This window comes from Cytophagaceae bacterium, assembly GCA_016722655.1.
Taxonomy (GTDB): domain Bacteria; phylum Bacteroidota; class Bacteroidia; order Cytophagales; family Spirosomataceae; genus Leadbetterella.
This window is the reverse complement of sequence record JADKIR010000004.1, coordinates 2,249,188-3,171,933: the sequence shown is the minus strand read 5'-3', so window position 1 is coordinate 3,171,933 and position 922,746 is coordinate 2,249,188. Positions and strand designations below refer to the sequence as shown.

Here is a 922,746-nt window from a genome sequence, read left to right as displayed (position 1 = left end):
CCTTTATTACTCCCAAAAGGTGGTTTTGCCAGGAATGATCCGTTTTGATTTCAAACCTATTGATATCTTCGGTCTCAAAAACCGAATCCATATCAATACTTTTCAGAATTACTTTTGAATCTCTTCTTTTACCTACTGAAAAATAAATAAACTTATCTATTGCTGCAGGCATTACCAAACCATCATTATAGTCAAGATGCTCTCCAATGATATTGATTCGACCGGGGGCCTGAATTTTCAAATCAGGAGATTGTCCGAAATATTCAAGAAAACTTTCATCCAAAAAACGGAAATATTCAGAAGTGCTGTTAATACTATTCAATACTATTTTTTTGTCACAAATATCACAAAAAAAGCATTTGGATTTTCAGAAATTTGAGTAATTTTAAAAGACAAAACCAATTAATATTTTTACTAATATTTAATAGATAAAAAAATTGTAATAAATAAAGAATTGAAAATTTTTTATTTATGTTTTTTTTAGCTATATGTGTGAAAATTAACAATTTCTGCTATATTATTAATAACAACGTTAAAACATTTTGTTGTATTAATTAAGGATTTTAAAAAAATGATTTATATCATAAAATCCTTGTGCGATTGTCATGTTTTTCAGGTATTTGTACTTTTAGTTTTGAATCGTTAAAAAGTTTACTAAACATTTTGAATGCTATGCGTTTATTAACCAAACCACTAATGAGCTCTGACCACTCGGAATCTTCGGGACCGCTGGAGGGATTTTACTATGACAATCAGATAGTTAAAGCCTTTATCATCGTTACTGTTATTTTTGGAGTAGTTGGTATGCTTGTCGGTCTTACTGCTGCGTTGCAGCTGTTTTGGCCTGCCGCCAATATGGAGTTGCCATTTACTACCTTTGGTAGAATCAGGCCACTTCACACCAATGCCATTATTTTTGCCTTTGTTGGTAATGGTATGTTTGCCGGCGTTTATTACTCAACCCAAAGGCTTTTAAAAACCCCGATGCTCAGCCCAATTTTGAGCTGGATTCATTTCTGGGGATGGCAGATTGTAATTCTTTCTGCAGCAATTACACTACCATTAGGTATTACTACATCAAAAGAGTATGCCGAATTGGAATGGCCAATTGATATTGCTATCACATTGGTTTGGGTGGTTTTTGCAATCAATTTTATCGGTGCCTTATTAAAAAGACGCGAAAGGCACTTGTATGTGGCAATTTGGTTTTACATTTCAACAATTGTGACCATCGCATTGCTACACATCTTCAATTCACTGGAGTTACCGGTTACTTTATTCAAAAGTTATTCGGTATATGCCGGAGTGCAAGACGCTCTTGTACAATGGTGGTATGGACACAATGCAGTGGCATTCTTCCTTACAACTCCTATTTTAGGTTTGATGTATTACTATCTGCCTAAAGCAGCAAACCGTCCCGTTTTCTCCTACAAACTTTCAATTGTCCATTTCTGGTCGCTGATATTTCTTTATATCTGGGCCGGTCCTCACCACTTATTATACACTTCACTTCCTGACTGGGCTCAAAGTCTAGGTACTGTTTTCTCAGTGATGCTTATTGCACCAAGCTGGGGAGGTATGCTAAATGGTCTTTTGACGTTAAGAGGTGCCTGGGACAGGGTACGTGAAAATCCAGTTTTAAAATTCTTCGTTGTTGCGGTTACCGCTTATGGTATGTCAACGTTTGAAGGACCAATGTTGTCATTGAAAAATGTTAATGCCATCTCTCACTACACAGACTGGACAATTGCTCACGTGCACATTGGTGGTCTTGGCTGGAACGGTTTTATTACTTTTGGTATGTTCTATTATTTAGTACCAAAAATGTGGAAAACCTCTTTATTCTCAGTGAAATTGGCCAATATACATTTCTGGTTGGGAACTTTGGGTATTATTTTCTATGCCTTACCACTTTATTGGGGTGGATTTACTCAAAGCTTAATGTGGAAAGAATTTACTCCAGATGGATTCCTTGCATATCCTAACTTCCTGGAAACAGTTACTCAGATTATACCAATGTATATGTCGAGAGCATTTGGTGGCACTTTGTATCTGGTTGGAACACTTATTATGATTTATAACTTAATCAAAACTGCCGCTTCCGGAGAGTTTATGGCTTATGAATATGATGAGGCTCCTGCCCTTGCCAAAAATGTTAATATAGGAGGTACTTTCCACTCAATGCTTGAGCGTAAACCTATTCTTTTTACAGTATTAGCGTTCATTGCAGTATTTATAGGTGGTGCCGTTGAATTTTTACCAACCTGGTTGGTTAAATCAAACATTCCAACAATTGCAAGTGTAAAACCATATTCACCTCTTGAACTTCAGGGAAGAGACATTTATATCAGAGAAGGTTGTAATAACTGTCACTCTCAAATGATTCGTCCGTTCAGATCAGAGACTGAAAGATATGGTGAATACTCTAAATCAGGGGAATTTGTATACGACCATCCGTTCCTATGGGGTTCTCGTCGTACTGGACCAGACTTGCATAGAATTGGCGGAAAATATCCAGATTCATGGCACTACAATCACATGATGGATCCAACGTCTATGTCTCCTGGTTCAATTATGCCTTCATATCCATGGTTATTCGAAGATGACTTCAATACAGTTGATATGCCTAAGAAAATAAGTGTGATGAGGACATTGGGTGTACCTTATGAAGAAGGTTATGAAGATACTGCAATCGCAGATATGGATGTGCAAGCTGAAGGAATTTCGAAAGGGCTTGCCGACGGAAACATCAAAGTTGATAAAAACAAAGAGATTGTTGCTTTGATTGCATACTTGCAGAGATTGGGTACTGACATCAAAAATGAGCCAACGGCAATGAAATAAACCTAGGCTGGGTGTAGCAATGCACCCAACCTAAAATAAACAAAAAGATGATAAAAAACGCTCTCAATTCTATTCAGGATGTGTCAGTTTATCCGATTATATCTTTACTGATATTCGTGAGTTTCTTTGTAATTCTAGGTTATATGGTATTTAAAGCCGACAAGAAGTACATAGAACATATGGAGGAACTACCTCTTGACGAGGACTAATTTATATCGATAAAACTTTGAAAATTATGTCAATTATGAATTTATCTTTCAAATCAGGAGAAGACCTCTTCCAGTTTATATTACTGGGGGTACTTCTACTGTTCACTATTATATTATTCTTTGTAGTAATGAATATTTTCATGCTATTAAAAAGACTTAATATGGGTGGAAGCAGTGCTACTGTAGCTCAGGCTGCCGGAAAAGGCGGATTCTGGAAAGGATTAACAGATGCTGTTCCAATTGCTAAAGAGGAAACAGTTATGTTAGACCATAATTATGATGGAATCAGAGAATTAGACAACCACTTACCGCCTTGGTGGCTGGGTTTATTCTACGGTACTATTATTTTTGCTGTATATTACCTACTTGACTACCATGTATTCCACTGGTCTCCAAGCCAAAAACAAGAATATGATATTGCTATGGAACAAGGTAAAAAAGAAGTAGAGGCATATCAGGCCAAACTTGGAGAGAGTATTAATGAAAAAACAGTTACTCTTGCCACTGATCCTAAAGCCCTTGAAGCTGGTAAAACAATTTTTGTTGAAAAATGTGCTGCATGTCATGGTGCTGGTGGCGAAGGTACTGTTGGACCAAACCTTACCGATGAGTATTGGATTCATGGTGGAACCATCAATGATGTATTTGCAACAATCAAAAATGGTGTACCTGAAAAAGGAATGATCTCATGGAAAGCTACTTTAAAACCTAACCAGATTCAGGATGTAGCAAGTTATATTATGGGATTAAAAGGTACTAATCCTGCCAATCCTAAAGCTCCTCAGGGTGAAAAAGTTGGTGGAGAAGCTCCTGCAACAACAGCCACAGATTCAACTGAAGCAGCAAAATAAAAATAAATATTTTAAATTTTTGTAAATATAAACATACATATCTCCTTGCTATCAGGGAGATATGTATTTTCAAAACTCTCTGATTGGATAAATAATTAACTTCATTATGAAAAATTTCGAAGATATCTATGAATTTGTAGATAGCGAAGACGAAGAATTCAGAAACTCCCTCGCTACAGTCGATAAATCAGGAAAAAGAATCTGGTTATACCCTAAAAAAGTTTCAGGGGCATTTTTTAACAAGCGAGTAATTGCAACCGTAATTTTTCTGGTTGTTTTTATTGCTGGTCCTTTTATCAAAATCAATGGAATGCCTCTATTGATGACGAATGTTTTTGAACGAAAATTCAGCATTTTCGGACAGCTATTCATGCCTCAGGACTTTATCATTTTTGGTTTGGCAATGGTTACGTTTGTGGTATTTATAATACTTTTTACAGTAACTTATGGTAGAATATGGTGCGGATGGCTTTGCCCTCAGACCGTATTTATGGAAATGATTTTCAGACCGGTAGAAAACTGGCTTGAAGGCGAAGGCCGCACACAAAAGAAATTTGACGAATCTCCATTAAGCTTTAACAAAGCCTGGAGAAAGACCGTAAAACATATTATTTATATTGTTTTCTCGATTTTTATTTCTCACATTACCATGGCATATTTGGTGGGAATAGAAAAAGTTAAAACACTTATTACAAGTCCTCCTTCTGAAAACATGGGCGGCTTTATAGGCCTGGTTGTTTTTACCGGATTATTTTATTTCGTTTTCTCAAGACTTCGAGAGCAGGTATGTATAGCTATTTGTCCTTATGGCCGCTTACAAGGTGTGTTGGTAACGAGAGAAACCATGACAGTTATTTACGATGATAAAAGAGGTGAGCCAAGAGGTAGAGTAACAAAATCTCAAAAAGATGCACCGGTAGATGAAACAAAAGGAGATTGTGTAGATTGTAAATTGTGTATTCAGGTATGCCCAACCGGGATTGATATTAGAAACGGAGTTCAACTGGAATGTGTAAACTGTACCGCTTGTATCGACATATGCGATGAAGTTATGGATAAAGTGGGTAAACCAAAAGGATTAATCAGATATGCATCAGTAGATACAATCGAAAAAGGTACACCATTTAAGTTCACAATCAGAATGATTGCCTACACAGTTGTATTATCGATATTATTGACTGTCCTCGGTATTTTAATTGCTATCCGAACATCAGTCGAAACTACTTTAATGCGTGTACCAGGGCAACTATTTCAGGAAAAAGATGGAAAAATCACGAACTTGTACAATGCTCAAATGGTTAATAAATCAAATGATCCTAAAGTATTAAAACTCGTTACAGATGAGCCCGGTGCGGTATTGAAGTTTGTAGGTCCAAATAGCGATGTAAAAATCAAACCGGGTGCAAGGGCTGAAGTAGTATTCTTTGTTGAGTTTCCAAAAGAAAAGATTACTAAAAGAAAAACAAACATTAAAATCAAAGTAATAGAAAATAATGCGGAAATTGAAGAATTAAAAACCAATTTCCTCGGACCGTTTTAATCATATTTTCTGAAACCAACCTTAATTTATATAATTTCCAAAAGATTCACTACTTTTGGAAAGATAATGGTTGGTTTCAGTTTTTTTATATACAAATATTATGAATTGGGGACATAAAATAACATTGGTTTATATTGGATTTGTGGTATTTATGCTTTTTCTGGTAGTAAAATCAGTTATGCAAAAAGACATATTTTTGGTTTCTGAAAATTACTATGAAGATGAGATCGCCTACGAAGATAAACTCAATAGAATGAGGAATGTTAAAACTTTATCGGAGCCCGTTTCTATTGAAGAAAAATCCGATACTTTAACATTATTTTTAGCGAAAGAATCAGAAAAAGGAAAAGGATTTGTGACTTTCTACAGACCTTCTGATAAAAATATGGACTTTAAACTTCCTCTTCAGGTTGAATCAAATGGATTTCAGAAAATTTATACCGGAAAGTACCCAAAAGGGCTATGGACAGTAAAAATTAACTGGGAGATTGCAAGCAAAGAATATTATCTGGAAAAGAAAATTCAGTTATAAATTCCATGTTTTGGGCAGCGTTTTTATTGGGTTTGGTGGGGAGTCTCCACTGCGTTGGTATGTGTGGCCCTTTGACACTATTGTTGCCACAAACCGCTTACAATTCTTATAAATTTATTTTTGGCAGGCTTCTTTATAATGGAGGAAGGATAATAACTTATTCTTTATTGGGAGCAAGTGTTGGTTTTTTTGGTGAAAAATTAAGCTTTTTTATCTCTCAAAAATCACTTTCTATTGCTTTAGGAATAATACTTTTACTTTACATTCTGGTTCCGGGCTTATTAAAACTTAAAGTTTTTAATGTTTCAAGCCTTTATAAGGTTACCGGAATATTTAAAAGTTTTTTTGGACGAATATTTAAAAATCAGTCATTGTTCGCACAGCTTAGTTTTGGTTTGGTTAATGGACTTTTACCTTGTGGAATGGTGTATGCGGCCCTTGCAACTTCATTTTTGATGAGCTCCTGGCAGGATTCTGCCTTAAATATGACATTCTTTGGTTTAGGCACCATTCCTTTGATGTTGCCATTGAGTTTGGGAATTCACAAATTAAGACAATTGATTGGCAACAAATTTAATTTGGTAATGAATATTTCCTATGTGATTCTGGGTGTTTATTTAATCTACAGAGGATTCATGTTCCATACTCATACACTTTATACCGCTCCGGGACAAAAAGTAGAAACTGAATGCATTACTCCTCATTAATTTTTTTAATTATTTAACTAACTAATTATCAATTTTTTAAAAATTATTTATACATAATTTAAAAAATAATAGTCTATAAGATTTGTATAGTAATTATAAATTTCATTAGATTTGCGTCATCAATTCTTAATCTTCTTTTGATCCTTAAGATTGATTTATAAAGACGGGTGGAGAGAATAGGCTCTATGAAACCCGGACAACCTGCCGAACTTTTCGGGCTGGTGCCAAGACCTACCTGATTGGCTTATATGCCTTCAGGACTAATAAACCAATCGGCGAATTACAGTAATTGTACTTTTGGTTTACCCTGACACCGAAAATCGGTTTAAGGTTTTGTGAGGTTTTTACCCTTACAAAGAGTTTTATTTATTTTTTAACCAACAAAACAATGTCAGATTTAAGATTTGAAACGCTCCAGCTTCACGCTGGACAAGAAATCGACCCGGTAACTCAATCGAGAGCAGTACCAATTTATCAAACTACCGCCTATCAGTTTAAAAATTCGGAACATGGGGCCAACCTTTTCGCACTAAAGGAATTCGGAAATATATATACCCGAATTATGAACCCGACCAATGATGTCTTTGAAAAAAGAATTGCGGCTTTGGAAGGTGGAGTAGCGGCATTGGCAATAAGCTCGGGACATGCAGCCCAGTTTATCGCCATCAATAATGTAACGACAGTTGGTGATAATTTCGTGACATCATCGTTTCTCTATGGTGGCACCTACAACCAATTTAAAAATTCTTTCAAAAACATAGGGGTAGAAGCCCGGTTTGCCAAAGGAAACGACCTGGAGAGCTTCTAATCATTGATTGATGGAAAAACAAAATTGCTTTATATTGAAACAATAGGAAATCCGGGGCTAACAGTTCCTGATTTTGAAGCATTTGCAGCTTTGGCAAAAAAATTCGACCTGCCATTGTTTGTTGACAACACATTTGGTGCCGGAGGTGCCATTTGCCAACCTATAAAATATGGTGCCAATGTTGTGATTGAATCTGCCACAAAATGGATAGGTGGTCATGGAACTACCATGGGAGGGGTTATTGTGGACGCCGGCACTTTCAACTGGGGCAATGGAAAGTATCCACAATTTACCGAACCTTCTCCAAGCTATAATGGATTGGTTTTGAATTCCGTATTTGGAGTGGGTGGTCCATTTGGCAATATTCAGTTTATTATTCGTTGTCGTGTAGAAGGACTCAGAGACTGGGGTCCTGCACAATCACCGTTTAATTCATTTCTTTTGTTACAAGGGCTTGAAACACTCACATTAAGAGTTGAAAGAACCTGTGAAAATGCTTTGAGCCTGGCTCAATGGCTTGATAATCATGAGGATGTGAAATCAGTATCCTATCCTGGGCTTTCTTCTCACCCTACTCATAATCTTGCAAAAAAATATCTTACCCGTGGTTTTGGAGGTGTTTTGTCTTTCAAATTAAAAGGTGGAAGAGAGCGTGCGGAAAAATTTGTAAATAGTCTAAAGCTTATTTCGCATTTGGCCAATGTGGGTGATGCCAAAACTTTAATCATCCATCCTGCCTCTACAACGCATTCACAATTAAACGAAGCCGAACAATTGACCGCAGGGGTTGATCCTAATCTTTTGAGGATTTCGCTAGGAATCGAGCATATTGATGACATCAAAGCCGACATTATTCAAGCCTTATCTTAAATCTAAAATCTTACACCCCGATTTTCAAAAAGTCGGGGTGTTTTTTTTTAAAATCAACACAAGTTTTCCATTCATAATATTTCAGTAGAATAAATCATACATTTTGGATTACATTTGAAAAAAAAACTAAAAATATGAAGAAAGTCTTAGGGTTTATTCTTTTACTTTTTGTAACAACTGGTATTCAGGTAAGGGCTCAAAAATTGTCTAAAATGCCTGAAAACAAACTTTCGGTAAAAGAAGTTGAAGCCCATTTAAGGTTTTTGGCCTCCAATGAAATGCTTGGTCGCCGTACTGGCGAAATCTCAAATAACATTGCAGCAAGGTACATAGCTGAGCAATTCAGATTGCAGGGGATAAAACCTATGGGTGAAAATCAGGATTTTCTTCAACCTGTGCCGCTCGAAATTACGAAACCAATCAAAACAGGTTCTATTTCGACAGAAAATGATAAACTGGAATGGGGAAAAGATTTTATAGCTTTAAGTGGAAAAGGCCTGAAGGCTGAAAATGCTGAGGTGGTTTATGTAGGATACGGATGGGTTGATGAAAACCACAATGATTACAAAAAAGTGGATGTAAAAGGGAAAATTGTGCTTTGTCAATTTGGAATTCCGGACAATAATCAACCCTTTCAGAACATAACCGGATCAGCTAAAAAAATAAAATTTGCTGCGGAAAACGGGGCATTAGCATTAATTCAAATTTATAACCTCAATTTTCCTTTTGCCAATATCACCCGAAATTATGGAAACGAAAGGCTTTCTGCAAAACCGGAGTTTTCCACTGAAATTCCTCATATTTGGGTAAATAGTGCTTTTTCAAAATGGATTTCTGAAAAACCTTTAAAATCCATTAATCTGGATATTTCTGAAGTAGTAAAAAGTACTGTTAATTCATACAATGTAGCGGGAATAATTGAAGGTTCAGACCCAAAATTAAAGGAAGAATTTATCGTAATTTCTGCACATTTTGATCATATTGGTACAGGAAAAAAATACGGAAAAATAACAGAAAATGATTCTGTTTTCAACGGTACACGTGATAATGCGACCGGAACAACCGCATTAATTATGGCTGCCAAAGCTCTTTCACAACAAAAAACCAAAAGGTCAATTTTGCTTCTTGGGTACACAGGTGAAGAGCTGGGCATGCTTGGAAGCCGATATTATGCCGAGCATCCACTGATACCTTTGAACAAATGTGTTTTTAACTTAAACAGTGACGGAGCCGGTTATAATGATTCGACCAAAGTTACAATTATCGGACTGGATAGAACCACGGCTGAAAATGAAATAATTGAAGCCAGTCGTGCTTCAGGTTTGGAAGCAATCAATGATCCGGTGCCTGAGCAAAACTTATTTGATAGGTCAGATAATGTTAGTTTGGCAGCAAAAGGAATACCCGCACCCAATTATTCTCCGGGACTGACTGCTTTTGATGCTGAAATCGGTAAGTTTTATCATCAGGCAGCTGATAATCCCGAAAATGTGAGTATGAGTTATATGGCTCGTTTTTGCAAGGCATTTATATATTCTGCCAGGTTAATAGCCAACAAAACCGAAACCCCGGTTTGGAAAGCAGGCGACAAATACGAACAGGCCTCTAAAAAACTTTACGGAAAGTAAGATTTATATTCAGCAATAAAATAATCTTAACAAAATTGGAGATTTGAAATTTTTACTTTAGGCCAAAGAAAAACTTTGCCAGATAAAATACTCTAATAAAAATACATAGGAAAATATCATAATTATATTGAAATAAAAATGCGATTAAGCAAAAAATGTACTTTTCACCTAATCGCATTAAAGTTAAAGACTATTTATAAGTCAATTTTTCAAAAGTCAACTCAAATTAACTTTTCTTTCAAAAAATCAGAATTTCAATCCTGGAAAATAAGCCTCAGCACCCAATTCTTCCTCGATTCTTAACAATTGGTTGTATTTGGCCATCCTGTCAGAACGTGAAGCTGAACCAGTTTTGATCTGACCACAGTTAAGAGCCACTGCCAGGTCGGCGATGGTTGCATCTTCAGTTTCACCTGAGCGGTGCGACATGATACTCTTATATTTATTTCTGTGAGCAAGATTTACCGCGTCGATAGTTTCGGTCAATGAACCAATTTGGTTTACTTTTACCAGAATAGCATTGGCAATTTGTTTGTCAATACCTTCCTGTAATCTTTTAACGTTTGTAACAAATAAATCATCACCAACCAATTGGGTTTTAGCACCGGCCAATTTAGTAAGTTCAGCCCAACCTGCCCAGTCGTCTTCAGCCATACCGTCTTCGATTGACTTGATAGGATATTTATCAACCCATGCGTTCCAATAAGCAGCCAACTCATGAGAATCCATTTGTTTTCCGCTTGATTTTTTAAATGTATAAAGACCGGTTTTTGTATCATAAAACTCTGAAGAAGCAGCATCCATAGCAATAAATACCTGCTCACCTGGTTTATATCCTGCTTTCTCGATCGCAGTAAGTACGATTTCAATAGCTTCTTCATTGGAACCGATGTTTGGAGCAAATCCACCTTCGTCACCCACATTAGTCGAATATCCTTTAGATTTCAACACTTTTTTGAGGTTATGGAAGATTTCGGTACCCATTCTCAATGAATCAGAGAAAGTGGCAGCACCGGCAGGCATTACCATAAATTCCTGAAAATCAATTGAGTTATCGGCATGAGAACCACCATTAAGGATGTTCATCATTGGAACAGGAAGTGTGTTGGCGTTAACACCGCCCAAATAGCGGTAAAGTGGCAATCCGGCTTCCTGAGCTGCGGCTTTGGCTACTGCCAGAGAAACCCCCAAAATTGCATTGGCACCTAATTTCCCTTTATTTGCTGAGCCATCAAGCTCAATCATTAATTTATCGATAGCGTTTTGTTCGAAAACGTTAAAGCCCAAGAGTTCGGCTGCGATTTCCTCGTTAACATTTTTAACGGCTTTCAGCACACCTTTACCTACATATACACTGTTGTCATCATCACGTAATTCTACGGCTTCGTGAACACCGGTTGATGCACCAGAAGGTACAGCCGCACGACCCAAATATCCATTTTCGGTCATTACATCTACTTCTACTGTTGGATTTCCTCTTGAATCCAGAATTTGTCTGGCATGAACTTTAACAATTTGACTCATTTTCTTAAATGTTTATTTTAAAATTTTGGCTTTAAAAATGCTTTTTCAGAAAATTTCAGCCCCGGAAAAGCACTAAAAACACTGCAAAATAACGTATTAATTTACGCAAAGCCATAATAAAAAAGTAAAATTTGCATTATATTGAACATGAAACTTAAATTAGTACAATTTTTGTTTTTGAAATGAAAAAAAATTGAGAATGATAAAAAAATACGTTTTAATCCTGGTGTTTTCACTCACTTTTGGAGCAAGTTTTTCACAGGATTTATTTTCCAAAAAATCGGCACAGGAATTTGAAAAATTACTTAAATCTTCGCCTGAAGCTACACTTATTGATCTTAGAACTCCCAAAGAATTTAATATGGCTCATATCAAAAAATCGATCAATGCCGATTTTATGATGAATGAATTTGAAGAATATTTTACGAGTAGATTTCCAAAAAAAACTACTTTATTTTTGTATTCTCAAGCAGAAGAAGATGCCTTAAATGCGGCTCAATATTTAAGCGAAATTGGATATAAAGGGATAGTTGTATTAGCTGGAGGATTTGAAAAATGGGTAACGGGCTCCAAACCTTATGTTTCTAAAGACCCAAATTTTTCTGCCACAAAGATTTTCCCGCTTGATATTTATTTTAAAAAAATAAGAGAAAACAAATATGTGTTGGTAAGCTATTTTACCGAAGATTGTGCACCTTGCAAAACCATGATTCCAACCCTTTACAATATTGATAATCAACGCACTGACCTAACGGTTTTCAGAATAGACAACGATTATAATCAGACTCTGAAACGACGTTACGACATTCAAACTACCCCTACATTTGTTTTGTATCGTGACGGAAGACAAGTTTGGCGTGATACGGGATTTCAAACGGAAGATCAGTTGCTTTCAAGATTAAAATAGTCTTTAACTCTGCTGTGGCTTCTTTGCATTTTCTTCAAAACCATTTTTTTGATACTTTTTATCATATTTAAGAGTAAAAAACGTAATTTTGATTAAATTTTCTAGGTTTGATTATGTGAATAAATATAAGTAAAAATAATAAATTAAACCTGCTTAACCTGATAATAAACCATGATAGCATACCTCAACGGTAAAATAGTTGAAAAAGAACCCACACATCTGGTTATTGATGTAAATGGTGTGGGATATTTTGTGAAAATTTCACTTCAAACCTATTCCGCCGTAAATCCAAATGCTGAATCTGTAAAAATTTACACAGTTCCAATCATCAGAGAGGACTCACATTCACTTTTTGGTTTTTTCACAAAAGACGAAAGAGAGCTTTTTGAACATTTGATCAGTGTTTCAGGAATTGGCCCCAGTATTGCCCTTGTGTTTTTATCATCGTTAAGTTCTGTTGAAATCAAACAGGCGATTATTTCGGAAGATTTAAAAACCATTCAAAATATTAAAGGAATAGGTGCCAAACCCGCCCAGAGAGCAATAATTGAGTTGACAGACAAATTGAAAAAAGAGATACTTGCTGAAGGAATCAATCCAACTATGTTTGCCTCTACCAACCATACACTCCGTTCAGAGGCACTTTCAGCTTTGGTTACGCTGGGAATTCAAAAGGCTACAGCCGAAAAATCAGTTGATAATATCCTGAAGCGTACCGGCGGTGATATTTCACTTGAAGAATTAATTAAGCTTTCACTAAGATAATCTGTATAATATTTGAGACAAATAGAATATTGGCAGGATTTTAGACGTTTTAAGCAAGAAAATAATATTTGCATTTTTTAATTTATGCATAACAGATTACCTGTAAAACTATTCATTATAACATTCATTTTTCTGAGCAGAATCCATGCATCGGCTCAGAAAGTCGTATCTGACAGTTCAAAAACAAGAAACACTTCGTATTTAAACTATTGGAAAGACTCATATTTGCCACGTTTCAATTATATAAGGCCACCATTTTTGTCATTATTTCCGGATAGCCTAAAAACCGGAGTTTTTTTTCAGGATAAAAAAAATGCATTTTCGATTACTGAACAATCCAAAGAAGGCATAAATGTCAAAATGCCTCAAAGCATGAGTTTTAATGAGTATTCCAGCCTTCAAAATGCCTTACTACGAAAAAGTATTATCAGGGATTTGGAGAAAGCACAGGATGGCAACACTTCGTTTTCAGGAAAAAGGATAAATCCTCTTTTGGAAAAAAACTCTGTCTTAGACCGTATTTTTGGGGATAAAGTACCCGAATTTACACCCAATGGCTTTGTGGCTATTGATATGAGAGCCGGTACTCAATATAATAATAACCCAATGACTGCCCTCTCATTTAGAAGACAGTCAGTTTTTGATTTTGACCAACAGATATCCATCAATTTCAACAACCTTTTTAAAGGGGTAAATGATCAGAATGCAGCCGGAGAAAATACTGAAAATGAAGAAAAATCTCCGAAAATTTCGGATTTGACCAATGTTCTCAAAAAAGCAGGTCAGATCAAAGAGAAAATGAACATTCTGGGCAATTTTGATACTAAATCAAATTTTGGCCTTGAAAATAAATTCAAACTGAATTTTAAAAATGACCCGGAAGATATCATTCAAAAGGTAGAACTGGGAAATGTGACCATGCCCAACCGAAGCCAGTTGATTCCAGGAGTACAGAACCTGATGGGTGCAAAAATTGGAATGAAGTTCGGAAAATTGGATGTCACTACCGTTTTTGCACAACAAACCAGTCGCACGGAGTCAATTGTACTCAATGGGGGTAATCAAAGCCGGAAATTCGAACTCAGAGTAGATAACTACGATGAAAACCGACATTTCTTTTTATCGCATTTTTTCAGAAATAAATATAATGCTTCACTGAAAAACCTGCCAATGGTTACTTCGGGAGTACGTATTACCCGAATTGAAGTATATGTAACCAATCGCTCCAATGATGTAAAATCAATGAGAAATTTGATTGGATTGAATGATTTGGCAGAAAATCAACCCTATAGCAATAAATTAATTGCCGATCCAACAAAAAAAACAGCGGAGAACGAATCCAATAACCTTTATAAAGATCTTGCCAGCAATCCCGATTTCAGAAGAATCGACAATACATCCAATACGCTAAAAGGAATGGGACTCAACAATGGCGATGATTTTGAGCTATTAAGAGGAGCAAAAAGGCTATCTGACAAAGAATATGAACTTCAACCTGAGCTGGGTTATATTTCGCTGCTTACACCTCTTCGCAATGATGAAATACTTGCTGTTTCTTATGAATACACCTATAATGGCAGGGCTTATAAAGTAGGGGAACTTACCGAGGACTACGTAAACAAACCTGAGGATGAGGTAATAATCCTGAAATTATTGAAATCATCTACGATCAGAAACCGCCTGCAAAATCCGATGTGGAACCTGATGATGAAGAATATTTACTCATTATCTCAGGGCAAAATAAATAAAGAAGGATTTCAGCTACGGATAGTGTACAAAGACGACAAAACCGGCATGGACACTCCTAACCTGATGGAAGGTGGCGAAAAATTTAAAAATAAGCCTTTTCTGGAAGTAATGGGAATGGATAAGCTCAACTTTAATAATGACAGGCTTAAAGATGGAAATTTTGATTTTGTTGAAAATGTAACGGTAAACACCCAGGCCGGAAGGATAATATTCCCTGTCCTGGAGCCCTTTGGAAGCCACCTGGAAGAAGTTTTTGGTTCTGGTGAAACTGAGTTAATTCAAAAATATGTATTCAAAGAGCTTTATACCAAAACTCTGATAGATGCACAACAGATAAGTTTAAAAAATAAATTTTTCCTTTCGGGAAGTGCCCAATCTGGCGGATCAGAAATTAATCTTCCTCTTGGTGCTGCAGGAACTTCGGTAAAAGTATATGCAGGGGGAACAGAACTTAAGCAAGGTGCCGACTATACAGTTGATGGTCAGATGGGCAGGATTATTATCACCAACCAGAGTATTTTGAGCTCTGGAAGGCAGATAAGAATTGATTATGAAAAGCCAGACCTATTTACAGCTCAAATCAGACGACTTTTTGGATTAAGGCTTGATTATACCGTAAATAGATACCTGAGAATCGGTGCCACATTGATGGACCTGAGAGAAAATACTCCCGGCTTTATTTCGAGAACTTCAATCGGAAGTGAGCCTGTAAATAACACCCTTTGGGGCATAGACCTTAATCTCAAGAAAAACCTGAATGGACTGACCAGAATGCTTGATGCATTGCCTGGGATTCAAACCAAAGAGCCTTCTTCCATTTTGCTCACTGCGGAGTTTGCACAACTTAGGCCGGGAGTAAACAATAAATGGGTAAAAGGTAGCTCCATGATTGATGATTTTGAATTTGCAAGAAATATCAATGACCTGAGTCGTCAGCCTACCAAATGGAGATTAGGTTCTACACCGGGCAAATTCCTTGACTCTATACCTGGCTTGTTAGGCAATCCTTACAAATACAATTACAACAGAGCCAAAATGTCGGTTTATACGGTTGACATGTCGGTATATATTGGGGGAGATTTTGGTGTTGCCAATGTGATTCCTGAGTCGATTCGAAATCAGGCCAACGGAAATATCTACGAAAAAAGTTATTCTCCACAAGATATTTTTCCCGGAAAATCAAGACAGATTTATGCATCGCAAATGCCGAGTTCTATTTTAGACATTTCATATTTTCCTGAAGAGCCTGGAATGTATAATTACAACCCAGATCTCAATGCCGAAGGTATGTTAAAATCACCTGAAAAAAGTTTTGGATCTACCATGCGGGGCATCACTTTCGATGCCGATTTTGATAATTCCAATGTTGAATATCTTGAGTTTTGGCTTTTAGACCCATTTGCCGCACCTGTGCGTGATGGAAAACCTAACGGAAATAAAAAGAACGAAACAGGAGGCAAATTCTTAATTCAATTGGGAGATGTTTCAGAAGACGTAATTCCGGATTCCAGATTTAATTTTGAAAATGGCATAAAAGACAGTTCGAGCATTTCAAAACCTGTTGAAACCAAATGGGGTTTGGCTCCCCGATCTCAATTTATAACCGATGCTTTTGATAATCAGGAAAGTGTACGGTTGAAGCAGGATGTGGGTTTAGAAGGATTATCCAATGCTGAAGAAAGAAAATACCCTCATATCAGTGACTATTTGAAAAATATTGATGGTAAAATAACAGACTCTGAAACACTGGAAAAAATCAAAAAAGACCCCTCCAGAGATGATTTTACCTATTTTTTGGATTCTAAATTTGACCAAAATGCCAGTTTTATAGAACGATTTAAGGATTACCTTGGAATGGAAGGCAATGCCCCTCCTATTTCGCAGGAAACCAATAATACCAGCACGCAATTTGACAACCAGGCATCGACCAACCTCGCTGACAAAGAAGACATCAATCAGGATAATACCATCAATGAAATCGAGGATTATTATGAATATGAGATTGATTTGGTACCTGGAAAAATGGAAGTGGGCCAAGGCTATATAGTAGATAAAGTTTCAGCAGGAAATGCTAACTGGTATCTTCACCGTATTCCGATAAGAAAACCTACCCGCAGCTATCCTTTGGGAAAAGAAGGCTTTAAGTCTATCCGTTTTGCCAGACTGATCACTACAGATTGGAAACAACCCGTGGTTTTACGTTTTGCCAGTTTACAGTTGGTTTCAAATCAATATCGGGTTTATACCAACAGCCTGACCGACAAAGGGGAAACAGAAGTACCGGAAACTGACAACTCGGTAGTTTTTAAAACTGCTTCTGTTAATATTGAAGAAAATGGTTGCCCTCTGGAAACTGAAGATTGCAATATCAAACCGGGGGTTACACCTTATGTTGTGCCACCAGGATTTGTCAGAGACCGGGACTTTACCCAGCAGACCAAATTCTTTATGAACGAGCAATCTTTGAGCCTCTCAGTTGAAAATCTAAAAGGCGGAAATAGTCGGGCAATATTTAAAAATACAAAGCTCGATTTGAATATGTACAAACGCATCAAAATGTTTGTTCATACACAAAACAAAAACAACGATAAAAACATAGCCGGAGCCTTTTTAAGAATTGGGACTGACCTTAAAAATAATTATTATGAAATAGAGCTTCCAAGCCTTAGAACAACTGAAAACGGCTCAAAAGACCCATATGAAATCTGGCCTAAGGAAAACGAATTTGATGTACCATTGGATTTACTTAGAAGCCTGAAACTCGAAAGAAACCGTACAGGAAGCCCAATGAACCAAATTTATGGAGAAAGTAAGTTAGTTCCTGTTATAGGTACAGTTTCAGGATCGGTAACTGATATTGAAGAAAAAATTACCAGAAATTACAAAATCAAAGTAATAGGAAATCCGGACCTTAGCAATGTGCTCGTAATGATGATAGGTATCAAAAATAACGATACCTTAAATGCAGAATTGGGTCGGGATTTTACCGCATGGTTTGACGAATTCAGAGCATTTGGATTTGATCAGGAATCGGGTGAAGCGGGAATTCTTTCGGCTGACATTAAACTTGCTGATATCGGAACGATGATGATTAATGGTAATTTTAAAAACTATGGCTTCGGTGGTGTCCAAGACAGAATTTCAGCCCGTTCCCGCGACCTTTCACAGGGTTTTGGAGTAGCTACCAATCTGGACTTAGATAAATTTTTCCCAATGAAATGGGGACTGGCAATTCCATTGTTTTTAAATTATGACCAGCAAGTGGTTACTCCCCGTTTTAACCCTCTTGATCCCGACATAAAACTGAGTGATGCTTTACTAAATCCAAGCATTTATCAGGAAAACCTCACTGAATCAATGGTGGAAGAGAGAAACATAACCAAAGGTTTTAACTTTACGAATGTCAGAAAAATAAAAACCAATCCTAATGCCAAAGGGCATTTTTATGACATCTCAAACTTCACCTTCTCATATGCTCAAAACCAAATTCTGAGAAGCAGCGTTTTATTGGACAGTGTACTTCAAACTCAAAACAGGTTGGGTATTTCTTACCAATATCAGCCCAAAGGATTTACGTGGCAGCCATTTAAAAAAGCAAAAAAAATGGACAAGCCTTTTCTGAAAAACATCAAAGAGTTTAATCTCTCTCCAATTCCTAACCTTATCGCCATCAGAACCGATTATGATCGCAGTTATTTTTATACGATGTATAGAAATGCAAATCTCAACACAGAGGGAAATACTCCTAACATAATCAAATACTTCTTAGGAAACAGATATTATGATGCCCAATGGAACCTCACTAAATCAATTGTGCTTTCATACAATGCCCAAATGACTTCGATTCAGGATGATATTGACTCAATAACCAACGACCGTATTTCATTCTTTTCAGGATTAAAAACTTTAGGCCGAGCTAAAAATTATAATCAAAAAATGCAGGCCACCTATAAGCTTCCGTTTGATAAGTTTTTCTTATTGGATTGGATGCGGGTTGACAGTAGGTTTAATAATAATTATGGTTATACAGCTGGTTCATTTCAGATTGCAGATAATGATGATTATGAGTTTGGTAATATGCTCGAAAACGGCAGAGAGATAGCTTTTAATGGTCAGGTCGATTTGGTAAAACTTTATAATAAGGTAAAATTCCTGAAACTTGCCAACTCGCCTACACCTCCTAAACAAAGATTTACTCGGTCACCGGGAGACGATGAACCCTACAAACAACCTGCTGGCAGTGTGACTAAGAGCTTGACGAGGCTTTTGATGACGGTCAGAGGCATAAACTTCAATTATGCTCTTTTTGAAACTACATTATTACCAGGCTTTTTGCATGCTCCCAATGTATTTGGAATGGACACCAGAAATAATTTTGCACCGGGGTTTGATTTTGTAATGGGAAGCCAAAATCGAAATATTCATAAAATTGCAGCAGATAACAAATGGCTTTCTGAAAGTATTGTTCAAAACAATCCCTTTACCCAAACCCGTGGTGTTAAGTTTGATTACTCCACCAATTTGGAACCATGGAAGGGCTTCAGAATGCAAATCAAAGGGAATCTTACCCGGGGCGACAGCTACCAGGAAATGTATCGCCCGGAAACTGTGGGAGGTAGCCATGTAACATTAAATCCGGTTAGAAATGGAAACTTCAGCATGTCGTTCTGGTCATTTAAGACAGGATTCATTAAAATGAGCAATGACTCCGCCACGATGTATAAGTATGAGATATTCGACAGAATGGTTGCCAATCGCAAGAAAGTAATGGACAGGTTAAATGGAATCCAGGGAGCAGAAGGGATTGGAAAATATGATCTCAACTCACAGGATGTATTAATACCTGCCTTTTTTGCAGCCTATAGTGGTCAATCTCTCGATAAAATCTTTGAAAAATCTATCAGGCGGGGAGGAAAAACATTTAATCCTTTTCTTGCTTTTCCTATGCCCAACTGGCGAATAGATTACTCCGGTATGGAAAAACTTCCGCTTTTCAAAAGACTTTTCAATTCCATTACACTGAGTCACCAATATATATCGACCTATAGTGTTGGCAATTTTACCTCTTCTCTGGAGTATGGAAGCCAGGTATTAAATCTGATGATCAGAAACTATCCGCTTGGAAATCAGATAGTACCATCATACTTAGCAGGTGAGACGCCTCTCTATGCTCCAACTTTCATCATGAGTACCATTCAGATGGAAGAAAGATTTTCGCCGTTTTTGGGGGTACAATTTACAACCAAAAAGAAAATAACGGGTTCGTTTAACTGGAATAAAGAACGGAGGGCTGCTTTGAATCTTTCAAATGCACAAGTAGCAGAGTATAACAGCAATGACTATGTGTTTGGGATAGGTTTTAAGAAAAACAATGTTAAGCTTCCTTTGCGGGGCAAAGATGGTAATTTTATTGTTTTAAAAAATGATTTAAACCTGAGAATAGACTTTACCAGCCGCGATATCAAAGCTTTACAAAGAAGGCTTGATGGCGATGTGGTACCAATCCAGGGTAACTTTAATCTTCAGATCAGGCCACAGTTTCAATATCAGATCAACAAAAAAATCAATATGGGGATGTATTGGGAACGCATGGTCAACTCTCCATTTACTTCACTGTCTTACGAAAGAAGTCATTCTATATTTGGGATGAATGCCAAGTTTAATCTTGGGGATTAGGCGACTAATAATTTGAAATTTTCTGAAATATAGTAATAAAAAAAAGCCCTGAAATGATCAGGGCTTTTGGGTTACTTACTTATTCTAAATTTCTTATTCCACCCAATCAGCAATAAACAAATTAGTGTCCCGTGTACCTCCATTATTACGATTGGAGCTAAAAATCAGCTTCTTGCCATCATAAGAAAACATCGGGAAGGCATTGAAATTACTCTCAGTGGTGATTTGTTTCAGGCCAGTTCCATCAATATTTATCATGTATAACTGAAAGTCATAACCACGTGCTGAGTGATGATTGGATGCAAAAATAATCTTGTCACCTTTTGGAGTAAAATACGGAGCCCAGTTGGCTTTTCCAAGATTCGTAATCTGCTTTAAATCAGAACCATCTACATTACAGGTGAAAATCTCCATATTGGTGGGTGCTACGAGATTTTTCTTCAGATTTTCTTTATATTCTTCTCTTTCTGCATCAGAATTAAACCGGGATGCCCTGAAAACCAGCTTTTTGCTGTCAGGAGAGAAAAAAGCTCCACCATCATAACCCAGCTCAAATGTAACCTGCTTTACATTGGAACCATCGATATCCATAGTATATAAATCCAAATCACCATTGCGGGTACTGGTAAAAACAATGCTTTTTCCATCCGGAGAAACGGTAGCTTCAGCGTCATAACCTGGGGTGTTGGTCAACTGTTTTTTAACTTTACCTTTCAGATTAGAAATATAAATATCAAAACTATCATAAATAGCCCAGAGGTATTTTTTTCCCATTTCCGGAGGCATTGGGCAAGAATGACCACCATTTTCATGGGTACTGGCAAAAAGCACATCTTTGCCATTAGGCATAAAAAAACTACAGGTAGTACGCCCTTCGCCTGTACTAATCATTTTGGGTTTTTTAGTTTTAGTATCGGAATTGGTTTTCATATAGAAAATCTGATCACATTCCAGACCCCAGGCCTTAAAATCTGATTGAAAACTAAACATCTTATCATCCCGACTAAAATAGGCTTCGGCGTTATTTCCACCAAAAGTAATTTGTCTGACATTTTTAAGATGCACTTCCTGAGCACTTTGAGCATAAATGCTCCCGGTAATACTTATTAACAAAAGGATTTTTTTCAACATAAAATTTTAATATTCAATTCTTTAAATTAAGCTTTTTTCTTTAACTCTCTTAAGGTTTGTTTTTTGTCCAGGGTCATTAGAAAACATGGTAACAAAACCAAATTAGAAATCATCCCAATTAACAAAGTGATAGACACCAACAATCCCAAAAACACAGTTCCTTTGAAACCAGAGGCAACAAATATCCCAAAACCAAAAAACAAAATTATGGCGGTATAAACCATACTGATACCTGTATATTTTATGGTTTCGGACACTGCATGTGAAATACTTTTGCCTTTTTCCAGCTCCTCCTTATATTTTGTTAGAAAATATATAGTTCCGTCGGATGCAATACCAAACGCAATACTAAATATCAAAGTGGTACTAGGTTTAAGTGGAATGGCAAAGAATCCCATAAGCCCGGCAGTGATGATAAGCGGGATTATACTCGGAATGGTCGAAATCAGGATTGTACGATAATTGAGAAACTGAGTTGCCATCACCATGGATACCAGAATTATAGCCATAAGTGTACTTTCTCCCAGATTGCCCAACAAATAATCATTTCCTTTTGTAAAAACTACCCCGTTGCCAGTAAGTTTCACATCCAGTTTTTCTTTTTCCGGCTTCCAGACACCAGATTCTTTGTCAAAATTGAAAATAGTATCGGCTTTGGCCTGAAGAGAAGTAAACATTTCCCGCATTCTAACCGTACCTACATCAGCACTTTGAAAACTAATCCGGGTACTCTGTTTTTTTGCATCTAAAAATGCAGCAAACATACTTTCTTTACCAGCTGCAGATTTGGCATATTCAGACATTTTTTGCAATTCCATAGCCGGAGGTAATACAAAATATTTGGGGTCTCCTCCTCTATAACCTTGATAAATAAATTTTAAACCTTCAACTATTGAAATAGGTTTGGTAAACTCAGGATATTTGGCAAATTCTTTTTGTAAAACTCTTATCTGATTTAAAATAGTTGGATTAAAAATCCCATTATCTTCATTGGTATTGATACTCACCTCGAAAGGAACTATACCTTTGAAGTTTTTCTCTACAAACTTAAGGTCTTCAAATATGGGGTCATCCTCTGGTAAATCATCCACCACATAGCCCACCGCCTTTATTCTGGTTGCACCGTATATCGATATGGCTACCAAAACCCCCACGAACCAATATGTTTTGGTCCGACGGTTGTGGACAATAAAATCAACCTTTTGTAAGATTTTCGAGATATTTTTATTTTCCAGATGCCTTACATGTTTGGGTTTGGGAGCTGAAACATAACTAAAAATGGATGGAATTAAAATCAGTGAAATCGCCCAGGTAGCCATAACACTGATTGCAGCAACCAATCCAAACTCCAATAAGAGCGGACTGCCGGTAAAATAAAAAACGAAAAAGCCAATAAAAGTAGTCACATTAGCAATGAAGGTAGTTTTGCCTATTTTCTCAATCGCAATTTTTAAAGACTCAATTTTGTTTCCGGTCCTAAGATATTCTTCCTGATATTTATTAATTAAAAAAATGGAATTTGGAATACCTATAACTATAATTAATGGAGGAATCAGACCCGTAAGAATGGAAATTTTATAACCAAAGAATGATATAAGTCCTACTGACCAAATAACAGCTATTACAATAACAACGGATGCATAGAAAACAATATTTAAAGACCTGAAAAACAGGTACAAAATAAAAATGGTTACCAGAAAAGCCAGCCCCATAAACAGGCTAAGTTCATATCGCACTTTCGACATAAAATTAGTCCTGATAAAAGGCATTCCTGAAAAATGCATTTCTACATTGTATTTTTGACCAAAAGCTTCGGCTTTTTTCTGTACATCATCAGTTAGCGAAATCCTGTCTTTTGAATTGAGTTTTGCCTGGTCAAAAGTCACCGCCATAAGGTGAGCGTCACCATTATAAACAAAACCATCATAAAACGGTAATCTTGAAATTTTTGATTTCAGGCTATCCACTTCAGCCTGTGAGACCGGCATTGATCTCAATAATGGAACAAAATCAAACTTCTTTTGAGCATCGTTACGTTTAACCTCTGATATTGAAGCATTTGAAAGCACATTTTTGATACCGGAAATGGCTTTGATTTCCTGGGTAAGACTATACCAACCATTAAATGTATTCAATTCATACATTTTGTCGGTTTTTACAGCAATCACCATCACATTTCCATCTTCTCCGTATTTCTTTTTAAAGTCTTCGTACAATTTAAAGCTATCATCTGATTGTGGTAAAATCTTCGGTAGTTCATAAGATAGCTCAAGCGAAAATATTTGATATGTAAAAAAACCAGTAAGTAATGCAATAACCGAGATTAGCCAAGGTCGGTTTTGAATTATTACACTTGCCAGCTTTTTCCAGAATTGAGAAAATATATTTTTAGCGTATTTCATCAAAGGTGATTAGGTAAAAAAGAACACAAAATTAATCATTTTAGCAGGATTTTTTATCATTGAAAGCGGGATTTAAAAATATTAAATACCCTTGAGGCTGCCTCTAATGGGTTGACATTATTGTCATTCATCAGCAATTCAAAATGCTCCTTTTGCCTCTTTATTTCTTCATTTTGATAAATATATTCCAAAATCGACCTCTCCAAAGTTTTTTGCAGCCATAATTTCTTCTGGTGCATTCGGTTATTTTCGAAATGACCGTTGCTTTTTACTGTCTTAATATATTCCGAAATCTCCAACCAGATTTTTTCAAACCCTTTTTTCTCCAAAGAAGAACAATTAAGCACTGACACTTCTCTACCTGAAGACTTTCCTGGAAACAAATGAAGGGCGTTTTTAAAATTCACTTTTAATTTTTCCATGGTACCTTTCTCTAATGTATCGGCCTTATTGACAACTACAAGGTCAACGGTCTCCATAATCCCCCTTTTGATTCCCTGCAGTTCATCACCGGCACCGGCTATCGTCAAAAATATCAAAAAATCGGTTAAGTCATTCACAACTGTTTCAGACTGCCCAACCCCTACAGTTTCTACAATTATTAGCTCATAGCCGGCGGCTTCACACAACAACATCGTCTCAAAAGTAGCGGCACCAACACCGCCCAATTCCATGCCCGCAGGACTGGGCCTGATAAAGACGTCATTACTTCCCACTATACTTTCCATACGGGTTTTATCACCCAATATGCTGCCTCCACTCACTTTACTTGAAGGGTCTATCGCCAGTATCGCTGTCTTCTTTTTTTCAATTTTCACCAAATACTCTACAAAACCATCAATAAAAGTACTTTTCCCTACTCCGGGAGAGCCTGTTATGCCTAGTCTTATACTTTTTCCGGTTGAGGGAAGAATATTTTTTATTAAATCAAAAGCCAGTTCTCTGTCAACCGGCGATTTGCTTTCAACCAGTGTTATGGCTCTGCTTAAAACTGAGGTATCGGAATTTTTTATACCTTCAAAATATTTTTCCAGTGTTAATCGGGGAGCAGCCATATCAATATAAATCGGTTTTTAAAAAAGGAATTAGTGCCAAAATGATGGCCTGAACATAAAAATCTGTCCGGTTGAGGGCATTTTCGGTGAGCAAACCGGTTGAGCCCATTTTTTGTTTGCTATTTTTTGTTCCAAATACAATCTCATCTGCATGTCCTAACTCATAACCTTGATTTATAAGCTCAATGGTCTTCCGGGGTAAATAAAATCCGGCAGTTCTGGCTTTTCCCATTTTTTCATTATTTAGCACAACCATCCATGCCATAGCTTCCATTTCAGTAGCCGAATGTGCAATATTACCACCTTCAAGTCCAACCCAAAAGTCAGCATCCGAAAATAGTTTCTTTGCATTTGTTGCTCTATTAAGTGCACCAGTAAAAGTCTCATCATCTCCCATTGGCTGGTCGTTCACTTCAGAATTTACTTCGTATCCATCTACTACGAATACTTCTTTTGGAAACATTCTTTCAAATCCCAATTTCACGGCTTCCACTTTAACCGGATTTTTAGAACCAACTATTACTCTTTTCAATTCTCAGATATTTTTTAAAAATTAATTTTCAATAAATTCCATTTAGGTAACACCCCATTATTTATTGAAGCAAAAGGTTCTCTTTTATTCGAAGAAAAATTAGCATTTCAACAAAGCTTCACCCACCAGAATATCTTCTGGCGTGGTAATTTTGATATTCTTATAGTCACCCTCAACCAAATATATTTCATGTCCAAAATCTTCGACTACCGATGCATCGTCTGTAAAATAAGGCTTCTCTTCAGTTAAGAATGCTTTTTTTAATAGTTCCAGGTCAAATGTCTGGGGAGTCTGAACAATTTTAACTTTGTTTCTTTCTATAGCTTTGTTATTTACTCCATCCAAAAATCTTACAGAGTCTTTGGAATCAACTGCAACAACCGCCGAACCTTTCTCAAGAGCGAGATGAAATGAATCTTCAATGATTGCTTTTGTGATAAATGGTCTTACTCCGTCGTGAACAGCAACCAGACCAGTATTTGCTTTTATGGCTTTTAGACCATTGTTTACAGATTGAAAACGAGTTGTTCCACCTACTACAGTTGTTATTTTTTCTTTTTCTGAAAAATAAACCGGCTTGATTTTTTCCCAATAACCGATTGAATCAGAGGGTAAAACAAGAATTATTTCTAAATTTTCAATGGTTAAAAATGTATTAAGAGTTCTGACCAATATCGGAATTCCACTCAGCATCAAAAACTGTTTTGGAATTTCAGATTTCATTCTGGAACCAGAGCCACCTGCTACAATTATGGCGTATTTTTTTGGCATAAAAAAAAGTGTCAGCTAAAAAATAACTGACACTTCAAATATACAAAATATGTACAAATCTAATTAAATAATAAGCATTACATCGCCATAAGTATAAAATTTATACTTCTCTTTGATGGCCACCTGATAGGCTTCGGTGATGGTTTCATAACCTCCAAATGCACAAGTTGTCATAAGTAAAATAGACTCAGGCAAATGAAAGTTGGTCAAAAGAGCATTGGTGATTTTAAAATCAAAAGGAGGGAAAATAAACTTATCTGTCCAGGCATTATTTACCGGTTTCAACCGATTATTTGCCGATACTGACGATTCCATTGCTCTCAAAGATGTACTTCCGATAGCACACACCCTTTTGCCGGTTTCCAAAGCATTGTTTACAACGTCACATGTTTCCTGGGTAATGAAGAAGTTTTCAGAATCAGTTTTATGCTTGGTAAGGTCTTCAACTTCAACCTGACGAAATGTACCCACTCCAATATGCAAGGTCAAAGGTGTAAAGTCCACACCATTAATCTCCATTTTTCTAACAATATTCTTTGTAAAATGTATGCCGGCAGTAGGAGCAGCTACGGCACCTTCATGAGTGGCAAAAATTGTTTGAAAACGCTCATTATCTGCATCGGTTACTTCACGTTGCAAAACGTCTTTCGGTATCGGAGTTTCGCCCAATTCATAGATTGCTTCCATCATTTCATCATGGTTGCCATCATATAAAAATCTGATTGTACGGCCTCTTGAAGTAGTGTTATCGATTACTTCGGCTACTAAATCGCTGTCGCCAAAGTATAATTTATTTCCAACTCTGATTTTTCTTGCCGGATCTACCAACACATCCCAAAGACGCATGTCACGGTTGAGTTCTCTCAAAAGAAAAACCTCGATTTTGGCACCCGTTTTTTCTTTAGAACCATACAATCTGGCAGGGAATACTTTGGTGTCGTTGTTTACCATTACATCGCCTTCTCCGAAATAATCAACGATGTCTTTAAACATTTTGTGCTCAATCTTACCGGTTTTTCTGTGAAGGACCATCATTCTGGCTCCGTCGCGGTCATCGAGTGGATATTGGGCAATAAGACTATGGGGAAGGTCAAATTTAAATGCTGATAATTTCATTTATATTATTTCAAATGATTAAAATATTTTCACTCTACCCAAAAAAATACTATTTTATGAAATCAAAAAGTACTGATAGTCAAAAAAATAAGTGAAGTTTTTGGGCTGCAAAGGTACGAAATCAATATACCCTTTGTCAAGGAAACAGGCAAATACTTTGAAAAATAAACAAAAAGAATTTTCAAAAAAAAGATTTCAGATTTCAATCCGGCCTTTTAAATACACCGAAGCATTGCCACCGATGCAAACACGCTCACCTTTAAATTTACAATTTACCTCGCCTCCCCTATCTGATATTTGCTTGGCAAAAAGTTGTTCTTTGTTTAGTTTTTTTGACCAAAACGGAATCAATTTAGTAAATGCTGAACCGGTGACAGGGTCTTCATTGATACCTACCCGGGGAGCAAAAAATCGGCAGACAAAATCATATTCACTACTTTGAGATGTAACAATCACCCCACGAGCCTCAGTTTGCGAAATTTTATGAAAATCCGGGGAAAGTTCTTTTATTGATATTTCATCAGAAAATTCGAGCAAAAAATCGTCTTTTGCTCTGCTCCAACTTAAAATTGACGGTGACGAAAGTGCCTCAAAAATGTTGTTTTCCTGCATAACAGACTGGAGATCAGCCGAAGGAAAATCGAGAAATATTAAGCCATCTTCTTTAAAAACTCTTAAAGTTCCACTTTTTGATTCAAACAGAATTTCAGATTCTGCGATTTTAAGTATTTCAAAAATAACATGTGCACTGGCGAGTGTGGCATGACCGCACAAGTCAACCTCAACTTTTGGAGTGAACCATCGGATATGAAAACCATTTTTATTTTTTACAAAAAAAGCCGTTTCAGAAAGATTGTTCTGCATGGCGATATTTTGCATAGTGGTGTCAGGAATCCAGAAATCTAAAGGAACAACTGCGGCGGGATTTCCGGTAAACTCGCCTTTTGAAAAGGCATTAACAATATATAAATCGAAAAACATTACTTACGGTTTTTATCTAACAACCATTCGGTAACCAGAATTAAAACAAGTGAAAAACTAACGAAGAAAATAAGATTTCTGCTGTCAATTACGCCTTTGCTAAGTGAGTCATAATGAAAACTTAGTGAAAAATAATTGATATAGTAGGCGGTAGCTCCGGTAAAAATTTGGGCCAGCTGGGTCAAACCCTCATAAAAGAAATAACACAAAACGGCAGCAAGGATAAATGCCACAATCTGGTTCTTAGATAATGTGGATGTAAAAATCCCGATTGAAACAAATACCCCGGACAAAAATATCAATCCAATATATGAACCCAAAACACCTGCTGAATCAATATTCCCTGGTGGATTTCCCAAATAATACAATGAAATATAATAAAATGAAGTTGGAACCAGGGCAATAATTACAATTAGCCATGAGCCTAGAAATTTACCAAGGACAATCTGCCGGGTAGAAATCGGACGGGTGAAAAGTAACTCCAGTGTGCCGTTCCGGGCTTCTTCTGAAAACATCCGCATGGTAACTGCCGGAATCAAAAACAGGAATACATAGGGGGCAATATCAAAAAAATTGTCCATTTCGGCATAACCGTAATCCAGAATGTTGGTTTGGGGATATATCCAAAACATCAAACCGGTCAATACCAAAAACACTGCTATGACAATGTAACCAACGAGCGAATTGAAAAACAATGAGACCTCTTTTCTGAAAATATTATACATTCCTGTTTGTTGATTCTATAAAAACTATTTCCCTATTTTATTAATTAAGAGAAAACTGGTTTATCTTTTTTAAGTACTGCTGACATGATAAGAGACACTATCAGACCAATTACCAAAATACTTATCATTCCAAAAAGCACTGCCATGCCGCTTGACATATATGACTGAGCTTTCTCCAGAGCCATTTCTATTTGCTCTTCCGACATACCCATAGACTCATATTGTTCTCTGGTCATTTCTAACTGCATATCGATTAAATTAGGATCAATATATTTTTTATATGAAAAGTCAAAAATGATGCTGATCAGGCCTCCGGTAAAAATAGTAAGCATTCCCAATCCGAATCCCTGCCCGAAAGTCATAAATCCGCCATTAAGAGATTTATACTCGCTCAAAGAAAAATACATTACACCAAAAAATAATATAACTGTGACCAAAAGCGATACTATCCAGTTTTTCCACAAATCGGTATTGTATGAAACTAAAGCCACAACAATTGAAACGATGCCATATATAAGTCCCCATTTTAGGGCAATTCTGGCTGAAGATACTTTTTCCATAATATTATTTGTTTATTTTACGCATTGTCATACTTATCAAACTTATAGGAATAATCGAGATTTGCTTAAACATCAATTCATCCAGAATAATCTGATAAGGTTTGGAATTATCTAAAGAAACCAGTTGCCTCTTAAAATTGGCATCATCCAATATCGTCTTCATAAGGTCTCTCTCTTTCGTCAAAAACAGCTTGGCTTCGGCAATCCAGGTAATAAAGGGGGTATTGTCCACCACTTCAATAAACAAATATACCAAAATACCTGAGATCAGGGATGCAATTAGATTGGTTAAAAATCCTATGGAAAACCCTTCATAAAAATGAAGATAACCACTATTGTATCTTTTGTAATACCAAATTGCGGCCCATATTAATATTATATTTATCCCAATGTCCGGTCTTCTAAAATTTAATGGATTGGGTTGAGTATAGTACATAGCTATAAAAAACAAAAAGCATCCCAGCCCTGAAAGTACACCGAAAGTAATAGAATAACCTAAAATTAGTTTTTTGTTCATTTATAGATTTTTTGAAAGGATGTTGTTTCTGAGTGTACCCAAAACTTTCCCTCGTAATGTTTGTCCAATATCCGGACTATTTTTACTTAATGAAACAATCTGCTCTTCGGTAAAAGTAAATTCGGTTTGATCTTCGAAAATGGTTATTTCTGCTTTGTTTCCTTCCTTAATTGAAGGCACTTCCAGGTTAAATATCCTTCTCGGATTTTTCTCGATTTTCTCAATTATCTGAGACAAAGATAAACCACTTTTTTTATTCATTATTCCAAAAAGTGTCTGAATTCCAACCGCCCCAAACTCTGCAAGATCAAACTCAATATCTTTATGCTCAGAATCAAGTGGATGGTGGTCAGAAACTACTATATCAATTGTGCCATCAGCAAGACCAGCTTTTAAGGCCTCAATGTCAGATTTGGATCTGAAAGGTGGTTTAACTTTCAGGTTGGAATCAAAATTCTCAAGATCATTTTCTGTAAAAAGCAAATGATGAGCCGAAATGTCGCAACTTACCGGTAAGCCCTTTCTTTTTGCCTCTCTGATGAGATTTACAGACTCAGCTGTGCTTATGGTAGAAAAATGCAATAGCGGCTTTTCCGTTTTGATTCCTGAATATTCCAGTAGTTTCAGGTCCCGCATAATCATAATTTCTTCTGCTGCTGAGGGTATTCCTTTCAGTCCCAATCTGGTACTTGTGATTCCTTCATGCATTTGACCATACATACTCAGGTACTTGTCTTCCACTTTATTTACTAATACTGCACCCAAAGGCTGCAAATATTGCATGGTTTTGAGTAAAATATCCGAACTTTGAATTGGAAAAACCCCATCAGAAAAGCCTACGGCACCATTTCTATAAAGGTCAATCATGTCGGTAAAATCTTTACCTTCACACTTGAGGGTCACAGCAGCATAATTATAAAACCGAACTGCTTTATTTTCTGAAAAATTCTTAAAATACGCCAGAGATTCTTTAGTTTGAACTGTTGGTTGCGTATTTGGAAAACCAATTATTGAAGTAAAACCTCCTTTTTGAGCAGCCACTGCTAGTGAGGGCAGGCTTTCGGTCCATTCAAAACCGGGATCTTTGAAATGTACCGCAGCGTCAATCCAACCTTTGGATACAGAAAGTCCATAGGTTTCAAAAACCAGGTCAAAGTCACCGTTTAGGGTATCAGGTTCGGTTATCTTTTCAAAAACCCCTTTATTTATGAGGATATCCGATTTCTTCAAATGGTAATCTGAAGTATCATCTACAATCAGGCAATTTTTTAATAGAACTTTCATTTTTGGCAAAAAAAAAGCCCTAATGGGCTTAAATTGAATATTTTAAGAATTTGAATTTAAGGAAATAAAACAATTTTCCATATATCAATATCCGGTTAGGTTTTTATATTGATCTACATCTAAAAGGGCAACTAGGTCAGCAGGATTTGCCACTTCAAGTTTAATCATCCAGCCACCACCATAAGGGTCATTATTGACCAATTCCGGCTCATCGGCAAGAGCAGGGTTTACTTCTAAAATTTTCCCTTTTACAGGTAAAAACAAATCAGAGACGGTTTTTACTGCTTCAACAGTTCCGAAAATATCACCCGATTCCAAATCTTCACCCTCGGTTTCGATTTCAATAAAGACAATATCTCCTAATTCACTTTGTGCAAAATCTGTTACACCAACTAAAGCAGTACCATCGCTTTCAAGTTTAATCCATTCGTGGTCTTCTGTATATCTACAATCAGCAGGAAAATTCATGAAGTATATTTTGTTTAAATTTGATGCAATTTAACAATTTTGATTGTGAACTCAAAAATGCACACCACAATAAGGACATTTTTTTTGAATCAAAAAAACAACAGGACTTAAATATTAAATATCCGGTGCTTATTAAAATAAGTAAAGGTAGCGACAAAGTCACTACCTTTAACTGGAAGAGTATTTAAACCCTAATTGATTGGAATCGCTTTTCAGCTTCTTTAATGTTTTTTATCTTGTTTTGTATCATTATCAATTAATATCCTCACCGAAGGAGAATAAGTATCATCAAATTGTCCGTCATTAGTTGCCCAAAAAAAGGCAACCAAAAAACCACCCGCTACCAATATTGCCAAAATCACCAACGCAATTATTACTTCCATTTTATTTTAGTTTTCTAAATTTTGCAACCAACAAAGTAACTCCAACAGAGAAAAACACGACTGAAAGTGTACTCAAAGGCATAAATATAGCCGCAACTACCGGCGACAACTGTCCGCTGGCTGCCCAACCAATACCCATAATATTGTACACTACAGAAAGTAGAAAACTAAGTTTAACAATATTTAAAGATGTTTTGCTAAACCTTACATAATCGCCTAATTTTTCAAAATTATCCGCATCCAGAATTGCATCACATGATGGCGAAAAAGCAGAAATGTCTTCACTTAATGCAATACCCACTTTGGATTGTCTCAAAGCACCCGCATCATTTAGTCCGTCACCAATCATTACAACGCTATGACCTTGTGATTCCAGATTTTTGATATAATCTAATTTATCCTGAGGCGACTGATCAAATTTCATTTTTTCGCCAAAAACAGGAGATAATTTTGACTTCATTTTGTCAATATCACCAGAAATCATATGAAGACTAAAAGTCTCACTCAATTTATTCAGAACTGACTTCCAATTTGATCTGAAAACCGGTTCTATTGTAAAATATCCGGCATATTGATTATCAATCGAAACATGTACTTCAGTATCCTTTTGAATATCTTTTGTATTTTTAACAAATCCTATTCTACCAATCCTAACGGGTTTTCCATCGACAAATGCCTCAATACCATTGCCTTTTATTTCTTTGAAAAATTCCACGTTTACATTTTCGCCTATACCAATATATGAGGCAACCAATTTGCTCAATGGATGCATAGATTGTGATACCAGACTAAATATCAAGCTATTGTCGTAAGTATTCAATGGCTCCCCTACAAATCTTACCTGACCTGAATTGCTCTCAGTCAATGTTCCAGTTTTATCAAAAACAATTGTATCCGCCTCGGTTAGTAATTGAATAACACCCTGGTTTTTGACATAAAATTTATTTCTGCCAAAAATACTCATGGTTGTATTCATAGTAAATGGCATAGAAAGTGTCAAAGCACATGGGCAAGCCACCATGAGAACCGCCGTAACAGTTGTCCATACCAATGAGGCGTCGTTATTGTACCAATAGATTCCTACCACTGCAGCAACCAGGAAAGTAAGGTATGTGAAATACTTACTAAAAGCATTGGCAAGTTCTGTAGTCGGAACTTTCTTTTCTTTTAAGAAACTATCATTGTTCCACAACTGGGTCAAATAACTGGTTGAAACCGGTTTCTGAACCAAAAGCTCAATTTTATCAGCCATTTGTCGACCACCGGCATAAAGAAAATCACCTTTTGATTTCCTTACAGGCTTAGTTTCCCCTGTAACAAAACTATAATCTACCAAAGCATTGCCCTCAAGTAATATCGAATCGGCAGGAATTAGCTCTTGATGATGAATGACTACCTCATCACCTTTTTTCAGGTCTTTCACATTTTTAAACTGCTGTATCTGATTTTTCACTTTTACAGCAAGCGGAAAATATGATTTGTATGATCTGTCAAAAGAAAGATAATTAAAGGTAACCTGCTGAACCCATTTGCCAACCAATAAAAATAAAACCAAACCTGACATGCTATCCCAATAGCCGGCTGTTTGATTGACCAGAGTTTCATAAGTACTACGAGTAAAAAGTGCAATTATTCCCAAGGCAATCGGAATATCTACGCTCAATACATCACTATTCTTTTTAAGATTTTCAACAATGGAATAATAAGCACCTTTTAAATAATCACTTGCACCAAAAAAGAACACAGGTAAACCCAACAAAAAATTAAAATAAAGGAAGAATTTCTGATAGGTGGCGTCAGACTGGTTTTCAAGATTAAACTTAAAATATTCCGGAAAGCTCATCAGCATAATATTTCCTGCACAAAAACCTACAACCCCTATTTTAAAAAGTAAACGTTTGGTTTCGGGATCAATCACTGACTTTTTGGCAGAACCTTCCAGATTTATTTGTGGCTCGTAACCTAAAGTAGCCAACAATTCAACAATTTCTTTTAGTGAAGTAACAGCCGGATTATAGGTTAATGAAAGTTCTTTTTTTACAAAATCAAGCCTGGCATTGAAAACACCCTCAAGTATTTTATGGAAGTTTTCGAGCAACCAAACACATGAACTACAGTGAATTGAAGGTATGTGTAGCAGAACTTTGTTTTGCTCCGGTGACTGATATGCTAACAATTCAGATTCAACTGAACTCTCAGACAAATAATCGAATTTTCCGTTAAAATTTTTGGCTTTTAAACTTACTCCGGCATTTTGATTCAAATCATAATACCCACATAATTGATTGTCTTTTAAGATATCATATACTGTAAGACAACCTGAACAGCAGAAATGTTTATCATCACTGAGTATATCCTCATCCTTACACTCGTTTCCGCAGTGGTAGCAAAGTACTTGAGTTTTCGGTGTTAAAAGGGTACTCATCAATCAGGTTTAATTAATGCAAAGATTCGTTCTAGCTGAATAATTTTTCAGGGAGAAAATCATCACAAATGATGATATAAATCATAATAAACGACTTTATCCAATCAATTGAAACAAAGATATATAATTAAGATAAAATAATGAGCAACAAATATCACATTAGCCACATAATCACAGATTTAGTCGGCTATGTACATCCTTCTGATTTTATTGATTAAAAACTTTTTTTGAACTGTAAAACTATCAGGGTTAATAAACTGAAAATCATGTTTCCAGTCATCGAAAGTTGCCGGATCCTCCCTTCTGAATTTTTCGGGGCTTATTTTCTTAGAAATCAGATACTCTTCAAAATCCATATCGGCATTATTCAACTGATTCAATGAAATTTTTATATCCAAGATACGGTATAAATGCAGTATATCTTCTGGAACTTAGCACCATAAACAATATAAATAAAGCAATAATAAAGCCTTGTAGAAAAACAATAAAAAAGGCCATCATCAGGCTTGATGCCCAACCGGGAGTAGCCTGATTGAGGAAAAACTTCATATAAAAAACTACTGATGAACCTATTAAGGCAGTGGCAATCATGATACTCACAAAAATCAAGATTCTGACTGCTGTGAATTCCAGAAAGACAGAAATTGCACTCATTCCATGCAAAATCAGTGAGCTAAAGTTCATTTTAGATTTTCCGGCCAATCGTACTCCCCGGTCTAAAGGAACCGAATCAAATGGCAATTTTGACCTGATTATTCCGCCAGGGTAATTGTTCCAAATTTCTGACACATGTGCCAATTTCCTTATTTTTGAAACAGGTATCAAGCTAAAATTTCCAAAAGTAATGACGTGACCGGTAAGTGATTTGAAAATTAATTTATAGAAAAAATAAAATATCTTGAAAAATAGAGATTCGGTACGTTTTTTTCTTTGTGCGAAAATGATTTTTTCAGGATGTAGTTTTGATTTTTCTAAAAGGTCTAAAATGTGTTCAGGTTGATCTTCGCCATCGGAGTCCATCACAATTACTTTATCAAAATCTTGATTATCAACCAAATATGACAATCCCAAAGCAATAGCTCTTTGATGCCCCTGATTGCTCAGCAAATGCAATACTTTCAAATCAATACCCTCAAAATCAGATTTTTGGTAAGGAATACTGCTATTGTCATCCACTGCCAAAAATGACAAAGTATAACCTTTCCCAGCAAAAATATCTGTAGTTTTATCGAGGAGCATTCTGAGTGCTTCCCAGTCGTTATATACCGGAAGTAATATTTTCAATTTCATCAATAACGATATTTTATCCCTTCAAAATCAAAAAGTTCAACCTTATTACCATCTTTTTTATGTAAAGTTACTTTGTCTTTTTCTTTCACATCTACAGATTGAAGAATGCCTGATTGCCTGGGTAAATATAGGTTTAAATATTGAACGTCAAGGTAAGAAACCGGTGCAACATCGTCAAAGGTAGCCACATAGTCGTTTTTATGCCCCCCGGGAATCATCAATGTATCACCTTTTTCGTAATTTTTAATTACGATTTCAGCAAGTGTTTTATAAGGATTGGGAACCCTTGCAGGTTCAAAAAAGGCATTCATTGCACTTTTATCGTTGAAATAATCCAAAATTTCGGTGCTGACAGGCTTAATTTGAAGTAAAATCACTATTACTAGCCATGCCAGAAAATATTTGGATTTTACAATCATTTTGTAAATTGAAAATCCAAAAACCATGGCTACAAAAGGGGTAGAAATACCAATGTACCGGTGAACCAGGCTTGTAGTATGCCCATTTTTTATGGCATCATAAATAACAAAAATTATTGGTAAAACCAGCATCAGAAAACCTACCATAAGCATCGGAAAGTCGTGATTTTCGGTTTTAAAATGGTCGAAAAGATTTTTAATAATAAAATAAATAGTAGCGTAAAAAAACAAAACTACTGCCAATGAAGGTAGAACTGATTTTAGTAAATAAAGTATTGGCAAAATAAGAATTAAAATACCAATCGCCCATTTGTGTTTTTTGTGAAAATGAAAATATAATATGCCAATTATAAAAACCAAGAGAGAGAGAATCACATTTTTCACACCTTTGATTTCATTGAAAATACCCAGACTAAATATTGTTGAATCAAAAAACAATCCTATAGACTTTTTAGTGACATTTTCAGGAGTACTCAGCTGTATAAGGTCTTTAAGGGCTCCTTCGGTCATCTGAGCAATTTTAAGATGCTTGGCATTTTTGTCCTTCAAAAATTCAAAAGCCGTATAACCTCCGCCCCAATTAAACCAATAGACCATCAAACCAGCACAAAAAACAGCCGCTAGAATAAATCTGCTCCAAAGTGCCTTTTTATTTTTTATAAACAAAAATGTAATGGCATGACTCAGCGGAACCAGAAAATTAAGATAATGATTGAGTAAACCCAAGCCTACAAACAAAGCATAAAGAACAAACAGCAGATTTGTGTTTTTATTTTTCCTGTGATTTTCAATAATATCAAAGAAAAATATGGTGGCTACAGTCATTAAAAAAAATGACAGCGTATAGCTCCGTGCAATATGACTCATGGCCACATTTAATGGATCAATGGCAAGAATAAATGCAGCAAATAATGCAGCCAGTATCGAGCGGGAGTATTTGAGTACCGCCCAATATAGAAGACCAATTGTAAAGAGATTAAAAAGTAATCCCAACAACCTAACCGTATAGTCGGAATTACCAAAAATACGCATCCAAAAATGAAGGATGGTGTTATAAACGATATGTGTGCCAAAGTCAGAATGAGCGATGGCTTCCATGAAATCGTTGGCACCTTTGTTTTGCCAAAAGTCTTGAGGAGTAAAATATTTTTTATTAATTATACCTTCCTGATTGGCAGCTCCTACCCAATAACCGTTGGCATTGAGCATGGTAAACTTTTCGTCGGTAAACAGCCCACGATTATCAAGATGATAAAACCTCAAAAAAGAAGCAATAACGAAAACTATAAGAAATGGTAAGTATTTGGCCATATTTGTCAAGCTTTCGAGTCACCAACTGTTTTTTCGACAATGAATCTTGGGCGAGATTTTACTTCTTCATAAATTTTACCAATATACTCACCAATGAGACCGATTGCTATCATATTTGAGCCACTGAAAAATGCCATTGGTAGTACTGTAGATGTCCAACCCGAAACAGTTTGACCAAGATATAAACTTACCATGGTATAAATTCCGACCATTACGGCTATCAAAAAATTGAATATTCCAAACCATAATACCATCCGCATCGGGAAAGTAGAAAAAGATGTGATTCCATTCCAGGCAAACGTCATCATTTTCCTTAGAGGGTATTTGGTTTCACCTGCTTCCCGTTCCAGTCTTTTATAAAAAACTTTGTCTGATTGAAAACCAATTGTGGGAATAATACCTCTGAGAAACATATTTACTTCGCTGTATTTTTCCAAATGTTCTAATACCTGATTATCAATCAACCGAAAATCGGCATGATTAAATACCATGGGTATTCCCATTTTAAACATCAGTTTATAAAAAAACTCAGCTGTAAATCTTTTAAAGAAAGAGTCGTTACTGCGATCTTCTCTGACACCATATACCACCGAAGCACCTTCACTATGTTTTACAAGCATTGCTTCAATAGCATTGATATCGTCCTGCAAATCGGCATCTATTGAAATAAAACAATCAAACTGGCCTCTAAACTCAAACAAACCGGCTAAAAGGGCATTTTGATGGCCAAAATTTTTGGAAAGTTTTACCCCTAAAATAAATGGGCTGGTTTTACTTAATTCTTCAATGATAGACCAGGTTGTGTCACGACTTCCATCATTTACAAAACAAATTCTGCTGCTGCTTGTGATAAGATTTTTAGAAATCAGAATCTGAAAATAATCAATAAGTTTTTGATTAGTACTTCTTAGTATCTCTTCTTCATTATAACAGGGAACAACCAACAACAATCTTGAGGACATAGATAAATCATTATTTCAGAACAAAAATACTACATTTTGATAATGGAAAACTCAACCCTCCGATTTTTCTTTCGGGATTCTTCGCTCGAATTTCTTATCACTGGCTTATATGGCCCCCATGATTTTATCTTTATTCTTGAAGGATCAATGTTGCCTACTTCAGAGAGATATTTTTTAACAGCGAGTACTCTGTCTTCTGCCAGTTTAATATTTTTAAACATATCTCCCTGATTGTCAGTATGTCCCTCCAGCAATATTTCCATAGTAGGATTATCTTGCATTATGCTCTTTATTTTTCCCAATTCCTCAAATGATTCCTCACGAATAACAGCTGAGCCCTGATCAAAAAGTAAGTTTTGAAGAACAATTTTTTGACCCTGAACCATAGGGAGCAGATCAAAAATCTTCTTAATTTCCTTGTATCTGGTTTCCTTAGTTAAGTCCACGACAGTATTCAGATCCCCATAACCATCAATTTTTGCAATTAACTGATATTTTTTACCGGTAACAAGTATAGTCTTATAGGTACTGGTTTCTTCCTCGAATGTAATAACCGGTGCATTAACTTTCATAGTATCTTTACCAGTTTCCAGCATCTGAATATTGGTAATCGGAAGTAAAAGGGACTGGGTGGCTTTATCTTTAAACTGGAAATCGAAAAGGTTAACAATCTGAGGTTTTATAGCAGGAAAAAGTTTTACCTTAAAAATATCATCAGAACCGATACTATTTTTTGAAGAACTAAAATAGGCGTATTCACCCGATGCCGGAATTGTAATATAACCATCCCACTCCGGAGAGTTAATTACGGGACCAAGATTAATCGGTTCGGACCAATTGGTCCAGGTGTCATCGAGTCTGGTAGTGACAAATATATCTGCATCTCCATAAGCCGGATGCCCATTGGAATTAAAATAAAGGGTTTTATTGTCAGCAGCTAAAAATGGAGAACCTTCATTACCGGCAGAATTGATGATACTTCCTAAATTTACCGGTCTCGAGTAGCTTTCATCATTATTTTTAAATGAAACATATAAATCCTTATCACCATAAGTTTCATTACGTTTCAGTCCCATTATTAAATACTTTTCATCAGAGCTGATGGCATATTCAGTTACAGTAGTTTTTAGCTTAAGTTTTTCATCATAATATTCCAATGCCTGAAAGTCATTAATTCTGATTTGTTTGGGTAATTCCCACTTTTTATTTTTCAAAGTGGCCTTTGAAAGCCCGGCGACAAATCGGCCATTTGGCAAATATACATTCAATACAAAAAGGCTTTTCCCGTCGGCTGAAATAGTTGCTGCAGCATTATTTTGAGGATTATTGAGGGGTTCGCCTATATTTTGAGCCTGTTCCCACATTCCGTTTTTAGAAAGTTTCGACACCCAGATGTCCTGCTGGATCTCGTTTGCTCTTTCATTTTTTCCAGATTTCTGGGTAAAATTTTCAGGGTGATTTAATCTGGTAAAATAAAGATTTTTCCCGTCAGGCGAAACCAAAGGTGCCACTTCTCCAAACTTTGAGTTGATATTGGGTCCGAGGTTATCTTTTTGCAAATCACCGGGGATGTTTGGAGCAACATTGATTTTGGCTGTAAATGGAGTTTCTGAGTTAGAAATTCCGACAGCATCAATTTCCTTCATTCCTTTAGACAACTGATGCACAATCAAAAGCTTAATTGAAGAAATCTCCTGAGCTGTTTCAGGAATAATCACATTCCAGATTCTTCCACTCTGGCGTGGAGCCGGTTGCGTATTTTCAAAGAGCAGGATTTCCTGGTTTGATGGTGTGTAACCAAAAATCCTCCCTATTGCTCCAGGATTCACAGTTTCTCCCACAATTATTTGCCTGATTTTGATAGCTTTATCAAATCCAACTTTAATATAATCTTCACCGAATCCAGAACCCGTAGGCCTCCAGCTACACGGGGAACTAACGATTTGTGGCAAAACGTTGGGCTTTCCAAGAATTTGAATCCCACGATATTTAGGCGAATAAGCTTCATCAGCTGTTTCTGAGGATTTTTCCAATACTTTAGTAGCCCAAAGCACTTCCTGTGATAGGGAATTAAAATAATTAAGCAGCAAAAATGAAAACAATAATCTGATTTTCATTTATTTAAATAGATCCTCTAAAACTTTAAAAAACATTCCAATGAAAAAATAATCTAATTATTTAGACTTTGAAATAAACGTTTGATAACGATTTACAAAAATATAATTTATTTGGCACTAATTAATAATATTAAAACGCAATTTCAAAAGACTTATATCATGATTTTCGATATTATTTTAAATTCTAAATTATTAAAAACAAAAACGGTACCCTCGTTTTTGAGAGTACCGTTATTATTTATTACAAAATAAGATTACAATAATTTTGCTGCCTCAGTAAGTTTGGGTAATACCTCAAAAACATCACCAACAATTCCATAATCTGCTGCTTTGAAAAATGGTGCCTCCGGGTCTTTATTGATAACCACAATCACTTTTGATGAATTGACTCCGGCCAAATGCTGAATAGCACCTGAAATACCGCAGGCAATATAAAGATTTGGAGCCACTTTTACGCCGGTTTGACCCACATGTTCATGGTGAGGTCTCCAATCGAGATCAGAAACGGGTTTTGAACAACCTGTGGCTGCACCCAATGCCTGTGCCAAATCGAGTAATGGCTGCCAGTGTTCGGGGCCTTTCATTCCTCTCCCTCCAGAAACTACGATGTCGGCTTCGGGTAACGATAATTGCCCGCTTGCTTTTTGAGTATCAATAACTTTTGAACCCATGTTATCTGTAGCAAAATTTACAGTTTCTACGACTGCAGACCCTGTTTGGGGGATAGCCTCAACCACATTCTTTTTGATTTGCAGAAATTTCACCTCAGATTTCATCTCTGTTTTTGCAAATGCTTTTCCAGAGAAAATACTGTTTTTAACCACAAATCCATTGGATGTATCGGGCAATTCGGTCACATTTCCGATCAAAGCAGCTTTTAATGTACCAGCAGCTCTAGCCATTACGGCATCAGCCAGAGCCGATTTTACTGAAACCACAATTATGGCACCAGTGCTTTCAATAGCCTGAAGCAATGCCTGGCTGTAAACCATGATATTTTCCTGATTCTGTGGAGAATAAATAACCTTTGAAGCACCGAACTGACCTGCTTCAGCAAGACTATCTTCTCCGGCCTCGCCAATTGCCAAAACAACCGGAGCAGAACCATCGACTTTTGAACCATAACTTATAGCTTCCAGAGAGCTTTTCTTAAACTTTCCGTCGGCCAATTCAGTGAAAATTAATATAGACATGACAATTTTTTAATTCGTTTTGAAAAAATTATAACACTTTGGCTTCTGTTTGTAAAAGCTTAATCAATGTACCTGCTTCTTCAGCCGGGATCATTTTACATGCACCTTTGGCAGGAGGTAGTTCGTAATTGACAATTTTGGTAACCGACTCTCCCACTGCTGGCAGCACTTGAAGAGGCTTGGTTCGGGCTGCCATAATTCCACGCATATTAGGTATTTTCCATTCAGCAATAGGCTCCTGACAACCCATCACAGCAGGCAAAGTAGTTTCTATTTTTTGTTTTCCACCTTCTATTTCTTTCGAAATCGTAGCTGTTTGTCCTTCTATATTCAGTTCCATTACCGGTGAGAAAGAAGGCAAACCCAGCATAGCACCTACCATTCCATGAACAACGCCGGAATTATAATCCGTAGTTTCACGACCCATCAGAATCAAATCAAAATCTTTACCTTCAGCATAAGCGGCGATTTGAGTCGCCACAAAAAAACTATCGGTGGGTTCGGCATCAATTCTTACAGCATCATCGGCACCAATCGCAAGGGCTTTTCTTATTTGAGGCTCACCATCGGCCAGACCCACATTAAGAACCGTAACCATAGCACCATGGGTCTCTTTTAACTCAACGGCTCTTGCCAATGCATAATCATCGTAGGCACCAATAATGTACTGGACTCCGTTTTTGCTTAACTTCGTATTGTTTTCTTCAAATGCGATTTTGGCGGTAGTGTCAGGCACATTTGAAATACAAACCAATATTTTCATATTATTTTGGTTTAATAATTATAATTTTGATGAAAAATAAGGTTAAAAATTGTTATGCATGCATAACAATTACAAATCTAAAGCACCAAATCAAAGTATGCAAGCCGAACGAATATTTTTTTTGAATCAGGAAATTGAAAATGATCCTGGGGAGCCATTTAACTATTATGCTCTTGCATTGGAGTATTTAAAAGAAAACAAAGAAAAATCGGAGGAACTTTTTGATTTGTTGCTACAAAAATTTCCGGAATACTTACCCACATATTATCAGGCAGCTAACTTTTTTTTTGAAACCGAAAAATATCAAAAAGCCGAAGTTTTTTTCAAAACAGGCATAGATTTAGCCCAAAAACAAGGAAAAAGTAAAGCATTGGCAGAATTAAAAGGAAGCTATCAAATTTTTTTGGATGAAATTGAAGAATAAACCAATCATAATAACAAGCAGTAAAAATCAGGCTCCAAAGGTATTGATTATTTACACCGGTGGCACTTTGGGGATGGTATTTGACCATGACACTGAAAGTCTGATACCTTTTGATTTTGATCAGATATTGAAGAATCTTCCTGAAGTAAACCGACTAAATTCAGAGATTTCTTTTGTCACCTTTGAAAGTCCGATCGATTCCTCCAATGTAAGCCCTGAGACTTGGTTTCAATTGGTAGATATTATCCAACAAAACTACCCTAATTTTGATGGTTTTGTGATATTACATGGAACTGACACCATGGCTTATTCAGCCTCTGCTTTGAGCTTTTGATACAAAACATCAATAAGCCTGTCATTTTTACGGGAGCACAATTGCCCATTGGAATACCCCGGACTGATGCACGCGAAAATCTGATTACCTCTATCGAAATTGTGGCTTGTCATTCAAAAAACCTGGTTTGTTTGCCTGAAGTATGCATATATTTCAATGGCAGATTATTAAGAGGAAACCGGGCCAAAAAGCGGGAGAGCAGCCAGTTTGATGCATTTGATTCGGAAAATTTTCCTTATCTGGCTGAAATTGGGGTGAGTATTGATTTCAACAAAAATGTTATCAGGGGTTGTACTTCTGAAAAAGAGCCAATTTTTACGAAAGAAATGAGTTCTGAAGTGGGATTGCTCAAGCTTTTTCCGGGAATAAAACAGGAATATGTAAAGCATTTTTTCTCTCAAAAAAAATTACAAGGGGTAATTTTAGAAACTTATGGCTCTGGAAATGCCCCATCGGAACATTGGTTCATCGATACATTGGAAACAGCAATTAAGAATGGAATTTTTATTTTGAATATTTCACAATGTACAGGTGGTAAAGTAGATATGAACAATTATGCCACCGGAAAAAGATTACAGGAAATTGGTGTGATTTCGGGTGCAGATATGACCACTGAGGCTGCAATTACAAAAATGATGTGGGCTTTGGCTCAGAAAAGTGTTATTAAGAAATTATTAGAGACTAATATCGCTGGTGAGCTTTCTCCATAAGGAATAATTCACTAATTTTGTGAAAACATTACCATTCAGAGAGGTGTCCGAGTGGTTGAAGGAGCTACCCTGGAAAGGTAGTATACGGGTAACTGTATCGAGAGTTCGAATCTCTTCCTCTCTGCAATAACGCACTGATTGCCGGTGCGTTATTTTTTTTTCATCTCAAAAAAGAAACCCCTTCCAATTCCTTTTTCACAGCTTCAGGAATCTTGATATTCATAAACTGGCAAACCGAAGGGAAAATATCTACTATTGCCAGACCATTTTGAAATCTTCCGTTAGTGTTGGGCTGGTTGGTACAAATCCAGGTGATTCTTTCTCTGTCTGACTGCCCGCCGTGATTCTTTCCGGTTTTTGCATCACGGCCATGGTCGGTAGTTATTACCAATAACCATTTTTCTTTTGTCATCTTTTCACGTTCAATAATAGCTTTATAAACCTCCCCTATCAGACTATCAGCATGGTAAACCGACCGGTAAAACTGTTCACTATCACCATATTTATGACCCATATCGACGGTATATTCCAGATACAACCACGACAAATCCGGGCTTTTAGTTTTGATGGTTTCGGTAGCTTTCGCTGTGACTAATTCATCAATATCCTTTATATATTTTTTATCAGGTCGATGGGGAAAACTCAAAGTATCCAATTCAAAGCCATCAAATGCGATGTCCATTTTGAAATGATTGGTTTGGGGCAAACCTTCACCCAGAAGCTTGGTGCGGTTGTCAAGCCACGTAGAAAATATTCCAAGTTTAAGCTCTGGTTTTTGGTCTCTGGCAATTTTGAAAAAAGTAGGAAAATTGTAGTTGGGAGCCTCAATGCCATTGCCCCAAACATTATGTTTATTGGTCCATACGCCTGTCAACATGCTGTTGTATCCTACTGCTGAAATGGTTGGGGATTGGGACTTACCACCTTTTTCACCTCCTACATAAGCCTGTGCCAGCCCACCTTTTTCAGCAATTTTGTACAGGTTTTTGGGTTTCAGTTTTTGAATAACATCATAGGGAATTCCATCAACTATAATCACAATGGTTTTGGGCTTTTGAGCGAACAATTCGAATGAAAGCAGGAACAAAATCAAATATTTCATATATAAAGCGGTTAGAGAAATAACGATCCAAACTAAGCGGATAAACTGAGATTAACAATAAAATCAATAATTATACTTTTGTTAAATTATCAATAAAAATTATCCGTCTTTTTATAAAAAAACACGATAAAAATATTACTCTTCTCAAAAAATCAATTAAAAACTTTTACTAATTCTATTTAGTATAATATTAATATTCAATCTTTTAAAATACTATTTTTGATAATCCGAAATTTCCATTTTCTTTTCCAAATAAAATTCTGTTTAAGTATAATTTTCAAGAATCATTTTTTTGTACCTTCCAACTCTTTTTTTTTCTAAAATTAATTTATTTACTTGCTTCCCAATCGAAATAAACCTTCATCTTAACAAACATAGTATGCAACCTCAAGGCGAAACAGATCAGGTTTTGGTTTTTAAAACAAGCCAGGACGATGCTGTAGCCTTTCAGAAAATCTACAGGCGGTACTGGCATGACATGTATGTGTTGGCAAAAAGAAAACTACACGCCGAAGCCGAAGCTGAAGAAGTGGTTCAGGAAATTTTTGTTGATTTTTGGGAAAGAAGAGAGACTTTAAATATCCAGAATTTGCAGGGATACCTCCTCAGAGCAGTGAAATTTAACATTATTAACCGAATTAAAGCCCGTTTGATTCGTCAGAACTATTACAACCTCCATGCTCTTTCATTCGAAGACTTTGATCATCAGACCGAGGAGATATTGGCACTGAACGACTTGAAACAAGCAATTGATACTGCCATGTCCAAATTGCCGGAAAGAACCCAGATTATTTTCAGACTTAACAAAATAGAAGACAAAACTCCCGCAGAGATTGCTCTTTTCCTGAAAATTTCAACACGTACAGTGGAGTATCACCTGGCTCACTCTCTTCATTCTATCAGACAACACATCAAAGAGTTTCAGGTTTAATATTTCCAAATTTTATTTTGCATTAAATAAAGATATTTTATCAGTAACTGATAAATAAATATAATTTTTTAAATATTTTCTAATATTTATTGCGGAAAAACACACACTCAACTTACTTATCTATTGAAAGCCAAAAAATATCGGGCTTTTGATGGTTAAATATGAATATCAGGCCTAAAGTATTTATCAGAATTCTACAGAAATACCTCGACAATTCGCTTAGAAAAGATGACAGGCGTCTGGTAGATATATGGTTTGATTCCATCAAAGAACTTGAGGAGGAAGATTTGGATATTTCGGAAAAACAAAAAATAGAAAACCGGATCTGGGAGTCGATTCAGGAACAAATAACTGACCATACAGAAGAAGAAAATGAAGGTGGAAACTATTGGAAAAAATGGTCCATAGCTGCAGCAGCAGTTTTATTTATTTCTTTAGGAACTTGGTTCTATCTGCAGCAAAGTAATGAATATTCCAATTCTGTTTTGAGTCAAAATGACGATATTATAAAAGTTGAAAGTAAGGACAAAACGAGTACTTTGGTTTTACCTGATGGCAGCAAAGTAATACTTGAAAAAGATTCGAAGTTGTTTTATCCTGCAAAATTTAAAGGAGATTTCAGAAAAGTGATACTAGAAGGCAATGCCTTTTTCGAAATTACGAAGAATCCCGAAAAACCTTTTTATGTATATAGCGGAGAAATAATTACCAAGGTGTTGGGAACTAGTTTTACCATTAAAAAAAATCAGCAATCCGGCGATATTGAAGTGGCAGTAATGACCGGTAAGGTTATTGTTGAAAACACCAAAAAAGCTAAAAATATTTCCTCAGAAACAGTAAATGAAGTAATTCTAACGCCAAACGAGAAGGTGGTATTTTCTAAAACCAATGAGAAATTACTGGAAAGTATAGTTGAAAAACCCATCATAATTGTCAAAAACAAGGAGGAATACGAAAAACCCGAAGCATTTATTTTTGATGAACAAAATCTTTCAAATATTCTATCCAAGCTCCAAACAGCTTATGGGGTGGAAATTGTGGTTCAAAACAAAGAAATTTTGAATTGCCCTGTTACTGCCGACCTCGGTACTGAATCGCTCTTCTCAAAAATCGAAATCTTAAATACTCTCCTCAATTCTTCTTCAAAAACAGAAGGTTCACGAATTGTGATTGTTGGTGGGAGTTGTGTACCATATAAACCAAAATTTTAAAGATGCCTATGGAATAAAAACAGACCTTTCCCTTAAATAAATTAAAAAAAGCTGAAGATGTTGCAGCATCTCCAGCCTTAAAATCACCCTCTTCGGATCAAAGCATTTGAAATTGAAAAATTTCGGATTTTTTGAGAAGGAGAAGGCTTAGTCAAATCGCAAATGATAAAACTTAACAAAAAAATGAAAAAACAAAGAAATTTCCAAGTTTCAATTGGTACAATTATGAAAGTTTCATTTTTCCAATTCTTTCTTTTTATATTTTCTCTGACCTATGTTTACGGGCACAGAGTAAATGCCCAGGACCTGCTCAATACCCGAGTGGACCTGAATTTGGAACAAACTGACATCAGAACTGTTCTTTCAACGCTGGAGAAAAAAGCAGATGTGAAATTCGTTTATAGCTCCAGAACCATTCCTATCAACAGAAAAGTCTCGATTAATGTAAGAAACCGTTCTGTGGCGGAAATAATAACTGAGATATTCAAACCAGAAGTGGTTAACTATAAAGAAGTTAATAATAGAATAATCCTTAACATTCAACGTAATGATACCGAAAACAAGGTATCAGAAATAGAGATGCCCTTGGTGGCACCGCCGGTGGAGTTTCTGGTAAAAGGTAAGGTGACCGATGAAAAAAATGAAGGGCTGCCTGCAGTATCAGTAACAGTGAAAAATACCAAAACAGGTACACTTACCAACGAAAACGGTGATTATGAATTAAAAGTTGATAACGGTAATGTAACCTTGGTATTCTCTTCTGTAGGATACATAGCACAGGAAGTTGCCCTAGGAAACCGAAATACCTTAAACGTAGTATTGGCTGAAGACGAAAGAGTACTTGAGGAAGTTGTCGTTACTGCCTTAGGTATTAAAAAAGAAGAAAAAGCCCTTGGATATTCGATACAAAAAATAGGTGGAGATAAAATCCAAAAAGTGGCTGGTGTGGACGTAGGTACCTCACTTACAGGTAAAGTAGCCGGACTTTTGGTAAGAAACTCATCTGATTTTGCATCGGTTCCTACAGTGACCATCAGGGGTGAAAATCCGCTGATTGTAATTGATGGAGTGCCTTATCAAAACAAAACTTTGACCGACATTTCGGCGGAAGACATTGAGTCACTTAACGTATTGAAAGGAGCTACAGCTTCTGCTTTATACGGTTTTAGAGGAGCCAATGGTGCTATTTTGATTACTACAAAAAATGGAAGTAACAAAAAAGGTGGTATTTCATTAGATTTTACTTCAAATACTATGCTGACTGCAGGCTTTCTTGCAATTCCTGAAAAACAAACACTTTACGGAAGAGGCTCCAATAATACTTATGATATAAATTCAGACAATTCCTGGGGCGTACCCATGGACGGTCGTAATTTGGTTCAATGGGATCCTTTCGAAAAAGTATTTAAAGAAAAACCATATTTGCCAGTGGGTGCCGACAACTTCCAGAACTTCCTGGAGCAGGGTTTTATTTCAAATAATAACCTGAGTGTGGCTTATACCAATGGCAAAGTATCTTTGAGAAACTCTCTGAATTTTATCGATAATAAAGGCCAATATCCTAATAGTACACTTAATAAATATACTTATAGTATTGGAGGAGACATTAATCTTGATAAGTTGAAAATCAGCAGTAATATATCTTATGCTAAAAAGACTTCTCCAAACATCAGTTCTAATGGTTATACTTCTTATGACCCCATGTACACTTTGCTGATTTGGTCGAGTCCTGATTTTAATGTTTTGGATTACAAAGATAATTACTGGATTACCAAAGGAGTTTTGCAAAATTACACTTATGGTTTGCAACCTGATGGCAGCTACAAAGGGGCCAGTCAAAACAACCCTTATTTCGACAGATATCAGAAAACCAACGAAATAAACCGTGATATTTTCAATGCTGACGTATCTGTAAATTATAAACTATTTCCCTGGTTAAACGCCACAGTGAGATCCGGACTTGATTTTTATAAAGAAGTGGGTGAGCTAAGAATTTCACAAGGCTCGTACGTAGCCACAGGTAACACAGGTGTACCTGGTAACCCTTACACATGGGCGGGAACCAAAACAGGGGGATATGTAATCGGTCAAAACTCCGGCTTCAGTATCAATACAGATGCCCTTTTAACAGGGGACAGGTCATATAAGAAATTCAATTTTGAATATCTTGCAGGTGGAACTATTTTCTTCAACCGTGACGATAACATGAATGCGGCTACTGCAGGTGGTATCAGTATTCCGGAATTTTTCTCCATCAAAGCATCTGTGACTTCTCCTTCGATTAACCAGACTTTGTACAGAAAACAAGTAAATTCCTTGTTTGCGAGGCTTGGAGTTTCGTGGAATAAACTATTGTACTTAGAGGCCACAGCAAGAGAAGACTGGAGCTCGACACTTGCCAAAGGAAATAATTCTTATTTCTATCCTTCAATAGCCTCAAGTTTTGTGATTTCAGAACTGATGCCAAATACAGCCGAATGGCTCAATTTGCTAAAATTGAGAAGTTCATATACTATTTCTAAAGATATCCCGGGAGTGTATTCAATCAACAGCAATTACTCAATCACCAATAACACCTGGAATACTTTAACCGGTGCCTCCATGCCTTCTAATTTGTATCCTACTGATATCACTCCTTCAGCAGCAAATACATTTGAAACAGGTTTACAGGGTATTTTCTACAATCATAGATTGACAGCTGATGTATCTTATTATGCCAAAAAAATGTACAATGGCATAATCACTGGACCGGTTTCACCAGCAACAGGTTTCTCGGGAGTATATACCAACACCAAAGAAACTACCACCAGAAAAGGTTGGGAAGTGGTTTTGGGAGGAACACCTGTGAAAACCAGGAATTTAAAATGGGACGCAGCGTTGAACTGGTCAACTTATAAAAGAGTATATTCTGCTCTTGACCCAACTTACTCTGCAAAAAAACCATGGATAGCTGTTGGAGAAAGAGTAGATGTTTTAGCTAGTAGAGACTTCTTAAAAACACCTGCCGGAGATTTGATTTACAACAATGGCCGTTTGGTTTATAGTTCATATGATACTCGTTTTGGTTTTACCGATCCTGACTGGATTTGGGGCTTTAACAATACCGTATCTTATAAAAACTTCACTTTCTATGCCTCACTTGACGGTGTGGTTGGTGGAATTATGAATACCCGTACCGAAAGTTACCTATGGCAGTCGGGCAATCACCCCGAATCTCTTACTCCTGAAAGAGCCGCCGATGTAGCCACTCCAGGCTCGAAAAACTTCCTGGGTAATGGTGTGAAAGTAGTTTCAGGTACTGTTACTTACGATGCATTTGGAAAAATTCTGACCGACACCAGAGAATTTGTAAAAAATGACATCAATACCACCTACAAACAATATGTAATAGACTTACATAACAGTAGTGCATGGGGTGGCAATGGTAGCCCTACTGATACTTATTCAAAATCTTATCTAAAACTTCGTGAGATTGCAGTTTCCTATACCTTACCGGCTGCTTATATGAAAAATGTCGTAAAAGGAGCAACAATTAGTCTTATTGGTCAGAATGTATTTCTTTGGGCCAAAGATTTCAAATATTCTGACCCTGATGGTGGCGTAGAAGACTTCTCTGACCCTTCTGTCAGATATGTTGGTGCAAAACTTAATCTTACATTCTAAAAAATTTACGAAGATGAAAAAGATAACAAAAATATTTGCAAGTTTATCGATAGTAATGCTTTTGGGGAGTTGCGAAAAATTCGAAGAATTCAATACAAACCCAAACGTGCCTTCAACAGTTACTCCTGAGTTGTTGGCCACCCAGATTCTGAAAGATACTTACAGGTTCTGGAACCCCAACCCTACTGACTTTGGCACTGCCAACCTGTGGGCAAAACACGCTGTGATGCTGGAAACTAACCCCAATCCTTATCAATATTACTATTCATATAGTCCCTATGGAAGCTTTGGCGGTATGCAGAAACTTCCAACGCTAAATAAAATGGCTCAACTTGCTGAGGGTAATTTAAATGAGTCATCTTATAAAGGATTGGCCAAATTTATGAAAGCATGGTACGGGATTGGCATGACGCTCGATATGGGGGATGTACCTTATTCTGAAGCCGGAAAACTGGAAGAAGGAATTAGAACTCCAAAATATGACAAACAAGAGGATGTGTTCAAACAAATCCTTGTAGACCTTAAGGATGCTGAAGCTCTTTTCGCGGCCGGAAAATCGTTCAATGGCGACATTATGTTTGGTGGAAATCCAGTAAAATGGAGAAGATTAGCCAATGCAGTTCAGCTAAAAGTGCTTAATGTATTGAGCAAAAAAGCAACAGCTGAAAACAAAGCCCGTTTTGCTGAAATTGTAGCAGCAGGAAATCTACTGACTGAAGCTGACAATTTCCAGTTGGAATACAGTGAAAATACCAACGCCAATCATCCTTACTACAATGGAGAGAATCGCCGGATAATAACTGCACTTTCTGACCTGGTGGTGAACCAACTCAAAAGCACCAAAGACCGCAGATTATTTTATTTTGCGGAACCTGCTGATGCTCAAATTGCCGCCGGATTAAAAGATTCTGAATTTGATGCTTATGTGGGTGCTCCTACTCAGATTTCTGCCGAGGTTTTGGCACAAAATAAAGCCAAAGGCACTTATTCTTTAATTAACAAAAGATATGTAGCCGTAAAAGCAGGTGACCCAATGATCCAATTTTCATATGCTGAGCAATGTTTTATTATTGCTGAAGCAATAGAAGATGGCTGGTTAAGTGGCTCATCTAAAGATTATTATGAAAAAGGTGTAAAAGCGATTTTGACCTATATCATGAAATTGCCATCGGCAACAGCTGCCAACTTACATGGCATGGCCATCACTCAGGATTATATCAACAATTACTTTACAGGTGAAGCGGCATTTAAAACCGATGGTACCAAAGCTGATCGTATCAAACAGATAATCACCCAAAGATGGTTGTTGGATTTCTTCCAGGGCAATAGTTTATTCAGTTATAAAACCTTCCTTCGTACGGGTTATCCTGAGTTTCCGTTAGATCCGGCAACCAGCCTTAACCCTGACGACAACAAGGTTTACCCAAAAAGATGGAAGTATCCTACCAGCGAATTGACTACCAATGCCGACAATTATAATAAAGCCGTGCAGGAGCAATACAGCGGATACGATGGGATTAACCTTAGTCCATGGTGGTTAAAATAAACACTAAAGTTTAGTTTTATTAGAATAATAGTCGTTGGTTGACAGAACATTTTCACAACCTGAGGAATTTCAAAAACTCCTTTGATCTGTCAATCAACGGCTTTTTTATCAATCTTTATTAATTATTTAAATGAAAAATCTATTCATTTTTTTCTTTTTAGCTCTGATTTCATTCAATATTACGGCCCAAACCAAATACAAAAAGAAACATTTGGTTTGGTCTGATGAATTTAATTATCAGGGATTTCCAGATTCTACCAAATGGTTTTTTGAAACAAAAGGAAATTCTTACGGATGGGGCAATAATGAAAAACAGCATTACACTTCCAAAGAAACCGAAAATGCAATAGTAAAAGATGGTTTCCTGCATATTATCGCTAAAAAGGAAAACCGTGAAAACAAAAATTACACTTCGGCTCGCCTTTCTACATCTCATAAATATACTTTTACTTATGGCCGGATTGACGTGAGAGCCAAATTGCCCGAAGGCAAAGGCACCTGGCCTGCTATATGGATGCTGGGTCAAAAAATAGATCATATTTCATGGCCGGAATGCGGCGAAATCGACATCATGGAGCATGTGGGCTACGATCCGGGTAAATTGCATGGCACTGTTCATACCAAGGCTTTCAACCATGTCATTGGTACCCAGGTCGGAAAAGCCATTGACATACCTAATCATTACGGTGACTTTCATGTGTACTCTATAGACTGGACCAAAGAAAAAATCGATTTCCTTTTAGACGGCAAAGTGTATCATTCTTTTCAAAATAAGCATTTAACTACTGCAGAATGGCCCTTTGATGATCCTTTTTATATAATTCTAAACCTGGCTATTGGTGGCAATTGGGGCGGTAAAATGGGAATTGATGAAAATATCTTCCCTGCCACTATGTTGGTCGATTATGTAAGAGTTTATCAGAAAAAATGAGCTTTTTCAAATGTTCCCTCAAATAAAAAAAATAACACTAACCTTATTTTTACTTTTAAGATTTTTTTATGTTTCTCAGGCCCAACCCACCTGGGACAACCCCTCATTAAAGAATTGGCCCAAAGAAATTACGGAAATTTCGGTTACAAGTTCAGCTGACAATTCCCAACAAAGGGCTTTATTATTTTCGGTAAAAAACAAAAAAGAAAAACGACCACTTATAGTAAGTCTTCATACCTGGAGTGGCGATTATTTGCAAAATGACCCACAGGTAAAAGAGGCCATAGATAAGGATTACTACTATGTTCATCCAGATTTTCGGGGACCGAACTTAAGAAAAGAAGCAACCGGTAGCCCTTTGGTAATCAGTGACATAGAAGACATCATTAGATATTTGATAAAAACGGAAAATGTTGACCCCAACGAAATCCATATTGTTGGTGTATCAGGAGGCGGATATGCCACACTGTTGTGTTATAATCGTTTGAAAATCAAAGTAAAGTCGTTTTCTGCCTGGGTTCCCATTTCAGATTTGCAGAGTTGGTATTATGAAACGCAAAGCCGGCATTTGCCTTATACCGAACATATTTTAAAAAGTACATCCGATGGGAAAAACCCTGATTTTGTGGAGATGAGGAAACGCTCTCCTCTTTTTGACAATTTGAAAGGAATAAATGTCCAAAAGTCAGATTTACAGATATTTGCGGGTGTCAATGACGGATACACCGGCTCTGTGCCCATTACTCATGCTATCAATTTTTACAATAAACTCGCTCAAAGAAAGTCAGAAAAAGTAAGCGACCGGGAAACCATAAAATTATTGACGCAAAGGCAGATACCTGAGGCCGATTTAGGATTTCTGGAGGGAAGGAAGGTTTATTTACACAAAAAATTAGGAAAAGTATCACTTACGCTATTCGACGGCACCCACGAGCAACTCACCAAAGTGGCACTTTCACTTTTACCAATTGATAATCAAAAGGTTTCGGCCTTTTCTGAAAGCATACTTACCATAGGACCATCGAATGAATATGCGGCTGACAGTTGGGTAAATCAATTACCCGGAAAACTGCCGTTTTCGAACATCGTAAATTATTCTATCCCTGGAAATACCTGCGGTTTTGATAATCTGGGCAACAAAAAACTCAATACGATTTCACAAATAGATTCTTTGGTCAAACTAGGAAATGCTAAAAATTATGGGAAACCCTTTAAGTACCTCGCGATTGCCCTCGGAACCAATGATTGTAAAGCGATTTTTAACGAGGATTTTGAGAAAATTAAAGAAAACTATCAAAACTTAATAGAAAAACTAAAGACAAGTGACTTATTCCAAAAGGATTACTCGCAATTTATCCTGATGACACCTCCACCCATTGACCATACAAAAGCCATCGAAAAATATAACGAAGGAAATGCATGTGAACAAAAACTCAATGCATCTATTGAGAACTTTTGTAAAAAAGAAAATGCTGTTTTTATTAATTCTTATGAAATATTAATACAGAATTTAACAGAAAATACCACCGATGGCGTGCATTTGACTACCCCCGCCCAATCTTTGATTACGGAATTGCTAATTAAGAAATTAGAAAAATAATGAATACAATATTTAAAGTATCTCTGGTCAATTTCATGTTGATTTTGTGCGGACATTTCTCATTTGCCCAAAAAAGCAGTGAAATGAAATTTCCGTTGTCTGTACAAGACAGCGACGTCATACTGCCACCTTCCTGGGCATTTGGTTACCTTTATGGTGCATATACCAACCAGGTTCAGACCGAAGAATTGGTCAAAGAGATTATCGCCCATGACTACCCTATTGATGCGTTTTGGATTGATTCCTAGATTTGGGACTGGAAAAATCAGGGTCGTGGACCGACCAGATACATTGACTTTGTGGGAGATACCATTTCTTATCCTGACCGAAAAGCCTTGTGGTCTTTTCTGGAGAAAAACAAAATAAAAGCCGGAATGTGGGTGTGGGATTGTATCATGGAAACCGGTAACGAGGAAATATATGAAGATTTTAAGTCCAAAAACTTTTTTAAAAACATAGCCATACGCACCGACGGCTGGCACAATGGCAGTGCGACAACCATCATCGGCGACAGAGGTCAAAAAGTAAAAGGCACCAGATATGGCAATATTGACTTCGAAAATCCTGCGGCAAAAGCATATTTCAAGCAAAAGATGAAACCTTTTTTTGATGAAGGCATAGATTTCCTGAAACTTGATAAAACTGACGAAATCACGGTTGCGAAAGCCATGTTTGAGCTCTCACAGGAATTGGGGAAAGAAACCAAAGGTCGGGGCTTTGTATTTTCTCATTCGCACGGTGTCAATGACCCTTCTTATAAACGCTTTCCCGGCAAATGGACCGATGATACCCGCTCAGATTGGACAGTAAAAAAGCCCTTGCGGAGTTTTTCGCCCTGGCTTCCAAATGTGGCGTTTAAAGAAAACGTAGAAATGTATCTCGATACCACCAAACATTTTCATAAAATACCTTTCCTGGCAAACGACATGGGTGGTTTTTCGGTAAGTGAAGATGGACACATTGACGAAGAACTCTATATCCGCTGGCTACAATTTGCTGCATTTGTGCCTCTGACCACCCCTTTTTCTCAACCTGAAAACAAAACCCAAAACATTGCCTTTAAGGTTTCAGGGCGTGCCGACAAAGTTTTTAAAGAGTTTTCACATCTCAAAATGCAGCTTTTCCCATACATCTATACTTATGCACATTTAAGCCGGATTGTAGGAAAAAACACCATCAGACCGGTTTCACTTGATCCGCCGGTGTATCTGTTTGGAGCGGAAATCTTAGTGGCTCCGGTAGTAGAGCAAAATCAAACCCAAAGACAGGTAAATCTGCCCAAAAACGCCGGCTGGGTAGATTTCTGGACAGGGAAATATCATGAAGGCGGGCAGGAAATATGGGTGGATTGCGGTTTGGAACATATTCCGGTTTTCGTTAAAAAAGGAGCTATCGTACCCATGCGGAATTATGCCGCAGCGATTGAAAAAGGCAATAATGACACCTTGAATCTTCATGTATTTACCGGTGCAGATGGAAAGTTTGATATGATAGAAGACGATGGCAGTTCAAATGAATATTTAACTGGAAAATATGCGGTTACTCGTTTTGAACTAAGAAATAAAAAGAATAAAACCCGTCTTGAAATTCACCCCACACAAGGGGATTTTGATGGTTTTAAATCAAAAAGGGTTATTAAACTTTTTCTGCATTCTGAAAGTGAATTGAAATCAAAAAAACTTACCCAGTCAAATTCAAACATTTGGGAATCAGAATATTACAATTTTGATCTTAGAAAAGGGGGAAAATTGGTATTTAGATGATTTTTGTCTTTTCAAATTCGATCTAAATAAATTGCGTATCATTTTCTTCTTCCAATTTTCGAGAATCCCTCCAAATCATTCTGAATTTCCTCTGTCATAATGGTTTGATTTTGAAATCTAAGCGGAAGATGCTCGATGATTTGCACTGCAAGTTTGGATTCAGTCGGCAAAACTGCATGTGAGGCCGTAATCTGATGCCAGTTTCCGGTATCAAGATGCGTTTTTACATCTGCTTTACTTATCACCTTATTTCGGGTCTCCGAAATTCCCTTATCAAATATTTGTGTGGCTGAAAAAACATACTGTTTATTTTCGCCGGAAAACCGTGTGGAAATCACTTCAATCGTACGAATCAACCTGGGTTTACTTTCGTATTGTGAACCGGAATTTGATTTTCGCATGAAGTTTGAACTGTTATTCATTTCGGGGTAAGTCTTTATCTTAATTTCAGAAAACCATTTTTACTAACTGGATTTCCATTTCAAAATTAGATAAACCTAAATCAAACTATTGCCAAGAAAATTGGAATTCCGCTTTTTTGCGATTATTCCCTTTTTTTATTTAATTGTTTTATCTCGCTATTGCAATTATTAATAGGTAGCTTTGATTCAACTACCAAACATATCTGCCATGAAACTCTACATTAAGTATATGGTGAGTAATCGATGTAAGATGTTGGTCAAAGAATCTCTCAAAAATCTTGGTTTACATTTTATTATTGTTGACCTCGGTGTAGTGGAAATAATGGAAACACTGACACCGGAGCAAATGGATCTCCTGAAAATAGTTCTGAAAGAAGCCGGTCTGGAACTCATGGACAACAAAAGGGCCATGCTTATTGAACGTATCAAAAATGTGGTAGTGGAAATGGTACATTATTCTGATGAGTTGCCCAAAACTAACTTTTCAGACTTTTTAAGTGAAAAACTTAATCATGACTATACCTACCTGGCCAACCTTTTCTCCGAGGTGCAGGGATCTACTATTGAGCATTTTATAATTGCTCATAAGATAGAAAGAATCAAAGAATTGATCATTTATGATGAAATGAACATTACCGAGATTGCCTACAAGATGAATTATAGCAGCGTGGCCCATTTGTCGAGCCAATTTAAAAAAGTGACGGGCCTCACCCCTACTCACTTTAAACAGCTGAAAGACAAAAAAAGAAGTCCGATTGAAGACATTGGTAATCTCGCAAAGGCCTGACAAATTCTACATTAATAAAAAAAAATGTCAAAAAGTAATCAAACTCAGGAGTTGATCATTGCCAACAATGACCTCCAGGTCGAAATCCAGCGACTCACAAATGAATTAATCGCAACCACCAGCGAGATTTCATTGCAAAAAACGGAAAAGAAAAAAGGGAAGCTGAACTTAAAGAGGCGACCTCTGAGCTGGTTATACAAACCAACGAAAAAAGTAAATGGGTAGAAGAACTTGCCATCGCTAATGAAGAACTTGTTTTTCAGAGCTCGGAAAGAGAAAAACGTGCTGAAGAACTTACTCAGGCCAATCTGGCCCGAATCCTGATTGAAGCCAGCCATGACCCCCTTTTTACAATCAATCCTGAAGGAAAAATCACGGATCTCAATATCGCCTCCGCTCATATAACCGGAATATCAAGGGAAAAACTCATCGGCACTGATTTCTTTGATTATTTCACTGATCCCGAAAAAGCCCGCGAAGTATATAAGGAAGTTTTTTCAAAAGGACTTGTGATTGATTATCCGCTTACTATCAAAGATCATAAACTTACCGATGTGCTGTTTAATGGCTCGATTTTCAAAGATGAACACCAAAAAGTATTGGGTGTAGTGGTGGTAGCCAGAGATATAACAGAGCAAAAACGGATTGAAAATGAACTTATTGAAGCCAAGGTATTTGCAGAACTCGCCACCGAAATTGCCGAAGAAACACAAAAAAAGGCCGAAAACGCCATGCATACAGCTGAAAACGCTGTGAAGTCGAAACAGCAGTTTTTATCTAATATGAGCCATGAAATCAGGACACCGATGAATGCCATTCTGGGTTTTACCAAGGTTGTCCTAAAAACCGATCTTACCGTAAAACAGCGGGAGTATCTTTCGGCCATAAAAGTCAGCGGCGATGCCTTGATTGTGCTCATAAATGATATTCTGGACCTCGCAAAAGTAGATGCCGGCAAAATGACCTTTGAGGAAATACCCTTCCAGATGGCCAACTCTATCAATGCCATGCTGCATCTTTTCGAAACTAAAATCAAAGAAAAAAACCTCAAACTCATCGTCAAATACGACAAAAGTATCCCGGAAGTTTTGATGGGAGACTCAGTAAGGTTGCATCAGATAATTTTGAATCTGGTAAGCAATGCCGTAAAATTTACACTCATTGGCAACATCACTGTAAATGTCAGGCTAAATGAAGATTTCCCTGATAAAGTGAACGTAGAATTTACCATTTCTGACACAGGTATTGGCATTCCTCCGGAAAAAATCAGTAAAATTTTCGACAACTTCCAGCAAGCTACCAGCGGTACCTCAAGACTTTATGGTGGCACAGGTCTCGGCCTCGCAATTGTAAAACAACTGGTTGAGCAGCAGGGAGGTACAGTTAAGGTCCTAAGCAACATCGGGGAAGGTTCTACATTTAGTTTCAATTTAGATTTCAAAAAAACTGATACCGCAGCCATCCATATCGAAACCATCTCCGAAATCAGGCATGATGATAATGAAATCAAAGTATTGGTTGTAGAAGATATTGAGCTTAATCAACTGCTTATGAAGACTTTACTGGATGATTTTGGCTTTGAAAATGACATCGTTTCCAATGGCCGTCTGGCAGTCAATAAATTAAAAGAAAAAACTTATGACATCGTTTTGATGGATTTACAAATGCCTGAAATGAACGGATTTGAGGCTACCAAGCATATCAGAGATGTACTCCAATTAGATGTCCCGATTATGGCTCTTACAGCCGATGTGACCACAGTGGATTTGGAAAAATGTAAAGCCGTGGGTATGAACGATTACATCGCCAAACCGGTGGATGAAAAACTCCTTTACAAAAAAATCTCTGACCTTGTGAAAAAGCCTGGCAGAAATATACCAATTCTAAATAAAGAAGAGCTCAAAGAAAAAACCAAATGTATAAACCTTAGCTATTTGCTCGAAAGAACCAAATCAAATCCGAAGTTGATGTCAGAAATGATAAAACTGTATTTGCAACAGACTCCTCCATTGATTGAATCCATGAAAAATGGCTTTCATACGTCTGACTGGCCACTTCTTAAATCAGCAGTTCATAAGTTGATCCCATCATTTTCAATTATGGGAATTGACCGGGACTATGAAAATATGGCCAAAAAAATTCAGGAATTTTCCTCACAGCAAGAAATCTCAAATCAAATGCCCGAGATGGTATTAAAATTGGAAAACATTTGCCTGCAGGCCTGCATAGAATTAGAAGAAGAACTCGGCAATTTATCAACAATCATGAATCATGAATAAAAAGAAAATATTTTTAGTGGACGACGACGCCATGTATTTAAAAACACTCGAAATAGAATTTCTTTCCAACGGAGATTTTGAAACCGAATCATTTCTGACAGGTGAAGCTTGTCTCGAAAGCCTCAGAAATAAGCCTGATGTGATTATCCTTGATTATCACCTCGATGGTATTGAAACCCGTGCTATCAATGGACTGGAAACATTGAAAAAAATCAAAAAATACAATCAGGATATACCGGTTATTATATTATCGGCTCAGGACAAAATCGAGGTTGCGGTAAACTGTATGCAAAATCATGCATTTGATTATATAGTAAAGAGTGAAACAGCATTTGTAAGATTGAATAAGGCAATTGAGGCAATTTTTCATTTACAAAAAATCAATAAAGAGTTGAGCTGGTACATGGAAAGAATGTAAAAAACCTTTTTCAAAATAAGGCTGAAAAAATGTTTAACAAGCATTGAAACTAAATAATAGTGATAAGCAAGCAAAGTAAATGTGGGAATTATGTAAGTTAAAACAACATTTATATAACATTTTGGATGCACACTTTTCACAACTTTACAAATTAGAATTTCGGAAATGAGCACTAAAAAGATAAGGAAGTGGCAGACATGAGATTAGTAAATATTATGATGGTATGATTCTTAAAGAAGAGCAGGAATTTGAAACCATATAATCTTTAACAGCCATAAAATAACAAATAGGAAAAAGAACAATATTAACCAATAAAAACAATGATAAAATCAACATTATTAGGCATTTGGATGGACCATCAGGAGGCTCACATCATAGAATATTCTATCGAACAAATGAGTACAAAAATCATCTTGTCAAAATTTACTCAGGAGGTAAAGGAAGAAAGTCTGGCTCACGGAGAAAGTGGAATGAACACCAAAAAACAACAGCTGCAAGCAGAATATTATAAGGAAATTTCTAATGAAATTAAAAAATACGAAGGCGTACTAATAATGGGTCCGGGTACTTCAAAGTCAGAATTACTCAATTCGATTAAGGATAATCCTGTATTTATGAAAATTAACATCGTGCTTCAGCAATCATTCCAAATGACTGAAAATCAGAAATATGCTTACATAAGAGAGTATTTTTCAAAACAATACCTTTACTAAAATGAAAAATAAAATAATTAAAATCAAAAACCTTTTCTTTCCGGGTTACCCGCCAAATCCTGAAAAAGAAGACATTTTTTTAAAATCTCATAAAGTAACCCTTGATGAAATTCCTGATGAAGAGCCTCTGCACCATCAAGAGGAAAAAGAATCAGATGTGCCAGGTGCTGAATTAGACGACAAACAGGAAGACATCGGCAGCGAAGATGAAGAGAATAATTACTACAGCCTTGGTGGCGATAATCATGATGACTAAAAACGGATTTTCTTTTTAAAAATAAATTAAACAATCATCCTCATGAAAATACAAAGTAATATAATTGTCAGGCATATTGAAAAACCCAAAATATTGGCTGAGTTCGATGAGGCTGTACTTACCTCATTTTGTCAGTACTCACTTCGAAATCTGATATCATTCCGGGAAATTGATGAAGAGACAATGCAGGCTGCATTACGTAAATCAATGAAAATATGCGAATTAGCCGGAATGAACATTGAAAGACATTTTAAGAAGCGGTTTATTTATGATGCAAAAAATCATAGTATCAGCCTCGATTGGCGACTAAGCCAGAAAGCTCTAAACCTTTTATTCATGCAACTTCCAATCCAAGATATTAATACTGCTAAATGGATTTGGAAATTAATTGAAATGTAAACATTGAAGATTACCTGATTTCTTGCTTTTGAATCCAAAATTCTATGTTCATAAAAATCCTGGACTTGCCAAATATACGCTAAAGTGTGAATTGTATAAATAGTTCACATAAAAGTGTAACAGCCTGAATTTCATTCTTCTCACCTTTGCTTAGTGATTATTTTTTCACTAAAAAATATAAGAAAATGAAATCTAACGAAGAACTTCAAAAAGACGTGCAAAATGCCCTCAAATGGGAACCGAAATTACATGCAGCCGAAATAGGTGTGCGGGTAAATGACGGTGTGGTGACACTCTCTGGCACAGTAAATAACTACGCCAAAAAACTTCAGGCCGAAGATGCCGCCAAATATGTAGCAGGTGTAGTGGCTGTAGTAGAACAAATCAAAGTGAAATTTGATACCGACTGGGAAAAAAATGATGATAACGATATAGCCAATCAAGTAGTAAGTGCATACAAATGGAACTGGCAACTGCCTAAAGATAAGATTCATGTAAAAGTAGAAAACGGCTGGATTACCCTCGACGGCGAAACCAACTGGAACTACCAAAGAGAGGAAGCCAAAAATTGTATCAAAGACTTTATTGGTGTAAAAGGAGTTACCAATAACATTCAGATAAAACTCGAAAAGGAAAGCAGGATTGAAAAAGAGGCCATAGAGTCAGCACTTAACAGAAATTGGTTATTGAAACAAGTTCCGATTGAGGTTGAGGTGTTGGACCACCGGGTTACATTGAAAGGTACTGTAGATTCATGGTTCAAAAAAGAAGAAGCCGGCAGAATGGCCTGGAGTGCTCCAGGAGTATGGGCGGTCAATAATGATATCGAAGTTGCCTTTCATTACGAATATGCGTAAAATAATTTGAGGACTGTTCGAAACGAGGGCAGTCCTTACCAATACCATGCATAACTCAAAAACATATTTATATCATTTGCTCTACTTTCTCAGGTTATTTTTTTGACAACCTGTTGATAATTAAAAACATATTGAAGTCTTCAAGATGTTTTTTTAGATTCTATTATCTTAAAACAAAAACTATAAAATTATGTCAATCTTAAATTTCATGATCACACTCATTATCGTAGGTTTTCTGCTATGGTTAGTAAATAATTATCTACCAATGGATAGCAAAATCAGGAAGATACTAAATATAGTGGTGGTGATAGGGGTAATACTATGGATTGTTAAAGTATTTTCTATATTAAAGATTTAAATAAAAATACATATTATGAAAAAGCTATTTTTAATTTCCGGTATGTTATTCATGACATTGTTCATGTCAAACTGTACCACCGGCTACGTAAAAAACAGACCCTATCACCAGGATGGAATAAGGCCGGCGAGTCCGGGTTATAACTATGTGTGGCTCGAGGGCAACTGGAAATATAACCGCAGAAACCATTCATACACCAGACAAAACGGTGCCTGGGCAAAGCCCAGAAATAACAGAAATTACCGAAACGGAGAATGGAGAACCACCGAAAAGGGCGATTACTGGGTTTCGGGGAGATGGAACAATAATTCAAATAGACCAAGAAGATGAAAATTGATATTGGTCTTTCTGAAGCAAAATTAAAAGTAAGCATAGATATCCTTGCGGTGTTGCTTTCTGATGAAGTAATGCTCTATACCAAAACCAGGAATTATCACTGGAACGTTAGTGGGGAGAGTTTTATGGAACTGCATAAATTGTACCAGTCACAATATACTGAGCTGGAGGAAACCATTGACACAGTAGCCGAAAGAATAGCCAAATTGGGAGGAAAAACTATTGGCACTATGACGGAGTTTTTGGATCGCACCCGATTAAAAGAAAGTCAGAATCATTTCACCAATCAAAAAGAACTCATGTCTGATCTATTGAGTGACCATGAGTTGGTGATTGTGGCTCTAAGAAAGGACATTGAAATTTCAGATAAAAATGCCGATGCAGGTACTACCGATTTCCTGACCGGAATATTGGAGCAACATGAAACGACAGCCTGGATTTTAAGACGATATTTAAATTAAAACTTCATGACATTCTATGTCTGACATAAAACCAAAATCGGAGTACATGGTTACGAAAAGCATCGATGCATTCTTTATGGCTGCATACGAGGCTTTTCAATTTATTGTCACACTGTTTAAGGAAACTTTTTCGGCACCCTTTGAATGGAAAGAAACCATCAGGCAATGCTATCAGGTGGGTTACAAATCGCTCTCTTTGGTAACTATGACGGGTTTTATTATCGGTATAGTATTTACCAAGCAATCGCGGCCTTCACTTTCGGCATTTGGGGCTACATCCTGGCTGCCATCATTAATTTCAATTGCCATTATCAGAGCATTGGCTCCATTGGTGACTGGCCTGATTGTATCGGGAAAAGTTGGCTCCAATATTGGTGCGGAACTGGGCTCCATGAAAGTAACCGAACAAATCGATGCCATGGAAGTATCTGCCACTAATCCATTCAAATTCCTGGTCGTCACCAGAGTACTGGCCACTACTTTAATGATGCCCCTTTTGGTCATATATTCCGGTTTAGTGGGCATGATGGGTTCGTTTCTCAATATTCATCAAAACGAAAGCACCAGTTTCTCGGAATTCATAAAAAATGCCTTCAGCAGCATTTCATTTCTCGATATCAACTCCTCCATATTTAAAGCGGTTTTTTATGGTTTTACAATTGGGATCGCAGGCTGCTTCCAGGGATACAATGCCCACAATGGAACCCAGGGTGTAGGAAAAGCCGCTAACAGGGCTGTGGTTGTCGCCATGTTTATGATTTTTTTGGAAGAAGTAATTATAGTTCAGATCGTCAATGCAATCAGATAAGAATAATGTCTAATACCGAAAAAACTAATATTGCGATCAGCATAAAAAACCTGAAGATAACATTTGGCGAGCAAACGGTTTTAGAAGGATTGAGTTTTGATTTGTCCAAAGGGAAAAATCTGGCGGTATTAGGACGCTCAGGAAGTGGAAAATCGGTTTTGATAAAAATCATTTCCGGATTATTAAAACCTGACAGCGGAACAGTCAATGTACTTGGATTTGATATCAACAAAATCAACAAGGTGGAATTAAGGGAGTTGCGTACAAAAATCGGCTTTTCCTTCCAGAGTAGTGCTCTTTACGACAGCATGTCTGTAATGGAAAATCTGGCCTTCCCTCTTACCAGAAACCAAAGGCATCTTTCCAAAACAGAAGTAAACCTGGCCATAGAAGAAGCCCTTGACGATGTAGGATTACCCCAAACATTGCACCAAATGCCCGCAGAACTTTCGGGTGGACAACGAAAACGAATTGGCATAGCTCGCACATTAATTCTGAATCCTGAAATCATGCTATATGATGAACCCACCGCCGGCCTCGACCCTATCACCAGCAACGAAATCATCGGTTTGATCAATAACGTTCAGCTCAAGTATAAAACCAGCTCTATCATCATCACCCATGACCTTACCTGTGCAAAAAACACAGCAGAAACTGTGGCGATTTTGGGTGGAGGAAAATTTCTTTTAAGAGGAAGCTTCGATGAAGTTTTTGGATCAGAAGACCCAACTGCAAAAAGCTTTTTTGATTATAATTTTATTAATGAAAAATGAAAACTACAACAAGTAATCGCCCGGTAATAGTAGGAATGTTCGTAGTATTGGGAATACTCATATTTATTTTGGCCATTTTTACCCTTGGTAAAGAGAAAAAGACTTTCGTGAAATCATTTACGCTAAACGCCATATTTGATGATGTCGGAGGCTTGAAGACCGGTGGAAATGTGTGGCTTTCCGGCGTGATAATTGGAAATATTAAGAGCATAGACTTTTATGGTGACAAAAAAGTTTTGGTTACCATGAAAATCGAAAAAAATGCGGAATCGCACATAAGAAAAAACTCCAAAGCCAAAATTGGATCCGATGGCCTTATCGGCAACAAAATAGTGGTGATATATGGAGGTGATTTTTCAAAGCCACCCATCGCTAAAAACGGTTTACTTCAGGTGGAAAATGGCCTCAGCAATGAAGACATCGTTATTACCTTTCAGGAAAACAATAAAAATATACTTGAAATCACCAAAGACTTTAAAGAAATCAGTGATAAAATTAACAAAGGAAATGGTACACTTGCCGCCCTGATCAATGACCCCACAATTGCCAATTCTATAAAACTTTCTACAGCCAACCTCCAGGCAACTTTAAAAAACCTTCAGGTGGTTTCTGAAAAAAGTCTGGTGCTGGTAAGCAATGCAGAGAGTTTCTCTGATAAACTAAATACTCCGGGCAATTCTATGCACGACCTCGCAGCCGATAAAATTTTGTACGGCAGCATAAAATCAACTATGGCTGAACTCCATGAAACTTCCGGCTCTTTGAACCTTTTTACCCAAAATCTAAAAAAAGCTTCTGAAAAACTTAACCAAAATAATAATGCCGCCGGCCTCTTACTCAATGACACCGAAACAGCCAAATCTCTGAAAAACACCATGATTAACCTGGAGTCAGGCAGCAAAAAACTGGATCAGGATCTGGAAGCCATTCAGCATAATTTTTTACTGAGAAAATTTTTCAAGGCAAATAAACCAAAGACTGACAGCCTGTAAAAGTGTGAATATTGATAGTATTACCCACTTTTATGTAACACTTTCTATGCTGCTTACTCCGACCTTTATACTGTGAAAATACCTTCACAAAAAGAAAATAATACAATGACAAACCAAACCAAATGGTCAATTGACCAGGCCCATAGTGATATCACTTTCAGGATCAGGCATCTGATGATTGCACACGTAAAAGGGGCATTCAAAACTTTTGATGCTAATATTTATACCACCGGCAATGATTTCAGTACCGCCGAAATAGATGTTTGGATCGACTCCTCTTCTATTAACACAGGAGATGCTAACCGCGACGATCACCTCAAAGCACTGGACTTCCTGGATGTGAAAAATCATAAACAGATAACCTTTATTTCGAGCACCATAGGCCCAATGGATAAGCATCACAAACACGAACTCTGGGGCGAACTTACAATTGTGGGCATCAAGCAAAACGTCAAACTTGACGTGGAGTATGGCGGCATCGTGAAAGACCCATGGGGTAATGATCGGGCGGGATTTACCGTAACCGGAGCTATTAATCGTGCCGATTGGGGGCTGGTTTGGAATACCAACCTCGAAGCCGGTGGCATAATGATTGGTGACCAGATCAACATTTCCTGTGAAATTGAAGTGATCAATGTAGGTTTCAAAGATCTGAAACTCGAACTGGACAACATGAGTACTGCCAGTGTAGGTATTTAAGCATATATTTTTAGCCTTCTCAACCAAAATGTCATGAAAACTATCCTTTTTCCAACTGATTTTAGTGATAATTCTATGCATGCGGCACAATATGCGGCCATGCTTGCACAGCGTTATGATGCCAAGTTGATATTGCTACATGTATATAATATTCCAATCAATATAGGTCCGGAATACAGCACACTCGATAACAACCTGAAAATGGATGAAGAGCTCCAAAAGATTGCAAAAGTAAATCTGGACGTTTTTGCCAAAAAACTAGTGCATTTATTTCATTTGCCCGAAGTCCAGGTTAAACAGATAATTGAGTTTGGATTTGTGACCGAAGCTATCAATCAGGCTGCCGAAGAATTCCATGTGGATATGGTTGTAATCGGCACCAAAGGCGTCAGTAACCAACTGGATAAGATTATAGGCTCCAATGCCGAGAGCGTTATAAAAACTGCACCCTGCCCTGTTTGGGTAGTGCCGGTAAACGCCTCCATTCATGCTCCCAACTTATTTCTTTATGCGGCTGACCTGGAAGAAAATGAATCAAAAGCAACGCAACTGTTGATGGATTTTGCTTCACCATTTGCGGCTGAATGCAAAGTAGTGCATATCAGGGAATATTTTGATAAAGAACTGGAACAGAAAAACAATGAAAGTATCGAAAGTTTAAAGAAGGAATTTGCCGGTAAAAAAATCACGTTCAAAGAATTGACCAGAAAGGAAACCGTTGAAGGCATAGAAACCTATGCGGGCAATATCAATCCTGATGTGCTGGCACTTGGGGTGTATGACAAAACCTTTTTCAGCAATATGTTTAACTCAAGTATTGTGAAACATTTTGTGGAAGAATCAAAAATACCTATGCTGATTTTCAAAAAAGAAAAATCATGAAATCTATAAAAAAGGTAAATGCCGATATTCTGAAGATTTCCGGAGAAATTCGCTCGGATTATCCCGAACTCTATGAAAATCTGCTCGAAATGCCCGTGACACTTCCTGATGTGGCTTCCCCAAAAATTAATCCCGGTGTATTGACCGAGTATTATCAATCGCTAAAAGTCATATTAAAGCAATATTCCCGAAATCATAAATTAGAAATAGTAAGTGAGCCCTAAACAGGTTCACTTTTCTGATTTCATTGCGAAAACCTTAGCTCAGAATCCATTTTGCTTTTTATCATTACAATATCTTATGAAAAAAATATATAGCTCTATCGAAATAATATTTGAGAAACTCACCTATCTCATGTCTAAAATTCTGGGAAGCTCTGTCACCTTCACGCTAGCTTTCAGTATGATAGTGTTTTGGTTTTTAAACCGCAGTTATCATAATTTTGAGATCAACGAAATCATCAGGGACTTCCTGCATGGATTTACATTTTTGAGTCTTTTCGTGATTCAGAAAGAATTCAGCAAATTTTCGGGCTCTTTGCATCTGAAAGTCAACGAACTCGTGGCCACTACCGACACAGCCAGCAACACCCTGCTCAATGTGGAATCGAAGACCGAAGACGAAATCAACACCCTTCAAAAAGAATACGCCGACCTTGCCGATAAGGTTGAAAATCAAACCGATACTGAAGAAAAACCTGAAGTATAAATACGGGAAATCATTTTTTTAAATATCTGCTACTACTTAAAAAGTATCAGCAGAATCTCCTAAATGTGTGAATCATGTAATAAACTACCGGAATTACATAACGCCAATCATTTAGGAATTCTGACCTTTGACAATATAAAATACCCTCAAAATGTCAAAAGAAAAAGACGCCAAAGAGAAATCTGGCAAAAAGGCTCCATTGAAAAACCTTATGGAGAAACGCTCGGCTAAAGCAGCCAAAAGAGACGAAAAGAATAAAGAATCTACTACATAATTCCAAAATAAAAACATTATGGTTGAGGTAATAAAAAAAGGTATCCTTATGGAGAAAACCCCTTTTTCATTTGAAAATAGCGGTGTTTTAAATCCCGCAACCATAAGAGTAGGTGAATATGTTCATCTGTTTTACAGGGCAGTTAGTAATAATAATTTTTCTACCGTGGGATACTGCAAATTGCAGGGGCCGGACCATATCATCCAAAGAAAACAGGAACCTATCATGGTGCCCGAATTTGACTATGAATCACATGGAATCGAAGATCCCAGAATAGTTAAGATTGAAGAGCTTTATTACCTGACATATACCGCCTATGATGGCATCAATGCTTTAGGTGCTCTGGCAGTTTCGTCAGACCTTATCATCTGGCAAAAAAAAGGAATTATCGTTCCGCAGTTTACATACGAAGAATTTAATAAACTCCTTGAAAACCAACCCGCTATCAACGACAAATATGTCAGGTACAACAATCCACATCATTTGTTGGACAATTCAACGGAAAGGGTTTTGTTATGGGATAAAAATCTGATTTTTTTTCCCAGGAAAATCAATGGCAAATTTTACTTTTTACACCGTATAAAACCCGACATCCAGATTTTGGTGGGTATCGAAAAACTTGAAGATCTGACTAATGACTTTTGGAAAAGCTATTTCCAGGATTTCAGCGATAAAATCGTCCTTTCGGCCAAATATGACCATGAGTCAAGTTATATAGGTGGTGGTTGTCCACCCATTGAAACTCCTGACGGCTGGCTCATTATTTACCATGGAGTGAGAGATTCAATCAAAGGATATATCTATTCGGCCTGTGCTGCTCTGCTTGATCTTGAAAATCCGAACATAGAGATCGCACGTTTGCCTTATCCGCTTTTTGAACCGGAAAAAGTGTGGGAAATCAATGGTGAAGTTAACAATGTGTGTTTCCCTACCGGCACCGCCCTTTTTGGCGATGAACTATACATTTATTATGGTGCTGCCGACGAAAGGATTGCCTATGCCTCTTTAAGTTTATCGGCACTTTTACTTGAACTTAAGCTATATTTAAAATGAAAAATTTGAACTTCTCCAACCGAAATATGTCCGGAATATTAGATGATCAAAATTCCGACAAACCGTACGCCCGAATAAAATCTAATTCATTACCTGAAATTTTGGTGATTACAACCTATCCGCCAAGAGAATGTGGAATTGCAACTTATTCACAAGATCTGATTTCAGCTCTGAAAAATAAATTTGAAGGCACTTTTAAAATTTCTGTTTGTGCTCTCGAAAATGACCGTGAACAACATCAGTATGACGACATAGTTAGATTCAAAATCAATACTGACCAAATAGATTCTTTCGAAAAACTTTCTTCCGAAATTAATCTTGACCACAATATTGCTCTGGTAATGATCCAGCATGAATTTGGCTTATTTCTGAAAAGAGAATATGAACTTCAATTGTTTATGGCCAACCTTAACAAGCCTTTCGTACTTGGATTTCATACGGTTTTGCCACATCCCGATCTAGCCCTTCAGCACAATGTGAGGAAGATTGCTACCGAGAGTGAAGCGATAGTAGTCATGACCAGGTCTTCTGCCAAAATACTGATTGATGATTATGAAATTCCTGCTGAAAAAATTAATGTAATAGCTCATGGCACCCACCTGGTGCAGCATCTTGACAAGGTTCAGCTCAAACTGAAATACAATCTGAAAGGAAAAAAGGTATTATCAACATTTGGGCTGCTTAGTTCTGGTAAAAGTATCGAAACCACCATCAAGGCATTACCGGCGATCATCAAAGAGAATGAAAATGTGATGTTCCTGATTATTGGTAAAACCCACCCCGGAGTGGTAAATCAGGAAGGGGAAGCCTATCGCAATAGTCTGAAAGCCAAAGTGGAAGAATTAGGACTAACTGACCATGTAAGGTTTATCAACTATTTTTTGCCATTACCTGACCTTTTGGAATACCTCCAACTCACCGACATATATGTATTTACTTCAAAAGACCCCAACCAGGCTGTAAGCGGCACTTTTTCTTATGCCATGAGCTGTGGATGCCCCATCGTATCTACTCCTATTCCACATGCCATTGAGGTATTGAAAAAAGGTTCAGGAGTAATATTTGATTTTGGAAACTCAGAAAAGCTTTCTGTGGAAATCAATAAATTACTGAAAAGTAAGGCTTTAAGAAAGAGAATTAGTTTGACGGCCATTCATACCATGGCTCCCACCGCCTGGGAAAACGCCGCAATAGCCCACGCTTATTTATTTCAAAAGATATCTAATCTGAAATTCAATTTAAATTATAAAATTCCGCCTGTCAATCTGGACCACATCAAAAAAATGAGCACAGGGGCCGGGTTTATACAGTTTGCGGTAATCAACAAGCCGGATTTAGATTCAGGCTATACCCTTGACGACAATGCAAGGGCTATGGTGGCTATGTGCATGCACTATAAGAAAACGCTTGATTTACACGACCTGCAATACATAAAAACCTATCTGGAATTCATTGCATTTTGTATCCAGCCCGATTCCCGTTTTCTTAATTATGTCAACGAGAAAAAGGAATTTACCGAACAAAACTTCGAAACCAACCTCGAAGACTCCAACGGCAGGGCAATATGGGCATTGGGTTATTTGATAGCGATGGGTGATTTATTGCCCAAAGAACTGATTTTGCAAGCCGAAATATTAATGGATTTTTCGCTTATCAATATTTTAGAAATCCACTCCACACGGGCCATGGCTTTTATTATTAAAGGATTGTATTACAGAAATTCGGTCAGAAAAAACATCGGTGACATCATTCTGATATCTCAATTGGGAAACCGTATGATGCAAATGTATCTTCATGAATCGGAAGAAAACTGGCCCTGGTTTGAAAGCTATCTGACTTATGGCAACAGCATTTTACCGGAAGCCATGTTGTGTGCCTATATGGCCACCAAAGAGCCCGTTTACAGAGAAATCGCCAAATCAAGCTTTGATTTTCTTTTGTCTAAAATATTCGTAAAAGACCAGATTAAAGTCATTTCTAACAAAGGTTGGCTACAAAGAGGAGCCGACAACCATCACGAAATCATTGGTGGTGAGCAGGCCATCGATATTGCCTATACGATTTTGGCATTGGAAAAATTCAGTGAGGTATTTCCTGAAGAGAATTACGAATTGAAAATGAAAACTGCGTTTAGCTGGTTTCTCGGAAACAACCATTTACATCAAATCATCTACAACCCTTGTACGGGTGGTTGTTATGACGGCCTCGAAGACACCTACATAAATCTCAACCAGGGTGCCGAGTCAACGGTGAGCTATCTCATGGCCCGGCTCACTATGGAAGAAAAAGTAAATCTATACATTTTTGAAGAGACTGAAACAATTGAATTAGAAGAACTTAGCTAACATGTCATTTCAAACATTAAGTGTGAATTTTATAATAATAAGCTTAAATAGTGTAATACTTTTCGCCCATTAAAAGCTCACTTTTGTATAAGAAGAAAAAAGGTTTTTAAAGCAAAAATCATCTTCTCAACATTTAAAAAAAATATCATGAAAGCAGGAAAAGTATTATTAGGCATACTGGCCGGAACAGCCGCTGGGGCATTGGCGGGTATATTGTTAGCTCCACAAAAAGGCTCAAGAACCAGAAGACAAATCTTGAATAAAAGTGAAGATTATGCCGATGGTTTGAAAGAAAAAATTGAAGACATGGTGTTATCCTTGACAAAACAGTATAATACTGCTGTCAGTGATGTGGACGAACTGGTAGCCAAAGGAAAAAGCAAATTTAACCATGCTCTGGTTGAAGTGGATCATCTGATGACCAACAGCAAGGAAATCAAAAGCGACAAATCATAATATTTCAGACCATTTAGCGGAACTTATTCAGGTCGAATAAATGAACACAGGAAAAGCAAAGATCAATTTATACATGCGACTTTTTTAAATTCATCCAATATTTTTAGTAAACTTTCAAAAGGTTACTGGTACATGCAACTTTTTGAAATTCAATTATTTACATTAAAAAAAAGTGTGAATTTTACAAACATTAAATAATATTCTGTAATACAATTACATTAAATTCAAATCACCTTTGAATCGAAATAAAACAAAAATAACTATGAGTAATCTGACAGCCCTAAAAGGCGACTGGAACGAAACAAAAGGTAAACTGAAGCAACAATTCGCTAGCCTTACCGACGATGATCTGCTCCTGGCAGAAGGTAAACAAGAGGAATTATTGGGCAGATTGCAAAAGAAACTGGGCAAAACAAAAGAAGAAATTCACACCCTGATTTCCAAATTATAATTTTTATTCTTAACAAAAAAACAAAACAAAATGAAACTTACATATTTAGTAATAGGTACACTGGCAGTAATTATGAGTACAACGGGCTGTAAAGAAAGAGCCGACAAAATTGATGATGCCTCGCAGGCGGTAGAAAAAGCCGACCAAAAAATAGAAGATGCCAAACAGGATTATCTGGCCGAGGTAGAAAACTACAGAAATGTAACCTCAGCCAAAATCACTGAAAACGAAAAAAACATCGAGATTTTCAACAATATGGTTGCCAGCCAGAAAAAAGAGGTCAGAGATGATTACAAAAGGAATATTGCGGAATTAGAAGCCAAAAACAAAGCCATGAAAGCTAAAATGGAGGTTTATAAAGCCGATAGCGAAGAAAACTGGGAGAAATTCAAAAAAGAATTTTCTCACGATATGGATGAGCTCGGCAACTCGTTCAGAGATTTTACGATCAAAAACGTCAAAAAGTAAATTTGTGGATTCCACAAAAAAGTTATGAAAAATATAATGCTGGCAATTATGGGCTTTATGCTCGTGCCAACCGCACTTTGGGCTCAATTCGATAGAGCCGACAATCGGGAAAAATTCAATATCGGAGTAAAAGGTGGTCTGAATTATTCCAACAACTACGATTCTAAAGGTGACAAGTTTACGGCTGATACCAAAGTGGGTTTCGCTGCGGGCGGTTTCATATCCATCCCCTTTACACAGTTATTAGGTTTTCAGGTAGAAGCTATGTACTCTCAGAAAGGTTACAAAGAAGTAGGTGAATACCTGGGTAGTGTATATACCCTTACCCGTACCACTGACTATCTTGATATACCCTTGCTGGTAGCGATAAAACCCGCAAAATATCTCACGATTTTTGCCGGACCGCAATATTCTTATCTGATGAAACAAAAAGAAAGCTTCGAAAACCCGCTCACCACATTTGAGCAAAAAAGTGATTTTAAGAATGATAATATCAGAAAAAACACACTTGGATTTATGGGTGGCTTTGATATAAATGTGGGCAAATTTGTGATTGGTGCAAGAGCCGGTTGGGATATCATGAACAACAATGGCGACGGTACCTCTACCAATCCAAGATACAAAAATGCCTGGACACAGACTACGATTGGCTTAGCGATTTTATAATCAATAAACAAACCATCATGATGTTAGTACAATTGATCTTATCGGGCGTGCTTTTGATTTTGGGTATTTATGAAATATACAATTTGATGTTAGGGGAAAAGTTCAATAGCTATGTTCCCATAAAAATTAAAAAGTCAACTGTTCCACCAACAATTTTAGGTATAAAAATAAGTAAAATCTGATTTAGGATTTCAGAGAAATAAATTCATATTGGTTTATAGGGTTGTAGCAAAAATTCCACTTCAAATAGAAGTGGTTTTTTTTTGTGTAAACAGTATTTAAAGTTTTTGGGGAAAACTATAAATCCTCTTATCTTTGCTATATCCCAAACTTACCGCTATGGCACAAGAATCATTACAAATTCACCGGATTATTCAGATATTAATTGAAAATCCTCGCAAGACCAGAGAACTGGCCAAACTGATGGAAACATCGGACCGTACTATCAGAAGATACATCCCCAAGATTGAGGAGCTGGGTTATCTTTTGGAAAAAGACCATCATGGCAGGCATTTTATTTTTGGTGGGGAGGAATTCAGAAACCGCCGCTTTAGCCCCGAAGAACGAAAGTACATCTCAAATACGCTCCAATTATTACCGGATAAAAACCCTACCCGAAGAGCAATACTGGAGAAACTCAACGCACCCGAATTGCCCATCCCTAATCCTGAGAGCATCAAAAAACATATAGCCGGAAAAAATCTGGGAGACATACAATGGGCAATAGAGCACAATGTGACTATCATTTTAAAAAACTATCACTCACCCAAAGGGGAAAAATTGTACAGCGACAGAAAGGTGAATCCCATCGCTCTTACCGAAGATTGCAGTCAGTTAATAGCTTACGAAATAAGCTCCCGTAAAGAAAAGACCTTTAATGTAGATCGGGTTGAGTCCATCATACCTACCGGGAAAAACTTCGAGACACCAAAATCAAAGGCACGATATACCGATCCTTTTGGATTTACCAATACCACAAAATTCCTTGTAAAACTGAGGTTAAGTGAGCAGGCCAAGCAACTCATGATTGATGACCACCCCAACACCCTTCAATATATCAGTCAGGAAGATGGCACCTGGTTATTTGTGGGCTCAGTATGTGATTATCGGGGAATTGGGAGGTTTATTTTAGGCTTGCCGGGAGAAATTGAGATAATAGAAAGCCCTGAACTAAAAAAATATCTGATAGAACGGTCTAAAATGTATATTTTCTGACCAAATGGCAAAAAGCGGACAGATTCTGTCCTATCAGTGGGTGCATCTTTGTAATGATTTGAGGTGTAGTCTATCCGGCGGGAGCCTCCCGGTAATCTTCAGCCTGCAGCACGAAGAGCAAATGAGGCAAAAATCATCTCAACATTGGCAATGTTTATTTCAACATCGGCGATTACAAGATTGAAATCGACGAATTCAAACGCAACATTGGCGATGTTTTCAACGACATTGGCGATGTCAAACATGTCAGAGGCGATGTTAACAACGACATTGGCGATGTCAATCATGACGGAGGCGATGTTTACATTGACATCGGCGTTGTCAACATTGAAAACGGCGAATTTGATAATGAAAACGCCATTGTCGTGATAATCGTGGTCGATGTATTTTAAGCCAGAAGTGTGGTAAAACACACGCTAAGCTTAAAAAGGATGCCCAATACCCCCGGATAAACGAAAACATGAGCCTGAAATGCAGGAAATATAAAGGATAAGGTGCAGCCCATCGCGAGGGATGCCTGTAAACCTGAAAAACTGCCATAAGCCCATGCCACCGATTATCAAGTGGATTTATGTTGTACTTAAAAATTATTAAGAATCATGGCGAAAGTCAAAATTAAGATCTCCAGAAATGTGCAGGAGGTATTGGAACAGGCTCAGTTGGTGATCACCAAGCACAACGCTGACGCCCAGGCTTCGGTTTTAAACGCCCTTCAGGATGTAAACTGGATCGAGGTCAAAACTCAGGTAGATACCTGCCTGGGGCATCACTTACGTGCCGAAGAGCTGAGACGACAAATGGAATTGTCATACCGCGAGCGTGACAAGCTGCTGGGGCCCATCATCGAAAACGTGAAGGCCAGCCGCGACCTGCTGTTGGGCGTGTTTAGGTCTAACCCCAAGCGGTTAGGCGACTGGGGATTTAAGGTGTCGGATAAGCCGGCCAAAGTCACCCAGAAAGACACCCAGGCTCAGCCCGCCTAAAAAGGCCTTGTAAAAACGTACAGACCACCCCCAGTCCCTTTATAAAGTTGATTTATAGAGGGTACGGGGTGGTTGAATTTACTAAAAAATTAGAATTTAAAACAAATTATGAAAAGACTATTAACAAAATCAAAATTTAAACTGGGACTGGAATGCCCCAACAAATTATTTTATATAGGAAAACAAAATTATGCTAATCAGAAATCTGAAGATCCATTTCTTTTAGCCCTTGCCGAGGGAGGCTTTCAAGTAGAAGAATATGCCCGAATGCACTACCCGGGAGGTATAATGATAGAATCTGATTATTCAAATTATGAATACGAATTATATCATGAAAAAACATCAAAATTATTAGAACTAGAAAATGTCATTATTTATGAAGCAGCTTTTCAATTTGAAAATTTATTCATTAGAACAGACATTCTGGTTAAAAAAGGCAATAGAATTTACCTAAAAGAAGTGAAGGCTAAATCCTGGGGGAAAGAAGATTCGCTTATTGGTAAAAATGGCGGAATAAATGCCAAATATAAAGATTATTTATGGGATTTGGCTTTTCAAACTTATGTTGTTCAGAAGTGTTTTCCAGAATTTGAAGTAATTCCACAATTTGTTTTTGTTGACAAAACAAAAACTGCTTCAATAAATGGAATGAATCAGATGTTTCGAATCAAAAAAGGAACCGATGCAAGGGCAGAAATTATTAAATTAGAAGCCGATATATCAAAAATGGGAAACTCTGTCCTTGTTGAACCTGAAAATGTAAATGTAGCTGTTCAAGGAATTTTATCAGGCAAATTTCAAACTTTAGAAACTAAAACCTTTGATGAATGTTTAGGATTACTCAGAGAAAACTATGAAAAAGATATTATCAGTAATTGGCCTATAAATTATTCTGCCTGCAAAAAATGTGAATTTAAGACAACAAATGAGGATAAAATAAAAAATTTAGATTCTGGTTTTGAGAATTGTTTTTCGGTATTATGCAATTGGAAAGAAAATGATTTTTCAAAACCTAATATTTTTGATATCAACAACGGACATTTACTAAAGTTAGTAGAGAAAGGTAAATTATTCAAGAAAGACATAATAATTTCTGATGTAATAAAAACAGATAAGCTCTCAAAAACCTCTATTAGGCAATGGATTCAAATTGAAAAAGAAAATAATGTGGATTCAACACCGGATTTTGAGAAAGAAGGGTTGAAGAATGAAATTTCAACAATAAAATACCCACTTCACTTCATTGACTTTGAAACAGCAACAGTCGCACTTCCATTTTATGTAGGTAGGAAACCTTATGAAGCCATTGCTTTTCAATTTTCACACCATGTTATGTATCCTGATGGTACTATTAAACACGAAGATCAGTACATAAATATAGAAAAAGGAGTATTTCCAAATTTCGATTTTGTAAGAAAGCTTAAAACGGCACTTTCAAAAGATGATGGTACAATTTTCAGGTTTCATAACCATGAAAATTCAATTTTAAATAAAATAAGAATTCAATTAGAGGAATCTTCAGAAAAAGATAAATATGAATTAATAGAATTTATCCTAAGTATCACTCAACAAAAAGTCAAAGAAAAATACGTCCATATAGGTAAGAGAAATATGGTTGACCTTTGGGTCTGGCTTACCAAATATTATTATAATCCCTTGACAAAAGGTTCAAATTCTTTAAAAGATTACCTGCCTGCAAGTATTTTAACTAGTCATTTCCTCCAAAAAAAATACAGTAAACCTATCTCTCAAATTAATGTTAGTAGCCTAAATTTTGATAACAACAAAATCTGGTTAAACGAAAACCTGGATGATCCTTATAAGCAACTAGAGCCCGTGCATCCGGAATATGACAATGAAATTCTTGATGAATTTGTCGGAGATCAAGATGAAATAAAAGATGGAGGGGCTGCTTTGATAGCATTTTCGAAAATGCAGTATATGGATATGCCATCGCTTGAATTTGATAACATAAAAAAAGCACTTTTAAAATATTGCGAATTGGATACGCTAGCAATGGTAATGTTTTTTGAACATTTAAAAGAAATTACAGAGTAAATGGAAAACGAGAAAAGAATATTCCCAAAGCATCTAAGCCATCTTAATAAGACTTTTTTTGAAGAGTTAAGCTATAAATTGTGGTCAACTAAAGGGGCAAGATTTAAAGCACATAGCAGGTTAATTTCAAAAAATAACAAGTCAGTATCTTCTTTGGCCTTTTTAACTGCTTATCTGATAATTTTTGGTCTAGTAGGTGTATATCAGAACAAAACTCATCCATTATTTGAAGACCATATCATAAACTTTGGAAGTTTAGCGGGTTCTATCCTTGTATTAATCTTTTCTCTTCTTGAAGGTATGAAAGATTATAAATTAAATGCCCATTTGTACCACACATGTGCACTTGAAATTAGTCATTTATATAACCAGTTAAGAATCAAGAAAACTTTGGTTTTTGATGAAAATTCAACTGAAGAAATTACCTCATTTTGTGAGGAAATTGACAGGAAATATACAGATATCCTAATGAAATACCCAAACCACGAAGATATTGATTACAAGCTATTTATGCTTGAAAAAAAAGATTATTTTGATAATATTACCAAATTTGAAAAATTTTATTGGAATTCAATTCACTTTTTTTACAATAGCTTTTTCTATTATCTTTTAATCATTGTACCTCCTATTTTATTGGTTTTATATTATACCAAAAGCCAAATCTTTCAAATTCTCTAAAAATTCTTTTTTTATATTAAACAGATATTTTTCAAACAAAAACAAACAATAATTATTATGAAGACAGTAGATGAATTCTTAAAAAGCCCACCTTTTCGAACCAGTACTGTAGTAAGTGTAAAATTCGAAGTACTCAATTTTGCCATGAATAATACAATACTCTCTCTGATGAAAGAGAAATTTGGAATTTCTGATCAAGAATTTGAGGAAAAGCTTAAAGGCGAACTTGCAAAAGCCAAACAACTATATGAAAATTTGGTAAATAATTAACTATTCAAGCAACTGGGATTATATTTATCCCAGTTGCTTAAAATACCCAACACTAAAAACTATAAATTTTACACAATAAAAATCTAATTATCTTTGCAAAAAAACCTTCCAGCCAATAACCCATGTCTGAAAATCAAAAACGTCAACTCGAACTACAACTCTGGAACATCGCCAATACCCTCCGGGGCAAAATGAACGCCGACGAGTTTAGAGATTATATCCTGGGGTTTATTTTTTATAAATATCTGAGCGAGAAAATGGAAATCTTTGCCAACGAAATACTGAGGCAAGACAAAATTCGCTTTCGTGACATCGGCCCCAAGCTGCCTCAAGCCGCCGATTATCTGGAGGCCATCAAAGAAGAAGCCCTCGAAAAACTCGGCTACTTCCTTCGGCCCGAGGAGCTATTTAGTGAAGTGGCCATCAGAGGCATGGGCGACAACGAAGACGAGACCCTCTTCGAAGAAGCCAAAACCAACTTTATACTCGAAGACCTCCAGAAAATACTGATCAACATACAGCTCAGCACCATGGGCACCGAGTCAGAAGAAGACTTTGACAACCTCTTCGAAGACATGGACCTCAACAGCACCAAGCTGGGCAAAACCCCGGAGGCACGCAATGCCATCATCGCCAGGGTATTGAGCCACCTCGATAAGATTGACTTCAAACTCGAAAACACCGAGCTCGACGTACTGGGCGATGCCTACGAATATCTGATCGGGCAGTTTGCGAGTGGGGCAGGCAAAAAAGCCGGGGAGTTTTATACCCCTCAGGAGGTGAGTAAGATACTTGCCAAGCTGGTGACCACCGGCAAGCACAAGCTCAAAAGCGTATATGACCCCACTTGTGGCTCAGGCTCTCTCCTACTGCGGGTAGCCCGCGAGGTCAACGACGTGGCCATGTTTTATGGACAGGAGATGAACCGCACCACCTACAATCTGGCCCGCATGAACATGATATTGCACGGGGTACATTACCGCAAGTTTGACATCAAACAAGACGACACGCTTGAGCATCCCCAGCACATGGGCATGGAGTTTGAGGCTATAGTAGCCAACCCGCCTTTCTCGGCTCAATGGAGTGCCAAGGCCCTTTTTAGCAGCGACGACCGCTTTAGCCAATACGGCAAGCTGGCTCCGGGCAGCAAGGCCGACTTCGCATTTGTGCAGCACATGATTCACCATCTGGCCGAAAACGCCACCATGGCCATCGTACTGCCACACGGTGCATTGTTTAGAGGCGGTGCCGAGCAACACATCAGGCGGTATCTGATCGAAACCAAAAACTACCTCGATGCCGTGATCGGTCTGCCCGCCAATATATTCTATGGCACAAGCATACCTACCTGTATCATGGTATATAAAAAATGCCGCGAAAACCCCGGCGATGTGCTGTTTATCGATGCCAGCAACGGATTTGAAAAGGTAAAAACCCAAAATATGCTGCGGCAGGAACACATTGAGGCCATCATTGACACCTACCGCCACCGCCATGAAAGCGAAAAATACAGCAAAAAGGCCACGCTGGAAGAGATAGCCCAAAACGACTATAACCTCAACATCCCCCGCTATGTAGATACCTTTGAGGCTGAAGAACAGATTGACATAGAGGCCATAGCCGCCGAAATCAAAGCCCTCGACAGCAGCATGGAGGAAACCGACACCGCCATAGCCGCCTATTGCAGGGAATTGGGCATATCGGCACCGTTTTGAGGAAACAATATTGAAGATTAGAAAAACAGGTGATAGATGGATAAATACAAAAATAAATATCGCATACCCTCAGCCCGATTACGGGGCTATGATTACGCCTCTGAGGGTGCGTATTTTATCACCATCTGCACCCATAACCGGGAACATTTCTTTGGGGAAATAGCCGAAGGCAAAATGCAATTAAATGAAATAGGAATATTGGCCGAAAAATATTGGGCCGAAATCCCGGATCATTTCCCTGATGTGGAATTGGGGAATTTTGTGATTATGCCCAATCATACCCATGGCATATTGATAATCAAAAAATCGGCCGGCAATGATATTTTATCTGGCGATGAATCACCCGATGGGGATTCCGATGGCAATCCCGATGAAAATCCCGATGGCAATCCCGATAGCAATGGATTATCCCCCAATGGCAATCCCGCCGGCAATGGATTTTCCCCCGATAGCCAATCCGATGGCCAATCCGATGGCAATCCCGATGAAAATCCCGATGAAAATCCCGATGGCAATCCCGATGAAAATTCCGCCGGCAATCCCGATGGCCAATCCAATGGCGATTTCGCCGACAATCCCGATGAAAATTCCGCCGGCAATCCCGATGGCCAATCCGATGGCAATCCTGATGGCCAATCCGATGGCGATCCTGATGGCCAATCCGATGGCGATTTCGCCGGCAATCCCGATGAAAATCCCGATGGCCAATCCGATGGCGATTTCGCCGGCAATCCCGATGGCAATTCCGATGAAAATCCCGATGGCCAATCCGATGGCCAATCCGATGGCAATCCCAATGGCAATCCCGATGGCCAATCCGATGGCGATTTCGCCGGCAATCCCGATGAAAATTCCGCCGTACAGACGTTGCAGTGCAACGTCTCTAGCAGAATTTTACCATCCGGGGATAATCCCAATCCCTGCAATATTCTATCCGGGGATAATAAAAATCCCCACGATATTCCATTTGGGGATAATCAATATCCCGCCAATATTCCATCCGAAAATATTCCCAATGGCAGAATTTTTCCATCTGGGGATAATCCCTATCCCGCCAATATTCCATCCGAAAATATTCCAAATGGCAGGATTTTACCATCCGGGGATAATCCCAATCCCGGCCATATTCGAAATGAAAATATTTCCAATGGCGAAATCATCAAAAATGAAAAAATGGCGGAAATATCACCCAAATCGGGATCGATATCTACCATAATTAGATCCTACAAATCGGCGGTGACGAAATACGCCCGTGCCATCCATGCCGATTTTGAATGGCAAACCCGATTTCATGACCATATTATCCGTGATGCGGGCTCCTTTGAACGCATTCAGACCTATATCGAAAACAACCCTTTAAACTGGAAAGAAGACAAATTCTCATGATAAACAAACCCAATACCCCCAGCCTACGCTTCCCCCAATTCTCCGGCAATTGGGAAATAAAGAAATTGGGTGAAATAGCTGGTGAAATTTCGTATGGAATGAATTCGGCTGCAATAGTCTATGATGGTGTTAATAAATATATAAGAATAACTGACATAGATGAATCATCAAGAAAATTTGTTCCAAATCCAATATCTTCACCAGATGGTAAAATAGAAAATAAATATAGACTTAAGGAGGGGGATATTGTTTTTGCAAGAACTGGTGCAAGTGTTGGTAAAACTTATTTATATTCAAAAGAAGATGGTGATTTATATTTTGCAGGATTCTTAATCAAATTCTCTATTATTAATTCAAATCCATACTTCGTGTTTATTCAAACTCTTTTAGATGAATACAATAAATGGGTTAAAATGATGTCAATGCGATCTGGCCAACCTGGTATTAATGCGGAAGAATATAAAACATTTGAAATTAAATATACCACCCTCCCCGAGCAAGAAAAAATTGCCGGGTTTCTTACGGTGGTAGATGAAAAGCTGCAAGCCTTAAAAAAGAAAAAAGCCTTGCTCGAAGATTACAAAAAAGGTATCATGCAAAGGATATTTTCGGGAAACCTCCGCTTCAAAGATGCCCCCGGCCAACCATATCCTGATTGGGAAGTGAGGAAATTGGGGGAGGTGGCTTCTTTCAAAGTAACTAATTCCTTTTCAAGAGAAAATTTAAATTATGAGTCAGGTGAAGTAAAAAATATTCACTATGGTGATATACATACAAAATTTAAAACAATATTAGACCTAAAAAAAGAAACTGTTCCATTTGTTAACCCTGAAATTTCAATTTCCAGAATATCAGGAGAAAACTATTGTCAAGTTGGTGATTTAATATTAGCCGATGCCTCTGAAGATTTAAATGATGTTGGAAAATGTATAGAATTAGTAAACCTTAATGGTTTTATTCTCTTAGCTGGCCTTCACACAATCCTAATACGACCACTAAATGATATATTTTTTTCCGGATATTTAGGCTATTTGTTTGCATCAAAAATAATTCGTCTTCAAATACAAAAAGAAGCACAAGGTTCAAAAGTTTCAGGTATATCTCCATTAAGGTTAAAAAATATCTCGATTCCTATCCCCTCTCTCCACGAGCAGGAAAAGATTGCGGAATTCCTTAGTGCAATAGATGCCAAAATAGCGGCCATTCAAACCCAGCTCAACAAAACCCTGGAATGGAAAAAGGGGCTGTTGCAGGGGATGTTTTGTTGAGAGGTAAATAAATATTGATATGAAAATGCCAGAGCTATTTGATCCTGAAAAATTTAAAGACAATCTATTTTCGGCTACCTTATTTATTAGCTACTATGAGTCACTGAAAGATTTAATAATCGAAAATATTCAAACTTTTTTTTGTAATGGTTTTGATGGGGAAAAGGAAATCTATAGTGAAGAATATCAGAAGGTTTTAGAATTGGATAAAAAACCAGAAAATGCTTGTTTAAAATGGCATTTAAATGAAAAAATTATTGACGACAAGGATTATGAGAATTACCACAAATTCAGAAAAACCAGAAATGACCTTGTTCATGAATTACTCAAAAATCTAATAAATGGTGTTCCAGAATCCATCACACAAGATTTCGTGGAACTAATGAACCTGAAAATAAAAATTGAGAAATGGTGGATATTAGAATTTGAGATTCCAATAAATCCGGACTTTGACAATATAAAAATAGACGAAGACGCAATAATTACTCCCACACAAAGCATCAACGGAATGATATTTAGATTATTATCACCCAATAAAGAAGAGGCAAATTATTTCAAGAATAGGTTTGAATCGGATCATAGTATAAGTAATAGTAAGGCCGAATTAGACAGAGAAAAAGAATTTTTCCTCCGAAATGAATTCAAGATGCTAACACTCTCAGCGTCGTTTGCAAGAGCAAATATTTATAATGATTTTGTAAAAAATATAAAAGAAACCGAAGCTGAAAAGAAAAAGCCGAACTGAGGAAAACCATCTTCGAATTTATCGACAACCTGATTGACAGCCATTACAGCAAAACAAAAGTTGATGAAGATGGTCACATCCGGAATATTCTTGAATTAAGAAAAAAATCAAAAAAACACGCTGAGATATTGAATGAAGGATATTTAAAATTCGGAATTTGTCAAAAACTCCTCAATTTGTATCTCAAATATCACTGGTGTTCTGGACTTATTGACTTCGAACCGCCTCACTTCCCCCTCGACCGCCTGATACAAGAAAAGAAGCTTAAAAAAGTTCTGGACAATTGGACCGATTTGGATAATCCTGAAACTTATAAAGACATTATTAATAACCCGCTTTTTGGTGACCCAGACAAACTCGCCGAAATGGAACTCACCACCTACAATCAAATCAACCGCAATCTTGGATAAATACCGCAACAAATACCGCATCGGCTCGCACCGCCTTCCCGGCTGGGACTATTCCTCAGAAGGTATGTATTTCCTGACCATCGTAACCCAACACCGTGAATGCAATCTAGGACAAATCGAAAACGGCATCATGACTTTGTCGGATTTTGGCCGCATCGTCGAAACCGAATTGTTGAAATCGTTTGATATCCGTGCCGAATTGTTTTTGGACGAATACGTCATCATGCCCAATCATTTGCATTTATTGGTGGTCATCGAAAAAAATGATGACATCAAAATGGGCGGGGGTGAAATCGGGGATCACAATTCCGTAAATACGGACGGCCACGACATGGATAAAACGGACGGCCACTACATGGATAAAACGGACGGCCACGACATGGATAAAACGGACGACCACGACATGGATAAAACGGACGGCCACTACATGGATAAAACGGACGGCCACGACATGGATAAAACGGACGGCCACGACATGGGTAAAACGGACGGCCACGACATGGATAAAACGGACGGCCACGACATGGATAAAACGGACGGCCACGACATGGGTAAAACGGACGGCCACGACATGGGTAAAACGGACGGCCACGACATGGGTAAAACGGACGGCCACGACATGGGAGAGACGCACGGCCGTGCGTCTCTCCCATGTCGTCATGATGGGGATGGTTCCATCGGGAAATCCGAAAACGATATAAACCCCATCGTAAAACCCGAAAAATTAAATATTTCAATGCCCGTGCGACAACCCAAATCCATATCGTCATTTTTGGCGGGATTTAAATCGGCCGTCAATTCCCGCATCGACGATTACATTGACCAATACCAATTAAACATCCCCAAATACAACCGAAAAAATCATTTTTTTCAACCCAATTACCACGACCAGATCGTATGGGATGACAGGGCATATTATTATATCAAGCGGTATATTCAAAATAATCCATTAAATTGGGACGCAGATAAATTCATGAAATGACATGTCGCGGCAATCGGAACAAATATTAGAACAACAACTCATCGAAAACCTCCGGAAACTGGGGTATCAACATATCGCCATTGCCGACGAAAAGGGGCTCATTGCCAACCTGAAAACTCAACTCGAAAAACACAACAACGTAGTTTTCACTGTCACCGAATTTGAAAAGATAATCAACACCCTTCGTAAAGGTAGTGTATTTGAAAAGGCTAAAATCCTGCGTGAACGGCAACATCTCGTAAGGGATAATGGCGACAACCTGTATTTTGAATTCTTTAATACCGAGCATTGGTGCCAAAACCAATATCAGGTCACGCATCAGATATCGCAGTCGGGTACTTACGACAATCGCTACGATGTAACCCTGCTCATCAACGGCCTGCCGCTGGTACAAATCGAGCTAAAACGCCGGGGTCTGGAACTCAAAGAGGCATTTAACCAAATCAACCGATACCAAAAACATAGTTTCGGAGCCGGGCAAGGGCTTTTTCACTTTGTACAACTCTTTGTAATCAGCAACGGCATCAATACCAAGTACTTCAGCAATTTCGGTATCCACAAGCAGGAATACCTGCAGACCTTTCACTGGACCGACGAAGAAAACCGCCCGCTCAACAACATCCTCAATGGCTTCACCGATGTGTTTCTGGAGCCTTGCCATATCAGCAAGATGATCAGCAAATATATTGTACTCAACGAAACCGAGAAGAAACTCATGGTGCTGCGTCCTTATCAATATTTTGCGGTCGAAAACATCATCAAAAAGGTAAGCGAAAACGAAGTTTTGCATAGCTATGACATCAGCAAAAACGGGTACATCTGGCATACCACAGGATCGGGCAAAACTCTCACGAGTTTCAAAGCCAGCCAGATATTGTCCCGATTCCCGGCCATAAAAAAAGTGGTCTTTGTAGTTGACCGCAAGGATCTCGACTATCAGACCAATCAGGAATACGACAAGTTTAGCAAAGGCTGTGTGAGCAGTGCCGATAACACCGAAAGCCTCATCCGAAAATTTAACAATCCCGATGAACGCATCATCGTAACCACCATTCAGAAACTCAACAATGCCATTTCGGGTCGTAACCTGCAAAAAATGAGCGGTATTAAAGACCTCAGGATGGTCTTTATCTTTGACGAATGCCACCGCAGTCAGTTTGGCGATACCCATAAAAACATCGTAGGGTATTTTACCAACATTCAGCTGTTTGGATTTACAGGCACCCCCATTCTGGCCGAAAACGCCAACGGTGAACAAACCACGGCCAGTTTATTTGGCGAATGCCTGCACAAATACGTCATTACCGATGCCATACGCGACGAAAATGTGTTGCGGTTTTCGGTAGAATATATCAATACATTTCGAAAAAAGGACCACATCATTGACCTCAAGGTAGAGCAAATCGACGAAAAAGAGGTTTTTGAAGCTCCTGAACGCAAAGAGGCCATTGCGGACTATATCATTAAATACCACGGACAGAAAACCCAGAGCCGGAAGTTCTGTGCTATGATGTGCGTGCAGGACATCGATAGTGTGATTCAGTATTATGAGATACTTAAAGCCAAAAAACTTTCCGGCGAGCATGACCTCAAAGTAGTTACCATATTTAGCTTTGCCCAAAACGAAGAAGAAATGGACTACGAAATAAAAACCGAACTGAGTGTAGTCGAAGAACCCGCTGCTCTGTACGGTCTTAAACCGCACCGGCGTGAAAAACTGGATGAATACATCGGCGACTTCAACAAAATGTATGGCACCGCTCACAGCTCCAAAGACAGCCTGAGTTTTTATAATTATTACAACGAAATAGCCAAAAAGACCAAAAACAACGAAGTGGATATCTTGTTGGTAGCCAACATGTTTTTGACCGGCTTCGATGGCAAATTTGTCAATACCCTTTATGTGGACAAAAATCTGCAATACCATGGGCTCATACAGGCTTTTAGCCGTACCAATCGTATTTTGGACAAAAACAAAACCCAGGGCAATATCGTATGTTTCAGAAATCTTAAAGAAAAAACCGACGAGGCCATTACCTTATTTAGTAACAAAGAGGCCATAGCCGAGGTGATTGTAGAGCCCTATGAAAGCTATGTGGAGCAGTTTAATCTGTCGGTAGAAAAACTCAAATCCATCGCAGCGTCAGTACAGAGTGTCGATGAACTATATACCGAAGAGGATCAGATGAAATTCATTCTGGCTTTCAGAGCCTTGATCAGGTTGCACAAGAAAATGGGACACTTTACCGAATTCAGTTGGGAAGATCTCCACTTACCTGAGCAGGAGTTTGCCGACTACAGTAGCAAATACCAGGATCTGAAAGAAACCATCGCCCATAAAACCGACAAACAAAAAACCTCTATCCTTGAAGACATAGACTTTGAGCTTGAACTTATCCGCCGTGACACCATCAATGTATCCTATATAATCAAACTGTTGATAAAGCTCAAAGCTCAAAACGGTGAAAAAGACAAAGATAGCGTTGAAAAAGAGATACTTAATCTACTCAATACCGAAGTTACCCTTAGGAGTAAAAGGGAGTTGATAGAGAAATTTATTAATGAAAATCTCATTGATATCGACCATGAAGAAGATATAGTGGAGAGCTTTGAAAAATACTGGAATCAGCAACAGGTCAATGAATTCAACAAAATCATAAAGGAAGAAAATCTTTCTGCTGAAAAAACCGAGAAACTCATTGAGGATTATTTGTTTTCTGAGCGGGAGCCAAGAAGAGATGAAGTATTGAATCTTATGGAGGAAAAAGACCAGCCGGGTGCATTACATCGCAAATCAGTAGGTGACAGAATTTTGAAAAGAATCGTTGATTTTGTCGAAACCTTTATCAATGGTATGAATTTGAATTGATGGAAACCCGAATTATAGACTTTAAATAAACCTCAGGATTTAAAATACTTATTTTAACATATCTGTTGTTTTATCTTTAAATAAAATTGTCTTTAGGTATCCCCCGGATTTAAATATAAACCCTAAAAATTCACCGGCTATCCATTTGAAACTTTATATAGTAATTCATACCCGACCCCTTTCCCACTGGATAAAATTCCCCAAAGAATCCAAACCAAAAAAAATCCTTTTATCAAAAAAAAACTATTTTTGGAAGGCCTGTATCTATATTTGATTTTCAGATAAGATAAAACTCTAATTGATAACATTTTACCCTAACCCTACAAATATGCAATTAACGATCTCCAATCTAAACAAAACTTATGGCAACGGCGTACACGCACTTAAAGATGTGAATCTCACGATTAATCAGGGGATGTTTGGCCTGTTGGGACCCAATGGTGCCGGTAAATCTTCATTGATGCGTACCATCGCCACTTTGCAGGAGCCTGACTCCGGGGAGATATTCCTGGGCGACATCAACGTACTCACCCAAAAAGACGAAATAAGAAAGACGCTCGGCTATTTGCCACAGGAGTTTGGGGTGTATCCGAAAGTAAGTGCGATAAACCTCCTCAATCATATTGCGGTTTTGAAGGGAATCACCAATTCTGGTGAAAGGAAAAACATTGTAGAAGCTCTTTTGCAAAAAACCAACCTATGGGAGGCCAGAAAGAAAAACCTTGGTGGCTATTCCGGTGGTATGAAGCAGCGTTTTGGTATTGCTCAGGCATTACTTGCCCATCCCAAATTGATTATTGTGGACGAACCTACCGCCGGCCTCGACCCAGCCGAGAGAAACAGATTTTTGAATTTACTTTCAGAATTAGGCGAAAATACCGTCGTGATTTTATCGACCCACATCGTGGAAGACGTAAAAGAGCTATGCTCCGACATGGCGGTGTTTAACAAAGGCGAGGTACTATTTAAAGGTAGTCCTGATGAAGCCCTCAGTGGCATCGCAGGCAAGGTATGGACCAAACGCATCAAGAAAGACGAGCTCAACGATTATAAAGCCAACTTCAAAGTAATTTCTGAAAAGCTTATTGGCGGTAATCCTGTCATCAATGTTTTGGCCGACCAGAACCCCGATGGCACCTTTTCTCCTATCGACGCCGATCTGGAGGATGTATATTTCTCAAAAATATTTTTGCAATAGAAAAAAACCAACCCTAAATATCTTTAAAATACTATGTTAAAAGAAATCATTAGGTTTGAGTTTTTTTACCGAAAAAACCGACCTGCTACCTATATCTATTTTGGAATATTATTCCTGCTTTGTTTTGCAGCGGTAACTTCCAAATACGTCACTATTGGCGGCATCGCCGGAGGGCAAATCAAAGAAAACTCGCCCTACAATCTGGCTTTCATGACCATCATCATGACGTTCTTCTTCACGTTTATCGCCTCCGCCATCATGGGCGTGGCCGTTTTGCGGGATTTTGAACACAAGACCGAATCGCTGATGTTCAGCACCACCATGTCAAAGTTCGACTACCTATTCGGAAGGTTCTTCGGCTCGTTTATCATCATGGTGCTTATCTATTGCTCTATTTGGTTGGCTTTCATGACGGGCTATTCTATCGGTAAATTTCTCCCCTGGGATCCTTCCTGGAAAGAAAAAGAAATGCTGGCCTTCGATGCCTGGTCTTATTTCCAGCCTTTTATCGTTTGGGGCATCAGCAATTTGTTTATTCAGGGAGCGATATTCTTTGCCGCCGGGGCTTTGAGCCGCTCGACCATTGTCATATACACCCAGGGTATTATCCTTTTTGTACTTTATCAGGTGTCAGATACATTGTTGAGCGACATCGACAACAAAACGCTCTCGGCCATGCTCGATCCGTTTGGCGTGAGGGCATTCAGCATTTACACCGAATATTGGACGCCGGCACAAAAAAACTCACAGATAGTACCACTTGGGGGAGTCTTACTCTGGAACAGATTGGTGTGGTGTGGTATAGCCCTTTTGATTTTGATTGGCACTTACTTTTCTTTTAGTTTCAATGTAGTGAGGAATACGCTTTTCAAAAGAAAAAATAAAAAGGAAGAAGTAAGCGAAAAAATAAAACCGGAGTTGGTTAAGATACCTTCGGCAATGCAATTCTCCGGCTTCGCCACAAGCCTTTCACAAATGTGGACGCAGGCCAGGTTTTACTTCAGAATGGTCATCAGAGAAGTACCGTTTATCGCCATCGCGTTTGTGGGTGTGGTCCAAATCATCGTGGACTCGTTTTATTTCGACAAAATGTATGGCACCAGCTCCTACCCCATTACGGCCAATGTGATTGGTATGTTGGATGGCTTCGATATGTTTTTCCTAATCATCATCGTGTTTTATTCGGGTGAACTCATCTGGAAAGAACGTATCTCCAACATCCATCTGATTATCGACGCCACACCTGTAAAAGACTGGGTAAACCTCAGTGCCAAATTCATCGGAATGATGCTCATCAATCTGAGTATCATGCTTTTGCTGATACTGATGGGTGTGTTGGTGCAGGCGGCACATGGATACTTCAACTTTGAGCTGTCCTTATACTTCAAATCCATGTTTACCAGCACCTTGTCTTTTGTGTTGCTTTACACGCTACTCTCGTTTTTTGTGCAGGTGATGTCCAACAACAAGTTCATTGGCTTTGCCATGATGTTTGTTTTCTTTTTAGTTACCTTCTTCTTGGGAGCTGCGGGCATTCAGCATCCTTTGTTTATGTTTGGCAGCGGCCGATTGGGTGGGTATTCTGACATGAATAAGTTTGGGCATTTTGTAACTTCCTTCTCCTGGTTAAAACTCTACTGGCTATCCATGGTGGTGGTTTTCTTTGTGCTTTCGGTGGTATTGTCGGTGCGAGGTTCGGAGTCTTTGATGAAAACCCGTCTAAAAGTGGGCAAACTCAGATTGACCAAACCGGTATTGACATTTGGCATCTTCGCCTTAATTTCTACCTTACTGACAGGTTGTTATGTTTTTTACAATACCAACAAAATCAATACCTACCAAACCCGGGAAGAGTCAGAAAAAGAACAGGTGACGTATGAGCAATTGCTAAAGAAATTTGAAAAGCTTCCTCAGCCCAAGATTGTGGATGTAAATCTGAAAGTAGAGATTTATCCTTCTACCCGTGATTTTACTGCTGAAGGATATTATTGGCTCAAAAACAAAACCAATAAGCCAATGACCGAAATCCATATTCAAAACGATGTGGAACACAAAATGAAACTGGCCTATCTGAAGTTTGAAGGTGGAGCCAAAAAAAACCGGAAATATGAAAAACAGGGTTATATCATTCATACACTGAACAAACCATTGGCTCCGTCTGATTCCATCAAAATGTCCTTCAAAACGATGTTTGAAACCAAAGGCTTTGTGGCTAATGGGTCAAACACCAATGTGGTGTATAATGGCACTTTTTTCAATAATACTTATTTCCCCTCCATCGGCTATAACAATGGCTACGAAATAGGCGATGACGATACGCGAAGAAAGTACAAGCTCAAGGAAAAAGAAAGAATGATGGAGCAAAACGACCCGATTGGCTTATCGCAAAGTTTGTTTGGGGATGATGCCGACTACATCAGTTTCGAAATGGTAATTGGTACCGAAAAAGACCAGACCGCCATCGCTCCGGGATACTTGCAAAAATCGTGGGAAGAGAAAAACCGGAAGTACTTCCACTACAAAATGGACGTACCGATGTGCAATTTCTACTCTATAGTCTCTGCCAAATATGAAGTAAAAAAAGACAAATGGATAGCCCCTGATGGTAAGCCAGTGAGTTTAGAGATTTATTACAACAAAGGACATGAGTATAATCTGGACAAAATGATGTCCAGCATGAAATCCAGTTTTGATTACTTCTCCAGGAATTTCAGTCCATATCAATACCGCCAGATGCGGATCATGGAGTTTCCGAAGTATGCCGATTTTGCACAATCATTTGCCAATACGGTTCCTTTCTCTGAGGGCATAGGATTTATTCAAAAAATATCCGACCCCGAAGAAGACCTCGACATGCCTTATTATGTGACCGCACACGAGCTGGGTCATCAGTGGTGGGGGCATCAGGTGGCTGAAGCCAACGTAAAAGGCAACGCCATGCTTTCTGAGACCCAGGCCCAGTATTCGGCATTGATGGTCATGAAGCATGCCATAAAGCCTGCCATGATGCAGAAGTTCCTGAAATATGAACTGGATCGCTATCTGAGAGGCCGCTCAAGCGAAAGAAAAAAAGAACAGCCGCTCAATATGGTGGAAGGTCAGGGATACATCCATTACCAAAAAGGCTCACTGGCTATGTTTGCTTTACAGGATTATATCGGGGAAGATAAGGTCAATCTGGCACTGAGAAACTTCCTCAAAGACTGGCAGTACCCGGGTCCGGATTCTAAAAACAAGCGTTACCCGACCAGCAATGATCTATTGGGCTACTTCAAGGCTCAAACACCGGACTCGCTGAAAAACATCATCACCGATATGTTTGAGTCGATCACGCTTTTCGAGAACAAAACCGAGAAAGTGGAATACAAGGACTTGAAAAACAAGACTTTTGAAGTTAAGATTACTACCTCCAGCGAGAAATTCAGGGCGGACAGTTCGGGTAATGAAAAACCCATCGCCATCAATGACTGGATAGATGTCGGTGTGTATGGTGAAGATATCAAAGGCGAGCCCAACTTGCTCTACCTTCAAAAACACAAGGTGAACAAAAAGGCCAACACTTTTACCATCATAGTAAAAGAAAAACCAAAAAAAGCCGGAATTGACCCTATCAACAAGCTGATAGACAGGCATTCTGATGACAACACCAAAACGGCCGAGGTGGTAGAAAAAGGGGTTTAAACATTTAGGGATGTTTTGAAAAACTACTTTTCTTAATGTTTAAAAAAACAAAAAGTCTCCGAATTGGGGACTTTTTGTTTCAGTATGACTATTTAAATGCACAGACTAGTTTCTTAGCCCAAATCAAATTATTGATTTCCTCAATCTTCAAATCACTAAAGACTTCTATATCCTTTTGTTAAGAATCACCGATTTCTCTCGCAAAAACAATAGTTTAAGGCTAAATTTGATTAATAAAATACTTTAAAATATGAAACCGTTAATAATCAAACTTATAAGCTTGATGCTTATTCTTGCAGTATCCTGCAACTCCAAAAAAGACCAGGAAAAATCCGACCAAAAATGGTGGAAAGAAGCCGTGGTTTACCAGATTTACCCCCGAAGTTTTCAGGACAGTGACGGCGATGGTGTAGGAGATTTGAAGGGAATAATCCAACGGCTCGATTACATCAAAAGTCTGGGTATAGACGTGGTTTGGCTCAATCCTATCTATTCCTCGCCTAACGATGATATGGGCTACGATATCAGCGATTACCGCAATATCATGAAAGAAATGGGAACCATGGAAGACTTTGATGCCCTGCTAAAAGGCATGCATGAGCGTGGAATAAAACTGGTGATGGATTTGGTGGTGAATCACTGCAGCGACGAACACGATTGGTTTAAACAATCCAGGTCTTCCAGAGATAATCCTTACCGCGATTATTTCCATTGGTGGCCCGAAGAAAAAGGAAATCCTGCCAAGCGTTGGAGTTTTTTCGATGAAGAAGGAAATGCCTGGAGATATGACAGCACAACCAAAGCCTACTATCTGCATTATTTCAGCAGAAAACAACCTGACCTCAACTGGGAAAACAAGAAAGTAAGGCAGGAAGTTTATGACTTGATGAAGTTTTGGTTTGAAAAGGGTATCGACGGCTTCAGAATGGATGTAATTCCGTTTATTTCGAAAGACACCACTTTCCCCGAATTGCCCAAAGAATACAATGGCAATTTTGTAAACTATTATGCCAATGGCCCCAAATTGCATGAATATTTGCATGAAATGAATCAGGAAGTGCTCAGTAAATATGACATCATGACTGTGGGAGAAGGAGCCGGAGTGCAAAGGCAGGATGCTCTGAAATATGTTGATGAAGACCGTGGGGAACTTCAGACCTTTTACCATTTTGATCATGTGGGTTGGGGAAAAAGAAAAGATAGCGGAAGATATCCCGATCCAAACAACCGACATTTGCCCGACCTGAAATCGGTATTTACCAAATGGGACAGTACTTTTAAGGATAAAGGCTGGGGAACGGTTTACTTTACTACCCACGACCAAAGCCGTATGCAAAGCAGGTTTGGCGATGATAAAGTTTATAAAAATGAAAGCTCAAAAATGCTTTATACATTAATGCTTACCCAAAGGGCAACTCCGTATTTATATTGGGGTGATGAGATCGGCATGAGTAATATTAGGTTTACTTCGGTGAATCAATACAAAGATATTGAAACCATAAATCATTATAACTACCTAAAGAAAACAGGAGGCGACACAGAGGCTTTTTTGAAAGGACAGCAGGAAGTGGGTCGCGACAACAGCCGTACACCGATGCAGTGGAGCAATCAAACCAATGGTGGTTTTACCAAAGGAAAACCATGGCTGCAAGTCAACCCTGATTTTGTAAATAATAATGCAGAAACTGCCGAAAAGGACCCGAATTCCATCCTGCATTTTATGCGTAAAATGATAAAACTCAGAAAGGATAACAAAGAAATATTGGTTTATGGAAAATACACCGAGCTCGACAAAGACAACACAAAAGTATATGCCTATACCCGGGAGGCTGCCAATGGCAAAAAGGTATTGGTGCTGTTAAACTTCAGTAAAGAGACAGCTAAAACAAACACCGGGTTGGATCTTTCTAACGCAAAAGTGATGATTGGCAATTATGCCAATGCTGCGAAAGATGGCACTTTAAAGCCTTTTGAAGCAGTGGTACTGGAATTGAATTAATTAAACAAAATTGAAATTTTCGAAATACCCCAATTTAATAATTGAAATAAAGATGGGGTATTTCGTTTTGAATATTCAATACGATAGAAATGGTATTAACATATTTTTAAAAGCTTTAAAAAGTTTTTTATTTGAAAATTGAGATGATTTCATAAATTCGTATTCAGTAACCGCAAAATTTTTGGTTAAATATGCCAATGCTTTTAAAAAATTCTAAAAATTAACACAAACCATGAAAAAAATAATCTTCGCCATTCTGGTGTCATTTATTATGATTTCTTGTCAAACCACCGAAACCGATCAAGTGGTGACGATAGAAAAAAAATTCTCACTTACTCTGCCATCATTTTTGTCGAAATCGACTGAATTAAACGAAGATGCAACTTTGCAATATCAAAACATGGTAAAAGAATTTTATGTGGTGGTGATAGAAGATACCAAAAGTGAAATGAAGAAGTCACTGGAAGAAAACAATCTCACTGAATTATACCCCAACGATATTAATGGTTATTCCTGCCTGCTGGTCCAGGGCTTGGAAAAAAACATGAAAATTACCAAAAAGACCGCATTAATTGATACTGTGGTAAATAATATGCCGGCAAAACACATCAGATTATCTGGAAAAGTTGAGGGCCTGGATGCTTTTTATTCTGTTGCATTTGTCGAAGGAAAAGATACTTATTACCAGGTCATGGCCTGGACGCTAGCCAATAAAGAGGCACAATATACAGAACGGATGAATAAAATTATCCATTCACTGAAGGAACTGTAATTCTATTGTTCAGGATTATTATTTTGATTTTTTATTGAGTATTATTAATTATTATTGATGCAAAAACCATTTTTTTATATTGAATCAGAGCGTTTGAAACTGATTCCCCTTGACTACGACCACTTGTGCTTTTATGCTCAACCCGAAAAACTCTCATTAATTCTGGGAATCAGAAATTGTCTTATTGAAACAGGGGAACCTTTTGATGAGGCATTTAATGAGGCCCTGGAAAACTTCTGGAAACCAATGACTCAAGCTCACCCCGAGCAATACCCCTGGTTTACCAATTGGCTGATAGTTTTAAAATCCGAAAACGCTACCATCGGTGGAATCGGATTGTCGGGCTTACCCAATGATGCCGGTGAAACTGAGACAGGTTATGCCACCGATATCAAATACCGAAACAGGGGCTATATGAGTGAGGCATTGGCTTGTTTGTGTGAGTGGGTATTTCAGCAGCCTGAAGTAAAGGCCATCATTGCACATACCTTTCCCGATGGTCTTATTTCTCAAAAGACTTTAACTAATAATGGTTTTCGGCTTATAGGACCCGAAATTACTGATGACGGGGAAGTATTACTTTGGAGAAAAACCATTTCAGAATAATTTAAATCTGATATTTTCAATAAACCTTTTCAGGACATATTTTCAGATAAATTAGAATTCCTTAAACAAATTTTTAAAAGCTAAAAAACAGTTTTCTAAACATCTGTTTTGGCTTTCAATCCGCTTACCAAACAACTAATTAGTACATTAGAGCATCAAACCCAAATTTCTCAATAGGCCATGGACTGCAATAATATTTGGCATCATATTCATTGCCACCCTCAATCAAAGGTATCTCGATACCTTTTCATTCGGTTGTTATGACTATTTCACCAAATATTATTTCGTCATCATTTCTATTGAGATATTTGGGTAAAATATTATATTTGAAGCCCGAACCCTATCAAACCTCTTGATGAACTACATTAATAATAAAAAAATCTGGAATGCCTGGTCAATGTACGACTGGGCCAATTCTGTTCATAATCTGGTGATAACCACGGTGATCTTTCCGATGTATTATCACGCCACTGCAATCGGAAAAGACGGTGGGAATATGGTAGAGTTTTTTGGTTTTGAAGTAAACAACAATTCTCTTTACAGTTATTCAATATCTGCGGCTGCCTTGTTGCTGGTATTTTTATCCCCAATACTCACATCAATTGCTGATTATTCCGGTCGCCGCAAGTTTTTCATGAAGTTCTTTTGCTATTTGGGTTCTTTTTCAGTGATGTATTTCTATTTCTTCACAAAAGGCAACCTCAACAACACCATGATTGCTTTTGCATTATCCATTGTAGGTTGGGGTGGTAGCGTGGTGTTTTATAATTCGTTTATTCCTCAGATTGCTACCGAAGAAAACTATGATAAACTTAGTGCCCGTGGCTTTGTATTTGGCTACATAGGCAGTGTTATTCTATTGATTTTTAACCTTTTAATAATCCTAAAACCCGAATTCTTTGGACTCAGCAAAGCTGACACTGAATCGGGATTGACATCAAGAATTTCGTTTCTTACTGTTGGAATTTGGTGGGTGGTATTTGCTCAGATTCCCTTTTATTTTCTTCCCAAAGACCGCAGCAAACCTTTTGAAGCCAAATGGATAAAGTTGGGTATTAAAGAATTGAAAAAAGTAATCATTGAAATAAAGTCAAACCGATTATTGACCAAATTTCTTACTGCCTATTTCACTTATTATCTTGGCGTTATGACGGTGATATATGTGGCCACACTTTTTGCCCAGGACGAACTCAAAATCCCACGTGATGGACTCATTGCAACACTGTTATTGATACAGTTGGTGGCCATTCCGGGCAGTTATCTGGCTTCTTATCTTTCAAGATTATTTGGAAACTCTATCGCTCTCCGCATCGAAGTTTTAATTTGGTTGTTGGTACCAATAGGTGCATATTTCACCACTACGGCCGAACAGTTTTATGTCATAGCAGCTATGGTGGGTCTGGTAATGGGCGGTATTCAGTCGCTTTCAAGAAGTACATTTGCCAAGCTAATTCCTGAAGATATCAGTCACACGGCCAGTTATTTTTCATTTATGATATTCTGGAAAAGGATCAATTACCGCCGGAACATTTATTTTGGCCTTATAAATGCCCTTACCGGTAGTATGCGAAACTCAATATTATTCCTGGTGGTGGTTTTTGCATTGGGCTTTTTGCTACTTTTGAGACTACCTTCAAAGCATGTTTATCATCAGGGTAGAAATGAATAATAGAATTTGAGTTTGATTGAATTCAATTAATATTTGATTTTGAATAGATTTAAAATATAAAAAAATTGCGATTGATCAGCCTTTAATAACTGTAAAATATCAAAATCAGGTGAGTTCAGAAGTGTTTCTTTTTGCAATATTAAAAACTACGTATTTACCGTGAAATATCTGATTACCGACCTCAACATACAGCTCAATGGCCATAAATTCGGATTTATCAATAACCTTTTGCTCTATATTGAAAGTCTGAACACGGATGATCAATATTTTTTTCTTACCAATGATTCAGATAATTTTGAATTAAAATCTGAAAAAGAAAATATTAAAATACTTAAACTTTCCGGAGAGCAAAACTCCAAAATACAAATCCAAAAAAGAGGTCTTTTTAAATACTGGACACAGTGGAATATAATTAAGAAGATTTCTGAAGAATTATTAATTGACAGAGTAGTTCTGATGGAATTTGACCTATATCAGCTTGGAATTGCTTTCACCCGATTTCGATTCAAGGTATCCGGAATTTGGTTTCGGCCTTATCACAGAATGCAACCTGAGAATAATAGTTTTAAATCAAAACTGAATTACTTAAAGCACATTATTCAGAAAAAGATAACCTTTCTGCCAACATTATTAAATTCCAGGCTCAGTAAAGTATTTGTTTTGAATGATGAAAATGTAAAATCATTTTACGGAATTTTTTCTAAAAAAATATTTTATCTCCCTGACCCGGTTTTTATCTATCAGAAAGAAGAATCTTTTGACCTGAGAAAAAAGTATGGAATCCCGCCAAATAACATGATTCTATTGCAGTTTGGTCATATGGAAGAGCGGAAAAACAATGAAAATATCATCAAAGCCCTTGATAAAATCCCATCCGAAATCTCGAAAAATATCACACTTTTATTGATAGGGAAATTCATTTCAGGATATGAGCAAAAAGTCAAATCTCTGGTTACAGAAAGCTCTGTTTTTCAGCTGATAACCCATAACCAATTTATATCTGATGAAGAGATGGAGGCAACATTTGCTCAAGCAGATGTGATATTAAGAATGAACCTCAACTTTTTTGGTTCGAGCGGAGTGGTTGGGATTGCGGCGGCTCACCAAAAACCTGTCATTGTTTCCAATTATGGAGTAATGCACGACCAGGTAATAAAATATTATTTAGGAAAAACCCTGGCTCCAGACGATGTGGGAGGTATCAAAGATACAATCATGTCGTATTTTGAAAACCCAGAGGAAAGGAAAGTTGACGGCAAAAAGTATCTCGAAAGCCATTGTGCCGAAGCCTACGCAAGAATGTTACTTGACTTTTAAGACGGCCTCGTTTATTTTATCGACCCAGATTTGTTGACCGGCACAGTTCCAATGTGAGTCGCCTTTGAGATAATAATCGCCTTTTTGAAATTCCTCAAAAATTGAAATTACTGGCATTTTCAGTTTTGGATGTTTCTCTATTCTTTCTATCAAATGGTTGTATTCGCCCAGGCCCTGACCGTATTTGCTTGTTTTGTTGGGAATAATACTTAAATAAACCTCATCGAAACCAAGTTTATGGTAATAATCATAAGTGGAATTTAAATTCTCAACCATCAATTCTATTTCCTGATCCTGGATTGGGTCAAAATTTGAACTTACACCGGGATTGGTATCAAGAAAATACAAAATATTTTTCCCATCAGATGAAAGAGTCACTTTTTCATCTACTTTTCCCAATACTTTTTGATTGAAAAGTGCCTTCCATTCTTTTAATTTCAAAATAAAATCAAAACCAAATAGTGCCGCCTGATGTGATTCCTCAACATAAGGTATTTTTAGATCAATTAACTTCTCAATAAATTTTTTTTGATCAGGTTCTTGAATAACTTCTTTGATATCCCAATTCTGCCAAACCTTAGTAAAACGCTCTCTAAGATGCCTTTCGACAGTTTCAATCACAAGAATCTTCTTTCCGGGAGCTAACTTTAGGGGTGGATTGGGCTTAGCAACTTCGGCTTTTACGTATTCTTTGGATACAAAATTTCCAGAATTTATCCTTTCTTCTTCAGTAAAACTGTCTCCGGCAAGAAATAAAGTAGCATCAACTTTTTGGGCAATTCTTTTTGTTGGACATTCTGTTCTCGGGTCTTTAAACTGAGGCAGATTTGACAAGCGATAAAGGTCTCCATACCGATAATCATCTTTCAAAATATCTTTTTCGTAAAGGAATTTTGTAGTAGTTTTTGAACAACCCAAAAACCAAAGGAACCCAAAGAAAACTAAAGCTGAATATTTTAAAATATTTTTCATCAAAATTGAAAATAAATAAACTGATTGGAAGTGAAAATACCCAGGAAGTAACTCAAAATCAGTAATCCGGCAAACTTGAAATAAAAGGCCGGTGTGCTTTTTGTTGAAATTTCTTTTACATAAATATCTTTCAAAAACAGAATCAAAATCAATAACCAACTAAAGATAAATTCGGAATTGGTAAAAGGCATTTCGAATCTCGAAAAGTCGTTTAAAGTAATAATTTTTGTAAGAATTATTTTAGCATTCCCCAATCCCTTAGCTCTAAAAAACACCCAGGCAACAGTTACCAAAACAAACGTTGAAACCATTGATAAAACAGATGATTTTGGAAGTTTAAAAAGCAAATATTTATCCCTTACGATTGCCATAACGAGATAAAAACCGTGTAAAAAACCCCAGATAATAAACGTCCAGGCGGCTCCATGCCATAATCCACTCACAGTAAACACAATCAGATAGTTGGCATAAAGTCGCATTTCCCCTACCCTATTTCCTCCTAAAGGAATATATAAATAATCTTTAAACCATGTGGAAAGAGAAATATGCCACCTCCGCCAGAATTCAGATATACTTTTTGACAGATAAGGAGCATCAAAATTGGTCATGAGTTTATAACCCATGGTTCGGGCCGCACCTATAGCAATATCAGAATAACCCGAGAAGTCGCAATAAATCTGAAATGCGAAAAATATGGTGGCAACCAGCAAGGTAAGTCCCGAAAATGCTGTGGGATTGTCATAACAATAATCTACCATGACCGAGAGCCTGTCAGCGATTACGACTTTTTTAAACAAGCCCCAGGCCATCATCATTAGTCCGGCTTTGAGATTTTCAAAATTGTATTTGATATAAGTATGAAACTGGGGAAGGAGGTTTTGCGGACGTTCGATAGGCCCCGCTACCAGTTGCGGATAAAACATCACATAGAGGCTGTAAACAATAAAATCTTTTTCGGGTTTTTGGTTTCTTCTGTAAACCTCAATGGTGTAACTCATCGCCTGAAAAGTATGAAAAGAAAGGCCAATGGGTAATTCCAGAGAGTAATCAGGCAATGGATTTTGAATCCCCATCAATCCCAGCAAAATCGTAAGGTTATTGTTGAGGAAATTCCAGTATTTAAAAAACGCCAGGAAGCCAATGTTAGAAATCAAACTCAGAATCAACAACCATTTTCGTTTTTTTCCGTCGGTTTTGGCAATCCAGATTCCTGCAAAATAATCTACGACGATGGTTACAAGTAATATCAGGATATATATGGGCTTGAAAACCAAATAAAAATAAGAAGAGGCAAGCAGCAATAGCCAAATACGACCTTTGTTTCGAAGTTGAAAAAAGAGTATAGTAACTACTATATAAAAAAGTACAAACTGTAAGGAATTGAAAAGCATATTTTGCTTCAGTAAATTATTTGGTATCCCAAAAATAATATATCATTCGAAAAAATGGTGCGTTTTCGGATTAATTCGATTTATGTCCCGATAGCTATCGGGATCGATTGACGATTAACACAGAATCTATCGTGATCGATTTATGATTTCTTTTATGGAAGATTTTTGTGAATGAAAATTAATCTCACAGAATTCACAGAATTTCACAGAAGTATCCACTCAATAACTGATAGTTATTCAAATGACTTGATATTTATTCCAAAAACCTGATACCACACTACTCAAAACTCACAACCCGCACTCGCCACTCGCAACCTGGTACTTTTTTGATATTTAAGATTCACTCATTCCTAAGAACTAATTTCGTAATTTTGCAAAAAAAAACAGGATATTTTGTATCAATTTGAAAGTATTTGTGCCTTAGCTACCCCACAGGGGATCGGTGCCATTGCGGTCATCCGAGTTTCGGGCATAGATTGTATTGATATTGTCAACAAGGTTTTTCATGGTAAAAACCTACAAAAAGTTGCGGGTAATACTATACACTTTGGTTTAATCAAAGATGGTGAAGTCATCATTGATGAAGTTTTGGTTAGTGTTTTCAAATCTCCCAAATCTTTTACAAAAGAAGATTCGATAGAAATCAGCACCCATGGAAGTGATTTCATAGTAAAAAATATTCTGAGACTGCTCATCAAAAATGGCTGTCGCATGGCCCGTCCGGGAGAATTTACCCAGCGGGCATTTCTTAACGGGCAGTTTGATTTGGCTCAGGCGGAAGCCGTGGCCGACCTGATTGCTGCTGACTCTGAGGCTTCCCACAAAATTGCAATAGAACAGTTGAGAGGTGGTTTCTCCAAAAAACTGGCATTTCTGAGAGAAGAACTGATTCATTTTTCCAGCCTGGTTGAGTTGGAGCTCGACTTTGGCGAAGAAGACGTGGAATTTGCAGACCGGGATGATCTCAAAACCCTGATTTACAAAATTTTAGGCCAAATCAATCCTTTGATTGACTCCTTCGAAAGTGGAAATGCCATCAAAGAAGGTATCCCGGTGGCCATCATCGGAGCACCCAATGCCGGAAAATCGACTCTGCTCAATGCCCTGCTCAATGAGGAGAAAGCCATTGTAACCGAAATCGCCGGTACAACCCGCGACGTAATCGAGGATGTATTGTATATCGGCGGTCAAAAATTCAGGTTTATTGACACGGCAGGTATCCGCCACACCACCGACAAAGTGGAAACCATCGGTATAGAACGCTCCAAAAAAGCCCTGCAATCTGCCAAAATTGTGGTTATGCTTTATGACAATATTGAAGATCTGGAGTATATCAAGCAGGTTTTAAAAGACAATCCTACTAATAGTAAAATATTGTGGGTAAAGAACAAAATTGATATCACAGAAAATCAGAAACCTTATGATTTTGATATTTCAGGAGAAAAAATTTCAATTTCGGCAAAAGAAGAAATTGGGCTTGAAGAACTGAAAAATAAAATTGTTAGCATTTCAAAACTTTTTGCCGCCCAAGACACTACCATTAGTAATTTGAGGCATTTTGAGCATCTTCAAAAAACTAAAGAAGCCCTCGAAGAAGTGCTAACCGGCCTTGACATGGGTGTTACGGGTGATTTTCTGGCACAGGATATCCGTCTGGCTCTGCATCATCTGGGTGAAATCACCGGCCAAATCACCACCGACGACCTCCTTGCTAATATCTTCGGGAAGTTTTGTATCGGAAAGTAGGGTGTTTTTTTTAAAAATATGCTTTTTAATACCAGTTTACATTATTTTTTTGGCTATCATTATTTGTTCACATTAATGTCCTTTTATATTTGCTAATAATTTTAGAGTCTAGTTTAATATTGATAAAACACAAACTACATGATAGTTTTTAGGAAATTTGCAATTTCTTATCCATGTTGCATTGTCCTTTTTCATATTCACTCATTTTAGAATGGTTTAAAATCTCAAAAAAGATAAGCAATAATCCCAAAATTTAAATGAAAATATTTTAAAATGATTTTTGGAGAATAAAATTATAAAGAGATTAGAATAATAAAAGGGAATTATGAGAAATCAATCAAAGTCTGTATGATCATAAAAAAAATTGACCTTAAAGAAAAAATTAAGTATGAATAATATAGATATAAATGGATACAAGTCCATAAAGCAACTTAACTTAAAGCTGAATCCAATAAATATACTTATTGGTGCAAACGGTAGCGGTAAAAGTAATTTTTTATCATTCTTTGATTTTTTAAAGCAGATCTACAATCGCAACCTTAAAGAGTTTGTAGCATTAAAAGGTATTGATACTTTTTTACACAAAGGAGACAAAGAAACCCAAGAGATTTCAACGCATCTTTATTTCAGAGGCACAAATGGCTATTCGTTCACAATCAAGAAAGGCGATACAGGTTTTATTTTCACAAAAGAAGGTATGTGGTATCAAAATCCATATTATAAAAACCCTGCCGACATTGCTTCTTTTAATAATGAATCTACTCTTCGTTTTCAAACCATGCAAAGAGCTAAATATATAAGGACATATATTAACCAATTAGCAAAATATCATTTTCACGATACAGGCGAAAATTCACCTTTTAACAAAGAATCTAATATTGAAAATGATAAATTTGTACTTTACGAAAAAGGTAGCAACTTAGGAGCATTTCTTTACTTCATATACCTTGAAAATAGAGTTGTTTATAATTTTATAATAAAAACAATACAAAGCATTGCTCCTTACTTTTTAGATTTTATATTTAAACCTGAGCAAAATGGAAATCTTAAATTACGTTGGCAAAGTAAATACAGTTCTACTATTTACGGTGTAAATGATTTGTCAGATGGTACTATTCGTTTCATTGCTTTATCAACTCTCTTTCTACAGCCTCAGCTGCCTGAAACCATTATCATAGATGAACCTGAGTTGGGTTTACACCCAACGGCTATTGCAAAGTTGGCAGGTCTTATAAAATCAGTTGCAGCAAAAGGTTGCCAGGTAATTATTGCAACCCAATCTACTGACTTAATTAGTCACTTTGAACCAGAAGATATTATTACAGTTGACCAAGTAAACGGTGAAAGTATTTTTCAACGCCTCAATTCAGGTGAGTTAAAAATTTGGTTAGACGACTACACCATTGACGATTTATGGAAAAGAAATATTATTCAAACAGGTCAACCCAATTTTAGTTAAAACGTATGAAAAGAATAATATTGATTTGTGAAGGACCGACAGAACAAGCATTTACAAAAACAAATCTGCAAGTCCCATTTATTTCCAAAAACATATATCTTCAATCGCCATTAATCAAAGCATCAAGAGGAGGAATAGTTAAGTGGAGTAAATTAAAAGAACAAATTGAAACCCACTTAAAGGCCGAGCCAAATGCTTATGTAACAACATTTATTGATTATTATGGGATGTATGATAAATACCTATTTCCACAATGGGAAGAAGCTCATACCATAGTGGACTTAAACCAAAGAATGGAAGCTTTAGAGCAGGGTATGTTAGATGATATAGATGAATCTTTAAGGCATCGTTTTATTCCTTATCTGCAATTACACGAATTTGAAGGCTTACTTTTCAATGATATAAACATCATAAAAAGTCAAATTCCTAAAGATGATATTGTGGGTATGCCTGAACTTGAAAAAACTTTTGCCGATTATGATAATCCGGAAATGATAAACAATAATCGTACTACATCACCAAGCCACAGGTTAATGAGAATAATAAGAGGATATAATAAAGTAGTATATGGTGATATTTTATCAGAAGCAATTGGATTAACACGAATTAGGCAAAAATCCCCACGGTTCAACAATTGGTTAACCAAACTTGAATGCATTTAATCACTAAAAGTATTCTTTAAAAATACTATAATAAACACTTTTAGGCTATTTTATTAAATTATAAAAAAAACATTCAAATTTTTACGATTAATTGAAGAAAACTATTTAATGGCATTCATTTAATTATAAAACTATTTTCAAAGAGTTTAAAAATTTAGATAATTTATTAGGAAGTATATCAATTTTTCTCACTCCAATCCTTCTCTTCTTTCCTCATGTAACCGTACAAGTCTTCGGTATTTATTTCTTGAAATAGGTATTCCAATAACACCTTATCCCCCACCAATAATTCAATAGCAGTTTTGTCGTTACCAAATTCATAGGGGCCTTTACGCCAAAGTTTTTCGGGTTCAAGGAAACGGCTGATTTCTTTCAACAATATTAACCCAAAAAGCAGTGAGTGAAAATTGGGATTTGTTACATGAATTTGAAAACCATTGCAAACGGTTTTGGCGTGTTTATGAAATGTTGGTATAAATTTCAGTGGCCTCAGTGCCCAGCTATCTTTAAGTTCCGGAATCTGGCCAGAATTTTTTTCGATGTTTTTTCTAATTTTTTCCAAATCTTCAAATCGCAAATCTGGCGAACCAAATATCTGAAATGGAAGTGTGGTTCCCCGTCCTTCACTCATTGTGGTGCCTTCCACCAGGCACATACCCGGATAAACCCGGCAAGTCTCTTTTGAAGGAATATTGGGAGAAGGTTGAATCCAATTATCTTCTAAAAATGGTAAAGAGAAAAGCTCATTTTTGTTTTTTACTTTTTCTTTTAGCCATTTTACGACATCAAAAAGACTCAATCCATAACAATGAGGCAGTCCGGCAACACCTATAAATGACTTGTATTCTTCCTGGAGGGGTGTACCCTCTATCCTTCCAATATTGGGATTTGGCCTGTCGACCACAAAAACAGGCAAGTCTATTTTGTTTATTTTCAGGGTTTCAAATAAATAAAAAACACTTGTGATATAGGTAAAATACCTCACTCCAATATCCTGAATATCAATAATCAGGCACTCCAATTCCAGCAATTTAAAAGGCGGAAATCTTAGACTGTAATGTTTGTTGCTGCCATAAACTGAAACATATTCGGCATTGGGATTTAGAATTTTATACGCAGAAGCATTATCCAATGTTACCTGATCTTGTAGTTCGGAAAAGAAACCATGCTCAGGCACAAATACTATCCTAAGTTTTTCGCCTAAAATCTCAATCAGATATTTATTTTCCGAAAAATCATAGGAGGTTTGATTGGCAAAAAGTCCGATCCTGTTAAAGTCATTTAGAACATCAAAATTCTCTTTCATTCTTTAATCAGCAAATTGGCAGTTTGAACTTTTAAAGTTTCAGATAAATGAGATAGTAGCCATTCAAAAAGCATCGTTTTCCCAATTTCAGATGGCATGGCATTTATTGCGTTTCTAAATTTAGCTTGATTTGATGCATTTCCTTCAAAAACTACCAATGGAAAACCTTTCTTTTGCAAAATATAATTAAAAATCAGAAAGGCCACACGTTCATTTCCAATTTCGAATGGCTTCAAAATCATAATTTTATACACCAATTCCATGGCCAATAAAATCGGATGACTTTTTTGATTATTAAATTTGAAATACTTGTCCATGTCTTCAAATTCCGGTGGTAAAGTACTTATTTCATCGAATAACACATTTTGTTTGGAGGCCGGCACTTCCATTTCTCTGAGTTTTCCCGGACTTGCTTCTTTTATGCCATTATAAAGTCTCTGATGAATATTTTCCAAAAAAATTATCCCAAATTCTTCATCTTCCATTCTTCCCTCAGTAATATCATTCAAAACCTCTTTCAGATTTACCAGCGTCAAATACTGTGTAAAATTTAATCCGGCTTCTAGATTTCTTGTGTTCAAAAACTCTACAACCTGCTCATTGGTAACGTTAATTTTAAACCAAAAACAAGACTCCTGAATATATTCCAGCACAAGTTTCTTTCTTAATTCTTCCGTGAAATCTTTGTCTTTTGAACTTAGTCGGAGCCATTTCTTTAGATTTTTTTCGACTCTTAATATCTTACTTCCTAATTTTTCCTCTACCTGAGCAAAAATTCCAAGTATTTCCTTGTCCATTTCATTCAGTCTATCCAGACCTTTCTCCAGAACTGATTGTGGGTTATCAAAACCTTTAACCAATTCAATAATTTTAGCAATAACAAATTCTTCTCTTAATTTTTTTTCAGGAATCCTATATGCATTGGAAAGGGAAAAAAGGGCTTTTTCGGGTGGAATTCGGGAGCCATTTTCAAATTTTGACAAAAGAGCCTTATCTATTCCCGTAGTTAGGGAAATCTCTTGTAATTTTAAGCCAAATTGAATTCTGGTATTTTTTAGAAGGCGATCCATTGAAGTAAATATTTCAAAAAACAAATCTAAACATTGATTGTTAAATTTACATTTTTGAACAAGTATATATGTTTGATAAAAAAATATTAATTGAAATCGTGACTGAAGACATGCCTTTTGGAAAATATAAAGGCACCACTCTTTCAGACCTTCCGGTAAGTTATCTGGAATGGTTTATGAGAAAAGGCGGTTTTCCACCAGGCAGATTGGGACAGCAGCTGGCCACCGTTTATGAAATTAAATCCAATGGATTGCAGGAAATAATTACCAAACTAAAAGCTATCTATCGCTCCAAACCAAAAGCCAGACCTTAAAACCGGTCAGCACCGAAGGGCAGACCGGTAATTTTAAAACCGGTCAGAACCGAAATGCTCACATCCTAAGATTAAGAAAAAAGTATAAAATATAGTAATGAAAGAAACCCTCGAAAACGCCCATAAATTCAAACTTTGGAAAAGTAATCTTGAGAAAAATGGATTGAAAATTAATAACATAGAGGAGAAATTCACCCGATATCGCTACAATGGCGAAGTGTTGTTTTCGTTGCTCATGCTCGACGCCGAAACCCCTGAAGGCGACAAAATCCCTCCGGTATGTTTCCTAAAAGGCGAAGTAGTGAGTATTTTAATTTGCCTTATTGATGAAAATACATTGGAGAAATATCTGATTTTGGTAAAACAAAGGAGAATTGCAGATGGAGGCTACACCTATGAACATCCTGCCGGAATGGTCGATGGCACAGTTACTCCTGCCCAAATTGCCCTTCAGGAAGTAAAAGAGGAGACTGGAATAGAAATTACCGCAGATCAATTGCAGCCATTGGAAAACAACAGAAGGCTTTTTCCAAGTACCGGAACCAGTGACGAATGTATGTATTTTTTCTATTGTGAACTCTTATTATCAAAGGAAAAAATAGACGCTCTGAATCATCAAAACATGGGAACAGACTACGAATTTGAAAGAATTACAACCGTAGTTTTGCCATTTTTAGAAGCTCACAGAAAATTAAACAATACAAATGGCCTTTTGCTCAATTATTTATATCTTAGCCAAATAAAAGATTGGGAATTACTTAAGAAACTTTGAAAACCAAAAAATTTAAACCTCTAAAAAGCATGAAAACAATAATTTACGTTGTAGTCTTATTATTAGGCTCTATGGCATGTGCTACCAGCTCTTCACAAAGTCAGGAATCTGCTGATGCATCTACTGTTGCTGACACAACAAAATATCCTTCAAATCTTGAAGCAGATTCATTTCCAAATGGTGAACCCGTACATGAATCCGGCGTTTTGAGAATTGTTCAAGACAGTGGTTATCCGTTTTTTACTTTAGAAATTGAATTTCCTGAGTTAAATACCACCGAGGTTTATTCTTTAAACATGGAAGAAATCGAAGGCCTGAATCCAAAAAAGCTCAATGAGTCAATTGGCAAAAAAATAGATTTTACATTTATTGTTAACGTGTCCAAAGCTTTACTTGATCTAAGAGAAAAAAACAATACCATATTCCATGAAAACGAAGTATTGCTTACTCCAGAAACCAAAAAAATCACTGGCAAACTCACCGGTGCAGATCAAACTACCGAAGGTGATTTACCCGGAAAAATTACAATAACCTCATCTGAAGGAAATGCGGTTGAATTCGAATATTTCATAACACCGGAAATGGTAGCAAAAAACAATAAAATCCTGACGGCGTTTTATGAAGAAAGAAGCCAAAATGTGATTACAGAGCTGGAAATTAAGAAATAGTCAACCAATACTCAATTCCAAAATTTTCCTGATATCTGTCGAAGTAATATCGGCATGTTCTCCTATTTTCTGATTTCTCTCGGCAAAACGTTTTTCAATTTCAGCAATGGTTTCCTCTCCAATGCCGTAAGCAGAGGCTTTTGAAGGTATTCCTAAAGACTCAAAAAAGGCTGCTGTTTTCTCAATGGCCAGATTGGCAGTTTGATCAGCATCGGCATTGATATCCCATACCCGTTTACCATATTGAACCAATTTGCTAAGTTTTTGCTCTTTTTTGTACTCCATCAAATGGGGTAAAACCACCGCAAGTGTGCGGGCATGATCGATACCATGAAGTGCCGTAATCTCATGCCCGATGGCGTGCGTAGCCCAGTCCTGTGCTACGCCAACTGATATCCAGCCGTTTAATGCCACAGTGGCTGCCCACATGTAATTGGCCATGTCTTCGTATTCAGGTTTTTCTTTCAACACTTTTGGAGCCACTTCTATCAAAGTGCTCAGTACTCCTTCAGCAAATCTATCCTGGATTGGGGTATTTTGGTCAAAAGTCAGATATTGCTCCATTACATGCACAAAAGCATCAGCTAAGCCATTGGCGATTTGGGTTTTTGGTAAAGAAAAAGTTGTTTCGGGGTCAAGAATCGAGAATTTTGGATATAACACCGGACTACCCATACCGTATTTTTCCTGAGTTTCGGTTCTCGATATTACTGCATAATAGTTCATTTCTGAGCCTGTTGCAGGTAATGTGAGCACAGCTCCAATCGGCAATGCCCCGGTGTATCTTTTGGCTCCGAGCACTATATCATTCCATTCGTCTTTTCCCTGATAAGGTATAGCGGCAGCAATAAATTTTGTACCGTCCAGCACTGAGCCTCCGCCAACAGGTAGCAAAAAATCAACATTTTCAGATCTACCCATTTCCACTGCCTTCATCAGCGTTTCATAAGTTGGATTGGGTTCTATTCCTCCAAATTCCACAATATTATAGCCTTCCAAACCTTTTTTCACTTGCTCATATACGCCATTTTTAAATATGCTGCCCCCACCATAAGTGAGCATAATTTTATATTTTTTATCAATCAACTTGGGTAATTGTGCTATCGACCCCTTCCCAAAAACAATTTTAACAGGATTCTGAAACGAAAAATTATTTATCATTTTGCTATGTTATTTATCAATCTGAATTAATAACAATCCAGAGTTAAAATTAATTTTTATTTTTGATGAAAATAAAAATCTAAAATAGCATGTCCTATTGCACTTACTGTAAAACCCTCCCTGAAGGCAATCACCACAAAATATATCACGACACCCAATATGGTTTCCCAATTGATGACGATAATGAGCTTTTTGGTCGGCTGATTCTGGAAATCAACCAGGCGGGGCTATCATGGGACATCATCCTGAAAAAACAAGAGGGTTTCAGAAAAGCCTATGCCAATTATCAAATAAAAAAAGTGGCAGAATTTGACGAAAATAGCTTTTACGATTTGCTCCAAAATCCAGAAATTATCCGTAACCGACTTAAAATCAATGCCGCCATCCATAATGCCGGCGTAATCCTGAAACTTCAGAACGAACATGGCAGCTTTAAAAACTGGATAGAGCACCACCACCCAAAAACTAAAGAAGAATGGGTGAAGATTTTCAAAAAAACTTTTAAATTTACCGGAGGAGAGATCGTAAACGAATTCCTTATGAGTACCGGATATTTGCTCGGGGCTCATGACCCTGATTGTGAAACCTTAGAAAAAATAAAAAATCATGGCTAAATATGAGCTAAAAACCAAAGTTACGGACACTTCAGTGCTTGAGTTTCTGGAAAGACCTGAAAATGAAACCAAATACAACGACTCCATGCGGCTCATTGATATAATGCAGGAAGCCAGCGGCGAGGAACCTAAAATGTGGGGACCCAGTATAATAGGCTTCGGAAATTATCATTATAAATATGCCTCAGGCCATGAAGGCGATATGTGCAAAATAGGTTTTTCACCACGCAAAGACGCCTTTTCACTCTACTTATATTTCGACAAAACCGAAAAACAGGAATTGCTTTCCCGTCTCGGCAAGCACAAAGCCGCCAAAGGTTGTTTTTACATCAAAAAACTAGCAGACATTGATGAAAACGTTCTCAAAGAAATGATTGAGAAAGGGATAAAATATTTTAAGATGGAGTTTTGATTGTAAGTAATATTTATCTATTTTTTTGTCACTTTTTAATCCCAAATTACTCAATTCATACACCAAAAAAGCCCCCCTTTCGGAAGGCTTTCTTAAACACAATACAGAAAATAATTATCAAATCAATTTCCAGCCTTCGCGGTACTCACGGCCCACAAACTGGTTGGCGTCGTCATAATTGGTGATTTTCATGTTACCACCATCCCAAAGAAGCTTTTTACGACCATCAAAATCAAGGCCACCATTGGTGCGTTTTTTACCTAAAGCATAACTCCTGATTGCCAGATTACCCATCAGAACAGTTTCGGTCAATGGACCTGAATAATCCAGTGAAGAAGTCAGTTCCTGATGGATTTTCCCACCAAAACCCTCTTTCACTGCATCGCACCAGGCTACCTGATGCCCATATTCCGGTAGTTTTTCATAAGGATTTTTAGTGGCATAGTCTTTTGGCATTTCAATTACCTCACCGTTGTTTTTATAAACTTTCGGAGTCAAACCATAGGTTCCGCAAGTCATAATACCTTTTGAGCCCATCATCATCACACCGTTGCCACTGCCATTTTCACCAATTGAATCATTGGCAGGAATCAAATCGGGATGGAACGGTCTTATACCTCCATCAGTCCAAATCATTTTGATGTCTTTTTTATTCTTTTTGCTTGCAGGGAATTTGAGCTGCACATGTGACGATGGCGGACAACCCTCAGGTATATACTCTGGTGTCCAGTCTTTGGTAAACACCTGCCCTACGCTACATTCTACCTCAGTTGGGTAGCCGAGTTCCAGCACTCTGAAAGGCGGATCAATCAGGTGGCAGCCCATATCGCCCAGTGCTCCGGTACCAAAGTTCCACCAACCTCTCCACTTAAACGGATGATAAAGCGGGTGATAATCAACGTATTGAGCAGGCCCTATAAACACATCCCAGTTTTCGGCACTCATGCTTTCCGGAAGAGCAGGCTTATCTTTAGGAACAGGTATTCCTTGTGGCCACACCGGGCGGTTGGTCCATACATACACAGTATCTACAGTTCCGATCATTCCTTTCTTAAACCACTCAATCATCTGTTGTTGACCAGGGTTAGAGGCTCCTTGGTTACCCATCTGGCTTACTATTTTGTATTTCCGGGCAGCCTCGGTGAGCATTCTGGCTTCATAAATATTGTGAGTCAGAGGTTTTTGCACATACACATGCACGCCATTTTGCATGGCAGTCATGGCTGCTACTCCATGTATATGGTCAGGTGCTGATATCGTAACGCCGTCAATCTGCCCTTTCATCTGCTCAAACATAACTCTGAAATCTGTAAATTTCTTTGCATTGGGCCATTTCTCCACAGCTCTTTTGGCCTGGTTAAAGTCCACATCACATAGGGCAACCACATTGTTGGCACCATTGTTAAAAGCATTATTGATGTCGGACCAGCCTTTTCCACCTGCTCCTATTGATGCCAGGTTAAGTTTATCGCTTGGTGCTAAAAACCCTTTCCCTAACACGTGCCTGGGCACAATAAAAAACGAACCAGCCGCTAAAAGCCCGGTTTTCAAAAACTCCCTCCGACCATTATTTTGCTTATTATCTTTCATTTTATTTGGTTTGAATAGTAATGTTACAATATTAAGATTTTTTATTAATTATTAAAATCATTTGTTCCAAAGTATTTTCAAATCGTTTTTTTTCCGTTTGACAGACAAAAAATCCGTAACCCAACAAAATGATTTTTTCACGATTTTGCTTTGTAGATTTGTACTTAATTCAATCATTACCGGAATGAATAAAAAGAAAAAAGAAAAAGTGGAATTGCCTAAAGTACACAAAGACCTCCAGGGATTTGATGTTACGGTTAATTCTTTTGGAGAGATCCAGATGTCGTACAACATCGAAAAAATCAATGATTTTTTAAATCAAAAAGTAGAAGATAAAAAACTTAAACATTTGAAAGACGATGAAAAGTCATGAAATAGACTATAAGATTTTGGGTGAAGACATCCAGGTCGTAGAGATTGAGCTAGATCCGGCAGAAACTGTGGTTGCCGAGGCTGGTTCAATGTTATATATGGAAGACGGCATCACCTTTGACACTGTGATGGGCGACGGTTCACAACCCAATCAAGGTTTTCTGGGAAAATTATTACAAGCCGGTTCACGGGTCTTGATGGGTGAATCGCTTTTTATGACCCACTTTACCAACCGTGGAAACGGCAAAAAGAAAGTGGCATTTGCTGCACCATATCCCGGCACCATAAAGGCGGTGAATCTGGGTGAGATATTCCAGAACACGTTGATTGTCCAAAAAGATGCTTTCCTGTGTGCGGCCATGGGCACCAGCATTTCGATTCACTTCAACAAGCGATTCGGAGCCGGGCTTTTTGGTGGTGAAGGGTTTATTTTGGAAAGAATCACGGGTGATGGTCTTGCATTTATTCATTCCGGAGGTGTTGTGATGGAGAAAACACTGCAAAACGAAACCCTCAGAATCGATACAGGTTGTATTGTTGCCTTTGAGCCTCAACTTAATTTTGATATCCAGAGTGCCGGTGGCCTCCGCTCCATGATTTTTGGTGGAGAAGGTATGTTTTTGGCTACTTTGAGCGGTACAGGTAAAGTCTGGATTCAATCCATGCCGATTTCAAAACTTATCCAAAGGCTTACTCCTTATGGCGGAAATGCCACCAAAGAAGGCGGAAGTATAATTGGCGGTCTGGGAAATATTTTTGAGCGTTAAATATTTAAACTAAAATATCAATTTCTAAATATTTGAATAACCATTCATTCTAAAAATTTGAATGGTTATTTTTTTATTTTCTCTTTTAAAAATTCCTGATTTTTCAAAATTTTGAACATTCCTTTTCACACAAATGGTACAATTCTTGTTAATTTTGGTTTGAAGTTCAATCCCAAAACATTGAAACTCCACAATTTTTCAAAACAAAATTTATACACCAATGAAATCCCTGTTCCTCACTTTTGCGATGAGTATCTATACTATGTTCGCATTTGCACAATTTACTCCCTTAAAAGTCGAATTTGGCAAGGTTAGCCTGACAGATTTAAAAGTTAAAAGCTATGCCATTGATACTTCAGCTAAGGCCGTGACGCTTTATGAAAAAGGCGAAACCAGATTTTCTTATGATGATAACCTGGGTCTGGTTTATGAAACCGAAGTTTTTGTCAGAAAGCATATTCTAAAAAGTTCGGCTTATGATTTGGGCGTAGTCCAGATCAGTTATTATCAAAATACTTTTACCGAATCGGAAAGAATAACAGATTTTGAAGGAAATACTTTTTGGATGGAAAATGGCTTGATAAAAAAGACGTCATTAACCAAAAAAGATATTTTCGAAGAAAAAAGGGGCGACAAATGGTTTCGAAAAAAAGCAACTTTCCCTAATGTAAAAGAAGGCTGTATCATAGAATATAAATACCGCAAAGTAACGCCATTAAACACCATCAATAATCCCAGAACCTGGTATTTTCAGGGTGATATTCCAAAAATTTACAGTGAATACGAAATCACAATTCCCTCTCATTTATATTATAAAATCACAATGGGAGGCTACCTGAGGCTAGCCAAAACCGAAAAAGAAGAAAAAAGAGTAAATATGGGCCATACACAATTAGATTGTTTCGGCTTGAACTATAAATTTACAATGACCAACGCACCTGCTTTTAAAGACGAATCTTTTATAAGTACCGATGAAGATTATCTTTCCAAAATTGAATTTGAACTCACGAGCGTATCTCTTCCTGGTCAACCTTTTAAAAACTATTCTACCACCTGGAGTGACATAGACAGGACCATGTTTTTACATGAAAACTTCGGAATGAAATATAAAAAAGCCAATTATTTGAAAGATTTGGTTAAAAAATTTGAGGTAATTCAGGACCCAAATGAAAGGCTGATGAAAGTTTATGAATATATGTCACGACAAATGGATGCCGACGAAAACAATGGTAACTTGTTTGTGAGTGACCTTAAAAAAGTATTTGAAAACAAAAAAGGAAAGCCTAACGAACTCAATATTATGTTGGTGGCATTATTGAAGGAACTTAATTATAATGCAACTCCTGTGTTACTCAGTACGCGTGACAATGGTAAAATTTTCCAGCACATTCCATTACTTGATAAATTAAATTATGTGGTTTGTAAAGTTGAGCTCCCTGACAAATCGGTTGTGTTGGATATCAGCGACGACCATGTCAAATTTGGAATGCTTCCATATAATTGCCTCAATGGTGATGGCTTCGAAATCAATGGCAATGGCGGGAAATTTATTGTTTTAACTCCTGCCGAAAAATACAGATATTTTTTGTCAACCGATTTGATTTTCGATACTGAAAAGGGAGAAATTTCTGGAAAATATGAACTTTCACACTCAGGATATTCAGGTTATAGTCATAGAAATTCCTTAAAATCTCTGGGAAAAGAAAAATATATTGAAAATGTAAAAAACGGATTAACAGGATACCAGGTTTCTAACATTAATCTGAAAGATTTTGATAATCCGGAAAATATCGCTTTGGTCACTTGTGAACTAAAGGCCGAAGAAGGGCTTAATGATGAAGATTTTATCTATATCAGTCCAATAACTTTTGACCAAATCAAAGAAAATCCTTTTAAAGAAGAAAACAGATTGTATCCGGTTGATTATGGTTATCCATCTGAAAAGATGGTAAAAAACACAATACATCTTCCAAAAGGCTATAAAATTGAGTCAAAACCAGGTAATGTTGCACTTTCTAACCCCGACAAGTCTGCTTTATTTACTTTTAATTCGGTGTATGATCAGGCAAATAATACATATACGGTTGTAAGTAAGCTGACCTTAAAAAACTCTTCATATTCCTCTGCACAATACCATGATTTGAAAGAATTTTATAACAGAATCGTTCAAAAACATGCAGAACAGTTGGTATTGAAAAAAGAACAATAATGCTATTCACCATAAAAATGAAAACAAAAATGAAACTAAATCTCTTGATAATATTTCTCTTTATTTTATCAGCATCAAATACAATATTTGGACAAAACAACCTGGCTGCCAGTAAAATACCAGCCCATTTAAAAGAAAATGCAGATGCTGTGGTAAGATTTGACAATACCATTTTAACTGTTGAATCAGATTCAAAATTTACGATTGAAAAAAACTGGGCAGTAACTATTTTTAATGAAAAAGGTGAAGAAAACTTTGCAGTATTTCAGGCATATTATGATAAATATTCCAAAGTTAAAAAAATTGAAGGTACAATATATGATGCCTTTGGAGAAAGCTTAAAAAAACTCAAGCACAGCGAGATTTCCGATTATGCAACTTACACCTACGCCCTTGAGGTCGATGATTCAAGAGTGAAAATTGCCGCCTTTGATAAAAAAAAATATAGCTATCCCTATACAATTGAGTTTAGTTATGAACTAGAAAACACTAATACTTTTTTATATCCAAATTGGACTCCCATAAAATACGACTTAACTGGTATTGAAAGTTCTTCTCTTATTATAAAATCAACTGAAAACGGATTTTATAGAAAAAAAGAAAATCTAATTAGTTCAAATGTTCAGAAAGACGAAAAATACAGGGTAGAAATCTGGAATCTGAAAAACTTCCCTCCTCAAAAAAGTGAAGAATTTGTGTTTCGTGAAAATAATCCTTATGTGATTTTATCACCTTCAAAATTTAAAATGGCAGAATATAGAGGCATTTTCAATACTTGGAATGATGTGGGAAATTTCTATTTAAAACTCAATCAGGGCCGTGATTTTCTCCCTCAGGAAACTATTACTAAACTTAAAGAATATATTGGTAATGAGAAAGATACACACAAAAAAGTCAGTAAGATTTATGAATTTATGCAGTCTCACACCCGATATTTTGCTATAAATCTGGATATTGGTGGTTGGCAATCCATGAAAGCTGAAGATGTGGCAAAAAAAGGATATGGCGACTGTAAAGCCCTTTCAAATTACACCATAGCTTTGTTAAAAAGTCAAAATATTAAGGCATATCCAACATTGATTCATGCGGGTGATATTACTCCATATTTCTTCGAAGACTTCCCCGAGGATACATTTAATCATGTATTTGTGTGTGTACCCATGGCAAAAGACACGATATGGCTGGAATGTACCAGTCAAAATACACCCGCTGGCTACCTAGGAGACCATACAGGCAATCGCAAAGGTTTACTTATAAAGGAAAATACTTCTGAAATTGTAAATACTATTCACTATAAGCCTGAAGAAAATTTACAATCTAGAAAAGCAGAGATTAACATGGATGAAAATGGAAATATTTATGCAAAATATCAGGCAGAATATTCTGGCATTCAACAGGAAAGTCGCTTCAATCTTCTTTTAAATAGTACTCCTTCAGAACAAAAAGAATGGGTTATTAAAAAAATAAATCTGGCCAATTCAGTTATTTCCGATCCCAGGTTTGAAAGTGTTAAAGCTACTATACCATTAATAAAAGAAAAGTTTGATGTAAATATCACAAAATATGGTTCTTTAAGCGGACCAAGGTTGTTTTTGAAACCTAATATCTTTTCAAAGTTTATCAGTAATATACCTGAGAAAGCCGACAGAAAGCACGAATTATATCTGGACCCCAACGTTTTTACTTTTAAAGATTCTGATGAAATGACATTTACAATTCCGGCAAATTTCAAAGTGGAATCTATGCCCAAAGAGGCAAAATTAACCCAGTCTTTTGGCACTTATATCATCAGTTTTTTGATGAATGAAAACAAACTTACCATGAAGCGGGAGTTAATTATGAAAGGTGGAGTATATCCTAAAGAAGAATATACCCAATTGATCAGTTTCATCAGACAAGTCAATAAATTTGACCAATCAAAAGTAGTTTTTGTGAAAAATTGAAAAAATCACAATATTTTAATAATCAATTACTTAAATCTATTTCAGGGATTTTTTTTCGAAAAAAGAACATGATATTCAGCAAATAATTTCATCAAAAACAAGACATTTTTTTGCCAAAAAAACTAGCTAAAAGCAAATATTTTCTGAGCAATTAGGTTTTCTTTCCTATATTTGCCACATGGAAAATTTTGTCGTATCTGCCCGAAAATACCGCCCGATTACTTTCGATTCGGTTGTAGGTCAGTCGCATATTACCACCACCCTACGCAACGCCATAAAAACCAATCAATTAGCCCAGGCATTTCTTTTTACAGGACCCCGTGGGGTAGGTAAAACCACTTGTGCCCGTATTTTGGCAAAAACCATTAACTGCCAGAACGTAAACGAACACATTGAGCCGTGTAACCAGTGTGCTTCCTGCAAAAATTTTGACCAGAATGCATCGTTTAATATACATGAACTTGACGCCGCATCCAACAACTCTGTGGAGGACATCAGAAATCTGATTGATCAGGTAAGGTTCCCGCCTCAGGACGGTAAATACAAAGTATATATCATTGACGAGGTACACATGCTTTCACAGGCTGCATTTAATGCATTCCTGAAAACACTGGAAGAGCCACCTTCGTATGCTATTTTTATTTTAGCTACCACCGAAAAACATAAGATTCTGCCAACGATTCTCAGTAGATGTCAGATCTTTGATTTTAATAGAATTCAAAATAAAGATATATCGGGTCATCTGGCAGGCATAGCTCAAAAAGAAGAAATAGAATTTGAGGAAGAAGCACTCGAACTAATTGCACAAAAGGCCGACGGAGGACTGAGAGATGCCCTCTCGATGTTTGACCTTAACGTCACTTTTTCGACAGATAGAAAACTAAGCTATAAAAACGTTCTCGAAAACCTCCACGTCCTTGATTACGACTATTATCTAAAAATGCTGGATGCTCTCAGCGAAGGCAATATTACAGATGTACTTTTAATCTTGAATGAAATCATTGCCAAGGGCTTTGATACGCATCAGTTTATTGTTGGGCTCAACGAGCATTTCCGCAATATTCTGGTTTGTAAAAACCCTGCCACCATTGATATTCTTGAGATTTCTGAAAATATCAAACAAAAATATCTGTCTCAGGCTCAGAAAGTTAGCACCAGTTTCCTACTTTCAGCATTAAGTGTGGGCAGCCAGATAGACATCAACTATAAAGCTTCCAAAAACCAACGTTTACATGTAGAAATCGGGCTTTTGAAGCTTTCCCAAATCAACGCCGTATTAAATATGGGGGGTCTTCAGGATACTGAGGGCAAAAAAAAAAAGTAGTTGAAGAAAGTTCTGAACCTCCGGTACAAGTAAATCCGGTAAGTCAGCCAGCCCAGAATCAAACTCTTCCAAATCTAACGCCATCGGTTTCCACTGAAAATCTGATCAGAAAACCGATGAAATCTTTACGCTCTGTAAAAGCATTGGAAGAGGCCGTCAACACAGCCAAGGAGTCAAGCAGTGGTCTTGAAGTTCAAATAACAGACAATAAAGAATTTACTTTCGGGATGGCAAAGGGAGTTTTGATGGAACTCGCCCGCCAGCGAACCTCGCCCAACGAAAGCCGTGTACTCGAATCAGATTTTGAACTGGAGGGTACACTCATGACCTTCAAACTTCCCAATACGATTTTGAAGGATATTTTCTACGAAATCAGGTCGGATGTTTTGGAACTGCTAAAAAGAAAGCTTCATAATGGCACTATTCAGATAGAAGCAATAATCACGGCAGAAGAGACTAAAATGAAGCCTCGTACTGAGCAGGAGAAGTTTGAAAATATGGCCGAAAAAAATCCAAACCTCTGGAAACTAAAAGAATCCCTTGATTTGGATTTAATGTTCTGAAAACCGGAATTTTTAGAAATTGGGCTGCAACATATATTTACTGTAAAAGTCTTCAATCACTTTAGCAGCTTCCTCTGCAGTATCAACTACTTTTATCAGGTTTAAATCATCCGGTTTAATATTTCCTTCGGCAATCATCGTACTTTTTACCCAATCAATCAGACCTGCCCAATATTCTGTTCCAACCATAACAATCGGAAAACGACCGATTTTCTTGGTCTGAATCAAAGTCAAAGCTTCAAATAGCTCATCCAATGTCCCGAATCCACCGGGCAACACCACAAACCCCTGAGAATATTTTATAAAACATACTTTTCTGGCAAAAAAGTAATCGAAATTTATACTCTTGTCATTATCCACATAGTCGTTAGGAACTTGCTCAAAAGGCAAAACTATATTCAGACCAATCGACTTACCCCTTTTTTCTTTGGCACCTTTATTTCCTGCTTCCATTATGCCCGGGCCACCTCCTGTAATTACCCCATATCCTTTTTCTACTAATTTAGCGGCAATTTCTTCGGCCATTGTATAATATTTTGTACCGGGTTTGGTTCTTGCCGACCCAAATATGGACACACTTGGACCAATTTTAGCCAATTTCTCATAACCTTGTACAAACTCAGCCATGGCTTTAAAGATTTGCCATGAATCCTGACTTTGAATTTCGTTCCATGTGCGTTCCAGGAAAGCTTCTTTAATCTTAACTTCTTCTATTATTTCTTCCATTTTTTGATTTGTTGTTATCTCTACAAGATATTTAAAACGTATATTTGCAATTTAAAGTTTAACAAAAATGTCATTAAAAATTGCTATTGGAGGCGACCACGCCGGTTTCGAATATAAGAAAAAAATTCTAAACTGGCTTCAAAGTCAGAATTTCCAAACCTCCGATTTTGGCCCATATACTGCTGATTCAATGGATTATCCCGACACGGTTCATCCACTGGCTTCCGCTGTCGAAAACAAAGAATTTGATTTCGGAATACTTATTTGTGGCAGCGGAAATGGTGTTTGTATCACTGCCAATAAGCATCAGGGTATCAGGGCCGGATTAGTATGGAACAATAATGTGGCCAAACTGATCAGGCAACACAACGACGCCAACATTATGTGTTTGCCAGCCCGATTTATTGATGATGAGGAGGCTTTATTATATGTTAAAACTTTTATTGAGACGGAGTTTGAAGGTGGACGACACGCCACAAGAGTAGGAAAAATACCCTGCTGATTAATCAAATAAGGTATAATTTTTGCTGAGAATAATAATAATAGAGTTTTTTTTATTCTCAAGGCAACCTTTTAACAAAAAATAACGTCTAATATTGTAGAAAGCGAAAAATATTTTATTATTTTTGTAAAAGTCTGATTATAAGCAAAATTTATACTTGAATTAACGATGCGAATTTTTACTCATATAGTTACAGGAGCAATTGCAGTCTTTTTGACTGTATCTGTGGCATTGGGTCAAAAAACAGCAGGCCAATCAAGACTTTCAATTGGAAAAGATCCAAAAAAGACTAACGCTAATTCTAATCTTTTAGGAAAAAACAGCCTACCCAAATCTTTGACTTTCAATTCCAAAACGAATTATACCCAATATTACCGTGATTTGCTGATTGTTAATAAAAGCAAACAACAAGACCCCAAAAGTACTTTGTCAAGTGCTGCAGAAAGTAATGTTGAAAAAAATAAAATTTCAAACGTGTATCCCAATCCGGCAGATTCATATACTACGTTGGACTATGTAATTGATGGAGACTACAATAGTGCAAGTTTATCGTTTTATAACCTGCTAGGTAAACCCGTGGCTGACTTTGATTTGACAAAATCATCTGAGAAAATCAGAATCAATACTTCTGGTTGGGAATCAGGATTTTATATGTACCAATTAATTGTAAATGGTAAAAAAATAGCCACAAAAAAACTTCTTGTCAGACACAATTAATATTACTCTTCAATATTTTTAATTTTCCTCCGTTCTAATTGCTGTGGATTTTGTACATTTGTAACATGAATTTTAAGAAAAAAAGTCTTTTCGCTCTGTTGATATTGGTTGGCTTCCTGCAGATTTCCTGCAACAAAAAGTTTAATCAACTCATGAAAAAGGGCACTCTTGATGAAAAATATAAAGCTGCGATAACGTATTACGAAAACGCACAATATTATAAAGCTGGTCTGATACTGGAAGAGATATCGCCACTCCTGAAAGGTGATAGTACTGCTGAAAAGGCACAGTTCTATAATGCTTACTGCAATTATTATCAGGGTCAATTTCAAATGAGTAGCTATGCATTTAAGTCATTTTATGCTACTTACAACAACAGTCCTTTTGCAGAAGAAGCATTTTATATGTATGCCTATTCCATGTTTAAAGATTCACCACCCTCAAACCTGGATCAAACCAATACCCTGACAGCAATTGATGCCCTACAGACATTTATCAATACCTATCCAGAAAGCAAATATGCTGATAAATGCACAAAAGATCTTAATGACCTCAGATATCGTCTGGAAATGAAGGCTTATGAAAAAGCCAAATTGTATTATAAAACTCGCCAACCTTCATTTAGTGGTTTAGCCAATTACAAAGCCACAGTGGTTAGTGTTAGTAATTTTGTTAAAGATTTTCCGGATTCAAAATTCACTGAGGAACTTCAATATATACAGGTGATTTCTCAGCAGGAATTAGCCGATGTGAGCTTATATACCAAACAAAAAGAAAGGTATAATGAAGCCATTACTTTTTATGAAAAATTTGTTGACAAATTTCCAAAAAGCAAATACTTAAAGGATTTAGAAAAAGTACATGATCGGGCTATGAAAGGTTTGGAACAAGTTGCAAAAACAGAAAAATTGATAGAAGAAGCAAAAATTGCCGCAGAGAAAGAGAAATCTTAAGCAAATTGTGCTATTTTTCAATAATTTAGATTATTTTTGCAGTCCGATTTTAAATTTAATAAAATAAAAATATAAAAAGATGGCTATTAATTCATCGATAGTTACGAGAGATACGGATGTTTTGGCATTAAAAACCGGAAATATTTACGAATCGGTTTTTGTGGTTTCAAAAAGAGCTCAACAAATTGCAATCAAAACCAAAGAAGAATTGACTCAAAAATTGAGCGAATTTGCCTCAAGTGTTGATAATCTGGAAGAGATTTTTGAAAACAGAGAACAAATTGAAATTTCTAAATTTTACGAAAGACAACCAAAGCCTACTTCTACCGCCCTTGAAGAATTCCTTGGTGATCAATTAGTTGTAACCTATAGAGAACAAGAAGGTTTATAAAAATTCTGAAAAAATTAGTTTAAAGCCGCCTGTATAAGGTGGCTTTTTTTTTTAAAAATTCATCCCAAACCTGTCCATATTTTTAAAATTATAAGTAATAAAATATACTATTGCTTTTTTTAAATTGTAAAATGTATTTTTTTTAATGCATTAGCACAAAATTTCATTAACCTTCATTATTTTAGTGAAGTTTTTTTTAGCTCTAAATCTGATATGAAACGAATAATTAACATCCTGAGAGAACAACTTGATTTCTCCATCGAAGAAGCCAAAGGGGCAATTCTAGCTACAATCGTTATTTTTATTTCCATTTTAGCTTATTATTTATTCTCTAATTTGAGTTTCAATAAAAACTCTACCATTGTAATTAAGGAATACGGGCATACTGAAATACCCGAATTCAAAAACAAGGAATATGATTATCAAAATAAAAATTACGATTATGATAAGCAAAAATTCGCTTCTAAAGGTGTGAAATTTTCATTTGACCCAAATACAGCCACTGAAGCCGACTTTAAAAAAATGGGCTTTCCGATGTATGTAGCTAAAACCATATTTAAATATCGTCAGAAAGGCGGTAAGTTTAAATTCAAGGAGGATTTAAAAAAAATATACATTCTAAAACCCGAGATTTATGAGGAGTTCCAACCGTTTATTCTTTTACCAGAAAAAAATAGCTTCACCGCAAAAGACCCCGATGAAAATCTGAATATAAAAATTGAAAGCCCGGTGGAAGCTCCAAAATGGACAAAAAAAGCAACAATTTCGACAAAATTTGATATCAATTCCGCCGACACAACCCAACTGATGCAAGTAAGAGGAATTGGTAAGGTATTTGCAAACAGGATAATAAAATACCGGGATCTGTTGGGAGGATTCAATAATCTGAGTCAGATTTCTGAAACATATGGAATTGCACCGGAAGCTGTTGACGAATTAAAAAAAATGGCTTTTATTAATTCGGGAGTCAAAAAAATATCAATTAATAAAGTAGATAAAATAAGGCATCCATATTTGAATTATAATCAGGGGAAAGTAATTCTTGAATACAGAAAGCAACACGGTGATTTTAAAAATATTAATGATCTGAGGTCAATTAAAATTCTCGACGAGAATACATTGAACAAAATCGAACCATATCTGACATTTTAAATGAAGAAATTATTATTGTTTGGAATCACTTTAAGCTTTTTGATTTCCTGTACCAAAGACAAGGAAGGATTGGAAATTATTAAACCTACCGAAAAAGTGGTTAGCTCTGAAATTACAAACAGATGGGCCGAAAAGCTTCTGAGATTTGTACGATATCAGCCCTTAAATAGCCCGACTTATATCAGCAGAGCAATGGGGTATATGGGTTTAACACTATATGAAACGGTAGTCAATGGGAGCATAATTTATCAATCAATAGCTCCTGAATTAAATGGGCTAGGTGATTTACCTAAACCAACAGGTGAAATTGACTGGGAAACTGCTCTTAATGAAGGCCAATACTATATGGTGTTCAGAATGTGGCAACATTCTCAGAATAATTACAAACTTCCGATTGATTCATTATATAATGATATTCTTATTCAAAGAACCTTGGTTGTTAAAGACACCGCCATTTTAAACAGGTCGAAAAGATACGGGACATCCGTTGCTGAAAAAATTTACAATTGGTCAATAACCGATGGTGGAAATCTGGGGTATTTAAATAATTTTGATTTCAAATACAAAATCCCTCAGGGCTTACAGTATTGGACACCGCCTTCCAACGGTCAATCTTCTATTTTGGCTCCAATGGCCCCGACATGGGGAAAAAACAGACCTATGGTGGCATTAAATGGCAGTATTCCTATTCCTCAAATCTTGGACTACAGTACGGATAAAAATTCCAAATATTTTGCTGAGTTCAAGGAGGTTTACGATATGAATGTCAATCTTACCAAAGAACAAAAAGAACTGGCTCTCTGGTGGGGCGACGACCCCTCAGAATCTGCGGCACCGGCTGGTCACTCGTATAATCTGGCAAGACAATTGGTACAACTTAAGAAGCTTAATCTTTTTGAAGCAGCTAGTGTTTACGCAAAGGTTGGACTTTCGGTGGCCGACGCATTTGTTTGTTGCTGGAAAGTAAAATACACATACCATTCGGTTAGACCAACTCCATATATATTGAGAAACATCAAAATGCCTTATGAACAATTTTGGCCAGAGCCTCCTTTTCCGGCTTTTCCTTCGGGTCATTCGTCACAGGGAGCCGCAACAGCAACGGCATTGATTTCGGTTTTCGGAAATGATGTAAGTTTTACTGACAACACCCACGTTCCAAAAATCAAAGATTACTTGAGAAATGTAGATTATAAGGCCCGCAGTTTCACTACAATATGGCAAACAGCCGAAGAATGTGGAATTTCCAGGCTCTATGGAGGTATTCATACTCGTCAGGATAATGTTGCTGGTCTTGATTTAGGCAAAAAAGTTGGAGAAAATATTACTAATCTTCATTGGAAGAAAACAACCGCTTCAATGTAAAATTGGGTATATTTCTCTATTTTTGTAAAAAACCAAAAAAACTAGGATGAAAAGAATAAACATCACTTCAGGTGCGAAATGGGAAGATATTGTTGGTTATAGCAGAGCAGTGAAAATAGGAAATATTATAGAAATAAGTGGGACTGTTGCAACCGACAATAGCGGTGAATTGATTGGAGAAGGTGATGAATACCTGCAGACTAAGTTCATCCTGATGAAATTCGAAAATACTTTGAGTCAATTGGGTGCCAGAATGGAGGATGTGGTAAGAACCAGAATTTACTGTACTAATATAAAAAATTGGGAAAAAATCGGAAAAGCACACGGAGAGGTTTTTAGAGAGATTAAACCTGTAACCTCGATGGTAGAAGTTTCAAAATTAATAGATGAGAAATACCTGGTGGAGATTGAAGCCAGCGTAATAATAAATAAATAATATTTTAATCGATTTATACGCTTCTTCGGGTTACTGAAGAAGCATTTTTATTTAAAAAAATCTTGCAAAAGATATTAAATTAATGATTTGTAAAACAAATTTCTGAAATTTGTAAAAAACAAAAGGTATGAAAAAATATTCCGGGAATATCATAAATATATTTGACAACACGATTTTTTTTGGAGAAATAACAGTTTTTGAAGGTCGAATTTTTAATATCGAAAAGTTAGGGCCCGAAAAACAGGAAGAAGCCTACTATTTACCCGGATTTGTAGATTCACATGTTCATATCGAAAGCTCAATGTTGGTACCGTCTCAATTTGCCCGCATGGCTGTTGTTCACGGCACTGTGGGTACTGTATCAGATCCTCATGAAATCGCTAATGTCCTTGGCGTAAAAGGAGTTGATTTTATGATTGAAAAGGGCAAAAAGGTTCCTTTTAAATTTTGTTTCGGTGCTCCTTCATGTGTACCTGCTACTGATTTTGAGAGTGCAGGTGCTACCATAAATTCTAAAGAAATTGAGGGCCTGCTAATTAAACCTGAAATTGGTTATCTAGCCGAAATGATGAATTTCCCGGGAGTTTTATCTGGAAATGACGAAGTGTTGGCGAAAATAGCTTTGGCAAAAAAATATAATAAGCCAATTGACGGTCATGCACCAGCTTTAAGAGGTGATGCTTCCCAACAATACTTTTCCCATGGCATCAGTACTGACCATGAATGTTTTACGCTCGAAGAAGCCGAAGAAAAGTTAAAGCTTGGCGTTAAAATTTTAATCAGAGAAGGCAGTGCAGCCAAAAACTTTGAGGCACTGATACCATTGGCTGAGCAATACTCGGCTCAAATGATGTTTTGCTCAGACGACAAGCACCCTGACGATCTCGAAGCGGGACATATTAATTTACTGATTAAAAGAGCAGTAGCTAAAGGACTTGATTTATTTAAAGCACTGCGAATGGCTTCTTTAAATCCTGTCAGGCATTATGACTTACCCATTGGATTATTGAGAGAAGGCGAAACTGCCGACTTTGTAAAAATAAATAACCCGCAAGATTTCGAAATTCTTGAAACCTATATTGATGGTAATTTGGTTGCTGAAAAAGGTGAAACATTGATTGAAGATATTCAGGTTAATCCGGTAAATAATTTTTCGGCAAGAAGAATTTCTGCTGCAGATATGAAAATAAAATACCCTGCAGATTATCATGGAATCAATGTAATCAAAGTCAATGATGGTCAGTTGGTTACTGATAAATTATTCTTTTCAAAAGACGAAACAGAGGCAGAATGTTTTTTTGATGATAATGATGTATTGAAGCTAGTTGTTTTAAACAGATATAAGGAGACCCCTCCAGCGGTTGCGTTTATAAAAGGTTTTGGACTTACAGATGGTGCAATAGCCTCTTCGGTGGCCCATGATTCACACAATATTATCGCTGTAGGTGTTGAAGATGAATCTATTTCTGATGCAATAAATCTGATAATCAGAGAAAAAGGTGGAATTTCTGCTGTTTCTGATATCAAAATGGGAGTTTTACCTCTTCCAGTCGCCGGATTGATGAGTAATAAAAATGGTTATGAGGTTTCAAGAGATTATACTCAGATAGATAATTTCGTTAAAGATAAATTGGGAAGCACACTTAAATCGCCATTTATGAGCCTTTCATTTATGGCATTGTTGGTGATCCCCTCTCTAAAATTATCTGACAAAGGACTTTTTGATTGCGATACATTTGGATTTACTGATGTAGTTGTGAAGTGAGATAATAACTTATTTATAAAAATTATCTTCATAAAATTCATTTTACAAAACAAAGCCCGAAGTTTCCTCCGGGCTTAACGCTTTCATTTTATTTTCATTACTTAATTCTTACCACTTGCTCCGACAGCACCTGAAGCAGTATTTTGGCGGGCTTCCTGCATAGGATTGCTACCCTGAGGCCTCATACTTTGTTGTTTCATAAGCTGGAACTTGGTAGGTTTTTCGGGTTCTTTTGGAAAAACATTGTCAGTTGGATCCACATCAGGCAATTCAAAGTAAGGATCAAGTTTAAATTTCGCAACTTTTTTATCTGTCACAATAGTTTTCTTGATTTCCTTATTATTTAGCCTCCATATTTCAACCGGGAACCTGAAATCCTGGGTAGTACCATCTTCAAACTGAGCTTGAACCAAAACCGGCATTACCAACCCACCCTTGTTTTTTAATTTCAGCACATAATATTGCTTTTTGTTTTTGATAAGCTCCCTATCTTCCGCCGAAAGCGATTCAAGATATTTTTGATATTGACCCTTGTCTTTATCGGTAACAGCATTTTTGTCATATCGATTATAAAAATCTTTCATTGTACTATCGGCCTCTACCACTGATTTTTTGATATCAGTTTTATCCCGGATATAGCTCATGGTCTGTTTTTTGGTGTTTTCTTCGGTACGGGCTGCAGCTTTTTTTACCTCAGGGTTCTGATCGTCTAACTCCATCCATTCCACTTCAGCAATTGCCTGGTCCAGGTTATCGACTCCGTAAAACCATCCTTTCCAAAACCAGTCCAAATCCACACCGGAAGCATCCTCCATGGTACGGAAAAAATCAGCCGGAGTTGGACTTTTAAAAGCCCACCTTCTTGAATATTCTTTAAAAGCATAATCAAAAAGCTCTCTTCCCATGATGGTTTCTCTGAGCATATTAAGTCCGGTAGCCGGTTTTGAGTAGGCATTTGGACCGAAAGTTCCAGGCAAAATATTGTCACTGGAAGTCATTATTGCATTTTGCTTGTCTGCATCTAATTTCATGTAAGGAACAATGTGCTGAGGCTCAATTCCATCGGCAGGAAAATCACGATCCCATTCACGGCATACAATCCCCTCAAGAAAGCTATTGAGGCCTTCATCCATCCATGACCACTGTCTTTCGTCACTATTAACAATCATTGGGAAAAAATTATGCCCAACTTCATGGATAATCACCAAAATCAGGAAGTTCTTGATATCTTCAGAATAAGTGCCATCAGGTAGTGGTCTGGCACCGTTAAAGCTCATCATAGGGTATTCCATCCCTCCTACCGGGCCATGAACTGAATACGCAACCGGATATGGATATGAAAATGTTCTTTTCGAATATTGCGTAAGTGTATGTGCAACCAAACGGGTGGAATACTGTCCCCAAAGTGGGTTTCCTTCTTTTGGATATAAAGACATAGCCCATACTTTTTTTCCTTCGACTTCAACTTTCATGGCATCCCAAATGAATTTACGCGAAGCGGCAAAAGCAAAATCTCTTACATTTTTTGCAGCAAAAACCCATGTTTTTTTACCTGTTGGTTTCCCTTTCTCTGCCAGTTCGGCTTCTTGTTGATTTACAATCACAACCGGAGTTGTGGAAGTTTCTGCCTGAAGCATTCTGGCCTGTTGTGCAGCTGATAACACTTCTTTGGCATTCTGCAATTCCCCGGTTGCCCCTACTACCATATCATTGGGCACAGTCACCGCTACTTTATAATCACCAAAAACAAGGGTGAATTCGCCCTGGCCTAAAAACTGTTTGTGCTGCCAACCGTTTACATCATCGTAAGCACACATACGAGGAAACCATTGTGCCATTTCGTACAGATAGTTACCATCTTTTTCAAAATACTCATATCCGCTTCTAGCTCTGGTAGCATTGGCATCTACAATGTTAAAACTCCAATCAACATTAAATACGAAGTTTTGACCTTTTGGCAATGCCATGGGTAGATCAATTCGCATCATAGTGCCATTGATTGTATATTTTAAAGCCTTTCCGGCTTTGTCGGTCACTTTCAAAATCTTAAAACCATAGTCTTTATCTGTCACATCATTTAAACCTTTCAATGTTCCTGACGATGCCCCTCTTTCATGACTGATTGAAGTCTGACGGGTGAGTTTAGCATCTGATTTATCACTGAAATGATTTTGATCCAGTTGCAGCCATAAATAAGTCAAAACATCAGGAGATTGGTTTAAATAGGTGATTTTTTCTGAGGCTGAAATATGCTGTTTATCATCGTCTAATTCAACTTTTATGTCATAATCGGCTTTTTGCTGCCAATATTCTTTACCTGGAGCACCACTGGCAGTGCGGTAAGTATTGGGTGTGGGTAGTGCCTGACCCATTTGTTCAAAAAGAGTATTGGCATTGTAAGGGTTTGATGTTGGCATCTGTGCAAAGGCCGATACGCTCAACATCATAAAAATTAATAGTTTTTTCATAAAAAAATAAAATTTAGAATAGTATATATATTTGACTGTCAATGAAATACTAAATCAAAATACCCATTTATCGATGAGTAAAGTCATGGTCACTCCCGCTACAAATCCGGAAGTAACAAGATTAATATCTTTTCTTTTGAAATTAAATAGATTGTAAAAAATATAAGATAATAGCATGAAAATAATGACAATAATTATCTGTCCGACTTCGAGCCCAATATTAAACGACAAAAGAGGGACAATAATATCAGATTCAGCACCTAAAAGACTCTTTAGATAATTACTAAAACCTAAACCATGTATGAGCCCAAAAAAGCCGGTCAATAAATATCTGGAAATTGGCGTAGGGAATTTTTTAAGTGAGTTTTCCGGTAAATTCTGAAATAAATTAGAAATGGCGGTAAACATTATGGTAACCGGTATCAGAAACTCAATAATCTTGGAATCAATATTTACAAGTTTTAAAACTGCCAGAGCTAGGGTAATGGAATGACCAATCGTAAAAAAAGTGACAATATAGAGCAATTGTTTCCAGTCACTGATCAAATAAACCGCACAAAGTGCAACTATAAAAAGGATGTGATCATATCCACCCAGATCAGTGATATGCTTAAATCCAAGGTTAAAATAGGTAAGAAAATCTGACATAATATTAAAATATAGCTCCTAGTATCAAACCGCCAAGTATCAAAAGGTATCCGGGAATTTTTCCTGAATATAATATTGCAAAAGTTAAGATTACTGTAATAATACTCACCCAATCATAAATCATAGGTTGAAATAATGATGTACCTGCCGCTAAAGTCAATCCGGTACTTGAGGCGTTAATTCCTTCTAATGATGCCCTCACACCTCTGAACTGCTTCAATTGATTCCAGAATTTCACCACAAAAAATATCATCAGAATACCCGGCAAAAATATTCCCACCGAGGCAACCACTGAACCCAGAATCTGACCACTGATTCCCCACGAACGCATGGACAAGGAGCCCACATATGAAGCAATAGAAAAAGTAGGTCCGGGAATCATCTCGGCAATAGCAATCCCCGACAAGAATTCATCCCGACTTAAATACTTTTTAAATTCTACAAACTCATTGAATAACAATGGCTTAAGTATATGACCACCACCAAAGGCAATACTTCCATTTCGATAAAAATTTTCAAAAAGCCTGACAGGTAATGACTTGGTTATGGCACCCACTGCCACCAAAGCAACCAGGATAGCTGCCCACAATATCAAATTACCCCATTTCACCTTTACAGGCTTTTTCTCCATCTTTTTTTGTTTGTGATATTTAGAAGAAGAAACAAGGCCTCCAATCAAAATCATAGCTGGTGCCAGGTAAGGTGATCTGAATATTATGCCTGCTGCGGTGGAAAAAGCCATCAGCCAAAAAGCAGTTTTTGTGGTGATCACTTTTCGACCAATTTGAAAAGCAGCAAAAAAAATGAAAGCTACTCCCATTGGTTTTAGGAACTGACTGATTCTGATCAAAGTACCTTTTTCAAAAAAAGAAATTCCCAATGCAGTAACCGCCATGAAAACCGTGGCAGGCAATATCCAGATGAGCAATGTGAAATAAGCTAGTGTTGCTCCTCCCAATTTATACCCAATGGCCGTAATCACCTGGGTTGAGGTAGGGCCAGGTAATAACTGACAAAGCGACTGCATCTCAAGCAGCTCAGCTTCAGAAACATATCTGTGTTTGTTGACTAATTTCTCTAAAAAAAGGGCCAAATGAGCCTGTGGGCCGCCAAAACTTGTGATTGACAGCACAAAAACATCTTTAAGAAAAATCAGATATCTAATTTTTTTGGTTTCCAAAATATAATTAGATCCAGGTTAATGGTTATCGGGTAATATAAAAAAAATCTTATTTCAACAATTGTTCTACTTCCTGCCAGTTGACAAGATTCCAGAAAGCTTTCACATAATCGGCTCTTTTGTTCTGATATTTAAGGTAATATGCATGCTCCCATACATCGATGCCTAAAACAGGTTTACCCTTAATTTCGGCAATATCCATCAAAGGGTTATCCTGATTTGGAGTACTGCAAACTTTCAGTTTTCCATCCTGAACAATCAACCATGCCCAACCTGAGCCAAATCTTGAAGTTGCAGCAGCATTAAAATCAGCTTGCATCTTATCCAGACTTCCAAAATCTTTGTTGATCAGAGAAAGTAAATTCTCAGAGGGTTGTTGTTTTTTGGGTGAAAGTATTTTCCAGAAAAACGAATGATTCCAGTGTCCTCCGCCGTTGTTTCTTACAGCGGTGGGATATTTACTAATATTTTTGATGATCTCCTCTAAAGAAAGGCTTTCAGCCGGGGTACCGGTAATGGCTTTATTAAGATTAGTAACATAAGCCTGATGATGACGGGAATGATGAATCTCCATGGTCAAGGCATCAAAATGTGGTTCCAAAGCATAGTAAGCATAAGGCAATGCCGGCAAACTAAAGGGTTCTGCAAAAATCCCGGGAGCGTTTTTTGCCCAACTGATTTTTGACACCAAAACTCCTGAAAATAATGTTCCTAAAAAGCTTTTCCTGTTCATATCAATTATTAAAGTTTACAATTTAGTATTAAAACCAAAATATATCAATAGTAATTCTGAAAAAACAAGAAAATAAATGTCAGACAGGAAACTAAAACTGTTTTTTGAATAAATCAAAATTCAATTCTGCTCAAAATGCTCCTTCCAAGGGTGATTTCATCGGTATATTCCAGGTCTCCACCAATTGGTATTCCACGGGCTATAGTACTGATTTTCAAGGTAAACTCTTTAAGTTTCTTTTTTATATAAAATGCAGTGGTATCGCCCTCCATAGTGGGGCTGAGGGCTATTATGATTTCTTTTATAGCCGGATTATTTTTTATCCTTTCTACCAGAGAATCAATATTGAGATCAGAAGGTCCAATGCCCTGAATGGGGGAAATTACACCTCCTAAAACATGATATTTGCCTTGATATTGAGAAGTATTTTCAATAGCAAGTACGTCTTTGGTATCTTGTACGATGGCTAAAATCGAATCATCACGTTTGATAGAATCACAAATTCTGCAAATCTCAGAATCAGAAATATTATGGCAAACGCTGCAAAAAGTGGTCTTTTCTACCAAATCATTAATTGCCATTGTAAGATTATGAGTAACCATTTTATCGGATTTCAGTAAATGCAAAGCGAGCCTTAAAGCCGACTTTTTACCGATTCCGGGCAGTCTCGAAATCTCATTTACAGCATCTTCAACCAGTTTGGAAGGATAATTCAATTCTTTGGTATTTTATCTTAATAATATTTCAGCCGAAATCCCTCTCTCACAAATAGCATCTCTTATGGGTTTCAAGTCATCAAAATCGCCATTTTTTACAGAACATTTGCCTTTAAAATGAATTATGAGCGTGCATTGTTCGGCTTGTTCAAATGAATGCCCACACACTTCAATTAATGTATCAATCACATGATCAAATGTATTCACTTCATCATTAAACACCACAATAGCGTATAATTTTACAGCTTCAACATCAACTTCTACTTCTTCTTTGATTTCAATTTCTACTTCGGGAGCAAACTTCATCTGTATTTTGAAACTATTAATTTTTACAAATTTAAATCAATTAAGTCTTTTTCTAATTAACAATTATCACAATTATTGGATTGCCAAGCGATTTTCTGTGTATTTGGATTTATCTTTTATTAAAAATCTGAATCATAATTATGAAATTGAATTCGTTAAAAATTTTAAAAATGTAAAAATTAAATCAGATATTTGCCAACGACAATTATATAAAAAACAAAAAAATGACCCCAATTCTAGCCCTAAGTATTTTGAGTATATATTTTATTGTTTTGATAGCAATTTCAATAAAAACATCAAAAGGAGCAGATACCAATACATTTTTCACTGCCAATAAACAATCTGCCTGGTACCTCGTTGCCTTTGCCATGATAGGTACTTCCATTTCGGGTGTTACATTTATTTCGGTACCGGGAGCAGTTGGGGTAAGAGGTTTTTCTTACTTTCAGATGGTGCTGGGGTATATTTTAGGTTATATTTTTATTGGAAAAGTCCTGATGCCACTTTACTACAGACTCAATCTGGTGTCAATTTACAGTTATCTCGACAACCGTCTGGGATTTTGGTCATATAAAACCGGCTCTGCATTTTTCTTACTTTCCAGAACACTAGGCTCGGCAGTGAGACTATATATTGCGGCTCAGGTACTTCAGCTGGCCATTTACAACAGTCTAGGAGTGCCTTTTGAAGTAAGTGTGGCCATTACGATTGCCTTGATTTGGGTTTATACTTTTAAAGGCGGCATAAAAACCATTATTATAACCGATACCCTTCAAACCACTTTTTTGATTTCGGCTGTGGCTCTTACGGTTTATTTGATTTCTAGTCAGCTCAATCTTAGTTTTATGGGGGCAGTTACCGAAATTCAAAACAGCGAATACTCTCAGGTATTTTTCTTTGGTGATGGTTGGGGCGATTTCAAAAATTTCTTTAAGCAGTTTATTTCAGGAGCTCTTATCACGTTGGTAATGACCGGCTTAGACCAGGATTTGATGCAAAAAAACCTAACCTGCAAAAACCTCGGTGAGGCTCAGAAAAACATGTTTTGGTTTACTATTTCGCTGGTATTTGTTAATATTCTTTTCTTGAGCCTTGGAGCACTTTTATATATTTATGCCAACCAAAAAGGCATAACAATTCCTGCAAAAACCGATGAACTGTATCCTATGATGGCCCTTGAAATATTTGGAAATGGAGGAATGGGAACCATTGGAGTTTTGGTTGCTGTCATGTTTTTGATAGGAATCACGGCGGCTACTTATGCCAGTTCTGATTCTGCACTCACAGCTTTGACCACTTCTTTTTGCATTGATTTCATGAATGTGGAGTCAAAACCCGAAAAACAAAGAGCCAAAATCAAACATTATGTACACATCATGTTTTCGGTGATTTTCTATGTGGTCATTATCATTTTCAGTTATCTCAACAATAAGGATGTAATCTCGGCAATATTCCAAATCGCCAGTTATACCTATGGGCCGCTTCTGGGTTTATTTGTGTTTGGGTTATATACCAAGAAAAACCTGGGCAGTTTTGACCGGTTTGTGCCTTATGTTTGTATCCTCGCTCCTGCCCTTACATATATTACAGTCGGTATAATCGAACGGAACTTCGGCTATAAATTTGTCAACGAAAACCTGATAATCAACGGATTCTTTACTTTTGCCGGCCTGTACGTTTTGGCTTTGATGAATAAGGAAGAAAGTTCAGTTAAATGAAAGTTTTTTAAAATTTATTCTGTTGGATTAATTAATCATTTTTCAAATATTTGCAATGAAATGCTTATTTTCAGAAAGAAATTAACAATTTAGTTTTCAAATGGAATAATAATGAATACAGGTAGAATTACTTTTGACCCTTTAGTTATGGGCGGAAAACCATGTATCAGAGGCATGAGAGTAACCGTTGGGACAATAGTCGGACTCTTTGCATCTGGTCATTCTTTTCATGAAATATTAAATACCAATACATATCTGGAAGAAAAAGTTTTGAAACAAGCTTTGGCATACGCTGCCAGGCGGGCAGAAGAAATTGACATTCCTGCTTTGGCCTCATGAAAATTTTAATTGATATGAATTTATCGCCCAAATGGGTGATTTTTTGTTTTAAAATATCTTTAGCATTTCAGGATTTCTTCTGGAATCCCATAGACTTAAAACCACAATTTCTTCAGAAGTGATTTGATAAATTAAGAAATAGTCTTTAACTAATTTTATTCTTATAGATTCTATTTCAGATTTCCTGCCCAAAAAAGGGTTAAAGGATAACATTCTAAGCGTTTCAATAATTTTTTTATTTAGCTTAATACTGTAGGTTGCTGATTTATTTCTAATTATCCAATATTCTAGAATTTCCTTTCGTTCAAACTGAGCCTTTTGGGTCCAAACTATTTTCCTTGGAGCCATAGATTTATTTCTTGATTAGCTTCTATGTCAGTTAATGTTTTTTTTTCGTCATATTCTTTTTGAGCTTCAGCTATTCTTATTTTTTGGTCAACCGAAAAAATAAAATCCGTTGAATCCATCTCAAAATCTATTAACCTTTGAATTTCTTCCATAACATCCATTTTGTCTAAATTGGAGATTTTTGTAATAAGATCTGTTCGAAGTTCTTTAACGCTCATAGTTTTAAAATGAAACTAAACAAAATTAAAAAATTATTTTGTCATTCAAATTTATCGAAACACTTTATTATTAAATTAATCATGATTTGGAATATCTAAATTAGAAAAATGGCCTCCAGAACACCTGAAGGCCATTTTTATATTTATCTAAAACTTATTTCGCCACTTCGATATTGGCTTCACGAGCGTTGATAGTTTTGCCACGCATACCTTCAATCACTTTGCTTACGTCTCTTTGAGGCACTTCTACAAAGCTGAATTTGTCGTACATGTCAATCTGACCAATAACTCTTCCCGGAATTTTAGCTTCGGAAGCTATAGCACCCACAATATGATTAGGAGCAACGTTGTCTTTACGACCCAGATTGATAAATAATCTTACCATTCCCGGATCTCCCGAACCCATACCTCCGCCACTACGACGGGCACCGCTTCTTTCTTCGCCGCCTTCAAATCTTCTGCTTCCACCATCAAAACGATTACCACCTTCAGAACGGCTACCGCCTTCAAAACGACTTCCACCTTCAAATCCTCTGCCACCTTCGGGTCTGCTGCTTCCTTCAAAGCGGCCACCTTTTCTGGCTCTTTCTCCACCAAAAGTTCTTTCTGAAGGCATCCTGTCTCTGCTACTGCCAAATTTAACATCTCTGCCACGTCTTTCGCCAGGTTTGTTGTCAGACAGTTCGTCATCTCTGAACTCAGAGCGGCGTTGTTTGCCCAACTGCATACGCATCAGAGCGGTCATAATCGAATAGGTAGAAACTCCTTCCGTTTTCATTTCGTCAATCAATGACTCAAACTGCTGATTGCCCTCTTCTTTTACATTGGCAAGGATTTTCTCCTTAAACTTCTTGTTACGGGCTTCTTCAAGGTCAGTTTGCATTGGTATTTTTCCTTCAGGAATAGCCACCTTGGTATAATTTTCAAGGTCACGCATACGCATACGGTCACGACGGGTAATCAACAAAAACGCTTTTCCTTGTTTTCCGGCACGGCCAGTACGACCAATACGGTGTACATAGTATTCCAAATCCATCGGTAAGTCATAATTGATAACGGCATCTACACCGCTCACGTCAATACCACGTGCAGCCACGTCGGTAGCCACCAATATTTTTGTGTTTCCGTAACGGAATTTGTTCATTACCTGATTTCTGGCTGCCTGACGCATGTCGCCATGTAGTCCTTCGGCCAGATATCCGTTGGCTTGCAGTTCTTCTACTACTTCGTCCACTTTGGATTTCGTGTTACAGAAAACTAACAATAATTGCAGATCAAATACATCTATCAATCTGATCATTACCTCATATTTGGCTTCTTTTTTCACCAAATAAAAGCTTTGCTCGATATTGTCATTTGTAATCTCTTTGCGGGTTACTTTGATTATCTCAGGATCTTTCTGGAATTTTTTAGTGATATTCAAAATCTCTTTTGACATAGTAGCCGAGAAAAGTACTGTTTGTCTCTCCTCTGGTGCATGCGAAAGTATTTCTTCGATATCCTCTCTGAAACCCATGTTTAGCATTTCGTCGGCTTCATCAAGAACTACCATCGAAATATGGTCGAGTTTTAATGTCTTTTTCTCGATATGGTCTTTGATACGACCAGGAGTACCCACCACAATCTGAGTACCTCTTTTTAGGTTTTGGAACTGACGCTCATACGATTCACCACCGAAAATAGCCGTAACCAAAAGTCCTTTTTTATGTTTTGCTAAAAGTGTGATTTGCTCTTTAACCTGAAGTGCCAGCTCACGGGTTGGACACATGATAATCACCTGCGTTTCACGTCTTTCGGCATCAACATGCTCTATGGCCGGAATACCGAAGGCGGCTGTCTTTCCTGTGCCTGTTTGTGCCTGCCCAATTACGTCCTTACCGGTCATTATAACCGGAATAGCGGCTGCCTGAATGGGCGTAGTGTCAGTAAAGCCCAGATCATCCACTGCTTGAAGGATATAATCCGACAAGGGCAATTCATTAAATTTTAATGTTTGCATAATAAAATAATTGCCGTCTTCGCCAACGGCCAAATTTGTAAAATTTTAAAAAGATTCAGGCGATTGCGACACGCCTATACGTGAACACCACGGATTGTATCCGTTGCCTGCTCTGAAGTGAAAACCGGATTGGTTTAAATTTACCTTTTGCCAAATGCAGAGTCCCGAACGGATAGTTCGATTAAAAACGATGCAAAGGTAAGGAGAAAAAGATTAGATTCTTTAGAATGTTAAAAACAAATTTAAATTCTCTTATTTCCTATTAAAAAAATACAAATCATAAAGCCAAAATTCGAATATTCTTTTACAAAATACTCTTCGGCACCACTCTTCTGGTCTTTACTTTTATCCTTTTTGACAAGTCAACCAGGTGATCGGGGTTAAATTTTGAGGTCGTGTGCCAGGAATTTTCAGGTAAAAAGTCAGTTTCAAAATTTTGTTTTACGCCTTGGGCAATAGTTTTGTCAGAAATCACAACGAAACATTCGGTATTAAGATTGGCACTTCTTGGATCCAGATTGAAAGTACCAATTACACTAATATTATCATCAATCACCATACTTTTGGCATGAAGACCGAAAACAGGCGTAAAATTTACTTTTTTCTGATAAGCTCCGGTCATCATTTTGAAGCGTTCATTGGCATCAGGCCTGAATTCGAAAATTTGAACACCCGTGGCCAACAATTCTTTTCTATCCCGCTGATAACCACTGAATGCCTCCAGATTATCAGTTGAGGCCAAAGAGTTGGTAAGAATCCTTACCTTCACCCCTCTTTTCACGGCATCTGCAAAGACTTTCTTGCCGATTTGGGTAGTGATCAGATAGGGAGTCTGTATATCTACACTTTTTTGGGCACTATTTATTAATTCAATTAATGCTTTTGTTGTGTTTCCACCTCCTCCCAGCCCTTTTTTGGCTTTATTTTTTCCCGGAAAATCAGAAACAAACTGTACATCATTGACCCAAACCAGAGTCGAATCTCTTATGATTTTATCAAAACTACCCTGAAAATTATCGAGCTGAATTCTAACTTGTGGCCAAAAATTCTCAGGATTACAGGCATATTGATGCAGTTTTTCAAATATTCCGGGTTTGTAATCTACTTTTTTATCAGTTATCTCAGAAACTGCGACACTATTTTTACTTTCCCAAAAATCAATAAAAGAATGCTGCATTTCGGCCACTTCCTTCCCTATCAATAATACATCACGGTCACGGAAATTGTATTCATGGTCATAATCAAAATATTCATCAGCTATGTTTCTGCCTCCGGTAATTCCCACTTTGCCATCGACAATGAAAGTTTTGTTGTGCATTCTGAGATTGGCGTCTTTGAAATCAAGGGCAAATTTCCCAAGTTTTTTTATGATGTTTTTACCCAAATTCACTCCCGGATTATAGACTTTTATCTCGATATTAGGGTGAGAGTCCATTGTCAAGATGTCTTCCAGCTCTGAATCAACCATCATGTCATCGACTAATAAACGTACTTTTACACCTCTGTCAGCTGCTCGAACCAGGTAGTCGCAGGCAATCAGGCCCACATTGTCGGTGGAAAAAATAAAATATTGGATATCTATGCTCTTTTGGGCATTTTGAGTAAACCAAGCCCTGGTTATCAAAGAACCGCCTCCATCCTCGAGGACGTGAACGGCAGTTTTTGATTGTAGATTTTCCGAAAATTTATCAAAATACTCAGAAAGACCTTTGTGACTTTTTACATGGATTTTTGCACAAAAATCTTCCTGAGCTTCCTGATTCTTCTTTTGTTTTGAACAAGAAAAAAGTAAAAATAAAACTGATATGGAAATCGTAGCAAATTTCATTTTACCTCACCATAAATGCTGCATTGGCCATCAGTTGTTTTCCACCATACCAAAACGCCCTGAAAATCGGGCTTTCATTGAGATAAACGATTTTACCCTTTCCTGAGTCCTGAACGGCAAAAACCGGGACATCTTTCATTTTGGAATTGGTTTTTGCACCTGCAAAACCACTGACACGCTCCTGTAATTTTCCTACATTCCAGCCATCTTTCAGATAATCGTAAGCAATTACATTTTTTATCATTACATAAGTATCTGAATCATAACCATATGCGAGCGGGTGACTGGAATCAAGACCTACTTTATAAATGGCTCCCGGAATCTGATCCGAAATAGCATCCCGTTCTCTGTTTCCATATTTCAGGTCTTTGGTTGAAGATGTGTCTCCTGCTTTGGCTTTTAAATCAAAACCTTCTTTTCCTGCAAAAGAAGAGACCGCACTTTCCATCAAAATCAGTCTGCCTCCATCACTAACCCAACGGCTGATTTCTTTTGTATCTTTAAAAACATTATTATAGCGACCAGAAGGCAAAACCAAAACATCGAATTTCCACAAATCGACACTTCCAATATAGCTTCCGTCAATTATAGTAACGGGATAGTCGAGCTGTTTGTCAAAGAAATGCCAAACGTCACCAGCCGCAGTTGCACTTACACCGGAGCCCATCAAAACTGCCACATCCGGGGCTTTTACTATATCAATCGAATTGGCTCCCAGGTCAGGCCCACTCTCAGATAATCCTGAATAAACAGGAACCAAATCAATACCCATCTTCTCAGCTAATTGCACAGGAATGCTTTCAAAATCAGCTTTTTCGTTACCTTTTCTGGTTATTATAAAAGTTCCTTCTTTAAAAGACTTTCCGGCTGCTTTAAAAGGCACTTCATTGGTTCTTACTTTAATTTTATTCTTAAGTAAAGCTGCCAGATATTTTGATTCTTCAAACGATTTGTAATCGACCAGAAATGCATAAACCTTTCCAATGTTTTGTATTTTTGAAGCACTCTTGCTGTCAGATTTTGTATTCCCCGAAACCTTACCAGAAATAGCATAAGCCTGAATATCAAATACATAAGGCAGAGCCCAAGCAGTAATATCGTAGGTATTGGAGTCCTCAAGCATGGTTTTTGGTTCAAACAGAATTTTAGCAAAAACTCCTTTGGGTTGGTAAGAACTCACTATCAAATCATTTTCTTCAATCGCAAAAGCCTCTTCTTTTTGATTCTGATAATTAAAACCATTGGAAACACTCTTTTTATTGGCAAACTCATATTTGATTTCCATTTTATCAAGCTGCTGGGTAAGTGCTTGAATTCTCCCTTCATTTCCTGCTGATTTCAGGATATATGATTTATATTTCCCGAAACCTTTTTGGGTAGTTTCATTGAAAAACTTATTAAATTCTTTAACTGTATTTTCAGCTTTATCTGACAATGCCTCTAAAGTACCCATACTGGTCGCAAAAGAATGGTCAATCCGGTCTTTTAAAGTTAAAACGTCTCCATCATTACGCTTAAATGCAAGGCCTGCAGGACCACCGCCCGCTTGCTCGAAAGTCATACCAATGGCTCCGTTATAAGAAGGATAAGTATCACCGTAACTAGGATATAGCAAATCATAATTCTCTTTGGTATAATATAACCATCCGTTTTCATCAAAACGCTTTTTGTTGTATTCACCCAGCAAAGTTTGAAAATCGCGTTGATAGGCCGTCAAATCTTCATGGAAAGGTTTGGCAGAGGGTGGAAAATAATAGTGCGTATTAGGGCCCATTTCGTGGAAGTCGGCATGAAGATGCGGCATCCAACTGTTATAAAATTTAACTCTTTGAGAAGTCTCAAGCTGAGTTTGCCAGGCCACATCACGGTTCATATCAAAAAGATAATGATTGAATCGTCCTCCCGGCCAGGGTTCATGGTGTTCAATGGCTGCTGATTTCAGGTTAGGATTGGAGCCAATATAACGGTTGTACCATTGCGAATATCGATCAAATCCATCCGGATTTACGCAGGGATCAATCAAAACGAGTGTATTTCCAAATATTTTTTTCCCTATTTCTGAATCTTCTCTTGCAAGTTCATAAATTACAGTAACAGAGGTTTCGGCATTATTGGCTTCATTTCCGTGAACATTATAAGAAAAATAGGCGATTGCTGGAATCTGAGAATTACCTCCGCCTGGTTTCAAACCGATGTTTTGAAGATTTGCCTCTCTAATTTTTTCCAAATCAGAAATATTTTTTTCAGAACCAATCGCAATAACCATCAACGGACGGCCTTCTGATGTGGTTCCATACTGAATAAGGCGGGTATTTTGCTTTCTGCTGTTGGCAACATATTTTACATAATCAACCAACTGATTATGAAAATGAAACCTGCTGCCCATCGGATGTCCAAAGAATTGTTCGGGTGATTGGAGGCTTTGAGAAAACGATAAAAAGGGAATTAATACAATGAGGGTTAAGAGTTTATTGATTTTTTTAAGCATACATAGTTTGGTTTGAAATCAAATATAATCCATAAAAATCATACTGGCAAAATATGATTTTATGAAAAAACAGAAGGTGATGTTCGATAATTTGCTCAAAAAGCCACAAAAAGCGTTAATTTTTACTTTTTCCTATTTTTCATTGAATTTTTGAAAGAATATTGAAAATTTATGGAATATTTAAAACTTTGACTTGCATCATAAAAATAATCGTACTACTTTTGCACCACGATTTCGGAAACGGAGTCGGACATTTAAAAAAAATACTGTTTTGTAACGCTATTTTTCGATAAATGGGACCAGTCGGCCCTATCGTCTAGCGGTTAGGACACGTCCCTTTCACGGATGAAACCGGGGTTCGATTCCCCGTAGGGTCACAAAGATGTGAAGTGAAAAAGCGAAGGCCTCAGATGAAAATCTGGGGCTTTTTCTTTTGCGAAAATCTAAAACCAAACATTTCCTTTCAAGGATGAAACGGATCAATCAAAAAAGTTGGGGGGATAAAGAAAACTTATTTATTTTGGGTTCTAAATAATAGAAATTGAACCAAGACTTAATCCAATTACTTCTACCAGAAGGCTTATTTGAATACTTTGAAGTAGTTAAAGTAGAAAAATTAGAAAGTTCTTTCAATATCCATATTGCAGAACGAAATCTAATTCCTAAAGAATTCGGAGGTCAAAAACTTGAATCCAAAGGGTACTTTGAAGAAGAATCTGTGAGGGATTTTCCACTTCGTGGCAAGGCTTGTTTTTTGAAAATTAAGCGACGCAAATGGCTCAATCATGACACAGGAAAAATAGTTTACAGAAACTGGGATTTAGTTGCTTCAGGAACGCGAATGACATCAGAATTTGCGGCTTTTTTAAAAGGAGCTTTTAGATAACACACCTATTAGTTGCAAAATAATAGGTGAATTGTTTCAATTAGACGGTAAACGCCTACAAGAGCAATATGCTGCCCACCTGAGTGGATATACAACTTGGGTTCAACGAGAACATGCTCAACAGTGGATACTTTTTCCCGAAAATATTGGCGAATATTTATCATTAGACGAGACCTGTCTTTCAAATGGTGATTTGTATACTATACTTACAAACAAAGCGGCAAAGGGCAAAAAGGGAGCTTTAATTGCTATGGTGAAAGGTACTGTAAGTGATACGGTCATTGAGGTTTTGTACAAAATCCCAGAGTCCAAGAGGAAGAAAGTAAAAGAAGTAACATTGGATTTAGCCCCAACTATGGAACGAATCGCTAAGAGAAGTTTTCCAAAAGCTAAACTGGTATCTGATAGATTTCATATCCAAAAACTAGCTAATGATGCAGTACAAGAAATCAGAATCAAACATCGTTGGGCGGCAATAGAACAAGAAAATAAAGAAATAGAATATGCTAAAGAATTAAAGAAAAGATACGTTCCCGATGTTTTGGAAAACGGCGATACCTTAAAGCAACTATTAATCAGAAGCCGATTTCTTTTGCATCAAAGAGAAAATAAATGGTCTGCTTCTCAAGTACACAGGTCTGAGGTTTTATTTAGACTATATCCCGATTTAAAACAGGCCTACGACCTCAGCATAGAACTATCCAATATTTTCCATCAGTCAAAAAATAGACTAATAGCATTTAAAAAGTTAGCCTTATGGTATAATTCAGTAGAGAAGTTTGAGGAGAAAACATTCAATACCATCGCCAGAACTATTCAGAACAACTATGAATACATCCTTAACTACTTCGATAATAGAAGTACAAATGCTTCAGCAGAGTCTTTCAATGCAAAAGTAAAAGCACTAAGAAGCCAATTTAGGGGTGTAAGGGATATTAGCTTTTTCTTATTCAGATTACAAAAAATATATGCGTAATCCCCCCCCCAACTTTTTGGGTTGATCCGATGAAACCGGGTGGTGCGGCATTCCGATTCGATTCCCCGAAGGCAGAGGCGTTCAAGCCTCCAAAGATGTGAAGTGAAAAAGCGAAGGCCTCAGATGAAAATCTGGGGCTTTTTCTTTGCGAAAATCTAAAACCAAACAGTTCCTTTCAAGGATGAAACCGGGTGGTGCGGCATTCCGATTCGATTCCCCGTAGGCAGAGGCGTTCAAGCCTCCAAAGATGTGAAGTGAAAAAGCGAAGGCCTCAGATGAAAATCTGGGGCTTTTTCTTTTGCGAAAATCTAAAACCACACATTTCCTTTCAAGGATGAAACCGGGTGGTGCGGCATTCCGATTCGATTCCCCGTAGGCAGAGACGTTCATGCCTCCAAAGATGTGAAGTGAAAAAGCGAAGGCCTCAGATGAAAATCTGGGGCTTTTTCTTTTGCGAAAATCTAAAACCAAACATTTCCTTTCAAGGATGAAACCGGGTGGTGCGGCATTCCGATTCGATTCCCCGTAGGCAGAGGCGTTCAAGCCTCCAAAGATGTGAAGTGAAAAAGCGAAGGCCTCAGATGAAAATCTGGGGCTTTTTCTTTTGCGAAAATCTAAAACCAAACAGTTCCTTTCAAGGATGAAACCGGGTGGTGCGGCATTCCGATTCGATTCCCCGTAGGCAGAGGCGTTCAAGCCTCCAAAGATGTGAAGTGAAAAAGCGAAGGCCTCAGATGAAAATCTGGGGCTTTTTCTTTTTTATTGTTTTAAAAAAAACAATTTCGTCAATTTCCAGCCATAGAATATTTCAGTTTTATACTTTCCCTGATAATTTATCAAAGCAATTTTATTAAACCGAAAATATTTCTGTATTATTAATTCATATTAAATCCTGCCATTTTCGGCAAAAAATAGGGAATAATTAGATTTCCGTTAAAAAAATGTTAAAATCATATTAATTATTAAAAAAAGTAAAAAAACTTTTTTTGGAAAATATTATTTGGTTTTGAATTTAGTTTTTTCAAAAAATCTTAATTAATCGCTTTTTACATCAAAATTCAAACTCCATTTTTCAAATAAATACAATTTTTAAGATAAAATTGGCCATTTTTCCACAAAGACGACACGCTTTTGACATTTGGTGGGTCCAAAAAGAAACTTAATATTTGCTCTCAGTATTGGAACAACAAATTAAAAAACAATGAATACTTTAAAACATATAGGTGCTAATTTATACATAAATAACGACGCAGTTGAGGCCATTGACTTTTTGGTTGATCATCAGCTGATGCCTAAAACCTACCATAAGTCTTTTGCAATTGCCAATCAGGAAGGTTTTGACCTGGATATGATTGTGTTTAATCCTAATGAATCTGACGACAAGTTTATGCATTTTAAACTTGAAGATTTTGCTTCAAATTCAGAAACCTTATTCTATTTGGTGAATATGTTTAATTTTCTTTCCGAAAAAGATTACGAAACATACAAACCAGCTCAAAAAAAATTGGAAGATTACCTTTACATGATCCCTACCTACAGGGCACTGTTTGGCTACAAAACCGTTGAAGAAGACTAAAAACGGTTAATTTTTTAATTCTAAATTTTATTTCAAAAATGAAAACAATTTTTGTCGGAATATTTCTGACCATATATTCTTTTGCCTTTTCTCAAGTGAATTCTGAAAACCCTTTAAACAATAAAGGAAATTATAAAACCGGTTTAAAGCCCGCTTCAGATAAGGGGATTAAGACCACAAAAAAATCAGTATTCAGAAAAAATTATAAAAAATCAAATATAGAAAATCCTGAAAACCAGGAAACTAATAATTTGGTTGATTCATCTGAAAAATCAATTAGAAACAGAAATTACAAAACGAAGCGGTAATAAATCAATCATTATAGCATTTTCGGCATCTGGCTTCATAGAGGTCTGTTTCTCCTAACAACACCAGGTTTTCGTCTTCTACTTTCCGGAAGGAATGATGAGCTATATCGCCGCAAATAACACATATGGCGTGTACTTTCGTAACGTATTCTGCTATGGCCATTAATTGCGGCATAGAACCAAACGGTAGCCCACGGGAGTCCATATCCAGGCCTGCTATAATTACTCTTTTACCCTGGTTTGCAAGTTTGTTACAAACATCAATGATACCCTGATCCAAGAACTGGGCTTCATCAATCCCGACCACGTCGCAATTCCCTGCTAACAAGAGAATTTCTTCGGCAGCATTAACCGGTGTGGACCTTATTGAAGAATGATTGTGAGAGACAATATCAAATTCATCGTACCGAACGTCAATCCCTGGTTTAAAAATCTCCACATTTTGCCTGGCAATCTTGGCCCTGTTGAGCCTTCTGATTAATTCTTCAGTCTTTCCCGAAAACATGGAGCCAGAAATTACTTCAATCCAGCCACTTTTGGCATCTTTTCCTCTGGCTCTTTTGGGTTCGATGAACATTTTTTAATTATTTTTTCGTTATTTGCTTAAATGGCAAAAGATTTGATTTAGCTTTTGCACGTGGTTCTAATTACAAAATAAAAGAAATATAAAATGATCGACAAGTGGAATGCCTCCGAATTGAAAAATAATTCCGCCGAATTTTCAAAAGTGATTTGTAATGAGTTTTTTAGTTACAAAGAAAAAATCGAAGGTACCGAAATAATTAACCTTACTGAAATAAAGCAACTAAATCTTTTTATCTTAAAATCTATTTTTGATAAATGGAAAACAGAAACCGAAAATCTCAGAAGTCCTTACTTTGATTATTCCCATCCGGAGGTAAACAAAGCTTTCGAAGAATTTATGAATATACTTTCGAGGCATATATCGATTTCAAAGGCTCATTTTGGAGGATTGGTTGAAAAAAGCCTTGCTGACACGGTTTCACTTTACCAAAGCCCAAGAGATTTTTTTCTGGAGCAAATGCGAAATTTGCCTGAATTTAAACTCACTCAGGAATGGCTACAAACCAACGGTAAGTTTTTTTATGACTACAACTGGGTACTGAGAGAACTTTCAGCCAAGCTTAGTGGAGTTCAATTTGTTTATGCCAACGAAGCCAATGAGTGGATTCAGGAGATTTTGCCTGATTCTAAAGTCGAAAACCATGAATCTGAAATAAAGGATATCAAAAAAATTATTGGAATAACCGAACATCAGACGGAAGGTAAAAATCCTTATCAATCATTCTTTGACAGTATAGAAGAATACAAACAAACTAAAAAGACAACCGAAGCCCCGGAAGCCTTGAATATTGAATCTGTCAGGACCGAAGAACCAAATATTATTAAAGAAGTAGTAGAAGTACCCGCTGAGGCTCCAAAACTGGAAATCAAACAAGAACCTGCTCTTCAGACTCAGGCAAAACCGGTAATTCCTTCATATTCTGTTTCAGAAGAAAAAAACAGTACAATTAATGATGTAATGCATAACAGCACTGATTCGGAGTCTTTGGGAGATTTGTATCAAAAAAAGAAAATTGAGAATATCAGAGGCAACATTTCATTAAACCAGAAATTCTTGTTTATCAATAATCTTTTTGGAGGCAATTCACAGATATTCAACCAGGCAATTGATGAGCTTGAGGTCTGCGGAAGTTTTCAGGAAGCGAAAGATCAAATGTTAAAAAAATACATGCCGCAATTTAAATGGAACTTAAATAATCCGGAAACGGAAGAGTTTTTGGATTTACTGAAAAGAAGATACAATTAAAAATTATATATTCTTAGAAAAGCAAAAGAGGCTGCTCATTAAAAGCAGCCTCATTTTTTTAGTTGGCCATTTCCGAAATAAATTTTATTCTCATGAGCCTGAGTTCTTCTTCTGTTACTTCGTCATCATAATCATCAAACTCTTTCATTGCAGTTTTTATGTCATCTGAAGACGAATTCATGAAATATTCATAAATATCATTTTGTTTATCGCGGTCAATCATTTGATTGATGTAATAATCCAAATTCAACTTAGTACCTGAAAAACAAATACTTTCAATCTCAGTGATAAGCTCTTCACCGTTCATTTCTTTGGCTTCAGCTATTTCTTCCAAATCAATTTTGCGGTCTATTTGCTGAATGATAAAGATTTTGGTTTTTGACTTATTGACCGTAGTTTTCACCATTAAATCTGAAGAAGTCTCGATCTCGTTGTCGTCAACATACTTGTTGATCAAATCCAGAAAAGGTTTACCGAATTTCTGAACTTTTCCCATCCCTACCCCATTGACCTGAGCAAGTTCCTGCACATTGGAGGGATAAGTTGTGGCCATTTCTTCTAAAGATGGATCCTGAAAAACAACGTATGGAGGTACGTTTTTCTCCTTGGCCATTTTTTTACGAAGAGCTTTCAATAGCTCAAGTAATGCCTGATCAGCTGCACCACTACCTCCTGAAGGACCAGCAGTTTGTACCAATTCGTCTTCACCGCTACCTTCGGTTTCGTTCAGGTCGTGATCTTCATGGAAAGTTATTGAGTAAGGATCACTAAGATAACTATGACCTTTTTCTGATACTCTTACTACGCCATAATTTTCAATATCTTTTTCAAGATACCCAAAAACCATAAGTTGTCTGATAATAGAAACCCATTTGTCAGAGGCAGAAATTTTGCCATCGGCATTGATATCGGCTTTTGGTTTACGGTTTACTACAATCTCGTCTTCATCTTCCTCCTCTTCCTCTTCAAACTTATCCAACAAGTTGAAATATTTCAATCCCGTTCCAAATTCCGGCAACTTATCATGCCCATAGCTGGCTATGGCAGGATTGTCTTTGGTGTTGCCTGTAAGTACGTCAGCAATATGATTTGCTGAGAATCTTTGTTCAGTTTTTAAGATTGTCTTTATTACAAGTTTAACCTCTTCTTCGCCTTTGAAAGTCTTGGTTGGCTTATTACAGTTGTCACAAAATCCACAATCTTTCTCAGTTTGTTCTCCAAAATAACTAAGCAATTGCCTTCTTCTACACACGCCCAGTGAAGAATACGCCACCATTTCCATCAAAAGAGCTTTGGCGTTATCGCGTTCGGTTACGTTTTTGTCTTTGTTAAATTTCTCAAGCTTAGTGATGTCATCAAGTGCATAAAACATCAGACAAGTGCCATCAAGACCGTCTCTGCCTCCTCGCCCGGTTTCCTGATAATATCCTTCCAGCGACTTCGGAGCATCATAGTGAACTACAAACCTTACATCAGGTTTATCGATCCCCATTCCAAAAGCAATCGTAGCCACCACAATGTCACAGTCTTCATTCAGAAATGCATCCTGATTTCTCATTCTTACGTCAGAATCCAGGCCAGCATGATATGGTAAAGCTTTGTATCCGTTTACTACTAACAGTTCGGCAATTTCCTCCACCTTTTTGCGACTCAGACAGTAAACTATTCCTGATTTACCTTTATGTTGGTTCAAAAACTTAATTAACTGCTTTTTAGCATTTTGTTTTGGCCTTACTTCATAATAAAGATTGGCTCTGTTAAATGATGTCTTGAAAAGTTCCGAATTGTCCATGTCAAGACTTTTCATGATGTCAAGCTGCACTTTTGGTGTTGCAGTAGCCGTAAGAGCAATTATTGGCAAACTTTCATCAATATTCTCAATAATCTCTCTGATTTTCCGGTATTCAGGCCTGAAATCATGCCCCCATTCCGAAATACAGTGTGCCTCATCTACAGCCACAAAAGAAATCTTGGCTTTCTTAAGAAATGCCAGATTATCTTCTTTGTTAAGAGATTCCGGTGCAATGTACAGCAACTTACATACGCCATTGGTCACGTCGTTTTTTACACGGTTCATCTCAGATTTATTGAGAGTACTGTTCAAAAACTGGGCGTTGATACCGAATGCCATCAGCTGATCTACCTGATTTTTCATGAGGGCAATCAGAGGTGAGATTACGATAGCGGTTCCTTCCAAAACGGTGGCAGGCAACTGATAACAAAGTGATTTCCCTGCTCCGGTTGGCATTATTACAAATGTATTTTTCCCCGAAACAATACTGGTAATTATCTTTTCCTGTTCCCCTCTGAAATTATCAAATCCAAAAATTTCTTTCAGATTTTTTTTCAATTCTTTTTCAATTGATGCATTGATCATAGCTATTTCAAAAATTAGCTTAAAAATTTTAAAGCACGATTATTTTCGTGGTGATTTAAATTCTGTATGCTAATATACAAAAAATTTATTTGTGATTTTGTTTACTTTAAAAATGTTTCTCTAAAAAAATAAAATTGAAAGCTTAAATTTGCAGACAAAAATGCCTTTTTTAAAGTGGGGACGAAAATAGAAAAAAAAATAATTGAAATTGCCAAAAAAGTACTTTCAGATGAATCAGAGGCAATAAAATCTTTAATTAGTACAATTGGAACTGAATTCAACGCTGCAATTGATTCAATATTAGCTTCAAAAGGTAAAATTGTTTTGTCCGGAATAGGCAAAAGTGCCATTATCGCTCAAAAGATTTCTGCTACTTTTAATTCTACGGGTCAAAAAGCCGTATTCATGCATGCTACCGATGCCCTGCACGGTGATTTAGGAATAATTGATAGCGATGATATCATTATAATTCTTTCAAAATCAGGCAATACTCCGGAACTAAAAGTGCTTTTACCATTATTAAAGAGAATGGGCAATAAGGTCATTTCTTTAGTGTCAGATACTTCCTCATTTTTAGCCCAACAATCTGATTTCGTTATAAATGCACATGTAAAAACCGAAGCCTGTCCTTTAAATTTAGCTCCTACTACCTCTACAACGGTTGCACTTGCTTTGGGTGATGCAATGGCCGTTTGTCTTTTGGAAGCCCGCGAATTTTCGAAATCTGATTTTGCGGTTTTTCATCCCGGTGGTAGTTTAGGAAAAAGACTATACCTGAAAGTTTCTGATATTTATCCGCAAAATGCATTACCAATTGTAGCTAAAAATGCTGGTTTGAAAGAAGTTATCATAGAAATGTCATCAAAACGACTGGGTGCTACAGCAGTAATTGACGAAAATGGTCATTTGGAAGGTATTGTTACAGACGGTGATTTGAGAAGGATGCTTAACAAAACCCAGGATATCAATGCACTTATTGCAAGTCAAATCATGACACCTGATCCAAAAACTATTGAGAAAGATGAATATGCCACCTCGGCACTACAAATGATGCAGGAGCTAAATATTACACAATTGATTGTGGTTGAAGAAAAAAAACCGGTGGGTTTTGTACATTTGCATGATCTTTTAAAAGAAGGTTTAATTTGATGAAACAAGTAGATTTTTTAGTGATTGGATCCGGGATTGCCGGACTGAGTTTTGCTTTGAAAGCCTCAAAAAAAGGTAAAGTATTGATACTCACCAAGGTAAATGCCGACGAAACTAATACAAAATACGCTCAGGGTGGAATAGCAACCGTTTTCGACCCTGAAACCGACTCTTTTGAGAAACATATTAATGACACGCTGATTGCAGGTGATGGATTATGTGATAGAAAAATTGTTGAAATTGTAGTTACGGAAGGTCCCGATAGAATTAAAGAACTCATAGAATACGGTACCAATTTTGACAAAGAAGAAACCGGTGAGTATAACCTTACCCGTGAAGGTGGACATTCAGAAAAACGAATATTACACTATAAGGATATTACCGGCTGGGAAATTGAAAGAGCTCTGCTTGAACAGGTTGAAGCAAATCCAAATATTGAAATCCTGACTCATTATTATGCCATTGAGGTTATAACCAGGCATCATCTTGGTGAGCCAGTTACACGTTCATCAAAAGACATTGATTGCTGGGGTGTGTATGCTCTCAATGTAAATACAGGTGAAATCGAAACAATACTTTCCAAAATCACTGTAATGGCAACCGGTGGTGCAGGTCATATTTATGCAGCCACTACCAACCCTGTAATAGCAACCGGAGACGGAATTGCGATGGTTTACAGGGCGGGTGGAAAAGTGCGTGACATGGAAATGATGCAGTTTCACCCTACTTCTTTATATAATCCGGGTTCTTTCCCTAGTTTTTTAATCACTGAAGCCGTCCGTGGCGAAGGCGGTGTGCTTAAAAACAAGCACGGCAAGGAATTTATGTATGAGTACGATGAAAGAGGTTCATTGGCTCCAAGAGATATTGTAGCCCGCTCTATTGATGCTGAAATGAAGAAAACGGGTGAGGACTATGTATTTCTGGATATCAGTCATAAACCCAAAGAGCATATTCTCGAACATTTCCCTAATATTTATGAGAAATGCCTGAGTATTGGGCTTGATATTACAAAAAACCAAATTCCGGTTACTCCGGCAGCACATTATCTCTGTGGTGGAATTCTGGTTGACGAGTATGGTAAAACCACTATTGAAAATCTTTTTGCTTGTGGCGAATGCTCCTCAACAGGTCTGCATGGAGCCAATCGTCTGGCATCCAACTCTTTACTTGAAGCCGCGGTATTTGGTCATAGAATAGCAAAAGTGGCAATTGAAGAAGTGGACAGGATTGAATTTAACAATAAAGTACCGGACTGGAATTCCTTTGGAATGGTACAATCCAACGAAGAGGTATTAGTTACTCATAGCACACGCGAACTTCAAAAAATGATGTCAGATTATGTTGGAATTGTTAGATCAGATTTCAGGTTGGAAAGGGCACTTCGAAGAATTCATCTTTTGAAGGATGAAACTGAAGAATTTTATAGAAAAACCAATATTTCGGTAAAACTTTGTGAACTCCGTAATCTAATTCTTTGTGCAGAAATGGTTATAAAATCAGCTCAAAAAAGAAAAGAATCCAGAGGATTACATTATACTACTGATTTCCCTTATAAATTGGGAGGACCGGCCGAAAATACAATTATTTAAAAAAATCTAAATTTCTTTCCGCAAAATTTAAGATCGGGCGGAATAAATTAAAAAATTTCTGGTTTTTATATGTCAAAAATCATAATTAATGATTTTTGGAACTTTTTTTGATGATTATTGTTAAGTTTGTGGTGTGAAAGCAATATTTGATAGCCATATATTAAAAATATAACCATCAGGATTTATGAATAAGTTGAAATTTCTATTTGAAAGTAATCTTTTTGGTGTCTGCACCCGTATCGGGGAAAAATTAAATTTCTCTGTAGGTAGCATTCGCAGATATTTTATCTATGCCTCTTTCTTTACACTCGGCTCTCCTGTAGTCATTTATCTTTTTCTTGCCTTTTGGATGGAAATAAGAAAAAATATCAGAAGAGCTCAAAACCCTACCGTTTGGGAATTTTAATTTATTACATTTTTATATTTTGTAATAAGTTTTTTCAAATTTCAGCGATCCACTTCTCCCATTACCAGGTCAAGCGAACCAATTATTGTGACCAAATCGGCAACAAGCATTCCTTTTGCAAGTTCTGGCAATACCGACAAATTATGAAAAGAGCAGCTTCGGCACTTTAATCTGTCTGGCACATCAGTCTTTCCGTTTGTTCTGAAAAAGAAGCCTAATTCACCCTTGGGGTTTTCTGCTCTTGTATAAAAATCCATAGCTGCAGGCCTGATTTTTTTTGGAACTGCCGACTGAGGATTAAATTCTTTATTTCTGATATGTTTTTTGGTCAAAACTTCAATGCACTGGTCGATAATTTTGAGAGATTCCCAACATTCGAGTACTCTTACATAGTTTCGATCCCATGAATCACCCACTTTACCCATTTTTCCTTCACCAACAGGAATATCAAAATCAAGTTCGGGATAAACTGAATAGGCATCAATTCTTCGTAAATCATATTTAAGACCTGAACCCCGTAAAACCGGACCCGTACAACCATAATTTACTGCCAGGCCAATAGGTAAAACACCTACTCCCGCTGTTCTCTTTATAAAAATTTGATTCTCGATAATCAATTGTTGGAGCTCAACCAACTTTGGTCTTACATAATTAACAAACTCTGTACATTTTTCTTCAAAACCAACCGGAAGATCATAAAATAGCCCTCCTACCCAAATATAATTGTATAAAAGACGGGCACCTGAGACCCATTCGAGCATCCTTAAAATAGTTTCTCTGTCTCTGAATAGCCATAAAAAAGGTGTCGAAGCACCTAAATCTTGTGCATAAGTGCCAACAGCCAGAAAATGGGAAGCAATGCGGTTAAGTTCAGCTACCAATACCCTGATATATTCCACTCTTGGCGGAATTTCGGTTATGCCAAGCATTTTTTCAACCCCCATGGCATAAGCATGTTCAGAATTCAAGGCTGCCACATAATCGAGGCGATCAACATATGGAATGATTTGATTAAAAGGGAGATTTTCAGCATGTTTTTCAAAACATCGGTGCAAGTAACCCATATGTGGCACTACCTCCTTGATTAGCTCACCATCGGTTACCACCTCCAATCTTAACACACCATGAGTAGAAGGGTGCTGAGGTCCCAAATTGATCAGCATTTCCTGTTCCTCCAATATTTCAATACTAAATTTGGTTGGCTCTGAAATGCTTAAATTTTCGGGTCTATATTTGTATTGTATTTTTTGCATAATCCACCCAAAATTAAGATAAAATTTCAAATTTTTAAGCTCATATTCTCAAATGCACGATATCGAACCCTTTTATAATTGGCAACGATACTATTTACCTTACGAAGATCCCAAAAGTCCGTTTTTTCAAATTGAAGAAACGACCCAATATCACAATACAGTTTATGGGTACTATATTCATCCAGACTGGGACGAAATAGGTTCAGAAACACTTTATTGTAAGCTAATTATGGTTAATTATTTACAAAAATATGCTGTGATTGAATTGATTGGCGAATGGAATGACACTTTACACAATGATGTCATGTATTTTAAGCGTTTTTTGATAGATAAATTAATAAAAAATGGAATAAAATATTTTATTTTAATAGGCGACAATTTGCTTCAGTTTCATGGAGGAGAAGATGACTATTATGAAGAATGGTTTGAAGATGTGGAAGATGGTTGGATTGTTGCGTTAAACTTCAGGGAGTTTATTCTGGAAGAGTTCGGAAAATTCAGGCTCGATTATTATTTAAATTATGGTGGAACACTCCAAATCGAAAATTGGAGAACTTTAAAGCCTGACCAACTGTTTTCTTTGGTAAATTCACTTGTTGTCAGAAGGTTAACCTGAAGAAGTTTATACTCAAAATACATAAGAGTAACTAATTGAATATCATTTACTTATAAAAATATATATTTTCAGAAAAGATAAAAAATGAAAAGACTAGGGAAAGATTTTATAAAACATATTTTTGAGAAACACCAAAATACAGAAGCAGTGGCCTCAACGAATGAAATTGCTGAATGGGCCACAAAACTTATCCATTTACTCTTTCCGGAAAAAACCAAAGATTTTTTTCCAACCACTGATGAAATTGAAGGAGAATTCTGGAATCTGGGAAATGAACTTAAGCATATTTTGGAAACCACGGATCAATGCAAAAATTGTGAAACAGAAGAAAAAGTTATACAATTTAAAGATTCGATTGAAGACCTCTACAATATGCTAAATACAGATGTAGAAGCTATTTTAAATGGTGATCCAGCAGCTAAGAGTGAATTTGAGATTATCAGAGCATATCCCGGTTTTCAGGCTATTTCATTTTATAGAATCGCTCACCTTTTACACAAAATTGGTATTGTGCTTATTCCAAGAATTTTGACGGAATATGCTCATTCTCAAACCGGTATCGATATTCATCCGGCTGCCGAAATAGATAATTATTTCTTTATCGATCATGGCACAGGTGTGGTAATAGGTGAAACTACTCATATCGGAAAACATGTAAAAATATATCAGGGGGTCACATTGGGGGCTTTAAGCGTTGACAAATCATTGGCTAACACCAAAAGACATCCCACTGTTGCAGACAACGTAGTGATATATTCAGGTGCTACAATTTTAGGTGGCGAAACGGTTATAGGAAAAAACTCGGTAATTGGGGGTAACGTTTGGCTTACAAGAAGTGTCCCGGCCAATAGTACGGTTTATCATAAACCTGAAATCAAAGTGGTAGAAAACGAAATTGCTTCCTGATATGCTTATAAATCACACCGAGTATGAGGCCATGTATGATGTCGAAGAAAATATGTGGTGGTACAGAATACTGCATATAAAGACATTAGAGGCCATTTCAAAGCATTTTAAAGAAGATAAAAATATCAGAATCCTCGATGCAGGATGCGGCACAGGCGGTATGATGCAATTTCTAAAATCCAATGGTTACAACAACCTCGAAGGTTTTGATTTTAATGAAAGTGCCGTTGAATTTTCAAAAAACCGTAATCTGAACGTTAAAAAATCAGACATACTTAAAACCGAAGAGGCATTTTCCAAGGCAGAATATGACCTTATTATTTGCAACGATGTATTATATCAGTTTGATAATAAAGAAATTACAGACATCCTTTACCAATTTGAGAAAATATTAAAACCAACCGGAATATTAGTTACCAACAACAATTCTTTTAAGATTTTTAGCGGTACACATGACCTGGCAGTAGGTAGCAAAAACAGATTTGTTCTTTCAGATTTCGAAAAAATAATTTCTGAGATTTCAAATTTGAAAATAATAAAATATCATTATTGGAGTCTTTTTCTTTCACCGCTTATTTTAGTGATCAGAGTTTTTCAAAATCTAAAACTCAGGCTTGGAATGATAAATATTGAAAATATAAAATCAGATGTGAAAATGCCTTCTGATTTTGTAAATTCTATATTATTTAAAATTGTAAAATTTGAAAATACTATCCTTAATAATTCACCTTTTGGTAGCTCCCTGCATTTGGTCATCAAAAAACTCTGAATAGAAAAAGAAAAAAGAAAATATTAAAAATGGCCTGTTTTGAGTAATTTTGCAGGCCAAAAAATACATTTTAATGAGCGTAAGAGTAAGATTTGCCCCGAGTCCAACAGGGCCTTTACATATTGGTGGTCTCAGAACTGCCCTATACAACTATTTATTTGCAAAAAAGATGGGCGGACAGATGCTCCTCAGAATAGAAGATACTGACCAAACCCGATTTGTTCCCGGAGCAGAAGAATATATCACAGAGGCGTTGAGCTGGGCTGGAATAAAAATTGACGAAGGAGTAAAAGAAGGTGGCCCGATGGGACTATACAAACAATCAGAAAGAAAGGAAATCTATAAAGAATATACACAAGAACTCCTTGATAAAGGTCTCGCTTATTATGCATTTGACACTCCTGAAGAATTAGATGCACTCAGGAAGTCTCTTGAAGAAGCCAAAGTGGATAATATTTCATACAATGCTGTCACCAGAATGCAAATGAAAAACTCTTTGACACTAAGCAAAGAGGATTCTGAAGCTAAAATTGCGGCAGGTGAGCCATACGTAATCAGGCTAAAGGTTCCATTGAAGGAAGAAATCAGGTTTAAAGATATTGTGCGGGACTGGGTTGTGGTGCATTCATCAACTATAGATGATAAGGTGTTGATGAAATCAGATGGCATGCCCACTTATCATTTAGCCAACGTGGTTGACGATCACCTGATGCAAATTACACATGTGATTCGCGGTGAAGAATGGCTTCCATCGGCACCACTACATATTTTATTGTACAAATCTTTTGGTTGGGAAGCTCCGCAATTTGCCCACCTGCCCCTTTTATTGAAGCCGGAAGGAAATGGCAAATTGAGCAAAAGAGATGGCGTATTGGGTGATTTTCCTGTATTTCCACTTGAATGGAAAGACCCTGCAACAGGTGAAATCGCAAGAGGTTTCCGAGAAGATGGGTATTATCCCGATGCTGTTGTAAATTTCCTTGCCTTTTTGGGTTGGAATCCGGGAACAGATCAGGAAATAATGAGTCTGAACGAACTTATCGAAGCTTTTGATATCAACCATATTCATAAAGCCGGGGCTAGATTTGATGTAAATAAAGCTAAATGGTATAATCAACATTATCTTAGACAAAAACCAGATGAAGAACTTGCCAATGAATTGGGTTTAGATGACAAAAATCTGGCACTTTCTCTGGTAAAATTGATGAAAGAAAGAGTAACTTTTACAAAAGAGATAAGCTCAGAAGTACCTTATATTTTTAGTGAAGTGAGTACTTATGATCAGGAAATAGCCACTAAAAAATGGAATGATATGGCCAAAAATGCCATGCCTGAGATTGTAAATATTCTTGATAAAATCGAAACATTTGAATCTCAGAATATTCATGATGCATTGTTTGCCGGCTTGGAAGAGAAAGGAATTAAACCCGGAAAAGTAATGCAGGCTCTAAGGCTGGCAGTTACAGGTGAGGGAAAAGGTCCGGATTTGATGTTGACATTAGAGATTTTAGGTAAGCAAAAATCTATTATGAGAATAAATAAGGCTTTGGAAGTTTTATAAAAAATCTTTTCTTTATGAATAGAAACACGCTTCGAAAGGGGTGTGTTTTTTTTATCGGAAAATCCGAAAATACCTTTTGCAAAAAAGAAAATATCTAAATAGCCTAAAAAAGAAAAAACCTCCATAGAACAGAGGCCTTTCTCAACTTTATAGCCATGAAAACTAATTCAAATTTTAAGCAAATGCAAGTTTGAGCTCGTTGAGTTTTTTCTTAACCGAAGTATCGATTTGAGTATCGCCAACTTTCAACACAAATCCACCAATAAGGCTCTCATCAATTTTTTCTTCGAGTTCGATTTTCTTCTTGAGTTCATCTCCTACTACTTTTATCAGCTCTGATTTTTGAGAGGCTGATAGCTCAACAGCAGAAGAGACCTGCACTTTTTGAATTCCGTTTAAAATATTATATAATTTCTGGAATTCTTTCGCAATAGGATAAATAATCCTTTCGCGATTCTTTTTAGTTAAGACGGTCAAAATACTAAAAGTCACACTATGAACGCGATTTTCAAATATTTTTTTCAGAATTCCCAGTTTTTTTTCGTGCCTTACTATCGGGCTAGCCATAACGGCCCTAAACTCATCATTCTGGTTACATATGTCCTCAAAAAAGGCCATATCGGTATTAACTTCATTTACTACCCCTTGCTCTTTTGCTAGATCAATCAATGCTTTTGCATAACGATATGCAACGGTTGAATCTGACATATGAATTCTATTTTTTCCCAATTTTTTATTAATTCAATTTTACATCACCCAAAAGTTCGTCAACAAACGACTCTTGTTTTGATTTATCAGAAAGCTCTTTTCTCAATACTTTCTCAGCAATTTCAAGCGAAATAGTAGCTACATCTTTTCTGATTTGACTCATCATTTTGGCTTTTTCCTGCACCATAGTTTCACGGGTATCTGCCATGATTTTGTTACCCTGAATTACAGCATTTTCTTTTGCATCAGCGACCATTTTATCGGCAACTTCTTTTGCTTCTTTAATAATCTGATCTCTTTCTTTTCTGGCTTCTGCTATTAGTTTTTCGTTATCAGATTTCAGTTTGGCCATTTCGGCTCTGGTTTCTTCGGCCATTTTCAAGGCTGATTCAATTTCTCCTTCTCTTTCCTTTAGGGCAGCTATAATGCCACTCCAGGCAAATTTTTTCAAGAGAAACACCAATACCCCAAACACCACAACCATCCAAAACAATAAGCCAACTGCAGGTTTTAACAATTCCATTTTTATATTGATCTATTTAATTTATTTTATTTTTTCGAATTTAATTCTCCCGGATCTAACACCTAATGTGAATAAATCCGGGAGGAATCTGATTTCTATTACGGCTTAAGCCATATTGAATGAAATCAAAAGACAGATTACAGCTGCAAAAAGTGCAACGGCTTCGATCAAAGCCGCGATGATGATCATCATTGATTGGATTTTACCGGCTGCTTCTGGCTGACGTGCAACACCTTCCATTGCACTTCCACCAATTTTACCGATACCATAACCCGCACCAATTACTGCAAGACCAGCACCCAAACCGGCACCGATTGCGATAAGACCATTGCTGCTTGAAGCTGCCTGTAAAATAATGTTCAAAAGAGACATAATTTTATTTGTTTTTCTCTCCCCCTCAGAGAACGTGAAAATTAAATCGGCTTACCGCAGGGTCCGGTATCCGGAATATTTTTAATCAATGATGATCGTGATGCTCTTCGATCGCAGTTCCGATATACATTGAAGTTAAAAGCGTAAAAATAAGAGCTTGTAAAAATGCCACCAAAAGCTCGATTAGGTTCATAAACAAAGCGAAGCCGGCTACAATTGGGCTTACCGCCCAGTTTTGAAATATAAATATCAAACCAAACAAACTCAACATAATAATGTGACCGGCAGTAATGTTGGCAAACAAACGAATCATCAATGAAAGTGGCTTCATAAACACACCTATAATTTCTACCGGAATCAAAATAATCCACATGGCTTTGGGCACATCCGGCATAAATACGTGTTTCCAGTAATATTTATTACCATTGAGGTTTACAATGAAAAATGTAATAACTGCCATGGTCATTGTGATGGCGATATTACCGGTAAGGTTAGCTCCACCCGGAAATAAACCCAGCAGGTTGTTGATCAGTATAAAAAAGAACAAGGTCAGTAAATATGGAAAATACTTTTCGTAGTTTTTACCAATTGATGGCTTCACCACTTCATCTCTCATATATAAAATGACAGGCTCAAGTATTGACTGAATACCTTTAGGAGCTTTCCCCTGTTTTTTTCATAGCCTTTTCTTACTGCAGAAAAAATCAGGATTAATAATACTGCACTTAGGAACAGAGAAAATACATTTTTTGTAATAGAAAAATCCCAGGGGTGTACCGACTCATTTACAGTGCCATCGGCATTTACTTTTACAATATGCTCATGCTCATTTTTCCATCCGTTATAAACCTGGCCATGCTCAAGTTTATTAGAAGAAAATATTTCCAGACCCGACTCCTTGGTGTAAAGAATAACCGGAAGTGGCAGTTTTAAACCATGGGCAAATTCCCAGCCATGCTCATCAGAAATATGATGAATTATCATTTTCGAAATGTCAAATTTCTCTTCAGTTTCATGGCCTTCATGACTTGTAGCAGGTGCTGCGGCGGCGTGATCCTGATGCTGAGAATAGGCAAAAAATGTAGTAAGAATTGCTGTAAGAACCGATAAAAGAATCCTCTTAGACATGTTGTATTATTTGTTAATAAAAGCAATATTTTGAGGCTTACTCAAAAACGTCGCAATTTACGAAGTAAAGTCGATATTTCAAATATTGTGAAAAATAAATAAAATACAAATACATTCACCGCCAAAACAAATTTATTTTCCTTATCGAGATACATAACGATACCTGTAAATGCCATTATTAAAATAAATTTCAAAACCACAGTTGTGAGAAAAAATTGAATGAATTTCTCACGGTTATTGCCCAATCCCAAATTAGATATCGTTATCACCAAAAAGTCCAGACTAGCAAAAAAAGCAAAAATCAACCAGATTTTTGGATGTAAAAAATTATTTAACGGACTGATGCTAACTAGAAATAATACAATTAGTCCGGCTATAATAGAGATATATTTTTTCAAGAATAAATTAAGATTATTTTCAATACAAAAATATAACTTATTTTAGTACTATTTTGAGATTTACATCACATTTAATTCCAAATAAATAAAGAAGATAAGTAAGGTACAGATTGTAAATTTTAATTTTTTAAAGAATTTTTTTTGATTTCCTGACCAAAATAAACTGTTAGATTGCATTATATCAAGAGATTTGATTTTCATGACAAGCATTCATATTTTGGATAAATTTTTTTTCATAGTTTTGTGACCCAATTTTTTTTGGAGAGTCAGAATCAAATTAATAATTTATAGAACCAGTGGTAAAAAATGATGTAAGACAAGTATGGGACGATTGCCTGAGGGTGATTCGTAAAAACGTGTCAGAGCAGAGTTTTAAGACCTGGTTTGAGCCCATTATTCCATTCAAATTAATCAATAAGCGTCTTATTATTCAGGTGCCTAGTCAATTTTTTTATGAATGGCTCGAAGATCATTATGTTAAAATTCTGAGAATGGCACTGGACCATGCAATTGGGAAAGATGGGCAGCTAGAGTACACTATTATTATTGACAGAGGACCTACGCCTAAACCCCAATCTGCTCCAGCTAATACTCAAGTTAACGAAAAAAAAACTACAGATTTCAAACCTATTATCAGCCCTTTTGAAATAAAAAAGGTTAGCGAACAGGTATTTGAAACCTATCTTAATAAGTCATATACTTTTGAAAACTACGTCGAAGGAGATTGTAACCGACTGGCAAGGGCTGCTAGTTATGCTGTAGCACAAAAACCCAGCACCACTTCTTTTAACCCTTTAATGATTTATGGGGGAGTAGGATTGGGAAAAACCCATTTGGTACAAGCAATCGGAAATTTTATCGTGTCCAATTCTGATAATTTCAGAAATGTATTATATGTGTCTTCCGAAAAATTTACAAGCCAGTTTATTAATGCCATTAGAGAAAACAGTCTGCAAAATTTCATGGCTTTTTATATGCAGGTGGATGTTTTGATTCTTGACGACGTACAGTTTCTATCGGGAAAAGAAAAAACTCAGGAGACTTTCTTCCATATTTTTAATCACTTGCACCAAAGTGGCAAACAGATAGTGATGACTTCTGACAGACCTCCAAGGGAACTATCAGGCATGGAGGACCGACTATTGTCACGTTTTAAATGGGGATTAACGGCTGACATTCAGGCACCTGACCTCGAAACACGTATTGCAATTATTCATAATAAGGTAGAAGAAGAGCAGGCAACCATGGAATCGGAGGTAGTAGAATATCTGGCTCACTGTGTAGATTCCAATATAAGAGAGCTGGAAGGGGTTGTAATTTCTTTGTTGGCAGATGCTTCACTCACCAAAAGAGTAATTGATCTGGATATGGCCAAACACCGAATCAAGAGCCTGGTAGAAGAAAATCAGAAAGTAATTTCAATTGACAATATCATAGAAACCGTAACTGATTATTTCAAAGTTAAAATTACAGAAATAAAAGGTAAAACGAGGTTAAGAGAAGTGGTGGTGCCTCGGCAAATTGCAATGTTTTTAGCTAAAGAATATACTTCATTATCACTTAAAGCCATAGGATATCATTTTGGGGGTCGAGACCACAGTACTGTAATCCATGCAATACAGACTATTAATGATCTTATGGATACCGATAGAGAATTGAAACCTCAGATCGAAGAATTGAGAGAAAAATTTAAGAAAAAGTAAGAATTTTCTTATGAATAGCCAAAATCTGTGGCAATAGCATTTCCGAATCATTATTTTTTATTTCAAAATCAGCCATAGCCAAAAACTCCTCTTGTGATTTCTGATTTTTAATTATTTCAGCTATTTGTTGTTCCGTTCGGTGTAAATCTCTGGCTTTAATGCGTTTTATTCGTAATTCTAGTGGAGAGGTGACAACAATAATCTTATCTAATCCCTGATTCTTTGACATTATTGCAGCCTCTTTGATAATATATGTACTGGAGGAGTAATTATTGCAAAAATTTTCAAAGTCGATACCAACTGCCGGATGCACAATTTCATTAAGTTGATCGAGCATTTTTTTATTTTCAAATACTTTTTCAGCTACCAGTTTTCTGTTATAAGTGCCATCAGCCATGTAAACCTTTTCACCAAAAAGCTCAATTAAACTCCTTTTAACTTCCTGATTATTTTCAATCAATAATTTTGCCTGATAATCAGCCTCATAGATAGGAATTTCTAAAAGTGCAAATACTTTTGAAACTGTACTTTTCCCAACTCCAATTCCACCGGTGAGGCCTACTTTCAGCATATTTCTTTGCAGGTTTTTTTAGATTTGGCAAAGTATTCAAAAACAACTGACTTTTTAAGCAATGATGGGTAGGCAAAAAAAGTTTTACTACGATTTTTCAGTAAATATGGAATCCAGGAATAAAAAGCAAAATGAGCCCTGATGATAGCCCAAATATCTTTAAATGAGCCTTCTTTCAAAAATTTCAAAGCTGAAATCCCATCCAGAATCATTCTGAAAATAATAATTGGAAAAAGATATTTACCCGGCAGATTTTTAAACATCATTGCCAGATTATTTCGGTAATTTAGAAAGGTCTTGAATGGATTTGATTTATGCAAAGTACCTCCACCCACATGAAAAACAGCGGATTTTGGTTCATAAAATATTTTCAAACCAGCATTATTGATACGCCAGCAAAGATCGATTTCTTCCATGTGGGCAAAAAAACGTCCATCAAAACCTCCAAAAGACATAAAGACATCGGATTTTACGAGGAAACATGCCCCCGTGGCCCAAAAAATCTCAGTGGCATCCTCATATTGCCCTAAATCTTTTTCCAAAGTTTCGAAAACTCTGCCCCGACAGAATGCATATCCGAAAATATCAAGAAATCCACCGGCGGCACCGGCATATTCAAAAGTGTCTTTTTTGTAATAATCAAGAATTTTGGGCTGAACTGCCGCAACATTCTCTTCAGATTTTATTCTGGAAATCAAAGGAACCAACCATCCCGGAGTTACCTCAACATCGGAGTTGAGCAAAAGGAAATAAGGATTGGGAACATCTTTTAGGCCTTGATTATAACCTCCCGCAAAGCCCAGATTTTCTTTTAACCGGATGATTTTTACATCACTAAAATTATCAGAAACAAAGGTAAGAGAACCATCAACTGAAGCATTGTCAATAATATAAATATCGGCTTCCGGGCTATTCTGCACCACATTTCCCAAAAAATCTCTTAGAAATTTTTCTCCGTTATAATTTAAAATAACTACCGCAACTTCTTTCAACCCTGTTTATTTTTTAAATAAATCTCCTAAATCCAAACCCGGAATTTTAGGCAAAACACCTTCGGTGATTTTTGACATTTCCTGTTTTGCAAGTACCTCAGCTTTTTCCATTGCAATATTTGAGGCGGCAACTATTAAATCCTGGACAATTTTGACATCTTCGGGCTTCATCAAAATCGGTTCTATTTCAACTGCAACCAATTCCTTTTTGCCATTGACAATAACCTTAACCATACCCCCGCCTGACTCGCCTTCTGCCGTAATATCGGCAAGTTTTTCCTGGGCTTCCTGCATTTTTGATTGCATTTCTTTGACTTTGCCCATCATGCCCATCATATCAAACATCGACATATTTTCATTATTTTTCTACAAAAATAAAACATTTGATACCCCTTTACATATTTTTTACTTTTTTTGTATTAAATCATCAAAACCAAATTTATCCTATAGATCTTTTAAACAAAAAATATGAAATATTTAATAGTATTATTCTTCATCAGCATTGGGCTATCGGCTCAGGAAATAAAAACCAAAAACCTCAAAAAGCACGTTGAATATCTTTCATCTGACAAACTTCAGGGCCGAGGTACGGGTACTGCAGGCGAAAAAATGGCCTCGGATTATATCATTAAGCAATTTAAAAAGGCCGGATTGAGTCCAATGGGTGAAAACGGCGGCTTTTTGCAACATTTTCCGGCAAAAAAAGGAAAACCCGGTCAGATGGTATCTGTTGATGCCAACAATGTGGTGGGATTTGTAGATAACAAAAAACCTTACAGCATTGTGATTGGTGCACATTATGACCATTTGGGAATGGGTGACCAGGGGAGCTCACTGCAAGCCAACTCAGAAGGCCAGGTTCACAATGGTGCAGATGATAATGCATCAGGGGTTGCAGGGGTTTTGGAATTGGCAAGATATTTTTCGAAAAATAAAATAACAGAAAACTACAACCTGATTTTTATTGCATTTTCGGGTGAAGAATTGGGGTTGGTGGGTTCAAAATTCATCGCAGATAATCCTACTTTTGATTTAAAAAACATCAATTGCATGTTTAACCTGGATATGATTGGCAGATACCGTACCGACAAAGGGGTAAATATTGGCGGAGTAGGCTCAAGTAAGTTTTGGGAAGAAAACGCCACTAAACTCGCTGATAATATGTCAATTAAATACACTGTGGATTCATCGGGAATCGGACCTTCGGACCATACATCATTTTATTTGAAAGACATTCCGGTATTATTTCTTTTTACAGGTGCACATCAGGAATATCATAAGCCATCAGACGACGCCAATCTGATAAATTATGAGGGACAAAAACTTATGACGGAATATATAGCTAAAATGGTGGACCTGTTGGGTGCTACAGACAAGATTACATTTAAAAAAACCTCTAATCCACATTCTAAAGCGGCCAAAAGTACTTTTAAGGTGACAATGGGGGTTATTCCGGATTATTCTTTTGATGGAAAAGGGATGAAAATAGACGGTACAACCGATGGAAAACCGGCAGAAAAAGCCGGTATGAAAGCTGGAGATATAGTTCAGAAAATCGGTGATATTGAAATTAAAGATGTTTATAGCTACATGGAGGCTCTTGGGAAACATGAAAAAGGTCAGACAGTCACCATCAAAATCCTGAGAAAGGGAGAAATTCTTGAATTGCCTTTGACTTTTTAATTATAATGGGTAAAAAGAAAACTTTAATAATGGGAGCAAGCACCAAACCTGGTCGCTATGCTCTCATTGCCACTGAAATGCTCGATGATTATGGTCATCCGGTGGTTTTGTTTGGAAAAAAGGAAGGTAAAGTAAGAGGTATTGAAATCCTTACACAACTGGAAGATATTCCTGCTGATATTGATACCGTGACTATGTATCTTGGAGAGGACAATCAGGTTGATTACGAAGATTTTATCGTAAAACTTAAACCCAAAAGAGTGATTTTCAATCCGGGTGCTGAAAATTTTGATTTTGAAAACAGACTTGAATCAGAAGGCATAGAGCCCATTGAAGCCTGTACGCTGGTATTGCTGAGTACAGGTCAGTATTGATTATTTGATTTTCACATCTCCAAAGTTGGAAATCACAGTAATTTTGGCATTAGGATTATTCGACTTACCGATTTGCCCCTGATAGGAATTAGAAATTTTCGACCTGTTCTTGCTTTGAGTTTCGGTGTTTTTGATAAACCGTACCAGGAGTGCCGGGTCAACCAGAAAGCTTCCATGATTGGTTTTGATGTTAAACTCGACATTGGTTTTTAAACTAATGGGCAGGTCCACATCGGAATAATTGGATAAGATTTCTAATGATTTTAGATTTTCATCAATTTTTTCGATAACCAGATCATTGGTATAATTGAGCTTAAGTTTAACAGCATCTTTTATGGTACCTAAAACTCCTTGAGAATAATTCAGAATACCTTCAATGTCTTCGAGGTTACGGGCTTTAAACCTGCCATTATTATTTTTTAAGTTTACATTTTTCAGGTTCCCTAAATTCAGATTGGTGAAATTGGAATTTAAGTTACCACCGTTCATAGAATTGATATTAGCAGTTCCGTAATTTAAATTGATGCTATTTTCCAGATTTCTGATATTCGGAGCTGTAAGCGTACAATAATTAAGATTTAAATGAAGTGGTGAAGAAAATTCGGGTAGAATCACACTTCCAAAACTATTGTTGAGTTTCAGTTCCATATTTTCGGGCATAAAAACAGTATAATCAATTCTGAGATTGGTATTTTTGTCTTTATGGACAGTTTTAAAACTAAGTGATTCTTTACTGATGATGGTCGAAATCCGAATCACATCTCCTGATTTTGTGCCTGAAACATCAACCGTTTCAAGGAATGCATCCAAGGAAGAATTGGAAGGTGCATTGGCCATAACCTGAACAGTGGCTTTGACCTGATTATTTTTCCAGTGAATTATCTTAATGTCGCCAAATTGATTGCTTAGTTCGAGTTTATCATCAGACTCTGTATTAAAATTAAAATTGAAAGTTTTCTTTTTTTCAATAAGGTTAACTTCGGGATCATGTGCCAGGGCATCGGACATCAATAATAATATCCCAAAAAACACTAAATACCTTTTCAAGCTCTCCAGACTTATCATTACATTATTGATTTATTTTCAAATTTCTTAGCGATAGTGGTTTGTTTTTCAAGCAATTCCAGTTGCCATTTCAGGTTCTGAATCATAGCTTCAATGATTTGATCATGATTGGGGTTAGTTTTCAATTGTTCTTCAAGAAATTCAAAATTGGTCTGTAACTCCCCTATTTCTGATACAAAAGCTTTTCCCAATTCCGGGTTTTCCTGAGTCAATTCCTGTAATGATTCCTGTTTTTCTTTGATTTGATGTGTAAAAACCATCATTGATTTATTTTCAGAAACATACTCTGAAAACTGACTTTCATTACTTTTTCCGGATTTTCCAAACCAATAACCTATTCCCACACATATCACAATTCCGGCAGCAATTCTCAGAATTTTGTTATTAAAACTTATGTTAAATCTTTTTTGTTCCGACAATTTGGCATCAATTTTTTCCCAAAGACCCAATGGCAGGTCTTCTTCAAATGCTGATTTATTGTCGTTTATAAACTCTTTTAATTTCATAAATTCCTAATTTTTCAATAACTCCAACAATCTGGCTTTTCCCCTGATATATTGACTTCTTGGCGTAATTTCACTTATTCCCAAAATACTCCCAATTTCCTGATGATCATAACCATCAAATAAATAAAGACTTAAAACCAACCTAAAACCGGCCGGAAGTTGATTAAGCGTTCTTTTTATCTTCTCAACCATTTCAATTTTTCCATCAAAATCTTCGTCTGAGACTTCTTCTTTCAAATCGACCGTATGATTCTCAATATCTTCAAAAATCGCTTTTCTTGACCTTAATTTAGCAATCGCCTTATTGACTACTATCGTTTTTAACCATGCCCCCAGTGTTGACTCACCTCTGAAAGAGTTAATTTTCAAAAAACAATCTAAAAATGCCTCCTGAAGCACATCCTCGGCTTCTTCCCGTACACTTACAATCCTTAATGCCGTATTAAACATGGCCTTGGCATACAATGAATATACCTCTTGCTGGGCCTTTCGGTTGCCCTGCTTACATAGCTCTACGAGCTGCCATGTTTTGTCATTGTTATTAAATACGGTCAAACCAGGATTGATTTCGAATTAAAGACAAACGAAATTAGAAAATGTTGCAGGTAGGAGCAAAAAAAATCCCGGGAGAAAAACCCGGGACCTGATAATTTTAATTTTTTCCGCTACTTCCAACTCCTGCGTTTTTTTCCTGACGGGCCTCTTGCATCGGGTTAGATCCTTGCTGGAAGCTCCTTTGCTTAAACAACTGGAACTTGGTAGGTGCTTCGGGCTCTTTTGGATAAACATTATCAGAAGTATCGATGTCGGGAATCTCCTGATATGGATCCAATTTAAATTTCTTAACTTTTTTGGTAGTTGGAATAGTTTTAGAAATTTCTACATCATTTAATCTCCATATTTCGGCTGGGAAACGAAAATCCTGAGTGGTACCATCTTCAAATTCGGCCTGAACTATAACTGGCATTACTAAACCACCTTTATTTTTGATTTTCAAAACATAATAATTCATTCCTGATTCCAGTAATTTCTGGTCATCGGCTGACAATGAAGATTTATAGGCATCAAATTTCTTTTTATCAGACTCCGTCACAGCATATTTATCATAATTATTATAAAAGTCTTTCATGCTGCTATCGGCTTCCACTACCGATTGTTTTATGTCGGTTCTGTCGCGTTTACGGCTCATGGTTTCAGCACTTTGCTGAGCCATTTTTTTCGCTTCTGTCTTATTAATTTCAGGATTCTGGGTATCTAAAGCATACCATTGAACCTCTGCAATTGCCTGATCGGCAGCTTCAACCGTATAAAACCAACCTTTCCAAAACCAATCCAAATCAACGCTTGAGGCATCTTCTAGGGTACGGAAAAAGTCAGCCGGCATCGGACTTTTAAACGCCCATCTGCGGGCATATTCTTTAAATGCCATGTCAAACAACTCACGACCCATCACAGTTTCTCTCAAAATATTCAAACCTGTAGCAGGTTTTGCGTAAGCATTGGGACCGAAAGCCATGATATTGTCAGAGGAAGTCATGATAGGCACCTGCTGAGTTTTGTCGGTTTTCATATAACCCACTATGTCTCTGGCCTCTCCCCTTCCTGTTGGATAATCTTTATCCCATTCTTTTTGTGCCAAATACTGACAGAAAGTATTCAAACCTTCGTCCATCCAGGTCCATTGACGCTCATCGGTATTTACAATCATCGGGAAAAAGTTATGCCCAACTTCGTGAATAATAACACCAATCATACCATATTTTGTGCCTTCAGAATAAGTACCATCGGCTTCAGGACGTCCCCCATTAAATGAAATCATCGGATATTCCATACCTCCTCTTGGAGTAGAGTGACATGAAATGGCAACAGGGTACGGATATTCAATGGTACGATTTCCATAAGATCTCAGGGTGTGCTCCACCACACGGGTTGAATATTTTTCCCATAGAGGATTTCCTTCTTTGGGATAGAAAGACATACTCCAGATTTTGCGGCCATTGCCATATACATCAGTCTGCATAGCATCCCAAATAAACCTTCTGGAAGAAGCGAAAGCAAAATCTCTTACGTTTTTAGCAGTATAAACCCAGGTTTGAGATTTATCACTTTTAGATTTCATCCGCTCGTCAGCTTCGGCTTGGCTTGCGATGATTACCGGGGTTTTAGAATTCGCTGCCTGCTTCATTCTTTCCTGTTGGGTTTTTGTCAACACTTTGGTATAATTCTGACATTCACCTGTAGCTCCAACAATATGATCGGTAGGCACAGTAATTTCCACTTTATAATCACCAAAAGGCAAAGTAAACTCTCCCTGGCCCAAAAACTGTTTGTTTTGCCAACCATTTACATCATCATAGACGCACATACGTGGAAACCAGTGTGCGATGAAATAATTATAATTTCCGTCTTTTTCAAAAAACTCATACCCTGAGCGGCCATAATAAGCCGTGATATTATATTCCCAATCAATTTTTATAGCAACAGAGGTGTTGGGTTTCAAATTTACCGGCAAATCCACACGCATCATGGTACCGTTTATTGTATAAGGTAAAGCATTGCCTTTCAGGTCTTTAACAAATTTTATTTTATATCCAAATTCCTTCTTTTCAGAAATAGTGGTATTCACTGAGCTTGGAGAATTCATGCCATTGAGTTGTCCTGAAGTCATTTGAGGGTTAACTCCCCCAGTTTTGGCAAGGGCATTTATTGAGTTGGCCTCGAAAAGGTTTTGGTCCAGCTGTAACCATAGGTATTTTAATTCATCGGGTGAATAATTAAAATAAGTTACTGTTTCAGAACCAATTATCCGCTGATTATTATCGTCTAATTCAGCTTTGATATCGTAATTGGCTTTGTTTTGGAAATAATCTTTGCCGGGTGCTCCCGAAGCAGTCCTGAAAGTATTAGGTGTAGGCAGGTTGGCTCCCAATTGTTCAAATCGGGTATTGGCATTGTAAGTGCTGGTTTCTGGTCTTTGGGCGTGTGATTGAGAAAAAATCATCATCAACCCAAAAATCCCAAATAATAGTCTTTTCATAAATAGTTTATTGATTATATTTTATAAAACGCTAATATAGTTTTTTACGAAATATTTATTTGAAATAATAGACCAAAAATGTAAAAAGAAATGCAAAAGCTAAAAATTGGGAAATATTATCTTGTATAAATTATTAAAATATTTTTAGAAGTATTGAATTTTTGAAAAGTCTATTGGGTTAGTAGAAATATGGAAATGTATTTTTGCAAATCCTTTAGATAATTATCAATTAAAATATATGGCTACTATTCTTGATTTGATTGGAAACACACCGCTGGCAGAATTAAAACATCTGAATCCTAACCCAAATGTGAGAATATTTGCAAAACTGGAAGGAAACAATCCCGGTGGCAGTGTGAAAGACCGCCCGGCTTACAATATGGTTAAAAGTGCAGTTGAAAATGGTAAACTGAAGCATGGCATGAAGCTGATTGAAGCCACAAGCGGAAATACCGGAATTGCATTGGCGATGATTGCCTCATTATTTGGCTTTGAAATAGAGCTAATTATGCCCTCCAATTCAACGAAAGAACGAGTACTTACCATGGAAGCTTATGGTGCCAGGGTGATTTTGCTCGAAACCATTGAAGCTTGTCGTGATTATGCTGACGAAAAAGGTAAAACCGAAGAATATTATCAGTTGGACCAGTTTGGTAACCCGGACAACTACCTGGCACACTATAAAACCACCGGTCCTGAAATTTGGAGGGATACTGAGCAAAAAATTACCCATTTTGTGGCATCAATGGGTACCACCGGTACAATAATGGGTACTTCGATGTATTTGAAAGAACAAAATCCTGAGATTCAAATCATTGGTTGTCAACCTACTGAAGGTGCTTCTATCCCGGGCATAAGACGTTGGCCAAAAGAATATTTACCTGCCATTTTTGATCCAAGTCGGGTAGATAGAATCTTTGATATTTCACAGGAAGAATCAAAAGAAATGGCTCGTGAACTAGCCAGAAAAGAGGGTATTTTTGCCGGAATGAGCTCTGGAGGACAGGCAGCTGCAGCTATAAAACTTGCCAAAGAATTAAAAGAAGGAATTATTGTATTTATTGCCTGCGATCGTGGCGACAGATACCTAAGCAGTGATTTATTTGGATGATTTTTTTGAGTCTTCCATTACTTAAAGGTGTGCAATTTATTATTAATTTTCATTTTTTTTAAGTCAAAAAAGCAGAATTTCTATTAAATTTGAGGAATAAAACACAATAAAAATGTTAAAAAAACTCCTCTTTATCGCCACTTTAATTTCTTTTTTTTCCTGTTCCAAAAAATCAGATGAAATTTCGCCCGTAAATCTAAAAGGCAAATGGTATTTAAGCTACATTTTTACTTATCGACAGGAAGAAGGCAAATCCCCTCTTCAAGCAACTATGAATGGTTGGCCGGAAGATAATATTATTGTTTTCAATGAAGATGGCACCTGCAAATTTCAAAAATTATATATTGATACATACGGTTTTAATATATTTGGAAACGAGAATTATTCAGGAACATACCAGTTATCAGGTAATAATGTAACCTTGCAGCTCACCGAGAATGGGGAAAAAATATTTCTGGATTTAACTTATAACAAAGTTTCAGCAACAGAAATGGAGCTTAATCAGGAAAAAGCACAGATTTTGTCAGGTCTGGAAAAAAGTAAGACTGCTATTGGCCAGGAAACCTTTAATGATGCCCAGGCATTTGCCAATCAATATAAAACCTATAAAATCAGCAATACATTTATTAAAATGGAATGATTGATTTTGAAAAAAATGCGATTTCTTACCACCTGGCAGGATTTCTACGCCATTTTTTCAGGGATTCAAGGTCGTTTGGTTTAATATATTCCTGCTTTAGTGCTTCGTCGATAAGGTAATTGTAATTGCTTAAAGTCACCAGTTTCAGGTTTTTTTCAGCAAAATTCTGGTCTGCAATTTTAAAACCATAAGTAAAAATTGCAATCATACCTACTACCTCTATACCTTGCTCTATGAGGGCTTCGGCAGCTTTGATTGAACTACCTCCGGTTGAGATCAAATCTTCCAGTACGACTACTTTCTGACCTTTTTCAATTTTACCCTCGATCTGATTACCCATGCCATGTTCCTTAGGTTTAGGGCGTACATAGGCAAATGGCATATTAAGATAGTCGGCCACCAGTGCACCCTGGGCAATTCCCGCAGTGGCCACACCGGCAATAAGAGTTGCATCAGGAAATTGTTTTTTAATGGCCTTGGCAAGCGATTTTTTGATAAAAGTGCGGGCTTCAACATCTGAAAGCGTGATGCGGTTGTCGCAATATATGGGTGAATTCCAGCCTGAGCTCCATTTAAATGGTTTTTCAGGACTAAGTTTTACAGCTTTAGTTTTAAGCAAAAAGGATGCGATTTTCCGGGCAGTATTCATTTCAGTCTTCTTCCTCGTCTTGATTTTTCTTGGTTACCAACATTTTATCGATACGGTTTTTATCCATATCTATAATTTCAAATTCAAATTCTTCCCATTCAAATTTATCTCCCGTATCAGGAATTTCTTTTAAAATATGAAGGGCAAAACCACCCATGGTATCAAACCCGGTGTATTCTTTCCTGTTGGGAAGTTCAATCTCAAATTCATGTAAGAAATCATCAAAAGGAAGTGACGCATCAATCAAAAAGCTACCATCTTCTCTTTTAAAGATTTCATATTCAAACTCATTGGTTTCAGAAATATCACCCACCAGTGCATCCAGAATATCGTTCATGGTCACTATTCCTACCACATTACCATACTCATCCACGATTACACCAAAGTGAATTTTTTCTTCCTGAAATTTCTCTAAAACCTGATAGGCATGGTTGTTTTCCGGAATATAAAGAGGTGTTCTAAGATTTTTTTCCAAAACTTTCAACTCTTTATCCATAGATTTACCGAGTAAATCTTTGATATAAAGCAGGCCTTTCATATCATTGATGCCGTCTTTACAAACAGGATACACTGAATGCTTTTTCTCAATAATTTTCTCTTTATTGATAGTAAAATCGTCGTCCAGGTCAAGAAATGTCACGTCGTTGATATTGGTCATCAAAGAGGTAATTTTACGGTCACCCAAATGAAAAACATTCTGAACAATCTCATGTTCAATCTCTTCGATTGTACCTCCGCTGGCTCCTTCCTGCATGAGAGTTCTGATTTCTTCCTCTGTAACTGACTGATCATTTTCTTTTAAACCTATCAATTTAAAAATCAGGTCGCTGGTTTTGCTTAAAAGCCAAATAAATGGAGAAGTGAGCTTAGAAACCCATTCCATGGGCTTAACCACTCCCATGGCAATATCCTCGGCTTTGGCCATTCCTACTCTTTTAGGTACTAATTCGCCAAAAATCAAAGTAAAAAAAGTAAGCACAACGGTAATCAGAATTACCGCAAGTGTCTCAGCATAAGGTGCCAGCGATTCGAAATTTTGAAAAAGAGGGATTAGATAACCCTTAAAAGTATCGCCGGAATAAATACCGGTCAAAATACTGATTAATGTAATTCCAATCTGTACAGTAGAGAGAAATCTACCGGGAGAATTGGCCAAAAGAAGAGCCGAAGTTGCACGTTTGTCTCCGTTTTTGGCTGCTATTTCTAATTTTGTTTTTTTAGATGAAACCAAGGCTATTTCAGCCATTGAAAACAAACCATTAAGTAAAATCAGAAAAATAATAATAAATATTTCCATCAAGATTTTGATAACCGAGCTGATTATCACTGGTGATTTTGATGCAAAGTAACGAATTTTTTAAAAAACTTTAATGGCACACTATCAAAAATTAATATTGGAGTGCATTTAAAGTGGCATTTGCCTTACCTTTGTGTTTTTTTAAACCAATTCAATGATCATTTTTGTCAATAACAGGCCTTTTTGCATTTCAGAAAACCCAAAAATTGCTGACTCTTATACTCAGATTTTTGACGTAAAAAAAAACAAAGCTGAAAAACTGGTTTTTGTAGGTAACATATTGATAAAAAATGCTAATGCCGGATTTATTTTTGAAGTTATTTCCAAATCACAGGTAAAAGATTTGGGAAAATTGGCCAAAGTTACTTTTTGGGTTGAGAATAAAGAAAAAATAAAAAAGTCGGTAAAATCCAAGATTCCATTGATTAAAGCTGCCGGTGGTGTGGTTGAAAATCATAAAAATGAAATTTTGATGATGAAAAGACTTGGGCATTGGGATTTACCCAAAGGAAAAGCCGACCCGGGCGAAAACTCTGCCACCACCGCCCAACGCGAAGTTGAAGAAGAATGTAATGTGCAGGTATTTGTAAAAGAGAAAGTTTGTACTACCTGGCATACTTACTTTTTAAAAGAAAAACTTGTTTTGAAACGCACCAAATGGTATCGGATGGTGCTCATTACCGACAAAAAAATGAAACCTCAAAAAGAAGAGGGAATAGAAGAGTTGAGATGGATGGATCGAAATGCTGTTGAACAAAGCATGGCTGAATCATACAAAACAATTGAATATGTAGTTTCAAAATATTATGGTCAACATTTGATTTTTGGAAATCATTGAAAAGAACCTCGTTTTAACCACCAAATGACCAAAAAAATAAATTTTCTTTTAACAATATCCAATCTTAATTTCGTTAAAATAAAAATTATTAAAATTGTATTAAATTTTATAATTTTGAATTCTCAAATAACAAACAATTAAAAAAGAAATGAAAAAATTACTGAGCCTTATATTGGCAGTTTTGGTGAGCTTTAGCGTTGCAACCGCACAAAGTTCTAAAAAGTCAGATTCAAAAAAATCAAAAACCGAAAAGACTACAAAAGAAAAGGATTCGAAATCGAAATCAACCAAAGAAACAAAAACTAAAAAATCGGATGGGGATTCAAAATCGAAAACTACCAAAGAAACAAAATCTAAAAAAGTAGATGGCGATTCAAAATCAAAAACTACCAAAGAAACTAAAACCAAAAAAGTAGATGGAGATTCAAAATCAAAAACTACTAAAGAAACCAAAACTAAAGTAGATGGCGACTCTAAGACCAAAACTACCAAAGGCACAAAAACCAATGCCGACGGTGAATCTAAGTCGAAAACTACAAAAACTACAAAGACTAAAGTAGAGGATGAAACAAAAGGAACTAAAGGTACTAAAGGAACAAAAGGAAAAGCAGATGTAAATACTGAAAAAGGTACTTTGAAAACTACTAAAACAACCTCAAACACTACCAAAGGCACTCAAGCCAACACCACAACCCAAAGGAAAGTGGCCAGCGATGACAAATCTATTGGTAAAGACGACAAAGGTCGCACTATTTATGAAGGACCAAGAGGTGGAAGATATTATATCAATTCTAACGGAAACAAAACGTATATCAAAAAGGATAATTAATTTTTTAAAATATTTTAAAAAGCCCGGGGAAACTCGGGCTTTTTGTTTTTATTTTTGCTTCTATTAATTTATTCCTTAAATAAAATATAAATGAAGATTAGGGTACTGGTTGTGGGATGTGGTAATATGGGTTCTTCCCATGCACTGGCTTATCATAATATGCCGGAATTTGAAATCTGTGGAATTGTGTCAACCGGAAATAGTAAAAACCGCCTTGATGAAAAACTTGGTGGCGGTCATGAGTTATTTAACGACTATTATGAAGCTTTAAAAGTTACTAAACCTGATACCGTTAGTATTAATACCTACCCTGATACCCATGAAGCCTATGCTCTGGCAGCTCTGGAAGCAGGATGCCATGTTTTTATTGAAAAACCACTTGCAGATACCGTAGCCGGGGCTGAAAAAGTAGCTGCTGCCGCCAAAAAATACGACAGAAAATTGGTAATTGGGTATATCCTTAGAGTTCATCCTTCTTGGGAGAAATTCGTAGAAGTGGCTCAGCAGTTAGGTAAACCATTGGTAATGAGAATGAATCTCAATCAGCAAAGTCACGGCATCATGTGGGATGTGCATAAAAATCTGATGAAAAGCCTCAGCCCAATAGTTGATTGTGGCGTGCATTATATTGATGTCATGTGCCAGATGACCCGTTCAAAACCTGTGTGGGTAAGTGCTATTGGAGCCCGAATGACCGATGAGATTCCGGCAGATAAGTACAACTATGGTCAGCTACAAATTAGATTTGAAGACGGATCTGTAGGCTGGTATGAAGCCGGTTGGGGACCAATGATAAGTGAAACTGCATTTTTTGTAAAAGATGTAATAGGCCCAAAAGGCTGTGTATCTATTGTGGCTAAAGATGCCGGTAAGGCCGGTAACTCTGACAATGTGGATTCTCACACCAAAACAGAGTCATTAAAAATCCATTATTCCGATATTGACGCTGCCAATAATTTCACAAAAAAAGACGAATGGATTGACTTTAAGGATGAACCTGACCACAATGAACTTTGCCGAAGGGAACAAGAATTTTTTCTGAATGCCATAAAAAATAATACTGACCTCAGTGATCATATCGATGATGCTGTAAATAGCCTTAAGATTGCATTTGCTTGCGATGAATCAGTGAGAACAGGAGAAGTAGTCAGGTTGTAAATTCTAGTTTGATACGGTATAAACCACTGTGGTTTGATAAGGCTTGGCCGGCAACAGAACTGACCTTCCGGAAATTCTGTATTGAACGCCTACATTACTTCTACCTGTAGAATTGCCAACATTACCATAATATAAGGTCTGGGGTGTACTAGAAAGTGTAATATAAGAAGTAGTACCTAAAATAGTACCCGTTGAGCCACCTGTTCCTGTTGTACGCCTTCTTGCTGCCAATAATAGAGAAGCATTCCAGTCAATGTCTGTTTTGTGAATTCTAACGGTATATGAAGAATTTATTGGGAATCCGGAAATTGATACCAGAGATTGACTTGTGGCACTCGAAACAGTTGCAGTGTAATTACTTCCGGCCTCGGTATAAGTACTGGCTAAAACTGAGGCTGACCATCCAGAGCTCACTGTAATACTTTGACCCATACTGAAGCCAAAAAACAAAATGAAAATAATTGTCAGACTGTTTTTCATCAGTTATCTACCAAAGTGTAAACTATTGTAACATTTGATGTCTGGTTTCGAAGCAATGAAAAATTCCCAATACCTAAAGTAAATGTTAACATATAACCATTATTCGCCCCATTGCCTGTATAAGCCCCGCCTATATTATTTACAATGGCCTGAGGGGAATTGGACAATACGACAGTACCAGCTGAGGTGCCTCTTGTACCAGCCCCGGCTCCTGAAACAGAAGCAACTGCAAGGTTAAGATTTACTCCACCGGGCATAGCACCCGATATACTCGCAGTGATTTTTCGGGTAACTGAGGGTGGAACTGCTGAAGTAAAGTTTAACCATTTGGTATTATTTGTTGAAGTAGTTGTTATTTGATTCCCTGCTTCAGTTGGGGCGTTAAAGCTCAAAGAAAAAGTCGAACGGTCAGGTGCGATATCCAATAACGAAACACTAGGCAATGTAAAGTTGACCCCAACCGACAATGTTGCTTGTCCGAAGGCGATATTAGTAATGAACAATAATATAACTAATATCCTCATTTTTTTACACTTAACTTAAACTCTTTGTTTGAAAAGAAAATTTTTCTTTCGTTTTGTTTTACTAAAAATTCGGTTGTCGATATTTTACCAGATTCAATATTAATGATTTTTTCCTCTTCTGATACTTCAAAGCCTTCAGAATTTCCTGTTAATATTACTCTGATTTTCCATTGACCAGGTTTTATTTCTTTAAAAGAGAACTCATTGTCTGCATTTATTCTTGTAACAAAAGATTCGATTTCATTTTCAAGTTTAAGAAGAACCACCGGTAAATTCTTTTCTTTATTTATGGTTTGATCTCTTTCGTCAAGTTCAATATTTACTTTACCTACAACGCCACCAGTTTTCACAAATGAAACATTTACTAAATGTGTTGAATCTTCTTTTACCAAAACATCCAAAACATCATTCCTTTCTGGCATCATCCCTATCAGCTTTTCGTTTGGAACAATCGCAATATGGTATTTATCAGGCAAAATATTATTAAAAGCAAAATTTCCATTTTCGTCAGTCAATGATCTGTATTGCCCCATCTGAATCAACAAACCTCCTAAGTTATTTCCGGAAGTATTATATCCCAATAACCTACCTTTTACATGACCAATACTTCGATTTTTTACAGTAGGAATATTCAGTTTAAGCACATATCTTACAGAAAAATAACTAGTATTCTGATTGCTGAATTCTACCCCTGGAATAAATGCTTTCCCCGAAACCAGGCTGAGATTGTGCCTTTTAAAGTCAAATTCGAGCGAAGCATCCATAAAACTTTTCTTTTGGAAAAATTCATCAGGTGCAAAATTATTCCTGTATGTAAAATTAAGGTTCACATAACTCTTCAAATTAACCCTTGCATTACCTCCATAATAATACAGGTTTTCAACTTTATTTTGCAAATTATATTTAGAAGTAATCTGATGTTCAAAATACCCTCCAATCCAAACAGACGGCATAACTCTAACCATAGGTTGAGCTAAATAACTGATCGATTTGCCGGAATTCTGCGAATCTTCAGCCAGAAGGTTTTTTGCATTTCCATATCTGGATTGGGTAAAGAGTGAAATTTTATCCCCATTAAAAGTATATGATAGATTTAGGAAATCTTCGGTATAATGAAAAGTGGATGGCTGACGACGATCTTCACGCTCCTGGTTGGTTAAATTAAGAAACAACATTTGTTTGGAATTGGGAAACCAACTCACAAACACAGTAGTTGACCTGCTAAAAGGAGCAGTTGAATACATCAGGAGATCATAAGCCGGGTTTATCAAAGTGAAATTTGAATTAACCCCTACACCAAACTTACGGCTGAATTGATAGTTCAAACTATTGATAAACAATCGGCTATTGTTATAAAAACCGTGGAAATTTTTACCAGCCAAAACTGTTTCACTATTGATTGTCAATTTTGAAAACTGGTAGTTAAATCTGTTATAAATACCAAAATCCGTTTTACCCTGTGCGTTACTTAATGCTACTTCCGAGGTGATTTTTCCTTTAGAATTTTCAAACTCGGAGTTTATTCCAAACAGATTGGTTCTGAATTCTATGGTTTTTTTAATTAAACCTTTATTGGTAAAATTTAAACCAAAAGTCCATTTTTCAGAAAAATTATATTTCAAGCCACCCCCCAGAGAGTTTTTTTGTTCATTAAAGAAACGAGCATTCTGGTAAAATGTTCTGAACTCGTATTTTCCAATTTTCTGTTCAAAAGCTAATCCTCTTCCAAACCGGCTAAATTCTGTAAGATTGCTAACCTGATTGTTAAAATCTCCAACCAATATTTTGGTTTGTTTTTTATAATTATATTCCAAAGAATATTGATCATAACTACCAATTTGAGGTAAGTCCAGATTATTGGGACCTCTGATTTGAAAATCAAAACCGTGTTTTTCTTTCATATCAATAAATCCCGAACCCGTAGCCACGTATTGTACTGCAGCCTGAGGCTTACCATCAAGTGTGAAATACAAATAATTAACACCCATTTGAGTAGGAAGGCGATGGTATTTATCAACTTTATTAATAGAATTGCTAAAGACAGGCACACTTACCGACTGAACTACAACAGATTCACTGCCCTTGACTTGTGCCTGAACATCACTTGAAGTAATCCAATAGTTTTCCTTGGTTTCTGGCACTACCTGTTTTGAATTGATTACCATTTGGGAATTGGGAGCTAGCTTAATGCTGTCACCAGATTCAATCCATCCCCTGTTTGAAGACAAAAAAATGGTTTCTTCCTGATTCCCGAAATTTTCCAGAAGAAAATCAACAGAAAGTGTATCGCCACTTTTGACATACTCTGGTCTGTTTAGAGTTGTCAAATTAATACTTCTGATTTCTTCGATTTCGATAGTCATGGGCCTGGAAACAAAGATCTTTCCTTGTTTCATAAAATTAACCCTGATCTTGTACTTCCCTGAATTTGAAAATTTATCAGTTGAGAAAGTTACAATATATTTAAGATTCTTGTCGGTGGTTTCGATTTCCTTTGTAAGGATAAGTTGCCATTTTTCAGGACGGTACAACTCTACCGTAATTCCATCTTCTTTTTTAAACTCAGTATTAAAAAACAGTGTTACCAGGTGTCCTGGTTTGATTTTAGACGGAAAATCAGCCAATACAACTTTAGGCTGAGGTTGCCTTTGAGCGATGACAGTCAGCTTGATGAAAAAAAATGCTATGTATATTAATTTCCTCAAGTATTTTGGATTGATTAATCGTTTTTATGTAGGTTTCTAAAATTCCAGAGACACATTTGCACCGAACAGGTCTTTACCATTATCTGCAACAATTATACCATCATATTTACCTCCGGGTACTTCTCTTAATTCTATTTCAAAATCGTTGCATTGGCCCGGATAAACACGCTTTGTTAGTCCTTCGATAGTTTTAATTTTCTTACCGTTTTCGTTGTAAATCTCTACGAGGATTTTGGTTTTTGAAGAATATATTCCTTCATTTTTCATTTTGAAAGTCAAAACTTTCACAGCATCTTCCCTGTCCTTTAATTCGATATTTTCGAATAACAGCTTGGGGCTTTTTACCGGACCCACGTCTGCAATAATCTGAATAGCGTATCTAACCACTGAGTTGATAATCATACCTTGTGATTGCTCTTCTTTCACGGGTTCAGCTCCTTCGATCATCAAAACAGACCAATAAGAACCATCCTGTAGCGTTGTGTTTGTCAAGTCGATTGAATAAAAAAGTACGTATTGTTCCATCGGAGCTAGTATTTTTTCATCAACAACAGCTTTTAGATATTTTTCCAATGAATATGCTTCAGAACCGGATTTTCCGTAATTAAAATTCTTATCGCAATAACTTGATAAATCTTGCTTGTAAATCAAAATCCGGGCGGGTTTCGATGATTCGTTTTTCATTTCAATTTTTCCGGTAATCTTTTGACCCGACATGATTGCATGGGTTTGGGTAAGACCGTTGGTGATGACCACCGCACCAAAAGATGAAATTGAAAGACTTAGAAGAATAAAAACTTTTAGTAGATTTTTCATTGGAAAGCTTTGATTTAAAAAAAGCCGGATAAGCTTTTTAAATACTTATCCGGCTAGGATATTCAATAATCTTAGTTATCAACAAGCGTATAAGTAACAGTTACTGCAGTACTACCGGCTTTCAAAGCTGAATAGTTAGCATCAGCTGCAGCGAAAGAATAAGTCAATTGGTGTCCATTGCTAGCACCAGTTGCAGTGAAAGCACTTCCGATACCATTGATGATAGGTTGGTCAGTAGCAGTAAGTGTAACAGCCGAGGTAGGTGTACCTTTGGTACCAGCACCTGTAGTAGCTGTACCGGCAACAACTGAAATAGAAACACCAGGAACAACAGCACCCACTTTAACATCAACACGACGAGAAAGTACACCTGATGCAGGAAGTATAGAAGAATAGTTCAACCATACAGCTGAGTTATCAGAAGGAGCGTTGATTTTCTGTCCTGCCTCAAGGGGAGTAGGCTGTACAAATGACGCAGTAAAGTTTTTACCAGTACTACTTTCAAGGTCTAAAAGGGCAACACTAGGAACAACTACAGTTATTACATGGTTGTCAGTTTGTGTGTCTTGTGCAGTAGCACCAAAACCGCTGATCGCAAACAAAGCCACAATGGCAATTCTCTTTAAATTTTTCATTTTTTTTTAAATTTGTTTTTTTTATTAGGAAATGTGTCACTCAACACAGCTCCATTTAGATTATCACTGATTGAATGGATACAACAATCATGCCGAAATTTGATATTTCCTCAAAAAAAATTTAACAAATTACTGTTTATCAATACTTTACATTATTCATTCAAAAAAAATACAATTGACTTATGTCAATTTCCATATTTTGGCACAGTACTAATTCCTTCCATAATATGGAAAATATTCCATTATATTATGAATGCCAAATGTTAAAAATGGAAGAAATTAAATTAGGATTAACCAAAAAGGCATCATTGTATGGAAAATTTTTGATTAATTTTTTACCTATATATATGTATTGAATTTAATAAAAATAAAAAGTAAGTGTTTCAGAAACCACCATAAATAATTTATTTCAAAAATATGATATCACTTTAATAACTATAAACTAAAAAACCCCCATTGATCTAATGAGGGTTTTAAAAACTATCTTCTTCTACTTCCTGAATTTTGACAAAGCAACTAACACCATGTTTACCTATTTGAAAAGTATTAAACCCGTAAACAACCTGGTACCTGAATCCAATGGGCCTTGTAAGGAATTGAATAAAGCGAAGAACCTTTCAGTTTTTTAATCAAAAAGAATTTATTACTTCCAATAATTACATTGAAGATCAAATTATTTATTTAACAACTTTTCCATTAAATCTGAAAATATATAACTTAACCATTTTCAATGAAAAGAGTAATTTATTTTTTCTCTATCACCACTTAAAAAGCTAAATTCAATTACCCTAAATCTATTTCCTAATTTGTAAAAAGTTTATTTTAATTAATACCACTTCTTCCTAAACCAAAACGCAAGATTGACCAGGGCTATGAGGGCGGGAACTTCGACCAGGGGGCCTATCACCCCGGCGAATGCCTGACCGCTATTGATCCCAAAAACTCCGATAGCTACAGCTATGGCCAGCTCAAAGTTGTTGCCTGTGGCGGTAAAGGCTATAGAGGTGCTTTTGGAATAGTCGGCACCGAAATATCGGCCCAGCATTAAACTCATCACAAACATCACCGCAAAATATATCACTAGTGGAATGGCGATTCTGACCACATCCATCGGAATCTGCACGATAAGCTCGCCTTTGAGACTAAACATTACCACAATGGTAAATAATAGGGCAATTAAAGTGATGGGAGAAATAATGGGAGCAAAACGTGTATTGAACCATTCTTCCCCTTTGGTTTTGAGGATTATATATCTCGAAATCAATCCCAGTGCGAAAGGGATGCCGAGATAAATGCCCACGCTTTCGGCAATCTGGCCAATGCTGATGTTGACTTCAAGTCCGGTCAGCCCAAAATAAGGAGGCAAAACGGTAATAAAAATATAGGCATAAACACTGTAGAGTAACACCTGAAAGATACTGTTGAGGGCTATCAATCCGGCAGCATACTCCCGGTTGCCTTCGGCGAGGTCGTTCCATACTACCACCATAGCAATGCATCGTGCCAGACCAATTAATATAAGGCCAATCATGTATTCGGGATAATCGGCCAAAAACGTAATGGCCAGAAAAAACATAAAGATGGGACCCACGATCCAGTTGAGAAAGAGGGAAGTACCCAGCACTTTCACATTGGAAAACACCTCCCCCATTTTTTCATATTTTACCTTTGCCAGAGGCGGGTACATCATCAATATCAATCCTATGGCCAAAGGGATGTTGGTCGTACCACTGGAAAAAGAGTTAATAAAATCAGAAGACCCAGGATAAAAGTGCCCGATCGCTACACCGATGCCCATGGCAAGGAATATCCATAAGGTTAAGAATCGATCCAAAAATCCGAGCTTTTTCCGCTCCACTACCGGTGCACAATTATTGGCTGACATACAATTTTAGTTTTTTTTAACCCAGATTACGCATTGGGCTTTTTTATGAAAAGAAATACGACAAAATGAATGCAAGGCTCGGAATTTTTCATCCGCAGATGTGGTAAAAACCACATTGAGGACGGAAAAATGAGAACCGAAGCAGTCATGATTCAGATTTCTTTGGAATAAATTCCTAATGCGTAATCTGGGTTTAATATTAACAACAATCAAACTTTTTCCCTTCAAGGATATTCAAAACACTCCCAAAATAATCTCTGAGCTTTTTTAGGGTGTCCTCATCGAGACAGTAACAGATGGCGTTACCTTCTACCGTTCCTTTGATGATTCTGGCTTGCTTCATCTCTTTCAGATGTTGCGAAACTGTCGGTTGAGCCAGATTGAGCTCCTTTACAATATCTCCGCAGATACAAGTATTAATATTCATGAGATACTCAAGAATGGCCACCCGTGCAGGGTGAGCTAAAGCCTTGAGTAAATTGCCCATGTCGTTATGCTCCGGCAAATAATTATCAGTTTTGGTTACGCCCATCGTTTATTTTTTTACCAATGAAAAAACATAAAAGGTCTCAGTGGCTATCTGCTTGCATCTTTCATCATACATTTTAGCTTCCTTGTCGGTGCCATCAAAAGCCTTGGGGTCTTTGTATTGGGTAGAAACCCGTGCCGCAGCTCCGAATACCACCGGGCAAGCTTCATCGGCACTTGAGCAGGTCATTATGGCACAGAAACCGCTTTTGGGATTGGCCGCATCGTCATACTTTTTAGAAAATGCCACTTGTTTGGGGCCATTTTCGGAATACTGAAAATGATACACGGGATTGCTGCCACCTGTGGAATTTTGCACTGTAAATCCGGCTCTCAATAAAGCAGCTACTGAGCGTTCATTGCAGGCAGTTGCCTCAGTACCACCAGAGTAGGTCTTTATGTTTTCAATTCCATAATAAGCGGCTGCGGTGGCTGCCCATAGCTGTCCGAAATGACTCCTGCGGGAATTGTGCGTGCAGATATACACCAATTCAGCAATCTCTCCTTTTTTAATTTTGCTTTCTACAAAAGCAGCAATCTTTTCAAGGTCTTCTTTTCTATCGGCAGGAATTTCCGAAAAATCAAGCACATTGGCTTTGATGTATTTATCCAGATAAGGATTAAATGGGTTGGTCATATTCATAAAATGTATTAATAATATTTGAATCCAGATGAGCATCAGGTGGTAATAATAATGATAGATAAATTTAAAGTTTCACTCATCTTAATTGTTAAATGCAACAAAACTATATTGCAATATTACTATATAGTTTTTACTCAATTGTAATTATCAGAGAAATATATTTTGAAAACACAATTCATTCGTAATTTTACGAATAACAATTTTAGAAATTTTGTCAAAATCGCTCACATATACAGAGAAAGAAGAAAAGCTGGCTCAATATTCCAAAGCCCTGGGACATCCGGCAAGGATATTTATTTTAAATTTTCTTGAAAAACAATGTAGTTGTTTTGCCGGAGACATTTCGAGTCAATTGCCTATTGCCAATTCCACAGTATCCCAACATTTGACGGCACTCAAAGAAGCAGGATTGATTCAGGGCACCATTAATCCGCCTACTATCAAATATTGTATCAACAAAACCAACTGGGAAGAAGCCAAAGCTTTGTATAAAGAGTTTTTTGAAGTGTGACAGGAGTCATTTTTTTAAAATACAATCATTCGTAATTTTACGAAATACTAAATAGATTAAAATGAATATTATCGTCAAACGGAAAGAATAAATCAAATGTGACCTTATAACAGCCTGCACTGTCTGAACACAATCAAAATTCTCATTGCAGGAAAGTTGTTTTTAAAAATAAATGATTTTGAGAATTTTGAGTGTGTGAGTTTGCAGGGTGCAGTTTTTTTTGCTTCGTTTTTTTCGAAAAAAAATGAAGGCCCAGGCGGCAGCCGACACAAAGTATATAATAGGGTATTTTCTATTTTAAGCAAAATGCCATTTAAAAGTAGAATAAAAGCTTATTTTTTAGTTTAAAAATCTTTAAAAGTTTAACAGTAAATGAATATTAAAGTTTTAGGTCCGGGATGTCCAAAATGCAAAACGACTTACAACAATGCAGTTGAAGCCGTAAAACAAACCGGGATTGATGCCGAAGTAATAAAAATTGAAGACATTGAAGAAATGATGAAATACAATGTCCTAACTACTCCAGTTTTAATGATTAATGAGGTGGCCAAAATAAAAGGAAGAGTGGCTGAGATTAAAGAAATAAAAGAATTGATACACGCTAATTTATAAAATGGAAACTCAAACTTTAGTAGAAGAAAAATGTCCGACAAAAACACAAGGTTGGATAAATGCCGGAGCGATTTTAGTGGATGTTCGTGAACCCAATGAAGTGGCAATAGTGGATTTTGATATACCAAATATTATTCACATTCCTCTAAGTGAATTTGAGGAAAGATATCAGGAAATCCCAATGGATAAACAAATAGTAACAGTTTGTGAAAACGGAACAAGAAGTCTAAGAGCTGCCGGTTTTCTGATAAATCACGGATACACCAAAGTTTTTAACATGAAACATGGGATGATTCGCTGGTTGCAGCGTGGTTTTCCGGCCATAGGAGATACAACGGTTCCGGAAGGTTCGGTAAGTTGTTGTTCGCATTAAACTATTTATAGACAAGCGATTTAAGCTAATTTCCAATTGTGATTTTTACTAAATATGTTTGATTGGATTCAATATTTTGCCGATTGGCTCATTTACCGGATCTTCAGTATTGCACAGGGAAGCAAGCTGGGCGATGCTCTCAATTTCTTTGTTTATGATACCCTGAAAATATTGATTCTTCTGTTCCTGATCACTATGGTCATGGGTGTGGTCAATTCCTACTTTCCGGTGGATAGAATCCGTAACTTTCTTTCTCGTAACAAACTTTTCGGACTCGAATATTTACTTGCATCCACATTTGGGGCGGTCACGCCTTTTTGTTCCTGCAGTTCGGTACCATTGTTTATTGGTTTTGTAAAAGGCGGCATCCCTCTTGGAGTCACTTTTGCATTTCTGATTACCTCGCCTCTGGTCAATGAGGTGGCCATTGCCTTATTTGTGGGTATGTTTGGGCTCAAAGCCACCATAATTTACGTTAGTAGCGGCATACTTTTGGGAATGATCGGAGGGCTGGTACTTGGTAAATTGAATCTCGAAAAATATCTGAGTCCATGGGTGCAGGGCATTTTGGCCAATGCAGAAAAAGAAGGGGAATTTGACGAAGAAAAGAAAAATTTCACTGAACGATTACCCGAGATTTTCAGGGAAGCTACTGGAATCATCAAAAGTGTATTTTGGTATATCATTGTCGGTATCGGAATCGGTGCTTTGATGCACGGGTTTATCCCGACGGGCTTTTTTGAGCAGTATATTTCGAAAGACAATCCTTTCGCCGTGCCTGTCGCAGTGATTTTGGGAGTACCCATGTACAGCAATGCAGCCGGGGTATTGCCTGTGATTCAGGTATTTGTACAAAAAGGCATTCCCATTGGTACAGCCATTGCATTTATGATGGCAGTTGTAGGGCTTTCGATACCAGAGGCCACGCTCCTTAAAAAAGTAATGACCTGGAAACTGATAGGCATATTTTTCTCGGTGGTGGCATTCTTTATAATAGTTTCAGGGTATTTATTCAATATGATATTATGAAAAACCTTAACCCGGTCATTAGCAAATGTTTAACATTTTTGGATTGATAATTCTCTTAAAAGTCTCCTTTATTTTGTTTCTGGTTATTTATTTTATCAGAAAAAATAGAAATAAATTAAAGACCTAATTTTTAAATACTTAAAAAAATAAACTTATAAAAAAATGAAAATCAAAACCAACGGAATACTTCTAATCGTTTTCCTTTTTGTTTCAGGACAGATATGGGCACAAACAGCTCCAACTGAAAATGTAAAGACGATCTCTACCAAAAAAGCTCAAAAATTAGCCAAAAAGAATGTTTTATTGGTTGATTTAAGAACTCCCTCCGAATTTGCAGAAAAGACATATGATGTAAAAAATATCATCAATATCCCGATTGATTCTTTGGCATCAAACCTTAATTTAATCCCTAAAGATGAAAAGGTAGTGTTGGTTTGTCGTACCGGAAATAAAAGTAAAAAAGCCTATGCAGTACTTGAAAAAAACGGATATACAAACATGGTTCACATGGATGGCGGAATAGTAAAATGGTCTGCTGACGGATATGCTGTAGCTGCACCAAAATCAAACGCTTGTTGTAAATCGAGTGGAGCAGAATGCAAAAAAGAGTGTAAGTCTGACAATCAGGCACAAGCAAAATCATGTTGTAAAAAAGTACAAAAATGAAAAATCTTACTTCCAAATCGCTGATAATAACAGGAATCCTTCTTTTCGTATTCAATCTTTCTTTTGCTCAGAAAAAAAATGCATCTATTGAAATTTACCAATTTCACAATGAGCACCGCTGCGTAACCTGTCTTGAAATAGAAAAACTTACAAAAGAAGTCCTGAAAACCCAGGGGGGCATCCCATTCAAACTTATCAATGTAGATGAAAAGAAAAATGAAAAACTGGCGGAGAAATTTGAAGCCACCAGTACAGCATTGTTTTTGGTAAATCCGAAAACAGGAAAACGAAAAGATCTTACTTCATTTGCTTTTATGTATGCTATGGGCGAAAAAGCAAAATTCAAAGCCGACCTTTTGAAGGAAATTCAGGAATTTTCGAAGAACTAGAGAATGTTTGAAAATCTGAACCAGCTGGCTCAAAATCAGGAAACTCCGCTATTGGCGGCACTAGCTTTGGGCTTGCTTACTGCCATTGCACCCTGTCCTTTGGCTACCAACATTTCGGCCACCGCCTTTATTGCCAAGACCATCAGCAACAAAAATAAAGTTTTAATCAGCGGACTTTTATATACTTTGGGCCGCATGACCTCTTATACAGCTTTGGGCTCGGTTATATATTTTGGAGCCAGTAAATTTCATGTAGCCAAACTGTTCCAAACCTATGGTGAAAGATTATTGGGGCCTGTACTGGTCATATTGGGTTTGATTATGCTAGATTTCATTAAACTAAATTTTATTAAAGGAGGCTCTTTGACTGATAAGTTTTCAGAAAAATTCAAAACACAGGGACTTTTAGGTTCATTCCTACTTGGGGCATTATTTGCACTGGCATTTTGTCCCTATAGCGGAGCGTTATTTTTTGGTATGCTTATGCCTATGACCATCGCCAAAGGCCTGGCATTACCAGTAGTTTTCTCATTAGGAACCGGCCTCCCTGTAATATTCTTTGCCTTTATTATCGCATTTAGCATTGAAAAAATAGTCGGCATATTTAAGGCAATTACAAAGTTTGAGCTCTGGATGCGAAAAGCCGCAGGTGTGATATTTATACTGACCGGATTATATTATATCAGCATTTTTGTTCTTTAACGTCTGTTTTATATTCAACAACCTGAATTTATAAATTCAAAATAATTCTTTTTGGGACCACAAGAACTCGAAATATCCAAACATTTATTATGAAAAAATCTCCGCCCCCAAAGGAGACGGAGATTCCCGCTACTAAATCCACACAACTTTAATCAAATATAATAACAATTTTCGATTTTCCAAAAAAATATTACAAAATTATTGTCCGTACTGATTCCATCTTTTTTTTCGTAATTTTGCAACTCAATAATAAACACTATTAAATGTCTGAATTTCCTCCATGCCCCAAGTGCAAGTCTGAATATGTATATCCTTCCGATGGTCTTTTGATATGTCCGGAGTGTTTTCATGAATGGAATCCTGAAGATGCCGCCGAGGAATCGGGAGATGTCGTTTTGAAAGTTTTGGACTCCAATGGCAACGAACTCAAAGATGGTGACTCCGTGGTGGTAATTAAAGATTTACCTGTAAAAGGTGCTCCAAAACCCGTAAAAGCCGGTACGAAAGTAAAAAATATTCGCCTGACCGATGGTGATCATAACATTGACTGCAAGATTGATGGATTTGGATCTATGGGCTTAAAATCGGAGTTTGTACGAAAAGCATAAAGATTTTATACTTAGAAATTATAAAAAACTTAGTCCAAGTCTGAAAAACTTCAAATAGATTGCGATTTAAATATTTTAAGAGCAAAAATATAATTCAACTCAAAAAAATGCTAAGACTTAAGTAAATTAAAAAAGTCACATTTTTTTTGAATTTATTTTTTCAAATTCTATTTAATAAAAAATGTAGCGAAAGAGTCTGCCTCCAATTCAGGACTAAAGAATTTTCCGGTTATAGCGAAATTAACTCTTTTTACTTCCTGATTATCATTGTGCACCATTATTACTATGGATTTGTCGGGATTTTGAAATGCCAGAACTTCAGAAAATTGCCCCTTGGTTTCTAATCTTCTTGCCCCCGGTTTTACAAAATGACTGAGATGCTTGATCAGATAATATTCATAGTTGTATTTATAGCTGTGGTCTCCTGGATCGACACTTATCAATGAATTCTGATGCCAGCCCCAGGTGCTGCGGCCACCGTCATTTAGGGAAGTATTCCAGTACATATATGCATTGGCACCGTTGCTTAGGTAATGTTTCATGAGACTCCATGCATATTTGGCATATTTCCAGTCGTTGTAGCCATTGCCACATTCCTGCTCGGTTTGATACAATTTCAAATTGGGATATTTATCATGAATCGCCGAAATAGCACCTTTGCCAGCCCACTGGAAACCAACTCCGTTTATGTTTTGACCAATCCTGGAATCAGTTAAAACTGTATCGACGAGCAGATGATTTGCCCGCTCCATAGTGCCGAAAAATACCTCCACATTTTTAGATTTCATGGCTGGCGACAAATAGGTAAGGAAATTGCTTAACCCTTTGGCCGTCCAGGTACAACTCGGAAATACCTGAGCCGAGTTAAACTCATTCTGAGGCATCACCATCCCGATTTTGATGCCTTTCTTCCGGTATTCTTCAATAAATTTTGAAAAATACAAACTGTAAGCTTTGAAATATTTTTCATCCTGAATAAACATATCAGTTCCCTCAAAACCCTCCTGATCAGGCTGGAGGCCATTGCTGAGACCTGTAAAATCCATCCCCCACTCATCTCTGATTTTCTTTTTCATTTCTTCCGGCACATTCTGCGATATGGGCTTTGAAGCATAATGCTTGTTATATTTCATCCAGATAGGTGGCGACCAGGGCGATGCCCAAATGCTTAGCTTAGGATTATATTTTTGTGCATTTTTTATAAAAGGAATCAGATATTTCTCATCATGAGCGATGCTGAAATTTTTCATTTCAAAATCGCCCGGAGTCTCATTGTAGGAATACCAATCTAGTGAAAAATCGTTGGCACCTACCGGCATACGGCAAATCGTAAAATTGGCTCCTTTTCCGGGAGCAAAAAGCTCTGACATAATGTTTTCTCTTTCTGTAGGTTTAAGCTGCGAAAGCGATGCCCAACCGAGTTCATTGAAACAAGTCCCGAAGCCATCAATTACCTGTAAGGGTTTGTTTATCAATATCTCTGCATCTATTTCCAAGCCATTTTTCAAGGTTGAAAATTTTTCGTTGGAGGTTTTCCACTGAAAATCCTTCGTAGATGAAATCCTGGTAATCTTACTTTGAGAATACACCTGCATTACTAAAAGTAGGTTCAGGAAAATTATGAATGACTTTTTCATGTTTTTTGAAATAAATGTTCAAACAAAACCGAAATTTAAGATTTATGGTGGCCGAAAATCCATTTTTCGGCTTATTATTTCACAAAATACTGAAACCCGCTTACACTTTCCACGTTTTCAGCACCTACTTTTATATGTGCCTGATGTTCAGGTGACTCGGCATACACTTTAAGGTCCTCAGGTTTTTCGAAAGAAAAAATATAAACATGTTTTATGGCCTTTTTATCATCAACTATCCCCCATTCATAGCCTTTTACAACTTTTAATTTTTTTAAGCTTTTAAAAGAATTATCCACTTCGGCAATTTGTTCGGCAGTGGTACCGGGTTTAAAGGTAATCGTAACTGCGTGTTTATAAAATGGTTTAGGTTTGGCAAATGCCACCGTAAAGATCATAATAAGGGATAACAGAAGAAGTTTTGATTTCATTTTTTTGTAAATATTTAGAAAAGTGAAACTATACCGAAAACCCCATAATTGGGCTTATTAAACTTATCAGGGCCATACCAATCCTGATTCATGCCTACCCCAAATCTGTAGGCTGATTTTTGCAAACCAAGCCTCGCCAAAAAGAAACTTCTGGCATGGTGTTTTTCCTTGGGATCATACACATACAATCCCTGAGCCCGGGTATATAGTGTCCATTTATCATTGATTTTAGGTCTGAATTCAACCAGATTCATAATTTCCATATTATGATTGTCCTGCAAATCTATATCAGGTACGCTCACAATCAACCATTTAGGACTTGCATAAACGTATTGAACACCAAGTATTTGACGAAAACCCGAAACTGAATTCATCACCAAACCACCCGTGAGGGCAAAACCCTTTCCAATGGAGTAAGTAAGGAGATTTTGACTGATAAATTCATTGTTTTCTGTAGAATTATTATAAGCTGCCTGAAAATTTGAGATATTGAAATACCCGAGTTTTCCTCCCGCCTTAAAATCCTTTTGTAAAACCATCTGGAAAAATACCCTTTCATTTCCCGCCATTAGTTCCACCGGTATGGGTGCCGAATGTTTTTCCTGAGCATCAGAAATACCGGAAATTGAAAAAAGAAAAATAAATAATGAAAGATTCAATTTGTAATTCACTTTGATAAAAATTATAGTTTCCCAAATATCGGAAAAATTTTAAATTTTAATTGTATCATTTCGATACATTAAGTATTTTTTTCGACAAATCATGGGTGAAAAGCAATTCATATCCTTTGGATTTCGTTATGCTTGCTTTGAAAAAATAATGAAATTACAAAAACTAGAAAGGCGTGAATTTTTGAAATATGGCTTATCCTTACCACTTTTTGCTTCATATCTGAGTTCATGCAAGGATAAATTTATTGTGCCAAATGGTACCTCAGTGATAATCATTGGAGCCGGAATCTCGGGATTGACTGCTGCAAAAATGCTTTCAGAAAATGGGTTTGATGTAAGAGTACTTGAGGCTCAGGAAAAAATAGGAGGAAGAACCAGAACCAACCGTATTTTAGGAATAGATTTCGATGAGGGAGCAAGTTGGATTCATGGCATCAAAAAAAATCCGATTACTGATCTTGCCGAAAAGGCGGGTATGCTTACTTTCGAAACGGTTGAAGAAAGCATCGTGTCTTATGATATAGGCGGAAGAAAAAGATCCGGGAGTTTATTTGATTCTACTGAAACACGGTTTTATGAAATCATGGATACTTTGACGAAGAAAGGCAATCCGGAAAAGAGTTTTGGCGAAGTTTTTCAAAGCAATTTCCCGGAATATTTCAATGACCGGTTATGGCAATTTTTTCTCTCTGCCTATGTCACATTTGATACCGGTGACCTGTTTCAACTATCTTCATTGCTATATGATGAAGGAGAGATATTTGGAAGTGTGGAAAAAATCGCAACCAATGGTTATGACAAAATACCGGAATATCTGGCAAATGACTTAGATATTAAACTAAATCAAAAAGTCACCGAAATCGATTATTCGGGAGAAAAAATTAAAGTAACACATAATGGCAAAGAAAGCCTTGCCGACCGTGTAATTGTGACTATACCCCTCGGTGTTTTAAAAAACAAAGTGATTTCATTTTCACCGCAACTTCCTGAAAACAAACTAAATGCAATCGAAAAAATAGGAATGAATTGTGTGAATAAGTTTTTACTGACCTGGGAAAAAGCATTTTGGGATGACGTCCAATATATTACCTACACGCCTGACGTCCCGGACCGGTTTAATTATTTTGTTAATGTAAATAAATACCATCCTGAAACCAACGCACTTATGACCTTTGCTTACGCCGATGCCGCCCGGGCAACTGAAAAACAGAGTGATGCGGAAGTTATCAGCCAAATTATGATCCATTTGAAAGATATTTATGGCTCTTCTATACCTCAACCCACACAAATGTTAAGGACAAAATGGGGAAGTAATCCAAATGCTTATGGTGCATATTCTTTCACTGCGGTTGAAACAGAGATGAGTCATTTTGATGATCTCGCGGCAACTGTAAATCAAAAACTGTTTTTTGCAGGAGAACATACCGAAAAAGACTATTTCTCAACTACGCATGGGGCATATTTGAGCGGTATAAGAGAAGCCGAAAAGATTTTGGAAATATTTAAAAAATAATACTGAAAACAATTCTGGCATTAAATGGCGTTCCTGGTGTAAAACAAATCTCCGCTACCGCATCGGTTTCATTTTTCAGGCGACTGAGCGTGGCAAACTGTGTCTCCTTCCATTTCGTATTGAAAATATTCTGAACCGAAAGTCCAATGCTTTTATTTTTTTTGGAATAATTTATCAAAGCATCACTCACAAAATAGCCATTAGCAACTATACTCCCATCTTCATTGGCGGGTCGATCTGCCACATATCGATACCGAAGACTACCGTTCCAACCGAATTCATTTTTTAGGGTAATACCTCCAATGCTTGTAAATTTCACAGCCAGGGGTATCAAATTTTCGCCTTCTGCCTCCCCTATCGCACGGGGTTTTGCCCAGTTGGCATCCAAGTCGGCAAATAAGTTTTTGTAAATCTGATATCTAACCGAAACATCCACCCCACTCCTTTGAGTTTTGCCTGATGGCTCCACAACTCCTGCATCACCCACATATACAAACTCCTGACCTAGCCATAAATACCATAGAGCAGCATTCAGTACCATTCTGGGAGCGGGTTTGAGTATTACGCCCAAATCAGAACCATAGGCAGCAGGCAGGATTTCAAGGCCGTTTTGAGGTACAACCGCCCGAGTATCATTGCTATGGAAACCTTTTCCGGTATTTAAATAAAACTGCAGATTTTTGTTTTGGGTAAAATATAAATTAAACTTCGGTGAAAATATGGCAGCCCCGGCATTTTCAGATTTATTGTTTTGCAATTTATCCAAATATGAATTTTTGAAATAATCAAACCTTAATCCGGCGGTGGCTGAAAGTTTAGAGCCAAGTTGGACGGTTTCATCCAGAAAAAGACCCAAATTAGCCTCATTGACATCGCCCAACATCATAGCATTTATAAGGATTTCACGGTTTAAGGTATGTGATAGCTCGGAATTTTTGGTGAGGTCGTGCCGGTAATTTAAACCCAAATTTAAGGTGCTCTGGTTACCTCCCAAATGATGAGAAAACGCATAATTGGAATTGTACCCGAATAAATTTCTTTTCTCTTTTTGTCTGATCTGGTCACCGTTTTCGGGGTCTTCGAAAAAGAAAGTAAAGTTGGAATATAGTTCAAAGTTATAATTTGAAAACCAAACCTGATTTTTCCATACATGATTATTACGAGTTAATGTGACCAACTCAGCATTGAAATTATTTCGGCTGGTTTGTCCGCCCTCATTGGGGTCAATGGCACCATAAAATCCGATTGTACCGGCTGCCACTGCCCGATCGGGAATCTGCCCTGAGGCATTCCATTTGCTCCAAAATGTAGAGCCGGTGAGGGTGAGATTGGCATTTTTCGAAATATGGTTATGATATTTCCCAAAAATATTCAGACGATTAAATTTTTGCGGAGAATCAAAATAGGCATTCGAATAATTGTATTCTGTTGCCAAATAGGCATTTTGGTTTTGTTTTTTGAGCAAATTAACACCGGAAACCAACCTCCAGGTGTTAAACATACCTGCTTCAGCTTTGGCAAAATTTTGATCAAGGATGCTTTTGGTTTTAAAATTTGCCCAGCCTGCGGTAGAGAAATTCCCTTTTTCGGCATCGTACATACCTTTTTTAAAATCTACTTTGTCAATGAGCTCTGGAATGATAAAATGGGCATCGGCATAACCCTGTCCATGTGCATGAGACACCATATTGATGGGCATTCCATCGACGGTGAGTTGGATATCGGTGCCATGGTCAATATCAAAACCCCTGAGAAATATCTGCTCAGCTTTGCCTCCTCCAGCGTGCTGACCAATCACAATTCCGGGAATAATTCTGAGTACTTCCTGAGAGTTATTGATGGTGCGGGTACGAATGTCAAGGCTGGAAATAACCTGTTGTTTCTGTGGATTGCTGGCCGAAATCTTTACTTCATTAAGCTCAAATTGTTTTTCCGGCATGGAAAATTCGATGAAAGTAGTCTCATCAGATTTAATTTCAACAAATTGATTTTGAGAAACATATCCCACGAACGAGACCTCAACCCAATATTTTCCCGGCTCAAGATTTGATATTTTAAAATATCCAAATTCATCAGAGACAGTGCCAAGTTTCTGATCCTTCAATGAAATACTCGCTCCCGGAATATTGATACCACTTTTTTGATCCTTAACCTTTCCCACCAATGTCCCTTTATGGGCAAGAGAAGAAAAAGAGACTATAATGCCAAAGAAAAAATAGAATAGTTTTTGAATCATTTAAAGGAGTTTGACAATCAAAAATAGACTCAAAAATAACCTTTTAGTATGATAAATCTCATGATTCATTATACAAGTTCAAATAATTTAAAACATAAAACACTGATAGTCAGAGTATATTTTATCCTTTTGTTGAAATTTCCTGAAAAGGCAAATATGAAGATTTTCAGAGTGCAGCAGGTTTACTGGTATTTGGAATGAATCATCTCACATTAAAAACATAAGTACCCGAACCCAAAGTCATTTTCACTTTTCCATTTTCAATTGTTGCATTGGTCAATTTTTTACCTGATTCCAGCACTTTGGAAATATCATTTGCAGGTAAAAACAACGTAGATCTGGAGTTGGGAGGCACAGTGCATTTGAATGTTAATTTTCCTTTTTCCTTTTTCCATTCACTTGAAATACGACCATAAACCGAATCGTAATATCCTGATGCTGAAGTGATATCCCCATTGGGATCGGGTGAAGGTTGCAAAATAAAATTCTTAAATGCCGGAGAGTCAGAATCACGCTGGATACCCAATGAATAGTTGTACATCCAGGCTGCAACCGCTCCAAAAGAATAATGATTAAAGGAATTCATGCTGTTGTTTCCACCAAAACCATTTTCAACCGTATAACTATTGAGTCTTTCCCAAATCGAAGAAGAACCATTAACCACCGAATACAACCAGGATGGATATTGCTTGTTGGTCAAAAGTTTATAAGCTAAATCTGTTGCTCCGTTTTCAGAAAGTGCCTCTGAGATGGATGCCGTGCCTATGAAACCGGTCATGAGGGAATATTCCGGTCTTTCCACACCGCCATCATCGGTATTTTTTCTCGAAATAACTGTTTTGAATTTTTGTAAGGCAAGAGGTTTATTTTTGGCGTCAAATGTTCCCAGAGCCATCGGGATGGCATAAGAAGCCTGGGTGTCCATGATTGTGCCTTTTGCAAAACTATCACGGCCATCTTTTTCATTGGGAGCTCCGATGAATCCGGTCTTCATACCAGATTTAATGGTTTTGCCGTTCTGATCCAGATAGGTTTCGTTAAATTTCGCTTTGATACTTTGACTTTTTGCCATAAGAGATTCCGAAATACCTGACCGACCCAAAGCTTTTGCCATTTTTGCCAAAATATCGAGATCATAGGCATAATAAGCCATCCAAAAGAGGGTATTGTCATTTTTATTGCCTTCCGGACTAAGCCAGTCGCCCAGAGGCCCTTCATTCAAAATTCCGGTTTTAGGATCTATTTTGGTTTCCAAAAAATTAATGTATTTAAGCATTGCATCAAAATGTTCTTCAAGGAGCTGTTTGTCACCATATTGCTGCCAGGTTTCCCAGGCAACGGTAATGCCCGCACTGCCCCAAAGTGTACCACCAAACCCACCACCTACCGGGGCTACGTCGGTAAATCTTCCGCTTTCATTTTGAATATCCCGCATGGCCAGCATGTGTCTTCTTAAAAACATGGGAGCATCAGCCAAAAAAGTAGAGGCCTTGGCAAATACCGAAATGTCACCACTCCAGCCCATCCGTTCATTTCGTTGCGGGCAGTCGGTTGGGATTGAAAGAAAGTTGCTTCTAAGCGACCAGGTGATATTTTCCCAAAGCTTATTTACCAGAGGATTGTTGGTTTTGTAATCAGAGGAAATTTGTTGCACTGAGCTTAAAACCAGCCCTTTCACCTCCTGAACAGGAATCGGAGTATCTATGCCGGTGATTTCCAGATATTGATAGCCATGAAAAGTGAATCGTGGCTGGATGATTTCATCGCCGCCTTTTAAAATATATCGGTCCTGAGCCAGTGCAGCCCTGATATTTTCGAGCATAATCATACCTTCATTACCCTTGTATTCCGGAAGTTCGGGATAGGTAATTTCGGCAAACCTTAAATTAATTATCTGCCCTTTTTTGCCATTTTTTATCAAAATCTGAGGCACTCCTACCATATTTTGCCCCATATCATACACAAAAACTTTCGGCCTTACTTCTTTAACTGATTTGGAAGTGAGGGTTTTTACAATTTTTACGTTTTCGTCTAAATTTCCAATTAACTTAAAATCTTTATAATCAAATGTATAAGGTTGACTTCTTTCAGAAAATGCACCGATAAAGGCATTCCCTTCCAGGGGCACTGAAACTGCCTTTTTCCATTTTGAATCGTCATAACCCGGGGCAGACCAGTTTATGATTGCGGCTTCTTTGGTAGCATCATATACTTCTCCCTGAAAATAGGATCCATATCTCACAGGACCATCGGTAAACAATTTCCAGTCATTTTCATTAGAGGTAATAACCTGCTCAGTACCATCATTATAAGTAATTACAATTTTGGACAAAAGTGATTGACGGTCACCGAAATAGTTCCAGCTTTCCCCACTGTAGGTGATATTTCCGCTCCACCAACCTTCACTTAACCATGCTCCAATGGCATTTTCTTTACCTGTTTGAAGTGTAGAAGTAATATCAAAAGTCTGATATTGGTGATGTTTGTTATATTGTGTAAATCCCGGATTGAAATATTCATCGCTTACTCTTTTCCCGTTGAGATACATTTCATAAATCCCACGGGCAGTCACATAAAGCCGTGCTTTTTTGATACCTGGTTTGGTTTTAAATGTAGTTCTCAGCATAGGTGCTGCATTTTGAGTGGCGTTTCCTGTAACCAACATTTTTCCTGAAAATTTGTAAGCATCTCCCGATTTTTCTACTCCTGAGAGCAACTGGGCATATTTGTCTTCGAAAAGGGTATTGGATGGAAATCTGAAATTAGAAACTTTCAAATCTGAAAATGTCGCGGCCTGACCTTCACGGGTCTTAAATCCGAAATCAGCCACCATCGGAAAACTGATAAAATTATTGCCCGATCCCACCGGATTCAGGTTTAGGCCCCTCGGAGCAAAAGGAGAATACTGCTCGGGCATTGGTATCTCTACTTTGTGTGCCGCATCATTACCATCAATATAGAATTCAAAAATTCCGAAGTTAGATTCAGCTATGATTCTGTGTTTTTCATACTTATTGTCATTATTTATCAGTTTATCAGGTATTTCCAACGATTTCAGGGGAACTTCTTCCCTATCATCATTGGTATAGCCAATTCTGTAAATATTTAGTTTAGCTTTGCCATTTTCTGAATTCAAACCTGAAATATCCAGTTCGATTTCGGTGTAACTTTCGTTTCTGCCTCTCTCTACGCCCATCAGATTCAGGTATTTGTTGGCAAGGCGGGTATCATTGGCTCCAAATATTACCGAACCTTTGGTTGAGGCTGAACCCTTATCTAATTGGATGCCGAAACTAAGTTTAAATACCGAAAGATAATGCAGGTAAAAAACCAAATCTTCATCGCCTCCTCCAATCCATTGTGCACCGGACCAGGCGGATTCTGAGGTATTCAACAGTCCGGTTTCAAACCATGAAGTAGCTTTTGAAACCTTTCCTTTGTTGTCCCAGACCTGTACCGTCCAAGTGTATTTTGTACTTGCGGCAAATGCTATCCCCTCATATTGTATGGCGTGAGCTTGTCCAGAATTTACTTTTTTGGAATCCCAAACAGTCAACCCTTTTTCATCTTTAACAATTATCCTATAGGCGATTTGCTCCAATCCCCTGCCATTATCCAAGGATTTCATCTGCCAAGAAAACTGGGGTTTAGGCAAATCGGTACCCATCGGGGTTACTCTGTAATTGGTTCTGAGATTTTGTATAGCAAACTGAGCATTCAGATTCAGTACAGAAACAAAAAATACAAAGAGAAGCGTCCTGATTTTAGACATGATTCAAGGTTGAAGTTTAAATCAAAAATAAAGAAGTGATAATGAATAACTCGCCTTTACTCTCCTTTTTTGGAGTTTTAATTTAATAATTTTTTTCTCCTCAAAAAAAAAAGGCTGCCCTTTGCAGACAGCCTCTATTTATTATTTTTAAAAATATAAAATCAAAGTGTTTTTAAAGTATCCACCGGAGCTACGACTTCAGCTTGAGGAACTTCCGGAGCAACTGGTGCTACCGGTGCTGGTTTAGGCAGAAACGTTACATCTGTAATAAAATATTTAGTGTCACCATTCCATGGGAATTTTAGGAATTTTTCCTGATAGTGCAATGTGATTCTTTCTCCTGTAGATAATGCTATCTTAAGTTTTTCAACTACAGAATCCTCTTTTGCAGAAAAATCCCAATAACGTGGTGCCAATGTACCAGTTTCACCTGAATAACCCCCTTCGTTAAGTACACCTTCGTTGGTTTTGAAAACATAACCTCTTTCACTTAGTTTAGAGATGGTACCAGCCCTTTCTCCCGATGAAAAATAACCTGTGCTTATATACCATCCAATGAAAACAAGCAATAATAAAATCAGAATAAGTATGAGTTTTTTCACTGTAAATTACGTTTTAGTTTATGAGTACAAATGAAAGAAAAAAATAACATATCGGCAATTTTTCATGTTTAAATATACTTTTAAAACTTAAAATCTTCTTATCAGTCACATAGAATAATAATTAAGGATTTAAAAACTGAATTGTTTATTTTATTTTTTGTTATCCATTTAAAAAGTGATAATTCTCACAGATTATTGCTTACATACCAGCGAATTTTGCAATCAAAAAAATCAATATATTATGGGATTCTTTAGCAGTTTATTTGGTGGCGGACCAAAAGTAGATGTAAAAAGCATTATTGAAAATGGAGCAGTGATAGTGGATGTACGAACTCCCGGCGAATTTGCAGGAGGTCATGTAAAAGGATCAGTAAATATTCCTTTGGACAAAATCCAGAACAACATCACAAAAATTAAAAATTACCGGAAGCCAGTAGTGGTTTGTTGTGCTTCAGGCATGCGTAGCAGCAATGCAAAACGTATTCTGATAGGTGCCGGTTTAGAAGAAGTTTATGACGGAGGAAGCTGGTTAAACCTAAATTAAAAAAAAAGAGGAGTCGTTTTAAAAATGATATTTAAGCGACTCCTTTTAGATTAAAACTATGTTTTGTTTTTACATTGATGAAGTGTAAAATTTAAACAAAGATAACACCCTCACAATGCGAATCAAATATTTTTTGCGAATTTTCGCTAATTTATTATAGAAATTTTTCAAAATCCATATTTCGACCATATTTCAGGACATGGGATTTCGAATACAACTCTTTCTTGCGTTCCGGGGTGTACAAAATCAAGCTTAAAACAATGCAAAAATATACTTCCATCAGGGCTACTTCGCCTGTATCCATATTTTAAATCACCTAAAATAGGACATCCGATATTGGCAAGCTGACAACGAATCTGGTGAAACCGACCAGTAAAAAGTTCGATTTGTAAAAGATGGTACCTTTCTGAACTCGAAATTAATTCATAACTGAGTTTTGAATATTTGGCTTTTTTATTTTCAGGTGTGGAGATATATGATTTATTTTTATTTTTTTCGAGATAATTTTCTAAAATGCCCGTGAAAGTGTCAGGCTTTTTTGATACTATAGCTTTATAAAATTTCTTTACATTACTTTCTGCAAATTGCTTATTGATAATCACTTGCGATTCTTTGGTTTTGGCAAATAATACCAATCCGCTCACCCGCTTGTCAATTCGGTTTAATTCAAAAAGCTCTCGGTCTTTTTTTAATAAATCAAATAACGATGTACTATCCACCTCGGGAAGCGTAGAAATTCCAGAAGGTTTGTTTACTACAATTATATTTTTATCTTCAAAAATTATCAAAGAAATATGATATTGAATTTATACAAAACTAAATAAAACACTTTTAATGACACCTTTTTCAAATCTTTTCCGGAAATAATATTAATAATTCTCTGATAAATCTAATAAAAAACCAAACCTAAAATTTGTTTTGCTTTTTTTCTTCAAAGCAGGAATTTATTTTTTCAGGTCTTAACCTAAAAACCTAACTTTGTAAAGCATTTTCAAACCGATAATTCCTAAAAAATGATTCATTTCTTCGGGCAATCCCAAAAGACCGTTTATGCTGTTCAGATACTGAAAAATATTTCTGATGAGGACATCAAAAAACTACTTTGGTTATTTGACACCTCCAGTGAGCACATTTTCAATAAGTTAAATGACGAAAATGCGAGTTTAACCGGGACTTTTGTAGGCCCCAGAGCTACCATGGTAACCCCATGGAGCACCAATGCCGTGGAAATTACTCAGAATATGGGAATTGAGGGAATCATCAGAATTGAGGAATATACTGAAGTGGGAGCTGAATCAACTGATTTTGACCCAATGCTTTCTCAAAAATATTCGGTTTTAAATCAGGAAATTTTTACCATTAATAAAAAACCTGAGCCTATCCTGGAAATTGAAGATATTTCGGCTTATAACCAACAAGAGGGGCTTTCGCTTAGTACAGAGGAAGTAGAATATTTGGAAAAATTATCAGAAAAAATTGGCCGAAAACTTACTGATTCTGAGGTATTTGGCTTTTCACAAGTAAATTCAGAACACTGTCGTCATAAAATATTCAATGGCACTTTTGTAATTGATGGTGTAGCAAAACCTTCTTCTTTATTCAAATTAATCAAGAAAACTTCGGAACAAAACCCTAATGACATTGTCTCGGCCTACAAAGACAATGTGGCTTTTTTGAAAGGGCCGAAAGTGACTCAATTTGCACCAAAAAGTGCTGAAAAACCAGATTTTTATTCTGAAAAAGAATTTGATTCAGTGATATCGGTAAAAGCAGAAACACATAATTTCCCTACCACAGTAGAACCATTTAATGGTGCAGCTACCGGGTCAGGTGGTGAAATTAGGGACAGATTAGCAGGTGGACAAGGCTCCCTTCCTTTGGCCGGAACTGCAGTTTATATGACAGCTTATTCAAGACTTGAGGAAAATCGCCCATGGGAAAATGGCATGGAAGCCAGGAAATGGCTTTACCAGACCCCGATGGATATTCTGATAAAAGCCTCTAACGGTGCCTCTGATTTTGGAAATAAATTTGGGCAGCCCCTCATCGCAGGTTCGCTTTACACTTTTGAACATCAGGAAAGTTCACGTAAACTGGCATTTGATAAGGTAATTATGCTTGCAGGTGGCATTGGTTATGGCAAAGAAAGTCAGGCAAAAAAACAAACCCCGAAAGTAGGAGACAAAGTGGTAGTACTTGGGGGTGACAATTACCGCATTGGTATGGGAGGTGCCGCAGTATCGTCTGCTGATACGGGTGAATTTGGCTCAGGAATAGAATTAAATGCAGTGCAAAGGTCAAATCCTGAAATGCAAAAACGTGCTGCCAATGCCATCAGAGGTATGGTAGAAAGTGACCACAACCCTATCGTTTCGATACATGACCACGGTGCCGGTGGGCATTTGAACTGTTTGTCAGAGCTTGTAGAAGAAACCGGGGGATTGATTGACCTTGATAAATTGCCGATTGGTGACCCTACCCTATCTGCCAAGGAAATCATCGGAAATGAGTCGCAGGAAAGAATGGGTTTGGTGATCGGAGAAAATGATATTGATACTTTGAAGCAAATTGCCGACCGTGAAAGGTCACCGATGTACACTGTGGGCGATATCACCGGCAATCATAGATTCACATTTGAGTCCAAAACCACTGGTATAAAACCCATGGATTTTTCTATTTTGGATATGTTTGGCAGCTCTCCTAAGTTTATCATGGAGGACAAAACGCAGCCAATCACCTATTCTGAGCCAGAGTATTCTGCCGATGATATTGAAAAATACCTGAATCAGGTTTTACAAATGGAAGCTGTGGCTTGCAAAGACTGGCTTACTAATAAAGTGGACCGTTGCGTGGGCGGACGTGTGGCAAAACAGCAATGTGCAGGCGAATTACAATTGCCTCTCAACAATGTGGGCGTAATGGCTCTGGATTACAAAAGTGGCCACGGTATCGCTACCAGTATAGGGCATTCGACCGGGACGGCCATTATTGACCCGGCTGTGGGTTCAAGAAATGCAATCGCCGAGTCCCTGAGTAATATCGTTTTTGCTCCTTTAGAAAACCAACTTAAGTCGGTTTCACTTTCTGCCAACTGGATGTGGGCCTGCAAAAACCCTGGTGAAGACGCCCGCCTTTATGCTGCTGTAGAAGCCTGTTCAGAGTTTGCGATAGCACTCGGAATTAATATTCCTACCGGAAAGGACTCCCTTTCGATGAAGCAAAAGTACCCTAATGACGAAGTGATTGCCCCTGGAACAGTAATAATCTCTGCTGCCGGACATTGTGATGACATCACTAAAGTCGTGGAGCCTGTTTTAAAACCAAATGCCGGGGATATTTATTATCTTAATTTATCTAAAGATGACTTTAAACTTGGTGGCAGTTCTTTTACACAAATCCTTAACAAAGTGGGCCAGTCGGCTCCTGATATCAATGACGCAGGTTACTTTGCCAAGGCTTTCAATCTGTTTCAGGATTTAATTAAAAAAGGACAAATCGCTGCCGGTCATGATATCGGAAGTGGTGGATTGATCACAACCCTTCTTGAAATGAGTTTTTCGAACACTGATTTGGGAGCAAAATATGATTTGAGTGGTTTTGAGGAAAAAGATTTGGTTAAAATTCTTTTCGCAGAAAATATTGGTTTGGTATTTCAAGCCAAAGAAAATGCTGCCAATACACTGAAAGAAAATGGCATTGAAGTTGTAAAAATAGGATCACCAGTTCCAGGTAAAACTATTGAAATCGTAAAAGATCACAAGAAATTAAGCCTTGATTATCATCAACTTAGAGATACATGGTTTAAGACTTCTTATCTTTTGGATAAAAAACAAAGCAAAAATGGCCAGGCAGATGCCAGATACGCCAATTACAAAAATCAACCTTTGAAATATACTTTTCCTCAACATTTTACAGGTAAAAAACCGGAAGTCAAAGGATCTCAAAAACCCAAAGCTGCCATCATCAGAGAAAAAGGTAGTAATTCGGAAAGGGAAATGGCCAATGCAATGTATCTGGCAGGTTTTGATGTTAAAGATGTGCACATGACCGATCTTATCAGCGGAAGAGAAACGCTGGAAGACATTCAGTTTATCGGGGCTGTGGGTGGATTTTCCAATTCTGACGTTTTGGGCTCAGCCAAAGGATGGGCAGGGGCTTTTTTATACAATGAAAAAGCCAATATTGCTTTGAAAAACTTCTTCAAAAGGGAAGATACCCTTTCAATAGGTATTTGTAATGGTTGCCAACTATGGATGGAGTTGGAATTAATCAACCCTGAGCATGAGATTCACGGCAAATTGCATCATAATGAGTCGCATAAGCATGAAAGTATTTTCACTTCAGTAACTGTGCAAGCTAACAACTCAGTGATGCTTTCTACCCTTGCCGGTAGTACACTTGGCGTCTGGGTATCACATGGTGAAGGAAAATTCCATTTGCCTTATTCTGAAGATAAATATAAAATCGTTGGAAAATACGGCTATGCTGAATACCCTGGGAACCCTAATGGTTCTGACTTCAATACGGCCATGATGTGCGACAATACAGGCCGTCACCTGGTTACCATGCCACATATTGAGCGTTCGACATTCCAATGGAATTGGGCCTATTATCCCGAAGGCCGGAACGATGAGGTTACCCCATGGCTGGAGGCATTTGTTAATGCCAAAAAATGGATTGATACCAAAAACCAGGAATAATTCAAAGAAAAGGTATTTATCTTCTTACCACGAAATTCTCTCTCTCCTGAGGAAGGAATAGTCTCTTATGGTAGTCCGGAGAATCAACACGAAGCAAAAATGGTTGATTTTGGAGAATTTCACCTGTAAAAATATTGAAACCGTATTTTTTCTTCAATACTTTGGCTTCGATTCTGGCCACACCGTCATTTACCAGGCCAATTTGTTTGGCCGCCTGGTGTGAAAGATCCAAAACTCTGTCGCCATGATATGGTCCCCGATCATTAACCAGAACGATTACCTTTCGGCCATTATCGGGGTTAGTCACTTCTACCAAAGTCCCAAAAGGGAGAGTTTTATGAGCACAAGTAAAAAAATTATTACTAAATACAGCACCACTTGCTGTCGTTCTCCCACCGAATTTTTTAGCATAAAAGGAGGCGAGACCTTTGAAAGTTTTCCTGTAATCAAGTCCTTGAGAAAAGGACAAATTGCTGATTAGCAGAAACAAGATTAATTTAAATGTTACTCTGTTTTTTATCATAAATTATTGTTTAATGTGTGGAGGCTTGCATAATCAATTGATTATCAATACCAGATTTTTTATTTCGGTTGCAAAACAAACGTCAGGATTGAAAAGAATTGCTACAAAACACCTTAAAATTTCCTTAAAAAACCTGATAACACAAGGTTTTCCAGAAAAAATACAAAAAAGTGTATTAAAAAAATACAAAATTTAAGTAAACAGAGGATTTTTAATTATGTAAAATTTATTAAATATTGATAATTAATTACTTAGTGTGTACACTATTGTGGTAGTATGAGTTTTGGCAGGAATGAGAACTGAAATCCCAGTAATCTGATATTGAAATTGAATGTTTGTTCTGGAAGTAGTCCAACCAGAACTCATTGTAAAAAAAGACTGAGGACTGCTACTTAATTGAATAAAGCTGGTGCCTCCTGAAATTGATCCTGATGAAGCAGTACCATTGTTACTCCTCCTTGCCCAAAGTGCCAAACCTGAGTTCCAATCAGAATCGATTTTATGGATTGTAACATAATAAGTAGTAAAAGTTGACATTCCTGAAACGGAAATGGTGGTTTGATTTGTAGCACTGGTTTGAGTCAAAGAGTAATTAGAACCGGCTTCTGTGAGAGTACCTGCAGCCACACTTGAAGTCCATGCAGGAGCTTGACCGAAAGTAAGGTTACTTAATAATATTAATATAAGCAGGATTCTATTCATTTTATATGGACATTCCAAACCAGGATAAATCTTATTATTTTAAGTCTGTCACACTCTTATTTATTAACAATACTAACCGCTAAAATCATTCCAATAGTATATATATTTAGGAATAGTTTTACACAATTGCGATTTTTTTTTAATATTTTCATGCTCTAATAATAAAAAAAGCTATCAAAAATAAATGATAGCTTTTCCGAAAAATTAAAAATAAGGAATTTAATCAGTTTTTACTTTTACTCTCACAGCCTTGGAATCAAACATTCCCATCAAAGTGCCTTTCAGGTTGTCCTGATCGACTTTTTCAAGGTCCAAATTCAAGTCATATCCTTGTGCCGAAAAATAAATTGTGATTTTGTCGGTTCCTTCTTCAATATTCGTAATAGGAATGGCCGGTGCATTTGGGTCTGCTGGAATAGTAAGTTCTCCAAATAATTTACCCTCTTTTCTTTGCAAATCAGTGGCAAATTTGATGTCTCCATTCGGGGTACCGGCTACCATAATTTCCCATTTCCCCAGAAAATAATCATCTGCCTGAATGAAACTACTTAAAAGAGTTAAAACAACTAAAACTGGTACAACAATATTTACTTTTCTCATAAAAAATATAGTTTTAAATATTAAAAAATCGCTTATAAATTATTTTAATCTACTCCCTTTAACCTCAAACATGCCCATTAATTTACCTGTAAAATTATCTGCATCTTCTTTCTCCAATAACATATTGATATTCATACCATTAGTAGTGAAAAATGCTTTAATTTTTTCGGTATTTTCTTCTTCAATTTTATCTAACGGCAGGACTTTGTCCCCCTGCATTTTGGAAGTCATGGTACCGGTAAGTTTGCCATCTTCACGCTTTATTTCCAGTGAAATATCTACGTCACCTTCCGGAGTTCCAATCATTTTTGCTGCCCATTTTCCAACGAAAAAGTCGGCATCATTACTTTCCTTTGGAGTTTCAGTCAAGGGAATTCCACTTTCTACCAATTTTACCTCAGCACCCATCACTATCATTAATGAATTAAGCTCAGCCGTTGGGTTTACAAATACTACATATATATCCTGCATTTGATCTTTGGAAACATCCGCATTGATTGAAACAGATAATGGTTTAGGTGTAAAGTCCATTTTTTCGGAAGGTTCCAGCAAGACCGACTCCCCAATTTTCTTGCCTTTTGGCCCACCGATTCTTAGTTCTACCTTTCCACCGGCAGCATTAAGTTGAGGTTTTGGAGCTGTAACAAAAAGAACCAACTCTGTAATCCCCTGTAGATCAACCTGTTTCAAAACCATGTATGATGCATGTTTTGGAATTGCCAGATTGTTACCTCCGAATGACATTTTGTTGATTTCGGCATATTCATCAAAACCGTGGGCATCAAGTTTTGCATTTTTCAAAATAAAACTTTTTTCCGATTTCATTGCCGGTATTCCATTGGCACCCTGATCTTCATAGGCAGCCCTAAGAATATAAACCCCTTTCCCTTTGTCTCCTGAGGGTACTTTTGCATTATAGGTTCCTTTAATGGGTAGGCCTTTCTCTTTTGGTTTTTCATTGGCAACATTAAGTATATATCGGACCATTTCAGCCGCATCAGCAGTGGCAAGCTGTGGATGACCAGCCATAGCAGTCTCACCCCAAACACCGCTACCTCCTGAAATAATCTTTTTGGTCAGAGTCTCAAGAGCAGCATTGTTTCCCTTATATTTCTCCGAAACCTGACGATAGGAAGGCCCTATAGATTTACTGTCTTTTTTATGACAAGCCATACAATCGCTGGCTTCAATGAGTTTCCTGCCTTTTGAGAATGCGGAGTTTTCATCAGCTGACCGATGACCCATTGCAATCATGTTTTTATCGAAACCTTCTGAAAGATAATCAATATTCACAGCAACATTCTCAGGGTCTATTCCTGCACCCAATTCCCCGTCTTCTTTGTCGGTCACTTTTATGTCATAGGCAAAAGAGCGGTTGGGCACAAAAAATGACTTATTACTTTCCGGCATTTCTAAACTCAAAACAGGTGGTTCATTTCCGGCTGAAATTTCAATTGCCTGACTATTGGTACCTCCTTTCCCGTCATTGACAGTTAGGGTAACTTTATAAATTCCTTCTTTTGAAAGCGTGACATTGGCGTCTGGAGTATATAAAATTCTGGAATAACCATTAACAGAAGAAATTTTCCATGTGTATTTCAGTGGATCTCCATCGGCATCGGTGGTTCCTTTTGATGTCAGTTTTAAATTAAATGGAATTGCACCCCCTGGCTGGTTGGCAGCCATCTGTATTTGAGGCTTTCTATTTCCCCCATTGTATTCTATTCTGATCAATCGGGCATCATCATTGGCTGTAAACCAACCTGTTCCATATTCCAGCATATATAAATCGCCATTGGAGGCAAATTCCATATCCATAGGATTTGAGAATTTATAGTTAGGCATAAATCTTTCCTGGGAAATTAAATTACCCTCCTTATCCATAGTTACCGCCATAATCCAGCCTCTCATCCAGTCATATTCCAGAAATTTACCATCATAATATTTTGGGAAAGGTCTGGCTGCTGTTTTGAAATCAGAAGCATAAAAAACCGGCCCAGCCATGGCATTTCGGCCTCCATTACCCACTAAAGGAAACTCTTTGGAGTCGCCATAAGGATACCAAACAAAGGCATTTTGGGCTGGAGGAAGAATTTCAATACCGGTATTATTTGGCGATGTGTTTTTGGGAGCATGGGAATCCCAAAGTTCCAAAGTCTTTTTATTTTCAAAGTCATATTTAAAATAAGCCTTATTATCACCTACAAAATGGGGCCAGCCAAAATTTCCGGCTTTGCGAGCTTGTCCCACTTCGTCATGCCCTGCCGGACCACGTTTTTCATCAGATTTTGAGGCATCAGGACCCACATCACCCCAATACAAATATCCGGTATGCTGGTCAATAGAAATTCTGAATGGGTTTCTGTGACCCATCGTATAGATTTCAGGTCGGGTCTTTGGAGTACCTTTGGGAAACAAGTTCCCTTCAGGAATCGTATAAGTACCATCGGTCTGAGGCTTGATTCTGAGTATTTTACCTCTCAGATCGTTGGTATTGGCCGAAGACTTTTGAGCATCCCAGGGACTACGACCCGGTCTTTCGTCGCTGGGGCTATACCCATCAGAGCCATGGGGATTGGTGTTATCACCAGTAGAAAGGTACAAATTTCCCGCTTTATCCCAGGCAATGGATCCTCCTGTGTGGCAGCATTCCTGCCTTTGGGTTTCTACTTTCAGTATTTCTTTTTCTGAAGTGAGAAGAATCTCATCGCCTTTCATTGTAAACCTTGAAAGGACATTGTATGTGCCTTTTGTAGAAGAATAATACATATAAACCCAGCTATTTATTGCAAAATTGGGATCTTTATTTAAACCAAGAGTACCATCTTCTGCTACAGATTCTTTTCCATCAGCACTGATATATTTTAAGCTCACCGGAATTTTTGCTATCGTTTTCAGCTTTTTCGTTTTGGTATTATAAAGTCTGACTTCCCCTTTTCTCTGAATAAATAAAACCCGGTCTTTATCAAGTAATGACAATTCCATAGGCTCATCCAATTTTTCCTCCAGTATAACTTTAGTGAAGCGATTTTCTTCCGGTCTGGATTTTGTAAAATCGACCGGTTTTGGTGCTACCCCACCGGCAGCATAAACCACCCCTGCATATATATGATTGAGAAAAATTGGCTCGGAATAAGTTTCATCGGTATGCCCCATGGCAGTATAAAAAGACCTCCCTCCGTCAAATTCATGATACCAGCTAATGGGATGGTCATCACCATTTTTGCCACCTATATATGATTTCTCATCGATTTTTACGACAACATTAATTTTTGAAGAAATATCTTTGAAACTATAAAATTCATCTTTTCTCTCAAATGAATCGGGCATACCGGCAGTAAGTTCATTTCTTTTGGTTACGAAAAATCTGCCATTCTGAACATTACTTGGAGTGCTGGGATGATCCAGAAACCATGCACCTGCAAGTTTATTGTACCAGGGCCATTCATATTCTGTATCGGTGGCTGCATGGATTCCCACATAACCTCCTCCCGCTTGAATATAACGTTCAAAGGAGTTCTGTTGAGCATCGTCAAGGATATCTCCTGTAGTATTGAGGAAAATAACAACGTTAAATTTTTTGAGATTTTGCTCGGTAAATTGTTCAGAATCTTCGGTGAAACTTACCAAAAATCCTTTTTCCTTTGCCAATTTAGTGAGGGCAACTTTTCCGGCTTCAATGGATTGATGCCTGAAGGCGGCTGTCTTGCTAAAAACCAAAGCATTGATTTTTGTTTGAGCTTTGGAATCAATAACCCATAGGAACAACAACATTCCCAAAAGAATTTTCTTCATATTTGTTTAGATTAGGATATACAAGGTTTAAATAATCAAGCCAAAAATATAAAAAATAATATTATTGTCTATATTTAAGACAATGATTTTTATATTTGGATTAAAAATAGGATAAAAGGTAGTCAATCTTTTATTTTTATAGGTTAAATTTTGAATTTTAAGTCTTGGCAATATAAATATGATGAATTTAGATGAGGAACATTTTATTCCTCAACTTTCTATTGATAGCGTGATATTCGGATACTGGGATTCCAGGCTTAAAGTATTGATAGCCAAAGTCAAAATGGATTATGATATATGGACACTTCCGGGCGGATTCATACAACAGCGTGAGCATATTGATGCCGCTGCCATGAGAATTTTGGAAGAAAGGACCGGACTCAACAAAATTTATCTGGAACAGTTCAGGGTATTCGGAGCTGAAAACCGTGTTAATGACTCTTTCCAGGAAAAAGTAAAAACCTGGCAAAATATTGGTTCCAATTTTGAACTTGAGAAAATGTTAAGGTGGTTTTCCAAGCGGTTTGTATCTATTGGATACTATGCTCTAGTGGATATAAACAAAGTGAGTCTCAGGAAAGGAGAATTTGACAATAGTGTGGAATGGTACGATATTGAAAATCTGCCAGTAATGATAATGGACCACAATGAAATGGTGAACTTTGCTCTGGAAAAACTCAGGGAAAAACTCGACGAGAAACTGATTGGATTCAATCTATTGCCAGAAACCTTCACCATGCGGGAGCTACAGGAACTTTATGAGGCGGTATATGACCGACCATTCCCCCGAAACAATTTCCAAAAGAAAATGCTGGATCTCAACGTGTTGGAACGCCTCGAAAAAGTATATACTGGTGCGGCTAATAAGGCTCCGTTTTTGTATAGGTTTAGGAAGGGGGATTAATTAGAACTTCAAAAAAGATTCAAAAAAAAATTCGAAAATATTATTATAAAAATTAAAAGCTATCATTAAAATCAGAATCCCTTTATATTATTTTATATTAACCACTCTACCTTCTAATTTCGGAACATAAGTTTCAAATGTTTTTAAGTATCGGGTCATTGCTTCCAAAACGGGGATCAAAGTATCTTTCTTATTTTTTCCATTTTTAAAACCCAAAAATCCATCTCCTCCATCTGCTAAGAAATTATTAGTTAACACTTTATAAACTTTTTCTAATTCAAGAGATTGTCCATTTATTTTAACACTACTTACTCTTTTACCAGATTCAAGTGACTCATCATATTTCATTTCAACACCTTTAGAAACCTGCAAAATACCATTTGTAAGTCCTGCTCCATGCTCAAAAATCCCCATTAAGTCTTTTCCGGTGAGGTCCGTTTCAACCACTGTATTTGGAAAAGGAAAAGCCGTGATCAGATCTCCTACGGTTACTTGCGGCCCCAAAATATCTTCCCTAAGTCCACCACTATTTGTAAGTGCAAAATCGGCATTTGGATTGGTAAACATTAATGCATCCGCCACTGCATTCCCCAGGTTTGATTCTTCGCCATAAGATCTTGAAAGCATTGAATTTATTTTACAAACCGGTTCCTGTATAATTATCTTCAATTTTTCAGATGTTTTTCTAATCACTTCTGCGGTTAGTTCATCATCTTTTATTTCATCATCATAAACCACCTGCAATTTATTTCTATGTGAAACAATTTTATCTTTTTTTCGATTATAAACAATATCTAAACGGCCCAATTGAATGCCCAAGGCATCGGTTGAAACGATTAATGTACCGTTGGAAATCAAAGCTTCAGGAGTACCTTTATGTGCATGGCCGGTAATCAAAACATCAATTCCCGGAACATTTTTTGCCAATTCAATATCTTTTTGCAAACTTCTTTCTACATCGGATTGACCAGAGGAAGACTGCCTGCCAGGGATACCTTCATGCACAAGTAAGATTATTAAATCAACTTTTTTATCGAGTTCGGCTATGTATTTTTTTAGGTATTCTTCTTCATCCCTGCATTCAATACCACTTACCATAACCTCTGCTGTTGTATCATAAAATGAAAATTTGCCATGAAGTCCGATAACCCCGAGTTTTATTCCATTTTTTTCAAAAATCTTATAGGGATTATTCCAAATCAAATCATTTGAATTTTTCAGAAAAATATTTCCATTCAAAATCGGAAAATTGGCTTTTTTAAACTGTATAGGTACGTTTTGCCAGCCATGATCAAACTCATGATTTCCGACACAAACAGCATCGATTGGCATACTATTAATCACATCTATTACTGCTTCGCCTTTTGTTAAAAAACTATGATATGGCCCTGTAAAAAAATCCCCGGCATCAAAATAAAGGACATCCGGATTCTTGGTTTTTTCGATTTTGACAAGGGTAGAAATATTGGCAAAACCACCTACATTACGATTTTTATCCACCCAATTGACACGCATGGGTTCAAAATTTGAATGCAAATCATTAGTATAGAGAAGCGTCAATGACTTGTTTTTTTGACCAAATACCTGTGTACCTAAAATAAAAAGAAATAGAATTTTTTTCATCAAAATAGGTTTTGAAAAATCAGCTTTAAACTGAAATTTCTTAATTGTAAAAAAAACTGCCAATTTAATTATCGGAAAAACCAGTAATTCCTTCTAGAAATAATTGTAAATCTAGAAATTCTATTTGGAAAAAAACAAAAAACAAAAATTAGAGAGATTTTAAATTTGGCATAAAAAACTCAGCTCATCGCAAAAGCAATCATTTCTTTTCCTTCAATCGCGGCAGCTAATTTATCACCTTTATGAATTTGACCGGTGCCTTTGGCTGGCGTACCGGTAAAAATCAAGTCGCCAGGCTGGAGTGTCATAAACTTTGACACATAAGCGATTATCTCTTCAAAAGTATAAATCATCAAAGTTGTATTGCCTGTTTGCTTAAGTTCATCGTTGATTTTCAGATCAAAATTGATGTTTTTCAAATCAGGAAATTCAGATACCGGAACAAACGATGAAACGGGTGCCCCGCCATCAAAACCTTTGCCCAGATCCCAGGGGCCTTTGCCTTCGCGGCTTTGATCAAAAATATCTTTGGCAGTGAAATCAATACCGATTCCTATGGCTACAATAAAGCTTTTTGCATCACTTTCAGAGATTTTCTTGCCTGTCTTTCCAATTTTTATGACCAGTTCAGCTTCATATCGCAAATCATTGGTAAAATCAGGAAATTCGACATCTTGATTGTTGGTTACCAGGCTGGTTTCAGGCTTTGAGAAGATTATTGGATTACCGGTTTTTCCTGCATTTTTGTCTTCACCTTCGTTGATATAGTTTTTTCCAATAGCCAGAATTTTCATGATTAATAAGTATTGAATGAGAGAATGATTGATTGATTTATTGAATGATTGAATTGTCTATTTTTTTATTGAATTTAAGAAGTATTTTTTAGAATACAATTTGAATGAAAAGAATCGAATAGGATAATATAAAAATTGAGCAAAAAAAAATCAGAGCTTCATTGAAACCCTGATTTTTATTGAAATCTAAAACAGAAATTATTTTTATTTTGCAGGAATCAAGGTAATATTTCGGTATTCAATAGGTCCGTGATCGCCTTGAAACATAATTGGCCCGGCTTCGGCCTCATTACTGTCTATAGCTCCACCGGTAATACCCGGAATCTCGTTTTTGTAAATAATTGTTTTGCCGTTTAAAGCAACAGTTACGACTCTTCCTACCAAAATCACGTCAAAACTTTGCCACTCGCCAGCGGGTTTGGCAGGCAGTTCCAAAGGTTGAATAAATCCATAAATGGCTCCCAACTCACCTAAAGCTGGTTCTTTTCCATAACTATCGGTAATTTGCACCTCGTAGCGACCACGAAGATACACCCCGCTGTTACTGCCTTTCGGCACTCTGAATTCCACATGAAGTTTGAAATCATTGAATTTGCCTGTGGTTCTGATATTTGCACCCGACTTTGGACTTTTCAAAACGCTATTTTCCACAACCCATTGACTAGGCTGACCAAAAGTATCCCAGCCCTCGGTGTTTTTTCCATTAAAAAGTTTGACGGGCGTTCCCCAAACTGGTTCTTTGGTTCGGATCAATTTCGGTGCCCTCACTCCTACCCAGGTCATCACCTCACCGTTAGGCATGGTCATGGAGCCTGAGAGAGCATCATTTTTTAGTTCTCCCTCCACTTTCAGGTCTTTATCGATACTGTCCCATTGTGGGGGAATCGAAAACGTCAATTTATTTTCATTAAAAAATATGCGGGAAATTGGCCTGGCACTTCCTCCATCGGCAACGAAATGTCCAACTAAATATTTGACACCCGAATGGTTGATTTCCAGCCAGGAAGGCACTTTTTGATCACCCCGGGTTACGGTCAAATCCCACCGACCTTCAATATTTTGAGCGTGGGTCTGATTAAGGCTTATTAGAAAGAAAAGAAAACCAAAAAGGGGGTTTTTAAACAGATTATTCATAAATATTCTTAGTATTTTACTGAAAGTAGCTACAATATTAATCCGTTTATTGGGTTTTCCAAAAATATAATCTCCGAAGTTTTTATTATAAAATTATTGGGATTTTTCTTTTATTAGTTTTCTTGAATTTTCATGCAGATTTGTTTTATAAATTTCAAAAAGAAAGTATAAATTCTAAATAGAATTGGTGAACTTTCTGGAAATATATGCATAGTTTTAAACAGAATAACATCATTTTAAGACCCGAAATTTTCCGATTTTTATACTCTTAATATCTGGTCATTCCGGTAAACCTTCCGGATTTTTTTACTTTAAAAATTTATGAAAAGAAACCAATTTCTAAAACAAATCGGTATCGGAACGATATTGTTACCTTCACTCTCTTCTTTTAAAAATGAGCATTATTTGTCAAATATTGAAGTCACAGATTCATATATTTTAGAAGCAAATCAAAGAGAAATCGAACGGCTCTCTGTAATTTATTCCAATCCAATTAGCAGTTTAAGGAGGAGTTTAGGCTTTGATCTTGCCAATTATTCTGCTGCTTATACTGAATCCAAAAACAAGTACTATCAATCCCCAGCTTTAGAAAAAGCGATGAATTTAATCGTTGATTTTCTCTTAAAAGAACAAAAACCCGATGGAACGCTAGATTTTGGAAACTTATCCTCTCCGCCTGACACGGCATTTATCATTGACCCACTTTGTGCAGCAGCCAGGATTTTGCAATCTGCGTCCGGCATGGAAAAACTTAAATCTAATCTCAGGGTTTTTATTACCAGAGCAGCTAACCAACTGGCTATAGGAGGAGTGCATACCCCAAATCACCGGTGGGTGGTGAGCTCAGCACTGGCAAAAGTAAATGCACTTTTTCCAGATAAAAAATATACGAAAAGGATTAATGACTGGTTGGCCGAAAAAGTATTTACTGATGCCGATGGAATATATTTGGAAAGAAGCATCACTTATGCCGAAGTTGTTAACCGTTCACTGATTTTCCTGGCTGATTATGCACAAAAAACAGAATTATTAAAATTAGTCAAAAAAAACCTCAACTGGCTATTTCACATGATGGAGCCAAACGGTGACATGGTGACGGTGCAGTCAAGGCGGCAAGATGCTTTTCATCACCGCAACATCACAGAGTTTTATATTCATTATCGCTATATGGCTATCAAAACAGGAAACCCACTCTATGCTTCTATGATGGGATTCATTGAAAAAATGCCAGATTTTGAAGAAATTCAGGGTCGCAATTTGCTCTATTATATCCGTGAGAATCCAATTTTGGAAAAAAATATTTCTAAAGGAATCCTTCCGAATCAATATGAGAAGCTTTACAAGGGCATAAATCTTTTAAGAAAAAGAAATAATAATCAATCAATAACACTTTTTGCCGGAACCGACTGGCCCACTATAGTTGCCTCAGGCAGATCAAGCAATCCATCATTGTTTAGTTTCAGAAAAGGTGAGGCTATTTTAAAGTATGTGCGACTTTCCACTTCATTTTTCAGTGTTGGGTATATCAGAGGAAAAGGTTTAAAGAAAACAGCGAGTGGTTATCAGACTCAATTTGATTTTGAAGCTCCTTATTATCAACCTCTTCCTGAAAAATACCTAAAACCTGACGGAGATTATAACCTGAGCCCCAGTACCGACGGACGTTTCTGGAATAAAATGGATTTTCAGCATAGGCCCGTTAGCAATGTTCAGAAATTGAATGCAATAGTTGATTATGAAGAGCAATCGGGAAAACATCTGTTGAAATTTAAAATCAATGCACCTGAAGGTGTAAAAGTGGTGTTAGAGCTTTGTTTTGATGAAAATGGTCAATTTCAAAATGTAGAACCAGTTACATCAATGGCAGAAAATGATTATTTCTTAAAAGATGGTTTTGCAATATTTAAATCAGGTAATGACGAAATAAAAGTTGGACCAGGGTTAAATAACCATAAAAGTTTTCAGAATCTTGAAGGTGAAATGTACAGCACGCATTTTGGAACATTAAAAACCAAAGGAAAATATTTGTATCTAACCGGCATTTGTCCTTTTGAATACACATTGGAAATATCTTAAAAAAATAGGGGCAGAAAAACTTCTACCCCTATAAAATTCGACCAATTTTACTATGAAACAAATTTGAATTTGATTTAAAACTTTAAAGTAGCCGGCAAATATTTGGCAACAAGATCCTCATAATAAGGCCTTAATGCTTTTGAATCAGGTGTCACTGGTACTTTTGAATACAAATCATAAGGGTTAAACTTATCTACCCATTTAAACATTTCATGATCGTGGGCATTCATAAGGTGATCATAAGCGTTTTCTCTGTGCTGAGCATAAAATGAATGATATCGCAGCATATATAAGCCTTCTTCCGGAATATAATTTTTCATCATTTGATAAATATATTCATCATGTCCCCAGCTCATTTTTACATTATCGAGGCCACAATTAGGTTCATATATACCAAACTTAGTATTGTATCTTGGGTCTCTGGAGTCGGGATTAGCATCAAAAAATTCAGGGTAAACTATCTTATCGGAATGTTTGCAGCCAGTGGGGAAGGTGTCGCCTACCACCGCCCATTGGGGTTCACCAAAAAGGCATAATACTTTACCCAAGTCATGCATAAACCCTGTTAACACAAACCAATCGGGGTGTCCGTCGGCTCTGATTGCCTCAGAAGTTTGCAATAAATGTTGAAGCTGATCAAGGTCTGTATCAGGGTCGCTATCGTCAACTAGCGTATTTAAAAAATCTACAGCATCCCAGATAGTCATTTCTTTCTTATTAAAAGCAAGAAATTCCTTTTCCTTTTCTTCTACAAAATTATATGTCTGATAAGTATGATTAAGCCTGTAAAACTCTCTAACAGTGTTAACTCTTTCTGAATCAACGTAGTTTCGGTAATCTTCTTTAGCTTTTTTACCCGGTTCCGGATATCTTTCCAACACATCATCCTCCCATTCTTCAATGCTTTTTAAAGGATTAGAATTGACATTTTCCATTATTAATAAATTTAGGTTGAATCATATAAAAATATAACAAAATATTTTAAGTCTTTAATTTCGCAGGATAAAAATATGTTTCCTGTTTGTTTACTTAATAATTAGGCTCCCTATTCAAATTTTTGAAATAAGAATAAGGAACCTAGAATTGAATATATTGATTATTTTGGGGTTAATCCAATTTTAATTAATACCCGGGATTTTGTTTCAATGCCGGATTCAGGGTCATAGCTCCCTGAGGAATTGGCAGAATCCTTTTGTTTTTATCTGCATCAGTTTTATAACCCCATTTGTTTTCAAACTTTCCAAAACGGATCATGTCATTTCTGTGCCAAGTTTCCATCGCCAACTCTCTGGATCTTTCCTGATAAATATCCTCAAGGCTGACAGTTGTAAGGGCGGGTGAAGTAGTGCGATTAGAACGAACCTGGTTCACCAAATCAGCAACTACCTGGGCAGAGCCATTACTTCTCAATGTTGCTTCCGCTTTCATCAAAAGTATATCGGAAAATCTGAAAACGGGAAAATCATTGTTTTGGTTACGGTTGGTTGAAGTGGCATCCGGGAAAAACTTAATGTTTCTGTAACCCATATTCCATGCAATTTCGTCGTTACCCAGGTCAAAAGTGGCAACATCCTGACGTAGTTTGATTTCCGGAGTAAGCTCAACCTGATAAGTGTATTTTTCACCACCATCTGAACCAGTATAAAACTGATCATAACCTTTTTTTGTAGTTGAAACCATTACAGGAGTCACTCCATCAGCCATAAACTGCTTACCTGTAAGCCATTGCTTATTTCTTATATCGTTTTCATCATTAAAATGTGCATAAAATTCCGGCAAAGTGCTGCGAGGTGCTGAAGGTGTAAAAGTCAGATTAAACCTGGCCCTTAGTGACCGGGGAACATCGTATCTCGCATGGTACATAAAACCATTGGTACCACTCATAGCCGCAGCAGCAGGATCATAAGGAATAGCAAAAATAAATTCCTTCATCTGAGGGCCATTGTCAGGATAAAACATTTTGAGATAATTGGCCCTTGATTCGATTGAAAACTTTCCTGAATTGATTACTGCATTACAAGCTTCAATACACTCTGCATTTTTTGCGGTTCCGGTATAAACCTCGGCATTTGAATACATTTTTGCCAGCAAGGCTTGTGCTCCCCATTGCGTAAATCTTCCATAGGTAGCCATACTTACATCAGTACTTAAGCTTGGAATAGCCGCTTTAATTTCAGTTTCAATGAATTTGAATACTTCAGCTCGGGGAGTATTGGTTTTTGGAGTAAAGTCTCCATAAGTGTCATATATAGGTACATTACCAAACAAATCCATCATCATAAAGTATGCAAAAGCTCTTATCATTTTTAGTTCAGCTAAATTCTGAGCTTTTGAGGCAGTAGCCTCCGGTACTGTTGTCTCTAAAATAGACAGAGCCTGATTTGTTGTTCCAATTACAGTAGAAAGCCAGTTCCAACAAGTATTGGTGGCACCGTGGTCTTTGGTCCAGGTATGGTGGTGCATATCGATATAACCACGGTTATCATACCAGTTTCCTCCCCGGGCTGGCATTATTGCCTCGTCAGTGGTGAGTGATTGCATAAACCAGTAATCTAATGCGAAATTCCCTCTCAATGCAGCATATGGAGGACCGGAGGCCTGAATAAACTGAGCGGTTGTTTGTGGGAAAATATCAGGTGTAAGCTGAGTATTTACCGGCACATCGATCTTGTGGCATCCAAACACGAGAAGGCCGATCATTATTAAAAAAGAACTTTTAAATATATTTTTCATATCAATGTCAATAATTTAGATTTTGTGATTTTCTTAAAACGATACATTTAGACCCAACAAAACTGTACGGGTTTTAGGATAGAAATTATTGGAATCAACACCCGGAGCCAATCCACCCTGATTGATTTCAGGATCAATACCCGAATATTTCGTTATCACAAAAGCATTGTTAACAGAGGTATAGACCCTCAAACTTCTGATATTTTTGTTAGTTATTTTGAAATTATAACCCAAAGTAGCATTATCGAGACGAACATAGCTGCCGTCTTCAATAAATCTGGATGAATATTTAAATGAGTTCACATCTTTGGTACTTTCATCAGCCACATCTTTCAGGATATTAGTAAACTGAGCGGTTGTTGGTCTGAACAAATCAGCACGGGTGGCGTTAAAGATTTTGTTTCCAAATACGCCTCTTACAAAAAGATTCATGTCAAAATTTTTGTAGGTAAGCGTGTTGGCCCATCCCAGTAAAAGTTTCGGTTGCGGACTTCCCAAATAGCGATAATCTTTTCCAATTACCGGGGTAGTAGTAGTTCCACCAGTACTTGTATAGAATTGAGAAACACCACTCTCATTTTTGCCTGCATATTCAAAAGTAAAGAACTGACCCAAAGGTCTGCCTCCTTTTAGAATTTGCAAAGTACTTCCTGTCTGTCCACTACCTTCAGGCTGAGTGATTCTGATTGAATCGCCACCTGCAAAAAGCGGATTGGTTAAACTTACAATCTCATTTTTATTATGAGCCAGATTTAAACTTGAGGTCCAGGTGAGACCATTATCATTTCTGACCGGGGTAGCTGTTAAACTAAGCTCAATACCTTTGTTACTCATACTACCGCCATTGGCGACTATTCTTCCCACAGGCACCAAAATTGGATTTACCTGATAAGAATAAATCATACCGGTGGTTTTTTTGTCATAAACTTCAATCGAACCACTCAACATACCTTTTAACAAGGTGAAATCTAAACCGAGGTTTGCAGTGGAGGTTTTTTCCCATTTCAAATCAGGGTTTGCAGCCTGAGTTGGACCGTAAGCCGCAGTCTGAGTTCCATTGTAATAATAGGTTCCTAACAATCCTGAAATGAATTGGGCCGTATAAGCATTGAAACCAGTGGCATTACCGGTAACACCATAACTGGCACGAAGTTTAAGGTCATTAAAAATCTTTTGATTTTTCATAAAACCTTCTTCGTTGATACGCCATGCCAAACCTACTGAAGGGAAATAACCCCATTGATTATTTTGACCAAACACTGAGCTACCATCTCTCCGAATAGATCCCTGGAAAAGGTATTTATCAGAGTATGAATAATTTAAACGTGCAAAATCAGAAATCAATTTATTTTCCTGAAATACTCCATCAGCACCAAAATTGATTCTGTAACCCGTAATGGCGTAAGGATTACTCAGTGCAAAGTTACCGTATCCGATGTTGTCAACCGGAAAGTTGGTACTTGTTACCTGAAATCCATCGCCAAGCGTGTTGTCTTGCCATGAATATCCAATTACAGCATTGAGATAATGCTTTTCAAGGTTTTTGTTATAGGAAACAAAAGTTTCCAATACTTTACGGCTATCCTGGTAGGTATTTCGGAGGGCTGAACCATTCACGCCGAAGTTCATAAGCGAGTGAACGGCCGGCGGATCAGGATTATTATAAAAATTGGCACTGTTATACTGAGAATAATAACTTCCGTAAGACTGGCTGTTGAGCGAGGTTGTATTTTGGTAAGATAAATTTAAATCATATGATAGATTAAATGGCAAATCCACATGTGTATTAAATGAACCAATGAGGTTATTGTATTTATTGTTATCCTTGGCTTTTTCAATGAGAGCAAGCGGGTTAAAATAACCTGTATTTTGCCAGTTTTCAAAATATGTTCCATCGTCATTTTTAACGGGTGATACCGGCAAACGTTTTATCATTTGATCCAAAACATTGTTACGCATCGGAGTATTGTTGGCGTTGTTGTTAGAGTTTACTACCGACAATGCAAATTTCACTTTGTTATTTAATGCAAATTGTTCAATCGACATCCTTGCGATCACTCTTTGAAGATTACTGGAGAGTAGAATACCTTGTTTATCGGAATAGTTTAGACTTGCACTGTAAGTATTATGCTCACCTCCTCCACTGAATGAAACGTTGTGATTTTGGGAGTATGCTGTAGGCTTCATAACTACTGACTGCCAGTCTGTGTCAAAGCCCTTGTCATCATTTGGAGAAAGGCTTTGTCCATTTTTTGAAATAAAGGCCCTTAGTTCTGAGGCATTCATCATGTCAAGTTTACTGGAAACTTTTTCTATTCCCACATAACCATTGTACGTCACCTGCATAGCACCTTTTTTGCCTTTTTTGGTAGTAATCATAATTACGCCATTAGCAGCCCTGTTACCATATATTGAGGTTGCGGCAGCATCTTTCAAAACATCAATGGTAGCAATATCGTCAGGGGCAATAACCGAGATGTCGGCTCCGGGAACACCATCAATCACATAAAAAGGTCCTTGTGAAGAGTTGAGAGTAGAAGCACCACGCAAAATCATGGCAGCCCGTTGATTAGGGTCACCATTAGATGAAATGTTTAGTCCGGGAACTTTACCCTGAAGAAGCTGACCCACATCAACAATAGCTCCGCGGTTGAGATCACCGGGTTTTATATTGGCTATTGCACTGGTCAGGTTTTTCTTGGATTGAGTACCATAACCTACCACAACTACCTCGTTAAGATTACTTTCACTCAATTTCATCACAACATCAATGGTTGAGCGACCATTTACAGCAACCTTTTGTGTTTCGTAACCCACAAAACTGAATACCAACGTAGCACTTGAAGGACTCGAAATGCTATAAACGCCTTCTGAGTTAGTAGAAGTGCCCTGTGAAGTTCCACTTACCACAACCGATACGCCAGGTAATACTTCATTTCCATCACCGGATACTACTTTTCCTTTTACTGTGACAGTCTGAGCCATCACATTAGCAGATCCAAGCAACATCAGCAAAAAAAACCATAAATGATTGGTTTTCCAGTGTAGTTTTTGTTTCATAAACGTTTTTCTTAGAGTTTAGTTAATTATTTATCCTATGAGTGACACAATATTAGGATGGTTATTTTTAAATAAAAAATAAGAATAATCCAATTAACTATGCAAACGTTTGAAATAATCCGCAATCGATTGCAAAATTGAAGTATAAAAATAGAATCAGAATTGGGATGAATCTCTGATTTCCAATGAAGGGGTTAATACTATTTTTTGTGGGTTTTCATTTTGATTCTGAATCAAATCGAAAACTAATTGTGCGGCTTTTTGACCTACTTCAAAGCTTTTTCGGTCAACAGAACTTATAGAAGGATTAAAAAAACCGGCAAGGGGTGAGTTATCAAATCCAATTATGGCTGTTTGCTTTGGTATTTCAATATTCATCTTGATTAAAGTCTGAACTACTCCAAAAGCCACATTATCATTGACACAAAAAATCCCATCCGGTATTTCAGTGCCGCTAAACAATCGGTTTGTAGGTTCTACGGCACTTTGACTATCAAATCCTGTTTGAACAATCCAATCTTGCCTTGCTGCTATATTATTGTCTTTTAAACATTCTTCAAAACCTTTTTTACGATTTTTACAAACCACCAAAAACTCGGAGCCCGCTAAAAAAGCAAGATTTTGTCGACCAATATCTAGTAAATGTTGGGTTGCCTGATATGCTCCATGATAATCATCTGTGATAACGGAAGCAAAATCTTCAAGCGGAATTTCCCTGTCTATAAAAACCAGAGGAATATTGCTGTTTTTTACTTTATAAAAATGTGAAAACTCCTGTTTCTCAAAAGATCCATGTGAAGCAGAGACCAGGATTGCATCCACACGATTGGCCATAAGTTTTTCTATTTGCCTCTGCTCTTCCACCAAACTCTCATTGGAAATACAGATATTGAGCATAAATCCATGGTCAGTTGTTACAGATTGAATACCATCTATGATAGTTTGCTCATGAGAAAATGTAATAGATGGAACAACTAAACCGATTGTCATGGTAGATTTATTAAGGAGGCTAAGTGAAACAGCGTTTTTTTGATAGCCCATTTTTGTGGCATATTCTGAAATATTTTTTCGCGTTTCAATATTAATTGCGGGATGATTATTCAATGCCCTTGAAACTGTGGATGGCGAACATTTAAATTTTCGTGCGATGTCTTTAATGGTAATTGGTTCATTCATTCGATTTCCTATTTTCTTTTCAAACTCCTGTTTTCCTGATCTAAAATCTCTATTGTATCAAACTGATTTTTTAAAAATACGAACAAACTGATATAAAAGTGAATAGTTTTCTTAAGAAAGTTTAAAAAAATGGCGTTCTGAAACAGAACACCATTTGATTTTCTAACAAATAACACTTTAAAGGTAAAAAAATCTAAAATCAGTCTTTACTTGACTTCTTTTTTAAGGACTAATTCTGCGTCATTTCCCATCATATTGAATTTCAATTTAAGGGTATCGCCTTCTAATTTGCCAACCATTTTAATATCCTGATCCATGATATTAAGTACAAATTCTACATCATTTCCAGTAATTTTTCCATCTTTAAGAATAATCTCATTCCCTTCTGGTCCTACAGTAGAGCCGGTTAATTTCTCACCTTCGGCTTTGAAAGTATAAGAAACATCAAACTGATCCATTACTTTTCCTGTCCATTTCCCATTGATATCCTGGGCAAAAGAAGCCAACGACAGTGCAAAAACAATAATCGCGGTTGAAAGAATTTTTTTAAGCATTGTATTAAAATTTTAATTTAAAAATTTCGGATAAAACATCCGGGTTGAAAAATGATTTTGTAAACAGATTTTAATTTTTGAAAAATCAAATCTTATTATATTGTAAATTTAAAACAAGATTTTTATTAAATGTATTTTTTACAATTAATTTTATAAACAAAAGTTTTCTACCAGAATATGGTAGAATAATATCAAAAAAAAATCTTTACAAAATGAAATCTGATTTATGATTGTCGTTAAAAATAATTAATAATTTTCAATCATTTTTATAGAATCATAAAATGAACTCCCCCCAACTTATAAATAAATCGAGTCGTTAAATTTGGGCTTTGGAGGTAGTTTTTTTAAGTAAAGAAGATATATTCTTTTGAAAAAAAATATTGTAAATAATTGATTATTAATTGCCTTGATTCTTTTTTTAACATATTTTTATTATTTAAAACCTTAAATGGAAAATTTATGAAAATCTTAAAAAACCTCCTCTATCTCATTTTGGGACTTATTATCGTAGCTTTGATTGCAGCTGCTTTTTTACCTAAGAGCTACACAGTGGTAGTATCTGAGACTATCAAGCAACCCAAAACTGTGGTTTATGATTACCTCAAATTGTTTGGAAACCAAAAAGAATACTCTGAATGGATCAAACCTGACCCTAATCTTGTACCAGTCATCACCGGGACTGACGGCACCGTGGGCTCAAAATCGAGCTGGAAAAGCGAAAACTCAGACGTAGGCCAAGGCAGCCAGACCATTACAGCCATGACCGACAACCAAATAAACCTCGATCTGGAGTTTATTGCTCCCATGGAAGGAAAGGCCAAAGTCATCAACAAATTTGAAAGCCAGGATTCTACCAGCACAAAAGTTACTGTTGAATTTTATTCAGATGCCCCTTACCCAATGAATCTGCTCTCAATTTTGGTGGGTAAACCAATGATTGAAAAGACCGAGAAACAGATTCTGAAAAATGTTAAGGATATTTTGGAAAATAAAAAATGAAATTATGCAGCCCGAATTATTACTTAGTTCGGGCTTTATTAAAAACCATATTCCATAAAATATTGATAATCATTATTTAATATCAATAGTAATTAAACAAAAAACACCTCTAAACTTACCTTTCAATTTAATGTCGTACCTTTGTGTTTTTATATGAAGTCATTCTCCGACTTCGAAATTTTTATTTATGACATTTAAAGAACTGGGGCTTTCAGCCGAACTACTCAAAGCCATCGAACAAAAAGGTTACACCACACCCACTCCAATACAATTAAAAGCCATTCCGGTAGTACTCGACAGAAAAGATATTATGGCCTCGGCACAAACCGGTACAGGTAAGACTGCCGGTTTTGTATTGCCCATTTTGCAAATATTAAACGAAGAAAAACTTCAGGGAAAAAGACGTGTCAGATCCTTGATTTTGACGCCAACCCGTGAATTGGCAGCTCAGATTTACGATAACATAATATTATACGCCAAATACACCGAGATGCGTGCGGCGGTAGTTTTTGGAGGAGTTAATATCAACCCTCAAATATCTACATTGAGAAATGGTGTAGATATACTGGTGGCAACACCCGGTCGCTTACTGGATCTCTATCAGCAAAAAGCAGTGAGTCTTTCGGGTATTGAAATCTTCGTGCTTGACGAAGCCGACCGCATGCTGGATATGGGTTTTGCCAAAGACATTAACCGTATTTTGGGAATAATACCGCAAAGAAGGCAAAATCTACTTTTCTCGGCTACTTTTTCATTTGAAATAAAAAAACTGGCAGCCGGAATATTGAACGACCCTGAGTCGGTAGAGGCCACTCCGGAAAACACCACAGCCGAAAAAGTGGAGCAACGAATCATTTTAGTGGACAAGGGTCGTAAGCCATCATTGGTTGCACAAATGATTACCGAAGGCGACTGGCATCAGGTATTGGTATTTACCCGTACAAAACATGGAGCTAATAAACTGAGTGAAAAATTAAGTAAAAGCGGGATAAATTCTGCTGCGATTCACGGAAACAAATCGCAGGGAGCACGCACCAAAGCACTGGACGATTTTAAGAAAAACCAGGTGAGAGTACTGGTGGCAACAGATATTGCTGCCCGGGGTTTGGATATTCCCCTTCTTCCACATGTGATAAATTATGAGCTTCCCAATATCCCCGAAGACTATGTTCACAGGATTGGTCGTACAGGTCGTGCCGGAGCAAGTGGCGAGGCTATATCTCTGGTTTGTAACGAAGAATACCAGTTTTTACGAGACATTGAGAAGCTGCTTGATCTTAAATTCAAAAGAGAACAGATAGCCGGATTTGAGGCCACTGAAACCATTGAAGCAAAACCAGAGAAGAAAGAGCATCGCAGACCCCAAAATGCTAATTTTAAAAGAAATGATACCCCGGAAAATAGGGGGAACAAAAACCCTCCTGCCAATAAAGATAAATCTAAAAAATATTATGGAAAGAATTCTTAATTATGAATTCAAATAAAAAACAATATTTTACAAAAAAGTTTGCACTACCTTCTTTTAACTAAGATCAAAATGAAAAATAAAAACGTCGAAAAAGAATTTCAGACGTTTTTATTTGTTTTCAATCATCAACCGACGCAAAAACCATTTGCCTGAATAATGTAGAGGTACGATCTTCTCCAATCCTTTGCGTTTGTTTCATCAAGACTCCAATGATTTTTTCCTTAGGATCAGCGAAATAAGCAGTATTGAAATACCCACCCCAATCAATTGTACCTTCACCTCCCTGTCCGGCTATTGCAAGGCCATTTTTGTTAATAATTCCAAATGCCAGGCCATAGTTACGGGCAGATTTTTCACCACCGAAAAGCGTACCGGTTTGATTTTGCATGATATGCTCAACTGTAGTACGACTTAGGATACGATTCCCATTCAATTCACCTCCATTTACATACATCTGAAGAAATGTGGCGTAGTCTTTTGCAGTTGAAGACAATCCTGCTCCGCCACTAAAAAAGGCTTTGGCTCCTTTAGAAGGATAATCTACATCGTAGAAAGTATCCGTAAAGTGTTTCCATTTGCCATCTGTTTTGGTGTGAACTTTTACCAGTCTGTCGGCTTTTGAGCCAGGTAAATAAAAATAAGTATCGGTCATTCCCAAAGGTTCAAAGATATTTTTGGCCAAAAACTGGTCAAAAGGCATCCCTGATACCACTTCAATGAGATATCCTGCCACATCAAGTCCCTCACTATAAATATACTTGTCGCCAGGGCTGGCATGCAGAGGAAGTTTAGCAAGTTTTTTAATATTATCTCCGATTTTTACATTTTCAGTGGTAAACAAATCAACAATCCCTGCTTTTTTGTAAATGGCCTTCATGCGTTCGTCACCATCAATTACCCCGTATCCGATACCTGAAGTGTGTGTAAGCAAGTGCCTTACCGTAATTTCCCTTGCTGCCGGCACAGTAGAGTAGCTTGAATCAGCCATCCGGAATTTATCCAAAACCACCGGATTTTTGAATTCAGGAATATATCTGGAAATAGGATCATCAAGCATAAGTTTTCCCTGCTCCCAAAGCATCATAACCGCCGTAGATGTGATAGCTTTAGACATAGAGGCAATTCTGAAAATATTATCGGTTTTCATGAGAATTTTACCCGGAACATCGGCATACCCAAATGCTTTTTGATAAATTATCTTTCCATTTTTACAAATAATTGCAGTAGCCCCCGGAATATTTTCATCAGTAATAGCTTTTTGAAGCATCTGCTCTATCCTGCTTATTCGCTCCGCGGACATGCCCACAGACTCGGGGCTGGCTTCTTTTAATGGTGCACTGATTCTTGCAGATTTGGTCTGGGCAAATCCAAAACTGCATACGAAAATCAAAACGATGATTTTTTTCATGATAAATGGTTGAAATTATTTCCTCAAAGATACTTTTTTATGAAATATTGGCAATTTTTATTAAAAAAATAAATAATTGAAAACCCTCCCCTAATTTTGCAAATAAAATATAACGACAATTGTTGATGCAAAAAGTATTGTTCATTGACCGCGACGGCACTATTATCATTGAACCGCCCATTGATTTTCAGATTGATTCATTGGAAAAGCTCGAATTTCTTCCAAAAGCCATTTCCAATCTCAGAAAAATAGCTGAAGAAACTGATTTTGAACTGGCAATGGTTACCAATCAGGATGGATTGGGAACTGAATCATTTCCGGAAGAAACTTTTTGGCCGGCACATTTGAAAATGATGGATACACTAAAAGGTGAAAATGTACACTTTGAGGAAATCTTTGTCGATCGCACTTTTGAGCATGAAAATGCACCCACACGCAAGCCACGAACAGGTCTTTTGGGTAAATACATCAACAATCCTGCTTTTGATTTGTCCGGCTCATTTGTTATTGGTGACAGACTTACTGACATACAACTGGCTGTAAATCTGGGAGCTAAGGCGATATTTATTGCTGAAAATTTTCCCGAAAATACTTCAGAAGAATTAAAAAATGCTACTGCTCTGGTCACCAAAAACTGGGATGAAATTTATGAATTTCTGAAATTGCCTGCCAGAACCGCGGAAGTTCAAAGGACGACGAAAGAAACTGATATTTATATAAATCTTAATCTGGATGGAAAGGGCAAAGGGAATATTGAAACCGGCCTTGGGTTTTTCGACCACATGTTGGATCAGTTGGCGAAGCATTCGGGTGCTGATTTGACCGTAAAAGTAAACGGAGATTTACAAATAGACGAACACCACACCATCGAAGACACTGCCCTGGCTCTTGGAGAGGCTTATCTCAAGGCCTTGGGTGATAAAAAAGGCATTAGCCGCTATGGTTTTTTACTTCCTATGGACGAATGTCTGGCTCAGGTGGCGATTGATTTTTCAGGAAGACCGTGGTTGGTATGGGATGCTCAGTTTAAAAGAGAAAAAATAGGTGAGATGCCCACCGAGATGTTTATGCACTTTTTCAAAAGTTTCTCTGACACCTCAAAATGTAACCTTAACATTAAATGTGAAGGATACAATGAGCACCACAAAATCGAATCGATATTTAAAGCCTGGGCTAAAGCAATAAAAATGGCAGTAAAGAGAGATATCAAAGATCTGGATGCAATGCCTAGTACCAAAGGCGTTTTATAGTATTTTCTCTTTTCCTAAATAATCATTAAATTGCATAATATTTTTTCCAAAATATAGTTATTTACCCGAAAAATCATTCAAAAACCGTATATGCTTTTAAACCTCATCCTTCAAGTGCCAGCTGCTACAGATTCAACTGCGGCTATTGGTGCACAAAGTATCAATTACTTATCGCTATTGTTTAAAGGTGGTATTGTAATATATCCGATCCTGATTTTATTATTGCTGACGATTTTCTTTGCTGCCGAAAGGTATTTGTTTATTAAGGATGCTTCAAGAATCGATAGTGGCTTTATGAGATCATTGAAAGACAATATCCTGAGGCATGACATCAGAACCGCTGCTACGCTCTGCAAAAGCACAAATCTGCCTATTGCCAGAGTCTTGGAAAAAGGAATCAGCCGCGTTGGAAAACCCATCAAAGACATAGAAAGTGCCATGGAGATACAGTCAAATCTTGAAATCTCAAAAATGGAGAAAAATATGGGTTACCTGGGCTTAATTGCCGGTGTAGCTCCTACTTTGGGTTTTGTGGGTACCATTTCAGGAATCATCAGAATATTTTATGAAATATCAGTAACAGGAAATTTCTCAATTGAAACCATTTCAAACGGACTTTACGAGAAAATGATTTCCAGTTTCTCAGGACTTGTAGTTGGTTTGCTGGCTTATTCTGCTTATCACGGCATCAATATGATGATTGACAAGTTCAGTATCAATCTTCAGGCAACTGTAATGGATTTCTTCGATACACTTAACGAACCAGGCCACTGATGAAATTTAAAAGACAACGTAGATTTGAGGCCGAAGTTCAGACAGCTTCCCTTAATGACATCATGTTTTTCTTATTACTTTTCTTTTTGATAGTGAGCACTTTAGGTAGTCCGAATGTGATTAAACTAATGCTTCCAAAAAGTGATAAATCAACGCATGATGTTAGTAAACAACCGGTTTCGCTCTCTATTACAGAGAACAAGGAATATTTTTTAGACAAAAAACAAATTGACTTCACTGAACTTGAAGGGGCATTGGTGCAAGCTACCAGCGGTATGGATGAGCCAACCGTGGTACTTAGAGCTGCTCAGTCGCTGACTATTCAGGATCTGGTAGATGTGATGGCAATAGGAGCAAGAATAAAAATCAGAATGGTGCTGGCTACCGAGCTGACCAAGTAATATTTTTTTTTAATATTAGTGAGTTTCCAAAATGTATTTATATTTTTGGAAACTCATTTTTTTTTTGAGCCAAAAATATATTGAATGAAAAAAGTCGCCTTTTTCCCGGGATCTTTTGACCCATTTACCAAAGGACATGCTGATATTGTGAGACGTGGGCTCAACCTTTTTGATGAAATAATCATTGGAATTGGTACCAATACCAACAAAAACCGGTATTTCGAAATTGAAGCCATTGAAAGGGAAATCAAAGGAGCATTTGATAACGACCCAAGAGTGAAAATCATTCATTATGAAGACCTAACAGCTTCTGTCGCTAAAATACATGGTGCAAAATTTATCCTGAGAGGCTTGAGAAACACCACTGATTTTGAATATGAAAACACGATTTCTCAGGTAAACAGACAGTTGGAAAAAGAATTGGAAACGGTGTTTTGATCACTTCTCCCGAACTAGCTCCTATCAGCTCAACTATTGTGCGGGAGTTGCATAAATTTGGGGCTGATATAACTTCTTATATCCCTTATAAGATAGAATAAGCTTAGTTTATTAATTCTTTATTATTCTGAAAGATTGCAAATCTCCGGTTTTAATGTAATATAAGCCCGGAGCAAAATCGGAAAAATCGATTTTTTGGGTATCCTGTCCCGAATTCAATACTTTTTTTTGCAAAACTCCAGAACCATCAAAAACCTGGAAATAAAAACTTTCTGAAATAAATTTTTCAGGAACGATGACATTGAGAATATCGTTGACCGGATTGGGAAAAACAAAAAACTTCTCATTGTTGGCAGGTGGCTCAACTGAGGTTACTACGGCCCCCGAAAGAAAATTAACCGGCCAGCCTATTTGATTCAAAACCTTCAGAATTACCTCACCAGGAAAGTGATTGACCTCTGAGGAACCAATTGAAGGTGACATCAACGAATTTATGGTTCCTTTTGGATATTTTGATTCGTCAAGATGCGAAATACTTCCTCCTGTAACATAAGTAGTGGGTGCAAATATTTTGGGTAAATCCTGCAAATCGGATTCATTGGTAATTTTATAATAAAGGGCATTACTAGTGAGATTTTTTTTAAGGTCTGTAGAGGGATTTCCGTAAGTACCATCATTGGTTAGCAAAATACCGGATGAGTTTTGGAGAAAAATATCATAAATTATTGGTAAACCATTGAGTCCCCAGATTGCTTGACTTGTGTTGGTTTCATTAAGCTTAAAAGTTGAAGTAAAACCCAGACCGTGTGCGATTTCGTGCATAACTACGGTCATCAAATCATATTTAAAAGCCTCATAGTTACCATCTGTAAGATATGACCAGTTTATGTTTTTATTTATGCTGATTGTAATGTCAAAGTCTGTTCCGTTTAAGTTTTCACCTTTTATGGCTTCAGCAAGGGATACAGGATACCAAACGTTTTTTACGGCTGAGTTGCTGAAGTTTTTATAAACATTTTTGGCACCTGAGCTGGCAAGTGTATTGCTCTCCACTTCTTCCCATTTGGCCGAAATTTTTATGGGTACTCTGGAAACCAAAACTTTTGACCAAACATTTACTGCGGCTTGAAAAGCAGTTTTTGCACCAGAAGGAAAGCCACTTCCATAAGTTACATCGAAAGAGGCAGTATTGGCAGCAGTACGCAAATTGGATAAATCATGACCCAGATTGACCTGAGTAAAGGAATGCTCACCTATGGGACACGAAACCACTATCCCTTCGTGCATTTCCTGGCTGGCAGCCTTAAAATACATAAAGGGGATAAACGATAATAAAAAGCAAAGTTTAAGTTTTCCCATGTCTTTACAACATGATTTCACGGCAAAAATCATTCCTAAAGAATATTTTCTTTTAACTTAATACGAAAAAAGTTATCGAAAGGTGGCCTCATTAGCCCCAGATTTTAGTTCCTTCTGTGCAATTTTTACACATGGGTATATTTGCCCGGGATGTTAATAATTTTTGACGAAAATCAACATAAGATTTATCATTCCAGATTTTTGAAAATGAAGCTGTTTTCAAATCCCCCATCCTATTTTCTGCATCTTTATCAAAACAACAAGGCACCACAAGACCGTCCCAGGTGATTACAGTAGAATGCCACATTTTCCAGCAATGGTTGAGTAATCGGCTCTTTATGGCATATTTTCCATTTTTTGTTTTTTCATACCGTGAATACCTGGAGTTTTCAGGAATCAGGTCTGAGCCATTTTCATAATCATAAATCTGAGCAGTCTTTAATCGCAATTCATCTACCCCAATTTCTTTTGAAATACGTTTTATCTCCTCAATCTGATGCTCGTTGGGTTTTACGACCAAAAATTGAAATATCACAAATGGCGTGGAACTTTTTAGTTCTTTTTTTGCCTGAATTATATTTTTTGTACCCTGCCAAACTTTTTCAATGTCACCCCCAATGCGATATTGCTGGTAAGTATCCTGAGTGGTACCATCAATGGAAATTATAAGCCTGTCAAGTCCCGACTTTACTGTTTCAATGGCATTTTCATAATTTAGGTAATGAGCATTGGTCGAAGTAGCAGTATAGATTTTTTTGGCATTGGCGTATTTTACCATAGTCAAAAAGTCTTTGTGAAGGTAAGGCTCCCCTTGAAAAATAAAAAGTCATATACATCACATAATCAGACAGTTGATTTATCGTATTTTTATACAAGTCGAAATTTAACATGCCAGTTGGTCTGGTAAATGACCGTAATCCACTGGGACATTCCGGACATCGAAGATTGCAGGACGTGGTGGGTTCAAAAGAAATAGCAACCGGGAAAAATGAATTTACTGCTTTTTTAAAAATTTTGGAAATAATATAAGAATACACCAGCCCCAGTGCATTTATTGCCCTACGAAGAGTAAGTTTTGATAGAAAATTGAGGCTGTCTATCCACATTTATTTTTTGAATTGCTCGTAATATTCCATCAATCTGGCGTTTTTTTCCTTAGAAATAATATCTTTCATTGCGGTCTCGGCCTCAATTGCTGAGTCTGCCAACATGGATAATGCCCTTACAGCACTCATTCTCACGTACCATTCGGTCTCGTTCTGACCAATGCTTTTCAAATATGGAACGCTCTTTTGTACCAATTCAGTATCGGCTTTGATTAAAAATGCACCCAGGGCGGTAACTCCCTGATAAAGTTCGAATCCTTCCATGTCGGATAATTTTTCCAAAAACCAAGGATATTTTTCAGATTCAGGATTTTGGGAGAAAAATGAAGCAACCGCCATGAAAATGTTGAAATCTTTACTTGTCGAATATTTATTGGCCAATTCAGCCGCATCAGGTACATTGTTGGCAAATAATGCTTCAAGTGCAGAAGCTTTTACAAGATTGGAACTATCGGAAAGTGCTTCCCGAAACAAAATATCATTTTGAGGATTGAGAAAATTTTTAACAGCCAAAATCGCTGTAGCTTTCACATTGGTTTTGGGATCATTTTTTATTATCTGCTGCAAAGCTTTTTCCACCTTCAAAAAATCTTCTCCATCGTAGTCGAAAAACTTCTGAACAGCAATTTCTCTGATTCTCCAAAATGGGTCTTTTAAAGCTTCCAATACTAGTTCTCTAACTTTTTTATTTTGTAAAGGTTGAATTTCGGTGCTTTCATCAGGTTTGTAGGTAAGATTTTCCAAAGCGTGAAGTCGCCCATAAACTGTTTGGCTGTTTTGGAATTGAAAAATCAACTCATCTTCGGTTTTTTGATGACTTATGGCTGCCAAAAGATAACCATCAGGATTTATCAAAAGGCCTTTATAGTCACCTTCAAAATCAATTTCATAATTTTTCTCTGCCTGACTAAATTCTAAAATCTCTGTCTTTCTCCCTTTCGAAGTATAAATTTCTACCGGTATTTTAAGATTGTAAACAAAAGCATTGGTGCTGTCGGTGATTTGTTTCAAGACCAACTGTATTTTGTTTTTCTCAATTTTGTGACTAGCTAAAATATTTGGGTGGCCGGGTCTGAAAAACCACTGGTCAAAAAACCATTTCAAATCTCTTCCTGTGATTTTTTCAAACGCAAGCCTTAAATTTTCAATTTCTGTGGTATGATGTGCGTGTTTGTTTAGATAATAATTTAAGGTTTTAAAAAATGCCTCATCGCCCACTTCCATACGGAGTTGATGCAATATTCTGCCACCTTTTTGGTAAGAATGTGCATCAAACATATCTTCCTGAGATTGAAAATCAAACCTGATCATTGGCACCTGTTTTTGAGCCGACTCCTGCATATATTCCTGAAGAGCAGTCAGATATAAGTAATCAGCTTCTTCTTTTCCATTTTTATGAAATGCCCACAAAAACTCGCTGTAATTGGCAAATGATTCATTTAAAGGCAAATGAGACCAGGACTCACAGGTAACAAGATTGCCAAACCAATGATGAAATAATTCATGGGCTATTACACCGTCATCATTGCCATCAATAATCTGATTACCATCTTTTAGAACGGACCTGGAATGAACGGTGGCCGTTGTGTTTTCCATAGCACCGGAAACATATTTTCTAACTGGAATCTGGGAATATTTAGGCCATTGATATTTTACTCCCAATAATTTCTCAAAAAAACCAATCATTTCAGGTGTTCGACCAAAAATTTCATACGCATTTTTTTCATATTCCGGCTCCACATAATAACTGACCTCAAATCTTTTAAAAGTGCTGTCTATTACTTTCTTAAAATTGCCCGCTGCAAGCATGCTCAGATAAACTGCATGGGGTGTTTCAAGTTTCCAATGATCGGTTTTAGTACCTTCTTTATTGATTTTAGTTTCAACCAAAACACCATTAGAAAGAGTCGTCATTGCCTTATCTAGAGTCAAATAAATATCTTGTGTATGATTTTGGTTAGGTGAATCAATGGTAGGAAACCATACGCTATTGGATTGGGTTTCGCCTTGTGTCCATAGCTGGGTCGGAAGTTTCGGCGTTTCAGAACCTGGCACAATAAAATACAAACCTTTGTCAGAAGTGATGGCTTCCGAACCTGAGGCTATAAGTTTTTCAGGCTGTGAAATATATTCAATTATGATTTCTAAGGTATCGGTAGAGCTGTAGGACTTGCCAAGGTTTATCGAAATAATATCGTCGGCATATTTATATTCTAAGGATTGATTTTGTGATTTTACACTTTTCAAATCAAATCCTCTGGCATCCAATTCAAGTTTAGATTGAGCATAGAAATACGGCTTTAAGGTCAGGATTGCTTTTCCGGCCATGGTTTTTGATCCAAAATCGGGTTTCAAATGCAACTCAGTATTGAGTAAATCAAATGTAATTTCGCGACTTTTTCTTACCTGGGCATTCAGGTTTAGGGCAAAAATCAATATTACAAATAGAATTTTTTTCATTTTAATGATTTGTTATCGGTCAGGATTAAGGTTTTTATATAATATTTTCTTTTTCAAAACCAGGCTGAATCCATCTTCCTCATTTTGAAAATCATATTCATTTTTCAATACAAAATCATCAATGCTCGAGAAACCGCCCTTTAAAGTAAGCGTAATAGAATGCGTGGCCGGATTTAACCGCCAAAAACAAGCATCAACATCAAGGTCAAGAAAATCAACACCGGCACAAGCCTCTATGTCTTCTGAAGACTGATAGTCGTACTCAATACGACCATTGGGTTTAAATGTCCAGATCATGGTATTGAGCGACACTTTTTCCTGAGCATAAGGAATAAACTTTATCTGGCTTAAAGTATCCACTTTGTCAGTCAACAATATATATTTTCGGGACGGTACTTTTTCTTTGAACGTTTGCCCTATTGCAGTAATTGAAAAAAGCACCAAAAACAACAATCCTAATATTTTTAAAAATTTCATAATTAGTTGTTAATCATAAATTTAGTTGCCCGTGTTGCAGGTAAAACAGATGCCAGGACAGTTATCACAAATATGCCAATAACCGATAAAAACACATCACTCGTCCGAATCTCAACCGGGTAAGCATCAACCAGGGCGTATTCCATACCAAGCTTTACAAACCCGATTTTTTGTTGTAAATAACTTATGCCCAATCCTAAAATCAAGCCTAATACTATGCCTACAATGGCCACCAATAGACCTTCGGCAAGGAATATTGCTCTAATCAATGATTTTGTGGCTCCAAGAGATGACAAAGTTTTTATATCATCTTTTTTATCTATAACCAACATACTCAAAGAATAAAAAATATTGAAGGAGGCTATTCCCACAATAAAAAACAAAGCAATAAAAATAAACAATTTTTCTATTTTAATGGCCTTGAGTAATGGAGCATTTTGCTCATCCCGGTCTTTGATTTGCAGATTTGAAGCTAATATTCCGGAAATCTCTTTTTTTACACCACTGGCATCTATATTTTCTTTGAGCGTGATTTCAATAGCCGTTCTCTTCCCTTCTTTTTCGGTGAGCGACTCCACAATTTGAAGAGGTACGATTACATGATTATCATATTGTTGTTCCAAAACAAACGCTCCTGCCACTTCCAGCGTAGATTGGTTTATATTTTCTTCAGGATTCAGCACATTTAGTGGCTGCATTTTAGGATATAATAAAGTCAAAGGATACAGAAAATCATTAACTTTCAAATCAAGGGCTGTATAAACTCCTCCACCCACATATGCGGTGGGTCTGCCGTCTTTAAAAATCTTCATATCACCCTCAAAAAGAGCTTTTTGCATTTCAAGATTGTTTTCAAAAGTAGTATCTACTCCTTTAAGAACTACGATCATTTGGGCGTCATTGCTGCGTGCTAACGCTTTATCCTGATATACTTCGGACAGATATTTAACTCCGTTTATGGCTTTGATTTTTTGCAAAAGTCCACTTTCGGGCAGAAAATCTTTTTTGGAAATTGAGGTAATTTTAAGGTCGGGATCAAAAGCTTTGAAAATCTGGCGGTTGAGATCTTCCAGACCATTAAACACCGACAATATCACAATGAGAGCAGTTAAACCCAGTGCAATTCCCAACATCGAAATGAGAGAAATAAAGTTGATGAAGCTTCTCTTTTTCTTAGATAGAAAGTATTTTTTTGCTATAAAAAAAGATAAAGACATAAGTTTAATCTTCAGTATTTTCGTCGGCGGGCGGAATATGAATATTGGCGAAGAGTTCTTCTATTTTCTGAGCATATTCGGCTGTATCATCAATATAAAATCGAAAAGTTGGAATAATCCGGAGTTGGTTTTTGGCTTTGTTTCCAAACAATCCTCTGATTTTCTTTGAATTTTCTCTGATACTTTCCAAAATCTGCTCTCTTTTTTGCCCTTTCAAAAAACTCAGATACACCTTTGCAATGCTGAGATCAGGCGAAACCTTGACTTCGGTAATGGTTACGAAGTCATCCTCGAAAATGGCCTTAATATCTCTCAAAAAAATATCTCCTAAATCTTTCTGAATCAACTTCCCTACTTGTTTTTGCCGCTTCGACTCCATCAGTTTTTTATGCCCGGGGACATATTTTAAAGAACCCTACAGATTCTGATTTTACGTATAAATCTAAATAAACTGCAAATATCATGGTATTTTTTGGTTTATCAGTGTGCCAATTGATATTTTTGTATCGGTGTTGTGATTTTCGGGCACGGAAAATACGGTAATTTACAAGCCATTTTTATCACCCTTTAATATATAAGGTCTTGTTAACGTTTTTTAAAATTAATTCGATATTTCAGGTAATTACACTTTTTCTGATTTTGTTTCTGATCAGATTGCCATTTTGGGCATCGCCGCTACCCATGCTCAACAGTGAACTGGAGCAGATGCTGGTGGGTCAAAAACTCAATGAAGGCATGAAATTATACTCTGAAATACTCACCCAAACTGGTCCGCTCTCAGCTTATTTCTTTAGGTTAATTGACCTTTGGGCTACTAAAAATCAGTTTGTTTATGACACCGTCGCCACAGTTTTGGTGGTGATTGAAACCTTGATTTTTGTTTTTATGGTAAATCGCAGAAACTTGTTTAATGATAAAAACTACATTCCGGGTTTAATATTTCTGATACTTGTTCATTTGTCTTTTGACATGATAAAACTTTCGCCCATTCTGCTTTCCAATCTGTTTTTTCTGGTGGCTTTAAATGCAACACTAAGACAAATAGAAAGGCGTGATGGTGTTGGCGATGATGTGTTCGAAACTGGACTTTACTTTGGCATTGCCTCATTATTTTATTTTCCGGCGGGCATTTTTATTATTTTCAATGTCATCGTACTTTTTCTTTATACAGGTATCAATATCCGCCAGACTTTCATGGTTATTCTCGCATTTTTATTGCCGATTTTTTTTACTTATTTATTTTTCTATTTCAACGACATAAATTCTGAGTTTACCAATGTGTGGCTTTTCAATATCCCTCAATTCAGTAACTTTAGTTGGCTAAAACTCAAAGACCTGGTATTTGTAATTGTTCTTCCGGTAATCTTGACGGTTTTTGGGGTGTATAAAGTTTTAAGAGGAATGCGTTACAATAGTTTTCAGAACCGCTCGCACCAAATGCTTCTGATCCTGATTATCTTCAGTACCATTGCTTTCTTTATTTCCGGTGACTTAACTCCCGGCAAGCTATTATTTTTAATGGCACCAATGGCATTTTTTATCTCAGGTTATTTTGTACATTCCAAAAATCTCCTGATTCCTGAACTTACTTTTCTGTTTTTCTTTTTTGCCTCAGTTACTTTGTTTATTCTGGGTGCCAAACCAATTGGGGGATTCACCTTACCCATTTTAAAAGATGCCAGAGCAACTGAAAATAACAATTATGAAAAATATAATGGCAAAAAAATATTTGTAACAGGCTCACAAATAATATCTTACAAAAACCTGGATATGGCTACAGGGTATGTAAACTGGGAACTGGCAAAGCTCGATTTTGAAAACCCGAATAATTATATGAGTCTGGCTAATATTTATAATAATTTAAAAAAGGATATGCCTGATGTTATTATTGATAATGAAAAAGTAATGCCATCTATCTTCAAAAACCTGCCTGATTTAGGAGAAAAATATAGTAATTCTGAACCAGGAATATATGTTATTAAAAACTAATTTTGGTCCAAATCTCTCTGACTGGATCACCTTTTGAGCTTTTTCCTGAATGTTGCCATTTGCCATCGGCAATATCGGCATCAAAACTAAGCTCTGCCCCTACCCTTGCATTGTCTCTTGAAAAGAACTCAATTTTTTCAATATATTTTTTGTCTTTCAAAATATAGGTGCCACCACCGGTACCCGAGAATTCACGGGTTGAAGTATTGATAGCAAACCATTGAAAGCACCCACCGCCCATGATTTTTAAGGTTTTTCTTGGTCCGGCCTGCATTGGGTTCATTTCTCCTTCAGGATTGGCTCTGGCGGTAATTTTCCATAAACCTGTGAGGGCATTGTCTTTTTCAGAAACCTTTTCAAATTTCACATCATTTAATTCAAGGCTCTTTTTTTTATGTAAAATATTATAAGTTTGAACCGAATTAACCAGCGAAGGTTTGCTGGAATGAAATTCAATGTCAGTCAGAAATTCACCGGTTTGGCTTAGTTCATATTTACCGCCCCATGTCTCCAAAAATTCATTTGTTTTATAGGTGGTCAGCGTAAAATAGTTTTCAGAGGCTATCAGCAAAATTTTCAAATCATTCTCTTCTGCCCGCCAGGCACCACTTATTCCCTGAGCAAAAGCCGCAGGAATAATTAACATCAAAAATATTATCTTTTTCATTTCTGTTTTATACAATATTGAATTTCAAACACTTAAAAAACACCAGAGGTCCAAATTTTAAAAATTACAATTCATTTTAAACAATCTTAAGTTTTAATTCTGCCAATATAGTTTTAAAAATTTCCGAAAATATAATAAACTGCAATGAATAAACTCAAATTGAATTATTTTTGCACCGAAAATATTTTTAACTGAATGACAAAAAACGCTTTATCTTTACCAAAGAACGGAAAAATCAGACCCGTAATTGAGAATTTAAGCCCTGAAATTAATAACGGAAAATACCCAACCAAATCTATAACAGGAAGGAAAATATATGCTCAGGCCGATATTTTGGTCGATGGACACGACAACCTGGGTTTTAGGTTACTATCAAAACACGTATCAGAAAAAAATTGGATGGAGTCAAAAATGTACGGTATCCAGGAGGACAGATATGAAGGTTTTTTTGTAACCGAAAAAATTGGATTTTATGAATTCAAATTCCAGGCATGGGTTGACCATTTTGCCACCTGGCAACATGAAGTTGAAGCCAAAATAAAAGCAGGACTCCACCTTGTGGTAGAATTACTGGTAGGAATTGAGATTCTGGAAAAAGTAAAAAAAATCGCAGATAAAGATGACAAAAAAGAAATAACCGATGCCATCTCTATTCTGAAAGACCCGTTAAGATATCAGGAGGCTGTTTGGTTTTGTTTGAGTGAAAAAGTCCATCAATGGATTGATAATTACCCATTGAAAGAAAATATGTTGGAAAGTGAAACCAGAAGTATTTTCACCGATAGAAATAAAGCTGAGTTTTCGGCCTGGTACTCATTCTTCCCAAGATCAGCCGCAAGAGAAGAAGGTAAACACGGGACTTTTAATGATGTAATAAAGTTATTGCCGAGAGTTAAGGAATTGGGTTTTGATGTGGTATATCTGCCTCCAGTTCACCCGATTGGTACTACATTTCGAAAAGGAAAAAACAACGCCACAGAATGCAAACCCGATGAGCCTGGAGTACCTTACGGCATTGGCTCAGCCGAAGGTGGTCACACCGCGATTCATTCTGAACTGGGAACACTGAAAGATTTCAAAAAACTTGTGAAAGCTTGTCAGGATATGGATCTCGAAATCGCTCTTGACCTGGCTATCCAATGTTCTCCTGACCACCCATGGGTAAAAGAACACCCCGATTGGTTTAAGATTTTACCGGATGGAACTATAAAATATGCCGAAAACCCTCCTAAAAAATATCAGGATATTTACCCGGTGAATTTTGAAACTGAAGACTGGCAAAATCTCTGGCAAGAGCTGAAAAATGTAATATTCACCTGGGCTGAATGGGGTGTGAAAATAATCAGAGTGGATAATCCGCATACCAAGGCATTTGGTTTTTGGGAATGGGTAATTGCTGAAACCAGAGAGGTGTATCCCGAAATGATATTCCTTTCAGAGGCATTTACCAAGCCTAAAGTGATGCAACAACTTGCAAAGGTTGGTTTTACACAGTCTTATACCTATTATGCCTGGAGAAACTCAAAATCAGATCTGGAAAGCTATATGAATGAGCTCACCAAAACTGATATGAGACATTATTTCAGACCAAATTTTTGGCCTAATACGCATGATATCAATACATTTAGTATGCAGACCGGTCATGAGCCGCTCTATTTGTTAAGATATTTTCTGGCAGCAACACTTTCGAGCAATTATGGGGTATTTGGACCAACTTATGAATATTTGGTATGTGAAGGAAACCCGGGAAAAGAAGAATATAAAGATTCGGAAAAATACGAAATCAAATATTGGGACTGGGAAAAACGCAATAAAATTACGTATGTGTACACGCACGTAAACCGAATCAGAAAGGAAAATTCTGCCTTGCAGATAACAGATAATATCGATTTTTGTGCGGTAGATAATCCTAATATTATGGCTTATTTAAAAACGCATGAAAATGGAAACCGCCTCCTGATTGTCACTAATTTAGACACTTATCAAACCCAATCCGGTAACATTCATCTGCCACTCTGGAAGATTGGAAAAGGGCAGGAAGAGTCATTCATTGTGCATGATTTGATCACCGGAGCAAAATATACATGGAAAGGCGAGCAAAATTTTGTGGCTCTGGATCCTTTTATTTTGCCTTTTCATTTGTTCAGAATCGAGGATATTCATCACTGATAAATAAAAATTGTGCAAAAAATAATATTTTTTTTGGCTCTGATTGCAATAGGTTGTGACAAAAAAATTGAGAAATCTGAAATTAATTATTTCGATTTAAAAGGTCTTGTTACCTCACAAATTGGGGATTTGAATCAAAAACAACCTAGGCTTTTAAAAAACTGGCAAATTGGCAGCAAAAAAGAGAGCAAAGAATTTGAAAAAACCGATTGGAATAAAGAGTTGGAGGTTTTCATCGAGGCTGACATTAATAAATCGGGCTTAAAAAACTCCTATGTTACCGAAAAGATAGGATTTACCGACAAATACAAGTTGAAAGAAGGAGAAAATGCCCCAATTAAATACCTTATTGTCAAAAAAGATTCTTTAGGAATGACCGAACAGGTAGAGCTGGAATCAGGCATGAATAATTATCTTTTTGAATCAAAAACGAAACTTAAATTGATTTTAAAAGACAATAAACTGCAATCGTACAGTGCAGAAGGTTATCAGAAATTATTTTTCGGAAAAGCCGATTCTACAAAAATTGAAGGGATCATTCTCTGAAAATTCTCAGAGAAAACCCTTTTCCTGAAGTATTTGTACGGAAACCTCCCAAAGTTTGTCTCTTACCTCAATGCTTTGGGAATTGCCTGAAGAACTACTTTTCTTTGATTTCTTATAATAATCGCCGTTGCTGAGTTTATCCCTGGTTTGAGTTGCACAATAAACAGTAGTTTTGGAACCTTCATCAGGTGAAATAATAAATGGCATTTTATTGAAATATTTCAACCATCCTGAATTGTTTGCACCAAAGCCCGTCCTCACTACTCCTGGATGCACCGCAAAAGAAACCAAACCCTGAGCAGCATATTTATTGGCCAAGGCCTTGGTAAACAGCAGATTCATGAGCTTTGTGGCTCCATATTGCAGCCAGGTATTGAATTTTTTCTCGGTATTAAGATTTTCAAAATCAATCTTACCCATACGATGAGCCTCAGAAGATAAATTGATTACCCGGGCATCTGATGATTTCAAAATATTAGGTAATAGCTCATAGGTCAGATAAAAATGTGCCAAATGGTTGACCTGAAATCCCATTTCCAGGTCATCCACAGTCATTATCTTTTTTTCAAAAACTCCCCCGGCATTATTTATCAGTAAGTCTATTACCGGATACTGTAGTTTGATTTTCTCTATTGCTTTTTTTAATGAAAACAAAGAAGCCAAATCACCTTCAACCAGGTCAACTTTGGCCTCCGGATAACCCTTCAAAATCTCGGATTTTACGGTTTGACCTTTTGACAAATCTCTCACTATCAGCACCAAATGAGTGCCATAAGAGGCCATCTTAAAAGCGGTTGATTTTCCAATTCCGGACGTTGCTCCGGTTATTACTGCGATTTTTTCTTTCAAAATTTTCCTTAGTTTTATTTCAAAACAACAGAATCAGAAAATTAATTTCCTTAATAGTCATCATTCAAACCAAAAATCCTTTTATTGGTTTTCCATTTTCCACGGGTAAAATCAGGAATCTCCACAGGCGAACTCCCTCTGGCTATAGATAATTCTGAAAGAGGACTAATCGCACTCCAGGCGGCGGCGTCATATACGTCAATCGGTGGAGCTACTTTATTTTTTATAGCTTCAATAAATGCCCTGATTACAAAGAAATCGATGCCCCCATGGCCGGCTTTCTCGGCCGAAGAAGCGTGTTTTTTCCAAAGTGGATGGTCTTGTTCGTCCTGATATTTTGAAAATGGCTCCCACACATGGGCTTTTGGGCTAACATTTTGAAGATATATAGAATCATTGTCATCCATCCAAATACCTTCTGTTCCCTGAGCCCTGAATCCCAATGAATAGGGTCTAGGACTATTTGTATCATGTATTATGACAATATTTTCTCCATTTTCACACTGAATAGTAGTCGTAACCACATCACCCAGTTTAAATTTCACACTTGCATTGGGGTGATCTTTTCCTGCCTGATCTACAATATGTTTATGCAACCCGCGGGCCTTGGTCGCCGTCGAAGTTAGATAATTAAATTTATTTCCACGATTTATATCCATCCAATGTGCAACAGGACCAAGACCATGTGTAGGATAAACATCCCCATTTCTATCTACAGAATGTTGGGTACGCCATTTGGCTTCGGAAATAGCCTTTTCACCAAACTCTACCCCACCACCATAAAATTTCTTTCCATCGTTAAATTTTACCTCACGCAAATCATGCTGGTATCCGCAATGTGCATACAACATCTCGCCAAACATATTTTTCCTTATCATATTCAAAACGGCCATCACATCGCGACGATAACAAACGTTTTCTAGAATCATACAGTGAGAGCCGGTTTTTTCAAATGTATCAACCAAATCCCATGATTCCTGAAGTGTAACCGTGGCAGAAACCTCCACTGCAGTATATTTCCCTGCTTTCATTGATTCCACACTCATGGGTACGTGCCATTCCCATGGAGTAGAAATCACCACGCCGTCAATATCTTCCCGTTTTAGCATATTGATAAAATCAGTATCAGACTTGCCGTAGGTTGCCGGATCTTTTCTTCCTGCCTTTTGAGTCATGGCAAGGGTACGTTTGATCGCATCGGCATCAATATCGCAAATGGCGGTCACCTCCACATCATCACGATACAAAACCTGCTCTACATGACTTCTGCCTCTGAGACCCACTCCAATAAAGGCCAGTTTTACTTTTTTGGTAGCAGCATTGGCATTAAAATTTATTAATGGAATGGAAGAAGATGCCAGACCGACATTGATAAAATCTCTGCGATTCATATGAAAGGTTTGTTTTTAAATTATTTTACTAATGTAATAATTATTTTTTTCTGAACAATATTACATTTATATATGTTACTATTTTCGTAACCAACCTGTACGTTTTTTGATTGTGTAGTACACAAACTTTGTACAAGACTAAAAAAACTTAATTTGAAAAGAGTATCAGTTTTTCGTAGAGAACATTTCAACGCCGCCCATAAGATTTATAATCCTGAGTGGAGTGATGAAAAAAACCTGGAAGTATTTGGCAAGTGTAGTTATGCCAACTATCACGGGCATAATTATGAAATGGAAGTTAAACTCACTGGCGAGATTAACCCAAAAACAGGCTATGTGTTTGATCTTAAAGTTTTAAGCGAGCTTCTTAAAGCTGAAATTGTGGAACTTTTTGACCATAAAAATCTCAATCTTGACATTCCTGTTTTTAAAGAACTCATTCCTACCGCCGAGAATATCTGCGTAGTGATCTATGAAATTCTACGTGAAAAAATTGACCAAAAATTTGATATCAGAGTAAGACTATTTGAAACCGAAAGAAATTATGTCGAATACCCAGCTTAAAAATCTGACCCAAGAGGATCATCATGGCGATGACCACATCATGAGTAATATAGCCACCCCTCTGAGGCCTGATGCTTTTGAGATGGATGACGAAGAAAAAATCAAAGTCATTGCAGCACATTTTTCGGAAATTATGCATACACTGGGACTTGACCTTGAAGATGAAAGTCTAAAAGGTACCCCAGGCAGAGTAGCCAAAATGTACGTAAAAGAGCTTTTTTCAGGCCTGAAACCTGAAAATGAACCTTCTATTACTTTATTTGACAATCACTATAAATATGGTGAGATTTTGGTCGAAAGAGATATTAGTTTTTATTCCAATTGTGAACATCATTTTGTACCAATCGTTGGGAAAGTTCATATAGGATATATTTCTTCAGGTCGGGTGATAGGGCTTTCAAAATTGCACAGAATCGTTAATTATTATGCCCGCCGCCCGCAAGTACAGGAAAGAATGACCATGCAAATTGGAAATGCCCTGAAGACTGCTTTACATACCAATGACGTAGCCGTGGTGGTTGATGCCGACCATTTTTGTGTGTCATCAAGAGGGATTGCCGACCAAAGTAGCTCTACTGTGACTTCATTTTTTGAAGGAGCTTTTAATAATGTTTTAAAAAGAGAAGAATTCTTATCGCTTGTAAAACTAAAAAGCTAAATTTCTATTTATTTAAAAATCAATTATTTATAATTTAATAATAAAAGAAGCATTCAATCTTGGGTGCTTCTTTTTTATAAAATAAATATCGGATGATCTAATTTTAAAAATATCCGATACATTTAAAATATTATCGGATAAAAGAAATATATTTGTATCCGATATATGATGATTTAAAATGAAAGATGTTAATACAGGTTTCTTAAATTCAAATAGTGAATATTTAAGTAGGGTTTTAGACAAAAAAACTAAGGTGGATGCGGCACGACCATTGCCTCAAATGGCCATTGACAGACTGAGAGAAGATCTTGCTTTGGAATGGACCTATAATTCAAATGGCCTGGAAGGCAACACTTTAACTCTTGCAGAAACCCGTGTAGTACTTGAAGATGGGATTACAATTGGTGGAAAAACCATGCGAGAGCATTTTGAAATCATCAACCACCACAAAGCAATTGGATATGTGGAATCAATTGTAAAACCTGAATTCGAGTTTAGAGGCATTGATTTACTTAACCTTCATTCATTAGTTCTGAAAAACATACAGGATGATTGGGCGGGAAGAATCAGAACCGGGACAATTAGAATTGTTGGTGCCAATTTCACTCCACCGAACCCACAGCTTGTTTCCGAATTACTTGATGAATTGATTGAATACATTAATTCTAACCCTCAAAATCTGGATCCAATAAGTCTTGCCACAGTTTTTCATCATCAGTTGGTTTGGATTCATCCTTTTTTTGATGGAAATGGTAGAACTGCCCGACTAGCAATGAATTTATTGCTTCAGAAATATGGTTTTCCTCCTGCAATAATTTTAAAAAATGACCGGAAAAAATATTTTAATGCTTTAAATGCCGCAAATAATGGTGACTATAAGGCTCTTAACTTATTGGTTATTCAGGCTGTCGAACGCTCACTTAATATTTACATAAATATTATTCCGGGTGAATACTTCAATTACCAACCAATTTCAAGTTTGGTAACTGAGCCAGAAATAGAATATGGGATGGAATATGTAAGTCTTCTGGCCAGAACCGGTAAAATAAACGCCCATAAAGAGGGCCGCAATTGGGTTACGACCAAGGAAGAGATTCTTAATTATCAAATAAAAAAAAGCACCTCTAAAAACTGAGGTGCTTTTGTTGTTAAACCCATACATCTTATATAAAAACCATCTTTTACAGTTTTTCAAATTTTACAAAATCGGTACCGCCTCCGCCTCCACTTTCGTTTTGAAGTTCAATTTTTTCGGAGGTCCTGCTCACTGTTTTCCAGTCTTCATTGAGTTCCGAAAGCCCGTCATCATCGTTGATAGGCAAATTGATTTCGAATTTTTCTCTTCCGCTATCCATGAAAATTTTGTAAGTACCCTTCAAAAAAATCGAATTATCGGCTCGGTGAACCTCTGCAACTCCATCATTGGCAAATACAAAGTAATAAGAGCTAAAAACAGATGTCTTGTTTCTTCCTTTCTTATCGGTGTATTCCGTTAGTTTCCATTTTTGTCCGGTAATATTAGCAGTATCTGCCAAAACAGAGGAATCGTCTGACGTAGAGCAGGAAACAAGAGAAAATAAGAAAAGAATAATCAGGATTTGCTTCATATTTAAATTATGTTTTTTTTGATTAAGTACGAAAAAAAACGAAAAACGGTTGCAAAAAAAATGCCCGGACTTTCGCCCGGGCATCCATATCCTTTATCTAAAAGGAATTATTTTACTTCTTCAAAATTCACATCGGTTACTCCTTCGTCAGAAGTAGCAGAATTTTGCGATTCAGCACCAGGGGCACCTTCAGGACTACCGCCAGCAGCTTGCTGAGCATTGTAAATATCCTGACTGGCCGCTTGCCATGCAGCGTTGATTTTCTCCATAGAAGCATCAATAGCCGCAATATCGCGAGTGCCATGAGCTGCTCTCAACTCAGTCAATGCAGCTTCAATCGCCGATTTATTGTTTTCTGCTAGTTTATCGCCGTATTCTTTCAACTGTTTTTCAGTTTGGAAAATCATCGAATCAGCCGCATTAACTTTTTCGACAGTTTCTTTTTCTTTTTTATCAGCTTCTTCGTTGGCTTTGGCTTCATCTTTCATCCTTTGAATCTCAGCATCTGAAAGACCGCTTGAGGCTTCGATACGGATTTTCTGTTCTTTTCCTGTGCCTTTATCTTTGGCAGTTACGTTTAGAATACCATTGGCATCTACGTCGAAAGCTACTTCGATTTGAGGCACTCCTCTCATTGATGGTGGAATACCATCGAGGTGGAAACGACCCAAAGTACGGTTTTGAGTTGCCATTGGTCTCTCTCCCTGCAATACGTGAAGCTCTACAGATGGCTGATTGTCGGCAGCGGTTGAGAAAACTTCCACTTTGTTGGTAGGGATAGTCGTATTAGACTCGATCATTTTGGTAAACACACCACCTAAGGTTTCAATACCTAATGAAAGCGGAATTACGTCAAGCAACAGGATATCTTTCACTTCACCAGTCAAAACTCCACCTTGGATGGCTGCACCTACTGCTACTGCTTCATCAGGGTTAACACCTTTTGAAGGTTTTTTGCCAAAGAAAGCTTCTACTTCTTCCTGAACTTTTGGAATACGTGTTGATCCACCCACCAAAATCACTTCGGTTATCTGACTGTTGGAGATTCCGGAGTTCTTCATGGCACGCTTACAAGGCTCCATCATTCTTTTCAAAAGAGTATCGGCCAATTGCTCAAACTTAGCACGGGTCAATGACCTAACGAGGTGTTTAGGCACGCCATCAACCGGGAATATATAAGGTAAGTTAATTTCTGCCTGAGTTGAACTTGAAAGCTCGATTTTTGCTCTTTCGGCAGCTTCTTTCAATCTTTGAAGGGCCATAGCATCATGACGAAGATCTACACCTTCATCTTTTTTGAATTCTTCGGCCAACCATTCGATAATTACCTGGTCAAAGTCATCACCACCCAGGTGAGTATCACCGTCGGTAGATTTAACTTCAAACACACCATCACCCAAATCCAAAATCGAAACGTCAAAAGTACCACCACCTAAGTCAAAAACTACTACAGTCATGTCTTTACCCTGCTTGTCGAGGCCATAAGCCAAAGCAGCAGCAGTAGGTTCGTTGATGATACGTTTAACATCCAAACCAGCAATCAAACCCGCCTCTTTGGTAGCCTGACGCTCCGCATCATTAAAATATGCAGGAACGGTGATAACGGCTTCGGTTACAGTTTGACCCAAATAGTCTTCGGCAGTTGATTTCATTTTTTGCAAAATAAAAGCCGAAATTTCCTGAGGAGTATATTGACGATCCCCAATTCTTACCCTTGGAGTATCGTTGGCACCTTTCTCTATATCATAAGCTATAGTTTTTAACTCACTACCTACTTCTGAATATTTCTTTCCCATAAATCGCTTGATTGAAGCGATTGTGTTTTTAGGATTGGTAATTGCCTGCCTTTTTGCCGGTGCCCCTACTTTCTTCTCCCCATTATCCAAAAACGCCACTATAGAAGGGGTGGTTCTAGCTCCCTCACTATTGGCAATTACTACAGGCTCGTTGCCTTCCATCACAGCCACGCAAGAGTTAGTAGTCCCTAAATCAATTCCAATAATTTTTCCCATGATTATCTGTCAGTGTATTTAATTAAAAATAATTATAAACACTTATTCACAATCAATATGCCAATGGCAAATAAGGCTTTTTTTTAATGACAAATTGTCATATTGGCAGACAAATCAGGGACAGTTCTGAATTTTAGCGGAAAAAATGACGCCCGGATCAATTTTAAAGCCCGGGGAAAGTAAGATGGTGTTGGCGGCATTATATTGGATATTGTTTGATGGTGTAATCTGATTGGTAGCAATAATGTTATTTGAAGAATTATATATAAGTGAATTGATCCTGCTGCCCAAATTATCTGCCGGATTGGTAAGATTGACCGAACTTCCACAATTAGGAAGCACTTTCACTTCGACAGTATTACTGTAATTTAAACAAAAGCTAATCTGGCAAGCCGAGTAATAATTATTTGTGGCTGTTGGTGAAATACTCTGGGTAGTATTGTTAGAAGGAGTAAAACTCCAGACTAGTGTACCAGTGGTACAGGAAGTGGAAGTAAAGTTCACTTCTGCACCTTGATTAATGAGTGTTTTGTCTGCTGTTATCACTGGCGTGCAGGCCGGAGGTGTTGTTGTTCCTAAAGTGAAAGAAAGATTTGCTTCACAACCCGGCACACCGGTGCCAAAATAATATGTCCCAAAAAACTGATCGGGTATGGCTGAAAAAAAATCACCGGTCAATGAATTAATGGTATGTGGAGTTGTGGTACTAATGGTAAAGGTACCTCCATCAGGGATTTTAATGGTTGGCAAATAATTACGTGAAGTACATATGTAGCCATCTCCTCCATAAACCACATTGGGTTCGACGGTATTCAATATTTTATTTACCAAATTGGGCGATTGGTTATTTGCAGCATCAAATGCTTTAATTCCAAAATTTACAAAATCACCAGGTGAAAGTCCTTTTACGGTGTAAGTATTTTGATTTCCGGGAATGGTATCTAAAGGTATTCCATTCAAAAAAACATAATATCCATTTACAACAAAATCGTCGGTGGCATGGGTCCATGAAAAACTAATACACTTGGATAAGGTATCTGATGCAACAAGATTGGTCACATCAGATGGAAGGGTAGTGTCACCTAAAAAGCAAAGTAAACGGGCATCGGCCCAAACTCCTTTATTACAAATAATATTATTATTTACTTCCTCCACTTTAAGTTTTAAAACCGAATAATTAAAAATACTGAGATTTATATCCTGAACATCTGTATTTCTATAAATCGTAGGGCTGGTATAAATCAGATTTCCATCGCCATATACCTTAAATATTACTCCTCCGGTATTATCACAAGTATTGGAAATATCATCACTGATGCCAATTTTTGCCTGAAACTTATAATATTGATTCGCAGGAAGACTATATTCTATTTCAGAATTAGCCGAAACCCCAATACCTTTTGAATAAGAAGTACCTTTAAGAATAATTGTAGAGCCATCACCATCAGATTCAGACCCGTTAGTTTTATTTATTTCTACAGGTCCAACGCCATTGGTATAGGTCTTCATATTCAGATCAGAAAGGTAAACATTCTCCGAACAGGTAGCCCCATTGTCGATCATTAACAAAGATTGTGTTGCGTTCACTGGATTTGAAATTTGCATATTTCCGTTGGCAGTCAATACCCAGCATCGGTAAGTCCCTGATGATTTTGATAAAGTATTCCCTGTACCTTCTGAGGCATTTCCAAAATTACTATTCCCTGATACATCTGTCCTGATCCACTTATAGCTTGCATATCCTGACGGTACAGACATCAGGACATTGTTTCCCGAAATAGTGGCTGTGGCAACAGGAGGGGTATTTGCTACTATAGGGACAACATTATTGGTAAAATTAGAACTTACAATATAAGTAGCCCATAGGCCTGCCAGTTGGTCAAGTCCAATGGGATTGGTAAAATGCAAATCGATATCATCCCGTGAATCTTCGAGAGTATTGTTATTGATACCATCTGTATTGGGTCCACCAAAAATTTGGTTTGACTGATTTACTAAAGAGGATTGGGCCGAAGTGACCGGAGAATAGGCTGTACCTCCAATATATGATACCTGAGCTATCATCCAGGGCAAGTTGGGATGAAAATCCGACCGGGTTTTATTGATTACGTAATTGATATTACTGGAATACGTCGATGAAAGCACAAATGTATATGCGTCGCTTTCGCCCTGGTGAAAAAGTACGGACTTAATCCCAAACATAGAGTTATAAAAATTCAATCCTCTTTTAAAATTTATATAAGGCATTCCTATTGTGCCTGTCCCTGAGGTTATTAATTCATCGGCACAAAATTGAGTATTGGCAGGTGGGGAAATAAAAATATTATCGGTGGCACCGCCATCCGAACTAACCTTAAAATTTTCTGAAGATGCACCGGAGGCCCCGGAATTAAAAATTGCCACAGGTAACTGGGTTACATCAGAAATCAAATCTCCCAGCTTACCATAACACCAGGCATCCCTTCCACCTGTTCCCAACTTCGTTGTGCTCTCAATTTTTGTAAAAGAAGGAAAAGGAATATCAGCAAGGCTACAATACATTCCATTGTCGTGGGTTACCACATATTCTTTGGAAGAACCCAAACCATACCCCCCTGTATTAATATAACCCTGAGCGTTAGATTGACCGGCAACCATAAAAACATCCCCTATTCCAACTCTATTAACTGAATTGGTCTCAATTACAACCCCGGCCCTTTTTGAACGCACTTCAAGTATATACCAACCTCCGGGAACATTGGACAATTGTCCTGTGAAATACCCCAAATTGGGCATATTGTGAATTACGGCCCAATCAAATCCACTGATAGGGCTTGAATCTAAAGGATTTATCAAACGAGCTTCTATACTTGTAATATTGGATTGCTGGTAGGTTCCTTGTATATAAAGATTCGCCTGGCTGGCAGCATTCCTTTGGTAAACTGCCTTATTAATAGGAGTGGAAATATTGATTTGAGCAAATGAATTTCCAATTACAAGAATAAAAAATAATACCGCACTAAATCTTTTAATCATATAAACCAAAAATCTATCACTTATACTGCAGTAAAGACTATTTTAATTTTTACCAAACCCAAATGTGGCTTGATTTTATTGAAAAAAATAATATTTCAAAATTATACAAAAGGATCGATTAAAACGCATAAGGAATCTTAATTCGCCTCAATCCAGCAAAACATTTATTTAACGGTAAAAAAAATAGCGTCAGATGATTCTAACGCTATCCTTTTGAAATAAATTATTTTTACTTTTTACCGAACAGGCCTCCCAAAAGGCTGCCGAAAAGTCCGCTACCACCACCTTGTTGCTGTTGGCCACCGCCCATTGCACCTGAAGCCATATTCATCAAATCGCTCATATCAAGTTTACCGTCAGCAAGTGCTCCTGCACCCTGGCTTAAAAGACTACTAAAATCGAATCCGTCGGTTTTACCTCCAGTCACTGCACTCATTACACTTCCTACATCTACAGAACTATCGTTAGGATCGTTAACTTTATTTATCAAGCCACCCAACACTGAAGGCAACATGCTTCCTACTACTCCTTCAGCAGCAGATCCGGAAAGACCGAATTTTGACATTAGATTGCCCATTACACTTTGTGCGATTGAGCCAACGATAGGGTTGCTCATCAGACTTCCGCCACCCTGGTTTCCACCACCGGTCAGCATTCCCAAAAGGCTACCGATTCCGCCCTGAGAATTAGCCTGATTTGACAATCCACCCATGAGACCTTGCATAACTTCGTTCATTACGCCCTCATTGTGTTCGTTTGGAACGTCTGTGTTTTCAACTACAGCTTTTTGTCCCACTTGTTGTATTAATCCTTGAAGAATGTCTAACATTTTAATTGAGTTTATTTTTTATAAAATTACTATAAATATAGAAAAAAATCAGATTATAGACGCAAATTTTACATTTAAGTAACAAAAAAGGCACCCAGTTGGATGCCTTTTTTTGTTAATGAAACGTTAGCGTTTCTTATTTAACTTTTTCTACGATGGCTTTGAATGCCTCAGGATGATTCATCGCAAGGTCGGCCAATACTTTTCTGTTAAGCTCGATGCCTGCAGTTTGTAGTTTGTTAATAAATACAGAATAAGACATTCCAAATGGTCTTACACCTGCGTTGATACGCACAATCCACATGCTGCGGAAATTTCTTTTCTTTTGTTTACGGCCGATGTACGCATACACCAAACCTTTTTCAACGGCGTTTTTGGCTACCGTCCAAACATTTTTGCGACGGCCATAATAGCCTTTCGCCAATTTAAGCACTTTTTTACGTCTTGCTTTTGACGCTACATGATTGACACTACGTGGCATAATCTTTTGCGTTTTTTGAATCAGGCGTTCCGTTTTCCGGAATCTTTAAAGCCTTTATTCGGGTGAAACAATTGAACCAATATGCTGAACTATTAGCCGTTCAACAAGGCTTTGATGCGGTTTTCATCCGCGGAGCTTACTAAGGCCGACGATGCAAGAACTCTCTTACGTTTTGTCGATTTTTTAGTCAAAATGTGGCTATGGAATGCGTGTTTACGCTTAATTTTTCCTGTGCCGGTCAATTTGAATCTTTTTTTCGCTCCTGAATTTGTTTTTTGCTTAGGCATTTTACAAAACAGATTAAGTATTTGAAAAAGTAAATTGGGTCGCAAAATTAAGGAAAATATCTGTTTTTTCAAATATTGACCAGTTTATTTTTTATATAAATTGGAACCCGAATCTTTAATTTCCATGAAAGTCCTAAATCAAAACCTCCCCAAATGTCAACAAATTGTTATCCGGGTCGAGCAATGAGAATTCTTTCATCCCCCAGGGTTTGCTTTCCAATGGGCCATTGGGATGTATCGCAACTTTTCCGGAAAGAAAACCGGCATAAACCTCCTCAATGTTTTTCACCCTTATGTATATCATTCCATAATTTTCCTTAGGAATCAATTCTATAAATAAGAAAAAATGAATTTCGATTTCATCTTTTTTTAAAATCAAATATTCGGGATAATCCTGCGTGCCAATATCGGTAAATCCCAATTGGTTTACGTAGTAATTGAGGGTGATTGCTTTGTCACGCATCGGGAGTTTTGGGTGTACTGAAACTAGCATATTATTTTAATTTTTATACGGAAAAAGCCTCAAAAAACCCTCATAGATACTTCTGTGAAGTACAGTTGCATGGTTTTCGCCTTGCATGAGATTAAATTCGGATTTGAGATTCTTTTTAGCTGATTTTTGTAAAATCTGAAAAAGAGACTCGGCTTCCCGACGCATAATTTTGTCTTCATCTTTTCCTACTGACACATACACATATCTTTCCGTATCAGGCTGGCCGGCGAGCAATTTGGGGGCGGCATTGAGCAAACTTTCATTGTCCCACCAAAGACTGGGGCTAATGATAAAGTAATGACTGAAAAGATGCGGCTTTTTCAGGAGTATTTCAGAGGCCAAAAGGCCACCCAGAGATTGACCAATCAGATACCGGGTGTCATTTACACGGTAATTTTCTGAAATATAAGGTTGTAATTCTTTTTCAATGAATTCAATAAATTTTTCAGAATGTCCTGTGGTCGGATAATTTTTCTTCAGGTCTTTCAGTTCGGTATGAAAAGTAAAATCACGTTTACGGTCCACATTGGCAATGCCCACCACAATACAATCAGGCATCTGAAACATAAGATTGAAAAATTGGGTCAAACCGGCAATATGAATGAAATCTTCGTTAAGGGTGCCGTCTAAAAGATAGATTACCGGATAATGGGTGCTGTCGTTGTAGGTTTGAGGAAGATAAATATTGAGTGTGCGGTCTTCGTTTAGAATCCCGGAATGGATGGTATTTATTTCACCAATACTCAATGGTTTTTTGATACCATTTATCTGGGCAAATGACTGCACAGCAATAAATAAAAGAATAAAAAGTAAGTTTTTCATCGGAAATTAATTGTGGTCAAATGCGATTTTGTCTTTAATGTATTCCTCAAAACTCTGCTCCCCTATTTGCGGGGCTAGGGTATCGGTATTCATTACTTTTAAAAAAAAGGCAAATTTATCGTAAGCATTTTTATTGATGATACTCAAAACCGGCAACACCATTTTCACCAATTTGAGCGGCAATTTTTGGATTTTGTTTGCAGGGTTTACATTTTGCTGAATTATTTCCAGCATTTGAATTCGGGAATAAATATTTTTCCCACCCGCCTCAACGATGCTATTTGTTTGATGAATATTGTCAACGATTATTTTCGCCAGATCGCCTTCATATATGGGATTGGTTTTAAACTCACCCGAACCGATACTGACCAATCGACCTTTAGAGGCCAGATCAATCATATCTAAAAACGCAGAATATATGGCGGGCGGTTTAATGACCGAATAATCAATGCCTGAATTGATCAAAATCATGGAAAACTGCTCATGAACAGCGAAGTAGTTTAAGTCTGGGTATTTTTCGGCATGAAAAGCAGATAAATAAATAAACTTTTTTACGCCACTTTTTTGGGCTTCGTTCAGAATGTTAACGTTTCCTTCCAAATCCACTTGTCTGAAAGTAGGCTTACTCCAGTCATTGGGTGATACACTTTTGCCCAGGGTAGAAATCACCACATCCTGCCCATGGCAAATACCACGAAGTGAATCGGGTTTCAAAACGTCGGCATTAACTATTTTTGCCTGAATGTCTTTAAAGTAATGTGCTTTGGCATTGTTACGAATCACCACGGTGAGCTCAAAATGCTGCCGGGCTAATTCTTCAGCTACTTTTCTGCCCACATGGCCGCTAGCACCAAACAGTATGACTTTTTTCATTATTTTTTCTTACCGATAAATCTGATAACCGATCCAAGACCCGAATGAAACTGCCCTTCAGACAGTTCTATTTCCTTTTCTTCTAACTCTAAAAACTCAAAATCATTAAAATCATTTTTAATTTCTTCCAATGAGAATAAGGAACCTAGGTCTCTCGGACCTCCCACCGCAGGATTTTTCGCCTGGTAATCCAAATGCTTTTTACTGAAAGCCTCAAAAATCACAATGCCTCCTTTCTTAAGTAATGTGGTAAGTGATTGATGAATTTCAGACTTAATTTCAGCCGGAAAATGAGCAAAAATCAATGCAACTAAATCAAAACTATCATTTTTATAATTCAGGTTTTGAAGCTCTCCTACCTGATAATCTAGGAAAACAGAATGCTTCCCGGCTAATTTTATTGCTTTTTTCATTCCTTCTTCGCTCAAATCAAAAGCGGAGACCTTCCATCCCAATTTTGCAGCAAATACACCATTCCGGCCCTCGCCTTCGGCAGGAAACAGAGCGTTTCCGGGAGACATTGCTCCTATTTTTTCTTTAAGAAATTCATTAGGTTCTTCACCGTAAGCATATTCCGATTGTCCATAGCGTTCATTCCAACGCTGGGTCCAGGGGTCATTTGACATTTTAAAATGGTTATTTGGTAAATAACACAATTATTCACCTTGAAATTCAGGTTATTTCTTTTTTGAATTTTCCTCCACCCTAAACTTCACGATATCGATTATGAGATCAAAAGGTAGTTCTTCATCAAGGGGAAACTGAACAGAACCTTTGCCTTGTTTGTATTTTGACAAGCGTTCTTTAAACTGTTCGTGACCGCTGGGTGTGGCGTAAAAACCAATGTGCTTATCATAAGCCGCATAATATACCAGTGGTTTTTTGTTGAGTTTATAGGCAGGCATCCCATAAGCCATGGATTCGGCCGCATCGGGGCAATTTTCAATAATTATATCCCTGATAGCGTACAGTCTGTCCTGAACATCTACCGGAAACCGGGCTATATAATCAGCTACCGAAATTATATTTTTTTCCATTTTAACTTATGTATTTAGTATTGAATGATTTCCGAAAATATCCATTTTTACTTTCCCTAAAAAAAAAGATTTAACATTACTATTAAGGCTTTTGGGATACAGAAACAAAAAAAACATTTTTTTATGGAAAACCGAAATTGTTTTCTGAAAAATAAGAGCGAATTTTGAATTTTATATTTCAATGTAATACAAAATGTCACAAACAATCGTCCTGATTTTATTCTTTGTTGGTTTCCTGTTTTTAATAAAAGGTGCAGATTTCCTCGTTGACGGTGCTTCCTCTATTGCCAAAAAATATAATATTTCGCCCATTGTAATTGGTTTGACTATCGTTGCTTTTGGTACTTCAATGCCTGAGCTGGTCGTAAACATATTCGCATCCTTGTCAGGAAATTCTGAAATCGCCATCGGCAATATACTGGGCAGCAATATCGCCAACGTTCTTTTGATTTTAGGAATTTCTTCTCTCATATATCCATTAACTGCCAAACGAAACACGGTAATTAAAGAAATACCTTTCAGTTTACTGGCGGCACTGGTTTTGTTCTTTTTGGCCAATGATAAGTTGATTGACGGTGAAAGTGCCTCTGTGGTTTCCCGAAGTGACGGCATGATTCTTATCGCTTTCTTCATCATATTTATGTATTACACCATTGGTTTAACCAAAGGAGACCACGCACCAGACGAAAATGAAGGCGAAATCAAAGAACTTTCCAATCAAAAATCCATTCTTTTTGTATTACTAGGATTGACGGGACTGGTGATTGGTGGAAAATGGATCGTAGATGGAGCAGTGGTGCTGGCCAGGATGGTGGGCATGAGCGAATCGGTGATTGGACTCACTGTAGTTGCTATTGGCACATCACTTCCGGAACTCGCCACCTCGGCAGTTGCAGCTTACAAAAAACAAACTGACATTGCGATAGGAAACGTGGTCGGTTCCAATATCTTTAATATTTTCTGGATTCTTGGGGTAAGTTCAATCATCCATCCGTTGCCATTTAGTTCTTCATCCAATATTGATATTCTTCTCACTATTTTTGCCAGTTTAGTGATGTTTGTGGGTATGTACATAGGCAAAAGGCATACACTTGATCGCAAGGAAGGTATCGGAATGCTGATTATCTATTTTTCATATCTGGCTTATCTTTTATTTTGAAAAGCTGAACACCCTTTTGTGACATAGTTCCTATTTCTTTGAATTTATATTTCTGAGATTTGTAACATAAATAAATGCATAAGTATGGAAAATTTAAATTTGATAGGATTAGAAATAAAAAAGGCAGAAAACCTTGCCGAAAAGCTCAGTGAACTTCAGGCCAATTATTCGGTTTTTTATCAAAATACAAGGGGCTATCACTGGAACATCAAAGGTGAGAAATTTTTTGAACTACATCTGAAATTTGAGGAACTGTACAATAACCTCCTCTTAAAAATAGATGAACTGGCAGAGAGAATTCTTACACTTGGACATACCCCGGAGCATAATTACAGCTCTTATGTGAAAGTGTCGGAGATAAAAGAAAGTCCGAAGGTAACTGACGGAGTAAAAGCCGTGGCCCAAATACTGGAGGCTTTTAAAATATTGATAATTAAGCAAAGAGAGCTCCTCAACCTCTCAGCCGACGCCAACGACGAAGGCACAAACGCCCTTATGAGTGATTATATAAGAGAACAGGAAAAACTGGTGTGGATGTATTCGGCATTTTTAAAATAACAAAGGAACCTTTTCGAGGTTCTGTATATAAAAGAATAAGTAGAAAATACGATTCCTTTTCAGGATAAGTATTTTCTATTTTAATTTACAAAATAATTCAACCATTACAAAATGAAATATTTCGACTTCGAAAACGGAGATAAAATGCCCGCCCTGGGTCTTGGCACCTGGAAATCAGATAAAGGAGAAGTTTATAAAGCCGTTAGAGCTGCCATTGAAGTGGGCTATCGCCATTTTGACTGTGCGTATCTGTACGGTAACGAAAAAGAAATTGGTGATGCATTTGCCGATGCCCTGAAAGCCGGCGATGTAAAGCGGGAAGACCTTTGGATCACTTCAAAACTCTGGAACAACCGACACCGGAAAGAGCAGGTAAGGCCTGCATTTGATATTTCCCTGAAAGATTTACAATGCGAATATCTGGACTTATATCTTATCCATTGGCCGGTGGTGGTAGTGGATGATATCGCTTTCCCTGAAAATGGCAGCCAGCTGGTTAGTCTGACTAAAACTACCCTCTCTGAAACCTGGGAAGGGATGATTGACATAAAAGCCGCCGGCTTAAGCAAACATATTGGCGTTTCAAATTTCAGTGCAAAAAAAATCGCAGATATATGGAAAGATACCGGAGTAAAGCCGGAAGTTGATCAGGTCGAAATGCACCCGTTCATGCAGCAAAAGCCTTTGAAAGCCTATACCGATGAGCACGGAATCATTCTGACTGCTTATGCTCCCCTGGGTTCTGCCGACCGACCCGCCACAAGAATCACTCCCGGCGACCCCAACCTTTTTCATAATGAGGTGATTAACGCTATTGCAAAGGAAAAGGCAATCACTCCTGCTCAGGTGATGCTGGCATGGGCGGTAAATTATGGTGTAAGCGTAATACCCAAATCGGTGAGAAAAGAAAGACTCATCGAAAACCTCGAGGCAGCAGATATTACTCTTAGCTCTGAAGAAATGCAAAGATTGTCGGCGATTGACCTGCACAATCGTTACATCAAAGGTAATTTCTGGTGCCTGCCCGGCTCAGATTATACCTTAGAAAATCTTTGGAATGAGTAAATCGATTTTCGATTTCAGATTATCGATTTTAGATTTTAGTTTTCTTTATGGCTAAGATTTAGGCTACCAAGAACGAGCTTAATGATCTTAATTCCTTAATCTACCTTAATGTTTAAAACTCGCATCGAGATTTAGTTGATTTTCGATTGATGATTTTTATACCGCAAAAAACACAAAGATTCGCAAAAGACACAAAGAATGAGGATACTCTTTGAGAAGCTTTGTGTCTCCTTTGTGAAACTTCGTGTAACCAAAATCGATTGATTTGATTTTATTATTCCGGTTTCAAAAGGGCGTATCTGTGCTCGTCCCAGAATTTGCCGTTTTTATAAACCGCCTTTTTCAAAATACCCTCTTTCACAAAACCGCATTTCTCAAGAATCCGCATGGAAGGCTGATTGTATTCAAACACGCCGGAGTAAATTCTGTTGAGGCTCAATTCATTAAACCCATAATCCACCATAAGATTAATGGCTTTGGTGCCAATTCCTTTGCCCCAAAACTCCTCTCCTATCCAATATCCTATTTCAGCCGAAAACCGGTGGACATCTTTCTGAATTACCAGCCCCATGACTCCACAAAGCTCGGTTTCGTTGAAAACAATGCCGAAAGTCTGTGGCGGGTTTTCTTTTTGAGTAAGATTCACAAAAAACTCACCATCCGCCACTCCATAAGGATTTGGGATAAAATCGCGTAGATTGTCCCAGATTTTGCGGTTATTGACCATCCGGGCTATTTCAGGAGCATCGGCCATCTCCAGTCTTCTTAAGGTTACGATCATGTATTTCTCATGTTTTTAATTATTTCCAAATATCGCCGGTTGGCCAAAGGATTAGACTCACCTTTTTTGCCAAATGAGAGTTCTTTCAAACCTCTGTTGGGATTTTCTATCACCAGTTCATCGGATACTATCTTCGATTTTAGTTTTTCAAATGCCTCCAAAAACCGTGAATCATCTCTGGCACTCCTGTAAAATGAAAGCACATAAACATAGTAGAAAAGATTATATCTGAAAAAAGGAAATTCGGTTTTGTGAAATAGACTTCCCTGCCCAAAGGCACACGGGCCCAATGGCAAGCGATAGTCGTGATGGTCAAGTAAAAAACTCACCGCCTTTTCCAAAACAGTATTTTCCTGAAACTGATCGGTAAATCTAAATACATCGAGGGCCTCAAGTGTAGTAGCAGGGTTGGAAGCGTCCCATTCGGGTTTTCGGCCCATTTTGACGGCGGCACATCTCCAGCCCCCATCTATATGCTGTTTTTCAAGTAAATATTTGATAGTAATATGCAGCCGGTCGTCGTGAACATACCCCAGATAACATAATACTCTGGCAGCTCCAATGATGAGACAAATCGGACCCAAAGCCCCCGGATTAGTATGTATGGCTCCCGATTGACGCCAACCCTCCAGATACTTTTCGGCCAGAGCCACGGTCATTTCATGAGAAGCACCCATCTCATAAAGCAGGATTGCCACATCTCTCGCCGAAAACGGACTTCCCTTGCCCAGTCTGCCATCAGGGGTAGTCCATACATCATCGCCCTGAAGATGCTTTTTACTCAAAAGCAAATCGTAATCAGTCTGAAAATGTAAATATTCGGTATTCATCCGAAATGATAATGAAGTATAAATATAGGAAAAATATAAATTCAGTGACACTTAAAAATGCCTGTATTTTGTGATTAGGCAGATTTCCATATCAAAGAAAAACTTAAATATATTAAAAGAACGAAGTGTGTTGAACAGGCCATAATTGGGAACATGCATTTATGGTTTTTTCAATTATTTTTATTCTGTCTTTGGCCTAAACTTCTTCCATAGAAACATCATCAAAAACCAAACATGAGTTGGAAATCCTAATAATGTAACTCCTACAAAATCAATCATATTTACCAAATCTAATTCCAACAGAAATCAAAAATATGGTAATAGGTAGCTGTAAATGAAAAACGATGATTTTTAAGCATTCCCTTTCATTATTGGATAAACATTTTTGGATATGTGAGAATAATTTTTCAATAAAACCAATAGCTTTGAATTAAAATATAATCTCAATTTAAATTCCCTTCAAAATGAAATTTAAATCAATTTTACACACGTTAATTTTTTGCCTGCTTTCTATTACTATTACAGCTCAAAATGTAAGTATTTTACCTACGGGTATCACTCCCGCACCTGCTGCCAGCTATCCAAGAATATCGTACGATCAAATATTGGCACTTCCTGCTCCGCAAGCCGGCGACATGGCTTATGACCTGACCTTCAATTGTCTCAGAGTTTTCAATGGCACCAAATGGCTACAGTTGATTACCACTCAGGACATAGGGCAAGTTTCAGGATTTGCATGGCAGCTGACCAGCAATGCCTCCTTGTCGGTTAATGGAATGGTTAAAGACGCCAGCGGGAATATTTACGTAACCGGTAATTTCAATGGCACCGCAGTATTCGGCAATACCAATTACATTTCTACCGGTGATAATGATGTCTTTTTGGCCAAATACACCTCCGCCGGAGTATTCCAGTGGGTAAGGGTAGCCGGAAGCCGTGCAGGTGACATTGCATTGGATGTATGTCTGGATCCAAGCGGAAATGTACTGATTACGGGTTATTATTTTGATGCCATCACTTTTGGCAACACCATACTCCCCTACTCGGGTGCATGTGATGTGTTTGTAACCAAATACGACCCCAGTGGCAATGTATTATGGGCGAAATTTGCAGGAGGCACCGGACTTGATGTAAGCAATACCATTGAAACCGATGCAGCCGGAAATGTATATTTTGGAGGATATTTTTTGGGTTCTATTACATTTTTTGGCAATACCAATATTACCATAAATTCATTAGGCGGTGAAGACGGATTCTTTGCCAAGCTGGATGCCTCGGGTACATTGATTTGGGCAAAAGGCGTTCAGGGAGCTGAAGCTCAAAGGGTAAAAGACCTGATGATGTCAGGAACAGATTTGATAGCTCTGGGTACTTTTTCCAATTCTACCAATTTTGGAAATGACATTGTACTGAATGCCGGGACCGAAAATACGAATATCTATCTGGCCAAATACAATACCTCCGGACAAATCCTGGCTGCTATTGGTTTTGGTGGAGCAGCTACCGACATGGCCGGCAAATTGACCCAAGATGCAAATGCCAATATTTGGGCCTGTGGCTCAATTTATTTCGATGCTACCATTGGAAATTTTAACCTTACATCGAATGGGTATTATGATGCTTTTTTTGTGAAGCTCAACAGCAACCTCAATATCTTGTTTGCTGATAATTTTGGAGGGGGTTCCAACGACACAGCAAATGATATCGGAGTTGATGCCAGCGGAAACATATACATAACCGGCGATTATTATTTGAGTACATCGAATGGTCTCAAGACAGTAAACTCCAATGGTGGCTCTGATATATTTGTGGCTAAGTATTCAAATGCCGGAGCACCGGGGTTTTTACAAAGCTACGGTGGTGCAGAATACGATTCTGGCAGAATTATTTCTGTCGGTTCCAATATATATATCGGAGGTGTATTCTCTCAAACGGTCAACTTCGGCAATATCCTAAGCAGCAATAATTCACTCAATGGCTATGTGTTGCGACTGGCCGAATAGATTTTGGGATAAATAAAAGGACAGTTGAGTGAAGGTGCGAAGCTGTATAGCTTTGTTGGTCTGGGCTTTGGTTTGGAACTAATATTTTAATCACATCTCAAAAAGGTAAAATAACAATAAATTTCTTGTTGTAATTTACGCCTCATGTCGATAGAAAGCAGATATCTAATGATTTGTTGAAAAGTTTATCAATATCTAATCTGCCGGAATTCTGAACTGAATTATTTAATTCATCGGGTATTTTATTGATGGAATAAAATGATACACTATTTCATAACTTGTTTCTTTTCCTGAGTGTACTAATATTTAATTATTTACTGACTGGATATGTAAAACTAATTGGTTTAGTTGAAATCTTTTCTCCATTTTGATTTTTCGCAGATGCAACAATATAAATAGGTGAGGTTTTAATAATATCATCACTCTGCTTTAATACAATTTCACCTGTTTTTTCTTCAGAATTTGTAACGGCATTTACCAAATTTTGAAATACTCCTACCTCTTTTTCTTTATTGTCTATGAGCTGATATGCTCTAAAAGTTACCGGCGTTCCAACACTTACTTTCCCAAAACTTCTTTTAAGGTAAGCAGTGATTTTAATATCCGTATTTTGGAGTATTGCATCTGCAAATATTTCCTCTCCATTTGCTCTTAAGGGAGTAAATGTCTCGTTAATAAAAAATGTTCCATCAGTTGTTTGCCCTTTAACAAAGTAAGTTTCTACATTTTGTCCCATTTTCACGAAAACACTTGCTTTTCCATTCACTATATTAATCTCACCATTCTTAATAGGTGAGCCTGCCGCGTCTAAAAACTCACCAGCATTTTTTAAGATTTGTATTTTATTTGAAGGTATATTTCTCACAGAGTCAATAAGAATATTCAATAATGATTTATCATCTGCTAAAATTGAACCTTTGTCTTTTAGAATCATTTTAAATGATGGTGAGGGTGCAATAAGTACTAATTCCTTTTCAAGTTTTGCGTTTGCAACACCTTTTATAGAAACATTTACATATTTTTTCCCTGCTACACTTCCTACTTTCCAAATAACTTTTGCTTCTCCTTTTTCATTAACTATAATTTCTCTTTTTTTATCCTCACCTACACCGATAAACTTACCATCACTGCATTCAAAAACCAAAGTTCTGTATATTTCAGGCAGATTTGAGGTTATTTTTCCTGTAAATGTTAATGTTTGCGTATCATCAGCAGGTATGTCGGTCAGATTTGGTCTATCAATCTGCAATTCTAATCCTTTGTCGATATTTTTAACTTCAATAGCGATTTCTTTGGAATAATTACCATTTTTACCTGTAATTGTGGCAGCTACATAATAAATTCCCTGAACACTTGGTACTTTCCATTTGGCAGAAGCAACCCCATTGTCATCTGTTTTAACAACCCTTTGTCCATCTTTATCTTTGCCCTCAAACTCACCGGAATTAGCAGTAATATTTTTGAATGTAATATTGGTATAATCTGATATTGCATTAGGGTCTATATTAGCCACCAAAGTAATGACTGTAGTACCATCGGCAAAAAAAACAGGTTTACTATCTACACCTTCAATTTTTAAATTAACAGGCGATACATCGAACCCTTCGTCTAATGATTCAATATCGCATGATAGTAAAGTAAGTAATATTAAAAAATATATTCTTTTCATTTTAAAATTGTTATTTAAATATATTGCCAGGCATTTGTTGTGCATCTACCTAATAATTCACCATCCATTGTTAATACATTAACATTTAAAATCAAATTAGGCCTTCCCTCAAAAACAACCCGCTTTTTTATTTTGAAAGCTCTTCTTACCCTATAATTATGAGTTACACCTAAACATTGAACATTAAATCTGGTTCTGTTATTACTAAACATAAAGTGACTTGGGGGTACGATTTCGAATTCGAGTACTACATCAACCGGGGGATGCATTGTGGGGTTAACCGATAACTGAATATCGATAAAGCATTCTTCACTTATGACTCCATAAAACTGAAGGATGTCCGGAGTTTTTTGAATTAAATAAGGAGTAACTGCTGGCATAATTTTAATTAGTTTATTAAACCTGTAATTTTACCTGAAATACCTTTAAGAGGAATGCTAACGGAGAAATTCAGATATGGGACGACTTTTAAATCTGTATTACTTAAAATTGGATTTTTATCTTTAAGCCGATATAATACACCGCTATAATTTATCCTGAAAAGCCGGTGTGGTCTAAACCCGAAGCCAAAGATCAAATTCCTTTCAATGTCTCCAAATAGTTTATAGGGGACAATTCTTGGATTATCATCTGATAAAAGGAATTTCGATAAACCTACCTGCAAACTTAATGATTTTAAAAGCCGCGGTTTGAGTTTAAAATCGTCAAGTTTTGCTTTTGGATTAATAGGATAAAAAGAAATATTTACAGCTCCATATCTGATCAAATTATTAAAATTACTGCTAAATCTGGCACCGATACCCGATTCATAGGTTAAGTAAGGAGAGTTCTCGGTTTCAATATCAATATCAGCTAGTCCAGTTATATCTATAATTTTTAATATTAAAATCTCCTTTAAAAGGAGAGGTGAATTTTTTAATTCAACAATTATTTTTTCGTTCTTTTCTTTAGCTATTTCGAATTCCAAATATGCATCAATCGCGGAATTTACACCATCTAAGTAATTGATTTCTGTTTCATTTAATAATATTTTATTGTCCTTTTTTAGATTCTTAAATTCTTTTACAAATTCCCTTAAAAGACTTATTTTTTCAGTTGTTAATTGATTATCATTTATTTTTAGATCTTTTTCCGTTTTCCCATCCTTGATAAATGACTCAATTATTAAATCATTTTTTAAAACATAGGTTAAATTATCATTTATGTTTTTAATTTTGTTTTTTAGAAAATCTTTATATATGTTCGATTCATTAGAAACTGTCATATATGTATTTGAGAAATCTTCCAATTCACCACTAAAAACTTCTAATTCACCAATTAAACGGACATTAGGGAAGCATTTTCTTATTTCATTGTTTATGGCAATATTTGTTGCTTTGTATTTGGAGGAATCAAAATTTCGAGGGTCTTCTAAAGCCTTAAATATAATATTTTTAATTACTTGGATGCTTTGATCAGGGAGTGCCTTTTTCTCTTCAATATTAAATTTAAAATTATAAACTGTATTTGGGCGTAAAGGCCTCACATCCTTACAAAGAAACTCCTTTTTTTCAGACTTTAAATAACAAGTAATATTCGATTTTTGACAAGATTTAAAATAGTTCAAATCAGCATTTGGCACTTTTGGCACACATATTAAACTTATCCCTTTTATATCGAGGTCTTTTGGAAGACTCCCGGAAATGTCAAATGAAACATCAAATGGTAGTTTATCCAAAAATGATTCCGTACTAAAATCTAACCGCACTGGATTTTGTGCAATTGCAGTAAAACTAAATAGGCTAAAAAGGATTCCTAATAAAAGCTTTGGCATATAAAAATAGTGTTTAAATGCAACATGAATCTTTTCTCTTTGACCCTTCAAATATCTACAATAAAAAACTGATAATTAAAAGAAGACCACCCACTTTTATTATTCGGTACCTCGTTTGGAAAATTGCGTTTAAATAAAAATCTCTGGAAATTATTCCTGGTCTGAAAATTGGAAATTGTATGGGATAAAAGGATGAGTTATTATTAGAATAAATATTCCTTTTCAAACACCGACGTTTTAATATTGAAGGGTAAGTTGCAGTCCTTTTTTGATACTTTAAAAAATATTTTCCTGCATTTTGAATTTCTGAGTTTTATTCTATCAAATGGCCGGATATAATTACCGAAGCCAGACATTAGAATCGAGATTAACTATATTATTATCAGAACTTGATTCAACATAGGCCAAATCTTATTCAACATATATTTTACTTGATTCAACATACGCCAAATCTTATTCAACATATATTTTACTTGATTCAACATACACCAAATCTTATTCAACATATATTTTACTTGATTTACCAATGTGTAAATCTTATAAACACTTTGGATTACTTGATTTACAAAAGTGTAAATCTTATATACACTTTGGATTACTTGATTTACAAAAGTGTAAATCTTATATACACTTTGGATTTCTTGATTTACAAAAGTGCAAATCTTATTTACACTTTGGATTACTTGATTTACAAAAGTGTAAATCTTATATACACTTTGGATTACTTGATTTACCAAAGTGTAAAATGATTTCACCTTTAGCCCATCAGATTAAAAAATGGCCTTAAAGCCATGCTCAGAAGGGATGATTGCCGGAATTTTCGGATAGCAGTCCTACAGACTAATAATAGAATCTTAAAACCTTGAAGTCTCTTTCATCGCTTGGTTTACACTCCCCTACTCTGTTGTTTCAAGTTTCAATTCTTACCTTCCGGGCCTGCTTATGTAACGTTTAAGGCCGATGCGGATCAAACATCCTCCCTTTTAGGTTTTAAAAGTACAGGGATAGAATAATCAATTACCCTTAATACATTCAAAACCAATCCTTTTAATACCACATAATAAAAATACCTAAGCGTATGATTGGAAAAATAGTATCGTTTTAATAGATTCGTAAATATTTAAGACTACACAGTCTGCCGTATAGTTTTAATAGCCGACAACAAATGATTATACACAGATATGTATTTGAAAATAAACTGTTTAAACAAAAAATATCAATTAACCTTAATAACGATATAGACGCAACTATGTGTGATAATTGGATCTATACTAATGTTATGCCCAATGCCAAAAGATGCCGTACAACAATGAACAGACAGACAAAACAAAGAACAGAAAGCCAACGCTTCGTAAAATTAAAAGAGGTGCAATCCAACGCACAAAACCAACGCTTTTGCACCACATTTAATTTTACCCCAACACACCCAAGCCCACCCACCACCCCAAGAAATATGTTATTTACTATGTAATTTTATTAAAAGACTTTATTGATAAAATCATTTCATTATATTATCTTTGCCCCAATGAAAATATTTGCATATTTTATGGCTTTCTACATTTTGGTGCTTTCGGTAGTGCCTTGTAGCGATGTGCATAATAATTGCAATGATAAGAAGGCAACAACGGAGCTTACTCAAAATCACGACCACCAGCAAGACCAAGACGATAATTGCAGTCCTTTTTGTACCTGTTCTTGTTGTAGTGCAAATGTGATAGCTTTAGATTTCAAACCGTTTCAAATCAAAAACCCTACACAGTTTTCTTTTTCTCAAAAAGTTTCAATACGAAATTTCTCTTTTATTTCTAACTTCTACGGAAACATTTGGCAACCGCCAAAAATACATACTACTTGTTAATGATTAACGAATAGTAGGTACACTATTTCCATTCCTTTTTATTGTGGAATTGCTTTGTGCAATCTTAATCATTAATGTTTATTCATTAGTATTTGCCTTATAGCAAACTACTATCATTCATTAATAATTAATCATAAAATATAGTGTTAGATAAAATCATAAAATTCAGTATAAAAAACAAGATAGTCATAGGCATTATGACCTTGCTACTCATTATATGGGGAGTTTGGAGTGCTACCAAACTATCAGTAGATGCCGTACCCGATATTACCAATAATCAGGTGCAAATATTTACAAGTTGTCCTACTTTGGCAGGGCAAGAAGTAGAGCAGTTAGTTACATTCCCAATAGAACAAAGCCTTGCTAATATTCCACATATAGAAGAAGTAAGAAGTATTTCAAGGTTCGGATTATCGGTAATTACCGTTGTTTTTAAAGACGAAGTAGATATATATTTTGCTCGTCAGTTAATAAACGAAAAACTAAAAGAAGCCCAAGAAAAAATACCAAATGGCATAGGCACACCCGAATTAGCACCAGTTAGTACAGGACTAGGCGAAGTCTATCAGTATATCATTCACCCTACAAAAGGTAATGAAAGCAAGTACAATGCTAAGGACTTACGCACTATGCAAGATTGGATAGTAGCAAGACAACTCAATGGCACACCCGGCATTGCAGAAGTAAATAGCTTTGGTGGAGAATTGAAACAATACGAAGTATCAATAAATCCCAATCGTTTAAAAGCAATGGGTGTTAGCATTCCAGAAATTTTTACAGCGTTGGAAAAAAATAATCAAAACACAGGCGGTGCCTACATTGATAAGAAACCCAATGCCTACTTTATTCGTGGCGTGGGCTTAGTTACTTCAATAGAAGATGTGAAAAATATTGCTGTAAAAAGCACAGGTGGAATTCCTATTTTTATAAAAGATGTAGCCGAAGTAAAGTTTGGATTTGCCACTCGTTATGGTGCTATGACTTTTAATGGTGAAGTAGATGCAGTAGGCGGTATAGTAATGATGCTCAAAGGCGAAAATAGTAGCAATGTCGTAAATAGAATAAAAGAAAAACTGCCAACCATTCAAAAATCTTTACCGAGTGATATTGTTATAGAGCCTTATTTAGATAGAACAGACTTAGTAAAAAGGGCAATGAGTACGGTAGAAAAAAACTTAATAGAAGGTGCTCTAATTGTAATCTTTGTATTGGTATTGTTCTTAGGAAACTTTAGAGCAGGTCTTATTGTAGCTTCAGCTATTCCACTATCAATGCTTTTTGCATTGGGCTTAATGAATGTGTTTGGAGTAAGTGCCAATTTAATGAGTTTAGGTGCAATAGATTTTGGATTGATTGTAGACGGTGCAGTAATTATTGTGGAAGCCACCTTACACCATTTAGGATTACGCAAAACAATAGGCAAATTATCTCAAACCGAAATGGATGATGAAGTGTTTCAATCTGCCTCTAAAATTAGGAGTAGTGCCACTTTTGGTGAAATAATAATCTTAATAGTCTATATACCTATTTTAACCTTAATTGGCATAGAAGGCAAAATGTTTAGCCCTATGGCAATGACAGTTGGCTTTGCCATATTCGGAGCTTTAATTTTATCGCTTACCTATATTCCGATGATGTGTGCTTTGTTTTTACCAAAAACAATCAATCACAAAAAAACATTTAGCGATAAAATGATGGATTATTTACAAAGAATATACCAACCATTGTTACAAAGTGCTATTCAACTAAAATATTGGCTTGTAGGCATTACAGTTGCACTTTTTGTAATTGCATTGTTTGTTTTTAGTCGTATGGGTGGCGAATTTATACCTACACTTGCCGAAGGAGATTTTGCATTTCATTGCATACTTCCACAAGGCAGTTCCTTAAACCAAAGTATCGAAACTTCTATGCAAGCCAGTAGAATTATTAAAAAATTTGATGAAGTAAAAATGGTAGTTGGCAAAACAGGTAGTGCCGAAGTACCAACAGACCCAATGCCACCCGAAGCTACAGATATGATGATTATTCTAAAGCCACAAAATGAATGGAAATCGAATAAAACATACGATGAATTAGCCGATGAAATTTACGAAAAATTAGAAGCCATACCAGGTATATTTTTTGAAAAAAACCAACCCATACAAATGCGTTTTAATGAATTGATGACAGGTATTAGGCAAGATGTAGCGGTAAAAATATTTGGCGAAAATATGGACACCCTATCAACTTATGCAACTAAAGTAAGTCAAGTTATACAATCTGTACAAGGTGCTTCAGCCCCACAAATAGAAAGAGTTAATGGATTACCACAAATAAATATTGAATACGATAGATTACGCATTGCCAATTATGGACTAACTATTCAAGATGTAAACGATATAGTAAGCACAGCCTTTGCAGGCAAAAGTACAGGTGTTGTTTTTGAAAACGAAAGAAAGTTTGACTTAGTTGTTCGATTAGATAGCACCTACCGAAGAAGTATTGAAGATGTAAATAATTTGATGATACCAACCAGTTCAGGCTCTCAAATTCCACTTTCACAAGTAGCTAATATTGCTTACAAATTAGGTCCTGCACAAATAAGCAGAGAGGCGGGTAAACGAAGAATTGTAGTAGGGTTTAATGTAAAAGACAGAGATGTACAAAGTGTAGTGGAGGAAATACAACAAAAACTGAATACACAAATTACTTTGCCTTCGGGATATTATTTTACCTATGGTGGTACATTTGAAAATTTACAAAAAGCAAGTAAGCGTTTATTGATAGCAGTGCCAGTATCACTACTATTAATTTTTATGTTGCTTTATTTTACATTCCGTTCTTTCAAACAAGCAAGTTTAATATTTACAGCCATACCTATGAGTGCCATAGGTGGTATTTTTGCTTTATTGCTTCGTGGTATGCCATTTAGTATAAGTGCAGGTATTGGTTTTATTGCCTTATTTGGTGTAGCAGTATTAAATGGTATCGTATTAATTGGTACTTTCAATCAATTAGAAAAAGAAGGTTGGACAGACATAATTAAAAGAGTAATTGAAGGCACAAAAATAAGATTAAGACCAGTATTAATGACAGCCACAGTTGCCAGCTTAGGTTTTTTACCAATGGCATTAAGCAGAAGTGCAGGGGCAGAAGTGCAAAAACCATTAGCCACAGTTGTAATTGGAGGTTTACTTACAGCCACTTTCCTTACACTATTTGTACTGCCACTACTATACATAATATTTAATTCAAAAATTAATTTAAAAAGAAAACCAAAAGTGAAACCAGTTGTAACAGCCACTATTTTATTGTTCTTATGTTCAACAATAAATGTAAATGCTCAAACGGTAAATATTAGTTCAATAGACCAAGCAATAAATATTGCAATTCAAAACAATCAATCTATTAAGGCTAATGATTTGGAAATAAAAGCAACAGAAAGTCTGAAAAAAACTGCCAATGAATTACCTAAAATGGATTTCAATATGCAACTTGGTCAGTACAATAGTATCAAGTTTGACAATGCTTTTCAACTTTCTCAAACAATACCGTTTCCTACATTATTTGGTGCAAAGAAAGAATTGATTAATGCAGAAGTTAAAGCAAAACAACTACAACAGCAATTGAGTATTTATGAAATCAAAAATCAAGTTCGCAGTTTATATTACCAAATAGAATACTTGCAATTCAACAAACAAAAACTACAAAGTTTGGATAGTTTGTATATCGAGTTCTTACGAGTAGCCAATTTGCGATATAAAACAGGCGATACCAAAAAAATTGAAATTAATACAGCCCTAACAAAACAAGGCGAAATCAATTTATTGACACAACAAAACCAAGTATATCTAATAAATGCCTACCAAAGTTTAAAAGCATTATTAAATACAAATGATAGTATTGTACTTATTACAAATGCAAACTATGTACCCTTAACTGTTAATAATTTAATTGATACCAATGCAATAGCCAATCACCCAATGTTGCAATCGCTATATCAAAATATGCAAATAGCCGAACAAACAAAAAAAGTAGAAAAGGCACAAGGCTTACCCGATTTTAAAATTGGCTATTCCAATCAATCCTTAATTGGTTTTCAAACTATCAATGGTGCAGATAAATATTTTGGTGCAGGTAATAGATTTAATGTTGTGAATATTGGTATTGCTATTCCTTTAACTTATGGTGCAACAAAAGCAAAAATTAAGAGCTTAGAATATCAAAAGCAAAGTTTAGAGCAACGAGCAGAATATGAAAAAAAACAACTACAATCACAACTGCAAAATGCGATGACACAATATGAGCAAGATGTAACGCAATACAATTATTATAAATCAAATGCTTTACCCAATGCAGAAGAAATTGTAAAATCAGCACAATTGGGCTATAAAACAGGAGATGTAAGTTATGTAGAATATTTATATGCTTTACAAACAGCTACTGATATTCAACTAAAATACTTGCAATCAATACAGCAAATAAATCAAACAGTAATCAATATAAATTCAATAATCAATAAATAATATTTCAGATGATATTTCAAATAAATAAAATAATTTCTGTAACAATAATTCTTACTTTATTGTTATCTGCCTGTAGCAATCATAAGGAAGGAGATGGGCATAATCACGGAACGGCTGAAACAAAAACAGAAGCCAAAAAAGAAGAACACCACGAAGAAGCCCCAGCCACAATTGCTTCACTTACTGCTGAACAAATTAAAACAGTAGGTATTACCTTTGGCAATATTGAAAACAAAGAACTAACGGCAACCATAAAAGCAAATGGCAATCTAAAAGTTCCAAACAACAACAAGGCAAATGCTACTTCTTTATATGGTGGTGTAATTAAAACTTTGAATGTTCAAATAGGTTCTTATGTAAAAAAAGGACAAATCATTGCAACTATTGCCAATCCTCAATTTATTCAGCTCCAAGAAGAATATTTAAGTACAGGCAGTAGAATAACCTTTGCAGAACAAGAAGTTGCAAGGCAAAAAGAATTAAACGAAGGAAATGCAGGAGCAAAGAAAAACTTACAAAGTGCCACAGCCGATTTAAATAGTTTGCGAACTCGTAGAGCTTCATTACAGCAACAAATTCAACTAATGGGCATTAACCCTAATAATGTAAGCAACGGAAATTTACAATCTATGTTGGTGGTTTCAAGTCCTATAAGTGGTACTGTGAGTAATGTATTTGCTAAAATCGGCTCGTATGTAGATGTATCTTCGCCTGTAGCCGAAATTGTAGATAACGGTAGTTTACATTTAGATCTCAATGTATTTGAAAAAGACCTACCAATGCTAAAAGTTGGACAAACTATTCATTTTACCTTAACTAACAATCCAACTACAGAATACGATGCAGTAGTTTATAGCATTGGTTCGGCTTTTGAAAGTGAAAGCAAAACCATACCAGTACATTGCAATGTAAAAGGCAATAAAACAGGATTAATTGATGGGATGAATATTACAGCCATAGTTAGTCTAAACAATGTTACTTCACCAGCCGTACCTACCGAAGCTATTGTAGAAGCTGATGGTAAGTATTACATTTTTATAAAAACAAACAAAGAACCTGAAGAACACCACGAAGATGGCGAAGAAGTACACGACCATAAGGAAGCAGAAAAAGGCAAGGAAGCAGAGCCAAAAAACACCACCAATTTTGAAAAAATAGAAATTGTAAAAGGTGTTTCTAATATGGGTTATACAGCAATCACATTTGTAAATGACATACCCAAAGATGCAGTAATTGTTACTAAAGGTGCATTTTTTATCAATGCTAAATTATCAAATACAGGCGGTCACGAACATTAAAAATAAAACTTATGGATATACTTAAAATATATTTACCGATATACTTATTAGTTTACATATTAATAGCATTTGTAGTGCCTACATATCGAACTTTCAAAAAAACAGGAATAAATCCTATAACATTTGGAAAGACTGATAATGCCCACGATTATATTGGATTTGTAATGAAACTACTTATTGCATTTCTATTTGTAGCAGTTTTATGTTTTTCATTTTCTAATACACTTTATTACTACACCATTCCTATTTCTTATCTGTGTTTTAGTGCTTTCAAAATAATTGGTTTAGTTTTAATTCATATTTCTTTAATATGGATAGGTATTGCACAATATCAAATGAGTAAAAGTTGGCGTATTGGCATAGATGAAAAAAATAAAACTGAATTAATAATTAAAGGTGTTTTTTCAATAAGCCGAAATCCTATTTTTTTAGGAATGATAATAAGTATTTTGGGTCTATTTATGATAGTACCTACAGCATTATCCTTTTGCTTATTGATTACCACTTATTTTATAATTCAAATACAAATTCGCTTAGAAGAAGATTTCTTAGAAAAACAACACAGACAAGAATATATCAATTATAAACTTAAAACAAGAAGACTAATTTAACTATGGAACATAAACATACCTACGATGCAAAAGGCAAGCAACTTTGTTGCTCACAGCAAGAAAAAATATATACAAATGCAGGGGCAAATTCTTTGTTAGAAGATGGACATAGTAAAAAAGATGGGCACAATCATAGTGAACATTCAGACGAAGATGGACACGACCATTCAAAAGGCAATGATAGTGTTATAAAAATGTTTTTACCAGCAATGATTTCACTATGTTTATTACTTATTGCTATTGCATTTGATAATTATTTTCCACAATCGTGGTTTACAAGTTGGGTAAGAATTATTTGGTATGTAGTTGCTTACATTCCAGTTGGCTTTCCAGTAGTCAAAGAAGCATTTACAAGCATTGGAAAAGGAGAAATATTCTCTGAATTTTTGCTAATGAGTATTGCAACTATCGGAGCATTTGCAATAGGCGAATATCCCGAAGGCGTAGCAGTAATGTTATTTTATGCAGTTGGCGAAGTGTTTCAAACTTTAGCAGTAAAAAGAGCCAAAGCAAACATAAAAACATTACTCGACCAACGTCCTGATGAAGTTACTATCATTCAAAACAATCAATCCAAAATTACAAAAGCAGAACAGGTAAATATTGGCGATATTATACAACTTAGACCAGGTGAAAAATTGGGTTTAGATGGAGAATTAATATCAGATAATGCTTCATTCAACACAGCAACACTTACAGGCGAAAGCAAACCAGATACAAAATCGAAAGGTGATGTGGTTTTAGCAGGAATGATAAATTTAAACACCGTAGCACAAGTCAAAGTAACAACAGCCTATACTGATAGTAAGTTGAGTAAAATTTTAGAATTGGTACAAAATGCTACTGCACAAAAAGCACCAACAGAATTATTTATCAGAAAATTTGCAAAAATTTACACCCCAATAGTAGTTGCTTTAGCTATTCTTATAACAGCACTTCCTTACTTTTTTGTAGATAATTATGTTTTTAGTCAATGGTTATACAGAGCTTTGGTTTTCTTGGTTATTTCTTGTCCTTGTGCATTAGTAATTAGTATTCCATTAGGTTATTTTGGCGGTATCGGTTCTGCAAGCAGAAATGGTATTTTATTTAAGGGTAGTAATTTTTTAGATATAATAGCCAATATTCAGAATGTAGTAATGGATAAAACAGGCACTATGACAGAAGGCGTTTTCAAAGTTCAAGAAGTAATATTAAAACCCGAATTTAATAAAGACGAAATACTGCAAATAGTAAATGCTTTAGAAAGTCAAAGTACACACCCAGTTGCTACAGCTATTCATAATTATGTTGGTCAGGTAGATAGTAATATCAGCTTAGTAAGTGTAGAGGAAATATCAGGGCACGGATTAAAAGCAATTGTAAACGGAAAGGAATTATTAGTGGGGAATTTTAAATTAATGGACAAATTTAATATTGCTTATGATATTGACCCAAGTACTATTGTTTACACATTAATAGCTATTGCATACGATAAAATATTTATTGGTTATTTAACCATTGCCGATAGCATTAAAGAAGATGCACAAATTACCATTGACAAATTAAAAGCATTAGGAGTAAAAACTACAATGTTAAGTGGAGATAAAAGCACAGTGGTAAAATTTGTAGCCGAAAAATTAGGCATTGCAAACGCCTATGGCGATTTATTACCCGAAGACAAAGTAAATAAAGTAAAAGAACTCATTGCTAAAAATGAAACCGTTTGTTTTGTAGGAGATGGCGTAAACGATGCACCCGTAGTAGCATTGAGCAATGTAGGTATAGCAATGGGTGGTTTAGGCAGTGATGCTACCATAGAAACAGCAGATGTAGTTATACAAGACGATATGCCAAGTAAAATCCCAATGGCTATAAACATAGGGAAACAAACCAAAAAAATTGTTTGGCAAAATATTATACTTGCATTTGTTGTTAAAGCCATTGTTCTAATATTAGGTGCAGGTGGATTAGCTACAATGTGGGAAGCAGTATTTGCTGATGTAGGAGTAGCATTATTAGCAATTCTAAATGCAGTACGAATACAAAGAATGAAGTTTTGATGACAATAACACCAACGCTTTTGGTAGCACATTTGCATTTTTTGCCAATACTCAAACCAACGCTAAAAAATGCAAAAGAGCTACCAAGCCAACACACAACGACACGACAACAAAAGCCAAAATAAACAGACGAAAAAGGCACTAGGGCATAACAGGGGTTTGAACGCAATGGGGGCAGAAGTGGTAAATTCAACATTTGTACTTCTATTGAACTTTTGTAGTAAATTGAACATTTGTGCTTCTAATCCCCCACTGCGTCAAGCCCCAAACCGTTGGCTTTCATTAAAATAGGCACTATTATGAAGGAAATAAAAATAAAAAATGCCTAGAAAGAAAACACAACATGAAGCAATATTAGATTTTCGTAATCAACACGGTGATAAATACGATTATTCTCTAGTAGAATATGTTAATTCTACAACTAAAATAACTGTGATTTGCTCAAAGCATGGAAACTTTCAAATTACGCCTGGTCATCACAAAAATGGCGTAGGCTGTAGAAAATGTTATGATGATTCTCAGAAAACAAGTAAAGACGAATTTATAAGGCGTTCACAAGAACATTGGGGTGATTTATATGATTATTCTTTTTTTGATGAATTGCCATCTGCAGGTAAGATGGTTAAGATAAAATGTACTCTACACAATATTTTATTTAAACAAAAACCTAGTAATCATATTAAAGGTCATACTGGTTGTGTACAATGCAAGGTTCTTAAACTTTCTGGAAACAAAAATAATTTAGGGCGAATTAAAACTCAAGCTGAATTAAATGAGGAGTTTATTGATAGGGCTAAGAAAATTCATGGTGATTCTTATGATTACAGTGAATTTATGTACAAGAATTCTGCTAAAAGCGGTAAAATAATATGTTCAAAGCATGGAGATTTTTTTCAATCTCCAAGTAATCATCTCAGAGGAACAAAATGTCCTCATTGTGTAATTGAGAGTTTTACCGTAGGCACATTTAAAGAAAAATGTATTGAAAAGGGGATTGATTATCATAGAGCATTAAAAAGGCGACAAGCTGGATTAAATGAAGAGAAAATATTTTCACCTGATTATATTAGACATGAGCGAGAGATTAACAAGGTTACTGTATTTGGAGAAGAATATCCTAATATTGAGGAAGCAACACGAGTATTAAGACCTCCCGCAAGTTCTACAACAATCAATAGATGGATCAAAGAAGGTATGAAGCTGGAGGAAGCTTTTGAGAGAATCCCAAACCCTGGATACGCGGATGGAATCATATATTTAATAACGAATAACTTGAATGAGAAGCAATATATCGGTTTGACTGTTCAAACTTTGGAAAGAAGGTGGAGATATCATCAAGAACAAGCAAATACAAACCATATAAAAAGTAAAGAATCTTTACATGCAGCAATTAGAGAATTTGGTGCGGACAATTTCTCAATTAAGGCGATAGATTCTGGAACAACGAAAAAGGGATTAGAACGAAAAGAAAGAGAATGGATAAAGAAATTAAACACATTGATTCCTAATGGCTATAACATTTCAACAGGTGGAATTAGTGGCGGTTCCAACAGTAAACCAACAACTATAGATGGGAAAAGATTTAAAAGTGTAAAAGAAGCTGCAAAATATGTTTCTGAAACAAGAAAAATATTATATGAAGCTGCAAAAGGTAGAATTAGGTCTGGACGAATTGATGTAAAAACACCTTCTAAGCCTGGAGAAAGCTATGTTAAATCAAAAGTTTATAAAACATGGAGTAGCATAAAACATGGAAGTATCAACCCAAATTCAAGAGATTATATTCCCAACATTGAATTTCATAATAGATGGAACGACTTCTTATTATTCAGGGAAGATGTTGGAGAACCTACTTATATGGATATGGTTTTCAAGCGGATTGATCAGGATAAAGGTTTTTTTCCTAGTAATTGTAAATGGATGACAAAGAGCGAAGCTTGTAAGATTAATGCACAACATATGAAAACGAAAGGGACTCTGAAAGGAAGAAAGTCAAAAAAAAAATAGTTTTACACCAGTACGGCTATTGCCCGTACCGATTGTAAAGCTCAACCGTTATGCCATAACTAATCGATTCCCAAATTATCTTTAAACCATAGTTAAACCTCAAAAAGGAATATCCACCTATAAGCCTTCATCCATTCACTTTGATATAGCCTCTTTTTTTCTCGTTCCCTCATTTTTCTATTAACGGTCATCGTTTTCAATTGCTTCAATACTTACTTTCCTGGCCGGGTTGAGTAGTTGCCGAGACCCGGCGGGTAGCTCGCAGCCTCCTCCACTGAGATCAAAATTGGTAAAAATGAAGTCGTAGCACCCTCCATCGAAGTCAAATTCGTCGAATTCGAAGTCAAATTCCTGAAAAATGAAGTTAAATTCGTCGAATTCGATATCAAATTCGTGAAATTCAATGTTAAATTCGTGAAATTCAATGTTAAATTCGTCGATTTCGATGTTAAATTCGTCGATTTCGACATCAAATTCGTGGAATTCGATGTTAAATTCGTCGAATTCGATGTTAATTTAGCACTTTTACCCCTCCACTAATGGTAATTTAGCACAAGTTTTCAACTATTTATGTGGTAATTTGGCAATACTTCCTATTATTTCTATCTAATAATCAATAGTTTATACATTCTTGGATTACTCTATCGGTACCGCCGATTTAAAATACCTTAGAAAAGCATCACCTTTGGTTAATTGATATGGCAGGGCAAACCGGAAATATTTCTCCTTTAGTTTTTATTTTGGCTAATTGGCCCATGAAAATACCATTAGACTTCTGATAAAAGAGCTAGCCTTTGGATAACATTTGGTAAGTAGCCATCAGACAGAAATTCCCGGCTATACTTTAATGATTTGTAATAAAACTTTTACACTTTTTCCTGAAGCTTTTACATCTGGGCAAGTTAAATATAAAAATCTCCCTGCGAGGCTGTGGCAAATGTTTTGGAAATGCAAAGAGGCTACAGAAGGAAATATTGATTTTGAAAATCCACAGTAATCTATATTCCGAAAAAGAAAAATCACTAATTTTGAATACCATATTATCAAAACACCGGATCAATGAGATATATATTTACGCAATTAACCTTTCACAGTTTAAATACTCATTGCCAGTCGATTATATCAATTTGTAGATTTAGTACAAATGGGATATTTACGCAATTCAAAAATTGTATTGCCTAAATTTATTTGTTGGTGGCAAGCATAACATACAATTCCGTGAAAAGAAACTTTAAGAAAATATTAGTTGGAATAATCCTAATTTCATTGGCAAGTTGTGAGACAAAAACACAAAATGCTAAAAAGAATTCTAATAAAATTATTTCTAACAAAACAAGAATAATAAAAGATAGTTCTAAAATTGCTGATAGCAAGAACCAAATTTACAATCCTCATGATGAGTATTTGACAAAAAAACTGAAACCTATAAGAGAAAATTTCAAAAGACTAAATTCAATTGATTATGGAAATTGGAGCAATATTGAAACAAAATATTTGGAAGGAAGTAATGAAGGTGGAGAAGTAACATTTTACAATTGGAATGATAAATTAGACAAAATAATTACACAAGAATTTGGGGAAACATATCAAGTACTGACAGAATACTATTTACTAGACAATAAACTTTCTTTTGTTTTTCAAAAAGGATTAAAATACAATAGGTCAATTTGGAAGAAAATACCAGAAAGTAGTGATAAAGAAGTTTTCGATATTGAGAAATCTAAAATTGTTGAAAAAAGAAGTTATTTTGAAAACGGAAAATTAATTCTCCAATTAAATAGTGAAGACAATATTTCACCAATGTCTGACAAATCATTAAACGAAGAACAAGCTGAAATAGAAAGAAATTTCAAAAGGATTTTAAAAGTTAAAAACAAAGAATAAAAAGCCAGCCACCAATTGGGGTTTTGCAAAAGTGGGGCATTAATGCTAGATTTGAACATTGGGGGCTCAATTAAACTTTGATATTGAACTGAACATTTGTGCTTCTGTTTTATCAGCTTTGCAAAGCTCCAAAACCGTTTTGCATCATTGTACTTAAAGTAATTGCATAACTCAATAGTGTAAAAAAAAACCAAAAGAACAGACAAATAATAATGAAATGAACAAAAGAAATATAATAATTAACTCAACTGCACTATTTGTAATCGCAACAATTTTACAAATGACACTTCACGAAGTAGGGCATTTTGCAGCAGCAATTGTTTTACGTTCGACCTACATAGTGCTTTTTCACAATTATGTTCTCGAAAATTCATTGTCTTTAAGAAGTGGCATACTCGTGGCTGCTGCAGGCCCGATATTTAGTTTGTTGATAGGAATAACATTTAATTTTATTTGTTCAAAATATAAAAAACGCAATACATTTTTTTTGTTTTTACTTTACATGAGCGTATTTGGATACATCAATTTCATGGGTTACCTGATGATTGCTCCTTTTTTCATACAAGGTGATACGGGTTATATTTTTAACGCGTTGAAATTCCCGATATTGATATCTATTATTATTGCTGTTTTAGGGGCTGTATCACTATTTTTTATCCTAAAAAAGTTAAGCGAGTATTTTATTGAAATGGGCACGGTCGAGATTATTGAAAACCAATCTTTAAGGAAAGAATTTACAAATTCATTGGTAATATTTCCACTTTTTATCGGTATTGTCATTACATCACTGCTGAATCTGCCTGTGCCGGTATTTTTAAGTTTAATTTATCCTCTTTGCAGTCCGCTTGCATTAATGTGGAGTTACGGTTTTTTGTTGAAGGCAAATTATTCAAAAGAAAACACGAACAAAAATTTCGACTTATTAAACAAATTGCAACCCCAATTATTAATTATATTGATACTTATCATTATTATGAACCGACTGTTGGTATCAGGTATTCACTATAATTAAATTCCGTTCTACGATGGTTGGACCATCTTTGGGGCGTTAATCATATTTTACTTGCAATTCCTCAATTATCAATATCTTTAGTCCATTCATTTTTTATTGAATCCTTGTAGGATAGGGTAAATAAAACCGCGAAAAGTCCTTTTGTTTTTTTTGAGATCTTTGATATATTTGATAAATAAATAGGTAGCAGACAAATAAACGTAACTCATACAATAACGATATATGCGCAACTGGATTTGGGAATTGTATCTATACTAATTTTACGTGGTAGCAAAAATAAATTACTCATAAATGAAATTGGACTATACTGATAGAATGAAGAAACGTTCTGATGAAGAACTAATTGAAATTGTAACCATAAATAAATCTCAATATACAACAGAGGCACTTGAGGCGGCTTTAAAAGAAATTTATTTCCGTGAAATTAAAATTGATTATATCGAAAAATTAAAAGAAAGTCCGCCTGAACCGCTAATTATATTTCAAGGAACAAAAGCCAATTACCTCCAAAGAATTATTAATTTTTTGATTGACTTTGTTGCTGTCATTACAATAGCTTATGTTATCATGACTATACTTGACATTTTAAATTTTATTGATAAAAGAAATTCTGGTTTAATAATTCTATTCCTGGTAGCTTTCTGTTATTTCTTTTCGGAATTATATACTATTTGACATATAAACCTATTTGCCGTAAATTTGGGTATAATTAAAACCTCTTTTATGGAATATATAATAGCTTTCTTAACAACTGAGCATTTAAAACGATTTAAGTTACTTATTGAAATATTTAGATTTTATTTTTCAATTATTTCAACAAATAAGATTATGAATAATTTAGAATATGAATTTGTTGTACCAGAATCATTTAATTTAGCTATTGCTTTTGATGCTATTTTAAAGGAGTCATTTTTAATAAGTTTTGTGATTTTTTTGGGTATCGCATTTGTGTATTTCTTCTTGATAGAAATTATTTTTCATTTTATACTGTCATTGCCATTAGAAAAAAATGCAATCTATGACAAGGATAAAACTGTTAAATTTCTTATGAAATATCTGAGATTTAATGAGGATAATAAAAAATACTATTTTAGAAATAAATTTTCTGAAGATACTGTTAGTAACTACCATAAATTTTCTGATATGTCTCCAAAAATTGTAAAAATATTAAGTAAAGTGCTTGGGCTAATTGTTTCAATTATTATTACAAATCATATTCTTGAATATCCTTTAAATCATATAATGCCATTTATTAATTTCTTACTATACTCTATTCTAATTCTTGGCTTTGTTGTTTCAAGAATTTTTATTATTGAAATTAGCAAAGCTCAACATGTGGTCAAGTTCATAAACGAAAATATTGATACAAAAAACAATTCAGAGCAATGAACATCGTCCAAATATCCAACAACTTGCCAACCGAAAAAGAGGTTACAGACTATTTTGAGTTTGTCAGGTGGGGCACAAAGAAAAACTGCTGTCATTGTGGCGGTGAACACATCACAAAACGTTACGAAGATTACAGATACCATTGTTATGAGTGCGGTCGCAAATTTTCGGTTACAACCAACACCCAACTACATTCTACCAACCTTTCTCTCAAAACCTGGCTTTTCTCTTTTGCTTTGATAAGTGATGCCAAAAAAGGATTGTCAGCTTTACAGCTTCAGCGAAATCTCGGCATAAGCTATGTGACGGCATTCAGGATGTATCATAAAATCAGGCAAATCATGTCAGATGGCAATGAACATCTCGAAGGTATTTTAGAAATGGATGAAACCTACATAGGAGGAAAACCACGTAAATATCAGAGTGCTAAATTTGGTAAAAAATATCGAAATGCAGAGCTTGACGATAGAATTGAAGAACTTGAAAGCAGGTTTGTTTTTGAGAATGAAGCATACAAGAAAAATGCAAATAGTGAAAACGCAAAACGTGGCAGGGGTACATTAAAAACACCTGTGGCTGGTATCGTTCAGCGAAACGGCAATGTGGTAGCAGAGGTTATGAATTTGACCGATTCAGCGAGTTTGAAACGACTTGTAAGAAAGTATGTAAGTTTGCCCGATAGCGTCCTTTTGACCGATGAATACAAATCTTACAGCCGATTCAATGCCGTAATTGAGCATATCAAGATTGACCATCAGAAAATGTATAGTTATCGGGGATTAAACACCAATACCATAGAAGGCTTTTGGGCAATAGTAAAAAGGGGTATTATAGGGCAGTATCATAATGTAAGTGACGAATATTTACAGAACTACATTGATGAATTTTGCTTTAAATACAACAATCGGAAGTATGACGATATGTTTGAAACTCTCGTATTTAATGCCATGCTACCCCCAGAAACAGACTTCAAAGACCTTAACCCCCAATTCGTAAAATCTAATCAAGGCAAGCGTAGAGCCAAGTTGGCCGAAAAATACGCTATGTCAAATAGTATATAATTCCGTTTCTTTTTATTGGAATTATATTTTCAGAAAACCTTAGGCAAGTTTATAACCAAAACTATTGTTTTGAAAGAAAATGGCGAAAAACCCACTTTATCAGATTTGTTAATTAGGTCTTTATGCCGATTTATTCCTTTCGACCCGCTGTCTTTTTTATATGCCCAATATACACCTAAAGGGTTTCATGATACACTTTCAAAAACAATAGTAGTTGTTGAGAAATCCTAAATCATAAAAGATTTGTTTCCTGAAAAAGAAACTATTAACTTTGAAATAAAATAGTAAATGAATCCAAAATTCAAAGTTGTTTTTACTGAGGAAGCAGCAGAATTTCTTGACTCTTTATCTGATAAAGCAAAAAATAAAGTTTACTTCAACATCGACAAGGCAACTTTTGTAAACGACCCAGAAATATTCAAAAAACTGGAAGACGATATTTGGGAGTTCAGAACGTTATTTCAACAGCATGCTATTCGACTTTTTGCTTTTTGGGACAAAGAGGATAAATCAGAGACCTTAGTTATCTCCACCCACGGACTGATTAAGAAAACTCAAAAGACACCTAAAAAAGAAATCGAGAAAGCAAAGCAGATTAGAATGGATTATTTCAAACATAAACAGTCAAAAAAATGAAAACTTACAGTTTTGAAGAAATGAAAGATAAGCACATAGGTAAACAAGGAACACCTAATAGAGATGCTTATGAAAACGAACTAAGGCTTGAAATACTTGGGCAAACTATCAAAGAAATAAGACAAGAAAGAAACTTAACTCAAGAGCAGCTTGGGGTACTTGTTGGAGTGAAAAAAGCTCAAATTTCTAAAATTGAAAACAGTTTTACAGACGCCAGATTTGATACAATTTTAAAGGTTTTTAAGGCTTTGAATGCCAAACTTAATTTTAACGTAGAGCTTTTAAATCAAAAAATGGCGATCGATTGAAATATTGGGCGAAAAGATGAAAACCATCACTTAACACAAATATTTACGAGAGCTTTTGCAACCTCTCAAAGGCCAACGCACAGAAAAGCCCTCGAAAATATAAACCGTTTTTGGTGAGTTTTTAAAAATCATGATAAATGAAAACCTTCATACAGAAATAAAAATCCGAAAAGGTGATTTCTTTGTCAGACATGGACAGCAGAATTACAGAATAGGGAAAATACTTAAGGGAATCCTAAAAGGGTATAGCATAGACAATGATGGAATTGAAATTATTACGCATTTTTTTATGGAAGATGACCTTGTGTCTGGAAATTATATCCCCAACATCCCGGCAACCTTTAATATCCAGGCCCTGGAAGATTGTATTATCTCAGTAGCTGATTACCAAAAGGTTTTTTCTTATCTAAATTCAAACACAGAAATAACAAACATTATTCTTTCAAATTTCCAGAAACTTAACCAACAGAATCATTCCAGAATTGAAGTATTGATCACTGGAGATGCTTTAAATAAATACAAGTGGTTTTTAGAAGAATACCCCAATCTTTTAAACAGGGTGCCTCATTATAATATCGCAAACTTTCTTGGCATGACACCAACACAACTAAGCAGGATACGCAGAACATTTTCTCAACAAATGTAAATGGCGGGTTAAAAACTGCATCATAATTTTGCATGGATTTTAATTAATGTAAATAAGAGCAAAGTTATGAGAAACATGAGTATCCTATTGATACTGTCAATGCTAATGGTCTCATGTAAAAACCCGCAAAGCATGGATAATCAAAATTTTAAAGCTGAAAAAATTTCAAAGACAGAAACTATCCTATTGATGGGAAGTATTCAAAATGTGTTCCCTTTATTTGGAGCATTTGAAGAGAGAAAATGGGCAGAAGGATGGAATCCTACTTTAATTTACCCAACAACCGAAATATTGGAAGAAGGTACAACATTTAAAACAAAAGCACACAGACATGATGAAACCGAGTTTCTGTGGAGAATAACAAAGTATCAACCCGAAACCCATTTGATTCAATATCTTGTTTCGACACCCAACCGTTATTGGACTATTACGGTAATATGCAAACCATTAACCGCCGATAAAACAACTGCTCAGATAACTTATACATTTATTGGTCTGAATGATACAGGCAACACAATTAATAAACAGGCACTTGAAAAAATGTATGAACAAAATTTGAAAGATTGGGAAGAGTCCATAAACTTTTATCTTCACCACGGAGAAATGAAAACCCATTAAAAAATTATCAAATGACAATCATAAACAATTTTAAAAAGTAAAAATCTAATCTGACAATTTTATAGAAGCTCATAAACAACGAAGAAACAACAAATGCTTCCCAGCATTACGGGGCAAGTTGTTCGATATACAATAATGGAAAAACGTAGCATTTATAATGAAAACCACCGGGCAGAGTTTGGTTTATCTTCAACTTTTGTTTTGAGGTTGAAAATAAAACGATATCAATAAAATATTAATTTAAACAATTGATTTTACCTAATCCCACCTTTTCCCCGGCAAGGATAATACCAGAAGATAATTTGATTTGGAAAATCCACAGAAATCTATAGACCGAAAAAGAAAAATCATTAATTTTGAATACAATAAAATCAAAAAATGGGATCAATAAGATTGATATTAATGCGATTGCCTTTTTTCAGTTTAAGTATTCATAGCCAATAGATTATTAATTTCATAGATTAGGTACAAATGAAATATTTAAGCAAATCTAAAAATGGATTGGGTAGATATTTTTATTAGCCAAATTAAAAAACCGACATTATGGTAAAAATTAGTGATAAGATGATTTTAAATACAAAGAACTTCATTTTAGTTCTTCTGACAATTCAAATCACATCGTGTACGAGGCTAGTGAAAGAAAAATCTGTTGCTAATTTAAAAGAAAATGAAGTAAACACTCTACCACTCATTTTGACTCAAAACACGACATTTCCTCAAATTCACACCAACTTAAATGGAATGGTAAGAGAGTTTGTAAGGACAATGCATCAGGACAATAAAGGGATTTATTGGTTTGGTACAAATGGCGACGGGATTATCCGTTATGATGGACAAACACTTGAAAAAATCACGATTGCGGGAATCAACCCTAATTTTAGGGTTTTAGAGATTGTAGAAGAAAAAGCAGGTAATTTATGGTTTGGAACATCCAAAGGACTCATAAAATATGACGGTAAAGAGTTTACAACATTTTCAAAAAAAGAAGGATTGCCCGGCGATGATGAGGAAATTTGGGGATTAATCGTTGACAAAAGCGGATTAGTTTGGGTTGGTGGGTATGAAGGAGTTTCACATTTTGATGGAGAGAAGTTTATACCTTTTTCATTGCCAGATTCAGTGGTCGAAAATCCGCAGCACATGCTATCTGATAAATTGGTTTTTAAAATTATAGAAGGAAAAAGTGGAACCATTTGGCTTGCTACTGATGGAAATGGAGTTTTTAAATACAATAAAGGGGAATTTACTCATTTAACCAACCAAAATGGACTGACTAGCAATAATGCTACGGATATCCTGGAAGACAAGCAAGGGAATATTTGGATCGGAACTTTTTATGGTGGTATGAGCAAGTTTGATGGTAAAACGTACACGAACTTCACTAAGGAAGGAATTATTGCAGGTGTAGAAACCGGTGGGCTTTATGAAGATAGTAAAGGGAACATTTGGTTTACAGCGGAAAATGTTGGAGTATATAAATATGATGGGACAAATTTCACATTATATACTACTGAAAACGGATTAACTTCAAATCTGGTACTTAGTATCTTTGAAGATAAAAAAGGACAACTTTGGTTTGGCACCTGGCAAGGATTATGCATTTTTGACGGTGAAAAATTTATGGACGCTAAACACAAAGAACCCTGGACAAACTAAAAATAGCTATTGCTAAAAGTAGTTGGGCAAAAAGGCGGCTCAGGTGTTTCTATCAAACATTTGTATAAGATTAGACAGCAATAATTCTATTGAATTTTTGTGCTATAAGTCTGCTAAATCGCCAAACCGGGAAACCATTACCATCCCACCCATAAAATACAAAAACATAACAGAAATGATGAAATTAGAAGATCTTGGATACAATGACAAACTCCGGAAGTTAAGCGTTGAGCATAAGCTTTCAGACTTTGAGATTGGCAGAGTCATTGCCGAGCATAAGGAAAGATATATTGTAAAAACCGAAAACGGTGAATATGAAGCCGAAATAACCGGAAATCTACGATTTTCAGCAAAAAGCCGGGTAGATTTCCCTGCGGTTGGCGATTGGGTTGCATTGACAACATACGATGCTGAATTTTCGGTAATCCATAAAATACTGCCAAGACTATCAATGATTACAAGACAAGCCGTCGGTCAATTTGGAGAGATACAAATAATAGCTACAAATATTGATTATGCATTTCTGATTCAGGCCGTCGACAGAGACTTTAATATCAACAGACTTGAAAGATATCTGACCATATGTTATTCGTCAAAAGTTAAACCCATAATTGTATTGACGAAAACTGATTTAATTAGTGAGCAAAAGCTAACTGAAATTACTGACAGTATTAAACAGCGAATAAAAGACATTGCCGTTTTTGCGATTAGTAACGAAACTCAGGATGGATACGAAGCCCTGAAAATGACCATTGAAAAAGGCAAAACCTATTGTATGCTTGGTTCATCAGGAGTGGGAAAGTCAACATTATTGAACAATCTCTCAGGGAAAGCCTTAATGAGAACAGATTCAATAAGCCATAGCACAAATAAAGGAAGACACATAACAAGTCACAGAGAATTAATTGTCCTTGAAAATGGTGGAATCCTTGTTGACAATCCAGGAATGAGAGAAGTAGGAATTGCGGACACATCAAGTGGACTAGAGACCACTTTTGACAGAATTGTCCAGCTTTCTCTTGATTGCAGATTTAAAGATTGTACGCATACAAGTGAAATCGGTTGTTCGGTATTAGAAGCAGTTGAAAACGGAGAAATCGACAAAAAATCTTATGAAAACTATCTAAAAATGGAGCGGGAAAAAGCACATTTTGAATCCAGCGTTGAAGAGAGACGAAAAAAAGATAAAGAGTTTGGAAAAGTGCTTAAAAACTATAAAAAAGATATGAAGAGAAATATTTTCTAAACTCTAAATAAGAGATATGAATATATCGGAACAAATAGATTTGACAACAGAGTACATAAATTAAACTGAATCAGTATCATTTAAACGATTGATTTAATTTAAACCTAACCTTCCCCAGAAGCCATGGTTCCATAATAAAAATTGATTTTGATAATCAACAGATAACCATTGGCAAAAAAAAGAAAATCACTAATTTTGAATACTTTAAAATCAAAACATCAGATCAATGAGATTGATATTAAAGTGATTGCCTATTTGCAGTTTAAGTATTCATAAAGAGATAATTTTAAAAAAAAATTAATTCAAAAAGAAGTTTATGAAACAGTTAAAATAAGTTTCATATTCATGCTAGCTAGCGGTCATTTTAATACCATCAAAACAGACAGACATTTAATAATTTTAAAAAATATGAGTTCAAATTCTGACAATGAAATTTACAGTTCGAGAGAAGTGAATGCTCCTTTAGATATGTTATATCAGGCGTTTGCCAATCCACTTCATTTAAAAAAATGGTGGGGACCTGAGGGATTTACTAACACTATTCATGAATTTGATTTACAACCTGAAGGAAAATGGATTTTAACCATGCATGGGCCGGAAAAGGGTAACTATGAAAACTCATCTGTGTTTAAAATTGTTGAGCCCAAAAAATTAATCCGTTGGACCAGGACTTCCCAGCCGCTTTTTGACATGGAAGTAGGGTTTGAAGGTATAAACGATTCAAAATCTAAAATTTCCTTCCGCATGATTTTTAATACGGTCGAAGAATGCGATAAAATCAAAGGTTTTGCCGGACCAAAAAACGAGGAGAACTTTGACAGGTTAGAAAGAGAGCTTATTAACATAGCAAGAAGTGCAACTCCATTTGCTCAAATTTATTTTCACGGGACAAAGGCTGACCTCAAACCTGGCGACTTTATTGAAGTCGGTAACAACTCCAACTATAGACAAAGGAAAAATGCAAAATACATTTTTCTTTCCGCAACGCTAGATGCTGCAATTTGGGGTGCTGAACTTGGATTGGGCGAAAATCGGGAAAGAATTTATTTGGTTGAACCAACAGGGCCAATTGAAGACGACCCTGACCTGACAGACAAAAAGTTTCCGGGTAACCCGACAAAATCTTATCGTTCAACCAGCCCATTTAAGATAGTTGGTGAAGTCACCCATTGGCAGGGACACTCACCAGACCAGGTTAAAGCAATGAAAGATGGATTGGCAAAACTTAATGAACAAGTTTAATATGTTATCCTGGACTTATTGTAAAAGTAGGGACTGAATTAAATAGATTCTGCAGAAAAACATGCAATTGTTTAATTTAAAAATAATAAGAAAGTGTTTTTAAGATTCCCATGAAAGTTTTTTTAACTATTATTTCAAAAACCCTTGCACAAAATATACTCCAAAGAGCCTTAGTCAGAACCAGCTCATCTACTTCTGACTTTTTCTGCAGGCCATAAACATTACTAAAAAAAATACTTGTCAATTTTTCGGTTGTAGCCTTGTCTATGATATAGTCTTTTTGCATTAAAAAAGACAATGACAAACAAAAAGACAATCCTGGTTCTATTTATTTTATTTTCAGTTTTGGAAGGCTACAGTCAAAAGATCCAAACCAACTATTTTATTAGAATGGCTAATGTGGCAAACTTCAATTTAAGTAAAAGGTCAAATTATTATACCCCTGCCCTGGCGACCGGTTTTGGATTAGGCTACAAATCAAAATTTATTGAATTTGCCGGTTTTGAAAACAAAGAAGACAATTGGGGGCTATTCACATTTTTTGGTAGTAATATCCACACTAAAAATCTTGATGAAGACTGGAAATTACATACCAACTGGTTTGGTGAATTAACGTATTTCCCGCCACAAAAAAATAACCAGAACGTATGGGTAAATACAGGTGGAGTATGTTTTTTTCTAAACCGAGCTTATAATTGGGGATCTATCGGAATTCCACTTTGTGTGGGCGGAGCTTACAGCCAAAAATCTATAAGCTTAAATACAAGAGCCATTTTAAATCTTTCCTTTAATCTTAACAAATAAAATACTTGTCAATATTTCGGTTGTAGTAATTTTAAATGATATACTACTTTTACTGAATCTAAAATGTCAAAATATGATGACTCATTCTCAAATTCAGGCGGAGCTGACCGACGATATCATGTATCAGGCATCCTTAAATAAGGACACCAACTTTGAGGGGATTTTTTTTACAGCAGTAAAAACCACAGGCATATTTTGCCGGCCATCGTGTACGGCCCGAAAACCCAAAAGAGAAAATGTCGAATTTTTTAAAACTTCAAAAGAATGTATTTTAAGAGGATATCGACCCTGTAAAGTATGTAAACCCATTGAAAAATTAAATGAAACTCCTGACTCGATTAAAAAATTAATTGATGAATTAATCTCAAATCCAGGCAATAAATTGAAGGATTATGATCTCGTTAAAAGAGGTTTAGAGCCCAATCAGGTACGACGTTGGTTTCTAAAAAATCACGGAATTACATTTCAGGCTTACCAGAGAATATTCAGAATAAATTCAGCTTTTAAAAAAATACAAAATGGTGATTCGGTTACTGAAACCGCATTTGACTCAGGATTTGAGTCTCTAAGTGGTTTTTCCGAATCCTTTAAATCTATATTTGGGATTTCTCCAAAAAATAGTAAAAAAGAAAAAATAATTGACCTTAAACGTATTGAAACGCCATTAGGAACTATGATAGCTTGTGCTGTGGAGGAAGGCATCTGTTTATTGGAATTCACAGACCGCAAAATGCTTGAAACAGAATTAAAATCGTTGGCAAAATTATTCAACGCAACAATCGTTCAAGGCAACAATCAGCATTTTGAAAGATTAGAGCAAGAACTCAATGAGTATTTTGAAGGTAAGAGAAAGATCTTTACTGTGCCACTCTCCACACCGGGTACTGCATTTCAAAATCAGGTTTGGAATGAATTACGAAATATCCCATTCGGTACCACAAAAACATACAAAGAGCAAGCAGATTCAATAAATATTCCGGGTGCTGCTAGAGCAGTTGCCAATGCAAATGGCTTGAACCGGGTGTCTATAATTGTACCTTGTCATAGGGTGATTGGCACTGATGGAAAACTGACCGGTTATGGTGGTGGACTTTGGCGAAAACAATACCTCCTCGACTTAGAACAGAAATGGAAATAAAAACAGGATAAAATATCTTATGATTTGCTTGACATTCTGCCCTACAAAATCTTAGCATTCATATTGAGGAAAATATACAACGAACGATTTAACTTTCAACCTTCCAAACCTCATAAAGGTCTTTTAACCGTGGCTATTTCCTGCCAAAATCTTTTTTGAATGTAACAATCAGAGTTGATGTTCAGGTTAAAAATGATTTTGATATTTATATAAATTAAATTGTTGAAAAAGGATATTTCACTAATTTTGAATACAATAAAATCAAAACTCCGAATCAATGAGACAAATATTTACGTAATTTTATTTTTAAATAAAAGCATTAATTACAAGTCAGTTATATCAAAAATAGTTAAAATTTAATATGATGATTGAGAAATGCATTTCTGTAATATTTCCAATTTTGCCATCCTAAGGAACTGGCTTTAATCTTCTTAAATTATGATTAACGAAGCTCTCAAAAATTACATTCTTGCTATTTCATCACTATCAATTGAAAGCAAAGATGCATTTTTTAAGGCATTCAAAACCTGGGACATTCAGAAAGAACATTTTTTAGTAAGAGAACAACAAGTTTGTAACTACATTTATTTTGTTGCGAAAGGATCTGTACGAATTTTCTATTATAAAAATGAAAAAGAAATAACAGAGTGGATTGCTCTTGATGAAGAATTTTTGCTTTCAATAAAGAGTTTTTTTCAGCGTTCCCCAAGCCACCTTATTATTCAAACTTTAGAGAATTGTGAAGTTTGGGGAATCCATTATGATGATTTAATAAGACTTTCAACAACTTACCATGATATTGAAACCTGGTTTCGTAAATTGCTTTCTGCAGCCCTTATTCTTTCTCAAAACCGAATGGATTCAATTCACTTCGAAACTGCACATCAACGTTATGAAAATTTATTAAAACAGCATCCAAATATCATCAGGAGAGTACCACTTACCTATATAGCATCCTTCCTTGGTATAACTCTTGAAACTTTAAGCCGGATGCGAGCTAAAAAATAGCATTATTTGATATTTGTCAAATTGACTTTCATCTGAATTACAGAAATTTGATTTTAAAATAATTGGTTTCAAAATTTAGAGAAAAACCATCATGGATAATTCAACAAAAACACTCGAAAAAGAGGCTAGATTAGCCGGTTTTTTTTACTTACTGCACATCTTATTGATTATTTATGGAGTTTTTTTCGTTTCTTTCAAATTAGGAATTAGCGGTACCAAAGAAATGGCAGAAAATATAATTGCAAATGAATTTCTATTCCGAACTGGTATTGTAAGTAGAATTATTAGCATGATTCCAACTTTGTTAATGGCATTATTTTTATACCGAATACTCAAAAATGTGAGTATTCAACAAGCCAGATTTATGTTTTCCCTTATCCTTATTTCTATTCCATTTCAATTTGTAGCTGAGGTATTCAATTTAACCTCATTAATGATAGCAAAAGAAGAATTATTGAAATCAATTGACAGTACCCAAAGAATTGATTTTTCGATATTATTCATAAATATTTACAATAATATGGTTTCAATTGGGCAAATGTTCTGGGGGCTTTGGCTTTTCCCATTGGGATTATTGATTTACAAATCGAAATTTATACTTCAATTTTTTGGGACAATACTATTTCTGGGTGGTGTTGGGTACCTAATTGACTATGTTTCTTTTCTTTTTTTTCCCGATTTCAGATCTGTCACTGTCATTGCACTATTAATGGGTTTGGTAAGTGAAATTTCAATTATGCTATGGCTTTTATTGAAAGGAATAAAGAATCATATTTAAAATTTTCCAATACAAAGCATCCGAAATGAAAGAATTTTAAGGGTATTCCTAAGTTAATTTATATTTTGGAAGCAAGACTTAAATCCAAAAACCTACTGATAAAATAGTTAAAAATCTGGAAACCAAAGCCAAACACACTTCAATGCCCTTATTGATAAAGATAAAAAATTCTGAATAATGCACTAAATATAAAATCCAATAGAAGCTATTGTTGGGGTTATAATTCCTTTCCTGAAATACCATTGCGTCTTTTTTTCAAATTGAAATAAATGAACATAACCGAATACTTTCAAGCTTTTATGATAAATTTGAGCTGATTAACCCTGATTTTGCTGTATTATAAACAATGGAGTTTTTGCTCGAAAACCGTCAAACTTCCATTTCAAAAACAAAAACCCTATGCAAGACGAACACTTTTTAAAAACAATCTTCTCACCGAAAGACTTTAAAGAGAGTGAGCTTGAACTGATTCTCCCAAAATTTCGGCAAGTGAAATTTTCTAAATCTGAGTATTTTCTGCAGGAAGGAAAAACAGAAAATCATTACTGGTTTTTGGAAAGTGGCTTTGCCCGCTCTTTTGTAAACGACACCGATGGAAACGACATCACCACAAACTTTTTCAGCACCTCAGAGATCGTGATTGACTGGTCATCGTTTTTTCTTCGCAACCCCACCAGAGAAAACATTCAGGCATTGAGCGATTGTGTGTGCTGGCAATTAGACTTTGAGACTTTTCAGCAACTCTTCCATAGTATTGAAACATTTAGAGAACACGGACGGCGGAGATTGGTAAATTCGTATTTTGCATTAAAAAATCATAACGTGTCTATCATCGCCGACCAGGCAAAGGATAGATATTTGCAGTTGATGAAAGAAAAACCACATATTGTCCAGAATGTATCTTTGCAACATATTGCTACTTATCTGGGCATCACAAAATATTCTCTCAGCAGAATCAGGAAAGAAATTTCAATGTAAAATCACTTTTTGCCATAGGGCAACTTTCCGGCAATTTGTACCCGGTACATTTGTTCCATAAATAAAATAAAAAAAAATTATGGAAAACTTAAATGAGTTTATGTTGCTATTCAGAATGCCGGCCGGTAACACGCCACCAAATGCAGAGCAAATCGAGAAAATGCATCAGCAATGGCAGAAATTTATTGGCGAAGTTGCATCCCGTGGATTGCTGGTTAATGTTTCGAGACTGGGTTTTGAGGGGGTTGTAATCAAAAGTGACCAAACCACTGAAAACAAATTCCTGATGGAAGATGGAAAGTTTATAAGTGGCAACCTAACCATGAAGGCCAAAACCATGGAAGCTGCCGTTGAAATGGCAAAGCATTGTCCGGTGCTTTTTGCGGGCGGAACAGTTGAAGTACGTACTACAATTCCAATGAATTAAATGATATCTATTGCCTTTATTCTAATCAGTCTTTTGTCTTTGTCTGGCCTCTATTTTGGGGCAGGCAGAGATCTAAGGCTTTTGTTGTTTTTTGTTATCTGGCAACTTTTTGCCGGAACACTCGCCTATTTAAAAGTTTTTGAAAAGACTCCCCTATTATTTCCTCTTTTAATGGCTGGAACCATTGCAGTCACCATTTTTTCCTTAAAACGTATCGGCAAACAAAAACTTAATCCAAATATCCTTTTAAGCATACATGTCTTAAGAATTCCGGTTGAACTGATTTTATTTCAATTGTTTTTGCAAAATAAAATCCCAAACTTAATGACCTTTAAAGGTTGGAATTTTGATATTCTGATTGGCCTTTCGGCACTGGCAATTTTATTTTATCAATTCATCTCGAAAAGAAAAATCAAGCCTCAATTTTTCCTGATTTGGAACATTACCGGAATCGTATTTTTATCTATCATCGTGACTCTAGCTATTCTGTCGGCACCATTGCCTGTTCAACAATTTGCCTTTGACCAGCCGAATATTGCGGTGCTGGAGTTTCCATATTGTTGGTTGCCCACTTGTGTGGTTCCGATAGTTTTAATTTCTCATATTTTATTATTAAAAAAAACAATCGACCCCGCTTCCATCCAAAGTACTCCGAACCTGCCATAATAAATCAATTGGAAAGATGCAGTAATCAGCAGATTATTTACTAGTTTCTATATTCGGTAAATATTTTTTGAATAAAAATCTATTTTTATTGTTTATCAATAAATACGTATTATCTTTGGCACATCAAATAAAATTTTAACGGTAATGTCAAAAGCAAATAACTTCGTATTTTGGGGCTTATATATTGTGGCCTGGCTTATTTTTGTAGGCTTGAGCATTGAAGCAGGAGGCTTAATAGTTAATTTCTTTTTCAGTATTTATAAGCCTGAATTTGTCCAAAATCTTTATCAAAAGCTCGACTTATCCAAGATTTATCAAGAAAGCTGGTTTTCTTTTTTTAGTATCTATAGCTTTATTCTAGGCATTTCGATTTTGAAAGCTTTCCTGTTTTATATAGTTATCAGATTAATGCATAAAATGGATCTCAAAAAACCATTCAGCAGTTATGTTGCCAGGCAAATTTCCCTGATGAGTTATTGCACCCTGGCCATAGGACTATTAAGTTATATTGCCCGGGAATTTGCCAGAAATTTAACACATCAGGGTTTTGACACCGGCAGTTTGAACCAATTTTGGGCTGACAGCCAGGCATTTATAACAATGGGAGCGGTGATTTACATTATTGCAACTATTTTTAATAAAGGAGTGGAAATTCAAAATGAAAACGATTTGACTGTTTAAAACCATGGCAATAGTTGTAAATCTCGACGTTGTAATGGCTAAACGTAAAATGTCACTAAATGAACTTTCCGATAAAGTAGGATTGACTTTATCTAACCTTTCCATTTTAAAAACGGGAAAAGCAAAAGCCATAAGATTCAGTACTTTGGATACCATCTGTAATATATTAGAATGCCAACCGGCTGACATTTTAGAATATATTAATGACGAACCAAAACCATCAAACCGATTCTAAAAAGGTTGCAAATAGCTGGTTCAAAAATGTTTCTGGATGCCATTTCATAAGAGATTCAGGCCTATTTTCAGAATTCCTGTGGAAGTATTTCTCTGATAGATTCGCTTTTGAAAGCAATATTTTTTAAATGTCTTAAATCTTCTGTTTGAAAAATAATAATCTCAAAATACCGGGAAAAACTTTTCCAAAACCCCATTCCTGACTTATATCATTTTTCATTATAGACACACTCATTGAAATTCAGATAGATAGAGTTTACCTTGTAGAAAATCAATAAACTCGCTTTGTCATGAAAAATTTGAGGTTGTTATATCTAATTTCCTTAATATTTGTTTCAACATCCTGCAATCTGCTTGGTGATAAAATAAATCCCGAAAAATCGGTTGCTAAAGCTGATATTGACCAAAAAGGCGGTTCGCTGGAATCCACCGATTTAATTGTGAGCATTCCGGCAGCGGCATTTGAAGGCACCAATAGCCTGGAAATCAGTGAAGTAAAAAATGCCCCGGAGGAGCTGGAATCGGTAAATTCTAAATTGTTTGCCCTCGAAGGTTTGCCACTTAATGTCAACAAGGGAATCAAAATTAAAATCAAAAAAAATACAAATACTGAGGCAAAAGTACCTCTGGTGGCCGTTGGGGAGGAGATTTTTGTAAAAAGTCTTAACAAAACAGCCATTCATTATCATTATTTGCCGGCCATTGATTCTTCAGGTTATACATTGGTAACCTTACCTGCGACAGACCAAAAAGTATCAGAAGGTGATGTCTCCGGCCGTATAGCTGAAACTAAAGTAAAAATGTATCTGATTTCGTTTGACGGCAATTTCTCCATTGATACTCCTGAGGGCCATTTCAGAATATATTTTCCGTTTCTGGGTATGAAAGACGACGTACTGAAACTCGGAACTTATCTGGAAGGTGCCTACACAAAATTTAAAAACCTGGGTTTCTCCTATTCCAGCCGAACCAGCTGGCCAATGAAGGTATGCGTAAAAAAATTGGACGCGGGAGTGTTTGGCTATGCTTCCAATTCGGTGTTGGGTTATAATTATGGCTGGATGGAGTTTAATTCTGAAAAAATGAAAGATACTGACGAATTAAAACTGACAGCAGGACATGAGTTCTTCCACCTGGTGCAGTCGTTTTATGATCCGCGAAATCGTTTTAGCCGGGCCAAGTCCGGTAACTATGCACATTTTTGGCTCGACGAAGCCACGGCAGTTTGGATAGAGAAGATGTTTTCGAGTCAGGCTAATTATGTATCGACCATCAGAAACGGTCACCAAATGGCTCCCTTCAATGGATTCCAGAAAGGAGCCGAAACCAGTGCCGGTGAACATGGCTATGGCATGTCGGCAGTGGTGAAATATCTGACTGACAAAAATGGCGATGCATTGGTAAAATCAGCATATGAAAAAATCAAAACCAATAAGCACCCCGTAGAGGCCATTAGTCCAAATCTGCCTTTCATTTGGTGGGACGCTTTTTTCAGAGATTACCTTGAAGGAAAAGTGTATGATGATGTAAACACGGGATTCTGGCTGGCTTCTCATAATGGACTTTTTGATATTAAAGCCGAAAAAGATTCGGTAAAAGAATTTAAGAAAACTTATGCCGACTATTCTGCGGCCATTTACAGGGTTAGTCTCAACTACGACAAATTTACCGATGGAGCCAACATCGTGTTTACTGTGCCGACCGATGCCGACAGCCGGGTGACCGTTTATAAAACTGTGGGAACAAAAATGCAGTTTCTCAATTCTTCTATTGATAAAGTCACTGTCAAAGACATCCTAAAACTTAAAACCGACAAAAGTGTTCTTTTTGCTCTGGTGACCAACACCGCTTCAAAAGCAGGATATTTGGGTAGCCGGGAGCTAACCCTCAAAGTCAAGCTCAATAACATGGAACTAGACCCTAACCTTTTTGGAAAATGGATTTACCCTCCCTCTGGAACAGATGATGGTTGGCAATTTAACCCAGATGGAACTGCAATTCAAAAAGCATATGGTAAGGAATATAACTGGAATTGGGTTATTGAAAACAAACAGATTAAATTATTTGTACCTAATGGTAAACCAGGTTACGTAACATATAAAATCGAAAATAGCAAGTTGTATTTTTGGGCTGAGGTATTGGGAGTAGGTCAATGGAGCCTTGGTTTGGAAAGAGTTGGAGGTTGATTATAAAAGCTATATCCAGTAAAAAATTACCAAAACTGAATTACCCCCCCGGCCAGGGATAGAAATGGAAAGCCCGGACCACGCCTTAAAGCGTGGGAGGACTTGTAATGGATAGCCCGGCCACGCCCAAAGCGTGGGGCCGCCAAAAATAACTTAGGTAAGATTCTCATCCGTGTCCCATCCGTGTAAATCTATGTTCGTTTAGTTTATACTTAAACCTTCCTCTCTTTCAAGTCCTTTCGGTCAATGTGGAAAAATCGGCTTCTGCACCGCCAAATTTTTTAGCTATATTTGTATGATACTACTTAAAAAACCGGAATGAAATTCTCGCATTTGCATAACCATACGCAGTATTCGCTGCTTGATGGAGCCTCAAACATCAAAAAACTATTTGCCAAGGCCGAAGCCGATGGCATGCCCGCCATGGCCATCACCGACCACGGAAATATGTTTGGCGTGTTTGACTTTGTGGCGGCATCAGAGAAATTTAATGTGAAACCCATCGTAGGTTGCGAGTTTTATGTTGTGGAAGATCACACCCGCAAGCAGTTTACCAAAGAACAAAAAGACATCCGGTATCATCAGTTGCTGTTGGCCAAAAATGCCCTGGGTTACCAAAACCTCACGAAATTATGCTCTCTGGGCTATATGGAGGGACTTTACAGCAAATATCCACGGGTAACCAAGGCTTTGATTGAAAAATACAAAGAAGGGCTTATTGCCACCACTTGTTGCATCGGTGCTTCAGTGCCTAAGGTAATCCTGAAAAAGGGAGAAGAAGAAGGCGAGCGGGAGTTTCAATGGTGGTTGGAGCGATTTGGTGAGGATTATTATATCGAAATACAACGGCACGATATTCCGGAGCAAAATCAGGTGAATGCCGTACTGCTGAAATGGGCCGAAAAATATGGTGTAAAAGTAATAGCGAGCAACGACAGCCACTATGTGGACCAACAAGACTGGGTGGCTCATGATATCCTGCTTTGTGTCAACACCAACGAAAAAATGAGTACGCCATCGGCGAAAGATTTCAATGATGACGACTCAGTAAGTGCCAGGGATACGAGGTTTGCGTTTTATAACGACCAGTTTTATTTCAAAACCACCGCCGAAATGACCCAGGTGTTTAGCGATGTGCCACAAGCCATTGACAACACCAACGAGATAGTAGATAAAATTGAGAAGCTGGAGCTGAAAAAAGATATCATGCTGCCCAACTTCCCGATACCCGATGACTTCAAAATTCACCCCGACGATAAACTCAATCAATGGGAATACCTGAAACATCTGTCCTACGAAGGGGCCAAAAAACGATGGGGAGAGATAGCCCAGGAAACTCAGGAAAGACTTGACTTTGAACTTTTTACAATCAAGACGATGGGCTTTGCGGGCTACTTCCTGATTGTGATGGACTTTATCAAAGCAGGGCGTGATCTGGGCGTGATGATTGGCCCGGGTCGGGGTTCGGCTGCTGGATCGGCTGTGGCGTATTGTATTGGCATTACGAATATTGACCCGATAAAATACAATCTGCTTTTTGAGCGTTTTTTGAATCCTGACCGTAAGTCAATGCCCGATATTGATACCGATTTTGACGACGAAGGTCGCCAGAAGGTGATTGACTACGTGGTGCAGAAATATGGCCGAAACCAGGTGGCACAAATCATCACTTATGGTACCATGGCCACCAAGTCAAGTATCAAAGACGTGGCCCGGGTGATGGAGTTGCCTTTGGCCGACGCCAACTATATTGCCAAGTTGATACCTGATAAGCCGGCCTATGGCATGGACTTTAAAAAACTAATTCACAAACCTCTGGCGGGGCCTGACTCTCTGAATGAGCTGGGTTTGAGCCCCGATGAAATCGAGAATGTGAAGAAAGTACGTGATATGTACAACAGCCCCGATCTGGTGGGTAAAGTATTGCATCAGGCTGAAAAACTGGAAGGCACAGTGAGAAACACGGGTATCCATGCGGCGGGTATCATCATTGCACCTGAAGATTTGTCTAATATTGTACCGGTGAGTACATCCAAAGATTCTGACTTGCTTATTACCCAATACGAGGGAAAAGTGATTGAAGATGCCGGAGTAATCAAGATGGACTTTTTGGGTCTGAGAAACCTCTCGATTATCAAAGAGGCCCTCAAAATGATAAAAGAAAACCACGGAGTAGCTATTGACATAGATTATATTCCTTTAGACGATGCCAAAACTTTTGAGCTGTTTCAACATGGCGAAACCAACGCCATATTTCAGTTTGAATCTGACGGCATGAAAAAATACATGAAGGAACTCAAACCTGATAAGTTTGACGACCTCATTGCCATGAATGCCTTGTATCGTCCGGGTCCGATAGCCTACATACCCAACTTCATTAACCGTAAACACGGCAGGGAGGAGATACACTATGATCTTGCCGAAATGGAAGAATATCTGTCCGAAACCTATGGTATCACGGTGTATCAGGAACAGGTGATGTTGCTCTCACAAAAGTTAGGCAACTTTACCAAAGGCGACGCCGACGTGCTGCGTAAGGCCATGGGTAAAAAGCAAAAAGCCGTTCTGGACAAGATGAAGGTGAAGTTTATGGAGGGTGCAGATAAAAATGGCCATGACCTCAAGATTTGCGAAAAAATATGGACTGATTGGGAGGCTTTTGCCCAATATGCTTTTAACAAATCTCACTCTACCTGCTATGCTTTTGTGGCTTACCAAACTGCATATTTAAAAGCCCATTACCCCGAAGAATACATGGCAGGGGTATTGACTTCACAGCTGGGCAACATTGATAAGATTACGTTTTTCATGGAAGAATGTAAGGCTCTTGGGCTAAATGTTTTGGGGCCCGACATCAATGAATCGGCCAGGAAATTTTCAGTAAATAAGAAAAAAGAAATTCGGTTTGGTTTGGGTGGTATCAAAGGTTCTGGCGATGCAGCTGTAGATGCAATTATTGAAGAAAGAGCCGCAAATGGACACTATAAAGATATTTTTGACTTTATTTCGAGAGTAAACCTCCGCACTGTAAACAAAAAAACGCTCGAATCACTGGCTTATGCAGGGGCTTTTGATAGTTTTTCTGACATTCACCGGGCGATATATTTCCATGAACATGAAGGTAGCAGTTTCATCGAAAAACTTATTAGATATGCCAATAAGGTGCATGAAGTAAAATCTTCATCCCAAAGTTCACTCTTTGGTGGATTTGGCGGAGACGATTCTTTTGATGTACAAAAACCGAAGATTGAGATTATCGAAGAATGGGGAAATATTGAAAAACTGAAATATGAAAAAGAGGTAGTAGGTTTTTATATTTCGGGGCACCCTTTGGATCAGTTTTCTATCGAAATGTCAGTTTGCAAGCCTTTAGATCAGGTTTTTGAACCGGAAAATCATGGAAAAGATATTTTGATTGGAGGGGTTATATCCAGTGTACAGATCAGGCAATCAAAAAATGGTAACCCATTCGGTATTTTTAAGATCGAAGATTACGGTTCGTCGATGGAAATCATGTTGTTTGGAAAAGACTATGTTGAGTTTTCGAAATATCTCCAAATGGGTCTTTTTGTATCCATTAAAGGTAAGCTTCAGACCAAATGGAACCGGGAGGGAGAATTTGAGTTCAAACCTCAGCAAATCGACCTTTTAAATGAAATGAAAGCCAAAAGGTTTAAAGAGGTACGTGTTAGAGTGGATTTGGAAGAAATAAATGATGTGACCATTCAGCATCTGAAAGAAGTGATTCAGCAAAATCCCGGAAAATTTGACCTTAAAATCAATGTTTACGATACTACAGAAAGGTACGACGTGGCCATGTTTAGCCGGAGTGTAAAAGTTGATTTAAATAAAGACATTCAGAAAAGATTACTGGAAATAGTTGGAGCTGAGAATTTGAGTTTTAATTAGAATAAGTTGCGAGTTGTGAGGGCCGAGTTGGGAGTACCGGGTGCTGAGAAAAAATTTAAAAACGGATTTTTTTTGCAAAAAACAACTACAATTAACTCACTAACACATTATCAATTAGCACATTAACAATTAACACATTAACACATTATTAATTAACACATTAACCCATTATTAATTAGCACATTAAAGCCTTACTTTCCTATCTTTTTTGGCCACAAAGCCAAATTCAAGCTCTTCAGGCATTTTGTGTTTCCAACGGCGATGCGACCAGAGCCAAAATTCCGGTCTGGCAATGATATCTTTTTCCAAAGTTGCGGCATGCATTTTCATAATCTCTCCCTCTGGTAAAACCTTAGGCTCATCACTTAAAAGCTCAAAGGTCACCTCGTAATATCCACGTTTGGGAACCTTCACATGTGCGAAAACAACCGGCATATCAAACAGCTTGGCGAGTTTTTCGGTACCGGGATAAAAAGAAGTAGCCTGATGTAAAAATTCGGTCCAAAAAGCCTTATAAGGATGTGCTGACTGATCGTTGGCCATAAAAAGCATAAACGGTTTGGAATACTTTTTCTTAAGATACTGGGCAGTTTCTAAAGTCGGGAAAGCAATAATTCCGAAAATACCTCTATTTTTTTTCATTATGGCCTCTCCTACCGGGCTGGTGAGTTTCCGATAAGGTACCAGAACCTCATAAGAAACCAGTTTTGGAATAAAGGAACCAAACCATTCATAGTTTCCGACATGCCCGACTGAAAGCATGAGGTTTTTACCTTCATTAAAATACTTTTCTATGAGTTCGGGGTTTTTTATTGTGATTCTTTTATTTAATTCTTTTTCCGAAATATTAAATCGTTTAATGGTCTCTACAATATTATCTGCCAGATATACATAAAACTTTCGGGCTATTTCTTCTATTTCCAATGAAGTTTTTTCAGGAAAAGAATTTTGCAAATTACTTATAACTACTTTTTTACGATATTTTAAAACATAAAATAGCAAAGGAAAAATCAGATACGATGAAATAAAAAACCAAACCCGTAGCGGTAAGGCAGCTATGGTTTTTAAGATAATTTCAATAATAAAAATCAGAACTTTTTGCATGAATTAATTTTTTGATTGCAGAAATTCGTAGTAATCTTCTTTGGTATCTAAATCTGTTTTCCCATTTTCAAAGGCTAATTCCAGCACTTTCGATTTATGTTTTTCTATGATCTGTTTAGCACCAAACTGCCCGTTTAATTCCAATATCTCTTCAAAATGAGGCTTTTTAAATAACACCGGAATACCCAGAGTCCCGGCATATTTTGTTGCAACGATGGTTTTGTCATCATTTGATTCTGCCAGTTTAATCATTTCATTGAGCAGGTCGGCGTTTACATAGGGCATGTCAGATGTAATAAAAATAAGTGCCTCTATTCCTTTGGTCAAAAGATAACTACCCACCAATCCCATCCTTACCGAACTACCCATGCCACTGGCCCAAAAAGGGTTATCAACCAGCGTGACAGGGATTCCTTCCAGCACAGGCACAATTTTCTCTTTATTGGCTCCCAGCACCACCGTCACTGGATGACAATTGGTTTTAAACGCCTCATCGATGAGGTGAATAATCATGGGTTTACCAAAAATCGGAAGGATTTGTTTGGGTGTTCCCATCCTGCTTGAGGCTCCTGCAGCTAAAATAACCAGCCCAACATTCATGTTTTTCAAAATATTTGTGCAAATTTGCAATAATTTAACGTGCTTTTAAAAGTTTTGGTAGGTTGTTTTCGTTACCAAGACTGATTTATTAAAATTCTAAAAAAATGAAACTAGCTTTCTTGACTCTGAAAAGCCTCCTTTTGGCTTTGGTTCTCATCAGCTGTGGTGGCAACGATGTTAATCCCGAAAATACCTTTCAGATTTATCTCGATTTCTGGAATACTACCGGAAAAAATCCTGAAGTAAAATTTGACGAAAAAAACACTTCCAGAGAAATCAAAATCGATTTTTCGAAAACCTTTGGCGGTGAAACCCAGGGCTCAACCCTCACCAAAGTCATCATTGATAATTTCAGAATTATCGACGCCAGTAATACCAATTACAACATTGAGTCGATTACAGCCTATGAATATAAAAATGATACCAAAGACTGGAAAAAAGATGTTGAATTCACGATGTCGTTCAGCCAGTCTGAAGACATAAGTGTTGTGTTGGTGCTTGACCGAAGCGAGTCATTAGGTGCTGATTTTGAAACCATTAAGACCTATGCAATTGATTTTATCGAAAAGATTTTTACAGAAAGAAAAGTCGTAAAAATGGGAATCGTGGACTTTGCTGATACCATCAATCAATATCCATTAACCACAGACAAAGAAGCTCTCAAAAATTATGTAAAAGGATTGAAACAAGGCAAATTTACCGCTCTTTATCAGTCAATCGACGCGGGAATTGACATGTTGATGGACTCCAAATCACAATCCAGAGTATTATTTACTTTTACTGATGGTACTGATAACATGGCTCCTCCAAGTGTAAATGCTGATTACTTGCTTAATAGAATCAAAAACGACAAAAACAGCTATAAAATCACCAGTTTCTTTATCGGATTAAACGGAAACGGAGGCGTGGATCAGGCTGTTTTGACCAAGCTGGCATCCAATGGTGGCTCGGTGAGTTTTCCTGAAAACGTGAAAGAACTGAAGGAAGTATTTACAAAATTTGGGAAGGTAATTTCCAATGTTTACAATCTGGAATATATTCGAAATCAACAGATTATATCAAAAGCCGACCCCCGAAAGCTGAGGTTTGAGATAAGAACACTGAAATAGTATCCTTTGATATACACAAAGCCACGAATCATCCGGGTTTTACTGTGATTCGTGGCTTTTTTTTTTGCAATTATATTTTATTCAATGGGCAGGTTATGTATTTTTAGGAAACTCAATTTGTCCCAATAACCCCTTTGAAAAACAATTTTCTCATTTTCAAATCTAAAAAACCCACAACCCCTCAGCCCCAATGGGTCACTCCATTCCAACATGCCCCAATCACCATCCTGAAATATATTTTCAATGATACAAACCATTTTAGCTTTCGAAAACTCAGATTCAAACATCTCCCTGATAGCGTTTTTTCCAACAACCGGATCTGTATTTACCTGGTGATTCACAGTATTTTCTGCATAAAAATCACTGAGAGCAATGGCATCAGTATTATTGAATGTTTCCACCCATTTCTTAATAAGTTCTTTGGGTTCCATTTTATTTTACTGTTAGCTCAATTACCGTATCAATCTCGTTAAATTTCACTTTTGAAAGATCAAAAACATAATAATTGTTTAAGCCGGCAGCTTTAAAATTCACTACCTGGCCATCAATATAAGTTTTTGCTGAAATTACTTCTTTCGGAATTATTACTGCGAGGTCTTTTTCTGCCTGTAACAAATGCAGATACACTTTTTTACCACTTTGAGTTATCGAAAGTTTTTCATTTGGCCGCTGAAATCCTGCTGTGGTATTTCTAATAGTATTTTCATAAACTTTCATCCAATCGCCTATTTCGGCCAACCTTTGAGTGAATTCGGGCTGAATTGTACCATCAGGCATAGGACCTACATTCAACAAGAAATTGGCCCCAAAACCTGCAGCTTTCACAATATACTGAATCAACTGTTTGGTGCTTTTATAATTTAAATCGGTGGCATTATAACCCCAGGCCCCACTTATAGTCTCACAGGTTTCCAAAGGCAAAGCACTGATATCGGCTCCTCCAAAACCGGTACTGTTACCCCCGGGCAAGTCTTTTTCGAACATTTGAAAATCTTCACCTGGCAATGGCATCAAATGGTGGTTATTGCCAATCAAAGCCGCGGGTTGGAGTTTATGAATCAAAGCATAAATCTCATCGTATTTCCAATCGACTTTGGACTGAAGAGTTTTGTCGTGATCATTGTCGAGTTGATCCCAGTGACCGTCAAACCATATACCTGCAACGGGACCATATTGGGTTAACAATTCGGTAAGCTGAGCTTTCATAAAATTTATGTATGAAGGCCAGTCACTTTTTTGTGTTCTGCCGGTTCCTTTTCCTGTTTTTCCTGTTTCATATTGGTAATCAGACCTATACCAATCTAACAGTGAATAATAGAAAAACAATTTGATGCCCTGTTTTTGGCATTCAGCAGCAATTTGCTTCACTACATCTTTCCCATAGGGAGTATTTGTAATTTTCCAGTCCGATTGTTTGGTATCCCACATACTAAAGCCGTCATGGTGCCGCGTAATCAATGTAATATATTGCATTCCGGCTCCTTTTGCAGTAGCCACCCATTTTTGAGCATCAAAATCATGAGGATAAAAAGCATTGGACAATCGCTTGTAATCTTCCACTTTGATGTTACGGTTGTTCATTACCCATTCACCATTTCCGAGCATACTAGAAACGCCCCAATGCACAAACATTCCAAATTTTGCATTCAGAAACCATTTTCTCGCCTCAAGGTTTTCGGGACTAGGTTGATATCCGTTTTGTGAATATCCAAAATGGGAAAACAAAAGCAGAATTGCCAAAAAACTAAATCTTGATTTCATTTATTTAAGGTAGTTTATAAAGTAAATATAAGGAACAGGCTTTCAATTTTTGAAAATTATTTGAAAATTTTACAACTGAAATTATCTATATCTAAATACTTATTTATGAAGGCAAAACAAAGTGTGATTCAGTTTTCAGGGCATCTTTAAGAAGCATCTGGAAGCGACGGCGGGGAATTTCTATGGCTCCAAAACGCTTAACATTATCATTAATAAACTGTGTGTCAAGTAGTTGAAAATTATTAAATTTTAAGATTTCTATCAAATAATGAAAAGCCACTTTGGAGGCGTTAGGAATATTAAAAAACATAGATTCGCCGTAAAAAACAGAGCCCAATGCCACTCCATACAAGCCTCCGGCCAATTTTCCTTCAAAATATGCTTCCACCGAATGTGCAAAACCTAATTTGTGTAAATTATAATATGATTTTACAATCTCTTCTGAAATCCAAACCCCATCTCCATCAAAACGTTCCTTTGAGCATGATCTGATAACCGATTCAAAATCGAAATCAATTTTTATTTCAAATACTTTTTTATTTAAAACTGGCCTAAGAGATTTTTGGCATTGGTAAGAATAAATTGGAATAATAGCTCTGGGATCCGGTGAATACCAATAGATTTCACCGGTGGCGTCGTCAGCCATTGGAAAAACGCCATTGAGGTAACCTTTTATCAGAATATCGGCAGGAATCATCAATCGATCAGCCAAATACTATCGGTTTCAAAACCCTGCTCTGTCCATTCAACCAGAACTCTTTGGGTGTCAAGAGTATTGACTTTCATTCCGGAAAAATCGGGCTGTATAGGCAAATCACGATTATACTTTCTATTTATCAGACATAGAAGCTCCACTTTCAAGGGTCTTCCAAATGCTTGCATGGCATCAATAGCCGCCCTTACCATCCTACCAGTAGCTAATACGTCATCAATCAGTATTACATTCTTTTCTTCTATGATAAAATTGATTCTCGTGGAATTTGGCTTCAGAATATTACCTTTCCTTTTAAAATCATCACGATAAAAAGTGGCATCGAGTAAACCGAGCTTAAGGTCAGTGACAAATTCTTCTTTTAAAGTTCTTTGAATCCGTTCGGCTAAAAAAACACCCCGTGGCTGCAAACCCATCAAGACGGTTTCATTTAATGCGTCATGATTCTCAATTATTTCCTGACAAAGCCTTCTAATTGTAATATCTAATAATGGCTGACTGAGAATAAGCCTCTTTTTTTGCATCGCTGATAATTATTATCAACAAAAATATTAGTTATTTTGCAAATTAACATAGAATCAGGAGCAATTAATGAAGTATTTAATAGTGGGATTGGGCAACATAGGTCCTGAATATCATGAAACAAGGCACAACGTAGGGTTTATGATCCTGGATAAACTGGCCGAAAAAAAGAAATATCTTTCAAAATTGACAGATTGGCAAGTGTGGCAGACTTTAAGTTAAAAGGAAGATCCATTACTATTATTAAACCCACTACTTATATGAACCTCAGCGGCAAAGCTTTAAATTACTGGATGAATCAGCTAAAAGTGCCCATTGAAAACGTTTTGGTAATTGTAGATGACATTGCTTTGCCGGTTGGAAAACTCCGCTTAAAAGCTCAGGGATCCTCCGCAGGCCATAATGGTTTGAAAAACATCGAAGAGGTATTGGGGAATAATATTTATCCAAGATTAAAAGTTGGCATTGGTTCTGATTACCCCAAAGGGCGACAAGTTGATTATGTTTTGGGAAAGTTTTCGACTGACGAAAGAATTGAAATAGACCTAAAAACAGACAAGGCAATAGATATGATTTTTAGCTTTTGCACGCAAGGGATTACACCTACTATGAACTTTTACAACGAATGATTGTATTATTTCAAGAACTTTCAAAAATACTACAAAAAAAAATTTTCATAAACGATTCCAAACTTTGACGAAATAATATTTTCTTAAAACCAAATATAATTTGCTTTTTTTAATTTTCATTTTATAGATTTATAATTATTCAGAATTTTATTCTGTTAAATATGCCAAACAAAATTTGGTTATTAAAATTTGATTCTACTATTTTGCATCATAATTCACTTAAAGAATAATAGATAAAAACATGAAAAAGCAAATTAAAGCAGTCGTTTTAGCACTAATTTTTGGAACGTTTACAGTTAATGCTCAGAATCACAATTCGATTTTAAGCGTAACAGACAGAATTGTAACCGGTAACACCGGAGAGTTTACATCTTATGTAAATTCAAAAGCTAAAAAAGTTTCGAGAAGAAACAGTGAGGATTTGAAAAAGTACGTTGAAGTTGTGAATCTTTATCACAATTCAAGTGTAGCTTTTTACAACTTAAATGAAGCTCAAAAGGCTGAATTTATGAATGCTTCGGCTAACCTAAGCGAAAAACTGGGTAGCATGAGAAAAAGCGAAGCAAGAAACTGGGCACAGAAAATTCAATTAAACAAAACAGTTTTTGATTTTATCTGGTCAAGTAAAAACGCCGGCAACGGAGACTTTGAGTTAACCGAAGTTCCGAATGAGGTAGAACCTGTTACCAGCTTATAATAGCCGGTTTAAAGGTTTTTTTATTTAGCAACATATTAAGTTTTCATAGTTTAATAGGTTAGGGTTGAATAGACACTTAGCCCGCTTTCCCTGAAGGCGGGCTTAAGTTTTTTGGGGGGGGATATGTTTTTTTTCGAAGATATAGGAAGAACTCTATTCTTGTTTGTGGGGACACAAACAAGGGCAGACACAAACAAAGGCAGACACAACCAAAGGCAAACGGAAACGAAGGCAAACGGAAACGAAGGCGGACACAAAATTGCCATATGCTTGTTTGCGGGGACACAAACTAGGGCAGGCATAAAAAATGGCAGACACAAAATTGCCATATTCTTGTTTGTGGGGACACAAACAATGGCAGTCATAAAAAATGGCAGTCATAAAATGCCATATGCTTGTTTGTGGGGACACAAACAAGGGCAGTCATAAAAAATGGCAGTCATAAAATGCCATATTTTTGTTTGTGGGGACACAAACAAGGGCGGACACAAACAAGGGCGGGCAGACACTTATAAAGGCAAAAAAAAAGTGATATTAAAATCCAAAAAAGGCCGGAATCTCTCCCAGCCTTTTCGATAAATATTCTTAAAATCAAATCTCTTCCAGAATCCTCTCCATACTTACTGCATAACCAATTTTCTCTTTCAAATCAGAAATTGCCACTCTTTCCTGTTTCATACTATCACGATGACGAATTGTTACAGTTCCATTTTCCATGGTTTCGTAATCCACAGCTATACAGAATGGCGTACCAATCAAGTCCTGACGGGTATAACGCTTACCAATGGCACCACCATCGTCATATACAGTTCTAAAACTAGATTTAAGACTTTGAGCAATCTCCTGAGCTTTTTCGGCTTGGTCTGTTTTCTGATTATTTATATCAGATTACCCTCATTTTTTTACTTATTACCTTGCTGGTAGTTTTATTTTTCATACCGGGTTGGCCTCCACCCACAGAAATTACCATCTCACCTACAGGCTGCACTTCTTCGCCATTTTCAGAAATAATCGATAAATCTTCTACTGACAATTGCATTTTTACGACCTGAGTCTCGCCAGGTTTTAGACTAATTCTAAGGAATCCTTTCAGAGCCCGAATCGGAGCTTTTCCATTTATTTTTTGGTGTGAAACATAGAGCTGCACTACCTCCTCACCGGCCAATTTTCCGGAATTTGTGACACTCACCTCAACCTCCAAAGGCATGCCTTTTGCAAGCGTTTTTGGTAAAATCAGATTGCCGTATTTAAAGGCAGTGAAACTTAAACCATATCCAAACGGATACAATGCCTGGCCTTTAAAATACCTGTAGGTGCGGTTATCCATCGAATAATCGAGAAAATCAGGCAAATCAGAATCAGATTTATAAAAAGTCACTGGCAATTTGCCGGAAGGATTATAGTCTCCAAAAAGGATATCTGCAACAGCAGTTCCGGCACTTTCACCCCCATACCAGGCGTTTAAGATGGCGGGAACATTGTCTTCCTCCCATGGAATTGCTACTGCCGAACCACTCATCATTACAAAAACCAATGGTTTGCCGGTATTTTTCAGGCTTTTCATTAGTTCAGTTTGAACATTTGGAAGCATAATACTAGTGCGGTCACCACCATTAAATCCGGGAAGATTAACAGGCATCTCTTCACCCTCGAGTGCGGGCGAAATTCCTCCAACGAATATAATGGCGTCGGCGTCTTTCACTCTGTCATTCAGTTGAGCAAGATTTGTCTTTTCGTATTTCCCTGCAAAAAACCGTATCAATGAATTGCCTTCAATCTGTTTGAATTCAACTTTAATTTCATATTTACGACCTTTAACCACAGGAACTTTGATGTGTCTTGCTCCCCATCGATTCCTCTCCCAGGCATTGATTACCACTTTTCTGTCTATCATGACACGATAAAAATCATCGCCTTGTGCTTCAAAGTTCAGTGTATCGGTTTCTTCTGCCACAAAATAAGAAATATATCTTGCCGAAAAATGATCTTTATCGACCCCGTCACCCGGACTTTTCCCATCAGTCCAATAATTATTAATTCCTTCTTCACGACGACTAATCACGGGATTCCCACCCAATGAATCATTATTGTAATATTCGGCCAAAACTCCCTTTTGATTGTCATAAGTCAATACTATTTTATTGTCAGGCACAAAAAGGGTATCATTGGTATAGTTGATTGCTTTTTCATACATCACTTCTACCTCTGAACCAAGCTTATTCTTTATTCCTTCCAAAACTGTGGTTAGTTTTGAAGGTAAACCGTTATAATTTCCTAAAATGGCGATTCCATTGTCAGCATTTGGGCCTATTACAGCTATTTTCTTGATAGACTTTTTTAATGGCAAAGTATTTTTTGAATTTTTCAAAAGCACCATAGATTGCTGAGCCAGCTGAAGGGAAAGAGCCTTATGTTCGGGCGATTCAAGGGCGGTTTCAGGTATTTTTGAATAACTCACCAAATCAGGGCTGTCAAACATTCCCAACCTGTAACGGGTTCTAAAAAGGTGCTTTATCGATTCATCTATTTGTTTTTCCGTGATCAAACCTGTTTTTACACCTTCTTTTAATGAATGAAAAACATTGTTTCCACATTCAACATCGGTGCCGTGAAGAACCGCATCAGCAGCGGCGGAGGTGGCGTCTTTATGAGTTTTGTGGAATCTGAAAAAGTCTTCTATACCCCAGCAATCACTGGTCACATATCCGTCAAATTTCCATTGATTTTTTAAGATATCAGTCATAAGAAGGTCATTTCCACAGCAAGGTTGGTTGTCAACTCTGTTATAGGCACACATTACCCCTTCCACTTTTGATTTTGTGACCAACTCTTTAAATGCAGGCAGATATGTGTCCCAAAGGTCATATTTTGAAGGATAAAAATTGTCGACATGTCTGCTGGGTTCAGGACCCGAATGTACCGCAAAATGCTTGGCACAAGCGGCTGAAAGCAAGAAATTGGGGTCATCTCCCTGAAGACCTGCCACGATTGCACTTCCGATTGTCTTAGTCAGGAAAGGGTCTTCGCCATAAGTTTCTTGTCCTCTACCCCATCGTGGGTCCCGAAAAATATTGATATTAGGTGTCCAGAAAGTAAGTCCTGAGTACCGCTGGTTATTCCTTCCTTCCCGCAATGACCTGTAATATACCGCACGGCCTTCTATTCCCGAAAACCTGCCCATATTTTTAATCCCTTGTGGATTCCAGGTGGCTGCCAGGGCAATTGCCTGAGGATAAACAGTTACACTATATGGCGTTCGGGCCACACCATGCAGGGTCTCTGACCACCAGTCATAAGCCGGAATTCCCAAATGAGGTATGGAAGGAGCTGAATGTATCATCTGTCTCACCTTTTCATCGAGTGTAAGGCGGCTCACCAAATCATTGATTCTTTGCTCACGGGTGAGATTGGAATCCCACATTGGAAATGATTTGTAATCCTGTGCTATGGATTTAAACGAAAAGGAAACAAAAAATGAAATGGTAATAATTTTCAGATTAATTTTTAAGGAAGAAATTCTTGAAATAGAAGTATTCATTTGGGAAATATTTTTATTTAGGAATAAATGATTTTGTGAATGAGGGCAATCATTCAGGTAGTCAAAATTAGCGAAAATAGAGGGAAAATGAATATATAAGAAGGTTTTTTTATCCTATTTTTTGAATATGAGAAATCCTTTGTTTAGCATAAGAAAAAATTAACTCACCTTCTTTTTCAGTTTAATAAAAGACAGTTTTCATTACATTTCAACCTAAAAAAGGAGGCTAAAACTTATAAATATTTTTTTCATAAGTCTTTGAAATAGAGGAATTGTTGAAAGTAAAAAAAGCGATTTTTGTCTAAAAAAATAATTGAGATGGGATGCAAAAATATTTACCCTAAATCATACTTTAGGTACATTTATTGAAGGATAAATAAAGATAAACGAATTTTCAGGGAATTAAAATAGCTGTGCTTTTTCCAATTAAAATTCTCTGAAAAATAAAAATTCATTATTTAAGCCATTGAAAAAAGTCTTTGTTATTATTTTTTGTATTTTAGTAATTTCAGATATAATATTTGAATTTATTAAAAGCCCTATACTTTTGTTTGTTTTTAAAAATTGTATTCCATTATATCTGGCTGCAATTTTGGGCTATTTCAGGAAATTCCACTTCACCAGAAATGATTATTTACTGTTAATCATTTTCATTTTTTTGATGCTTGGATTAAACTTTGGCTATTATTTCAACAAAGAAAAAAATTATATCCCTTTGATTTTAATAATTTATTTTATTGAGATACAACTTCAAATCAAGATTTTAAAAAACCATACTAATATTATTCTATCAACTTATAAACAAGACTTTATTAAAATTATCATAATTTTTTCTTTGGGCTTGTTTATTATTATAATGTTCTTTCCCCAATTTTCATTTATCAATCAAATCTTATTGTTTATCAATGTTTTACAACATGCAATATTTATTTCGATAGTGTTTCGCAATAGCCGTTTAAATTCCGCCATTTCTATAAGTTTATGGTTGTTGATTTTGTCAGATATTTCTTCATTGATACACATGGTAATGTTTAAAAATCCTTATGATTATGCGATTACTATGGTATTGGTATATTTTTCGAAATTTTACTTTTTAATTGGTTATCTCAAACTAAAAAAATTAATATCTGATGGAAAAACATTTGAAATTGTTTGAAAACAAATTTGTTTTTAGAGGATGACAGAGTCTTGAATGAAAAAATCAAAAGAACACTCTAATTTCTTTTATTCTTATTGAAAAATGTCTTGGTTTTACCCCAAAAATGAGGTTATTTTATATTGAAATTGTACCTAAAGAAAAAAACGAAATCATCGGAATTTAACCATTCGATATTGTTTTTTTCGTAAAGTACTGAATACCAAAATCATTTTTTCAACCATGACAAAAACCTTATTATTGGCCGGTATTTTGGCTTGCAATGCCACTATACTCTGTGCCCAAAGTCCCGATGCCATCCGACTCAATCAGGTCGGATTTTACCCGAAAGCCATCAAACATGCCGTTGTGCTCGGAAAAGATGCCACCAAATTTTATATTGTTGGCACTTCAGCGAAAGATACGGTGTTTACAGGCACCCTCACAGCGGCAATAAAAAGTCCGTTTACCGAAAAATACAGTCAGCTGGCCGATTTTTCTTCCTTTCAAAAAGCCGGAAAATATTTCATATTTATTCCGGAAGTAGGAAAGTCTTTTCCATTTGAAATAAAAGAAAATGTGCATGAAGAAGTGTTGAAAGGAGCCATAAAAAGCTATTATTTCCAGCGGCATTCGATAGAATTGACTGAAAAATATGCCGGAAAATGGGCCAGGAAAGCCGGACACCCAGACGACAAAGTGCTCGTACATGCTTCGGCTGTAAGTGCAAACCGACCCGAAGGCACTGTGATTTCAGCTCCTAAAGGCTGGTACGACGCCGGTGATTACAACAAATACATCGTGAATTCGGGAATTACGATGAACACTTTACTGGCTGCTTTGGAAGACTTTCCCAGTCTGGCCAAAAAACTGAATTTAAATATTCCGGAAAGTGGAAATAACCTTCCAGATCTGGCAGATGAAATCCTTTGGAACCTCAGATGGATGATTGCCATGCAGGATCCGGGCGATGGTGGTGTATATCATAAACTTACCAATGCTGATTTTGATGGCATGGAGATGCCTTCAGAAACCACAAAACCTCGTTATGTGGTACAAAAAAGTACATCTGCCGCTCTGGACTTTGCTGCTGTGATGGCCCAATCGGCCAGAATTTTGCCAAAATATAAACTCAACAAGCTGGCAGACTCATGCAAAATAGCTGCTCAAAAAGCCTGGAAATGGGCTGAGGCCAACCCGGCAGTCTTTTATCAGCAGGAAAAAATAAACAAGACATTCAGCCCGGCTATAACTACCGGGGCTTATGGCGACGGACGCTTTGACGACGAATGGTATTGGGCTGGAGCAGAGCTGTTTGTACTCACCAAAGATGCAAAATATCTGGAAACCGTTGAAAAATACTTCCCCAAAAGCTTGCCGATTCCATCATGGAACCAAACCTATGCCCTGGGGCATTATACACTTGTTGGTCAAACCAAATTACCTGCAATCGCAGTATCTGTGGTCGAAAAATGCAAAAAGCAAATCATAGAACTTGCCGACCAATTATTGGAAAACCCAGAAAAGCAATTTTATCATACAGTTTTTGGCAATACCGCACGTGATTATATGTGGGGCAGTAACTCTCACAATGCCAATCAGGGGATTTTACTTTTGAAGGCCAATCTAATTACACCAAAACAAGCTTATCTGAATGCCTCTCTCGAAAATCTGGATTATATTTTGGGAAGAAACGGCACCGGATACAGTTTTGTGACCGGTTACGGAAGCAAACAAGTAATGCACCCGCATCACAGGCCTTCCGAGGCAGATGGAATCGTGGAACCTATACCGGGATTATTGTCAGGCGGACCCAACCCCGGTCAGCAGGATCGATGCCAATACGCATCTTCGGTACCTGACGAGTCATTTGTGGATGATGTTTGCTCCTACGCTTCCAACGAAATCGCCATCAATTGGAATGCCCCGCTGGTGTATTTATTGATGGGAATTGAAAGTGTCCAGAAAGGAAAATAAAGATTTTTTATATATTAATATCTAATCTTTTACCATAAATAATTAACGATACGGAAGTATAAACTTGGTTTTTTGGGAAATTTCTTGAAAACTTTTAAGAAAGAAATTAAAAATCAATAAAATGGCTTCATGGATATAGATGTTTTTTTGGTGCGGAACATTAATTTTTAGATACAATTAAATATATTTGTTTCGGAATCAACATCAGGAAAGCATTCTATATCCTTTACAGGAAGGATAGTACACTTTATAGACAAGATTATACTCGTTAGATTTATCCTTTCTAAAAAAACTTTTTAGCCATTGAGAAAAGAATTAGTTTTTTTTTACTTTTTGCTGGTAGGTTTAGATTTAATATTTGAATTTTTTAATTTAAATACTTCTCTATTATTCATCAAAAACAGTATTCCTCTGTTTTTAATTTTTGCTTTTTTTCAAATTCATAATTTTTCAATCGAAAAGGAAGAATACCTGATAGTTGCTGCCTTTGTATTTCTATTAATCGGACTAAATTTTAGCTATTTTTGTTATACAGAAACTTACTATTTACCCGTTTTAACCATCATATATTTTTTCGAAATCCAAATACAGCTTTATCAGGTTTTAAAGAAACTAAAAAAAGTAAACACCAGAGAAACCAAAACTTACACAAAGACATTTTTGATAATTTCACTTGGCTTATTTTTTATCATTGTCTTTTTCCCATTGTTTTCATTCCCTGTCCAGGTATTATTTTTTATCAGAGTTTTTCAGTTTGCTTATTATATTACTCTGGTGTTTGGAAACAAAAAAGTCGATTCTCAAATCTCCTGGAGTCTTTGGTTAATCATTCTTTCCAACGTATTGCTTTTAGTCGATTTGGCCATATTTGACTATAAAATGGAATACGCCATCATAATGTTACCGTTTTATGCCTCCAAATTCTTTTATTTGAATGGGTATTTGAGGATGAAAGAGAAGCATAATTAATTTTTTTGCCAATAATATTCACATCACTTGCAATGCTTTTCGTAAAGAGACTCAGCTTTCTTTTGGCCCAAAAAAATGAGTTGCCGATAGTCATTACAGGCTGCTTTTGTATTCCGTAAATACAAACTTGTTGCAGCATGCTGGTAATACGCAGCCACATTAAAAGGATTATAATCAATTGCCAGCTTTGCACAATTTAGAGATTTTGAATAAGCACCTACTTCAAATGATTGTTCAGCACATTCAAGATATGCTAAAGAATATAGAACCGAATCAACTTGACTCACTTCCGTGTCGATATAACCCAAATTGAAGTCAAATTCTAACGCCACATTTACTTTTTCACCCCGAAACTCAGCGGGCAGCCATTTTCCTTTTGTAGTTTTCACTGCTTTCAGAAGCTTTTTATTGTACCGGTTTTTAGAGCTTGCAATCACCCTTGCAGCCCTTATATCTCCATTTTTGGTGATTACTAAGCTTACTACAAACCCACCTTTTTTGTATTCAGGGAATCCAAATCTCCTCATAATATATTCAACCGGTGACCAGAGTGAATCCTTAAATGCTGGCTCCAGCTTGCCAAAAACCACCTTATACACCGGCTCACCATTTTGTGCAATATAAGACTCAGGGGTATAGGTAAGGTCGAACAATTTTTTGGGTTCAAAATGAATCACAAGAGCCAGAGTTGTATCATTCACATGGACACGCTGCAGCTCTAACTCCAACTCGGAAAGTTTAAGCACCTTAAAATGAAAATCTTTGAATATCAGCAAACTGTCTTTATAAAAATACTTATAACTAGTCGCCAGATTTTCCTTAAATAATATGAGTGAGTCGGCACTCAGAATCTTTAAATCAAATGATTTATCTTCATATCCTGAGTGATAAATTTTGCTGCCATCAGGAGCGGTGATTTCTGTTTTTTCCCAGTAATTCAGCAATAATTTGGGCAGACTTTCCTGTGAAAATGCCGAAAAACAAAGGACATTTAGCAGTAACAGAAAAAAGTTTTGCTTCAAAAAACTGTTATTTATTGGAGGAGTTCTCATTCTGAAAAAGTAGATTTAAAATGCATTTAAAGTTAAGGGATTTTTGGGGGAAATCACCACAGTCTTGTAGCAAAAATATCTAACTATTTTGTAATTAAGTTTTTAAAGCTAAATTTGCATAATCTTAATCAAAAAAATCCAATTTATGAAACTTCGAAAAATCAAATGGGAAAACCACCCAGTTCTTCAAAATTTGGAACTGAATTTTGTGAATTCCGCCAAAAGGCTTCCTTTCAATTCAATATTTTTAATAGGTGAAAATGGTTGTGGCAAAACTACTGTAATGGAAAGTCTTTCTGAATTCCTTTGTGGTGGACCATTTTCTTTTTTCAATTATATTGAATATGAGTTGAATAATAATATTTATCAAGTAAAAAAACCGATAAACCTTTCAGGTTATCAACAACATTTGGCCAATAATCCAAATAGTTTTGAAATTATCAATTTGAAAACTGGGGAAAATTCATTAATTGAAGGATTTGTACTACCTGAATTTGGTAATGATCCTTCTGAAATTAGTTTGAGAAACTATGGTTCAATATTTTCAAAAGCAAGATCTGATTTTAAAACAGATAATATTTTTGGACCACAAAACAACGATCTAGATTTAAAGAAAAAAGAATTAGATATTGACGATAGTTTTACTAAATTAAAACAATTAATAGTTGATATTTACGTCAATGATCAAAGGAATAATTCAATTCGAATGGAGGAAAACCCCAATCAAAAAACAGATTGGAATGATTTTTATCCGACTTCAAAAATTTCCAGATTCAAAAGTGCTTTCAATAGCTTTTTTGAAGAAATTAAATTTAAAACTGTTGAGATTAATAATGATATTCTTTTCTCAAAAAATCAAAAAGACGTAAAAATTGATAAATTAAGTACTGGTGAAAAACAAATTGTATTTCGAGGTATTCATTTGTTGAAAAACAAATCCCTAATGGAAAATTCAACGATTTTTATTGATGAACCAGAATTAAGTATGCATCCTAAATGGCAAGAAAAAATTATTGAATATTTTAAAAATCTATTTCGATTTGGATCAGAAATTAAAGCTCAATTATTCTTTGCCACCCACTCTGACCATGTCTTGAAAGGAGCTTTTGACAATATTGATGAAAATTTAATAATCCGTCTGAACAATAATTCAGGAAATATTGAAAGTGAAATAATAAATTCACCCTCTTTTTTCCCAATTGTAACCTTAGCTGCAACTAAATACTTTGCCTACAACTTATGCACAAATGATTTTCATATTGAGCTTTTCAGTTTTATTCAAGATAAAATAAACAAACCAAAAATAAAAGATTGTGATACTTATATAGCCAATCATCCATTTTTCAATTCCGCCATACATAGTAAAATCTCGAGTAATGGCACTGTAAATTATCAAACACTTCCCACTCTAATTAGGAACAAAATCCATCATCCAACTGATAACCTCAATAATTTTTCTGACGATGAATTAAAAACTTCTACTGAACTATTATTAGAGATTTGTAAAAGTTTTCCATAATATAAAAAACAAATTCCCAACTTAAAATTTATTTATGTTCACAAAGAATTAATATATTTCTTTATTTCATCAATAAATTCTCCTGAAAACAATACTCCAGAGAATTTATCAAAATTTGAACTTGAGGTATTAATTACTATCATTTTCTTTTCATCAGAATTATCAGTAAAAAAATGGAATTGCTTATCATATAATTTTAAATCGATTTCCTTTTCTAAAAATATCTCTAAAAGAGAATAATCTTGAGTTAACAAAATTTTTCTTAATTCTTCATTGTCACATATTTTTCCATATAGGAAAATTGTTTTGGGAAATACCATTTGATTAATTTTTTAATTTTAAAAAAAATCCATTTAAAAAACTTGTTTTGATACAGATTCTAGCGTATTACATGTACAATTGGCTAATTAAGTCAAAAGGGGATTATTAAAATTAATAGAATTTCCTATCTTAATTAAAATCAATTCCTTTTGACATATACTTTATTTCCTTTACTGTTGTAATAATACCTGCCTCCTCTAGGTCCTGTATGAATAGTAGCTCCTGTAGAAGGAGTATATCCATATTTACTGTTTTTTTCGTTTTCAGGCTTATTGGCATTAATAGAGTTAGTTTGTGTTCCTTTTGAAGAATTTTTTCCTAATTCTTGATTTATTGGCGGGTATACCAAATTACTGGTATTATTTGAGTTTTTCAGAAGATATTGAATCTGTGAAAGTTCTTGTTTTAATTTCTCTATTTCTTGTAAGTTAAAATTCTTATTTTTTTCTATTTCTAGATTTAAAGTTTGATTAAGGGTTTTCAATTTTTCAACCTCAATTTTCAAAAAAAATATTTCGCTTTTCAATTCACTTTTTCTTTGGCAAAAGGAATTAAAGCCGATTAATATAAAAAATAAAGGGATAAAGATAATTTTTGTATTTTTCATGTGCTTAAAATCTAGTATATTCATATTATTTAGTTGCTTAACAAAGTTGATTACCGCAATAAATGCAAACTTCAACTCAAATTTTGAGATTTTTTTTAGAAAATTGACATTCTAAATGTTTTTTTGTAATAAGAATCCAGTAAATAATTTATCACCAGGATTTTCTTGTTTCTTCCAAATATTTAGTAAACTCAATTCCATCTTTTTTTGAAATACTCCCTCTCAGCAATGTAGTAAGTTTTTTACTTTTTAAAACTTTTATCATTTTTGAATCACTCAACTCTTAAATTGCGTTTAAGGCTTTGGAATCAAGTACTTCTATTTGAAGAATTTCCATAATACTTTTTTTTACCAAAAATAATATCTTTTTTAAAATTTGATATAAATACTTTAAATAAAAAACACCCCCATCTCAAAAAGACGGGGGTGTAAGTCATAATCCACTATTACCCTATATAAACCTAAAAATCAAACTCGCTACTCACAACTCAGCACCCGGAACTAAAATTATGCAATACTAATTTCAGGCAAATTCTCAAATTTGTAATGATCTTCGGCGTCAACGTCGAGTACAATGATGGCTTCTTTGTTGATGGTGCCTGCAAGAATCATTTTTGAGAGTTCGTTCATGATATTTCTTTGGATTACTCTTTTGAGTGGTCTAGCACCGAAAACCGGGTCATAACCTTCTTCTCCGAGCTTGTCCAAAGCAGCCTCAGTGGCTTCAATCAAGATGCCTTGCTCTTGCAGTCTGGCTTTGATTAAATTAAACTGTATGGCCACGATTTTCCGTATTTCAGTTTTTCCTAATGGGTCAAACAACACAATCTCGTCGATACGGTTCAAAAACTCAGGTCTCACGCTGGCTTTCAGCAATTCCATCACCTGCTCTTTTGCTTCTTCTTTAAAGTATTTCTCCCAAGCATCTGGTGCACCTTTTAGGGCTTCCATGTATTTTTCCTGTATAAAATGGCTACCAATATTAGAAGTCATGATGATGATCGTGTTCTTGAAGTTCGCAACACGACCTTTGTTGTCGGTCAATCGGCCATCGTCTAATACTTGTAAAAGCACGTTCCATACATCTGGGTGAGCTTTTTCTATCTCATCGAGCAATATCACACTGTAAGGTTTACGTCTTACGGCCTCGGTCAGTTGTCCGCCTTCGTCATAACCCACATATCCTGGAGGAGCTCCAACCAAACGGCTCACGGTGTGTTTCTCCTGATACTCACTCATATCGATACGCACCATGGCGTTGTCGTCATTGAAGAGGTAATTAGCCAAAGTTTTCGCCAATTCAGTTTTACCAACACCTGTACTTCCCAAAAATAGGAAGCTACCAATCGGTTTTTTCGGATCTTGCATACCTGCACGTGAACGCCTGACTGCATCTGAAACCAACTCAATGGCTTCTTTTTGACCAGCAACACGTTTTTCTAGTTCATCTTCCAAGTGCAATAGCTTTTCACGGTCGCTTTGAAGCATTTTCGAAACTGGAATTCCGGTCCATTTGGCCACCACCATTGCTATGTCTTCGGCAGTAACTTCTTCGTTGATGAGGTTGTCTTTGTCCTCGTTTTTTGCAGATAGCTCAACTAAACGGTTTTCAGCTTCTGGCAATTGGCCATATCGAATTTGAGCCACTTTGCCATAATCGCCTGAGCGTTCTGCTTGGTCTGCGTCAAATTTCAGTTGTTCTATTTTTTCTTTGAGCGTTCTTACCTCATTCACTTTCCCTTTTTCAGAGTCCCATTTAGCTTTGAGATCGTTGAAAGTTTCGTTGAGTTCAGCTATCTCTTTACTCAGATTATTCTCTTTTTCTTTATCATTTTCACGTCTAATAGCCTCACGCTCAATCTCTAGCTGCATAATACGTCTGCGGAGCTCGTCCATATTTTCGGGCATAGAGTCCATTTCTAAACGCAACTTTGCTGCTGATTCATCCATCAAGTCGATGGCTTTATCTGGCAAATACCTATCTGAAATATACCTATTTGAAAGCTCTACTGCGGCAATAACGGCATCGTCTTGAATTCTCACACCGTGGTGCACTTCGTATTTTTCTTTTATACCTCTTAAAATCGAAATTGCATCTGCCACATTTGGCTCGTCTACCACCACAGCTTGAAAACGTCTTTCAAGAGCTTTATCTTTCTCTATATACTTTTGGTATTCTTTCAAAGTAGTCGCACCAATTGCATGCAATTCACCACGAGCCAAAGCTGGCTTAAGCAAATTGGCGGCGTCCATTGCACCTTCTCCCCCACTTCCAGCACCAATCAATGTGTGAATCTCATCAATGAAAAGAATAATCTCTCCTTCAGAGTCGGTCACTTCTTTGATAACGGCTTTCAGACGCTCCTCAAATTCTCCTTTGTATTTAGCTCCTGCCACAAGCAATCCCATGTCGAGCGAAATCACAATTTTAGATTTCAAATTCTCGGGCACGTCGCCTTGTACTATACGTTGGGCCAGACCTTCAACTATCGCAGTTTTACCAACTCCAGGCTCACCAATCAACATTGGATTGTTTTTGGTACGCCTCGACAAAATCTGTAAAACCCTCCTAATCTCCTCGTCTCGCCCTATCACGGGGTCAATTTTGCCTTGCTCCGCCAAATCGTTCAGATTTTTGCTGTAACGAGCAAGGGCTTGGTACTTGTTTTCTGCGTTTTGATCTTTCACTGGATTATTTTTTCCTCTAAGTTCTATAATAGCTTTTTTAATATCTGTCTCTTTTATTCCTTCTGCTTTGAGCAGGTTGGCTACGGAGTCATTTCCTCCTAAAATACCCAAAAATAAGAGTTCTACGCTCACAAACTCGTCGCCAAACTCTTTCAAATAAGACTGAGCTTTGGTCATCGCCTTATTAAGGTCATTTCCCAAAAATGGTTGATTACCGCCCGAAACCCTTGGATAAGCCTCAACGATGGGGTCCAATTTCCGCAAAATGCCATCGGGGCTAATTCCATATTTTTTCAGCAAAAACGTGGAAGTATTGGGCTCTTCCTCCAAAATGGACTTGAGCAAATGCCCAGTTTCCACAGCTTGCTGCGAGAAACCCTGAGCTATCTGAGCAGCTTGCTGGATGAGCTCCTGGGATTTGATGGTATATTGGTTAAAGTTCATATTGTTGGCTGTCGGCTATTTTTATATTCTTTTTCATTTTTTTCGTTTTCAATCGGGCTTTTCTCCCTCCTTTTTTGTCATGTTTTTTGGATTGCTTCGAACCAAAAATACACGCCAAAAAATTACACAATCGCTTTTATCTTTTATCCACCGGGTTGAAACCCGGTGCTACTACATATATTTTATCTCTAATGGATTTTCCCTTACTTTTTTCGTCATGATTTTTGAATTGCTTCGAACCAAAAATTCACGCCAAAAAAATTAAACATTCTCTTTAAACTTTTTCCGCCGGGTTAAAACCTGGTGCTATTATGGTAACACCTCTACGGGGTATTTAATTGAAATTAAAAATATATTTTCCTCGCACTTTTTGTTTTGTTTCGCACCAAAAATTCATGAAAAAAAATTATTATTTAATCTTAATTTCTCCGGGTTAAAACCCTGAGCTACAGATTTCAATATTATTTTAAATTCAACATCAATTTTAAAATAAATTTTAAATTCACAACTGAAAGAATCGTAAATCGTATCAATCCAAAATCAATTCAATCGTAAATCGAATCCATCGTAAATTGTATTCCTCAAAAGGCATGCAAAAGTATTTTTTCAGACGAAATGACCGAAAATGTTGATATTTAGAAGATTAAGGATGTCAAAATGACTGAAAATCATCAGTCTCGAATCAATTTTACTGACGACATTACCGAAAGTTGTTTTTCGGTGGCAATTGTAGATAATTTAGGCCGGAGAGCTGTTTTCCACTCAAATTTCTCCAGCTTCATGTCTTCTGTAAGGACTTCTTTGGGGGGAATCAGCAGGGATTCTGGTTCACCACGAAATACTATCTGCTTGATTTTCTTTAGTTTAAAATAAAATTGCATGTTGGAGCATTGCACTTTGTTGAGCCCAATTATCTTATTTTTTTCATCCAAAGCAAAATACAGCGACTCTCCATTGCCATCTACTTTAATGGTGCTGAGCTGGCCTTGTTTGTCAAAAAATGCGTCCAAAGTACGTCCTTTGATTTGGTTGTAGTTTTTAATGGTGTCAGTCTGGATCACGAAAGCATCCTGCAATAATTTCATTAGATGCAAACGATTGTTTTTCAGTAAAATATTGACAGTATCGGCTTCGAGCTGATTTTCCTGATTCCAGAGCACCGGGTCATTATAGAAGAAAATCACAGAGTCTTTAAGGTTGTAAAGCAGAGAATCACTCACACTCTGAAAATCGGCCCTGATTACTCTCACATGTCCATCGGCAACTATCTTTTCGAGGTCTTTTTTCGTGGGTGCCTGATTATCCTCTTCCTTTTCTTTATTTTTTTCAGAAATCTTCTCTTTCTTTTTCCCCAGATTTGACCTTAAAACATAATTATGAGAATCCATATGTTGAAACTCGGCAGGGCCCACTAACAAATCAATTTTGGCTGGCCTCATTCCATACAAGATTTTCCTCAACTCCATTCCCACCATTTTGGCGTCTTTTATGACAGGTTTCAGACTTGGATTTAAAACTTTGGGTGGTAAAACCGTATTTTGTTTTTTTAAAGAATCACTTCGGCCAGTAAAACTCGCAACAGAATCTACTTTCTCTCTGATTTCAAAAACCCAAAGGGTATCTGCGGCTATCCAAAGTGTATCATTTTTAGAAATCCGCCGGCTTAGCGTTTCTTTCATGATTTTGGTTAAGCCCTCCTCCCCATTTCTAATGGCCTTTTGGCCCAAAACCACCAGACTATCCTCGAATGACACAAATACTACCGCACCATTGGCATATCCTGAGCCTTTGGTATTATCAAAAGCAAGCGTGTCTCCTTCCAGCGAGTATTTATCATTAGTCACTTTGGCCCTCCCTTCAAAAAAAGACTCTTTGGTCTTAATGTTATATTTGCCTTTATAAGCCGAAAGGTCTCCGTTTTTACTTTTTATGGTAGTAAAAGTCTTAAAAATTGCGAGCTTAGTATATGTATCGTAATCCAGCGAATCGGTACAGAGCACATATTGTGGGTTAATAATTTCGACATCCCCGATATACCTGAAATATTTCGTTTTGGTATTATAATATCCCAACTTACTACTCAATCTGCTTGAATCCTGATTAAGCACACCCGGCACAGGATAATACGCCTGGTCGGTATTGAGATTATAATGAACTTCAGTGGTACGTAATGTAACTTTTTTGTCTCTTAAAATCACTTGCCGGCCATATACTTTGGCAAATCGAAGATTACCGTCATAAATCAATGTATCTCCCACAATCGTGAGTGTATCTCCCTGATTGATAACCACTTTCCCGTAGGCTTCAATAAAATTGGAAGAAAGATTGTGGACGGCTTTTTGGCAACCCAATAGTACCCCGCGATGACTGAAAATTACATTTCCTAAAAAAGTTTGGGTGCGATTGAGGCTGTTTTCTCCGGCCAAACTATCGGCCCTGATAAGTTCTATCTTTGATTTCGGGCCATTGTCTTTGATGGGATTTAGAGGTTTTTGGCCGTAAGAATTAAAAAAAAACAATAATATAAGAACTACAAAGGAGATTCCTCGAAGTCGTGAAATAAGTATTTGATGTCCAAAATGAAAATTCATAAGGCAAAATTAACGTATTTTTGTTTTAGAATTGTCTGAAACACCTGATGCTGCGTCAATTTTTAACATTTATTGAGAATCAAAATCTTTTTTCCATAAAAGACAGGATGCTTTTGGCTCATAGCGGGGGAAAAGATTCGGTCGCCTTGGCTGACTTGTTATTAAAGGCAGGTTTTGATTTTGGAATTGCCCACTGCAATTTCGGATTAAGAGGTGCTGATTCAGACGGGGATCAGGAATTTGTCAAAGATTTTTGTAAAAAAAACAATCTGGAATTTCATACCATAAAATTTAAAACCAAGTCTTTTGCGAAAGAAAATGGGATTTCAACCCAAATGGCTGCTAGAGAAATGAGATATAAGTGGTTTTCTGAGATTCTGGAAGAAGAAAAATACGATTTCCTGTTAACTGCCCATCATCTCGACGACCGAATCGAAACACTATTATTGAATATCACCAAAGGTACCGGTCCAAAAGGTTTGCAATCAATTCCGATAAAAACTGAAAAAATAAGAAGGCCAATGATGTTTATTGGCGTTGAAGAGATTTTAAATTATCTGAAAACTAACCATCTTGAATGGCGTGAAGACATCTCGAATACTTCCACAGACTACCAAAGGAATAAAATCAGACACCATATTTTGCCTGAATTAAAGGAAATCAATCCCGGTTTACATGAAACGCAATTGGTAAATCTTAAAAGGTTTGAATCTTTGAATGAAATTATCGAAGAAAAACTGCAGGAATTTAAAAACGAGATTACCGAAACTGCAGGCATTTTTAATATTCCTTTCGAAAATTGGAAAAATAAAGCTGGCTTCAAGCTCATTTTGGAAGAATTTCTCAAGCCTTATGGTTTTAATTTTCATCAAATTGAAGAAATTTTCGGTTTCAAACAATCAGGAAAAGTAATAAATACCGAATTTTTTCAACTGACAAAATCTGGCGACCAACTCTTTTTATCAAAGAAAAAAGAACTGAATCTTTCAGAAGAATTAATTATCCCAAATCCTGGAAAATACTTTTTTGAAAACCTCGAAATAGAAATTTCATTAATTGAGACAGCAGAAAATCCTGATTTCAAAAACCCTGATATTGCTTATTTCGATGCTGAAAAATTGATTTTCCCATTAAAGATAAGAAAGTGGCAACAGGGTGACAAAATGTTTCCATTCGGTATGAAAGGCACTAAGCTTGTCTCCGATATTTTAATTGACAAAAAAGTAAATATCCTCGAAAAACAAAATACCAAAGTGCTAATCTCCGATACCCAAATCGCCTGGGTTTTAGGCTTAAAAACTTCCGATATTTTTAAGTTGAAAATGCCGTATAATAAAATTTTTAAAATTATTATAAATTTTATTTAACTAAATATCAATAACTTATAATTTTTTTATATCAAAAAATATTTTCTGGCACGCTGTTTGAAAAGAATATAATATCTGAATCAAAAGTTCAGGTGTTTTCCTAAAAAACAATAAAACAAACAGTGCTTACCTGTAAAAAAAGTTTAACTCCTATCATCATATTCCTCAGTTTACTGAGCCTAGAATGTATTGCCCAGAACAGCCGCCTGAGAAATGCCCTCGAGTCTTACGACAAGATGGCTTATCCGGCGGCTGTCCGGAGCTTTGAGGCTTATCTGGGTTCGGGAAAAGTTGATAATGAGTACGAAAAAGAAGCACTCACCAAACTCGCTTATTCTTACCGAAAAATACAAGATTTCAAGAACGCTGAGCTTACCTACCAGGATCTTTTCAAAAAATATGAAAAAGAACTGGAGTCAGAACAATACCTGTATTATGCTCAGGCATTGGCCAACAATGGCAAATACCGGGAATCTCAAAAATATTATTCAAAATACGGTGAACAACAAAAAGAAGATCTTCGCGGAAGGAAATTTACGGTAGCTTATATGGACAATTCGGTTTTTTATAAAGACTCGGCATTGTATAAAGTAAACTACATGTTTCCCATCAATTCCCGTTTTTCTGATTTTAGCCCCATGTATTATGAAAACGGGCTAGTATTTGTTTCTGCCAGAAACGAAGGTCATGGCATAAAAAGGATATTTAGCCAAAACGAAACTCCTTTTCTGGACCTTTTTCAATTTTCTGACACCGCTTCCCTGGCTTTGGAATCCAGGAACATCGAAAAAATAAAAGCACAGGCTAGTCTGGGATCCAGTGGAAAATCTTTAAAAACCGACAAAAGCAATGGGACTCAATCTTTTGAAGAGATTCCTGAGCCTGAAATTGATGAATTTAGCAAAAGTATAAATTCAAAATATCATGAAGGACCCGTTACTTTTTTCAAAGAAGGCAAAAAACTGATTTTCACCAGAAATAATTATAACAAAGGCAGGGCAAAGAAAAGTGAAAAAGGCATAAACATGCTGAAACTTTACATTGCCACAAAGAAAAATTCAAAATGGGCTGATATTCAGGAACTTCCTTTTAATTCTGACGAATATTCAACCGGTCATCCGGCACTTTCACCTGACAATCACAAGTTATATTTCGTTTCAGACATGCCCGGAGGCTTTGGAGGCACTGATTTATATGTTGTAGAGTATCACAATGGGAAATGGGGTACTCCGGCAAATATGGGTAAGGAAATCAATACTGAAGGTAATGAGATGTTTCCGTTTATGGATGAAATCGGCAATCTGTATTTTGCTTCCGACGGTCACCCGGGATTAGGGGGTTTGGATGTATTCTTTGTAGAGTTCCGGCATGGAAATCCTTTCGGTGAAGTGGAAAATGTCGGTGCTCCGATCAATTCTGCAAAGGACGATTTTGGTTTGATAGCCAAAGGCGACAGGTCTGAAGGTTATTTCAGTTCTAACCGCAAAAAAGGTTATTCTGATGACAATATTTATTCATTCCAAAAAGGCTGTAACCAATTGGAGCTTTTAGTATATGATGCGGTCACCAAACTTCCATTATTAGATGTGGAATTAAGAATGGTGAAAAATGGCGTTAACAAACAATTTTATGCAACTAATTCCGAAGGAAAAGCAAGCGTTTGTCTGGAATCGGGTGCTGACTTTGAATTTAAAGCAATAAAAGAAGGCTATCAGCAAAGTAGTATAACTTACGGCACCATGTCAAATTCCAAATCCCGGAATCAGAAGGTAAAAATTTATCTGAGTCCGGCTTCCAGACCAATGGTAAAAGGTAAGGTTATTTCGGAAGTTGACCAATCGCCAATAGCCGGTGCAAGTGTCACTTTGGAAAATGAAAAAGACGGCAGTATAGAGACTGTAATAACTGGATTTGACGGCCGGTACGCATTTACGCCTACAAGAGACGGAAAATACAGAGTAACAGCGGTTAAGGAAAACTTTGCCCGCAACTCTGAAAGTATTGGTAAAATAAAAAATAATAGAAAAAATATTTCACTCGAACACGACTTTGGCATGATTGGTGAAGGTGATATATATAGATTAGAAAATATCTATTACGATGTAGATAAGGCAGTTATAAGAGCCGACGCTAAAAAAGAATTGGACAAAAGGGTGATTCCTTTATTAAAGAAATATCCCGAAATCCAGATTGAATTGCGGTCACATACCGACAGCAGAGCAAGCGGAAGTTATAACATGAAACTCTCAGAGGAAAGAGCAATGGCGGTGGTAAAATACCTAAGTTCAAAAGGCATCGACCCCGAGAGGCTAATCGCAAAAGGATACGGAGAATCGGAACTGGTAAATGACTGTAACGATTTCAACAATTGTCCGGAAAGTGAACATCAGGCCAATCGCCGCACAGAGTTTAAAATACTCGCAGTGAAAGATTACCTGGGGTTTAACAGACGAGATAAATAGTTTTTTTTCATAGTTTAGGGTTAAGGTTTATTGTAAAAAGCATTACCACATTGAGTAATGCTTTTTTTCCCAAACTTTTGAAAAATAAAAGAAATAAAAAAGAGTATACGGTACTCAAAAAACGGTACCCTGCACTCAAAAAGATATACCAGTAGGTAGTTTTTTTCATAGTTTAAGGTTAAGGTTTATTGTACTAAAATGCATCGCCACATTGAGCGGTGCATTTTTAAAAAGCCTCCTGATTTGGAAGAAATTTAAAGAGAAAGTAGTTTTTTTTCATAGTTTAAGGTTAAGATTTATTACAAAAAGCATTACCATTTTGAGTAATGCTTTTTTTTCAAACTTTTGAAAACTCAGCATGTACTAAGATATTTTTTTTCATAGTTTAAGGTTAAGATTAGATTGATTGAAATGCATCGCCATATTGAGCGATGCATTTTTGTTTTATAGCCTGCTCTCACTTATTTTTGTAAAGAATTATCCAAATCAAAAAATGCTCAGCAGCCTGCTTATTAAAAACTATGCTCTCATCAAGCACCTGGAGATTCAGCCAGAAAATGGTCTGAATGTGATTACGGGTGAAACCGGTGCGGGCAAGTCAATTATGCTCGGGGCTTTGGGATTATTGATGGGAAATCGGGCTGACGTCAAAGTTTTGTTTGAAGAAACCGAAAAATGCACCGTAGAAGGAGTTTTTGATATTGAAAGACTCAATCTGAAAGATTTTTTTGCTGAAAACGAGCTGGATTACGAAGACCATTGTGTGATCAGGCGGGAAATACTTCCGGCCGGAAAGTCCAGAGCATTTGTCAATGACAGCCCGGTGACACTGGACTCGCTCAAGGAATTGGGCGTAAGATTAATGGATATTCATTCTCAAAACGAAACGCTGCAATTGGGTTCTAATGTTTTTCAGTTAAATCTGATTGACAGCTATGCAGCGAATGCATCGGTTTTAGAAGATTATAAAAATGCTTTTTCAGATTATAAAACCTCAGAGAAGCAACTCCAATCCTTAAAAGAAAATTCTGCTTCTCTAAAAAAAGAATTTGAATACAATAGTTTCCTTTTTGAAGAACTGAATGCCCTGAAACCTGAGAATATTGATCAGGCAGAACTGGAGTCTGAGCTATTAATTTTGGAAAATGCTGAAGAGGTAAAAAGAAGGCTTAATCTGGCCTATGAAAACCTCGCAAATCCCGAAATATCAGGTGTAAACTTGGTGCGGGATGCCGGAATCGCTCTCGGCATTATCAGTTCTTTTTCTGAAAAATATAAAAACCTGAAAGACAGACTAAACAGTTCCTTACTCGAACTCCAGGACATAGTACATGAAATTGAAATAGAGGCATCAAACGTCGAAACCGATAATCAGAAAACCGATTTCCTGAAAGACCAGCTAAACGGTCTTTATCGACTGCAGCAAAAGCATGGTATTGAAACTGTGGAACAACTGATAGCCATTAAAAATGAGCTTTCAGTCAAAATTGAGCAGGTAATAAACCTCGATGAGGATTTGGCAAAACTTGAAAAAGTAACAGCCAAAAAATTAGAGGTTTTACAATCAAAAGCAGAGGATTTATCGAAAAGCCGAAAAAAAATCGGAAAACCTCTTGAAACCCAGATTGTAAGCCTTCTGAAAGAATTGGGAATACCTGAAGCACAGTTTGAGATTATTTTCAAAGAGAAAAAACTTTCCTCTGATGGTGCCGATGACCTTACTTTTGTATTCAGTGCCAACAAAGGTGCCTCGCCCAAGACACTGAAAGATGTGGCATCAGGAGGTGAATTCTCAAGAGTTATGCTGGCTTTAAAATATATTTTGGCCGAAAAAAAACAATTACCAACCATCATTTTTGATGAAATAGATACTGGAATTTCAGGTGAAGTTGCCATAAAAATGGGCAATATTTTGCAGGAAATGTCAGGAAAACTTCAGGTAATTGCCATTACACATTTACATCAGATTGCAGGTAAAGGAAGTTCGCATTTTTATGTTTACAAAGACAATTCTGACACAAAAACCGTAAGTTTGATGCGGAAACTATCCGGTGATGAACGTATTATCGAAATCGCTAAAATGATAGGCGGCCAGAATCCATCGGAAAGTGCAATCAGAAGTGCCATTGAGATTTTGGGAAATATCTAAACTTTACATATTATTATTTTAAGAGAACAAAAACATGAAAAATTTTATTAAACTTTCTGCTCTGTTGGTTTTAGTGTTTGTTGCAACATCATGTGACCAAAAAACAGACAAAGAAATAGAGACCATCAATGCCGAGCTCATGAAAGGTCATGACGAAATCATGCCCAAAACCATGATGATTGCTGACCTTAAAAAGAATCTTTTGGCTGCGGCGGAAGGAAAATCTGAGGAACTCAAAAATCAGGCTTTGGAGATTTCAACCAACCTTCAAAAAGCCGAAGATGATATGTACCTTTGGATGGAAAACTATGGAAAGGCCATGAATGATGTTGAAGACAAGACCGAAAAACTTAAACTTTACAAAGAGCTAAATACCGAAGTAAAATCTCTTAAAGACCTCACCGTAAAATCGATGGATGATGCCAAAAGGTTTGTCGAAAGCAACAAGTAAGATTCTATTTTACATTCTTAAATCATATTAAAAATGAGAAAAAGTAGCCTGTTATTTTTCATATTCACAGCTTTTTCTGCTCTCTTGTGGTCATGTGGAGATTCGAACAGAACTTTACCATACCTTGGTCAAAACACTATTGATAGCAAAGGAGACACTATTTATCACCAAATCCCTGATTTTGCTTTTGTTAATCAGGATGGAGATACACTGACACAAGATTTTTTTAAAGACAAAATCTATATTGCTGATTTCTTTTTCACCACCTGCCCTACTATTTGTCCGGTAATGAAAACCCAAATGCTCAGGATTCATGAAAAATTCGGAAATGAGCCCAGGCTTGCCATACTCTCACATACCATTGACCCGCGACATGATACAGTGGCAGTTTTGAAAAAATATAAGGAAAAACTGGGAGTTAAAAGTGACCAGTGGCAGTTTGTAACCGGTGAACAGGCTAAAATATACGAAATCGCTCAAAAATCATACATGGTTTCGGCTTTGGAAGACTCAACTGCTGTGGAAGAAGGCGGATTTGTACATAGCGGTGCTTTTGTGTTGGTAGATCAAAATCACCGCATCAGAGGTGTATATGACGGCACAAAAGAAATCGAAGTCAATAAACTCATGAAAGACATTGAACTACTTCTCAAAAAATAATTTCCTTGTGATATTGGTGGCTTGGGGAGGATGGGCGTGCTCAAATCCCGAAGCCATCAAACATGAGCAATTTGTTATAGCGGGGGCCGAATTGTATGCCAAACATTGCTCCAATTGTCACGGGGTCGAAGGTCAGGGCCTCGGCAAACTGTATCCGCCCATAAAAGGTTCTGATTTCTTAAAAAACAAAAACAAGGTAATTTGCATTATTAAAAACGGCTCATCAGTTCCTGTTACGGTCAATGGGATAATTTATGATGGCAAAATGCTTAAAAATAAAAATTTATACGACCTTGATATAGCCCAAATCACTACTTTTATTTATGATAGATGGGGCGAAGATCAATCCACAGTTGAAACCGAACAGGTTACTAACGTGAAATGCGAATAAATTTGAGATTAAACTGCTGTTATTTCTGCTCAGTGGTGTCAACAATAGTACGCAAAGAATCAACCAGCATTGTTCCTTTTGGCTTTCTGAAAGTATAGTTTGAAAAATCTTCTGAGGCTTCCATACCCCCAAATGCAGTGATGTTTTCCCGGGGTGTTTTTATTGTCACCTTTTTATTGGAATAAATCTTTTTTGTGACCGGATTCCAAATCAATTCCTCTGTTGCCAGACTTTGTTGAAGTAATCTGTTGTTAAAAAAACATTTCCTGTGATGGTATAAAGATTTTTTGATTTGGAATAACTCCCCGAATCCCCTCTTAACATGGAATATTCCACACCATTTTTATCCAAAAAATTAACATATACAGCTTTGGGGTACTGTTCGTCTTCATTTTGGAATTTTAGTTGCTTGGCGGTGGACATTTTTACTTTTACCCTGCCAGAGTCACTAAATGTAACCGCCAGATTATCAGTATTTAAAATTGGGCCGGTATATTCAATAAATTCCTGCTCTTTTTCTTTTTTCTCACATCCTGAAAAAGCAGGCCAAATCAAAACAAGAAGCAAAAAATAAAAAATAAGATTTTTCATTTTATAAAGTTCTTAAGAAAGCCAGAAGTTAGTTACAAAAAACCTAAATCAATCTATTCTTTGTTTATTAAACCAAACACTCATGAGAGATACATTCATGCTGATTTTGGTATAGTTTTCCTGAATCTGCCCTCCAGAATTTTTCCCTCTACGACCGACCATTACAGCGAGATCAACATATCCGGGTACTTTACCGAGGGGCAATGAAATCCCAAGACTTAAACTATTATCCAGCACTCTGTTGCCATTGATGACATAAGGAGTTTGCACTTGTTTATATCCAAAGCGATAAAATGCCTGGTTCAAATACTTTGACGAACTCGAATTCGGCATCCATTCCATACCAAAATTCATTTCTGTCGCATCCTGCATGGTATTATTGGCATTTGGATCAAATTGATTTACACCGGTCCAAAGCGTTTTTCCATAGTCAGCCGCAAAAATCCAGTTATAGGTTTTTTCCAGACTTAAACCCACTTTGTAGCTTGATGGAATTCCTGAAGATACATTGGAAATATTAAGGGTATCTGGCAACTGAACATAAGCCGGGCCACTACCATTATCACTCAAAAGACTATAAGTCCGGATCTGATCTCCTTTAAGCGTGTTGCCCAACTGGTACATTGTACCAAAATTCAATTTCCATTTCTTATTTATTTTTTGTTGATAAGCCAAACCTGTACGGGCACTTGCTCCGTGTAAATTGGTTCTGGAACTATACCTTTGATAAGTTGAAAATCCTTCCATATTGGAGCTTGTGTCACGGGAAATGTATCCAAAATTATACTGTCCGTCCACCCCAAAATACAATCCTTTTACAATTTCGAAAGAATTAGTGAATGCCACTCTTGACAAACCTCCCTGATTTCTGATTTCTTCTACTTTTGATTCCGAAGAACCTACGAAATCAATGGTTTTCGTTGAAACATAATCTGAAACCGTGTAGGGCCTCATACTAAACCCCATTGCCCATTTGTTTTTGATTGGAAAAACAAAACTGAAATTATTCATATTCAGTCCAAAGTTATCGGTAATTTGGTTTCCCTGAGCTATCGTTTTGTAGGAGCCAGTCATCCCAATATTCAATGAAACATACTTATTAAACCCAATAGAGCGGTTTTTCACCATCAATGCAGGGTTTAGGTGGTTTACATAAAAACTATTGGTAAAAGATACTCCGGCACCTCCCATCATATCCTGAGCGGCTACCGTTTCAGATGCCGTTTCGCCTATGCCGATGCTCGAGTAAGGTGAGCTGCCGTGTCCCTGAGCAAAAACCAGGGTACTTTGTGTGGCAATAATTAAACTAAAAAACAGCTTGTTTTTAAATGACATTATATTCTAAAATTCTATTGAGACCTTCCAATACCAAATTTGGAGCTGCAAAGGTCGGATATTTTATCCTACTTTCAAAGTATGGGGCATCTCCTCCGGTGGTAATTATCTGAAAATTAACTTTTTTTTGGTATTCTTCAATTATTCCATTGATTTCGGCAAGCAAACCATTCATTACTCCGCTTTTCATGCAGGATTCGGTGTTGTTACCTATTAGTTCCGGAATATCATCTGTATCCAATAACGGCAGTTTTTGTGTAAAAGTATTCAGGGCTTTAAATCTCATCCTTTTCCCGGGTGAAATAATGCCACCTACAAATGTATTTTCAAAATCCACAAAGTCGTATTTAACTGCGGTTCCGATGTCAATCACTAATACATTTTCACCGGGAAAATGCACAGTTGCACCTATTGCAGCAGCTATTCGGTCATAACCCAGCGTTTTTGGAGAAGCATAATTATTTTTTATTGGTAATAAAGAATCGGAATTTAAAAACAAGACCGAAGGATAATTTTTAAATAGTAATTTTAGCTCATCAATTGATTTTACCACTGAAGAAATAATTATTCTGTCATTATCTTCTATTCTTAAAAAATCAAAAAGTTTTTCTGCCGCCGGAATCCGCTGAACATTCAGTAATTTTCCATTTTCAAAATAACCGACTTTTGTTCGGGTGTTACCAATATCAATACAAACATTCATTTTTTTTTGACCTATTGAAAAAAGAAAGGTGACCCCTTAAGATCACCTTTCTGTGAGTTCAAACAAATATTATCAATGAGCTAAAGCTGCTTTTCTTTTTCTCATAACAAAAAACAGAATACCAAAAGCCACAATCAAAATAGCAGGAAAAACAGCCATATTATCTAAAGTAGCCTGTCCCGCTACAATATTGGCTTCATCCCCGGTTAAGCCTGAAGCCAAAGCCTTTGCATTTTCATTATCAAGCCATTTACCAATAATCGGTTGGAAAATTGAAGTTGAAAACATTCCCATTCCGCCCATTATTGACATTCCGAATGCACCGGTTTGTGGTAATTCTTCAGCTACGAAACCAATCATTGTTGGCCAGAAATAACAAACACCCAAAGCAAAAATTATGGCAGAAACATAAACCATAACACCTGAAGCCTGACTCATTAGGGCGATACCGATGGTTGCTAAAATCGCTGATCCCCAAAGTACTCCGGTTGGGTTAATACTGTGAACAAGTGGACCGGCAAAATACCTTCCAACTGCCATCAATCCGGTTACGATTGCCAAAATGATCATTGGGCTTGCTCCAGTTTTTTCCATGATTGGTCCAATCCATTGCTCCGGCCCAAATTCAGAAATAGCCGTTAAAGCCATACATGCCAACATAAATAAATAAAGAGGTGAAAGCATGGCTTTCAGGTTACCACTGTTTGAGGCAGCACCCTCGTCATGGCTTTCAGGAAATTGTTGGCCGATAATCAGAACCGCATAAATCGCCGCAGGTATCAGAATAGCACCAATCTGAAACTGCCATCCCATTTCGTTTTTGGTCATAAACTGTGAAAGTAGGCTACCAATAACAATACCACCCGGGAACCACATATGGAAACGGTTCAGCATTTTGGTTTTTTCGTTACCTTCATACATGTCAGAGATCATCGGATTACAGGCAGCTTCAACAGTGCCATTTGCAAAACCAACAAAAAAAGTAGAAATTAAAAGTGTCCAAAAACCACCAGCAAAAATGGTCATAACTAATCCCAAAACATGGGTAATGAACGCCAACCACATGATTTTCTTCGGACCGATAATGTTGTAAAGTGGGCCTCCGACAATCATCGCAATCGGAAAACCTAAGAAAGCCATTTGATTAACATAACCCAAATGTTCCTGATCAAGCTGGAATTCAGCACCTAACTGTGTAAGAATACCGGCTCTGATACCAAAAGCCATAGAGGTAGTAATTAAAGCAAAACAACTAGCGAGAAATAATCGATTTCTATTTACCATAAAATTTCTTGTGTTTATAAGGGTTGAAAATTTCGTAAATGTACATTTTTTTAAGAATTGGAAAAAGATTTTTTCATTTTATCAATTTAATAAATTAAAGATTTTATTGAATTCTTCAAACTCTGATTTATTTAAATTTCCTATATTGCAAGCCAAATTATTATCGAAAAAAATTCAACCGTATGTCAAGAAAAGTGAGAATGGGCATGATTGGCGGAAGCCTTGAAGCCTTTATCGGAGCTGTACACCGGAGAGGGGCCGCCCTCGATGGTGAAATCGAACTCGTATGTGGAGCTTTCAGTTCTGACCCCGCCAAATCAAAAGCCACCGGAGAAGCCCTTTACCTTCCTTCCGATCGGGTTTATGGTTCTTATAAAGAAATGATTCTGAAAGAAAAAGAGCTTCCTGTAGGAGAAAGAATGGATTTCGTTTCTATAGTTACACCCAATCATGTACATTTTGAAGCAGCGAAATTTGCAATTGAAAACGGTTTCCATGTAGTTTTGGACAAACCCATAACCCTTACCATGGAAGAAGCCAAAGCTCTCGAAAAAATTGTTAATGGTTCTGATGTGATTTTTGCCCTTACCCATAATTATACTGCATATCCAATGGTAAAAGAGGCAAAGCAAATTATCAAGTCGGGTAAACTGGGAAAAATAAGAAAAGTAATAGTGGAATACCCCCAGGGCTGGTTATCGCAATTGGTAGAAGCTACCGGTCAAAAACAAGCTGCCTGGCGTACTGATCCTGCAAGATGCGGTGCCGGCGGGGGAATCGGAGATATCGGGACGCATGCAGAAAACCTTGCTGAATACATCACCGGATTGAAAATCACCGAGCTCTGTGCCGACCTTACCATTTTTGTAGATGGTAGAAAACTGGATGACGATGCTAATATTCTTTTGAGATTTGATAATGGGGCAAAAGGTGTCTTGCATAACAGCCAGATTTGTAATGGTGAAGAAAACGACCTGAATATCAGGGTATATGGAGAATTTGGTGGCCTGAAATGGAAACAAATGGAACCCAACACCCTTGAAATTACCAACCAGGAAAACGGTTCGCACATAATCAGGACCGGTGTTGGAAATCTTTCAGCACAAGCTGCAGCCCATACCCGTCAACCGGCTGGCCATCCTGAAGGATATGTAGAAACATTTGCAAATATTTACCGGAACTTTGCATATGCATTAAGGGCAAGATGGGGCAATTCTTCTGCCACAGCTGCTGTGGGTAATCTGGGCAACGACCATACGATTTCGGGTCAATATGATCCTGAGGTTCATGATTTTCCGGGAATTGAAGAAGGGATGCGGGGAATGGGATTTATCCAAACTGTAATCAAATCCAACAATTCTGACCAGAAATGGACAAAATTTGAAATATAATTGATTGAAATTTAACCTTTTAACATAGTATAGAAAATGTCAAAAATTAAAGTAGGCGTAGTTGGAACCGGTTTTATAGGGCCTGCCCACGTTGAAGCTCTCAGGAGACTCCCAAATATAGAAGTGGTAGCTCTTTGTGAGGTAAATTTGGAATTAGCCACCACCAAAGCTGCTCAACTGGGTATTGAAAGACCCTGTACTTTCGATGAACTCCTGTCGATGCCTGATATCCAGTGTGTTCATATCTGTACGCCAAACTTCCTTCACTATGAGCAATCAAAGGCAGCTCTATTGGCTGGAAAACACGTGGTATGTGAAAAACCGCTCGCTAAAGACTTGCATGAGGCAGAAGAATTAGTGGCGTTGGCTGCAAAAACTGGACTAGTAAATGCCGTTCATTTCAACCTGAGATATTATCCTTTGGTTCGTCAAATGAAAATGATGCGTGAAAAAGGTGAACTTGGAGATATCTATTCGGTGATTGGTTCTTATTTGCAGGACTGGCTTTTCTATGCAACAGACTACAACTGGCGTTTGGAACCCGACAAATCGGGTGATTCCAGAGCGATTGCTGATATTGGTTCACACTTGATGGACTTGATTGAATATGTTACCGGCCTGAAAACAGTAGAGGTCATGGCTGATTTTAATACCATTCACAAAAACCGCAAAAAGCCTTTAAAGCCTGTTGAGACTTATTCAGGCAAAATGCTTCAACCCGAAGACTATGCTGATGTACCCATCAATACCGAAGACCATGCCAATGTGCTGCTTCGTTTTGACAATGGAAACAGAGGCTCAATTACAGTTTCACAGGTTTCGGCAGGAAGAAAAAATCAGTTGAAAGTAGAAATTTCGGGTTCTGTCAAAACATTGGCCTGGAATTCAGAAGCTCCAAACGAAATATGGATTGGTTCAAGAGATGGAGCTAACTCGTTGTTGATGCGAGATCCTTCACTTGTACATGAGGAAGTAAGATCATTAATTACTTATCCGGGAGGTCATAACGAAGGCTTTGGCGATACTTCAAAACAACTTTTCAAAGAAGTGTATGAGGCAGTTGCGGCCAATAAAATGCCTGAAAATCCAAAATTCCCAACCTTTGCCGATGGCTACCGCGAGCTTTTGATTTGTGAAAGGATCCTCGAAAGTAGCCGTAGCGATAAGTGGGTAAAAGTGTAGGAATTGATTCGATTGACGTCTCGATAACTATCGGGATCGATTGACGATTAAGGATTTTGGATTAATTGATTAATAATTTTTACAAAAAAATACAATTTCAATTGGATAATTAATACCTGTAAGGGTAAAAAAAATAGCTCCGGGTTTTAATCCGATGAATTATAAAAAAAGAGAATGTATTTTTTTGGGCATGCATTTTAGGAGCGAAGCAAACCAAAAATCATGACAAAAAATTTGACCCAAAAGGCGAATTAGAATATTAATTTATAGGTATTTAGATAAGAATAATTTTAAAAACGCTTAAAGCCAAAAGCTGACAGCCAAATGCTAAAATAAAATGAAAACAATTAAAGGACCCGGAATATTTCTTGCTCAGTTTATGGGGGATGAAGCTCCGTTTAATTCTTTGGATACGATCGCCGACTATATGGCCGCAAAAGGCTATAAAGGCATCCAGCTCCCAGCCTGGGATGGAAGAATAATTGATTTGAAAACTGCTGCTGAGTCTCAAACTTATTGTGATGAACTCAAAGGAAAACTTGCAGCCAAAGGTTTGGAAATCACTGAGCTTTCTACGCACCTTCAAGGTCAGTTGGTAGCGTCGCATCCAACTTACAATACCATGTATGATGCTTTTGCACCGGCAGAAGTCCATGGCAATGAACCAGCCCGCAGAGAATGGGCGATTCAGCAACTAAAATATGCCGCCAAAGCTTCAAAAAATCTTGGATTGACCTCGCATGTAGGTTTCTCCGGAGCTTTGGCATGGCCTTTTTTATATCCATGGCCTCAAAGACCTGCTGGATTGATTGACACAGCATTTACAGAATTGGCAAAAAGATGGAAGCCAATTCTGGATGTGTATGATGAAAACGGTGTAGATTATTGCTATGAATTGCACCCTGGAGAAGACCTTTTTGACGGTACAACATTCGAAATGTTTGTAGATAAACTCGGAGGTCACAAAAGAGCCTGCATCAACTACGACCCGAGTCACTTCGTATTGCAAGGCCTTGATTATGTTCAGTTTATTGACTTTTACCATGAGCGTATCAGAGCCTTCCACGTGAAAGATGCGGAATTTAATCCTACCGGAAAACAAGGTGTGTATAGTGGTTATGCCGGATGGGCTGACCGTGCAGGTAGATTCCGTTCACTGGGTGATGGTCAGGTAGATTTCTCTGCTATTTTCTCCAAAATGTCTCAGTATGATTATGATGGCTGGGCAGTATTGGAATGGGAATGCTGTATAAAATCGAGCGAACAAGGTGCAACTGAAGGTGCACCATTTATCGAGAGCCATATCATAGAAGTAGCTACCCGTGCGTTTGACGATTTTGCTGCAACAGGAGCCGACGAAGCAGTTAATAAAAAAGTATTGGGGATATGATTTACCCTTTGTATAAACAAAAAAGACCCGTTTGAGCGGGTCTTTTTTGTTATTTTCAAAGTTTTGAAAATTTCCTAATTATTGATGAATTTTTATCCTTTAATACAACAAAATAAATTCCATTACTCAATTTGGAAATATCAACTTGTAGCAAATTTGAGCCTGCAAAATATTGATTCCCAGATTGATCAATAATAAAACATTGGCTATATGTCTTATTAAAAGAAAGTATTTTATTGGAAGGATTTGGGAAAATTAAAATCTCAGAAACTTTGGGTTCTGTATTTAAAGGACTGAGAAATTTAATTTCCGCAATATTACTCGTAACATTTTGGTAAGGTGCATCAATAACAGCTTTATATCTAATTCTAAATCCATTGTTTTCAATATTTTCGACATTTTGAAACTCAATTTGATTTCTGTCAATTTTCATTTGCGGGAAAACTTCTTTCAACAAATTTATATCTTTCCACTCACCTGTAATATCAGTTTCCCAAATCTCTTTATTTGGATTAATATTGGTATTTGATTTCAGATTTACTTTTTCACCTTTCAGATAAGAGCCAGAAATTGGATGGTTTAATATTTCCATTTTTTGAAAAATACTAATTTCAGAGGTAAACAATTCATCAAAACCATCTTTAGAAATCTTACATCTTACTTTGATAACATCATTTAAAATATTAAAATTACTAATTATTAATTCGTTGGAAAAAACCTGATTGACCTTAAAATAATCACTAACTGATTTTAATTCATCCCAACTCCCATCTTTAAATAATTGCCATTCATAATTTACTCCCGCATTGTTTTCAATCTCAAGACTTAAAATACCACCATTTTTTGCAAATATGAGTGAATCCTGTGGCTGATTTAAGATTAAGGCAGCTTTTACCAATTGCTCATTTTCAGGAGTTTTTAATTGACTCCGAAAAAGTTCTAACCCTCTATTTTTATGATCTCCAATAAAATATATATGCTCTTTAAAAATAAAGGGATTATAAATATAATTAAAGCCTTCATATGACTGCAAAACTAGGTCTTCCTTTCCTTTTTGAATATCAATTTTAGTGAGATCGAACTTCTTATTTTTATCGTCAAAGCTATATCCAATATATATTTTTGATTCTTTCCTGAGAAGAACATCACTATCCAATACTAAAACTCTGCTCTTCTGCCTGTTTGATTTTTTAATAAATTCAATAATTCTTTTTCCTCCAGAATTAAAAGAATAATAAATGGTATCGTTAGATAATTCCATGATTTCGAGAGACGTCTCTTCAACCAAAGTTGTCAATAGAAGTGAATTTGTTTTTAATTCAAAAAGTGATGTTTTATTTTTTTTTTTGTTATAAGTTAAAAAATAAAAACTATCTTCTAATGGCATTAAGCCACTAATAATTAAGTCGTCAAGTTTTGTTAGTGTAACACTTTTATCATTTAAATATACCGTTATAATTTGATCACTTTCACCCAAAAGTTTTTTTACAAAATACAAATATCCATTTTGGACTGAAAATTAGAAAAGTAATTAAAGTATTGGCTAGAATAAATTTCTTGGAAGGTGTTAGTTGAAGTAACCAATTTATAAACAGAGGTTTTGGATCCATTGTAAACAACAAAATATTCCTCATTATTTAATAAGAGATAATTATTAATAGACCTTAATTGCCCGGCAGATGAAACAGATACATTATTTCCATCAAAAAAAAATAAGTTGCCATTATATAAAATCCATTCAATACTTTTTCCATTTTTTTCAACCTTGCCAATTCTTAAGACTATATAACTGAAAGAATTATTACTATTAGGTATTGAAGACACTAATTTAATTTTACCTGATGTGTCAATTTCATATACTTTGCTATATCCGGCAATAAAATAAAGCCTATCATTCAAACTAAAAAACATATTGAATTCGCCATAATCACTTCCATCTATTTCTAATATTGAATTTTTATTTCCATTTGTCTTAATTATATTAAAACTATGATTCTGACCTTCTACTGTGAAATATAGATCTGAACCATACTGAAAAAGATTAGATGTACCTGAGCCCTCCGGAGAATCCGTTTTTATATCATTAATTAAGACTGCGTCGTTTTTCTCAAATCGGGTAAAAAATGGTTCTCTTCCAATTTTAGCCATATTTCCACTAAATACCATTCCATCATCGAAAAAACCTATGAAATTTAAATCCTTATAATTAAATTTTTCCTGGATATCTGACAGAAACAAGGATTTATCCGAATCAACAATAAGCAGATCATTTGTGGAATTTTTCTTTTTCCTGACCGGAATTACAACTTTTGAAGAAGTAATAATATACTTTGCCCATTGATTATTAAAAGTAAAACCAATAATTTGGGTCTCCCCTGTAGAAACATTGTATGAGGTTAATATATTATCATCTGATTCGAATATGTTGTTGTGAATAAAATAAATATTGGAACCTATTTCTTTTGCCCATAGAATATTATTTAATTTCGAATATTTCGCAAGATTTACAGCCTTTAAACCAGTCGAATTATTGCTTCTAAAATAGATTGACTTTTCATTTTGGGAATTTTTGGCAGAAAAAAATACTCCCTTCTGACCGACTTTGAAAAAGTCCGAAATAGATTCATTCTTCAGTGAGTCCATCAACTCAAATTTATTCCCTTCGGGCAAATACTTGATTATTTTATTCCCAAAACCTAAAAAGGTTGATTCTTGAGTTGAATCGAAAAAAACATGGCCATTAACCTTTAAATCAAGTACTAGTTTATCTTTTTTTGAGATATCATATACATTTATTTTGCTCTCATCATCCAAAAAGAAAATTTTATTTCTATTAATAAAAACCTCTTTTCCAACTTTTATTCTTTGATTTTCATTTTCGTTTTCACCTGCGATTCCTATTAAATCATATTCTTTTAAGGTAGAATTTGAAATTTTAGCAAACAAATTTTGCTCATTTGCCATTAATGCTTCCAAAACAAATCCATCAAAGGGTAATTTTAATTTCTTAGTACCATTTTCAGTACCATCTGTTACGTAGAGGTCCTCTGGGCTATCCCAAAAAGTTCTTGCAAGGAAAAATAACCTATTTTTAAAGATTTTTATACTTGCCTGATTAACATAAACCCCGTTCCCAAGTTTTATTAAATTAATTGAAATTCCATCAAGGACTAACAAATTTTTTTCACCATTTCCGTAAAATTGAATTACACTATTTCCAATTTTATAGAAATCCTCAGAAGCTCCGAATCCCTCAAAACTTTTTACTCTTGTTAATCCAGAATCAGTTGATTTTGAAAGTTTAAAGGTTTCAAATTCCGAATAATTTTTATCATTGAAGGCTCCAAACCAAAATTGGTTGCCAATCTGATATCCAAAACAAAAACTGTCAGGGAGTGAGCTGCCATTAGAAATATTTTTTTCATAGAATAGCTCTTGGGCGTTTGATTCAAACTTAAAAAAAAGCAGTAAATAAAAAGTAATAAAAAACGATACTATTGTGTATTTCAGGTAGAATAATTGTGGTTTCATTTAAAGGATTATTTTGCCACAAATTTAACTTATCTTTCAAAAGTTAAGGAAATTATTTTCCAAAAATTGTAATAAATACCAAGACTATTTCAACCTGAAACTATTCAAATAAAGCTCTACCAAAGGTTGATAGTAAGCATACTTTTCGGTCTCACAGGCAAATGTTACTATATAAACTTTTGCATTTTTTATGTAATAATATTGTCTCCAGGTTTGTTTAAACTTATCCTTTTCACCTTTGTATGTAAGGCGATAGGCATTTGATTTTAATTTTTTCTTTTCAATAATACTAAAATTTTTAACGACCGTGGGCAGATATTTAATTGAAAAAGCGGCATATTGATCTACCGTATAGTTGGCAGATGGCAATTTATTCACGGCAAAATTTATACTTTCCAAATACCTGTCAATCAGTCCCAAAGTATCAAAAGGCGAGGTAATATCGCACCATTCATCTTTGCAATTATTTTCCACTTTCCATCCTGCGGGAATATTTATTGCATAGCTTTTCCGATCTAAAACCGATAATTTTTCGGCCTTTTTTTGAGTAGAATCCAGAATTTGCCCAAAACCTGAAAAAGAAATTAATGTCAGAAAAACCAGGAGCTGTATTTTTTTCATAAAATCAATTTCAAATTTCTTCAATTTCAGTAACTTTTGACAGATCTTCCCAAAAACTTGGATAAGACTTAGCCACCACACCGGGTTCTTTGATTATTACTTCTTTAAGCATGGCCAAAGGTGCAAAAGCCATTGCCATACGATGGTCATCATAAGTTTCGATATCAGGGATTGTATCCCACTTTCCAGATCCGTTGACCTCATATTCTTTGTTTTCTACAGTTTCAACCAATGAGGCATTAATCTTGGCTAATTCTTGTTGCAAAGCAAACACCCGGTCTGTTTCTTTGATTTTCAGACTTTCGATACCTGTAAATTTACCTTTTATTCCCTTTGCTCCCAGAACTACTGCCACTGTCTGGACTAAGTCTGGACAATTGGTAAAATCCCACTCGAATGAGCTTTCGGCCTGTATTTTTTCCAGCAAAACACCCTCAGAAGTAAATGTACTCTTTACTCCCAAATGGCTCATAATCTCAGCAATCGAGCTATCACCTTGCAATGAATTTTCTTTCAAACCCAGTAATTCGATTTTCACCTCAGTATTTTGAGCCAATGCCACCACTGCATACCAATAAGACGCACCTGACCAATCTGATTCAATTTTATAATGGGCCGCAAGGTATTTCTGTGGAGCTACTTTCAGCGTTTTTTCTATCCAATTTTCTTCCACCTTAACCCCAAATGCCTCCATTTGCCTGATAGTCATTTTGATATAAGGAATAGAACCAATTTCTCCAGTAAGTTTAATGGTCAAACCTTGGAGTAAAACTGGGGCAATCATTAAAAGAGCGGAGATATATTGGCTGCTGACATCACCTCTGATTTCAATGGTATTTGATTTTTGTGAAGGCAAACCATTGATTTTGTGTGGCGGAAATCCGGCCTGATCCAAATAATCGATTTCAGCACCAATGGTACGCAGGGCATCTACCAATATTCCAATAGGTCTCTGGCACATACGTGGTGTACCTGTCATGGTTTTTGATTGGTTGGTGGCGGCAAAATAAGCAGTCGAAAAACGCATGGTGGTTCCGGCATCAAGTACATCAGCTACCGCATCATCTGACTCTAACAACCTTATCATAGTCTGAGTATCGCGGGCAGTTGAAAGATTTTCCAACTCACCTGTAAAACCTGATAATGCATTAATAATCAATGCCCTGTTACTCTCGCTTTTCGAAGAAGCCAGCCTAATTTTTTCGTTAAAAATGTCGTTTTTTGCCTTAATTAAATATCTCTGCATCCATCCAAAATTTGTGCAAAGATAGCCTTTTTAAATCTTTATAAAAACCTGATTTCGGTACATCCACCGTAAAACGAGCCATTCCATTGCCAAAATCACAGAACCTGAAACCAGACTTTGATAGCTTTCGCCTAAAATCAGAAAAATGTTTTGCCCAAAATGTATTTTGAAATTTTCAAAAATAAAACCATTAACCGTATGAGCCAAAATATAGGCTGCTATGGAGTTGAGGCCTATTATTCTGAAAAATTCAAGGGGCTTTACAATTTTGAATTTTTCGACCAAAAAACTAAAAAATAAAAGAAATAAAAAGCAGATCCCTCCACTAAACAAAGTCCAAGAAGGAGTCCAGATCCTTTTTATGATTGGGTTAATTCCGAAGAAATGTAGCAACAAACCTATGAAAATCAACCCAATAGCATAAATACCGAATTTTTTAGATTTTTCTGGAAAATCAGGTTCAGCTTTTAGAATATTTCCAGCGAAAAGGCCCAGAATCATAGTGCCCAAAGTGGGAATAAAACTAAGTGTAACATACCCGCCACCATTAAAAACAAATGGAGACGTGCGTGGGAAAAGGTTAAGAAACCATTGATCAAATGCATTGGCCAGATTATAATTTTTATTCCAATGGGCGGCGAATCCGGACAAAAAATGTTGCCAATCATTGGCAACTCCAACTGTTTCCCAATTATAACCAGCCGATGCAACAGGATACAAAGCAAAAGCCAGCCAGTAAAGAAAGATTATTCCGGCGAAAGAAATTCTTTGAATTTTGGGTGAAGCAAAACCCAACAAAAACAAAAACGGATAACCCAGACCTATTTGTGTAAGAGTATCTTCGAAAGTCCAGTTGGTGATAGTTTGCCCAAATGATCTTAGAAAAACACCTAATAAAATCAGAATCAAAGACCTTTTGAGAGCATGAAACATCATTTTTTTGAAGTCCTCCCCTTTTTTTATTCTTGAAGCCACCGAAAAAGGCAAAGCCACTCCTACCAGAAATGAAAATGAGGGCTGAATCATGTCATGAAGTGAGGCCCCGGTCCATTCGACATGAGATTGATTATAAGTCAGAAACTTCCAAAAACTGCTGTCGGGAAAATTTTGGCTTACTTTCCAAAACTCCCAGACTTCTGCCATCATAAGGAACATCACAAATCCACGGTAAATATCCACGACAGCATTACGGGGTGATTTCATAGTATTTTAGGGTAATTAGGTCAAATTTAGTTTTTTTTGGCATAAAATATTTTCAATATGCCTTCAAAATCCTTAATTGATGATTATCGTTTAGTTTTCTGGCATTAAAAAATTTACTGTGATTTTGTAAAACTATTAACGCCGCCTGAATACTTCCAATAGTAACCCAACCCTGAGTATTTTGGAACGGATTTTTTTTGAAATAAATATAATCGTATGCCAATGGCATTAATACCGCCAAACTGCTCCAGGTCAGACCCACCTTTAGACCTTTATATTTATCTCTGCGATATATTTTGGTAATTTCTTCAGGTTTGAATGTGTATTTATAAAGTTTTCTTTCAAGATCAGAATATTGATATACCGAAAAAGTTGAGTCGGTGATTTCCAGCAAATCCTCCTGAAAAATCTGACCTTCTTTCGTTTTAAACCTTAGTTTGTCACCTTCATAAAACCTTTTTCTTCTTCCAGTATTGAAATTATCCAGGACAAGGAAATTACCTTTTTCTACAATGGTTTTATAAGCGTTTGGTTTATTTTTTTCGAGTAATTCTTCAATTGGTAATGCTTTCTTTTTGTGAGGCTCCTGGGCGAAAACATTCAGACTTAAAACACTTATTAGCAGTATGGTAAATATATTTTTCATCTTTAATATTTTTATTATTCAGAATATTTTCAAAAATAATTATTGAAAAATTTTGGCGAGTTTAATTCTAAAACCAAATCAAAAAATTAAACCCAAACCTGCATTTAAAGTCCTTCTCTTCGTCCAACTAACTTACCAACTTTCTAACTTACCAACTTTCCAAATCCTAATTATCACTTATCGACACCCCACCTGATACAATAATTTTCATTACTTCAGCACTGGAAATTGAAAGAATTTCAACTTGTTCTTTTGGCACTATAAACATTTCGCCTGAAAAAGCATAACTATGTGGACAATAGACACTTACCATGTCGGGAAGATTTAAAATATCCAGATTATCCTGAGTCAGAAAACCAAGTTTTTTGATGTTGGAATTTACGTTTAGAGTAATTAAAACCCCTGTCTTAAATTTCTTTTTATCCCCAACAAAAGCCGAAACCAAATCTTTAAATGCCGAGTAGAATATTTTTACCAATGGCAAGTTTTTGATGCCGTTTTCTATCCAGTTTTGTATAGTTTGTGGCAATAACCTTGTAAAAACAAAGCCAATCAGAGCCGTGCCGGCCACAACAATAAAAAAACCAAGACCGGGAATAAAAAACAGTTCGTCGGGCCTGTCAATAGAAAAACGAATTCTTACAAGGCTATCTACAAAATCAAAAGCACTGTATAATATCAGAGCCGTAAAACCCACAGGTGCTACAAATAGCAACCCACGAATGAAGTAAGAAATGAATTTATTCAATAACTTTCCAAACATATTTATAAATTATTAACTCTCTTATTTTTAGGATATTTAACAGTATATTTTAATAAAATTTCTTTGGATTGGGTGGCTGGCAAATCAAATTCCCAGGTAACTTTTCCACTCTCAGGAATCATATTTCCGCCCTGCAACTCGTCCACACTTACTTCAATGTCAGAATCCTGGCTCACCGGCACCTGATCTTCAAGAATCACCTTTATGGCTTCACTTTTTGCATTCTTAACAGTTATTTTATACCCAAAAGACTCTTTTATATTTGAACCAACAGCTTTTCTGGCTTTATAATTCTCAATTTCCTCTCTTTTGCTGTGATTCTTTGGTCTTTGCCCAGACTAATTTTCATTGATTCGTCGGTGGTATTTTCTGAAATAAAGGTTTTTCCCACAAACTTGTTCTCAAAATACACATTGGCTTCGCCATTCATCAGATTCAATTTTTCCCAATCTTTAACTTCAGCCACCAAAAATGCATTCGGATCCAATTTTGGACTTATCATACTTTTGTATTGGGCTTCAGCCGAAAGGCTCTGAATTTCAACCGTTTCTGGTTGCCCACCTGTGGGAATGGTATAGAGTGTACTAATCTCGAAATTTACAGAAAGACTACTTTGCACCACTTCTACAGTATTGGCACTTGATTTCATTTCACCCATAACAGCATCCTCTGACGCAGATGCCGCCGCCATTGCTACCATCATCTCTGGTTGACCTCCAACTCTGGCTTCTTTACGCATAACAGGTGCAGGAACCCAAAAACTTAAATACAATGGATATAATTCAGGTTTATACCCCGAAACCGATGGATTTGAAGTAGATAGAGTAAGTTTGACAGACTTCCAGTCCAGACCGGTGTTTTGATACACATTAGCTTTATAGGCTATTGACACAGGACTTTTGATGTCCTTAACCCTCAAATCATAGCTAGGAGACCATCCGGCAGAATTAGCCACATAGCTCAATTGAATATTGGCGGTAGTAGCACTATTGGCCACTACACTGAGTTCTATTTCACCTAAAGGCAAAAATGCATTATTGATTTCGGCCAATTGTCTTTCCAAACGACTTTTTCGATCCATCAATGGTTCTTTTTGTCTTAACAGCTGCAACTTTCTTGTGCCTAATTCTGTAAGTTTCTGACGAAAAAGGTCGGTCATTTCTTTCAAATCTTCAGGTAAAAGGCCATCTTTTTCACTTTTTATGTCCACATTGGCCATAATCATTTTTTCTTCATTGGCTGCTACCGCAAGCAGCATATCAATATTTTCTATGTCATAACGAGTCTTTTTGATTGAATCCTGAACAGAAAACTGTTTGGTATTGAGATAATTACGGTTATATTTCACTCCCAACAGGGTGAAATCTCCGGTTCCTCCCACCTGAATACTATTTGGGTCAATGGTATTGGCGATATTTTCAATAATTACCTTAGTTGCACCTTGTGGCAAACTTATTTTGAGGCTGTTGTTGAGCTGTGCCTGGCTCAAAAAAACAGTGGCATGGTCTATTTTGGCATTAACTCTTTTTTCTGATTGTGCCCAGAGATTTGATATTGAAATACTTACAAAAAATGCGATTTTCAGGATTTTCATTCTGTTTTAATTTTAATGGTAATATAACGCAACATTTGTAAAAAATAATGAAAATATGGTGTATTTTCTTGAAAAATAAGTGTAAAATAACCTTAAAGTTTAATAATTTCGCATTGAAAAAAAACAATTATGTATCCAGTAGAAAAGACCCGGAAATTTACCGAAAATATATTCAAAGCCCTTGGCTGTTCCAATAAAGATGCTAAACTTGCTGCAGACGTTTTAATCAATGCAGACCTCAATGGAGTAGATTCTCACGGTGTGGCCCGATTGGCCGGTTATGTAAGATTAAGTGACCACGGAAGACTCAATCCCAAGCCTGAAATCAAGATTATTCATGAAACACCCTCCACAGCTACTATTGATGGCGACAGAGGTTTAGGTCTTGTTGTGGCACCTTTTGCTATGAAACTGGCCATGAAAAAAGCAAAAAAAGCAGGTACCGGTTGGGTGGCTGTACAAAACTCCAACCATTTCGGAATTGGTGGATATCATGCCGCAATAGCACTTGAGAGTGAGATGATAGGAATAGCAATGACGCATTCCGCCCCATTGGTGGTTCCAACCTATTCTAAAGAGAAACTATTGGGAACCAACCCTATAGCCGTTGCTATACCTGCCGATAAACAGCCGGCATTTCTGGCTGACTTTGCCACTACTGCTGTGGCTTATGGAAAAATGGAAATCCTGCAACGAAAAGGCATGGATGCCCCTTTGGGCTGGGTGCAGGATAAGCACGGAATGCCTACTACCAATGCCAATGCCGTAAAAGAAGGTGGCGGATTGCTCCCATTGGGTGGTGACCGCGAAAACGGCGGCCACAAAGGCTACAGCCTGGGAGCAATAGTCGATATATTTTCAGGAGTACTTTCAGGAGCAAACTATGGGCCATGGGTGCCGCCTTTTGCCACTGCTGAATTCCATGGAGTAGCCCCTGAGCAAGTAGGTAAGGGTACCGGGCATTTTTTAGGTGCCATGCGGATTGATGCTTTCAGGCCTAAAGAAGATTTCAAACAAAATATGGACCGCTGGATCGAGCGTTTCCGAAATGCAGATCATATTGATGGAGAGCATGTTCAGATTCCCGGAGACCAGGAAAGATATTGGAGAGCAGAAAGACTAAAAACCGGACTTCCACTAAACGAAAAAGTTGTGGAAAGCCTTCATGAACTGGGAGAGAGATTTGGGGTGAAGTGGTGAAAATAAAGTATTTTAGAAGTTTTTAGCATTTTATTAACATCTGGTTTATCTTTTAGTAAATAAATTCGGGATGAAATCTTATCTAAATGCTATAAAAATGAAATATCAATTATTTTTCATCCTAACATTTCTAATTTCCAATCAAGAAAGTAAAGGGCAATCGGTCAAACTTCATTTTTTTGCTAATTTCACTGCTTCAGACTTTAGGTTTGAAACAAATTTAAATTCTGGAAATCCGATAAAAATCCGATCAGGGGAATATGGTTTAATTGAAGTTTTTTCAGATAAGTTTAGTATTGTTCCACGCTTAAAAAATTCTTCTGATAAAAATCATTTAGCAGAACTAAAAATGAATTTTGAATTTGGCAAAGAATATTTTTTCCTGATTACCAAACATTCAGACTATAGTGTAAATACGATAAATGAGGTTTCTGAAAATGTCTTTAATTTAAATTTGGCAAATTCTTACTTAAAACTTGATTACAAAGAATTTCAACTCAGATAAAAAAACACTCTAATCATTTCACAAACTCCTCTACCAGTTTATTTCTGGTAACCACGTGTTGCTTAAGTATTGGCAGAGCCGCTGAAAAGTTACTCAGGCTACTTAAATTGGTATAAGGCGACACTTCTTTTTCACTACCATTTACATAAGGAGTTATCAGATTTGTGGCATTGTCAAACAGCTGATTCATTTTTGCTGTGGTAAATACATTGTCGTTAAATTCTTTAACATAAGCCTTGTATTTGGCATAATAAACCGGGTCGTCTGCCACATATTTGATCAATGGCCAGGTATTGGCCACGCCCGAAAGATTGAGATTTACACGGGCACTACTTGTAAGAGCTTCGTTATTGTCCCAGGGAATCCAAACCAGTTTTTGAGTGGAATGATTATACAAATAATAGTTATGAGCCATAGCACCGTAGGTGTCCCAGTTTACTAAAGTCGTGTTTACCGCAAGCCATTTCACATAATGCTCCATATTCATGTATTTTTCCAGATTTGTCCTCCATGCTGCAGCATCAGAAGTACGATTGGTGGCTGTCAAAGCTGAAACAGTGTTTTGCACATCAGACCAATCTGCGGCATCTTCATTATTCTTTTTCTCAAAATTATCCTTACTAAATGAGGCAAAATTTGACTCCGGTTTGTAGATATTTCCATTGTCTTCTCCAAACTGATCCTTGACCATAGTATCGTCAATCACCTCCACGGCTGCATAAATACCACAATATTTCAGTCCTTCACCAAAATCAATATATACTTTGTAGAAAGCGGTTCTAGCGGCAGGTATTCCTGCCATTCTGAAAATATCGGCTGTCACTTTTTCTCTGATAAGCGAATTATCTTTTACAGCTGCCGAAAAAGAAACATCTTTAAACCCAAACAACCTTTGATCTTTGATTTCGGGATGGTCATCTTCAAATTCATCAAATTTCAAACGAAAAGGTAACTTATAAATTCCTGATTTCCAGGTAGAACTTAGGGTTGAATTGCCTTTCAATCTAAAGCCTACATTTTTCCATGTTTTGCCATTAAATTTTATGCTTGATTCAAAATATTCCGGCTCTTCACCAAAATCAGGAGCAGCACCGCCATTTCCACCAGGAACTCCTCCACCAGGTCCACCGGGCATAACTCCTCCGGGATTACCTCCCCCACCTGAGTTGCCGCCTTCACCAAAGGTACCCTTATTCTTTGCCACCATATCTGATTTTATCTTCTCCCAGGTAGTTTTGCCCAAAGTAATCTCAATGGAATTTACCTTTTCCTGTGGAAAAACAACTGAATAATCTGGAGCAGCGACTTTGCTATGTGAAATTTCAGTCCAGTCAGGATTGGCGGCAGTTGCATCGGTCGATACTTCATCAGTATTTTGCTTCTGACACCCAAATCCAATTATTAATAACAGAACGATTCCAAAGTATTGTTTCATATTGGCAAATAGACTTTAATGATTAGACGTAAATAAATTTCAAAATGTTGTCTCAGAAAAATCAGAAATTCATAAATCACTCATTTACAATCATTTACATATCATAATTTCAGTTTTCTTATGAAAAAAGTTTTATGAATTTTCATGAAAAAAAAATTGCATAGTAATACAAAAATCTAAATTTCAACCAATTAGAAAATGAAAATCACAATGTTAAACTTGATTTATTTAAAAAATGTTATAGTTTTGAGTTATCATCGAGAAAATACAATGACAAAAACTTACGAAGGCATATTTGAAAATGGCTATGTGGTTTTTAAAGAAGCCCCGGAAATTCCTAAAAATTCCAAAGTAAAAGTGATTTTTGAGGAAAAAGATATTAAAAAACCTGCTGAAAAAAGGAAACTGGGCACTATGAAAGGCAACTTTAAAATTTCTGATGATTTTGATGAGCCCCTGAAGGAACTAAAAGATTATATGTAATGCCCTACTTATTAGACACTTCCACATTGCTTTGGTATTTTGACGAAACTTCTAACCTTTCAAAGCCCCCTTCGACAGACTTTTAATATCAACAGCTGCAGTGGAGAATCATAGTATCATTTCGAAAGACACAAAATTCAACCCGAAAATCTCATTAGGATTTCGATTCCGAGTCATAAATACTTCAAAATAAATTAGTTTCAGCAAAATTTCAGTCATAAATAGTTCACTATTTACTTCCGAAAATTTTACTTCCAACCAATTGATTTTATTGTATTTAAGTCTCTCATCATGAAACCTTTTGAGATTTTCGGGTTTAATCTTTACGAAAAACTTGTAAAAACCGTGTGGTAATCTGATTTTTGTATCATGAACAATGTAAACATAGGTCTGGTACAGATGTCCTGCTCGGCAGATGTACAGCAAAACATAGAAAAAGCAAGTGCAAAAATCAGAGAAGCTGCCGGAAAAGGAGCCCAAATTGTATGTCTGCAGGAGCTTTTCACCTCTTTGTATTTTTGTGATGTCGAAGATCATGAAAATTTTAAACTGGGAGAGTCCATCCCCGGCCCAACTACCCATGTGATGCAACAACTGGCCGAAGAGTTAGGTGTGGTCATTATCGCTTCATTGTTTGAAAAAAGAGCTCAGGGATTATATCACAACACCACTGCGGTCATCGATGCTGATGGTGCTTATCTGGGTAAATACCGAAAAATGCACATACCCGATGACCCGGGTTATTATGAAAAGTTTTATTTTACTCCGGGAGATTTGGGTTACAAAATATTCGAAACCCGTTTTGCTAAAATCGGTGTATTAATCTGTTGGGATCAATGGTATCCCGAAGCCGCCCGCATCACTTCACTTATGGGAGCTGAAATCCTCTTCTATCCTACTGCCATTGGCTGGGATTTGGATGAAAAAGACCCGATAATCAATCAGGAACAATATGATGCCTGGCAGACCATCCAACGCTCACATGCTGTAGCCAATGGGCTGTATGTAGTATCGGTCAACAGAGTTGGAATTGAGGCTAACCAAAAATTCTGGGGAGGCTCATTTGTGGCCAATCCACATGGAAGGTTGCTATATCTGGCCTCGCATGACAAGGAAGAAACCCATGTAGAAACCATAGATTTAGACAAAACCGAATACTATCGCACCACCTGGCCTTACCTTCGTGACCGCAGAATTGACAGTTATCACCCGATTACTAGAAGGTTTATTGATGAGGATTGAGAGAATGTAAATCATTTTTTTCAAAAAGTGATTACCACATTCCCCCTCTTTTCGCCCGAAAGCATATAGTTAAATGCTTCTTTGATTTCAGAAATCGGATAAGTGCGATCAATTAGTGGCACAAACTCACCCGTTTCTAAAAGATTGATAATATGAGGAATACTATATTTTGGACTACCCGGAAACGGGAAAATTACTTTTTTGCCAGATTGAAATAAGCCTAAAATAGCCAGAGGAATGTTTTCTCCTTTGGGTCCCAATTCAGAGGAAATATAAACACCTTTTTCATTCAATAATTTCTTACAATTTCCAAAAGAACTTTTGCCCACGGCGTCAAAAACGAAATCATAATGTTCACTCAGCTCCGTAAAATCTGCTTTTTTATAGTCGATTTTCTTTACTGCTTTTAAGTGGGAAATCTTATCATAACTATCTGTCGGATAAGTAAATGACACCTCAGCTCCCATCGTATTGAGTTGCTGGATTGCAGCATTGCCGATGGCACCGGTGGAACCATTTACAAAAACTTTTGTGCCTGGTTCAATTTTTACTTTATTAATAAAATTAAAAGCATAATGAGCCCCTTCGAGTGCAGACGCCGCTTGTATATGTGAAATATTTTTGGGTTTAAGGAAAACCGGCTGTTTTATGTCAATACAAACATACTCCGCATGTGTTCCCAGTCCATGGTCTAAAAAACCAAAAACTTCTTGTCCTACCTTAAATTCAACCACATTTTTTCCGGCACCTACAATTTCTCCACTAAAATCTGTTCCGGTTGCATGGTATCTGGGCTTGGGAAAACCCGCAAAAAACCTGAAAATAAATGGCTTACCGAGCAAAACGCCTTCGTCAGTTCGGTTTACTGTACTCGCTTTAACTTTTACTAAAATCTGATTTTCGCCAGGAACGGGAATTTCAACCTCCCTAATTTCAAGTTCCTCAGCAGTGCAATAAGTGTCCCGATACACTATTTTCATATTTCTTTTTTTGATAAAGTTATCATCCAAAAATCTTTTCGAAACCAATATTTACACCAAAGGAAAATTTCAAAACTTTAGGCATAAAAAAACCCGGATAAACCGGGTCTTAAATATTTTATTGGTCCAATTATTATTTCAAATCTGCCTTGATTTCAAGTTGGTTAACCCAATTGGCCTCATTTTTATTTATCATTTCTAAAAATTCAGGGCTTTTGTGGAAAGTATCCAAATCATGTTCTGACCTGAAAGTAAATCTATGTACGATATCGAATTGCGAATCAATATCATTTTTTACATTCCCTGAAGAATAATCTGCCACAACTGCCAATTTCTTAGAGATTTTTTGGAATGCCTGACTTTGCTCGGCTTTTACTGTTTCCGAAACTCCTTCTTTAAATTTATAACATAAGATCACCTGAACATTAGGTTTAACAGGTGAATACGCAGAACCATAAATCAACATGAACGACACTATAAACCCAAAAACTACAAGGGGTGCGAAGTATTTTACTATTTTCTTAATTTCCATTTCCAAATTATATTTTGCATTGAGTTGCAAAACTACAAAATAGAATTTATTTTATTGTACTTTTTTGATAAAAAATATTGCTTATTCTATTTTTTTGTGAATTTATGAAATTTTATTCTGTTTGAACTTATTTTTAGCATTTTACACTTTAAATTAAAATAACCATCATTTTCAAATCAAATACACTTTTTTTTCACTGAAAATTGTCAATAATTTATTTTTTTTTGAAAATCAAATTAATTTTCAAACTAAAAAATGAGATTTTTTAAAAATTATTAACTTTTTCGCACCCTATAAAAATTTTGACTTTTTTAAAATTTGCCAAATATTATAAAAATATATTTTTGATAAAAATTCTGAAATTAAATAAATAAGCAAAAAAAAAGTCCGGCCAGGCCGGACTTTTGATTTAAACTTTGTCAACAATGAGCTTAATGCCGTCAATTTTTTTTATGAGTACCTTGGACCCTTCTTCAATGGGCTCGCCATCTTTTTCATAAGCTATCCAATCGGATCCCCGATAAAACACCTTCCCTTCGCCACCAGCCGGAATTTCGATGGAAACTATGGCAAACTCATCAATAATTTCCTTAAACTCCCCACCTTTTTTCAAAAATATATTCATGAATTTATTCCTGAAAAACAACAAACTCAATAGTGAAGTTAAAGCAAAGAATGCGATTTGTGTAAAAAGGTCGTCAAAACCGCCAAGCCACACCACCAACCCTGTGACCAATGCCCCTACGCCAAAAAACAAAGAATAAAATGAGGTTGAAAAGATTTCAAGAATCAGGAGAGCAACCCCCAAAATAATCCAGGTATTCGCTTCTGTCAATAATTCCATTTTTATTTGGTTTTCTGTTGGTTTATTACATTCATTGCAGTGGCAATCATCGAACTTACATCAGCCATATTAGCAGGCAATATGAGTGTATTGGTTTCTTTGGCCATTTTCCCAAACTGGGCTATGTAGTTTTCGGCAACTTTAAGTTGAACCGCCTCAGAGCCTCCTTTAGACTGTATTGCGTCTGCCACCAATCTTATCGAATCGGCAGTGGCTTCGGCTACCGCTCTTATGGCAGAGGCCTCACCGTCGGCTTCGTTGATTTGTTGCAATTTCTGAGCTTCTGATTCCAAAACTACCCTTTGTTTTTCACCTTCAGCCATATTTATCGCAAACTGTTTTTTACCTTCCGATTCCAGAATAACCGAGCGTTTTTCACGTTCTGCCTGCATTTGTTTTTCCATAGCCTGCAAAACCGAAGCCGGCGGGGTGATATTCTTGATTTCATACCTGAGCACTTTTACACCCCATCCAATAGCGGCCTCATCGATAGCAGCCACAACGGCAGTGTTGATTATCATCCTTTCCACAAAAGTCTTGTCCAGGTCAATTTTACCAATTTCACTACGCATGGTAGTTTGAGCCAGTTGGGTAACCGCAAAAACATAGTCGTTGATACCATAAGAAGCTTTCTGTGGGTCAACAACCTGAAGAAAAATCACACCATCAACACGCACTTGCACGTTATCTCTTGTGATACAGATTTGCTCATGAATGTCGTAAGCCTGCTCTTTTAAACTATGCTTGTAGGCAACACGATCAAAAAACGGCATTATAAAATTGATGCCGGGTTGCAGTACCCCATTAAACTTCCCGAGCCTTTCGGCTATATAGGCAGTTTGTTGAGGTATAACTTTGATGGTCATCATTACGACCACCACGATTAGGGCGATAATAGCAATTAGTGAATACATTTTTTAGAGATTTAGATTTAAAAAATAAATTTAATGATACAAAATTAGAATGCCTAATAACATCAGTAAAGATAATTAGGATAAATCAAGGCGGCATGTACAGGATAGGAAACAGGATTTGACAAATGGTAATTTGGAGATTATTTTTTGTTTATATCTATTCGAAAAATAAAAAAAATTGTATTAATCAAATAAAAATAAGTACAAAAAAATGAGAGATAAATCATTAATGCTTGATTTTCAATAATTTAAATCAATTAGCCCAAATATCTCAGGCCTTTTCATTACCTTTGATGCCTATTTACAGTAGTGATATTGCAAAAAATGAGAAAAACTTCAGAAGAAAACGGCCGAAAATCATCGGCAGGTTCGGGGAAACCGAGCTATTCAGCATCAGAAAAAAGAACTTTCAAGCCAGCATCTGATTCCAAAAGAACTTTCGGGAAATCTGAACCGAAAAACGAAACTAAAAGTCGTTTTTCAGAAAATTCACAATCAGGAAAAAAATCAGTTGGCGATTATAGAAAACCGGAAAGAACTGCTGAAAGACCTACTTACAAAAAAATTGACTCTAAACCGGGATTTACAGATAAAAAAGGAGGCTCTAACTGGGAATCTCCGAAAAAGTCTTTTACCAAACCGGAAGGAAACAGTCGTTTTTCAGAAAAAAGAGATTTTAGGCCAAGAACAGACGGTAGTGAACCCAAAAGGGCTTATGGAAACCGCTCTGAAAAACCAGATGGTGGGAGATACGAGGGTAAAAAGGAATTTAAACCTCGTACCGATAATCGTGAAGGTCAGCGTTTTGAACCCAAAAGAGAATTTGGCGATCGAAACCAAAGACCGGAAGGTGGAAAATATGAAGGGAAAAGGGAATTTAAACCTCGCACTGATAATCGTGAAGGTCAGCGTTTTGAACCCAAAAGAGAATTTGGCGATCGTAACCAAAGGCCGGAAGGTGGAAAATATGAGGGAAAAAGGGAATTTAAACCCCGCACCGATAATCGTGAAGGTCAGCGATTTGAACCCAAAAGAGAATTTGGTGATCGTTCAGTAAGATCGGAAGGTGGAAGATTTGAGGAAAAAAGGGAGTTTAAACCCCGCACTGAAAACCGTGAAGGTCAGCGTTTTGAACCTAAAAGAGAATTTGGTGATCGTAACCAAAGACCGGATGGTGGAAGATTTGATAAAAAACCTTTCAATAAGCCTGAATACCGACCAGAAAAGAAATTTGACAAGGATGACAACTATGGAAAAAGGAAGTTTTCGAACACAAACTCTGTAGCCAATCCACAAAGTCATGAATGGAGCCGCCAGGTGGGACTTTCCATAAAGCCAGATTATGAAGAGGAAAACCTCAGGAAAAAGTTACCTCCGAAAGTACAGGCGAAAATTGAGAAATCTGAGAGATCAAGACCTGAAACGGTAAGGTTAAACAGGTTTTTGGCCAATGCAGGTTTGTGCTCAAGACGTGAAGCCGACGAAATGATAGCCTCAGGGCAAATCACCGTAAATGGTGAAACCATAATCGAAATGGGGTACCAGGTAAAAACAACTGATGTTGTAAAATATGGACGTAAAATATTGAACAGAGAGAAGTTTGTATATGTTTTGCTCAACAAACCCAAAGACTTCCTTACCACCACAGAAGATCCGGAAGGTAGAAAAACAGTTATGGATTTGGTAAAAAATGCCTGTACCGAAAGGATTTATCCGGTGGGCAGACTTGACCGAGCTACTACAGGGCTGTTGCTTTTGACCAACGATGGTGAACTGGCCGACAAGCTTTCGCACCCTTCCAACAACATGAAGAAAATCTATCAGGTTGAAATCGACAAACCAATTGTACAGGATGACTTCGATAAGATTTTGGAAGGAATTGAGCTGGAAGATGGCACCATAAAAGCCGATGACCTTTCAGTAATTACACCTGATCATCAGGTAGTTGGCATCGAAATTCACTCCGGAAAAAACCGTATTGTAAGACGAATATTTGAGAGTCTTGGCTATGAGGTCACCAAACTTGACCGTACTACTTATGCCGGACTAAGTAAAAAAGATTTGCCAAGAGGAAACTGGAGATTTTTGACTGAAAAAGAAGTAATTAGATTAAAATATTTAATTTGATTTTAATAATTTTGTAAAAAAATAAACAAAAACCTAAAAATGGAAGAGAACAAAAAAGATATGATGGATCAGGCTGCTGATATGGCTGCAAAAGCTAAAGACGCTGCTACTGAAAAATTGGCTGATGTAAAAGAAGATGCTGCAGAACTGGTAAGCGATGCAAAAGAAAAAGCTGCTGAGCTTGTAGGCGATGCTAAAGAAGCATTTGATTCAGCAAAAGAAAAAATCGGTGAATTGGTTGATACCGACAAAATCAAAGCTGAAGCCGCCGAAAAAATCGCTGATGTAAAAGCTGCTGCTGCTGATTTGAAAGAAGATGCTACTGAGGCTTTGAATGCCGCAAAAGCTAAAGTTTCGGAATTGGTTAACGAAGAAAAACTTAACGAATTGAAAGCTGAAGCTGCCGAAAAATTGGGAGACCTTAAAGGTGAAGCCGAAGAAGCTCTTAATAAAGCCAAAGATAAAGCCAACGAATTGGCCGGTGAAGCTGAAGAAGCTGTACAGGAAGTTGCGAAAAAAGCAAAAGGCTTTTTCTCGAGACTTTTCGGAAAATAATATTCAGTAAAAAACTCCCCTAAAAAGGAGTTTTTTTATAAAAATTATTTTCATTTTATTCTGAAACTTCTAAATTTATATTTCTTTCAATTTATTAGAATTTGATATATAATTTTACAGAATTAACTTTGTTATAATTATACGAATGAAAATCACTATTAGATGAAAAAAATTTTATTTCTGCTGGCTTTTACTGCAGTAATAGGCTGCAAAAAAGAAGACACTACTCCTATCAAAGAAAATGAATTTACCTTAGATTCCAAATCGTTTAAACTTGACCAGGCCTGGATCGAAAACTGGGGTATGCAAGATGGAATTTATAACAACGATCTTACTTTGGTTTCTTCAACTATTTCCCCGCTTCTTGACGAGGATGGTATACTTGAATATTATTCCGGAAAAGGAAATCTGATTTATCTGGAAATGTACACCAGAATTCCTAATTCCTTTGAGGTTGGTACATACCAATTCTCTGATAGTTTCGAGACAAATACTTTTGATATGGGAATAGTACTCGCAGGCTATAATTTCGATGAAGAAGATGGCGAAGGTCAGTATCTCGAGGTTGTAGATGGTACTGTAAAAGTGATAGCAATAACTGAAAAAAATATTGAAGTTGAAGTCAATTTAAAGACCGATGATGGCAATAATTTAAAAGGTTACTTTAAAGGAGCAACAAAATTGTATGATTATACCAGTGAAGCACAAGCCCGAATCAAAAATTCGTTGGTAAAAAAGTCTAAGAAGCCCAGATTTAAGCTCTAAAAATTTAAAATAAAAAAAACTTGATTGTCAGAATTTAAATTGACAATCAAGTTTTACAATTCCGCTTATTTAACAAAAAAGCTTTTAAATCTATCCTCACTTTCCTGCTTACAGTTAAATCAATTAAAAATAATTTTTATTTTCAAAACTTAACCTGGCAAGTATGCACAGGAATTCAACATATTGAAGACTTATTATTCACATTGTTGAATAATATTTTAGCCAATTATAAATCAAAACATAAGACAATAATCCATAAATCTTCACAGACAAATCCCCTTTCACACCTCCTCCGAAACAATATAATCATTATTTGTAACGCCTTGTTTTACAAAGAGTTCACCCAGAAAACCTGCCAGAAATAGCTGTGAACCAATGATGATAGCCACCAATGCAAGGAAGAAAAGAGGGTTGTCGGTGACGTTGCGGTAGGGTTGCTGCTGATAAATGGAATATAGTTTTTCGGCAATCAGATAAAAGGTAATAAATGTACCCGCAAAAAAGGATAAAACCCCGAAAAGCCCGAAGAAATGCATGGGGCGTTTGCCAAATTTATTGACAAAAGTGATGGATAGTAAATCCAAAAAGCCGTTTATAAATCGCTCCAGACCAAATTTGGTAACACCGTATTTTCTGGATTGGTGCTGCACTACTTTTTCACCAATTTTCCTGAATCCGTTCCATTTGGCAATCACAGGAATGTAACGGTGCATTTCGCCATAAATCGTGATATTTTTTACTACTTTGCTGTCATAAGCCTTTAGTCCACAATTAAAGTCATGCAAGTAAATATCTGAAATATAGCGTGTTGTAGCATTGAAAAGTTTGGTTGGTAAAGTCTTGGTGATGGGGTCGTATCTTTTCTGCTTCCAGCCCGAAACCAGGTCAAAGCCATCGGTCTTAATCATTTTGTAGAGTTCCGGTATCTCGTCAGGGCTGTCTTGCAAGTCGGCATCCATCGTGATAACCACTTCTCCGGCACATTCGTTAAATCCTACCTGCAATGCTGCGGTTTTACCGTTGTTTCGCGAAAACTTAAAACCTCTAACCTCGGGATTTTCGGCTTTTAAATCTTTGATTACCTGCCAGCTGCTGTCTGAGCTTCCGTCGTCAATAAACAATACCTCAAAAGAAAAAGCATTCTCGGTCATCACCTTTTTGATCCAGGTGAAAAGTTCCTTCAGAGATTCATCTTCGTTGTAAAGGGGAATGACTACCGAGATATCTATTTTTTCTTTCATAAAAAATTGTTTGTACAAAGGTCTAAAAAATCAGATAATAATCTTTCAATAATGGTGCAAATCTTGCAGAATACATTTCATTTTCATGGATATGAATGGTTTCAGTTTCAGGACTCTGACTATTTTCATACCCAAAACAGCAAATTTTTCTAAAAATATTTTTTTGAGGGTTATGTTTTATACTAAAATCTTTTTGTGTGAAAAGCCCATTTTCTTTCGCAAACTGCTGAAATTGAGTCATTTCAAAGGGAGGCAACAATACCCAAAAACACCCTTCGGGTTTAAGGAGTTTTTTCACTGCATCAGCAAGCTCTTTCAGCGTGAGGGAGTCATCATGCAGAGCTTTGTTTTTCCTGTTATCATCTGATTTTAAGTTATTTTGAAAAAATGGGGGGTTGCTGATTATGAGGTCGAAAGCTTGGTTATTTTTTGATGAAAAGTTTTGGATGGAATCATGAACAAGCAGAATTTGATCTGAAAACTGACAGTTTCCCACGTTGGTTTTAGCATCAATCAATGTGGCATCGTCGATTTCAACGGCAGTGATATGGATTGAAGGGTCTTTTTGTGCAAGCATTAGAGCAAGCAGGCCTGTTCCGGTACCGATGTCTAAAATCGTGGTGTTTGATTTAACCCGAGTCAAAGCTCCTAATAAACAAGCATCGGTGCAGACCTTCATGGCCGAGTTTTGCTGATGAATTGTAAATTGCTTAAACTTAAACATGGTCTATTTTCTTCCAAAATCAGCGGGGTTTTCGCCCCAGTCTTCGGTTTCCCATTTCAGAATTTTATTGCTAAAATTATTGTCTCTGAGCCATTTTTCAGCCCTTTCGAGCAAATCAAAAAGCTCATCGTTTCTTCCAGTGGGCTCCAGTTTGGTATTGGCTTTTTTCTTTTTTACCCAGGCAATGGCCGTTTTTGAATCTGAATAAATGGGCAGGTCAGAATTATGTTGTTTTAAAAATGCAAGGGCATGCACTATAGCCAAGAACTCTCCGATATTGTTGGTGCCATCCTGAAAAGGCCCTTTTTTAAATACAAAAAGCTTATTCTGTAAATATTTGCCCTGATATTCCATATCACCGGTTTTGGTGTTCCAGGCAGCATCAACCACTAATGCCTCGTGTTTTGGCTTAGGAATTTTGATTAATTTTCCGTTTGAGGCTTGCTTGGTAGAGGGATTCACCACAGCATAATAATTGCGTTTCAACGCATTTTCAGCCTCAGTTTTGCTCTCAAATGACTTGTATTGTGCACCATCAAAACCTTCAACCTGCTTCTTGCATTCATCCCATGAAGTATAAATCCCTGGTTTACGGCCAGTCCAAACGGCATAAAATTTCTGCTTTTTGGCCATTGATTACCTCACCTCAAGATTTTGCTTGCTACAATCGTAAACGGCAATATAATTTCGGATAAATTCATCATCAGAAACTTTGAAAACATTGAAATCTACATTTCCAACATAAAAATCTCTGATAGTAGCCACCTGATCAATATTTTTCTGAATAAACGGATGCTTTGGTTTTCCAATTGACATGCCAAATTCCATGATGTCGGGCTTGAACATCAGATTGAGTGGAATGCGGTATTTGCCACCGTTTTTGGCAGCACATATTGCCACCGGTTCATATTCCTCATGGCCACCGTATTGTCCAAATGCTTTTCTGGCGAAAGTATATTCCTCTTCATTTTCACCAAAAAGTATTGCAAGTTTCTTTCTGGGGTTTTGTTTGGCAACCAAAATCATTTCATCGATAGATTTCAACAAATCTCTCAGTGACTTAATATTTTTACCTGATCTGATACGCTCCCTCACCGACTGTCGAATCAAATATGTGATAGAATCGGTGATGTTGAAACCTACTTCGGCCATTTGTTTGAAAATAAACGACGCCGGCGACATGCCCGGAATAGTGTTGGGGTCATGCAGAAGTACCTCATCTTCAGGAGTTATGAAGCCATCAATACGGCTGATAACACTCATGCCGGTGATTTCGAAGGCTTTCAGAATTTTTTCGTGAATTACCTCCAGATTATGGTTGCTGGTTTCTACCGGAATCCTCTTTTTACTTACAGAAGATTTGTATTTAGATTTGAAATCAAAGGTCTGAATCTCTCCATAAACCTCTGCTGGAGGAAGTGCATAAGCTTTACCGGAATCATCCTGAATTACGCCTACCGAAAATTCCTGTCCAATGATAAACTCCTCAATCAATACGTAATCTTCGGCATTGGTTGAAGAAATTATTGCAAAATCTTTATTTATTAGGTATTTGTCTAAATATTTTAGTAATTCTGCAGGATGGTAAATGGTATCATCTTCTATCACAACAGGAAATCCGATACCCTCATCGAGATTGGACATTTTTTCCATCAGATTTTTTTTCTGACGGTTTGTAAGTTTTGACCAGTCTTTTTTGGAGATTTTTGTTTCAAAAAAACATTGGCTCATGCCTTTTGAAAACTCTTCCAGGCTGCGTTTTTTTACAATTGCTACCCCAATTGAGGAGCCTTGATGAGGGGCTTTTACAACCAATGGAAATCCAAGTTCCTGAATCAGTTCGGAGAAAACTTTAGATTTATCGGCATTTTCCCATAAATCTTTTGAAATGGTCTTGTATTTTTTGGTCTGGCCTGTTGCCAGTTCCATCAGTTTATTTTGAACAGGTTTGTCAATACCCACACCGGAGCCCAAAATGCCCGGACCCATGTATGGAATATTTAGCCACTCCATAAGTCCCTGAATATTACCGTCTTCGGCATAAGGGCCATGCATGACAACAAATGCAAAATCGATATAATCTCTTAATTCTTCGATTTTAATTTGGGAACCAATTTTATAAATAAGCTTATATAATTGGGTATCGCGAAGAGGTCCTAATGACTCAATGTAAACCTTGAAGCCATTGTTTTGATTTCGGGAAGGATAGAAACTCCTGATATCGGGCTCATAGAGTGTTTCCGGTTCTACTTTTATAAAGTTTCCGATACTATCAACAAAAATTGGAACAGGCTCAAAATACCTGCGGTCAATGTGCTCGTATGCGGTGCGTCCGCCCATAAAAGAAATCTCCCGCTCTCTGGATGGTCCCCCAAAAAAAATCCCAATTTTTATTTTTTTGCTCATAACCCTGATGTGAGTGATTAAAATAATTTGCAAGTTATAAAAAAAAAGTTGCCATTATTGAAAATGACAACCCAAGATATTTTTTTTATGGTATTCTTGCAGCTCAGGCCATGGTAAGATTTATTGCCTCAACTCTCCTGATTTCAGGTACATTTTTCAAAATTGCTTCTTCCAATCCTGCTTTAAAAGTCATTGATGACATAGGGCAAGAACCACAAGAGCCGGTAAATTCCAATACCACGGTCATGTCGTCTCTTATTTCATTCACTACCACATTGCCTCCATCGGCTATTAAATATGGCCTTACATTATCTAGTGCTTCTTCAACTTTTATATGTAAATCCTGCATTTTATTTAGAATTGGTCTTCACAAAAATAACAATTATTTGGGGGTTTGGTTTATTTTGAGGCTAAAATTTGTGTCCAGTAATTTCCAAATCTACCAACAGCCATATCTTTAAATTTCGGGTTCATAAGATTTTCACAATGAGATGGGCTATTTTTCCAATTATTAATAATCAGTGCTTCTTCGGGTTCAAAACCGGTTATTGTTTGAATATTTTCACCAAAATACTTAAATACGTAGCCATTATTGGCTATTCTTTCGGCAGGACTGGAGCCATCAGACCCTATATGAGAGAAAAAATTATTGCCGGACATATCTTTGCTGTGTGCGAATGCGGTTTTTTCCAAAAGAGTATCCCAAGACAATTCAGTTGTAGGTTGAAAGAATTTTTCTCCGCATTGGCAGCCGGATTTTCTGATTTTATTTACCTCTGATAAAAATATTTCCTGTGAATTTTTTACTTCGGGTGTCTGAGGACTATTTTTTTCGACACATGAAAATGCAATTATTATTAAAAACAAAAAGATATGGCTTTTCATGAAAATAAACGTTTTTAAACAATTATTTCGCAAAAACCATACCTTTAAGAAATTGAAAATCTGTACCTAATTACAATACAGGTAATTTCCAGCCATTTTTATAGCTGGCATTAATAAGTTTATTGGCTTCTTTATCATTAATAAATTTGCCCACATTATCATCCCAGAAAACTTTTCTGCCCAATTTATAAGAAATATTACCCATCTGAGCATTTATAGCGGCAATACTACCCGTTTCAATTCCACATTTTAGTGTATCCGGAGCATTGTTTCTGATGGCATTTACAAAATTTTGGCAATGGAAAAGTAAATAATCGTCTTCAGGCTTTTTATCAAATTTCCTTGCTTCAATTCTGGTTTTTACAACATCATTTTCACGATATTTTTCTGGAATAACCTCCCAACCTCCTCTGTTTACCACCAAAGTGCCATTATTACCGATAAACGCTATCCCTTCGGTTCGACCATAGTTACCTCCATCGATTCCGGTGGCGTGCTCCCACAACATATTGAATCCATCGTATTGATAGACAGTCTGTAAGGTGTCAGGTGTTTCAGAGGCGTCGTCGGGATATGCAAACTTTCCACCAGATGCAACGACTGAGATAGGGGCTTTTGCACCCATAGCATAAAGAGCAATATCTATTTCATGTACTCCCCAGTCTGTCATCAAGCCGCCGGCATAATCCCAGTACCAGCGGAAGTTGAAGTGGAAGCGATTGGCGTTAAATGGTCTTTTGGGTGCAGGTCCCAACCACATATCATAATCAACACCTTTAGGCACTTCAGTGTCGGGAAGTACCGGCACAGGTTTCATCCATCCCTGGTATGCCCAAACTTTCACGAGTCTGATTTTTCCCAATTCGCCTGATTTTACAACTTTAATGGCATCTTCATAGTGTGGTCCGCTACGTTGCCACTGGCCTACCTGAACGATCTTGCCATATTTTTTGGCAGCATTTTTCATGATAGTTGCCTCCTGAATAGTATTTGCAATAGGTTTTTCAACATACACATGTTTTCCCGCCTCGAGAGCACCCACCATATTAAGACAATGCCAATGGTCAGGGGTGCCCACTATTACATAATCTATGTCTTTATTTTCCAGAAGCTTACGATAGTCGCCATATAGAGCCGGTTTTTTACCCTGCAGTTTTTCAACTTGTCCTGCTCTTTCATTGAGTACATTTTGATCAATATCACAAAGGGCAATACATTCCACTCCAGGAATTTTGAGGTGTCGCTGCAAATTGGAATACCCCATACCTTTGCAGCCTATCAATCCCACTTTAAGTTGGTCAGAAGGTGAAATGATATTGAAAGTATTGTTGGCAAATGTGTTAGGAAGCAGACTCAGACCTAAACCGGTCATCGCAGCATTTTTTACGAATTCTCGTCTTGTAGTTGACATTTTATTTGGCTGAATATAAGGTTTTTGAAAACAAAAAAAACTTTAGTATTTAATGACACTAAAGTTTAATAAAATTCGTGAGTATTATTCAGATTTTCTAAGAAAAACTACATTATTTTCAAAAAATCAGACGCCTACTTTTACTTTCTCTGTTTTTGGAATATTGGCGTTTCTGATTGCAATTTGCTGGGCTAATCTCTCTGCAGTATGTGAAAATGCAATTGCAGACGGGTCTTCAGCGTCCATCATAACAGGCCTGCCCTCATCGCCACCTTCTCTGATTTTCTGAACCAGTGGGATACGACCCAAAACCGGCACATCAAATTTCTCTGCAATCTGATCGCCGCCACCCTGTCCAAAAATAAAGTACTTGTTATCAGGTAGTTCTGCCGGGGTGAAATAAGACATATTCTCAACAACACCCAGAATCGGAACATTGATATTTGGTTGGGTAAACATCGATCCGCCTTTTGTGGCATCGGCAAGGGCGACTTTTTGCGGAGTTGTCACAATCACAGCACCTGTTACGGGTACGGTCTGTACTAAAGTAAGATGTATATCGCCGGTTCCCGGAGGCAAATCGAGTAATAAATAATCCAACTCACCCCAATCTACATCATTGAAAAATTGTCTGAGTGCCTGACTGGCCATAGGTCCACGCCATACCACCGCACTATCTGGTGGTGTAAGGAAACCAATGGAAATCATTTTGATTCCATATTGCATGATTGGGGCAATCAGGTTTTTGCCGTCTTTTACCGAAACCATCGGTTGTAAATCCTGAGCACCAAACATGATTGGGATGGATGGGCCCGAAATGTCAGCATCAATAATTCCGACTTTGGCTCCTGAATTTTTCAGTGCCATGGCCAGATTAGCGGTCACAGTCGATTTGCCTACGCCTCCTTTTCCTGAAGATATTGCTATAATATTCTTTACTTCTGGTAACATGACATTCTGTGACAAAATACTGGTCACATTTGAAGTCATATTGATATTAATTTCAAAAGTATCGCCCAAATGTTCATGAATGGCAGTGATACATCTTTGCTTGATGAGTTCTTTGAGTGGACAAGCCGGGGTAGTGAGTATGACAGTGAAGCTTATTTGATTAACCCCTACTTCTATATCAGTAATCATATTGAGGGTCACAAGATCTTTTTTCAGGTCTGGTTCCTCAACAGTACTTAGTGCTTTTAATATTTTTTCTTTTGTTACGGTAAATTCTCCCATTATGATGTTTTTCTAGTTTTTAAAACAGGCTACAAGGCCAATTAGTTCTGGCTTTTTAATACTTTTTGTATCAATTCCTGCTCATCAGCAGTATTAAAATATTCTGAAAATTCTTTTATTTTTTCTTTAGTTTTTTTGAGAAAACTTAAATGTGCCTGGCTTTGGGGATTAAATGGCCTGTGGTTGAGGGCATTTTTGATTTTTTGCCATTCCAAAATTATTTTTTGAGTTTTTTCACAAAAATATTTTTCAGAAAATTTACCCAAAATATACTTTTCAGCAACTTCGGTAGGATGGATAAGGTCTTCTTTATAAAATCTATAATCCCGAAGGTCGTCAATCATAATTTCAAAAGCCGGAAAATATTCCACATCGTGATATTTTCGAGTCAACTCATATGTAACACTTCTGAGAAAAGATTTTGAAACGGCATTTAATTCCAGGCTGTCTTTTGTATGTCGAACCGGGCTAACAGTAAGTAAAACCTTTACATTAGAGTTTATTTTTTTTAAATTATTATAGATACTTTCAAAAATATCTAATTGTTCGGAAATTTCTAAAAGTTTTTTTTCAAAAATTACGGATGGTTTTTTATGGCAATTTGAGACAATATTTTGATATTCAACATGTTGATAAACCCATGATGTGCCGAGAGTTAATACAATGACATCAGCTTTTTGGAGGAAATCTCCAGTAAATTTGCACTTTTCTTCAATCTGAATTTTTAACAAATCCTTAGAAACAGCACTGATTTCAGAATGAAAATCATGATGAAAAAATATATCATCAGTGCTTGTAAAAAGTTGATCATCAATGTTTTTCAAGCCCAGGGCATAATCAAAAAGCTTTTCAATTGATTTGAGATTAAAAACTGTCCCAAAAGGGTTTCTCAGGCAATGAAATTTGTTTTCAGAAAGAAAACTACCGATTACATCACTGAAACATGAACCCAAACAAAAAACAGCAGTTTGATGATTTATTTCAAAACTGCCGTTTTTAGGTTCTATTTCGGTTCTGAATTTCAAATTCTAATGTGATTCTCTTTTTACCTCACTTCCCGACTTTCCTACCAGGAAGTCGCAGTCGGCACCCAAATGTGCCTGATTGACGGTTTCGATATAAAGCTTGGCATAACCTCTGTCATACCCTAAATCAAGTGGTTTCCAATTGGCTCTTCTCTTTGACAGTTCTTCATCACTAACAACCAGATTCAAACTTTTATTGGGAACATCTACTTCAATCAAGTCGCCGTTTTCGACCAAAGCAAGGTTACCCCCAATGGCTGATTCCGGACTCACATGCAAAAATACGGTACCAAAAGCAGTACCGCTCATTCTGCCATCAGAAATTCTTACCAAATCAGTTACTCCTTTTTCAATTAGCTTTTTAGGCAATGCCATATTTCCTACTTCAGGCATACCCGGATAACCCTTTGGACCCACATTTTTCAATACCATCACTGAATTTTCGTCAATTTCAAGGTTAGGATCATCTATGCGTGCGTGATAATCTTCTATGGTTTCAAATACAACTGCATTGCCTTTATGTACCAACAGACTGTCTGTTGAGGCAGAAATCTTGATTACCGCTCCATCGGGGCACAGATTGCCTTTTACCACAGTGATTCCGGCTTCTTTTTTCAAAGGGGTCGCGATTGGGCTGATAACCTCTGTATTCCAGTTTCTTGCTTTTGCAGAATTCTCCACAATTGATTTTCCGTTTACAGACATGGAGTCTTTCCGAAGTAGTTCAGAAAGTTCTTTTATCACCACAGGAAGCCCCCCCGCATAATAAAAGTCTTCCATCAAATATTTCCCCGATGGCATGAGATTAACCAGTAGCGGAATTTTACTTCCCAACTCATCAAAATCTTCCAGACTTAAATCAACATCCATTCTTTTGGCAATTGCCAAAAGGTGGAGAATCAAATTGGTAGAGCCACCAACTCCAGCGTTGACTTTAATTGCATTTTCAAATGCGGCTCTTGTCAGTACTTTATCGATGGTCAGATTCTCTTTTACCATTTCTACTGCCCTGATTCCGCTCATGTGTGCCAGCATTTTTTTGCGGGAATCCACCGCAGGAATTGCACTTATGCCTGGCAATGTTAATCCAAGAGCTTCGGTCATCACAGCCATGGTTGATGCGGTTCCCATGGTAGAGCAGTGGCCGGCAGAGCGGCTCATGCAAGCTTCTGCTTCTTCAAATTCCTCTTCTGACATTTTTCCTGTACGCAGGTCATCGGCAAATTTCCAAACATCTGTACCGGAGCCTATGTCTCGTCCCTGAAACTTACCATTGAGCATAGGGCCTCCAGGAACCACAATAGTGGGTAAACCCACGCTGGCAGCACCCATAACCAATGATGGTGTTGTTTTGTCGCAGCCCGTCAATAAAACCACCGCATCAAATGGATTTCCTCTGATGCTTTCCTCGACTGACATAGAGGCAAGATTTCTATACAACATGGCGGTAGGTCTGATGATTGTTTCACCAAGCGACATCACCGGAAATTCCAATGGAAAACCACCGGCTTCATACACTCCGTTTTTTACAAATTGGGCAATTTCTCTGAAATGCCCGTTACAAGGTGTAGTTTCTGACCATGTATTGCAAATGCCAATTACCGGTTTGCCCTTAAACTGATGAGCTGGATAGCCCTGATTTTTTATCCAGGATCTATAGATAAAACCGTCTTTTCCGGTCTTTCCGAACCAATCGCGGCTCCTTTGTTTTTGAGAATTTTCTAAGTCCATTTGTTTATATTGGTTGAATAATAATTCTTTTGAAAAAAATATAATCGTGACGTAAATATAGGTAAAACCATGATTTTTTCGTTTTTTTGTATTTGAAATTAAAACTTTAAACTCGAAGATGGATCTATTTGAAAGCTTTAACCAATTGGTTGATCCTGAATTTATATCAAAATTAAAATCTAACATCTCTGATAATATGGGAGATGTAGAAACTGCTCTAAAAGGGGTGCATTATACATTGGTGGCTGGTTTGATAAGACGCTGCAACAGCGATATAAGTGCAGGAATGCTTTATAACCAGGTACAGGAAAAGTATAAAAAAAGTGGTTTGGAAGAGGGCTGGACTTCAAAATTGTCAAATAGTGGATATCTGAATAATATAGTAAATGATGGTACCAAAATCATAAGTCAGATTTTTCCTGCTTACAAAAGTCCGCTTCTAAGCATGATTGGTTCTTATGCAGGTACAAGTAAAAATACTACTGTAATTGTCTCAGGAGTTACGGCCACTGTTTTGATTGATTATATTGGTTCAAAATTGAAAGCTGAAAAATGGGATAAAGATCAGATGGTGTATTTTCTGAAACAACACCATGAAGCTTTACTTAAAGAAGCCCCCGAAAATCTGATGGAAAAAATGGTTCCTGCTTTGGGATTACAGGAGTTGTTGACTACCAAAATTGTACCTTTGAAAAAACCTGAACCCTCTCACGTAAAAGTGCCTGCGATTGAGGAACAACCTCAGGTGGAATCTAAGAAAATATATAATGATGAGGAAACTGAAAATTCAGGCACATTTTTAAATAAAAAAGTTCTAATCGCACTCTTTGCAATTATTGTCTTAGGAGGAATAGCGTATTTTTATTGGGTTACAAACGGCACATTTGGCCTTGCAAAATCAGAAACTGAAGACACCGAAATGGTCGATGAAGAGCTTCAATTTGCTGATTCTCTGGCAACAGCTGCTGCTGATACTGTAAAAAAAGATTCTGTAAAAGTTGTACCGGTGGCTCCATCTGAGCTCAATCTATTAACCGCTTATTTAGCAGGAAGTGAGGCGGCCGGGAAATCTTTCGACTTTAAAAACATACAGTATATTGATAAAACCTTCGAATTGAGTTCAACTTCTTTGCCGGTTGTAGATAGTTTGGTGGCATTGATGAGTGCAAATTCTAATTTGCAAATTAAAATTACGGCTTATTCTGAGGAAGGTGACACTAAACTCAATAATAAAAGGGCTTTCGCTGTTAAGAAAGTTTTAATTTCGAAAGGTATCAATACTATCAGAATTGATGCAGCTTCGGGTGGTAAAGGTGGTAATTATCCAACAATCAAGGTTGTTTCAAAATAAGAACCATTTACAAAATCTTATCTGGATTTGTCAATGATAAGAAGTTGAATGCGTGGTCGTTATTATATTTTTCTTTGTTGAGATAATAATAATAAGCACCTTTTTTCGAAAATCCCTTTTGTTTTTCTAATGTTTTAATCAGAAAACCGGTTGCGAGTAATTTTCTGGTGAAATTCCTTTTGTCAAATTCAGTATTAAAAATTGCCTCATAAAGTTTTTGAAGCTGAGGCAATGTAAATTTAGGCCTTGTATATTACTGATACAGTACGCATTACGGGGTCCCTATCTGGATTTCCAAAGGCGGCAATTTGCTCAAGGTATACATCTCTTAAGCCGGTGTGTTCAAACAATACCCTGTGAGCGGCGTCGTTGAGTCCTTCGTCGGGTTTTAGCCACCCTCCCATGAGTGACCATGTATTTGTGTCGTCTTCGAGTCCACGTTTAACCAGCAAAAGCTTGAGGTTTTCTCCGTCAAATCCAAAAATTATTGAATCTACGGCCACTAAGCATGCTGTTTGTTGTTTATATAAATTGAGCATGTTATAGGTTTTTTCAAAATTACGCAAAAATATTTTGCTCTGCTACCTACATTTGTAAAATATGATGAAAATAGATAATATTTCTTATTCATTCCCTCAGGATTTTGCCCTGAAAAATATCAAATTTGATCTTGGAAAAGGTCAAATACTAGGTTTAATTGGCCATAGTGGCTCTGGGAAATCGACTTTACTGAAAATAATGGCAGGTTTATTAGAGCCAGACAGCGGAACCGTTTTTTTTGATGGGGAGGTTTTACCACCCCCTTCTAAAAAATTAATTCCGGGTCATGAAAAAATAAAAATGGTGACACAGCAAAGCAGCCTTTTTCCAAATATCAATATTGCCGAAAATATTTGCTACGAAATACGGTATTTTACAAAAGAGTATCAGCAAAAAAGGTTAAAATATTTGGCCAAAAGGTTAAATATAAGTCATTTGCTTGGGAAAAAGGTCTCCGAATTATCCGGTGGAGAAATCCAGAGAGCAATGCTGGCGAAATCTCTTGCCGATGAACCTTCGGTGCTATTATTAGATGAACCTTTTGCTAATCTCGATTCTTTAAATAAAAAGAGGATTATTCTGGAGTTAATAAAAGTGCTGAAAAACGAAAATATTTCCTGTGTTTTGGTGACACATGAAATCAGAGATGCTTTCGGGATAGTCGATAATCTTTTGATTTTGAAAAATGGGAAATTCATACAGTCGGGTACTTCTGAGCAGATTTATTTTTCGCCTAAAAATGAATATGTGGCAAAATTGACAGGAGAGGCATTTATTTCAGCAGACAGGAAATATTTTTTCAGACCGGAAGATATAATTTTAGACTCGGAAGGCGAATACCAAACCAGGGTTTTAAATAATGTTTTCCTTGGGGCCAATTATGAAGTTTTTATCGAAATCGAAGGTAGAATTGTGTTTTTTTTCAGTAAAAAGCCATTAGAATTAAATTCAGAAATTGGTGTTTCTATTCAAAAAAGTTACTTTTAATCTTCAGTTTTAATGTAAATCGCAGGTAGATTTCTACCGTAACCATTATAGTCTAGCCCGTATCCAACCACAAACTGGTTCTCTATTTCGAAACCAACATAGTTAAGCTTCAGGGGAATCAGCGTAGCTTCGGGTTTATGAAGAAGTGTAATAACCGAAATTGAGGCAGGATTCTGAGATTTTACAGTGTCAAGGATAAACTGTAGCGTTCGGCCGGTATCTACTATATCTTCAATTACAATTACGTGACGGTCAGAAAGGGGTTGATTTATGCCAATCAACTCTTTCATTTTTCCGGTGGATTCCGTGTTTACATAACTGTTGACTTTTAAAAAGCTGATTTCACATGGCACAGAAATATTTTTGAAAAGGTCAGCAGCAAACAGGAAGGAGCCATTAAGGATTCCTAAAAACAAGGGTTTCTTCTCAACAAAATCAAGATTAATCTTTTCAGATATCTCTTTTACCCTTTTTAATATGTCTTTTTCTGGTATAAATTCCTCAAATTTCAAATCCTCGATTTGGATCATGCCGGCTTTTTTTTTCGCAAAAATAAAATAATAATTTGTTAAAATAAGGCTTTTGAGAATTGCACGATAGAAATTTCTATAATTTTGTTATACAATTTGGATTGTCCAAATTCGTTTTTCAAAAAACAACAACAAATTGAAAAGGTTAATCGTAGTTTTTATTTCTTCTTTTTTATTTTATCCTACACATGCTCAACTATTTGCATTTTTAAATAGTAAAGAAGCACCCAAAGCTGAACTGCTTCTGACTGATCGTGGCATACAAATCGCTACCACAGCTGCGGTTAACAATATGTATAATTTTAATTTTTATGAAGCCGAAAAAGAATTTAAATGGCTTAAAGTAAAATATCCGGAGCATCCTCTTGGGGACTTTATGTTGGGTTTAAACGAATGGTGGAAAATTGTACCCGATACAAAACAAACCCTATTTGACGAACAGTGCCATAATTATATGGATGGAGCAATTGAAAAAGCGGAAGAGATGCTTGATAAAAATAAAAAAAATAAAGAGGCTGCTTTTTTTATGTGTGCTGCTTATGCGGTAAAAGGAAGGCTCTATGCCGAACGTGAAAAATGGGTAAAATCCGCCTGGGCAGGAAAGCAATCCATAAAATATCTCGATAATAGCCGGGGTGAAGAAAATATCAACCCTGAATTACTATTTGGCGATGGAGTTTATAACTATTATTCCAAATGGATTCATGAAAATTATAAATCCATGAAACCTCTGCTCACATTTTTCAGGAAAGGGGATAAAAATCTAGGAATAAGACAGCTTGAAAACGTGGCCAACAATGCCTTTTATTCCAGAATGGAAGCACGGTATTTTCTTATTCAGATTTATGCCATGGAAAATCAATCCAGTAAATCGTTGCAGATGTCTCGTCAAATGCATGCTTTGTACCCCAACAATTCTTTTTTTCATAGATATGTGGCCCGAAATGCTTTTTCGCTCGGCAGACTTGACGAAGCGGAAGTTTATGCAAAAGAGCTTTTGACTAATCTGGAAAATAAAAAATATGGTTATGGTGCCAATGATGGCCGATATGGAGCGTATATTCTGGCCTATGTAAATGAAAGATATTACAGGAATATTTTACAGGCAAAATTCCACTACCAGCAGTGTATTAATTATTCATTAGAAAATGACACCAAGGAATCGGGATATTATGTGGCTGCCAATAAAGCTCTGGCAAAGATCGCTTTGAGTGAAAAAGACTATAAAGGAGTAGTGGAGTATTATGGTGAAGTAATGAAAAATACCGACAAGAAGTCCACCGATTATCAGGAAGCCAAAAAAGCACTGCAGGATTTGACTAAAATGTTAAAATCAAAAAAGGGGAAAAAGTAATTTTCCCCCTCAAGTATAAATTAAATTTCAATAATTTCAAGGTATAGGTAAAACCTTCGAAGATTTGAAAGTAGAAAGTATCACCATGGTTTGGGTACTGGCTACTACTTCTATCTCGTTGATGGTCTCCATGATAAGTTTTTGATAAGAGGCGATGTCACGAGCAATTACTTTAAGTAAAAAATCGCATGAGCCTGTTACATGATGACATTCAATAATTTCAGGTACACTTTCAATTGTATTTACAAATGTCTCTGTTATTGATTTTCTGTGCCCGGAAAGCGTCACTTGTACAAATGTCATAACGCCTAATCCAACTTTTTCTCTATCGATGAGAGCATGATAGCTCTCTATTATTCCCAGATTTTCTAATTTTTTAACACGCTCAAGAGTTGGGGCGGGTGATAGTCCTATTTCTTTTGAAAGCTGAGCGTTGGTTATTTTTCCATTGCTCTGCAGAATTTCTAAAAGTTTGTGATCTATCTGATCTAATTTTGCCATATTTGTTTTATTGATGAGTACAAAATAAAATTTGGTGTAAAGATAATATTTTAACGTAAAATTTTTAAAAAAAATTATTAAACTTTAATTAAATTTTATTTTCGGGTAATTTTTAATACAAAACAGTCAAAGGCTTAATTCGGTTTCAGGATCCCAAAAAATTTCTTTGAAATTCTGAATTTTATCTTTGATTACGGTAATGCCTTCATTTTCAAGTAATTCCTGCATAAGCGTTGATGTGGCAAAATGATTTTTTCCTGTGAGTAATCCTGCGTGGTTAACAACCCTGTGAGCGGGAACATTTTTAATATGAGAAGCATTCATGGCCCAACCCACCAAACGAGCCCCGGTTCCTAAATATTTAGCGATTGCACCGTAAGATGTGACTCTTCCCTCTGGGATCAGTCGGGCTACCTCATACACTTCCTCAAAGTTTTGCATCGATTATCTCTTGTTCCAATTGTTGATACCATTCTTCACCATAGGCTCTGATGAGAGGTTCTTTAAGGAATTGATAAACAGGGACACCTAATTTTTCACCTAAAGAGCAAGCATCGCTACAAATGCTCCAGCGGTCATAATTTATAGCGTGGTAGTGCTCGTATTTTGTGATTCTGATTGGATACAGATGGCAGGAAATCGGTTTTTTGAAATCTATGACTCCGTCGTTATAGGCTTGTTCAATGCCACATTTAAGCACTTTATTTTCGTCATATATGGCATAGGCACATTCTTTTTCGTCAATAGTAGTAGTAGAATAGTCTCCTTCCCAATCTTTTATATATTTACCCTGTGCTTCTATTGCCTCTATTCCTTCTTTTGATAAATAAGGCTTTACTTTTTCATAGATTTCTTCAAGTACCTGTAATTCCACTCCTTCAAGTGGTGCACCCAAATCGCCCTCTACACAACAAGCACCTTTGCATTTTTCAAGATTACATACAAAAAATTGCTCGGCTACGTCATCACTGATGCAGGTGTCATCAATTAATATCATTTTTTTACGATTATACTTTCCCCTATTTTAATATCATTTCCGCTCAGGTTGTTCCATTTCCGTAAGTCATTGAGGCTAACTTCAAATTTTCTTGAAATGCTATACAATGTCTCGCCTGCTGCCACTTTATGATAAATGGATTTCCCTGTTGGTTCACTTGATTTATTAGTTTCCGATTGACCTGTTTTCCCAACAATCAAACTTTCTCCAACAGATATTGAATAATCAGACAAACCGTTTAATTGTTGCAATTCTTTTACTGTTAAGCCATATTTTTTACTGATACTAAACATGGTTTCACCGGCTGCAACTGTATGCATTTTAACTGAGCCTGATGTAGGTTTTTTTGCCGGTCTTTCAGGTGCTTTTTCGGCAGGTTTTGTATTTGAGGTTTCTGGTTTTTTAGCGGTCTCCGTTTTAGCAACTTCTTCAGTTGGATATACCTCAGGTTTAACCGGAACAGTGCCCTTGCTTACGATCAAAACCTGATTGTACTTCAAAGACTCTGACGGGGTCATGTTATTGAGTTTTCTAAGTTGATCTACAGTAAGGCCATATTTTTTCGAAATCGAAAATAGTGTCTCTCCTTGTTTTACTGTGTGCTTGGTGGCGACAGTTGACCCGGTTGGTTTTTTTGTAGGTTCAGTGCCCACTGGTTTTGATTTTTCGGTTTTGTTTTCAAAAATACTGTCCTCAGGTTTCATAGGTTCAGTGTTTTTGACTATCACTTTTGGTTTATCCTTAACTTCCTCTTTCTTAGGTTCCTCTTTCTTAACTTCTTCTTTTTTAGTTTCTTCTTTTTAGTTTCAGGTACCAAAATTGGTTTTACCGGCGATTCAGTGACTGGTTTATCCACATTAGGCTCCAGTTCTTCAAATCTGTTCTTTTTCGGTTCTGGTTTGGTTTGAGCCACCTCATCAGGTTTTTTCTCAAAAGATTCTTTGATCGGAAGTTTATTTTCTGATTCAATCGCCTCTTTTATGATTTCAATAGGTTGATTTTTAGGTCTCGTTTTCTGCATCCAAATTACCCTTCCGGCTTGAAGCGGCTCATTGGCTTTCATTCGATTGTAAGATAATAAGGCTTTTAGTTTTACACCGTACATCTGCGAAATCTCCCACAAGCTTTGATTAGGCCTGGCCGTATGGAATTGGGTAGCAGCTTTTTTATTTTTTGACTGCAAATAATACACATTTCCTTCTTTGGTGATATCCTTTTCGGTCATATCATTGTAAGCAAGGAATTTTTTAAGTTTAACTTTCGCTTTAGCGGCCATTTGAGCAGCTTCTTCTCCCGGTTGGGAAAGAATACCTTTTTTACCGTTTATTTCATAGAAAATGGGGGAATCAGGAGAAGTAGATACCATCGTGATCCTTTTCAACTGAGGGAAACCCAGATTGGCAGACCTGAAATCAGTACGTTTTTTGATTTTTTCTGTTAACTCATCAATTTCTTCAATTTTTGAAAGAATCAGTATATTGTAAATTTTATCATTTGGAAGGCTGGCTCCGTAAAGCCAGGGATTGTATTTTCTTAAATCGTTTATATCTACGGTCAATTCCACCGCAATTTCTGCAAATGACTTATTTTGAGTCGGATAATCGATAAATTTTCTTGGAGAATCTTTGAGCCTGTTGAGCCTGTGCTCATAAGCTATCCTGTTTGCCAAAGCTTTAATCAAATAAGGATGGGTATTTTCGTCAAATTTGACTTCACTCGCAAACGACCATTCAACCGGTATTTTTTCAGAGGCTCCCTGAACGCCCAAATTGTAAGACAACATACAGGATATCCAGTTTTTGAAGATCAAATTGTTTCGTTTAAGATAATTGGCGGCAGCCTTTGTAGCTTCATGAATATTTTTTCTTTCATCTACATTGTTGTTGATTATCAATCCTGCTTCTTTACCTGTAGGTTCTTTAAATTGCCAAAAACCCACTGCATTAGAGCTTGAAAGAGCTTCAGGAAGCAATGAACTCTCCATAACTGAAAGATATTTGAAGTCCTCAGGAAGATCTTCTTCTGCAAGGATTTTCTCAATTATTGGAAAATACCACTGCATTCTCTCCAGTTTTTGTTCCAGAAATTTGTTTTGAGGTGTAAGTAAACCTACCACTTCGGTGCTAACATTTTTTTGTGCTTCGGGAGTCAACTCGACCACAATGTTGGCAAATTCTATTTTTTTGGGTACTTCCGGAATACTAATCTGAGTTTGTGCAATGACACCATAACTCACCGAAATCGCAATTAGGAAAGAAAAGAAACGTTTCATATTTATTTTATTTTTCTGCTGACGAACAAGCCGTCGCGAATGGGAAAAAGCACTTTTTGAGTCCTGTTATCATTTTTCAGATGGTCATTAAACTGTCTGATGGCTATTGTGGTAGAATCATTTTTAGTTTCATCCATCACTTTTCCATCCCACAAAACATTGTCACTGATAATTAGACCACCCAAATTTACTTTATCAATTACTAAATCGTAATAATTTTTATAATTTAATTTATCAGCATCAATAAAAACCAGATCAAATTTTTCATCTAGTTTTGGAATTACCTCAAGAGCATTTCCAATGATAAGCTCTATTTTATCGCTAATTCCTGCAAGTTTTATATTGTTCAAAATTACGCTTTCAAGCTCTTCGTTGGCTTCAATCGTAATTAATTTACCGTTGTCTGCCAAGCCTTCTGCAAGGCATATCGCCGAATACCCGGTAAAAGTGCCAATTTCAAGAATTCGTTTTGGGTTTACCAGACTTGAAAGTAAAGCCAGAACTCTGCCTTGAAAGTGACCAGATAACATTCTGGGCTTAAGCTGATTGAGCTGTGTACTTCTGTCAATAATCTTCAGTGCCTCAGGCTCAATATCGCAATATTCCTTACAATAAGATTCTGTTTTGCTTTCTATTAATTCCATCTGTTTGCAAAAATAAAAATAATATTTTGTAAATTCCAAATTTATTGTCTATATAATATTTTCAGAAAAAAATGAAAATACATATTTTATCACTAATTTCTTTTTTCTTTTTGTAATTTTGAAAAAAAATAGTTCCAATTGAAAACCCTAAAATTACTTCTGACATATCTTTTGGTAGTATTTGGCTTTGAAGCATTTTCCCAGGCTTCCAGAGCTGATTATGATATTTCGGTGGTACTAAAACCCGAAATAAAGACGATTTTTGGCACACAAAAAATGAAGTGGACCAACGGCTCAAACAAGCCGGTCAATGAGTTGCAGTTTCATATGTATCTCAATGCATTTAAGGACGAAAACTCTACTTTTTTTAAAGAGTCGGGCGGAATGTTACGAGGCGACAAAATGGATACCACCCAATTAAGAAATTTCGGCAATATCTATCTGAGTCACTTTGCAATGAAATCAGGAGAAAGCCTTTTGAAAAAAGTGGAATATTTTCAACCTGATGATTTTAATAAAAATGACAAAACAGTCTTCAAAGTTAAATTGAATCAATCGGTTAAGCCCGGACAAACTATTGAGCTTGATATTTTTTTCAAGGCTGTTTTACCCAAAATATTCGCCCGTACAGGCTGGGCAAGGGATGACTTTTTTATGGTAGGACAGTGGTTTCCCAAAATAGGTGTTTTGGAAAAAGACGGAACCTGGAATTGCCATCAGTTTCATGGAAATACTGAGTTTTATTCCGATTTTGGTACTTATAATGTATCAATTACACTTCCTGAAAGGTTTGTGGTTGGTGCTTCAGGACTGAAAATATCAGAACAAAGAAATAAAGATAAAACCAAAACATTTAAATATTTGGCCCAAAATGTACATGACTTTGCATGGACCGCATCACCAAAATATATCAAAACTGAAAAGAAATATAAAGGAATAAGCATTACAGCTTTGATGCAACCTGAGCATCAATATATGGTTGACAGGTATTTTGAATCGGCACAAAATGCTATTTCTTATATGGAAACCCATGTAGGCAAATATCCGCATCCCTCATTGGTTCTGGTTGACCCTTCTCTGGCTGCTTCAGGTGCAGGAGGAATGGAGTATCCCATGCTCATTACACTGGGTTCTTATTGGGGAATCGGGAAAAATATCAGAATGCAGGAAGTGGTCACAATCCATGAGTTTGTCCATCAATATTTTCAGGGGATGTTGGCCAGTAATGAGTTTGAAAACAGCTGGATGGATGAAGGTTTTACACAATATTTTGAAGGGAAGATCATGGATAGATTCTATCCAAAGGGTTCTCAGGTTGATCTTTTAGGTTTTAAACTTAACGATTTGGCTGTTTCAAGGTCTTCTTATACAGGTATGGATTTTCCTGAAATTACTGAGATTCGTCGCAACTCCTGGCAATATCCCAGTGGTACTTATGGTGTGATGAGTTATTTCAAAACAGCCACCTGGCTCAAAACGTTAGAGGGACTTTTGGGAGAAAAAAACATGATGCTTTTAATGAAAACCTATTTTGAGCGTTTTAAATTTCGCCATCCACAACCTCAGGATTTTATCAATGTTGCCAATGAAATTGCTTTAAGAAGTACTAAATTTAAGGATTTGAACTGGTTTTTTGATCAGGTTTTGTATTCTTCCGTTTCATGTGATTACACAGTGGGTAGTCTGATTAATGCTCCGCGGAAAATAAAGCCATTTGGTTATTTTACGATTTACAGAAAAGGCGATATGAAAATGCCCGTTGAGGCCAAAGTGATGTTTACTGACAATACTTATCAATCTATCTCGTGGGACGGTCAGGAAACCAGCAAGAAATTCAGGTTTTCAAAGAGGATAAAATTTGTACAAATTGATCCTGAATACAAAAACTGGATGGATTTAAATATGATTAACAATTCCATTTCAGCCAAAGAACCTACCAAAGTGGCTTCAAAGTTTGCAGTAAAAGTTTTGTTCTGGGTTCAGAAAATGTTGTTTTGGTTTGGGTTGTAGAAAAATCACTTTTCCAAATACCTAAAAACAGCATCCAAATCAAATTCATCTTCACCTGATGCTACCAAATAGTCTTTTTTGTTGAGGGAAGGTTTTCCTTCTTTGAGGTAGGCTTGCCAAATATGGTCGATATACCAAGTTGGAACATATCCCCAGCGGGAATCAGCCGATTTTCTGATAATAAATGTACGTTTGGAAATTTTTACAAAAATCCGCTTATCATAAAGTGTGTTGAGCCATGCGTCATGAAAAGCAAAGAAACCATCGACAATCACTACATCAAAGCGACTTTTAAAGTCAGCTACTACTTCGTAAAGTAAACTATGATCTATCGAAAGTGGTGACTCCCAGTCGGTTTTGTTTCTGATTTTCGGTATTTGAGTTTCGGGAAATACAAAGTCATCCTGATGGAAAATGATAGCTTTTTTGCCAGTTTTCCTAAAATGCGTAACCAGGAGGTTTGCAAGTGTACTTTTACCGGACCTGCTCGGCCCACCGATTCCAATCAGCATTTAGTTCATAATTTTAAAACCAGCTTTTTGTTTTTTTACCGCTCATACCCAAAGCTCCCAATAAAGATCTTGTGATTATGCTTGCAGCGGTGCGTCCGATTTGACGGGTCACCGAACTGTTTAATATGGTTTCCAAAGTTGATTTTTCTTTTTTACCACTGTTTTTGGGAGAATCTTCTGCCTCATCAGCCTCATCAAGTTTGCCGTTCAATATTTCATAGGCACTTTCCCGATCAATTATCTCGTTATATTTTTCGGCAATTTTTGAGCTGTTTACTATTTCCTCTATTTCGTCATCGGTCAATACATCCATTCTGCTACGTGGAGGACACATAAAGGTCACTGCCAGCGGAGTAGGAATGCCTTTTTCATTCAAACAAGTAACCAAAGCTTCACCTATTCCCATCGATGTCAGGATATCTTCTGTTTTATAAAAATCAGTTTCGGGATAGTTTCCTGCGGCTTCTTTAATGGCTTTTCGATCGTTAGCTGTAAATGCTCTTAATGCGTGTTGCAATTTTAATCCTAATTGTGCCAAAACTGATGCCGGCACATCCTGGGGATTTTGCGTGCAAAAATAAATACCCACGCCTTTAGAACGTATCAGTTTGATAACTGTTTCTATTTGCTGAAGCAAGGCTTTTGTAGCTTCCTGAAAAACCAAATGTGCTTCATCAATAAAAATAACCAGTTTCGGCCTGTCTTCATCTCCGGCTTCGGGCATTTTGGAGTATAATTCAGCCAAAAGACTTAACATGAAGGTGGAAAATAGCTTAGGTCGGTCCATTAGGTCTGTCACTCTCAATACAGAAATCATCCCCCGGCCTTCTTTATCAATTCGCATCAAATCTTCGATGTCAAACGAAGTTTCTCCAAAAAACACATCTGCACCTTGTTGTTGCAGCTCAATAACTTTTCGCATGATAGTACCCAACGAAGTTGATGACATACGACCGTATGAATTTTCGAATTCATCTTTGCCTTCATCGCTGAGAAACTGTATTACCCTGATCAGGTCTTTGAGGTCGAGTAAAGGAAGCTTATTGTCATCACAATATTTGAATAAAACTGAAAGTATTCCTTCCTGAGTCTCATTTAATCCAATGATTTTGGACAATAGAATAGGTCCAAATTCGGAAACCGTTGCCCTGAGACGGGCTCCTTTCTCGTCACTTAGCGTAAGAAACTCAACTGGAAAGCCCATCGGGGTGTATTCAATGCCGGCAGCGTCGGTTCTTTCAATAATAAAGTCTTTGGCTTCTCCCTCTTTGGCTATTCCGCTTAAATCTCCTTTGATATCCATCAACAGAACCGGTACACTTGCATCGCTCAGGTTTTCTGCTAATACCTGTAAACTTTTGGTTTTACCAGTACCAGTGGCTCCGGCAATCAGCCCATGCCTGTTCATTGTTTTGAGTGGTATTTTTATTTGAGTACCTTCAACTACATCATTATCAAGTTTTGCTGCACCCAATATTATGGAATCTCCCTTAAATTGATAACCGGTTTTTATATGCTCCGAAAATTTTTCAGTCTTTGACATTAATCTAAATAGAATTTTTCAATCGCAATTTGAGAAATCTTAAGATTAGAATGAAATTTTTCTGAAATTATTCCGGATTATCCTTGTATTGAGTAATATTTTTGCAAAAAAAACCTTTTGGAAGATTTACTAAAAAAGCTTGCCCTTTTTCTTTTCATAGCTTCAGGGCTTATGATATTTGTAATAATGGTAATATTGGTACAAAATTTTTCAGGAAATTATCCTGAAAGTAAAATTTCAGGATTCTATGTTGCTATATGTGTAATCCTGCTGGCATCAGGATTTTACTTAAGAAATTTATCAAAGAGACAGTGAAAACCTGAGGTTGTGGATTAAACAGCCTGCTTAAATCGAATTTTTTGCATCAGCATGGCCACGGTTGCAAAGAGCCCTGATTTTCAGAACTTTCAATTCCCGTTTGTCGTGGGTTAATATTGATGCGAATTTTATATTTTTTTCTAATACAAAAAAGTATTTCCTGCCATTTTTTTTCAATTAATCTTAAAAATAGACCATTCGTTTTATTTCGGTTTTAAGAAGTAGTTTTTTGAAGATTTTTATAGAACGAAATATTAAACAACCTTTTTGTGCAGTTTTACGTTATAACTTTTAGGTTCTTTTTTTTGATAAAAAAATGAAAAATTTTGGCTCAAATATTTTAAAACGTATATTGTGAAAAGATTTTGAAAGCAATAGTAAATATGAAAGTAAGGTTATTGATTTTACTGTTTTTTGTTTCAGTAGGTACAACTTACGGTCAACTAAACGCTCAGGAAGAAGCAGAGGAGGTTGATACCAAAACGCTGGCTTATGGACTCACCACCAACAATCATTCAGGCTTGATTGGGGGAGCTATCCTTCGGAATTCAATGACTGTGGGTACTTATAAAGGAAAACCTGTAAACAGATACCTGAGTGTAGAGCTGGTTACTATAAAAAACTCCAGAGAAAAGTCAGACCTTAGTATGTATGGAGGTAAGTTTACTTATGGAAAAACCAACCATTTTTTTTCAATCAGACCACAATACGGCAGAGAAGTATATTTTTACAATAAAGATGCAGAAAATAGTATTGGATTTAGTTTAATTGTTTCGGGTGGGCCATCTTTTGGAATTCAAAAACCTTATTATATCAAATACTCCAATCAGGATCAGCAGGTCGAAACTGTGCCTTACAATCCTGATATTCATACCGATCCTACCAGGATTTTGGGTGCTGGAAATATCCTTCAAAATCTTTTCAAAAATTTAAAGTTTAATCCTGGTTTTCATGTAAAAGTGGCTTCAAACTTTGATATTTCAACTTTCAATGACAATGTTTCGGGCATAGAGTTAGGTACGACATTTGAGGTTTTCAGTAAAAAACCCGAAATGATGGCTCCCAAATTTTCCGAAAATCCGCAAGCCTTTGCGTCACTTTATCTAACTTTGTACTTTGGAAATAAAAAATTGCTACCCAAGAAAAAGAAATGATAGAGCAGGAAGAGATCAAAAGGAAGAAAAGACCGGACTGGCTGAGAGTGAAACTTCCCATTGGTGAGAATTTCAGGAAAGTAAGAGAAATTGTTGACGATAAAAAACTTCATACCATTTGTCAGAGTGGCAACTGCCCAAATATGGGCGAATGCTGGGGTGAAGGAACCGCAACTTTTATGATCTTAGGAAATGTATGTACCCGTAGCTGCAATTTTTGTGCAGTTGCAACTGGAAGGCCTACAGAATACGATATCAATGAGCCTATGAGGGTTGCAGAAGCTATAAAATCAATGGGTGTTAAGCATGCCGTTATCACTTCTGTAAATCGTGATGAACTTAAAGATAAAGGAGCCGAAATCTGGTATCAAACGGTTGTTTTGACCAAACAGCTATCTCCAAATACTACGATTGAAACCCTTATTCCGGATACTAAAAGTGACTGGGATTCATTATATAGAATGATTTCTGCCGGGCAAGAGGTGGTTTCTCATAACATGGAAACCGTTGAAAGCCTTTATCGTAAAGTCAGACCACAAGCCAGGTATGCCCGTAGTCTGGAGCAAATCAGAAAGACCAAAGAATATGGAAAAAGAACCAAAACGGGCATAATGCTTGGCTTAGGTGAAAAACAAGAAGAGGTTTTAAAAGCGATGGATGATTTGGCTGAAAATGGTTGTGATATCCTGACTTTGGGCCAGTATCTGCAACCTACCAAAATGCATCATGAAGTGATTGAGTTTATCCATCCGGATATTTTTGCCATGTATCGGGAAGAAGGACTACGGCGAGGAATCAAGTACGTGGAGTCTGGTCCACTGGTAAGGTCAAGTTATCATAGTGAAAGGCATGTAAACGTTTAAGCTATATTTTGAATAATCCTGAATCTAAAAAGTTCAGGATTTTTTTTAATAGTTATTCCGATATTTTTTTTATTTTCTTGAAAATAAACTATAATTTTTAGAAAAATTATCTATATAAATTAATATTGGCAGATATGTTTTCTTTATATTTTATTTTTTGTAAAAAAACACACATATTTGCACTTACATCAAGAGTTCTTCAGTTTTGAAGAAACCAACCGAGTATCAGAAACACCGCGGTGGTAAAAAAGATGTGGGTCGCCCGACCAAAAAAGTTTCGGCAAAGCTACCTTCAGATTTTCTCTTGCTATTAAATTTTATTAATTCATTAAAAATTTTTAAAACAAAATGGCTTATTTATTTACTTCTGAGTCAGTATCAGAAGGACATCCCGACAAAGTAGCAGATCAGATTTCTGACGCACTCATTGATCACTTTTTAGCATTTGATCCCAATTCAAAAGTAGCTTGTGAAACGCTTGTAACCACCGGTTTAGTAGTATTAGCTGGAGAAGTTAATACCAACACGTATCTTGACGTACAGACAATCGCCCGCAACGTTATCAAGAAAATTGGTTATACCAAAGCCGAATACATGTTTGAGGCTGATTCATGCGGAATTATTTCAGCCATCCATGAGCAATCCTCAGATATTAATCAGGGAGTTGATCGTAAATCTTCAGAAAATTTTGAAGACAAAGCCAACGCTCAGGGTGCCGGTGACCAGGGGATGATGTTTGGTTTCGCCACTACAGAAACTGACAATTACATGCCATTAGCTCTGGATCTTTCCCATAAAATTTTGGAAGAGCTTGCTGCTATCAGAAGAGAAAATACTGATATTAAGTATCTTAGGCCTGACTCAAAATCTCAGGTAACCATTGAGTATTCTGATGACAATGTCCCTCAGCGTATTGATACTATCGTGATTTCAACTCAGCATGATGATTTTGCTGCGGACGAAGAAATGCTTGCAAAAATCAAATCAGATATGATAAATATCGTGATTCCAAGAGTTAAAGCTCAGTTAAAACCATCATTGCAGGCCTTGTTTAACGATGCCATCACTTATCACATTAATCCAACAGGCAAATTTGTTATTGGAGGTCCTCATGGAGATACCGGTTTGACAGGAAGAAAAATCATTGTGGATACCTATGGTGGAAAAGGTGCACATGGTGGTGGAGCTTTCTCAGGTAAAGATCCTTCTAAAGTTGACCGTTCTGCTGCTTATGCTACACGCCATATTGCCAAGAACCTTGTGGCAGCGGGAGTTTGTGACCAGGTATTGGTACAAGTTTCTTATGCTATCGGTGTGGCTCAGCCTTGTGGTATTTTTGTGGATACCTATGGTACTTCAAAAGTGGCTCAGACTGACGGCGAAATCGCCAAAATTGTTGAAAAAACTTTCGATATGAGGCCTTATGCCATAGAGCAAAGATTCAAATTGCGTAGCCCGATTTATTCTGAAACAGCCGCTTATGGTCATATGGGACGTGAATCAAAAGTTATCACGAAAAAATTTGATAATGCAGGCCAGCAAAAAGAAGTAGAAGTAGAGTTGTTTACATGGGAAAAACTTGACTATGTTGACAAAGTTAAAGCTGCTTTTGGTCTATAATATTCCCAATTATTAATATTTCAAAATCCCCGGCAATATGTCGGGGATTTTGTTTTTTACCGATTTTTAACCTTTTATCTTGTTTATTTTAGAAACTATTAAATAGTATTTTACATATTAAATTTGATTTTTTTAGCACAAAACATTGTATTATTCTAATTTCAGGGGTACATTTGGAAGATTTTTTATTACTTGTAAAAAACAATAAGATTTAAGGCCGTCAAACGGAAAATAAAACATTAAAATGAGTATTTTAGTAAACAAAAATTCGAAAGTAATCGTACAGGGTTTTACCGGTTCAGAAGGATCATTTCATGCTGGTCAGATGATCGACTATGGAACAAACGTAGTGGGTGGAGTTACACCTGGAAAAGGTGGACAAACGCATTTGGAATGTCCGGTATTTAACACCGTAGAAGAAGCCGTAAAATCAACAGGTGCTGATGTTTCGATAATTTTTGTGCCACCTGGTTTTGCCGCCGATGCAATAATGGAAGCAGCAGATGCAGGTATTAAAGTGATTGTTTGTATTACCGAAGGCATTCCAACCAAAGATATGGTGAAAGCCAAATCATATATTCAAGGTAAAGGCGTTACACTTATAGGGCCTAACTGTCCGGGAATCATTACCGCAGAAGAGTGTAAAGTGGGTATTATGCCGGGCTTTATATTTAAAAAAGGTACTATTGGTGTAGTTTCAAAATCCGGAACACTTACCTATGAGGCCGTTGATCAATTAACTAAGGCTGGTTTGGGTCAAACAACCGCAATTGGTATCGGAGGTGACCCAATTATTGGTACAACTACCAAAGAAGCAGTAGAAATGTTTATGAACGACCCTGAAACTGAGGGTATTGTGATGATTGGAGAAATTGGTGGAGGCATGGAAGCCGAAGCCGCAAGATATATTAAGGAATCAGGGAATAAAAAACCTGTGGTTGGATTTATTGCCGGGCAAACTGCTCCAAAAGGAAGAAGAATGGGACATGCCGGTGCAATTATCGGTGGAGCCGACGATACCGCTGCTGCCAAGATGGCGATTATGAGAGAATGTGGCATACATGTAGTTGATTCTCCTGCTGAAATTGGGGCAACAATGCTCAAAGCATTAAAAAAAGATTAAAAAAATCGCCGTAAAATAATATTTGGTACAATTTTTTATAGCTCTTAAGTAGAATGTTCTATTTAAGAGCTATTTTTGTTTGTTTTCAATAATTTACACATACATAAAACGTTCTAAAAATAGGCTTTTCTAAAATTAAAAAATTAAAACATGAAAAATGCATTAAGATTATTTGCCTTTTTCTCTGCCATTATATTGAGCAGTTGCTCTTTATTTGAAGAAGAAGATCTGATTTCAAGTGATTATTTTAAAGCCAACGGAAAGCTAAAGGTTTGGAAATTAAAAACTTATGATTTGAATGGTGAGAGTTTACTCACCGAATGTATTAATGATGATACTTTTACATTTAATCAGGAAACTGGAGAGTATATCTGGGCAAAAAATAAGATAAAATGTTTTGAAGGAGAGAAAGACGATTATTTTACTTATGCATGGTCAGAAGATAAAAAGGCATTGCTAATAAATGGAAATAATTTTCAGATAATTGAATTAAATCATTCCAATTTTATTTTAAAAATGGAAAATTCAGGTCATATTTTTGATCTTTGGTTTGTTCCTGCCTGAGAATAAAAGATTTATAAAAGAAATAGGATAATAAATACATATTATTTCTTTTTTAGAAAAGATTTTAATTTCATGTAAAAAAACGAAAAGCCGGTTTTGAAACCGGCTTTTCGTTTAATATCTAAATTAAAAATCAGAATTATAGGGCAGCATTCATAGACCTTACAGCTTCTGCCGATTTTTCAAATGCTTCTTTTTCTGCATTGCTCAATCTCAGATTGACGATTTTCTCCCATCCATTGCGTCCGATGGTAACAGGAACACCTATACAGATATCTTTTTGACCATATTCGCCGTTGAGATAAACACAAGAAGGAATAATTTTCTTTTCGTCTCTTAGGATTGACTCAACTACCTGGCCAATTGCAGCACCGGGTGCATACCATGCCGAAGTTCCTAACAATGAGGTAAGTGTAGCACCACCAACCATTGTTTTGTCAGATACTTCTTTCAGTTTTTCACCTGATAAAAATCTGCTTACAGGAATGCCATTCCAGGTAGCCAAACGGGTTAAAGGAATCATAGTGGTATCGCCATGACCGCCAATTACCATACCGTTAATGTCACTTTGAGCTACATTCATAGCTTCAGATAATCTGTATCTGAATCTCGACGAGTCAAGAGCTCCACCCATTCCTAAAACTTTTTTCCTTGAGATACCCATTTCGGCAGCCACCTGATAAGTAAGGTAAGTCATAGTATCCATTGGGTTAGACACAATGATAATCACTGCTTTAGGAGATACTGCTAAAGCGTTGGTTACTACAGTTTTGACAATCCCTGCATTGATGCCGATTAGCTCTTCGCGAGTCATGCCCGGTTTACGGGGAACACCTGAGGTAACTACAATCACATCTGATTTTGCGGTACGCTGATAGTCATTTGTAACACCAACTATTTTTGAATCAAAACCTTCAATCGAAGCCGTTTGTGATAGATCCATTGCTTTACCTTCAGCGAAACCTTCTCTGATATCCAGAATAACCACTTCAGAGGCAATTTGCTTTCTGGCAATATTGTCGGCGGCAGTAGCTCCTACGGCACCGGCACCTATAACTGTTACTTTCATAATAATTTAACTATTTTTATATTAAGCCTTTTGTTTTTTTAAATAAGAACAAAAATATTGTATCTTTTTAATATTTGCTAAAATATTGTTTTCGTTTTTTTGTATTTTTTGGATTATTTTTCATTGATATTTGTTTTATTGATATTATATATTTATTTGGTACAAAATGACGTTATTTTCATATGAATAAATCGGATATAGTGGGGCGAATTTTAACTTCTGTTTTTTACGGTAAATCCAAAAATAAAGCCAAAGGAATGGCCACAAACTCTGCCGGGATTCTTCAACTTCTCAAGCAGGTTTTTCAAAAATTCCAGACCGAAAGCCTGGGTTCTGTTTTGGGAAGTGTCAGGGATCAGATACTTACTTTAGGGAAGCTATTAAAGTTTTATGCTTCGGGGCGATATAGGGAAGTGGATTTGAAAAATCTCGTTGTGATTCTGGCATCGTTCTTATATTTTTTGTCCCCAATTGATTTAATTCCCGATTTTTTACCAGTTTTGGGTTTTACTGATGACGTAGCCTTGATTTCTTTTGTGTTTGTTTCGGTAACAGATGAGATAGCTAAATTCGAAAAATGGCTTCAGGAAAATAATATTGAATAATTCCTTATCTTTTATTCCGTTTCATATACACAATTAAGTATTTGGACTTTAATAATTCATCAAAAACTTTAGGTTTATTGATTATTTTGTAACTTTGTTTATCATTTTTAATTTGACTCATGGAATTAGCAACATTATTGTTTTTAGGAAACTTAGGCGGTACTGAAATTTTCGTTATCGTTTTTGTAATATTATTATTCTTTGGAGCTAAAAAGTTGCCTGAATTGGCTCGTGGATTAGGAAAAGGCATCAGAGAGTTTAAAGATGCTACCAAAGAAGTAAAAGATAATATCGAAAAAGCGGCAAATTCGGAAGATTAATATTTCCGTTGTCGCGATATTTTGTTGAACAACAGAGACAAACAGATGTTTGCTTCTGTTGTTTTATTTTTTATATCAATTAAGAAATTGTAAATTTTGAAACGATAAGTTATTATTATTTTTTCGAAATATAGAATTTGTCAAACTTTCTATTAATCACCCGTGACATACAAAAGTTTTAAACAATATCAATCTCAACTTAAAAGCGGAGATATTTCTCTTAGTCAAACTATTGAGAGTTTCCTTAATAGAATCGAAGAAAATAAGGACCTCAATGTTTTCCTTGAAGTATATGGAGAAGAGGCTCTGGCCTCGGCAAAAATTGTTGAAGAAAAATTCAAAAACGGCAATGCCGGAAAGCTTGCCGGAATGGTGATTGGAATCAAAGATGTACTTGCCTATAAAAATCACGGTCTGCAAGCAGGTAGTAAAATTCTGGAAGGGTTCAAATCTCAGTTTACGGCAACTGCTGTACAAAGACTGATTGATGAAGATGCCATAATTATCGGGCGTCAAAATTGCGATGAATTTGCTATGGGCTCCTCCAACGAAAATTCAGCTTTTGGCCCCGTGAAAAATTTTGCTGACACATCCAGAGTGCCGGGAGGCTCTAGTGGAGGCTCGGCAGTAGCAGTGCAAGCGGGTTTATGCCATGCTTCAATCGGCTCAGATACCGGTGGGTCTGTCAGGCAACCTGCCGGATTTTGTGGAGTCGTAGGTCTTAAACCTTCTTATTCCAGAGTTTCAAGGTGGGGTTTGGCTGCTTATGCATCTTCTTTTGACTGTGTTGGACCAATTGCCAATAATGTTGAAGATGTAGCCTTGCTATTAGAGGTAATGGCAGGACAAGATCAATTTGACAGTACGGTGTATCCGCACCCTACTGAAAAGTTTTCTGAGTTTTCATCTGAAAAGAAAAAATATAAAATTGGATATTTCACTGAAGCTTTAGAATCGGAAGGACTTGATAATGAGGTGAAATTGCATACTGAAAATAGGCTTGAAGCTTTGAGAAATGCCGGGCATGAATTGGTCCCTTTATCATTTCCCAAGTTAAAGTATTTGCTTCCAACCTACTACATTTTGACTATGGCCGAAGCCAGCTCTAACCTTAACCGATATGATGGAATAAGGTATGGTCACAGGGCAAATAATGCCAAAAATCTTGAGGAATTATACAAAAAATCAAGGGGTGAAGGCTTTGGAAAAGAAGTGAAAAAGCGGATTATGTTGGGTACCTTTATATTGAGTGCCGACTATTATGATGCTTATTATACCAAAGCTCAAAAAGTTAGAGCAATAATCAAAGCCGAGACCGAAGCATTTTTTGAAAATGTTGATTTTATTGTATCACCTACTACCCCAACTCCGGCGTTCAAAATAGGAGCAAATGGAGGAGAAGACCCGCTTCAGATGTTCCTGGCAGATATTTTTACGGTACATGCCAACGTAGTGGGTTTGCCAGCTATTTCTGTTCCTAATGGTATTACTAAGGGAGGACTGCCTGTCGGTTTTCAAATACTTAGTGCCGATTTTTCAGAGAAAAAATTATTGGAATTTGCGTCAGAAATTATATAAAGTATTATTATTCAGACTTTTTTGTAATTTTTTTTTCGCAGAATATGCATTTTTAAAATAAAAATGTTAGTTTTGAGCAATTGCTTTCCTAAGTAATCACGTTATATTTTTAAATTAAGTGAAAACTCATTAGAATTTATGAAAATCTCAAAATTATTTTTGACCTTTTCTTTGTTGGTTAACGTTGTCGCTGTGTCTGAGGTTTTCTCACAGGTCAATGTTGAAGTATTAGAAGAAAAAACAGGAAATATCGATTCGGTTGTTGCCGATTTGGTACCTAAAATCGTGTATCCATACGAACTTACCGTTTTTGATGAACGCGATAAAAAAGAATATACAATACTTATTGAAGACCCTGCCGTTGTAGAGGCGAGACTTAAGAGTATTGAGCAAACCATGCCAATGGTATATAACGAAAGCGTAAAAAAATATCTTGATTTCTTTTTAATTCGTCGTCCAAGCTTTACTCGCCACATGATGGAAGAGAAAGATGTATATTTTCCGATTTTCGAAAAATATCTTGAAGAAAACGACATGCCTCAGGAACTGAAATATTTGGCTCTGCTTGAGTCAGGTCTTAATCCAAAGGCAGTTTCCAGAAGTAAAGCCGTTGGTTTGTGGCAATTTATGTCTTTTACAGGCAAAGAGATGGGGCTGATAATCAATGACTATATCGATGAAAGAATGCATATCGAAAAGTCCACAGACGCAGCATGTAAGTATTTAGGAATTCTATACAACAGATTTCAGGATTGGGATTTGGCACTGGCGTCTTATAACACCGGACCGGGAAGAATCAGCAGAACTATAAAAGCAACAGGAAAAAGTAATTATTGGGATTTGCATCCTCATATTCATCCCGATACCAGGGCTTATGTTCCTCAATTTATAGCATTGGCTTATTTGATGAATTTTGGCGAAAAACATGGCATTTTTCCAAAAAATAAAAAAGAGTTTATCCCTGTTGAAAAAATCAATGTAAACACTTTTGTTGACCTTAATGTATTGGCCAATTTAAGTGAAATCGATTTGGCAGAAATCAAAAAGTTAAATCCTCATCTTAAAAAAGACGTGGTGCCGGAAATGCCAATGGGTTATGAAATAGCAATGCCAGCCAATAGAATGTTGGTTTTTAATAGTAAGCGTGATTTTATTCTTGATTCCGCATCAAAAACTCAAATCAAAGAGCAAATTAGCCCAATACAACCAGCAAATAATGAAGCAGTACTTGCTTCAAGTGGTACTTCAGCTGACTATACTACACTTAGCGACGGCACAATCGTTATTGGAAGGAAATCCACCTTGGTGCCTGATTTGGTGATGCATAAAGACGATGAACCAGTAAAATATAAAAATATCACTCGTCAGGTTAAAAAAGTACATAGAGTAAAAAGAGGAGAATTCCTTAACAGAATTGCAGATAGATATGATGTGACTTCATCCGAAATAAAAAGATGGAATAACAAAAAATCATCAAAGGTTTTGGTTGGAGAAAGATTGACTATTTATGTTAATCAAAAAGAAAGAGTTAAAGCAAACAGTTTGGTTGCAAAATCTTCGTCTGAAAATATCAAAAAGCCTAAAAGTATTCATACTGTTAAGCGTGGCGACACCCTTTGGAATATTTCTCAACGATATGAAGGTGTTACAATTGATGATATAAAAAAGTGGAATAATATCAAAGGAAATACTGTGAAAGTAGGCCAAAAAATCAAAATAAAAAGCTAATAATTATTTAAATAATTAAGAAGAGAGACTCAAACGGTCTCTCTTTTTTTTGGATAATAAATAAAATTATTAGGAATAAATCCTTTTTGATTTGTATTATTGCCAAATATTCAACCTTTTAAAAAATCATGAATTCAGAATTCATTCTCTGGATTCATTTAAGCCTTAACACTATGCCTATAATTTTCACTTTGGCAGTTATTCTGCTGTTGATATTCTTTATCTCAGTTTTAAAACTTGATACTTTTATTTCTTTTGTAATCGTCACTGTGTGTTTTGGTTTATTAACCCGGATGCAAATTCCTGCCATTGGCATTTCGATAAAAAAGGGAATTGGAGACACCATGGGAGAACTCGCCTTGATCGTAGGCTTTGGGTCAATGCTGGGCAAATTGGTGGCTCATAGCGGAGCGGCAGAATTGATTACCGGAAAAATAGTAAAAGTATTTGGTGAAAAGTACCTTACATGGGGCCTTGCCCTGGCTGGTTTTATTATCGGAATACCTCTATTTTATAATGCAGGTTTTATTATTGTAGTTCCTCTGATTTTCAGTATTGCGTCGCTCACAAAATTGCCAATTATGTATTTGGCTATTCCAATGTTATCGGCTTTATCGGTGGCCCATGGGTATCTTCCTCCACACCCTTCTCCGGCGGTTATTGCCAGCCAGTTTGGAGCCGATTTGGGTAAAACTTTGATTTATGGAATTATCATTTCTATACCCGCTATTGCCATTGCTGGGCCGGTATTTGGAAGTACGCTAAAGAAGTTTGAAGTTAATCTTGAGAATTCCATATTTGCTGCAAAAGATGATAAAAAGAATCCCAATCCTCCGGGATTAGGTATCAGTTTAGGGATAGCACTTTTACCCGTTTTTATGATTTCATTTTTTTCTATTATTAAAAATCAATTCGCTGAAAATCAGGTGATTCAATTACTTTCTGAGCCATATATTTCCATGTTGATTTCTGTACTTGCAGCTATATATTTCCTTGAAGTCCGTCGGGGGCTAACCATTAAAGAAACCTCAAAATTACTCGAAGAATCAATAAAAAGCATTTCTCCAATTCTTTTGATTATAGCCGGTTCTGGTGCATTAAAACAAGTGTTTATTGACAGCGGAACAAGTCAATATCTTGGAAGTCTTTTGGTGCAGTTTGATATGAATGTTTTAATTTTGAGTTGGATGATTGCTGCCATTATCAGAGTATGTATCGGCTCTGCTACAGTTGCAGGTCTTACCACTGTAGGTATTTTGATACCTATGATTGAGGCCAATCCCAGTGTATCTAAGGAACTTTTGGTACTTGCAGTAGGCTCGGGGAGTTTAATGTTTTCGCATATTAACGATGGCGGTTTCTGGCTTTTTAAGGAGTATTTTAATCTTTCCATTAAACAGACTATCCGTACCTGGAGTGTTATGGAAACCATCGTCTCGATAGTAGGACTAATAGGAGTAATAATTTTGGATAAAATAATATGACTGCAGATTTAAAACTGGAAAACTATTCCAAAGAACTTCCTAAAGCACCTGAGCCAAAGGGTGTTTACAAGCCAATATTAATTGTTGACAATTTGGTTTATGTTTCAGGACATGGGCCTGACCGTGTAGATGGCACCCAGTTTGTTGGAAAAGTAGGAGAAGATGTTGATAAGGAATTTGGGAAATTAGCTGCACGCCAGGTGGGTCTAACCATACTTTCGACTTTGAAAAAAAACCTTGGAACTCTTAACAGGGTAAAGAGAGTAGTTAAAGTTTTGGGAATGGTCAATGCCCATCCAGATTTTGATTTGCATCCTTATGTAATCAACGGCTGTAGTGAGCTTTTTGCCGAAATATGGGGTACGGAACACGGGATTGGCGTCAGAAGTGCAGTAGGTATGGGCTCGCTTCCGGGTAGAATTACCGTCGAAATTGAAGCCGTTTTTGAGTTGATCTAATTGTCAAATATTGTACCAGTGTGATACATTTAAAATGAATACTTTTCTAACGGCTACATTTGATATTTTGTCAAAAAAAAAGGTAAATATTATTAAAAGGTATCATTTTGATTAAGCGGTAACAAATCACATTGTTTTGTTGTATCTATCCAAGAAATCCGGCTTTAATTATATTTTAAGCAGTTTTTAGTAAAATAGGTTTCAGAAAATTGGCACAGAATTCTCATATAATTTAAATGAACATCAAAATTTTCACCCCGACTTTCTCATTTTGAAATATTTCCTAATAAATCGATTTACATATTTATGGGGAAGTTGGGGAGAAGAATTTTTTTAATTTTATCACTCAATAGTTTAAAAAAGAAAGTGTGAATTTGAATTTAGTTTTTTATGGTTTGCTTGTAAATACTCAATAGTTCTTAAAATTATTATCACTCAATATAGAAAACAGTATCACTCAATAAATTTTTTAAATATTCACTCAATAAAAGATTTTTAAAATATTATCACTCAATAGTAATTGGCAAATAAGGATGAAGTTTTCATCCTTATTTCTTTTTATAGGACTTCCAAACCTCTGTCAAAAACGAAACAAAATTGCTTTTTTCCAATGCTCTCCATTAAATAGCAACCCGAAAAAGTAGTAGAAATTGAAGGCTTACTTTGTTTAATTTGATGCGTGAAATAATGATTTTTTTCTTGCTTTTTGGTTGAAACTATTAATTCCATAATTTTTACTTTTTTATTTTATATTGCCCTGTTGATTTAAATCAATTGCAAAATTAATGCTCAAAATCATTAATATTATTATTTATTTTTTTTCATATTGATATAAATCAATAATTCAAAACCATTGTAAATAATTGAAAATTAACATAATATAATAAATTTAATACCGTTAAAACATTTTTTGTTTTCAATCAAAAAAATTATCTTACGGTACCATTTTTCCTATTTTTAATTGGGGGTATTAATATAGATCAAGTAAGTATACTTCCAAAAATTGGATTGGCACGCCATTTTTTAGAATTTAGGTCATAAAATAATTATTCAATGTACAAATAATATTGGATATACTGACAGTAACTTATCAAAAAATAGGACAATAATAAGATTTTGAATTGAAGTAAGCAACTCGAAAAACAATGAAAATCTTTGTTCATTTCCATTTTATTGGAATGAATCGTTTATCAAAATAATTGAATTTCCCATATTTATAAAAATGAGCCTTTTTATCATCCTACTTCTTTAAAAATGTAAGGTTTAGCGATATTCAACTGTAATTTTCTCTAATTCTAATGTTCGGCATTTGTATTATCCTTCTGTTTGCCACTAATTCACCTTTTGTGAATTTTTCTTCTTAATTTTGAACAAAGAAAATCAAAATTATGGAATTGATGAAAGTGGGTGCGGTAGCACTTAATCAAACCCCACTCGATTGGTTGGGAAATAAATCCAACATTCTGAATGCTCTTGAAGAGGCTAAGAGTCAGGAAGTTCAGGTACTTTGCCTTCCTGAGTTGTGTATTTCGGGTTACGGCTGCGAAGATGCCTTTTATTCTCCAGATGTAGCAAAAATCTCACTGGAAATACTTGAGGAAATACAAGATCATACACAAGACCTGGTGGTTTCTGTAGGATTGCCACTTTGGATCAACAATAAAATTTACAATGCTTCGGCCTTGATTGCAAACAGACAGTTGCTGGGTTTTGTTTGTAAACAACATCTTCCCAATTATGGCCTTTTCTACGAAGACCGGTGGTTTCATCGCTGGAAGGCAGGACAAAGTTCAGAAATTAGTATTAATGGCTTCAAATATCCGGTAGGTGATCTGGTTTTTAGTTTTGAAAATATTAGAATAGGACTTGAAATATGTGAAGACGCATGGGTGCCCAACAGGCCGGCGGCAAGACATTTTGATAAAGCAGTTGATATTATTTTGAATCCTAGTGCCAGTCCTTTTGCTTTTCATAAATTTAAAATCAGAGAACAGTTGGTGGCTGATTCTTCGCGGGCTTACAGTTGTGCTTATGTATATGCCAATTTGCTCGGAAATGAATCAGGAAGGCTAATATTTGATGGCGATGCAATGATCTGTTCCGGTGGTGATGTGCTGGCATCAAGTCAGAGATTTAGTTATGCCGATTACACGCTTACTACTGCAGTTATTGATTTGGGTAAAAATAAAATTGAACAGGCCAAAATTAAATCTTCTTTCCCAACAGATTTAAAATTGGTAAATTCCAATTTTCAGATAAGTTTTACGGTAAATCCACAAACATCACTTGCTGAAACCGAAGCTTTTGAAAAAGGTGGCTCATTGAAAGAAGAAGAGTTTTCGAGAGCGGTGAGCCTGGCCTTATTTGATTATTTAAGAAAATCCCGGTCATTTGGATATACAGTTTCGCTTTCAGGTGGGGCCGACAGCTGTGCTGTGACTGCACTTTGTGGCTTAATGGTTTTGTTGGGTGACGAAAGTGTTGGTATAGAGAAAGTAAAACAAAAATTGAATTACATTCCGGGAATATCGGCTGCAAAAACCAATGCTGAAATTACGAATATTCTACTTCTTACCATTTATCAGGGAACTGAAAACAGCTCTGAAGAAACCTTTAACTCAGCACAAAAACTAGCAGAGTCAATTGGTGCCAGATTTTATAATGTCAACATTAACGGTCTGGTCGAAAATTATACACAATTGATAGAAAAACAGATTGGCAGGGACCTGACCTGGGCTACTGATGATATTCCATTGCAAAACATTCAGGCCAGAGTAAGGGCCCCGGGAGTTTGGTTATTGGCGAATCTAAACAATCACTTGCTTCTGGCTACCTCCAACCGCTCCGAAGTAGCGGTGGGTTATTGTACTATGGATGGCGATACGGCAGGCAGTATCAGTCCTATTGCCGGAATTGACAAAAATTGGCTCAGAACATGGTTGATTTGGTTGGAAAAGACCGGTTGTGAAGTGAAAGGCAAGCAAATAAAAATTGAAGGACTCAAATATGTCAATGCTTTACAGCCAACTGCCGAATTACGTCCAAAAGAAAATAAACAGACCGACGAAAAAGATTTGATGCCATATGAAGTTTTAAACCAAATTGAACTTTTGGCAGTAAGAGATAAGAAGTCGCCTCTGGAATGTTTTAAATTTCTGGAAAAATATTATGAAAATATCCATTCCAGAACAGACTTGCATGCCTGGGTGAAAAGATTTTTTAAGCTTTGGAGCAGAAATCAGTGGAAAAGAGAACGTTACGCCCCTGGTTTTCATCTTGATACTCATAATCTTGACCCGAGAAGTTGGACCAGGTTCCCGATTTTGAGTGGTGGATTTGAACTGGAACTGCAAAAACTGGATGAGTATTTTGAAGGGAAATCTGTTTCTTCCAAAAAGAAAATAGGTTTTTGATAAAGAATTATTTCATTAAATACCAGCCCTTTATGGGGTAATGGTCTGAAAATGGAATCTCTGACATGGTAGCGAAATCAATGTTCTGAATTTTATTTTCGTCAAAAAACTGATTGTCTATTCTTAGAAATCCGGGTAGTTTATGGTAAGTAAAGCCAAAACCAAAACCATTGGTTTCAAAAGCGTTGCTTAAATTTTTTCTGAATCTTCCGTAAGCATACCCATAAGGCAACTCATTGAGGTCTCCAACCAACAATACAGGATAAGGGCTGTCTTTTATCCATTCTTCAACAAGATCGACCTGAACAGCCCTTTCTTCAAAACCTCTTTTTAGTTTTGAAAGTACATTACGGGTTTCTTCCTGATCAATATTCTTGTTTTTAAACATTTTCCGCACCCTGATTCCCATTGACTTCAACTGCACATTCATGACCCTGACGGTATCTTTATTAATTACAATATCTGCTGCCAGAATTCCATTGTTATTTGGAGGCCAGTATTGTTCCTTTTTATTTATAATCGGAAATCTGGAAAAAATCGCCAGTCCGACCGAGCCCTTACCTTTATCATTTCCCGGATTGGAATGCATATAAACATAATACTCATTTCGTTTTGACAGCTTATTAATCAAATCAAATTCTTTGTAATCTTCACTATTATACAATTCCTGAAGACAACGAATGTCTGCCGTGAGGGTATCCAGGACATTATATTGACTTGTGCCTGTATTTTTGTCTGTTCCGGTTACAAAACCATGATAGTCACCATACATCAGATTATAGCTTAAAACCGAAAATGTAAATTCTTGGCGGGGTTTTACGTCTGCAGGAATGAGCTTAAATGTGCGGTCATAAATAGAAAATGTTAGCAGAAGCAAAGCAATAGATAAGAATGCTTTTTTTGATTTAACTAAAATCCAGGAAATTGCAAAAAATATATGCCCGGCTAAAACTAAAGGATAGGACATCATCAAAAAGCCACCTAGCCAATGTTTTATGTCAGCGGCATACACCAGTTGGAATACCAATAAGGAATATAAACCAAACAAAACATTGATTAAAAAGAAGAATTTTCTGATGAAATTAATGATTGCCAAACAAATCGAACGATTAATGTTTTGCAATAATAATCATTAGCTATGGGAAATTAAAATACATATTTATGATTACCGATTTATTTTATCTGATTTAAAACATAAATTAGCCTCAAAATGCTTTTATACGTAATTTAAATTTAAAATAAATTGATTTTTTTGAAAAATATATACTATTTTTGCAGTGAAATTATGAATGAGGGGGTGTCAAAAACCTCCTTTTTTATTGGTAAATATCCCGGTTTTGTATGTCTTTGAAAGAATTAGTCGAAAAATTTGTCCTTGAGATAATAGATCAAACAGAATATTATTTGGTGGATATTTATGCTTCTGACTCAAAGTTAAGGAAAAAAGTTGTGGTTTACCTTGATTCTGATGAGGGGATTTCGATTGACGAATGTGGTTTAATCAGTCAAAAACTAGGAAAAGAGCTGGAAGAGGTAATTGATTCTGCATTTACACTGGAAGTGTCCTCGCCCGGAGCCGACAGCCCATTGAAATTTGACCGTCAGTTTTTGAAAAATATTGGAAGAACCCTGAAAATAATTACAGAAACCGGAGATGAAATTAAAGGTGAACTGAAGTCGTTTGAAGACGGAAAAATTGTAATTCAACCGGAGAAAAAGAAGAAAATTGTGCCCGAAGCGGTCACATTGGAAATAAAAGTAATAAAAGAAGCGAAAGTTGTCATTTCATTTAAATAAAAAATTTAGATAAACATGCATAGTGGTGATTTAATAGAATCGTTTGCTGAGTTTGCCCGTGAAAAAAACATTGACAGGCCTACTATGATAGCCATCCTTGAGGATGTGCTCAGAACGATGATCCGTAAAGCTTACGGCGATGACCATAATTTTGATATAATCCTCAATGCTGAAAGCGGTGACCTTGAAATGTGGAGAAAACGAGAAATCGTTGATGATAACTCAGAAGACATTTGGGACGTTGACAAAATCCCTTATTCTGAGGCAGTAAAAATCGAGCCCGATTTCGAAATTGGTGAGGAAGTATATGAGGAAGTAAAAATAGAGGATTTCGGAAGAAGAATAGTTCAGACCGCCCGCCAGACTTTGATTCAAAAAGTAAAAGACCTTGAAAAAGAAATGCTTTTTGATCAATATAAAGATCAGGTTGGTGAATTGGTTACTGTAGAAGTTTACCAAATTTTAGGAAAAGAGATCATTTGTATTGATGAAGAAAGTAATGAGCTTTCACTTCCTAAAAGTGAGCAGATACCAAAAGACAGATTCCGTAAAGGCACCTCTATCAGAGCTATCATTCATAAAGTAGAAATCAATAATGGCAATCCTAAATTGACACTTTCTCGTACCTCCCCGGTATTTTTGGAAAGACTTTTTGAGTTGGAAATACCTGAGATTCAGGATGGTGTGATTTCCATTAAGAAAATTGTTAGGGAGCCGGGCGAAAGAGCTAAAGTTGCGGTTGAATCATTCGATGATCGCATAGATCCGGTAGGAGCTTGTGTGGGTATGAAAGGTTCCAGGATTCATTCTATAGTAAGAGAACTGGAAAATGAAAATATTGACGTGATTCAGTGGACTGATAATATGAACCTGCTGATTTCGAGGTCATTGAGCCCGGCAAAAATCAGCAATATCAGAATGGATGAATCAGGTGACCGTGTTATGGTATTTCTTAAACCTGATCAGGTATCTTTGGCTATCGGTAAAGGTGGTTTGAATATCAAACTGGCAAGTAAACTGATAGGTCTGGAAATTGACGTTTTCAGAGATATCGAAGGTGTAGTAGAAGAGGAAGACGTAGATTTGATGGAATTTACCGACGAAATCGAAGAGTGGATTTTGTTAGAATTCCGCAAAATTGGTTTAGACACAGCGAAATCTGTTTTGGGAGTTTCAAAAGCCGACTTGTTGCGTAGGACTGAGCTGGAAGAGGAGAGTATTGACGAAGTACTTGATATCCTGAGAAAAGAGTTTGAATGATTTGGGTTTTAATAAATTGTATCCACACCAGTATTTAGTTTATATTTTAAAAATTTAGAAATTTTATGGCAGAAGAAAAAATGATGCGACTTAGCCAGGCGGCCAAGAAACTTAACGTAGGTACCATTACTGTTATTGAGATTCTGAGCTCAAAAGGTCATCGTATTGATAATAATCCCAACGCCAAACTTACTTATGACCTGCTTGAGGTATTATCAAAAGAGTTAAATGCCCCTGAATTGCTGGGCGATGAATTTGGAGCAAAGGCTGTTGAGACTGAAAAATCTCACGTACATTCTGATGATAATGAAATCAGGTATTTTAGAGAAGAGCCCGCTCAGCCTGAAATTATAAAAATTGAGCATAACCTTCAGGGACCAACCGTATTAGGGAAAATTGATCTCGATAGCAAGAAAGCACCGGTAATTGTACCTATTGAAGAAACTCCTCCACCTGCTCCTCCGGTAGTGGAAGAAGTGAAAGTGGTAGAGGAAGTTGTTGAAGTGCCTGTAATTGAACCTGTTAAAGAAGAAGCTCCTGTTGTAATAGTTGAAGAAAAACCAGCACCGGTCGTTATTGAAAAAGTAAAAGAAGAGCCGGTTGAAGTAGTTGCTGAACCGGTAGTGGAGGTAGTTAAAGCGACAGAAATCAAGCCTGAGGTAGCAGAAATTGTAAAAACACCTGAAGAAATTGTTGAAAAAGTAGAGGAGAAAGTCGAAAGGGTAGTTGAGAAAGTTGAGGAAAAGTTGAAGTAAAGGTTGAAGATAAAAAGCCGGTTTTCAAAAAAGAAGAAGTTGAGAAAAAACCGGAAGAAATTGTACCACCAAAATTAATCAAAGCTCAGGGTGATAAACTACAGGGTTTGAAAGTACTTGGGAAAATTGAGCTTCCAGTAGAGAAAAAACCTCTTACCAAAGAAGAACTAAAACAAAAGAGAAAGAGAAAGAGAGTAATTGTTGGCGAAAAAGTGGCCGATACCACAAGACCTAATTTTGATCATCATAACAGAGACAAAAGAGAAGGTGGTCCCAATAATCCTAACGCTAATACTCAAAATAACCAAAACAAACCTAATTCACCACAGACGCCGAATAGTACAGCAGCAAAACCAAAAGTTGACGATTCGAAAGGCAAAAAAGATAACCGCAAAGGTAAAGATAGAAGAGATGTAGTATCAGCCGAAGATGTTAGAGATAATATCAAAAGTACTATTTCCAAAATGCATAGCAAAGGACCGGACTTTGGTTCTAAATATAGAAAGGAAAAACGTAGAAACCGTGCTGAGCAACAAGATGCACTTGATTTGCAGGAGTTGGAACAAAGCGGCATACTAAAAGTTACCGAATATATTTCAGCGTCGGAGTTGGCATCACTCATGGATGTGTCGGTAAACGAAGTCATAGGTACTTGTATGAAAATGGGTATTTTTGCTTCAATCAACCAAAGACTTGACGCCGAAACTATCCAAATGGTGGCTTTGGAACATAACTATGAAGTTGAATTTATATCTGCTGAAGATGAGGAAGTAATAGAATCTCTTGAAGAAGCCGACAACGAGGACGATTTGAGCCCAAGAGCTCCGATTGTTACCATTATGGGTCACGTTGACCATGGTAAAACATCCTTGCTTGACTATATTCGTCGCTCAAAAGTAGCCAGTGGAGAAGCAGGTGGTATCACGCAGCACATTGGAGCTTATTCAGTAAAAATGAAAGAAGGTACCAACAAAGGTAAATCAATTACTTTTCTGGATACTCCCGGTCACGAAGCCTTTACCGCCATGCGTGCGAGAGGTGCAAAAGTTACCGACGTTGTAATCATTGTAATTTCTGCAGACGACAGTGTGATGCCTCAAACCAAAGAAGCAATTAATCATGCTCAGAATGCCGGAGTACCAATAGTATTTGCTCTGAATAAAATTGATAAAGCGGGTGCCAATCCTGCCAAAATCAGAGAAGATCTTTCAAAAGAAAATATCCTGGTCGAAAGCTGGGGTGGAAAATACCAGGAACAGGAAGTATCTGCAAAATCAGGAATCGGAATTGACGAATTGCTGGATAAAGTATTGCTTGAGGCAGAAATGCTCGAGTTGAAAGCTAATGCTAATCGTAAAGCTTTCGGAACAGTAATAGAAGCGTCTTTAGACAAGGGTCGTGGCTATGTTTCTACTATCCTGGTTCAAAACGGTACACTGAAAGTAGGCGATATTATGCTGGCAGGGCAATATTTTGGTAGAGTGAGAGCCATGGTAAATGACCTGGGTGAGCGTATCCAGAGTGCCGGACCATCAGAACCGGTACAGATATTAGGTCTTCCGGGAGCTCCTCAGGCTGGCGATAAATTTAATATCATGGAGACTGACCGTGAAGCCAGAGAGATTGCAAACAAACGTGAGCAGCTCAACCGTGAAATGAGTATAAGAGCCAAAAAACATATTACCCTTGATGAAATTGGTCGTAGAAAAGCCATTGGTACATTCAAAGAACTCAATATTATCGTTAAAGGTGACGTGGATGGTTCAGTTGAAGCTTTAGCCGACTCATTACTGAAACTTTCAACCGAAGAAGTTGTAGTTAATATTATACATAAAGCGGTGGGTCAGATATCTGAATCAGATGTAACCCTAGCTTCTGCCGCCGATGCTATTGTGATTGGATTCCAGGTTCGTCCATCTAATAATGCAAGACGTATCGCTGACAACGAACAAATCGAAATCAGACTTTACTCAATTATCTATGATGCCATCAATGAAATTAAGGCAGCAATGGAAGGTATGCTTGCTCCAAAAGAGGAAGAAGTAGTAACCGGAAACATTGAAGTACGTGAAGTGTTCAAGATTTCGAAAGTAGGTACTATAGCCGGATGTTATGTAACCGATGGGTATGTGAAACGAAACAATAAATTGAGAATCATTCGCGAAGGTATAGTTGTTCATGAAGGTGAAATCAGTCAATTGAAACGTTTCAAAGATGACGTAGCTGAAGTTAAAAACGGTTACGAATGTGGATTGAGCATCAAGAATTTCAATGATATTTTGGTAGGAGATATTCTTGAAAGTTATGAAATCAGAGAACTGAAACGCTCATTGTAATAACCGGATAGAAATAAAAAAAAAGCGATGAAGAAAATTCATCGCTTTTTTTATGCCCAAAAGGAATTAGAAAGAATTTAGAAAATCTGATACCACTTTAATAGTTTCATCTGAAACACCTTCTTTAATTTTGAAATATTCCGCCAGATTTCCCGTCTCAGCTATTTGGAATAAGTGATTATGTTTATCCAGAATTTTACAATTAATATTTGGATTTTTAAGCCCTTCAATTGCTCCGAGATCATTTTTGGGACTCACCTGAACGTCCAGGCTGCCATTGAGAGCCAGAGTTTTGCATTTTACTTCTTTCCAGTAATCCATAGGATTAGTTTTTAGAAAACTAACAAACCATGGATTATCTAATTGTTTATGAAAGAGAGGTGCCATTTTTTCAGAAGTATTGGTTCTTAAACCCAAGGCAACCTCCGGATTTTTCTCTCTGAATTTTTTACCGGTTTCCAAAATAAAATTAAACTTTTTCAGGCTGTCGGGTTCTATAATTACATAATCCAAAACAGGCTTAAAGAACTCATTTATATAGGCATTTACTTCTTTTTCAGGTATTTTCGAATTAATATAAATGTCATAGTTTTGTTGTACCAGAACCTCTTTGCCGTTTCTGGCAATACCCGCAAGTGAAACAATAAAGGCCGCTTCCGGTGTATTTAAAGCGGCCAATGCTGCCAACCCGCCGCCTTCACTGTGTCCGATAAAACCAATTTTATGTCCCGGATAAAGTTCTGCTATGTGAGTAAAAGCCTCAACTGCATCAGAAGCCAACTGCTCAGCTGTACTATTTTGTACTTTTGGTCCTTTTGATTTGTAACCACCTCTGTCGTCATAACGGTAAGTGGCTATGCCATTTGCTGCAAGTTTTGTAGCTATGTCTTTGAAAATCTTATGTTTACCTATGGTTTCATCGCGGTCAGTTTGCCCCGACCCGGTTATCATGATCCCAATTTTAAAGTCGGGCATATTGGTGGGAATAGTGAGAGTTCCTGCCAATTCAAATCCTTCTTTTTGATTTAATATTGTCAGATCTTTTTCTTCGAAAGTCTGAGCAAATGAAAATATCGGAATCAAGAAAATGGAAAGTAATATTTTTTTCATGTTATTAATTTTTTGGAAAATACCTTTTTAATTTTTTGGACAATCACAATACCTTTTACCCATAATAAGCTTTTTGAGCAGGTGTTTTTTCTTTTTGTATTGCCCATTTTTTCTCTTTCTTTCAATTCTCTGGTTTTCTTCCGGAGAAAAGTTTGATTTGGGAAAAGTACTGTTTTCTATTCCAAAAAATAGTAAAAGCAATATTATTAACTTCAGTTTCATATTTTTCTATTGAAAGTCATTGATTAAAACGCTCAAATACTCAGGTTAGTCTCTCAAGACTCTGCAAAGTCCATGCCTCGGGCTTGTCGGCAAAATGTATTTTGGTATTTCCCCAAATCTCCTTAAAAACATCAGAAACCCTGTATTTTTCCAAAAATGACTCATCTACCCAATGGCTGTGCGTCATCACTATACCTGGATTGTTTTTGTCCTGTAAGATTTCCACCATTTCACATCCTTCAAACGCTTTGATGCGGTGTTGGTTTTTTTTTAGATATTCGAAAAACTCATCCAGTTTTTCTTCTTTAAACTTCATTTTTACGATTCTTACTATCATCTTTTAAAACAGATTAAGTTGCTCGCTGATTTCTTTTATTTGAGGTAAACTTACATCTTTTGTATTATGCAATTTAGTGTTTATCGTATTTCCAATCACATGGGCAGCCATTTTTTTATCCGAAAAAGGCTTTTTGAGATTTTCGAATTCCAGCTTTGATGTTAACCAAAGATTTTCCATTTTGGGATCCAAAATCACAGGCATTCTTTTTTTTGTGTTATGAATCTTTTCCATCAATGGGTTGGCTTCAGTCGTCAAAATACTAAACGTTGAGACCGGAATTCCCGAATCATTGACCCAGGTATCAAAGATGCCGGCCATAGAAAATATTTGATTTTCAGGCAAATAGATAAAATATGGAATTTTTTCTTTGCCAATAGATTGCCATTCGAAAAAGCCTGTTGAAGGCACAATACATGGCCGGGCATTTCTAAAAGAAGCTTTTTCCTGAGAAGTTTCGATTCTGGCATTTAATGTTTTAGACTTTATTCCTGTGGCAGCAGCAGTACCCGAAATCCAGCTTGGGATTAATCCCCAATTCATCATTTCTATACTCTCGCTTTGATTGGTTATAATTGGCCATGCTAAAAACTCAAAGGCTGAGGCATGGAAAATGGGTTTAAATACCGCCTGATCTTTCAGCCGCTTTTTATATTTTCGTTCCAGATTTTGAGTATCGGTGTTAATCGAATTGTGATAACACATTTTAACTTTTTTTAAGAAGTAAAAATAAGATTTTGAAAGGAATAAATGCAACCTTAGTATTGGATTTTAGTCTTTAAGGAAAATTTAAATAAAATAATATGAAAAAAATACTTGTATTGGCCATTGGGATTTTAGCTATGTTTACAGTTTCAGCTCAAAACAAAGAGGTAAAAAAAGAGATGAAAGTTGATGTTACCGACAGTGATACTCCCGGAAAAAAAAGAATCAGAATTGAGAAAAAAATTGATGGAAAAGTTGAAATCACAGAAAAGGAAATTGATGCTAACGGGAAGTCAGAGAGTATTATTTTAGATGAGAATCTGGATACTTTGATCAATGGGGAAGAAGGTAAAAACACAAAAATCATTATCAGAAAAAGAGAAGATGGAAAAGGTGAAAATTTCGATTTCAAAATTGATGATGACCGTGATTTTGAATGGCAGGAAGAAGGCAATTTTCCGGGAAAAAGGAAGAGATTCTACACTTTTGATGACAATATGAGAGAATTTAATTTTGAAATGGATAGATTACACAACAAACTGGCTGATATTCCTTACAAGTTGAAAGGTGCTAAAATTTACGAATATGACGATAGAATTTTAAAAGAGTTTGGCCCTGCAACCATTAAAGCTGTGGATGTATTTACCAATAAGCCTCAAACCAATGTGTTGAATATCAGGTTTTTTGCTCCTAACGAAGGCGATGTGAAAATCACAGTGCTTGACCTCAACGGTAAGGTAGTTGCAAAAGAAGAAGAAAAGAAATTTAAAGGCGAATACGTAGGTCAAATCAAACTTGACAAAGGCTCGAAAGGTGTTTATTTTGTGATGATCGCACAGGGAGAAGACGGTGTAAGCCGGAAAGTGAGGATAGATTAAGTTTTTTAGATTGTTTTTGTAAAAATTGTCGGGTTTTGGCCTGACAATTTTTTTTTGATGTTTGTTGTAGAAATGTGAATGTTTTTGAAATACATTTTTTCTAAAAATAGCGTAATTAAATGCTTAGAAATATTAGTAATCCTTAAAAAACCACCAAAGAAAAAAATAATCAGCTAAATGTTATATTTGTAAATCAATTTTACTCCAAAGACTGATTTTTTGGATTTTCTCCAAATCATCATTCATTTAGAACTGAAAATAATAAATCAAAAGCTGCATTTCAATCTTCCCCAAATCTATTCTTCCCTCCTACCTTTAATATTCCGCCTATTTTAGCTAATTTTGTGGTTTGAAGGCATGAATCGCTTTTTGGTCTTCAAACAATTTGAATTGAAAATCTGTATTTACATTATTACTGTCAATATTTAGTGAAAAACATTCGGAATTTCTGTATTATCGCCCACATAGACCACGGAAAAAGTACTTTGGCCGACCGTCTGCTTGAGTTTACTGGCACAGTAACAGCCAGAGAAATGCAGGCTCAGTTGCTCGACGACATGGATTTGGAGCGTGAGCGTGGTATTACCATCAAGTCGCACGCGATTCAGATGGACTATATACATGAAGGCGAAAAATATACGCTTAACCTCATCGACACCCCGGGCCATGTGGACTTTAGCTATGAAGTTTCCCGCTCTATTGCAGCTTGTGAAGGGGCTCTTTTGATTGTAGACGCCGCCCAGGGCATTGAAGCTCAGACTATCAGCAACCTCTTTTTGGCTTTGGATCATGATTTGGAAATCATCCCAATTATCAATAAAATCGACCTTCCGGGTGCAATGATAGAGGAAGTAAAAGACCAGATCGTTGATTTGATTGGTATCGATCCTGATACAATCGTGCTGGCTTCGGCAAAAGAAGGGCTGGGAATTGACGACATTCTACATGCCATCATTACCCGTATTCCTGCACCACAGGGTAATCCCAACGGCGAATTGCAGGGATTGATTTTTGACTCAGTTTTCAATTCTTATAGAGGTATTGAGGTAATTTTCAGGGTAAAAAACGGAAGTATCAGAAAAGGTGACAAAGTGAAATTTGTGGCCACCGACAAAGAATATGTAGCTGACGAAATCGGTAGCCTTAAGCTGAAAAAACTACCCAAAGATGTGATTGAATGTGGGGATGTAGGCTATCTTATATCAGGAATAAAAATTGCCAAAGAGGTAAAGGTTGGAGATACCATCACGCATGTGGATCGCCCTTCGAAAGATATCATCAAAGGTTTTGAAGAAGTAAAACCTATGGTTTTTGCGGGTATTTATCCTGTTGACACCACTGAGTTTGAGGAATTGAGAGAATCGATGGAAAAACTCCAGCTCAACGATGCCTCTTTGATTTGGGAACCTGAAACTTCTGCCGCTTTGGGCTTTGGATTCCGTTGCGGCTTCCTGGGTATGCTTCACATGGAGATTGTGCAGGAAAGGCTGGAGCGGGAATTTGACATGACGGTGATCACCACCGTACCATCGGTAAGGTTTATTGTTAATACCAAGCGAAATGAGGTGATACATGTGTCGGCACCTTCTGAAATGCCTGACCCCAATGTGATAAACTCCATCGAAGAACCCTATATCAATGCTCAGATAATCACTGCTTCTGACTATGTAGGGCCAATTATGAAATTGTGTATGGACAAACGTGGCATCGTAAAAAATCAGGTTTATTTGACTGCAACACGTGTTGAGCTCACTTTTGACATGCCACTTTCTGAGGTTGTATTTGACTTTTTCGATAGATTAAAAACCATATCAAGAGGTTACGCATCATTAGATTATTCATTGGCCGGTTATCGGGAATCCAATTTGGTAAAACTTGATGTGTTGTTAAATGGTGATCCTGTGGATGCTCTTTCGGCAATAGTTCACCGCGACAAAGCCTATGAATGGGGCAAGAAACTTTGTGAAAAACTCAAAGAACTTTTACCTCGTCAGCAGTTTGAAATCGCAATCCAGGCGGCAATTGGAGCTAAAATCATTGCACGTGAAACCGTGAAAGCCATGCGTAAAGACGTAACTGCCAAATGTTACGGTGGTGATATCAGCCGGAAAAGAAAACTATTGGAAAAACAGAAAAAAGGTAAGAAGCGTATGCGTCAGATTGGTTCGGTTGAGGTACCACAGGAAGCATTTATGGCGGTATTAAAAATCAATTGATTTGGTATTTTTCGGTTAAAAACTGATTTGAAAAAGGAAGTTTTTTTTGATAAAATTTAATAAATTAAGAGTATTAGATTAATTTTGAATTCCATTTAATTCTAAGCAAAAACAAATATATATGGCAGAGGTAATTAGAATGCCCAAGATGAGTGATACCATGGAAGAAGGCGTAATAGCCGCATGGCATGTGAAGGTGGGCGATGTAGTAAAATCAGGCGACATTCTTGCTGAAGTTGAAACTGACAAAGCTACCATGGACATGGAATCTTACAATGAGGGTACCATTCTATATATCGGAGTAGAAAAAGGACAAGCTGTAGCCATTGATGCCGTGATTGCGGTTATCGGTGCTCCGGGTGAAGATTATAGTTCGTTGATTAGTGGAGGTTCTGCTCCGGCAAAAACAGAGGCTTCACCGGCTCCTGTAGCTCAAGTTACAGAAACAGCACCTGCCGCTGAAAGTATTGACACTTCAAATATCAATGCAAAACTGGTAACCATGCCACTTTTGAGTGATACCATGACCGAGGGAGTTGTACACAAATGGCTCAAAAAAGTAGGTGATACTGTAAAATCAGGTGATATGCTGGCTGAAATCGAAACCGATAAGGCCACAATGGAAGTAGAAGCCTACGAAGATGGCATTTTACTATATCAGGGCGTGAAAGAAGGAAAAGCTGCTGCTGTTAATTCAGTAATTGCGATTATTGGAGAAAAAGGTGCTGATTTTGAGACCCTTTTGAAAGCACATAGCTCACCTGCTCCTGTAAAAGCTTCTGCACCTGCCACTCCGGTTGCTTCACCTAAGGAAGTTTCGAAAGCTGAATCAGGCCCTGCTCCGGCTAAAGAAGCCGCCACGGCACCAGTATCAAATAATTCAGGAAGAATACTTGCATCTCCACTCGCAAAAAGCCTGGCCAAAGAAAAAGGTATTGATCTTTCAGCAGTTGCCGGTTCAGGTGAAGGTGGAAGAATAGTAAAATCTGACGTGGACAATTTTGTACCATCAGCCAAACCAGCCGCTTCATCTGCTTCATCTCCAGTTGCATCAGTTGCCGCAGGAGTAGAAAGTTATGAAGAAATTGCTTTGACTCAGATGCGTAAAGCCATTGCCCGTAGTCTCGCCGAGTCACAATCAACGGCAGTTGACTTCCAGCTTACGATGGAAATCAATATGGATAAAGCCATTGAAGCCCGTATAGTGATGAATGAGGCTTCTCCGGTTAAGATTTCATTCAATGATATGGTATTGAAAGCCTGTGGCGTGGCCTTGAAAAAACATCCAAACGTAAATTCATCATGGAGGGGCGACCACATCCGTCGCAATGCCCATGTACATATTGGAATGGCGGTAGCAATCCCTGAAGGACTGATAGTGCCTGTAATCAGATTTGCTGACTCCCTTCCACTTTCAGTATTAGCTGCCACAACCAAAGATTTGGGAGGAAAAGCAAAAAATGGCAAACTTCAGCCTGCTGATTGGGAAGGTAATACCTTTACAGTAAGCAATTTGGGAATGTTTGGTATCGATTCTTTCACTTCGATCATCAATAATCCAAAAAATGAATCCTGTATACTTTCCGTTGGAGGTATTAAAGAAACTGTAGCAGTGAAAAACGGACAGTTTTATGCCACCAACATCATGAAAGTGACTCTGACCTGTGACCATCGTGTAGTGGATGGAGCAAGTGGAGCGGCATATTTAGTTACATTGAAAGAACTTCTGGAGCAGCCTTATAAATTACTCGTTTAGAAAAAAAATCCTTTCCCCGCGAAAGGATTTTTTTTACAAAAGAATTTGTGACCTCCATTTAGACTTAGCAAAGAAATCAAAAATTAGAACAAATTTTCATTTGTTTCTTTGATCGTTCAAAACTGAGTCAATTATTTGTTTTGAGATATAATTTTGAAAATGTAATCTATCTGGATAGTTATAGATATTTTCTGTGATAGAATTTTTACCTGAGAAATCAAATAACCTTTTCCCAAAATATTTTTTTAAAATTTTCAAATCCTCAGAATTGAACTTTCTTTGGTCAAAAAGCGGAGTGATTACTATATAATAATTGGAATTATGTTTTTTTAATACCTCAATAATTTTTTTAATCCTCTCTTCTTCCTCAACAGAGATTTGAGGTTTATTATAAGCCACAATTACTGGTCTGGAGTATAAAAAACCGCTAGATTTTAAAGAATCTATTTTATTTCTAAAAACTTCATCGTTTTGAGCAAAACCATAATTTTTGATAACATCTGCACTACAGATATGATTGTAATCATTTGTTAAAGTATCAAGAGGCTGATTTACATAGTAACCTGACTCCTCACCTTTTCCAGTCAAAATCTTAAACTTCTCGAGATTAAAAAAAGAAAAAAAACTTACAAAATGAGCGAACTTGTAGGCAACTTTGGATTGTTTGGTAACTTCATAATGATCTTCAGTAGTCAAGCTACCCTCCCCTTCAAAGGTTTTATCGGTATCCAGGTAAATAATAATATTTTTCAATTGGTAGCCTTGGGAGTCCAAAAATTGCAACTTTGCCAAAACACCTCCAATATTCTCAACCCAATCGGCAAAATGAAAAAATTTTGAATCAGGTATTTTCGTTTCTAGATAGCAGCCATATACACCACAGCTACGACTACTTCCTAAAATAAAAGAATTATAGTTTATTTTGGTTGATAAAAGGTTTTTTGTTGATATATCATTAAGCCGCTGGTAACTATAAACCCATCGAAACTTTTTCGATGAAGAAAAATCAAAAAATGGATCAGATTTTAAATATAAAATAATGGCAAGGCCAAACAATAAAAAAATTGGTAAAAAAAAATACCACATTTTTTTTAAATATTGAAACATAAATTTGATTTTGTTTTAATAATTATATAATTCAGAATTAGATTTCTCTCATATTTTAAAAGTAAATATACCTTATCCAAAAAAATAAAGGTTTCAAAAGCTAAAGGGTTGTCCTTAAAAGAAAACCAATTTTTTGGCTCATAAAGATCTTTTCAAAATTGAAAATAGATAAATTCCTGCTGGCTTCCACCGAAAAAGAATATCATTGTAATTAAAAAATAATAAAAAATATACCTAACAAATGGTTTAAATCTTATCCCAAATTTTTGGATACCATATTGGCCTTCCCTACTCATCCATTCTATTACCAGCATAAATAAAATCAAACCCAATACGAAAATTGCTTTTCTAACTCCTGGAAATTCTGGATTAGAGAATATTTCAATTGAAAATATTTTGGATAATATTAAAAAAGCTTGATTCAGGCTGTTGGCTCTAAAAAACACCCAGGCTATTAAAACTAGCTGAAATGTGAAAAACATCTGAAAAATTTCAGTGAAATTTGGGAGAGTTCTACCCTGAGCTACAATCTCAAGATTTTTTCTATTGTTTTGGGTAACCAGTAGGGGTAAAAAATAAATGGCATGAATTAGTCCCCAAACCAAAAAGGTCCAGTTGGCTCCATGCCAAAAACCGCTCACCACAAAAATTATAAAAGTATTTCTTATCTTAAAAATAGTTCCAACCTTGCTTCCCCCAATGGAATGTAAAGATAATCTCTAAACCAGGAAGACAAGGAAATATGCCATCTTCTCCAAAACTCCGCAATATCTCTGGAGAAGTAAGGAAATGAAAAATTTCTTAATAATTCAATTCCAAAAAGCCTGGCGGTACCTAAGGCTACATCAGAATAACCAGAAAAATCGCCGTAAATCTGAAATGAAAAAAACAATGCTCCCAGATAAAGAGAGCTACCATTAAAGTCTTCGGGTGAATTAAAAAACAGATTGGAATAATAAGCTGCGTTATCTGCTATTACTATTTTCTTGAATAGTCCCCATAATATTTGTTTGGAGCCGTCAATTGCTTTTGAATAATCAAAAAATCGTTTCTTTTGGATTTGAGGAAGTAAATGAGTTGCCCTTTCTATTGGACCCGCTACTAACAGCGGAAAAAAGCTGACAAAAACTGCATATTCTACAAAGCTACGTTCCGGTCTGATTTTATCATTATAAATGTCAATAACATACGATAATCCATGAAAAGTGTAAAAAGAAATGCCAACCGGAAGAATAAAATTGAGCGTATCAAAGTGCATATTAACACCTCCGCTTGACATTAATTCAGAAAATGAGCCTACAAAAAAATTGAAGTATTTAAACAATCCCAAAAATCCCAAATTAATGCCAATACTAATCCAAAGCCAAGTTTTCTTCATTTTTTTGGTTTTTGACTCTGCAATCTTCAAACCTGAATAAAAATCAAGTAAAGTAGAGAACATTAACAAAAACAAAAACCTATAGTCCCAATATCCGTAAAAAAAATAGCTGGAAACAAGTAAAAATATATTTTGGTGGTTTAGTTTTTTATTAAACACAAACCAATATAGAATAAAGACAATTAGAAAAAATATTAGGAAACTGATTGAGTTAAAAAGCATGACATATATTGAAATTAATAAAATAAAGGAGATCCAGCATTTCTATATAAGATAAAAAACACGCACCTCAATCGTTAAAATATAATTATTTGTTTGGATATGAGAAAATAATAAACTTTAACACAAATATTACCTCTTTTATTCGGGTTTGATAAAAAATGATTAATTTATTTGTTTTAAGAAAAAAACTAAAAATGCAATCACTTCAACAAAAAAAGATGTGCTAAAATTAGTTAACTGAGTATAAAAACTGTTCAATTGCAATTCTCTGAATTTATAGTAAGGACAAAAAAACAAGTTTTTATCTTACTAATATTTTTCCATCAGAGTTTTCAGCTTAATTTTACCAAATGGAAAAAATCAGATCAACAACCGTACTTGGTATTATTCACGAGGGTAAAATCGCCCTGGGTGCCGATGGACAGGCAACAATGGGCAATACTGTCGCCAAATCAAATGTAAAAAAAGTGAGAAAGCTGGCGGGCGGCAAGATTTTAGCCGGGTTTGCAGGAAGTACCGCAGATGCTTTTACTTTAATTGAAAAATTTGAAGAGAAAATCAACTCCTTTGGCGGAAACATGAAACGAGCAGCCATTGAATTGGCCAAAGAATGGCGTACTGACCGCTATTTGCGTCGACTGGAAGCCATGATGATAGTTGCCAACAAAGAGGAGTTGTTGATTATTTCAGGAACCGGTGATGTATTAGAGCCTGATAATCAGATAGCTGCAATAGGTTCTGGGAGTATGTATGCCCAGTCGGCGGCGGTGGCTTTGAAAAAACACGCTTCACATCTTTCGGCTTATGAAATGGTAACTGAAGGACTCAATATAGCTGCTGACATCTGTATTTATACCAATCACAATCTTGTAATCGAAACTTTGGATTAAAATATCCTGCGAAATCATTAAATTTGATTTTTAAATTTATTCAATGGAACTCGTAAACGAAAATATCAGAATTCTTAGAACAAAAATGGGCCTTACCCAGGAAAAGTTCGCAGAATTGCTGGGCGTAAAACGCTCCCTGATAGGTGCTTACGAAGAAGGCCGTGCTATACCTCCGGCCAATAACCTCTTGAAGCTTTCAAAAGTTTTCAGAGTGAGTCTCGACGATTTGATAAACGTTTCGTTTGAAAATGAAATCAAAAACAATCAGATGAGGGATGAGGAAGGAACCCTATTTTTTTCAAAGGAAATAACCGAAACCAGACCTTCAAAAGTCAATATCAATAATACTACATTTGGATTTGAAGATTTTGAAAAACCAAAAGAAGAAAGAAAGGGCATTCCTTATATCAAATCTGTACTTTTTGAAAAATATATTCTGAATCCTGATTTTGGACAATTTTCAGATGGTTTGCCTAATTTACAGCTTCCGTTTTTGTCAAAATCTAACCTGACGGCCTTTGATGCACCTCTTGATTTTTTGCTCGAAAATTGTATTTTGATTTGTGAAAAACTTTCTGATAAATATTATTTTCAGGAAGGTCAAAATTACCTTTTGGTGACCAAAAATCATGGTTTTATTTACAGAAGAATCTATAATCAACTCAATTTCAAGGGAGTATATCTGGTTAGCAGTGATAAATCAGGAATACCAAGCCTTGAAATATCCGCTGTTGATGTCAAGGAAATCTGGAAAATTGAGGCTTATTTTTCAAAAAACCTTCCACAACCTAATCCATCTTTGGAAGGAATAAGAAGAAAAATAGATGATCTAAAAACCGAGATTGATTTTATGGATGACTTTCAATCCAGGAAATAATTTTTGACGGTTTCACCAACAAAGCTTCGCCAAGCAAAAACCACATTCCATCACCATATTCTACATGTAAACCGGCTTTTTTTGGAGTAGATTCAAATGCTTTTTCGAAAATAAAATCACCTGAATAATAGTCTTTCAGAAAATTATTGAGCTTACCGAAATCAAAATTATTGACAACTTTGTTGTTGGCTGTGAGTTTAAATTCTCTTTTCTCAAAGCTACCCAAAAATCTATACTTTGTAGTTTGAGCAGGTTCCACTCTCCATACCTGAACCTCCAAAGGACGTTCAAGTGAATTTTGTTCCAAAGCTGCCTGATGGAATTCTTCAACAAAGCACTTCCACAAACCGGAATTTTTGGGGTAAAAAGCCTCATTTTCATGCATTACCTCCCAATAATCCTGCGATTCCTCAATCTCTGTCGGGAAAGTTTTTTCGGTCTTTTTTAACAAATTTTGAAGAAAATCGACCCAATTGGTACCTAAAGCTCCTCTCAAATGCACCGATTCGTCCAGAGAAAAACCTTCTTCCAGTATCTCTGATTCAGTAAGTTGGTCTCTGTCAAGATAAGATAATTCAAACTCGTATTTGATCTTCTCCCTGGAAAGCTCCAGTTTCAATTCAATTGCATGGGCATAAGGTGGGGGTTGTAGCTCTGAGGTCTGAAATCTAATACGATACAAATTCATTGATGGTTCTGATTTTATCTACTTTTGCCGAGGCAGTTTCGACAAAGTTTTTCACAAAAAATATTTCTTTCGGAACCTCAAATTTACTAAAAACAGGAGTCAAATCAGTCAAATCCACAATTTTTTCATGGCTTTCTATCACTAATACCAGTTTTTGTCCAAGTTTTTCATCAGCTTTTCCATAACAAAAATAGCGATTGGGCCACTGAAAATGATCAGCTAGTTTTCTTTCAATCTCCTCTAACTGAATTTTTAGACCTCCACTGTTTATAATATTGTCAGCTCTTCCTTTCAACACAAAACATCCTTTCCCAACTATTTCAATAACGTCGTTGGTCTGCACCCACTCGTTTTCAGTAGTTGGAGAAAGAATTCTGAGGCAATTATTGGTATTGGTTTCAATACTTACATCTTCCAGGATTTTAAAATAATCTTGCCCTTGACCCACATTCTTTAAAGCAATATGGCTGATGGTTTCGGTCATGCCATAGGTCTCAAAAACAGGGAGTTTTAGTTCAAATATTTTATCCCGCAATGATTTATTTAATGCGGCACCTCCGGCAATGATAACTTTTGCAGTTTTCAGAATCTTCATACCCTGATCTGACTCAAGAATCGTCTGCAGTTGAAGCGGCACAAAGGAAAAAAAGTTTTTTCCATGATTTTTCGTAATCAGATACTCCATTTTCCCCATGGAATCAAAAGGATTGGATGTAGGCTCCACTACAATCATATCACAACCGATATGTGCCGCTCTGAGCACCATCATCATGCCAGCAATATAATTGACATTGAGGCAACAAAAAAACAAATCATCCTGATTGATTTTCAGAGCTTTACGCGAGAGATCAATAGAGGCCTCAATTTGGCTTCTTTTGACCAAAATCTCTTTAGGCCTACCCGTTGAGCCTGAGGTTTTCAACTCAAATACTTCTCTACCCGACGACCACTGATTTAATAAATCGTTGACTTTATCAAAATAGCTATTGGTTGGGTCGGTATTTACAATTTCTCCTTCTTTTGTAATATATAACATGGCTTATTCAAAAACACGAAGAGTATTGGTATTGGCTGTAAAAGTAACATTATATTTTTTAAGTGCACTAGCAGCAGGACCTTTACTTACGGCTCCGTTTTCTTTGAATTCTGACCCATGATTGGGACATTGAAAAATCGACGAACCCGAAATATACTTTACAGTCGTTGACTCGTGTGTACAAACAGATGAAACAGCGATCCAATTGTCAGCCAGGGTACGTGCAATAATAACTTTCTGGTCTGAAACCACTAAAAACCCACCTTTGGTTTGCAATGCTTTATTGGCAGTAGCGGAGATATCAATACTGAAATCTACCTTTCCCGAATTTCCACCCGGATTTGGATCAGGAATTTCAGTTTCACCACAACTCTGAAGACAATTCATCAACACAATCGCTCCAAAACCCACACCGACTTGTTTGAGAAAGTCTTTTCTGTCAATTGTTCCTGCACTTTTATCCATTGTTCTATGTAAAAATTTAAGGTTTTATTTTTTATAAATTCAGGTATTTTTATTCTTATAAAGAAAATTTTGGTTTCAGGAAAGCACATTTCTTTCAAAAAACAAAACTTTTAATACTTGCCAAAAATAATATTTTTAATCGAATATCTTTATTTTTACATCTCAAAAAACATTTTTAGAATCATTATGTTTTTGGAATGACAGTAAAATCTAAAAAGATTCTATTTTTTTTAATTATCACAAAAAAATCATTGTGACCGACTCAATAGAAAACAAAAATGTTTCAAAAAATCCTGGTTTGATTGGCTATGCCCATACAGCAGGCAGTGCCGTAATTAAACCCGAGGACATGGGCAAAGTAAAAGGAAAAGCCCAGATGGCCATGCGGCAACAAACTCAGGATCAACTCAATAAAATCATCAGACAAATAGAACTTCTGGGTCGGCAAGCTCAGGAAATCAACGACCGCATTGAAGTTTCTGAACGGATATATGATGCTCAAATGAGCTTTGAGCCTATCATTAACCATCATTATTATTTATACGAAAAAACCGATGGAAGTGATGTATTATCAATGGTGGCTCCTGAGGAATGGGGTAGAAAAATGCCCTATATACGCTTTCTGGCAAAAGTATTTTTGATGGCTGATCACACATGGCAGGTAGATTTCCTCAATGCAGAAGAAGTTGAAATAGAATTATAAAAAAATTAAAAAACATGAACTATTGGTTAGTAAAATCAGAACCTTTTAAATTTTCCTGGGACAAGTTCGTTAGTAAAGGAGGTGATATGTGGGACGGTGTCAGAAATTATGCGGCCCGCAACAATCTGGCAGCGATGAAAGTCAATGATCTGGTGCTTTTTTATCACTCCAATGAGGGATTAGAAATAGTAGGTTTGGCCAAAGTAGCAAAGGAAAGTTACCCAGATCCAACTTCAGAGGATCCAAGGTGGGTGGTAGTTGATCTGGTACCTGTAGAAAAGCTCCCAAAAACTGTCACTTTGAAAACCATAAAATCTGACCCAATATTGTCAGGTATGGCAATAGTTAAACTATCGAGATTATCGGTTGTGCCGGTAAGAGCTGAGGAATTTGACAGGATAATGTTATTGGCAAATGAAAATTAGAATTTTGTTATTTTTGTTGTTTGGGTTCTTTGTCTCTTCTGCACAAGAAATGTTGCAAGTGGGAATTAGTGGCTCTAATAACCAGATCAGGGTAATCAACCTCCACGAAGATGGAATGGTAGTACTTGACAAAGCCAGCAACGGTTTGTTAAAAATAAAACGCATTGATAAAGACCTTAATATAGTTTGGGATGTTGACTCGGAATTGCTTTCAAAAGAAAGTTTTATGGAAGAATACTACGACGGCAGGTTTTTGTATCTTCTACTTGACCAGCGTAACAGTGAAAATTTCAGCGTATTAAAAATTTCTGCTTCATTTGCGGCCATCCAAAAAATCAATATAAAAACGGTTGCCAATTTTGAACTGGCTCATTTTAAAGCTAGTGAAAAGGGAATAGTTTTGGGCGGTAGTGTAAAAACAGAACCTTTCCTGATATTTATGGAAGAAGGTTCAAATATTCCCAAATATGTTACAGCCAACCTGAAAGGGGAAGCCCAGATACAGTCTATCGATACATTTGAAGATAAAATTGTGGTTACCTTTCTTAATAAAAATAGGAAAAAGAGCCAGGCAATCATAAGAGAATTTAACTTTTCAGGAAAGATTACAAATACTACAGTAATTCCAAATACTGAAAAATATGAATTCCTCAGTGTCAAGTATTTTCAAAACTCCAGCCAGAAATTGATATTAGGAAATTATGGCTTTGGAGGAACCAATCTTGATGGCATAAAAAGCTCACAAGGAATTTATGTTGCTGACCTTAATAATTCCAATAAAATAAAGTATTACAGTTTCGAAAACTTTAAAAATATTTTTGCCTTTCTATCAGAAAAACAACAAGAAAGGTTGAAGAAGCAAGTAGAAAAGAAAAAAGACAAAGGAAACGAATACATTTTTAACTATAGATTACAAATAAACGAGGTCATACCTGATGGTGAAAACTTATTGATTTCGGCCGAAGTTTATATGCCCGAATTCAGGAATAATTCTCTGAGCAGCCCATATTATGGCGGAAGCACTTTTTACCCTTCTGGCCTTTGGGGAAGACAGTATCTCAGCAATTATTATTGGATGAATAGTCCGGCATTTTGGGGGTATAGAAACAGAAGTACGCAAGTTTTTGATGGATTCAAATATCTTGAAGGAACGGTAATCTCATTAAATTCTGACGGAAAAATCAATTGGGACAATTCTATGCTTTATAAAAATGTAAGGTATTACCAATTAAAAAATCACTCCAAAGTGAGTATGGCTGCCGTAAATCCAATCGTTTATTATGTTTCTGATGATAAATTTTATGTAACCGAATTTGACAACACCGGATCCAAAAGCCTCTTTAAAGAATACGACAAAACCAGTCTTAATTTAGGCACAAAATCTAAAAAATCTGAATTTGAAAATCTGGAGCATTGGTACGACAACTATTTTCTAAATTGGGGAGTACAAAAAGACAGCGATAACAAATTGGGCTACAAACAAATGTGTTTTATTCAGAAAATTCCTATTAAAAAATGAGGCTATTTTTAATTTTGCTTTTTGCATTTCCAGGTCAACTTTACAGCCAACTCATGCAAAATATTGAATTTGAAGTAGTTGGCAAACCCACATGGCATACGCTTGTACCTATGGGTAATAAAGGTGCTTTGTTTTTTATAAAAACGGATCAAACTAAAGCCAAGGTTTTGTTTTTTGACGAAAATCTTAAAAAAAATTGGGAAAAAGAAATTTTTCTGGATGTGGAAAGAGCTCCTACAGCCTATACTTTTGATGCTCAGAAAGTCACATTTTTATTTAGAGAAACCAATGGAATGTATTATCAGGTTTTTATATTTAACCTCGCCGACGGCACATTTTCTACTAAAGGTTTTGAATTAAGAGAATATTTTGATGACCAGGATTATGTCATTTTTGACGATAAAATCATATTGGCCGGGGCTACCGAAAATCATGCTGCTTTCTATGTTTATAAATTTTTAACTGATGAAGGCAAACTTTACAAAACTGGAATAGAAGGAAAAGCATTTCTCCAGGAAATTATTCCTGACTCAACAGGAACAAAATTTACAACACTTTGGACCGTAAAAACTTTAGGATACGCTAATGTTAAACGTAAAAAAGGAGAATATGTAAAAAGCACTAAGCTGGCTCTGGCCCAATTTGATTCTTCCGCAGTTATGCTTAATCAAATTTCGGTAGAACAGAATGCCGGAAATTTTCCACTAACAGGCCAAATGATTCTGAAAGAGGATAAACTGATAGGAATAAGTGGGACCTATCAAAATATTTCCGGAGATAAAGGCTTGTTCTTTAGTGCTTTAAACAATAAAAAAACATTAATAGTCGAGCATATTTATTCTTTTCAAAAATTATTGAGCGGCCAGCCTGAATTTTCGAAAAATGACCTTTCGAAAATCATAAAAGAATTTGGATTTTTGCCACATAAAACCATAGAATCAGACGAAGGTTATAGACTTGGTGGTGTGTTTTATAAAACTGAAACCAAAAATATTTCCCGGCAGATTGACGATTACAATAATAACAACAATTCCATTTTTGGTCGGACCAATTCCAGAACACAGTCGGCAACAGTTTTTGCTGGATTTCGATATCTTTCAGGTATTGTACTTAATATCAGCCCTTCCGGCCAGATAATTAACCAAAATCGTTACGATTTAAATCAAATAAATCCACAACTCAAGCAATCGCTCAGCTATAATACCAAAGGCTCAGTTGCCTGGTGCTTAAAAGGAAATCTTTCAACAAGTAATCTGAATATCGGCACAAAACCCATCATTTACAAGCTATCTGATGAACAAGCCACCCAAAAAAACATATCCTTCCTTCCTGCTTATAATGAGGTAAGGCATTGGTACAATGAATATTTTATTGCAGATGGCTCAAAAAGTAAAATAGAAGTATTACAACTGAAACCCACAGAGCCAACCGGAACATTAAAAAAGAAAAAAAAGAAAACTTCTGCGGCTTTTACTCAAATCAGAAAAACTATTTATCTCACAAAAATTGCATCGGGTAAATAAACATTTGCAAATCAGCCTAAAGTTTAGCTGCATTTCTTTCGGTTTTGAATAAAAATTCGGAATTTTGCACTTTATTAAATTTCAATGTTTAATGTTTCGATTTGCCGGATATGTATTTTTCATTCTTTTGCTTATGACAGCCTGTTCTGATCATTCAAGAGATGAATTCAATATTCCGTTAAAGAAGACAAATCAGGCAAACAACAATGAACATCTGGCTGCACTGAGTATTCTTTCTGATGCCATAAAAAACAATCCCAGCGATCCTGTAAATTATTATAAAAGGGCGTTGCTGCATTACAATATTCAAAATTATAAAGACGGACTGGTTGATATTACCCGTGCCGAAAAACTAGATCCTAACTCAGGTCTATATTTATATTATAAAGCAAAATTTGAAAGTAAACTCGAATTGCCTTCGGCACTGAAAAATGCCCAGTTGGCAGAGTCACAAAAATTTGATTCTCCCGATTTGTATATTCTTCTGGCCGATTTATATCTAAAGGAAAAGCAGTTTTCAAAGTCTCAGCATTATATGAGGAAAGCAGAAAATGCTTACCCTTATAACTCTGATTTGTTTTTAGTAAAAGGTAAATATTATGCCCGACAGGCTGATACACTTACGGCTATTAACAATTTTAAGAGAGCTTTGTCACTTACTCCACATCGAATTGATGCCTACGACTATCTGATAAAAACATATAATGCAGCAAAAATGCCGGACTCAGCTCTGGTTTATAATGAAATGGCCCTTAAAAAATTCCCGGATTCGAGAGAATTGGTTTTTAATAAGGCTCAGATTCTTGAAAATGTTGGTGCTCTTGACAGTGCCACAAAAGTGTATAAAAGGTTTTTGATGCTTGAACCGGGAAGGTACGATGTATTGGAAAAAGTGGGTGATATCTATTTCCGGAAAAAGAATTATGCGGCAGCATTTTTGGTTTATGATAAATGGGGAAAAGCCCAGCCTGAACAAACCAAAGCCTTTTTGAAAGCTGCCGGATGTTATGAAGTTCAGAAAAAATATGCAGAAGCAAAAAGCTATCTGGAAAAAATAAAAGATAAAAATCCGGAGAATATAAATATCAGTAGCGAAGTAGATCGTCTGACATATATTCTTGATGCTCAGGAAAACCGATATTATGATTACAACGAAACTTACAAATCAAACACAAGGTCATCAAAAAACAAGACTCAGGAAGAACCCGAAGCTAACAGAAGAATATTTGACGATAATATCGGAACAATAGAAAAAATACAAAAACGCAGTCAATTGAATTTGGGTAGAGATACCACCAGACATTAAGACAATGATAAACATTACATTACCTGACGGTAGCATTAAAAGTTTTGAAGGAAAGACTACTCCTATGGATGTGGCACTTTCGATAAGTGAAGGATTGGCAAGAAACGTTCTTGCAGCAAAAATAGATGGAAAAGTGGTGGATCTTAACACCACAATAGAGGCAGATTGCACATTGCAGCTGCTTACGTGGAATGATACTGAAGGAAAATCTACTTTTTGGCATTCATCAGCTCACCTAATGGCAGAGGCCCTGGAAGCATTATATCCTGGAGTAAAATTTTGGGTGGGTCCTCCGGTTGAAAATGGCTTCTACTATGATGTTGATACCAACGGAAAGCCCATTTCTTCTGACGACTTTAAGACTATAGAAGACAAAATGATCGAACTCGCACGTCAGAAAAATGATTATGTGAGGATTCCGATTTCGAAAGCTGATGCCCTGAAATATTTCAAAGAAAAAGGAGATGAATATAAACTTGACCTTTTGGAAGGATTGGAAGATGGCAATATTACCCTTTACAAACAGGGCAATTTTACTGATTTATGTCGCGGGCCACATATTCCCAATACCGGATTTATCAAAGCTGCAAAAATCACTAATGCGGCTGCCGCCTTTTTCAAAGGAGATCAAAATAACAAAATGCTCACCCGCGTTTATGGTGTAACATTTCCAAAAGCCAAAGAACTTGAGGAATATTTGACCCTACTGGAAGAAGCCAAAAGACGTGACCATAGGAAATTGGGTGCCGAACTGGATATATTTACTTTTTCTGAAAAAGTAGGAAAAGGCTTGCCTTTGTGGTTGCCCAAAGGTGCCATGCTGAGAGAAAGACTTGAAAACTTCCTGAAAAAAGCCCAGCTAAAAGCAGGATATTTGCCTGTTGTGACTCCACATATTGGTAGCAAACAGTTATATGAAACCTCAGGACACTGGGAGAAATACGGAGAAGATTCTTTTCAGCCGATAAAAACTCCTGAGGAAGGTGAAGAGTTTATGCTGAAACCCATGAACTGCCCTCACCACTGCGAGATTTTTAAAGCCAGACCCCGCAGTTACCGAGATTTGCCGATGCGTTTGGCTGAGTTTGGTACAGTTTATAGGTATGAACAAAGCGGTGAGTTGCATGGTTTAACCCGTGTAAGAGGCTTTACACAGGACGATGCCCACCTTTTCTGTACCAACGATCAGGTAGAAGATGAATTCAAAAAAGTAATTGATCTGGTATTATATGTTTTCAAATCGCTTGGATTTGAGGACTTTAGTGCTCAGGTTTCTTTGCGGTCACGCGAAGATCGCTCAAAATATATTGGCTCTGACGAAGACTGGAATAAAGCCGAAACGGCGATACAAAAAGCAGCTGACGAAAAAGGCCTTAAAACCGTGGTAGAATATGGCGAGGCAGCCTTCTACGGACCAAAACTAGACTTCATGGTCAAAGATGCCCTGGGTCGTAAGTGGCAATTAGGAACCATACAGGTAGATTACAATTTACCGAAAAGATTTGATTTGGAATATGTAGGTGCTGATAATCAAAAACATAGACCAGTGATGATCCACCGGGCACCTTTTGGTTCTATGGAGCGTTTCATAGCGATTTTGATTGAAAACACCGCGGGTAACTTCCCATTTTGGCTGTCGCCTGAACAAATCGCTGTATTGCCTATTTCTGAAAAATATGAAGAATTTTCAAATGAGGTCTTTCTTACCCTTCAGGAAAATGACATCAGAGGCTTTATTGATTTGAGAGCTGAGAAAATCGGAAGGAAAATCAGAGATGCTGAGGTGGCAAAAGTACCTCTAATGTTGATTATCGGAGAAAAAGAGGCACAAGATGGCAAGGTTTCTGTTAGGAAAAAAGGTGAAGGCGATGTAGGAACTTTTACAATTGAAGAGTTTATACAATACGCTAAAAATGAAATCAATAAAAATATACCCAAATTTGGGAATAATTGAAAAGTAAATAATAAATTTGGGGCAAATTCGAATAACCACGAATATCACATTAAAAAGAGTTAATGGCAAAAAACATGAAGAGGCCGTACCGTCCACCGGTTAGAAAAGAGGACGAGCACAGAATTAACGAGAAAATCAGAGGCGTAGCTGAAGTGCGATTGGTAGGTGAAAATATTGAAGTGGGTGTATATCCTTATTCAAAAGCTGTAGAATTAGCACATACTCTGAATCTGGATTTGGTTGAAATTGTTCCCAACTCAGTTCCACCAGTTTGTAGAATTGTAGATTATTCTAAATTCAAATACGAGCAAAAAAAGAAGCAAAAAGAACTTAAAGCAAAACAGGTTAAAACTGTAATAAAGGAAATAAGATTTGGTCCTCAAACCGATGACCATGACTTTGATTTCAAACTTAAACATGCAGAGAACTTCCTTAAAGAAAACTCAAAAGTGAAGGCTTATGTGCAGTTTATCGGTCGTCAGATTGTGTTTAAAGAGCAGGGATTCCAACTTTTGGAGCGATTTGTAAAATCACTCGAAGATCTGGGTAAACCAGAAGCTCCGCCAAAATTAGAAGGTAAAAGGCTTAATGTGATTATCGCACCTAAGCCTAAGAAATAATAAAAAAGCCAATCCGGAAGGGTTGGCTTTCTTTATTAATTACTTTTTAATTGAAAGACTAATAATTTCAGAGAACGCCTTTTTTGCTTTTCCTTGCCTATCCCATAGTAATGGATAATTTATCCTACCCGGAATAGGATAGTCGTTTTTCCATGACATCTCATCTTTTACGCCCCATACCGTAACCCTGTCGAGCTTATCTCTTTTTTTGTAAAAAATCCTGAATAATTCAGCATAACGGTCAGCCAGTTTTTGGTTGATATCTTCTGGTAAACCTTCCCGATAAGGATCTAGAAAAGTCTTAAATTCTTCATTCTGAAACTGTTTATGCATAAAACCCTGCCCGATAATCTGCCCTTCTTTGGTAACTGGCAGTACATCAACGTCCAATTCCGTAATCATGACCTTTATTCCGCATGCAGCATAAGCATCAATGGCCTCTTCTATATATTGGTTTTTCGGATAATTTAACCCCCAGTGACCCTGAATGCCCACACCGTCAATTCTGATACCGGCTGCCTGAAGCATTTTTACCATTCTCACTATCCCTTTCACTTTCGCGGGTCTCCAGGCATTAAAATCATTGTAATATAATTCAGTATTAGGAGCAAATTCGGCAGCGTATTTAAATGCCAGTTTGACCATTTCATCGCCACTCCCTATCCCATTGACCCAAAGGGTTGGACGGTAAGATCCATCATCATCAATCACCTCATTGACCACATCCCAGGCATTTACTTTTCCTGCGTAGCGGCCAGCCACCACTTTGATGTGCTCTTTCAATCTTTCCTTAACTTCGTCCTGAGATTTCAATGAGCCGTTTTCATTTTTAAAAAACCAATCTGGGGTCTGATTATGCCAAATGAGCGTATGACCCACAATAAACATCTTATTTTTTAGGCCAAAATCTACAAAAGCATCGGCCTGAGAAAAATCAAAAGCTCCCGGCCTGGGATTGACCACTTCTGCTTTCATTACGTTTTCGGGAGTAATAGTATTAAACTGGCTCAGCACAATTTCCTGCGAAACCTTGTCTTTGCCCGATACTATGGCATGATTTACCGCAGTACCCATTTTGAAGGCACCGGCATAAACTTCTTTAAGTTTTTCTTTTTGCCCAAAAGAAAACAAAGGCATAAAAGCCAATGCCAGAATTTTTGTAATTTTCATTTTTTATGGTTGAATAAATAAAAAAAAAAGCTCAATGAGTTAAAATCTCTTCAATTTTCTTTAACTCTTCTTCATCAAACTTCTGATTTTCAACAGCTTTTAATGAATCTAAAAGCTGACTCACTCTACTAGCTCCAATCAACACCGTGGTGATTCTATGGTCTTTGAGCAACCAGGCAAGGGCCATTTGTGCCAAACTTTGTCCTCTTTCTTTCGCAATCTCATTGAGAGCTGAAACCTGAGAGATTATTTCCGGCGTAACTCTGTCTTTTTGCAAAAAACCTGTTACTTTTCCCGCTCTCGAATCATCAGGAATGCCATGAAGATATTTATCAGTCAAAAGCCCCTGAGCCAGTGGTGAAAACGGAATACACCCTACCCCATTTTCTTCCAATACATCAAGGAGACCTTCTTCGGGGTCACGTACCAGCATAGAATATTTGGGCTGATGTATCAGGCATGGCGTGCCTAAATCTTTCAAAATAGCCAATGCCGCACGGGTCTGCTCTGCATCATAATTGGAAAGACCTACATAAAGTGCCTTACCTTGTTTTACCAGTGTATCCAATGCTCCCATGGTTTCTTCCAGCGGAGTTTCAGGGTCTGGTCGATGGGAATAGAAAATATCAAAATACTCCAACCCTGTACGTTTAAGGCTCTGATCACAACTGGCAATCAGATACTTACGTGAACCCCATTCACCATAAGGTCCGGGCCACATGTTGTAGCCGGCTTTTGAAGAGATAATCAGTTCATCTCTGTAGGGTAGAAAATCTTTTTTTAGTAAAACCCCGAAATTTTCCTCAGCAGAACCCGGAGGCGGACCATAATTATTGGCAAGGTCAAAATGTGTAACACCGTGATCAAAGGCAGTCCTGAGTATTGCACGATAGTTTTCAAAAGTATCGACTCCGCCGAAATTGTGCCACAAACCCAGAGAAATTTCAGGCAGTTTCAGCCCACTTTTCCCGCAGCGGCGATAGTTTATTTTGTCGTAACGTTGTTCGTCTGCTAAATACATAATTGTAATTTTACCACCAATGGTGGACGGTTTGGTTAAAATATTTCTTATAAATTTCCTTAACAATCGTCAATTCTTCGGCTGAAAGTGCCGGCTCATTCAGCGATTTCAGGTTCTCAGTGATTTGCTCAGGCCGCGATGCTCCGGGAATCACCGTGCTCACTTCATCAAACATCAGAATCCATTTCAAGGCCTTTTGTGCTAAAACTGCTTTTGGGCCAAAAAGAGCCTTTAATTCCTCCACGGCTGCCAATCCGGTTTCATAATCTACGCCTGAAAAGGTCTCTCCTTTGTCGAAAGCCTCGCCATTACGGTTAAAGTTACGGTGGTCGCCAGCTTCAAATTTTGTTTCTTTAGAATATTTACCCGAAAGCATCCCACTCGCCAAAGGAACTCTTACTATCACTCCAATATTTTTCTTTTTTGCCTGCTCAAAAAATAATTCAGATGGTCGCTGACGAAACATATTGAAAATAATCTGAACCGTTGTAACATTTTCATATTCAATGCCTTTCAGTGCTTCCTCGATTTTTTCAACACTTATACCCAAATTCTGAATCTTGCCCTCAGATTTTAGTTTTTCAAATTCTCCGAAAATCTCAGGGCGATAAAACACTTGTGTAGGCGGACAATGCAACTGAATCAAATCCAAAGTCTCCAATTGGAGCCGTTTCAGGCTATCTTCCACATATTTTCTCAGTGCAACAGGCGTGTAACCCTCATTTACATGTGGATTTATCTGCCTGCCACATTTGGTGGCTATAAAAAACTTCCCTTTATGCGATTTTAAAAATTTCCCGATGGTTATTTCTGATTCTCCGTCGCTGTACACATCGGCGGTATCTATGAAATTGATACCCTGTTCCGCAGCCTCATTAAGTATTTTTTGGGCCAGTTTGTGATCAAAATCGCTCCCCCACTTACCTCCTACCTGCCAGGTGCCCAGCCCGATTTCGGATACCTTTGCCCCAGTTTTTCCTAAAATTCTATAATTCATTTTTTAAAATTGGTTGAAAAATCAAAATTACGGAATCATTGATAAAATAATTAGAATTCTAGGTAAAGGATTTTGAAAAGCAGAAAGGTTTAATCAATTTTACTATCTTAAAAAAACAAAAAATATTTTGGATAATTTCGTACCCCTAGCCGAACGTCTCCGACCACGCACCCTGGATGACTACATAGGTCAGGAACACATTCTGGGCAGAGGCAAAGCTCTCAGAATAGCCCTGGAAGCCGGTCTTTTGCCTTCCATGATCCTTTGGGGACCGCCGGGAGTGGGTAAAACCACGCTTTCACTCATGTTGGCCGAAATTACCAAGCGGCAGTTTCACAGCCTGAGTGCCATCAACGCCGGGGTGAAAGATCTCAGGGAAATTATCAATAAGCCTTCCGGCTTGTTTCCTCCTATCTTGTTTATTGATGAGATTCATCGTTTTAACAAATCGCAACAAGATGCACTGCTGGGTGCGGTTGAAAAAGGCAAAGTAACTCTGATAGGTGCCACCACCGAAAATCCCTCTTTTGAGGTTAATTCGGCATTACTTTCACGCTGTCAGGTATATATTCTGGAGGCTTTCGGAGAAAAAGAACTGATGGCCTTACTTAATAGAGCCCTGGAAAAAGACGAATGGCTGCATAGTAAAAATGTGAAAATTTCGAGTACCGACTCGCTTTTCAGAATCAGCGGCGGCGATGGCCGAAAACTGCTCAATCTGCTCGAACTGGTGGTCAATGCACAAGTAGGGCAAGCTGAAGTAACGATTGAAAATGAGTTGGTAGAGCAAGTAGTACAGAAAAACCTGGCTCGCTACGACAAGTCAGGGGAGCAGCACTATGACATTATATCGGCTTTTATCAAGTCGCTCAGAGGCTCTGACCCCAATGCGGCATTGTATTGGATGGCCCGCATGATTGTGGCAGGCGAAGACCCGAAGTTTATTGCACGTCGGATGTTGATTATGGCCTCGGAAGACATCGGCCTTGCCAACCCTACCGCCATGATGGTGGCAAACAGCTGCATGGATGCCATCATGAAAATCGGGTATCCTGAAGGGCGGATAATACTTTCACAAACTGCGGTATATCTGGCCACTTCGCCCAAATCCAATGCCTCATACGTAGCCATTGACAACGCCATTGCATTGGCTGAGCAAACTGCCCATTTGCCGGTACCTGTGGACTTAAGAAATGCCCCCACCAAGCTCATGAAAGAGATTGGATACGGCAAAAACTATAAATATTCGCACGAATATGCCGGAAATTTTGCCAAGCAAAACTTTCTGCCCGACGAGCTCAAAGGCAAAAAAATATACGAACCAGGCAACAATGCCCGTGAAAACGAGATCCGACGCTCGCTCCAAACCTGGTGGAAGGAGTGGTATGAGTATTGATGATTTTAAGGGAGAGAAGCCTGTTTTTTAAACGATTACAAAATAAAAAATTCAAAGTCTAAATTATGATTTATTAGATTATGATGATTTTTGAGATTTAAAAACAAAACTTTAAATTTATATAAAATAAAAAAATCAGCCCATAATCACCGTAATCAATTAAATCATAAAAATCAAAGTTCAGACTATTATGCATAATCAAATGAATCCTAAATATCAAAGCTCAGACATTTTCCCACTCTTCGATACTTTTTGGAATAATACGGAGCTGAGAGGGACGGTGTTTGAAAATAAATTAGATACCCAAAAAGAGGCCGCAAAAGACGAGTTCGAAGGTTTAGTTAATGACATTAATTCGTTGATATATCAATTTATTAGTATAAAATGAAAAATATTTTAAAAGAAAAAGATATACAAAGCTTTTTTGTTTTTGGAAATTCATTAATTTTTTTACAAAACAAAAATATTTTTCAAGATGGGAAATTAAAATTAATTGATATCGAAAGTTTCGGTGTTAAAAATGAATTTGCGTTTTTTCATAAACAGGAAAATGAAAATTTGGTTTCTATTCAGCTTAATCAAAAAAATGAATTAATAAAACATAACTATCCAATTGATGCAGAAATTTGCTTTGAAAATCAAGCATTTTTAGGTTTAAACTATGATAGGCTAACAAAAACCTATGAATATTTTAATTACAATTTGCTTGATCAAAAAATTAAGAAAATAAACAATATTAATTCAAAATCAATCCATCACAAAGTATGCTTACCTTACATTTTTTATAAAACCAAGAATCAATCAGATATTGGCAACTTCCACCTCCCCACCGAAACCACCCTCTGGCAATATGCTATAGCCGACCTGGGGGCAGAGAAAGTGAGCAAAATATTGGGGGTATTTGGGCAGACTTTGGTGGTAGTGGGCTATATACGCGAATACACCTATATGCTTCTTGGCCTTGATGTTCAGTCAGGCCAGGTGCTTTGGAAGCACGAGGAGATATTTGCGGCAGAACTACATGGCAAAGTTCATCCCGTAAAGCTTTCATGTATATATGCTGATTCTGGAACAGGCAAGGTAATTTTATTTGAGGCAGGTGTCTATTCTGAATTCGAAGGCTCTTCAGGCAATATTCTCAAATGGATAAATATTTTCAAGTCTCCACTATCATTTGGCAAATACAAGATGGATGCCTATGCTTTTGATATCTGCGATGCCGACGAAGAGTATATCTATTTCAGAACCTCAGTGCCTGGCTATGGGATGTATTCAGGAGCCGGAATTTTCAATCGTAAAACCGACCAACTGGAATTTTTGGATGTAATCCTTTCAGAAAATGGCAGACCCATAAGCATAGGCCCTCAAAAAGTAAAGGCCACCAAAGAGAAATTTTATGTACTGGATAATCAAAACACCCTGCATATATATGACCGGGAATAATGTCTGAACCGTGGTTTATTTGTTTTTTGGGATTTTGATGATGATATAAATTTAACATAACATGGAAGAAAAAACTAAATATAAATACGCAGACCAAACCTCAAAAATAATAGGTTGTGCTATGAGAGTACACAGCACATTGGGGAACGGATTTCAAGAGGTAATATACCAAAGAGCTCTGGAAATTGAGATGAGGTTAGAGGGCATCGCTTTTCGCAGAGAATTTGAAATGCCCATTTATTACCGTAATCAACATTTAGGAACACGTCGAGTCGACTTTCTGGTTGAGGAGGTTATTTCTGTTGAATTAAAAGCCATTACGCAACTCGAAGATGTGCATTATGCTCAAGCTATCAATTATCTGGAGGCCTATAATCTCGAAGTCGGTTTATTGATTAATTTTGGTGAAAGAAGCCTGTTTTTTAAACGATTACAAAACAAAAAATTCAAAGTCTAAACTATGATTTATAAGATTATGATGATTTTTGAGATTTAAAAACAAAACTTTAATTTTATATAAAATAAAAAATCAGCCCATAATCACCGTAATCAATTAAATCCTAAAAATCAAAGTTCAGACTATTATGCGTACTCAAATGAATCCTAAATATCAAAGTTCAGATATTTACCCACTCTTCGATACTTTTTGGAATAATACAGGGTTTAGGGGGGCTGGGAAATTATTTGGAACAAGAAATGAAAATGATGCTTTAACTTTCTTTAAAACCTTAATAAATGACACAGAATCAATACTATATTCATTCATAGCAGTAAAATGAAAATCAAAAGAATTCAATATGTAACAAATTATTGTGTTACTAAAAATAACGTTTTTTTAGCAAACAAGGACAGAGTTATTAAATCACTTAATAATGAGCTTGAATTTAATGAATTCAAATTTGATGGTGCATCAATGTTTGCTGACGGTGATTTTTTAATAATTCCTGTAAACCCTTCTCAAACTTTTATTTTTGATTTAGTTAAAATTTTTTATGAATTATTAGATTTTAACATTGTTTTTAAAAGTAACTATAGAAATAAAGTGCTAGTTACAAAAACAAGCAATGACAGTACATATTATTTCATTAGCCAATATGACTTAATTCAAAAAAAAATCACTTATACTTCAAGAAAAGAATTTTCAAGTTGGAATGGAGATTTAATAGAAAATAGCTACTATTATATAGATGAAAATCAAATTATTCACTCCTTCCACCTCCCCACCGAAACCACCCTCTGGCAATATGCTATAACCGACCTGGGGGCAGAGAAAGTGAGCAAAATATTGGGGGTATTTGGGCAGACTTTGGTGGTGGTCGGGCAAATACGCGAATACACCTATATGCTTCTTGGCCTTGATGTTCAGTCATGCCAGTTGCTTTGGAAGCACGAGGAGATATTTGCGGCAGAACTACATGGCAAAGTTCATCCTGTAAAGCTTTCATGTATATATGCTGATACTATAACAGGCAAACTGATATTATTTGAGGGAGGTGTCTATTCTGAATTCGAAGGCTCTTCAGGCAATATTCTCAAATGGATAAATATTTTCAAGTCCCCACTATCATTTGGCAAATACAAGATGGATGCCTATGCTTTTGATATCTGCGATGCCGACGAAGAGTATATCTATTTCAGAACCTCAGTACCTGGCTATGGGATGTATTCCGGAGCCGGAATTTTCAATCGTAAAACCGACCAACTGGAGTTTTTGGATGTAATCCTTTCAGAAAATGGCAGACCCATAAGCATAGGCCCTCAAAAAGTAAAGGCCACCAAAGAGAAATTTTATGTACTGGATAATCAAAACACCCTGCATATATATGACCGGGAATAATGTCTGAACCGTGGTTTATAAGATTATCATGATTTTTGAGATTTAAAAACAAAACTTTAATTTTATATAAAATAAAAAAATCAAGTTTTCAGACTTCCAGAATAAAGTTAATTCAACAAACTCAATACTCTTTAATTTTATCGATATCAAATGAAAATTAATTCCAGAATTATTTGTGTTAACCAATTTTCTATTTTGGAAAATGGTCTTTTGTATTTGTCAATTACTGGGGAAGTATTCTTGAATAATAAATTGATAAAAAGTAATGTTGAAACACTTGCATATATTGATAGTAAAAAAAACTTTTTCTTTGGTGAAAAAGGTAAATTAAACACTTATTGTGAAGATCTAAATTCATCCAAATTATTTGACTTAGAATATATCTCACCTTTTTTCAATTCGATGAACGAAAGTATTTATATATGTTATGAATTCAAAATAGAAGATTTTTCGAGCAAAATTATTAAGTATAACATTTTGCTTAAGCAAAAAGAAAAAACCATAATAAACGACTCAAAACTAAAAATTTTGTTCAGTAACAATAAATACCTGGTTCTTTTTGAGTCAGGAGATGAAAATTTCAATTCAATTACATTCTACAACCATCTGACCGAAACCACTCTCTGGCAATATGCTATAACCGGACTGGGGGCAGAGAAAGTGAGCAAAATATTGGGGGTATTTGGGCAGACTTTGGTGGTGGTATGTGGCTATAGCCGTTTCGTTGAAATTCCGAATGGTAATAAAGTGAATGCCAAACTCGAAAAGATTATTGGCCTTTATGTCAACACAGGACATTTACTTTTCGAAACCGACCAATACGAAATCAATGGTGAAACGCATTTTCTTGGATCGGGATTAAACACAAATTGGGTTTTCAACGATGGGGAAACCTTCGTACACGCCATACTTGATGATTATTTGTCCTTCGACACCCAAACAGGAAAAATTACAGCTCTGAATATCAGAGAAATGGCACAAGAAAAAGGAATCAACGGTCTTCAATCTTCCTCAATAGAGGGTAATAAAATTGGTTTCAGGGCATTTGATGACCAATTGGGAGGTTTTCAAAGTGTAATTGGAATTTTCAATACCCAATCCTTAAAAATCGAGGATCATTATACCTATGCCGATGCCAGAAAAGAGGGGGCATATTTTAAACCGGGTCAACCTATTGTATCAGGCAATAAAATATACGCACTAGATTCGAAAAACACCCTGCATATATATGAGCGGGAATAATGTCTGAACCGTGGTATATTTAATTTTTTAGGGATTTTGAAACTAAACTTTGGGTGAATTTTAGAAAAAAAATACTACCAATAATTTTCGTAATCAAATGAATCCTAAAAATCAAAGTTCAGACATTTTATAGTAAGAATAAAAAAAACGGAGCCTCGCAGCTCCGTTTCCTGTTTACTAAACCCCAAAACTTACTGAGAAGTTGAAGTTTCTTCCATCTGATGGCCATATTCCCGGACCGGGGTAAAACTGCGGTCGCTTGGTGAAATATTGCTTATCAAAAATATTGTTGGCATTGAGCTTCAATACCATGTTGGCTCCTACTCTAAATGTCTGATTAAAATCTAATAATCCATAACCAGGTACAAGACCTACCGAACCGGTAGCAGAGGGCATTTCGGTATTCAGGGCATCGGCATAGCTTTTGGCGGTGTAGCTGTAGAGCACCGTCCCGCTGTATTTTTTGTGGCGAAGCGTGAAGCCGTTCCGACTGATGACCGGAGGCGTACTTTCCACTTTATTCCCTTTTATGTCCACGTTTTTGTCACCCACTTTTATATTGCCATTGATATACCGGGCATCAATATAGGCTGTAGAAGTAAATACGGTAATGTTGGTGCTTTTTCCTGTCTTAACTTTATATTCAATGAGTGACTCCAGACCATTGGAATATGAATCCCCAATATTGGTTCTCAAAATATTAAAGGCTGTACCGGCCTCTTCATAGGCGATGGTTCCTGAGCGTTTTCGGTACATTAAACCAAAATAATTGAGGTCGATTTTCCAGTTATCATTTTGTATTCTGTAGCCCAGTTCGGTATTCCAGCCTTTTGAATCCTGAATATTGGGGTCTGTTTTTTCATAAATTGATCCCGGTATCAAATCTTTGAATACAATCGGCCTGTAAGCTTGCGACCATCCGCCATAGATATTCGAGTTTTGATTAATTTCAATCTGTCCATTTATGCCAAAAAGCGGAAACTTATGGTTCATTCTGAAAGGCACCAGCTCGGCATATTTCAGATATCCCTCAAACTCTGAAAACCCGTTTTCGACTCTAAATCCCGGGCTTAGGCTTACTTTTTTACCGAATTTGAATTGGTTTTCAACAAAAAGTGCAACGTTTTTGCTAATCAAATTGAGATCTCGGCCAAACTTACCTTCTATGCTCAAATCATAGTCAGAAGCTGCAGTACCTACTCCTTGCTGTCTGCGATGTAAATCATTCCAAAAAACCTGAACTCCTGCCGACAAATTGCCTTCCACTTTGCCCAATGTATAATTTTTCAAGTATCTCAACTCAGAATTATGAGAATGGTAATTATCAATATCTACCTGACGCTTAGCATATTGCAGCGTAACTGGGTCGATAGCATCAACCACATTAGAAGGTTTGTCAAACATCACACTGTTTCGTTGACCATAAACTGCCGAGGTAAGCCATGAAATCTGAGAAGTTTCAGAAATCTTCCAGTTTAAAGTCAAAGATGGAATGTAAATATTGGGTTGGTAGTAATTCCTGTTTCTAATAGCCATTGTGGGGTCTTTCTCAAACATGGCATCAGACAATGGCCCGGCCAGCTGAATCACATAGTTGGAATGTGACACATCGAGTTTAGCGGAGAATCGCTCACCAGGCTTGTAAATCAATTTAATCGATTCTGCATCAGAATCTGAGGCCGATGACTCCCGATACCCTTTCAAAGAGCGTTTGTTGGCATAAATAAAATACCTGAATTTCCCTAACTTACCCTGAATCTCGTGGTAAGTACTCATCAATCCAAACGACCCGATGGTATTGGTTGTCTGATATTGAATTTTCTTTTCGGTAGTTGGCTCTTTCGAAATATAATTGAGCATTCCGCCAAACTGTGAGCCATATTGTAAAGAACCCGTACCTCGCACCAGCTCTATGTTTTGAACAGCCTCCATTGGCAGCGAAAAATGACTAGCCGGATAACCATAAAGGTCGGTGTTAGTAATTACCCCATCTTTTCTTATGTTAAACTCCCAGCCCCGATGCGGGTCAAGGCCACGTGCCGAAATATTGATCTGGTTACCGGTACCATCCATATCGTAGATAAAAATTCCGGGGATTTTTGAGAAAATCTGCCTTGGATTTTTATCTGCAATACTCGCATCAAGACCCTGGATTTCAATTTTTTCTGTTTTTTTCCCGGAAAAAATATAGGTGCCCTGAATATTGGGAAGGCTTTGCATATTGTATTGGCCCCTTTGCTCATGAACGTTCAATGGGCTTAAAAACAAAGATGTATCATTTTTTACCTGACCTAAAACTGTATTTGAGAAAGCTAAAAATCCTAAAAAATATATTAGTCTTTTCATTGTTAATTTAATTATTTTTCGATTGAAATATTGAATTGACATCTTAGAAATAAGCGACAATTCCGGGATACTATTTTAGATTAAATTTTATTCAAATACCCTTAATATGATTTGAAAAAAATCAAATTACAGGATATGCGTTATTGTAATAAAATAAGAAACAATATTTAAACCAAAGGCGGGAAATATGAAATAAATCATACCGCTTTTAAAAGGTAAAATACTGATCAATAAATTTTTAGCTTAAGAAAATCGGAGGAGGAGAGTAATTTTTGACTGGTGAGCTTTCATAAAAATCCAGGTAATGAAAAATAGATTTCTCAAGTTTAGAATTCCAGAAAAAAGTCAAAAATCCGACGTTTTGATTATGGTATAATTTGCAGAGATTCTTCAAAAAATCATTTAAATGGTTGAGAGGAGTATCCTTATGACCAAAGTTTTCATATACCTGATTGATAAGTTCAAAAACTCCCTTTCCAGTTATTTCTTCTTTCTCAAATACTGTAGTGAGCGTATCATTTGAAAATATTTTCGATTTGGAACGGTAAATTTCACCTTCAAAAACCGCCAGATATCCCTTATGCTCATAGAATCGGGCTTCCGCCAAATAAGGCATTTGAAAAGGAAACTTAATTTCAAGTGTATTACCTTTAAGATTATAAAATATCTCACTATCAGCGTTTTTAGAATTTTCGAATACATAATATTCAAAAAAACTCATTCCCAATAGATAAACTAACAGGAACCCAATGATTGATATTTGAACTAATTTTTTAATAAAAAAGAATTTTTAAAACTTAAAATTCAAATTTAGTCCGTTTGAAGTAATAAAAACATGAACTTGGTCAAGATAATACTGAAATCTTCAAAATTTCATTTCCAGACTTTCTTAAAAGAAGCAAAAAAACCATAGTTGTCATAGATGAGATCACCCTGCTCAATACCTACACCTAAATTAATTGTTCCAGACCAGTAGGGAGCCGGAATCTGAGCTTTTATACCAAATGACATCTGGTCAGCAGATCCAAAATTGTTGAATGGAGAACCAAAGTTTCGGCCATAAGAAAACCTGGTCTCCAACAGTACTGAATTTATCTTTGAATTAAGCCCAAAATAGCCCACTTTTAACCTGTTATTATTAGTAAATTTCGAATCCCCTCCTATACTTTTTTCATTACGAATCTCCGGATTTGGGATCATTAGAGGGGTCCCGATGGTGAGGTCATTATAAGACCAGCCATCCAAGTATTGCATGTGATTAAAATAAAAATTCTGATTTCTTCCATAATGTCTTCCATAAAAACCAATCAACCGCAAAAAACCCGAACGGTAAATTCCCTGGTTGGTGGTATGAAGAAATTCAACCACTACCCGATTGATCTTTGCCTCAGGTTCTTTGATTTGTAAGGAAACTCCATAGAGCCCATCATCAAGATTGGTTAAACTACTGAAGGTCTGGCCGGTTTCAAAAATCAATTGTTTATAAATCAGCCATTTATATTTTTCTAAATTTATTTCTCCTCCCATATCAATCTGACCTATGTGATTACCAAAACGATTCTCCAGGTCAAAATCAGCATAAGCAGAATCGGGAGCAGGATTGGTAACGGGAACCAAAATATTGAGATAAGTGTACCAATCTGAAGGAAATTTGCCGTTTACATATCTGGGATCTGAAGGTGGTATCTTGTATTTAGGTATTCCCCCCCATTGAGCATTATGCAGCATTCCGCCATAAAGTTTAATTTTGGATTCAGGCTTTCCAAATCTGACATAAAGGCTTTTTTGATGCAAATAATACCGCTTTACAGTAGTTTGATTTCCAAACCATCCATGCGAAAAATGACCTTTTAGATAAATTCTTTTAGATAAAAATTTAGTATATTCCGGAATACCGATCTGAACCTCAGGAATAGGAAGCGAATTGCCTGACCAGGTAATAGAACCACTACTCAATGTAGAATCCATAAAACCATGAACCTGCTTTTTTCTACCCAAAAGCAAATTCCATTTTTTGTATTTCAGGCTATAAAATGCCTCAGGAATCACGACTTTGGCCTGACCACCCGTCACAATAGCCATGTCAAAACCATAAGATGGAATAAATCGTTTTTTAGAGGTATCCTGCTTTGAATAAAGATTTTGCCGAAATAATAAAGTATTGGATACACCGGGAATGGCACCAAATTGATTGCTTCTTAACCAAAAAGGGATTTTATTGTTGGTGGAATAATATCCACCGATTTCCATGGAATATATCAGTTTTCTGGAAGATTGCCCCACAGCTATCCCTTTACCCAAAATCAGGGTAAGCCCCATTGCATATTTTACTAATAATCTCCAGGTCATTTGTAGCCGTAAGTTTAATTATCAAACGGTACAACAGAATAATCAAAAACCAAGCCAATTAAGACAATACCCAGTGCATCAAAAGTGCTGTCAAATAGCCACCATAAGTACCGATGGCATATCCCAAGACTGAAAAAATAACACCTATGGGTACTAAAGTAGGATGAAATGCTCCTGCAACCACCGAAGCCGAAGCCGCCCCACCGATGTTTGCCTGCGAACCCACTGCAAGCATAAAATAAGGGGCTTTTACAAATTTGCTAGCCAGCACTACAAAAATAACATGAGTCAAAATCCAGATAATCCCCACCAGAAAAAGCCACAAATTGTCTGCAATGGCAAGCAGGTCCATCTGCATACCGATGGAAGCAACCAATAAATATAGCATCAATGAAGCGATTTTTGAAGCTCCGACATACTCCAACTGCCTGATTTTAGTTCTGGAACTTATGATTCCGAAAACAGTAATCAAAAATACTACCCAAAAAAATGTTGAGGTAAGGCTAAACTTTGACCATTCCGGGTGGTTGCCTTTTACCCAGGGAGTAATTAGGTCAGCTAAAAAATAAGACAAACCAGTAAATATTATAGAAATGCCAAAGATCTTCAGAAAATCATAGTATGATGGAATCTTTTCGTTTTGTCTGGTAAGGTCTGCGACTTTATTTTTCATGTCTTCAACAATACTGGCGTCGGCTTTAAGCCATTTGTTGACTTTTGGAGCATTGGCAACGCCAACCAGTAAAACCGCCAGCCAGGCCTCTGCTACTAATACATCTACGGCTACGCTTTGAGAAAACACATATGCCGAAGGTTGCAAAATCTCTTTCAGGGCCGTTTGGTTTGCCCCACCACCAATCCAGCTGCCGGCAATTGTTCCCAGACCTCTCCATACTTCGTTTTCTGTACCCATCATAAATACCTCGGGTTTGATTATGTGGACAATTTTCACAGCCAGGGGACCACCCACAATCACCCCAAGCGTACCACTCAAAAACACCACAAGAGCTTTCCATCCGAGTTTCTTGAGCATATCGATGTCAAGACTGATGGTAAATAAAAAAAGCGTGGCAGGCAACAAATATTTGGAAACAAATGGATAAACCTGCGACTTCTCTCCGGAAAAAACACCTAAAGTATTTAGAAGGCCGGGTAAAAAATAACACAGCAATATCGGAGGAAAAAAGGTAAAAAACTTTTGAAGAATTGGATAAGGAAATCGTGCAGCTTTGAATACAACAAGTAATATTAAAAATAAAATGCCGGCAACGACAGCATCGTTAGAAATCAGAACTTCCTTCTCCATCAGGGTATTTTTTTACCCAAATATAGGAACGAAACTTCCAATAAAACAAAACACACAATCTACAAAACGAGATTGTGTGTCGCAATTACACTTCATCAACAAACTAAAAACCAAATAATATCTTTCTTATTTAATTTTTTTCAATACAAATATGCAAAAAAATAGGCATGAAAAAAATATTTTTTAAGTTTTTCTTCTCATGCCTATTATCGCTGTAGGAGGGGGAGTCGAACCGCCCACGATGCAGTTAGCTGAAGAGCAAAATTTTTGGTGGTCAACCCCAGTCGACATTGGAAAAAACCCGTCCGGCTTTACTCTCTGTTTATCCTGAACTCACCACCCCCGAGACAGGAGGGCACGGCTGCCAGTTTCGTCATCCTACAGTATTTATCAGAACTTTATCGTTTCTCAAAAGAACAATGCAAAGTTAAGTCCAAATTTTTAATTGATAAAAATTATTTATAAAAAATATCTATTTTTTAGTTTTCATTTAACATTTTTTTAAAAAAGCTAAATATTATTTAGAAAATTTATGAAATTTGTATTGAGTACTAAAAAATATTCAGATGCTTAAAGAACAATTTGATGAAATAGACCTCAAAATTTTGAGGCTTCTGTCAGAAGATGCTAAAATGTCGTATGCTGAAATCGGTGAAAAGGTGTTTTTGTCGCAGGGGGCAGTGCACACCAGAGTTAAAAAGCTGGAAAATCAAAAAGTCATAACCGGCTCAGGAATAAAAATTGACGTAAAAAAACTCGGTTGGGATATATCGGCATTTTTGGGGATTTACCTGGAAAAAAGTGAGCAATACGATAGGGCGGCAGCACAATTGGCTGAGATACCGGAAATAGTGAGTATAAACTACACAACCGGAAATTATAGTATTTTTGTGAAATTAATGTGTCGTGATACCGCACACTTAAGGGAGGTTTTACATGATAAAATCCAAAAAGTGCAGGGAATTCAACGAACCGAGACATTTATTTCGTTAGAAGAAAATCTGTTGCGAAATGCACCAATTATCTGATGCTTGATTTTGAAAAATATGAAAAATAGAATAATTGTTTTAACCCTTTCGGGTATTTTTTTGTTAACTCCCAGAATTTTTTCACAGAGTTTTACGCCCGAAGAAATTCTTAAACAACCCTCAAAAGGCACTGTTGCTCAGGACATTATAGATATTTCTCAAAATTTTCTTGGCACTCCATATCTGGCAGGTACCCTTGAAGGTCCTGAGGAAAAACTGGTCTGTAAACTCGATGGATTTGATTGTTATACCCTGGTAGAAAACGTGCTGGCACTGGCTCTAACGAAAAAATCAGGGCAGAAAACCGAGGAAAACTACATGAAAATGCTTCAAAAACTAAGATACAGAAATGGTAAAATTGATGGATATACTTCCAGAATTCACTATTTCTTTGAATGGGCAAAACAAGCTGAAAGGTATGGATACCTACAGGATCTGTCACCGATATTTGGAGTAAAACTCAATAAAAAAATTGATTTTATGAGCCAAAATAGCAAATTGTATCCCGCACTTTCATCGGCTGAAAATATTTTAAAACTTACAGTTGTGGAACAGAATATTTCGAAAATACCATTTTTTTACGTTCCGAAAGACAACTTTAGTAATTATGTTTCCCTCATAAAAGACGGAGACATCATTGCTTTTACCTCAACAGTGGCCGGTCTGGATGTAAACCATGAAGGATTTGCGGTTTGGCAAAACGGTAAACTCAAGCTTTTGCATGCCTCACTTGAAAAGAAAAAAGTGATTATCTCGGAAGAAACCTTAAATCAATATTTGCAAAGGGTAAAAAAACACTCAGGAGTGCTGATTTTGAGGCCTAAAAATTAATTTTTCCACTTTACTTTGTAAATCTTTCCATTGTGATTGATAGTGCTGTAAAGTGCTTCATGTGGCTTTTTAATTTTCACCTTTGACTCCTTAACAAGCCTAAATTCCTGAGATAGCACATTTCTTTTGTCTTTTTTATGAAAAATCACCAGACTGTCTCCTTTTTTTGCTTTCAATTCGAAGGCCTTTCTTAGATTAAGTTCTTCAATTTTATGCTCCGGCAATTCGCCTTTCATCTGCTTCAATACTAGATCGGCTTTCGGAAAACCCGATCCTATAAAATTATTAGGCACTAAGGCATAAGCACCTGAAGCATTGAGCATTGCCTTTATTTCAGACAATTTTAAAGCCGGGTTTTTCTGCAACATACACGCAACAAAACCTGTAATCAACGGAGCCGCAAAGCTGGTACCGTATTCTGAAAAAGCGGTTAGGTCTGGCTTCAGGAATTTAACATCTTCTCTTCCTTTTGAACTGTAACTCATTTTCAAGCCATTTTGGTCGTTGGCACCGACACTAATGGCTTGTTCAACATCGCCGGGAGTAGATATATACCCCTGCCAGGCTTTGTTTTCCCCTTCATTTCCTGCACTTAGGACCAAAATCATCCCTTTTTGTTCGGCGGCGATTTTAGCCGCCCTTGCAATTATGGAAGTTTGGCCGTCCATTTGCTCAGGCTGGTAATTTTCTTTGGAATCGGTAAAACCCTGGGCATAACCCAGCGAGGAATTGACCAGCCTCACACCCAGACTGTCGAGCCACTCCGCTGCAGCCAGCCAGTTGTCCTCTTCCACTCTTGACTCTCGGGTGGAGGATTCGGTTCGGGCCAAATAAAAATCGGCAGCGGGAGCCATCCCAATCTGTAATTTTCGTTCAAAGTCTATCCCGCCAATAAAGCTCATTACTGCGGTTCCATGAAATTCCTGATCAGATTTTTTCTCCCCATAAAAATCTTTTTTATCAGGAAAATAAAAATCCTTTGTGGCTTTAATCTGTTGATTTTTAAATATATGTGAAAGTGTTTTGTCGGAATTAGCGTTTAAAAAACCACCGTCTATTACACCAATGGAAACACCCTGCCCGTTAAGATTTTGATCTAAAAATGCCGGCCCATTCATTTGATTAATGGCAAAAGTTATATACCAGTCTTCACCCAGATACTTATTATTTGTATAAAACAGACTATTGCCCAATGGCACTGTGGCTTTGATATCATTTAACTTTTTTAAGCTGGCAATTTGCTGTGGGTCTTCGATTTCAACAGATGCGGCGTTGAGCCATCTGCTGACTTGCCTTATTTTCAAATGATTATCTTTCAAAATATTCAATATGGAGTCCGAAGGTCCGAAATCCGTTTCCTGAAATTCATTTAAACCTAATTTTCTCCTGTTTTCCAAAGTTTTTGCTGAAACTACATTTTTTTGTGTCAAATCTCTTTTGGCAAAATAAACCCAGTAGTTTTTTTGAGAAAACCCACAAACCGAAAATAAAAAAAATGATAAAAACAGGGTTAATCGTGTCAATGCCTTTTTTGTGTTTATTTTGCAAAAATAACATTCAAAACCATAAATGAGGTACGAAAAAATATCTCCGGCTCTTTTTATTAAAAATAGAAAAAAAGTACATTTAAGTACTTCCGAAATCGCCATTTTTACATCCAATGACCCGCTTCCATCAAATGCAGACGGGGTATTTGGGTTTATCCAAAATTCCAACTTTTTTTATCTTACAGGAATCGATCAGGAAGATTGTTATTTGATAATCAACCCATTTGCTCAAAAAGACAAAGACCGAGAAATACTTTTTGTAAGAGAAACCAATGAAAAAATCAAGGTTTGGGAAGGAGAAAAACTAAGCATGGAAGAGGCGTCAGAGATTTCTGGAATTGAAAATGTAAAATGGGCGACAGAGTTTTGGAGTGTCTTGGAGGAAATACTAAAAGGTAAAACAACAGTTTGTTTTCATCAGGACATCTCGCAGGGAAAAGGCACGGCATTCAGGTCAAAAGAAAAGTATTTATTAACACAAGTTAAAAGAAAATTCACAGGAATTAATACCAAAAATATAAGTGAATCACTTAACAATGCCCGGCAAATAAAAGAATCTGAGGAAATTGAGCTAATAAGAAAAGCCATAAAAATTACCGGAAAGGGGCTGCAATATGCTGCACAAAACCTTATTCCGGGAAAAATGGAATATGAAATTGAAGCCGATTTGAGCTATATATTTCTAAAAAACAAAAGCAGGCATCATGCTTTCGAGCCGATAGTTGCTTCTGGTAAAAATGCTTGTGTGTTGCATTATGTATCCAATAATGAATCTTGTAAAGCCGGAGATACGGTTCTATTGGATTTTGGTGCAGAATATGGCAATTATAAAGGAGATATGACCCGGGTTTTACCGGTTTCAGGAAAATTTTCAGAGCGACAAAGAGAGGTTTATGAGTCTGTTTTGGAAGTTTTTTATAAAATAAGAAAACAGATGGTTTCCGGAAACACCATCCAGAATCTAAAAAAAGAAACACAGCATCTGATTGGCAATGAGCTCGTTAAACTAAAAATTTGCACTAAAAACGAATTAAAAAACAATCCGAAAATCCTCTTAAAATACTTTCCTCATGGCGTTTGTCATCATCTGGGCTTAGATGTGCATGATGTGGGTGACAGGGAGATACCCCTGGCTCCAAATATGGTACTGACTTGTGAGCCTGGTATTTATATACCTGAAGAAAACCTGGGAATCAGACTTGAAAATGATATTTTGATTACTGAAAACGGAAATATTGACTTGATGGAGGGCATTCCGTTGGAAGTTGATGAAATAGAAAAAATGATGAAAAAATGAATGATAAACTCATACGAAATTTCAGGAATTATCTGAAACTCGAACGGGGACTTTCGGTCAACTCGCTGGAATCGTATGAACATGATATTCAAAAACTTAAAGGCTTTTTGCCTGACAATCAGGACTTAAAAAGCACAACTCAATCGCAGATTCAGAGCTTCTTGGCATTTCTCAATGAAATTGGCTTAGCTGCCAACAGCCAATCGAGGATTTTAAGTGGCCTGAAGGCATTTTTCGAATATTTATTACTGGAAAAGCAGATTGAAACCGACCCTACATATTTGATTTCCAGTCCAAAAATCGTTAGAAAATTACCCGAAACGCTTCATTTTCATGAAATAGAAAAAATGATTAGTTGCATTGATCTGAGCCTGCCTGAGGGACACAGAAATAAAGCCATAATAGAAACGTTTTACGGCAGTGGTTTGAGGGTAAGCGAGTTGGTAAATCTCAAAATCAGTGATTGTTATTTTAAAGAAGGATTTCTTCGTATCACCGGAAAAGGAAACAAAATGCGTCTGGTACCACTGGGAAATGCCTCGGCAACTGCCATTAAACTTTATATAAATGAAAACCGGAGTCAGCTAAAGATTGAAGCCGAATTTCAGGACTTTGTTTTTCTTAATCGCAGAGGAAAAGCACTTACAAGAGTTATGATATTTTTAATTATTAAAGATTTAGCCGAAAGAGCTGGCGTGCACAAAAACATTTCTCCTCATACTTTGAGGCATAGTTTTGCAACGCATCTGGTCGAAGGTGGTGCCGATTTAAGGGCGGTTCAGGCCATGTTGGGACATGAATCCATCACAACAACCGAAATTTATACGCATCTTGACCGCGAATATTTATCTCAAACCTTGAGAGAGTTTCATCCGAGAGGCAAAAACAAATTTAATTTGAAATAATTTCTACTAAATCTTTATACAATTCCAAGTTTTTATCGGAAGAAATAAGAGGTATTTTTTCAGAAAATGAAGTAGCAATCAGTAATCTGTCAAATGGGTCACGATGGTATTCAAAAAGTGGGATTTTATTGTAAGCTGCGATGTGTTCGTTTTTTATGGGTAAGATCTGGAAATTATCTTTTATTAACTGCTCTATTAATTCCTCAATTTCAATAGTTAATTCCGGCAACTTTCCGATTCTTTGTTTAATAGCAATTTCCATTAAACTTATTTGACTCAAAAAAATATCATTCTCCTGTAATAAATCAATTGTATTTTTTGAAAGTCTTTCAGGGTGGCTAATAGTCCAAATAAAAATTTGTGTGTCGATAATTATTTTCATTACATATAGTCTTTCAAATCTTCAAGTGGATCATTAAAGTCTTCAGGTAAATCAAATTTCCCAACTTGACTTCCTAAAACAACACCTTTTTTCTTGTTTTTTATTTCTTGAGTTTTCTCCAAAAAAACCACTAAAACTTTTGATTTTTCCAAAGTAGGAGGAGCTTCGTTTAATTCCAGTTTCCCGTTTTCGTAAATACCTTGTACTGTCGTTAGCATTTTTGATTTCTTTTTTACAAAACTAAGAAATGAAAAGGAAAATTCAATCAAAACTCAAAAAGGTTTTAATTGCCAGATAATAAATACTTTAAGAAGATTTTATCTCAAAATCACATAGACCAACCAGGCAGATACATAGGCCAGAACACTCATATAAGCCAATTGTATCATGGGCCATTTCCATGATTTGGTTTCACGGTAAACCACAGCAATAGTACTCATACACATCATGGCAAATACGTAAAACATCAACAGAGAGTAAGAGGTGGCAGTAGAAAATACAGGCTTGCCGGTAACCGGATTTATTTCCCGTTTGAGACGTTCTTTAATGGTGGCGTCATCGTCACTTCCGATGCTGTAAATTGTAGAAATTGTCCCGACAAAAACTTCGCGGGCAGCAAATGAGGTTATTAAGGCAATGCCTATTTTCCAGTCATACCCCAATGGTTTGATAACCGGCTCTATGACTTTCCCAAAAATCCCGGCATAACTGTTCTGAAGTTTTTCTGAGGCTATTTTATGATCAAGTTCGGTTTCATTAAGATTAGGAAACTGTTGTTTTACACGATTTTCGGCGTTATTGAATCCTTCTCCCGGGCCATAAGAGGCCAAAACCCACAAAACTATTGATATGGCGATGATAATCTTACCGGCTTCAAAAGTAAAAGTTTTTACTTTTTCCAAAATCGTAAAACCCACTTGTTTCCATCTGGGCTTTTTATAAGTTGGCAACTCCATCACAAAATAATTTCGTTCCTGCGTTTTTAGCATTTTTTTCATCACCCAGCCAGCAGCCAAAGCACCAAAAAAGCCTAAAAAATACAGTCCCATCAGTACCAAACCCTGAAATCCGAATAGCCCCCAAAGTTTAGTATCAGGCACTACCATAGCAATCAAAATGGTGTAGATAGGCAATCTTGCCGAGCAACTCATCAAAGGTGTGACCATTATAGTAATCAGGCGGTCTTTCCAGTTACCAATCGTTCTGGCCGACATAATAGCCGGAACCGCACAAGCCAAACCACTGATTAATGGCACCACACTTTTGCCACTCAAACCAAATTTCCGAATTAAACGATCCATCAAAACAACTACCCTCGCCATGTAACCCGACTCTTCCAGCACTGAAATAAATGTAAAAAGAAAAGCGATTTGCGGAATAAATATCATCACTCCTCCCACCCCGGCCACAAGGCCTTCGGTAAGTAAATCAGTGAGACGGCTATTGGGTAAATTATTTCTTAAAAATTCATTTAAAGTACTAATCCCCGTATCAATCCAATCCATTGGATAGCTGGCAAGTGTAAAAACTGCCTGAAAAATAAAGAAAAGAATGCCCAGAAAAACCACATACCCCCATACTCTGTGAATCAGGATATTGTCCACTTTCTGAGTAAAAGTCAATCTGGAATGCTTTTCGGACTCTACCTCAACAACCTGACTTAATGTAGCATTGATATCCTTATATCTGCTAATCACTTCTTTCGCCTGAAAATCATCGGTATCAAAATTGACCTCAGTAGCAAGATGTTTCAGATATTCTTTCTCAGAATATTTCAGGAAAGATAGTTTTTCATTTTGTGCCAAAAAATGAATACCTGCATAAAGCGTTTTTAATCTGAACTTTTCCTTAATTTTTGCTGCTATTTCCAGAAATTTTTCAGGGATTATTTCTTCGTTATGGTGAATACTTTTTTTCTCAAAAGACCTGAAAATGGTCAATTTCAAACCTTCTACCCCTATTCCTTCACGTGCATTCACCTCGATCACAGGCACTCCTAAAAGCTTTTCGAGCTTTGGAGTATTGATAGTGATTCCGATTTCGTTGGCCACATCCAGCATGTTTAATGCCAGAATTGTTGGTATTCCGAGGTCATTAACCTCTTCAAACAGCAAAAGATTTCGTTTAAGATTGGAAGAATCAACCACAATTACTGCCAAACTCGGGAAATCGGGGTGGTTTTGATTGGTTAGTACTTCCAAAACCACCTGCTCATCAAGTGAATTGGGATATAAACTATAGGTGCCGGGCAAGTCAATAACCTGAATATCACGACCGTCTGAAATCTTACAAAACCCTACTTTTTTGTCAACCGTAACTCCGGGAAAATTACCGATTTTTTGACGAAGACCTGTCAGGTGATTAAAAAGAGATGATTTTCCGCAATTGGGATTTCCTATCAGTGCTACTTTCATGCGGTTTTATTCAATAACAATGGTATCAGCTTCAGACTTTCTTAGTGAAAGTTCGTAGTCTTCATCAACTGAGATACAATAGGGACATCCCAAAGGTGCCTTATGATGTAATTTTATTTTAGTACCTGGAAGACAGCCCATTTCAAGCAACTTCAAAGCGAGTTTTGAATCCAAAAACTCAGAAATTACCCCATTTTCACCCTCTTTTAAATCAGCTACTGTCCTCAAAATGTTCTAAATTAGACTTATTACAAATAACAACACAAACTTAATGTAATTTGTTCTTTTGAGGATTTTATTTCAAATATTTTATCAGAAAACATGACGTAAATCAGGATTAGAAAGTTGTTAATTCCATAAAATAAAACATTCGTCCTTAAAATAAAAAACAACTAAACTTTTGATTTTATTAATATAATTTCAATAGGATTTTTTTTACTTAAAATCACTATTTATCATGAAAAAATACCTGCTTTTTTTATTACTAGTTTTTAGCAATCAACTAGTAATCAGCCAATCTGTCACAATTTTACCTGGAAATAATTCGTCAGGTAATATTTTGTCAAATTCAGGAACATTCCCAACACTTAACCTTTTCCCATCTGGATTATTAAATCCAAATAAAATGGTTATTTCACATTCACCAGGATATTCAAATTGGGGGTTACAATACAGAGATACCACTGATCGATTTGTTTTTACGAGAGATACTGGCCCGGCTCTGACAGCAGATTTGACTACCAGAAGAGTAGGCGTTGGAATTGATAATCCAGCCCACAGACTAGATATATTAGGAGGAAGTTGGAATTTGGGAAGTTCAGATCAAGGAGACTTTAGAATTGGAAATGCTACTAATAATTTCAGGATTGGTGTTGCCACAGACGGTGGAGGTGCAGGCGATATTAGACAATTTGCAACCGGTGGTACCAACAGGATTATTTGGGGAACAAATGCATTGGACAGAATGGCCTTGAATTCTGCTGGAAATCTTGGAATTGGCACTATTGACCCTGAATCTAAATTACATGTAAAAGATGGCGATATTAAAATTAATGATTCTACTCCATTTTTATATTTTTCACCAACTGCAATTGGTACAAATTCTGGCATAAGGTTTAACGACCAAACCACTCCTTCGTTCGCTTCGGGTTATATTCTCTTTAATTATGCCCAAAATCAAATTAAACTTTTTCATGGAGAAAACACAAGTGGCGGTTTAAACTTAGATATCAATCATAAACTGGGATTAGGCTTGGATGCTCCTGCTGGTAAAATGCACATTAAATATAACAGCGGCACTGGAAATCCACACCTTATGCTAGAAGAAGCTTCAAGTGCAGATGGTGGAAGAATCACATTTAAAAATGCTGGGACAACAAAATTCTGGGATTTATGGGGTTACCCTGATGCTACCAATGCTAATGCAAATTTCAACATCTATTATTCAGGTCTAGGCAATATTTTATCTATCCTGGGCAACGGAAATGTGGGAATTGGAACTGTAAGTCCAAATAATAAACTTGATGTATTAGGTGTTATAAGAGCTAACGAGGTAATAGTGGAAACAGGCTGGGCCGATTATGTTTTTGAAGAGAACTATAAGTTAGAAGAATTAGAAAAAGTTGAGAATTTCATCAGGGAAAATAAGCACTTGCCAAATGTCCCATCAGCCAAAGAAGTTCTGGAAAAAGGTGCCCATGTGGCAGAGTTGATGACCAAAATGATGGCTAAAATAGAGGAATTGACACTCTATACCATCAAACAGCAGAAAGAAATTGACCAATTGAAAACATTATTGAAATGAAAAGATTAGCAATTTTATTAATGATTTTGGCAATTGGAGCTGATTCATTAGCCCAGGGTACAGACTGCGGAACCAAGCCAGGGCCATTTCCACTTTTGATACAAAAAGACAAACAAGATAGTTTAAATTCCATTTTGGCATTAAACACTCCCTATTGTTTGAGAGTATTTATTACCGTTTTTGCCAATGACGATGGTACAAACAGAGCAGCCACTGATGCCGATGTTTTAAGGCAATTTCAAAATATGGTAGATCAATATCAAGCTCATAATATTTGTTTTATGTTACTAAATATCAAACAAGTAAATAGCACTGACCTTAATTCACATGATGCTGATAATGAACCTACTGAATTAAACCCGTATAAAGTGTCAGGTTGTATGAACATTTTTATTCATGATGTTTTATATGATAATAATGGTGGTTTAAATGGCATTGCTTACGCTATCCCTAATACCTTTCTGAGCCTTGTGAGATCAGCGGTTAGCTCAACCACTAATTTGACCACTATGGGTCATGAACTAGGACACTGTTTGGGGCTATACCATACTTTTGAAACTTACTATGGAACTGAAAATGTGACAAGAAGTGCGGCAAATGGATGCTACAATTGTACATCGGCCGGAGATTTGGTTTGCGATACTCCTGCTGATGACCCCACTAATCCAAATTCAAATGTAAACGCAGCTTGTGCCTATGTTGGAGGTCGGAATGACCCATGTGGAACATCTTATAGCCCTCAGACAAACAATATCATGACCTATGGAAACAGAGCATGCCGAACTATATTTACTGCAAACCAGGGAGTTAGAATGCGTACTATCATCCTTATTACTCCAATTTTAAGTGCCATTTTTGCTGATGATATTGCCTATGCACCTATAATCCCTAACGCTTCCTATTCATGGAATTCCGGTGATTCCCAACAAACTGGCAGAGATCAATTAATTATAAGCAATTACAGTAACAATTCTTATATTGTAAATGGGACGGCCAATCAATTTATTCAGTCAAAAAAGGTAACTTTAAAACCAGGAACTCATTTTGCTCCTGCGGCTGGTGGCAAAGTTCATATAAAAGTCAATCCATTTTGTAATTGATATAAATTGTTTTTAGCATTTTGAAAGTCTAATTTTGCAAGAAATTAGACTTTTTTTTATGGCCAATATCATCGAAACCCACGCACATATCTATGACGAACAGTTTGACGAAGACCGTGAAGCCATGCTCGAAAGAGCAAAAAATGCAGGGGTTTCTCAAATTTGGATGCCCAATTGTAATCATGAAACCATACCCGGTATGCTGGAGCTGGAAAATAAATACCCGGGATTTTGTGTACCTATGATGGGCCTTCACCCTTGTTATGTAGATGAAAATTTCGAAAAAGAGCTTGAATTATTAAGTGATTTCCTTGAAAAAAGACCCTTTATCATGATAGGGGAAATTGGCATTGATTTCTTTTGGGATCTTTCTTTTGTCAAAAATCAGGAAAAGGCTTTTCTAGCCCAGTTGGAACTTGCAAAAAAGTACAACCTACCCATTTGTATTCATTCCCGAAGCTCAAAAGATGGACAAATGAACGCCATTCAGCATTGCTGTGACCTGATTGATGATTTCGGGTGGAAAGATTTAGGTGGGATATTTCATTGTTTTTCAGGAAATTTTGAAGATGCCCAAAGAGTAACAGCACTAAATTTTCACCTGGGAATTGGGGGAGTTGTTACATTTAAAAATGGTGGTCTGGATAAATTTTTGAAGGAAATTCCGCTGGATAAAATCGTCCTGGAAACTGATTCTCCTTATCTTGCTCCTGTACCTCACCGTGGCAAACGTAACGAAGTGGCATATCTTGACCTTGTGATAGGCAAAATTGCTGATATTTATGAAATTTCGGGTGAAGAGGTAAAACAAAAAACCACCGAAAATGCACTTTCCATCATAAAAAAATGAAAGACCTGAAATTCCTGTTTCTGGGTATCCTTTTTGCCTTCTTTTGGTCATCGGCTTCGGTGGCGGCAAAAATTGGAATTAAATTCATGGAGCCTCTCATGTTGTTCCAGTTCAGGTTTTTGTTGGCGGGCATTAGTCTTTTAGCTTATCATATTTTTTTCGAAAAATTTCAAATGCCCAAAAAGCAGGAATGGGTCGCCCTTTCTGTTTTTGGATTTTTCAACATCACCTTATATCTGAGCCTTTTTGTGTTGGGAATCAACGAAGTCGCTGCCGGAATAGGAAGTCTTTCTACTTCACTTACACCGGTCATGATGACCTTGATTTCAGGTTTTTGGCTTGGAAAGAAAATCAAACTCAATCAGATCATTGGATTGACTTTAGGGCTTTTTGGTGTTGGTATTGCGGTTTGGCCATTACTTTTTAACAGTTTTGCTACTTACAGAGGTATTATTTATTTGATTTTGAGTATGCTCAGTTATAGTGTGGGCTCTATTTATTTTTCAGAAAAAAAATGGAATTTAAGCCGGATAGCCATCAATGGTTGGCAGGTGCTTCTGGGTGGACTTTTCATGCTGCCACTAACCTTATTTTTACAGCAAAAACCCATTATTTTTAACTGGCAATCGAGTCTTTCAATTCTTTGGCTTGCCTTCCCTGTTTCAATTCTTGCCGTGAACCTCTGGTTAAGATTAATAAAACTTAATACCGTAAAAGCGTCATTTTTTTTATTCCTTTGCCCCATTTTCGGGTTTATTTTTTCTGGAATTTTATTGAATGAACCCTTCACATATCACACTTTAACAGGCTTAATATCAGTACTTTCAGGACTATATATTGGCCAAAAAAATATATGATACCTTCTTAATATTAGAAAAAAAAATGCTAGTAATCATATATTTAGGGGGTTATCGAAAATAACTTTAAAAAAAATTTAAAAAAGGTAGTAAGTATTCTTTACTAAAAGTAATTTGCGAATTAAACCTGAAATTGATTGAATTACGAATTTGTTCTGCCTTGATTTTTATAATTAAAAAACCCTTTTGTTTACAAAAAATGAATTAATAATAATATGAAAGTTGGAGTTTTAAAAGAAACAAAACCACTTGAAACCCGTGTAGCCCTAACCCCCGATACGGTAAAGCAGCTATTGAAAAAAGGTTTTGAAGTGGCCATCGAAAAAGACGCCGGTGCCCTTTCGTCCTATTCTGACGAAGCCTATCAAGCAGCCGGTGCAACAATCTCAACCCGTGAAGACATCGCTCAGTCAGATGTAGTTTTAAAAGTTAATGCCCTTACAACCGATGAAGTTAAGCTTCTGAAAGAAGGTAATGTCACAATTTCGTTTTTGTATGCATATACGATTCCGGAGGTGGTGGATGCGTTAAAAGCCAGAAAAACCTCGGCTTTCTCAATGGACGCAGTTCCGCGTATCTCCAGGGCACAAAAAATGGATGCTCTTAGCTCACAGGCCAACCTTGCAGGATATAAAACCGTGATAGCCGGAGCCAATGCACTGGGTAAAATCTTCCCGTTGATGATGACTGCTGCCGGTACTATTACACCTACTAAAGTTTTGATTTTTGGTGCAGGTGTAGCTGGCTTACAAGCAATAGCTACAGCCAAAAGGCTAGGTGCGGTGGTTGAGGTGACCGACGTGAGACCTGAAACCAAAGAACAGGTGGAATCATTGGGTGGCCGTTTTCTTACTGTAGAAGGCGTAGAAGGTGTGAAAGTAGAAGGAGGATATGCCAAAGAAGTTTCAGCCGAGTTTTTGCAAAAACAAAAAGAATTGGTCGAAAAACACATAAAAGATGCCGATCTGGTAATTACCACCGCTTTGGTAATTGGTAAAAAAGCTCCTGTGCTGGTTTCCGAAGAAATGGTAAAATCTATGAAAAACGGTTCAGTAATAGTAGATATGGCAACCGAATCAGGCGGTAACTGTGCACTTTCGGAAAAAGATAAAACTGTTGTAAAACATGGCGTTACAATAATTGGTGATTCCAACCTTCCGGCTCAATTACCAGTGAATGCAAGTCAATTATATGGTACCAATATCATTACATTGTTGATACACCTTGCCGACAAGGATGGTTTCAAATGGGAAATGGAAGAAGAAATAACCAAAGGGTCATTGATAACCCATAATGGTGAATTGGTTCACGAATTTACTAAGTCAATTTTAAACAAATAAAACTATGAATGTAGAAGGATTAATCATATTATTATATGTGTTGGTACTGGGTAGTTATCTGGGATTTGAGCTGATCAACAAAGTTCCCCCCACCCTACACACCCCACTGATGTCAGGCTCAAACGCCATCTCAGGAATCACGATTGTTGGAGCTATTTTGGCAACCAACGAATTGGGTTATTCGACCCTAAGTAAATGGTTAGGAATGTTAGCTGTAGTTTTTGCTATGATCAATGTGGCAGGTGGATATGCAGTAACTGACCGTATGTTAAAAATGTTTAAAAAGAAATAAGAAATGAACGTATATATACAATTAGCTTATTTGATAGCCTCAGTTTTGTTTATTATAGGTATCAAAAAAATGAACAAGACTTCCGATGCCAGAGGTGGAAATATGATTTCTTCCATTGGTATGTTGATAGCCATTTTAGCCACGGTGGTTCAGGTGGAAGCAATCAGTTTGATTGACATTTTTATCTGTATGATAATCGGCTCAGCCATTGGTCTTTATACTGCTTATAAAGTAGAAATGACTCAAATGCCTGAAATGGTAGCTCTTTTCAATGGATTCGGTGGTTTAGCCTCAGTTTTTGTTTCAATTTCCGACTATTGGTTAAAATCACAGGAACATGTAATCAATATTGACATAATTACCGTAATCAGTATTATGTTAAGTGTGTTTATCGGTGGTATCACATTTACAGGCTCCATGATAGCCTGGGGAAAATTGTCTGGAAAAGTAAATGGCAATGCCATTATCTTTAAAGGCCAACATCCTTTAAATCTAGTGCTTTTTATTGTTTCGGTAGTCCTTTCAGTTTTGGCTGTAATTTATCAAGCCGACTATATCTATATCATCATCCTAACAGTAGTATCATTTATCCTGGGAGTTTTGGTGGTTATCCCGATTGGCGGTGCCGATATGCCGGTAGTAATTTCTTTGCTTAACTCGTATTCGGGTATGGCAGCTTGTACTACAGGTTTTGTGCTTAACAACAACGTGTTGATCGTGGCAGGTGCTTTGGTGGGTGCTTCGGGTATCATCCTGACAAATATCATGTGTAAAGCCATGAACCGCTCGCTGGTAAGCGTGCTTTTAGGTGGCTTTGGTGCAACCAATACCTCAGGTGGTGGTGCAGCAGGATCCGAAATCGTGGTGAAAGAAGTAGGTGTAGAAGAAGCCGCCATGCTTTTTGACTCAGCTTCATCGGTTATTGTAGTACCGGGATACGGTATGGCAGTAGCTCAGGCACAGCACATTATCAAAGAACTGATGGAACAATGCGAAAAACGTAACATAGACTTCCGTTTTGCGATTCACCCTGTGGCGGGTCGTATGCCGGGTCACATGAACGTGCTTTTGGCCGAATCCAACGTGCCTTATGACAAACTCATTGAAATGGACGATATCAACGATGATTTCCCTAATACAGACATCGTGTTTGTAGTAGGTGCCAACGACGTAGTTAACCCTGCGGCCCGTACCAATCCTCAGAGTCCGATTTACGGAATGCCAATTCTGAATGCCGACAAAGCCAGAACGGTAATCGTAAGTAAACGTAGTATGGGTAAAGGTTACGCCGGAGTAGAAAACGAACTATTTGGTTATCCTAACTGTCTGATGTTGTTTGGTGACGCTAAACAAACCATCACCAAAGTGGTAGGTGAAATGAAAGATATGTAAGATTTTTCTTACGATTAATTGAAAAGGAAGTCTGTGAGGGCTTCCTTTTTTTTGTGAAATAATTACTATATTCTTTTAAAAACCATAGTCTAAAGCAGACTATAAATTCTCATATTAAATTTTCTCAAAACATTAAGATGCTTAAAATAATACATTTCGAAAAAAAATTAATAAATTGCTAAAAACTTGATTTTATTATGAAAATTGAGAAAATTAAAATTGATCAGATTCAGGAACTTTGCCGAACCAACAAAGTAAAAACTCTATTTGCTTTCGGTTCAGTGACCAGAGATGACTTTAATGAGAATTCTGACATAGATTTGGTGGTTGATTTTGATGAAAATGATCCTTTCAACTATACAGACCTTTACTTCAATCTAAAAAACAATCTTGAGAAAATTTTAAAAAGAAATGTTGACTTATTAGAAGACAGGGCAATAAAAAATAGATTGTTCAGACAACAACTTGATAACACCAAGGTAAAAATCTATGGATATTAAAATTCAAGCCTGGCTTATTGATATAAATCTTTGCATTGATGAAATATTTGAGTTTTTAGGAGACCGCAGAGACTTTATTGCATATAAAAGTGATTTAAAGACCAAAAAAGCCATAGAGAGAAATCTCGAAATAATTGGTGAGGCCATGAATAGAATTTTAAAGATTGACTGCAACTTTCCAGTCGAAAATGCAAAAAATATTATTGGAACAAGAAATAGAATTATTCATAGTTACGATAACATTTCGGATGAAGTCATTTGGACTATTATTGTTAGGGATTTACCTCTTCTTAAAAGTCAAATCGAAAAAATATCAAATGGCTAATTAATATAAGTATGATTGAAACGATTGTTGGTTTTATTACACCTATTATCATGATTATTTTTGGTATTTGGTTAAAAAAAGGATATTTACCTAATACAAAAAGTGAAGGTAAACTGTGGTTATGGTTAATAATAATTGGAACAATTGGAATATTATTTAAATTGATAAAATTGTTTTTGTACTAGACTTAATTTATGGTTTTCAGCTTTTTATTTTTATTTCAAACCCAATAACCAGAAATATAAAAATCCGCAACAATCAGATTAACAGTTTCTTGCTTTCAACCTTTTTTTTTGCCACCATTCAAATACAAAAACCATATTTTCATAAAGAATTAATCACAAACAGAAACCCTGTGACTGTGACTTTTGTTTTAAGTCTAAATTGTGTTAATTTTAAATTCAAATCAAACAAATTAAAAAATGATTCTGATAATTGGTGTAGTGTTTATGTTGATCGGTATGTTTGTGAGCAGCCGGTTAAAAAGCAAATTCGCTGAATATTCGCGTGTTGGGCTATCTAATGGCCTTAGCGGTGCCGAAATCGCCGAGAAAATGTTGCATGACAATAATATTTATGATGTAAGAATCACCCAGGTGGACGGTGAACTTACCGACCATTATAACCCTGCTGACAAGACCGTTAACCTCAGTTCTGATGTATATCATGGCAGAAGTGTCTCAGCAGCGGCAGTAGCTGCCCACGAATGCGGCCATGCGGTGCAGCACGCCACGGCTTATGCTGCCCTGAAGATGCGTTCGGCTATGGTGCCCGCAGTAAATGTGGCCTCCAATGTGATGCGTATGCTCAACATGTTTTTGATGTTTGGGGGTATTTACATGCTTTCTCAGGGAAGTGCCATCGGTAATCTTTTGCTAATCGTTTTAATCATTGCCAATGCGGCCATCACAGCATTTTCTTTGATTACGCTACCGGTTGAATATGACGCCTCCAAAAGAGCCCTTGCCTGGATGACCACCCGAAATATTGTGAACAATTCGGAACACGGCATGGCCAAAGATGCTCTCGACTGGGCAGCCAGAACTTATGTAGTAGGTGCTCTCGCAGCCATCGCCAACCTCATGTACTATGTAATGTTGTTTTTGGGAAGAAGAGACGACTGATTAATGTGATAATGAGTTAATTGGAGATTGAACTTGTTAAATCTGAATGGAGCTATAAACAGTTTTTCTTCATAACAAAAAAGCCTTCGGAGTATTCTGAAGGCTTTTTTGATTTAGTCCGCTATCTTTTCTTTTAGTCCTTTGAGATATTCCAGCCAGTTGCCGCCGGGCAGGAAGTCAGAGATTTTTGAAATGATATCAGGAGCAAAAGAGCTCACATAAGGGTAAAACTGGCTTTGGGCTATGGAAGTCTCAGGAAAAGTAATTCCGATTTTACCGGCAATCCAAATCAGCAAACTGATGCCAAACATGGCGGTTACTCCACCCAAAACAGCACCTAAAATCCCATCCAGTACACCCAGAAAAGTCAGTCTAACGGCTTTACGCAGCATACCACTCACTTTCCGGAATAAAAAAATGGCCGGAATAAAAATGATGAAAAAGCTCAGATACGGCGAGATAAAGTGCAGAGTATCTTTGCCCAAAACACTTTCCAAAAAACTGGACCCCAGACTAAGAAATTTAAAACCTAACACCACCGCAGCAATAAATGCAATGACCCCCAGAATCTCAATCAAAAGGCCTTTTCTGTAACCTTGAAAGGCTCCAATCAAGATTGGAACCAACAAAATCAAGTCTAAAGTGGCCATGTTTATTGAGCCAAAAGTTTTTTGACCATTTCTGAGATCGCCCTTCCTTCAGCTTTTCCGGCCAGTTGTTTTGAGGCTACGCCCATCACTTTGCCCATATCAGACGGTGCCTTGGCTCCTACCTGCTCGATAATGGCAGCAATTTGGCTTTGAAGTTCTTCTTCTGACATAGCAGCTGGAAGATACACTTCTATCACTGCGATTTCGGCCAATTCTTTATCCAAAAGATCCTGACGACCCTGAGTTTTGTAGATTTCCACCGAGTCTTTGCGTTGTTTTACAGCCTTTTGCAAAATCTTCATTTCGTCGGCTTCAGTCAGTTCCGTGGCACCCGGCTTGGTTTCTTCTATCAAAATCAGCTTTTTAATATCTCTCAATGCAAGCAATTTTCCCTGATCTCTGGCCAGCATGGCTGCCTTGATATCGGCATCTATTTGTGTTTTTAATGACATTTTTTTAGTATTTATTGTTAAATCTTTCTGTTTATTCCCGAATTTTGGTTTTTCGAAAAATCAAATACAAAAATGACAAAATTATCGGTCAATATCAACAAAATAGCCACATTAAGAAATTCCCGGGGTGGTAATATGCCTAACCTCGTTAAAACTGCCATTGATTGTGAGCTGTTTGGGGCACAGGGCATCACGGTGCATCCCAGGCCTGATGAACGACATATTCGCTATCAGGATGTTTTTGATTTGAAAAAAATCGTCACTACAGAGTTTAATATTGAGGGAAACCCTAGGGAAGGAAGATTTCAGGAGGTGGTTTTGGCCGTAAGACCCGAACAAGTGACTTTAGTGCCCGATGCACTGGGTGCTGTGACCTCCAATGCTGGCTGGGATACCATCACTCATCTGAAAAGATTGAAAGAGATTGTAAAAATCTATAAGTCTGAGGGAATCAGGGTATCAATTTTTGTGGATGCCAGACCGGAAATGGTTTCTGCCGCTGCCGAAACCGGAGCTCACAGAGTAGAACTTTACACCGAATCTTACGCCTCGGAATATCCCCAAGATCGTGAAAAAGCCATTGAGCCTTTCATAAAAGCAGCCGAAATGGCCCAAAGAGTAGGTTTGGGTCTCAATGCCGGGCATGATTTAAGCCTGGAAAATCTGGCGTATTTCTACAAAAACATTCCGGGATTGCTTGAAGTTTCCATCGGACACGCCCTGATATCTGATGCACTGTATTATGGTCTGGAAAATACGATTCAGATGTACCGAAGGCAGTTGGAGGGGTAAAAAAAAACTCCTCCAAAAATTTGAATTTCAAAACTTTAGTACTATTTTCATCCTGATTTTCAGGAAAAAATTATCTCCCTTTTTTACAGATAATTCCACAAAATCTGAATTAAAACATTATTCCCAATTTTTAAAACACATCAGAAATGAAAAAAATCGCATTTGCGTTCATTGTAAGTTTGATTTCAGGTCAATTACTTGCTCAAACTACCGGTTGTTGTCCGAATTTTTACACATCGATTACTAATAATCCTTTTGCGTGCTTATCAGGTATTGGCACTATTGATGGCAAAGCAATTTCATCACTTACGCCTGGTGGAAGTTCTGCATTTGGATCAATAGTTATCACTGTTTCAAAAAATGGGGTAAGCCCCGGCACATATCCCAATAATGCACCTGAGCTTAGTTTGCTTAATGTTAAAACTTATGGTACAGAATGGCTTGGCTATCAAGGCAAAATGGTCAGAGTCTTTTCTGTTACTGTGCCTTTTTCTTCAATGACAAATTATGTGATTGACGATGCCTGTAATCTGGTATGTAAGTGGACATTAATTCAACCGCAATGCCTGATTGCTCCCTGCCCTATCCAGTATTCGACTGACTGTACACCTTCTTTTTTCAAAAACTCCGAAGTGATAAAGAGGCCTTAATTTCAGGGAATAACTTTGGCATTTTTAAACAATATCCTTCGAATCGGGTTAAATAATCATAATCAAGCGGTTCATAAGAAAGGTGTTGTTTGTGAGGACTCAATCAAAGGCGATGATTTTGTTTGTGAGGACACAAACAATGGCAATTTCGTTTTGAGGTCACAAACAATGGCGATGATTTTTGTTTGTGAGGACACAAACAAAGACTATTTCGTTTGTGAGGACACAAACAATGGCAGTAGGTTAAAAATTCATAATCAAACAATACAAAATGCCTAGTTCATTTGTTTTAAGACTTATAATTTTCCTGATCATAAATTTTGGTGCTTTAGGTTTAGGTGGGCTATTTACCAATTCTGGTGTTACATCAGATTGGTATCAAAACCTGAATAAGGCCCCCTGGACGCCCCCGGGTTGGGTTTTCGGAGCAGCCTGGACCACCATTATGGTCTGTTTTTCGATTTTTATGAGTTATGCGACAAAAAACATCTCACTGAATTCTGGATTTTTGCTGGTTTTTGGTATTCAAGTGGTGCTGAATATTCTCTGGAACCCTTTGTTTTTTTATTTTAAATTGACGGGTATTTCATTGGCAGTAATAGTTTTGTTGCTTCTTGTTGTGATTTACATCTTTTATTTAAAACTTCCTGAGCTCCGGATAAAATCCTTACTTATAACACCTTACATCATCTGGCTTATTATTGCCACTTCGCTCAATGCTTTCGTAGTTATCAAAAATTGAATTGAATGGATTTTTTGTAACAAAATAAAACGGATCAATCCAAAATGTTGGGGGATAATTATAAATTCAAAAACTAGTAGGTGTTAATTAAATCAAATGAAAATACTTTGAATGTCTGTGCAGTGTTTAGAAAAATTTTCCACAAGGAAATTTCTAATTTATGATGGCAAAATGAAATTTTTCGTGACATTTTGCACAGACCGCCCTTTTTTTGCTTCGTTTTTTTGGGCGAGCAAAAAAATGAAGGGGGACGCCTAGTTACCACCGGTAGGCAACTTCAGATTGGTATCCCCCCAACTTTTTTGATTCTTCCAATAAAACTTTTACATATTTGATTTTTTTGAAAAAAAATATTGTTATTTTTGAATAGTCCGTATTTTTCAAATAAAAACAATTTAAAAATGAAACTAAAATTCCTCCTCCTGGCTTCAATTGTATTTTTTAGTACTAAAAATTCTTCTGCACAAACCAAAATGGTGAGCATGAAAGCCGGCCATGTTTTTAATATCAGCCTGCCCGACTATATGGATAAAACTGTCGGATTAAACGATGCTTCTGTTTTTCAATTCAAAAATGTGATTAAAGATTTGGCAGGTTTTGTAATCGTGGATACCAAAGAAGAATTAAGCCTGGCAGAGATAAAATTCACCAATACTGCGGAATACTACGAAAATTTCATGGAAGGGTTTTTAAAAGATACCAAAGACCGCACAATAGGAAAAAGTTCACAAAAGAAAATAGGAGAAGTGAGCTTTATAGAAAGTGAGGCATCATACTATGACGAGGAAATCCAAAATACGATTGTGTATTTCGTGGGCGGAGTTGAAACTCAAAAGTCCTATTACAAGGTGCTAATTTGGGCTACAAAAGACAATTTCCCAAAATACAAATCAGATTTTCAGAAGATATTGTACAGTATTTCGGACTGAAATATCTTATTCCACGATTCTCAGTTTTGCAAAACTCAGCAATAAGGTTTTTTCACCTTCATTGTCAAATTCTATGACAGCTTTGGCGGTCGGACCCAGATTATCCATCTTTTTCACGGTCCCATAACCAAACTTCTGGTGCTCTACTTTGTCTCCTGCTTTGAGATTTTTTGTATCAGAAGCCTGAAAATCAACCGATGGAACATGTTGTTGTGCGGGTTTTATCTGGCTCACCTGCTTTAAGTTTGCTATGGTCTGGCTTCGGGTAGGCGGAGCAGTTTGTACCGGTTTGGTAGCAGGCATTACTCTGCGTTGGAAGCCTTGAAAGTCAAATGAATCGCTACCAAAAGCACCTCCACCGGGTTTATCGGTTTCTTTTAGATAAATAGGGTCAATCTCCTCAATGAAGCGACTTTTTTCACAGAAATTAAGCTTACCCCAGTTATATCTTTGCTCGGCATAGGTCAGTGTCAGGCGTTTTTCGGCCCGGGTTATAGCCACATAAAACAGACGGCGTTCTTCCTCCAGGTCATCCCGGTTTTTGAGCATCATCTGCGACGGAAACAGGTTTTCTTCCATCCCAACTACGAATACATGTTTAAATTCCAGCCCTTTTGCACCGTGAATGGTCATCATGGTTACTTTGTCGGGATCGCCATCGCCATCGTCGTCGGCGGTGGTCAACAGTGAAACCGACTGTAAAAAAGCACCCAAAGATTTGTCTTCCACATCGGGGTTGTCGGTAAACTGCTTGATGGAGTTGAGCAATTCCTCGAGGTTGTCGTACCGGGCTTTTCCTTCCACGGTTTTATCGATGTACAGCTCATGCATCAATCCGGTACTTTTGGCCACCTGCATGGCGATGGTATGGGCGTCTTTCTCATCATCCATCATGATTTTGTAACTCTTTATGAGATTTACAAAGTTTTCGATAGAACCCGCTGCTTTGCCATCAAAATAAACTTTAATGTTGCTCACAATATCCCAAATGGGTTTCTGTTGCTCTGATGCCGTTACCAAAATTTTAGCAACCGTGGTGTCCCCAATCCCTCTTTTAGGCAGATTTATGATACGTTTAAAGGCTTCTTCGTCCTGCTGATTTACCGTAAACCTCAGGTAACCAAGAATATCCTTGATTTCTTTTCTCTGGTAAAAAGACAGTCCGCCAATGATACGGTATTTGATATTTATTTTTCTAAGGGCCTCCTCAAATGCCCGTGATTGGGCGTTGGTTCGGTATAAAATTGCAAAATCCTGGTTCCTGAGTCCATCTCTTCCTTTTGACTCAAATATAGCGTTAGCCACGATTCTACCTTCTTCATTATCAGAATGAGCCTTGATTACTTCCAGTTTGTCGCCTTCTTCATTGTCTGAAAAAATCTTTTTTTCCAGCTGATTTTTGTTTTTGGCTATCAAGGAATTCGCAGCATTTACAATATTTTTGGTCGAGCGGTAGTTTTGCTCCAGTTTGACCACATTCAGGTCGGGATAATCCTTTTTGAAATTAAGGATATTTTGAATATTCGCCCCGCGGAAAGCATAGATACTCTGAGCATCGTCGCCCACTACACAAATATTCTGATTTACCGCAGAGAGTTTTTTGGTAATCAGGTACTGAGAAATATTGGTATCCTGAAACTCATCGACCATCACATGCTTAAACTTATGCTGGTATTTGTTCAGCACGTCCAGATGATCCCGAAAAAGAACGTTGGTATTGAACAACAAATCATCAAAATCCATAGCATTTGCAGAAAAACACCTCATGGAATAGGTCTTGAAAATCCTGCCGATTTCGGGCATCTGAGCTCCGGTATCCTCAGCCTGAAAAATCGGATTTTCGTTGTAAGCCTGCCAGCTGATCAGATTATTTTTTGCTCCTGAAATTCTGTTTAATATAAAATTGGGCTTGTAAGTTTTGTCGTCTAATCCAAATTCCTTTACGATGGTTTTTATCAGTGATTTGCTATCGTCGGTATCATAAATTGTAAAATTGGAAGTATAACCCAAACGATGGCCTTCGATCCTTAAAATCTTGGCAAAAACCGAGTGAAAAGTACCCATCCAAAGGTTTTTTGCCTCAGAACCTATTATTTTTTCAATCCGATGCCGCATTTCTTCTGCGGCTTTATTGGTAAATGTGAGCGATAAAATATTAAACGGATCAACCCCCTGCCCCATCAGATGGGCAATGCGATAGGTGAGCACGTGTTTTGCCGGAACCCGCACCGGCAATGATCATCAAAGGACCATTTTCGTGGGTTACAGCGTCGTATTGTGGGGGATTAAGGCTCGCTAAGTAGTCAGACACCGAATTTTTGTTTTATTGATTTTTGCAAAGATAACATGCAAAAGAATTGGAATAAATGGAAATCAAAATTTGAAAGTGATTTTGCCATGATTTTGTTGTAAATTGTACTCAAAAAAAGCCGGCCTTGTTTTATTTTTCGATTGATTTTTCTTTAAAACCTTATTCAATAATCCACAATGGCGATGCTTTTGTGCAGGAAACCGAAGAATGGTTGCTTTTAACTGACCGTCATTTTCAGGATAATTATCCGGAAATAAATATTGGAAAGGAATTTTCCGCAGGTAATTTTTCAATACTCAAAGATTTACATGTTGGCTTCAGCATCATTTTTTATTCAAAAAAAACTCATAAACTTCAGGTATTCAGAGATTTATTCGGAATAAAAAGCATTTATTTCTCACTCATTAATGATAAAATCTGCATCTCAGACCGGATCAAATCATTGCAAGAAACAGGTGAAAATAACCTGGACAACAAATACATAAAGGCTTATCTTGATTTTGAAATTTCGGATCAGAATATAAATGCCGACACTTTTTTTTCCAACATAAAAAGAGTGCTGCCGGGTCATATTCTGACATATGAAATCAATAATTTGAAACAAGAACCCAATGAAAGTCTGGTTCATTTTGAAGCATCCAATGAAGATTTTTTGGAAGTAATTAAAGAAAAAATTAAAGATTTTAGCTTAAAATTTGAATCCGTTGGTACTTATCTTAGTGGCGGCCTTGATTCCGGTTTGATTTCCATTTTGCTAAATTATGAATCCAAAAAACACACCGCTTTTTATTTCAAAACTGATTCAGAATTAACAGAAGATGAGACCTTAGCAGAAGAAATCGCTGAAAATTTTGGGTTTCCATTAAAAAAAATATCGCCACCAATTGTTGACATTGTAATTCTTAAAGATTGGGCTTCAAAAAGTATGCAACCGGAACTGATGCTTTTCCCTGCAGAAATATTTGCAAAATCATTAATTCCGGAAATGAAAAAGTACTTCTGAGTGGTCATGGAGGCGATACCATTGCAGGTGAAGGTTTGGAATATCTGGAAATTCAGTTTGAAAACAGGGCATTTAAAAGCTTAAAAAACAGCTTATTTTTATATTATTCAAAAAAAGTAGCTTCCTGGGAAAAAATCGGTAAATCCGAAACTTTTCAATCATTCCTTTCGGGTTATTTCTTAAAAAAATCATTACAAATATTTCAAAAAAACGCTCTTTGGCCGGCTTTAAAGCTTATTTTCAGATTATTTCAGGATTTTGATTTAAGTGTATTTGATTTATTTGACAGGATAAATTTGAAAAGCATTTTAAGCAAATTGAATAAAAAAAGTCCTACTCAATTTAAAGGAGTTGACTTTGCTTCATTGTTTTTGAAAACAGGCACCAGGCACCAAAAAAGCCAGTTAAATTCTAATTTTATCGGATTGGGAGTACATGCTTTAGAAACTTTTGGTCTGATTGACGAGCTCACCAACAGCAGGACCCTTTATCCCTTACTTGATGCCCGGCTTTTGAATATCAGCCTTTTTCAGAGTCCTTTGGAAAAATTTTCACATGGAAGAGGCAGAGGAACCATACGGCAAGCATTGGAAAAAGTGGCTCCAGAAAATCTTACAAACCGTACAGGGAAAGGCGATTTTGACAAACTAATAGAGGCTATTTTCAAAGATTTATGGGAATCTTACGGGAAATTGATTCCGGATAATCATGAAGTTTGGAAATATGCCGATAAAAATATCTACAACAATGTATCGGGTTTTGATTCAGACCCTATTTTTACAGAAAAAATCAATAAAGACGATTTATGGTACGTGCAACGAACTATGTATCTGGCCATTTGGCTCGACGTTTTGGGGTCTTAACATTACTTATTGTCAGCATATTATGGTCATGTAAAGATGATTTTGAACCTGCTAAAACTGACTACTACCCCGTTGAAGAAAACGCCAGGAGAATCTACAAAGTCACTGAAAATATTTATGCAGTAAACGCTGAACCCATAAAAAAAACATACTACCTCAAAGAACAAATCATCAATGTTTCTCAATCAGGCGAAGGAACTGAATTTTTGATTTCAAGAAATATAAGCACCACTATTTCAGGAGATTACCAATCAGAGAGTGTATTTAAAGGAAGTAGAAATCCAAACCTCCTGATGATAAAGGAAGGTAACATTGATTTTGTAAAAATGATATTTCCAGTGAGTGATGGGCTAACTTTTAACCCCAACAAATATAATTCTTTACCCGAGGAATCCTCAAAATGTCAGATTACAGAAAGTACTTTTTCGATTAGCGGATTTTCTTCAGGTTCTTTGTTAGCTGTGATAGAAAAAAACGATTCGTCACTTATTGACAGAAAGTTAAAATACGCCAGATACGCAAACGGAATTGGCATGATTGAATTTAGAGACAGAGACCTGGAATATTGTCAGGTCACACCCGAATGCATAGGAAAGGGCATAATTTCGAGTGGAAAAGACATTAAATATGAATTGGTCAGCCTGGTTCCGGGAAAATAATCTCAGTGTTTTTTATCTTATCACCACTCTGGATTCCAGGGTTTCGGATACCGAATTTTTAAAATCGACCTTAATTTTGATAATATAACTACCAGCTCCATAAAGACTTTTTACAGGCAAAAACACATTGTTAGGGCCCACTTTCGGTGAAAACGGTAAATCAAAAAGTCTTTTACCTGAGGTTTCAAAAACAGAAACAACACCTCCAATGGGATTTTCAGGACTTACAATCTGAATTTTTGCAGTTACATCGGATTCGGCAGGATTTGGAAAAACTATCAAAATACCTTTTGAACTTTGATCAGTTACTTTAAAGCTTATCTCAAATGGAGTTCCCACGGTATTCCCTTCTTTGTCGGCACCTTGCACCAATAACCAATGCGTGCCGGCTTGCAATTGAAGGTCGGAAAGTAAAAATTGCATCTGATTGTCAGAAACTCGGTTTACGACAAACTTGTTCATATCCAATGGCAAATATTGGCAGGTTTCGCAGGATTTCAGATAAACTTTTACCAGACCATCGGGTGCCTTCAGGCTGCGGTCGTCATTGAGAATCACCGTCAGAGAAGCATTTTTTGCTATTAATTGCTCATTTTCAATACTTTTTCCATCAATTTTCACCTCCAAAAATGGCCTCAGAACATCAGCCAGGAAGTTTTCAGGATATAAGGTTTTTGAACTTATTTCGGTCCATTCCGCCTGTCCCGGAAAATTCATAGCTACTTCATTGTTAGCCTCATTGTATTCTTCAATACCATTTTCGGGATCAATCTTTATTTCAATTTTTCTTATTTTGTCTGAATAAGGCACTTTAAAAAACACGGTATCCATTTTGGCAAATGCAGAACCGGTTTGATTAAAACTTATTGATTGTCCGGATTCCTGAGTGATTTTGGCCAGATATTTAACTTTTTCAGAGGGCGAAAATCTGCCATAATTTTTCAAAACAGCCCCAACAATAAAGGAGTCAGATTTGGAAATGGCATTGTACGAGCTCAAAGTTTGAACAAACATCCCAAGGGAATCGGCAAGGTAGTCAGGTTTGGATACAGGGAAAATCCGAAGTGCGGGGTCACCCTGAAAAACTACCTGATGCATATCGGCCAATATGTAATTATCGGCTTTTTTGGCAGAAAGCGTTTTATTGATTTTTTGATGGATCTCTCCGATTGTGGCGTTTTTGCTATCATCATTCTGGAAAAAATTTCCGTACATGAGGTCAAGATATTCTTTTGTGGAATTATAATAACTCCAGAAAGAATTGGCAAAAAGTCCGATCGCACCTTTGTCGGGTGTAATCAACCAGTCAGTGCTGAGGGTATTGTAACGATAAAATATATTGCCTACCCCACAGCCATTAAAAAACATAAACGGGTACTTTGACTTGTTGTTATAATTACGTTTCAGATCTGAGCTATAACCAATGTTAAGGTCAATAATTGTAGGTGAACCATGCCCCACAAATGTTACCAGACTTACGCCTTTGTTGATAGGTGTGCTTATATCTACTTCCTCAATTTCACCTGTTTGCTTTTTTGACATCACTTCTACCTCGCCTGAGAAAGGGCCGGTCTTTACACCCTTTTCGTTTTCAATCAACAGGTTTTTAAGCAATGACATCTCAAAATTATTTTCACCGCCACTCAGATGCAAAACATTTTTACGCCACTCTGCCGATTTTATTTGTTCAAATTCCTTTACTTTTTTCAGATAGTTTCTGACTTCTGTATTATTTGTAACATTGAGCCTTCCCGTAGGCACGCCTTCCATATCAGGGTCAACACCAAAGAGGCCTGCAGTGAGAAGAACATCGGATCCCGGATACCCAAATGATGGCACCAGTTCCTGGTTAGATTTCAAGACATCCGGAAAAGTGACTGCTTTACCAATCAAAAAAAGGTTTTTTCTATCAGAGACGGCGTCCATTATGTCAGCCACTGCATTTTTTATTACCAGTGGATTTTTTTCACCAAAAAAATACTGATCATATAGGTCTTCTATAAAAACCACTTCTGACCTGAACTCACCCCCTTCTTTGCTATTTCTGTAACTGGCCCACTCATTTGCAGATTCTTTCAGGCTTTTGTGAGTAATAATCAGATATTCGGGTTTTGAAGTTCTTTTTTTGAAAGAAACTATTCCTGCAATTTTTGGCTTAGTAAATTTATCAGTCACAAACAGCCTAACAGGATTTCCTGAACTGAAATATTGAAAATCAGAGCCCTGGGTGATATTTATTGTATTTATATTTAAATCATCAGAAATATCAAAAACACGGAAAGTTGATTCCGGTTTTTTAAAGATTATCATCGAGTCTTTTACCGGTAAGTCCAATGTTCTTGGGTAAACCAAATTTTCAAAACCTTTGGGAAATTTTGCCTCAATATAATTTACTGAATACCAATCAAATGCCCCTTTATTATTTCCTTTAATTTCAAAATTCAATTCATGAGCTCCTGAATTTTCCTCAAGAGTATCGGTATAAACACCAAAAGGTGGAATCGAAATCCTGTTTCGCAAAACTTTAGTATTGAGGCTCAAATTGAGATTATGAAAAAGTCTTGATCTGCCATTCAGGCTTAAAAAAATCTCAGTTTTTTGGCCATTATTTTTGATACCGGGCAGTTTGATGTTGATTTTTTTGGTAGTATCAGTGGTGGTGAATTCACCCGACCAGCCTTCTCCGGGTTCATAAAAACTTTGTTGAATCACCGGCAGCAAGCCAATAGAATTATTGAGCGAATACTGGGTATTGGGAGCATAAAGCACACTTTCAATAAAATATGCTGAAGTATCTTTGGAGGGTTTTGCGTAACTTTCTGTTGTTCTTATAGGTGTTTGTTCAGAATTGTAAATATAATAAACCGAAATATCACTGAAAAGACTATTGAAAGGGTTGTTTCTTACCATTGGTCTGTAAACCAATGAGTCTAGTTCGCCCTTGTTTTTTTCGGCATAAAACTCTATATAACCACCCGGAAGTAATTCTGAATCTGTTTCATTTTGTGTAATCAGGCTTATTTCTTTACCGTGATGTACAAGGCTCAAATTTTTAAAAGATGAAACCCCTGCATTTTTTAAATCCTGATAAGTAAGTCGGTAAATACCATCTTGCGAAATTTCAATTTTCAGATATTGTGTGTCATATTTTACCCAATCGGAAAAATGTGCCAGCTGCCCGGCAGCCGGAATTTTTAGGCTCAAAAACACAAGAAAAAGCACAAACAACCTCATAATATTTCCCAATAATTTTCAAAATTAAGCAAAACACATTAATCTAGCCTAATAATTTAAGAATTGGATTTATGTAAAAAACATGATAAAAAACAAAAAAATACAATTTGTTTTAGAAAAAATTAAAACTGACCTTTGTATTTAGTAAAAAAACCGAACAAAATGAACAAGGTTAAATTTTCGAATATCAGTGAGGCACAGTTTCTGCCGACACTCCGTAATAAAGTTGAGAATTATTTTAAAGAAAATCATAAACCTAAATCGGGTGGAAACACTATTATGATTAAGGCCATTATTCTCATTTCTACTTTCTTTGTCGCTTATGGTCTGATCATGTTGGGCCATTTCCCCAATTACATCAATCTGATTCTTACCATAGTGATGGGCCTGGGCACCGCCGGTATCGGTATGGGTGTTATGCATGACGCCGTACATGGGTCTTTTTCTAAGAAAAAATGGGTTAACAAACTATTTGGCAGCACACTATATTGGCTGGGTGGCAATGTGTACAACTGGGAAATCCAACACAATTCATTGCATCATACTTACACCAATATTCTGCATCTTGATGAGGATATTACAGGCAAATTTATGCTTAGACTCAATCAGGCCGATCGCCTCAGAATTTATCATAGAGTGCAATATGTTTATGCGTTTTTGTTATACAGCATGATGACCATTTCTTTTTTATGGAAAGATTTTAAAGAAATTCCATTTTTTAATTCATTGGCAAAAACCGGAATTGTGAAACCTTTTACAACCAAACAACTCGTTATCCTGTTCATAACCAAGATATTATATGTTATTTTCATATTCGTAATTCCCATGTATTTCCTCGATATCACTTTAGGACAGTGGTTTGCAGGATTTATGGCAATGCACCTGACTGCTGGCTTGATTTTAGCCACTGTTTTTCAGCTTGCACATGTGGTTGAGGGTGCTGACCAACCTATTCCTGACAGTCATGACCATATTGAGTCAGCTTGGGCGGTACATCAATTAAAAACCACTTCCAATTTCTTCAGTAACAACTTATTATTGTCATGGTATATCGGTGGTTTGGATTTTCAGATTGAGCATCATTTATTTCCAAAAATATCTCATGTTCACTACCGTAAAATTTCGAAAATCGTAAAGGAAACAGCAGAAGAGTTTGGTTTTGTTTATAATTCGAAAGGAAGTTTTATAAATGCCCTGAATTCACATATCCAGATGTTAAAAAAATTGGGTAAATATGAAACAATTTGATCAAAATTTTGGTATTAAGTAATAAACATAATATTATGAAAATTCTGATTGTTTCTTTGGGATTGATTTCAGTAATCGCTTTTTTAGGTAGAAAAACTTTGAAAAACATATTAGGCTCAAAAAAAGAGGTCTATAAGGCATCTGCAAAAGACAATATGAAAGGATCCCTCTATGATTTTTCGATGGTTACTCTTGATGGCAAAACTATAAATCTGGACAAATACAAAGGCAAAAAAGTAATTTTGCTTAATGTAGCATCTAAATGCGGATTCACTCCTCAATACGCCGACTGGCAAAAATTCCATGAGAAATATGGAGATAAAGTTGTGGTTTTGGGTTTTCCTGCCAATGACTTTTTGAAACAAGAACCGGGTTCAAATGAACAAATCGCCGAGTTTTGTCAGAAAAACTATGGGGTTAGTTTTCAGATGTTTGAAAAAATAGAAGTAACCGGAAAAGGAAAGCATCCTCTTTATCAGTGGTTGAGTCAAAAAGACCTTAATGGCTGGAACGATAAAGAGCCAAGCTGGAATTTCTGTAAATATGTAGTAAACGAAAACGGGCAGCTGACTCATTTTTTTGCGTCTAAAATTCTGCCCACTGATCCTGATTTTATCAAAGCAGTAGGTATATAATGCGTTCTCCTTCATTTAAAGACTGGCTGGGTGCGGCCCGACTCCGCACCTTGCCTTTAGCACTTTCAAGTATAATCCTGGCCGGATTTCTGGCCGCCTACAAAGGTTTTTTCAATTGGTCAATTTTCATTCTGGCATTTTGTACCACAGTTAGCCTACAGGTACTTTCCAACTTTGCCAATGATTATGGCGACAGTCAAAATGGTGCCGACTCTAAGGAAAGAGTAGGCCCGGCAAGGGCAGTGCAGGCTGGCGTAATTTCACAGAAACAAATGCTGGGAGCCGTAAAATTATTTGTTCTTATTTCCTTATTACTGGGTTTGGGTCTTATTTATATAGCTTTCGGAGGATTCACAACCAACTTTTTCATTTTTCTTTCCATAGGTATTTCAGCTATCCTTGCCGCATATTTTTATACTGCAGGCTCCCGCCCATACGGATATGTAGGGTTTGGTGACCTTTCGGTGTTTATTTTTTTGGATTGGTTGGAGTCCTGGGAAGCTATTTCCTTTATTCCCAATCTTTTGAGTCTGATATTATTCTTCCTGCAATAGCGTGTGGACTTTTGGCAACTGGCGTACTTAACATCAATAATATCAGAGACCTGGAGTCAGACCAAGCAGCCGGCAAGCATACCATTCCTGTAAAATTAGGTCGAAAAAAGGCGATTCTTTACCATTGGGCATTATTGTTAGGATCTATTTTTTGTACCATTTTTTTCGTAAAATCACAGGAAAACATAAGTTTATATTATTTAATTTCCTTTCCATTAATTCTTCTAAATGGGTTTCAGGTTAGTAAAAACCCCAATCCTGACCCATATTTAAAAACATTAGCACTCACTTCATTGGCTTATGTTGTCCTGCTTGGATTGAGTCTGACCCATTGATTTACAAAAAGTTTTGTGAATTTTGTCGCTTTTTTTCGCTGAAATATGTATTATATTTGGGCAAAAATTAATCTTTTACTGATGAAAAAACTTTATCTGTTAGTATTTGTACTACTAGGTTATACTTTGAATATCAATGCTCAACAGACTGCAAATGAGCACTTTGAAGCTGGAGTTGCTAAAAGCAAAGCCAATGATTTTATCGGAGCACTTTCTTCTTTTAGCATTGCCATTTCGATGAACCCCGACAATCCCCAGAGTTATTTTAACCGTGGGCTTGCTAAACAGGCACTTAAAGACAACAGGGGAGCAATACTTGATTTTGACAAGGCAATTGACCTAAGCCCGAGAGATGCTATGGCTTATTTGTATCGTGGACTAAGCAAAAGCTACCAGGACGATAACCGTGCCGCACTTCAAGACTTTAACAGAGCTATAGAAGTTGCACCCGACGATGCTTATGCCTACTTACAAAGAGGTACAATCAGAGCCAAATTAAACGATCTCAATAAGGCGATTCAAGATTTTACAAAAGTGATTGAGTTAAATCCCGGTGATAAAGAAAAATATCAGGCATTTTATTCCCGTGGTCTTTGTAAATCAAAACTTGATGATTTCAACGGCAGTATCGCAGACTATTCAAAATCTATCGACATTAACCCAAAAAGAGCCAAAACATTTGCTGAAAGAGGGAAAAACCGGATCAAAGTAAATGACTTCGCCGATGCTATCGTTGACTTTGATGAATCATTAAAACTTGACTCTCAAGACCCTGAAGCCTATTATTTCAGAGCATTTGCCAAAAGTAAAATCGAAGACTACAACGGTGCCAAATTTGATTATGATAAATGTCTTGCCCTGGATGCCGGCTATATGGCCGCTTATTATGGAAGAGGTTTTGCATTGAGTAAACTTAACAACCAAAAGGCGGCAATTTCAGATTTGAATAAAGTTTTAGACCAAAAAGAAGACACCAAAATGGCGAAAGAGAGCTATTCGGCATCTTTTACCAAAGCTACACTTGACAATCTTAGAAACAGTGTGGATGAAAAAATCAAAATTGTTGATTATACCAACGAGAAATCAGAGGTTTTCTATACCAGGGGTGTGGCCAATTACAAAGCCGGAAATATGAAAGATGCCGTTATTGACCTAAATAAGTCTATCGAGGTTAATCCTACCTATGCAGAGGCACACTTTATCAGGGGAATGGTAAGGTCAAATCTGGGTCTTCAAAAAGAAGCTCTGCTTGACATCAATAATGCAATTAAAATCAATCCAAAATATTCAGCGGCGTATTATGTGAGTGGTCTAATCAAAAATGCAATTGGTGACAATAATGGTGGTTGTTTTGATTTGAGTAAATCAGGCGAACTGGGTTATGCACCTGCTTACAATGTCATAAAAGATTATTGTAATTGATTTTTCCTTTAAAAAAAACGCCCTGACTCAAATGATTCGGGGCGTTTTTTATGTTTAAATATCTGATTATTTCTGATCTTCCCATCTCAGGTGTTTAACTGATTCACCCGAATTGGCTAGTTCATTGAGTGCATCAATGCCAATCTGAATATGTTTCTCAACAAAATTGGCAGTTACTTTTTTATCGCTGGCTTCAGTTTTTACTCCATCTGGTTCCATTGGATTATCAGACACCAACAATAGGGCTCCGTGAGGAATGGAGTTGACAAATCCAACCGTGAAAATGGTTGCGGTTTCCATGTCAATGGCCAGTGCTCTTATCTCTCTCAAATAATCTTTAAATTTTTCGTCATGTTCCCAAACCCTCCTGTTGGTTGTATAAACAGTGCCTGTCCAGTAATCCATTTCATTTTTTACAATCATGGCAGAAACCGAACGTTGAAGTCGGAAAGAAGGCAAGGCGGGGATTTCGGGACGGGCGTAGTCATCACTGGTTCCGTCTCCTCTGATGGCGGCAATAGGAAGTATAAAATCTCCCAACTCAGTAATTTTTTTCAATCCTCCACATTTACCTAGAAACAACACGGCATTGGGTTGAATCGCAGTGAGCAGGTCCATTATTGTGGCTGCCATGGCACTTCCCATTCCAAAATTTATTATGGTAATATTGCCTGCTGAGGCGGTTTGCATAGCACTTCCGGTACCTTTTACTTCCACGCCATATTTTTCAGCAAATATTTTTACGTAATTTGAGAAGTTAGTTAAAAGGATGTATGGTTTGAATTCTTCTAAGGGTGTACCTGTGTAGCGAGGTAACCAATTCTTTACTATTTCATCTTTAGTTTGCATATATAATTAGTTTATTTAAAATTTGAAGATTAAAACTCAATCTGAGACAAAAAGATTCCCGATGAAGCAAATAAAAAATAATGGTCGCAAATATAAGGAGATTGATGGTAAGGTGGCCATTTTTGATTATTTAAGAAAAAAATATGTGATTTTAACACCGGAAGAGGAAGTGAGGCAGGGAATTGTGGACTTTTTGATTTATGAAAAAAACTACCCAAAATCATTGATAAAACTCGAGTCAGGGCTGAGTTATAATACCTTAAACAAAAGATCTGACATTTTAGTATTTGATAATCAGGCAGCTGCTTTTTTATTGGTAGAATGTAAAGCACGTGAGGTAAAGATCGACCAGAAAGTGATTGAGCAAGCAACAAGATACAATTTAACTTTAAAGGCAAAATATATCTGTATCACCAATGGCGTGAGTACTTTCTGCTTTGAAAAAACAGAATATGGCTATTTGCAATTAAATGCTTTTCCGGATTTTAAAGCTCATTGAGCCACTGAAGAAATTCAGCTTTGCGTCGGCGGGAAACCGGGATTTCTACATCAAAATCGGTCAAAACACTCCCTCCTTCACCTTTGGTGTATTTTTTGATATAAACCCTGTTTATCAAATAAGAATGATGCACCCTGAAAAAACCATAGTTTACCAGCAGCTCTTCAAAGTCTTTGATGCTTTTGGTAACAACTTTTTTGGAGCCATCTTTCAAAAACACATGCGTGTAGTCTTCATCGGCCTGGCAATGAACGATGGAGTCAATCGAAACCAGATCCAGACCTGTGAGTGAAGGAAGAGGTATTTTGTTTTGAGTGCTTTTAGATAATTTCAGATTTTCAAGTAAAACCTTCAGATTTTCGGAGCCAGATTTTTCTTCTATTTTCGCATTGGCCCGACCAATAGCTTCTCTTAATTCTGTGATATTGATAGGTTTAAGTAAATAATCCAAAGCACTGAATTTTATGGCAGTGATAGCATATTGGTCAAATCCGGTAGTAAATATCACCTGAAACGTTATTTTTTCAAATTTTTCCAGCAAATCAAACCCTGAACCGAATGGCATTTCGATATCAAGAAATACCAAATCGGGTTTATTTTGCTTTATAAGATTAAAACCATCTTCAATATTATGAGCCGAACCCAAATACTTTAAATCGAAGTCACTAAAGTTAGTAACAATGTTATGAAGCGTTTCGACACTCCGCGGTTCATCATCAATTATTACATAGTTTTTCATACTAATTATCAATTTATAGGAAATTTTACTTTAACAACTGTGCCTACATCTTCTATCGGTGATGAAGGATTTTCAATATTATCTTTAATGATGAAAATAATATTGGTGTCGTTTATCTTGTTATAAGTATTTAATCTTTCTTCTGTTATTTTTAATCCTTGTGAGCGATAACCTTTTTGGGTCCCCGATTGTATTTCCTTTGAATTTTTCCTACCCACACCATTATCAACCATTCTGCAAATCAGATAATTGCCCTCCAGATAAAATCTCAAACTCAATAATCCTTTAACTCTTTTATACCTCAAGCCATGATTTATGGCGTTTTCAACAAAAGGTTGCAATATCATGGTGGGTATCTCCAGATATTTGTTTACATCAGAATCTACAACTATTTCAAAATCAAATTTGTCTTCAAACCGCAAACACTCCATCTCGATATATAAAGTGAGCATTCTTATTTCTTCATTGAGAGAAGTATATTTACTACGGGAAGAATCAAGAAACATCCTGATCAGATGGGCAAATTTTGAAAGGTAATTATTTGCAGTAAGGGCATCGTGGGTCATTACATAAGACTGAATCGAATTGAGGGCGTTGAATATAAAATGGGGGTTCATTTGCAGTTGCAGTGTACGCAGCTCCAATTCGACGATTTGCCGCATGTGTCGCTGCTCTTCGTCTGCCCAAAACTTCAGGAAGCGTTCACGTCCATAAAACATCCCAAATAATGATATGAAACTTGCACCCCAAAACCACCAGGTACGCCACCAGGGTCTTTCAATCTGAATATCGAAAGAGCGGGATTCGGACTGTGATCCGTTTTCAACTTTATACTTGACAAAAAACACATATTCTCCGGGTAACAAAACATCAAATTTAAATACCGGAGTATCTACTTTTTTCCAGATGACTTTGGATTCCTGAAAAAGCTGTTTTTTATCTATCCCAAAATAGTACTCGACTTTTTGGCCCTGAGCTTCAACAGGTTTTAAATAAACTTTAATTCTGTCTTCGTGATGCTTTAGATTATAGCTTTTTTGAAATTTATTATCCCGGCCCGAAGTTTCAATATTTAATATTTCAGGAGCTGCCATCAAGCCCGAAGGCTTAACTTGAGGATATAGCTTTCCACTTACCAGCAAAAACATGCTGATACAAAACCATCGGATATTTAATGTATTACTCAATTCAAATTTAATTCCTTTCCAATCCGGGCAACTTTGTCTGTTAAACTTTTAAGTGTACTATTAAATTCTTCTTTGGTTTTCAGTTTGGTTTTTACGCCTATGTAAAATTTGATTTTGGGTTCAGTTCCAGACGGTCTGCAAGTAAACTTGGTACCATCTTCGGTGAAAAACTGCAATACATCTGAGGATTCAATCCCTAATTTACCGGATGGGATATCTGTGATTACCCCTGTTTTCACATCTGTTCTCTTGAGTGCTTTATAGTCATCTATTCTGATTACTTTAGATCCGGCCAGAGTAACCGGAGGCGTGGTTCTGAAATCAGCCATCATTTGTTTGATTTCATCGGCTCCTGTTTTTCCTTTTTTAGTAACCGAAATCAGGCCTTCGTAATAGAAACCAAACTGCTTGTACATATCGGCAAGGAAGTCAAACAGGCTCAATCCTTTATGTTTTGCAAATGCGGTGAGTTCAGCAATCATGGCACAGCTTGCAATCGCATCTTTATCTCTTACTTTATCTCCAATCAAATAACCGTAGCTCTCTTCTCCGCCTCCAATAAACGTAGCCTGGCCTTCGAGTTCTCTGATTACCTGAGCGATATATTTAAACCCGGTAAGTGTATTGTAACAGTCCACACCCGATTTGGCGGCCATCTGATCAATCAGATCGGTCGTCACGATGGTTTTACAAACAAATTCCTTACCGGTAAGTTTTCCGGCAGATTTCCAGGCTTTCAGCAGATAATAAATAATCAAACTTGCAGCCTGATTACCGTTAAGCAGCTGCCATTCTCCTTTAGGGTTTTTTACACCCATTCCCACACGGTCGGCATCGGGATCGGTCGCTATTACCAGGTCGGCATCTATTTCTTTTGCCAGATTAAGTGCCATTGTCATGGCTTCCTTTTCTTCAGGATTGGGATAAACTACCGTTGGGAAGTTACCGTCAGGAGTAGCCTGTGCTGTTACAATATTTACATTTTCAAAACCCAATTGAGCCAAAGCCTTAGGTACCATAGTGATACCCGTGCCGTGTATTGAACTGAAAACAATCTTAAGATCTTTTTGTTTTTTGATAATCCTGGGAGCTACAGCAATACTTTTTACAGCTTTTAGATATTTTTTATCCAAAACCTCCCCTATCATTTTTATACGTTTTTTAACGCCTCTGAATTTGATATTCTTTACATTCGTAATGGCATTTACTTCCTCTACTATATTCTTATCATGTGGCGAAACCACCTGTGAGCCATCTCCCCAATATACTTTATATCCGTTGTACTCACGGGGATTATGCGAGGCAGTAATCACAATGCCTGACTGGCAGCCGAGTTCCCTTACAGTGAAAGAAAGCTGCGGTGTTGGTCTCAGTTCTTTATAAAGATAAACTGTAATACCATTGGCAGAAAGGATATCTGCGGCGATTTGAGCAAATTCCGGTGAATAATTACGACTATCATAGGCTATAGCCACTTTAATAGGTTGATCCGGAAAACACTTATTGAGATAGTTGGCCAATCCCTGCGTGGCGGCACCCACAGTATATTTATTCATTCGGTTGGAACCAACCCCTATTTCTCCCCTCATTCCTCCGGTTCCAAACTCAAGATTTTTATAAAAAGAATCTGTTAGTTGAGTAACATTCCCATCAGAAACCAGTTGGTTTATCAGATTTTTTGTTTCTTCGTCATATTTTCCTCTTAACCATTTACTAATGTTTTTTTCAGTGGTTGTATCTAGTTTTAATCCTTTTAACATTGTTATTATAGCGTTTTTTTCTAAACCTACGAATATATTTTCAATAATTCCAAATTTAAATTTTTAATAATTTCATTCAAAATACTGTAGTTAATAATTTTTATTAAAAAATTATTATTCGGTACCAAAATCAATGAAATTATTGAATCAAATAGCCTCCAGATTTTTTTTAGCGAAAAAAAAAAGCCCGCCGAAATTTCCGGCAGGCTAAATATATCTTTTTGTCCAAAAAATTAATGTTCTGAAAGGTGATCTTTGTTATAACCCTGAGCAAATACCCCAATCATGATGAGTGTACCCACAACAAAAGTAAATAAATCAGTAAAAAGGGCTAAAACAGCTAAAATCAAAAAGAAAACAGTTAATTTTAACCAGGAAGGCACACTTTCAACAATATTTGACATAATATTTCGATTTTAATTTGTGCAAATTTAATATCAAAAGTATTTAGACTCAAAGAAAAAGCACCTAAATTTATTTTTGATATCATTCAAGTTTCCTGATATGCCCTGTAAAAGCCTTTTAATTGTTTTGTACATCATAATATCGTTGCCAGTAATGGCTCAGGAAACACCCTATTATCAGGAACCTAATAAAAGGAAAAAGGATTTTGAGAAAATCGCCATGCCTAATCTGGAATCGTTTACAATTAAATATTACACCGCTATCAATGGGGGTTTTGGCAAAAGTTATTTTAGCTCGTCAGAACCTGTAAATTTCAAGACAGGTGTTTTATCTCCAATGGAGTCTTTTTTGGAAGTAAATTTTGGAATAAATCGAAACGAAAAATATTATTTTGAGACCGGTATCTCAAAACATCAGATACAGCTAAACAGTTTTTATGCTTTTCCTTTCCGGATTTATAACAATCAAAATATAATACTTTTGCCTGTCAAAACAAAAAGAACCATCTGGGTTATTGACAGGGTCAGTCGTTCGGCTTTCCTGTTGGTGGGTGCAGGATTGGATATCAGGCTAAACAATTTAGAGCAAAACCAGCCTTTTCAAAAAATATTTTTCGATTACCGCCAACCTCCTGAGCTGTCGGACCCGGAAAGTATTGAATACCAGGCACTAAAAAAATACCCAAGAATTAACTTTGAAACCAATATGGAAATCAGAGGAAAAGTAACTGAACGGTTTGAACTTGGCCTTTTTACCAAATTATTATTTTCCGGGAAAAAAAATCTAAGCAATCAACTTAACCTCAATTTCTACAATGGAGACGTATTTACATCATTTGACAGGCTTACTGGCACACAGTTATGGTTTGGCTTAAATCTAAGATTAAATTCGCCTACATATTTTAAATATAAAGCTAAAGCAGAATAAGTTAAGTTGCTTTTTACCAATATTTTACTTAAAAAAATTCTACAAATAATTATATTTTTACATTAATAATTGTTGTTATTACAAATATTAATTTCTAAATTTGGATAGATTTCTTAACCAATAAATTCTATAAGAAAATGAGTAAATTTAATGAATGCATGGCTGACTATTTGGCACAGAATGCTGAGTATGGAATGGGACTTTCAGAAGAACTGTTGACTGGTGTTGCCAAGGGCTTGGGTCCTTCAATCTACAATGCCGATTCTTCAAAAGTTTCAGGATCAGATGACACAGAAAAAGAAACGGTAAAACAAAATTTCCTGATAAAGAAACTAGGTCTCGCCGATGGTCCTGAATTAATGGCAGCAATTGATGAAGTTTTGACAAAATTGGGTACAAGCAACCGTAGCAAATACCGTGCTGTGGTTTATGCAGCTTTGGCCGCTAAATTTGGAAAAGAAGCTCAGTTTCTTTAAAAAAAACATTATTTAATTATACGGGACTACAATAATTGTATGTCCCGTTTTTTTTGACTTTTTTTATCTGCACTTGCATTTTTGACAGCAAAAAACTTCCTAAGAAAAGATAATTACTTTTTTTTCTGCCTTAAAAATTAAAAAACGGTATTTTTGTAAAAAAATATACGTTTAAAAAGGTGAACAATACAACCGAAAAAAAAATCTTCGTAATCGATTTTGACAGCACAATCACTAAAGTTGAAGGTCTTGACCAATTAGCTGCCATAGCCCTTGAAAACAGCCCTGAAGGAGAAAAAACAGTTGCTGAAATCAGGAAAATCACAGAAAAAGGAATGAGTGGTGAGTTGAGTTTTTCTGAGGCACTCAGCCAAAGACTTTCACTGCTAAAAGCCTCAAAAAGCCATATAGACGCACTTGTAACTTATCTCCATGACAATATTTCGGATTCATTTTTAAGAAATAAAAGTTTTCTTGAAGAGTATTCCGAAAACATTTTGGTGGTTTCAAGTGGTTTTAAGGAATTTATTATTCCCATAATCGAATCGCTGGGGCTCAACCCTGCAAACGTTTATGCCAACACTTTCGAATTTGATCCCGAAGGCAATATCACGGGTTGTGACCAGAACAACGTATTGGCTCAAACTGGCGGTAAAATCAAATTAATGGAAAGCCTTAAACTCGATGCCCACGTTTCGGTAATTGGCGATGGCTTTACTGATTATGAAATAAAAAAATCCGGATTTGCAGACCGCTTCTATGCATTCACTGAGAATGTAGAGCGTATTTCGGTGACTGAAAATGCCGATTTTGTAATAAAAACCCTGGACGAATTTTTGTTTTACAATCAACTGCCCAGAGGACAATCCTACCCAAAATCAATGATTAAGGTTTTATTGCTCGAAAATGTACATCAGGCAGCGAAAGAAGCTTTTAAAGATCAGGGATTTGATGTAGAATTTATAAAAGGTGCATTGGATGAAGATGAGCTCATCGAAAAAATAAAAGATGTTTCGATTCTGGGTATCCGATCAAAAACCAACGTAACCAAAAAAGTGCTTGAGAGTGCCGAAAAGCTTATTGCTATCGGGGCATTCTGTATAGGCACCAACCAGATAGACCTCAAAACTGCCACCAAAAAAGGGATTGCAGTTTTCAATGCTCCTTATAGCAATACACGTTCTGTAGTCGAACTGGCAATTGGCGAAATGCTCCTGCTGATCAGAAAAGTGTTTCCAAAAAGTAATGGAATGCATAAAGGAGAATGGGACAAATCGGCTGTTAACAGCTTTGAAGTTAGAGGCAAAAAAATAGGAATGATTGGCTATGGTCATATCGGAACTCAACTTTCAGTAATTTCCGAAGCGATGGGTATGGAAGTGTATTTCTATGATATTGTTGATAAAATGCCCATTGGAAATGCCAAAAAGTGCAGATCGATGAAAGAGGTATTTGAAGTGGCTGATGTGGTAAGTTTGCATATAGATGGCCGGAAAGAAAACACCAATCTGATAGGAGAAAAAGAATTTTCTCAAATGAAAGATGGTGTGATATTCTTAAATCTTGCCCGTGGCTCAGTAGTCGAAATCTCCGCACTGGTCAAGGCCATAAAATCAGGAAAAGTAGAAGGTGCCGGCGTGGATGTATTTCCTGAAGAGCCCAAAACCAATCAGGACCCATTTGTGTCTGAACTTCAGGGACTAAGTAATGTAATACTCACCCCTCATATTGGTGGTAGCACTGAAGAAGCCCAACATAGTATTGGAACTTATGTGCCGGAGAGACTACTTCAATATGTCAACAATGGTAGCTCAACCGGCAGTGTAAACTTCCCTGAAGTACAACTTCCGGTATTACATGGCTCTCACCGCCTACTTCATATTCATAAAAATGTACCTGGTATATTGGCGAAACTTAACAATATTTTTGCCAAACATGATATCAATATCACAGGTCAATACCTTAAAACCGCCGAAGAAGTTGGGTATGTTATCGTAGATATTGAGAAGAGTTATTCCAAAGAAATGATACAGGAAATCAAAGCCTTGGAAGAGACCATTAAGTTCAGGATGCTATTTTGAAATAATATTTAAGTTTTATTTAAATGAGTTATCGGAATACCGGTAACTCATTTTTTTATAATTTAGAAAACCGGACTATTTTACTCTTTCCGGATTTAAAAATCACATTTAGAAAATAATTGGATGCCGAAAGGAATTCAATCTCAGGATTAAATATGTAATGCTTGTTTTCTGTTTCTTTAAATTTTAGTTTCCTGTTTTTCCCTGTAAAATCTATTAGCAAAATCTCTTTTATTTCCTCCGAAACGGTCCGGATTTCAAGTTTATCAATACCGGGATTGGGAAATAACCTTAATTCTTCATTTTCGATTTCTCCGGAAAGTCCCAGTGGTTGCAGGATTTCAACTTTTATGGAATCTTTTGCTAAACAATACTTGAATTGAGCCTCCAAAATATAAGTTCCTGATTGATTGTATTGCACATTTTCAACACTAACCTCCGGACCTGTCGTTTGTTTAAGAAGTGGACCACTCCAGCTTAAAGAGCTTTTTGGGTCACCTTTACCAGATAATCTTAAAGTTTGACCCTGAAAAACAGGTGAATTTGAAATGGCTTGTGGTTTTGCCAATGGGTTTATCTTTACCTGAATTTCCTCGGTAACACAGTTTTTTAAATCCTTCACTACAAATGAAATGTCATTTTTCAGACTATCAACCACCAAACCACTTGCCTTAACACCTTCTATTTTAAAATCTCCTTTCCAGGAAGGTATAATTTCCAATTTATCTCCACATTCTATTTCAAAAAAAGACTTTTTACGAGGTTTCTTTATCATGGAAAATTTATCCTGAACCACTCCTTTGTTGGATATAAACTTCAGATCCAGTCTATTACCTTCAAATTCCAAAATTGTTGCACCTGTGTTTTCTGAATTGCTATAAACCATCGCTTTGTGCGGGTACCCGACCGAATGGGCTCCGACCCATCCTGAAGATCCTGAAACAACATAAACCGTACCTTTTGTGTCTTTCACATAGATACAGGAATTTTCAGTGCCATCATATTTTCCTGAAGAATTGGAAACAGCAAATTTTTCGCTTTCAAATTGCTCGGAATTACCGTAAAAACCTGATATCGGAAAACTCCTTTCGTAATTGTGACTGTGCCCGTTAAGAACGAGATCGACATCAAACTGGTCAATAAGTTTAACAAAATTCTGCCTGATATTGATGAGCTCCTGTTCAGTGTCAGAATTATGCGAGCCTTTGGTAAAAGGAGGATGATGAAAAAATATGACAGTCCAGAGACTTTTATTTTCAGTTAAATCTTTTTTTAACCATTCTATCAATTGACTGGTGGTATCGGCCATCAGTTTACCCCCATTGAGTCCGTAAGAATCCAGAGAAATAAAGTGAACATTGCCATAGTTGTACGAATAGTAAGCCTGATTATCCGAAGGCACACCACCCGATTCTCCTTTGGTAGGTACAGAAAAAAGATAATAATAAGCCGGCTTAACCCCGTTGTGATCTTGCTCCCATGTGCGGTTGTCACCATAATCATGATTCCCAGGAGTGGTCCAAAGTGCTGTATTTTTCAGAAAGAATTTATCATAAATCTGAAAAAAATTGGTTTGATATTCTGATTCAAACCCGCTGTTGTAGGCATTGTCGCCCAACAAAAGCATCCCGTCGATGTGTTGTCCTTTGAAATATGTCTGAATCGCCCCGGCCACTTCAACTTGCTCGGGCTGCAATGTACCACAGTCACCAAAAGCCGCAAATCTGAGCTTTCTCCGGCTATCAGGCAAAGGAGCCGTTTGAAAATAATTTGACGAATCGCCTGCCAAAACCTTTCCGTCTAATTCCAAACTATAAAAATATTTAGTGTCTGGTTTTAATTTTTCAAAAGGAAAAATGTGTGATGATAATGAAATAATTTCAGCAATTTCTTTATCCGGCTGACCCTGCCTCTCTCCTATTTTCACTTTTCCAAATCCCGATTCATTGGTTTCCCATCTGATGGTTACCGAATTTGAACTAATCATCTGTATATAAGGACCCCGCTTCAAACTCTGAGAATTTGCAGAAAAAATTATCAGCATAAAACCGAAGAAAAAAAAGCTTATTCTGCTATTTGGCCTTAAAAACATGGTATAAAAATTAAAGACAGCAATAATTGCATTTTAGAAAGAGACCAGAATTTACTTTTTTTTACCCAAAATCATAAAAAACAAAAAATACAGCAAGCACTAAAAAGAAAAAAGCCACAAAGTGATTCCAATGAAGACTCTGATTTTTAAAAAACATAGCAGAGAATAACACAAAAACCAGGAGGGTGATTACTTCCTGAATTACCTTTAACTGAATCAGGCTAAAAGGCCCACCGTTTGGCTTATAGCCCAGGCGATTGGCCGGAACCTGCAGCATATATTCAAAAAGTGCCAGTCCCCAGCTTAGCAATACAATTCCAATTAAACCTAATTTATTGAACCAACGCCATTCTGCAAATTTCAGATGCCCATACCACGCCAGCGTCATGAAGGCGTTGGAGGCTACCAACATCAAAACCACCAAAAAACCTCTCATTTGGCCAAATCAAAATACCTCTCTTTGATGACATTAAAATGATGCCTGGGATGTCCCACTATTACAAATCCCAAGGCGAGCGGTGAAATATGTGTGTGATTTGCTGTGCCTTTTCTGAGCACCATCATCTTGTCCATGTTTTTAAAAAGAGAAATAGTTGATTTTCTGACGGTGGAGAATTCCTGAATCAAATCTTCAATTGACCTATTGATAGCGACAGTATGCTGTGCATAAGTTTCTTCATCAAATCCGGGCAGTTCGTTTTCATCGGCTCTTGAAAAGGCCAAAGCTCTGAAGGCCATTACCCGCTCAGTATCAATACAATGCTGTAAAATATCTTTCACCGACCACTTACCGGCAGCATATACTTTTCCACCAATCGCCTCAAGGGTTTTTAGGTCAGAGAAAATATTTTCGGGTGAATATTGCTCCAAACTATCCAATAATTCAGCGTTTTCATCGCTCAAAACTATATATCTGTCAAAAAATTTCGGCAGTTCGCCTATCTCATTTCTTTTTGCCACTTTAAACATTGATTTTTGCAAAAGTAATAAAATAATATATCCAAATATCATATTCCTTGTCTTGCAACATTATTAAACCTTTGGTAAATAATTTAGAAAAGCAGACACTAAATTGATGTTACTTTGAGTTTGTAAAAAAAATGAGGTAATTTTGCACAAATGGTAAAAGCTATGGAGTTAGAAGAGGAAGGCGAATTGATCGAAGAAACCCGGCCACGGTATTCCGAAACAGAAAAGTACAAGATTTTTGATAAAGAATTTATGCCTCACATAGATTCCATGTACAACTTTGCTTTTCGCCTGACCAACGACGAGGACGATGCCAACGATCTCCTGCAAGATACCTACATGAAAGCCTTCAGGTTTATCAATTCATTTCAGGAAGGCACCAATGCCAAAGCATGGCTTTTCAGGATATTGAAAAACAGCTTTATCAACGACTACCGCAAAAAAAGCAAAGAACCTTCAAAGGTTGATTATCAGGAAGTTGAGACTGTTTACAACAGCACTGAGGACGCCGAATTCGAATCGACTTCGGACCTGAGAATAGAAGCGGTACAAGACTTAATAGGTGACGAAGTGGCCATGGCACTCAACGGTCTGCCGGTAGATTTCAGGACAGTGATCATTCTTTGCGACATCGAAGGCTTTACTTATGAAGAGATGGCGAAGATTCTGGACATACCGATTGGTACGGTTAGATCAAGATTACACCGGGCACGGAACTTATTGAAGGAGAAATTGCGTTCTTATGCTAAATCAATGGGATATAAAGAATTACGTTAATTTTCAAATCAGTATATTGGAATGACTCTTTGCTCAGGTAATGCCATAATGAAAGAACAATGTGAGAATCATAATAAATGCATGAAGATGATTCAGGCAGTATTGGACGGTTCCGCAACTCCCGAAGAATTGGAGCATTTTAAAGATAATATTGAAGTATGTAAACCTTGTATTGAGGGTTATGAACTTGAAAAATCAATAAAAGTTTCTCTTCAGACCAAAGTCGAAAAAAAATGTTGCCCACAGCAAACACTCGATATCATAAAACTAAAAATCGGGATAGCAACAATTCTACTTTTAGGTTTATTGATAAAAATTAAAGTTATTAAAGACTTATTTTTCTGTTAAAATAAAAGAAATTATTAGTTTTGAACCACCGAATCATCACCTCGGTGGTTTTTTATTTACTATTTATGAACAAAGGCAAAGCCATCATTTTCTGTGCACCCTCCGGATCGGGTAAAACCACCCTGGTCAAAAACCTTCTGCAAAACAATTCAAATCTGGGATTTTCGATATCGGCTTGCACCCGCGACAGACGGGGCCGGGCTGAAGAAAACGGAAAAGATTATTATTTCCTCAGTATCGATGAGTTTAAAGAAAAAATATTTCACAAAGAATTTATCGAATGGGAAGAAGTTTACCCCGGAGGCTACTATGGCACATTGAAAGAAGAAATAGAAAGGCTATGGTCTGCAGGTAAGAATGTGATTTTTGATGTGGATGTAAGAGGTGGATTAAAACTTAAGGAATATTTTGGTGATGATGCACTGGCGATATTCGTAAAAGTGCCTTCGATGGAAGAACTGGAAAAAAGACTGGTAAGTCGTGGAACCGAATCGGCGGAAAGCCTTTCGGAAAGATTATATAAAGTTAAATTTGAGATGGCTTTTCAGGATCAGTTTGATGTGGTTTTGCTCAATGACGACCTGGAGTCTTCATTTGTAAAAGCTCAGAAACTTTATGATCAATTTACCGCAGACCAATTGGTTTTTGAGGAAAAACCATTGAATGTTTGAAAAAAATTTAAGACCCTTCAAATGAAAATCGGTTTGTTTTTTGGTTCATTTAATCCTATCCATGTCGGGCATCTGATTATCGCCAATACCATGGCCACCTCCACGGATTTGCAACAAATATGGTTTGTGGTTTCGCCCCAAAATCCATTTAAAAAAAACAATTCCCTATTGCATGAATTTGACCGATACACCATGGTCGAAAAAGCCATTGCTGACAACCCGGCATTTAAGGTTTCTGACATAGAATTTAACCTTCCCAAGCCTTCATATACGATTGATACCCTTACTGTTTTGGCTCAAAAATTCCCACAGCATGAGTTTACGCTCATCATGGGCGAAGACAATCTGGTGCAATTTGAAAACTGGAAAAACTATCAGAAAATTCTGGAGTACTATAGCCTGTATGTGTATTCGAGACCCAATACTCAGGAGCACAATTTCAAAAACCATCCAAAAGTGACCTTTGTAGAGGCTCCTCTGCTCGACATTTCCGCAACTTATATCAGAAAACGACTTTCAGAAGGTAAAAATGTAAAATACCTGGTGCCGGAGCAAGTGGAAGAATATATCAGATTTAAGAAATTTTATAAATAGACTTCTGACCATAGAGATACAGCCCCTTGATGGTCAAGTCTATGTCTATTTTATCAAAGTTTGGAGCCAAATCTGTCAATACTGCCGACAAGCCACCCGTTGCCAATACTTTTACCGGCCTTCCAATTTCGGCTTTTATTCTTTCCAAAAGCTTCACAATCATACCTTCATAACCATAAAGCACACCGGCTCTTATCGCATGCATTGAGTTTTTGCCAATCACACATTCAGGTTTTTCAAGTTTAACTTCCGGCAATAGAGAGGTATCAGAAAAAAGTGATTTCAAAGCTGTTTTTATACCGGGTAAAATAGTAACTCCTTCAATGATACCCTCTGATTTCACAACGGTGAATGTCAAAGCTGTTCCGAAATCCACAATTATGCAGTCGGTTTTAAAAGTTTCAAGGGCCGAAAGGGCATTGACGAAAAGGTCAGAACCCAACTCCTCAGGCATGTCAATATTGATTTTGAGAAACCCGGAATGAGCAGGATTTACCACAAAAGGATTAAGATTAAGGAATTTTTCACAAAATCTCACAAAATAAGGTGTCAGGATAGGTACCACACTACTTATCACCGCATGTTTGAAATCTTCCTTGGCCAGATTGTTTTCCAGCATAAAATCCAGAATTCGGTATTCGAAAAAAACCGGACTCTCATTTTTCAATGACCTTACTCTTAAAGTATTGATACATTTTTCTTCCTTAAAAAAACCAATTACCGTGTCGGTATTTCCAATATCAATTACAATCATAAATTTTATTCTGAAACCTAAAGATAGAAGCAAAGTGTTGAAAAAGGCAAATATTATATCAATTTACCTGGAAAACAGATTTTTATTAGTTCAAAACTTTTCTATCAGAAAAAAAAAACCTAAATTTGCAGCCTTTCTGTAAAAAAGTGAATCGGGAATTTTCAGTATTTGACATAAACATTCATGGTTTAGAAACCAAAACCTACGAATATGATTTTGAAGGTGATGATTCTTTTTTCTCGATTTTTGAACAGGAAATATTAGAAGGTGGGAGTTTCAGAGCGAAGGTTTTTCTGGAAAAAACAACTACCCTTGTCAGGCTAAATTTTGAAATAAATGCCAGACTAAAATTGATTTGTGACAGATGTCTTGAACCTTTTGAGGAGGATTTCAAAATAACTGAAACTCATATTTATAAATTTGGACATAAAACAGAAGAAATAAGTGACGAAATGGACATGATTCCATTCGGAACTCCAAAAATCAATATTGCTGAACTGATTTTTGATTTTATACTTCTACAGGTTCCGATTAAAAAACTTCATCCACGTTTCAGGGAGGAAGTAGCTGGTTCTGAAGATGGTGTTATGGTTTATCAGGATCAGGATTTTGAACAAGAAAATGAAAGTAAGGAAACTGACCCACGATGGGCGGCTCTCCTGAACATAAAAGATAAAAAATAGTTATTGTATAGTAATAGTAAATTTGTTTAGATATGGCACATCCAAAGCGGAAGATTTCGAAAACCAGAAGAGATAAACGTAGAACCCACGATGCACTTACGGCAAAAAGCCTTTCTGTTGATGTAACAACAGGCGAAGTCCATTTGCGTCATCATGCTCACGTAAGGGGAGGAAATCTCTATTATCGCGGAAAATTGGTAGTTGAAAACTATCAGTAATATTTTGTTTGAAAAGAGATTCCTGAATTTTACATTTTAAAAAGCCGATGAAAAAAATTGCAGTTGATGCTATGGGAGGGGATTTTGCACCCCGTGCAGTGATAGAAGGAGCAGTACTTGCCACCCATTCATTACCAGAAGATTATCAAATTGTATTAATCGGAAAACAAGATGCCATTTTAGAGGTTTTGCATGACCTCGATTACAGAAAAGGAAGTATCGAATTGATATTTGCCAATGACGTAATTGAGATGCATGAACACCCTACAAGGGCATTTTCACAGAAACCCAATTCCAGCATAGGAGTTGGGTTTAAGCTTTTAAAAGAAGGTCAGGTGTCGGCATTTTGTAGTGCCGGCAATACTGGAGCCATGATGGTAGGCTCACTGTTTACCCTTCGCACCATCGGAAGCTTACAAAGACCTCCAATCGCCGGATATTTCCCTTTAAAATCAGGGGGTTACAGCATCATGCTTGATATCGGTGCCAATGCCGACTGCAAACCGGAAGTGCTTTTGCAATTTGCCGAACTGGGTAGTCTTTATGCCAAATTTGCACTTGGTATCGAAAGTCCGACTGTAGGCTTGCTAAATATCGGTGCTGAAGAAGAAAAAGGGAGCACACTTGCACAGGCTGCTCATCAGCTTTTGAAAAGCGACAAAAAAATCAATTTCATAGGTAATGTAGAAGGCCGCGATTTATTTGATGGAAAATCAGATGTGATTGTGACCGATGGCTTTACCGGAAATATCCTTTTCAAAATGGGCGAATCACTCTATGAACATGCCGCTTCAAAAGGTATCCATGACGACCTCATTGACAAAATGAACTATGAGGTAGTGGGTGGCAGCCCGATAATCGGGGTAAACGGAAACGTAATCGTTGCCCATGGTATTTCAAGCCCTGAAGCCATCAAAAATATGATATTGCTTGCCAAAAGACAGATTGAAAGTGGCGTAGTAGAAAAAATAAAAGAAGTATTTAATAACTAAAAGGCTTAGGCCAATAGACTATAAAATGGGTTTAAAAGCAGCAATTACCGGCATTCACGGTTATGTACCTGAAAATGTTTTAACCAACGCTGACCTCGAAAAAATAGTTGAAACCAACGACGAATGGATCACCAGCCGAACCGGTATCAAAGAACGTCGTATATTAAAAGGAGAAGGACTTGGCACCTCACACATGGCAGCCGAAGCCGTAAAAGGCCTCCTCAAAAAAACCAACACTGATCCTAAAGACGTTGATCTGGTCATTGTGGCCACGGTTACACCTGATTATATGTTTCCTTCTACTGCCAATCTGGTATGTACACAAGTGGGAATCCCCAATATCATGAGCTTTGATATTCTGGCAGCTTGCTCCGGATTTATCTATGCTCTGGTTACCGGCTCACAGTTTATTGAGGCCGGACGCTACAAAAAAGTTGTTGTAGTAGGTGCCGATAAGATGTCTTCCATTATTGACTATACTGATCGTACTACTTGTGTGCTTTTTGGTGATGGAGCCGGAGCAGTATTACTTGAGCCTACTGATGGCGAAGAAGGTATTGTGGACCATATCCTACATTCAGACGGCACAGGCGAAAATCACCTGATCATGAAAGGTGGTGGTAGCCGCTACCCTGCCTCGCATGAAACTGTTGACGGTCACATGCACTACATCCATCAGGAAGGTCCTTCAGTATTCAAATTTGCCGTAACCAACATGGCCGACGTAGCTGCAGCAATCATGGAGCGTAACAATCTGACAGGTGATGACGTTAAATGGCTGGTACCGCATCAAGCAAACAAACGAATCATCGACGCCACTGCTAACAGAATGGGAATCGGCGAAGATAAAGTCATGATCAATATTCAAAGATATGGCAACACCACGGCTGCCACCATTCCGCTTTGTTTGCACGATTATGAGAGCCAAATCCAAAAAGGTGATAATCTGATACTTGCAGCTTTTGGAGGTGGATTCACCTGGGGATCAGTCTATATTAAGTGGGCTATTTAATATGAATAAAATAAAGGCTATAATATTTCTGATATTATCCCTGGCATTGAGTGCAAAAGGGCAACATGCAAGGACATTCAGCAATTACGGTCTTTTATATTCTCCTTCAAAAACGGGTAATACTTATCAGGTTGCTATGGGTGAAGCCATTCAATTTAGCAAGCTACCTGCTTTAAGACTAATTGCCGGTTTAAACTTCCAGTTAAAAAACTACACTGCAGTTCCGTGGAATCACAAGGACATTAAAAATGCAAAGCTTTTTGCATTAAATGAAAAAACAAAAGCTTCAAAATTAAATTTCCCGGTGGGTCTCGAACTGGCTTTCAAAGGTGTAGGTATAGGTGTATCGCAGGAAATTTTTAATTTTGGCTTTAAAAAAACCATTGATTCTACAATGGCCGATATCGAACCGAATACGGAATTCAAACACCTGAGGTTCAGTAGCCTCCTTTCTAAGGAAAGTAATAACTCAGTAAGCTCTAATCTTTATGTACATTTCACAATCAACGAGTCCTTTACATTTTTGTTTGGCATACTAAAACAAAAATCCATATTTAACATTTACAAAAACTCAAAAAAAACTGATTATATAGGTTTGGGAGAAACCCATCCGTATTTTAGTATAAGATTTAATATTGAAAAATAATTATGGCAACAACAGCAGATTTCAGAAACGGACTTTGTCTTGAATGGAACAACGACCTTTATACTATAGTGGAGTTTCAGCATGTAAAACCCGGTAAAGGTGGTGCATTTGTGAGAACTAAACTTAAAAACATCAAGTCTGGAAAAGTACTCGACAATACTTTTACGGCGGGTGAAAAAGTGATTACCGCCCGAATCGAAAAAAGACCGTATCAGTTTCTATATCAGGACGAAATGGGCTTCAACTTCATGGATAATGAGTCTTTTGAGCAGATTTCACTCAATGAGGCCATGGTACCGCAGGCTGATTTGATGAAAGAAGGAACCAACATCGACATCCTTGTTCATGCTGAAACAGAAACCCCGCTTTCGGTTGAAATGCCTTCGTATGTAGAACTGAGAATTGTATATACTGAACCCGGCGTAAGAGGCGATACTGCCACCAATGCGACCAAGCCCGCTAAAGTTGAAACCGGTGCTACTATCAAAGTGCCTTTATTTATTGACAACGACGAGCTTATCAAAGTTAATACGACAACCTACGAATACGATTCAAGAGTTAAAGAGAAATAAAAAATAGTGAAAATGTAATTGAGTTTTGATAATTATTACATTTGCAACAAAACCTATATACTCCTAATCAAAAATATGGATACCAGAGAAATTCAGAAATTAATAGACTTTATTTCGAAATCAGACCTGAATGAAGTCAACATTGAAACTGCTGAGCTGAAACTTCAGATCAAAAGAAATGTAGAAAGTGGAGTAAGATATGTAACCGCTCCGGTTATTGAAAACTCTCCGATCAGCTATTTACCGGAGCACTCAGCACCCGCTGTGGCCAAAGAAGTTGCCGATGCCGAACCTGCAGCACCTGCTGTCAATAGCAAACTTGTTGAAGTAAAAGCTCCTATGATTGGTACTTTTTACAGATCAGGCGGCCCCGGAAAACCAAATTTTGTAGAAGTTGGTGATGAAATTCAAGCCGGAAAAGTAATCTGTATTCTGGAAGCCATGAAGCTTTTCAATGAAATCGAATCAGAAGTGTCAGGAAAAATCGTTAAAATATTGGTGGACGATGCCACTCCTGTAGAATACGACCAACCACTGTTTTTGGTTGACCCTTCTTGAGCCTAGCTCATTTGTTTCCTGTTTAAAGAATCATAAACTTAGCTATGTTTAAGAAAATATTAATTGCAAATAGGGGCGAAATTGCTCTCAGGATTATTCGTACCTGTAAAGAAATGGGCATCAAAACAGTAGCTGTATATTCTACTGCCGATAAAGAAAGCCTCCATGTAAGATTCGCCGATGAGGCCGTTTGTATCGGTCCGCCAGCCAGTAAACTATCCTATCTCAATATTCCCAGTATAATCTCTGCTGCCGAACTGACCAACGCCGATGCGATACATCCCGGCTACGGATTTTTGTCTGAAAACGCCGAGTTTTCGAGGATATGTGAAGATTACAATATTAAATTTATTGGAGCTACGGCCGACCAAATCAACCTCATGGGCGATAAAGCTACGGCCAAAGAGACCATGAAAAAAGCTGGGGTACCTTGTATTCCGGGCTCAGAAGGACTTATTGATACGGTTGAGCAAGGCATTAAACTTGCCGAAGAGATCGGTTATCCGGTTATAATCAAAGCTACTGCCGGTGGTGGTGGCCGTGGGATGAGAATTATCCGGAATTCGGATGAGTTTCAGAAAAACTGGGACGACGCGAAAATGGAATCAGGGGCCGCTTTCGGTAATGACGGACTCTATCTTGAAAAATATATAGAAGAACCTCGTCACATCGAGATTCAGATAGTTGGTGACCAGTTTGGCAAAGTATGCCACCTCTCAGAAAGGGATTGTTCGATTCAGAGAAGGCACCAAAAATTGGTAGAAGAAACCCCCTCACCGGTTGTTTCTGATGATTTAAGAAAAAGAATGGGTGAAGCAGCCATTGCTGGAGCGGCAGCCATTAAATATGAAGGTGCTGGTACAGTTGAGTTTCTTCTGGACAAACACGGCAAGTTCTATTTTATGGAAATGAACACCCGTATCCAGGTAGAGCATCCTATCACTGAAGAAGTTACGGACTTTGACCTGATCAAAGAACAAATAAAAGTGGCCGCAGGGGTGCCTATTTCGGGCGAAAACTATTTCCCTAAAATGTTTGCAATGGAATGCCGGATCAATGCCGAAGATCCTATGCAGAACTTCAGACCTAGTCCTGGATTGATCAAACAAATCAATGTTCCAGGTGGACATGGGGTAAGGGTGGACTCGCACGTATATGCTGGCTATACCATTCCGCCAAATTATGATTCGATGATAGCCAAACTTATCGTAACGGCCCGCTCAAGAGAGGAAGTATTGGTAAGGATGAAAAGAGCCCTTCAGGAGTTTTTCATTGATGGCGTTAAAACTACAATTCCTTTTCATCTTAAACTCATGGATGACCCAACCTTCCAGTCGGGGATATTCAATACGAGCTTTTTGGAAAGTTTTGATTTTTCTGATTTGTGAAGAGAAAGTTAGGAAGTTAGTAAGTTGGAAAGTTAGTAAGTTAGAAAGTTAGTAAGTATTTATAAGTAGAAGAAGCCGGGGGGGACTCCGGCTTTTTTTTGCATAAAAAATCCTGGTTGTGATTTAAGAGGAGGAGCTATTTTTTTCTCCTTTAATTTTTCCATAAAATAAAATTCAGTGGGCTACTATTTGACCTTAAAATTTATTCTGCAAATTTTATGTCAACCCTGATTCTAATTTTATTATGATTTTATTGAAAACTCTAAAATTCAAACCAATCAGACTTCTGACTTCTTCCCTATTTGGTTTATTTCTTTCCTTCTATATTTTACCCAACAAACTCCAGGCACAGGATCCTGCAATTATTCCTAAAACAAAGGATTCATTGGCAATTTTCATTAAAAATTATACTAAACCAGATACCGTTTACATAAGGGCCATAAGGCCCTATGCTTTGAAATTAATTTATGAAGACCTCAATTTTAAGAAGGCTGATTCTTTGGCGAATGTACAAAAAGCCGTTTCTGAAAAATTGAACTATGGCCGTGGAATCTATTTCAGTTACCTTATCAAAGCCATAATTGCAACCAATAAATCACAGCCCAGAGAAGCTTTGAGGAATTTTAAAAATTGTCTGGAAGTCGTTACCAATTACAAATTGCACCCTTCTTTGGTAGAAGCTTCACTGAATAATATTGCCGTTGCCTTTGATGACCTTGGACAACGTGATAGTGCCTTGGTTTATGCCATGAGAGCCATAGAAGTGCAGGAAAAAAACATAAAGATTATCAAACTTCCTGATAGTGGCCCTTATGAAATGGTGGGAGACATTTATAAATATGATAAAAAATATGATAAGGCTATTGAATACTATTTGAGAGGTCAGCAATTGGCCACAAAATATGACAATATAAAAAATGTTGCGATATCGGAAAATAGTATTGGCAATATTTACGATTTAAAAAAACAACCTCAAGAAGCCATAAAACACTACAAAAAGGCCCTGGAATTGGCTGAAACCGAAAAGTATTTGCTTTTACAAACCGATGCTTTGTCCAACCTGGGCCGTATGTACACACAATTGAAAAACTATCCCGAGGCTCTGAAGTATTTAAATAAAAACCTTGAAATATGTAAAGTTGCCGAATCTGCCAACGCTTTGAGCACGGCTTATTTGGCATTGGGAGATGTTTATATGATGCAGAAAAAATATGCTCAGGCTGAAAAATATTTGAAAGAAGCCCATAAACTTATCGATCAAATTGAGGATATTTTAGACAAAAAAGCAACAGTATCTGCCCTGGTTGATTTTTATGCTGAAACCGGCGATTTCAAGAATGCTTACAAGTTTTCAGTGCAGGAAAAACAATATGCAGATTCTTTGGCGGCTCAAAATTCCGAACAATTGCGTCAGGATTTGATATCAAAGTATGAAAGTGACAAAAAAGAAGAACAGATAAAAGTATTGCAGGAGGAGCAAAAAAACGCTGCCTTTAGACAAAATACCTGGATTTTCGGTGCCATATTCGGCATTTTGCTGGTTGGTTTTGCATTTGCTTATGTGGTTTCCAGAAACCGTCTGAAACAATTGCAGGCCTCGCAAAAACTCCGCAATCAAATAGCCGCAGACCTACACGATGAGATTGGAAGTACGCTGAGCAGTATTTCTATACTTTCAGAGTTGGTGGCATTTCAACAAAAAAAGGAGCAATTTAATCCTGAAATCATGTCTCAGGTAAGCAATGATGCCAGAAATGTAATTGAAAAAATGGATGAGATCATCTGGACCATCAACCCCGACAATGATGAGTTTTATAATCTCGAAACCCGGCTAAAATCCTATGCTATTCCCATGTTGGAGTCCAAAGACATTGATTTCAAATTTGATTTTTCACCTGAGCTTGAAAGTGTCAAAATAGATATGGGCATACGTAGGGACATCTATTTGATACTGAAAGAAGCCATAAATAATTTGGTAAAATATAGCGAAACTAAAAGTGCTCACATTGAGGGAAGAGTTGCAGGTAACAAATTAATATTCAAAATTATAGACAAAGGAATTGGCTTTGATATAAAAGAACATACGGATAGAAATGGTCGGAAAAATATGCACAGCCGGGCGAAGAAAATTGATGCTGATCTGGACATTCAAAGTGAAGTTGGAAAGGGAACTGAAGTTATTTTGTCCATAAAGTTCTGAACATAAAAACCATATATATATCTGATTGCTTACTTAAAAAAATAGTATTCACTTTGCCTTTATTAAAAATGAGCCAAAACGTGATCAAAGTAGCATTGTACGAAGACAACCTTACCCTTAGAACCAGTTTGGCCCATTTGCTGCAAAATTCGGAGGAGTTTGAATTCCTCGGGGCTTATGAATCACCAATTGAAATTCTTCAGCATTGTAAAAATGCACTTCCAGACGTGATTCTGATGGATGTAGATATGCCTCAAATGAATGGCATAGAGGCCACCAAATTGGTAAAAGAGCAATATGAAAATGTAAATATTTTGATTTTGACGGTTTTTGAAGACCGCGACAAGCTTTTCAGTGCATTGCAAGCTGGTGCATCTGGTTATTTGCTCAAAAAATCCAAAATCATCGAAATCATTGAGGCCATTCATGAGATTTACAATGGAGGCTCACCCATGACCCCGGCCATCGCCCGAAAGGTTCTGGAGTTTTTTGCACAGCCTAAAGTCGTTAAGAATACAGAAAACAACCTATCAGACCGTGAACTGGACATTTTGAAATGTCTCGTTGACGGCGACTCTTACAAAATGATAGCTGCCAATTGCTATATAAGTATGGGTACCGTGCGAAGCCATATTAATAATATATACAAAAAACTACATGTAAATTCAAAGTCTGAGGCGGTGGTGAAAGCTTTGATGGACAAGTTGATTTAGCTAAAAACCATATATTTATCCGATTGACGAGCATGAATGGTTTACGGAAATTTGTACCGAAACCAATCAAACTTGTTAGCCATGAAAAAGATTTTGTTTGCTTTATTAATTTCTAATTTTTGTTTCGGACAACAGTCTATTACAATCTCGCCTACTGATGCTTCTCATTTGAAAATTTTCCAAAAAGCAGGAACTGCACAATTAACAATTCAAGGTGATGGTGACCTCCCAACTCCCCCAGTTTTTTTTGGGGGTACAATTGGCCATTCTAAAATTCAATTGCAAAGTTTTGTTCCTTCTCAATCATGGGGATGGAAAAGCTATAACAGTATTGACTTTAACTCAGCTTTTAGTATTAAGCATACTTACACACCCAACCCATCATATTCTCCCGATGAATTTGGAATTTATGAAGGTACAGATTCGATATTTTATTATTCAGGTAATAGTGGTAAAATTAATAGCGTAGCTTTTTCACTTAGCTCAAGTACCAGTGATATGTTACAATTACATAATAAATCGACATTGGCAAATGGAGTTGAAAATAGAATATTTTTCCGAACTGGTTCAAACTATACCGGTGCTATAAAAACCATTGGCAAATCAGAAACAGAAGCGAGAATGGGTTTTTTTACAAATGCAATTGGCAATGCTGGGCAACTTCAAGAAAGATTTTCTATACTAAATGATGGAAAAATTGGAATAAATACCACTACTCCACAGTATCAAATGAGTTTTAAGGATGATCTGGGTGATAAAATATCATTTTATGGCGGCAACTTAAGCAACTCCACCAATCATTATGGTTTTGGCATTCAGGCTGCAAAATTTCAATTGTTTACACCATCAGATCAGGATGATTTTGTTTTTGGATATGGAAGAAGTTTGGCCTTTACTGAGAATGTGAGGTTTAAAGGAAACGGAAACATTGGTATCGGAACAAGTACACCAAATGCACCGCTTCAATTTGCCTCAACTATTGCCAACCGCAAAATTGTAATGTATGAATTCGCAAATAACGATCACCAATATGTAGGTTTTGGAGTAAACGGAAATGCCTTACGTTATCAGGTAGATGTTCCAAATGGCTCTCATGTATTTTATGTGGCAAATAATGCGTCATCGTCAACTGAACTAATGAGGGTAAATAGTACCGGATTAGGCATAGGAATAAATAACCCAGCCGAAAAACTCCATGTTGCAGGAAATATTCGTGCATCCGGTTTAGCGGGAACAGGAACAAGATATGTTTATAGCGATGCCAATGGCACCTTAACAACTAGCCCGCAAACAAAATACTTAAGTATTCATCCTTCAAAATTTAAGCCTTCGACAGGATCTGATTTTACTAAAATCAATTATACCAATGATTTATTAGGATTTAACCCTACTACTCAGGGTGCTGTATTCTCCCCAATTGAGTTGCCTCATGGAACTCAGGTAACTGCCTTAAAGTTCTATTTTGTCGATAATTCTACAACTGATGATTTAGTTTTTAAATTGATGAGAGTTAATTTCCCGACATTGAATGGCGGTGCATATATAGTTTCGGAATTTCAAACCCCTTTGCCAAATAATAATACCTACCGGAGTGGCATAGTAAATTTTAATTCTCCATTAATCATAGATAATCTTAATAATTCCTATTTTATCGTAATTGAACCCCGATTACAAAGCACAATTGGAACCGGAACCTGGCAAGTAAATACATTGAAGGCTTCTTCAGTAGTAATTACGTATAATGAATGAATTTAAGCCTTAACCTTTCACCTCATTTGTTGTCTATTACAAAATAAATGAAACCATGAAAAATAAACCCCGCCAAAGTCATTTGCTGCTCATAGAAAATGCCGAAAATGATGTGATAAAGCTTGAAGGAATACAGAATTACACCAAGTTTGTGTTTGAAGATGGCAGCTATGTCATGATGTCATATACCTTAAAAAACTATCAGAATTTCCTGAAATTTCCATTTGTAAGAGTAAGTAAATCCTTTATTGTAAACCTTAATTTTTGTTCTGATTTTTCACCCGGAACTAAAAAACTATGGGTTTCTGACGGCTCTGAAATACAGATTTCGAGAAGAAGGCTGACTGAAGTATCTGTAAACCTGGAGAAACTTTGGTTAGTTTAGGGCAATTACTTCTGAAACTATTTTTGGCAATAAAAAGAGTGCAATTTGCTCCGATAGATTCCTGGACTCATAAATCCTTATACCGTTTTACTTAATAATGAACTTTCATATAAATCAATGAAATCATTTTACTAAGCAATGAACTTTGATTATTAAGCAATATGTTTTTATTGAATTAAAAGCGGGTCAAGGGGAAAACCCAATCCTCTTGCCTTTACCCTTCCTTTTGGCGTAGAAACATTGGGCCTTTGTCAGGTACGATGCAAAGTTCCTTTCCAGAGTAATTCTAATTTTTATTTATCTGAAAAACAATGAATTACAAAATGTTTTTTTTCACCCCCAAATCCTGTTTATTTATTTATTTTAGGATAAAAGTCATTTACAGAATGGGTATAAAAACTGTTATTAATCCTGATTAGGTTTTGAAAATATGCCGGTCTTTCAGCTCCTTTTGGATACAGTGTCAATTGCCTTTTATTTCCAACAATTCTATCCCAAATCTCAATTCTTTCTCCCTTTATGGTGGTGGAAAAATAATAGAGATATGGACCAATCCAATCTTTGTATTCACTTTTAGTAATAGTTTTATTGGGATTTATGATTTCGAAATTCAGGTTGTTTGCGATACAATTCTGTAGTTCGACCGCATTTAAAGGTATCCCGTTGTAAGTGGCAATAATGTCATATTGAGGGTCAATTAAAACCCATTTCCGGGCATCTTTCAAAAAAACTTCATTTACCACATGCCCTCCACCTGACTTTACCTTATCAATGTCTTTGGTCATCAGACCCAGGCCTCTGACCACAAAACCAAGCGATTGCAAACATTGGTGGGCCACTATACTATATTCTACACATCTAAACTGCCTTCCTTTTTCGGCTTCTTTCAAAATATACAGAGCGTCATTTTTCTCCGGCAAATTGTCACCGTCATGTTTCCATCGGCTTTGAACCCAACTCTGAATTTTTGTTACTTTTTCAAAATCAGTCCTGGAATCAGCTATTATACTATCCAGTTTAAATTCCTGTCTAAGTTTTACCAGATCTTCCCTTTCGGAATTGACTTCATAAACCAATTCATATTTCCCGGTAGCGGAGGAGTCAAATTCCAATTGAAATACTTCTTTGTCAATACTTTCTTTTCCAAAATCCAGTAGTCCACCCAGCCGGGGCGAAATCCAGAAACTAAATGCTATTAAAAGCAAAAGAATTATTGAAAATATCTTTAAAATTCTCTTTATCATTATTATTATTTCTGTTAAAATAAACTAACACTACGTATTTTATTTCCAAGCCACTACACCAATATGATCAGGCTGTACTTTCTGTTTCTCAGATCCTCAAAAAACTATGAGCTTTTAAACTTTTGGAGTGGATAAATACAAAATGCAGGCCTTAAGACCTTACGAATATAGATTATTGATTTATAATGGCAAATTAAACTGTTTTCTTTTTAAAAATTTAATCAAGCTATCCACCAGTCTTTTACAAGAAAATGTGGAATGAACATAAAGCTAAGGCTCATGCATGAGCGTGGATAAGAGATGGTATGTTCGAAAAGATAGAAATTAGCCAAAAAAGGCAAAGAACTGAAAATACACACAATAAATCAAAACTCAGCAGCAAACTCCATCAGAAACTCATATAGTAAAAGGCGAAAAGCCCATAGCTTTAGTAAATCAGTCGTTTAATTGGTAAAAACATCAGAAGCCAACGTGGCCCGGATCAGTTCAAGGCCGGGCAACGTTTGTTAGCCGCCCGCAATGCTTCATTCTAAAAGCCACGATTTCGCATTATGTTCTGCCGAAAAGCTTGCTTTGTTTTGCAGGGAAGGTTTTTTGTTGGTGGCAGTTATTTATTCGTTCAATCTGTTTTTCAAGTCCATCCGTTCGTGTAAAATTCTAACAACTTCAATTTCATCTTCGTAAACCAATTGATAAAATATTACGTGCCTTCCTGTATGAAATCCAAGTAAATTGTTACCTATTTCATTATATTCTTTCCTATTTCAGGATTTTTGCCAATTTCACCACAAGCAAGTTTCAGCATGGCATAATATTTATCAGATTGATTTTCAGACCACTTTTCAAAAGTATATTCCCAAATATTATTCAAGTCGTCAATTGCTTCTTGTCTAAAAATAACTTTAGCCATTTTTCCTTTTTTCGGCTTTTAGTCGTATTAAATTTTCATCAAAGTCAAAATTTTCGACTCTTGGACTTTCTAAACCTTTTTGAATTGCATTTCTCAAAGCGATTGCTTTGCTTTCTTCGTCTTCTAAAAGTCGAAGTCCTGCACGAATAACTTCACTGACATTTTTATAACGCCCTTCCGATACTTGAATACTCACAAAGTCGTCAAAATAATTTCCGAGTGATATTGATGTATTTTTCATTACACTTAAACTTTTTCATAAAGTTACCAAAAATTGGTAATCATGCAATTTTTCAATTTAGTTTTCGAATTTGATTATGAATTTTTGCCGGTCTGCGGTTAGTTTATCAAAATTGTGAATACGACTTTCGGTCTATATTTGTCATTTTTTTTTATAATTACAAAAGCTTCCTTACCAACAAAAAAATAGGTTTCAATTTTGGAAATTAATTTTAAAAATAATCGAATCAGGAGCATGCTTTGGAATAAATAAATATTGTGAATGTTGTAGCTATATATTTCCATGGTTATTTTAGGCAAGTAAAACTTGATGGTTGGGGAATTATGCTGGATCCAGATTATATCCGGAATTATCGTATTGAGGAATACAAAACGTCAAAACTCCGCAGGAAACTCCATCAGAAACTCAAAAAGCAACAGACGAAAAGCTCATAGGTAAAAACTACGGAGACGCAGGGTCCGAAGCCCAGTGTGGCCCGGATTAGTTCAAGGTCGGGCAACGTTTGCTAGCCGCCCACTATGCTTCATTCTGAATGCTACGATTTTGCATTATGTTCTGCCGAAAAGCTTGCTTTGTTTTGCAGAGGAAGCCTTTTTGGTGATAGCTAGAGATCTTGTTTTTTATGGTTTTACCCGTGTAAATATTTCAAATAAAAATCCTTCAATTTCTCTTATGTTACCTAGTGTCTGACTCGTATGCTTTTCAATTGGATTTTCTTCGATAATAGCACCACAATATTTTTACTCCTTAAAAAAACGCCCCGATATAATCAGAACATATAAATTAAAGCTTTAATAACTTGTATCATCAAGTTTTACTTTTCCATTGAATGTTTTATATAGAAAAATGAAGTAGCCTGCTAACAAAGGAGCACCAATTAAAACGATTGTTAACATTATTCCCAAAGATTTTTGCGAGGAGGCAGCATTGTAAATCGTAATGCTGTATTTTGGATCAATGGTCGAAATCAATAAAGTAGGGTATAACTGAAACGCCACTAACATCAACAAAAAGCCATAGTTAATGAAGAAAAGACTAAGGCTTGAAAGTATTTCTTTTTGGAAGCCAATCGGGGTACATTGGCAACAGCCAAAAATGATAAAATTGGAATTATAAAGAAAAGCGGGTTATTTCTAAAATTATCAGTAACACCTGGAATAAAAACCAAAGTATATAATGATGTTATTGAAAAAATAACTATGAAAAAAATCATTCCTTTTTTTAGTAGAAAGGTTAATCGGGTATGTAATCTTCCTTCGGTTTTTAATAAAAGAAAAATAGCACCTGGGTCATAAAAATTGATAATGTGGTAAATCCTGTCAAGATAGCATATGGACTAAGGAATGAAAGAAAACACCACCTTTGTAGCTGTAATTTTCACCTAATTCAAATCCTTGCAGCACATTTCCTAAAACCACACCTAACAAAAAGGCGATTAATGTATTGGACGCAAAATAAATAATATCCCATGTTTTTCTCCACCACAACATGATTTCAGCACTTCTAAATTTTATAGCTGTAGAACGTAATACCAATAACATCAAAAATAGCATAAACGGAATGTACATTGCAGAAAGCATAGTGGCGTACATCACCGGAAAACCCGCAAATAAAGCCCCTCCGCCAATAATTAACCACACTTGGTTGGCATCCCAAAGTGGTCCAATTGCATTAATGGCAATTCGACGGCTTTCATCTTTTCTAAAAAACAAATGCCAAGCTCCTGCTCCATAATCAAATCCTTCTAAAATGGCATAACCTGAAAATAACAAACCCACTACTAAATACCAAAGTGTAGGATAATCGATACCTAAAAATGTTTCCATACTTTATTAATTTAAATAGTTTCTAATTGATTTTGGTGCTCATGGTCATAAGGACCGTGTTTGATTTTCTTATTTAATGAATATAAAAACAAGAGAAATAATAGCGAATACACCGCTAAAAACAAAATCAATGAAAACACAATTTGATTGGCCGAAACTTCTTGTGAAAAACCTTCACTTGTTCTCAAATGCCCATAAACTATCCAGGGTTGACGTCCCATTTCAGCAGCAAACCAACCCGCTTGATTGGCAATTTGAGGCAAAAAAACCGAGAAAGAAAAAATCCACATAATCCATTTGGTTTCAAACAATTTTCCTTTCCACCAAAGAAAACAAGCGTAAAAAGATATTGCAATTAAAAACATTCCAATTGAAATCATGATGTGATAAAATTGAAAAACTGCATTTACCTGACTGGGTTGGTCTTCTTTAGGGAATGCATTTAATCCTGTAATAGGTGCTTTAAAATCTTGATGAACCAAAAAAGACAATCCTCCGGGGACACCTAAGCCCTTTACTTCTTGTTTTTTCTTATCCACCCAACCAAAAAGATACAAATCTGCTGGTGCCGATTTTTTATAATGTCCTTCCATAGCAGCCAATTTTGCCGGTTGGTTAACTGCAACGCCATCTGCTGAACTATGACCCGAAATCAATTGTGTAAACGAAACTACTGTGGCAACCACTAAAGCAATTTTAAATGCTTTCTTGGATAATTCTATATATTTTCCTTTTCTGATATAATAAGCATGAACGCTCATAACCATGAAAGCTCCTGCTAAAAATGCCCCTTGCCACACATGAATAATTCGATCCACACTGGACGGATTAAAAACCATTGCCCAAAAATCGGTAACTTCAGCTCGGGCATTCAAACCTTCTCCAACTATATGATAACCAGCCGGAGTTTGTTGCCAACTATTGGCCACCACAATCCAAACCGCAGAAAACATAGAACCAAAGAAAACACCAATTGTAGATATAAAATGTACTTTATGTGAAACTCTGTTCCAACCAAAGATTAAGATTCCTAGAAATGTACTTTCTAATCCAAAAGCAAACAATCCCTCTGCCGCCAATGCACTTCCAAAAATATCCCCAACATAACGCGAATAAACTGCCCAATTGGTACCAAATTCAAATTCCATGATAATTCCGGTAGCAACTCCAATTCCGAAAGTAATAGCAAAAATTTTCAACCAAAATCGGGTTAAAATTTCGTATTCATTTTTGCCGGTTTTTAAATACAATCCTTCAAAAATTACCATAATCAATCCGATACCAATACTTAAGGGAGGATAGATATAATGAAATGCAATGGTGAAAGCAAACTGAATTCGAGCTAATATTTCGACGTTCATAACAATATTTTTTAAAAAAAATAAAACTATTTAAAATAAAGGACTTTAATGGTAATGCTTGTTACACAAACGAAGTATTAACTTTTGATATTAAACCAAAAAGATGCCCCGAAATTATCAAGGCATCTTTTATATGAAATTGTAAAAACGACTTTCGGATTATATCAGGCATTTTTTTTATAATTACAAAAGCTTCCTTACCAACAAAAAAATAGGTTTCAATTTTGGAAATTAATTTTAAAAATAATCGAATCAGGAGCATGCTTTTGGAATAAATAAATATTGTGAATGTTGTAGCTATATATTTCCATGGTTATTTTAGGCAAGTAAAACTTGATGGTTAGGGAATTATGCTGGATCCGGATTATATCTGGAATTATCGTATTGAGGAATACAAAACGTCAAAACTCCGCAGGAAACTCCATCAGAAACTCACAAAGCAACAGACAAAAAGCTCAGATATGAGAAAAAGGAGAAAAACTACGGAGACGCCGAGTCCGAAGTCAATGTGGCCTTGATCAGCTCAAGGCCGGGCAACGTTTGCTAGCTGCCTGCCATGCTTCATTCTAAAGGCCACGATTTCGCATTATGTTGTCCTGAACAGCTTGCCCCGTTTTGCGGGGAAGTCATTTTGTTAGCGATAGTGCTTTTTGTCAGACGGTAGTTTTAATTTTATTTCGGCCATTTGTTGATTTGTATAAATTAATAGCGATTGTATTCCAACTTTAAGTGCTATTTCGTTTGATGCTTTAAACAACCTCAATGATTCCTTTAAATTCCCTTTCAATTTATAAATCCTGCCCATATCCGAAAAAGTTTGTGCTTCTCCTGATTTGTTCCCTTGCTTATCTATTTCAAGTGTAAGTGAGTAATAATAAATTGCATTTTCATACTCACCTGCTTTTTCATAGAGTAGTCCTAAGTTACAAAGTGCGTCTGATTCACATAGTTTTTTTCTCTAAATTCTTGCTTTCGAGAAATGAGTAATGATTTTTTTAAATTGATTAGGGCTTTTATTTTATTGGGTTTATAAATATACGAGTAGCCTAAGTTTGTAAAAGTTGCAGCTTTACCATAATGAAAGTTTTCTACCTCGCTAAAAAGGATACTTGCTTTTTCAAAGTTTACTATTGCCTTGTCGTATTCTTTTAGATCGTGATAAATAAGCCCCATATTTGAATACGAAGCACCTTCTCCTCTTTTATTACTGTCTTCATTTGCGTCTAATGCTTTTTGGTGATATTTCAAAGCAAGAGTATAATTTGTTATTCTGTAGAATAATTGACCAATAATTGTAAACTTTAAATAGTGAGAATGAAATCCTTTAATCCATTTTTCAACGTGCCTTTTCCACCTGTCATTGAAATCTGTTGTAGTAACATAGTCACTATCCAAATTATCCCAAAGCCATTTAACAAACGAGTCTGTGTTTACTTTAATTCTTAATCCTTTATAGTTTTTGAATGGATTATTGTCTTTCTTTAAACAGATGTCTTCAATAATTACACTATCTTTTGTGTCAATAAGTTTATTATGCTCAATTAGATAGATACTCACTCGTGGATTAAAAATTTTTTCAATTTTTGGAACGATGTCAAAAATGTCAGAGCAACTGTAGCCAAATATCAAAATCCGTTTATCAGAATCTTGTGTTGCAAAAATTCTGTCTATTACTTTTTCTCGTTCCTTGGTAAGGCTCTTTTTGGTAATTGTTGATAATGTTGTACGAATTGATTCAATGTTATCAATGCTTCCGTGTACTTTGATAAGTTTACAATTTGTAGATATATTGTCAACTGTCGAAAAAGATTGTTCATCTCTAAAAACAAGTAGATCCTCTTTATTATATACAAAGGCTTTTTCAATCAGCAAATCAAAATTTGTAGTGTAAATTTCATCTATTAATTTATGACGATGACATTTTAAAATTAATAAATGATTAGTTGAAGGTTTGCCGTCTTTAAAAATATCAAGAACCTGGTGTTCATTAGTATTCTCTAAAAAAGTTTCAAAAAACATTTCAAATGGCATTGCCAATGTCCAGTCAGAATGAATTAATTTGTCTTTATCTTCAAAGTCAATTTCAAGATGGTTTAGTATTTCATCAAGTATGGGGATAGCAGCAGGCAGTCCAGAGTTAATTGATATTCCTGCACCACAAAAAATTACAAGTTTACCGTCTTTTTTTGAAAGGTCATTTATTGTATCGTCAATATCAAAATGCATTGTTATAGTTGGGTCTCATTTGGTATTACCGCTAACACACAGGGTATCTAACCGATTAGGAAATAGAATTCCTTCTGCTCAGCCTTAGTACAAATGTATATTAAAGTTCCTAATATTCAATTGCTTCCGCCAGCCCCCACTTGACACAAAGACATGTTGGGAGCTGCCGCTTTGTTGTCCGAAAATGTGTCCACAGAAAAACCCTTGTTAGTGCTATAATTTCATTGATATAGTCAATGATTTGTTGTTCAAGTGCCTTTATTTTAGAGCCTTTTATTATGTAAACCAGTCCACCACCAAGCATTGCCGAAATAAAACCTAAGATAAAAACACCCTAAGTTACGCCAATTCCAGCGTGAATTGCCATGATTATGGCATTTTGAAAATTTGGACTGCCTTTAATTTCTATATCGTCTGAACCAAGACAAGCTATTTTTGCAAGAACAGTGTCCTTCTTAACAATTAATGAGTTGTCTTTTTCAATAATTTTGACATTTGTACAATACTTTTAAGAAAAAGCCTAATTTTATCTATGGTGATTTTTTTAGTATTTGAAATCTTGATGTGTTTAAACAGTTTGAAATTTTAAAGAAAACTATTTTTTATTCCGAGGTGAAAAACCTAAAATCAATGACCAAATAGTGTCAAGGGCATACATCCAACCAAAGAAAATTAACATTGTTAAGAATGAATTACCAACAAGTTTTTTGATAAAACCGTAGACTAAGAAAAACGAAAGTATTACAATGAAAATGTAGCCTATCCACCAAATTACTGTTTTATTTTTCATGTTTTTTAATAGGATTGATTTTTTGCATATCTGGTACTTCTAAATTACGAAACATATTTTCATACATTTTATCTATCTCTGTCTGAATTTTCCAAGTTGAAGAATATTCAAATCCAACAAATTTTTCTTCCCCCCAAAAAGGCTTAACGTTACTTATTCCTATCACAGATGCAGAAAGTGTGTATTGACCATTTCTCACCTTGAAAGTTGCATTTTCTTTTGATTTAATTTTTAGCCTTTTTTTATCAACGCCACTAAGGACTATATAAATGGTATAGTCAGTGTTGTTTTTCATAGAAATACTACTAAATTCTTTATCTCTTTCCTTTGAATCAAAAATTTCCATTGGTAACCAGTTTGAAAGTGGTGATTGCTTTTTAGCTTTCTGAATTTCCATTTCCACGATTTGGTCTTCTGCTTTATTATAATAAAATCCATTTGGATATTTCTTTTGAAAATCACTGTACCCTTTGTAAGTATGTATTTTTAATGCCTTCCTCCAATCACTTTTTTCTATTATTTCCAAGCGTACTTTTGCACTGTCGGCAAATTGAGAATTAGCGTGTGTTATAAGATAATCGCTAAGATATTTATGAGAGTTAGCATTTTTAGCAATTTTCCAATTTTTAATATTTTCTATTTCAGCCATTGCTATTTTTGAAAAAGTGCTATTTGGGTACTTGCTGATAAAATTAGAAAACTCTGCAATAGAATTTTGTTTTTTTGTAGAAATCCACATCTTATTTTCTTCAATTTGTAAAAGGCTGCTTTTAGCATATTCCACGTTTGATGTTACTTTTGATGCACACAATTCAAGTAGTTTTGTCTCATATTTAATTAGATATGTAGCATAACTTGTACTATCATCACCAAGTTTGGCAATTCGCCAGTCTGAAATTTCTTGAAGGCAAGAAATCTTCTTTCTTGAATATTCAATATTTTTCACAATGCTTCCATCACAATTATAGAGAGGGTTTTCGTATTTTTTGCAAAATTCATTATAGTGAGATATGTCGTCAGCCCTACTTGTAAGTTTCCAGTCGCTTATATGAGTCAAACAGTATTTGTTGTTTTTAGCTTGGTTTGTTTGATTAGGACATTCGACATTCCAATTTTCAATTGAGCATTCCAAATTCAAGTTTTCATATTTTTCTAAAAATTGACTATATCCTACAATTGTGTTAGTTTTTGAGGCATTTTCCCAATCGATATTTCTTCGTAAACATTGTTGCTTAGTAGTAACAATTAGTGAATATTTTGAATCAGGATATTTTTCCAAATAATTTGTAAAGTCGTTTATGTTCGGGCTATTTTCTATTTGTTTATATGCCTTTTTTGCAGATTGGGCGATTGAAATATAACTTGTCAATAGAAATAAGATAAAAGATAGATTTTTCATGTTTAGTCGAATTTGATTATATGAGTAATTTGAATTGTAAACTAGTAGAGTTTTTCTTACGGATGCCACCAACGGTTTGGGGTTTGACGCAGTAGGAGATTAGAAGCACAAATGTTCGTTAAACCACAAAAGCTAAATAGAAGTACAAATGTCGAATTTACCACTTCTGCCCCCATGTTCAAACCCCTGTTATGCCTTAGTGCCTTTATTTGTCTGTTCATTTCATCTATGTTTGTCGTGTCGTGGTGTGTAGCTCTTTTGCATTTTTTTAGAGTTGGTTTTGTGCCTTGGCAAAAATGCAAATGTGCTACCAAAAGCATTGGCTATTCGGTTATATCTAAATTAATATGTTCAAATGTTGGCAGTTCTGCCAAATCTAAATATTGATTGGTTATTTTGTCTAAAAATGATTCAGTTATGATATCTTCTTCTAAAAATTGCTCAATGTCAGGATAGATTGCCAAAACTTTTTCATCACTTATTTTTAATCTGTGTCGAATGTTTTTGAAAAATTTAATTTCAGAATATTTTATTTGTTCGTCTGCTTTAATTGTCTGTATTGCAAAGTCAATTAGTGTTAATTCTTCCTTTTCTGTCAATGAGTTTGCTTTTAGCAAATCAAAATAGTAAGTAATAAATTCTTTCCCATTCGTGTTAATTTTTGTAACAAGTCTATTGATCTCTTCTTGAAAATTAAAATCATCAAACAATGAAGATTTTTCACACATTGATTTTATCAATGTGATTTCTCGATTATCAATATTTCCGTCAGATGCCATACAGCAAAAAGCCGTTTTTAATAACAGTTTGTCAAATGTTATATGTTCCATTTTTTTAATTTATTTTCTGTTTGTATTAAAACCAATTGGTCTTCTTTCGTTTTTATCTTCGGTATTTTCAAAGTTCATTTTTGCTCTTACTCTTTCGTATTTTTCTAATTCCTGTATTGGTACAGATGGTTTAGTTATTTTGATAGTGTTTTCTAAAATTGTCATACCGATTCTTGACTTCTCCTTTAATGCCAAACGAGATGCTTCATTTACAAGAAATTCAATATCTGCTGAAACATAGTTATTAGTTAAAGTTGCAAGGTTGTCGTAATCAATTCCGAAGTCCAAAGGTCTATTTTTTAAATACATTTCAAACATTCCTTTTCTTGCTTCAAAGTCGGGTGGTGGCAAGTAAAATTTCTTATCTAAACGCCCTGCTCTTAACATTGCTGGGTCTATCATATCAGGATAATTGGTAGCACCAATTATAAATATTCCTTTTTCTCCGGTTCTATCCATTTGTGCCAACATTTCATTTACTGCACTCTTCGACATTTCATGTGCATCGCTATCACGATTTGGCAAAAGCTCATTTATTTCATCTATGAAAATTATTGTAGGTGCATTTTTTTCTGCTTCTTCAAACATCTTTGCAATGTTTTCTTGTGTTGCATTTACGAACCTACTTTTAAGTGTGGAAGGTGTTGCCAACATAAAATTAAAGCCTACTTCTTCGGCAAAATGTTTTGCAAAAAATGTTTTGCCACAACCTGGTGGACCATACAAAAGCATACCGTTTGGAATTGTTACACCATATTTTTCATATTCTTCGGGATTATACAATGCATCAATTACATCTAATTTCAATTGTGCTTTCAGTTCGTTCATTCCTGCAATTGCATCAAACCCTTTACCGTTTGCTTTGTGACTTTGAATTTTCGTTAACGGTTTATCGTCAGATTTTACTTTTTGGATAGTGTCCACATCTTCAACTTTTATTTCCCCATTGATTGCCTGTAAAAATTCATTAGCAGATTGAAAGCGATTTTCAGGGTCGTTTTGCAATGATTTTTTAATTATGTTTAAAAAAGATTCTTCAAAGTCCACAATATCATTTGAAACTTTTAAAAATGAAAGTTTCTTTTGGCGTTCTTCTAATATAATATCTTCGGTTTTTGTTCTGTCTGCTTTAAATTTTGAAATGTCTTTAAACCAAGGTGACATCCCGAAAAGCAAATTATACATTACAGCACCTACAGAATACAAATCAGATTGAGGAGAATAAAAATTATTAAAACATTCAGAAGCTACATAATTCAAGTTTAAACCATCTTTTGAAAAGGATTTTGAAGATTGATGAAATGACCTTGCAAAACCAAAATCAATAATTTTTGCTTGTGGAATGTCTCCTGACAAATCCAACATTATATTTTGTGGCGTAATTTCATTGTGAACTATTGGATCTGGTAAACTATGTAAATAATTTAATCCGTTCAAAATACCTGTAACAATTTGCTTTAAATCGTAAAGTGATGAAATTGGTTCCCTTGTAATATGTTCTGCTAATGTTTCGCCTGCAATAAAGTTCAAAACTAAAAAGCCATACTTTTTAGTTTCAAAAATTAATTCGCCACTGTCTTTGTATGTAACAATGTTTGGATTATCAATTGATTTTAAAAATTCAATTTCTAATAAATTATGTTCGCTATCAAATGCAGAACGATGCAGTTTTGCATAATTGAATAGTTTAAGAAAGTACAGTTTTCCGTCTTTCCCTTTTACTCTGTATGTTTCGGCATTGCTCCCTTGCTTAATAAAAAGCATAACAGAATACTTCTCATTTACTGAAAAGTTCTTTGGTAATATGCCTTGTTTTATATTCTCCATTTAAAAGGTAAAAGTTTAAGGATTAACCTAATGTATCTTTTGGTTTTTCATTATCATGCATTAAGCCAATTATTTGAACCAAAATTGGTCTAATTGCTGTTGTATTGCCTGCTGTGGCTAATTGCAAACCTTGATTTACTAATTGTCTTGCTTTGTTTTTGTCTTTCCAATTGTAGGTATTGAAATCACCATCAATTTGTTTTAAAAAGTTTATGTCTATTGCATTACCTGTAACTGCATTACGAATTTCAAAATCTAATGACCCAATTTCACTTATTAAATGTTTCGCTTCTTTTATGTTCTTTTCTTTAATAATTTGCTCAATAGTTTTTTTGTATTCTTGAATATGTGCTTCCTCTTTATCCAAATTCATATTTTCATCATCGCCATTGGCTTTAATCTTTTTTATTAAATCTTCAAAATCATAAAAAGTTTCTTTCAACTCTTCCTCTACCTTAGGCCATTCGGCAGTTTTTTCTACACTATCCAATTTCAATAATTCTTTACGTAGTCCATCAAGAATTTTCATTTTTCCATCAGCACTTCCTTTTTCATTTTCTAATTGTTCTTCAAGAGCTTCTAATTTTTCTGAAACATCATCAGCACTTACTTTTTGAGCTGTTCGTTTAGCTTTTGCTATTTCTTTTGTCAAAAGTTCTTCTGTCGGCGGCTCTTTAGTTTAACATCTACTTCTAATTCTTCCGTGTGATTTAATAAAGGGAAGTAAGCAATAAACTTCATTATTTGCGAACTATCAATTTTAATGGTGATTTCTACATCACTTCCTTCAGGTAATAAGGCAGGTAAACTTTCGCCTGTAATTATTACCTCGGTAATGAAATTATTTAGAACTGGATTTGTACCCTCTGCGTTAAAATCTCCTTGATAAATTGGAATGCGAATAATATCTTTTATCATACCCGGTCTTATGGCACTTCTTGTTTTTAAGCCATTTAATTACCCCATTCCATTTGTACTGGTTTATTTTTTCTCAAACCTGGAACTGATTTAAATAAATCTTTTTTTTCCGTATGAAAATATTTGCCAATTCCAATATGATATGGTAAAACTTGCATTCCATCAAGTCCACTAATTCCTTGTAAAATACTAAATTGATTTGGTTGACAGTCTAATTTATTACCTGCTTCGTCATATACATTTATTTCAAACGAATTAGAACGACCTTCAACTAAAAGCACATCTAAAATGGTTGCTTTTTCTCCAATTAGTTTTTTGCCACTCGACCAAGCTCCATCAAAACGAACTACATCGGCATAAATTTTATCAGGAAAAGTACCTGTTGTTTTTTCTTTCAAGACTTTTAAATTTACCATTTCGTCCAACTCTACCGAAGTGGCTTCATATTTTAAGTCCAATTGAAGTTTGGTTTTATCTCTTGTTGTTTCTTTTACTTCGTCTGATACTGAAATTGTAGAAGCAAATAAAGCCGCACCTTTAGCAACTACTGTCATTGGGTCAACAGAAGTATCAACTTTATCAGTGATTTGCTCTTTAAGCATTCTTCGTAAAATTGGCGAATAAGTTGGACCGCCAACAAGAATTAATGCACCAAGGTCAGCACCTTTTAAATTGTTTCGTTTCAATAATTCTTTTGAAATATCAATTGCTTTTTGGAAAATAGGGGCAACCACATTTTCCATATCTTTTTGAGTTACTTCTACATCAATTTCTGGTTCATCTCCATTTTCATCTTCAAATGGCAAATCTCCTAATTGTGATAAAATATGGTGAGTGTCTTTGAATGATAATTGAATCTTTGCCTCTTCTGCATAAAATTTAACAGCATTTCTTAATAATTCTTTTTTCTGAATCTTCTAAAACGCTTTAATTGCAAAATTTTCTGCAAGATTTGGAATAATAATTTGGTCAACAATTGCTTCGTCTAAATTTTTACCTCCAAGCCAATTATCGCCATCAGTATCTTTTACAGCTAGAATGCCTTCTTCTGCTTTAATCAAAGCGGCATCAAAAGTTCCTCCACCAAAATCGAACACCAACCAAAAGCCGTCTTTACTTTTTGAACCAAGACCATAAGCAGTGGCGGCAGCCACTGGTTCTTGTAATAGTTCAATATGTTTAAAACCTGCAAGTTTTGCTGCTTGCATTGTGGCTTCGTTTTGAGGATTCAGAAACTTTGCAGGAACAGTAATTACTATTGAGGAAATATTTTCATCCTGCACAAATGATTTTAGTTTTTTCAAAATTTCAGAAGACAATTCTTCTGATGAAAAACTTTTATTCATATTGGAACATTCATAAGAATGTGTAGTACGGATTGTTCTTTTAAACTCTGTGAATGTGTTAGTTTTCCTTTTTCAAAAGTTTTTAATGGCCCTTGCATTATCATTTTTCAATACATTGAAAGCAGTGTCTCCGACTAGAATATCCTGCCTTCTATTAAAGTGTATGCAAGAAGGAATTGTATCTTTTAATGTGTCTGACTTTTTAATGGTTGGTACACCATTTTCCATTCTTGCAATTGCCGAATTGGTAGTTCCTAAATCAATGCCGTAATCTATTTTATTTCTCATTTGTGAATATTTTTTTTTTATTAGCCTTTGATACTTCAATTTGGGCTGTTTGAATCATTTTGTCGTTGTAATTTACTTGTGGAATTAAGACTTTGGAAATTATTTCAGAATCTTTTTCAAGGTTTTCTTCTGGAATTGAACTGGCAACAATTACTTTCATTCCCTGATGAAATTGTTTGCCTAATAGTTCGGGCATTTCATATCCATTGGCAGAAAGATTGTCTTTTAGTTTGCCTACTGATGCTTGTAATTGTTTTAAGCCTTTGGTTTTTACATCCATCAAATTTATATTTCTTTCAATAAGATTGATTTCACTTGCCACTTTCAATGCCAAAGAGTGGTCAGGTTCTGCGGTTGGCGTTGCTTGTAAAGTTGTTTTTGTTGTTCAATTAAATGTAATTGAGCGTCCATCAAATCGGTTTGTTTTCCAAATTCTTTTACCAAACTTTCTTCAATTGAAGATTTTGTTTTGCTTAATTGGTCAATAAAATCGGTTTTGTCGGTTTGTTGTCTTTTACGCAAAAACCAATACAAAAGCCCTGAAAGTAAAATTGCTGAAAGCACCCCGATAATTCCGTAAAGTGATATTTTACCAAGTGATTCATCAACGGCAGAAATTTTTTGATTTGTTTTTTTTTCAGTTGATGAAATTTTCAAACCTAAATTTTTACTGTTTTCTTCTGTTTGGATTCGCAAACTGTCAAGTGAAAGTTTGTTAATTTCAATTTCGGTTGAAAGTGCATTTACTTTTTTTGTAAGGATTCTATTTTCCGATTGCAAAGATTTTACCTTGTCGTGCAGAGGTTTCATTTCTTTTTCAAAGTCAATGTTTTTGTTTTGGGCAGTTGCCAAAAAAGTTGATAATATGAGTATTGGTAATATTGCTTTCTTCATTATTTTATGAATTTTATTATTTGATTTAATCCTTTACGAATTAAAGAATTTACTGCTGCTTTATTTTTTAATTTCTCAACCAATTTTGGTGAATAGAAATAATATTTTTTGATAAACCATTTGCCAAATTGCGATTTACTTAATACATCATCTCTAAATTGTCTTAAAATCATAACTTGTGGGTGGTCATAATTCCCGTAAGCCATTGTAGCAATATAACATCCACCACCACTTCCACTTGAACCATTACTTGAACCTGTATTAAAATTTGCAAGTTGAGTTTTTAGACTTGATAATGAGTTTCGATTTGCTGTATATCTACTTCTAAAATCTTGTCGTAAGTCCATATTACCAATCGTAGTAGTAACATCAAAAGCTTCATTTACTTTTTGTTTTAGTAAAATCAAGGCTGTAAATTTTGTTGAATTATCATATAAATTGCTGAATACTTCTTGCAGCTTATTGATTTCAGAAACACACATTCCTTGTGCATCTGATGCAATTCGTGAACTTATTCCTAAATAAATTTCTTCATTGCTACCTAAAATATTTTTTACATTATTTAAATAGGGTCTTGCACTTGCTAATAATTGTTTCGCATTTTCAATGGTTTCACTTTTATTTTCAAATTCATCAATTAATCTTTTTAAAGCCTCAAAATCAACAATTATTTTAGCTTGACTTTCTCTTTCTGGTCTATCAGCAACATATCTTTCAACAACTGGAATGCTTTCATATATTCTTTCTTTTACGACACTTCCAAGAGCAATACTTTTCGCTTTTTATTTAAGTCTAATGCAATTTCACCTACTTCTGTGCCTGTATCGTGAAAATGGTTAAATAATGATATTCCACATTGCAAAATTTCATTTGCAATTTTATCTGAAATTGAAATTACTTTAATATCGGATTTGCCAAGGATTGAAATTATAGAGGTTAATAATGGCTTAGTGTTTTTAATTAATTCATTTCCATAATCTCCTGCTTTTGCTGGATTAGCTTTTTGTTTTTTTCTTGTTTCTTCAATTTGTTTTTCAATTTGTTCAATAGGTTTTTGAAAAAATCCTTTTAAAAAATCTTCTTTTGCAGAAAATGTTTGTTTTGATAGTATTTCAAGAAATTTATTTGAAGTTACTCCACCACTTTTTTCTATTTCCGTTTGAATTAGATTTAGAAAAATAAGTTGTAATTCCTTCTTTGTAGTTTTATAAGTTTCATCAGTTGCTAATGCTTTGAAGTCTTTAATAAAATCACTTTCAAGAAATTTCAACTTTAATGAAATACCTTTTTCTAAAACATCTTCATTTGTATTTTGGCTTAAATAAAGTGTTCCCAAATTACTATGGGCAGAGGCATTTCGTTGGGTTACATCTTCTGTTGTAGTGAGTTTCGACCAAATATTTATAGCTTGGTCTATATCAGCATCTTTCAAAGCATCAAATGCAGGTTCATCGGTGATTGGTTTGCCATTATAAAACCAAAACAAAGAAGCGTTCATTTTGTCGCTATCAAGGTTTAGTTTAGAAGCCGATTCTGATACGTTGTCAACTGTTCTAACAATTTTCCCAAGTGCAGGAAAACTAAAATCATCTTCTGGCTCTTGTTCTGCGTCAATAAATTGGTTCAGTCGCTTTATTTGGCGTACTTGTTCTTTTGCTGTTGCTCCAACAAGAAGACCAACTGTACGATAGGGTTGCTTTTTATTAATTGCATCTATTTCAGTTTGTATAATTATTATCTATGGGGCTTGGGTGAGTTGGGGTAAAATTAAATTTGGTGCAAAAGCGTTAGCTTTGAGCGTTGGCTTGCACCTCTTTTAATTTTATGATTCGTTGGTTTTGTGTCATCTGTTTTGTCTGTCTGTTCATTGTCGGTTCGTAGTCTCTTGGCATTAGGCATAACGTACAAGTATTTATGAAGAAGGGGGAATTTGGAACTCGTCCGCCCGTAACTGGTGCTGGGTTTTGTTCCAAAGTTGAGTTACTTCCAACTGCTTCATAGTATTCCGTCCGATAGTGAAAATGTTTATTAATGTACTGATGTTCAATTACTTCCGTCCGCCCCCTTTTTTATAAATACTATGTTGGTGGCTTGCCGATTGTTTCTTCGTCCTCCATCCATGGCAATATGTTTTATCTATACTATCTCGGCTTATCGTTTGTTAGAAGGATATCAAAGGCGGGGTCTAGCCGCCAGCCATTATTCATTCTAAATTCTACAATGTCGCATTATAGCTTGCCCAACAAAGCTATAGTTGTTATCTACTGCTTATTTATTTGAACAAAGAAGATTTTTAATATCGCTCTCAAATTAGATTTATTTCGGTTTTATTTTTTTTGACCAATCAGTCCATGTTATTCCAAACTTTGTAGCTAAAATGCTATTTAAATCGGGATATGGACTTGAATTCATAATTTCTAGATATAAATCTTTATTTAATTCATATCCAAGATTTATCGAAGCATCCAACCAATAATATCCATGTTCATTGTTATGTGAAACAATTACTGTAATTCCTTTAATTTTAAAAAGGTTTTGATAATATTGAATATTTTGGTTAATGTACTCATCAGTAAAACTACTAAAACTTATAGTTTCAATTTTCTTTTTCAAATTAATTAATTTACTTAATGCATTTTGCTTATTTACCTCAGTGCTAAGAACATCATTCGCATTATCAATTAAAACTTTACGCTCCTCTTTTGGTAGTTGAGAAAGATAATTACCAATACTTTTCATCTCTTTATCTAATTTTACCGCATTATTTTGCATTTCTTGCTCCTTCGTTTTTTCTTCATCAGCCTTATTGTTTATTGGTTGTGTTGAGTTTTCGTTTCCTAATTGATTTATTAATTGTTTAAATCGTATAAAGTTAGATGGATTTTCATTCACGTATTCAATGCCAACCATCCCTTCTCTCTCATATGCTTCTTCGAGCCACCCTAAATTTTTTTCCCTGCCACCATAAATCTCTTGTGTTACATTTCTGTTAATAATTGTCAAAATAATCATTTTTTTACACCCCATCTATCATATTTTGCATGATTCCAGTCCATTATCTTCATTTCTTTTTAGTAGATGTATTGGAATTACTTTTTTTGTTGTGAACTGGTATGATTCATCTCCTCTCGAACTTGATAAATAACTGTTTTCAGTTATGATAGTCAAGTTATTAGATACTAGAGTAATTTCTTTAATAAGTATTGAAGCAAAAGAACCATCATTAAATCTAATATTTTGGTTTAAATTAATTTTCAAATCTTCAATTATTGAATTTTTTACTTGTTCTTGTGATATTGATGAGTTTGAAGTTATTGTTTTAGGCTCTTGATTTATCTTTTGACTTGTCATAATTTGAACACCAATAAGTTGGTTTGTAAGTGCAAGAATTGCATGAAATTGCTGTTTTGTCATCGCATCCTTCATAAGTTTTTGAAGCGTCAGTTTCATCAGCCCCTAAAAAACGAAGATACCCTAAAGAAATATACTGTCCATTGGCATTAGTTGAACTAAACCACATAAGTCCATCGTCAGTCGAGTTTGCTTTAAGTTCCGTTCTATATTGAGAGCCGTTCATCCGAACATACTCATCATGCTCTTTTTGAAATCCTTTAACTGTATAACCAAAAGCAACTTTTGTGTTATAATTATTTCTAAACTGAATATATCTTGAATATCCATATTTGCCAGGTTCTGTCCCCATTGGTCTTGTTCTAAACTGAATACCTTTAAAACATTTAGTTACTCGCCATTCTCCCCAGTCTTTTTCATCTTGGGCGGATACCAAATTGGAAATGAAAGTAAAAATCAGAAGTAGGGTAAAAATCTGTCGTTTCATTTTTTTATGATTTTTGATTTTGTTATCAAGGTTGGATTGTCGAGTTCGTGTTATTTTTCGGTAGCCACCAACAAGCATATTCCCGAAACTCATTTTATCAGTTTCGGTGATATCTATTATGTTTTTATTATCTGAATTTGATAAAATATTTAAAATGTGTACTTTAAGATAATTGTTGTATTTCGTAAATTTTTCCATGCAGTGATTGGTCTTTCGTTAATCTTATTTTTCTGAATCAAATATAATTATCTGTTTTTATATTTCAAATTATATTAATATATTTTTAATCAGTGAGTAAGGCTCATCATCAGGCCAAAGCCTTGGGTGCAGATTTGTGTTTAAAGTCCGGTTGTTTTTAGCTGCTAAGGCCCAATAAGTTTGTAGGTATCGGAGCCAAGGTATCGTTTTAAAGAGTTGGTTATGGAGCTATATTTGGCAAATGAACAGTGAATTTTTATTGATTTTATGGTTCTGCATTGCCTCCAAAGCGTATGTTGTGATGCTGCACAATTCCAAAATGCCGGCTCCAAAACCGCCTGCCCTACCCTATCTGGAGGGGATGTTTTTACAATTAATTTTATCTTATGTCAAAGAGAAAAAGCTTCATGACAAAGTGAAAAGCTGCAAGACAAAGTGTAAAAGCTGCATGACAAAGTGTAAAAGCTGCAAGACAAAGTGAAAAAGCTTCAAGACAAAGTGTAAAAGCTTCATGACAAAGTAAAAAAGCTGCAAGACAAAGTGTAAAAGCTTTATGACAAAGTAAAAAAGCTGCATGACAAAGTGTAAAAGCTGCAAGACAATGTATAAAAGCTCAACCAAGGAAACCGTACCTGAGTGCTACTTACCAAAACCATCCAAATGCTACATTTTTATCAGAGGTCAATTGGTATTTTCTAGAGCCAATTAGCCAAAATATTGACCAAGTGAGATATATTCCCGGTTTACTATGCCGTTCCAATTGATCATAGGTGAGGCTTTTCTTAAGCATTAAAAACGGCAGTAACGAAACCTGAAACTTGAATTAGCTAAACTATTGATTATTAGACATAAATAACAGAAAGTTTTACCAATTTAACACATAATTAGTTGAAGACTTGTGCTAAATTACCCTTAGTATAGGGGTAAAGTGCTAAATTAACATCGAATTCGAAGAATTTAACATCAAATTCGACGAATTTAACATTGAATTTCACGAATTTAACATCGAATTTCACGAATTTAACATTGAATTCGACGAATTTAACATTGAATTTCACGAATTTAACATTGAATTTCACGAATTTAACATCGAATTCGACGAATTTGATTTCGATTTCGACGAATTTAACATTGAATTTCATGAATTTGACGTCACAGGAGGGTAATTTGATGTCAATTTCGACGAATTTGACTTCATTGGAGGGGGCTGTGACTTCAATATCGCCGAATTTAACGTCGAGGGAGGGGGCTGTGAGCAAAAACGCTGCTCAAATCTGCAAGAGATTTAGGCGATGCAATACCCTGTTGGAGAGTTTTAACAAAATTTATAATGATCCCATTAACTTGGCCCATGAAACTTACACACTTACATATTTCCTCCAGTTGTGCTGCTCTTTGAAGCCCAGCATTTCCCGGATCTTGCGGTTGGAGAAAAGGGCCTCGTATTCATCCAGCTCTCTGCTAAGCGGTACATTGGGGAAAAACCTTTCGAGCAATTCCTTGTTGGTCAGGATGGCACCGTTATGGTCGTTGCCGGCATTGAAAACCTGATAACCCAGACCGTCATTTTTCAGACAAAGGTCCACGATCTGCCCCAGGTCACGGGCATCGATATAACAAAACGCATTGCGGCGGCGTACTTCCGGGTGTTTGAAAAAATGCGGAAACAGCTCCTGATATTCGTGCGGCTCAATCACATTGCCAATACGCAGGGCATAAATATCATAACCCGAGCGAAGCTGAAAGCTCCTGGCGGTTTTTTCGTTGACTACTTTTGACAAGCCATAGCTGTCCATGGGGTCCACGTCATAGTCTTCTTCGAGCGGTAATACTTTGGGGTCGGTGAGGCCATCTGCAAAACAGATACCGTAGGTAGTCTCCGACGAAGCGATGATGATCTTCCGGATGCCCAGCTTCACCGCAGCCTCAATCACATTGTAAGTACCCATGGTATTGACTCTGAAAGTCTCGTTGTCGGGCTTGATGAGGATCCGAGGAACTGCCGCAAAATGTACCACGGCATCAAACTTAGGTATGCCCTTGCCGCCCTCCAACTCATGCAGGCCTGTGTAGGAACTCATCGCATTAAACATCTGCCCGGAGTCGGTGATGTCGGCAATCTGATTATCTACCCCCGGGTGATGCAATGGCGTAAGATCCACATTGAGCACCTGATGCCCCTGCTCCAACAAATAAGGCACCACATGCCTCCCCGCCTTTCCTGATCCTCCGGTAAATAGTATTCGCATTGAAAATGGTTTTGTTTGTAAAAGTAAAAAAACAAGGCTGGAAAACAAAAAAGGCGGGGCAAGCCTGAGACTTTCTTATAATTTTTATTTCAGCACAAAAGCCGGATATTAAAAGCTGGTATTATTACATTTAGTTTTAGAAACTTCATTGACCGGAACGCTTAAATACTTCAAAAAAAGTATTCAAGTAAATGCAAAAGCGTTTTTTGTAAGCCAACAAACATGCGTTACAAAGCAAAAGATGTTTTTTGTAAGCCAACAAACATGCGTTACAAAGCAAAAGATGTTTTTTATAAGCCAACAAACATCCATTACAAAGCAACAGATGTTTTTTGTAAGCCAACAAACATGCGTTACAAAGCAAGAGATGTTTTTTGTAAGCCAACAAACATGCATTACAAAGCAAGAGATGTTTTTTATAAGCCAACAAACATGCGTTACAAAGCAAAAACATTTCAAATAAGATTTGACATATACTGAATCAAGTAAAACATATATCCAATAAGATTCAGTGAATGTTGAATCAAGTAAATTATATGTTGAATTAGATTTGACATATACCGAATCAAGTAAAACATATATCAAATTAGATTCAGTGAATGTTGAATCAAGTAAATTATATGTTGAATTAGATTTGACGAATGTCTAATCAAGTAAATTATATTTTGAATTAGATTCAGCGAATGTTGAATCAAGTATAACTCTTTTAAAACAAAAAAACCGGGGCAAGCCCGGTTTATTGAAAAATTTTTACGTGCAGCACAAAAGCCAGGTTCTGTGGGGCACGGTTAATATTTAAGCTAACTCAAAATCTACCTCGAGTTGTTCGAAATCGGCAAATTTATCAGAATCACATACCACCTCAATGGGTCTGTTGTATAAAAGAAAAGCTGATACATTTAGAGGTTCAACACAATAGATTTTGTGACTAGAGTGAATATATTTTTGACGTAATTCCATCAATAATCGTCCTAAGGCATTGACACCTTCCAATTTTCCATTTACAGGACTAGCTCCCCAAATTTTATCTTCCTTAGAATATTCTACAATTGCCTTGTCCTCGGTCTCACGAAGTACTTTACTAAAGTTATCCCAGTTTTGAGCCAATTTTACCTCCAAAACCCACCGCATTACTTTCATTTTTATTGCTTCCCAATCGGGGCGGGTGTATTTATCTTTATACTTATTACTTACTTTTTTTGCTAGCATAGCATTTTCTTGAGAGATAATCTCATGCTGAATATCAGGAAAAGCGGAAAACGCATGGCCTGATACAAATGCTCAGATGATGGGACAATTATATCATTGACAAACAAACCAAAACCAGATGCCATGTTTGACAATCCACCAAAGGCTTCAGTGGTTTTCTGAAGGAAATAACTTCTTTCGGCTCGTAAATTCTTTTTCCATTTTGTAAATTAGGTTGTTTAATTGATGCCTCTTTTATGAACTTTAAAAAGTGGTTTCCAATTGTGTGAAGGCACATCCCACCATAAAACGATGGGACATGTATTACTGATATTTCTCCAAGTGAAAAACATCGTTCCTGTACCAAATGTATGATAACTTGGGTAAGTTTTACCCAAAGGTCGATGATTTTTTTGCTTTGATTCTTCTCTTATTCTTGAAATAATTTCTATTCCCTTGTCCAAAAATATAGTTTCTAATCGAATTCTGTTCTCTTTAGATGAAAAAAAAGTTTCAATAGGAGGAGAATATATAGATCTGTAAGCTTTATTCTTATGATTAGTCGCATAACCAGTTAGAGTATTTAAATAATGCTCATGTTCCACATCTGATGTATTTGTTGGAATAAACAAATTCAATTTTTGGTTGAAATCACTTAAGTTGTTTTCTATTAAATAATAAAATGAGACTGGGAATCCTTTTTTATTAAGAAATAAATCTTGTTCAAATTTCATTTTTAAAATATACCTTGAATTGTTTAATCCCCAAGAGTGGGCTGCAAAGAAAAACGATGTAATTTTTAAATGGCCGTTTATCAACTTTACCTTCAACTCCTCATCTTTGAGTAACTCTTCAATATTACTTACAAAAGTCTTACCAGTAGCTAATATGTCGTCAATATAAATATAGTTTTTGACTCCCATTACACCGCATGATGCCAAACTTCTACCATAACTTTCCTCTAAGACCTCATTTAGTAGTTGCAATAATATGTCCTGACTTTTACCCTCTTTTTGAATCCGAATAAAATTTGATTCGTTTAAGAACTGTTCTACTGACTCATATTGTAATTTTTTTGCTAAAAAAGGCATTAAGTCAACCATGGATTTTTTAGCCTTTTCTCTGGAAACATAAATACCTTGACTGAATAAATGGCTTAATTCTGACAATATAAATTCCTGATCACTTCCATCAAATTGAGCCACCCAACCTAATACATGCTCCACTGTCATCGGTGTAGCGTTTTCAAGATCACAGTGATAATCTTGTGTTATTGAGACTATATTTTCAGCATATTTAATCATTTGAACATTATTTGCAAATTATTAGAACGATTCAAATCAGCTATTATAAAATTCTGAATTATATTATTTTTATAATTACCTAAAATAGTGACCACAGTTGTTTTTGCTAAGATTCTCAGTTCATAAAGGCTATAATTATTTTAAAACATACAAATATTTTAATTACAAATTTAAAACTTTATTCTTTCTCTCTGAAAACCTCCAACCACTCTACCCGCTAAATCGATCACTCCAAAATAAGTTTCCAGCCCTATTAAGCCCATGATAAGCCACCAATTCATCACTCAGGGCATCAGGTTGTACGGTTATCAATATATGTCCTTTTTTCTTATTGTATGACTCAACACTGTAGATACCTTTAAAGCACACCTCCCCCCAAGAATTTATTAATGCCAAAGATTCCCAACCACTAAAGCCTGTGTAATGAGCAAGTATAAAATCTTTATTGCCTTCAAGATATCCAACCTCATACACTTCTTCGTCGAGTAGTTTATTTAAAGATATTCTTTTTCGATGATGATCTCAAAGTCGTTTTCTTCTGATTTGCTATTTCTAAATTTCATTGTTGATTTTTAATTATAGTTGAAGAATGCATCTTAAAACATTACCCCCTCATACTCCTCTTCACTCATACCAAATCCCGGATCAATAACCAATACCTCGGCGTGAGTAAGTTCATGAAGTTTATATACCCGCAGGTCAATTTCATCTTCCCAGGCCTGTGTGTCTTCGCCGGCCTTTTTACCAGACAATATTTTATCTACTAAATCTATTAAAGGTTCTTGAAATTCTGGGGAGAGTTTGGGAATGCGAATTGATTCTAATGAGTCTTTTTTAATTTTCGGAAAAGTTACTTTGTTATCATAGAATAGTTTTTTCCAGTAAAATGCGGTAATTTTTGAATTTATTATAGCTAAAACATATTTGAGAGATACATTTTCAGTTGATAAAAATATATTATAAATTGTATTTAAAGTGTAAAGGTTGGGTTGACAAATAGAACCATACGGAAACTCACCTATTTGTCTTACAACAATTCTATCTATTTGATAAACAGTTGGATTTCCACCACTTTTTATACTTTCCTTTCTGAAATCAATAAAGTCACCACTTTCTGAAAGTTCGTACCTTTTTACATTTGCCCCATCAATTACAGGATAATGAGTTGCAGATAATTTATTTTTTGAAACATATGTATTTCTATCATGTGTTTGAATACCAAAATATGACCTTCCAATTTCTTTTAAAACCCATGAGTTATTTTCGATTTTTTCAATAATTTTTTCATCCTCCGTATTACTATCAAAATTAAATTTATATTCTGGCGAAGCAATATCTTTATTTTTGAAATATTTGAAACTTGTTCTTAAATCATTTTCAAAATTTAATGTTTTAATCTCAATTACTTTGATTTTAGAATCTTCTAACTTGTTCTTTGAAATTTGAAATATAACATTGTCCACTGAAGCATTTTCAAATACTTGTTGATAAAATAGTATAAATATTTCTGCGTTGGTTTTTTCAATAATATATTTTCTTAGTTTAGAATCGTGTTTGTTTTTTTAAAAATGTATTTGGAGTTATAAAAGAGAGAATTCCAGAATTTGATGCTGATAAATCAATTGATTTTTGTATAAATAAATGATATAAATCCGTTTTATATTGAGCAACTGTATAAGAATTGTAAGCTTTTTTAAGGTCGTCATCAATACTAAGACTTTGAACTAATACATACGGTGGATTACCTATCACAATATCAAAACCCTCCCGGATATCAAACATCCATTCTTTATCAAAAACGGGCTGCTAGTGTTTTGGTCGTAGGGGTCCCAGTTGGCGAGTTGTCGGGCGGTGGCATTACCATACTCTTCCTCTAGTAAATCTCCCATTTCAGCACGCAAAGCTTTATCTTGTTCACGAAGTGTTCGTTTTTGAGAGGGTGATTTGGCAGAAAAAAGACGTTGACGTACTTTTTTGAGGTCTTTTTCAAGTTTTTGCACCTCGTTTTTATCAAACAAAGAACCAAAAAAATCTCCTTTTTTTTGTGGCTTTTCTATTCCAATGAGTGTATTGGCTGCCACAAACTTTGTTTCGAGGTTGGGTAGTGGCCGCACCCCAAAGTTATCTTTGGCAGTCTCTACTTTTTGGTCGACAACTAAGCTTATAAAAAAACGTAGCTTTGATATTTGCGTAGCAATGGGCTGTATATCCACTCCAAAAATGCAATTCTCTATCAAATAGAGTTTTCGTCCATAATCAAGTTCATTATTAGCAAACGATTCTTCAATATCTGCTTTTTGGGCTTCTAGCTCTCGTATAGTACTTTCTCTGAGGCTGGTATCATCTAACTGCTCAAGTTCCGTAATGGCATTATCAACCCTTCGCAACTGTCGGTTTTTCCATTCAGTATTTTTCGGATCAATTTTATGCAGTATATGTACCATTTTCTGCAAAATACCCATTGGATAGGCTCCAGAGCCACATGCGGGGTCAAGTATCGTGCATTTATCAAGTGCTCTGATTATAGCCTTTGGTGTCGATTCGTCATTTTCAAAAGGATTAATTCCGCTGTATGACACAAGCTGATGCAACTTTTCGTCAAGATCTTCGGCTTCAAGTGTAAGATTTGTTTTCAAATATCCAATCAGACTTTCATCTACCATATAATCAACAATCTCCCTAGGTGTATAAAAACTACCAGTTTGTTTTCGGGCTGTAGTTTTAGTTTCCGGATTATAACTCGCCAATAAGTTTTCGAAAACTTTACCAAGTAACTCGGGGTCTAGGGCAACCTCCTCGTCAATAGGTGTGTTTTCTGTTATTGTAAATTTATAGGATTTTAGGATAGTTATTAAGCCTCGGGTTTTTGATTTCTTATACTTAGTATTCCCATAATCTTTACTTAAATCTACCTCTTCATCGGCATCAAAAAACAAAAAGTCTGGCACAAGTAAGTCATTGTCCCCTCTGTCGGAAAAACCATCTACATAGATTATCCTATCGCCTCCTTGTTTGCCTTTGAGCGTTTCGTGGGGTTTGTCTAAGCACTCAAAAAGGCCTCCATTCATAAATGGCACCTTGGCTTCCATTAGTTCAACAAAATACTCAGGATCTTTAAAGTAGGATTTATAACGCATCAATTGCGTAACATTTTGATGTTTTCCATCAGCTCTAAAATCTCGCTGTTTGCACGGTTGATTTAGAGTAGCAAAAACAAGTTTTGGAGAATAGCCCTATAATATTTACTATTCTGTTTGCCTGTCAAAAACAAACGTTCGGGTTTTTGTGACACAAACTCATTTATTATTCTATCGGCAATTACTTTCTCATCGAAAATTTCTTCCGGAATCAGCCCTTTTTCTTTAATAAACCATATGAACAAAATTCGAGTGAGCAAACGAATCACGTTTTTACCTTTGTGTTCCTTGAGTGCTTCATCACAACCACTGTCAGAGCTAAAATCAATCCTTAGTGGAGGATTAGGAAAATTCACTTCTTGCAACGCCCAGAAATACCAGTTTTGAAGTTCTCCGTAGAATTTCTTGTTGAGTAAGCTTACACTAAATGTTACTTGCCAATGCTGATAAAGACTTTTGAAATCTATGACTTTAGGAGTCGATTTCAATTCTTTCAATAGCATTAAATGACCAGTGTGTGTATTTCCAAGTTTCACATCTCTCAACAAACTCACTTTCCCAAGTTTTTCACCCTGGCGATAATCTGAACTATTTCGAGTCTGGCGTTCGGTATTAGCTAAAGCTATTTCATCTCCATATCGGTATATTACAGTAACAGGATTACCTTTTTGTTCATTGTTAAAAGAAGCATTTGCCAGTCGGGTAATCTCAGCCAATTGACCTCGGGTAGGGTGCTGGCTATCTTTGAGTTTTATGCCAAAAATCATGATGAATTCATAATCCTCGTTTTCGAGTTCAGACTCCTCTATATTCCTAACACCCTTAAAAGCCTGATCGTCAACTGTACCAATAGCATACAATTCATCAATAAGAGCATGAGCAGGATTACTGGCCTTATATGATGGAAAAGTAGCCTCAACTGGGAATACATCTTCAGAAATGGGATTTATAGGAATATTGAGCTCAGCAAAAAGCGTTTTAATGGCTTTGGGAAATGACTCAGTTTTAAAGTGGGATAAGTTCATAAGGTTGATAAATAAATAATTTTAACTAACTAACATCCAGGTGATGAGGTCATATTGTTTTTCCAACTGTACCTCATGGTTTTTATGGGCTTCTATGGTTTTCTTTTTGCCTTGTTGCAATTGCTTGACCAGGTCTAACTGATTCTGACCGGCAACAGTTATTTCTTCGCCAATATCATTCTCGGCCTTTGATGTATTTTGGCTATCCACCCAGCCATTTACCACATTTTGTAAATGATTGATGGCTTGTGTTTCACCGGCATCTATGGCAGGGTCAACCACTCTGATGTCATTCCGGTGCTTTGACAAGATTTCCAATATTACTTTATTGTTATCTGTTTCTATGCCACCTTCCTTGTTGAGATATACCATCCGGTAGTCGGTATATTGGGTATCTTTTTTGGGCAGAACTCCAAAAAAGCAAATTACCCCTTCTTTTTCAGTTTCAGTGGTTTCTAATTTATAACCAGAGAAAATACCGTTGGGGTATTTTTCCACATCCCTTTGGTTTTCTTTGTTGAATTCGAGCAACTGTTGTTTGAAAATATCAAAAGAGAAATCATCAAAACCCATAGAGCCTTCAGCGTCCAATTCGGAAATTGAAGAGCTCATTTGTTTTAAAAGATTTTCAGTTTGACGGTCCTCCATAGGGTTTTGGGCTAACTGAGAAAACTCTTCTGTGAAATCCTGTATAACCTCGGAACCAATGAATTGCATCACGGCCATTCGGGCTTCCACTCTACCTTTTAAATTAATGTAAGCATTGATAGAATCAGCAGGCCAAAAATTGATGCACTTAATTAAATCATTTGGCGACCCAATACGGTCAATTCTACCAAACCGTTGAATAACCCTTACAGGATTCCAATGAATGTCGTAATTTATCAAAAGGTCGGCATCTTGAAGATTTTGACCTTCAGAAAGTACATCAGTCGAAATAAGGATATCAACTGGTTTTGAGATAATCTCATGTATTTTGGGTTCAGAAATTCTAAGCCATTCTATCCATTCCTCAAAGTTATCTTTCGTTTTTTCTAGGGCAAACTTGTCCCATTTCTTTTCAAGAAACAATTTGGTATATGGTGCGAAATGCTGTAATAATCGTTGAATATCAACTTTTTTGTCAATGTCAGAATGGTGTGAGTCATTACCAAATACTAAGCCTAGTTTAGAATAGCCTTGATCTTTTAATTGTTCAAAAAGATACACCGCTGTGTCTTTGTAGGCCGTAAATATGACGATCTTGGGATTTTCTGCTGTTTTTTTCTTCTCAATAATTTTGATTAATTCTTTGAGTTTGATATCCTTCCTTGAGTCTTCCAAAAATTCCGCTTCAAAATCTTTGAGATTATTTTTTACAATCAAAAGATTCTCTTTATCTTTTTTATGGCATCTTTAAAGTCATCCAGACGGCCAGCCTCATCAATTTCTTTTAGCTTTATGGGGTTCTTTTTGCCTACATTGATATTATCCAATAACTCCATGAGCTCTTCATCATCTTCAAAATCATTTTCGTTATCGTCTTCTAAATCCAAAAGTTTATCTTTTGTATTTTGATATACTTTGATTTTTCTCAGAGCATTTTCATGATGATTGTAGATATTCTCCAGCGTAATTTTAAAAGCCACCCATGATGATTCCAGACGCTTGAGCATCAGAATCTTCATCATTTTTACCAAAAAATACTCCCTTTGAAGATTATCTTTAAGTACTTCGTTTTTTACTTTCTTTTTATTGGCCTTTTCAATATTCTTTTGATTTATTTCTTTTATGGACAAGGTAAATTGTGAAGGCTGATAGGCTGACAGATTTAATTGCAATTTCTCCATCAAGTCAGGCAAATCATCGAAATCTCCCAACTTTAGGGGAGTTTTGAAAATATTCTCAGGCTTGGCCACCTTTGGAAAATGGAAATTTGCATCGAAATGGTTTCTGATGTTTTTTCGGGTACGTGCAACAACCAGATGTTCAGTGAGTTTGAAAAAGTCACTTTGATGTATTGACTGGTAGAAATCAGAAAGTGATTGTATTTTTAATTTATTCCATTTGTTAAAACGTGCTTGTACTTCTCTGAAGGTAAAGTCCAGACTTTTCACTTCTAAACTTTCTTCAAATCCACGGTTATCTCCTCTGGTGAGTAAAGCGAATTGATTCCTTACATCAGTAAAATGATTATTTATAGGAGTGGCAGAAAGTAACAATACCTTCACATCACCCTGAATCTTTTTTAAAATTTCATCAACAATGATTCTGTATTTAATCGATTTATCGTTTCTAAGGTTATGACTTTCGTCAATAACTATCAATTTAGGCTTTGAGTTATTGATATATTCAAAATTGATTTTGCCTGATGAAAGATTTTTATCCGTAAAATCAGTGTGAAAATTCATTTCATAGTCGAAATCATCTTCTTCGAAAATCGAATTCTGTCTTCTTTTAAACTGCTTCCAGTTTTGTTCAAGTTTTTTAGGGCAAAGAAGAATGGTCTCACGACCTTTCAATTGATAATATTTTATAACTGCAAGCGTACTCCAGGTTTTACCCAAACCAACAGCGTCTGCCAGAATGGCACCATTATATTTATTAAGTATTTTTATAAGGTTAACTACTCCCGTTTGTTGAAAAGGAAACAATTTGCGATAAATAACTGAGTTTTCCAACCTACCCAACTCCCTCTGAAAATCAGGATCATCTTCAGAGCCAAATAGTTCTTTGAGTATTAGATGATAAATATCTATGGGATTATAAACATGAAATATTTTGGATATTTCATCAATCAAATACTGTTTAAAATCTACTTTAACCTGTTTTCCTTCAGGGGTTTTAATTGTTTTTTCAAACCTGGCTTGCGGTTTATCCCATAAATCCTGAAACCAGTTTTTTAATTCTCTATAAGTAGATTCAGTACCTGTTCCTGCAGAATTTAGTTCAACATTTTGATTTATCTTTAATCCTATTCCTGCCTCTGTAAGGTTACTACTTCCCATGATGTAGTATTCTTGAATAGGGTTATTTTTATCTGATTTGGTTAAATAGAGTTTTGCATGACAGAAATTTGGCTCTAAAGTTTTACATTCAACTTTGGCCTGTTTTAAGAACTTTGCCGATTCACGTGCCCAGGCAGTGAGCCTCATTGCAGTTTTGTAATCAATATTTTGATTTAGGAGATCAATAGATTTTATCTTTTGGTCAGAACTAGCAACAATATCACCAATAACAAATCTGAATTTCGATATACGTTCATTGATTTTTTCGGATAAAAAAGACAGTGCCCCAATTGTGAAATACCCTGTTACTAGATCTAATTCACCTTGTTGTGTGTTTTGGTCAATCCATTGATAGACTTTGAGGTTTTCGTTTTGGTTGTCTAAGATCATTTCATGGGGGATAAACTATTTTACAATAATAGAAAAAATATAGGATAAATTCAAAGGGGGAACTTGGATTAAAAAATTGAGGCTGGATTTATTTACCCATTAACCTTTAAAATGAAAGTTTTATATGGTTTTAAAATTAATTTCCAAATTCTGAAAAGGTTAAATAGCATAGGAAGGACAACGAAAGCAAATCACAACAAAGAAAAATTCCACAGCAACACCTGAAGAACGTAAAAAATAAGGATGAAACTAAATTTTAACTTTTTTAAAACCTTTCCCAAACTTCCAGGTTTTCCCAAAACTGTTATATTCTTCTTCAGTTATTTTTATTAGGTCTATTTCCTGGCTGCCATAGGCAACTTTACTATCTGGATGAGCCTCAAATTCACTTTCAAGAATCCCATCAAGAAAAAACTTTACAATCCTTTTTCCGTTTTCAGGCACCTTAATTACAGCACTTTCCCAATCATTAGCATAATATGATATTTCCATTTTATAACTTGTATTTTATGTAAAGGTTGTAAAAATATCTGAATTTCAAATCGGTGTCGCATCCGAAAATGAAAGCGAATTCTACCCAATACTCCGCATCAATCACCAATTTACTAATCCTTCACCAATCTATATCTCACAGGTTTGGTGTAGCGTTCTTTCTATGATTCCCCGGGCTTCGAGGTCGAGCTTTACGGTTTCGCCATACCATTGCACTCCTCCTTCAAAGGTATCTTTTACCCTCTCGTAGAGTGCTTCCATCAATTCCAGATGGGTGAGCTCGGCGGTAGCAAGTATAGCCAGCAAATGCTCCTTTATAAAAGTGTATTTGGAAAGCAAAATCAGCTTATTGGTTTTACCCTCCACAGGATGCAGCGTCTGAATTTTCTCCGGCTTTTCCATAATTCATTCTTCTTTTTTCTCCATAAAATATTCCTTTCAAAATCCTTGGTTTAGCATAATTTGTAAAGCTAATAATAATCAAATAAACATACCGCACAGTTACCCCTATACCTCCAAAGGCGAACCTCAGTACTGGTTTTTAAAGAAAATATCAAAAAAAGCTCGGAAACCTTGCCGTAAAATTAAATGTTGTTTGCGTTTGATTTTTCCTATATTAATTTTAAAACCATCATCACAGATATACATCTAATAATATGAAACCAAAATCTCAATTGAGAGCCTTGACAATGCTTTTGGTGTTGTCAGTATGCTCTGTCTTTTCCTATGCTCAGGAAAAAGTTAATGTCAGCCCTTCTTCAAAACCGATGGAGCAGCTGAAGCCCAACAAGGTAAACAGCAAATATGTCAATGGCATATTGGAGCAAAAAAGTGTAATGGATAATGTCATTGCCGACGACCTCATCGTGCAAGGTGATGGTTGTTTTGGGATTGACTGTATTAACAATGAAAACTTTGGCATCAATACAATCAAGCTTAAAGCAAATAACCTCAGGATTGGTTTTGATGACACAAGTACAGGGGCGTTTCCGGCAAATGACTGGGAGCTGGAAGCCAATGAGTCAGCTAGTGGCGGATTAAATGCTTTTTCAATTCTGGATGTTACCGGAGGTAAAATACCTTTCAGAATAGAAGCCGCAGCCAGAACGAATGCACTTTATGTAAAGAGTGATGGAAATGTTGGTATTGGTACAAATAATCCTATACTGGATATTCAAATGAAAACCGGGAATACTCCCGGAGTAAGACTTGAGCAGGATAACAGTAGTGGTTTTACGGCCCAAACCTGGGATGTGGCAGGCAATGAGGCCAACTTTTTGTCAGAGATATAACCAATGGCAGCAAATTGCCATTTAGAATCAGACCCAATGCACCTACCAGCAGTATTGACATTGCATCAACTGGAAACGTGGGGATCGGAACAAGCACCCCAACAGTAAAACTTCAGGTAGAAGGTAACGGGTATTTCTTAGGAAATCTCTATGCCAAAGAGGCCATATTGCCGGGTGCATCATCTCCATCAGACCGGAAACTTAAGAAAAACATTGAAGATTTTACCGGAGCAGGTTCAATCATAAAACAGCTTTCGCCCAAGACTTATTATTACAATACCGAGAAATTTCCCGACGTCGGGCTTCCTTCTGCATGGCAGTTTGGTTTGATAGCTCAGGAGGTAGAACCAGTATTGCCCAATCTGGTGGCCAACAATACGCATCCATCGGGATTAACTTTCAAAACTGTAAATTATACAGGATTGATACCGGTTTTAGTAAAAGCCGTGCAGGAGCAACAAACCGAAATCGAAGTTTTAAAGCATAAACTGAGTGAATATGAATCATTGAATGCCCGACTCAATAGCCTGGAGGCTTTGCTGAAACAAACAGAATCTTTTAAATCAACAGATAAATAATAAATTATGAAAAATATATTAATAACATTCCTGCTATCGCTGATTGCCATGTTCTCTTTCGGTCAGCAAATTGATGAAAATGGCAGGCCCTTAGGCCAAACTAAATCGGTTGCAAGTATTTCGATTTCAGAAAAATATCTTTCAGAATCAAAACCCGAGAAATTGGCAGGTAGTTTCACGATTACTTATTCATTACCGGCCGGGAAAAGTAGTGGTGAGCTTAGGTTCTATCATCCTCATAAAGACCAGGAATTGAAAAAGGTTACGCTGGATCAGGCTAAAGGTACTTTTTCTTACCCAAAATCAGAATTTAACCTCAATGGCGTAATCGTGGCCTTATATTCGGAAAATAAATTAATAGAAACGCTTAATGTGGTTTTAGATAGGTAGGGGCTGAAAAAGATTTGGGTTAAAGGGTTGATATAAATATCTGTATTGCAACTGGCACGCCGAGTACGGGGTCGTGTTCGACAACGATGGAAAATCTCAACATGAGGTTCTCGCCACGCTATAGCGTGGTCGAACTGACATATGTTATAAATATCTGAATTTCAACGGGCATGCCGAGTGCAGGTGGCGTTCGACAATAAAAGAAAATTACAACACAGGGTTCTCGCCACGCTATAGCGTGGTCGAACTGACAAGGTTGTCATAAATATCTCTAAATCATACCGGGGTCGCGTTCGACAACGAAAGCAAATCACAACAAAAGGTTCTCGCCACGCTATAGCGTGGTCAGCCTGACATTTGATTTCCAAATAAAAAAATGAGTAATATCTTATGGAAGGCATAAAATATTACTCAAAAAAAATAGATCGGTTAAACCTTAATATTTATCATAAAACCGCTTTACTCTGCTGGTAAACTGGTCGTAGATGGGCTTACAAAACTCAATGAACAATTGCTGCGGTGGCGGAGGCAATTCCTCTTTCATGCGGCTTTCGTTGAGTTCTTCTTTGGTCAGGGCCCTTTCGTCCCCATTAAACGACGACCATTTGTTGGTCCACACAAACTCGCCCGGCAGCTGCTCTCTCAGCAAAGTTTTGTTGGTTCTGTAGTCATATATCTCCATCGAAAGCAAGCCTCTGCTTATCACCGATTTGATGTTGCGGTTGATGGTGGCATTTACTTTTCCATATACATCAACGCTTTGGCCGTTAATTTTTGCAGTACCTGTTTTTACGCTGTCTTTGCTCGTTACATTTGATTTTTCGGTCTTCATGTGCGTTTCACCTACCACAAACTCAATAAACTCCAACCTTACGATATGGTCCGGTTTGATTTTAAGCTGCTTGGCTTCATTGGGCTGATAAAATCTGATAAACTTATTCAACCGCCTGTTGGTCTGCAAAAACTCATCGATTTTTCCCTGGAAAAACTCATTGCTGTACTGGTACATTTTGGAATTAATCTTGGGTTGTTCTACTACCACATGGTACGAACCCATAAAAAGAGCCTCTTCGAGTTTTTCTCTGGCGTCTTTATAATTGGGGGCAAACTTGAGCAAGTCTTCAAAATTGTTAAAGGCGGCTCTTCCGGCATCAATGGTACCTTTGCTGAGCAGATTATCGGCATAAGCATATCTTTCAGCGGCGGCTTTTTCAAGAGCTTCGTTGTATTCTCTGAAATAGCTCGTCGGGCTCACGATTTTGCGGCATGCATAGCATCTTTCTATTTTATCATGCAGTTCGTTGAGTTTACTGTAGCCATCTACCACTCTTTCGTATCTAAACTGCTGATTGGCGGCATTGGCTCTGTCGATGTCACGAAGTAAATCTTTTTCGGCCAGGTCGTAGGCATTGGGAAGTACTTCGGCGGCTTTGGAGTTGTCACCATCTTTTCTTAGTTTTTCAATGGCTTGAAGGGCGGCGGTAAAATAGTCTCCTTTTTCGAGGGCTTTTTTTCCGGATTTGGAACAAGAGAACATCATTATGCCGGCAAAAGACATAATCGCGATTAATTTCAGGGCTTTCATTTTATTTTAAATAAGAATATGAGACAATATTATGGGTTCAAATGCTTTTTTCAAAATTTTACCGGGCATTAACAAAACATTTAACTTTGCGGTATGGCTTTTTAGGAATGCAAGATATTCATTTTTTATATCAAAAATCTTTTCACAAAGGCAACATAAAGTTTAAGGTATTTTTTTTGTTTTTGGAATTACCAAATAGAAATTAAGTTAAACTGAAATATTTTTATAAATGGATTATCAAATTGATTATTTTAATCCTAAAAGTAAAAATTTCAAACTAATAAATTTCAGTTCGTCGCCTGGCCAGCGGGGCCCTACTTTTTTTGCGGTTCGCCGCCCGTTCAAAAAGTAGAAAAAAAACAAAGATAAATTCCGATAGCTATCGGAAGATCCTCTCTAAAAATTTGATAAACATTATTTTACTAAAATCATTTAAATCCATATCAAATTTTTAAAACGGACTCGGTCCGAAGTTTCGGTTTTATGATTTAAAGCTACAATACTATTTATTTTAGACGGATATCCCTGTTTTCAGCTTTGTGTCTATCAAAATATTTTCTTTCCTGAATAACATCCTCAATAAAAGAAAATATAACTCACAATAATGGCCGTAATGACACCGGCGAGGTCAGCCAATAGTCCTGCAACCAAAGTATAACGGGTATGCTTGATACTCACGCTGCCAAAATACACCGCCAAAACATAAAGTATGGTATCAGAACAAGCCTGAAATACACTTGAAAGACGACCCACAAATGAATCGGCACCAAAATGCTCCATAGATTCAATCATCATTGCCCTGGAACCACTTCCACTCAGGGGATGCATCAATGCAGTAGGCAGGGCATCGATCCATTCGCCATTAAGACCCGTAAAAGCAAACAACCATTTCACGCCATTGGTGATATCGGTCAGAACACCCGAATTTCGGAAAACACTGATGGCCACCAGCATACCCACCAGATAAGGAATGATTTTCACTGAAGTCTCAAAACCGGTTTTGGCACCTTCTACAAAAGTCGGGAATACATCTACTTTCTTGTAAAAACCCATTCCCACAAATCCCGCAACAAAAGTAAACAGAATGAGATTGCTGAATATTTTGGATTTCAGCTCGATTTCTTCTTTGCTTAATCCTGAAAAATACAAAAGAATAATTCCAATGAAAGCGGTGATACCCAGCAGCCATGTGAGCAGGGTTTTATCCAGAAAGTTTATTTTTTGCTTGATACCCACAATAATGAGTCCGGTAAATGTAGCCATGTAAACTGAAATCAATGCGGGAATAAAAATATCAGAAGGATCAGCCGCATGATAAATGGCCCGCTGAGCCATGATAGAAATAGGTATCAAAACCGGGCCTGCACTGTGGAGCACCATAAACATGATCTGGGCATTGGAGGCGGTATCAGGACTAGGATTGAGCTCCTGGAGGCTTTTCATGGCTTTCAGACCAAAAGGCGTGGCGGCATTGTCGAGACCCAGCATATTGGCCGAAAAATTCATGATCATCTCGCCGTTGGCTTTGTGGTCTTTGGGCACTTCAGGAAAAGCTTACCAAAAAACGGAGCGATGACTTTGGCCAAAACCCGTATCACTCCTGCCTCCTCTCCTACTTTCAGGATTCCCAAAAAGAAAGTCATGACACCTGCCAATGGCAAGGCGATGTCCATTACGGCAGTTTCAGCCGATTTAAACATCCCTTCCATGAGTATTTTAAATATTTCGGTATCTCCAAAAAAGATGAGTTTGATCAAAGCAACGACGAAAGCAATCAGAAAAAAACCTACCCAGATATAATTTAATGCCATATTTTTGTACGATTCATTATTTTAAAGCAAATTAGGTCATTATTTAGATTAAGCCAAAACTCGGGGATGATTTTTAAAGACACCGTATTTCATTTCAAAAAAAGAAAAAGGCTTTACCTCTTGTTCCCTTTTTTATATCTGGTACTTTCCTGCACTTCATCTGAAAATGAAAATTCTGAAACCATCAATGAACAGGCTGATTCTTTAAGCGGAGCGATTTCTGCCCCGGCCCATCTCACCGAAATGGAATTATCGATGCAGTCGCAGGGCTTGGTTGATATCCAGTCCATCGATCCGAGTATCAGAGTTGATTTGAAATACAGCAGCACTGATAATTTTTTCGGGAAGGATATTTATGGAGATTCTGAAAAGGCTTTTTTACAGGAAAAACCTGCGATAGCTTTAAAATTGGCTCAATATTTACTTAAAAAACAGAATCCCGACTATTCGCTTCTGGTATATGATGCTGCCCGTCCGCTCAGTGTACAAAGGGTGCTTTGGGAGTCTCTGGATTCTATTCCCAGCCGAAACCGGAAGAATTATGTGGCAGACCCCGAAGTGGGCTCTATTCATAATTATGGCTGTGCGGTGGACCTCACCATTGTAGATCTTACTACCCATCAGGCTCTTGACATGGGCACCCCTTTTGATTACTTTGGACATCTGGCCTATCCCCGAAAAGAAAATCAGATGCTGAATGAGGGGAAATTAAATCAGAAGCAAGTCGAAAACAGGCTTTTATTACGAAATATTATGTTAACCACCGGCTATGGCCCTATCACCAGCGAATGGTGGCATTTTAATTTTTATCCTTTGGCAAGGGCAAAAAAAACCTATAAAATCATTGAGTAAATTAATGTTGGCCCGAAAAATTGGGTTGATTTTTGCTTCATTTAATAAGATTTAGAAAAATTTTCGTTAAGATTTAAACTTTTTAGCAAAACAAAAAGTCTTCTATTAGTAATTAAAATAAAATTCAAGTCAAAAACGAAACTCAAAATTGAGAAAATCGCCATGTGATATTATATTTGCAGTTTAAACCAAACAAAAAGTGTTAGAGAAGATAAAGAATATTAGTATTGAAGCCGAAAAGATGTTGAGTGACAGGAGCCTAAACCATGAAGACTTCAGACTAAAATTTCTAAGTCGAAAAGGCTTACTCAACGAGCTTTTTGATGAGTTTAAACAAGTACCGGGAGAAATAAAAAGGCAAGTAGGACAGAATCTGAATGTTTTAAAAAGTCGCCTGGAAGAAATTCACAAAGGACTACAAAACACTGACGGTCAGGAAAATATTTCGGCTTCAGGCAATAAAGAGGATCTTACACTTCCTGTTGTTCAGAATGCTGTAGGCAGCATGCACCCCTTGAGTATAGTTCGTAAAAAAGTGGTGGAGGTTTTTGCCCGAATGGGTTTCAATACCGAAGAAGGCCCTGAAATAGAGTCGGACTGGTATAATTTTTCAGCACTTAATTTTGCAGAAAACCACCCTGCCCGTGAAATGCAGGATACTTTTTTTGTAGAAAAAGCCGCGGTACAAAAAGACGACCTGTTGCTCAGAACGCATACCAGCAATGTGCAGATCAGACTCATGGAATATAAAAAACCGCCCATCAGGTCAATTATGGTGGGAAGAGTATATAGAAATGAGGCGATTTCGGCAAGAGCTCACTGTCAGTTTCACCAGGTGGAAGGCCTTTATGTTGATAAAAACGTAAGTTTCAAGGATCTTAAAGACACGCTGTTTCATTTTGCCAAAGAAATGTTTGGAAAAAATACGAAAATCAGACTCAGACCCAGCTATTTCCCATTTACCGAGCCCAGTGCCGAAATTGATGTTTCTTGTTTTATTTGCAAAGGCCAGGGCTGTAATATTTGCAAACATACGGGTTGGGTAGAAATAGCCGGCTCTGGAATGGTTGACCCAAACGTACTTAAAAATTGTGACATTGATCCTGAACAATACACCGGTTTTGCTTTTGGTATGGGAATTGAGAGAATTACTATGCTCAAGTATGGTATCAATGATTTAAGGTTGTTTTTCGAAAATGATATCCGATTCCTGAACCAATTTAAAGGAATCTAATAATTAACCAATTAAATAGCTAATTCTTTACATGTTTCTAAAAAAACAATTTAAAATTTCAAACTATTTGATACAGCTCCTTATGGTAATAGGGAGCTTTGAATCATTTGCCCAGGTTACAATATTGTATCCACTTGAGCGAACAGTTTTTCAAAGAAAAAATGATAATACATGTAAAATAAGTATTTCGGGAAATCTGGATTCCTACGCTGATAGAGTAGAAGCCAGACTGGTTCCCAGAATTACGGGTCAGGGTATAGCCACCAATTGGCAAGTCATTGACAACAGTATTGATGCACATAGCTTTACCGGCACTCTGGAAGGCACCGGAGGGTGGTATAGGCTGGAGGTTAGATCCATAAAAGATAATGAAACAATATTTAATAATGCTGTTGAGCGGGTTGGTATTGGTGAGGTTTTTTTAATTGCAGGTCAATCAAATTCTCAGGGTGAAGGAAGAACCCCAAATGCGAAACCTGCTACAGATGACAGGGTCAATGCTTATCATAGCGAAACCTATAATTATTTTACCTATGAAGCTGGAAAAATTCCGGAATTTTATAAATATGAACCCTTTGTCCAATTAAGTCAGAATATTGGTCCCGGGCCTACAGGTTTTACGCCTTGGGCTTATGGTGAATTAGGGGACCAACTTGCCAAAAAATTGAATGTTCCCATCTTATTTTTTAATGCCGGGGCTTCAGCCACCTCTACCGAAAACTGGTTAAAATCTATTACAGGACAGGATACGTATAGCTTTATTTTAGGACACAAGCTAGATAAATTTCATCCGTATTTACCGTTTAAAAGAATATTACAGAGCTTTATTAATATTGTAGGACTTAGAGCAGTATTGTGGCATCAGGGAGAATACGACATTTATAATACGGAGAATGGATATTTTGAAAACATGAAGAAGATTATTCAGGAATCCAGGGATAATACCGGCAAAAATATACCTTGGGTAATCAGCAGAGTCTCCAGAATTTTCAACCAAAATTTCTCTCAGGTAATTGCCGGACAAAATAAAGTAATTGCTAATGTTGCTTATACCTGGCCGGGACCTAGTACCGATGATATACAACCACTCAGACCTGATGGTGCTCATTTTGAAAACACACCTTCTGAAGCAGGATTGAGCAATCTTGCTACGGCTTGGAATAATTCGCTGACTCAATCTTTCTTTCAAACGATTATACCCATTTCACCAAATAATATTGTTGAAATGAAGCATGTTTGTGCCAATGATCAGAGAAACACTTCTTTATATTTTGACATACCCTTCAGTAATTACTTTTGGTCAACTGATTCAAGATCCCCTGCGATTACTTTAACCAATGGCGAAGCTTTGGCATATCTAAAAGATGGATTTGGAAATACATTATTAACCAACAAAATTGTTATTCCGAATGTTTACCCTAAAATAGTACCTGTAATTACTACTTCACCGTCTTTGAGGGTTTGCGAAAATAATCCAATAACATTTGAAGCCCAAAATCCTAAATATACGGTACTTTGGAGTGTAAATTTTGAGAACAATAAATTTGTAATTAATCTTCCGGGGAATTATTCGGCAAAGTATAAAACCAGCCAAAACTGTTTATCACCTTCCTCGAGTATATTTACACCAATATTTGTAAAACCGCCCGCCAAACCTCAGATTCTTGCAACCGACGGCAAATATTATTCTTGTGAAGGCACTCCCCTTGAGTTTTTCATAGAAAACCCTCAAAACAACCTGATCGAGTGGTCAACAGGGGCGACTAGCATTGGTATCCAAACCAGCCAAAACCTTTCTAAACCTATATGGGTGAAAACCTATAGTAATTTTGACTGTCCTTCTCCGCAATCAGACACAGTTACTTACAAGATATTGAAAAACCCAAAAACGCCCTTGATTGAAAAAAATGGGCCGTACGAGCTTAAAGCAACTTCCACTGAGGTTGTCACCAGATATGATTGGTTCCTCGACAATAATTTATTGTCTTCTCAAACCACCCCTTCAATTTCACTGAAGAAAGATGGGATTTATTCTGTCAAAACAGTTAACAGTTTCCAAAACCAACAGGTGGTGTTTTACAATGTATTTCAGGACCTTCCACTTTGTTATCGATTGATTTAAACGAAAAGCTCTACGGAATTCAGATTTATCCCAACCCAAGTTATGATGGCAAATTTTATTTAGCATCAAATCTGGATATTAAGAAAATTAATTTCAAGATCTATAATGTAAACGGACAGATGGTTCACCAGGGGGCGATCGGTAATCTTGCAACTCCTTACGAGGTTGATCTCAAATACTTGAAACCGACTGGCAAACATTTTATTGAAATTCAATACGAAGGGCTTACAAGAATCTTCCCTATAATTTTCCAATAATCAGCTGAGGCTAAGAGTTTTTTGAGTTAAATCCCAAAGTACTATTCCGGCAGTGACTGCAATGTTTAAGGAATGTTTGGTGCCAAACTGGGGTATTTCCAAAACGATATCAGAAAGCCCAATCAATTCCTGATTTACTCCAAAAACCTCATTACCAAGAATTATCAGATATTTTTTATTGGGTTCGGGCTTAAAATCGTTGAGCTTAATGCTGTTTTCGACCTGCTCAATCACCAGAGGAATCCAGCCATCTTTCACCAGGTTATTAAGCAATTCCACTGCGTTTTCGTGATATTCCCAATCTACTGATTCTGTAGCTCCAAGGGCCGTTTTTTCGATTTCCCGATGTGGAGGTGAGGACGTAATACCGCACAAATATATCTTTTCGACATTGAAGGCGTCAGAAGATCGGAAAACCGAGCCTACATTTGACATGCTGCGTATATCGTCGAGCAGCACTGCGATATTGTTTTTTTTCGATGTTTTAAATTCCTCCACACTTTTGCGTTGGAGCTCATCCATTGAGAGTTTTTTGTGTTGCATTATTTCTCTTTAATTCCATAAACCCTTACATAATCTACTTGCATAGTTTGAGGGAAAATATTGTCGTCCACTCCTTTTTGGCCTCCCCAACCGCCACCAACGGCAATATTGAGTATGATATGGAATTTTTTATCAAAGGGCCATTGTTCCCACTGATAGGAAGAGTCTTTTTTAAACTCAAAATATTTCCCGCCGTTAATTTCAAATTCAATTCTATTAGGAAACCAATTGACAGCATAAATATTAAATTTATCTGAAGCCTTGGGTACGGTAATATGATTGCCTTTATTGGTTCCAATTGTATGATTAAACGCCTTGGTGTGTACATTCCCATGTACCACATTCTGATCAAATCCTACATGTTCCATGATATCAATTTCCCCGTTATCAGGCCAAAAGGTTTGTCCATAAGTAGTTTGTGAGGCCAGCATCCAGATCGCCGGCCAGGTTCCAACACCCTTGGGAAGTTTGGCTTTTACCTCAACCCTGCCATAGGTAAAATCTCCTTTGTTTTTTGAAACCAGGCGTGCAGAAGTGTAATTATTGGTTCCTTTTTTTTGCTTTAAAGCATTGATATTCAAATACCCATATTCGTTAATGGCATTTTGGAGTGCATCGGTGTAATATTGCAGCTCCTGATTGCCCCAGCCATGTCCACCCATATCGTAAGACCATTTCGAAATATCGGGCTTACCGGCTTCATCAAATTCATCATGCCATACCGGTTCTGAATAATCTATCACCCATTCTTTGGGCTGCACTTTGGCCACAGGGCTCTCACTTTTTAGATGGACAGCCTTATTTTTTTTACAGGAAAAAGAAATAAACCCTATCCAGACAAGTAATAAAAATATCTTTTTCATATTCATATAATTTTCGAAAAAATAAGTTTTTCCGCTAAGCCCTTTAAATGTCCGAAATATAGCACCCGAAAATCACAAGGTCTATTTATTTAAATAATTATTCCGAAAAATTGGACCGGCATTACTTTGAAATTATCCTGAATTCAAAATATGAGAAACTAAATACTGAAACAAGAGGGTTTGAATAGTAAATTTGCAAAAAAATGATAAAAATGCAGGATATTAAGCTGGATACCATCGAAGAAGCCATTGAAGATATTAGAAATGGAAAGCTGGTGATAGTGGTTGATGATGAGGACAGAGAAAACGAAGGCGATTTTATATGTGCTGCCGAAATGGTAACTCCGGAACTCGTAAATTTTATGGTGAAAGAAGGTCGGGGGCTCATGTGTGCTCCACTGACCAAAGAAAGATGCGAAGAACTGAATCTGGATATGATGGTAGGTAAAAATACCGCCGAACATAAAACTGCCTTTACAGTATCAGTTGACCTTTTGGGGCATGGTTGTACAACGGGTATTTCAGCCTCGGACCGCTCCAAAACGCTCCATGCATTAGTTGATTCAGAAACCAAACCCCAAGACCTTGGTCGTCCGGGGCATATATTCCCATTGATGGCTGCCGACGGTGGTGTGCTCAGAAGAGCCGGACACACTGAAGCGGCCATAGATTTGGCTAAATTGGCCGGTCTTCAGCCTGCCGGTGTGTTGATAGAAATTTTAAATGAAGACGGTACAATGGCTCGTCTGCCGGAATGCCGGAAACTGGCGGACAAATTTGACCTCAAACTGGTTTCAATCAAAGACCTCATCAGTTATAGAATTTCAAAAGAAACCCTCATAAAAAGAGAGATTGGCGTAAATATGCCCACCGAATGGGGAAATTTTGAGATGATAGCCTTCAGACAAATTGACAATGGACAATTGCATCTGGCACTGGTAAAAGGCACCTGGGAACCCGAGGAACCCATCATGGTAAGGGTGCATTCTTCCTGCGTGACAGGCGATATCTTCGGTTCCTGCCGCTGCGACTGTGGCCCTCAACTCCATGCCGCCATGCAGATGGTTGATCATGAAGGAAAAGGAATGATTCTGTATATGAATCAGGAAGGAAGAGGAATCGGACTGCTCAACAAACTAAAAGCTTATAAACTACAGGAACAAGGCCGCGACACGGTCGAAGCCAATATTGAACTGGGTTTTGCTGCCGACGAACGTGACTACGGTGTGGGTGCTCAGATTCTTAGAAACCTTGGCGTTTCCAAAATCAGATTGATTTCCAATAATCCTAAAAAACGGGTGGGCCTGATTGGCTACGGTCTGGAAATAATAGATTGTATTCCGATTGAAATAGAAGCCAACCAATACAATGAAGAATATCTCAGAACCAAAAGAGATAAAATGGGTCATAATATCATGAAATAATTTGTTCCGGATAATTTCGTTAAAATTACGATTTGAGATTTTTGTCAAATTTCACCTTAATAAAATGAAAAAAATATTTTTCCTCTTCCTGATTTCTTTAAGTTCTTTTGCTCAAAACACATATAATATTATTCCAAAACCTCAAAAACTGGAAGTAGCAAAAGGCCAGTTTAAAATAACAAACACCACTCCTATTATAGTGCCTGCCGGAGATACAGAAGTCAGAAAAATAGCCGAACAACTCTCCACGAAAATTAAAGTGGTTTGGGGATATGAGAATCAGATAACAGAAACCTTAAAACCCAATGGTTTAAGGTTTATCAACAATGCGGCTTTTGCCGAAGAGGCTTATGAACTCAAAGTCAGCCCTCAAAATATTGAGATAACTGCATCAAATCCAAAAGGACATTTTTATGGCTATCAGACATTGCTTCAGCTATTACCGATAGAAATATTCGGGTCTTCCAGAATTAGTAAAACGATATTAGCCGCCTCTGCTTGTACCGTTACCGACGAACCCAGGTTTCCGTACAGGGGAATTATGCTTGATGTAAGCCGTCATTTTTTCCCTGCTGATTTTATCAAAAAACTCATTGATAATCTGGCTGTAAATAAAATCAACACCCTGCATTGGCATTTGACCGATGACCAGGGTTGGAGAATTGAAATAAAAAAATACCCCAAACTTACTGAGGTAGGTTCGATAAGGAAAGAATCCATGGTGGGACACTATCGGGAACAAAAATTCGATGGAAAACCTTATGGCGGATTTTATACCCAGGATCAAATCAAAGACATTGTGGCGTATGCCAAATCCAAATATGTAACGGTTATTCCTGAAATCGAAATGCCCGGACATGCCATGGGTGCTCTTACGGCATATCCAGAGCTGGGATGTACTGGTGGACCTTATGAAGTGCGAACCTTATGGGGTGTGGAGGATAAAGTATATTGCCCTTCGGAAAAGACTTTTTCTTTTCTGGAAGATGTTCTGACTGAAGTGATGGATCTTTTCCCTTCAAAATATATCCATATTGGAGGCGATGAATGCCCCAAAGATTCCTGGAAGGCCTCGGCTTTTTGTCAGGATTTGATGAAAAAAGAAGGCCTCAAAGATGAACATGAACTTCAAAGTTATTTTATCAGGAGAATCGACAAGTTTGTAACTTCGAAAGGCCGTCGTATTATTGGTTGGGATGAAATTCTGGAAGGAGGACTCTCACCCAACGCTACCGTGATGTCATGGCGTGGAATTGAAGGAGGTATTGAAGCCGCCAAACAAATGCACGATGTAATCATGACACCCACCAGCTATATGTATCTGGATTATTATCAGGGCAATCCTGCCAAAGAGCCTCTTGCTATCGGAGGTTTTTTGAATCTGGAAAAAACTTACAGCTTTGAACCTCAAGTCGCCGAGCTTAACCCGGAGCAAGCAAAATACATATTGGGAGTACAAGGAAACCTCTGGACGGAATATGTTAAAACTCCGCAACATGCAGAATATATGTTATTTCCCAGAGCATTGGCAATAGCCGAAATTGGCTGGTCAGATAAAACCAAGAATTTCATAAATTTCTCCTCAAGGCTCGACACCCATCTGAAAAGGCTGGAATTGATGGCAGTAAATTATTCCAAATCAGCCAACAACGTAAGTTTTTCTACCGAACTAAATACCCAAAAAAGGACCGTTGTCAAACTTAGTACGGCACATCCTTCGGGGCAGATCAGATATACACTCGATGGAAGCAGCCCAATAGCTACTTCTCTGCTTTACAATCCTTCCACCAAAATTAAAATTTTGGGAGACCATACTTTGGCTGCGGCAGTTTTTGATGCCGGCGGCAAAAATAAGTGGTGACAATGTACAAACTTTTGTAATCGGAAATTCGAGCAGAAAAAACTATACCCTCGAGAATCAACCCAAAAGATATACCGGCAACGACCCTCTTGCCTTGACCGATGGCATTAAAGGCAATGAAGGCAGCAAAGATCAGTGGATAGGATTTGAAGGCAAAAACCTGAACACTGTGATTGACCTGGGAACCAAAACCCTCTTTACAAGACTGAGCATTGCTTTTCTATCTGATTATCACGATTGGGTTTTACCTCCCAAAAACTTTGAAATATGGGTTTCAAACGACAATAAAAACTTTGAATCTGTGAAAAAAATAGATTTAGGTACTGCTTTCAAAACTTCAAAAGCAGTCAGACAGTTTAATGTGGACTTGGGCAAACAGAATTACAGATATGTAAAAGTTATGGCCGAAAACTTCGGGCCATTACCTGCGGGACACTACGGAGCAGGAAAACCAAGTTGGCTCATGGTCGATGAAATTGAAATAAGATAAAAGAGAGCCGGGCTAATTGTCCGGCTTTTATTTTGAAACAAATTCTATTTTTAGGGGGTTATTAATTTAAAAAGAATTTATGATCATTCTAATCACAGGCGGTGGCGGATTAATAGGGCGAGCTTTGGCAAATAAACTGCAAAGAGAAGGACATGAAGTAAGAATTTTGAGCAGATCAAAGCGGCAATCATCTGATTTGAAATATTTCAGATGGGATTATAAAAATGGTTTTCTTGAAGCCGGAGCCATGGAAGACGTAGAAGTATTGGTGCATCTTGCTGGCGAAGGTATAGCAGATAAAAGATGGACTCAAAGCCGGAAACGAGAAATCATTGATTCAAGAGTTGAAAGCTTGAAATTCCTTCAAAATTTCGTTCCTAAAACCTTAAAAACATTGATTGGCGGCTCAGCCATAGGTTATTATGGAGGAGATTCCGGAGAATCAGAAAATGCTGAAGATTCGGCCAATGGAGATGATTTTATGGCACATACCTGCAATCTTTGGGAACATACTGAAACAGAATTTGCCCAAAACAATAATTTGAGATTGGCGATTATCCGAACCGGAGTGGTATTAGATAAGAAAGGTGGTGCTCTATCCAAAATGGCACTTCCAGTAAAATATAATTTTGGATCACCGCTCGGTACCGGAAAACAATGGATGTCATGGATTCACATTGATGATCTGGTCGGAATGTTATATGAAAGTATTGTCAATACAAAAATTGAAGGTGTTTTTAATGGGGTAGCACCGGAGACCCTCAGAAATAGCGATTTTACCCAAACTTTGGCAAATATATTAAGCAAGAAAATATGGCTTCCTGCCGTTCCTTCCTTTTTATTGAAACTGATTTTAGGAGAAATGTCGGTCGTAATATTAGGAAGTAGTAAAGTCAAAAACAAAAGAAAGATTCTCCCCTCTTTTCAATTTCCTACCCTCGAAAAAGCTCTATCAGATATTTTCAATACAAAGTAATTTAAGATATTACCACCGGCAGATCACCGGGTCTGCCCCATTCTGACCAGGAACCATCGTAAACTGCTACATCTTTTCTCCCTGAAATAGTGGCCGCAAGGGCAAGGATACTGGCTGTAACTCCTGATCCACAGGTCATTACCAGCTTTTGATTCTCTTTTGATTTATTATCAAAAATAATTTTCAAATCTTCAGGAGATTTTAAATAATGACCATTTAAAACCTGATCAAAGGGGATGTTGCCAGCATTGGGCATGTGCCCACCACGCATTCCAGCCCGAGGCTCAGGGGCGGTGCCATTAAATCTGCCTTCGGAACGGGCGTCCAGTATCTGAATTTCTTTATTTTCAAGATTATCCAGGATATTTTGAGTATCAAAAAATAAATCAGATTGAAAACTGGCTTTAAAATTACCATTCCTAACTTGTTCCCAGGTTGCCTTCTCAGTATTATGACCTGCATTTGTCCATGCCGGCAAGCCACCATCGAGCACAAAAACATTTTTGTGTCCCATGACCTTAAACATCCACCATGCCCGGGGGCTACTATATACTCCTACCTGATCGTAAATCACTAAAATATCGTCCTGATTGATGCCTAGTTTTCGGGCAGCAGCAGAAAAATCCTCCTCATTTGGCAGCGTGTGAGGCAAATCTGATTTTTTATCAGAGAAATCTTCTTCTATGTCAAGCAACACTGCCCCAGGATTTTTTTGACCGCTTTCCCAATCATGGTTAGCTCCAATTGGCTTTAGTTTTGATTCAATAATCTTGAGAAGAGGATTTCCAAAATTTTCGGACAGCCAGGAAATATCAACTATGGGTTGGTTGGGTAAAATCATCGGGTATTTTTCTGTAAAAATAAACAGTAAAAACCCTAAAATCAACCAATTTTATGCTATCGCAAAACTTTCAGAATTACGGGTACGCCATTGAACACCTTTAAAAATCAGCCACAAACTCAAAACCATCAATACATGGGATACATCTTTGTGATTAAACCATCGGGAAAATCCCAATTTTTGCTGATGAATAAAAACAGTCAGTACCGATATAAAAAAGCCCAGCCAGATTTTGGTATGAGAATATTTAATAGAAAAGTGCCTCGGAAAAAATAAAACCATCATCTGAATAATGACCAATAAGGAATTAAAAGCAACTACCCTGAAGTCTTGAAAATAAAGCACAGTGGGTACAAAAATCATGAATTGCAAATTGGCGAGGAATAAAAATATCCGGCTTGTCATTTTTCCGGAAATCTCCAGGACTGCGGCTCTCTGAGCATAAAACATGGCAAATCCGGCTAACACCTGCATACAATTCCAGAGTAAAACATAAACTTTCTGGTAACCCTGATGCTCCATTATGTGGGATAAAGTTCCAAAAAACGTAGAAAGACCCATAAATAAAAAGAAGTATTTCCACCAAAAAATAGAAATATCTCTTAAATATTCCTTTTTAAGAATATTGTAAAAATAAAGCCCGGAAAATGAAACAAGTAAGTCGGTAAAAGAAGTAACAGGCTCGAATCCCGCCAAAAGCGGAAACAAATCCTCGAAGTCATTCATAGTTTATAGGTAAAATCCCGTATGAAAACAGGAAAAATTATTAATGGCTATTTTAATTCTTACCCTAAAGATATTGGAATTTCTTCTTTTATGTGAAATTTTTAAAATATTTTCAAAAAAAGAAAGAGGCACGAATTACTCCGTGCCTCCCTCTATATATTTAACCTAGATATTATTTTATGGTTAATTCATTAACCAATAAAGAACCTCCTAATTTTTCGATAGTCCATAAAACATATCTGATATCAACATTGATACATCTTTTGTATTTTTTGTCGAAAATAATATCGCCTGACATAGCTTCCCAGTTGCCATCAAATGCAAGGCCAATCAACTCACCTTTAGCATTCAATACAGGGCTACCGGAGTTTCCACCTGTGATATCATTGTTGGTAATAAAACCTACCGGCAGTTCACCATCTTTGTCGGCATATCTACCGAAATCTTTGGCGTTATACAAGTCAATAAACTTCTGAGGTAAATCAAACTCATAATCACCCGGCTTATATTTTTCCATCACACCGGCACCGGTGGTACGATAACTGTATTTCACACCATCTTTTGGAGAATAATCCTGTACATTTCCATACGTGATTCTCATGGTAGAGTTGGCATCATAATAAGCCACGGCAGAAGGGTTGTATTCGCTCATCCCTTTGATAAAAGTACGGGCCAAACGCTTGTCAGTTTCCTGAAATTCAGCTACTTGCTTACCAAATCTTGTCTGATAATTTTTCAAAAATCCATTATAATACTTATACGCAGGGTCGGCATTAAGAGCATCCAAAGTAGGATTTTCAAGAAACTTCTCCATTTTTTCTTTCGATGTAAACATGGAGTTAGCATATACGTTATCGGCATATTTTGCAAAAGCAGCAGCCGGTATATCGGTGCTGGCAGTGGCAAGAATTTCACCTATTATTTCAGGATGTTGATCTTTTGCAATATCTTCATAGAAGGCCTGGAGGGTCTGAGCAAAAATCTTTTTATCTGAAGGCACATTTACAGAATTGAGATATTCTGTCATATTGGCCATAGCAGTTTCTTTTATTTTTGCTTTTGTTTCTGCCGAAATCTCACCTTTCATCTGAGCTTCGAGGCTTCTGAAACCAAAAACATTTCCTACCAAAGTTGTACCCAAAATACCTTGCGAAAGATATGGATTATGAGTGGCTATTGGCGTGTATGCTTCGTAAGCTTTAGCCCATTCATCAAAAATATGCTCATATTCAGGTTTCCCTTTTGCCCATTCTTTAAATCCTGCCTCAAGTTTTAGTTTTTGGTCATACACATTCAATTTTTTGAGTTGCTCGGTCTGTCCAATAAAATATTTCCAATAATTGGCAATAGAAGCATATTCTGAAGCCAGTTTTAACTTAACGGCTACATCTTTGTCCATTTCTTCTTTCCAGGCTTTGAGTCTGATATCGCGGTTTTTCACAATCGCCATATTGGTTTTTTCGGTGGCAAGCTTCACTCCCATTGAGTTTTCAAAGCGGTTGGTGCGGCCAGGAAAACCAAAAACCATTGAAAAATCGCCGGGTTTGATTCCTTTCAAAGAAACAGGCAAATGTTTTTTAGGTGTAAACGGCACGTTTTCAGCACTGTACTTTGCAGCTTTGTTTTCTTTGTTGGCATAAATTCTGAACACCGAAAAGTCGCCGGTATGACGTGGCCACTCCCAGTTGTCTGTATCTCCGCCATATTTTCCGATGGATTGGGGAGGAGTACCTACCAGTCTGATATCATCAAATTTCTCGAAAACATACAAATAATAGGCATTACCTTTTGCAAACTCACTCACTCTGGCTGTATATGATGTGCCTTCGGTAGCTTTTTTCGAGATTTCCTGACCCAATTGATTTACTTTAGCAGCACGGTCTTTTTCACTCAAACCCGCTAGTTGTGGTAAAATCTGATCTGAAACGTCTTCCATTCTTACCAAAATTTGCACCCAAAGGCCCTCGATGGGTTTTTCTTCGGCATTGGTTTTGGCCCAGAATCCGTTGTCAAGAATGTTGTCCTCGGGAGTACTTTTACCAGCAATAGCATCATAACCGCAGTGGTGATTGGTAAAAACCATACCCTGACTGGAAACGATTTCACCGGTACAAAAACCACCAAACCATACGATGGCATCTTTAAGGCTGGCATTGTTGATATCATAAATATCTTTTGCAGTGAGCTTGAAGCCCTGCTTTTTCATTTGTTGGTAATTTTTCCCAATCAATGAAGGTAACCACATTCCCTCATCAGGCGGGAAATTGGCAAAGGATGTTTCGGCAAACAGCAGAAAACCCAATAAAAGTAGTTTTAGTTTGTTCATTGTATTTTTAGATTAAAAACTGCAATTTAATTGAGAAAACCTAAAAAACTAAAGCCATTCATCATACTTTTAAATAAATATCGCTTAATGTTTTTTTAGAAATATTATTAATCTGAAATAAGAAGGGATTTATGCAGAAAAAAAAACAAATCCTGTATTTTTTAATATTTCAAACATGCAAATTAATTTTTTCAAGTTTATCACCTAAAAATCAATCAATAATCATTTTACTAAAAAAAGATTCTTAATTTTGCGGGCGGTTTTAAAAAATCATATTTACTAAATATTTTTGATTCTATACTAATGCCTTTAATGAATTCTACTCCTGACAGAGATGCCCAGATTTTTGATCTGATTCAGAAAGAACATGACCGTCAACTACATGGTATTGAGTTGATTGCCTCAGAAAACTTCGTTTCGCCCCAGGTAATGGAAGCGGCCGGTAGTGTACTCACCAACAAATATGCCGAAGGACTTCCCGGAAAAAGATACTATGGAGGTTGTGAAGTAGTTGACCAGGTTGAGCAAATTGCCATTGACAGGCTCAAGCAGTTGTTTAATCTTACCTGGGCCAACGTACAGCCGCATTCAGGTGCTCAGGCTAACATGGCGGTATTTCTGGCTTGTCTTCAGCCGGGAGACAAAATTTTGGGATTTAACCTTTCACACGGTGGTCACCTTTCACATGGTAGCCCGGTAAATATCTCCGGAAAATATTTTCAGCCATTTTTCTATGGTGTAGAAAAAGAAACCGGTTTGATCGACTGGGATAAAGTAGAGGCAACTGCAGCTGCAGAAAAACCAAAACTTATCATTTGCGGGGCATCGGCTTATTCCAGAGATTGGGATTATGTCAGACTTAGAAGTATTGCAGATAAAGTAGGTGCTCTTTTACTTGCCGATATCTCACATCCGGCCGGTTTAATTGCCAAAGGCCTTCTCAACGACCCTTTTGACCATTGTCATATTGTAACTACCACAACACACAAAACTTTGAGAGGAACCCGTGGTGGTGTAATAATGATGAGAAACGATTTTGAAAATCCGATGGGAATCAAAACTCCTAAAGGAAAAATAAGAATGATGTCGTCATTGCTTGATTCGGGTGTATTTCCCGGCACTCAGGGTGGACCACTGGAGCATATCATAGCTGCAAAAGCTGTGGCATTTGGCGAGGCATTGACCGAAAACTTTACCAACTATGCCCATCAGGTACAAAAAAATGCTAAAGTAATGGCAGAGGCATTCATGGAAAAAGGTTATAAAGTGATCTCAGGTGGCACAGATAATCACCTGGCATTGATTGACTTAAGACCAAAAGGTCTAAATGGTAAACTTGCTGAGAACGCTTTGATAAAGGCTGATATCACGGTTAATAAAAATATGGTACCTTTTGATGAGGAATCAGCCATGACAACCTCAGGAATCAGAGTAGGAACAGCCGCAATGACCACCAGAGGTTTGAATGAAAATGACTTCAAAAAGGTGGTTGACCTGGTTGACAAAGTTTTGATGAATCACGACAATGAGGAAACCATCAATTTGGTAAAAAATGAAGTTAATGAGTGGATGAAATGGTTTCCACTTTTTAAATAATAAATTTAGTTTCAAAAAAACCTCATGGTCACGGTGCTATGAGGTTTTTTGTTTATTCATAGATATATTTGTATTTAAAATCAGACTCAAAAAATGCCTTTAGACCAGACACCCTACTACGATTACGATGATGAAGAACCATCGGGTGAGAAAGAAATGACTTTTTTAGAACACCTCGAAGAGCTTCGCTGGCATATTATCAGGTCTGTTGCGGCCATTTTGGTGTTTATGATTGCTGCCTGGGTGATGATGGGTAAGATTTTTAATTTAATAATTCTGGCTCCTTCCCGTCCTGATTTCTGGACATATCGTAAATTGTGTGAACTTGGAAATTGGACAGGAATTGATAGCCTATGTGTCGATAAACTCAATTTCTCTCTGATGAGCCGTGAGGTTTCCGGTCAATTTATGATGCAACTTACTGCCTCCGCTATAGTAGGACTTTTGGTGGCTTTTCCGTATGTGTTTTGGGAAATCTGGCGTTTTATCAAGCCCGGTCTAAAAATCACAGAGAAAAAAGCAGCAAACGGTTCGGTATTTTTTGTGACTTTGCTTTTCTTTTTGGGGATAATGTTCGGGTATTTTGTGGTTGCACCTTTTGCCATCAACTTCCTTGTTAATTTCCAGATCGATCCCAGCATTGAAAACCAATTTGATATTCAGTCCTATATTTCAGTTCTGGCGACCTTGACTCTGGCATGCGGAGTAACATTTCAGTTGCCAATGGCGATTTTTGTATTGACCAGAATAGGAATTGTAACTCCAAAATTCCTGAAAGAATATCGTAAACATGCATTTGTCGTAATCCTGATAGTGGCGGCCATAATTACACCATCGCCTGACATGATTAGTCAGATTTTGGTAGCAATTCCTTTATATATTTTATTCGAAATCAGTATTGTAGTTTCTGAAAGAGTTTATAAAAGAAAACAAAAAGAAGTAGTGGAATGACAAAAACTCAGGCAATAGGACTTCAAAGGATAGCGTATGGACTAATCATTTTTGTGATTTGTATTTATGGATTATACATTTTGCAGGATATTCTCATCCCCTTTATTATCGCCGGTTTGTTTTCGTTTTTACTTTTTCCTATTACCAATTTCTTTGAAAAAAAAGGTTTAAACCGGGTACTGTCAATTACCATTACTATAATAATTTCCGTGATATTTCTCGGAATAGCTTCTTATTTTATTGTTTCTCAAATTCTTGAACTAGAAACCTTGATTCCGATGATTGAAAAAAAATCGGTGGTTTGGTTTACAGAATTTGAAAAAATGCTCAGACATAATTTCCGGATTTCGCATACGCAACTGATCTCTGAAAGTCAAAAATATGTGACAGAAATACTTAAAAACAGTACAAAAATTGTGAGTCAAACTTTAAGCAGTACTTCCAATTTTTTGATGAATTTTTCACTTTTACCTTTATATATTTTCTTATTCTTATTGTATCGTGATTTTTTGAGGACTTTCATATTTAAACTTATGAAAACCTCAAGTAAACATAAAATATCGATTACAATATCGAAAGTGAATGATGTTATCAAGAATTATTTGGTAGGATTGTTATTGGTTATTATGATTGTGGGATTTCTTAACACGGCATCATTAATGGTTCTGGGTATTCAGAATGCCGTATTTTTCGGTTTTTTTGCCGCCATATTAGTTTTAATTCCATATATAGGCATCGCCATAGGATCAGCACTTCCTATTTTGGTGGCTTTAATCACCAAAGATTCTTATTGGTATGCAGTGGGTGTGGCAGGTTCTTTTGCAGCCGTGCAATTTCTGGAGGGCAATTTTATAACCCCGATGGTGGTAGGTAACAAAGTTAGTATCAACTCCTTAGTGGCAATAATTGCACTTTTATTATTCGGAAATCTATGGGGTGTTTCCGGCCTGATCCTGGCACTACCTCTCACTGCAATATTGAAAGTAATCTTCGACTCCAGCGAACACCTGAAAGCCTGGGGCTTTTTGTTGGGCGACGCCGACCATAAAGATGTCGCTGAAACCAGAAAGAAATTTAAGCTGAGGTTTTAACGGCTAAATCTGTCCAGTTTTTCAACCAAAACATCAAAGTCGTTAGGATAAGGAGCTGTCACACTAATCACCTGACCGTCAACATCTTGAAAAGAAATACTGTGAGCATGCAAAGCCACTCTCTTTATTAAAGGGAGTTCTTCGGTATCCGTTTTAAGGTTAAACTTCCTTTTGATTTCGGATAGAAAAATATATTCTCCTCCATAGGTGGGATCACAAACAATAGGTGCTTTCAGACACTGCAAATGGACTCTGATCTGGTGCATACGGCCTGTAATAGGCACACACCTGACCAAGGTATGATGATGGTATTTTTTTAAGGTAAAAAACACCGTTTCTGCTATTTTACCTTTGGCTCTGTCGATTCTTACTGCTGTACCATCTTTTAAAGTTGCTATGGGAAGAAAAACCGAAATACTATCAAAATCATGAACCCCATTGACCACTGCGTGATAGTCTTTTTGCACTTCACGATGCTCAAACTGCATTGCCAGATTTCGATAAGCTTCCGGATTCTTGGCAATTACGAGAGCACCAGAGGTCTCTTTATCAAGCCTGTGACAAAGTTGTACGTCGCCAAACTGTTCTTTTGCCAGTCTCAAAATACTCAGTGAGCGGTCGGCGGTTCTTTCGTCAAGTGAAGGCACAAAAGGAGGTTTGTTGATAACCAAATAATTATCATTTTCAAAAATGACTAATTCGCCTATATTTATACTTTTGGGCGGTTTTTTAAATTTTGTAAGATCCATCAAATTGACTTTGATGCAAATTTAACCCAAAATCTTGATTGAATGCTTAGTCTTGGGGCAAATGCCTAAAATTTGTACTTATTGGCTTATTGTAACCTCTCTTGGTGGTTTTGTCAAAGTAAAAGTAAATCTGGTACCCTTGTCTATTTTTGAGGTAACATTGATAGTAGTATCATGTGCATTAAGGATGTGCTTTACAATGGCCAGACCAAGTCCGGTGCCTCCGGTTTCACGTGAGCGACTTTTGTCAACTCTGAAAAACCTTTCGAATATCCGGGGCAGATATTCCGCAGGGATACCCGGGCCGTCATCTTCTACCGAAATCAAAACTTTCTTATTTTCCTCAGTGAGTTCCACTACTACCTTACCGGCATCTTTACCATATTTTATTCCGTTTTCGATGAGGTTGGTCAAAACCTGAGAAAGCCTTTGGGCATCAGCCATAACAAATATGGAATGAAGATTTTTGGGTTTTAAAATTAAGGATGCACCACGTTTTGAGGCCTTTTTTTCCAATTGCTCAAAAATATCTTTAATTAATTCCACGAGTTCTACCTGTGCAAAGTTCATTTTCATATCTCCCGTCTCTACTTGTGAAAGTACTACCAGGTCACGAACCAACACATCAAGGCCATCGAGGCTTTTTGCAGCTTTTTTCAGGAATCTTTCGGCAACTTCGGGGTCTTCCAGAGCACCGTCGAGAAGCGTATGTACAAAACCCTGAGCAGCAAATATCGGGGTTTTCAATTCATGAGAAACATCGGCCAGAAACTCTCTCCTGAAAATCTCCATGCGTTTGAGTTCATCGATTTGTTCTTCCTTTTTGCTAACATAATTTGAAATCTCCCGATTAAGTTTTTTGAGTGGGTTAACACTTTTAATCAGGTTTTTTCTTACAATGTCAAAATCATTAATTTTTAGTTTTTGAATTGAAGAGTATATTTGATTTACCTCTCTAAACACCAGTAAATCAATAATATAATAAAAGAAAAAGAAGGTAGAAAAAAATGCGGCAATGCCTGCTACAAAGAGCATCCCGGCATCTACCTGAGGAACAAAACTAAGAAAACCTACCGTGATAGCAGTAACCAGAACAGAGGCAAACAAAGAAATCCATCGGGGAGTAAGAAACATATTTACTTTCTGTTAGGTCAGTAATTTTATCCTAAAAGTAATCAAAAAACAGGATTTGCCAATTATGATTTAAACATATATCCTACGCCCTTTAGGGTACCTATGTATTCATCACCTATTTTTTCTCTTACTTTTCTGATATGCACATCAATGGTCCTTTCTACAACGTAGATATCGGCTCCCCATATTTTTTGCAAAAGACTGTCGCGTGATTGTACTTTATTTGGATTTGAGGCAAGAAAAAACAAAATTTCGAATTCCTTTTTAGGCAAAATAATCACACTCCCATCTGCCTTGGTTACTGAGTAATTGGTTTTGTTGATGATCAGGCCTGCGATTTGTAGAATGCCTTCTTCGGTAGATTTCTCGGTTTCTTTTCTAAAAAATGCATTGATTCTACTTATTAGTGCCCTTGGTTTGATGGGCTTGGTCAGATAGTCATCGGCTCCGATTTCAAATGCAGCAATTTCGGAATATTCTTCAGCCCTGGCGGTCAGATACACAATTCTGGTACCTTTTAGCTTTTCAGTACTTTTTATGACTTTGCCGGCCTCGATTCCGTCCATTACCGGCATCATGATATCGATTAAAATCAAATCGGGCACATATTCCTGAGCGAGATTTACGCCTTCCAGACCGTTTATGGCTGATTTGACCTCGTAACCCTCTTTTTGGAGGTTGTAGGTGAGCAATTCCAGAATATCTTCGTCATCATCAATTACCAGAATTTTTTTGGCCATATTAAAAATGTATTAGCAAAATGTTAATTTTCCGAGAACAAAATTAAGTCAATAGCCTGAGTCGTATGTTAAGCCAGTGTTAAATTTCGATAGAGTAAATTTTCCTTTGTTCGTTGGAATAAATAATTTTCCGGTCATTTTCAAAAACCAGAGCCTCGGTTTGATTTTTTCCAATTTTAATACATTGGAGGGGTTTTCTAAAGTCAATCTTTTTATTTTCTATCCCAAAAAGCAATATTTTGCCATAGGTAATCAAGGCAAATTTACTTCCATCGGGACTCACATCAGCACCGGTTACAGGTGCTTTAAAGAATGATTCATCAATGGGCTGAAGGCTGTAATGACCTTCCTGGTCGGGTAAAGCATATACTTTTGACTTTTTTTTGCCTTTAGTCCAGCTTTTGGTGAAAAGATATAATGAATCATTGTACCAAAAGAAAGCTTCGCAATCATATTCGCTTTTGAGGGTATCCGTAAAATCCTGATCGGCATACTCAAAAGTTATTTTTTCGACTTTATTGTATCCTTTTTTGTAAATCGTCAGGTCTTTTCTTGTGGAAAGATTGTTTCCGAAATCGCCTACATAGATATTGCCTTTTGTATCTTTTGCCAGGTCTTCCCAGTCAATATTATTTGCATCTGCTATTTTTAAAGTATCAAAAAGCTGACCTACACTATTTACCATATATAACTCAGGACTACCTCCGGAGTCATTGTGAGTCCAATAGAAACCATCCTGCCAGGCTTTTACCATACCGGAGTTTTCGTTGATACAAACCGGCAACTTTCCTTCCTTATGAGATTTCATTTTTTCTTTTTCAAAAAAAGAACTTCTGACTTCATAATTACATGAACAGGTTGCTGTTTTCAATGCGAAAAAGAACATGTATATTTTATAAATAAACATATTATCTTTTTAGTTTTTCTATTTCATAAAGCACTTCTTCAATGCCTTTTAAAGGGATTTTCACCCAGGATGGACGGTAATTTAACTCGTAACCTAGTTCATAAACTGCTTTTTCCAAAAGATGAAACTGTAACAGGTAGTTGATTTCGTTGTTGTTTTTCAACAATGGATGCAAAGGGCCAAAATAGTTGAGGTATTCTTCCAGAAAAGTATCACGCATCAGCCTGTACCAGCGTTCAGCGGCACGATTGAGCACTTTATCATCAAGTTGACGGGTTTCCGGTGAATTGAAGAGCTTTGCCGAAACAGCATAATGATAGGATCTGATCATACCGGCCACATCTTTGAGTGGGGAATGCTTCACTTTCCTGCTGGCAATGGAGCTTTCAGGTTCACCTTCAAAATCAATAATCACCAGGTCTTCGTCACATACCAAAACCTGCCCCAGGTGATAGTCACCGTGAATTCTTGTTCGGAATGATTCTATCGGTCGGGTCAGAATCTGATCCACGAAATCCAGAATCATATCTTTGGCTTCCATAAACTTCCACGCCAGAATCTGTGCCTGTTCGTCGAGTTGTAAATAATTATCAGTGAGCAAATTGTACCTGTGCTCAATCAAATCTTCCACTTTCTGATGGATAAACCTCCGATATGCCCTATCAAAATGGTCGGCTCTGAAACCTTCCTCGCCATGAATATTAAAAAGTGCATCGTGCATTTGGGCTGTTCTGGTTCCCAATAATGCTATCTTGCTAAATACGTTTTCTTTGACCTGAAAATTACCATCTACAAAAGCAAACATGAAATCGTTAAGATAATCACCCGTCTTAGACCAGTTATCTTTTTCGTTGTTGATTAGCTCTACGAGAAGTCCTAAAGTAAGGTCGCTATCTGATTTTTTTTCAAGAGTGATACTACCGCCAAACTTCGGAATATATTCAAAATCACTATTTTGGGTGATATACTGAACCATTTCAACTTCAGGATTAGTTTCCTGAAACAGCTTACGGTATAGCTTGAAAAAGTATTTCCCACCATAAATAAACGCCGTATTACTCGAATCAATTTCAGGAATCATACTCATAGGTACTTCTTCATCGGTAAGGCCTTTGCCTCTGAAAAAATTAAGCGAGTCGCCATTTTTTTGTTCGGATTTCACATTATTCAAAATATTCCAGAAAATTGCCTCTCTGAAACCCGGGTCGAAAGTGGCTTCGACCAGAATACCTTCTTTGTCTTCCATACTCGCCGCAGTAATAATGGCTTTTTCGGGTATTTCGGCAGATTTTTTTTCTACAAATGAAAGGGGTAACATGTACGTTTCTGAATCGCCCTCGGAATATTTGACTCTTATGACATTAAAAAAATAGGGTTGCTCTTTATACACCATTCGCACGGCCTGTACTATTTTCAAGTGCCAGTTTTTCCTTGCTTTTCCGGCAAACCACCTGCATTTTAAAAAATATCCGGGAAGTAAATTGTCCTCCAGTACAGTATGGACATATTTGTCTTTTTCGTAACCTTCCCCATCGATAAGTAATACAAATTTTGACATAGTTGTATAGCCCAAGGCTAAGTATTTTCGCTAAATTTAGTTATTAAAATAATGCTTTACAAACCAATTATTTCAATTTTTCTTCAAATAACTTTAAAATTCTTTTATACTCGTCGGTCCAGCTGCTGGGCTCCACAAATCCATGGTCTTCAACCGGATACGAAGCCACTTCCCAGTTGTCTTTTTTGAGTTCAATCAACCGTTGCGTCAATCTCACAACGTCCTGATAATGAACATTTACATCAACAACTCCATGACAAATCAGGAGGTTATCTGTGAGTCCTTTAGCAAAATAGATAGGTGAGCTACGTTTATACGCCAGGCTATCAGACTGTGGTGTATTCAAAATATTTGAAGTATAACCGTGATTGTAAGCCGCCCAGTCAGTAACAGGTCTTAAAGCTGCTCCCGCTTTAAATGTGCCTGGTGCTGTAAACAAGGCCATCAAAGTAATAAATCCACCATAAGAACCGCCATAGATGCCAATTTTTTGTGGATTTATGCCATGATTTTTGGCCAAAAACTCAGCTGCATCCAGATGGTCGGTCAAATCTTTACCACCCATGTGCCGGTAAATGCCGGTTCTGACATCTCTGCCATATCCCGCTGAGCCTCTGTAATCTATATCAAAAACAGTATAACCTTTCTCCACCAATAAATTATGAAACATATATTCCCTAAAATAGCTGCTCCACCAGCTGTGGGCATTTTGAAGATACCCCGCACCATGAACAAATATTACGGCTTTTTTATTGGATTTTTTTGGTTTGTAAATCCTTCCAAAAACTTCCTGTCCATCTCGTGCTTTAAAACTCAATAATTGCGGATCAAGCCAGGGATATGAATTAAATTCTTTGGAGCTGGAAGTTGTGATTTGGATGGCATTTTTACCCGGTAAATTTTCCTGCAAAAACAATTCCCAGGGTTTATTGGAATAAGAGTATCTGATTGCAAGCAATTTTTCGTCGGGCGAAATTGTAACCTCATTCGCCCCTTTCATGGAAGTGACTTTTTGTAATTCTCCCCCATTTACTGACAGATGATAAAAATGCTGCTCTCCGGGATGCTCTTTATTGGCAGAAATGTAAAACTGCTTTTTATCTCTTGAAAGTATAACTTTCTGGACTTCAAAATTACCTGTGGTTAAAGTGGTTTTTGTTTTGGAAGAAATATTATATCGGTATAAATGTGAATATCCCGTAAATTCTGATTGAAAATAAATATTATCTTCATCGATAAATCCAAGTGTAGAACCCCCAAAAGCCCCTCCTATGCCGGGTCCGGCAATCCAGGCCTCATCATGTTGGTGATCCAGAGATTCTACTTTTCCGTTTTGAATATCGATTTTAACAATCCAGCGATCTTTATTGTCCACTGAGCGAGCCACTGCTACCAGATTTTTCCCGGAAGGCGACCAGACAAATTGCCCAAAGTTTATTCGTCTGTTTTTATATTCTTTCAATGTATCAAAACCATATTCTTTTAGAAAAAGTGGCAGCGTTTCAATACCTGGCAGGTTTTTGTATTTAAGTGAAAATACCGTATCTCTTTTAAAATCAAACAAATAACTCTCCAGGATGGATTGAGGAGACCCAACCTTGTTTCGGGCAGAAATATCCTCTGTATAACCCGTTGTATTTACATAATTTGGAACAATCGTACTTTTCGAATTTTTGGGTGATTCCATTGTACTAAAAACTACAAAATCACCATTTGGAGAAATCTCAGTCTCTGTGAGTCGCTTACTATCGAGATATATTTTTTTTAACTTTTTGATTTCATTTTCCTGTTTTTTTGTAGCTGTTTCTTTATTTTTTCTTTCCGACAAAACCTCAAATAAAGCCAGCTGGTCTTTTTCCAGCCATGTTTCTTCTTCTGTTTTTTTCTTTTCCTGATTTTTTGAACCTTTGTCAAAGTCAGTAAACTGTTTTAAAACACCATTTTCAAGTTTTATAGAATAAAAATTATTGTCTTTTTGGAAAAAAACTGATTTGCCATCAATTGAAAAAGAGGGATTGGTTTCAATTTCATTGGTTTCGGTCAAACGCAGAATATTTCCGGAAATACTATCATATAAATATAAATCGCCGGATTTGGAATATATTTTTTTCGAAAAATCTTTATTATAAATGCCTGACCCTAAGCTTAAACTGATTTTATCTTCCTTTTGGACTTTGGAAATCTTTTTGGTATCTAAACTATATTGGTAAAGAGAATCTGCAGGATTATTGTCGGGATTCCAATTAAAATAAATTGAATTTGACGCATCGCCCCATGAAATTCCGGTAGGTGATGTTCCCATCCATTTTGGGTCACGCATTATTTTATCAACTGAGAGGGAATTTTGGGCAAAAGAAGAAATTGACACAAGGAAAATACTTGTGAAAGCAAATTGGAATCTGAAGGACATTATCGCTTAATTTTTTTGTTCAATAATACAAAAACATTCTTTGATTTTCGGGAATTTGCCTCTAAACTTCTGTCAAAGCCTCCCAAAACAATATCTAAGTCGCCGTCTTTGTCAAAATCCCCGGCATCAAGTGTGAGAATTTTTATTTTTGAAAAGTAACTTAATGTTTTTACTTCAAATTTGATATTTCCTTTATTCTCAAAAAATAGAAAACTTTCACTTTTGGTATGATCCGGAAAATAGGAGATGCTTGCTAAATCCAGATCACCGTCCATATCAAAATCTCTCGCCAAAACTTTGGAAGCTCCATTTTGCGGATAGAAATATTTTTCTGTAAAATTATTTTTTCCATCATTTACAAAAATTCTCAGTCCATGATATGGCTTCAAGGTAATAGACAAATCGGCATTGTCGCCATTGGTATAAATAATATCGAGGTCATTGTCCAGGTCAATGTCTGCCATTTCAAAATAGCTTGAGCCATAATTGGGCAAAAATTCAAGCAGATTTTGCATTTCAAACTCCCCTTTGCCTTTGTTTTTAAAAAATACTATTGATTCCCGGGCTTGAGTCATGAGAGCCAACACGTCTTTGAGGCCATCGTGGTCAAGGTCAATAAAATAGGAAACTCTGGCTCCAGGTAGCTCCAACAGCGGATGTTTGGTAAAATTGAGTCCATCGTACCAGCTTAGACTTCCCAGGTGATTGCCGAATGATGAAATCACAAAGTCATCAGTTTTATCGCCATTCATGTCAGCAAGAAGCAAGTCAACCGGTCGCTTGAGCGAATCTAGCAGAACTTTGTTTGCTGTCCGGAGTTTTCCTTGTTTCAGGTCGTTAGGGTTCATATTTCCTATTTCGAGCCATACTTTGCCATATTTTGAATGATTATCAAAATCCACAATAGGAAATTTGTTGCCAGGATTAAGGCTTTTTTTCTCCGAAGATTTTAACTCAAATAAATCTTTTGAAACCGCTTCTGAAATAAAAATAGAATTTTGAACCGGATCAAACTGGCTCATAATGATTTCATTCCCCTTGTAATCAATATTTTGAACCTTAAAAGCGGTTAGCTCAGTTACAATCTTTGAGGGTATTTTTGGAAATTCTTTCGGTGAATTATTTTTATAAAACTCCACTATTTTCTCCCAATCTTTTTGATGCAATAAAGGAGATGTCTGATAAATACCATTTTCTAATATTAGATTGGATTCATCAGAAGATTTGGACATCAATTCGCCAAAATAATCCCCGACACCTAATCTATAACTCATATTTGGCAACACAGAACTTACCCAAAACTCTGTTGGAAGCTGAGCAGGGTCAGGATATTTATGGCAACTTGCACAATGAATCTTTGACAGCTCTTCACCGCTAAGTTTGGTTTCCTGAGGAGGTGAAGATGCCTCATTTTGACTTTTTCTACAGGAAAATATTATTGGCAAAAAAATTATTAAAACTAAAATCTGCCTCATTCTATTTTTACGATTTTTGAATTGGCGGGTAAAAAAACATTTCTCGTTGACTGTCCCAAATAGCCCGAACCATAATATAATTCTTTTCTGGCGGTTTTTCCGGCAATAGAATAAGTTATTGCCTTAGTTTTGGAAGTAACAGGAATACTGGTTTTTTGAAGGTTGGACCCAAAAACTCTTAAAGGTCCCCGATTTTGTGACCCGAAAATTAATAGCTTGCCACCAACACTAGTCAAAGTAACCGCACTTTTGGCATCTTTGGGGAGATAAAATCCTGAATTACGAATAACTTTAAAATTCCCTTTTCCATCGCCTTTAAGAAATACACCGTTGGAAGCGTCCATACGGCCGACCAGGATTTCATTTCCAAAATTATTTCCGGACAAGATCACGTCGGGAAGATTGTCGTTGTCAAAGTCCTGAATTGTGATACCATAAACAGTGCTTGTCTGAGCTTGCCAGGGCAATACTTTTACCTCAAACTTTCCACCGCCTTTATTTTCCACATAAACAGTTGCGTTGGTATTTAATGTTAAGATCTGAGCATCTTTTTTCTCCTCAGCCGTAAAAAGATTGTCATAATCTGCGTTGGAAAACTCATTGAAAGACACAAATTTTTTGCGGGTGCTGTTCAATTGTTTATTAACATCATCTTTACCATGAAACGGCACCAGTTTCCGTTCATTTTGAGGGGTTGTAAAATACACAAAGGGAAAAAGATCATAGACTCCGTTCTTATCAAAATCTTTCGCAATTACTTTGACCGGCTCTTCCTGAGTACCTTTTAAAAGAGTATTGTTTCCAATATTTCCAACGATATAGTCTATGTCGCCATCAAAGTCAAAGTCGGCACCATTAATTGAAGTCCAAAGTCCCTGTAAAGATTCCAAACCAGTATTTTCGACTTTTTGGAATATCCCTTTTTTGTTTCTGAAAAATTGAATTTCACTCCATTCTGAAGCCAGCATGAGGTCAATCCAGCCATCAGAATCAAAGTCTGTCCAAAGGATATCACACACCAGACCGATATTTTTCAATCCGGGTGCTACTTTGGCACCTGCATCGGTAAACTTAGGTATGCCATTTTTGGAATCGTTCCTCAGTATATAACTTGAGGTAAATTTTGGATATTCGTTGGGGACATTTCGCCCCGAAACCACAAGATCCAAATCACCGTCGTTGTCATAATCAGCTGCTCTGACACAGGAGGTACTTTCAGTAATTTTGGGAAGTGCGTCGTTTTTTAAACTAAAATTACCTTTCCCGTCATTGACATAAAACGCATCCTGATAGTCCGGAGAATCTTTTTGCGATTCATTTCCTCCATGACAGATATAAAGGTCAAGGTCATTGTCACCATCAGCATCAAAAAGCAAAGGTCCCAGATCTTCAGATAATTTCAAGTTTTGATTAGTGGTATCTTCCAGTGGTTTTACGATAAATCTTCCGTCAGATTTTTGCATGAAAAATTTACCGATATGAAATCTGCTACCACCCATGAAAACATCTTCCAATCCATCGCCATTTACATCACCGGTGGCCATACCGGGACCAAATTCAGAGAGTTTAAAAGGCAATAGATTTTGGCTATTAAAATCAATGTAGTCTCTTTCGGAGTGAACATAATTTATCCCTACTTCCTTCGTAATATCGGTCACCAGGTTTAAGCCCGGAGCTGAATTATATTTGGTATCAATATTTGCATTTTTAATATTGACAGTCAACACTTTATCAATTTCCGGATTTTCAAATGTCTGACTTTTGCCATTATACCATTTCACGGTTAAACTCCGCACTTTTTTGGAACCTAAACCAAAATGTAAATAGGGCTCAATACTTGACAAGTACCCTCTGCTAGGGTTGTTTTCTGCTACAATTTTTTCTCCATCTTCAAATAATAATTCGGCTACAGTTCCAATTCCAAATCTATTTTTCTCATTTCCTTCAAATTTCAATCTCAAAAAGTGGCTTTGCTTTCCTTCCTCAGTCTGGAGGAGATTGTTGCGATATACAAATGCCGAATCATTGATGTTATTGATGATGTAATCGAGGTCACCATCACTATCCAAATCGGCATATACCGCACCATTTGAAAAAGAAGGAGTATCCATTCCCCATTTTTTTGTTACATTTTCAAACTCCAGATTTCCTTTGTTCCTGAATGCATAATTACTGATTTTAACTTCAGGAATCTGACCCAGTAAAAACTCCTGAGTAGCCAGTCTTTCCGATTCAGACCTGAAAGCCATAAAATCTCTGTCGGTTACATCTTTCGGAAAACCATTGGTAATAATTATATCTTTGTAACCATCATTATCAAAATCAGCAATAGATGGTGTCCAGCTCCAGTCGGTCTCCCCTATTCCGGCCAAAAAACTAACTTCACTAAACATCGGGCTGTTTTGAGTATCTATTCCGTTGTTGATCTGAAGGCAGTTACGCATATACTGGAATGTATATTTGTATGTATCGTTAAAAATATAAGACTGGTAGTTATTTGGGCCTGTCAATACTTTTTTTCTGACATTATTTTTTGCCAGCATATCCATTGACAAAATATCAAGAAAACCATCATTATTTATATCGCCAATATCATTTCCCATGGCACTTTGAGAGGTGTGTTTGAAAAACCTGGCTGCCTGATCACTGAATGTACCATCCTGATTGTTGATATAGAGCAAGTCATCAGACAGGTAATCGTTTGTTACATAAATATCTTTCCAGCCGTCTTTATTAATATCACAAACATTGATTCCCAGTCCATGGCCTTCAATTAATATTCCGGCTTCTTTTGACACATTTTTATATACAACATGGCCCAACTTTTCATCCCAGTCGCATCTGTAGAAACGGTCGGTATTGGGATGTGAGCCATTGATTATTTTTTCTCTGTATTGATTAGGATATAAATCTATGATATTGGTAATAACATAAAGGTCCAGATCACCGTCGTTATCTGAATCAAAGAAAGTTGCATTTTCGCTGTGTCCATTATCATTTACACCGTATTCTGCCGCCATTTCTTTAAAAACCGGCACACCATTTTTCAGTCCCTGGTTTACATAGAGCAGGTTTTGGCGGTCTTTTTCATTACTTTTAACCGTTGCCGAAACGTAAATATCCATCCAACCATCACCATTTATATCGACAGTGGTCACACCCGAGCACCATCTTCCATAATTGCTAATGCCGGCTTGTGATGAAATATTAACAAATTTGAAATTGGCTTTATTGAGATAAAGTTGATTTTCCACCTGGTTTCCGCTAAAAAATATATCCTGGAGACCATCGTTGTCAAAGTCGGCAACACCCACACCGGAGCCATTGTACACATATTCAAACTTAAGAATATTCATAGAGTCGTTCTCTATTATTCTGTTTGAAAATGTGATTCCGGAATCCCCGGCCTCAATTTTGGTAAAAAGGGTTTTTTCTTTGCAGGAAAACAAAACTATACCCAGTAGCAATAAGACAATAACTCTTTGATTCATCAATAACCTAAAAAATGAACGCTAAAATTAGGCAATAAAAGCAGATAGGTTTTACTATTCTCGAAAAAAATATAACAAAACTTATATTTTTACCTTGAAAAAATGCACATTTTCAATTGATAGCGGCCAAAACAGTTTTTACAAGATACGTTTTGTTGATTTCAGGAGAAAAAACTTCGATTCTAAATACATAATAACCTACAGGAAGGAGCTTGCCTGAATGGTCGGTTCCGTCCCAGTTAAACATCCCGGAAGTTCCCAAAATGCCATTTTTTATCAATACCTTTTTTATGGCACCATTGCGGTCAATGATAGCTATGTTGCATGCCGCTCCCTGAACCGGTAGCTGGTAATTGAGTTTGCAAACCGCATTTCCGGCATTTTCATAAGGATTAAAAACAACGTTTTCAAGCCAAAAGTCACGACTTAAATTTTCAGATTCTTCCTGAGAATTTTTTCGGCCAGGCGTAGCATAGCCTACATCAGATGCAGCTGACTGCCAGTTCTTTTTTTCAGAATGATTTGATTTAAAATTCACTCTTTCCAATGACACCCCATTGAGGTTATTTAACTGTTGATTGTGCATTTTTTCTTCATAAAAAACAGAATCCATTACAAGCTCATTCTCATTTAGAAGTAACACCAGGTCCTGATCATTATTTAATGAAGGGAAACTGCTCAATTCCCTAATATTGTCTGGCACACTACTTTCGGGGTATTGGGATAATACTGCAGTTTTATTTTTTGAAAATGCTAAATATTCGGTAGGCTTAACAATTAAATCTTTGGAAGAAATTAACGAAATACCGGAAAAAGAACCATCCTTTGCTCTTTTGGCGAGTTTCCAATTTTTTAAGTTTAATGGTTTTTCAGAGATGTTTTTAATCTCTACAAAATCCTCTCCGCCAACTGCCGGGTTAAATAATATTTCAGAAATCAATATCTCACCTTGTTGGGGTGCCGGCACATTTGAGAAACTCAGAATAATATCTGTGTTTAGATTACCAATACAGTCGGTTAGGGTCTTTAATTTTAATTCCAAAGACTCCCCTTCTTCTATTACTCTGTCAATAAAAATTTCCACAAAATCAGTCGAAAATTTATGAAAGACAACTTTTTGTATAGAAAAATCTCCGGAAATAATTTCAAAATTTTCAATATTAAAATCTTTATTATCAATATTTTCATTAAAATAAATTTGAAGAATACTACCATTGTTATTCTGAGAAACCGGAAATGGCAATTCGGTGTCAATTAAAATTTTTCCGACAGAATTTGCACCACCGGGAGTTGCACCAATAGCCGCCACAGACGATGCCCAATTCTCTTTGCCCCTACAAGCTTGACTTTCATCGATCATTTCGAGAGAGTAGCCTTCTTCACGTCCTTTGGAGTACCATGAATTGGAATAATTGACCGAAGTAATATACTCTTTTTGTGGGTTTTCAATAATCAGTAGATTCCCTTCATTCGAAAGTGAAAAATTCTTCAAAGTAATTACCCTTCCATAACTTTCAAATGCGGTTTCATTTCCAGCTCTGCAAACTATGACCCGTTCATCAGGTGCTAAAATATTTGAAGAAAATTCAGAAGATGTACTTCCGTAAATAAACTTGAATCCTTTGATTTGAATACCCTCTTTTGTAGCGTTCTTTATTTCAACAAATTCCTTTTCGGGCAGTCCCCGGCTGGGTGTTGGATCTGCAAAAATCTCAGTTATGATGAGTTGATGTGTTTGTGACCAACTATGAGTTGTTGCAAAAATTAAAATTAGAATAATGTGAATTCTTATGCTTTTCATTTCAGTAGATTTTTAGGTTCCCCATACTTTTGGAGGCTGGACAGGAAGATTTTTAAACCTTTTTTTCTTTTTCTTATTGCTTACATCCAAATCTTTATTCATTTTTTTCGAAATTTTTTTAATCATTTTCTTGTATTTTTTTTTCGAAAAATCAATTTCCAAATCAAAAGTTTGCTCAAGAGTTTTTTTTATTTTTTTAAAAATTTCCTGCTTATTCATTTCTACTGAATGTGTTTTTAAGAAGGTTAAGTGAAAGTTTTCCCCTCATTTTTCAAATAAAATCAAAAAAAATTGATTTTTCAAAAAAAACGTAAGTTCTAATGAAATGAGAGCCTTAACTTTTTGATTTTAAAAAAAAATTGGCGGTTACCGGAGAAAATTCTTTTAGATTTTTTTGAATTTCCTTTTGGCCTCAAATATCATTCCAAACTTTTCAAAATAAAGGATTAAACCACAAAAACACCTCTAAACCCTTCATTTTATGTATTTAAGTATAAACTTTTCAAAAGATTTTTCAAAAAAAACGGCATGATTTTTGAACCATTTTAAAAGATTATCGAGTTGAATTGTTTCTTAAAAAAGAATGAGTATGTCCGTTTGGAATAAATTTTTTATCATTTCAGGGATTTGGCTAATTGGATCTGCCTCTGTTATTCATGGTCAGACTATTCCACCAGAGCCATCTGTTTGTACAACTCCTCCTTCAGGTTACCTTAAAGGCGGAAGGATTGGTTTTGACAATACATTTTTTTGTATGCAAGCCTCTGATAATACTATAGATGTAAAAATCAACAATAACAATGATCCCGCTCTTGGGTCAACACTGGCAAGCCCTAAATTCTATTTCGGAATTGATAATACTTTTGATATTAATAGTCCCACGGGTTTATTGACTACTGTTGGTAACTCGGCTATTGCCAAAGCAACTGAAGGTGTTTATTGGGTATTATTGGAAGGTACCAAAAACGGACAGAAATATTTGTCGTGTAAATATACCGAAGTTGGAAAAAGATCGGCTCCCGATGTAAGTGTTTCCAATTGTACAGGGAACCAATACAGTGTGACTATTAATGCAACAAATAAACAAGATTTTTTTACCATCAACTGGCCTGACGGAAGTGTTGAAAAGGTTGATGCCCGCACTACCCCATTACCAATTACAAAAACCAAAGCAATTACTTCAGGCACAGGGGTTCCTGAAGTGCAGGCTGCATATTACAGATTTTCCAATGAAACTTGTCAATCTGCGTTTTTCAGACCTGTCCTTGATGCTTCCGATTCGCCATTTATTCATACTTTGATTGGTGAAAATGAAGGTAAATCTGCAGATATTCAATTTAACAGGATTATAGTCGGGAAAACTTATGACATCCTGGGTAGAGTGGATAACGGAAACACCTCTGAACCCTGGCTAAAATTAGGAGAAGGCCTCAACGGAAAAGCCACTCTTACAGGTCTGGACCCTAACTTGAGGTATTGCTTCAAGACAAGGACTAAAAACAGTTGTGGCAACGATGTATATTCAGAAAATACCATTTGTTCGATAAAAATAAACGCTGATATTAAGTCATCTTCAGAAGCCGAGGTCAGATGGAATCTTCCCACTGAACCCAATGCAATACCTTCAAAATTAAGACTGTATAAAGATGAAGAAGGCTGTAATACCTGCTCCGGATTAGCATTACTTTCAAGCAACTATGCCACCAAATACGATGCAAAAAATCTGGTTTGTTCAAAAACCTATTTATTTATGGTCCAGGCTACTTATCCTGTTGTCATAATTGAAGGAACACCAACTCCTATTGTGGTTAAATCAGCTCAAATCAAAGTTAATCCCAAAACCAATGCAGTGGCCAAAAAACCCAATGACCTGGTTTTTGTTGGATTTGACCCAAGCGACGACCAAAAAGTTCAGATAAGGATTGTTGACAATAGTAATCCTATAGATCAATTAAAATACACTTTTTACAGGGCCGAAAACGAATCAACGAATTTTCAAAAATTAGGCGAAAGAACAGAAAGTAGTTTTGATGATGTGGCCATTTCACCAGATCCAAAATCATACTGCTATAAATATACAGTTGAGGATAATTGCGGGGTAACTTCGCTCATGTCTGATCCTTTCTGTACTATTTTGCTGGGCTCCAAAACGCAGGGTTCACTCAATTGGTCACCATTTTTGACTCCTCCTGATGTTTACAATAGTGCCTCACCTGTTGACTATAGTATTGAATATTTTGATGAAGACTTTAACGCTTACATTCTTTATCAAACCACAGCCTCATTACAGGAATCGGTTCAGAAGCTTCTCAGTGAGTCAGAAACCTCAGAGATTAAATTCAGAGTGATGGGCCAGCAAATGGTGGATACCGACTTGTACACTAATCAACGTATTTTTTCATACTCTAATACATTTATAATTAAAGTATTACCAGGAATGTATATCCCTACGGCCTTTACTCCTAATGGCGAAGGTCCGGCAGAATCAGAAACATTTAAGATAAACTCCAAATTTGTTTCTGAAGGTAACATAAAGATTTTTGACCGATGGGGCGGTACTATTTTTGAAGGCAATGCACTTACAGGTGAATGGGACGGCACCGAAGCCAATGGGATCACACCTGCACCTGCCGGAAATTACCTATATGTAATTAATGCCGTTAGCGATACAGGTCTGGCATTTACTATGAAAGGTACTGTTCTACTTTTAAGATAATCAACCGATGTTTCAATAAGTATAGTCATACGAAAGTGTGACTATTTTTTTTATTTCATAAGCCTTTTTTTAGATTTATTACAGCTTAAATTATTTTAAACTTATTTTTGCAAAAAAAAACAGGCATGAACAGAAAACTTGAAGTTAGGAAAAAAATAGCATTGGTAGCTCATGACAACAAAAAAGCCGAATTGGTAGAATGGGCAAAATACAATAAAGCAACTTTAAACAAGCATCAACTTTTTGCTACCGGAACCACCGGCACAATGCTCGAAGAGGTCCTTGATACCCATATCACCAAGCTATTGAGTGGTCCTCTTGGCGGTGACCAGCAAATCGGGGCATTGATTTCAGAGGGCAAGATTGACGTACTTATTTTTTTCTGGGATCCTATGGCTGCACAACCTCATGACCCCGATATTAAAGCCCTTTTAAGGCTGGGAGTTGTATGGAATATTCCGATAGCCAGCGATCGCAGCACAGCTGATTTCGTACTTACATCGCCATTGTTTCACCAAAAATATGAAGTGCAACTGCCTGACTACTCGGCTTACCTAAAAAGACAAGTTTAGGAAAAATCAATAAGGATAAGTAATTTTGCAAAAAAAAACAGGGGGTTTGAAATCAGCTATTTTTTACATTTTAGGTTTTTTTGTTTCATTACAAGTACTAGGTACTCCTGCCGGACCTGATAGAAAATATGAGGTTTTGCATGATTATACCCATGAATGGCTTATCTATAACCATGATTTGGGATTATTTACACCCTACTTTGACGAAAATCCTGCTGAAAAAAAGTCTATATCTTTAAAAATAAATCTGGATGACTACCCAAATGCTTTTTTGATTATCAAATCAAAAAAAAATAATTCATTTCTATTCTTTAATAACATTCTAAAAAAACAATTATCTGCCAATCATTGGACGATATTTTCCTTGAAAGAACTTAAAAGGCTGACCTCCAGATCTGAACTATTATTGAGTATTTACGGAAATGCCTCACCCAGTGATTTAAATGTAATTATTGGCTATCCCGGAAAAGGTGGGGAAATTCAAAAAAGCGACAAACAAGAATCAGGTTTATTTAACTTAACGCCCCGAAATGAGGGTCCGTTCAGAAGCGGATTGGTGGTTATTTTTATATTCAATATTCTAATTATGAGCTTTTTGGTTTCAAATTACAGCAAAGCTTATAAAAAATATTTCAACCTTTATGATTTAACTTCTCCGGCACCAAAAGAGAACTCATTTCTGGTAAATAAGCCTCTTGATCGCCCCAATATGTTCTTTATTATTTTCCTGAGTATTTTGAGTGGTTTTTTAGCAATTTTGTTGCAACAGAATCAAATTTTCGTAATAAAAGATTCATTTTTCTTTCAAAATGGAAGTACTTTCGGAATCATTCTGACCAATTTCTTCAAAGTTTCCCTTATATTTTTTATTGCATTTGTGGGGAAATATTTTTTCATTTTGATTACTGGAAAACTATTTAATATAGAAAAGATTGTAGATATACATTTTTTCAAAATTCTTCAGTCTTCCATTTACTTTTTTACCCTATTTGTGATTTTTATTTTAATACTTCAGAATACATATTGGGGAAAAAGTATTGAATTTAAATATTTGGTAAGTTTCTTATTTACCGTCTTTTATACAGCAAGAACATTTCTGGTGTATTTGACCATAAATCAAAAAGGAAATATCAAAACTCTTTATTTAATTTCTTATCTTTGCATCGTGGAAGTGTTCCCGATTATCATAGGATTAAGAATGTTCCTGTAAATTGATTAAAAAAATTAATTATTTTCATAGGATTTAACCCAAAAAATAACTCAATTTTTTTCTGCATGAGTGAAATGACAGACAATAAAAAAGACAGCAGACTAAAGAAAGTAGAAAGCATTTTAATTACGCTGGAAAATCCTGGTGAGAAATCTCTGACCTATACCGATTTGGTCAAAGTTTACAATCTAAAGGTTGATTTCAGAAACTTCATTGACGTAAAAAAAGTAGATCACCGGGAATTTAGAAAACAAAAAATCGACATTCTGGCTCATACTGCTATTATTTTCACAAGCAGACATGCCGTAGATCACTTCTTTAAATTATGTGAAGAATTGCGGATTGAAATCCCAATAGAAATGAAGTATTTCTGTATCACTGAGCAAACTGCCAATTACCTTCAGAAATACATCACCATCAGAAAAAGAAAGATATTTTCAGGTAATAAAACTGCTGCTGATCTTGAGCCGTTTTTCCTTAAACATAAAAACGAAAAGTATTTATTCCCATGCTCAGATATTAGGAATAATTCGGTGCCGGATATTCTCAAAAAGAATGGCATTAGCCTTACTGAGGCTGTAATGTACGAAACCGTACCTGCCGACTTATCTGACTTAACAGAAGTTTTTTACGATATTATTTGTTTCTTTAGTCCATCAGGTGTAAGTTCGCTATTGCATAATTTCCCTGATTGGAAACAGAACAACACGCGGCTGGCGGCTTTCGGGCCTACAACTGCGAAAGCAATCAGAGATTTTGGCTTAACGCTTGATATTGAAGCTCCTCTTCCCAATGCACCTTCCATGGTGGGGGCACTTGAGCTTTATATTAAAAAAGCCAATAATATATAATATTTAAGTAACCTTTCCATAATATTATACGTACTGTATAGTTATTAATGTGATTAGGTTGTAGTACGTACGATTCCTAATAATTAAAATGTTAAAAAAATACAGTAAAATACTGATGCTGATGTTTTTGTGCACTTATGCAAGTGCTCAAACAACTCCTCAGTTTACACAGTATCTTTTTAATAAATTTTATCTCAATCCTGCAGCAGCCGGGCTAGGGAATCAAACTCAGATTCAAGCTTCACTCAGATCACAATACACCGGCTACCTTGCCGACTTCGATCAGGGTGGCAACAATACAATATCGGTTTTTAGTGCCGATATGCCCATACAAAAACTCAAAGGCGGCCTGGGGGTTTATTTTTCCAATAATCAATTTTCAAAAATAGAAAGTAAACAGGAAATAAGCCTGAACTACTCTTTTTATAAAAAAATCAATAGCAATGTTATTAGTGCCGGAGTGGGACTTGGCATAAATAATTTGAGGCTCCTGGGTGAAAATTACAAGCCTCGCGATGATGAAGATCCGATTATTCCCAATTCTAATATAAATCTGAAAGCCCTGAATTTTAGTACTGGTATATTTCTTCAAAACCCTTCCTATCAAGTTGGTTTATCGGCAAAAAATCTACTTAAACCTAGCTACAAAATTGGTGAAGGTACAATTGAAGAAAATCCGACTATTATTTTGACTGGAAAATATGACCTTGGAATAACTTATAATTTAGATATAAGTCCAATGTTTTTAATAAAATCAAACCTTGTCAATTACAATACTGAGTTGGGTGTATTAGCTACGTACAATCAAAAATATTGGGGTGGAGTAAATTATCGTTGGCAAGATGCGATATCGTTATTGGTCGGAGGGAATTTATTAAAAAATACAGTCAAATTGGGCTATTCTATTGATTTTGTGAACTTTGGAACAGAAGCAAAATCAACAACATCTCATGAAATTTTCCTGAGATATTTATTAGCAAGTCCGAAATTTGGAAAAAAGACAATAATTAAAACACCGAGATATAATTTCTGAATTTGCGGCATAATTTTTGCAAACCTTATTCAAGGAAATTATCGAACGGTAACAAAACCAAAAACATAAGCTTGGCATGATTTTAGTAATTTGTAGATTGTAAGTAATTCCCTTAAATAGGAATTGTATTTATAACACAATAAATAAAGTTAACCCGGCGTTTTGGCTGTTGTAATTTAATAGTTAGTAATAATTAAATTAAAATCATCTTGTTTTCGATTATGAACAAGCAATTTTCAAATCTTTTAGTTAAAGCCTTTTTAATTTTGGCTCCCATGGTTATGCTACAAAGTTGTAGCTTTTTCAATAAAACTATGGAAAAAGTGGGGTTGGGGAAAGGAAAAGGCAGCAACGCAAGCGACCCGCTCGATGGAATACGAAATGGTGAAGTAGTAGCCACCGCTCGTAAAGGTTATAAACAGACTGCTCCAAGTGGAATGGTGTTGATTCCGGCAGGTTCTTTTACAATGGGTCAAACTGACGAGGATATCATGTCTTCAAGAATAACCCTGAATAAAAGAGTTACCATTTCTCCATTTTATATGGATGATACCGAAATCTCTAATCATGAGTACAGAATGTTTGTGAATTCTATCATGGCTGATTCAATTTCAGTATTGGGAGAAGAATTTATTATGACAAATCTCTATCCTGATACTACTGTTTGGAAAAAAGATTTCACTTATCACAATGGTGACCAGTTGACCGAAAATTATTACAACAATCCGGCTTTTGATATGTATCCGGTAGTAGGTGTAAGCTGGGATGCTGCAACCTATTTTTGCAAATGGAGAACCAGTCTTTACAACAATTTCCGTGCTGAAAATGAACTTTTTCGCTCACCAAAATTCCGTTTGCCTTCAGAAGCAGAATGGGAATGGGCCGCAAAAGGGGGAAAAGACGGTGCAAAATATCCTTGGGGTAACCCTTACGTAGCCAATGGCAAAGGATGTTATCTGGCTAACTTCAAACCTTATCGTGGTAACTACCAAAAGGATGGATACCAATACACTGCTCCTGTAAATGCCTTCAATGTAAATGATTACGGTCTATACAATATGGCGGGTAACGTGGCAGAATGGACTCAGGATGCTTTCTCAGACAGCTACATGCCAGTCACCTGGGACTTAAATCCTTCTTATGACAAAGATGATGAGCCTCGCAAAGTAGTAAAAGGCGGTTCATGGAAAGACGTAGCGTATTTCCTTGAAACTGGTTCAACCACCTATGAATACCGCACTGCCACCAGATCATATATCGGTTTCAGATGCGTGATGGACAGATTGGGAACAGTTCCGGGAAGAGAATAAAACATAAAATAAACTCAATAATATTAATTTAACTTAAGCAAAATTTAAAATAAAATCATGGCAGCAAGTAACGGACCAAGTGCATTCTGGGACAAATTTATTCCATTCTTTTATAGTATCGGTGCCGCAGTTGTAATCGTAGGTGCAATGGGTAAAATCATGCACTATGACTGGGCAAGTATAGCTCTTCCCATCGGATTGGGTACTGAAGCTTTAATCTTTATCATTTACGCCTTACAATCATATCTTAGACCGGTTTCAGAATATCAGTGGGAGAAAGTATATCCTGAATTGTCTCCCGAATTTAAAGGCGAATTGCCTGCTCGTTCTGCCGCTCCTCAAACCTCTGGATTAGGATTGACAGCTAAAATGGACGATATGTTGGCCAATGCTAAAATCACTCCGGACATTTTTGATGGATTGAAAACCAGTTTTCAAAATCTTTCAAGCTCAATTTCTAATATCACCGAAGTAGCAAATGCAACTATTTCGACAGGAGATTTTAACAACAAAATGAAGGAAGCTTCCGGTAAAATGGGAGATCTAAATACAAGTTTGACCTCAGCTGTAAGCTCAATGATGAATATGTCTGATGCCACAAAAGATGCTCAGGAATACAGAAATCAGTTCCAGAGAATATCTCAGAACATGGGTGCTCTTAATGCAGTTTATGAAATTGAACTACAGGATACTAACCGTCACCTGAAATCAATGAATTCTTTCTATGCCAACCTTTCTTCAGCTATGGAAGATATGTCAGAGGCATCAAAAGATACCCAACAGTTCAAAGCAGAATTGAACAAGCTTACTGGTAACCTGGCATCGCTAAACAATGTATATGGAAGTATGTTGTCGGCTATGAAAGGTAATATGATGTAAGACAACAAAGAATTCCCTTAAAATTTCCTTTTAAAACTCAAACATTACAAATATGGCCGGTGGTAAAGAAAGTCCACGTCAGAAGATGATCAACATGATGTATCTTGTTCTGACTGCGATGCTCGCCCTTCAAGTCAGCAATGCGATTTTACAGAAATTCGTTGTCCTTAACAACTCCTTGCAACAAGCCAATAAAGCCGCAGATGATTCAAACAAGCGGACAATGGCAGCAATGAACGAGGCAATTGATAAAGCAGGTAATAAACCAGAATACAGATCTTTATATCACAAGGGTGAAGAAATAAGAAAAAGAACTTCTGAACTTGTAACTTATATTGAAGGTTTAAAATCAACAATAATTGAACAAGCCGGTGGTGGTGTAGATGCAGAAACAGGTGGTATCAAAAACCTCGCTGAAGAGGAAAAAGTAGCCAATATTTTTGTGAAAAATAAAAAAGGTTATGAGCTGAAAACCAAATTGGAAGAATATGTAAAATATCTAAATTCAGTTAATCCTGCCCTAAAATTGCCTTCTCTAGCTTTAGATGCAAAACATGACCCGGCTATGGCTGAAACGGATGCAATAACCAAAAGCAAGGACTTTGCAGAATTGATGTTTGCTCAGACTCCCGTTCCAGCTGCTTTGGCAGGACTTAGTCAAAAGCAATCAGACATAAGAAGATATGAATCAGAACTTCTGGATTATCTTGCTCAGCAAGTAGGTGCCAAAGAAATCAAGTTTGATAAGATTTTTGCGGTTGTAATTCCTGACTCAAGAACTGTTGTTGCGGGTCAAACTTACAAAGCCGACATTGCCATTGGTGCGTATTCGAGTGCTATTACGCCTAGAATCAGTATCAACGGATCAGGATTGCCGATAAAAGATGGTAAAGGAACTTATGAGGTACGTACTCAAGGAGGAAACTTTGATGCCAATGGTCAGTTAAAACGTAGTTATACTGCTACAGTGTCTTTCCCTAAACCAGACGGTTCTATGGAAACTCAAACCACAACAGAAGAATATACAGTGTTAAAACCTTCTGTTGAGATTATGTCAGGGTCGATGCCTCCTTTGTATTTCAAATGTGCAAACAGACTTCAAACTTCCTCTCCCGGTCTGGGAAGTTTATTTAAGCCAACTTTTGGAGGATCAGGTGCAGAATTTATACCTGCAGGTGGTGGAAAATTGACTATCATGCCTACTTCAGCTAAAGTTTCTTTGGAAGTTAAAAATGATGGATTGGTATTAGGCACATTTCCTTTCAGTGTAAGACGTGTACCTAAACCTACTATTTCGATTAGTGTAAATGGTAACAGAGTGAGTGATGAAGTTGTAAAAAAAGGTTTACCAGTTTCCTCTGCCAGGCAAATCAATGCAGTTGCACTTGCCGATGATGATTTCAAGGTTACTAATCCGGAGGATGCCAATTTTAAAGTAACCAGCTATGATGTTTTCTTAGCGAATGGCACAAGACCCAAAGGAAGTAAAAAAGGACTTTCAGGTGCAGCAAATATTGGTGATATCATGCAAAATGCAGAGGGCGGAGACAGACTATTAATAGTTGTCAATAAAGTTGAAAGAAGAAACTTTAAAGGTGAAATTGAAACTGTGCCGGTTGGAGAATATACGGTATCGATTCCTTTAAGATAGAAATTTAATTTTTTTAAATAAATGAAAAAAATCAAAGTATTATCATTTGTAATTGCGGCTTTTGCTGCTCAGGTGGTATCAGCTCAGGAAAAGTCAGACAATGGCATCAACCCACTGTCGCTTCGTCCAATCCACGAGTCCAATGTAATGTACAAAGTTTCCCTTTGGAGAAGACTGGATTTGAACGAAAAGCAAAACCAACCACTTTTTGCCAAAGGCGGCGAAATCACCAAACACTTGATTGACGGTGTAAAAGCCGGTGTTTTGGAGCCTTATGACAATGATTCGGTAGCTACCAAAATCACTTTGGAAGAGTTTACCAGAAGGTTGACTAAAAAGTTTGAAGGTGGTGGACTTTCAAAAGAAGAAATCGAAGCCGGTTTTGGTGACGAAGGTGCAACTACTGCCGCCGGAGAAGATGACGGCTGGGGTGGAGGTGGTGAAGCAAAACCTGCTTCAGAAGAAACCTCACAAACCAGTGCTACTTCTGCCGCTTCAACTGAAGGGTATGAACTTTTCCCAAGCGACCTTTATATAGTTGAAATCAAAGAAGATTGGATTTTTGACAAACAAAGATCTCGTCAATATTTTGATATTCAAACGATTACTATCAAAATCCCAAGTGAATTATCAGCTGATGGTTTGGAAAAAGAACTGGCATCTTTCAAATACAAAGAATTGGAATCTTATTTCAGATTAAATCCAAATTGTATCTGGTACAATGCTCAAAACACTGCCAAGCACATCAATCTGGCTGATGCTCTTGAACTAAGACTGTTTCATGGTAGAATTATCAAAAAATCAAATGCAGCCAACAAATTCCTTGATGAAGTTTATAAAACTCCTAAGGCAGCATTGGAAAAATCACAGCAATTGGAATATGAATTGATGGAATTTGAAAACAACCTTTGGGAGTTTTAAATCCTAAAAAATATAAGAAAAAAGGTCAGGTTTTACATCCTGACCTTTTTTATTGCCAATCAATTCTGTTTTAATGCTTTCTAAGCCTTATTTTTGTATAAAAAAAACTCCGAGAATGAAATACGATGTTGTGATAGGACTTGAAGTTCACTGCCAGTTAAATACCGCCAGCAAGATATTTGCTGCAGATCCCAATGTATTTGGAAGTGAGCCCAATACCAACATCAGCGTGATTACCCTGGCACACCCGGGTGTATTGCCTAAATTAAATGAAAAAGCAGTTTCTTCTGCCATAAAACTCGGTCTGGCTTTTGATTGTAAAATAAATCAGTTTAATTATTTCGACCGAAAAAACTATTTCTACCCTGATCTTCCCAAAGGATATCAGGTTTCGCAGGACAAAGAACCGATTTGTATCGGAGGTAAGGTGAAATTCCTGATCAAAAAAGGTAAGGTATTTGAAAAACATTCGGTGGATTTACATCATATCCACATGGAAGAAGATGCCGGGAAGTCGGTACATGATTCAGATGACACTTATACATTGCTTGATTATAATCGTGCGGGCACTCCCCTACTCGAAATCGTTTCGGAACCTTGCATGACAAGTCCGGAAGAAGCCGGTGGCTATCTTACAGAAATCAGGAAAATGGTGCGTTTTCTGGGAATAAGCGACGGTAACATGGAAGAAGGCTCACTTAGAGCTGACTTAAACGTATCATTGAAGCCGAAAGGAAGTGAAAAATTAGGCACTAAAGTCGAAATCAAGAACATGAATTCTATAAGATTTCTTCAAAAAGCCGCCGAATATGAAATAGAACGGCAATCGGAGATATTGAATGCCGGTGGAACCATTTTACAGGAAACCCGAAGTTTTGACCCCGAAAAAGGTAAAACTTTTGGCATGAGAGTAAAAGAAACTATGAATGACTATCGTTATTTCCCTGAACCGGATTTAGCTCCAGTGATTATTTCAGATGAAGAACTCAATGAAGCAAAAACCAGAATGCCGGAATTGCCACTTTTTCTTTTTGAAAAATATACCGCGGTTTATGGCTTAATGGAGGAACACGCCTACTTACTTACCGAAGAAAGGGAATTAAGTGAGTATTTTGAAGAAATTATAAAAGTAACCTCAAATAAGAAATCTGCTGCCAATTGGGTACTCAGCAACATAAAAGGTGCATTAAATGATTCAGGAAAAAGTATTTCTGAATTTGAAATAACTCCTGAAAAAATCGGTCAGCTAATAAATGCTATCGATGAGGGTAAAATCAGTAATTCGGCCGCTCAAACGTTAATGAATTTGTTAATTAACAATCCGGAGGGTGATATTATTGAGCTTGCACAGTCTAATAATCTGATTCAGACCGGTGATCAGGATGCCCTGAGTGAATGGATTGACGAAGTGCTGGCACAAAATGCGGATAAAGTAAATGAATATAAAAAAGGCAAAAAAGGTTTAATGGGAATGTTTGTGGGAGAAGTGATGAAAAAATCCAAAGGCTCTGCTGACCCAAGAAAATTAAATCAACTGCTTTTGGAAAAATTAAAGTAAAAAAATATAACTCTGAATATGAGCAAAAAAATATGGTTGGTACTTAGTTTTTTGAGTCTGTTGGCTTGCAAATCCAACGCTTCGGATTCCAAATATCCCGTAAAAATTTCGGGAACGATCACTAATAGTGTTTCCGGAAAGATTTATCTTGAAAGACTTAATGATAGAAATATTGGTACTAAAATAGACTCGGTGGCATTGTCGGGCAATACATTTAAATTTGAAACCAGCATCCCTGAGCCGGGAATTTATCAATTAAACATCGCCAATGAGCAGGTAATTGGTTTAATACTGGATGGTGGCGAAGTATTGAGTATCGTAGCCGACGGCTCCAGCACACCTGATAAAGCCGCTACGGCCAACGTGCAAGGCTCAAAAAACATGACGCTTTTTAATGAAGTGATGGCAGAAATGCAGAAATTTTCAAGTCAAAGAAATAGTCTGGAAAGTCAGTTCCAAAACGCAAAAGCTGAGGCAGATAGAAATAAAATCAGAACACAATATCAGACTGCCGAGGTGGAAATGAAGAAAGTCATTTATCCTAAAATACAGGAACTGGGCACATCGATGGCCGGAATAATAGCTGCCAACAATTTTCTGAATCCTGAGACAGATTTCGAATATCTTTCTCAATTAAAAACCCGATTGGAACAGGAAGGTAAAAATCATTTTTTTGCAAAAATGTTTATTCAAACCATCAATCAAAAAAGTGCCGGCACAATTGGTAGCATTGCTCCTGATTTTGAACTGGCAACTTTAGATGGAAAAAAAGTAAAACTTTCATCTCTAAAAGGCAAAACGGTGATTCTTGACTTTTGGGCTACCTGGTGCGGGCCTTGTATCATGTCTTTTCCGGGTATGAAAAAAGCAGTTGAAAAATACAAAGACCGTGACGATGTGGTTTTCCTTTTTGTAAATACATTTGAAAGAGTCGCTGAAGATCAATGGAAAGACCATGTAAATAAATTCATAACCAACCGCGGGTTTTCGTTTATGAATCCGGTATTGGATATTGGTAATCAAACTTCTATGATTTATGGTGTGGAAGGTATTCCTGCGAAATTCTGCATCGATAAGGAAGGAAAAATTAAGCATAAAGGTTCCGGTTATCTCGGCAGCACAGAAGCTGTTTATAATGAGATGGTCGAATGGATCGAAAAATAAACCAACAGAACCCGGTGAGTAGCCGGGTTTTTTATTGATAAAAACACTAATTTTGTATAAAAAAAATAACTGAAATGAAAATAGCCATCGTAGGCTGCGGAAATATGGGAATGGCCTTTGCCAGGTCGTTTATACAGTATGATTTGGTAAAAAAAGACCATTTGCTTTTGATAGAAAAAAGCACTGAAAGGTGCGAAAGCCTCAAAAAAAGTAAAGAGGGAATTGTGGTGGATACCATCAATGAATCAGTAGGGGATTCTGATCTCGTTATTCTTTCAGTCAAACCCCAGGATTTTAGCTCTGTCGCTTCTGAATTAAAGAATTTTCTTAAACCTGAGCAGGTGGTATTGTCAATTATGGCAGGTATCACTATGTCCAGAATCAGGGAAGAGCTCAATCATAAACTCGTAGTAAGAGCAATGCCCAACACCCCTGCCATGCTTGGTCAGGGAATTACCGGATTCTGTGCTGCTGAAGGTATCGGATTTTCGAAACTTTTAAAGATTGAAAACCTAATCAACGCCACAGGCCGGTCAGTATATATCGAAGACGAAAACATGCTTGATGCCGTAACGGCCGTAAGTGGCAGTGGGCCGGCGTATTTTTATTATGTCGTAAAACACATGGTCGAGGCCGCCATGAAACTGGGCTTTGATGAAGGTATGGCCCGCCTCCTTGTAAAACAAACCATGCTGGGCTCCTATCACCTGATAAACAATGCCGAACAAAGCCTCGATGACCTGATCAAGGCAGTAGCCTCAAAAGGTGGCACAACCGAAGCCGCACTAAAAACCTTTGGGGAATTTAACGTAGGAGAAGGAATCGAAACCGGAATTATTAACGCTGAAAAAAGAGCTAAAGAACTTTCTAAATGAGAACAATTTTAAATTTTTGTATTTTATTTTCCATTCATTTTTTGGGAAATGCCCAAACCAAATTGGTCTCCGGAAATGAAGATTTAATAAAGTTTTCAGAGATCAAACCCAATGTCTTTGTGCATGAAACCTATCTCAACACCCAAACCTGGGGAAAAGTGGGTTGCAACGGTTTGGTTTATATAAATGGCAAAGAAGCCGTAATTTTTGATACGCCAACAGACAGTATCTCGACAGAAGAGCTTTTCAAATCACTGGACAAGGCCGGCATTAAAGTTAAAGCTGTAGTAGTCAATCATTTTCATAATGATTGTTTGGGTGGATTGAAGGAATTTCATAAGAGAAATATTCCAAGTTACGCATCCAATAAAACCCTGGAATTGGCAAAAAAAGACAATGTTGAAATCCCTAAAAACGGTTTTGACAAAGAAGCAAAAATCAAAATTGGTAAGAAGACCGTCATAAACTATCATCCTGGAGGAGCACACACCCACGACAATATTGTAAGTTATATCCCATCGGAAAAGGTGATGTTTGGGGGTTGCATGGTCAAGGAGATGGAGGCCGGAAAGGGCTTCTTAGGTGATGCCGATGTAAAAGCCTGGCCCCAGACCATCGAAAAAGTGAAGGCTAAGTTTCCAAATGTAGAATATGTGATTCCGGGACATGGCCAATATGGAGGAAAAGAGCTGTTTGAATATACGATAAAGCTATTTTCAGAGAAATAAATCAAAGGGCTGTTAGTTTTTCCTGAATCTTGATCAACTCGGACTTAATCTCTTTCTGAATCAAAAGTATCTGATCGTCCGTATAATTTACCGGAGCATCGTGCTTATGTTCGTGCCCTTGGTGATGATTTTCGTGCTCAAAACCTGGCACTTCCACCATATTTTTTTCCAGCTCTTCAATCTGCATTTTGAAAAATTGCAATCTCTCCTTCTTATTCTTTGGACCAATTGTTACAGTAAGGCTATCCAGCATATTCTCCGTTTCGGTCAATAAGGTAATTACTTCTAAATGTATCTGATGGGCTTCCTCAAGTTTGGTATTAGATTTTTTACATGCCATCATTAAAACAAAAAGGACAATAAACCTGTAAGTTTTCATTTAAAATATTATTATTGCAACTGTGTTGCAAATGTAGAAATTTAAAAATATGAAAAGCAAAGTTTTCCTTTTTTTTCTCCTGGTAAATTCTTTTTTAATAATAGCCCAGGATATTCCGGTTCAAAAAATAAATTGGGGCACACTGAGAGATGTAAAATTTACAAGAAAATTTAACCAGGAATATCAATTAGATTTCTTCTACCCCACTTTTGGCAGCAATCTATTGAAGCTTCAGGGCAAAATCGTTGAAATCAAAGGATATGTTATCCCTGTTAATCAAAATGTTTTTGTACTCTCAGCAAAACCCATGGCATCTTGTTTCTTCTGTGGCGGCTCGGGTCCCGAATCAATAGTGCAACTTAATTTTTCGAAAAAAAACCGGTTTAACACAGATCAAGTGATTACGGTAAAAGGAAAGCTTAGGTTAAATGCCGACAATGTCGATGATTTGAATTATATCCTTGATGATGCAAGTTTAGTTCAGATTCATTGAATCAAGAAAATGGGCTTATAAAAAATATTTATGCAACATTGTTGCATTTAACAAAGCAAGGTTATTATATTTGCAACATTGTTGCATTAAATAATTATTCATTTCAATGAAAAAAAGCTTATTCAGTTATTTACTACTTTTATCGGCATCTTTAATAATATTCTCATGTGAAAAACATGACCATGATACCGAACCCGATGAGCCAGGTAAGGAATATAAACATTTGAGATTGTTGGTTTCTGATGAGAAAACCAATGAAATCAGTCTTATTTCGCCACTTGACGGGAAAGTGACTTCTTTTCAGTCCAAAAACCCAAAAACTACGCTGTACGTTACAGAGTCAGGACGTTACGCTACAATAGTGAGCACTGCCAATAATCTTGCCGAGACCTTTGACTCCGGCCTGGAAAATCACGGTGACCATGTGGATGTAAAAGGAACCCCAAAATTTGGTTTAATGGTTTGCGAATCTTCAAAACCTACCCATTTTAAAGGCAAAGGTAATGAGATGCTGTTTTTTAATGACGGCGATGGTACCCTTTCGAGAGGAATGGAATCAGATATTCACACAGTTTTTAAAATGAGCCCCATCAATGCAGGATTGTTGACTCACCACGGAGCTATGGCACAGTATTCCAATGGCAACTATGCTGTTACATTTAAAGATAACTCTGTGTCAGGGTCATTACCAGAAAGAGTCGTGATAATAGACAAAACTGGAAAAACCTTGTTCCAGTCAACCATCGCCACAAAAGGTATCCATGGAAATGCGACCGACGGGCAAAATGCAATCTTTGGATCTTCCAGCGGCATTTTAGTTGTAGAAGCTTCAGGTAATCAGCGACTTATTCCTCATCCAAATGATTTTGGTACTGCCTGGTTTGGAACAATCCTGGAAACAGCCATTGAAAATAAATTCATTGGCTTCACTGCGGCAAAAGGTGCTTATCTTATTGATATTAAAGCCAATACGGTGAGCCCTCTCCTTGAAAACACAGATATTATGCAATGCAAAACGAGTTATGACTTCACAAAACTTGGATTGCTTCTTCATTCTGGTGATGTAAAAATCATTGATCTGAAAACCGGAAATACTGTTCTCAGTCAAAAACTTTTGAGTGTAACCGATAAGGCATCGACCCAGAAACCTCAAATGGAATTTAGCAATAAGTTTCTGTATATCACCTCTCCTATTACCGGTGAGATTCACCAAATTATGATTTCTGACCCAACAAAAATCACCAAAATAAAGGTGAGCTCAACTCCCTATAGATTGGTTTTATTGGGTCACGAAAGTAATGCGGATCATTGACAGTTTTGATGAATACAGTTTTAAGATGAATAGAGACCGCCACAGACTATGCACTTATTAGGTGCATAGTTCTTTTTATTAACTTAATCAATTCAAAATAATGAAAAATAAAAATTTTTCTGAATCATTTAAAGGTTTCAAATCTGATATTCTTGGCATCAGCAGTGCTTCTCTATGCGTAGTCCATTGTTTATTTACACCGGTTTTGATGGCTATACTTTCTAGTTTTTCATGGTGGCATGAGCTTTCTCTGTTTTTTTTGGTAATTAGTTTTTACTCTGCTTATGAAACAACTAGACACAATGAGTTTAACAAATTTCAAACAATAATATGGCTAAGCTTCATATTATTAACCACTTGTATAATTTTCGAAGAAGATTATAATATTTTACATGAAGTTAGTTATCTGGCCAGTTTTGGTTTGATAATGGGTCATATTCTTAACATTCGACATTGCCAAAAATGTAAATCAAATTAAGTGAATTTATTATGAAAAAAATTTGGATCAATATTCTAATCAAATCATTTGTAATAGGAATAACCATTTTTTGGATAATTATTCTATCCAATTTTAACACCTACGCCCAACACCACCAAAATGCATCCAATGAAATGATGCACAAAACATCCACAAGAGATTTAATTAGAAATTTTGAATCGCCGGAAAGAGATGCTTATCAAAAGCCGGAACTGGTTCTGAATCATTTGGGTAAACTGAAAGGAAAAACCATCATGGACATCGGTGCAGGAAGTGGATATTTTTCTATAAAAATGGCCCAAAAAGGAGCAAAAGTGATAGCTGCAGATGTCAATGACGAGTTTTTGGATTTTATCAATGAAAGAATTAATAAAGACCAAGTCGAAAACGTGGTTACGAGAAAAATTCCATTTGACAAACCCCTACTTACTGATAATGAATCAGATATGGTTTTGGTTGTAAATACCTATCACCACATCGAGCACCGCTCAGAATATTTTTCAAAAGTAAAAAAAGGAACTAAAAAGAGTGGTGAGCTGGTAATTATCGATTTTTTTAAATCCGAAGTACCTGTGGGTCCACCTGTTGAACATAAAATATCGATTGACCAAGTGGTAGCCGAGTTAAAAAAAGCCGGTTACACAAAGTTTTCTGTAAATGTAGATTTACTGCCTTATCAATACATTATTAAAGCAAAATGAAAAAACTCCCCGTAACCGTGCTCTCAGGCTTCCTTGGAGCTGGCAAAACAACCCTGCTCAACCACGTTCTTCACAACAAAGAAGGCCTAAAAGTGGCCGTGATAGTTAATGATATGAGCGAAGTGAACATAGATGCTGCCCTGGTCGAAAAAGAAAATACGCTTTCGAGGACTGAGGAAAAATTGGTAGAAATGAGCAATGGCTGTATCTGTTGCACACTCCGTGAAGATCTGGTGATTGAGGTAGAAAAACTGGCAAAAGAAAAACGTTTTGATTATCTCCTTATCGAATCGACTGGAATTTCAGAACCTGTACCTGTGGCTCAGACCTTCAGTTTTGTGGACGAAGAAAATGGCATTGACCTTTCAAAATATGCCCAAATTGACTGCATGGTGACCGTAGTGGATGCCTATAATTTTGGAAAAGACTTTGGATCAGCCGATAATATTTGGCAACGAAATCTCAATGATGACCCGAATGATACCCGAACCATCGTAAATCTGTTAACAGACCAAATCGAGTTCGCAGACATCATTATTTTGAACAAAACAGATTTGGTGAGTGAATATCAATTGGGCGAACTTAAGGCCATAATAAAGTCCCTAAATCCAGTGGCTAAAATTATAGAATCGAGCTTCGGGAAAGTACCAACCAACCAAATTCTGAATACTGGATTGTTTGATTATGAAAAAGCCGAAAGCTCTGCCGGTTGGATTCAGGAGCTTGAAAACCGAAACAAAGGCATAACGCATACACCCGAAATGGAGGAATACGGTATAAGTAGTTTTGTTTTCAGAGCGAAAAGGCCTTTCCACCCGGAAAGATTCTGGAATTATATTGGAGAAGAATGGCATGCTGGTATCATACGCTCAAAAGGATTATTCTGGATGGCATCACGTCCTGACGATGCCCTAAACTGGAGTCAGGCAGGAGGTTCTTTACGAGCCGAGAGTGCCGGAGTTTGGTGGGCGAGCATGACTTTTAGAGAAAGATCACAATACGCTTCATTTCTCAACAATCAACAGCAAATAGAAAGCCGATGGGACAAACGCTTTGGCGATAGACAAAATGAGTTGGTCATCATTGGTCAAGACCTCAATGAAGACCTGATTTGTCTGGAACTCGAAAAATGCCTTTGTACTGAAGAAGAAATTTTAAAAATGGAAAGCGGAGGAAAATTTATTGACCCATTTCCAAAAATATAAACAATTAACCAAAGCAAATAAGATGTATTTCAAAAAACTACTCACGTTCTTACTTTTAATTTCAACTGTCTCTTTCGCCCAAAATACCATAAAAGGGATCATAAAAGAAAATGGAAAAATACCTGTTATTGGAGCAACAGTTAAACTAAGTACCAACTCAGAAACCAAAAATACCTTAAGTGATATCAATGGAAATTTTGAGTTTACAAACCTTTTAGACCAAAATTACAAGCTGACTATCAGCTCAATAGGCTTTGACGCTTTTTCACAGGAAGTTAAGGCCAATCAAACGCTTGAAATTAGTCTGAAACCATCGGAAACCTTGCTCCAAGACGTAGAAGTACTGGGTAGAGCCAGAAAAGATTACAACTCCGATTATAGTTTTTCGGCTACAAAAATTGCCATCAAAAACAAGGAATTACCGCAGGCACTTAGCACAGTTACCAAAGAATTGATTGCCGACCGTGGGGCGTTTCAGTTGTCTGATGCCGTAAAAATAGCCTCGGGGGTTTCGCCTTCGAGCTTTTATAACCAATTCAATATCAGAGGAATAAGCCAAAACGAGGAAGGCCAAATTATCAACGGAATGCGTACCCGCCAGTTTTACTTTTTGCAACCTCTTACTACCAATGTGGAGCGTGTTGAGGTGCTGAAAGGACCAGCTTCGGTTACTTTTAGCAGTGTTGACCCAGGCGGAAGTATCAATATGGTAACCAAAAAACCTTTGGCCGAAACTCGTAGAGAAGTAAGTCTGAGTGCAGGAAGTTTCAGTACAGTTCGTGGGGCTTTGGATTTTACTGGCCCATTGAATGAATCAAAAACCTTGCTTTATCGCATCAACGGAGCTTATCAAGAGGCACAATCTTACCGTGATTTGGTGAAAAATAATTCGGTTTTGATTTCGCCATCAATCACCTATTTGCCGAACGATAAAACTGCCATCAATACTGAATTGATTTACTCAAATATGGTGGGCAACCTCGACCGTGGCCAACCAATTTTTGGGGCTGTGGCAGGTAAAACAAATTTGAATAGTACGCCTATCAGCTTGAATTTAGGAGCAGCTAACGATTTTTTCAAATCGAAAGGATTGATTCTTACGGCGAATCTTTCGCATAAATTCAGCGAGAAAATCAGTTTTAATGCCTCATATATGAAACAAACGTGGTCAGAAGATTTGCAGGAACACCGCACCACTAACGCCTTTGCGAGAGACATTACTGGAGTTGAAGTAACAAGTTTGGTAGGAATGCAAATGGTACAACGTAAGCAATTGTGGAATACGGATAACCTGAACGCTTACTTCAATTTTAACTTTAATGCAGGCAAAACTTCGCATAAACTTTTGGTAGGCTATGACTTACAAAGCTGGAATAAACTCAAAGGTGGCGGACAGAATGCTGCTCGTGGATTTTTGTTGAAAGATGGCTCGGTGGCAGGAAGTTTTGTAGTAGCCAATGCAGCTAATTATCAGACTGTTTCGATTGGTGGAAAAACTTTACCAAGACCTAATACCAATTATTTTGACTTGAGTAATCCAGTGTATACGGTTAGAAATATTAATGATTATACACTCAACAGTCGAATTGCAGTGCAATCGGCATTGACTACAACTGACGCTATTTACATTCAAGAGCAGCTTAAAATCGGTAAATTCTCTGCTTTGTTGAGTTTAAGAAACGAATGGTTTGAAGATATAACTAACTACAACGCTCCCAACGAGGCTTCATTCAAAAACACGGCTTTGATTCCGAGAATTGGCTTGACTTACGAAGTAACTAAAAACATCAATGTTTACGGTACTTATTTAGAAGGCTATCAGCCACAATCAAACACCGTAACACTTTTGCCAAGTACTGGGGCATATTTTTGGACACCAACTTCGGCTGCAACTTTCAAGCCACTCTACAGCGATTTGAAAGAATTGGGGATGAAAGCCGATTTATTGGATAAACGCTTTACGCTCAACATGGCATTTTATGAAATCAACCAAAAAAATATCTTGATGAGTGCCAATGACCCTACCAAGCCTGACTTATTGGTACAACGTGGAGCAGACCTCAGCCGTGGTTTCGAGACCGATTTGGCGGGATATATCTTACCAAATTGGCAAATCAATGCCTCGTATAGCTTTATAGATGCAAAAATCATGGCCGATGCCAACGAAACTTTAGTAGGTCAACGCAAGGAAAATGTGGCGAAACACAGCGGAAATATCTGGACTCGCTACAATTTTGGAGCAAATTCTAAACTAAAAGATTTGGGAATTGGAGCAGGAATGAATGCCCAAGGCAGTAGAATTCCGTGGTTCAGTAGAGCATTTGAAGTGCCCGCCTATACCACTTTTGATGCGGCTATTTATTACACACCAAGCAAAAGCAACGTACAAATGGCTCTCAACATGAACAATATTTTCGATAAAACTTACTTGATTGGAGCTCAAAATTATACCCGTTTGTTTCCAGGAGCACCGAGAAACTTCATGCTGACGGCGACTTATAAATTTTAACAAATATAGTTGCCACGAATTCACTAATTGAAAATACATAATTAGTGAATTCGTGGCTTAAACAAAATATGGAAAATTACGAAGTAATAATCATCGGGGGCAGCTTCGCTGGCTTATCGGCTGCCATGAGCTTGGGACGTTCGATGAGAAAGGTCTTAGTCATTGACAATCAGCAACCTTGCAATAAACAGACACCACATTCACACAACTTTTTGACCCAAGATGGGAAGCCTCCGCTTGAAATTTTGGCGGAAGCTCGCAGACAACTGGAGGCATACCCAACCGTGGAGTTTATAAATGATACAGCTATAAGTGCCAGCAAATCAGAGGATTTATTTGAAATAAAACTCAAAGAAAATGGCGAGGTAAAAGCTCTAAAACTGGTTCTGGCTTGGGGCTTGAAAGACGATACTTCAAAAATAGAAGGATTAGCAGCATGTTGGGGAATTTCGGTTATTCATTGCCCATATTGCCACGGATATGAGGTAAAAAATCAGCCAACGGCAATCATAGCCAATGGAAATGAGGCTTTTGAGTATCTAAAAATGATAAGTCATTGGACAAAAAATCTCACGCTTTTGACAAATGGTAGCTCAACCTTAACAGAAGAGCAATCTCAAAAAATCAAATCGAAAGGTATCCAAATTATTGAAAATCAAATAACAAAAATCAATCATCTGGCAGGAAACGTTGCTTCTATTAGCTTAAACGATGCGGAAGATTTCCCTATTTCTGTGATTTATCATCGGGCTCCATTTATACAAAAATCAGACATCGCAACTCAACTGGGCTGTGAATTTGACGAGATGGGCCTAATAAAAGTCAATGATTTTCAACAAACAAACGTAAAAGGTGTTTTTGCCGCTGGCGATAATGCTACGCCACTTCGCCAAGTGGCCAATGCCGTGGCCAAAGGTTCACTGGCAGGAGTTATGGCAAATAGAGAACTAATTGAAGATGAGTTTTAAATAGAAATACATGAAGTCAGAAACACTAATTGCAAAACATTTCTGGAATACCACTTTCAAAAACAAGTCGGTATTTCTCTTACTATTTTTTATCGGTTTGTTGTTGATTTATGCCATGGTTACAGGTTTTATCAATTACAAATCGCAAAATGAAATGCGTGCCAAATACCAGGCCGAAGCCCGTAAAGACTGGCTCAGCAACCCCGATAAAGACCCACATCGCATGGCACATTATGGCAATTTTGCATTTAGGCCAAAGTCTGCATTGAGTGTTTTTGACTTTGGGATGGAGAGTTTTCTGTGTAGTACCATTTTTTTGGAGGCCCATGTGCAAAACACGACCAATTTTTCAGAAGCTGAGTTTTCAACTGGCCTATTGCGATTTGGCGAAATAAGCGTTGCCATGATTTTGCAAATATTACTGCCCTTACTCATTTTCTTTTTGGGATTCAACGCCATAGCCACCGAGCGAGAAAACGGCACACTGATAATAATACTAAGTCAAGGTGTAAGCTGGCAAAAACTGTTGATTGGCAAATGTTTAGGTATTATTTCTGTGGTAATGACCATCTATTTACCTGTAATCTTACTCACGGTTTTTCTTTGGCTTTTTCTTCAAAAAATACAAATAGGCCTCGATGAAACCTACCGATTATTGGCAATGCTTTTAGCCTATTTTATTTATTTAGCCATTTTTTGTGTGATTGCAGTACTCGTTTCAGCAGTGAGCAAATCCTCAAAAATAGCCCTTACTTCTTTGATAGGGATTTGGCTTTTACTCACCATTTTATTGCCTCGGGTTTCACAAGCTTTGGGGGCTTATTTGTATGAAATACCCTCAAAAGCAGCATTTCAAAGTGAAATAGAAAGCGATGTGATAAAAACAGGCGATAGCCATAACCCCAACGACCCGCATTACAAGTCGCTGAAAGACTCTGTATTAGCCGCTTATAAAGTAGACTCCGTGCAAAAACTACCCTTCAATTACGGCGGTTTTGTAATGAAAGAAGGAGAAAAAATATCGGCCAATATTTACAATGTACACTTGGCAGCTTTACGAAAAATCTACGAAAAGCAAAACAGCTTTACCCGTTTTATGGCCTTTATTGACCCCTTTTTGGCTATTAAAAACCTATCAATGGCCTTGGCTGGAACCGACTACAACTCCTATACGGGCTTTCAAGACCAAGCCGAACAATACCGCTACCATATTTCGCAAGAAATGAACGAATTACAAATAAAACACATGGTAAAAACCAAAGAAAACAATGGCCAAGCCCCCAAAACATTGAGCAGAAAACATTGGGAAGAAATGCATGATTTCGAATATATATCGCCCAAAATTGTTACGGTTTTTAGTCAAGAAATTTTGTCAATTCTATCCCTAATTTTTTGGTCAATACTGCTTTGGTATTCTATTCATCAAATTTCTAAAACCCTTAAAGCGATATGATATCTTTAGCCATAAAAAATATACTGAGGGCAAGCGGTGTGCAAATAGGCCTAGCCTTAATTCTGGTATTAGGCGTAGTTAGTCTTTTTGTAGGAAAACAATTTGCCGATAAAAACATAAAAGACTTTACCGAAACAGCAGATTTCCAAAAAGTTTCGCTTCAAAGAAATGCCGATAATCACAAAGAAGAGATTGGCTACATGTTGTATTATGCCAAGTTCTCAATTGTAAATGAAGCCCTGCCTATCACCAGCTTGGCCATTGGCCAGCGTGACGTAAATGCAACTATAAAAAGTTTGACAATCAGAGGATTAGAAGCCCAAAAATATGATTCAGAATTGAACAATCCTTTTAATTTATTGATAGGAAATATCGATTTCAGTTTTGTGCTAATTTATCTTTTTCCGCTATTGATTATTGCTTTTACCTACAATATTATTTCTGAAGAAAAAGAAAGCGGAACTTGGAATATAGTGATGGTGCAGAGCAGTGATCCATTTTTATGGATTGTAAAACTGTTTATAATTCGAGTGCTCTTAATAATTGGTGTATTGCTGTTGCTTTTAATTTTAGCGGTATTATTCTTGAATATCCCACTAAATCAAACATTTTTTGCCTTTGTAAGCATAGCTCTATTGTACATTATCTTCTGGTTTGGCCTTTGCTTTTGGGTGGCTTCTTTACAAAAAAGTTCTAATTTCAATGCCCTTGTGTTATTAACAAGCTGGATAGCCCTTTTGATAGTAATACCCGCTGCCCTAAATAATTATTTGACCAATAAATACCCTGTTCCTGAGGCCCTTGACACCACCGTAAAGCAGCGAAAAGGCTACCACGAAAAGTGGGACATGAATAAGCAAACTACCTTAAATAGTTTTTACAAACATTACCCGCAGTTTAAAAAATATACTTTGCCATCGGAAGACTTTAACTGGCTCATTTACTACGCCATGCAACAATTAGGCGATGATGAAGTGGCAGTACAGTCGAGTAATTTGCATGAAAAATTGCAAAAAAGAGAAGCCGAAAGCTTGAAAATAGCCCAGTTTTTCCCTTCGCTCCATGCACAAATACAGCTGAATGAATTGGCAAATTCAGGCCTTGGCAATCAACTGAAATTCATGGATGAAACAGCCAGTTTTCACGAAAAATTAAGGCTTTATTTTTACCCAAAAATATTTGAAAACGGGGCATCTACAGACGAAAACTGGGTGGAATTTAAACCTCAAATTTATCAAGAAAAATCATATATCAATTGGTTGAAAATGCTTTTACCATTATTGATAATCAGCACTTTGTGTGTGTTTTGGGGGAAATTGAAATTTAGTAAAGACATGATGGCACGCTGATGAAACGGATTCTGCGAAACGCTGATTTTCACAGATTTAAAACAATAATAATCATTAATCAAAAATCGAATCCCGATAGCTATCGGGACTTAAATCTAAAGATATGTTACAAGCAAAGAATTTAACCAAAACTTATGGAGAGCAAACGGCTCTTAACAGTCTGAATTTGACAATCAATGAGGGCGAAATATTTGCTCTTTTGGGGCAAAATGGTGCTGGTAAAACCACCACTATTAATTGCTTTTTGGGCTTTATCCAACCTTCGGGTGGCTCGGCTAACATCAATGGTGTATCGGTGGCAGAAAATGCCCTTGAAACCAAGAAATACTTGGCATATATCCCTGAAACGGTGATGTTGTACCCCAATCTCTCAGGTATTGAAAACTTGGAGTTTTTTTCATCTTTGGCAGGTTTTTCTTATGGAAAAGAAGAATTAAGCTCGTTTTTGAGCAAAGCAGGTTTACAAAACACCGCTCACACACAGCGTTTGGAGGGCTATTCAAAAGGGATGAGACAAAAAGTAGGCATTGCCATTGCCATAGCTAAAAAAGCCAAAGCCCTCTTGCTCGACGAACCCACTTCTGGACTTGACCCTAAAGCTTCGAACGAATTTTCAGAGATTTTACGTGAATTAGCTCAAAACGGAACGGCGGTGCTGATGGCTACCCACGATATTTTCAGAGCAAAAGAAGTCGCCAATCGCATCGGAATTATGAAAGAAGGCAACTTAGTTTCGGTGATTGACGCCAAAGAGATTTCGGCCAATGAGTTGGAAAAGTTGTATTTACAAACGGTGTGAAACTATGGAGAAAAGTTATAGTAGATATATAAAATATCAGTCATGATAAAAAAGGTTTTTGATTTGCTTGACATTCCTTTTGAAAAAATTACTTTATGAAAAAAAAGTTGTTTATTTTATTGGCTATTAGCCATTTAGCTTTTTCTCAGGATGGAGATATTTTCCCACCACAAGCTCCTCAAAAAGAAATATTTGGACAAAAAATCAACGAAAACATCCAAGTGAATGGGCGGATGGATGAAGAAGTATGGCAGAAAACGCCCATCGCCAACGGTTTTTTCAAACAGTTTCCCGACCAAGGAGGAAGTCCGAAATTCGATACAAAAGTCAAGATTTTATACAACCAAAAGAACCTTTACTTTGGCTTTTTTTGTGCTGATTCTTTGGGCAAAAAAGGTGTAAGAGTACCTGATTTACAGCGAGATTTTGATTTTTTTGAGTTTGATTTGGTGGGTTTAAATCTCGACCCATTTCTCGACAAACGCAATGCCATTGTTTTTCAAACTAATCCCTACGGCGTTCAACGTGACTTACTGGCCTTTGACGATGCCTTTTTCGACCGTGAATGGGATGGTTATTGGAAAGTTCGCACCACCCGCACCGACTCAGGTTATGTAGCCGAAATGCAGATTCCGTGGGCAACTATTCGATACCCCAAAGGCGAAATACAAGATTGGGGCATTCAATTTGTTCGTCGCAGTCGTCGATTGGGCGAGCAGTCTTCTTGGTCGCCTTATCCTCGTGCTTATAATCCTTATCGAATGCCTTATGCTGGACTTCTGAAAGGAATAGAACCACCCGCACCTTCGGTAAATTTGAGGGTTCAGCCTTATTTACTGACCAACTTCAACCGTCAGTTTGAAAATGGCAAATTAGTTTCTGAGCAGTTTTCACCCAAAATTGGCGGCGAAATCAAATGGGCAATTACGCCACATACAGTTTTAGACTTAACTTTCAATACCGATTTTGCCCAAGCCGATGTAGATAGACAAGTGCAAAATTTGACCCGTTTTTCGGTACTTTTTCCTGAAAGAAGACAGTTTTTTCTCGAAAATGCTACGCTTTTTAATTTGGGCGATGATTTTAATCAGCCATTTTTTAGTCGAAAAATTGGACTTTCAGAAAACGGTTCACCGATTCCGTTGGATGCTGGTATTAGATTGGTGAGTAGAAATTTGAAGCAAAACTTTGCAGGCTTGTTTGTGCGACAAAGACAATCAGAAGCAAACGAGTTGGGAGCAACAAATTTCGGGGTTCTGCGATACAGTAAAAATGTGGGCAAACAGAACCGTTTCGGCACAATGATGACCATTCAAAACACAGAAAGTGCTTTCGGGAAAGCTGGTTTTACTAATGCTACTTTTTCTGTAGATGGCTTTCTACGAATTACCGAGCCTTTGAATTGGAGTTTCATGGCTACCAAATCTCAAAGTTCAGGAATAGGTGGCGATGGCTTTACGGCACTCAGCAAATTACAATATAGCAGTAATAATTGGAATGCCTTTTTCATAAATTCAATCATAACGAAAGATTATAACCCTAACATGGGATTTGTATATGCCAATAATCTGATAAACACCAATATGGGCGGCTACCGAATTGCTCGACCTAAGTGGAAACCAAAATTTATCAGACAAATGGACCCAGGTATATATTTAGATATGTATCACAGAGCCACCGATGGGAAATTTCAACAAGCCGAGCTTTTTGTTTTCCCAGCTTGGATTATCTGGAATACTGGTAATAGACTCACCTTACAAACAGTTCCAACTTGGCAAGTAGTAGATGAAACGTTCAGCATAGTGGGCATTAATATCAAACCCAACAGTTATTACTATACCCGCTACCAATTTACTTATCGTTCCGACCAATCGAAGGTATTTTCTTTTTTGGTTTCTGCCGATTTGGGGTCTTTTTACAATGGAAAATTAAACAGCCTGCGAGGAGAACTGAGGTTTTCGCCCGTACCTAACATTTCGGCGAAATTTTCCTACACAAGAAATGATTTTGAAGAATTTGGCGAACTAAAAGAGTCGAAAATTACACATTTGATTTCTCCAGAAATTCGTCTTTCACTCAATCCGAGGATACAACTAACGTCATTTTACCAACATAATTCGGCAGCCAACCGAGATGTTTGGAACATCCGATTTGCATGGGAATTTCAGCCGCTTTCGTTTGTTTATTTGGTCTATAACAGCAATTCAACACAACAATACAGCAACGATTTAAAACGATTTGACTCTTACCTAAGCGAGCAAAGCATCGCCAAAATTACCTATCTGAAGCAGTTTTGATGGCAACATACACCATTTCCAGAGGCAAAGAATTTCTGATTAAATGATTATAATCCTGAAAATCAAACCTGTAATGGTTTTAAGGCAAATATTTTCTTCGTTATTAATTTTTTAATAAATGCGAACTTCATGAGATGTCTTTATGCTTCTATGGCACAATCAAGACTTATTTTATGACCAATATCTTCTGATTAATTACAGTATCTGTCAAATAAATATGTAAATAGTAAGTGCCACTCTGAATCAACCGGGGCAACAAAAAGTCTTTTTCAGGGCTTGAAATATTATTTTCTTCCGTAATAACCCTACCCAATGCATCCACCAATTCAAACCGCCAACTATTTTCTATCTGCCCGTTTACTTTAATTTTAACGCCTGTATCTGTTGGATTCGGGCTAATGCTGGCCGAAAACCTTTCTGAAGAATTTAACTCAATACCCAAAATGGTCGTAGAAGGTGGTGAAATGATAATGCTTGCACTACCAACCAATTTATCAGAAAGTTCATTGAGGTAGCACTCCAGATTTGTGTAGCCTTCCACCCCTGTAAATTTCTTTGAAAGTTGGGTGCCATTGTGATCCTGTGAATTGGGATTCAATCCATTGGCAGTTTCCCATGTGTCGGGCATCCCGTCATTGTCGGTATCAGTTGGAGCAAGCGGTTGCGTGGTAAAATCTAATTGAAACGCATCATTGAAATAGTCTGTACCATTGATGGGTTGTGTATTGACAGCATTCTGCACGATTGGAGAAAATAACCTTCTATCCATAGGATCACGCGGAAAAGCACCCACATTTTTAGTGGCATATTCTCTAAGATCAGTAGCTGTAGTGAGTGAAATTGGCGGAAAAGTAATTCGAATATTCCGTTTTTGTGCCGAACCCAAATTGGTGTTGGGGGCATTCTGATTGAAATCATCGCAGCAATAAAACAATTGATAGTCAGAATATTGAGCATATCTGCTCATCTTATTTCCAGAAACAAAAAGATTGTTGTTGACATTGTTCAGAAAATCGGACGAAGCCATCGGGCCATTAAAGGAATTTCGGACAACCGAATAATTATTCGTAAAATTCATGTTTATTCTAAAATTCTGACAATCGCTGCCGCCTGAAGTGCAGGAATTATACCAGGTCTGAATCTGCTGATCCCAAAGTAAATTAGAAGTGATTTCAATATTGAGCGGATTTGAACTACAATAGGGTGATTCACAGGAAATTTCAGGAAACCGACCTCCTATCCTGTTCCAAACATTGTGATGAATGCTGATATTGTCCTGCTGATGATTGGCCACAGAATAATTGAGCAACATCCCACCTAGATAAAAATGCTCTCCCAGAGTTTCGGAAAGCATACAGTTTTGAACCGTAATATTTCGGGAATGGGAAATTTGCACACTTTCGTCAATGGCATTTGCAAAAGAACAATGGTCAACAATTACATTGCTTGCACCATCGAGCCGAAGGCCATCATCGAGTACATAGCCCTGAATGGGTAAGGTTTGGGTAGGTTTTGGTCTGGAACGAAGATGACGGATAATTACATTTCTGGAAACTGTATTTTGTTCATAAATTTCATCCAGAATGATTCCCCGTACGATAATTCCACCAGGAGAAGTTTGTCCGGCAATCGTCACATCACCTTTAAAAACCTCTGCAGCACAGGGAATCACCCCACTTACTTTAAACAAAATATACTTTGCCCCTGACTGATTGAGTCCATATTGCAATGAACCCACGCCTGAGCAATTTAGGTTAGTGACATAATAAACGCTGCCACCACGCCCACCAGTCGCATTTGCACCGAAGCCCTCCGCTCCTGGAAATGAAGGGATGGTTTGTCCATAACAACTTGTTTTCAATAAGATCAGAAAAAAGATAAGGAGGTTTTTCATGGCTATTTTGAATTTTTAGATTCGAGAATCAGGCTATTTTTTAGTATGGATTTCATTTCAGCTAATTCTCTTTCTAAAGCATTGATTCGTTGATTTTGCTCTTTAAGGGCTTCTACCAAAACCGCCGACATGTTGGCATAAGCCACTGACTTAAAGCCTTTTGAATCAGTATTTACCAATTCAGGAAATACTTTTTCCATTTCCTGGGCGATGAATCCGATTTGGGTGTTTCCACCATGACTTTCATTTTTCCAGTTAAAATAAACCCCTCTAATCTGATCAATCTTTTGTGAGGCATTGTTTATTGGCTGAATATTTTTTTTCAAACGAAAATCCGAGGATTGGGTAAGTGTCCCTGCAAGAATAGCATTGCCATCACCCCTAAGGGATAATACATCGGAAGCATTGGGAACATAGTAGAAATTAAATTGTGAACTGGTAGCATCTGCACCCTTGTTCGCTGCCTGGTGCCAACCATCACCATTGATATTTCGGAAGCTTATCCGGGCATAATCATTTTCTTTTTCTTCGAGCAGTAACTGAAAATTATTGGTAGCATTTGAATTAGCTAGAAATTTACCGGCAACACTGGTACTGCCACCAGATACTTCAGAGATTAAACCAAAAGTATCTCCACTTCCCGTAGAAAGGCTTTTTATTCCTATATTCAAACCACTTGAGCCTAATACTTCTGAATTAACTCCAATTCTATCCCCTGTACCGCCACCCAAATTTAAAGCAACAAAATGTCCCGCCTCTACCGAACCAGATCCAAGATTTTCAGAGCTCACATATACGCCATAAGCATTATTGGTTGTACGGGTTGAAGTTGCTCCAAAATATGCATAACGTGGCAATGTTGATAACACACTACTTGAATAAACTGAGCTTATTAGCCCATATTGATTGCCCAATCCGTTAGATTCCACTAAAAAATAACCTCCTGTATTTCCAAAATTTCCCCCTCCCTTTGCTAAACCAACAACACCATAATTGGTACTTCCCCCGGATGATTCTCCTAATATTGCAATGTTTAGTTCTGTGGAGTTACTTGCTAGTGACCCTATTCCAATTAAATGTTGTGTAGTTGGTGAATTCCCGGTTGTAACAAATTGGGTAGAGAACGCTGCCCCCGAATATAAAGCCGGATTAGGAGAAGTCGGAATCCCGGCTATTTTCTGAATAGCATCAGTTCCTCCGGGGTCTGATGTTATAGAATTTTGAGCAAATAAACCTAAACTTGACACACCTGAAATCAAAACTAATAGTAACCTTTTCATAGTTGTTTTAGAGTAATATGATTTTTTCCAAAACTAGCCAACACACCGTAAAAAGACCTTGCACTTACACGTCAAAAATACGGACAAAAACGTCAAATCAAATTTTTAGTGAATTCAGAGGGGCTTTCCCCAAAGTATTTTTTAAAAAGGCGAGTAAAATAGGCAGGATCTGAGAAACCTAAAGCATAAGCAATCTCCGATACATTAAATTCATTTTTAAGTAACATTTTAGCTGCCTCTTCCATTTTTATTGTTGTAATGAAATTCGTTGGGGTAGTATCCAATTTCTCTTTAAAAATCCGTTGAAGCTGTCGTACACTAATAGCCAATTCATCGGCTAATTGGGCAGAACTAATATTTTGATCAAGTTTCGTTAAAATGAACAGCTTAGCTTGATTAATAAAAGCATCGTCCGGCGAAAGAAAATTCTTTTCTACTCCCAAAAAAGAATTTAGCTTCGATTGATCAGAAAGGCTTTTAGGTTGAATATGTCGAAGTTTATAATTTTGTCTAACCAAAATGATTAAAAAAGGCAAAAATAATCCAAGAATTACCAGGCCCAAAAACCACCAATACGTAGCCAGGTATCGATTGAATATTTTCCAATAAGAAGGTTGTCCTTTTAGGGTGGCCAAGGTCCAGTTATTTGGAAAGCCAAAATCAGTTTTTCTATTGATATTCTGAAAATCATATGCCGGAATCGTGTCTTTTTCACTCAGTGGTCTGATGTCGATATATTTATCTGCGTCATTTATACACACATCTATTCTGAAAGTTTGACCTTTAAGCGGGCGAATCCCCAAAGCAGCCCATGCAATTCGAAATTCAATCACATAACCTGAATCAATATCATTTTCCTTATTAATAGTTCCTTCAAAATTAGTAGCAAAATCCATAATAAACTGATTCGTTACGGTATCTTTTGGTACTTTATAGTCCTCAACTTTCAAAAGATATTTATCTCCACCTCTAAACACCGTCAAGTTACCCATGAAGTCAATAATTAGTTGATAATCATCCCCATCCATTGATGTTTTACTATTATTCCGGGTATCAATATAAAACTCTATTCCATCATTAAATGTAAGCCGGGGCTACCGCTTTTGTCTTTGGCAAGGTCAGTGAGGTGCTTATCTTTTACCTGAAAAACACCATAGAGATAGGTTTCATCAAAACCAAAATCATAGCGAAGATGGTTAGAAGATTTCACTTGGTGTGAAGTCTGTAGAAAAGAATATTTTAATGATGGCCAATCACTTATGTCGCCATCAACTTTGGATGAATTTTCTATATAGTTAATCCAAATTTGTGCTTTTATGGAGAAAAAAGATAAAAACAGTAAAAAGAAAAGCGACTTATTCATGTCATAGTTTTAGGCTTGCCAAAACTACATTTTTTTTGCAAAATAAATTAAAATAAAAGAAGCATTTTAAACTAAAAAGACCAAAGCCTAATCTTATTCATTCTAAAGATTGAAGTCATCAATTATGTTTTTGTTTTACTATGATAAAAACAATATTTTAAATTCATCAAAAAAATATTCAATCAACTCTTGGAAATAATAAAATATTTAATTCACTTTGTATTTCAAAGTACTTTTACAACAACCCATCTGGGTTTTATTTTTTGTAATTTTGCTTTGTTTTTCAAAGTACTTTTAATTTAAATATTATGAAAACCTTTAAGCTCCTCTCATTTTACGGCTGCCTCATTGTCTATTATTTCTTTTTTTGGAGAGAAAACATCGGCATTAACTTATTTATTTTTAACCTGTTAATCCTATCCTTAGGATTCATAAATCTACCCAAAACCTATAAAACATACGTTCTGTTTGCCGCTGGTATTTTATCATCTTTAGCCGTAGTATTAGTAAATTCTGACTTAAGTATTATTATCAACTTACTGGTTATGAGCATAGTACTTGGTTACGCTGGGTTACCGGCGATAAATTCAACTGTGAGTGGCGGCCTGGCATTTGCGGCAAGGTTATTCCTGAGTTTCAGATATCTTACCGAGCCAATTTCGCAGTTATTTGAAAATTTTGCTCCACGAAATGTGCTTCTAAGAAAAGTAATGAAAGGACTAAAAATCAGCATATTGCCAGTCATTTTATTCGTCATATTTTTGGCAATTTTCCAAAATGCCAATCCGGTTTTTGAAGAAAAAACAATATTTCTTAAAGATATTATCACTTTGTTTTTTGAAAAATTTCCAACCTTTTCTATCGAAAGAACCATATTTACGTTCTTCGGCTTCTTAATATTGAATGCCATCTTTTTTAAGCACGAAATCGGATTTGCACAGGATATTTTAACCAAAAATGAAGTAAAACTGCATCCTGAAACAGAATCAAAATCCACTAATTTATATCTTACCGCATTTTCCAGTATGGTTTTACTCAATATTTTGTTGTTTTTCGTAAATATGATAGACATTGAATATCTGTGGCTCAATTTGAAAGGCACCACCGCACCTCAAATGTCAAAGCTGGTTCACTCAGGCACTTACTTGCTCATATTCAGTATTTTACTTTCAATTGTAGTTTTGATTTTCTTCTTTAAAGGCGAGCTCAATTTTCATAAAAACCAAAAAAGACTTGCCCTGCTTTCGTTTTTGTGGATTGGTCAAAATGTATTTCTCCTAATCTCAGTGTTTATCAGAAACTTTAAATACATCGAAATGTATGGCCTTACTCACAAGCGAATCGGCGTGGGAGTATTTCTCATAATTACCCTCATTGGGTTGATTACAATGACTCTGAAAATCTACAAAAAACTCAATTTAAGGTATTTACTTATCTCAAATTCCTGGGCCCTTATGGCATTGGGTCTGCTATTGAGTTTTGTAAACTTTGATGCAATCATTGCCGAAAATAACCTAAAAAGACCTTATTGTGACCTGAATTATGTTAAAAGCCTGTCGGTGAGGGTTTTGCCAGTAATTAAAAAATATCAACCTGATTTTAAAAACGAAGAAATGATGTTTCTTGAAGCTTATAAAAGAGATCAGAAAAAATTTACGTGGTTATCATGGAATTTTGCTGACTACCGATTCAACCAATTTCTAAATGCAGAAAAGCCATGAACCCGAAGTTTATCATCATTTCACTAGTTTTATTTATCACCGAAACCCTCATTGCCAATTTTGTGCATGACAGTTTCATCCGGCCATTTTTTGGGGATTTCCTGGCAGTCATTCTTGTCTATTCTGGATTAAGAATAATTGCTTCAAACATCTTAGAAACAGCACTTTGGAGTTTATTTATTGCTTTTACAATTGAAACTCTTCAATACTTCAAATTCATCGAAATCACCGGATTGATAAAATTCAAGGTATTGGCTATTGTAATCGGCAACAGTTTTTCCTGGTGGGATATTCTGGCCTACACTTTGGGATTTTTTGCGATTTTGATTTACGAATTCTTCCCTTTTCTAAGGCTTTTTATCTTAGCTAATATCAAATTATCAAAAGCCTGACAACTAATGGAATACTTTGTAAAACAAGACTCCATAGTTAGAAAAATATGGAGTGATGCTGACTTCATTTTGTTTATTTTCGGAGCTTGTGCCGGGGAATTTGCCCTCCACAAATCTGTGGACTGGCTATTTTTTACCGGAAGACTACCCAATGACCCCATAGGCAGGTTGTTTTCGACAGTGGCTTATGCCCAGAAAATTATTTTTGAGGAGAAATCGAAAGCAGAACAAACGTTGTCCAATATGAGAAGAATCCATGTCAATGTCGAAAATAGCAGGGGTTTTTCCATACCCAACTGGGCCTATCAAGATGTACTTTACATGCTTATCGAATACACTATTTTCGCCACCGAGCTGCTAAATCACACACTTTCTCAAACAGAAAAGGAGGAAATTTTTGAAGTTTTCAGACGGGTGGGCGATAAAATGGGAATCAGGGAATTGACTGAAAATTTTGAAGACTGGAAAACTCAAAGAACTAAAAACCTTAATACCAATTACTTAAAAAGCAATTTTAGTGAGCAACTTTTTCAGGCTTATCGAAAAAATCTTGGCAACTTCAGGTATTTCATCATGTCAGAAGTACAAAAAGAGCTTTTACCGAAAGAAATTAAAAGTCTGATTTTCAAGCATCAAAGCACTTTTTTCAGACTAATTTTTAAAATATATGGAAAAGTAAATCATTTCTGGCCGTTCTCCAATTTGAAATTTTTGTTATTGCCAAAAAATCATAGCGAAACATTAAGGACTTTTCACCAAAAAACATATCAAAAATCATAAGTCAAACCAACAATCCTTCTAATTTTTTCTTTATAAATACCTTATCTTGAGCAATCACGAAAACATCTGAAATTCACTGTATTTCAGACGTTTAGCATTTTCAAAAAAATATTCTTTTACCTTAAAAAATGAAAAAATGAAAAATGTGATTGTTAGTTTTTGTTTTTTATTTTTAGCAATATCCTGGTCATTTGCACAAAATGAAAACAAAACCACCTCGAAATTCGATTTTATTCCCGGAGAAAAAGTGGTGTTTTACGATGACTTTACCAACGACAATATCGGAGACTTTCCGGCTAATTGGAATACCAACGGCAGTGGAGAAATAGTGACTTCCGAAAAACTGGAAGGAAGGTGGTTAAAAATCACCAAACAAGGATACCTTATTCCGGAGGTAAAAGACAATTTTACAGAAAACTATACGGTTGAATTTGACATTTTTTCTCTTGAACCTTTCCAGGGACAACTATTTGCAACCACAATTTACCTGCTTTCGGCTGACCTTTTGAACCCACAAGGTGGGGCACAACCCGGAAAAGCAGGTTTGAGAATAAGGTTAGAAAATGAGAGAATAGGTTGGAACAATTGGTCAGAAGCCAGAGAATGGGGAGGTGACGAAGGAGTAGCAGCTTACAATTTTGATGCTGAACAAAAATTCCATTTTGCATTTTGGTTTCAAAAACAGAGGGTGAGGTTATATATCAATAACTCAAAAGTTTTGGATCTGCCACGTGGCCTGAATTCTGGATACACTTACAACATTTTCAGAATTGATTCTGATTCTGAAGAAATCATACCGATGATAGCTAATTACCGAATGGCAGTGGGTTTGCCTGATATGCGAAACAAACTTTTAACCGAAGGGAAATTGATTAGCTATGGGATTTTGTTCGATGTAAATTCAGACAAATTAAGGCCTGAATCACAACCGGTTATAAAAGAAATCGGGACAGTCTTGAAAGACAACCCAACTGTAAAAATCAAAATAATTGGTCATACAGATGCTGATGGAGTAGATGCGGCCAATCTTGATCTTTCCAAACGACGCAGCCTGTCGGTAAAAAATGAATTGGTGGACACTTATAAGATAGAAGCTGCCAGAATAGAGACCGACGGCAAAGGTGAAAGCCAGCCATTGGCACCTAATGACTCAGCCATTAATAAAGCCAAAAACCGTCGGGTGGAATTTGTTAAACTTTAAATTTTTGGGTTCCAAACTTTTTATTTTTCCTGAAATATCACTTTATTTAGATTTATTTCTAAAAAACCTTGAATAAGATAATCGTAGTCGGTAGCTCAAATACTGACATGGTGGTAAAAGCCCAAAAACTACCTGCACCCGGAGAGACAGTTCTGGGTGGTCAATTCCTGATGAATGCCGGAGGAAAAGGTGCCAATCAGGCAGTGGCAGCCTCCAGATTAGGAGGAAAAACTACTTTCGTATGTAAAGTGGGCAATGACATTTTTGGAGATCAGGCCCTTAAGCAATTTGACAATGAAGGCATTGATACTTCATTTATTTTCACTGACCCCGAATTACCCTCCGGCGTAGCTTTGATAAATGTAGATTCCAAAGGCGAAAACAGTATCACAGTAGCCTCCGGAGCTAATGCTTCACTTTCTATCGAAGAGATAAACAAGGCCAGTTTGATCTTTCAGAGAGGAGATATATTATTAGCCCAACTCGAAACTCCCATTGAAACGGTAGCTCACGCAATTGAAACCGCAGCAAACTATGGCCTTAAAGCCATTCTGAATCCGGCCCCGGCAGCAGAATTGCCCGAAGAAATATTCAGAAATCTTTTTGCGATTACTCCCAATGAAACGGAAGCGGAAATCCTTACAGGAGTAAAAGTAATAGACGAAGACTCGGCACATAGTGCTGCAGATATCCTGATTACAAAAGGGGTGAAAAATGTAATCATCACTCTGGGTTCGAAAGGTGCATTTTTAAAATCTGACAGTTTTGAAGGAATGATATCGACTGAGAAAGTTTCGGCAATGGATACTACAGCCGCAGGAGATTGCTTCAACGGGGCACTTTCTGTTGCGATTTTGGAGGGAAAAACTATGGAAGACGCGGTGGCTTTCGCCTGTAAAGCTGCATCAATCTCTGTCACCCGAATGGGAGCCCAGGCTTCGATGCCTTACAGGAACGAGCTTTTTTAGGCTGACAGCATTGAGCTTTTGGCAAAAGACAATTTAAAAGAAAAAATGATTTTGAATAAAATATGAGAAAAATACTTACCCTGTTTTTGATTTCCATTTCACTCAATATTAACGCCCAAAATGCCAGACAAAAGTAATTTTTGACTGCGATATGGGCGATGACATAGATGATGCGTTTGCATTAGCTACCCTTTTGACCAATCAAGACAAATTTGAAATCCTGGGAATCACCACTTGCTATGGCCGCACCGACGACCGGGCCAAAGTAGTTTTGAAAATGCTTTATGAAACTGGTCAAGGACATATTCCTGTAGCCTTAGGAAGGAATACCTCAAATATTGACGCTCGGGCAAACTGGTACGCCGAGCAATATTATTGGGCACAGGGATTTGAAAAAATCAAACCCATCAAGCAATCTTCGACAGATTTTATCATTGAAAATTTGAAAAAATACCCTAAGGAAGTGATTGTGATTTCTGTTGGTCCGGTAACCAATATGGCTGATATCATAGAAAAAGATCCTCAGGCTTTAAAATTGGCTAAAAAGATTTATGCCATGTTTGGTTCATTTTATGTTGGCTACAACACCACTGCCGAAATCAATGCCGAGTGGAATGTAAAAGTGGACATTCCGGCTTCGAAAAAATTCGTAAACTCCGGAGCTGAAATCGTTTATGCTGGCCTTGACGTAACCGCGATGGTAAAGCTCGACAAAGCCAAAAGAGATTTGTTGCTCATGCGACAATCACCTCTGACCAATGCTTTGAGTGCATTATACGTACTTTGGGGCAACGAAACTCCTACCCTATTTGACCCTGTGGCCATTGGAATGATTATGTATCCTGAGCTTTTTAAAACCAAAAAAATCCATACCTATGTGGACGACAAAGGTTTTACCAGAATAGATGAAACAATGCCACCTAATGCAGAAATCGGTATTGGAATTGATACCAACGAGTTTTTGAAAAGACTGATGAAAGGATTTTTATTACAAAATATGGAAAGGAAAGATTGATTTGATTTACGATTAATTCGATTGGCAATTTACGATTAGTTTTATTTATCATTGAAAAAATAAGTTTAGAGATTGTTTAGTAAAAATAGAATTTAGAATAATATGAAAGTTTTAAAATTTGTAGGTGCATTCCTTTTTTGGGGGACAATATCTTTTGCCCAACAGAAAACCTTAACCCTCACCAAAGCACAGTTAAAAGATAAAATTATGGGCGGATGGGCCGGACAGACCATAGGCGTGACGTTCGGTGCTCCTATGGAATTCCGATACAATGGCACCATCATCAACGAATACCAACCCGTACCCTGGTACGATGGTTATTTGAAGAAAACCATGCTCGGAAATCCGGGCGTTTATGATGATTTGTACATGGACCTCACATTTGTTGACGTTTTTGAAAAAGAAGGACTTGATGCTCCTGCGGCCTCGCACGCCAAAGCCTTTGCCAATGCGGGATATGCACTTTGGCATGCCAATCAGGCGGCCCGATACAATATTTTGCACGGAATCATGCCGCCAGCCTCTGGCGAATGGCACAATAACCCTCATGCAGACTGTATAGATTACCAAATTGAGTGTGATTTTGCTGGTTTGATGTCGCCAGGTATGCCCAATACTGCTTCTAAAATTTCGGACAAAATCGGGCACATCATGAATTCAGGCGATGGTTATTATGGTGGTGTGTTTTTGGGTGCCTGTTATACACTGGCATTTACATCGAGCGACATCAAATACATTATCAATGAAGCACTTAAGACCATTCCAAAAGAAAGTAATTATTACAAATGCATCGCTGATGTAATCGCCCTTCATAAGGCCAATCCTACAGACTGGAAAAAGACCTGGTATGCCTTGCAAGACAAATGGGCTCAGGATATCGGTTGCCCTGACGGGGTTTTTGCCCCTTTCAATATAGATGCTACCCTAAATTCTGCCTATGTGGTTTTGGGTTTACTTTATGGCAATGGCGATTATTCCCAAACTATGGAAATCACTACCCGGTGCGGTCAGGATGCCGACTGTAATCCTTCTTCTGCCGGCGGTATTCTGGGTGCTGTTTTAGGGTATTCCAAAATACCTGAATATTGGAAACTTGGCTTAAAAGAAATTGAAGATATCGATTTCAAATACACAACTATCTCATTGAATGATGTGTACGAAATAGGATTTAAGCATGCATTACAAAATATAGAAAGAAATGGCGGGAAGATTTCCGGCGAAAAAGTAACTATTGCACTTCAGGCACCTGTTCCTGTAAAAATGGAAAAAAGTTTTTCCGGAATTTATCCAATTGATAAAATATATGCTAGTTCCAGCCTTAAAGATGAATACAGTTTTGATTTTGAAGGAACGGGTTTTGTGATTAAAGGCGAAACTGCCAAGTGGGCTTCTGAAAGTAAATATGAATTCAATGTTGAAGTTTATTTGGATGGAAAATTATTGGAAACTGCCAATTTGCCAACGAGCTTTAAAGATCGCCGTCATGAAATCGCCTGGAAATATGAATTACCAAAAGGAAAACATACAGTAAAATTAAAATTGCTCAATCCCGACAAAGAGCTTGATATCCGGCTTTGGGATATTTTGATTTACAGCGATCAGCCCAATGATTTTTCCAATCAGAATGTTTATCGGTTTGGCCCCAAGAAGCTTTTTCCTAAAAAGAATTGAAAGATATTTTTTTTTTTTTTGAAAGACATTCAATAAATCATAATAAATATCTAAACTTAGCCCTATGTTTATCATTGAAAATTATTCAACAGCCGTTTTATTTTGTTTCGTGACTATGCTTTGCTGGGGTTCATGGGCCAACACCCAAAAGCTGGCTACAGCAGGCTGGAGATTTGAGTTATTTTACTGGGACTATGTTATCGGCATTTTAATCACCAGCTTGCTTTTTGCCATTACATTAGGGAGTATGGGAGAAGGTGGCCGCAGCTTCCTTGCTGATTATCAGCAGGCTGACTCTTCCAATATCAGATCGGCTCTGATTGGTGGAGCGGTATTCAATCTGGCGAATATTTTGCTCGTTGCAGCCATTTCCATAGCAGGTATGTCAGTTGCTTTTCCGGTTGGAATTGGGCTGGCTCTGGTAGTGGGGGTCATCGTAAATTACCTTGACAATCCATTGGGAAATTCAACTTTGCTTTTTATTGGGGTGGCTTTAGTGGTTGCAGCTATTTTGCTCAATGCCCGGGCGTATAGAAAAATGTCAACTGGCTCGAAAGTTTCTACTCAAGGCCTGGCCCTTTCCGTGATCGCAGGTTTATTGATGGGTTTGTTTTATAAATATGTGGCAAACAGTATGTTTCCCGATTTCACAAATCCACTTCCCGGAAAATTAAGCCCATACACAGCAGTGGTAGTATTTGCTGTCGGAATCTTCCTGAGTAATTTCATCATCAATACTATTTTAATGTACAAGCCTTTTGTGGGCTCTCCTGTTAGTTTCGCTGACTATTTTAAAGGCACAAAAAAAAGCCATTTGATGGGGATTTTGGGTGGAGCCATCTGGTGTATAGGCATGTCATTCAGCATTTTAGCATCCGACAAAGCTGGTGCAGCTATTTCTTATGGTTTAGGCCAGGGTGCTACCATTGTGGCCGCTATCTGGGGCATTTACATTTGGAAAGAATTCAAAGACGCACCCAAAGGCACTTCTACCCTACTCAATATCATGCTTATTTGCTATTTGGTAGGCCTGGGAATGATTATTATGGCGAGGTAAGATCACCGTTTCGTATCTATTTTGGATTGAAATTTCACAAATATTTAAGCAAAAACAATGTATAGCTCACATTTTGATAAAATATGAGCTATAAAAACTTGTTTTATAACTCATAATATACGTATTTTTGAGCTATAAAATTATTTCTATAGCTCATGAAATGGATATGGGAAAATAAAAACTGGCCAAATTTTGAATTTGACTCAACAAAACTGAAAGTATTTGAAACTTCATTCCTTCAAAATTCCGGTAAAATTGTTGGTGTAACAAACCACATTAATTCTATTAACCAAGAGAATCTAAAAATAGAAATACTGACACAAGAGGCATTATCAACTTCTGGTATTGAAGGCGAAATATTACAAAGAGATTCTGTTCAAAGTTCAATAAGAAAACATTTAGGCTTAAAAACAGACTTCCATAAAATACCGGCAAATGCCTATGGCGTTTCGGAAATGATGGTTGATATACATTTAAATTATGACAAACCACTTACCCATGAAGCTTTTTTTGAGTGGCACAAAATGCTCATGAACGGAAGGCGTGATTTGGAAATAGTTGGAAACTATCGTCAACACAAAGAACCGATGCAAATAGTTTCCGGCAACCTAATTGCTCCAAAAGTATTTTATGAGGCACCACCATCTTCCAATGTTTTAAATGAAATGGACAGATTTATAAAATGGTACAACGAAAATGTTTCAAATTCAGCCAAATATTCTTTTGTTGAATTTTTCGGAATTGCACATCTGTTTTTTGAGGCGATACATCCTTTTGAGGATGGTAATGGAAGAATAGGCAGAGCAATAGTCGAAAAAGCAATTTCGCAAAAATTAAAAGTGCAAACGTTAAATTCCTTTTCGAAGGTAATTGAATTAAATAAAAAAGAATATTATGAAGCCTTGCAGTCAGCAAATTTTGACCTAAATATTGACAAATGGCTACAGTTTTTTGGAAAAAAACTAATTGAATCTCAAGAATATACCCTCAAATTAGTCGAATTTATTATTGCAAAAACTAAATTCTTTTTTAACTATGAATCAAATCTAAATGAAAGGCAAACTAAAGTCTTATTACGGGTTTTTGATGCCGGAATTTCAGGATTTAAAGGAGGCTTAAGTGCTGCCAATTATAAAGCAATTTCAGGAACTTCAGCGGCCACCGCAACCAGAGATTTGCAGGAATTAGTAAAAATGGAAGCATTAACAAAAACCGGAGAATTAAAACATACAAGGTATTTTTTGAACCTTGATGGCTAAAATATATTCTTTTTTCATTTAAGAACAATAATCCAAAATACCTTCATTCATTTGAAAAAAATACTTATTTTTACTTTTTCAAAAGAAAAATATTCTATGAATGATATAGATCCGGTCGATTTAAAGATTCTTAGGCTACTAGAAAAGACGGAATGATGACCAACAGGCAAATAGCCGCCGAACTAAATTTGACAACCACACCTGTGCATGAGCGTATTAAAAAACTACGCAGAGAGGGCTTTATTAAAAGATATACTATTGAACTCAACCCTAAAAAGCTTAACAAAAATCTTATTGTATTCTGCAATGTGTCTTTAAAAGAACATGCTCAACAGTTTTTGACGCAATTTGAAAAAGATATTCAGTCAGTACCGGAAGTGGTAGAATGTTACTGTGTATCAGGCGGTTCTGATTTTCTTTTGAAAGTCATCGTGGCCGATATGGAACAGTATAAAGACTTTATTTTGAACAAACTAGCAGCAGTTTCTAATATAGGAAGTGCTCAGTCACATTTCGTAATTACAGAAGCCAAGCATTCATCTATTATTGGAGAATGATTTTTTTTTCGAAAAACATTCTAAAAAATTAATTTCTCTTTAATTCTATCCCTATTGAAAGCTAAAAGGGACGGTCACCAAGTTTTTCAAAACCATCGCCTTTCGATATTATATTGATTGCCAATTCAAATTCAATAAAGATTACTTTAAAATTGTCAAAATCAATAAAGAAGATTTTAAAAATGGTTAAAATTTTAAAATTCTTTAAAAATTAGTAACGAAAAGTAATTCCTGCATTAAATTAAAATATGACTTGAACAAAATTGATTGAATACGCCAATAATTGAAATGGAAAACAAAAAAGCTCAAAGTTTGACCCTTGAGCTTTTAAAAAAAATCAATTCCTATTTCACCACGGCACTCCCTTTCTGCACCGTAAAAGCTGAAAAATAACCTAACGCCCCACCCGAAATATTAGAAACTGGATTGGTGGGAGTAGTGCCGCCACCCGGCCCATTTCCTTGAATTGAGTTGAGCGAATAGAAGTAATCATAAAGTGGCACATCAATACATCGCATTTCTACTGTAACGGTATCGCCTAATTTTATATCAAAATTCTGGCTAAAAATGGGTCTTGTATTTGGTTGTCCGTTTCCGATATTATCATTAGCTATTAGAATAGACTTATCCAATTCTCCGTTACGTTTTTGAATAAAACGATAACTATTACCCAACTCAGCTGGGTCAATATACTGCGGGAAAACAGTATAATTATCAGATGAAGATGCCCCTGGAGGAGCAAAACTACTCAATGAGGTTTTCAAACCCATTAGTTTCACTGCTTTTGGCATTGTACTTTTTGCTGTAAAAGTATTACCTTCAGCTTTTACGCTTAGCGTATAAGTTTTTCCTTCTTCACCTTTCATTTTTTGAGTTTTGTAGATACCTGTCGATGTTTCAATAAGTTGCTCGGTAGTTCCTATTTCATCTGTAATTATTACGGTAGCACCTTTTACGGCAGGAAAGTTATTTGAATCACTAAAATTGACGGTTTTCGTGATTTTTACGGTAGCAATCTCGTTTTGGGGAACTTCGCCTTCAACTACATACTTAGAATTTGAAGCGTTAAGGTCTAATTCGATTTCTTTCTCACAGGAAGAAAGTGTTACCATTGAGATAACAATCATTATTATTTTTTTCATATTGTTATTTTTTAAAATTTAAAGTTATAAGTAACACTTGGCACCCATCTGAACAACGATGTCTGAATAGCACTTGTGCGAGTCGGGTCTGTTTCGTTGTCTTCAAAAGTGATGGTATAGGCGTTTTCTCTGCCGTAAGCATTGTAAAGCGAGAAATTCCAAGAGCTTTGATATTTTCCTTTTCGAGGTTTTTCGTAGGTGGCACTTAGGTCAAGGCGGTGATAATTGGGCATTCGGTATCCATTTCTTTCTGTGTAATAAAAAGTTGTATTGCCTGCCACTTCATATTTTCCACTCGGAAACGTAACAGCATTGCCAGTGTAGAAAATAAAATTACTTGCCAACGACCATTTGGGTGTGAGCTGATACATTCCCACAATCGAAAAATCGTGCGTGCGGTCTTGATTGGCAGCATACCAGTTGCCATCGTTGATTCCGTCAATTTTTCGTTCGGTGCGAGAAAGTGTGTAGCTTGCCCATCCCGTAAATCTACCCGATTTCTTCTTCAAGTATAATTCCAAACCATAGGCTCTACCTTTTCCATATAACAATTCACTTTCTACGTCTGGAGACGTATTTATATCTGCACCATTTTTATAATCAACCTGATTCTGGAGTGATTTATAGTACGTTTCGGCACTAAATTCGTATTTGTTATTTGCAAAATTTCTAAAATATCCCAAACTTACTTGGTCTGCAATTTCGGGTTTTATATTATAGCTACTGCCAATCCATTGGTCAGTTGGGGTTGAGCTTGTGGAATTGCTCAATAAATGGAGGTTTTGCGTATTGCGTGCGTAGCCAGCCTTTATGCTATTTTTATTGTTGATAATAAAATTAAAAGCCAAACGGGGTTCTAAATTAAAATAGGTTTTACCAATGGTATTATTAGCCAAAACTACCGAATCTTGTTTCACTCCTTTATCATAAATATTGTAGGTTGTACCACCCAAAATACTCCAAGAAGATAAGCGTAAACCATAATCTACACTGAATTTTGGCGAAACGGAGTAGGTATTGTTTGCATAAATGGCATTTTCCCAAGCTTTGCGTGTATCTTTTACTTTACTTTGGCTTTCATCATCGGTATTTATCAAACTTCCAGGGGTAATATTGTGGCTGATAGTATTAAAGCCAAATCGCCAAGAGTTTTTATTGTTAGGGAAAAACTGAAATTCTTGTTTTAAGTTCCAATCTTTGATGATGGATTGATTTTTGAAGCTATTGTCTCCACCCGAAATATTGAATTCGTAACTGTAATCGCTATAAATCAACGAGGTATTTGAAAACCATTTTGAATTCAAAATACTATTCCAGCGAAGCGTACCAGTTTTATTTCCCCAATCTACACCAACTCCCTCGCCGAAACCTAATTTATCTCTGCCAAAATAACCCGAAACAAAAATTCGATTGTTTTCATTTATGCGGTAATTGGCTTTGGCATTGAGGTCATAAAAATATAATTGTGTATCGCTAAAATCTGGCGTAGCTTTCAAAAACAAATCTGCATAAGTTCTACGTCCCGAAATCATAAATGATGATTTCTCTTTTTGAATCGGACCTTCAATGGCTAATCGACTACTAATCAAACCTATACCACCAGAAGTTTGAAATTCTTTGTCATTTCCTTCACGCATACGCACGTCTAACACCGAAGAAAGACGTCCACCGTATTGTGAGGGGCTATTTCCCTTGATAATTGTTGCATCTTTTATCGCATCGCTATTGAATGTGCTAAAAAACCCTAATAAGTGAGACGCATTATAAACTGGGGCTTCGTCTAGCAAAATTAGATTTTGGTCTGAGCCACCTCCACGCACATAAAAACCGCTATTTCCTTCGCCTGCCGACTTGATTCCAGGTAGTAATTGAATAGTTTTTAGCACATCTTTTTCACCAAACAAAACAGGCAATTTAGCAATCTCTTTGATGTCCAATTTTTCGGTTCCCATGCTTGTTTTCGTAATATTTTCGTCTTCTTTCGTTGCTTTTACTACTACTTCTTGAAGCATTTTACCACTTTCTAAATCCCAATCAATTTTTAGGTTTTTATCTAAAGTGATAGTTTTTTCGATTTCATTGTAGCCAATGTATGTGGCTCTCAAAGTATAATTGCCTTTAGGTAGTGTGATTGAATAAAATCCGTATTCGTTGGCGGCTTTGCCCGTATTCGGAATTTCTTTTACCACCACCGTAGCACCAATGAGTTCTTCGCCTGTGGCTTTATCTCGCATTGTGCCGCTAATAGTGAATTTTTCTTGTGCGAAAAGCATAGAGCTACTCATCAGTACACATAAAATAATGAATTTCAATTTTGCCATTTTTTGGTCTTCTGTTTAATTTCAAATCTTGATATTGATTCAAAATTCTCATTAAACAATGATTTGTGGAATAGACCTGTATTTGAAATGGACAATTTGAATTTGAAGTGGACGAAGACAATCTTTAATTATTTGCCAACCATTCTATGAAAGCTGTAACTTTCAATTTTCCAACTACGATTTGTTCTGGAAATGGGATATTAAGATTGACAACAATTTTACGATTAAAATAATGTGAAGCATCTTTTACAGCTTTGCGATTGACCAAAAACTGGCGATTGGCTCTGAAAAATATAGGACTAAATTGTTTCTCCAAAATATCTAATTTTTGGTTGAGTAGATGTTTGCTTTGATCAAAAGTATAGGCATACACGTTATCATCTTCTATATGAAATAAGGCAATTTTATTGGCATCTAAAGGGATAATTTTATCGGCTTGTTGAATAATAATAGAAGGGTTTCGGTTAGGATTAAGTTGATTTTTGATAAGACTCATTAAGTCCGAAAATTCATTTTCCTGTTTTGTATTTTTACCTTTTAGTAAGTAGAATTTTTCAATGGCTTTGCCAACACTTTGTTTTGAGAAAGGCTTTAATAGATAATCAATTCCAACAGCTTTGAAGGCTTCCAGAGCGTATTGATTATAGGCAGTACAAAAAATTATGGGTACTGAAATCTGCAGTTTTTCAAAAATTTCAAAACTCAAACCATCACCCAATTCTATGTCCGAAAATATTAAATCAATTTCTGGTTTTGTTTTAAAAAAATCAATCGCATCTTCAACCGAATGTAAAATAACTACAATTTCAAAATCTGGTTCAACTACATTTATCGTTTTGGCTAAGTCTTTTGCAGTTAGTTTTTCGTCTTCAATAATAACTATTTTCATACTTAAAGAAGGTTGATAAATACCATAAAAAGTTGCTCTGTTTTAATGACTTCAATCTCAAGATTGGCAAGCATCTTATAGCGTTGATTAAGATTTTCTAAACCAGTACCCGAATTTGTTTTAACCTTCTTTGGTATCAGATTATTCACTACTTTCAAACGCCCATCCTCTATCAATATTTGTATAAACAAAGGGTTTTTATCGCTTAAAGCATTGTGTTTGATTGCATTCTCGACTAAGGTCTGAACAGCATAAATCGGCACTTTTTTTTGTAATTCTATTTCAGGAATATCAATTTTACAATCGAAAGAATCGCCAAATCTTACTTTTTGTAATTCAATATAATCTTCTGTAAACTTTATAGAATCAGCCAAGACTACCAATTCACTATTTTTAGACTGAATAGAATACCTCAGAAACTCGGAAAGTCGTACTGTATAATCTTCTGCTTTTGCTGGGTTTTCGCTGATAAGCGATTTGAGCGTACTCAAAGCATTAAAAAGAAAATGAGGCTGTAATTGTTGTACAAGCATTAATCTCTGAGCTTCAAGATTATTGACTTTTAAACGCTCAATTTCTAACTCAGCACTACGCTTTTGAAATTGTAAAATAATTGAATTTGAAAGTATGATGATAATTGTGTTGATGCCTATTGCAGGAACTAAAGGATAAAAATTGATACCTTTGGGTAACAATTTAATGCCAAAAAATAAAATTACAAGGATATTAATAAACTGCAAAAACAAGGTCAGTAGATAACTAAAAATGTAACGTTTTAAAGAATTTGTTTCTTTAACTTTAGTTATAATGTAGATATTGATTAGCCAAAATGCTAAAACGATATAAGTTAGAAACACCCATAAAATAGCTACATTAGGAATACTTATTTTTTCAAGGATATATAATGGCGTACTTCCGATTATTCCTATTATCGGTGACGAGACAAACGCAGCCCTAAAAAGTTTCTCTTTCATAGAAACAAATTTAGAAATTCAGTCGGAATATTGGTTATAATGACAAAATGAAGTGGACAAAATTGTATTTAAACTGGACAAAAGCTTCTTTAAGTATGTTTAACCCATTTCTTACCATTTAAAAGCTTCTTTAAAATCCAAACCACAAACAAAACTGCCAAAACGCCCATTATCAGAGGAATCCAAAGTGATACTAAGGAAATGACAATAGAAAGGAAATTTTCAAACGTACTGAAAAATCCATTTCCTATACCACCTGTAAATTTGGTTGAGCCAAGTCGAATCAATGAAGTACCTGCTTGAATTGTGCCTGCCACTCCCCCACCAGCGAGTATTCCTAGACCCCATTGCAAGGTTGGATCGTTGATTTTCAAAAACTGAGTTGTAAGCAACGTACCTGCAACGACAGATGCAGGTAGGGCTATTGAATCCAAAATATTGTCAATAAATGTTATGTAATATGAAGCGATTTCGACAACTGAAGCAACCATCAAAACAATCGTTGTCGAATTACTTGTCATCCACTGGAAGTTTTCAGAGACTTCAACCATACCAAACTTTGCAGCCAAGTTTGAGACCAACAGTGGAATAAAAACCCTAAAGCCACTTCCGGCACTCAAAGCTACTCCAAGGAGCAATCCAGGCAACCAGCTTACCAATTCTTCCATTTCTTACAAAATATTCATGGTTTGCTCTTTGATTTTTTCGAGCTCATCTTTCATTTGCACCACCAATCGCTGAATGATGGCGTCGTTGGCTTTTGAGCCAATGGTGTTGATTTCTCGGCCTATTTCCTGAGCAATAAAATTAAGTTTTTTGCCATTTGAAAGCACTTCCAGCTCATTTTTGAAGTAGGTTAAATGATTTTTCAACCTTACTTTCTCTTCCGAAATATCAAATTTTTCTAAATAATAAATCAATTCCTGCTCAAAGCGATTTTTATCAAAATTCTCATTATTGATAAAATCAGCCATCGATTTCTCTATCCTCTCTCTGATTTGAGGCAATCTTTTAGGATCCTGCTCAATCACCAATTCCAAAAGACCTTCTATGATTTCAATATATTCCACAAATTTCACTTTGGTAATCTGCCCTTCCTGGAATCTGAATTCTTTACAGTTGGTTATCGCTTTGTTGATTACACTTACAATTATCTTCCATTCTTCTTCAGTTTCTTCGGAACTTACATTGGCGGTATTGTAGGCATTGGGCATCAGAGAAGCCATTCTGAGCACTTCAGTGGGTGAAGCATCAAAGCCAAATTCTTTTGCTGTCTGCATTAAATCCTTAAAATAAGCCTTAACCAAAGGACGGTTTATGGTGGTACCCGCAGCCTCCTCATCTTTTGGAACAATATTTAGCAGAAACTCCACTTTGCCTCTTTCAAGTTCTTTCTGAAGTAAATTTCTTACTTCTATTTCTCTGTTTGAAAATGCCCTTGGTAAACGACAATATGTGTCGGTAAATTTCGAATTCAAAGTTTTGATTTCTACAGAGATACCAATTTTGTCTGTTTCTATGGATGCCGAGCCAAAGCCGGTCATTGATTGAATCATATAGTGCTTTTACTTTTTTTGTAAAACTAGTCAATATTTCAGAAAGGGTTTTAAACCAAGCTTAAAAATTGTAATTTTGCAGGCTAATAATCAAATATATGGACGTTCTCAATCAAATAAGTCACAAAATTGCTCAAACCATTACCAAAATATATGGTGTAAACGAGGAGGTTACATTACAACCTACCCGAAAAGACTTTGAGGGAGATTACACTTTCGTATTTTTTGGTTTGGTAAAATCATTAAAAAAATCACCTCCGGAAATTGGAAATGCTTTAGGCACCTATCTTTTGGAAAATTTTGAAGACTTCGAAAGCTATAATGTTGTGCAGGGCTTTTTGAACCTGAAACTGAAAAATAGTTTTTGGCTAAATGTCTTTAAAAATGTGATTTCGGAAAATATCGAAAAAGAAATTCCTGAAAATGCACCGGCTGTAATGGTTGAATATTCCTCACCTAACACCAATAAACCGCTGCATTTGGGGCATTTAAGAAATAATTTTCTGGGATATTCTGTAGCTGAAATTCTGAAAGCTGCCGGATACAATGTAACCAAAGCATGCCTGGTTAATGACCGTGGTATCCATATTTGTAAGTCGATGATTGCCTATAGAAAATATGGAAATGGCGAAACTCCTGAATCAGGCGGACTGAAAGGTGACCATTTAGTGGGTAAATATTACGTGGAATTTGACAAAGCTTATAAAGCCGAAATTAATGAGTTGATTGGTCAGGGATTAACAGAAGATGAAGCTAAAAAGAAAGCACCAATCATGCTGGAGGCTCAGGAATTGTTGATAAAATGGGAACAAAATGATCCGGCAACCATAGATTTATGGAAAAAACTCAACGGATGGGTATATGAGGGATTTGGCGAAACTTACAAAACTATAGGGGTTAATTTTGATAGAACCTATTATGAATCAAATACTTATCTTTTGGGAAAAGATTTGGTAGAAGAGGGTCTCGCAAATGGTATTTTTTACAAAAAAGATGACAACAGTGTCTGGATTGACCTCACCGAAGAAGGTCTGGATCACAAACTGGTTTTGAGAGGGGATGGCACTTCTGTTTACATCACCCAGGATTTGGGCACTACTGACCTCAAATTCACAGACTTTCATTCCGAAAAATCGATTTGGGTGGTTGGAAATGAGCAGGATTATCATTTCAAAGTGCTATTTGCGATCATGAAAAAGCTAGGCAGAAGCTATGCAGGAGGCTGTTTTCATCTAAGTTATGGTATGGTGGATTTGCCATCAGGAAAAATGAAATCGAGAGAGGGAACTGTAGTAGATGCTGATGATCTGGTAGCTGAAATGATCGAAACAGCAGCAGTCTCGACCAAAGAAAAAGGCAAGATTGACGATTTTGAAAACGACGAAGCTCAAAAGCTTTTCAGAATGCTGGCATTGGGAGCCCTGAAATATTTCCTTTTAAAAGTTGAGCCTAAGAAAAGAATGCTCTTTAACCCAGAGGAATCTATTGATTTCCAGGGGAATACAGGACCATTTATTCAATATACCCATGCCCGTATCAAATCGATTCTGAGAAGAGCCAACATCACTGAAAATCAAAATATTGAGATTGCCGAGGGTAGCATTTTAAATAAAGAAGAGTTGGATTTGGTGTTTTTAATTAACCAATATCCTGATATCATACAGAAAGCCGCTGAAGAGTACTCCCCGGCAGTAATTGCCAACTATGTTTATGATCTGGCTAAAACATTTAACGGTTTCTATGCCCAGCATTCGGTTATCAATGAAACCGACGAAAGTATTAAAACTTTGAGACTGGCATTGGTCAAAAAAATAGCCCAAACCATCAAACATGGCATGGGCTTATTGGGTATCGATGTACCGGAGAAAATGTAATTTTAGTGCTCCAGAACGCTTAAAACCGGTGTAGTTGAGCTATTTACCACTTGCTCGGCTATACTTCCGAAAAGGAAACGCTGCATGCCTTTACGACCATGTGTGTACATCACAATAAGATCTATTTTTAATTTTTCGGCATATTGGATTATACCTCCGGGGATATTGTCATGGTGATAAATTTCAAAATCGAAATTTTGAATTTTATACTCTTTTTCTACTTCTTTTGCTCTGTCGTAAAGTTCTTTTCGGTCTTCGTCGTATTCACCGGCATCAATAAAAACAAAATGATTTTTGGTATTTTTCAAATTCAACAACTCCTGAGATTTTTCAATAAATCCGGTTTTTTCAAAGTCTGTTACAAAGAGTATTCTATCCAGTTTATCTAGCTGAGTATTTTCTTTCAAAACCAACACAGGGCAATCTGCTTTTCTGATAACATTTTGAGAATTGGTTCCCGACAGGTAGTCTTTCCACCCATTTGCTCCTTCTGAACCCATCACTATAAGGTCAGCCTCCTCACTTAAAATGGCAGGAATCAGTTGGTCAAAATCTTCTTTAACAATACCTTCAATTTCAACATCAGGATACCAATCTTTCCAACGTTGAATCTCTCTTTGAGCTTCCCCCCGCAATGATTCAAGGTACTCTACTGAGCTTTGGGTTGAGCTTTCAACAAGGGCAAAAGTAAGTTTTGGAAACCGTAACATTGTCATCAATTTCACTCTGGCATCGATCTTCGAAGCCAGCATTACTGCTACTGACATGGCCTTTTCAGCGGCAAGATTGAAATCGGTTGGCACTAAAATAGTTTTCATCTGATTATTTTTAATTAATCAAATCTAATTCATTTTCAGAAAAAAAATAATGATATAACTAAATTATTCAAATGACCCGTGACAGATAATAATCACTGACAAAGGAATTTACTTAGCTCTGATCGCAATCACAGGATCCATACGTGCGGCCTGGGTGGCCGGAATCATACCTGCAATTATTCCTATAACACTTGAAATTGTCAACCCGAAAATAATATTTCCGGATGAAAGAATAATATCCAGGCTACCTAATTGAATAAAACTGGCCAAATAAACCAATAATAAACCAAACAAGCCGCCGATAAGGCACAGGAATAAGGCTTCAAATAGAAATTGAAACAGAATAAAGAAGTTTTTGGCTCCCAGAGATTTTTGAATTCCAATGATATTGGTTCTTTCTTTGACAGAAACAAACATAATATTAGCGATTCCAAACCCGCCAATCAATAAAGAAAATAATCCAATCACAAATCCGCCAGCCCTCAATGAACCAAATATTGAGGTTAGGAAATTAGCCGCTGCATCAGGGCGATTCAAGGCAAAATTATCTTCATCTAAAGGTCTTAAACCTCTGACAGTACGCATTTTACCTCTGATTTCGTTTTCCAGCTTAACCATTTTGGCATCCGTTTCAAAAGCTTGCACCGAAATAGTTCCATAAAGATTACCTGAGCTGAACATCCTTTTATGTTTTACAAAAGGAATGTAAATTTTCTGATCTGGATTTCCACCAACATCAACCAGTTGTTTCCCTTTTTTTTCCTGCACACCTATCACCACGAAATTTTCACCTTTAATCTTGACAGGTTTTCCCAGAGGGTCTTCCTCTCCAAAGAGCACATCGGCAACTTCCCCACCCAAAACGGCCACATTACGACCAGATTCAATTTCGTTGGGAGAAAAATATCTTCCTGATAAAATCGGAACCTCAGTAATGAGATTAAAATCATAAGTAATACCCTGACAAAGCGAATTATAATTTGAGTTTTTATATTTTGCAGAAGCCAAATACCAGTCCATGATGGTTACTGCTCTGGCTGTTTCGAGATTCTCTTTCAAATATTTGTATTCAGAATATTTGGGTCTTGGTCTTCTGAAATAACGCCACCAGGGATATTCCCCGTCACCAAATTGCCATGGAAATTTTTCTACATATATTACCTTGTCACCAATGGAACTCAAACTATTCTTGATATTTGCTTCCAAAGAATCTACCATGGTATAAACACCGATTATCGAAAATATACCAATGGTTACACCTGATAAAGATAGAATAGTGCGAAGAAGATTAGATTTTAATGCCTGCCATGCAAATCTGAAGCTTTCGAAAGTCAATTTTATGAATAGCATACTGCCTGATTTTATATTTTGAGAGTTTAAAGTTGTAAAAAAATATGATATGATACCTTACAATTTTATTAATTAGGCAATTTGATTAATTTAACGGTGATTATCCATGACCGCTGGATTTCACAAAAACCAAAACCCTGATTTATGAAACTAAAATATTGGTCAATCACGCTGCTCATCATTTTTTTGGGCTCATGTAAAACACAAAAATCTTCGAAAAAAGATATTGAAGAAAAAAAAGATCTGTTTTCTCTTTTTGAAGAGGATCCCGACAACAAGACTTTCTATTCAGACAAGAAAGGAGTGCTTGGAAAAAAAGGAATGGTGGCATCGGCTCATCACGAAGCCAGTCAAGCGGGTCTGGATATTCTCAAACAAGGTGGAAATGCAGTTGACGCTGCCGTTGCCACACATTTTGCACTAGCTGTGGTTTTCCCATTTGCAGGAAATCTTGGAGGAGGCGGGTTTGCTGTAATCAGAGAAAATAACGGAAAAGCATTTACACTTGATTTTAGAGAAAAAGCACCTCTGAAAGCTCATCGTGACATGTATCTGGATTCTGCTGGAAACGTCATAAATGGACTAAGTTTGAAAGGCCACCTTGCATCAGGCGTTCCGGGATCGGTTGATGGCATGGTTGAAATGCACCAAAAACATGGAAAATTACCCTGGGCAAAACTCCTCGAGCCCGCCATAAAACTTGCAAAAGAAGGTGTTGTTTTAACTGAAAGAGAAGCATTGGGACTCAATAATAATGTTCAGGTATTTGAAGAAGTAAACGGAAAAGATTCACCTTATTTTAAAAAACCGGATGGCACAAAATGGGTAAAAGGGGATATTTTGATTCAAAAAGACCTTGCTGCAACCCTTGAAGAAATCCAGAAACACAAGAGAGAAGGATTTTATTCCGGAAAAGTTGCGGATCAGTTAGTACATGAAATGAAAAAAGGCGGAGGAATAATTTCATTGGAAGATTTGAAAAAGTACCATTCGGCGTGGAGAGCTCCGATGGAGGCTAAATACAAAAATTTTAATATCATCACTATGCCACCTTCCTCAAGCGGGGGGGTGGCTTTAATACAACTTTTGCGATTCACCGAGCCATTTCCACTACAGAAATGGGGGTGGAATTCGGAGAAAACCGTTCAAGTCATGATAGAGGCTGAAAGGCGGGTTTATGCTGACCGGGCAAAATGGATGGGCGACATGGACTTTGTGAAAGTACCAATGGAAGAACTTACCAGCTACAAATATTTGAGAGATAGATGGAGTACTTTTGACAGTTTAAAAGCTACAAAAAGTTCCGATATTTCAGGGGGATTGGTTCCGGGTTATGAGTCTGATGAGACTACGCACTATTCTGTGGTAGATGGCGACGGAAATGCCGTTTCAATCACCACCACCCTCAATGGTGCTTACGGTAGCAAGGTGATAGTGCAGGGAGCAGGATTTTTGATGAATAATGAAATGGATGACTTTAGTATCAAAGCCGGAGTACCCAATATGTTTGGATTGATTGGAAATAAAGCCAATGAAATAGTTCCGGAAAAACGTATGCTGAGTTCAATGACACCCACTATAGTAGAGAAAGACGGAAAACTTCTGATGGTGGTGGGCACACCCGGAGGAAGTACTATCATAACCTCAGTTTATCAGACTATTTTGAATGTTACAGACCATAAAATGAGTATGCAACAGGCAGTAAATGCCCTGAAGTTTCACCATCAATGGTTACCTGACCGAACAGTTTTTGAGCCTAATGCCCTTACTGAAAATGCTCTGAAAGGGCTACGAAATAAAGGTTTTGAAATAGACCAGCAAAAAGGTACTCTCGGAAGAATGGACTGTATCATGGTACATCCTGATGGCACCCTGGAAGGAGCCTCTGACCCGAGGGCTGACAATACAAGTTTGGGTTTTTGAAAAATTATTTCAAAAGTCCTTCATAATGCACTATTTTACCGTTAGAATCTGTTCCTGAAACAGTTACATAATAGCTTCTGGATAAATCAGAGTTGAAAAATTCGATATGAGCTTTTCCTTCAGCATTGGTTTTGAGTTCAGGATTCCAATACAAGGTAACTCTGCGGTCGGGCTTAACAGGAACTGGTTTTTTGGTATAATTTGGCATCCAAATATTTTTCCCGAAGCCTAAACCCATCCATTTGGCAGTTTTAGGATTCTCAAAAACCTTTTCGATGTTTTTGCCTTTCTGTGTTAAGATATGAATCACAGGTTTGTCTTCTCCTGAAAATCTGGCCAGCTTTTCTTTTTTAGTAATCAAATCGACCAATATGATGTCGTCTGATTTTAAAACTTTAATAAATTTTGAAGGGATAAACTTGCCATCGACCATAAGTTTCATTTCCGATTCAGAAAGCTCCGAAAGATTTTCCTTTATCAATTCGGCTGCACTGTTGTATTTTTTGCTTAACTCCTCCACTACAACGAGTTCCTTATCGGCTTCCCAATTATAAGGCTTGCGGCGGTAATCATTTCTTACATCCAATCCTTTTTTACCTTTTATTACCACTTCTTTAAGTTCAACACTTTTTTGAACCGGTACTTTGGCCGTGGTGGTGCCTGGTTTGGCAGTTGTTCCAGGTTTTACGGGAGTAGTTCCAGTCTTTGTTGTTGCCGGTTTGGTAACTGGCAGGGTAGTTTTTGTAGCAACTTGATTTTCAGTTAAAACCAACATAGTTGAATCAACAACCGGCTTGATAGTCAACCATTTGTTGGAATCTACCATTCCCAATATTTTTACAGAATCAATCCAGGGGCCGGACACGGTAAAATGGCCAAGTGAATCGGATGTAACTTCCTGAGCACTTAAGGAGGCTTTATCCATTATAAACAAATCGACTTTCTGATTTTTCAATAATGAATCACCCATAGAAACTATTCCTTCAAACTTCAAAGCAGTTTCTATTTCTTCTTTCGGGCGTGCATCAAAAGAAGTTTTTCGACCCTCAAAAGTCAACATTATGATATCAAAATTGTTTTTCGAGACTGTTTTGGGCAATTTTAAAAGGGTATCCAATTGAGATATTTTTTGTACCAAATCGGAGTTGACCTGGATATAATTATACATATCTGAATTTTCTGCGGCAAAAGCTTTACTCAATGCAGCATCCCGTACTGACACTGAAAGATTAGCGTTTTTAATGGGTGCACTTCCATCCTTCAATAAAAGATCAAATTCAACTTTACCTTTTGGAATAAGCTGTTTTTTAACTTTCTCAAAGCTTATTTTTGGTTTATTCCCTTTTTGATAATAAACCAGCCTTTTGTTTAAAATCTTATTATTTTGGTCAAAAAGAAGTATCTCAATTACACCATCATCTTCAACAATTACGTCTCCAATTACAAATTTGTAAACCGAATTTTGTGTTTCAAAAGGAATATTAAGAAGCTCATTTCCTCTTTGGTGAGCATAAATCCTTAATTTTTCGGGTTCATTTTTATTGGAATGTATATTTATCAGAATTCCTTCACTAAAAACTACATTATCTGCCGAAATCACAAAACCTTCCTGCATAACTGCCGGTAGAGCCACTTCTTTCTTGGATTTTCCATAATCAAAAATCGCCTTGTATGATTTATTGTAATCGGGTTTTAAGAAAAAAGTACCCATTCCTTTATATCCGTTATAAAAATAGGCGACTTCCTTACCTGACTGATCTACCACTATACCTTCAAATCCTTTGGGAATACTATCGGTTTGGTTAAATCTGAAGGCAATTTTACAATCTAAACCTGCAACAAGATTACCGCCTTCGGGAAAGAATTCAAGCAGAGGCCGGTTATTTTTAGTAATTAATTTCTTTTCAGGAACGGGTATTCTGGAAATGACTTTTAAAGGCTTTTTGAAATAAAAATCTTCTCCATCGGCTTCAATCAGTTTTGTGTTCGATTCCAAACTATAAACTCCCAGGCCGGCAGTTTTAGGCAACACCATCTGCATTGTGGTGATACCCTTATTCAAGTATAATTTATGAAATCTGATAAGCTTGTTTTCAGGATTTTTTAAGGAAACATTCAAAACCCCTGACTTATTTGATTCTTTATGAGTAGCTGCATCTAATACATATGCTTTAAACCAGATGGTATCACCCGGGAAATAAGTATCACGGTCAGTATGAATAAATACTTTTTCTGAATTAAAAATATTTTGGCCAAAAGCACCTGTCCATATCAAAAGGAAAAATGCTAATAATTTAGTTTTTTGCATATTAGGAAAATCGATTTCTAGAAAGCAATTGTTTTCACAACGAATAATAGAATAAAAATAATGCCAATAATTGAATCAAACTGACATTTTAAACAATTATTGAATTTAAATTTCGCCAAAAAGAATTATTTCAATAATAATAATTCACAAAAAAACCTCCAAAAGGAGGTTCTCTATGAAATATTGAAATTTTTATCAATTGGCTTGCGATTGTTCAGTTTCTTCAGCTTTTTCTTCCTGCGGCTGAGCTACCGGTTCATCATCTTTTTTATTCATAAACTCCTGATAAGAAGTCTCTTTCTCAAAAGGCCTTTTACCAATAAGTTCTTCAAGATCATGCTGATAAATAATCTCACGTTTTAGAAGTTCTTTAGCGAGTATATCCAGTTTGTCGCGTTTTTCGACCAACAATTCTTTGGTTGTAGTATAAGCAATATCAATCAGTTTTTTAACTTCTTCGTCAATCAACTGGGCAGTTTGATCAGAATATGGCTTAGTGAAAGAATATTCGTTCTGACCTTTAGAATCATAAAACGAAACGTTTCCGATTTTATCATTCATACCATAAATAGTTACCATACTGTAGGCCATTTTGGTGATTTTTTCAAGGTCGCTCAGGGCACCTGTCGATATTTTCCCAAAAACCACTTCTTCTGCAGCTCTACCACCCAACGACATACACATTTCATCAAAAAGCTGCTCTGTACGATACAAATACTGCTCCCTAGGCAGATATTGGGCATAACCCAGAGCCGCAATTCCTCTCGGCACGATACTCACTTTTACCAATGGATTGGCATGCTCTAAAAACCAACCTGTGATGGCGTGTCCGGCTTCATGGAAAGCCACAATTTCTTTTTCTTCAGGGGAAATTAGTTTATTTTTCTTTTCAAGTCCACCAATTTCACGGTCTATGGCATCCTGAAAATCTTTCATTTCTACCTGTTTTTTGCCTCTACGTGCAGCCAAAAGGGCAGCTTCGTTACATACGTTGGCAATTTCGGCACCGGCAAAACCTGGTGTTTGTGCGGCAAGTTTCTTAGGATCAACTTCTTCGGCGGTTTTTACCGGCTTAAGGTGAACTTTAAATATCGCCTCGCGACCATTGATATCAGGGACATCTACACTTATCTGGCGGTCAAAACGACCCGGACGAAGTAATGCAGGATCCAAAACGTCAGGACGGTTAGTTGCAGCAAGAATTATGATTCCGGAATCAGAACCAAACCCATCCATTTCGACCAAAAGCGAGTTCAATGTATTTTCACGCTCATCGTTACCACCAGGCATTGCACCTTTTCCACGGCTACGACCTACAGCGTCAATTTCATCTATAAAAATAATACAAGGTGCTTTTTCCTTCGCTTGTTTGAAAAGGTCACGCACACGTGCTGCACCTACTCCCACAAACATTTCAACAAAATCAGAACCTGAAAGTGAGAAAAACGGAACTGAGGCTTCACCTGCTACTGCCTTTGCCATCAGGGTTTTACCTGTTCCCGGAGGGCCTACAAGCAAGGCTCCTTTTGGTATTTTTCCACCCAACTCAGTGTATTTGCCCGGTTTTTTCAAAAACTCAACAATCTCTGTTAACTCTTCTTTGGCTTCATCCAGACCTGCTACATCCACAAATGTGATTTTAACTTTATTGTCGGCATCAAAAAGAGCTGCTTTCGATTTCCCAATATTGAAGAGTGCCCCACCCGGGCCACCTCCTGACATACGGGTCATTACAAAATACATCAAACCAAAAAAGAAAATCAAAGGAAACCACTGCCAGAAAATACTCATATAGTCTGACCTGCTTACGGTTTCAGGATATAATCTTGATTTTACGTCATCAGGTAATGTTGATTTCTCCAGAAAATGCGTGTATTCATTCATAAACGAATCTTCCGAAATGATATCAACTTTTAAATGGGGGCCTGTTGAGAACTTATTTTGACCCAAACTTTTGGTATATTCGGCTTTTTGAAGAGCCTGGGGAGTTAGGTTTATCTCCAGTGCATTGGTACCTTTTACAATAGAAACTTTGTCCACGTCACCTTTACTTACCATTTTTTCAAATGATTTGTAAGAAACAGAACCCAGCTTGGTAGAACCATTGATAAATAGCAACCCAATAATAGCGAAAATTAAACCAGCAATGACCCACCCTTGTATTCCACCGGGATTAGGGTTAATTTTTTTTCTCGGTTGAGGAATATTGTTGTTATCTGACATTATAAATAGTTAAAAATTTTAATCATCTGTTATAAAGGCACTCTTGATGCCACCAAAGTATCGCCGTAATACGAAAAATCTGCATCGCCCCAGAGGGATTCGATATCATAAAATTCTCTGCGGTCTTTTTTAAATACATGAACCACCACGTCAATATAATCCAGAAGAATCCATTCTTTATTTTGAATCCCCTCTTTGTGCCATGGAAGTTCTTTTGCTGATTTTACCACTTCCTCCTCAACCGATCCCGCAACAGCGTCAATCTGTGTGTCGGAGTTTCCTGAACATATAACAAAAAAATCGGTAATTGTTCCCGGAATTTTTCTCAGATCAAGCTTTACAATATCAAATCCTTTTTTTTCCTGCATTCCGTGAATTACAAAATCGCAAAGCTGTTCACTCGAAATATTCTTAGTTTTTTTCATTCAAATCATTAATAGTTAAATTTGCGAGCGGTGGGCAGAAATATTCTAATATTCCCACATCACAGATTTTTTTTAAAACGCTAAATTAATTCATTTTGCTCAAAATTCGACCCAAAACTTTTTTTGTCGGGAAAAATGTAATTTTCCTGCCATCTTGTCATTCTACCAACGATATAGCGAGTGAAATAATTCAAAATTCTGAGTTTATTGACGGAACTGTCATACTTACCGATTTGCAAACTCAGGGAAAAGGCCAGAGAGGAAATATTTGGGAAAGTAGTTCTGAAATGAACATTTTGATGAGCTTAATGTTGCAAACAGACTTCTTAACCCTTAATAATCAATACGATCTGAGTATTTGCACTGCTTTATCAGTCATAGAGTCACTTTCAGAAATTATACCTGGCGGTGACCTGAAAATCAAATGGCCAAATGATATTTTTTACAAAAATCAAAAATTAGGTGGTATCCTGATTGAAAACAGTCTTTCGGGAAATAGGATGGACAAATCAATAGTTGGGATTGGGATAAATATTAATCAAACGGTTTTTGAAAACCCCAGAGCTACCTCAATGGCAAAAATTTTAGAAAAAGTCCTTGATCGGGGTACAATTATTGAAAAAATTTTGGAACATTTCGAAAAGAATGTTTTGGCATTAAAAAGCGGGCATTTTGAAAAGTTAAAGTTCAGCTATTTAAATCACCTTTTAAGATTCAGGAAATCAGGATTTTACAAAGCAAATGAAATAGTTTTTGAAGGAATAATTGATGATGTTGCACGTAACGGACTTTTAAAAATAAATGTAGAAAATCAAGAAAAATATTACAATATCAAGGAATTAGAATACATTTTTTAGGAATCGGGCTTCAAGTCTTTGAACCCTTCACCGAAAAGATATTTTTGTACAACCGAAGAATTAAAATCTATGACCTTATTAAAAGAAAAACTAAGGCTGGCCGAAAGATCTGACAATAAAGGCTGGAAAAAATGGGGTCCTTATTTATCAGAAAGACAATGGGGTACCGTAAGGGAAGACTATAGCATATATGGTGACGCCTGGAACTACTTCAGCCATGACATGGCTCGTTCACGTGCTTACAGATGGGGGGAAGACGGAATTGGGGGAATCTCTGATAATAAACAACATATATGCCTGGCACTGGCTTTCTGGAACCACAAAGATGACATTCTTAAAGAAAGACTTTTTGGGCTTACCAACAATGAAGGCAATCATGGTGAAGATGTAAAAGAGCTGTATTATTATCTCGACAGCACGCCTACACATTCCTACATGAAAATGCTGTACAAATATCCTATTGGTGAATTTCCTTATGACCAATTGGTAAAAGCCAACAAAGAAAGAGGAATCGATGCCCTTGAATATGAACTGGTGGATACCGGCATTTTCGAAGATGATAATTATTTTGATATTTTTATCGAATATGCAAAAAAAGACATCAATGATATTTATGTAAAAGTTTCTGCTCACAACCGGAGCAATCATAATGCCCCGCTTACTGTTTTGCCCACAGTATGGTTCAGAAATACCTGGGATTGGGGTTACGATGAATATGAAGAAAAACCGATTCTAAAAGCCATTAATGATCAAAAAATAGAAGTGAAACACCGCTTGTTTGATCCTATGTGGGTGTATTTCAAAGAAGCCGACGAGCTGATCTTTTGTGAAAATGAAACCAATCTTGAAAAAGTATTTGGAAAAGATAACGAAAGTGAGTTTTTGAAAGATGGAATAAACGAATACATTATTAATGGCAAAAAAGATGCTGTAAATAAATATTTGAGCGGCACTAAAATGTCGGCTAAATATTCCAAAATCATCAAAGTAGGCTCATCAGTCGAATATTATTTTAGATTCTGTGATCAGGAAAATCTGGAAAATCCACTGCAGGACGCTGAAGAAACTTTCGAAACCGCAAAAAAAGATGCGGATGATTTTTATGCTTTTGTACAAAAAGACATAAAATCAGAAGAAGAAAAGGCCATACAAAGGCAGGCATTCGCAGGAATGATGTGGAGTAAGCAATTTTATTATTACAACATAGACCAGTGGATGAACGGTGACCCAAAAATGCCGTTTGAGTTCAGAGGAAGGGCATTTGAGCGAAATTCTCCCTGGAAGCATGCCTACATGGCCAATATACTTTCGATGCCCGATAAATGGGAATATCCCTGGTTTGCGGCATGGGATTTGGCGTTTCATACGGCTACTTTGGCCCGCATTGACCCCGATTTTGCAAAAAGGCAATTGGCGGTAGTTTTAAGAGAATATTATATGCACCCCAACGGCCAGATTCCGGCCTATGAGTGGAATTTTTCGGACGTAAACCCACCCGTACACGCCTGGGCGACCTGGAAAGTATATGAAACCGACAAAGAGATGAACGGTGGAGTGGGAGACGTGAAGTTTCTGGAAAGGATTTTTCATAAGCTACTTCTCAATTTTACCTGGTGGGTCAACCAAAAAGACGAAGATGGCAATAATATTTTTGGCGGAGGGTTCCTTGGACTGGATAACATCGGGGTTTTTGACCGCAATGCTCAGATTCCCGGGCTCAAACTTCAACAAGCCGACGCCACCGGTTGGATGGCCATTTATACGCTGAATATGCTGAAAATCGCCTGTGAGATTTCACTGGAAAGGCCAGCTTATCAGGACATGGCCTCCAAGTTTTTTGAACATTTTCTGTACATTGCAGCTGCCATCAATCAACCCATCAGCGAGTCAAATATGGGGCTTTGGGACGAAGAAGATCAGTTTTATTATGACAAAATATATACCCCCGACGCCCATACTTTATTCCTGAAAATCAGGTCATTGGTAGGATTGATTCCCCTTTGTGCGGTTGAGGTAATTGATGAGGAATTATTGAACAAACTTCCCGATTTTAAAAGACGACTGGAATGGATTCTGAAAAACCGCCCTGATCTGGCTTCATTGATTTCGAGATGGCATGAGCCCGGCAAAGGAGAAACGCATTTATTGTCACTTTTGAGGGGACACAGGATGCGTATGGTATTCAAAAAACTTTTTGATGAAAGTGAATTTTTGTCTGATTACGGTATAAGGTCACTGTCAAAATTCCATAAAGATTCTCCTTATCATTTTAATTTAAAAGGAGAAAATCTTAAAGTGGAATATACGCCAGGTGAGTCAGACCTTACAATTATGGGTGGAAATTCCAACTGGCGTGGGCCGGTGTGGTTTCCACTTAATTATTTAATAATAAATTCCTTACATAAATATTCCCAATATTATGGTGAGGATTATGAGGTAGAATATCCGACCAATTCGGGGCAAATCGTAACTATTAAGGAAGCTGCTACAGAAATTTCAAAAAGGCTTGTAAACCTTTTCAAAAAAGACAAATCAGCAAAAATGCCATTTAATGGTGAGGAAAAAACCTTCAATGAAAGCCCTCATTTCAAAGATTACTATTTGTTCTTCGAGTATTTTCATGGTGACAATGGCCGTGGGCTGGGTGCTGCCCACCAAACCGGCTGGACGGGTCTGGTGGCAGATTTGATTCAGGAAGTAAATCAGGAATAACAAAAATTTGAAAGATTTTGTATCTTGAAAATTATTTAAGAGAACTTGAGATATTACTTAATTCTGTTTTTTTGCTTGCCAACAATCTGCGTTGCTCAGATTCAGTCTGCACGTGGTGCTATTTTAAGAGGTGATATCAAAAAAAAAGAAATTGCTATCGTTTTTACCGGGCATGAATTTGCGGATGGTGGGAAATTTATTTCGAAAACTTTGAAAGAGGAAAAAATCAAAGCTTCGTTCTTTTTTACCGGAGATTTTTATAGAAATGGAAATTTCGGAAGCCTTATCAAAAAACTCAAAAAATCAGGTCACTATCTGGGAGCACATTCTGATAAACATCTGCTTTATTGTTCCTGGGAAAATCGGGATAGTCTTTTGGTTTCAAAAGAAGAGTTTCTGAGCGATTTGAATAAAAATTATGGAAAAATGGCCCGATTTGGCATCAAAAAATCTGAAGCAAAGTATTTCTTACCTCCATATGAATGGTACAACGACACAATCTCAAAATGGACAGAAGAATCAGGCTTAAAATTGATAAATTTCACCTCGGGTACACTTTCTAATACTGATTATACTACACCCGACTTGAAAAACTATAGAAACTCAGAAGTCATTTATAACAGTATAATTGATTATGAAAGAAAAAATACCCTCAACGGCTTCATTTTACTTATACACATCGGCACCGCACCCGAGCGAACTGATAAATTTTATTTAAGGCTTCCGGAATTAATAAAGGATTTGAAGGGAAAGGGGTATGAGTTTAGTAGGGTGGATGAATTATTAGAAAAGTAGAAATTTTATATATTTGTTAAATCAAAACTTAAATCCCTGAAGCACATGGAATTAAATGATTTATCCTATATAGTTAGAGGAGCGATTTTTACTGTTTTCAAAGAAATGGGACCGGGCCTTCTGGAATCAGTATATGAAGCAGCACTTATACTTGAATTAAAAAACCTGGGCATAAAGGTCAAAAGCCAAGTCAATATCCCTGTATTTTACAAAAATGAGAGACTAGGATTGGGTTTTAAAATGGATATTCTGGTTGAAGACCAGATTATTATAGAAGTCAAATCAGTTGAAATGTTGATTAATGTACACAAAAAACAACTGCTTAATTACCTTAAGCTTTCTGATAAACGACTGGGGTTTTTAGTAAACTTTAATGTTGATTCTTTAAGAGATAAAGAGAGTCTCGTAAGGATTATCAACTAAATTTTTGCTCACATAATACCACGAAAAACTTCTGTGCAATTCCATGACTTCTGTGCGAAAAAAACAGCTCACAGAATACTCAGAATACCTCGGAAAACTTCTGTGCAATTCCGTGACTTCAGTGCGAAAAAACAGCTCACAGAATACACAGAATACCACGAAAAACTTCTGTGCAATTCCGTGACTTCTGTGCGAAAAAAAACAGCTCACAGAATACACAGAATACAACGGAAAACTTCTGTGCAATTCCTTGACTTCCGTGCGAAAAATATAGCTCACAGAATACACAGAATACCGCAGAAAAGATCTGTGCAATCTTGAATACTTTGCGAAAAAAATCACCCAAACAATCCCCCAACCTGAGGCTCTACAAAAATCTTTTTGTCAGTAATAAATCGCCGGTTTTCATCCAAAAATTCGGTAAACATTTCCATGTAGTGGAGTTGGAGGCTGAAGTCGTAATTCTCAAGTGAATACACCTCATGCTTAATGGTTTCAAAATCATAAATAATGTATTCCATTTGAGAGAACCCTTTGTCTTTCAGTGCATAGAGATACAGATTCTGAAAATTGGTCTTGTATTTACTTTCTTTATAACTGGAAGTCGTTTTGATATCAATCACCCTCCCCTCGCCTGCCACATCGGCAAAACCGTAAAACTGAACATCAGCGTGGTTAAATTTAACGGCCAACTGAGAAACGAAGTTTTTGGGCAGCATTTCTTTTACTCTGAAGATAACTTCTAAATCAAAATCGCTTTTTTTATCTTTCAAAACTGCATCCTCAAAACTTGTTCCCCTTCTGAATTTCATCAAAGTTTGTTCATCAAAATCTGAAACACGGTTGATTCTGTTTAAAAGAGCACTGCGATGCTCAAGAGATGGGTTAGAAAGGAATTTTGCAAACTCATTGAGTAAGGTCGGATAAACCCGGTACCTGATGTCAGCCATTTTTTGCCAGGTTTTCGAGTTCTTCTTTTTGACGAAGATGGTGCCTGGTATGCATTTCAAGATTTTGGTACCATTCTGCTGCATTGAGCCATCCCAAAACTGGATGCAGGGTCTTATATTCGCCGGGATCCTGATTTAAAGGTTCAACCATCAGTTTTGCAGAATTTATAATCTCCTCAATTTCAGAAATATAAGCCGATTTGTCCCTCCCAACAATTTCAAGAGCATTCAATCCTGCCGGAACCTTAAATTTCATTGGCGGAAATCCCCCATATTTAAAAACATTTTCACCTGCAGCATTTTTTTCACCTCCTAGTTGACCGTTTCTCTGTTCCATACACCTTTTGGTATTGGCAAGGAAAAACTTCTTTCCGCTCAGACATACGTGCTCATACATTTGAGCCAAAGACCAGGTTTCAGGTGAAGATTTGTAAATAAAATCCTCATCAGAGTATTCCAAAAGACCATTTCTGTAAATTGCAAAAAGAGCCTCAGTTTTTGCAAAAATTTCATTTAGATTATTTTTATTCATAGGTTCAATCAGAAAAATCTTCTGAAATAGTAAAGGTTAAGCTCCAATATTCTACAGGGTTATGAGTCAGGGGGTTTATGGCTTCAACGGATTTGAGATAAATTATGATCATGGTAGCTGACGAAAGCTCGGCTTTCCCGTAAAACATCTGTACCACCCCATCTTCAGAATCATCCAACGGTTCTTTATCAAGCATCTTCATCAATCTGGAATCTGATGTGATATATTTTGAAAGCGTTTCTATGGCTTTTAATCCTTCTTTTTTGGTTTTATAGTAACCATAAGCGGCTTCATATACTTTGTATGAGTCAAAATCGTCGGTAATTTCATCATAAATATAACAGCTGTCGGCCAAAGGGATAGAAATCTTAGTGCTATAATTTTTAAATTCATTATTCTCCGAAAATGACTTTACTTCACCCATCACATTTTCAAAATCTTTCGGGCTATCAGCTATTAGTTTTTGTAAAATTGAACCAAAATTCATTGGCGTTTTATCTGGCAAAACCTTATTCTGAGCTATTACTGAGTTTTGTAATAATAAATACAAAATCAAAAGTTTCTTTATGTCCATTTTATTGTAAATATTTTCAAAGTCTTACTTGTATCATTTCACTAGGTTCGCTTTCATTTTGAACCCTGTCCAATGCCGTAATTGCATAATGATAAGTCTTTCCTGATACTGCCTTTTCATCGGTAAAACGTAATTCTCCGAAATTTCTGAAAATTTTCAGAATGTTTTTTGGATCCTTATAATTTGTGGTTTTACCATAATCAAACCTATATATCACAAAACTCTTAGCTTCATTTTCGGAGGAATTTTCCTGAGTTACATTCCAGCTAATTGTCGGCTTCCCATCTTTATTAAAAGTGAGCTTCACATCTATCGGTTTTAATGGAGGCACATCGTCTTTCCAGGCTACCAATGGTTGCAAAGCAGGATATTGATAGGCAGTTTTGATAGAATCTGAAATTGATAATTTGTTCTTTTTCAGCCAGTTGGCACTATAAAAAATACTTCCACTCACTTCTTCAACATTTCTAACAGCAGCAATCTGTTTGGGAATCTGGCGGACATCAGACCATCCGGCGTCTTTTGAATCAGCTCCTGCTTTATAGATTGCATGACCAACGAAAAGATTACATTTCACATTTGTCCCGGCCCACCAATCAAGAAGTGGCTGAAAAGGGACTTTTGGGTGCTCAAAAGCAAAATAAATCTGGGGAGCTATATAGTCGATCCAACCTTCTTTGGCCCATTTTCTTGTGTCAGCAAACAGTTCATCATACGATTGCCCGCCTTGGGTGGGAGAACCCTGAGGATCCACGGACTTATTTCTCCAGATACCAAAGGGGCTGATACCAAACTTCACCCATTTTTTTTCAGAATTGATGGCATCCGAAATCTGTTTAACCAAAATATTGACATTGTCTCTTCTCCAGTCACCCAAATCTGAGATTCCACGGTTATAGTTTTTAAAGGCTTCATTATCGTCAAAAACCTGACCAGCAACAGGATAAGGGTAAAAATAATCATCAAAATGTATTCCATCGATATCATAATGCCTGACCACATTTACTATAAGCTGAGTAATATATTCCCGCACTTGCGGAAGACCAAAATTATAGATTTTATGCCCATCATAGGCAATAAACCACTCAGGATGCTTAATTGTAATATGATTAGCATCAATAGATTTGGCATTGCGGTACTGTCCGCGGTTAAGATTAAACCAGGCATGAAATTCCATATTTCGGCTGTGTGCCTCTTCGATCATAAATCGCATGGGATCATAAAATGGCTCGGGGGCTTTGCCCTGAGTGCCGGTTAACCACTCAGACCAGGGCTCCAGGCTGCGTGCATAAAATGCATCAGAAGCGGGACGTACTTGTACAAAAACAGCATTTAATCCCAATTGAGACTGAAAATCAAGCATTTCCGAAAATTCTTGTTGTTGCTTATCGGAACTCAGCCCTTTAGCCGATGGCCAATCTATATTTTCGATGGTGGCAATCCAGACGCCACGCATTTCTCTTTTGGGTAGAAGTGATTTATCAACATTTGAAACATTTGTGGAGGGTGAAGGCAATTTTTTGGTACATTGAATCATTAAAATACTCAAAAAAAACAGCACCACTATCTTAAATCTCATATAGGGCTTTTTAGAATTTCCAAAATTAAAACTTTCTTCTCAAAATAAATCACAAGTCCCAATCATTCTATTTTTCGGCTTTCGCTTTTTCAATTAAAAAAAAATTTGTGTGTATTTTTAAGTATAAAACAAACCCGGAATCTTTCAAATCGTTGTCTATTATTTTGCACAAAAAACACATTTAGACACAAAAAAATACTAGTTTTTGACCTATAAATTATCACTTTACTGTATTTCAAGCCAAAATTTTACTTAATTTTTGCTACTTTTGCATGTTTTTTAAGGGTTTCAAAAAAATACAATTAAAATGCTTTTAAGTGAACAGGAGATTTTAAGAAGGCAGAAGAGGGAAGAATTGATGAAAATGGGTATCAATCCTTATCCGGCAGAAGGATTTACTACCAATACCACCATCAGAGATATTTTAAAACATTGGAAACACAATAAGTTTGATTTCAAAGATGTATCGGTTGCAGGCCGATTGATGAGTTTCAGGATCATGGGCTCGGCTTCATTTGTCGAAATACAGGACGAAACCGCCAGAATTCAGTTGTATTTCCGTCGTGATGACCTTTGTCCTGATGAGGACAAAACCCTTTATAATACTGTATTCAAAAAACTTTTGGATATTGGAGATATCGTGGGCATCAACGGTTTTTGTTTCGAAACCCAAACCGGGGAAATCTCTATCCATGTAAAATCATTTACGCTATTAAGTAAGTCGCTGCGTCCGCTTCCAATTGTAAAAAGGGACGACGACGGCAATATTCATGACGGTTTTACTGACCCTGAGCAGCGTTTCAGAATGCGTTATGTGGACCTTATTGTGAATCCTGACAACCGTGAGATTTTTGTAAAAAGGGCAAAAATAATTTCTACCATGCGTAGGATATTTGATGATAAAGGCTGGCTGGAAGTTGAGACACCAATTCTTCAACCTATTCATGGAGGAGCAGCGGCCAGACCTTTCAAGACGCACCACAATACATTGGATATGCCATTGTTTATGCGTATTGCCAACGAATTGTATCTCAAAAGACTGATTGTCGGTGGATTTGACGGGGTGTATGAATTTGGGAAAATGTTCCGTAACGAAGGCATGGACCGCACGCATAACCCGGAGTTTACATCATTAGAATTCTACATTGCCTACAAAGACTACAACTGGATGATGAGTCTGACCGAGGAATTGCTCGAAAAAGTTGCTGTTGCCGTAAATGAAGATACAAAAGTGACTTTCGCGGGAAATGTGATCGACTTTGCGGGTCCTTATCCTAGACTTTCGATCATTGAAGCCATTGAAAAATATACAGGCATAAACGTAGATGCCTCTTCTGAAGCGGAATTGCGTACAAAATGCAAAGAATGGGGCATGGAAGTGGACGATACTATGGGTAAAGCCAAGTTGATTGATGAGATTTTCGGAGAAAAAGTGGAAGACCATCTCATTCAGCCGACTTTCATCATCGATTACCCGGTTGAGATGTCGCCACTGACCAAAAAACACCGTTCAAAAGCCGGAGTGGTGGAGCGTTTTGAGCTGTTTATAAATGGAAAAGAGGTGGCCAACGCTTATTCAGAATTAAACGACCCAATAGATCAAAGAGAGCGTTTTGAGGAGCAGCTTCGCCTGGCTGAGCGTGGTGACGAAGAGGCTATGGCCATGGACGAGGACTTTATCAGAGCACTGGAATATGGTATGCCACCGACAGCCGGTATAGGTATTGGTATTGATCGTCTCACGATGATGATGACCAATAATCAGAGTATTCAGGAGGTTCTGTTCTTCCCGCAAATGAGGCCTGAGAAAAAAGTAGAAGTAGCTACTGTAGAGGATTTTGTAGAAGCCGGCGTGCCAGCGGTGTGGGTACCTGCATTGCAAAAAATGGGTTTTTACACAATTCCTGCTCTTAAGGAAGCCAACCCAAACAAAGTCTTCAACGACCTGGGCGGTATGCGTAAAAAACTAAAAATAGACGAAAAAATGCCATCCAAGGAAGAAGTGGAGGCGTGGATTGCCTGAGATTTTATAGATGATATTTTGAAAAATCTGGAAGTGAAAGCTTTCGGATTTTTTTTTCATTTCTCATTTAAATATCGTCCAACAATTTCTTCAATATCCTCTTTTATAAACTGCCAATATTTGCCTTTTAAGCAAATGGGTTCAAAATCAAAATCAGCCGAATCAAAAGAAACTAAATTTTTGATAATCAAATTTTTATCGTGTGAATAAGGATATCTCCTTTTATGCAAATCCAGCATTTCGGTTAAACTAAAGTTTGAAAACAATTCATGAATATCCCAAAAATCTTTTTTTCTTCCTCCTCTTTGTACAACATCAATTTTCATTGCAACGATTTCTGACACAGTAGCTAATCGAATATCCCCTTCGACTTTCGCATCTTGTATAAATGTATCAGAATAGTAAACATCAAGTTTAATGGCATTTTGCCTGTCTTTACCAACAATATAGGATTTCCCAAATCCTGATTGGGCAGTACTGAATGAATCAAAATATTCAAAATTAGATTTTAGATAATTTTCAATTGAACCAAAGTCAATACTTCCATATTCTAGATCACTAAATAAATCTATATCAACTGAAATTCTGTGACCTATTTGCAAACTTAAAGCAGTGCCACCTACAAGCCTGAATTCATTAAATTCCGGTGCATTCATCAATTTCAACAAGACTTCTTTTAACAGATCATTTATTGTGTTGAAGTAAAGCATTGTAGATTAAAAAGTTTATTCGGTTTCGTCTAGCTTTTAAATATTCAAGTTGTAAAATCTTATTATTTCTTTCTTTTCCTCTTCATTACCCCTTTCCATTACACGTTGAATTACAGCATTTTGATGGCTTACCCAGTCTAATTTTTCAATATCGGTATCCCAAAAAATAGTTTTTCTGATGATATTAAAATCAGGTGTAATTTTAAACTGACTTTTCTTTTCCTGCTCAATTTCAAAATAAGTTTGAAGGAGAGAAAGTGTTCCCTCCGGAAGCCCAAGTTTATTCTCAGCTTTGAGTGAAAAAGGGATGTTCATCCTCCTTTTGCCTTTTGTGATAGCATTAAGCGTCTGAGGGTGTTCACCAATCGAAAGTGCAAAAGGACGTTTTGAAATAGCTTCTTTCCGAAGTATTCGGTCCAAAACTATCCCCGGATGAATTCCCTTATATTTTTCAAATTCAATATCCACGAAACAAATGTAAACATTTTTGTTTACATAATCAATATTTTTTTATTTCCCCTCAAAAACCCTAAGCTGAAATTCCTTTGGCGAAAGATTTTTCACTTGCTTAAAAGTGCGACTAAAATAGGAAAGCGAATTAAAACCGCATTGAAAGCCCACCTCTGAGATATTCTGATTTTCGGTAAGTAGTAAACAGGCCTGATTGATTCGAAATTGATTCAGGAAATCGGTGAAAGTAACGCCAAAATTCTTTTTGAAATAGTTGCAGAATGCGGGCACGGTCAAATTGCTAATTTCGGCAACTTCGTTGGTGGTAATATCCCGGGCATAATTCTCTTTGATAAAATCAAAAATCCTTCTCGCTCTTTGTTGATCTTTCGTAAATGTACCTTTTTCAAAAACTCTTTCATTCAAACAAAAATAATCATTGGTTTCTGAAAGACTTTTAAGGATTTCTATCAATACCAAAAAACGTTCAATACCATGAATTTGCCTTATTTTAACAAATTTTTCTCGCAATAACTCTCTGGTTTCTTTCCCAAAACACAAACCGGTTTTTGATTTTTCAAGAAGCTCAAGGATGGCCAAAAATTCTGGTGAGCGATGGATGATTTCATCAGAAAACTGAACCACCACTTCTTCATGCATTGCAAGTGCCCCATATCCAAAACCCGCATGAGGAAGATTGGAACCAATCAAAACGAGGTCACCGCTTTCATAATAACTCACATGATTACCCACATGCCTTCTGCCGATTCCATCAAAAACAAATACCAGCTCAACCTCGGGATGATAGTGATAGTTCCACTTGAAAACATCGGCCATAACGTTATGATACAGCACCCTCAACGAAGAGCCCGCATCAGGGCTTATTCTTTCAAGTTGAACCATTTGAGTAAATGTTAATTTTGTACAAATATTAAATAAATTATTGAAAAATTATATACATTTTCTTTCATTATTTTGCACTTAATATATATACTTGAAAAAAATTAACCTATGATGAATCTAAAGCGAACCGTAAAAGTTCGCTTTAATTTTATCTCAACCTTACCTGAACCTATGAATCACTGGAAACTCAAAGTCTCTTTGTTTCTCAACTATTTTGTGTTTGCTATATTGCTAAACTCTGTTGGAATTGTCATTTCCAAATCTATCAATGTTTACAAAGTAACCGAAACCAACGCATCGATTCTGGAAGCATTCAAAGACCTTCCAATTGCAATAGTTTCTCTGTTGGTGGCTTCTTTTTTACCAAAATTTGGTTACAAAAAAGCCATGATGGTTGCCCTGGGAATCGTCTTTTTCGGTTGCCTGAGCATGTATTTCGGCAATTCATTTTTCAATGCCAAAATGCTTTTTTTGAGTATCGGGGTAAGTTTTGCATTAATTAAGCTTTCGGTTTATAGTCTGATAGGCGAAATCACCTCTTCGCAGAAGGAACATACTTCTTTTATGAGCTCCATTGAGGGCTTTTTTATGGTGGGCATTGCAAGTGCTTATTTTTTATTTCCGTTTTTTTACAGTGACACCAATGTTGATAGCTGGCTAAATGTATATCTGTTTTTGTGTGTCTTGATTGCTCTTTCATTTTTGTTTTTATTATTTGCAAAAATCGACCTAGATACCTCACATTCAAGCTCTTCACTCAAAGACGATCTCATGGATTCTGTCAAGCTCATCATACTTCCTTTGGTTTTGATCTTTGTAGGTTCGGCGTTTTTCTTTGTCATGATCGAGCAGGGAATCATGACCTGGCTACCCCGATTTAATCAAAAAATATTCTCTTTTTCTGAAAAATTAAGTGTGCAAATGGCCTCCATTTTAGCTATTTCACTGGCAGCGGGAAGGTTTTTGGCCGGATATGTATCTAAATTTATTTCGTGGGTTTATATCGTAATTGCCTGCTCTTTGGTGGCCATGCTTATATTATTTTTGGTATTGCCGAAACTGCAAATCTCAGGTGAAGTCACGCAGATTTCGGCATTAAGCGATGTGCCGTTTTTAGGTTTTGTATTACCATTAATTGGCCTTTTTATCGCCCCCATCTACCCATTGCTCAACTCCGCGGTTTTGAGTAGCTTGCCTAAGCACCTGCATTCGGCAATGTCGGGCCTGATCATCATTTTCTCAGCTTTGGGTGGCACGATTGGTTCCAGAATTGTCGGGACGCTTTTTGAAAGAATCGGAGGGGTAAACGCCTTTTATTTTCTGATGATCCCGATAGGCTTGCTGATTGTGTTTGTTTTGAGAATCAACAGTATCATTAAAAAACAAAATCCGGCAGACTGATGGCAACAGTAGTTGAAAACAAGGAGCTTTTTGCCGCTGTGCAGATGGCCGGAGTCTTCGAAGATTCCAAAACTTTTCCTGATCTGGAGCCCACAAAAAGTATGGCAGAAATTTCCAGGAATTTTAATAAGGCAAAAAGCAAAGCTGGATTTAACATTAAAATTTTTGTGAATGAAAACTTTGAACCCAAACCTCAAATCAAAGAAATTTATGCTTCAGATAAAACCATTGCCCCGGAAAATCATATTCACCGACTATGGGATTTTCTGACCCAAAAAACACCTGAGCACTCTCCCGATTCCACGCTTATCAGCCTTCCAAAACCATTTGTGGTGCCGGGTGGGAGATTTCAGGAGGTATATTATTGGGACAGTTATTTCACGATGCTGGGTCTGATTGTCTCCGAAAAATACGAGCTGGTCGAAAACATGATTGAGAACTTCGCTTATCTCATTGATACATATGGTTTCATACCCAATGGCAACCGCACTTATTTCCTGAGCCGCTCTCAGCCGCCGTTTTTTAGTTTAATGGTAAAACTTTTGGATACTTTTCCATCTGTAAAAAAACCAAAGGATTATTTGTCTCAATTATTGAAAGAATATGATTTCTGGATGAGCAAAAGAGCCATAAATATGCCGGGAGGTGAGGTTTTAAACCGATATTATGATGATGATCCATCCCCACGGCCTGAGTCATACCGGGAAGATGTAGAACTGTCCGAAAACGCTGCACAAAAAGCCGAATCACTTTTTCTGAATCTGAGGGCGGCATGTGAGTCGGGCTGGGATTTCAGCAGCCGATGGCTGGAAAACCCGGAAGACCTGGGTACGATAAATACTTCTGAAATTGTGCCGGTGGACCTGAATTGTCTGCTTTTTCATCTCGAAAAAATGATTTCAGAAATTTCTCCTGAAAAACACTATGCCTTTGAAATCAGGGCTGAATCCAGAAAAAAAGCCATAGAAAAATACTTTTGGAATGATGAAAAAGAATTTTTCTGCGATTTTGACCTGAAACAGGAAATGCACCGTGAAAATCTCACGCTGGCAGGAGTTTTCCCCTTGTATTTTGAAATTAGTAAAAAAGAAAAAGCAGAAAAAACAGCTGAAAAAATCAAGAACGAATTCCTGAAAAATGGCGGATTGATTACGACTACCACCGTTAGTGAGCAACAATGGGATGCACCCAACGGCTGGGCACCGTTGCAGTGGATGGCATATGTTGGCTTGAAAAACTATGGATTTGACGACTTGTCCAAAAAGATACAGACCAATTGGCTGACCTTAAACGAAAAAGTATTTGCAACAGAAGGGAAATTTACGGAAAAATATAACGTAAGCTCAGAAGAAACGACCGGCGGCGGAGAATACCCCAACCAGGACGGTTTTGGCTGGACCAACGGGGTTTATCTGGCCATGAAGCATGCTGAGTTGTTTTAGGTTATTGGGATTTGAGTGTGGGACTTTGTTTGAATATTTTGGGGAAAGACTTAAAGTGTTATAAGCAGCAAACTTCTTGAATTCAGAGGCCTTAAGAGATTCTAAATGAAGAACTTTTTCCTAACCGATTATCTCCCCATCTTCAAACTCCAAAATAGCTTCAACGTTTATTTGATATCTCCCTGTACTTCTTTCTTCAGATGAAAGTAGAATTAGATAATTAATTTCGTCAAATTTTGTGATTTCATAATTAACAATTTGATTATTTAATCCATCATAAAAATTAGAATTTTCATCAAAATGAAGAAACGGTAAAGATTTAAAAAAAGCATTTTCTATTTCAGAATCCTTAAATTTTAAATTGTGTATGTATTTTTGCCCCCATTTGAAAGCATTTCCTACCTTTATCTCTTTGCCTTCAAAAATCACTTTATGGTTCCATGTGTAAAATTCTTCGTCTGGTCCATCATAAATTTGTTTCGGTTTAAAATTTGCTTTTTTCATTTTAAAATATTTCAATAATTTTATCAACTTTTAAATTTGTAATTCCATCTGGTAGCAAATACTGAGTGCTACCACCAGGCTGCCCAAACCAAGGTATTATTTGCCCAAAATATACGTCTATGATTTTTTTAAGAAATTATTTCCCCCTCTTCAAATTGCCAAATCTCTTCCACATAAACTTTATAAATCATTCTATTTACCTCTCCACAAGAAATAATTATTAAAAAATTCCCAATTTCATTTTTAAAAATAAAATAATTAGAGCTTAAGTTTTCAGTTCCATGGAAAAAAACAGATCCTGAAATATAAGATTTTCGAATTTTAGTACCATTGAAAAAATAGTGTCTTAAATTTTCATTTTCGAATATTAATTTATCCAAATAATTGTTAGAAAAACTATTTAATTCTATTCGTAAATCGAATATTTTTTTAGAATAAAGAGAAAAAAAAGTTGATTTTTTTTGAATTGTCAATTCATCCCCAAAAAAAATCTCTTTGGTTTCTGTTTCTATTTTTTTCATTTTATAATACTTTTATAATAATCCCTTTATTGAGCAAATCCATAATTCTTTCTGGCAATTTCAATTGGATTCCCCCTACACCTTTTTTTCCGAACCTTGGAATAATAGTTTCTACGTCTAAGAAACCCGATTTGATTAAGTCTTAGCCAAGAAATCTGTGGCCGCCTCCATGCAGAAGTAAATATAGAAATTCTTTTGAAAAGAAATTCAGGATTACAAATCCTTTTTAATTTAGCTTCGACATAGGGAAAATGTGGAAGAGTTTGTTTCATTTCAGAATCTAAAAATCAGAGAATTTTAATTTACTTTTGGGATTATTATACCTGGAGCAATGAAATATCTCATTTTTCCCCTTTTATTTATTTTAAATCTTTCAGTTTATTCACAGAAGAAAAGACCTTCCGAATTCGGCATAAAAATAGGGATTCTTCCTGCCGGAAAACTGGATGCCATCACCGATGTGCCGGGGGTAAAGGTGGGGCATTTCACCCTCCATCAAGGTAGAGACATTCATACCGGAGCCACAACCATTCTGCCTCATTCCGGGAATATTTTCAATGAAAAAGTACCCGCAGCCATTTTTGTTGGCAATGGCTTTGGAAAATTGGCAGGTTACACGCAAGTAGAAGAATTGGGTACCCTCGAAACGCCGATTTTGTTGACAAACACCCTCGCCGTTGCCCAGGGAATGGAGGCATTGATTGATTACACATTCTCTTTCCCCGAAAATGATAATGTAAGAAGTGTAAATGCTGTGGTAGGTGAAACCAACGATGGCGGCCTCAACGATATCAGAAGGCGTGTTTTGACCAGAGAAAACATGTTGGAAGCCTTAAAAAATGCCAAAACAGGAAAAGTTGAGGAAGGAAACGTGGGTGCAGGGTCCGGAACTATGTGCTTCGGTTTCAAAGGAGGAATCGGCACCTCATCAAGAGTTTTACCAAAATCGAAAGGTGCTTATACGGTGGGAGTTTTGGTGCAAAGCAATTTTGGAGGAATATTGAAAATTGCCGGAAAGGAAGTAGGTGTAGCCCTTGGAAAACATAAATATACCGACATCCTGAAAGACTATGAAGATGACGGCTCTTGCATGATGGTGGTGGCTACGGATGCCCCGCTCGATGCCAAATCACTGAAAAGACTCGCGGCCAGAGCCATGCTGGGCCTTGGCCGCACAGGTGGAGTTGCATCCCATGGAAGCGGCGATTATGTAATCGCTTTTTCTACTGCCGAAAGCGTGAGAATTAATACCAATGACAAGGAAATGCTTGAAACCCATACCACCCTGAAAAGTCAGGAACTGGATATACTTTTTGAAGCAGTAATCGAAGCCACTGAGGAAGCCATAATCAACTCGCTTTTTGCAGCAGAAACCGTTGAAGGACACCGGGTTAAAGCTGAGGCATTGCCGGTGGAGAAGGTTTTGGAGATAATAAAAAAACCTCCTTTCGGAGGTTAATTTTCTTATTTCTTTTTCAGATAATAATTCAAACTGAATTTCTTGGGGTTTTCACCAATTTTATCGGCAAACTTTGCAACTGTTGGCTCTTCGATATATTCTTCCAGCATATACAAAGTAAACATACCTATTTCCTGATCGTAAGTCATTTCGCTATCTCCAAAAATATCCAGAGATAAATCCTCAGTTTTGCTTTTTAAAGTATAGTTATTATCAGTTTTCTCAACTGTTAGTACACTTTTATAAGCATATTCAGGATCATCATCAGAAAATGTGATGGTTTTATCTTTTGAAGAATATTCATATTTACCTTCATAAAACAAAATATCTTCGGGGTAAGTAAAAGAGCCATCAGCTTTAAAGCTAAAGTTTTTATCGCTCAACTCAAAAGGAAGGATAAGTGAATTTCCGTCAACGATTAGTTCGATTTTTTGAAGTTCATACTCACCGGCAAAATTTTCAACCGGCGAAATAATATCTTCTTCAGAACATGAGGAAAACAAAGTGATAAACAAAAGGGAAACAAAAATGGAGAGTTTTTTCATTTGGAATACTTTTTTTGTGAATAAAACATTAATAATTATATACTTACAAGGATTTAATATTTTTTTAAACCCAAATAACTCAATAGACATTCTGACGAAATTTTATTAGGCAAAAAGGGCGTGAAATTCGAATGAAATGATATCGTGATACCATTGATTGAGAATTGAAACGCTCTTGAAGCGAAATAAAATTGTAGTCGATTTTCTATTGAATTATTTGGGTTAAATTATAAAGCCTTAGATTATCTGCAAAAATAATACGCTACGATTTTTTTCCTTCATTTGGCCAATTGTTTTTTCAAAAAATTAATTATTTAGGAATATTAGAAAATCTGTGAAATAGAATTTTGAATCCATTTCTGTCATAAAATAAAAAACTCAGGCAATTCCCTCCAATGTCATTTTAACTGTTTCTTTTTAATGCTATTTTTGATTGATTTCAACAAACCTAAATATGAAAAAAATTATAATTCTACTTTTATTTACTATCCTTCAAACTTCAGGACAATCTCTTTTAAAAACTTTTCAAACCAACAACCGCAATTCCTATCCCCGGTTTGGTGTTGAAGCAAATGGTACTTTGTATTTCACAGCTGGTCAGCCGCTAGAAGGTGACGTAAGAGTCTGGAAAACAGACGGAACCGATGCCGGAACCAAGATAATCAATACTGCAGTCGGGGCACCTGTGACTGGGCCTTTTCCTCACTATGCATCTAATAATGCCGTAAAAGCATTTGGTAACAAGGCTTTGATTGTCGCCGCCCCTGTCAGCCAGAATTACGACCATGAACTTTGGATAACCGATGGTACCGAGGCAGGAACTTTCAGATTGGCGGACATCAACACAGGCTCAGGAGATCCTTATATTCAGAATCTAACAGTTTTAACGCTAAACAGCAATACTGTAGCTTTTTTCTCTGCAAATAATGGCACCAGTGGTCAGGAACTCTGGATGACGGATGGTACACAGGCCGGTACTGTTTTGGTGAAAGACATCAATCCGGGCGGAGGTTCTTCTGATCCTTTATCGTTTACTGTGTTGAATAATATTGTCTATTTCTTTGCAAATAATGGCACAAATGGTCATGAATTCTGGAAAACGGATGGTACAGCTGCAGGTACGGTAATGGTAAAGGACATTATGCCCGGCTCTGGGAGTTCCGCATCTCCATTTGGTTCAAATAATATTATCATTGCCAACGATTTCAGCCTGTATCTGTCAGTTTATGACAACACCTTCCCCACCAATGCTACCAAATTGTATTTTTCAGATGGCACCGAAGCCAACACAGTGAGTATGGGTGGCTACCAGCATGTGAAGAATTTTAAAAAATTTGGGAGCCGGATATACTTTACGATGAATGAGAGCTTTACCAATCTGCTGGTTTTAGATAATTACAGTTCCCCTTTCCCACCTACTTTTGTCAATAGTTCAGAAATTGGAAATGTAGTAAATTCCGAAGACCTGACCATTTCCGGCGATTCTTTATACTTAACCGCCGAATATGGAACCGGGGAACGAAGGCTGTATCTTGTTAACCAATTTCAGCCAAATATGGCCTATCTGGTTTCTGACCTTTTGCCCGGCACCACCGCAAATCCTTTTCCGGCCTTGGCTCAGGAACGCAAATTTATCCCGGCAGGCAATGGAAAGATGTATTTTATGGCAAGTGATGCTACCCATGGCAAAGAATTATGGTTTACTGACGGCAACTGGTCTAACACCAAAATGGTGAGGGATTTTAGGCTGAATGCCGACAATGGCTCCTATTCATACATGAAAATATTTGGTGATAAACTCTTTTTTATTGCCGACACCACTGCCAGTGTGGCCGAATGTTATTATTCCCAAAACGGCAATACACCTGTAAAAATGTCAACCATTGACCCCTCCAAGGGATTGAGCAACTTTTATCCTATTGAAGTATCTGGCGGATACCTGTACTTTTCGGCTTTTGATCCTGTAAGAGGATATGAATTATTCAAAACCGATGGAAGTAGTTTTATTCTGGTCAAAGACATCCTAACTGACCCTTATTCGTCTGACAATGAGTTTTTTAAACAGTCAGTAACCTTAAACAACAATTTATATTTCATTGCCGATGATGGCAAATATGGCAGGGAAGTTTGGAAAACGAATGGAAAATCGAGTCAGACCAAAATCGCATTTGAAATTTACAGATATCCTTCAGCTGAAAAACCATCAGGATACACCACCAGTTATTCACACTATAAAACATCAACCTCCATCGAATTGATCAAAAAAATCAACTCCAAAATTCTCATTTTTGAGGAATACAGTATTTGGGCATCAGATGGTACTTCGGCACCTGAAAAGATATTTGTCAGCGGCAATATGTTTTCTTACCAGAATAAGGCCTATGAAATGAACGGCTATTTGTATTTTAACTCAGGAAATAAACTCTACAAAACCAATGGTACTGCTGCCGGAACCGTTTTGGTGGGTCCGCCCGATGCAGGCAACCCTGATGATTACCGACATATCAGATTATTGGGAACAGTCAACAATAAAATCGTCTTTATGGGGCATCACTCCAGCTATGGTTGGGAGGCTTTTTACTCCGATGGCACCCCAGGCAATATCAATTTACTGGCTGATTTAGCCCCGGGCATAAATACCTGGGAAACAAGGGGAAACAGCAGAATAGTAGGTAACAAACTATATTATGTTCAAAATAGCGAAACAGACGGAACTGCACTTTGTGTTACTGAAGGTACCCCGGCAACTACTTCGATAGTTAAAATTTTCGGACAGGTAGAAGAATGTGAATATCTGACTAATTTCAATAATACTCACCTGGTTTTTGTGGTTGATGATGGTATTCATGGCCTGGAAATATGGAAATCTGATGGCTCTTTGGCAGGAACTTCTATGATAAAAGATATCAATACTACGGGCTGGAGTAACCCCTTGAATTTTCAGTATGACAAACAATTTGCCGTATATAACAACTTCCTGTATTTCTATGCATCTGACGGCACTTCCAGCAATTTTTATAGAAGCGACCTCACTGAGCCCGGCACTATACCTTTAACTCAAAATGATGGAATTAATGCCATGAGCACACCTTTTGGGGTTTATATGTCGGGCTATACATCTGAAACTGGTGGGGAACCTTACAAAATTGAGGTTGATGCAAATTCTAAAAGAATGCTTGAAAATATCGGTTCGGGAAACACCCATTCCAATCCCGGCCAAATGAATCTATTGGACGATAAAATATTCTTTGCGACCTTAACCCCTCAGCTAAAGAAAGAACTGCATGTGTATAAAATTTGTCAAAATACCGCCTCTCTTTCCGGCAACCAAGCTCAGTCATTAAATACGCTTGCTTTGGACCAGGTTATAAGTACCGCCTCACTGGAAGCCTCAACCCACCACCTTTTTAATGCCGGAAAAAGCATCGAGCTACAGCCGGGATTCAAAACGGGTGACCAGACAGTTTTTGAAACCAAAATTGAAGGCTGCGTTTATAGTACGGCAGATTGATGATGATATCTAAGGGGGTTGAAAAAGGGTGTGGTTATTTCAATGCAAATTCCTTTTTTACGAAAGATGATTAGTGGTATTAGTAGAGCAAATTCTCCTTGTCTTCAGAGTACACGTTAGAGACTCAGGAGAGACGGAACTAACTGTATTTTTCTTTTCTTATTTATAACCATTTTTTAATATTTTAGGAGCTTTTCCTTCTAAAGGGGGTATAAAAGGAATTTTATTAATAAAACTTAACTCCAATAATCGCTCATTTGGTTTTATTAATTCCAAAGAATTATAATTAATTAGATAAATTTTGTTTAATCCTCCATCCAATTTCATTTCATTTTCTCTTAAATTAAAGATTTTAGTGTTTCGAATAATTTTCATATTCAAAAAGAAATTTTCTAATTCTATATTTTGAAAGATAAATAAAATCGTTTTGCCATTAATTTTAAAAAAAATGCTAGGTTTTAAATTATATAAATTATCATGAGTTGAAATTGCAACAAAAGTCTTTTGAAAATCTTTAAAAAAATACACAATTAGGAATTTTTCATCCCTATTTTTAATATCCTTCTTAATTTTATTCATTAGTTCTGATTCAAATTTTTGATCGTAAAAATATTTTGAATTATTACAACTTAGAAGCATTAAAATAGTAAAAATTAATTTCGCTATTTTATTTAATTTTAAAGAAATCATGTTTCGTAATTATTTGAATGCTATTAGTACCCACAGAGTCTCCCCCAGGCACTCTGTGGCTGCCTCTGTGCAGGAGTATTTATAATGCGTAAAATTTAAAAAGAACTACCTTAAAGCCATATCCCAGGATCAGTGTTTAATATTTCAAAGAATTAACAAAATCTAAGTTAAATACAATCAGCGAAATTTTGAAAAATCGACTTGATTTTTTGTAATTGAAGTAACGTACTGCTAGTGTTCAGTGTCCCTCCACGAGAATCAGGAATGATGAAAATGTTCATTTCAGACGTTTTTCGGAATGAATTATTTTCCTATGAAAATTGACTTTAATTCAAAAAAATACTCAAACTTTACACCTGAAATTGTTTCACGGAAATCGGTTTTCAACTTCATCAAACAAACACTATGGCGATCATTTCAGTATTTGATATGCTCAAAATCGGTATCGGACCGTCAAGTTCACATACATTAGGGCCCTGGAAGGCTGCCAACCGTTTTTCCAATGAGCTGATTAACAACAAGCTAATAACAAAAACCGAAAATATCAGCGTTGAATTATTTGGCTCGCTTTCTCTTACCGGCAAAGGTCACGCCACCGACATTGCCTGTATGATGGGCCTCAGCACCGAAAAACCGGAGGAGATTTTACCCGAAAAAATGGAGGAAATTCTCCGAAAAATTGAGACTGAAAGCTACATTTTGATATCCGGAAACAGGATTCCTTTTCTGAAAAACAGAGACATCGTATTTCATAAAAATTTCCTGCCTTTTCACCCCAATGGCATGAAAATCACGGCTTCGGGCCCTGATTTTATGTTTACTAAAACATATTTCTCCTTAGGCGGTGGATTTGTGACCGAAGAAGGCGAAGACCCGGAAAAGGCTGACAATCAAACCCAAATACCCTACCCTATCCAGACAGCTGCCGAGCTTTTGGAATATTGCAAAACCGGGAAATCGATATCTGAGGTAGTATGGGAAAACGAACTTTCTCTACACACCGAACCTGAAGTCAGGCAAAAAATAGCAAAAATATGGCTCACCATGCAGGAATGCATGTATCTTGGTTGCCATACTGCGGGTCACCTACCCGGCGGACTCAACGTAAAACGCAGGGCGGCTGATATTTACAAAAAACTCAAGGGCCCGGCGGACAGTCCTATTGGCGACTGGCTTACGGGTTTGAGAAAAACTGAGGTGAAATTCAGAGAGATATTGCAATGGGTGAGCTGCTTTGCATTGTCAGTCAATGAAGTCAACGCCTCGCTGGGAAGAGTGGTGACGGCCCCTACCAATGGCAGTGCGGGGGTGATTCCGGCAGTATTGATGTATTATCTGATGATCGAAAACCACGACGCCGCTGAGGACGAAATCAGGAGATTTATGCTGGTAGCAGGCGAGATAGGCAGTATTTTCAAAAAAGGAGCCACCATATCTGCTGCCATGGGCGGCTGCCAGGCGGAGATTGGCGTGTCGGCAGCAATGGCCGCAGGGGCACTATGCGAGTTGCAAGGAGGCACACCCGGGCAGGTGCTGGTAGCGGCCGAAATCGCGATGGAGCACCACCTCGGGCTCACCTGCGACCCCATAGCCGGGCTGGTGCAGGTGCCGTGTATCGAACGCAACGCCATGGGAGCCATAAAAGCCATCAATGCCGCTGAGCTGGCACTCAACACCAACCCCGACGACACCAAAGTATCACTCGACCATGTGATCGCCACCATGTGGAAAACCGCCCTCGACATGAACCAAAAATACAAAGAAACTTCTCAAGGTGGCCTGGCGGTTACGGTCAATAATAGTGATTGTTAAGGTGTTTATTGGAAAGCTAATGCTTTATTTTAATTTACTGGTTGATAAGGATTTAAGGGGATTTTTATAATTACGGAAGACATTGATTATATTTAAAAGTGTTATTAGTAACGTCCTCCTTGTGTTCAGAGTCCCTGGCGGAGACTCTGAAGGGACGAAAACGGCTGTCAGGGCTCTGCTCAAGGTATTCAAATGTGCCTTGAGCCTTACCACGGTCTGCAATTGTGGCTAAAGACAACTTTTCCTTAAGGTCAGTCATTAAATCAGCCTTTAATGTATTTTGCTCTAACTTTTCATTTATTTCTAACAAAGAAAGTTGAAGAGAATTCTGAGTGTTTAGGTTTACATTGCTTTTAAGCCCAGAATTCTTTTTTGCCTCTCCTGGTTTATCATCGATGGCAAATGCCCAAGAGTATGAAAATAAGTAAAAAGCGATGAAGTAAATTTTAACTTTATTCATAAAGACTATCAATAAATTCTGTTAAACTGTCTGCTAATTTTATAAATTCGGGGTATGAGTCCCATTCATATGGCACTAAGTAATAAATCTGATTGAGATATTCGCCTTTATGTCCCATAAAAATTAACCCTGATGCATGACAACCCGCCACACAAAAAACATTAGAAAAATCATGAAAAATTGGCTCATTTTCATAGTTATCGAATTCAAAATCTTTAAAATTAAAATAATAATGTAATTCATTACTTCCTAATTCTGTTATCAAATCAATTTGTTCTGGATAGCCCGGAATTTTAAAATTATAAAAAGTATTAATTGATATTCTATGAGCAAAACTCAATAATTCTTTGAATTCTTGTGGGAATTTGAACTCTGGAACATTTATTTTAATTTCCATTTCCTTTTCTAATGTAAGAATCTCAATTTGGCTTAAGGGATCATCAAAAGCATTTCCTTTTTTCTCTAATAATTGTTTCAACATTATTTTATATTACTTTAATGATTCTATTTGGACCCTTGAAAAAGCCCCTTAGGTCACCTTTGTTTATACCAGCAGCAGCATTTTCAAAATTAATTATTCCTACCCCTCCTAAATGTCTCGCTTTTTGATTTATTATTGTAGGAATTAACATCATATACTCTCCACATTCACTATGATGCCATGTATAGTCAATTCCATCAATTGGATCAACTCCTATTTTGCCATTTGCCTCTGTGCAGGAGTATTTTTTGAGGAGTGTTCCTTACAGCCATATTGAAGGATCAGTTTTTGATTTTGCAAAGAATTAACAAAATCTAAGTTAATCACAATCGACAATATTTGGAAAAATCGCCACGACTTCTTTTATAATTGAATAACGTCCTCCTTGTGTTCAGATTCCCTGACGGAGACTCTGAACGGGTAGAAAGGATTTTGAATAGAATTTTCTTCATATATTTTGCAGGTCATTTTGTATAATAGGATATCTTCATCTTACCACGAAGCACTTTTGTGCCTTGCTTAGACAGTAACAGAGAACTTTCCACAAGTCGCCCCTCTGTATCGTAAGAATATTCATAAGTATGGTTTTTGCCTGCCAGCTGTTCCTCATAATAGTTTGGTAGATAAGGGCAAGTAAAAGTTAGCTCTCGTGACCAAAAGCCTACGTAATTTCGGTAGAGGTCTTCAATAGGATTTTTCTTCTTATCGTCAAACCTGTAATAGTAAAACTCTACCTTTCCATCATTTTGATCATATATTTTCAGGCTATAGTTAAGCCCCTGCCATTCGTATCTCAGGAAATTCGTAGTATTGTTATGATTATCTTTAACATTGAACCGAATGATTCCCGTAAAAAACTTAAAAGTAGTCAATTGATAATAATCCCCAACCAGATAAAGCTGCCTTACAGTATCGACATAATAACTTGGGAAGTCATTGAAAAGTGAACTAAACTGGTACAAACGGGTGTTGGTAAAAGTAGAGTCTTTTTGTTTATAAACCCTCTTGGCAGTTTTGAGAACATGCTTTTCGTCTCTCGTAAAAGTCAAGGTTTCAGATATTTTATTTTTTGCATCAGTGTAGCTCAGTTGCTTAACTCTTACCGCCGAGTCTTTTGCAAAAATCTCATATTTATAGTCATATTTTTGGACATTACCCACAGAATCAATCAACTCTATGGATTTGATTTTTCCAACTTCCCAGTTTGGTGTGGGTTCAATCAAATCTCCCTTTTTACACCCTACTAAAACCAAAAGTATAAACGCAGTTAATCTAAATTTGCTCATTGTTTTCAAATGTTAATTTTTTTTCATTTTTGTCCCGGATTTTGACTTATCTCAGCTGTTAAATTAATTTATTAAAATAGATACCTTTAAATTAACCACCACTGCATATTCACTCTCCAATGACTGATTGATGGATTAGTTCCCACAGAGACTCTGTGTTCACCTCTGTGAAGGGAAATTTTTTAAAATACATTTTTTTCTTTGTTCTTGCAGCCATATTGCAGGATCAGTTTTAGATTTTGCCTAAAATTACAAAATCCAAGAGAAATGCAATTAAAGAAATTTGGAAAAATCGCATAAATTATTTTGAAAATCAGAGTAGTTGCCGGAAACTAGGGTAGGTGAGAAATGAATCAAAAATATATAAAACTTAACAGGGTAACTCACTCTTTTTCCCTTAGGTAATGAACCAATACAAAATTTACAATAAAGAACTCTCCTAAAGTATTTATGATTCTTATGAAAATGTAGGTCAGTTCGTAAAGCCGAACTTCCGGAGGTAAAATATAATACAAATCAGAAAAAAGTACAAAGAGTAAGCCTATTGAGAAATTAAGTCTGGAAGTATTTTTTTTAACTAAAATACCAACTACGAAAAAGGACATCAGGGCTATCCAATAAAAATTAAAAGACCACATTGAAGGCCTGGGATAGAAATTCAAGAGAATAAAAAAATAAAGCCCAAAGGCTAATCCAATGGCTAAAAAAACCTTATCCTTTCTTAAAATTTCATTTTTTGATTTTATACCGATATTTATAAAAATACCCATGAAAATTAATCTCAACACCGGTTGAATGTAGGAATATATAATATCATACATCTGCATATCATTGACTAAAATCGATGACATGCCCATTACAAAAAGACTACCGTAAACAAAACTGAGGAAAAATAATGCTCTAAATGGATAACTAAAACTTTTCAGGGTGATGTAAACAAATAATAAAAAATAGTCAAATTGGAATAAAAACAAGCTTAATAGCTTGTCATAAAGGCTATTCAGTTTTTCCGGCTCAATTTGTTGAAAAAAGAAGCAATTGGCTAAAAAAACCATTGTGAAGAACATAATAGAAAATCTTTTGCTCATATCCTTGTTATTTACAAGTCGAAATTTTGATTCCCCGGTAAATCCAATAATAATTTCCAATCCTTTGAGCGAAGCTTTTTCCTAAATGATCATCTGTAACGAGGATTTACTATCATTGCCAATGTAAATTTCCAAAACTATTTCATACCTATAGCCAGCAATTGTCCTACATGCATAGAATGGAAATGGCGAATCCTGTTAAAAAAGGATTTTCAATCATTATTATTATAAATCCCCCAAAAACTATTCCAAATCTAATGAATTCAATTCAAGATTAATTTTTATTCCAAATTGAAAATCTTCATTTTCAATTTACACCCGGCACAATTAAATATAATTCCAAAAATTCAGTAATCTTCTAATAAACAGGCTATTTTGTATCAGATTTCGCATTGATGAAACCGGGAATATAAGTCCCTGCAGAGTCTCCGCCAGCTACTCTTTGATGCAGTTATGAAGGTTAATAAAATTTCATAAACTCATTGTATTTAAGGGCAAATACAATAGTAAATAAAACATTTTGACCAATACAATAAATAACCTTTTGGGAGAAAATTTGAAAAAATATTTGCAAAAAATAAATATATTTCGGCTTAATATTTAATACCTCCAAACTCATTTTTTAATATTTAAATCGATTTAAATATTTCATATATGCTTTTCGAAATCAGGAGAAAGGCAAAATTTTCCGTATTCCCCCTCAATATCCCTACCTTTGCAGTTCAAAAATCAATTTTTAGCATTGGAAAACTTCAATCAACTAGGCGTAAACAGTAATTTAGTAAAGGCCTTAGAAGAAAACAAAATCGTAAAACCTTCTGAAATACAGCAACTTGTAATTCCATATTTATTAAAACACAATACCGACTTTATTGGACAGGCTCAGACTGGCACCGGAAAAACCGTCGCATTTGGTATTCCGCTCCTGCAACGACTCAATCCCAAAATCAAAGAGATACAGGTATTGGTTTTGTCTCCAACCAGAGAACTATGTCAACAAATAGCCAAGCAGATTTTTAAAATGACCAAATACTCCGAAAAAGTATTTGCAGAGGCTGTGTATGGTGGTGAAAAGATTGATATTCAAATAGCCCGACTGAAAAGACCTACACAGGTAGTGGTGGCCACACCTGGTAGATTAATGGATTTACTGGAACGTAAAGCTCTGGATATCAGCAAGGTAAAAACTATTGTATTAGACGAAGCCGACGAAATGCTAAGCATGGGCTTTAAAGATGCGATTGATGTAATCATTGGTCAAATTCACCCTGAAAACATCAAATGGCTATTCACCGCAACCATTCCGGATTCTCTTAAAAATCTGACAGAGAAATACATGGCACCTGATGTACACAGGGTATCGGTGAGCAAAACCGAAGTGGTCAATAGCAAAATAGAGCACCAATTTTTTATCTGTGAAGCCAAAGTGCGGTTTGATTTTGTTTTGAAGTTTTTAGAATCGCAAGGGGCGGCCAGAGGGATAGTTTTTTGCAGAACGCGTGACGATGCCCAAATGATAGCGAAAAGACTTAAAGCCAAGGAGGTTTCGGCAGATGCCATCCACGGTGATTTGGAGCAAAGAGACCGTGATAAAGTGATGCGGGCTTTTAAAAACAAGAAAATCCAAGTTTTAGTGGCGACTGATATTTCAGCCAGAGGGATTGATATTGAAGGACTTAGCTATGTTGTCCACTACCAATTGCCAGACCAGATAGAATACTATACTCACCGAAGTGGCCGAACCGCAAGGGCTGGAAAAAGAGGAATATCGATAGCTTTTGTCAATTCTGAAGAGCTGAAAATCATAAGAGTGATTGAGAAAAACCTGAATATTAAGTTTTTGAAAATCAAATAATTACTGAGTAAAGGCTTTTAAAACATGCTTTTCTATTAAAAAAATATAGAACTTTCACAAATATCACCCACTTTTCCAAAGCTTTTTAGAAATTTGCGTTTACACCGATTAACCCTGTGGTTGGATAAAATTCAGATGCAAAATAAAGAAAATAGTCAGATAGACCCCAAAGGCACCAGAATCAACAAGTATTTGAGCGAAGTAGGGTTTTGTTCAAGGAGAGCAGCAGACACCCTTATTGAAGAAGGTCGGGTGACGATTAATGGGAAAGTGCCGGAAATGGGCACCAGACTGCAAATTGGAGATGAAATTAGAGTAAATGGGAAACTTATTTCTGAACCCAAAGAGCAGCATGTATATCTGGCTTTTAACAAACCGGTGGGCATAGTATGCACTACGGATGTAAAGGCCGAAAAAAACAATATCATAGATTTTATCAATCATCCAAAGCGTATTTTTCCTGTCGGAAGGCTCGATAAGCCGTCGGAAGGTTTGATTTTACTTACCAGCGATGGCGATATTGTGAATAAAATCCTTAGAGCCAAAAACAATCATGAAAAGGAATATGTGGTACAAGTAAACAAGCCCATTAATCAGGATTTCATTTATAAAATGAGCAAAGGTGTGCCGATTTTAGATACCGTAACCAATCCATGCAAAGTAGAAAAAATAGATATGTTTACCTTCAAAATTATCCTAACTCAAGGTCTTAACAGGCAAATTAGACGAATGTGCGAGTATTTGGGCTATTCGGTGGTAAAACTGAAAAGAGTCAGGATTATGAACATTCATCTCGATATACCAAAAGGAAAATGGCGAAATCTTACTGTAAAAGAACTTGAAAAAATAAACTCCGCCACCGTCGATTCTTCAAAAGTTTATGAGGATTTCGAATAATCTTAAATGTTCGATTTTCCAGATATTCAAATAAAAATCAAGGTTATTCCAGAGAAATAATAAAATCCAAATATCGAAAAACTTCCTATTTATAAGTTATTTTGTGCTAGTTTTTCACCCCTGATGAAACCAAACATTTTATTTATTTTTTTTATTTTTCTAAATCTGGTTGGTCATGCTCAGCAGCCCTCCCAGACTATCCGCGGACGGGTGCTTGACAAAGACAGCCAACAACCTGTGCCCGGAGCTACCATCCTGCTCAATGGGTCTCAAAAAGGTACATTCACCGACGAAAATGGCATTTTTTCCTTCGAAAAACTTCCTATTGGCAGATATTCCCTCAGCATAAGTATGGTGGGGTATTTTAGCCAAAAACTCCCGCTGATAGACCTCGGAAGTGGAAAAGAAGTAGTATTAAGCATAGAATTGAACGAGAACGCACAATTACTCGATGAGCTGGTAGTCAAAGCCGAATACGACAAACAGAAAACGAACAATGACCTGACTATGGTCAGCGGGCGGCAGTTTACGGTTCAGGAGACCAACCGCTACGCTGGAGGTTACAGCGACCCATCCCGAATGGCGATGTCTTTCGCAGGCGTGGCATCAGCCGGAAATGACCAAAACAACGAGATAGTGATCAGAGGAAACTCTCCCAAAGGCCTTCTTTGGAGACTGGAAGGCGTCGAAATCCCCAACCCTAATCATTTTGGCGATGGCCAGGGCTCCACAAGCGGCATCATTAGTATGCTCAACAGCAATAGCCTGGCCAACTCTGATTTTCTTACAGGAGCTTTTCCGGCAGAATATGGCAATGCCTCATCAGGTGTTTTCGACCTCAGAATGCGAAGGGGAAATGATCAAAAACATGAGTTTACGGGTCAGTTTGGTATCATAGGCCTCGATGCCAGTGCTGAAGGGCCTCTAAAAAAAGGTGGTCCCTCCTATAGGGTTAACATGCGTTACTCCACATTGGAACTACTTTTCAAGTCAGGTCTGCTGGCTATCGAAACCGGGGATTTTAAGCCTGCTTACCGGGATGCCAATTTCACCCTGAATTTCCCCACCAAAAAGGCAGGAACATTTAGTTTGTTTGGCTTGGGAGGTATGAGCTTTTCCGATGAAAAAGACCAGACATCTAATGACAGCGAATCGCAGAAAATGGGTGTGATGGGGCTGAGTCATAAAATATCGACAGGTAAAAAAGGGTATTTTTATTCCGTATTGGCGTTTTCCCGCGAATCATCCACAAATCTAAATCAGGATTTTATCAATAACAAAGAATGGGTTGTGTCTCAAAAAAATCTATATGCTTACAATACCATCAGGCTTTCAGGTTTTTACAATTATAAAATCAACCAAAAAACAAGTCTTCGTTCCGGACTGATTTTCAGCAATATGGCTTATAAACTGGATGAAAATCGCAGGGACAATTCCAGAAATCTATTGGTCAATTATCTTAAAGAAAACGACGTTTCGCAATTTTTACAGGCTTATTCTCAAGCCAAATACTCGCCCGGGGAGAGGTTTAGTCTTACAGCTGGTTTGCATTACAGCAAGTTTCTGCTCAATCAAAATCAGATGTTGGAACCCAGAGCCGGAGTAAAATTTCAAATCAACCCTAAAAATACCCTCAGTGCTGGTTTTGGGCTTAATAGTCGGTTGGAACCGGTTTCTATGTATCTATACAAAAGAAGAAAACAAGGGGAGATTTTTGTGCAACCCAACCGTAATATCGGCCTTACGCGGGCTGCCCATTATGTTTTGGGTTATGACCGCAGCCTAAACCCAAATACCCGGCTCAAAATCGAAGCCTACTATCAAAAACTTTTCAATGTGCCTGTAGATACCAATAGAAAAAGCACATTTTCGATGCTTAATGCCACTTCTGGAATCCCAAACAATGTCCTTGAAAACAGTGGTTTGGGGGAAAATTACGGCCTGGAACTAACCCTTGAGCGGTATTTTGCCAATAATTTTTACTACCTGATTACCGCCTCGCTGTTTGATTCAAAATTTATGGTCAAAGATAAAATCTGGCGAAATACTGTTTTCAACAATACATACGTAGGCAACCTGCTTGCAGGCAGGGATTTCGCTATTGGTAAACAAAAAATCCATTGGTTTACCGTCAATTCCCGGCTTATGTGGCGAGGGGGCAACAGGTACACTCCCATAAATCTGGCGGAATCAATCCGGCGAAACACTACCATTCAGGATGCAAATAAGGCATTTGTACCCCGTTATCCCGACTATCTGAGGCTGGATATGGGGTTTTCCTACAAGTTAAACAAGAAGAAAACCACCTGGAATTTCAGTGCCGACATTCAAAATATCACCAATAGAAAAAATATCATCAGGGAGCGGTATAATTCCACCACAAAATCAATTTATTACAATTACGCACTTCCTTTGATTCCGATAATCAGTGCTAAGGTGGATTTTTGAAAAATGTTTACACCATGTTTACACCAAACAAAAAAGAGCTATAAGAAAAATCTCATAAAATTTGATTATCAATTGTCGGGATGACAGGATTTGAATCGAAACGTCGAACCGCTGCGACCACTCGCCCCCGCTTAAATCGAAAAAGTCATCATCTGATGACTTTTGTCGGGATGACAGGATTTGAACCTGCGACCACTCGCCCCCCAGACGAGGATTCTACCGGACTGAACTACATCCCGAATTATGGTTGCAAATTTAGACTTCAGCTACATTTTTTCAAACTTTACATTCATAAATACCGATAATATTATCCACAAATGATTTTTTTCAAAAATTGCCCTGAGTCATTATATGCCTTCTTTTAATTGTGTACTTTTAAATCAAAATATCATTCAATCTTATGAACACCTTAATTATCAGTAAATTAAAGAATATAATATTTTCATTTTTGAGCTTTGTTATTTTCAATTCTTCTTTTGCTCAAAAACCTGAATGGCTGGATCCTAAAATCAACGAGATCAACCGCCTTCCTATGCATACCAATTATTTTGCATTCGAAAATCAGGAAATGGCAGGTGCTGGCCTAAAGAAAAATTCCGACAACTATCTTTCTCTTAATGGCAACTGGAAATTCCATTGGGTAAAAAACGCTGACCAAAGGCCTTCAGATTTCTTTAAAACAACATATGACGACAAAGCCTGGGTCAATATGCCCGTTCCCGGCCTCTGGGAATTTAACGGATTTGGAGACAAACAATATAAAAACATTGGTTATGCCTGGTCAAATCATTTCCCCAACAACCCTCCTACCGTTCCCATTGAAAACAATCATGTCGGTACTTACAGAAAGACAATTACGATACCAGCCAACTGGACAGGTCAGCAAATTATTGCCCATTTTGGCTCTGTAACATCCAATATTTACCTTTATATCAACGGGCAATTTGTGGGTTATTCTGAAGATTCCAAACTACAAGCCGAATTTGATATTACGAAATTTGTGAAACCCGGAGAAAACCAGTTTGCTTTCCAGGTATTCCGCTGGTGTGATGGCACATATCTTGAAGATCAGGACTTCTTGAGGTTGAGTGGAATAGGTCGTGAATGCTACCTGTACAAACGAACACCTGCCCATATTGAAGACCTTAGAATCAATGCTCTGCTTGATGAACAATACAAAAACGGTATTTTGGATGTTGAAATTGACTTTTCGAAGTTTTGTAAAACAGAAATCGCTAAAATTGAGCTTCTGGATGAAACAGGAAAAAAAGTAATTTCGAAAGAGATAAAATATGCACAAAAACCTGAGAAATTAACATTCAATTTAGACTCTCCAAAAAATTGGACTGCTGAATCACCCAATCTATACACTTTGGAAGTAAGCCTTTCAAACGGTGGAAAGACTCTGGAAGTTATCCGTCAAAAAATAGGATTCAGAAATGTAGAAATTAAAGGTGCTCAATTGCTTGTCAACGGCAAACCTATTCTCATTAAAGGTGTAAACCGTCACGAAATGGACCCAGAAACGGGTTATTACTTGAGCGAGGCACGGATGATTCAGGACATTCAATTAATGAAAATGTATAATATCAATGCCGTGCGTACCTGCCATTACCCTGATGACAGCCGCTGGTATGACCTCTGTGATGAATATGGATTATATGTGGTTGCCGAGGCCAATCTGGAATCTCATGGAATGGGTTACGGTGATAAAACGCTGGCAAAAGTTCCTGAATTTCAACTGGCTCACATTCAACGTAACGAGAGAAATGTTCAGAAATTCCGGAATCATGCTTCGGTAATCATCTGGTCCATGGGCAATGAGGCCGGTTTTGGCCAGAATTTTATAGATGTTTACAATCATATCAAAAAAATGGATGCTACACGTCCAGTTCAATATGAAAGGGCCTGTGATAACTACACCGACATGGCATATTCTGACATTTACTGTCCGATGTATCTTAGCTATGAAGGTTCGGAAGATTACTCAAAAAATGCACCTAAAAAACCACTTATCCAATGCGAATACGCCCATGCAATGGGCAACTCCATGGGTGGATTTAAAGAATATTGGGAGTTAATAAGAAAATATCCTGCATTTCAGGGTGGGTTTATCTGGGACTTTGTCGATCAATCACCACGCGAACTTCGCCCCGATGGCAAATATCAATACTCTTATGGTGGTGATTGGAACAAATATGACGGTCATGACTTCAATTTTTGTAACAATGGCCTGTTTTCGCCAAGTAGAAACCCTAATCCTCATACACATGAAGTGAAATATTTCTATCAGGATATTTGGACAAAAATTAATTCTGAAAATGAAATAGAAGTCACTAACGAATTCTTTTTCAAAGACTTAAGTAATTTCTATTTAAAATGGGAATTGGTAAGCAATGGAAATGTTATTGAGGCCGGCACAATTGACAACATCAATGTGCTTCCGCAACAAAAAGGCAATTTTCAATTGGCTATTTCTTCAGCAAAAACAGGGAGAGAAAAATTCTTAAACATAAGCATTTTGACAAAAATATCAGAAGGTTTGATACCGGCAAATTTTGAAGTGTCAAAATCCCAGACACAGATTGGGTCATCAGAACCAAAATCTTTTGAACTAAAAAATGTGGAAATTTCAAAAAATGTGGCTGTAGAATTACCAAAAATTAAGGAAAACAGCTTTAGCACACTCGAAATTTCAGGTCCAGCATTTGCCATAGAATTTAACAGGAGCACAGGTTTTATTCACAAATACCAGGTTAAAAACACTTCACTTCTGATACCGGGAACCGAAATAAAACCCAATTTCTGGAGGGCTCCTACTGACAATGATTTCGGAGCAAATATTAATAACCGATACAGTGTATGGAAAAATCCTAATCTCAGATTGACAGACTTAAAATGGGCAATGAAAGATGGTTTAGCCGAAGTAAAATCAATTTTCATGATACCTGAAACCGGTGCAAAATTAGAAATTAATTATCTAATTAATAATCACGGCGAAATCAATATTTCACAGAAAATGACCGCCGATTCTGATAAAAAAGTGGCCAATATGTTCAGATTTGGAATTAAAATGCAGCTCAATCAAGATTTGGATCAAATCGAATTTTTCGGAAGAGGCCCGGTTGAAAATTACAATGATCGCAACAGCAATACATTTGTAAATCTTTACAAACAAACCGTCGCTGAACAGTTTTATCCATATATCAGGCCACAGGAAACAGGAAACAAGACTGATGTAAGATGGTGGAAACAGGTTAACAAAGATAAATCAGGACTAAAGTTTTATTCCAATCAGCCATTGTCAATGTCGGCATTGAATTATACTATAGAAGAAATGGATGAAGGTACCATAAAAATCAACCGTCACCCTGCTGACCTCAAAAAATCTGATGCAGTAAACTTGTGTATTGACCTTGTGCAAGCTGGATTGGGTTGTGAAGACAGTTGGGGCCGCATCACTCAGAAAAAATATCAGTTACCATATAAAAACTACGAATATTCTTTCTTTATTAAACCCATAGGCTACAAATAAGATCTAAAAAAATGAATCCATCAACCCTTTAGGGAAGATGGATTCATTTTTTATTAAACAATCAATAGTCAGATTCTCACAATATCAGCCCCTATGGCATTTAATCTGCCATCAATATTCTGATAACCACGGTCGATTTGCTCTATGTGGTCAATGATGCTGGTTCCATTGGCTGAAAGTGCCGCTATCAACAAAGCCACCCCTGCCCTAATATCAGGCGAACTCATCCTGATACCTCTAAGATTGTATTCTCTATTGATACCTATAACAGTAGCTCTATGCGGATCACAAAGGATGATCTGAGCTCCCATATCAATAAGTTTATCCGTAAAAAACAACCTCGACTCAAACATTTTCTGATGAATCAAAACCGTTCCTTTGGCCTGAATAGCAGTTACCAAAACGATAGAAATCAAATCCGGTGTAAAACCTGGCCAGGGAGCATCGTAAATGGTTAAAATCGAACCATCAATAAGCGTATTTATTTTATAATTACTTTGTTCAGGAATAAAAATATCATCGCCTCTGAATTCCATCTCAATCCCCAACTTTTTAAAAGTATCGGGGATGATACCCAGCTCTTTGATGTGGCAGTTTTTGATAGTAATTTCTGATTGGGTCATGGCAGCAAGACCAATAAAACTACCGATTTCAATCATATCCGGCAACATGGTATGCTCGCAGCCACCCAATTCATCCACACCTGTTATCGTAAGAAGATTGGAGCCTACACCTTCAATTTTGGCTCCCATGGCATTGAGCATTTTACACAATTGCTGCAGATAGGGCTCACAGGCGGCATTATAGATGGTTGTTTCTCCTTTGGTCAAAACTGCTGCCATCAAGACGTTGGCTGTTCCGGTCACCGATATTTCTTCCATCCATATGTATGAGCCTTTCATATTGGCTCCATTGATCTGGTAAAAACTATCGTCCGCATCATACGAAAACTCGGCACCTAGTTTCTGAAAACCCACAAAATGGGTATCGAGTGGCCTCCTTCCGATCTTATCTCCACCAGGTTTGGGGGCAGTCCCTTTTCCAAAGCGACCAAGCATAGGTCCTAAAAGCATTACGGACCCTCTTAATTCAGAAGCCTTAGCTTTATATTCTGCAGATTCAAAATACTCATAATTGACTTCATCGGCTTTAAATCGGTAGGTGCCTTCGGCTAGTTTGCTTCTTTTAACCCCCATATCTTCGAGCAGCTCCATGAGCTTATTAACATCTCTGATATTGGGAATGTTATGAATAATCACCGGCTCTTTTGTAAGGAGCACAGCACACAAAATCTGTAAAGCTTCGTTTTTTGCACCCTGAGGTACAAGCTCACCTTTCAGTTTTCTCCCACCGTTTATCTTAAATGACGCCATACAAAATCAAATAGGTCTTCTGCGATTATTGTTATTATTGTTGTTATTACCTCCAAACCTGTTTTTGGGATTTCCATTACCATTGTTGTTACGTTGGTTAAGGTTGTTCCGCATATTGTTTGGTCTAACTTCCCTTCGTTCATTTCCGCGTTCAGGGCGATTTGGAATAGGCATAAAGTTTTGTCTGGCCCGGTTACCATCTTTAGGGTTGGCTTCGTCAATGATACCATTGGCGATAAGGTCATCGATTTCAGGCTTAAGTTTTCCACCCGAAAGATCCAGAATTTGTTGCAGACACGTAGCAGTTTCTATTGAATCTTTGTTCCAGTTCAAAAACAGTGACTTCATAAGCTTAACCAGATAACTCACAAAAGTCTTTCTTTCATCAAAAGTTTCGGCCAACATGGCTTTCAAAACCAAAAGCTCGAGATTCCTGCCGTAAAACTTATGCTTAAGTTTGCTCTGATTATAAGGCACTTGCATAGGTCTTTTACCCAATATCTCTTTGGGTGGTGGTGGATATGGGCTATCTACATCCAGATCAAAGTTGGCCATGATATAGAGGTCATCCCAAAGTTTTTTGCTGTAATCTGCCCCATCACGCATCTGGGGATGAATCTGACGCATCAACTCAATCAAAATGTGAGCGTGCTTTGTTCTTTGTTCTTTTTCGGGTATCGACACCAGGTGCTCTACCAGCTTTTGCACATTGCTTCCGTATTCTTTCATTTATATGTCCTTATCAAAAAGGATTTATTTTTTGTAGATATTTCTCGAAAAACTTAACGCTTATTTTATCAAAAAAAATGAAGAAAATATTAATTCCAAACGTAGAATAAGTATTTGTCAGGCAAAAATAATTAAATATTGATAAATTTTACAAAAAACCAAGAATAAGTTAAGAAGTAAGGTTAGGTTATAATTTTCTCCGTTTAATTTTTTTCAAAAAAAACTATCTGTTGAATTTCAAAAAAACACCTTTCAACTAAATAAATAGTTTAATCTTTCGTTACATTTCAAATATTAAGGATTTTTAGCAACCTTTTCTTTAATTTTTAACTTATTTACTATTATTTGCAAAAAAATTAAAATCAATCAATTCACTATGAAAAAACTCGTCAATTTATGGGTGATTCTGCTCACGCTATTCACCGCTGCCACAGCTCAGCAAATCAAACTTACAGACAAACTACCGATGGATCCCGCAGTAAAGGTAGGTAAACTGCCCAATGGCCTCACTTATTACATCAGAAAAAATGTGGAACCCAAAAACCGTGCACAGCTCAGACTGGTGCTAAAAGCTGGTTCTATTCTTGAGGATGAAAACCAACGTGGCCTGGCTCACTTTATGGAGCACATGAACTTTAATGGCACTAAAAATTTCCCAAAAAATGAATTGGTAAACTTCCTTGAGAAAAGTGGAATCCAATTTGGAGCCGACCTCAATGCTTACACGAGTTTTGATGAAACCGTATATATGCTTCCTGTACCCTCTGATACCCTCGAAAAACTTGACAAATATCTGATGGTGTTGTCAGAATGGGCCGCAAATGCTACGCTTGACCCCACAGAAATTGACAAAGAAAGAGGAGTAGTATTGGAAGAATCGAGGCTTAGAAAAGGTGCTCAATCGAGAATACAGGAAAAACTATACCCGGCGATATTCCGTGGATCAAGATATGCCGGTAGATTACCGATTGGACTAGACTCAATCATACAACATGCTCCTTATGCTTCTGTAAAAAAATTCCATCAGGATTGGTACAGACCTAACCTGGAAGCAGTAATTGCCGTTGGCGATTTTGACCCGGCTCAGGTGGAAGCTATCATTAAAAAGCATTTCGGTGCTTTGAAAAACCCGGCAAAACCTAAAGCCCGCATTGAATATTCGGTTCCTTTGAAAGGAGGCACAGAAGCGGTGGTAATTACGGATAAAGAACAACCTTATAATATGGTGCAGTTGTTTTACATGCAACCTGAGAAAAAAGAAGTTACTGCCAACAACCGCCGGGAATCAATAATGACTTCTCTTTTCAACAGCATGATAAGCCAGCGGTTGAGAGAGTTGACACAAAAAGCAGATCCACCTTTTCAGGTTGGAATGAGTAGCTATTCCGGATTCCTGGGTAATCTTGATGCACTTACAGTTGTGGCTCTGGCAAAAGGTGCCGATGTAGAAAAAGCACTCAAAGCGGTTTTGGATGAAAATGACCGGGCGGCAAAATTTGGCTTTACTGGAGGTGAACTTGACAGGGCCAAACTCAGCTACAAGACCAGGATTGAAAAACAAGTAAAAGAAAAAGATAAAACTGCTTCTGAATCGTTTGTGGAAGAGCTTGTGGGCTGTTTCCTCAACGACGTTGTCATGACCGAAATTGATTACGACAACAAGTTTATTGGACAGTATCTGGATGGAATCAAAGTGGAAGAAGTCAATGCACTGGTCAAAAAACTAATAACCAAAGAAAATCGGGTATTGGCTTTGATTGGCTCAGAAAATGACAAAGACAAGCTTCCAACGGTGGATCAGCTTAAAAAATGGTTGGACAACACAGGCAACAATGTAACGGCTTATGTGGATGAAAAAGTAGCAGCCAGTCTGGTTGAAAAAATGCCAACACCAGGCAAAATCGTTGAAGAACATAAGATTGCGGAAGTAGGAGTAACGGAGCTTATTTTCGAAAATGGCCTGAAAGTTAACCTTAAACCAACTGATTTTAAAAACGATGAAATTAAGTTCCGAGGAGTAAGCTGGGGCGGATCTTCTTTATATTCAAACGAAGATTTGGACAATGCCTCTCTGGGTTCTATGGTGGCCTCAACCAGTGGAAATGGTAAATTAAAGGCAACACAATTGTCAAAATATTTGTCAGGAAAAGTTGCAAATGTAAACGCACAAGTGGGTGGAAATTCTGAAGTAATTTCGGGACAATCGTCAGTAAAAGACTTTGAAACTGCACTTCAGATGATCTATAACAAGTTTACCAACAATGTATTAGATGCAGAGGCATCCAAAGGGGCCATAGGTAACCAAAAAGACTTTCTTGCTAATATGGAAAAAACGGTAACCCCTGACAAAATGTTTAGCGATACTATGCAAACAGTTATGGGAAATTACCATCCCAGAAACCTGCCGATGACTTCTGCAAGAATGGAGAAAGTAAATCCGGAAAAAGCTATGCAGATATTCAAAGAGAGATTTGCGAATGCTTCTGATTTTGAATTTACTTTCGTGGGAAATTTTGATGTTGAAAAAATCAAACCTTTACTTGCAACTTACCTTGGGGGCTTACCAGGAACACTACAGAAAGAGACATTTGTTGACCTGGGCATTACACCACCAATAGGAAAAATCACCAAGATTATAAGGAAAGGAACCGACGACAAAGCTCGCGTTATGCTTGTAATATCAGGCAGTTACTTACCAAATGAGCTTGAAGAGCTGAGCATCAGTGCATTAGGAGATATTCTAAATATAAAACTTACTGAAAAACTCAGAGAAGAAGAAGGCGGCGTGTATTCACCTTTTGCCATGGGAAGCACCGGCAGAGTGCCGACTCCGAGATATACTTTCAGAGTAGGTTATGGTTGTTCTCCTGCCAATGCTGAAAAATTGATTGATATTACCCTCAAAGAAATTGAGAAAATCAAAACCAATGGTCCTGAGCAAGTGGATTTGGAAAAATTTGTTGCCAAAAACAAGCTGGATTATGAAACCAATCTCAAAAACAATGATTTCTGGTTGGGGTCGCTTGTGGAGCGTTACCAAAACATGGAAAAAGTACAGTTGATTTTGGAAGAAGGAAAGCTTTTGGATCAATTAACCGTTAAAAGTCTTCAGGAAGTTGCTGCAAAATATCTGACTGGCGACGACCTTATTAAATTTATATTGTTGCCTGAAGAGAAAAAATAATTTCTTTTTAAATAATACAAAAAAACCGGGGCCTTTGCTCCGGTTTTTTTGTTTATACTTTCGAAAATTTATTTCTGTATTCGATCGGAGTAAGTCCGGTGATTTTTTTGAAAACATCTCTGAATGCCTTGGTGTCAGAATATCCGACTTCGTACATCACTTCCGAAACATTTTTTCTGGAAGACTCAAAATTCCGTTTGGCAGCCTCCACTCTCACTCTCTGCAAATATTCCACCAGAGTATTGCTGGTTGCATTTTTAAACCTCCGCTCAAAACTTCTCCGGCTAAGGTTGGCCTTTTCGGCCAGCTGATCCAATGATAGTTTTTCGGTAAAATTGGTTTCCACAAAATTCTGGATTTTCAAAATTTCAGGGTCTTTATGGCCTTTTTGTCCGGAAAAAATAGTGAAAGCATGCTGGCTATTGCGGTCAATATCAATAGCAAAATATTTGGATGCCAAAATGGCGATTGATCTGTCGGTATATTTTTCAAGTAAATAGAGCAATAAATTCCAGATCGAATTGGCACCTCCACTTGAATACAATCTACCTTCATCGGTAATTATTTTTCCTTCTACAATTTCAACATTGGGAAAAGTATTTTTAAATTCCTGATAATAAGCCCAATGAGTCGAACATTTTTTACCTTCTACCAGACCGGTGGAAGCCAAAAGAAAGGCTCCTACACACAAACTGGCAACTTCTGCTCCATTTTTGTACATTTTATTTACCCAGTCTATGGCTTCAAAGTTGGCCTCAATTGCAGCATGCATATTGCCATACAAAGCGGGAATTATCACAATATCCGTTTCTTCAATTTCCCCAATCAAACGACTTACTTTTACGTTATATTCACCATCATTTGTGGTAATTTCTTTTTCCAAACCTACATATTCAACTTCGAAAGCCGGTTCTTTGCCGGTTGCCTCCAATAACTGATTGGCCGTTTTAAATAACCTGTAAGCAGGCGAAATGGCCTCAATTGCGGCCATTTTTGGTACATAAACAGAAATTCTCTTCATTATATTTTTCCGAAAAAACAAACTTAAAACAAAATGCTGTCATTATCACCCCCCGAAAATGTATTTTTTTACCATATTTTTTAGCATTTTCCAAAGCAACTTTGCATTGTAAAAATTTCAATATAGAATTAACAAAAAATCAGATTATGGAAAAATCAACTATTTTTCAAAAGTTAACTTTTGAAATTGAAATCAATGTATCAGCCCAAAAAACCTATGAAATCATGATAGGGAAAGAAACTTACAAAAACTGGACAAAAATCTTCAATCCTACATCTGACTTTAAAGGAAGCTGGGAAAAAGGTTCAAAAATTCTGTTTGTGGGTATTTCGGAGGATGGCCAGGAAGGTGGAATGGTAAGTCAGATAGCAGATAATATTCGTGGCGAGTTTATCAGTATAAAACACATCGGAATATTGCATGGTGGCGAAGAAATTACTTCAGGACCAATGGTGGAAGGATGGGGTGATGCTCTGGAGAATTATTATTTTGAACCACAAGGTGAAAACAATTGCAAGTTGAAAGTCACCATGGATGTTAACGAGGAATATTTAGATTATTTCACCGAAAGCTGGCCTAAAGCTCTCGAAGCTCTGAAGAATTTGGCCGAAGGTTGACATTTTTGAACAAATTATGAAAAAGTAAAAACAATGGAAAGCTCAACCTATCTGAAAGAAATCGAAACCGGATTTGAACTTTTAGTGGTCAAAGCAGCTTCTTTCCCTGATGGGGTGATGGCGGCTCATAAAAAACTTCATGGCATCATAAAACCTGATGATACAAGAAGATATTTTGGAAAATCACAGGGAAATCCTGAGGGAGGGATTGAATATTGGGCAGCTGTTAAAAAGAACCCTGGTGATGACCCGGAAGCTCTGTCATTGGAAACCGAAAGTATTCCGGCGGGAAAATATCTCTGTAGAAATCTGAGCAATTATATGGCAAACCCGGGCATAATTGGTCAGACATTTGATGAAATGGTGAAAAACCCTGAAGTTGATTTTGAAAATGGATTCTGTCTGGAAGATTACCTTACTATGGATGAAGTGATTTGTATGGTCAAACTCAAAGATATTTAAACCTTTTATATAAAAAATGGCAGAAAAACCTTACCCCTGTTTGTGGTTTAATCAAAATGCAAAAGAAGCCGCCGATTATTATTGCTCGGTTTTTCCTGATTCAAAAATAATTTCTGAAAACCCGATGGTGGTGCTTTTTGAAATCAATGGAATGAAAACCATGGCTCTTAATGGCGGCCCACATTTTAAATTCAATGAATCAGTGTCCTTAGTAGTAAATTGTGATTCTCAGGAAGAAATTGATTATTACTGGAACACCCTTACGTCCGATGGTGGCTCTGAAAGTCAATGTGGTTGGTTAAAAGACAAATTTGGTTTTTCGTGGCAGATAGTCCCTAAAAACCTGGGAAGTCTTTTAAGTTCAACTAATGCCATGGAAAAACTAATGAGTATGAAAAAAATTGTAATTGCTGATTTAGAAAATTAATAAAATTCGTTTGCATTTTTCAAAATATTAAAAACCTCGCTTTTAAGCCAATTGCCCAAAGTACTACTATGGATTTTCAAATTGAGATTTTCAAAACCAATATTGAAACCCCGGCAGATTCGGAAAGGGTAATAAAGTTTTTGAAAGGAATATTTCCTGAAACTGAATTCAATATTGATTTATGGGATCCTGAATACATTTTGAGGGTAAAGTCCTCAAATATTTTTTGCAGGGATATCGAAAAACAACTTAATAGTTTAGGTTTTTATTGCAAATGTTTGCCATAAAAAAAAGCCGGCTAACCGGCTTTTTTTTAACTTATAAATATTTTATTTCAAGGCATTTGTCACGGGCTTTCCTATTGATCCGTTGGGTTCCAAAATCTTCAGAAGCATAGCAATAGTAGGTGCCACATCACATGTATAAGTTGGGTTTAGGTTTTCTCCTTTGTTGATTCCCCAACCAAACAATAAAAATGGAATATGGGTATCATAAGCATACATAGTGCCATGAGTAGTACCTTTAGTATAGCCGGAAAACCATGCTGGTTCAACCAAAACCATAACTTCTCCACTTCTTTTCGGGTTATATAAGTTCGCTAATTTTGATCTGTAGTATTCGGGAATCGAAGCTGTATTGCCATCTTCCAGATTAAAAACTGAATATATTCCTTCTTCTTTTGTCAATTCAGTTTTCAATACTTTTACAACATCGTCTATTGTTATCTTCTTTTGAGCAAGGAGCGGCAAGTTCATGTAAAACTGAAAATTATCCCCTGAAACAATATATTTCCCTTCTCCAAAAGCAGTAGATAAAATAGCCTCCGATTTTTTCTCTAATTCGCCACCAAGAAAAATCCCTGAAGGCACCTTATTTTTTGTCAAAAATGCAGGGATTTCTGCCACACCGTGATCTGCCGAAAGAAATACTGTATAGTTGCCTTTGCCCAATTTCTGATCCAATTTATTAAGTATTTCCTCAATATTTTTATCAAATCTTAAATACATATCCTCAATCTCTTTGGCTTGGGGACCAAAAGCATGCCCTGCATAATCTGGTGACGAAAAACTAACCGTCAGAAAATCAGTATTCCCATTTTGACCTAATTTTTCAGCATCAATAGCCGCCAATGCAAATTCTTTTGTAAGATCATTTCCAAATGGCGTCTGAGCCAGGCTTCCCATTGTAACTTTATGAGGGAAAACAGCCTTGGGTTCACCAGAAATACTGGCTTCATAAGGTTGATCATCGGCCTCGGTTTCAGTGTAAGTTTCTATCGGATACAAGGTATTCCAGGTTTGAGATACATAGCTTTGAGGTAGTTTCCGGTCGTTGAATGATTTCACCCAAACTGGCAATTCATTTGTATAATAACTGCTTGTAATCCAATTGCCCGAGCCGGCATCATACCAATAAGCAGAACCCGTATGGCCTGCAGGCAAAATAGCTCCTCTGTCTTTAAATGCAATACCCACCACCTTAGATTTAAATTGAGAGGCTATTCTCAGTTGGTCAGTAATGCTGGTAACTTTCATGTTTCTTGGTGACATTTTTCCTGCAGATGCACTACCCTCACCTACTACGTTAACTGTTGAATCTGATACAACATACATGGTCTTTCCAATAGTTTTATCATACCATTCGTTTCCTACGATTCCACTTATTGCAGGTGCCGAGCCATTGAAAATATGGGCATGGCCTGGTCCGGTTACGGTAGAAGCATAGTGATAGTTGTGATTGCGGCAGTTATAGCCCTGAGTCATTAATCTTTTCAATCCTCCGGCTTTGTATTTATCATAAAACCTGTAGAGGTAATCGTATCTCATTTGATCTACCACAATTCCAACAACAAGTTTGGGTTTTGAAGGTACCGCTTGTTGAGCGAAAAGATTAAATCCTACCAAAAACAATAATGATGAAAGTGTAATTTTCATTTATAATTTTATTTTTTACAAAAGTAATTTAATAATGTTTTTATTCAACCTAAACGATGGTTCTAAATCCCTGTAATTGTGTTTTTTTACAAAAAAATAAAATTGAATCTGGTTTTATAGCTTCTGCATTTAGCTTTTTGACCGAAAAAACCATAATAAAATGGTAAATTGCGTCTTGATTTTTTAATAAACCATGTTTTCGCATTTAACCAAAGATTTTTTAGGCAACAAACAAAGCTACTCTATAGGCATCATTTTCATTTCAGTTGGATTATTGATAGGAAGCTGGGCTACCTATATCCCATTTGTGAAAACCAAATTTGACCTTGATGATGCACAATTGGGGCTTTTATTGCTGAGTTTACCTTTTGGAGCCTTGAGTATGAATTCTTTGGGGGCGATTTTGGTGAGAAAAATCGGGATGAAAAAAACCACCATCCTGGGATTAAGTGCGATGCTGCTTTCTTTTTCAATACTGCTCTGGTCTCCGGTTTTATCGCTGCTTTCTTTAATGCTTTTTTTGGGTGGCAGCTCACTTTCTGTCACCAACGTGGGTATGAATACTTGCGTAAGTGCCATTGAGCACCAGCAAAAGGTAAAAATCATGAGTACCAATCACGGCATGTTTAGTATTGGCTTGATGTTCGGTTCTATTTTGTCGAGCTTTTTTGGCGGTTTAAAAATCCTTCCGGGGGTATATATGGCGGCTTTGGCAGCAATTCTCTTTTCTTCAATGCTATTTGCAAAAAACAACATTTATAAAATTCAAGATGAGAAAATAGAAAATACTGGCCAAAAAAGTAAGTTCATGCTACCCAAAGGCAGTTTTTTGCTGATGATTCTGATAAGTATCTGTATCAACGTGACTGAAGGCACCATGGCCGACTGGAGTGCGGTGTATATGCGGGATATCGTAAACACAAGTACCTATTTTGAAGGCTGGGGACTGGCAGGATACTCTCTTTTTATGGCTTTGGGGAGGTTTTTAGGCGATAAAATCATTCCGATGTATGGTGCCAATAAAGTTCTGATTTACGGAGGCATTTTGAGTATTATTGGAATTAGCATTTCCATCTTTTTTCCTTTTACATTTTCTACAATTATTGGTTTTGCATTTGTAGGTGCTGGAGTAAGTTGCGGTGCACCTATTCTTTATGCGAGTGCTGCCAGAGCCCCCGGAATGGCCAAAGGTTCCGGCCTTGCTATGCTCAATACTTTTGCAATGGGAGGTTTCCTTTTTGGACCTGTCATAATTGGGTTTATCAGCAAATCATTCTCACTACCCATAGCATTTGGTTTGGTGGCCTTTTTAGGAATTGCCTGGGTATTTAACTCCCGAAGAGTAAAACTTTTCTAATGTAAAACCGTGTAAGCTTTTTCATAACCGGCTTTTATAACGTGTTTTATATCATCAATGGTAAATTCGGTGAGCTTAACCGAAACCGTCTCGTCTGGTCTGATTACTGTTAGTTTTATTTTTTTATTTAACGAAAATCCCGCAATTGACATCAGACTTTCGTTGTAATGTTCCGCCCATTCCAGATCATTATTTTCAAATTGGTTAACCGAAATATCCTTAATTCTGTCGATTAATGAAAGTAGATTCCGGTAGTTAATCGGCTCCATGTCTCTTTTTTTGGGATGTGTAGCTATGGCATAAATCTCAGTGGCACCGTCTTCTATGGCTTTTTTGACCGGTACAACTTCCCGCAGCCCACCATCAAGAAAGGCGTTCTTATAATCACCGCCAATCTGAATCGCCGGCATGATAATCGGTAATGAGCTACTGGCCCTCAGATAATCCAAAAAATGTTGTTCAAGCGGGTCGGCATAGTGCATTTCACCGGTATTGATGTTTACAGCACCCACTTTCAAGGCAATCGGGCTTCTGCGTAAGGTAGTTAAATCAATGTATTTTTTGAGTTTTTCGTGAAGAGGATTGGTGTCAAGCAGCCCATCAAAACGACTCATGAGGGTGTCGATTCCCAAAGACCATTTAGACTTTAAGATTCCAATATCGGCGGGTTTGGTGATGTTTTCAAGCCAAAATCTGAGGAGTTTTTTGTTTACAAGATCCCAATCCACAGTCTTGTTTTTTGCAAATTGATGTCCGGCTTCGTTGACCATAAAACTGGCATTTAGGGCACCTGCTGAAATACCATATATCATTTCGGGTTGAAACCCAGTTTCCAAAACAGCCTGAATCGCACCCACCTGCCAGGCACCTTTTAGTGAACCACCACCCAAAACTAAAGCCTTCATGAAGTGTTTTTCTTCAAAAATAAGCCTGAAATCCGAAGTCTAAAAATTATTTTTTGATATATCCGATATTAAAATGAAAAGCATCGGTCATAAGATTGAATACTTTGGGAGAACTAACCGGACCCAGTGTCTGAACTGAATAAGATTTTATCCCTTTTTCAAAGCGGACGTCAAAGAAGAAAGAACTGAATTCAAAGCCAAAACCGACATTAAAATTCATAATAGGGCGATTGAAAAACTTATGGTTAAGTTGTTTCTCATTTTTGAAATCTTTGAGTGCGTTTTTCATCTCTGAATTCATCGCAAAAGGAAAATTGAATGTTGGCCCTAAAAATACCCGGCTTGTTTTTGACCTGACCCCAATTAATGCCGGCACATCTATTGAAGAAATGCTCCCTTTAACCCGCTTACTCAGGCTTCCGTCTGTATTCAAAATATCAAAAATCCCTGATTTTGAAGAATAAATTAACTCAGGTTGAAACATAAACGACCCTCTAACCATTCTCATGAATAGACCTGTATTAAAACCGGTATTGTATGTATCGTTATTGATCAAAGTATTTTTTACAATTTTGCCATTTGCATCTATCACAGGGTTGCCGGATGGACTCAAACGGTCAATGGTATATTCATTGATAAAAAACCTACCCTGGCTTATTCCAAATCTTAGTCCCGATTGATACCGCCAATAGTCCCTCCGATACTCTTCTGCATAGCTTAAAGTATCGTATTTTAACTTAATGATTTCAAGGTTTCCGGAGGTATCTTTTTCTGCGATTGAGCTATCGGATTCTACAATTTGAGAAAATCCGGCTTTTGAGATTAAAAAAAACAGAAAAAACCAAAATATTTTTTTGTGCATAATCATCCCTTATTAACCGAAAATACATGCAAAAATTGAGCCAAAGGATACATTTCAGACAACCATTATGGTGATTCTGGAAACACAAACCGGCTTATTATTACTATCAACGATTTTTATCTCCCAAATGTGCGTTTTTTTACCCAAATGTACAGATTCTACAATCCCAAAAACCCAGCCTTCAGAAACTGGCCTGAGGTGATTGGCATTGATTTCAAGCCCAACAGCCCTTTGTTTTTCCGGATTTTCGAGGCATAAAAATGATGCCACACTTCCCAGGGTCTCTGCAAATGCCACCGAAGCACCGCCATGAAGTACCCCAAATGGTTGACGGGTCCTGTCTGTAACCGGCATTTTTGCTTTCAAAAAATCAGATCCGATTTCTGTAAATTCAATCCCCAGAAAACCGGCCATATTATTAACGCCGAAATCGTTAAGATTTTGTAAACTTATAGATTTATTAAACATCAAATATCCGTATTTTTGTCAAAAATAATCAAAGCAGGTGGTATTAAAAAAGGAGATTTATCTGATCAGACACGGTGAAACAGACTACAATAAAAAAGGAATAGTGCAGGGAAGCGGAATAGATGCCGACCTCAATGAAACCGGCCGCCAGCAAGCCGAAGCATTTTTTCAAAAATACAAATCAGTACCTTTTCAAAAAATATATACCTCGGCGTTAATCCGCACCCACCAGACGGTCAGTTCTTTTCTTGAGGCCGAATTACCCCATGAAATCATACCGGAATTCAATGAGATTAGCTGGGGTATTAAAGAAGGAATTGAACCCACCGACGCCGACAATGATTATTATGCTTATATATTGAAAAAATGGCAGGAAGGTGAAACCCATCTGCCTGTTGAAGGTGGCGAAAGCCCCGAAGATGTTGTAAAAAGATTGTCTGAAGGTTTGAAAAAGGTTATCCAAAATCAACATGAAAACTTGGTTTTAATAGCCATGCATGGCAGGGCTATGAGGATTTTACTGACCATGATTTCTAAAAAACCACTTTCTGACATGGATACTTTTCCCCACCAGAATACCTGTTTATACAAGTTGGTTTACGATTATGAAACCGAAAATTTTGAAATCATTATTTCCAACGATACGAGTCATTTCGAGTTTTTAGGAAAGGCAGTTGAACAGGAAGTTAATCTTTCTGCAAATTTTTGAAAATATATTTTTTAGCGAAAAAAGACCTTTCAGTGTAAAATATCTCCGATAATCAATAAAATTGTGAGTCAAAAAACTAATTGAGTAATTTTGATAAAACAATTTTTATGAATTTCAAACAGTCGTATTGGGTTTTTCAGGTGGTCGGATGGACATTTTACATTCTGGCTACCGAGTTGTCCAATTATCTGGTTTTGTTTTCATTTAATTACGAAGAAGTCGAAAACCTGATGTTTAATGCCACCATCAATATTTTATTGGGCATATCACTCACACATTTTTTCAGGGTATTTTTCAAAACATACAATTGGGTCAAGCTTTCTCTTCCCAGCCTGGCGGCAAGAAGTCTGATTGGAATTCTGTTGATGACTGCCCTCATGGCGGCAGTAAACATTTCTTTAGACGAAAACATCCTTGATTTCTCAAATTCCAACTGGATTTTGCTCGACATCACCTATTTTATCAACCTCAGCAAGCCTATTATCATCTGGGTTTTGATTTATATTTTTTATGCCTATACTACCGAACGACGCAATGATGCCATAGAACGTATCAAAATGCAGGCCTCCATACAAGCCTCTGAAGCTAAAATTTTGAGGGCACAAATCAACCCCCATTTCATGTTTAATGCCCTCAATTCTATCAGAGCATTGATATTGGAAGATCCAAAAAAAGCCCAAAAAGGCATCACCCAGTTATCAAATATCCTCAGGAGTTCTTTGGTGGCAGATCGAAAAACCACCATTTCACTCAAAGAAGAGCTGAAAACTATTGAAGACTACCTGGCATTGGAAAAGGTAAGATATGAAGAACGGTTACAGATTTCATGGAATACTGACCCCGACACACTTAATGTGGAGGTGCCTCCAATGATGCTCCAGACTTTGGTCGAAAATGCCATAAAACACGGGGTGCAAAAAGCAGCAAAATGGGGTTTTGTGGAAATAAATACTTCAAAAACCAACGAATATCTTGAGATAAGAATCAGAAACACAGGAGTTTTGGAAAGAAATAATAACCCTAGAGACGACGGAGGTTTTGGTTTGCCAAATACAGAAAAAAGACTTAATATCTTATATGGCCCTAATGCCCGATTTGAGATTTTTCAGGAAGACAATCAGACTGTTTGTGCAGTTATAAAAATTCCTTTAGCTAATTAAAATACTGATATTTAATATTTTACAATATGAAAACGATTATCATAGACGACGAAAGACTTGCCCGCAATGAGTTGAAAAGATTGCTGGAAGATTTCCCAAAAATACAAGTCGTGGCCGAAGCCGCCAATGCTGACGAAGCCATAGAATTGATAGATGAGCATCAACCCGATTTGCTCTTTCTGGACATACAGATGCCTGGAAAAAATGGATTTGAATTGCTCGAAATCATTGAAGACCGTGTCCCTGAGGTGATTTTTACCACAGCTTATGACGAGTACGCATTGAAGGCTTTTGAATATAACGCTCTCGATTATCTTATGAAACCCATCGATAGCGGCAGGTTGGCAGAAGCCATTGCGAAAGTGGAAGAAGAGTTAAAGAGGACAGCCCAGTTAAACTCTGACCCGGGCCGCTCCTATCTAACCGAAAGTGATCAGGTTTTTGTGAAGGATGGCGAAAAATGCTGGTTTGTGAAGCTGGGAAAAGTTCGTCTTTTTGAGTCGATGGGCAACTATGTGAGATTACACTTCGAGGATCAGAAACCTATGATTTTGAAGTCATTAAACAGCCTGGAGGAAAGACTAGACCCAAAAAGTTTTTTCAGAGCCAACAGAAAGCATATCATTAATCTTCAATGGGTCGAAAAAATCGAGCCATGGTTTTCGGGCGGCTTATTGGTGACCATTAAAAGTGGAGAAAAAACTACACCATTGGAAAAAATCGAAATTTCTCGTCGCCAGGCCATCAAATTTAAGGACTTGATGAGCTTGTGATGAAAATCCTGATCGCATCTGATTCTTTCAAGGGTTCGCTTCGAGCCGGAAAAGTGGCTGATGCTATTTCGAAGGGAATTTTAAGTAAAAATCCTGAAGCAATAATAGAAAAAGTACCATTGGCTGATGGTGGAGAGGGCACTTTGGAAGCTATTTTGAGTAGTAATTCAGAGGATTTTCAGATCATTTCAGGAAAATATTCCGGGCCTTTGTCTGCTGAGACTGAGGCCTTTTTTTTATTCAATAAAAAAGAAAAAATTGCACTCATCGAAATGGCTCAAACTGCCGGTTTGGAGTTGTTAAAGCCAGAAGAAAGAAACCCACTCATCGCCACCACAATGGGCGTAGGTCAGCAAATAAAGCAAGCCATAGAAGTTGGGGCGAAAAAAATCATACTTTTTGTGGGCGGTTCAGCTACCAATGATGCCGGAATAGGTATGGCTTCAGAATTGGGATGGGTTTTTAGAGATGAATATGGTGATTTTGTAGAGCCTTTTGCAGAAAATCTTGAGAAAATCAACCACTTGAGTCCTCCGGAGATTAATATTTTGGAAGGTATCGAAGTGAAAATAGCCACGGATGTCACCAATCCATTTTATGGTGAAAACGGTGCAGCCAAAGTTTTTGGAAAACAAAAAGGGGCATTTGAATATGAAATCAAATTGCTGGACGATGGGTTGAAAAACTTTGCCAAAATCGTAGAAATAGAATTCGGCTTGAACCTCCAAAATATCCCCGGAAGCGGTTCAGCGGGTGGATTGGCCGGTGGCGGGATGGTTTTTTTGAATGGAAAAATTGTTTCGGGTACCGGATTGATTTTCAATTATTGCAATCTGGAAGAAAAAATCAAAAATGCAGATTGGGTCATTTCAGGAGAAGGGAAAATCGATAGCCAAACATTTGTAGGAAAGCTGGTTTCGGCAGTTTTGAATCTTTGTAAAAAACACAACAAAAAAGTGATTTTAGTAGCGGGAAAGGCTGATGCCAATATTTCAGAATTAAAAAATGAGAATATTGTGCATTTGTACCAATTAACTGAAAATTATACTCCGGAATATGCCATCGAAAATGCAGAGGAATTATTGGAGGTAATTGGAGAAAAAATTGCTATTTCAATGGTTTGACTTTCTTCATTGTAGCACCATTGAGCTCCAATTTACAATCATCTGTATTTTTCAAGTAAAATTCAGTTGGAAAAACATCAGGCATGCTAATAGTTGACCCGTTTGACATTTTGGCCACGATTTTATCTAACTTATAGGGTTCAAATAAATAAAAATGCAACGAAGACTCATTGGCCAAATTTAAATCCAGTTCTTTTAAATATTGCTTATCTTCAAATCTCACTTGTCCATGATTGGCATTTATTTTTATTTTCGGATTATTGTAATCTACAAACTTCACAGAGCTGTTTTGAATATCAACTGATTCTAATTCTGGACAACTAACTACTACTGGAAAGGCTCCTTTATTATTTTCGATATTATAATATCCTTCTTTTAAAGTAACCAAAAGTGTATCCCCCCGATTTTCAAAATTCAATTTGTCTTCCAGCTGGAAAAAATATTTTACCTGAAATTCAGGAGCATTTTCTATTTTTACCATCCCTCCATTTTCAGAACTTGCCATTACTTTAAGGTGCTTAAATGGCCTTACTTTTTTTCCAGCAAATCCTTCTCCAAGATTATCCCCACTAATATGCCCTTTTAGGTAACTCCTGATATACAAGGCATTAACTATTTGAAGTGAGAAAAAGACAATCGCCAAAGCCAATAAAAGTTTTACACTTAGTTTCATAAAAAAGCTGTTTTAATTTTTGTTTAGATCTTGAATCATTTTAATCAATTCTTCGGGTTTTATCGAAAGTAAATTCATTTCTTTGGTCAGTTCCGGCAAGGTATTTTCAACAAAATTTTGTTTTCTAATTTCCAAAATTCGTTCAACTGCTTCATTTAAAACAAAAAAACCAACTCCCCTTTTCATCTCTATGATCTCGTTTTGCTGTAAAAAATCAAAAGACCGCTGAACCGTATTGGGATTAACCTCCAAACTCACCGCCACTTCTCTGATGGAAGGAATCTTCATACCGGGCACAAAATCTCCTTTCAGAATTTTATCTGACAAAAACGCAGCTATCTGTAGATATATGGCCTGATTTTCTTTGAAATTCATTTTATGTATGTTACCTGCTTAATTGTTTTTCTTTCGTTACAACCAATGAAATAACAACCAATGAAATAGGAATAATAAACTGAACTATAATATTATCGATTAACATTAAGCCTTCTGGTATTTTTACCTCCGAAAATTTATTGATATCCAAATCGTAAACTTCAATTCTTCCATTTTCTGCAAAACTGATATTCTTCTTAATTATGGCTTCAAGAATCCAGTTTTTCCCAAAACCAAAAAAAGCCAACAATGTCAAAAACAATATCGAAGTTCGAAAATTTGAAGAGTTTAACAATGTTGAGTAGGAAATAATAGCAATGGCTACTATTGAGATAAAGTCCAGGTCAAATCCCGAAGATCTGTAAAAAACAGTTTTTGAGGGACCAAAACCAATCAATTCAAAACTTTTAGGATTTGGGATATTTCCATAATTTGAATCATTAAACTTTTGAATAATATGATTTAAAAAAGCGTAGTCTATAACTTTTAATATTATCCAAAGTATTGCAGCCATTACAAAAACTAAAAGAAATTTCTCAAGCCATTTCTCAAAAAAACTAACCGGGAGTATTGTGTTGAAAATACTTTTTGCTGTTTTATTTTCCCTGGCCATTCTTCCAAGAGAAAAAACAAATGGAAAAAAATAAAATAGAAAAAACTTCGCTTGAATTTGTGCTGCCAGAAAAAATGCTGGGTTACTTAATGATAGATAATAAAATAAAAACATTGCTAGAATAAAAAACGACATTGCGACGAAAACTTGCCTTTTGTTCTCTATGAAACTCAATTTCATATAATTTACAAACCTCTTTGTGTCGAAATATTTTTCCATAATCAGTTTTCGGTTAAAGTTTTTTCATAAAATTTCTCAATATTCAAAGCTCCATTTCCTGCCAAAAAAATATCAGAGTCCAGATCATTTTTTAATTCTTCCTCGATTTGAGAAACATTCTTGTTGGCCAATATTTTATGTCCATCCAAAATCACCACATGGTCGATCATACTTTCCAGATCCTTGACCTGATGCGTTGCTATAATCATCAGATTTTCATCGTTAATATTGGAAGCCAATACCTTTCTGAATTGTTTTTTGGCCAAAATATCCAGGCCGTTGGTGGGTTCATCCATCAAAATAACCGAAGCATTGGTAGCAAGCCCAAACGCAATTTTTACTTTTTTCTTTTGCCCGTATGAAAGCTTTCTGTATTGAAAATCAGCACTTAATTCGAATTCTTCCAGAATCTTCTCAAATTTTTCTTCTTCAAATTTTGGATAAAAAACACCGAGGTGCTTTACCAAACCTCCAAAATTCAATTCTGGGAGATATATTTCTTCTCCCAAAAAGAAAATATCGGATTGGAAGTCGGGATGACGATCCTTTGGAGAATAGTCATTAATTGTAATGGTTCCTTCATCGGGAAAATACAAACCTAATAATGTGCGTAACAGAGTGGTCTTCCCTACCCCATTTTTCCCGAATAAGCCATAGATATGACCCGGAATAAAATCAATGCTCAGATTCTTCAATACTTCTTTCTTTCCCAGGTTCAGAGAAAGGTTTTCAATGTGAATCATAGTGTATTAGTTAAATAGTACACTACAACATTAAAATTTAATTTTTAATAAAAAAAATATTTAGCCAAAAAATTTATAAAAATTCACTAAAAACAAATTTTCCAGATAAAAACAGGCAAAATTTTCATAATTTCGCCCTTGAAAAATACGATACCTATGCAAGAATATCTTTGGGGTGTTGACCTTGGCGGCACCAAAATAGAAGGAATACTCATCGACAAAAATTCTAATGAAATCCTGATCAGAAAGAGAATAGCCACTGAGGCCGATCAGGGCTACCAACATATTCTGGAAAGAATAAAAATCCTGATCGACTTACTCGCAGAAGAAACCGGCATAAAACCTACCGCTGTGGGCTTCAGTACACCAGGCACATTGGATCCGGGTTTGCAATTGATGAAAAACTGCAATACCGTGTGTATGAACGGCCAACCCATGAAAAAAGACCTGGAAAATCTGCTCGGAATAAGAATCGAAATGGCCAATGACGCCAATTGTTTCGCACTTGCAGAAGCCACCATGGGAGCGGCGAAAGACAAAAATGCCGAAGTTGTGTTTGGGGTAATCATGGGTACTGGCGTAGGCGGAGGCGTGGTGGTACATGGGAAAGTAATCAACGGAAAGCATGGTATCGGGGGCGAATGGGGCCACAATGTACTGGATGTGGATGGTGAAGATTGCTATTGTGGTAAAAAAGGATGCAACGAAAAAGTATTTGCCGGGCCGGCTTTAGAAAGATATTATCAGAAAATTGCAGGCACAAAAAAGAGCCTGAAAGATATTTACAATGACCATTTGGCAGGAACTGATGCGTTTGCCAGTCAAACCATCGATCATCTTTTGACATCATTTGCTAGGGCTATCAGTTCCATAATCAATGTACTTGACCCCGAAGTTATTGTTTTGGGTGGTGGTGTGAGTAACATTGACCTGCTCTATACTGAAGGTGTAAAACGTATAGAAAACTATATTTTCAATAACCGAAAAGTAGAAACCGAATTCCTTAAGCCTCTCCTGGGCGACAGTGCCGGAGTTTTTGGAGCTGCGGAGTTGGTTAGGAATTAATGTGCTAATGTGCTAATGTGCTAATGTGCTAATGTGCTAATGTGCTAATGTGCTAATGTGCTAATGTGCTAATGGATAGCCGTTTTATCCATAAAAAGTTCATTAAAACCCAAGAATCGTATATCAAAAATCGTAAATCGTAAATCAAATTAATCGTAAATCAAAATATGTCAACCTGGTATCTCGCAAAAATCAAATTTATTCAACAAGACGAAAAAGGAAACCAACGTCCGATCACGCAACAATATCTTTTTGATGCAGTTTCTTATACTGATGCAGAAGCCAGAGCGTATGACTATTGTGCTCAGGATTTGCCTGAATTTCAGCTGGTTGGTCTCACTAAAATGAAATTCAACGAAGTTTTTCTGGTGGATAACAACGCCGAGCTCTGGTTTAAAGCTCGTGCTCAATACATAGTTTTTGACGAAAAAAGCCAGAAAGACAAAAAGGTACCTTTCAATTTCCTCCTCAATGCACAGGACATCAAAGAAGTGTATGGTCTTTTGGTTGAAAAACTAGGCTCAGTTCAAGACTACATCATTTCTGATATCAACGTCACCAAAATCCTGGATGTGATTCCTTATGAAGAAAAAGAGATGGAAGACAAACCGCTTCCTCCCAATCTTAAACCTTTGAGTGAAGTCATAGCCAATCTAGAGTCAGAAACCCCTCCGGCAGAATAAATTATGAGCACGCCGGAGTTCGAATCCCTCTGCCTTTCTTTACCGGAAGCCGAAAAAGGGCCGCATTTTGAAAATGTAGCATTCAAAGTCAAAGGCAAAATATTTGCAACACTCAATACAAAAGAAAGTCGGGCTACGCTCAAATTCAAACCTGAAGAACAAAACATTTATCTCAAAATCAACCCTGAGGCCATTTTCCCCGTTCCCAACAAATGGGGAAAACACGGCTGGACTCATCTACTCTATACTCAAATCTCAAAAGAAATCGCTCTCGAACTACTCAAAATAGCATATGTGAGCGTGGCACCGCCAAAATTGAAACAGGTTATCAATTTTGCCTAAATAATTTTTCTAATTAATCCTCTCTAAGAAAGTGTATTTTACGACTTTCATCATTTTCTCTTTCCTTTTTATACCTTACCTTTGACCACATACTTTAACACCTGATAAAATACATGAAAAAATTACTCTTTTTCTCTTCATTTCTATGGATTGTGGCATCCAATTGGGCCGATGCCCAAACCATCACTTCACCTGACAGCAAGCTTTCACTGAGTTTTTCGGTCAAAAATTCAGAAGCATTTTATAGTCTTAAATTTCAGGATAAAGTGGTAGTCACTGACTCAAAACTTGGCCTGAGGCTCCTCAATAGCCCCGATCTAAACAAAGGCTTCAGCATCAAAGACACCAAAACTTCGACCTTTAAAGAAACCTGGAAGCCTGTTTGGGGAGAAAAAAAAGAATATCTCAATCATTACAATGAACTGGCAGTAACCCTCAACCAACAACCCGAAAACCGGGAGATTGTTGTTCGCTTCCGCCTATTCAATGACGGCCTGGGATTCAGATATGAATTTCCGCAACAAACTACCCTCAACTACTTCGTAATCAAAGAAGAAGACACAGAATTTGCCCTGGCAAAAGACCTCAAAGCCTGGTGGATAGCTGCCGATTACGACACCGAAGAATACAAATATACAGAGTCAAGACTCAGTCAAATACCTGAGCTTTTCAAAGGTAGCTACGATGGCAACGCATCCCAAACTATCGTCGACAACGCCGTTCAGTCGCCCTTAATGCTCAAAAACGTTGAAGACAACATCTATATCAATGTACACGAGGCTGCCCTTATTGGTTACTCGGCCATGAATCTGGAGATTGACTTCAGCAACTTCACGCTAAAAACTCACCTCACTCCTGATGCTCAGGGAGCAAAAGGATACATTCAGACCCCATTTTCTTCGCCATGGAGAACTCTGGTAGTAAGCCCAAATGCCGAAGGCATGCTGGATTCCAAGCTCATTCTTAACCTCAACGAACCCTGCAAAATCGACGATACCAAATGGATAAAACCCACCAAATACATGGGTGTATGGTTTGAAATGTTTCTTCCCGGAAAAAGCACCTGGTCATATACCGACCTCGACAATGTGAGATTGGGCGTAACCGACTTCAAAAAAATGAAACCCAATGGTCGCCATGGAGCCAACAATGCCAACGTCAAAAAATATCTTGATTTTGCGTCTAAAAATGGTTTTGATGCCATTTTAGTCGAAGGATGGAACGAAGGCTGGGAAGATTGGTTTGGAAAATCAAAAGAGGAAGTGTTTGATTTCGTAACTACCTACCCTGATTTCGATGTCAAAATGCTCAATGAATATGCACGCCAGAAAGGCATGAAAATCATCATGCATCACGAAACATCTGGTGCTGCCACCAATTATGAACGACGTATGGACGATGCCTTTGCATTCATGCACAAATACGGCTACAATGCCATCAAGTCGGGTTATGTGGGCAATATTATCCCTCGCGGTGAGCACCATTACAGCCAATGGATGGTAGAGCACTACCAAAGAGTAATCGAAAAAACCGCCGCCAATAAAATCATGATTGACTCCCACGAGTCGGTGCATTTGACCGGCTTACACCGCACCTGGCCTAATTTTATAGCAGCAGAAGCAGCTCGTGGCACCGAATACGAGACCTTCGGTGGACTCAATCCTGACCACACCACCATCCTTCCATTTACGAGGTTGATGGGTGGGCCTATGGACTACACACCAGGGGTATTCCAGACCAAACTCAATTACTATGACCCTAAAGTGACCCGCCAGATAAGCACCACGCTGGCCAAGCAGCTGGCATTTTATGTGACCATGTACAGTCCGCTGCAGATGGCCGCCGACTTGCCCGAAAACTACGCCCGCTTTATGGACGCATTCCAGTTTATCAAAGACGTGGCCGTAGATTGGGACGACAGCAAAATACTCGCCGCCGAACCTGGCGACTACATCCATATCGCCCGCAAAGCCAAAGGCAAAGACGAGTGGTACATAGGTGGTATCACCGATGAAAGCAAACGCACCTATACCGTCGATTTCTCGTTTCTTGATAAAGGAAAAACCTACGAAGCCACCATCTATGAAGACGCCAAAGATGCCGACTATATCGACAATCCTATGGCCTATCATATTTATAAACAGAAAGTTACGAAAGACAGCAAAATCAGCATTCAGTTGGCACGAAGCGGCGGTTACGCCATCAGTGTGAAGCCGGTGAAAATTGCCACAAAAAAATAAATAGGAATTCAAAAAATATGTAATTTCGGGATAGCAAACCCGAAATTACCTGCGATAGTAGCTCAGTTGGTAGAGCGTCCGCTTCCCAAGCCGAAGGTCGCGAGTTCGAATCTCGTCTATCGCTCAACAAAAATATCTATCTTCATTTGGGCGTGCCGCTCCCACGCTTATCGCGTGGCATCGTCGGGCTATCCGCTACAAGTCCGTCCACTCACAATCCAGCCGCACTACGGGCTTTTCACTACTATCCCTCACGCAAGAAGGGGATTTTAAAACTTCCTCAATCCTTTTAAATACGCCGTTCCACCCAATGCTCTCATCTGGCGGGTGATTTTGGGTATCCTGCGGCTTACGTAGGGTCCTGGATTGGTCACAGACCATTTTCTTGGACTGGGTAAAATAGCAGCCAGTTTCGCAGCATCATTTCTGGTCAAGTTCTGTGCAGATTTTCCAAAATATTTCTTTGCAGCAGCTTCGGCACCAAACGTATTCTTGCCCATTTCGGCCACGTTGACATATACCTCCAGAATTCTTTCTTTTCCCCAAATCACCTCAATCAAAAATGTAAAATATACTTCAAGCACTTTTCTGACATAACTTCTCCCCTGCCACAGAAACACATTCTTGGCCGTTTGCTGAGAAATCGTACTCGCTCCCCGCACTTTTTTACCTTTCAGATTGTGCTTAAAGGCATTTTGCATGGATTTAAAATCAAACCCAAAATGATCAGGAAAAAGCTGATCTTCAGCAGCCACTACTGCCAGGGGCATTTCTTTATTTATTTTTGAGTATGATCTCCAGCTATAATTTATTTCAGAATCTTCTCCATTACCTATCGAGGTCATTTTTTGGTCTACCATGGTCCAGGTAAATGGAATTGGCACAAACTTAAAAACCACCACACTCCCTATCGAAACTATCAGAAAATATTTAATCGCTTTAAAGGCAAAACTCCTTAGTTTTGTTACTATTGATTTATTTTTTCTAACTGAAGTAATTGGTTTTCGCTTTGTATTCGCCATTATTTTTTAAAAATTTCACAAAAATATGCATTTAGATTTAACAGGTAAAAAAATAATTGTAACTGGTGCCAGCAGCGGTATTGGATTTGCGATTTCCGAAAGTCTTTTAAAATCAGGAGCAACCGTGGCATTGCATTATAATTCGGGTAAAAATGGCATTGAACTACTTCTTGAAAAATACAAAAACGCAATAGCTTATCATGCGGATCTCAGTAAAACAGAGAACTGCATTTCACTATTCGAAAAGATTGAAAAAGAATTTGATAAAATAGACATGTTGGTACAAAATGCCGGGATATTTGAAGAACACGCTACGCACATTAGCAATGAAAATTGGCTTGAAATCTGGCAAAAAACCATAAAGATCAACCTTGATGCGGTGGGAATTCTTACCAAATTATCCATCGAGCATTACAAGAGAAATCAAGGAGGCAGGATTGTTTACGTTGCTTCCAGAGCTGCGTTCCGAGGTGAAACTGAAGAAAACCTGGCCTATGCGGCATCAAAAGGCGGGGTGGTTTCTTTGGCAAGAACAGTTGCAAGGTCGTTTGGAAAATATGGTATCACTTCATTTATTTTGGCACCAGGTTTTACAGAAACTCCAATGGCAGAGGAATATATATTAAAACATGGAATAGAAAGCCTGATCAACGAATCTTCAATAAAAAAGCTTACACAGCCAGAAGATATTGCTCCCATTGTAAATCTGATTGCTGCCGGATTTATGGATCACGCCACCGGAAGCACCATTGATTTTAATGCCGGAAGCTACATTCATTAATGGTTTTTTATTTTTGAAATAATCTGGAATCAAATCTGAATTCTTTTACAGAATTTATTTTCACCTGATTAATATCTTTATTACGTGGATTAATCAAATAATTAAAATCGCCTTCAACAACAGCAGAAGGTACTTTTAAAATTAAAAATTCTGAACTTTTTACCCATTCTTCGCCGATTTTTTTTGTTTCAATTATTTCAGGATAAGCATTCCAGTTTTCTGGCAAACTTTCTTTTGACACCTCAAGAATCTTGTCTTCCGGAATCTCAATTTCAACTATTTTATAGTCTTTCGGAATTAATCCCATAGGAATATGTACCGCAACTTCAGCCATACACAATGCCCTCGAATCAGAAGTATAAACCACAGCTATCCCTTTAGGATTCCATCTCCCGCCGGCAATTTCAGCTCCTTTACCTGACAAATCTCCGGAAAATTCTGCCTTCGATAATCTAAAAACTTTCATGCAAAAACCCCATAACTGATGCGTGTAAGCTCATTGGATAGAATTTCAATTCCATAGGAAGAATTAAAAAGGCTTTTAGGGATAAGGCCACCTAAAGCAATATTTTTAGCATTTAGCCAAATATCTAAACTTTCTTTTTCTCCGAAAGTTTCAAGACCTTTTTTATATAAATTATGAATTTGGATTATGCGTTCTGAAAGAGGTTCATCAAAACGCTTATTGTCAACTTTATAACGAAGCAGCGTACGTTCTGATACATGCAGAAAACCAGCCCATTCCATGATTGAAAAAGGATGAGTATTGAGAACACTCTCAAAATCTTCATAGGTTACTCCCACATGAATTTCCCTTAAGATTGCAAAAGGATCATTATCAAACCTGGCCAACCTCTGATAAGGTACCAATACGTCATTTACCATGCTTTCCATATAAATTCAATTTACAACACAAAATTAATACATTTGTCCAAAACTACAAGACATTTGTCATTTTTTTAATATTTCCTCAATTTCGACATACTCAAAAGCCGGATGGCTCTCAAAAATAGACTTCAGAGGCAATACATGTGCGGCACCAATAATTATCAGTAAATGGCGGTCATAAGGATTTACTTTTGAAATGATATTCTGGAAAATCTTAATATTCCTGTAATACTCCTTTGTAGATAGTTCACCACCTACTTTATTAAAGTTCTGATCAAGGTAAATGAGATTATTAAGGTAATTAAAAGACTGTAATTGAGCTTGTTGATTAAAGTTCAAATAAAAATTTATCAGGTCTTTTTTTTGCCAGATTGCAATATTCCTTCTCAAAGTGTTCAGTGCATTCTGTGCAGGAGGATTGTTTTCAAAGAGCAGTTCGACCGGAGGTTTTTGATTATTGATTGCTGCTGAATAATAGTAATGTAATGTATCAAAAGTCGATTTTGGTTTAAAAGCCCCTCCAGCCTGCTCAGGATGTTGAAAATTCACACAAATTACGCCAAACGGGTCATTAATCTTTCTGGCAAGTCTAATACCGATTTGATAAATCTCGTTTTCTACTACTGTCTGATTAGTTGGAACCGACCCTTTTTTAGCCTCGGCGTACACTTTATCCCAAAATGGCTGGAAATCGGGAGTATTTTCAACAAAAATCTTATTGGGATAAAAAAGTGCCAGTTTTTCGACCAGCTTATCCAACTCTTTTTGTTTTTTATTGCTGTATAAACCCGGATATTTTACAGAAAAGAAATCATTATTTTCACCAAAATGAAAAGTTCCAATAATAGCCACTTTGATTCGTGGAGTTGTTTGCCCGCAAATTTGAAAAGAAAGAAATAAAAAAATGGCTGTCAGTAATCTCAAAATCAGTGCTTTTTGTGATGTCAATATAACAAAAAAGCTGCCAATGATGACAGCTTTTGAATATTTTGAATTCATAAAATCAACCTACTGATCCTTCGAGTGAAATCTCAAGAAGTTTTTGTGCTTCCACCGCAAATTCCATAGGGAGCTGATTAAGTACTTCCTTGGCGTAACCGTTGATAATCAAAGCCACGGCTGTTTCGGAATCAATTCCCCGCTGATTGCAATAGAACAATTGATCTTCACCAATTTTTGAGGTTGTAGCCTCATGTTCAACCGTAGCAGTAGAGTTATTACACTCAATATAAGGAAAAGTATGTGCTCCACATCTATCACCCAAAAGCATAGAGTCGCACTGAGAATAATTACGGGCATTAGAAGCACGTTTCGATATTTCCACCAATCCGCGATAAGAATTTTGACTTTTTCCTGCTGAGATACCTTTTGAAACAATCCTACTTTTGGTATTTTTCCCTAAATGAATCATTTTTGTACCGGTATCGGCCTGCTGATAATTGTTGGTGACAGCAACAGAATAAAACTCACCTATTGAATTGTCACCTTTCAATACCACAGACGGGTATTTCCAGGTCACTGCTGATCCTGTTTCCACTTGAGTCCAGGAAATTTTTGAATTATCTCCAAAACACAATCCTCTTTTAGTTACAAAATTATAAACACCACCTTTTCCTTCTTTATCACCGGGATACCAGTTTTGCACTGTCGAATATTTCACTTCCGCTTTTTCATGGCAGAAAATCTCCACCACTGCAGCATGCAATTGGTTTTCGTCCCGACTTGGGGCGGTACAGCCTTCCAGATAACTCACATAGGAGCCTTCGTCAGCAATAATCATAGTACGTTCAAACTGCCCGGTACCTGCCGCATTGATACGGAAATAAGTGGACAACTCCATAGGGCAACGCACGCCTTTGGGAATATAACAAAATGAACCGTCAGAAAATACCGCTGAGTTAAGAGCCGCATAAAAGTTGTCTTTCACTGGCACTACTGAGCCCAAATATTTTTTTACCAGTTCGGGATGATTGTGAATGGCTTCAGAAATGGAGCAAAAAATTATGCCTTTTTCTCCTAATTTTTCTCTGAAAGTAGTGGCAACCGAAACTGAGTCAATCACGGCATCAACTGCAACGCCAGTAAGTCTCTCCTGTTCTTTGAGCGAAATACCCAATCTTTCGAAAGTCTTCCTCAATTCAGGGTCAACTTCATCCAGGCTGTCAATTTTCTTTTGTCGTTTTGGGGCAGAATAATATTTAATTGCCTGAAAGTCAGGTTTATGATAGGTCACATTGGGCCAGGTGGGTTCGGTCAGTTTTAACCATTCTTTATAAGCCTTCAGACGCCACTCCAGCATCCATTCCGGCTCTTTCTTTTTGGCTGAAATAAACCTTACTGTACTTTCATCAAGGCCGGGAGGTGCTTCGTCGGCTTCGATGTCAGTATAGAATCCATATTTATAATCTGAGGAGGTAAGTTCCTCCAACAATTCCATGTCTTTGCTCATTCAAAAATCTTTCGATACAGAGTTATTAACACGCAAAATTACAAATATGTTCTTATTAATTAGAATTATTCTATTTTATTTGAAGATACCTGATTTGAAGATAAATTTTTACAGAATTATCAACCTAAATCAGACATTGTCAACAGCAACAAAAGTGACATTCATTTTTACAAGTTTGGAATTTATAGTCACTTCAGTAGTACCTGTAAATTTATTATCATCAATTGTAGTAATGTCAAATTTGGCTTTGTCAACTACTCTATCCAAAACAATGAATTTGTCAATTGTGATGCTTTTTGAATCCGTTGATAATGCCCAGTTTCCTGCAATCAAAACATCAGGATCGGTATCTGGCTTGCATTTCTGATTACCCTCGGTAATTTGATATTTAAAATCTGAGCTTAAAATCAAAATATTATCTGTAACACAAGGAGCCTGAACGAGCATTAAATCAAGTTCTGCACCATCAAGAGATGCTTTGCCTTCTGACAGTTTCCATCTTTTTGAAGTGTCAGCGGTCAAATATTGTTTTGTAGTTTTTATAGGTTCTGTTACTTCCTTTTTTTTGCAGGCATTGAAAAAAAACAATACCAAAGTGACTCCCAAAAATATTTTTACCAGTTTTTTCATATTTTATCGGTTTTCCCTGAAACTATAAGATTTGTGTTTTTAAAAACTTGTCAATTTCAAATGCAGCCATTTCTGATGCACCTTTTCCGCCTAATTTTTCAATAATATTATTGTAATCAGATAACTGATTTTCGACAAAAATAGTATTAGAAATCAACTTTTTAAGTTCAATTTTAAGTTTTTCTTCATTAAAATCTCCCTGAATAAGCTCTTTGACTACTTCTTTTTCGGCTACAAGATTAACAAGCGAAATGTAGGGAATTTTTACCAATCTTTTGGCAATTTCATAAGAAATCCCGCTGGTTTTATATACTACCACCTGTGGCACTTTAAACAAAGCTGTCTCAAGCGTTGCTGTTCCTGATGTTACTATTGCTACTTTCGCAACAGACAAAATATTGTAGGTTTCATTGCAGATAATCTTAAATTTGTTTCCCGCATAACCATAAATATCCTTTGGAACCGATTTAACACCTGCCACTACCCAATGAAACTGAGGAAATTGCTCTGCAAGTTGAATCATCAGACTCATCATATTTTCAATTTCCTGTTTTCGGCTTCCCGGCAATAAAGCCACAATCGGCTTTTTATCGATTTGATTTTTGGTTTTGAAATCAGGATCAGGGCGAAACTCCTGAATTTCATCAAAGAGTGGATTCCCTACATATACCGAATTGACATGATATTTATCAAAAAAGGCCTTTTCGAATGGAAAAATAAGAAGTAAAAGGTCAACATATTTCTGAATAGCCACAGCTCTCGATTCCCTCCATGCCCAGGCTTTTGGAGCGATATAATAAATTACCTTGTAACCCTTAGCTTTTGCCCATTTTGCAATCTTCATATTAAAACCGGCATAATCGACCAAAATTATGGCATCTGGCTTTACAGTTTCGATATGTTCTTTAGCCAGATTGAGAAATCCGATAATCTTGCCGATATTTTTGAGAACTTCCCAAAATCCCATAAAGGCCAGTTCAGCATAGTTTTTTATGATATTTACACCTGCTGCTTTCATTTTATCTCCACCCCATCCGTAAACAATCACTCCTGGCTGCTTTTCCTTTAAAGCAAGCACAAGATTGGCGGCATGCATGTCACCCGATTTTTCTCCGGCTATGATAAAATATTTCATTGTGGTCTCAACAGAAATTTTGAAAAGACTAATGTAGAAATTTATTTCCCAAAATATTCAGCTGAATGATTTTCAGTTTCTATGAGTTTCACTTTTATTAATTTCACCCCAAATTGAGATTTTAGAATTGGTTCCAGAATATTGAAAATAACTATTGCAAAATTCTCAACACTTGGCATGATTCCTTCAAAATATTCCTTATTGTCGTTGAGGTAGGAATGATCAAATTTATTGGTTACATGCTCACGCATAATATCACGCAACACCTTTAAATCCATTACCCAACCATGATCCTGATCGATCTCACCTTCTACAGTCACAAACAGTTGCCAGTTGTGTCCATGAACTCTTGAGCAAATCCCAAATACTTCCCAGTTTTTTTCTTCTGACCATTTTGGATTAAAAAGTCGGTGTGCAGCGTTAAAGTGCTCTCTCCTTGTGATTTGTATCATCGTATTATTTCAAGAAAAATTTCAGGGTGCAAAATTACCACCATTTTTGATTGAATGTTTCAAAAATTCAGAATTATTCCGCCTGATGCCCATATACCAGGTTGCTGTACAAAACCAAACTCATAGTATTTATAATTAAGCAAATTATTAATATCAAAAAACAAAGAATGCTTCTTAAACTGATGCTTGAGACGGAGATCAATCAGGTGTACAGGTTTATAAAATTCCGGAGCCCGGGTGTTGTCCCACTGGTACGTTCCTTCTCTTTTTTTGAAGGTGTACCAAATTGCCATGGTCGTGTTTTTCAAAGGCAATAAATCAACTCCAACGGAAGCTTTGTGTCTTAAAAAATTTAAAGTATAAAATGACTGAAAGTTTTCTTCTTTTCTGTCAGCAATCAAATAAGCATAGTTGAAGGTAAGGTTTTGAAGAAACTGGTTAGGATTTGATGCCAGCTTGATTTTATAGCTAAAATCAACCCCCGCCATATTGATATTCTGGATATTCTCCATGGTTGGAACCGAAATTTCAGGTCGTTTTACCTTATCAATTGCATCCTCCATTTTTTTGTAAAATATTGATATTGTTCCACTTGTGTTTTTTCCGAAATATTTCAGGCCAATTTCGTGAGTCCAGGCTTTTTCGGGCTTTAATTTTGGATCAGCCTTAACGGTCGAATTATTGAGGTAAAGTTCGGTAAATGTTGGATACCGCAAGGAGCGGTTGGTAGAAGCATAAACTGAATATTTCCCTGAAATCGGCAACGCAATATCCAGTCCTGGATACCATGCATAACCAAAATTGGAATTATAGTTTAGCAATGTACCTGCAGATATTGTGGCATTTTTCAATTTTCTCTGGTGTTCAATAAACATGCTCAGATTTGATCTGCTTTTTGATTTATCATAAAACAAACCCTCATAGTTTTTGATTTTTACTTTGTCAGTAATTATGTCTCCCAACCTGTTTGAGAGCACATCTTCGTTTCTAAATGCCCAACCCACTGCACTTTTTGAGTTTTTGCCCAGGTAGCGAAGCTTATATTCAATATCGGCTACTTTGGTTTGGTGAAAATTCAAAAAAGCTTTTAAGGTGGTGTCACGATATTTGTCAAAGTCATACATATCATGATGCATACGATTGCTCCCTATGAAACTTCCAGATACTTTATTTGAAAAATTGTGATTCCAATTGACCGAGAACAAACCCGAGCCTACCTCTTCGTACTGGCGGCTAAATTTGGGATGATAAAAATTTGATGCCCCGAAATGATTGGAAAACAAACCTGAATTTAGATCAAGGCTGCCGTTTTTATAAACCTTTGAAATCAATAATCCCAAAGAATATTTATTGTACTGGGTATTAGCAATATATCCACCAGACTGTCCATAATCTCCATTTATTCTAACTCCTAAGCCTTTTTTTATGGTTTGTGCAGAAATATTGCCACCAAAAAGCCCATGCTGGCCTCCCATAATGCCAATCTGGGCAGATTGTCTGTCAATTTTTTTTGTAATAATATTGATTACGCCAGAAAATGCATTGGGACCATAAACTCTGGATGCACCGCCCTGCATTACCTCTATTTTTTCTATCTGACTGATATTCAAAGGGATATTTAAACTGTGATGGCCGGTTTGCGGATCATTGACTTTTACACCATCGACCAAAATCAAGGTTTGGTCATAATGCCCTCCTCTAATACTGATATCGGCCTGTACACCAAAGGAAGATCTTGAGCGAACATCCACATTTTGAGCATATTGCAAAATCCCGTCCAGGGTTTTTACAGGTGCTGCCTCGATAATTGATTTTGGAATTGAAGTGATATTACGTCCTGTACTCCTGATCTCAGTGCCTACAATATTAGCCGAAACGGTAAGTTCTTTTAGTTCATGAATGGTGGAATCTTGTGAAAAAGCGTTAAAAAAATTAACACATAGTAATAGTATCCAAATATTAGATTTCATGAAATTTTTATTTTTAAAAAACAGAAATGAATTAATCTAAAGAAAGAAGTTTATAAAAAATATCGGGTTAATAGATTATAAAACTTTTGCAAATAAAAGCATTTTTCAGGATACAAATACTTTTTTGACTATTTCAAGGTATTTTAATCCATCTTTTTGGTCAGGTTCCAGGTGATTCCCTTCTGCCCATTCGTTCCAGGCGTTGATAAAAACTATTTTCTCATCTTCGGGACGATCTTTTACGGCCTCCACCGCTTCTCTAAGTGAATCTTCAAAATCTGAAGTATTTTGCCCGGTAATTGCAATGGCATTTTTCCCTCTCCTGGCTGTATTATCAAAGCCAACGAGTGTACAAGGAAGGCCTTTATACTTCATATTTTTGTTGACCAGACTTGCTCTTTCTTTATATTGTTTGTAAGGATACACTTTTAATGAAGCACTCACTAAACCTTGCAAAATGTTCCTAATGAATTTTTTCCAGGTTGGGCCGTCAACAGTAAACTCTGAAAGAACGTAAAGTTTGGGTTCGAAGAAAATTACATCATCAAAACCATATTCCAAAGGGTTTTTGTCTCTGTCCTGAGCATTAGAGGCAATCAAATATGGCTCAGGGAGGTTATTTTCAGCAGAAATTTTTTTGAAAGTCTGAATTGTCTTTTTTACGTCTGGCAAATCATACGGACGATAAATCAAAAAAACTGGTCTGTCATGTACTCTAATGTACCTCGGATCTTTAAAAAACTGAAGCAGATATCGGGCATGGTCTTCGTCGTCGGTGTCAGAATAGGTTTGTTTCATCAGCACTTCCTTTTCTTCGCCCAGCCATCTTCGTGACCAGGATTCATTGGCCCAAAAAAGGCAATACGGGAAATCGGGTTCTCCAGATTCCAGAATGCCTTCAGTAGGTTCTTTCAACAACCTTTTTCCTTCAAACCAGTAATGATAATAACAAAAACCGTGAATACCGTACGCTTTGGCAAGGTCGGCCTGTGCTTTTCTGGCATCAGGAAGACGTAAATCATAAAAGCCCAAATCAGCAGGTAAGTGGGGCTGATAGTGACCTTTGAAATTAGGCTCAGCTTTGACCACATTGGTCCATTCGGTAAATCCTTGTCCCCACCATTCGTTATTTTCGGGTGTAGGATGAAACTGAGGAAGATGTATAGCTATTGGTTTAACCGGCATTTATTGCAACTAATTTTTCAAAAATTTCCAATCTTCTTTTTCCACATTCTTCTATGGAGTAATCGGTGCGGATTATTTCTCTTGAATTTTCGATGAACTGTTCCTGTAATTCTTTGCTATTGATGAGCTTTGATACTGCCTCCACAAAGTCAGCGGGGCTGTCGGCAAGAAAACAATTTTCTCCATTTTTCATGGGCAAGCCTTCGGCTCCGATATTAGTACTTACTATAGGCATATGCCAGGAGGCCCCCTCCAATATTTTCATCCTCATTCCACTGCCAATCCTGAGTGGAACGACCATGATTGCCCCTTCCAAAACATCTTCCAGGTCTTCGATATAACCGTGAAATATCACACCGGGAAGCTTATCATATTTGGCTTGGGTCTCTTTTTTCCACTTTCCAACAACCTCAAACTGAAGATCAGGAAAACTATTTTTCAAAGGAATCCAACAATTAGTTAAAAACCAATCAACGGCGTCGAGGTTTGGAAAATGAATTTCAGGACCAAGGTAAACCAAACGGTTTGCAAAATTAAAGGGAATGTTAGTATTATGATCAGTGATTTGTACAGACAAGGGTGAAACCTCGAGTTTTTCGGGAGAAACACCGTCTTGCTCCAAAAATATTTTATCTTGCTCAGTAAGACAAATTACCTTATCAAATCTGTTTATCAGTGCAACTTCAAGGAGTTTTGTATTGAAAATTTTCCATTCCCCACCAACCGGTTTATTTTGAAGGGTATTAAATTCCAAATCCATCCTTCGGTGCCTGATTTCGTGATGAACGAATACTTTACACAAATTTTTTGGCAGAAACTCGGCAATCGGAGCCATATCAATAAACTCAACTACAGCCAGATCATATTGTGTTTTTTTACATAAACCTTTTACAAGGTCAATTAGATTATCGAAATAATATTCTATAAAACTAGGTCTAAAGAAAAGCATTGATTGCTTGAAAACATCTTCTTTTTCCTGAGTTTTCCTAACTTTCTTCTTGATAAATTCTTTAAAAGAGAATTTTGGCTCGGGGCTTGATTCCGGACCAATCATTTGGATTTCAACGTCATGCCAGATGTTTTTCAGCTCCCTATGGTTTTCGGGAGCAGTTTGCGGGCAAACCAAAGTAATCTGATTTGATTTTCTTAAAAAATCTATCATTTTGAACGTTCCTGCACTTCCACCGGCATCTGCAGGATATGGATATACTACCGAAATAATCAGTATTTTCATTTCACACAGGTAGTTTTTCGAAAAAATTATATATCCTGAAAGTTACGGAAGTTAGTGCTCTTTTCAAAAGACTCTTTTTCGGTGGAACAGGCACAGGTTTGAGGTAAAAACATCTAATGGTTTTTAGATATGCATTATCAGCGTCGGATATTTGTTTGCGGTAATTTTCATACAAGGTACGTAGTTCAGGTCTGTTATTTAAATCAAACCTATTTTGCCAGCGGGAGATATTGTCAGGATCTGCAAAGTTGATTCCACTGTAATGATAAAAAACTAGCGGTTGACCATTTACCAGGTATTTTTCTCCTGATTTAGTAAAATTCCTCTCATGCAAGTTCCAATAAGCAATATTGTACCCTGGATATTTATCAATTTTTACCCCTTCAAAATACAATGGCACCATATTGCAGTATAGTTGATCTACAAACATCCCGTTCTGAATATCCATATAACATTCTTTCCTGAGTTTATACATCCACCAATCCAGAAATTTTTGGGTCTCTGCCGAACGGCTAACTGCCAAAAAACCAAGATTATAAATGCCGTTTACAAACATTTGTTGCTCTGTACGGCTCTTTTCATCAAAAATCGGAGTAAAAAAATGAGGTGTTAATACAATATTATGCCTTGACAATCCCTCTTCTATTCCGGTCAGAGGCTCAAAAATCTCAATATCCGGATCAAAATAAATTACAGACTGTAAGGCAGGGTTGTTTTTGAAAAAATAATCAAAATAAAATGGCTTAACTGCGGTATTAAGCTCTGTAATATCATAGCGATCACACATTTCATCAAATGCCTGTATGCCAATATTATGAACTTCAAGGAGATTTAGATCGGCTAGTTTGGAAGAATCTACACCACTGCCTTCTATTTTGTCGCACAATCCGATTACAAATTCATAATCTGGATTTGTTTTTTTTAACGAATCAGACAATACCCTGGCCTGAGCGAGATAATTGATACTGCAAATAGTAAAGGCAAACTTATTGGGCATTCCGGACGTTTTGTTGTTACTTTTTCAAAGGCAAATTTAAAAATTTTGAGATAGAAATAGCATAAAAATCGAAAAATACTGTCTTAAATTATTTTAATCATTTCAGAAAACCAAAAAAAATATCATTAGAAATAATCTGATAAATGATCCTATTCTGTTGGAATAATTAATTGCATTTGAAATTTTCAAATATAAAACAAATGCCGATTTTAATATTTCGAAATAAAATTATCGTAATCAAAATTAAATTGTGAAAACAGTTTATTTTTTATTTCAATAGAAACATTTTCAATATTGGTAGTGAAATTTTGATCATTTTCATTTGTTAAAAGTCTGGTAATACCACTATAATGCTTGACATATAAATCTTGTAACCTGTGAGGTAGTCCAACAAAATCGTACCTTTTTTCAAATCTTAGATATTCATGTATTAATGATCCGGTGTCATAGTTTATCATAAATTCGGGATTGGAATAAAAATTAAAAAATGATTTTTCCAAAACTGTATTTTTAGGACCAAGACTTAACATTTTGCTCATTAACAAATTAAAAAATCTCCTTTTCCTGCTCTGAAAGCTGTTGCTTTTTTTGGAAACCATCTCAAATGAATAACCTGCCTCTAGTCCTTCAAGAACTTTTTCTCTATTAAATAATGCAAATGGCATGTACGGCCTTTCCATATAAAGGCCATCAATTTTACTGAGGTTAGCAGGGTTAATTTGCCATTCCGAAAAATGAAGAAATCCACTTCCGTAAACAGTGGGGTTTTGAATTAATTTCTTACTAAAATCAACAATTTCACTATTCAAAATCTCTAAATCTGAATCTATACACAAAATATACTGACTTTCGATATTTTGAAAAATCTTATCCAGGGTTTTTCCATGAGAGTCTAAGTCCCAGTTTATCAATTCAAAATCAATAACTTTTTTTAACTGTAAGAAATACTCAGAATCATCAATATTTCCAAAAGGGCAATTAATCAATATTATTGGCATATTTGCATATTTCTTTGCTGCCATTAAACTAAGTGTACTGATTAATTTGGTACCTACATTTATTATAATTCCTGAAAAAACATTTTCACGATTCTTAGTCATTTTACTTAAATATTTTTGTGTCAATTAAATTTAATTAAAATCGAAAGGAAATTAATTTACTAAAACCTTAATAATTTGTTATTTAAAGGATTTTAGAATAGTTGGGCAATCTTGATTCCCCTCACTCAATCTCCATTCTGATCCGCCATTCGGTGGGCAAATAATTATTGACTCTACCCCCAATTTTCTTTACCCATCCCAGATTTAAGCCTGAGTATTGCATTACCAACCAGCCATCATTTGCCTCCTGAGGCATTTCAAAAGCCTCTTTTTTTAGGAATTTTAAAGCATTGTCACGATTAAGTTCCACCGCATCCAAATCCGGATTTATCAAGTCAGACAAAGCAAAAGCATGGGAAGGTATAAAATCTTTACCTTTAAAAATTCCGATTTCAAGGCCAGATGAACGTCTGTTTAATGCCTTCATTACACTTCCAAAATCAGACAATAAAGAAGCCTTAATAGCAACTATATTTCCGTCTTCTTTCTTGTAAAATTCGTAATTGTCCACTTTTGTCGCCTTAATCCATGGCTTTACGACCTCGGTCAGCTCTCTGCTCAAGTGGTTGAGATTAATTCTTGCTTTTGCATATCTGCGATCATTGGAAAGATTGCGAAAAGCCGAAATAAAGAAACCTTCTCCCCGGGTTTTATGAGGAAAAAACTGATAACCGCCTCCCTTTTCTGCCACTTTCCATTCCGGATTTAATGTTAGTTTTACAGGGTCAAAGTCTAGCGTGCGACATAGCCAGGCAGCATTTTCCTGATTTTCATATGGGTTGTAGGTGCAGGTAGAATAAATCAAAACTCCACCGGGAGCCACGAGCATAGCCGCTGCACTCAATATACGTTTTTGGCGTGCCGAACACATTTGTACATGGTTTTCGCTCCATTCCGACATCGCATTAGGGTCTTTTCTAAAAAGTCCTTCGCCCGAGCAGGGGGCATCTACCACTACCACATCAAAAAAACCTTCCAGATCAGCGAAAGTTTCCGGATCCTGATTGGAAACTATGACATTGGAAAAGCCCCATTTCTGCAGGTTTTCTTTGAGTACACCTAATCTTGATTTTATTACTTCATTGGAAACCAGAAGGTCATTTTCTGTTAATAAAGATGCCAAATGTGTACTTTTTCCACCTGGGGCACCACATAAGTCGAGCACCCGAAGACTTTCTTTTTGGGGTGCCGTTTGACGAAATACTTCCTCTAAAAACATAGAAGACGCCTCCTGCACGTAATATGCACCCGCATGAAATGAGGGATCGAGCGTAAAAACCGGACGACTTTTTAAATAATTCCCAAAGTGTGACCAAGGCACATCACTATCTATGTCAAGCTGAAGATTTTCCAGACTTTTTGCGGGATTTATCCTGATACTAATGGGCACCTCGGACTGAAGAGCCTTTTCAAAATCCTGGAATTCATCACCCAGAATCAGTTTCATATTTTTTGCGAAGGCTTCCGGCAGAATTATCATTTGAGGTGTTTTATAGGTTTCTGAATGGCAATATTATTAGGATAAAAAATCATATCGCCATCTGCATTTTTAATTTGAATCGAAAAAAAAGTAATATCGACCACAGTTCCTTCAATAGAATCTTCTTTATCAATGATTTTGATTTTGGAACCAATTTTAAATGGAGAATTAAAAAAAAGAATAATCGAGGAAGTGATATTGCTCAGAATTGACCAATTCGCAAATAATGCTACCCCAATAATGGTAAAAATGGATGCAAAATAAATCGAAAGCCCTTTTACAGAAACATCCCAAATTATACCCAGACATACAAATAACACTACAGCCAGCACAAAATTAAAAAACTTGTTGGCGTATTTTCTTTGGCTCTTGTCAAGGTCATATTTGACAGCCTGCCGACGAATTAAAGACCTGAAAAATGCCCTGATAATAAATACCAGGCCTACTATCAGCACACTGGCCAGCACTTCAAAGTATTTGCTATCGAGAAATTTGGCAATCATTTTTCCTGATGTTTTTTTTGCAAAAATAGGCAATTTACCAGGCTATCCTGAATAGAAATTTCATATATTTCGAATCTTTAGCTCGTTTTCAAAATTAAAATACAAATAATTTTTCAAAAAAATAAAGGTTTTTTATGGCATTGACTTCTTCAAATATGATGAATCTGGGTACAGTAGCACCTGATTTTGAATTGATTGATATTGTTTCTAAAAAAGTCATGAAATACGAGAATATTGCAGGAAGCAAGGCAACTGTGCTGATGTTTATTTGTAATCATTGCCCTTACGTAGTTCATATTATGCCTGAAATTATCAAAATAATTAAAGAATTTAAAGCAAAAGGTGTTGGTTTTGTGGCAATTAGCTCCAATGATATTGTGGCATATCCACAGGATGGACCCGACCACATGAAAGATTTTGCTGAAAAATGGGAGATGGATTGTCCTTATCTTTTTGATGAATCACAGGATGTAGCCCGGGCATACGATGCCGCCTGCACACCTGATTTTTATATTTTTTCGGAGAACAAAAAATTGATTTATCGGGGGAGACTTGACGAATCGCGACCAAAAGTTGAAAACCCCGCTCCACTCAATGGTAAAGACATTCGTGGAGCACTTAACGCCCATCTTGCCGGACAATTGATTTCCGAGATTCAGTTTCCAAGCATGGGTTGCAACATAAAATGGAAAAACCCTGACCATAATTAACTCATTATCAATTACCAAAATGCCTCATACCAATTTCTTTCTCGAAGCCTTTGATGGTCGGAAAATGTTTTTCAATCAGTGGGTAGCAGGTCCTGATGCCGTGGCGAGTATCGCATTGGTGCATGGCCTGGGCGAGCACAGTGGTAGGTATGAGCATTTGGCAGTTTTTTTTAACAGCCACAAAATTAATGTTATAGCGGTCGATCTGTTTGGACATGGGAAAACTGAAGGCAAAAAAGGCCATACCCCAAAAATGGACGATTATCTGTGGCAGATTGATTTCCTGATAAATCTCACTCAAAAACTCGCTCCCGACTTGCCGGTTTTCCTTTATGGTCACAGCATGGGGGGCTGCCTGGTGCTCAATTATTTATATAAAAAACAATCTAAACTGGCCGGACTCATTGCCACAGCTCCTGCTATTCAACCCGGCTTTAAAGTACCGGCTTTGAAAATGCTTGTTGGTAAAATTGGTAGAAAATTGGCTCCGGGTTTAATTCAAAAAAATGGATTAGACCTCGGAAACCTTTCTCATGATCCGTTAGTAGCCGAAAAATATGTCGCTGACCCCTTAGTTCATAATTTACTTTCAGCCGAATTAGGCATGGGGATTCTGGAATATGGCAACTGGCTCGAATCCAATGAAACCATTAGCCAAGTGCCTGTTCTGATTATGCATGGTTCAGAAGACAAACTCACCAATTTTGCAGCCTCAAAAGCCTTTTCAGAAAAAGCAGAGGGAAATGTCACCTTCAAGCCATGGCCCGGAATGTACCATGAAATTCATAACGAAACCGACAAACAGCTGGTTTTTGACTACACTCTGGATTGGATAAAAAAGATAATTTGAGTACCTTTAAGTGATTTACCATTAAGAAATTAAGGGCATTAAGAACACATAAAATATTTCACAAAAATCACAAAGAAGTCGCAAAAATCACAAAGAAAACTTATCAAAAAAGAATAAAATATACCAAACCTTCTCTCTCCACCCTCTTTCCACCTTACCACCTTTCCAACTTACTAACTTACCACCTTTCTAACTTACCAACTTTCCACCTTACCAACTTTCCAACTTACCACCTTTCCAACTTAAAAATCCCGAAGCATGTCATCCTGAGCCTGACGAAGGATGCTTGTCAGCCTGAGCTTGACGAAGGTCTCCTCCCCAATTAACACATTAGCACATTAACACATTAACACATTACCACATTACCGCATTAGCACATTACCACATTACCACATTAGCACATTAGCACATTACCTCATTAGCACATTAACACATTACCAAATTAATCACTCCTTCACAAAAACCCCGTTTACAGCCCTTTCAGCAGTCAAAACCCTCAAAAAATACTTTCCGGCCTGTATTCTGCTCACATCGACTTTTCCTTTGGTAGCCTCCCTTAAGTCCACCTTTCCTCCCCTTATATCTCTTATTTCCAGCTCATAAAGGCCATTCTCAGGTACTTTTACTGTCAAAATATCATTTACCGGGTTGGGATATATCCAGCTTTCATCTGCTTTTGGCTCATTGCCCAGCAGTTCCAATTTGCCCACGGTCATAGTTTTCATGATCCAGCCATTGGGGTCAAATGTCACCTCACTCAACTCGCCGCCGGTTAAATCATTGATTTCAAAAACATTCGTGGCTTTATCTATCACTATAATTCTCACTTCTTCTTTTCCGTCTTTATACACCACCTTCACTTCCATCGGCATCCTGAAAAGCTTGGAGCCGGTCTGGCTGGCTTCTATTTTGAGCTTATTGGCTCCGGCCGACAGCCAGTTGATTTTATACACCGGAAATCCCGTGCCATACACCCATTCGTCAAAGAAATATTTCAACTCCTTGCCCGACTGCTTTTCTGCAAACACCCTGAAGTCGTTAATTGTGGCAGCCTTGTAGGCGTGTTCCGATGCCATAAAACCCTTCAAAACATCAAAAAACGCCGCATCGCCCAGCACACCCCGCAGCATGTGCAGCACCACGGCCCCTTTTCCGTAGGTTAGATTATAGTCAAATACCAGATTCTCATCCTTAGGGTTGCTGATATACACCGGCTCAGTCACCGTTTTCGCACGGGTTATGTGACCGTTGATATTACTCATATATGCCGACTTTCCGGTTCTTTTTTCTGCCCACAGGGCCTCCGAATACGACGCAAACGCCTCATTCATAAAGATATCCGCCCAGGTTTTGCAGGTAATCTTGTCACCAAACCACTGGTGAGCCAGCTCATGAGCAATCAGGCTCTCCGAAAATCCACCCATCGAGCTTACCGTCTGGTGCTCCATGCCACCGCCAAAGCCGCACATGGCATGTCCATACTTTTCGTTGATAAATGGGTATTCGCCAAACGTATCCGAGAAAAACGTCAGCATATCGCCCGTACGGTCGAGCAGCGTTTTCAGGTTTTGGGTAAGTGACTCGGGGTAAATATAGTTGAGCACCGGCATTGTTTTACCGCCATATTGCCAGTTAAAATCATACAAAACGTAGTTGCTGCAGGCCACCGACACCAGATAGTGGCTGATCGGATGGCTGTTTTTCCATACATAGGTCCTGGTATTGGCCGCACCATTGTCAATCATGTCACTAAGGATTCCGTTTGACACCGACACAAAACTCTTATCCATGGTGATACTCACCTGCGTGCTGTCAATCTTGTCGGCCGGGTCATCTTTGCAGGGCCACCAGTCGGGGGCACCGTATGGCTCACTCAGGCTCCATACTGCCGGGGCTTTTGCCGTGCCATGTGTGCCAAAACTAAAACTCCCGAATGCCGTGGTGGGCGGGGTGCCTTCATAAAATACATCAATCGTCTCCTCTCCGCCGGTATTGAGTACCGTTGGCAGCGTAATTTTGACTTTGTTACTGCCCTGACTATACGCCAGTTTCCTTCCTTTCGAAATCACCGCATATACCTTCAGTTGGCCCGTGAGGTCGAGGCTCACCTCTTTTATGGTGCCTTTCGCCTTAAAAATCGTCTTCGCAGCACCCAGAATATACCTGTCTTGCTGCCTTATCGTAAGGTCGAGTTTTACATAAGTCACATCTATCAACGTGTCGCCGGGATACGCCGCTCTGGCCGCCAACCGGGCATTTTGTGCCGAGCGTATCTTAGCCTGTGAGCAATCCAAACCTCCATTTTCCTGTGCATGAGCTGCTAAAACTCCTAAAAACACACCCAAAAACCAGCTAATCTTTACCGCTACCGATTTCATTTTTCCTGTTGAAAATATCATATACCAAAATAAGCAAATAATCCACAAAAACCAGCTTATTCACTCATTCTTTTCACCAAAATGCTTGTTTATTTATTTGGGCGTGCCGCTCCCACGCTTATCGCGTGGTATCGTCGGGCTATCCGCTACAAGTCCGTCCACACACATTCCAGCCGCACTACGGGCTTTTCGCTACTATCCCTCACGCTGGGGGATTTGTGTTTTTATTGAGAGATTGAACTGTACTTTATTAAAAAAATCTTATTTTTACTAAAGTAGAACAAAATCTAATAACAATGTTTCTAAAAATTTACAATAACGAGCTTTCAGGTGATTGGGATGATTTTGAATATTATCCAATTATTAAGGAAAATGATTTTTGTGAAGAATGTGAGATTGGCGAAGAATCATTTTGGTCAGTTTTTGTGCATCTAAAAGAAGGCGGGCTTGCTTGTATTGCAGATGTCCCAAATCAATCAGATGCATTAAGGTTAATAAGTTTCCTAAAAGTTCTCCAAAAAAATAATAAAAATCAAGTAATTAACAACTTTCAGGTTTCGATAAACTTAACCGTTAATCAAGTTTTTTTGTGATTAAAAAAAGCCAAATAAGTTCAATTATTATTCAGAATCAAGGAGCATATTAAGCATTCTACTAATTTCCTTATTTTGACCTGATTCTAAATCCGTAAACTCTACTGATTCAAATTCATACCAATCAGATTCACACCTTATTGGTTCGTCTTCAAACCTTTTTATCCCAAATTTTCTGGATAAAAATATTGTCCATCAATCAAATGTTCCTTTATCAGAGCTATTATTTCTTGAATATCAAGGTTTTCAGGATTCGAAAAAATCAAATCTCCAAATATTTTATAATTTCCTGAATCCCGATGTAGATAATTAAATTGTATTTTATTTACGGAAACGTTCATTGTAATGATATTTCAAAAATTCTGGATTTGGTAAAAATCTTTTAGGCAATTGGATTTCATTTCCTTCAAATTTTCGAAAGTAATCAAAATCCCATGATTCATTTTTAGGTAAATCTTTTGAGACAACAATCCTATATTCAGGTGTGATCGAAATTAAACCATTTTCGTATGCTTTATCGTGAAGTGAATTTAGGCATAAACCATTTTCAGGATTCATCCTATTTTCTTTATCCAAACTCCATGGCCTAATGTGGCCAGCAACTAAAAGTTCACTCAAACTAATTCCTGTAATGCAGCATTTGCCATCATAAGCACTTAAAATTGACTTTCTAAAAAGAATCTGATTTACCCTCGTTTTTACTAATCTTTCTCTTTCAATACCTTCTTTTGGCAAATCCGCTTCTGGGATATTGTTCAGATTTTCTACAGTGGTATTTTGAAAATTGGCAAGGAGCTTTTCACTTTCAAATGGTAAATTATCCCAATTAGTATAGAATTCATTCCAAATTTCTTTGTCCAATTTACTGGTATGGTCAGCTCCTTTTTGTTTTAAAGTTGGATCTAAACTGGCAAAATTTACAAGCTTAAATGCAATCGAACCTGGAGTTCTGTTTAGCAATTCGGCCAATTCAATAACCTGCGGATTCCTTGAATGAAGCCTTCCAAACGGTATTTTGAAATATAAATTGATTGCGATAATCAATTCTTCCCGGGTCCATAGTTTTTGGTCAGATTTCATAATCTGGGTGTTTTCTTGCGTTAGGGATTGTAGTGAAAATCTTTTTTGTGAGGAACGAACAAAAAGATTGTAACGAAAAGCCCGGCCTCATAGCTCACTAAATTGTGAGCTATGAGGAAACGCCCAAATCAATTTTCAAAATTCCTCATTTCTATTCCTAAAGTTAAACATTTTTACCTAACCCCACAAAAAAAAACCACCCTTTCGGATGGCTCTTTGTTTGTTGCTCCAATGATAGAAATCTTATATTCGGTATTTTTTGTCTTCGATGATCTGAATGTAGTTGGTACGCTCAAAGGCAGTAGGATTAGCCACACGTGCCTGACTCAGATGCCCACGGAAGGCAGCCAGATCTTTGAAGCCCATTATGTTCATGTAGTTTTCGAGCTCAGCCAATATGATATTGATATGCGATATGCCATGACGGTAGAGCGAAGAGGCCACCATGCCCACGTCGGCACCGGCAAGGATGTATTTCACGAGCTCATCGGCACTTTCGATACCCGTGGTAGCTGCAAGAGAGCACGAGGTACGGCCACTCAACACGGCCAGCCACAACAGCGGCAGACGTATTTCCTGCGACTGACTGAGGTCGAGGTTGTTGAGCACTTTTAGCTTATAAATATCAAAATCGGGCTGATAGAAGCGGTTAAACAACACCAGACCGTTGGCACCGGCTTGCTCCAGTTTTTTGGCCATATTGGCCAGCGACGAGAAGTAAGGGTTCAGCTTGACAGCCACGGGTATTTTGAGGTCTTTTTTGAGCTCGGTCAGGATATCAACATACCGCTGCTCCACATAGTCGGCAGTGTAGGTGTCGTTGGCGGCCACAAAGAATACATTGAGCTCCAGGGCGTCGGCTCCGGCTTGCTCTATTTCTTTGGCATATTGCAGCCAGCCTTCGGGTGTAACACCATTCAAACTGCCGATGATGGGCATATTGGTGCGTTTTTTGGCCTGGTGAATGAGCTCCAGATATTCTGAAGAACCCACACCGAAATCATCCACTTCAGGGAAGAAGCCCGAGGCCTCGGCAAACATCTGTGAGGTGGATTTGTACATTTCTTCGAGATGAGCGGCCTCGTTTCTGATTTGCTCTTCGAAGAGAGAGAACAGCACCACAGCACCTGCACCGGAGTCTTCCATCTGCAGGATGTTGTCGATTTTCTGACTCAAAGGGTTGGCTGAGACCACCAGCGGTGTGCGGAGGTTTAAGCCGAGATATTTTGTTCTTAAATCTGCCATTTTAGTTTTTAACTAAATGTATTCTTTGAAATTTTAATCAATTATTAACGCTCAATTCAGTTCTTAAACCGAATTTACCAAATTGAAAACTTTGTTTATTATTTCCAATCTGACGTTGCCTACCGGCGGTCCTCATTTTTTTGCTCGCCCAAAAAAACGAGGCAAAAAAAGGGCGGCCAGTGCAAAGTGTCACGAAAAATTTGGAGGCCGTACTCTTTGAAAAAACATTGAACTTGAAATTTTTCTAAACACTGCACCGGCATTCAAGGAATTTTCATTTTTATTATACCATACTAAATTGAAAATTCTTATTTCCAACAGCACCTCAAAATTTCCTACTGCCCACAAATCCTATATCTTAATTTACCTCTGAAATCTTAAAACCTCCAGATGAAAACCTACACTCAGTTATTCCAGAATATCGGGCTGAACTCGTGGGCACCGAAGCCTGCCATGTCTTCGTAGCTGTTCCAACGGAGTGTAACCAGTTCCTGAGCCAGTTCGATGAGTTTTTCGGCATCTTTTGGCTGAGTCTGTGTCAACACTTTGTATCTGAGCTCGTTATACGCATATTCTTTAAACGGTATCGTAGGCCTCGGCGAATCCAGTACGAATGGATTGCTGTTAGCTTTTCTCAACATCGGGTTATATCTGATCAGCGGCCAGTATCCACTTGTTACAGCCATTTTTTGCTGATTCAGACCTTTTTCCATATTGATACCATGGGCGATACAATGACTGTAGGCCAATATTATCGACGGCCCGTCATAGGCTTCGGCCTCACGCATGGCAAGCAATGTCTGCTGAGGATTGGCTCCCATGGCTATCTGAGCTACATATACGTTTCCGTAAGAAATAGCCTGCATGGCAAGGTCTTTTTTACCAACCCGCTTACCAGCAGCAGCAAACTTAGCCGAAGCGGCCGTTGGTGTTGCTTTAGAGCTTTGTCCGCCGGTGTTGGAATACACCTCAGTATCAAGCACGAGCACATTGATGTTACGACCCGTTGACAATACGTGGTCAAGACCACCGGAGCCGATGTCATAGGCCCAGCCATCACCCCCAATCAGCCACACGCTGCGGTGAACGAGCTGGTCGGCCACCGACAGCAGGTGTTTGGCTTCAGGTTGTTCGATTTTATGTAACAAAGCTTTGAGTGCAGCCACACGATGTCTTTGTGTAGCTATTTCACTTTCAAGTTTTTGAGGTGCATGCATGAGCTCATCAACCAGCTTGTCGCCGATTTCAGGGCGGAGTTTTTCGAGCAGCTCGTGAGCCATGCTCAGTTGCTTGTCGGCAGTGAGACGCATACCGAGACCAAACTCGGCGTTGTCTTCAAACAGGGAGTTGGACCATGCCGGACCCTGACCTTTGGAGTTAGATGTCCATGGCGTAGTGGGCAGGTTACCACCATATATACTCGAGCATCCGGTGGCGTTGGCTACTAAAAGCCTGTCGCCAAAGAGCTGGGTAAGTACTTTTACATAAGGGGTTTCGCCACAACCGGCACACGCACCCGAGAACTCAAACATTGGCTCAAGAAATTGCACACCATGCACGGTAGAGTAGTTTACACCCGGCCGCTCGTTCATCGGAAGTTTCTCGAAGAATTCAATAACTTCTCTTTCCGGATCGAGTTCTTTGGGTTTGTCGCCCAGGTTGATGGCTCTTTTGCCTTCACCCAACTGCACAGGGCAGGCTTCATGGCAAAGGTTACAACCGGTACAGTCTTCAAGATAAACTTGCAGGCTATATTTGGTTTCAGGAAAACCGCGGGCGTTTATTGATGCGAATTTGAAGCCTTCAGGAGCGGTTTCCATGTTTTCGATATGGAAAAACTTGCCTCTGATTACTGCATGAGGGCATACAAATGAGCAGTTACCACACTGGATACAGGCATCGGGTTCCCATACAGCCACGAGGTCTGAAACATTCCGTTTTTCGTATTTGGTGGTGCCGTTAGGATAGGTTCCATCTACCGGCAGTGCACTTACAGGGATGTCGTCACCCAGACCCAGGATCATTTTCTGAGTTACATTTCTTACAAACTCAGGTGCAGACTCAGGAATTCTGAAGCCTTTGAGGTTGGTGCCATTGAGGGCATCAGGTATTGTAACCTCAAACAAGTTGGCCAATGTCTGATCTACTGCCACGAAGTTTTTATCTACCACTGCCTGACCTTTTTTGTAGTAGGTCTTTTCGATGGCTTTTTTGATTTCTTTGATAGCCTGCTCAGGAGGCAATACGCCTGAAAGCTCAAAGAAACAAGTTTGCATAATGGTATTGATACGACCCGCCATACCTGTTTTCAGGGCTACTTCGGTGGCATCAATCACGTAAAACTTGAGTTCTTTCTCTTTGATTACTTTCTGAACTCTTATAGGCAGTTTTTCCCAAATATCGTCTTTACCAAAAGGGCTGTTGAGCAGGAAAGTAGCACCCGGCTTGGCCATATGCAGCATTTCTTCTTTCTCAACAAAATTGTACTGATGGCAGGCGATAAAGTCGGCCTCGGTGATCAGATACGGAGCCTTGATGGGACTGTGACCAAACCTAAGGTGAGAGACTGTTTTGGCACCAGATTTTTTGGAATCATAAACAAAATACCCCTGAGCATACATTTCGGTGTTTTCACCAATGATCTTGATGGAGTTTTTGTTGGCACCTACTGTTCCGTCGGCACCAAGACCGAAGAATAGGGCTTGTGTCCAGCTTGACTCGTCTAATTTAAAGAACGGATCCACTGTAAGGCTGGTCATGCCTACGTCGTCGGTGATACCTACGGTAAAGTGATTTTTTGGTGAAGAGGATTTGAGGTTATCAAAAACCGCTTTGACCATTGCCGGGGTGAATTCTTTGGAAGAAAGCCCGTAACGTCCACCGATAACTCTTGGCATAGCTGCCAGAGAACCAGCATTAAGAGCTTCCATCAGACTTATCATCACGTCCTGATAAAGTGGCTCACCACTGGCACCGGGTTCTTTGGTACGGTCAAGTACAGCGAGATTTTTGAGATTTTTTGGTAAAGTATTAATTAAATATTCGCTTGGAAAAGGTCTGTACAGGCAAATTTGAATCACCCCTGTTTTCTCTCCGAATTTGTTGAGATATTCTGTAGTTTCAGCGGCCGTTTCTACGCCCGAACCCATCAAAATAATCACATTTTCGGCATTGGGGTCACCAAAATATCTAACCGGAGCATATTGTCTGCCGGTCATTTTTGCAAACTTCTCCATTTCTTCAACCAAAATCCCCGGCACTGCTGCGTAATAAGGATTTACAGTTTCGCGACCCTGAAAATAAACGTCGGGGTTTTGTGCGGTACCACGGATAAACGGTTTGTCGGGGTTGAGTCCACGGTTTCGGTGGGCAATTACCAAATCGTCATTGATCATCGACTTGATTTGCTCATCGGTCAGAAACTCTATTTTGCTTACTTCGTGTGAAGTACGGAAACCGTCAAAGAAATGTATAAAAGGAATACGTGCTCTTAGTGTAGTGGCCTGTGCGATAAGCGACATGTCGTGGGCTTCCTGCACCGAAGCACCTGATAGCATCGCAAAACCCGTACTGCGGGCTGCCATTACGTCCTGGTGGTCACCAAAAATCGACAAACCCTGTGCCGCCAATGACCTTGCAGCCACGTGGAAAACAGCAGAAGTAAGCTCTCCAGCGATTTTGTACATATTAGGCAACATGAGCATAAGCCCCTGAGATGCCGTAAATGTGGTGGTCAATGAGCCCGTTTGCAATGCTCCATGGACGGTACCCGCCGCACCTGCTTCACTTTGCATTTCTACGATATCCGGCACGTTGCCCCAAATATTTTTAGTTTTTTGGGCCGCCCATTCATCAGCGAGCTCAGCCATGGTTGACGAGGGTGTGATTGGGTAGATGGCACACACCTCATTGACCCTGTAGGCTACATAGGCGGCGGCTTCATTGCCATCCAGGGTTACTATATGTTTTTCTGTTTTTTTCATTTTGTGACCTCACCCCTAAATCCCTTCTCCGGAAGAGAGGGGACTTTTTGTAGGGTTATTTTTTTAAGTTCATATACTAAGAGTTCAATTCACCGGTTCAGGGATAATATCAATAGCATGGCAAGGGCACTGCTCCACACATACACCACAGCCGGTACATTTATCATAATCAAATTTGTAGCGGTTGCCTTTCCCCAGTTTGATTATTGCATCTTCAGGACAAGCACCATAACAACCGTCGCACTCAAAGCAGTTTCCGCAGGATAAACACCTTTGGGCTTCATATTTAGCTTCTTCGGCATCATAGCCGGCAACAATTTCATCAAAACTTTCGGCTGCTATTTTGGCATCGATATGTTCCTGAGGTTTTGGGGCGGCATTGGTCCGGTACCAAACGTGCAACTGCTCTGTCAGAATAACCGGGTTACTATCAGGTTTTTGATAGGTTGAAAATCTTAACCATGCGTCAATATTTCTTGCGGCTTTTTTACCATGACCTGTGGCAATAGTAACTGTGCGGTCACTTGGAACCATGTCACCTCCGGCAAAAATTCCCGGGTGACCGGTCATCATGGCATTGTTTACCTCTACAGTACCATCCGATTTAAAAGTGATTCCATCGACCAGTTTCAGGAAGTCAGTCTCAGTATCCTGCCCCAGGGCCAAAATCAAAGAATCGGCTTCGAGCGTTTCAAATTCTCCTGTTGGTACCGGGCGACCGTTTTCGAGTTTCATTTTTTCCACGGTCATCTGTGTAGCCTCAATGTTTTTGATGCTTCTCAACCAGTGAATTTTTACACCTTCTGAAAGTGCTTCGTCGGCTTCGAAATCATGAGCAGGCATGTGGTCGCGGTCACGACGGTAAATGATAAGGGCTTCTTCGGCACCAAGTCTTTTGGCTGTACGGGCGGCATCCATTGCGGTATTTCCACCACCATAAATGGCTACTTTCCTTCCTAATAATGGTGTATTGCCTAGCTCTACGTCTTTCAGGAATGAAACCGCATCAAGTATTTTACCTGCTTCACGGGCAGGAATATCAGTTTTTTTACCGATATGAGCACCTATGGCAACAAATACTGCATCAAAATTTCCTTCTTTCTTTTCTTTTAAAATATCAGTAACCTTACGGTCGAGGTGGATCTGCACCCCCATGTTTTTGATTCGGTCGATTTCGGCCTGAAGGATGTTTCTAGGTAAGCGATAAGCCGGAATCCCGAAGTTCATCATACCCCCGGCAATGGGACCAGCTTCGAAGATTTCAACGGTGTGTCCTAATCTTGCCAAATGGTAAGCAGCTGAAAGGCCGCTTGGCCCTGCTCCAATTACCATTATTTTTTTGCCACTGAGTTTTGCCGGCTTTTCAAATTGCCAGTTTTGCTCGATGGCAGTATCTCCCAAAAAACGTTCGATAGCGTGAATACTAACCGGCTGATCCAGAGAAGTACGGTTACAGGCTGTTTCGCAAGGGTGATAACATACCCTGCCGTGAATGGCGGGCATTGGGTTGTTTTCTGTCAGTTTTAGCCAGGCTTCTTTGTTTAGACCGGCTTGTGCCAGCGAAAGCCATTCCTGAATATTTTCGCCTGCAGGGCATGCCTGATTACAGGGAGGGAGAAAATCAACGTATTGTGGCCGTTTACTCCGGCTCGAGCCCGTACCTTCACCATGCGTGGTAAGGTCAGGATTTGTGGTAAGGTCAGTTTTTAAAAACGCCATAGTTTTATTCCAAATTGAGGATGCAAGGTATTTCCAACAAAAAAAATAAATTATGACTAAGGTCAAGGCTGTCTATGATTTGTTTTAAGTGGACTTCTCAAAACTTAATTCCTTATATGCTAAGGTCTGCCAGAATGATTTTTAGTGAGGTTAAATAATATGGAATAATATGCACTGGCAAAATAAATAGGGAATTAGTTAGAGTAAAAAACAAAAAGCCAGCCCATTACTGAGCCGGCTTCTTAATAATTTGATAATTTTAAACGTGCATGATATCGGCTTCTTTGGTGGCCATCATGTGATCAGTTTTTTCAATAAAACTATTCGTAATCTTCTGTACTTTTTCTTCTCCTATTTTTATGGCATCTTCTGACACACCATCGTTTTTGAGTTTTTTGATGTCATCATTGATTTCCTGGCGTACTTTCCTGATGTTCACTTTTGCAATTTCGATTTCTACTTTCACTTTTTTCACCAAATCACGTCTTCTTTCCTCGGTCAGAGGAGGCACATTGAGTCTGATGGTTTCACCATCATTGGCAGGTGCAAGACCAACATTGGAGTTAATGATAGCTCTTTCGATATCGCCAATAGTTTTTCTTTCAAAAGGTTTTATCTGAATAGTGCGGGCATCGGGTGTAGTAACAGACGATACCTGATTAAGTGGAGTTGGCACTCCGTAGTATTCCACTTGAATTCCATCAAGCATTGAGGTGCTGGCTTTACCGGCTCTGATTTTCGTTAGTTCGATTTGGGTATGTTTCAGAGCCCTTTCCATATGCTCCTGAGCCATTTCGAGTAATAAATCTATGTCTTCCATTGTAAAATTAAAATTGCATTTTATTGTACCAAAGTTCCTACTTTTTCACCATTTACGAGGTGGTTGAGGTTTCCTTCTTTATTCATATCAAATACGATGATGGGCAGCTTGTTTTCTTTACAAAGCGTAAAAGCCGTCATGTCCATCACCTTGAGTCCTTTGCTGATCACTTCGTCAAACGAAATCTCATCATATTTTGTTGCGGTAGCATCTTTTCTTGGGTCAGCTGTGTAAACTCCATCCACATTTGTTCCTTTCAAAAGTACGTCTGCCCCGATTTCCACCGCTCTTAAAGCACCGCCAGAGTCGGTTGAAAAGTATGGGTTGCCTGTACCTGCTCCAAAAATCACCACTCTGCCTTTTTCAAGGTGTCGGATGGCCCTCCTGCGGATAAATGGCTCAGCAATTTGTTCCATTTTGATGGCCGAAAGTAAACGTGTTTTCATGCCGTGGCTTTCGAGGATACTCTGAATGGCCATACCGTTGATAACTGTGGCCAGCATACCCATGTAGTCGCCTTGTGAGCGGTCAATGCCTGATTGTGCACTGGCACCCCTAAAAATATTCCCTCCACCAATTACAATGGCTACTTCCACACCGGAATCAACCACTTTTTTGATCTCTTTGGCATATTGCGTCAGGATTTCGGTATTTATAATCTGGCTTTTATCACCGCCGTTCAGGGCTTCGCCACTGAGCTTCAGGAGTATTCTTTTGTATTTTAACGACATGTAAAATGATTTTCTGCAAAGATAAAACTAAAACCAAATTTTCGCATAATATGACCCAAAATTTGATTTTTCAGGGAATTTTAAACCTTATTTCCGGGTGTTTTCCTTCTGTTGAGAATATAAATCCCTACCAGAATTATTGCCATCCCGAAATAATGCCAGAAACCAATTTTTTCACCATCAAAAATTCCCGCACCGGTAGCCACAATTGGAATCAAATAGGTAACCGAACTGGCAAATACCGGACTGGTGATCTGTAATACATAGTTGTATAAAACCGCAGCCAAACCCGAATTGATTGCACCTAAAAAAAGGAAATATATAAGCAAAAGGTGGTTTTCCGGTAAAAATATTTTTCCAAAAAAATCAGTAAACAGAAGAATCACAAAGGCAATAATACCTACAAAAACCAATGAAAATGAACTGATTACAATCGGTTTGACAGTTGAAAGGAAATGCCCGACGATATTGGCATTGAGACCGTACATGACCGTGGCACTTAAGACAAGTAAAGTATAAGGATTACTAAAATCAAGCTTTGTATTTCCCCCGCTTAATATCAAAAGAAGGCTACCGACAAAACCTATTATTATTCCAAAAACCTGATTTCCGGTGATTTTTTTAGAGAAAAATAAACCGCCCATCAATAACACAAAGATGGGTGTGGTGGCGTTTAAAGTACCTGCAAGTGATGAATTGAGCTTGCTCCCAACTATTCCGAAAATAATGGCAGGAATCAGATAGCCCAACAAACCAGAGAAGAGCAGTGGAGTAGTTTTTGCCTTTGGAAAATTTTTCAAATTGCTGATAGCCCAGGGAGAAAGTGCTAAACCGGCTATAAATATCCTGCCCGCCCCTAACTCAAGAGCCGAAAAATTGGAAACAATTTTTTTGACCAAAATAAAGGATAGGCCCCAAACAAATGCGAGAAAAAAAATCAAAACCCATCCTAACAAGGTTTTATCTTCGTTGTTTCTTAGTTTTTTTATCAAAATGTTAATTTAAAATTCAAAATTAATCAAATTTTGTCAGAAAGAAATTTAAGTCTTAATTTGCTAAATATTCAACCAAAAAAACTACAATGAAAACTATTCTAAGTTTAATTTTTTCTTCGTTATTTTTATTTTTTGCAGAAGCAAAAGACCCGGTAACGCTTTCGGTAGGTAGTGAGGCACCTGATTTCAATCTTAAGGGTGTGGATGGCAAAATGCATACTCTTGAAAGTTTCAGGAAAGCCCCAATTTTGGTAATAATTTTTACCTGTAATCATTGTCCTACAGCACAGGCTTATGAGGATCGCATCATAGCGTTCCAGGAAAAGTACAAAGAGCAGGGTGTGCAGGTGGTAGCCATTAGCCCCAATGCCGACAAAGCGGTAAGGTTTGATGAGTTGGGATACACTGACCTCAGTGACAGTTATGAGGAGATGGTGATCAGGGCAAAGGATAAAAAATACAATTTCCCCTACCTTTATGATGGTGAAAGTCAGACCACAGCCACAGCATATGGACCTACAACTACTCCTCATGCATTTGTGTTTAACAAGAAAAGAATATTGAAATTTGTTGGTCGTATTGATGACGAAGAACATATTGGAAGAGCGACAAAATTTGATTTGGAGAATGCAGTGAAGGAACTTCTGGAAAAAGATGAGGTGAGTGTTCCTGAAACCAAAACTTTTGGCTGCTCTATAAAATGGATGGACAAGGCTGACTGGAAGCTGAAAGAAGTGGAATCGTGGAAAAGTGAGGAAGTAAAACTTGAAGATCTGAATATTGAAGGTTTGAAAAAATTAATGACAGAAAAGTCTGAAAAATACCGGCTTATCAACTTTTGGGCAACCTGGTGTGGACCATGTGTTACTGAATTTTCGGCACTGACCGAAACCGACAAGATGTATCGTAACCGCGATTTTGAATTTATCAGTATCTCGATTGACGATGCCAAATCAAGAAACAAAGTCACCGAGTTCTTGAAAAAGAAATACGCCTCCAATAAAAATTATTTATACGGAAATCTCCATAAATATGAGTTAATAGAGGCAGTTGACAAAAAATGGCCTGGAGCACTTCCTTATACCATTTTACTTTCACCTGACGGAAAGATTGTTTATCGCCAAAGCGGTATGATTGAAGTCCGCGACCTCAGAAAAGCCATTGTTGAGCATATAGGGAGGTATTATCCTTAAGCAATAGGTTATTAGGTGGTGAGTTGGAAAGAAGAGAAAAGGCAATAGATAATGTGCTAATTATTAATGTGCTAATTGGGGAAAATGCAGTGGGTTTCTTTGAGTTTTCTTTGTGTCTTCTTTGTGTTTTTTGAGTTTTTTTGTGAAATTAAAAATAGTTTTTTAATTCTCTTTTGGGTTAAAGATGCCTCGCCTCTCATTTAAACTCAAAAAACACTTAACAATTACATAATATTAGATACACAATAAGTTAATATATGCTTCCGAACTTTGGGGCATGAAAAAGTTATTTAGAAACAATTATTACAGACAGACTTATGTAAGCAGATTCTCGGAATCTGAGGAGTCTTTGTTACTGCCTGACGATGCCGAAATGGTACTTCAACCTGAAGATTTTGATTTTCGTGATCCGGAATTTTATGAATTTGACGACCTTTCGGAAAAATGATTCCCTGAAAAATGGAATTGTATTTTACAAAAAAAGCGGCCCGGAAGGGCTATTTTTATTTCTCCAGTAACCTCCGCAACTCATTTAACTTCAACAATGCCTCAATAGGTGAAATGGTGTTTACATCCACTTCTTTCAACATTTCCTTTATTTTTTCTCCCTGGGGATCTACCGGATCAAAGAAACTCAACTGATAGTTATTTTTGGGTGCTTCCTTGATTTTCTCTTTGTTTTGCTCCTTGATATGGTCTTTTTCAAGATGATGCAAAATCTCATTGGCACGCAGTACTACATTTTGTGGCATACCGGCGATTTGAGCCACATGGATACCGAAACTATGTTCACTACCACCTTCCTTCAACTTCCTCAAAAAGACCACTTTGCCATTGAGTTCTTTTACCGAAACATTGAAATTTTTGATTCTTGAAAAATCATCTGCAAGCTGGTTTAACTCATGATAATGTGTAGCAAAAAGTGTCCATGGCCTGAATTTTGGGTGATTGTGTAAGTACTCTGCGATACTCCAGGCTATACTCACGCCGTCGTAGGTGCTCGTTCCACGGCCGATTTCGTCCATGATTACAAGACTTCGGTCGCTCAGGTTATTAAGGATAGAAGCCGTTTCGGTCATTTCGACCATAAAGGTACTTTCACCCCTTGAAAGGTTATCGCTTGCCCCTACCCTGGTGAAAATTTTATCTACCAAACCAATCTCAGCCGAATGTGCCGGAACAAAACATCCGATTTGAGCCATCAAAACAATCAGGGCGGTTTGTCTTAACAAAGCCGACTTACCTGACATATTGGGTCCGGTGATGATAATAATCTGTTGTCCCACGTCGTCGAGAAAAATACTGTTAGGCACATAACTTTCGCCCAATGGCAGTTGTTGTTCAATCACCGGATGCCGACCATCTTTAATGTCAATGGTCTTATTTTCAGATATTTCAGGCTTACAATAGTTATTTTTCTTAGAAACTGCAGCAAATGACATCAAGGCATCCAGTTCAGAAATCACCCGGGCATTTTGCTGAATGGGTGCCACATATTCCGATGCCGTTATAACCAGATCATTGAATATCCGGAATTCAATTTCAAAAATTTTGCCCTCTGCCGAAAGAATTTTTTCTTCATAAATCTTTAACTCTTCGGTGATATACCGCTCTGCGTTGACGAGCGTTTGTTTCCGTATCCATTCCTGGGGAACCTTATTTTTATGGGCATTTGACACCTCAAGAAAATAGCCAAACACCTTATTATAAGCAATTTTGAGGGAGGGGATTGCGGTTCTTTCTGATTCTCTATTTTGAATTTCTATCAGATAATCTTTTCCTGAAAAAGCGATTTTGTGTAGTTCATCGAGGTCAGCATCCACCCCACTTGCTATCATTCCGCCCTGATTGCTGATATTGGGTGCGTCGTCGCGAAGTTCTTTAGTGATTTTTTCAACCAAAAACTGACAGTCATTCAGTTGGTCAAGATATTTTCTCAATACCGGAAAAGCCTCAAGCTTGGTACTAAGCAGGCTTTTTATAGGTCCAATCTGCAGTAAAGCTCTTTTGAGTTGCACCAGTTCTCTGGGGCTGATTCTCCTAACTGCAACTTTAGACACAAGCCGCTCAAGGTCCCCGATAGGTTTTAGTGCCTGGCCGATTTCAGAAAGCAAATCTGCATCAGTCATCAGCATTTCAACAGTATCCAGGCGTTCTTCTATGGTTTTTTTCTCTTTGAGGGGCAATACCATCCATTTTCGCAAAAGGCGGGCACCCATTGGCGTAATGGTATGGTCCAGAATATCAATCAAAGGCACACCGCCATCTACCTGAGCAAATACCAGCTCAAGATTACGAATAGTGAACCGGTCAAGCCAAACAAATTTTTCCTGGTCGAGACGGGTCAGTCCGCTGATATGGCTGATATTCTTATGCTCAGTATCAGCGAGATACTGCAAAATTACGCCTGCTGCGGTTATCCCTTCTTTTAGATTTTCAATACCGAAGCCTTTGAGAGAATTGGTATTAAAATGGTGGGTGAGCAGGTTATATCCAAAATCGTGGGTAAAAGCCCAGTCGTCAAAGGTGTAAGTATTAAATTTTTCTCCAAAAATTAATTCAAATCTTCCTCTGTGTTTTTTACAATACAAAATCTCGGAAGGAGCAAAACCCTGAATCAATTTATCGACATAGGCCAGAGAGCCTTCTGTGGTAAAAAACTCACCGGTAGAAATGTCCAGAAATGCCACCCCGAGATAATCATCAGAAGCAAAATGCACCGAGGCCAGATAGTTGTTCTGCTTGACTTCCAGCACGTTATCATTAAAAGACACTCCGGGAGTTACCAGTTCGGTTACCCCTCGTTTTACGATACCTTTTGCTTGGCTTGGGTCTTCCAATTGGTCACAGATAGCCACTCTTTGACCGGCTCTCACGAGTTTGGGAAGATAATTATCAAGCGAATGATGCGGAAAACCGGCGAGCTCTTCATGAGCACCACCATTATTTCTTCTGGTCAGAACTATCCCTAATATTTTTGAAGCTTTTATGGCATCTTCACCAAAAGTCTCATAAAAATCCCCTACCCTGAACAGCAACATTGCCCCCGGATATTTGACTTTTATCTGGTTATATTGTTTTGATAACGGAGTTTCTTTTGGGGTGGCGGGTTTGGCCATTTTTTAGAAAAAAATAATAGTTTTAGTATAGAATTACTCACTTCAAAATTATGTAAATTTGTTGGGAATACTCTCATCAGCATTCAGATAAACCTTATTTTTTTAATAAAAACAAAAAAAACGTGAGAAAGATCGAACATATCGGTATCGCAGTCAAAGAGCTGGCCATATCGAATCCTATTTTTGCAAAAATCCTTAACACAGCACCTTACAAAAGTGAATCAGTGGCATCAGAAGGTGTAAATACCTCATTTTTTCAGGTTGGTGAAAATAAAATTGAATTGCTTGAAGCCACCAATCCAGATAGCCCGATTGCAAAATTCATAGAGAAAAAAGGGGAAGGCATACATCATATAGCTTTTGATGTGGCAGATATTCTTTCAGAAATGCAAAGACTTGAAAGTGAAGGATTTGTATTACTCAACAAAGAACCTAAAAACGGGGCCGACAATAAGCTGGTGTGCTTTTTACATCCAAAACATACCAATGGGGTTTTGATAGAACTTTGCCAGGAAAAACCCAATTGATTGATTCGATTTACAATTGATTCGATTTTTGGATTCAGATTGTTTCACGAAGTCTATTTGTGAAAATTGGAATTTTGTACTCCATTTTTTTGGAGAAATAGAAAACACATAAATACGCAATTAAGATAATATCGCTTACCTTTGCGATTTTATTTTTTATCCCTAAAATAAAGATTTGAGCCCTAAGAAAAAACTCAGAGCCCTGGCAGTGGTTTTACCGCAATTTCACCCTATTCGTGAGAATGATGAGTGGTGGGGAAAAGGTTTTACGGAATGGACTAATGTGGTAAAAGCCCGCCCAAGATTTGCCGGGCATTACCAACCACATTTGCCCGCAGACCTGGGTTTTTACGACATGCGTCTCCTTCAAACGCTTATTGATCAGGCAGATATGGCCAAGGCTCACCATATTTCCGGGTTTTGTTTCTATCATTATTGGTTTAATGGACACCGACTTTTAGAAACGCCGGTAAATAAAATTCTGGAGAGCGGCCAGCCAGATTTCCCATTTATGCTTTGCTGGGCCAACGAAAACTGGTCTCGCCGCTGGGATGGCATGGACAAAGAAGTACTCATGAAGCAGGAATACAGTGCCGGAGACCACGCAGCACATGCTGAGTATCTTTGTAAAAATGTATTTACTGACAAGCGATATATCCGGATTTCGGGAAAACCGTTTTTTATTTTTTACAAACCTGAAATCATTCCTGACCTAAAAGAAACGATAAAAATATGGAGAGAAACTGCAAAAAAATGTGGTTTTGAAGATATATATCTTGCCGGAATCAAGACGAAATCGGAGCAATGGAATGATGAAAACCAGCCAGGATTTGATATTTGGCTGGACTGGCAACCCGACTGGGAAAACCTTCAAATCATACCTTCTTTAGTTGACCGAATTAAGAATAAATTCTCAATTGGAAAAACCTACCGTAAAATAGATTATGCCGAAGTGGTAGAAAGGATGATTTCCAGAAAAAAACCAGATTTAAAACATTTTAATTGTGTGGTGCCGGGGTGGGACAATTCTGCCCGAAAAAAATTAGATGCTTTTCTGATGCATGACCACACACCTGAACTTTATGCCAAATGGCTTGAGCACGTGTTTAAGGTTTCGGAGGTTTATTCTGAAGAAGAGAATTTTGTATTTATAAATGCCTGGAATGAATGGGCCGAAGGAAATCACCTGGAACCCGACCAAAAATGGGGAAAAGCTTTTCTCGAAAAAACCAAAAAAGTTCTGGCTAATTATTTGTAATTATATTTAAAGCGAAATTTATTTTAATATTTTTATAATTATCTAAAGATTATTATTGATTAATTCCGATTTTATTTAGGAAGAAATTAATGCTATTTTTGTATAATATAAACTTTCAAAAAGTTAGAATCAGAACCGACCAGATTGATGCCCAAAGTAACAATTATACTTCCCAATTATAATCATCAGGAATATATTGAACAAAGGATTGACAGTATTTTAGCTCAGGAATTTCAGGATTTTGAGTTAATTATACTCGATGATGCTTCACACGACCATAGCACAAGTCTTATTCAAAAATATCTGAACGATGACCGCATCAAAGAATTTGTTGTAAACGACCAAAATTCAGGGAGTACTTTTGTGCAATGGGAGAAAGGCCTTCAAATGGCCTCAGGTGAGTATATTTGGATTGCTGAAAGTGATGATGTTGCTAAAAGTAATTTCCTTTCCGAACTCGTTAAAATACTTGATAATCAGCCACGTGTAGGACTTGCCTACTGTCCAAGTATCTGGATTGATGAAAATGGAAATGAAATACATCAACCTAAACATGAAGAGGATGAAAACTCATGGTCAGGTTTAAGTTTGATCCAAAATGAATTTTTAGCCGGAAATCTGATTTATAATGCAAGCAGTGCTTTATTTAGAAAAGTGATGCTTAAAAATGTAAACTTTGACCAAATCAGAAAATTGAAATATGCAGGTGATTGGTTTTTTTGGGTACAGCTAATTCCGCATTATCAAGTCACCAGAACAAGTAAACGTTTGAATTTTTTCAGACGCCACGCTGGCAATGTATCATTTAAATCTGAGAGCGAGGGATTACAATTTATAGAAGGTATACAAATTGTAAAATATATATTTGAGAATTACCGGGTTTCGTTCTGGAAAAAAAGAGCCACAATGGCATTTTGGACGCGAAAATTATTGTTGTCAGAAATCAAAAATATTAAAAACGTTTTGGATAAAATGCCGGCTGAACTTAATTTTTACTATTGGATTCTGAATTTTTTCAAATGATTAATATGGCCAACGGAATATCAGTATTAATAGCTTGTTATAATAGTGAAAAGGTTATTCAGGGTACTTTGGAGCATCTCCAGGCCCAAATTGATACTGAATTATTAAATTGGGAAGTAATATTAGTTGATAATAATTCTACCGACAGTACTGATGAAATTGTAAATCAAACCTGGTCCAAAAATCCAATTGTACCATTAACATTACTAAGAGAAGAAAAGGTTGGATTGGCATATGCCCGAAAAACAAGTATCCTGGCGGCCAAATATGATATTCTGTGTATTATTGATGACGACAACAGAGTAGAAAAAGATTGGATTTCAAAGACTTACAATTATTTCAAAAACGAAGAAATTGGGCTGGTAGGTTGTGCAGGTACCGGCGATTTTGAGAAAACTCCGCCTCATTGGTTTGAAGAAAATCAGCTGGCATTTGCTATCGGTAAACTCTACGAGGGTGCCTTTGTTGATGTTACAAAATATGCTCTGGTTCCAGGGGCAGGCATGAGCATCCGAAAAAGGTTTATGAAGACCTGTACGAGGCCAATTGGATACCCTATTGTGTTGGTAGAATCGGCAACAAACAAACAGCCGGAGATGACTCAGAAATATGCCTGATTACCAGACTATTAGGGTATAAAATTTATTATTCAAACGAAATTAGCTTTAATCACTTCACAACGCAAAACAGAATCACCTGGGAAAGATTGGAAAACATGACTTATGGTTTCGGACAGGCAGATGTTTTTACACTGATTTACGATTTAATCTATAAAGAACAGACAGGAACATCCTCCCTAATTTCAAGATTGAGAAAATTTTGGTGGTTTAATTATATTGGGAAAAGAATTGCCCTCTTTATGCAACTGCCATTTTACAAACCTAAAACCGGAGAGATTTCTCAGAAAAAACTATTATACATCAGATACATAGCCTTTTGTGAGACAATTTTACTTGAAAAAGACCGTTTTAGAGATGGTTTTAAATATATCGAAAAAATTGTTGAGTCCATTTCTACAAAAACCAAAACTGCTCTATCCGATCATTGATAAGTTTGTCTTAAACCAGGCAAATATTGTTTTGATAATATTCTTGCTATTTAATTTTCCTACAAACGCTCAGCATACTATTGAAGGTATAGTTTTATCAAAAAACGATAGCAAACCCATTCCTTTTGCCAATGTACAGGATAAAACCCGGCTCATAGGGATTCAAGCAGACTCTTTGGGAAGATTTAAATTGATTTCCAAACAAAAAAACCTTCAACTTACGGCTTCAAGCGTAGGTTTTGAATCAGAAACCATCTCAACATCAGGCGATAACTTTTTGGTATTCAGACTTAAACCCTCCAATAACTTACAAGAACTTACTATCAGACCCGGTGAGAATCCTGCAGAAATTATACTGAAAAAAGTATGGCAAAACGCCGAGAAAAACAAGCCTGAAAATATTGAAAGATTTAAAGCTGACATCTATTCAAAATATAAACTGGATATCGAAAACGCTTACATTGAAATTAAAGATACACTTAGGGGTCCACGCAATGGGAATGTAATCCTTTTGGAAAACCTTGGTCACCTTTTTCAGAAAAAACATATCAGAAAGGAAATTGTAGAAAAGTCAGTCTCTTCTTATCCTAAATATTTTCCGCTTGATTTGGCTGTAAATCCAGAGGTTAACCCCTTTAGTTTCTATAATAAAGACTTCCAGCTTAACCTCAACAACCTGATGGCAGCAGGTGGTCTCAATGAGCTCAACAATATCAGATACTATTTTAACCCTATCTTTCCGGGTTATTTTCCCCTTTATGACCTTGAAATCACAGATACGGTCAATTTAGGAAATGACAGCCTATTTGTGATTGATTTTTTTTCAAAAAAAGCAGGAAACCAAAACACCCTAAAAGGTAAAATAAATATTAGCCGGCAAGATTGGGCCATCGTTGACATTATGGCTACCAACACTGATACCAGTCAGATTGTAGGATTTAGTCTCAGGCAGCATTACCAAAAAATAAACGACCACTGGATTCCGCAAATTCGAAATTTTGACCTCAAATATCGGTTTATTTCACCTAAACTAAAGGGTACATTCCACCTTAATAATGAAATCCTTATTTATAATTTAAAAATGGATTTCGATGGGTCTGAAGTACAATTTGACGGAACTACCCGACAGGTACTTCCAGGTGCTGATACTTTAAGCAGAGAACAATTCGAAAAATATCGCCCTAACGGCCTGACGTCTGATGAAATTAGAACATACCAAAACGCAAAAAAAACAGGCGAAAAACCTATAATAAAGGATCTGATAGAACCCGGAATGAAAATTATTATGCCTTTGTTGCAGGGAGTGATTCCAGCAGGTAAAATAGATATCCTTACTAATCAATCCATGTTAAATCAGCATGATTTTTTGAGACCGGCAATCGGAATTCAAAACAAAATGACAAATAATCCACGATTCAAAATCTTTGCCTCAGGTGGCTATGGCTTTAAAGACAAGTCTTTTAAATATAATCTTAATGCGGCTTTTCATATTACCAGGGACCGGTATAACAAATTTGAGGTTTACCACTCAAAAGACATCCAAAGACCCGGACAAAATCCAATATTATTGCCAAATATAATGTATCCAGTACCAGCAAGTTTAAATCTGGGTACCGGAAAATATTGGCTCGATGAATATAAAAAATCAGGAGTAGGGTTGTTTTTTAAACCCTTTAATTATACACAAATCAGGCTTTTTCAGGAATTTGAAAGAAGGATTCCATTAAACTATGTAATAGCTGATGGCAACACAAAACAGTTTGAACATCATATTTCCGGTATCAGTTTGCGTTTTGCATTTAAGGAAAAAATAAACAGGATTGGCTTTATGGAAACGCAAATCATTCAGAATTTTCCGGTTTTAAGATTCAACTATAGTTTTTACAGGCCAAATAATTCCGGCAATGAAAATTTTTATAAAACCAATTTAATAATAATACAACAATTCAAAACTAAAAGAATTGGAAAGAGCTATGTAAATCTGTCGGCAGGGTACTCAACCGGTAAAATACCTTTCCCTTTTCTGTTTAACAATCTGGCCACGCCACTCAATCTTTTTTCGGGGAGCAATTCTGATGGATTTTTAGGTTTACCCTTAACTGAAACCAGCTACAATCAATATATTACAACGGGATGGCTTCATGATTTTGAAAATATTTTATTAAAAACCCGTTCCAAATGGTTTCGACCTCAATTTGCTCTAGGTCAGAAAGTTGCCTGGACAAAACTCAATCAAACAGACATTTTAATTGATAATCAAAAAATTACGGGAATCAAAAAGGCAATTCTTGAAAGTCAGTTGCAAGTAAAGAATATCTTGGTTTTTAATATTTTTGGAATAAAACTTGGAATAGGAGCCAATATTTCAGCTACGTATTTCGGAGAAAAAAATACAAAAATCATTTACAAAGTATTACCAAACTTCAATTTTGTACCTTTTTAAAGAAATTCGTCAAATTAAAATACTTATTAATTCCAAATCTTTAATGCTCCAAAATGCACCCGGACTAATAAAAACGCCTTTTTCTTTGGGGAGCTCAATATTTGAATATTTATATGCTTCCAATATAAACTCCGCACAGGTGTATTTGTCGTCTGAAAAGAACTTTTTTCTTCCGATAAATGTACGCCAAAGTATCCGCCAATACTCTTTCCGGTCATATTGCTTGGAAAGATTATCCATACAAAACTCTTTGAGTTTCTTAGAGAATCCGGGATTTTGGGTCAGATAATCATGCCTCGTCCATGCCACCCGACCATCATACGGTTTTTCATCTCCCCCATAATCGCGAAACACAAAAGATAATGGTAAAAGCCTGACACCATTTTCAAGTGTGCTTTCCACCAAAAACACCCTGTCCATTTCATCGATCCTCAGAACCATACCCACATGACTCCAGGCACTTTTACTACGCCATCTTATCAGGCCCGAAAGCCAGTGATTCCCCGAAAAAAACAAAAGGTCACCGGTTTTGAATTCCTCTCGTTTGTTTTCATAAAATCGATAATTTGTTTCCGGGTCTTTTGCAGGATATAGCTTATCTAGTTTTCGTTTTGATTTTAATGAAGAAGCCATGAAACTTTTAATTATGAATTGAAGTTAAATATAAAGTTAAGATAAAATTGAATCAGGATGATAGTTGTTTCAGATCAAGCTAAAAATAAAATTCTCGAACTACAGCAAAAAGAAGGTAAAACCGAGGGATATGGCATTAGAGTTGCCGTGGAAGGCGGCGGATGTTCCGGTTTGATGTATGATTTGGCATTTGATGCCTCCGAACAACCCAATGATCATGTATTTGAGGACAAAGGAGTGAAAATTTTTGTTGACAAAAAAAGTCTTTTATATCTGATAGGTACAGAACTTGATTTCTCTGACGGTCTTAATGGCAAAGGTTTTCAGTTTAAAAACCCAAATGCCACCCGAACCTGTGGTTGTGGTGAAAGTTTTTCGGTTTAAGTTAGCTATCCGGCACAGATTATTTCGTACTTTTTTTTTGTAATACCTTCTTTTTTAAAAAAAATTATTAAATTCGCAAAACTAACCTTTAAATTATTGTTTACTGACCTCCATTATTATCTGGCCAGACTCGCCTACCTTCGCAGTGCGTGTTCTTTTGTTCCTGATTATAGGTTCTGACCCTTCTTTGTTTTCTTTTTTTGCGGAACGTCGCAATACACTTTTCATCATCATTACAAACTATAAATTATGGGAACTTTCTCTGAAGGCTCTGCCGTGCTGGTTATCGGTATGGGTAAAGTAGGTTCTTTGGTCGGAATTTTACTTTCTAAAAGATTTAAAGTAACCGGTCTCGACAAAAATCCACCCCATTATGATCTGCAATTACCTTTTGAAGTGATTCAAGGTGACAGCTCAGACAGGGAATTTCTTGAAAAAACTTTTGAAAACTACGAAGCAGTGGTAAGTTGCATGCCATTTTATCTCAACAAAACCATCGCTTCGGTGGCTCATAAAAAAGGCTTACACTATTTTGACCTTACAGAGGACGTTTCAACCACCAATACTATCAGAGAACTTGCCAAGACTTCTAAGGGCCTGATGGCACCCCAATGTGGTCTCGCACCTGGATTTATAGGTATAGTTGGAGCAGACCTTTGTGGAAGATTTGATAAACTCCGGGATATTGAGCTTCGTGTTGGGGCTTTACCGCAATTTCCCAATGGTTTGCTGGGTTATTCGTTTACCTGGTCACCAGCTGGAGTTATAAACGAATACATTAATGATTGTGAAGTGATTCACAATGGAATAAAAAAAATGGTACCGGCATTGGATGGTCTCGAGAAAATCTACATCGGAGGGCAGGAATTTGAAGCTTTCAGCACATCCGGAGGCTTGGGAACTATGTGTGAAACTTACGAAGGTAAAGTAGATACACTTAACTATAAAACCATGCGGTACCCTGGACATGCCAAGCTTATGAAATTTCTTCTTTATGAATTAATAATGAAAGAAGAAAGAGAAGACCTGGAACGAATTCTGACCAATGCTAAGCCGCCTGTTCAGGACGACGTAGTTTATGTTTACGCTGTAGTAGAAGGATGGAAAAACAACAAAATTGGCCGGGAGGAATACTATAGAGCATTTAATCCAATAGAAATTGATGGTGTTCATTGGAGGGCAATCTCCTGGACTACCGCTGCGGGAATTGCCGGTGTAGTGGAAATGGTTGCTGATGGGAAGCTACCACAAAAAGGCTTTCTGAAGCAAGAAGATATCCGATTTGAAGACTTTTTACAGACATCCAACGGAAGGCTCTATGCCGAATACGAATAAATTGATTAATAAAACAAAAAAGCGACAGGTTATTGACTTGTCGCTTTTTCTTTATTGAAGTGTCATTACTGACGAAAGTTCTTTACTTTTTTCTTCAGGAAAACTAAATACAATAGGATTCTTTACTTTTTCATTCATTAGTGCCACTTCCAAAACTTCTTCAACAAAATCGACATAGTGGAAAGTAAGGCCTTTGGTATATTCCTCCCCTATCTCTTCCACGTCTTTGCGGTTTTTGTAGCACATGATTATTTCCTTGATATTAGCCCTTTTGGCTGCAAGTATTTTCTCTTTAATGCCACCTACTGGAAGCACTTTTCCTCTTAGGGTAATTTCGCCGGTCATGGCGATGTCTTTCTTTATTCTCCTCTGAGTAAAAATTGAGGCCATAGAGGTTAACATAGTAATTCCTGCCGAAGGACCATCTTTTGGTACTGCTCCTTGGGGTACATGGATATGCAAATCGTAGTGCGAAAATATTCTATAATCTATTCCTACATTATCGGCATGTGATTTTAAATAAGAAAGTGCCGTAACTGCCGACTCTTTCATCACATCTCCCAGTTGACCTGAAAGTGTAAGCTGACCTTTTCCTTTACTAAGGTTAGATTCAATAAACAAAATATCTCCACCAACCGGTGTCCAGGCAAGCCCAGTAACTACGCCAGCAAGGGCATTCCCTTCGTATAAATCTTTGTCAAAAATTGGTTGACCCAGCAATCGTACCACATCGGCCTCTTTTATTACCGGATTATAAGTTTCGTCCATGGCAATGGATTTGGCTATTTTCCTTACCACTGAGCCTATTTTATGTTCAAGGCTCCGTACTCCTGATTCCCGGGTGTAGCCTTCAATAACCTTTACAATGGCTCCGTTGGTAAGTTTAATCATTCCCTGGCCCAAACCATGTGCTTCGATTTGTTTTGGAAGCAAATGTCTTTTGGCAATCTCCATTTTTTCTTCCACCGTATAGCCACTGAGCTCAATAATCTCCATTCTGTCACGCAAGGCATGCTGAATGGTATCGAGTGAATTGGCAGTTGCAATAAAAAGCACTTTAGAAAGGTCGTATTCTACTTCGAGATAATTGTCTTTAAAAGCGATATTTTGTTCAGGATCAAGCACTTCAAGCAATGCACTAGAAGGATCACCTCTGTGGTCTCTTGAAATTTTATCTATTTCATCCAGTACAAAAACCGGATTTCCCGTTTTCGCTTTCTGAATATTCTGAATCACTTTGCCGGGCATCGCTCCAATATAGGTCTTTCTGTGACCACGAATCTCGGCTTCATCATGAACGCCTCCCAGGGCCATTCTCACGTATTGTCTTCCCAAAGCTTTGGCAATCGACTTTCCAAGTGATGTCTTTCCTACACCCGGAGGGCCATAAAGGCAAAGTAATGGAGCTTTCATATCGTTGCGGAGCTTTAGAACAGCCAGATATTCAATAATACGCTCTTTTACTTTTTCCAAACCAAAATGGTCCTGATCTAAAATTCTTTTGGCTCTGGCTAGCGAAAAATTATCTTTACTTACATCTCCCCAGGGCAAATCCACCAACAATTCGGCATAGCCCAATGACACACCGTATTCGGGAGCCATGTTGTTCATCCTCATGATTTTGTTGAGTTCTTTGTTGAAATGCTCATTTACCTCAGGTGACCATTTCTTTTTGGCCCCTTTGGCTCTAAGTTTTTCAACCTCCTGATCGGGAGTATCCATTCCCAGCTCTTCCTGAAGTACTTTGATTTGCTGGCGTAAATAATACTCTTTTTGCTGTTGATCAATATCTGAAGATGCTTTGCTCTGTATATCTTTTTTAATTTCCAAAACCTGAATCTCCTTGAGCATGTGTTCCAAAAGCTTGGTTGCTTGCTCATATCCATCAAATGTTTCTAAAAGTAGCTGCTTGTCAGATATGCCGATATTAAGATTTGAAGATAGAAAATGGGTCAGAAAATTGGGAGTATCAATGTTGTTAATCGCAATCTGAGCATCTCTTGGTATTTCAGGATTCAGATTGAGAATATTCAATGCTGCCTCTTTCAGACTGGAAATCAAGGCTTTTGTTTCCTTACGTTTCGGGTTCGGAAATTTATCTTCAATATAATCAACAGAAGCACTCAAAAATGGTTCTTCTTTGATGTACGATTTTACTTTAAATCTCCTCCTGCCTTGTAAAATAATGGTTACGTTGCCGTCAGGCAACACAATCATTTTAATGATATGAGCAATAGTCCCTACTTTGTAGAGATCATCTGAAGTTGGTTCTTCGGAAGTTTGTCTCACCTGAGCGATAATCCCGAGAGTCTTATCTCCTTTATATGCTTTTTTAACCAGTTTAGTGCCTTTGGTGCGGGTTACTGTCACAGGAATGACTATCCCGGGAAACAAAACGGTATTTCGTAATGGTAAAATTGGAAGCTCGGTGGGAAGATTATTATCATCCTCCATCACTTCATCCGGAGGAGCGATCTCAATCATCTCCACGCTTTCAATATTTTTCCCTGAAAGCCCTAAATCTAAATATTTATCAAAATCGAGCATTAAATATGTTTTTTCTGTCAAACTGGCAATAGGATTATTCCTATCAAACAGTTTTAATTTTATAATTGGTAAAACATTTTAAGTCAAACCTGGTGCCATGAAAGAAAAACATGGCAAAATGTCAGTAATAAAAATATTTTGAAGTATTTTAGTAAAAATACAAAATTTGAAATAAGATTCAAGAAATAAATAAAAAAAACGATTTAAAGGCAGTGAATTTTCAAAATTCAGGTACAAAAATTAGAATTTTAAAATAAGCCTTTATTCCAATTTATTCTTTGAAGCTGATAGTTATTTAAAAAATATTAATTAGATATATTTTAAAATATCTAATTATAGAAAGTTAAAGCCTGATAGGAAGACCTTTGTCTCTTAAATATCCTTTTAATTTTGGAATCGGAATTTCTCCAAAGTGGAAAATACTTGCGGCAAGACCGGCATCGGCATATCCTTCTGTAAATACTTCATAAAAATGTTCCATAGTACCTGCACCACCAGATGCAATCACAGGTATATGCAATGACTCCGATACCTCTTTAGTAATCTTTAATGCAAAACCATTTTTTGTTCCGTCAGCATCCATTGAGGTTAGCAAAATTTCTCCAGCACCCAACTCTTCCACTTTTCTTGCCCATGTTTGGGTTATTAAATCAGTCGGTTTTCTTCCTCCATGTGTATGTACTATATCAATTCCGTCTATATTTCGGGTGTCTATGGCAACCACAATACACTGACTACCAAACTCTTTGGCCAAGTCATAAACCAATTGTGGATTTCTTACTGCCGAGGAATTAACCGACACTTTGTCGGCACCGGCATTCAACAATTTAGAAACGTCACTCACGCTACCGATCCCTCCCCCAACACAAAATGGGATATTTATAGCATGTGCTACTTTTTTAACCAATTCCAAAAGTGTTTTCCTCTCTTCAACAGTGGCTGTTATATCCAAAAAAACCAATTCATCAGCACCTTGCTCGGCATAAATCGCAGCCAATTCAACCGGATCACCCGCATCACGAAGGTCAACAAAATTGGTACCCTTTACGGTTCTTCCTTCTTTTATATCCAAACAGGGTATGATTCTTTTGGTCAGCATATTATGAGTCTTTTTTTTGTTCTGAGTAAATATTTGGACGAGCAATCTGCATGATGTTTTCGGGATTGTTTGCAAGTTCAAAACCAAATTGGGAATACAATGTATGGGCATCCTTAGTAATGAGCATCCACCTTCGAAGGCCTTGCAAGTCAGGATGTTGTTTTATTGTTTCCATCAACCATTTCGAAAGTCCTTTTCCTCTTTCAGATTCCAGTACGAAAACGTCAGCCAGATATGCAAACGTAGTGTAATCAGAGATGATACGGGCATAGCCTACCTGAGTGTCCTTTTTATAAATTCCAAAGCAGAGTGAATTTTCGGCGGACCGACGGACAATCTCCGGAGGTATTCCAGGTGACCAATAAGTTTGGGACAGAAATCCTTGTATTACATCAAACTGTAACCTACTTTTGTCGGTGCTTATTTCATAGCCTTCGGTGTGTAAAGATTTACTCATAAAAATCTCTTTGATATTTCTTTCAGCGAAACCCTTCCTTCATAAATTGCTTTACCTACTATGACACCATAAATATTCATTTCAGCTAAATCTTCAAGGTCTTTCATAGCACTGACTCCCCCACTTGCAATTACATTTAAATCAGGAAACTGGTCTTGTATTTTTTTATACAAATCGAAAGAAGGACCCTGCAAAAGTCCATCTTTTGCCACATCAGTGCTGATAGTATATTTCACTCCTTTTTTTAGCCAACTTTCAATAAACTCGTAAACCCAAACTCCTGAATCCTCTTCCCAGCCACCTACTGCTATTTTTTCATTGCGGGCATCTGCACCTAAGATTATTTTTTCACCTCCATACTGGGTAATCCAATTCTCAAACATTTCCGGATTTTTGACTGCTATACTTCCACCTGTAACCTGTGATGCACCACAATCAAATGCCAGTTTTAGGTCTTCTTCAGACTGCACACCACCTCCAAAGTCAATATGAAGGCTGGTTTTTGAAGCAATATTTTCCAATACTTTGGCATTGGTAATCTTTTTATTTTTGGCACCATCCAGATCCACCAAATGTAACCGTTTCAAGCCTGCGTCTTCAAACATTTTGGCCACTTCAAGGGGATTTTCAAAATAAGTTTTTTTCTGAGAATAATCTCCCTGGCTTAACCTCACACACTTTCCATCAATAATATCAATGGCCGGAATAATCTGTATCATAATTTTAAAAAATTCTCAAAAATTTGTTGCCCTACACTACCACTTATCTCGGAATGAAACTGGCAGGCATAGAAATTGTCTTTTTGCAATGCCGCCGAATAATGTAAAATGTAGTCTGTCTTTGCTATGGTATAATCTGAAAGTGGGGCAAAGTATCCATGATTGTAATACACAAAATCGTTTTCTTTCAAACCTGAAAAAAGTCCGGATTTTAAATCAAAAATATCATTCCAGCCCGTTTGGGGGATTTTGAAACCCTGAGTTTTTGAAAATCTCTTTACGTCAACATCAAAAACACCCAAACACTCGGTGTTACTTTCTTCAGAATACCTGCAAAGCAACTGCATACCTACACAAGTACCTAAAAATGGTTGTTTGAGCTGAGGTATCAATTGATCAAGGCCTGACTCTCTGATACTTTTCATTGCCGAGCCCGCTTCACCTACACCGGGAAAAATGATTTTTTTCGCCTCTGAAATTTTTTCGGGATCATCGGTATATTCGTAAGAGGCTCCAATGCGTTCAAGAGCGTATATCACCGACATGATGTTTCCCGCATTGTACTTGATTATGGTGACGTCAGGCTTATTCAAAATTATCTTTGGTATAATTAGCTTCAAAATTACGGTATTAATACCAAAAATAAAACCCGACTAATTTGTCGGGCCTATTTGTTCGCTAAATTTGTCAGGAAAAAATCTTTTGTGTAATGGACTGATTATTAATTTAAAAAATGCAAAATAAATTATACTTTAAGCAATTCCAAAATAATATTTCGATATTTTGGAAAAATAAGTAAAACTCAGTGCTTTTTTAATTTTTCAACTCCAAAACATCATTATTATTTTAACAATTTGTCTTAAATTTCTGTTAAATGATATAAATTTGTTTTTTCTAAGCAATAACTTCTTAAACACTTTTTCGGAAGTGTCTTTTACTTAATGACCCTATCTATTGAAGAAATACAGGCTCCTATTGCCTCAGAGATGAAAAACTTTGAAAAAAAGTTCAGAGAGTCAATGAGAACCAATGTCATGCTTCTTGACCAGATCATGAAGTATATAATCCATCGTAAAGGGAAGCAAATCAGACCCATGTTTGTATTTTTGTCAGCAGGTACAATTGGTGAAATTGCCGAACCCACCTATCGTGGAGCTACATTGATAGAGTTGGTTCATACTGCCTCACTTGTTCATGATGATGTGGTTGATGAGTCAAACTACAGAAGAGGGTTTTTCTCAGTAAATGCACTATGGAAAAATAAAATTGCCGTTTTGGTTGGAGATTTTTTATTGACAAAAGGACTCGACCTAAGCATAAAGCATAAAGACTTTAATTTGATGGCGATTGTCAATAATGCTGTAAAAGAAATGTCGGAAGGTGAGCTGTTGCAAATAGAAAAAGCAAGGAGGCTGGATATTACTGAAGACATTTATTTTGAGGTAATCAGGCAAAAAACAGCTTCGCTTATTGCATCATGCTGTGCAGTGGGAGCAGCCTCTACCGGTGCAAATGAAGAAATTATAGAAAAAGCCAGGCTTTTAGGTGAAAAAATAGGAATGGCTTTTCAGATAAAAGATGACCTTTTTGATTTTGGTACTGATGAAATAGGAAAACCTACAGGTATTGATATCAAAGAAAAAAAGATGACTTTGCCTTTGATTTTTGCTCTCAACAAATGTTCATGGCTGGAAAAAAGAAGGATTATTAATCTTATAAAAAATGAATCAGACAAGCCTGCCAAAGTTCATGAAGTGATTGCATTTGTGAAATCATCAGGCGGTATAGAATATACAGAGAAAGTCATGCATAAGTATGTGGACGAAGCCAACGAAATTCTGGATGATTTTAAAGATTCACCCTTTAGAACTTCTCTTAAAAATCTGATAAGGTTTACCATTGAAAGAAAAAAATAAAAGCATTAAACAAAAAACCCCGGTTGATCCGGGGTTTTTTGTTTGCATTATTTTGTGTTTGAAATTAAATCACATAAAATTTTCTCTGATTCATTGAGATAAACATCATCATCATCAGAACTACTGTTTGATTTACTTATTTTCTTAACAGCTTTTCGGTTCTTTTCCGAGTCCTCTTTCTCTTTTTTACGTATTTCATAATTCAAAGAATATTCATTTTTTTCCTTCAGAATTTTGTATTCATCCAAATCAGAAACTAAATCTTTCAGATCCTGATCTGATTTAAGTCTTGACTGGAATTTTGAATTAAGTTTATTAATTAATTTATCGTTAATATTTCCTTGCTTTTCAAATTCTGCCAATTCAACCTGGTCATAAGGTAGGGCGGTAGGTTGTGAACTCTCCCCCATTTCGTCAGGGTCAAAAGGCGATGGTAAAGCAATGTCAGGTTCTACTCCCTTTAATTGGGTACTATTTCCTGTAATTCTGTAAAACTTCTCGGTAGTAAGTTTTAATTGTCCATACCTTTCTTTGTTTTCAAAACCAACACCCATGGCCACATTGCCATTCCCTGCTACAGACCCTCTATTGTTATTTCGGGAAGCATTTCGAGGGGAATTCAGAAACTGATCCAGATCAACCAATTGCTGCACGGTACCTTTTCCATAAGACCTCTCCCCTACGATAATTCCTCTTTTATAATCCTGAATAGCTCCTGCAAAAATCTCTGAAGCCGAAGCGGAAAATCTGTTTTGCAATATCATTAGTGGACCACTGTAAACCAACTCTTTATCTGTATCGTATTCAACATCGACTTTCTGACGAGAACTACGACGCTGAACCACAGGACCTTCAGATATAAACAGCCCGGAGAGATTAATGGCTTCTGTCAATGAGCCACCACCATTATTACGTAAATCAATCAAAACACCATCAACACCTTTTTCTTTAAATTCAAGTAGAAACTTCTTTACGTCTTTGGTTGTAGATTGGAAATCACCTCCTTTTCGGGCGTCTTCAAAATCGCGGTAAAACATGGGGATTTCTATCATTCCGATTTTGAAATCTTTTTTATCATGTTTAACATCGATAATTTTGGACTGTGCAACTGCTTCTTCAAGTTTGATTTTCTCTCTTTCAAGTCTCAAAATCCGCGGCTCAGAACCTGCCGGTGCATCAGAGGCGAGTAATTTCAACCTTACAATTGTTCCTTTTTTCCCTCTGATAAGTTTTACGGCGTCGTCGGTCAACCAACCAATAATATCCTGATAATCACCGTCATCACCTTGGGCAACGGCAACAATATAGTCGTTTTTATTTCCTTGACCGCTTTTAAACAAAGGACCACCGGGAATAATCTCTTTGATCATGACATAATCACCTTCATTCTGAAGTGTAGCTCCTATTCCTTCCAAAGACTGACTCATTTCAATATTAAACTGAGCGGCAGTACTGGGAATCATGTAGGAGGTATGAGGGTCAATGGTTTCTGTAAAAGAATTGACAAATGTTTGGAAAACATCTTCAGATCTCCATTTCAAGACTCTGGTCTCATACATGTCGTAGCGTTTATTCATTGTGGCTACAATTGCACTGTCGGTACTTCCGCCCAATTTGAGACTAAGTGCCTGACTCAGGATGATTTTATCCCATACTTTGTCAAGCTCGGCTTCAGATTTAGCCCAGGGAGATTTAGATCTGTTTACTTCATAAGTATCATTTGTAGTAAAATCCAAAGGTTTACTTAAAAGGTTTTTAATATAAGCATGTCTTTCTTTGTACTTTTTTCTATAAAGATTAAATACTTCGAAAGGTGCATCTACATCACCTGAAAGTAATGCCTCATCAATTTTGTACTGATACTTTTCAAAATCTTTGATTTCTTCAGCCGTAAAATAAGCCCTGGAGCCATCCACATTGTCGATAAAACTCTTCCATACTTTTGCAGACAGAGAATCGTCAATCGAAAACTTACTGTAGTGGTAATTATTTAGGAATTGAGTTACAAAAGCCTGCACTTTTGTCTGGGATGCTGTTGGCTCTAAATCGGCATAACTGTATTTTGGAGCTTCGGTTTGGGCAATTGATACCAAAACCGACAATGTTCCAAGCCAGGTCAAAAATGTCTTTTTCATAATTTGTATTTCGCTATAAAATTGCTTTATTTAACAATTTCAATCAATTCCACATCAAATATCAAAACCTGATTTGGGCCGATTGAAGGAGGTGCCTGCTGACCATAAGCAAGATCAGATGGAATGTAAAGTGTCCATTTTGACCCAACACTCATCAGCTGCAATGCCTCAACCCACCCTTTTATCACCTGAGTTACCCCAAATGTGGCCGGCTCGCCTCTGTTTACTGAACTATCAAAAACTGTACCGTCAATGAGTGTTCCGTGATAATGTACCTTAACTCTGTCAGATGCTGCCGGCTTGGGGCCTTCAGCCATTTTTAAAATTTTGTATTGAAGTCCACTATTTAACGTAGTTACTCCTGGTTTTGATTTATTTTGAGATAAAAAAGTTTCTCCCTTAGCCTTATTTTCATTACCCACCTTATCACTTTCTCTCTGAAAATAGGATTGAATAAAGGCACTCGAAGACTCTGAAGTCATCACAGATTTATTATTTGCGATGGCATCTTTAATCGCTCTCGCTAAAATATCAGGATTAACGTCGAGTTTTTGATTTCTAATATTATCGCCTACATTGATCCCGATGGCATAACTTAGTGAATCAAGAGCAGTTTTTAAGGATTGAGCCTGAGTTTTGCTGAATGTGATAACTGAAACAAAAAGAATTACAAATACTTTTTTTGAGGATAATTTCATTTTTTATATTATAAGTTTTACAAAAATATTTCTCTAAATACGTTAGAATGACAAAAAAACGTAATAAATTTAACATTTTTAACATAAAGATTAACAAATTTTACCGTTAATAGTTTGTGGTATAATTTTTGAAAATCTATTGTTGAGTAATTTAATCAATAAAAAAATGTCTTTTCTTAATAAAATCAAAAGCTCTGTTAAATCAGCATTTAACACTTTTAAAAAACCATATCATTCTTCTACACTTTCTTTCAGAGGTTTTTTGCATGCTTTAGCTATAGCAACAATTATTTTTTTGCTGTTATATTTAGTTAAGCCATTTGGCTTAAGTTTTCTAGAAACCGAACAAAGGAATATGGCAATTTCCATTTCAGGCTTGATTGCTCTGGGAGCTATGCTGCTTTGTGAGTTTGTGTTGCCTTTACTGGCAAAAGAATATTTTGATGAACATCATTGGACCGGCTCGAAACAATTAGTACAGTCTTTATTAATGTCGTTTTTGATTATCGCCGGTTTGGGAATCTATTGGAATACTATTCCGTTATCAGGTTTTTCATTTCCGGTTGACAGCATATTGTATTTTGTATATTCTATAATTCCGATTATTATTTTTATTTATTTACAGGAAAATATTCATACCAACAAATTCACCAAAAAGGCTGAAAACCTCAATTATGAATTGGCTTCTAAGAATATTATTAACTCAGAAAATCCGTTAAAAATATTGGTTTTTCTGGGTCATGGGGAAAAACTAAGTTTAATCCCAAATCAATTGATTTATGCTAAAATAAGTGAAAACAGCACGGAGTTTTATTATCAAAACCCATTAGGTATTGATAAATCTATCATCAATATTACAGAAAAAGAGGTGAGGGAAGAATTGGGTCATCATCCCCAATTTATAAAATTTCACAAAAACATTGTGCTAAATGCCAATGCAATTATGAAAGTAACCGGAAATGCCCGTGGTTATGAAATTGCGATTGCTAAAGTAAACGAACTGGTAAAGGTTTCGAACCGATACCGTAAAAACCTGGAAAATATTTGATTGACTCCAATGGTCCAAACCGTAATTTTCTCTTGAAAATTTACGGTTTGATTTATTCTAAAAACCTTTCATCCAGGTCTTTTGATATTTCATTACCATTTCAATCACTTCTCTTACTGCTCCTTTTCCTCCTGATTTTTCACAAATAAAATCGGCAAAGTCAAGAACTTCTTGTGAAGAGTCCTGTGGACAACAAGAAAATATTTTAAATTTTTGCATCAAAAGCAGATCTGGAATATCATCACCAATATACAACACCTCATCTTCTTTTAATTTGTTATCAGACAAGTATTTTTCAAAAATTATGGGTTTCTGGTCGGTTCCAACAGCCAGAAAAACGTCGTTGATTCCCAAGCCCTGAAGTCTTTTTTTTATACTTTCCTGTTTTCCTCCTGAAATAACAGCCATTTTATATCCCTGGTTGGCAGCCATTTGAACAGCATAACCATCTCTTACACTAAAAATGCGTTGTATATCATTTTCACCAACGAGAATAGTCCCATCGGTAAAAACGCCATCCACGTCAAAAACGAAGGTTGTAATCCTACTTAATTTTTCTTTAATTCTAATTTCCATTTTCTATATTCAAAAAAGCTCTTAATCCTCTGGAAGATTATTGAAGACATTTCAATAAAAACAAAAAACGAGGGTTTCCCCTCGTTTTCCAAATTTATTTTCTAAAATTTCAGGCTTTACCTTTGTTTAGTTCTTCCTGCCATTTTTTCAGTTCATCCCATTTGCCGTCACGGGCCATAGCCGACTGCTGAGGCCATGTAGCAGGGTCATGCATCTGGAATCTTGGACCAGCAGCATCGAGAATTTCTTTTATTTTTTCAACGGGAGTTTCAGCCAATTCTGCAAAAGTATAAATACCCGCATTGTGACATAACTCTTCAATTTTTGGTCCGATACCTTCCACTACTTTCAAATCGTCTTTTTTTGTACTTTTTGCTTTGGGAGCAATTGAGGCAGCAGCCACGCCGGCAGCCACGCCCGCAGCACCTGAAATACCGGCATCTGCAGATACCTTTGGAGCTTCTACTGAAACTTTTGCTTTACGACAAGCCTCCAATTCTCCTTCAAGAAAATTAATCCTATCCTGCAATTCAGCAGCATGAGACTTCAATCTTCCGCCAATAAGGCTGGAAAGTAACCACCACAATAATAGCCCAAGGCCAAGTAAGAACAAGAACAGATCCCAAGGGAAGTTTTTTAATAAACAGAGTATATTTTCCATTTTTAATATCTTTTTAAGTGTTTTATTTTAATAATCTGATTGAAACGCGTCTATTTTTAGCTTTATTTTCTGGAGTATCATTGGCAACAATTGGCTCTGTCTCCCCTTTACCATCCACAATAAGTGCATCGGCAGAGAATCCTTCTTTTGACAGAATTGTTTTAACCAAATTGGCTCTCTTTTCTGACAAAGCCAGATTGGAGGCATCGTCGCCATCACTATCGGTATGGCCGGTTACGCTCAGTTTTTCAGCCGGATTTTTTGCCAGATATGCTTTGGCAGTAGCTAACCAGGCTTCAATTTCAGCACTTCTGTTAATAGAAGATTTACCTGAATCAAAATAAACATCTAAAGGTTCAAATAGAACACTTTCTTCAGGAGTCATAGCAACTTGTGCAGTATCGGCTTGCAAACTATCTGCTGCAGGAGCTGCAGAAATAACCTGCTCAGCAGGAATCGAATCACCAGTACCACAATGTGGTTGGCGGTAACAATTCCAAAACCAACTGTAAAGCAATGACCCCAGAAAGATTAATAGTGGTATCAAGAATCTGTTCATGATATAGAAAGGGGTTAAAAATTGAAAAAGATTTTTGGACTACAATTTAATACAAAATTCACAATCCCAATTAATTAGACATTTTTTTTTCAAAAAAGTAACAAAAAAAAATTGGAATCAATAAAAAAGGAGAACCCCTTCAGATTCTCCTCAATTATTTATATATCAACCTAAGTTTACCGGTTCATGGTCATCAAGAATTCCTGATTGTTCCGTGTTCCTTTCATTTTGGCAAGTAAAAACTCCATAGTTTCCATAGGATTCATATCCGCCATATACTTTCTGAGCAACCATACCCTTTGCAACTCGTCTTTGTCCATTAATAGGTCTTCACGACGTGTACCTGAGGCAAGAATATCTATTGATGGGAACACCCGCTTGTTGGCCAAACGACGATCCAGCTGCAATTCCATGTTACCGGTACCTTTAAATTCTTCAAAGATAACCTCATCCATTTTTGAACCGGTATCTATCAAAGCAGTAGCTACAATCGTAAGTGAACCACCATTTTCTATCTTACGGGCTGCACCAAAGAATCTTTTAGGTTTATGCAATGCATTGGCATCCACACCACCTGAGAGAATTTTACCTGAAGATGGCATCACCGTATTGTAGGCACGAGCCAAACGTGTAATTGAGTCAAGCAAAATCACTACATCATGGCCTGATTCAACCAATCTTTTGGCCTTTTCAAGTACCATTCCTGATACTTTTACGTGCTTATCGGCAGTTTCGTCAAAAGTTGATGAAATAACCTCTGCCCTTACACTTCGTTGCATATCTGTAACCTCCTCGGGTCTTTCGTCAATCAGAAGTATAATCAAATATATCTCGGGGTGATTAATCGTAATAGCATTTGCTATCTCTTTCAGTAATACAGTTTTACCTGTTTTAGGCTGAGCCACAATCATTCCCCGCTGTCCTTTTCCAATGGGCGAAAACAAATCCAACACCCGGGTTGACATAATGTCAGGTCGGGTACTTAAACTGATTTTATCCTGTGGAAATAGTGGAGTGAGGTATTCAAATGGAATCCTGTCTCTGATTTCTTCAGTAGTTTTCCCATTAACTGAGATTACTTTTAATAAAGCGAAATACTTCTCGCCGTCTTTTGGCGGTCTTACCGAACCCTTAATGGTATCTCCGGTTTTAAGGCCAAAAAGTTTGATTTGAGATGGGGAAACATATATATCATCGGGACTGGCCAGGTAGTTGTAATCTGCCGAACGAAGAAAACCGTAGCTTCCCTCACTCATGATTTCAAGAACACCGGTATTTTCAATCAATCCGTCAAATTCTTTTACCAAAGTATTGAATTGCTTCCTGATTGAGCGTGCATAGTCTTCTTTTCTTTTGGCCTCCTGTCTTTGTTCTTTGCTGATTTCATCATCAGGCAATAAACCCAGGTCTTCATCAGTGATATCCGGAATATCTACTTCTATATCAGAAAGGTCAATTTCATCAGAAATAGAAACCTGAGGGGTTTCTTCTTCCTCATTATTTTCCTGAAATATCTCATCATCTTCATTTACTAAAGCATTTGGATATTTTTCGGCTTTCTTTTTAGGCTCAATAGTGGTTGCATGAGTGGTAAACAAACCAGGAGTCATGGTATCCTCTGAAACAATGCGGGTAATCCGTTTTCTTTGTCTGGGACTTGATTCCTGTGAAGCTGACTCTTCCTCCGGTTTAACAGTTTGAGGAGCTTCAGCAGCTGGTTCCTGAGTGATTACTGGAGCTGGAGTTTCTACCACCGGTTCAGAAACCTGAACAACTACCTCTGGAGTTTTTTCTGGCTCAGGAGCAGCAGTTTTTGAAATCCTTGATTTAGTTGCTTTGACTTCAGTTGACTTCACTGCAGCGGCTTTGGGCTCACTTTTTACAGTATTCTCCTGATTTTTGGGCTGTTTGTCAATAATCGTTTGTATGATTTCTTTTTTTGAAGCACTCCTGTCATAATCTATATTCAGATCAGCACAAATACTTTTAAGTTCAGACAGAAGTTTGGTCTTCAGGTCGTCTTGTTGATACATATAATATGTTGTTTAAGAAAACAAAACAGAGGGTTTGTAAAACAAATGATTGAAAAAATCTAAAACAGATGATTTGCGTTTTTGAAATTACTAATCGGAGAGTTTCCTGAGGTAATTCTATAATTTGTATGCAATTTTAGTACAAAAAATGTCTTTATACAAAAAAAAAACAAAAAATGATTATAAATAACCTTTAAAAACAAATTTTGCCGGCCCAATCAGATGAATATTAGAAAAATCTGACAAATTTGATTTATTAAAACTAACTTTCAGCTGGCCTCCCAAAGTGTTAATATTTACGATTTCGGAAGTACTTTTGACAAAATGAGAAACAATTGCTGCGGCAGTCACTCCGGTACCACAAGAATATGTTTCATCTTCAACTCCCCGCTCGTAAGTTCTGACTTTAATTTGGTCAGGATTTGAAATTTCCGTAAAATTCACATTTACTCCTCCTCTGGCTATCCATTTTTCAGAATATCTTATCGCCGAACCCACAGTTTTAACATCAATTTTTTCGATATTTTCTACAAAAACAATCAAATGGGGTGAACCTGTATTAAGAAAATAACCTTCCTCCTCATCTGTAATAATTGAAACATCAATCATTTTGAGCGATACCAACCCATCATGAATTGCTGAATCATGAGGGCCATCGACTGCAATAAAAGTTGTTTTTTCTTCAAAAATTCCCAAATCTGATGCAAACTGTACGGCACATCGGCCGCCGTTGCCACACATAGAGCCTTCCCGGCCATCGGAATTATAATATTTCATTCTGAAATCATATCCTACAGCATTTTCTATCATTATGAGACCATCGGCACCTACACCAAACCTTCGATGACAGGCTTGTTCAATTTCCTGTGTAGAAAGGCTGACTTTTGATTGGCGATTGTCAATCATTATAAAGTCATTTCCGGTTCCATGATATTTAAAAAATTCGGTCATTTCAGAAATTTTATTTATAAAAAAAAAGTCACCTCAGAGAGATGACGTTTTTGTACAAATTATGAAAAAGCTATTACTTAAAATCTTAATTTGTCAGTGAAGACAAAATTATTTTTTTAATTCTTTGATTCTTGCGGCTTTACCGTGCTTACCTCTCAGGTAATACAATTTAGCTCTGCGTACTTTACCTCTTCTGATCACTTCGATTTTGTCAATTGAAGGAGACAAAACAGGGAAAATTCTCTCAACACCTACACCGTTAGAAATTTTCCTTACGGTGAAAGATTCTCCAGTGGTGCCATAGTTTTTACGTTGTATAACTACACCTTGGTAAAGCTGAATACGCTCTTTGTTACCTTCAATAATCTTTACGTAAACGTTTACTGTGTCACCAGCCTTAAAATCAGGAACTCCGGCTTTTGTGGCCAAAAATTCTGACTCTACAAATTTAATTAAATCCATTTTATTTTAATAAAAAAATTAACAAAAATTTACAGGTGCAAAGAGGCTTCTTTCAGGCAAAAGAGGCATTTACTGAAAATGAGGTGCAAATATAATAAACATTAAGCTATAAATCAAAGAGTTCTAAAAAAAATCTGACAGACCATTTTGTAGCCTTTAAGATGCTTTAAGCCTGAGTTATCACTAACTCACTTTTTTTGTATTTTGAAGACTCTAATTTGTCAGCAGTTAAAACCCTGATTTCATTGGCCAGAGCATTGATTAGGCGTAATTTGGCAAAAGGTCGGAAATATACCAAACTCACTTCCCGAACCGGAATTGGCGAAGAAAACGGGCTTATTTTCTTTTGTTGGTCTGAATTCATTTTTTTTACATATAATTCCGGCAATAAGGTGAGCCCACCATAACTATCGACCATATTTAGCAAAGTATCAAAAGTATTGGCTTCAAATTTTAATTGCCCAGGAGTGTGATCACTACTCTTCAAGGAACAAAACTGCAAAACCTGGTCTCGCAGACAATGCCCTTCTTCGAGTAACCAAAGATTATTTCGGTTGATTTCCTCGGGAATCAGATATTTTTTGGAAGTGTCAAGATTCCCGTAAACCATCAGCATTTCATAATACAATATTTCTTCCTCCAAGTCGGTGTTGGAAATAGGGGTGGAAAGTATTCCGGCATCTATGTCACCATTTTTTAAGAGTCTTACAATATTGGAAGTGGTAAGCTCCGAAATCTCTAGTTGAAGTTCGGGGAATTTTTCCAGTACAGGCTTAATCACAATGGGCAATAATGAACTCGCCACAGTAGGAATTACTCCTACCCTCAATTTTCCCTCAATTTTATTGAAAGCAGATTTCGAAACAGTTTTAAGTTGTTGGGCATGAAAAAGCACTTTTTTAGCTTCCACTATAATATCTGATCCACATTCAGTAGTCATAATTGGATTGGACTTTCTATCAAAAATCGAAATACCCAATTCTTCCTCCAATTTTTTGACCATCGCACTTAATGTGGCCTGAGTTACGTTGCAAAATTCTGCTGCACGGCTGAAATTTTTTAACTGATTGACGGCGATTATGTATTCTAATTGTTGAAAATTCATAACTATAGATAAAAACTATAGCAAATATAGAATCTTTCAGTTTTATCTATCGTAAATTAGAGATTAATTTTGAAGAAATTTTTAGAACAAAAGATAATTTAAACATAAGTAAAAATGGAAAATGTAACAGAAAAAACATTCTCAATGCCAAGAATCGGCGATAAAGCACCTGCTTTCAAAGCGATAACTACACAAGGTGATATTAATTTCCCACAGGATTACGAAGGAAAATGGACGATATTTTTCAGTCATCCTGCTGATTTTACACCAGTCTGTACTTCAGAATTTATGACTTTTGCGAGTATGGAACAGCAATTTAATGACGCTAATTGTGAATTACTAGGCCTTTCAGTGGATGGACTTTACAGCCACATTGCATGGTTAAGAACTATCAAAGACAAAATAGAGTACAACGGAATGAAGAATGTAGAGGTTAAGTTCCCGTTGATTGAAGACATCACGATGGAGATTTCAAAAAAATACGGAATGATACAGGACGGAGAAAGCAGTACCAAGGCCGTCAGAGCTGTATTTTTTGTTGATCCTAAAGGGATTATCAGAACTATTATTTACTACCCGTTGAGCCTCGGACGTAACTTTCAGGAACTTTACAGAGTATTGATTGGCTTGCAGACAGCTGACAATTTCAGCATTGCAACGCCAGCCGATTGGCAGCCAGGTGACAGGGTTATTGTACCAACAGCAGGTTCGTGCGGAGTAGCTAAAAAACGTATGGATGGTGAGGAAGAAGGAATTGAATGTTACGACTGGTTCTTCTGTACCAAACCTATCAGCAAAGAAGACGTAATGAATAGTATTTTAAAATAATTGATATTTTCAGGTTGGTTGGAATCAAAAACGGGTAAAATTTTGCCCGTTTTTTTCACAAAACCATTTCCTTAAATATTTTGTCAAAAGTGTTCTCAATATTTGAAGAGAAACCGGGATGTACTTCTGATGTCTGAATAATAGTACTTCGTTTGGCGGTTAACCATCTGAATCTCGACGGGGCATCTTGCTGACCTATCACACCAGAATCAGGGGTAGCATTACAAATTTTTTCAAATGCAAAAATATGGTTTCCAAGCTCTTCAAAATCAATTGCGGGAAACAGGCAGTTGATTTTTTGGCTGTCTAAATGGGTTTTTATAAAAACTTTTTTTAGATTTTTGCAATACAAAACCAGACCAATATTGAGATATTCGCCCCGCTCCACTCTGGGTACGAGCCTTATTACCGCATATTCAAACCAGTTTTTCTCTTGCATTTTCGGCTTCAGAAATAAACTTTGAGGAATTTTTCAAACGTAATTTCAGGAAATCCCTGTATAGATTTCTACTGATTCCGGGATCAGAAGATATCCAGACTTCCGGAATTAAATCCACGATTTTATCAATAAACTCAGGAGTAAACTTTTGGAGAATTGCATCATTGACTTCATTTAAAGAGGCACTTTTCTGCAATAAAACATGATCCTTTATCTGCTGAAAAGGCTTTGATGCCTGTTCCTCCCAATTTTCGGGATTATGATGAAAATATAAAGAAGCTCCATGATCAATCACCCACAGTTCTTTGTGCCATATGAGCATGTTGGTGTTTCGGGCTGTGCGATCGATATTCATCAAAAAAGCATCGAGCCAAACGATTTTTGCGGCCAGAAATGCGTCAATATCATTTACAACTGCATCAAAAGTGATAGAACCTGATAAATAATGCAATCCCAAATTAAGTCCGGTACTGAATTGTAGTAAATCCTGAATTTCCTCATCGGGTTCGGTACGTCCAAAACCTTCAGCCAACTCGGCAAAAACCACTTCCGGCACTTTTAAGCCGATTGCTCTAGCCAATTCGGCACCAATAAAGTCGGCAATAAGGGCTTTCGCACCTTGTCCGGCACCTTTAAATTTCAAGACATACAAAAAACCATCGTCGGCCTCCACAATTGCCGGTAAAGAACCGCCTTCACGAAGCGGATTGATGTAACGGGTAATATTTACAGTCCTGATTAGTGGCATTTATGCTTTAACTTTTCCCCAACCCAGGGTATTAATCATCCAATTGGGCAGTGGTTTTTTGTTTCCACGTTTTTTGAGGTCTATAAACCATCCGATTTTTTTCAAAACCGGCACTTTATGGGTTTCTACAAATTCTATCAAAGTACCATCCGGATCTTCGATGTAAGTAAAACGACCGGCAGCATCACCCATATCAAAGGAATTGGCACTATCTACCGTAAATGGAAAACCTTTCGAGGCTAAGTTTTCACCCAATTTATCCATATCAAGGGCATCGAAACACAAATGGATAAATCCTAGATCTCCCCATGAACGGCCTTGCATAATGGTTTTTACAGGTTTGTCAAGTGCCTGAACCAACTCCACTTCGATATTTCCAAACAACCTTGAAAAAGCACCCACGGGTTCATGCGTTTTTTTCAAAAGCACTTTTCTAAATTGTCCTTCTCCTCCACTCAAACCCGCCAAATCATCAAATTTTCCGGTTTTATCATAAACCACTTTCAATCCAAGAGCATCCCGATATAGTTTAAGGGCTTTTTCCATGCCGCTCACACCGATAACCGCACCAAGAACTCCTCCCGTGTTTGAAATTGCGGGTTTGTACCATGAGTCATCTTCTACAATCTGAAGTTGATTTCTGTAGGGGTCTTTTAACCAAGCAGTCGGCTTATTTTCAGGAGTTTGATAAACCTTCAGGCCATTTTGATGTGCAAAATCACCGATATTCTGGCATTTAATTTTAACTGCAAAAATTCCCAGGTCACCTATCTGCGGCTCAAAATCGCAAGCAATAGGCAAGGGTCTTTTGGACTCCCAAATTTCGGCACCACCACCACCTGCCATATTTACTGCCAGAATCGCCCTGCGTTGGCGGATATTCCCTACGGTATATTTTACCATAAGTTTGGCTTCAGCAACATCATCAAAAACGGGCACATTTAGGCCCAGTGTGCGATTATACCATTTAAAAGCCTCACCTGCGTCAACGACACCAATCCCAACTTGCTGTATTCCGGAAATCAAATTCTGATCTGACATAATTATATTAAAATAAAAGTCCAAAATTAGAAAAATTGATAGTAAAATGGCATAAAAAGCTGGATTTTCTAAACATCAAGTTTTTCGGAAATATTTAACCAAAAAATGTAACTTTGAAATATGAAAGTATTTTCGGCAGCCCAAATCAAAGCCTGGGATCAATATACGATTAAAAATGAGCCCATAGCATCCATTGACCTGATGGAAAGGGCATCTTCTTCATTTACCAAAAGATTTTGTGAGCTTTATAATTCTGATTTCAAAGTTTTGATTTTTGCAGGCCCAGGAAATAATGGTGGAGACGGCTTGGCAATAGCAAGGATGCTTCACCAAAATGGCTATGATATTGAAACTGTGATATGTGGAGAGTCAGAAAATGGTACAGAAGATTTTAAGACCAATCTAAAAAGAGCAGAAAATCAGGGCATAAAGATTATTTCAGCTGAAGATATTGAATTCAAAAAATCAATTGAAAAGCGTGTAATCATAGATGCAATCTTTGGAAATGGGTTGAACCGAAAAATAGAAGGAATTTTCGCAGAAATAATTAATAAAATCAATGAATCAAATATTGAAGTGGTGGCCGTTGATTTTCCTTCGGGGGTATTTTGTGATTACTTAAACACCGATGACGTAAAAATAAAAGCCAAATATACACTCACTTTTCAATGCCCGAAGCCTGCGTTTTTCATGAAGGAAAATGAAGAATATCTGGGTGAATGGGAGATCTTGGATATTGGTTTGCATCCTGATTTTGAAAAAAAATCTGAAACAAATTTCTATTTCACGCTCAAAGAAGATTTCATCGAAAGACCCAGGGCAAAATTTTCGCACAAAGGCACCTACGGGCATGCATTGCTAATTGCAGGAAGCCATGGCATGATGGGAGCTGCAATTTTGGCCTCAAAAGCCTGTTTGCGTTCGGGAGTTGGGAAAGTAAGTATTTCGGCAGGAAACAAAGAAAATGACATTATACAAATTGCCATTCCGGAAGCTATTTTCCTACCCAATGATCTGGAAAAAAGTATTTCTGAAATTTGGACCGAAAAAGAACTGGAACCTTTTGATGCCATCGGAATTGGTCCCGGAATCGGACAAAAAGAAGAGAGAGTTATAGAACTGGAGGCTATACTCAAAACCAAAAAACCATTGGTGATCGATGCAGATGCAATCAATTTGCTGGCAAAAAACCGTGAATTGCTGGAAAATGTACCTGCGAATACCATTTTTACGCCTCATTTGAAAGAATTCAAAAATCTTACAGGGGAAAATCCGGAAAATAGCTTTGAAACTTTTGATTTACTCCGAAATTTCGCCTCAGAAAATCAGTGGATAATCGTATTAAAAGGGTATCATACTGCTGTCGCTTTGCCAGATGGCAGCATACATTTTAATTCTTCAGGAAACCCGGGAATGGCTACAGCAGGGTCGGGCGATGTGCTTACCGGTGTGATTTTGGCGTATCTTGCTCAGGGATTTTCACCTCAGGAGGCTGCCATCAAAGGAGTATTTGACCATGGAAAAGCGGGTGATGCAGCAGCACAAATCAGATCCTATAAAAGTCTGATAGCGAGCGATATTATTGAAAATTTAAGATAATACTTTATATTTGAAAAAAATATCTGAATGGAAGCTATAATCAACAGAATAACAATTGACCCGGAAATATGCCATGGAAAACCATGTATAAGAGGTATGCGATATCCGGTAGAAATGATATTAGAACTTTTATCTTCCGGAATGAGCAATGAGGAAATAATAAATGACTATCCTTCTATTGAAACTGAAGATATTAAAGCCTGCCTTCTTTTTGCTTCAAAACTTGCTAATGTTAAGATACTTAGTAAAGTAGCATGAAATTCCTTGTTGATGCACAATTGCCCTATGGTTTAAAGCAATTTATAGAATCAGAGGGATTTGATGCGATTCACACTAATGACCTCCCATCAAAAGAAAAAACAACCGACAAGGAAATTTTAAGGATTTCAGAATTGGAAAACAGGATTGTTATTACCAAAGATAAAGATTTTCTGGATAGTTTTATTTTAGCTAATAAACCTGAAAAACTGATAATTGTAACTTCAGGAAACAAACCCAATAAAGAACTTTTTAATGGTTTTAAATCTAATTTCAACAAAATCTGTTCACTTCTTGAAAATAACAATCTTATAGAATTTGACCTAAAACATTTACATGGTTCTTAACAAAATCCATCATATCGCTATAATTTGTTCTGATTATGAAAAGTCGAAGCAGTTTTATACAGAAATTCTAGGTTTGGAGATTATTGCGGAGGTTTTCCGAAACAGTCGTGATTCCTGGAAATGCGACCTAGCACTTAATGGTGAATATATCATCGAGTTTTTCTCCTTTCCAAATACCCCAAAACGTGTAAGTCGCCCTGAGGCTTGTGGATTAAGACATCTGGCTTTTGAAGTTAAAAATGTCGCAGAATTTCAAGACTTCTTGACCGAAAAAAGCATTTTTTCAGAGCCCATCAGAGTGGATGAATTTACCGGAAAGAAATTTACCTTTTTTAGTGACCCGGACGATTTGCCTCTGGAGGTTTATGAAAAGTAATTTTGTTCCTATTTTTGCAAAAAAATCTTTTATGCCTTATCAAAATCTTGACTCCCCTGCCCTGCTCATTTTTAAAGAAAATGTGGTTTCGAATATCGATGAAATGATCAGAATTGCCGGTGATGCTTCTAGGCTCATGCCCCACATCAAAACCAATAAAATGGAAAACGTGGTAAGGTTGATGATTGCCAAAGGTATCCGAAAATTTAAAGCCGCCACTATTGCTGAGGCTGAGCTAGCCGCTATGGCCGGTGCCGAAAAAGTTCTTATATCGCATCAGTTGGTTGGCCCAAAGCTTTTGAGATTAAAATCATTGATAGAAAAATATCCCCGGACGCATTTTGCCACTTTGGTCGATTGTGAGGTGGTATTGAATGATTTGGACAAAATTTTTAATGACAACCCCGTTTCAGTATATATTGACATCAACAACGGTATGGATCGCTCGGGTCATGAAGTAAATGCAGGATTGGAAGATTTTATAAGTAAAACATCAAAAAACAAGGGCGTAAAACTTGAAGGATTGCACATATATGACGGACATATCAGAGATGATGAATTCAGTGAAAGAAAAAACAAGATTGAAAAAGCCTTTTCGGAAATATCGGAAATTCTAAAAAATGTAAGTGAATTAAATCTGGAAATAATAGCTGGAGGTACCCCGGCATTTACGTCACATGCTTTGGAAAACTCCCGCACGCTGAGCCCCGGAACTTGTGTTTTGTGGGATTGGGGTTACGGAGACAAATTTGCAGAACAGCAATTTAAATTTGCGGCCACCATTCTTACAAGGGTAATTTCGAAACCCAAAAAAGACATTGTGACATTGGATATGGGTCATAAAGCAGTGGCTTCCGAAAATCCAATTGATAAAAGGATCAGGTTTATAAACAATCCTGACTTGAAACTGATTTCACAAAGTGAGGAGCATGGGGTATGTGAAACCGAAAACTGGGAAAACTATAAAGTAGGCCAGGAAATTATTGGAATACCCTATCATGTATGCCCTACAGTGAACCTTTACGATGAAGCGTTTGTAATAGAAAAAGGGGAATATTCAGAAACCTGGAAAATTGAAGCAAGAAAACGAAAGATAAATATATGATAGGGATTACGAAAGACAATAAGCTCAAAAAACTACTGGTGGTGGGTGATAAGGTCCTGATAAAACCTAAAAATCCAAATGAAAAAACCGGCTCAGGATTATACTTACCCCCAACGGTGACCGAAAAAGAAGATGTGCAGTCGGGTTATGTAGTAAAAGTGGGCCCCGGCTATCCCCTACCCTCATTTAATCAGGATGAAGAACCCTGGAAACAAACCGAAGAAAAAGTAAAATATATGCCGCTTCAGGCTGAGGAAGGTGATTTGGCGATTTATCTGCAAAGACATGCCATTGAAATCAGTTACGAAAATGAAAAATATGTAATTGTGCCTCAGGCATCCATTCTTTTGCTGGAAAGAGCCGAAGATTTATTTTGATTCTTTCCATAGTTTCATGGTATATTCCGACTCCTCAATCAGCAGTTTGGATGGAAAGACTCCCTCCAGGCGGTTGACAAGCTCCCCTTTTGAATCCAGAAAAATAAATGTAGGGTAGGCGTTGATTCTGTATTTTTTTACAATATTTACGCCTTCGGCATCTTCACCGTTTACTTTAAAGTTGATAAATTTTTCGTTAAAAACCTTTCCCACAGTAGAATCCGCAAAGGTGGTTTTATCCATGAGTTTACATGGACCACACCAGGTGGTGTACACATCCATAAAAACCAATTTGTTTTCTTTTTCGGCCATTTTCAAAACTTCAGCAAATGAAATTTCCTGATTTTTATTAAATTTTACATTTTGTCCGGAAACTGAATTTTTAAAACCGATAAACACAAAAAACAAGACTCCAAAAAATATTTTGTTCACTTTTAATACAATTGTTTTATTATCAAATTTTTAGAAAATCAAAATCTATTAAAAACAGTTTGTTATCAATTTTCCTAGTCAATAACCTGCTTTACTAAATATTATTACAAATCTCCCGCCAAAATTTCCAGAATTAAACCTTTTAGCAAAAAAACCATTTTTATAATTATTTGAAAAAATTAAATTACCAATCCTTTTTCAGGTAATTTTGCAAATCAACAATCAGAAAAAAACTTAGAATAATGCTGAGAGCTTATTTAGGAAATATCGGACATATATCTGTTATCATTGCGTTTATCAGTTCTGTTATTTCTACCTATTCCTATTTTTTTGCAGATAAAAACCCTCAAAACAAGACCTGGTCACAGGCTGCCAGATGGGCGTTTTATGTTCATGCATTGGCTATACTTGCGGTCGTTTTGTCTTTGTATTCAATCATTATCAATAAGTATTTCGAATACCATTACGCCTGGGACAACACCTCGCTGAGCTTGCCTTTTGGTTACGCTATTTCTACTTTTTGGCAGGATCAGGAGGGAAGTTTTCTGCTCTGGATGTTTTTTAATATGATTTTCGGATTGATTCTAATATTTTGGTTTAACAAAAAAAATAAAAAGTATTCAGAACTTGAAAATCCTGCAATGGCGGTTTTTTCGGCTGTACAGGCATTTTTGACCTCCATGATTTTGGGAACAGTACTATTTGCAGACTTCAAAATAGGAAGTACCCCTTTCCTTTTGCTAAAAGAATCTATGCCCGATTTACCGGTCTGGACCTCAAATCCGGCATTCGTCCCTAAAGACGGAAATGGTTTGAATCCATTATTGCAAAACTACTGGATGGTGATTCACCCTCCAACCTTGTTCCTGGGGTTTGCCGCCACTTTGGTACCATTTTCATTTGCGATTGCAGCATTATGGAAGAAAAACTATACCGATTGGGTAAAAATTGCACTTCCCTGGACTTTGATTGCTGGCGTAATTTTAGGAGCCGGAATTATGATGGGAGCCATCTGGGCATACGAAACGCTGAATTTTGGCGGTTACTGGAACTGGGATCCTGTCGAAAACGCCGTGTACGTGCCATGGATAGTATTGGTAGCAGCTATTCACACTTTACTTTTGGCCCATAAAAATACTACGGCATTAAAAGTTTCTTTTCTGTTGATTATCACTCAGTTCATTCTCATTTTATATTCTACATTCCTCACTCGTAGTGGAATATTGGGCAATGCCTCCGTGCATTCGTTCACCGATTTGGGCCTTTCGGGTCAGTTGTTAATTTACATGTTATTCTTTGCCATAATATCGGCTATTCTTCTCACTATCAGATGGAAACACCTTCCTGATGATAAAAAAGAAACCACCGTTTACACTACCGATTTTTGGGTATTTCTTGGAGTCACTACCCTGATTTTGGCGGCATTTCAAATTACAATTACCACTTCAATTCCTGTTTACAATAAAATAGCCGAAGTGTTTGGTGCCAATCTAAACATGGCTATGCCCACCGACCCTATAAAACATTACACTGTTTTTCAGATGTGGTTGTTTATGGGTGTAATCGTTTTGACAGGAATCGCTCAGTTTTTTTATTGGAAAAAAATCAGAGAAAAGTCCTTAAAAGCTCTGATGACTCCTGCTATAATTTCCTTGTTGATATCAGCTTTGGTAATCACTTTTACAGGAGTAAATAACTGGAAATATATCATTTTGGTGACTTTGGGAGTTTTTTCAATTGTGGCCAATGCTTCTATTCTATTCGAAATCACAAAAGGAAACTTTAAAGTAGCTGGTGGTGCTGTGACGCATATAGGTGTGGCTTTAATGGTAATCGGGATAATGTATTCTTCGGCATATGAGAAAATCATTTCACTGAATCTGGCCAACGAAAAAATATTTAAAACCGAAAAGGATAATAAAGAGAATGTGCTTTTGTATCTCAACAGACCATCCAACATGGGAGATTTTTCGCTGGAATACAAAGGGGAATTTCTGGATGTAAGAAAAGTGCCTGGTTATATCGAAAAACGGTTCATTCAGCCCATTCCGGAAAGCGGCTTTAAAGGAATTGCCAAAGCCGACATCATGGACGGTGACAAGATTTATGCTAAAAGAGGCGATACCGTGGAATATGAGGCAGAAAACACTTATTATCAGGTTCATTTTCAGAAAAATGGAAATGAATTTAATTTTTATCCACGTTACCAGATCAATGAAAAAATGGGGAATGTGGCCTCGCCCGACATCAAAAAATATTGGAACAAAGACATATATACTCATGTAAACTATGTGACCACCAATGAAGATAAAGAGTGGACCATGCCTGAGGAATTCAGGGTAGCAATTGGTGATACGTTTTTTCTTAATGATTTTGTGGCCATCCTTGATCAGGTTGCTCCTGTTAACGAGCTGGATGGAATGCCGCTGAATGAAGGCGATATTGCTGCTCAGGCCACTTTAAGAATACTTGAAAAAGACGGTGAACGATTTTTGAAGCCAATATTTGCAATAAAAAACCGGGAAGTGTGGAGTAAGCCGGTAGTTAGTAATGAATTGGGTATCAGAGCTCAACTAAGTGCAATTGACCCGGTTACAGGCAAATTTACATTTTCAGTTAGCCGTGGGGAAAAAGATTACATAGTGCTAAAAGCGATTGAAAAACCGCATATTAATCTACTTTGGCTGGGAACAGCTTTACTGGTAATAGGTATGACCATGGCTGCAACAAGAAGACTTTCAATTATAAACAGATGATCAGAAGTTGGTTAAAAATAATTCTGGCAGTTTTATTTACCTTATTGGTGGTGTTTTTTTGGGAAAAACTAAAAAATATTACCAGTTGGGGTGAAAAACATACCGAAACCTCTCACAATATCCTGATTCAGAAAATCACCACAATGGGTAACTTGGAGTTAGTGAAGTACAGTTTTAAGGATATTGTAGAGCAGAAAATCGTTCAGGACTTCCTCCCGGATCCTAAGGCTATCCTGATAGTTCAGGGTGAAGCAGTGGGATGCATTGATTTGAGAAAAATAAATGCCTCAGATATTTCCGAAAAAAATGACACTTTAATAGTGCTTTTACCCAAAGCCGAAATCTGTTATCACAAAATAGACCATTCAAAATCAAGAGTTTACGATACTGAATATGCCTTTATGAATGAAGGATTACTCCTGGATGAAGCTTACAAAAAAGCAGAAGAAAAAATTCTAAGTTCGGCTCTGGAATCAGGAATATTGGAACAAACACAAAAAAATGCAGAATTAATTTTAAAACCATTTATTGAAAATATCAGTGGGAAAAAAGTGATATTGAGATTTCAGCTAGAGGGAAATTTGCAAAAATTGAAATAGTTTTCGGGGAAAATATATACCAATTATGTCTTTATAAAATAAATAAAAACTTCGGGAATCCGTAAAACATGTCAATTTGTCCGCTAATCCTTTATTTTTTAATTGCCGCATTATTCTTGATAAAAAAATCTCAAAATCAGTAAATTTGCGTTTTATTAATTTTAGAACTTGATTCATCTATAAATACAATATGTTTAATTTTTTAACCAAAGGCATTACCAAGATTTTTGGTACCAAATCAGAAAAAGATGTTAAGGCACTCAACCCCTTGGTATCTGCCACAAATCAGGAATTTGAAAAACTTCATGGCCTAAGCAATGACCAGTTCAGACAAAAGACCATAGACCTCAAACAGCACATTGCCGATAAATTGGCTCATATTGACAATGAAATAAACGACCTTAAGAGCAAGGCCGAGAACAATCCGGATCTTGCTGTTGATGAAAAAGAAGTGATTTTTAAACAAATAGATGAGCTGGGACTCAAACGAAATGAAGAACTCGAAGTCGTATTGCTCGATATTTTGCCACAAGCCTTTGCCATTGTAAAAGAAACCGCAAGAAGGTTTAAAAACAACGAAAAACTTGAAGTAACCGCGTCAATGCTCGACAGGGAGCTAGCCATGCAAAAATCTCATATCGAGATTGTGGGTGACAAAGCCTATTGGAAAAACGAATGGCTTGCTGCCGGAAATCTTGTGAAATGGGATATGGAGCACTATGACGTTCAGATTATTGGTGGAGCGGCATTACACAAAGGAAATATTTCAGAAATGGCTACTGGTGAAGGTAAAACCCTTGTGGCTACTTTTCCAGCATTTCTTAATGCCTTAGCCGACAGGGGTGTTCATATTGTAACCGTAAACGACTATCTTGCCCGACGTGACTCAGAATGGATGGGACCGATTTTTGAGTTCAATGGCATCACCTGTGACTGTATTGACAAGCATCCGGCAAATTCATTTGCACGCAAAAAAGCCTATAATGCCGGTATCACCTACGGAACCAATAATGAGTTTGGATTTGACTACCTTCGTGACAACATGGTCAATGACCCAACGGAATTGGTACAACGTCCTCATCACTATGCCATGGTTGATGAGGTTGACTCCGTTTTGATTGACGATGCCCGTACTCCATTGATTATCAGTGGACCCATGACCAAGAAAAACGATGACGAACTCTACAATACACTAAAATCGAGAGTTGGCCTGGTAGTAGAAGCTCAGAAACAGCTGGTAGGGTCATTTTTGGTAGAAGCTAAAAAACTGATTGCTGAAGGTAATAAAAAAGAAGGTGGAGTGGCATTATTCAGGGCTTTCAGGGGTCTTCCAAAAAATAAGCCTTTGATTAAATTCCTGTCTGAAATAGGTGTAAAGAAACTTTTACTTGAAACTGAAGGAATTTATCTTGCCGAGAATCAAAAATTGATGCCCGAGGCAGACGCACCACTATATTTCACAATAGACGAAAAAAATAACTCTGTCGAGCTTACTGACAAAGGTATTGACTTCCTTTCTTCACATGATACTGACAGTCAGTTCTTTACTATGCCAGATCTGGGTGTTGAATTGGCCGAAATCGAAAAATCTGAAATAAGTGCCGAAGATAAAATCTTAAAGAAGGACGAACTTATCAGAGATTATTCGACCAAAGCAGAGCGTATTCATGCTGTAAACCAGCTACTTAAAGCATTTACTTTATTCGAAATTGATGTTGATTATGTATTGATTGAGGGAAAAGTAAAAATTGTAGATGAACAAACCGGCCGTATCATGGATGGCCGTCGGTGGTCAGATGGTTTGCACCAGGCAGTAGAAGCCAAAGAGAATGTGAAAGTAGAAGATTCTACCCAGACATACGCCACTATTACATTACAAAATTATTTCAGAATGTATCACAAACTTTGTGGTATGACCGGTACAGCCGAAACTGAGGCCGGAGAATTCTGGAAAATTTATAAACTTGATGTGGTTTCAATTCCTACCAACAGACCCATCACCCGTGATGACAGGGAGGATAAGGTATATAAAACCGTAAGGGAAAAATACAATGCTGTAGTAGATGAAATCGTGGAAATGGTGAGTAAAGGCAGGCCGGTACTGGTGGGTACTACCTCTGTTGAAAACTCAGAATTATTGAGTAGAATGCTCAATATCAGAAAGATTCCTCATCAGGTATTGAATGCCAAACAGCACGCCAAAGAAGCTGACATAGTAGCAGAAGCCGGTAAACCGGGCACCGTAACTATAGCAACCAACATGGCTGGTAGAGGTACTGATATCAAGCTTACACCTGAAAGCCGTGGCTCCGGTGGTTTGGCTATTATTGGTACTGAGCGTCATGAATCGCGTCGTGTTGACCGGCAGCTCCGGGGTCGTGCAGGTCGCCAGGGTGACCCGGGTTCTTCACAGTTTTTTGTGAGTCTTGAAGATGGCCTCATGCGTATGTTTGGTTCAGACCGTATAGCTAAAGTCATGGACCGCATGGGTATGGAAGAGGGCGAGGTGATTCAACACAGCATGATTACCAGCTCTATTGAACGTGCCCAAAGGAAAGTTGAAGAAAACAACTTTGGTATGCGTAAACGTCTGATTGAATACGATGACGTGATGAACATCCAGCGTGATACTATTTATAAAAGAAGAAAAAATGCTCTTTTTGGGGATAGATTAGCACTTGATATTGCCAATATCATCTACGATACTTGTGTAGATATTCTTCAAAGTACCCAGGGAAGCTTTGAAGAATTTGAGGTCAGAACCATGCAAAGACTTGGTTTTAGATCTGAAATTACTGTCGAAGAGTTTAAAAAAGGCGGAAATGTATTGAATCACAAGCTTTATGAAGAAGCTGAGACACACTATAAAAGAAAAAATGAGGGTATAAGGAAACATATTGTTCCGGCATTGTCTGGTGTATTGAGAGACCGAATGGCCATGGAAGGCGAACCATTTATGGCTGTAGTGGGAGAAGGCAATCAAAATCTGGCGGTGTTCTGTGACTTGAGAAAAACAGTAGAAACAGATGGCAGGGAACTGATTTTGGAAATGGAAAAGGTGATTTCCCTGAGTGTAATTGACCAGGAATGGAAAGAGCACCTTCGTGACATGGACGACCTGAAACAATCGGTACAAAATGCTTCTTATGAGCAAAAAGACCCATTGTTGATTTATAAATTTGAGGCTGTGGAGCTATTCCAGAACTTGCTCAAAAAAGTCAATTCCGAAACAGTAAGTTTCCTTATGAAAGCCAATGTGGCAGAGATGCGGTTCCAACAAGCGGTAGAAGCACCAAAACCTGACAAACCAAAACTTTCGACTAACCGCAGCGACGATGGCGGCGAAAGTGGTGGCACTGTAATGCACGCTCCTGCCAAGTCACAAAAAGTTGCCAACAGAAATGACCGAGTAAACGTACAATACAAAAATGGAACCGTTAAACGTGACGTGAAGTTTAAAAATGTAGAAGAAGACGTAATGCGAGGCGATGCTGTTTTGATTGATTGAGAATTATATTGAAAATCTTTTTTTAAAAGGATATGGATTTAAATTCATATCCTTTTTTGTTTTTAAATATCAATAATCATTACTTTTGTTAATAATATTTGAAAAAAATGACTACAAATCAGAGCAATATTGCGTTAAATCATACCATTCAGTCATGGGGTTTTGCAAGTATTAATGACTTTGCCAGGGAACAGGCAAAAAGTATTTTACAACAGAAAATTGCCTATTACCAATCTCAAATCAATTTTTTTGAACAAAAATATGGTGTAGATTTTAATGTTTTTTGTGAAAAATTTGATTCTATTTCCAAACATTCAATTATTGAAAAAGAAGACGACAGTATCCGATGGGAAGCAGCCATTGATGCCACAAATGAATACCAAAATGAGTATTTTTCTATTCAATCATGACAACTGTTCTTGATGGTTTTTTAAATATTATAAAAGAATATACTATTATCCAAGATAGGGAAGACCATAAAATTCGGGAAAACAAGATAAAAATAATATTTTCAGACAGCACAATCTTAGAAGCTACAGAAATTGAAATTTTTTCCTTAAAAAAAAGAAAATACTCTTATCAATGGATGGATTCTAATTTTCAGCTATTGATAAGATGGGACAATGCACTTCATCATAAACATATCTCAAGTTTTCCGCACCATAAACACATTTCTGATGAAAAAAACATTTTTGATTCTCATGACATATCACTAAAAGAAGTTTTAGAAGCAATATCAGCTAAAATCAAATCTCAATCAGCCCCGCCGTATTCTACATGAATCGCTTTTGATTGAAGCACTATCTCTCCGAATTCTCTTCTTATTTGCTCCAAAGTATCGAAAAGTTCCTGTTTTTCCAGGCTTTTAACCAGTTTCATCCGGTATTCTTTAAAGTGTTGTAAGCCCCTGAAATAATTACTATAATGCCTTCTCATCTCCAGCATTCCAAGCGTATCACCTTTCCATTCAATCGAAAAAATCAGATGCTTTTTTGCGGCATCAACCCGCTGATCCATAGTGGGTGTAGTCATATGCTCTCCGGTAGCGAAATAGTGTTTTATCTCATCAAAAATCCATGGATAACCTATAGCAGCACGCCCAATCATGATTCCATCCACTCCGAACCTGTTTCTATATTCCAGAGCTTTTTCTGGGCTGTCGATATCACCATTCCCAAAAATCGGGATTTTTATCCTGGGGTTATTTTTTACTTTGGCAATGAGAGACCAATCTGCCTCCCCTTTGTACATCTGAGAGCGGGTACGCCCGTGAATAGTAAGAGCCTGAATGCCCACGTCCTGCAATCGCTCAGCTACTTCTTCGATATTTTTAGTACTTTCATCCCAGCCCAGGCGGGTTTTCACTGTCACAGGCAGATGGGTGGCTTCCACAACCTCTTTGGTCATTTGAGTCATCATTGGAATATCTTGCAATAGTCCCGCCCCTGCCCCACGACAAGCCACTTTTTTTACCGGACAACCATAATTGATATCTATCAAATCAGGATTGGCGGCGGTAGCAATGCGGGTGCATTCGGCCATGGTATCGGGGTCGCTTCCAAATAGCTGAATACCGATAGGCCTTTCATATTCAAAAATATCCAGTTTCTGAACACTCTTGGCGGCATTTCGGATGAGCCCTTCTGACGACACAAACTCGGTGTACATCAGATCTGCCCCGTTTTCTTTACACACCTGCCTGAAAGGCGGATCACTCACGTCTTCCATCGGTGCCAGCAATAACGGAAACTCCCCTAACTCTATGTCGCCTATTTTTACCAAAATACTGTTTTTTTTTGTGCAAAATTAGGGAAATTTAATCTATTGACAATCCAATAATTCCGGAAGGTAAAATTATTGGCTTAATCTTTATTCACTTTTTGCAGTAAATCCATCTTTCATTTTCACCAAATCCGTCAAAGCTTTAAGGTCATTTTGAATTGATTGTATTTCTTTTTTTAACTTGTCATTTTCTCTTGAAAGCTCCTGTACCGAATTTATTAATGGCAGAACAAATTCAGTATATGATAGATTTAAAGTGTGATTGGTATCATTATCTTCAATTAGACCGCTAAATTTCCATCCATTTTTTTTCAAAATTTCCTGTATATCCTGAGCAATCAAACCGTCTCTAATTTTTTGTTTTTATCTTCTTTATAATTATACCTAACAGTTTTTAATTGTTTAATAAAATCCAAACCCAAATCTGAAGAATAAATAATATTTTCTTTGAGTCTTTTGTCGGAATAATTTGACCATGTAGCATATCCTCCAATCTGAGCAACTCCGGCGTCACCAATAACTACCTTATTATCTGCATTTACCTTACTATTAAAACCAAGTGCCATTGAGTTATTAATATAGGTACCTGCCGGAATTCCTGTTATGCCTGATGAGGTACCTAAAAAGGTGTTGTTATTTCCATAAATTAAAGAATTACCTGAAGCCACACCAACAGCAGTGTTATATGATCCATAAATCAAATCAATTAATGAAACATGACCCATTGCAGAGTTACTACCATGAATTATATCAATACTATTTTGAAGTTTTCTAAGTGCTTCAATTCCTATTGCTGTGTTATTACTTGAATTTGTGGTAAAAAGGAGGGTATTGACACCTAAGGTTACATTATTTTCACCAGAAAGTGCATTGGAAAACGAATTATTCCCAATTAAAATATTAGAATAACTTCCCATTTGATGATAATTGACCGGAACATTATATTTACTTGCCACATTGTTACCAATTGCCAGAAAATTTAAGGTTGGAGCAGCATTGGCATTCTCATAATTTAAACCATATAATGATCCATTCCCGATTACGATGCAGTCCGAAATAGATTTACTATTTCCCATGGCATTAGTCCCCATTGCTAAATTTCTTATTCCATTGATATTCTCATATAAGACACTAGAACCAATTCCTAGGTTATTTATTCCTGTATTATTTTTATTTAATGCTGACATCCCAATTCCGACATTTCCGAAAGCATTTGTTGAATACAATGCACTAGAACCGATTGCTATATTTCCGTATCCTTGCTCAGATTTGTACATTGAATGGTCACCAATTGCGACTGAATATCCAATTCCTGAGCTTTTTGCCATAGATTTATTTCCAATACTCACAACTGCATCACTATTTACATTTGAAAACATTGAACTATCTCCTATTGCAATATATTTAGATGTTGCAGGAAGGGTCTGGGTCCTGTTATCAACAATTCCGTTAGGTGAAATTGTCAAACTATTGTTACTAATGGATGTATTTGAAATTTGGGCGGTTGCTTTAAAACAAATAATTAAAGTAAGTAGGGACAAAATGGTCTTTTTCATCGGGATAAAATTTAGCTTTAAAATAATTATGTATTTATTTCATTATAAAGGAGTTACAATTAGTGAAACAGTAAAAACTTATCTATTTTTCTAAAAAACCTATTAAAAAAAATCTGTATCAACAATTAATATTCTTTTTGGATTAGCAAATCTTAAAATTATCAATTCACTTGAAAAGTAAACTATTCGCGAAAAAAGAGATAATAATTTGAATAAATTACAACAGTATCTTAATTAACTGGTAGAGTTGATGTGCAATGATTTCATATTTTTATTTTTATTATTAAACTACAATTATGTATTCAATGAATGGTTTTATAAAATTGGAGAATTAAATTTTTCTATTTTAAAAATAGCCGTTTTAATTTAAGGAAAAGTTATTTTAAGGTAAAATATCATTGTAGAACTTATCGAAATAACCCATCTCAAATTCAAATATTATAACAAATCAAAAAAATATTCTCTCTTCCATTTTATTATGAAATATTAAAATTTGCCCAAACCAAAAAATAGTACCAATTTTACCTTTCAATTTTAATAAATAAAAATGTTTGAGATACCTGAAAAATCAGAAAGGCCTGCTGTTTCGTCACTGTTTATTATTATTGGCTTAATAATCGTGGGTATTGCGGCAGGAAATATCCTATCAATGATTTGGATATTGGTTAAATTTCCACCCCAGACCTATTCCATTTTTGACCTTCAGGAATCCGTGGCATTATCCTCAAAAAACTGGTGGTTCACGGTTTTAAATCTGGGATTGTCCTCAATTTTTACTTTTATTTTACCGGGGATATTTTATTGGACCAAAATCGAAAAAAAGAAGCTCAATGACTTTAATCCCAAAAGCCTGCCGGTTATAGGTGTGTTTGCACTTGCGTTTATTATTCAGCTTATTTTTGCTCCTCTCAATGGCACGATTCAGGAATACAACCAAAACATGAAATTGCCCGCTTTTATACGCCCATTGGAACAGTTTATGCAAGAAATGGAGCAAAGCCTTGCCCAATTAACAGAATTTCTAACCTCATTCCAATCTCCCCTGGAATTGCTTGTGGCCTTAGTGGTAATTGCTGGTATTGCAGGTATTGGTGAGGAGTTGATTTTCAGAGGATTGATACAGAGGAAAATATATTATGCCAGCAAAAACCCTCATTTGGCCATCTGGCTTGCTGCGTTTATTTTCAGTGCTATTCACTTCCAGTTTTATGGTTTTTTCCCGCGTCTGTTTTTGGGTGCCATGTTTGGATATTTTTATTTTTGGACAGGCAATTTATGGGTACCTATAGCCGCACATATTTTCAATAATGGTCTTGCCGTGGTTATGATTTTCCTTGTAAACAAAAAGGTGATTCCGGCTGAAGTAGAAAAAATGGACCAGGTACCTTTGAGTTTGGCAATCACTTCATTATTCTTGTTTTTGGGTAGTATGTGGTATTTTCGAGGATATGCTTTAAAAGAGGAAATCCAATCTTAAGAACTGCTATTATTAAATCTATAAAAGGTTTACGACCAGAATAACATAGTTTTTGTATAAAACTTTAAATCAATAAAAAAATGTATCTTTACCAATCTGGCGTTGCCTACCGGCGGTCCTCATTTTTTTGCTCGCCCAAAAAAACGAAGCAAAAAAAGGGCGGTCGGTGCAATGTGTCACGAAAAATTTCTATTTGGTAGTTCTAAATTTAAAAATTTCACTTTAATGAAATTTTTCTAAACACTGCACAGACATTAAAGGTATTCTTTTTTGATTTTATTTTTTTGATTAATTCTAAATCTTGTTTCAGATTGGCACAAAAAAACAAGTCAAATACGTCTAAAAAGTAAAACAACCAATAGAATTAGAACTGTAAATTAGTTATTCAGCTCGATTTCGTCTCCGTGAGAGTCGAGGAAATGGTAATCGACCATTCCGAGAGATGAGTCTTTGATAAGATTAATCCATTTTTTGTATTTAAAGAACCACTTCACTTGTCTTGAAATGAGCCCCTGCTTGTAGTAAGCATAAATAAATGGATGAAGAATTATGCTGATTTTTGGTTCGTTTTGTTTTGTGAGGAGATATTCAAGATTGTTTTCAATCAGGTCGGTAACTGCAATACTGGCCGAAATAGTACCTGTACCACCACAAGCAGGACATGTCTCACGGGTAGCAACATTCATTTCAGGTCTTACACGCTGACGGGTGATTTGCGATAATCCAAATTTAGAAATTGGCAAAATGGTATATTTCGACCTATCCGGCTTCATTTCATCTTTAAGGACCTCATGAACATCCCGCTTGTTTTCGGGCTTTTTCATGTCAATGAAGTCGATCACCACAATTCCGCCCATATCTCTAAGCCGTAACTGACGGGCAATTTCCACTGCCGCTTCTTTGTTTACACTTACAGCTGTAGCTTCCTGATCTACCTCAGAGGTTGATTTGTTACCACTATTTACATCAATTACATGGAGGGCTTCGGTATGTTCAATAATCAAATACCCGCCACTTGGGAGGCTAACTGAGCGTCCGAAAAGTGACTTCAGTTGCTTTTCAATTCCATATTGTTCAAAAAGTTTATTTTTGCCAGTATGAAGTTTTAGAATTTTTTCTTTTTGTGGAGCAATAGTTTGAAGCAGACTTTTAATGCTATCGTAGCTTTCTTTAGCATCTACCACTACAGAATCAAAGTCGTCATTAAGCATGTCTCTCAAAATAGAGGCAGCTCTATCCATTTCGGAAATAATCCTGTCACGTGGCTTGGCATTTTTCAATGCTTTGATACCGTTTTCCCACTTATCAACACAATTTTCGAGATCACGTTGTAAGTCAGCCACTTCTTTTCCTTCTGCCACTGTTCTTACAATAACACCAAAGTTTTCAGGCTTTACAGATGACATCAACTTATGAAGACGCTGACGCTCCTGCTTGCTAGTGATTTTTTTGGAAATATTGACAGAATTACTAAATGGCACCAATACGATGTATCGGCCAGCAATAGAAATATCGCAGGACAATCTTGGGCCTTTGGATGAAATTGGCTCTTTAACTACCTGAACAAGAATAGGTTGACTCTTACCAAGTACATCAACAATTTTACCTAGTTTGTCAATCTGAGGTTCCATCTGGAATCCTTTCAGCTTGAAATTTACCGGTCTTTTTGCGATTACATCTTTTGTAAACTTTGATAGAGAAAGGATATTGGGACTAAGGTCATGATAATGCAAAAAAGCATCTTTTTCATACCCTATATCAATAAAAGCAGCGTTGAGGCCTGAAACAACTTTCTTTACCGAACCAAAATAGATATCACCAACCGAAAACTGATGCTCGGTTTCGTCAAAATGGTATTCGATTAGCCGCTTATCTTGCAATAAGGCTATTCGGTCACCCTTTGGTGTGGCAGATATATATAATTCGTTGCTCAAATCAGAGTAAGAATTAAGGGGTAAAGAAAATTAGTAATGAAATGAAAGCAAAAAAGCATTAACTTTTTGCTATTAAAATGAGAATTGAATCAAAGAGTGAGCAAAGCCATGGGCATTACTCACTTCTTAATTATTTCTTCTTATGACGATTTTTCCTAAGACGTTTCTTTCTTTTGTGAGTCGCCATTTTATGTCTCTTTCTCTTCTTTCCGCAAGGCATAATAGTAAAATTTAAATATTTTTAAAAAAAATCCTGATTCTTTGATTTTTTGGACTGCAAAGATAATAATTACTTTAGACTATTCAAAGTTTTTGTAATCTCATCTTTCATAATTGGATCAATATCTGATTTCAAAACCTGAGTTAAGATATCTTTAGCTACTGAAGTTTTACCCAATTCAATGCTACTGTATGCAATTCCGAGTTTTGCATTGACATTATTCGGGTCAATTTTAAGCACATTTTCAAATCTTTGTACTGCTTTTTCATATTGACCAGACTCCATTGACAGACCACCCAGACTCATCATCGCCGGAATATAATCGGGTTGTTGATCCAGCACCTCCCTTAACATGGTTATCGCTTTCATCGGCGAATCTGACTTCACAAATGTCATTGCATAGTTAGTCTTTACATGAAGATTTTGTGGAGCCTTTTCCAGTACTTTTTGATAGCAAAACCTGGCTTTTTCCGCATTTTTCTCAACTTTGTGTTGTGTTAAGGCGATATTGAATGCCTGAAAATATGCATCACCGGCATTTGACCAATTTTTTAATGAGCCGTCAGTATTGGCGATAGTTTCAAAATAAACTCCTGCACTATCAAAAACTGATTCATTCAGAAAAACCTGAGCAATTTGACCAAGTATTTCATTTTTATTCTGAGCTGCTGTCAGTTGTTTTTTTAAGTCTTCTAATCGTTGGGAATTTTCAGCACTCAGTCTATGAGGCTGGTTTTCAACAGCTTTACCCTTTTCAGAGTTTTGAGATTGAACGGCCTGAACTTCTTTTTTTACCACAGTTTTGGGCCTGGTAGCTAAAAAAACCAGTGCAACCATCCCCAGAAATAATACACCCAAAAGATGTTTTTTTTGATTCAAACCGTTCAATTTCTTCTTATTTTACTTTAGTTTTTACTTCTTCTACAAACTCTTTAGAAGGTTTAAAACTTGGGATGTAATGTGCCGGAACAGTTACAGTAGTCTTTTTAGAGATATTACGAGCTTTTTTCTCTGCTCTTTTTTTGTTTACAAAACTTCCGAAACCTCTTACATAGATAGCCTCACCAGCGGCAAGTGAATCTTTTACGGTTTGGAAAAAAGCTTCTACAGTAATAGAAGTAACGGCTTTATCAACACCGGTTTTGTCCGAAATAATAGAAATAACCTCTGCTTTAGTCACGATAGGAAAAATTTATTTGTTAAAAAATAATTGTTTTGTCTAAATCCTTGAAAAAATGTATTTAGGTTTGCAAAGATAGAATATTAGCAAATAAACTCACAAATAGTTTGAAGTTTTTTTTTATAAAATATTTATTATAAAGGAGTTAAGATAGGCTTTTCATAATGATTTTTTTTTATTTCTCAAAATGTTTTCCAAAAAAATTATCTCTTGGTATTTAAAAAATAAACGGGATTTACCGTGGCGAAACACCCGAAATCCGTATAAAATTTGGCTTTCAGAGATTATTCTTCAACAAACCAGAATAGCTCAGGGTTTACCTTATTATTATAAATTTACTGAAAAATATCCAAGTTTGGAAGACCTCGCCAAGGCAGAAATAGACGACGTACTGAGGTTATGGCAGGGTTTGGGGTATTATTCCCGGGGCAGAAACCTGCATTTTACGGCAAAACAAATTTGGTTTGAATGCGGGGGCGAGTTTCCTGAAAGTTTTGAAGGTTTGAAAAAGCTAAAAGGCATAGGAAATTATACTGCAGCGGCTATCGTTTCATTTGCTTTTGGTAAAAAAGTACCGGCAATTGATGGAAATGCATTAAGGGTATTTAGCAGAATTTATGGTATTGATGCACCTATTGATGATAGTTCAACTATAAAATCAATTTTTGGACTGGCATCAGAATTAATTGAAAATGTAGATCCTGCATTATTTAATCAAGGCATTATGGAGCTTGGTGCTACAGTGTGTACACCAAAATCACCTAAATGTGATCACTGTCCGGTTAGGGTTGATTGCACGGCATTTGACAAAAAACTTCAGGAAAAATTACCCTATAAATCAAAAAAAATAAAGGTAATTGACAGGAATATTTCATATTACATTTTGATTTTTGAAGACAAGATTTGGTTAAAACAAAGGGGCACTGAAGATATTTGGGCGGGATTATATGATTTCTTTGAATCAGAATTACCTGATATTTTATCAAAAAAAACCATTTCAGGAAGTTTTTTCCAAAAACATATACTAACACATCAAAGACTGGGAATAGATTTTAAATACATTTTTCTTGATGAAATAATAATGCTTCCGGGAGGACGCTTTTACACAATTTCTGAAATTGAAGAATTGCCAAAGCCAAAAGTAATTGATGATGCTTTTAAAAGAATGAAAGAAATTTTAGGAAATGAAAATTTTAGATTACAGTAAATATTTCACTATAAACTATTTACGTTCGATAGTTAGAATTTTAAATTCTGTCCTGCGGTTTCGTTGATGCTCGGCTTCTGTGCATTGAACACCATCACTGCATGCATTTAATGGCTCAGACTCACCTTTTCCGGTAGCTTTTATTCTGTTTTTTTCTACTCCCCGGCTCAATAAATATTTCCTAACTTCGTTGGCTCGTTTTTGTGAGAGGGCCAGATTGGTGCCTGCATTGCCTCTGGTGTCGGTATGAGAAGCAATTTCTATGATCATGTTAGGATATCTCTTTAAAGTGTTTGCCAATTTATCCAGTTCTTTTTTAGAAAAATCTCTTACCTTAAAATCGTCGGTGTTATAATAAATATTTTCAAGTTTTATAACGTCACCAACTTTGTAAAGCTTCGTGTCAAATAAATTTAAAGAGAATGTAGGTTTTACTTTTTTACCAAAAAGGGTTTTCTTAATGGCTTTTTCGATGATTTCTGAGCTTGGTGCAAAGTTTTCTCTTGATGCTATCAGTTCATAATCACATTCCAGATCACGTTTAAATTCATAGCTACCATCACGCCGGGTGTACATTTCCTGAACCTCGCCGTTGCATTTGTTTATAAATTTGACTTTTACGGCCGACATTGGCTCGTTGTTTTCTCCACCGGAGATCACCCCTCTAAAAATATTGGAGTTACCACCAACTGTTCTTTTTTGAATCAAAATCCCCTGTTTTTTTTCTTTTTTTACAACAGGCTCTGTCAGTACCGGAACTTTAGGTGCTTCTTTTTTAAGATAAATATTTAAAATTGAAGGTTCAAAATCTGAAGCGTCCAAATTGTTGTAATCTTTGGAAAGTGGGTCATAACCTTCTGTTTGAAAATTAAAAACGAATTCTTTATCTGCCGGAAGACAAAGTTTAATATTTCCTGAATTGTTGGTAATGCCATTTTCAAGATTGTTACTTTGGGTAGATTCAAAATAACTGAATTTTGCTTTGTCAATTGGTTTTTTTGTGTCTTTATCAAAAACATTTACAATCAGGTCACGACAGCCGAATAATGTACCGATTCGATTAAATTTATAAATATCATCATCAGAGCCTCCTCGTTTTCTATTACTACTGAAGTATCCAAAATTACGGTTTGAGTCTGTTATTATTCCGAAATCATCGTTTTGGGAATTTAAAGGGGCACCTACATTCCTGGCTTTGCCCAACACTTTACCATTTGAGGGATCGGTCTTTGCCACAAAAATATCCAGATCACCCAGACCGGGATGTCCATCACTCGAAAAATAAAGTTGGCCATCAGGAGCTATAAAGGGAAACATTTCGTTTCCTACGGTATTTACTTTCCCCCCAAGGTTTTCGGGTTTTGACCAAGTACCATTAATAAATTTTGACATGTAAAGATCCGTACCGCCATATCCACCAGGCATATCAGATACAAAATACAGAATTTTATCAGTTTTATCTACAGAAGGGTGACCGCAAGAATAGTCATCGCTATTGAAAGCCAGCTCTTTAATATTGCCCCAGTCATTTGATTTTTTTTCAGCAGAATATAATTTAAGTCTGGAGATTCCTTCTTTTTTTTGTCCAAAAATTCCACCTCCGCCTGAGTTGCCGTTTCGAGTAAAAATGATTTTTTGAGCATTATCAAAAAAAGTACAGGGTCCTTCATGGTATTTGCTATTCAGAGTCCTGCTAAATTTTTTAACATCAATAATTGCAGTTTCTTCGTAGTTTTTACTTCCATTAATGAGTTCACTACCGGTATGGGCTATTGTGTTGGCATCATTGGCAGTAGGAGGCGTATAATAATCATTTCCCAACTTTTCGGTTTTGGGTTTATTTTTATTGTTTTTATCAGATTCATTTCCACCTCCACCAAGTGCAGCAGTTTTATCTTCTTTGTTAATAACTTTGAGGTCTTCCAGGTAATACAAATCAAGAAAAGATGAGTTGTCCCATTTAAAAACCCTTTTTACGGAGTTGTTTGGGTTTCGGCTTGAAACAAAGACCATACCATCTTTATAAAAAGAAGGGCTAAAATCAGGACTGGCAGTATTAATTCCTACGTATTCTAGTCGATAACTACCAGCGTTTCTGATTAATGGATCAATATTATTGTATAACTTACTGAATTCCAAGCCTCTTTTATCTTGGTCCTGCAAGTCGGTATATTTCATCCAAATCTTTGAAGATTCCTGATGCTTTCCGTTGCTACTTAAAACCTGTGCATATCTTTGATAAGCTTTAAGTTTTTCACCTTTTAGAACAGGATTGTTTGAAAGTACTTCAAGGTAGTATTTTTCGGCATTTTTATAATCTTTGACAAAATAATAGGCTTCGGCAAGATTGAGTTTTATAGATAGTATTTCTTCGTCGGAAAGGCCTTTGCTTTTTTTTAGAATACCATCATATATCTCTATTGCCTCTGCGTATGAGAGGTTTTTTGAGCTAGTTTCTGCTTTTTTTAGCTGTTTAGAGGAATTTTGAGCAATTCCTTCGAAGCTAAAAAGCAGAAATAGTAATAGAAATATAATCCTAATATACATTTATACCAGATAGAAAGTATCGTGACTGATAAATAAACAAAAACCATGCCTTTGGTTATTAAACGAAAAAATGCCGCCATTTATTCAACGGCGACATCTTCGTTTTTCCTGCAAATTAGCGAGCTACTGTTATAAATCCTACCTTCAGATTAGGTTGGCCTGTTGCTTTAATGGCATAGTAATATGTTCCATCTGGCACTCCTTCCGGACCAAATCTAAGTCCAGTGTTAGACGTTGCATCCCACTGAATTCCGTTTTCCGTGGATACTTTCTGATTGGTTGATTTCCAGATTAAGTGTCCCCATCTGTTGTATATTTCAAACGATTCGATGGTGAATTCGCCCGAGCCTTCTTTCACAGAAAGGTTAAGTGTCTCATTTTTACCATCATCATTTGGAGAGAAACCATCCATTAATTCAACTCTATCAACTAGTATTTCAGAAATAATTCCATCTTTCGGTATTCTGAGTATTGTTGGATCACTCAACTCAGGCTTGATTACAATACCTGAATTCGAGATATCACTAACATCCTGACCAGTGGTGGTTTTTCCATAGGCTACCAGATTACTAAAGTAAGGACCATAATTGTTGCTATACTTAACATGAACTGTGAAGTGCAATGTGTCGGTCTTACCTACAGCCAGTTTTGATGTTGAATCACCTAATACTAATCTATAGTCAGTTTTACCATTGAACGAAGGATTAATTTTCATTTTACTTCCTCCAAATGTTGTACTTCCTACGATTGAGAACTGAACTGAATCAGGGAAAGTTTTGGTTAAAGAATCCACGATTGAAACATTTTTCAAATCTTTGAATCCAATGTTTTTAACCAAAGCCATGTATTTCACTTCGTAAGTCTGATCATCAACCTCGCTGGTATCTGAGATACTTAAAGCGACTGCAATACCTACTGTACTTGAATCAACCCCAATAGTAAATTTGGTTGGCTCATCGTTATTATTCGGATTACCATCATTGTCCGGATCAGGATTAGTTCCAGCTGTTGAAACATCACTGATAGTACGATTATTGGCATAAACCGTGGCAGTATTGAAGAAGTCACGTTTGGTAGCATTTGCCATATTGACTTTCACTTTGATATCTACAGCCAGTGATTGGCCGGTACCCAATGAACTCAATGAATCAATTAACAGATTGGTGTTACCACCTCTACCAGTGAAGTTAGGATTTGCAACCAAACCATTTTCGGTAGTTACCTGAATCTTATCATCAACTATCAATGCTCCGGAACCAAATGTAGCAGCTAAATCATCTACAAGTTGAATCTTACTCAAATTACCGGCACCCATATTTTGAATATTGAATGTAAACGGCACTTCATAGATTTTATCAGAGATGTATCTGATTGTTCCGACATTTTTGCTCAAACCAACCAGGTTGGTAGTTGAGTAATCATTAATAGTATAGCTACTTGTATTGTTACTTAAAACATTGTCGATTTGATCCACTGCAAACAATTCGGCGTTATTGACAATTTTACCTGCTGCGGTTACTTTGGCACGATAAGTAATTTTAACGCTATCGTTGATTTTCAATGAATCAATATTAATCTTAACCATGCCATTAGCATAAGTGGCATTTGTACTCACCGTATCTATTTCCAAACCTTGAGGTATGATATCTCTAACCACAAGATTTGTTGCTTTTACAGCTTTGAGGTTTTTAATAACAACGTTATATTCAACAATCTGACCTACTGGAACAATCTTAGCAGAAGCTGTTTTGTACAAAGAAATATCAACAAACTTGGTAGAGTCAGGCTTGATTCCGCCAGGACCACAGTTATCAATTTTCACTGTAATCATAGTTGGAGTGCTAAAGCATCCAAATTTACTTCTTTCGAACAGATAATAATTGCCCGCCTGTACTGATCCTGTAGTGGTTATCAGTGTTGAATTTGGAGAATTACTTATGTGGAATTCATAAGAACCACCACTAGTAGAAGGATCTCCAAGTATTGCACTGTTTAAGTCAACAGTTTCGAACGGACAAACATTTTTAACTTCTGAGAGAGCTTTTGGAGCCGCTACAACTCCACCCACTGAGATAGAAATTATGTTTGAGTCATCACTTTGACACTCACCACTCTTAGCTCTACATTTAGCTGTATAATGGAACACACCAGATGTAGTAGGGGTAACAGTAAGAACTGAACCTGATTGACCTGTTGACCATACCACTACACCATTACAACCAGTTGCAGTTATTATTGCTGATTCACCAAAACATATAGTATTTGACTTACAAGCAATAAATGGTTTTGCAGGTACACCAACATTAACACATACTGTATCAGAAGCTTCACTGGTACAAGTACCAACTACGCAAACTGCTGTATATTTAGATAAGGTAGTTGGAGCTACTTCAATTTGATGTCCAATCATTCCATTAGACCATTTAACTTCACCTTCACATTCGTAAGCTGTTAGTGTTGTTGTCTCTCCAGGACAAACCAAATCTGTTGCACAAGCAATTATTGGTTTAGTTGTTTTATTAACTTTTATAGTCAAAGATTGAGATACCGCACTGATACATGTATCCAATTTACAAACTGCGTTGTAAGTTGTATTTGCAACTGGTTTTACAACAATTGAAGCACCTGTTTTACCATTTGACCAAATTACTGTACCAGTGGCACAACCTGCTGCTGTAAGCGTAATATCCTCAGGTTCACAAATTGTAAGTTTTGAGGCAGAAATAACTGGTGCAGTTATATTACAACCTGTTCCACTACATCCTGTTGTTTTCCTTTCTATTACGATTGCATTTGAGTTAGGACTTGTTCCACATCCATTAGAACATACTGCTGAGTAAGTTCCAGGCGAGTAAACGACAATTCTATTTCCAACTCCTGAAGTATTCCATGTTACTGTACCACTACAACCGGTTACGGTCAATATAGCAGAATCACCAACACAAATACTAGTTTTATTAGCGGCAATCACTGGAGCTACAGGTGCAGAACCCCCTGAGGTAATTGTAATAGGATCAGAATCAATACTTGTTCCACAGTCATTGGTACACTTAGCAGTATAAGTACCAATTTGTTTTACAAAAATTGAATTTCCAATTTTCCCATTACTCCATGTTACGGTACCTGAACATCCTTCAGAAGTCAATTTAGCGGAATCTGACCCACAAATACTTGTTCTGTCAGCTGTAATAGACGGAGCAGATGGTCTTCCATTTACATCTATTTTAACTACGTTTGAAGCTACACTAGATCCACAAGAATTAGAACACACTGCTGTATAAGTTCCTGTTCCAACCAATATACTTTCACCTTGTTCTCCTGTATTCCAAATAACAGTACTTGAGCAACCGATGGCAACCAATCTGGCTTTTTCAGTTCCACAAACACTAACTTTGTCAGTAGTTACCAAAGGAGGATTAGGAATCGCACCTCTAACAATGGTTACAATATTACTATTAGGGCTTTCACCACAAGCAGTGATACAAACCGCTGCATAATCACCTGGATTACTTATAGTTGTACTGGTTCCGGTTGCGTTATTTGACCATTTAATTTGACCAGTACAATTTGTTGCAGTTAAGGTAATCGATTCAGTTCCGCAAATCTCATTTTTAGAAGCAGCTATTACTGGTGCTGAAGGTGTTATTCCCTGAGTCACTGTGATTGCATTTGATGAAGGACTACTGCCACAATCATTTACACATGTTGCGGTATACGTTCCTGCCCCAACACTTATTGTACTTGTTGTTTCTGAAGTACTCCATCTTATTGTTCCTGACGTACATGCACTTGCTGTTAATGTAACTTTTTCAGTTCCACATACAGGGCCAGTACTACCGGTGATAGTCGGTGCCGTTGGTGTAACTCCAGTGCCAATGGTTATCGCTGCCGAGGCAACCGAAGTGCCACATGCATTGGTACAAGTTGCAGTATAAGTACCTGCACTCACCTCTTTCGTAGTGCCTGTACCACCTACTGACCATGTTACTGTGCCATTACAGCCTGTTGCTGTCAAGGTCGCTTTCTCTGTGCCACATACCGTTGACTTATTACTTGTCAAGGTCGGTGCTGTTGGAGTTGCTCCCTGAGTTACAGTGATGGTATTTGATGCTGGACTACTGCCACAATCATTTACACATGTTGCGGTATATGTTCCTGCCCCAACACTTATTGTACTTGTTGTTTCTGAAGTACTCCATCTTATTGTTCCTGACGTACATGCACTCGCAGACAAGGTTACTTTCTCAGTTCCACATACCGGACCAGTACTACCGGTGATAGTCGGTGCTGTTGGTGTAACTCCAGTGCCTATGGTTATCGCTGCCGAGGCAACCGAAGTGCCACATGCATTCGTACAAGTTACAGTATAAGTACCTGCACTCACCTCTTTCGTAGTGCCAGTGCCACCTACTGACCATGTTACAGTGCCATTACAGCCTGTTGCTGTCAACGTCGCTTTCTCTGTGCCACATACCGTTGACTTATTACTTGTCAAGGTCGGTGCTGTTGGAGTTGCTCCCTGAGTTACAGTGATTGCATTTGATGCAGGACTACTGCCACAATCATTTACACATGTTGCGGTATATGTTCCCGCCCCAACACTTATTGTACTTGTTGTTTCTGAAGTACTCCATCTTATTGTTCCTGACGAACATGAACTTGCTGTTAATGTAACTTTTTCAGTTCCACATACCGGACCAGTACTACCGGTGATAGTCGGTGCCGTTGGTGTTACTCCAGTGCCTATGGTTATCGCTGCCGAGGCAACCGAAGTGCCACATGCATTGGTACAAGTTGCAGTGTAAGTACCTGCACTCACCTCTTTCGTAGTGCCTGTACCACCTACTGACCATGTTACTGTGCCATTACAGCCTGTTGCTGTCAAGGTCGCTTTCTCTGTGCCACATACCGTTGACTTATTACTTGTCAAGGTCGGTGCTGTTGGAGTTGCTCCCTGAGTTACAGTGATGGTATTTGATGCTGGACTACTGCCACAATCATTTACACATGTTGCGGTATATGTTCCTGCCCCAACACTTATTGTACTTGTTGTTTCTGAAGTACTCCATCTTATTGTTCCTGACGTACATGCACTCGCAGACAAGGTTACTTTCTCAGTTCCACATACCGGACCAGTACTACCGGTGATAGTCGGTGCTGTTGGTGTAACTCCAGTGCCTATGGTTATCGCTGCCGAGGCAACCGAAGTGCCACATGCATTCGTACAAGTTGCAGTATAAGTACCTGCACTCACCTCTTTCGTAGTGCCAGTGCCACCTACTGACCATGTTACAGTGCCATTACAGCCTGTTGCTGTCAACGTCGCTTTCTCTGTGCCACATACCGTTGACTTATTACTTGTCAAGGTCGGTGCTGTTGGAGTTGCTCCTGAGTTACAGTGATTGCATTTGATGCAGGACTACTGCCACAATCATTTACACATGTTGCGGTATATGTTCCCGCCCCAACACTTATTGTACTTGTTGTTTCTGAAGTACTCCATCTTATTGTTCCTGACGAACATGAACTTGCTGTTAATGTAACTTTTTCAGTTCCACATACCGGACCAGTACTACCGGTGATAGTCGGTGCCGATGGTGTTACTCCAGTACCAATGGTTATCGCTGCAGAGGCTACCGAAGTGCCACATGCATTGGTACATGTTGCAGTATATGAACCTGCACTCACTTCTTTAGTTGTGCCTGTGCCACCTACTGACCATGTTACTGTGCCATTACAACCTGTTGCTGTCAATGTCGCTTTCTCTGTGCCACATACCGTTGACTTGTTACTTGTCAAGGTCGGTGGTGTTGGAGTTGCTCCCTGAGTTACAGTGATTGTATTTGAACTTGGGCTACTGCCACAACTGTTGATACATACTGCTGAATAAGTTCCTGCTCCCACAATTATCGTGCTTGTGGTCTCTCCTGTACTCCACTTAAGGGTACCTGATGTACACGCACTTGCAGACAACGTTACTTTCTCTGTTCCGCATACAGGACCCGTGCTACCTGAGATAGTTGGTGCTGTTGGTACCGTTCCTGGTACTACTATTATCGTATTCGAGGCCGGACTACTGCCACAGATGTTTTCACATACTGCACTGTACGTTCCTGCTCCTACACTGATCGTACTTGTTGTTTCGCCTGTGCTCCACTTCAATGTACCTGTGGTACATGCACTTGCAGACAAGATTACTTTCTCGTTTGCACATACAGGGCCGGTGCTGCCTGTGATAGTCGGTGCGGTTGGCTTGCTCAATTTCTGTATCGTAACAGGTGTCGAACTGCTGCTTGTGCCACAAGTAGTTGTACATGTTGCAGTATAATTACCTGATTCTCCTACTTGTATTGAAGTTCCAGTTGCTCCCGTACTCCAGGTTACTGTTCCATTACAGCCGGTAGCTCTCAATGTAGCTTTCTCTCCATCACAACATACTGTCTTATCAGTTGTTACTACAGGGGCGGATGGCAATGGTTCGCTGCCTATTACTATTGGCAATGAAGCTGCCGATGTTCCACATGCATTGGTACATGTTGCAGTATATGAACCTGCACTTACTTCTTTCGTAGTGCCTGTGCCTCCTACTGACCATGTTACTGTGCCATTACAGCCTGTAGCTGTCAAGGTCGCTTTCTCTGTGCCACATACTTTTGACTTATCACTTGTCAAGGTCGGTGGTGTTGGTGTTGCTCCCTGAGTTACAGTGATTGTATTTGAACTTGGGCTACTGCCACAACTGTTGATACATACTGCTGAATAAGTTCCTGCTCCCACAATTATCGTGCTTGTGGTCTCTCCTGTACTCCATTTCAATGTTCCTGAAGTACATGCACTTGCAGACAACGTTACTTTCTCTGTTCCGCATACAGGACCCGTGCTACCTGAGATAGTCGGTGCTGTTGGTACTGTTCCTGGTAATACTATTATCGTATTCGAGGCCGGACTACTGCCACAGATGTTTTCACATACTGCTGTGTATGTTCCTGCTCCTACACTGATCGTACTTGTTGTTTCGCCTGTGCTCCACTTCAATGTACCTGTGGTACATGCACTTGCAGACAAGGCTACTTTCTCGTTTGCACATACAGGGCCGGTGCTGCCTGTGATAGTCGGTGCGGTTGGCTTACTCAATTTCTGTATCGTAACAGGTGTTGAACTGCTGCTTGTGCCACATGTCGTTGTACATGTTGCAGTATAATTACCTGATTCTCCTACTTGTATTGATGTTCCGGTTGCTCCCGTACTCCAGGTTACTGTTCCATTACAGCCAGTAGCTCTCAATGTAGCTTTCTCTCCATCACAACATACTGTCTTGTCTGTTGTTACTACAGGGGCGGTTGGCAATGGTTCGCTGCCTATTACTATTGGCAATGAAGCTACCGAAGTGCCACATGCATTGGTACAAGTTGCAGTATATGAACCTGCACTCACTTCTTTCGTAGTGCCTGTGCCTCCTACTGACCATGTTACTGTGCCATTACAACCTGTTGCTGTCAATGTCGCTTTCTCTGTGCCACATACTTTTGACTTATCACTTGTCAAGGTCGGTGGTGTTGGTGTTGCTCCCTGAGTTACAGTGATTGTATTTGAACTTGGGCTACTGCCACAACTGTTGATACATACTGCTGAATAAGTTCCTGCTCCCACAATTATCGTGCTTGTGGTCTCTCCTGTACTCCATTTCAATGTTCCTGAAGTACATGCACTTGCAGACAACGTTACTTTCTCTGTTCCGCATACAGGACCCGTGCTACCTGAGATAGTTGGTGCTGTTGGTACCGTTCCTGGTACTACTATTATCGTATTCGAGGCCGGACTACTGCCACAGATGTTTTCACATACTGCACTGTACGTTCCTGCTCCTACACTGATCGTACTTGTTGTTTCGCCTGTGCTCCACTTCAATGTACCTGTGGTACATGCACTTGCAGACAAGATTACTTTCTCGTTTGCACATACAGGGCCGGTGCTGCCTGTGATAGTCGGTGCGGTTGGCTTGCTCAATTTCTGTATCGTAACAGGTGTCGAACTGCTGCTTGTGCCACAAGTAGTTGTACATGTTGCAGTATAATTACCTGATTCTCCTACTTGTATTGAAGTTCCAGTTGCTCCCGTACTCCAGGTTACTGTTCCATTACAGCCGGTAGCTCTCAATGTAGCTTTCTCTCCATCACAACATACTGTCTTGTCTGTTGTTACTACAGGGGCGGATGGCAATGGTTCGCTGCCTATTACTATTGGCAATGAAGCTGCCGATGTTCCACATGCATTGGTACATGTTGCAGTATATGAACCTGCACTTACTTCTTTCGTAGTGCCTGTGCCTCCTACTGACCATGTTACTGTGCCATTACAGCCTGTAGCTGTCAAGGTCGCTTTCTCTGTGCCACATACTTTTGACTTATCACTTGTCAAGGTCGGTGGTGTTGGTGTTGCTCCCTGAGTTACAGTGATTGTATTTGAACTTGGGCTACTGCCACAACTGTTGATACATACTGCTGAATAAGTTCCTGCTCCCACAATTATCGTGCTTGTGGTCTCTCCTGTACTCCATTTCAATGTTCCTGAAGTACATGCACTTGCAGACAACGTTACTTTCTCTGTTCCGCATACAGGACCCGTGCTACCTGAGATAGTCGGTGCTGTTGGTACTGTTCCTGGTAATACTATTATCGTATTCGAGGCCGGACTACTGCCACAGATGTTTTCACATACTGCACTGTACGTTCCTGCTCCTACACTGATCGTACTTGTTGTTTCGCCTGTGCTCCACTTCAATGTACCTGTGGTACATGCACTTGCAGACAAGATTACTTTCTCGTTTGCACATACAGGGCCGGTGCTGCCTGTGATAGTCGGTGCGGTTGGCTTGCTCAATTTCTGTATCGTAACAGGTGTCGAACTGCTGCTTGTGCCACAAGTAGTTGTACATGTTGCAGTATAATTACCTGATTCTCCTACTTGTATTGAAGTTCCAGTTGCTCCCGTACTCCAGGTTACTGTTCCATTACAGCCGGTAGCTCTCAATGTAGCTTTCTCTCCATCACAACATACTGTCTTATCAGTTGTTACTACAGGGGCGGATGGCAATGGTTCGCTGCCTATTACTATTGGCAATGAAGCTGCCGATGTTCCACATGCATTGGTACATGTTGCAGTATATGAACCTGCACTTACTTCTTTCGTAGTGCCTGTGCCTCCTACTGACCATGTTACTGTGCCATTACAGCCTGTAGCTGTCAAGGTCGCTTTCTCTGTGCCACATACTTTTGACTTATCACTTGTCAAGGTCGGTGGTGTTGGTGTTGCTCCCTGAGTTACAGTGATTGTATTTGAACTTGGGCTACTGCCACAACTGTTGATACATACTGCTGAATAAGTTCCTGCTCCCACAATTATCGTGCTTGTGGTCTCTCCTGTACTCCATTTCAATGTTCCTGAAGTACATGCACTTGCAGACAACGTTACTTTCTCTGTTCCGCATACAGGACCCGTGCTACCTGAGATAGTCGGTGCTGTTGGTACTGTTCCTGGTAATACTATTATCGTATTCGAGGCCGGACTACTGCCACAGATGTTTTCACATACTGCACTGTACGTTCCTGCTCCTACACTGATCGTACTTGTTGTTTCGCCTGTGCTCCACTTCAATGTACCTGTGGTACATGCACTTGCAGACAAGATTACTTTCTCGTTTGCACATACAGGGCCGGTGCTGCCTGTGATAGTCGGTGCGGTTGGCTTGCTCAATTTCTGTATCGTAACAGGTGTCGAACTGCTGCTTGTGCCACAAGTAGTTGTACATGTTGCAGTATAATTACCTGATTCTCCTACTTGTATTGAAGTTCCAGTTGCTCCCGTACTCCAGGTTACTGTTCCATTACAGCCGGTAGCTCTCAATGTAGCTTTCTCTCCATCACAACATACTGTCTTATCAGTTGTTACTACAGGGGCGGATGGCAATGGTTCGCTGCCTATTACTATTGGCAATGAAGCTGCCGATGTTCCACATGCATTGGTACATGTTGCAGTATATGAACCTGCACTTACTTCTTTCGTAGTGCCTGTGCCTCCTACTGACCATGTTACTGTGCCATTACAGCCTGTAGCTGTCAAGGTCGCTTTCTCTGTGCCACATACTTTTGACTTATCACTTGTCAAGGTCGGTGGTGTTGGTGTTGCTCCCTGAGTTACAGTGATTGTATTTGAACTTGGGCTACTGCCACAACTGTTGATACATACTGCTGAATAAGTTCCTGCTCCCACAATTATCGTGCTTGTGGTCTCTCCTGTACTCCATTTCAATGTTCCTGAAGTACATGCACTTGCAGACAACGTTACTTTCTCTGTTCCGCATACAGGACCCGTGCTACCTGAGATAGTCGGTGCTGTTGGTACTGTTCCTGGTACTACTATTATCGTATTCGAGGCCGGACTACTGCCACAGATGTTTTCACATACTGCTGTGTATGTTCCTGCTCCTACACTGATCGTACTTGTTGTTTCACCTGTGCTCCACTTAAGTGTTCCTGTGGTACAGGCACTTGCAGACAAGGTTACTTTCTCATTTGCACATACCGGGCCGGTGCTACCTGTGATTACTGGGGCCGTTGGCTTACTCAATTTCTGTATCGTAACAGGTATTGAACTGCTGCTTGTGCCACATGTTGTTGTACATGTTGCAGTATAATTACCTGATTCTCCTACTTGTATTGATGTTCCTGTTGCTCCCGTACTCCATGTTACTGTTCCATTACAGCCTGTAGCTCTCAATGTAGCTTTCTCTCCATCACAACATACTGTCTTATCTGTTGTTACTACAGGTGCGGTTGGTTTAACTCCAGTTTCAATTACCACCGTATTAGAAGCATTACTTGCACCACATGCATTTGAACAATTGGCCGTGTAATTACCGGCAACACTTACGGTAATAGTTGAAGCAGTTGCACCAGTACTCCATAATAAGGTGCCGTTACACCCTGTTGCTGAAAGTGTCGTACTTTCACCATCACACAGCAATGTTTTAACTGCTGAAATTACAGGTGCACCAGGTGTAGTTCCTTTTGTAACCACAACCGAATTAGATACGCCACTCAAACAACCATTTACTTCACAATTTGCTGTGTAAGTACCTTCTATAGAAACATTTATTGAAGTTCCAGTTTCCCCTGTTGACCATTTAACAATTCCATTGCAATTTGTAATCTGAAGTTTTACACTACCATTTTCACAAAGCGTAGTAGGCCCAACTATTGATACTACAGGAGGATTTGGTTTATCTTTAACAATCACTTTTGCAGTACTTGTTACTGAACAACCATTTACACTAACTGTAATGTTATAAGTTCCTTCATTGGTATTTGTAACATTATTAAGAGTAATTATTCTTCCTGAGGCTGTATAACCATTCGGACCTGTCCAAGAATAAGTTGCACTTGTACCATAATCAGGAAGAGTTATAGTGAGATCTTCACCTTCACAAACCTCAGAAGTTGAACCAATCAATTCGTTAAGTTTTCTTACTTCAACAACAACAGAGGCGGTTGCACTACATCCTTTTGCATCTTTGGCAGTAACATTGTACGTGCCTCCATTTATCAATTGGGCATTTGCAATTTCTGGATTTTGTAATAATGAAGTAAATCCATTTGGACCAGTCCAGGAATAACTTGTACCACCTGTTGATGTCAAAAGGATAGAAGTTCCAGCACAAACCGGAGTATTACTTCCAGCAGTTGCTATTAACTTAGCAGGTTCTGTTATTATGATATCTGTAATCTCCTTTGAACAATTATTAGCGTCTTTTACAACAACTGAATATGTTCCTGCGGTAAGTCCTGTTATTGTTGCAGATGATGGTGCTCCATTACTCCAAACATAAGTGTAAGGTGCTAATCCACCAGTAACATTCACAGAAATACTTCCATCATTTCCATCTTTACATGTAACATTCACAGTGGCAGCATTGGCAACCAACTGTGTGCTTTGATTAATAGTAACCTGGGCTGTAAGTGTACAACTATTGGCATCTGTGATTGTAACTGAATAAGTTCCCGCTACCAAATTGTCAATTATTGAGGTTGTACCACCGTTTGACCAATTATAAGTATAAGGTTGAGTTCCTCCTTTCACAATTATTGTAGCTGAACCAGTATTGTCACCAAAACATTTCACATCAGTTTTAGTTATTGGTCCAGAAATATCCAGTTTTTCAGGAATTCTTACTGTTGAAGTAGAAACTACTACCGGACATTTTCCATCTGCCAAAATTGTATTGGTGATTGTATATGATCCCGAAGCTGCAACTGCCACATTAATAACTCCTGTAGAAGTATTTAAAGCAGAACCTAAAACCGGACTTGAACTAAACACACCTGCCTGTGATCCTGCTCCAAATATAGGAGAAAGGGTAATTGGCTGATTGTAACAAATTGGCGTATTAGGATAATTAAATTCAGCTGACTTGATACATTTATAGAACCCAGCATCAACAGTCTTATTATCATCACCACTTTGTATTGTAATAGATGAAGTTTTACCAGTCACAACATTGGCATCACTATCTTTAGTATCATCAGAACCACTATTCTCAGGACTGTTGGTATAGTCACCAGCAGATCCTGGTGTAACGAATTCTACAGTATAGGTGCCTGGAGCAAGATTAGTAAACTCATATTTACCATTTGCATCAGTAGTAGTTGTCAAACTTACAGGAGCTCCTGTTGAAGTGGTGCCAGTCAATTTTACTGTTGCTCCTGAAATCCCAGGTTCTCCCGAATCTTGAACTCCGTTCTTATTGGTATCTTCCCATACATAGTCGCCCAATTTAGCAGGTTTGAAGTATCCCGCATCAAGCGTCTTGTTCTCTTCTCCGGATACTACTGTCACGCTCTGGGTCGTGCCTGTGGTCTTGTCAGCATCACTGTCTTTGGTATCGTCAGTGCCCTGATTTGGATCCGTCGTTGTATAATCTGCAGGTTTGGTGAACGTAACTGTATAGGTACCAGGTTTCACATTCGTGAATTCATATTTACCTGTCCCATCTGTCGTCGTTGTCAACGTAACAGGGTTGCCCTGTCCGTCGCTGCCGTTCAACTTCACGGTTACTCCTGGAATGCCAGGCTCGGTTGGATCCTGAATTCCATTTCCATTCTTATCTTCAAATACGAAGTCTCCTATAGTCGCTGGTTTGAAGTATCCCGCATCTATCGTTGGATTGTTCTCTCCTGATTCCAATACCACTGTCTGTGATTTGCCTGTAGTAGTATTGGCATCACTGTCTTTGGTATCATCCCCACCTTTGTCCTGAGCAGTTGGCTCATAGCCTGATGGCTTAGTGAATTCTACCACATATTGTACTCCCGGTTTCAGGTTACTGAACTGATATTTACCCGTAGCATCGGTCGTCGTACTGGCTACTACATTGCCGTCTGCATCTTTAGCAGGCTGACCCGCTCCATCCAGCAATTTAACCACTACTCCCTGTATCGGGCTCTCGCCTGAATCCTGTACGCCATTGTAGTTCTTATCTTCCCATACATAGTCGCCCAACTTGGCAGGTTTGAAGTATCCCGCATCAAGCGTCTTGTTCTCTTCTCCGGATACTACTGTCACGCTCTGGGTCGTGCCTGTGGTCTTGTCAGCATCACTGTCTTTGGTATCGTCAGTGCCCTGATTTGGATCCGTCGTTGTATAATCTGAAGGCTTGGTGAACGTAACTGTATACGTACCAGGTTTCACATTCGTGAATTCATATTTACCTGTCCCATCTGTCGTCGTTGTCAACGTAACAGGGTTGCCCTGTCCGTCGCTGCCGTTCAACTTCACGGTTACTCCTGCAATGCCAGGCTCGGTTGGATCCTGAATTCCATTTCCATTCTTATCTTCAAATACGAAGTCTCCTATAGTCGCTGGTTTGAAGTATCCCGCATCGATCGTTGGATTGTTCTCTCCTGATTCCAATACCACTGTCTGTGATTTGCCCGTAGTCGTATTGGCATCACTGTCTTTGGTATCATCCCCACCTTTGTCCTGAGCAGTTGGCTCATAGCCTGATGGTTTGGTGAATTCTACCACATATTGTACTCCCGGTTTCAGGTTACTGAACTGATATTTACCCGTAGCATCGGTCGTCGTACTGGCTACTACATTGCCGTCTGCATCTTTAGCAGGCTGACCCGCTCCATCCAGCAATTTAACCACTACTCCCTGTATCGGGCTCTCGCCTGAATCCTGTACGCCATTGTAGTTCTTATCTTCCCATACATAGTCGCCCAACTTGGCAGGTTTGAAGTATCCCGCATCAAGCGTCTTGTTCTCTTCTCCGGATACTACTGTCACGCTCTGGGTCGTGCCTGTGGTCTTGTCAGCATCACTGTCTTTGGTATCGTCAGTGCCCTGATTTGGATCCGTCGTTGTATAATCTGCAGGTTTGGTGAACGTAACTGTATAGGTACCAGGTTTCACATTCGTGAATTCATATTTACCTGTCGCATCTGTCGTCGTTGTCAACGTAACAGGGTTGCCCTGTCCGTCACTGCCGTTCAACTTCACGGTTACTCCTGCAATACCAGGCTCGGTTGGATCCTGAATTCCATTTCCATTCTTATCTTCAAATACGAAGTCTCCTATAGTCGCTGGTTTGAAGTATCCCGCATCTATCGTTGGATTGTTCTCTCCTGATTCCAATACCACTGTCTGTGATTTACCCGTAGTCGTATTGGCATCACTGTCTTTGGTATCATCCCCACCTTTGTCCTGAGCGGTTGGCTCATAACCCGATGGTTTGGTGAATTCTACCACATATTGTACTCCCGGTTTCAGGTTACTGAACTGATATTTACCCGTAGCATCGGTCGTCGTACTGGCTACTACATTGCCGTCTGCATCTTTCGCAGGCTGACCCGCTCCATCCAGCAATTTAACCACTACTCCCTGTATCGGGCTCTCGCCTGAATCCTGTACGCCATTGTAGTTCTTATCTTCCCATACATAGTCGCCCAATTTAGCAGGTTTGAAGTATCCCGCATCAAGCGTCTTGTTCTCTTCTCCGGATACTACTGTCACGCTCTGAGTCGTGCCTGTGGTCTTGTCAGCATCACTGTCTTTGGTATCGTCAGTGCCCTGATTTGGATCCGTCGTTGTATAATCTGCAGGCTTGGTGAACGTAACTGTATAGGTACCAGGTTTCACATTCGTGAATTCATATTTACCTGTCGCATCTGTCGTCGTTGTCAACGTAACAGGGTTGCCCTGTCCGTCGCTGCCGTTCAACTTCACGGTTACTCCTGCAATGCCAGGCTCGGTTGGATCCTGAATTCCATTTCCATTCTTATCTTCAAATACGAAGTCTCCTATAGTCGCTGGTTTGAAGTATCCCGCATCTATCGTTGGATTGTTCTCTCCTGATTCCAATACCACTGTCTGTGATTTGCCTGTAGTAGTATTGGCATCACTGTCTTTGGTATCATCCCCACCTTTGTCCTGAGCGGTTGGCTCATAACCCGATGGTTTGGTGAATTCTACCACATATTGTACTCCCGGTTTCAGGTTACTGAACTGATATTTACCCGTAGCATCGGTCGTCGTACTGGCTACTACATTGCCGTCTGCATCTTTCGCAGGCTGACCCGCTCCATCCAGCAATTTAACCACTACTCCCTGTATCGGGCTCTCGCCTGAATCCTGTACGCCATTGTAGTTCTTATCTTCCCATACATAGTCGCCCAATTTAGCAGGTTTGAAGTATCCCGCATCAAGCGTCTTGTTCTCTTCTCCGGATACTACTGTCACGCTCTGAGTCGTGCCTGTGGTCTTGTCAGCATCACTGTCTTTGGTATCGTCAGTGCCCTGATTTGGATCCGTCGTTGTATAATCTGCAGGCTTGGTGAACGTAACTGTATAGGTACCAGGTTTCACATTCGTGAATTCATATTTACCTGTCGCATCTGTCGTCGTTGTCAACGTAACAGGGTTGCCCTGTCCGTCGCTGCCGTTCAACTTCACGGTTACTCCTGGAATGCCAGGCTCGGTTGGATCCTGAATTCCATTTCCATTCTTATCTTCAAATACGAAGTCTCCTATAGTCGCTGGTTTGAAGTATCCCGCATCTATCGTTGGATTGTTCTCTCCTGATTCCAATACCACTGTCTGTGATTTACCCGTAGTCGTATTGGCATCACTGTCTTTGGTATCATCCCCACCTTTGTCCTGAGCGGTTGGCTCATAACCCGATGGTTTGGTGAATTCTACCACATATTGTACTCCCGGTTTCAGGTTACTGAACTGATATTTACCCGTAGCATCGGTCGTCGTACTGGCTACTACATTGCCGTCTGCATCTTTCGCAGGCTGACCCGCTCCATCCAGCAATTTAACCACTACTCCCTGTATCGGGCTCTCGCCTGAATCCTGTACGCCATTGTAGTTCTTATCTTCCCATACATAGTCGCCCAATTTAGCAGGTTTGAAGTATCCCGCATCAAGCGTCTTGTTCTCTTCTCCGGATACTACTGTCACGCTCTGAGTCGTGCCTGTGGTCTTGTCAGCATCACTGTCTTTGGTATCGTCAGTGCCCTGATTTGGATCCGTCGTTGTATAATCTGCAGGCTTGGTGAACGTAACTGTATAGGTACCAGGTTTCACATTCGTGAATTCATATTTACCTGTCGCATCTGTCGTCGTTGTCAACGTAACAGGGTTGCCCTGTCCGTCGCTGCCGTTCAACTTCACGGTTACTCCTGCAATGCCAGGCTCGGTTGGATCCTGAATTCCATTTCCATTCTTATCTTCAAATACGAAGTCTCCTATAGTCGCTGGTTTGAAGTATCCCGCATCTATCGTTGGATTGTTCTCTCCTGATTCCAATACCACTGTCTGTGATTTGCCTGTAGTAGTATTGGCATCACTGTCTTTGGTATCATCCCCACCTTTGTCCTGAGCGGTTGGCTCATAACCCGATGGTTTGGTGAATTCTACCACATATTGTACTCCCGGTTTCAGGTTACTGAACTGATATTTACCCGTAGCATCGGTCGTCGTACTGGCTACTACATTGCCGTCTGCATCTTTCGCAGGCTGACCCGCTCCATCCAGCAATTTAACCACTACTCCCTGTATCGGGCTCTCGCCTGAATCCTGTACGCCATTGTAGTTCTTATCTTCCCATACATAGTCGCCCAATTTAGCAGGTTTGAAGTATCCCGCATCAAGCGTCTTGTTCTCTTCTCCGGATACTACTGTCACGCTCTGAGTCGTGCCTGTGGTCTTGTCAGCATCACTGTCTTTGGTATCGTCAGTGCCCTGATTTGGATCCGTCGTTGTATAATCTGCAGGCTTGGTGAACGTAACTGTATAGGTACCAGGTTTCACATTCGTGAATTCATATTTACCTGTCGCATCTGTCGTCGTTGTCAACGTAACAGGGTTGCCCTGTCCGTCGCTGCCGTTCAACTTCACGGTTACTCCTGGAATGCCAGGCTCGGTTGGATCCTGAATTCCATTTCCATTCTTATCTTCAAATACGAAGTCTCCTATAGTCGCTGGTTTGAAGTATCCCGCATCTATCGTTGGATTGTTCTCTCCTGATTCCAATACCACTGTCTGTGATTTGCCTGTAGTAGTATTGGCATCACTGTCTTTGGTATCATCCCCACCTTTGTCCTGAGCGGTTGGCTCATAGCCTGATGGTTTGGTGAATTCTACCACATATTGTACTCCCGGTTTCAGGTTACTGAACTGATATTTACCCGTAGCATCGGTCGTCGTACTGGCTACTACATTGCCGTCTGCATCTTTCGCAGGCTGACCCGCTCCATCCAGCAATTTAACCACTACTCCCTGTATCGGACTCTCGCCTGAATCCTGTACGCCATTGTAGTTCTTATCTTCCCATACATAGTCACCCAATTTAGCAGGTTTGAAGTATCCCGCATCAAGCGTCTTGTTCTCTTCTCCGGATACTACTGTAACGCTCTGGGTCGTGCCTGTGGTCTTGTCAGCATCACTGTCTTTGGTATCGTCAGTGCCCTGATTTGGATCCGTCGTTGTATAATCTGCAGGCTTAGTGAACGTAACTGTATAAGTGCCAGGTTTCACATTCGTGAATTCATATTTACCTGTCCCATCTGTCGTCGTTGTCAACGTAACCGGGTTACCCTGTCCGTCACTGCCGTTCAACTTCACGGTTACTCCTGCAATGCCAGGCTCGGTTGGATCCTGAATTCCGTTACCATTCTTATCTTCAAATACGAAGTCTCCTATAGTCGCTGGTTTGAAGTATCCCGCATCTATCGTTGGATTGTTCTCTCCTGATTCCAATACCACTGTCTGTGATTTACCCGTAGTCGTATTGGCATCACTGTCTTTGGTATCATCCCCACCTTTGTCCTGAGCGGTTGGCTCATAACCCGATGGTTTGGTGAATTCTACCACATATTGTACTCCCGGTTTCAGGTTACTGAACTGATATTTACCCGTAGCATCGGTCGTCGTACTGGCTACTACATTGCCGTCTGCATCTTTCGCAGGCTGACCCGCTCCATCCAGCAATTTAACCACTACTCCCTGTATCGGGCTCTCGCCTGAATCCTGTACGCCATTGTAGTTCTTATCTTCCCATACATAGTCGCCCAATTTAGCAGGTTTGAAGTATCCCGCATCAAGCGTCTTGTTCTCTTCTCCGGATACTACTGTCACGCTCTGAGTCGTGCCTGTGGTCTTGTCAGCATCACTGTCTTTGGTATCGTCAGTGCCCTGATTTGGATCCGTCGTTGTATAATCTGCAGGCTTGGTGAACGTAACTGTATAGGTACCAGGTTTCACATTCGTGAATTCATATTTACCTGTCGCATCTGTCGTCGTTGTCAACGTAACAGGGGTTGCCCTGTCCGTCGCTGCCGTTCAACTTCACGGTTACTCCTGCAATGCCAGGCTCGGTTGGATCCTGAATTCCATTTCCATTCTTATCTTCAAATACGAAGTCTCCTATAGTCGCTGGTTTGAAGTATCCCGCATCTATCGTTATTCCAATACCACTGTCTGTGATTTGCCTGTAGTAGTATTGGCATCACTGTCTTTGGTATCATCCCCACCTTTGTCCTGAGCGGTTGGCTCATAACCCGATGGTTTGGTGAATTCTACCACATATTGTACTCCCGGTTTCAGGTTACTGAACTGATATTTACCCGTAGCATCGGTCGTCGTACTGGCTACTACATTGCCGTCTGCATCTTTCGCAGGCTGACCCGCTCCATCCAGCAATTTAACCACTACTCCCTGTATCGGGCTCTCGCCTGAATCCTGTACGCCATTGTAGTTCTTATCTTCCACATAGTCGCCCAATTTAGCAGGTTTGAAGTATCCCGCATCAAGCGTCTTGTTCTCTTCTCCGGATACTACTGTCACGCTCTGGGTCGTGCCTGTGGTCTTGTCAGCATCACTGTCTTTGGTATCGTCAGTGCCCTGATTTGGATCCGTCGTTGTATAATCTGCAGGTTTGGTGAACGTAACTGTATAGGTACCAGGTTTCACATTCGTGAATTCATATTTACCTGTCGCATCTGTCGTCGTTGTCAACGTAACAGGGTTGCCCTGTCCGTCACTGCCGTTCAACTTCACGGTTACTCCTGCAATACCAGGCTCGGTTGGATCCTGAATTCCATTTCCATTCTTATCTTCAAATACGAAGTCTCCTATAGTCGCTGGTTTGAAGTATCCCGCATCTATCGTTGGATTGTTCTCTCCTGATTCCAATACCACTGTCTGTGATTTACCCGTAGTCGTATTGGCATCACTGTCTTTGGTATCATCCCCACCTTTGTCCTGAGCGGTTGGCTCATAACCCGATGGTTTGGTGAATTCTACCACATATTGTACTCCCGGTTTCAGGTTACTGAACTGATATTTACCCGTAGCATCGGTCGTCGTACTGGCTACTACATTGCCGTCTGCATCTTTCGCAGGCTGACCCGCTCCATCCAGCAATTTAACCACTACTCCCTGTATCGGGCCTCGCCTGAATCCTGTACGCCATTGTAGTTCTTATCTTCCCATACATAGTCGCCCAATTTAGCAGGTTTGAAGTATCCCGCATCAAGCGTCTTGTTCTCTTCTCCGGATACTACTGTCACGCTCTGAGTCGTGCCTGTGGTCTTGTCAGCATCACTGTCTTTGGTATCGTCAGTGCCCTGATTTGGATCCGTCGTTGTATAATCTGCAGGCTTGGTGAACGTAACTGTATAGGTACCAGGTTTCACATTCGTGAATTCATATTTACCTGTCGCATCTGTCGTCGTTGTCAACGTAACAGGGTTGCCCTGTCCGTCGCTGCCGTTCAACTTCACGGTTACTCCTGCAATGCCAGGCTCGGTTGGATCCTGAATTCCATTTCCATTCTTATCTTCAAATACGAAGTCTCCTATAGTCGCTGGTTTGAAGTATCCCGCATCTATCGTTGGATTGTTCTCTCCTGATTCCAATACCACTGTCTGTGATTTGCCTGTAGTAGTATTGGCATCACTGTCTTTGGTATCATCCCCACCTTTGTCCTGAGCGGTTGGCTCATAACCCGATGGTTTGGTGAATTCTACCACATATTGTACTCCCGGTTTCAGGTTACTGAACTGATATTTACCCGTAGCATCGGTCGTCGTACTGGCTACTACATTGCCGTCTGCATCTTTCGCAGGCTGACCCGCTCCATCCAGCAATTTAACCACTACTCCCTGTATCGGGCTCTCGCCTGAATCCTGTACGCCATTGTAGTTCTTATCTTCCCACATAGTCGCCCAACTTGGCAGGTTTGAAAATACCAGCGTCAACTGTTAGATTATTATCGCCGCTTGACAATACAATTGTTCCGGTTATGCCTGTTAATTTATCGGCATCGCTATCTTTTGCATCATCTGTACCTTGATCTTTATCTGAACCTGTATAACCCAAAGGTTTAACAAATTCAACTACATAATTACCTGGAACTAAATCTTCAAAAAGATATTTTCCATTAATATCTGTGGTAGCAGTCAATGATACAGGTAATCCGTCACGGTCAGTACCAGTTAATTTAACTGTAACACCAGAAACACCTGGTTCGGTTGGATCCTGAATTCCGTTACCGTTTTTATCTTCAAATACCAAATCACCCAATGATGCAGTAGGAATTACATATGCATCATCCCCATCATCTTCATCTGCAAGATCTTTAGAATCATCATTATCCTCAGAACCAACCTTTCCATTATTGTTGGTATCAGCACCATTTCCTGGGTTAGAATCAGGATCATACTGGTCAACATCTTTTATTTCGGCCAGATTCACGAATGAAATACCTTGAGCAGGTTGACCTACAGTAACAGTAACTTTTAGTTCAACTGATGCATTTGGAGCAATACTTGGAACATTCCAAGACACTGTATTTCCAGAAGCTGAACCAGAATTTGAAATATTTACCGGATTAGAATAACCATTTGGCAATTTATCCTCAACCAAAACATTGGTAGCTACGTCAGGCCCTTCATTAGTTACTTTAACTGTAAATGTAACAGTAGAACCAACTTTAGGATATTTATCATCAACCAATTTTACCAATTTCAGGTCAGCAACTTTAGGTACTACTTTCTCGTCATCAGCATCGTCTTCATCCTGTGGATCTACAGGGTCATTGCTGCTGTTATCTACTGATCCTACACTTCCATCATTGTCCTTGTCAGGATTATTGGTTGGGTCACTGTCTGGATCATACTGATCTACATCTTTGATCTTAGCAATATTGTTGAATACATTACCTGATACAGGTGCTTTCACTTTTGCAGTAAATGTCAAACTTGTGCTGCCATTGGCGGCTATGTTTGGTACATTCCAGGTAATTGTGCTACCCGCTAAGGTTCCGCCACCACTGATGGCTGAGATAGTCTCATAGCCATTTGGTACTGTATCTTCTATTACCACATTCGTTGCTGCCTGTGGCCCTTTGTTGTCTACTTTAATCGTAAACGTTACTACATCTCCAACATTTGGTGTTGCATTACTCACTGTCTTAACCAACTCAAGGTCGGCTACCTGTGGCAATACTTTCTCATCATCAGCATCGTCTTCATCCTGTGGATCTACAGGGTCATTGCTGCTGTTATCTACTGAACCTACACTTCCATCATTGTCCTTGTCAGGATTGTTGGTTGGGTCACTGTCTGGATCATACTGATCTACATCTTTGATCTTAGCAATATTGTTGAATACATTACCTGATACAGGTGCTTTCACTTTTGCAGTGAATGTCAAACTTGTGCTGCCATTGGCGGCTATGTTTGCTACATTCCACGTAATTGTGCTACCCGCTAAGGTTCCGCCACCACTGATGGCTGAGATAGTCTCATAGCCGTTTGGTACTGCATCTTCTATTACTACATTCGTTGCTGCCTGTGGCCCTTTGTTGTCTACTTTAATCGTAAACGTTACCACGTCTCCAACATTTGGTGTTGCATTACTCACTGTCTTAACCAACTCAAGGTCGGCTACCTGTGGCAATACTTTCTCATCATCAGCATCGTCTTCATCCTGTGGATCTACAGGGTCATTGCTGCTGTTATCTACTGAACCTACACTACCGTCATTGTCCTTGTCAGGATTGTTGGTTGGGTCACTGTCTGGATCATACTGATCTACATCTTTGATCTTAGCAATATTGTTGAATACATTACCTGATACAGGTGCTTTCACTTTTGCAGTGAATGTCAAACTTGTGCTGCCATTGGCGGCTATGTTTGGTACATTCCACGTAATTGTGCTACCCGCTAAGGTTCCGCCACCACTGATGGCTGAGATAGTCTCATAGCCGTTTGGTACTGCATCTTCTATTACTACATTCGTTGCTGCCTGTGGCCCTTTGTTGTCTACTTTAATCGTAAACGTTACCACGTCTCCAACATTTGGTGTTGCATTACTCACTGTCTTAACCAACTCAAGGTCGGCTACCTGTGGCAATACTTTCTCATCATCAGCATCGTCTTCATCCTGTGGATCTACAGGGTCATTGCTGCTGTTATCTACTGAACCTACACTACCGTCATTGTCCTTGTCAGGATTATTGGTTGGGTCACTGTCTGGATCATACTGATCTACATCTTTGATCTTAGCAATATTGTTGAATACATTACCTGATACAGGTGCTTTCACTTTTGCAGTAAATGTCAAACTTGTGCTGCCATTGGCGGCTATGTTTGGTACATTCCACGTAATTGTGCTACCCGCTAAGGTTCCGCCACCACTGATGGCTGAGATAGTCTCATAGCCGTTTGGTACTGCATCTTCTATTACTACATTCGTTGCTGCCTGTGGCCCTTTGTTGTCTACTTTAATCGTAAACGTTACCACGTCTCCAACATTTGGTGTTGCATTACTCACTGTCTTAACCAACTCAAGGTCGGCTACCTGTGTAAATCCTGCATCAATTGTAGAATTATTTTCACCAGAAGTAAGTAGTATTTGTTGAGATTTACCTGTAGTTGGATCTGCATCACTATCTTTTGCATCATCAGCACCCTGATCTTTTGCTGATGGCTTGTATCCATTTGGAGCAGTAAACTGAACTACATAAGTTAAGCCTGGCTTAAGATTTGAAAATTCATATTTGCCATTGGCATCAGTTGTTGCAGAAGCAACATTATTTCCATCAGCATCTTTTGCAGGGTTTCCTAATTGATCAACAAGTTTCACAACTACACCTTGAATAGGTGTTTCACCAGAGTCCTGAATTCCATTATTATTCCAGTCATACCAAACATAGTCACCTAATTTCGCAGGAATAAAGAATCCGGCATCTAAAGTAGGATTGTTATCTCCACTATTAAGGGTAACAGTCTGAGTTTTACCTGTTATTTTGTCTGCATCACTGTCTTTTGTGTCATCTGTTCCCTGATTTACATCAGTTGGAGTATATCCTGAAGGTTTAGTAAAGGTTACACTATAGTCTCCTGGTTTAAGTCCGGAGAATTCATATTTTCCATCAGTACCGGTCTGAACAGAAGCTGTAACAGGGTTACCTTGACTATCGGTACCATTCAAAGTAACTGTTATGTTTGGTATTCCAGTTTCTCCAACATCCTGAATACCGTTAGCATTTTTGTCAACAAAAACAAAATCTCCAATTTTTGCAGGTTGATAGAAACCGGCATCGATTGTTGAATTATTTTCACCTGAACTTAAAATTACAACTGGTGATTTGCCAGTGGTTAAGTCAGCATCACTATCCTTGGTATCATCAGTTCCTTTATCTTTTGCAGTTGGTGAGTAACCGGATGGTTTTGTAAACTCAACTACGTATTTAGAACCTGGTTTAAGGTTTGTAAATTCATATTTGCCATTAGCATCCGTAACAACTGAAGCAACAGGATTACCATTTGCATCTTTTGCCTGAGCACCGGTATCATCCAATAATTTTACAGTTACACCAGAAAAAGGATTTTCACCTGAATCCTGAATTCCATTATAATTTTTATCAACCCAAACATAATCTCCTAATTTTGCCGGCAAGAAATATCCCGCATCAAGAGTGGTATTATTATCACCGCTTTGAAGCGTTACAGGAGCAGTAATTCCAGTTGTTTTATCGGCATCACTATCTTTTGAATCATCAGTCCCTTGATTTGGTTCGGTGGTAGTATATTGAGCAGGCTTTTCAAATGTTACAGTATAAGTACCTGGTTTTAAGCCTGCAAACTCATATTTACCGTCGATTCCGGAAGTAGTAGTTGCTGTTACAGGATTTCCAAGACCATCTGTTCCATTGAGTGTTACTTTTACTCCTGTAATTCCTGGTTCACCACTATCCTGAATTCCATTTCCGTTTTTATCATCAAAAACAAAATCACCTATTTTTGCAGGTTGATAGAATCCGGCATCTATACTTGAATTATTTTCACCGGAAGTTAAAATGACAACCGGAGATTTACCTGTAGTAATACTTGCATCACTATCTTTTGTATCATCTGTGCCTTTATCAGCACCTGTTGGTTCATATCCTGCTGGTTTTGTAAACTCAACAACATATTTTAAACCAGGTTTTAGATTGTTAAAGACATATTTTCCAGTAGCATCCGTAACCACTGTAGCAACAGGGTTTCCATTAGCATCTTTTGCCTGAGCACCCGTTTCGTCAAGAAGTTTTACAGAAACTCCAGATAAAGGCAATTCACCACTATCCTGAATTCCATTATAATTTTTATCAACCCACACATAGTCACCTAAACTTGCAGGTTTGAAGAAACCGGCATCAATGGTAGTATTATTTTCATTTACACCCAGATTAATTGGTGCAGTAACACCGGTAGTTTTATCAGCGTCACTATCTTTTGCATCGTCAGTTCCCTGGTCTTTATCACTAGCCGTATAGCCACCAGTTGGTTTACCAAATGTTATAGTGTAAGTTCCTTTTACCAAATTAGGGAATATATATTTTCCAGTTGCATCGGTAGTTGTATTAAATGTCACCAGATTTCCAAAAGCGTCTGTTCCATTTAATTGTACTTGAACACTCTGAATTCCTGGCTCACCTGAATCCTGGATGCCATTTCCGTTTTTATCTTCAAAAACAAAATCTCCAATACTTGATAAGCATGAGTTAACAGTTACGGCTACGGAAGCAGTAGATGTACAACCATTTGCACTTGTAACAGTTAATGTATATGTACCACCATTAGTAAGTTTAGCATTTGAAATCGATGGGTTCTGAAGTCCACTTGTAAATCCGGCAGGACCTGACCAACTGTAAGAGGCAGCATTAGTCCAGGTACCTGACAGAAGATTAATAGTTTCTGTTTGACAAACCGCCGAAACAACCGGAACACCAGTGGTTGATGGATTTGGATTTACAACTACTTTAACTTCATCAGATGCATCACAACCACCTTTTAATACTGTTAAGACATAATCGGTAGTTGAAGTAGGACTAACTGTAAAGCTCTGCTGAGTTGAAAGTACAGTGCTTGAAGTTGAACTTCTCCACTCATAGGTTGCACCAGCAACTGTAGCAGCAGTCAAAGTTACACTTCCACCTGCACAAATTGACTTATCAGTACCCGCATCAGCTGAAACATTATTTTTTGTAACAACTACTACATCAGAACCTGTACAACCATTACAGCTTGTCACAGTATAAGTATATGAACCAGATTGATTCACGGTAACTCTACTCTGATTGCTAGCTCCAACTATTCCAGGACCAGACCAAGCATAAGTTACAGCATTGGAATAAGTATCAGGTGTTGAATACTTTATATAATCAAGTCTGAATGCACATTTTCCATTATCAGTTACTTTAATATACCTGGCTGATGCCGTTAATGTATATGTATATTCTACGTAAGAAGTATGATTAAATGTTTTTGAAGTCACCAAATCATAATAACCTGTTCCAGCTGAATTAGATGCCTGTATTTTTGCATCAGAAATTGTTGAAGTGGTATTTTCACAATGTTCCAATTTAAGGTTTGCTCTAATAACAGTTCCTGCTGGCAAAGTTTTGCCTAAATCAAGTGTTATTGATGAAGTGCCCTGTCCTGATTTTGTCCAAAGTTTTGCCCCTGCATTATCACCACAAACTTTCGCATAATCGAGATTAGCTATCCAACCAGTTGAAGTATTAATCGTAGTTGCACATACTGTTTCACCTGGAGTACCACAAGAAACAACTCCAGTGACTGTTCCATCCAAAACAACCTGATCTGTATTACATAATGTTTTGTCTTCACCAGCATTAACAACAATATTGTCTTTTACAGTAACATTTGAAGTGGCTGTAGCGGTACAAGTTTTTCCATTTGATATTATTGTAGCTGTAACGGTATAAACACCCGATTGAGTTGGCTGAACATTATTCAAAGTAAGAACATTGCTTGTGCCAACTATTGCTCCAGAAGGTGATTTCCATGAATAAGTAAGATTACAACCTGCAGGCATTGTTTTTTCAAATGCCGCTGTTAAAGTTACATTGGCACCTGCACATAAATCAGTAGATGAAGCAGTTACCGCAAGATTAAACGGCACATAGTTTCCTAAATTAAAATTGAAATCACCATGACTGTTTCCGGCACTCCATCCATATGTACCGCCATTTGTAAAGGTAACATTGTACCAGCCAGAAGCTCCAAAATTGTTTGTGTTTACATTGGCTCCTGTCCCAACTTGGAACGAAGGCATAGAATTGGTTGCATTGTCACTAATAGAAACAACCATTCCTTTATAAATACCACTGGCATCACCAGTAAGTGAACCAGAAGCGGTAGTATAATAATATAGGTCATTGCCATAAGTTGAGCATGAGTTTGGTTTCGGGCTATAAGTAGGAGTAGTTGATGTGCGACCTGATAAATTGTATTCCACATTAATACAGTCATTTGTACCTCCACCTACAGCACATACTTTACCATATAGTTTTGCTGTTCCGTCACAGTACTCTTCAAATTTCAAAGTTGAAGTTTTAAAATACTGATAGTTGGCCTGACCAGAAGAAGAATTCATTGGGAGCCACAAAGAATAATACTTTGTTGCATTTGCATCACAGGCTCCTCCAAGTAAATTATCGGTAACTACTCTTGAACCTGAAAGACAAATCGGATCATTGGTTCCAATATTCTTTACTATTATTTTATGTTTAACAAAAGTGCTACAAGGATCAAGTGGCTTGAAACATGCATAATAATAATAAGTACCCAATGATGAAGGGGCAGTTACATTCAAATTTGCTGTGGTACCTGTGACAGTAACCTCGCCAACCGAAGTATATGAAGTGAGTTGAGACAATGCTGTCACATTTTCAGTTGACCTTATCCATTCTATTTTTGTACCATTCGGTGCATTGGTCGTAACCGACAATGTAAATATTTGAGATGGATTAACTTCAGCAACACTTGGATCAGGATTAGTCAAAGTATTGGTACAGTTATCAACACAAGTGAGATTCACTGTTGCCGTTCCTTGACATGAACTATTTGGATCCTGAACCGTTACTGTATATGAACCCGCAGCAAGGTTTGAAAATACATTTGAAGACTGGAACGCACCGGAATTTAATTTATATTGATAAGTCCCGCTACCTCCTGTAGCACCAATTGTCAGACTTCCATTGGTATAGCCACCACAAGAAGGGTCAACCTTGGAACTAATACTTGCGGTAAGTGCATCGTAGCATTTGGTAAGAGTAACATCATCAATTTTCAATGCAGTACCTCTGGCATGTCCGACTACCCTGACCTTTGTGGTGTTAGCAGGTGCAATATATTGTATAGCATTTACAGGCTGTAATGACCCATTATATATATGAGTAACATACGAACTTGCTGATTTCGCCAATAAGGTATTTCCGTTATAAAATTCCAGGAATAACTCTGCAACAGAATTTGAACATGAACTACAATGAGTAGCTGCTTTTGCATTGAAAGTTAATTTTGTTCCTGAAGTCATTGTAATATCCTGATAGATATAATAATCAGAATTGTAATCAGGGTTATTTAAAACACCAAAATTTCCGGTAGTTGAACCGGTACCTAAAGACCATTGTCCATTTGTAGCAGTCCAACTACTTGGAGGGTTTCCAGTTGACATATTGCCATTGGTAACCAGATTATTGGAAGTACATGCACATGAAAAACATGCGGAAACAGGTGTTGTAAAAGTTACATCGGTAAAACAAGCTTCTTTTCCACTCCAGATTCTAACAGTATAAGTTGTATTTGATTTAAGACCAGTAAAAGTTAAGGATGTTTGTCCTGAACCAAGAGTTTTATTGGTTGCAGCACCAAGTAAAGGAACCTGACCATAGGTTGAGCCCTCGTTAATATCAGCTTTCGTAACTACTGATGAACTGTAAACTAAGGAATTAATTGTTGCTGAAGCATTTTGATTAGGAGTTGATCCATTGCATGATGCTGGAGTAATATTAATATTTCCGCTATTTACGACCTGAGTTGCACATTCACATTTAAAATTACCTCCAACAAAGGCTATTGACTTAGCTTGTGCACCTGCCACATATTGTAAATATGTAGCAAAGCCACCATTAGAAGGATCAAACTTTGTAACACAATCACCTGCAAAAGTTGTAATATAAAGTTTGCCATCGTAATCAAAAGCAATATCAAATGGATCTACTTTCCCGGTATTAATCTGTCCTGTCCTTGAGCTTGGTGTCGGGAAATTATATGAGGAGATTAAAGTACCCGAAGCAGTATATTTATATATTTTATCTGGAATATTGCTATTGTCGTTTGAGGCTACAGCCCAAAGATTTCCGCTTGCATCAAAAACAACACCTCTGTAATGAAACCCAGCCGGAGCAGTGGCTATCAAAGTACTTCCACCTGTAAGGGAGGAATTTAATGATTCAATGGTACTTGTACCATTATTGGCTTGCCAGTTGGTTGAAACATAAACTTTACCAGTTGTAGGCTGAATAGCCGAACCCCAAAAATCTTTTGAAGAAGAATTTATTAGCGAAGTTTTTGCAAAACTGGCAACAATTGAATTTGTTGTTGTACTTATTTTATAAAGTTTATTATAAGTAGATACAAACAAAAAGGAATAATCTGATGAGATTGATACGTCAAGGATGTCTTCACCCGGAACCGGAATAGGAGTTTTAAATGAGGCCGTGGCATAATCATAAACCCGTATTTCTCCCTGGTTACAACAAGTGGCAATGTAAGCGATGCTTTTGGTAGGATCCATTACCATACCTTCGCCACCTCCTCCAGATAGCCCACAGTTTAGAATTCCACCACCAGTGGTAAACTGATACACATCAGTTCGAGAAGTGGAGTTTCCTGTAAGCTCTCCTACCAGCATAAAATATTTATCCTGGCCTGGAATGGCATTTTGGGCATTAACATGAGCAGCACCTATAACCATTGGAATTGCTGCAAGGGCAAAGCTCCGCCAAACCGATGCTTTTTGTAAAATGAAACCCTGGCTTTTTCTCCGGAAAAAATTATTTCCAAAAAAGGCCAAAAGCCTTAAAATACTAAAAACAACAAAATGGAAAAATGATTTCCCAGTTTTATTGTCAGGCATTTCCGAATGTCCAAAACTGTAACTGTATAAGTTTTGAATCAATTTAGCGTGTCTCATATTTGTTTTAGTATAAATTTTCTCAATCAAACTCTTTTATTAATTATTGAAACATCATAATGACGTTCTTTCCTATTTTTTTTCCTTCAACTAATCCCATTTCATTATCAAGCCTGGTATGTATGCCAGCATAAAGTCTCGACATTGCACATTCTTCAGCTGCTTCATAAAACGATTTGTATTTTCTTGGCTTAAAACCAATCATCCTTTCAATGTAAACCTCGCGATTTGCATGAGTATCGTCTGTAAATGCAAAATTATCACCATATAAATTGGTGAGCACCTCAGCAAATGCACCAGCTTGACCGGCATGTCCCGAATAATAAGCTGGAAAAGGAGGTTCTTTAAAAAACATATCCCATTTGGTGTCAATATTAAAATATATGAATCCAAATGGTCTTTCTACATTATGTACAAATTTTGTCTTCCAGCAGTTTATAAAAGCGTCAGCGGTTGCCATCCCAACTGCTGCATAAGTTTCTGCGGCTTTAACTAAATCAGGTTTCGATTTTTCAATTATCAGCGTGGCTAAATTAAAGGAATGTCCCGGAGGTGAAGAAGTTTCTGAAGGGTCATCGCTCCACCAAAGTGCAACTTCTTTTTGCTCCTGTGTTAAATTTTTCCCTACATTATATACTTCATACATATAGTTGTAATATTCAGAACCTTTATTGTAATCATATTTGATCATTTCAGGAATAGGCAATACATGATTATCCTTCGAAAAGGCCCTGTTATTACCCCATTTGTGATGCATCGGAAGTGGAATTTCCGATTGTCCTTTTACAGGTGGGAACCACTGACCATTTCCCTGTGTAAATTGATAAGTAGTATCAAAAATATTGTATTGCTCATTGTGACCTCCGTCGGTTTTTGACCATTCAAAAATTGCCTTCGCAATTGATTGACCATAAGCAATAGAAGCCTGAATTTCTTCTGGTGAGCTTTTACCGGAATATTTTAAAAGGTTTTCTTTTTCCAAAATCTGGACTTTTTCCAAATTCGAAGGAGTTGTAAACCAAAATATGTCTTTGATAATCTGAGCTTGTCCTGCATTAAGTGCCAGTCTGTAATTTAATCTGATATTTTCCTGAGGAGCCGGAACTGATTCCAGACCAGTAAGTTTTCCGGCAAGCGAATGATACTGTGTATTACTTTTTACAACAGTCTCATACATGGTCAATCCGGCATAGCCTGTAAACCTGGAATTAAAAGTAGGAGTACCGTTGTGAGTTGTTCTAAACATTTCAGTAATAAATTTCCCCCAACTCGTCACTAAAGCAACATCTTCCTTTTTTGAGTTTTGGGAAAATGTACTGAATGAAATTACCATAAAAAGAAGCATGATAATACTTCTGAGTAATACAGAAGCAAAATCAATCGAAGAAAAATTCTTGCATGTAGAATTTCTGGTCATTTATAAAGATTCACTCAAAAAATTTATTAATATTTTTACTTTTTACCTTTTTTTAAATCCTAAAAAATACCTTTGGCACAATTTTTGTATCTTTTTCGGTGTGCTTTTAAGCTTCATTTTTTACAATTTATACTTACTAGGAATTTTTTAAACTTGTGTCAAAAACCCTCAAAATCTTATATTTTGAAGGGAATGAGCACTTATTTGTATTTTCGTAGTAATTCATATTACTATAAATTGAGCAAAAATCATGCTAGAAACATCCGTTTTTAGCCTGGGTTTTTTTTCATATTTATTTTGACTATATATCTTCGATACAGTCACCATATTTTTGTTACTTTGCAGTCACAAAAATTTAGCATTTTCAAGTGAAACTCTGGCAAAAAGACAATTCCAAAAAAACTAACGAAATCATCGAAAAGTTTACAGTCGGAAAAGACCGTGAACTAGATATCCACTTGGCAACATTTGATTTATTGGGTTCGATGGCTCACATGATTATGCTTGAAAGCATCGAATTATTAGAGAAGCACGAGCTGAATTTATTGTTAAAAGAGTGCAAGGATATATATTTTAATTATATAAGTCAAGAAAAATTTGAAATTTCTGATGGAATTGAAGATATACACTCGCAAATTGAGTTCCTTTTAACTGAGAGAATTGGAGAAACAGGCAAAAAAATTCATAGCGGAAGATCAAGAAACGATCAGGTTTTGGTTGACTTAAAAATGTTCCTTCGCAGCAAAATTGAAGAAATTGTTACTGAAGGTAAAATACTGTTTGATGAATTAATTGAAAGAAGTAATGAACATAAAAATGATTTGCTTCCGGGCTATACCCATCTTCAGATTGCAATGCCATCCTCTTTCGGGCTTTGGTTTGGTGCCTATGCCGAAAGTCTGGTTGATGACTTTCTGGTTTTACATGGTGCATATAAAGTAGTTAACAAAAATCCGTTGGGCTCTGGAGCTGGTTATGGCTCATCTTTCCCACTTAATAGAAAACTAACTACTGAACTACTAGGTTTTGATGATCTTAATTATAATGTAGTATATGCTCAGATGACTCGAGGAAAATCTGAATTTATTATTTCACAGGGAATTGCTAACCTGGCTGCAACAATCTCGAGGTTGTCAATGGATGTATGCCTTTATAATAGTCAAAATTTTGGTTTTATTTCTTTACCTGATGAAATGACCACTGGTTCAAGTATTATGCCTCATAAGAAAAATCCGGATGTTGCTGAAATTCTGAGAGGAAAGACCAATAGATTAAAAGGTTTACCTGCCGAAATTGCTTTTGTGCAGTCCAATTTACCATCGGGTTATCATCGTGAATTTCAAATATTAAAGGAGATTATTATTCCTTCTATAGATGAAATATTGGATTGTATTAAAGTCACCGCATTTATGGTAAAAAATCTTCAGGTAAAAACCAATCTGCTTGATGATAAAAAATATGATCCGATTTTTAGTGTTGAAAATGTAAATGCTGAAGTTCTTAGAGGTGTACCATTTAGAGATGCTTATAAGAAAATCGGAATGGAAATAGAATCTGGAGATTTTGTCGCAAACAAGAACCTCAACCATACTTTGGAAGGCAGTATCGGTAACTTATGTAATAATGAAATCGAAAGAATGATGAATGAAGTGATTGACTCTTTTAATTTTGAAAAGACGAGAAAGGCATTTGATAATTTATTAAATTTTCATACAATTTATTAATTATCAAACTATCTAAATACAATAATTTTGACTATGATTTTTAAATCTGTTTTTCTATTTTAAACAATAGAAATCTTAACCAAAATCTCTGACTATCAAATTCATACAAGTGAATTAAAAAATCTTTTCTCTTTTTTTAGAAAAATCGAATCAACCCAACTACTTCTAAAATGCAATACTTCGGGTCAAGTTTTTTAAAATCCATTTATTAAATTCAAATGTTAGTGGGTATCTGATTAAGCTGTATAGAAAAAATATCAGAGTATTAAAGTTAATGCCAAATTGGACACCAGGATATCAAGGTGGCAAACCGGCAAATGTGTATTATAATATGCCAATTGTATATAAACTTGATGGAGGAAGAAAAACTTCTAAACGATTCAGGAATTAAGTTTTAATTCTCATCTCAATTATATTCGAACCAATACAGTAAAGTACATAATAGTTCAGAAGCGGGAAATGCGTAGTTTTGGATATTCAACCATCCAGAATGAAACATTTCCTTTTTTTATTTCTTCTGCCAGGAGTTTTATTTTCTCAAAAAATAAATAGAAAGACGGTTTTTGACCGGCATAAAATCACACTCTCTGAAGTTGATACGCTCAGCAGCCTAAGTATTGGAAATGGACGCTTCGCAATGACCATGGATGTTACCGGTTTGCAGTCATTTCCCGAATATTATAAAAAAGGTATTCCGCTTGGTACACTGTCAGAATGGGGCTGGCATAGTTTTCCATCATCCAAAAACTTTACAATTGAAGAAACCCTGCAACCACTCAATTCCCATGGTCGCACTGTCCCTTATGCCAGACAGTGGCCCCCTGGAACTCCTCAGAATGAAGCTGCCAATTATATCCGACAAAACCCTCATCGGGTTCATCTGGCATCTTTAGGTTGGGAAATAGAACTGGCTAATGGCAAAACTTTTTCAATAGCTGACCTGATGAATATCAATCAATCACTCGATATGTATTCCGGTGAGATTTTGAGTGAGTTTTGGATTGAAGGAAAAAAAGTAGCTGTAAGAAGTATTTTTGACCAGAAAAAAGACATTTTAACTGTTAAAATAAATTCAAGGCTGATTGTTGAAGGTAAAATAAAAATAAAAATTCGGTTCCCTTACCCTACCGATAAGTTTGAAGACGAAGCAGCACTTTTTGACAAAGAAGAATATAAAAGACTGAAATTAAAGTATTTAAATCTTAATACCGCTCAAATTGAAAGAAATCTTGATGATCTGCAATATTTTGTCAAAATCAATTCAGAAAATCAACAAATTAGTCAAAGTCCACTTCCTGATGGATTTCTATTTACACCCGAAACCAATTCCGAGGAATGGAGATTTACAGTGAGTTTTTCGAAAGAAAACAATACAAAAAATATTGATTATAAATCAGTTAAAAACAAATCCAAAAAAATTAACGACCACTTTTGGAAAAAGGGCGGCATTATCGATTTTTCGGAAACTAACGACCCCAAAGCTTTCGAGCTGGAAAGACGAATGGTAACCAGTCTTTATCTTACAAAAATTAATTGTCAGGGCAATTCTTTTCCACAAGAAACCGGCCTGACCTATAATTCCTGGTATGGAAAACCTCACATGGAAATGGCGTGGTGGCATGGCGTGCATTTTGCTCAATGGGGCAGACCAGAAATTTTGGAAAAACAAATGAACTGGTATTTCAGAGTAGAAAAAATTGCAGAAAAAATTGCCAAAAGACAAGGTTTTGGTGGTCTGAGATGGCAAAAAATGACAGATAATGATGGGCAGGAAACAGCCTCTTCTGTGGGATCGTACCTGATTTGGCAACAACCGCATTATATATATTTTGCTGAACAAATCATAAAAGAGAAAAACAAAAAAGCAATTCTCGAAAAATATTACCCTTTAATAGAGAAAACTGCAGACTTTATGGCTGATTTTGCTTTTTTTGACCCAAATCTTAAAAGATATATACTTGGTCCCGGAGTAATCGCCGCACAGGAAAGATTTGACCCAAAAGTTACTTTTAACCCTACTTATGAACTCGCATATTGGCGTTGGGGGTTGGAAACTGCACAAAAATGGAGAAATATAATGGGTTTTCCGGACAATGAAAAATGGCAGATGGTTTTAGACAATCTTTCACCCCTACCTATAGAAAATGATATCTACCTTGGAGCCGAAAGTGCCAAAGATTCCTATACCAATCCCTACCTCATGACCGATCACCCAAGTGTTTTGGGGGCATTTGGAATGCTCCCGGCCACCAAGGACATTAATCCTGGAGTAATGGAAAACACCTTGAATCTGATTTGGGAGAAATGGCATTGGGATGATACCTGGGGCTGGGATTTCCCGATGACCGCCATGACCGCTACACGACTCAATATGCCCGAAAAAGCCATTGAGGCAATCCTGATGCCAATCAGAACGAATACTTACCTCAAAAATGGACACAATTATCAGGACTCCAGGCTGCGGCTATATTTACCCGGAAACGGTGGATTTCTCTCTGCCTTGGCATTAATGGCCGAAGGTTCATTTGACCAACCCTTCAAAAACTTAGGTTTCCCCAAAGATTGGAAAGTTAAATCTGAGAGTTTGAAGAAAATTGACTAGTCCTAAATAAAATATACCCTGATTTTGTCCTTCACAATTTTTTTAAAAAAACACATAAATTACTTCAAATCAAAACAATATGATTTTAAACAGTATTTTTCTTCTCAATTTCTTAAATAAATCTAATTTCTATTTCAGCCACCCTACTCATTGTCTTATTCTATAGCTCAAAGTGAGATTTATCTGTCTGGGTCTGAATTGGCGGTTATTTTCTGTATAAAAATTCACTCCTTGACTTATTGTTCTCATCCATCTGGAATTGAATACATCCAGAATACTGAAGTTTATCGCCCCTTTGCGTTTAAGAATCTCTTTTTTTAATGATAAATCCAGAAAATAAATCGCTTTTCTGCTGCCTTGGGCGGTTTTTTGGGCAGCTTCATAATTATATCTAAACTGAATATCCAATTTTTGCGGAAAAACAAATCTGGATGTGGCTCTGGCAAACCAGCTAACTGTTTCAGCTAAGTATATCTTATCAATATTGCTTCCGTCAATACTGGCATGAAAAAGATTAAAGTTTCCATCCAGTTTCCACCATTTATAAGGTGAATAATTTCCGGTAAATTCTACCCCGAATGCTTTCTGGAAATTCAGATTTTCAGGACGGTTTTGTGAGAAACCGGACTCATCAACATATCTGATATTAAAAATAAAATCAGAAGTGTATCGATAATACACCGACGAAACAAGGGAAGTCTTTTCCAGATTGAGCAAATGTCCCAATTCCAGCACATCACTAAATTCGGGATTAAGATCAGGATTTCCGCTATTAAAATTCCGGCTGTCGGAAAGAGTCGAAAACGGGCTCAAATCATTATAAACTGGTCTTCTGATTCTTCGGCTATAACTCAATTGCAAAGAGTTTTTTTCATCTAAAGCATAAGTAAAATGTCCGCTTGGAAACAAATTCCTATAGTTTCTGGGGTTGGTTTCATTGGTTTTTTGTAATTCAGTGATTATGCCCGTACCTTCGGCTCTCAGTCCAATTTGGTAAGTTATTTTTTTAAATTTATTCGAAACAATCCCATAAACTCCGGCAATGTTCTCCCTGTAAATAAAATAATTATCCAGCCAATCAATAGGCTTTTCGATTCCTTCCAGATTAAGGTCATTGACAACATAATCATTGACCATATCACGGAAAGAATACCTTAATCCGGTTTCAATTTTTCCATTTTTTGAAAATGGATGGATGTAATCTACCTGAAAAAGGTATTGTTTTTCAAATTCATCATTAATCGAAGTTTGTATAAAAGTATTGCTCTGATTTACCATTCCATCGGGATTTTGAGCATTTTGAGTAAAAGTTTGGTCAGAATTTTCGAAATGATCCAGATACCTGAACTGAGCAGAAAGTTCGTGACCTTTTTCGGCAAATTCTTTTTTATAATTAAGCACATATTCCGACATAGGCTCTATCTCTTTTTCTTTTTGCACCCTCAAAGTTGTTAATATAGGATGAGCAAAATCACCCAAAAAATCACGGTAGGTGTTTTCAGTATGTCTGTTCCCGCCGGCTTTACTATAAAGATAAGAGCCTGTCAAAACGCTTTTTTCAGAAAAGTAATATTCCAACCCCCCTCTGATGTTATTGTCAAATCCCGATACTTTTCCTGTATTTTCCAATTGAAGAATCTTCAAAGTATCCGCCGAGTTTACTTCCTGATACATGTCTCCCCGATACGGATTGCTCCGATAGGCAAGTGCGTAATTAATAAAAAAATTAAGTTTCTTTTTACGATAGTTTAAGTTAGCCGCCAACCCAAAATTATCAGGAATACCAGAAATGGCTTCAAAGGAGCCATTAAATCCCTGACTTTTATCCTTTTTTAATACAATATTTATTATTCCTCCCTGACCTTCAGCTTCATATCTGGCAGAGGGATTGGTGATTACCTCCACCTTTTCAATCATACTTGCCTGAAGCTGCCGCAATCCAGCCCCTCCTTTAAAAGACACCATTCCTGAAGGTTTGCCATCAATCAGAATCCTGACATTGCCGCTGCCCCGGAGTTTTATGGCACCATCGGGGTCAATAGTTACCGAGGGTACATTTATCAAAATATCTTGTGCCGAACCACCTGCATTGGCAAGATCTTTACCTACATTAAATACACGTTTGTCTAGTTGAAGTTCTGCAGAGCTTTTTTCGCCCTGAACTATCAACTCTTCCAGTGAGGTATTTGAATGCGAAATCTTTAAAATTCCAATATCAAAATCGGCATCAGTCACATTAAAAATTTCAGACTTAAAATACTGATAACCAACAAATTCTATTTCTAAGGCATAAATACCAGGAATCGCTGAAAACTCGAAAGTGCCATCACTTAAGGTCATTTTTCCATCTAAAATCTTATTATTTGAATACAATTTTACTGTGGCGAATTCGAGTGGTGTATCGTTTAGCTTATCTTTTACAATACCTCGAACATAGAAGTTTTTCTGTCCAAAAACCTGAAAAGAGAAAATAAGGCAAGTAATTGAAAATAATATTTTCCGTAATATCATTAAAACAAGGGTTGAATTGAAGGCAAGATACAAAATAGCTCAAACTATTTATTTAAACTTTGTTCAAGATCAGTTTTTTATCGACAAGAAGCGAGATTTTCGGTTTTGTGAATATATTATTATTAAATATTGAATTTTAAATAATATTAATTTTTGAATTTTTATCAAACGATTTTTTTATAAATTGATAATGAAATATTTATACCTGAATTTTTCCAAATATCGGATTTCAAATATGAAAGAAATTTCATAATTATTGATATTCATTGGAATCATTCCCTAAATTTGCTTTATAAAAAATTTCGAGAAACTTGAAAAAACCCCGGCATCTTTCAGATATTTTTTCTGTTATAACAGATACTTCAGAAGGTCAATTTTCTAACTAAACAATAGGTTAATGGATTTTTCGGGTACATCTCAAACATTTAACCAAAAAATAACATGAATTATACTTTAACACAGGTGCCAGAACGCACCCAGCAGCCTAGAAACTCCGGATTAACAATGGTCATGGACAAAGGACTGAGCGTGAGAGAGGTAGAGGATATGCTCAGCACATCATCCAATCATATCGATATCGTAAAATTGGGCTGGGCCACATCGTTTGTTACGCCAAATATTCAGGAAAAAATCGCAATTTACAAATCGGCAAATATCCCGGTATATTTTGGAGGAACACTTTTTGAGGCCTTTGTGGTAAGGGGTCAATTTGAAGATTACATGAGAATTCTTGACAAATATGACCTCGATTTAGCCGAAGTTTCTGACGGTTCAATCACGCTTCCACATGAAGAAAAATGCGATTATATTTCGAAACTTGCTGCCCGTGGAAGAGTGTTGTCAGAAGTAGGCTCAAAAGACGCTGAAAAAATATTTGCACCCTACAAATGGATTCAAATGATGCAGGCAGAACTTGATGCCGGTTCGTGGAAAGTAATAGGTGAAGCTCGCGAAGGTGGAAATATTGGTCTGTATCGTTCATCAGGCGAAGTGCGTCAGGGACTAGTGGACGAGATAATGCATGCCATTTCGGCCGAAAATATTATCTGGGAAGCTCCACAAAAATCTCAACAGGTGTATTTCGTGAAGCTGGTTGGTCAAAATGTAAACCTTGGCAACATTGCTCCCAATGAAATTATTCCTTTAGAAACCATCAGATTGGGCTTGAGAGGCGATACTTTCTCTACTTTTCTTTCTGACGACATCAAACAAAAATACAGACTCGGAAAATATTATCAGGACGAAAGAATCAGACAAGACGAAAACTAAAATATGGATTTAATACAATTTTTGCTGGATTTCCTCAAAGATCCATTGGCAGTACTTCAGGCATTTTTGAGTGAATACGACAAACTCACCTATGCTTTACTTTTTTTGGTGATTTTTGTGGAAACCGGCCTTATCGTTATGCCACTATTACCGGGTGATTCCCTACTTTTTGCTGTGGGTTTATTGGCATCGACCACCGGAAAACTTGACATTGCCATAGTGATTCCTTTACTTGTACTTGCCGCTCTTTTGGGCGACAACGTCAACTATTTTGTGGGTAGGAAATTCAGTGAGTTTATAAAATCCAGAGATAAGATTCTGTTTTTGAAAAGAGAATACATAGAACAAACCGAGCAATTCTATGATAAATATGGCACGAAAGCCGTAATAGTTGCTCGTTTTATGCCCATTATCCGTACGATTGCTCCATTTGTGGCGGGTGCGGGTAGTATGAGATATAGCCGCTACATTACTTTTTGTTTCATTGGGGCTGTTTTATGGGTAAGCAGTATCACTTTGCTGGGTTATTTTCTCGGAAACAATGATTTTGTAAAAGCAAACTTTGAGAAAGTAGTACTTGGGATTATTTTCGTATCAGTACTTCCAATGATATGGGGGATAATTAAGGTGAAGTTTTTGAATAAAAAATAATAACCAAAGAAAAATTTAAAATGAGAAAATTCGGATTGTTAGGCTTTCCGCTGAGCCATTCATTCTCTAAACGGTATTTTACTGACAAATTCAAAGAACTCGGAATTCAGGCTGATAATCAGTATGATCTGTATGAAATTGAAGATATAAAAGGTCTTTCGGAGGTATTAAAAAACAATCCTGAAATTGTAGGATTGAATGTCACCATTCCTCATAAACTCACTGTAATTCCTCTCCTTGACAAAATTGACCCTGCAGCTCAAAGAATCGGAGCAGTAAATGTGATAAAAGTTGCGGAAGGCGGAAAATTAATCGGTTATAATTCGGATTATTTCGGCATCAAACGCTCTTTGGAAGATTTTTTGGGTGAAAAAAGAAGTTTAAATGCCTTGGTTTTAGGAAATGGAGGGGCTACAAAAGCAGTTGCAGTGGCTCTGGAAGACTTGAAGATTCCTTTTAAAATTGTATCAAGACAAAAGACAGAAGGAACGATTAATTACAGAGAAGCAAATGAACTATTGCCTGACTATAAGCTTATTATAAATTGCACTCCGCTCGGTACTTATCCCAATGTGGAGGCTTTTCCTGATCTGGACTATGAAAACATGAACAAGGAACACTTTTGTCATGACCTGGTATATAACCCTTCGGAAACGAGATTTATGCTGAAAGCAAAAAATTATGGGGCTCAGGTAAAAAACGGCTATGATATGTTGGTGTATCAGGCAGAGAAAAGTTGGGAGATTTGGAATGGGTAGTTTTAGGAAGCAGGAATTAGAGAACAGTTTTTTTGAGTTGGAAAGTTGGAAAGAAAGTAAGTTGGAAAGAAATAAAATTCTTAATCTCGGAGATATATCCTAAATTTCTCCGGGTTTTTACCCGGAGAAATTGTTTTAAACCCAAAGAAAAGAAAATCAGAAAAATAAGTAAATCCGGGTTTCGATAAAGAAAAAATTTAAAAGAAATTCTTAGAAAATATAAAAAATATGAAATACCAAAAGCACGTATTTGTATGTACCAATGACAAAGAAGCACCAAAAAAATGCTGCGGAAGCGAAAGAGGAATGGTATTGGTAAAGTTGTTTCAGGAGGCTCTGAAAGAAAAAGGCCTTTTTAACACCGAAATAAGGGCACAAAGAGCAGGATGCTTTGAAACCTGTGCCCTGGGTCCAAGTGTAGTGGTTTACCCTGAAGGCGTATTCTACGGCCACGTTACCCCTGAAGATGTAAACGAAATCATCGAAAGCCATCTGATTAATGGCAAAGTAGTTGAGAGATTGGTGGTAGCTTGAAAAGAAGATTAAAGGTTTTTTGTTTTGAATGCACGGGAGAAATTCTGTGCATTTTTTTTAAATTAGGGACAAAGTTTTTTAAGATATAAAATTCGATAAGAATTACTTTAAATTGCAGTAGTTTCAATTCTTAACTTTGGTTATTTTTATTGATTGGATAACACAACTCTGTTTTATGAAATTACTATAGCCCTTTAATATGCTAAACACAGCTATTTCTAGGGTGTTTTTAATTTTAATAAAATGCCATCTAAAAGTAGGTTATAGGCCTATTTTTTAGTTTAAAAATATTTAACCGTTTGACATTATAAATAAATAAATAAAAAATTAAATCTAAATGGAAAGGAATAAAATCATCCAAATAAGCTTTGCCCTTATTTACAATATTACTTTTTTTTACATTTGCTTTCGTCCTGAATCGCAGGGAAGTCCGGAGGCAGGGTATATGATGGTGTTCTATTTGGGAGTATTTTCGATAATTGCCGGATTCGCTTTTTTATATATAAGAGACAAATTTCCTTATGATTTCAGTGTAAATACCAAACGCTTATTACTGATTTTTTCAACTCCTTTATTTCCAATAATTCTAATCTTTTTACTTTCATTTTTTTCGCCTGTAATAACATTTTGGACAAACAGATAGGATTCAAAACGTTTGCTATTATATTGCCAGAAATTTAGAGCAACTTCTAAATATATTAATAAAAATAAATTTACTTTAAGTGTTTTAGATTTTTTAATCCTATTCCCTAGCCATTAACAACTCAATAACACTGACTTTTTTGAATATTCAAAAATTCGACATTAACATTACAAAAAAAACTAAAACACGATGAAAAAACTCCAAATCTTCCTCATTTTACCTTTATTATTTTCTATTAATGCATATTCTCAGGATCTTGAAGGTCGAAAGATTGTAAATGCGGACCTAAATCTATTGATTTTAAAAAATAATGGCGATGCGGTATCACAGTTTAATACCACTTTGCTATATGGAAAAATCAAACCTAACAATACTTATTTATCGTATGGTTTTAAACTTGGGTTTACTCATAATCTTGAAAATCAACCAAGTATGTTTGCATTGGGGCCAGCAATTGAAACAGGAAAGTTTGTAAAACTTGTTGATAAACTCTACTTATCGCCATATTTGGGTGGATCGGTTCAGGGAGTATCTATTGACGGTTTTGGAGTAAATCTAAGCGGTTACGCTATTCCTATTAGATTTTTGTACGATTTCTCCAATCATTTTATGCTATCAGCATCTTTTGGGTCAGCATCTATGAATCTAAATCTGAACAGTCAATATACCATATTCAGCCTGAATGGTTCGCTTACCAACAATTCCGGTATCGGAGTATTTTATAGTTTGTAACCAATAAAATCCCATTAAAGAGGGTTTAAGTCTTTAACTGGCTTAAGGTTGTATAGTTTGGCCTATGTAATATTCCTCTAACAAGCTATATTTTTGCCAGAGTAAATGACCAATAGCCCATTTCACCCGTTTTGAATATTTTAAATCTGTTTGAATGCTCCACTCCGGCAAATTCATAAAATGCTTCCCTCAAAAAACCTGGGGTATTTTTATCAATCTCGGCTTTTCGGTTTGCCGAATCCTTAAGCAGTGCTGACACCACATTGGTTCTAATGTCTTTTTTATCAAGAATCTTAAAACCTACATCCTGGAGATTTGATTCGATGGTTTCCAGGTCGGCGGGTTTTATCATATCGGCAAAATGAAATTTTCCATTCTTTTTCAGTACCCTGAATACTTCCTTAAAAAACTGTACCATGTCAGGGTAGCATCTGGCCGATTCCACATTGACCACGCCGTCAAACTTTTCGTTTTCGAAAGGTAAATCCTGGGCATCACCGGTAATAAAACCCAAACCGGCAACATTATGTCTTTTATTGCAAAAAGCCGTTGTTCCCGAATTAAGATCAAGTCCGATATAGGATGCCGGTTTAAATGTTTCGGCCAGAAAAGCCGCACCACCTCCCCTGCCACAGCCAACTTCCAAAATATTCGAATCAGAAAAAACTTGATTTCTGGTAGCGTGACAATACAACTGAACCGCATATCTGTGATATTCATGTTCGCCTTTTAAGGTAAGATGATCAAATTCGCCATTTTCACCCGAATAACCATAGTTTAGAAAAGTTGTACTTCCGCTTACATCCATTTTCCTGATTAACCAATGCCAAAAACGCCACATGGGTTTCCTGATAGATTTAGGCAATTCCACGTATTTCTCCACTATTTTTCTCATTATAATTTTTATTTTAGGGGTTATTTACAAATGTAGTATTTAATAAATATTTAACTTTTAGTTTTAATTTAAAATCAAACTACTAGACAGTATTTGTAATTAATATACATAAGCAATTATCTCTCTAAATTTTGAAAGCTCCAGGATCAGAAAATTATCTATTTGGCGTAGCGAAAAGTAATCCGAAAGCGAAGTGAGGGTTTGGGAATTGCGAGTACCGGGTTGCGAATAAAGCACTATGAATAATTTAATTCTGGTCAAAAATACTTTTGTGTTTGACTATTGCATGCGGTACTCCGACTTCTAGACTAATTCCATGCTTGTTTTGCTCAGGCTGACATAAGGGTGATTTAAAAACAGATATCATTTGGGATTGAGCCTGGCATCTATTAAATAAAGAAAACAGAATACTAAATGAAAGGCTCAGCATTTTTTCAAAAGAAATACAGATAAGGACAAAAAACTATCCCTAATTTTGCCAAAAAAGATAAAACTTGAATACCGAACATCTGTTTTTTGATCTCGACCATACTTTGTGGGACTTTGAACGCAACTCAAAAATCTGTCTGGAAGCCATTATGGACCGGGAAAAACAAATGCTACCGTCTAATTTTGAAATCGGACTTTTTCTTCAGCATTTTTCGGTTATCAATGCAGGCTTGTGGCGGGAGCTCGATGAAAATAAAATAAACCATGACTATCTGAGGCAAGTTAGATTTCAACGGGTTTTGGCAGCTATGAGTATCGATATTTCAGATCAATTCTCATTACAACTCAATCAGCATTTTCTTGACACCCTACCCCACCAACATCATCTGATGGATGACGCTTTTGAAGTTTTGGAATATCTACAGCCAAAATATCAACTCCATATTTTGAGTAATGGATATTTGGAGATTCAACGAAAAAAAATGCATAGTGCAGGAATTTTGCACTTTTTTGAAAATATCTTTACGATAGATAATGCCGGTTATAAAAAACCTGAGAAAGCGTTTTTTGAATATGCCTTGAAATCAATCTGTACTTCTCCAGAAAATTGCGTAATGATTGGAGATAACCTCCTAACAGATATTGAAGGTGCCCAAAATGCGGGAATTAAGGCAATATATTTCAATCCCGAAATTCAGGAAACAAATGGAAACAATATCAATCAGCTACTCCTTCTCAAGGATTTATTTTGATTATTTCAAACCCGAAAGATATTCCATCATATCAATATATTCCTGTTCCTGAAGCGGGAAAGCCGGCATCATTGATACTTTCATCTGGATTACATTTTTCACCAAGGATTTTTTGTATTCAGCTACTTCTGATGAGCCTGGCACTTTTATCATATAACTATCAGCAGTTTTACTGGTCAATAGACCCGTTACCGATGAACCATCATTGAGCTCTAATGTAAATCCTTCATAACCAAAGCTTATTCCCTGATTGGGATTCACAATGGCATTGTACATACTTTCCTTTGTTAATTTTTTACCAATTAAACTCAGGTCAGGCCCAAAATCTATCCCTTTTCCACCCACCTGATGGCAAGACAAGCAGTACATATCATACAATTCTTTGCCTTTTTTAACATCCCCGATCTTGGTTTTAAAATCAAGAGCGTTGTTTACTATTGCTTCAGGCTTTCCAAATCTTTGCTCAAACTCAATTTTAAGATCATTATGAAAAGTCTTTGACATTACAATTTTTGCAGCAGGAATCAAATCTTTATCTACCTTATTAATTTTTATGAGATTCCAGAGCTTGACATCACTAGAATAGCCTTCCATTGCCAACATGGCAGCTTCTCTTATTTTAAATGGGTATTTGGGATTTGAAAAAATCAGAATTAATTGCCGGGTGTAGGCTTCGGTATCAACCAACCCAAGTCGCTTTATCATTTTCACCAACCGATCCTGATTAAAAGGCTTATCAAGCAATACTTGTTTTAGCGGAGCTACATTAAACATATTGGCAACTATCCCTGCAGCCCTTTCATATACCTCTTTATCTTCACTATTTTCAAGAATATGCATCAGTCGGGGTTTCTGTTGAGTAAGATTATATTTGGAAACTACATCCAGAAAATCCATTTCGTTTTTGATACCTGCCAGAATTCCGGGCAAAATTTTATGAAATTCAGGATTATTAACAATACTTTCCGGGTCAAAATGTTTAAATATCAAAAGTTTGCTTGGTTCATCTTTAACAGACTTAAGTATTTTTAATAAGGCCTCATTTTTTTGTTTTTTTGCTTGAAAATCAAAGGCCCGAAAATACCGCTGTGCTTCTTGAAAATTGGTCTTTTGTATAATTTTCACAAGATAATCTGAAGTAATATCAGCCCTGCTTCTCCAAATAATATCTTTAACAGCATTATTGTTGAGAATATCTTTCCCCTGGAGGTATTTAGCCAGATAATTGTTCCAGTTTTGGTCGGCGGCATTTCCCAATGCCTCTAAAAACCACCTGTCACCCGATTTGTAGGAATTGGCCAATGACACCCACACTTCCGGCATATTTTTGAGATATATTTTACCCGCAATAGCCTCTTTAACTTGCCAGGAAGGGTCTTTTGACATTTTCAATAAAAAATCACCTTCATTTTTACCTTCAACCATCCTTACAGCGGCCGCTCTGATTCTCTCATCACCATCGGTTGAAGCTGAAATTACATATTTTTTGTCCAGATCTTTCAAAATCCAATATGCTCTTGACCTGTAAACCGGATTATCAGATTTTGTCAGAGCCAGAAGTTCACTTTCAGCCGATTTCCCTGCCTTCTTCAATGTCTGATATGCAAGATATCTCACCGAATGGTTAGGGTTTTTCAATGCCTCAACTGCCCCTGATATTTTTGAATAATCATATTTTGGAGAAAGATAAGCTGCGTTTTTTGGGGAAATACGATATATCCTGCCTCGCTCCAAGTCGCCCACAAAGTGTCCGCCAACACCTGTATCATACCAGTCGGCCACTAATACTGACCCGTCGGGTGCTACACATAGGTCAGAAGGGCGAAACCACATGTCTTTGGCTTTGGCGTCGAGGGTCAGATAAGATTCTGTTTCATAACCTGCACCAACGTTTTTTAATCCATAGGAAAACACCTCATTGGTACCAGCATCGGCAAGGAAAAGTGTATTATGATATTTTTTTGGAAGAAAATCGCCCTCATACATCAATATCCCGGTGGGAGATCCAGCTCCGGTTATTTTCAGGTTAGGCACCACTCCGGGATCATTTTGATGCCAGTGCTGATTCCATACCGAATCCTCCATATTGGTGCGGCTTACCCTCCAGTCGGCAAAAGTAACTTCATCTTTATAACCGTAGTTGCCATTTGGTAGCATATAATTTATTCGGTTACTTCGTTTACCATCGTCGTCATTGTCTGACTGCCATATTCTTCCATATGAATCGACACACAATTCGTACTGATTCCTGAAATTCCACCCTAAGACTTCGAAATTGGTACCATCAATATCACATCTCACCGACATACCATCCTGAAACGGCTTGTGAGTCTGATCAATCACTCTACCATAAATATCTTTGATCGGGTTGCCATTTTTATCCAAAAGCCCTTCACCGAAGTTGCCAAAGTTAAAATACAACTTTCCATCGGGACCAAAAACAAAAGCATGGAGTCCATGGTCACTTTGCAGCCCGCCTTTTGTTTTAAAAAGTATTTCTTTTTTGTCCGGTACATCATCACCGTTTTCATCAGTAAAAACCAGTGCATTAGGGCTGCATGACACAATCACTTTATTGCCAAGCACTACTATCCCCAAAGCCGAATTCACATCTTCACCCTGGTAGTAAAGCTTCTTTTTATCTATTTTACCATCCTGATTGGTGTCTTCTAAAATGAGAATCTGATCCCCTTTTTTTTCATAAGGAATATTGTTGACTTCGTTGCGGTAATTATAGGCTTCTGTCACCCACACCCGACCCTTGTGGTCGATATCCATATTGGTGGGATTAAAAACATCGGGTTCTTTTGCAAAAAGTGAAAGTTGCAGGTCACTATCGGGAACATCGATTCCCTCAACAGTAATCAATTCCTTTGTTTTACCCTCAGGAAACCTGTCAAAAGCCGTTTTATCAGAAGATTTGCATGAAAAAACTATGGAGATAATAAACAGAAATGCCGCTTTTTTTAACATACCAATGGGCAAATTTTAAACCCTTTTTATGTTTACAAATTTATAAAAACTATTGACGAAATATGAATTTTGTTTTGTCAAAATATCGTTACCGGAAAAATAACTGTTTTTTCAAAGCAGAGCATTAGAAATTATCTTCTTAATTTCTGTTTCCTTATTTAAATAATCCTCCAGCAATACTTTCTGATTAACAGCACGATTGAGGTTATGCCCGGGATATTTTATTGGATAGTAAACATCATTATTGAAATAATCGGTCAGAAACCTGAGACCTTGCATATATATAAGGTAAGGTCCCGCAAAAAATAGATTTTCTTTTTCAGATTCACTCAGGAGTGTCCTGGTTTGAGATAAAAAACCATCAAAGAGTGCTTTAACATATTCTAACCTCACTTTTACATTTTCAAAATCCTGACTTTCTTCTGATTCTGCACTTGTATAGGTTCTTATCATATCACCCAGGTCAGAAACCACAATTCCGGGCATTAGCGTATCGAGGTCACACACTGCCAGAGCTTTACCGGTGGTTTTATCCAGCAAAACGTTATTGATTTTAGTATCATGGTGCATCAATCGCTTTGGAAAATTTGGGTTATTAATTATCTGATTATAAACTTCAACCCAATAATTTTGATCCTTATAAAATGCAATTAATTCTGTTTGTTTATTAATTCTTTCTTTATTTCCATTTTTTAATGAATCTTCAAATAGCTTATACCTCAAATTAAGATCATGAAAGCCGGGAATACTTTCTCTAAGTCCATCAATAGGTAGGCCATGAAGGTTTCTGGTAAGTAATCCAAACGCCGAGGCAGCCGTAAATGCCTGACCGGGATCCTCTGCAATATTTATTGAAACGGAATTTTTTACAAATGGGCTCAATCTCCAATACTCACCATCAATAATTACAAATGGCTTATTATCAATTGTTTTAATACTATAAATGAAAAAATACTCAGGGTGGTATTTTGTTAAAAATTCAGCAGCTTTATCAATATTTCCCGCAATTATCTCCGGATTTTTAAATACATAAGTATTGATTTTTTGCAAAACATACTTTTCATCTCTAATTTCTGAAAAACTAAAAAAGTATGATTGATATGGCCGGCACCAAACTTTTGTATTTTAAATTCTTTATCTGACAACAAAAATTGTCTTAATATCTCTTCCAATATCAGTTTGTATTTAGATGGACATTGGATTTATATCTGGAAATCCAATTGATTTATTGTATCAAAGCACAAACTAAATTACAATATTTTAAAATTTCTATTTGTAGGAAGACTAAATATTAATTTTTTTATCAAAAAATAAGATGTCAAAAGTCATATTTTCCATTTTCAAAACCATAAAAAAATTGCATTTTTCTAATTAATTGTATTTTTGACGTTTTATTTTTTGATATTTTTTATCAACAAAATACTATAAAAGTACCTTTTGATGATTTATAATTATTACAATACTTTTTATCAATAATTTTGGAAACAACAAAATAAATAGTTTGAATTTAAGAAGAATTGGGCTATCCAAAATATGAAAATATTATCATAAATCTCAGAAAGTATATTGTACTTTTTCAATACGATGAAAAAAAATATTGAATTTTTCCAATATTATTTCTTTGGTCATAAGTTTTTGTAATTCATGGTTATAAATTGCATCCAATAAAAAAAACCTTATGTCAGAACAAAAAATTGTAGTAAACTCGGAAGGGTTTGAGTTTGAGTTTTCTGAAAAAGAGATAGATGCCATCGAAATCCTGAAAACGGAGGAAGATTCCATCAGCATTGTAGAAAACTTAGAATCATACTCCGGAACCATCGGATCAAAAGAAGGCCGAAACTATCGCATAGAGATGGGAGGCGAAGATTTTGTAGTAAAAATCAAAAACAATCTCGATCAAATTATTGACAGCATGGGTCTTAGCAAGCCTAAAACTCATAAGCTAAAATCGATTAAGGCTCCTATGCCAGGGCTGGTGATTGAGATCAATTTAGTTGAAGGACAAGAAGTTAAAGAAAACGAAAAACTTTTGATCCTTGAAGCCATGAAAATGGAAAATGTCATTAAAATCCCACATGATGCTGTAATCAAAAAAGTGTGTGTTGGAAAAGGTCAGGCTGTTGATAAAGGACAGATACTGGTCGAATTGGATTAAGATATGAAAAATATATTCGAAGAATTCCCGGCTCCCAGTCATCAAAAGTGGCTTGAACTCGTGGAAAAAGAACTCAAAAGACCTCTTGAACCATTAGAAATTGCCGACTCTTTGTTTTCGGACCCATTTCTGGATCAGGAATTTCTTGAAAAATCTACCCTGACTAAATCCAAAGAAGGCTGGGTTATTTTTCAGAAAATCAATATCGCGGATGACTTCCAATCTGCCAACAGAGAGATTCTGGAGGCGGTAAATGGTGGGGCAAACGGATTGAGACTGGTTGTTCTTACCGAAAATTATGATTTTAAGGAAATATTTAAAGACGTTGATTTAAGTAAACTCTCGCTGTCTATCGAGTCACCCTCAGATACCTTTAAGGTCCTGAAAACGCTAGATGAGTACTGTTCAGATTCACATCAGAACAATACACCGATGGAGATAATTACACACAATCAAAATGAAAATTATAAATCCTTAAAACCCCAACTTCTAATCTTAGAATCATCTGAAAAACCTCTCTTCCAAAATCTCTCAGAAATATTATCAGAAGCTGAAAATATTGGTATTCAAAAAGGAAAACCCTTTTGGATAAAATTGAATTCTTCGGAAAACTTTTATCTAAATATAGCCAAAATCAGAGCCTTAAAAATTCTATGGGAGCATATTCTTGAAGCCAATGGAGCAGATAAACCTGAAATGAAGATTTGGGTCAATATCAAAAATACCAATCCCGACGCTAATCAGGCAGCAATAGCAGCAACCCAACAAGCTGCAGCAGCAATTAGCGGTACTGCCGATGCAATCGAAATTGATACTTTGGATTATTCCTCTGATTATCCTAAAGGATTTCCGGAAAGAATAACCCGAAACATTCAAAACCTTTTATGGTTTGAAAGTCACCTCAACAAAGTTGACGACCCATCTGCGGGAAGTTACTTTATTGAAGACTTGACCGAGAAAATAAAAAATGAAATCTGGAATTTATTCTTAAAAAATAGATGAAAAAAATATTAGTAGCCAATAGAGGCGAAATCGCCCTTCGTATTATGAAATCCATCAAAAAGATGGGTATTAAAACAGTTGCCGTTTATTCGGAACCTGACAAACAGGCCTTGCACGTTCAATATGCCGACGAAGCCGTTTGTCTTGGCGAAGCTGCATCTTCAAAATCTTATCTTAATATGGATAAGATAATTGATTTTGCAAAAAAACTTGGAGTTGATGGAATACATCCAGGTTATGGTTTTTTAAGTGAAAATGCAGTTTTTGCCGAAAAAGTTGAAGCCGCCGGAATCACTTTCATAGGACCAACACCCCACGCTATCACTTTGATGGGTTCAAAACTTGCAGCCAAAGATTGCGTTAAAAATTATAACATCCCTATGGTTCCTGGCGTAGACCATGCCATTGACGATATCGCAGAAGCTAAAAAAGTTGCTGAAGAAATCGGATTCCCGATTTTGATCAAAGCATCAGCCGGTGGTGGTGGTAAAGGTATGCGTATTGTAGAAAAACAAGAAGAGTTTGTTGAACAAATGGAACGGGCAATCTCAGAGGCGGTTTCGGCTTTTGGTGATGGTTCTGTTTTTATCGAAAAATACGTTAGCTCCCCACGACATATAGAAGTTCAGGTTTTAGGTGACAAACACGGTAATGTCGTTCACCTTTTTGAAAGAGAGTGCAGTATTCAGCGGAGACACCAAAAAGTTATCGAAGAAGCCCCATCAGGAATTCTTACCCCTGAAAAAAGACAAGCCATGGGTGAAGCTGCCGTTAAAGTCGCCAAATCATGTAATTATGTAGGTGCGGGTACAGTAGAGTTTTTGGTTGATGCCAATCTTGATTTTTACTTCCTCGAAATGAACACCCGTTTGCAAGTTGAGCACCCGGTGACAGAAATGATAACCGGAATTGACCTTGTGGAAGAACAAATCAGAATAGCCAGAGGAGAAAAACTAAGATTCAAACAGGAAGACCTCAAAATCGTTGGACATGCCGTTGAACTTAGGGTATATGCCGAAGATCCTCTCAATGAGTTTTTACCATCTGTTGGTCATATCAACAAATATGTAAGACCTATAGGTGATGGAGTAAGACTTGACGATGCTTATGAAGAAGGCATGGAAATTCCAATATATTATGATCCAATGATTGCTAAACTGGCAACCTATGGAGCAACCAGAATTGAGGCTATTCAAAAAATGAAACAAGCCATAGCCGATTACAAAATCGAAGGATTTGCTACCACCCTGCCTTTTGGTACTTTTGTGATGGATCATCCGGCCTTTGTATCGGCACAATTTGATACACATTTTGTAAAAAATTACTTCTCAAAAGAGCAATCTGTAGAATGGCAAAAAGGAAAAGCCCGTAAGGCCGCCCTTTTGGCCCTTGCTCATTGGAAATCAAGAAAAAATATCATCAAAGCTCCTGAAGTAAGTAATTATAGTTGGAAAAAACGATGAAAAAACCTGACTATTCAAAAATTAATATTCGGGCCAAAACCCCTCCCAAAGGAGGAACTCCGAGACAGTATTCTTCAGCCGAAGAAATACCGATTGAGAGTACTCCGGAGATCAGGAAATTTCTGCATCAGGAATTCCGGTCGGGGATAGAACCCTATCTCGGTGGGCCATACACCAGTATGTACCTCAACAAACCCTGGACCATCAGGCAATATGCCGGATTTTCAACTGCTGAAGCAAGTAATGCCTTCTACCGTAGAAATCTTGCTCAGGGTCAAAAAGGTCTTTCGGTGGCATTTGATCTGGCTACTCACAGGGGATACGATTCAGACCATCCCAGAGTTGCCGGAGACGTAGGAATGGCCGGTGTGGCAATTGATTCTGTCGAAGACATGAAAATTCTTTTCGATCAGATTCCTTTAGATCAAATGTCGGTTTCAATGACCATGAATGGTGCAGTTATTCCGGTAATGGCATTCTATATTGTGGCGGCTCTTGAGCAAGGTGTTAAATTGGAACAACTTTCGGGTACTATTCAGAATGATATCCTGAAAGAATTCATGGTTCGTAATACCTATATCTATCCTCCTAAAGCTTCGATGAGGATAATCGCAGATATTTTTAAGTTTACATCGGCTCACATGCCGAAGTTTAACTCCATCAGTATCAGTGGATATCACATGAATGAAGCCGGAGCTCCTGCTCATATTGAGTTGGCCTATACATTATCTGATGGTTTGGAATATTTGAAAACGGGTGTTGAGTCCGGTCTCAATATTGACGATTTCGCTCCGAGACTCTCGTTTTTCTGGGGAATTGGGATGAATTTCTATATGGAGATTGCCAAAATGAGAGCTGGTAGATTGCTTTGGGCGAAAATCGTTAAAAGGTTTGAACCAAAAAATTCGAAATCTACTGCACTCCGTACCCACTGTCAAACTTCAGGCTGGAGTCTTACAGCACAGGATCCTTTCAATAATATAGCCAGAACCACTATTGAGGCAATGGCCGCGGTTTTTGGAGGTACACAATCGTTGCATACCAATTCTCTCGACGAGGCAATTGCCCTTCCGACTGATTTTTCTGCAAAAATTGCCCGAGAAACCCAAAAGTATTTACAAAGTACCGATGCCGGTATTACCCAGGCTATTGACCCGTGGGCCGGTTCTTACTATGTAGAATATTTAACCAATGAGTTATGCGATAAAGCCTGGGCTTTGATTGAAGAAATCGAGAGTGTAGGTGGCATGGCCAATGCGATAGAGAAAGGTATTCCGAAATTAAGAATCGAAGAGGCGGCAACAAAAAAACAAGCAGCGATTGACAGCGGTTTTGAAAAAATAATCGGTATTAATAGTTTTCAAATAAACGAACAAACCGATCTTGACACGCTTGAAGTTGACAATGCGGCAGTTAGAAATTCTCAAATTGAAAGAATTAATAACCTTAAAGCAAATAGAGACAATGCCCTCGTAGAAAAACTTTTAGAGGACATTTATCAAATTGCCTCATCTGGAAATGGAAATTTGCTTGAAAAAGCAGTTGAAGCAGCCCAAGCCCGTTGTACTTTAGGAGAAATTTCCGATGCAATGGAAAAAGCGTATGGTAGGTATAAAGCCGACATCCAGTCAGTAAAAGGAGTTTATATGAGAGCTATGAATCAGAATCAGATCTTTATCGATGCTCAAAAACTGAGTGAAGACTTTGTAAATATTGATGGTCGCCGACCAAGAATCCTGATTGCGAAATTGGGTCAGGACGGCCATGACCGCGGTGCAAAGGTAATTTCGACGGGATTTGCGGACATTGGATTTGATGTTGATATTGGTCCATTGTTTCAAACTCCAAAAGAAGCCGCTCATCAGGCAATCGAAAACGACGTACACGTGGTGGGTGTAAGCTCACTTGCCGCAGGGCATAAAACGCTGGTTCCGCAAGTAATTGAGGAACTAAAAGCACAGGGAAGACCGGATATAAAAGTTGTAGTAGGTGGGGTTATACCTCCACAAGATTATGATTTTCTGTATAAAAATGGAGTAGTAGGGGTTTATGGACCCGGAACACCAATTGCACAGGCCGGCAAAGAAATAATAGAAATATTGATTAAAGAATTTGAAAATTAAGATATGAACACTAAAGTTGAAATATTAAATCAAAAACTCCGTGAAGCCGAAAAAGGTGGGGGTTTAAGCAGAATTGATTCACAGCACAAAAAAGGAAAACTTTCCGCACGCGAGCGTGTAGAATTGTTGCTGGATGAAGGCACATTTGAAGAAATCGGTGCCCTCGTTACTCACAGAACCAAAGATTTTGACATGGAACACCAAATTTTCTATGGCGATGGTGTTGTGACTGGCTACGGTACAGTCAACGCAAGATTGGTTTATGTTTTCTCACAAGATTTTACAGTTTTTGGTGGGTCACTTTCTGAAACTCATGCCGAAAAAATATGTAAAATAATGGACATGGCCATGAAAACTGGTGCTCCGGTGATAGGTCTTAACGACTCTGGTGGTGCCCGTATTCAGGAAGGTGTGCGTTCACTAGGTGGATATGCCGACATATTTTACCGTAACGTAAGAGCCTCAGGGGTTGTGCCTCAGATTTCAGCGATAATGGGACCATGTGCGGGTGGTGCAGTGTATTCTCCTGCCATGACAGACTTTGTAATAATGGTTGAAAACACCAGTTACATGTTTGTTACCGGACCAAATGTGGTAAAAACAGTTACTAATGAAGAAGTGAGTTCTGAAGAATTGGGCGGTGCCTTTACTCATGCTTCAAAATCAGGGGTTACTCACCTTACAGCAGGAAACGATTATGAGTGTATCCAACAAATCAGAAATTTGCTGAGCTTTATGCCACAAAACTGTGAAGAGGTACCTGTTAAGCAAGATTATGATTTACATGATGAAATCAGAACCCAGCTTGAAACAATTGTTCCTGAAAACCCGAATCAACCTTATGATATCAGAGAGGTAATCGCAGGAATCTGTGACGAAGAAAGTTTTCTTGAAGTGCACAAAGAATATGCTGATAATATTGTAGTAGGTTTCGCAAGATTAGCAGGACGTAGTGTGGGTATTGTAGCCAACCAGCCTATGAGCCTTGCCGGTGTATTGGACATCGAAAGCTCGAAAAAAGGTGCAAGATTTGTGAGATTCTGCGACAGTTTCAATATTCCTTTGCTTGTTTTGGTTGACGTTCCGGGCTTCCTGCCAGGTACTGACCAGGAATGGAAAGGTATCATCACCAATGGTGCAAAACTACTTTATGCTTTCAGTGAAGCCTCCGTGCCACGTGTGACTGTAATTACCCGTAAAGCTTATGGTGGTGCTTATGACGTAATGAACTCAAAACACATCGGTGCTGACTTTAACTTTGCATGGCCGGGTGCCGAAATCGCTGTAATGGGTGCTAAAGGTGCTTCTGAGATAATATTCAAAAAAGAAATCACCGAAGCCGAAGATCCTGCAGCAAAACTTCTTGAAAAAGAAGCCGAATATGGAGCATTGTTTGCCAACCCATACACTGCTGCAGAAAGAGGATTTATTGATGAAGTAATCGAGCCGAAATATACCCGTAGAAAACTCATCAAAGCTTTTGCTACATTGGAAAACAAAGTGGATCACCGTCCAAGGAAAAAACACGGAAATATTCCGTTATAATTTAATATGGTTTTTGATAATAAGAGATAAGGCTTTTTTGCCTTATCTCTTATTTTTTTGTTAAAAAGGTAAATCGTCGTTCACTGCAGCCGGCACTTCTGCATTAGCATTTTTTACTTCTGCTTTTTCTGATTTCCTGCCGAGCATCTGCATGCTGTTGCCTCTGATTTTTACTATAAATTTCTCGATACCATTGGCATCGGTATATTTCTCAGTGCGAAGTTTGCCTTCGATATACACGCTATCTCCTTTTTGAAGAAACTTCTCCCCTATTTCAGCCAGATTGTCCCATAGTTCTATGCGGTGCCACTCGGTTTGTTCTACTTTTTCGCCGTTTTTGTTTGTATAGTTTTCGGAAGTTGCGATATTGAAAGTGGCCACTTTGGAGCCACTTGGGAGTGTTCTGATTTCAGGATTCGTACCGAGATTTCCGATTAACATAACTTTGTTTAGAGATGCCATTTTATTAAATATTTTAAATGAAAAAATTATTGTTTTGCAAAAGCCAATCTTATACCGGATTGACGATGCAAAATTGCGGCAGCTCAGAAAAATGATTCGGTTTTTAAACGTTTGTATTCGAATATAAGCGTTTGTTGTCGGATATAGTACTGATAATTAAGCAAATGAAATAATTTTTATTTATAATTTAAAAAGCCGCAGCAGTGATTGAGGCATTGTTGGAGCTCCCACGCTTTGGCGTGGAGCGAAACCGAAAGCACGGCCACTGCCCAAAAAAAATCAGATCAATGATGATGACAATGGCAGGCGTGAATTCCTTTAGCTTTTTCGAGCGATTCTTTGCCTTCTGTGTAAGAAAACCAGGCGATACCCAAGGCTCCCATAGCGTCGAGGTACAAAATTGGAAAGAGGAAGTTGAGCAAACTGCTGCCCAGTAATACCATTGACATGTACATGCACACGCGGGCACAGTTGGCATCAGCTACGATGGCGTCGGAATTAAGGGCTTTGCCAACTTCTATTTTCTTTTGGATCATCCACCACATGATTCCTATGGAAACAGAAGCTACGAGTACCCCAGGAATTGTGCTTTCTGGCTGGTGTTTTTGGTAGATACTTATCAGTGAAGTAATTACGAGCAAAATTGCCAATGCATAAAGGCTGAAACCTGTAATATTAAGGGCTTTTTTCTCGAAATCGCTCTTCTCACTGGCTGGATTAGCGGTGATTCTTTTGACCATGACCAAAATGCCGATTCCTGAAATCATTTCTATGAAACTGTCGAGCCCAAAGCCAAAAAGTGAAAGTGTTTCATCGGCAAACCCATAGAATGTACTTACAAGGCCTTCAAGAATGTTATAAATTATTGTAAACCAGGACAATCCAACTGCCCAACGGTAGTATTTTTCTTCCGTTTTTTTCATATTCAAATTTAAGCGGAAAACAAGTGCAACAGGGAATCAAAAAAGAAAAATGTTTTAACTTTGTATCATGTCCTGCTCAAAGCGAAAATATAACAGCGAAACCCTGGCGGTTGAGGCTCTTCTCGAAGCCCGGATTAATTTCGACACCAATAGTGCCACTACTGTTTATTTATGTGGTGATTGTGGATATTGGCATTTGACTTCTAGAGGCGACATGCATCCGAAGCTTAAAGCTGCTCTTGATAGTGGCCAGATAGCCAGGCTGAAACTGAGTAATTATTGGGAAAGAAAACTGAGGTAAATGGAATTTGTAGCTATAGATTTTGAAACCGCCACCAACAGCCCCGACTCGGCCTGTGCCGTTGGGATTGTTTATGTAAAAAATGAGGAAATAATTGAAGAATTCTATTCACTTATCCAACCTCCTGATAATCAATACTTATATCACAATACTCGCGTGCATGGTATCACAGCAAAAGATACGGAAACAGCTCCAACCTTTGCGGATATTTATCCCAAAATCAAGGAGTTGATGAAAAACAAACTGGTGGTGGCACACAACGAGTCGTTTGACAGGAATGTGCTTTATCGTACCATGGAGAGCCATGGTCTGAGCTTTCAGGAACTCAACATCAAGTCAAAATGGGAATGTACGGTGAAGATTTTCAGAAAAAAAGGAAATTTTAAGGTTAACCTTGCGGCATGCTGCCAGCGGTACGACATACCTCTTGACCACCATAATGCATTATCTGATGCACGTGCATGTGCAAAATTGTACCTTATTCATAAGTATCCGCTTTTAGGGATGTGAGTGGCGAGTAACGATTATATTTTTCTCACAGAAAACACAGAAATTCACAGAAAAAACTCGCAATCTGGAACTTATTTCTCACAGAAAACACAGAATTTCACAGAAAAAAAACTCAACTCGGCACTCGCAACCCGGAACTTATTTCTCACAGAAAACACAGAAATTCACAGAAAAAACTCTCAACCCGGAACTTATTTCTCACAGAAAACACAGAATTTCACAGAAAGCCCGGCACTCGCAACCCGGCACTCTCCTAACTTACTTATTCTTAAAACTCCACCAGTTATCCGTGATGAAAGCTGAGGCTGGCAAGCCTATTGAATTTTTCAAGGAAGCTTCGTCAATGTTGTTCCATTCAAACCGGGCAAAAATCGGGTTATTGACTTTAGAGCTGCTTAGGGTGATAGTATTGCTTTTGATTCTAATATTGGCTTTATAGAAATTCCCCGAAAGATCCGCCACTTCGAAATTTTCTTTGCATTTTTCGTCGCAATTAAGATCCGGAGAGTCGTAATAGAGAATGATATTTCCTTTTTTGGTTTCATAAGTAAGCAGTTTGGGCCCCTGAACTGTGCCAAGTTTGATATTGTAGAGGTTTTTCAAAGCTACATTAGCCAGCCTGTTTCCTACGTCTTTTTTGTTTTTGGGATGAATATCATCGATATTTCCTATATCAGAAATACAAACCATGGCGGTATTTGGTGTAGTTTCGGCTAATCTTTGAGCATTTCTCAGGGCTACACCTTCTTCGGGCTGCCCATATTTGTAGGGAGCAATTTGCACAAAATAAAAAGGAAGTTCCTCCTGCCAGGCATTTCTCCAGGAAGCAATCATCGTATTCAGCAATTTATCATAATTGGCGGCATTCATCACATTGGCTTCGCCCTGATACCAAAGAAAACCTTTCAGCTTAAATCCTACCATCGGAGCAATCATAGCATTGTATATTGAGGCGGTTTTTACAGGTCCCCAGGGCACTTCTTTTAAGCCAATGGCATCTTTATACAATGTTGGGTCAGCTTTAATTGCGGATTCCGGAGTCCAGGCTTCGGCAGGTGTACCTCCCCATGAGCTATTAATGATTCCAACCGGCACTGAAAGGTCATGATGCAATTTTTTTGCAAAGAAATAACCGATTGCACTGAAATATTTCATACTTGCTGGGGTACATACATCCCATTTCCCATTTAGATTTTGTTGCGGAAAAGCTGCAGTAGCATGGCTAACACTAAAAAACCTGATTTCCGGAAAATTTGCCTTTTCAATTTCAGTCTGAGCACTATCAATACCCGAGCCAGCACTCCATTCCATGTTGCTTTGGCCTGAAACCAGCCAAACTTCCCCAATCATAATATTTTCGAGCTTAATGGTATTGTAGCCCGAAATAATGAGCTCATAAGGCCCCCCGAAAACAGGAGTTTGCAGTTCAATTTCCCAGGTACCCATGGGCGTGGTTTTGTATTCTACGGTTTGGTCATTCCAGGTATTTGTGATTTTTACGGTTTCACCCGATTTTGCCCAACCCCAGATTTTAACTTTTGATTTTTGTTGCAAAACCATGTTGGAACCAAAAACCGCTGGCAGGGTTACATTGGCGAAAGAATTTACCGTGAAAAGGGTCAGAAGGGTGAGTGTAAGTTTAATTTTCATCAGATTATTATTTTTCCGGATGGTTGATAAGGTTTTCTTATGCAAAAATGCTAAAGGATTAGGAAATTAAATGTATTTTTACCCGAATACTCAATAATATTTATTTATGTCGAAAAAAATAATATTTACAGAAAAAGCACCTGCAGCCATTGGACCATACAGTCAGGCTGTTTTAGCAGGAAATACTTTATATGTTTCAGGCCAGATAGCCCTTGATTTGGCTCCCCTGGGAGATATCAAAGCCGAAACCCAAAGAATAATGGAAAATCTTGGCCACATTCTGGCAGCAGCCGAAATGGATTATAATCAAGTGGTAAAAGCAAGTATTTTCCTAAAAAATATGGATGACTTTGCAATAGTAAATGAGGTTTATGGAAGCTTTTTCACTGAAAACCCGCCTGCGAGAGAAACTGTGCAAGTGGCAAAATTGCCTAAAGATGTAAATGTGGAAATATCAGTAATTGCGGTAAAATTATAAAGCCTGCCGATTGCTCAGCAGGCTCATTTAAGGTCAAGATTGATTGTATATTAAGGTTAAATAGGAATCCAAAATTATGACATATTCAAGAAAAAATATAATTTTTGAGAAAATATTTTAATCTTTTTTTTTATTCCTTGAAATTCAACCCCGGAAAACATGAAAAACAGAAGACAATTTTTGAAAAAATCACTGGGTCTTGCAGCACTTGCAGGCTTTGGCAATTCAGGTGATTTACTGGCTAAAATGCCCGAAAAAACCAACTTCAAGATGCTTTATGCCCCGCATTTTGGTATGTTTAAAAACTCTGCCGGGGATGATCTTTTCGACCAGTTGCAGTTTATTTCAGATGTGGGCTTCCGGGCACTGGAAGACAACGGCATGATGGCCCGGCCTGTCGAAACCCAGAAGAAAATTGGCGAAACCATGGCTAAGTTGGGGATGAAAATGGGTGTTTTTGTGATTGAAGGTGGCGACAACTGGAAAGTTTCACTCACAACCGGAAAAGCTGAGTATTTGGATAATTTTCTAAAAACTTGCCGTCAGGCAGTTGAAGTAGCCAAACGCACCAATGCCAAATGGATGACAGTAGTGCCCGGATATTTTGAAAGAAAACTGCCCATCGGTATCCAAACCGCCAACGTGATTGATGCCTACCGCCGGGCTTGTGATATTTTTGAAAAACATGGCCTGGTGATGGTGATGGAGCCATTGAGCGACACGCCTGATTTGTTCCTGAGAAATTCAGACCAATCTTATATGATATGCAAAGCAGTTAACAGTCCTTCGTGTAAAATACTGTTCGATATGTGGCACATGCAACGCAACGAAGGTCAGCTGACCAAAAACATGGATATGGTTTGGGATGAAATCGGGTATTTCCAGATTGGTGATGAGCCGGGCAGAAAGGAGCCAACTACCGGAGAAATAAATTACAATTTTCTTTTCAAACATATTCATGATGTTTCAAAAGCTAAAAATCAGGAATTTATTTTGGGAATGGAACACGGAAATATGTTTCCGGGAAAAGATGGGGAGAAAAAATTAATTGAGGCTTATATTGAATCTGATAAATTCTAAAAAATGAGATACTTAACTATATTGTTTCTGCTATTTTTAAACAGTTGTACTACTAACTATTATGTGGTGCGGCATGCTGAAAAATCAACTTATCCAAAAGAAAACCCTGAACTAACCGAAGAGGGAGCCGCCAGGGCAGAAAGGCTGCGAGTATTTTTGTTGGAGAAAAAAATTAAAGTTGTTTATTCAACCAATACAACCCGTACAATTAATACTGCCAAACCGATTGCAGACCAGAAACGTCTGAGTATTTATGTATATGAAGCAAAAAATCAGGATAAATTCATCGAAAAACTCAAAAAATTGAAGAAAAACACCCTGATAGTGGGACATAGTAATACTCTGAAACCAATAGTAAATAAACTTGCTGAAAAAGAACTTTTGAAAAAAGATCTTGAGGATAATGAATACAACAAGCTTTTTGTAATCAAAAGAAAGGCTTTCGGAAAGCCAAAATCTGAGGTAATAGAATATTGAAGAAACTTATTCCCGGACCGCCCTTGGGCTAATCCAGGTGCCTCGGAAAATGACATTCAGGTAATATCCAAAAAGATTTTTTGCGAGCATTATCTGCAATCTTCCTTTGGGTAAAAAAAACAAAACCAAACCTATCAAAGCCAGTAAACTTTTAAAAATCAGATTATTAAGCACTAGAACTGTGTGAGATAAAATTTTCTCCACGCCTTTGAAATTGTTTCTGATATATACATGCTGTGAAATAATGACTTCAGTTTTGGTCAGTGCGGCAGTTTTTATATTCCTTCGGCTTGCACCTCCGTGCTCATGTTTTATGGGGAAATCACACAGCATAATCAGTTTTTTGCCCAATTGCCTTACCCTAAGTGAAAGTTCTACATCTTCGGAGTACATCCAGTATTCAGTATTCCATTTCCCTGCTTTCTCAAAGTTTTCTCTGGAAATCATCACTACCGAACCTGAAATCCACTCCGGATTAACAGCTTTGCAAGTACAAGTTTTGCAATTATTTTTAGAAAATTTCTTCGAAAAAATCAGTTTATAAATTGACCTTTGTAACCCGAAAAGCGTCCAGAAGGAAGGTAAAATCTTTTGATAGGAAGATGGCTTTTCACTTTGAATGCATGAGACAATTCCGGCTTCAGAATCAGTCTGATATGCCTTTACCATTGAAATGATGGATTCGGCTGTTGCCAAAGTATCAGGATTAAGAAAAAACAGGAGATCCCCGGAAGCATTTTCTGCTCCAAAATTACATCCATGAGCAAAACCATTGTTTCCGGAATTTTCTATAAACTTTACTTTTGGAAATTCAGCTAAAAACCCGGGAAGTTTTCCATCATTGGAATGGTTATCTACAGCAATTATTTCCATCTCAAAATCAGGAAATTGAAATGATACCAAAGCCCTCAGGTTTTGGCCTAAAACCTCCCAACTTTTATAATTTACGATGATAATGGAGAGCTTTGTGGCCATTTCAGGATTTTTTAATGCCTCTCAACACGGCTCTACGAAGATACGGTGGCTGTACCACATTGGTCTTTCCGTAATAATAAATCATGAAATTCCTGGAAAAACGGCTTTCAAAGCCATATTTTTTCAACAAATCAAATAAATCGGCAGCATCGGCTTGTCGGTGATATGTACACACTGCCACTTTGAGATTTGTCTGATTTTGGATTAATTTTTCAGCACCTCTTAATACCTCACCTTCAGCTCCTTCCACGTCAGCTTTAATAAAAGTTACTTTGTCTGAAGTTTTAAAATAAGTATCGAGTTTGATGCATTTTTCATCGTCATGGTCAGAAACGTATTTCTCAACAATCGTCACTTTATCTTTATATGGAGCAAATGTGGCCTCCAATGCGGTAATCCAGGCGGGTTCGGTTTCGAAAATATAGCAATGAGCTGCTTTCTCAATGGCACTCAGTGAAAAATTACCTTCAGCAGCACCTACATCGACGATAATTTCACCATCCTGCACCTCAAAATCACCTTCGAGATAGCAATGCGGAGACTCTGGGTCTTGTTCTAATAGCAAACTATTGAAATATATCTGAGCCCTTTTTTTTGACTTTCCGTTTTTGAAATATAGTTTTTTTTCCTCCCAAAAAGTGTAAAAAAGTCCGTTAGTTAGGTCTTTTTCTACCGGAATATCGGCATAACTATATTTTTCAGGAAAAGAATATGGAAAAATTGTAAGCTTATTATTTTTCAGAAAATCAAACACCTGCTTTTCGTCATCGGCCAACGTTTGGGATTCCAAAAAAGCTATAATTTTATTTTTAAGCCATTTGAGCCTTATGCTTTTGGGGACTATTTTCTTATAAATGGCCTCTTTCATTGTTTATTTTTTGATTTAACAAATTTCTGAAATAATAAGTAATACCCAAAACAAAGTAAATTTTAATATTAACATCAGGTCAAAATGTCTGGTTATATAAAGCCTGAGAGCATTTTTTCGGGAAAATAAAACCGAACTTTATTTAGAAATTTCAAAAACATAATTTTCCAAATATTAACATTTAAACAACTAATGCTTAAATACTTAAAAAATTTCACCTCCAATGAATAATTTAATTTAAATCAAATTGGATGTATGGTTTTTTATATAGAATTTAGTGGAAATTTAAAACTACTATTATGAATAAAAAACTACTTCTATTTGTCAGCTTCATTTTTATTACCACAATTGCGATAGCACAACAAAAATACCATCGAATTTCTGCAAAAATGAGCAAAGAGGACATCCATTCTCTTTTTGAAAAAGGATTGGATGTGGATCATTATCAATTTGAAAATGGGATTTTTAAGGCCGAAGTTTCAGATAATGACATTTCGGTTTTGAAGGCCAACAACATCAAAGTCAAATACCTGGTGCGTGATCTTGAAAAAAACATCCCAAAAATCAACAAGAAAATTGACCAAAAATCTTCGAAAAACCTGCGGCAGGCAGCCACTCCTGCCAATTTTGCTTTGGGTTCTTATGGTGGGTATTTTAGTTTGCAGGAAATGATTAACATCCTTGACCAGATGAGGGTACAATATCCAAATCTTATCTCTGTAAAATCTTCGATTGGAAATACGATAGAAGGACGGCCAATTTATATGGTGAAAATCAGCGATAACCCTGACGTGGACGAGTCAGAACCTGAAGTTTTCCTCAATGCCGTACACCATGCTCGCGAGCCAATCAGTTTGAGCCAATTGATTTATTTTATGTGGCATGTATTGGAAAACTATGGGACTGATCCGGAAATAACTACCATGCTCAACAGCTCGGAGCTGTATCTTGTACCCGTTGTAAATCCTGATGGATACGAATACAATCGCGGAACCAATCCAAATGGTGGAGGGATGTGGCGAAAAAACAGAAAAAACAATGGAAACGGAACCTATGGTGTAGATATCAATCGAAATTATGGTTACATGTGGGGTCTTAACAATACCGGTTCTTCAGCAACTACCAGCTCGGAAACGTATAGAGGAACAGCCGCATTTTCTGAACCTGAAACTCAAGCGGTGAGAAATTTTTGTAATGCTCATGATTTTGTGGCTTCTATGGACTTCCATTCTTATGGCAACTATTGTATTTATCCTTATGGCTATCAGTCAACCAATACAAATCCGGAGCTTTCTTTATTTACTCAGCTCGGCACTTATTTAACCGCAGAGAATGGTTTTAAAGCCGGCAATTCATTGGCTACGGTAGGATATTCAGTCAATGGTGCCGGCGACGACTGGAAATATGGTGAACAAACCACCAAAAATAAAATTTATAGTTTCACTCCGGAGGTGGGCACTTCAACAGACGGTTTTTATCCGGCTCAAAGCCGAATTTTACCTCTTTGTGAATCTACCTTGCAGATGAACCGAAAAATTCTGAAACTATCTTCAAAATTTGCCGCTATTTCTGCTTCCTCAATTACCTCAACCTCCCTTTCCGGAAATCTGAGTTTCAGTTTACAAAATTTCAGTGTCAGAAATCCAACTTATACTGTAAATATTAGCACAAGCAGTCCTTTTGTGGCATCGGTGGGAAGTCCACAATTATTTAGCAATATGGCTACTTTCCAAACCTCAAATAGTCTGTTTGCCTATTCACTTTCTCCCGAAACACCTTTCGGTACGGTTATAGATTTTGTAATAACTTTGGACAACGGCCACAGTCCTCAGCAGAAAACAGTAAGTATTACCTATGATTGTGCAGCACCATCAGGTCTTGCTGCCACTGGAATCACCACAAATGCTGCAAAAGTTTCCTGGACAGCCACAGGCGATGCACATAAATATGTGGTAGCCTATAAAACTTCGGCTTCTGCTACCTGGAGCCCTGACCAGACCCTTGATACAACTTATATTGACTTGACGGGGTTGACTCCCCAAACATTTTATGATTTCAGAGTGCGGGATACAACTTGTAACAATCAAAGTCAGATAAGTTTTACAACTCAGGCAATTTGCGGTATCCCTGCAAACCTCTCCATTGGGACAATTACCTCAACAACCGCTAATGTCAGCTGGCAGGCGGCTTCAGGTGCCACTTCCTATAAGGTTGAATATAAACTTGCCACCGCCACAACCTGGACTGTGGCAAATGCGGCCCAAACTGCATTGACCCAAAGCCTGGGAAGCCTCACTGCATCAAGCACTTACAATGTGAGGATAAGTTCTAATTGTACTTCGGGCACTTCAGGATATTTAAGTGGTCAGTTTACCACTGCTGCACCTCCGGCCGTAACTTACTGTGCCAGCAAAGGGTCAAATTCGTCTTTGATGTGGGTTGATTATTTCAAACTTTCAAACTTAACCCGCACTTCAGGAAATGATGGTGGATACTACAATGGTACTTCTTCAACCATTAACCTTAGTAAGAATACAACTTACACCCTCACCTATTCGGCGGGATATTCTTCAACCAAATACAGGGTGTATTGGAAAGCCTGGATTGACTATAACAACAATGGCTCATTTAACGATAGTGGTGAGCAGATTTTGAATGCAAATAGTACAGGAACGGGAAATTATACGGTTTCCTTTAAGGTTCCGACCACTGCAAAATCAGGTCAAACCAGAATCAGAATTGCCATGAAATATAATGCTACGCCTACATCTTGTGAGACTTTTTCATATGGTGAAGTTGAGGATTTCACTATCAGTATTCCTACAACTGCAAATAACAGTAATGCCAGAATCGGCGAAGAACTAATTGTTGCAGTTGCTGAACAGGTTTTAATGCCTACTATTTTTCCAAATCCAGTTTCTGAGATTTTGACGATTGATCTGAAAGAATCTTCGGCAGAGGCCATGAATCTGGAAGTATTTAATGCCCAGGGCAGAAAAATGTTTTCGGAAATCGTTGAACCTAATGCACTTACTCATCATTTAAATGTGAGCAAGCTTTTACCGGGGAATTATACAGTTTCTATTCTAGGAAAAGAAAAAATAAGTTCGATTCATTTTATTAAGCAGTAAATGTCTTTCCAATATTTCCAAAAATCCCTTTGGCTTCCCGAGGGATTTTTGTTTTAATTAAAAGTTTGCAAATATTAAACTTACCTTAAATTTCATTTTGGATAAAAACCATATTCTGAATTTTGGGTCAAAGACATTAAGTTTGTAGAATATTTATTTCCAAAATAATGAAAACCCTTAAAAAACTACTGCTCTTAACCTTATTATTCACATCATTTACCGAAGGTTTTAGCCAAATCACTAACAAAGATGAACTTGAAGCATACAAAGCAGCGTACAATTCATTTATTTGGGGTTATCCGGTAGTAAGTTTAGGTTTGGAATCTAAAAGATTCTCAGAAGAAATAGCACCAAAAAGTGCATTTAATTATCTAACGATTTTTACTAAAGAGACTGCGGAAACCGCTGAAAAAAGAGATGTAAATGAGGATATAATTTATGCTAAAAGTTATTTTGACTTAAAAAATACTGCCCTTATCATTTCTCTTCCGGCATTGACTGTAAAAAGTTATTATTCAATTTCTTTTAACGATGCTTTCAGTAATAATTTCGATAATTTCAGTTCTTTAAAAAACCTGGCAAAAGACACGAAAATCCTTTTAGTAGGACCTGATTATAAAGGAGAATTACCCAAAAACATTAAAAAAGTAATTAAATCACCTACTAATTTCGGTTGGATTATCGCCAGAAGTTCGGTGGTTGATAAACTTGAACTGACCGAAGCCAAAAAAACTTTGGAAACCATAAAAATAGAGACTTATCCTAAAGCTGGTCAAGTTTCTGATTATTGGGATAGAAATAACATTGATTTTTTACTTAGTAAACCAGAAACCATCGCCACTATTGCCTCAATGGACTGGAGAACATATTTCAAAGTGCTTTCACAGTTTTTGATTGAAAACAAAATTCCTGAGTCGCAAGCTAAGTATGTGGCCGATTTTGCAAAAATTGGTTTGATACCGGGAGAAGAATATGAAAAAACTAAAGTTAAAAAGAGCATTGAAAGAGGTATAAAGCAGGGTTTTCTGGATGCCGTGGAATTACTTAAAAATGAAGCCCCAAAACAGATTGACTATGATAAAAAAGGCTGGTTTTATAATGTAGGCGAAGGGAAATGGGGCAATAAATACACCAAAAATGCCGCCTCAGCCATGAATGGTTTCGATCAGAGTGCCGCCGAAGAATTTATGAAATATCAGACTTTGGTCGATGTTGCCAATGAAACTTTAACTGGTACTGGAAAAGGTTATAAAATGACATTTAAAAAACTTCAGTTACCTGCAACTAAGGCTTTTTGGACTATCAATATTTTGGATAATAACAATCTGATTTATTCTAATCCAAAAAACAAATATGGATTTAACAATAAAACCAAAGGTATAAAACTTCAAAAAGACGGTTCCCTGATTTTGTTTTTTCAAACTACTCCTCCTAAAAATCAGGAACCCAACTGGATACCAATACCCGAAGGTGAGTTTAAGGTTGTTGTAAAAGTTTACAACCCAGGAGAAGACGTAGTCAGCGGAGAATGGATTCCACAAACGCTGGAAAAAATCAAATAGATCAGAAGGAACTCAGAACTTGTTCAAAGAATCCGGGAATAGATTTTGGATAAGTCACAGCCATAAAAACAATTCCGAAAAGGCTTCCCCATAAATGTGCAAGGTGATTGATATGATCGCCCTGGCGTTTGTCCATATAAACAGAGTATGCCATATATATTAATGCAAAGAGATATGCCGGCATTGGAATTGGTATGGGAAACATCATCAGTTTGGACAATGGTGACAAAATAATGCTTGCAAACACAACCGAACTCACGCCACCACTGGCACCAAGGGAATTGAAAAAAGCATTGTTTTTATGTTTTATCAAATCAGGTATGTTTGAAATTATTATTCCCAAAATAAATAATGCCAAAAAAGCCAATCGACCATTAGAGCCAAATAAATATTGAAAATAAGTCTCTACTACCTCACCAAATATGTAAAGAGCATACATATTTAACAATAAATGCATATAATCGGCATGAATAAATCCTGAGGTGACTATTCTGTAATACTCTTTTCTATTATAAACCGCATGTGGATTATGGATCAATCGGTACATCAAAGATTGGTCACGAAAAGCAAAAAAACTAATAGCAACTGTGGCAATGATAATTATAACTGTAATACTCATATTCTTAATTTTCTCTGTTCATTAATTGTAAACCAAACTCTTTGAGAGGTAATTTCTTTTCATCTGAAACATTTAATTTTTCAAGTGCAGCAAATGCAACCTCAAAATAATGCTCCGAAAGTGTTTCTGCGGCATTTTTTATCTCCAGAGTATTATAAATATCTCTAACTGCTGCAACTTTTTCTACAGAATCAAATTTCGCTTTATTAATCCATTTCCTTAAATCATTTCCTTCGGGAAGGTTTTCAGAAACTTCCAAAGCATGCAATAGTAGCCATGTTTTTTTATTTTCGATGATATCACCGCCAACTTGTTTTCCAAATTTTTCAGGGTCCGCATAAACATCCAGGATATCATCCTTCAACTGAAATCCTATCCCCATATTTTCACCAATAGTATAAAGCAATTTCACGGATTCTGCATCGGCTTCAGCTATCATTCCGCCCAATTCAAGTGCAAATCCCAACAAAACCGAAGTTTTTAAACGAATCATTTCGATGTATTCATCTTTGCTTACATTTTGTTTCAAAGCAAAGTCCATATCCATCATTTGGCCTTCACAAACTTCGGCCGCTGTTTGATTAAATCGCTTAAATACATTTTTGAAAACGGCATCATCAACACTTTCCAAAAGTTTATATGCTGCCACAAGCATCACGTCACCCGAAAGAATCGCGGTATTCGTATCCCATTTTTCATGTACAGTGGCCTGCCCTCTGCGAGCGGGAGCATTGTCCATGATGTCGTCATGCATGAGGGTAAAATTATGAAATACCTCCACTGCTAATGCAGGTTTAAGAGCTTTTTGCCACTTATAAAGCCACATATTGGCAGCCATTAAGGTCAATGCCGGTCTGAGCCTTTTTCCTCCTATAGACATCAGATATTTTATCGGAGCGTACAACTCTGGTGGATTTTCGCCGTAGGAATACTCTTCTAATTCACTATTTATTGCCGCTAAATACGCTTTGAATGGCATTTTTGTTGGTTTAAATTACAAAACTAGTCATTTACAGAAACTTTCCGGCACTAATAACCCAAAGTTCTTTAAATTAAACTACAATGTCAGAGATTTAGTTTGCAATTTGTAAAGCGGATAACTAAAAATCAAAAATACCAGGGCAAAAACTGAGCTTTTCAGATCGTTATAAACTGCACCTGCTAAAAATAAAATAGACAATATCAATAAAAGCCATGGAACAAAAGGATAACCAGGGACTTTATAAGGCCGCTTTAAATCAGGTTCGGTTTTTCTTAATTTTAAAAGAGAGGCAAAACCTGCCGCATAGCTCATCACAAAAAAGAAGGTGGCGATATCAGAAAGCACCCCGCTAAACTCTTTGCCTTGAATTGTAAAAAATCCTCCTATTAATATGAGGAAAATGGACCCGGCAGTAGTTAATGGCATGGCCACAGAAGGGGTTCCGCCGGTATTGACCTTCTTTGCAAACGCTGGGAACAAGCCATCACGACTCATTGAAAATATCACACGGGGAGCAAACATAATCTGGGCATTGAGCATCCCAAGTATAGAAAGCATTAAAAAGAATGTCACTATTTTGGCAGATTTTTCCCCAAATATCAATAAAATTGCATCTGAGGCCGCAAGTTTTGAATGAGAAAGAATGTCCAGCGGCAAAATATGCAATATCGCAGCATTAACTAAAAGGTATATTATTATTACCAACACTACCCCAGTAATCATGGATTTTGGAAGACTTTTAGCAGGATCGGTGTTTTCCTCAGAAAAATAAGAAGCCGTATGCCAGCCATCAAATGTGTAAAAAATTGACTGCAAAGCGGTTATTATTCCGAAAAACAAAGCAGGTTTTTCTAATTTTTCAGTCGTAATTTTTAAATTTTCATAATCAACCTTATCTCCATACCAAAAACAAAGTCCAACAAAAGCTATCAGACCTACGGCCTTTAAAAAGGATAAAATCTCCTGGGATCTTCCCCCGGCTTTGGTACCTGCAAAATGAAACAATGTTAGACTTATCAATATCATGACAGCTATTATCCTTAAATATGGAGAAACTCCCGGAATTAGCAATGCAATGTATTCACTCATGGTATAAGCTCCAAAACCCAAAGCTGAAACTGTACCTAACCAACTGGTGATGCCGGTAATAAATCCGAAATAGTTGCCGAAAGCCCTGCGTGCATATACATACCAGGAGCCCGCCTGGGGAAGAGACACGCCCAATTCAACGGCACACATTACTCCCAAAAGAGCATAAATACTTACTGCAATCCAAACCCCCATTATCAGCCAATAATCACCAAGCATTGCTGCGATTGGTCCTGGTTTTCTTAAAATCCCTGTTCCTATTGTGCCTCCGATAGTTACCGCTATACCGAAACCTACACCCAGAAGTTTTAATAATTGATTTTGGGGTTGTTTTGTCATTATATTCTTATTTGTAAAATCTTCAAGTTTTTTTTCAAAAAATTCAGATATGAATCCTACGAATATTCAAATAAACAAAGTACACACTCAATTAAAAAAAAACAGTGGAATTATTTTCCCACTTCAGCCCAAATCTCTCAATTTTATTATTCGGTAATTAGTAACAGAATTAAAGTTTGTTATTTTTGAAAATCAAAATACATAAACTTACAAAAACATAAATACCCCAAATTTTAATGCTTTTTTAATAATGAATGCGAAAAAAAAGAGAATACCGATGAAAAAACATTAATAGTTTAAAAAATATTTGGTTAAAATACTATCATACACTTATTTGCAGGCTAATTAATCTATTTTTTTAACAAACTATAAAACTTTCTATGAAGAGAACTTCACTATTGTTTTTGGGTCTGTTATTGTTTTTAGGTATGAGTGTATCATTTGCTCAGTCTAAAAAAATTACAGGAAAGGTTACTTCGGCCGACGACGGCTCGGCACTACCGGGAGTAACAGTTACAATCAAAGGTACCGGAAGAGGTACACAAACTGATGGAAGTGGAGCATATTCAGTCGATGCTGCATCAAATCAAACATTGGTATTCACATTTGTTGGGATGAGTACTCAGGAAATTACTGTTGGAAGTAAAAACGTAATTGATGTATCTCTGGCTGGGGATGACAATCAATTGGAGCAATTAGTTGTAGTTGGTTATGGAACTCAAAATAGAAAGGATATGACCTCAGCCATATCCACAGTCAGAGGTGATGCATTAAAATCCATTCCTGCACAATCGGTTGATCAGTTGCTCTCTGGAAAAGCAGCAGGTGTTAACATCAACATCCCTAATGGTCTATTAAACAACCCTCCTGTCATCAGAGTTCGTGGATTTAACTCCATTACATCAAGTTCATATCCTTTAATTGTGGTTGACGGAATCATTGTTTTCTCACAAGACAACGGCTCTTCAGGTCCTGGGGGAATTGCTCAAAACCCATTGTCAGATATTAACCCTAATGATATCGAAACCATTGATATTTTAAAAGATGCAGCTGCCACAGCCATCTATGGATCAAGGGCGGCCAATGGGGTATTGGTTATAACAACCAAAAAAGGTAAGGCTGGTAAGTCAACAATATCATATGATGGTTCAACAGCCTGGACAAAACCTTTCAGACTTTTTGACCTTCTGAATGCATCAGAATATATTATGATGAAAAATGAAGGAGAAAAAAACAGAGCCGACATGGCTGGTCAGACTTACAGCCCTCTATTTTTTGAGAATCTTGATCCTAGCGGAAAACCATACGATACCAACTGGTATGACTATGTTTTCACTTCAGGATTTCAGCAAAATCATAACATAAATGTTTCTGGTGCAACACCCAAAACTTCTTATTACTTTTCTGGTGGTTATACCAATCAGGATGGTTTCTTGAAATCCAATACTTTTGAGAGAAAAAATGCTAGAATGAATATTAGCCACAATGTTACTGATAAAATTGTTTTTGGTGCTAATTTCAACTATTCAAATGCTTATTCATTTTCTCCAAACAGTGGTTCACTAATTGGAACTAACTTTAATACAGGTGGTTTAGGCCGTGTTCCTTTAGTTACTGCACCTAATATCCCTGCCTATTTACCGGATGGTTCTTATAATATTAACACTACAGGTGGTCTGGCCAACAGCCCTGGTAATTTGTTAAATAAAGACCGTAGTGGTTTTTACAATCCGGTAGTTTTGATTGATCTTGACAAAGCCTCTGCTCAAAGCGATAGAATGCTTTCGAATATTTATGCAACCATCAATCTAACAAAGGACTTAAGCTTCCGTACTGATTACGGTATTGACTATCAAACTATTGACTCAAAAACCTTCAATAATCCTATACATGGAGACGGTTTTTCAGCAAAAGGTATTGCTAACAATTATCTATATAAAAGCCAGAGATGGTCATGGCAAAACTACCTTAATTACAATAAAAAGTTTGCCGAAGTTCATAGTATAGGTACAACTTTAGGAACGGAAAACCAACATACAGACAGAAGTATGTGGAGTGGTGGCCGTCAAACAGTAGCCGACCCATTCTTTGATGTTTACCAAGGTGATTATACAGTAAACAACAATCCTCCTTTCAACTTCCTGACCGAAAATGGATTTGTTTCCTATTTCGGAAGATTAACTTATGATTTCAGTAAGCGTTATTATTTCACCGCCAGTTTAAGAAGAGACGGACTTTCTGCATTGGCTGAAGGTAAAAAATTCGGTAATTTTTATGGTATATCCGGAGGTTGGAATCTTGCTGAAGAATCATTCTTCAAGAATTTAACTCAAAAAGTTTCAACATTGAAACTACGTACAAGTTATGGAAAGGTAGGTAATGCTGGTATCAGTGACTTTGCCTCATTGAGTTTGTATGGATTTAATGTTTATGGTGGAACAGCCGCAACACTTGCTTTCTCTCAGGCAGGTAATCCTGATTTGAAATGGGAAACCAGTACCAAATTGGACATCGGTCTAAACTACGGTTTCTTAAATGACAAAATCACAGGTGAGCTAACATATTATAAAAACAACATAGATGGGTTGATATTAAACTCCCCTCTTTCTCCTTCAATGGGAGTACCAGGTAACTCAGTTGCTAAAAACGTAGGTTCAATGTTTAATCAAGGCATAGAGTTCTCGGTAAATGCTACAGTGTTACAAAAAGGAGATTTTAAATGGTCAAGTAATTTCAATATTGCTACCCAGAAAAACGAAGTTACTGCCCTGGCTGAAGGAAATGCTGATATTTTTGGTGTAACACAGCTCGAAACTGCAAACATTACACGTGTTGGATACTCAGTAGGTAGCCTTTATGCCGTAGAAACCAGAGGAATCAACCCTGAAAATGGTCGCAGAATCTTTATCAACAAAGCTGGCAAAGAGGTTCAGTACAGTCACGCAGTGGGTACAGGACAAAGCAGATGGACATATCTTGACGGTAGTACTGCACCTGCAATAACAGTAGCCGCAGACGCTAAAATTATGGGAAATACTATTCCAAAATTCTATGGTGGATGGGATAATAATTTCTCCTATAAGAAATTTGACTTAAACGTGAGTTTAGTATATGCTGGTGGATTCTATGTTTACAATGGTACTAAAGCAGGTCTTCATGACCAACGTTTTTGGAACAATGAAGCTGACATTCTCGACAGATGGACGCCTGATACCAAAACTACCGCAACCTGGCCAAAAGTTATTTACGGAGATAATGTATCTAACGGGTCATCGTTCCCAATTTCTAACAATATTGAGAAAGGTGACTTTATTAAATGTAGAAATATTGCCCTTGGATATGCTTTACCAACTAGCTTAACTCAAAAAGCAAAAATTTCGAGTGCTAGAATATTTGGACAGGTAACTAATGCCTTTATGTTAACCAAATATACAGGAACAGACCCCGAAACTTCATCTAACGGTAACTCAAACCTGGCTCCTGGTGTTGACAGAAACTCAATACCTCAGGCTAGGACAGTTTCTTGTGGTTTAAGTCTAACTTTCTAATTTAAATTAAGAAATGATTAACATGAAAAAATTAAATATTAATAAATTAACAATTGCTGCCCTGATTGGAATTTCAGTTATGGGTTGTACAAATGATATCTTAAATCCTGTTCCTCAAACTTCAGTATCGGATTTGAGTGCTTATGATACTCCGGACAGAGTAGAATCATTGGTAAATGGACTATATCGAGGTGTAAAAAATGGCAACTTCTTGGGAGGTCGCTACTGGATTTATAACGACATTAGAGGAGAAGAGTTTATTAATCAGACCAATAATGGCGTTACAGGTCTTCAAACATGGAACTTTACCATTAACTCTTCCTCAAATGAAGTGGCCAATTTATGGGGATCAGCATATGCAGCTATCAACAATATCAATTTGTTTTTAGATAAAGTTGACGCTGCACCTGCGAAACTGACTCCTGATAAAATTGCCAATTACAAAGGTGAAGCCAGATTTTTGAGAGCATTAAGTTACTTTTCGCTTGTAAATATCTACTGCCAGCCTTATACAAAGGACAATGGGGCTTCTTTAGGATTGCCTTTGAGATTAGTTGGTGAAAATGGGGCAGGTAACTCAAACAACCTTAAAAGATCTACTGTTGCGGAGGTTTATGCTAAAATAATTGAAGATTTAAATTTTGCGGAGACAAATTTACCTTCAAATTATTCTACCTCCGATTTAAATGTAACCAGAGCACATAAAAATGCGGCTATTGCAATAAAAACTAAGGTATATTTGGCAATGGGTAAGTATGCAGAGGTAGTCACAGAGGGTAATAAAATTGTTTCTTCTTCAGCACCTTTTAAGGCAAGCTCAGGAGTAAAACATGAATTAAACTCAAATTTTGCAGCAATTTTTACATCTTATAAAACTTTAGAGTCAATTTTCTCCTTACCTATGGCTACAAATGATGCTCCTGGGACTCAAAACCAATTGGCATTTTACTGGTTAGCAGGTCCTGTAGGAGGTGGGGAGTTTTCATTGAATGCATCTGGAATTTTGGGTGACCCAGCCTTTAGTGCTGATGATGATCGTAAAAAATTGACAGCTGCCAGTGGTACCAGAACATATCTTACTAAATTCCCAGGAGCCTCTCCGTTCATTGATTGGGTTCCGGTTATTCGTTATGCAGAAGTTTTATTAAATGTAGCTGAAGCAAAAGCAAGACTTGGTTCTGGTGTTGATGCTACTGCTTTGGAAATTTTAAACGCTGTAAGAACTCGTTCAAAAGGCTCAGTAATAACTGCTGAAAATCAAACTGAATTAGTAAATGCCATCCTAAAGGAAAGAAGAATTGAGTTCTTAGGAGAAGGAAAAAGGTCTTTTGATGTTACAAGATTAAATCAACCATTTCCTGCAAAAGGTTCTGTTAATGCAGTAACCACTGCTCAATCAGAATATATTTGGCCTATCCCAACTACTGAATTAGCAGTAAATAAAGATTGTCAGCCAAACCCCTAATTTTTAGTTTAACAAATAAGAAAAGAGTTGTCTGAAATTACAGACAGCTCTTTTTTTTATAAATACAAAAAAGCCCCAACAGAGTCAGGGCTTTTTGATTCATCATAGGTTATTTAAAATTCTTTATTTGAGTATTGCAAATATATGCATATATCTTGTTATTATCCAAATTTTTATTGCATATATTTTGCAAATACTTGCAAATATTTGCACTGATGATTTTTTATTAATATTTTCACAAAAAATAGAGAATACTAACTTAATGGTTTATTCTTTTGATTTGAATTGCTTATTTAGACTTAAAAGATGGTTGAATTTACTACTCCTCTTAAAGGTATGTTAAAAGAAGAAAGGCAAAAACACATACTGGAACATCTGAAAACGGCCAAAAAGATAAACCTTGGCCAACTAAGCACCATGCTTTCGGTTTCATACGATAGCATCAGGCGGGATGTAATTGAACTTGAAGACAAGGGCTTACTGAAAAAAGTACATGGCGGTGTGGTTTCTAATAGTTATCTCGGAATTTTATCAGGTCAAAGAACTGAGGTAAAAAATGGAAATGACCTTGACATTATTATTAAAAAAACACTTAAACTTTTTAAAAACCACCAAATCATTCTCATGGATGGTGGCACAACAAATTTCTTTCTGGCAGAAGCAATACCAAAAAACCTCCAACTAACTGTAATCACCAATTCGCCTCCTTTGGCTATGGCTCTCAATGACCATGAAAATATTGAAGTAATATTATTGGGAGGAAAATATTATAAAAGATACCAAATCTCTATGGGCCTCGAGGTAACCCAACAAATAAAAAGATTTAATCCCGATTTATATATAATGGGGACCAATGGCATAGATCCAGTAAAAGGATTGACCATCAGAAATTATGATGAAGCCATATTAAAACAAGAAATGATGAATATCTCCAAGAGCACAATTTGCTGTGTGGTAGAGGAAAAAATCGGAATAGTAGAAGCTTTTCAGGTGTGTGAACTCAATAAAATCGACAAGCTTATTACTTCACTGTCACCCGCTGACGAAAAACTTAAAGCATTTGATAACATTGAAATAATTTAAACTTGACACATGCAAAACCAACAAAAAAGCCTCGTTTCCGAGGCTTTTCTTATTAGAAACATTTAGATTTTGAGGAGCCATCACTGCAGCATCTACTAAATGACTTACCTAATTTCTTGTATTCTGATTTTGAAAGCGGAACATAAATTCTTCCGTAATCACCAACTGTAACGTCTTGTTTTGTAAAATTGTTAGTCATCGACATAGGAACAGAAATCTCTTCAACTGGCTTTACATTGCCATCATCACATACTTCAATAATATGACTTAGTGAAGAATTCCCCTTCAATGAATAGTTTAATGAACTCTTTGCCGGCACACTGTATGTACCCAAGCATTTATACTTGTTGGCAGTCTCTCCTTTTTGCAATTTCCCAGTTTTCTTGTAAACCCCAATCATCGTTACTTCATTGGTACCAACTTTAGAACTTATATCTTCAGTTACTGCCGAACCATTAAGAGTGAGAGTCTGCTTAACACAATTCTTGCCATCGCCACCACCGCTTACAGTTTCTGGAGAGCCTTCAGATTTTGTATTTACTTTGTTTGAAGCCGTGGCTGCCGAAGATGCAGTTTCACCTGCAGGACATGCTTTATAAACTTTCTTGAGGGTCTTAAATTGTTTGGCTGAAACAGCCATTATCATTTTCCCGTTTTCACCAACTGCCACATCTGAAGATGCAACAATATATAATAAATTAACCGGAACATTTATCGATGCATTGGCCGGGACACCCTGACCGTAATCACAAACTTTAATAGTTTTGGCATAATTTACTTCCCCACTTGCATTCATATCATATGCCAGCCTTACAGGTACCTGATAGTCACCAACGCAAAGGTTCTTACCATTATATGTGGCAACAACTGGGATATTTTTTGTAGTATTGATAACGTCACCAGCCTGAATTTTCCCTTTACCTGAGAAATTAATAGTCTGGGTAGCACAAACAACAGCCGGAGGGCATTTAGTTTTGTCGTTTACATTTGGATCACAAGGGGTACAAGGTATGCAACGCTCACCCGGATCATAAAAGGCATTTCCGCATTTTTTCATAATGTATGCATGACAACTTCCATCAGAAGATATAATTTTGAATGTCTCAAAATCTCTTCCCAATACCGACCATTTGTATTTGTGCCCTTTGCTATAAGCACCCATCCAGCCTGTTTTACCAGCCGGGAGCAATGCCGGTTCAATTTTGCTTGAAGAAAATAAAGGATCTTTAAAACCTGTATAGCCAAGTGCTTTCAGGAAATTATCAATTTCAACCTTACTTCCTTTAATGTTTTTAGTATGCACCTTTTTTAAATGGGTGTAAGCTGCATCAGCAGTATGTTTGGGAATTTCTCCAAACTGAGGGCTAGTTCCCAATCTTTCCAATAAGACGGGAGCATCTGTCGATTTTTCACCAAATACTTCATGAAGCCCTGTGCTACAAGGAGTTTGTGCTGAAGCAGTTACAACAATTACAGTTGCAACAAATGCTCCTACCAAAATTTTAAATAATCCTTTTCTCTTTTTCATTGTGAGAAATTTTGCCTGAAAAATAATTTAAGTTATCAAATAAAGCTCAAATGACCTCATTGATAAGTGCAAAGTAAATTTTTTTTCATTGAGATAAAAAATATATACTTACTTATTTTAGTTTTTGTATCCATTTTTAAGGTGAAATTAAGTTTAAGGTGGTATTTTTGCAAAAAAAACACTTTAAATGAGTCTATTAACCGTTGGGTCAGTTGCATTTGATAAACTAGAGACCCCTTTTGGCAAAACTGACAAAATTGTTGGAGGTGCCGCAACATTCATTGCCTTGACAGCTTCTTATTTTACTTCAAAAAACAATATTGTAGGTATCGTGGGTAGCGATTTTCCTAAGGAAATGATAAAAACTTTTAATGAGCATGGTATCAATACCGATGGCCTGGAAATAGATCCTGAAGGTAAAACGTTTTTCTGGCATGGTAAATATCATCAGGATATGAATAACCGGGATACGCTGGACACACAACTTGGTGTTTTTGAAAATTGGGAGCCTACTATTCCGGAAGAATATCAGGACACGCAATATCTGATGCTTGGCAATATGGTGCCAGTTATCCAACACCAAACTTTAAAAAAACTCAGAAACCGCCCCAAATTTGTAATGCTTGATACCATGAATCTATGGATGGATATTGCAATGGATGACCTGAAAAAAGTCTTGCTTGACATTGATTGCCTGACCATTAACGACGCTGAGGCAAGACAGCTTTCGGGTGATTATTCTTTGAAAAGAGCAGCCAAAACCATAATGAAAATGGGACCTAAAACTCTGATTATCAAAAAAGGAGAACATGGTGCCCTGTTATTCCAGGATGACCGTATTTTTTATTGCCCTGCTTTACCATTGGAAGAAGTTTTTGACCCCACCGGAGCAGGTGATACTTTTGCAGGTGGTTTTATTGGCTACCTTGCCAAAACCGATGATCTGAGTTTTGAAAATATGAAACGTGCGATAATTTATGGTTCTGCAATGGCTTCATTTTGTGTTGAGAAATTTGGAACAGAACGCATTCAATATCTTACTCAAACCGAAATCAACAATAGAGTAATGGAGTTTGTACAGCTTGCAAGCTTTGAAATAATAGACTAAAATTTAATAGAATTTTAAGTTAAAAAAGGCATCGATAGGTGTCTTTTTTTATTTCATATTTTAAATAATTAAATAATTATTAAAATTTTAATATCTTTATTTAAATTATTTGCTACAAGCACTTTAACAAAATTCAAAATCCACCTTTGTCATAATACACTCTTCTTCTTGATAGTTTTAAATCACGAAGTAAAGAAGAACGTGGCTGTAAGGTAAAGCTATAATTACTGGCTCTAAGATTATTTCCGGCTATTGGTGTCCATTGGAAACTCATATCCCAGCAATGTAACTCACGCATGATACCGATATTGGTAAGTGTAACCCCTTTATAAACAAAGTCCCAGCCTGAGCTAAAGTTGACTTTCCATTTTGGGGTCAAACTCAAATCCCCGGTGAATTGTACCGCCTGAATTATTTGTGGATCAGCAAGTCCTTGTTTATAATAACTAAAATTATAGCTGAAATTCATACTCCAGGGAATACTGAAATCAACATACGCCAGAGCATTGGTTTGCACAAACTGCTGTAGTGCTTTTTTCGCTATATCTTCCTCTCCTGAAATCCCGGTTTGTGGAGGAGGAATATTCTTTTTCTTTTTAAACTTATCGGCATTAATACCAGTACTTAGTGATATATTCATTGAAGATAAGTAGTTTCCGGCATAGCCTTCATGTTTCCACTTATACACAGGAATCCTTCTACCTGCCAGATTTGAGGTATTCTGGGCGTCTTCAACAAAAGAATATGGATCAAAAGTGGCATTAAAGTTTATGTTTATCAAGTTTTTAAAAAGGCTGGTATTGGTACCCATATTGAAATTTGACAGATTGAAACCACTCACAATGGTATCTGAAAGGTATTTATAGGGAGATTTAAGTGCAAAAAAATTGTAACTTCCTCCTATGTTAAGATTATCAAGAATTGGGATTTTTTCAAAGGCATTTTCGGCGGTATCAGATTTTGATCTTACTTTGGCTTCAAGCTGATTAGTCAAAGAAAAATTCATACTTCCGCTTGCACCTGAAGCCGAACTTAACTCAGTGAATCTAGGCATGTATCTTTCGGAGATATCATCCTTTCTTACCCTTACATATTGATATAAATTGCCATTTTTGCTCAGATCAGGGGCATAACTAATACCAATTGAAGGAGCTAAAGTATGGCGAATCGCCTGAATTCTCTTTGATTTTTTAAATTGAAATGTGCCATACACCCTTGTGTTAAGGCTAGCTGATGTATTCCAGGAACCCGAAGTAAAAAATGGAACACCTTCCTCCCTGGCTGAAAGGGTGTCAATTTTCACCGCATCGGATGCCTCAATGTATTCGTATTTAAGCCTTTTTGTATATATATCACCGCGATATGAGAAACCAGGAGTAAAATTGAGATATTTGGCAATTTTGAAATTAGGAAGTGAAATTGGCACCGAAAACGAAGACCTGAATTGTCCCAATTCCGATAATATGTATTTTATATTTTCGGCCGAATTTAACTTTATAACCGTCTGATTAGTAGCTAACCCCAGCGACTGCAACCGTAACTCCTCACTCGTTAAGGGGCGGTTTTCGACACCAACTATATTATAATCGGTATATGTGGTTGAGCGGGTTCTACTGGTAATGTCATTTGATACTTTATAGCCTCCACTGAGATCCAGACCCACCCGAAATGCATCATACCAATTGCCCAGCATATTTTTTTCTTTAATAAATGGGTTGAATTGATTGAGCCCCAAAGAGTAATCCAGAGAGGAGTTCATCACCTTTGTAGATACGTTTTGGTCAACTCTGAAACCGGAGGAGGTCCGAAGTAATTTCCCGAAACTTCTTGAAAACTGAATGGAAGAGCCAAATGTGTTATTGGTATATTGATCCAGTTCGTCTAAACGGCGGTTATTCCTGTTGAAACCATTGGAAACCAGATTGACATTAGCAGAAAAGCTCCTGTCAGGTCTCCTGCTTTGGGGAGAGTGTGACCAGGTAATGTTAAAATCGCGGGAAGCTTCGGGTTTGGGTACTATTTCGCCAGATTTATTGGCATTAAATTGTAGATTGATATTGCCCGTATATCTGTATTTTTTTATGTAATTTGATTGCAAACCAACACCATAACTTCCATTGGTATAAATACTTCCCAATAGTTTGGCTCCGATGTACTCATTAAATGCATGATAATATCCAAATTCACGAAAATAAAAACCTCTGTTGCTGGGTTCTTCACCATAAGAACCCATTACAAATCCTGAAGTGCCTATTTCTTTCTTTTTGGGAATTGGAAAAAAACCAAAAGGTAAACCTATGGGCAATGGAATATCGCTCAAAACAAAATTAAAAGGTCCTGAAACCAGCGATTTTTTATTTACAAGTTTAATTTGCTTTGCCTTGATATGAAAATGCGGTTCGGCCAAATTACAGGTTGTGTACTTAGCATTAAATAAATACATATTGTCTTCCGGGTCTTTTTTTACTTTTTCACCCTGAACAAAACCCTCACCTTGCTGGGTTACAATATGACTGACTATTGCTTTCTTTGACTTAAAATTATACCTGATGGTATCAGAATTATAAGATTCGCCAGCATCTGTAAATATTGGCTTTCCTTTTATTGGTTCGCCGACTTTTTTAGTAGTATCGGGCATACCGTGAGCAAAAACTTCACTTTTGTTCCAATCCAACATGATATATTCCGCTGCCAGTTCAATGTCGCCATAAATCACTTTGGCATTGCCATACAGGTGATATCTCTCGTTTTCTACATCCAAAACTGTTGAATCGGAGGAAAAAGACTCAACGGTAGTTTCTATCTGATTTTCAGCACTTTTTAGAGAATCCGGAATAACAATTGATAGCGAATCTCGCTTTGCTCTGGCAGTTTTTTTTAAAGCTGGTTTTTTATTTGCATTTTCACTGGTATTTGTTCTGGAAGACTGACCGGGATTCCCTCCAAATGTCCTGCCACCCAACCCACCTCCAAATGGCTGCTGGGCAAAGGCCTGTTGATTAAAAAACAGAATTCCTAAAATTATTAATACCTGAAATGACCTATTTTTCAAAATATATGAGCTTTTGCCAAAAAGTATACTTTTGTGCGAAATAAATTGGACAATATTCAGATATTTTTTCTGTTCTAACAAAAGCATTATTTTTGTATTGCAAAATTAACCAGAAACTACAACCAAAACGAACTTAAGGGTTCAAAAAAGATAATTATTATACAGTTTTCCAAAATATATGAAGTTAAAAATCCTTAATACAATAAGCCTGAAAATTATTATTCTGGCCATTTTCATATCCTCGACGAGTTGGATAATGCCGGTAAAAAATAGATTAAAAACTATTGTTTTAGATGCCGGACATGGTGGTAAAGATCCTGGTGCTGGCAATGGGATGGAGAAAAAATATGCTTTGGATATAACATTGGAATTAGGAGAAAAAATCAAAGAGAATTTCCCGGAAACAGAAGTGATTTTTACCAGAAACAAAGACGTTTTTGTACCATTGCATGAGCGGGCGGCCATTGCCAACAGAAATAAAGCAGATTTATTCATTTCAATTCATTGTAATGCAAATCCACATTCAAAGTCGCTCAGAGGAACCGAAACTTATGTAATGGGACTCCATAAAACTCAGGAAAATCTGGATTTGGCAAAAGCTGAAAACAATGTTATTTTGTACGAAGAAAACTACAAAAAATCATATAAAGGTTTTAATCCCAAATCACCTCTGGCACATATTATGCTAGCAAATTATCAGAATGCTTTCATGAGTCAAAGTCTTGATTTTGCTGCGAAAGTAGAAAAAAACATGTCAAAACATGGTCATGTAAGCCGGGGGGTAAAACAAGCAGGTTTTATTGTAATCTGGGAAACTACCATGCCAAGCGTATTGATCGAAACGGGGTATTTGACCAATGAAAAAGATAAGGCTTTATTGAGCTCAGATTCGGGAAGAGAAAAAATTGCAACAGCAATTTATAAGGCTTTCAAAGAGTATAAATCAGAATTTGAAAAATAAAATATTAACTTGCAGTCAGAATTATCTGAAAAAATTATGGCAATGGTGAGAGAGGTAAAAGTAGGCTTATTGGGAATTCTGGGCATTGTAATTCTGTATTTTGGATTTACTTATTTGAAAGGCTCGGAAATATTCTCTACTTCGAATACCTACAAGGCTACTTTCAAGGATGTTTTAGGTCTGGAAGTATCAAATCCTGTAACGTTTAATGGTGTAAATGTTGGGCGTGTTACTAATCTTTATCCTCAGTTTGACAAAAGCGAAGTAATCGTTGAGTTAACAATAGATGAAGATGTAAAATTAACAGATAATTCATTCGCCATACTGGCTGATGACGGTCTTATTGGGGGAAAACTGATAAAACTTAAAATCGCTCCGGGAAAACTACTGGAAGAAGATGGCAACCTAAAAAGTATGCTGGAAGTAGGACTGGTTGACGTGATGCAACAAAAAATAGACCCTACCTTAAAAAATGTTGATTCGTTGACCAGAACTTTAACCCGTATTATTAATGAGTTTGACCATACAGGGCAAGCTTTGAAAATACTTTTAGCATCAGCAACGCAATCAAGCGACGGAGTAAACACTTTAGTTGCCAACAACTCAAAAAACATTGGGCTTGTAACAGCTAATGCAGCAACTTTAACCAAAAACCTGAATGCACTGGCATTAAATCTTGATGAGCAAATCAAACCCATCCTGACTAAAACCGGTAGCTTTTCTGACTCACTTTCAGCTTTGCAACTGGGTACTACCATTAATAATCTTAACGGTACCGTTAAGAACTTGCAAACTATGCTGAATCAGGTAAATGCCGGGAAGGGTACTCTGGGTAAACTAGCAGGTGACGACTCTCTTTATACCAATCTTGACCGCACTGCTGCATCCTTAAACCTTTTACTTTCTGATATGAAAGTTAATCCAAAAAGGTATGTACATTTTTCACTTTTCGGGAAGAAAGACAAGACAAAAAAGTAAATTTTACTCCAAAGACTTCACATCATAACCTTTTGATTTCAAAAGATTTAAAACTCCATTTTCCCCCGGGAGATGACCGGCACCAACCGCAATAAATGTAGGTTTTTCTGATATGAGTTTTTCAATCACCGGAATCCAGTTAATATTCCTTTCGGTAAGCATGGCCTTTTCCATGTTTTTGTCAAAGCCTTCCTGCGAAAGCATTTTTTCCATCAAAAATTCGAGATTTCTAAGTTTATAACCTTCAACCATATCTTCAAATTCCTTTCTTGCTTTTCCGGTGTTTCTTATCGTTTCCAACAAATATTCTGCCTGCATTTTGTTTGGAATTTTTCCCAAAACATCCATTTGAAATTCTATTGTCTCAAGTCCCACCGTTTCAATACTATGTTTTCCTGCAATTTTCATCAATTCTGTTTCCATTGTCATTATTTTACAGGGCATTATTTTAGTCAAAACCATCGAATACAATAACATTGGTTTGGTGTTTTTTGTCATCATTGGCGGAAGTTTCAGACTATCTTTCAGATAGCTATTAACTTGAAAATATTCAATTTCTGTATAAAAATCTGATAAAAGTGAATCTCCTGCCATCTTCATCCCTTTCATCATTTTAAAGGGCATTGATTTGTCATCCATATCTATTTCAAGAGCCAATTGAGAAGAATTAGATATTTTACTAATCATCAAATCAGAAAATTGAAAATCTTTTTCACATAACAAATGAAAAGTACCGAAAATATAAGAAGGTCGTGATAGGCCATTCCCCGAAATTTCAAAAAGGAGGCCCTTTTGCTGAGAAAACACTTTGACCTGAGAAAATACCAATAAAAAAATAAGCAAAGAGAGCCTTTTCATGTGATATAATATTTTTTAATTAACAAAAATAAAAACTCGAATACCAAAATATGTGTGTAGCCAAAAATACTTTTTTTTATTAATAAAGCATAATTGCTAAATTTAAACCAAAATTACTTCTATAAATCAATGAAAAAACTATTATTTCTCTTTGTTTTAACTTCAATTGTTTCAAAAAGCTTTTCTCAGAAAAAAGACATTGAGAACCAGCTATTGATAACTAACAAAACTCCTCAAAACTTCCTTCAGGCACTTCCTTCGGTTAACAAATGGCTTGACGCAGAACGGGTACAGGTTTTCATGAAACCTTCAGAAAATGAAACCATGAAAAATGTGGTGCTAAATTTAAAAACCGGAAAAATCGAAGAAGATTCAAAAAGTCCATCGGCTATAGTACCGACAAAAAAACTTATCTTAAAAAACGGCGATATTTTTTTAAAAGCAGGAAGTGAAGAAACCCAACTCACCACCGACCCTACCGCTGTGGAGAAAAACCCAACTTTTTCGCCCGACAGCCAATATGTAGCCTTTACTAAAAACAACAATCTTTATACTTATAACCTCAAAACTAAACGTGAAACCCAACTCACCATTGATGGCAGCAAAACCACCCTAAACGGCTATGCATCATGGGTTTATTGGGAAGAAATCTTTGGTCGCCCAACCATTTTCAGAGCTTTTTGGTGGAGCCCTGACAGCAAAAAACTGGCTTTCATGCGATTTGATGAATCACGGGTACCTATGTTTCCGATTTATAGTTCTGAAGGACACCATGGTTTTATAGAGGAAACCCGATACCCAAAAGCCGGAGACCCCAACCCTACTGTTAAAATAGGCTTTGTAGACCCTGATGGCAACCAAACCTCATGGGCTGATTTTGACGAAAAAACAGATCAATATTTCGGCTGGCCCGAATGGACAATTGATGGCACAGGTTTGATGGTTCAATGGGCCAACAGAGGCACTGACCACCTCAAACTCTTCAATGTTTCACCATCAAAAGGAACAAAAACGCTGATTTATGAAGAAAAACAAGATTCCTGGGTTGACATTAGCGAGGCCGACGAAAGGCTGACCCTACTCGACAACGGAAAAGAAATGATGCTCATTTCCGACAAAACAGGCTGGAAGCACCTTTACCTGTATGGACTGGATGGAAAACTAAAAAATCAGATAACCCAGGGCCGTTTCACTGTAAAAGAAGTGATAGGTATAGATCAGAAAAACAAAGTAGTGTATTTCCATGCCCGTGGTATCGAAAACACCGCCAGATTTGACCTTTACCGTGTTGGACTGGATGGAAAAGGACTCAAACGCCTGACTTTCGGAGATTTTAACCATAGAAAAATAGATGCCTCACCAGACCTCAAATTCTTTGTAACTTCCTATTCCAACACCCAAACTCCAGCGGCTATGGCCATTATCGACAATACTGGTAAGCTTATCAAAGAGCTGGGAAGTGCCCGTGGTACAGACTACGAAGCCTATAAAATCAATATTCCTGAATTAATAAGAGTTAAGAGCAAAGATGGAAAATTTGACCTTCCGATGACGATTATCTACCCCGAAAACATGGAAGCCGGCAAGAGATATCCTGTATTGGTGAGCATATATGGTGGCCCGGATGCAGGCACCGTGACCGACTCCTGGGCTTGGTCACCTAAAAGTCAGTGGCTGGCAAGAGAAGGAATTATACAGGTTAGTCTTGACCACCGTGCCAGCGGGCATTTTGGCAAAGAAGGCGTAGCCTACATGCACCGAAACCTGGGGGAATGGGAACTTGAAGACTATAAAACAATGGTGCAATACCTTGTAGAAAAAGGCATAGCCGACCCAAAAAAAATAACCATAACGGGCTTTAGCTATGGCGGTTACATGACCTGCCTCGCTCTCACAAAAGGTGCCGATGTATTTACCCATGGCATGGCGGGCGGCAGCGTGACCGACTGGAAGCTTTACGACAGTGCCTACACCGAGCGGTTTATGGACACCCCCGAAGAAAACCCCGAAGGTTACAAAAAAGGAGCCGTACTAACCTACTCCGACAATCTCAAAGGCAAACTGCTCATCGTGCATGGCACTATGGATGACAACGTACATCTGCAAAACAGCATCCAGCTCATTGACAAGTTACAGGAAAGCAAAAAAGACTTTGAAATGATGTTTTACCCGGGCGGGAAACACGGCTGGGGCGGTGCCAAAGGTGCCCATTTCGAGAACCTCAAAAACCGTTTTATCTATAAATATCTTCTTGAGAAAGAGATGCCGGAAGGAATGTTGAGATAAAAATATATGGGCGTACCCCCGGTTATTCGGCTATCGCTTCATAACCGGGGTCGGGTGCTCACTACTCGCTTCACGCTATCGCGTGAGAGCTCAAACAGGCCGTTCGCCCCCTTACGCAAAATGTTCCAGGGTTAAAATCCTAATTTTCATTAAAAAAAAAGCTTGTTGAAATTACATTTCAGCACATTTTCGAAGGCAATTTTTTAAAAAAATAAGCTTTTATTTGCCTATAATTTCATACAACAATATGCTATTTTTACCTATAAAATAAAACATTTAAACATATTTTTTGCCTATAATAAATAACAACCAATTAGCAAATTCACAACACAAGTAGCTCAATTTTAATTATTTATAGATTTCCAATTAAATCATAAAAAAAACAGGGAACCATCGGCTCCCTGTTTTCAATCTTGAAGACTATCAATGACCGGCTCCTTTTACGATTTCTTCTACTACTGCCGGATCCAAAAGTGTAGAAATATCTCCCAGGTTGCTTACGTCTCCTTCAGCAACTTTCCTAAGTATCCTTCTCATGATTTTGCCTGAGCGGGTTTTAGGCAAACCGGTTACAAACTGAATCTTATCAGGCTTGGCGATTGGCCCGATTACACGGGTAACCGTCATCAAAATATCTCTCTTGGTCATTTCAGGCTCGTCTGGCATTTCTTCACAGATAATGTAAGCATAAATACCCTGCCCTTTGATATCATGCGGGTAACCTACCACTGCTGACTCAACCACACCAGTGTGCATATTGAGGGCATTTTCAACCTCTGCAGTACCAATTCTATGGCCCGAAACGTTGATTACGTCATCCACACGGCCTGTGATACGGTAGTACCCATCTTCGTCTCTCTGGCATCCGTCACCTGTAAAATACAAACCCGGATAAGCAGAGAAATAAGTTGACTTACAACGCTCATGATCACCCCATGTAGTACGGATTATGCCTGGCCATGGAAATTTAATCACCAGGTTTCCATTTACACCATTGCCTTCAATCTCGACTCCATTTTCATCAACAAGCATTGGTTGCACACCAGGAAGTGGCAAAGTAGCATAAGATGGCTTGGTTTTAGTGATATTGGCTAATGGCGAAATCATTATTCCTCCTGTTTCGGTTTGCCACCAGGTATCCACAATCGGGCATCTTTTCTTACCTATATTCTCATTGTACCAGTTCCAGGCTTCTTCATTGATGGGTTCTCCAACAGAACCAAGTACTTTCAGAGAATGTAAATCTTTTTCCTGATAAAACTCTTCACCAAAGCCCATTAATGATCTTATGGCCGTAGGTGCAGTATAGAAAATATTTACGCGATGACGCTCCACGATATCCCAGAATCTTCCGGCATCAGGATAAGTAGGAATACCCTCAAACATTAAAGTGGTTGCTCCTGCTGCCAAAGGGCCATAAATAATATAAGAATGCCCCGTTATCCAACCTATATCTGCAGTACAGAAATGAATTTCACCGGGTTCATATTGGAAAACATTCTGGAAAGTATAAGTACTGTAAACCATATAACCCCCGGTTGTATGCACAACGCCTTTAGGCTTTCCTGTTGAACCAGATGTATAAAGAATAAACAATGGATCTTCAGCGTCCATTTCTTCTGCCGGACAAAAGGAATCAACATGCTTAATCTCCTGCTCCCACCACACATCGCGGCCTTTAATCATCGAAACCGGCGTACGAGTATGGGTAGATACGATTACTTTCTTCACCGATGGACAACCGATAAGGGCATCGTCAACGGTATCTTTCATCGGAAGGTGTTTTGAACCTCTCACCGCACCGTCTGTTGTAATCACTACTTTACACTGTGAGTCGTTGATACGGTCAGCGATTGATTGAGCTGAAAAACCACCAAATACTACAGAGTGAATAGCACCTATACGTGCACAAGCGAGCACCGCAATGGCTAACTCAGGTACCATAGGCATATAAATACATACTCTGTCCCCTTTTTCAACGCCATTTTTTTTCAAAACATTGGCAAAACTACAAACCCTGTTAAACAATACTTTGTATGTCAACACAATGGGCTCATCATCCGGATCATTGGGTTCCCAGATTATAGCGGGCTGATTGGGTTTGTGTTCTGCATGACGATCCAGGCAGTTTTCAGTGATATTTAATTTACCACCCTTAAACCACTTTACATCGTAGTTATTGTTAAAATCCCATTCCAAAACTTTTTTCCAGGGTTTTTTCCAAATAAATTCCTGAGCTACATCGGCCCAAAAACTTTCGGGATCTTCTACACTATGCTTGTACGCCTCGTGATACTCTTCGATAGTCCTGATTCTCATTTTTTATTTTGATTGATAGTTTATAATTGTTTTTTTTGATACTAAACCTATATTATGGCTAACTAATATTTCTCTGATTTCTTCCAAAATTGCCGGGTCATCAATGGTAGATGGCACCTGAAAAGGCTTCTCATCAGCAATCATCCGCATGGTTTTCCGTAAAATTTTACCAGATCGGGTTTTCGGAAGCCGTTTTACGGTCACTACAGTTTTAAATGAAGCCACTGCACCAACTTTCGCCCTTACCAAAGCCACCAAATCTTTCTCAATTTCTTCAGGTGCCTGTGTGGCGTTATCCTTCAATACGATTAAACCTAAAGGCTTTTGACCGGTAAGTTCATCCTCAATACCGATTACAGCACATTCGGCAATGGCCTCATGCCCGCTCACTATTTCTTCCATTTCACCAGTAGAAAGCCTGTGGCCTGAAACATTGATAACATCATCAATCCTTCCCATGATAAACACATATCCGTCAGGGTCAATATAGCCACCATCACCTGTCAGGTAATAACCCGGGAATTTGTCCATATAAGAATCCTCAAAACGCTCGTCATCGTTCCAAAGCGTTGGCAGGCAGCCCGGAGGTAAGGGAAGTTTTACACAAACATATCCTTCATGATTTGGGCCTAATTTTTCCCCTGCTTCATCCAATATTTCCACTTCAAAACCACTCACCGGCTTGGTAGCAGAGCCTTCTTTCACCGGAAACTGTTCCACTCCCATCATATTGGCCACTATTGACCAACCGGTTTCGGTTTGCCACCAGTGATCTATGATGGGTTTACCGGTTATTTCCTGCAACCAACGGAGGGTTGGCGGGTCACATCTTTCCCCTGCTACGAAGATTGTTCTCAGGCTTGAGATATCATATTTTTTCAAAAGGTCTGCATTGGGGTCTTCTTTTCTTATGGCACGAAATGCCGTGGGTGCTGTAAAGAAAATATTCACTTTGTGTTGCTCTATTGCCCTCCAGAAAGTGCCGGGATCAGGTGTTCTTACGGGTTTCCCTTCAAAAAATACCGTGGTACAGCCTGCTATCAACGGTGCATAAACAATATAAGAATGCCCTACCACCCAACCTACGTCAGATGCTGCCCAGAAAACTTCGCCTTTGTGTACGTTATAAACATAATCCATCGAAAACTGCATGGCTACCGCGTGACCACCATTGTCTCTGACAATTCCTTTAGGCTTGCCGGTAGTTCCGGAAGTGTAAAGAATATAAAGTGGGTCGGTGGCTTTTACTTTTACACAGGCTGCCGGAGCTGATTTTGAAACTATTTCCTCATAATCATGGTCATATCCTTTTTTCAGGTCGGCTTTGTGCATTGGTCTTTGGTAAATCATGCAAGCATCAGGTCTGAAAGAAGCCTCTTTGAGTGCCTGATCAAGTAAAGGTTTGTATGGAATAATTTTTTCAAATTCAATTCCGCAACTAGCAGATATTATAACTTTCGGCTTGGCGTCATCAATTCTGATGGCTAATTCATGCGGTGCAAATCCGCCAAATACCACTGAATGAACTGCTCCGATACGGGCACATGCCAGCATTGAAAAGGCAGCGTCGGGAACCATAGGCATATAGATTATGACCGTATCACCTTTCTGAACACCCAAACTCACAAGTGCACCTGCAATTTTCGATACACGTTCCAGCACTTCATCATAGGTATATTTTCTGATGGTATTAGTAACAGGCGAATCATAGATCAATGCATCGTGGTCGCCCATCCCCTCTTTTACGTGCCGGTCAACTGCCAGATAACAAGTATTTAGGACCCCATCTTCATACCACTTATAATATCCTTTTTTGTCCAGAGTTAAGACTGTTTTAGGTGCTTTATACCAAGATATTTTGGCTGCTTTTCTTCCCCAGAATTTCCCTCTGGTTAAGATACTTTGTTGATAAAAATTATGATAGTTCATTTGAGATATTTTATTCAGGTTTTTTTAAAGTAAATCGGTGGCCATAAGGTTTACTTTTTTGATCAGGTCACGGGTAGAAAATGGTTTTGGAACATATAAATCAGCCCCTAATTCATATCCATGTTCTATTTCAGTTTCTTTGTTTTTTGCCGAAAGAAAAATAACCTTTGGTTTATGCACCAAATAGTTAGTTTTGGCATGCGTACATACTTTATATCCATCGATTTTAGGCATCATAATATCCAATACCATTATTGAAGGGTGCTGAGAATCGAATAGCTCGATGGCTTCCTGACCATCACGAGCAATCAAAACACTATAGCCTTCTTTTTTAAACAAAAATTCCAATGACATCAAAATAGATGGCTCGTCATCGGCAATTAATACTTTTAAGTCATTTCGAATTTGCATAGCTCAGGTTCATTTATTTTATCGGAAGACTAATCATTAACTTAGTCCCTTTATTTACAACACTTTCCAAATGAATACTCCCTTTATGGAGTTCCACGATTTTTTTCACTATTGATAGTCCCAAACCGCTACCTCTGGCATCAGAGAAGTTCCCGTTTTCAACCTGATAGAATTTCTCAAACAACCGGGATTGTGCCTCCTTTGGTATTCCGATTCCATTGTCCTCGATGGTGAAAACCGTTCTTTTCTTACTGGAATTTAGGGTAATATTTATTTCTCCTTTTTTGGGTTCTACAAACTTTATGGAATTAGAAACCACATTTATCAACATTTGCATCAGTTTATCTTCATCACCTTTTATATCTTTGGTTTCAGGCAAAATCGTCATAAAAATTTTCACATTTTTTTCATTTGCCAATTCTTCCAGTCTATCAAGGACATTTTCGACTAAATCCTTAACCTCAATATCAATTTTATAAAGTTTATGCCGGCCTGATTCATATTTTTCCAGATCCAAAACCTGATTCACTAACCTGCTCAACCGGTCAGTTTCATTAATTATTGTTTCCAAAAAATGGCTTTTCTGCTCTTTTTCCAGGTCTTCATTATCAAAAATAATCTCAGTCAGGGCTTTTATTGAAGTCAGTGGCGTCCTGATTTCATGTGTTACGGTTGTCAGAAATTCATTTTTTTGTTCATCGGTTTTCAGGAGTCTTTCATTGGCTATTTTCAGCTCTGTTGAGATCCTTTCCAATTCTTCCGTTTTTGATTTCAACTCCTCATTGTCATCCAAAATTTGCTGAGACCTTTTCAAAAATGCCAGCACTTCATCTACTGTTACCACCTCTTCTTTGGCAATGGTTGAAACCAGCATATTTGCCGAGGATGTACCTACGATACCGCTTAGTGTATTCTCTATGTAGCTTACCAGTTTGGCGTCGGCAACGTTAGATTCCAGATTAATTTCGTTTCGCTGAGCAAATTCATCCAGGTCTTTTCTAGCTGCGGATCTTCCAATAAAACTGGCCAATAGTTCAAACAGATTTTCATTTTTTGCTTTTCCTCTCCAAAAACCCGAATGTCCGTCGATATTAGAATATTGAAAAATATCAACAAAAAGCACCGATTGTTTTGCCTCTGCCGATGATTGTTCTGAAAATGCAGAAACGACTAAAAAAACCAGTGTATTTATGCTTAGACTCCAAAAACCTGCATTTGAAATTTCATCGAATCCTTCAATATTTAAAAATCCAAAAATTTGATAATAAAATGACAAAAATGAATTAGTCTCATACTTTGCCGGAATCAATGTTGGGAATATCAAAAACAAAAACCACAAGGTAAAACCACTCACCAATCCTGCTAATGCTCCATTTTTAGTCGCACCTTTCCAGTAAATTCCTCCCAGGAAAATAGGTGCAAATTGGGCGATTGCAACAAATGCAATCAGACCTATAGATACTAAAGAAAACAGGTTTCCTACTGAACGAAAGTAGATATAACCCATCAATATAATGAAAACAATTGCACCTCTTCTAAGCCATGTTGCCAAGTTTAAAAGCTTAAATTTAAATTTTTGCTGAAAACGGGTACTCTCCAGTAAAAAGGGCAAAATCACGCTGTTGGTAATCATCGTACTGATGGCTATAGTTTCCACTATGATCATCCCGGTAGCAGCCGAAAACCCTCCGATATAAGCGATTAATGCCACCAGATTGTTTCCGAAATGCTGAGGAAGGGCAATCACATAACTGTCAGTTGAAACTCCTGAATTTTCTGCAAAAACAGATGTGCCACTTATAGCAATAAAAACCACAAAAATGTTGATAAGGAATAGATAAAGCGGAAAAAGCCAAATGGCTTGTTTCAGATTGTTTTCACTTTGGTTTTCGACCACCGCTACCTGAAATTGCCGGGGTAAAAACATGAATGCAAAAGCTGAAATTATGATATGTATAAACCAATTGCCATAGCCCGCTGATTGGTCAAAATTGAAAGACTCTTCTATTTTTTTTCCAAAGTAATGATTTTCGAAAACATCGGCCCAACCGTCGTTGATGATAAACGTAATGAATACCCCAACCAAAAGAAATGCGACCAACTTAAAAACACTTTCAACGGCAATAGCGAAAATCATCCCTTCATGAGTTTCATTGGATTGAATCCTTCTGGTTCCAAACAAAATGGTGAACACTATAAGAATCAGCACTACAAAAAATGAAGCATCCTGGTAAAAATAATTGCCGGATGGTATGCCTGTGATAACCTCAAAACTTTTAGAGATGGCTTTGACTTGTAATCCTATATAAGGGACTCCCGCAAGGAAAGAAATAATTGTAACCCAAACTCCCAAAGAACGATATTTGCCATAGCGGGCAGAAATGAAATCAGCTATACTGGTTATGCCGTTTACTCTGGCAATTCTGCTGATTTTTTTTAATACTGACCAGGCCAATAGCATGACCAGTGTGGGTCCTAAATAAACTGAGAGAAATTCCAACCCCTTATCTTTAACCCTACCAACACTCCCATAAAAAGTCCACGCTGTGCAATAAACAGCCAGGGAAAGTGCATACACATAGGGGTTATCAATAAGACTTTTGTTTCGGTTTTTAAATTTTTCGGCTACAAAAGCCAGATAAAACAAAACCCCTAAATACAGAACAGAGACGATGGTAATAGAAACACCATTCATTTATTTTCGGTTAATAACGATTCCTGCCAGGATAATTATGATAAGCCAAATACTAAAAACCAACACTATTTTCAATGGAATTCCACCCACTAAAATGTCACTTTGCAAAATTGAAAATACCGGAAAATTTAGTAATATCAATAGCAAAAGGAACAATAAAAATAGTTTCTGATTTCTGGATTTTCTTTTCATAATATTAAAAAATCGCTTCTGTTTTTTTCAGAATTGAGATATAAACCTATTAAAATCAAATCTGAAATTCTGGTTTTGTCAGGATATTTTTAAAGAATATATGCCAACGGACATTTCCAGTCGCAATTGGCACATATTGCTATATTTAACCCTAACACAATTGAAAAATCCGGTCCGGCTCCATGAAACCGGACCAAAGTTTTTATTTTTCGTTATACTCTCCCTGAAGAGAGAATAGACCAAAAGCTCCTAACGAACCGGCAATCATTGGCCCCAGAATAACCGTATAAATTATCGCAGGGATGGTATTTTCGCCTCCTTTATTCCATAGCGGAATAGCCTGATTTATAATAAGATAGTAAACAGCAGCTAAACCTACTAAAATCCAAACTACACCTAAAATTCTTTTAATTATATTCATTTTATTTAATATTTTCAGTTAAAAAAATTATTACTCATTTACTTTATTGTCTTTACCATCAAGATAAATCGTACCAATAATAAAACAGATACCGGCGATAACAATCGGATACCACAAACCTTCAAGATGAGGCTTATCGAAAGGAATTGCCTCACCCAGCTCCTTGGCTTTATCATTGGCTGATTTGGCACTGGTTACAAGGAAAGTTGCAATTGCTGGTAATAGGCCACCAAATATACCGTTACCGATATGATACGGAAGCGACATAGATGTATATCTGATCTTCACTGGGAACATTTCAACAAGGAATGCTGCTACTGGGCCATATACCATTGTCACAAAAAGCATTTGAATAAACACCATGAAAATCAAAGTCCACTTGTCGGCATTGTTGATTGTAACAGTTTTCTTGGTATCAACTATCGGTTTACCATCTTTTGTATCAGCAACACCATTGTTGAGTGTTAAAGTTTTAACTTCTTTATAGGTTGTTCCATCGGTAAATTCTTTGGTAACTGTAAAAACTGAATCCATACCACCATTGGCATTTTTTGCATTTTCTTTAATTTCAGCCAAAGAAGTTCCTTTTTCGGCCAATTCAGTTTTGTTTTTAATATTTACAGTTTCATACATGTGATTGTAAATAGATCTGTAAGAAAGTACAGCTATCAACATACCGGCCATCATAATCCATTTCCGACCAATTTTATCAGATAACCAACCAAATAACACAAAGAAAGGTGTTCCTAACAATAAACCCCAAATCAGGATACTATCAACCTGCTCTTTGGGAACACTCATAACTTTCTCGATAAACGACATAGCGTAAAACTGACCCGTGTACCATACCACACCCTGTCCCATGGTTACACCCAAAAGTGCCAACAATACAAATTTGAAGTTTAATCTGTTTCCAAAAGACTCTTTTAATGGATTGGTAGAGGTTTTACCTTCTGATTTCACTTTAGCAAAAAGTGGTGACTCGTGCATGTTTCTACGAATCAGATAAGAAACGCCAACCATAAGAATCGAGGCCAGGAAAGGTATTCTCCATCCAAATGCTTCGAATGATTCTTTGGTCATGGAAAGTTTTGTAATTGCAATCACTATGAGAGAGATAATCAAACCAGCCGTGGCTGTAATCTGAATCCATGAAGTCATGAACCCTCTTTCGTTGTCAGGTGAATGTTCTGCTACATAAGTTGCCGCTCCCCGTATTCTCCGCCTAGAGCGAGACCCTGAAGTAAACGAAGTAACAAAACCCCGATTGGAGCAAACATACCGATTGTTTCGTACGCCGGAATCATACCGATAAAGAAAGTAGCTCCACCCATGAGTAAGAGAGTAACCATGAAAGTGTATTTCCGACCAATAAGGTCTCCCAATCTACCGAAAAACAATGCACCGAAGGGTCTAACAATAAAGCCGGCCGCAAATGTGGCAAGTGTACTCAGATAACTTAGGGTTTCGTTGCCTGCAGGGAAAAACTTGGTTGAAATGATGGTAGCCAAACTTCCGAAAATGTAGAAGTCGTACCACTCGATCATAGTACCCACTGAAGAGGCCCCTATGATTGAAAACATCGAACTTTTCTTACTTGATGACATAAAATTTAATTTTAATTTTTAAAAAATATTTAAGGGTTGATATTAAAACGTTAGAACTGAACTCAATAAAAATCTTACATTTCCGACTTTGGTAAGATCACCTGTTACTTTTCCTGACTTATTGGCAAGTCCCCAATTGGCTGATGTATATTCAATTTCAGGTGAAATTTTTATTTTGCCTTGTTTGAAATCTATTCTCCCTGCTACTCTTGTTACATCTTTAACAGATCTTTTATCCAAAGTAACCCCTCTGGTATAAGCAGTTTTTCCATCTTCTTTGGCTCCATTGTTTACTGTATAACCAACAAATAATGCCGGTGCCACTTTAGGATTATTACTCATGATTTCCAACCAGGCCGAATTTGTTGCTGTCGGCAGATATTTTTCGTTTATGGCACCATCAGCTTGTGAAACATAACCACCTAACATTACAAGATGTGTTACATTTTGTCCAAGCAAGCCATAAGCTTTTAGAGTAGCTTTTTTGCCTGTAAATTTGGCATAAGCGTTAATTGTTGTACTATTGAGTCTGGCGTCATTGGCAATGGTTTGTGCCGGAGTTCCACCTGTAATAGTAGTACGTGGTACCAATGAGCGATATTCCAGACCGATACCTGCCAAGACTTTTCCTTTTTTGTATTGTAAATTACCGTGCATTGTTGGAATCACTGAGTTTACATCTGGTTCGTTTTGTACACCGGTGGCTGACACCGTGGTAAATTCACGGTCTTTATACAAGGTAAATGCGAATGAAACGTCCTTTCCAAGTGCTTTGGTAAGTTTAGCCTGAGGCACCCAACCAAATGGGTTAAATAAAATACCTGTACTGAAGTTGGCTACTCCCGGGAAACACTCCGGAACAAACTGAGGATACCATGATTGACCCAAAGTCAATTTGGTTTTGGTCCAATCCATTGTCAAGTTGGCATGTCTCAAACGAAAAAGGCCGATACTTCCTTCAAAGTTTCCGAAGAAATCACCTTCAAAAAAGCCCGAAGTCTTTGCACCGAAAGCATTGGGTCCATTGACTTTCAAATTGATTCTCGACACAATCGAATGGAAATTGGATTGTGGCACTGCATTGAGGTCGTTGCCACTAGCATCTTTAGCCACATCTAAAGGATACAAATTCAAATGATCTTCTCTTACCTGAGCACTCTTTCTTGAGTCCCAGATAAAGTCAGCTCTGATAAAACCTCCTATAACAACTGCGGGAGCAGGTGCTGGTGCCGGAGCGGCAGGTTTGGGCTCTTCTTTTTTCTCTTCTTTTTTTTCCTGAGAAAATCCAGCCATCACGCTTGTGATCATCATAATAGTTAAAAATCCAGTTCTTTTCATAGAGTTTAAATTTATTGAGGTTTTGTTGTACTTTTCGATGACAAATATTGTATAGAAAAAACAATCTCAACAAATTTGATATAGCTAAGCTAAATTAATATAGATTTATCAAAACAATAGGTCAAAGTATCCGGAAACGCCTTTTTTCAACATTATTTTGCCAATATTTAGTTTTTAAAAAATTTTATTTTGGATAAATCGCAAATAAGCAAATATAAATTGCCTATGCTCATTAAAAGATTTTTTCAATATCTATACTAAAATTATAGATTAAGTATTAGCCAAACGAAATTCGTTTCCATTGAATCACCATAAATTTATCACCCAGCTCAGTAATCAGCATTCCTTTTCCTTCAACATTTTGCGGGCGGGACACAAACTCAGCTAACTCTTTGTGATTCAATATTTTATATGTCGGCGTAATGAGATTTTGTTTGGGAGCTTTGATGTGGTATTTCTTCACCCAATTCATCACTGAAACATGGCTTATGCCCAATAATCGCTCTATTTCTCTGTAACTAACCCCTTCAATGTACAGCTGAAGTGCCTTTACAACATAATAAGAATCAATACTTTTTCCCATTTTTTCAACGGTAAAATTGTACTGACAATCACGGCATTTATACCTTTGTTTTGAATTTATGACTCCGTTTTTTGAGATATTCTCAGAGTCACATTTAGGACAAGGAGGATAATTTGAGGCCATCTATACTTTTTTAGCAAATATATATCTTTTTAGCAATTATTGAATTATTTGCAGAAATTATTTAAATATTTCAATCAATTTTCTTCAATTTCTTAAAATACTTTTTTGAAAATCATATTATTTTTTGTGTTAATAAAAGCATAGTTTGATATTCAGGAATTTATCGAAAAGTAAATGTGTTAAAACATCTATACCCTATAAAAGAAAAACAGAATGAAATTACTGCTCCAATATCTGAAAAATTACAAAAAAGGTGTTTTTCTGGCATTTTTTCTGGCGGCTGTCAACCAGACATTCTCATTGATGGATCCCTATTTTTTCGGAAAACTTATTGATAATTATGCCAAAAAACCTGATGTATATGCCGAAAATGAATATCTAAAGGGTGTTTTCATTCTAATTTTAGCCATAGTAGGTGTGGCTATGGTGAGTAGAATTGCCAAAACTTTTCAGGATTATGTGATGAACAGCGTGATTCAGCGTTTTGGTGCTGATGTGTTTATTGATGGTCTGAAACATACCTTACAACTCCCTTTTCAACAATTTGAAGACCAAAGAAGTGGCGAAACTCTCTCAATTTTACAAAAAGTAAGAACCGACTCCGAAAAATTTATTACGGTTTTTATAAATGTTGCCTTTACTTCTATCGTAGGAATCATCTTTGTTGTCATTTATGCTATCAATATCAATCCATTTTTGGTTGCTGTTTATTTTATTGGTGCATTTGCCTTGGGCACGCTGACTAATATTTTAAGCAAAAAAATAAAAGTAATTCAAAAAACAATTGTTAAAGAAACAACTGCCTTGGCTGGTACGACGACTGAATCGCTCAGGAATATAGAACTGGTAAAAAGCCTGGGACTGGCAGATCAGGAGATTAATCGATTGAGATTAAATACATTAAAAATTCTGAAACTCGAACTTAAAAAAGTTCGTGGTGTAAGGTCAATTAACTTTATTCAGGGCACATTTGTCAATCTTCTCCGCCAAATTATACTTTTCGTGTTGCTATATCTGATATTTAAAAATGAAATGACCGTTGGGCAGCTACTTACTCTACAGTTTTATTCATTTTTTATATTTGGACCACTTCAGGAACTTGGCAATGTGATTCTAGCTTACCGCGAAGCTGAGGCCTCGTTGAACAATTTCGATAAATTATTGAAAACTCCTCTTGAAAAAGTACCTGAAAATCCGAAGCATTTGGGAGATGTAAATAGTCTTACTTTCGAAAATGTCAGTTTCAAACACAGCAGTGCCGATAGTCATGCCCTTGAAGACATTAACTTTAAAGTAGAAAGCGGACAAACTGTGGCATTTGTAGGACCCTCAGGTTCAGGCAAAACCACATTAGTGAAGCTTCTGGTGGGCTTGTATCAACCCAAAGAAGGAATTGTTTATTACAATTGTATTAATTCTAATGAACTGGCAATAGATGACCTTCGAAATCAAATCGGCTTTGTGACTCAGGACACGCAGCTTTTTTCAGGTTCAATCAGGGAAAATCTTCTTTTTGTAAATCCCAATGCTACTGATTCTGAGATGCTAGAAAAACTAACCATGGCGGCTTGTCATACGTTGCTCAACAGAGCCGAAAACGGCCTTGAAACTGTAATAGGTGAAGGTGGTATGAAAATATCAGGCGGTGAAAAACAACGCTTGTCAATAGCAAGGGCTCTGCTTAGAGATCCCAAAATCTTTGTCTTTGATGAGGCCACTTCGGCTTTAGACTCACTCACCGAACAGGAAATAACTGATACTGTAAAGGCAGTAACTGAGAATGGAGGTTATATTACAGTAATGATTGCCCATAGATTGAGTACTATAATGCATGCCGATAAGATTTATGTTTTGGAAAAAGGCAGGATAATTGAAGAAGGAAAACATCAGGATTTGCTGGAACTGAAAGGCTTATACTATGCAATGTGGAGACAGCAAATAGGTGAAAGACAGGACATTAGAGTAAAAACAATTTGAAATGAGCAAACCGGTAACCATACTAACGGGATTTTTAGGGGCAGGAAAAACTACATTCTTAAATCAGGCAATAAGTGAAAGACCTGGTATAAGATATGCTATAGTAGAAAATGAATTTGGCAAAGAAGGCATTGATGGTGAATTAATTATCAAGCCTGACAACGAGATATTTGAGTTAAATAATGGATGCTTGTGTTGTTCCTTAAATGATGGAATCTATGATATTCTGAATGAGCTCAGTCTGAAAACCGATCAATTTGATGAATTGATTATCGAGACTACCGGCATTGCCGATCCGGCGGCTGTGGCATCGCCTTTTTTCTCACATTCTGAAATCAAAAAAGATTTTCCTGTTAAGCGGGTGATATGTCTTGTGGACACTGAACTCATTGAGGATCAACTCATAGAAACCGACGAAGCCATAAAACAAATTGCATTCAGTGACATAATTTTACTCAATAAAACTGTAAATGTTAATCCTGAATATTTAACAAAAATTGAAGAAAAACTACTGGGAATCAATCCATTTCTGAAAGTATTCACTGAAAAAGATATGATTTTTCCGGTAAAAGAAATATTCAATACAGAAAGAGACCTGGATATTGAGTTTAAGATGAAACCCGGCAGAAGACTGGCTTTTAACCATGGTAAAATAGTATCTCATACTTTTTACTTTGATCAGCCATTTAATGATAAAGAATTGCAAATGAGGCTCTTTGGGTATTTGGTTTTTGAGGCAAAAGGCCTATACCGCATCAAAGGCATAATTCATGGCAAGGATGTAAACCATAAACTCATTTTACAATCAGTGGGGCAAAGTCTGAGTATTAGTGGCGGAAAACCCTGGGCTGCCGATGATGAGCGACAAAGCAAAATCGTATTTATTGGCAAAGAATTAAACCGGGAGTTTTTTGAAGAGCTACTGAATGGATGTCTGGCTTGATTTTTTAAAATTTTATATCCATTTTTTCAAAAAATACAAATAGATAAGTATTGGGGAAAGCCATTATTGTAAGAATCTACCCTTAAAAATAGATTATTTAATCAATTGTCTCTTTTAGCAATTTTCTCATTCGGTAGTTCTTAAGATATATTCCATTCCTGAAATTCCTGTTGGTTCTTAAAACCCTAAAGCCTCTTTTTTCGAAAAATCTTCGACCCGACAAACTAACATCAGCCAAAAGCTGTGTTATCTGATTTGATTTTGCAACCGTTTCAATATTTTGAAGGAGACCTGAAGCAACACCTTTCCCAAATTCATCCTTTTGGACAAACATCATTTCGACATAATCCCGCTGTCCTAAAGAACAGAAACCTAAAATTTTATTATTTTTGTATGCAAGCAAAAAATATTGCTCCTTAATTTTATTTAACCACATTTCCCGATTATTCACCGAAGATGCCCATACCTCTTTTTGCTCCTGGTTGTAGTCCTTATTAGCAAGGATATTGGATTTGTATAATTCCAATATTGCATCTAAATCACTTTCAACCGCTAGTCTAAATTCCATAAATACTTTTTCTCAAACCTTATTCTAATAAAACAATCAAAAAAACACAAAAATGATTCATTAATTTTGCATTCTTGAATTGATTGGAAATTAATCGCCCGTGTTTTCTGTTTAATAACAGACAAAAAAGAAATGCAAAAAAATACAAAGTTTGAAGTGATGGCTCCGGCCGGCTCCTGGGAAGCCATGATGGCAGCCATAAAAGCAGGTAGTTTTTTGCCGACTATGCCGATGTGGTAGTGATGGCACGTGAGCTCACACTCAAGCAGGTTGGTGACATGGTAAGACAAATCGAACGTAATAATATTACCGGTCCGTCGGGCAATTTGGTGCAGATTGAGATTTTTGCTCACGGGGCACTTTGCATGGCGGTTTCGGGTAAATGCTACCTGAGTTTGCACTCACACAATGCCTCCGCCAATCGTGGGGCTTGTATCCAAAACTGCCGCAGAGAATATACCGTAACTGACGAAGAAGGAATAGAACTACAGATTGACAATGAGTACATTATGTCGGCCAAAGACCTCTGTACGATAGATTTTCTGGACAAAATATTAGAAGCCGGTGTGCGGGTTCTGAAAATTGAAGGTCGCGGGCGGGCTGCCGATTATGTTTACACCACCACTCAATGTTACAGAGAAGCGGTAGATGCTTTTGAAAACGGCACCTATACGCCCGAAAAAATTGAAAACTGGAGAGAAAGATTGAGCTCAGTTTATAACCGTGGTTTTTGGGATGGCTACTATTTGGGCAGAAAAATGGGTGAATGGAGCAATGTACACGGCTCAGTGGCCACTACCCGTAAAATTTACATCGGGAAAGGCGTTAAATATTTTGACAAAATAGGTGTGGGTGAGTTTGTGATGGAAAGCCACGATATCAATGTAGGTGAAAAAATCATCATCACTGGGCCAACCACCGGCTTGATAGAAGCCGATGTGGAGGAAATTAGACTGGGCGAAGGAACACAGGTTAACTCAGCCAAAAAAGGCGACACCATTTCTTTGAGAATCGGTGAGAAGATTCGCCCTTCAGACAAACTCTATAAAGTTGTTGCGGCCGATGCCTAAGATGTTCCATTATCGTCAGCGGTGTATTGGTTGCAATGCCTGCGTGGAGATTGCATTTAATAGATGGCGTATGTCAAAAAAAGACGGCAAGGCGGTTCTTCTCGGTGGAAAAGACAAAAAAGGAATTTATCAGGTTGAGCTTGATTTTGATGAAGTAGATGATAATAAAAGGGCCGCAGAGGCTTGTCCGGTGAAGGTTATTCAGGTGTTGGAGAATTAATGGGCTAATGCGTTAATTATTAATATGATAATTTAAAAAAAAGCTATATTCTATTTATTGATGCTTTAAAAGTTTGTATTTCATCGTAATCTGAAATATTTAAACTGTCTAATAATTTTAAAAAACTAATCTTACCCAATTGATGATATTTAATTAAGGGCACTAATGCTTGTTTTAGTTCTGACTTTTCGTTTTGCTGAAAAGAGACCTCAATATTCTCAACTGGATTTATTGTAGAAAACCTTAATAAATTGTCAACACCATTTGATAATGAATTATCAAAATCTAAACGCGATTTTAATATTAATTTCCCTTTATAGTCCTCATTAATTATTTCTATATTCTTTATATTAGTGACTTCATAAAATTTTTCGTCAATAAAAATCCCATCATTTTTAAATTCCAAGAACCCCTTAAACTCTCCTTTTAAATTTTCATAATTAAACATTCCATAAAATTTTAGAACTATTCCCAATAAAAAAAGACCTCCACCGAATATTCCTAAAACTTTTTGCCAATCATTTAAATCATTTTCACCTTTAAGAATTGCAGATAGAAAAAACAGAAAAATAAAAATTAACGCCAGCCATTTTATTACTAATCCTCTTGTTAACCTGTTTTTTCTTTTACTAATAAAAATTTTGAATTTTGCCATATCTATTTCAAATCCAAAAACCAACAAAAATTTAATTACAAATCAATTACTCACCCAAACAACCCCTTCACGGTCTTCATCGGCAAAAACATTTTTCCACTATCCGGAAGTTTAGTAAATCCGTATTTCTGATAAAATTGCTCTGCTGATGCATCTAATGGATCAACAATAATTGCAAAAGCACCCACTGAATCTGAAATATCAAAACAGCGTTTGAGAGCATCTATCAAAAGCATGGCTCCGAATCCTTTTCCCTGAAAATGCTTGTCAACCGCTAGTCTGCCAAGCAAAATTGTTGGTATTGAGGCGTATGAAATGGGAAGTTTTTTTTTGAAAAAATTCGGGATTAATTCGTTAGAAATACTATTGCTGGAAAGAGTGTAGTAACCTAAAATCTTTTTTGATTCCTTTTCAACAGCAACGAAACAGGCAGCGAGTTTTCTTTTAACATCTTGTCCTGCTTGTTTCCAAAAATAATTATCTAGCATATCTTTTCCGGAAGAAAAGGTGCTTTTGTTGTGAGTGGAATCAAGTGGTTCTGTCAGATAAGCCATCAGGAAATCAGGTTATTATATTTCTCTTTTGCAGCTTTTAAGGCTTCGTTGGGACTGGACGGGTGCAATAAAGCTTTAAAAAACACCTCTTTATCCATTTCCGAAATTAACACTTTTTCACTTTCCTCGATAATTTCTTTCGCTTTAGACTGTACTGTGGCCACCACAAAATCTGTAAGATTTCGGTATCCACCTAACAAGGCTGCTTTTTCAAACAAAATCTTTTGTTCTAAAGAAATTCTTGTGTCAAATCTTGCTTTTTCTTGTGCTACAGCATTCATAATAAATTGATTTACAACAAATGTACGGAAAATATCCGAAAAGAATCAAAGATTTGTACAGCTATTTTCCGTACAAATTTCTTGTTTAGAGTAAAATCAAACCCCAAACTGCCCCAAATGATGATCGAGATGTTTATAAAACATGGTACTCCACTCCTCTTTGGATAGTTTTCCAAAAGAATGAGATTCTCTGTCATCAAAATAGTTTTCACCCAAGGCATGCACTTTTTGTAAAAATTCTATCAGCCTTTTCCTTTCTGTCTCGAAGTCTTTATCCTCCGTAATCAGAAAAGCCGGTGCTGTGCGTGAATTCTTTTTGTAAGGAACACTTCCGGTAACTGTAGGTTTTACCAAAAATTTTAACATAAGCCCCATCAAAAAATTGGGTTTTGGAAATCTTTCCGGTTCAAAAAGCATTTCGTAAGTCACGCAACAGTGGGCTAACATTTGACTTACGGTCATTTTGCCCCAAAGTGGTGATGTAGTCGCAGTCAATTTTTCGATTCTTGCGATTACCTCCTCAGTAGTACTTTTTTCAAATATGTTTTTCATAATGGTTTGTTTTTATGTAAAAAAAGTAAAAAATCGGCTATTTTCCTATTTCATCACTCTCCACCGAAACGACTTATTGTCAATAGCTCTCATCGTGCAAAGGATACCTTCTAAATGATCATATTCATGCTGGAATAGTTCTGAAAGGTCATTTTTGAAAAATACGGTTTGCTTTTCCCAATTTTCGTCCAAATATTCAATTTCAATGGTTTTATGTCGCATTACTTTCACAAAAAGGTTTGGAAAACACATGCAATCGTCCCAAACTTCAAACATCTCCTCACTTTTTGATATGATTTTAGGATTGATGAAAACCATCGGTTTATCAATGTTCATATAAATCAGTCGTTTCATATTACCCAGTTGAGGTGCGGCAATGGCTCTGCCAAAATTGTATTTCCGACGGATATCTTCAATAACCTCATGCAGATCTTGTACCCAACTTTTTACTTCTTTTAGTTCTTCAGGTTTGATTACTTCCGAAACCTGATATAGCAAAGGCTCTCCCAGCAGCAACAAATCGGCAGTAGTTTTCATATTTTTTGGTTTTAGCTTTAAATATAGTAAAATGATAAATGCTAAAGACTTAATTTTGCAGAATGACCGACGAGTTCAAAACCCCGAAAGCACCTTCAGAAGGCCTTTTCAAAGACAAAGGCAGCAAGTTTTTTGGGTATATTTTTCCAATAAAAAATGAAAATGAGGTAAAGGCTCATCTTGAAAACTTAAAATCACTTCATCCCAAAGCACGTCATCATTGTTTTGCTTATAAACTGGGTATTGATGAAAACAATTTCAGAGCCAATGATGACGGCGAACCCTCTGGCACAGCCGGAAAGCCTATTTTGAATACTCTTCATTCTTTTGAGCTTTCCGACACACTTGCGGTAGTGGTAAGATATTTTGGCGGTACTCTTCTTGGTGTGCCCGGCTTAATCAATGCCTACAAAGAAGCCACAAAAGAAGCTATTTTGGCAGCCGAAATCGAATCTAAAACAATCAACAGTCTGATTAAAATCAGTCACGATTTTGACCAAACCAATGCCGTCATGATTATGTGCCGCAAACTCCAACTCAACATAAAAGAACAAACCTACGACTCCCGCTGTGGGCTCATTGTGGAAGTAAGAAACAGCTACATTGAAAAAATCAAAGAAGAGCTAACTGATTTCTGGAATATTGAAATCGAGATAATTTGATTTAATTGTTTATTTTCCAAATACTTACATATATTTTTTTCAAAATTCGTCTCATTTCAATTATACTTTCATACAGAAAAATGTATAGAATTACATTTTTTCGTACAGAAAAGTGTAAAGTATTACATTTATTCGTACAGAAAAGTGTATTTTTGTAAAAAATAGCATTCATTTTTCATGAAAAGAGAGTTAGAAAAGAGTCTGGTAGTATGGAAACATTCACCAAATAGAAAGCCATTGATACTCCAAGGAGCCCGACAAGTTGGTAAAACCTGGCTTATGAAAGAATTTGGTAAAAATGAATATGCTAAGGTGATATATGCCAACTTTGAAGCAAGTGAAAGACTTAAAACAATATTTGATGCTGACTTTAACATATCCAGAATAATTTCAATTCTGGAAATTGAAACCAATCAAAAAATAGAAGCTGAAAATTGCCTGATAATATTTGATGAAATACAGGAAGCTCCTAAAGGCTTAACAGCCTTGAAGTATTTTTATGAAAATGCTCCAAAGTATCATATCATTGCAGCTGGCTCACTTTTGGGTATTTCGATGCAAAAAAAGAATACATTTCCTGTAGGAAAGGTTGATTTCATGAAGCTATTTCCGCTATCTTTCAAAGAATTTTTACAAAACCTTGAAGGTGAAAAACTTGCAGGTACTTTGAAAAACCAAAATTGGGACATTATCGATTCTTATCACGAAAAATTTATTGAATTATTACGCCTTTATTACTTTGTAGGAGGAATGCCGGAGGCTGTTAAAGAATATATAGAAAATAAAAACCTCGATTTGGTTAGAAATATTCAACAAAATATAATTTTAGGTTATGAAAATGACTTCTCGAAATACGCACCCAATGATATAACACCTCGAATAAGGCTTGTTTGGAATTCTATAATAAGTCAACTGGCCAAAGAAAATAGAAAATTTATTTATGGACAGATAAAAAAAGGAGCCCGTGCAAAAGAATTTGAAAATGCGATAAGTTGGCTGGTTGATGCAGGATTACTCATAAAAGTTAACGGACTGGATAAGCCCGGAATCCCATTAAAATCCTACGCTCAATATGATTTTTTTAAACTGTTTTTACTAGATATTGGACTATTAAATACAATGGCAAATATTGACAAAACCATACTTCTTGAAAAAATAGAATCTTAACCGAACACAAAGGAGCCATGACAGAGCAATTTGTTTGTCAGGAACTTAGGATCAATCATGAATTATATTATTGGTCAAATCAGGATGGGAGAGCAGAAATTGATTTTCTAATTGAAAAAAAAGACGAAATATTCCCCATAGAAGTAAAGTCAGAGGAGAACTTAAAAGCAAAAAGTTTAAAATTTTTTACAGAAAAATTTAATATTGAAAAAGGTTACAGGATTTCCATGTCAAAATTAAGGCATGAAGAAACACTTACAAATATACCCTTATACGCGGCAGAGAGTTATTTTTCCTAAGAATAAAAAAATCGACTGACACAAAACTGCGTCAGTCGAAACAATTAACCTATGAAATAAAATGTCTTATAGTTGACTACCATCGGATTTTCCTCTGGCAATGGCATATTCTCCTATTACTTTTCCATGTTTTAGACCCATTTCACAATCAATTCTGTAATGAATCAAGCCAAACACTCTAGAATTGGATGCCTCCTGAGCGTATTTATTAAATAGTTCAGCTTTTTCTGGAAAAATACTCGACAAAACTGTTGCACCGGCTGCAGAAAAAGTAGAATGCCCCGAAGTATAGGATGGAAAGTTGGGCAAGCCAACAGATGTTTTCAATCCAAATTGCTGGGGCCTGGGCGTATAATAGTAATATTTTGTATCCCAACAAGCCACACCTGCATCCATCAGGGCCGTTCCAACCAATGCCAGTGTTCTGGCCATTCTGATTTCACTGTATTTTGCCTCAATAGCGGCATTGGCAGCAAATCTGTGCCAATGACCTGGAGGAGTGTAACTACTGGGGCCATCCGCCCAAAAGTTGGCGATCCTGGCTTGTTCCCTCGTTTGATTTTTTTGGATTGATTTCAACTCGGCAATGTCTTTTTCAAATTCACTCGTATTTTCCAGAAAAGGAATTGCCGGTCTGATTTTTACCATCGTAGCCTTATCAAAATTCCAGGTGCTTACTGAGCCAAAATTTGGCAACATAGGCGGTCTCAAAGGCATTTCCTGACTCACCCATGGGCTTTTTACTCCCATTTTCTTAGCATTTTCAATCATTCCTGTAGTTACTGCCTGATTATTGGATGCCGACATACCATCGGTTTTTGCTCTGGCCATTACTTTGGCAGCAACAGCTTTTCCAAGATCTAAACCTGCTTTTACATCGCTCTCTACATTTTTCCCTGCCAAAACTCCCACTTTCTGAGCTTCTGCTAACTTTTGATCCAAGTAAGGCACTTCACCTGGAAACATTGCCACTAAAACTGCATAAGAGGCCGAAGCAACCACTGCTTCTTCTGATGGATAAGAAGGCAGATTGGTTTCAGGCAACAAAGTCGAAATTGTGCCATCATTTTTTGATGCTGACTTACGATTATATTTAAACTTATAATGCCAGGTACTTACCAAAGCATCAAATTGTGCCACACTCAAATATGCCAGAGCTCGGGAGGCGTATGGTGGGTTGGCAAACGGGAACTTAGGATCAGCCAATGGATTGGCAGCATCAGGCACAGGATATTTGCCCTCAGCGTTGGACGCCGGTGGCAAATTGTACTTAGCGGAAAGTTCCCGGGCAATCTCATTCCAGCGATACACTGAACCGACTCCCCAGTGCTTAACAGTTTCCTTTTCTGAGGCAGTCAGACTCTCTACTTTATTTTTTACAGCGGCAAGTTCAGCTTTATATTCATTGGAGCTTACTGCGGCTGGCTCAGGCACTGCTACTTCCACAGGCGATGCCAACACATAAGTTTTCCATGTGCCGCCAAAAGCATCAATAGAGGTAGGAGTATAGGCCAAAACCTCAGGTTCCTCAATCTCATTATCACATGAGATAAAGACAAAACCTCCAAAAAAAAACAAACAAAAATATATAAACAGCTTTTTCATAATTACTTGATAATGTTATTTAGTTGATACAAAAACCCAAGTGAATAAATGGTAGATTGACCTACATTTTGACCATTCAGCACTTTACTCATACGAGCATTAAATCCAATATTTTTGGGTTGGAATTTAATATAAGCTCCAGCCATTTTCATACTCATTTTGTTGGTTGGATACGGCATATCGTTTCTTCTGATATAGTCGCCTGACAAACAACTAAATAACTCATAATTGAGCTCTGCCTGCCACTTTTTCTTAAGCCAGCCCAATCTAAAAGCAGCGTCGGAAGCATTTGGAACAACCACTTCGTTGGTGTTATACAATTGGCCATTTGAGAAATAAGAATCCCGGTCAACTTTCACATTTCCACGGGCAATGTAACTTCCTGAAACACTGCCATAAAGGCCCACTTTAGTCTTATAATTTGCCAATAACCTGGCGGTAACGGTCTTGCTGCCCATTCCTATTGAGAGTGGGAGAAAGTCAGGTACATAATTGCTCACAGGTGTAGAAACGCCTCCAATGGCATTTAAAGAAAAACCGGTTTTAGCAGGAATTAATTTGTATTTCACCCAAATAGCCATATCCTGAAATCCACTTTGTCCTAAAAGGTTACCTGCACTAGCCTCAGTTTTTACATAGGGTACACCCACAAGTACATTTAATCTTTTGGTAAGTCCCACTGCCACCATGGGCATTACCGACCGCACAGTAAGTGTACCGATATTCAGATTCTCACGCTTGAGGCTGTTTTCCCAGTACTTGTTCCAGCTACTTTGTTCACCCATTATTGCAAAACAGGCTATATTTTTACCCATGTATATGGCATCATGTGGCAATTGAGCATTAGATTTCAAAAAGGTGGTAATAAAGATTAACCACAGCAATAGTAATTTTTTATTCATTCAAATAAGGTTTAATTTTCATTTTTTCCAGAATTCTGTAAAAACAATATAAATATCTTGTATTTTTACTCATATTCGTGGTACAATTTTAGAAAAGTACGATTCAAAATCCAAAATTTTGGAAAAAGAAATTTTACAAAAATGTTAAAAAGTTATTTCGCCGAAAACTTACGCAACTTGAGAAAATACAAGAAAATAACCCTTGAAGACCTCTCAAGTGCAATAAATGTCAGCAAAAGTGCAATTTCTGACTATGAAAATGAGAAATTTTCTCCTACTATTTTTATTTGCAGAAAGATTGCGGATTTCTTCAATGTTAGTATTGAAAATATGGAATATTCCGAAATTCTGGATTTTTCTGATAAAAATGATGTGAAAATAAAATCTACGGAATCTATGCCAAAAATGCTGGCAGAAACACTGGAATATGCAGAAGTATTGGAAAAACAAAAAGCCGAACTTCAGCTTGAAATCAGACTTTACAAACAGAAGACCGAGTCGCTTCAACTCCAGTTAAAACTCCATGACCAGCTAAAAAACAGCAAGTTATCGGAAATAGAATTACTAAGAAACCAGATTATATTATTGGAAGAAAAGATAAAACTTATCCAAAAAGATTAACGCCCTTCGCCTATTGGATTTTCAAATCCTGTGGAAATTTCGATTTTCGCATTCTCAAAATAACTTGTAACCTCCTTTTCTATTTCGATTTTTGGCCGGTTGGTCAGTATTGTAAGGATTTCAATCTGAGCATATAAGAAAGTTTTAAGATAAGCCTGATTTTTGACAATCTTGGATTGATTGTGAATTATTGCAGATTGATTATGAATTATAATACCAAGATTCTCAATTATTTTATTCTGATTCCCTATCACAACATCGTGATTTTCAGCTACTTTAATTTGATTCTCCATCAATACCTCATAGTTTTCAATCATATTAATCTGATGCAATGCAAACTCCGACATTTTATTATTCAGTGCTTCCAATTGCTCATTTAAACGGTCTAAAACATCAACAGACTTTGCCATATATTCTTAGGGTTTTCTGAATTCCCAATATTATTTTTACAAAAATAAAAGAAATTTGGCATTTGACTAAAGAATAAAAATTTCCGAAAATTCAAACAAAGCCATATATTTGTTGCTTTCACTTATTCAACAATAATTTTGCTAAAACGACTCCCTTATTTGTACATTGTTTTTTTTACGGTCACCCTGGCTGTATGGGGATTCTCCGTTAGTGACCTTGACATCATCAGTCTTTACCGAAAACATTTTTGGGCATTGCTCACCATGATTTTCGGTTCGTTCATTGCAGGTTCCAGCCCGGAAGGCAGTGCAGCCATTGCATATCCGATTTTTACGCTGCTTCTAAAAATTTCGCCCGACGTCGCCCGTAACTTCGCCTTTGCCATTCAGAGTATTGGTATGACCTCTGCTTCATTATTAATTCTAGGCTTAAAAGTACGTGTTGATTGGAAATATATAAAATATGTAACTCTGGGAGGGGTTTTCGGGCTTATCGCAGGCACATATTGGGTGGTTCCATTGATTTCACCTCCTATTGCGAAACTATTTTTCGTATCTCTTTGGTTGAGTTTTGGAATTATCCTTTGGAACGAAAACCGAAAAACTGACCGGCATGTTCTGGACACAATCAGAAATTTTACTTCTTCTGATGCACTGAACCTGATTTTTTTTGGTGTGATTGGCGGAGTCATTTCTTCTATTTTTGGAACCGGCATTAATATTTTCACTTTTTGCCTGATGACCGTTTATTACGGAATCAATGAAAAAGTGGCCGTTCCTTCTTCCATTATTATAATGACACTGGAGACTATTCTGGGATTTTTTCTACATAAAAATATCATAGGAGATTTTCAGACTGAAGCCTACGAAATGTGGTTGGTGTGCATACCTTTTGTGATTATTTTTGCTCCTTTGGGCTCATTTGTAATGTCAAAACTCCCACGCAAAGCAATTGCAGGCTTTCTATATTTTATACTCGTAATACAGTTTATAGGAGCAATTTGGGTGATTAAACCCAATTTTGAGCAAAGCCTAATGTCGGGCTTCACCATTTTGACAGGAGTTAGTTTATTTCATTTTCTTTCCAAAATCAGAAAAAAGGAAATTTAGTGTTTGTGAGGATTTTTCTTTACGGGATCCCACCCATGTCCACCCCAGGGATGGCAGGAAGCAAGCCTTTTCAGACCTAACCAGGTACCTTTTAATACGCCCCATTCCTTAATGCTGTCAATCATGTACTGCGAGCATGTAGGTTGATACCGGCAAGAATCCGGGAAATAAGGAGAAACTCCAATCTGATAAATCCTTACGATTAAAATCAGAAACTTACTTAATATTTTTGATAAAAAATTCATAAAAAAACAGGCGAAAAGCCTGTTTTGATAACCGAAATAATCTAATTTAAGTTCTTAATTGTCTCTCAACTCCCTTCTTAGAATCTTCCCTACGTTGGTTTTCGGCAATTCGGTCCTGAATTCTACAAATTTAGGGCATTTATAGGCAGTAAGATTTTCTCTGCAAAACGCTCTCACTGTTTCTTCGGTCAAAGAAGCATCACTTTTTACGACAAAAATCTTAACAGCTTCGGTTGATTTTTCATCTGGCACACCGATACAGGCAACTTCCAAAACTCCCGGACACTGTGACACCACTTCTTCCACCTCGTTTGGAAATACATTGAATCCCGAAACCAAAATCATATCTTTTTTACGGTCAACAATTTTGAAATATCCATCCTCCTGCATCAAACCAATATCACCGGTTTTGAAAAATTTTCGACCATTTTCATCCGTAATAAACACATTATCAGTTTCATCAGGCCGTTTATAGTAACCTTTCATCACCTGAGGGCCATGAGCACATATTTCACCAATTTCTCCGGGTGCTCCCCAAGTGCCATCTTCTTTCAATATTCGCATGTCAGTTGATGGAAAAGGCACTCCAATAGTACCCAACTGGTGAGTTCCATCCACAGGATTCACCGAAAGCACAGGAGCTGTCTCAGAAAGCCCATATCCTTCTGTCACACTACAACCAGTAGCTTGTTGCCAGGCTTCTGCAACTGATTTTTGCAAAGCCATACCTCCGGCAATTGTAATTTTCAGATTAGAAAAATCCAAAGCAAGAAAATCGGGATTATGTAGGAGTGAGTTAAACAGGGTATTAAGCCCCGGGAAAATAAAAATATTGTGCTTTTTCATGTCTTTCAACATAGCCTTCTGATCTCTTGGATTCACAATCATGATATTATGAAAACCAAGCTTGAAAGTAGAAAAAGCATTGACAGTCAAAGCAAAAATATGGTAAAATGGCAAAGCCCCAAGTATGGTACGTGGTAAGTCAAAATGCATTACCGGGCTAAACCAATGGTAAATACCCACTGTATTGGCCACCATATTCCTATGATTTAGTTCTGCACCTTTTGATACCCCCGTAGTACCACCAGTGTACTGTATAAAGGCCAAATCATCACCATTGAGCTGAGGGCGGGCGTAAGTTTGTCCGCTCCCGATTTGTAAGGCTTTGTAAAAAGTAACCCGGCCAGGCAAATGGTAGGGTGGCACCATTTTTTTGACGTTTTTCACAACAAAATTAACGATTGGCCTTTTCGGAAAACCCAACATATCGCCGAGCTCTGTAACGATTACATGTTTTATTTCTGTTTCTAGAATTACTTTTTCAAGATTAAAAGCAAAATTTGCTACAATTACAATTGCTTTAGCCCCCGAATCAACAAACTGATGCTTCATTTCGCGGGGAGTGTAAAGCGGGTTAGTGTTAACTACTGTTAACCCTGCTCGTAATGCTCCATACAAAACCACCGGATACTGACTGCAATTGGGCATTTGAATCGCGATTTTGTCACCTTTTTTTAAGCCTAAACCTTGCAGATATGCAGCAAAATCTCTGGATTTTTTTTCTATTTGATTATAGGTATGGTTTTTACCCATAAAAAAATAGGCCGGTTGTTCCGAAAACTTCTCAAAGCCTTCTTCCATCAGTTCAAGCAAAGACGGGTAGGCATCGGGGTTCAATTCAGCCGGTATGCCTTTAGGGTAATGTTTTAACCAGGGATATTCACTAGGGCTCTTTGACATATTATTTGTTTTAGGTTGAAAGTCTTATATTGCAAATATAAGTTTTAGTAATGTTTTGAATAAGGAAAAATCCAATTTTTTTTTCAAATTATTATATAATTTATCTAAAATATTGGTCAACGAGCAAAAATAAACCAAGGCTCTCCAAATCCGAAAAGTTTTTAGATGAAAACTGTATATTAGGAGAGAAAGTTTGAATTCTTTTTTGACCAAAAAATGTTATCAAAATAATATCAAAATATTTCATTGAATGAAAAACGCCTCAGATGCTATAAACAGGTTAATTGGCATACTAAGAGAAACTACAGATTTTTCATTTCTCAGTGAGAATTTTGTTTCGGTATTTTCAGAAAATGAAAAGAATGTCCTTGAAAAAGAAATCTATGATTTTGCCACCTCCAAAAAATATGTAAGCTTGCTTACCGAATCAGGAATCGGCCACAATGAAGGTTTTTTGAGCGAATTATTCAGTAAAATCGGAAAAAAAATTCTTCCAGAAATCATTGATAATGAAGAACTAACAAAAATTTTAAACGATTGTTTTTCCAGAAAAAATGATTATTTATGGTTAAATAAAATCCCAGATAAGGATTTGGCTAAAATATTTTTAAGTTTAAAATTCCCTCAAACTCCTGCAGGCCAAAGATTTATTAAAAAGGAAATATTGAATTCAATTGTTGTTTTGGCACAAAAAATCGCTTCAATCGGCATTGAAAACGAAGTAGTATCCAAAATCTCCAATTTTGATGATCTGGAGTCTCCATTTATTGGTCTTAACCGCGATACGACAATATTGGTTGAAAAAATTCTGAGAAATCCCGATATGAAAAAAAATGATTGGGAAAGCGATTACCGCCAGGTAATAGTGATGATGAAACAATGCGATTCTCAGATTAAATTACTCTATATCCACAAAGAAAAATATGGAATTTCGCTGAGAATGACCATACTGATTAGAAAATTAGAAAAGTACCTAAATAGATTAGAGAGCCTATTAAAATGGATGGCTTCAGGATCTGCAAATGAAAAAGCTGAGATATCGGCAAAAATATTAAAAGAGCTGGTCCAAACACAAAACACAAAATACAGCATCAAAAAACACTTCACCTCCAATCTGGAATTTTTGTCATTTAAAATTGTCGAAAACACCTCAAAATCAGGAGAAAACTATATTGCTTCCACACCTAAAGAATACTGGAACCTGTTTGGCAAGGCATTGGGAGGCGGTGTAATTGTGGCATTTTTATGTTGGTACAAGACATCAATTTACTTTTTCAAATTCCCTGCATTCTGGACTGCTTTTTTATACAGCCTAAATTATGCAGGCGGATTCGTAATGATTCACCTTTTGAGATTAACTCTTGCCACCAAACAGCCGGCCATGACGGCTTCTACAATCGCAGAAAGTTTAAGTAATAATGGTAAAAACCCTGACTGGCTTAATAAGACCACAAAACTCCTGACCCGACAAATCAGAAGTCAGTTTATTTCGTTAGTAGGAAATGCCATCATTGCATTCCCAGTGGCAGTGGGAATCGCCTGGAGTTATTTCTATTTGACAGGTACTCACATAGCTACCGTAGAAAAAGCCAATACCCTCATCACGGAGTTGAATATTTTCAAAAGTCCGGCAGTATTTCATGCAGCGATTGCAGGCATATATCTTATGCTATCCGGCCTGGTTTCAGGATATTATGAAAATCTGTGGGTATATCACAATTTCCAAAAAAGGTTAGCCAAAAATCCCAACCTGGTTAGAATTTTCGGAACCGACCGTATGAAAAAATTTACGGCCTATTTGGGAAGAAATATTGGTGGAATAAGCGGAAATATTTTCCTGGGTATTATGCTGGGTAGTACCTCTACATTAGGCAAAGCCCTAGGTTTTCCTTTGGATATCAGGCATATTACATTTGCTTCAGGTAACTTTGGTTTAGCATTTGAAGCCATGAATTATCAGGCAAATCAATATATAATTATTAATTCAATTGCAGGGATTGCAATGATTGGACTCATCAATGTAATGGTTTCTTTTGGACTCTCCATTACCATTGCATTGCTTTCAAGAGGTACTAAATTCAACGAAATTAAGCTTTTGGTTTCGAAGCTTTTACGACAATTTATTTTTGAGGGAACTACCTTTTTTTATCCCAGTCAAAAAATCGCAAAAAAAGAAGATTCAAAAATCGGAAAATAAAAAAGCGAACCGTTGCCGGCCCGCTCTGTTTATGGTCTAAGGTTATCGTTTAGGCATCTACATTGGCGTATTTTGCATTACGCTCTATAAAGTCTCTGCGAGGTGGCACTTCGTCACCCATCAGCATCGAGAACAAGTGATCGGCCTCTGTGGCTGATTCAATAGTCACTTGTTTCAAGGTTCTGAACTCTGGATTCATGGTCGTTGTCCAAAGCTGCTCAGGGTTCATTTCACCCAGACCTTTGTATCTTTGTACTCCTACGCTATCTTCTTTTCCACCGCCTGCAAGCCTTTTTACAGCAGCCTGGCGTTGATCTTCGGTCCAACAATATTCTTCATCCTTACCTTTTTTGATCAGATAAAGTGGTGGCATTGCTATATACAAGTAACCTCTTTCTATGATTTCTTTCATAAAACGATAGAAGAAAGTCAAAATCAAAGTCCTGATATGGCTACCGTCAATATCCGCATCGGTCATGATGATGATTTTGTGATAACGCAATTTGTCCAGATTAAGGGCACGCTCATCTCCGTCTTTTCCCATTTGAACACCCATTGCAGTGAAGATATTTTTTATCTCTTCATTTTCATAGATTCTGTATTCCTGGGCTTTTTCAACGTTCAATATCTTACCTCTAAGTGGCAGAATAGCCTGAAAATTTCGATCACGTCCTTGTTTTGCTGAACCACCAGCTGAGTCACCCTCAACCAGATATACTTCACAAAGTGCAGGGTCAGATTCAGAACAGTCGGCGAGTTTGCCGGGAAGTCCTGAGCCAATCAAAACATTTTTACGCTGCACCATTTCGCGGGCTTTTTTGGCAGCAATACGTGCTTTGGCAGCAAGAATTACCTTATCTACGATGGTTTTGGCATCTTTAGGGTTTTCTTCCAGGTAGTTTTCGAGCATTTCCTGCACACAGCTACTTACTGCCGAAGTCACCTCAGAGTTACCTAATTTTGATTTGGTTTGTCCTTCAAACTGTGGTTCCTGAACTTTCACAGAAATAACTGCCGTCAAACCTTCTCTAAAGTCATCACCGGATATTTCTATTTTTTCTTTTGCCAATAGACCCGACTTATCAGCATAAGATTTCAGAGTACGGGTCAGAGCCATTCTGAAGCCGGAAACGTGTGTTCCACCTTCGGGGGTATTAATATTGTTTACAAAAGAAGATACATTTTCCGAATAAGAGGAGTTGTAGATCATCGATACTTCAACAGGCACACCGTCTTTCTCCCCTTCCATCCACATTGGCTTTGGAATCAACCTTTCACGACTTTGATCCAGGTATTCTACAAATTCAATCAAACCGCCTTCAGAATGGAATTCCTCGTATTTGGGATTACCATTTTCATCGAGGTCTCTCATGTCAGTCAGAGTCAATTTGATTCCTTTATTCAAAAAAGAAAGTTCTCTGATACGATTGGCTACGGTTTCATATTTAAATTCTGTAACCTGAAAAATAGTATCATCAGGCTTAAATGTAACTTCCGTTCCGGAATGGTCGGTTGTTCCAATTTCTCTTACAGGGTATTGAGGCTTACCAATTTTATATTCCTGTTCGTAAAGTTTACCATCTCTACTGTGTACAACCACTCTCAAATCAGTAGAAAGTGCGTTAACACAAGACACACCCACACCGTGTAAACCACCTGAAACTTTATAGGTATCTTTATCAAATTTACCACCGGCATGTAGCACCGTCATTACAACTTCCAGAGCCGATTTTTGCTCTTTTTCATGCCATCCGGTTGGAATACCCCGGCCATTATCTTTTACAGTTACAGAATTATCAGGATTAATGATGGTATGAATGGTATCACAATATCCGGCCATCGCTTCATCGATTGAGTTATCGATAACCTCCCAAATCAAATGATGGAGTCCTTTAAAACCAATATCGCCAATATACATGGCAGGCCTCTTTCTTACGGCCTCTAATCCTTCGAGAACTTGTATATTATTTGCGGAGTAGTCTTGCTTATTTTGCTGATCTGCCATAAATTCTTTTAAAATAGTATAAGATTCTGTTTTTATTCGACTGAAAAATCCAGTTATTTATAATCAATTTATAATTTACAAAAATAAGAAAAAAAGTTTAATTTTTCTAATAAAACCTTAGGTGTTTTATATGTTTATTGATCCTGAAAAAATTTCAGGAAAATTTTAAGCAGAATAAGTTTAAACTTTGAAAATCAATTAATTAAAGCGAAGAATTTAAATTATTCCAGACAATTTATTCATGATATCGGTGAGCTGTTCCTGATTCGAAAACTTAATAGAGATATTTCCTTTATTAAGGTCCTGAACCTGAATTTTGAATGGTACCACAGTCTTACCTTTTAAGGTAATTTCTTCTATTCTTAAGTCTTCTCTATAAAGATCCAGATCATTGGCTTCTGCCTCAAAAGCGTTGCCTTTTTTGGCGAGAGCTTCGATTTCTCTGGCACTTAGCCCTTGCTCCAAAATACGCTGATAAATATCAATTTGCAGGTTTTTATCTTCTATCGAAATCAAAGGTTTGGCTTGCCCCATGGTAATCACACCCAGCACCAAACCTGACTGAATATCAGAAGGAAGATTGAGTAACCTAAGATAGTTGGTCACCGAAGATCGGCTTTTCCCTACTCTTTTACCCAGGTCATCCTGTTTCAAATCACATTCCTGAATCATCCTTTGGTATGAAAGGGCGATTTCGATCGGATTCAGGTTTTCTCGCTGGATATTTTCTATCAGGGCCATTTGGAGAGACCGGTTGTCATCTACGTCCCTGATAAAAGTCGGGATGGTTGTTAGGCCCGCCAATTTTGACGCTCTAAAACGTCTTTCACCTGATATTATCTCAAATTTCCCATCGGCAATTTCCCTTACGGTAATTGGCTGAATCAAACCATGAATCCTGATTGATTCAGCGAGTTCTTCGAGTGACTTTTCGTCAAAATGAGAGCGTGGTTGCTGAACACCAACCTCCAATTTGGAAATTTCTATTTCTTTTACACCTCTGAATGCCGCCACTTTTCTGGATACTACCAGATCAGAGTCTGACAACAATGAGTTGAGTCCTTTTCCTTTATTTTCCATCTGCATCTTTAATCTCAGGCAGGTTGTTGCGTTTTAAGAGCTCTTTTGCCAGGTCTATATAACTAATAGCTCCTTTATTTTCCAAAAATTTAATATCAAATTCCCCTTCCTTATCACCTGAAAACATCAGCAAAGCAGGTACACCGTAACTTGGAGCCTCGGCTAATTTTACATTTCGGGGTACGATTGTATCAAAACACTGATCACCAAAATATTTTTTCACATCGTCAACTACCATTTTTGAAAGATTGGTACGACCATCAAACATAGTCAGCACATAACCTTCCATGATAAGACCAGGATTCAATCTTTTTCTAATAATATCTACGGTATTTTGCAATTTGGCTATTCCTTCCAATGCAAAATATTCACATTGTACCGGTATTAATACAGAATCTGAAGCAACTATCGAATTGATAACCATTAAGCCCAAAGAAGGTGAGCAATCAATAAAAATAAAATCATAATCGTCTTTAAGACCATCGATGGTTTCCTTCAAAATATACTCTCTTGCCACCTGATTGACGATTTCAAGCTCAAAACCAGCCAAATCTATATGACTTGGTATTAGGTCAAGATTGGGAATCTGAGTGGGAACAATACAGTCTCTGATATTGGACTGCCCTACAAGTGCTGAATAAATATTATGCTCCTGATCTTTACTGTCAATTCCTATTCCTGAACCTGCATTGGCCTGAGGATCAGTGTCAATTATCAAAATTTTATAATCCAAAACCGCCAAAGATGCTGACAAATTAATGGCAGTGGTGGTTTTTCCTACTCCACCTTTTTGGTTTACTATTGATACTACTTTTCCCATTTTTTATGTGTTAGAATAACCCTGCAAAGATAACCAATTTTACTTTACTATTATTCTAAGGTTTCCGAATGTAGATAAATAAGAATTTTGTGGAAAAGTTTTTTTTTGAATAGAGCGAAAAAAAAGGGGTCTCTTTTACAGAAACCCCTGGTTGCAGGAAATAGAAAAATTAAGCAATCTTATTTTCTTTTTCGCCATAAACAAAATAATATAATGTAAGGCCTGAAGCCAAAATCACCAGATTTTTTATAATATATTGGCCTACCAAACTTGGTGTAAATATTTGATTCCAGGCTACTTCAGGAAGAAATACTGTAGGCAGAAAAGTAGTAATCAAATGAAAGACCATTAACCAAAAGGCCAATTTGGTATATTTTGGAAATAACCACAACAAGCCGAGGATTACCTCAAAAACACCAAAAAAAACAATAAATTGCCCGGCATCAAGAAAAGGCAAAGTAACATGTGCCAAATCACCTACCAAACCGGTGGCGGGCGAAATGCCTATTGTCTTAAGCAATCCAAACCAGAAATATACAACAAACAGTGCGATACGGTTGCACCATACTACAACATTAAAATTCATTACAAATACGTTTAATTTATTAGAGTTGATTATTAAAAAAAATGGAAGAATTGACCTGAAAATCACCTGGAAATTCTTTCATTTATCTATATTTTTCACGAAGCAGAATAATTATAAAATATTAACAATCAAACATTTGGTGGCGGATTGGGAACATCGGACTGAAAAGAACAAAAATCGGTGGATAGTATTTTTAAACTATGATGATGCAGCTCATTCCAGAAATAAACCATATAGCCATATTCCGGACTGTAAAAATTTTTAGAAAACCCTTTAATCAATTTACTCAAAGTCCTTAGTGGATTTTTGTTGGTTTGTTTTTCAATGTGTTCGGCCACAACCCCCATCATTTCAAACATACTCTGACGAGTGAGAGCTTCAGCCCTATAAGTGGTGATAAGAGTATCTTGTAGTGCAATTTTACTCACAGCTCTAAAAAACTCCCCTTCATAAATAACAATATCATCTGGTGCGATTTCAAAATCTGAAATGTTATTATAGGGAATCATAAAGGGAACTTTAATGACCAATTCTCCCTGCTTTTTGGCAATTTGTGGCCCAATTCCCTCCTGACTTTCAGACAAAAAACTATAATAATCGAGCAAGTGATTTCCAAAAAGGAAAACCACCAGGAAAATTCCGATTACTATGTTTAATAGTTTTTTAATCTTATTTTAATAACAATTTCACAAATATTATAAAAAAAACAATATTCGCTCAAAGAAATGGTACTATTTGAACAAAACATGATGAAAATCAATTATTACTAAACTTTAACCAATCCAAAAAGAATAAAGAAATTAATTATTCTAAATTTCTGAAACCTAAACCTATACGTTTAACAGGTTTTTTGGATAATTTTACTGCATGATTCCTCAGGAAACCGTACAAAGAATATTAGAATCAGCCGACATCGTAGAAGTGGTGGGTGAGTTTGTGAACCTCAAAAAACGTGGGGCAAGCATGATTGCGTGTTGCCCATTTCATAATGAGAAAACTCCCTCGTTTAATGTTTCGCCCAGCAAGGGTATATACAAATGTTTTGGTTGTGGCAAAGGGGGTGATTCTGTAAAATTTGTAATGGAACTCGAAGGATTGAGTTATCCTGATGCTTTACGATGGCTGGCCAAAAAATACGGTATTGAAGTAAAAGAGCGTGAATTTACAGATGAGGATTTAAAAAATCAAAATGAAAAAGAAAGCCTTTTTATAGCCCTCGAGTACGCTCAAAAGTACTTTACCGAAACTCTTTTTGAATCTGAAGAAGGTCAGAGTGTAGGTCAGAGTTATTTTAAAGAACGGGGCTTTTCTGACCTCACAGTTCAGAAATTCAACCTGGGGTACGCACTCCAAAGTCGAGAGGCTTTTTATAAAAAAGCTGAAAAGGCGGGATTTTCTATGGAAATCCTGAGCAAAGGCGGCTTGATATCTGGCCTGGAAGAAAATAATATCAGAGATCGTTTCAGAGGACGGGTTATTTTCCCCATTCACAACGTTGCCGGTAAACCCATTGCTTTTGGAGCCAGAATTCTGAAGCCTGACCCCAAGGCCCCCAAATACATTAATTCGCCTGAAACAGAGATTTATGTAAAAAGTAACATTGTTTATGGGATTGCTCAGGCCAAAAATGCCATCAGGAATCTCGACAACTGCTTTTTGGTTGAAGGCTACACCGATGTCATATCGCTGCATCAGGCGGGAATCGAAAACGTGGTTGCCTCTTCGGGCACCTCACTTACCCCCAATCAGGTGAGGTTAATGAGGCGGTTTAGTTCCAATATTACGGTATTATATGATGGAGACTCTGCCGGTATAAAGGCGAGTATCAGAGGTTTTGACATTATTCTTGAAGAAGATATGGACGTTAAAGCCGTGGTTTTCCCTGACGGCGACGACCCTGACTCTTATATCAGAAAAGTTGGTGGAGCGGCATTTTCGGAATATATCAAAAACAATCAGAAAGATTTTATCAGGTTTAAGACCGAGCTGGCCCTGCAGGACATCGAAAATGACCCCATTAAAAAAGCTAATCTGATAACTGACTTAGTGGCAACAATTGTCAAAATTCCGAATCCCATCAAAAGGTCGGTGTTTTATCAGGAAGTAAGTCAAATACTGGATATTGATGAGCAAATCCTGATTATTGAAGCCAATAAACTACTTAAGGTAAAAGGTACAGAAACCAAAAAAGGCGATGGCGGCATTACGCTTCCTCCTGCTCCGGTCAGGAATCTTGAACTGGAGTTGGCCGAAAGACTTGAAACAATTAATTCGGAGGAAGAATCCTTAATTAAAATTCTTTTTTTGTATGGGCATGAAGAAATTGAAAAAGACGAGGAAACAAATAATCCTATATTTTTGGCAGAATATATTTTTGAAGAAACTAACGAAACAACAATTGAAACAAATATTTTAAAAAATATTTATGATTTATATAAATCTCATTTTACATTAAAAAAAGAAGCACCACCACATTATATTTTTACGAGTCACACTGATGAAGACATACAGAGAACTTCAATAAATTGGCTAAGTAATGAACATGTGTTAAGTGAAGGATGGATTGTTTATGAAGTTGCTATCCCTTCAATAAAATCAAAATTAGGTGAAATAGTTTATAAATCTTTACTAAGAGTTTCAATTAGAAAAAATGATTTAAAAATTAAAAACTTAATTTCTTTAATAAATGAAGATGATGAAATTGAAACAACCTTTTATCTTAATGAGATTAATTCGATTAAGTCAAGAAATAAAAAATTATCCGAGGAACTAGGGACAATTTAGCATTGTTTCCTTAATTTATTACCCATTACATTTGTGTACATTATTTATAAAAACCAATATTAATGCATTTTTCAAACGAATTTATATTCTTTACATTATTCATAATTTTCACGATTTTGGTTACCCTTTTTGATCTGGGAATTTTCAGCGGAAAGAAAGCCAAAATAGTAAACTTTAAAGAGGCTGCCTTTTGGAGTGTGGTTTGGGTGGCTATTTCCTTGCTGTTTTTCTTTTTCCTTAAGCACTTTGGCTATTTAGTACATGATATCAGCGATGCGTCTCACCTTCAAACTGTCAGAGACACCTATTACAAATCTTTGAAATTAGGCACTGATCACGCCGAAAACCTGAGACTTTTCCAAAACAATATGTCGCTGGAATATATCACAGGATACCTGGTTGAAAAATCACTTTCGGTTGATAATATTTTCGTATTCATACTAATATTCAACTCTTTCCGGGTTCCTAAGAAAAACTACAAGACAGTTTTGGTTTGGGGTATTTTGGGTTCAGTTATTTTGCGTTTTGTGTTTATTTTTCTGGGATCAACTTTAATACAGCGTTTTGAATGGATACTGTTGATATTTGGAGGCTTTTTGGTATATACCGGGGTAAAAATCCTCTTTACCAAAGATGAAGATGAAAAGGAAATAGATACCAAAAACCATGTGGCTGTAAAATTGGTCTCCAAATATTTCAATGTTTACGAAAAATATGTTGCCGACCATTTTATTATAAAACACAAATATAAAAACAACAGATTTTTTGTTACGCCGCTATTTCTTGTAATCGTGGTAATAGCCTTTACTGATGTGATTTTTGCGGTAGATTCTATCCCTGCGATATTCTCGATTACTAAAGATCCTTATATCGTATTCTTTTCCAATGTGTTCGCAATCATGGGTCTTAGATCAATGTTTTTCCTTTTGGTAAATATCATTGATAAGTTTCATCATTTGAAATACGGACTGGGGGTACTTTTGACTTATGTAGGTGTCAAAATGCTGGCACATACATGGCTCGAAAAAATA

At 37.1% G+C, this 922,746-nt stretch carries 791 protein-coding genes, 4 tRNA genes, 23 pseudogenes and 2 riboswitches (2 of these 820 cut by a window edge); of the genes and pseudogenes, 426 read left to right on the top strand and 392 right to left on the bottom strand.

Annotated elements, in window-relative coordinates:
- A protein-coding gene (galK, locus tag IPP61_14355) for a galactokinase (GenBank protein MBL0326339.1) crosses the window boundary here: on the bottom strand, positions 1-322 show its 5' portion. Its footprint begins 866 nt before the window's first position; only the first 322 of its 1,188 coding nucleotides appear in the window; its start codon is at positions 320-322; its stop codon lies beyond the left edge, outside the window.
- 350 nt (positions 323-672) lie between these two features.
- On the opposite strand from galK, the gene ccoN reads away from it, so the two are divergent.
- From ccoN to IPP61_14315, 8 genes and pseudogenes are all read left to right on the top strand, one after another.
- Positions 673-2,844, top strand: a complete 2,172-nt coding sequence (gene ccoN, locus IPP61_14350) for a cytochrome-c oxidase, cbb3-type subunit I (protein MBL0326338.1) — start codon at positions 673-675, stop codon at positions 2,842-2,844.
- 47 nt (positions 2,845-2,891) lie between these two features.
- Entirely contained in the window at positions 2,892-3,053 is a 162-nt protein-coding gene (locus IPP61_14345; protein ID MBL0326337.1) for a CcoQ/FixQ family Cbb3-type cytochrome c oxidase assembly chaperone, read from the top strand.
- 35 nt (positions 3,054-3,088) lie between these two features.
- The gene (locus tag IPP61_14340; GenBank protein ID MBL0326336.1) at positions 3,089-3,904 is read left to right on the top strand and encodes a c-type cytochrome; all 816 of its coding nucleotides are present in this window, start codon (positions 3,089-3,091) and stop codon (positions 3,902-3,904) included.
- 106 nt (positions 3,905-4,010) lie between these two features.
- On the top strand, positions 4,011-5,444 hold the full coding sequence (gene ccoG, locus IPP61_14335; GenBank protein MBL0326335.1) for a cytochrome c oxidase accessory protein CcoG: 1,434 nt from the start codon (positions 4,011-4,013) through the stop codon (positions 5,442-5,444).
- Positions 5,445-5,544: 100 nt separating this feature from the next.
- On the top strand, positions 5,545-5,976 hold the full coding sequence (locus IPP61_14330) for a FixH family protein (protein ID MBL0326334.1): 432 nt from the start codon (positions 5,545-5,547) through the stop codon (positions 5,974-5,976).
- 5 nt (positions 5,977-5,981) lie between these two features.
- A complete protein-coding gene (locus IPP61_14325) occupies positions 5,982-6,683 on the top strand; it encodes a sulfite exporter TauE/SafE family protein (GenBank protein MBL0326333.1) in 702 nt (233 codons plus the stop codon).
- A 152-nt stretch (positions 6,684-6,835) separates the two neighbouring features.
- Positions 6,836-6,953: riboswitch (SAM riboswitch) on the top strand.
- 118 nt (positions 6,954-7,071) lie between these two features.
- Positions 7,072-8,361, top strand: a pseudogene (locus IPP61_14320) (O-acetylhomoserine aminocarboxypropyltransferase/cysteine synthase).
- Positions 8,362-8,495: 134 nt separating this feature from the next.
- Positions 8,496-9,989 (top strand): M28 family peptidase, encoded by a 1,494-nt coding sequence (locus tag IPP61_14315; GenBank protein MBL0326332.1) that lies wholly within the window; start codon positions 8,496-8,498, stop codon positions 9,987-9,989.
- A gap of 246 nt (positions 9,990-10,235) precedes the next feature.
- Here IPP61_14315 and eno read toward each other — a convergent pair whose 3' ends face one another.
- Entirely contained in the window at positions 10,236-11,513 is a 1,278-nt protein-coding gene (eno, locus tag IPP61_14310; protein ID MBL0326331.1) for a phosphopyruvate hydratase, read from the bottom strand.
- 199 nt (positions 11,514-11,712) lie between these two features.
- Here eno and IPP61_14305 point away from each other — a divergent pair, with 199 nt between their 5' ends.
- The 3 genes from IPP61_14305 to sprA all read left to right on the top strand — a co-directional run bounded on the left by IPP61_14305 (position 11,713) and on the right by sprA (position 20,610).
- Positions 11,713-12,420, top strand: coding sequence for a hypothetical protein (locus tag IPP61_14305; protein ID MBL0326330.1), 708 nt, complete (start codon positions 11,713-11,715; stop codon positions 12,418-12,420).
- Positions 12,421-12,591: 171 nt separating this feature from the next.
- Positions 12,592-13,185, top strand: coding sequence for a Holliday junction branch migration protein RuvA (ruvA, locus tag IPP61_14300; GenBank protein ID MBL0326329.1), 594 nt, complete (start codon positions 12,592-12,594; stop codon positions 13,183-13,185).
- 84 nt (positions 13,186-13,269) lie between these two features.
- Entirely contained in the window at positions 13,270-20,610 is a 7,341-nt protein-coding gene (sprA, locus tag IPP61_14295; protein ID MBL0326328.1) for a cell surface protein SprA, read from the top strand.
- A 93-nt stretch (positions 20,611-20,703) separates the two neighbouring features.
- Here the strand turns inward: sprA and IPP61_14290 are convergent, their stop codons facing one another.
- The 21 genes from IPP61_14290 to IPP61_14190 all read right to left on the bottom strand — a co-directional run bounded on the left by IPP61_14290 (position 20,704) and on the right by IPP61_14190 (position 43,015).
- Positions 20,704-21,741: a PD40 domain-containing protein gene (locus tag IPP61_14290; protein MBL0326327.1), complete on the bottom strand. Its 1,038-nt coding sequence runs from the start codon at positions 21,739-21,741 to the stop codon at positions 20,704-20,706.
- Positions 21,742-21,767: 26 nt separating this feature from the next.
- Complete coding sequence (locus IPP61_14285) at positions 21,768-24,143, bottom strand: MMPL family transporter (GenBank protein MBL0326326.1); 2,376 nt, start codon at positions 24,141-24,143, stop codon at positions 21,768-21,770.
- Between the two features lie 56 nt (positions 24,144-24,199).
- A complete protein-coding gene (meaB, locus tag IPP61_14280; protein ID MBL0326325.1) occupies positions 24,200-25,198 on the bottom strand; it encodes a methylmalonyl Co-A mutase-associated GTPase MeaB in 999 nt (332 codons plus the stop codon).
- 1 nt (position 25,199) lies between these two features.
- Positions 25,200-25,730 (bottom strand): inosine/xanthosine triphosphatase, encoded by a 531-nt coding sequence (gene yjjX, locus IPP61_14275; protein ID MBL0326324.1) that lies wholly within the window; start codon positions 25,728-25,730, stop codon positions 25,200-25,202.
- 99 nt (positions 25,731-25,829) lie between these two features.
- Positions 25,830-26,501 carry a 2-C-methyl-D-erythritol 4-phosphate cytidylyltransferase gene (locus IPP61_14270; protein ID MBL0326323.1) on the bottom strand — a complete coding sequence of 224 codons (672 nt, stop codon included), beginning with the start codon at positions 26,499-26,501 and terminating at the stop codon, positions 25,830-25,832.
- Between the two features lie 63 nt (positions 26,502-26,564).
- Complete coding sequence (gene queA, locus IPP61_14265; protein MBL0326322.1) at positions 26,565-27,617, bottom strand: tRNA preQ1(34) S-adenosylmethionine ribosyltransferase-isomerase QueA; 1,053 nt, start codon at positions 27,615-27,617, stop codon at positions 26,565-26,567.
- A gap of 195 nt (positions 27,618-27,812) precedes the next feature.
- Positions 27,813-28,598: a PhzF family phenazine biosynthesis protein gene (locus IPP61_14260; protein MBL0326321.1), complete on the bottom strand. Its 786-nt coding sequence runs from the start codon at positions 28,596-28,598 to the stop codon at positions 27,813-27,815.
- Positions 28,598-29,323, bottom strand: a complete 726-nt coding sequence (gene gldF, locus IPP61_14255) for a gliding motility-associated ABC transporter permease subunit GldF (protein ID MBL0326320.1) — start codon at positions 29,321-29,323, stop codon at positions 28,598-28,600. The genes IPP61_14260 and gldF overlap by 1 nt, the downstream gene beginning before the upstream one ends.
- A 44-nt stretch (positions 29,324-29,367) precedes the next feature.
- Complete coding sequence (locus IPP61_14250) at positions 29,368-29,883, bottom strand: DUF4199 domain-containing protein (GenBank protein MBL0326319.1); 516 nt, start codon at positions 29,881-29,883, stop codon at positions 29,368-29,370.
- Between the two features lie 4 nt (positions 29,884-29,887).
- The gene (locus IPP61_14245; protein ID MBL0326318.1) at positions 29,888-30,400 is read right to left on the bottom strand and encodes a DUF4199 domain-containing protein; all 513 of its coding nucleotides are present in this window, start codon (positions 30,398-30,400) and stop codon (positions 29,888-29,890) included.
- Positions 30,401-31,684, bottom strand: coding sequence for an amidohydrolase family protein (locus IPP61_14240; GenBank protein MBL0326317.1), 1,284 nt, complete (start codon positions 31,682-31,684; stop codon positions 30,401-30,403). It lies immediately after the preceding gene.
- 84 nt (positions 31,685-31,768) lie between these two features.
- Positions 31,769-32,152, bottom strand: a complete 384-nt coding sequence (gene gcvH, locus IPP61_14235; protein ID MBL0326316.1) for a glycine cleavage system protein GcvH — start codon at positions 32,150-32,152, stop codon at positions 31,769-31,771.
- A gap of 221 nt (positions 32,153-32,373) precedes the next feature.
- The gene (gene ccoS, locus IPP61_14230) at positions 32,374-32,535 is read right to left on the bottom strand and encodes a cbb3-type cytochrome oxidase assembly protein CcoS (protein ID MBL0326315.1); all 162 of its coding nucleotides are present in this window, start codon (positions 32,533-32,535) and stop codon (positions 32,374-32,376) included.
- 1 nt (position 32,536) lies between these two features.
- A complete protein-coding gene (locus IPP61_14225; GenBank protein ID MBL0326314.1) occupies positions 32,537-34,963 on the bottom strand; it encodes a heavy metal translocating P-type ATPase metal-binding domain-containing protein in 2,427 nt (808 codons plus the stop codon).
- A 176-nt stretch (positions 34,964-35,139) separates the two neighbouring features.
- A complete protein-coding gene (locus IPP61_14220) occupies positions 35,140-35,340 on the bottom strand; it encodes a hypothetical protein (GenBank protein ID MBL0326313.1) in 201 nt (66 codons plus the stop codon).
- Positions 35,324-36,250 carry a glycosyltransferase gene (locus tag IPP61_14215; GenBank protein ID MBL0326312.1) on the bottom strand — a complete coding sequence of 309 codons (927 nt, stop codon included), beginning with the start codon at positions 36,248-36,250 and terminating at the stop codon, positions 35,324-35,326. Before IPP61_14215 ends, IPP61_14220 begins: the two co-directional genes overlap by 17 nt.
- A complete protein-coding gene (locus IPP61_14210) occupies positions 36,250-37,980 on the bottom strand; it encodes a glycosyltransferase family 39 protein (GenBank protein ID MBL0326311.1) in 1,731 nt (576 codons plus the stop codon). Before IPP61_14210 ends, IPP61_14215 begins: the two co-directional genes overlap by 1 nt.
- A 5-nt stretch (positions 37,981-37,985) precedes the next feature.
- Entirely contained in the window at positions 37,986-38,942 is a 957-nt protein-coding gene (locus tag IPP61_14205) for a glycosyltransferase family 2 protein (GenBank protein ID MBL0326310.1), read from the bottom strand.
- 29 nt (positions 38,943-38,971) lie between these two features.
- Positions 38,972-41,059 carry an OmpA family protein gene (locus IPP61_14200; GenBank protein ID MBL0326309.1) on the bottom strand — a complete coding sequence of 696 codons (2,088 nt, stop codon included), beginning with the start codon at positions 41,057-41,059 and terminating at the stop codon, positions 38,972-38,974.
- A gap of 254 nt (positions 41,060-41,313) precedes the next feature.
- Complete coding sequence (locus IPP61_14195) at positions 41,314-42,252, bottom strand: electron transfer flavoprotein subunit alpha/FixB family protein (GenBank protein MBL0326308.1); 939 nt, start codon at positions 42,250-42,252, stop codon at positions 41,314-41,316.
- A gap of 28 nt (positions 42,253-42,280) precedes the next feature.
- Complete coding sequence (locus IPP61_14190; protein MBL0326307.1) at positions 42,281-43,015, bottom strand: electron transfer flavoprotein subunit beta/FixA family protein; 735 nt, start codon at positions 43,013-43,015, stop codon at positions 42,281-42,283.
- Positions 43,016-43,112: 97 nt separating this feature from the next.
- Between IPP61_14190 and IPP61_14185 the strand changes: the two genes are divergently transcribed.
- From IPP61_14185 to IPP61_14175, 3 genes and pseudogenes are all read left to right on the top strand, one after another.
- Positions 43,113-43,439: a tetratricopeptide repeat protein gene (locus IPP61_14185; protein MBL0326306.1), complete on the top strand. Its 327-nt coding sequence runs from the start codon at positions 43,113-43,115 to the stop codon at positions 43,437-43,439.
- Positions 43,423-44,483: pseudogene (locus tag IPP61_14180) on the top strand (asparaginase). Before IPP61_14185 ends, IPP61_14180 begins: the two are co-directional and overlap by 17 nt.
- 37 nt (positions 44,484-44,520) lie before the next feature.
- Positions 44,521-44,607, top strand: a tRNA-Ser gene (locus IPP61_14175).
- Positions 44,608-44,643: 36 nt separating this feature from the next.
- Here IPP61_14175 and IPP61_14170 read toward each other — a convergent pair.
- The gene (locus IPP61_14170) at positions 44,644-45,585 is read right to left on the bottom strand and encodes an alkaline phosphatase family protein (protein MBL0326305.1); all 942 of its coding nucleotides are present in this window, start codon (positions 45,583-45,585) and stop codon (positions 44,644-44,646) included.
- A gap of 379 nt (positions 45,586-45,964) precedes the next feature.
- On the opposite strand from IPP61_14170, the gene IPP61_14165 reads away from it, so the two are divergent.
- The 8 genes from IPP61_14165 to IPP61_14130 all read left to right on the top strand — a co-directional run bounded on the left by IPP61_14165 (position 45,965) and on the right by IPP61_14130 (position 57,230).
- The gene (locus tag IPP61_14165; GenBank protein MBL0326304.1) at positions 45,965-46,516 is read left to right on the top strand and encodes an RNA polymerase sigma-70 factor; all 552 of its coding nucleotides are present in this window, start codon (positions 45,965-45,967) and stop codon (positions 46,514-46,516) included.
- A gap of 161 nt (positions 46,517-46,677) precedes the next feature.
- Positions 46,678-47,727, top strand: coding sequence for a FecR family protein (locus IPP61_14160; protein MBL0326303.1), 1,050 nt, complete (start codon positions 46,678-46,680; stop codon positions 47,725-47,727).
- Positions 47,728-47,910: 183 nt separating this feature from the next.
- Positions 47,911-51,390: a SusC/RagA family TonB-linked outer membrane protein gene (locus tag IPP61_14155; protein MBL0326302.1), complete on the top strand. Its 3,480-nt coding sequence runs from the start codon at positions 47,911-47,913 to the stop codon at positions 51,388-51,390.
- Positions 51,391-51,403: 13 nt separating this feature from the next.
- On the top strand, positions 51,404-52,936 hold the full coding sequence (locus IPP61_14150) for a SusD/RagB family nutrient-binding outer membrane lipoprotein (GenBank protein MBL0326301.1): 1,533 nt from the start codon (positions 51,404-51,406) through the stop codon (positions 52,934-52,936).
- Positions 52,937-53,066: 130 nt separating this feature from the next.
- The gene (locus IPP61_14145) at positions 53,067-53,867 is read left to right on the top strand and encodes a glycoside hydrolase family 16 protein (protein ID MBL0326300.1); all 801 of its coding nucleotides are present in this window, start codon (positions 53,067-53,069) and stop codon (positions 53,865-53,867) included.
- 10 nt (positions 53,868-53,877) lie between these two features.
- Positions 53,878-55,467: a prolyl oligopeptidase family serine peptidase gene (locus IPP61_14140; protein MBL0326299.1), complete on the top strand. Its 1,590-nt coding sequence runs from the start codon at positions 53,878-53,880 to the stop codon at positions 55,465-55,467.
- Positions 55,467-55,715: a hypothetical protein gene (locus tag IPP61_14135; protein MBL0326298.1), complete on the top strand. Its 249-nt coding sequence runs from the start codon at positions 55,467-55,469 to the stop codon at positions 55,713-55,715. The genes IPP61_14140 and IPP61_14135 overlap by 1 nt, the downstream gene beginning before the upstream one ends.
- A 51-nt stretch (positions 55,716-55,766) precedes the next feature.
- Positions 55,767-57,230, top strand: coding sequence for a DUF5110 domain-containing protein (locus IPP61_14130; GenBank protein ID MBL0326297.1), 1,464 nt, complete (start codon positions 55,767-55,769; stop codon positions 57,228-57,230).
- 38 nt (positions 57,231-57,268) lie between these two features.
- Here the strand turns inward: IPP61_14130 and IPP61_14125 are convergent, their stop codons facing one another.
- Positions 57,269-57,652 (bottom strand): hypothetical protein, encoded by a 384-nt coding sequence (locus IPP61_14125; protein ID MBL0326296.1) that lies wholly within the window; start codon positions 57,650-57,652, stop codon positions 57,269-57,271.
- A 208-nt stretch (positions 57,653-57,860) separates the two neighbouring features.
- Between IPP61_14125 and IPP61_14120 the strand changes: the two genes are divergently transcribed.
- From IPP61_14120 to IPP61_14010, 23 genes and pseudogenes are all read left to right on the top strand, one after another.
- Positions 57,861-58,439 carry a helix-turn-helix transcriptional regulator gene (locus IPP61_14120; GenBank protein MBL0326295.1) on the top strand — a complete coding sequence of 193 codons (579 nt, stop codon included), beginning with the start codon at positions 57,861-57,863 and terminating at the stop codon, positions 58,437-58,439.
- A gap of 24 nt (positions 58,440-58,463) precedes the next feature.
- Positions 58,464-60,718, top strand: a pseudogene (locus tag IPP61_14115) (response regulator).
- Positions 60,711-61,136, top strand: coding sequence for a response regulator (locus IPP61_14110; GenBank protein MBL0326294.1), 426 nt, complete (start codon positions 60,711-60,713; stop codon positions 61,134-61,136). The pseudogene IPP61_14115 and the gene IPP61_14110 overlap by 8 nt, the downstream one beginning before the upstream one ends.
- Before the next feature lie 320 nt (positions 61,137-61,456).
- Entirely contained in the window at positions 61,457-61,849 is a 393-nt protein-coding gene (locus IPP61_14105) for a hypothetical protein (GenBank protein ID MBL0326293.1), read from the top strand.
- 1 nt (position 61,850) lies between these two features.
- Positions 61,851-62,105: a hypothetical protein gene (locus IPP61_14100; protein MBL0326292.1), complete on the top strand. Its 255-nt coding sequence runs from the start codon at positions 61,851-61,853 to the stop codon at positions 62,103-62,105.
- A 42-nt stretch (positions 62,106-62,147) separates the two neighbouring features.
- Positions 62,148-62,504, top strand: coding sequence for a hypothetical protein (locus IPP61_14095; protein ID MBL0326291.1), 357 nt, complete (start codon positions 62,148-62,150; stop codon positions 62,502-62,504).
- Positions 62,505-62,689: 185 nt separating this feature from the next.
- Positions 62,690-63,361: a BON domain-containing protein gene (locus IPP61_14090; GenBank protein MBL0326290.1), complete on the top strand. Its 672-nt coding sequence runs from the start codon at positions 62,690-62,692 to the stop codon at positions 63,359-63,361.
- 373 nt (positions 63,362-63,734) lie between these two features.
- A complete protein-coding gene (locus IPP61_14085) occupies positions 63,735-64,049 on the top strand; it encodes a hypothetical protein (GenBank protein MBL0326289.1) in 315 nt (104 codons plus the stop codon).
- Positions 64,046-64,516: a DNA starvation/stationary phase protection protein gene (locus tag IPP61_14080; protein MBL0326288.1), complete on the top strand. Its 471-nt coding sequence runs from the start codon at positions 64,046-64,048 to the stop codon at positions 64,514-64,516. The genes IPP61_14085 and IPP61_14080 overlap by 4 nt, the downstream gene beginning before the upstream one ends.
- A 16-nt stretch (positions 64,517-64,532) precedes the next feature.
- Entirely contained in the window at positions 64,533-65,324 is a 792-nt protein-coding gene (locus IPP61_14075) for an ABC transporter permease (protein ID MBL0326287.1), read from the top strand.
- 5 nt (positions 65,325-65,329) lie between these two features.
- A complete protein-coding gene (locus IPP61_14070; protein ID MBL0326286.1) occupies positions 65,330-66,097 on the top strand; it encodes an ATP-binding cassette domain-containing protein in 768 nt (255 codons plus the stop codon).
- The gene (locus IPP61_14065) at positions 66,094-67,089 is read left to right on the top strand and encodes an MCE family protein (protein MBL0326285.1); all 996 of its coding nucleotides are present in this window, start codon (positions 66,094-66,096) and stop codon (positions 67,087-67,089) included. Before IPP61_14070 ends, IPP61_14065 begins: the two co-directional genes overlap by 4 nt.
- Before the next feature lie 105 nt (positions 67,090-67,194).
- Complete coding sequence (locus IPP61_14060; GenBank protein ID MBL0326284.1) at positions 67,195-67,788, top strand: YceI family protein; 594 nt, start codon at positions 67,195-67,197, stop codon at positions 67,786-67,788.
- Between the two features lie 33 nt (positions 67,789-67,821).
- Complete coding sequence (locus tag IPP61_14055; protein ID MBL0326283.1) at positions 67,822-68,670, top strand: universal stress protein; 849 nt, start codon at positions 67,822-67,824, stop codon at positions 68,668-68,670.
- A complete protein-coding gene (locus IPP61_14050; GenBank protein MBL0326282.1) occupies positions 68,667-68,894 on the top strand; it encodes a hypothetical protein in 228 nt (75 codons plus the stop codon). Before IPP61_14055 ends, IPP61_14050 begins: the two co-directional genes overlap by 4 nt.
- 76 nt (positions 68,895-68,970) lie before the next feature.
- On the top strand, positions 68,971-69,378 hold the full coding sequence (locus IPP61_14045) for a low affinity iron permease family protein (GenBank protein MBL0326281.1): 408 nt from the start codon (positions 68,971-68,973) through the stop codon (positions 69,376-69,378).
- A 292-nt stretch (positions 69,379-69,670) separates the two neighbouring features.
- Positions 69,671-70,705, top strand: coding sequence for a pesticidal protein Cry7Aa (locus tag IPP61_14040; protein MBL0326280.1), 1,035 nt, complete (start codon positions 69,671-69,673; stop codon positions 70,703-70,705).
- Between the two features lie 26 nt (positions 70,706-70,731).
- Positions 70,732-73,050, top strand: coding sequence for a glycosyltransferase (locus IPP61_14035; GenBank protein MBL0326279.1), 2,319 nt, complete (start codon positions 70,732-70,734; stop codon positions 73,048-73,050).
- Between the two features lie 147 nt (positions 73,051-73,197).
- Positions 73,198-73,506, top strand: a complete 309-nt coding sequence (locus tag IPP61_14030; GenBank protein MBL0326278.1) for a YtxH domain-containing protein — start codon at positions 73,198-73,200, stop codon at positions 73,504-73,506.
- Positions 73,507-73,768: 262 nt separating this feature from the next.
- A complete protein-coding gene (locus IPP61_14025; GenBank protein ID MBL0326277.1) occupies positions 73,769-73,957 on the top strand; it encodes a CsbD family protein in 189 nt (62 codons plus the stop codon).
- 30 nt (positions 73,958-73,987) lie between these two features.
- Positions 73,988-74,425 (top strand): hypothetical protein, encoded by a 438-nt coding sequence (locus IPP61_14020; protein ID MBL0326276.1) that lies wholly within the window; start codon positions 73,988-73,990, stop codon positions 74,423-74,425.
- A 24-nt stretch (positions 74,426-74,449) separates the two neighbouring features.
- Positions 74,450-75,091 (top strand): PorT family protein, encoded by a 642-nt coding sequence (locus IPP61_14015; GenBank protein MBL0326275.1) that lies wholly within the window; start codon positions 74,450-74,452, stop codon positions 75,089-75,091.
- 339 nt (positions 75,092-75,430) lie between these two features.
- Positions 75,431-76,306: a WYL domain-containing protein gene (locus tag IPP61_14010; protein MBL0326274.1), complete on the top strand. Its 876-nt coding sequence runs from the start codon at positions 75,431-75,433 to the stop codon at positions 76,304-76,306.
- A gap of 98 nt (positions 76,307-76,404) precedes the next feature.
- Here IPP61_14010 and IPP61_14005 read toward each other — a convergent pair whose 3' ends face one another.
- A complete protein-coding gene (locus IPP61_14005; protein MBL0326273.1) occupies positions 76,405-76,551 on the bottom strand; it encodes a hypothetical protein in 147 nt (48 codons plus the stop codon).
- Positions 76,552-76,905: 354 nt separating this feature from the next.
- Between IPP61_14005 and IPP61_14000 the strand changes: the two genes are divergently transcribed.
- From IPP61_14000 to IPP61_13915, 18 genes are all read left to right on the top strand, one after another.
- Positions 76,906-77,289: a hypothetical protein gene (locus IPP61_14000; GenBank protein ID MBL0326272.1), complete on the top strand. Its 384-nt coding sequence runs from the start codon at positions 76,906-76,908 to the stop codon at positions 77,287-77,289.
- 108 nt (positions 77,290-77,397) lie between these two features.
- The gene (locus IPP61_13995) at positions 77,398-79,347 is read left to right on the top strand and encodes a DUF2779 domain-containing protein (protein MBL0326271.1); all 1,950 of its coding nucleotides are present in this window, start codon (positions 77,398-77,400) and stop codon (positions 79,345-79,347) included.
- Positions 79,348-80,025: an SLATT domain-containing protein gene (locus tag IPP61_13990; protein ID MBL0326270.1), complete on the top strand. Its 678-nt coding sequence runs from the start codon at positions 79,348-79,350 to the stop codon at positions 80,023-80,025.
- Positions 80,026-80,082: 57 nt separating this feature from the next.
- Positions 80,083-80,295 (top strand): hypothetical protein, encoded by a 213-nt coding sequence (locus IPP61_13985; protein ID MBL0326269.1) that lies wholly within the window; start codon positions 80,083-80,085, stop codon positions 80,293-80,295.
- A gap of 122 nt (positions 80,296-80,417) precedes the next feature.
- Positions 80,418-82,010, top strand: coding sequence for a type I restriction-modification system subunit M (locus IPP61_13980; protein ID MBL0326268.1), 1,593 nt, complete (start codon positions 80,418-80,420; stop codon positions 82,008-82,010).
- Positions 82,011-82,046: 36 nt separating this feature from the next.
- On the top strand, positions 82,047-83,396 hold the full coding sequence (locus IPP61_13975; protein ID MBL0326267.1) for a hypothetical protein: 1,350 nt from the start codon (positions 82,047-82,049) through the stop codon (positions 83,394-83,396).
- Complete coding sequence (locus tag IPP61_13970; GenBank protein ID MBL0326266.1) at positions 83,393-84,664, top strand: restriction endonuclease subunit S; 1,272 nt, start codon at positions 83,393-83,395, stop codon at positions 84,662-84,664. The genes IPP61_13975 and IPP61_13970 overlap by 4 nt, the downstream gene beginning before the upstream one ends.
- Positions 84,665-84,689: 25 nt before the next feature.
- Positions 84,690-85,409 (top strand): hypothetical protein, encoded by a 720-nt coding sequence (locus tag IPP61_13965; GenBank protein ID MBL0326265.1) that lies wholly within the window; start codon positions 84,690-84,692, stop codon positions 85,407-85,409.
- A 176-nt stretch (positions 85,410-85,585) separates the two neighbouring features.
- On the top strand, positions 85,586-85,819 hold the full coding sequence (locus tag IPP61_13960; GenBank protein MBL0326264.1) for a hypothetical protein: 234 nt from the start codon (positions 85,586-85,588) through the stop codon (positions 85,817-85,819).
- Entirely contained in the window at positions 85,812-86,801 is a 990-nt protein-coding gene (locus IPP61_13955; protein ID MBL0326263.1) for a hypothetical protein, read from the top strand. The genes IPP61_13960 and IPP61_13955 overlap by 8 nt, the downstream gene beginning before the upstream one ends.
- A 1-nt stretch (position 86,802) precedes the next feature.
- Complete coding sequence (locus IPP61_13950; GenBank protein MBL0326262.1) at positions 86,803-89,670, top strand: type I restriction endonuclease subunit R; 2,868 nt, start codon at positions 86,803-86,805, stop codon at positions 89,668-89,670.
- 328 nt (positions 89,671-89,998) lie between these two features.
- Positions 89,999-90,868, top strand: a complete 870-nt coding sequence (locus tag IPP61_13945) for an ABC transporter ATP-binding protein (GenBank protein ID MBL0326261.1) — start codon at positions 89,999-90,001, stop codon at positions 90,866-90,868.
- Positions 90,869-90,901: 33 nt separating this feature from the next.
- Positions 90,902-94,549, top strand: a complete 3,648-nt coding sequence (locus IPP61_13940; GenBank protein ID MBL0326260.1) for an aminopeptidase — start codon at positions 90,902-90,904, stop codon at positions 94,547-94,549.
- 250 nt (positions 94,550-94,799) lie between these two features.
- Positions 94,800-96,548, top strand: a complete 1,749-nt coding sequence (locus tag IPP61_13935) for an alpha-glucosidase (protein ID MBL0326259.1) — start codon at positions 94,800-94,802, stop codon at positions 96,546-96,548.
- A gap of 232 nt (positions 96,549-96,780) precedes the next feature.
- Positions 96,781-97,320 (top strand): hypothetical protein, encoded by a 540-nt coding sequence (locus IPP61_13930; protein MBL0326258.1) that lies wholly within the window; start codon positions 96,781-96,783, stop codon positions 97,318-97,320.
- A 57-nt stretch (positions 97,321-97,377) separates the two neighbouring features.
- Positions 97,378-97,926 carry a GNAT family N-acetyltransferase gene (locus IPP61_13925; protein MBL0326257.1) on the top strand — a complete coding sequence of 183 codons (549 nt, stop codon included), beginning with the start codon at positions 97,378-97,380 and terminating at the stop codon, positions 97,924-97,926.
- Positions 97,927-98,281: 355 nt separating this feature from the next.
- On the top strand, positions 98,282-99,595 hold the full coding sequence (locus IPP61_13920) for an MFS transporter (protein MBL0326256.1): 1,314 nt from the start codon (positions 98,282-98,284) through the stop codon (positions 99,593-99,595).
- Between the two features lie 159 nt (positions 99,596-99,754).
- Complete coding sequence (locus IPP61_13915) at positions 99,755-100,912, top strand: glycosyltransferase (GenBank protein MBL0326255.1); 1,158 nt, start codon at positions 99,755-99,757, stop codon at positions 100,910-100,912.
- Here IPP61_13915 and IPP61_13910 read toward each other — a convergent pair.
- Complete coding sequence (locus IPP61_13910; protein MBL0326254.1) at positions 100,898-101,884, bottom strand: hypothetical protein; 987 nt, start codon at positions 101,882-101,884, stop codon at positions 100,898-100,900. The genes IPP61_13915 and IPP61_13910 overlap by 15 nt on opposite strands.
- The gene (locus tag IPP61_13905; GenBank protein ID MBL0326253.1) at positions 101,884-103,275 is read right to left on the bottom strand and encodes an MBOAT family protein; all 1,392 of its coding nucleotides are present in this window, start codon (positions 103,273-103,275) and stop codon (positions 101,884-101,886) included. The genes IPP61_13910 and IPP61_13905 overlap by 1 nt, the downstream gene beginning before the upstream one ends.
- Before the next feature lie 393 nt (positions 103,276-103,668).
- Here IPP61_13905 and mnmE point away from each other — a divergent pair, with 393 nt between their 5' ends.
- From mnmE to IPP61_13890, 3 genes are all read left to right on the top strand, one after another.
- Entirely contained in the window at positions 103,669-105,021 is a 1,353-nt protein-coding gene (gene mnmE / locus IPP61_13900) for a tRNA uridine-5-carboxymethylaminomethyl(34) synthesis GTPase MnmE (GenBank protein ID MBL0326252.1), read from the top strand.
- Between the two features lie 388 nt (positions 105,022-105,409).
- Entirely contained in the window at positions 105,410-106,480 is a 1,071-nt protein-coding gene (locus IPP61_13895) for an AAA family ATPase (GenBank protein MBL0326251.1), read from the top strand.
- 5 nt (positions 106,481-106,485) lie between these two features.
- Complete coding sequence (locus tag IPP61_13890; GenBank protein ID MBL0326250.1) at positions 106,486-107,142, top strand: DUF4276 family protein; 657 nt, start codon at positions 106,486-106,488, stop codon at positions 107,140-107,142.
- A 178-nt stretch (positions 107,143-107,320) separates the two neighbouring features.
- Here the strand turns inward: IPP61_13890 and IPP61_13885 are convergent, their stop codons facing one another.
- Positions 107,321-108,448, bottom strand: a complete 1,128-nt coding sequence (locus IPP61_13885; protein ID MBL0326249.1) for a DUF1343 domain-containing protein — start codon at positions 108,446-108,448, stop codon at positions 107,321-107,323.
- Entirely contained in the window at positions 108,445-109,518 is a 1,074-nt protein-coding gene (locus tag IPP61_13880; protein MBL0326248.1) for a Fic family protein, read from the bottom strand. Before IPP61_13880 ends, IPP61_13885 begins: the two co-directional genes overlap by 4 nt.
- 68 nt (positions 109,519-109,586) lie before the next feature.
- On the opposite strand from IPP61_13880, the gene IPP61_13875 reads away from it, so the two are divergent.
- The 3 genes from IPP61_13875 to IPP61_13865 all read left to right on the top strand — a co-directional run bounded on the left by IPP61_13875 (position 109,587) and on the right by IPP61_13865 (position 111,272).
- Positions 109,587-109,832, top strand: coding sequence for a DUF3820 family protein (locus tag IPP61_13875; protein ID MBL0326247.1), 246 nt, complete (start codon positions 109,587-109,589; stop codon positions 109,830-109,832).
- Positions 109,833-109,929: 97 nt separating this feature from the next.
- Entirely contained in the window at positions 109,930-110,604 is a 675-nt protein-coding gene (locus IPP61_13870) for an NUDIX hydrolase (GenBank protein ID MBL0326246.1), read from the top strand.
- A gap of 29 nt (positions 110,605-110,633) precedes the next feature.
- Entirely contained in the window at positions 110,634-111,272 is a 639-nt protein-coding gene (locus IPP61_13865; GenBank protein ID MBL0326245.1) for a hypothetical protein, read from the top strand.
- Here IPP61_13865 and IPP61_13860 read toward each other — a convergent pair whose 3' ends face one another.
- Complete coding sequence (locus tag IPP61_13860; GenBank protein MBL0326244.1) at positions 111,273-112,430, bottom strand: iron-containing alcohol dehydrogenase; 1,158 nt, start codon at positions 112,428-112,430, stop codon at positions 111,273-111,275.
- A gap of 92 nt (positions 112,431-112,522) precedes the next feature.
- On the opposite strand from IPP61_13860, the gene IPP61_13855 reads away from it, so the two are divergent.
- Together IPP61_13855 and IPP61_13850 are read left to right on the top strand one after the other, a co-directional pair.
- Positions 112,523-113,047 carry a DNA-3-methyladenine glycosylase I gene (locus IPP61_13855; protein ID MBL0326243.1) on the top strand — a complete coding sequence of 175 codons (525 nt, stop codon included), beginning with the start codon at positions 112,523-112,525 and terminating at the stop codon, positions 113,045-113,047.
- Complete coding sequence (locus IPP61_13850) at positions 113,040-113,459, top strand: DUF1801 domain-containing protein (GenBank protein MBL0326242.1); 420 nt, start codon at positions 113,040-113,042, stop codon at positions 113,457-113,459. Before IPP61_13855 ends, IPP61_13850 begins: the two co-directional genes overlap by 8 nt.
- Positions 113,460-113,576: 117 nt before the next feature.
- Here the strand turns inward: IPP61_13850 and IPP61_13845 are convergent, their stop codons facing one another.
- On the bottom strand, positions 113,577-115,049 hold the full coding sequence (locus tag IPP61_13845) for a Gfo/Idh/MocA family oxidoreductase (GenBank protein MBL0326241.1): 1,473 nt from the start codon (positions 115,047-115,049) through the stop codon (positions 113,577-113,579).
- A 184-nt stretch (positions 115,050-115,233) separates the two neighbouring features.
- Here IPP61_13845 and IPP61_13840 point away from each other — a divergent pair, with 184 nt between their 5' ends.
- The 6 genes from IPP61_13840 (at position 115,234) to IPP61_13815 (ending at position 122,227) form a co-directional block, all read left to right on the top strand.
- Entirely contained in the window at positions 115,234-115,422 is a 189-nt protein-coding gene (locus IPP61_13840) for a hypothetical protein (protein MBL0326240.1), read from the top strand.
- Positions 115,409-116,188, top strand: coding sequence for a TIGR00266 family protein (locus IPP61_13835; GenBank protein ID MBL0326239.1), 780 nt, complete (start codon positions 115,409-115,411; stop codon positions 116,186-116,188). The genes IPP61_13840 and IPP61_13835 overlap by 14 nt, the downstream gene beginning before the upstream one ends.
- Positions 116,189-116,408: 220 nt before the next feature.
- The gene (locus IPP61_13830) at positions 116,409-118,397 is read left to right on the top strand and encodes a DUF3857 domain-containing protein (GenBank protein MBL0326238.1); all 1,989 of its coding nucleotides are present in this window, start codon (positions 116,409-116,411) and stop codon (positions 118,395-118,397) included.
- 29 nt (positions 118,398-118,426) lie between these two features.
- Positions 118,427-120,340, top strand: a complete 1,914-nt coding sequence (locus IPP61_13825) for a DUF3857 domain-containing protein (GenBank protein ID MBL0326237.1) — start codon at positions 118,427-118,429, stop codon at positions 120,338-120,340.
- Positions 120,341-120,518: 178 nt separating this feature from the next.
- The gene (locus IPP61_13820) at positions 120,519-121,664 is read left to right on the top strand and encodes a DNA polymerase III subunit gamma/tau (protein ID MBL0326236.1); all 1,146 of its coding nucleotides are present in this window, start codon (positions 120,519-120,521) and stop codon (positions 121,662-121,664) included.
- Between the two features lie 116 nt (positions 121,665-121,780).
- A complete protein-coding gene (locus IPP61_13815; protein MBL0326235.1) occupies positions 121,781-122,227 on the top strand; it encodes a hypothetical protein in 447 nt (148 codons plus the stop codon).
- A 12-nt stretch (positions 122,228-122,239) separates the two neighbouring features.
- Here IPP61_13815 and IPP61_13810 read toward each other — a convergent pair whose 3' ends face one another.
- Entirely contained in the window at positions 122,240-122,953 is a 714-nt protein-coding gene (locus IPP61_13810; GenBank protein MBL0326234.1) for a TIGR00730 family Rossman fold protein, read from the bottom strand.
- 67 nt (positions 122,954-123,020) lie between these two features.
- Here IPP61_13810 and rpiB point away from each other — a divergent pair, with 67 nt between their 5' ends.
- The 8 genes from rpiB (at position 123,021) to ade (ending at position 130,234) form a co-directional block, all read left to right on the top strand.
- Positions 123,021-123,455 (top strand): ribose 5-phosphate isomerase B, encoded by a 435-nt coding sequence (rpiB, locus tag IPP61_13805; GenBank protein MBL0326233.1) that lies wholly within the window; start codon positions 123,021-123,023, stop codon positions 123,453-123,455.
- A gap of 168 nt (positions 123,456-123,623) precedes the next feature.
- Entirely contained in the window at positions 123,624-124,172 is a 549-nt protein-coding gene (locus IPP61_13800) for a T9SS type A sorting domain-containing protein (protein ID MBL0326232.1), read from the top strand.
- A gap of 65 nt (positions 124,173-124,237) precedes the next feature.
- Positions 124,238-125,125 (top strand): outer membrane protein assembly factor BamD, encoded by an 888-nt coding sequence (gene bamD / locus IPP61_13795; protein ID MBL0326231.1) that lies wholly within the window; start codon positions 124,238-124,240, stop codon positions 125,123-125,125.
- A gap of 79 nt (positions 125,126-125,204) precedes the next feature.
- On the top strand, positions 125,205-125,516 hold the full coding sequence (locus IPP61_13790) for a DNA-directed RNA polymerase subunit omega (protein MBL0326230.1): 312 nt from the start codon (positions 125,205-125,207) through the stop codon (positions 125,514-125,516).
- Between the two features lie 213 nt (positions 125,517-125,729).
- Complete coding sequence (locus IPP61_13785) at positions 125,730-126,668, top strand: helix-hairpin-helix domain-containing protein (GenBank protein ID MBL0326229.1); 939 nt, start codon at positions 125,730-125,732, stop codon at positions 126,666-126,668.
- Positions 126,669-128,033, top strand: a complete 1,365-nt coding sequence (locus tag IPP61_13780) for a vanadium-dependent haloperoxidase (protein MBL0326228.1) — start codon at positions 126,669-126,671, stop codon at positions 128,031-128,033.
- A gap of 46 nt (positions 128,034-128,079) precedes the next feature.
- Positions 128,080-128,469 carry a RidA family protein gene (locus tag IPP61_13775; protein MBL0326227.1) on the top strand — a complete coding sequence of 130 codons (390 nt, stop codon included), beginning with the start codon at positions 128,080-128,082 and terminating at the stop codon, positions 128,467-128,469.
- Positions 128,470-128,596: 127 nt separating this feature from the next.
- Positions 128,597-130,234 carry an adenine deaminase gene (gene ade, locus IPP61_13770; GenBank protein MBL0326226.1) on the top strand — a complete coding sequence of 546 codons (1,638 nt, stop codon included), beginning with the start codon at positions 128,597-128,599 and terminating at the stop codon, positions 130,232-130,234.
- Positions 130,235-130,335: 101 nt separating this feature from the next.
- Here the strand turns inward: ade and IPP61_13765 are convergent, their stop codons facing one another.
- From IPP61_13765 to IPP61_13740, 6 genes are all read right to left on the bottom strand, one after another.
- Positions 130,336-132,702 (bottom strand): M1 family metallopeptidase, encoded by a 2,367-nt coding sequence (locus tag IPP61_13765; protein MBL0326225.1) that lies wholly within the window; start codon positions 132,700-132,702, stop codon positions 130,336-130,338.
- Between the two features lie 54 nt (positions 132,703-132,756).
- The gene (locus tag IPP61_13760; GenBank protein ID MBL0326224.1) at positions 132,757-133,350 is read right to left on the bottom strand and encodes a HupE/UreJ family protein; all 594 of its coding nucleotides are present in this window, start codon (positions 133,348-133,350) and stop codon (positions 132,757-132,759) included.
- Between the two features lie 4 nt (positions 133,351-133,354).
- Positions 133,355-134,533 carry a chromate efflux transporter gene (gene chrA, locus IPP61_13755; GenBank protein MBL0326223.1) on the bottom strand — a complete coding sequence of 393 codons (1,179 nt, stop codon included), beginning with the start codon at positions 134,531-134,533 and terminating at the stop codon, positions 133,355-133,357.
- A 46-nt stretch (positions 134,534-134,579) separates the two neighbouring features.
- Positions 134,580-135,263, bottom strand: a complete 684-nt coding sequence (locus IPP61_13750) for a superoxide dismutase (GenBank protein MBL0326222.1) — start codon at positions 135,261-135,263, stop codon at positions 134,580-134,582.
- A gap of 113 nt (positions 135,264-135,376) precedes the next feature.
- Positions 135,377-135,979, bottom strand: coding sequence for a recombination protein RecR (gene recR / locus IPP61_13745; protein MBL0326221.1), 603 nt, complete (start codon positions 135,977-135,979; stop codon positions 135,377-135,379).
- 12 nt (positions 135,980-135,991) lie between these two features.
- Positions 135,992-136,285, bottom strand: a complete 294-nt coding sequence (locus IPP61_13740) for an ATP-dependent Clp protease adaptor ClpS (protein MBL0326220.1) — start codon at positions 136,283-136,285, stop codon at positions 135,992-135,994.
- 224 nt (positions 136,286-136,509) lie between these two features.
- On the opposite strand from IPP61_13740, the gene IPP61_13735 reads away from it, so the two are divergent.
- The gene (locus IPP61_13735; protein ID MBL0326219.1) at positions 136,510-138,003 is read left to right on the top strand and encodes a sodium:solute symporter; all 1,494 of its coding nucleotides are present in this window, start codon (positions 136,510-136,512) and stop codon (positions 138,001-138,003) included.
- Between the two features lie 111 nt (positions 138,004-138,114).
- The gene (locus IPP61_13730; protein MBL0326218.1) at positions 138,115-138,342 is read left to right on the top strand and encodes a DUF433 domain-containing protein; all 228 of its coding nucleotides are present in this window, start codon (positions 138,115-138,117) and stop codon (positions 138,340-138,342) included.
- 48 nt (positions 138,343-138,390) lie between these two features.
- Here IPP61_13730 and IPP61_13725 read toward each other — a convergent pair whose 3' ends face one another.
- The 5 genes from IPP61_13725 to IPP61_13705 all read right to left on the bottom strand — a co-directional run bounded on the left by IPP61_13725 (position 138,391) and on the right by IPP61_13705 (position 145,223).
- Positions 138,391-138,690, bottom strand: coding sequence for a type II toxin-antitoxin system RelE/ParE family toxin (locus IPP61_13725; protein ID MBL0326217.1), 300 nt, complete (start codon positions 138,688-138,690; stop codon positions 138,391-138,393).
- A complete protein-coding gene (locus IPP61_13720) occupies positions 138,672-138,908 on the bottom strand; it encodes a hypothetical protein (GenBank protein MBL0326216.1) in 237 nt (78 codons plus the stop codon). The genes IPP61_13725 and IPP61_13720 overlap by 19 nt, the downstream gene beginning before the upstream one ends.
- Positions 138,909-139,062: 154 nt before the next feature.
- Positions 139,063-140,907: a DEAD/DEAH box helicase gene (locus IPP61_13715; protein MBL0326215.1), complete on the bottom strand. Its 1,845-nt coding sequence runs from the start codon at positions 140,905-140,907 to the stop codon at positions 139,063-139,065.
- A gap of 304 nt (positions 140,908-141,211) precedes the next feature.
- Complete coding sequence (locus IPP61_13710) at positions 141,212-142,735, bottom strand: phospholipase D family protein (protein MBL0326214.1); 1,524 nt, start codon at positions 142,733-142,735, stop codon at positions 141,212-141,214.
- Between the two features lies 1 nt (position 142,736).
- Positions 142,737-145,223, bottom strand: a complete 2,487-nt coding sequence (locus tag IPP61_13705; protein ID MBL0326213.1) for a zinc carboxypeptidase — start codon at positions 145,221-145,223, stop codon at positions 142,737-142,739.
- A gap of 305 nt (positions 145,224-145,528) precedes the next feature.
- Here IPP61_13705 and IPP61_13700 point away from each other — a divergent pair.
- The 5 genes from IPP61_13700 to IPP61_13680 all read left to right on the top strand — a co-directional run bounded on the left by IPP61_13700 (position 145,529) and on the right by IPP61_13680 (position 148,969).
- Positions 145,529-145,600 (top strand) — tRNA-Glu (locus IPP61_13700).
- A gap of 164 nt (positions 145,601-145,764) precedes the next feature.
- Positions 145,765-146,109 carry a transposase gene (locus tag IPP61_13695; protein ID MBL0326212.1) on the top strand — a complete coding sequence of 115 codons (345 nt, stop codon included), beginning with the start codon at positions 145,765-145,767 and terminating at the stop codon, positions 146,107-146,109.
- Between the two features lie 7 nt (positions 146,110-146,116).
- Positions 146,117-147,085: a transposase gene (locus tag IPP61_13690; protein MBL0326211.1), complete on the top strand. Its 969-nt coding sequence runs from the start codon at positions 146,117-146,119 to the stop codon at positions 147,083-147,085.
- A gap of 1,201 nt (positions 147,086-148,286) precedes the next feature.
- The gene (locus IPP61_13685) at positions 148,287-148,661 is read left to right on the top strand and encodes a hypothetical protein (GenBank protein ID MBL0326210.1); all 375 of its coding nucleotides are present in this window, start codon (positions 148,287-148,289) and stop codon (positions 148,659-148,661) included.
- Positions 148,662-148,699: 38 nt separating this feature from the next.
- Positions 148,700-148,969: a hypothetical protein gene (locus tag IPP61_13680; protein ID MBL0326209.1), complete on the top strand. Its 270-nt coding sequence runs from the start codon at positions 148,700-148,702 to the stop codon at positions 148,967-148,969.
- Between the two features lie 4 nt (positions 148,970-148,973).
- Here IPP61_13680 and IPP61_13675 read toward each other — a convergent pair whose 3' ends face one another.
- Positions 148,974-149,546, bottom strand: a complete 573-nt coding sequence (locus IPP61_13675) for a thymidine kinase (protein ID MBL0326208.1) — start codon at positions 149,544-149,546, stop codon at positions 148,974-148,976.
- Between the two features lie 93 nt (positions 149,547-149,639).
- Between IPP61_13675 and IPP61_13670 the strand changes: the two genes are divergently transcribed.
- Positions 149,640-150,800, top strand: coding sequence for a hypothetical protein (locus IPP61_13670; protein MBL0326207.1), 1,161 nt, complete (start codon positions 149,640-149,642; stop codon positions 150,798-150,800).
- 58 nt (positions 150,801-150,858) lie between these two features.
- On the opposite strand, the gene IPP61_13665 is transcribed toward IPP61_13670, so the two are convergent.
- Positions 150,859-153,177 carry an ATP-dependent DNA helicase RecQ gene (locus IPP61_13665; protein MBL0326206.1) on the bottom strand — a complete coding sequence of 773 codons (2,319 nt, stop codon included), beginning with the start codon at positions 153,175-153,177 and terminating at the stop codon, positions 150,859-150,861.
- 174 nt (positions 153,178-153,351) lie between these two features.
- On the opposite strand from IPP61_13665, the gene IPP61_13660 reads away from it, so the two are divergent.
- The 3 genes from IPP61_13660 to IPP61_13650 all read left to right on the top strand — a co-directional run bounded on the left by IPP61_13660 (position 153,352) and on the right by IPP61_13650 (position 156,324).
- The gene (locus IPP61_13660) at positions 153,352-154,326 is read left to right on the top strand and encodes a KpsF/GutQ family sugar-phosphate isomerase (protein MBL0326205.1); all 975 of its coding nucleotides are present in this window, start codon (positions 153,352-153,354) and stop codon (positions 154,324-154,326) included.
- On the top strand, positions 154,326-155,918 hold the full coding sequence (nadB, locus tag IPP61_13655) for an L-aspartate oxidase (protein ID MBL0326204.1): 1,593 nt from the start codon (positions 154,326-154,328) through the stop codon (positions 155,916-155,918). Before IPP61_13660 ends, nadB begins: the two co-directional genes overlap by 1 nt.
- Positions 155,919-156,102: 184 nt before the next feature.
- The gene (locus tag IPP61_13650) at positions 156,103-156,324 is read left to right on the top strand and encodes a PspC family transcriptional regulator (protein MBL0326203.1); all 222 of its coding nucleotides are present in this window, start codon (positions 156,103-156,105) and stop codon (positions 156,322-156,324) included.
- A 41-nt stretch (positions 156,325-156,365) separates the two neighbouring features.
- On the opposite strand, the gene IPP61_13645 is transcribed toward IPP61_13650, so the two are convergent.
- Positions 156,366-157,577 carry an NADH-quinone oxidoreductase subunit D gene (locus tag IPP61_13645; protein ID MBL0326202.1) on the bottom strand — a complete coding sequence of 404 codons (1,212 nt, stop codon included), beginning with the start codon at positions 157,575-157,577 and terminating at the stop codon, positions 156,366-156,368.
- 52 nt (positions 157,578-157,629) lie between these two features.
- Here IPP61_13645 and IPP61_13640 point away from each other — a divergent pair, with 52 nt between their 5' ends.
- The 4 genes from IPP61_13640 (at position 157,630) to IPP61_13625 (ending at position 161,429) form a co-directional block, all read left to right on the top strand.
- Positions 157,630-158,193 carry a hypothetical protein gene (locus tag IPP61_13640; GenBank protein MBL0326201.1) on the top strand — a complete coding sequence of 188 codons (564 nt, stop codon included), beginning with the start codon at positions 157,630-157,632 and terminating at the stop codon, positions 158,191-158,193.
- Positions 158,194-158,277: 84 nt separating this feature from the next.
- Positions 158,278-159,099 carry a serine acetyltransferase gene (locus IPP61_13635; protein ID MBL0326200.1) on the top strand — a complete coding sequence of 274 codons (822 nt, stop codon included), beginning with the start codon at positions 158,278-158,280 and terminating at the stop codon, positions 159,097-159,099.
- 1 nt (position 159,100) lies between these two features.
- The gene (locus IPP61_13630) at positions 159,101-159,868 is read left to right on the top strand and encodes a class I SAM-dependent methyltransferase (GenBank protein MBL0326199.1); all 768 of its coding nucleotides are present in this window, start codon (positions 159,101-159,103) and stop codon (positions 159,866-159,868) included.
- 73 nt (positions 159,869-159,941) lie between these two features.
- Positions 159,942-161,429 carry a glutamate--tRNA ligase gene (locus IPP61_13625; GenBank protein ID MBL0326198.1) on the top strand — a complete coding sequence of 496 codons (1,488 nt, stop codon included), beginning with the start codon at positions 159,942-159,944 and terminating at the stop codon, positions 161,427-161,429.
- A gap of 174 nt (positions 161,430-161,603) precedes the next feature.
- On the opposite strand, the gene atpH is transcribed toward IPP61_13625, so the two are convergent.
- The 4 genes and pseudogenes from atpH to atpB all read right to left on the bottom strand — a co-directional run bounded on the left by atpH (position 161,604) and on the right by atpB (position 164,160).
- Positions 161,604-162,137: an ATP synthase F1 subunit delta gene (gene atpH, locus IPP61_13620; protein ID MBL0326197.1), complete on the bottom strand. Its 534-nt coding sequence runs from the start codon at positions 162,135-162,137 to the stop codon at positions 161,604-161,606.
- A gap of 28 nt (positions 162,138-162,165) precedes the next feature.
- The gene (gene atpF, locus IPP61_13615) at positions 162,166-162,660 is read right to left on the bottom strand and encodes a F0F1 ATP synthase subunit B (GenBank protein MBL0326196.1); all 495 of its coding nucleotides are present in this window, start codon (positions 162,658-162,660) and stop codon (positions 162,166-162,168) included.
- A gap of 105 nt (positions 162,661-162,765) precedes the next feature.
- On the bottom strand, positions 162,766-163,032 hold the full coding sequence (atpE, locus tag IPP61_13610) for an ATP synthase F0 subunit C (protein MBL0326195.1): 267 nt from the start codon (positions 163,030-163,032) through the stop codon (positions 162,766-162,768).
- Between the two features lie 85 nt (positions 163,033-163,117).
- Positions 163,118-164,160 (bottom strand): annotated as a pseudogene (gene atpB / locus IPP61_13605) (F0F1 ATP synthase subunit A).
- A 685-nt stretch (positions 164,161-164,845) separates the two neighbouring features.
- Between atpB and dnaA the strand changes: the two are divergent.
- The gene (gene dnaA, locus IPP61_13600) at positions 164,846-166,261 is read left to right on the top strand and encodes a chromosomal replication initiator protein DnaA (protein MBL0326194.1); all 1,416 of its coding nucleotides are present in this window, start codon (positions 164,846-164,848) and stop codon (positions 166,259-166,261) included.
- Here dnaA and coaE read toward each other — a convergent pair.
- From coaE to IPP61_13585, 3 genes are read right to left on the bottom strand one after another with little or no spacing between them, the layout of a single operon-like run.
- The gene (gene coaE / locus IPP61_13595; GenBank protein ID MBL0326193.1) at positions 166,248-166,832 is read right to left on the bottom strand and encodes a dephospho-CoA kinase; all 585 of its coding nucleotides are present in this window, start codon (positions 166,830-166,832) and stop codon (positions 166,248-166,250) included. The genes dnaA and coaE overlap by 14 nt on opposite strands.
- Positions 166,826-167,824 (bottom strand): glycosyltransferase family 2 protein, encoded by a 999-nt coding sequence (locus IPP61_13590; protein ID MBL0326192.1) that lies wholly within the window; start codon positions 167,822-167,824, stop codon positions 166,826-166,828. Before IPP61_13590 ends, coaE begins: the two co-directional genes overlap by 7 nt.
- Before the next feature lie 6 nt (positions 167,825-167,830).
- Positions 167,831-168,169 carry a YbaB/EbfC family nucleoid-associated protein gene (locus tag IPP61_13585; protein ID MBL0326191.1) on the bottom strand — a complete coding sequence of 113 codons (339 nt, stop codon included), beginning with the start codon at positions 168,167-168,169 and terminating at the stop codon, positions 167,831-167,833.
- A 123-nt stretch (positions 168,170-168,292) separates the two neighbouring features.
- Between IPP61_13585 and IPP61_13580 the strand changes: the two genes are divergently transcribed.
- Together IPP61_13580 and IPP61_13575 are read left to right on the top strand one after the other, a co-directional pair.
- On the top strand, positions 168,293-169,507 hold the full coding sequence (locus tag IPP61_13580) for a M20/M25/M40 family metallo-hydrolase (GenBank protein MBL0326190.1): 1,215 nt from the start codon (positions 168,293-168,295) through the stop codon (positions 169,505-169,507).
- 5 nt (positions 169,508-169,512) lie between these two features.
- The gene (locus tag IPP61_13575; GenBank protein MBL0326189.1) at positions 169,513-169,881 is read left to right on the top strand and encodes a CoA-binding protein; all 369 of its coding nucleotides are present in this window, start codon (positions 169,513-169,515) and stop codon (positions 169,879-169,881) included.
- Here the strand turns inward: IPP61_13575 and IPP61_13570 are convergent, their stop codons facing one another.
- From IPP61_13570 to IPP61_13555, 4 genes are all read right to left on the bottom strand, one after another.
- Positions 169,882-170,946 (bottom strand): hypothetical protein, encoded by a 1,065-nt coding sequence (locus IPP61_13570; protein ID MBL0326188.1) that lies wholly within the window; start codon positions 170,944-170,946, stop codon positions 169,882-169,884.
- Entirely contained in the window at positions 170,946-171,452 is a 507-nt protein-coding gene (locus IPP61_13565; GenBank protein MBL0326187.1) for a hypothetical protein, read from the bottom strand. Before IPP61_13565 ends, IPP61_13570 begins: the two co-directional genes overlap by 1 nt.
- 6 nt (positions 171,453-171,458) lie before the next feature.
- Entirely contained in the window at positions 171,459-172,007 is a 549-nt protein-coding gene (locus IPP61_13560) for an RNA polymerase sigma factor (protein MBL0326186.1), read from the bottom strand.
- A 97-nt stretch (positions 172,008-172,104) separates the two neighbouring features.
- Positions 172,105-174,489, bottom strand: a complete 2,385-nt coding sequence (locus IPP61_13555) for a M1 family metallopeptidase (GenBank protein MBL0326185.1) — start codon at positions 174,487-174,489, stop codon at positions 172,105-172,107.
- Positions 174,490-174,727: 238 nt separating this feature from the next.
- On the opposite strand from IPP61_13555, the gene cysM reads away from it, so the two are divergent.
- Positions 174,728-175,600 carry a cysteine synthase CysM gene (gene cysM, locus IPP61_13550; GenBank protein MBL0326184.1) on the top strand — a complete coding sequence of 291 codons (873 nt, stop codon included), beginning with the start codon at positions 174,728-174,730 and terminating at the stop codon, positions 175,598-175,600.
- Between the two features lie 112 nt (positions 175,601-175,712).
- Positions 175,713-176,240, top strand: a complete 528-nt coding sequence (locus IPP61_13545) for a lipocalin family protein (GenBank protein MBL0326183.1) — start codon at positions 175,713-175,715, stop codon at positions 176,238-176,240.
- Positions 176,241-176,265: 25 nt separating this feature from the next.
- Here IPP61_13545 and IPP61_13540 read toward each other — a convergent pair whose 3' ends face one another.
- Together IPP61_13540 and IPP61_13535 are read right to left on the bottom strand one after the other, a co-directional pair.
- On the bottom strand, positions 176,266-176,889 hold the full coding sequence (locus tag IPP61_13540) for an orotate phosphoribosyltransferase (GenBank protein ID MBL0326182.1): 624 nt from the start codon (positions 176,887-176,889) through the stop codon (positions 176,266-176,268).
- A gap of 1 nt (position 176,890) precedes the next feature.
- The gene (locus tag IPP61_13535) at positions 176,891-178,186 is read right to left on the bottom strand and encodes an HlyC/CorC family transporter (protein MBL0326181.1); all 1,296 of its coding nucleotides are present in this window, start codon (positions 178,184-178,186) and stop codon (positions 176,891-176,893) included.
- 154 nt (positions 178,187-178,340) lie between these two features.
- On the opposite strand from IPP61_13535, the gene IPP61_13530 reads away from it, so the two are divergent.
- The 3 genes from IPP61_13530 to IPP61_13520 all read left to right on the top strand — a co-directional run bounded on the left by IPP61_13530 (position 178,341) and on the right by IPP61_13520 (position 181,011).
- Entirely contained in the window at positions 178,341-179,024 is a 684-nt protein-coding gene (locus IPP61_13530; GenBank protein MBL0326180.1) for an NUDIX domain-containing protein, read from the top strand.
- Positions 179,025-179,172: 148 nt separating this feature from the next.
- Positions 179,173-179,853 carry a hypothetical protein gene (locus IPP61_13525; protein MBL0326179.1) on the top strand — a complete coding sequence of 227 codons (681 nt, stop codon included), beginning with the start codon at positions 179,173-179,175 and terminating at the stop codon, positions 179,851-179,853.
- A 90-nt stretch (positions 179,854-179,943) separates the two neighbouring features.
- On the top strand, positions 179,944-181,011 hold the full coding sequence (locus IPP61_13520; protein ID MBL0326178.1) for a Gfo/Idh/MocA family oxidoreductase: 1,068 nt from the start codon (positions 179,944-179,946) through the stop codon (positions 181,009-181,011).
- Between the two features lie 3 nt (positions 181,012-181,014).
- Here IPP61_13520 and IPP61_13515 read toward each other — a convergent pair whose 3' ends face one another.
- The 8 genes from IPP61_13515 to IPP61_13480 all read right to left on the bottom strand — a co-directional run bounded on the left by IPP61_13515 (position 181,015) and on the right by IPP61_13480 (position 189,221).
- Positions 181,015-181,491: a hypothetical protein gene (locus tag IPP61_13515; GenBank protein MBL0326177.1), complete on the bottom strand. Its 477-nt coding sequence runs from the start codon at positions 181,489-181,491 to the stop codon at positions 181,015-181,017.
- Positions 181,491-181,988 (bottom strand): hypothetical protein, encoded by a 498-nt coding sequence (locus IPP61_13510; protein ID MBL0326176.1) that lies wholly within the window; start codon positions 181,986-181,988, stop codon positions 181,491-181,493. Before IPP61_13510 ends, IPP61_13515 begins: the two co-directional genes overlap by 1 nt.
- Before the next feature lie 23 nt (positions 181,989-182,011).
- Positions 182,012-184,720: a hypothetical protein gene (locus IPP61_13505; GenBank protein MBL0326175.1), complete on the bottom strand. Its 2,709-nt coding sequence runs from the start codon at positions 184,718-184,720 to the stop codon at positions 182,012-182,014.
- Positions 184,721-184,756: 36 nt separating this feature from the next.
- Entirely contained in the window at positions 184,757-185,536 is a 780-nt protein-coding gene (locus IPP61_13500; GenBank protein MBL0326174.1) for a hypothetical protein, read from the bottom strand.
- A 71-nt stretch (positions 185,537-185,607) separates the two neighbouring features.
- A complete protein-coding gene (locus IPP61_13495) occupies positions 185,608-186,171 on the bottom strand; it encodes a hypothetical protein (GenBank protein ID MBL0326173.1) in 564 nt (187 codons plus the stop codon).
- A gap of 826 nt (positions 186,172-186,997) precedes the next feature.
- Positions 186,998-188,056: an ACR3 family arsenite efflux transporter gene (arsB, locus tag IPP61_13490; GenBank protein ID MBL0326172.1), complete on the bottom strand. Its 1,059-nt coding sequence runs from the start codon at positions 188,054-188,056 to the stop codon at positions 186,998-187,000.
- Between the two features lie 199 nt (positions 188,057-188,255).
- Positions 188,256-188,588 carry a winged helix-turn-helix transcriptional regulator gene (locus tag IPP61_13485; GenBank protein ID MBL0326171.1) on the bottom strand — a complete coding sequence of 111 codons (333 nt, stop codon included), beginning with the start codon at positions 188,586-188,588 and terminating at the stop codon, positions 188,256-188,258.
- A gap of 3 nt (positions 188,589-188,591) precedes the next feature.
- A complete protein-coding gene (locus tag IPP61_13480) occupies positions 188,592-189,221 on the bottom strand; it encodes a protein-tyrosine-phosphatase (GenBank protein ID MBL0326170.1) in 630 nt (209 codons plus the stop codon).
- A 217-nt stretch (positions 189,222-189,438) separates the two neighbouring features.
- On the opposite strand from IPP61_13480, the gene IPP61_13475 reads away from it, so the two are divergent.
- The 8 genes from IPP61_13475 (at position 189,439) to IPP61_13440 (ending at position 194,117) form a co-directional block, all read left to right on the top strand.
- Positions 189,439-189,738, top strand: coding sequence for a winged helix-turn-helix transcriptional regulator (locus IPP61_13475; protein ID MBL0326169.1), 300 nt, complete (start codon positions 189,439-189,441; stop codon positions 189,736-189,738).
- A 372-nt stretch (positions 189,739-190,110) separates the two neighbouring features.
- Positions 190,111-190,350, top strand: a complete 240-nt coding sequence (locus tag IPP61_13470; protein ID MBL0326168.1) for a TM0996/MTH895 family glutaredoxin-like protein — start codon at positions 190,111-190,113, stop codon at positions 190,348-190,350.
- 1 nt (position 190,351) lies between these two features.
- Positions 190,352-190,723: a rhodanese-like domain-containing protein gene (locus IPP61_13465; GenBank protein MBL0326167.1), complete on the top strand. Its 372-nt coding sequence runs from the start codon at positions 190,352-190,354 to the stop codon at positions 190,721-190,723.
- Between the two features lie 54 nt (positions 190,724-190,777).
- Complete coding sequence (locus tag IPP61_13460) at positions 190,778-191,752, top strand: permease (GenBank protein ID MBL0326166.1); 975 nt, start codon at positions 190,778-190,780, stop codon at positions 191,750-191,752.
- 162 nt (positions 191,753-191,914) lie between these two features.
- The gene (locus IPP61_13455; GenBank protein MBL0326165.1) at positions 191,915-192,418 is read left to right on the top strand and encodes a rhodanese-like domain-containing protein; all 504 of its coding nucleotides are present in this window, start codon (positions 191,915-191,917) and stop codon (positions 192,416-192,418) included.
- On the top strand, positions 192,415-192,807 hold the full coding sequence (locus IPP61_13450) for a hypothetical protein (protein ID MBL0326164.1): 393 nt from the start codon (positions 192,415-192,417) through the stop codon (positions 192,805-192,807). Before IPP61_13455 ends, IPP61_13450 begins: the two co-directional genes overlap by 4 nt.
- A gap of 3 nt (positions 192,808-192,810) precedes the next feature.
- Positions 192,811-193,509 carry a sulfite exporter TauE/SafE family protein gene (locus IPP61_13445; GenBank protein ID MBL0326163.1) on the top strand — a complete coding sequence of 233 codons (699 nt, stop codon included), beginning with the start codon at positions 192,811-192,813 and terminating at the stop codon, positions 193,507-193,509.
- A gap of 263 nt (positions 193,510-193,772) precedes the next feature.
- A complete protein-coding gene (locus tag IPP61_13440) occupies positions 193,773-194,117 on the top strand; it encodes an alkylphosphonate utilization protein (GenBank protein ID MBL0326162.1) in 345 nt (114 codons plus the stop codon).
- A 167-nt stretch (positions 194,118-194,284) separates the two neighbouring features.
- Here IPP61_13440 and IPP61_13435 read toward each other — a convergent pair whose 3' ends face one another.
- The 3 genes from IPP61_13435 to IPP61_13425 all read right to left on the bottom strand — a co-directional run bounded on the left by IPP61_13435 (position 194,285) and on the right by IPP61_13425 (position 196,853).
- Complete coding sequence (locus tag IPP61_13435; protein MBL0326161.1) at positions 194,285-195,754, bottom strand: glycoside hydrolase family 30 protein; 1,470 nt, start codon at positions 195,752-195,754, stop codon at positions 194,285-194,287.
- Between the two features lie 74 nt (positions 195,755-195,828).
- Entirely contained in the window at positions 195,829-196,182 is a 354-nt protein-coding gene (locus IPP61_13430) for a Dabb family protein (protein ID MBL0326160.1), read from the bottom strand.
- Between the two features lie 14 nt (positions 196,183-196,196).
- Entirely contained in the window at positions 196,197-196,853 is a 657-nt protein-coding gene (locus tag IPP61_13425) for a hypothetical protein (protein MBL0326159.1), read from the bottom strand.
- A 148-nt stretch (positions 196,854-197,001) separates the two neighbouring features.
- Here IPP61_13425 and IPP61_13420 point away from each other — a divergent pair, with 148 nt between their 5' ends.
- Positions 197,002-198,366, top strand: a complete 1,365-nt coding sequence (locus IPP61_13420; GenBank protein MBL0326158.1) for an FAD-dependent oxidoreductase — start codon at positions 197,002-197,004, stop codon at positions 198,364-198,366.
- Here IPP61_13420 and IPP61_13415 read toward each other — a convergent pair.
- From IPP61_13415 to IPP61_13405, 3 genes are all read right to left on the bottom strand, one after another.
- On the bottom strand, positions 198,356-200,602 hold the full coding sequence (locus tag IPP61_13415) for a TonB-dependent receptor (protein ID MBL0326157.1): 2,247 nt from the start codon (positions 200,600-200,602) through the stop codon (positions 198,356-198,358). The two genes, IPP61_13420 and IPP61_13415, sit on opposite strands and share 11 nt — an antisense overlap.
- Positions 200,603-200,804: 202 nt before the next feature.
- Positions 200,805-204,374, bottom strand: a complete 3,570-nt coding sequence (locus tag IPP61_13410) for a family 78 glycoside hydrolase catalytic domain (GenBank protein MBL0326156.1) — start codon at positions 204,372-204,374, stop codon at positions 200,805-200,807.
- Positions 204,375-204,535: 161 nt separating this feature from the next.
- Positions 204,536-204,976, bottom strand: a complete 441-nt coding sequence (locus tag IPP61_13405; protein ID MBL0326155.1) for a hypothetical protein — start codon at positions 204,974-204,976, stop codon at positions 204,536-204,538.
- A gap of 241 nt (positions 204,977-205,217) precedes the next feature.
- Here IPP61_13405 and IPP61_13400 point away from each other — a divergent pair, with 241 nt between their 5' ends.
- Positions 205,218-205,520 (top strand): rhodanese-like domain-containing protein, encoded by a 303-nt coding sequence (locus tag IPP61_13400; protein MBL0326154.1) that lies wholly within the window; start codon positions 205,218-205,220, stop codon positions 205,518-205,520.
- 167 nt (positions 205,521-205,687) lie between these two features.
- On the opposite strand, the gene IPP61_13395 is transcribed toward IPP61_13400, so the two are convergent.
- Positions 205,688-206,308, bottom strand: coding sequence for an RluA family pseudouridine synthase (locus IPP61_13395; protein MBL0326153.1), 621 nt, complete (start codon positions 206,306-206,308; stop codon positions 205,688-205,690).
- Between the two features lie 225 nt (positions 206,309-206,533).
- Between IPP61_13395 and purL the strand changes: the two genes are divergently transcribed.
- A complete protein-coding gene (gene purL, locus IPP61_13390; protein ID MBL0326152.1) occupies positions 206,534-210,220 on the top strand; it encodes a phosphoribosylformylglycinamidine synthase in 3,687 nt (1,228 codons plus the stop codon).
- 16 nt (positions 210,221-210,236) lie between these two features.
- Here the strand turns inward: purL and IPP61_13385 are convergent, their stop codons facing one another.
- From IPP61_13385 to IPP61_13370, 4 genes are all read right to left on the bottom strand, one after another.
- Positions 210,237-210,743, bottom strand: coding sequence for a septal ring lytic transglycosylase RlpA family protein (locus IPP61_13385; GenBank protein MBL0326151.1), 507 nt, complete (start codon positions 210,741-210,743; stop codon positions 210,237-210,239).
- A 243-nt stretch (positions 210,744-210,986) separates the two neighbouring features.
- The gene (locus IPP61_13380; protein MBL0326150.1) at positions 210,987-211,445 is read right to left on the bottom strand and encodes a hypothetical protein; all 459 of its coding nucleotides are present in this window, start codon (positions 211,443-211,445) and stop codon (positions 210,987-210,989) included.
- A 219-nt stretch (positions 211,446-211,664) separates the two neighbouring features.
- Complete coding sequence (locus IPP61_13375; protein MBL0326149.1) at positions 211,665-212,045, bottom strand: hypothetical protein; 381 nt, start codon at positions 212,043-212,045, stop codon at positions 211,665-211,667.
- 39 nt (positions 212,046-212,084) lie between these two features.
- Positions 212,085-215,840: a ThuA domain-containing protein gene (locus IPP61_13370; GenBank protein ID MBL0326148.1), complete on the bottom strand. Its 3,756-nt coding sequence runs from the start codon at positions 215,838-215,840 to the stop codon at positions 212,085-212,087.
- A 178-nt stretch (positions 215,841-216,018) separates the two neighbouring features.
- Between IPP61_13370 and IPP61_13365 the strand changes: the two genes are divergently transcribed.
- Positions 216,019-216,744 carry an NUDIX hydrolase gene (locus IPP61_13365; GenBank protein ID MBL0326147.1) on the top strand — a complete coding sequence of 242 codons (726 nt, stop codon included), beginning with the start codon at positions 216,019-216,021 and terminating at the stop codon, positions 216,742-216,744.
- An 87-nt stretch (positions 216,745-216,831) separates the two neighbouring features.
- Here IPP61_13365 and IPP61_13360 read toward each other — a convergent pair whose 3' ends face one another.
- The 3 genes from IPP61_13360 to IPP61_13350 all read right to left on the bottom strand — a co-directional run bounded on the left by IPP61_13360 (position 216,832) and on the right by IPP61_13350 (position 220,295).
- Positions 216,832-218,367 (bottom strand): bifunctional metallophosphatase/5'-nucleotidase, encoded by a 1,536-nt coding sequence (locus IPP61_13360; protein ID MBL0326146.1) that lies wholly within the window; start codon positions 218,365-218,367, stop codon positions 216,832-216,834.
- Positions 218,368-218,546: 179 nt separating this feature from the next.
- Complete coding sequence (locus tag IPP61_13355) at positions 218,547-219,161, bottom strand: fumarylacetoacetate hydrolase family protein (GenBank protein MBL0326145.1); 615 nt, start codon at positions 219,159-219,161, stop codon at positions 218,547-218,549.
- 204 nt (positions 219,162-219,365) lie between these two features.
- Entirely contained in the window at positions 219,366-220,295 is a 930-nt protein-coding gene (locus IPP61_13350) for a DUF1080 domain-containing protein (GenBank protein ID MBL0326144.1), read from the bottom strand.
- A gap of 321 nt (positions 220,296-220,616) precedes the next feature.
- Here IPP61_13350 and IPP61_13345 point away from each other — a divergent pair, with 321 nt between their 5' ends.
- Positions 220,617-222,371 (top strand): hypothetical protein, encoded by a 1,755-nt coding sequence (locus tag IPP61_13345; protein MBL0326143.1) that lies wholly within the window; start codon positions 220,617-220,619, stop codon positions 222,369-222,371.
- 74 nt (positions 222,372-222,445) lie between these two features.
- On the opposite strand, the gene IPP61_13340 is transcribed toward IPP61_13345, so the two are convergent.
- The 5 genes from IPP61_13340 to IPP61_13320 form a co-directional block, all read right to left on the bottom strand.
- The gene (locus tag IPP61_13340) at positions 222,446-223,306 is read right to left on the bottom strand and encodes an inositol oxygenase (protein ID MBL0326142.1); all 861 of its coding nucleotides are present in this window, start codon (positions 223,304-223,306) and stop codon (positions 222,446-222,448) included.
- Positions 223,307-223,493: 187 nt separating this feature from the next.
- A complete protein-coding gene (locus IPP61_13335; protein ID MBL0326141.1) occupies positions 223,494-225,104 on the bottom strand; it encodes a RagB/SusD family nutrient uptake outer membrane protein in 1,611 nt (536 codons plus the stop codon).
- A gap of 33 nt (positions 225,105-225,137) precedes the next feature.
- Positions 225,138-228,113 (bottom strand): TonB-dependent receptor, encoded by a 2,976-nt coding sequence (locus tag IPP61_13330; protein ID MBL0326140.1) that lies wholly within the window; start codon positions 228,111-228,113, stop codon positions 225,138-225,140.
- 207 nt (positions 228,114-228,320) lie between these two features.
- On the bottom strand, positions 228,321-229,340 hold the full coding sequence (locus tag IPP61_13325) for a LacI family DNA-binding transcriptional regulator (GenBank protein ID MBL0326139.1): 1,020 nt from the start codon (positions 229,338-229,340) through the stop codon (positions 228,321-228,323).
- A 206-nt stretch (positions 229,341-229,546) separates the two neighbouring features.
- Positions 229,547-229,894 carry a hypothetical protein gene (locus tag IPP61_13320; protein MBL0326138.1) on the bottom strand — a complete coding sequence of 116 codons (348 nt, stop codon included), beginning with the start codon at positions 229,892-229,894 and terminating at the stop codon, positions 229,547-229,549.
- Between the two features lie 459 nt (positions 229,895-230,353).
- Between IPP61_13320 and IPP61_13315 the strand changes: the two genes are divergently transcribed.
- Both IPP61_13315 and IPP61_13310 read left to right on the top strand, forming a co-directional pair.
- On the top strand, positions 230,354-230,893 hold the full coding sequence (locus tag IPP61_13315) for an SRPBCC family protein (protein MBL0326137.1): 540 nt from the start codon (positions 230,354-230,356) through the stop codon (positions 230,891-230,893).
- 187 nt (positions 230,894-231,080) lie between these two features.
- On the top strand, positions 231,081-232,361 hold the full coding sequence (locus tag IPP61_13310; protein ID MBL0326136.1) for a DEAD/DEAH box helicase: 1,281 nt from the start codon (positions 231,081-231,083) through the stop codon (positions 232,359-232,361).
- A 118-nt stretch (positions 232,362-232,479) separates the two neighbouring features.
- Here the strand turns inward: IPP61_13310 and IPP61_13305 are convergent, their stop codons facing one another.
- Entirely contained in the window at positions 232,480-233,769 is a 1,290-nt protein-coding gene (locus IPP61_13305; GenBank protein MBL0326135.1) for a beta-lactamase family protein, read from the bottom strand.
- Between the two features lie 125 nt (positions 233,770-233,894).
- Here IPP61_13305 and hisB point away from each other — a divergent pair, with 125 nt between their 5' ends.
- From hisB to coaD, 4 genes and pseudogenes are all read left to right on the top strand, one after another.
- On the top strand, positions 233,895-235,019 hold the full coding sequence (gene hisB / locus IPP61_13300; GenBank protein MBL0326134.1) for a bifunctional histidinol-phosphatase/imidazoleglycerol-phosphate dehydratase HisB: 1,125 nt from the start codon (positions 233,895-233,897) through the stop codon (positions 235,017-235,019).
- A 90-nt stretch (positions 235,020-235,109) separates the two neighbouring features.
- Entirely contained in the window at positions 235,110-235,793 is a 684-nt protein-coding gene (locus IPP61_13295; GenBank protein ID MBL0326133.1) for a MotA/TolQ/ExbB proton channel family protein, read from the top strand.
- Entirely contained in the window at positions 235,793-236,194 is a 402-nt protein-coding gene (locus IPP61_13290; GenBank protein ID MBL0326132.1) for a biopolymer transporter ExbD, read from the top strand. The genes IPP61_13295 and IPP61_13290 overlap by 1 nt, the downstream gene beginning before the upstream one ends.
- Before the next feature lie 84 nt (positions 236,195-236,278).
- Positions 236,279-236,733 (top strand): annotated as a pseudogene (gene coaD / locus IPP61_13285) (pantetheine-phosphate adenylyltransferase).
- Between the two features lie 10 nt (positions 236,734-236,743).
- Here the strand turns inward: coaD and IPP61_13280 are convergent.
- The 6 genes and pseudogenes from IPP61_13280 to rbfA all read right to left on the bottom strand — a co-directional run bounded on the left by IPP61_13280 (position 236,744) and on the right by rbfA (position 243,630).
- Positions 236,744-238,024, bottom strand: coding sequence for a T9SS type A sorting domain-containing protein (locus IPP61_13280; protein MBL0326131.1), 1,281 nt, complete (start codon positions 238,022-238,024; stop codon positions 236,744-236,746).
- A 58-nt stretch (positions 238,025-238,082) separates the two neighbouring features.
- Positions 238,083-239,097 (bottom strand): annotated as a pseudogene (locus IPP61_13275) (SPASM domain-containing protein).
- On the bottom strand, positions 239,098-241,557 hold the full coding sequence (locus IPP61_13270) for a peptidase M1 (GenBank protein MBL0326130.1): 2,460 nt from the start codon (positions 241,555-241,557) through the stop codon (positions 239,098-239,100).
- 12 nt (positions 241,558-241,569) lie between these two features.
- Complete coding sequence (locus IPP61_13265) at positions 241,570-242,034, bottom strand: hypothetical protein (protein ID MBL0326129.1); 465 nt, start codon at positions 242,032-242,034, stop codon at positions 241,570-241,572.
- 2 nt (positions 242,035-242,036) lie between these two features.
- Positions 242,037-243,251 carry an ABC transporter permease gene (locus tag IPP61_13260; GenBank protein MBL0326128.1) on the bottom strand — a complete coding sequence of 405 codons (1,215 nt, stop codon included), beginning with the start codon at positions 243,249-243,251 and terminating at the stop codon, positions 242,037-242,039.
- Positions 243,252-243,255: 4 nt separating this feature from the next.
- The gene (gene rbfA / locus IPP61_13255; GenBank protein MBL0326127.1) at positions 243,256-243,630 is read right to left on the bottom strand and encodes a 30S ribosome-binding factor RbfA; all 375 of its coding nucleotides are present in this window, start codon (positions 243,628-243,630) and stop codon (positions 243,256-243,258) included.
- Between the two features lie 203 nt (positions 243,631-243,833).
- Between rbfA and IPP61_13250 the strand changes: the two genes are divergently transcribed.
- Positions 243,834-245,240, top strand: a complete 1,407-nt coding sequence (locus IPP61_13250) for a hypothetical protein (GenBank protein ID MBL0326126.1) — start codon at positions 243,834-243,836, stop codon at positions 245,238-245,240.
- Here the strand turns inward: IPP61_13250 and IPP61_13245 are convergent.
- Positions 245,230-245,907, bottom strand: a complete 678-nt coding sequence (locus tag IPP61_13245) for a membrane or secreted protein (protein ID MBL0326125.1) — start codon at positions 245,905-245,907, stop codon at positions 245,230-245,232. The two genes, IPP61_13250 and IPP61_13245, sit on opposite strands and share 11 nt — an antisense overlap.
- A 195-nt stretch (positions 245,908-246,102) precedes the next feature.
- Between IPP61_13245 and IPP61_13240 the strand changes: the two genes are divergently transcribed.
- Together IPP61_13240 and IPP61_13235 are read left to right on the top strand one after the other, a co-directional pair.
- A complete protein-coding gene (locus tag IPP61_13240; protein ID MBL0326124.1) occupies positions 246,103-248,076 on the top strand; it encodes an alpha-1,4-glucan--maltose-1-phosphate maltosyltransferase in 1,974 nt (657 codons plus the stop codon).
- Between the two features lie 12 nt (positions 248,077-248,088).
- Positions 248,089-248,622 carry a hypothetical protein gene (locus IPP61_13235; GenBank protein MBL0326123.1) on the top strand — a complete coding sequence of 178 codons (534 nt, stop codon included), beginning with the start codon at positions 248,089-248,091 and terminating at the stop codon, positions 248,620-248,622.
- A gap of 6 nt (positions 248,623-248,628) precedes the next feature.
- On the opposite strand, the gene IPP61_13230 is transcribed toward IPP61_13235, so the two are convergent.
- Positions 248,629-249,471, bottom strand: coding sequence for an SDR family NAD(P)-dependent oxidoreductase (locus IPP61_13230; protein ID MBL0326122.1), 843 nt, complete (start codon positions 249,469-249,471; stop codon positions 248,629-248,631).
- Positions 249,472-249,521: 50 nt separating this feature from the next.
- Complete coding sequence (locus tag IPP61_13225) at positions 249,522-250,862, bottom strand: Gfo/Idh/MocA family oxidoreductase (GenBank protein MBL0326121.1); 1,341 nt, start codon at positions 250,860-250,862, stop codon at positions 249,522-249,524.
- 153 nt (positions 250,863-251,015) lie between these two features.
- Here IPP61_13225 and IPP61_13220 point away from each other — a divergent pair, with 153 nt between their 5' ends.
- From IPP61_13220 to IPP61_13210, 3 genes are all read left to right on the top strand, one after another.
- A complete protein-coding gene (locus IPP61_13220; protein ID MBL0326120.1) occupies positions 251,016-251,426 on the top strand; it encodes a 6-carboxytetrahydropterin synthase in 411 nt (136 codons plus the stop codon).
- Positions 251,407-252,084 carry a GTP cyclohydrolase I FolE gene (folE, locus tag IPP61_13215; protein ID MBL0326119.1) on the top strand — a complete coding sequence of 226 codons (678 nt, stop codon included), beginning with the start codon at positions 251,407-251,409 and terminating at the stop codon, positions 252,082-252,084. The genes IPP61_13220 and folE overlap by 20 nt, the downstream gene beginning before the upstream one ends.
- Before the next feature lie 178 nt (positions 252,085-252,262).
- On the top strand, positions 252,263-253,219 hold the full coding sequence (locus IPP61_13210) for a Fic family protein (protein MBL0326118.1): 957 nt from the start codon (positions 252,263-252,265) through the stop codon (positions 253,217-253,219).
- Between the two features lie 46 nt (positions 253,220-253,265).
- Here the strand turns inward: IPP61_13210 and IPP61_13205 are convergent, their stop codons facing one another.
- The 11 genes from IPP61_13205 to IPP61_13155 all read right to left on the bottom strand — a co-directional run bounded on the left by IPP61_13205 (position 253,266) and on the right by IPP61_13155 (position 263,540).
- Positions 253,266-253,691, bottom strand: coding sequence for a hypothetical protein (locus IPP61_13205; GenBank protein MBL0326117.1), 426 nt, complete (start codon positions 253,689-253,691; stop codon positions 253,266-253,268).
- Positions 253,692-253,798: 107 nt separating this feature from the next.
- Positions 253,799-255,703 (bottom strand): molecular chaperone DnaK, encoded by a 1,905-nt coding sequence (gene dnaK, locus IPP61_13200; GenBank protein MBL0326116.1) that lies wholly within the window; start codon positions 255,701-255,703, stop codon positions 253,799-253,801.
- 114 nt (positions 255,704-255,817) lie between these two features.
- Positions 255,818-258,718 carry an NPCBM/NEW2 domain-containing protein gene (locus IPP61_13195; protein MBL0326115.1) on the bottom strand — a complete coding sequence of 967 codons (2,901 nt, stop codon included), beginning with the start codon at positions 258,716-258,718 and terminating at the stop codon, positions 255,818-255,820.
- 229 nt (positions 258,719-258,947) lie between these two features.
- Positions 258,948-259,547, bottom strand: a complete 600-nt coding sequence (locus IPP61_13190; GenBank protein ID MBL0326114.1) for a hypothetical protein — start codon at positions 259,545-259,547, stop codon at positions 258,948-258,950.
- A gap of 136 nt (positions 259,548-259,683) precedes the next feature.
- Entirely contained in the window at positions 259,684-260,028 is a 345-nt protein-coding gene (gene rplT / locus IPP61_13185) for a 50S ribosomal protein L20 (protein ID MBL0326113.1), read from the bottom strand.
- A gap of 92 nt (positions 260,029-260,120) precedes the next feature.
- Complete coding sequence (gene rpmI, locus IPP61_13180) at positions 260,121-260,315, bottom strand: 50S ribosomal protein L35 (protein ID MBL0326112.1); 195 nt, start codon at positions 260,313-260,315, stop codon at positions 260,121-260,123.
- A 133-nt stretch (positions 260,316-260,448) separates the two neighbouring features.
- The gene (locus IPP61_13175) at positions 260,449-260,808 is read right to left on the bottom strand and encodes a VOC family protein (GenBank protein ID MBL0326111.1); all 360 of its coding nucleotides are present in this window, start codon (positions 260,806-260,808) and stop codon (positions 260,449-260,451) included.
- 6 nt (positions 260,809-260,814) lie between these two features.
- Complete coding sequence (locus tag IPP61_13170) at positions 260,815-261,630, bottom strand: alpha/beta hydrolase (protein ID MBL0326110.1); 816 nt, start codon at positions 261,628-261,630, stop codon at positions 260,815-260,817.
- Positions 261,631-261,636: 6 nt separating this feature from the next.
- Entirely contained in the window at positions 261,637-262,503 is an 867-nt protein-coding gene (locus IPP61_13165; protein MBL0326109.1) for an SDR family oxidoreductase, read from the bottom strand.
- Entirely contained in the window at positions 262,503-263,129 is a 627-nt protein-coding gene (locus IPP61_13160; GenBank protein MBL0326108.1) for a class I SAM-dependent methyltransferase, read from the bottom strand. Before IPP61_13160 ends, IPP61_13165 begins: the two co-directional genes overlap by 1 nt.
- A gap of 51 nt (positions 263,130-263,180) precedes the next feature.
- On the bottom strand, positions 263,181-263,540 hold the full coding sequence (locus IPP61_13155) for a DUF1801 domain-containing protein (protein ID MBL0326107.1): 360 nt from the start codon (positions 263,538-263,540) through the stop codon (positions 263,181-263,183).
- A 193-nt stretch (positions 263,541-263,733) separates the two neighbouring features.
- Between IPP61_13155 and IPP61_13150 the strand changes: the two genes are divergently transcribed.
- The 3 genes from IPP61_13150 (at position 263,734) to IPP61_13140 (ending at position 266,322) form a co-directional block, all read left to right on the top strand.
- The gene (locus IPP61_13150) at positions 263,734-264,699 is read left to right on the top strand and encodes a calcium/sodium antiporter (GenBank protein ID MBL0326106.1); all 966 of its coding nucleotides are present in this window, start codon (positions 263,734-263,736) and stop codon (positions 264,697-264,699) included.
- A gap of 84 nt (positions 264,700-264,783) precedes the next feature.
- Positions 264,784-265,257, top strand: a complete 474-nt coding sequence (locus IPP61_13145) for a DNA starvation/stationary phase protection protein (protein MBL0326105.1) — start codon at positions 264,784-264,786, stop codon at positions 265,255-265,257.
- Between the two features lie 111 nt (positions 265,258-265,368).
- Positions 265,369-266,322 (top strand): aldo/keto reductase, encoded by a 954-nt coding sequence (locus IPP61_13140; GenBank protein ID MBL0326104.1) that lies wholly within the window; start codon positions 265,369-265,371, stop codon positions 266,320-266,322.
- Between the two features lie 274 nt (positions 266,323-266,596).
- Here the strand turns inward: IPP61_13140 and IPP61_13135 are convergent, their stop codons facing one another.
- Together IPP61_13135 and IPP61_13130 are read right to left on the bottom strand one after the other, a co-directional pair.
- Positions 266,597-267,103, bottom strand: coding sequence for a GNAT family N-acetyltransferase (locus IPP61_13135; protein ID MBL0326103.1), 507 nt, complete (start codon positions 267,101-267,103; stop codon positions 266,597-266,599).
- Entirely contained in the window at positions 267,100-267,933 is an 834-nt protein-coding gene (locus IPP61_13130; protein ID MBL0326102.1) for a prenyltransferase, read from the bottom strand. The genes IPP61_13135 and IPP61_13130 overlap by 4 nt, the downstream gene beginning before the upstream one ends.
- A 464-nt stretch (positions 267,934-268,397) precedes the next feature.
- On the opposite strand from IPP61_13130, the gene IPP61_13125 reads away from it, so the two are divergent.
- Entirely contained in the window at positions 268,398-269,936 is a 1,539-nt protein-coding gene (locus tag IPP61_13125) for a hypothetical protein (protein ID MBL0326101.1), read from the top strand.
- Positions 269,937-270,246: 310 nt separating this feature from the next.
- Here IPP61_13125 and IPP61_13120 read toward each other — a convergent pair whose 3' ends face one another.
- Genes IPP61_13120 through IPP61_13110 form a run of 3 tightly spaced genes read right to left on the bottom strand, consistent with a single transcriptional unit; the run spans position 270,247 to position 273,418 of the window.
- The gene (locus tag IPP61_13120) at positions 270,247-271,605 is read right to left on the bottom strand and encodes a hypothetical protein (protein MBL0326100.1); all 1,359 of its coding nucleotides are present in this window, start codon (positions 271,603-271,605) and stop codon (positions 270,247-270,249) included.
- Between the two features lie 14 nt (positions 271,606-271,619).
- Positions 271,620-271,985 (bottom strand): hypothetical protein, encoded by a 366-nt coding sequence (locus IPP61_13115; GenBank protein MBL0326099.1) that lies wholly within the window; start codon positions 271,983-271,985, stop codon positions 271,620-271,622.
- 8 nt (positions 271,986-271,993) lie between these two features.
- Entirely contained in the window at positions 271,994-273,418 is a 1,425-nt protein-coding gene (locus IPP61_13110; protein MBL0326098.1) for a hypothetical protein, read from the bottom strand.
- A gap of 1,165 nt (positions 273,419-274,583) precedes the next feature.
- On the opposite strand from IPP61_13110, the gene IPP61_13105 reads away from it, so the two are divergent.
- The 20 genes from IPP61_13105 to arr all read left to right on the top strand — a co-directional run bounded on the left by IPP61_13105 (position 274,584) and on the right by arr (position 297,440).
- Entirely contained in the window at positions 274,584-274,889 is a 306-nt protein-coding gene (locus tag IPP61_13105; GenBank protein MBL0326097.1) for a hypothetical protein, read from the top strand.
- 75 nt (positions 274,890-274,964) lie between these two features.
- On the top strand, positions 274,965-275,276 hold the full coding sequence (locus IPP61_13100) for a hypothetical protein (GenBank protein MBL0326096.1): 312 nt from the start codon (positions 274,965-274,967) through the stop codon (positions 275,274-275,276).
- A 143-nt stretch (positions 275,277-275,419) separates the two neighbouring features.
- A complete protein-coding gene (locus IPP61_13095) occupies positions 275,420-279,784 on the top strand; it encodes a CusA/CzcA family heavy metal efflux RND transporter (protein ID MBL0326095.1) in 4,365 nt (1,454 codons plus the stop codon).
- A gap of 8 nt (positions 279,785-279,792) precedes the next feature.
- Positions 279,793-281,082 (top strand): efflux RND transporter periplasmic adaptor subunit, encoded by a 1,290-nt coding sequence (locus tag IPP61_13090; protein MBL0326094.1) that lies wholly within the window; start codon positions 279,793-279,795, stop codon positions 281,080-281,082.
- A gap of 11 nt (positions 281,083-281,093) precedes the next feature.
- Positions 281,094-281,693, top strand: a complete 600-nt coding sequence (locus tag IPP61_13085) for an isoprenylcysteine carboxylmethyltransferase family protein (GenBank protein MBL0326093.1) — start codon at positions 281,094-281,096, stop codon at positions 281,691-281,693.
- Positions 281,694-281,695: 2 nt separating this feature from the next.
- Positions 281,696-283,735, top strand: a complete 2,040-nt coding sequence (cadA, locus tag IPP61_13080) for a cadmium-translocating P-type ATPase (protein MBL0326092.1) — start codon at positions 281,696-281,698, stop codon at positions 283,733-283,735.
- 321 nt (positions 283,736-284,056) lie between these two features.
- Positions 284,057-285,742 carry a GIY-YIG nuclease family protein gene (locus IPP61_13075; protein ID MBL0326091.1) on the top strand — a complete coding sequence of 562 codons (1,686 nt, stop codon included), beginning with the start codon at positions 284,057-284,059 and terminating at the stop codon, positions 285,740-285,742.
- A 1,194-nt stretch (positions 285,743-286,936) separates the two neighbouring features.
- The gene (locus IPP61_13070) at positions 286,937-287,626 is read left to right on the top strand and encodes a hypothetical protein (protein ID MBL0326090.1); all 690 of its coding nucleotides are present in this window, start codon (positions 286,937-286,939) and stop codon (positions 287,624-287,626) included.
- Positions 287,627-287,843: 217 nt separating this feature from the next.
- Complete coding sequence (locus IPP61_13065) at positions 287,844-288,638, top strand: hypothetical protein (GenBank protein MBL0326089.1); 795 nt, start codon at positions 287,844-287,846, stop codon at positions 288,636-288,638.
- Positions 288,639-288,929: 291 nt separating this feature from the next.
- Positions 288,930-289,313: a hypothetical protein gene (locus tag IPP61_13060; GenBank protein ID MBL0326088.1), complete on the top strand. Its 384-nt coding sequence runs from the start codon at positions 288,930-288,932 to the stop codon at positions 289,311-289,313.
- A 48-nt stretch (positions 289,314-289,361) separates the two neighbouring features.
- Complete coding sequence (locus IPP61_13055) at positions 289,362-290,027, top strand: hypothetical protein (GenBank protein MBL0326087.1); 666 nt, start codon at positions 289,362-289,364, stop codon at positions 290,025-290,027.
- Positions 290,024-291,088, top strand: a complete 1,065-nt coding sequence (locus tag IPP61_13050) for an IS1595 family transposase (protein MBL0326086.1) — start codon at positions 290,024-290,026, stop codon at positions 291,086-291,088. The genes IPP61_13055 and IPP61_13050 overlap by 4 nt, the downstream gene beginning before the upstream one ends.
- 15 nt (positions 291,089-291,103) lie before the next feature.
- The gene (locus tag IPP61_13045; GenBank protein ID MBL0326085.1) at positions 291,104-291,319 is read left to right on the top strand and encodes an RDD family protein; all 216 of its coding nucleotides are present in this window, start codon (positions 291,104-291,106) and stop codon (positions 291,317-291,319) included.
- 57 nt (positions 291,320-291,376) lie between these two features.
- Positions 291,377-291,724: a type II toxin-antitoxin system RelE/ParE family toxin gene (locus tag IPP61_13040; GenBank protein MBL0326084.1), complete on the top strand. Its 348-nt coding sequence runs from the start codon at positions 291,377-291,379 to the stop codon at positions 291,722-291,724.
- Entirely contained in the window at positions 291,721-292,032 is a 312-nt protein-coding gene (locus tag IPP61_13035) for a helix-turn-helix transcriptional regulator (protein ID MBL0326083.1), read from the top strand. Before IPP61_13040 ends, IPP61_13035 begins: the two co-directional genes overlap by 4 nt.
- Positions 292,033-292,162: 130 nt before the next feature.
- Positions 292,163-292,678 (top strand): Crp/Fnr family transcriptional regulator, encoded by a 516-nt coding sequence (locus IPP61_13030; protein ID MBL0326082.1) that lies wholly within the window; start codon positions 292,163-292,165, stop codon positions 292,676-292,678.
- 132 nt (positions 292,679-292,810) lie between these two features.
- A complete protein-coding gene (locus IPP61_13025) occupies positions 292,811-293,296 on the top strand; it encodes a hypothetical protein (protein ID MBL0326081.1) in 486 nt (161 codons plus the stop codon).
- Positions 293,297-293,839: 543 nt separating this feature from the next.
- Positions 293,840-294,952 carry a hypothetical protein gene (locus tag IPP61_13020; GenBank protein MBL0326080.1) on the top strand — a complete coding sequence of 371 codons (1,113 nt, stop codon included), beginning with the start codon at positions 293,840-293,842 and terminating at the stop codon, positions 294,950-294,952.
- 178 nt (positions 294,953-295,130) lie between these two features.
- Complete coding sequence (gene rsgA / locus IPP61_13015; GenBank protein MBL0326079.1) at positions 295,131-296,198, top strand: ribosome small subunit-dependent GTPase A; 1,068 nt, start codon at positions 295,131-295,133, stop codon at positions 296,196-296,198.
- Between the two features lie 744 nt (positions 296,199-296,942).
- Positions 296,943-297,440, top strand: coding sequence for an NAD(+)--rifampin ADP-ribosyltransferase (gene arr, locus IPP61_13010; protein ID MBL0326078.1), 498 nt, complete (start codon positions 296,943-296,945; stop codon positions 297,438-297,440).
- Between the two features lie 76 nt (positions 297,441-297,516).
- On the opposite strand, the gene IPP61_13005 is transcribed toward arr, so the two are convergent.
- Positions 297,517-297,726, bottom strand: a complete 210-nt coding sequence (locus IPP61_13005) for a hypothetical protein (GenBank protein ID MBL0326077.1) — start codon at positions 297,724-297,726, stop codon at positions 297,517-297,519.
- An 11-nt stretch (positions 297,727-297,737) separates the two neighbouring features.
- Here IPP61_13005 and IPP61_13000 point away from each other — a divergent pair, with 11 nt between their 5' ends.
- From IPP61_13000 to dnaE, 11 genes are all read left to right on the top strand, one after another.
- On the top strand, positions 297,738-298,244 hold the full coding sequence (locus tag IPP61_13000; protein ID MBL0326076.1) for a hypothetical protein: 507 nt from the start codon (positions 297,738-297,740) through the stop codon (positions 298,242-298,244).
- Positions 298,245-298,320: 76 nt separating this feature from the next.
- The gene (locus IPP61_12995; GenBank protein ID MBL0326075.1) at positions 298,321-299,382 is read left to right on the top strand and encodes a methylated-DNA--[protein]-cysteine S-methyltransferase; all 1,062 of its coding nucleotides are present in this window, start codon (positions 298,321-298,323) and stop codon (positions 299,380-299,382) included.
- Between the two features lie 438 nt (positions 299,383-299,820).
- Entirely contained in the window at positions 299,821-300,390 is a 570-nt protein-coding gene (locus tag IPP61_12990) for a Crp/Fnr family transcriptional regulator (GenBank protein MBL0326074.1), read from the top strand.
- Between the two features lie 91 nt (positions 300,391-300,481).
- On the top strand, positions 300,482-301,168 hold the full coding sequence (locus IPP61_12985) for a DUF4386 domain-containing protein (GenBank protein MBL0326073.1): 687 nt from the start codon (positions 300,482-300,484) through the stop codon (positions 301,166-301,168).
- Between the two features lie 399 nt (positions 301,169-301,567).
- On the top strand, positions 301,568-302,146 hold the full coding sequence (locus IPP61_12980) for a Crp/Fnr family transcriptional regulator (GenBank protein ID MBL0326072.1): 579 nt from the start codon (positions 301,568-301,570) through the stop codon (positions 302,144-302,146).
- Positions 302,147-302,306: 160 nt separating this feature from the next.
- A complete protein-coding gene (locus tag IPP61_12975; protein ID MBL0326071.1) occupies positions 302,307-302,573 on the top strand; it encodes a hypothetical protein in 267 nt (88 codons plus the stop codon).
- The gene (locus IPP61_12970; GenBank protein ID MBL0326070.1) at positions 302,574-303,239 is read left to right on the top strand and encodes a hypothetical protein; all 666 of its coding nucleotides are present in this window, start codon (positions 302,574-302,576) and stop codon (positions 303,237-303,239) included.
- Between the two features lie 144 nt (positions 303,240-303,383).
- Complete coding sequence (locus IPP61_12965) at positions 303,384-303,920, top strand: DUF2975 domain-containing protein (protein ID MBL0326069.1); 537 nt, start codon at positions 303,384-303,386, stop codon at positions 303,918-303,920.
- Between the two features lie 4 nt (positions 303,921-303,924).
- Positions 303,925-304,155 carry a helix-turn-helix transcriptional regulator gene (locus tag IPP61_12960; protein ID MBL0326068.1) on the top strand — a complete coding sequence of 77 codons (231 nt, stop codon included), beginning with the start codon at positions 303,925-303,927 and terminating at the stop codon, positions 304,153-304,155.
- A 289-nt stretch (positions 304,156-304,444) separates the two neighbouring features.
- Positions 304,445-306,340: a hypothetical protein gene (locus IPP61_12955; GenBank protein ID MBL0326067.1), complete on the top strand. Its 1,896-nt coding sequence runs from the start codon at positions 304,445-304,447 to the stop codon at positions 306,338-306,340.
- A gap of 318 nt (positions 306,341-306,658) precedes the next feature.
- On the top strand, positions 306,659-310,249 hold the full coding sequence (gene dnaE / locus IPP61_12950; GenBank protein ID MBL0326066.1) for a DNA polymerase III subunit alpha: 3,591 nt from the start codon (positions 306,659-306,661) through the stop codon (positions 310,247-310,249).
- Between the two features lie 183 nt (positions 310,250-310,432).
- Here the strand turns inward: dnaE and IPP61_12945 are convergent, their stop codons facing one another.
- Both IPP61_12945 and IPP61_12940 read right to left on the bottom strand, forming a co-directional pair.
- Positions 310,433-311,353 (bottom strand): lysophospholipid acyltransferase family protein, encoded by a 921-nt coding sequence (locus IPP61_12945; GenBank protein MBL0326065.1) that lies wholly within the window; start codon positions 311,351-311,353, stop codon positions 310,433-310,435.
- Positions 311,354-311,356: 3 nt separating this feature from the next.
- Positions 311,357-311,953: a nucleotidyltransferase family protein gene (locus IPP61_12940; GenBank protein MBL0326064.1), complete on the bottom strand. Its 597-nt coding sequence runs from the start codon at positions 311,951-311,953 to the stop codon at positions 311,357-311,359.
- A 104-nt stretch (positions 311,954-312,057) separates the two neighbouring features.
- Here IPP61_12940 and IPP61_12935 point away from each other — a divergent pair, with 104 nt between their 5' ends.
- Positions 312,058-313,062: a VWA domain-containing protein gene (locus tag IPP61_12935; GenBank protein MBL0326063.1), complete on the top strand. Its 1,005-nt coding sequence runs from the start codon at positions 312,058-312,060 to the stop codon at positions 313,060-313,062.
- A 77-nt stretch (positions 313,063-313,139) separates the two neighbouring features.
- Here the strand turns inward: IPP61_12935 and IPP61_12930 are convergent, their stop codons facing one another.
- From IPP61_12930 to pyrR, 4 genes are all read right to left on the bottom strand, one after another.
- Positions 313,140-313,493, bottom strand: a complete 354-nt coding sequence (locus tag IPP61_12930) for a nuclear transport factor 2 family protein (protein MBL0326062.1) — start codon at positions 313,491-313,493, stop codon at positions 313,140-313,142.
- Position 313,494: 1 nt separating this feature from the next.
- The gene (locus IPP61_12925) at positions 313,495-314,823 is read right to left on the bottom strand and encodes an alpha-L-fucosidase (GenBank protein ID MBL0326061.1); all 1,329 of its coding nucleotides are present in this window, start codon (positions 314,821-314,823) and stop codon (positions 313,495-313,497) included.
- Positions 314,824-314,926: 103 nt separating this feature from the next.
- Positions 314,927-315,520, bottom strand: coding sequence for a leucyl/phenylalanyl-tRNA--protein transferase (locus tag IPP61_12920; GenBank protein MBL0326060.1), 594 nt, complete (start codon positions 315,518-315,520; stop codon positions 314,927-314,929).
- Positions 315,520-316,059 (bottom strand): bifunctional pyr operon transcriptional regulator/uracil phosphoribosyltransferase PyrR, encoded by a 540-nt coding sequence (gene pyrR / locus IPP61_12915; protein ID MBL0326059.1) that lies wholly within the window; start codon positions 316,057-316,059, stop codon positions 315,520-315,522. Before pyrR ends, IPP61_12920 begins: the two co-directional genes overlap by 1 nt.
- 67 nt (positions 316,060-316,126) lie before the next feature.
- On the opposite strand from pyrR, the pseudogene IPP61_12910 reads away from it, so the two are divergent.
- Both IPP61_12910 and IPP61_12905 read left to right on the top strand, forming a co-directional pair.
- Positions 316,127-316,686, top strand: a pseudogene (locus tag IPP61_12910) (aminoacyl-tRNA hydrolase).
- A gap of 241 nt (positions 316,687-316,927) precedes the next feature.
- A complete protein-coding gene (locus tag IPP61_12905; protein ID MBL0326058.1) occupies positions 316,928-317,383 on the top strand; it encodes a hypothetical protein in 456 nt (151 codons plus the stop codon).
- A gap of 591 nt (positions 317,384-317,974) precedes the next feature.
- Here IPP61_12905 and IPP61_12900 read toward each other — a convergent pair.
- Positions 317,975-318,241 (bottom strand): annotated as a pseudogene (locus IPP61_12900) (glycine--tRNA ligase).
- 25 nt (positions 318,242-318,266) lie between these two features.
- A complete protein-coding gene (locus tag IPP61_12895) occupies positions 318,267-320,921 on the bottom strand; it encodes a glycoside hydrolase family 3 C-terminal domain-containing protein (GenBank protein MBL0326057.1) in 2,655 nt (884 codons plus the stop codon).
- 1,378 nt (positions 320,922-322,299) lie between these two features.
- Between IPP61_12895 and IPP61_12890 the strand changes: the two genes are divergently transcribed.
- Positions 322,300-324,033: a glycoside hydrolase family 9 protein gene (locus tag IPP61_12890; protein ID MBL0326056.1), complete on the top strand. Its 1,734-nt coding sequence runs from the start codon at positions 322,300-322,302 to the stop codon at positions 324,031-324,033.
- A 303-nt stretch (positions 324,034-324,336) separates the two neighbouring features.
- Entirely contained in the window at positions 324,337-325,002 is a 666-nt protein-coding gene (locus IPP61_12885) for a hypothetical protein (protein ID MBL0326055.1), read from the top strand.
- Between the two features lie 23 nt (positions 325,003-325,025).
- On the opposite strand, the gene IPP61_12880 is transcribed toward IPP61_12885, so the two are convergent.
- The gene (locus IPP61_12880; protein ID MBL0326054.1) at positions 325,026-326,054 is read right to left on the bottom strand and encodes a hypothetical protein; all 1,029 of its coding nucleotides are present in this window, start codon (positions 326,052-326,054) and stop codon (positions 325,026-325,028) included.
- A 283-nt stretch (positions 326,055-326,337) separates the two neighbouring features.
- Between IPP61_12880 and IPP61_12875 the strand changes: the two genes are divergently transcribed.
- Positions 326,338-327,573: an ATP-binding protein gene (locus IPP61_12875; GenBank protein MBL0326053.1), complete on the top strand. Its 1,236-nt coding sequence runs from the start codon at positions 326,338-326,340 to the stop codon at positions 327,571-327,573.
- Positions 327,574-327,611: 38 nt separating this feature from the next.
- Here the strand turns inward: IPP61_12875 and IPP61_12870 are convergent, their stop codons facing one another.
- From IPP61_12870 to IPP61_12855, 4 genes are all read right to left on the bottom strand, one after another.
- On the bottom strand, positions 327,612-327,893 hold the full coding sequence (locus tag IPP61_12870; GenBank protein MBL0326052.1) for a hypothetical protein: 282 nt from the start codon (positions 327,891-327,893) through the stop codon (positions 327,612-327,614).
- A 140-nt stretch (positions 327,894-328,033) separates the two neighbouring features.
- Positions 328,034-328,525 carry a hypothetical protein gene (locus IPP61_12865; GenBank protein MBL0326051.1) on the bottom strand — a complete coding sequence of 164 codons (492 nt, stop codon included), beginning with the start codon at positions 328,523-328,525 and terminating at the stop codon, positions 328,034-328,036.
- 483 nt (positions 328,526-329,008) lie between these two features.
- The gene (gene clpB / locus IPP61_12860) at positions 329,009-331,633 is read right to left on the bottom strand and encodes an ATP-dependent chaperone ClpB (protein ID MBL0326050.1); all 2,625 of its coding nucleotides are present in this window, start codon (positions 331,631-331,633) and stop codon (positions 329,009-329,011) included.
- 671 nt (positions 331,634-332,304) lie between these two features.
- A complete protein-coding gene (locus tag IPP61_12855; protein MBL0326049.1) occupies positions 332,305-334,224 on the bottom strand; it encodes a hypothetical protein in 1,920 nt (639 codons plus the stop codon).
- Positions 334,225-334,271: 47 nt separating this feature from the next.
- Between IPP61_12855 and tilS the strand changes: the two genes are divergently transcribed.
- The 6 genes from tilS (at position 334,272) to IPP61_12825 (ending at position 341,704) form a co-directional block, all read left to right on the top strand.
- Entirely contained in the window at positions 334,272-335,591 is a 1,320-nt protein-coding gene (tilS, locus tag IPP61_12850; protein ID MBL0326048.1) for a tRNA lysidine(34) synthetase TilS, read from the top strand.
- 236 nt (positions 335,592-335,827) lie between these two features.
- Positions 335,828-338,053 (top strand): OmpA family protein, encoded by a 2,226-nt coding sequence (locus tag IPP61_12845; GenBank protein MBL0326047.1) that lies wholly within the window; start codon positions 335,828-335,830, stop codon positions 338,051-338,053.
- Positions 338,054-338,546: 493 nt separating this feature from the next.
- On the top strand, positions 338,547-340,202 hold the full coding sequence (gene recN / locus IPP61_12840; GenBank protein MBL0326046.1) for a DNA repair protein RecN: 1,656 nt from the start codon (positions 338,547-338,549) through the stop codon (positions 340,200-340,202).
- Positions 340,203-340,236: 34 nt separating this feature from the next.
- The gene (locus IPP61_12835) at positions 340,237-340,653 is read left to right on the top strand and encodes a hypothetical protein (GenBank protein ID MBL0326045.1); all 417 of its coding nucleotides are present in this window, start codon (positions 340,237-340,239) and stop codon (positions 340,651-340,653) included.
- A 33-nt stretch (positions 340,654-340,686) separates the two neighbouring features.
- Positions 340,687-341,313 (top strand): SCO family protein, encoded by a 627-nt coding sequence (locus tag IPP61_12830; protein MBL0326044.1) that lies wholly within the window; start codon positions 340,687-340,689, stop codon positions 341,311-341,313.
- Positions 341,291-341,704, top strand: coding sequence for a cytochrome c (locus IPP61_12825; protein ID MBL0326043.1), 414 nt, complete (start codon positions 341,291-341,293; stop codon positions 341,702-341,704). The genes IPP61_12830 and IPP61_12825 overlap by 23 nt, the downstream gene beginning before the upstream one ends.
- Before the next feature lie 19 nt (positions 341,705-341,723).
- Here IPP61_12825 and IPP61_12820 read toward each other — a convergent pair whose 3' ends face one another.
- From IPP61_12820 to IPP61_12800, 5 genes are all read right to left on the bottom strand, one after another.
- Complete coding sequence (locus tag IPP61_12820; GenBank protein ID MBL0326042.1) at positions 341,724-341,918, bottom strand: hypothetical protein; 195 nt, start codon at positions 341,916-341,918, stop codon at positions 341,724-341,726.
- A complete protein-coding gene (locus tag IPP61_12815) occupies positions 341,915-342,295 on the bottom strand; it encodes a hypothetical protein (protein ID MBL0326041.1) in 381 nt (126 codons plus the stop codon). Before IPP61_12815 ends, IPP61_12820 begins: the two co-directional genes overlap by 4 nt.
- 48 nt (positions 342,296-342,343) lie before the next feature.
- Positions 342,344-343,630, bottom strand: a complete 1,287-nt coding sequence (locus IPP61_12810; protein MBL0326040.1) for a hypothetical protein — start codon at positions 343,628-343,630, stop codon at positions 342,344-342,346.
- Positions 343,620-344,333 carry a type III pantothenate kinase gene (locus IPP61_12805; protein MBL0326039.1) on the bottom strand — a complete coding sequence of 238 codons (714 nt, stop codon included), beginning with the start codon at positions 344,331-344,333 and terminating at the stop codon, positions 343,620-343,622. Before IPP61_12805 ends, IPP61_12810 begins: the two co-directional genes overlap by 11 nt.
- A gap of 72 nt (positions 344,334-344,405) precedes the next feature.
- Positions 344,406-345,617, bottom strand: a complete 1,212-nt coding sequence (locus tag IPP61_12800) for an MFS transporter (GenBank protein MBL0326038.1) — start codon at positions 345,615-345,617, stop codon at positions 344,406-344,408.
- Positions 345,618-345,817: 200 nt separating this feature from the next.
- Between IPP61_12800 and IPP61_12795 the strand changes: the two genes are divergently transcribed.
- From IPP61_12795 to IPP61_12785, 3 genes are all read left to right on the top strand, one after another.
- Positions 345,818-347,008, top strand: coding sequence for a Gfo/Idh/MocA family oxidoreductase (locus IPP61_12795; protein MBL0326037.1), 1,191 nt, complete (start codon positions 345,818-345,820; stop codon positions 347,006-347,008).
- 36 nt (positions 347,009-347,044) lie between these two features.
- Positions 347,045-348,190 (top strand): Gfo/Idh/MocA family oxidoreductase, encoded by a 1,146-nt coding sequence (locus IPP61_12790; protein MBL0326036.1) that lies wholly within the window; start codon positions 347,045-347,047, stop codon positions 348,188-348,190.
- 337 nt (positions 348,191-348,527) lie between these two features.
- Positions 348,528-349,580 (top strand): sugar phosphate isomerase/epimerase, encoded by a 1,053-nt coding sequence (locus IPP61_12785; GenBank protein ID MBL0326035.1) that lies wholly within the window; start codon positions 348,528-348,530, stop codon positions 349,578-349,580.
- Between the two features lie 55 nt (positions 349,581-349,635).
- On the opposite strand, the gene IPP61_12780 is transcribed toward IPP61_12785, so the two are convergent.
- From IPP61_12780 to IPP61_12735, 10 genes are all read right to left on the bottom strand, one after another.
- A complete protein-coding gene (locus IPP61_12780) occupies positions 349,636-351,057 on the bottom strand; it encodes a T9SS type A sorting domain-containing protein (GenBank protein ID MBL0326034.1) in 1,422 nt (473 codons plus the stop codon).
- Between the two features lie 8 nt (positions 351,058-351,065).
- On the bottom strand, positions 351,066-352,757 hold the full coding sequence (locus IPP61_12775) for a hypothetical protein (protein ID MBL0326033.1): 1,692 nt from the start codon (positions 352,755-352,757) through the stop codon (positions 351,066-351,068).
- Between the two features lie 95 nt (positions 352,758-352,852).
- Positions 352,853-353,005 carry a hypothetical protein gene (locus IPP61_12770; GenBank protein ID MBL0326032.1) on the bottom strand — a complete coding sequence of 51 codons (153 nt, stop codon included), beginning with the start codon at positions 353,003-353,005 and terminating at the stop codon, positions 352,853-352,855.
- Between the two features lie 190 nt (positions 353,006-353,195).
- A complete protein-coding gene (locus IPP61_12765; GenBank protein ID MBL0326031.1) occupies positions 353,196-353,732 on the bottom strand; it encodes a hypothetical protein in 537 nt (178 codons plus the stop codon).
- Positions 353,733-353,742: 10 nt separating this feature from the next.
- Complete coding sequence (locus IPP61_12760) at positions 353,743-354,978, bottom strand: 3-phosphoshikimate 1-carboxyvinyltransferase (protein ID MBL0326030.1); 1,236 nt, start codon at positions 354,976-354,978, stop codon at positions 353,743-353,745.
- 30 nt (positions 354,979-355,008) lie between these two features.
- Positions 355,009-356,133 carry a DUF5009 domain-containing protein gene (locus IPP61_12755; GenBank protein ID MBL0326029.1) on the bottom strand — a complete coding sequence of 375 codons (1,125 nt, stop codon included), beginning with the start codon at positions 356,131-356,133 and terminating at the stop codon, positions 355,009-355,011.
- Positions 356,134-356,233: 100 nt separating this feature from the next.
- Positions 356,234-356,827, bottom strand: coding sequence for a hypothetical protein (locus IPP61_12750; GenBank protein MBL0326028.1), 594 nt, complete (start codon positions 356,825-356,827; stop codon positions 356,234-356,236).
- Between the two features lie 166 nt (positions 356,828-356,993).
- On the bottom strand, positions 356,994-357,590 hold the full coding sequence (locus IPP61_12745; GenBank protein MBL0326027.1) for a DUF502 domain-containing protein: 597 nt from the start codon (positions 357,588-357,590) through the stop codon (positions 356,994-356,996).
- Positions 357,591-357,592: 2 nt separating this feature from the next.
- Positions 357,593-357,889, bottom strand: coding sequence for a DUF4139 domain-containing protein (locus IPP61_12740; protein MBL0326026.1), 297 nt, complete (start codon positions 357,887-357,889; stop codon positions 357,593-357,595).
- On the bottom strand, positions 357,847-359,184 hold the full coding sequence (locus IPP61_12735; protein MBL0326025.1) for a DUF4139 domain-containing protein: 1,338 nt from the start codon (positions 359,182-359,184) through the stop codon (positions 357,847-357,849). The genes IPP61_12740 and IPP61_12735 overlap by 43 nt, the downstream gene beginning before the upstream one ends.
- A 129-nt stretch (positions 359,185-359,313) precedes the next feature.
- On the opposite strand from IPP61_12735, the gene IPP61_12730 reads away from it, so the two are divergent.
- Together IPP61_12730 and IPP61_12725 are read left to right on the top strand one after the other, a co-directional pair.
- Positions 359,314-360,384, top strand: a complete 1,071-nt coding sequence (locus IPP61_12730; GenBank protein MBL0326024.1) for an Ldh family oxidoreductase — start codon at positions 359,314-359,316, stop codon at positions 360,382-360,384.
- A 97-nt stretch (positions 360,385-360,481) separates the two neighbouring features.
- A complete protein-coding gene (locus tag IPP61_12725) occupies positions 360,482-360,889 on the top strand; it encodes a hypothetical protein (protein ID MBL0326023.1) in 408 nt (135 codons plus the stop codon).
- A gap of 13 nt (positions 360,890-360,902) precedes the next feature.
- On the opposite strand, the gene IPP61_12720 is transcribed toward IPP61_12725, so the two are convergent.
- Positions 360,903-362,324 carry a CotH kinase family protein gene (locus IPP61_12720; GenBank protein ID MBL0326022.1) on the bottom strand — a complete coding sequence of 474 codons (1,422 nt, stop codon included), beginning with the start codon at positions 362,322-362,324 and terminating at the stop codon, positions 360,903-360,905.
- A 270-nt stretch (positions 362,325-362,594) separates the two neighbouring features.
- On the opposite strand from IPP61_12720, the gene IPP61_12715 reads away from it, so the two are divergent.
- Together IPP61_12715 and IPP61_12710 are read left to right on the top strand one after the other, a co-directional pair.
- Complete coding sequence (locus IPP61_12715) at positions 362,595-362,807, top strand: DUF2281 domain-containing protein (GenBank protein ID MBL0326021.1); 213 nt, start codon at positions 362,595-362,597, stop codon at positions 362,805-362,807.
- Between the two features lie 369 nt (positions 362,808-363,176).
- Entirely contained in the window at positions 363,177-364,049 is an 873-nt protein-coding gene (locus IPP61_12710; protein ID MBL0326020.1) for a carbon-nitrogen hydrolase, read from the top strand.
- Between the two features lie 20 nt (positions 364,050-364,069).
- On the opposite strand, the gene IPP61_12705 is transcribed toward IPP61_12710, so the two are convergent.
- The 4 genes from IPP61_12705 to IPP61_12690 form a co-directional block, all read right to left on the bottom strand.
- Entirely contained in the window at positions 364,070-365,029 is a 960-nt protein-coding gene (locus IPP61_12705; GenBank protein ID MBL0326019.1) for an NAD(P)-dependent alcohol dehydrogenase, read from the bottom strand.
- A gap of 133 nt (positions 365,030-365,162) precedes the next feature.
- Positions 365,163-365,561 carry a Dabb family protein gene (locus IPP61_12700; protein ID MBL0326018.1) on the bottom strand — a complete coding sequence of 133 codons (399 nt, stop codon included), beginning with the start codon at positions 365,559-365,561 and terminating at the stop codon, positions 365,163-365,165.
- A 409-nt stretch (positions 365,562-365,970) separates the two neighbouring features.
- On the bottom strand, positions 365,971-366,405 hold the full coding sequence (locus IPP61_12695) for an NfeD family protein (GenBank protein MBL0326017.1): 435 nt from the start codon (positions 366,403-366,405) through the stop codon (positions 365,971-365,973).
- Between the two features lie 2 nt (positions 366,406-366,407).
- Positions 366,408-367,319 carry a paraslipin gene (locus IPP61_12690; GenBank protein ID MBL0326016.1) on the bottom strand — a complete coding sequence of 304 codons (912 nt, stop codon included), beginning with the start codon at positions 367,317-367,319 and terminating at the stop codon, positions 366,408-366,410.
- Positions 367,320-367,643: 324 nt separating this feature from the next.
- Here IPP61_12690 and IPP61_12685 point away from each other — a divergent pair, with 324 nt between their 5' ends.
- From IPP61_12685 to IPP61_12675, 3 genes are all read left to right on the top strand, one after another.
- Positions 367,644-369,446 (top strand): pseudouridine synthase, encoded by a 1,803-nt coding sequence (locus tag IPP61_12685; protein MBL0326015.1) that lies wholly within the window; start codon positions 367,644-367,646, stop codon positions 369,444-369,446.
- Between the two features lie 39 nt (positions 369,447-369,485).
- A complete protein-coding gene (locus tag IPP61_12680; protein ID MBL0326014.1) occupies positions 369,486-370,001 on the top strand; it encodes a hypothetical protein in 516 nt (171 codons plus the stop codon).
- 162 nt (positions 370,002-370,163) lie between these two features.
- Positions 370,164-370,766 carry a hypothetical protein gene (locus tag IPP61_12675; protein ID MBL0326013.1) on the top strand — a complete coding sequence of 201 codons (603 nt, stop codon included), beginning with the start codon at positions 370,164-370,166 and terminating at the stop codon, positions 370,764-370,766.
- 281 nt (positions 370,767-371,047) lie between these two features.
- Here the strand turns inward: IPP61_12675 and IPP61_12670 are convergent, their stop codons facing one another.
- From IPP61_12670 to IPP61_12625, 10 genes are all read right to left on the bottom strand, one after another.
- Positions 371,048-372,007, bottom strand: coding sequence for a glycosyltransferase family 2 protein (locus IPP61_12670; protein MBL0326012.1), 960 nt, complete (start codon positions 372,005-372,007; stop codon positions 371,048-371,050).
- 22 nt (positions 372,008-372,029) lie between these two features.
- On the bottom strand, positions 372,030-372,731 hold the full coding sequence (locus IPP61_12665; GenBank protein MBL0326011.1) for a methyltransferase: 702 nt from the start codon (positions 372,729-372,731) through the stop codon (positions 372,030-372,032).
- A gap of 3 nt (positions 372,732-372,734) precedes the next feature.
- A complete protein-coding gene (locus IPP61_12660) occupies positions 372,735-373,364 on the bottom strand; it encodes a ribonuclease H family protein (protein ID MBL0326010.1) in 630 nt (209 codons plus the stop codon).
- A 3-nt stretch (positions 373,365-373,367) separates the two neighbouring features.
- A complete protein-coding gene (locus tag IPP61_12655; GenBank protein MBL0326009.1) occupies positions 373,368-375,137 on the bottom strand; it encodes a D-alanine--D-alanine ligase in 1,770 nt (589 codons plus the stop codon).
- A gap of 103 nt (positions 375,138-375,240) precedes the next feature.
- Positions 375,241-375,486: a NifU family protein gene (locus tag IPP61_12650; GenBank protein ID MBL0326008.1), complete on the bottom strand. Its 246-nt coding sequence runs from the start codon at positions 375,484-375,486 to the stop codon at positions 375,241-375,243.
- 50 nt (positions 375,487-375,536) lie between these two features.
- Complete coding sequence (locus IPP61_12645) at positions 375,537-376,022, bottom strand: CAP domain-containing protein (protein MBL0326007.1); 486 nt, start codon at positions 376,020-376,022, stop codon at positions 375,537-375,539.
- Between the two features lie 70 nt (positions 376,023-376,092).
- Positions 376,093-377,433, bottom strand: a complete 1,341-nt coding sequence (locus IPP61_12640) for a Gfo/Idh/MocA family oxidoreductase (GenBank protein MBL0326006.1) — start codon at positions 377,431-377,433, stop codon at positions 376,093-376,095.
- Positions 377,434-377,559: 126 nt separating this feature from the next.
- Complete coding sequence (locus tag IPP61_12635; protein MBL0326005.1) at positions 377,560-378,666, bottom strand: Mrp/NBP35 family ATP-binding protein; 1,107 nt, start codon at positions 378,664-378,666, stop codon at positions 377,560-377,562.
- Between the two features lie 41 nt (positions 378,667-378,707).
- Positions 378,708-379,691: a GSCFA domain-containing protein gene (locus IPP61_12630; protein MBL0326004.1), complete on the bottom strand. Its 984-nt coding sequence runs from the start codon at positions 379,689-379,691 to the stop codon at positions 378,708-378,710.
- Between the two features lie 3 nt (positions 379,692-379,694).
- A complete protein-coding gene (locus IPP61_12625; GenBank protein MBL0326003.1) occupies positions 379,695-381,422 on the bottom strand; it encodes a dihydroxy-acid dehydratase in 1,728 nt (575 codons plus the stop codon).
- 118 nt (positions 381,423-381,540) lie between these two features.
- Between IPP61_12625 and IPP61_12620 the strand changes: the two genes are divergently transcribed.
- Positions 381,541-382,773, top strand: coding sequence for a hypothetical protein (locus IPP61_12620; GenBank protein MBL0326002.1), 1,233 nt, complete (start codon positions 381,541-381,543; stop codon positions 382,771-382,773).
- 7 nt (positions 382,774-382,780) lie between these two features.
- Here the strand turns inward: IPP61_12620 and IPP61_12615 are convergent.
- A pseudogene (locus IPP61_12615) lies at positions 382,781-383,312 on the bottom strand (NUDIX hydrolase).
- Positions 383,313-383,373: 61 nt separating this feature from the next.
- On the opposite strand from IPP61_12615, the gene IPP61_12610 reads away from it, so the two are divergent.
- Complete coding sequence (locus tag IPP61_12610; protein MBL0326001.1) at positions 383,374-384,300, top strand: ABC transporter ATP-binding protein; 927 nt, start codon at positions 383,374-383,376, stop codon at positions 384,298-384,300.
- Here the strand turns inward: IPP61_12610 and hpt are convergent.
- Positions 384,297-384,830: a hypoxanthine phosphoribosyltransferase gene (gene hpt, locus IPP61_12605; GenBank protein MBL0326000.1), complete on the bottom strand. Its 534-nt coding sequence runs from the start codon at positions 384,828-384,830 to the stop codon at positions 384,297-384,299. The two genes, IPP61_12610 and hpt, sit on opposite strands and share 4 nt — an antisense overlap.
- 136 nt (positions 384,831-384,966) lie before the next feature.
- Between hpt and IPP61_12600 the strand changes: the two genes are divergently transcribed.
- Entirely contained in the window at positions 384,967-386,184 is a 1,218-nt protein-coding gene (locus IPP61_12600) for a tetratricopeptide repeat protein (protein ID MBL0325999.1), read from the top strand.
- A 36-nt stretch (positions 386,185-386,220) separates the two neighbouring features.
- Here IPP61_12600 and IPP61_12595 read toward each other — a convergent pair whose 3' ends face one another.
- The 6 genes from IPP61_12595 to IPP61_12570 all read right to left on the bottom strand — a co-directional run bounded on the left by IPP61_12595 (position 386,221) and on the right by IPP61_12570 (position 390,598).
- Entirely contained in the window at positions 386,221-386,685 is a 465-nt protein-coding gene (locus tag IPP61_12595; protein MBL0325998.1) for an Lrp/AsnC family transcriptional regulator, read from the bottom strand.
- A gap of 126 nt (positions 386,686-386,811) precedes the next feature.
- Positions 386,812-387,126, bottom strand: a complete 315-nt coding sequence (locus IPP61_12590) for an MGMT family protein (protein ID MBL0325997.1) — start codon at positions 387,124-387,126, stop codon at positions 386,812-386,814.
- Entirely contained in the window at positions 387,113-387,682 is a 570-nt protein-coding gene (locus IPP61_12585) for a DUF3109 family protein (protein MBL0325996.1), read from the bottom strand. Before IPP61_12585 ends, IPP61_12590 begins: the two co-directional genes overlap by 14 nt.
- Entirely contained in the window at positions 387,679-388,386 is a 708-nt protein-coding gene (locus tag IPP61_12580) for a LysM peptidoglycan-binding domain-containing protein (GenBank protein MBL0325995.1), read from the bottom strand. The genes IPP61_12585 and IPP61_12580 overlap by 4 nt, the downstream gene beginning before the upstream one ends.
- A gap of 20 nt (positions 388,387-388,406) precedes the next feature.
- Positions 388,407-389,954, bottom strand: coding sequence for a transglycosylase SLT domain-containing protein (locus IPP61_12575; GenBank protein MBL0325994.1), 1,548 nt, complete (start codon positions 389,952-389,954; stop codon positions 388,407-388,409).
- 2 nt (positions 389,955-389,956) lie between these two features.
- Entirely contained in the window at positions 389,957-390,598 is a 642-nt protein-coding gene (locus IPP61_12570) for an O-methyltransferase (protein ID MBL0325993.1), read from the bottom strand.
- A gap of 138 nt (positions 390,599-390,736) precedes the next feature.
- Here IPP61_12570 and IPP61_12565 point away from each other — a divergent pair, with 138 nt between their 5' ends.
- Complete coding sequence (locus IPP61_12565) at positions 390,737-392,608, top strand: M1 family metallopeptidase (GenBank protein ID MBL0325992.1); 1,872 nt, start codon at positions 390,737-390,739, stop codon at positions 392,606-392,608.
- Between the two features lie 5 nt (positions 392,609-392,613).
- On the opposite strand, the gene IPP61_12560 is transcribed toward IPP61_12565, so the two are convergent.
- Positions 392,614-393,120 (bottom strand): hypothetical protein, encoded by a 507-nt coding sequence (locus tag IPP61_12560; protein ID MBL0325991.1) that lies wholly within the window; start codon positions 393,118-393,120, stop codon positions 392,614-392,616.
- 13 nt (positions 393,121-393,133) lie between these two features.
- Positions 393,134-394,663 (bottom strand): DUF853 family protein, encoded by a 1,530-nt coding sequence (locus tag IPP61_12555; protein MBL0325990.1) that lies wholly within the window; start codon positions 394,661-394,663, stop codon positions 393,134-393,136.
- 117 nt (positions 394,664-394,780) lie between these two features.
- Here IPP61_12555 and IPP61_12550 point away from each other — a divergent pair, with 117 nt between their 5' ends.
- The 6 genes from IPP61_12550 to IPP61_12525 all read left to right on the top strand — a co-directional run bounded on the left by IPP61_12550 (position 394,781) and on the right by IPP61_12525 (position 400,305).
- Positions 394,781-394,978, top strand: coding sequence for a hypothetical protein (locus IPP61_12550; protein MBL0325989.1), 198 nt, complete (start codon positions 394,781-394,783; stop codon positions 394,976-394,978).
- A 386-nt stretch (positions 394,979-395,364) separates the two neighbouring features.
- On the top strand, positions 395,365-396,135 hold the full coding sequence (locus IPP61_12545) for a hypothetical protein (protein ID MBL0325988.1): 771 nt from the start codon (positions 395,365-395,367) through the stop codon (positions 396,133-396,135).
- Positions 396,132-396,998, top strand: coding sequence for a lipoyl synthase (lipA, locus tag IPP61_12540; GenBank protein ID MBL0325987.1), 867 nt, complete (start codon positions 396,132-396,134; stop codon positions 396,996-396,998). The genes IPP61_12545 and lipA overlap by 4 nt, the downstream gene beginning before the upstream one ends.
- 180 nt (positions 396,999-397,178) lie before the next feature.
- Positions 397,179-397,282: riboswitch (SAM riboswitch) on the top strand.
- A gap of 64 nt (positions 397,283-397,346) precedes the next feature.
- The gene (locus IPP61_12535; GenBank protein MBL0325986.1) at positions 397,347-398,618 is read left to right on the top strand and encodes a methionine adenosyltransferase; all 1,272 of its coding nucleotides are present in this window, start codon (positions 397,347-397,349) and stop codon (positions 398,616-398,618) included.
- Positions 398,619-398,862: 244 nt separating this feature from the next.
- Positions 398,863-399,741, top strand: coding sequence for a succinate--CoA ligase subunit alpha (gene sucD, locus IPP61_12530; protein ID MBL0325985.1), 879 nt, complete (start codon positions 398,863-398,865; stop codon positions 399,739-399,741).
- Positions 399,742-399,891: 150 nt separating this feature from the next.
- Positions 399,892-400,305 (top strand): hypothetical protein, encoded by a 414-nt coding sequence (locus IPP61_12525; protein ID MBL0325984.1) that lies wholly within the window; start codon positions 399,892-399,894, stop codon positions 400,303-400,305.
- A gap of 139 nt (positions 400,306-400,444) precedes the next feature.
- Here the strand turns inward: IPP61_12525 and IPP61_12520 are convergent, their stop codons facing one another.
- Complete coding sequence (locus tag IPP61_12520; GenBank protein MBL0325983.1) at positions 400,445-401,374, bottom strand: malate dehydrogenase; 930 nt, start codon at positions 401,372-401,374, stop codon at positions 400,445-400,447.
- A gap of 182 nt (positions 401,375-401,556) precedes the next feature.
- On the opposite strand from IPP61_12520, the gene IPP61_12515 reads away from it, so the two are divergent.
- From IPP61_12515 to nadE, 7 genes are all read left to right on the top strand, one after another.
- Positions 401,557-401,979: a DUF1232 domain-containing protein gene (locus IPP61_12515; protein MBL0325982.1), complete on the top strand. Its 423-nt coding sequence runs from the start codon at positions 401,557-401,559 to the stop codon at positions 401,977-401,979.
- 119 nt (positions 401,980-402,098) lie between these two features.
- Positions 402,099-402,299, top strand: a complete 201-nt coding sequence (gene tatA, locus IPP61_12510; GenBank protein ID MBL0325981.1) for a twin-arginine translocase TatA/TatE family subunit — start codon at positions 402,099-402,101, stop codon at positions 402,297-402,299.
- 162 nt (positions 402,300-402,461) lie between these two features.
- Positions 402,462-403,877, top strand: coding sequence for an Asp-tRNA(Asn)/Glu-tRNA(Gln) amidotransferase subunit GatA (gene gatA, locus IPP61_12505; GenBank protein ID MBL0325980.1), 1,416 nt, complete (start codon positions 402,462-402,464; stop codon positions 403,875-403,877).
- Positions 403,878-404,015: 138 nt separating this feature from the next.
- Positions 404,016-405,605 carry a transglycosylase SLT domain-containing protein gene (locus tag IPP61_12500; protein ID MBL0325979.1) on the top strand — a complete coding sequence of 530 codons (1,590 nt, stop codon included), beginning with the start codon at positions 404,016-404,018 and terminating at the stop codon, positions 405,603-405,605.
- A 173-nt stretch (positions 405,606-405,778) separates the two neighbouring features.
- Positions 405,779-407,089 (top strand): gluconate transporter, encoded by a 1,311-nt coding sequence (locus IPP61_12495; protein MBL0325978.1) that lies wholly within the window; start codon positions 405,779-405,781, stop codon positions 407,087-407,089.
- Positions 407,086-407,547, top strand: coding sequence for a RidA family protein (locus tag IPP61_12490; GenBank protein MBL0325977.1), 462 nt, complete (start codon positions 407,086-407,088; stop codon positions 407,545-407,547). Before IPP61_12495 ends, IPP61_12490 begins: the two co-directional genes overlap by 4 nt.
- Before the next feature lie 1,388 nt (positions 407,548-408,935).
- Positions 408,936-410,960 carry an NAD(+) synthase gene (gene nadE / locus IPP61_12485; GenBank protein ID MBL0325976.1) on the top strand — a complete coding sequence of 675 codons (2,025 nt, stop codon included), beginning with the start codon at positions 408,936-408,938 and terminating at the stop codon, positions 410,958-410,960.
- Between the two features lie 7 nt (positions 410,961-410,967).
- Here the strand turns inward: nadE and IPP61_12480 are convergent, their stop codons facing one another.
- Positions 410,968-412,056 carry an endonuclease/exonuclease/phosphatase family protein gene (locus IPP61_12480; GenBank protein ID MBL0325975.1) on the bottom strand — a complete coding sequence of 363 codons (1,089 nt, stop codon included), beginning with the start codon at positions 412,054-412,056 and terminating at the stop codon, positions 410,968-410,970.
- 245 nt (positions 412,057-412,301) lie between these two features.
- On the opposite strand from IPP61_12480, the gene IPP61_12475 reads away from it, so the two are divergent.
- The 3 genes and pseudogenes from IPP61_12475 (at position 412,302) to infB (ending at position 417,108) form a co-directional block, all read left to right on the top strand.
- Positions 412,302-412,757 (top strand): ribosome maturation factor RimP, encoded by a 456-nt coding sequence (locus IPP61_12475; protein MBL0325974.1) that lies wholly within the window; start codon positions 412,302-412,304, stop codon positions 412,755-412,757.
- A 15-nt stretch (positions 412,758-412,772) separates the two neighbouring features.
- Entirely contained in the window at positions 412,773-414,017 is a 1,245-nt protein-coding gene (nusA, locus tag IPP61_12470) for a transcription termination/antitermination protein NusA (protein ID MBL0325973.1), read from the top strand.
- Between the two features lie 65 nt (positions 414,018-414,082).
- Positions 414,083-417,108 (top strand): annotated as a pseudogene (gene infB / locus IPP61_12465) (translation initiation factor IF-2).
- A gap of 66 nt (positions 417,109-417,174) precedes the next feature.
- Here infB and IPP61_12460 read toward each other — a convergent pair.
- The 3 genes from IPP61_12460 to IPP61_12450 all read right to left on the bottom strand — a co-directional run bounded on the left by IPP61_12460 (position 417,175) and on the right by IPP61_12450 (position 419,482).
- Positions 417,175-418,218, bottom strand: coding sequence for an alpha/beta hydrolase (locus tag IPP61_12460; GenBank protein ID MBL0325972.1), 1,044 nt, complete (start codon positions 418,216-418,218; stop codon positions 417,175-417,177).
- Positions 418,219-418,480: 262 nt separating this feature from the next.
- On the bottom strand, positions 418,481-418,777 hold the full coding sequence (locus IPP61_12455) for an antibiotic biosynthesis monooxygenase (GenBank protein ID MBL0325971.1): 297 nt from the start codon (positions 418,775-418,777) through the stop codon (positions 418,481-418,483).
- Positions 418,778-418,780: 3 nt separating this feature from the next.
- On the bottom strand, positions 418,781-419,482 hold the full coding sequence (locus IPP61_12450) for an SOS response-associated peptidase (GenBank protein ID MBL0325970.1): 702 nt from the start codon (positions 419,480-419,482) through the stop codon (positions 418,781-418,783).
- Between the two features lie 98 nt (positions 419,483-419,580).
- Between IPP61_12450 and IPP61_12445 the strand changes: the two genes are divergently transcribed.
- The 3 genes from IPP61_12445 (at position 419,581) to IPP61_12435 (ending at position 424,332) form a co-directional block, all read left to right on the top strand.
- Entirely contained in the window at positions 419,581-420,360 is a 780-nt protein-coding gene (locus tag IPP61_12445) for a T9SS type A sorting domain-containing protein (GenBank protein ID MBL0325969.1), read from the top strand.
- Positions 420,361-420,788: 428 nt separating this feature from the next.
- The gene (lepA, locus tag IPP61_12440) at positions 420,789-422,576 is read left to right on the top strand and encodes an elongation factor 4 (GenBank protein MBL0325968.1); all 1,788 of its coding nucleotides are present in this window, start codon (positions 420,789-420,791) and stop codon (positions 422,574-422,576) included.
- A gap of 121 nt (positions 422,577-422,697) precedes the next feature.
- Positions 422,698-424,332, top strand: coding sequence for a 2-oxo acid dehydrogenase subunit E2 (locus tag IPP61_12435; protein ID MBL0325967.1), 1,635 nt, complete (start codon positions 422,698-422,700; stop codon positions 424,330-424,332).
- A gap of 96 nt (positions 424,333-424,428) precedes the next feature.
- Here IPP61_12435 and IPP61_12430 read toward each other — a convergent pair whose 3' ends face one another.
- Entirely contained in the window at positions 424,429-424,920 is a 492-nt protein-coding gene (locus IPP61_12430; GenBank protein MBL0325966.1) for a hypothetical protein, read from the bottom strand.
- Between the two features lie 45 nt (positions 424,921-424,965).
- On the opposite strand from IPP61_12430, the gene IPP61_12425 reads away from it, so the two are divergent.
- Positions 424,966-425,172 carry a hypothetical protein gene (locus IPP61_12425; GenBank protein MBL0325965.1) on the top strand — a complete coding sequence of 69 codons (207 nt, stop codon included), beginning with the start codon at positions 424,966-424,968 and terminating at the stop codon, positions 425,170-425,172.
- Between the two features lie 419 nt (positions 425,173-425,591).
- Here IPP61_12425 and IPP61_12420 read toward each other — a convergent pair.
- Positions 425,592-427,039 (bottom strand): annotated as a pseudogene (locus tag IPP61_12420) (MBOAT family protein).
- Positions 427,040-427,389: 350 nt separating this feature from the next.
- On the opposite strand from IPP61_12420, the gene hslV reads away from it, so the two are divergent.
- Together hslV and IPP61_12410 are read left to right on the top strand one after the other, a co-directional pair.
- Entirely contained in the window at positions 427,390-427,929 is a 540-nt protein-coding gene (gene hslV, locus IPP61_12415) for an ATP-dependent protease subunit HslV (protein MBL0325964.1), read from the top strand.
- 43 nt (positions 427,930-427,972) lie between these two features.
- Positions 427,973-428,806 carry a helix-turn-helix transcriptional regulator gene (locus tag IPP61_12410; GenBank protein ID MBL0325963.1) on the top strand — a complete coding sequence of 278 codons (834 nt, stop codon included), beginning with the start codon at positions 427,973-427,975 and terminating at the stop codon, positions 428,804-428,806.
- On the opposite strand, the gene IPP61_12405 is transcribed toward IPP61_12410, so the two are convergent.
- Genes IPP61_12405 through IPP61_12395 form a run of 3 tightly spaced genes read right to left on the bottom strand, consistent with a single transcriptional unit; the run spans position 428,778 to position 430,995 of the window.
- Positions 428,778-429,494 (bottom strand): hypothetical protein, encoded by a 717-nt coding sequence (locus IPP61_12405; GenBank protein ID MBL0325962.1) that lies wholly within the window; start codon positions 429,492-429,494, stop codon positions 428,778-428,780. The genes IPP61_12410 and IPP61_12405 overlap by 29 nt on opposite strands.
- Complete coding sequence (locus IPP61_12400) at positions 429,475-430,530, bottom strand: AMP-binding protein (protein MBL0325961.1); 1,056 nt, start codon at positions 430,528-430,530, stop codon at positions 429,475-429,477. The genes IPP61_12405 and IPP61_12400 overlap by 20 nt, the downstream gene beginning before the upstream one ends.
- Before the next feature lie 3 nt (positions 430,531-430,533).
- The gene (locus IPP61_12395; protein ID MBL0325960.1) at positions 430,534-430,995 is read right to left on the bottom strand and encodes a Rieske (2Fe-2S) protein; all 462 of its coding nucleotides are present in this window, start codon (positions 430,993-430,995) and stop codon (positions 430,534-430,536) included.
- Positions 430,996-431,344: 349 nt separating this feature from the next.
- On the opposite strand from IPP61_12395, the gene IPP61_12390 reads away from it, so the two are divergent.
- The 7 genes from IPP61_12390 (at position 431,345) to IPP61_12360 (ending at position 439,045) form a co-directional block, all read left to right on the top strand.
- A complete protein-coding gene (locus IPP61_12390; GenBank protein ID MBL0325959.1) occupies positions 431,345-431,698 on the top strand; it encodes a DUF2452 domain-containing protein in 354 nt (117 codons plus the stop codon).
- A gap of 14 nt (positions 431,699-431,712) precedes the next feature.
- Positions 431,713-432,123 carry an EVE domain-containing protein gene (locus IPP61_12385; protein MBL0325958.1) on the top strand — a complete coding sequence of 137 codons (411 nt, stop codon included), beginning with the start codon at positions 431,713-431,715 and terminating at the stop codon, positions 432,121-432,123.
- On the top strand, positions 432,113-433,642 hold the full coding sequence (locus IPP61_12380) for a hypothetical protein (GenBank protein ID MBL0325957.1): 1,530 nt from the start codon (positions 432,113-432,115) through the stop codon (positions 433,640-433,642). Before IPP61_12385 ends, IPP61_12380 begins: the two co-directional genes overlap by 11 nt.
- Complete coding sequence (locus tag IPP61_12375; GenBank protein ID MBL0325956.1) at positions 433,639-435,165, top strand: hypothetical protein; 1,527 nt, start codon at positions 433,639-433,641, stop codon at positions 435,163-435,165. The genes IPP61_12380 and IPP61_12375 overlap by 4 nt, the downstream gene beginning before the upstream one ends.
- 133 nt (positions 435,166-435,298) lie before the next feature.
- Positions 435,299-436,471, top strand: a complete 1,173-nt coding sequence (locus IPP61_12370) for a tetratricopeptide repeat protein (protein ID MBL0325955.1) — start codon at positions 435,299-435,301, stop codon at positions 436,469-436,471.
- Between the two features lie 4 nt (positions 436,472-436,475).
- Positions 436,476-438,425 carry a threonine--tRNA ligase gene (gene thrS, locus IPP61_12365; protein ID MBL0325954.1) on the top strand — a complete coding sequence of 650 codons (1,950 nt, stop codon included), beginning with the start codon at positions 436,476-436,478 and terminating at the stop codon, positions 438,423-438,425.
- Positions 438,426-438,499: 74 nt separating this feature from the next.
- Positions 438,500-439,045, top strand: a complete 546-nt coding sequence (locus IPP61_12360) for a translation initiation factor IF-3 (protein MBL0325953.1) — start codon at positions 438,500-438,502, stop codon at positions 439,043-439,045.
- Positions 439,046-439,084: 39 nt separating this feature from the next.
- Here IPP61_12360 and IPP61_12355 read toward each other — a convergent pair whose 3' ends face one another.
- The 3 genes from IPP61_12355 to IPP61_12345 are packed head-to-tail and all read right to left on the bottom strand — an operon-like array spanning position 439,085 to position 442,233.
- The gene (locus IPP61_12355) at positions 439,085-440,215 is read right to left on the bottom strand and encodes an endo-1,4-beta-xylanase (GenBank protein MBL0325952.1); all 1,131 of its coding nucleotides are present in this window, start codon (positions 440,213-440,215) and stop codon (positions 439,085-439,087) included.
- A gap of 31 nt (positions 440,216-440,246) precedes the next feature.
- On the bottom strand, positions 440,247-441,239 hold the full coding sequence (mgrA, locus tag IPP61_12350) for an L-glyceraldehyde 3-phosphate reductase (GenBank protein ID MBL0325951.1): 993 nt from the start codon (positions 441,237-441,239) through the stop codon (positions 440,247-440,249).
- 7 nt (positions 441,240-441,246) lie between these two features.
- Positions 441,247-442,233, bottom strand: coding sequence for an aldo/keto reductase (locus tag IPP61_12345; protein MBL0325950.1), 987 nt, complete (start codon positions 442,231-442,233; stop codon positions 441,247-441,249).
- Positions 442,234-442,360: 127 nt separating this feature from the next.
- Here IPP61_12345 and IPP61_12340 point away from each other — a divergent pair, with 127 nt between their 5' ends.
- The 7 genes from IPP61_12340 to IPP61_12310 all read left to right on the top strand — a co-directional run bounded on the left by IPP61_12340 (position 442,361) and on the right by IPP61_12310 (position 448,151).
- Complete coding sequence (locus tag IPP61_12340) at positions 442,361-443,629, top strand: replication-associated recombination protein A (GenBank protein ID MBL0325949.1); 1,269 nt, start codon at positions 442,361-442,363, stop codon at positions 443,627-443,629.
- A 202-nt stretch (positions 443,630-443,831) separates the two neighbouring features.
- Positions 443,832-444,017, top strand: a complete 186-nt coding sequence (locus IPP61_12335; GenBank protein MBL0325948.1) for a hypothetical protein — start codon at positions 443,832-443,834, stop codon at positions 444,015-444,017.
- The gene (locus tag IPP61_12330) at positions 444,014-445,072 is read left to right on the top strand and encodes a hypothetical protein (protein MBL0325947.1); all 1,059 of its coding nucleotides are present in this window, start codon (positions 444,014-444,016) and stop codon (positions 445,070-445,072) included. Before IPP61_12335 ends, IPP61_12330 begins: the two co-directional genes overlap by 4 nt.
- A gap of 61 nt (positions 445,073-445,133) precedes the next feature.
- A complete protein-coding gene (locus IPP61_12325) occupies positions 445,134-445,529 on the top strand; it encodes a GxxExxY protein (GenBank protein ID MBL0325946.1) in 396 nt (131 codons plus the stop codon).
- Positions 445,530-445,656: 127 nt separating this feature from the next.
- Entirely contained in the window at positions 445,657-445,851 is a 195-nt protein-coding gene (locus IPP61_12320) for a hypothetical protein (GenBank protein ID MBL0325945.1), read from the top strand.
- On the top strand, positions 445,848-446,909 hold the full coding sequence (locus IPP61_12315; GenBank protein ID MBL0325944.1) for a hypothetical protein: 1,062 nt from the start codon (positions 445,848-445,850) through the stop codon (positions 446,907-446,909). The genes IPP61_12320 and IPP61_12315 overlap by 4 nt, the downstream gene beginning before the upstream one ends.
- 150 nt (positions 446,910-447,059) lie before the next feature.
- Positions 447,060-448,151 (top strand): hypothetical protein, encoded by a 1,092-nt coding sequence (locus IPP61_12310; GenBank protein MBL0325943.1) that lies wholly within the window; start codon positions 447,060-447,062, stop codon positions 448,149-448,151.
- Positions 448,152-448,328: 177 nt separating this feature from the next.
- Here the strand turns inward: IPP61_12310 and IPP61_12305 are convergent, their stop codons facing one another.
- From IPP61_12305 to IPP61_12290, 4 genes are all read right to left on the bottom strand, one after another.
- Positions 448,329-450,497, bottom strand: a complete 2,169-nt coding sequence (locus IPP61_12305) for a TonB-dependent receptor (GenBank protein ID MBL0325942.1) — start codon at positions 450,495-450,497, stop codon at positions 448,329-448,331.
- A gap of 238 nt (positions 450,498-450,735) precedes the next feature.
- Positions 450,736-451,218 carry a hypothetical protein gene (locus IPP61_12300; protein ID MBL0325941.1) on the bottom strand — a complete coding sequence of 161 codons (483 nt, stop codon included), beginning with the start codon at positions 451,216-451,218 and terminating at the stop codon, positions 450,736-450,738.
- Positions 451,219-451,370: 152 nt separating this feature from the next.
- A complete protein-coding gene (locus IPP61_12295; GenBank protein ID MBL0325940.1) occupies positions 451,371-452,846 on the bottom strand; it encodes a hypothetical protein in 1,476 nt (491 codons plus the stop codon).
- A gap of 58 nt (positions 452,847-452,904) precedes the next feature.
- Positions 452,905-454,152 carry a DUF819 family protein gene (locus IPP61_12290; GenBank protein MBL0325939.1) on the bottom strand — a complete coding sequence of 416 codons (1,248 nt, stop codon included), beginning with the start codon at positions 454,150-454,152 and terminating at the stop codon, positions 452,905-452,907.
- Positions 454,153-454,442: 290 nt separating this feature from the next.
- Here IPP61_12290 and IPP61_12285 point away from each other — a divergent pair, with 290 nt between their 5' ends.
- From IPP61_12285 to IPP61_12275, 3 genes are all read left to right on the top strand, one after another.
- The gene (locus IPP61_12285) at positions 454,443-454,583 is read left to right on the top strand and encodes a hypothetical protein (GenBank protein ID MBL0325938.1); all 141 of its coding nucleotides are present in this window, start codon (positions 454,443-454,445) and stop codon (positions 454,581-454,583) included.
- Positions 454,584-454,718: 135 nt separating this feature from the next.
- Positions 454,719-455,180 (top strand): Lrp/AsnC ligand binding domain-containing protein, encoded by a 462-nt coding sequence (locus IPP61_12280; protein MBL0325937.1) that lies wholly within the window; start codon positions 454,719-454,721, stop codon positions 455,178-455,180.
- 18 nt (positions 455,181-455,198) lie between these two features.
- Positions 455,199-456,011: a DUF1460 domain-containing protein gene (locus IPP61_12275; protein MBL0325936.1), complete on the top strand. Its 813-nt coding sequence runs from the start codon at positions 455,199-455,201 to the stop codon at positions 456,009-456,011.
- Here the strand turns inward: IPP61_12275 and IPP61_12270 are convergent.
- Positions 456,008-457,441: a S8 family serine peptidase gene (locus IPP61_12270; GenBank protein MBL0325935.1), complete on the bottom strand. Its 1,434-nt coding sequence runs from the start codon at positions 457,439-457,441 to the stop codon at positions 456,008-456,010. The genes IPP61_12275 and IPP61_12270 overlap by 4 nt on opposite strands.
- Before the next feature lie 139 nt (positions 457,442-457,580).
- Between IPP61_12270 and IPP61_12265 the strand changes: the two genes are divergently transcribed.
- Both IPP61_12265 and xerD read left to right on the top strand, forming a co-directional pair.
- Entirely contained in the window at positions 457,581-458,855 is a 1,275-nt protein-coding gene (locus tag IPP61_12265; GenBank protein MBL0325934.1) for an aminopeptidase P N-terminal domain-containing protein, read from the top strand.
- The gene (gene xerD, locus IPP61_12260; protein MBL0325933.1) at positions 458,852-459,760 is read left to right on the top strand and encodes a site-specific tyrosine recombinase XerD; all 909 of its coding nucleotides are present in this window, start codon (positions 458,852-458,854) and stop codon (positions 459,758-459,760) included. The genes IPP61_12265 and xerD overlap by 4 nt, the downstream gene beginning before the upstream one ends.
- Here xerD and IPP61_12255 read toward each other — a convergent pair.
- The 4 genes from IPP61_12255 to IPP61_12240 all read right to left on the bottom strand — a co-directional run bounded on the left by IPP61_12255 (position 459,747) and on the right by IPP61_12240 (position 462,787).
- Positions 459,747-460,142, bottom strand: a complete 396-nt coding sequence (locus IPP61_12255; protein ID MBL0325932.1) for a type II toxin-antitoxin system VapC family toxin — start codon at positions 460,140-460,142, stop codon at positions 459,747-459,749. The two genes, xerD and IPP61_12255, sit on opposite strands and share 14 nt — an antisense overlap.
- Complete coding sequence (locus tag IPP61_12250; GenBank protein ID MBL0325931.1) at positions 460,142-460,360, bottom strand: hypothetical protein; 219 nt, start codon at positions 460,358-460,360, stop codon at positions 460,142-460,144. Before IPP61_12250 ends, IPP61_12255 begins: the two co-directional genes overlap by 1 nt.
- 99 nt (positions 460,361-460,459) lie before the next feature.
- Entirely contained in the window at positions 460,460-462,556 is a 2,097-nt protein-coding gene (feoB, locus tag IPP61_12245) for a ferrous iron transport protein B (GenBank protein ID MBL0325930.1), read from the bottom strand.
- A 6-nt stretch (positions 462,557-462,562) separates the two neighbouring features.
- Complete coding sequence (locus IPP61_12240) at positions 462,563-462,787, bottom strand: ferrous iron transport protein A (protein ID MBL0325929.1); 225 nt, start codon at positions 462,785-462,787, stop codon at positions 462,563-462,565.
- A gap of 226 nt (positions 462,788-463,013) precedes the next feature.
- On the opposite strand from IPP61_12240, the gene IPP61_12235 reads away from it, so the two are divergent.
- The 10 genes from IPP61_12235 to IPP61_12190 all read left to right on the top strand — a co-directional run bounded on the left by IPP61_12235 (position 463,014) and on the right by IPP61_12190 (position 472,140).
- A complete protein-coding gene (locus IPP61_12235; protein MBL0325928.1) occupies positions 463,014-464,360 on the top strand; it encodes a hypothetical protein in 1,347 nt (448 codons plus the stop codon).
- Positions 464,357-465,460 (top strand): hypothetical protein, encoded by a 1,104-nt coding sequence (locus tag IPP61_12230; protein ID MBL0325927.1) that lies wholly within the window; start codon positions 464,357-464,359, stop codon positions 465,458-465,460. The genes IPP61_12235 and IPP61_12230 overlap by 4 nt, the downstream gene beginning before the upstream one ends.
- Positions 465,461-465,527: 67 nt before the next feature.
- Positions 465,528-466,310, top strand: coding sequence for a TatD family hydrolase (locus IPP61_12225; GenBank protein ID MBL0325926.1), 783 nt, complete (start codon positions 465,528-465,530; stop codon positions 466,308-466,310).
- Positions 466,307-467,167 carry a DMT family transporter gene (locus IPP61_12220; GenBank protein MBL0325925.1) on the top strand — a complete coding sequence of 287 codons (861 nt, stop codon included), beginning with the start codon at positions 466,307-466,309 and terminating at the stop codon, positions 467,165-467,167. The genes IPP61_12225 and IPP61_12220 overlap by 4 nt, the downstream gene beginning before the upstream one ends.
- A gap of 215 nt (positions 467,168-467,382) precedes the next feature.
- Positions 467,383-468,507, top strand: a complete 1,125-nt coding sequence (locus IPP61_12215; protein MBL0325924.1) for a Re/Si-specific NAD(P)(+) transhydrogenase subunit alpha — start codon at positions 467,383-467,385, stop codon at positions 468,505-468,507.
- Between the two features lie 4 nt (positions 468,508-468,511).
- The gene (locus IPP61_12210) at positions 468,512-468,799 is read left to right on the top strand and encodes an NAD(P) transhydrogenase subunit alpha (GenBank protein MBL0325923.1); all 288 of its coding nucleotides are present in this window, start codon (positions 468,512-468,514) and stop codon (positions 468,797-468,799) included.
- Between the two features lie 3 nt (positions 468,800-468,802).
- A complete protein-coding gene (locus IPP61_12205) occupies positions 468,803-470,191 on the top strand; it encodes an NAD(P)(+) transhydrogenase (Re/Si-specific) subunit beta (GenBank protein ID MBL0325922.1) in 1,389 nt (462 codons plus the stop codon).
- Positions 470,192-470,388: 197 nt separating this feature from the next.
- Positions 470,389-470,691, top strand: coding sequence for a nucleotidyltransferase domain-containing protein (locus IPP61_12200; GenBank protein MBL0325921.1), 303 nt, complete (start codon positions 470,389-470,391; stop codon positions 470,689-470,691).
- A complete protein-coding gene (locus IPP61_12195) occupies positions 470,681-471,016 on the top strand; it encodes a DUF86 domain-containing protein (GenBank protein MBL0325920.1) in 336 nt (111 codons plus the stop codon). Before IPP61_12200 ends, IPP61_12195 begins: the two co-directional genes overlap by 11 nt.
- A 422-nt stretch (positions 471,017-471,438) precedes the next feature.
- On the top strand, positions 471,439-472,140 hold the full coding sequence (locus IPP61_12190) for a zinc metallopeptidase (protein ID MBL0325919.1): 702 nt from the start codon (positions 471,439-471,441) through the stop codon (positions 472,138-472,140).
- Between the two features lie 113 nt (positions 472,141-472,253).
- On the opposite strand, the gene IPP61_12185 is transcribed toward IPP61_12190, so the two are convergent.
- Positions 472,254-472,790 (bottom strand): CvpA family protein, encoded by a 537-nt coding sequence (locus IPP61_12185; protein ID MBL0325918.1) that lies wholly within the window; start codon positions 472,788-472,790, stop codon positions 472,254-472,256.
- 2 nt (positions 472,791-472,792) lie between these two features.
- The gene (locus IPP61_12180) at positions 472,793-473,242 is read right to left on the bottom strand and encodes a GatB/YqeY domain-containing protein (protein ID MBL0325917.1); all 450 of its coding nucleotides are present in this window, start codon (positions 473,240-473,242) and stop codon (positions 472,793-472,795) included.
- A 72-nt stretch (positions 473,243-473,314) separates the two neighbouring features.
- Between IPP61_12180 and IPP61_12175 the strand changes: the two genes are divergently transcribed.
- The 4 genes from IPP61_12175 (at position 473,315) to IPP61_12160 (ending at position 476,355) form a co-directional block, all read left to right on the top strand.
- The gene (locus tag IPP61_12175; GenBank protein MBL0325916.1) at positions 473,315-474,034 is read left to right on the top strand and encodes a pyridoxine 5'-phosphate synthase; all 720 of its coding nucleotides are present in this window, start codon (positions 473,315-473,317) and stop codon (positions 474,032-474,034) included.
- 146 nt (positions 474,035-474,180) lie between these two features.
- The gene (locus tag IPP61_12170; protein MBL0325915.1) at positions 474,181-474,684 is read left to right on the top strand and encodes a hypothetical protein; all 504 of its coding nucleotides are present in this window, start codon (positions 474,181-474,183) and stop codon (positions 474,682-474,684) included.
- A gap of 271 nt (positions 474,685-474,955) precedes the next feature.
- A complete protein-coding gene (locus tag IPP61_12165) occupies positions 474,956-475,426 on the top strand; it encodes a tryptophan-rich sensory protein (protein ID MBL0325914.1) in 471 nt (156 codons plus the stop codon).
- A 401-nt stretch (positions 475,427-475,827) separates the two neighbouring features.
- A complete protein-coding gene (locus IPP61_12160; protein MBL0325913.1) occupies positions 475,828-476,355 on the top strand; it encodes a hypothetical protein in 528 nt (175 codons plus the stop codon).
- Between the two features lie 6 nt (positions 476,356-476,361).
- Here IPP61_12160 and IPP61_12155 read toward each other — a convergent pair.
- Positions 476,362-478,597, bottom strand: a pseudogene (locus IPP61_12155) (UvrD-helicase domain-containing protein).
- A gap of 193 nt (positions 478,598-478,790) precedes the next feature.
- On the opposite strand from IPP61_12155, the gene IPP61_12150 reads away from it, so the two are divergent.
- The 3 genes from IPP61_12150 to IPP61_12140 are packed head-to-tail and all read left to right on the top strand — an operon-like array spanning position 478,791 to position 481,191.
- Complete coding sequence (locus IPP61_12150; GenBank protein ID MBL0325912.1) at positions 478,791-479,669, top strand: hypothetical protein; 879 nt, start codon at positions 478,791-478,793, stop codon at positions 479,667-479,669.
- Complete coding sequence (locus tag IPP61_12145; protein MBL0325911.1) at positions 479,576-480,532, top strand: hypothetical protein; 957 nt, start codon at positions 479,576-479,578, stop codon at positions 480,530-480,532. The genes IPP61_12150 and IPP61_12145 overlap by 94 nt, the downstream gene beginning before the upstream one ends.
- On the top strand, positions 480,475-481,191 hold the full coding sequence (locus tag IPP61_12140; GenBank protein ID MBL0325910.1) for a hypothetical protein: 717 nt from the start codon (positions 480,475-480,477) through the stop codon (positions 481,189-481,191). Before IPP61_12145 ends, IPP61_12140 begins: the two co-directional genes overlap by 58 nt.
- A gap of 12 nt (positions 481,192-481,203) precedes the next feature.
- Here IPP61_12140 and IPP61_12135 read toward each other — a convergent pair whose 3' ends face one another.
- Entirely contained in the window at positions 481,204-484,425 is a 3,222-nt protein-coding gene (locus tag IPP61_12135; GenBank protein ID MBL0325909.1) for a hypothetical protein, read from the bottom strand.
- 162 nt (positions 484,426-484,587) lie between these two features.
- On the opposite strand from IPP61_12135, the gene IPP61_12130 reads away from it, so the two are divergent.
- The 4 genes and pseudogenes from IPP61_12130 (at position 484,588) to IPP61_12115 (ending at position 488,619) form a co-directional block, all read left to right on the top strand.
- A complete protein-coding gene (locus tag IPP61_12130) occupies positions 484,588-485,673 on the top strand; it encodes an acyl-CoA desaturase (protein ID MBL0325908.1) in 1,086 nt (361 codons plus the stop codon).
- A gap of 35 nt (positions 485,674-485,708) precedes the next feature.
- Positions 485,709-486,308 carry a glutathione peroxidase gene (locus IPP61_12125; GenBank protein ID MBL0325907.1) on the top strand — a complete coding sequence of 200 codons (600 nt, stop codon included), beginning with the start codon at positions 485,709-485,711 and terminating at the stop codon, positions 486,306-486,308.
- Positions 486,308-487,197, top strand: a pseudogene (menA, locus tag IPP61_12120) (1,4-dihydroxy-2-naphthoate octaprenyltransferase). The gene IPP61_12125 and the pseudogene menA overlap by 1 nt, the downstream one beginning before the upstream one ends.
- A gap of 81 nt (positions 487,198-487,278) precedes the next feature.
- Entirely contained in the window at positions 487,279-488,619 is a 1,341-nt protein-coding gene (locus tag IPP61_12115) for a tetratricopeptide repeat protein (GenBank protein MBL0325906.1), read from the top strand.
- 66 nt (positions 488,620-488,685) lie between these two features.
- On the opposite strand, the gene IPP61_12110 is transcribed toward IPP61_12115, so the two are convergent.
- The gene (locus tag IPP61_12110; protein ID MBL0325905.1) at positions 488,686-489,468 is read right to left on the bottom strand and encodes an AMP nucleosidase; all 783 of its coding nucleotides are present in this window, start codon (positions 489,466-489,468) and stop codon (positions 488,686-488,688) included.
- A gap of 61 nt (positions 489,469-489,529) precedes the next feature.
- On the opposite strand from IPP61_12110, the gene IPP61_12105 reads away from it, so the two are divergent.
- The gene (locus IPP61_12105; protein ID MBL0325904.1) at positions 489,530-489,967 is read left to right on the top strand and encodes a type I restriction enzyme HsdR N-terminal domain-containing protein; all 438 of its coding nucleotides are present in this window, start codon (positions 489,530-489,532) and stop codon (positions 489,965-489,967) included.
- Here the strand turns inward: IPP61_12105 and IPP61_12100 are convergent.
- The 4 genes from IPP61_12100 to IPP61_12085 all read right to left on the bottom strand — a co-directional run bounded on the left by IPP61_12100 (position 489,954) and on the right by IPP61_12085 (position 494,057).
- Positions 489,954-490,706: a response regulator transcription factor gene (locus IPP61_12100; GenBank protein MBL0325903.1), complete on the bottom strand. Its 753-nt coding sequence runs from the start codon at positions 490,704-490,706 to the stop codon at positions 489,954-489,956. The two genes, IPP61_12105 and IPP61_12100, sit on opposite strands and share 14 nt — an antisense overlap.
- A gap of 8 nt (positions 490,707-490,714) precedes the next feature.
- Entirely contained in the window at positions 490,715-491,893 is a 1,179-nt protein-coding gene (locus IPP61_12095) for a histidine kinase (GenBank protein MBL0325902.1), read from the bottom strand.
- Entirely contained in the window at positions 491,890-493,653 is a 1,764-nt protein-coding gene (locus tag IPP61_12090; GenBank protein MBL0325901.1) for a phospho-sugar mutase, read from the bottom strand. The genes IPP61_12095 and IPP61_12090 overlap by 4 nt, the downstream gene beginning before the upstream one ends.
- 233 nt (positions 493,654-493,886) lie before the next feature.
- On the bottom strand, positions 493,887-494,057 hold the full coding sequence (locus tag IPP61_12085) for a hypothetical protein (protein MBL0325900.1): 171 nt from the start codon (positions 494,055-494,057) through the stop codon (positions 493,887-493,889).
- Positions 494,058-494,157: 100 nt separating this feature from the next.
- Between IPP61_12085 and IPP61_12080 the strand changes: the two genes are divergently transcribed.
- From IPP61_12080 to serA, 3 genes are all read left to right on the top strand, one after another.
- The gene (locus tag IPP61_12080) at positions 494,158-494,985 is read left to right on the top strand and encodes a hypothetical protein (GenBank protein MBL0325899.1); all 828 of its coding nucleotides are present in this window, start codon (positions 494,158-494,160) and stop codon (positions 494,983-494,985) included.
- Between the two features lie 137 nt (positions 494,986-495,122).
- A complete protein-coding gene (locus IPP61_12075; protein ID MBL0325898.1) occupies positions 495,123-495,461 on the top strand; it encodes a DUF2853 family protein in 339 nt (112 codons plus the stop codon).
- A gap of 179 nt (positions 495,462-495,640) precedes the next feature.
- Entirely contained in the window at positions 495,641-497,542 is a 1,902-nt protein-coding gene (serA, locus tag IPP61_12070) for a phosphoglycerate dehydrogenase (protein MBL0325897.1), read from the top strand.
- A gap of 55 nt (positions 497,543-497,597) precedes the next feature.
- On the opposite strand, the gene IPP61_12065 is transcribed toward serA, so the two are convergent.
- The 3 genes from IPP61_12065 to IPP61_12055 all read right to left on the bottom strand — a co-directional run bounded on the left by IPP61_12065 (position 497,598) and on the right by IPP61_12055 (position 500,603).
- On the bottom strand, positions 497,598-499,529 hold the full coding sequence (locus IPP61_12065) for a metallophosphoesterase (GenBank protein MBL0325896.1): 1,932 nt from the start codon (positions 499,527-499,529) through the stop codon (positions 497,598-497,600).
- Positions 499,530-499,695: 166 nt separating this feature from the next.
- The gene (locus IPP61_12060) at positions 499,696-500,070 is read right to left on the bottom strand and encodes a DMT family protein (GenBank protein ID MBL0325895.1); all 375 of its coding nucleotides are present in this window, start codon (positions 500,068-500,070) and stop codon (positions 499,696-499,698) included.
- Complete coding sequence (locus IPP61_12055) at positions 500,067-500,603, bottom strand: DinB family protein (GenBank protein MBL0325894.1); 537 nt, start codon at positions 500,601-500,603, stop codon at positions 500,067-500,069. Before IPP61_12055 ends, IPP61_12060 begins: the two co-directional genes overlap by 4 nt.
- Positions 500,604-500,765: 162 nt before the next feature.
- On the opposite strand from IPP61_12055, the gene IPP61_12050 reads away from it, so the two are divergent.
- From IPP61_12050 to IPP61_12035, 4 genes are all read left to right on the top strand, one after another.
- Positions 500,766-501,380 carry a sigma-70 family RNA polymerase sigma factor gene (locus tag IPP61_12050; GenBank protein ID MBL0325893.1) on the top strand — a complete coding sequence of 205 codons (615 nt, stop codon included), beginning with the start codon at positions 500,766-500,768 and terminating at the stop codon, positions 501,378-501,380.
- Between the two features lie 48 nt (positions 501,381-501,428).
- Positions 501,429-501,728 carry a hypothetical protein gene (locus IPP61_12045; GenBank protein ID MBL0325892.1) on the top strand — a complete coding sequence of 100 codons (300 nt, stop codon included), beginning with the start codon at positions 501,429-501,431 and terminating at the stop codon, positions 501,726-501,728.
- A 65-nt stretch (positions 501,729-501,793) separates the two neighbouring features.
- Positions 501,794-502,399 carry a guanylate kinase gene (gene gmk, locus IPP61_12040; protein MBL0325891.1) on the top strand — a complete coding sequence of 202 codons (606 nt, stop codon included), beginning with the start codon at positions 501,794-501,796 and terminating at the stop codon, positions 502,397-502,399.
- Between the two features lie 21 nt (positions 502,400-502,420).
- Entirely contained in the window at positions 502,421-502,993 is a 573-nt protein-coding gene (locus IPP61_12035; protein ID MBL0325890.1) for a nicotinate-nucleotide adenylyltransferase, read from the top strand.
- Here the strand turns inward: IPP61_12035 and IPP61_12030 are convergent.
- Entirely contained in the window at positions 502,974-503,747 is a 774-nt protein-coding gene (locus tag IPP61_12030; GenBank protein MBL0325889.1) for a type III pantothenate kinase, read from the bottom strand. The two genes, IPP61_12035 and IPP61_12030, sit on opposite strands and share 20 nt — an antisense overlap.
- A 146-nt stretch (positions 503,748-503,893) precedes the next feature.
- On the opposite strand from IPP61_12030, the gene IPP61_12025 reads away from it, so the two are divergent.
- The 12 genes from IPP61_12025 (at position 503,894) to IPP61_11970 (ending at position 514,863) form a co-directional block, all read left to right on the top strand.
- A complete protein-coding gene (locus tag IPP61_12025) occupies positions 503,894-504,430 on the top strand; it encodes a DUF177 domain-containing protein (GenBank protein MBL0325888.1) in 537 nt (178 codons plus the stop codon).
- 32 nt (positions 504,431-504,462) lie between these two features.
- On the top strand, positions 504,463-504,648 hold the full coding sequence (gene rpmF, locus IPP61_12020) for a 50S ribosomal protein L32 (GenBank protein ID MBL0325887.1): 186 nt from the start codon (positions 504,463-504,465) through the stop codon (positions 504,646-504,648).
- A 47-nt stretch (positions 504,649-504,695) separates the two neighbouring features.
- The gene (gene plsX / locus IPP61_12015) at positions 504,696-505,640 is read left to right on the top strand and encodes a phosphate acyltransferase PlsX (GenBank protein MBL0325886.1); all 945 of its coding nucleotides are present in this window, start codon (positions 504,696-504,698) and stop codon (positions 505,638-505,640) included.
- A gap of 25 nt (positions 505,641-505,665) precedes the next feature.
- Positions 505,666-506,652, top strand: coding sequence for a ketoacyl-ACP synthase III (locus tag IPP61_12010; protein MBL0325885.1), 987 nt, complete (start codon positions 505,666-505,668; stop codon positions 506,650-506,652).
- Position 506,653: 1 nt separating this feature from the next.
- A complete protein-coding gene (locus IPP61_12005) occupies positions 506,654-507,298 on the top strand; it encodes a hypothetical protein (protein ID MBL0325884.1) in 645 nt (214 codons plus the stop codon).
- Positions 507,299-507,300: 2 nt separating this feature from the next.
- Positions 507,301-507,870 carry an elongation factor P gene (efp, locus tag IPP61_12000; GenBank protein ID MBL0325883.1) on the top strand — a complete coding sequence of 190 codons (570 nt, stop codon included), beginning with the start codon at positions 507,301-507,303 and terminating at the stop codon, positions 507,868-507,870.
- A 75-nt stretch (positions 507,871-507,945) separates the two neighbouring features.
- Positions 507,946-508,428 carry an acetyl-CoA carboxylase biotin carboxyl carrier protein gene (gene accB / locus IPP61_11995; GenBank protein MBL0325882.1) on the top strand — a complete coding sequence of 161 codons (483 nt, stop codon included), beginning with the start codon at positions 507,946-507,948 and terminating at the stop codon, positions 508,426-508,428.
- A 44-nt stretch (positions 508,429-508,472) separates the two neighbouring features.
- Positions 508,473-509,816: an acetyl-CoA carboxylase biotin carboxylase subunit gene (gene accC / locus IPP61_11990; protein ID MBL0325881.1), complete on the top strand. Its 1,344-nt coding sequence runs from the start codon at positions 508,473-508,475 to the stop codon at positions 509,814-509,816.
- Positions 509,817-510,069: 253 nt separating this feature from the next.
- Positions 510,070-512,016, top strand: coding sequence for a tetratricopeptide repeat protein (locus IPP61_11985; GenBank protein MBL0325880.1), 1,947 nt, complete (start codon positions 510,070-510,072; stop codon positions 512,014-512,016).
- 80 nt (positions 512,017-512,096) lie between these two features.
- The gene (locus IPP61_11980; protein ID MBL0325879.1) at positions 512,097-512,729 is read left to right on the top strand and encodes a response regulator transcription factor; all 633 of its coding nucleotides are present in this window, start codon (positions 512,097-512,099) and stop codon (positions 512,727-512,729) included.
- 81 nt (positions 512,730-512,810) lie between these two features.
- Positions 512,811-514,478: a hypothetical protein gene (locus IPP61_11975; protein MBL0325878.1), complete on the top strand. Its 1,668-nt coding sequence runs from the start codon at positions 512,811-512,813 to the stop codon at positions 514,476-514,478.
- Positions 514,479-514,533: 55 nt separating this feature from the next.
- Complete coding sequence (locus IPP61_11970) at positions 514,534-514,863, top strand: LytTR family transcriptional regulator (GenBank protein MBL0325877.1); 330 nt, start codon at positions 514,534-514,536, stop codon at positions 514,861-514,863.
- Between the two features lie 350 nt (positions 514,864-515,213).
- Here IPP61_11970 and IPP61_11965 read toward each other — a convergent pair whose 3' ends face one another.
- The 3 genes and pseudogenes from IPP61_11965 to IPP61_11955 all read right to left on the bottom strand — a co-directional run bounded on the left by IPP61_11965 (position 515,214) and on the right by IPP61_11955 (position 517,258).
- Positions 515,214-516,107 carry a transglutaminase domain-containing protein gene (locus IPP61_11965; protein MBL0325876.1) on the bottom strand — a complete coding sequence of 298 codons (894 nt, stop codon included), beginning with the start codon at positions 516,105-516,107 and terminating at the stop codon, positions 515,214-515,216.
- A 611-nt stretch (positions 516,108-516,718) separates the two neighbouring features.
- Positions 516,719-517,017 (bottom strand): annotated as a pseudogene (locus IPP61_11960) (type II toxin-antitoxin system RelE/ParE family toxin).
- Positions 517,010-517,258 carry a type II toxin-antitoxin system ParD family antitoxin gene (locus tag IPP61_11955; GenBank protein MBL0325875.1) on the bottom strand — a complete coding sequence of 83 codons (249 nt, stop codon included), beginning with the start codon at positions 517,256-517,258 and terminating at the stop codon, positions 517,010-517,012. The pseudogene IPP61_11960 and the gene IPP61_11955 overlap by 8 nt, the downstream one beginning before the upstream one ends.
- Before the next feature lie 257 nt (positions 517,259-517,515).
- Between IPP61_11955 and IPP61_11950 the strand changes: the two genes are divergently transcribed.
- Positions 517,516-517,692, top strand: coding sequence for a hypothetical protein (locus IPP61_11950; GenBank protein ID MBL0325874.1), 177 nt, complete (start codon positions 517,516-517,518; stop codon positions 517,690-517,692).
- Positions 517,693-518,049: 357 nt separating this feature from the next.
- Here IPP61_11950 and cydB read toward each other — a convergent pair.
- Together cydB and IPP61_11940 are read right to left on the bottom strand one after the other, a co-directional pair.
- Positions 518,050-519,084, bottom strand: a pseudogene (gene cydB / locus IPP61_11945) (cytochrome d ubiquinol oxidase subunit II).
- 11 nt (positions 519,085-519,095) lie between these two features.
- Positions 519,096-520,445 (bottom strand): cytochrome ubiquinol oxidase subunit I, encoded by a 1,350-nt coding sequence (locus IPP61_11940; GenBank protein ID MBL0325873.1) that lies wholly within the window; start codon positions 520,443-520,445, stop codon positions 519,096-519,098.
- 350 nt (positions 520,446-520,795) lie between these two features.
- Between IPP61_11940 and IPP61_11935 the strand changes: the two genes are divergently transcribed.
- A complete protein-coding gene (locus IPP61_11935) occupies positions 520,796-520,963 on the top strand; it encodes a hypothetical protein (GenBank protein ID MBL0325872.1) in 168 nt (55 codons plus the stop codon).
- 116 nt (positions 520,964-521,079) lie between these two features.
- On the opposite strand, the pseudogene IPP61_11930 reads toward IPP61_11935, so the two are convergent.
- The 15 genes and pseudogenes from IPP61_11930 to IPP61_11860 all read right to left on the bottom strand — a co-directional run bounded on the left by IPP61_11930 (position 521,080) and on the right by IPP61_11860 (position 537,248).
- A pseudogene (locus tag IPP61_11930) lies at positions 521,080-521,382 on the bottom strand (tetratricopeptide repeat protein).
- Positions 521,364-522,671 (bottom strand): tetratricopeptide repeat protein, encoded by a 1,308-nt coding sequence (locus IPP61_11925; protein MBL0325871.1) that lies wholly within the window; start codon positions 522,669-522,671, stop codon positions 521,364-521,366. Before IPP61_11925 ends, IPP61_11930 begins: the two are co-directional and overlap by 19 nt.
- A 779-nt stretch (positions 522,672-523,450) precedes the next feature.
- The gene (locus IPP61_11920; GenBank protein MBL0325870.1) at positions 523,451-524,860 is read right to left on the bottom strand and encodes a hypothetical protein; all 1,410 of its coding nucleotides are present in this window, start codon (positions 524,858-524,860) and stop codon (positions 523,451-523,453) included.
- 56 nt (positions 524,861-524,916) lie between these two features.
- Positions 524,917-525,081 carry a hypothetical protein gene (locus IPP61_11915; GenBank protein ID MBL0325869.1) on the bottom strand — a complete coding sequence of 55 codons (165 nt, stop codon included), beginning with the start codon at positions 525,079-525,081 and terminating at the stop codon, positions 524,917-524,919.
- Positions 525,082-525,183: 102 nt separating this feature from the next.
- Entirely contained in the window at positions 525,184-525,690 is a 507-nt protein-coding gene (locus IPP61_11910) for a TerB family tellurite resistance protein (GenBank protein MBL0325868.1), read from the bottom strand.
- A gap of 9 nt (positions 525,691-525,699) precedes the next feature.
- Positions 525,700-527,517, bottom strand: a complete 1,818-nt coding sequence (locus IPP61_11905) for an AAA family ATPase (protein ID MBL0325867.1) — start codon at positions 527,515-527,517, stop codon at positions 525,700-525,702.
- 22 nt (positions 527,518-527,539) lie between these two features.
- A pseudogene (locus IPP61_11900) lies at positions 527,540-530,069 on the bottom strand (Hsp70 family protein).
- Positions 530,059-530,391: a hypothetical protein gene (locus tag IPP61_11895; GenBank protein ID MBL0325866.1), complete on the bottom strand. Its 333-nt coding sequence runs from the start codon at positions 530,389-530,391 to the stop codon at positions 530,059-530,061. The pseudogene IPP61_11900 and the gene IPP61_11895 overlap by 11 nt, the downstream one beginning before the upstream one ends.
- A 2-nt stretch (positions 530,392-530,393) precedes the next feature.
- A complete protein-coding gene (locus tag IPP61_11890; protein MBL0325865.1) occupies positions 530,394-530,963 on the bottom strand; it encodes a hypothetical protein in 570 nt (189 codons plus the stop codon).
- Positions 530,963-531,445 carry a hypothetical protein gene (locus IPP61_11885; protein ID MBL0325864.1) on the bottom strand — a complete coding sequence of 161 codons (483 nt, stop codon included), beginning with the start codon at positions 531,443-531,445 and terminating at the stop codon, positions 530,963-530,965. The genes IPP61_11890 and IPP61_11885 overlap by 1 nt, the downstream gene beginning before the upstream one ends.
- A gap of 266 nt (positions 531,446-531,711) precedes the next feature.
- Positions 531,712-532,461, bottom strand: coding sequence for a hypothetical protein (locus tag IPP61_11880; protein ID MBL0325863.1), 750 nt, complete (start codon positions 532,459-532,461; stop codon positions 531,712-531,714).
- Between the two features lie 818 nt (positions 532,462-533,279).
- Entirely contained in the window at positions 533,280-533,975 is a 696-nt protein-coding gene (locus IPP61_11875; GenBank protein ID MBL0325862.1) for a hypothetical protein, read from the bottom strand.
- An 18-nt stretch (positions 533,976-533,993) separates the two neighbouring features.
- The gene (locus IPP61_11870) at positions 533,994-534,314 is read right to left on the bottom strand and encodes a hypothetical protein (GenBank protein MBL0325861.1); all 321 of its coding nucleotides are present in this window, start codon (positions 534,312-534,314) and stop codon (positions 533,994-533,996) included.
- On the bottom strand, positions 534,283-534,999 hold the full coding sequence (locus IPP61_11865) for a hypothetical protein (protein ID MBL0325860.1): 717 nt from the start codon (positions 534,997-534,999) through the stop codon (positions 534,283-534,285). Before IPP61_11865 ends, IPP61_11870 begins: the two co-directional genes overlap by 32 nt.
- A gap of 1,358 nt (positions 535,000-536,357) precedes the next feature.
- Positions 536,358-537,248: an NAD(P)-dependent oxidoreductase gene (locus tag IPP61_11860; protein ID MBL0325859.1), complete on the bottom strand. Its 891-nt coding sequence runs from the start codon at positions 537,246-537,248 to the stop codon at positions 536,358-536,360.
- Between the two features lie 222 nt (positions 537,249-537,470).
- Here IPP61_11860 and IPP61_11855 point away from each other — a divergent pair, with 222 nt between their 5' ends.
- A complete protein-coding gene (locus IPP61_11855) occupies positions 537,471-537,728 on the top strand; it encodes a hypothetical protein (protein ID MBL0325858.1) in 258 nt (85 codons plus the stop codon).
- Between the two features lie 315 nt (positions 537,729-538,043).
- Here IPP61_11855 and IPP61_11850 read toward each other — a convergent pair whose 3' ends face one another.
- The 11 genes from IPP61_11850 to IPP61_11800 form a co-directional block, all read right to left on the bottom strand.
- A complete protein-coding gene (locus IPP61_11850) occupies positions 538,044-538,457 on the bottom strand; it encodes an NADAR family protein (protein MBL0325857.1) in 414 nt (137 codons plus the stop codon).
- Between the two features lie 218 nt (positions 538,458-538,675).
- Entirely contained in the window at positions 538,676-539,740 is a 1,065-nt protein-coding gene (locus IPP61_11845) for a hypothetical protein (protein MBL0325856.1), read from the bottom strand.
- A gap of 210 nt (positions 539,741-539,950) precedes the next feature.
- Positions 539,951-540,214, bottom strand: a complete 264-nt coding sequence (locus IPP61_11840; protein MBL0325855.1) for a hypothetical protein — start codon at positions 540,212-540,214, stop codon at positions 539,951-539,953.
- 122 nt (positions 540,215-540,336) lie between these two features.
- Positions 540,337-541,203: a hypothetical protein gene (locus IPP61_11835; GenBank protein MBL0325854.1), complete on the bottom strand. Its 867-nt coding sequence runs from the start codon at positions 541,201-541,203 to the stop codon at positions 540,337-540,339.
- 79 nt (positions 541,204-541,282) lie between these two features.
- Entirely contained in the window at positions 541,283-541,522 is a 240-nt protein-coding gene (locus tag IPP61_11830) for an Eco57I restriction-modification methylase domain-containing protein (GenBank protein MBL0325853.1), read from the bottom strand.
- Complete coding sequence (locus IPP61_11825) at positions 541,489-542,877, bottom strand: hypothetical protein (GenBank protein MBL0325852.1); 1,389 nt, start codon at positions 542,875-542,877, stop codon at positions 541,489-541,491. The genes IPP61_11830 and IPP61_11825 overlap by 34 nt, the downstream gene beginning before the upstream one ends.
- A 62-nt stretch (positions 542,878-542,939) precedes the next feature.
- A complete protein-coding gene (locus IPP61_11820; GenBank protein MBL0325851.1) occupies positions 542,940-543,902 on the bottom strand; it encodes a hypothetical protein in 963 nt (320 codons plus the stop codon).
- A 21-nt stretch (positions 543,903-543,923) separates the two neighbouring features.
- A complete protein-coding gene (locus tag IPP61_11815; GenBank protein ID MBL0325850.1) occupies positions 543,924-545,267 on the bottom strand; it encodes an SWF/SNF helicase family protein in 1,344 nt (447 codons plus the stop codon).
- On the bottom strand, positions 545,264-547,279 hold the full coding sequence (locus tag IPP61_11810; GenBank protein ID MBL0325849.1) for a DEAD/DEAH box helicase family protein: 2,016 nt from the start codon (positions 547,277-547,279) through the stop codon (positions 545,264-545,266). The genes IPP61_11815 and IPP61_11810 overlap by 4 nt, the downstream gene beginning before the upstream one ends.
- A 249-nt stretch (positions 547,280-547,528) precedes the next feature.
- Complete coding sequence (locus IPP61_11805; protein MBL0325848.1) at positions 547,529-547,771, bottom strand: hypothetical protein; 243 nt, start codon at positions 547,769-547,771, stop codon at positions 547,529-547,531.
- 129 nt (positions 547,772-547,900) lie between these two features.
- A complete protein-coding gene (locus IPP61_11800) occupies positions 547,901-548,173 on the bottom strand; it encodes a hypothetical protein (GenBank protein ID MBL0325847.1) in 273 nt (90 codons plus the stop codon).
- Positions 548,174-548,427: 254 nt separating this feature from the next.
- On the opposite strand from IPP61_11800, the gene IPP61_11795 reads away from it, so the two are divergent.
- Genes IPP61_11795 through IPP61_11785 form a run of 3 tightly spaced genes read left to right on the top strand, consistent with a single transcriptional unit; the run spans position 548,428 to position 550,031 of the window.
- Positions 548,428-549,063, top strand: coding sequence for a hypothetical protein (locus IPP61_11795; protein MBL0325846.1), 636 nt, complete (start codon positions 548,428-548,430; stop codon positions 549,061-549,063).
- 14 nt (positions 549,064-549,077) lie between these two features.
- Positions 549,078-549,641, top strand: coding sequence for a tail fiber domain-containing protein (locus IPP61_11790; GenBank protein ID MBL0325845.1), 564 nt, complete (start codon positions 549,078-549,080; stop codon positions 549,639-549,641).
- Between the two features lie 6 nt (positions 549,642-549,647).
- Positions 549,648-550,031, top strand: a complete 384-nt coding sequence (locus IPP61_11785; protein ID MBL0325844.1) for a hypothetical protein — start codon at positions 549,648-549,650, stop codon at positions 550,029-550,031.
- 436 nt (positions 550,032-550,467) lie between these two features.
- Here the strand turns inward: IPP61_11785 and IPP61_11780 are convergent, their stop codons facing one another.
- Positions 550,468-551,616 carry a hypothetical protein gene (locus IPP61_11780; GenBank protein ID MBL0325843.1) on the bottom strand — a complete coding sequence of 383 codons (1,149 nt, stop codon included), beginning with the start codon at positions 551,614-551,616 and terminating at the stop codon, positions 550,468-550,470.
- Between the two features lie 576 nt (positions 551,617-552,192).
- Positions 552,193-553,427: pseudogene (locus IPP61_11775) on the bottom strand (hypothetical protein).
- A 255-nt stretch (positions 553,428-553,682) separates the two neighbouring features.
- Here IPP61_11775 and IPP61_11770 point away from each other — a divergent pair.
- The 4 genes from IPP61_11770 (at position 553,683) to IPP61_11755 (ending at position 557,892) form a co-directional block, all read left to right on the top strand.
- On the top strand, positions 553,683-554,279 hold the full coding sequence (locus IPP61_11770; protein ID MBL0325842.1) for a M15 family metallopeptidase: 597 nt from the start codon (positions 553,683-553,685) through the stop codon (positions 554,277-554,279).
- A gap of 241 nt (positions 554,280-554,520) precedes the next feature.
- Positions 554,521-555,513, top strand: coding sequence for a phenylalanine--tRNA ligase subunit alpha (gene pheS, locus IPP61_11765; protein MBL0325841.1), 993 nt, complete (start codon positions 554,521-554,523; stop codon positions 555,511-555,513).
- Positions 555,514-555,580: 67 nt separating this feature from the next.
- Positions 555,581-557,635: a hypothetical protein gene (locus IPP61_11760; GenBank protein MBL0325840.1), complete on the top strand. Its 2,055-nt coding sequence runs from the start codon at positions 555,581-555,583 to the stop codon at positions 557,633-557,635.
- Complete coding sequence (locus IPP61_11755; protein MBL0325839.1) at positions 557,617-557,892, top strand: T9SS type A sorting domain-containing protein; 276 nt, start codon at positions 557,617-557,619, stop codon at positions 557,890-557,892. The genes IPP61_11760 and IPP61_11755 overlap by 19 nt, the downstream gene beginning before the upstream one ends.
- Here IPP61_11755 and IPP61_11750 read toward each other — a convergent pair whose 3' ends face one another.
- Complete coding sequence (locus tag IPP61_11750; protein ID MBL0325838.1) at positions 557,893-558,435, bottom strand: RNA methyltransferase; 543 nt, start codon at positions 558,433-558,435, stop codon at positions 557,893-557,895.
- Positions 558,435-559,298 carry a glycoside hydrolase family 16 protein gene (locus IPP61_11745; GenBank protein ID MBL0325837.1) on the bottom strand — a complete coding sequence of 288 codons (864 nt, stop codon included), beginning with the start codon at positions 559,296-559,298 and terminating at the stop codon, positions 558,435-558,437. Before IPP61_11745 ends, IPP61_11750 begins: the two co-directional genes overlap by 1 nt.
- A gap of 212 nt (positions 559,299-559,510) precedes the next feature.
- On the opposite strand from IPP61_11745, the gene IPP61_11740 reads away from it, so the two are divergent.
- From IPP61_11740 to IPP61_11725, 4 genes are all read left to right on the top strand, one after another.
- Positions 559,511-560,722, top strand: coding sequence for a bifunctional 3,4-dihydroxy-2-butanone-4-phosphate synthase/GTP cyclohydrolase II (locus IPP61_11740; GenBank protein ID MBL0325836.1), 1,212 nt, complete (start codon positions 559,511-559,513; stop codon positions 560,720-560,722).
- 64 nt (positions 560,723-560,786) lie between these two features.
- Complete coding sequence (locus tag IPP61_11735; protein ID MBL0325835.1) at positions 560,787-562,583, top strand: family 20 glycosylhydrolase; 1,797 nt, start codon at positions 560,787-560,789, stop codon at positions 562,581-562,583.
- Complete coding sequence (locus IPP61_11730; GenBank protein ID MBL0325834.1) at positions 562,558-563,073, top strand: discoidin domain-containing protein; 516 nt, start codon at positions 562,558-562,560, stop codon at positions 563,071-563,073. Before IPP61_11735 ends, IPP61_11730 begins: the two co-directional genes overlap by 26 nt.
- A 79-nt stretch (positions 563,074-563,152) precedes the next feature.
- Positions 563,153-564,049: a TIGR01777 family protein gene (locus tag IPP61_11725; GenBank protein ID MBL0325833.1), complete on the top strand. Its 897-nt coding sequence runs from the start codon at positions 563,153-563,155 to the stop codon at positions 564,047-564,049.
- 1 nt (position 564,050) lies between these two features.
- Here IPP61_11725 and IPP61_11720 read toward each other — a convergent pair whose 3' ends face one another.
- The 3 genes from IPP61_11720 to IPP61_11710 all read right to left on the bottom strand — a co-directional run bounded on the left by IPP61_11720 (position 564,051) and on the right by IPP61_11710 (position 567,942).
- Positions 564,051-564,890, bottom strand: coding sequence for a sulfurtransferase (locus IPP61_11720; GenBank protein MBL0325832.1), 840 nt, complete (start codon positions 564,888-564,890; stop codon positions 564,051-564,053).
- 51 nt (positions 564,891-564,941) lie between these two features.
- Positions 564,942-565,616: a hypothetical protein gene (locus IPP61_11715; protein ID MBL0325831.1), complete on the bottom strand. Its 675-nt coding sequence runs from the start codon at positions 565,614-565,616 to the stop codon at positions 564,942-564,944.
- 172 nt (positions 565,617-565,788) lie between these two features.
- Positions 565,789-567,942: a S46 family peptidase gene (locus IPP61_11710; protein ID MBL0325830.1), complete on the bottom strand. Its 2,154-nt coding sequence runs from the start codon at positions 567,940-567,942 to the stop codon at positions 565,789-565,791.
- Between the two features lie 303 nt (positions 567,943-568,245).
- On the opposite strand from IPP61_11710, the gene IPP61_11705 reads away from it, so the two are divergent.
- From IPP61_11705 to IPP61_11695, 3 genes are all read left to right on the top strand, one after another.
- On the top strand, positions 568,246-569,538 hold the full coding sequence (locus tag IPP61_11705) for a serine hydroxymethyltransferase (protein ID MBL0325829.1): 1,293 nt from the start codon (positions 568,246-568,248) through the stop codon (positions 569,536-569,538).
- Positions 569,539-569,631: 93 nt separating this feature from the next.
- A complete protein-coding gene (gene tatC / locus IPP61_11700; protein MBL0325828.1) occupies positions 569,632-570,489 on the top strand; it encodes a twin-arginine translocase subunit TatC in 858 nt (285 codons plus the stop codon).
- Positions 570,486-571,580, top strand: coding sequence for an AI-2E family transporter (locus tag IPP61_11695; protein MBL0325827.1), 1,095 nt, complete (start codon positions 570,486-570,488; stop codon positions 571,578-571,580). Before tatC ends, IPP61_11695 begins: the two co-directional genes overlap by 4 nt.
- Here IPP61_11695 and IPP61_11690 read toward each other — a convergent pair.
- The 9 genes from IPP61_11690 to IPP61_11650 form a co-directional block, all read right to left on the bottom strand.
- A complete protein-coding gene (locus tag IPP61_11690; protein MBL0325826.1) occupies positions 571,577-572,329 on the bottom strand; it encodes an RluA family pseudouridine synthase in 753 nt (250 codons plus the stop codon). The two genes, IPP61_11695 and IPP61_11690, sit on opposite strands and share 4 nt — an antisense overlap.
- A gap of 78 nt (positions 572,330-572,407) precedes the next feature.
- A complete protein-coding gene (locus IPP61_11685; GenBank protein ID MBL0325825.1) occupies positions 572,408-573,463 on the bottom strand; it encodes an ATP-binding protein in 1,056 nt (351 codons plus the stop codon).
- A gap of 62 nt (positions 573,464-573,525) precedes the next feature.
- Entirely contained in the window at positions 573,526-574,203 is a 678-nt protein-coding gene (locus IPP61_11680; protein ID MBL0325824.1) for a response regulator transcription factor, read from the bottom strand.
- 79 nt (positions 574,204-574,282) lie between these two features.
- Entirely contained in the window at positions 574,283-575,089 is an 807-nt protein-coding gene (locus tag IPP61_11675; protein ID MBL0325823.1) for a hypothetical protein, read from the bottom strand.
- Positions 575,090-575,111: 22 nt separating this feature from the next.
- Positions 575,112-576,668, bottom strand: coding sequence for a putative maltokinase (locus IPP61_11670; protein MBL0325822.1), 1,557 nt, complete (start codon positions 576,666-576,668; stop codon positions 575,112-575,114).
- A gap of 67 nt (positions 576,669-576,735) precedes the next feature.
- The gene (locus tag IPP61_11665) at positions 576,736-579,078 is read right to left on the bottom strand and encodes a S9 family peptidase (GenBank protein ID MBL0325821.1); all 2,343 of its coding nucleotides are present in this window, start codon (positions 579,076-579,078) and stop codon (positions 576,736-576,738) included.
- A complete protein-coding gene (locus IPP61_11660; GenBank protein ID MBL0325820.1) occupies positions 579,078-580,553 on the bottom strand; it encodes a VCBS repeat-containing protein in 1,476 nt (491 codons plus the stop codon). The genes IPP61_11665 and IPP61_11660 overlap by 1 nt, the downstream gene beginning before the upstream one ends.
- On the bottom strand, positions 580,550-584,044 hold the full coding sequence (locus tag IPP61_11655; GenBank protein ID MBL0325819.1) for a VCBS repeat-containing protein: 3,495 nt from the start codon (positions 584,042-584,044) through the stop codon (positions 580,550-580,552). The genes IPP61_11660 and IPP61_11655 overlap by 4 nt, the downstream gene beginning before the upstream one ends.
- Positions 584,045-584,156: 112 nt before the next feature.
- The gene (locus IPP61_11650; protein ID MBL0325818.1) at positions 584,157-585,845 is read right to left on the bottom strand and encodes a lamin tail domain-containing protein; all 1,689 of its coding nucleotides are present in this window, start codon (positions 585,843-585,845) and stop codon (positions 584,157-584,159) included.
- Between the two features lie 589 nt (positions 585,846-586,434).
- On the opposite strand from IPP61_11650, the gene IPP61_11645 reads away from it, so the two are divergent.
- The 13 genes from IPP61_11645 (at position 586,435) to bla (ending at position 601,313) form a co-directional block, all read left to right on the top strand.
- Entirely contained in the window at positions 586,435-588,561 is a 2,127-nt protein-coding gene (locus IPP61_11645) for a gliding motility-associated C-terminal domain-containing protein (protein MBL0325817.1), read from the top strand.
- A gap of 125 nt (positions 588,562-588,686) precedes the next feature.
- Positions 588,687-589,133 carry a methylglyoxal synthase gene (locus IPP61_11640; GenBank protein ID MBL0325816.1) on the top strand — a complete coding sequence of 149 codons (447 nt, stop codon included), beginning with the start codon at positions 588,687-588,689 and terminating at the stop codon, positions 589,131-589,133.
- Positions 589,134-589,179: 46 nt separating this feature from the next.
- Positions 589,180-590,343, top strand: coding sequence for a DUF4271 domain-containing protein (locus IPP61_11635; GenBank protein MBL0325815.1), 1,164 nt, complete (start codon positions 589,180-589,182; stop codon positions 590,341-590,343).
- 74 nt (positions 590,344-590,417) lie between these two features.
- Entirely contained in the window at positions 590,418-591,194 is a 777-nt protein-coding gene (locus IPP61_11630) for a uroporphyrinogen-III synthase (protein ID MBL0325814.1), read from the top strand.
- An 88-nt stretch (positions 591,195-591,282) separates the two neighbouring features.
- The gene (locus IPP61_11625; protein MBL0325813.1) at positions 591,283-592,227 is read left to right on the top strand and encodes a PorP/SprF family type IX secretion system membrane protein; all 945 of its coding nucleotides are present in this window, start codon (positions 591,283-591,285) and stop codon (positions 592,225-592,227) included.
- Positions 592,228-592,448: 221 nt separating this feature from the next.
- On the top strand, positions 592,449-593,537 hold the full coding sequence (locus IPP61_11620; GenBank protein ID MBL0325812.1) for an SUMF1/EgtB/PvdO family nonheme iron enzyme: 1,089 nt from the start codon (positions 592,449-592,451) through the stop codon (positions 593,535-593,537).
- Positions 593,538-593,594: 57 nt separating this feature from the next.
- Positions 593,595-594,416 carry a gliding motility protein GldL gene (gene gldL / locus IPP61_11615; GenBank protein MBL0325811.1) on the top strand — a complete coding sequence of 274 codons (822 nt, stop codon included), beginning with the start codon at positions 593,595-593,597 and terminating at the stop codon, positions 594,414-594,416.
- 52 nt (positions 594,417-594,468) lie between these two features.
- Complete coding sequence (gene gldM, locus IPP61_11610; GenBank protein ID MBL0325810.1) at positions 594,469-596,067, top strand: gliding motility protein GldM; 1,599 nt, start codon at positions 594,469-594,471, stop codon at positions 596,065-596,067.
- A gap of 21 nt (positions 596,068-596,088) precedes the next feature.
- Positions 596,089-596,988, top strand: coding sequence for a gliding motility protein GldN (gene gldN / locus IPP61_11605; GenBank protein ID MBL0325809.1), 900 nt, complete (start codon positions 596,089-596,091; stop codon positions 596,986-596,988).
- Between the two features lie 115 nt (positions 596,989-597,103).
- The gene (gene gatB / locus IPP61_11600) at positions 597,104-598,546 is read left to right on the top strand and encodes an Asp-tRNA(Asn)/Glu-tRNA(Gln) amidotransferase subunit GatB (protein ID MBL0325808.1); all 1,443 of its coding nucleotides are present in this window, start codon (positions 597,104-597,106) and stop codon (positions 598,544-598,546) included.
- 18 nt (positions 598,547-598,564) lie between these two features.
- Positions 598,565-599,710 carry an AhpC/TSA family protein gene (locus IPP61_11595; GenBank protein ID MBL0325807.1) on the top strand — a complete coding sequence of 382 codons (1,146 nt, stop codon included), beginning with the start codon at positions 598,565-598,567 and terminating at the stop codon, positions 599,708-599,710.
- Positions 599,711-599,784: 74 nt separating this feature from the next.
- Positions 599,785-600,585, top strand: coding sequence for a pyrroline-5-carboxylate reductase (locus IPP61_11590; GenBank protein MBL0325806.1), 801 nt, complete (start codon positions 599,785-599,787; stop codon positions 600,583-600,585).
- Complete coding sequence (gene bla / locus IPP61_11585) at positions 600,582-601,313, top strand: subclass B1 metallo-beta-lactamase (protein MBL0325805.1); 732 nt, start codon at positions 600,582-600,584, stop codon at positions 601,311-601,313. Before IPP61_11590 ends, bla begins: the two co-directional genes overlap by 4 nt.
- Position 601,314: 1 nt before the next feature.
- Here bla and IPP61_11580 read toward each other — a convergent pair whose 3' ends face one another.
- Entirely contained in the window at positions 601,315-601,692 is a 378-nt protein-coding gene (locus IPP61_11580) for a hypothetical protein (protein ID MBL0325804.1), read from the bottom strand.
- 49 nt (positions 601,693-601,741) lie between these two features.
- On the opposite strand from IPP61_11580, the gene IPP61_11575 reads away from it, so the two are divergent.
- The 11 genes from IPP61_11575 (at position 601,742) to IPP61_11525 (ending at position 615,256) form a co-directional block, all read left to right on the top strand.
- Positions 601,742-602,185: a DUF3299 domain-containing protein gene (locus IPP61_11575; GenBank protein MBL0325803.1), complete on the top strand. Its 444-nt coding sequence runs from the start codon at positions 601,742-601,744 to the stop codon at positions 602,183-602,185.
- 106 nt (positions 602,186-602,291) lie between these two features.
- A complete protein-coding gene (locus IPP61_11570; GenBank protein ID MBL0325802.1) occupies positions 602,292-603,497 on the top strand; it encodes a hypothetical protein in 1,206 nt (401 codons plus the stop codon).
- Between the two features lie 100 nt (positions 603,498-603,597).
- Complete coding sequence (locus tag IPP61_11565; protein MBL0325801.1) at positions 603,598-603,975, top strand: MerC domain-containing protein; 378 nt, start codon at positions 603,598-603,600, stop codon at positions 603,973-603,975.
- A gap of 11 nt (positions 603,976-603,986) precedes the next feature.
- Complete coding sequence (locus tag IPP61_11560) at positions 603,987-604,676, top strand: class I SAM-dependent methyltransferase (protein ID MBL0325800.1); 690 nt, start codon at positions 603,987-603,989, stop codon at positions 604,674-604,676.
- A complete protein-coding gene (locus IPP61_11555; protein ID MBL0325799.1) occupies positions 604,673-605,881 on the top strand; it encodes a GTP-binding protein in 1,209 nt (402 codons plus the stop codon). The genes IPP61_11560 and IPP61_11555 overlap by 4 nt, the downstream gene beginning before the upstream one ends.
- 22 nt (positions 605,882-605,903) lie before the next feature.
- Positions 605,904-608,390, top strand: a complete 2,487-nt coding sequence (locus tag IPP61_11550) for a TonB-dependent receptor (protein MBL0325798.1) — start codon at positions 605,904-605,906, stop codon at positions 608,388-608,390.
- A 68-nt stretch (positions 608,391-608,458) separates the two neighbouring features.
- Positions 608,459-609,358 carry an NAD(P)/FAD-dependent oxidoreductase gene (locus tag IPP61_11545; protein MBL0325797.1) on the top strand — a complete coding sequence of 300 codons (900 nt, stop codon included), beginning with the start codon at positions 608,459-608,461 and terminating at the stop codon, positions 609,356-609,358.
- 10 nt (positions 609,359-609,368) lie between these two features.
- Positions 609,369-610,811 carry a DUF3526 domain-containing protein gene (locus tag IPP61_11540; GenBank protein ID MBL0325796.1) on the top strand — a complete coding sequence of 481 codons (1,443 nt, stop codon included), beginning with the start codon at positions 609,369-609,371 and terminating at the stop codon, positions 610,809-610,811.
- Positions 610,808-612,160 carry a DUF3526 domain-containing protein gene (locus tag IPP61_11535; GenBank protein MBL0325795.1) on the top strand — a complete coding sequence of 451 codons (1,353 nt, stop codon included), beginning with the start codon at positions 610,808-610,810 and terminating at the stop codon, positions 612,158-612,160. Before IPP61_11540 ends, IPP61_11535 begins: the two co-directional genes overlap by 4 nt.
- Positions 612,161-612,263: 103 nt before the next feature.
- Complete coding sequence (locus IPP61_11530; protein MBL0325794.1) at positions 612,264-612,959, top strand: ABC transporter ATP-binding protein; 696 nt, start codon at positions 612,264-612,266, stop codon at positions 612,957-612,959.
- Between the two features lie 95 nt (positions 612,960-613,054).
- The gene (locus IPP61_11525) at positions 613,055-615,256 is read left to right on the top strand and encodes a carbohydrate binding family 9 domain-containing protein (protein MBL0325793.1); all 2,202 of its coding nucleotides are present in this window, start codon (positions 613,055-613,057) and stop codon (positions 615,254-615,256) included.
- 166 nt (positions 615,257-615,422) lie between these two features.
- On the opposite strand, the gene IPP61_11520 is transcribed toward IPP61_11525, so the two are convergent.
- The 4 genes from IPP61_11520 to IPP61_11505 form a co-directional block, all read right to left on the bottom strand.
- Positions 615,423-617,150 (bottom strand): T9SS type A sorting domain-containing protein, encoded by a 1,728-nt coding sequence (locus tag IPP61_11520; protein ID MBL0325792.1) that lies wholly within the window; start codon positions 617,148-617,150, stop codon positions 615,423-615,425.
- A gap of 2 nt (positions 617,151-617,152) precedes the next feature.
- A complete protein-coding gene (locus tag IPP61_11515; protein ID MBL0325791.1) occupies positions 617,153-618,430 on the bottom strand; it encodes a tail fiber domain-containing protein in 1,278 nt (425 codons plus the stop codon).
- 92 nt (positions 618,431-618,522) lie between these two features.
- On the bottom strand, positions 618,523-619,458 hold the full coding sequence (locus IPP61_11510) for a helix-turn-helix domain-containing protein (GenBank protein MBL0325790.1): 936 nt from the start codon (positions 619,456-619,458) through the stop codon (positions 618,523-618,525).
- Positions 619,459-619,496: 38 nt separating this feature from the next.
- Positions 619,497-619,793 (bottom strand): hypothetical protein, encoded by a 297-nt coding sequence (locus tag IPP61_11505; protein MBL0325789.1) that lies wholly within the window; start codon positions 619,791-619,793, stop codon positions 619,497-619,499.
- A gap of 308 nt (positions 619,794-620,101) precedes the next feature.
- Between IPP61_11505 and IPP61_11500 the strand changes: the two genes are divergently transcribed.
- The 10 genes and pseudogenes from IPP61_11500 (at position 620,102) to IPP61_11455 (ending at position 630,414) form a co-directional block, all read left to right on the top strand.
- Positions 620,102-621,514, top strand: a complete 1,413-nt coding sequence (locus IPP61_11500) for a DUF4173 domain-containing protein (protein MBL0325788.1) — start codon at positions 620,102-620,104, stop codon at positions 621,512-621,514.
- Positions 621,511-621,906, top strand: coding sequence for a DUF2809 domain-containing protein (locus IPP61_11495; GenBank protein MBL0325787.1), 396 nt, complete (start codon positions 621,511-621,513; stop codon positions 621,904-621,906). The genes IPP61_11500 and IPP61_11495 overlap by 4 nt, the downstream gene beginning before the upstream one ends.
- A gap of 6 nt (positions 621,907-621,912) precedes the next feature.
- Complete coding sequence (locus IPP61_11490; GenBank protein MBL0325786.1) at positions 621,913-622,686, top strand: DUF2236 domain-containing protein; 774 nt, start codon at positions 621,913-621,915, stop codon at positions 622,684-622,686.
- A 136-nt stretch (positions 622,687-622,822) separates the two neighbouring features.
- Positions 622,823-623,887 (top strand): OmpA family protein, encoded by a 1,065-nt coding sequence (locus IPP61_11485; GenBank protein MBL0325785.1) that lies wholly within the window; start codon positions 622,823-622,825, stop codon positions 623,885-623,887.
- Between the two features lie 107 nt (positions 623,888-623,994).
- Positions 623,995-624,855, top strand: coding sequence for a ribokinase (gene rbsK / locus IPP61_11480; GenBank protein ID MBL0325784.1), 861 nt, complete (start codon positions 623,995-623,997; stop codon positions 624,853-624,855).
- A 62-nt stretch (positions 624,856-624,917) separates the two neighbouring features.
- Positions 624,918-625,870 (top strand): annotated as a pseudogene (locus tag IPP61_11475) (nucleoside hydrolase).
- A gap of 102 nt (positions 625,871-625,972) precedes the next feature.
- Positions 625,973-627,541 (top strand): ADP-ribosylglycohydrolase family protein, encoded by a 1,569-nt coding sequence (locus IPP61_11470; GenBank protein ID MBL0325783.1) that lies wholly within the window; start codon positions 625,973-625,975, stop codon positions 627,539-627,541.
- 64 nt (positions 627,542-627,605) lie between these two features.
- Positions 627,606-628,598, top strand: coding sequence for a multidrug DMT transporter permease (locus IPP61_11465; GenBank protein ID MBL0325782.1), 993 nt, complete (start codon positions 627,606-627,608; stop codon positions 628,596-628,598).
- A gap of 155 nt (positions 628,599-628,753) precedes the next feature.
- Positions 628,754-629,857: a Fic family protein gene (locus IPP61_11460; protein ID MBL0325781.1), complete on the top strand. Its 1,104-nt coding sequence runs from the start codon at positions 628,754-628,756 to the stop codon at positions 629,855-629,857.
- Positions 629,858-629,953: 96 nt separating this feature from the next.
- Positions 629,954-630,414 (top strand): annotated as a pseudogene (locus IPP61_11455) (Lrp/AsnC family transcriptional regulator).
- 344 nt (positions 630,415-630,758) lie between these two features.
- Here IPP61_11455 and IPP61_11450 read toward each other — a convergent pair.
- The 6 genes from IPP61_11450 to IPP61_11425 all read right to left on the bottom strand — a co-directional run bounded on the left by IPP61_11450 (position 630,759) and on the right by IPP61_11425 (position 637,296).
- Complete coding sequence (locus IPP61_11450; protein ID MBL0325780.1) at positions 630,759-631,556, bottom strand: DUF4249 domain-containing protein; 798 nt, start codon at positions 631,554-631,556, stop codon at positions 630,759-630,761.
- An 11-nt stretch (positions 631,557-631,567) separates the two neighbouring features.
- Positions 631,568-633,877 (bottom strand): TonB-dependent receptor, encoded by a 2,310-nt coding sequence (locus IPP61_11445; protein ID MBL0325779.1) that lies wholly within the window; start codon positions 633,875-633,877, stop codon positions 631,568-631,570.
- A 124-nt stretch (positions 633,878-634,001) separates the two neighbouring features.
- Positions 634,002-634,766, bottom strand: coding sequence for a response regulator transcription factor (locus tag IPP61_11440; protein MBL0325778.1), 765 nt, complete (start codon positions 634,764-634,766; stop codon positions 634,002-634,004).
- 2 nt (positions 634,767-634,768) lie between these two features.
- The gene (locus tag IPP61_11435) at positions 634,769-635,740 is read right to left on the bottom strand and encodes a histidine kinase (GenBank protein MBL0325777.1); all 972 of its coding nucleotides are present in this window, start codon (positions 635,738-635,740) and stop codon (positions 634,769-634,771) included.
- Between the two features lie 89 nt (positions 635,741-635,829).
- Positions 635,830-636,408 (bottom strand): DUF4126 domain-containing protein, encoded by a 579-nt coding sequence (locus tag IPP61_11430; GenBank protein ID MBL0325776.1) that lies wholly within the window; start codon positions 636,406-636,408, stop codon positions 635,830-635,832.
- 3 nt (positions 636,409-636,411) lie between these two features.
- Positions 636,412-637,296 carry a YicC family protein gene (locus tag IPP61_11425; GenBank protein ID MBL0325775.1) on the bottom strand — a complete coding sequence of 295 codons (885 nt, stop codon included), beginning with the start codon at positions 637,294-637,296 and terminating at the stop codon, positions 636,412-636,414.
- Positions 637,297-637,394: 98 nt separating this feature from the next.
- Between IPP61_11425 and IPP61_11420 the strand changes: the two genes are divergently transcribed.
- Positions 637,395-639,170, top strand: coding sequence for an arginine--tRNA ligase (locus tag IPP61_11420; GenBank protein ID MBL0325774.1), 1,776 nt, complete (start codon positions 637,395-637,397; stop codon positions 639,168-639,170).
- A 2-nt stretch (positions 639,171-639,172) separates the two neighbouring features.
- Here IPP61_11420 and IPP61_11415 read toward each other — a convergent pair whose 3' ends face one another.
- Positions 639,173-639,988 (bottom strand): universal stress protein, encoded by an 816-nt coding sequence (locus IPP61_11415; protein ID MBL0325773.1) that lies wholly within the window; start codon positions 639,986-639,988, stop codon positions 639,173-639,175.
- Between the two features lie 108 nt (positions 639,989-640,096).
- A complete protein-coding gene (locus tag IPP61_11410) occupies positions 640,097-641,338 on the bottom strand; it encodes an ABC transporter permease (GenBank protein ID MBL0325772.1) in 1,242 nt (413 codons plus the stop codon).
- Between the two features lie 144 nt (positions 641,339-641,482).
- Here IPP61_11410 and ggt point away from each other — a divergent pair, with 144 nt between their 5' ends.
- Positions 641,483-643,261 carry a gamma-glutamyltransferase gene (gene ggt / locus IPP61_11405; GenBank protein ID MBL0325771.1) on the top strand — a complete coding sequence of 593 codons (1,779 nt, stop codon included), beginning with the start codon at positions 641,483-641,485 and terminating at the stop codon, positions 643,259-643,261.
- 4 nt (positions 643,262-643,265) lie between these two features.
- Here the strand turns inward: ggt and IPP61_11400 are convergent, their stop codons facing one another.
- The 3 genes from IPP61_11400 to rsfS all read right to left on the bottom strand — a co-directional run bounded on the left by IPP61_11400 (position 643,266) and on the right by rsfS (position 648,217).
- Positions 643,266-645,569, bottom strand: coding sequence for a hypothetical protein (locus IPP61_11400; protein MBL0325770.1), 2,304 nt, complete (start codon positions 645,567-645,569; stop codon positions 643,266-643,268).
- 195 nt (positions 645,570-645,764) lie between these two features.
- The gene (gene ftsH, locus IPP61_11395; protein ID MBL0325769.1) at positions 645,765-647,792 is read right to left on the bottom strand and encodes an ATP-dependent zinc metalloprotease FtsH; all 2,028 of its coding nucleotides are present in this window, start codon (positions 647,790-647,792) and stop codon (positions 645,765-645,767) included.
- Positions 647,793-647,821: 29 nt separating this feature from the next.
- Positions 647,822-648,217: a ribosome silencing factor gene (rsfS, locus tag IPP61_11390; GenBank protein ID MBL0325768.1), complete on the bottom strand. Its 396-nt coding sequence runs from the start codon at positions 648,215-648,217 to the stop codon at positions 647,822-647,824.
- A gap of 95 nt (positions 648,218-648,312) precedes the next feature.
- Here rsfS and IPP61_11385 point away from each other — a divergent pair, with 95 nt between their 5' ends.
- The 4 genes from IPP61_11385 to IPP61_11370 all read left to right on the top strand — a co-directional run bounded on the left by IPP61_11385 (position 648,313) and on the right by IPP61_11370 (position 653,004).
- The gene (locus IPP61_11385; protein MBL0325767.1) at positions 648,313-649,074 is read left to right on the top strand and encodes a biotin--[acetyl-CoA-carboxylase] ligase; all 762 of its coding nucleotides are present in this window, start codon (positions 648,313-648,315) and stop codon (positions 649,072-649,074) included.
- Between the two features lie 69 nt (positions 649,075-649,143).
- On the top strand, positions 649,144-651,786 hold the full coding sequence (locus IPP61_11380; GenBank protein MBL0325766.1) for a glucosidase: 2,643 nt from the start codon (positions 649,144-649,146) through the stop codon (positions 651,784-651,786).
- A gap of 45 nt (positions 651,787-651,831) precedes the next feature.
- Complete coding sequence (locus IPP61_11375) at positions 651,832-652,581, top strand: polysaccharide deacetylase family protein (GenBank protein ID MBL0325765.1); 750 nt, start codon at positions 651,832-651,834, stop codon at positions 652,579-652,581.
- Positions 652,582-652,626: 45 nt separating this feature from the next.
- On the top strand, positions 652,627-653,004 hold the full coding sequence (locus IPP61_11370; protein ID MBL0325764.1) for a GxxExxY protein: 378 nt from the start codon (positions 652,627-652,629) through the stop codon (positions 653,002-653,004).
- Between the two features lie 338 nt (positions 653,005-653,342).
- Here the strand turns inward: IPP61_11370 and IPP61_11365 are convergent, their stop codons facing one another.
- The 4 genes from IPP61_11365 to IPP61_11350 are packed head-to-tail and all read right to left on the bottom strand — an operon-like array spanning position 653,343 to position 656,597.
- Entirely contained in the window at positions 653,343-653,954 is a 612-nt protein-coding gene (locus IPP61_11365; GenBank protein MBL0325763.1) for a hypothetical protein, read from the bottom strand.
- Positions 653,947-654,486, bottom strand: coding sequence for a DinB family protein (locus IPP61_11360; GenBank protein ID MBL0325762.1), 540 nt, complete (start codon positions 654,484-654,486; stop codon positions 653,947-653,949). The genes IPP61_11365 and IPP61_11360 overlap by 8 nt, the downstream gene beginning before the upstream one ends.
- 4 nt (positions 654,487-654,490) lie before the next feature.
- On the bottom strand, positions 654,491-655,060 hold the full coding sequence (locus IPP61_11355; GenBank protein ID MBL0325761.1) for a hypothetical protein: 570 nt from the start codon (positions 655,058-655,060) through the stop codon (positions 654,491-654,493).
- 16 nt (positions 655,061-655,076) lie between these two features.
- On the bottom strand, positions 655,077-656,597 hold the full coding sequence (locus IPP61_11350; GenBank protein MBL0325760.1) for a family 10 glycosylhydrolase: 1,521 nt from the start codon (positions 656,595-656,597) through the stop codon (positions 655,077-655,079).
- 349 nt (positions 656,598-656,946) lie between these two features.
- On the opposite strand from IPP61_11350, the gene lysS reads away from it, so the two are divergent.
- On the top strand, positions 656,947-658,662 hold the full coding sequence (gene lysS / locus IPP61_11345) for a lysine--tRNA ligase (GenBank protein ID MBL0325759.1): 1,716 nt from the start codon (positions 656,947-656,949) through the stop codon (positions 658,660-658,662).
- 56 nt (positions 658,663-658,718) lie between these two features.
- Here lysS and IPP61_11340 read toward each other — a convergent pair whose 3' ends face one another.
- From IPP61_11340 to IPP61_11330, 3 genes are read right to left on the bottom strand one after another with little or no spacing between them, the layout of a single operon-like run.
- Positions 658,719-659,372: a nucleotidyl transferase AbiEii/AbiGii toxin family protein gene (locus IPP61_11340; GenBank protein MBL0325758.1), complete on the bottom strand. Its 654-nt coding sequence runs from the start codon at positions 659,370-659,372 to the stop codon at positions 658,719-658,721.
- A 36-nt stretch (positions 659,373-659,408) separates the two neighbouring features.
- Complete coding sequence (locus IPP61_11335; protein MBL0325757.1) at positions 659,409-659,840, bottom strand: plasmid maintenance system antidote protein; 432 nt, start codon at positions 659,838-659,840, stop codon at positions 659,409-659,411.
- A 42-nt stretch (positions 659,841-659,882) separates the two neighbouring features.
- Positions 659,883-660,725 carry an AraC family transcriptional regulator gene (locus tag IPP61_11330; GenBank protein MBL0325756.1) on the bottom strand — a complete coding sequence of 281 codons (843 nt, stop codon included), beginning with the start codon at positions 660,723-660,725 and terminating at the stop codon, positions 659,883-659,885.
- Positions 660,726-660,896: 171 nt separating this feature from the next.
- On the opposite strand from IPP61_11330, the gene IPP61_11325 reads away from it, so the two are divergent.
- Both IPP61_11325 and treF read left to right on the top strand, forming a co-directional pair.
- Positions 660,897-662,126 carry an MFS transporter gene (locus IPP61_11325; GenBank protein MBL0325755.1) on the top strand — a complete coding sequence of 410 codons (1,230 nt, stop codon included), beginning with the start codon at positions 660,897-660,899 and terminating at the stop codon, positions 662,124-662,126.
- Positions 662,126-663,568, top strand: coding sequence for an alpha,alpha-trehalase TreF (gene treF / locus IPP61_11320; protein MBL0325754.1), 1,443 nt, complete (start codon positions 662,126-662,128; stop codon positions 663,566-663,568). The genes IPP61_11325 and treF overlap by 1 nt, the downstream gene beginning before the upstream one ends.
- A 120-nt stretch (positions 663,569-663,688) precedes the next feature.
- Here treF and IPP61_11315 read toward each other — a convergent pair whose 3' ends face one another.
- Genes IPP61_11315 through IPP61_11305 form a run of 3 tightly spaced genes read right to left on the bottom strand, consistent with a single transcriptional unit; the run spans position 663,689 to position 664,593 of the window.
- On the bottom strand, positions 663,689-664,072 hold the full coding sequence (locus IPP61_11315) for a hypothetical protein (protein ID MBL0325753.1): 384 nt from the start codon (positions 664,070-664,072) through the stop codon (positions 663,689-663,691).
- Position 664,073: 1 nt separating this feature from the next.
- A complete protein-coding gene (locus IPP61_11310) occupies positions 664,074-664,196 on the bottom strand; it encodes a glycohydrolase toxin TNT-related protein (protein ID MBL0325752.1) in 123 nt (40 codons plus the stop codon).
- Between the two features lie 4 nt (positions 664,197-664,200).
- On the bottom strand, positions 664,201-664,593 hold the full coding sequence (locus IPP61_11305) for a hypothetical protein (GenBank protein ID MBL0325751.1): 393 nt from the start codon (positions 664,591-664,593) through the stop codon (positions 664,201-664,203).
- 331 nt (positions 664,594-664,924) lie between these two features.
- Between IPP61_11305 and IPP61_11300 the strand changes: the two genes are divergently transcribed.
- On the top strand, positions 664,925-666,052 hold the full coding sequence (locus tag IPP61_11300) for a P1 family peptidase (GenBank protein ID MBL0325750.1): 1,128 nt from the start codon (positions 664,925-664,927) through the stop codon (positions 666,050-666,052).
- A 5-nt stretch (positions 666,053-666,057) separates the two neighbouring features.
- Here the strand turns inward: IPP61_11300 and IPP61_11295 are convergent, their stop codons facing one another.
- Positions 666,058-666,597: a hypothetical protein gene (locus IPP61_11295; GenBank protein MBL0325749.1), complete on the bottom strand. Its 540-nt coding sequence runs from the start codon at positions 666,595-666,597 to the stop codon at positions 666,058-666,060.
- A 454-nt stretch (positions 666,598-667,051) separates the two neighbouring features.
- Between IPP61_11295 and IPP61_11290 the strand changes: the two genes are divergently transcribed.
- The gene (locus IPP61_11290) at positions 667,052-670,108 is read left to right on the top strand and encodes a hypothetical protein (protein MBL0325748.1); all 3,057 of its coding nucleotides are present in this window, start codon (positions 667,052-667,054) and stop codon (positions 670,106-670,108) included.
- A gap of 159 nt (positions 670,109-670,267) precedes the next feature.
- Here the strand turns inward: IPP61_11290 and IPP61_11285 are convergent, their stop codons facing one another.
- Positions 670,268-670,798, bottom strand: a complete 531-nt coding sequence (locus IPP61_11285) for a hypothetical protein (protein MBL0325747.1) — start codon at positions 670,796-670,798, stop codon at positions 670,268-670,270.
- Positions 670,799-671,203: 405 nt separating this feature from the next.
- Between IPP61_11285 and IPP61_11280 the strand changes: the two genes are divergently transcribed.
- Complete coding sequence (locus IPP61_11280; GenBank protein MBL0325746.1) at positions 671,204-672,610, top strand: L-serine ammonia-lyase; 1,407 nt, start codon at positions 671,204-671,206, stop codon at positions 672,608-672,610.
- A gap of 70 nt (positions 672,611-672,680) precedes the next feature.
- Here IPP61_11280 and IPP61_11275 read toward each other — a convergent pair whose 3' ends face one another.
- From IPP61_11275 to IPP61_11255, 5 genes are all read right to left on the bottom strand, one after another.
- Positions 672,681-673,070, bottom strand: a complete 390-nt coding sequence (locus IPP61_11275; GenBank protein MBL0325745.1) for a hypothetical protein — start codon at positions 673,068-673,070, stop codon at positions 672,681-672,683.
- Positions 673,063-673,551 (bottom strand): hypothetical protein, encoded by a 489-nt coding sequence (locus tag IPP61_11270; protein ID MBL0325744.1) that lies wholly within the window; start codon positions 673,549-673,551, stop codon positions 673,063-673,065. The genes IPP61_11275 and IPP61_11270 overlap by 8 nt, the downstream gene beginning before the upstream one ends.
- Positions 673,552-673,555: 4 nt before the next feature.
- Complete coding sequence (locus tag IPP61_11265) at positions 673,556-673,705, bottom strand: hypothetical protein (GenBank protein MBL0325743.1); 150 nt, start codon at positions 673,703-673,705, stop codon at positions 673,556-673,558.
- Between the two features lie 310 nt (positions 673,706-674,015).
- Positions 674,016-674,837: a hypothetical protein gene (locus tag IPP61_11260; GenBank protein MBL0325742.1), complete on the bottom strand. Its 822-nt coding sequence runs from the start codon at positions 674,835-674,837 to the stop codon at positions 674,016-674,018.
- 383 nt (positions 674,838-675,220) lie between these two features.
- Positions 675,221-675,925: a hypothetical protein gene (locus IPP61_11255; protein ID MBL0325741.1), complete on the bottom strand. Its 705-nt coding sequence runs from the start codon at positions 675,923-675,925 to the stop codon at positions 675,221-675,223.
- Positions 675,926-676,667: 742 nt separating this feature from the next.
- Here IPP61_11255 and IPP61_11250 point away from each other — a divergent pair.
- The 3 genes from IPP61_11250 to IPP61_11240 all read left to right on the top strand — a co-directional run bounded on the left by IPP61_11250 (position 676,668) and on the right by IPP61_11240 (position 681,125).
- Positions 676,668-677,780 (top strand): DEAD/DEAH box helicase, encoded by a 1,113-nt coding sequence (locus IPP61_11250; GenBank protein MBL0325740.1) that lies wholly within the window; start codon positions 676,668-676,670, stop codon positions 677,778-677,780.
- Positions 677,781-677,915: 135 nt separating this feature from the next.
- A complete protein-coding gene (gene rluF / locus IPP61_11245) occupies positions 677,916-678,677 on the top strand; it encodes a 23S rRNA pseudouridine(2604) synthase RluF (GenBank protein MBL0325739.1) in 762 nt (253 codons plus the stop codon).
- A 123-nt stretch (positions 678,678-678,800) separates the two neighbouring features.
- Entirely contained in the window at positions 678,801-681,125 is a 2,325-nt protein-coding gene (locus IPP61_11240) for a TonB-dependent receptor (GenBank protein MBL0325738.1), read from the top strand.
- 165 nt (positions 681,126-681,290) lie between these two features.
- On the opposite strand, the gene IPP61_11235 is transcribed toward IPP61_11240, so the two are convergent.
- Positions 681,291-681,364 (bottom strand) — tRNA-Pro (locus IPP61_11235).
- 161 nt (positions 681,365-681,525) lie between these two features.
- Here IPP61_11235 and IPP61_11230 point away from each other — a divergent pair.
- Positions 681,526-684,660, top strand: a complete 3,135-nt coding sequence (locus IPP61_11230; GenBank protein ID MBL0325737.1) for a DUF4981 domain-containing protein — start codon at positions 681,526-681,528, stop codon at positions 684,658-684,660.
- Positions 684,661-684,728: 68 nt separating this feature from the next.
- Here IPP61_11230 and murA read toward each other — a convergent pair whose 3' ends face one another.
- Both murA and IPP61_11220 read right to left on the bottom strand, forming a co-directional pair.
- Positions 684,729-686,033, bottom strand: coding sequence for a UDP-N-acetylglucosamine 1-carboxyvinyltransferase (gene murA / locus IPP61_11225; GenBank protein MBL0325736.1), 1,305 nt, complete (start codon positions 686,031-686,033; stop codon positions 684,729-684,731).
- Positions 686,034-686,039: 6 nt separating this feature from the next.
- Positions 686,040-686,762 carry a DUF4290 domain-containing protein gene (locus IPP61_11220; GenBank protein ID MBL0325735.1) on the bottom strand — a complete coding sequence of 241 codons (723 nt, stop codon included), beginning with the start codon at positions 686,760-686,762 and terminating at the stop codon, positions 686,040-686,042.
- A gap of 376 nt (positions 686,763-687,138) precedes the next feature.
- On the opposite strand from IPP61_11220, the gene IPP61_11215 reads away from it, so the two are divergent.
- A complete protein-coding gene (locus IPP61_11215; GenBank protein MBL0325734.1) occupies positions 687,139-689,946 on the top strand; it encodes an insulinase family protein in 2,808 nt (935 codons plus the stop codon).
- A gap of 52 nt (positions 689,947-689,998) precedes the next feature.
- Here the strand turns inward: IPP61_11215 and IPP61_11210 are convergent, their stop codons facing one another.
- Entirely contained in the window at positions 689,999-690,967 is a 969-nt protein-coding gene (locus tag IPP61_11210) for a helix-turn-helix domain-containing protein (protein ID MBL0325733.1), read from the bottom strand.
- A gap of 146 nt (positions 690,968-691,113) precedes the next feature.
- Here IPP61_11210 and IPP61_11205 point away from each other — a divergent pair, with 146 nt between their 5' ends.
- The 4 genes from IPP61_11205 (at position 691,114) to IPP61_11190 (ending at position 692,760) form a co-directional block, all read left to right on the top strand.
- Positions 691,114-691,584: an SRPBCC domain-containing protein gene (locus IPP61_11205; protein MBL0325732.1), complete on the top strand. Its 471-nt coding sequence runs from the start codon at positions 691,114-691,116 to the stop codon at positions 691,582-691,584.
- 33 nt (positions 691,585-691,617) lie between these two features.
- On the top strand, positions 691,618-692,046 hold the full coding sequence (locus IPP61_11200) for a hypothetical protein (GenBank protein ID MBL0325731.1): 429 nt from the start codon (positions 691,618-691,620) through the stop codon (positions 692,044-692,046).
- A gap of 16 nt (positions 692,047-692,062) precedes the next feature.
- Positions 692,063-692,473, top strand: coding sequence for a VOC family protein (locus IPP61_11195; GenBank protein MBL0325730.1), 411 nt, complete (start codon positions 692,063-692,065; stop codon positions 692,471-692,473).
- A 68-nt stretch (positions 692,474-692,541) separates the two neighbouring features.
- Positions 692,542-692,760 (top strand): hypothetical protein, encoded by a 219-nt coding sequence (locus tag IPP61_11190; GenBank protein ID MBL0325729.1) that lies wholly within the window; start codon positions 692,542-692,544, stop codon positions 692,758-692,760.
- A gap of 42 nt (positions 692,761-692,802) precedes the next feature.
- On the opposite strand, the gene IPP61_11185 is transcribed toward IPP61_11190, so the two are convergent.
- Positions 692,803-694,407: an alkaline phosphatase family protein gene (locus IPP61_11185; protein ID MBL0325728.1), complete on the bottom strand. Its 1,605-nt coding sequence runs from the start codon at positions 694,405-694,407 to the stop codon at positions 692,803-692,805.
- Between the two features lie 193 nt (positions 694,408-694,600).
- Here IPP61_11185 and IPP61_11180 point away from each other — a divergent pair, with 193 nt between their 5' ends.
- Positions 694,601-695,764 (top strand): MFS transporter, encoded by a 1,164-nt coding sequence (locus tag IPP61_11180; GenBank protein MBL0325727.1) that lies wholly within the window; start codon positions 694,601-694,603, stop codon positions 695,762-695,764.
- Here the strand turns inward: IPP61_11180 and IPP61_11175 are convergent.
- From IPP61_11175 to IPP61_11165, 3 genes are read right to left on the bottom strand one after another with little or no spacing between them, the layout of a single operon-like run.
- On the bottom strand, positions 695,761-696,669 hold the full coding sequence (locus tag IPP61_11175) for a patatin-like phospholipase family protein (GenBank protein MBL0325726.1): 909 nt from the start codon (positions 696,667-696,669) through the stop codon (positions 695,761-695,763). The two genes, IPP61_11180 and IPP61_11175, sit on opposite strands and share 4 nt — an antisense overlap.
- Positions 696,670-696,715: 46 nt before the next feature.
- Entirely contained in the window at positions 696,716-697,531 is an 816-nt protein-coding gene (locus tag IPP61_11170; protein ID MBL0325725.1) for an outer membrane beta-barrel protein, read from the bottom strand.
- 54 nt (positions 697,532-697,585) lie between these two features.
- Positions 697,586-697,999: a hotdog fold thioesterase gene (locus IPP61_11165; protein ID MBL0325724.1), complete on the bottom strand. Its 414-nt coding sequence runs from the start codon at positions 697,997-697,999 to the stop codon at positions 697,586-697,588.
- A 37-nt stretch (positions 698,000-698,036) separates the two neighbouring features.
- Between IPP61_11165 and IPP61_11160 the strand changes: the two genes are divergently transcribed.
- The 4 genes from IPP61_11160 (at position 698,037) to IPP61_11145 (ending at position 701,765) form a co-directional block, all read left to right on the top strand.
- Positions 698,037-698,708 carry a histidine phosphatase family protein gene (locus IPP61_11160; GenBank protein ID MBL0325723.1) on the top strand — a complete coding sequence of 224 codons (672 nt, stop codon included), beginning with the start codon at positions 698,037-698,039 and terminating at the stop codon, positions 698,706-698,708.
- 107 nt (positions 698,709-698,815) lie between these two features.
- Positions 698,816-699,868 (top strand): histidine kinase, encoded by a 1,053-nt coding sequence (locus IPP61_11155; protein ID MBL0325722.1) that lies wholly within the window; start codon positions 698,816-698,818, stop codon positions 699,866-699,868.
- Positions 699,869-699,894: 26 nt separating this feature from the next.
- The gene (locus IPP61_11150; protein MBL0325721.1) at positions 699,895-700,641 is read left to right on the top strand and encodes a response regulator; all 747 of its coding nucleotides are present in this window, start codon (positions 699,895-699,897) and stop codon (positions 700,639-700,641) included.
- Positions 700,641-701,765, top strand: a complete 1,125-nt coding sequence (locus IPP61_11145) for a glycerate kinase (GenBank protein MBL0325720.1) — start codon at positions 700,641-700,643, stop codon at positions 701,763-701,765. Before IPP61_11150 ends, IPP61_11145 begins: the two co-directional genes overlap by 1 nt.
- Here IPP61_11145 and IPP61_11140 read toward each other — a convergent pair.
- The 4 genes from IPP61_11140 to IPP61_11125 form a co-directional block, all read right to left on the bottom strand.
- On the bottom strand, positions 701,749-702,438 hold the full coding sequence (locus IPP61_11140) for a hypothetical protein (GenBank protein MBL0325719.1): 690 nt from the start codon (positions 702,436-702,438) through the stop codon (positions 701,749-701,751). The genes IPP61_11145 and IPP61_11140 overlap by 17 nt on opposite strands.
- A gap of 12 nt (positions 702,439-702,450) precedes the next feature.
- Entirely contained in the window at positions 702,451-702,813 is a 363-nt protein-coding gene (locus IPP61_11135; GenBank protein MBL0325718.1) for a GntR family transcriptional regulator, read from the bottom strand.
- 10 nt (positions 702,814-702,823) lie between these two features.
- A complete protein-coding gene (locus IPP61_11130; protein MBL0325717.1) occupies positions 702,824-703,426 on the bottom strand; it encodes a hypothetical protein in 603 nt (200 codons plus the stop codon).
- Positions 703,427-703,647: 221 nt separating this feature from the next.
- Positions 703,648-704,388 carry an ABC transporter ATP-binding protein gene (locus tag IPP61_11125; protein MBL0325716.1) on the bottom strand — a complete coding sequence of 247 codons (741 nt, stop codon included), beginning with the start codon at positions 704,386-704,388 and terminating at the stop codon, positions 703,648-703,650.
- Positions 704,389-704,544: 156 nt separating this feature from the next.
- On the opposite strand from IPP61_11125, the gene IPP61_11120 reads away from it, so the two are divergent.
- The 5 genes from IPP61_11120 (at position 704,545) to IPP61_11100 (ending at position 708,842) form a co-directional block, all read left to right on the top strand.
- Positions 704,545-705,453, top strand: a complete 909-nt coding sequence (locus IPP61_11120; GenBank protein MBL0325715.1) for an ROK family protein — start codon at positions 704,545-704,547, stop codon at positions 705,451-705,453.
- A gap of 167 nt (positions 705,454-705,620) precedes the next feature.
- On the top strand, positions 705,621-706,136 hold the full coding sequence (locus IPP61_11115) for a DUF4494 domain-containing protein (protein ID MBL0325714.1): 516 nt from the start codon (positions 705,621-705,623) through the stop codon (positions 706,134-706,136).
- A gap of 3 nt (positions 706,137-706,139) precedes the next feature.
- Positions 706,140-706,478, top strand: coding sequence for an MmcQ/YjbR family DNA-binding protein (locus tag IPP61_11110; GenBank protein MBL0325713.1), 339 nt, complete (start codon positions 706,140-706,142; stop codon positions 706,476-706,478).
- A 113-nt stretch (positions 706,479-706,591) separates the two neighbouring features.
- Positions 706,592-708,718 (top strand): glycoside hydrolase family 97 protein, encoded by a 2,127-nt coding sequence (locus IPP61_11105; protein MBL0325712.1) that lies wholly within the window; start codon positions 706,592-706,594, stop codon positions 708,716-708,718.
- 51 nt (positions 708,719-708,769) lie between these two features.
- Positions 708,770-708,842 (top strand) — tRNA-Gly (locus IPP61_11100).
- A gap of 145 nt (positions 708,843-708,987) precedes the next feature.
- On the opposite strand, the gene mtgA is transcribed toward IPP61_11100, so the two are convergent.
- Positions 708,988-709,740, bottom strand: coding sequence for a monofunctional biosynthetic peptidoglycan transglycosylase (gene mtgA / locus IPP61_11095; GenBank protein MBL0325711.1), 753 nt, complete (start codon positions 709,738-709,740; stop codon positions 708,988-708,990).
- Between the two features lie 25 nt (positions 709,741-709,765).
- Between mtgA and IPP61_11090 the strand changes: the two genes are divergently transcribed.
- Positions 709,766-710,521, top strand: a complete 756-nt coding sequence (locus tag IPP61_11090) for an SDR family oxidoreductase (GenBank protein ID MBL0325710.1) — start codon at positions 709,766-709,768, stop codon at positions 710,519-710,521.
- 7 nt (positions 710,522-710,528) lie between these two features.
- Here the strand turns inward: IPP61_11090 and IPP61_11085 are convergent, their stop codons facing one another.
- From IPP61_11085 to IPP61_11020, 14 genes are all read right to left on the bottom strand, one after another.
- Complete coding sequence (locus IPP61_11085; protein ID MBL0325709.1) at positions 710,529-710,987, bottom strand: RES family NAD+ phosphorylase; 459 nt, start codon at positions 710,985-710,987, stop codon at positions 710,529-710,531.
- A complete protein-coding gene (locus IPP61_11080) occupies positions 710,984-711,415 on the bottom strand; it encodes a DUF2384 domain-containing protein (GenBank protein MBL0325708.1) in 432 nt (143 codons plus the stop codon). Before IPP61_11080 ends, IPP61_11085 begins: the two co-directional genes overlap by 4 nt.
- A gap of 57 nt (positions 711,416-711,472) precedes the next feature.
- The gene (locus IPP61_11075; GenBank protein MBL0325707.1) at positions 711,473-712,408 is read right to left on the bottom strand and encodes a hypothetical protein; all 936 of its coding nucleotides are present in this window, start codon (positions 712,406-712,408) and stop codon (positions 711,473-711,475) included.
- Between the two features lie 4 nt (positions 712,409-712,412).
- Complete coding sequence (gene sufB / locus IPP61_11070) at positions 712,413-713,858, bottom strand: Fe-S cluster assembly protein SufB (protein ID MBL0325706.1); 1,446 nt, start codon at positions 713,856-713,858, stop codon at positions 712,413-712,415.
- 129 nt (positions 713,859-713,987) lie between these two features.
- Positions 713,988-714,488: a hypothetical protein gene (locus IPP61_11065; protein ID MBL0325705.1), complete on the bottom strand. Its 501-nt coding sequence runs from the start codon at positions 714,486-714,488 to the stop codon at positions 713,988-713,990.
- 22 nt (positions 714,489-714,510) lie between these two features.
- Complete coding sequence (lpxB, locus tag IPP61_11060; protein MBL0325704.1) at positions 714,511-715,623, bottom strand: lipid-A-disaccharide synthase; 1,113 nt, start codon at positions 715,621-715,623, stop codon at positions 714,511-714,513.
- Between the two features lie 41 nt (positions 715,624-715,664).
- Entirely contained in the window at positions 715,665-716,075 is a 411-nt protein-coding gene (locus tag IPP61_11055; protein ID MBL0325703.1) for a 6-carboxytetrahydropterin synthase, read from the bottom strand.
- A 59-nt stretch (positions 716,076-716,134) separates the two neighbouring features.
- Positions 716,135-718,045, bottom strand: a complete 1,911-nt coding sequence (locus tag IPP61_11050) for a TonB-dependent receptor (protein ID MBL0325702.1) — start codon at positions 718,043-718,045, stop codon at positions 716,135-716,137.
- A 105-nt stretch (positions 718,046-718,150) separates the two neighbouring features.
- Complete coding sequence (locus IPP61_11045; GenBank protein MBL0325701.1) at positions 718,151-719,230, bottom strand: glycoside hydrolase family 99-like domain-containing protein; 1,080 nt, start codon at positions 719,228-719,230, stop codon at positions 718,151-718,153.
- On the bottom strand, positions 719,220-720,464 hold the full coding sequence (locus IPP61_11040; GenBank protein MBL0325700.1) for a glycosyltransferase: 1,245 nt from the start codon (positions 720,462-720,464) through the stop codon (positions 719,220-719,222). Before IPP61_11040 ends, IPP61_11045 begins: the two co-directional genes overlap by 11 nt.
- Before the next feature lies 1 nt (position 720,465).
- A complete protein-coding gene (locus IPP61_11035) occupies positions 720,466-721,461 on the bottom strand; it encodes a glycosyl transferase (protein MBL0325699.1) in 996 nt (331 codons plus the stop codon).
- 209 nt (positions 721,462-721,670) lie between these two features.
- Positions 721,671-722,561: a hypothetical protein gene (locus IPP61_11030; GenBank protein ID MBL0325698.1), complete on the bottom strand. Its 891-nt coding sequence runs from the start codon at positions 722,559-722,561 to the stop codon at positions 721,671-721,673.
- 121 nt (positions 722,562-722,682) lie between these two features.
- Positions 722,683-724,041: an RNA methyltransferase gene (locus tag IPP61_11025; protein ID MBL0325697.1), complete on the bottom strand. Its 1,359-nt coding sequence runs from the start codon at positions 724,039-724,041 to the stop codon at positions 722,683-722,685.
- Entirely contained in the window at positions 724,038-724,544 is a 507-nt protein-coding gene (locus tag IPP61_11020; protein MBL0325696.1) for a mechanosensitive ion channel, read from the bottom strand. Before IPP61_11020 ends, IPP61_11025 begins: the two co-directional genes overlap by 4 nt.
- A gap of 134 nt (positions 724,545-724,678) precedes the next feature.
- Between IPP61_11020 and IPP61_11015 the strand changes: the two genes are divergently transcribed.
- Both IPP61_11015 and IPP61_11010 read left to right on the top strand, forming a co-directional pair.
- On the top strand, positions 724,679-725,254 hold the full coding sequence (locus IPP61_11015) for a thioredoxin family protein (GenBank protein ID MBL0325695.1): 576 nt from the start codon (positions 724,679-724,681) through the stop codon (positions 725,252-725,254).
- A gap of 19 nt (positions 725,255-725,273) precedes the next feature.
- Positions 725,274-726,104: an alpha/beta hydrolase gene (locus IPP61_11010; GenBank protein MBL0325694.1), complete on the top strand. Its 831-nt coding sequence runs from the start codon at positions 725,274-725,276 to the stop codon at positions 726,102-726,104.
- 446 nt (positions 726,105-726,550) lie between these two features.
- Here IPP61_11010 and IPP61_11005 read toward each other — a convergent pair whose 3' ends face one another.
- Entirely contained in the window at positions 726,551-728,482 is a 1,932-nt protein-coding gene (locus IPP61_11005) for a T9SS type A sorting domain-containing protein (protein MBL0325693.1), read from the bottom strand.
- A 296-nt stretch (positions 728,483-728,778) separates the two neighbouring features.
- On the opposite strand from IPP61_11005, the gene IPP61_11000 reads away from it, so the two are divergent.
- Positions 728,779-729,075: a hypothetical protein gene (locus IPP61_11000; GenBank protein ID MBL0325692.1), complete on the top strand. Its 297-nt coding sequence runs from the start codon at positions 728,779-728,781 to the stop codon at positions 729,073-729,075.
- A gap of 161 nt (positions 729,076-729,236) precedes the next feature.
- On the opposite strand, the gene IPP61_10995 is transcribed toward IPP61_11000, so the two are convergent.
- The 8 genes from IPP61_10995 to IPP61_10960 all read right to left on the bottom strand — a co-directional run bounded on the left by IPP61_10995 (position 729,237) and on the right by IPP61_10960 (position 739,645).
- Complete coding sequence (locus IPP61_10995; GenBank protein MBL0325691.1) at positions 729,237-729,416, bottom strand: hypothetical protein; 180 nt, start codon at positions 729,414-729,416, stop codon at positions 729,237-729,239.
- Entirely contained in the window at positions 729,397-730,155 is a 759-nt protein-coding gene (locus IPP61_10990; protein MBL0325690.1) for an HNH endonuclease, read from the bottom strand. Before IPP61_10990 ends, IPP61_10995 begins: the two co-directional genes overlap by 20 nt.
- Positions 730,156-730,398: 243 nt before the next feature.
- The gene (locus IPP61_10985) at positions 730,399-731,400 is read right to left on the bottom strand and encodes a dihydroorotate dehydrogenase-like protein (GenBank protein ID MBL0325689.1); all 1,002 of its coding nucleotides are present in this window, start codon (positions 731,398-731,400) and stop codon (positions 730,399-730,401) included.
- A gap of 404 nt (positions 731,401-731,804) precedes the next feature.
- Entirely contained in the window at positions 731,805-735,383 is a 3,579-nt protein-coding gene (gene nifJ, locus IPP61_10980; protein ID MBL0325688.1) for a pyruvate:ferredoxin (flavodoxin) oxidoreductase, read from the bottom strand.
- A gap of 84 nt (positions 735,384-735,467) precedes the next feature.
- Positions 735,468-737,102, bottom strand: a complete 1,635-nt coding sequence (locus IPP61_10975; GenBank protein MBL0325687.1) for an NAD(P)-binding protein — start codon at positions 737,100-737,102, stop codon at positions 735,468-735,470.
- Between the two features lie 259 nt (positions 737,103-737,361).
- Positions 737,362-737,922, bottom strand: a complete 561-nt coding sequence (gene frr, locus IPP61_10970) for a ribosome recycling factor (GenBank protein MBL0325686.1) — start codon at positions 737,920-737,922, stop codon at positions 737,362-737,364.
- A gap of 20 nt (positions 737,923-737,942) precedes the next feature.
- Positions 737,943-738,653, bottom strand: a complete 711-nt coding sequence (locus IPP61_10965) for a UMP kinase (protein MBL0325685.1) — start codon at positions 738,651-738,653, stop codon at positions 737,943-737,945.
- An 80-nt stretch (positions 738,654-738,733) separates the two neighbouring features.
- Positions 738,734-739,645: a DMT family transporter gene (locus IPP61_10960; GenBank protein MBL0325684.1), complete on the bottom strand. Its 912-nt coding sequence runs from the start codon at positions 739,643-739,645 to the stop codon at positions 738,734-738,736.
- An 89-nt stretch (positions 739,646-739,734) separates the two neighbouring features.
- Between IPP61_10960 and IPP61_10955 the strand changes: the two genes are divergently transcribed.
- Together IPP61_10955 and IPP61_10950 are read left to right on the top strand one after the other, a co-directional pair.
- Positions 739,735-740,841 (top strand): redoxin family protein, encoded by a 1,107-nt coding sequence (locus tag IPP61_10955; GenBank protein MBL0325683.1) that lies wholly within the window; start codon positions 739,735-739,737, stop codon positions 740,839-740,841.
- A gap of 277 nt (positions 740,842-741,118) precedes the next feature.
- Positions 741,119-741,289, top strand: a complete 171-nt coding sequence (locus tag IPP61_10950; protein MBL0325682.1) for a hypothetical protein — start codon at positions 741,119-741,121, stop codon at positions 741,287-741,289.
- A 55-nt stretch (positions 741,290-741,344) separates the two neighbouring features.
- Here IPP61_10950 and mutS read toward each other — a convergent pair whose 3' ends face one another.
- Entirely contained in the window at positions 741,345-743,960 is a 2,616-nt protein-coding gene (mutS, locus tag IPP61_10945) for a DNA mismatch repair protein MutS (GenBank protein MBL0325681.1), read from the bottom strand.
- A 122-nt stretch (positions 743,961-744,082) separates the two neighbouring features.
- Between mutS and mce the strand changes: the two genes are divergently transcribed.
- The 6 genes from mce to IPP61_10915 all read left to right on the top strand — a co-directional run bounded on the left by mce (position 744,083) and on the right by IPP61_10915 (position 750,259).
- Positions 744,083-744,487 (top strand): methylmalonyl-CoA epimerase, encoded by a 405-nt coding sequence (gene mce / locus IPP61_10940; GenBank protein ID MBL0325680.1) that lies wholly within the window; start codon positions 744,083-744,085, stop codon positions 744,485-744,487.
- A gap of 175 nt (positions 744,488-744,662) precedes the next feature.
- On the top strand, positions 744,663-745,745 hold the full coding sequence (locus tag IPP61_10935) for a glycoside hydrolase family 99-like domain-containing protein (GenBank protein ID MBL0325679.1): 1,083 nt from the start codon (positions 744,663-744,665) through the stop codon (positions 745,743-745,745).
- Positions 745,746-745,892: 147 nt separating this feature from the next.
- Positions 745,893-746,768 carry a glycosyltransferase gene (locus IPP61_10930; GenBank protein MBL0325678.1) on the top strand — a complete coding sequence of 292 codons (876 nt, stop codon included), beginning with the start codon at positions 745,893-745,895 and terminating at the stop codon, positions 746,766-746,768.
- Positions 746,769-746,773: 5 nt separating this feature from the next.
- Positions 746,774-747,385, top strand: a complete 612-nt coding sequence (locus IPP61_10925) for a glycosyltransferase family 2 protein (protein MBL0325677.1) — start codon at positions 746,774-746,776, stop codon at positions 747,383-747,385.
- Positions 747,386-747,483: 98 nt separating this feature from the next.
- Complete coding sequence (locus IPP61_10920) at positions 747,484-747,816, top strand: hypothetical protein (protein MBL0325676.1); 333 nt, start codon at positions 747,484-747,486, stop codon at positions 747,814-747,816.
- Positions 747,770-750,259, top strand: a complete 2,490-nt coding sequence (locus IPP61_10915) for a carboxypeptidase-like regulatory domain-containing protein (protein MBL0325675.1) — start codon at positions 747,770-747,772, stop codon at positions 750,257-750,259. Before IPP61_10920 ends, IPP61_10915 begins: the two co-directional genes overlap by 47 nt.
- A gap of 9 nt (positions 750,260-750,268) precedes the next feature.
- On the opposite strand, the gene IPP61_10910 is transcribed toward IPP61_10915, so the two are convergent.
- Entirely contained in the window at positions 750,269-750,892 is a 624-nt protein-coding gene (locus tag IPP61_10910) for a hypothetical protein (protein MBL0325674.1), read from the bottom strand.
- A gap of 57 nt (positions 750,893-750,949) precedes the next feature.
- On the opposite strand from IPP61_10910, the gene IPP61_10905 reads away from it, so the two are divergent.
- Together IPP61_10905 and IPP61_10900 are read left to right on the top strand one after the other, a co-directional pair.
- Complete coding sequence (locus IPP61_10905; protein ID MBL0325673.1) at positions 750,950-751,276, top strand: iron-sulfur cluster assembly accessory protein; 327 nt, start codon at positions 750,950-750,952, stop codon at positions 751,274-751,276.
- 249 nt (positions 751,277-751,525) lie between these two features.
- Entirely contained in the window at positions 751,526-752,611 is a 1,086-nt protein-coding gene (locus tag IPP61_10900) for a saccharopine dehydrogenase NADP-binding domain-containing protein (protein ID MBL0325672.1), read from the top strand.
- Positions 752,612-752,662: 51 nt separating this feature from the next.
- On the opposite strand, the gene lon is transcribed toward IPP61_10900, so the two are convergent.
- The 5 genes from lon to hisH all read right to left on the bottom strand — a co-directional run bounded on the left by lon (position 752,663) and on the right by hisH (position 758,026).
- Positions 752,663-755,158, bottom strand: a complete 2,496-nt coding sequence (lon, locus tag IPP61_10895; protein MBL0325671.1) for an endopeptidase La — start codon at positions 755,156-755,158, stop codon at positions 752,663-752,665.
- Positions 755,159-755,501: 343 nt separating this feature from the next.
- Positions 755,502-756,257 carry an imidazole glycerol phosphate synthase subunit HisF gene (hisF, locus tag IPP61_10890; protein MBL0325670.1) on the bottom strand — a complete coding sequence of 252 codons (756 nt, stop codon included), beginning with the start codon at positions 756,255-756,257 and terminating at the stop codon, positions 755,502-755,504.
- A 1-nt stretch (position 756,258) separates the two neighbouring features.
- On the bottom strand, positions 756,259-756,714 hold the full coding sequence (locus tag IPP61_10885) for a GNAT family N-acetyltransferase (GenBank protein MBL0325669.1): 456 nt from the start codon (positions 756,712-756,714) through the stop codon (positions 756,259-756,261).
- A complete protein-coding gene (gene hisA, locus IPP61_10880) occupies positions 756,711-757,433 on the bottom strand; it encodes a 1-(5-phosphoribosyl)-5-[(5-phosphoribosylamino)methylideneamino]imidazole-4-carboxamide isomerase (protein ID MBL0325668.1) in 723 nt (240 codons plus the stop codon). The genes IPP61_10885 and hisA overlap by 4 nt, the downstream gene beginning before the upstream one ends.
- Complete coding sequence (gene hisH, locus IPP61_10875; protein MBL0325667.1) at positions 757,430-758,026, bottom strand: imidazole glycerol phosphate synthase subunit HisH; 597 nt, start codon at positions 758,024-758,026, stop codon at positions 757,430-757,432. The genes hisA and hisH overlap by 4 nt, the downstream gene beginning before the upstream one ends.
- Before the next feature lie 348 nt (positions 758,027-758,374).
- On the opposite strand from hisH, the gene IPP61_10870 reads away from it, so the two are divergent.
- Positions 758,375-759,349: a polyprenyl synthetase family protein gene (locus tag IPP61_10870; GenBank protein MBL0325666.1), complete on the top strand. Its 975-nt coding sequence runs from the start codon at positions 758,375-758,377 to the stop codon at positions 759,347-759,349.
- A 47-nt stretch (positions 759,350-759,396) separates the two neighbouring features.
- On the opposite strand, the gene IPP61_10865 is transcribed toward IPP61_10870, so the two are convergent.
- A complete protein-coding gene (locus tag IPP61_10865) occupies positions 759,397-761,484 on the bottom strand; it encodes a carboxy terminal-processing peptidase (protein MBL0325665.1) in 2,088 nt (695 codons plus the stop codon).
- Between the two features lie 26 nt (positions 761,485-761,510).
- Positions 761,511-762,182, bottom strand: coding sequence for an FKBP-type peptidyl-prolyl cis-trans isomerase (locus IPP61_10860; GenBank protein ID MBL0325664.1), 672 nt, complete (start codon positions 762,180-762,182; stop codon positions 761,511-761,513).
- 166 nt (positions 762,183-762,348) lie between these two features.
- On the opposite strand from IPP61_10860, the gene IPP61_10855 reads away from it, so the two are divergent.
- A complete protein-coding gene (locus tag IPP61_10855; protein MBL0325663.1) occupies positions 762,349-763,230 on the top strand; it encodes a LytTR family transcriptional regulator in 882 nt (293 codons plus the stop codon).
- Positions 763,231-763,287: 57 nt separating this feature from the next.
- Here IPP61_10855 and IPP61_10850 read toward each other — a convergent pair whose 3' ends face one another.
- The 7 genes from IPP61_10850 to IPP61_10820 form a co-directional block, all read right to left on the bottom strand.
- Complete coding sequence (locus IPP61_10850; GenBank protein ID MBL0325662.1) at positions 763,288-763,806, bottom strand: HAD-IA family hydrolase; 519 nt, start codon at positions 763,804-763,806, stop codon at positions 763,288-763,290.
- Between the two features lie 109 nt (positions 763,807-763,915).
- Positions 763,916-764,467: a hypothetical protein gene (locus tag IPP61_10845; GenBank protein MBL0325661.1), complete on the bottom strand. Its 552-nt coding sequence runs from the start codon at positions 764,465-764,467 to the stop codon at positions 763,916-763,918.
- Between the two features lie 22 nt (positions 764,468-764,489).
- On the bottom strand, positions 764,490-765,026 hold the full coding sequence (locus tag IPP61_10840; protein MBL0325660.1) for an OmpA family protein: 537 nt from the start codon (positions 765,024-765,026) through the stop codon (positions 764,490-764,492).
- A 176-nt stretch (positions 765,027-765,202) separates the two neighbouring features.
- Positions 765,203-767,059 (bottom strand): transcription termination factor Rho, encoded by a 1,857-nt coding sequence (rho, locus tag IPP61_10835; GenBank protein MBL0325659.1) that lies wholly within the window; start codon positions 767,057-767,059, stop codon positions 765,203-765,205.
- A gap of 180 nt (positions 767,060-767,239) precedes the next feature.
- Positions 767,240-768,010, bottom strand: a complete 771-nt coding sequence (locus tag IPP61_10830) for a diaminopimelate epimerase (protein MBL0325658.1) — start codon at positions 768,008-768,010, stop codon at positions 767,240-767,242.
- Positions 768,011-768,118: 108 nt separating this feature from the next.
- Complete coding sequence (gene rplS, locus IPP61_10825; GenBank protein MBL0325657.1) at positions 768,119-768,472, bottom strand: 50S ribosomal protein L19; 354 nt, start codon at positions 768,470-768,472, stop codon at positions 768,119-768,121.
- 166 nt (positions 768,473-768,638) lie between these two features.
- Positions 768,639-769,577 carry a LysR family transcriptional regulator gene (locus IPP61_10820; protein MBL0325656.1) on the bottom strand — a complete coding sequence of 313 codons (939 nt, stop codon included), beginning with the start codon at positions 769,575-769,577 and terminating at the stop codon, positions 768,639-768,641.
- Positions 769,578-769,691: 114 nt separating this feature from the next.
- Here IPP61_10820 and IPP61_10815 point away from each other — a divergent pair, with 114 nt between their 5' ends.
- Complete coding sequence (locus IPP61_10815) at positions 769,692-770,405, top strand: peroxiredoxin (GenBank protein ID MBL0325655.1); 714 nt, start codon at positions 769,692-769,694, stop codon at positions 770,403-770,405.
- Positions 770,406-770,460: 55 nt separating this feature from the next.
- Here the strand turns inward: IPP61_10815 and IPP61_10810 are convergent, their stop codons facing one another.
- Genes IPP61_10810 through IPP61_10800 form a run of 3 tightly spaced genes read right to left on the bottom strand, consistent with a single transcriptional unit; the run spans position 770,461 to position 772,633 of the window.
- Entirely contained in the window at positions 770,461-770,844 is a 384-nt protein-coding gene (locus IPP61_10810) for a DUF3037 domain-containing protein (protein MBL0325654.1), read from the bottom strand.
- Positions 770,822-771,592: an aminotransferase class I and II gene (locus IPP61_10805; GenBank protein MBL0325653.1), complete on the bottom strand. Its 771-nt coding sequence runs from the start codon at positions 771,590-771,592 to the stop codon at positions 770,822-770,824. Before IPP61_10805 ends, IPP61_10810 begins: the two co-directional genes overlap by 23 nt.
- Entirely contained in the window at positions 771,593-772,633 is a 1,041-nt protein-coding gene (locus IPP61_10800) for a VOC family protein (GenBank protein MBL0325652.1), read from the bottom strand.
- A 120-nt stretch (positions 772,634-772,753) separates the two neighbouring features.
- Between IPP61_10800 and IPP61_10795 the strand changes: the two genes are divergently transcribed.
- Genes IPP61_10795 through IPP61_10770 form a run of 6 tightly spaced genes read left to right on the top strand, consistent with a single transcriptional unit; the run spans position 772,754 to position 776,695 of the window.
- Positions 772,754-774,232, top strand: a complete 1,479-nt coding sequence (locus IPP61_10795) for an NAD(P)H-hydrate dehydratase (protein MBL0325651.1) — start codon at positions 772,754-772,756, stop codon at positions 774,230-774,232.
- A gap of 27 nt (positions 774,233-774,259) precedes the next feature.
- Entirely contained in the window at positions 774,260-774,490 is a 231-nt protein-coding gene (locus IPP61_10790; GenBank protein MBL0325650.1) for a DUF433 domain-containing protein, read from the top strand.
- Positions 774,487-774,837, top strand: coding sequence for a DUF5615 family PIN-like protein (locus IPP61_10785; GenBank protein MBL0325649.1), 351 nt, complete (start codon positions 774,487-774,489; stop codon positions 774,835-774,837). Before IPP61_10790 ends, IPP61_10785 begins: the two co-directional genes overlap by 4 nt.
- Positions 774,827-775,213 (top strand): VOC family protein, encoded by a 387-nt coding sequence (locus tag IPP61_10780; protein MBL0325648.1) that lies wholly within the window; start codon positions 774,827-774,829, stop codon positions 775,211-775,213. The genes IPP61_10785 and IPP61_10780 overlap by 11 nt, the downstream gene beginning before the upstream one ends.
- A gap of 31 nt (positions 775,214-775,244) precedes the next feature.
- Positions 775,245-776,318: a D-TA family PLP-dependent enzyme gene (locus tag IPP61_10775; GenBank protein MBL0325647.1), complete on the top strand. Its 1,074-nt coding sequence runs from the start codon at positions 775,245-775,247 to the stop codon at positions 776,316-776,318.
- Complete coding sequence (locus IPP61_10770; GenBank protein ID MBL0325646.1) at positions 776,315-776,695, top strand: co-chaperone GroES; 381 nt, start codon at positions 776,315-776,317, stop codon at positions 776,693-776,695. Before IPP61_10775 ends, IPP61_10770 begins: the two co-directional genes overlap by 4 nt.
- On the opposite strand, the gene IPP61_10765 is transcribed toward IPP61_10770, so the two are convergent.
- Positions 776,687-777,127 carry a DUF255 domain-containing protein gene (locus IPP61_10765; protein ID MBL0325645.1) on the bottom strand — a complete coding sequence of 147 codons (441 nt, stop codon included), beginning with the start codon at positions 777,125-777,127 and terminating at the stop codon, positions 776,687-776,689. The two genes, IPP61_10770 and IPP61_10765, sit on opposite strands and share 9 nt — an antisense overlap.
- A 242-nt stretch (positions 777,128-777,369) precedes the next feature.
- Here IPP61_10765 and ccsA point away from each other — a divergent pair, with 242 nt between their 5' ends.
- The 5 genes from ccsA (at position 777,370) to IPP61_10740 (ending at position 784,771) form a co-directional block, all read left to right on the top strand.
- Entirely contained in the window at positions 777,370-779,883 is a 2,514-nt protein-coding gene (gene ccsA / locus IPP61_10760; GenBank protein MBL0325644.1) for a cytochrome c biogenesis protein CcsA, read from the top strand.
- A complete protein-coding gene (locus IPP61_10755; protein MBL0325643.1) occupies positions 779,880-780,482 on the top strand; it encodes a DUF4230 domain-containing protein in 603 nt (200 codons plus the stop codon). The genes ccsA and IPP61_10755 overlap by 4 nt, the downstream gene beginning before the upstream one ends.
- A gap of 190 nt (positions 780,483-780,672) precedes the next feature.
- Positions 780,673-783,990 carry a preprotein translocase subunit SecA gene (gene secA, locus IPP61_10750; protein ID MBL0325642.1) on the top strand — a complete coding sequence of 1,106 codons (3,318 nt, stop codon included), beginning with the start codon at positions 780,673-780,675 and terminating at the stop codon, positions 783,988-783,990.
- Positions 783,991-784,097: 107 nt separating this feature from the next.
- Positions 784,098-784,400 carry a hypothetical protein gene (locus IPP61_10745; protein ID MBL0325641.1) on the top strand — a complete coding sequence of 101 codons (303 nt, stop codon included), beginning with the start codon at positions 784,098-784,100 and terminating at the stop codon, positions 784,398-784,400.
- Positions 784,397-784,771: a hypothetical protein gene (locus IPP61_10740; GenBank protein MBL0325640.1), complete on the top strand. Its 375-nt coding sequence runs from the start codon at positions 784,397-784,399 to the stop codon at positions 784,769-784,771. The genes IPP61_10745 and IPP61_10740 overlap by 4 nt, the downstream gene beginning before the upstream one ends.
- Here IPP61_10740 and dusB read toward each other — a convergent pair.
- The 3 genes from dusB to IPP61_10725 all read right to left on the bottom strand — a co-directional run bounded on the left by dusB (position 784,744) and on the right by IPP61_10725 (position 787,328).
- Entirely contained in the window at positions 784,744-785,772 is a 1,029-nt protein-coding gene (gene dusB / locus IPP61_10735; GenBank protein ID MBL0325639.1) for a tRNA dihydrouridine synthase DusB, read from the bottom strand. The genes IPP61_10740 and dusB overlap by 28 nt on opposite strands.
- An 87-nt stretch (positions 785,773-785,859) precedes the next feature.
- Positions 785,860-786,114 (bottom strand): hypothetical protein, encoded by a 255-nt coding sequence (locus IPP61_10730; GenBank protein ID MBL0325638.1) that lies wholly within the window; start codon positions 786,112-786,114, stop codon positions 785,860-785,862.
- A complete protein-coding gene (locus IPP61_10725) occupies positions 786,111-787,328 on the bottom strand; it encodes a tail fiber domain-containing protein (GenBank protein ID MBL0325637.1) in 1,218 nt (405 codons plus the stop codon). Before IPP61_10725 ends, IPP61_10730 begins: the two co-directional genes overlap by 4 nt.
- A 547-nt stretch (positions 787,329-787,875) precedes the next feature.
- Between IPP61_10725 and IPP61_10720 the strand changes: the two genes are divergently transcribed.
- Positions 787,876-788,805, top strand: a complete 930-nt coding sequence (locus IPP61_10720) for a CPBP family intramembrane metalloprotease (protein MBL0325636.1) — start codon at positions 787,876-787,878, stop codon at positions 788,803-788,805.
- Positions 788,806-789,182: 377 nt separating this feature from the next.
- Here IPP61_10720 and IPP61_10715 read toward each other — a convergent pair whose 3' ends face one another.
- The 3 genes from IPP61_10715 to IPP61_10705 all read right to left on the bottom strand — a co-directional run bounded on the left by IPP61_10715 (position 789,183) and on the right by IPP61_10705 (position 792,139).
- Positions 789,183-790,739: an Rne/Rng family ribonuclease gene (locus IPP61_10715; GenBank protein MBL0325635.1), complete on the bottom strand. Its 1,557-nt coding sequence runs from the start codon at positions 790,737-790,739 to the stop codon at positions 789,183-789,185.
- 289 nt (positions 790,740-791,028) lie between these two features.
- Positions 791,029-791,838, bottom strand: coding sequence for a tetratricopeptide repeat protein (locus IPP61_10710; GenBank protein ID MBL0325634.1), 810 nt, complete (start codon positions 791,836-791,838; stop codon positions 791,029-791,031).
- Between the two features lie 16 nt (positions 791,839-791,854).
- Positions 791,855-792,139, bottom strand: a complete 285-nt coding sequence (locus IPP61_10705; protein ID MBL0325633.1) for an integration host factor subunit beta — start codon at positions 792,137-792,139, stop codon at positions 791,855-791,857.
- A gap of 187 nt (positions 792,140-792,326) precedes the next feature.
- On the opposite strand from IPP61_10705, the gene mutY reads away from it, so the two are divergent.
- A complete protein-coding gene (gene mutY, locus IPP61_10700) occupies positions 792,327-793,346 on the top strand; it encodes an A/G-specific adenine glycosylase (protein ID MBL0325632.1) in 1,020 nt (339 codons plus the stop codon).
- Positions 793,347-793,361: 15 nt separating this feature from the next.
- On the opposite strand, the gene IPP61_10695 is transcribed toward mutY, so the two are convergent.
- The 8 genes from IPP61_10695 to IPP61_10660 form a co-directional block, all read right to left on the bottom strand.
- Positions 793,362-795,893, bottom strand: coding sequence for an OmpA family protein (locus IPP61_10695; GenBank protein MBL0325631.1), 2,532 nt, complete (start codon positions 795,891-795,893; stop codon positions 793,362-793,364).
- A gap of 115 nt (positions 795,894-796,008) precedes the next feature.
- Positions 796,009-801,258, bottom strand: a complete 5,250-nt coding sequence (locus tag IPP61_10690; GenBank protein MBL0325630.1) for a gliding motility-associated C-terminal domain-containing protein — start codon at positions 801,256-801,258, stop codon at positions 796,009-796,011.
- Entirely contained in the window at positions 801,255-814,763 is a 13,509-nt protein-coding gene (locus tag IPP61_10685) for a carboxypeptidase regulatory-like domain-containing protein (protein MBL0325629.1), read from the bottom strand. The genes IPP61_10690 and IPP61_10685 overlap by 4 nt, the downstream gene beginning before the upstream one ends.
- Positions 814,735-814,941: a hypothetical protein gene (locus IPP61_10680; GenBank protein ID MBL0325628.1), complete on the bottom strand. Its 207-nt coding sequence runs from the start codon at positions 814,939-814,941 to the stop codon at positions 814,735-814,737. The genes IPP61_10685 and IPP61_10680 overlap by 29 nt, the downstream gene beginning before the upstream one ends.
- Entirely contained in the window at positions 814,917-815,888 is a 972-nt protein-coding gene (locus IPP61_10675; protein MBL0325627.1) for a carboxypeptidase regulatory-like domain-containing protein, read from the bottom strand. The genes IPP61_10680 and IPP61_10675 overlap by 25 nt, the downstream gene beginning before the upstream one ends.
- Entirely contained in the window at positions 815,888-816,715 is an 828-nt protein-coding gene (locus tag IPP61_10670) for a carboxypeptidase regulatory-like domain-containing protein (GenBank protein ID MBL0325626.1), read from the bottom strand. Before IPP61_10670 ends, IPP61_10675 begins: the two co-directional genes overlap by 1 nt.
- Positions 816,663-826,010 (bottom strand): DUF11 domain-containing protein, encoded by a 9,348-nt coding sequence (locus IPP61_10665; protein ID MBL0325625.1) that lies wholly within the window; start codon positions 826,008-826,010, stop codon positions 816,663-816,665. Before IPP61_10665 ends, IPP61_10670 begins: the two co-directional genes overlap by 53 nt.
- Before the next feature lie 43 nt (positions 826,011-826,053).
- Entirely contained in the window at positions 826,054-827,427 is a 1,374-nt protein-coding gene (locus IPP61_10660) for a vanadium-dependent haloperoxidase (GenBank protein ID MBL0325624.1), read from the bottom strand.
- 368 nt (positions 827,428-827,795) lie between these two features.
- Here IPP61_10660 and argH point away from each other — a divergent pair, with 368 nt between their 5' ends.
- Together argH and IPP61_10650 are read left to right on the top strand one after the other, a co-directional pair.
- Positions 827,796-829,151, top strand: coding sequence for an argininosuccinate lyase (argH, locus tag IPP61_10655; GenBank protein ID MBL0325623.1), 1,356 nt, complete (start codon positions 827,796-827,798; stop codon positions 829,149-829,151).
- Positions 829,152-829,641: 490 nt separating this feature from the next.
- Positions 829,642-831,753 carry a hypothetical protein gene (locus IPP61_10650; protein MBL0325622.1) on the top strand — a complete coding sequence of 704 codons (2,112 nt, stop codon included), beginning with the start codon at positions 829,642-829,644 and terminating at the stop codon, positions 831,751-831,753.
- 147 nt (positions 831,754-831,900) lie between these two features.
- Here the strand turns inward: IPP61_10650 and IPP61_10645 are convergent, their stop codons facing one another.
- Entirely contained in the window at positions 831,901-834,264 is a 2,364-nt protein-coding gene (locus IPP61_10645; GenBank protein MBL0325621.1) for a TonB-dependent receptor, read from the bottom strand.
- Between the two features lie 441 nt (positions 834,265-834,705).
- Here IPP61_10645 and IPP61_10640 point away from each other — a divergent pair, with 441 nt between their 5' ends.
- The 5 genes from IPP61_10640 (at position 834,706) to IPP61_10620 (ending at position 838,851) form a co-directional block, all read left to right on the top strand.
- Entirely contained in the window at positions 834,706-835,533 is an 828-nt protein-coding gene (locus IPP61_10640) for a phosphosulfolactate synthase (GenBank protein ID MBL0325620.1), read from the top strand.
- Positions 835,534-835,536: 3 nt separating this feature from the next.
- Positions 835,537-836,184, top strand: a complete 648-nt coding sequence (locus IPP61_10635) for a VTT domain-containing protein (protein ID MBL0325619.1) — start codon at positions 835,537-835,539, stop codon at positions 836,182-836,184.
- A 20-nt stretch (positions 836,185-836,204) separates the two neighbouring features.
- The gene (locus IPP61_10630) at positions 836,205-836,942 is read left to right on the top strand and encodes a shikimate dehydrogenase (protein MBL0325618.1); all 738 of its coding nucleotides are present in this window, start codon (positions 836,205-836,207) and stop codon (positions 836,940-836,942) included.
- A gap of 228 nt (positions 836,943-837,170) precedes the next feature.
- Positions 837,171-837,476 carry a (2Fe-2S) ferredoxin domain-containing protein gene (locus tag IPP61_10625; GenBank protein ID MBL0325617.1) on the top strand — a complete coding sequence of 102 codons (306 nt, stop codon included), beginning with the start codon at positions 837,171-837,173 and terminating at the stop codon, positions 837,474-837,476.
- 832 nt (positions 837,477-838,308) lie between these two features.
- Positions 838,309-838,851, top strand: coding sequence for a hypothetical protein (locus tag IPP61_10620; GenBank protein MBL0325616.1), 543 nt, complete (start codon positions 838,309-838,311; stop codon positions 838,849-838,851).
- 85 nt (positions 838,852-838,936) lie between these two features.
- On the opposite strand, the gene IPP61_10615 is transcribed toward IPP61_10620, so the two are convergent.
- Positions 838,937-839,746: a class I SAM-dependent methyltransferase gene (locus IPP61_10615; protein MBL0325615.1), complete on the bottom strand. Its 810-nt coding sequence runs from the start codon at positions 839,744-839,746 to the stop codon at positions 838,937-838,939.
- Positions 839,747-840,240: 494 nt separating this feature from the next.
- Between IPP61_10615 and IPP61_10610 the strand changes: the two genes are divergently transcribed.
- Entirely contained in the window at positions 840,241-840,927 is a 687-nt protein-coding gene (locus tag IPP61_10610) for a noncanonical pyrimidine nucleotidase, YjjG family (GenBank protein ID MBL0325614.1), read from the top strand.
- Here IPP61_10610 and IPP61_10605 read toward each other — a convergent pair whose 3' ends face one another.
- Positions 840,928-843,900 carry a c-type cytochrome gene (locus IPP61_10605; GenBank protein MBL0325613.1) on the bottom strand — a complete coding sequence of 991 codons (2,973 nt, stop codon included), beginning with the start codon at positions 843,898-843,900 and terminating at the stop codon, positions 840,928-840,930.
- 111 nt (positions 843,901-844,011) lie between these two features.
- Entirely contained in the window at positions 844,012-844,950 is a 939-nt protein-coding gene (locus IPP61_10600) for a phosphotransferase (protein ID MBL0325612.1), read from the bottom strand.
- Between the two features lie 628 nt (positions 844,951-845,578).
- Between IPP61_10600 and IPP61_10595 the strand changes: the two genes are divergently transcribed.
- Genes IPP61_10595 through IPP61_10575 form a run of 5 tightly spaced genes read left to right on the top strand, consistent with a single transcriptional unit; the run spans position 845,579 to position 852,191 of the window.
- Positions 845,579-846,058: an acetyl-CoA carboxylase biotin carboxyl carrier protein subunit gene (locus IPP61_10595; GenBank protein ID MBL0325611.1), complete on the top strand. Its 480-nt coding sequence runs from the start codon at positions 845,579-845,581 to the stop codon at positions 846,056-846,058.
- Positions 846,059-846,061: 3 nt separating this feature from the next.
- Positions 846,062-847,060, top strand: a complete 999-nt coding sequence (locus tag IPP61_10590) for a hypothetical protein (protein MBL0325610.1) — start codon at positions 846,062-846,064, stop codon at positions 847,058-847,060.
- On the top strand, positions 847,057-848,523 hold the full coding sequence (gene accC / locus IPP61_10585) for an acetyl-CoA carboxylase biotin carboxylase subunit (GenBank protein MBL0325609.1): 1,467 nt from the start codon (positions 847,057-847,059) through the stop codon (positions 848,521-848,523). Before IPP61_10590 ends, accC (IPP61_10585) begins: the two co-directional genes overlap by 4 nt.
- A complete protein-coding gene (gene scpA, locus IPP61_10580; GenBank protein ID MBL0325608.1) occupies positions 848,520-850,646 on the top strand; it encodes a methylmalonyl-CoA mutase in 2,127 nt (708 codons plus the stop codon). The genes accC (IPP61_10585) and scpA overlap by 4 nt, the downstream gene beginning before the upstream one ends.
- A gap of 3 nt (positions 850,647-850,649) precedes the next feature.
- Positions 850,650-852,191, top strand: coding sequence for an acyl-CoA carboxylase subunit beta (locus tag IPP61_10575; GenBank protein ID MBL0325607.1), 1,542 nt, complete (start codon positions 850,650-850,652; stop codon positions 852,189-852,191).
- Between the two features lie 60 nt (positions 852,192-852,251).
- On the opposite strand, the gene ssb is transcribed toward IPP61_10575, so the two are convergent.
- Entirely contained in the window at positions 852,252-852,653 is a 402-nt protein-coding gene (gene ssb / locus IPP61_10570; protein MBL0325606.1) for a single-stranded DNA-binding protein, read from the bottom strand.
- 284 nt (positions 852,654-852,937) lie between these two features.
- Positions 852,938-853,576 carry a cation transporter gene (locus IPP61_10565; protein ID MBL0325605.1) on the bottom strand — a complete coding sequence of 213 codons (639 nt, stop codon included), beginning with the start codon at positions 853,574-853,576 and terminating at the stop codon, positions 852,938-852,940.
- Between the two features lie 67 nt (positions 853,577-853,643).
- Between IPP61_10565 and IPP61_10560 the strand changes: the two genes are divergently transcribed.
- Together IPP61_10560 and IPP61_10555 are read left to right on the top strand one after the other, a co-directional pair.
- Complete coding sequence (locus tag IPP61_10560) at positions 853,644-853,877, top strand: hypothetical protein (protein ID MBL0325604.1); 234 nt, start codon at positions 853,644-853,646, stop codon at positions 853,875-853,877.
- A complete protein-coding gene (locus IPP61_10555; GenBank protein ID MBL0325603.1) occupies positions 853,878-854,387 on the top strand; it encodes a 3'-5' exonuclease in 510 nt (169 codons plus the stop codon).
- A gap of 258 nt (positions 854,388-854,645) precedes the next feature.
- Here IPP61_10555 and IPP61_10550 read toward each other — a convergent pair whose 3' ends face one another.
- Positions 854,646-856,037 carry a sialate O-acetylesterase gene (locus tag IPP61_10550; GenBank protein ID MBL0325602.1) on the bottom strand — a complete coding sequence of 464 codons (1,392 nt, stop codon included), beginning with the start codon at positions 856,035-856,037 and terminating at the stop codon, positions 854,646-854,648.
- A gap of 106 nt (positions 856,038-856,143) precedes the next feature.
- Between IPP61_10550 and IPP61_10545 the strand changes: the two genes are divergently transcribed.
- The 3 genes from IPP61_10545 (at position 856,144) to IPP61_10535 (ending at position 858,072) form a co-directional block, all read left to right on the top strand.
- Entirely contained in the window at positions 856,144-856,515 is a 372-nt protein-coding gene (locus tag IPP61_10545) for a RidA family protein (protein ID MBL0325601.1), read from the top strand.
- Between the two features lie 159 nt (positions 856,516-856,674).
- The gene (locus IPP61_10540; GenBank protein ID MBL0325600.1) at positions 856,675-857,595 is read left to right on the top strand and encodes a TIM barrel protein; all 921 of its coding nucleotides are present in this window, start codon (positions 856,675-856,677) and stop codon (positions 857,593-857,595) included.
- A 3-nt stretch (positions 857,596-857,598) separates the two neighbouring features.
- The gene (locus IPP61_10535; GenBank protein ID MBL0325599.1) at positions 857,599-858,072 is read left to right on the top strand and encodes a histidine phosphatase family protein; all 474 of its coding nucleotides are present in this window, start codon (positions 857,599-857,601) and stop codon (positions 858,070-858,072) included.
- A 6-nt stretch (positions 858,073-858,078) separates the two neighbouring features.
- Here IPP61_10535 and IPP61_10530 read toward each other — a convergent pair whose 3' ends face one another.
- Both IPP61_10530 and IPP61_10525 read right to left on the bottom strand, forming a co-directional pair.
- On the bottom strand, positions 858,079-859,047 hold the full coding sequence (locus IPP61_10530) for a glycosyltransferase family 2 protein (protein ID MBL0325598.1): 969 nt from the start codon (positions 859,045-859,047) through the stop codon (positions 858,079-858,081).
- A gap of 1 nt (position 859,048) precedes the next feature.
- Positions 859,049-859,915, bottom strand: a complete 867-nt coding sequence (locus IPP61_10525) for an FkbM family methyltransferase (GenBank protein MBL0325597.1) — start codon at positions 859,913-859,915, stop codon at positions 859,049-859,051.
- A gap of 299 nt (positions 859,916-860,214) precedes the next feature.
- On the opposite strand from IPP61_10525, the gene IPP61_10520 reads away from it, so the two are divergent.
- Together IPP61_10520 and IPP61_10515 are read left to right on the top strand one after the other, a co-directional pair.
- Positions 860,215-863,046: a fibronectin type III domain-containing protein gene (locus IPP61_10520; protein MBL0325596.1), complete on the top strand. Its 2,832-nt coding sequence runs from the start codon at positions 860,215-860,217 to the stop codon at positions 863,044-863,046.
- A 167-nt stretch (positions 863,047-863,213) separates the two neighbouring features.
- Positions 863,214-864,608 carry a DUF1254 domain-containing protein gene (locus IPP61_10515; GenBank protein MBL0325595.1) on the top strand — a complete coding sequence of 465 codons (1,395 nt, stop codon included), beginning with the start codon at positions 863,214-863,216 and terminating at the stop codon, positions 864,606-864,608.
- A gap of 1 nt (position 864,609) precedes the next feature.
- Here IPP61_10515 and IPP61_10510 read toward each other — a convergent pair whose 3' ends face one another.
- From IPP61_10510 to IPP61_10500, 3 genes are all read right to left on the bottom strand, one after another.
- Positions 864,610-865,227, bottom strand: a complete 618-nt coding sequence (locus IPP61_10510; protein MBL0325594.1) for a rhomboid family intramembrane serine protease — start codon at positions 865,225-865,227, stop codon at positions 864,610-864,612.
- A 4-nt stretch (positions 865,228-865,231) separates the two neighbouring features.
- A complete protein-coding gene (locus tag IPP61_10505; protein MBL0325593.1) occupies positions 865,232-866,206 on the bottom strand; it encodes a polyprenyl synthetase family protein in 975 nt (324 codons plus the stop codon).
- 78 nt (positions 866,207-866,284) lie between these two features.
- On the bottom strand, positions 866,285-867,637 hold the full coding sequence (locus tag IPP61_10500) for an APC family permease (protein MBL0325592.1): 1,353 nt from the start codon (positions 867,635-867,637) through the stop codon (positions 866,285-866,287).
- A 380-nt stretch (positions 867,638-868,017) separates the two neighbouring features.
- Here IPP61_10500 and IPP61_10495 point away from each other — a divergent pair, with 380 nt between their 5' ends.
- The 3 genes from IPP61_10495 (at position 868,018) to IPP61_10485 (ending at position 873,733) form a co-directional block, all read left to right on the top strand.
- Entirely contained in the window at positions 868,018-871,185 is a 3,168-nt protein-coding gene (locus tag IPP61_10495; protein ID MBL0325591.1) for a TonB-dependent receptor, read from the top strand.
- A gap of 13 nt (positions 871,186-871,198) precedes the next feature.
- Positions 871,199-872,650 (top strand): RagB/SusD family nutrient uptake outer membrane protein, encoded by a 1,452-nt coding sequence (locus IPP61_10490; protein ID MBL0325590.1) that lies wholly within the window; start codon positions 871,199-871,201, stop codon positions 872,648-872,650.
- Between the two features lie 336 nt (positions 872,651-872,986).
- A complete protein-coding gene (locus IPP61_10485) occupies positions 872,987-873,733 on the top strand; it encodes a DeoR/GlpR transcriptional regulator (protein MBL0325589.1) in 747 nt (248 codons plus the stop codon).
- Positions 873,734-873,785: 52 nt separating this feature from the next.
- Here IPP61_10485 and IPP61_10480 read toward each other — a convergent pair whose 3' ends face one another.
- Entirely contained in the window at positions 873,786-875,261 is a 1,476-nt protein-coding gene (locus IPP61_10480; protein ID MBL0325588.1) for a hypothetical protein, read from the bottom strand.
- A gap of 187 nt (positions 875,262-875,448) precedes the next feature.
- On the opposite strand from IPP61_10480, the gene IPP61_10475 reads away from it, so the two are divergent.
- Complete coding sequence (locus tag IPP61_10475; GenBank protein ID MBL0325587.1) at positions 875,449-876,369, top strand: bifunctional hydroxymethylpyrimidine kinase/phosphomethylpyrimidine kinase; 921 nt, start codon at positions 875,449-875,451, stop codon at positions 876,367-876,369.
- A 133-nt stretch (positions 876,370-876,502) separates the two neighbouring features.
- On the opposite strand, the gene IPP61_10470 is transcribed toward IPP61_10475, so the two are convergent.
- A complete protein-coding gene (locus IPP61_10470; GenBank protein ID MBL0325586.1) occupies positions 876,503-879,421 on the bottom strand; it encodes an LPS-assembly protein LptD in 2,919 nt (972 codons plus the stop codon).
- A 178-nt stretch (positions 879,422-879,599) separates the two neighbouring features.
- Between IPP61_10470 and IPP61_10465 the strand changes: the two genes are divergently transcribed.
- Both IPP61_10465 and IPP61_10460 read left to right on the top strand, forming a co-directional pair.
- Complete coding sequence (locus IPP61_10465; GenBank protein ID MBL0325585.1) at positions 879,600-880,382, top strand: N-acetylmuramoyl-L-alanine amidase; 783 nt, start codon at positions 879,600-879,602, stop codon at positions 880,380-880,382.
- A 42-nt stretch (positions 880,383-880,424) separates the two neighbouring features.
- Positions 880,425-881,360, top strand: coding sequence for an MCE family protein (locus IPP61_10460; GenBank protein MBL0325584.1), 936 nt, complete (start codon positions 880,425-880,427; stop codon positions 881,358-881,360).
- 3 nt (positions 881,361-881,363) lie between these two features.
- Here IPP61_10460 and IPP61_10455 read toward each other — a convergent pair whose 3' ends face one another.
- Positions 881,364-882,218, bottom strand: coding sequence for a TraB/GumN family protein (locus IPP61_10455; protein MBL0325583.1), 855 nt, complete (start codon positions 882,216-882,218; stop codon positions 881,364-881,366).
- Between the two features lie 129 nt (positions 882,219-882,347).
- Here IPP61_10455 and IPP61_10450 point away from each other — a divergent pair, with 129 nt between their 5' ends.
- A complete protein-coding gene (locus tag IPP61_10450; GenBank protein ID MBL0325582.1) occupies positions 882,348-884,504 on the top strand; it encodes a DPP IV N-terminal domain-containing protein in 2,157 nt (718 codons plus the stop codon).
- 423 nt (positions 884,505-884,927) lie between these two features.
- On the opposite strand, the gene acs is transcribed toward IPP61_10450, so the two are convergent.
- The 9 genes and pseudogenes from acs to IPP61_10405 form a co-directional block, all read right to left on the bottom strand.
- Entirely contained in the window at positions 884,928-886,823 is a 1,896-nt protein-coding gene (acs, locus tag IPP61_10445; protein MBL0325581.1) for an acetate--CoA ligase, read from the bottom strand.
- 3 nt (positions 886,824-886,826) lie between these two features.
- The gene (locus IPP61_10440) at positions 886,827-888,752 is read right to left on the bottom strand and encodes a propionyl-CoA synthetase (GenBank protein ID MBL0325580.1); all 1,926 of its coding nucleotides are present in this window, start codon (positions 888,750-888,752) and stop codon (positions 886,827-886,829) included.
- 24 nt (positions 888,753-888,776) lie between these two features.
- Positions 888,777-889,163 (bottom strand): response regulator, encoded by a 387-nt coding sequence (locus tag IPP61_10435; GenBank protein ID MBL0325579.1) that lies wholly within the window; start codon positions 889,161-889,163, stop codon positions 888,777-888,779.
- A 13-nt stretch (positions 889,164-889,176) separates the two neighbouring features.
- Positions 889,177-891,858, bottom strand: a complete 2,682-nt coding sequence (locus IPP61_10430) for a histidine kinase (GenBank protein ID MBL0325578.1) — start codon at positions 891,856-891,858, stop codon at positions 889,177-889,179.
- Complete coding sequence (locus IPP61_10425) at positions 891,859-892,050, bottom strand: hypothetical protein (GenBank protein MBL0325577.1); 192 nt, start codon at positions 892,048-892,050, stop codon at positions 891,859-891,861.
- Positions 892,051-892,252: 202 nt separating this feature from the next.
- Positions 892,253-892,471, bottom strand: a complete 219-nt coding sequence (locus tag IPP61_10420) for a hypothetical protein (GenBank protein MBL0325576.1) — start codon at positions 892,469-892,471, stop codon at positions 892,253-892,255.
- Between the two features lie 30 nt (positions 892,472-892,501).
- A pseudogene (locus IPP61_10415) lies at positions 892,502-894,078 on the bottom strand (MFS transporter).
- A gap of 42 nt (positions 894,079-894,120) precedes the next feature.
- On the bottom strand, positions 894,121-895,416 hold the full coding sequence (locus tag IPP61_10410) for a hypothetical protein (GenBank protein ID MBL0325575.1): 1,296 nt from the start codon (positions 895,414-895,416) through the stop codon (positions 894,121-894,123).
- A 277-nt stretch (positions 895,417-895,693) separates the two neighbouring features.
- On the bottom strand, positions 895,694-895,999 hold the full coding sequence (locus tag IPP61_10405; protein ID MBL0325574.1) for a helix-turn-helix domain-containing protein: 306 nt from the start codon (positions 895,997-895,999) through the stop codon (positions 895,694-895,696).
- A 336-nt stretch (positions 896,000-896,335) separates the two neighbouring features.
- Here IPP61_10405 and IPP61_10400 point away from each other — a divergent pair, with 336 nt between their 5' ends.
- Positions 896,336-898,099 carry an ABC transporter ATP-binding protein gene (locus IPP61_10400; GenBank protein ID MBL0325573.1) on the top strand — a complete coding sequence of 588 codons (1,764 nt, stop codon included), beginning with the start codon at positions 896,336-896,338 and terminating at the stop codon, positions 898,097-898,099.
- Between the two features lies 1 nt (position 898,100).
- Positions 898,101-899,042: a GTP-binding protein gene (locus IPP61_10395; protein MBL0325572.1), complete on the top strand. Its 942-nt coding sequence runs from the start codon at positions 898,101-898,103 to the stop codon at positions 899,040-899,042.
- A gap of 97 nt (positions 899,043-899,139) precedes the next feature.
- On the opposite strand, the gene IPP61_10390 is transcribed toward IPP61_10395, so the two are convergent.
- Positions 899,140-899,610: a GNAT family N-acetyltransferase gene (locus tag IPP61_10390; GenBank protein MBL0325571.1), complete on the bottom strand. Its 471-nt coding sequence runs from the start codon at positions 899,608-899,610 to the stop codon at positions 899,140-899,142.
- A gap of 215 nt (positions 899,611-899,825) precedes the next feature.
- Here IPP61_10390 and IPP61_10385 point away from each other — a divergent pair.
- Both IPP61_10385 and IPP61_10380 read left to right on the top strand, forming a co-directional pair.
- Positions 899,826-900,680: pseudogene (locus tag IPP61_10385) on the top strand (U32 family peptidase).
- A complete protein-coding gene (locus tag IPP61_10380; protein ID MBL0325570.1) occupies positions 900,673-900,900 on the top strand; it encodes a ferredoxin in 228 nt (75 codons plus the stop codon). Before IPP61_10385 ends, IPP61_10380 begins: the two are co-directional and overlap by 8 nt.
- Positions 900,901-900,943: 43 nt before the next feature.
- Here the strand turns inward: IPP61_10380 and IPP61_10375 are convergent, their stop codons facing one another.
- The 5 genes from IPP61_10375 to IPP61_10355 all read right to left on the bottom strand — a co-directional run bounded on the left by IPP61_10375 (position 900,944) and on the right by IPP61_10355 (position 903,479).
- Positions 900,944-901,555 carry a hypothetical protein gene (locus IPP61_10375; GenBank protein ID MBL0325569.1) on the bottom strand — a complete coding sequence of 204 codons (612 nt, stop codon included), beginning with the start codon at positions 901,553-901,555 and terminating at the stop codon, positions 900,944-900,946.
- A gap of 50 nt (positions 901,556-901,605) precedes the next feature.
- Positions 901,606-902,109, bottom strand: a complete 504-nt coding sequence (locus IPP61_10370) for a GNAT family N-acetyltransferase (protein ID MBL0325568.1) — start codon at positions 902,107-902,109, stop codon at positions 901,606-901,608.
- Positions 902,109-902,390, bottom strand: a complete 282-nt coding sequence (locus tag IPP61_10365) for a DUF1778 domain-containing protein (GenBank protein ID MBL0325567.1) — start codon at positions 902,388-902,390, stop codon at positions 902,109-902,111. Before IPP61_10365 ends, IPP61_10370 begins: the two co-directional genes overlap by 1 nt.
- A gap of 96 nt (positions 902,391-902,486) precedes the next feature.
- Positions 902,487-902,942, bottom strand: coding sequence for a DUF1569 domain-containing protein (locus IPP61_10360; GenBank protein ID MBL0325566.1), 456 nt, complete (start codon positions 902,940-902,942; stop codon positions 902,487-902,489).
- Between the two features lie 45 nt (positions 902,943-902,987).
- A complete protein-coding gene (locus tag IPP61_10355) occupies positions 902,988-903,479 on the bottom strand; it encodes a peptide deformylase (protein MBL0325565.1) in 492 nt (163 codons plus the stop codon).
- 62 nt (positions 903,480-903,541) lie between these two features.
- Between IPP61_10355 and IPP61_10350 the strand changes: the two genes are divergently transcribed.
- Together IPP61_10350 and IPP61_10345 are read left to right on the top strand one after the other, a co-directional pair.
- Positions 903,542-904,141 carry a YigZ family protein gene (locus IPP61_10350; protein ID MBL0325564.1) on the top strand — a complete coding sequence of 200 codons (600 nt, stop codon included), beginning with the start codon at positions 903,542-903,544 and terminating at the stop codon, positions 904,139-904,141.
- A gap of 177 nt (positions 904,142-904,318) precedes the next feature.
- Positions 904,319-905,607: pseudogene (locus tag IPP61_10345) on the top strand (ATP-binding protein).
- Positions 905,608-905,673: 66 nt separating this feature from the next.
- On the opposite strand, the gene IPP61_10340 reads toward IPP61_10345, so the two are convergent.
- Both IPP61_10340 and IPP61_10335 read right to left on the bottom strand, forming a co-directional pair.
- A complete protein-coding gene (locus tag IPP61_10340) occupies positions 905,674-907,212 on the bottom strand; it encodes a phosphatase PAP2 family protein (GenBank protein ID MBL0325563.1) in 1,539 nt (512 codons plus the stop codon).
- Between the two features lie 2 nt (positions 907,213-907,214).
- Positions 907,215-908,114 (bottom strand): hypothetical protein, encoded by a 900-nt coding sequence (locus tag IPP61_10335; GenBank protein ID MBL0325562.1) that lies wholly within the window; start codon positions 908,112-908,114, stop codon positions 907,215-907,217.
- Between the two features lie 141 nt (positions 908,115-908,255).
- Between IPP61_10335 and IPP61_10330 the strand changes: the two genes are divergently transcribed.
- On the top strand, positions 908,256-908,735 hold the full coding sequence (locus IPP61_10330; GenBank protein ID MBL0325561.1) for a helix-turn-helix transcriptional regulator: 480 nt from the start codon (positions 908,256-908,258) through the stop codon (positions 908,733-908,735).
- On the opposite strand, the gene IPP61_10325 is transcribed toward IPP61_10330, so the two are convergent.
- A complete protein-coding gene (locus tag IPP61_10325; protein ID MBL0325560.1) occupies positions 908,732-909,145 on the bottom strand; it encodes a hypothetical protein in 414 nt (137 codons plus the stop codon). The genes IPP61_10330 and IPP61_10325 overlap by 4 nt on opposite strands.
- Before the next feature lie 132 nt (positions 909,146-909,277).
- On the opposite strand from IPP61_10325, the gene IPP61_10320 reads away from it, so the two are divergent.
- Entirely contained in the window at positions 909,278-910,255 is a 978-nt protein-coding gene (locus IPP61_10320; protein MBL0325559.1) for a sulfite exporter TauE/SafE family protein, read from the top strand.
- Here IPP61_10320 and yidD read toward each other — a convergent pair.
- Both yidD and IPP61_10310 read right to left on the bottom strand, forming a co-directional pair.
- Positions 910,252-910,500 (bottom strand): membrane protein insertion efficiency factor YidD, encoded by a 249-nt coding sequence (gene yidD / locus IPP61_10315; protein MBL0325558.1) that lies wholly within the window; start codon positions 910,498-910,500, stop codon positions 910,252-910,254. The two genes, IPP61_10320 and yidD, sit on opposite strands and share 4 nt — an antisense overlap.
- Before the next feature lie 54 nt (positions 910,501-910,554).
- Positions 910,555-912,243 (bottom strand): AMP-binding protein, encoded by a 1,689-nt coding sequence (locus IPP61_10310; protein MBL0325557.1) that lies wholly within the window; start codon positions 912,241-912,243, stop codon positions 910,555-910,557.
- Positions 912,244-912,493: 250 nt separating this feature from the next.
- Between IPP61_10310 and IPP61_10305 the strand changes: the two genes are divergently transcribed.
- Positions 912,494-914,440 carry a hypothetical protein gene (locus IPP61_10305; GenBank protein ID MBL0325556.1) on the top strand — a complete coding sequence of 649 codons (1,947 nt, stop codon included), beginning with the start codon at positions 912,494-912,496 and terminating at the stop codon, positions 914,438-914,440.
- 49 nt (positions 914,441-914,489) lie between these two features.
- On the opposite strand, the gene gyrB is transcribed toward IPP61_10305, so the two are convergent.
- From gyrB to IPP61_10280, 5 genes are all read right to left on the bottom strand, one after another.
- The gene (gene gyrB / locus IPP61_10300) at positions 914,490-916,445 is read right to left on the bottom strand and encodes a DNA topoisomerase (ATP-hydrolyzing) subunit B (protein MBL0325555.1); all 1,956 of its coding nucleotides are present in this window, start codon (positions 916,443-916,445) and stop codon (positions 914,490-914,492) included.
- 216 nt (positions 916,446-916,661) lie between these two features.
- Entirely contained in the window at positions 916,662-917,531 is an 870-nt protein-coding gene (locus tag IPP61_10295; GenBank protein MBL0325554.1) for a ParB/RepB/Spo0J family partition protein, read from the bottom strand.
- The gene (locus tag IPP61_10290) at positions 917,515-918,345 is read right to left on the bottom strand and encodes a ParA family protein (protein MBL0325553.1); all 831 of its coding nucleotides are present in this window, start codon (positions 918,343-918,345) and stop codon (positions 917,515-917,517) included. The genes IPP61_10295 and IPP61_10290 overlap by 17 nt, the downstream gene beginning before the upstream one ends.
- 169 nt (positions 918,346-918,514) lie before the next feature.
- A complete protein-coding gene (locus IPP61_10285) occupies positions 918,515-918,931 on the bottom strand; it encodes a hypothetical protein (GenBank protein MBL0325552.1) in 417 nt (138 codons plus the stop codon).
- A 128-nt stretch (positions 918,932-919,059) separates the two neighbouring features.
- On the bottom strand, positions 919,060-919,560 hold the full coding sequence (locus IPP61_10280; GenBank protein MBL0325551.1) for a hypothetical protein: 501 nt from the start codon (positions 919,558-919,560) through the stop codon (positions 919,060-919,062).
- Positions 919,561-919,798: 238 nt separating this feature from the next.
- Between IPP61_10280 and dnaG the strand changes: the two genes are divergently transcribed.
- Together dnaG and IPP61_10270 are read left to right on the top strand one after the other, a co-directional pair.
- Entirely contained in the window at positions 919,799-921,715 is a 1,917-nt protein-coding gene (gene dnaG / locus IPP61_10275) for a DNA primase (protein ID MBL0325550.1), read from the top strand.
- Positions 921,716-921,777: 62 nt separating this feature from the next.
- A protein-coding gene (locus IPP61_10270; GenBank protein MBL0325549.1) for a TerC/Alx family metal homeostasis membrane protein crosses the window boundary here: on the top strand, positions 921,778-922,746 show its 5' portion. It continues 99 nt past the right edge of the window; 969 of the gene's 1,068 nt are visible here — the first part of the coding sequence; the start codon lies at positions 921,778-921,780; its stop codon lies beyond the right edge, outside the window.

Bases quoted from the DNA above. Each gene is read 5' to 3' on its own strand.
- ccoN (MBL0326338.1), top strand. From the start codon at position 673: ATGCGTTTATTAACCAAACCACTAATGAGCTCTGACCACTCGGAATCT.
- IPP61_14345 (MBL0326337.1), top strand. From the start codon at position 2,892: ATGATAAAAAACGCTCTCAATTCTATTCAGGATGTGTCAGTTTATCCG.
- IPP61_14340 (MBL0326336.1), top strand. From the start codon at position 3,089: ATGAATTTATCTTTCAAATCAGGAGAAGACCTCTTCCAGTTTATATTA.
- ccoG (MBL0326335.1), top strand. From the start codon at position 4,011: ATGAAAAATTTCGAAGATATCTATGAATTTGTAGATAGCGAAGACGAA.
- IPP61_14330 (MBL0326334.1), top strand. From the start codon at position 5,545: ATGAATTGGGGACATAAAATAACATTGGTTTATATTGGATTTGTGGTA.
- IPP61_14325 (MBL0326333.1), top strand. From the start codon at position 5,982: ATGTTTTGGGCAGCGTTTTTATTGGGTTTGGTGGGGAGTCTCCACTGC.
- IPP61_14315 (MBL0326332.1), top strand. From the start codon at position 8,496: ATGAAGAAAGTCTTAGGGTTTATTCTTTTACTTTTTGTAACAACTGGT.
- eno (MBL0326331.1), bottom strand. From the start codon at position 11,513: ATGAGTCAAATTGTTAAAGTTCATGCCAGACAAATTCTGGATTCAAGA.
- IPP61_14305 (MBL0326330.1), top strand. From the start codon at position 11,713: ATGATAAAAAAATACGTTTTAATCCTGGTGTTTTCACTCACTTTTGGA.
- ruvA (MBL0326329.1), top strand. From the start codon at position 12,592: ATGATAGCATACCTCAACGGTAAAATAGTTGAAAAAGAACCCACACAT.
- sprA (MBL0326328.1), top strand. From the start codon at position 13,270: ATGCATAACAGATTACCTGTAAAACTATTCATTATAACATTCATTTTT.
- IPP61_14290 (MBL0326327.1), bottom strand. From the start codon at position 21,741: ATGTTGAAAAAAATCCTTTTGTTAATAAGTATTACCGGGAGCATTTAT.
- IPP61_14285 (MBL0326326.1), bottom strand. From the start codon at position 24,143: ATGAAATACGCTAAAAATATATTTTCTCAATTCTGGAAAAAGCTGGCA.
- meaB (MBL0326325.1), bottom strand. From the start codon at position 25,198: ATGGCTGCTCCCCGATTAACACTGGAAAAATATTTTGAAGGTATAAAA.
- IPP61_14270 (MBL0326323.1), bottom strand. From the start codon at position 26,501: ATGCCAAAAAAATACGCCATAATTGTAGCAGGTGGCTCTGGTTCCAGA.
- queA (MBL0326322.1), bottom strand. From the start codon at position 27,617: ATGAAATTATCAGCATTTAAATTTGACCTTCCCCATAGTCTTATTGCC.
- IPP61_14260 (MBL0326321.1), bottom strand. From the start codon at position 28,598: ATGTTTTTCGATTTATATATTGTTAATGCCTTTTCAAAAGGCGAGTTT.
- gldF (MBL0326320.1), bottom strand. From the start codon at position 29,323: ATGTATAATATTTTCAGAAAAGAGGTCTCATTGTTTTTCAATTCGCTC.
- IPP61_14250 (MBL0326319.1), bottom strand. From the start codon at position 29,883: ATGGAAAAAGTATCTTCAGCCAGAATTGCCCTAAAATGGGGACTTATA.
- IPP61_14245 (MBL0326318.1), bottom strand. From the start codon at position 30,400: ATGAACAAAAAACTAATTTTAGGTTATTCTATTACTTTCGGTGTACTT.
- IPP61_14240 (MBL0326317.1), bottom strand. From the start codon at position 31,684: ATGAAAGTTCTATTAAAAAATTGCCTGATTGTAGATGATACTTCAGAT.
- gcvH (MBL0326316.1), bottom strand. From the start codon at position 32,152: ATGAATTTTCCTGCTGATTGTAGATATACAGAAGACCACGAATGGATT.
- ccoS (MBL0326315.1), bottom strand. From the start codon at position 32,535: ATGGAAGTAATAATTGCGTTGGTGATTTTGGCAATATTGGTAGCGGGT.
- IPP61_14215 (MBL0326312.1), bottom strand. From the start codon at position 36,250: ATGAAATTGAAAATATTACTTCCGGTATATAACGACTGGGAAGCACTC.
- IPP61_14210 (MBL0326311.1), bottom strand. From the start codon at position 37,980: ATGGCCAAATACTTACCATTTCTTATAGTTTTCGTTATTGCTTCTTTT.
- IPP61_14205 (MBL0326310.1), bottom strand. From the start codon at position 38,942: ATGTCCTCAAGATTGTTGTTGGTTGTTCCCTGTTATAATGAAGAAGAG.
- IPP61_14200 (MBL0326309.1), bottom strand. From the start codon at position 41,059: ATGAAAATCAGATTATTGTTTTCATTTTTGCTGCTTAATTATTTTAAT.
- IPP61_14195 (MBL0326308.1), bottom strand. From the start codon at position 42,252: ATGTCTATATTAATTTTCACTGAATTGGCCGACGGAAAGTTTAAGAAA.
- IPP61_14190 (MBL0326307.1), bottom strand. From the start codon at position 43,015: ATGAAAATATTGGTTTGTATTTCAAATGTGCCTGACACTACCGCCAAA.
- IPP61_14185 (MBL0326306.1), top strand. From the start codon at position 43,113: ATGCAAGCCGAACGAATATTTTTTTTGAATCAGGAAATTGAAAATGAT.
- IPP61_14170 (MBL0326305.1), bottom strand. From the start codon at position 45,585: ATGAAATATTTGATTTTGTTCCTGCTTTCATTCGAATTGTTCGCTCAA.
- IPP61_14165 (MBL0326304.1), top strand. From the start codon at position 45,965: ATGCAACCTCAAGGCGAAACAGATCAGGTTTTGGTTTTTAAAACAAGC.
- IPP61_14160 (MBL0326303.1), top strand. From the start codon at position 46,678: ATGAATATCAGGCCTAAAGTATTTATCAGAATTCTACAGAAATACCTC.
- IPP61_14155 (MBL0326302.1), top strand. From the start codon at position 47,911: ATGAAAAAACAAAGAAATTTCCAAGTTTCAATTGGTACAATTATGAAA.
- IPP61_14150 (MBL0326301.1), top strand. From the start codon at position 51,404: ATGAAAAAGATAACAAAAATATTTGCAAGTTTATCGATAGTAATGCTT.
- IPP61_14145 (MBL0326300.1), top strand. From the start codon at position 53,067: ATGAAAAATCTATTCATTTTTTTCTTTTTAGCTCTGATTTCATTCAAT.
- IPP61_14140 (MBL0326299.1), top strand. From the start codon at position 53,878: ATGTTCCCTCAAATAAAAAAAATAACACTAACCTTATTTTTACTTTTA.
- IPP61_14135 (MBL0326298.1), top strand. From the start codon at position 55,467: ATGAATACAATATTTAAAGTATCTCTGGTCAATTTCATGTTGATTTTG.
- IPP61_14125 (MBL0326296.1), bottom strand. From the start codon at position 57,652: ATGAATAACAGTTCAAACTTCATGCGAAAATCAAATTCCGGTTCACAA.
- IPP61_14120 (MBL0326295.1), top strand. From the start codon at position 57,861: ATGAAACTCTACATTAAGTATATGGTGAGTAATCGATGTAAGATGTTG.
- IPP61_14110 (MBL0326294.1), top strand. From the start codon at position 60,711: ATGAATAAAAAGAAAATATTTTTAGTGGACGACGACGCCATGTATTTA.
- IPP61_14105 (MBL0326293.1), top strand. From the start codon at position 61,457: ATGATAAAATCAACATTATTAGGCATTTGGATGGACCATCAGGAGGCT.
- IPP61_14100 (MBL0326292.1), top strand. From the start codon at position 61,851: ATGAAAAATAAAATAATTAAAATCAAAAACCTTTTCTTTCCGGGTTAC.
- IPP61_14095 (MBL0326291.1), top strand. From the start codon at position 62,148: ATGAAAATACAAAGTAATATAATTGTCAGGCATATTGAAAAACCCAAA.
- IPP61_14090 (MBL0326290.1), top strand. From the start codon at position 62,690: ATGAAATCTAACGAAGAACTTCAAAAAGACGTGCAAAATGCCCTCAAA.
- IPP61_14085 (MBL0326289.1), top strand. From the start codon at position 63,735: ATGAAAAAGCTATTTTTAATTTCCGGTATGTTATTCATGACATTGTTC.
- IPP61_14080 (MBL0326288.1), top strand. From the start codon at position 64,046: ATGAAAATTGATATTGGTCTTTCTGAAGCAAAATTAAAAGTAAGCATA.
- IPP61_14075 (MBL0326287.1), top strand. From the start codon at position 64,533: ATGTCTGACATAAAACCAAAATCGGAGTACATGGTTACGAAAAGCATC.
- IPP61_14070 (MBL0326286.1), top strand. From the start codon at position 65,330: ATGTCTAATACCGAAAAAACTAATATTGCGATCAGCATAAAAAACCTG.
- IPP61_14065 (MBL0326285.1), top strand. From the start codon at position 66,094: ATGAAAACTACAACAAGTAATCGCCCGGTAATAGTAGGAATGTTCGTA.
- IPP61_14060 (MBL0326284.1), top strand. From the start codon at position 67,195: ATGACAAACCAAACCAAATGGTCAATTGACCAGGCCCATAGTGATATC.
- IPP61_14055 (MBL0326283.1), top strand. From the start codon at position 67,822: ATGAAAACTATCCTTTTTCCAACTGATTTTAGTGATAATTCTATGCAT.
- IPP61_14050 (MBL0326282.1), top strand. From the start codon at position 68,667: ATGAAATCTATAAAAAAGGTAAATGCCGATATTCTGAAGATTTCCGGA.
- IPP61_14045 (MBL0326281.1), top strand. From the start codon at position 68,971: ATGAAAAAAATATATAGCTCTATCGAAATAATATTTGAGAAACTCACC.
- IPP61_14040 (MBL0326280.1), top strand. From the start codon at position 69,671: ATGGTTGAGGTAATAAAAAAAGGTATCCTTATGGAGAAAACCCCTTTT.
- IPP61_14035 (MBL0326279.1), top strand. From the start codon at position 70,732: ATGTCCGGAATATTAGATGATCAAAATTCCGACAAACCGTACGCCCGA.
- IPP61_14030 (MBL0326278.1), top strand. From the start codon at position 73,198: ATGAAAGCAGGAAAAGTATTATTAGGCATACTGGCCGGAACAGCCGCT.
- IPP61_14025 (MBL0326277.1), top strand. From the start codon at position 73,769: ATGAGTAATCTGACAGCCCTAAAAGGCGACTGGAACGAAACAAAAGGT.
- IPP61_14020 (MBL0326276.1), top strand. From the start codon at position 73,988: ATGAAACTTACATATTTAGTAATAGGTACACTGGCAGTAATTATGAGT.
- IPP61_14015 (MBL0326275.1), top strand. From the start codon at position 74,450: ATGAAAAATATAATGCTGGCAATTATGGGCTTTATGCTCGTGCCAACC.
- IPP61_14010 (MBL0326274.1), top strand. From the start codon at position 75,431: ATGGCACAAGAATCATTACAAATTCACCGGATTATTCAGATATTAATT.
- IPP61_14005 (MBL0326273.1), bottom strand. From the start codon at position 76,551: ATGTTTGACATCGCCAATGTCGTTGAAAACATCGCCAATGTTGCGTTT.
- IPP61_14000 (MBL0326272.1), top strand. From the start codon at position 76,906: ATGGCGAAAGTCAAAATTAAGATCTCCAGAAATGTGCAGGAGGTATTG.
- IPP61_13995 (MBL0326271.1), top strand. From the start codon at position 77,398: ATGAAAAGACTATTAACAAAATCAAAATTTAAACTGGGACTGGAATGC.
- IPP61_13990 (MBL0326270.1), top strand. From the start codon at position 79,348: ATGGAAAACGAGAAAAGAATATTCCCAAAGCATCTAAGCCATCTTAAT.
- IPP61_13985 (MBL0326269.1), top strand. From the start codon at position 80,083: ATGAAGACAGTAGATGAATTCTTAAAAAGCCCACCTTTTCGAACCAGT.
- IPP61_13980 (MBL0326268.1), top strand. From the start codon at position 80,418: ATGTCTGAAAATCAAAAACGTCAACTCGAACTACAACTCTGGAACATC.
- IPP61_13975 (MBL0326267.1), top strand. From the start codon at position 82,047: ATGGATAAATACAAAAATAAATATCGCATACCCTCAGCCCGATTACGG.
- IPP61_13970 (MBL0326266.1), top strand. From the start codon at position 83,393: ATGATAAACAAACCCAATACCCCCAGCCTACGCTTCCCCCAATTCTCC.
- IPP61_13965 (MBL0326265.1), top strand. From the start codon at position 84,690: ATGCCAGAGCTATTTGATCCTGAAAAATTTAAAGACAATCTATTTTCG.
- IPP61_13950 (MBL0326262.1), top strand. From the start codon at position 86,803: ATGTCGCGGCAATCGGAACAAATATTAGAACAACAACTCATCGAAAAC.
- IPP61_13945 (MBL0326261.1), top strand. From the start codon at position 89,999: ATGCAATTAACGATCTCCAATCTAAACAAAACTTATGGCAACGGCGTA.
- IPP61_13940 (MBL0326260.1), top strand. From the start codon at position 90,902: ATGTTAAAAGAAATCATTAGGTTTGAGTTTTTTTACCGAAAAAACCGA.
- IPP61_13935 (MBL0326259.1), top strand. From the start codon at position 94,800: ATGAAACCGTTAATAATCAAACTTATAAGCTTGATGCTTATTCTTGCA.
- IPP61_13930 (MBL0326258.1), top strand. From the start codon at position 96,781: ATGAAAAAAATAATCTTCGCCATTCTGGTGTCATTTATTATGATTTCT.
- IPP61_13925 (MBL0326257.1), top strand. From the start codon at position 97,378: ATGCAAAAACCATTTTTTTATATTGAATCAGAGCGTTTGAAACTGATT.
- IPP61_13920 (MBL0326256.1), top strand. From the start codon at position 98,282: ATGAACTACATTAATAATAAAAAAATCTGGAATGCCTGGTCAATGTAC.
- IPP61_13910 (MBL0326254.1), bottom strand. From the start codon at position 101,884: ATGAAAAATATTTTAAAATATTCAGCTTTAGTTTTCTTTGGGTTCCTT.
- IPP61_13905 (MBL0326253.1), bottom strand. From the start codon at position 103,275: ATGCTTTTCAATTCCTTACAGTTTGTACTTTTTTATATAGTAGTTACT.
- IPP61_13895 (MBL0326251.1), top strand. From the start codon at position 105,410: ATGAATAATATAGATATAAATGGATACAAGTCCATAAAGCAACTTAAC.
- IPP61_13890 (MBL0326250.1), top strand. From the start codon at position 106,486: ATGAAAAGAATAATATTGATTTGTGAAGGACCGACAGAACAAGCATTT.
- IPP61_13885 (MBL0326249.1), bottom strand. From the start codon at position 108,448: ATGAAAGAGAATTTTGATGTTCTAAATGACTTTAACAGGATCGGACTT.
- IPP61_13880 (MBL0326248.1), bottom strand. From the start codon at position 109,518: ATGGATCGCCTTCTAAAAAATACCAGAATTCAATTTGGCTTAAAATTA.
- IPP61_13875 (MBL0326247.1), top strand. From the start codon at position 109,587: ATGTTTGATAAAAAAATATTAATTGAAATCGTGACTGAAGACATGCCT.
- IPP61_13870 (MBL0326246.1), top strand. From the start codon at position 109,930: ATGAAAGAAACCCTCGAAAACGCCCATAAATTCAAACTTTGGAAAAGT.
- IPP61_13865 (MBL0326245.1), top strand. From the start codon at position 110,634: ATGAAAACAATAATTTACGTTGTAGTCTTATTATTAGGCTCTATGGCA.
- IPP61_13855 (MBL0326243.1), top strand. From the start codon at position 112,523: ATGTCCTATTGCACTTACTGTAAAACCCTCCCTGAAGGCAATCACCAC.
- IPP61_13850 (MBL0326242.1), top strand. From the start codon at position 113,040: ATGGCTAAATATGAGCTAAAAACCAAAGTTACGGACACTTCAGTGCTT.
- IPP61_13845 (MBL0326241.1), bottom strand. From the start codon at position 115,049: ATGAAAGATAATAAGCAAAATAATGGTCGGAGGGAGTTTTTGAAAACC.
- IPP61_13840 (MBL0326240.1), top strand. From the start codon at position 115,234: ATGAATAAAAAGAAAAAAGAAAAAGTGGAATTGCCTAAAGTACACAAA.
- IPP61_13835 (MBL0326239.1), top strand. From the start codon at position 115,409: ATGAAAAGTCATGAAATAGACTATAAGATTTTGGGTGAAGACATCCAG.
- IPP61_13830 (MBL0326238.1), top strand. From the start codon at position 116,409: ATGAAATCCCTGTTCCTCACTTTTGCGATGAGTATCTATACTATGTTC.
- IPP61_13825 (MBL0326237.1), top strand. From the start codon at position 118,427: ATGAAACTAAATCTCTTGATAATATTTCTCTTTATTTTATCAGCATCA.
- IPP61_13820 (MBL0326236.1), top strand. From the start codon at position 120,519: ATGGAAAATTTTGTCGTATCTGCCCGAAAATACCGCCCGATTACTTTC.
- IPP61_13815 (MBL0326235.1), top strand. From the start codon at position 121,781: ATGAAATCTTTACGCTCTGTAAAAGCATTGGAAGAGGCCGTCAACACA.
- IPP61_13810 (MBL0326234.1), bottom strand. From the start codon at position 122,953: ATGGAAGAAATAATAGAAGAAGTTAAGATTAAAGAAGCTTTCCTGGAA.
- rpiB (MBL0326233.1), top strand. From the start codon at position 123,021: ATGTCATTAAAAATTGCTATTGGAGGCGACCACGCCGGTTTCGAATAT.
- IPP61_13800 (MBL0326232.1), top strand. From the start codon at position 123,624: ATGCGAATTTTTACTCATATAGTTACAGGAGCAATTGCAGTCTTTTTG.
- bamD (MBL0326231.1), top strand. From the start codon at position 124,238: ATGAATTTTAAGAAAAAAAGTCTTTTCGCTCTGTTGATATTGGTTGGC.
- IPP61_13790 (MBL0326230.1), top strand. From the start codon at position 125,205: ATGGCTATTAATTCATCGATAGTTACGAGAGATACGGATGTTTTGGCA.
- IPP61_13785 (MBL0326229.1), top strand. From the start codon at position 125,730: ATGAAACGAATAATTAACATCCTGAGAGAACAACTTGATTTCTCCATC.
- IPP61_13780 (MBL0326228.1), top strand. From the start codon at position 126,669: ATGAAGAAATTATTATTGTTTGGAATCACTTTAAGCTTTTTGATTTCC.
- IPP61_13775 (MBL0326227.1), top strand. From the start codon at position 128,080: ATGAAAAGAATAAACATCACTTCAGGTGCGAAATGGGAAGATATTGTT.
- ade (MBL0326226.1), top strand. From the start codon at position 128,597: ATGAAAAAATATTCCGGGAATATCATAAATATATTTGACAACACGATT.
- IPP61_13765 (MBL0326225.1), bottom strand. From the start codon at position 132,702: ATGAAAAAACTATTAATTTTTATGATGTTGAGCGTATCGGCCTTTGCA.
- IPP61_13760 (MBL0326224.1), bottom strand. From the start codon at position 133,350: ATGTCAGATTTTCTTACCTATTTTAACCTTGGATTTAAGCATATCACT.
- IPP61_13750 (MBL0326222.1), bottom strand. From the start codon at position 135,263: ATGAACAGGAAAAGCTTTTTAGGAACATTATTTTCAGGAGTTTTGGTG.
- IPP61_13740 (MBL0326220.1), bottom strand. From the start codon at position 136,285: ATGAAGTTTGCTCCCGAAGTAGAAATTGAAATCAAAGAAGAAGTAGAA.
- IPP61_13735 (MBL0326219.1), top strand. From the start codon at position 136,510: ATGACCCCAATTCTAGCCCTAAGTATTTTGAGTATATATTTTATTGTT.
- IPP61_13730 (MBL0326218.1), top strand. From the start codon at position 138,115: ATGAATACAGGTAGAATTACTTTTGACCCTTTAGTTATGGGCGGAAAA.
- IPP61_13725 (MBL0326217.1), bottom strand. From the start codon at position 138,690: ATGGCTCCAAGGAAAATAGTTTGGACCCAAAAGGCTCAGTTTGAACGA.
- IPP61_13720 (MBL0326216.1), bottom strand. From the start codon at position 138,908: ATGAGCGTTAAAGAACTTCGAACAGATCTTATTACAAAAATCTCCAAT.
- IPP61_13715 (MBL0326215.1), bottom strand. From the start codon at position 140,907: ATGCAAACATTAAAATTTAATGAATTGCCCTTGTCGGATTATATCCTT.
- IPP61_13710 (MBL0326214.1), bottom strand. From the start codon at position 142,735: ATGAAATTTGCTACGATTTCCATATCAGTTTTATTTTTACTTTTTTCT.
- IPP61_13705 (MBL0326213.1), bottom strand. From the start codon at position 145,223: ATGCTTAAAAAAATCAATAAACTCTTAACCCTCATTGTATTAATTCCC.
- IPP61_13685 (MBL0326210.1), top strand. From the start codon at position 148,287: ATGAATACTTTAAAACATATAGGTGCTAATTTATACATAAATAACGAC.
- IPP61_13680 (MBL0326209.1), top strand. From the start codon at position 148,700: ATGAAAACAATTTTTGTCGGAATATTTCTGACCATATATTCTTTTGCC.
- IPP61_13675 (MBL0326208.1), bottom strand. From the start codon at position 149,546: ATGTTCATCGAACCCAAAAGAGCCAGAGGAAAAGATGCCAAAAGTGGC.
- IPP61_13670 (MBL0326207.1), top strand. From the start codon at position 149,640: ATGATCGACAAGTGGAATGCCTCCGAATTGAAAAATAATTCCGCCGAA.
- IPP61_13665 (MBL0326206.1), bottom strand. From the start codon at position 153,177: ATGATCAATGCATCAATTGAAAAAGAATTGAAAAAAAATCTGAAAGAA.
- nadB (MBL0326204.1), top strand. From the start codon at position 154,326: ATGAAACAAGTAGATTTTTTAGTGATTGGATCCGGGATTGCCGGACTG.
- IPP61_13650 (MBL0326203.1), top strand. From the start codon at position 156,103: ATGAATAAGTTGAAATTTCTATTTGAAAGTAATCTTTTTGGTGTCTGC.
- IPP61_13645 (MBL0326202.1), bottom strand. From the start codon at position 157,577: ATGCAAAAAATACAATACAAATATAGACCCGAAAATTTAAGCATTTCA.
- IPP61_13640 (MBL0326201.1), top strand. From the start codon at position 157,630: ATGCACGATATCGAACCCTTTTATAATTGGCAACGATACTATTTACCT.
- IPP61_13635 (MBL0326200.1), top strand. From the start codon at position 158,278: ATGAAAAGACTAGGGAAAGATTTTATAAAACATATTTTTGAGAAACAC.
- IPP61_13630 (MBL0326199.1), top strand. From the start codon at position 159,101: ATGCTTATAAATCACACCGAGTATGAGGCCATGTATGATGTCGAAGAA.
- IPP61_13625 (MBL0326198.1), top strand. From the start codon at position 159,942: ATGAGCGTAAGAGTAAGATTTGCCCCGAGTCCAACAGGGCCTTTACAT.
- atpH (MBL0326197.1), bottom strand. From the start codon at position 162,137: ATGTCAGATTCAACCGTTGCATATCGTTATGCAAAAGCATTGATTGAT.
- atpF (MBL0326196.1), bottom strand. From the start codon at position 162,660: ATGGAATTGTTAAAACCTGCAGTTGGCTTATTGTTTTGGATGGTTGTG.
- atpE (MBL0326195.1), bottom strand. From the start codon at position 163,032: ATGTCTCTTTTGAACATTATTTTACAGGCAGCTTCAAGCAGCAATGGT.
- coaE (MBL0326193.1), bottom strand. From the start codon at position 166,832: ATGCTGAAAGTAGGCCTCACCGGTGGAATTGGAGTTGGGAAAAGTACA.
- IPP61_13585 (MBL0326191.1), bottom strand. From the start codon at position 168,169: ATGTTTGATATGATGGGCATGATGGGCAAAGTCAAAGAAATGCAATCA.
- IPP61_13580 (MBL0326190.1), top strand. From the start codon at position 168,293: ATGAAATATTTAATAGTATTATTCTTCATCAGCATTGGGCTATCGGCT.
- IPP61_13575 (MBL0326189.1), top strand. From the start codon at position 169,513: ATGGGTAAAAAGAAAACTTTAATAATGGGAGCAAGCACCAAACCTGGT.
- IPP61_13570 (MBL0326188.1), bottom strand. From the start codon at position 170,946: ATGATAAGTCTGGAGAGCTTGAAAAGGTATTTAGTGTTTTTTGGGATA.
- IPP61_13565 (MBL0326187.1), bottom strand. From the start codon at position 171,452: ATGAAATTAAAAGAGTTTATAAACGACAATAAATCAGCATTTGAAGAA.
- IPP61_13555 (MBL0326185.1), bottom strand. From the start codon at position 174,489: ATGAAAAGACTATTATTTGGGATTTTTGGGTTGATGATGATTTTTTCT.
- cysM (MBL0326184.1), top strand. From the start codon at position 174,728: ATGGCTACTATTCTTGATTTGATTGGAAACACACCGCTGGCAGAATTA.
- IPP61_13545 (MBL0326183.1), top strand. From the start codon at position 175,713: ATGTTAAAAAAACTCCTCTTTATCGCCACTTTAATTTCTTTTTTTTCC.
- IPP61_13540 (MBL0326182.1), bottom strand. From the start codon at position 176,889: ATGAATACTGCCCGGAAAATCGCATCCTTTTTGCTTAAAACTAAAGCT.
- IPP61_13535 (MBL0326181.1), bottom strand. From the start codon at position 178,186: ATGGAAATATTTATTATTATTTTTCTGATTTTACTTAATGGTTTGTTT.
- IPP61_13530 (MBL0326180.1), top strand. From the start codon at position 178,341: ATGATCATTTTTGTCAATAACAGGCCTTTTTGCATTTCAGAAAACCCA.
- IPP61_13525 (MBL0326179.1), top strand. From the start codon at position 179,173: ATGAAAAAATTACTGAGCCTTATATTGGCAGTTTTGGTGAGCTTTAGC.
- IPP61_13520 (MBL0326178.1), top strand. From the start codon at position 179,944: ATGAAGATTAGGGTACTGGTTGTGGGATGTGGTAATATGGGTTCTTCC.
- IPP61_13515 (MBL0326177.1), bottom strand. From the start codon at position 181,491: ATGAAAAACAGTCTGACAATTATTTTCATTTTGTTTTTTGGCTTCAGT.
- IPP61_13500 (MBL0326174.1), bottom strand. From the start codon at position 185,536: ATGAAAAATCTACTAAAAGTTTTTATTCTTCTAAGTCTTTCAATTTCA.
- IPP61_13495 (MBL0326173.1), bottom strand. From the start codon at position 186,171: ATGAAAAATTTAAAGAGAATTGCCATTGTGGCTTTGTTTGCGATCAGC.
- arsB (MBL0326172.1), bottom strand. From the start codon at position 188,056: ATGTCAGCCAATAATTGTGCACCGGTAGTGGAGCGGAAAAAGCTCGGA.
- IPP61_13485 (MBL0326171.1), bottom strand. From the start codon at position 188,588: ATGGGCGTAACCAAAACTGATAATTATTTGCCGGAGCATAACGACATG.
- IPP61_13480 (MBL0326170.1), bottom strand. From the start codon at position 189,221: ATGACCAACCCATTTAATCCTTATCTGGATAAATACATCAAAGCCAAT.
- IPP61_13470 (MBL0326168.1), top strand. From the start codon at position 190,111: ATGAATATTAAAGTTTTAGGTCCGGGATGTCCAAAATGCAAAACGACT.
- IPP61_13465 (MBL0326167.1), top strand. From the start codon at position 190,352: ATGGAAACTCAAACTTTAGTAGAAGAAAAATGTCCGACAAAAACACAA.
- IPP61_13460 (MBL0326166.1), top strand. From the start codon at position 190,778: ATGTTTGATTGGATTCAATATTTTGCCGATTGGCTCATTTACCGGATC.
- IPP61_13455 (MBL0326165.1), top strand. From the start codon at position 191,915: ATGAAAATCAAAACCAACGGAATACTTCTAATCGTTTTCCTTTTTGTT.
- IPP61_13450 (MBL0326164.1), top strand. From the start codon at position 192,415: ATGAAAAATCTTACTTCCAAATCGCTGATAATAACAGGAATCCTTCTT.
- IPP61_13445 (MBL0326163.1), top strand. From the start codon at position 192,811: ATGTTTGAAAATCTGAACCAGCTGGCTCAAAATCAGGAAACTCCGCTA.
- IPP61_13440 (MBL0326162.1), top strand. From the start codon at position 193,773: ATGTCTGAATTTCCTCCATGCCCCAAGTGCAAGTCTGAATATGTATAT.
- IPP61_13435 (MBL0326161.1), bottom strand. From the start codon at position 195,754: ATGAAAAAGTCATTCATAATTTTCCTGAACCTACTTTTAGTAATGCAG.
- IPP61_13430 (MBL0326160.1), bottom strand. From the start codon at position 196,182: ATGAAATCAAAACTTCTTCTGTTATCCCTTATTATGATCTTTACGGTG.
- IPP61_13420 (MBL0326158.1), top strand. From the start codon at position 197,002: ATGAAATTACAAAAACTAGAAAGGCGTGAATTTTTGAAATATGGCTTA.
- IPP61_13415 (MBL0326157.1), bottom strand. From the start codon at position 200,602: ATGATTCAAAAACTATTCTATTTTTTCTTTGGCATTATAGTCTCTTTT.
- IPP61_13410 (MBL0326156.1), bottom strand. From the start codon at position 204,374: ATGTCTAAAATCAGGACGCTTCTCTTTGTATTTTTTGTTTCTGTACTG.
- IPP61_13400 (MBL0326154.1), top strand. From the start codon at position 205,218: ATGGGATTCTTTAGCAGTTTATTTGGTGGCGGACCAAAAGTAGATGTA.
- purL (MBL0326152.1), top strand. From the start codon at position 206,534: ATGATTCATTTCTTCGGGCAATCCCAAAAGACCGTTTATGCTGTTCAG.
- IPP61_13385 (MBL0326151.1), bottom strand. From the start codon at position 210,743: ATGATAAAAAACAGAGTAACATTTAAATTAATCTTGTTTCTGCTAATC.
- IPP61_13380 (MBL0326150.1), bottom strand. From the start codon at position 211,445: ATGAATAGAATCCTGCTTATATTAATATTATTAAGTAACCTTACTTTC.
- IPP61_13375 (MBL0326149.1), bottom strand. From the start codon at position 212,045: ATGAGAAAAGTAAATATTGTTGTACCAGTTTTAGTTGTTTTAACTCTT.
- IPP61_13370 (MBL0326148.1), bottom strand. From the start codon at position 215,840: ATGAAGAAAATTCTTTTGGGAATGTTGTTGTTCCTATGGGTTATTGAT.
- IPP61_13365 (MBL0326147.1), top strand. From the start codon at position 216,019: ATGATGAATTTAGATGAGGAACATTTTATTCCTCAACTTTCTATTGAT.
- IPP61_13360 (MBL0326146.1), bottom strand. From the start codon at position 218,367: ATGAAAAAAATTCTATTTCTTTTTATTTTAGGTACACAGGTATTTGGT.
- IPP61_13355 (MBL0326145.1), bottom strand. From the start codon at position 219,161: ATGAAAATTCTGGCTATTGGAAAAAACTATATCAACGAAGGTGAAGAC.
- IPP61_13350 (MBL0326144.1), bottom strand. From the start codon at position 220,295: ATGAATAATCTGTTTAAAAACCCCCTTTTTGGTTTTCTTTTCTTTCTA.
- IPP61_13345 (MBL0326143.1), top strand. From the start codon at position 220,617: ATGAAAAGAAACCAATTTCTAAAACAAATCGGTATCGGAACGATATTG.
- IPP61_13340 (MBL0326142.1), bottom strand. From the start codon at position 223,306: ATGGAAAATGTCAATTCTAATCCTTTAAAAAGCATTGAAGAATGGGAG.
- IPP61_13335 (MBL0326141.1), bottom strand. From the start codon at position 225,104: ATGAAAAATATATTTAAAAGTTCTTTTTTAATAATGATCGGCCTTCTC.
- IPP61_13330 (MBL0326140.1), bottom strand. From the start codon at position 228,113: ATGTTGCTTGGATCTGCTAATGTGATGGCTCAGACTGTCACAGTAAAA.
- IPP61_13325 (MBL0326139.1), bottom strand. From the start codon at position 229,340: ATGAATGAACCAATTACCATTAAAGACATCGCACGAAAATTTAAATGT.
- IPP61_13320 (MBL0326138.1), bottom strand. From the start codon at position 229,894: ATGCTTAAAAAAATTCTTTCAACCGCGATTATTGTTTTTGCACTGTCG.
- IPP61_13315 (MBL0326137.1), top strand. From the start codon at position 230,354: ATGAAAATCTTAAAAAACCTCCTCTATCTCATTTTGGGACTTATTATC.
- IPP61_13310 (MBL0326136.1), top strand. From the start codon at position 231,081: ATGACATTTAAAGAACTGGGGCTTTCAGCCGAACTACTCAAAGCCATC.
- IPP61_13305 (MBL0326135.1), bottom strand. From the start codon at position 233,769: ATGAAAAAAATCATCGTTTTGATTTTCGTATGCAGTTTTGGATTTGCC.
- hisB (MBL0326134.1), top strand. From the start codon at position 233,895: ATGCAAAAAGTATTGTTCATTGACCGCGACGGCACTATTATCATTGAA.
- IPP61_13295 (MBL0326133.1), top strand. From the start codon at position 235,110: ATGCTTTTAAACCTCATCCTTCAAGTGCCAGCTGCTACAGATTCAACT.
- IPP61_13290 (MBL0326132.1), top strand. From the start codon at position 235,793: ATGAAATTTAAAAGACAACGTAGATTTGAGGCCGAAGTTCAGACAGCT.
- IPP61_13280 (MBL0326131.1), bottom strand. From the start codon at position 238,024: ATGATTTTTGCCGTGAAATCATGTTGTAAAGACATGGGAAAACTTAAA.
- IPP61_13270 (MBL0326130.1), bottom strand. From the start codon at position 241,557: ATGAAAAAAATTCTATTTGTAATATTGATTTTTGCCCTAAACCTGAAT.
- IPP61_13265 (MBL0326129.1), bottom strand. From the start codon at position 242,034: ATGAAATTTTTAAAAATATTAGGATTGTTGTTTTTGGTGCTTTTTTCA.
- IPP61_13260 (MBL0326128.1), bottom strand. From the start codon at position 243,251: ATGTCTTTATCTTTTTTTATAGCAAAAAAATACTTTCTATCTAAGAAA.
- rbfA (MBL0326127.1), bottom strand. From the start codon at position 243,630: ATGGAGTCGAAGCGGCAAAAACAAGTAGGGAAGTTGATTCAGAAAGAT.
- IPP61_13245 (MBL0326125.1), bottom strand. From the start codon at position 245,907: ATGAAAAAGATAATATTTTTGATGTTAATTATTCCTGCGGCTTTTGCT.
- IPP61_13240 (MBL0326124.1), top strand. From the start codon at position 246,103: ATGACAAAAAACGCTTTATCTTTACCAAAGAACGGAAAAATCAGACCC.
- IPP61_13225 (MBL0326121.1), bottom strand. From the start codon at position 250,862: ATGAATCGCAGAGATTTTATCAATGTCGGTCTGGCATCTTCTTCCATT.
- folE (MBL0326119.1), top strand. From the start codon at position 251,407: ATGTCGAATACCCAGCTTAAAAATCTGACCCAAGAGGATCATCATGGC.
- IPP61_13210 (MBL0326118.1), top strand. From the start codon at position 252,263: ATGAAAGATGTTAATACAGGTTTCTTAAATTCAAATAGTGAATATTTA.
- IPP61_13205 (MBL0326117.1), bottom strand. From the start codon at position 253,691: ATGAAGCAAATCCTGATTATTCTTTTCTTATTTTCTCTTGTTTCCTGC.
- dnaK (MBL0326116.1), bottom strand. From the start codon at position 255,703: ATGGGAAAAATTATTGGAATTGATTTAGGGACTACTAACTCTTGCGTG.
- IPP61_13195 (MBL0326115.1), bottom strand. From the start codon at position 258,718: ATGATTAAAAGATTTAGTGCGGTATTATTTTTTATTCTTGTAATTGGA.
- IPP61_13190 (MBL0326114.1), bottom strand. From the start codon at position 259,547: ATGTTAGACATTCTTCAAGGATTAATACAACAAGTGGGACAAAAAGCT.
- rplT (MBL0326113.1), bottom strand. From the start codon at position 260,028: ATGCCACGTAGTGTCAATCATGTAGCGTCAAAAGCAAGACGTAAAAAA.
- rpmI (MBL0326112.1), bottom strand. From the start codon at position 260,315: ATGCCTAAGCAAAAAACAAATTCAGGAGCGAAAAAAAGATTCAAATTG.
- IPP61_13175 (MBL0326111.1), bottom strand. From the start codon at position 260,808: ATGCTAGTTTCAGTACACCCAAAACTCCCGATGCGTGACAAAGCAATC.
- IPP61_13170 (MBL0326110.1), bottom strand. From the start codon at position 261,630: ATGAAAAACTTACTTTTTATTCTTTTATTTATTGCTGTGCAGTCATTT.
- IPP61_13165 (MBL0326109.1), bottom strand. From the start codon at position 262,503: ATGAAAAAAGTCATACTGTTTGGTGCTAGCGGCCATGTGGGCAGAAAA.
- IPP61_13160 (MBL0326108.1), bottom strand. From the start codon at position 263,129: ATGTCAAATGACCCCTGGACCCAGCGTTGGAATGAACGCTATGGACAA.
- IPP61_13155 (MBL0326107.1), bottom strand. From the start codon at position 263,540: ATGGAAAAAAATATAATTTCGGTAGCTGATTATATAGCCCGGTTTCCG.
- IPP61_13150 (MBL0326106.1), top strand. From the start codon at position 263,734: ATGTCACAAACAATCGTCCTGATTTTATTCTTTGTTGGTTTCCTGTTT.
- IPP61_13145 (MBL0326105.1), top strand. From the start codon at position 264,784: ATGGAAAATTTAAATTTGATAGGATTAGAAATAAAAAAGGCAGAAAAC.
- IPP61_13140 (MBL0326104.1), top strand. From the start codon at position 265,369: ATGAAATATTTCGACTTCGAAAACGGAGATAAAATGCCCGCCCTGGGT.
- IPP61_13135 (MBL0326103.1), bottom strand. From the start codon at position 267,103: ATGATCGTAACCTTAAGAAGACTGGAGATGGCCGATGCTCCTGAAATA.
- IPP61_13130 (MBL0326102.1), bottom strand. From the start codon at position 267,933: ATGAATACCGAATATTTACATTTTCAGACTGATTACGATTTGCTTTTG.
- IPP61_13125 (MBL0326101.1), top strand. From the start codon at position 268,398: ATGAAATTTAAATCAATTTTACACACGTTAATTTTTTGCCTGCTTTCT.
- IPP61_13120 (MBL0326100.1), bottom strand. From the start codon at position 271,605: ATGAAAAGAATATATTTTTTAATATTACTTACTTTACTATCATGCGAT.
- IPP61_13115 (MBL0326099.1), bottom strand. From the start codon at position 271,985: ATGCCAGCAGTTACTCCTTATTTAATTCAAAAAACTCCGGACATCCTT.
- IPP61_13110 (MBL0326098.1), bottom strand. From the start codon at position 273,418: ATGCCAAAGCTTTTATTAGGAATCCTTTTTAGCCTATTTAGTTTTACT.
- IPP61_13105 (MBL0326097.1), top strand. From the start codon at position 274,584: ATGATTATACACAGATATGTATTTGAAAATAAACTGTTTAAACAAAAA.
- IPP61_13100 (MBL0326096.1), top strand. From the start codon at position 274,965: ATGGCTTTCTACATTTTGGTGCTTTCGGTAGTGCCTTGTAGCGATGTG.
- IPP61_13090 (MBL0326094.1), top strand. From the start codon at position 279,793: ATGATATTTCAAATAAATAAAATAATTTCTGTAACAATAATTCTTACT.
- IPP61_13085 (MBL0326093.1), top strand. From the start codon at position 281,094: ATGGATATACTTAAAATATATTTACCGATATACTTATTAGTTTACATA.
- cadA (MBL0326092.1), top strand. From the start codon at position 281,696: ATGGAACATAAACATACCTACGATGCAAAAGGCAAGCAACTTTGTTGC.
- IPP61_13075 (MBL0326091.1), top strand. From the start codon at position 284,057: ATGCCTAGAAAGAAAACACAACATGAAGCAATATTAGATTTTCGTAAT.
- IPP61_13065 (MBL0326089.1), top strand. From the start codon at position 287,844: ATGAACAAAAGAAATATAATAATTAACTCAACTGCACTATTTGTAATC.
- IPP61_13060 (MBL0326088.1), top strand. From the start codon at position 288,930: ATGAAATTGGACTATACTGATAGAATGAAGAAACGTTCTGATGAAGAA.
- IPP61_13055 (MBL0326087.1), top strand. From the start codon at position 289,362: ATGGAATATATAATAGCTTTCTTAACAACTGAGCATTTAAAACGATTT.
- IPP61_13050 (MBL0326086.1), top strand. From the start codon at position 290,024: ATGAACATCGTCCAAATATCCAACAACTTGCCAACCGAAAAAGAGGTT.
- IPP61_13040 (MBL0326084.1), top strand. From the start codon at position 291,377: ATGAATCCAAAATTCAAAGTTGTTTTTACTGAGGAAGCAGCAGAATTT.
- IPP61_13035 (MBL0326083.1), top strand. From the start codon at position 291,721: ATGAAAACTTACAGTTTTGAAGAAATGAAAGATAAGCACATAGGTAAA.
- IPP61_13030 (MBL0326082.1), top strand. From the start codon at position 292,163: ATGATAAATGAAAACCTTCATACAGAAATAAAAATCCGAAAAGGTGAT.
- IPP61_13025 (MBL0326081.1), top strand. From the start codon at position 292,811: ATGGATAATCAAAATTTTAAAGCTGAAAAAATTTCAAAGACAGAAACT.
- IPP61_13020 (MBL0326080.1), top strand. From the start codon at position 293,840: ATGGTAAAAATTAGTGATAAGATGATTTTAAATACAAAGAACTTCATT.
- rsgA (MBL0326079.1), top strand. From the start codon at position 295,131: ATGAAATTAGAAGATCTTGGATACAATGACAAACTCCGGAAGTTAAGC.
- arr (MBL0326078.1), top strand. From the start codon at position 296,943: ATGATTTTTAATACGGTCGAAGAATGCGATAAAATCAAAGGTTTTGCC.
- IPP61_13005 (MBL0326077.1), bottom strand. From the start codon at position 297,726: ATGCAAAAAGACTATATCATAGACAAGGCTACAACCGAAAAATTGACA.
- IPP61_13000 (MBL0326076.1), top strand. From the start codon at position 297,738: ATGACAAACAAAAAGACAATCCTGGTTCTATTTATTTTATTTTCAGTT.
- IPP61_12995 (MBL0326075.1), top strand. From the start codon at position 298,321: ATGACTCATTCTCAAATTCAGGCGGAGCTGACCGACGATATCATGTAT.
- IPP61_12990 (MBL0326074.1), top strand. From the start codon at position 299,821: ATGATTAACGAAGCTCTCAAAAATTACATTCTTGCTATTTCATCACTA.
- IPP61_12985 (MBL0326073.1), top strand. From the start codon at position 300,482: ATGGATAATTCAACAAAAACACTCGAAAAAGAGGCTAGATTAGCCGGT.
- IPP61_12980 (MBL0326072.1), top strand. From the start codon at position 301,568: ATGCAAGACGAACACTTTTTAAAAACAATCTTCTCACCGAAAGACTTT.
- IPP61_12975 (MBL0326071.1), top strand. From the start codon at position 302,307: ATGCATCAGCAATGGCAGAAATTTATTGGCGAAGTTGCATCCCGTGGA.
- IPP61_12970 (MBL0326070.1), top strand. From the start codon at position 302,574: ATGATATCTATTGCCTTTATTCTAATCAGTCTTTTGTCTTTGTCTGGC.
- IPP61_12965 (MBL0326069.1), top strand. From the start codon at position 303,384: ATGTCAAAAGCAAATAACTTCGTATTTTGGGGCTTATATATTGTGGCC.
- IPP61_12960 (MBL0326068.1), top strand. From the start codon at position 303,925: ATGGCAATAGTTGTAAATCTCGACGTTGTAATGGCTAAACGTAAAATG.
- IPP61_12955 (MBL0326067.1), top strand. From the start codon at position 304,445: ATGAAAAATTTGAGGTTGTTATATCTAATTTCCTTAATATTTGTTTCA.
- dnaE (MBL0326066.1), top strand. From the start codon at position 306,659: ATGAAATTCTCGCATTTGCATAACCATACGCAGTATTCGCTGCTTGAT.
- IPP61_12945 (MBL0326065.1), bottom strand. From the start codon at position 311,353: ATGCAAAAAGTTCTGATTTTTATTATTGAAATTATCTTAAAAACCATA.
- IPP61_12940 (MBL0326064.1), bottom strand. From the start codon at position 311,953: ATGAATGTTGGGCTGGTTATTTTAGCTGCAGGAGCCTCAAGCAGGATG.
- IPP61_12935 (MBL0326063.1), top strand. From the start codon at position 312,058: ATGAAACTAGCTTTCTTGACTCTGAAAAGCCTCCTTTTGGCTTTGGTT.
- IPP61_12930 (MBL0326062.1), bottom strand. From the start codon at position 313,493: ATGGAACCCAAAGAACTTATTAAGAAATGGGTGGAAACATTCAATAAT.
- IPP61_12925 (MBL0326061.1), bottom strand. From the start codon at position 314,823: ATGAAATCAAGATTTAGTTTTTTGGCAATTCTGCTTTTGTTTTCCCAT.
- IPP61_12920 (MBL0326060.1), bottom strand. From the start codon at position 315,520: ATGATTCCTGCCGATATTCTGATAAAAGGTTACCTCAATGGCGTTTTT.
- pyrR (MBL0326059.1), bottom strand. From the start codon at position 316,059: ATGCAAAAAAAGAGGCTTATTCTCAGTCAGCCATTATTAGATATTACA.
- IPP61_12905 (MBL0326058.1), top strand. From the start codon at position 316,928: ATGAAAAAGCAAATTAAAGCAGTCGTTTTAGCACTAATTTTTGGAACG.
- IPP61_12895 (MBL0326057.1), bottom strand. From the start codon at position 320,921: ATGAATACTTCTATTTCAAGAATTTCTTCCTTAAAAATTAATCTGAAA.
- IPP61_12890 (MBL0326056.1), top strand. From the start codon at position 322,300: ATGACAAAAACCTTATTATTGGCCGGTATTTTGGCTTGCAATGCCACT.
- IPP61_12880 (MBL0326054.1), bottom strand. From the start codon at position 326,054: ATGAGAACTCCTCCAATAAATAACAGTTTTTTGAAGCAAAACTTTTTT.
- IPP61_12875 (MBL0326053.1), top strand. From the start codon at position 326,338: ATGGAAAGTCTTTCTGAATTCCTTTGTGGTGGACCATTTTCTTTTTTC.
- IPP61_12870 (MBL0326052.1), bottom strand. From the start codon at position 327,893: ATGGTATTTCCCAAAACAATTTTCCTATATGGAAAAATATGTGACAAT.
- IPP61_12865 (MBL0326051.1), bottom strand. From the start codon at position 328,525: ATGAATATACTAGATTTTAAGCACATGAAAAATACAAAAATTATCTTT.
- clpB (MBL0326050.1), bottom strand. From the start codon at position 331,633: ATGAACTTTAACCAATATACCATCAAATCCCAGGAGCTCATCCAGCAA.
- IPP61_12855 (MBL0326049.1), bottom strand. From the start codon at position 334,224: ATGAATTTTCATTTTGGACATCAAATACTTATTTCACGACTTCGAGGA.
- tilS (MBL0326048.1), top strand. From the start codon at position 334,272: ATGCTGCGTCAATTTTTAACATTTATTGAGAATCAAAATCTTTTTTCC.
- IPP61_12845 (MBL0326047.1), top strand. From the start codon at position 335,828: ATGGCTTATCCGGCGGCTGTCCGGAGCTTTGAGGCTTATCTGGGTTCG.
- recN (MBL0326046.1), top strand. From the start codon at position 338,547: ATGCTCAGCAGCCTGCTTATTAAAAACTATGCTCTCATCAAGCACCTG.
- IPP61_12835 (MBL0326045.1), top strand. From the start codon at position 340,237: ATGAAAAATTTTATTAAACTTTCTGCTCTGTTGGTTTTAGTGTTTGTT.
- IPP61_12830 (MBL0326044.1), top strand. From the start codon at position 340,687: ATGAGAAAAAGTAGCCTGTTATTTTTCATATTCACAGCTTTTTCTGCT.
- IPP61_12815 (MBL0326041.1), bottom strand. From the start codon at position 342,295: ATGAAAAATCTTATTTTTTATTTTTTGCTTCTTGTTTTGATTTGGCCT.
- IPP61_12810 (MBL0326040.1), bottom strand. From the start codon at position 343,630: ATGTCATTTAAAAACAAGCTGTTTTTTAGTTTAATTATTGCCACACAA.
- IPP61_12805 (MBL0326039.1), bottom strand. From the start codon at position 344,333: ATGAATGTTTGTATTGATATTGGTAACACCCGAACAAAAGTCGGTTAT.
- IPP61_12800 (MBL0326038.1), bottom strand. From the start codon at position 345,617: ATGGTAAATAGAAATCGATTATTTCTCGCTAGTTGTTTTGCTTTAATT.
- IPP61_12795 (MBL0326037.1), top strand. From the start codon at position 345,818: ATGGGCATGATTGGCGGAAGCCTTGAAGCCTTTATCGGAGCTGTACAC.
- IPP61_12790 (MBL0326036.1), top strand. From the start codon at position 347,045: ATGTCAAAAATTAAAGTAGGCGTAGTTGGAACCGGTTTTATAGGGCCT.
- IPP61_12785 (MBL0326035.1), top strand. From the start codon at position 348,528: ATGAAAACAATTAAAGGACCCGGAATATTTCTTGCTCAGTTTATGGGG.
- IPP61_12770 (MBL0326032.1), bottom strand. From the start codon at position 353,005: ATGAAAAAAATATTTCTAATGGCAGCTCACTCCCTGACAGTTTTTGTT.
- IPP61_12765 (MBL0326031.1), bottom strand. From the start codon at position 353,732: ATGAAAAAAATACAGCTCCTGGTTTTTCTGACATTAATTTCTTTTTCA.
- IPP61_12760 (MBL0326030.1), bottom strand. From the start codon at position 354,978: ATGCAGAGATATTTAATTAAGGCAAAAAACGACATTTTTAACGAAAAA.
- IPP61_12755 (MBL0326029.1), bottom strand. From the start codon at position 356,133: ATGTTCCTTATGATGGCAGAAGTCTGGGAGTTTTGGAAAGTAAGCCAA.
- IPP61_12750 (MBL0326028.1), bottom strand. From the start codon at position 356,827: ATGAAAAATATATTTACCATACTGCTAATAAGTGTTTTAAGTCTGAAT.
- IPP61_12745 (MBL0326027.1), bottom strand. From the start codon at position 357,590: ATGTTTGGAAAGTTATTGAATAAATTCATTTCTTACTTCATTCGTGGG.
- IPP61_12735 (MBL0326025.1), bottom strand. From the start codon at position 359,184: ATGAAAATCCTGAAAATCGCATTTTTTGTAAGTATTTCAATATCAAAT.
- IPP61_12730 (MBL0326024.1), top strand. From the start codon at position 359,314: ATGTATCCAGTAGAAAAGACCCGGAAATTTACCGAAAATATATTCAAA.
- IPP61_12725 (MBL0326023.1), top strand. From the start codon at position 360,482: ATGAAATATCAATTATTTTTCATCCTAACATTTCTAATTTCCAATCAA.
- IPP61_12720 (MBL0326022.1), bottom strand. From the start codon at position 362,324: ATGAAACAATACTTTGGAATCGTTCTGTTATTAATAATTGGATTTGGG.
- IPP61_12715 (MBL0326021.1), top strand. From the start codon at position 362,595: ATGACAAAAACTTACGAAGGCATATTTGAAAATGGCTATGTGGTTTTT.
- IPP61_12710 (MBL0326020.1), top strand. From the start codon at position 363,177: ATGAACAATGTAAACATAGGTCTGGTACAGATGTCCTGCTCGGCAGAT.
- IPP61_12705 (MBL0326019.1), bottom strand. From the start codon at position 365,029: ATGAAAATAGTGTATCGGGACACTTATTGCACTGCTGAGGAACTTGAA.
- IPP61_12700 (MBL0326018.1), bottom strand. From the start codon at position 365,561: ATGGAAATTAAGAAAATAGTAAAATACTTCGCACCCCTTGTAGTTTTT.
- IPP61_12695 (MBL0326017.1), bottom strand. From the start codon at position 366,405: ATGGAATTATTGACAGAAGCGAATACCTGGATTATTTTGGGGGTTGCT.
- IPP61_12690 (MBL0326016.1), bottom strand. From the start codon at position 367,319: ATGTATTCACTAATTGCTATTATCGCCCTAATCGTGGTGGTCGTAATG.
- IPP61_12685 (MBL0326015.1), top strand. From the start codon at position 367,644: ATGAGAAAAACTTCAGAAGAAAACGGCCGAAAATCATCGGCAGGTTCG.
- IPP61_12680 (MBL0326014.1), top strand. From the start codon at position 369,486: ATGGAAGAGAACAAAAAAGATATGATGGATCAGGCTGCTGATATGGCT.
- IPP61_12675 (MBL0326013.1), top strand. From the start codon at position 370,164: ATGAAAAAAATTTTATTTCTGCTGGCTTTTACTGCAGTAATAGGCTGC.
- IPP61_12670 (MBL0326012.1), bottom strand. From the start codon at position 372,007: ATGAAAGAAAAAATAGATATCTCGGTAGTCATTCCCCTTTACAACGAA.
- IPP61_12665 (MBL0326011.1), bottom strand. From the start codon at position 372,731: ATGTTTAAGTTTAAGCAATTTACAATTCATCAGCAAAACTCGGCCATG.
- IPP61_12660 (MBL0326010.1), bottom strand. From the start codon at position 373,364: ATGGCCAAAAAGCAGAAATTTTATGCCGTTTGGACTGGCCGTAAACCA.
- IPP61_12655 (MBL0326009.1), bottom strand. From the start codon at position 375,137: ATGAGCAAAAAAATAAAAATTGGGATTTTTTTTGGGGGACCATCCAGA.
- IPP61_12650 (MBL0326008.1), bottom strand. From the start codon at position 375,486: ATGCAGGATTTACATATAAAAGTTGAAGAAGCACTAGATAATGTAAGG.
- IPP61_12645 (MBL0326007.1), bottom strand. From the start codon at position 376,022: ATGAAAAGCCATATCTTTTTGTTTTTAATAATAATTGCATTTTCATGT.
- IPP61_12640 (MBL0326006.1), bottom strand. From the start codon at position 377,433: ATGTCAACTACAAGACGAGAATTCGTAAAAAATGCTGCGATGACCGGT.
- IPP61_12635 (MBL0326005.1), bottom strand. From the start codon at position 378,666: ATGGGAGAATTTACCGTAACAAAAGAAAAAATATTAAAAGCACTAAGT.
- IPP61_12625 (MBL0326003.1), bottom strand. From the start codon at position 381,422: ATGGACTTAGAAAATTCTCAAAAACAAAGGAGCCGCGATTGGTTCGGA.
- IPP61_12620 (MBL0326002.1), top strand. From the start codon at position 381,541: ATGGATCTATTTGAAAGCTTTAACCAATTGGTTGATCCTGAATTTATA.
- IPP61_12610 (MBL0326001.1), top strand. From the start codon at position 383,374: ATGATGAAAATAGATAATATTTCTTATTCATTCCCTCAGGATTTTGCC.
- hpt (MBL0326000.1), bottom strand. From the start codon at position 384,830: ATGATCCAAATCGAGGATTTGAAATTTGAGGAATTTATACCAGAAAAA.
- IPP61_12595 (MBL0325998.1), bottom strand. From the start codon at position 386,685: ATGGCAAAATTAGATCAGATAGATCACAAACTTTTAGAAATTCTGCAG.
- IPP61_12590 (MBL0325997.1), bottom strand. From the start codon at position 387,126: ATGCAAAACTTTGAGGAAGTGTATGAGGTAGCCCGACTGATCCCAGAG.
- IPP61_12585 (MBL0325996.1), bottom strand. From the start codon at position 387,682: ATGATATTAATTGATGACACCTGCATCAGTGATGACGTAGCCGAGCAA.
- IPP61_12580 (MBL0325995.1), bottom strand. From the start codon at position 388,386: ATGAAACCTGAGGACAGTATTTTTGAAAACAAAACCGAAAAATCAAAA.
- IPP61_12575 (MBL0325994.1), bottom strand. From the start codon at position 389,954: ATGAAACGTTTCTTTTCTTTCCTAATTGCGATTTCGGTGAGTTATGGT.
- IPP61_12570 (MBL0325993.1), bottom strand. From the start codon at position 390,598: ATGGAATTAATAGAAAGCAAAACAGAATCTTATTGTAAGGAATATTGC.
- IPP61_12560 (MBL0325991.1), bottom strand. From the start codon at position 393,120: ATGCTGATTGGAATCGGTGGGCCGAGCAGGTCCGGTAAAAGTACACTT.
- IPP61_12555 (MBL0325990.1), bottom strand. From the start codon at position 394,663: ATGTCAAAGACTGAAAAATTTTCGGAGCATATAAAAACCGGTTATCAA.
- IPP61_12545 (MBL0325988.1), top strand. From the start codon at position 395,365: ATGAAAGTAAGGTTATTGATTTTACTGTTTTTTGTTTCAGTAGGTACA.
- lipA (MBL0325987.1), top strand. From the start codon at position 396,132: ATGATAGAGCAGGAAGAGATCAAAAGGAAGAAAAGACCGGACTGGCTG.
- IPP61_12535 (MBL0325986.1), top strand. From the start codon at position 397,347: ATGGCTTATTTATTTACTTCTGAGTCAGTATCAGAAGGACATCCCGAC.
- sucD (MBL0325985.1), top strand. From the start codon at position 398,863: ATGAGTATTTTAGTAAACAAAAATTCGAAAGTAATCGTACAGGGTTTT.
- IPP61_12525 (MBL0325984.1), top strand. From the start codon at position 399,892: ATGAAAAATGCATTAAGATTATTTGCCTTTTTCTCTGCCATTATATTG.
- IPP61_12520 (MBL0325983.1), bottom strand. From the start codon at position 401,374: ATGAAAGTAACAGTTATAGGTGCCGGTGCCGTAGGAGCTACTGCCGCC.
- IPP61_12515 (MBL0325982.1), top strand. From the start codon at position 401,557: ATGAATAAATCGGATATAGTGGGGCGAATTTTAACTTCTGTTTTTTAC.
- tatA (MBL0325981.1), top strand. From the start codon at position 402,099: ATGGAATTAGCAACATTATTGTTTTTAGGAAACTTAGGCGGTACTGAA.
- IPP61_12500 (MBL0325979.1), top strand. From the start codon at position 404,016: ATGAAAATCTCAAAATTATTTTTGACCTTTTCTTTGTTGGTTAACGTT.
- IPP61_12495 (MBL0325978.1), top strand. From the start codon at position 405,779: ATGCCTATAATTTTCACTTTGGCAGTTATTCTGCTGTTGATATTCTTT.
- IPP61_12490 (MBL0325977.1), top strand. From the start codon at position 407,086: ATGACTGCAGATTTAAAACTGGAAAACTATTCCAAAGAACTTCCTAAA.
- nadE (MBL0325976.1), top strand. From the start codon at position 408,936: ATGGAATTGATGAAAGTGGGTGCGGTAGCACTTAATCAAACCCCACTC.
- IPP61_12475 (MBL0325974.1), top strand. From the start codon at position 412,302: ATGTCTTTGAAAGAATTAGTCGAAAAATTTGTCCTTGAGATAATAGAT.
- nusA (MBL0325973.1), top strand. From the start codon at position 412,773: ATGCATAGTGGTGATTTAATAGAATCGTTTGCTGAGTTTGCCCGTGAA.
- IPP61_12460 (MBL0325972.1), bottom strand. From the start codon at position 418,218: ATGAAAAAAATATTACTTTCCATTTTCTTGATTCCGATATTTTCATTT.
- IPP61_12455 (MBL0325971.1), bottom strand. From the start codon at position 418,777: ATGATAGTAAGAATCGTAAAAATGAAGTTTAAAGAAGAAAAACTGGAT.
- IPP61_12450 (MBL0325970.1), bottom strand. From the start codon at position 419,482: ATGTGTTATCACAATTCGATTAACACCGATACTCAAAATCTGGAACGA.
- IPP61_12445 (MBL0325969.1), top strand. From the start codon at position 419,581: ATGAAAAAAATACTTGTATTGGCCATTGGGATTTTAGCTATGTTTACA.
- IPP61_12435 (MBL0325967.1), top strand. From the start codon at position 422,698: ATGGCAGAGGTAATTAGAATGCCCAAGATGAGTGATACCATGGAAGAA.
- IPP61_12425 (MBL0325965.1), top strand. From the start codon at position 424,966: ATGAGCGAACTTGTAGGCAACTTTGGATTGTTTGGTAACTTCATAATG.
- hslV (MBL0325964.1), top strand. From the start codon at position 427,390: ATGGAAAAAATCAGATCAACAACCGTACTTGGTATTATTCACGAGGGT.
- IPP61_12410 (MBL0325963.1), top strand. From the start codon at position 427,973: ATGGAACTCGTAAACGAAAATATCAGAATTCTTAGAACAAAAATGGGC.
- IPP61_12405 (MBL0325962.1), bottom strand. From the start codon at position 429,494: ATGAATTTGTATCGTATTAGATTTCAGACCTCAGAGCTACAACCCCCA.
- IPP61_12400 (MBL0325961.1), bottom strand. From the start codon at position 430,530: ATGTTATATATTACAAAAGAAGGAGAAATTGTAAATACCGACCCAACC.
- IPP61_12395 (MBL0325960.1), bottom strand. From the start codon at position 430,995: ATGGATAAAAGTGCAGGAACAATTGACAGAAAAGACTTTCTCAAACAA.
- IPP61_12390 (MBL0325959.1), top strand. From the start codon at position 431,345: ATGGGCAAAGTAAAAGGAAAAGCCCAGATGGCCATGCGGCAACAAACT.
- IPP61_12385 (MBL0325958.1), top strand. From the start codon at position 431,713: ATGAACTATTGGTTAGTAAAATCAGAACCTTTTAAATTTTCCTGGGAC.
- IPP61_12380 (MBL0325957.1), top strand. From the start codon at position 432,113: ATGAAAATTAGAATTTTGTTATTTTTGTTGTTTGGGTTCTTTGTCTCT.
- IPP61_12375 (MBL0325956.1), top strand. From the start codon at position 433,639: ATGAGGCTATTTTTAATTTTGCTTTTTGCATTTCCAGGTCAACTTTAC.
- IPP61_12370 (MBL0325955.1), top strand. From the start codon at position 435,299: ATGACAGCCTGTTCTGATCATTCAAGAGATGAATTCAATATTCCGTTA.
- thrS (MBL0325954.1), top strand. From the start codon at position 436,476: ATGATAAACATTACATTACCTGACGGTAGCATTAAAAGTTTTGAAGGA.
- IPP61_12360 (MBL0325953.1), top strand. From the start codon at position 438,500: ATGAAGAGGCCGTACCGTCCACCGGTTAGAAAAGAGGACGAGCACAGA.
- IPP61_12355 (MBL0325952.1), bottom strand. From the start codon at position 440,215: ATGAAAATTACAAAAATTCTGGCATTGGCTTTTATGCCTTTGTTTTCT.
- IPP61_12345 (MBL0325950.1), bottom strand. From the start codon at position 442,233: ATGAATTATAGAATTTTAGGAAAAACTGGGGCAAAGGTATCCGAAATC.
- IPP61_12335 (MBL0325948.1), top strand. From the start codon at position 443,832: ATGAATCCTAAATATCAAAGCTCAGACATTTTCCCACTCTTCGATACT.
- IPP61_12330 (MBL0325947.1), top strand. From the start codon at position 444,014: ATGAAAAATATTTTAAAAGAAAAAGATATACAAAGCTTTTTTGTTTTT.
- IPP61_12325 (MBL0325946.1), top strand. From the start codon at position 445,134: ATGGAAGAAAAAACTAAATATAAATACGCAGACCAAACCTCAAAAATA.
- IPP61_12320 (MBL0325945.1), top strand. From the start codon at position 445,657: ATGCGTACTCAAATGAATCCTAAATATCAAAGTTCAGATATTTACCCA.
- IPP61_12315 (MBL0325944.1), top strand. From the start codon at position 445,848: ATGAAAATCAAAAGAATTCAATATGTAACAAATTATTGTGTTACTAAA.
- IPP61_12310 (MBL0325943.1), top strand. From the start codon at position 447,060: ATGAAAATTAATTCCAGAATTATTTGTGTTAACCAATTTTCTATTTTG.
- IPP61_12305 (MBL0325942.1), bottom strand. From the start codon at position 450,497: ATGAAAAGACTAATATATTTTTTAGGATTTTTAGCTTTCTCAAATACA.
- IPP61_12300 (MBL0325941.1), bottom strand. From the start codon at position 451,218: ATGAGTTTTTTTGAATATTATGTATTCGAAAATTCTAAAAACGCTGAT.
- IPP61_12295 (MBL0325940.1), bottom strand. From the start codon at position 452,846: ATGACCTGGAGATTATTAGTAAAATATGCAATGGGGCTTACCCTGATT.
- IPP61_12290 (MBL0325939.1), bottom strand. From the start codon at position 454,152: ATGGAGAAGGAAGTTCTGATTTCTAACGATGCTGTCGTTGCCGGCATT.
- IPP61_12280 (MBL0325937.1), top strand. From the start codon at position 454,719: ATGCTTAAAGAACAATTTGATGAAATAGACCTCAAAATTTTGAGGCTT.
- IPP61_12275 (MBL0325936.1), top strand. From the start codon at position 455,199: ATGAAAAATAGAATAATTGTTTTAACCCTTTCGGGTATTTTTTTGTTA.
- IPP61_12265 (MBL0325934.1), top strand. From the start codon at position 457,581: ATGAGGTACGAAAAAATATCTCCGGCTCTTTTTATTAAAAATAGAAAA.
- xerD (MBL0325933.1), top strand. From the start codon at position 458,852: ATGAATGATAAACTCATACGAAATTTCAGGAATTATCTGAAACTCGAA.
- IPP61_12255 (MBL0325932.1), bottom strand. From the start codon at position 460,142: ATGAAAATAATTATCGACACACAAATTTTTATTTGGACTATTAGCCAC.
- IPP61_12250 (MBL0325931.1), bottom strand. From the start codon at position 460,360: ATGCTAACGACAGTACAAGGTATTTACGAAAACGGGAAACTGGAATTA.
- feoB (MBL0325930.1), bottom strand. From the start codon at position 462,556: ATGAAAGTAGCACTGATAGGAAATCCCAATTGCGGAAAATCATCTCTT.
- IPP61_12235 (MBL0325928.1), top strand. From the start codon at position 463,014: ATGAAAAAATACCTGCTTTTTTTATTACTAGTTTTTAGCAATCAACTA.
- IPP61_12230 (MBL0325927.1), top strand. From the start codon at position 464,357: ATGAAAAGATTAGCAATTTTATTAATGATTTTGGCAATTGGAGCTGAT.
- IPP61_12220 (MBL0325925.1), top strand. From the start codon at position 466,307: ATGAAAGACCTGAAATTCCTGTTTCTGGGTATCCTTTTTGCCTTCTTT.
- IPP61_12215 (MBL0325924.1), top strand. From the start codon at position 467,383: ATGAAAGTTGGAGTTTTAAAAGAAACAAAACCACTTGAAACCCGTGTA.
- IPP61_12210 (MBL0325923.1), top strand. From the start codon at position 468,512: ATGAATGTAGAAGGATTAATCATATTATTATATGTGTTGGTACTGGGT.
- IPP61_12205 (MBL0325922.1), top strand. From the start codon at position 468,803: ATGAACGTATATATACAATTAGCTTATTTGATAGCCTCAGTTTTGTTT.
- IPP61_12200 (MBL0325921.1), top strand. From the start codon at position 470,389: ATGAAAATTGAGAAAATTAAAATTGATCAGATTCAGGAACTTTGCCGA.
- IPP61_12195 (MBL0325920.1), top strand. From the start codon at position 470,681: ATGGATATTAAAATTCAAGCCTGGCTTATTGATATAAATCTTTGCATT.
- IPP61_12190 (MBL0325919.1), top strand. From the start codon at position 471,439: ATGATTCTGATAATTGGTGTAGTGTTTATGTTGATCGGTATGTTTGTG.
- IPP61_12185 (MBL0325918.1), bottom strand. From the start codon at position 472,790: ATGGCCACTTTAGACTTGATTTTGTTGGTTCCAATCTTGATTGGAGCC.
- IPP61_12180 (MBL0325917.1), bottom strand. From the start codon at position 473,242: ATGTCATTAAAAACACAAATAGATGCCGATATCAAGGCAGCCATGCTG.
- IPP61_12175 (MBL0325916.1), top strand. From the start codon at position 473,315: ATGACAAAATTATCGGTCAATATCAACAAAATAGCCACATTAAGAAAT.
- IPP61_12170 (MBL0325915.1), top strand. From the start codon at position 474,181: ATGAAAAAAATCGCATTTGCGTTCATTGTAAGTTTGATTTCAGGTCAA.
- IPP61_12165 (MBL0325914.1), top strand. From the start codon at position 474,956: ATGCCTAGTTCATTTGTTTTAAGACTTATAATTTTCCTGATCATAAAT.
- IPP61_12160 (MBL0325913.1), top strand. From the start codon at position 475,828: ATGAAACTAAAATTCCTCCTCCTGGCTTCAATTGTATTTTTTAGTACT.
- IPP61_12140 (MBL0325910.1), top strand. From the start codon at position 480,475: ATGGTACGTGCAACGAACTATGTATCTGGCCATTTGGCTCGACGTTTT.
- IPP61_12135 (MBL0325909.1), bottom strand. From the start codon at position 484,425: ATGAGGTTGTTTGTGCTTTTTCTTGTGTTTTTGAGCCTAAAAATTCCG.
- IPP61_12130 (MBL0325908.1), top strand. From the start codon at position 484,588: ATGAACAAGGTTAAATTTTCGAATATCAGTGAGGCACAGTTTCTGCCG.
- IPP61_12125 (MBL0325907.1), top strand. From the start codon at position 485,709: ATGAAAATTCTGATTGTTTCTTTGGGATTGATTTCAGTAATCGCTTTT.
- IPP61_12115 (MBL0325906.1), top strand. From the start codon at position 487,279: ATGAAAAAACTTTATCTGTTAGTATTTGTACTACTAGGTTATACTTTG.
- IPP61_12110 (MBL0325905.1), bottom strand. From the start codon at position 489,468: ATGCAAACTAAAGATGAAATAGTAAAGAATTGGTTACCTCGCTACACA.
- IPP61_12105 (MBL0325904.1), top strand. From the start codon at position 489,530: ATGAAGCAAATAAAAAATAATGGTCGCAAATATAAGGAGATTGATGGT.
- IPP61_12100 (MBL0325903.1), bottom strand. From the start codon at position 490,706: ATGAAAAACTATGTAATAATTGATGATGAACCGCGGAGTGTCGAAACG.
- IPP61_12090 (MBL0325901.1), bottom strand. From the start codon at position 493,653: ATGTTAAAAGGATTAAAACTAGATACAACCACTGAAAAAAACATTAGT.
- IPP61_12085 (MBL0325900.1), bottom strand. From the start codon at position 494,057: ATGTCAAATATTGTTGAAAGTGTGCCTTCCTGGTTAAAATTAACTGTT.
- IPP61_12080 (MBL0325899.1), top strand. From the start codon at position 494,158: ATGCCCTGTAAAAGCCTTTTAATTGTTTTGTACATCATAATATCGTTG.
- IPP61_12075 (MBL0325898.1), top strand. From the start codon at position 495,123: ATGAGTAAATTTAATGAATGCATGGCTGACTATTTGGCACAGAATGCT.
- IPP61_12065 (MBL0325896.1), bottom strand. From the start codon at position 499,529: ATGATTAGTTCAAATTCGGTAACCATCAGATGGGAAACCAATGAATCG.
- IPP61_12060 (MBL0325895.1), bottom strand. From the start codon at position 500,070: ATGAGAGGTTTTTTGGTGGTTTTGATGTTGGTAGCCTCCAACGCCTTC.
- IPP61_12055 (MBL0325894.1), bottom strand. From the start codon at position 500,603: ATGTTTAAAGTGGCAAAAAGAAATGAGATAGGCGAACTGCCGAAATTT.
- IPP61_12050 (MBL0325893.1), top strand. From the start codon at position 500,766: ATGGAGTTAGAAGAGGAAGGCGAATTGATCGAAGAAACCCGGCCACGG.
- IPP61_12045 (MBL0325892.1), top strand. From the start codon at position 501,429: ATGAAAGAACAATGTGAGAATCATAATAAATGCATGAAGATGATTCAG.
- gmk (MBL0325891.1), top strand. From the start codon at position 501,794: ATGAACAAAGGCAAAGCCATCATTTTCTGTGCACCCTCCGGATCGGGT.
- IPP61_12035 (MBL0325890.1), top strand. From the start codon at position 502,421: ATGAAAATCGGTTTGTTTTTTGGTTCATTTAATCCTATCCATGTCGGG.
- IPP61_12030 (MBL0325889.1), bottom strand. From the start codon at position 503,747: ATGATTGTAATTGATATTGGAAATACCGACACGGTAATTGGTTTTTTT.
- rpmF (MBL0325887.1), top strand. From the start codon at position 504,463: ATGGCACATCCAAAGCGGAAGATTTCGAAAACCAGAAGAGATAAACGT.
- plsX (MBL0325886.1), top strand. From the start codon at position 504,696: ATGAAAAAAATTGCAGTTGATGCTATGGGAGGGGATTTTGCACCCCGT.
- IPP61_12010 (MBL0325885.1), top strand. From the start codon at position 505,666: ATGGGTTTAAAAGCAGCAATTACCGGCATTCACGGTTATGTACCTGAA.
- IPP61_12005 (MBL0325884.1), top strand. From the start codon at position 506,654: ATGAATAAAATAAAGGCTATAATATTTCTGATATTATCCCTGGCATTG.
- efp (MBL0325883.1), top strand. From the start codon at position 507,301: ATGGCAACAACAGCAGATTTCAGAAACGGACTTTGTCTTGAATGGAAC.
- accB (MBL0325882.1), top strand. From the start codon at position 507,946: ATGGATACCAGAGAAATTCAGAAATTAATAGACTTTATTTCGAAATCA.
- accC (MBL0325881.1), top strand. From the start codon at position 508,473: ATGTTTAAGAAAATATTAATTGCAAATAGGGGCGAAATTGCTCTCAGG.
- IPP61_11975 (MBL0325878.1), top strand. From the start codon at position 512,811: ATGAAAAAGATTTTGTTTGCTTTATTAATTTCTAATTTTTGTTTCGGA.
- IPP61_11970 (MBL0325877.1), top strand. From the start codon at position 514,534: ATGAAAAATAAACCCCGCCAAAGTCATTTGCTGCTCATAGAAAATGCC.
- IPP61_11965 (MBL0325876.1), bottom strand. From the start codon at position 516,107: ATGATAAAGAGAATTTTAAAGATATTTTCAATAATTCTTTTGCTTTTA.
- IPP61_11955 (MBL0325875.1), bottom strand. From the start codon at position 517,258: ATGAAAAATACATCAATATCACTCGGAAATTATTTTGACGACTTTGTG.
- IPP61_11940 (MBL0325873.1), bottom strand. From the start codon at position 520,445: ATGAACGTCGAAATATTAGCTCGAATTCAGTTTGCTTTCACCATTGCA.
- IPP61_11935 (MBL0325872.1), top strand. From the start codon at position 520,796: ATGCTGGATCCGGATTATATCTGGAATTATCGTATTGAGGAATACAAA.
- IPP61_11925 (MBL0325871.1), bottom strand. From the start codon at position 522,671: ATGCATTTTGATATTGACGATACAATAAATGACCTTTCAAAAAAAGAC.
- IPP61_11920 (MBL0325870.1), bottom strand. From the start codon at position 524,860: ATGAAAAATCTATCTTTTATCTTATTTCTATTGACAAGTTATATTTCA.
- IPP61_11915 (MBL0325869.1), bottom strand. From the start codon at position 525,081: ATGAACAGACAAATAAAGGCACTAAGGCATAACAGGGGTTTGAACATG.
- IPP61_11910 (MBL0325868.1), bottom strand. From the start codon at position 525,690: ATGGAACATATAACATTTGACAAACTGTTATTAAAAACGGCTTTTTGC.
- IPP61_11905 (MBL0325867.1), bottom strand. From the start codon at position 527,517: ATGGAGAATATAAAACAAGGCATATTACCAAAGAACTTTTCAGTAAAT.
- IPP61_11890 (MBL0325865.1), bottom strand. From the start codon at position 530,963: ATGAAGAAAGCAATATTACCAATACTCATATTATCAACTTTTTTGGCA.
- IPP61_11885 (MBL0325864.1), bottom strand. From the start codon at position 531,445: ATGTGTGTTTCTGAAATCAATAAGCTGCAAGAAGTATTCAGCAATTTA.
- IPP61_11880 (MBL0325863.1), bottom strand. From the start codon at position 532,461: ATGAACGCTTCTTTGTTTTGGTTTTATAATGGCAAACCAATCACCGAT.
- IPP61_11875 (MBL0325862.1), bottom strand. From the start codon at position 533,975: ATGATTATTTTGACAATTATTAACAGAAATGTAACACAAGAGATTTAT.
- IPP61_11870 (MBL0325861.1), bottom strand. From the start codon at position 534,314: ATGACAAGTCAAAAGATAAATCAAGAGCCTAAAACAATAACTTCAAAC.
- IPP61_11865 (MBL0325860.1), bottom strand. From the start codon at position 534,999: ATGGAAAAATTTACGAAATACAACAATTATCTTAAAGTACACATTTTA.
- IPP61_11860 (MBL0325859.1), bottom strand. From the start codon at position 537,248: ATGCGAATACTATTTACCGGAGGATCAGGAAAGGCGGGGAGGCATGTG.
- IPP61_11855 (MBL0325858.1), top strand. From the start codon at position 537,471: ATGCGTTACAAAGCAAAAGATGTTTTTTGTAAGCCAACAAACATGCGT.
- IPP61_11850 (MBL0325857.1), bottom strand. From the start codon at position 538,457: ATGCTAGCAAAAAAAGTAAGTAATAAGTATAAAGATAAATACACCCGC.
- IPP61_11845 (MBL0325856.1), bottom strand. From the start codon at position 539,740: ATGATTAAATATGCTGAAAATATAGTCTCAATAACACAAGATTATCAC.
- IPP61_11830 (MBL0325853.1), bottom strand. From the start codon at position 541,522: ATGTTTGATATCCGGGAGGGTTTTGATATTGTGATAGGTAATCCACCG.
- IPP61_11825 (MBL0325852.1), bottom strand. From the start codon at position 542,877: ATGCGTTATAAATCCTACTTTAAAGATCCTGAGTATTTTGTTGAACTA.
- IPP61_11820 (MBL0325851.1), bottom strand. From the start codon at position 543,902: ATGAACTTATCCCACTTTAAAACTGAGTCATTTCCCAAAGCCATTAAA.
- IPP61_11810 (MBL0325849.1), bottom strand. From the start codon at position 547,279: ATGATCTTAGACAACCAAAACGAAAACCTCAAAGTCTATCAATGGATT.
- IPP61_11805 (MBL0325848.1), bottom strand. From the start codon at position 547,771: ATGGAAATATCATATTATGCTAATGATTGGGAAAGTGCTGTAATTAAG.
- IPP61_11800 (MBL0325847.1), bottom strand. From the start codon at position 548,173: ATGGAAAAGCCGGAGAAAATTCAGACGCTGCATCCTGTGGAGGGTAAA.
- IPP61_11795 (MBL0325846.1), top strand. From the start codon at position 548,428: ATGAAACCAAAATCTCAATTGAGAGCCTTGACAATGCTTTTGGTGTTG.
- IPP61_11785 (MBL0325844.1), top strand. From the start codon at position 549,648: ATGAAAAATATATTAATAACATTCCTGCTATCGCTGATTGCCATGTTC.
- IPP61_11780 (MBL0325843.1), bottom strand. From the start codon at position 551,616: ATGAAAGCCCTGAAATTAATCGCGATTATGTCTTTTGCCGGCATAATG.
- IPP61_11770 (MBL0325842.1), top strand. From the start codon at position 553,683: ATGCAGTCGCAGGGCTTGGTTGATATCCAGTCCATCGATCCGAGTATC.
- pheS (MBL0325841.1), top strand. From the start codon at position 554,521: ATGTTGAGTGACAGGAGCCTAAACCATGAAGACTTCAGACTAAAATTT.
- IPP61_11750 (MBL0325838.1), bottom strand. From the start codon at position 558,435: ATGCAACACAAAAAACTCTCAATGGATGAGCTCCAACGCAAAAGTGTG.
- IPP61_11745 (MBL0325837.1), bottom strand. From the start codon at position 559,298: ATGAAAAAGATATTTTTATTACTTGTCTGGATAGGGTTTATTTCTTTT.
- IPP61_11740 (MBL0325836.1), top strand. From the start codon at position 559,511: ATGCAGGATATTAAGCTGGATACCATCGAAGAAGCCATTGAAGATATT.
- IPP61_11735 (MBL0325835.1), top strand. From the start codon at position 560,787: ATGAAAAAAATATTTTTCCTCTTCCTGATTTCTTTAAGTTCTTTTGCT.
- IPP61_11730 (MBL0325834.1), top strand. From the start codon at position 562,558: ATGCCGGCGGCAAAAATAAGTGGTGACAATGTACAAACTTTTGTAATC.
- IPP61_11725 (MBL0325833.1), top strand. From the start codon at position 563,153: ATGATCATTCTAATCACAGGCGGTGGCGGATTAATAGGGCGAGCTTTG.
- IPP61_11720 (MBL0325832.1), bottom strand. From the start codon at position 564,890: ATGATTTTACCCAACCAACCCATAGTTGATATTTCCTGGCTGTCCGAA.
- IPP61_11715 (MBL0325831.1), bottom strand. From the start codon at position 565,616: ATGAATGACTTCGAGGATTTGTTTCCGCTTTTGGCGGGATTCGAGCCT.
- IPP61_11710 (MBL0325830.1), bottom strand. From the start codon at position 567,942: ATGAACAAACTAAAACTACTTTTATTGGGTTTTCTGCTGTTTGCCGAA.
- IPP61_11705 (MBL0325829.1), top strand. From the start codon at position 568,246: ATGCCTTTAATGAATTCTACTCCTGACAGAGATGCCCAGATTTTTGAT.
- tatC (MBL0325828.1), top strand. From the start codon at position 569,632: ATGCCTTTAGACCAGACACCCTACTACGATTACGATGATGAAGAACCA.
- IPP61_11695 (MBL0325827.1), top strand. From the start codon at position 570,486: ATGACAAAAACTCAGGCAATAGGACTTCAAAGGATAGCGTATGGACTA.
- IPP61_11690 (MBL0325826.1), bottom strand. From the start codon at position 572,329: ATGGATCTTACAAAATTTAAAAAACCGCCCAAAAGTATAAATATAGGC.
- IPP61_11685 (MBL0325825.1), bottom strand. From the start codon at position 573,463: ATGTTTCTTACTCCCCGATGGATTTCTTTGTTTGCCTCTGTTCTGGTT.
- IPP61_11680 (MBL0325824.1), bottom strand. From the start codon at position 574,203: ATGGCCAAAAAAATTCTGGTAATTGATGATGACGAAGATATTCTGGAA.
- IPP61_11675 (MBL0325823.1), bottom strand. From the start codon at position 575,089: ATGTTCTTTTTCGCATTGAAAACAGCAACCTGTTCATGTAATTATGAA.
- IPP61_11670 (MBL0325822.1), bottom strand. From the start codon at position 576,668: ATGTCAAAATTTGTATTACTTATCGATGGGGAAGGTTACGAAAAAGAC.
- IPP61_11665 (MBL0325821.1), bottom strand. From the start codon at position 579,078: ATGTCCTTCAGATTCCAATTTGCTTTCACAAGTATTTTCCTTGTGTCA.
- IPP61_11660 (MBL0325820.1), bottom strand. From the start codon at position 580,553: ATGAGGCAGATTTTAGTTTTAATAATTTTTTTGCCAATAATATTTTCC.
- IPP61_11655 (MBL0325819.1), bottom strand. From the start codon at position 584,044: ATGAATCAAAGAGTTATTGTCTTATTGCTACTGGGTATAGTTTTGTTT.
- IPP61_11650 (MBL0325818.1), bottom strand. From the start codon at position 585,845: ATGAAAAGCATAAGAATTCACATTATTCTAATTTTAATTTTTGCAACA.
- IPP61_11645 (MBL0325817.1), top strand. From the start codon at position 586,435: ATGTCCGTTTGGAATAAATTTTTTATCATTTCAGGGATTTGGCTAATT.
- IPP61_11640 (MBL0325816.1), top strand. From the start codon at position 588,687: ATGAACAGAAAACTTGAAGTTAGGAAAAAAATAGCATTGGTAGCTCAT.
- IPP61_11630 (MBL0325814.1), top strand. From the start codon at position 590,418: ATGACAGACAATAAAAAAGACAGCAGACTAAAGAAAGTAGAAAGCATT.
- IPP61_11625 (MBL0325813.1), top strand. From the start codon at position 591,283: ATGTTAAAAAAATACAGTAAAATACTGATGCTGATGTTTTTGTGCACT.
- IPP61_11620 (MBL0325812.1), top strand. From the start codon at position 592,449: ATGAACAAGCAATTTTCAAATCTTTTAGTTAAAGCCTTTTTAATTTTG.
- gldL (MBL0325811.1), top strand. From the start codon at position 593,595: ATGGCAGCAAGTAACGGACCAAGTGCATTCTGGGACAAATTTATTCCA.
- gldM (MBL0325810.1), top strand. From the start codon at position 594,469: ATGGCCGGTGGTAAAGAAAGTCCACGTCAGAAGATGATCAACATGATG.
- gldN (MBL0325809.1), top strand. From the start codon at position 596,089: ATGAAAAAAATCAAAGTATTATCATTTGTAATTGCGGCTTTTGCTGCT.
- gatB (MBL0325808.1), top strand. From the start codon at position 597,104: ATGAAATACGATGTTGTGATAGGACTTGAAGTTCACTGCCAGTTAAAT.
- IPP61_11595 (MBL0325807.1), top strand. From the start codon at position 598,565: ATGAGCAAAAAAATATGGTTGGTACTTAGTTTTTTGAGTCTGTTGGCT.
- IPP61_11590 (MBL0325806.1), top strand. From the start codon at position 599,785: ATGAAAATAGCCATCGTAGGCTGCGGAAATATGGGAATGGCCTTTGCC.
- bla (MBL0325805.1), top strand. From the start codon at position 600,582: ATGAGAACAATTTTAAATTTTTGTATTTTATTTTCCATTCATTTTTTG.
- IPP61_11580 (MBL0325804.1), bottom strand. From the start codon at position 601,692: ATGAAAACTTACAGGTTTATTGTCCTTTTTGTTTTAATGATGGCATGT.
- IPP61_11575 (MBL0325803.1), top strand. From the start codon at position 601,742: ATGAAAAGCAAAGTTTTCCTTTTTTTTCTCCTGGTAAATTCTTTTTTA.
- IPP61_11570 (MBL0325802.1), top strand. From the start codon at position 602,292: ATGAAAAAAAGCTTATTCAGTTATTTACTACTTTTATCGGCATCTTTA.
- IPP61_11565 (MBL0325801.1), top strand. From the start codon at position 603,598: ATGAAAAATAAAAATTTTTCTGAATCATTTAAAGGTTTCAAATCTGAT.
- IPP61_11560 (MBL0325800.1), top strand. From the start codon at position 603,987: ATGAAAAAAATTTGGATCAATATTCTAATCAAATCATTTGTAATAGGA.
- IPP61_11555 (MBL0325799.1), top strand. From the start codon at position 604,673: ATGAAAAAACTCCCCGTAACCGTGCTCTCAGGCTTCCTTGGAGCTGGC.
- IPP61_11550 (MBL0325798.1), top strand. From the start codon at position 605,904: ATGTATTTCAAAAAACTACTCACGTTCTTACTTTTAATTTCAACTGTC.
- IPP61_11545 (MBL0325797.1), top strand. From the start codon at position 608,459: ATGGAAAATTACGAAGTAATAATCATCGGGGGCAGCTTCGCTGGCTTA.
- IPP61_11540 (MBL0325796.1), top strand. From the start codon at position 609,369: ATGAAGTCAGAAACACTAATTGCAAAACATTTCTGGAATACCACTTTC.
- IPP61_11535 (MBL0325795.1), top strand. From the start codon at position 610,808: ATGATATCTTTAGCCATAAAAAATATACTGAGGGCAAGCGGTGTGCAA.
- IPP61_11530 (MBL0325794.1), top strand. From the start codon at position 612,264: ATGTTACAAGCAAAGAATTTAACCAAAACTTATGGAGAGCAAACGGCT.
- IPP61_11525 (MBL0325793.1), top strand. From the start codon at position 613,055: ATGAAAAAAAAGTTGTTTATTTTATTGGCTATTAGCCATTTAGCTTTT.
- IPP61_11520 (MBL0325792.1), bottom strand. From the start codon at position 617,150: ATGAAAAACCTCCTTATCTTTTTTCTGATCTTATTGAAAACAAGTTGT.
- IPP61_11515 (MBL0325791.1), bottom strand. From the start codon at position 618,430: ATGAAAAGGTTACTATTAGTTTTGATTTCAGGTGTGTCAAGTTTAGGT.
- IPP61_11510 (MBL0325790.1), bottom strand. From the start codon at position 619,458: ATGGATGGGGATGATTATCAACTAATTATTGACTTCATGGGTAACTTG.
- IPP61_11505 (MBL0325789.1), bottom strand. From the start codon at position 619,793: ATGAATAAGTCGCTTTTCTTTTTACTGTTTTTATCTTTTTTCTCCATA.
- IPP61_11500 (MBL0325788.1), top strand. From the start codon at position 620,102: ATGAAAACCTTTAAGCTCCTCTCATTTTACGGCTGCCTCATTGTCTAT.
- IPP61_11495 (MBL0325787.1), top strand. From the start codon at position 621,511: ATGAACCCGAAGTTTATCATCATTTCACTAGTTTTATTTATCACCGAA.
- IPP61_11490 (MBL0325786.1), top strand. From the start codon at position 621,913: ATGGAATACTTTGTAAAACAAGACTCCATAGTTAGAAAAATATGGAGT.
- IPP61_11485 (MBL0325785.1), top strand. From the start codon at position 622,823: ATGAAAAATGTGATTGTTAGTTTTTGTTTTTTATTTTTAGCAATATCC.
- rbsK (MBL0325784.1), top strand. From the start codon at position 623,995: ATGGTGGTAAAAGCCCAAAAACTACCTGCACCCGGAGAGACAGTTCTG.
- IPP61_11470 (MBL0325783.1), top strand. From the start codon at position 625,973: ATGAAAGTTTTAAAATTTGTAGGTGCATTCCTTTTTTGGGGGACAATA.
- IPP61_11465 (MBL0325782.1), top strand. From the start codon at position 627,606: ATGTTTATCATTGAAAATTATTCAACAGCCGTTTTATTTTGTTTCGTG.
- IPP61_11460 (MBL0325781.1), top strand. From the start codon at position 628,754: ATGAAATGGATATGGGAAAATAAAAACTGGCCAAATTTTGAATTTGAC.
- IPP61_11450 (MBL0325780.1), bottom strand. From the start codon at position 631,556: ATGAAAAAAATAATAATGATTGTTATCTCAATGGTAACACTTTCTTCC.
- IPP61_11445 (MBL0325779.1), bottom strand. From the start codon at position 633,877: ATGGCAAAATTGAAATTCATTATTTTATGTGTACTGATGAGTAGCTCT.
- IPP61_11440 (MBL0325778.1), bottom strand. From the start codon at position 634,766: ATGAAAATAGTTATTATTGAAGACGAAAAACTAACTGCAAAAGACTTA.
- IPP61_11435 (MBL0325777.1), bottom strand. From the start codon at position 635,740: ATGAAAGAGAAACTTTTTAGGGCTGCGTTTGTCTCGTCACCGATAATA.
- IPP61_11430 (MBL0325776.1), bottom strand. From the start codon at position 636,408: ATGGAAGAATTGGTAAGCTGGTTGCCTGGATTGCTCCTTGGAGTAGCT.
- IPP61_11425 (MBL0325775.1), bottom strand. From the start codon at position 637,296: ATGATTCAATCAATGACCGGCTTTGGCTCGGCATCCATAGAAACAGAC.
- IPP61_11420 (MBL0325774.1), top strand. From the start codon at position 637,395: ATGGACGTTCTCAATCAAATAAGTCACAAAATTGCTCAAACCATTACC.
- IPP61_11415 (MBL0325773.1), bottom strand. From the start codon at position 639,988: ATGAAAACTATTTTAGTGCCAACCGATTTCAATCTTGCCGCTGAAAAG.
- IPP61_11410 (MBL0325772.1), bottom strand. From the start codon at position 641,338: ATGCTATTCATAAAATTGACTTTCGAAAGCTTCAGATTTGCATGGCAG.
- ggt (MBL0325771.1), top strand. From the start codon at position 641,483: ATGAAACTAAAATATTGGTCAATCACGCTGCTCATCATTTTTTTGGGC.
- IPP61_11400 (MBL0325770.1), bottom strand. From the start codon at position 645,569: ATGCAAAAAACTAAATTATTAGCATTTTTCCTTTTGATATGGACAGGT.
- ftsH (MBL0325769.1), bottom strand. From the start codon at position 647,792: ATGTCAGATAACAACAATATTCCTCAACCGAGAAAAAAAATTAACCCT.
- rsfS (MBL0325768.1), bottom strand. From the start codon at position 648,217: ATGAAAAAAACTAAGAATATTTCGAGTGAACAGCTTTGCGATTTTGTA.
- IPP61_11380 (MBL0325766.1), top strand. From the start codon at position 649,144: ATGACCTTATTAAAAGAAAAACTAAGGCTGGCCGAAAGATCTGACAAT.
- IPP61_11370 (MBL0325764.1), top strand. From the start codon at position 652,627: ATGGAATTAAATGATTTATCCTATATAGTTAGAGGAGCGATTTTTACT.
- IPP61_11365 (MBL0325763.1), bottom strand. From the start codon at position 653,954: ATGGCTGACATCAGGTACCGGGTTTATCCGACCTTACTCAATGAGTTT.
- IPP61_11360 (MBL0325762.1), bottom strand. From the start codon at position 654,486: ATGAATAAAAATAATCTAAATGAAATTTTTGCAAAAACTGAGGCTCTT.
- IPP61_11355 (MBL0325761.1), bottom strand. From the start codon at position 655,060: ATGGACATAAAGAAACTTTTGATTTTGTATTTATTATTACAAAACTCA.
- IPP61_11350 (MBL0325760.1), bottom strand. From the start codon at position 656,597: ATGATTCAATGTACCAAAAAATTGCCTTCACCCTCCACAAATGTTTCA.
- lysS (MBL0325759.1), top strand. From the start codon at position 656,947: ATGCTTTTAAGTGAACAGGAGATTTTAAGAAGGCAGAAGAGGGAAGAA.
- IPP61_11340 (MBL0325758.1), bottom strand. From the start codon at position 659,372: ATGCTTTACTTCAACACAATAAATGATCTGTTAAAAGAAGTCTTGTTG.
- IPP61_11330 (MBL0325756.1), bottom strand. From the start codon at position 660,725: ATGGTTCAACTTGAAAGAATAAGCCCTGATGCGGGCTCTTCGTTGAGG.
- IPP61_11325 (MBL0325755.1), top strand. From the start codon at position 660,897: ATGAATCACTGGAAACTCAAAGTCTCTTTGTTTCTCAACTATTTTGTG.
- treF (MBL0325754.1), top strand. From the start codon at position 662,126: ATGGCAACAGTAGTTGAAAACAAGGAGCTTTTTGCCGCTGTGCAGATG.
- IPP61_11315 (MBL0325753.1), bottom strand. From the start codon at position 664,072: ATGAAAAAAGCAAATTTTAAACCGAAACAAATTTATGATGGACCAGAC.
- IPP61_11305 (MBL0325751.1), bottom strand. From the start codon at position 664,593: ATGAAAAAAATAGAAACAGAAACCAAAGAGATTTTTTTTGGGGATGAA.
- IPP61_11300 (MBL0325750.1), top strand. From the start codon at position 664,925: ATGAAATATCTCATTTTTCCCCTTTTATTTATTTTAAATCTTTCAGTT.
- IPP61_11295 (MBL0325749.1), bottom strand. From the start codon at position 666,597: ATGAAAAAACTCTCCATTTTTGTTTCCCTTTTGTTTATCACTTTGTTT.
- IPP61_11290 (MBL0325748.1), top strand. From the start codon at position 667,052: ATGAAAAAAATTATAATTCTACTTTTATTTACTATCCTTCAAACTTCA.
- IPP61_11285 (MBL0325747.1), bottom strand. From the start codon at position 670,798: ATGATTTCTTTAAAATTAAATAAAATAGCGAAATTAATTTTTACTATT.
- IPP61_11280 (MBL0325746.1), top strand. From the start codon at position 671,204: ATGGCGATCATTTCAGTATTTGATATGCTCAAAATCGGTATCGGACCG.
- IPP61_11275 (MBL0325745.1), bottom strand. From the start codon at position 673,070: ATGAATAAAGTTAAAATTTACTTCATCGCTTTTTACTTATTTTCATAC.
- IPP61_11270 (MBL0325744.1), bottom strand. From the start codon at position 673,551: ATGTTGAAACAATTATTAGAGAAAAAAGGAAATGCTTTTGATGATCCC.
- IPP61_11265 (MBL0325743.1), bottom strand. From the start codon at position 673,705: ATGATGTTAATTCCTACAATAATAAATCAAAAAGCGAGACATTTAGGA.
- IPP61_11260 (MBL0325742.1), bottom strand. From the start codon at position 674,837: ATGAGCAAATTTAGATTAACTGCGTTTATACTTTTGGTTTTAGTAGGG.
- IPP61_11255 (MBL0325741.1), bottom strand. From the start codon at position 675,925: ATGAGCAAAAGATTTTCTATTATGTTCTTCACAATGGTTTTTTTAGCC.
- rluF (MBL0325739.1), top strand. From the start codon at position 677,916: ATGCAAAATAAAGAAAATAGTCAGATAGACCCCAAAGGCACCAGAATC.
- IPP61_11240 (MBL0325738.1), top strand. From the start codon at position 678,801: ATGAAACCAAACATTTTATTTATTTTTTTTATTTTTCTAAATCTGGTT.
- IPP61_11230 (MBL0325737.1), top strand. From the start codon at position 681,526: ATGAACACCTTAATTATCAGTAAATTAAAGAATATAATATTTTCATTT.
- murA (MBL0325736.1), bottom strand. From the start codon at position 686,033: ATGGCGTCATTTAAGATAAACGGTGGGAGAAAACTGAAAGGTGAGCTT.
- IPP61_11220 (MBL0325735.1), bottom strand. From the start codon at position 686,762: ATGAAAGAATACGGAAGCAATGTGCAAAAGCTGGTAGAGCACCTGGTG.
- IPP61_11215 (MBL0325734.1), top strand. From the start codon at position 687,139: ATGAAAAAACTCGTCAATTTATGGGTGATTCTGCTCACGCTATTCACC.
- IPP61_11210 (MBL0325733.1), bottom strand. From the start codon at position 690,967: ATGAAGAGAATTTCTGTTTATGTACCAAAAATGGCCGCAATTGAGGCC.
- IPP61_11205 (MBL0325732.1), top strand. From the start codon at position 691,114: ATGGAAAAATCAACTATTTTTCAAAAGTTAACTTTTGAAATTGAAATC.
- IPP61_11200 (MBL0325731.1), top strand. From the start codon at position 691,618: ATGGAAAGCTCAACCTATCTGAAAGAAATCGAAACCGGATTTGAACTT.
- IPP61_11195 (MBL0325730.1), top strand. From the start codon at position 692,063: ATGGCAGAAAAACCTTACCCCTGTTTGTGGTTTAATCAAAATGCAAAA.
- IPP61_11190 (MBL0325729.1), top strand. From the start codon at position 692,542: ATGGATTTTCAAATTGAGATTTTCAAAACCAATATTGAAACCCCGGCA.
- IPP61_11185 (MBL0325728.1), bottom strand. From the start codon at position 694,407: ATGAAAATTACACTTTCATCATTATTGTTTTTGGTAGGATTTAATCTT.
- IPP61_11180 (MBL0325727.1), top strand. From the start codon at position 694,601: ATGTTTTCGCATTTAACCAAAGATTTTTTAGGCAACAAACAAAGCTAC.
- IPP61_11175 (MBL0325726.1), bottom strand. From the start codon at position 696,669: ATGAAGGCTTTAGTTTTGGGTGGTGGTTCACTAAAAGGTGCCTGGCAG.
- IPP61_11170 (MBL0325725.1), bottom strand. From the start codon at position 697,531: ATGCACAAAAAAATATTTTGGTTTTTTCTGTTTTTTTTAATCTCAAAA.
- IPP61_11165 (MBL0325724.1), bottom strand. From the start codon at position 697,999: ATGTTTAATAAATCTATAAGTTTACAAAATCTTAACGATTTCGGCGTT.
- IPP61_11155 (MBL0325722.1), top strand. From the start codon at position 698,816: ATGAATTTCAAACAGTCGTATTGGGTTTTTCAGGTGGTCGGATGGACA.
- IPP61_11150 (MBL0325721.1), top strand. From the start codon at position 699,895: ATGAAAACGATTATCATAGACGACGAAAGACTTGCCCGCAATGAGTTG.
- IPP61_11145 (MBL0325720.1), top strand. From the start codon at position 700,641: ATGAAAATCCTGATCGCATCTGATTCTTTCAAGGGTTCGCTTCGAGCC.
- IPP61_11140 (MBL0325719.1), bottom strand. From the start codon at position 702,438: ATGAAACTAAGTGTAAAACTTTTATTGGCTTTGGCGATTGTCTTTTTC.
- IPP61_11135 (MBL0325718.1), bottom strand. From the start codon at position 702,813: ATGAATTTCAAAGAAAATCAGGCCATATATCTACAGATAGCTGCGTTT.
- IPP61_11130 (MBL0325717.1), bottom strand. From the start codon at position 703,426: ATGGCCAGGGAAAATAAAACAGCAAAAAGTATTTTCAACACAATACTC.
- IPP61_11125 (MBL0325716.1), bottom strand. From the start codon at position 704,388: ATGATTCACATTGAAAACCTTTCTCTGAACCTGGGAAAGAAAGAAGTA.
- IPP61_11120 (MBL0325715.1), top strand. From the start codon at position 704,545: ATGCAAGAATATCTTTGGGGTGTTGACCTTGGCGGCACCAAAATAGAA.
- IPP61_11115 (MBL0325714.1), top strand. From the start codon at position 705,621: ATGTCAACCTGGTATCTCGCAAAAATCAAATTTATTCAACAAGACGAA.
- IPP61_11110 (MBL0325713.1), top strand. From the start codon at position 706,140: ATGAGCACGCCGGAGTTCGAATCCCTCTGCCTTTCTTTACCGGAAGCC.
- IPP61_11105 (MBL0325712.1), top strand. From the start codon at position 706,592: ATGAAAAAATTACTCTTTTTCTCTTCATTTCTATGGATTGTGGCATCC.
- mtgA (MBL0325711.1), bottom strand. From the start codon at position 709,740: ATGGCGAATACAAAGCGAAAACCAATTACTTCAGTTAGAAAAAATAAA.
- IPP61_11090 (MBL0325710.1), top strand. From the start codon at position 709,766: ATGCATTTAGATTTAACAGGTAAAAAAATAATTGTAACTGGTGCCAGC.
- IPP61_11085 (MBL0325709.1), bottom strand. From the start codon at position 710,987: ATGAAAGTTTTTAGATTATCGAAGGCAGAATTTTCCGGAGATTTGTCA.
- IPP61_11080 (MBL0325708.1), bottom strand. From the start codon at position 711,415: ATGGAAAGCATGGTAAATGACGTATTGGTACCTTATCAGAGGTTGGCC.
- IPP61_11075 (MBL0325707.1), bottom strand. From the start codon at position 712,408: ATGAATTCAAAATATTCAAAAGCTGTCATCATTGGCAGCTTTTTTGTT.
- sufB (MBL0325706.1), bottom strand. From the start codon at position 713,858: ATGAGCAAAGACATGGAATTGTTGGAGGAACTTACCTCCTCAGATTAT.
- IPP61_11065 (MBL0325705.1), bottom strand. From the start codon at position 714,488: ATGAAAAAACTGGTAAAAATATTTTTGGGAGTCACTTTGGTATTGTTT.
- lpxB (MBL0325704.1), bottom strand. From the start codon at position 715,623: ATGAAATATTTTATCATAGCCGGAGAAAAATCGGGTGACATGCATGCC.
- IPP61_11055 (MBL0325703.1), bottom strand. From the start codon at position 716,075: ATGATACAAATCACAAGGAGAGAGCACTTTAACGCTGCACACCGACTT.
- IPP61_11050 (MBL0325702.1), bottom strand. From the start codon at position 718,045: ATGAAATCTAATATTTGGATACTATTACTATGTGTTAATTTTTTTAAC.
- IPP61_11045 (MBL0325701.1), bottom strand. From the start codon at position 719,230: ATGCCGGTTAAACCAATAGCTATACATCTTCCTCAGTTTCATCCTACA.
- IPP61_11040 (MBL0325700.1), bottom strand. From the start codon at position 720,464: ATGAAAATACTGATTATTTCGGTAGTATATCCATATCCTGCAGATGCC.
- IPP61_11035 (MBL0325699.1), bottom strand. From the start codon at position 721,461: ATGCCCAATAAGTTTGCCTTTACTATTTGCAGTATCAATTATCTCGCT.
- IPP61_11030 (MBL0325698.1), bottom strand. From the start codon at position 722,561: ATGACTAAGAATCGTGAAAATGTTTTTTCAGGAATTATAATAAATGTA.
- IPP61_11025 (MBL0325697.1), bottom strand. From the start codon at position 724,041: ATGATAATTCTGCCGGAAGCCTTCGCAAAAAATATGAAACTGATTCTG.
- IPP61_11020 (MBL0325696.1), bottom strand. From the start codon at position 724,544: ATGATTGCCAAATTTCTCGATAGCAAATACTTTGAAGTGCTGGCCAGT.
- IPP61_11015 (MBL0325695.1), top strand. From the start codon at position 724,679: ATGGCATTGACTTCTTCAAATATGATGAATCTGGGTACAGTAGCACCT.
- IPP61_11010 (MBL0325694.1), top strand. From the start codon at position 725,274: ATGCCTCATACCAATTTCTTTCTCGAAGCCTTTGATGGTCGGAAAATG.
- IPP61_11005 (MBL0325693.1), bottom strand. From the start codon at position 728,482: ATGAAATCGGTAGCGGTAAAGATTAGCTGGTTTTTGGGTGTGTTTTTA.
- IPP61_11000 (MBL0325692.1), top strand. From the start codon at position 728,779: ATGTTTCTAAAAATTTACAATAACGAGCTTTCAGGTGATTGGGATGAT.
- IPP61_10995 (MBL0325691.1), bottom strand. From the start codon at position 729,416: ATGAACGTTTCCGTAAATAAAATACAATTTAATTATCTACATCGGGAT.
- IPP61_10990 (MBL0325690.1), bottom strand. From the start codon at position 730,155: ATGAAATCTGACCAAAAACTATGGACCCGGGAAGAATTGATTATCGCA.
- IPP61_10985 (MBL0325689.1), bottom strand. From the start codon at position 731,400: ATGGCAGATTTAAGAACAAAATATCTCGGCTTAAACCTCCGCACACCG.
- nifJ (MBL0325688.1), bottom strand. From the start codon at position 735,383: ATGAAAAAAACAGAAAAACATATAGTAACCCTGGATGGCAATGAAGCC.
- IPP61_10975 (MBL0325687.1), bottom strand. From the start codon at position 737,102: ATGGCGTTTTTAAAAACTGACCTTACCACAAATCCTGACCTTACCACG.
- frr (MBL0325686.1), bottom strand. From the start codon at position 737,922: ATGGAAGACATAGATTTATTACTCGAAATGGCTCAGGAGCATATGGAA.
- IPP61_10965 (MBL0325685.1), bottom strand. From the start codon at position 738,653: ATGTCGTTAAAATACAAAAGAATACTCCTGAAGCTCAGTGGCGAAGCC.
- IPP61_10955 (MBL0325683.1), top strand. From the start codon at position 739,735: ATGAAAACTATTCTAAGTTTAATTTTTTCTTCGTTATTTTTATTTTTT.
- IPP61_10950 (MBL0325682.1), top strand. From the start codon at position 741,119: ATGAAAAAGTTATTTAGAAACAATTATTACAGACAGACTTATGTAAGC.
- mutS (MBL0325681.1), bottom strand. From the start codon at position 743,960: ATGGCCAAACCCGCCACCCCAAAAGAAACTCCGTTATCAAAACAATAT.
- IPP61_10930 (MBL0325678.1), top strand. From the start codon at position 745,893: ATGCCCAAAGTAACAATTATACTTCCCAATTATAATCATCAGGAATAT.
- IPP61_10925 (MBL0325677.1), top strand. From the start codon at position 746,774: ATGGCCAACGGAATATCAGTATTAATAGCTTGTTATAATAGTGAAAAG.
- IPP61_10920 (MBL0325676.1), top strand. From the start codon at position 747,484: ATGACTTATGGTTTCGGACAGGCAGATGTTTTTACACTGATTTACGAT.
- IPP61_10910 (MBL0325674.1), bottom strand. From the start codon at position 750,892: ATGGCTTCTTCATTAAAATCAAAACGAAAACTAGATAAGCTATATCCT.
- IPP61_10905 (MBL0325673.1), top strand. From the start codon at position 750,950: ATGATAGTTGTTTCAGATCAAGCTAAAAATAAAATTCTCGAACTACAG.
- IPP61_10900 (MBL0325672.1), top strand. From the start codon at position 751,526: ATGGGAACTTTCTCTGAAGGCTCTGCCGTGCTGGTTATCGGTATGGGT.
- lon (MBL0325671.1), bottom strand. From the start codon at position 755,158: ATGCTCGATTTTGATAAATATTTAGATTTAGGGCTTTCAGGGAAAAAT.
- hisF (MBL0325670.1), bottom strand. From the start codon at position 756,257: ATGCTGACCAAAAGAATCATACCCTGTTTGGATATAAAAGAAGGAAGA.
- IPP61_10885 (MBL0325669.1), bottom strand. From the start codon at position 756,714: ATGAGTAAATCTTTACACACCGAAGGCTATGAAATAAGCACCGACAAA.
- hisA (MBL0325668.1), bottom strand. From the start codon at position 757,433: ATGATACAGATTATTCCGGCCATTGATATTATTGATGGAAAGTGTGTG.
- IPP61_10870 (MBL0325666.1), top strand. From the start codon at position 758,375: ATGACCCTATCTATTGAAGAAATACAGGCTCCTATTGCCTCAGAGATG.
- IPP61_10865 (MBL0325665.1), bottom strand. From the start codon at position 761,484: ATGAAAAAGACATTTTTGACCTGGCTTGGAACATTGTCGGTTTTGGTA.
- IPP61_10860 (MBL0325664.1), bottom strand. From the start codon at position 762,182: ATGAAATTATCCTCAAAAAAAGTATTTGTAATTCTTTTTGTTTCAGTT.
- IPP61_10855 (MBL0325663.1), top strand. From the start codon at position 762,349: ATGTCTTTTCTTAATAAAATCAAAAGCTCTGTTAAATCAGCATTTAAC.
- IPP61_10850 (MBL0325662.1), bottom strand. From the start codon at position 763,806: ATGGAAATTAGAATTAAAGAAAAATTAAGTAGGATTACAACCTTCGTT.
- IPP61_10845 (MBL0325661.1), bottom strand. From the start codon at position 764,467: ATGGAAAATATACTCTGTTTATTAAAAAACTTCCCTTGGGATCTGTTC.
- IPP61_10840 (MBL0325660.1), bottom strand. From the start codon at position 765,026: ATGAACAGATTCTTGATACCACTATTAATCTTTCTGGGGTCATTGCTT.
- rho (MBL0325659.1), bottom strand. From the start codon at position 767,059: ATGTATCAACAAGACGACCTGAAGACCAAACTTCTGTCTGAACTTAAA.
- IPP61_10830 (MBL0325658.1), bottom strand. From the start codon at position 768,010: ATGACCGAATTTTTTAAATATCATGGAACCGGAAATGACTTTATAATG.
- rplS (MBL0325657.1), bottom strand. From the start codon at position 768,472: ATGGATTTAATTAAATTTGTAGAGTCAGAATTTTTGGCCACAAAAGCC.
- IPP61_10820 (MBL0325656.1), bottom strand. From the start codon at position 769,577: ATGAATTTTCAACAATTAGAATACATAATCGCCGTCAATCAGTTAAAA.
- IPP61_10815 (MBL0325655.1), top strand. From the start codon at position 769,692: ATGGAAAATGTAACAGAAAAAACATTCTCAATGCCAAGAATCGGCGAT.
- IPP61_10810 (MBL0325654.1), bottom strand. From the start codon at position 770,844: ATGCAAGAGAAAAACTGGTTTGAATATGCGGTAATAAGGCTCGTACCC.
- IPP61_10805 (MBL0325653.1), bottom strand. From the start codon at position 771,592: ATGCCACTAATCAGGACTGTAAATATTACCCGTTACATCAATCCGCTT.
- IPP61_10800 (MBL0325652.1), bottom strand. From the start codon at position 772,633: ATGTCAGATCAGAATTTGATTTCCGGAATACAGCAAGTTGGGATTGGT.
- IPP61_10795 (MBL0325651.1), top strand. From the start codon at position 772,754: ATGAAAGTATTTTCGGCAGCCCAAATCAAAGCCTGGGATCAATATACG.
- IPP61_10790 (MBL0325650.1), top strand. From the start codon at position 774,260: ATGGAAGCTATAATCAACAGAATAACAATTGACCCGGAAATATGCCAT.
- IPP61_10785 (MBL0325649.1), top strand. From the start codon at position 774,487: ATGAAATTCCTTGTTGATGCACAATTGCCCTATGGTTTAAAGCAATTT.
- IPP61_10780 (MBL0325648.1), top strand. From the start codon at position 774,827: ATGGTTCTTAACAAAATCCATCATATCGCTATAATTTGTTCTGATTAT.
- IPP61_10775 (MBL0325647.1), top strand. From the start codon at position 775,245: ATGCCTTATCAAAATCTTGACTCCCCTGCCCTGCTCATTTTTAAAGAA.
- IPP61_10770 (MBL0325646.1), top strand. From the start codon at position 776,315: ATGATAGGGATTACGAAAGACAATAAGCTCAAAAAACTACTGGTGGTG.
- ccsA (MBL0325644.1), top strand. From the start codon at position 777,370: ATGCTGAGAGCTTATTTAGGAAATATCGGACATATATCTGTTATCATT.
- IPP61_10755 (MBL0325643.1), top strand. From the start codon at position 779,880: ATGATCAGAAGTTGGTTAAAAATAATTCTGGCAGTTTTATTTACCTTA.
- secA (MBL0325642.1), top strand. From the start codon at position 780,673: ATGTTTAATTTTTTAACCAAAGGCATTACCAAGATTTTTGGTACCAAA.
- IPP61_10745 (MBL0325641.1), top strand. From the start codon at position 784,098: ATGACTACAAATCAGAGCAATATTGCGTTAAATCATACCATTCAGTCA.
- IPP61_10740 (MBL0325640.1), top strand. From the start codon at position 784,397: ATGACAACTGTTCTTGATGGTTTTTTAAATATTATAAAAGAATATACT.
- IPP61_10725 (MBL0325637.1), bottom strand. From the start codon at position 787,328: ATGAAAAAGACCATTTTGTCCCTACTTACTTTAATTATTTGTTTTAAA.
- IPP61_10720 (MBL0325636.1), top strand. From the start codon at position 787,876: ATGTTTGAGATACCTGAAAAATCAGAAAGGCCTGCTGTTTCGTCACTG.
- mutY (MBL0325632.1), top strand. From the start codon at position 792,327: ATGTTTTCCAAAAAAATTATCTCTTGGTATTTAAAAAATAAACGGGAT.
- IPP61_10695 (MBL0325631.1), bottom strand. From the start codon at position 795,893: ATGTATATTAGGATTATATTTCTATTACTATTTCTGCTTTTTAGCTTC.
- IPP61_10665 (MBL0325625.1), bottom strand. From the start codon at position 826,010: ATGAGACACGCTAAATTGATTCAAAACTTATACAGTTACAGTTTTGGA.
- IPP61_10660 (MBL0325624.1), bottom strand. From the start codon at position 827,427: ATGACCAGAAATTCTACATGCAAGAATTTTTCTTCGATTGATTTTGCT.
- IPP61_10650 (MBL0325622.1), top strand. From the start codon at position 829,642: ATGAAACATTTCCTTTTTTTATTTCTTCTGCCAGGAGTTTTATTTTCT.
- IPP61_10645 (MBL0325621.1), bottom strand. From the start codon at position 834,264: ATGATATTACGGAAAATATTATTTTCAATTACTTGCCTTATTTTCTCT.
- IPP61_10640 (MBL0325620.1), top strand. From the start codon at position 834,706: ATGAATTATACTTTAACACAGGTGCCAGAACGCACCCAGCAGCCTAGA.
- IPP61_10635 (MBL0325619.1), top strand. From the start codon at position 835,537: ATGGATTTAATACAATTTTTGCTGGATTTCCTCAAAGATCCATTGGCA.
- IPP61_10630 (MBL0325618.1), top strand. From the start codon at position 836,205: ATGAGAAAATTCGGATTGTTAGGCTTTCCGCTGAGCCATTCATTCTCT.
- IPP61_10625 (MBL0325617.1), top strand. From the start codon at position 837,171: ATGAAATACCAAAAGCACGTATTTGTATGTACCAATGACAAAGAAGCA.
- IPP61_10620 (MBL0325616.1), top strand. From the start codon at position 838,309: ATGAAAAAACTCCAAATCTTCCTCATTTTACCTTTATTATTTTCTATT.
- IPP61_10615 (MBL0325615.1), bottom strand. From the start codon at position 839,746: ATGAGAAAAATAGTGGAGAAATACGTGGAATTGCCTAAATCTATCAGG.
- IPP61_10605 (MBL0325613.1), bottom strand. From the start codon at position 843,900: ATGTTAAAAAAAGCGGCATTTCTGTTTATTATCTCCATAGTTTTTTCA.
- IPP61_10595 (MBL0325611.1), top strand. From the start codon at position 845,579: ATGTCAGAACAAAAAATTGTAGTAAACTCGGAAGGGTTTGAGTTTGAG.
- IPP61_10590 (MBL0325610.1), top strand. From the start codon at position 846,062: ATGAAAAATATATTCGAAGAATTCCCGGCTCCCAGTCATCAAAAGTGG.
- accC (MBL0325609.1), top strand. From the start codon at position 847,057: ATGAAAAAAATATTAGTAGCCAATAGAGGCGAAATCGCCCTTCGTATT.
- scpA (MBL0325608.1), top strand. From the start codon at position 848,520: ATGAAAAAACCTGACTATTCAAAAATTAATATTCGGGCCAAAACCCCT.
- IPP61_10575 (MBL0325607.1), top strand. From the start codon at position 850,650: ATGAACACTAAAGTTGAAATATTAAATCAAAAACTCCGTGAAGCCGAA.
- ssb (MBL0325606.1), bottom strand. From the start codon at position 852,653: ATGGCATCTCTAAACAAAGTTATGTTAATCGGAAATCTCGGTACGAAT.
- IPP61_10565 (MBL0325605.1), bottom strand. From the start codon at position 853,576: ATGAAAAAAACGGAAGAAAAATACTACCGTTGGGCAGTTGGATTGTCC.
- IPP61_10560 (MBL0325604.1), top strand. From the start codon at position 853,644: ATGTCCTGCTCAAAGCGAAAATATAACAGCGAAACCCTGGCGGTTGAG.
- IPP61_10555 (MBL0325603.1), top strand. From the start codon at position 853,878: ATGGAATTTGTAGCTATAGATTTTGAAACCGCCACCAACAGCCCCGAC.
- IPP61_10550 (MBL0325602.1), bottom strand. From the start codon at position 856,037: ATGAAAATTAAACTTACACTCACCCTTCTGACCCTTTTCACGGTAAAT.
- IPP61_10545 (MBL0325601.1), top strand. From the start codon at position 856,144: ATGTCGAAAAAAATAATATTTACAGAAAAAGCACCTGCAGCCATTGGA.
- IPP61_10540 (MBL0325600.1), top strand. From the start codon at position 856,675: ATGAAAAACAGAAGACAATTTTTGAAAAAATCACTGGGTCTTGCAGCA.
- IPP61_10535 (MBL0325599.1), top strand. From the start codon at position 857,599: ATGAGATACTTAACTATATTGTTTCTGCTATTTTTAAACAGTTGTACT.
- IPP61_10530 (MBL0325598.1), bottom strand. From the start codon at position 859,047: ATGGCCACAAAGCTCTCCATTATCATCGTAAATTATAAAAGTTGGGAG.
- IPP61_10525 (MBL0325597.1), bottom strand. From the start codon at position 859,915: ATGAAAGAGGCCATTTATAAGAAAATAGTCCCCAAAAGCATAAGGCTC.
- IPP61_10520 (MBL0325596.1), top strand. From the start codon at position 860,215: ATGAATAAAAAACTACTTCTATTTGTCAGCTTCATTTTTATTACCACA.
- IPP61_10515 (MBL0325595.1), top strand. From the start codon at position 863,214: ATGAAAACCCTTAAAAAACTACTGCTCTTAACCTTATTATTCACATCA.
- IPP61_10510 (MBL0325594.1), bottom strand. From the start codon at position 865,227: ATGAGTATTACAGTTATAATTATCATTGCCACAGTTGCTATTAGTTTT.
- IPP61_10505 (MBL0325593.1), bottom strand. From the start codon at position 866,206: ATGCCATTCAAAGCGTATTTAGCGGCAATAAATAGTGAATTAGAAGAG.
- IPP61_10500 (MBL0325592.1), bottom strand. From the start codon at position 867,637: ATGACAAAACAACCCCAAAATCAATTATTAAAACTTCTGGGTGTAGGT.
- IPP61_10495 (MBL0325591.1), top strand. From the start codon at position 868,018: ATGAAGAGAACTTCACTATTGTTTTTGGGTCTGTTATTGTTTTTAGGT.
- IPP61_10490 (MBL0325590.1), top strand. From the start codon at position 871,199: ATGATTAACATGAAAAAATTAAATATTAATAAATTAACAATTGCTGCC.
- IPP61_10485 (MBL0325589.1), top strand. From the start codon at position 872,987: ATGTTAAAAGAAGAAAGGCAAAAACACATACTGGAACATCTGAAAACG.
- IPP61_10480 (MBL0325588.1), bottom strand. From the start codon at position 875,261: ATGAAAAAGAGAAAAGGATTATTTAAAATTTTGGTAGGAGCATTTGTT.
- IPP61_10475 (MBL0325587.1), top strand. From the start codon at position 875,449: ATGAGTCTATTAACCGTTGGGTCAGTTGCATTTGATAAACTAGAGACC.
- IPP61_10465 (MBL0325585.1), top strand. From the start codon at position 879,600: ATGAAGTTAAAAATCCTTAATACAATAAGCCTGAAAATTATTATTCTG.
- IPP61_10460 (MBL0325584.1), top strand. From the start codon at position 880,425: ATGGTGAGAGAGGTAAAAGTAGGCTTATTGGGAATTCTGGGCATTGTA.
- IPP61_10455 (MBL0325583.1), bottom strand. From the start codon at position 882,218: ATGAAAAGGCTCTCTTTGCTTATTTTTTTATTGGTATTTTCTCAGGTC.
- IPP61_10450 (MBL0325582.1), top strand. From the start codon at position 882,348: ATGAAAAAACTATTATTTCTCTTTGTTTTAACTTCAATTGTTTCAAAA.
- acs (MBL0325581.1), bottom strand. From the start codon at position 886,823: ATGAGAATCAGGACTATCGAAGAGTATCACGAGGCGTACAAGCATAGT.
- IPP61_10440 (MBL0325580.1), bottom strand. From the start codon at position 888,752: ATGAACTATCATAATTTTTATCAACAAAGTATCTTAACCAGAGGGAAA.
- IPP61_10435 (MBL0325579.1), bottom strand. From the start codon at position 889,163: ATGCAAATTCGAAATGACTTAAAAGTATTAATTGCCGATGACGAGCCA.
- IPP61_10430 (MBL0325578.1), bottom strand. From the start codon at position 891,858: ATGAATGGTGTTTCTATTACCATCGTCTCTGTTCTGTATTTAGGGGTT.
- IPP61_10425 (MBL0325577.1), bottom strand. From the start codon at position 892,050: ATGAAAAGAAAATCCAGAAATCAGAAACTATTTTTATTGTTCCTTTTG.
- IPP61_10420 (MBL0325576.1), bottom strand. From the start codon at position 892,471: ATGAATATAATTAAAAGAATTTTAGGTGTAGTTTGGATTTTAGTAGGT.
- IPP61_10410 (MBL0325575.1), bottom strand. From the start codon at position 895,416: ATGAAAAGAACTGGATTTTTAACTATTATGATGATCACAAGCGTGATG.
- IPP61_10405 (MBL0325574.1), bottom strand. From the start codon at position 895,999: ATGGGAAAAAGTATTGATTCTTATTATGTTGTAAAGGCACTTCAGCTG.
- IPP61_10400 (MBL0325573.1), top strand. From the start codon at position 896,336: ATGAAATTACTGCTCCAATATCTGAAAAATTACAAAAAAGGTGTTTTT.
- IPP61_10395 (MBL0325572.1), top strand. From the start codon at position 898,101: ATGAGCAAACCGGTAACCATACTAACGGGATTTTTAGGGGCAGGAAAA.
- IPP61_10390 (MBL0325571.1), bottom strand. From the start codon at position 899,610: ATGGAATTTAGACTAGCGGTTGAAAGTGATTTAGATGCAATATTGGAA.
- IPP61_10380 (MBL0325570.1), top strand. From the start codon at position 900,673: ATGCCTAAGATGTTCCATTATCGTCAGCGGTGTATTGGTTGCAATGCC.
- IPP61_10375 (MBL0325569.1), bottom strand. From the start codon at position 901,555: ATGGCAAAATTCAAAATTTTTATTAGTAAAAGAAAAAACAGGTTAACA.
- IPP61_10370 (MBL0325568.1), bottom strand. From the start codon at position 902,109: ATGGCTTATCTGACAGAACCACTTGATTCCACTCACAACAAAAGCACC.
- IPP61_10365 (MBL0325567.1), bottom strand. From the start codon at position 902,390: ATGAATGCTGTAGCACAAGAAAAAGCAAGATTTGACACAAGAATTTCT.
- IPP61_10360 (MBL0325566.1), bottom strand. From the start codon at position 902,942: ATGAAAAACATATTTGAAAAAAGTACTACTGAGGAGGTAATCGCAAGA.
- IPP61_10355 (MBL0325565.1), bottom strand. From the start codon at position 903,479: ATGAAAACTACTGCCGATTTGTTGCTGCTGGGAGAGCCTTTGCTATAT.
- IPP61_10350 (MBL0325564.1), top strand. From the start codon at position 903,542: ATGACCGACGAGTTCAAAACCCCGAAAGCACCTTCAGAAGGCCTTTTC.
- IPP61_10340 (MBL0325563.1), bottom strand. From the start codon at position 907,212: ATGAAAAAGCTGTTTATATATTTTTGTTTGTTTTTTTTTGGAGGTTTT.
- IPP61_10335 (MBL0325562.1), bottom strand. From the start codon at position 908,114: ATGAATAAAAAATTACTATTGCTGTGGTTAATCTTTATTACCACCTTT.
- IPP61_10330 (MBL0325561.1), top strand. From the start codon at position 908,256: ATGTTAAAAAGTTATTTCGCCGAAAACTTACGCAACTTGAGAAAATAC.
- IPP61_10325 (MBL0325560.1), bottom strand. From the start codon at position 909,145: ATGGCAAAGTCTGTTGATGTTTTAGACCGTTTAAATGAGCAATTGGAA.
- yidD (MBL0325558.1), bottom strand. From the start codon at position 910,500: ATGAATTTTTTATCAAAAATATTAAGTAAGTTTCTGATTTTAATCGTA.
- IPP61_10310 (MBL0325557.1), bottom strand. From the start codon at position 912,243: ATGTCAAAGAGCCCTAGTGAATATCCCTGGTTAAAACATTACCCTAAA.
- IPP61_10305 (MBL0325556.1), top strand. From the start codon at position 912,494: ATGAAAAACGCCTCAGATGCTATAAACAGGTTAATTGGCATACTAAGA.
- gyrB (MBL0325555.1), bottom strand. From the start codon at position 916,445: ATGGCAGATCAGCAAAATAAGCAAGACTACTCCGCAAATAATATACAA.
- IPP61_10295 (MBL0325554.1), bottom strand. From the start codon at position 917,531: ATGCAGATGGAAAATAAAGGAAAAGGACTCAACTCATTGTTGTCAGAC.
- IPP61_10290 (MBL0325553.1), bottom strand. From the start codon at position 918,345: ATGGGAAAAGTAGTATCAATAGTAAACCAAAAAGGTGGAGTAGGAAAA.
- IPP61_10285 (MBL0325552.1), bottom strand. From the start codon at position 918,931: ATGAATTTTAATGTTGTAGTATGGTGCAACCGTATCGCACTGTTTGTT.
- dnaG (MBL0325550.1), top strand. From the start codon at position 919,799: ATGATTCCTCAGGAAACCGTACAAAGAATATTAGAATCAGCCGACATC.